We start from the raw sequence: 922746 nt of genomic DNA, 5'->3' as shown, positions 1-922746 counted from the left end.
GCCGACGTGATCGTGCTGCCCGGGGCGGTGGGTGATCTGCGCGATCCGGCGGGGCTGAGCGCGGCGGAGCGGGCCGGGACCATTTTGGAGATGCTGCGCCGGGCCGTCGACACGGACCTGGCGCGGCTGGCCGGTGAGGCGCTGGCCCGGCCGGACACGCTGGTGACGACGGTCTGCGGCGGGTCACTGCTGCTCGCCATGGCGGGCCTCATCAAGGGGCGTTCGGTCAACAGCCATGACCTGGGGCGGGAGTTGCTGGTGGCCACCGGCGCCGAACACGTCGACGCCCGGGTGGTCGACGACGGCGATCTGATCACCAGCGGCGGAGTCACCTCCGGTCTCGATCTCGCCCTCTACCTCGTCGAGCGCGAGATCGGCCCCCGGGTGGCACGCGCCGTCGAGCGGGTCTTCGCCCACGAGCGCCGCGGCACCGTCTGGTCCGCCACCGGTGCCGCGCCGGCGCTGTCCCTCCCTTTCTGACCTCCCCGTCGCTCAACTCGCCTCGCTCAACGCTCTTCGCTCGCTCAACGAGAAAGCCTCTTCCACACATGTACCTCGTAGTTCCCCGGTCGATGGGCCCCGGCGGCCCGGTCGACGAGCGATCGGCGCTCCCCCCATCCCGGGTCCGCGCCCGCTCCTCCTGGACGGTTGCCGACCGATGACCAAGATTTTGCTTTCGCTGCACGTTCTGGCCGCCCTCGTCGCGGTCGGCCCGGTCACCGTGGCCGCCAGCATGTTCCCGCCGGCCGTCCGCCGCGCCCAGGCGGGCGGGGGCGGGGCGGATGCCCGGCCGGATACGGTGGGCACCGTCCGGCTGCTGCACCGCATCTGCCGGGTGTACGCGGGGGTCGGCATGGCCGTGCCGGTGTTCGGCTTCGCCACCGCCTCCGCCATGGGGGTCCTGGGCGACGCGTGGCTGATCGCCTCCATCGCCCTGACCGCGGCCGCCGCCGGCGTCCTGGTCGCCCTGGTGCTGCCCCGACAGGACGCCCTGCTGACCGCCCTCGACGGCGACCAGCCGACCACCTCGCCGCCCTACCGTCCCGCCCAACTGGCCATGTTCACCGGGCTGTTCAACCTCCTCTGGGCGACGGTGACGATCCTCATGATCGTCCGTCCCGGCTCGACCACGGGAGCATGACGTGCCCGTTCCACCCACCCGCCGACCGCTGCGCGCCGCCGCCACCGTCGAACTGGCCTCGCTGATCATCCTGCTGACCAACCTGGCCACGCTGCACCTGCCGGCCGTCTCCTCGCTCGCCGGCCCGCTCCACGGTTGCGCCTACCTCTTCACCATCGGGGCCGTCACCCGCGACCCGCACCGCACCGGCCGGTCGGTGCTGCTCGCCTGCCTCCCCGGCATCGGCGGCCTGCTCGCCCTGCGCCGGCTCACCAGCACCGGGACGGTCGCCGCCGCCACGGCCGCGTGAGTGCGAGGCGGGGCCGGCCGCCGCCCTCGGGCGCTCCGTACGGGGCCGCACCCGGCCCCGGAACCCCGGCAGCCGGCGAATGCTGCCACACTGTGCGTGCCGCAGCGGTGTGCCGTGCCCCGCGGTCGCCGCTCGGGCGGCGCGGCGCGGGGTACCGCGCCGTCGGCGAGCACATCGATTGACCTGGTGAAAGGGTTCCCATGGTGGCCTCCGCAGGGCACAACAAGAACGGCAGCGAAGCAACGCGAAAGGGCCCTCGCGGCAACTGGCGCAACTACGCGGTGATCGGCGTCGGGCTCGCCGTGATCTGCGGTGCCGCGGCCTGGATCGGCCAGTACGCCCGGTCCGGCGAGGCCACCGCGTTCGAGCCGCCGTCCAATGCCGTGGGGGCAACGACCAACGGGGACAAGCTGGCCCTTCCGGTCAAGCCGACCATTCCGGTCACGTTGACGGTGTACGAGGACCCGCGGAGCCCGGAGTCGCGGGCCTTCGCCCAGCAGTACTCCAAGACGTTCGGCCAGCTCCTCGCGTCCGGCCAGGCCCAGATCAACTACCGTCTCGTGACCGCGAGCGACCACCAGTACGGCGGTTCGGGCGCGAAGGAGGCAGCCGCCGCGGCTGCCTGCGCTCAGGACCAGGGTCGGTTCAGCGAGTTCATGGACCAGGTCTGGGCGAACCAACCGGCCCTGCAGCAGGACGACTTCAAGAATCGGACGCTGCTGAGGAAGCTGGCCAAGAAGGCCGGGAAGATCGAGCACGACGCGTTCAACCTCTGCCTGGACCGTGGCACGCGGCAGGGCTGGGTGACCAAGTCCCAGCAGGACTACGCCAGTTCGGGCCTCGGCCCGGTCCCGGTCGTGCAGCTCAACGGGAAGACGATCGCCGACCCCGCGACCAAGCTCACGCCGAGCAAGCTCACCGCCCTGGTGGCCAAGGAGGCCCAGAAGGTGGCGGCCGCGGGCCCGACGGCCTCCCCCTCGCCCAGCCCCACCTCCTGACGCGGCCCCTGGGGGCCGGTCCGCTGCCGCACGGCAACGGACCGGCCCCCAGGGCGTTCACGCCAGCGTGACCAACTCCCGGTACTCGTCGCTCCACAGGTCCTCGTCGCCGTCCGGCAGCAGCAGGACGCGGTCGGGGCGCAGGGCGTCCAGGGCTCCCTCGTCGTGGGTGACCATCACGATCGCTCCGGGGTAGGAGTCGACAGCGGCCAGCACCTCGTCCCGGGAGGCGGGGTCGAGGTTGTTGGTCGGCTCGTCCAGGAGCAGCACGTTGGCTCCGGAGTGGACCAGCCCGGCCAGCGCGAGCCGGGTCTTCTCGCCGCCGGAGAGGACGCCGGCGGGTTTGTCGGCGTCGTCCCCGGTGAACAGGAACGCGCCGAGCACGCGCCGGCGTTCCTGGTCGGTGAGGTGCGGGGCGGCCACGGCCAGGTTGTCCCGGACGGTGCGGGCGCCGTCGAGGGTGTCGTGTTCCTGCGCGAAGTAGCCGAGCCGTAGCCCCTGACCGCGCACCACCCGGCCGCTGTCCGGGGTCTCCGCGCCGGCGAGGAGGCGCAACAGGGTGGTCTTGCCGGCCCCGTTGAGGCCGAGGATCACCAGCCGGCTGCCCCGGTCCACGGCGAGGTCCACGCCGCGCAGGACCTGGTGATCGCCGTAGGACTTGGCCAGGCTGATCGCGCCGAGCGGTATCCGGCCGCAGGGGTGCGGCTCGGGCAGTCGGATGCGGGCGGTCTTCTCGGTGCGCCGGGCGGGTTCCAGGTCGGCGAGCAGGCGGTCGGCGCGACGGGCCATGCTCCTGGCCATCGTGGCGGTCGCGGAGCGGGCCTTCATCTTCTCCGCCTGGGTGCGCAGCGCCGTGGCCTTGCGCTCGGCGTTGGCCCGCTCGCGGGTGCGGCGTCGGGCGTCCGCCTCGCGCTGGGCCAAGTACGCGGCCCAGCCGGTGTTGTGGAGGTCGAGCGCGGCGCGGGTGGCGTCGAGGTGGAGGACGCGGTTGACGACGTCGGCGAGCAGACCGGTGTCGTGGCTGATGACGACCAGGCCGCCCTGGCGGGAGCGGAGGAAGGCGCGCAACCAGGCGAGCGAGTCCGCGTCGAGGTGGTTGGTCGGCTCGTCCAGGAGGAGCGTGCCGCGGTCGCCGGCGAAGAGGATGCGGGCCAGTTCGACGCGGCGCCGCTGGCCGCCGGAGAGCGCGCCGACGGGCCCGCCGAGGGCTCGTTCGGGCAGTCCGAGGCCGGCGGCCACCCGGGCCGCCTCGGCCTCCGCCGCGTAGCCACCGGCGGCCTGGAAGGCGGCCTCGGCGCCGGCGTAGGCGGTCATGGCCCGATCCAGTGCGCGGCCGCCGTCGGCATCGGCCATCGCGGACTCCGCGGCGCGCAGCCGCTGGCGGGCGATGTCCAGGCCGCGGGCGGACAGGATCCGGTCGGTGACCGTCTGGGTCGGGTCGGCGGCGCGGGAGTCCTGGGCGAGGTGCCCGACCGGGCCGGTGTGGGTGATGGTGCCGGCCGCGGGCGTGGTGCGGCCCGCGAGGGCGGTCATCAGGGTGGTCTTGCCCGCCCCGTTGCGGCCGACCAGGCCGATCCGGTCGCCGGGCGAGACGGTGAAGGAAACGTCGGACAGCAGCAGGCGGGCACCCGCGCGCAGTTCGACATCACGAACGGTGATCATGCTTGAACGCTCCGAAAACAGCGAAGGACACACTTCTGGCGTGGAAGCGGGTCCTCGGCTAGGAAATTCGGGGCGTAGACATGCGGCCACCGTAACGGATGCCCGCTGAGCAGGGCATCCGTTTTTTCGGTGGGCCTTGGGTGGTCAGCCGGCGAGTTCGCCCAGCAGCTTCCAGGTGCGGCGCCGGTCGGCTTCGCCGGCGATCTCCGTCCCGGCGAACACCACCTCGCTCGCTCCGGCGTCCCGGTAGCGCTGGACCTCGGCGGCGACGGTCTCCTCGTTGCCGATCACGGCGACGTCGACGGCCCGTTGGGCGCCGGACAGCTCGATGACCCGGGCGTAGGAGGGGACCTGCTCGTAGAAGGCCAGGTTCTCGGTGGCGGTGGCGCGTACCGCGTCGACATCGTCGGTGACCACGCCGTGGACGAGCGCCACGATGCGGGGAGCGGGACGCCCGGCGGCCTCGGCGGCCTTGGTGACGGCCGGCACGATGTGCTCGGCGAGCGCGCGGGGTCCGGCGAGGTACGGCAGGATGCCGTCCGCCAGTTCGCCGCTGACCCGCAGCGCCTTCGGGCCCATGGCGGCGACGAGCACCGGGACGCCGGACTCCGCGCCGGGCACGCGGGCCGGGATCGGGGTGGCGGCGGTGAGCAGTTCGCCGTGGAAGTCGGCGCTGCCGGTCTCGGTCAACTGCCGTAGTGCGGTGAGGAATTCCCGCAGGCGGGCCACGGGGCGTTCGAAGGGGAGCCCGAAGCCGCCTTCGGTCAACAGCTTGGTGCCGAGCGCCAGTCCGAGGTGGTAGCGGCCGTGGGTGGCCGCCTGTGCGGTCTGTGCCTGGCTGGAGACGATCAGCGGGTGTCGCCCGAAGACGGGGATGGCGGACGTGCCCACGTGCAGCCCGGGCACCTCGCGGCCGACGATCGCGGCCAACTGGGGCGAGTCGGCCCCGAAGGTCTGCCCGAACCAGGCGGACCGCAGCCCCGCGGCCGCGGCCTCCCTGGCCAGCTCCACGCTCGCGTCGATCTGGTTGGCGGGGGTGAGCGGATTGAGCGCAACTCCAACAGTCATGTTCGTGGACAACCACGGGAGTTGGCGGCTGATTCCCGGTCGGCGTGACGGGTTGGTGTCGGGGGTGTGTCGTCGGGGCCGCGGGCACCACTCGCCGGTGTGGAACGCGCTCGGCGTCGGAGTGTGGCTCAGGGCCCGAGGTCGGCCAGCAGGTCGCTCAGCACGGCTTCTTCCTCGATGCGCACGCCGAGTTCGGTGAGGGCCGCAGGCAGGTCAGGGTCCCAAGCGGCGGCGGTGGGCGTGCCGGTCAGGGTTGGGGCCAGGGGGGTGGCGGCGACCGCGTTGCGGTAGTCGGTGGTGGTGTAGCGCCAGGGGTGCCAGGGGACGCGGTGGAGCAGCGTGGTGGCGATGCGGAGGCCGCCCCAGTCGAAGTCGCCGTGGTAGCGGAGGGTGGAGCCGCGGGTGTGCAGGTGGCGCAGCAAGGTGAGGGCGGCGGCCGAGGGTTGGCCTTGGAGGCAGACCAGGGGTTGGCAGTCGGCGCCGTGACTGTCGGCCGCGGTGGCCAGGACGGTCGGGTTCTCGCATACGTGCACCACGGTGGGGGCCGCGCGCGGTGGGGTTCGGGTGAGTTGGCGCAGGGTGAGGACGGCTGGTTCTCCGGCGTCGGTGAGCCGGTCGAGGGCGGGGGTGCCGCGCAGGCCGAGGGTGAGGACGGTGGAGGAGAGCGCGTCCTTGAGGAGGCCGGCGAACGCCCATGCCTCGCGCCGCCATTCGGCCCCGGTGCCGTCCGGGAAGCCGGTCAGGGCACGGATGCCGGAGAGGACGAGGGTGGCGAGCGGGGTGCCGTCGTCGAGGGCGTGGGCGTCGCCGAGCGTGCGGGCGGCGAAGGCGGGCAGGGAGACGGCGGGGTCGGCCGGTAGCCGGCGCAGGACCTCGGCGGTGTCGCCGAGCAGGGCCTTCGCCGCCTGTGGGGTGCGGGCCAGGCGGCGCACGAGGCCGTCGCCGCGCAATTGGTCCGCCCAGTCGGCGAGTTGGGGTTTGGTGGTGTGAATGAGGGTGTCAAGGGGGGTGTGGGCGTCGCGCCAGTCGTTGGCTTCCCGCTCGCGTAGGTCGGCGAGGCGGGTGACGGGGCCGGTGAGGGCGGTGACGGCGGCGGCGAGGCCATGGGGGCTGGCTCCGGAGCGGCGCAGGACGGCGTCCACCGCGTCGAGGCGCATGCTCAGGGACCGTCCGGTGCCGGGACTGCGGCCCAACAGCCGCTCGGCGGCGGCGCGTTGCTCGACGGTGGGGGCGGCCAGGGTGACCGGGCCGGTGAGAGGTTCGTCCCGCTCCATGCGGCGGCGTACGCGGTCGACCAGCCAGCCGAGTTCGGGCGGGCCGAGCAGTCTGGTCAGGCGGTCGCGGTCGACCGGCGGCGGGGACTGCCCGGGTGCGTCGGGGGCCGCGTGCGCTGCCGGGCCCCGTCCGGGCTCTTGGTCGGTGTTCATGTCCACAGGGCGTCCTGGCTGTCGGCCGGTCCTGCGGGGATCTGCGCGGGGATGTGGGGGGAGGGCGACGGTGCGTGCGGGGCCGGTTCGGTGCCCCAGGTGCGTTCGGTTCCGTCCCATTCCCAGCGGGTCACCAGGACCGCCTGGATCTCGTCCACGCGGGAGAGTTGGGCGATGGCGATGCCGGGGACCTCGGGGTAGCAGGCCCATTCGCGTTCGCTGGTCATCACCACGTCCAGGTCGAACGCGTGCAGCAGGCCCAGGCACTTGGCGCGCGAGTCGTCGTCGACGCCGGCGAACGCCTCGTCGAGGGTGACCAGGCGGGGGGCGTTGGGGGCGGCCGTGGCGTAGTGCGAGGAGGCGGCGGCGAACAGCGGCACGCTCACCGCCAGGACGCGTTCGCCACCGGAGGCGGGGCCGGTGGCCGGGACCCATTTTCCGTGCTGGTGGCGTTCGATGCCGAACTCGTGCCAACCGCGGTAGTCGAGCGCGGTGGTGAGCACCTCCAGCCAACTGCCGGCGGTGTCGTCGGACTGTCGACGGCCGATCTGGGTCTGGAGGAACTCGCCGACGGCTGCCCGGTCCTCGGGCGTCCAGGCGTCGGCGGACTGGCGCAGGCGCTCGCGTGCCTGGGCCAGGCCCGCCGGTGCCTTGCGGGAGGGGCGCCAGACCAGGCGGAGCTTCATACCGGTGGAGGTGGGTCGCTGGTCGAGCTCCGCGTTCATGGCGTTGACCTGGCGTTCGGCGGTGCCGATGAGCTCTTGGAGGGTGCCGGCGACCTCGGTCAGCAGGTGGGTTTCGAGGATCTCGCGTTCGTGTGCGGACAGGATGCGGGTCAGCTCGGCGACTTCGGTGGCCAGGGCCTCGGCCAGTTCGGGGACGGCTCGTTCGCGGCCCTGGTAGATGATGTCGACGACCATGCCGTCCTCGGCGATCCGGGCGGTGGCGGTGTGGCCGCCGCGGGACAGCGCGTCCTGGAGTTTCTTGTACTCCTCGCTGAGCTTCTTCTGGACGCGTTCCCAGGCACCGGCGGAGTCGTCGGTGCCGGCCAGTTCGGCCTCGATGGTGCGGGCGAGCGTGACGGCGGGGGTGGCGGCCCACGGCCCGCCGTCCAGGGGCGGCACGGTGGTCTGTGGCAGGGCGACGCTCAACAGGCCGGTGGCGGCGAACCGTTGGAGGGCGGCGATGGCCTCGGCGCGGGCCGCCGTCGCCTCTCGCAGGTCGACCTCCAGTCGTTCGATGTGCCCTTGGGCGAGGTGGGCGCGCCGGTCGGCGGCGGTGTGGTCCTCGCGGGCCTGGCGTTGGTCACGTTCGCATGCGGTGCGGGCCGCGGTGGTTTCGGCCAGGCGCCGTTCCAGTTCCGCGACGGCGGCTCCCACGGTGGAGCGCAGTGTGGCGTGGCGTTCCTGGGCGGCGCCGGCGAGCTGGCGCGACTCCTCCGCGCGCAGGGCCAGTTCGGCCGTCCTGGTGCCGGCCTGTTCGGCTTCCGCGCGCTCGTCGGCGAGGGCCTGCTCCGCGGCGGTGTGTTCGCGCAGGGCCGGCCACAGGGCGGCGAGGACGGCGGTGTAGTCGGCCAGTGCCTGCCGGACGGCTGCCAGTGCGCTGCGGTCGGCGGGCAGGTTCACGGCGGCGGCGGTGTCGGCGAGTTCGGCGTCCGTCGCGGCCTGCCGTCGAGTCACCTCGGCCAGTTCGGTGGAGCGTTCGTCGCGGCGGGTGCGGGCCCGGTGGGCGGCGTCCGCGGCGGTCGCGGCGAGGGCGTGGGCGTGGCGGAGGGCGGCGTCGTCGGGGACGGCGGCCAGCTCGGCGTCCAGGGTGCGTCGGCGGTGGGCCACCGAGATGCGCTCGGCCTCAAGGCAGGCCATGTCGTCCTTCAGGGCGGCCAGTTCGCCGCGCAGCGCGGTGATCCGGGACCGGCGTGCCTCCTCGCGGGCTCCCTCGCCCACGTACGCGGCTGCCTCCTTCGACCAACTGCCGGTCAGGGCGCCGACGCGGAAGCTGCCGTCCGTCGACACCCAGGTGTCGCCACCGGAGCCGAGGCCGACGGCTGCCAGGAGGCGGGCCACCGTCTGCTCGCCCACCGCCATGGCGCGTGCGTCGCCGTGGTCGACCGCGGGCCGCAGTACGTCGGCGAGGGTCGGCCCGGTCGGCCGGTGGGCCGGCGGCAGGGGGGACAGGAGGGCGTCGTGCCCATCGGCGTGGACGGCGGTGCCGTCCGGGCGCACCCAGGCGTCCAGGAGCCCGGATGCCTCCAACGCGGCTTCCAGTCCGGCCCGTTCGGCGCCGGTGACGTGGTCGCGGAAGTCGACCAGTCGCCACAGGGGTGCTCCGGGCGCCCGGTCGCGCACGCCGGGGGTACGGGTCGGGGGTGCGGCGGGGCCGCGCTGGCCGCCCGCCTCCAGTCCGGTCAGCTCCCGCTCGGCCTCGGTGTGCCGGCCCCGGAGGGCGGTCAGTTCCTGTCCGAGGGCGGCGGTGCGGTCGGCCAGGTGCGCCGCCCGTACGCGATGGGCCTCGCCGGCCTGCTCGCGCGCCGGGTAGGGGCCTTGGAGGTGGGTGACCCAGTCCTGTAGTGCGTCCAGGAGCCCGGTGGGATCGGCGACGGTCAGCTCCTCGCAGGAGTCCAGGTGGCCGCCTACGAGGGTGACGAGTTCCCGCCCTGCTGCGGACGCCTGTTCCTCCGCCCGGGTCTGCCGCTCGGTGGTGTGGCCGGCCTCGATCTCGGCCTCATCCAGGCGGCGGGCGGCGTCCCTCCGTTCGCCGGCCGCCGTCTCGGCGTGTGCCATCAACTCCTCGACGTGGTCGAGGGTGCGCCGCCTGCGAGCCACCAACTCCCCTGCCTCGTGGCGCAGTTCCGCCTCCGGCACGCCGCCGGTTTCCGGCAGGCCGTCGAGTCGGGCCGCCGAGGCCGCTTCCCGCTCGCGGGCGAGGGTGTCCTTAGTCTGCTCCGCCGCCGTCGTGAGGCGGCGTTGTGCGGTGTCGAGGCGGCCGAGTGCGCGGGTGTGTGCCTGGCCCGCCTGTGCCTGGTCGTCCTTCGCGCGGGCCAGTTCGTCCGCGGTGCGGCGGGCGTCGACTGCCGCCTGTTCCAGCTCGCGGGCGCTGCGCATCTCGGGGCCCTCGCGCAGCGCGGCGTCCTGCGCCTTGAGCCGGGTGGCGGTCTCCGCGAGCTCCGCGAGCAGTTCGGCGGCCGTCGTCCGGGCCTTCTCGGCGTCCGAGCGGTCGGTCTCGGCGGCGGCCAGGTCGCGTTGGAGGTGCTCGTAGCGGGCGTGCTCGGTGCGGGGCAGGCGGGCCCGGCGGCGGGTGGCGACCCGGGCGTAGCGGCGGTAGTGGTCGAGGAACGCCGAGGCGGCCCGCTCCGCTTCGGCGGCCGCCCGCAGTTCGTCCTTCTCCTCGTCCAGGGAGCGGAACGCCTCGGCGACATCGGCGATCACCGCCTGGTCCATCGGCGGCAGCGATTCGGTCAGTGCGCGGGACAGCGCGACCTCGTTGGGGCGCTTCGACAGTTGCGGCTGACGTAGCTGGATGAGCAGGTCCACCAGCGCCGCATAGCGTCGCTCGCCGAGCCCGAACAGCGCCTCGTCAACGGCCCTGCGGTATGCCTTGGCCTGGTCGTAGACCAGGCCGCGCCCTGCGATGGCCTCCGTGAGCCGGTCGCGGGAGAGCGCGGTGTCGGTGGCGTCGAGCAGGCTCAGTTCCTCGCCGACGCGCTGGTCGGTGACGGCGTACCAGTGGCGGGCGATGCCCCGCCCGGACACCGCCTTCAGCCCACAGGCGAGGGTGACGAAGTGGTCCTGGCCGCTGGTCTCGTCGCGGCGGCCGAACTCGATCCAGGTGTAGCCGAGCCGCTCGGGGTGCTGATGCTGCCCGCCGAGCAGCAGGTTCCACTCCATTCGCTTACCGGGGTCGGCGTCGGGCTCCACCCGCCGGGCGGACAGGTCGCCGTCCAGGAGGAAGGGCAGGGTCAGGGCGAGGACCTTGGACTTGCCGGTGCCGTTGTTGCCACGCAGCAGCAGGCGGCCGTCGTGGAACCAGAACTCCTCTTTGTCGTAGTAGAAGAGGTCGACCAGTCCGATGCGCAGCGGCCGCCACCGACCGGGTGCGGGGAGGGGCAGGGCGGTCACGACGCTTGGGCCTTTCGTTGCGGAGTACGGGCGCCCGGTTCGATCACAACGGTCTCGCCGACCGCGTAGCGGGCGAGGGCGGGGCGCGGGGCGACGCCTCCCGGAGTGCGCGTGACCAGTCCGAGTGCGGTCAGTTTGGTCAGTGCCTGTTCGACCAACTCGGCTTCCGCGCCGGGCTGTTTGGCGCTCTTGGACCAGAATCCACCGTGCTCGGCCGCCAGTTCCCGCACCCGGCGCTCCAACTCGTCGCGGCCCACCTCGCCGCCCGTGGCCGCGAGGTGTTCGGCGAGCAGCAGGGTGACGTGCCCGTGGGTGCCCTGCTCCGGCATGCGGACGTCGGTCAGGTCGTCCAGTGGGTCGACCATGGCGATGCCCTCGGCCCGCACCTCTGCCACCAGGCCGGTCAGTTCGCTGATGCGTGCGGCGATGAAGCCGCGCTGCCGGGTCAGATAGGCCAGCTCCTCGTCGGTCAGCTCGTCGTAGTACAGCACCGGGTCGTCCAGCAGGCGGCGGGTCAGGGTCTGGCGGATCGCGCGGAACCGCAACTCGTCGCTGTCCAGGGCGCTTTCCGCGATCAGTCCGGCCAGGCGGTCGCCGGCGTCCTCGGCGGCGACGGTCGAGGGTCCGTGGCGGGCGGCGAGCAGCCCGGCCAGGACCCGGCGCTCCACGTCGTAGAGCACATCGCCCGCGCCGCTGACGTAGGCGTCCTCGTCCCCGGCGACCCGTCGCAGCACGCCGTACCGCAGCAGCAGCCGCACCACCGCGGCGAGGTCCAACCGCTCGTCGCGCCGCTCCAGCGTGAACTGCACTCCGGCGGCGGCCAGTTGGGGATCCGCGGCATCCAGTACGACCTGCCCGGCGAGCCGGCCGAGGGCGATCTGCGCCTCCCCGCGTTCCAACGCGGCCAGGGCCAGGCACAGCAGTACGTACCGGCGGCGGGTGAACGGCGCCTGCGCCCGGGACGCCTCGCGCGCGGGGTGGGTGGGGTCGGCCGGGGCGCCGGGGGTCTTGCGCAGCCGGGCGGCCTCCGCGTCCACCCGCAACGACCAACCGACGTTGCGGTCGAACCAGTCGCGCAGCTCGGCGGCGTGCTGCCGCGCCAGGCGGTACTCGTCGGCGTGGGGGCCGTGCGCGAGCAACAGCGGCTCCTTCAGCAGGGCGCGGGCGGCCTTCTGGAACTCGGCCGCGCGCCGGCTGTCCAGCACCTCGCCCAGGGGTGTGGTCATGGCTCCTCCCTCACGGGGCCCCGCGCCGGGGTGTCGTGCGTACGGACCCGGTCGCTCCGGGTGAGGTCGGTGATCTCGACCAGGTGGTCCGGGCCCCGGAACACCCCTCCCGACGTGCGGATCTCGGCCCTCGTGCCGTCCGTCAGCGCCGTGAGGCGGATCTCCATCGAGCCGTCGTTGCTGGTCACCACCGTCGTCGTCATGTCTGGCCGCCAGGTGGCCAGGGCGTCGCCCAGCAGCCGCAGGAACAGGCCGAAGGCGAGTGGATCGAGCTCGCCGAGCGCGGACAGTCGGGTGGCGCCGTCCGTTGCCAGGCGGGTGCGGGCGGCCGTGATCTCCGCCGCCTGTCTTGCGGCGATCTCGGCGAGGCGCCGCCGGTCCTCCGAGCGGTCCTGCACCTTGCGGATCTTCCCGCGCCGCTCGTAGCTGCCGGTGCGGCGCAACTGCGGGCTGATGCGCAGCGGTTCGGCCTCGGCCCACGGGGTGGAGGCCATCACCGGATGGGCGGTGCGCTCGGTCAGGGTGTCCGCGTCGATGGTGAGGTGACGGGCGGGGTAGAGGCCGAAGGCGGCGCGCCACAGCCGGTGCCTGGCCTCGTCGTCGGGCGCCTCGGCGAACCAACGGGCCAGGGTGCGGAAGTCCGCCGACCGGTCCGACCTCCCGGCCCGACGCTCATTCAACTGTCGTACGACCGCGAGGAGTTGGGGAATCGCCCCCAGTGCACGACCCCGGAGCAGGCGCGCCTGCGACTCGCGGCCGTCCGCCGAGACGAACCAGGCGGAAAGCCCCGCCCAGCGCCCTGCCCAGCGCGCGTACGCCTGCGCTTCCGCGCTCTCCAACTCGTCCGGTGCGGCATCCGCCGCCTCGCGGACCGCCGCCAGCCGCAGCAACGCATCGGCCCGGCCCCGCCCCTCCAGCTCCCCTATGAGCAGGGCGATCCGACCGCCCAAGGTGATCAGGTCCTGGATGAACCGCTCCAGGTACTGGATCAATCGGTCCTTGTACGCGAGGAAGACCTCGACCTCCACGCCGTGCAGATCGATGGTGCGCTGCAACGACCCCATGAACGCCCGCGCGTTCTCCGCCAGCGCCTCGAACCGGCTGGCCAGCGCGGACAGCGCCAGGTGGGCCTTGGCCGCGTCCGGCTCCCCCTCCCCCGCGATCACCAGCAGGGCGCGCAGCTGCGTGACGATGTCGTGCAGCGCCACCGCCTGGAGCGCGCCGCGCCGCCCCAGCGCCTCGTCGTACGCGGATAGCGCCTGTTCAGCGGCCTCTCCGGCGTGCGTGAGCTGGTAGATGAAGCGCTTGCGGTAGAAGTCCTCCACCGCGGTGACCCGGGAGGTGTCCGGGTCCGCTCGCAGGTTGCCCCAGTCGACGAGACTGTCCAGCGCCTTGACCACGGTGTCCAGGTCGGTGGGCCGGTGCTCCGGCGTCAGCGCGGCGTGCACGTCCTCCGGACGCAGGTGCACCGCGAACCGCTCCTTGGCCGCCAGGAACGCGCCCATCACCCGGCGGTAGAGGGCGGAGTTGGGCACGGTGAGGTGCGCGAAGGGGGCGTATCCGGCCCGATCCGGCTCAACAGGCTGCGACGTCATCGCCCGGCATTCTTCCTGACGCATACCCCGAAGCGGAAATCCCTTCCGAACCGTGGCCGGAACAGTGCGGCCGGCCCGTCAGGCGTCGCGGGGAGGTTGTGGTTGCGCGACCGGCGTGGGGGCCACCCCGACGAACGGGATATGGACGCGGCCGATGAGGCGGTAGCCCTCGGTACGGGGCCGACCCCTTCACCGTCCGGGCAGCCGCACGCCGCGTCGCCGACATTGGCCGGATCCTCAACATGACTCCGACGACGCCGCCTCCCCCAACCGGGACCGCACCGGTACCGGACGACCGGGACAGCGTCCACCTGCCTGGTCAAGGCGCCCGCCCAGAAGATCAACCACCGCGAGGCGACGGCCAACCCACCGCCACCAGGACGCACCATCATCGGGACATTTCGACATCAGGGCGCCTCGGGAGATGGCACCACCGGCACGCCCGGAACGACCCAACCGGGACAAATCCGCATGTCATCCATGCATAAACCGTCAGAACGGAACCAAGGTTGAGTCAAACCCTTGCGTTCTAGCACAGGCTCGAAGGTAGCCTCTCAGCGTACGACGAGTTTGAGACACCTCGTTCGGTACGGCGTCTTCACGGACACCGGCTCCCGCCGCGTGCCGTGCCTGTTCGGCGCACGCGTGCGCCTCGGCCGGGAGGAGGCGAGGGCCATGGACGGTCACAGCCGTGGAACGGACCGCAGTCGACCCCGTGCCCGTGGGCCTTCCCCGACCTCCGGTGCACGGTAATCACCCCCCTCCACTCCAGACGCCTCCCCCACACCCCTGCGACCACCACAACAACCATGCCGGGACGCCAAGTTGCGCCCGAAGCCGACGTAGGCAACCCGGCACGATCCAACCCGCGGCCTCTCCCCCCACCCCCACAACCTCGCTCGCGCACGGACACAGGCAACACGGCCCTCGACGCCGCACGCCCACCTCCCCCGCCTCCCTCCACCAGGCCGTCACGAGGTCCCACCATCGACCGCACCACGTCGGCGGTCAGTCACGCCCCGGTCTCCGATCCGCTCAAAGGAGCCGCATGAAACTCCCGTCTCTTTTCACTCCGTCCCGGGGGCCCAGGAACGTCGTACACCCCGTACCAACGCACTGCACGCTCCAGGCCGTCTGTGATCGTCACGTCGACCCGAAGATCCGCACCCTGTACACGCTCGCGTTCGCGAACACCGACATCCCCCTCCACAGCCTGCACACCATCAGGCCGGACGGCAGCGTCCATGTGCGGCTCCAGATGACCCTCACCGCAGACGGCCCCGGCGCCGCCGCCCTGGAACGGCTCGTCGTCCAACTCTCGCGCGAACCCCACATCCGTGCCCTGCACTGGCACCTGCACACCGACGACGGTTCCACGTCCCAAAGCCGGGCGCGCGCCCTGGAACGGTCACCTGCCGCGGAAGCCGGCCGCCGCCCCAGTCGCCTCACTTCCCGCCACCGACCTCTCACCCAGCTCCGGCCTCGCACAGGAGGAAACGCGCCGGGATGACCTCCGGCGCGTGGAGGACGACGCCCAACCAGCCCGCGAACACCCCTCCGGATAGGTGGTAAGCGACGTTGCCGTCGTGGGCGTAGTGCGGGCCGACCGACCCTGGAGTCGGTGTTCGCGCGGAGAGCACCCTACCGACACCGGAAACCCGACGGCTACGCCGTTTTCGCCCCTGGCTGCCACCATGACCAGTCGCACGGCGGCGCCTCGGGCGGGCGGGAACGCGCCGCGTCGCCCGGGGTGGCCGCCCATTCCCCCAGCAGTCGGCCACCCCGGTCATGTCACTTCTCGCCGACCGCCATCTCGCCCAGTTCCGACCAACCACCTTGCGGGGCGGTGAAGTTCACGACCCTGGGAGTCTCCACGAGGTGCGGGGGAAGGGTCTGCTGCGCGGCCTTGAAGTGGGCGGACTGGACGTGCGTCGCCCCGGCTTCGTCGTCGCGGAACGCCTCGACGAGGACGTACTCGTTGGGGTTGTCCACGCTGCGGGACCAGTCGAACCACAGGCAGCCGGGTTCGGCGCGGGTCGCGGCCGTGAAGTCGGCCGCGATCTGCGGCCACCGGTCGGCGTGTTCGGGACGGACGAGGAACTTGGCGGTGATGAAGATCATGATGGGGGTGTCCTTGTTCGGCCGGGTTGATCGGTCTGGTGGTGAGTGTCTGGGCGGTGAATGCCTGAGTGGTGAATGCCTGAGTGGTGTGTTGTCAATGGCGCGCGGGGTTCAGGCGGTTCGGCTGGCTCCGTGGCAGGCCGCGCAGGTCATGCGGCGAGCGGGTTCGGGCGAGGAGACCTGTCCCAGACCCGCCAGGCGGCGCACTTCGCGTTGCGCGACGATCACGTGGGCGGAGCACTGGCCGGCACCGCAGCCCTGGCACAGGGCGACCGCCACGGTCTCGCGGCCGAGTGCGGCACAGTCGAAGCAGTGCATCAGCCGGTCACCCCGGTATCTGTGCTGCCCCGCCGCAGCAGGCGGATGAACTCGCGCAGCAGCAGGGCGTTTTCCGACCAGTCGCGTACGGAGACCAGGTTGCCGTCGACGACCGGTGCGTCGTCGAGGAAGGTGCCTCCGCCGAGGGTGACCTCCGGGGCGACGCTCGGGAACGCGGTCGTGGTGCGGTCCTTGAGGACGCCGAGCGGGGCCAGGGCGATGGCCGCGTGGCAGGTGTGCGCGACGGGCTTGTCGGTGGCGAAGAAGTGCCTGACGAGACGCGCGAAGTCCGGGTCGTGGCGCAGGTGTTCCGGTGCTCGGCCGCCGGGCAGGAAGAGGCCGGCGTACGCGGCCGGATCGACGTCGGCGAAGGCGGCGTCCGCGGGCCAGGACTTGCCCGGGAACTCGGTGTACGTACCCGGGTAGGTGCCGTCGAAGTCGTGCGAGACGCACTTCAACCGCTCCTTGCGTGGGGCGGCGATGGTGACGTCGTACCCCTCTTCGGTCAGGCGTTGGAGTCCGTAGAACAGCTCCAGGTCCTCGGTGGCGTGGCCGGCGAGGATGAGGATCTTCCGGGGGGTCATGGGGAGTTGGGGTCTCTCGTGAGAGGGGCGGGGCGGGTCAGGCGCAGGAAGGGGTGGTCTGGCGCGGGCCGACGGCGCTGGCCTTGTGCGCGTACTCGGCCTCGTAGTCGACCATCGCGTCCATGAGGGGCGCCCATTCGGAGGTGGGGTCGTAGCGCAGGTCGAGCCACTGGTCGACCAGGGTCTGGGCGTGGTGCAGGCTGACGCACATCTGGCCGAGGGCCATCACCTGGGCGTTGTTGAGCAGGACCGATCCCTGGACCTGGTAGGCGTCGTTGACGGTGACGGCGCGGATGCCTGGGACGAGGTTGGCGCTGATGGCCATGCCCAGGCCGGTGCCGCAGATGAGCAGCGCGCGGTCGGCCTCGCCGTCGGCGACGATCTCGGCGGCGTCCACCGCGATGTGCGGGTAGCCGGTGTTGGTGTCGCCGGTGACGCCGACGTCCTGCACCGAGGCCACCCGCGGGTCGTTCTCCAGGAACGCCTTGAGGGATTCCTTGTACGCCAGCCCCCGGAAGTCACTCCCGATGACGATGCGGAGCCTTCCGCTCATGTTTTCCTCCCAGGACTTCATCGTGTCGGTTGGCGGTGTCGTTTTGACGGTTCCGATTGGTGTCGACGACGTCAGCGATGTCGGCGATATCAACGATCGGCATTTACTCGACTTTGCGGTGGCCGGAGGGCAGGGAGCAAGCCCGCAAGCAGGTTCGCCTTTCCCCTCGTTATGCCTTTCCTGGGATATGGCATTCCTGGTGATGGTGTTCCTGGGTTTGGCAGTACCACCCTTGCGTTCGGGCATAATGGAGGCATGGATCGACGGGCCGAGTTGCGTGATTTCCTGCGGTCCCGGCGGGCCCGGGTGCAGCCGCAGGACGTGGGCCTGCCGGCGGCCTCGCGCCGTCGGGTGCCGGGGCTGCGGCGCGAGGAGCTGGCGCTGCTCGCCGGGGTCAGCGTGGACTATTACGTGCGGCTGGAGCAGGGGCGCAGCGGGAATGTCTCGCCGCAGGTCCTCGATTCCGTGGCCGCCGCACTGCGCCTGTCGGCAACCGAACGGCAACATCTTTACGCCCTGGTGCATGCGGGGGCCGAAGGGCCGAAACCGCCGTCACAACAAGTCCGGTCCGGGCTCCATCACGTATTGGAGTCGCTGGAGCACGCGCCCGCTTATGTGGTGGGACGCCGCTTGCAGGTCCTTGCCTGGAATCGCATGGCGCGCGTGCTCATCGCCGATTTTCCACGGCTTCCCGAGGCGCAGCGCAATCTGGCCCGGCTCACGTTTCTCGACGAAACGTCCCGGCACCGTTATGTGAACTGGCAGCGCAAGGCGGATGACACGGTGGCCTTCCTCCGTGTCGATGCGGGACGGCACCCGGACGACGAGGAGTTGGCGGACCTCATCGACGAACTGTCCACCCGTAGTGAGGACTTCCGCAGGATGTGGGCCGACCACACCATCCGGGACGAGACCCACGGCGACAAGCCCCTTTACCACCCGCTGGTCGGACCGCTGGCCCTGAAGTTCGAGACCTTCCGCATCCCCGACAGCCCGGACCAGGCACTGACCCTCTACACGGCCGCACCCGGTTCACCGGCGGAGGAGGCGTTGCGGCGCCTGGCCGTCACACCGGACGCGGAGAGCTGGGACCAGCCCGTCGTGCCGTGAGGGCGGGTGCCGCCGGCTCCGCTACGGCCCGGTCGCGCCACCGCTTGCTGATCCGGCAAGGCGTCGCGCTCACAGATGATGCTCGTCCATCAGGCGCATCAGGTTCCGCCTACGTTTGTGGGCGGTGCGGAGGGCGGAGGCGTACTCGGTGAACTCCTCGGGCGTTCCCAGGTGGCGATGGCAGTCCTGGATGCCCAACAACAGGCTGACGAGGTGCGCGTAGACCCTGTTGCCGGTCTGCTGGGTGAGTGGCTCCGCCAGGCGCAGGTAGACGCCGAGCGCGTCGGCGGGGCGGGTGGCTCGGGCCTGGTCGGCGAGGGTGAGCCACTGTCGATCGTCTGCGCCGGCCTCGGCGGCGGCCTGCCAAGCGGCGTCGATGTCCTCGTCGTCGAGGAGGGCATCGACCAGGACGGGGCCGCCGTACCCACGCTGTGTGCGCTGCCCCGCGTCGGCACGAAGCAGGGCCAGCGCGCCCTCACGTTCGGCCGGCCAGCAGTCCGCTGCCCGGGCGGCGACGCGGAGTTGCTGGTAGCTGAGCAGGGCCCGGTGGGCGCCGAAGTGGTCGCGGCGCAGGGCGACGGCGTCGGCGAGCCGGCCCGCCTGCGCGTAGCGGTCGCAGAGGTAGTCGACGAGGGCGGTGTTGACGGTAGCGGGGTCCCGGGCGTCGCGGATGCCGCGTTCCGCCCAGCGCAGGGCCTCGTCGGGGCGCTGGGCGGCGTCCAGTTCGCGGGCGATGGCCAGGTGCGTGTGGCCGTCCGGCGAGAGGTCGGCCGCATGCACGGCGATCACCGTGTCGACGTCGCCTCCCGCCTTGGCCAGACGCTCCATCAGGTACTTCTCCGCCCAGCCGCGACGGTTGGCCCGCCACGCCTCGACCGCCAACTTCCGCAGGGTGGCCATTCCTTCTACGCCGAGCACGTCCTCGTAGTCGAGGGGGTCGAGGTCGGTGAGGCCGTCGTCCACGTCCCCGAGCGCATGGCCGACGAGCCAGCGGGCGAGCTCCCCTGGGGCAGGGCGGGCCGCACGGCATGCGTCGAGGTGCGCGTCGGCGAGGCCGGCACCCACCTGGCCGAGCCATCCGTCGGAGTCGTCGACGCACTCGACCGCCCGGGTCAGTTCCACCATCGCCTCCCCCGCCAGGGCGATCGCGTCGGTCGCCCGCCCGGAGCCGGTGAGCGCGCCGATCGCCGACACCGCCTGCCCGGCCTGGTCCGCGTAGGCACGGGCGTCGGCGTACTCGACGTATCCGTACTGTGCGAACGGGTCGATGTCGAGCAGTTCGCGGATTCGGGCCCGGATGGTGGTGAGGTCGCCACGCGTGCTCGCGGCCCGAAGCTCAAGCCGGCGCCGCAACTGCCGGTCCTCATCGACCTGTTCGCGCAGCAGGGCGAGCAACTCGTCCTTGGACCGGGCAGACAGCCACCTGTCCAGGTCCTTTGCCCGGTCCCGCGCCGCCTTCCGCTGCCGTGGCAGGCTCGCCGGTCGAGCGAGCACCGTCAGGCCGAGGGCGACCAAGTGCTTGCAGAAATTGCCCTCAAGGCCATACGGACAGTCGCACTCGCCGCCCAACCCACCGGGCCCGTCAAGGGTCAGTTGCGCTTCGTACCGCTCCGTTCCGTGGACGCTCGCGCTCACCCAGCCGTCACCGACCTCGACCCCGGATACCGCATCCAGGTATCCGCGCCCGCGCTCGAAGGAACGCGCACCGGCCAACTTCTTGAGGCCCGCTTCGGTGAGGCCGTCCATGGTCTTCTCGGTCCCGCCCCTGGTCCTGTCTGCCACAGCCACCAGCCTAGGGCAGCACGTCAAACCGAGGCGGCGGCCCAAGGGATGTCCACACCATCGTGGTGCATGCCGCGCGGCCGGGCGTCGCGCACGAGGTCTCGATCGTGCGGTGCGCCAAGGTCGTACCGTGTGCGCAGGGCGGTCGCGCTGGCCATCACCGGCGGAGCGGCCAACTGGCGCGCGTTCGGCGGGTGCTCGCCGGTGGACGGCCAGCCTCCGCCGTCCCCCGTGCCTACCTGGAGATCGAGACCGGCAGGGTTCGGGGGCCGCGTACGAGGAGGCCAGGACGGTAGGGCAGTTGGGTTGGGTCGGCGGCCAGGCGCAGATCGGGGAGGGCGTCGAAGAGGAGCGGGAGGGCGGTCGTTGCCTCCAGGCGGGCCAGGCGGGAGCCGACGCAGAAGTGGGGGCCGTGGCCGAAGGCCACGTGTGGCGCGGGTCGTTGGGCGTCGGTCGCGGCGAGGTAGCGGGACGGGCGGAACTCGTCGGGTTGCGGGAAGTGTTGCGGGTCGCGGTTGGCCGCGGCGAGTACGACCAGGACCGAGTCGCCGGCCGGGATGACGGCGCCTCCGCCGAGGTGCACGGTCCTGGTCGCGCGGCGCCACGTCGCTCCTTCCAGGGGGCTGTCGTACCGCAGCGTTTCCTCCACCACGGCGGCCCAGTGGGTGTCGGGGTGGCGTTGGGCGGCCGTCAGTTCGCCGGGGTGCGTGAGCAGCAGCAGCGAGGCCGAGGCGAGGAGGTTCATCGTCGTCTCGTAGCCGGCGAAGAGCAGGAGGAAGGCCATGGCGAGCAACTCGCCGTCGTCGAGGGCGTCTTCGGCCGAGTCATCGATCAGCACGCTGAACAGGTCCTCGCCCGGCGTGCGTCGCTTCTCGACGATCAGCAAGCTGACGTAGGCGTGCAGCCGCACCCATGCCTCGTCGACGGCGCCCTTCGGCAGCGCGTCCGCGGGTGAGCCGACGCGGTAGGTCCATTCCCTCAGGTCCGCGCGGTCGGCCTCCGGTACGCCCAGCACCTCGCTGATCACCAGGATGGGGAGGGGGAAGGCGAAGGCGTCGACGAGGTCGACGGTCTCGCCGGCGGACAGTCGATCGGCCAGGCCCGCGATGAGCCCGGTCGCGAGGCGATCGATCCGCGGGCGGAGGGCGTCGACGCGGCGCGGGGCGAAGGCCGCGGTGGTCAGACGGCGCAGCCGGGTGTGGTCGGGGGCGTCGGTGTTGAGCATGTGCCGCGCCAGGCAGGCACGGGCGCGCCGGGCCGGCGAGTTGGGCTTGGGCCGGCCGGCGCGTTGCGGCGGGACGTTGGAGAAGCGGGGGTCGGCGAGCACCGCGCGGCCGGGTTCGTAGCCGGTGACCAGCCAGGCATGCGTGCCGTTCGCCAACTCGACCCGGGCGGCCGACCCCTGTTCGCGGAGTCGGGCGTAGTACGGATAGGGGTCATGGGAGAAGGCGGGGTCCGCGGGATCGAGTCGCACCTGCCCATGGTCACGGAGGACGCCGGGGCGCGGCGGTGGGGGCAGGGTCAGAGCTGGCGGCGCGGTGCTGTGCGAACCCGACAACGCGCGGAGCGGGTGGAGCGCACCGCCGGTCGTCAGACCGCGGAGGCGAGGGCTGGGTTGTCCGGCGCGTGGTGCGGTGCCTGGCGCAGGGGCTTTTCGCACCAGGCGACGTCCCAGTACGTGCCGAATTTGCGGCCGACCTCGCGGTGGATTCCGGCGGGGCGGAAGCCCAGGCGCTGGTGCAGGCGCATCGATGCCTCGTTGGGCTGGGTGATCGCCGCGTAGGCGCGGTGCACGTCTTCGTCGGCCAGGGCCTCGAAGAGGGCGCGGTAGAGGAGGGTTCCCAGGCCGCGTCCGGTGTGGTGGGGAGAGAGGTAGGCGCTGGTCTCCACCGAGGTCTCGAAGGCTTGCTTGGGACGCAGTGCGCTGCTGGTGATGTAGCCGAGGACGGTGTCGGCTTCGTGGGCTACCAGCAGCCGGTGGCGGCCGGTTGCGGGATGGTCGGCCAGCCATTGCCTGCGGTCCTCGACGCGGATGGGCTCGACGTCGAACGTGGCGGGGGTACCGGTCACGTAGTGGTTGTAGATGTCGGTGAGCTGCTGGAGGTCGTCTTCGCCCCCTGGCCGTATCCGTATCGCGGTGTTCGCCGTGGCGTCCTGGTGCATGTTCTTCGTCGCTCCCTTTTCCGAGGTCGGCACGGTACCCACGGCGTGTTACGTGCATGTGTCCAGGCCCACGGGCCAGGTTCTGCCTTGTGCCTCTGCCTCTGCCTCTGAGCAGCCGTGCGACGGGCCGAGCGGCGCCGCGCAAGTCGTCAGTCGGCCGGCAGGCTCAGCGTGGCGGTCGCTCCGCCGTCGGGTGCGTTGGTGAACTCCAGGCGTGCCCGGATGACTTGGGCCTGGCCGAGGGCGATGGTCAGTCCGAGGCCGTGGCCCTGGCCCCGTTCGGTCGTGCCGGTACGGAAGCGTTGCGGTCCCTGGGCGAGGAGTTCCGCCGGGTAGCCCGGGCCGCGGTCGCGTACGACGACGGTCGTGCCGTGCACGGTGATGCTGACCGGGGGCCGCCCGTGCCGGTGTGCGTTGGCGATGAGGTTGGCGAGGATGCGGTCCAGGCGTCGCGGGTCGGTGCGTACCGTCCCGGCGTCCGTCGTCGAGACGTGCACGGGCAGCCCGGTGCGCCGCACAGAGTCCTCGACCACCTCGCCGAGGGGTACCGGCACGAGCTCGGCCCGTTCCGCGCCGGCGTCGAGCCGCGACACCTCCAACAGGTCCTCGACCAGGGCGCGGAGGGCCCGGACCCGGTCGCGGACGAGTTCGGTCGCCTCGCTCTCGGGCAGCAGTTCCGCCGAGGTGACGAGTCCCATCAGCGGGGTGCGCAGTTCGTGCGCCACGTCGGCGGTGAACTGCTGCTCGGTGCGCAGGCGTTGTTGGAGGCTGCCGGCCATTCCGTCGACGGCCGCGGAGATGTCCGCGATCTCGTCGTTGCCGCGCCCCGGGTCTCCGGTGCGGGCGTCGAGTTCGCCGTCGGTGATCCGGCGGGCGGTGACGGCGACCCAGCGCAGCCGTCTGACCAGGAGTTGCGTGGCCAGCGCGGAGGCGGGGAGGACGACGGCGAGCGCGGCGAGGGCCGCGTACGCGCTGTGTCGGTCGAGTGCCTTGCGGCTGAGCAGGTCGAGGTCCATGGGGACGCGGACGGCCGTCCAACGGCCCCCGTCCTCCTGGGCGGCCCACATCCAGGGCACGTGGGCGACCCGGGTGTCGTACCAGGTCTGCGGCGCGCCGCCGGCCTGGCGCACCTGGTCCCGGAGCGGGCGTGGCAGGTCGTCGGGGTTGTGGATGGCGCTCTTCGTCAAGGGTCCGGGCTGCTGTCCGGCGGCGACGGCGAGTCGGTCGCGGGCCTTGGCGCGGGCCTCGAAGAGCGAGCGGTCGTAGGTCGTCTTGTGCACGAGGAGGCCGATGACCAGGGCTACCGCGCAGCATGCGGCGGCAACCAGGGCGGCGATCTTCCAGTGCAGGGAGGTGAAGGGGCGTGCCATGTCAGCGCAGCAGCTTGTAGCCGAAGCCGCGGACCGTCTCGATCCGTTCGGCGCCGATCTTCTTGCGGAGCCGCTGCACGCAGAGGTCGACGACCCGGCTGTCGCCGTCCCAGCCGTAGTCCCACACCTCGCGCAGCAGCCGCTGTCGCTCCAGTACCACCCCGGGGTGCGCGGCGAACTCCAGTAGCAGCCGCAGTTCGGTCGGGGTCAGGACCACGGGTCGGCCGGCGACGTGTACCTCCAGTCCGTCGGTGTCGAGCGTCAGGTCTCCGAAGGTCAGTACCGAACCGCCGTCCGTGACGGGCTCGTTGGGGCGGAAGGTGACCCGGCGCAGCAGCGTGCGCATGCGGGCCACCAGGACGGCGGTGTCGATGGGTTTGACGACGTAGTCGTCCGCGCCGGCCTCCAGCCCGGCGATCACGTCGAGGGAGTCGCCGCGCGCGGACATCATCAGGATCGGCACCAGGCTGGTTTCCCGCACCCGTCGGCACAGTCCGATGCCGTCGAGCTGCGGCAGCATCACGTCCAGGAGCAGCAGGTCGTGCCCGCCGGCGCGGAACAGTTCCAGGCCCGCCAGGCCGTCCTCCGCGGAGTCCACGGTGTAGCCGTAGCGCTCCAGCGCGAGGCCGACGGCCCTGCGGATCACGGCGTCGTCCTCGACGAGGAGCACCTTCACGGGGGCGGACACCCACTCTCACCTGCCTCACACATGCACATGCACATCGGTAACTCGGTATCGGCGGCCGTCCATGACCACCACCTGGCCAGCAACAGCCCTCAGCGGCCACCACCATAAGGGCGGAAATGTCAGCGATTCACCGAAGGTCAGGTTTTCGGTGCCGGTGACAGGTTCACCGAGGCGGCGACGGGGCGGTGGTCGCTGGCCGTCCGCGGCAGTGTCCATGCCGCCACCGGCTCGACGCCCTGCGTGAAGACCTGGTCGATCCGCACCACCGGGAGGGCCGCCGGCCAGGTGAAGCCGAAGCCCGCGCCCGCCTCCTGCTGCGCCGAGCGCATCATCGACGTCAGCGGGGCCAGTCCGCGATCGTCAGCCGTCCCGTTGAAGTCGCCCATCACGATCCGTCGGCGCTCCGGGGTCCGGCGAACCTCGTCCGCGAGGCGTACCACCGCGTGGTCGCGCCAGTTGGTGGCGAACCCCTCGGTGGGCCGCACGCGCACGGACGGCAGGTGGGCGACGAAGATCGCGACGGGCCCCTTGGGCGTCTCGACGGTCGCGCGCATCGCCCGCGTCCACGCCATGATCGGCACCGGCCGCACGTCGCGGAGCGGCAGCTTGCTCCACAGTCCGACGGTGCCCTGCACCTGGTGGTACGGATAGGCGGCGGCCAACGCCCGTTCGTAGCGGGGAACGTTGGTGTCGGTCAGCTTCTCCAGGCCGATGACGTCGGCGCCGGAGGCCGCCAGCGCGCGTCCGGTGCCGGCCGGGTCGGGGTTCTCGTCGTCGACATTGTGGCTGACGACGGTCAGGGCGCCGCCGGTGCCGCGTTTGTCGACCAGCGTGCCACCGAAGAGGCAGGCCCAGGTCACGGCGGGCACGAGTACGGCGACCAGCGCCGTCGCGGAGCGCCGTACCAGCGCGACGGCCAGCAGCGGGAGCACGGCGACGCCGAGCCAGGGCAGGAAGCTCTCGATCAGGCTGGGCAGTCGGCCGGGGCCGTTGGGTATCCACTGGTGGAGCAGGAGCACGGCGGCGCACAGCACGGCGAGGGTCGCGGTTGCTCGGCCGCTGCGCCACGACCAGCGGGCGGGGGTGTTGTCGTGGCTGGGCACCTCGTCGCTCCCGGCGGCCTTGGCGTTCCCGGTCTCGCCCTCCGACCCGACGGTCACCTCACGGTCGGTGTCCGTACCGCCGCTGCCGCCGTTCATGCGGACCGCCTGGCGTCAGCCGTCAGACCCGCGCGAACGGCCGTGATCAGCTTCTCGCTCCGGTCGAGGGCCGCGTGCAGGCCCTGCTCCGCGGACGTGCCGGCCTGCTGGTGCAGCACCACGCCCAGCACCAGCGGCCCACGGCCGTCGTCACGGGCCGTCGCCGCCCATACGAGGTTCCCGCCGGCCGGTGTGCTGGAACCGGTCTTGAGGCCCACGACGCCGGGCATCCGCAGCAGGGTGTTGGTGTTGAGGACCGTCCCCGGGCTCCCGGGAATCGTCGCGCTCGGGGTGGCGACGATCTTCCGGAACACGTCGTTCTTCATTGCCTCCCGGGCCAGCTTCAGTTGGTCCTGCGAGGTGCTGACGGTCGTGGACTCGATGCCGCTCGCATCCGTGTAGGCCGTGCGGTTCATGCCCAGTCCCGACGCCGCCTGGTTCATCTTCACAACGAATGCCTCCTCGCTCCCGGCGTCCCAACGCGCCAGCAGGCGGGCGATGTTGTTGCCCGACGGGAGCAACAACAACTGGAGCAACTGGCGCTGCGAGTAGTCCCGGCCGGCTCGCACGGGAGCCGTCGATTCGGTTCCGGATACGGACTCGTCGGCCGCCTGCTGGTCCGCGCTGATGGCCGGGCCCTCCTCGTCGCCGTGCAACGGATGGTCGCGGAGGATCACGTATGCCGTCATCACCTTGGTGACGCTGGCGATGGGTACGGGTGTCTGTGCGCCCCGCGTCCCGAGGTTGCCGATTCCCTGGACTCCCTGGACCGCCAGGCTTGTCTGGCCCTCGTCCGGCCAGGGCAGCCCCGCGGCGAAGTCGGGGACGGAGTCGGCGCCGGCCTGGTCCGCCTCCGCGCGGCTGCCCGTCGTGAATCCGGGCGGGCCGCCGTTGACGGCCACGGCGATGACAGCGGCCATGGCCAGCAGGGTGGGCGCGATCCACCACAGCATGTGCCGCAGCCGACGGCCAGGCGGCGGGCGGAGCGGCAGCGGACGCAGCGGCATGGGACAGCCTCCAGGGGAACGGGAAGAGGAAGTGGGACGCCGTCCACTGTCGACGGGGTGGGTTTCCGCGCCGCCGTAGGCGTGTATCAGCCGCCGCTGAGCCTAGATGAATGAGTCCGATGTCTTCAGTGGTCATAGGCGATCAGTGATCGCTTGGCTGGGGCGTTGGTGTTCCAGTTGTGCCAGATCGCCGTGGCCAGGGCGAGGAGTCGTTGGCCGGTGCGGGCGAAGACACCAGCGGGTGTCCGGCCTCCGTGTTGTTCGAGGCTGAGCTGGCCTTTGAGGGTGTCGAATACCGCCTCGATCCACTGGCGGACGTGGGCCAGGCGTCCATGCCGGACAGGCTCGTTCTTCAGGTCCGGCCGCACCAGATGGACGCCCAGGCGCTCTTCGAGGAACGCCTCGAACTCCCGCCCGGCGAAGCCCTTGTCCGCAAGAATCACTTGACCGGAGCGCATGAGGTGGTGGTCGCGTTCCAGCAGCGCGGTCATCACCTGGCGTTCGCCGAGTTTGGGGTTGGCCAGGCACCAGGACACCGGCATGCCCTCGGCTGTGGTCAGCAGGTAGAGCCGCAATCCCCAGAAGAAGCGAGAATGGCTCGCGCAGTAGCCGTATCCGGCGTGCCCTGCCAGGTCGGAGCGTTTGACTGTCTCGCGGGAGGCGGCGCACGGCAGTGGTGTGGAGTCGATCAGCCGCAGGTTGTCGTGCCAGGTGGGCACCTGCCTGGCCAGTGCCTGGATCACGGCCGAGATCAGTGGGCCGGCGGCGTTCAGGCGCTTGTTGTAGGCGGATTGCTGGGGCAGGTAGCGAAAGAGGTGTCCCAGTCGGGCGTGTACGAAGCGGATCCATTGCCGGGCCGAGGGAAAGCCCAGTAGGACCTGGGCGACGGCCAGGCACAGCAGTTCGGCGTCTGTCAGTTTCGGGGGTCGCCCGATCCGGCGACGAGGGGCCACATGGTCATCGATGAACACGTACAGTGCAGCCAGAAGGGCGTCCAGGTTTGTCGTCACACACGAGCCAACGGGCGCCCTTCGCCATGGTCGCGGCCAGCACAAACATCGGACTCATTCATCTAGTATCAATCGTGTATCCGTGCGCTGTTCCGTGGCGCCTCGCGCGCTGGGCGGCAGGTGGCCCCCTGGGCCACAACGTGCTGCTGTGACCGCCCCGGAAATCCTTGTTGTCCGGGCCCCTTCGCCTTGCCGCAGAATCGAGGCGCCGGCCGCGGAAACCGGATGCCAGGCACCGTGACCCGCCGACTTCCAGACCCCCAACTCTCCCGCCACACAAGGGGTTTGGGTTGATGACGACCGCCGTTCCCAACACCCCGGACGGGGAATCTGGCAGGAAGCTGGCAGGAAGGGCCGTCTTCGTCGGCGGTGCCTCGCGCAACAAGGGTTCCGCGTCCGTGATCGCAACCAGCACGGGCGCGGGAACGCGCGGTACGGGGCACTGGAGGCCGGTGCGATCCACACGCCCCGGCCGGCGGCGACGAGTTGCAGGTGCATGCCGGCGGGGGCCCTGGTGATGCTGCCTTCTTCGACCACCGTCACCAGGGCCGGTACGAGCTTGAGGCGGGGGCCCGCCGCGGCGTTCTCCCCCGCCTCTTGCCCGCGGGCGTCAGCTCTCCGCGCTGACCGCCTTGTCGTACAGGGACTTGATGGCGTCGTTGAAGTACGAGCTGTAGGAGGTGTCGTCGGTGCTGCCACCGGTCTGGTAGCCGCCGATGACGCCGATGACCTCGCCGGTTCGGGTGGTGCGGTCGAAGTTGGTGAGCCAGGGGCTGCCGCTGGTGCCGCCGCTGTATCCGGTGCAGTCCACCTTCATCTGGTTGGTCTGGAACTTCACGGTCTTGTTGGCGCACGAGATGGGGGAATTGCCACTGGCCGGATAGCCGGTGATCTTCACGAACTTGTCGTAGCCGACGTTGTAGCTGAAGCGGTTGGCGCCCAGCACATCGGCGATCCGCTGGCCCTTGAGCTTGTCGACGATGACGAAGCCGACGTCGTAGGCGGGGTCGGACGACTGGGCCCAGTGAGGGTCGACGATCATCTTGCTGATCGTCCAGACCCCGTTGGGGTCCTTCCCGTCGCGGTATCCCGGAACGAAGGCCAGGTCGGACTGGTAACTGCCGCCCTTGCCGGTGTGGATGCAGTGCGCCGCGGTGATGACGATGGTCTTCTTGGGGCTGTCCACGACGCTTCCAGTGCAGAAGTGGTCGCCGGTCCCGTTGTGACTGAACACCGCGCCGACGCGGGCGTTGACCGTCGTCGGGGGCGAGGTGTGGGAGACGCCCCGCTGATGGTGGAACGCGTGGGCGCCGAGCATCCGGGCGATCGTCCACACATGGTGGTGCAGCGCCGAGGGCAGCGAGGTGGGAGGCGATGCCGAGGACGAGGCGGAGGAGGTGGCAGTCTCGGCCGACACCTTGTCCCCGGCGCAGCCTGTAGCGGTGGCGAGTACGGCCAGGACGGTGGCCGTCACAGCGAACCTTTGGTTCATGGCGGGATCGTAGGGCACGGCCTGGGGTGGCGTGCCCTGGCGAAGGGCAGGACGAGGTTGGGATCTCGCCAAATCGACACCAAGTGACGCGGAGTCGATGCCGGGTGACGCGGAGCGATCAACTCGCCGGGTGTGGGCGGTTTTCGCCCGGCCTGCGGTCGTGCGGTCCGGCCCCCGGGCGCGGCTGCCGGGTCTGGCCTTCCCACCCCTCTCACGCCGAGTCCGGTGGTGGAGGAATTGCCTGTCGCCAGTCCGCGGGGTCGATGTCCGGGAGTTGGCGGCGAAGACGTTCCGTCGCGGCCTGTGGGTGCGCGACGGTGACGGCGAGGAGGCCGAACGGAGCGGCGGCGGCCCGCAGTTCGACGCAGACGACCGGACTGCGCGGTCGGATGGCGACGAAGTCCCGCCCGCCGGCGTGCTCCCGGATGCCCAGGCACAGCGTGTCGGGAATCCACAGGCCGCGCCGCCGTCTGCCACGCAGGGCGCGCCACCAGTCGGGTTCGACCGCCACCCGACGCACGGCCGTCACCGGCACGCGCACGGTGCCGTGGCGTCCGACCGCCTTCTCCCACCACGCCAGGCGGACGACGAGTTCCGCACCGGAGATCAGCAGCCTGGCCATGGCCGTCATGCGCCCGCGCGGCGGCCCGGCGGGGTGTCCGGGGTGCGCAGGGCGAGGAGGGCCATGTCGTCGTGGCCGTCGCTGGGGTGGTGGTCGACCAGTGCCTGGACGAGGTCGTCCAGTGGCGCTTCGGCGTGTTCGGCGGCGAGTTGGAGGAGGGCGTTGAGGTCCTGGTTGATGTGGTGAGCGGGGTGTTCGATCAGCCCGTCGGTGAAGAAGACGACGGTGGTGCGCGCGGGCAGTGGGTGGGTGTGGTCGGAGCGGGGGTGGGCGGGGTCGACGCCGAGGGGGATGCCCGGGTCGGCGTGCAGGTATGCGGCTCCGCCGTCGGGGGTGATCAGCAGGGGCGGGAGGTGGCCGGCGGTGGACCAGTGCAACTGCCAGTCGTCGCCGGCGGGTTCGATGCGGGCCAGGCAGGCGGTGGTGACCGGGGTGTCGGTGATGGCGTGGAGGGTGCGGTCGAGCTGGGTGAGGATGGCGCTCGGTGGGGTGCAGCGGTCGTACAGCAGGGCGCGCAGCATGTTGCGGGTGGCGGCCATGGCTGCCGCGGCGTGCAGGTCGTGGCCGACCACGTCGCCGATGACGACGCCGACGGCGCCGTCGGGGAGCCAGGCGGCGTCGTACCAGTCCCCGCCCAGGTGGGCGGGTGCGGCGGCGGGCCGGTAGACGGCCGCGGCGGTGAACGGTGCGAGGTCGGGCAGGGTGGGCAACAGGAGGCGTTGGAACTGCTCGGCGCTGTCGCGGACCTGCTGGAACAGGCGGGCGTTGTCGATGGCGATGCCGGCGGCCCCGGCGAGCGCGACGACGACCTCCTCGTCGGCGAGGTCGAAGGGTTGTCCGTCGCGGCGCTCGGTCAGGTACAGGTCGCCGTAGATCCGGCCGCGCACGCTGACGGCGACCCCGAGCAGGGTGCGCATGTGCGGGTGGTGGGGCGGGAAGCCCGCCGCGGCCGGGTGGCAGCCGATCTCGTCGACGCGGAGCGGTTCGGGGTGGCGGATGAGGTGGCCGAGCAGTCCGTGTCCGCGCGGGAACTCCAGACCGTCCAGGGCCGTGCGTTCCTCCTCCGACAGACCGGCGGCGATGAACTCCTCCAGGTGTTCCCCGGACTCGTGCAGCACCCCGAGCGCCCCGTAGCGGGCATCGACCAGGTCCATGGCGGTGGTGACGATCCGGCGCAACACCGCCGGCAGTTCCAGCTCCCGGCTGATGGCCAGCACCGCGTCCAGCAGTGCCTGAAGCTGTGCCTGGGAACGGCCGCCCGCGGCATCCTGCTGCTGCCGCAGGTCGTCCGAGAACTGCGGCTCCGGTCGCGGGAGCTGTTCGGGCGGCTGCATCATGCTCCGATCCACGGCGGCGCCAGGGCCAGGGCCTCATGGGAGCGGAGGGCGGCGTTCCCCGCCTTCCTCTCCCTGCTCCCATGCTGCGCGGTGACGCACCCCGGGTCGAACCGGGACGGGCGTCCCAACTCACCGTGGGTATCACACCACCCCACGCAGAGCGACGCCGACTTTCCACGAGCGCGAAATAATGGGCGGTAGGGGCCGTAGGGAATGAGCTCCGCCCCCTCGCGGAGGGAGGAACGCCATGCTGAAGTACGCCAAGGACACGCCCGCAGGCATCGACGTGGTGCAGGCGATCGGCACGGTGTCGAAGGCCGACTACGAGGCGGTGGTGAAGCCGCTCGTCGATGAGGCCCGCAGGGAGGGGCGACGCCTGCGCGTGCTGTGCGAGATCGGGCCGGAGTTCCGTTCGTTCACACCGGGCGCCGGTTGGGAGGACCTCAAGGTCGCCCCCGCCGCGATGCGGCTGTGCGACGGCTGCGCGGTCGTCAGCGATGCGGGCTGGATTCGGGAGACGACGCGCCTGGCGCGCTTCCTGATGCCCTGCCCCGTGCATGTCTTCGGTGGGCAGGAGCGCGAGGAGGCCGTGGCGTGGTTGACGTCGCTGCCGGCCGGTTCAGGCGTGTCCCATCGACTCCTGCCCGACTCGGGCGTACTCCTCGTCGAGGTCGAACGCCCGCTGCGTGCCCAGGACTTCGAGGCCCTGGCGGCGACCGCGGACGACTGGCTGCGGAGCCACGACACGCTGGCCGGGGTCGTGATCCATGCGCGCGGGTTCCCCGGTTGGGAGAACCTCGCCAGCCTGTTCCGCCATGTGCGGTGCGTCCGCGGCCATCATCGGAAGGTCGAGCGGATCGCGCTGGCGGTGGACGGCCAGGTCGCCGCGGTGGCGCCCCGGCTTGCCAACCACCTCGTCCGGTCCGAAGTGCGTCGCTTCGCCTACGACGAACTCGATGACGCCCTCGCCTGGGCCGCCGGCACCCCACGCCCCGCCGCCGAACATGACGCACCACAACCATGATTGCGGTCAGCGACCCCACGCAGCCTGGCGGGCACCGCAGCGTTCCGCACACCGCGGACCTGCGGGTCGAGGCGTGGGGTCCGACCCGTGAGGTGTGCCTGGCCCAGGCGGTGCGGGGAGTCTGCGAGTCCTTCCTGGACATGGCGGGCGCGAAGGCCGCGAGGGGCCCGACGGGTGCCCGTCATCGAGAGGTGACGGTGCGGGCAGACACCGACGAGGACCTGCTGGTGGCCCTCTTGGAAGAGGTCGTCTACTGGCTCGACACGCAGAACGAGGCACCGGTCGAGGCGGAGCTGACGCCCGTCCGCGGCGGCCTGCGAGCCCTCCTCTCCATGACGGACATCGGGTCGCTCCCGGTGACCGGCGCCGCACCGAAAGCCGTCACCCTGCACGGGTTGTCGTGCGGGAGCGGACCGGATGGCTGGCGCTGCTCGGTCACCCTCGACGTGTGACCGGGCAGCCGCCCTTCTCATGCTCCGGCTCGACCCTCACCTCACCCCTTGACGACGCCCAACGGGACCAGCCGGGCGACCAGTCGGGCCAGTCCGGCGCCCTCGGTGGCGGTGGCGACCGCGTCGACGTCCTTGTAGGCGGCGGGGGCCTCCTCTGCGAGGCCGCGCCACGACGAGGGCCGGACCGCGATGCCGCGCGACTCCAGGACGCTCCGCAAGTGCTCTCCTTGGACCTCGCGCAGCGCCCGGTGCCGGCTCCACACCCGTCCCGCGCCGTGGCAGGCGGAGAAGAACGCACCGTTGTCTGGCGTGCCGACCATGACGTACGAGGCGGTGCCCATGGTGCCGGGTACGAGAACGGGCTGGCCGGCCTCGGCGAGCTCCTCCGACAGGCTGGGGTGGCCGGCAGGCAGAGCCAGGGTGGCCCCCTTGCGGTGGACGCACAGCCGTCGCACCTCGCCGTCCAGCGCATGGGTCTCGACCTTGGCCATGTTGTGGGAGACGTCGTACACCAGGTCCACGTCGACTCCGGTGGTGGTGGCGAAGGCCCGGCGTGCGGCCTGGGTGAGGAGTTGCCGGTTGGCGCGGCCGTAGTTGGCGGCGGCGGCCATCGCCCCGAGGTAGTTGCGACCGGATCGCGAGACGACGGGTGCGCAGGCCAACTGGCGGTCCGGGATCTTGATGCCGTAAGCGCGCAGTGACTGTTCCATGACCCGGGCGTGATCGGTGCACACCTGGTGACCCAGGCCGCGGGAGCCGCAGTGGATCATGACGCAGACCTGACCGGCCCGCAGGCCGAAGGCGGCCGCGGTGCTTGCGTCGTACACCCGGTCCACTGCCTGGACTTCGAGGAAGTGGTTGCCGGAGCCCAGGCTGCCGACCTGTTGGAGTCCGCGCTCGATGGCGCGTTGGCCGACGTGGTTCGGGTCTGCGTCCGCCAGCGCCCCGTGGTCCTCGCAGCGCTCCAGGTCGCGCGGGACGCCGTGGCCGCTTTCGACGGCGTACCGGGCGCCGCCGACCAGCAGCTTCTCCATCTGTGCGCGTCCGGACATCTTCCACAGTCCGCCGCGCCCCGCACCGCGCGGGACGGTGTCCCCGAGGATGTCCATCAACGCCTTCAAGTGGGGTGCCAAGTCGGCCCGTTCCATGTTCGCGGCCAGCAGCCGGACGCCGCAGGAGATGTCGAATCCCACCCCGCCCGGCGAGACGACGCCACCGGCGTCGACGTCCGTGGCCGCGACCCCGCCGATGGGAAAGCCGTACCCCCAGTGCACGTCCGGCATCGCGTACGAGGCGCGGACGATCCCGGGCAGCGTCGCCACGTTCACCACCTGCTCCAGGGCCCGGTCCCCGACGGCCTGCGGCAACAGCTCACGACTGGCGAAGACGACACCGGGCACGCGCATGGCGCCCTCCCGCTCGATGCGGTACCGGAACGGGGTCTCCTCCCGCACCGTGACGTCCATGTCCGTCCGCCGCCTTGCCTGTCTGTCTGTCTGTCTGTCTGTCTGTCTGTCGATGGGATCGGGGCGCTCCCCTTGCTCCCCTTCGCTCCCCCGCTCCCATCGTCATCCCCACAGCCATCCCGTGCTCGGCGGGGCGCCGCCTGCGCCGGGGAAGGGCCCCAACGCAAGGACCCAAACCGGTTGCCCCGATGATCTTTCGCTGCGTAATCTCCCCGGAGAGCGGAGAGCCCGGACAACCGTTCGCGTTGCCCCTCGGCCGCATGCGCCGTCGATCCGGCCGGGTCCCAGAGAGTGAGTGAACAGATGCAGCCGACGTTCGTCCTGGTTCACGGAGCCTTCGCGAACTCCTTCTCCTTCGCACCGCTTCAGGCCGAACTCGGCCTGCTCGGGCACCGTTCTGTCGCCGTCGACCTCCCTGGCCATGGTTTCCAGGCAAGCTACTCGCGCGCTTACCAGGCACCGCAGGATCTCGAAGGGCTCGCCACCGCGCCCGGCTCGATCAAGGGCGTCACGCTCGCCGACAACGCCAGGCACCTCATCAACATCCTGGAACGGGCCAAGGAGAACGGCCCGGTGATCCTCGTCTCGCACAGTCGCGGCGGCATCACGGCCACCGCCGTGGCCAACGCGCGGCCGGACCTGATCGACCGCCTCGTCTACGTCTCGGCCTGGTGCCCGGTCGATCTCGACGTCAACGACTACTACGCCGAGCCGGAGATGGCCACGTACGACGGCGTCTCGCTCGCGCCGGCGATGGTCGGGAATCCGGCCGAACTCGGCCTGCTGCGCTGCAACTTCCGCACCGCGGACCCGGACGCCCTCGCGGCGTTCAAGGCGGCCTTCTTCGCCGACGGCACCGACGAGGAGTTCCTGACCTTCCTCAACACCTTCCAGCCCGACGAGAATCTCGACGGCGGCACCTCCAGCGACCGCGCACAGGCCGCGACCTGGGGCCGCATCCCGAAGACCTACGTCCGCCTGGCCGATGACGCGAGCCTGACGCCCGCGCTCCAGGACCGACTGATCCGCGAGGGCAACGCCCTGACCCCGGACAACCCGTACGACGTCCGCACCCTCGCAGGCAGCCACCTGAAGTGGCTGGTCGACCCGGCCCCGGCGGCCCGCGTCCTGGGTGAACTCGCCGCCCTCACGGCCGAGTCGGCCTGACAGTCAGTGTGTGACCTCGCGGTCGGGCGAGGAATGCGGGGGCGAGGGGCGGCGGCAGAGGATCTTGCCGGACCTACCGGCGGTGCCGGCGTCACCGGCCCTCCCCCTCCGCCGCGCGGAGAGGGCATCCGGGCGGTCAGGGCACCGATCACACCCCTGATCGTCCGGCATTGAGGTCATCGGGTGACCTATTGAGTCCTTAGCGTCGAAGCCATGACTGATGGCAAGACTCCGCACGACCGCACCAACGTATCGATCGGCCAGGCACCACCCGACCTCAGGCAGTCACCACGGGACCCAGCAGATCCGTTCCGTTGGCTGGCGCTGATCGTCCTCCTCGTCGCGACCTTCATGGACGCGGTGGACGTGACCGTGGTCAATATCGCCGTGCCCCATATCCAACAGGACACCGGGGCGTCGACCGCCCAGATCCAGTGGCTGGTCGGCGGGTACGCCCTGGCCTTCGCACTGGGTTTGATCACCGGCGGACGCCTGGGTGATCTCTACGGCCGCAAGCGGGTCTTCCTCATCGGGGTCGCCGGGTTCACCCTCACCTCGCTGGTGTGCGGTGTCGCCGGCTCCCCCGAGACGCTGCTGGTCGGCCGGATCGCACAGGGCGCGGCGGGCGCGCTGATGGTGCCTCAGGTGCTGTCGATCATCCATGTCAGTTTCGCCAGGCAGGAGCGCGGCAAGGTCTTCGGGATCTTCGGGGCGGTCGGCTCGTTGGGCGTGTTGGCAGGGCCGTTGGTCGGTGCGCTGCTGGTCGAGGGCGATGTGTTCGGGCTGGGTTGGCGGCCGATCTTCCTGGTCAACCTGCCGCTGGGCGTGTTGGGCCTGATCGCCGGCACGATGCTGCTCCGTGAGTCCAAGGCCGAGCGGGCGGCCGGGCTCGATGTGGGCGGCATGCTGCTGTCCACGCTCGGGCTGCTGTTCCTCGTCCTGCCGTTGATCCAGGGCCGCGAGTTGGGCTGGCCGGTGTGGACGTACGTGATGCTGGCGGCGTCGGTGCCGGTGCTGGGATTGTTCGTCGCGTACGAGCGCCGGGTGGTCGCCCGCGGCGGCTCCCCGCTGGTCGTGCTCTCGCTGTTCAGCCGCAGGAGCTTCACGGGCGGCCTGGGCGTACAACTGCTGTTCGGACTGGCCTCGGGAGTGTTCTTCCTCGCCTGGACGCTGTACCTGCAACTGGGGCTGGGTTACTCGCCGTTGAAGGCGGGCCTGTCCGGGCTGCCGCTCTCCCTGCTGCTGATGGCCGGCGCCGGCGTCTCGATGCAGGTGTTGGTGCCGCGCTTCGGCCGCCGGGTACTCCAGGCCGGTGCGCTGATCGCCGCGGCCGGGATGGTCCTGTTCGCGTGGCTGACCGGCCACTACGGTGCCGGCATCTCGCTCTGGCAAACAATGCTGCCGCTGGTGCCGATGGGCATCGGCATGGGCCTGATCGTCGCGCCGCTGGCGGACATCGTCCTCTCCGAGGTGCCGCACCAGCACGCCGGTTCCGCCTCCGGCCTGAACAACACCACCACCCAGCTCGGCCAGGCAGTCGGCACCGCCCTCTCCTCGGTGATCTTCTTCAACCACCTGCCTGGCGGCGGCAACCCGACCGCCCAGGCAGCAAGGATGCCGGCAGCCTTCGCGCACACCCTGCCCTACGTCGCCGGCGCCTTCCTCGCCGCCTTCGCGCTATTGTACGCGGTGCCGCGCAAGGCCGGGGCGGGGAACAAGGACGGGGAAGACGGCGACAGCACCCCGGTCAAGGAGGCGCTCACCGAGCCGGATCGCTACGCCGCGTCCGCCCGCTGATGGGGAACCGGTCGCGGCGGAGACGACGCGATGACGGTGCGATGACGACGCGAACGCTCCGCCCCTTTGGGCCCGTTGGGACATTCGCCGACCTGTTGGACTTCTAGCCTCACAGGGTCGGGGCCCGGCAGGGCAGTGCGCGGGCGCGGCAACGATGACTGCCGGACCACACGGGCAGCCGGCCGTCCTGCATGGACCAGCGACGCCACCCCTCGCACAGCGCGTGTCAGTCGAACAAGTCCGGTGCGTCGTCGGTGATCTGATCCCACATCGGTTGGGCCTGGAACCAGCCCGCGAGCGGAGTGCCGAGTTGGTCGCGGGTCCTCAGGGCCGTCTCGTGATCGATGTGCAGTGGCTTTCCGGCGGCCATCGCCAGGAGTTGGGCCTGGCAGGAGCGTTCCATGGTGACGAACCACCACACCGCCTCGGCGACGGTGTGGCCGACGGTGAGCAGTCCGTGGTTGGCGAGGATGGCGGCCTTGTGCGGACCGAGGGCGGCCCCGATGCGGCGGCCCTCCTCCAACTCGTCGGCGACGCCGCGGTAGTCGGCGTAGAGGCCGTGGTCCTCGTAGAAGGCGCAGGCGTCCTGGGTGAGGGGGGCGAGGGGGATGCCGAGGCTGGCGAATGCCTTGCCGTGCAGCGAGTGGGCGTGAGCGGCGGCCTGGACGTCGGGGCGGGCGGCGTGGACCTGGGAGTGGATGACGAACGCGGCCTTGTTCACCGGCCGTTCGCCGTGCAGGACGTTGCCCTCGTGGTCGACCAGGATCAGGTCCGAGACCTTGATCCGGTGGAAGCTCATGCCGAACGGGTTGACCCAGAAACAGTCCGGGTGCTCGGGGTCGCGCACGGTGATGTGCCCGGCGACGCCTTCGGAGAACCCGAACTTCCCGAACAGGCGGAAACCGGCGGCGAGTTGCTCCTTTCGGTATCGCCGTTCGGCGTCGAGGGAGTCGAAGACGGGAGGGGTGGGCAGGCCGGTTCCGTCGGGGGCGGGGCCGACCAGGCGGGTGGGGCCGGAAGCACCTAAGGCAGCGGTGGTGGTCGTGGCCGCGCTCATGAAGTCCTCCAAAGATGCGGGGAGTTCAACGACGGGCACGAAGATACCTCCATGTATCAGATACAGCAATGCATCGGATGCACTGCTGTATTCTCGGTCGGGCCACCGCACCCGCCCGACGGAACACAGAACGGGCAGCGGGACGCACAGCGGGACGACGGCTAACGAGCAGGCGAGCGAACGAGCAACAGATCGCGGTGCACCATGAAGACGGCAGTGAAGCGGAGAAGCGGAGAGAGGGTCGCGATGCCCAAGGGAGTCACCAAACGCCGGCCGCAGACCCGGGCCGCGCTGCTGCGGGCCGCGCTGGAGGTCTTCGCCGAACAGGGTTTCCACGCCGCCACCATCGAGCAGATCTGCACCCGCGCCGGCTACACCCGCGGCGCGTTCTACTCCAACTTCGCCAGTAAGGAAGAGCTGTTCTTCACGCTGTTCGACGAGCACAGCGACCGCCTTGCCGCGCGGCTGAGGACACTGGTCGACCAGATGGGTACCGACGAGCCCACGGCGGAACGCTTCGCACAGATCGTGGCCCGCAACGAGCTCGAAGCCGAGGAGCGTGCCTGGTATCTGGTGACCACCGAGTTCACCCTGCACGCCATCCGGACGCCCGAGGCGGCACGGAAGTTGGCCGAGCACGACGCCCGGGCCCGCGCGGCCATCGCCGAGGCCGTCACCGAACTCGCCACCCGCCTGGGGCGTCAACTCGCCGTCGACATCGACGAGTTCGTCCGCCTCCTCGTGGCGCTCCGGGAAGGCGGACAGGCCCAGAGCTACGTCGAACCCGATGTCTACCCCCCGGGCGAACTGGAACGGCGCTTCCTCCCCGCGCTCCTCTCCACCTTCAGCGACCCCGCCACGAACTCAGGCAAACAAACATGAACGCTGACGGGACCGGAGGGCCCGCTCGCGGGCCTGATGGCGCCGTCGGCGCTCGATGGCCTGGGCGGGGAGCCTCTTGGTGACCGTCCTCGGGGTCGTGCCGCTGGTACTGGGGCCGGTCTCCTGGCTGGTGGCGGGCGACACCGTGCGCTCACTGCACGGGAGGGAGCGGGCCGACGCGGTGAACGCGGTCCGGCAGACGCGTAGGCCCGCGTAGCAGTACGCCTACGCATCACGCCCAGGCAGCCTGCGCCAACGCGGTCCCCGGGAAGGCCGCGCCCAGGCCGGCGGTCAGGCTCCCCACCACGTTGGCCACCGCGAAGAGCCGCACCCCGTCCTGGGACAGCCGCAACGTCTCGTACGAGAAGGTGGAGTAGGTCGTCAGCGCGCCGCACAACCCGGTCCCGATGAGCAACTGCACCTGCGTTGGCGCCGCACCAGCCGCCACCGCACCGGTGACCAGCCCCAGGATCAGACTGCCGATGACGTTGACCGTGAAGGTCCCCCAGGGGAAGAGGGTGTCGTGCCGCTGCTGCACGGCCCGGTCGGTCAGATACCGCAGTGGCGCGCCAACCACGGCTCCTATGAGTACAAGTAGCCAGTTCACGCTGTGCCTTCCCGCTGCGCCGACAACCGCAGCACCCTGCCGTTCGGACTGGTCATCGCGCCCTCCGCTCGACCAGGCGCTGGGCGTCCACCACATACGTCGAGAACGTCGTGAAGCCGCCCAGGACCCCCGTACCGAAGAACGGCCGCACCAACCGGTGCGCGGCCCGGACATCGGTGATGACGACCATGAAGACACCGATCACCGCGCATCCCCACACGTTGATCACCAGGGTCGTCCACGGGAAGGCGCCGGCGGCCGTCGGCCAACGCAGGGACAGTCCGCAGCGGGTGGCGGCACCCAGTCCCCCACCGATCGCGACCGCGCAGACGACCGGCAGTTGCCCGGCACGAGCGCCACGGGACGGGCGCCCCGCATCGCCAGCCGGTTCCACATCGGGACCGGTATCGGGAGGGACGGACTCGGGGGCTGCCTTCGGGGCCGCACCTGCCTGAGCGTTCTCCACGTTCCACATCTCCTACTTGCCAGGCACCCGAAAATGGGCGCGCCCCGCTGCAAGTAGGGACTGTTGGCGGCGCCGATGCCGCGGTTCGGGTACGGCGAGCCCCACCGCCGTGCGGCAACGAGAACGAGGAGATGAACGGTTGCCGCGGGACCAAGGGTAGTGCCTGCCGGAGAGGCGTCGACACGGACGCCCGCCCCTGGGCTCGCCCCGGGCCGGGGCGGAAGCCCGGGCCACCGTCGGCCGCGTTGCGCAATCAGTACACGATCGACACGATCTGGCAGGCGGCTTCGGCCAGTTGACGGTCTCCGTCGATGTGGACGCGGGCCAGTGCGGTGGTCGGCTCGACCCCGCGGGTGCACAGTCGCCAGGCGGTCTCCGCGTCCAGGGTGACGCGGACTGCGGGTGATCCGGCGTCGGGCTCGGCCAGGGACCAGCCGCCCGGGGTGTCAGTGGTGGCGGTGGCGGCCCAACTGCCGCCGGCCGGGCCCGAGATGTGGATCTGGACCTGCGTGCCGGCGGCGGCGTGGGTTTCGCGCAGGGTGTGGGGCAGGGCTCTCAGGAAGGTGTCCAGGACCGCCGACAACGTGTCCGGGTCGGGGTCGGTTGCCTGGCCGACGGCTTGGCGGATCTGCTGGCGATGGGTCCAGAACTCGGTCAGTTCGCGGGCGCTGTCGAGCCACATGGGGGCGGGATCGGCTCCTGCCCAGGAGACTCCCAACGACGGTTCGTCGAGGTCAGCGGCCTCGAAGAGGCGAGCGACCTGGGCGCCGAAGAGGTCCAGGGCATCGATGAGCGCGGCGGGGCTGACCCGGCGGTGGGCGTCGACCCACTCCTGGTTGATGCGGTGGATGAACGCCTCCAGCGTCTCCCCCGGCGCGAAGGCGGGCCCGGCCTGGTGACCGTCGCGGTCCCGACTCAGGCGCCCGTAACAGTCGCCGAGGACGTGTGCGGCCACGTCGTGCACATCCCAGCCAGACACGACTTCCCTGCGCCAGTCGGCCGGCTCCAGTCCGCGCAGGGTGGCCAGCAACGCCGCGTGCTCCCGGGCGAACAGCGGGCGGGCGTCGATGCGGCTGCCGAGCCAGGAGTGGCGGGGAAGGTCATCGGGCGGAGGGTTCATGGCCTCAGCCTGCCATCGCGAAGCCCGGCCCACCAACGAATATGCGGCCTGTGGAGGCGTTCGGGGCACGAGCCGGGCGCTCAACGGGAGGCGGTCGCCTGCCGGTTCACGGGGGCGGCCTCGGGCGCATCGGTCAGGCCCATCTTCAAGTGCTCGACGTGGTAGAGGGCTTGGTCCAGGAGTTCGGCGACGTGGTTGTCGTAGAGCGCGTACACCACTGAACGCCCCTTGCGGGTGCCGACCACGAGGCCGAGGTTGCGCAGCAGGCGCAGTTGGTGGGAGCAGGCGGACTGCTCCATGCCGACCTCCGCGGCGAGTTCGGTGGCGGCGAGCGGACCCTCGCGCAGCCGGGCGAGGATCAGCAGGCGGGACGGGGTGGCCAGGGCCTGCAAGGTGGTGGCCACCCTCGTGGCGCTGGCCGCGTCCAGATGCGCGCGCGGGACGCTGCTGCGAGGGGTTGCCGCTCCATGGCCCATGCGGTCATCGTACGCCACCATGATTACATGAATCATTGTTCATTCGTTCCTGCTACGGTGACGACGTTGGTGCGCTCCGCCTCCGCCTACGAAGGGCCCCGCTCCCGTGTCTTCCACGCTCACCCGCTCAGCCACGCCCGACGGCGTCCGCCACGACGCGGCACCTCCGCGGCGCCGCACGAGGATCCTGGCCCTGCCCGAGGCGAGGTGGGCGGCGGCCGCACTGGCGCTGTTCCTGACCGCACTGCCGCTCCACCTCCTCGGGGCACCGGCCTGGTCCTGGGGCCCGCTGTTCGCCCTGACCTACGTCACCGGCGGCTGGGAGCCGGGGTGGGCGGGGCTGCAGGCGCTCAAGGACAAGACCCTGGACGTGGACCTGCTGATGGTCGTCGCCGCGCTCGGGGCCGCGGCGATCGGTCAAGTGCTGGACGGCGCACTGCTGATCGTCATCTTCGCCACCTCCGGAGCCCTGGAGGCGATCGCCACCGCACGCACCGCGGACTCCGTCCGCAGCCTGCTCGACCTGGCTCCCACCACCGCCACCCGCCTCACCGACGACGGCGTCGAGGAGGAGGTCCCCACCGGGCAACTCCGTGTCGGTGACACCGTCCTGGTCCGTCCCGGCGAGCGGATCGGCGCCGACGGGCGCGTGCTGGACGGAGCCAGCGACGTCGACCAGGCCACCATCACGGGCGAGCCGCTGCCGGTGGCCAAGGAGGCGGGAGACGAGGTGTTCGCCGGCACCCTCAACGGCACCGGAGCGCTGCGGGTCGAGGTCGAGCGGGACCCGTCCGACTCGGTGATCGCACGGATCGTGGCCATGGTCGAGGAAGCCTCCGAAACCAAGGCACCCACCCAACTGTTCATCGAGAAGGTCGAACAGCGGTATTCGCTGGGCATGGTGGTCGCCACCCTCGCGCTCTTCGCGGTCCCGCTGTTGTTCGGCGCCGCCGTTCAGCCCACGCTGCTGCGCGCCATGACCTTCATGATCGTCGCGTCCCCGTGCGCGGTGGTGCTGGCCACGATGCCCCCGCTGCTGTCCGCGATCGCCAACGCCGGCCGCCACGGCGTCCTGATCAAGTCCGCCGTGGTCATGGAACGCCTCGGCCAGATCGACCAGGTCGCGCTCGACAAGACCGGCACCCTCACCGAAGGCACCCCGCAGGTCACCGACGTCCGCCCGCTGACCACCGGCCTCTCCGAGGAGGGGCTGCTGACGCTGGCGGCGGCGGCCGAGCACCCCAGTGAACATCCGCTGGCCCGTGCCGTCGTGGACGCCGCCCGCACCCGCGGCCTGGACATCCCGCTCGCGACGGACTTCGCCTCCACTCCCGGCACCGGGGTCACGGCCACCGTCGGCGGCCAGGCCGTGGCGATCGGCAGCCCCGCCCGGCTCCTCAACGGCCGTGACGGTCGCGCCGAACGCCACGCCGCCGCGCTCGCCGAGCAGTTGGCGGAGCACGGCCGCACCGTCGTGCTCGTCGAGGTGGACGGCGCCCCGGTCGGCGCGCTCGGCATCGCCGACCGTCTCCGGACCGAGGCCGCCGCCACCGTCACCGCCCTGGGCGCCCTCACCGGGACCGCCCCCGTGCTGATCACCGGCGACAATCCGCGCGCCGCCGCCCACCTGGCCGCCGAGGTCGGCATCACCGACGTCCGCGCCGGGCTCCTGCCCCAGGAAAAGGTCAGCGCGGTAAGGGAGTTGGAGGCCGCCGGAGGCAGGGTGCTCGTGGTCGGCGACGGCGTCAACGACGCCCCGGCCCTGGCCGCCGCCCACACCGGCATCGCCATGGGCCGCGCCGGCTCCGATCTCGCCCTGGAAGCCGCCGACGCCGTCATCGTCCGCGATGAACTCGCCACCGTCCCCGCCGCCGTGGCCCTCTCCCGCCGGGCCCGCCATCTGGTGGTGCAGAACCTCGTCATCGCCGCGGCCTTCATCACCGCCCTGGTCATCTGGGACCTGGCCGGAACCCTGCCCCTGCCACTCGGCGTCGCCGGCCACGAGGGCTCCACCGTCATCGTCGGCCTCAACGGCCTGCGCCTCCTGGCCGACACCGCCTGGAAACGGGCCCGGGACGACAACGGCCGCTGAGCCGCGGGCCGCCCCCTCAGTTCTCAGCCGCTGACCGCCTCCCGCACCGCCGCGAGGAATTCCGTCGTCTGCGGATGCGTGGGCTGCGCCGGGTGCGCCACGTACACCGTGGCGGCCGGGGCGTCGGTGACCGGGACGTAGGCCACGCCCGGGTGCTGGTGGCTCTCCCGCGTGCCGGCCGCCGCGATGCCGACGGCGTCGCCGGCGGCGATGGTGGTCAGCCAGGCATCGACGTTCTCGACCACCCGCACGCTCTCCGGGCGCCGTTCCCTGGGCCACAGTTCGACGCTCGCGGCGCCGGCCTCGGGGCAGGCGACGAGCGACTCATCGGCGAGTTCGGCGAGGGTGAGAGCGGGGCGGGCGGCCAGGGCGTGGTCGTCGGGTAGGGCGGCGACGCGCTCCTCCAAGTAGAGGGCCTCGGCGCGCAGCCGGGCATCGGCGGGCCGGGTGCGGAGGACGGCGACGTCGGTCTCGCCGGTGGCCAGGCCGGCGGTTCGGCTGTCCACGCGTCGCAGTTCGAGGGTGACGTGTGGGTGGCTGCGCCGCCAGGAGCGCAGGAGCGGCACGGTGAGTTCGCCGAGGACCGCGCAGGTGTAGCCGACGCGCAGCGGCCGGGAGACCGCGGTGGTCTCGGCGAGGGCGGCGTCGACGTGGGCGAGGATGGCCTGCCCGTGCTCCCGGAGGGTCCGTCCGGCGGGGGTGAGGGTCAGATGGCGGGACGAACGGTCCACGAGGCGGACATCGAGGTGCCCTTCGAGCGCCGCGAGGGTGCGGGAGAGGGCAGGTTGGGTGAGGCGCAGCCGCGCCGCGGCGGCGGTGATGGTGCCCTCCTCGGCTATGACGACCAGGGCCTTCAGATGGCGTAGCTCCACATCCATGCCCAGGAAGCATAGTTCCTGACCGAAAGGCATTTTCGGGGGCATACCAGGGAGCCGTAGCGTCGCCGACACCGACCGGATCTCCAGAGCTCCGGTTCTCCGGTTCTCTAGCTCTCCGGTTTCTTCCGAGGATGACGGTGGTGGTGATGAAGGTTGTCGTGGTGGGCGCGTTCGGCACGCTGGGCGGCGCGGTGCGTTCGGAGTTGGTCGACCGCGGTCATGAGGTGGTGGCGGTGGGGCGGAGTCGCGGCGACGTGCTGTGCGACATCGCCGATCCGGCGGCCGTGGGGAGGCTCTACGAGCAGGTGACGGGCATCGACGCGGTGGTGTGCGCCGCGGGGGACGCGGTGTTCGCCCCGCTCGGCGAGCTGACCACCGCCGACATGACGGCCACCCTGCGCGGCAAGGCGCTGAGCCAGATCGAGTTGGTGCGGCAGGGCGTGCGGCACGTGGCGCCGGAGGGGTCGTTCACCTTGGTCACGGGAATGCTGGCGCAGCAGCCCATCGTGGGCGGCGCCGCGGCCTCGGCGGCGAACGGTGCGGTCGAGGCGTTCGTCCGCGCGGCCGCCATCGAGATCGCGCCACAGCGCGTGAACGCGGTGAGCCCGACGCTGCTCACCGAATCGACGGAGTCCTACGGGCCGTTCTTCCCAGGAGTCGAGCCGGTCCCGGCGGCCAAGGTCGCCTGGGCGTACGTCCGTTCCGTCGAGGGCCGGGAGACGGGGCGGGTGTTGAGCGTGGACTAGGCGAGCAGGGAGCGGCGGAGGCAGGGATCTTATTTCAGCCACATATCCGACTACAGAGGCGATATAGACATAAGGTCTGCGGTGCGCACTGAGCGTGCGTCCATACCGTTTCCCTCTCTTTCCGTCAGGATGTGTCCCTCTGTGATACGTGTCCGAGCCCGCCGCCGCGCTTCCCTGTCCACCGCAGCAGTTGCGGCCACGGCGTTGCTCGTCCTCACCGGTTGCCAGCCCGGCGCCAGCGGCGGGGACCAGGCGGATCCGTCGCCCACCACTTCGGTCGCGCCCTCGGCCTCGGAGTCCGCCTCGGAGTCGCCCTCCCCCTCCCCCAGTCCGTCGACCGCATCCCCGACACCGTCAGCCGCGACCGCATCCCCGACACCCGCCGCGGTGACGAACTCTCCGGAGGAGAAGGGGAGTTACGCCTACGGATCGGGCTCCGGCTCCTCGTCGCATTCGGGATCGCGGTCCGGCGGCGGATCGTCGTCATCGTCCTCGTCCGGTTCCGCTGCCGGCGCGCCCGACACCGCTGGCGCCATCCTCTCCCCGTCCGGGAACTACTACCAGCGCGGCCAGTTCTGCAAGAAGGCCCACCTGGGTCTCACCACGCGCGACGCGCACGGCAACCCGTTGCACTGCGCCATGCAGAGCGGCCGACCGCACTGGCAGTGAGCACGTCCGACGGTAGACCTGGGCTGCGGCATGGAGAGGTAAGCGCCGCGCCCTGAGGGGATCGATCCGCATACCGCGACGGGTGCGGCGCACGGCCGGTCGCGACGCCCGGCGCCCGAGGTGGCGGGCGCCAGACAAGAGGACGGACGTCCACTCGCTGGGCGCGAGCCTGTACGCGGCGGTCGAAGGCCCGTCACGCCGACTGGCGTCAGTCGTGGGCTGCGACCGCATTCACGCCTTCGACGACGGCCGGATCGTGGAATCGCGCACGCACGCCCAACTCATGGCCTAACGCGGCGAATACGCCGCGATGTTCACCCTGCAAGTCTCCACCACAAGGCCACAACCGGCGCCGCCGACAAGGAGGTTTGCCCGTGACCGAGACCGCGGCACCTGCGGATGACGCATCTCCTCCCTCACCGGAGGAAGTCAACTCCTCGGCCTTGATCTCCAATTCGGCCGGTGGGCACCTGCTGAACGCCTCCGTCGAACGTAGGTAAGCGCACCTGCACGGTTCTTGATGTTCAGTGAACCGTGTGGGGTATTTCGGGAAGGCACCCTCCAACAAGGCGTGTTGGGGGGTGCCCGCGCTATGCTCCAAGTTCCTCACGCAACCAGAACCGCCCGAGTGGCGTCTTTCAAGTAACGTCACGTGCCCCGTTGATCGAAATCGTCCGGGCGCCGCAGATCCGGCACGGGTCACGCGATCTGAGCAGCATGCTGAGCTACCAGAAAAGAGAATCGTGCCGTAATTGCACACCCGAACCACGAACGGGGGCTAGCTCATGAACATCAGGTGCGGCAGGCCAAGGAGGAGGATCATCCTTGCGGCCGCCACGGCTACGGCAACAGCAAGCGGATTGGTGGGCAATATCGGAGCCGGATCGGCTGCCGCGCAACCGCTTTCCCGCACATTCGACTACACATGCTCGGCTGGTCTGCTGAGCAATCAGCCGTTCACGGTGGAGATCTATTCGGACGTCCCGCGTTCGGTCGCGGTCGGCGCACCCCGCAAGACCATCGCCGTCAACGCGGTGGCGACGGTGAGCGCGGGATTCACCTGGTGGCTCGCCCATGCCGGTATGAAGACCCTCGGGGGCACTGTGGACGGAACGGTCCATGTGGCCGCGCCGCAGGAGGACTTCGACGTCGCGGTCCCCTTCCACCTGGCGACGACCAACGTCCCGGCATCCGGTTCGTTCAAAGTCAGGGCGACCGCCAGTGTGACCACGCGCGCCTTCGACCATCCGGGCAAGGGGACGGTCACCGCCGGCGGCCTCACCCTTCACCTTCAGGTAGAGAACGCGGCTGGAAGCGTGAAGCTATGGGGCGCCGCTCCGTGCACCCTGAACGCCGGCCAAAGCAATGTCGTGACGTCCTTCGACGTCACGAAGCCGACCCCGGCGCCCACCGCCCCTCCGAACTCTTCGACCGGATCGGGCGCCTCCGCCGCTCCGAGGCCGACGACCGGATCGGTGGGCACCGCCGCCGTTCCCCGGCCGACGCTGTCAGCGGGCGCCGGCCCCACACCCCACAGTGCGCCCACGCCCGGCCACCCGGGCCCTAGCGCTTCCAACGCTTCCCACGCCCCAACGGTGACGAGCCCCACCCACGCGCCCCCGAGGTCGACCGCACCCGCGATCGTCGGTAGGACCTCGACCGGCGGGCAGAACACCAGGGATCTCATCCTGCTGGCCGTGGGCGCGCTCGCCGCATGCGCCGCCTCCTTCGGCCTTGGCGCGCTGTTCAAGAACCGCCGGCGTACCAGTGGCGACGGGGCGGCTCAGCGGTCCATCGACCCGAAGCAAGGCATGCTCGTCGATGGCGTCAACGCCGGAAGCAGCGAAGTCAGTTACCCCAGGATGGACGTGAAGGCTGCCGCCCCGCAGCGTCGGGGGTATGAGGGTAGGGCGGCATCGCACGACATCGCGGGCAGGAGGGTCCAAGAAGGCCGGAACCTCTTGAGGGGGCGTCATGTTCCGTACCAGGGCGGTCATCAGGGCGTCGCGGCGCGTGCCTGCGGCGGCACCGATCTGAACGACCAGTTCCCGGGCTCGCTACAAGGCGTAGACGTCGATGCCGCGGCCGACGAGCAGTCCAACACCGCATACGTTCGACGGGGGTAGTGAACGAACGGCCACCGTCTGTGCAACGGGGGTTGAAGCAGGGCGGCAGGCAGGCAGCCACGGGTGCCTGCCTGCTGGGGCGGGGACGGCCGCGCGGAAAGCCGACCATCCGCCCTCCGCGCGAAGGGAGAGGTCTCCGGTGACTGAGATCGACGCTTTGCCTGGCCAGATCGTGCCTGCAGTTGAAGCGGCAGCGGGTGCGTACGACATGGGCGTGCTGACCTGGGCCGAGAGTGAGGCGGCGGTCCGGTGAGCGTCGCGCCGGATCCGCAGGGGTCGGGACCCGCCGCGCGGACTGCTGACCAGTCGCGCGGCGAAGGGCCGATCACGGTCAGCAACGTCACGGGCGTTGTCAGTTTCGGTAACGACAACCTCATCGTGTACATCGACAAGGGGTTGTCCGCCGAGGGCGCGTTGACCGAGTTGGTCGGGCAACTCGTGGATGCAGTGCGCGCCGAACGCAGCTCCGTTGGGAAGGAGCTGGCCGACAAGGCCGATCTGCTCGCCGGGGACGTCCGTGCGCGCCTGCAGCATGAGGTGGAACAACTGGGGCTGGAGGACCGCGAGTTGCCGGTGCGCTGGCAACCGGTGCGGGGGAGAGCGCCCGGCCCCGAAGGCGCCCACAACGCCCGGTCCGGGGTAACGCCCACTCCCCCGGTGGGCCTGGCCGGTCAAAAGGACGGGATCACCGCCGCCCTTGAACAGGCGAAGTCCCACTGGCTGATCGTGCTGGGGCGGGCCGGCTCGGGGAAGAGCGCCCTGGCCCTGCGTTTCGCACTGGCCCGCCTCAAAGCACGCCCTCCCGCCCACAGAGCACCGGTGCCGGTGATCTTCAGTCTCGGATCATGGAATCCCGACACCACCCCGCTGCGGAAATGGTTGATCGCCCGCCTGGAGCGGGACCAGCCCTATCTCGCCACGGCAAGCCCGAGCGGTAAAACGTGGGCCGCCGCGCTGGTGGGTGCCGACTACGTGTTACCGGTCCTGGACGGGTTCGATGAGATCGCCACCGGATTGCGCAAACGCGCGCTGAGAGAACTCAACAGATGCGGCCTGCCGCTGCTGGTGACCAGTCGCCACGCCGAATTCGAAGCCGCCAGGAGGAACACCCATGTTGAACCCTCCGCCGCTGCCATCGAATTGATCGACCTCGACCTGGACGACTCCATCAGGTATTTACAGGAGGCCACCGGCACAACTCTCCCTGCCAGTCCGGACGTCGCCCCCCAGACCGGGTGGGCTCACGTCCTGAGTGAGTTGCGCTACCGTCGCCACACGCCGGACGTCGCCAATCTCGCCGCCGTGCTGACCACCCCCTTGATGGTCACACTCGCCCGATTCGTCTACGAATCCACACTTGACCCGTCGGACCTGCTGAAACCCGAGAAGTTCGGCACCCGAGAGGCCCTGGAAAACCACCTCTTGGACGCCTTCATCCCCACCGCCTACGAGCGCTTCCTGAGCGACGAGAACAACGAGCCGGAAGCACAAGGACGCCGGCGTCGGAACGCCGAGCGCGCCCGGCACTGGCTCGGCTACCTCGCCGCGCATCTGACGGAACTCAAAACGCCCGACATCGAATGGTGGCGGCTGGGGACCACCGTCAGGCTGCGCTGGGTCATGCTGCGGGTCGGGGTCACGATCGGAATCGCGTCCGGACTCATGGCTGGGCTCGCTTACGGGTTCGAAGACTGGCTCACATTCGGGCCCGCGTACGGACTCCGGTCGGCGGGCATTTCCGGCCCGGCGAACGGGCTCGCGCTGGGACTGACCTTCGCTCTCGTGCACGGGTTCGCCACCAAGATGAAGGTCGGCGGCCCGAAGTTCGAACCGTCGCTCATGGAGGTCAGGCTGCATGGCTGGGCGGAAAACGGGACGAAGGCACGACTGCGGGAGAGCTTCCGCCCCAGAGTCATGGGCGGGCTCACCGGTGGCCTCCTGTTCGGAATCGTGTGGGCGCTCGGAAGTGGGGCCGTTTCGGCCCTCGCGGGTTATCGCGGGGTGATGATCGCGTTGGGTGCGGGGCAGGTGTTCGTGGCGGGGGTCCTCCTGGGGCTCGCGATGGGGCTCATCGCCGCGCTCGGGGCCGGGTTCGAGACCGTCATCCCGCGAGAGAAACGCGCCCACCCGTCGGTCCTGTTGAACACGAACCGCGCCACCGTACTCAAACAGACACTCACTATCGGGCTCGCGGTCGGGACCGGGTACGGGATCATCTTCGGGGCCGCGTCACCCACTGCCTTGGTCGGGATCGGGGCCGGGCTGGTGGCCGCATTCGTGATCGCGCTCGGGGTCGGCACCATGACCGCCTGGGGGCGTTGGGTGGTCCTGGCGCGAATCTGGCTGCCCCTGTCGGGATGGTTGCCGAGGGACCTGGACGCGTTCCTTCAGGACGCCTGCAAGCGAGAGGTCCTGCGCCAGGTCGGCACGGTCTACCAGTTCCGCCATGCCCGGCTCCGGGACCACCTGTGCGCGACCGCCGACGCCCCGCCTGAGCACATCCTTCACCGCACCAGCAACCTGGACCGCCTGTTCAACGTCGCCGACACCGACGGCGACGGCTACGTCGACAGCGCCGACTACGAGCGGATCGTCGACCGTTACTGCACCGCCTACGGACTCGCCACGGACACCCCCGAGGCGAAGGCTCTGGCGTCCTTCTACCAGGAGTACTGGGCCGGTCTGCAACGTCACGCGAAGACCGACGGCCGGCTGTCGCGCAAACAGCACCGCACCGCTGCCGGCGCCACTCCTGCGGACCCCGCCTTGCAGGAGCCGGTCGCGGCCTTCGGAGCAGCGGTGTTCAAGGTCATCGATGCGGACCACGACGGCTACATCGGAGAGCAGGAGCTGACGCGGTACCTCGCGATGTGGGACCTCGCCAGAGACGCCTCGCGCGTGCTGGACCAACTGGACACCGACGGCGACGGCCGCCTCAGCAAGGACGATCTGACCCGCGCGATCAACACCTCCTTCTACTCCCCCGACCGGGGCGGCACGGGCAGCGTGTTCTTCGGCGTCGCGTAACTCCCGTTCCACTGAGGCACGTTGGTCGGCAGCTCCGCTCCTCACCCCTACACGACGCGGCGCGGGCCGCGGGCTAGCGACGGGCCGTCTCGAAGCGACCTCCCTCAACTACGGCGAGGTGCGGATCGGCCTCCAGGAAGCCGCTGACGGCACCGTCCTGGGATGGGACACGGCCGGAGTGGTCGAACACGCGGCGGCCGACGGTTCCGGTCCGGCTGCCGGTACCCCCGTCGTGACCATGGGATCGGCCGGCGGCTGCGCCGAACTCCGCGCCATAGACACCGACTTGATGGGGATCGCCAACCGGCGCCGACCTCGGAGCTATCAGTACGATCCCCGTCGCCGGCACCACCGCGCTCCGCGCCCTGCACCGCCTCGGCCCCATCCTGGGCAGGCGCGTCCTGATCACCGGCGGCACGGGCCGCTACGCGGCCGGAACGGCGGGCCCTTTGGGCAGCCCAGCGCTGCGGCCCGCACTCAGTTGAACCTCTTCTTGTGCACCCAACTGCCGCCCCCCATCATGGAGTTCGTCCAGACCAACTGAGCGCAGCTCCGGAGGCGGAGGCATCCATGCCGCACATGCCGAACGGCAAGGGAACATCGAGTAGGTGGGGAGCGGGCAGGCTCTCGGGCCGTCGCATCCTGCTGTTCGTGGCATCGTCCGCGCTGGTGGCCACCGCGCTCGCCGTTGCCCCCGCACAGGCGGCGGCTTCCCTCAACCCCGTCGTCTTCGTTCACGGTCGAAATGCCGACCCGGGGGTCTGGAACACCATGCGGGCGGACTTCGCCCGGAACGGGTACCCGGAAGACCGGCTGTTCGCCTGGTCGTACGACACCTCGAAATCGACGAACGAAGTGCTGAGTGGCCAACTCCAAAGCTACGTGCACACGGTGCTGGAGCGGACCGGCGCCGAGAAGGTGGATCTCGTCGCCCACAGTCTCGGCAGTCTTCCGACCCGTTGGTACGTCAAGTTCGGCGACGGGCGGGACAGGGTGGCGCACTGGGCCTCCCTGGCCGGCCCCAACCACGGTACCGATCTCGCCTGGTTGTGCGCAGCGTGGGACCAGGGCTGCCGGGACATGTCCCCCGGTTCGTATGTCGTCACGCACCTCAACTCCGGTACGGCGACGCCCGGCCCGGTGAAGTACGCGACGTGGTGGTCGCCGTGCGACGAGCAGATCACCCCGCACGGCAGCACAGCGCTCGACGGCGCCCGCAACACCCGTACCGCCTGCCTGAAACACAACGACTTCCTCGGGGATGCCACCGTGTCCCGGCAGGTGCGTGCCTTCCTCAGCGGTGACGACGCGAGCGATGCGGACCGGGTGAGCCAAGCGGACTGACTACGTCGTCAGGACGATCTTGCCCGTGGTGTGGCCGGTCTCGCCCAGTTCGTGGGCCCTGCACGCCTCCGCCAGCGGGAACACCGCGGCGATCTCGACGCGGAGTTGGCCGCTCTCGACCAGGGCGGCGATCTCCCGCAGACCCGCGTGGTCGGGTTCGGCGAACAGGAAGGTGGCGTGGACCCCGGCCGCGCGGGCCCGTTCGGCGGGGAAGGTCTTGTCCGGGGGGACGATGGTGACCAGTGTCCCGCCCGGGCGCAGCGTCCGGAGGGAGCGCTCCCAGTAGGGGCCGCCTACCGCGTCGAGCACGGCGTCGACGTCGTGGACGGTCTCGGCGAAGTCCTCGCGGGTGTAGTCGATGAGCTCGTCCGCTCCCAGGCGGCGCAGGAACGCGTGCTTGCCCCGGCTGGCCGTCCCGATCACGTGGGCACCCCGTGCCTTGGCGATCTGCACGGCCAGGTGGCCGACCCCGCCCGCGGCCGCGTGGATCAGGACCCGCTTGCCCGGGCCGACGTCCGCGGTGTCCACCAGCGCTTGCCAGGCAGTCAGCGCCGCGAGGGGGATTCCCGCGGCCTGGACGTGGTCCACGTTGGCCGGGCGGCGGGCGAAGTGCCGGGCCGGGGCGGCGACATAGTCGGCGTAGGCGCCGGCCGGTTGGGGGCAGCGTGGCATGCCGAAGACCTCGTCGCCGGGCCGGAAGAGGGTGACGCCGGGGCCGACGGCCGCCACCACGCCGGAGACGTCGAAACCGAGGGCGAAGGGTGGCTTGGCCCCGCTGTGGAAGGTGCCGCACCCTTCGGTCTTCCAGGCGGTCGGATTGACGCCCGCTGCACATACCTGCACCAGGATCTCGGTGGCCGCCGGTTCCGGCCGCACGGTTCCGACGACCCTGAGGGCCTCCGGACCACCGGCACGGTTCTGGACGACGGCCCGCATCATGAAGCGGTCAGTGCGAGTAGGGTGCGTGATCTGCAACATGGTTGGTTGTCTTTCGTGTTCGGCCTTCGGGGTTGGGTTCGTGCATGTGGGTCGGTGGTGTCTGGGGGCGCTGGACCAGTTTGACGTGTGGTCAAGTTCCGACGTAGTGACCTGATGGTCAGGGTCTGAAAGAATCGGGCCATGCATCGTGTCGGCGTACTGGCCCTGGACGGCGTGCTCCCGTTCGAACTCGCCATCACCTCCCGGATCTTCGGTGCCGCCCGCGGCGCGGCGGGCGAAGGTCTGTACTCGGTGACGACATGCAGCCTGGACGGCGGTCCCGTACGCACCGACGCGGACTACGAGTTGACCGTCAGCCACGATGCCTCCCTGCTGTCCGCAGTCGACACCGTCGTCATCGCGCCCACGCACCGGCTCGGCCCCGTCAGGGAGGACGGGCGACTGCCGGATGCCTTGCAGGCGGCCCTCACCTCCGTACGGTTCGGCACCCGCATCGTGGCGATCTGCACCAGCACCTACGTCCTGGCCGCGGCCGGCCTGCTCGACGGCCGTCCGGCCACCACGCACTGGCGCGAGGCCGAGCGGTTGCAGCGGATGTTCCCGCGCGTCCGGGTCGATCCCGATGTGCTGTTCGTCGACGACGGCGATGTGCTGACCTCGGCCGGCGCGGCCGCCGGAATCGACCTGTGCCTGCACCTCGTTCGGCGGGACCACGGAAGCGAGGTCGCCAACGACGTGGCCCGTTCCTGCGTCGTTCCGCCGTGGCGCGAGGGCGGTCAGGCCCAGTACATCCGGCGCCCGGTCCCCGCCCCCACCACCAGCGGCACCGCGCCCACCCGTGCCTGGGTCCTGGAACGGCTCGCGGAACCGGTCTCCCTCGCCGACATGGCCGCTCACGCCCGGGTCAGCGTGCGCACCTTCACCCGGCACTTCCGGGACGAGGTCGGCACCAGCCCCGGCCAATGGCTGATCCAACAACGGGTGGAGCGGGCCCGTCAGTTGTTGGAGACCACCGACTGGCCGATCGATCGCATCGCCGACAGCGCGGGGTTCGGCACCGGAACGTCCCTGCGGCAGCACCTTCAGGCCGCCCTCGGCGTCTCCCCTCAGGCGTACCGGCGCACGTTCCACACCGCGCCGGCCGGCGATCCCGCGCCAGCGGAGCACGGCAAACCCGCACCGCACTTGGACCCTGCCGCCTGAACTGACACGTGGGGCCGTTGCGGCTGACGCGACCGGCACTGCGCGATCTCCCACCCGGCCGGGTCGCCCAGCGAGGTCGGCGAAGTTCCCCCGGCATCGAGCGTTTCGACTACCCGCGGCAGATCGCCAGGATGATCCACCGGGGCGAAGCCAACCGCGACAGTCTGCTCACCGGGCAACGCCGCCATGGCACCCACTGCGCCACCGGCCCTGGCTGGTGGGGAAAGACGATCACCGTCGCCCTTGGTCACGGTCACGGCCGACGCGTTGACGTGGGCGTGCCCTCCGGGGCGGACCGTCGTTGGTGGCGGTGAAGGTGCCCGCATCATCCCCGGCCCTCCGCTCCGCTGTCGTAGCGGGCGCCGGCGCACTGCGGACCTTCCCGGCCCCAAGCGCTGCTGGTTCGCTACGTCCTCGGCGTGGCGCTTGGGGCCGCTCGCTGCCCGCACGGCCCGGGACCACGCCTGGATCCGTTCGGCCGTGCGGTCGCCACCCACGCCACCCGTCGATCAACGACTGTGGCCCGCCTCTCCTCGCGAGAGGCGCCCTGGTGGTGTCCGGCGCGGGCACCGGACCCTAGACTTGCAGAGTTCTTCAATTCGATATTTTCCTCAGAGGTCAATGACGTCGCGGTGTGGAGGTCTGATGGGCGACTTCGCCGAAGCGGTGCGGGAACGGGTGCGCAGAGCACGGGAGGCTGTCGCGGCGGCGCACGAGGCCGGGGACGTCTACGCGGTGGCCGAGGCCAGGGAGGAGCTGGACGACGCGCTGCGGATGGCGCGCGACCTCGGCGTGGATCCCGGTGCCGGACCGGAGGACGAACACGAAGACCCCAGGTGAAGGGAGGCGGCACTGCATGAACAGGACGCAGGTTCCCCTGTATCAGGCGAAGGCGGAGTTCTTCCGGATGCTGGGGCATCCCGTCCGGATCCGGGTGCTGGAGCTGCTGCAGGACGGGCCGAAGCCGGTGCGGGAGCTGCTGGCCGACATCGAGGTGGAGCCGTCGAGCCTGTCGCAGCAGCTCGCGGTGTTGCGCCGGGCGGGGATCGTGACGGCCACGCGAGGCGGGTCGACGGTGGTGTACGAGTTGGCCGGCGGTGACGTGGCCGAGCTGTTGCGGGCCGCGCGTCGGATCCTGGTGGAGCTGCTGGCCGGGCGGGAGGACCTGCTGACGCAGTTGCGCGCGTCGGGGGCGGGCGCTCCGGAGCAGGGACCGTGAGGTGAGCGGGGCGCGCCCTGCGGTGATGGCGTCGGCAGACCTTGCCGCTCACCCCCCACAGCCAGGACGTACGCCCTCCCCGTCTCCCCTCCCCCATTACCCCTGACCCGCGACGCACCCAGGAGAGCGACCATGCCCGACAACCGGACGAACGAGCAGGCCCAAGCGCCGGCCAACGAACAGCACCCGCTCGAAGCGTCCTTCGGCGGCGGGATGTCCGAGCGGCGGAAGGAACGGGGCGCGTCCTGGCGGGTGTTCCTCTACATCGCCGGCAGCCATCTCCTGCTGGCTTTCATGGCGCTCCTCTTCTACCTCGGCAGCCACGCCGGCAAGTAGGCGTCGGGGATTTCCGTGGGTGGCTGCACCTACCGCTACGGCAAGCAGATCGCGAAGCCCCGGCCGGTCCGGTTGAGCCGGTTACGGACGAACCGATCCGCCACGTCGCACACGAGGCTGACCACTGGGTCGATTTCCCTGCGACCTCTCGGAACTGCGGCTTTCTTCGGCGGGCGCAAGTCCGGCTCGCAGGAGCCGATCTGGTCGAGGCCGGGGCCCGTGACCGGGAGGTGACCGGCGGTTCCGGGTGATCCGGATGTCGGCGAACGCTCCGCTGGGACGGCCAGGCACCCGACCGGCCAGCTCACCCGCCGACCCGGCTCCGCCGAGCGGCAGTCGGGGCCGGGTTCTCGGGGGCCGGACGGCCGGGCGGTAGGTGTGGTTGGGCGGTCCGTCGTGCGCGGCGGCCTCGCGTCAGCCGCGCGCCGAAGGGGTGAACTGCCCTGTCTGGAGGGCGATTTCCTCCAGGCTTCGGCCGCGCGTTTCGGGCATCGAGCGGCCGAAGCCCACGATGGCCACGATGGTGAGGCCGCAGTAGAGCAGGAACGTCCCTTGGAAGGAGAAGTGGTCGACCAGGGGGACGAAGGTCAGGGCGACGATGGTGTCGGCGGCCCAGAGTGCGGTCGTGGCCAGGCTCATGGCGCGGCCGCGCACCTGCTGGGGAAAGATCTCGGAGATGTACACCCAGAACACCGGGGCGGGGCCGACCGCTCCGGCGGCGATGAAGACGCACATGAGGACGACGGTGACCGGGCTGCCTTGGTGACCGGTGAAGGACGCGAGCGAGATGCCCGCGCCGCTGACGGCCATGAGCGTCAGTCCGCCGAGGAACAACGCGCGCCGGCCCAGTCGGTCCAGTGCGGCCATAGCGACGAAGGTCATCAGCAGGTTCACGACGCCGATGATGACGCTGCCCAGGACGGAGCTGCGGATGCCGAGTCCGCCCGCGGACAGGATGCGGGGCGCGTAGTAGATCGCGGTGTTCAGACCGCTGAGATGGACGGTGAAGGCCATCAGGGCGGTCATCCAGATGAAGCGGGTGCTGGCCGGGTTCGATGAGCCGCGCGCCGCTCGCTGTGCGGGCGGCGGGGTCAACTGGCGGCGCAGGGCGTCCAGATCGTCGGTCAGTCCGGTGACGGCCGCTGCCGCGCGGGCCCGGACCTCGTCGCCCCGGGCGAGCAGCCAGCGCGGCGATTCGGGCACGAAGAGGGTGCCCACGGCCATGATGGCCGTCGGGAGCAGTGCGGCGGCCAGCATCAGCCGCCATTGGCCGCCACCGCTGAACGCGTATCCCACAGCGAACGCGGCCAGGATGCCTACGGTGACCATGAGTTGGTTGAGCGTCACGAGGAAGCCCCGGCGCTGCTGCGGGGCGATCTCGGCGATGTAGAGGGGGACGACGAACGACAGTGAGCCGAGGCCGAATCCCACCAGCATGCGTCCGGCGAGCAGCGGATAGATGCCCGGCGCCAGCATGGAGACCACGCTGCCCACGGCGTAGAGGACGGTCATCGCCAGGATCAGGGGTTTGCGGCCGTAGCGGTCCGCGAGCCTGCCGCTGACGGACACCATGATCGTGGCGCCCAACAGGGCGCTCGCCACCAGCGCGCCCTCCTGCCAGTCGTTCAGCGCGAAGTCGCGGTCGATGTAGAGCAGCGCTCCCGAGACGACGGCCGTGCCGTAGCCGAACAGCACGCCGCCGAGCGCCGCGACGAGGGAGACCAGTAACACCCCGCGGCCGCTGCGGGTGGTACGGGGGGCCTCTCCCGAGGGGTCTAACTCCATGATGATGTACCGCTCCCTCTTGCTTGTTCCGTGCGACTCAGCCGACTACTCCGCCGGCCGCTCAGTAGTAACTCGCCTCGTTTTAGCATGTTTTGGCGTGGCGCTATGACGTGGCATCAGGGGCGGCCGTCTCGGGTGTGGGGGGTGTGGTGGTGAAGGCGGTGCCGGTCATGCCGGCGGTGAGGGTGGTGCCGTCGGTGGGGTCGATGAGGAGGAAGGAGCCGGTGCGGCGGGAGTGTGTGTAAGGGTCTAGGGGGAGGGGTTGGGCGGTGCGGAGGTGGAGGGTGCCGATGTCGTTGGCGGTGAGGTGGTGGGGGGTGGGGTGGGGGGAGGGTCGTTGAGGGTGAGGCGGGAGGGGATGTGGGTGATGAGTGCTTTGACGGTGCGGGTGGTGTGTTTGAGCAGTACGCGTTGGCCGATGGTGAGGGGTTGGTCGGCGAGGTGGCAGACGGTGGCGTGGATGTCTTGGGTGAGGGTGGGGGTGTTGGTGGTGGGGGTGATGAGGTCGCCGCGGGAGATGTCGAGGTTGTCGGTGAGGTGGAGGGTGACTGATTGGGGTGCCCAGGCGGTTTGGACGGTGGTGCCGAGGGCGTCGATGGCTTTGATGGTGCTGGTGTGGCCTGAGGGTAGGACGGTGATGTGGTCGCCGACGTGGAGGATGCCGGAGGCGATTTGGCCGGCGTAGCCGCGGTAGTCGGGGTGGGTGGTGCTTTGGGGGCGGATGACGTATTGGACGGGGAAGCGGGCGGGGTCGCGGGTGGGGTCGGTGCGGACGGAGACGGTTTCGAGGTGTTCGAGGACGGTGGGGCCGCCGTACCAGTCCATGTGGGGGGAGGCGGTGACGACGTTGTCGCCGGCCAGGGCGGAGATGGGGATGGTGGTGATTTCCGGGATGCCCAGGGAGGCGGCGTAGGCGGTGAATTCCTGGGCGATGGTGGCGAATACCGTCTCTTGGTAGTTGACCAGGTCCATTTTGTTGACGGCGAGGACGACGTGGGGGACGCGCAGGAGGGCGGCGACGGCGGCGTGGCGGCGGGTTTGTTCGACGACGCCGTTGCGGGCGTCGACCAGGACGATGGCGAGTTCGGCGGTGGAGGCGCCGGTGACCATGTTGCGGGTGTACTGCACGTGGCCGGGGGTGTCGGCGAGGATGAAGCGGCGGCGGGGGGTGGCGAAGTAGCGGTAGGCGACGTCGATGGTGATGCCCTGCTCGCGTTCGGCGCGGAGGCCGTCGGTCAACAGGGCGAGGTCGGGGGTGTGTTGGCCGCGGTTGCGGGAGGCGTGTTCGACGGCTTCCAGTTGGTCTGCCAGGACTGATTTGGAGTCGTGCAGGAGGCGTCCGACGAGGGTGGATTTGCCGTCGTCGACGGAGCCGGCGGTGGCGAAGCGCAGCAGGGACGTGGCGGCGAGGGCCGCAGGGCCGGCGGCGTTGGGGGTGTTGGGGGTGTTGGGGGTGGTGGGGGTGGTGCTCATGTTAGAAGTACCCCTCGCGCTTGCGGTCTTCCATGGCGGCTTCGGAGAGTTTGTCGTCGGCTCGGGTGGCGCCGCGTTCGGTGAGGCGGGAGGCGGCGATTTCGGCGATGACGGCGTTGATGGTGTCGGCGTTGGAGTCCACTGCGCCGGTGCAGGACATGTCGCCGACCGTGCGGTAGCGGACCGTGCGCCGCTGCAGGGTTTCACCGTCCTTGGGGCCGCCCCAGTCGCCGGGGGCCAGCCACATGCCGCCTCGTGAGAAGACTTCGCGCTCGTGGGCGTAGTAGATGGTGGGGAGTTCGATCTGTTCGCGGGCGATGTATTGCCAGACGTCCAGTTCGGTCCAGTTGGACAGGGGGAAGACGCGGACGTGTTCGCCGGGGGAGTGGCGGCCGTTGTAGAGCTGCCATAGTTCGGGGCGTTGGCGGCGGGGGTCCCAGCCGCCGAACTCGTCGCGGAGGGAGAAGACGCGTTCTTTGGCGCGGGCTTTTTCCTCGTCGCGGCGGCCGCCGCCGAAGACGGCGTCGAAGCGGTGGGATGCGATGGCGTCGAGGAGGGGGACGGTTTGCAGGGGGTTGCGGGTGCCGTCGGGGCGTTCGCGTACCTCGCCGCGGTCGATGAAGTCCTGGACGGAGGCGACGTGCAGGCGCAGGTGGTGGTGGGCGACGGTGCGGTCGCGGTAGTCGATGACCTCGGGGAAGTTGTGGCCGGTGTCGACGTGCAGCAACGCGAACGGCACCGGCGCCGGCGCGAACGCCTTGAGCGCCAGGTGCAACATCAGGATCGAGTCCTTGCCACCGGAGAACAGGATCACCGGCCGCTCGAACTCCCCCGCCACCTCACGGAAGATGTGCACCGCCTCCGACTCCAACGCATCCAGGTGCGTCCAACGGTCGAAGTCCGGCCGGGTGGGTCCGTGGGAAGGGGCCGGCCTGCGCATCTCGGTCGCCGTGCGGGATCCCGCCGTCGTACCGGAGGAGTCCGCCGGCGTACGGCCCTCGGTAGTCGTGGACGACCGGGACGGTTCCGCCGTCACGCGAGACCACGCTCGGCGAGGGCCAGCAGCAGGCTGTCCACGGATTCGTCGACGTTCAGGCGGTGTGTCTCGATGCGTAACTCCGGCGTGAGGGGCGGCTCATAGGGGTCGTCGACGCCGGTCAGGCCCGAGAGTCGGCCCGCGGCCTGGCGGGCGTACAGTCCCTTGACGTCTCGCTGGCGGCACACTTCGAGTGGGGCGTCCACATGGACCTCCAGGAAGGCTGTAGCGCTGGCGGTGTGGCGTTCGCGGACCTCGGCCCGCGCCACGGCGTAGGGGGCGATCACCGGTACGAGGACCAGAATCCCGTTTCGCGCGAGGACTTCGGACATCAGGCCGACCCGGCGCACATTCGTGAGCCGGTCCTCCTTTCCGAATCCCAGTCCCGCGGACAGCAACTTCCGGTTCTCGTCGCCGTCGAGTATTTCCGTGCGCCGTCCGCGTGCGTGCAGTTCCTGTGCCACTCCACGGGCGATGGTGGTCTTTCCGGAACTGGGGAGCCCGGTCAGCCAGACGGTGGCTCCTGGCCAACATCGACAAAATTCGGGAGTAGTCCACGGTTCGGCGACCCGATGCTGCCAGGCGCCACACTCATCCTCATCGAATGCGCTCGACCGGTCCATGCAGCCAGGATCCACATCCGTCGCCGACGTGGTCAATGGCGTCCCGGTTTGCCGCCTCTTCAGCTTGGCTGAAACCCCCGGGGGAAGGGCTAGTTGGGTCCGGACCGTGAGGCGGCACGCCACCCCGTTACAGCAGGTCCCGCGCGTCTGCGCCGTGCCCGGCGGTGGAGCTGCGAAAGGGGCCGTTGACCCGCCGGTTTATGCCCGTTGCATGGTGCGCCACGGCCGCTTTGCATTCCGGGGGCGCGCCAAGCCTATTCTGTCCGGATCGCATCGCTGCACGCTCGTTGGCCGCTTGTCGGCGTCTGGAACCGTGTGCTTCGCTTTTCACCGAAGAGCCCGGAGGTGTTTTGCGATCGTCATGAACGGGACGCAAACTTCGGGCTTTTCACACCCCCCTAGGACCCCCCTAACACCCCCCTACTCCATTCCTCATCCGGGCCTCCCCTCTCCCCTCGACCTTTTCCCTGGTATTGGTCGGACTTTGTCGGTCCCTTGACCTGAGTTCTTGTGCGCTTCGGGCCGTGGCCCCCGTGGGTCGGGTCCGTGATTGTTCTGCCAGTCAGCCATGAAGGAGGCGCCGCGTGGGCGCGTTGCCGGAGGAACTGTTACCGCTGCCGAAGGACCGTTGGGATCCCGTGGCGGCGCGGGGCCTGTCAGGGCGTGACGAGGCGATATTCCGCTCGCACCTGGTGGGTTCCGAGTCGGCGTTGGCCAAGGAGGGGGGCGGCAACTTCTCGGTCAAGGGGACGGTGACGGACCATTGCGGGCGCTCGACCCGGGTGTTGTGGATGAGTGCCTGGGGTTGTGACGGGGCCACCACGACCGACGAGGACTTTCCCGCGTTGCGGCTGGACGAGTTGCTGGCGCTGCGCGAGCGGGATCGGCTGGATGAGCAGGAGATGGTGACGCATCTGGTCGCCTGCGGTGTCACCGGTGAGCAGCGGCGTCCCGGTATCGAGACGCTGACGCACGCGTTCATCCCGGCGGCGCACGTCGACCACAGTCACCCCGACGCGGTCATCGCGCTGACCTCTTTCCCCGAGGGTCGCAAGCTGGCCGAGGAGGAGTTCGGGGACGAGGCGATCTGGTTCGACTACCGGCAGTTCGACATCGGCGTGGCGCGTGAGCTGGCGGACCGGATCGCCGCGAACCCGCGCTGCCGTTTCGTGCTGTTGGCCAATCACGGCCTGTTCACCTGGGCCGACACCAGTGAGCAGTGCTATCGCAACTCGCTGGAGGCCGTGGCCCGTTCGGTCGCCGCATTGGGCAGGGTTCCACGCGGGCCGTTGGACCTCGGTGGGCGTGCCGTGCCCGCGCTGTCGGGCGAGCGGGCGGAGGCGGTGCTCGCGGAGGTGTTGCCCGCGTTGCGCGGTGCCTGCTTCGAGGGTGAGCGCGGTCCCGTGTTGCAGGTGGACCGCAGCGCGGCGACCGAGGAGTTCGTCTCGTCGGCGCAGGGGCCGCGGGCCAGTCTGCGCGGACCGGGTTGCCCCGACCACCTGGTCACCGTCGGCTACCGTCCGCTGATTCTGGGGGCGTTGACCGATCCGGGGCGGGAGACGGTGACGGCCCTGGCGGACGGGGTGGAGCGGCACCGGGCCTGGTACCGGTCGTACTACGAGGAGAACATCACGGAGGCGGGCCGGGTCGGCGGGCGCCGCAGTGACGCTCCCCGTGCGCTTGTGCTGCCCGGGATCGGGGTGGTCACCCAGGGTGCGGACGCCGCGGCGGCCCGGCTGCGGCGGGACCACTACCGGCAGACGATGACCGTGGTCCGGGTGACGGAGGCGGTCGGCGGCTATCTGTCGCTGACCGAGGCTCAGGGCGTCGCGGACGAGTACTGGCCGTTGATGCGGCTCAAGCCGCAGCTCAAGGCGGCGGACGGGTTGTTGGCGGGCAAGGTGGTGCTCGTGCTGGGGGCCGGGGAGGCGAGCCCTGATGCGGCGGCGGTCGCCGAGTTGCTCGCGGCCCAGGAGGCGCATGTCGCGCTGGCCGCCGGGGACCGTGCCGCGGCGGAGCGGATCTGCGGGACGTACGGCGAGCGTCGCGTGGTCGCGCTGCCGGGCGGGGGCGCCGATCCGGTGCGTGCGGCGGTCCTCGCCTATGGCGGGTTCGACGTCGTGCTCGACCTGGCCGGCGGTGGTCGTCCGGACCGTACGGGGGCCGCGTTGGACGTGATGGCTCGGCAGGGCCATGGCGGAACGTTCCTCCTGGTGGCGGAGACGTCGTCCGCCGCGCTGCGCTGGGCCGCCGCGGAGCTCGACGGGCGGGGCGCGGAGCACGACGTGTCCGCGCATGCCGTGGCGACGGCCGACCCGGCGGCGCTGGCCGAGACGATCGTCTTCCTGGGCGGGGCGCGGCGCACCCGGTGGCAGAGCATCTCCCTTGAGGCGGCGGGCCGATGACGAAACGAGCGGGAAGGGACATCGAGAACGCCGCGGCCCCCAGCGCCGCCGAGGGCGACCTGCCCTCCTTCGTCCCCGAGGGGCAGACCCTGCTGGTGTCGTGTTTCGACGCCCATCACACCATCGGTGGCGGGCTGTTCGCGATCGGGCGGGGCACACAGGGTGCCGAGATCGTGGACCGGGTCTCCAGCAGTGGGCTGGTGCTGGGCGATGACGGGCTGCTCCACCGGTGTCTGTGGAGCGCCGACGGCAGTCCGGCGGAGCTCGTCACCTACGACACCACCGGGGTGCGCCGCTATCACCGGCTGGACAACGTCTCCACCCCGCACGATCTGCTGCCGGTCGGGCGCAACGTGCTGGTCGCCGCGACCATGCAGAACGAGGTCCGGTGTGTGGGGCCGGACGGCGAGGCGGTGTGGAGTTGGCACGCGCCGGGTGAGCCGGACAGTTGGCACGTCAACAGCCTGGCGCTGTACCGCGGGCAGCCGGTGGTGTGTGGGTTCGGGCAGTACCTGCGGCGCCGGGGTTGGGACGAGAACGGCAAGCCGGCCAGTGGGCGGGTGGTCCGGCTCGACACGGGCGAGCCGGTGCTGGAGGGGCTGCGGGCCCCGCACAACCCCTGGTATCAGGACGGGACCTGGCTGATCTGCGACTCGGCCGCGGGCGAACTGGTGGAGTTCGACGACGCGACCCGGCGTCCCACCCGGGCCCTGACCCTGCCGGGTTGGCCGCGGGGGCTGGTCGTCACCGACCGGTACGTCTTCGTGGGGCTGAGCCCGCACCGGCATGCCGCGTCGTCCGTCGCCACGGCCGCGGTCGCGGTCGTCGACCGGCAGCGGTGGAGCCTGGCCGGGCTGTTGGACCTGTCCGCGCGCGAGGTGTACGCGCTGGCGCTGGTGCCCGATGCGGTGGCGGCAGGTGTCCGGACCGGGTTCGGTACCAATGCCACGCGGGTGCACGAGCAGGGTCAGCGGCAGCTCTTCGACCAACTCGGCGTGCAGCCACGGCGGTTGTGGGCGATCGGCGACCGGCTCACCCCGCACGAGAGTCGGGCCCGCCTGACGCTCACCGGGCCGCAGGGCACCCGTCATGCGCCGCGGGACACCGCGTACCAGGCTGCGGAGGCCCTTGCCTCGGGCGCGGACACCGCGGTCGTCGAGGCCGAGCCCGAGAGCCTGATCACTTTCGCCTGTACCGTCCGCAACATCGGTAGCGCCCTGCTCACACCCGCGCCGCCGTATCCCGTGCGGATCACCCACCGTTGGTACGACGCCGAGGGCAAGGAGGTGACCACGCAGTCGCTCCGGTCCGCGCTCACCCGGTCCGTTCCTCCGGGGGACGACGAACGGGTGCCGATGCGGGCGCGGGTGCCCTCGGCGCCCGGCCGGTACCGGTTGCGGGTGACGCTCACGCAGGACGACGGCGAGCCCTTCGACCTACAGGACGAGCTCAGCGGTACCGACGTCGTGGTGGACGCCGTGGTGCAGGAGGCGCGGTACGTCCCGCTGCGCGCGTTCGGCATCGCGCCGGCCGACGCCGCGGCGGCCCGTACCGCGGGTCCGCTCGCCAACGACATGGTCCGCGCCCTGCTCCACCGCCCGACCGGGGAGCCCGACGGGTTGGTCCTGGGGCGGATCGAGGACCTGGGGCGTTCGGCGTTCACGACCGCCGTGGCCCAGGCGCTCGACTGCACGGATGCCGCGCTGGACGACACGGTCGCCAAGCTGCTGCCCGAGCCGTCGCAGGCTCTGCTGACCGGTGCCGAGGCGGTGGCGCTGGCGGCGCTGCGCGGCGGCGAAGCGCCCGGGGCGGGGCGTGCGTTCGCCACTGCCGAAGACGGTGCCCTCGCCGCGGCGTTCGCCAGGTTGGGCACTCTGGCCGCGGCCCGGGACGCCCAGGACGCGCTGGGTCAGGCGGCGGGCGCGAGCCAGGCGGGACACGGGGCGGCCGTTGCCGTCCTCACCTCGGACGCCGAACTGCTGGGCGCCTCCGTTGCGTTGGCCGCCTCGCACGGCAGCGGTACCGCCCCGCTGGTGCTGGCCGCCCCGGCGTCCGACGGGCCCGCGCTCGCCCTGCTGCGGGCCACTCCCCAGCCCGCCCGGTCCTGGTACGACTGCGGGACGGCGTCCGAGCGGGACGCCGACACTTCGGCCGCCGCCTTCGCCGCCGCGCTGCGGCAGGCGTTGCGGACCGCCGCCGATGCGCCGTCCGGGCCGGTGTTGTTGACCCTCTCCCCCGAGGCTGCCGTGCGGCCGTGGGTCCCGTTGTCCACGCTGGGCCAGCAGGTGTCGGAGCCCCGGGTCCCGGAGGCTGCCCCCGTCCCACCGCCCGTCGGCGGCCCGCTCGGTGAGGCGCTGCACGAGGCCGTCGCCCGGCCGTATCCCCGCAGCGTGTTCGTGACCGGCGGTCGGCACGCGACCGGCGGGGACACCCCGCCGTACCGTGCGGTGCCCTTCGCCCTCGGTCGGGCGCTGGCGGAGCCCGCGGCGCGGGTGCTCTGCCTGGTGGACGGGGCCGCCTTTGCCGAGGGGCTGCCTGCGTTGGCCGTGGCCCGGCGCGAGTTGGCGCGGATCGTCCTGGTGGTCGCCGAGGCCGAGGAAGCGGTGGCGACGGCCACCCCTGGGGCCCGCTCCGGTGGGGAGGTGCCGTCCCCGGTGCGGATGGCCGAGGCGTTGGGGGTGCCGGCGCGCAGGGTCTCCCCCACCGCGCTGGCCTTGACCCTGACGGAACTCGCCGACCATTCCGGACCGGCCGTGATCGAGCTGCTGCCGCGGGAGGTCCGCGATGCGTGAGGTCGATCTTCCCCCGGTGCGACTGGAGCCCTACAAGGAGGCGTTCGGCCCGGCCCGTAGCGCCGAGTTGGCCTCCGTGGCGGAGCGGGTCGGCAAGCGGCTGGCCGGGCGCGTGGTCTGGCAGCTCAACTCCACCGCGGCCGGTGGCGGGGTGGCCGAGCTGTTGTACGGTCTCGGTCCGCTGGCCGGGGCGCTCGGAGTGGGCACGCGGTGGTTGGTGATCGACGGTGATGCCGAGTTCTTCGCCATCACCAAGCGGCTGTGTCTGCGGCTGTACGGCATCCAGGGTGATTCGGGCGCGTTGGGCCCGGCCGAGCTGGCGCACTTCCGTGCGGTCACCGAGGCCAACGCCGTGGAGTTGGCGCGTCGGGTGCGGCCCGGCGATGTGGTGGTCGTGCACGATCCGCAACCGGCCGGGCTGGTGCGGGTGGCCCGGGAGTGCGGTGCGAGCGTGGTGTGGCGCTGTCACATCGGCAGCGACCGGCCCAACCAACACACCGCGGAGGGTTGGGCGTTCCTGCGGCACTTCCTGGAGCCCGAGGACCGGATGGTCTTCTCCACGCCGCGCCATGTGCCCGGGTGGGTGGAGCGGCCGACGGTGATCCCACCGTCGATCGACCCGTGCGCACCGCGCAACACCGATCTCACCGACACCACGGCCACGACGGTGCTGGGTGCCGTCGGGATCCTCGCCAACGGGGGCCCGTTGCCGGTGACCGTTCCGGTGCCGGTGGGCGAGCCGGTCACGGTGCGGCGGCCGGTGACCGCGGTGCGGGAGGGGGATCCGCCGTCGGCGCGGGTGCCGATGGTGGTGCAGGTGTCGCGCTGGGACCGGCTCAAGGACATGGGCGGGGTGCTGCGGGCGTTCGGCGAGGCCGGGGTGGAGGGGGCGTACCTCACGCTCGCGGGGCCCGATGTCGGCGGGGCCGTTGCCGACGATCCCGAGGCCGCCGCCCTGTTCGAGGAGTGCCGGCAGCAGTGGCGGGAACTGCCCGATGGGTTGCGGCGCCGCAGCCAGTTGCTCTGTCTGCCGATGACCGACCTGCGGGAGAACGCCCTGGTCGTCAACGCGTTGCAGCGGCACGCGACGGTGGTGGTGCAGAAGAGCCTGGCCGAGGGGTTCGGGCTGACCGCGACCGAGGCGATGTGGAAGCGCCGGCCCCTGGTGGCGAGCGCGGTCGGTGGGCTGCGGGACCAACTCGACGACGACCGGCACGGGTTGTTGCTCGATGACCCTAAGGACATTCCGGCGGCCGCCGCGGCGATCCGGCGCCTGCTGACCGACCCCGCCCTGGCGGCCCGGCTCGGCGCGGGCGCGCGGGAGCGGGTGGCGGAGCGGTTCCTGCCCGACCGGCACCTGACGCAGTGGGCGCAACTGATCGAGGACGCCCTCAAGGACACCCCCGGGCCGGCGGCCGGCGAGCCGGGGCCCGGACAACGACGCAGCGGCACGAAGGAGCACTGAATGCGCAAGCTCGGAAAGAACGCGGTGGGGGACGTGCTGGTGACGTCCGAACAGGGCCTGGGCTGCATGGGGATGTCGCAGTTCTACGGTGCCTGGGACGACGCGGAGTCGATCCGCACCATTCACCGGGCGTTGGACCTCGGGGTGAACGTCCTGGACACCGCGGACATGTACGGTCCGTACACCAACGAGGAGCTCATCGGGCGGGCGGTGCGCGGCAACCGTGACCGGGTGGTCCTGATGACCAAGTTCGGCAATGTCAAGGGCCCGGACGGCCGGGTGATCGGCGTCAACGGGACGCCCGAGTATGTGAAGGCGTCCTGCGAGGGTTCGTTGCGCCGACTGGGCGTGGAGACCATCGACGTCTACTGCCAGCACCGGGTGGACCCGGACACGCCGATCGAGGAGACCTTCGGTGCGCTGGCGGAGCTGGTGCAGGAGGGCAAGGTGCGCCACCTGGCGGTGTCGGAGGCGTCCGCCGCGACCGTGCGCCGGGCCCACGCGGTGACCCCGGTGACCGCCGTGCAGACCGAGTACTCGTTGGTCAGTCGCGATCCGGAACGTGAACTGCTGGGTACCTTGCGGGAGTTGGGCATCGGGTTCATCGCCTACGCCCCGCTGGGCCGTGGCATGCTCACCGGCCGCATCCGTTCGTTCGGCGACCTCGGCGCGGACGACTTCCGGCGTTCGCTGCCCCGCTTCCAGCCGGCGAACCTGTCCCAGAACACCGCGCTGGTGCGGGAGATCGCCGCGGTCGCCGAGGCCCGTGGGGTGAGCGTGGGGCAGTTGGCGCTGGCCTGGGTGCTCGCCCAGGGGGAGGACGTCCTCGCCATCCCCGGGACCAAGACCGTGGCCCGGTTGGAGGAGAACGTGGCGGCCGGCCAACTACGCCTGACGGTCGAGGAGTTGGAGCGGTTGTCCAAGGCGGCCCCGCCCGGTGCGGCCGCCGGCGACCGCTACCCCGACATGTCCGGTGTCGACCGATAGGCGGGCCCGCATGACCACGCACCCTCAGATACCGCCGCAGGACACCGACGGGCCCGGCCCGTGGTGGCGCGAGGCGGTCCTGTACCAGATCTATCCGCGCAGCTTCGCCGACTCCAACGGCGACGGGATCGGGGACCTGCGGGGCATCATCTCCCGGCTCGACCACCTCCGGGACGGCACGCCGTCCTCGCTGGGCGTCGACGCGCTCTGGCTGTCGCCGTTCTACCCCTCTCCGCAGGCCGACTTCGGCTACGACATCAGCGACTACCAGGACGTCGACCCCGTGTACGGCACACTGGCCGACTTCGACGAGTTGGTCGTCGAGGCGCACCGGCGGGGCCTGCGGGTCGTGGTGGACCTGGTGATGAACCACACCTCCACCGAGCATCCCTGGTTCACCGAGTCCCGTTCCAGCCGCGCCAACCCCAAGCGGAACTGGTACATCTGGGCCGACCCGGCGCCGGACGGCGGCCCGCCCAACAACTGGCTGAGCGCCTTCGAGAAGTGCGGGCCCGCCTGGACCCTCGATCCGGCCACCGGCCAGTACTACCTGCACAGCTTCACCCCGGGGCAGCCGGACCTGAACTGGCGCGAGCCCGCCGTGCGGGAGGCGATGCGCAAGGTGTGGCGGTTCTGGCTGGACCGCGGGGTGGACGGGTTCCGCGCCGATGTGGCGCACCGGCTGCTCAAGGACGAGCGGTTGCGGGACAACCCGCCGGAGTTGGCGCCCGCCCGTCGTCACGTGAGCGTGCCCGGTATGCGCCAGCGCCAGTTGGACCTGCCGGAGGTGCACGACGTGCTGCGGGAGCTGCGCGAGGTGCTGGACTCCTATCCCGGTCTCGACGGGTCCCTGGCCGAGGGCCGGTTCGTGCTGGGCGAGGTGCCGATCAGCGACGACTCCCGGCTCGCCGACTACTTCGGCGGCGAGGGCATGCACACGGTCTTCCACATCGCCTTCTGGGAACAGCCGTGGGAGGGCGCGGCGTTCCGGCGTACGGTCGACGGTCTGCTGGCGGCGATGCGGCCCGGTTCCTGGCCGACGTACGCGCTGGCCACCCACGACATCTCGCGGACGGTCAGCCGCTTCGGCGGTTGGGGTCCGGCGCGGGCGGCGGCGGTCATCATGCTGACGCTGCCGGGGACGCCGTGCGTCTATTACGGCGAGGAGATCGGCATGGCGGACGCGCCCCCGCCGGCCGGCCTGGAGCGGGACGTGGACGGCCGGGACGGTCAGCGCACCCCGATGCAGTGGGACGCCTCCGGCAAGGGGTTCGGCACCGGGACGCCGTGGTTGGCGCCGGGTCCGGACGCCGGGCGGGCCAACGTCGAGGCGCAACGGGACGATTCCGAGTCGATGTTGGGGCTCTACCGGCGGCTGATCCGGTACCGCGGCGGCTCGGCGGCGCTGCGGCGCGGCGGCTACCGCTCGCTGGACAGCTCCGGCGACTCCTACGTCTATCTGCGCCAGGCGGCCGGTGAACTCCTGCTGGTCGCGGTGAACTTCCGGCATGTCCCGGCCCAGGTGGAGATCACCGGTGTGGACCTGCCGGCCGCCGGCCGCATCGAGCTGTCGACCCATGCCGGCCGGGCCGGGGCGACGGTCCCGCTGGGCCCGTTGGCGCTCGGCCCGTTGGAGGCGGTGGTGGTCCGCCTCGCCGACGGTGTCCCGACGGACCCCGGCGCCACCGCGGCACCGTCGAAGGGACCGGCCGCGTGAGCGCCACACAGCCCCGCACCGTGACCAACTGGTCCGGCAATGTCACCTTCGGCGCGCGGGAGTTCGCCGCTCCCACCTCGGTGTCCGAGCTGCAAGGTGTGGTCGCCCGCGGCCGGCAGGTGCGGGCCCTGGGCACGGCGCACTCCTTCAACGACATCGCCGACACCCCGGGGACGCTGGTCTCGGTCACGTCGCTGCCGCCGGTCGTCGAGGTGGACTCCGGGGCCGCGCGGGTCAAGGTGGCCGCCGGCCTGCCGTACTCGGACGTCGTGGGCCCGGTGGAGCGTGCGGGGTTCGCGCTGCCCAACCTCGCCTCGCTGCCGCATGTTTCGGTCGGCGGCTCCGTGGTGACCGGGACGCACGGTTCGGGGGTGCGCAACGGCTGTCTGTCGACCTCCGTCGCGGCCCTGGACCTGGTGACCGCCGACGGCGACCTGGTGACCCTCGCCCGCGACACCCATCCGCGGGAGTTCGACGGCGCGGTGGTCAACCTGGGGGCGCTGGGTGTGGTGACGTCCGTGACGCTGGATCTGGTGCCGACGTTCGCCATGCGGCAACGGGTCTACGAGGGGCTGCCGTTGGAGGTGTTGGACGCGCACTTCGCGGAGCTGGTCGCCGGCGCCTACAGCGTGTGCCTGTTCACCGACTGGCGCGGCCCCCGCCTCACCCAGGTGTGGATCAACCAGCGGATCGGCGATCCCGATCCGACGGTGGTGCACGAGCCGTGGTTCACCGCGGCGCCCGCGGACGGCCCCCGGCACCCCGTAGACGGCCTGGATGCCACCTGCTGCACCCAGCAGTTGGGCGTCATCGGCCCCTGGCACGAGCGGCTGTCGCACTTCCGGCCGGACGCGGTGCCCAGCGCGGGCGACGAGCTCCAGTCGGAGTACCTGCTGGCCACCCAGGACGCTCCCGCGGCGCTGCGCGCGCTGGACCTGGTGCGTGAGCGGCTCGCGCCGGTGCTGCACATCTGCGAGGTCCGCACGGTGGCCGCGGACCGGCTGTGGCTCAGCCCGGCCCACGGCCGCGACAGCGTCAGCATCCACTTCACCTGGACCTCCGACCTCGACGCGGTACTGCCGGCGGTGCGGCTGGTCGAGGACGTCCTCACGCCGTTCGCCGCCCGACCGCACTGGGCGAAGGTCTACACCACCGCACCCGACGTGGTGCGCTCCCGCTATCCGAAGCTGCCCGACTTCGTGGACCTCGTCCACGGCTACGACCCCCACGGCAAGTTCGCCAACGAGCACCTCCGGCGCTGTATCGATGCCGGCCGATCCGCCCACTGCTGAAAGAGGTTCCATGTCTGTCACCCCCTTGCCCGTTACCGAACACCCCGCGCTGCGCAACCTGCCGACCGCCGAGCCCGGCGCGCCCGAGGCCGTTGCCGACCGGCTGCTGGAGCTGGCGGGGCCCGACGCGGCCCGTCTGGTCGGCCAACTCCTGGCCGGCGGCCGGCGGGCGGCCGAGGCCACCCTCGCCGGGGTGCTCAAGCGGCCCCTGACCGAGTCCGCCGCCGTGGTGGACTGTCTGCTGACCCGCACTCCGTTACTGACCGGGGCCGAGGCGGTGGCCGTGATCCTCGCGCAGAGCGGCACCCGGACCGTCTTCGGCTATCCCGGAACCAGCGAACTCTCCCTGTGCGACGCCGTGGACCGGACCCAGGGCGTCGCCATGGTCAACGGGCGCGGCGACAAGGAGTCGGCGTTCATGGCGGGCGGCGGCAGCTTCCTCGCCCCCGGCCGGGCCGCCGCGATCCTGCACGGCGCCCGGGGCCTGACCAATGGCGCGGGCGCGGTGGCCGACGTGCGACGCAACGAGGCCGGCACGGTGTTCCTGGTCGGACTGCCCAGCAGTGGTTCCGCCCGGTTCCTGCCGCCGCACGGTGAGGACAACCTGCTGGCTGCCATTGGTGAGTTCACCAGTTGGTGGTGGCAGGCCCCGGCGGTGCCGGCCGGGGACGCGGCCGGAGCGGCGGCCGTCGCGTTCGTGGCCAGGCTGCGCGAGGCGTGCCGGGTCGTGCGCCAGGCGCCGTACCGTCCGGCGCTCTTCGGTATACCGCAGGACGTCGCCGAACAGCGGTGGATCCCGGCGGAGGCGCTCGCGGAGGCGCCGACGCCGCCGGCGCCGGGGCTGCCGGAGACCGAAGTCGTCGCCGCGGCCACGGGGTTGCTGGCCACGGCCGACCGCCCGGTGATCCTGGTCGACGACTACGCGCTGCGTCACGACGGGGTGCGCGAGGGGCTGGACCGGGTGAGCCGGGCGCTGGGTGCCGCCGTTCTCCAGGTCCGCTACCGCCGCGGCCCGATGCTGTTCGAGCGGCTGCGCAGCGAGGAGGTGCACGGCTTCGCGGGCTGGCTCAATCCCTACAGCCCGGCCCACGTCGAACTGCTGGACCGCTGCGACCTGTTGGTCACGGTCGAGGACCGCAACATCTACCCCCGCGTGGTCGGCCCGCTGCCGGAGTGCCGCAAGATCGCGCTGAACACCGACCCCGCCAAGGTCGAGAAGAACGAGTACATGTCCCCCGACGACCTGCTGGTACCGGGCGACCCGGGCGCGGCGCTGCTGGGCATCGCCTCGCGGCTTGAGCAGAAGGGCACCGCGCGGGAGCAGTGGTTCGGTCCCGAGGTGGCCGCCACGGCGATGCACACCCCGGAGCCGGCCCGCGAGCCGGTCGTCGCGGCCCGGCAACGGATCGTCGACGCCGTCGCCGGGCTGCTCTCCTGCTGGCGCAACCCGGTGTTGGTGGACGACAGCCAGATGTTCGGCGGTCTGCTCTCCGAGGGCTACGACGGATTCCCGCCCGGCCTGCGGGTCTTCGGCGGGCACGGCGGTTTCGTCGGCGGCGGTATCCCGCTGGCCACCGGCGTCGCCATCGCCAACCCCGATGCGGACGTGCTGTGCACCCTCGGGGACCAGGCGTTCACCAACTCCTTCCAGGGTCTGGTGGCCGCGGTCCAGGAGCGGCCCCGCATCACCTACCTGGTGTGCAACAACGGCCGGTCGGTCTCGCTGACCAAGCAGTCGGCGGCCTCCGGTCCGGAGTGGTTCGGGGAGGGCACCCGGCCGTTCCTGCACAATGTCGAGGACTTCGACTACTGCGCGCTGGCCAGCTCGTTCGGCATTCCGGCGGCCGCCGTGGAGGTTCCCGTCGGCGGCGATCCCAAGGCCGTCGAGGAGGCCGTCGAGCGACTGTCGGCCGAACTCGACAAGGCCGCGGCCGTGGACGGTCCCGCCCTGATCGAACTGCGGCTGCCCGCCGACCCCGACGCCTGGCGCGGTATCTGGGTCACCCAGGGCTTCGAGACCCAGCGGAAGGTGGAGGCATGAGCATCCTGCTGATCGACAGCGCGGACCCCGCCGACGTCAAGGAGGCCGTGGCCTCGGGCCTGGTCACCAGCGTGACGACCAACCCGAAGCTGATGCGGGCGGTCACCGACAAGCCCCTCGAACACCTCGCCACGCTGCTGGCGTTGGTGCCCGGGGAGGTGTGCTACCAGCCCACCGGGGCCTACGGCGACGATCTGGTGGCCGAGGCCCGTCGCGCCGTCGACCTGGACCCCGAGCGCGTGGCCATCAAGGCCATGGCGACCGCGTCCGGTACGGCCCTGGCCCACGCCGTGCGGCAACGCGGTGCCCGCGTGGCGCTGACGGCCGCCCAGGCGCCCCGGGCGATGATCACCGCCCTCGCCCTCGGCTGCAATGCCGTGATCCCCTACCACGACCGCGGTCTGAAGGACCCTCAGGTCTCCGACCCGCTGGTGGCCGGTCTGGTGGCGGTGCGCGGTAGCCGCCCCGCCCCGCTCGTGGTGGCCGCGTCCGTGAAGACCCCGGAGCAGGTGGCCGAGGTGCTGCGGCAGGGCGCCGACGGGGTGACCGTCCCGCTCGCCGTACTGCGCGACCTGGTCTCGCACCCCTCCTCGGTCACCGCCGAGGAGGACTTCCTCGCGCAGTACCGCGGCGGCGCGGGGGCAGCGTCGTGACCCCCGCCGCGGCCACGGCCACCGTGCTGCGCCCCACCACCGTCGGGCGAGACTACGCGGCGGTGCTCTTCGACCTGGACGGCACCCTGGTCGAATCGGGCGATTCGGTGGACCGGGCCTGGAACCTGTGGTGCGCGCGGTACGACGTGGTCCCGGAGGAGTTGGAGGGACTGCTGCACGGCCACACTGCCGTCGACCTGATCCGGACCGTGCGGCCGTACTGGCCCGCGGACAAGGTGGCGCAGGCGGCCCGCTACCAACTGCAGATCCAGGAGGAGGACCCCACTCCCGGCACGGCGATGCCGGGCGCCGCCGAACTCCTCGCATCACTGACCGCGCGGGGCCAGCGCTGGGCCGTCGTCACGGCGTGCTCCGCCGCGCTGGCCCGACACCGCCTGGCCGCGTCGGGGCTGCCGGTCCCGGAGGTCCTGGTCACGGCGGACGACTGCCCGCGCGGCAAGCCCGACCCGGCCCCGTACCTGCTCGGGGCCGAGGCCCTCGGGGTCTCCCCCACCGACTGCCTGGTGGTGGAGGACGCCCCGTCGGGAATCCGCTCCGGACGGGCCGCCGGCTGCACGGTCGTGGCCATCACCACCACACACCAGGCAGCCGCGCTGGTCGAGGCCGGCGCCGTACTACCCGGCCTCGCCCACCTGGAGTTCGCCCACGACACCGTGGCGAGCACCGGGCGCGACTGACCCACACCGGTGACCGCGGGGACGCCCGAGAAGGGCGCCCCCGCGGCGCTGTCTCGCCACCCGCCCACTGCGGCCGCCTGTGGTTGGCTGTGGCCGTCCACCACACCGGTCCTCGCGGACGCGGACCGAGACGAACGGAGGATTCAGGTGACCTTCGCCGGCTACGAGCAATACGAGCAACTCGCCTTCTCCCGCCGCCCGAACGGCGTTCTCCTCATCACCCTCGACCGGCCCGAGAAGTACAACGCCGCCGACGAGCAGATGCACACCGAGCTCGCCGGGGTCTGGAACGACGTCTCCGCCGACCCCGAGACCCGCGTCGCCGTCATCACCGGCGCGGGCCGGGCGTTCTCCGCCGGCGGGGACCTCGCGATGGTCGAGCGGATGGCCGGAGACTACGACCGGGTCTCGCACATGCTCAGCGAGATGAGCGCCCTCGTCTACAACATCATCAACTGCGAGAAGCCGATCGTTTCGGCGATCAACGGCGTTGCGGTGGGCGCCGGTACGGTCGCCGCGTTGCTCGCCGACGTCGCCATCGCGGCCGAGGACGCGAAGATCGGCGACGGGCACGTCAAGCTCGGCGTCGCCGCGGGCGACCACGCCGCCATCATCTGGCCACTCCTGGCCGGCATGGCCAAGGCCCGCTACTACCTGCTGACCGGCGACATGCTCACCGGCGCCGAGGCCGAGCGCCTCGGCATGGTCGCCAAGGCCCTCCCCCGCGACCAGGTCCTCGACGAGGCCCTCAGAATCGCCGACAACCTCGCCACCGGCCCCCAACAAGCCATCCGCCTCACAAAACGCACACTCAACAACTGGCTACGCGCCTTCGGCCCCACCTTCGACCAATCCGCCGCCTACGAAATGCTCACCTTCCTCGGCCCGGACGTCGTGGAGGGCTACACGGCCCTGCGCGAGAAGCGCGCTCCTCGCTTCCCTTCGGCACAGCCGTGATCCGGGGTTCGGCCGCGGTTCGACGGCCGTCACCACGACGAACAGGCGCCCCCGAACAGGGCCTCCACGCGGGCACTCACCTCGGGCACTCGACGAGGACAGGCATAACTGTTATGGTTACAACACAAGGGAGGTGAGGGACGACATGAGTGCCAACAGCAGGCTGACCGTCGCCGCGCACGCCCTGACCTGGATCGGGCTGTATCAGCGCCGCGGCCACGAGGTAGCCACCTCCGAGCAGATCGCGACGAGCGTCAATACCAACCCCGTAGTGATCCGGCGCCTGTTGGCCCAGCTACGCAAGGCCGGCCTGGTCGACTCACGACGAGGCGCCGGCGCCGGCTGGACACTGTCGCGGGCCCTGCCGACGATCACCCTGCTCGACGTCTACGAGGCGGTTGAGCCAGGGCCGATCTTCGCCCTGCACCCGGCCACACCCGACCCCGAGTGCGTCGTGGGCCACGGCATAGCACCGGTGCTGGGCGTCGCCTACGACGGAGTCGAGACCGCCCTCCGAGCGGAGCTGGCCAGAACCACCCTGGAAGACGTGCTGCGCGACGTACTCAAAGCCACTTAACTTCGACCGCGAGCCCCACCCGGCCGCGACAGTACGGCGCTTCTTGCGCCCCGAAATGTAACCACAACGGTTACATCAATCACCCGGAGAATGTCATGGGACAGCTCGACAACAAGACCGCCCTCGTCACCGGGGCTTCCACCGGCATCGGCCTGGCCATCGCCCGCCGGTTCGCCGCCGAGGGAGCCACCGTCTACCTCACCGGCCGCCGCAAGGCCGAACTGGAGCACGCCGTCGACCAGATCGGCGACCGCGCAATCGGCATCCGGAGCGACGTATCACAACTCGCCGACCTCGACCGGCTCTTCGCCGAGATCACCGAGCGCAGCGGTCGACTCGACATCGTCGTGGCCAACGCCGGCGTCGGCGACTCCGGCCCGCTCGGCACCATCACCGAGGAGGAGTACGACCGCACCACCTCCATCAACCTCAAGGGCACGGTCTTCACCGTCCAAAAGGCACTCCCCCTGCTCCCGGCCGGCGCCTCGGTGATCCTGCTCTCCTCCAGCGCCGCCCTGCGCGGTGTCCCGGGCCTCGGCATCTACGCCGCCACCAAGGCCGCGATCCGCAGCCTCGCCCGCACCTGGGCCGCCGAACTCGTCGGCCGCGGCATCCGCGTCAACGCCCTCACCCCCGGCCCCGTCGCAACCCCCGGCGCCGACGAACTCCGGGCCGCACTCCCGCAAGACGGCCCGGCCGACGAGCCCGCCGCACCGACCCCACTCGGCCGAGCCGGCCGTCCCGACGAGGTCGCCGCCACCGCCCTCTACCTGGCTGGGGACCAGAGCTCCTTCACCACCGGCGCGGAACTCTTCGTCGACGGCGGCGCCACCCAGCTCTAGCCACACAGACCGCCCTCGGCGCCCTCCCGCGCCGAGGGCGGATCGCCGATCCTCATCGAACCACTCCTGACACGGAACCAGGAGCCGACCAATCACCGGCCGACAAGCCACCGGCTGGAAAACCGGAGCGGTTCAGTGGACTTGGCGTCACCACACGAATGATCGGTTCGGGAGCCGCTGTTGCGGCAACGGCATGGGACGCCACCCGATCCGATGGTGTGTGACATACCGCTGGTGCCGTAATGGCGCTGTGCGTCCGTTTGAGCCGGTCAGTCTGTGCGTCGTTGACCGGTCGTGCCAAGCGTGCCGCTCGGGAGTTCGCGCGGAGGAATCACATGGCGGCGATGCCAGCATTCGGATTGAATCGCTTCGACTTCACCTCACCGCCTGCCTTCGCCGCCGATGTGCGCCGGGCCGAGCATCTCGGCTGGGACTACGCGTTCATCCCCTCGACCCCGCTCCTACTGCGTGACCCGTATGTGAATCTGGCCTTCGCCGCCGCACGCACGGAACGCATCGGGCTCGGGCCGCTCATCGTGAACCCGGTGATGCGTCATCCCGCAGTGATCGCCTCATCGATCGCGACGGTCGCGGGACCGGCCCCCGGCCGGACCATGCTCACCTACGGCGCGGGCGACACGGCAGTCCGCCTCATGGGCCAACGCCCGGCCACCGTGGCCCGCCTCGCCGAAGCCGTCACCCTGACCCAAGGGCTGTTGTCCGGAGAAGAGGTGGAGGTACCGTCGGCCCCGCGACGGGCCCGCCTGACCCACGCCGCGCCGGTCCCGGTCTGGATCGCCGCCGGTGGGCCGCGCACGCTGCGCATGGCCGGCCGGGTGGCGGACGGAGTGTTCATCCGGGTCGGACGCCATCGGGCCAATCTGAGCGCGGCCGTCGACGCGGTTCGTGCGGGGGCGGCGGAGGCGGGCCGGAATCCGGATGGGGTCAGGATCGGGGCCGTCTTCCATACGGTGTTGGGGGACGACCTCGAACGCGCCGCCCTCATCAGCCGCTCCCTGGCCGCCGGGTACTACGAGTACTCGCCCCGGCTGTTCGGCCCTCCCGGCTTCGAGTGGAACGGACCGCCCATCGAGGAGCTCAAGGCGAAGGTCTGGCCCGACTTCCATCACGCCGCAGATCTGCGGGAGTCCGGCCGGGTGGTCTCCTTCCTCCCCGACGAGGTGGCCGATGCCTTCGCCCTCTACGGAACGCCCAGGATGATCGCCGAGCAGCTGGTACAGGCCCTCGGCGACGGCCTCCCGACCTCCGTGGTCGTCGCGCATCCCATGCCCGCCCCGTTGTCGGGCGGCCGGGCCCCGTACCTCGAACGGTTCGCCACCGAAGTCATCCCCCTCGTCCGCAACCAGCTCGGCGGCCGACGGCCTTCTCGTCCTGGCCCCGCTACGGACTTTCCAGAACAGTCTGATGGTGTGTGACATGCCGCTGACTGCGCAGTACTGATCCGAAACTCAAAGGGTTCTCTTCGATGGCGTAGCGGACGTGTGGGCCGCCGAAGTAACCGCGGAAGAGGTGGAGTTGGTGTTGGCGGCGGTGGAAGAACCCCTGGCTCCGGCGACGGGTTGGCTCTGGTCGCGGGCCCGCAGCTCGTCGAGTCGATTCGCCTGGCGCGGAAGGCGGCGAGCCCTCCTCCCGCACCGCGCGTAGTGCCGCGTCACCACCTCACCGGCCGGCCCCCTTGGAGGCGTTGAGGATGAACGATTCGCCAGCAATGAGGCCGACTCACCCCACCGGCCAGCGCCTGGTAGGGAGCCCTCCAAGGTTGGGTCAAGCGCCTGTCCGCGTGCCTCGTCACGCGGCTACATTCAGCGACACGAGAACACCTCGCCAGGCAGGCTGTCGGCGTGCGCGCGGGTCACCGACAGCCAAAGGCGCCCGGAATTCCCTGGCGGCGCTCCCCGACCCGGGGGAGGTCGCCGAACGACGGCTCCCTTGAGGGAACTACGTCCCACCTCGGAGGAGCTGCCGCGGGTCCGTCGCCTATGGAGTGGCCGCTTCGGGACTGGCATCCCGTGTCCCCTCCGCACCACACACGTTGAACATACCGTCAGCTCACCTGACGACATTTCCGTAGAAGTCGGTTGTCCAGGTACTCGCCCTGAAAGGGGTTTTCGATGGCAGTGCGTAGGAAAAAGCTGATGGGAGCGGTGGGGTTGGCGTTGTGCGCTTACGCGCTCAGCGTCGGCCTCGACCAGGGGCTGGTGGCCCCGGCATCCGCGGGACAGGATTCGAGCGAACTCGTTCGACCAGCAGGCCGCGACAAAGTCCCCCTGGTCTCGGGCCTGTTGGGCCACCTGCCCCTCCCGGGACCGGCGCGGAGCCGGCAGGAGGGAGCGTACTGGACCGCGCAGCGTATGGGCGAAGCGCTCCCCGTCGACGTGGCACGCGTCGTTCGGCTGGGTTCGGACCTGTCGGAAGCCCTCGAACAACTCAGCCTCGCTGGTGTGCTTCCCCGGACGGCCGAGCACTTCGAGGGGATGCCCATGGTGGGAACGTTCTTCTACGACGGCAGCCCGGTGAGCGGTAAGGCCACGTACTGCACAGGCAGTGTGGTGCACAGCGGCGGGCACAGTCTTGTCCTGACGGCCGGGCACTGCGCCCTCGGCCTCACCCACGCCAGGCACGCGATCTTCGTGCCCGACTACCATTTCGGATACTCCGCCGCCGCCCAACCCCACGGGTTCTACCCGGCGACCCGCCTGTTCGTGGACCCGCGCTACCGGGCCAACACCAAGCAAGCGGTATCAGACCTGGATCTGGCCTTTGTCCAGGTCGACGCGAACGACAGGGGCAAGAGGCTCGAAGACGTCACCGGGGCCCTGACGTTCGCCCAGACCCCGCGGTACAACAACCACGTCACGGTGATCGGCTATCCCTACTCCGCCGCGGTCAACCCCGCCCACAAGGCCGTCCATTGCGACGTCGCCACCAAGCGGCTGCTGGGCTTTCGGCAGATGCAAATGGAGTGCAACGGCTTCTACGGGGGCGTCTCCGGAGGCCCGTGGATCAGTGACTACAACCCTTCCACCGAGACCGGCAGGGTCATCGGCAGCGTTGGCGGCTACAACGGCGGCGGGAACGATGCCAACGCCGACAACGTCACCTACTCACCCCTGTACGGCAAGGACGCCCAAGACCTCTACAACGACGCCAACGCAGGCCGCGCCGTTCTGCGCCCACACTCCTACGATCCGGCCACTGCCAGCACAGGATGAAGACCACCCGCGCCAGAGGACGCACTCTGTTCTCATGTCCGGTGCGGTTGTGGGTACTTGGCGCAGGATAGACAGGTGTCGGGCTCGCCCTTCGCCGAGTAGTGGTGGCTGACCAGGGGCTTCAACTGAGGTCGGCGGCCTTCGAAGCACCAGCGTCCGCGACCTACTCCAGCGCCCAACAGGCGTCCTCGGCATGAAACCGGTCAGAAGTACTCGATGGCAGCAAGGGCTCTGACGACCGACCGCAGTATGCGTGAGCAGCGGGAGCCGACCTCCTCGACCGGCTCCCGTACTGCCAACACGCATGTCTCCCAGACCACAAGCGAGTTGATCGCCGAGGGTGACTGGCCGGCAGCGCCCACGCGTGTGGGATCGCCGACTGGCCGGCCGGGTTGCTGTAGCCCGCGATCCGCAGGCCGTCGCCGCAGTCGGAGGTGGTGTCGACGTCGAGCCAGAAGCCCCTGCCGCAGTACAGCAGTACGCGGTGGCGGGGACGCAGGCTTTTCACCGCTGGGGCGCTCCGACCTACTGGCGCAAGGGGCTTACCGCTGGCAGGAGTTGGGGGTGCCATCGAGCCAAGGTTGGGGCAACACTTGCGCCCAGGTGCAATCATGGCACTACGCTCAGGCATCAGCAGGCACCTCACTGGCGAGGCTCCTGCACGAACATTGACCGCTGGACGGCCCTCGCTTCGCAACAGTCCGGCCCGCCTCGCCCTTCGTTCCTTCACGGCTCATCAACTGGCGTCATTTCCCTCGCCGTTGACTGACTCTTCCAGGATGCGCCCATGCACCTTCTACCCCGTCCAGGCTTCCGGCGCCTCAAGGACCCCGCACGCCCCCTGACGGTGCATTGCGCCCTCCAGGCCGTGTGCGACGGGCACGCGATGAACAAGACGCTCACCCTGTTCTCGCACATGTTCACAGGCACCGACGTGCGAGTGGACAGTCGGTGCACCGTCAGGCCGGACGGCAGAGTCAGCGTGCTCGCGCAAGTCGCCCTCACCCCGGACGCCTCCGCCACCGCCGCGCTGGAACGGCTCGTCGTCCACCTGACCCGCGAGCCCGGTGTACGCAACGTGCGCTGGCACCTGCACACCAAGAACACCCCCTCGGCCCCTCCCCGGCCACCCGGTCCGGACGACGAGAAACCCTCCCAGGGAACGGCCTGAGCGGGGACAACCCGAGCGAGCGCCGCTGCGCGGACTTCGTAGCAGCCCCTCGGCCTTTGCTGATCGGCCACCCGGGCCACGCACGCCACTTTCGACGTCGGAGCAGGCTTCCGTGCAGGCGGCTCGCGCGGGGTCAGACCGTCCGCAGGCATGGGACTTTTCCTCAACTGCGTTGATTTCTTGGGGGGTTGTTGAAGCGGTGTTCATTTGCGCGGTGACGCAAGTGGGGTAGCGTTCCGGTGGCTGGAAACGGGCACCTCGTTCGGTGAGGCGTCTGCACGGATACAGGCCACTGACCCGACGACGTCGAGAGACGCCCAGGATCAGGACAGGTCTCCTCGGCTTAAGGGGTGACCCCAAGTGGCTTCCCGCCCGTCCGGGTGGGGATACGCCGTGCAGTGTCGAAGCTCTTACGTGGAGGGTGTCTGTCCGGCGCAGGCAGGAAGGCTTCCCTGTCGTGAGCGTAACGACGCATCCAATATTGGAGGTGGTCAGGATGGTTCCTGATGGACATACGCGGCCTCACATGCAGCCTGGCCTCGTGAAGGTAGACGCCTGAGTCATTCCCTCGCGCTGTGACCGCGCGTGAGGCGTGCCGCGCATTCCACGGTCAACGGGATGCCGCGCGGCGGCTCGCTTTCGTTCCAGCGGCGCCGCCAGACGTCCGCCCGTTGGCTCTTCATCGCTCTTCAACGGCTCGCCATGGAGCCGTTTTTCGCCACGCCCGTACGCGGGTGCTCCCGCCTGTGGGCGTACGGTTCAGGGAGGCAGATACATGGCTTTTGGCATCACTCGGCAGACTCCCGATCAAGATCCCCGTCAGGAAGGGAGCCGTGCCCTTGTTGGCACGGCGGTGCAGGATCCCGCGCATGTCGGGGACATCGTCGGTGCGTTGGGAACCATCCGCCAAGGGGACAGCGGTCGGCGGCGGTCGTGGGGGCAGCGCATCCGCGCGCTACTGGTGATCATGGGGCCCGGACTGATCGTGATGGTCGGGGACAACGACGCCGGCGGCGTGTCGACGTACGCTCAGGCAGGCCAGAACTACGGCATGAAGCTGCTGTGGACCCTGGCTTTGCTGATCCCGGTGCTCTACGTCAACCAGGAGATGGTGGTCCGTCTCGGAGCGGTCTCCGGTGTCGGGCACGCCCGGCTGATCTTCGAACGGTTCGGCACGTTCTGGGGTGCCTTCAGCGTCGGTGATCTGTTCCTGGTCAACGCGCTGACGATCGTGACCGAGTTCACCGGCGTCTCCCAGGCACTGAGCTACTTCGGGATACCCGCGTACGTGGCCGTCCCGATGGCTGCCGTGCTGCTGTTCGCCGTGGTGGCCGGGGGGTCCTTCCGGCGCTGGGAGCGGTTCTTGTTCCTGCTGATCGCGGTGAACGTGGTGATGTTCCCCATGGCGCTGCTGGCTCATCCGAAGGTCGGCACGGCCGCTCAGGGTTTGATCCCGCAGTTCCCCGGCGGGCTCGACTCCACGCTGCTGCTCGTGATCGTCGCCATCGTCGGTACCACCGTCGCCCCGTGGCAGCTGTTCTTCCAGCAGTCGAACGTGGTGGACAAGCGGATCACGCCGCGTTGGATCCGTTACGAGCGCGCGGACCTGTGGATCGGCATCGCTGTCGTCATGGCCGGCGGTGCGGCGATCATGGCGACCGCGGCCTTCGTCTTCCACGGCACGGACCTGTTCGGTCAGTTCAGCGACGCCGGTGGTGTGGCGAACGGGCTGCGGGAACACGGAAGTTCGGCCCTGGGGGCGCTGTTCGCGATCCTCCTGCTGGACACCGCCCTCATCGGCGCCAACGCCGTGGGACTGGCCACCGCCTACACCTTCGGGGACACCTTCAAAAAGCGGCACTCGCTGCACTGGAAGATGTCCGAGGCTCCCTTGTTCTACGTCGGTTACGCCCTCCTGATCGGCATCTCCGCCACGGTCACACTCGCGGCGAACGACCAGGTCCAGGGCCTGATCACCCAGGGCGTCCAGGCACTGGCGGGGGTCCTGCTCCCTTCGGCAACCGTCTTCCTCGTCCTGTTGTGCAACGACCGGCCGGTGCTGGGCCCGTGGGTGAACACCGCCAAGCAGAACATCGTCGCGGGCCTGATCGTCTGGACGCTGGTGCTGCTCTCACTGGCACTGACCGCGGCCACCTTCTTTCCGAACCTGACCACAACGCAATGGGAGGTCGGTCTCGCTGCCGGCGCGGCCGTCGGCGCTGTCGGCGGGACCTTCGTTGCCCTGCGGTCGCGGCATGCGGCGAACGTCGCCGCCGCGCGCGTGGCCGCTTGGCTACACGCCATGGACCAGGATGATCCAGCCGTACCCGAACCCCTGAGCAAGGCAGACCGCAAGGCGTTGCTGGAGGCCGACCGCAAGGCGTGGCGCACCCCCGCACTCTCCGCCCTGGAGAAGCCGAAGTTCTCCCCCCTGCGCCGAGCCGGGCTGCTCACGCTGCGCGGTTACCTGGTCATTGCGGTCGGCTTGGTCATCGTCAAAATTGCCCAACTGGCCGCAGGACACTGACCGTCGGCCCGCAGCCACTTCGTGGGGCGGCAAACGGCCGCCCCACGCATCCCTCTGGCACGACAACGTGTCACCGGAAGTGCACTGTGCCTGGACGGCCGTCCCGTCCCGGTGGCGGTCCCGCCGCAGTTCGTCCGCACGGCGCTGCGTCGAGTGTCGGTAGGGGCGGCGTGGGCATCTCACGCGTGCCCGTGGTGCGGTGTGCGCCGGGTGTAACGCCAGGCACTCGCGGCTCGTGACGGAATCGAAATTCGATCTTCCTAAGCTGCTGTCTCTGGGCTGCTGCCGCTGACGGGGGCAGTCCGGCTCAAGGGAGTGGACACGCCGCGGAGTGGAGTTTTGGTGGCAACTGGCGCGAAGGACGGCAGCGTCCGTACGGTCTGTTCGTACTGCGGGGTGGGCTGCGGGATCGTTCTGGACGTGGCGCGGGACCCTGCCGACGGTCGGCTCCGTGGGGCGAAGGTGTCCGGGGACAAGGCGCACCCCGCCAATTCCGGCCGGCTGTGCACCAAGGGGGCGACCAGCGCGGACGTGATGGCCGCTCCGGGGCGGGCGGCGAAGGCGCTGGTGCGTGCCGAGCGCGGCGCCGAGCCCGTTGAGACGGACGTGGACGAGGCCATCGAGTCGGTCGCGGGCCGGCTGCGGACGATCCTCGACGCGCACGGGCCGGACGCCTTGTCCTTCTACGTCTCCGGGCAGATGTCCCTGGAGGCGCAGTACTTGGCGAACAAGCTGGCCAAGGGCTTTGTGCGCACCAACCAGATCGAGTCCAACTCCCGGCTGTGCATGGCCTCCGCCGGAACCGGCTACAAGCTGTCGCTGGGCGCGGACGGCCCACCCGGTTCCTACCGGGACTTCGACCGCGCGGACGCGTTCTTCGTCATCGGCGCCAACATGGCCGACTGCCACCCGATCCTGTTCCTGCGGATGATGGACCGGGTGAAGTCGGCGGGCGCCAAGCTGATCGTCGTCGACCCGCGCCGCAACGCCACCGCCGACACGGCCGACCTCTTCCTCCAGATCAGGCCCGGCACGGACCTGGCCCTGCTCAACGGCCTGCTGCACCTGCTGGTGGCGAACGGCCACACCGACGAGGAGTTCATCACCGAGTTCACCGAGGGCTGGGAGGAGATGCCCGTCTTCCTCGCGGACTATCCGCCCGAGAAGGTCGCGGAGATCACCGGCATCCCCGAAAGCGACATCCGCCGGGCCGCGCAATGGATCGGCGAGGCCGGCGAGTGGATGAGCTGCTGGACCATGGGCCTGAACCAGTCCACCCACGGCACCTGGAACACCAATGCCCTGGTCAACCTGCACCTCGCCACCGGTGCCATCTGCCGCCCGGGGTCCGGCCCCTTCTCGCTGACCGGCCAGCCCAACGCCATGGGCGGACGCGAGATGGGCTACATGGGACCGGGCCTGCCCGGGCAGCGCTCCGTACTGGTCGACTCCGAGCGCGCGTTCATCGAGAACCTGTGGAACATCCCCGAGGGCACGCTGCGTACCGAGGTCGGGCGCGGCACGGTCGAGATGTTCGAGCGGTTGGCCGCGGGCGACATCAAGGCGTGCTGGATCATCTGCACCAACCCGGTCGCCTCGGTGGCCAACCGCAAGAGCGTCATCGCCGGTCTGGAGGCCGCCGAACTCGTCATCACCCAGGACGTGTTCGCCGAGACCGAGACCAACGCCTACGCCGATGTCGTACTGCCCGCCACGCTGTGGGCGGAGTCCGACGGTGTCATGGTCAACTCCGAACGGAACCTCACCCTCGTGCCGGGGGCCGTCGACGCGCCCGGCCAGGCGCTGCCGGACTGGCAGTTGATCGCCCGGGTGGCCCGCGCGATGGGCTTCGTCGACGGCTTCACCTACGCCTGTGCCGAGGAGGTGTTCGAAGAGCTCAGGCGGGCGTGGAACCCCAAGACTGGTTGGGACCTGCGCGGCGTGAGCTACGACCGGCTGCGCACCACCCCCGTCCAGTGGCCGGCACCTGCCGTCGACGGCCCGGACCGCAACCCGATCCGCTATCTCAACGACGGCGTCAGCCAGACCCTCCTGGAACGCGAGGACGGCACCCGCCCCCGCCTGGCCTTCCCCACCGCGAGCGGACGCGCCCGGTTCTTCGGCCGCCCGCACCTGCCGGCGGCCGAACTCCCCGACGACGACTACCCGTTCGTCCTCAACACGGGTCGCCTCCAGCACCAGTGGCACACGATGACCAAGACCGGCAGGGTCGCCAAGCTCAACAAGCTCAACCCCGGCCCGTTCGTGGAGGTTCACCCCGAGGACGCCGAGGATCTTGGCGTTGTCGAGGGTGACCACCTGGAGGTCGCCTCCCGCCGCGGGCGTGCCGTACTGCCCGTCGTGGTCACCGACCGCGTGCGGCCGGGCATGTGCTTCGCCCCGTTCCACTGGAACGATCTGTTCGGCGAGTACCTCAGCGTCAATGCCGTCACCAGCGACGCCGTCGACCCGCTCTCCTTCCAGCCCGAGTTCAAGGTCTGCGCCGTCGCCCTCACCAAGACGGTCACCCCCGTTCCCGCGGCCCGGGAGAGCGCCGAACCGGAGTCCGCGCCCGCGTCTCCGGTGGCCGTGCAGGCCGACGCGGCACCCGTCGCTGCGGACTCCCCCGTCCGCGCGCTGGCCACGCTGTTCGGCGTCGCCGGCCTCGCCTCCGCGCCCCTGGCCGAGGCGGAGCGCCGCTACCTCTCCGGATATCTCGCCGGCCTCGCTCTCACCCCGCCGGACGGGCAGGTCCCCGTCCTGCCGCCGGGCGCACCCTTCGATCCGGACCACGCCCTGTGGGTCGACGGTGTCCTGGCCGGGATGTACTCCCGCACCGCCAACGCCGCGCCGCCTCCGGCGCCCGCGCAGCCCGATGCGCAGGCCGCTGATGCCGCCGTACCGGCCCGTGACCTGGTCATCCTGTGGGCCTCCCAGACCGGTAACGCCGAGGAGTTCGCCGGTGGTGCGGCCTCGCACCTCGCCGGGGCGGGCCGCGCCCCCGAACTGCTCCCCATGGCCGACGCGACCCCGGCCCGCCTCGCTCCTGGTACCGATGTCCTCCTCGTCACCAGCACCTTCGGCGACGGTGCCGCCCCGGACAACGGCGCCGACTTCTGGCAGGCTCTGTCCGCCCCGAACGCCCCCCGGTTGGAGGGAATCCGGTACGCGGTCCTCGCCTTCGGTGACTCCGCCTACGACGACTTCTGCGGCCATGGCCGCCGGCTCGACGAACGCCTTGCCGCGCTCGGAGCCACCCGTCTCCTCCCCCGCACCGACTGCGAACCCGACTTCGAGGAGACCGCCGGGCGGTGGCTCGGGCAGGTGGCCACGGCGCTGGCCACGGCTGACGAGCGGCGGTCCGTTCCGGCGGGCGCGGTCGAGACGGCCATGCCCGACCCCGCCGCCACCGCACCGGCCGGTTACACCAAGGCGTCGCCGTTCGCCACGCTGCTCATCGGCAACCGGCTGCTGAGCCTGCCCAGTTCGGAGAAGGAGGTACGGCAGTTCGCGCTCGACACCCGCGACGGCGAGCTCGCCTACGAGGCCGGTGACGCCCTCGGGGTATGGCCGATCAACGGCGCCGGTCTCGTCGCCGAATGGCTCGCCCTCACCGGTCTGGACCCCGACGAAGTCGTCGATGTCGGCGACGGAGTGTCCCTCCCCCTCGATGAGGCCCTGCGCACCCGCTTGGACCTCACCCACATCACCACCGACCTGCTGAGGTTCGTGACCGAGCGGACCGGCAGCCACGAGCTGAAGCGGCTGCTGCGCCCGGACAACAAGGACGCGCTCGCGAAGTGGAGTTGGGGCCGCCAGGCCGCCGGCGTCATCGGCGCGTTCCCCGTCCGCGCTTCGGCGGCGGACTGGGCGGGGGTCCTCAAGCGCCTTCAGCCCCGCCTGTACTCCATATCCTCCAGCCCGCTCGTGCACCCCAGCGAGGTCCGCCTCACCGTCTCCGTCGTCCGCTACACCGACGACCGCGGCCGCGACGGCAAGGGCGTGTGCTCGACCTACCTCGCCGACCACGCCGACGACGGCCCGGTGCAGGTCTTCGTGCAGCGTTCGGCAAACTTCCGACCGCCCGCTGACCCCGCCACCCCCATGATCATGGTCGGGCCCGGCACCGGCGTGGCGCCCTTCGTCGGCTTCCTCGAAGACCGTCGGGCCCGCGGCCACACCGGCCCCAACTGGCTGTTCTTCGGCGAGCAGCGCCGGGCCACCGACTTCTACTACCGCGAGGAGCTGGAGGCGTACCGCGCATCCGGCCACCTCGACCGCCTCGACCTCGCCTTCTCCCGCGACCAGCGCAACAAGGTCTACGTCCAGGACCGGATGCGCGAACACGGCCCCCGCCTGTGGCAGTGGCTCCAGGACGGCGCCCACTTCTACGTCTGCGGCGACGCCGGACGCATGGCCAAGGACGTCGACCAGGCCCTCAAGGACATCGCCGCCGCCCAAGGCAACATGGACGCCGACGAAGCCACCGACTACGTCAGGCGCCTGTCCGCGGACAAACGCTACGTCCGCGACGTCTACTGACCCCGCTCCAGACGGTTGCGCCACCGGTCGGGACCAGGCCGGCGGCGGCCTGTGGGCGACTTTCCGGCCGCCGGCCTCTCGTCAGGCCAGGTCCAGCAACTGCTCGTAGAAGCCGCCGAATCCGTGCTCCTCGTCCACCAGATGAATCTCCAGGATCCAGTGGCAGCGCCAGCCCGCCCTGTCGGTGCGACGGAGCGGATGGTCGTTGTCCGGCACGATGTACGCATCCGTCTTGGCGCCGTCGATCGTCTCGTGCGGGAACTCCCCGACGAGATGCCCCGCGTGCCAGCCGCCCAGGGACCAGCCGGCCCCGGACGCCAACTGTTCCACCTCGGCGTACAGTTGCTTACCCGTGATGTCGGGATCGGCCTGGAACGCGCGCCGGCCCGCCGCGAAGACGGTCGCCAAATCCTCCCGCAGCCGGTGCTTGACCGGATCGTCACCGAAGACGAAGGTGCGGCCGAAGTCCGCTTCGTACTCCTCGAAGATCGGGCCGAAGTCGACGAAGGCGATGTCGTCCGCCCCGATGACCCGGTCCGGCGGATTCTCGCGGTACGGGAACAGGGTGTGTGGGCCGGCCCGGACGATCCGCTTGTGCCAGTGCTTCGTCGTCCCGAACATCTCGTTCGCCAGATCCCGAATCCGGTCGCTGACCTCCCGCTCGCCGGCCCCGGGCGCCACCAGGCGCCGCGCTTCGACCTCGGCGAACAGCGCCGTCGCCTTGCGCTGTGCCGCCACCAGGCCCAGGGCGCGCAGTTTCTCGTCCATACGATCAGGTATGCCCATGGCGGTGCTCCTCTTCTCCTTGCGTCTTCTCCTTGCGCTGCCGCGCGCACTGTGACGAGCGAGCCTTCGGAGGACGCCTGGCTGCGCAGTTGGCCGAAGCGTCCGTCCCACGGGCCGGAATCCAGGTCGCCGCGCAGGCGCGTGGTGCACCGCTCGCGCACCCGGCCGTCAACGAGACTCCACTGACGCCGGCAGTGCCGGAGGTATCGGCACTCCTCACCTGCCGTCGACCCAGCCCTCCCATACTGCAGCTGCGAAGCCGATCCGTAAATGATCTGGCACATGCTTGGGGAATTGACCAAACGGTTTGCACATGTGGCCCCGGAGGACGCTCCGAGGTGAAGCGCTCCACGAGGCAACGGCGGCGGCCGATCGTGCACCGGGGGCACGCGCTCGGTGCGCTTCGGCACACGAGGACACCGCCGGTCGCACGTCAACGGGGCTGACCAGCCGGGCCGTTCGGAAGCGCGGTCCCGGGCGGGGTGACGGCGCCTGCTGCGGAGACGGGTTGGCTCGATTCTTCAGTGGCCCTTGCGAGAGTTCCGTCATGAGGCAGAGCTGTCGCGTACGAATGGGGGCGTGTCATGACATCAATGCCGCTGACCGGAAGAGCACTGCGCCTGGCACGGCTGTCCCGCCCCGGTGACGGCCGGTATCTGTTCGTCCCGCTGGACCACTCCGTCTCCGACGGGCCGATCGTGCCCGCGGCCGATTTCCCCGGCCTGGTGGCGGACCTGGCGGCGGGCGGTGCGGACGCCGTCGTGGTGCACAAAGGCAGAGCCCGGACGATACCGCCCAGTCTGTTGGCGGACACCAGACTCGTGGTGCACCTGAGCGCGAGCACCGTCGTGGGACCGGACGTGGATGCCAAGGTCCTCGTCGGCGATGTCGAGGAGTGCCTGCGCCTGGGGGCGGACGCGGTGAGCGTCCACGTCAACCTGGGTTCGGACACCGAGCCCGCGCAACTGCGCGACCTGGGAACCGTGGCCGGGGCGTGCGAGCGCTGGGGCATGCCCCTGATCGCGATGGTCTACCCCCGGGGTCCCCGGGTGACGGATCCCGCCCGGCCGGAGCTCGTGGCGCACGCCGTCAGCGTCGCGGCCGATCTCGGCGTCGACATCGTCAAGACGGTGCTCGCCGCACCGGCGGCGCGGATGGCCGAGGTGGTCCAGTCCGCTCCGCTGCCCGTCGTCGTCGCGGGCGGCGGTGGCTCCGAGGAGGATCTGGCGGCCTTCGCGGGGGCGGTGATGACGTCCGGTTGCGCCGGACTCGCCGTGGGCCGCCGGGTGTTCACCAGTGCCTCACCCCAGTCCGTGGTCCGGGACCTGGCCGCGATCGTCCACGGCAGCAGTCCCGCGCGCCCGTCCGAGTCCTCTCCCGAATTGGCAGGTGCCCTGTGAAGTTCGCCTGGATCGACCTCCGTACCGTTCCCGCCGAGCAGCGGGAGGCGGTCGTCGACGCGGCCGTGCACGCCCGCGTCGACGGCATCGTGGACGGCGACATCGACACGCTCGCCACGCTCCCGGTCACCGTCAAGCGCATCCTGGCCGGCGCGGAGCCGCCGGCCGAGGGGGCCCCGGACGGGCTGATCGTGCTGCGGGAGGTCGCCGGTGCCGGTGGCCTCGACCGGCTCCGGACGCGACACCAGGCGTGCGAGCCGGACGTGGCCGGTTTGGTGGACGTCGTCGACGACCCCACGTTGACCCTGGCCTGCGAGACGGCGGTGGCACTGCCGTACACGGTGGTGCAGTTCAAGGACCCGACGAAGATCCCGCTGGAGATCGTGATCGCGGCAGCCGACCGCTCCCCCGGTCAACTCGTGTGTCGGGCGGATGACTTGGAGGAGGCGAAGGTCATCGTCGACGTGCTGGAGAAGGGTTCGGAGGGCGTCCTGCTGGCCCCGCGCGATGCCAATGACGTCTTCCGGCTCGTGGAGTTGCTGCGAGAGGGGACTCCCGACCTGGAGCTGACCACGCTGACGGTGGAGTCGATCGAACACCTCGGTCTGGGCGACCGGGTGTGCATCGACACCTGCACGCACTTCGAGAAGGACGAGGGGATGCTCATCGGCTCGTACGCGCACGGGTTCGTCCTGTGCGTGAGCGAGACCCATCCGCTGCCCTACATGCCGACGCGTCCGTTCCGGGTCAACGCGGGTGCGCTGCACTCGTACGTCTTCGGTCAGGACAACCGCACCAACTACCTGAGCGAGTTGAAGGCGGGCTCGGCGGTGTTGGCGGTGGGGGCCGACGGCCGGACCCGCCGGATCGTGGTGGGGCGGATCAAGCTCGAATCGCGTCCGCTGTTGGGCATCCGGGCGGTGTCGCCCGAGGGGGTCGAGGTCAACCTGATCGTGCAGGACGACTGGCATGTGCGGGTCCTGGGCCCGGGTGCGGCGGTGTTGAACGTGACGGAGCTGAAGCGGGGCGACCTGGTGCTCGGGCACGTCGCCACCGACAAGCGCCATGTCGGCTGGCCCGTCGGCGAGTTCTGCGTCGAGAAGTAGCCGCCGGCGGGGAGGCATCGGCCTGGAGAGAAGATGAACGACGGAGGCTGGTGGGGCGGGGGGCTCCTCGCCGCCGGCGACCCGCGTGCGCAGTGGGCACGAGCGGGCGCCGACGCGGTGTCCTTCCGGGAGTTCCGCGCCCGCACCACGTGGTTGTCCAGTGTGCTGCCCGCCCACGGCATCCGTGCGGGCAGTACGGTCGCGCTGCACGGCACGCCCAGCTTCACCCAGTTGTGGGTGGTGTGCGCGCTGTGGTCCCTGGGTGCGCAGGTCGTGCTGTTGGAGCCGTCGGTTCCGCGCGCGGAGCGGCAGGCGCTGTTGGAGCTCAGCGACCCGCAGTTCGTGATCACGCTCGGGGAACTCCTCGGCGACGAGGACCGGTTCGCGCCGGAGTGTGAGGTCTTGGTGCGGCGGCGGCCCGGTGGCCGGCCGGCGGGCACGGACCACTGTCTGGTGCAGTTCTCCTCCGGTACCACGGGTCGACCCAAGGCCGCGGGGCGCACCGCGTCGTCCCTGTTGGCCGAGGTGCGGCGGATCGGTGCGCTGGCGTTGGTGGCGCGCGGTGGCGAGCGGGTGGCGGTCCTGGAGCCGGTGGCGCGCTCGTTCGCGTTGATCGGGGGTGTGCTGCACGCGTTGGCGACCGGCGCGACGGTGGTCTTCCCGACGTCCGGCGGGGATGCGGCCGTCGTGGCCGCCGCGGCGGACGCCGACGTGGTGTTGGGCGGCCCCCGCCAGATCGCCCAGTTGGCCAACGCCCCTGCCGGAACGCGGCTGCCGCGGCTGCGGTTGGCCGTGTCCGGTGGCGACGTGCTGCCGGTGGAGACCGCGGGCGCGTTCGTCCGGCGCTACGGGGTCCGGGTGGGGCAGGCGTACGGCACGACGGAGACGGGCGTCGTCGCCACGGACCTGGCGGGTGAGTACGGGCCCGGGGTGATCGGGGTGCCGCTGCCTGGTGTGCGCACCCGGGTGGTCGCCGGTGCTCTGCAGGTGCACGTCCCCGCGTCGCCCTATCCGTACGAGCCGTGGCCGGCGTTGGCGGGCGGCGGTTGGCTGCCGACGCACGACCTGGTGGCCAGGGACGCGGCGACGGGCGCCTGGTGGCTGCGCGGGCGGGACGGGCGGGCCTCCTCGGGCGAGTATCTGGTCGATATCGAGGCGGTGTTGCTCGCCCACCGGGACGTCCGGGACGCCGTGGTGCTGGGCCCGGACCCGGTGGAGGCGCATGTGGCCGGCTCCGGTGCGTTGCGGCGGGCCGACCTGGCGGCCTGGTGCCGGCGGTTCCTGCAGGAGGCGGCCGTGCCGCAGTCCTTCCACGTGGTGCCCGAACTGGCGCGCTCGGCCAGTGGGAAGGCGCTGCGGGACCGGGCCCGGCTGCACGGGCAGGGCTGGGCGCCGCGGCCGGACCGGGTGGGTCGGGGCCGGTGATGCGCCCGCGCGCCGGTTGACGGAAGGTGGCGGGATGCGTCGAGGGGGCTGGCCCGCGTGCAGGCGGGCCAGCCCCCTCGTGGCGTGTGGGGTCAGCCCCAGAACCGCTTGCGCTGCTCTCGCAGTTCGGGGAACGAGTCGAGGTCGGGGACGGTCCAGCCGTCGAGGTCGTATTCCGCCAGGCAGCGTTCGGCGAAGCCCTTGTACTCGTCGAGTTGGCCGCTGGCGGCCTGGGCCTGGAGGATGTCGGTGCGTACCTGCTCGTGGTTGCCCGAGTAGTTGCGCTCGTACAGTTCGTGGCGGCCGCCGAACTCGGTGCCGACGGCGTCCCAGAGCAGTTTCATGAGTTTGACGCGGCTGACGGAGTCGTACCCGTTGGAGCCGCGGACGTAGGTGTCCAGGTAGGGCCGGATCTCGGGGTTGGCGAAGTCCTCGGCGGCGGAGTTGACGTAGATCAGTCCGCTGGCCACGTCCTGTTGGATGATCTCCTTGATGCGCGGGTAGCCGATGGTCATGAACCAGCGGTAGGCCATGCCGTAGTCGAGACGCGGCAGCAGCGCGCCGTTCTTCCACTGCTGTGGGTTGCGGGCGGCGGCGTCACTGAGCGCCCAGAACATGTTGCGCCAGGCCAGGACCTCGCCGACCCGGGTCTGGATGCCGCGGAAGTCCTTGCTGCCGGTCATCTCGACGGCCTTGAGGAGCAGTCCGGCCAGGAAGTCTATTTTCACGGCGAGTCGGATGCAGCCGTGGAAGGTGAGCCGTTCCAGGAAGCCTGACCTGGGCGCGAAGCCGTTGACGCGGTCGGCGTCGCCGTAGAGGAAGACGTTCTCCCAGGGGATGAGGACTTTGTCGAGGACGAAGATGGTGTCGTTCTCGTCGAGTCGGCTGGAGAGGGGGTGGTCGAAGGGGCTGCCCATGACGGCGGCGGTCGCGGCGTAGGAGGGGCGGCAGATCAGCTTCAGTCCGGGCGAGCCCATCGGCAGGGTGGCGACGAGCGCGAACTTCCGGTCGCGCAGCGGCAGTCCGTAGTGGGAGATGAAGTTGTAGTGGGTGATGGCGGAGCCGGTGGCCACTACTTTCGCGCCGGAGACGACCAGGCCGTTGTCGGTCTCCTTCTCCACGTGCACGAAGACGTCCTGGACCTGTTCGGTGGGCAGGTGACGGTCCACTGGTGGGTGGATGATGGCGTGGTTCCAGAAGAGGACCTTCTCCTGGGATTCCTTGTACCAGCGTTGGGCGTTGTCCTCGTAGGGGGTGTAGTAGTCGCTGTTGGCGCCGAGGGTGCCGAGGAAGGACGCCTTGTAGTCGGGGCTGCGGCCCATCCAGCCATAGGTCATGCGGGCCCATGCGGCGATGGCCTCGCGGTCGGCGACGAGGTCGGCCACGGTGTGCGGGGTGCGGAAGAAGGGGTGGGTGCGGCCGTTGCCGGTGTCGGTGGCGCAGGTCAGTACCTCGCGCCGGGCGGGGTCGTGCAGGGCGTCGTAGAGCCGGGCCGTCATCAGTGCCGGGTTGCGGAAGGCGGGGTGGGCGGTGACGTCCTTGACCCGCTCGCCGTAGAGGTAGATTTCGCGGTCGTCGCGCAGGCTGTCCAGGTATTCACGGCCGGTCAGTGGACGTGTTCCGGGATCCTGGGGGGCGTTGGATGCCGGGGCGCCGTTGGGTGGCGTCATGTTTCGCTCCTTGTCCGGTCGTTGGGGCCTGTGGTGGTCACGGTGTGCCGCCGGTCGCGGCGAGCGCGCCGAAGTCGGCCGCCCAGCCGTGGGCGGGGCCGTCGAGCGACCCGGCCCATACCGTGCCGCCGGGTGTGCGGTTCAGTTCGCCGAGGGTTCCGGAGTGGAAGACCAGCGGAGGTCCGCCGGGTGCCTCGAAGTCGATGACCTCGCCGATGTGGAGGACGTGGTCGCCACCGTCGTAGCCGGCCCAGGGTCGGCAGGTGAAGTGTGCGACGGCGCCGGGGAGTTGGGGCGCGCGCGTCCCGCCGGTCCAGTGGATTTCCGGGGCCGGTCCGCCGGCGTGTCCGGCGAAGAGCAGGGCGAGGTCGCGCTGGTCGGCCGCGAGGACGTTGACGCCGAAGGTCGGGGCCGTGGCGAGTCGGTGACAGGTGCGGCTGCGGCGGTCGAGGGAGACCAGGATCAGCGGTGGGGCGAGGGACACCGAGGTGAAGGAGCTGACGGTGGCGCCGTGGACGGCCGTACCGTCGGCGGTGGTCACCACGGTCACTCCCGAGGCGAACTGCCCCAGGCAGTCCCTCAGTGCGCGCTGTTCCTGATCCACTACGGGGCCTCCTCCGGGAAAGGGGGAGGGAAGGCGGGCGCGGGTTGCCCGGCATTCCGCTCCGGTCACCGGTGTCGCCGACGTCGACGGTTCGGCAAGGAATGGGGAAAATTCCCGTGCAGGTGTCCGGCGGCATTACTCGCATTGTTCGAGCGAGCGCTGAAGAAACGATCCAGGGGCGGGTGTTCATGGAGTGCTTGACGAGCGTCGGCTCGACGTTCTAGCTTTCGGAATCCGGGGGCGCGGTCCGGTCATGGACCGGCAAGTTCCGTATGTGGTGCGCCAGTTGGGCGCGAACGCGGCCCCGAGAGCACGGTGGGCGGGCCGTCATTGACTGCCGGGTCAGCCGTGATCGCGATTTGTGAAACGGGGGTTTCATGCGCATTCAAGTGACCGTCGACGAGGCGATGCAGGATTACGTCGCCAGCATTTCCCTGCGTGAGCCGGACGTGCTGAGGGACCTGCGGAAGAAGACTTCCGAGCTTCCCTTGGCGCTCATGCAGATCTCCCCCGAACAGGGCCAGTTCCTGGCCTTGTTGGTGAAGGCGATCGGCGCCCGGCGCGCGCTGGAGATCGGTGTCTTCACGGGGTACAGCCTGCTCTCGACCGCCATGGCGCTGCCCGCGGGCGGTCGGGTGGTCGGGCTGGACATCAGCGAGGAGTGGACCTCGATCGCCCGGGAGTTCGCCGGGCGGGCCGGGGTCGCGGAGAAGATCGAGTTGCGGGTCGGTGACGCCCGGCAGTCGCTGGCCGCCCTGCTGCGGGAGAACGGGTCGGTCGGTTCCTTCGACTTCGTCTTCATCGACGCCGACAAGGAGAACTACGCGGCCTATTACGAGGCCGCGCTGGAACTGCTGCGGCCCGGCGGGCTGATCGTGGTCGACAACGTGCTGTGGCACGGGGCGGTGCTCGACGAGGCGCAGCAGGACTCGGAGACGACCGCGCTGCGGGCCTTCAACGCCAAGGTGCGCGACGACAAGCGGGTGGTCCTGAGCGTGGTGCCGTTCGCCGATGGCCTGACGTTCGCCCTCAAGCGCTGAGCAGGTCCGGAAGCCGGCCGGTCGGGCGGCTTCCGGCGACTGCCGGGCTTCTCTCCCATCCACGACCTCAGGGTCCTCGTCACGAAGGTATGACCATGGTGCATCACCCTGCCGACGAAGCCGTCGGCCGCTGCGAAAACCACGGATCGGACGGCGTCAGGGCGGCCGGCTCGATGACGGTTACTCCTGACGACCGGCAATACCCGGACCTGGTACGGGCGTTGAACGCGCGGTTCGTCGCCCATCCGGAGTCGGTGCGGGTGGTCGACGCGCCGAGTCAGGTTCCGGCGGTCGTCGCCGAGGCCGTGCGGCGTGACAAGCGGCTGACCGTGCGCAGCGGCGGCCACTGCCTGGAGGACTTCGTCTTCAATGCGGGCACCCAGGTGGTGCTCGACCTGTCGAGGATGAAGGCCGTGTACTACCACCGGGGGCTCAATGCGATCGCGGTGGAGGCCGGTGCCGGGCTGCTGGACGTCTACGAGAAGCTGTACGGCACCTGGGGTGTGACCATCCCGGGCGGGATCTGCTATTCGGTCGGGGTCGGTGGGCACGTCAGCGGCGGCGGTTGGGGCATGTTGGTGCGCCGCGACGGCCTCGTCGTCGACCACCTGTATGCGGTGGAGGTGGTCCATGTGACCGCCGACGGCTCGGTCCGGACGGTGGTCGCCACCCGGGAGCCGGACGACCCGCACCGGGACCTGTGGTGGGCCCACACCGGCGGTGGCGGGGGCAACTTCGGGGTCGTGACGCGCTACTTCTTCCGCTCGCCGGGTGCGACCGGCACCGACCCGTGCCGGCTGCTGCCCAGGCCGCCGGCCGAGGTGCTGTTCAGCGCGGTGTCGTGGTCGTGGCGCGACCTGACCCGGGACGAGTTCGTCCGGTTGGTGCAGAACTACGCGTCCTGGCACGTCGCGAACATGGCACCGGACAGCCCCAACCGCTTCGTGACGAGTTTCATGTTGCTCAACCACCAGTCCAACGGCCAGATCGGGCTGGTCACCCAGGTCGACGCGGGTGTCCCGCACGCCGAGAAGCTGCTCGACGAGTACCTCGCGTACATGAGCGCCGGGGTCAGCACGGGGCCGGGCGCGCTGACCGAGCCGATGGGCGAGTTGGTGGGCCCGATGCCGCATCTGGCCAAGCCGCAGCGGATGCCCTGGTTGCAGTGCACCCGCTTCATGGGCACCACCAACCCGCAGCTCAACGACCCCACGCTGCGGGCGAAGTACAAGTCGGCCTACATGAAGGCGAACTTCCCGCGGGCACACGCGGAGACGCTGTACAAGCACCTCACGCGCACCGACATCGACAACCCGAAGATCAATATCCAGTTGACGCCCTACGGTGGCCGGACGCACGCGGTCGGCGAACGGGAGACCGCCCTCGTCCACCGGGACGCGGCGTTCAAGATGCTCTGGTCCGTGCTGTGGAACGACTCCGCCGACGACGCGAAGTACATCGCCTGGGCGCGGGAGAGCTACGCGGAGACGTATGTCGAGACCGGCGGTGTGCCGGTGCCGAACGACGTCACCGACGGCTGCTACGTCAACTACCCGGACACCGACCTGAACGACCTGGCGTACAACAAGTCCAACGTGCCCTGGCACGAGCTGTACTACAAGGAGAACTACTCAAGGTTGCGGCGGGTGAAGACGGCGTACGACCCGCGCAACGTCTTCCGGCACCGCCAGTCGGTGCGGCCGCACGCCTGCTGACCCGCACGCCGGCGGGGGCCGGCTCGGCTTCGAGCGCAGTTCCCGGGGTGCCGGCACCCCGGTGCGCTCCCCAGCGTGATCGCGTCAATCGACCATAACTACGGTGAAACAGCGAGGAGTTGGCATGAGGGGGAACGATGAGGGCGCGATGCGGCGGCGGGACGTCCTCGCCGCGGGCGCCGTGGCCGGGAGTGCCGCGCTGTTAGGGGGAACGGGCCTGTCCGGGACGGCGGTCGCGGCCGACGGCGCGGGCGAGTCGGCCGCTGAGCCGGTCACCGTCATCACGCCGTCCGACAAGAGGTATCCGGACGTGGTCCGGGGGTGGAACCAGCGCTGGGTGGCCTCGCCCGAGAAGGTGTGCCTGGCGGAGACGACGGCCCAGGTGACCCGGGTCGTGCAGCAGGCGGTGTCGGCCGGCAAGCGGTTGACCGTCCGCGGCGGCGGCCACTGTTGGGAGGACTTCGTCTTCAACCCCGAGGTCCGGGTCATCCTCGACATGACGAAGATGAACCGGGTCTACTACGACCCCGAGATGAACGCCATCGCGGTGGAGGCCGGGGCCGAGCTCCTCAACGTCTACGAGCGCATGTACCGCACCTGGGGCGTGGTCGTGCCTGCCGGCATGTGCTTCCAGGTCGGCGCCGGCGGGCACGTCAGCGGCGGTGGTTGGGGGTTGCTGTGCCGCCCGCTGGGCCTGGTCGTCGACCACCTTCACGGCGTCGAGGTGGTCACCGTCGACGCGGACGGCGTGGCCCGGGCCAAGGTCGCGACGCGGGACCCCAAGGACCCGCACCACGACCTGTGGTGGGCGCACACCGGTGGCGGCGGCGGCAACTTCGGGGTGATCACGCGCTTCTGGTTCCGCTCGCCCGGTGCCAGGGGCACGGACCCGGCCGCGCTGCTCCCCCAGCCGCCGGCCGAGGTGTTGCTCAGCGCCATCTCCTGGCCGTGGCAGCAGATGACGAAGGAGCGCTTCCGGCGCCTGGTGAAGAACTTCGGCGACTGGCACGCCAAGCACCTGGGGTCCGGTACCCCGAACGACAACCTGGTCAGCATGCTCTCGCTGAACCACAAGTCGAACGGGTACATCGGTCTGGTCACCCAGGCCGATGCGGCCGCCCCCGGCGCGGCGAAGGTGCTGAACGACTTCCTGGCCGCGGTGACGGCCGGGCTGGGCATCGAACACCAGCCGCTGAGCGTCCACATGGGAGAGCTGCCGGCCATGCCGGAGTTCGTCAAGCCGCGGAAGATGCCGTGGTTGCAGGCCGCGCGCTATCTGGGGACCACCAACCCGACGCTGAACGACCCGAGCCTGAACGGCGACTTCAAGTCCGCGTACTACCGCACGGCCATGCCGGACCCGCACATCGACCGGTTCTACCAGCAGTTGACCCGCGACGACGCGGGCAACTCCACCGCGTCGGTGATGCTCAGCTCGTTCGGCGGGAAGGTCAACGCGGTCGCCCCGGACGCCACCGCCGCCCCGCACCGGAAGGCCGCGTACAAGGCCGCCTGGATGATCTGGTGGACGGACCGGGCGGACGAGGCCACGTGTCTGAAGTGGATCCGGGAGTTCTTCCACGGCGTCTACGCCGAGACCGGTGGCGTGCCGGTGCCCAACGAGGTCACCGACGGCTGCTACGTCAACTACCCCGACATCGACCTGAGCGACCCGGCGTACAACAAGTCCAACGTGCCCTGGTACACGCTCTATTACAAGGACGGTTACCCGAGGCTGCAGCGGGTCAAGGCGAAGTACGACCCGCACGACGTCTTCCGGCACCGACAGTCGGTGCAACTGCCGAAGTCGTGACCGGGACGACGAGTCATCGGCCGGCCGCTGCGGTGCCAGGCGCCGTCCGGCGCCGTGGCGGCCTGCCGGCCGTCGTCTCGGTGGCGTTGGGTTCCTTCGCCCTGGTGCTCTCCGAGTTGCTGCCGGTCGGTGCCCTGCCCGGCATCGCCGCGGACCTGGGCGTCTCGACGGGGACGACCGGCCTGTTGGTGGTCGTGCCCGGGCTCGCGGCGGCCGTCGCCGCGCCGCTGCTCACCGTGGCGGCCGGGCGGCTGGACCGTCGTCCCCTGCTGTGGGCGCTGGCCGCTGTGACGGGCCTGGCCGACCTGGTCTGTGCGACCGGCGGCGACCTGCTGGCGGTGTTGGCCGGGCGGGTGCTGCTCGGGGCGGCGTTGGGCGGGTTCTGGGCCCTGGGGGCGGCCGTGGCGCCGCGGTTGGTTCCGCCGGAGGCCGTCCATCGGGCGTCCTCCCTCGTGACCGCCGGCATCGCGGTGGGGACGGTGGCCAGCCTGCCGCTGGCGGCGCTGGTCGGCGGCAGTGCGGGGTGGCGGACCGCGTTCTGGGCGGCCGGTGCGCTGGCGCTCGTCGCGCTCGCCGTCCAACTCCGCTTCCTGCCGGCGCTGCCGGCGACGGCGGTGACCGGCCGGCGGGCCCTGGTCTCGGCGGTCGGCAGCCCGGCCGCCCGGGTGGGCCTGTTGGTGACGTCGCTCGCCTTCCTCGGCCATTTCGCGGCGTACACCTATATCGCTCCGTACCTGGAGGGCCGGGCGCGCCTGGGTGCCGGCGCGGTGGCGGCGGTGCTGCTGGGGTACGGCGTGGCCGGGGTTGCGGGCAACTTCCTGGCCGGGCTGGCCCTGGCCCGTTCGGTGCGGGGCACGGTGGTCGGGGCGGCGGCCGGGATCGCGGTCGTCGCGGGGCTGCTGCCGGCAGTGCGGGGGTCGGGGGCGGCGGTGGTCGTCCTGGTCCTGGTCTGGGGTGCGGCGTTCGGGGCGGTGCCGTTGAGCCTGCAGACGGCGCTGATGCGAGCGGTGCCGGAGGCGCCGGAGGGTGGGATGGCGGCCTTCGTCACGACCGTGCAGGTGTCCCTGGCCGCGGGGTCGTTGCTCGGCGGGGTGCTGGTCGATGGCTACGGGCTCAGCGCGAGCTTGGGCACGGGGGCCGTGCTGGCCGGTGCGGCGGTGTTGGTGGCCGCGGTCGCGGGGCGTCGCGGGAGCCGGACGCCGCAGCGAGAGCCGGTGGTGTGACACCCGGTCGGCCTGGGTGAGGCTGGGCCGACGTGCCCGGTCGGAGGGCCGGCCGGGCGTTTTCCTTTTGGAGGAGAGATGTCCGTTCGTCCGGGCGAGGTCTACTACAACCCCCGTTGCCGGGAGAAGATCGTCATCAGGACGCCCGCCGCGCACACCGGTGGCGGCCGGGCGGTGATGGATCTCTATGTCGAGCCCGGCGGGTTCGCGGCCGGCTATCACGTCCACCCGTACAGCCAGGAGATCTTCACGTTGGTGCGCGGCAGTCTGCGCGTGCACCTGGGCGGTCGCGAGGTGGTGCTCCGCGAGGTGGGGCAGACGGTGACGGTGCCGGCGGGCACGGTGCACCGGTGGTTCGGCAACACCGACGAGGAGGTCTCGTTCGCGGTGGTACAGCTCGTCAACCGGGCCGATCGTTTCGAGCAGTTGATACTGCGTCAGCTCTTCGGGTTGGCGCAGGACGGCAAGACGGACGCCGAGGGACGCCCGGGGCTGCTCCAGCATGCCGTGACCATGCGGGAGTTCGCCGACGTGCTGCGCTTCACGGACCGCCCCTGGCCGTTGCAACGCCTGATGAACGGCGCGCTGGCGCCGCTCGCCAGGCTGTTGGGCTACCAGGCGTGCAATCCCGAGTACCTCAAGCGCGGTCCGTCGGAGACGGCCGAACTGGAGGAGCTGCCCGCGGTGGTGGCCGCGCGGCTCGGCGCGGCGCGGGGTGGCGCGGACGACCGAGCGTGAGGCCGGGCCGCCGCGCGGCACGGCTCGGGGGCGCATGTGACAGGACCCCGGTGGCCTGTGGGCCACCGGGGTCCCGGCGTGCCGGGGTGCCCGGCCGGCGGTCGTGTCCGGTCAGACGCTCTTGTGGAAACCGGCGTCGACGGCGTAGTCGGAGCCCGTGGTGCTCGCCGAGCGCGGCGAGGCCAGGAGCAGGACCGCGTCGGCGACCTCCTGCGGGTCGATGAGCCGGCCGGTGACCTGGCCCATCATCTGCGGGGCGATGCTGTCCATGACGCTGTCGCGGTCGGCGCCCGCCATGCCGGCGATGACGTCGGCCGCGCCGCCCTCCTCGGTCCACCACGCGGTGCGGACCGCGCCCGGGGAGACGGTGTTGACGCGGATGCCCTGCGGGCCGAACTCCTCCGACAGGGCCTGGGTGAGGTTGGACAGCCCCGCCTTGGCCGCGCCGTACTCGATGTTGGCGGGCGCGGGCTGACGGGCCATGCCGGTGGAGATGTTGATGATGGAGCCACCGTTGCGCTCAAGCATCTTCGGGATCGCCGCGCGGATCGCGCGGACGGCCGAGAAGAGGTTGAGCTCGAAGATCGACTGCCACTCCTCGTCGTTGCCGGCGAAGAAGCCGGTGCGCGGCATGCTGACTCCGGGCGGCGGGCCGCCCGCGTTGTTCACGAGGATGTCGACGCCGCCGAAGTGGTCCACCGCACGGGCGATGACCGCCTCCGGCGCCTCCGGAGCCATCAGGTCGGCCGGCACGTGGAGCAGGTTCGCGCTCGCGAGTTGGTCCAGCTCGGGGCTGCTCTTGCGGGAGACCGCCACGACCTTGGCGCCCTCTTGGAGCAGGGAGCGGGTGATGGCCAGGCCGATGCCCTTGGAGGCTCCGGTGACCACGGCGACGCGGCCGGATAGCTGCAGATCCATGGGTGTCCTTGTCTTGGGTTCCGTGTCTCGGATGCCGGTGTCCTGACGCCTCGCGTCGTGCCGGGTGATCCGATGACGTGGCGTGCGGTGGTGTCGGCCCGGAGGCCGGTGAGAGTCCCGTTCGGCGCTCTCGCGGGGTTGAACACCATCCGGCGCGAACGGGTTGCAGCGCGGGTGCCGGCGTCAACGTCCGTCGGGTGGCGTGGGTTTGGCGTCGGCGAGGTGGTGGAGGGGTGGGTGCGGGCGGTCGGGGCGCGCCCGCGGGCTCTTCGTCCGCGGCCTGTCGGGGGCAGGCGGGGTCGGGTCAGGCGCCGAGCAGCAGCGGCCGGTCCTGCGGCCAGTCCGCGGACCTCGCGCGGGAACGGCGGCCCGGGGTCGCCGGGGTGTGGGCGGCGGCGTCGAGGGAGAGTCGCGCCTGGGGCAGGAAGGGCGGTTCCAGCCTGGCGTGGCCGGCCAGGATGTCGGTGACGAGGTGGTGGGTGTCGGGCCGCGGGGAGGTGCCCAACTCCTCGCGCAGTGCCCGGCGCAGGCGGTGGAAGACGGTGAGCGCGTCCGCCCGCCGACCCGACCGGTACAGGGCGAGCATCAGGTGGCCCGCGAGCTGCTCGTGGGTGGGGTCCTGGTGGACGAGGGCGTGCAGTTCGGCGAGGAGTTGGTGGTGGCGGCCCAGTTGCAGTTCGGCGTCGACGCGGCGGACGACGGATTCCAGGCGGTCGCCCTCCAGGGCCGCGAGGGCGGCGCGCAGCAGCGGTCCAGCGGGGGCGTCGACGAAGACCGGTCCGTGCCACATGCCGTGGGCGGCCCGGATGTGTCGGGCGCCGGCGTCCAGGGCACCGGCGTCCAGGGCGGTGTGGCCGGCGCGGAGGCGGTGTTCGTAGGTGTGCAGGTCGAGTTCGTCGTCGTGGACCCGAAACAGGTAGCCCTGGTCGCGGGTGACGATCCGCTCGGGGTCGGCCGGCGAGGTGCGGCCGGATTGCAGGCTGCGGCGCACCTGCATGACGTAGGTGTGCACCGCCGCGACGGCGCGGGGAGGCGGGTTGTAGTCCCACAGTTCCTCGACGAACTGGGCCATGGACACGACCCGGTTGGCGTTCATCAACATCAGGACGAGCATCTGGCGGTGCTTGGGTGCGCTGGGCGTTCTGTCGCGGCCGTTTCCGGTGACGGACAGGGGCCCAAGTATCGAGAAACGCATTACCTCTCCACGGATTCGAGCCCGGCGGTATCGGCTCAACCGTAACCACGCACCGGCGGACAACGAATGATCGGTTCGCCACTTTGGCAACTCCGCGTCGATCCTTTTCCCGTGAACTCCGGAGAGGGATTGCTGAATTGCTCGTTCCTTTTCGGTGTTAACCGGACGTTAATGACCGGTGACCCGTCGCAGGAGATCGACGATGTCCGCGGGCGGCCGGTTCCCGCGCCAGGCGATGTGCTGGTCCGGCCGCACGAGGACGAGGTCGCGCCCGTACAACTCGCGCGCCGCGGGTTCGGAAACCCGGAGCACCGAAAACGGAATTCCGCTTTTCGCCGCCGCGGCCTCGAACCCGGAGGCGTCGAGGGGCTCCGCGCACAGGTCCAGCAGGGTGAAACCCGGCCCGAGGCGGTCGAAGAGTGAACTGCCCGGTCCGTGGCGGTCGTCGAGCCACAGGTGCGGGGCGCGTCCGCCGGGCACCCCTGAGGGCGCGTAAGAGGTGAAGCTGTCCCGAGGCGGGCGCTGGTCCCCGACGACGACGGGTGAGCCGTCGTAGCGCGCGCCGAGTTGGACGCCGAGCGTGTCCAGCGTGAGCTGCCCGTAGGCGGCGAGCCGTGCGGCCGTCTCCGTTCGGGCCGCCTCCCCCTCGGCGGAGTCGTCCTCCAGGGCGGTCGGCCGCTCGATCGCTCCCAGGGCGATGTTGAGATCGCGGGCGGCGGCGGTGTTGCGCAGGGCGACCGGTCGCCGTTCGGCCTCGTAGGACGGCAACAGGCCCGGGCCCGCCCAGCCCTGTACCGAGGCGGCCAGTTTCCAGGCCAGGTTGGCGGCGTCGTCGACGCCGGTGTTCATCCCGAATCCGCCGTTGGGGGTGAACAGATGGGCGGCGTCGCCCGCGAGCCAGATCCGACCGGCTCCGAACCGCGTGGCGACCAGGGCCGCGCCCGGTGTCCAGGCGCGGCGGCTGAGCACCCGCACGTCCAGGGGCACTCCGGCGGCCCGGCGGACCAGGTCCACGAGGGCGTCGTCGGAGGGGTCGTCCGGGTCGACCGAGCTGGTCAGCAGGAAGAACGCGTCGGTGCCGTCGAGGGCGATGAGGTTCAGCGCGAGTTCGTCGTTGAACACCCAGTTGCTCCAGGCCGCGTTCCCGCGCAGGAACCGCTCGTACAGGCCGGGAACGCGCAGGTGTGCCGCGGTCGCCCGGCGGCCGAGGACGTCCTGGTCGAGTGAGCCCGCGCCCTCGTAGGAGATGCCCAACGAGCGGCGCACCAGGCTGTGTCCGCCGTCGCACCCGACCGCGTGGGCGGCCCGCCAGGTGTGCCCGCCGGACCGTCCCTCCTCGGTGAGCGCGACGTGACCGGGCCGTTCGCGGACCGCCGTGATCCGGCTTCCGTAGCGCAGGGTGATGCGGGGCCGGGTGCGGGCGTGGTCGAGGAGCAGGCGCTCGACGTACATCTGGTTCGCCCGGTGCATGGGCTCGGGCACCTGGTCGGTGCGGGCGGCGGCCGCGACCTGGGCGCGGGCCGCGTCGGGGCCGGGCCAGGGCAGGTGGGCCAGCAGGTGGCCGCGGTAGCGGGTGAAGAAGGAGATGCCGGCGCTGTGGCCGCCGGGCAGCCCCAACTCCCTGATCCGGTCGGCGAGTCCGAGTCTGCGGTAGTGCTCCATCGTCCGGGCGCCGTGGGTGCTGCCGCGCGGCTCGGTCGGAACCGAGTCCGCGGTGTCGAAGACCACCGAGTCGACTCCGTGGTGGTCGAGCAGGAGCGCGAGCAGCAGTCCGACCGGACCGCCGCCCACGATGGCGACCGGTGTGCGAACGGAGCGGTCCATGGCACGCGCCTCCGGCAATTGAGTTCGGGAGAACCGGCGCGCGCAATCCTCGTGACGCCTGCTGAAGGATTAATGCAGGTTCCCGCGAACCCCCGGGAATTGCCTCGTACTTCTGCTTCCAGAGGACCTTTAGACGGCACCCGCAGACTCGTGCGGAACCCGCCCGCCGCCCAGAGTCCCCCGGAGTGTGAGGTATTCATGTTTCTCCTTGGCACGCATCGGTCGATTCCGCAGCGCCTGCGTCTCCACGCCGACCGGAATCTGGGGGCGGGCAACTTCTTCTGGCACGCCTGGCGCACCGCGCACGACCGGGACCGGCCGTTCCTGTTCCACCCGGATGTCGCTCAACCCGACTGGCAACACCGGGAAATACCGGGATTCTCCCTCGACGACATGCGGCGGTCCGTGCTGCGGTACGCGCACTGGTACCGCGAGCAGGGCGTGACGGCCTCGTCCCACGTCGGACTCTGCACCCGCCACGGGCTGTTCGGCCTGCTGCACCACATCGCGGTCACGAGCCTGGGCGCGGCGGCGGTGCACTGCAACCCGCGGATGGCACCGGGTACCGCCGCCGAGTACTTCCTCCGCACCGGTGCCGCGCTCGTGGTGGGCGACGGCGACCTGCTCAAGGACCTCGGCGCCGCTTGGGCGGAGTCCGGCACCACGGCCCCGCGCACGCGGGACGTGCACACCCTGGACGCGGAGGCCGGGTGGCCGCCCGCGCCCCTGGCGGGCTTCCCCCACCGGCACGCCCCCGACGACCTGGTGATGGTCTCCCACTCGTCGGGCACCACCGGCCGCCCCAAGGCCCCGGTCTTCCACCACCGTTCGTTCTTCGCCGGCAAGCGCGAGCGGCTGTGGACCTTCCCCTCGCTGGCCTCCGACCGGCTGCTGACCGCGCTGCCGCACAGCCACTCGGCCGGCATCAGCTACCTTTCCCTGGCCGTGCTGTTGGGCGTTCCCACGCTCGTCCTGGACGGCGCCGACGGAGACCGGGTCGCCCGCGCGGTCAACTGCTTCCGCCCCACGGTCGTGTTGGGGTTCCCGCTGACCCTCGCCGAGCTCGATCCGGCCGCGCTCCGCCCGGAGGCCGCCCGCGGCATCCACACGTGGAACGGCATGGGCGACGCCTCCCACGAGCGCCACATCCGCCCGTTGGTCGCCCTGGGCACCCCCGGCACCGGGTCCGTCTACGTCGACGGCCTCGGCTCCTCCGAGATGGGCATGGTGCTCTTCAAGGCCGCCCACACCGCCCACTCCACGCACTACGGGCGCTACATCGGCCGTCCCGTGCGTGCCGTGCGCCGGGCGGCCGTCCTCGACGAGTCCGGGCACGAACTCCCCACCGGGCAGGCCGGGTTGTTGGGTGTGCGGGGATCGAGCATCACCGCCGGCTACTGGGACGACCCCGGGTTGACGGAGAGGTCCCTCCGCAACGGCTACTTCCTCACCGGCGACGTGGTGCGCCGGGACGGCGCGGGCCACTGGTACCACCTGGACCGCACGCCCGACGTGATCGAGACCGCGGCCGGCGCCGTGTACAGCCTGCCCCTTGAGGAGGTCGTCCTGACGGCCACCGGTGCCCTGGACGCCGCCGTGGTGGCGGTGGCCGACCCCCGGCAGCCCGGAAGGTCCTGCCCCGCCGCGGTCGTGCACTCCCCCGCCGGTACCGCCCGCGACGCCGCCGGGCTGCTCGCCGACTGCAACGCGGCCCTCGACGCGGCCAGTCAGCCCCGGCTCGACGCCCTGATCCTCGCCCCGTCCCGCGAGGACCTGCCGGTGGGCGTGACCGGCAAGGTCCTCAAGCGGGTGCTGCGCGAACGCCACCGCGACGTGCTCAGCCGACCGGCCACCGACACCGTCGCCCACTCCGGGGCCTGACCGCCACAGCGCCGACGTTCGGCGCACCCACCGACACGAAAGGCCCAGCATGCCCGACCAGAAGGCCGCGCGCCGCATCGTCGACATCATGACCGGCACCTGGCAGGCCCAGGCCCTGTACGCGGCGGTCGCCCTCGGCCTCGCCGACCACATCGAGGACGGCCGCACCACCGACGAAGCGCTGGCCGCGGCGACGCGTTCCCCCACCGACGGCATCCGCCGGCTGATGCGGCTGCTCACCGCCATGGACGTCTTCGAGGAGCGGGCGGGCGGCTACCGGCTCACCCCGACCGGTGAGCTGCTGCGTGCCGACGCGCCGCACGCCATGGGCGAGTTGGTCCGCCTGTACGGCGAGGAGTTCCACCGCGCGTGGGGCGCGGTGGTGCCCGCCGTCCGCACCGGCACCTCCGGCTTCCAACACGCCTTCGGGACGAGCCTGCACACCCACTTGGAGGCCCCGGAAGCAGCGGCGAAGTTCCAGCGGGCCATGAACGCGGGCAACGTCTTCTTCCCCGAGGTCCTGGGCGCCTTCGACTTCTCCCGCCGCGACCTGGTCGTCGACGTCGCCGGCGGCAGCGGGCTGCTCCTCGGCACGGTGCTGCGGGCCCACCCGCACCTGCGCGGCATCCTCGTGGAGCGGCCCGGCATGGTGCCGGTGGCGAGGGCGCACCTCGACGCGGCGCTGGGCGCCGGTCGCCACGAGGTGCGCGCCGGCGACGCCTTCGCGGGCGTGCCGGCCGGCGGTGACGTCTACCTGCTCTCGCGCGTCCTCCAGGACTGGGACGACGACCGCTGTCTGACGCTGCTGCGTCACATCCGCGGTGCCCTGGCCCCCGAGGGCCGACTGCTGGTCCTCGAACGGGTCGTGCCCGACGGTGGTGAGGCCCTGCTGCCGCTCCTGTACGACCTGCACCTGCTGATGGCCGCCGGCGGCCGCGAGCGCGATCTCGCCGGCTACCGCGCCCTGTTCGCGGCCGCCGGCCTGGAGCTGACGTCGGTCCACGCCCTGGCCCTCGAAACCAGTCTGCTGGTCGCGGCGGCGGCCGGGTGAGGCCCGCCCCGGCTCCTTCCACACGCATCGGAGTAGCGAGATGAGCAGCGGTCACCTCACGGTCGCCATCGTCGGTGGCGGCCCGCGCGGTCTGTCAGTCCTGGAGCGGATCTGCGCCAACGAGCGGAAATCCCCGTCGAGTTCGTCGGTGACGGTCCACGTGGTGGACCCCTACCGGCCCGGGCCCGGCAAGGTGTGGCGCACGTCGCAGTCCCGGCATCTGCTCATGAACACCGTGGCGTGCCAGGTCACCGTCTACACCGACGAGAGCGTGGTGATGGACGGGCCGGTCGAGGAGGGGCCGAGCCTGTACGCGTGGGCGGCGCGGCTCGCCCGCGCCGCGGACCGCCGCACCGCCCGCACGGCCGAGGAGCGGGCGTTCCTCGACGAGGCGCGGCGCACCGGCCCCGACTCCTACGCCAGTCGCGCGCTGTACGGCCGCTATCTGACGGACTGCTTCGCCCGTGTCGTCGAGCACGCCCCCGGCCACGTCACGGTTCGGGTGCATCGGCAGCCGGCCACCGCCCTCGACGACGGGCCCGCCGGAACACAGGTCCTGGCCCTGGCCGATGGCACCCGGCTGGCGGGGCTCGACGCGGTGGTCCTCGCTCAGGGACATCTCCCGGCACGGCCCTCGCCGCACGAGGCACGGGCCGTGGAAGAGGCGCGGGCCTGCGGCCTGACGTACATCCCCCCGGCCAATCCCGCGGACGTGGACCTGTCCGCGGCCGAGCCCGGCCGGCCGGTGCTGCTGCGGGGCCTGGGCCTCAACTTCTTCGACGGGATGGCCCTGTTGACGGTCGGGCGCGGCGGGCGCTTCGAGCGCGACACGGGCGGCCGGCTGCGGTACCTGCCGTCGGGGCGCGAACCCACGCTCTACGCCGGTTCGCGGCGCGGTGTGCCGTATCACGCGCGGGGCGAGAACGAGAAGGGGGCGCACGGCCGCCATCGACCCCGCCTGCTCACCCCGGAGCGGATCGCCCGCCTCACCGCCCGGGCCGATCGCGGCGAGCACGTGCAGTTCGGCACCGACGTGTGGCCGCTGATCGCCAAGGAGGTGGAGAGCGTCTACTACGGGACGCTGCTGGCCGCCCGCGGCCGGGCGGCGGAGCGCGCCCGCTGCGTCGACCGCTATGCGGCGGCGCGGCCGGGCGAGGAGGCCGGGCTGCTCGACGCGTACGGCATTCCCGCCGCCGACCGCTGGGACTGGGGCCGGCTCTCGCTGCCGTACGGGCGGCGGGTGTTCACCGACCGTTCGGCGTTCCGCGACTGGCTGCTCGCGTACCTGGCCCGGGACGTGCGCGAGGCCCGCGCGGGGAACGTCAACGGACCGCTGAAGGCCGCCCTGGACGTCCTGCGGGACCTGCGCAACGAGATCCGACTGGTGGTGGACCACGGCCGGCTGGAGGGCAACTCCTACCGGGACGACCTTCAGGGCTGGTACACGCCGCTCAACGCCTTCCTGTCGATCGGCCCGCCCGTCTCGCGCATCGAGGAGCTCATCGCGCTGGTGGAGGCCGGCACGGTCCGGCCGATCGGCCCGGGCATGCAGGTCCGCGTGGCCACCGAGGGCCCCGGGGCCCCGGTCTTCGAGGCCACCTCCGACCGGGTCGGCGGGGACCCGGTCCGCGCCACCGTCCTCGTCGAGGCCCGGTTGCCCGAATCCGACGTGCGGCGCACCGACGACCCTTTGCTGGCCCACCTGTTGGCGACCGGTCAGGCCACCGCGTACCGGATCGCCGGTGCGCACGGCACGAGTTACCAGACCGGTGGGATGGCCGTCACGGAGCGGCCCTACCGGGTGGTGGCCGCCGACGGACGGGCGCATCCGCGCCGGTTCGCCTACGGGGTGCCCACGGAGGCCGTGCACTGGGCCACCGCGGCGGGCATCCGCCCCGGCGTCAATTCGGTGACGCTGGGCGACTCCGACGCCCTCGCACGCGCCGTGTTGGAACTCACCCCCGCCGGGGACGGCGGCAATCCGGGAGAGGACCTGACCGGCGCCGGACTCAAGGAGGCAACACTATGACCATGCCCTCGCACACCGATGCGGGCGCGGGACGGGACACCGGACTCCTGTCGCCGGTCCGCGCGGGCACTCCCGTGGAGCGGGCCGTGTCCGACGAGGCGTGGCTCCAGGCCATGCTCGACGCGGAGGCCGCCCTGGCCCGCGTCCAGGCCGAGTTGGGCACGCTGCCCCGCACCGCGGCCGAGGTCATCACGGGCGCGGCGGTCGCGGACCGGTTCGACGCCCGCGCCCTCGCCCTGGCCTCCCGTGAGACCGCCAACCCCGTTGTCGGGTTGGTGCGGGCGCTGGCCGAGGCCGTCGCGCAGGCGTCTTCGACGGCCGCGGAGTACGTGCACCGGGGCTCCACCAGTCAGGACATTCTCGACACCGGCGCCATGCTGGTGGCCCGACGGGCGCTGCGCCTCACCCGGTCCGACCTCGACCGTGCCGGCGAAGCGCTCGGCGCACTGGCCGCCAGGCACCGGGACACCCCGATGGCCGGCCGCACCCTCGCCCTGCACGCGGTGCCCACCACGTTCGGCCTCAAGGCGGCCGGGTGGCGGGAGTTGACGTTGCAGGCCGGCGAACGGCTGGACACCGTGGCGGACTCCCTGCCGGTGTCCCTCGGCGGGGCCGCGGGCACGCTGGCCGGCTATCTGGAGTACGCGGCCCTCGACGGCTCCCCCGCCGCGCCCGGCGACTACGCCGACCGGCTCGTGGACGCCTTCGCCGCCGAGACGGGGCTCGCCCGACCGGTACTGCCGTGGCACGCCCTGCGCACCCCGCTCGCCGACCTCGCGGCGGCCCTGGCGTTCACCGCCGGTGGACTCGGCAAGATCGCGGTGGACGTACAGGCGCTGACCCGCACCGAGGTCGGGGAGGTCACCGAGGCGCCGGTCGCCGGCCGCGGCGGCTCCTCCGCCATGCCCCACAAGCGCAACCCCGTCCTGGCCACGCTGATCCGCAGCGCTGCCATCCAAGTCCCGGCTCTCGCCGGCGCGTTGACCCAGTGCCTGGTCACCGAGGACGAACGGTCCGCCGGGCCCTGGCACGCGGAGTGGAACCTGCTGCGCGCGTGCCTGAGGTTGACCGGGGGCGCCGCGCACACCGCCGTCGAACTCGCCGAGGGGCTGCTGGTACAGCCCGAGCGGATGCGCGCCAACCTCAAACTGACGGGCAGTCGACTGGTGTCCGAGCGGGTGGCGGCGGCGCTGGCACCCCGGCTCGGCCGGTCCCGCGCGGCCCGACTGCTCGCCGACGCCTCCGCCGCTGCCGAGCGGGACGGGGTGGACCTGCGTACCGTGCTCGACGCGCTGCCGGAGGTGACCGCCCACCTCGGCGACCGGGAGTTGGCCGCCCTGCTCGATCCGGCCGACTACACCGGGGCCGCCGGCGCCCTCGTCGACCGCGCGCTGCGCCATGCCCCGCCGCGCCGGGCCTCGGACACCCTGGGACCCCGGTGACCGGCGTCCGTGTCAGGCGCCCCGCTCCAGGTCGAGGAGGTGGCGCTTGAGCGTCTCGCCGCCGGCGTAGCCGCCGGTGCGGCCGGTCGAGGGCACGACGCGGTGGCAGGGCAGGACGACGCAGAGCGGGTTGGCGCCCAGGGCGGTGCCCACTGCCCTGGCCGCCCCCGGTCGGTCGAGCGCGCGGGCCAGTTGGCCATAGGTCGCCGTGCGGCCGTAGGGCACGAGGGCGTCCAGCGCCCGCACGGTCTCGGCGCAGAAGGGTGTGGCGAGCGTCAGGTCGAGCGGGAGCGCGAAGTCCCGCCGCCGGCCTGCCAGATAGGCCGCGAGTTGGTCTTCGGCCGTGTCGAGCAGGGCGGTCTGCCGCGGTGTCCAGGTGTCGGCGGGCGCCTCGCACAGTCCTGCGCGCGCCAGCTTCCGCGCGACCTCGGCGGCGCTCTGGAACCCGCAGTAGACGAGCGCGCGGTCGGTGGCGGCGAGCCGCAGCTCGCCGAGCGCGGTGTCGCGGACGGTCAGCGCAACACCGGTCTGGTTGGCGGCACGGGGGCTCGGCATGGGGTTCTCCTCGACGGTCGTGCTCAGGCCGGCAGCGGCCGGCAGCTCTTGCAGGCCCGGTACCCGGCCCGGTGGGCCTCGCGCGCGTCGGCGAACGGGACCCGGTGCGGCGCGGTGATCCGCCGCGCGTGGGCGCAGGTGGGGTGGCAGTAGATGCGGGTGGTCGCGCTGCCGAGGAAGACGGTGCCGCTGTGCGACCACCGGTGCACCTCGGTCATGTCGACGCCCTCCGCCGAGCGCAGCGCGTCGCCGATCGCCGGCAGGTACGCCGCGTCGCACGGCACCCCGTTCTCGTGCGTCACCCGGTGGCACGGCACCAGCACCACGAGCGGATTGCGGGCCAACAGGCCAACCAGCGGCTCGACTTGCCCAGCGGTCGGCAGTCCGGTCTCCCGGGCGATCCAGGACAGCGGGCGCAACTGGCCGGCCGGGATGGCCCGCACGGCCCGCAGGACGGCCGCCTCCGCCCCGTCCGCCGGGCCCGGGTCCAGCGGCAGGTTCCGCGCCCGCCCCGTGCGCAGGGCCGTCATCAGGCCGGGAAACCGCTTGGTCGTGGGGATTGCCGATCGGCCGGTGCGCCGCCGGTGCAGTTCCTCGAACCGCTCCGGAGTCAGCCCGCCGGCCGCCAGCGCGGCCCCGGTGATGGCCTCCGTCGTGGCGGCCACGTAGAGTCCGCCCGCCGCGGTGTCCAGGCGCGCGTACGTGTCGTAGCGCTCGCGCGGGACGCCCGCGCGCTGCAGGACCCGCAGCGCGAAGTCCGCCGGCACCGGTGGCATGCCCAACCCGCCGCCCGGACCGCCGTCCGGCCCGGGGTGGGCCCGCTGATCGTCCCCGTTCATGTCGTCACCTCCCTCAACTCGTCGTCCGGCGCCAGCAGGCGCCGTAAGCCCCACATGCCGCGCGAGACCTGCGCCTTGGCCGTCCCGACGGGACAGCCCTGTACGTGGGCGACCTCCACGTAACTCATGCCCACCACGTGTCGCAACACCACGGGGACGCGGTAGTGCTCCGGCAGCTCGGACAGCGCCGCGATCAACCGGCCGCGGTCGTCCGCGTTCAGCGCCCGCTCGGCCGGTCCCGGCTCCGCGGTCGACAGGATGTCCTCGGCGTCGTCGATCTGCATGACCGACGCCGGCCGGCGGGTGCTGGTGCGTACGTGGTTGCGCCAGACGTTCGCCGCGATGGTCATCAGCCAGGCGCGCGGACGCAGGGTCCTTCGCCGCTCGGGCGAGTAGGTCTGCAACGCCGTGTAGGCACGCAGGAAGGTGTCCTGCCCCAAGTCGTCCGCTTCCGCGGGCGATCCGGAGACGCGCAGCAGGAACGCGTGCACACCCCTGGCGTGGGTCCGCACCAGCTCCGTGAAGCCGTCGTCCAGATCCGTCGCCAGCAGGTCGGTTAGTTGCTCGGCCACCTCGTCCATCGCTAGTCAAACACCGTCCTGTGGAGAAGGGTTGCGGAAAGGGAAGCTCGGGGAGCGGCCACCGCCGCCCGGAGGTCGTCCTGGAGGTGGTGATCCGGGTGCCCCGGGAGGTTGCGGTGAGCCGCCCGCCGGGCCTGGTCCGTGGTCGCTCAGGGCGCGGCGAACCCCGCGGGCGCCCGCAGCGCGGGGTCGTCCGCGTCGATGGCCTCGTACAGCCGCCGTAGCCGCGGCACGGGCTCGATGCCGAAGGAGCCGCCCAGCCGGCAGCGCAGCCGGTGGAAGACGTCCAGGGCCTCAAGCCGCCGGCCGGAGTGGTACAGGGCCACCATGTACTGCGCGTGGATGTTCTCGTTGACTGAGTGACGTGCCGTCAAAACTGCTAGTTCAGGGAGGAGTTCGTGGTGTCGGCCGAGCCGGAGGTCCGCCTCGATCCGCTGCTCCAGCACCCCCGTGCGGGCCTCCTCCAGCTCCACGACGTGCACGGAACTGAGCGGCCCGGGTGGCACGTCCGCCAGGGCTGGGCCGCGCCAGAGTGCGAGGGCCTGCCCCAGCAGTGCGGAAGCACGGGCGGGATCGCCCGCGGCACGGGCCTCGCGCCCCCGGCGGGCCAGGTACTCGAAGGCGAGCCGGTCGCTCGCCTTCGGGGCCACGCCGAGCTGATAGCCCTGGCAGCGGGTGATCAGACGGTGACTGTGGTCGGCCGGAGCGGTGCGTAGGACCTGCCGGATGTAGAGCACGTACGTCTGGAGGGTGGAGATCGCCGTCTTGGGCGGGCAGGCCCCCCACAGTTCCGCGACGCACTCGCTCGCACGGACGGTCCGGTTGGCGTTGAGGGCGAGCAGGGCCAGCAGTTGCCGGGGCTTGGGGGCACTGGGGGTGCGCTGGTGCCCGTCGACGACCAGCGACAACGGGCCGAGCACGCCGACCCGCAGCGGAAGGTCCGCGACCTTGGCGCCCCGGCGCCCGACCGTACTCATCCCGGTCATTGGAGGCTCCCACCGCACGCGTGCGCGGGGCGCGGGCGGAGGAAGGAGTGGCGAACTGCGCACTGTCGTCGGGGCATTGGCGGCCTCCGGTCGATCCGGTCGTGGGCGGCCGGTGCACCATGCGTCCTCCCCCGACACGCGCACAACCGCCAACTTCCCAAAGACGTAGGCAGTTTGCGGATCGCCACGCAACGGCCCAGGCCCGGGCGCCACGGGCTCCGCGGGACAACTTGCCAAAATTGTCGCCGGACAGTTTCGCCGCCTGGCAGTGGAGACAACGCCCGCTATCCTCTTGCCATCTCAGGTATCCGGGGTCACGCCGCTAGGGGGAGCAAGCATGACCACGAACCGTACGTCGCGCATGCACAGTCCACACCGCCAGATGACGATCGACGCCTTCAGCAGGGATGTGTTCGGGCACCTGCCCCGGCAGGATCAACGCCGTTGGGCAGAGACGTATCTACGAGGACTGATCGGCACACCGGGCAAGAAGTCCGTGCGGCGGATGGCCGCCGCGGTCTCCGGCGGTCCCACCGCCTCCCAGTCGCTCCACCAGTTCGTCAGCGCGAGCCCCTGGCCGTGGGACCCTTCGCGCCGTGCCCTCGCCGACTGGGCCCGGCAACGGGCCGCCGTACGGGCCTGGAGCCTCGTACCGGTCGTCGCACCGAAGCGGGGCGAGCACTCCGTCGGCGTGCACCGCCGCTTCGATCCCGCGGCCGGACGCGTCATCAACTGCCAGGCCGGCATCGGACTGCTGCTGTCCGGTTGCTGCGGCGACGTACCGGTGGACTGGCGGCTTCACCTTCCCGACGTCTGGTGCCGGGACCAGCAGTTGCGGCGCCGCGCGCGGATACCCGACTCCGGGGACGCCCGCCCGCTGTGGGCACTCGGCATGGAACTCGTCGACACCCAGATGTGCCGCCACGAGGGGCCGCCGCCACCGGTGGTGGCGGACGCCAGGGAACTCCTCGACACCGCCTCCCTGGTCAACGGATTGTCCAACCGGGGCCTCAAGTTCATCGTCACCGTCTCGGGGACCCTGGTGGTGCGCGGCGGCCCGCACCTCGGTTCACAATGGCGGGCGGGCACCAACTCCCTGGCGGCCCGCCTGTGCGTCGTCGACCGGCGCCTCCAGCGCGGCGCCCCCTCCCTGGTGACGACCGCCCGGGACCGGCACCGCCACACCGCCGTCATGTGGACCCTCTCCGGCCCCGTCCATCTCCCGCACGGCCAGCAAACGATGCGCCTGCTCGCCAAGTGGCATCCCATGCACCCCAGCCCGGCCCGTGTCTGGCTCACCAACATCGCCGACATCGACGCACTGCAGGCCCTCGCCCGTACCCAGGCCGGCGTCGGTGCCGCGATGCAGACCCTCCGGGAACGCTTCGGACTGCTCGACTTCGAGGGCCGTTCCTTCCCCGGCTGGCACCACCACATGACCTTGGTCTCGGCCGCGTACGGATGGCACCTCCTCTCCGGCTCCGCTCCCGACCGGCACGTCCCCACCGACGACTTCACCCCGCCCTTGGGCGAACTCCAGCCGGCCGGCTCCTGACACCCGCACCACCCGGGTCGGCGCCGCTGCCATGCCGGCGCCGCCCTGGCTACCGGTCGCCGTGATCACCGAACGCCCGGGCGCGGCACCGTCGTTCTTCCGACGGTTCAGTGGGAAGCGGTCTGCCGCGGGGCCGACGGGCCGCTTCGGGCGGCGGTCGTCGGCGCAGGAGCGGACCCGTGCAGGGCTCGGAGGACGCTCTGGTGAGTGAGCCAGCCGACGAGGCGTTCCCCGTCCGGGTCGAGGACGGGCAGGCAGGTGCCGGAGGCGGTCACGCGTGCGTGCACGGCGAGGGTCAGCGGCATGTCTGCGCTGATGACCGGGGCGAGTCGGACCGCGGAGAGGTGCGCGCTCCGTGGGCGGATCATCCGTAACCGCGGTGCGAAGGCCGGCCCGTTGGCCGAACCGGGTGGCCCGCTCCCTCATCGCGGAGGATGAGTCAGGTCACGGAGAGGGGTTCCCCGACGGGGGCTCCAGGAGCGTCATCGCGAGGGAGAGGGTGAGCAGAAGGACTTCGACGACGACGCTTTCGCCCCCTGGGGGGTCGCTCCAGTAGCTGTCGTCGACGCCGCGCTCCGGGATCTCGGGGATCCACGTGAGGACGTTTCCCAGCAGCGGACCGTCCGCGACCCAGGAGGCGAGCAGCCACGCGTCTCGGTACCGGCCGGTTCGAAGCCCGGCGAGCAGCAGCCCGGCACACACCATGCCGCCGCCTTCCACCAGGTAGTAGGCGAGGGCGATGTAATGCGGAGTCTCATCGCCGGGGATACCGCCCTGGTCCTCGACGTGGACCCAGACGATGGCCAGGCACAGCACCGCGGCCATCACCCGGGCGGCGCGGTCGATTACCGTGCTACGACAGTGCATGCGGCAAACCTCCTGGAGCGGCGGACGACAGCGCTCCCGACAGATCAACGAGCCGACTGGCGTGGCATCCCGGACTTCGCCGAGAGGGACAGTGTCGGGAGCGGTGCGCGTCGCGAGGAGTGGGGTCAAGACGTCGTGCGGTGCCTCAGTGGCTGTCGCGCCCGCGCGACGGGACTTCAGTGCCCCTTCCACGAAGGCCATGCGCCGCACCGCTGGCGGTCGTGGAAGCGGGACACCGAGGTCGGGACGGACGGCGCTCGGGGGCGCCGGGTCAGGCCGTCAGATCCGTGGCGAGTTCGTCGGGGCTGAGGACGTCCTCGCCGTACAGGTCGTGCAGCCAGTTGGTTTGGTAGATGGTGTCCAGATAGCGCTCGCCGAGGTCCGGTGCGATGGCCACCGCGGTGAGGTTCTGGTCTTCGTGCTGGCTCAGCCAGTGCGCGGCTCCGCTGACCACCGTGCCGGTGGAGCCGCCGAAGAGGAATCCGCGCCTGGCCAGGCGGTGGCAGGCGCGGATGGTGTCCGGTTCCTCGACGCGGACCACCTCGTGCACGTAGGACTCGTCCAGGATCGCCGGGCGGACGCTGGTCCCCAGGCCGGGGATCATGCGGCGGCCCGGTTCGCCGCCGAAGGTCACGGAGCCGGCGCTGTCCACCGCGACGATCCGTACCTGTCGGTGCAGCGTGCGGAAGTAGCGGGCGCAACCCATCAGGGTTCCGGTGGTGCCCGCTCCGATGAACAGCACGTCCAGACCGGGGAAGCGGCGGGCGATGGCCGGCGCGGTGGTGCGGTAGTGCGCCTTCCAATTGTCGGTGTTGCAGTACTGGTTGAGCCACACGTACCGGTCGTCGGACTCGCACAGTGCCTTGACATGGGCGATCCGGGCGCCGAGCAGTCCGCCTTCGGCCGCCGGTTCGGAGATGATGTGCACCTGGCTGCCCATCGCCTCCATGAACCGTCGCGCGGACAGGTTGCACCGGGAGTCGGTCACGCACACGAAGCCGTAGCCCCTGCTGGCGGCTATCAGGCTCAGGGCCACGCCCAGGTTGCCGGACGAGGACTCGACCAGGATGGACCCCGGCTTGAGGATCCCGAGCCACTCGGCGGCCTCGACCATTTCGGTGGCCGCCTTGAGTTTGATCGAACCGGCGAAGTTGAAACCCTCGCACTTCAGGAAGAGGGAGTGACCGACGATCGGCCGCAGGTCGACGTACAGGTCCTCTTCGTTGAAGTCCGTGGGGACGGAGATGATGGTCATGACGCCTCTCCGAACAGTGGTAGTGACCTTGGTCGTTCAGCCATAGCGGCGCAGCTCGTGGAAGAAGTCCTCGACGACGTGCAGTTCGCCCGAGCGGGCCACCTCGTCGTAGACGTGCTTGCCGACCGCGAGGTCCAGGACCCCGAGTCCGAACGGTGAGAACACCACGGTCCGGTCCGCCGGTACGGTCACCCGTCCCTCCATCACGTCGTCGAGCGTGCCGGCGAGGAAGTCCCTTCCCCCGGTGCGTTGTTCGGCCAGGTGGGGTGAGGTGTCGGCCTTCAGGCAGTGCTCGATGTCGTCGACGATGTTGGTGGCGGCGAGCACGATCTCGGGGGCGAGGTCGCGCAGCGAGATGTGCAGGACCAGTGGGTGGTGGTCGAACCAGGACACGTCGCTGACGTGTGGTTGTCCGGCGATGGTGGCGAAGACGACCAGGTCGCTGTTGCGGATGAGTTCCTCGGCGCTGTCGCGTACCGTGATCAACGGAGTGTTGGTGGAGGTCTGTTCGAGGTAGGTCCGGAATCCGGTGGCGCTGTCGGGTGACAGGTCGTGCACGCCGATCTGGTCGAACTCCCAGCCGGTGCCGGCCAGGAAGGTGTGGATGTAACGGGCGATCAGGCCCGTGCCGAAGAATCCAATGCGGCGGGGACGCGGTCGGCCGTGGCTGAGCCGGTCGGCGGCGAGCGCGGCGGACGCCGCTGTCCTGGTGGCGCTGATGATGGAGCTTTCCAGACAGGCGAGCGGATAGCCGGTTTCGTGGTCATTGAGGATCAGCACGGCCGAGGCGCGCGGGATTCCGGCCGCCACGTTGGTGGGGAAGCTGGAGATCCACTTCAGGCCGTCGATCGGTGACTGTCCGCCGAGCGAGGCCGGCAGCGCGATGATGCGGGAGGTCGGCCGGTCGGGGAAGCGCAGGAAGTACGAGGGCGGGTTGACCGACTTGCCGGCGCCGTGCAGGCGGTAGGTGGCTTCGACCAGGTCGACGATCTCGCGCTCGTGCCCGGACAGGGCCTGTTGGACCTGGGCTCCGGAGATCACCGCGAACGGTGGGGCGGTGCGCGGCGCCGGTTCGTCGGCGGTTGTCTGGGGGCGGGGGGTGGCGGAGTGTGCGGTGGTCACTTGGGGGTCACCTCGATGGTGGGCGAGCAGTCGGTCAGGTGCACCGGGTCGGTCATCGCGACGAGGACTTCGCGTGCCCCGTCGAACGGCTCCCGGCTGTGCGCGGTGCGGATGTTGTCCACGAGCATCAGATCGCCGGCCTGCCAGGGCTCGCGCGCGGTGTGGGTCTCGTAGACGGTGTTGAGGAGTTGGACGGTGTCGGCGTCGATCGGGTCGCCGTTGCCGAAGAAGGTGTTGAACGGCAGTCCGTCGGCGCCGTACTCCTCCACCAGGTATTCGCGGATCTCCGGAGCGATGGTCCACTCGTTGAGGAAGGCGATCTGGTTGAACCAGCAGCGCCGGCCGGAGACGGGGTGGCGCACGACGGCGCTGCGCCGCTGGCGGGTCCGCAGGCCGCCGTCGGGCTGCCACTCGAAGGCGATGGCGTTGTCCCGGCAGTACTGTTCGACGGTGATGCGGTCGTCGGTGCCGAACGCCTCGGCGACGGAGGCGCCGATCTCGTCGTTGTAGGTACGGGTCAGCAGCCAGCCCTGCCGCTCGAACCGCTTGACCAGCCTCCGCGGCAGTGCGTCCAGGACCGCCGCGGAGTCCGCGACGCCGGTCGCCCCGCCGCTGGTGGGTGCGCTCAGGCAGGCGAAGAGCATCAGGCCGGGCAGTTCCAACGTGTAGCTGAGCTCGTGGTGCATGCACATCGGCTGGTTCTGCGGCCACTTCGAGGAGGAGTACACCCCCTCCTCGTAGGTCTGGCGCGGGGCGAAACTCTCCTTGTCGGCCATCAGGTGGGGGGAGAGCGTCCGGAAGGCCGCCGTGGTCTGGGGCACGTCGCGCAGGCCGAGGCCGCGCACCAGGACGGCGCCGTGCTTGGTGACGGCGGCACGGAGTGCGTCGCGGTGTCGGGCCACCCACTGCACGGGGTCGCTGCTTGCCTCGGCCTGCAGCATCGGCGGCTTGCCGGGTTGGACGGACACCTCGAACAGTGCGGCTGATGGTGGTGTTGCGGGCATTGACGTCCCGTTCCTTTCTCGTGCTCTGGTTGCTTCTTCGGGGCTTGGTGTGGGCGTCACCGAGGAGTGGTCGGCGGGTGGACGGCGCGCAGGACGGCCTGCGCCGTCTCGGCCGGGCGGGTGCGCGGGAAGTAGTGGCCGCCGTCGGGGAGTTGGTGCAGGTCGACGTGGTCGGCCAGGGTCCGCCACTGGAGGTGTCGGTGTGCGGCGTCCGCGGTGATCGGGTCGTCGTCGGCGACGATGACGGTGAGGGGTGTGGTCAGCCTGGCCGTCGGGGGACGGTCGAGGGCGCCGGCGAAGTAACGGTGGGCGCAGAGCGCGTCGTGCCGGTAGGCGGAAGCGGCGCGGGTGGCGCGCTGGCGGTCGAGGTCGCCCAGGGTGCCGTAGCCGCTGTCCGCGCTGAGCTCCTTGGCGATCTCCTCGTCGCTTTGGGCGGCGAGCGCGCTGGCGGCGGCGTATCGGTCGGGGGCTTCGCCGGGCAACTGGGCGCTGAGGAAGACCCGTTGGGCGGGGGCCTGGCGGGCTTGCAGGAGTTGGGCGGTCGCCAGGGCGAATGCGGTGCCTGAGGAGTGGCCCCACAGCAGGACCTCGGTCAGGCCGCGCTGGGTGATCTCCGCAACGACTTGCTCGACCACGCGTTCCAGTGGTGCGAAGGGTTCCTGGTTGACGGCGAGGTCGTGGCCGGGCAGTTCGACGGCGTGGACCGCCAGTCCGCCGGCTTGGAGGTGCCTGGCCACCTGTTGGAAGTTGACCGCGTTGCCCCCGGCGTAGGGGAAGCACACCAGGTGGCCGATGGGCTCGCCCTCGGGTTCGGCCAGGGTGTGCAACAGCCCGCGGCGACGCTCCTGTTGGCCGTCGAGCAGTGCGGCCAGGTCGGCGAGGACCGGGTGCCGGGTGAGGTCCTTGAGGGAGACGGCGCGGTCGAGGGCGATGGCCAGTTTCACGGCCGACAGGGAGGTGCCGCCCAGGTCGAAGAAGTGGTCGTGCCGCCCGATCCGGTCCTCCGGGACGCCGAGGATCTTCGCCCAGGCCCCGGCCAGTCGCCGCTCGGCGGGTGTGCGCGGTGCCTGGTGGTTCTCGACGTCCTCGGGTTGGTTGGCGAGCGCGGTGAGGGCCTTCTTGTCGATCTTTCCGTTGGCGGTCAACGGCAGTTGTTCGCGCCAGTGGAAGGTGCCGGGCACCATGTACGAGGGCAGCGACTTGGCGAGTTGTTTCCGGAGGCTCTCGGTGTGCAGGGGCTGTGGGCCGCTGTAGAAGGCCACCAGGCGCTTGCTTTGGTGGTCCCCGGCGACCGTGACGGCGCCGTCGCGCACGCCGGGCGCCCGCAGCAGTGCGTTCTCGATCTCGCCGATCTCGATGCGGAAGCCGCGGACCTTGACCTGGGCGTCGCGGCGCCCGAGGAACTCCAGCTTGGCGCCGGGCAGCCAGCGGCCGTAGTCGCCGCCCTTGTAGAGCCGTTGGCCTGGGTAGTGCGGGTCGTCGAGGAAGGCGTCCCGGGTGCGTTCGGGGTCGTTGACGTAGCCGCGGCCGACGCAGACTCCGGAGAAGACGATCTGGCCCGGGGCGCCCAGCGGCACCGGCTCCAGGTTGTCGTCGACGATGTAGACGCGCACGTTGTTCACGCACGGCCCGAGCGGGATCCGGCCGTCGTCCGGCGCCCCTTCCATGACCTCGTGGTTGGTGTCGTCGGAGGTCTCCGTCAGGCCGTAGGCGTTGACCAGTCGGATGCCCGACACGGCGCCGAACCAGCGCTGGGCGAGCTCCGTCTTCAACTCCTCACCGGTGACCGACACGCAGCGCAGGTCCGGGAGTTGACTGGGGTGGAGTTCCAGGTGGGTCAGGACGGCTTCGAGGTAGGAGGGGACGACCTGGAGGACGGTGATGCGTCCGTCGGCGAGGGTGTCGACGAAGCGCGGGACGTCGAGGATCACCTTCTGCTCGACCAGGTGGGTCCGTCCGCCGACCAGGAGTGCGGAGACGAGTTGCCACAGGGAGATGTCGAAGCACTGCGGTGCGGTCTGGGCGACGACGCTGCCTTCGATGATCCCCAAGTCGCCGATCTTGGCGTAGAGATGGTTGAGGAAGCCGGCGTGTTCGCACATCGCGCCCTTGGGCTCGCCGGTGGAACCGCTGGTGAAGTAGATGTAGGCGAGTTGGTCGGCACCGACGTCGACGCCCAGGTCGTCGGTGCCGAGGTCGTCGTCGGCCAGGACGGTGTGGATGTCCAGGGAGTGGGTGTCGGGCAGGGCGGCCAGTGCCTGGTCGAGGGTGGCGGTGCTGCCCGGTTCGGTGAGGACGAGGCGGCATTCGGCCCGGGTGAGCACGGCGGCGATGCGGTCGGGGGGAAAGTGCGGCTCGATGGGCAGGTAGACGCCGCCGGCCTTGAAGACGGCCAGGACGGCGGCCATCCAGTCGAGGTTGCGTTCGGTGACGACGGCGACGACGCCTTCACGGGTCAGTCCCTGGGCCAGGAGGGCACGCCCCAGGCGGTTGGCGTGGGAGTTGAGCTCCTGGTAGGTCCACTGCCGGCCACCGTGCACGGCGGCGACGGCGTCCGGGTGGCGGCGTACCCGCTCCTCGAACAGTTCGTGGAAACGGTGGTCGGGCAGGTCGAGGTCGGGGCCCGTCAGCGCTTCGAGTTGGAAGCGGCGTTCGGCCACGGACAACAGGCTCTGCGTCGCGTGCTCGGCGTCGGGGTCCGCTGCGAAGCGTGCGAGCGCGGTGAGGTGGTAGCCGGTGATCCGGGCGGCGTACTTCGCGTCCAGCACCTCGGTCCGGTAGCGCAGGTGCAGCGTGATCCGCCCGTCGTGCCGCAGTATCGCCAGCCTGAGCACGGTGGTGTCGGCCAGTTCGTCGTCGGTCCCGGACAGGTCCAACTCCACCTCGAACGGCGGCTGTTGGGCCAGACCCAGTTCGGCCCTCAGGGCGTCCACCGGGTAGCCGTGGTGGGAGCGGAGTTCGGCGGCCGCCCAGGCGGCGTCCCGCGCCAGTTCGCGCCAGGTGCGGGAACCGGTGGAGACCCGGCAGGGCAGTGCCGGTCCGCCGTCGGCGGAGAGGTAGCCGGTGACCACCTCCCGCTCGCCGGCGAGCGCGGCAAGGACCTTGGCGTGTGCGGCCAGCAGGGCCGCATTCAGGCGTACGTCCAGACCGTCGGTCCGTTGGCGCAGCCTCGTCACCAGGGCGTCCGGAAGGGGCAGTTCGTGTTCGGCCACGCCGGTCGCCGGATCGGGCGCCCACCGCGGGATCGCGGTGAACCCTCCGGCGGAGAGCACTCTCGTCCAGTACTCGCGGTCGACGTCCTGCGGATTGTCCATCGGGGTTGCCTCTTGTTCCTCTTCTCGCCGGCGCCACGGTGGCTGGTGGTGGTGGGCCGTGGCGGTCGGCGGTGGCGGGTGGCGTACCGGTTGGTGTTCCGGTCGGTGGTACGGGATTTCTCAACCGTCCAGCGTGTGACGGGTGTTGGTCGTTCCGTGGGTTCGGCGGCGCAGTGACGGCCTGGCGATCGGCTTACCGCAAGGTGGCCGCCGCTGCGGTGCCTGTCTGGGGCGCCCGCTGCCGGTGGTGAGGGGTCTCGGCGGCCGGGTTTCCCGCCCACACTGCGTTGTGGGGTACGTCTTCGCCCTTCATCAGGAAGGAGTCGGCGGCGAGCACCGCGCCCTCCCCCATCGTCACGCCGTAGTGGACGAGTGCACCCACCCCCAGGGTGCTGCCGGTGCCGAGCGTTGAGTGATCGGACTTGAAGGTGCCGTCCTCCTGCGAGTGGCACTGGATCTTGCTGCCGGCGTTCAAGGTGGAGTCGTCGCCGATGGTCGCCAGCGTGCGCTCCGTGATGAAGCAGCCGTCGTCGAAGACCCGACGGCCGACCCGGACTCCCAACATCCGCCACAGGACGTTCTTGAACGGGGTGCCGTTGAAGGCGTTGAAGTGGGTTTCGGGTACCTTCCACAGCCGCTCGTGGTGCCAGAAGTACGGGTCGTAGATGGAGCACACCTTCGGCTGCAGGGGGCGGAACCGCATCAGGCACCGCTCGATCAGCCCGAAGTAGGCGGCGGTGAATCCCACGGAGAACACCAGGAACACGGCGTCCAGGAGTTGTCCGAGCGCGTCATCGCGGTAGAAGGTGGCCACGCTCAGCAGCGTCAGCGCGAAGAAGTGCAGCCACCGCAGGAGGAGCAGCAGGCCGATGGAGCGCAGGTTGTAACGGTTCTTGGCCGCCAGGCGGCGGCGCAGTTCGTCGCCGTCGCGCAGGTGGTCGAAGCGGGCGTCGCGCTCCACCGTCCGCGGGATCTCGAAGCTGGGCGAGCCCAACAGCCCCACGCCCTCCCGGATTTCGCCGTCGAGCGGGACCATCACCTTGGTCGCCAGGAGGCAGTTGTCACCGGTCCGGCCGCCGACGGGGTAGGCGATGAAGTTGCCGAGGAAGTTCTGCCTGCCGATCTCGGTGCGGGACACGCTGAAGGAGGTGTGGGAGATCTCCGCGTTGAGGATCGACAGTCCGTCGGCGACCATCGTTCCGCTGCCCACGAAGCTCAGGAACGGGGATTCGTGCTGTAGGCCGCTGCCGAAGTTCGAGCCGGTCTGCTCGACGCGGGAGAGGTCGTACCCCAGGCCCTGGAGGTAGTGGACGATGTAGGAGCTGTCGCCGAACAGCCAGATGAAGAACTTGAGGTTCGTCATGCGCGCGATCGCGCGGTGCACGCCGTACTGGAAGCCGTAGAGCGGATAGACGGTGTCCGGCCTGATCACCCGGCGCAGCAGGCGCGGCACGGTGCAGAGCACGACCAGGCCCAGGATGACGAACCCGAAGAACAGCGCGAGGGAGAAGATCAGGGTGTCGAGGTAGAACGCCGTCGAGGTGACTGACTCCTCGCTCAGGGCCTTGTGGCCCACAGGCATGGGGACTTCGGTCAACAGCAGGGCGGCACCGCCGATGACCAGCGGCAGCCCGACGAGGAACGTCCTCAACAGGCTGACCAGGCCGAAAGCGATCCGCCGCGGCGTGCCACAGTGCGCTGGTGCGACCCGCACGTAGTTCAACTCGGTGCGCTCGGCGGGGGATCCGTGCCACCGCTGCCCGCTCGGTACGGTCTCGCCGCGTTGGAGGGTGGAGGTGTGGCCGAGCTGGGCCCCGTCGCCCATCGCGGTGTCGATGTCCAACACGGTCCGCTCGCCGACGAACGCATTGCGGCCGAGGGTGACTGTGCCGGTCTGGATCCGCCCGGCGTGGGCCCGGTAGCAGAGGAAGAACGAGTCCTTGCGGAGCACGCTGCCGGTGCCGATGGTGAGCAGGTCGGTGCAGACGGGGACGTGGTGGGAGAGGATCGTGACGTGCTTGCCGATCTTCGCGCCCAGGGCGCGGAGATAGAGCACGTACACGGGGCTGCCGACGAACAGCACCATGGGGTTGGCGTGCAGCAGCACCTTGACGATCCAGAAGCGCAGGTAGGTCAGCCCCCAGATCGGGAACTCCCGCGGCTTCCAGCGGCCGATGAGGACCCACTTGGCCACGATCGGGAAGAGGCTCAGGCCGATGCACTCGGCACTGCCGAAGAGCACTGCCCGGCCGTAGACGCCGATCGCTCCCGAGGCGTTGGAGACCCAGTCGTAACCCCTCGTGGTGGCGAGGGCGGTGAGGTAGGAGTAGCCGAGGAAGAAGAGCAACTGCAGTGTCCCGCACAGGGCATAGCGCAGGCTGCTCCCCTGTGGCGGCGCCTCGACCGGGGCCGGCCCGACCGGCGTGGCCGGCTCGGGTGTGGCGTGTTCCAGTGCCGCCGCGAGGCTGCGGACGGTGGAGTGCTGGTAGATGTCCTTCATCGACACCGACGGCAGGTCCGGTCGCTTTCTGACCCGCGCGCAGAAATGCGCCATCACCAGTGAGTCGGCGCCGAGGTCGTTGAAGAAGTGGCTCTCGACCGGGACCTGTTCGACGCCCACCACCTCGGCTAACACCTCGGCGAAGATCTCCTCCAAGGCGTGTGTCGGATCCCTCTCCTCCCGAAGGGCGGGCATGGTTGTTTCGGTCAGGCCGTCGGTCGGGATGTCGGTGGACTTGCTCGCCATGTGTACTCCGTACGTTGTGTGGTGGCCCCGGAGGGCCAGTGCGGCTGTGGTGCCTTCGCTGTGGTGGTGTGGCCGCCCCGACCCTCCGGGGCCCGGCCTGCGATCCAGGTGTGCGTTGCCATGTGCGCCGGTGCCGGGGCGACGACACCGGGTTCTTTACTCGGACCGAACGAACGCTGTGCAGGGCAGCGGGAATTACTCAACGAGCACGGATTCAGGTGCGGGCAGGTCACCTCACCGGAGAGTGCCGAACGCTGCCGCCATGCACCCGAAAGAAGTAGGCAACAAGCGTCGGCGCTCGACGTAACCCGCCGCACCCGGGAGTGAAGTGAGCGACCGGCGCCAGCCGGCCACCACAGCAGGGGAGTTGGCGGCCCGGCCGAGAGCCGACCCGGCGCGCTCAATGCGGCCTGGTCCACCCCACCCCGACTGCCGGCTCACCCCGTCGAGCAACCGATCAACGAGACCTCGCCCCGCGCCCGTCGACGCGCCGCAACCCCCGACTACCGCGCCGGATGAGCCCGTTGTCCACCGGTCAGTTCACCGCCGCGTCCGCAGGCCATATCGCCACCCGCACCGACACCAGTCACCTCCCCCGTGGCGAGGCTCGTGTTGGTGCCCGACGTCGCCCCAGCCTGTCGAAGCGCGGATGCCATATGGCGGCTCGTGCACGGCAACCGGGTTCTCACCCCCGCCCCTTGGTTCAAGCAGGCGGCATGGCTTCGTCATTGAGACTCCTTGAGAGCCAAAATCCATAGGGAAAGCGAAACTCTGTGCACCAGAATGGAGCGGAACTCGCGGGTCCACCTCCAGTGATCAACCGGTAGCTTACCGTGTGACTTCCATGTAACGACCCCGCGTAGCTCTAGCAAAAACCAAATCCACGTATACAGATTCCCGGCCCTCTCCCCTTCCCCATGTCAACGGGATGGAGACAGCGAAGGGCACACGATCTGGCCGAATGCCGACCGGTCGACATCAGGCCAGTGGAATGCGGCCCGCGCACAGGAAAGCCACAGACATTGCATGGCGCAACGGTTCTAAGAATTCACCACGTGGCATCCTTGCCCCGCGCACTACGACTCCGAGGCTTCGCACCTGTCCTACAACGCGAGAGGAGGCTGGATCTGTCAATCGGATGCGAAACTCCCACTGTTCTTCAAGTGACGTGTGGTACAGGTGAGGTGACGTCGAACCGTTCGAAATTGCCATTCTCACAGTCGTCTTGACGCGGGCTTCGCTTTCCCGGTGTTCTGTGGTCTCCGCCGCCTCGGCCATGCCCCCGAGGCTTAACGTCGAAGAGTCGGACGTCCCCTGTGACCTGCCCTTGGCCGATCGGACCCCGTCAACCGAGGGCACCGCCGTGACGAGCGAGGCCGGCGATCGGACAGGACGCCCTCGTGAGGCGCCCGGGAGCATGGACTTCGGTGAGCCAAGAGCACTTGCCTCCAGAGGCCAGCGGCGCCCGAACCCCACTCCTGACGAAGGGAGTTGGCCACCTCGGTGCACTGCGGGTCCTGACCGGCAGCCGCGTGCGGAGTTCGCCGCCGTGAGCAAGTCGCCCACGCTCGCCGCCGAGAGCTCCGTCAGGCCGCCACGTCGAACACGCATATCGCCGGCATCGACATGAACGGCAAGCCAACAGCGCCATACTGGCGCCGGATGAACCGGATGACCGTGGAGTGCCTGCCTTAACGGGCGGGCGCGATGGCTAGGCGATCCGTATCGCCCCGACACACTTGCCGGACACGGCGGGCCGCACGCACACTCCCCCGCTACAACAACGCCGCATCAACACGGCCGAGGCCGGGAGAGGACCCGAAGCCCCGTCCTGCCCGCTACGCGGGAGCTTTTTCCCAGCGTCGCGAGGGAGTTCTCCCATGACGTCGTGTGCACGACCTTCGGGTCGCAGCCGTCGCCGCACGTTCCACGGCATTCCAAGATCGCACCCTCGGTCGGACAATAGGAATTTCCAGCCCACGAAGCAAGATTCCCATGCCCGCGCCACAGCGGGCATCGAACATCGAATCGCTCTAGATCACCTGGACGGGGGAGTTTGCGCGACCTTCTCCCCGGACTCCCCCGGCACGCACCACGCAGTGGATTCGTTCACCAACGGGGCCGCGACGTGGGAATCGACGCGACACGCCGCTTTTTCTGAGGGCCCGCACGCCGACCGCCCAACCCGCACATTCGCTCTCATCACCACGGGCCGACGCCAAGACCCCGGCCGGGTTCCGCTCCCGCAGTATCCCTCTCAATTCCCCCTCGGTCAGGCCCATCATGCAGGCCGCGGCATCGCTCAGGGAAGAGCATCCGCCGCCCGTACCCCTCGAAACCGAACACGGGTTGCCCTACCGGCCGTTGAACGGACCGCTCGGGGCCCTATCGGCGTGGACATCAAAGGATGGTGCGCCGACCCGCAGATGGGCCGGACCGCCCGGTCAGACGGGCCGTTGCCGTGCCGCGCGTGACTGCAGCAGCCTCTTGTCGGGCTTGCCCGCGTCGGTCAGCGGCAGCGCGTCGGCGAAGGCGATGTACGCCGGTTCGAACATCGCGCCGCGCTCCCGGCGGACCATGGCCCGTAGTGCGCCCGCGCCCACCTCGGAGCCCGGGGCCCGCACCACGGTTGCGTGCACCCGTTCCGTCCGATCCGCGTCGCGGACGCCGTAGACGGCGCTCTGGAGCACCTCCGGGTGGGAGTTGAGGAGGTCCTCCAGCTCGGTGGTGTAGACGTGGCCGCCGACCACGACGATCATGTCCTTGATCCGGTCGACGAGGGTCAAGTAGCCCTCGTCGTCCAGGAATCCGACGTCGCCGGTGTGCAGCCAGCCGTCCCGGAGGACCTCGGCGGTCAGCTCGGGCTGCTTCCAGTAACCCTGCATGACGTGGCCGGAGCGGACGCAGATTTCGCCGTGCTCGCCGGGCGGCAGGTCGCGGCCGGCGGAGTCCCGGATCGCCACCTCGACGTCGGGCAGTACCTTGCCCGCCGAGCGCAGTCGCCCGGGGCGGTTGAGGTCGTGGTCGTCGGGGGTGAGGACGCTGATGCTGCCGGCCTCGGTCTGGCCGTAGCCCTGCAGGAGAACGGGGCCGAAGCGGCGGATGGCATCGGCGATGCGGGCCGGGGATGACTGGCACCCGCCGTAGATCACCTGGCGCAGGCTGGAGGTGTCGGTGCGGTCCGCGTGCGGGTGGTCCACGAGTTGGTAGAGCAGCGGCGGCAGTAGGTAGAGGTGGGTGATGCGTTCGCGTTCGATGGCGGCGAGCACCCGGCCGGGGTCGAAGTCGTCCAGCAGGACCACCGTGCCGCCCGCCGCCAGCAGATGGTCGGCGATCAGCCCGGCGGCATGGGCGAGGGTGGTGGGCACCAACTGCCGTGGCCGGGCGGCATTTTGCCCGTCGGGCGTGCGGGGCATCCTGCCGGCCCTTGCGAAGCTGGTGCAGATGCCCTTGGGGTGGCCGGTGGTGCCGCCGGTGTGGCGGATGGAGCAGATGTCCTCGGGGCGGGCCAGTCCCGAGACCGGCTCGGTGGACTGGGCGGCGGCCAACTCCAACAGATCGGTTCCCCACGTGCCGGCGCCGAGGGTCAGCAGGTGCGGAACCGGGGCCGTGGCGGTGACTTGGGCGGCCCGCTCGGCGTACGCCGGGTCCACGATCAGTGCCTGGGTCTCCACGTCGCGCACGATGGCGGACTGGGAGTCGGCGGAGAGCTTGTTGTAGAGGTGGTTGACCGGGCAGCCGAGCAGGTTGGCGGCATAGCGTGCGGCCAGGGCCTCGGGGAGGTTGCCACTGAGCAGCGTGACGGTCTGGCCGCGCTTCAGGCCCTGGGAGCGCAGCGCGTGCGCCAACCGGTGGACCAGGTCACGGAACGCACCGGCGGTGATCCGTCGCCCTTGGTGGACCAGCGCCTCGTGGGCCGGGGTGTCCCCGAGCGAGTCCAGGATGTCGTCCACGAAGGAGCGGAAGGGCAGGGCGGCGTTGGGCATGTGGGTTTCCTCCGGCAGTGGGTGAGCGGTTTCGAGCCGACGGCCCGGGGTGGCACAACGGGGCTCGGGCAAAGGCGGGCAGCGGGGATCACCCCCGACTCGCCGTCGGTGCCCAGGATTTGCCGGGCCCCCCGAATCGCCGTCCCGGGAACAAAGTAGGTTTCCTAATCACGTTAGGCAAGTGCATAATTGGATGAGGTCGATGGAGGGATGACTGTGACCCGAGGGCGCGCAGGGCTGAGCACGGAACGTGTGGTGCGGGCGGGGGCGGAACTCGCCGACGAGATCGGCTTCGACCGGGTGACCCCGACGGAGCTGGCCCGACGGTTCGACGTCAAGACCGCGAGCCTGTACGCGCACATCAAGAACCTCCAGGACCTCAGGACCCGGATCGCCCTGCACGCCCTGGAGGAACTCGCCGACCTGGCCTCGGCCGCCATGGCGGGGCGGGCCGGCAAGGACGCCCTGGCCGCCTTCGCCGACGTCTGCCGCGACTACGCCCGCCAACACCCCGGCCGCTACGCCGCCACCCAACTGCGCCTGGATTCCGCGACGGCAGCCGGCAGCGCCGCTCCCAAACACTCCCAGATGCTGCGGGCGATCCTGCGCGGCTACGACCTCGCCGAACCCGACCAGACGCACGCCGTCCGCCTCCTGGGCAGCGTCATCCACGGCTACGTCAGTCTGGAGGCGGCCGGCGGCTTCAGCCACAGCGCCCCCGACACCCAGGAAACCTGGTCATGGCTCCTCCACCGCCTCGACGCCCTGCTCAAGAGCCGGCCCACGCCTTGACTCGGCCCCGCACCAGTCAGTCCCGCGGCCAGAGCCGCCGGCCGGCACCCGGCGCGCGTGACCGTCCGGGCCGAGGGCGCGCAGCGAACGGCGGCCCGCCCGCGGGCCTTGGCCCGAGCCCCGGACACCGCTCGTGCGTCAATTGGCAACGTCGGACCACGAGTTCCGGCATGACTGGGCCGGGCACGCCCCGGTCCGCGTGGGGACAACCCTGCGGGGATCGTGCGCGCATACCTGCTGGTGCCGACCGTCACCGCCGCCGTCACTCACGTGCTGACGAGCCAGGCAGACCTATGACGACGAACTCGCCAGGCGAGGTGGGGTGGAATGAGTGAGCACGGCCGACGCGGGCGGCACCGTACGGTGGACCGGGTCGCGTGGATCCTGGAGGCCGCCGCGCGGGCGCCGGGCGGGGTGACCGTGGCCGAGTTGGCGCGGACGATCGGGGCGCCGGCGAGTTCGGTGCAGGACCTGGTCAACGGCCTTGTCGCGACGGGCTTTCTGCTGGAACAACACCGGCGCTTCCGGCTCGGACCCGCCCCGCACGTCCTCAACCTCATCGCCGGCCGGGTCGTCCCGCGGCTCAGCCAGGCCGAGCTCGACGAACTGAGCCGCGTCGCGGGTACCCCGGTACTGCTCACGGTGCGGGTCGGACTCGACGCCGTGTACCTCGCACGCGGCGGCGAGGACCACATTCCCCGCCTCGTCCCGCTCGCCGACGAACACCTGGCCCGGCCGCTGCTGCGCACCGCCGCGGGCCGTCTGCTCCTGGCCTTCACCGACGAGGCGGAGCGCCGCGGCCTGCTCGACGAACTCGCCCGCCATGACCCCGAGGCGGTCGCCGAGTTCCGCTCCGCCCTCCCCTCGATCCGGGCGTCGCGGATCAGCCGCAGCGAGGGACTGGCCGACCCCGAGGTCAGCGCGCTCGCGATCCCGGTCACCGACGGCCCCGTCGTCACCGGAGCCCTCGCCCTGATGCACCGGCGTCGCGGCCGCTCGGAGCGACTGCGCCTGGACCGAGCGGCGGCCCGACTCCTCGCGCACCTCCAGGAGACGCGGACGTGACGTCCGCATCCCTTCACGGATATCCGTGAATCCAGGCGATCGTGCCGTGCGGGAACGAGCATCCGGGCATGACCTCACACACGTTGAGCACGACCCAGCCGACAACGCCGCCGTCGTCGTCCACCGACGAGATCGTCTCCCAACTGCTGCACACCCTCGGCGACCCCGACCCGGCCCGGGGAGCCGAGGGCATCACCGTCGTCGGGGCCGATCCCCTGGTGCCCTCGGTGCACCGCCTCGCCGATTCCATGTCCGCCGCGATCGGTGTCTTCGGCCGGCAGACGGCGGCGCTCGGCGAACAGCGCGGTCACCGACACCAGAGGGTAGAGGTGCAGGCCGGAGCCGCGATCGACCAGCTCATGGCGACGTATCACACGACACTCGCAGGGCGCCCGATCGGCGCCTTGCTTGAGGACCCGGCACTGCTCGACAACAACGACTTCTACCGTGCGCGCGACGGCCGTTGGATCTTCATCATCACCACCTATCCCCATCTGCGGGACGCGGTCCATTCCGTGCTGAGGTGCGGGCTGGACAAGGTGGACATCGCGCGGGCCGCGGCCGACTGGGACGCCTTCACGCTGGAGGAGGCCATCTGTGCACGGGGCGGCGTCGCCTGTGCGGTGCGCAGCCGGGACGAGTGGCTGGCGCACCCCGCGGGGCGGCATGTCGCACAGCGCCCGGTCGTCGAGATCGAACGCGTCGGTGACGGACCGGTCCGACCGCTGGAACCGATCGGTGAGGCCGACGAGGCGCTCACGGACATCCGGGTGCTCGATCTCACCCACGTCATCGCGGGTCCCGTATCGACGCGGCTGCTCGCCCAGTTCGGCGCCGACGTGCTGCACCTGACGCGTCCCGACCGCCCCGACCCGATCCCGATGATCGCCATGACCGGCGGCGGCAAGCGCAACGCCTACTGCGACCTGCGCGACGCTGACGACCGTGCGGCCTTCCACGACGCGCTCCAGGAAGCGGACGTCTTCGTCCACGCCTACCGGGGGCTCGCCCGACACGGGGCGTCGACCGAGGAACTCATCCGGCGCCGCCCCGGACTCATCACCCTCGAATACCACGCCTGGGGCGCCGAAGGCCCCTGGGCCGAACGCGGCGGGTTCGATCAACTCGCCTGCTCCGCAACCGGATTCGCCATCGAAGAGTGGACCGACCGCCCGTCACTGCCGCCCACCTACCTGCTCAACGACTACCTCGCCGCCTACCTCGGCGCCGCCGCCGTCACCACGGTCCTGCGCCGACGCGCCACCGAGGGCGGCTCCTGGCGCATCCGCGTGACCCTGGCCGGAGTGTGCCACTGGGTGCAGGAACTCGGGCTGCTGGCACGGGAGGACGTACTCGCCCTGCCCCGGCCCGGGCGCACGCCGCTCGCCGCGCTCTCAACCACCGCAACCGACTTCGGCCCCCTCGCCGAACCGGCCACACCGTTCACGTACAGCGGCCGCACCGTCCCCCAGCCCGGCCGACGCACCCCACTGGGATCCGCAGCGCTCCAGTGGCGCTAAGGGTTGTGCTCGGAGGCGGCCCCGGCGAACGCATCGCCGGGGCCGCCTCCTTCAGCGCCGTCATCCACCGCGCTGTCCGTCCCCCGCAACACCTCCATGAGCAGGCGTCGCAGCGCCGTCACTCGATCGGGCGGTGTGCTGGGGTGCCGGGTTCCGCCGGCGCCGTGTCGGCAAGGATTCGAAGACCGGGGGGACTTCGCGGGTCGTCAAGTCTAGCAAGGCACAGGGACGTTGCGGCACCGGCCGCGCGGCACGGCGACAGCCAGGGCGCGGGAAGTGGACGTGGTGCGGCGCGGCCGTCGACACAACGCAGCGGGAGTCTGCGGGCTGCTTGCTGCCGCCCGGTCCCGGGACTGTTCGGGGAGAGTGATGCATGCGGCAGTGATCCGCGGGGACCCGCGGCCTTTCCCGGTGTCTGTTGTCGTCCCGCTCCTGGTTTTCGCCGCACTTGACGGATTCGTCGAGGGCAGCGTGCTGACCCTCATGCCCGCCATCCGAGATCTCCTGGGCACCGGCACCGGGCCGGCCATGTGGATCTCGGCGACGCAGTTCCTGTCCGCCGCCGTGTGCGTGCCCGTCTGCGGACGCCTTGGCGATCTGTACGGCCACCGCCGCATGCTGCGCGTCGCACTCGGGATCACCACGGCCGGATGCCTGCTGTGCGCCCTGGCACCGGGACTTGCCCTCTTCCTCGCCGGTCGCGCCCTGCTGGGCATTCTCAGCTCCATGGTTCCGCTGGGTGTCGGGCTGGCCCGCGATCGGCTGACGGTGAACGACAGTCGGCGCGCAGTCGGGATGCTGATGGCCGCCCTGCTCCTCGGGTCCACCGCCGGGGACGTCTCCGCAGGATTCCTGACCGAGGCCCTGGGCGACGTACGGGCGGTGCTGTGGATCCTCACGGCACTGGCCGCGGTCTGCCTGGCCCTCTGCCTCGCCCCGGGTGTCGCGGAGACCCGGTACCGAGCCGGCGGTCGGATGGACTGGCGTGGCACGGCGCTGCTGACTCTTGGCCTGACGCTGCTGCTGGGGGCCACCTTCCAGGGCACGGCGAACGGCTGGACCTCCCCCGGTGTTCTGGCCGGACTGCTGCTGGCGCCGGTGGTCCTCATCCTGTGGCTGTGGCTGGCACGGCGCACCCACGAACCGCTTGCCGACGTACGGGCGATGGCACGCCGCGCCACCGCTCCGGCATTCGCCTGTGGATTCACGCTGGGCGTCATGGTCCTGGGCGGTCAAGGAGTCCTCGTCGCCTACCTCGACGCCTCGCCAGAACGCACCGGCTACGGATTCGGCCTCACGCAGGGGGAGATCGGGCTGTGGCTGGCCGTACCGTCCCTGGGCGGCTTCCTGGTCGTGAGCGCCTCGGCCGCCGTCGCCCGCCGGGTCGGCTACCGCACCATGTTGACGTACGCCTTCCTTCTCGCGGCCGTCGGCTTCGCGGTGAAAGCCGCCGGACACCGCACCATGCCGGCCTGGGGCACCGGGCATGTCCTCTCCGGCCTCGGCACCGCCCTGGCTGTCGGCGGGATCCCCACGGTGATCGCCGAAGGCAGCCCGCGCGGGCGGGCCGCCGTGTCAACGGCCGTGTACGACACCCTCAAGACCACCGGCGGCAGTTTCGCCGGGGCGGCCGCCGCCGCACTGCTCAGCGCACTGCTGTCCCCGAACACCCACCAGCCCACCCTGACCGCCTACCTGATCCTGTGGGGCCTGAGCACCGTCCTCGCCCTCGTGTCAGCAGCAGTCATCCGCCTCACTCCGGACAACTGACAGCACTCTGGTCCATCACCCCCTCCGGAGGGTTCGCGCTCCTCTCCCGGGGTCAACTTCCGGTCACCGCAGAGTGGTTGACCGCCCCGGGTACCCCTCGCGCGATCGATCCGACGGGGCGGGCGCGGCGAGGGCGATGGCGATGGCGATGGCGATGGCGATGGCGATGGCGATGGCGATGGCGAACCAACTCGCCTGCTCAGCAAACGGATACGCCATCCCAGGTGGCTCATCGTTCCGCCTGACGGGCAAAGCCGCCCCGAACCGCATCCACACTCTCGTCCGCATCCGCATCCGCACGCCACGGCTGGGGTCGTGCGCGCAGTGGGGACTGAGTCTGGGGTATTCAGTCAACGAGGAAATGAGGCACGGATCACCCAACGACGCCGCCCCAGGCGCTCGTTGACGTCGAATCGATGACCTTGCGTGCGGCGCGGACGCCGATTCGCTTGGCGCGGAGCCATGTTCGCAGGTGGGGATGTCGTACGCCGCGCCTGTATCGGGGCGTTGGGGTTTGAAGGCGTTTGACGTATCGGCCGTGGGCGATCCGTTGCGCCGGCCTGTGCCTTCGTCGCCGGCACGCGGTCGGGTGCCGTACGGGCGGTGCTACCATGCCCGCGTGATCATCGAGGTCGACAGACTGTAGCCGCTTCGAAGGCGGCGTTCCCGGGGGCACGTTCACCACGTGTCGTGAATGTGCTGTTCCACGCGTCTTGGCGCGGGGCTGCTTCCGTGTGTGGTGTCGCCCTCTCCCTGGGGCGCAAGTGTGGTCGCCGGTCCTCTCGTTGAAGCCGTTCTCTTCCTTCCCCGCCGTGTGCGCTGGTCCTCTTCGTGCCCGGTGAGGGGGACGAAGGATGCGCGCGGGTACCGTCGACGCCACGCCGGGCGGTATCGGGCTTCCTCGTGGAACGTGACCGGACTGTCGCGTCGTGCGGTGCCGTGGGGCGCCGTCTCAGCCTTCGAACCTGTTGTTCTCAGTGCGGGCCCGCCCTGGTCGGCTTCGGCTGCCGGAGGCGATTGCGCCTGCCCGCCTGCTGCGTTCCCCTCCCCACGAGCCTCCAGGGGGACCGGCGTTGGCCGCCACCGCAGGCCGCTTCCCCCATCACTCTTTGATCACGAGGAGAGACACCAGTGCCGCAGACCACGATTCCCGACTTCCCCCTCGACCGCGCTCCCGGCTGCCCTTTCGACCCACCGCCGCACTTCGCCGCCCTGCGCGCGCAGGCTCCGCTCGTCCGGGTACGGATCTGGGACGGGCAGACGCCCTGGCTCGTCACCCGTTACCAGGACCAGCGCGCCGTGCTGGCCGACCCGCGCTTCAGCGCCGACCCGAGCAGGCCGGGCTTTCCCGCGCCGACCGAGGGCTTCAAAGCCCAGGGCAGCCAGGAGGTGCAGGCCCTGAGCATGCAGGACGATCCGGAGCATGCGCGTCAACGCCGCATGCTCATCGGTCGCTTCACGGTCAAACAGGTCACCGCGATGACTCCGCGGCTGGTGCGGATCATCGACGACCTGCTGGACCGGATGCAGGCCGCCGGGCCGCCCACCGACCTGGTCGGAGCCTTCGCGCTGCCCATGCCCTCTCTGGTCATCAGCGAACTGCTCGGCGTCCCACGGCAGGACCATGCCCTCTTCCAGCGCGTGGCTGGCACGATGATCTCCCGGGAGAGCACCGTGCAGGAGTTCACCGCCGCCCGCACCGAACTCGCCGACTTCCTCGGCCACCTGATCCGGCGCAAGGACGACGATCCGGGTGACGACCTGCTCAGCTCGCTGATCGTCACACGGCTGCGCACCGGCGAACTCACTCCTGCGCTCCTCGTCGAAACCGCGATAACGCTGCTGGTCGCGGGGCACGAGACCACCACCAACCAACTCGCCCTCGGAACACTGGTGTTGCTGCGCAACCCGGACCAGCTCGCCGTCGTCCGGGACAGCGACGATCCCGTCAGAGTGGCGTTGGCCGTCGAGGAACTGCTGCGCTACCTGTCCATCACCCAGAACGGGCTCTCCCGGGTCGCCACGGAAGACGTCGAGATCGCAGGCCGGCTCATCCGCGCGGGCGAGGGCGTGATCGTGCCGAACGCCTCCGGCAACCGCGACGCGGCCGTCTTCCGCGACCCCGACCGGCTCGACGTGGACCGGCCGGACGTACGCGGACACCTCGCGTTCGGCTACGGCGTCCACCAGTGCCTGGGACAGAACCTGGCCCGCAAGGAACTCCAACTCGCCTACTCGGCCCTGTTCCGCCGCTTCCCCGAACTGCGCACCACTCTCCCCGACGAGGACATCCGCTTCAAACACGACATGATCGCCTACGGCGTACACGCATTGCCCGTCACCTGGTGACCCGGAACCGCCCGCCGCCTACGCGCCCCTGCAACCTGTGCGCTCCACGCCGCCTGTGTGCTCCTCGCTGCCCCGCTCGGTTCCGCTGCCCGCGCGCCCGGCACGTGCCGGCGCACAGCCCACACCCGTCCAGAAAGGCATCCATGAACTCCCGCCCCACGCCCGGCAACAACCCGCAACAGACCCCCACGACTCCCCCACGGACCACCACCTGCCCAGCAGCCCCGTCCGATCCGACGGCCTCCGCAGTTCCGACGGACTCAACCGCTCCCGCGACTCCCGCGGATCAGACGGATCAGACGGATCGGACGGATCAGGACACCTGGCCCGCCTCCGTACCGTTCGACCCGGAAGTGGCGATCGTCCTGGACAGGCTGGGCGAGCTGCGCGGCGCCGAGCCGTCGTCACCCGCGGACGTGCCGCGGTGGCGCGCGCACCTCGCCCAGACCGCTCCCGATCCCACACTGGAGGAACTCCGCGACGGCGGGGGCTTCGAGGTGGTGGAGCGTGCGGCACCGGGACCTGACGGAGCGCCGGACGTCCCGCTGCTGATCGCCCGCCCGACGGGGCTGTCCGACGGTGCACCCGTCCTCTACCACCTGCACGGCGGCGGCATGATCGGCGGAACCGGCCGCACCGGCATGCCCGGCATCTTGCGCGAGTGGGCCGCGCCTCTCGGGCTCGTCGTGGTCTCCGCCGACTACCGTCTGGCTCCCGAACACCCGTACCCGGCGGGCGTCGAGGACTGCTACGCGGGCCTGGTGTGGGTGGCGCGGCATGCCGCGGAGATCGGCGGCGCCCCGGAGCGGATCGTGGTGGCGGGCGGCAGCGCGGGCGGCGGGCTGGTCGCCGCCGTCGCGCTCATGGCGCGCGACCGGGGCGGACCACGCCTCGCCGGCCAGCTGGCCATGTGCCCCATGCTCGACGACCGCAACAACACCGCCTCCGCCCGGCAGATGGCCGGCCGCGGCGTGTGGGACCGGCGCGCCAACGAGGTCGGCTGGACGTCGCTGCTCGGCGAGGCCCACGGCACGGACCGGGTCCCGCCGTACGCGGCACCCGCCCGCGCCACCGATCTGTCCGGCCTGCCGCCGGCCTACATCGACGTCGGCGCCGCCGAGACCTATCGCGACGAGGGCGTCGCCTACGCCACCCGCATCTGGCAAGCCGGAGGCGATGCCGAACTCCACGTCTGGTCGGGCGGATTCCATGGCTTCGATCAGATCGCACCCGATACCGCCGTCGCCCGCGACGCCCGCGAGGCCCGCGTCCGCTGGCTACGCCGCATCCTCAACCGGTGAACCCACGCCGTTCCCCACGCCCCGTTCCCCCAGCGGCCGCGTGGGGTCCGATGCTCTCCGGATAACCGATCACTTCGGAATGAGGTTCGCAGTCGGCGGAGGCGTATAGAGGTACGGGTCGACAGGGTGCGGTGCGCGTCGACGTCGTAGCCCCGGCCGGCAGATGGCCGCCGGGGCTACGGCGAGACGCCCCGCCAACCTCGGATCAGCAGGACCGCGCCCAGCAGGAACAGGAAACGGGCTCCCGGCCGCCCCTCGGGATGCGAGGTCATCGCGAGCTTGCGGCACGACGATGACGCTCACACGATTGCGTCACCTGTCAAAGAGATGATTTCGATGAACTACCTTGAGAGGTACGAGGATTAGGGGCCGCCACTTCCACGGATCGCCCCTACGGCACCACCTTCACGCCGTCACAACACCCGGCGGATCAGGACTGCCCGTACTGCGCCGGCCCTCGCCCCGTACGGCATACGGCTTCAGCCGGTGCCTTCCACGGGGTATCGGGAGGCCAGAACGATCACGTGGCTGAACGTGCGCGAATCCGTTGCGGGCGGCCGTGGAGCCGTCCGCACGGTGTCGTCATGCCCGTACGGGCCCTTGCTTCTCAGGCATGCAGGGCCTCGCGGAGTGCTCGTACCTGGGTGGCCAGGCCGCGCTCGCCGATCGTGGTGTGGGCGAACATCAGGTCAAAGCCGTGTACGGCACCCGGTACTTGGACGAGTTCGGTGTTGACCCCGGCGGCGCTGAGTCGGGCGGCATAGGCGATGTTCTCGTCGCGCATCGGGTCCACCTCCGCGACCATCACCAGGGCCGGCGGCAGTCCGGTGAGATCAGCGGCGCGGGCCGGGGCGGCGTATCCGTCAGGCGCGCCGTCGGGGCCGTAGTACTCCCAGATGCGTTCGACGGCAAAGCGGGTCAGTACGGGGATGTCGGTGAAATCGCGTGCCGAGGGGGTGTTCAGGCGGTCGTCGAGCCCCGCGTAGATCAGCAGTTGGAAGCGGATGGCGGGTCCGGCGGTGTCTCGGGCGCGCAGCGCGGTCGCCGCGGCCAGCGCCCCGCCGGCGCTGCAGCCGGCCACGGCCAGTCGCTGCGGGTCGGCACCGAGCTCGGCGGCGTGTTCGACGGCCCAGAGCAGGCCGGCGTAGGCGTCCTCGACGGCGGCCGGATAGGGGTGTTCGGGAGCATGTCGGTAGTCCACCGACACCACGACGGCGCCGACGTCCGTGGCATAGCGCAGTGCGCGTGCCTCCTCCGTCTCCGGCCGGCCGTGCACGAAGCCTCCGGAGTGCAGCATCAAAATCAGCGGCTGCAAGCCGGCGTTGGCCGTGCGGTAGACGCGCAGCCTCAACCCCCCTTGGGTGAAGTGGTCTTGGACTGCGACCCGGTCGTCACGCGGGACGTCCACGACGGTACGCAACGCCGGGAACCATTCGGTGGTGGCGAAGATCGAGTCGGGGTCGTGCAGGAAGGGGTCGTCGGTCGCGTCCAGGGTCGCTTGGATCTCGGGATCAATTGCGGGAGTTGTCATGGGTTCAACTGTGGTGACTGGCAGGCCGATCGAGAAGTGGCCCGTGGGGCGCGTTATGCAACAATCGGGCCATGGTCGAAATTCGCACCGCACACCGGGTCGTCGTGCTCGCCGTACCGCCGGTGGTCCCGTTCGATCTGAGCATCCCGGCGCAGATCCTCTCCGGCGTCGAGGTGGTCACCGGCGTATCGGCGTACGACCTGCGGACCGTGACCCCCGACGGCCGGATCGCGCCGACGACGGCCGGGTACGGAATCGCGCCGCAGGGGGACCTCGAAGAGCTGGTGGCGGCGGACACCGTGGTTGTCGCGGGTTCGCACGCACCCGGCCTGCGCGATGCGGGCCGGCTTGAGCCGCGCACGGCCGCGGCGCTGCGCGACGCTGCGCAGCGGGCCCGCATCGTGTCGTTGTGCACCGGGTCATTCGTCCTCGCGGCCGCCGGGCTCCTGGAGGGGCGGCGGGCCACGACACACTGGGCCTATGCCGACCTGTTCCGGCAACGCTTTCCCCGGGTGAACCTCGACGCCGGCGCGCTCTTCGTCGAGGACGCCGGCGTGCTCACCTCGGCCGGTGGCGCGGCCGCGATCGACCTCTGCCTGCACCTGGTCCGCGACGATCACGGCAGCGCCGTGGCGAACCGGGTGGCCCGCCTCAACGTCGTCGCCGCGATGCGCGACGGCGGACAGGCACAGTTCGTCGACCGACCGGTAGCCGAGGACGCCGACACGTCGACGGCGAGGGCCAGGGCCCGGATGCTGGCCCGACTCGACCGGACCCATACGCTGGCCGAGTTGGCCGCCGAGACCCACATGAGCGTGCGGACGTTCACCCGCCGCTTCCGACAGGAAACCGGCCTGTCGCCGGTGGGTTGGCTGAACCAGGCCCGGCTTGACCACGCCCGGCATCTACTGGAAGCAACCGAACTCCCCGTCGACGAGGTGGCCCGCCGAGCCGGCTTCGGCACCGGCACCAACCTCCGCAAACGCATGGCGGCTGCACTTCACACCACCCCCTCCACCTACCGACGCGGATACCGCACCCGAGCCCGCGCCACACCGTCCTCAGAGCAGTAGGGCGGGCATGCCCAGGTGAGCTGATGAGCTGCACTCCCGTTCCCTCAGGGGCAGTTGGGGCGTCGCCCGATCAGGTCCAGCACGTCGTCAGTGGACCGTACGTCGCCGAACGACCGGTAGATCGTGTGCAGCGCGGCGTTGTGTTCCTGGTCGCGTCGGGCCGCGTTCGCGTCGGCGACCATCAGCACGCGCAGGCCCATGGTGGCCGCGTCGCGGGCCGAGGACTCGCAGCAGACGTTCGTGAGGGCGCCCGTGATGAGGACGGTGTCGACAGCGCGCTCGGCCAGCAGTCCCGGTAGCGGCGAACGGCCGGGGAAGAAGGCGCTGTAGGCGGTCTTCTCCACCATCAGGTCATCCGGCCGGGTGTCGAGGGCGTGCCACAGGCGCGAGCGCAGTGGCCCCTCGCCTGCCGTCGCCGCGAACTTCTCACTGACTGCGGGACCGTAGAACTCGCCGCTCGCCCTCCCGAGGGGAGCCTCATTCGCCGGCAGCACCCAGGCGATCAGGGCTCCCGCTGTGCGCAGCGCCTCCGCGAGGCGACCGATGTTGGGCACGATGCCCCGGACATACGGATTCGCCTCGGCGAAGAACGGCACCATGTCGACCACGATCAGCGCGGTGCGTACCGGGTCCACGCTCCCGTACGCGTGCCGACTGCCGCGCCGCGCCTCCTGCCGCGCGTACTCCCGGGGGTCGATCCGCCAGTCGTGGATCTTGGAATCGGTCCGCATGCATCCCCTCCATCGGCCGGCCGGTCACCGGGAAACATGCCCTCCCACACCGGCAGTCAGGCCGACCTCGCCGGGCTCGTCGGCGATTGCGGGCCCGGCAACGGCTCCCTCCTTGCCACGTGCCAGGGGTCGCGGTCGGGCGCACTCCCGTGGAGGAGACCGCGGCCGACGGGGCATCGACTCCGTTCGGCTCCGTGGGCGATGATCGGAGTCGACGGCCATCCACCGCGCAACGCACCATGGAGGCAGGCACCGTGAAGCGCATCGGCATCATCGGAGTGGGCGAGATCGGTCGGGCCATCGTGATGGGCCTGCGGCACGGGGGCGACGCAGCACCGGAGATCTTCCTCTCACCCCGGGGCGCCCGCACGGCCGCCGAACTCTCCGAACGTTACGAGGGCGTGCGGGTGTGCGCCGACAACCAGGAGGTGCTGGACCGCTCCGAGCTGGTGATCATCGCCGTCCGCCGCCAGGACCGGCAGGATGCGCTGGCCGGCTTGCGGGTGGGCCACGACAAGATCGTGGTGAACGTGATGGCCGGCGTCGCAAACGACGACCTGCGCCAGACACTCGCCACCGACGCGCCGCTGGTACGGGCCATCCCGCTGCCCGCCATACGCGAGCGCCGCTCCGTCACGGTGGTGCATCCGTCGCACCCGGAAGTGGACGCCCTCTTCGAGGAGTTGGGCGGAGCGCTCCCCGTCGCCGACGAGGCCGCCTTCGACGTCTTCTCCGCGCTGACGGGGACATTGACCACCCATTACACCTACCTCGCCACGCTCACCTCGTGGGCCGCCGACCGGGGCATCGCCGCCGATGATGCCGACCGCTACGTCCGCAGCCTCTTCCAGGGTGTCGGTCGCAGCCTCAGCGACGAGACCCGTTCCCTGTCCCGACTCGCCGCCGACCACGAGACCCCGAACGGAAACAACGAACGCATCCGCACCACCTGGTTCACCCAGGCCAACTCCGAAGCCCTCAAGAAGGCCCTCGACGGCCTCCTCGCCGATCTGCGGTAGCCCCCGGCTCGCGCCTCCGCGCCCGAAGCCACCCGCAAGTCGACGGAAGTGGTTCACCGCCCGTTCAATGCCGGTCGTCGGAGTGCGTGACGCCCTGCCGGCACCATGGTTGCGGTGGGTCGACGAGGACGTCGTTCGACTGACTCCCTCCGGGCAGGAGGCCGATCGACTCGTCTAGTAACGGGTGATCGCGGTGGGTCCGGAGACGGTCCCGATCGCGATGTGTGGCCGCTGGCGGGGGTTGACCCAGGCCAGGATCCGGCGCACGGCGTCCGCGGGTGCGGACACACAACCGGCCGTCGCCGCCCGCCCGTTGACGTGGAGAAAGATGCCCGCACCCCGGTCGCGTACCGGCTTGGTGTAGTTGAAGCCGATGACGAGCGCGTGCGCGTACTGGGTGCGGTAGTCGGCGAGGTGTTCGGACTCGGTGGCGCGGCAGTCGGCGGGCAGCGGCTCCGCCCAGCGGTTGTAGGCGCGCGAACGGCTGTCCTCGCACCACCAGGAGTTCCGGTTCACGCGGCGGTACGGCACGGAGGTCCCGCTCGGCGCGGCCTTGATCCCGAAGCCGTAGGGGAGGTCGTAGAGACCGGTGGGAGTGGTGTCGGTGCTCTGTCTGCGCTTGTCCCCCTCGACGAGGCCCTTCGCCCCGAACCGGGCGGGCGCGCTGCCGGCCACGACCCATGTGCCGCCCCGCCGGTCCCACCAGGTCAACGTCCCCGTCGTGGCATCGGCGCGGGGTGCGAGGGCGGTGATGAGCTGACTGCCGCCGCCGGTGTCGGCGAGCCGGTCCGGCAGCGGCGGACCGCCGCCGTCCGGGGTCAGGACGAGCAGGACAGCAGCGAGAGTGACACCGGCAGGTACGACGGCCACGGCAACCCCCGGAGGGAGAGGGACAGTTGCTCAGAAGGTACCGGGCGGCGGCGGAAAAGCACCGGAGCGTAGGCATCGCAGCGGACTTCTTGGGGCGCGCCAGACTGAGTGGCGAGAAAGAGGTCCGATATCGCAGCCATGAGGCGACACACACCGGGGTATGGCGGCGGCCCGGCGAACTGGGCGCGGGCCACGCGATGGCAGCCGTCCGCCACGACGACGGTCCGACCCGCGGCCCACCGCGGTTGACTCTCCCGCCAAGCCGGGTCCCGCCGATCACCGCCCGAGTCCTCGCACCGATGAGGGTGTTCGTCATGTCGTCGGGAACCGGCACCAGCGGTTGATGCGCAGGCGGGGGCATCCGGGACGTGTTGCTCGGGGCCCTCGTGGTGATCACGCGGTCGTGTTGTGCGGGGTGGGCATGAGGGCGTTCCAAAGCGGGCTGGCCTGGCCGCGGTTGCGGGCGGTGATCTCCTCCAGGTACCAGTCCTGGCCGAGCAGTTGCTTGACCCGCGGGATCGCTTCGCCGTCGGGGCCGCTGTAGTAGTGGACTTTCTTGGTGTCGCCGTCGGTGACCATCCGGTACATGACGTCGACGGTGAGTGCGGGGTCGGACCGGACGAGGTACTGGGTGTTGAAGGCGTTCCAGGAGGCGGTGTAGTCCTCCGGAGCATTCTGGGCCTGGTCGACCTTGCTGAAGATCTTGGTCTCGTGGCTGCCGGGGTGCAGGGCCTTGACCTGGACGCCGAACTCGGCGAGTTCCGCGTGCAGGCCCTCGGTCAGCGAGGCGACGGCGGCCTTGGATGCCTGGTAGACGGAGGTGTAGGGGTAGCCGGCGTCGGCGCTGATCGAGCTGACGTTGACGATCACGCCGGACCGCTGCTTGCGGAAGACCGGGATGAACGCCTTGTTCAGTGCGGTGAGGCCGAAGACGTTGGTCTGGAACTGTCGGTGGACCTGGTCCATCGTGGTGGCTTCGAGCGGGCCGGACTGGAAGTAGCCGGCGTTGTTGATCAGGGCGTCCAGGCGGCCGAACCGGGACAGCGCGCGTTCGCCGAACGCGAGGTCGGCCTCCTCGTCGTCGACGTCCAGCAGGAGCGTGCTGACGTTGTCCAGGTCGGCGTGCGCGCCCAGGTCCGCGTCCTTGCGGACGGTGGCGACGACGTTCCAACCCGCCGCGGCGAAGTGGCGCACGGCCAGGTACCCGAATCCGCTGGCGGTGCCGGTGATGACGACGGTCTTCGCTGACATGGGAGAACCCCTTTCGTGAGGTGAGCAGCCCCCATGACTTAGTGAAACACTGGTGCGTTAATTGGGCAAGTGCAACGCAACGGTGTTGCGTTAAGCTGTTCCCATGTCGACCCCGTTCCAGCGCGCCCGCCGACCAGAGCACAAGGAGCAGCGTCGGCACGACATCCTGGAAGCGGCGGCGACTCTGGCCCGGCGGGACGGGGTCCGCCCGGTCACCCTCACCGACATCGCCGCCGAGGCGGGGGTCCACAAGTCGGCCGTCCTGCGCTACTTCGAGTCCCGCGAGGCGGTCTTCCTCCAACTGACCGCCGAGGGCTGGCAGGACTGGGCCGCCACGGTCGGCGAGGTCCTCATCGAGCCCGCGCCATCCGGGGACGTCGCTGCCGCACTCGCCGGCACCCTCGCCGCGCGGCCCCTGTTCTGCGACCTGCTCGCCCACGCACAGCTCAACCTCGAACGCGGCGTGACCCGGCAGCAGGTCCGCGACTTCAAGCTCACCACCCTCGAAGCGGTCGACCGCCTCGCCCGCGCCCTGACCGTCGCCCTGCCCGAACTGGGCAGGGAGCGGGCGGTCGATGTCGTCGCGGGCACGACGGCGATGGCGGCAGCCCAGTGGCAGACCTCCAACCCTCCGGAGAACCTCGCCCTCCTCTATGCCGAGGACCCGGAATTCGCGCACGTGGCAACCGACTTCTCCCCCCGCCTCACACGGCTGGTGGCCCTGCTCCTGTCCGGTGCCGCCTCGGATCGCCAGGCGTAAGCGGGCGCCAAGCGGACGCCGTCGGCCGGCAGGACGGGCGGCCGGACAGCGCGGAGCACCCGCCCCCCTGAACGGGGCGACCCATTCCCCCCGGCACCCCAACGGCCAGCAGTCCCCCGTCCGTTGAGCCCTTACCTACTCCACCGCGTACCACAGTCGGTACTCAGCCCCATCCGCCCTGAAGCGCAGACTGCGCTCACCAGGCGTATCCGTAATCCACTGCTCCCCGACCTCGCCGTGCCCACCCGAGGCGCCGGCCTCCCCGAGTGAGACGCCGATCCTCCCCGTGAAGTCGCAGTCGTACTTGACGGTGAACATCCGGTCTCCCAGCACCGTTCCGTTCCACACGGTGCCGCGATCCTGGACAACCAGCCTCGGCTCATCGGAGCCGCTCCAGCCCTCAGTGGTGACGCACTTGAGCTTCTCCAAATACAGCTTGGCCATACCGTTCCCCTGCGAAGGATCCTTCTCGACACTTCACATCCTGCCGAGCCCCAATAAACGATCACTAAACGGTTGGCGTGGTGACCGTGGCCAGGACGACGTTCGCGGCCGGGGTGCGCTGAGCACCGCCGGCGTGGCGAGGAGCGCCCCTTCGCCCTGACTTGGCCGCGGGCCCCGCGGATGCGGGCAGCGGGATCGGGTCTGCGCCGGGAACCTGCCGTCAGCACAAGGCGCTGGCCGCTTGCACTTCGGTGAGTGTCCGCCGCGCGAGTTCCGCGAAGTCGTCGCGGTTGGTCGTGTCCCTCCAGCGCTCGTAGGCGATCTTCCAGGCGAGCGAGCCCAGTTCGGCGGCCACGCGAGCGGTCACGTCGGGAACGCCGCGGCGCTTGAGCGCGTCGATCATCGATGCGATGAGGCCGAGTTCCTTCAGCGCCTCGCGTTCACGCAGTTCCGGGTTGGCGGCGATCACTGCCGACCTCCGGGCGCTGAATTCCCGGCGATCGGAGGTGAAGGCTTCCCTGCCGATCGCGTCCAGCGCATGCGCTACTGCTTCGAGGGGGCTGGCCCCGGCTGGTGCCGCGCCAATCCCGTCGACGAGTAGTCCGGTCATCGCGCCCCCGCCGAAGAGCACTTCTCGCTTGTCCGGGAAGTGCCGGAAGAAGGTGCTCTTCGTCAGTCCGGCGCGCTCCGTGATCTCGACGACCGTCGTGTTCTCGTAGCCACGTTCCTCGAACAACTCAAGGGCGGCGACGAGCAGTCGCTCGGATGCGTGGGGTTGCCATCGGGCCATGGAGTCAGCTTACGGGACTTGGTACCGTCACTCAGGTGCAGTGATGGGACCAAGTCCCGTCACTCCGTCTACATCACGCTTCTTCCACAGACAGGAGATGTTCGACATGGGCAGGTACGAGGGCAAGAAGGTCGTCATCACAGGAGGCAGCAGCGGCTTGGGCCTGGCCACTGCCCGGGCACTCGCGGACGAAGGTGCGCGCGTGCTGATCACCGGGCGCGACCAGGACAAGCTGCGTGCCGCCCGTGACCAACTCGGCGAGAACGCGATCGCGGTCCGCAGCGACGCGGCGTCGCTGCCTCACATCGATGCGCTGGCTGACCGGGTAAAGGCCGAATTCGGCACGGTCGACGCCCTGTTCGCCAATGCCGGTGTCACCGGCTCCGCACCGTTCGATGCAACGAGTGAGGAGCTGTACGACCAACTGCTGACCATCAACGCCAAGGGGCCTTACTTCACCGTGCAGAAACTCGCTCCGCTGCTGGCGGAGGGCAGCGGAGTGGTGCTCACGACCTCGGCCGTCAACGTGCTGGGCCTGCCGATGCTCAGCGCGTACGCGGCGAGCAAGGCGGCACTACGCTCGATGACCCGCAGCCTGGCCCGCGAACTTCTCCCGCGAAAGATCCGTGTCAACGCGGTCAGCCCCGGTCCGATCGACACCGGGATCGCCGACGAGTCAATGCCACCGCAGTCAGCCGAGGAAACGGAGGCGCTTGTCGCGCAGATCCCCATGCTGCGACTGGGAGCGCCGTCCGAAGTGACCAGGGCAGCGCTTTTTCTCGCGTTCGACGCCACCTACACCACCGGCACCGAACTCGCCGTGGACGGCGGTGGCACTCAGCTCTGACGCCCAACACCCGTGGCTGAGCGCGTAGTCGACACACCCCTGCGCCCTCCCGGCAGAGCGCCCGGATGACAGCGGCCTCGGCCTTCCGTCCTGTCGCGGAGGGAGGGCCGAAAGGCCGGAGTGCGCCGCGAAGACCCCTTCTTCGCGGCGCACTTGACCCCGTATCAGCCGGGGTGCTTCACAACAACGGGGCCTACGGCGCCGCCGGGCTGTCAACGTGGCGCGCGCGCAGCGCCTTCTTGTCCACCTTGCCGACCTTGGTCGTCGGGAGCTGCTCCAGCAGCACCGTCTTCCGGGGCGTGTACAGCTCTCCCAACTCGGCGGTCACCGCCGCGGCGACCGCCTCCGGGTCGACGTCGACGCCCTCGGCCGTGGCCAGGAAGATCTGTACGGCCTCCCCGTACTCCTCGTCCGGCACGCCCAGCGCCGCCGCGTTGCGCACGCCGGGCAGCGTGAGCAGGAAGTCCTCCAGGACCCGGGAGTAGACGTTGTCGCTGGTGCTGCCGGTGACGATGATGTCCTTGGCCCGGTCGACGAGGTAGAGGTACCCCTCGGCGTCCAGGTACCCCATGTCGCCCGTGCGCAGCCAGCCGTCCTGCAGCGCCGCCGCGGTCCGCTCCGGGTCCTCGAAGTAGCCGAGCATCACCGGCTCGCCGTGGACGCACACCTCGCCGACCTGCCTGGCGGGCAGCGCCTCCGTGCTGTCCTCGGCGCGGATCTCGATCTTGACGTCGGAGATCGCGCGACCACAGCTACGCCAGAGCTCGGGGCGCCGGGCTCCCTCCGAGGCGAGGTCCTCCGCACCGAACGCGGTGATTCCGAGCGACTCCGACTGTCCGTAGCCCTGGCTGACCACGGGCCCGAACACCTCAACTGCCTGCTGCAGTCGGCTGGGTGACGTGGCAGCGCCGCCGACGACGATCCGCCGCAGCGCGGGCAGGACACCCGGCTTGCACTCCGGGTGGTCGAGGACCGCGTACAGCATGGGCGGTACGAACATGGTGGCGGTGATGCGCTCCTCGCGCAGTACCGTCAACGCCGCGTCCGCCTCGAACTCGGGCAGCACGACGAGGGCGGAGCCCGTCACCAGGGCCTGGAGCGAGGTGAGGTGGCCGCTGCCGTGCGTGAGCAGCGTGGAAGCGAGCACCCTGTCCGTGCCCTGGTCCATGTTCGGGAAGAACGTGGAGCCGGACTCCTGTTGGGCGTCGTCCACCAGGTCCACCAGCATGTTGTAGAGCCGGTGGCTGTGCGAGGCGAGCTTGGGGCGGCCCAGGGTTCCGCCGGTGTAGAGGACGGTGACGGCTTCGTCCGCCCCCGGGGCGGGCACGCCCTCGGGGCGCACGTCCGGGCACCCGGCCGCGAGGGCCAGCAGGTCCGTGCACTCCTGCTCGCAGGGCCCGAGGCTGAGCAGTTCGGGGGCGTGGATGCTGCGGCCGGCCGCGTCGGCGGCCCGTTCCGCGAAGAGCGGGTCGGTGACCACGGCGCGCGCCCGGGACTGCTCGACGAGCGCAGCGAGCTCGCCGGGCCCCGGCTCGGGCGGCAGGAACACGACGCGAGCGCCGATGAGATGGACGGCGAGCTGCACCAGGACGGAGTCCACGCGGTTGGCCAGGAACAGTCCCACTCCGTCGCCGGGGGCGAGCCCCTGCCCGCGCAGCGCATGCCCCAACCTGAACAGCCGACGCCGAGCTTCCCCCCTGGTCAGCCGCTGTGCCCCCTGGACGAGCGCCTCGGCGTCCTCGTCCTTGTACCAGTGATCCAGAATGCGGTCCACGTAGGTCCGCGACTCGGATGTCTCCTGTGCATTAACAATCACTAATACATCCAAACATGCCACTCAGAGGCCGCGGCCGCGCGGGGGCCGCCCCTTCGGTCTTCGGCCGGCGGAGTACCATGCCCCGCCTTGCTGGAGGATCGACATCCGTGGGCCAACTGAGCTCTGGAGAGGGCGCACTGAATGCCCGTCAGCACGGCAAGGAACCGCTCGCCGCGGTGTGGTTCCAGCGGGCGGGCCCTTGCACGGATACCGACGGGTCGACGCCCAGGTCGAAACGTCGCACGCGGTTGCTTTCGCCTCGAATTCCACAAAGGCTCCGGGTATGGCCGTGTTGTTCCTGATCGTCGGCCTGCCAGGGGCTGGAAGGCCCACGAGGGCTCGGTGGTTGGCCGGGAGCACCGCGCAGCGGAACCCGAAGGCCGTCAGATCGCCAGCCCGCCTTCCGGGTGGCCGGGATGGTACGAGTGGGCGGCCGATCGACGGCCCTCGCTGGTGTGACCTTCCACCGCCCCACCTCGGGTTGACCCGACTCCGGCCGGGCGGGGGGGTGGGAGTCGTGGACAGGCAGCCGATGCGATCAGTGGGCCGTCTCCCATCCGCCTGGGAATCGGGCCTGTTGGTGTAGTCAACGCGCCAAGGTGACGGGCGTCTTGTCTCGGATCGGCACGGTGCGCCGCACCTGGCCGTGGACTGCTAGGTTGCGCCCAGGCGAACGCGCGTACGGAGGTTGTGTGGTGATCGGGCTCGAAGCAATAGCGGGGATCGCGGTGGTGGAACTCGGCATGGTGTTGATCCCGGGGCCGAACATGATCTACCTGGTCTCCCGCTCGATCGCCCAAGGCCGCCGGGCGGGGCTGACCTCGCTGGCCGGGGTCTTCCTCGGCTTCCTGGTCTACCTCATCGCGGTGTCCGCCGGTATCGCCACCGTCTTCGCGTTGGTGCCGGAAATTTACCTGGCGATCAAGCTGGGCGGCGCGGGCTATCTGCTCTGGCTGGCCTGGAAGGCCGTCCGACCGAGCGGCCGATCCTCCGTCGCGACCCAGGAGTTGACGCAGGACGGGCCCCGCAAGCTCTTCCTGATGGGCTTCCTCACCTGCGTACTCAATCCCAAGGTGGCCGTCCTCTACATCTCACTGCTGCCGCAGTTCGTCGACCCGGCACGCGGTCATGTCGGCCTGCAGGGACTGCTGTTGGGGCTGACCCAGATCGCGGTGGGGGTCGCAGGCAACGCGTTCTTCATCGTGACGGCCGGCTCCGTCGCCGGGTTCTTCGCCCGACACCCGCTCTGGCAGCGCCTGCACCGCTATGCGATGGGCACCGCGCTGGCGGGCTTCGCGGTCAAGATCGCCACCGAACGAACGGGATCGGTGGTTGCCCTGCGCTGACGGCTGCGCCTCAGCTCACGTCCATCGGCAGGGCAGGGTCGGTTGGTCCGGCCCCCACACGGGGGCGGCGCCAGAACATCGCATAGCCGTTGGGCGCCTCCTCGAATCGGGCGCCGTCGAAGACCGTGCCGTGGACGCGCCTGAACGCCTCCCGTGTCAGGAAGCGGTCACCGGCCCGGTGCGCCAGCCACGCACCGGTCCGCAGCCGGAACACGGTCCAGGCCCTGGCGGTGTTGTGCGGGCTGCGGGCCACCCCCGCGAGCAGGCGCCGCACCTCTTTCGCATACAGCCGGGGGCGTGCGGGCGGTCGACCCTCGCAGAGGCCGTCGTGGAGCAGCGCAAGGCCGCCCGGCGCGACCAGGTCTCGAATGCGGGTGAGCGTGGTGGGGAGGTCGTCAACGTGGTGCAGCGTCGACACGCTCAGGACGAGGTCGTAGGCCGGGGATTCCGGCAGTGTGCCGAGGTCGCCGACGAGGTAGCGGATGTTGTGGCGGGGCCGGGAGGCGGCGGCGATCCGGACCATGGCAGGGGAGATGTCGAGTGCGTCAACCTGTGCGAAGCGCTCCGCGAGCAGTACGGCGTGGCGTCCCGTCCCGCACCCGAGGTCCAGAGCCCGTCCGCCGTGTGCGGGCAGGTGCTGGGCCAGCCAGTCACCGACAGGGTCCCCGGTCAGATCGTGCAGAAGCTCGAACTCTTCGGCGAATTCGTCAAAGGACCTGGCCCGAGGCTCCACGGCCCAACCTCCTTGTTTGGAGCGCTTGTTGGTGGATCCCGTGCGGGGGAACCCGGCGCCGAAGGCGTGCTGCCCTGGGGGCGCGCTGCGTACCGTGGCATGCAGACGGGCACCGCAACAAGGGGGCCGCACTGCGCATCCGGACAGCGAGCCTGGACGGCGGTGACGCGGCCGTGGTGCGGTCGGTAGCCGGGCAGGTCGCCCCAGCCCCCTGCTCCCCTGCTCTCCGTCGAAGGGGCGCATGGAGTCGTTGGAGGGGCCGGCCTCATGACCGGGTTCGGTCCGGGCGCACCAGTGCACCCGGGCGGTGAACGGCGTGTACCACCAGTCCAGTTCGGGCGGAGCCAGGCTCATGCTCTCGACGGTGATGGTGGCCGCATCGAGCCCGGTGCCGTCTCACGATTCGCCGGACACGGCGAGCGGCTGCCAGCCGCCCTCGCGCAGCAGGCCGGCCACTTGGCGGGCGGAGGCCACGCAGGTGGCGATCTTTCCGCCGAACAGTGCGACGGTGCGGTCGTCGAGGCGTCGCACCAGCGTCGGGCGGTCGTCGGTGGTCTCCACGTGGGGCAGGACAGCCCGTACCGTGAAGTACGAGCCCAGGTGGCCCGCTTCGGCGAAGCCGGTCACGTAGCGGCGGGCGAAGCGTTGGAAGTCGGGAAAGCGGGTCACCTGGGGCCGGCGGACCAGTCCCGCGTTCACGTACTGCATGAGCGGGCCGGGTATGAGCGGGTACGGTCCGACCGTCGTCGCGTGGATGGCGTGGTCGACGTTGCCCAGCAGGAAGCGGCGGGTGCCGGCGACCTGGTCCAGGCACATGAAGGGGCCGTCCATGATGACCAGGCTGTGGCCGAGGTACATGGGCGGGAGCGCGACCAGTGGCTTCTCGCAGACCTCGAACTGGTACTCCGGCAGGGCGGAAACGGGCCCGGGGTGCAGGGCGTTGATCGAGGAGTAGGTGGCCAGCACCACCTGGTCGAACTCCCGCAGCGTGCGCCGGTCCGCCCGGGTCCGCAACCGTACCTCGACGCCCGCGGCGGCCAGTCTGGCCGAGCACAGTCGGCGCAGTTCGTTGATGTCGATGTGGGCCTCCGCGATGCGCACCGACAGTTCGACCGAGCGCCTGCGGAGGAACGGCGGGTACTCCTCGCGGTACGGCAGGCCGACGCGGTCGCAGAAGGCGAGGTAGCGCTCCGCCGTCACCAGGCTGTTCCGCTTGGCGATGGCCACGTAGTGTGCGGACCTGTTGTGGATGGCGGCACCGTACTCGGTCTTGAAGGCGCCGAACGCCCGCATCACCGCGGCGACGGTGTCCATCCCCCGTGGGTAGTGGTAACCGCGGTGCAGCCGGCGCTGGTTGGCGCTGCTCGCCGCCGACAACAACGTGTGGGACTGCTCGAAGAGCACCACGGAATATCCCGTGCGGGCCAACTCCACCGCCGTGGTCGCACCGAATATCCCGCCGCCCACCACCGCGATGCGTTCTGCCTGCACCATGCTCCTCCGAATCCTTCGTGAAGCGGTCTGCGCGGCAACAGGGGGTATTTCTGCCCGGGAGCGTTCCCCGGAAACGATGTCCGCCGTTTTTCCGGGGAATCGGCGCGGGCGGGCCGACGAGGACGGGGCGGTGGCCGACTCCGGAGGAGTAGACTACAGAGAGTCAATTGACGCAAGGGCTTTGCAGGGAAGCGGAATTCGCTGCGGAGTGAGTCGACGACACCGTCGAGGAAGGTTTCCGTATGTCCCAGCCGGTGCAGATCGTCGAGTACGACCCTCAGTGGCCGGTGATTTTCGGACGGTTGGCCGTCGTCATTCGCGAGGGGCTGGGTCCGCTGGTCCTGCATATCGAGCATGTCGGGAGCACGGCGGTTCCCGGTCTGCCGGCCAAACCCGTCGTGGACATGGACGCGGTCATCCCCGCGGGGGCGGATCCGGCCGAGGCCATCGCGGCCTTGCGGCCCTTGGGGTATGTGCATGAGGGGGACTTGGGCATTCCCGGCCGGGAGGCTTTTGCCGCACCGGAGGGGGCGCCGGCGCACCACTTGTACGTGTGTGCCGCCGACAGCCCGGAGCTCGCCCGGCATCTGGCGTTCCGCGACTTCCTGCGCGCGCGTCCGGAAAGCGCGCGGCGCTATGGCGAGCTCAAGCGGGAGTTGGCGTCCCGGCACCGCGACGACCGGTCCGCGTACACCGTGGGCAAGTCGGCGTTCATTGAGGACGCCCTCGCCCAAGTGCGGGCGGAGGCCCGCCGATCGGCCGGTCAGGGCTGACGGCGCCGCCCCGGGGGTGCCCTCCGGGTCGCTCTTGAACCCCGGCGAACACTCGCCGGGCCGCACGCAAGCGGTCCGCCGATCCGCGGTTCGCCGATGGCTGAAAGTCGCTTGTGCTGATCCACTGGCAGCGCCTACGTTGACTCAAACCACACCCGTGTAACGCTCAATGGCCAGTACATGGGTTCGGTGAAGGAGCACCAGAGGCAGACCTCCACCGAGGGGAGTTGCGGGTGGCCCTGGTTGGCGTGAGTTGTCTCGCACACGATGCGGGTCTGGCCGTCCTCAGGGGCGGTCGGATCGTCTTCGCGTCGCACAGTGAGAGGTACAGCCGGAAGAAGAACGACCCTTTACTGAACGGCGCGCTCCTGGACGACGCCCTGCGGTATGCCGACGATATCGAGGGCATCGTCTACTACGAACACCCTTTACTGAAACGGCTGCGCCAGGCGCGGGCGGGAAACTGGTCCGCGGCCTTGGCGATGGGCCCCAAGCGCTATATCGAGCGGTTTCCTGCGTTACGCGGGAAGCCCGTGCATTTCGTCTCCCACCATAAGTCGCATGCCGCTGGCGCCTATTTCACCTCGCCGTTCACCGACGCCGCGGTGGTCGTCGTCGATGCCATCGGGGAATGGGACACCCTGACCGTCTGGCACGCCCGGAACCGCCGTCTGAGGAAAGTGCACTCCGTCCGCTATCCGCACAGCCTGGGACTGTTCTACTCGGCCGTCACCCAGCGCGCCGGACTCAAGCCGAACGAGGAGGAGTACATCCTCATGGGGATGGCGGGCTACGGAACTCCCCGCCATCGTGCGCTCCTCGAAACCGAGCTGCTCGCCGATGGGAAACCGCCGCACTTCGCGCTGCGGCAGAGCCTGCACCGGGGCCTCGGTCCGCGCTGGCACCCCGAACTCACCCACGCACCGGACCTGGCGAGCAGCGCCCAGGCCGTACTGGAGGACTTCCTCACCGGTCTGTTCCGCTGGGTGGCCCGGACCGTTCCGTCGCCCAACCTCGTCTACACGGGCGGTGTCGCCCTGAACTGCCTCTTCAACGGACGGCTCGCGGCCATGGGGTTGTTCGACGACATCTGGATCCCGCCCAATCCCGGGGACGCCGGCTCAGCACTGGGAGCGCTGGCCGCCCACACCCGTCAGTTCCTCCCGTGGGAGGGGCCCTACCTCGGGCACGACATCCGGCGCCGGACCGAACCGGCCCAGGTCGTCGATGCCCTGCTGAGCGGATCGGTCGTCGGGCTGGCCAACGGGCGTGCGGAGTACGGCCCGAGAGCCCTGGGCAACCGCAGCCTGCTCGCGGACCCGCGGGACCCGGCCACCAAGGACCGGGTCAATGCGATCAAAAAACGGCAACGCTACCGGCCGTTCGCCCCCGTGATCCTGGCCGAGTACGCCGACAAGCTCTTCGAGATGCCCGTGGACGAGGCCCCGTACATGCAGTACGTGGTGGCGTGCCGGGACCCCGACGCCTACCCGGCGGTGTGCCACGTGGACGGGACCAGCCGGGTCCAGACCCTGCGCCGCGATCAGAACCCCCTGCTCCACGAGGTGATTTCGCGCTTCCACGAGCGCACCGGCTGCCCGATGCTGCTCAATACCAGCCTCAACATCCGCGGCCAGCCTCTGGTCAACACCTGGCAGGACGCCCAGGACTTCGCCAGGCAGTACCAGGTTCCGGTTTTCTGACGCGTGCGGGAGGGCGGTGGGACGGTGTACGTCTATGCCAATGGCTGCTCCATGACCTACGGATCGGAACTCGCCGACCACCCGGTCACGAAGGTGTGCCGGGACCACGGCTACCGCTGGCGCTACAGCTGGCCGGGGCGGCTGCACGCCCTGCTCGATGCCGACGGCAGCTACAACGACGCGATGCCCAGCGGGTCCAACGACCGTATCGTGCGCACGTCGATCGACTTCGTCGCACGCTGGCTGAAAGCGGGGCTGCCACCGCGGGCGCTGCTCGTCGTCGTGGGGTGGACGCACCCCGCCCGGCGCGAGTTCCACGTCGCGGGCGACTACCGGCAGATCGTGCCCCACCACGCCTACGACATCAGGGCGTTGGACCGGCTCGTGTCGGCGTACCGGAAGACGGCGGTCTGCCCGGACGAGGCTGAACAGCGCTACGCCACTCAAGTCGCCTCGCTGCATGCCTTCTTGGAGCAACGCGGCATCGCGCACGTGTTCTTCAACGGCATCGTCGCCCCCGAGACCCCCCGGCACCTGCGCGGTACGTGCGTCCAAGAAGCCCTCACGGGCGCGCCCTTCGTCCCTCACGAACCGGCCGAACCGACCATGGCCGCATTCCTGCGTCGGCGGCCGAACACGGTCAACATCCAGCACCCCAACGAGACCGGCCATCGACTCTGGGCGATGTCGCTGGCCGCTCATCTCGACCCCGACGGGTTCGAGAGCGTCGACCCCGCACGGCTCACCGACGCCGGCCTGCCCGTGCTGGGAGGGGCCCAGGCCCTCAGACGCCACGACAGGAAGGGCACCGAGCGGATCGGGAGATTCGTGCGATCCCGTCGCACCCGCTCGCGCGCCCGGCACTCCGACCGGTCCGACCCCTACATCTACCCCTGATCCCGGGCAGAGCACGCGACCGGAGGAGCCACCCTTGACGCCACCCGACCCGCCCCCCAGCACCCGGGTCCCCTTCAACGACCTGGGACGGACCGCCCTCACCGACACCCTGCGCGCCGCCGTCGAAGAGGTCGTCACCGCAGGGGACTTCATCCACGGCCGCGCCGTCGACGCCTTCGAGCGGCAGTTCGCGGCCCACAACGGCGCCGCCCACTGCGTCGGCACGTCCTCGGGCACCAGCGCTCTCCAGTGCGCCCTGGCCGCCGTCGGCTGCGGCCCCGGGGACGAGGTCGTGACCGTCTCGGCCACCTTCGTCGCCACGGCGGCCGCGATCGTGCACACCGGTGCCTCACCGGTGTTCGCGGACATCGACCCGGCTACCCGGACCATCCGGCCGGACCAGGTGAGAGCGGCGATCTCGGCACGGACCCGGGCCATCGTCCCCGTCCACCTCTACGGCCACCCGGCCGACCCGTCGGAACTGGCCGCGATCGGCGCCGAGTACGGCATCCCGGTCATCGCCGACGCCTCCCACGCGCACGGGGCCACCTGGGCGGGCAGGCCGGCTGCGCAGTACGCGGACGTGAGCTGTTTCAGCTTCTACCCGTCCAAGAACCTCGGCGCCATCGGCGACGCGGGAGCGCTGGTCACCGACGACGGGGACATCGCCCGGCGCGCCCGGGCCCTGCGCGACCACGGCCGTCAGGACGGCGAGGTGGTGACCGTCGGCCACAACTGGCGGATGGACACCCTCCAGGCCGCCGTGCTCGGGGCCAAACTGCCGCACCTCGACGAGTGGACCGCCTCGCGGCAGCGGACCGCGGACGGCTACCGGCGGCTCCTGGCAGACACCGGCCTCGCGCTTCCGGCAGGATCCGCGGAAGCCGGCCACGCCTACCACCTGTATGTCGTCCGTCACCCCGAACGCGACGCCCTGCGGGCCGAGTTGGCGCGGCACGGCATCGACACACGCGTCCACTACCCGCGGGCGGTGCACGACCTGACGCCGTTTCATGCCTTCCGGACCGCGCCGGAGGGGCTGTCGGAGACCGAGGCACTGGCCCGGCAGTGCCTGTCCCTTCCCCTGTTCCCCGGCCTCACCGACGAGGACATCGACACGGTGGCGCAAGCCGTGCGGGCGGCCCTGCGGACCGTCGGTGGACGCGCCCTCGCAAGCACCGACCCGACGGAAGGCACCGTGCCAGCCCACCATCACCGACCGACCGCGACAGCGAGGAACTGACGGCCATGCCTGCTCTGCGCGTTCTCGTGATCTGGCCACCCCAGGTCCTCAGCTACTTCAACGCCGGTCACCACAACCTGATCTACAGCGTGGCCAGTTACCTCCGTCGACTGCCGGAAGTCGAGCGGGTGGACACCCTCGACGCCTCCGTCGAATCCCGCACCTGGAAGGAGGTCGGGGACCTCCTCCACCAGGGCGGCTACGACGTGGTGGCGATCACCAACGACCTGGACGGTGTCGACGGGCTGACCCGCTTCCTCACCTATGCCAGGCAACTGGCGCCACAGGCACGGCTGGTGACGTTCGGACGGCTCAGCGGTATGCAGCCGGAGATCTTCACCCGCTTCGACCTGGACGCGATCGTCGGCTCGGGCGACTACGAGCCGGGGGTGGCGGCCTTCGTCCGCGCCGTGGCCGAAGACCGGGCGGCGGCCGGCACCCTGCCCGGGGTCTGGCTCCGCACGGACGGTGACTGGGCCGCGCCGGCCGCGCCCGGCGGCGCGCTGTCCGCGGCGGACTGGGTGATGCCCGAGGTCTCGGAGATCCCGTACCACGCCTACGACTGGCTGTACCGGGACGACCAGAACAAGTTCTGTGGCATCCCGGGCCGTCGGGAGCTGGTGGTCCCGGCCGCCCGGGGATGTCCGGTCGGCTGCGACTACTGCGAGGTTCCCGCGGTCTTCGGCAAACCGGATCGGCGCGCTTCGGTGGAGCACGTGGTGGAGTACATCGAGCGGTCCTTCGCCGAGCTCCCCTTCGAGTACGTCGCCTTCTACGCGCCCACGTTCACCCTCAACCGGGCCTGGACGGTGCGGCTGTGCGAGCAACTGGTGGAACGGGGCGCCCGGTACCCGTGGAAGTGCGCGACCACGGTGCACCACCTCGACGAGGAGTTGGTGGCCCTGATGGGCCGCAGCGGGTGCGTGCGGATCAGCGTGGGCGTGGAGACCCTGGCGGAATCCGGGCACGCCGCCCTGCCGCGGCTGAAACGCAAGAGCGAGGACGCCGTCGAGGCGCTCGCCACCTGGTGCGCGCGCGCCGGCGTCGAGTTGAACTGCTTCGTCATCGTCGGGCTGCCGGGCACCAGCGTCGCCGACGCGGAGGCGGCCGTTGACCGGGTCCGGGCCGTCGGCGGGCGGGTGCGGCCCACCATGTACAGCCCGCACGAACTGCTGCACCCCGGGATGTCCGTGGACGCCCTCTCGCTGCACAACCGGCAGATCCTGCCCGACGGCGTCTTCCCCGATCCGGCCGAGCGACAACGGGCCTACGACATCGTCTTCGGTCGCGAACGCCACCTGACCCGTGTCGGCGAACAGGTCAGGGAGCGGCGCGGCACCGACTCGGCGGCGAGTTCCCGATCATGACGGCGCGCATCCCGGAACGCTCCCTACGGGACTGGTTCCCGACCGCGGCCGGTGTGTGGGACCTCGCTCCCCGCAGCCGGAACCACGTGGCCGGCCAGCTCAATCTCAAGAGCTGTGAGCTGCTGCATCCCGCGGTGGCGCAGTGGCACGCCGACCGACTCGGCGAGCTCTCCTCCGCCACCGCCGTCGAGTACCCCCTGACCGACCCCTACCGCGACGCCGTCGCCGCCCACTTCGGACAGGATCCGGCACGCGTACTGCTCACCCCCGGTTCCGACCACGCCATCCAGCTGGTCTGCGAGGCACTCGCCGCGCCGGCCGGCCGCCTGGTCATCGCCCGCCCACACTTCGACAGTTGGAGCCGGTGCGCCACCCGCTTCGGCTTTCGTCTCGACGGCGTCGACATGCCGCACCGGGCTCCGATGGCCGTCACCTCGCTGATCGACCGGCTGCTGTCCGGGCCGCCGTCGGTACTGGTGATCACCCAGCCCGACAGCATCACCGGCCAGCTCTACACCCGCGCCCAGCTCACCCAGGCGGTAGCGGCGGCCCACCGCCACGGCAGCGTCGTGGTGATCGACACCTGTTACCTGGCCTACGCCGACGACGAGGAGAGCACCCTCCAAGGGCTGCAGACCTGGGACAACGTCCTGCGGATCAACAGCTTCTCCAAGAGTCACGGGCTCGCCGGCGCCCGGCTCGGCGCGGTACTGGCCCAGCCGTCGGTCATCGACTACCTGGCCCGATGGGCGCCCGACGGCATGCTGTCCCACGCGAGTCTGGCACTGCTGGAACACGCCCTGGCCGAACCCGCGGTCTTCCACACCGCGCGCGCCGAAGTGCGGACGGCGAGGGCGGCACTGGCTCGCGGCGTCGAGGAGACCCTCCCGGGCTGGTCGGCCCGTCCCACTCAGGCGAACTTCGTGGCCTTCGACGCCGAACCCGACGACGCCGCACGGGTGTGCGCGGCGCTGCTGGCGGACGGTATCCGGACCAGACTGCTGAACGCGGAGCCCGGATTCTCCGGAGGGCTGCGCATCGCCACGCCGAGCCTCGCCGCCGTCCGGCGGGTGACGGACACCCTCACCAACCTCGCGACCCCGACGGGGAGTTGAGATGACCCTGCTCAACCTCGCGGCCATCGGCTCCGCGCCGCTGTCGACGGATCCCTACCCGCACGCCGTGCTGCACGACAGCTTCGCCGACCACCAGGACGCCCTGGTCGCGGAGTTCCCCACCGAGGGCTTCCACTACGACGTCCGGGACACCGCCGAACCCGGCCGCAAGCGCTACCGGACGTACAACTACCAACTCGTCAGGTTCGGGGAACCGGACCGGCACAACATCGGCAGGCTCTCCCCGCGTTGGAAACTGCTCCTCGACGACCTCACGGCCACCGCCTACCGCACCGCCGTCAGCGCCGCGACGGGGGCCGACCTCACCGGCACCGTGCTGGACATCCGGCTGGTCCGCTACGCGGACCGCTGCTGGATCGAACCCCACGTCGACCGCCCCGACAAGGTCGTCACCCATCTGTTCTACCTCAACGCGGAGTGGCAACCCCGGTGGTCCGGCGCGCTGCGCGTGCTGCGCTCCGCCGACATCGACGACTGGAGCCAGGAGGTGTTCCCCCTCGCCGGGACCTCGGTGCTGATGGTCCGCACCGAGCGTGCCTGGCACGCGGTACCGCCGGTCACCGGCGCGGGCCCGCACGACAGGAAGACGCTGCTGGTGCACTTCGCCCGGCCCGCCGACGCGGCCGCGGGCCCGGGGCAGAGGTGAGATGCGGAACATCCTGATCGTCGGCATCTGCGGCGTGGGCAAGTCGACCCTGGCCCGAACCCTCGCGCGGCAGTTGGGCCTGCGCCATGTCGAACTCGACGCGCTGCGGCACGGCCCCCGGTGGGGCGTGCGGGCCTCCTTCGCGGACGACGTGGTCGCGCGCACCGCGACGGACGGCTGGGTCGTCGACTCGACCGCCTATCCGGAGGTGCTGCCGGGGCTGTGGTCCCGGGCGGACACCGCGATCTGGCTGGAGTTGAGCCGGGGCGTGGTGCTCGGCCGGGTGCTGCGCCGTACCGTGCGGCGGCTGGTGAGGCGGGAGGCGTTGTGGGCGGGCAACCGCGAATCGTGGCGGGGTGTGCTGAGCCGTCGGCACCCGGTGGTGAAGGTGCTGCTTGACTTCCGCACCCGCCGAGAACAGGAGCGGCGGATGCTGGCCCGTTTCGACGGCACCGTGGTGCGGCTGCGCACACCGGCTCAGGTCGCGGCGTACCTGTCCGGGGTCCGGGGAGCGGGCCCCGGACACGGGGCGGAGTTGGGCGGCCGTGGTGACCGGGATGGCGGGAGGGGCGGCGATGTTCTTGGTGGCCGCTGACGGGTCGGCTGACGCGCAGGGCCTGCCGGGGCTGCGCGTGGTGCGGGACGACCGGGTGACGGTGCTCGGCCGCCCCGGACACGATCTCCTCCTCTTCGAGGGAGTGCTCTACCCCGACGGTGGCATGACCCCCGAGCGGCTGCTGCGGATGTTGCGGAGCACGGCCGGCGCGAGCACCGCGGCCGACTGGGCAGCGGTGAAGGGCAGATACGCCGGCGCGTACCTGTGCGCGCGGCCGAGCGGGACCCGGTTGCTGGCCTTCAACGACCATCTGGGCGTCGCGGATCTGTACTCCTGGGTCGAGGGTTCGGACCGGACGGTGCGCGGTTTCGCCGTCAGCAACGCCTTCGCCGCGTTGCTGCCTCAACTACCCGCGTCCGCCCGGCGCTTGGACGGGCGGGCGGCGGACGCCTTCCGGGTCCTCGGCGCCACGGTGAACGGCCGGACCTTCGCCCGCGGGGTCCGTCGGCAGCCCCCGGGCACCCTGCTGGCCCTCGATGCCGGAACGGTGCGCCGGGCGCGTAGCTGGCGCTATCGCTTCGAGCCGGCGGCACGGGACATGGACGAGGCCCTGGACCGGTGCTGGCGGCTGATCGAGCGGGCCGGCCGGCGGATCGAGGCATGCGCACCGCAGGGCGGACCCGCTCTGCTGGGCATCAGCGGCGGGCACGACTCACGCGTGACCGGCGCCGCCTGCGTCACCGCCGGCATGGAGCTGACCGGCTACTTCTTCGGCGAGCGGCACAGCAGCGCGGGGCGGGCGGCCGACCAGGTCGCCCGGGCCCTCGGCACCCCGCTCGGCTTCCCCGGCCGCAACCGCGAACTCCCCCGGTACTTCGCCGCTTCGCTGCGCCACCAGCCGATGGCGGACCTGGAATGGTGCAAGTACCTGCCGGGGCGGGACGCGCTCGTCGCGGGCTCCCGCGCGCTGCTGTCCGGCAGGCTCGGCGACCACCTCTTCAGCGACAAGGGGCACCAGCCCGAGGACGGTCCGCAGGACGACCGCGGGATCGCCGCCGACCTGTTCCGCGAGCTCGCCAAGGAGGAGGCCGGCGCGGCCGCCGAGGGGATCGTCGCGGACATCACCCAGGAGCTGGCCGGCCTGGGCGGTTCGGGGGTCCAACGCAGGCGCGGCTTCAACTTCCAGAGCATGAGCATGTCCGTCAAACAGTGCGGGCTGTTCCACACCCTCGGGACGATCCCCCACTACTCGGTGTTCGAGGACATCGACGTCTTCGAGTCCGCGCTGGACCTGCCCAACGCCTGGCGCGTCGACAACCGTTTCTACGACACCCTCTTGGAGCGCAGACAACCGCCCCTCGCCCGCAGCCGCATCGCCGTTCCCACCACCAACGAGCACAAGCCGATCGAGCACTGGCTGTGCGGCAACGCGGAATTCGCCGCACAGGCGGGACAACTCCTGGACCCCGCCGAGGACATGGCGCTGCACGGACGCCGCCGCACCTTCGGCGAGGCACTTGAGGCGATACTCGCGGGCCGGGCGACGCGGAACGAGATCCATCAGTACTTCCGGCGGGCCACCGTCAAGGCGTATGAGCGCACGCACGGCTAGCCCCGCCGCGCACCTGCGCGCCCACGCCGAACTGGCCCGCTACGGATACCGGCGCTACGCCACCTACGCCAAGGCATCGCTGCTCGGCCTGGCCACCACCGTGCTGTTCGGCGTGCTCCGTTCCGCGATCATGCGTGGTATCTACGCCGATCCTCGGGAGATCGGTGGCTACCACGTCGCCCAGGCCCTCACCTATGTGTGGCTGGTCCAGGGCCTGATGACCGTCGTCCGGATCTACGGCGACGCCGAACTGGCCACCCGCGTGCGGAGTGGTCAGATCGTGGCCGACCTGGTCCGGCCGGTGCACCTGCAGTCGGCGTACTTGGCGGCCGACTTGGGGCGGGCCTGGTACCACCTGCTGTATCGCGGCGTGCCGCCGATGCTGGTCGGCTGGGTGTTCTACGGGCTCACCGGGCCGCCGGGTGTGCTGGGTTGGCTGGCGTTCCTCGCCAGCATCTGGCTCGCGGTCGTGGTGAGCACGCTGTTCCGCTTCCTCTACAGCCTGTCCTCGTTCTGGCTGTTGGACTACCGCGGGGTGGCGCTGATCGCGGTCATCCTGGTGAATCTGCTCTCCGGTTTCGTCCTGCCGACCGGCTTCTTCCCCCACTGGCTGCAAGCAGTGGCGGCGGCCACCCCCTTCCCCTCGATCGTCCAGGTGCCGGTGGATGTCTTCACCGGACACGTGACGGGTCTGGGGGCCGTCGCGGCGCTGGCCCGGCAGGCGCTGTGGGCGCTGCTCCTCCTGGCGGCCGGGCGGTGGCTGCTCGCCGTCGCCCGTCGGCACGTCGTGATCCAGGGAGGCTGACCGGTGTTCGCCCTCGCACTCCTGCTCCGGCTCGCCCGCGTGCAAGTACGGTCGCAGATGCAGTACCGGACCAGTTTCGCCCTCTCGCTGGCGGGCAACTTCGCCTTCACCGCACTGGATTTCGCCACGATCGTCCTGCTCTTCGGCGACATCTCGCGGCTCGGCGGCTGGACGGTCGACCAGGTGGCACTGCTCTACGCGGTCTCGTCACTGTCCTACGCCCTGTGCGAGCTCACGCTGGGGAGCCTGGACCAGCTTCCGACGATGGTGCGTGACGGCTCGTTCGACACCCTGCTGCTGCGGCCGGGGCCGACCTTCGTCCATCTGTTGGCGACGGACTTCCTGCTGCGTCGTGCGGGGCGTCTGCTCCAGGCGGTGGTCGTGCTCGTCGTGGTGACAGCCCGCTACCCCGCAACGCTGTGGACGGCCGGGAAGGTTGTGGTGCTGCTCTCGTCGGTGGTGGGCGGTGCGGTGATCATGGGGTCACTGTGGATCGTGGCCGCTTCCGCCTCGTTCTGGGCCAACGGGGCCGACGGTCTGGTGAGCGTCTTCTCCGCGGGCACGAGCTTCCTCGTTCAGTACCCGCTCGACGTCTACACGGCCTGGCTGAGGTCGTTCGTGCTGTTCGTCGTCCCCCTCGGGTTCGTGTCGTACCTCCCGGTGAGCTGGGTGCTCGACAAACCGGACGCGGCGGGACTGCCCACCGCGGTCCGCCTCGCCACACCCCTGGTCGCCGCGGTGACCGCGGGTGCCGCCGCGCTCGTGTGGCGCACGTCCGTCCGCCACTACCGGAGCCCGGGAGGCTGAATGACCGACCCCATCGAGATGCGGAGTGTCACCCGCACCTTCACGGTGCGCACGAAGACCGGCCGGTTCCGCAGCACGCGCAGGGAGGTGGCCGCGGTGGACGACCTCAGCTTCTCCGTGGCCGCCGGGGAGTTCGTCGGGTACCTCGGGGCCAACGGCGCGGGCAAGTCCACCTCGATCAAGCTGCTGACCGGTGTCCTGGCACCAACCACCGGCCAGGTACGGGTACTTGGCCACGATCCGTTCGACGAACGCGCCAAGACCGCCCACCGCCTGGGCACCATGTCCGCCCAACGCATCCAACTGTGGTGGGACCTGCCACTGCGGGACTCCTTCGAGCAACTCCGCTACATCTACCGGGTCGACGCCGCCCGCTACCGCGCGCGCCTCGACGAACTCGTCGACGTACTGGGCCTCGCCGACCTGCTGCCCGTCCCGGTGCGGCAGCTCAGCCTCGGCCAGCGGATTCGCGGCGAACTGGCCGCCTCCGTACTCCACTCCCCCGACGTGCTCTTCCTCGACGAACCCACCATCGGCCTCGACGTCATCGCCAAGCAGCGTATCCGCGCGTTCCTCACCACCCTCAACCGCGAACAAGGCGTCACCATCCTGCTCACCACCCACGACATGGCCGACCTGGAGCGCATGTGCTCCAGGCTGCTGGTGCTCTCCAAAGGCAAGTTGATCTGCGACGACTCGATCAGCCGGCTGATGGTGGCGCACGGCCTGGAGCGCACCCTCGTGGTCGACCTCACCGACCCCCACCCACCGCTACGGATACCCGGCGCCAGGGTCAGCAGGGTCGAGGGCCCGCGCCAGTGGCTGAGCTTCTCCACCCGGTCCCTCCCTCCGGACCGCCTGATCGCGGAGATCACGAAGCAGGCCCGCATCGTCGACCTCACCATCAACGAACCCGACGTCGAAGACCTGGTCCGGGCCCTGCACGAGACGGAGCGCAGATGAGCCGGGACACACCGCACACCACCCCCGCCCCGGCGACCAGACGCCGCCCTCACGGAGGCATGACCGTGTCCAGCCCACCAACGCCCCGTCCCGCGCGGGGATCCCGGGTCATCCCCGGCGCGCCGAACGCCCGGGATCTCGCGGGCCTGCGCGCCGACTCCGGCCGGTACGTCAGGCCGGGCCTGATGTACCGCGGGGCCGCGGCCGCCATCGGCCCGCTGACCGACCGCGCCGGCCTGCGCGTCGTCGTCGATCTGCGGGGCGGCCGCGAGAGCGCCGGCCAGAAGCCGCCCCCGGACGTCACCGTGCTGTCCCGGCCGTTGGTCGCCGACCGGTCGGTGATCAAGACCGGTGGCACGCCCCAGCCCTCCCATTACCTCGCCTACTACCGCCAGTTGGCCCGACTGGCCGCGCCCACGGCCGCCGAGCTCGTCGGCGTGCTCGCCGAGCCGGAGCGCCTGCCGCTGATGGTCTGTTGCTCGGCCGGCAAGGACCGCACCTCCGTGGTGTGCGCGCTCGTTCTGCGTGCGATGGGCGTGCGGGTGGCGGACCTCGCCCGCGACCACGCCTTGACCGGCCGGCTGTTCCGCCGTGACCCGGCAGCGACGCGGCTGCTGCCATGGGCACGCGGCCTCGCCCCGCGCGATCTGGCCGCGCGCACCGCCACCCCCGGCTACGTCCTCCGGATGTTGCTCTGCGGCTTGGAGCACGAACACGGCTCCGTCCGGCGGTTCCTCATGGACCACGGACTGCGGTCGGACACCGTGCGCCGGGCCCGCCACATCGCCCTCAGCGCTCCCCGCACGGCCGTCCTCGACGGCGTCGCGCACCCGCAACCTGACACCGACAGGAGTTGACGTGACCTCACCCCCCACCGGGCGCGGCTATCTCACCCATGCCTTCAACCACGAAGGCGCCGACTACCTGCGCATGGCCTACTGCCTGGCGCTGTCGCTCCGCCTGACGCAGTCCACCGTCACCGGACTGAGCGTCATCGTGCCGCGCTCGCAACACCTGCCGGACCGCTACCGGCAGGTCTTCGACCACGTCATCGCGATCCCGGACGTCCGGCCGGACTTCGTCAACAAGACCTGGCGGGTGGACAACTACGTGCGGATGTACGACCTGAGTCCGTATCGGGAAACCGTGACGGTCGATGCCGACACCCTCTTCTTCGACGACGTCTCCCCGTGGTGGGAGGTGATGGCGGCGGCGGACCTCGTCGGCGGGACCGCGGTCACCTACCGGGGGGAGCCGATCGAGCACAACCCCCTGCGCAAGGAGTTGTACCGGATCGGCCTGCCCGATCTGCACAACGGGTTCTGCTACTTCCGGCGCGGACCGGTGGCCGAGCGGTTGTTCGCCACCATGTCGGGCTACCTGGAGGACTGGGCCGGGACCTGCGCACGCCATTTCGGCAACCCCCACGTGCCGTTCTCCTCCGACTCCGCCTTTCTCCTGGCCGTCCGGGACAACGGCCTTGAGGACGTCGCCGCCGGCCCCCGCCCCGGCACACCGCACTTCGTCCACATGAAGGCATGCGTCCAAGGCTGGCCCGGGGTGCCGGAAACGGCCCGCGAGTGGCGCCCCCACGTCAGCCACGCCTTCGACGACCAACTGCGGCTGCACATCGGCGGAATCCGCATCGGCGCGCCCTTCCATTACCACGTGCGGGACTTCATCACCGACGACCTGCTACTGGCCTACGAGACCGCGCTGGAGGCCCGGCATGGCGCCGCCCGGGGCTGACGCGCGGGCCGGGCGGGTACTGCTCCTGGGCTGGAACACCGGGCGCGCCGCGGCGGCCCTGGTCGACCTGGGCGCCCGCGTGACGTGCGTGACCGAGCCGTCCGAGGCGGCCGCCGCCCGCAGCAGCGGGCTGGCCGAACGGACGGTGGCCGCCGCCGATTCCGCCGACACCGAGGCCGTCCTCTCCGCCCTGGCTCGCGCGGGCCTGCGACCACACGACTACGCCGCCGTGGCCCCGTCCCACGAACTCCGGGTGGTCACCGCCTCCGTACTGGGCGCACTGGGCGGCGCCAGGGCACTGCCGCTGGCCACCGCCCTCGCCCTGCGCGACAAGGCGCTCCAGAAGCACCTGATCCGTGCGGCGGGCGTCCCCACCGCGAGGTCCGTCGTGGCCGAGTCACCGGTCGAAGTGCCCTTGACGCCCATCGGGTTCCCGGCCGTCGTCAAGGCGCTGAACGGCCACGGCAGCCTCGGGGCCGAGCGGTTGCACTCCCCCGCACACGCCCGCACATGGACGTACCGACCCGGCGGCGACGGCCCCTGGCAGGTCGAGGAGTTCGTCCCGGGACCCGAGATCCATCTGGACGGTGCGGTGCGCGCAGGCGAGGTGACGGCGCTCGCGGTGTCCCGGTACCTCGGGAACGTCCTCGACACCCACCACGGCGGGCCGATGGGCTCCGTGATCGCCGACCCTCGACGCCATGCCGACCTCTACCGGCGCGGCCGGTCACTGGCAACCCGCGCCCTGGCCGCCCTCGGGCACGACGACGGCGTCTTCCACATGGAGGCGTTCGAACAGCCCGACGGGTCCTTCGTATTCGGCGAGTGCGCCGGCCGGGTGGCAGGCGGACGCATCGACGAGGTCGTCCGGCGCAAGCTCGGAGTGGACCTGCACGCACAGTGGGCGGCGGCGCTCCTCGGTCTTCCGGCACCACCACCGCCGACCCACCCCGCCGAGGAGGCGTTCGGCTTCCTCCGCCTGTCCGCGGCACCCGGAGTGGTGGACGAGGCACCGGGCACCGCGGAGGTCCTCTCCCGGGACGGGGTGGTCATGGCGGAACGCGAACGCCGGACGCGGGGCGCGCGCACCGGCCGACCCGTCTCCTTCGCCGTCGTCCGTGCCGTGCTGACGGGCAAGGACGAGGACCATGTGACACAACGCGCCCACGACCTCGTCGCCTGGTACCACCACCGGATGGACCAGATCGTGCGGGGCACGGCCGGCACCGCGGAGGACGACGGTGCCTAGCGAGCAACCCGCGGGCCGCACCGTGACACCGCGGACCAGGCACTTCGGGGTGAGCCCCAACCCGCGCAACGCGGTCAGGCACCAGGCGGTCCGCCAACTGCGCCCCGGCGCGTGGCTGGTGCACCACACCGGAGACCGCTTCCCGTCCCGCAAGGCGTTCGAGCACGTCCACGGAGCGGACTTCGATGCCGCCCAGTTCGAGGAGGCCCCCATGGCTACACGACGTTCCGGCTCCGCCCCCGCGCGGGGGTCGGTCCAACCGGCCCTGCTCCGTGGGCGGCGGTGAACCGATGACGCTGCTGAAGAAGTTCCCAGCCGACTTCCTGGTTTCGGAGAGCCTGGTCCTGCCCACCACCGCACCGGGCGCCGCAGGCACCCCGTACCACTACGTGCGGCTGCGCAAGCGTGGCTACACCACCTTCGAGGCGATCGACACGCTGTCCGCCTTCTGTGATCTGGACGCGCGCGAGGTCGGCTACGCGGGGCTCAAGGACGAGGACGCGATCACCGACCAACTCATCTCCCTCACCGGCCCGTTGACCCTCGAACGCATCGAGGCGTTCAACACCGAACACGGCGCGGGCGAACACCAACAGGGCCACCCGCCCTTCCTGATGTTGCGTCACCACGGCTACGGCCCGTTGGCGCTCGGGGTGGGCGAGTTGGACGGCAACAGCTTCCACATCGTGGTGCGTCATCTGAACCAGACGCAGGCCGAACGGCTCGACGGCATCCGCGGCCGGCGCAGCCTGTACTTCGTCAACTACTACGACACCCAGCGGTTCGGAGTGCCCACGGGACCCAAACGCACCCACCTGATAGGCCAGGCACTCCTCGACGGCGACCACGGCCGCGCCCTGGAGCTGGTCCGCGAGTCCGGCTCCGCCGAGGCGACCGCCGCGCGGCGGTTCACCGGCCCCGCCGCCGAGTTCTTCAGCTCTCTGGACCAGCGCCGGGTCGCCTTCTTCCTCTCCTCCCATGCCTCCGCCGCCTGGAACCGTCAGGTGAGCGACCTGGTCCGCACGAACTGCGCTGACGCCATGGTCCGAGAGGTGCGCGAGGGCATTCCGTACCTGTTCCCCACCACTGCCGACGGGGTCCTGGCAGTGCTGCGGGACGGCCTGGGCCTGCGCTACGACAGCTGGCGTTGGCGGGACGGGCAGCTGACCTCATCCCCCTCGGCGCGGCCGGCCGCCGTGCAGACCCAGGTACGCGTTGGCGAGGTCACCGAGGACGAGAGCGCCTCGGGGGCGTGGAGGTGCACGCTCAAGTTCTTCCTCGGCTCGGGCTCTTACGGCACCACCGCGGTCGGCCAGTTCTTCCACCAGCTCCAGGCGGTCGCGCGGTGAGCGCCGACTCCTCGCCCGCGCTGTTGGTGCAGGGCGGCCACGAACTGCGTGGCGAACTTCGCGTACCGGGGTTCAAGCACGCCTTCGTCACCGTCCTGGCCGGCGCGCTCACCGGGCGCTCGGCGGTGACGATCGACAACTGCCCCGCCATCGAGGAGACCCGGGTGCTGCTCGCCTTGGCGCAGGCACTCGGGGCCCGGGTGCACGAGAACGGTCGCAGGGTGCTCGTCGACCCCTCGGGCCTGACCGGGCAGTCACTGGACCCGCAGTTGGTCGATCGCATCCACGGTGCGGTCTACCTGCTGCCCGCCCTCCTGGCCCGCTCCGGCCGGGTACACCTTCCGGTCGCCGGCGGTTGCCAGATCGGCGACGAAGGCTCCGGCGCCCGTCCGGTGCGCCAGTACGCCGAGGTGCTCCAGCGGTTCGGCGCCGAGGTCACGGTCGGTCCCGATGGTTCCCTGACCGTGCGCGCCGACCGGCTGACCGCTTGCGAACTGGACCTGCGCGACTGGACATCGGACCGGGAGCTGCGCACCGGTCCGCTGTACTCGGGGGCCACCAAGATGGCGATCCTCACCGCGGCTTCGGCACGGGGCACCACCCGGCTGCGGCACCCCTACCCGAAACCCGACGTCACTGAGCTGGTCCGGCTGCTCGACGCCACCGGCCGCCCCGCGCGCTACACGCCCGAGGGCGATCTGCTGATCGAGGGCCGACCGGACGGCGGTCACGGCCGTCCCGTGCGGCACATGCTGGTCAGCGATCTGATCACGGTGGTCACCTGGGCCACGGCCGCCGCCCTGACCCGGAGCACGATCCGACTGACCGGCCTGACGCCGGACCGCCTGGCGACGGGCCTGGCACCGGAGATCGCCGTCGCCCGTGACATGGGCCTGGACTGGCAACCCACGGCAGACACCCTGGATTTGACCGGCGAGCCACCCGACGCGCCGGTCGACGTCACGGTCGCCTCGCACGGCATCTACAGCGACAGTCAGCCCTTCTTCATGCTCCTGGCGACGCTCGCACCGGGTGTCTCGCACCTCCGGGAAACCGTGTGGCGCCGCCGCTTCACGCACGTCCCGGAACTCCGACGGCTCGGCGCCGACATCGAGGTGACCGAGGCCCGGGCCCGGATACGCGGCGGCTGTCCGCCCCACCGACCGGACCAGTCGGTGGCCGGCGGCGACCTCCGCGCCGCGGCCGCCCTCCTGCTCGCCGCCCTCGCGGTGCCCGGCCAGGTCCGGGTGCACGGCGCCGAACATCTCGTGCGCGGCTATGAGGACTTGGTCACCGACCTGGTGAAGCTGGGAGCACATGTCCGGTCCGAGCCTTGAACGACGCCCCGGCGCTGCGGAGTCGGTACCGCTCATCGGCACAGTCAGCGGCGAGCCCAGGCCCCCTCCTCGGTCCGCCGCCTGATCGGGGTCCCGCTCCGCGATGAGGGCATGGCCGACAGCCCCGTCCGCACGCAGCCCCTGCCGGCTTGCGCGCGGACGGGGCCACCCGCCCTTGTCGACGGCGCGCTTGCCCGTCCATGTCCTGCCGGGTGATTCTTCCGGTTCGCGGACGTCAGGCCGTCGATTCCTGAGGTCGGTCGTGGTCGATGCGTTCGCCCTTGAACAACACCCGGCCCGTCGCGTAGGGGACGAGCTCGTAGAACTTCTTCAAGACCTCGCCCTGGCAGTGGGCGTCGAAGGCCGCGCGGTCGGTGTAGACCTCGTCGAGGTAGAAGCGGTTGGGGTCGGCCTCGTCGTGGATGACCTCGAAGCGGAGGGTGCCTTGCTCGGTGGCCAGGGATGTCCGGGCGTCGAAGAGGGCGGCGGCGGTGAAGTCCCCGCGCCGTTCCGCCGGTACGTCGAACTGTGCCAGTACGTGGTAGGTCATGGAGCGTTCCTCGGGGTGAGTTCGGTCATCGGGCCCCAGCCGCCGTCGGGGGCGTCGTTGCGATGCGGTACTTGACGGCGGTGCGGTCCAGACGGTGATCCTTGGGGAAGTGGGTAACGGTCTTGCCCGTTGCGCTACGGGTGTTGGGGGTCGGGTGGGAGGTAGGCGATGCCGTGGGCGCCTTGTAGGTGGGCGGCGTCGCCGGGGTCGATGTCGAGGACGTGCAGCGGGGTTCCGGTCCGTAGGTCGATGACGTGCAGGGTGCCGGAGCGGAGGTTGGCGACGAAGGCCCGTTCGTTGTCAGGGGTGCTGCGGATGGTCAGGGGCACCTTGCCGACGTCGGTGGTGAAGTGCGGTGCCAGTGCGCCGGAGGTGCCTTCGGGGCGGTGGACGGCGAGTTGGCCGTCGGCGGGGGTGCCTGGTGCGCTGAAGCGGACGAGGCCGGTCAGGACCTGGCCGTCGCGGGTGACGTGGACGGCGGACGGGGGGTGTGGGAGCGGAAGCGTGGCGGTCACCTCGTCGCGTTCGGTGTCGATGACCTTCAGCGCGGCCGGTGGCTGATCGGCGTCCCCGCCGGCGTAGTTGATCATTGCTGCGGTGGAGTAGAGCCACCTGCCGTCGGGGGCGAGGGCGATCTCCTCCGTACCGTGCGGCATGGGGATGCGCCCGGTGAGCGTGCCGCGTTCCAGGTCCAGGACGGACACGAACGGGGCTTCCTTGTTGGCGGTGTAGGCCCTGGTGCCGTCCGGGGTGACGGCGAGCCAGTGCGGGCCGGCCGCGCCGACCGGGATGCGCGCGGTGACCTTGCGGGTGGCGGTGTCGATCGCGAGCACCGCCCCGCCACCGTTCCCGCCCGCCTCCACGGTGGCGTAGAGGAGTCCGTGCGGCGCGTCGAGGGCGAGGCCGTGCGGCGCGTGTTCCGGGTCGAGGGGGATGACGTCGAGCAGTTCGCGACGGTAGGGGTCGATGACGGAGATCTCGTGGGCCTTGGCGCCGGGCGCGGTGTAGACGCCGGAGCGGTAGGTGTGCGAGACGTACAGCAGGCCCCGGTCCGGGTCGGCGGCGATCTCGTGCGGCTGCGCGATCACGGGCAGGTCGCCGAGCGGCTCGTAGGAGAGGCCGTCGAAGAACCGCAGTGCCTGGCCGGTGGAGGTGACCACCGCCAAGACCGGACGGCGGGGCGCCGGGGCGCTCACTGGACGGTGCCTGGGAAGTCGGCGCGGCGGATGAACTCGATGACCTCGCCGTCCAGGCCGTAGACGAACGCTATGCGGATCGTGCCGTCCGGGTGCCCGTTGAGGCCGGTCTGGGACAGGTCGGCGGGGGACTGCATCTCTCGGGCGCCGTGCGCGAGGGCGTGGGCGTACGCGGCGTCCACGTCGTCGGTGCGCAGCGCGATGTGCAGCAGTGCGTTGTGGGCGGCGCGCGCCTCGTCGCTGGGGGCGGGGGCGGCGTGGTCGGGGTGGGCCGGGCCGCCGGGGACGGCGGTGGTGGCATCGAACAGCTCCAGGTAGCTGCCGTTGCCGGAGTCGAGGAACGCGGAGCGGCGCACGGCGTCCGGCGAGGTCCATTCGTGGGCGACCGTGAAGCCGAGGGCCTCGCGGTAGAAGCGGACGGTGGCGTCGAAGTCGGCGGCGCGGAGGGCGAAATGGTCGAATCCGCGGTGCAGTCGGGGGGCGGTGTTCATGGCGATCGGGGTTCCTTCCCATCCCGTTCGTGCAGAGACGCCCTCCACGCTAGGAGCACGCCAGGCATAGAGCAAAGAAGAAATTTCAAATAAAGCCATAGTCTTGCGCTATGTCTAACCTTGGGCCATGTCCGCGACCCTCCGGCAGCTCGCATACCTCCTGGCCGTCGTCGATCACGGCTCCCTCACCGAGGCCGCCGCCCACCTGCGCATCAGCCAGCCCACCCTGTCCCAACAACTCAAGGCCCTGGAACGCACCGTCGGCACCCCGCTCTTGGAGCGCACCCCGCGCGGCGCCCACCTCACCCCCGCGGGCCGCGCCTTCCTGCCGGGCGCCCGCCACTCCCTCGCGGGTGCCGAGCGCGCTACGGGAGCCGCGCGCGCCGTCGCCGGCATGATCCACGGGGAACTGCACCTGGCCACGGTCCTGTCCGTCGCGCTCGGCGTGGTCCCCTCCGTCCTGGCCGCCTGGCACGACCGTCACCCGCACGTCGATGTCGTCCTGCACGAGTACGGTGATCTCGGCGCGTTCGTCGCGTCCATCGCGGGCGCCACCGCCGACGTCGCGATCGGGCCCCTGCCGGCAGGCTGGGACGGTCCCCATCACCCGCTGGGCGCCGAGGAGTTCGTGGTGATCACCCCGCCCGGCGACCCGCTGGCCGGACGCCGAACCGTCCGCCTCGCCCAACTCGCCGACCGCCGCTGGGTGTTGTACGGACCTTCGCACGGCCTGTCCGCGATCGTCAGCCGCCTGTGCGCCGAGGCCGGGTTCACCCCCAGCCCCGCCATCCGCTCCACCCAGACCGCCGCCCTCCCCCGCCTCGTCGCCGCCGGGCTGGGCGTCGCCGTCGTCCCCGCCAACATCCTCACCCCCGACTTCCCCGGTGCCGTCCTCCGCCTCACCCCCCGCCACCGCCGCACCCTGGACGCCTTCTCCCGCCCCGCACCGCACCCCCTCATCACCGCATTCCTCACCACAGCCCGGGACCACGCCCGCGTTCATCCCGAACACCTCACCGTTCTCGGTCGATGAGGCGGGCCGGGAGCTTGGGCGCGTCCGATGGGTTGAGCCGCCGTACCGCTGTGTGGTCCGAGCCTCGTGGGATCACGCGACGCCGACCCAGGGGCACTCCGGCGGGTGCCTGAGCAAGGTGGGCAGGCCCTACATCGGATCTCAACGCCCCCGGTGAAACCCGGAGTTCCCGGCGGGTTGAGCGCGCGGGCACCGAGAGCGGAATGAACCGTTTCTTGAACTTCCGTCTCCTATCGGCCCGTTCGCTCACCTGTCAGGGTTCTCCCCGTACCACTGAGGTACGGGGAGAGAGGACTCTCGGTGAACCTAAAGGTGAGATCGGCACTGGTGGCCGGCGCGCTGGCGGCTGCTGCCGTGGCGGGAACGACGGGCACCGCCCAGGCGAACACCTACCAGTACAACGTGATGCTCCAGGACTACGCCACCGGCCGCTGCCTGGACTCCAACGGCGGCGATGTCTACACCAATCCGTGCCAGCCCGGTAATCCGTGGCAGCGGTGGAACGTCGTGTCCTACGACGGCAACGTCGGTGGCTACTACGACCGGGTGGAGATCGTCCATCGCAAGGAGGGCAACTGCCTGCGAGTCCAGTGGTCGCATTCCGTCTCGACAGGCAGTGGCTGGTACGCAACCCGAGCGGCAGGGTGCAGTTCGAGCGACTACCACGACCAGTGGAACATGACCTGGGTCGGCAACGGCTCCGGCAACCCTCGCAACAGTTGGCAGTTCGCCAACTACCAGGCGGACTCCAATCTCAACGAGGTGCTCTGCCTTGATCGCGGGCAGGACGGACACTGGAACCAGTTGCTGTGGGACCAGGGCCACCCGCAGGGCGCCCAGGTCGCCAGGACCACCTGCTACAACCACACCAACCGGTACCAGATGTGGAACATGGTCCATTAGGCCAAGGCAAGACCCAGCCCGGTGTCCGGCCGGCGGAAATCGCCGGGTGCGGAACGGGTGCGGACCACGAGCAACGCCGCGGGCGAATAGCCACGGCGCGGGCTTGTAGATCGTCCGGTCGAAGCCGAGGCTTCATCCGAACGATGACGAGCGGGCCGGCTCCGTCGTCCGGGAAAACGTGCCGCGAGGGCCATGCCACGTAAAGGCCAGCTAAGCGTGGCAATGGCCATAGAACGTCATGGCTATACCATCTGGGACATGGCGCCCAAATCCGTCCCAGACGCCGCCTCCGAGGCCAACGAGCGGATACGCGCGTTCATGGCCGCCCGTGCCAGCCGGGCACTGTCCCCGGAGGAGCAAGCCGAGTACGAGCAACTGCTCGCCGACTGGGCGGACTCCGTACCTGGTCGCCCGGCCTCAAGTTGAACGACGAACCGCCCCGCCCCTGCCACGGCAGCAGCGGGGCGGTTCTTGCGGTTGCTCGGACCACGAGCGGCGGCGGGACGCGAGGCGGCCCGCTCGCCGTGTGACTGCCCCTTTCCCGTTATGTGACCGGAAGGTGACCGCCGGGCCTGGCGGCTCGGGGCGCTGTTTGTCTGGGCGCATGAACAACGACAACGGCTTCACGCCGCGACAGCACGATCACGCCGACGACCAGTCCCCGCGCACCCAGCACAGCCCCGGCCACCGGAGCCGCACCCGCCAGCGGCGGGGTGTTCTCGCCGCCCTCGTCGCCGTCACGACGGTGACTGGCGTCGCGCTGACCGGCTGTGGGAAGTCCGGCGGTGCGGACGGCGCCGGGAAGGCGGATGCCACCGAGGCGGTGCAGAAGAGCAAGAAGGTGCTGTGGATGGGGGACTCCATTGCCGGTGCCGAGGCTCCACCGCTGGAGGCCGCGCTGAAAGCGAGCGGTGTGGCGTTCAAGAACGCGGCGTCCGACGGGGGTGGCACGGTCGTCGAGGGCGACAAGATGGCCGCGCCGATCGCGGCGGACACCTGGAAGGACGTGGCGAAGAACGTCGGGGCGTTCCATCCGGACGTGATCGCGTACCAGATCACCACCTACGACTGGGGCACCCAGGACCAGCAGCGGGCCTCGTACGAGAAGCTGGCGAAGACCGCGGAGCAGGCGGGCGCCGAGTTGGTGCTCGTCTCGGCCCCGCCGTTCAAGATCGACGACTTCTACAAGAAGTACGAGGGTGCGATCGCCAGCGCGCCGAAGGCGGCCAAGGAGGTCGCCGACCGCAGCGGCGGCAAGGTCCGGTTCCTGGACGCCTCCGCGCTGTGGGGTACCGACGCCAAGGGCGGGAAGGCCCAGCGGGCGTCCGACGGTATCCACTCGTGCCAGCAGGGTTCGGCCGCGTTCGCCAAGTGGTTCACGGATCAGCTCGGCAGGGCCTACGGCTTCACCCCGGCCACCCCGGAGAAGTGGGCGAACGGCTCATGGACCGGCGATGCGCGGTACGGCAAGCTCGGCTGCCGCTGAGCCGGGTCGCGCAGCGCCTGATCCCTGCCCTCCTCCCCCACCCGTCTCTCACGCGTCCTGGACCTTCATGTCGTCATCAGCCTCGCCGCCGTCCCCGCCCCCGTCCGTATCGGGCTCGCACCGTCGTACGCGCGTCCCAGGACGCCCTCGGGCCGCCCACATCGCCCCGCTCGACGGGCTGCGCGGGCTGGCCGTGTTCGCCGTGCTCCTCTTCCACGCCGGGCACCTGAGCGGTGGCTTCCTCGGTGTCGATCTGTTCTTCGTGCTGTCCGGCTTCCTGATCACGGGATTGCTGCTGCGCGAGGCGGCGGATCGGGGGCGGGCCGGTCTGGTCGCGTTCTGGGGGCGGCGGGCGCGGCGGTTGTTGCCCGCGCTCGCCGTCGTCGGAGTCGGCACCCTGCTGCTCACCTGGGCGTTCGGGTCGCCGTCCGCACTGCTCTTCGCCCTCGAAGACGCGCCGTGGGTGGCGGCCCAGGCGGCGAACTGGCACTTCATCGTCGAGCAGATCGGGTACTGGAACGCCTCCGGCTCCCGGGTCTTCGCGCACCTGTGGAGCATCGGCGTCGAGTGGCAGTTCTATCTGGTCTGGCCGCTGGTGGTGGCGTGCGTCGGGAGGGGGCGGGGCGGGCACCGGCGGGTCGCGGTCCTCGCGGGCGCCGGGGCGCTGGTCTCGCTCGCGCTGATGCTGCACTTCGGCGGCGCGGTGGACACGACGCGGGCGTACGAGGGCACCGATACCCGGGCGTTCTCCCTGCTGTTGGGCGCGCTGGCGGCCACGGCGCCGGTGCGGAGTCTGGTGGCCCGTATACCCCGGCGTGTCGCGGATGGGATGTGCGCGGTGCTGGTGTGCGGCATCGGCGCGGCGTGGGTGCTGACGGACGGTCAGAACGCGCCCGGGCTCTTCCGGGGCGGGCTGTTCGTACACTCCTTGGCGGCCGCGCTGTTGATCGCGCTGCTCGCCCAGGCACCGGACGGACGCGCGGGCCGACTGGCCGGCAGTGTCGTCCCGCGCCGTCTCGGAGAGCTGTCGTACAGCCTGTATCTGTGGCACTGGCTGGTCTATCTGCTGTTGCCGCAGACGGTGTTGGGGGTCGGCGGGTGGGGGCGCACCGCCTTCGCCATCGGTGTGTCGCTGTTGGCCGCCTGGCTGACGAAGGTGTGGGTGGAGGACCCGGTCCGGTTCCGGGTGCGGTGGGCGACCGGGCGTCGGGGCCTGTTCGCGGTCGTCGTCGCCGTCGGCGTGGCGGCCGGTGTCTGGGCGGCCGTACCGCAACCGAACCCGGGCGCGGGGACGGTGGACGTCGGGCGGTTGACGGCGCCGTGAGAGGTAGGTGCCCGGCGCCCGGACGACCGGCGGGGAAACTGGGCGCGTACGGGAGGACGGGGGCATGGCCGGTGAACAGGGCGAAGGTTGCTTACGGAATGCGTGGAGCTGGTGTGGTTCGGTTGGGCGCGGTGTGGAAGGCGGTGCCTTGGGGCGGAGTTCGGCCGGCCCGCGCCGTCGGGACCGCGCTGCTCGTCGGCTTGGTGCTCGCCGGCTGTGGGGTCCCCGATACCGGACCGGAGGCGGCCGGCGCGCCGGCCCGAGGAGGGCGGGCCGCCCATGCCGACCACTGGGTGCGGGTGTATTTCGCCGCCCCGAACGGCACCTGGCCCGTCGCCCGCGCCGCGCCGGCAGGTGCCGGTCCGCAGCGGGCGCTGGACGAGTTGTTGGCGGGACCGACCCGGGACGAGCGGGAGCGCGGGCTCAGCACGGCGCTGCCGACCGGCACGCACCGGGTCCGGGCCGAGGCGGCGTCGCCCGGCACGGTGACGTTGCAACTGCCGTGGCTGGTATCGGAGTTGGACCGGACGGCGGTGAACCAGTTGGTGTGCACGGCCGCTGCGGCGCCGGGGGTTGCGGGCGGCCGGCCGCCCACGGACGTTGTCGTACAGGTCTACGAGTCCGGGCTGCCTGGGGAGCCGTGGACGGTCACCTGCGACGAGACGGGCGCGGCCGTCCCGGTGGGGGCGCCGCGCGCGCGTCACTGACTCCCCGAACTCCCCGTACCACCTGCATCGCCTGTGTATCTTCGCCGTAAATCCGCCCATGGCACCCCTTTGCGAGCTGCTCCGGGGGAGCGGATGCGCCGACGAGCGAAAGGAGAGGACCGGTCCATGACACGCGTCCTGCTGATCGAGGACGATCCCGCCGTGCGTCGCGGCGTCGAACTGGGGCTGCGCCGCAGCGGCCACGAGACGGAGGCGGTGGCCACCGGCGAGGACGGCCTGGAGTCGCTCGCGCCGTTCGCGCCGGACATCGTGCTGCTCGACCTGATGCTGCCTGGCATGAGCGGGTTGGAGGTGTGCCGTCGGATCCGCGAGACCAGTCAACTGCCCATCGTGATCCTCTCCGCCCGGGACGATGACATCGACGTCGTGGTGGGATTGGAGGCCGGCGCCGACGACTACATCATCAAGCCCGCGAGCGGGGAGGTCATCGAGGCGCGGATGCGCTCGGTGCTGCGCCGCGTCGCCCCCGCGCAACCCGACGCGGACGCCCCCGGCCAACTCCTGGTCCACGGCGACCTGGAGATCAACGGCGTCTCGATGCGCGTGCACAAGCGCGGCCAGGAACTGACGCTCGCCCCGTCCGAACTGAAGCTGCTGCTCTTCCTCTCCGCGTCCCCCGGCCGTACGTACAGCCGCCAGCAACTCCTCGAACAGGTCTGGGAGCACAGCTACTACGCCGACGCGCGGCTCGTCGACGCCTGCGTGAAGCGGCTGCGCGCCAAGATCGAGGACGACCAGCGCAACCCGCGCTACGTCCAGACCGTGCGCGGCTTCGGCTACCGCTTCGGACCGCTGTGAGACGCCGCCGTGTGAGGTGCCGCCGCCTGCCGCAGGGCCTGCGCACCCGGCTCGTCGTCGCCTTCCTCCTGGTCTCCGCGCTCAGCGCGCTGTGCGCCGCCGCCCTCACCTTCCGCCAGGCACGGTCGGCCATCCTGGACCGCGCCCGGGACAGCGCCGTGCATGACTTGCGCGCCCAAGTGGGCTCGCTCGCACCCGACTTGCCGTACGCGCCCACCGCGACGGACCTGCGCGCCCTCGCACTCCAGGTCGACCGGGCCGGCGGCTCCCGCGGCTGGCGCACCGCGGCCGCCTACCGCGACGGCGCCCTCGTCTCCGCCGCGAGCACCGCCCCCGTCCTGCCCGAAGGTCTGCGCGCCAACGCCGCCTCGGCACGCACCGCCGTGGTCCAACGCTTTCACCGCGGCGGGGAACCCTGGTTGGCGGTGGCCCTGCCGGTCACCCGCGAGGGCCGACCGTCCGAACCTTCCGGACTGGTCGTCTACGCCTCCTTCTCCCTCGCCCATGAGGAACAGGACGTCGCCGCCCTGGTCTCCGCCGCGCGCGCCGGCGCGCTGCCCGTGGTCGTGTTGTCGATCATCCCGGCGCTGCTGGCGGCCCGCCGCGTCCTGCGTCCCGTACGGCAACTGCGCACGGCCGCCGAGAACATGTCCGAGGGCGCTCTCGACACCCGGATCCACGTCACGGGCAACGACGAACTAGCCGACCTCGGCCGCACGTTCAACACCATGGCCGCGACCCTCCAGGCCGACGCCACCACGCTGCGCGCCATGGAGACCCGGGCGCGCCGCTTCGCCTCGGACGTCTCCCACGAACTGCGCACACCGCTCGCCGCGATGACCGCCGTGACGGGGATCCTGGACAAGGACGCGGCTTCCGGACGACTGGATCCGGAGACCTCCGAGGCGTTGGAACTGGTGGCCGGCGAGACGAACAAGTTGGTCCGCATGGTCGAGGACCTCATGGAGATCTCCCGTTTCGACGCGGGCGCCGCCGTCCTGGACCTGGACGAGATCGACATCGGCGAACTCGCCCGCAAGACCCTCGCGTTGCGGCACTGGCAGGACCGGGTCTCCCTGGACGTACCGCCCGGGCTGCGCGCCCGGCTCGACCCCCGACGCGTCGACGTCATCCTCGCCAACCTCATCGGCAACGCCCTGCGGCACGGCGGCGCGTCCGTACCGGTCGACGTACGGGCCCGGGCCTCGGACGGCCGGCTGGTCCTCACCGTCACCGACGGCGGGCCAGGCATCCCGGAGGACGTCCTGCCGCACGTCTTCGACCGCTTCACGAAGGGGGACGCGGCCCGGACCCGCAGCGAGGGCAGCGGCCTCGGCCTCGCCATCGCGGCGGAGAACGCCCGCCTGCACGGTGGCACCCTCACCGCCGCCAACGCACCGGCCGGAGGTGCGGTGTTCACCCTCACCCTGCCCCAGGAGCCGGCATGATGCCGCGCGCGGTAACCGCGACGCTCCCGGCCCTCCTCGTCCTCTGCCTGGCGTCGTCCCTCACCGCGTGCGGCATCGACAACACCGGCCCCCTCGACGCCGGGGCTCCGGCCTCCGGGCTCCCCGCGCCGGGCGGCCATCCGGCCGCCGCCGTGCACGTCTACTTCTCCTCCCCCCTCGGCCTCGAACGCGTCTCCCGCCCCTACCGCGGCCCAGACACCCTCCAGGCCGCCATGGAGCGGCTCGTGGCGGGGCCCGACCCGGCCGAGCGCGGCCGCGGCCTGATCAGCTTCATCCCGCCAGGCACCCCCGCACCGACCGCTGTCACCCGAAAACCCAACCTGGCCGACGTCTACGTCCCGCCCCACTGGACGGCCAACCCCACCGCCCTCCGCCAACTCCTCTGCACCACCGCCGACGCCGTCGCCCTCTCCCACGGCACCAGGCCCCAGGAAGCCCGCATCAGACTCCACCGTCCCGAGGGCGGCGGAGTCAACACGGGGGCGTGCGCGAGTCCTTGAGCCCGAAGAGGTTCGTGACCGGTCCGCTCATGCGGCACGCCCACCACACCCGGCGTCGCCGGCGTGGTTCGGCGTGCGGGTCGCAGCGGCGGTCAGTTCACCGCCGCGACTGCGTTTGCCTGGTCGCGGAACTCCGCCAGCTTCACCTTCTGGGCCTGGAACATGGGGAGGAGCGCGGCCCGTTGCTCGGGGGAGAACTCGGGGAGCTTCCGGCCCATAAGCCGGCAGTCCCTGAGCCATTCGAGGAGTGCGGGGTCGGCGGTCCATCGCATGACCCGCTCCTGGACGTCGCCGAAGAACTGTATCCAGTCCAGGGCCGAGTTGGGGTGCTGCGCGGGCGGGCACTGGACGTTCTTGGTGGCGTCGTCGACGTCACTCGCCTCGACGTGGGCGACGAGTGCGGCGCTGAACACCTGCTGGCAGGGAACCACCGCCTGCAGCGTGATGCGCGGGCCGTCGAACACCGGCACCGTCGGCCGTCGCTCCAGGCCGTCGGCGGTGCAGTTGATGTAGAGGGTGCCGGCCTGCGCGGGGACGGTGGCCTGGTCGAGTTCGATCGCGTGCGCGTCGATGCGCTTGATCCTGCCGTGGCGGACGATGTTGTCGATGCGGCGTAGCTGATCGAGTTCGGCGCGGGCGACCGTCGCGCAGCGGAAGGCGGTCGGCTCGACGTCGGGTGACAGCCGCAGCAGCACGCCGCTGTCCTCAAGCCGTGCGAACAGTTCCTGGACCGTGTTGGCCTCGGCCACGGCGTTGAGGCGGGCCGCTTCCGTTTCGGCATCGTGCCTTCCGGGCTGCCAGTGGGCGCGGTCGAGCAGCCAGGAGTCGCGGGGCATGATCCAGGTGATGTCGGAGGGATCGGTACCGTGGCCGAGCAGCCACAGGCAGGCGTCGATGCCGGTCTTTCCCGCTCCGACGACGGTGTAGTGGGCGGGCTTGTCCTGTAGGGCGGGCAGTTGGTTGGGGGTGATCACGCGGACGTCGGGGGCGACCTCGTATCCGGGCGGCACCATGGCCGGCACCGTGACGTTCATGTAGGTGGCGTCCACGGTCCGTTGTTTGACGGTGACCTCGAAGCGGTCCCCGCTGACGATGGAGTGGAAGCGCTGGACATCGGGCCGCTGTGGATCCGGGCCGTCGTAGCACGACTTGGGGAAGTAGGAGACTCGTCCGCTGGGCAGCAGCGTCTTGTGCATCACCTGGTTGAAGTAGGCCAGGATCTCGCTGGCCGAGGCCAGCTCGTGCATACCGGCGTTCCAACCGTGCTGGTCCACCGTGCCACTGCCCAGTTCACGGGAGTTGACGCCGTAGAAGGCCGACGGCTGGTGCAGGCGCACGAAGGGGTAGGAGACCGTCCAGTGCCCGCCGGGCTGGTCGTAGCGGTCGACAATCGCCACCGTTGCGTTGGTTTCGGTGATGAGGGTGTCGGCGAAGGCCATGCCCATGGCCCCGGCCCCAACGATCAGGTAGTCGACCTCAAGAGCTGTCGGTTTCATGGGATGCCGTCCTTTGCGTGGTTGTTTTCGGAGGTTGGGGGTCGGCCGTGCTCAGCCCGACCCACGGTGACCGGTCGGGTTGAAGCCGGCCACCTGCTCTTCCTCGGCTGTCGTGAGGGCGCCCACCGGCATGTCCGTCAGTCCGGGGCGGGCGCGCAGACCGTCCAGGACGATCACCAGGTAGCGCCGCCACACCGCGCTGGAGACAGGCAGGGTGTGGTCGATCGCGCGGCTCAGCATCTGGAAGATGAGGGGCAGGTCGGTCGTCGCCAAGTCCGGACGCAGCAGGCCCGCGTCCTGCGCGCGGCGCATCACCGCGTCGGCTGCCGGAACGAACTTGCGGCGTGCCTGTGCCACCTCGGGACGGCCCCCGACCTCGGAGAAGACGACCTCTCGCAGTCCGCGATCGGCCGCCATCTGCTCCAACGTCATGGTCAGCAGTTCGACGAACCCCTCCCAGGCGTCGTCATGCGTCAGAGCCTGATCGGCACACTCCACCAAGGCGTCGACGCGGTCTTGGAACAGCTCGTTGATCAGCGCTTGCTTGTTGCCGAAGAGCCGGTAGGAGGTCGCAACCCCGACACCGGCGTGGCGAGCGATGTCGTCAAGGTTCACCCCCAGCCCTCGTTCGGCGAACACCTCGCGCGCGGCCCGGAGCACGCGCTGCCGGTTGGCCTCGGCATCACGCCTCAGGCGTCGTGGGCCACGGGGTGCGGGGGCTTCCGTTCCGTTCATGAGCCCACGGTATATCTGGAGTAGTCAACTCCAGATAAGCGCGTACCCCCAGGTCAGCGTCGCCTCTACTAGTCGGTCTCGGCTACCGCAGTACGAAGCCGGTGCCCAGGTCATCTGCGGGATCGAGTGCGAAGCGGTGCTCGCCGGTGCGGTATGCCGTTCCCGTGACCTGCGGGACGACGGCGGGGTGCCCGTCGGTGATCAACTGCCCGGCGATCCGCGCGTGGAAGCGGGTGCCGACGATCGAGTCGTGGACCAGGGTCTGCTCTGGCGTGAGGCGACCGGCGGCCGCGAGCACCGCGACGCGTGCGCAGGTACCGGAACCGCACGGGGACCGGTCGACCTGCCCGTCGGCGAAGACGGTGACGTTGCGCTGATGCGGGTTGCCGTTCTCGTCACAGCCGAGGTCGGCGTAGAGGATGGTGCCGTAGATGCCGCTGAGGCGGTCGTCGACGGGGTGCTGCGCGTGCTCAGTGCAGTCGAGCGCCCTCTTCACCTCGCGCCCGATCGCGATGAGGTCGGTGTAGTGGGCGGGCGTGACGGCCAATCCGACGCCGGCGACGTTCAGTTGGGCGTAGAGGGCACCGCCGTAGCCGATGTCGACGACGACATCTCCGCGGGAGGTGGCGACGGTGACGTGTTCGGCCAGCCGGTAGCTGGGGACGTTGAGGAAGTCGACGCCGGTGATGCGCTCGCCGGCGGAGCGCACGCGCAGGGTGACCCGCCCCGAGGGGACGTCGATGACGACGGTGGTGACGCCGGTGGGGTCGCGGGCGACCCGGCCGGTCTGCACGGCCCAGACCGCGAGCGCGATGGACCCGTGTCCGCACGCGGTCGAGAAACCGTCCTTGTGCCAGAACACCACCCCGAAGTGGGCTACTTCGTCGTCGGGTGGGGTGAGGAAACCGCCGTACATGTCTGCGTGTCCGCGCGGCTCGCAGCACAGCAACTTGCGCAGGTCGTCCACCTCGGGATGGTTGATGGCGAACATGCGACGCTCGGCGACCGTGGCGCCTTCGATGGCGACCGGCGGTTCGGGAACGATGCGGAAGGGTTCACCGGCGGTGTGGTAGTCGGTGGTGGAGACCTGAAGGATAGTCATGGCGCCCTCCCAAGGCTGCATACGGGGGGTGAGGGGTGAACCAACTGTGCAACTGCCGCAGACAATTGCATAGCTTTCCGGCCGCTCTTCCCGCCACGTCCCGGCGCACTTTGTCGTGAGGTACGGTGGCGGGGCATCGGTGGCTTCGTAGAGGAAGCGAAGAGGAAACGAAGCGGCCCCCGGCGGTGCTACGCGCACCAGTCCGAGGGCCTACGTCTCCAAGGAGTAGGAGCTCCCTGGGATGCTTGGGCAGGCTGTGTTCGCTACTGTCCGCGCCGTGATGCGACCGGCACGAGGCGGTACTGCTGCCGGGTGGCCGGGGAGGGTGCACGGACGAGCCGGTGGCCCGCTAACGGATGGGGCCGGGGCGTTTGCCGCACCGATCGCACTGCTCAAGTGCGCCGCGGGGACCGCAAGTTGAGGGTGTTCAGCGGGGCGGGTGGGTCCGTTGCGGTCGCGGCGTCGCCGCTTCCCTCGCGTAGCGCCGCAGCAGCCCGTCCTCGGTGGCGCGCTCGAAGTGGAAACCGCACTGGGCCAGCAGGCGGTCGGCCCGGTCCTGTGGGTAGGCGCGGAACTCGCAGCGCTGGTGGGCGACGACCTCGCCCGCCTTCCGGACGAAGTAGTCCTTCACGAACCGGTCGCCTTCGGGGCGGATCTCCTGGGCGTACACCAGGCCGCCGGGCAGGGGGCGTTGGTAGTTCCGGTGCGCTTGCTGGACGGCCAGGAGCAGCGGCCCGCCGGGGCGGATGGCTGCGCACACGTTCTTCAGTGCCCTGATGTCGTCGTCCTCTTTCAGCAGGTGGCTGCACAGCTCGCCGCCCTCTGGGGCCTGGGTCCCGTACCAGATGCCGCCCACGGAGAAGGCGGCGTCGAAGACCGGCGGCGCCGCCATTTCCACGATGTCCTGGCGGATCAGTTGCACGCGGTTTCCGAGCCGGGCCCGCGCCTGGGCGAGCATGCTCTCGGTGTGGTCGATCCCGGTGAGCCGCAGGTCGGCTCCGCTCAGTTCCAGCAGGCTTTCGCAGACCAGGCCGGTGCCGACGCCGAGTTCGAGAACGCGTTTGTGGTCGCCGAGTTCGGTGACGAGGGCGCGGGCGTAGGCGCCGTAGTCGTAGTAGCCCGAGGTCATGATGAGGTCGTAGTGCCGCGAGAGCGCGGCGTATGAGTTGGCCACGCACGGCACCGTAGTGAGGGCAACCAGCCACCATCAGGGCGTAATTGAGCCCCGGCCGGTGCGCCGTCGACCGTGGATCGAGGAGACGGTCTCGGCGTGGCACGCAGTGACGTGCGCAATGCGGTGCGCGCCACGCCGAGGTGTAGCGGGCGGGCTCACGGGCCCGGTGCTACGGAAATGGCCGGAAGGGTCAGTTCGACTGGTTGGCGGCAACTGGCCTGCGGGGCGCCTTCGTCGGGTCGCCCTCCCGCGCCGCCGTTCCCTGCGCGTGCGCCCCCGTCGTCACTCCGGTCGTCGCTCCGGTCGTCGCTCCGCTCGTCGCTTCGGCCTTCGCCTCGGCGGCGTACCTGTCGATGTACTCCTGCTCCGACAGTTTCATGATCGCGTACATGATCTGGTCCGTGACCGCCCGGAGCACCTCGCGGGACTCCTCCATCCCCGCGTACCGGGAGAAGTCCAGTGGCGTCCCGAAGCGGATCGTGAGCGGTGCCGGACGGGGCAACCGCCGCCCGGCCGGCTGTGCTTCGAACGTGCCGATCACCGCGCAGGGGATCACGGGCGCGCCTGATTCGAGCGCCATCATGGCCACTCCGACCTTGCCCTTGTACATCCGCCCGTCGTGCGAGCGCGTCCCCTCCGGGAAGATGCCGAGCAACTCGCCCGAGTGCAGCACCCGTAGGCCCGCCTCGACCCCGGCCTGTCCCGCTTCCTTGCCCGAGCGGTCCACCGGGATCTGCCCGCAGCCGCGGAAAAAGCCGCGGGTCAGTGCGCCTTTGAGGCCCCGACCGGTGAAGTACTCCTTCTTGCACAGGTAGGTGATCTTGCGCCGGGTCACCGTCACCGTCAGGAACTGATCACAGAACGACAGGTGGTTCCCCGCGATGACTGCCGGCCCTGTCTGTGGGATGTGTTCCATCCCCTCGACCCGCAGTCGGAAGAGCCAACGGAACAACGGCACCAACAGCACGGCCCTGACGAACGCGTAGAGCACCGCAGCGATTCCTCCCTCACTCCCCCGTGCCTGGCGAACCTTGTGCCGAGGCACGCTACTTGTTGGTAGGGATCACGGGGAGAGTGACAAATGAGCCACCCCTCGCCGCCAGGCACCGCTGCACGCGGGGAACGCGGCAGGGCGGGGACGCCGCCGGATGCGACGTCCCCGCCCTGTCCGTGTCCGTGACAGCCCCGCCTCGCAGCACCTACGAGGCGCCCACGAGATGCCTGTGACGTGCCCGCAAGGCGGTGCGGTGTCAGCGGACCTGCTTAGCGGCCTTGCTTAGCGGCCTTGCTTAGCGGGCCTGCTTCTTCGGCAGACCGAACTCGTGGTGCCGACCGTGGTGGTGCTTCGGGTGCGGCTTGCACGCGTCCTTCTTCGGCCGGGGACGACGGTGTTCGCGGAGGGCGAGCGGGTTCAGCTTGAGAAATGCCATGACTGGCTCCTTCTTTCTCGCGGCGCAGGATGCGCGCCGTGCTTTTCGTCGTTGCCGATTTCCAGCAACGAGAAGGACACTACAAGCCCTTGGCAAGGGAATTCGACCGCGATCGCCGCACACCCTGGCCGGTTCACAGAAAAGCGCGACAGCCACATCGCCCTCACCAGGAAATATATGAACAGGCTGTGTGCCGGAGCCGCGAACCTGTGAATCCAAAGAGGCGCGGATGGGCACGTGCACGGCCCTGACCTGCACCAATATGCCCACATCTCCCTCATGCGACCTTCACAGAAGGCCGTCGAGCACACCCACTCCATGAGACTGTGTGAAACTTCATGAGAATTGCATTAACCAGGGAACCGCATTTTCATGGGTTATCGTCGGTGCCCTTATGCGCGACAACACTCTCCTCATTCCCCTGGTTTCCGAGCCGCGCCAGAAAACCTCGGGGCGACGCTCGCGGGCCCGACTTTCCGCACATACCGCGTACCGTCGACTGTGGCCGTTGGCCCGTACCTGGCGTTGGCGTCTACTGCTCGTCCTGGCCGCCTCGCTCCTCGCCACCGCGTGTGAGGTGGGCACCATCCAGGTATTCGACTACCTCACCGACCACGTTCTGGTGACGGGCAACTTCGGCGGGGTCTGGGCGCCCGCCGGGGTGTGGTTGGCGCTCTCCGTGGTGGGCAGTCTCGGCACCTTCGTCGCGAGCTACACCCAGAGTTGGGTCGGCGAGCACTTCCTGCGCCGGGTGCGGGACCGACTCTTCCACCACGTCCAGCGGCTCTCCCCCGACTTCTTCGAAAATCGGCCGACGGGCGACCTGGTGGAACGACTGACCTCCGACGTGGACGAGTTGGAGCATCTGGTCGTGGGCACACCCGTCACCGTGCTCACCGCGGGCGCCAACATCGTCTTCTTCGCGGGCGCGGCCCTCTACATCCGTTGGGACCTGGCCCTGATCTGCTTCGCCGCCGCGCCGCTGTTCTGGCTGAGTACCAAGGCGTTCGCGGGGCGCATCCGGGTCGCCTCCCGCGCCGAGCGGGACAGCAACGGCGTGCTCACTTCCGTGTTGGCGGAGAGCATCGCCAACATGCCGTTGGTGCAGGCGTACAACCGCCAGCCGACCGAGAGCGCGAAGGTACACCGGGAAAGCGTCAACTGGATGCACAGCGTCATCCGGCAGTACCGACTCTCCTACGCCTACCAGCCGTTGGCCTCCCTGGTGGAGACGGTCTGCGTACTCGGCGTGGTGGCCGCCGGCGCCTGGGAGATCTCCGCCGGGCGGCTCAGCCTGGGCGGACTGCTGGCACTCGCCGCCTACCTCGGCTATCTCTACCCGCAGATCCAGTCACTGGGTTCGCTCCAGATGGCGCTCGCCTCCGGCACCTCGGCGGCGGAGCGGGTCTTCGAAGTCCTCGACGTCGCGCCCACGGTGCGCGACCGGCACGACCCGCACGCCCTGCTCAGCGCCAGGCACCGCACGGACATCACGCCCGCCCCGCCCGGCCCCCGCCCGCGCGGGGTGGTCTCCTTCGAACGGGTCGGCTTCCGCTACCCAGGCACTCGCCGACCCATCCTGGACACCCTCACCTTCACCGCCTGGCCCGGCCAACTCGTCCTGGTGGACGGCCCGAGCGGGGCGGGCAAGTCCACCTTCGCCAAGCTCCTGCTGCGCCTCTACGACCCGACCAGCGGGACCATCCGCCTGGACGGCCAGGACATCGCGGAGTTGCCACTGCCCGCCCTGCGTGACGCCGTCACCCTGGTCCCGCAGGAGACCCTCGTGTTCAGCGGCAGCATCCGGGAGAACATCGCCTACGGCCGTCCCGGCGCCACCGAGCAGGAGATCCAACGCGCCGCGGAGGACGCCGACCTGGGCGCTTTCATCGCCAGTCTCCCGGACGGCTACCACACCGAAGTCGGCGCGAACGGGCGGTTGCTCTCCGGCGGGCAACGTCAACGCCTGGCCATCGCCCGGGCCCTCGTCCGCGACGCCCCGGTACTGATCCTGGACGAGCCCACCACGGGACTTGACGATGCGTCGGCGCAACGGGTGCTCCAACCACTGCGGAGACTGGCCGCCGACCGGACCACCTTCCTGATCACCCACGACCGCCGACTGGCCGCCGAGGCCGACCTCGTCCTACCCGTCGCCCCCACCCATGCCCCCAACACCCCATAGCACGGCCAGCGGCCAGCCAGGCGCCCAGCCAGGCACTGCACGCGGGGGCCGCACGGCCGCCCCGCCCAGCTTCGTTGGGGGCTACTCGGACAGCGGGCGGTCATCGACGACGTTCTTCATGACGAGGGCTTCGAAGTTGAGACCGACTGCGGCCGGGTCAACACTGAGCCGCGCGGGGCTCGTAGCCGTTGCGGCACTGGGTCAGCCCCAGAGCTCCCGCAGGGCGGCGTTGACGGCGGCGGGCTCCTGGGTGTGCGGGTAGTACCCGGGCACCCGCAGCAGACGGCCCCCGAGGGAGTCCGTGAGGGACTCGGCCACGGCCATGAGGGGAGGCCCCACGTGCTCGCGGTACGCCGCCGGCGCGCGCTCCCAGGTTCCGCAGATCACCAGAACCGGCAGGGCGGCGCCCCGGATCGCCGCCAGCGGGATCTCCGCCTCCCAGATGGGCCGCTCCCCCATGGAGGTGGCAACGGCACGGAGCCGGCGCGACGTGGGCTCCGGCATCGCCATCCCCAACCCCTCGGTGGACGCGCGCAGATACTGCTCCGGCGTGATGCCGTCGGGGAGGCCCGGGACGCCGTCGCACACCCGGTCGAGGAGTTCGGCGACGCGTGGATGGTGCGCGGCGGCGGTGAAGGCGGAGGGCTGGATGAGGGCGAGGGAACGGACGAGGTCGGGCCGGCGCGCGGCGGCGATGAGCACGGCGACGGCGCCGTTCCCGTGCCCCACGAGGTGGGCGCCGTCGAGCCCCACAACGGAGGCCCCCGCGCCGAGAACCTCCACGACGTCCTCGGCGTCAACGTCGAAGTCGCTGCGCGCGGTGTCCGGGCTGTCGCCGTAACCCCGGCGATCCATCAGGAGCAGCCGCCGGCTGTCCGCGAGCGGCCGTTGCCCGGCAAATCCGTACGCGGAGTCGCTGCCCCAGGTGAAGATGTTGTGGATGAAGAGGGCGGGGGCGGCAGCGACCGCCGACGCTCTCGAAGCTGTCGGGGCCCGGCCTCCTCCGCCCCGGTCGCGGTCATCCCACACGGTCACGTGCACGGCTGTCATAGGCCATCCTCCCGAAGCCGAGGAACGTCAACTCCCTTGACAGTAAACCTAGATTCACGGCTGCTGCCCGTGGATGACGTTCGGGAAAATGCAGGAGTGCCTGGTGACCTGCGAAGGTCAAGTTGACCGGGGTAGGAGGATTCTGATGGGACGTCTGAAAGGGCCTTTCGAGAGGCTGTTGGAAACTGTTGGCTCCCGCGCCACGTCTGTACGTGTGAGGTCACGGACCGGCCACGCACGACGTGTGCAGAACGCAGCCGAGGAGGAGAGGAGGGGGCATGGGGCCCATAGCGGGGGCGGTATCCGTCATGGCATTCGGCTCGGTGTTCGGCGGCGCGGGCGCCGGGAGCCTGTACAAGAGGCGATCGCTACGCCGCAACGGGTCGCGGACGTCCGGCACCGTCATCCGGTTGGACCGGAACTCCAGCGGTGAGGGGACGTCCTACCATCCAGTCGTGCAGTACCGGACCGACGACGGCCAACTGGTGGAGACCAGGTCCTCGTTCGAGACAAGCCGGTCCGCAAGACTTCGCCCCGGTACGCCAGTCACGGTCTTCTACGATCCGGCCAAGCCTCAGCGAATGGCCACCGACGGCTACGCAGGCGGCAGCGTGCTCGCCTTCTGCGTCTTCGGAACCGTGACCTTCGTGGGCGGCGCGCTACTGCTGTGGTCGAAGGTGAGGTGACGGCGCCCAGGTCGGTCGATGAGTGGCCGCGCCTGTGGGGCCCGCCTCAACTGGCTTGATCATTAGTGGTGTTTGGTCGGGTTGATGTGAGTGCGGACATGTCGCGATGACTGGTGGGGTAGCGCCGGTCCAGGTGGTGGGGAGGGTCTGTAGTTCGCGGACGATCCGGTAGAGGGTCGGGCTGGCGCCGTTCCTTTGGGGGCTCGGGCCATGCGCTGGAGGGTGTAGAAGGCGTGGGCGGCGGAGGCGAGGGTGGTGTGGTGGCGCCGGCCTCGCCAGGTTCGGCCTTGAAGTGGGCCAGTCCCGGGGGTTGTTTCAGCTCGCGGTGGTCGTGCTCGATCCGCCGGCGGAACTTCGCGAGCCGCACGAGTGTGGCATCGGGGCAAGATCCACAACCAAATGTCTCTGAGAAATCCCTGGGCGTCCCGTAAGCCCCGAACGAGGCCGAAATCCACAGGTCAGGGCGGCAGTCGCCCGCATCGTCAGCCTGTACGAGGAGTACAAGGAACCGCTCTACGCCGCGCCGCCGTTGCTTCAGTGGATGGTGGACGCGGGGCGGTTGGGGCGCAAGAGCGGGTCGGGGTTCTACTCGTACTTGTCCGTCGTACTCGGGTCGTCGTGTCGGGCCGTCGCGCCGGTGTGTCGTGCTGGTGCGTCGTCAAATCTCTGTGGAACGGCGGGAGTTGGGGCGACTCGGCGCGTGTGGGTGCGCCGGTGCCGAGTAGTGTCGCCCCGGGGTGGAGAACGGCATCGCTGAAGGTGCGGGGCCGGGAGAGGGTTGACGCCGCGACGGGACCGATGGTGTCATCCCCTCTCGAAGGGGGCATCGGCCGGCGGGCCGGACAGCGCCAGGGGGATTCGGGGGAAGCCACCGCATCATGTCCCGGCGGTTCCGGGCGCTCGTTGCGGCATGCCCCACAGGGGGAACGAGAGGGCCGCCTTGACCACGTGGCACCGCACCGCCTTCGGAAGAACGCATATCCGTTGGCCGCACGGCAGACGTGCGGCCTCCGAGGCACGTGCACGGAGGGCATGAAGTGGCCGCTTCCCGGGGAGTCGCCCGGCACGTAGCGCCACTCCCGAACCGGCTCGGGGGACGAGAGCCCGGCACGGCGGAGGACGTCCTCGACCGGTATCTGGTCCGGGCCGCCGCCGTGGACATCGAGCTCGACCTTCCGCCGGGCAGCGACGCCACACTGGGCGCGCTGCTCATCGCGGAGCACGCGCTGGCGAACGGGCGCAGCGCCGTGTACCTGACGGACGACCCGGACCGTGCCCTCGCGCGCAGCGTGGAGTTAACCGGGCTGAGCGCGGCGGTGTTCCTCAACAACCGGCGCAACTCCCTGAGCGAGCTGGTGGCGTACTACAACGCGCAGTTGCTCGGCATCACGGACTTCCCCACGTACTTCAGCGCCGGCACCGCCCTGGAGCCGGCCGAGGTGGTGGTGTTCGACGGCCGGCACACGGACGGGGACGTCGTCGGCGGCCTGTTCACGCTCCGCCTGGACCGCCGGGTGCACCGGCGGGTCTACGACGGCCTGTGCGCGCTCGTTTTGGCGCTGGACCCCGGGCAGATCGGGATCGAGCGGATGTGGGCGGCCAGGGCGGACGCGGCGGTGCTGCCCGTCACGCTGCCGGGGCCGCTGTGGCGGGAGATCTCGGACCGCGCCGGGCGGCTGCTGACCGCGGAACTGTACAGCGAGGCTGCCCGGTTCGTCTGGCCCCGCGTGCAGCCCTGGCTGCACGACTGCCGGGTGACGATCGGTCCAGCGGGGATCGAGATCTGCCCGCCGTGCCAGCTGATCCGTACCCTGCCCGGCTACCGGCACGCCGGCCAGCGCGTCCACCTGGTCGAACGGCGCGCGGCACCACCCGCCGTGCGCGACGCGCCGGGCCCGGACACGGACACGGACCCGGAGTCCGGGCCGGCTGGCCAGCTGCCCGATCCGGATCGGCTCGAACTGTCGGCGAGCATTCGCAGTGCTATCGGGTTCCTGCGGGAGAACTACGCGGACAGCGACGTCACGCTGGGCCGGGTCGCGCGCACCGTGTACATGAGCCAGTGGCACTTCTCCCGCAGCTTCAAGGAGCAGACCGGCTGGCGGTTCATCGACTTCGTCACGGCGCTGCGACTGCGGGAGGCGCAGCGGATGCTGCGGGAGACCGGCACGTCGGTCACCGACATCGCCCGCCATGTGGGCTACCGCGAACTCAGCCACTTCCAACGGATGTTCAAGAAGCAGTTCGGCATGTCGGCCTCGGCATACCGGGCCGCGTACCAGGCGCGCCCCCGGCAGCCCGGCGCCCCGTCGGACGGCGGCCGGGCCCGCAGCCGTCCCCCGCCGCGGGTGCGGCGAGGGACGGGAGGGTCAGGGCCGGCAGCAGCCCTTGCGGCTCCACTCCGGCTGGTGCCAGTAGTGGCGCGGATCGTGGGCGGCGGACGGTGCCGCCGGCCGCACCGTCACGGCATCGGAGGGCCCGGCGGCGCGTACCGCGGACCGCCGGAACGGGGCGAGGATCTCGGACACGGAGCGGGCCACCCCGCCGACCATGACCGTGCGGACCGCGGCGGTGGCGGCGATGTCGGTCAGCGGGTCGCCCTCGACGGCGATCAGGTCGGCGATCCGGCCGGGCTCCACCGCGCCCAGCAGGTCCCCGTAGCCCAGCGCGCGGGCGGCGTTGCCGGTGGCGGTGCGCAGGGCCTGGTGTGGGGTGAAGCCGTACTTCACCAGTGCCCGCAGGTTCTGGTGGATGCTGATGCCGATGTCGTCCAGCGGGGCGTCCGTGCCGCACACCACCAGTCCGCCGGCCCGCTGCACCCGGAGCAGGGCGTCCACCATGCCCCTGGTCAGCCGGCGGTTGAGGTCGGTCTCCGGCCCGGGGTTCCGGGCGCCGTCGGCCTTCGCCACCAGACGCCGGTACTCCCAGTCGGGATACAGCACCCGGGTGCGCTCGTCGTCGATCAACGACCGGTCGCCGACGAAGAGTTCGGCGGCGAAGATGGTCGTGGAGGAGACCCACATCCCACTCGCCGCCAGCACCTCCACGGCGTCCTGCGCCATGTGGACGCCCGCGAAGCTCAGGGTGCGGGAGTAGCCCAGTCGGTGCCCGCCGCCGGGGTGTTCCATCCCGTCGAGACCGGTGTGGGCGGCCGGGTAGAGATAGTGCGAGGTGACCGGGACGCCCATGGCGTGGGCCCGGCGCACCACCCGCTGTTCGTGCCCGGGCGACAGCCGCATATAGGACTTGAGCAGGTCGTACTCCAGCCCCTCCGCGCGGTCCAGCTCCCGCTCCAACTGCTCCGCGGACATCGTGGTGCGCATGCAGTTGTACGACGCCCGGGTGCCGTCGAGCGCTTCCCCGGAGCCCAGGTACCGGGGGCCGACCCGGGTACCGGCCGCCATCGCCTCCCGGTTCTCGACCATCTGGTAGGCGGGGTCGCCGGGCGACCGGCTGGTGGTCACGCCGTAGGCGAGCCAGAGCCGGCCCTGGCGGTCGCCCCACTGCTTGCCGCGCATGTTCCAGTGGTTGTGCGTGTCGATCAGGCCGGGCAGCACGGTCAGGTGCGAGGCGTCCACCACGTGCGCGCCCCGCGCGCCGGCCGAGCGCGGGGTGACGGCCTCGATGCGTCCGTCCCGTACCACCACGTCCGTGGCGGGGCGCAGTTGCTCGGAGGTGCCGTCCCACAGGGCACCGGCCCGTACGACGACGGGCTCGCTGACCCGGGCCGGGCGGTAGGTGAGGTCGGCGGTGACGGTGCACGCGGTGCCCCCGTCGAGGCCGACCGTGCGCAGCAGCCCGTTGGACAGGTAGAGCAGGACGCGGCCGTCGCCGCTGAGCGACAGTGAGTCGGTGACCTCCGAGGTGAGCGCGACCAGCGGGCCGGTGAGGGTGCCGTCGGCGGCCACCGGGGCCCGCCACGCGAGGCTCTCCGCCCCAAAGACCAGGTGCTTGCCGTCCGGGGTCCACAGCGGACCGTCGCCACCGCGGGTGGCCAACGAGCGGTCCGGCGCGATCGGTTGGTAGCGCACCGCGCCGGTGGCCAGGTCCACGGTGAGCACCTGGTTGTGGCCGGTCTCGGTGCGCCGCGAGTAGGGCCGCAGCGCGGACAGCACGAGCTTGGTCCCGTCCGGCGACCAGGCCGGCCGGCCCGGCTGGTAGAGCGAGGGCAGCACCTGGCGGGTGGCGCCCTTGGCCACGTCCAGCACCCACAGGGCACCCGACTCGTCCTGGTAGGCGATCCGGGTGCCGTCGGGCGAGACCCGCGGCGTCAGCTGCCCGTTGGGCAGATCGGTGAGCCGCTCGGTGTGCCCGGACGCCAGGTCGAGCCGCCACAGGTGCGCGGTGCCCGCGCGGTCGCTGACGTAGACCAGCCAGCGGCCGTCCGGCGTGAAGTCCGGGTCCGCGTGGAAGTAGCCGTCGTCGAGGAGCTTGCGGGGGCGGCCGCCGACGGGCAACAGCCACAGGGCGTTGAGCGCGCGGAAGGCGATCTGTCGGCCGTCGCGGGAGAGCACCGGGTCCGCGATGCCCTTGGCCCGGCGCGGTGCGTCCGAGGTCAGGTCGCGGGGCGTGCGGCGGTACCGGCGGATGGCGAGCGGCAGTTCGGCGGTGAACGGGACGTCCTGGGACGGCCCGTTCACCGTGCCGCGGCGGATCCGGCCGCCGGCGGTGTGGACGAACGTGGTCGCGGAGGTCCACGACACCGGCAGCGGCGGCAGGTCCTCGCCGGCGACCACGGTGCGGTCGGCCACCTTCAGCACGGTCTCGCCGCCGTCCGCCTGGACGTAGCTGACCGCTCCGCCGTCGGGGAGGTAGACGGGCGAGTAGAGCTGCGCCTCGCCCGGTGCGGCGGCGAGCCGGGTGCGCCGCATCGAGCCCAGGTCCACCGCCTCGATGACGGTGCCGCCGACCACGTAGGCGAGCCGGGTGCCGTCGGGCGACCAGGCCGGGGCCGCGTGCACGGTGTCGGCTTCGGTGACCGCCCGCAGCGCGCCGTCGGCCACGTCCAGTACCCAGATCCGGCTGCGGTTGCCGCGGTCGGAGGCGAAGGCGATCCGCCGTCCGTCCGGGGACCACCGCGGCTCCAGGTCGTAGCCGGCGCCGCTGGTGTGCTGCCGCAGGTCGGTGCCGTCCGGCCGCAGCGACCAGACCTGGTAGACGCCGTCCCGGAAGGACTGGAAGACGATCCGGGTGCCGTCCGGCGACCAGTGGGGCCGGGTGGCGTCGTGGTTCAACGGCGTGATCCGCCGGGCCCGGCCGCCGGTGGCGGGCAGCACCCAGATGCCGCCCGCCACGTCCACCGCCAGCCGGCGGCCGTCGGGGGCGGCGGCGACGCCGAGGTTGGCGTTCTCCCTTATGGTGATGGACCGTTCACCGTCTGCGCCGTGCTCACCGTGGTCACCGACGGCCCGGCCGGCCGGCGTGGCCGCTGCCGTCGGGACGCCGGGCGCCAGCCCCAGCAGCCCGGCGGCGGCGAGGAGGCCACCGCCCTCCTGCAGGACGCGGCGGCGTGACCTGCCCCGTGGCGGCTCCTGTTCCATGCGTGCTCCTCGTCACTTTCTGCGGGCGGTCGTGTAGCGGGGCGAGCCCCCGTGGTCCACGCCGAAGTCGATCTCGGTGAAGACGCCCTGCGCGCGCAGTAGCGTCATCACGGGCTCGGCCTGGTCGTCGTCGTGCTCGATGGCGACGCCCCCGCCGGGGCGCAGCAGTCGGGTGGCCGCGGTGACCACCGCGCGGATGACCACCAGCCCGTCCGTCCCCGAGAACAGCGCCGGCCAGGGCTGGTGCTGCTGCCACTCGGGGGGCAGTTCACGGCCCTCGACGACGAAGGGCGGATTGGCCAGGAGCAGATCGACCGAGCCGTCGAGGTCGCGGAGCAACGCCGGGTCGGTGACGTCGGCGGTGTGCAGGTGGATCGGGGTGTCGCCCTGCTCGGCCTGCCGGTCGGCGTTGCGGCGGGCCCACTCCAGCGCCGTCGGGTCGAGTTCCACCGCGTGCACCGCCGCCTCCGGCCGGGCGTGCGCGACGGCGAGCGCGATCGCCGCCGAACCGGTGCACAGATCGACGGCCAGCGGTTTTGCCACGTCCCGCAGCACCTCCAGGCCCCAGGCGAGCAGCGGCTCGGTGTGCCTGCGGGGGATGAAGACCCCTGGCCCGACGGCGACTTCGATGCCGCCGAGGGTCGCGCGTCCGGTGAGGTACTCCACCGGCTCGTGGGCCGCCCGGCGGGCGAGGAGTTCCCCGAGCCGCGCGAACACCGCGTCGTCGACCGGCAGGTCGTCCGGCAGCGGCACGCCGGCCCGTTGCCGTACGGCGTGGGCGAGGAGTTTCTCGGCGTCCTCGCGCGGTGCCCACATCCCGGCGGCGGCGAGCGTCCGCGTCGCGTCGTCCAGGACGGTGGCGAGGGTGCGTGCCCGGGTGCTCATCCGGTCACCATCCCTTCGAGGATCTTCGCGGCGGTTTCCAGGTGTTCGGGCTCGTGGAGGGAGGAGAGGGCGAAGCGGACGAGCCCGGTGCCCCTGGCGACGGTGGGGAAGAAGGCGGGCAGGATCAGCACGCCGGCCTCCTTCAGCGCGGCCGCCGTGCGGAACGCCGCCTCCTCGGTCGGGAACGCGGCCCCGCGGACCGGGGAGCGCAGGCCCGCGTTGACCAGCCGCCCGCCGGTCAGGGCGTCGAAGGCGTCGGCGTTGCGCCACAGCCGCTCCTGGAGCGCGGCGACCTCGCCGTCCAGGTGCAGCCGCGCCGAGGCCACGTTCGCTGCCAGCAGCGGCAGCATGAGGGAGTGGCCGAACACCAGCGGGTTGGCGAACTTCCGCAGTACCCGCACGTCCGCCTCGTCGGGCACCAGCGCGAACCCGCCGGAGCCGCCGAACGCCTTGGACATCGAGCCGGCGATCACCACGTGCGGCGGAAGCTGGTCGCCGAAGGCGTCGAAGGCGTAACCGGCGCCGTACCGGCCCGCGATGGAGATCCCGTGCGCGTCGTCGATGTAGAGGTGTCCGCCGTAGGGTTCCAGCGCGGCCCGCACACCGGTCACGTCGATCAGGCCGCCCATCGAACCGACGCCGTCGATCAGCACGACGGGGGTCCGGCCGTCCTGCGTGCTCTCGCGCAGGGCCGTCTCCAGGGAGCCGGGGGTCTCGACGTCGAAGCGTCGGGTCGGCCCGATCTGGCCCAGTACGCCGCGCAGCACCTGCATCGAGGAGTGCGCGGTGCGGTCCAGGAGGAACACCACCCCGGCGGGCGCGACCGGGTAGCTGGGCAGCGCGCCGGCGCCCAGCAGCGGCAGCAGCCCCAGGTGGACGGTGCCCACGGAGGTGAAGGCGACCGCCCGGTTGCCGCGGTAGATGGTGGCGAGCAGTTCCTCCAACTCGCCGAGGTAGTGCGGACGCATCCGGTTGCGCGAGGTGGACAGGTGCACACCGAAACGACGCAGCGCCTCCTCGGCGGCACCGACCAGCGCCGGGTGCTCCTCCAGCCCGAGGTAGGAGCAGGAGACGAACTCCAGCGCCTCGCTGCCGTCCTCCAGGGTGACCCGCTTACCCCGGTGGCCGGTGACCACGTGGCCGGTCAGTCCCTCGTCGAAGGCGCGGTCCAGTGCGTCGGAGGTCCGGCTGATGCGGGAGTCGACCCAGTTGGCGGGGCGGGTGGACGTGGGTGGCTCGGTCATGTCGCCTCGTTTCGGGAGCGGTTGGGGAGTCCGGCGAACAGCCGGACGCAGATCTCGGCGTGCGGCGTCAGCTCGTCGCCCAGCACGTCCCGGACGGCGTCGAGCGCGGTGCCGAACCCGGCCTCGTCGTCGCGGTCGACGAGGTCGGCGAGCCGCCGGAGGCCCGCGGCCAGTGCGGCGCGGGCGTCGGCACCGTGTGGATGGGCGGCCTGCACGTCCCAGTACACCTCCGGCGAGCCGGCGGCGATCCTGGCCAGCAGCGCCAGCAGGGTGGTGTGCGGGGGCGGCGCGAGGGCCGCCAGTTCCCGGGCTCCGACGCCGAGTTCGGCGAGCCCGAGGCCGAACCCGAGTACGGTCGCGTGGGTGAGCACCTGGGCCGCGGCGGTGAGCCGGTCGTGCTCCTCGGCGGTGACCCGTACCGCCCGGCCACCCCACTCCCCCAGCAGACGCAGCAGTTCCGCGGCCGCCTCGCCGTCGTGGACGACGACGGCGGCGACCGGGTTGCCTGCCATGCCCAGCGAGGGGGCGAACATCGGGTTGAGGCTCACCGCCTCGACGCCGCCGAGGGCGCTCAGCGCGGCGACCACCTGCCGCTTGACCGAGAGCGTGTCCACGACCAGGGCACCGGTGCGCAGGTGCGGTGTGAGCCGGGGCAGTGCGGCCAGCGCCGCGCGTTCGGGCAGTGCCAGCAGCACCAGGTCTGCGCGGCGCACCTCCGCCACCAGGGCCGGCCCCGGGGCTGCGGCGTCATCGGTCATCTCGCCGCCCGCGGGGTCGGCCACCCGCACCTGGGCGCCCGAGGCCGTCAGGAGCCGGACGAACATGCCGCCCACCGCCCCCGCGCCGCCGATCACCAGGCACCGTTGCAGCAGCCGGACTTCGGTCGTGCTCACGATCCTCCCTCACCGGCGGGCCGACGGGCCGCCGCTACGGCGGTCAGCCCGGCCCGCGACTTGACCACGGTCTCCTCGTACTCCTCGGCGGGGTCGGAGAGCGCCACGATCGCGCCGCCCACCCCGAGGCTCAGGTGTCCGCCCGCGGCGACCAGCGTCCGGATGACGATGCTCAGATCGGCGGCCCCGGAGAGCGCGAACCAGCCGAGCGCCCCTGAGTAGACGCCACGGGGGCCCTCCTCCAGCTGGTCGATGATCTCCATGGTGCGGACCTTCGGCGCCCCGGTCATCGAGCCACCGGGGAAGGCCGCGCGGACGCAGCCGACCGCGCTCTCCCCGGGGCGCAGGGTGCCGCGGATCGTGGAGACCAACTGGTGGACCGGCGCGTAGCTCTCCACGTCGAAGAGGACCGGGACGTGCACCGAGCCGATCTCGCACACCACGTTCAGGTCGTTGCGCACCAGGTCCACGATCATCAGGTTCTCGGCGCGGTCCTTCTCGTTGGTCGCCAGGTCCCGCCGCAGCCGCTCGTCCTCCTCCGGTGAACGGCCGCGCGGGCGGGTCCCCTTGATGGGCTTGGACTCCACGGTCCCCGCGGCGCTCACGCTGAGGAACCGTTCCGGGGAGGCGCTGAGCACTGCGACGTCGTCGAAGCCCAGGTAGGCGCCGAAGGGCACCGGGCTGATCCGGCGCAGCCGGGTGTAGGTGCGCAGCGGGTCGATCTCCTCCTCCACCGTGACGGTGTTGGTCAGGCAGATCTCGTACGACTCGCCGGCGCGGATCTCGTCCAGGCACTTGGCGATGCGCTTGAGGTAGCCGTCCCGGTCGTGCCGGGCGTGGGCACTGGTCAGTCGCCGCAGGTCGGTCGCCCCGGTGCCGGTCAGCGGCCCGGCGTCGGCGTCCGTCGGCGCCGGGCCGTCGAGCGAGCGCAGCCGGCGCTCGGTGGCGTCCAGCCAGTCCAGCGCGGGCGCGGGGTCGTCGGCGGTGCTCAGTGCCAGCAGGTGGCAGCGGCCGCATTCGTGGTCGATGACCAGGGCGCGGTCGGCGAACAGCAGGGCCGCGTCGGGGGTTTCGGCCCGGTGTACGCGGGCACCGGAGGTCTCGGCCTTCAGCTCGTAGCCGAGGTAGCCGACGTAGCCGAGGTTGAATCCGAAGGGCAGGCCCTCGGGCACCGGCAGCGCCCGGCGGGCTAGTTGGTCGGCGAGGTAGTCGAAGAAGCCCCGGCGGACGTGCTCCACGATGCCGCCTGCGCGGCGGACCGTCACGGTCGTGGTCGTGACGTCGTAGCTGACGTACTCCGCGAGCGGTCCGCGGTCGTCGCCCATGACGGAGAAGCGTGCGCGCCGGGAGTCGGTCTCGCTGCTGTCCAGCCAGAAGGAGCGGGCGGAGCCGGCGAACAGCTCCCGGTGGGCGGTCTCGGCGTCCGGCTCGTGGGGGACGTTCCGGACGTGCAGCCGCAGGGACGCGTCCGCCGGCGGCGCGGCGGCGGGCGGCGCGGCGGGCGCGGGCGGGGCCGTCGGAGCCCCGGCGGAGGTGCCGAGCACGAGGTCGCGGAAGTTGCCGAGCAACTGCCGGCCGTGTTCGCTGGCGATCGACTCGGGGTGGAACTGCACTCCCCACAGCGGCGCCCGCCGGTGCCGGTGGCCCATCAGCAGGCCGTCCGCGGTCCAGGCGACGCGCTCCAGGTCGTCGGGGAGTTCGGTGACGACGAGCGAGTGGTAGCGCACCGCGGAGAACGGCGAGGGCAGCCCCGCGAAGAGGTCCTCGCCGGTGTGGTGGACGAGGGAGCTGCGTCCGTGCACCGGCTCCGGGGCGAGGCCGACCGTGCCGCCGAAGAGCTGGGCGATCCCCTGGTGCCCCAGGCACACCCCCAGGACGGGCAGTCCGCTCTCCTTGACGGCTCGCGCGCTGATGCCGAAGTCGCGGGCGCGCGCGGGGTTGCCGGGGCCGGGCGAGACGACGATGCCGTCGAAGCGTTCGGTCAGCCGGTCCGGCAGTTCGGCGTCGTTCCTGACCACCACGGGCGCGCGACCGGTCACCTCGCCGAGCAGTTGGAAGAGGTTGTAGGTGAACGAGTCGTAGTTGTCTATGAGCAAAGTCCGCATGGCACGGCAACCCTCCAGAAACGGCCGGAAATCCGCTTTCCCTTTTCCCTAGGGCCTGTTGCCCATGACGAGGTCCTCGACCCGACAGGTCTCCTCGATGATCAGGTCGTAGAGCCGGCGCAGGAACTCCTGATCGACGCCGTGGCGCTCGCCGTAGCGCGCGGCGCGCTCCTGGACGACGCCGATGCGGTGCGGCTGCATCATCGGCACGCCGTGCGCGGACTTGTGGTGCGCGATCCGCACGCACACCTCGATGCGCTCGCGCACCACGTCGAGCAGCCGCGCATCGAGTGCGTCCAACTCGGCGCGCAGGTCCGCGAGTTGTCGTTCGGGCTGGGTCGGCTCCGTCGTCGCCACCGGGGTCTCCTCGTGCTTGGTCGGCAGGGCCCTCCCAGGTGTACCCGTCGGTCCGCCGACGACGGGCCCGCGGCGGGTAGCAGGGCAAGAAACGTGGCGTGGCGCAACAATCGCCGCACGCCCTGCGCAAGAGAGTCGTGGTGCGCCAACCGCCGCCAGGCATACGGTCGTTGTCGGCACCGACATGGAAGGGCTCATCGATGACCTTGTCCGCGCGCACCCTCCTGCCCGCCGGTCTCCGGGCCAGGCTGGCCGCCGATCCCGGCCTGGGCGGTGGCAATGTGCTGGAGTCTGCGCTGGCCCACAGCCCGGCCCCCGACCTCCCGTTCCTCACCTGTGCCCGCCCGCTGGCGACCTGCGAGGGCACCCTCCGCAGCGAGTTCAGCCTCCGCGAGCTCGACCGGCTCGTACAGAGCTGGTCGGTGTGGTATCTCGACAGGGGCGTACGACCCCGCGACCGGGTCGCGGTCCACCTCACGGACTCCTTCGCCTACTCGGTGCACCTGCACGCACTGGTGCGCATCGGGGCGATCGCGGTACTGATCAACAGCAAGGCCCCGCGCGAGGCGGCCCTCGCGCTGATCCGCCGTACCGATCCGGTCGGCCTCTACACCACGCGCGCCCGCCTCGCGGCCCTGGGCGAGGACCTGGCACGGCTGCCGGGCCCGCGCTGGACGGAGCTGGCCGAGGACGTGCCGGCGCCGGAGGCCGCCGAACTCCCGGACCGGGCGCGGTTCCGGCACGCGCCGGAGGACCCGGTCTCGATCCTGCACTCCTCCGGTACGACGGGCGTGCCGAAGCCGGTGGTGCAGACCCACGCCTCCAGTGTGGCCGGGCCGCGCTTCCGGCTCACCCACGCCACCGACGAGCCGCACGAGCTGATGATGGCGGCGCAGCCGCAGTCGCACCTGGGCTCCGTGGTGTACGTCAACTACGCGCTGCTGGCCGGCACGCCGATGGTGGCCCTCTACGACCCCAGCGGCGCCGAACTCGTGGCGGCGATCGGCGCGCACCGCCCCACCACCGTGATGGCCTTCTCGCACGCCTTCGCGGAGCTGGCCGAGATCGAGGCCCAGCCCGGCGCGCTCGACTCGGTGGACAGCTGGGTGACGATGGGCGACGCCATCCACGAGGCCCACCTGAAAACGATCCTGGGCCGCCGCGACCCGGGACTCCCCTCCGCCGTCTTCTACGACCGCTTCGGCGCCACCGAGTTGGGCTGGGGCGTCATGGTGCACCCCCGCTCGCTCAGCTCGCAGCGCAACGACCGCTGCATCGGCCGCCCGGACGCGCTGTCCGAGGTCGTGGTGCTGCGCCGGGACGGCACCCGGGCCACCGCCGGGGAGGTGGGGCTGCTGGGCGTCAGCGGCCCGACCGTCACCGCCGGTTACTGGAACGACTCCGACACCACCTACCGCAGCCGGCTCTCCGGGTACTGGCTCTCCGGCGACCTCGCCTACCAGGACGAGGCCGGGTACTTCTACCAACTGGACCGTGCCGTGGACGCGGTCGAGACCGCCGAGGGCATCGCGCACTCGGTCCACATGGAGGAGTTCCTGCTCAACGAGCTCCCGGTGCTCGCGGACTGCGCCGTGGTCGGTGGCTGCCTCGACGGCATGAACGTGCTGGTGGCGGTGGTCACCACCGGCGAGGCCCGACCCCGCCCCGAGACGGTGCTCGCCTCGGCCAACAAGGTACTGCGCGAGGCCGGCCACCAGGAGCTGTCCGTGCTGGAACTGGCGCGCACGGACGCCGATTTCCCTCAGGGAGTGACCGGCAAGGTGCTCAAGCGGCAGCTCCGCGCCAAGTACGCGGAACTGGCGGGCTATCTGCGCGCCTGCGACACCGACGCGGTCGCCTGGACCCTGGACGTCGGCTGACCGCCGGCGGACGCCGGGCCGTCAATGGCCCGGCGCGGGACGAGTCAGCCGCGTGCGCTGGGCAGGCCGGGGGCGGGCACGCCCGGCGGGGTGGTCTCCCACTCCGCGCCGAGCAGGGCGTACACGGCCAGGTCGGCCCGTTCGCCCTTGAGCATCTCGCCCTGGACGAAGAACGCCTCGCGGCGCATGCCGAGCCGCTCCATGAGCCGCATCGACGAGGTGTTGTTGCCGTTGCACATCCCGATCACCCGGTGGAAGCCGTACCGTTCGAACGCCAGCCGCAGCACCTGGCGGCCGGCCTCGGTGGCGTAGCCGTGGCCGGAGTGGTCGGGGTGCAGCAGGAACCCGATCTCGGCGCGGCCCAGTTCGGCGCTCAGCCAGTGCAGGTTGAACTCGCCGATCAGGCGCCCGCTCGCGCGCAGTGTCACGGCGATCGCCAAGTTGTCGCCCTCGGCGGCCAGTTCGGACTCCCGGCAGCGGGTGGCGAGGGCGGTGCCCGTCTCCTCCCGGCTCCGTGCGTTCCACAGCAGGTAGCGCGTCACGTCAGGACGGCGGTGCAGGTCGTACAGCTCATCGAGGTCCTGGGGCGTGAACGGGCGCAGCACGAGCCGTTCGGTGGTGATCCGATCCATGATGCGGCGGCTCCACGGTGACGGGTTCCGGTTATCGCGCGATGAACAGTTCGAGGATGCTAGCAGTCCCGACAGCACCGTCCGGCGGGAGCTGCGACGAGGGGCGTTCCAGGGGGAGTTCCGGTGTTCCGCAGCATGCCGCTGACCGCGCTGGTGGTCGCGAGCGGTGCGTCCTCGCTCGGGGCCACCATGACGCTGATCGCGGTGCCGTGGTTCGTCCTGGTCCGGACGGGCAGCGGCACCCAGACCGGGCTGGTCGCCGCCGCGGAGACGCTCGGCCTGGTGCTGTCGCTGCTGTGCGCGGGCCCTTTGGTGGACCGGTACGGGGCCCGGCGCGGCAGCGTACTGGCCGACCTGTGCACTTGTCTGGCGGTGCTGGCGATCCCGCTGGCGGACGCGCTGGGGGTGCTGTCGCTGCCGGTGCTCGTCGGGCTGGTCTTCATGGTCGGCGCGAGCCGGGCCCCCGCGCGCAGTGCCAAGCAGGTGCTGCTGCCCGCCGTGATCGGCGCCACCGGCATCCGGGTCGAGCGCGCGACCAGCGCCGAGGAGACGGCGCTGCGCACCGGGGACCTGCTCGGCGCGCCGCTCGGCGGGGTGTTGATCGCGCTGGTCGGGCCCACCTCGGTGCTGATCGCCGACGGCACCGCGCTGATCGTGTCGGCGCTGCTGGTCGGCCTGTTGGTGACTGGTGCCCCGGTCGGCGAGGGCGCTGCCGCCGCGGGGGCGCGCGGCTATCTGCGCGAACTGGCCAAGACCGCGGTCCAGTTCCGCCGGGACCGGCTGCTGCTGGCCCTCGGCGCCGCCTGTGCCGCGGTCAACGCGCTGACCAGCGGCCTGCTGTCGGTGCTGCTGCCGGCGTACGGGGTGTCGGTGTGGCACAACAGCACCCTGGTGGGCGTGTTGATCGGCGCGGCCAGCGGCGGCAGCATCCTGGGCACCGTGCTGTACGGCTGGTTGAGCCGCGGCGGGCAACGGTGGCGCACCTTCTCGGTCTGCTTCCTGGTCTCCGGCGCCCCGGTCTACGGGGTCGTCGCCCTCAATCCGCACCCGCTGCTGCTGGTGCCGCTGGTCTCCCTGTTCATGATCGCCAACGGGCCGGTGAACCCGGTGATCGCGGCGGTGAAGTACGCCCGGGTCCCACTCGCCCTGCGCGGCCGGGTCTTCGCCGCCTTCAGCGCCTCGGCCAACGCGGCGATGCCGCTGGGCCTGCTGCTCGCCGGCGCGCTGCTCGACGGCATGGGGCCGGCCGCCGCCGCGTACGTCCTGGGCGGGGTCTGCCTGGCCATCAGCGTCTGCCCGTTCCTCTTCCGGATCTGGCGCGACATGGACGCGCCCGACCCGGAGCACGGCACGCCGACGCCCGACACACCGTGACCCACGGCGGCGCGCGGCGCCGAAACCGCCGCGCCCGTCCCCGACCGAACCGGCTCGGAGCCGGCCCACCCCACGGAGGTCCATGATGAACCCCACCAGCGGCATCCGGCTCGCGGAAGACCTGGACGTGCTGGACCGCGAGGAGATCGAACGGCTGCGACGGCACAACCTCGACCGGATGCTGGACGCGGCCCGCAGCACCCCCGCGGTGCTGCGACGCTGGCCCCGGCTGACCTCCGTGCGGGACTTCGCCGGGCTGTCCGGGCTACCGCCGCTCTCCCCCGCCGAGTTGGCGGCCGGCCGGCCGCCGCACTCGGCGGAGTTCCTGCTCGGCGGCGACGGGCCCGGCATGGTGATCCGCTCCGGCGGCACCTCCCGGACCCTCAAAGTGATGTACCACTCCTGGGAGTTCAACGAGCAGGTGTCCGCGCTCGGGGCCCGCGGCGTACAGGCCGGCGCGCGCCGCCCGCTCGGCCGGGTGGCCAACTGTCTGCTCTCGGCCGAGCTGAACGGCGCCTTCCTCTTCGCCCAGGAGGTCATCCGGCTCTGCTCCGCACGGGCGTTCCCGATCGGCAGCACCATGGGCGTCGGGCAGACCGCCGAGGTACTCGCCGAGCACGCGGTGGACACCCTGATCGCCGCCCCCGGTTTCGGCGTCGACATCCTCACCGGGGTGCCGGCGGACCGACTCGCCGCGCTGCGCACGTTCCTCTACATCGGGGAGGGTCTCGGCACCGAACGCGCGAAGGCGGTCGCCACGGCCCTGCCCGAGCTGGCGGTGCGGTCGCTCGCCTACTCCACCACCGAGACCGGCTGCATCGGCTACCAGTGCGCCCACCAGAGCGGCACCGAGCACCATGTGCACGAGGACGCCGTCGTGGTGGAGGTGGTGGACGAGGAGAGCGGGGAGCCGCTGCCCGCGGGGGAGGCCGGCGAGGTCCTGGTCACACCGCTCAGCGACACCGGCATGGCACTGTTCCGCTACCGGATCGGCGACCGCGGGCGGCTGTCCGCACGGCCGTGCGGGTGCGGGAGCCGGGCGCGTGTCCTCACCCTGCTCGGCCGGACCGCGCAGTCGCTCACCGTGGACTCCGAGACCTTCGACACCGACCACATGATGGGCCGGCTCGCCGCACTCGGCATCACCGACCCCGCCGACTGCCAGTTGCAGGTGCGGTGGGAGGGTAACCGCTATCGGGTGCGGCTCCTGGTGTCGCCCGCCGTGCCGCCGGGCGTCACCACCGAGGCGGTGGCGGCGGCGTTCGCCGGCGGCCTGGAGATCCACGCGGTCATCACCGGACCGCGCTGCACCGGGTTCACCGTGGAGCGGGCCGATCCGGCGCGGTTCGCACGCACCAGCCGCGGCAAGGTCCCCACCCTCTACGAAGACATCGCCGCCTCATGAGCCACGACCATCACCCCGTCACCACCGCCTACCTCGACGCCTGCGTACGGGAGGGCCCGGCGGGCCTGCGCGCCGTCAACCGCTGGCTGCGCTTCCCGCCGCACCTCTCCGCCGCCCACGCCGGGAGCCTGCTCGGCCGCCCGCTGTTCGTCGACCGCGCCGCGATCCACCGGCTCGCCGACCGGCTGACCGCCTTCCACGCCCTGCTCACCGCGCTACCGGAACGGCTGTTCGCGGGCGATGTGGCCGCGTACTGCGCGGCGCTCGGCCTCACCGGGCGGCGGGCGCGGATTCTGGGCCGCGCCCACGGCACCCCCGCGCCGCTGTACGGCCGTGCCGACCTGCACCAGGTCGGCACCGGCTGGAAACTGCTGGAGTTCAACGTGGGAAGCGAGCTCGGCGGGGTGGACCGGGCCGGCGAGGTCCCGCGGGCGCTGCTGGCGGACGACCGCTTCCGGGCGTTCGCGCGGGAGCACGGCCTCGGCCACGTGGACACCTGCGACGCGGTCGCCCGGATGCTGACACGAGCCGCCGCCACCGTCTCCGACGCGGACGCCCCGGTCATCGCGCTGCTGGAGATGGACGGCCGGATCGCGCGATACGGGACCCACATCCGCCCCTTCCAGGAGAGCATGCGCGCCAGAGGCATCGACCTGCGCCTGGCCGAACTGGGTCAACTGAGCGTGCGGCGCGGCAAGATCCACCTCGGCGACACACCCGTCGACGTGCTGTTGCGCTATGTGACGCTCGATCAGATCACCGCGCACCCGTCCGGCGAGGAGTTGCTCGAACCGGTGCTCCGGGCCCACCAGGACGGCCGCACTGCGCTGGTCACCCCGCTGTCCAGCTGCCTGTACGACAGCAAGGCCGTCCTCCCGCTGCTCTCCGCCCCCCGGCTGCGAGCCGCCTTCACCGAGGCGGAGCTGGCACTGATCGACGAACTGCTGCCGTGGACGCGCAGCACCACCGAGCGGCACGTCGAGGTGGCCGGCGACCAGCTCGACCTGACCGACTACTGCCGCGCACACCGCGCCGACCTCATCCTCAAGCCGAACGACGCGCTCCGGGGCGAGGGCATCGTCGCGGGCTGGGAGGCGACCGACCGGGAATGGACCCGGGCGGTACGGGCGGCCGTCGGCGGCAACTTCGTGATCCAGCGCAAGGCCCCGCCGCGGCCGGAGCCGGTCTGTGACCCGGACACCGGAGCGGTCGAGGATTGGTTCGCCACCTGGGGCGTGTTCCTCACCGACGAGGGCTACGCGGGCACCTACGTCCGTGCGCTGCCGGCCACCGGCAGCACCGTGATCACCTGGGACAGCCCGCGCCGGACGACCGGGGTGTTCGCGTGCCCGGCCGGGGCCTGAGCATCCGGTCCGGGCCGCCCGCCTCGCCGCGGCGCAGGAAACGGGGCCGTCCGGCAACACCGTTCCTCCGCAGGCACCTACCTCACAGTTGAGATCACTTCTTGGCCATCGCCCAGCGGCTACCGACCGATCTCGAACTGCGGCGCGCTTCAACGGGATTGGGTAAATCTGGATCACTCAGCCAGTGCCGGCCGCAAAGGGAGCGTGCTGGGTGCGCGGCGGCCCGCAAGCCCCTCAGGTGCTTGCGGGCCGCAGCTTCTCACAGGCAGGCTCAACGCCTGTCGAGGCAGGGGAGCGAGGCGGCACGGCGGCTAGCCCCCGACCCCGGCACGCGAGTCAGGCAGCGGTGACGCGGTAGGCGCTGACCCAATCGCCGATCTTGTGATAGCCGGATCCGTCGATGGTGATCGACCCTCCGGTGCAGTCGGCGTTGTCCCACAACTCCACCTTGACGTTGCTGCCGTTGGCGCGGGCGGAGCGGATGTGGTCGTTCCAGTTGTCGCCTACGTAGTGGCATTCCCCGACGTTTCCGCTGAACGTCGTGTCCGCACCGGACCAGTCCTCCTCGTAGTAGGCCGTCCAACTGCCACTCGCCAGACGGGCATTGCTGGTGGAGGAGTGAGAGGGCGAGGACGCGAGCGGCTGAGCGGCCGCCGGATAGGCGCTGATGACTGTTCCAGCCAGGACCGCAGCCGAGACCGCGAGCTTGCGCAAAACGGGCATGACATCTCCTATCAGTGCTGAGCCCCAGAATCCCCAAAGTCGTATCCGGGGCGTCCCGAACGGGCATTTCCGCCGTGCTCCGCTGCCGACGAATAGCGAATCCGTCGAGGCTTCGAACCCTACCCGCAAGCACGACACCGGCAATCGTGGCGGCGGAGAATAAACGATGGATGAACGCCCGAACGGATTCTCGCCACAACCTGTCGCGGCAGCCCCACAAACATCAGAAATTCCACTCTGTGAACCGTCGCAGGGATGTCTCACTAAAGACCCGAAAGACGCGTGCCGCCTCGCCGTCACCCCGCTGAACTGCCCGCTCAAAGCTCACTATGCGCACCTCGGCGACCGCACCAAGCCGCGAACCGACTCGACATGGACACGCAGCCCGACAACAACGATGCGCCCCGAGGCCGCCACCTTTCCCCCTCCGTCGACTTCTTCACCAGCGGCGTCCCCGCGATGAAATCCGCAGTGCGCACATCGACACAAGGCGCAAGGCGCCAGCTTCTCGCGTGAAGATGCAACCGGGTTGGGTCAGGCTGGAGATTTGATGGTCAATCAGGCCGACGGGATCGTGGGCGAATCGCGCGCACCTCCAGCCTGGTGATGAGACGTCGCCTCATGCAGCCGGCCCCCGACAGTAGGGAGGAGGCTTGAGCGCCAGGCCGTCGCGGAGGTTGCCGCCGCACCCCAGACGCAGGCAGGCGCCTGACGCAACAACCACCTGATCACCAGCGGCAGTTACTGCACCGCTGCCCCGAACCCCCCTTCCGGATATCGGATATCGCGCCACGTCAATCGTGCAGCAGGCGAACGAACCGGGCTCTTTCGACTGCACGACGCCTCGGTCTGACGCACGCGCCCCAGGCGCCTCATCAGGCCATCAACGCACGGCCGCACTTCGTCGTTCCGGTCACCATTCCCCGAGCGCCCAGGGGCTTTCGCGGATCCCGATGAATGTCAGGGTTCGCTGGTTGCGGCGAGACTTCAGCGGCTAGGATATCGCGCGCTGCTCGCGCCGGCGGTCGGCAAGATTGGCGGTGGGGGGCGAAGGCACCGTGATTGAGCTGCAAAAATGCGCAACCGCAGCCCAGGGCAGTCCTGCCCGTCAGGCTTGCGAACGCGCGTTCGCTTTTCCCGGCACTCGCAGCGCTTGCAGCTCGCCCGCAATGCCCTCCGGCGATCACCACAAAGCGGCCCACGTAACGGCAGTTGACCCATTTCCCTTTCCGTGGCGCTCGCGGCCGGCGTGAACGTGCAGCGAGAAGCGGGTCCTTCCCTTTGACGACGAGAGAAATGTGGAGTGTGATGCGGTGAACCAAGTCGGCAGAGACTCGCGCCGGTTGGCCTTGCGGCCCGTGGAACCACTGGCGCGCATCGGGTTATCTGTGCTTCTACTGGCGGGCGGCACCGTGGGTGCGATGGCCGGACCGGCCGCCGCTTCAACCGCCGACGGCACGCTGACGGTTGAGGTGTTGCGCGACTACTTCGGCACCGGCGTGATCAACGCGACGATGGACGTGCCGCAGCGGGGCATGAGGGTGAGGATCACCGACCCCGCCGGGCACGAGGTCGCCGGCGTCACGGATGCCACGGGAAAGGTCGTGGTGTCGCGGTCAACCGTGCTGAGCGGCGGCCGATACCGCGTCGACGTCAACGTCCCGGCACCGTACAGCGGTTATCTACGGGCGGCTCCCGCGTCGACGGCCGGGAACCACTTCGACAGCTTCACGTCGTTCGTGGATGTGTCGGGCGGGAAGAACGCCTCAGTGGTGACGGGCGTGTGGGATGCGGCCAACTACACGCTGCCGGACTCGCGGTATTTCGTACCCGTCCAGAATGGCGCCAGCGGGACCGACACCCGGGCGTTGGTGGCGTTCGACACGAAGGCCCGAGGCACGTGCCCCACCGGCGTGTCGTGCCCGGCAACGCTGGACACGCAGGCCCAGGTGGGCACGACGTTCGGGTTGGCGTACGACAAGTACCGGAGCCGGCTGTTCCAGGGCGCGTTCGCCCGCCGGTACGCCCCGTACGGGCCCAAGGGCGCCGGCGCGATCTATACGGTGCCGGTCAACGGATCAGGTGCGCCGAGGCTGTTCGCGCAGGTGCCGAACGCTTCGGTGACGCCGCACGACACCGCCAACATGATCAAGGATTCCGGGTTCACCGACGCACCCGGCAAGGAGAGCATCGGTGGCCTGGCCCTGTCGGAGGACGGCTCCACGCTGTACGCGGTGAACCTGCTGACCCGCAGCCTGGTGCGCTACAACGCGACCGGGGCCACCGCCGCTACGCCCGAGGCGACCGTGCGGATCCCGGACCCGGGGTGCGCGAAAGCCAGCGACTGGCGGCCGTTCGGTCTCGCCGTCCACGACAACACGCTGTACGTCGGCGGCGTGTGCACTGCGGAGAGCACGCGGCAGCGCGCGGACCTCAAGGCCGTCGTCTACACCTACGACGGCAAGCGGTTCACCACGGTGCTGGCCCACCCGCTCACCGGCAAGCGCGGCACGGTCTTCGTCGGTGCCGGCAACGTCGACCAGGCCACCCACTGGAACCCGTGGAACACCACCCTGGCCACTTGGGACGAGCGCAAGGCGGGCGGCGCCTTCATCGATCCGCAGCCGGAGCTCGCCTCCCTCGCCTTCGCCCGCGACGGTTCGATGATTCTGGGGTTCCGCGACCGGTTCATGGACGTTCTCAGTGCGAAGGGGCTGGACCCCCGTCCGGGGAACAACACGCCGGAACTCGGCATGTCCGGTGGTGGCATCACCATGGCCTGCGCCAGACCCACCGGTGGATACGCGTGGGAAGGCACCGGGAACTGCCCCAACCACGCCGACCCCGCCACCGACGGCGGCAAGGACAAAAGCGTCGTCGAATACTTCCCGGGGGGCTTCTTCGCGGGCGGGCACCAGGAGACCGCGCTCGGGTCGGTCGCCTACATTCCGCAGCAACAGTGGGTCGTGAGCACGGAGTTCGACCCGACCGTCAACATCGAGACCGCCGGGACCGGCTACTACGACATCACGACCGGTCAGGGCCCGGGCAACAATCCGACCGCCAACGCCTACCAGTTCGTCGGTCAGGAGCAGAACGGGTTCGGCAAAGCCGGCGGGCTCGGTGACATCGCGTACGCGGCGGCGAACGCGCCGGTCCAGATCGGCAACCTCGTGTGGTTCGACGCCGACCACAACGGGATCCAGGACCCGGGCAAACCGCTGCTGCCGGGGGCGACGATCAACCTGCTGGACGCCGACGGCAAGAAGGTCGCCACGACCAAGACCGATGCCGCCGGCGAGTACTACTTCGGTGGCGTCGGCGCCGCGTACCAGCTCACGCCTGGGGCGAAGTACACGGTGCAGTTCGATGTGTGCACCGCGGACACCAGCAAGGTGCCCGGTCAACCCGCGGCAGGCCAACTGCGGTTCACGCGCCCGCACGCCGGTAACGACCGGGCCCATGACTCCAATGTGATCCCGCCGACCACCGGGCGGTTGTGCAACGGCTACGCGCCGGTCACCGCACCGGACAAGCCAGGAGGGGTCGACCACACGATCGACGCCGGGGTGTACGTCCCGAAGGCAACACCGACGCCCACCCCCACCTCACCACCGGTCTCCACGCCACCGTCATCCGCGCCGCCTGCCAACCCGGCCCCGGCCGGCGGGAGGACGGGTTCGCTGGCGCACACCGGCATGTCCGGGCTGCCGGGGGCGATCGCCCTCGTCGGTCTGCTGGTGGGTGCGGGCCTGGCCATCGTGCTCATGAGCCGGAAGCATCGCTCCCAGAAACACTGAAACGAACCGAACAACAGTGATCTGCCTGCCCGCGACCCGGAGGGCGCGGGCAGGCAGATCACGTCTCGGCCGGTCCACGAGGGTCGGCCTTGGCTCCGTCCGTCACTGGACCGTCGAGTGTCGCCGCGCCCACAACTGCGGCCCGGCAGCGTGACGTTGGAGAGGGTGAAGCAGAAGAGTGTCAGCGTCGAGCCGCGTGCGGAGCGTGAGAATCCGGCAAGCTCAACCAGGCGGTGCGGCCGACCGGCGCCGATGGTTGCGGCCACGCTGGGTGGCAGCCGTCCTCGGCGCCGTGGCCGTCACGGTGGCCGCGTTCCTGGTCGCCGGCGGCGGCTCCGGCCCCGGCGGTCCGCGCGCACTGACTTCGGACGAGGTGAACCGACTGGCGATCACGAGGTTCCGCAACTACCAGGCGCACGGCCGTGCGGTGACGATCAGCGTGCCGAGCACGACCGGCGGGCTGTTGATCACCGGGTCCGTCGACTACCGCGCCAAGGTCGGCTACGGGGTGGTGCACGGCACCGGGCGCGACGCGGCCGGCGACGGGCTGATTCAGTGGAAGGCCGGCACCGTGCTCGTGCGCCCCATGGCCAACGCTCCGGCGGTGGCACCGGCATCGCCACCCGCGTCGGGTTGGTACGGGCGTCCGTCGCAACCGTCCGGCAGTGCGCTGGACAGCGGGCTGGCCATCGCGCTCGGGCTCGGCAGCAACCGGCCGGACAACGCCGAGCTGCTGCCTCAGAACGGTGCTGCCTGGGTTGGTCAGGGCCAGTCGCGCGGCCGTGGAGTGGACATCATGCTCGGGCCGCACACCGGTGTCGGCGCCGGTACGTCGGGGACCGTGCGCTACTGGATCGGCCCGGACGGCACCATGTACCGGGTCCAGGCCGATGTGGCCTCCGCATCGCAGCCGGTCGTCATCGACTTCGACACTCAGAAGTACGCACCGGTTCGCCCGCTGCCGGGAGTTGCTCCTACGCCGTAGCCGCCGCGCGGCGCGGGGCGCCGTGCTCAGGGCGTGCGCACCCGTGCGTGGTCGGCGAGCAGTGTCCTCGTCGGCAGCGGGATGCGTGCGGTGTCCGGTAGCGCCGGAACGGCGGGCACGGTGGTGGCGCCGGCGGCGGTGGCGTTCGGGAACTGCGGTTGTGGGCCAGGCGCTGCCACCTCGGTGAACGGGATGCCGCCGGGCGCCTTCGGCGCCGCCCATGTGCCGGACGGCGTGGGCGAGTTGGCGGAGACCGGGCAGGGCGCGGTCGTCGCGAGCTGAGCGGGCACGGTTGTGCCCAGCTTGTTGCCTTGCAGGCAGTTGCCCTTCCCTCGTGTGGCGCCGGGGAACGTCCAGCCGATGTCGAGGCCGTTGGCGGCGAAGAGGTTGTCCACGATCTGGTTGCCGTCCGGCGGGATGTCGGCTCTCGCGGTGATCTCCAGCCCGGCGTTGGCGTTGTCGGCGATGCGGTTGCGGAGGAAGCGGTTGTCGCTGCCGCCGTCGATCCCGATGCCGATGCCCCAGCCGCCGTCCGCCTGCTCCGGGGTGGCTGTCTGCTGGTTGGCCGCGATCAGGTTGCCGACGACCACGGCACCCTGCTGCGGCAACAGCTTCTCCTGGTGGTCGGAGTTGGTGGTGAGGCCGACCCGGTTGCCGACGAAGCGGTTGCCGACCACGTACATGTCTTCGCTGGCGTTGGTGCCCTCGTAACCGACGGCGTTGAGTTCGGCGACGTTGTCCCGCACCACGGTGTGACACGGCTTGCACTGCCCGACATAGATCCCCGAGTCGGCCCCGCCGGACGTGTACGTGTGCTCGATCACGCCGTTCTGCGCGGAGAACGCGTAGATGCCGTACAGACCGTTCCGGGTCGCGGTGACGTACGAGACCAGGAACGACTTCAGGAAGGTGGCGGGCTCGTCGCCGGTGTCGTAGCCCCCGGAGCGCCCCGGCAGCCCGGCGGCCACCTTCGCCGAACCGGTGACCAGGACCCCGTTCTGGGTGTTGTCCCGCACGGTCAGGTTCTCCACGGCCACCCCGGGCGCCGCGACGACCACACCGTTCGGCTGCTGCAACCGCCCGTCGATGACGACCTTTTCCCGGGATGCGCCGCGGAGCGTGACGCGAGCCGTGTTGATCTTCACCGACTCGTGGTACACGCCCGGAGCGACCAGCACCAGGTCACCGGGCCGAGCCAACGACACCGCGTCCGAGATGGTCGGGGCGTCGGCGGGTACCCGGATCGTCACCTGCGCACCGGTCGGTCGCCGGCCGTGGCGCGATCCGCCGTCGCCGCCGCCGCAGCCGGCCGCAAGTGCCAGTGTGCCCAGTACCGCCGCCACCGCGCGAAGAGCTGATCGAGGCATGATCCCAGTCTGGCATGTCGCCCAATTCCCCGCCAGAATGCAGTAGTTGACCTGAAGGTGCGATTCGGGTGTGGCACTCTGCACACCATGCACCGAGCCGACCGCCACCCGTCGCGCCGCACGTTCCTGGATGTCACCGGCGCCATGATGGCCGCCGGTCTGACCGCCGGGTGCACCCCGCACGCCGCGCAGCCAAGCCGGCACGCCCCGTCCGCGGCGGCCGCACCCGTGCCGGTTGCGGCGACGGGCCGGCATCAGGCGGGCATCGCGCTCCCCCAGCCCGCCCAGCCCCATCTGCTCGCCGTGGTGGCGGACCTCGGTGCCTCCGTGGCTCCCGGCCCGTTGCTGGCCGAACTCGGCCGGGCCATCCGCACGCTCACGGCGGGGACCGATCCGCGGCTGCTGGGTCTACCGCCGGGCGACCTCACCGTGACCGTCGGCGTGGGCCCCCGGCTGGTGCGCGCGGTCGGTGCCGCACTGCCCGGCGCGGCCGACCTCCCGCGATTCTCCCGCGAGCGGATCGCCCCCCAAGCGCGCGGCGGTGACCTGCTGTTGCAGATCTGCGCCAGCGACGCGCTGCTCCTGCCGGTCGTCTCCGCCGCGCTCCTCGGCCAGGCCGGTGACCGCATCCGCGAACGCTGGCGGCAGTCCGGACGCCGCGGTACGAACGTGCCCCTCGGCAACGGCCTCACCGCGCCACGCAACCCACTCGGGTTCATCGACGGCATCGTGGGCCCGCACACGGCCGCCGAACAGCGGCGCGACCTGTGGCTTGCCGGGCCTCCCGCGGTCGCCGGCGGCACCCTTGCCGTACTGCGACGGATGGAGCTCGACCTGCCGCGGTTCGCCGCCCTGTCCGTGGCCGAGCAGGAAGCGGTCTTCGGGCGGCGACGGGCCAGCGGCGTCCCCCTCTCCGGCGGCACCGTCGCCTCGGGCCCGGAACTCGGCGCCAAGACACCAGACGGACGCTACCTCGTCCCCGCGGACTCCCACGTGCGCAGGGCGCACGCCACCGTGGTCGGGGTCGGCCTCATGTTCCGTCGCTCCTACAGCACCGACGAGCCCGCTCCCGGACTGCTCTTCATCGGCTTCCAGAACGACCTGCGGACGTTCACCGCCACCCTCACCCACATGGACGGCTCCGACGCGCTGCTGCCCTTCACCACCACCACCGCCAGCGCGACATTCCTGATCCTCCCCGGCTTCGACCGGCAACACCCGCTCGGCTCCGGGTTGTTCGGCTGATCACGTGCGTCGGCCCCGCTCGGGCCGCCCGACGTCGCAGGGAGGCTTCGGGGTGCTCAGCTGGCGATGCCGACCGGGTGGACCTTGATGGTCTCGTCGTACGAGCCGCCCAACTTCAGCGCGTCCGCCGGCCACTTCAGCGACACGCTGTGCGTCTCGTTCGGCGGCGTCACCATGATGTTGGTCGGAGACGTCAGGCTGTCGCCGCTCAGGTCGACCTTGTACGAGATGCTGAACGTCGCGGTGTCACCAGGCTTCAAGTTGGTGATCCGGGGCACCTCACCCCCACGGTGAACAGGAGCGGAAGTACCATCGGCATCCTTCAAGTCAACGCCCGCAAAGCCCGTCACCGAGCAGACGCTCCCCGCCTTGCTGGTCATCTGCACGGTGATCTCCCCCTCCTTCTCGTCACGCGAGGAGTTGTCCGCCTCCATCACCAGGTCCGACGTACGGCAGAACGTGCTCTTGCCCCCACCCTTCGCCCCACCACTCCCAGCATGGACACGGGACGAATTGGCCTCGCCGGCACCCGACTTCGCCTCACCGGACCCCGACGTGGTCTTGCCCTCCTGCTTGTCGGCGCCCTGCATCCCAGCCGCACCCGAAGCGCCGCCCTCGGCACCGACCGAACCCGTGCTCGCGCCCGCCTGACCCGCGGGCTTCGCCGCTTTGGCGTCCGCACCGGAACACGCGGTCAGGGACAATGCGGCGGTCGCAGTCAGAGCCGCGGCGGCAACACGCACGGCACGGCGACGAACAATGCGGGCATGGGTGATGGAGCTCATTTCGGGTCCCCCCGGTCAAGTCGGTGTCGGTAACTCCTCGGTACGACACCCACTTTGATCAAGCCCACTATCGCCACACTGCCGCACCACTAACGCCCAACTAATACTGCTCCGCCCCGCAGTACGCCTACCCGGTCTCGCCCAGGGCAACGCCCAAGAAGCTCAGGGTACTCAGGGCACCTGCGGTCCCCGGTACTCGTGCATCGCGTCGATCAGCCAGCGCGCCAGGTAGTCGGCGAACGAGGAGCGCGGGAGCAGTCGGTAGGTCGGCGCGGCATCGAGCTGCCAGAGCAGTACGGGGACGGGGCCCACTGTGGTGGACACCGCCTGGCCGGGGCCGAAGGCCCGGGGGTGTAGGTCCAGCGGGCAGCCCTTCTCCAACACCTGGCGGGCGGAGGGGCCGCTCAGCTCCACGGTGGTGCGGTTCGCCGAGACGTTGACCACCGAGCCCGGGTTGGTTCCGAGGGCGTCCCGCAACTCGGCGGTGACGGTGGTCTCTTCGGCCGGGGACAGCACCAGCCACTCGTCAGGGCCCAGCCAGGCAAGGGTGGGGGAGCCCGCCGGGGCAGCGGAAGAGGTGGTGTCGCCGCACCGGCGTGGCAGGGCCGTGCCAAGGGTCTTCTCGATGCGGGCGGCCGCGTCGGAAGCGGGGTCGACGCGGAGGTTCACCATGGTGGTGAACGGCCGCTCGGTCAGCGTGACTCCGCGGGCGCCGGTGAAACTGGCGGCGCGCATCCGCTGCGTCAGGTGGGCCAGCGGGCTGGTGCGCAGGGCCACCGGTCCGGTGCCCGCGTCGGTCGTCGTCGGCTCAGCCATCTCGCTTGGTCCCTTCGGGGTCGTAGAGGACGGAGTCGGCCACCTCGACGGGCACCAGGTGCGCGCCCACCGGGGCGAGCAGGGTCTCGCCGATCCTCGCCCGTCCGCCGGCGACGAGGGCGAGGGCGAAGGGACGGCCGAGGGCCGCGCTGTGGTAGCTGGAGGTGACGTGGCCGAGCATCGGAACCGGCCCGGCCCCGGGGGTGATCGGGACGTCCGGCGCGACGAGTTGGGTGCCCTCGGGCAGCCGCGTCGTGCGGTCGCTCGGCAGCAGGGCGACGAGTTGTTTGCGGTCGGTGCGGGCGGTGTCGGCGCGGGAGTAGGAGCGCTTGCCGATGAAGTCCTTGTGCTGGGAGACCGCCCAGGACATGCCGGCGTCGTGCGGGGTGACGGTGCCGTCGGTGTCCTGGCCGACGATGAGGTAGCCCTTCTCGGCCCGCAGGACGTGCATGGTCTCGGTGCCGTACGGGGTGATGTCGTGCGGGCGGCCGATCGCGTGGACCTCGTCCCAGACGGCCGGGCCGTACCACGCGGAGACGTTGATCTCGTAGGCGAGTTCGCCGGAGAAGGAGATCCGACAGAGGCGAGCCGGGATGCCGGAGGCCAGGGTGGTCTCGCGGAAGGCCATGAAGGGGAACGCCTCGGTGGAGAGGTCGACGTCGGGTGCCAGGTGGGCCACGACCTCGCGTGACTGGGGGCCGACGACGGCGATCGTCGTCCACTGTTCGGTCACCGAGGTGCAGTGGACGTCGAGTTGGGGCCACTCGGTCTGCAGCCACTCCTCCAGCCAGTCCAGGACCGCGGCGGCGCCGCCGGTCGTGGTGGTCATGAAGTAGCGGTCGTCGTCGAGGCGGAGCGTCACGCCGTCGTCGAAGATCATGCCGTCGGGCTTGCACATGACGCCGTAGCGGGCCGTGCCCGGCTTGAGCTTCTTGAAGGCGTTGGTGTAGATGCGGTTGAGGAACTCGCCGGCGTCCGCGCCCCGGATCTCGATCTTGCCGAGGGTGGAGGCGTCCATGAACGCCACGCCCTCACGGGCCGCGCGGCACTCGCGGGCCACGGCGGCGTCCATGTCCTCGCCGGGTCGCGGGTAGTAGCGGGGGCGCTTCCACTGCCCGACATCCTCGAACACCGCTCCCTGGGCGAGGTGCCAGCCGTGCAGGGAGGTGGTGCGCTCCGGGTCGAAGAGTTCGCCGCGCTCCCGCCCGGCCAGGGCGGCGAACGCCACCGGCGCGTACGGCGCTCGGTAGGCCGTGGTGCCGATCTCGCCGGGTGACGCGCTCCCGCCGAGGGCCTCGGCGATCACCCCGATCGCGTTGACGCCGGAGGTCTTGCCCTGGTCGTTGGCCGTGCCGAGCGAGGTGTAGCGCTTGACGTGCTCGACGCCGCGCATGCCGGCGCCGGTGGAGCGCAGGATGTCGGCGGCGGTGACGTCGCGTTGGAGGTCGACGAAGTGGGTGTCCAGGTTGCCGCTGTCGGGGCCCGGTACCAGCCACAGGGCACGTACCGCGTCAGGGCGTGCCCGCTGGTGGCGTGGAGTCGTGGGGGCCGGCACCGGGAAGCCGGCTTCCGTTGCGGCCAGTGCTCCGGCGCGCGCGCCCTCGGCCACACCGTCGTCGAGTGCGTATGTCCCGTTCGCCGCACCGACGATCCGCTGGTTGCGTACGGTGCCGTCGGGCACGAAGGCGACCAGGTCCTCGTCCCAGCGCAGGCGGCCCTGGCGCTGGCTGTGCAGGTGGACCACCGGGCTCCAGCCGCCGGAGACGGCGAGCAGGTCGCAGTCGAATGGCCGGGCGGGGCCGGCGAGTTGGCCGTCCGGGTCGATCGCCCGGACCGTGACCGAGCTGAGCCGTCCCTCGCCCGCCGTGTCAACGACCGTGCTGCCGGTGAGGACGCGGGTGCCGGTGTCGGCGGCGACCTCGACGGCCCGTGCGGTCAGTTCCGGGCGTGCGTCCACGACGGCGGCGATGGGGATTCCGGCGGCGTGTAGAGCGGCCACCGTTGCATAGGCGCTGTCGTTGGTCGTGCTCACCACGGCCCGCGAACCGGGCGCCACGGCATACCGGTTGAGGTAGGTGCGCACGGCCCCGGCGAGCATCACGCCGGGTCGGTCGTTGCCGGCGAAGACCAGCGGGCGTTCGTGCACGCCGGTCGCCAGGACGACCTGGCGGGCTCGGATGTGCCACAGGCGTTGGCGGGAGATGCCCTGGGACGGGTCGGGGGCGTCGGCTCCGAGGTGGTCGGTGCGGCGTTGGAGGGCCAGCACGTAGTTGTCGTCGTAGGAGCCGATGGCCGTGGTGCGGTGCAGGACGACGGCCTCGGGGGCGTCGTCGAGGACGGTGTGGAGTTCGGCGGCCCACGCCAACGCGGCCTGCCCGTTGACCTGTTCGGCGCGTCCGGCGAGCAGCGAGCCGCCGGGCTCGGGCTGGTCGTCGACGAGGATGACCCGGGCGCCGGAGCCGGCCGCTGCGGCGGCGGCTGCGAGCCCGGCGGGGCCGGCGCCGACGACCAGGACGTCGGTGTGGACGTACTTCTTGTCGTAGACGGCGGGGTCGGGGGCTGGGTCGAGCCGGCCCATCCCGGAGAGCGTCGTTGCGGACAGGCCGTCGTACAGCTCCACGGTCGTCGCCGGGAGCATGCCCTCCGAGCAGGGGCCGGCGATCTGCACCAGGGCGTTGGGTTCCTCGACGCCCGCGGTGACGATGCCGCGCGGGCGACCGCGGTAGAGCGACGGGGCGACCCGGATGAGGCCGTTGGCCAGCATGGCCGAGGCGACGGTGTCTCCGGGGTGACCGGTCAACTCCCGCCCGTCGACAGAGAATCGGAGCGCGGTGGTGCGGTCGATGCGGCCGCCTCGTCGGAGCCGGAAGTGCTGGTCGGTCATCGGTTCCCTCCGGCCTGGGGCAGTTGGGGGCGGGGCTCGTCGAGCCGGTAGGCGGCGAGTACCTCGTGGGTGGCGGTGTCGCGCAGCACGTTGAACCAGCGGCGGCAGCCGGTGCTGTGCACCCACCGCTCGGCGAAGGGACCTTTGGGGTTGTCACGGTAGAAGACGTACTCGGCCCACTGCCGGTCGTCGAGGTCCGCGGGGTTTTCCGGGTAGGGGACGTGGGCCTGTCCCCCGTAGTGGTACTCGGTCTCGTCGCGGGGACCGCACCATGGGCAGTTGATCAGCAGCACGGCGTCCTTCTCTCGGCAGGCTCTCGGTGGCCTCGGCGGGGCTCGGGGGCGGGGGTCAGCGCCGTCTCGGCTGGTTCAGCGGGCCGCTCAGTGGGCCACGGCTGCGGCGCCGTGTTCGTCGATCAGGGCGCCCGTGGTGAAGCGTTCGAGGGCGAAGGGGGCGTTCAGCGGGTGCGGTTCGCCGGTGGCGAGGGTGTGCGCGAAGGTCCAGCCGGCGGCGGGAGTGGCCTTGAAACCGCCGGTGCCCCAGCCGCAGTTGACGTAGAGGTTCTCGACGGGGGTGGTGCCAATGATCGGGGAGGCGTCGGGGGTGACGTCGACGATGCCGCCCCAGGTGCGGAGCACGTGCGCGCGGGCGAAGATCGGGAACAACTCGACGGCGGCGGCCATCTGTTGCTCGATGACGTGGAAGGAGCCGCGCTGCCCGTAGCCGTTGTAGGCGTCGACGCCCGCGCCCATCACCAGCTCTCCCTTGTGTGCCTGGGAGACGTAGACGTGCACGTGGTTGGACATGACGACGGTCGGGTGGACCGGTTCGTGCAGTTCGGAGACGAGTGCCTGGAGGGGGTGGGACTGTACCGGCAGTCGGACGCCGGCGCGTTCGGCCAGTACGCTGCTGTGCCCGGCGGCCGCGAGGCCGACCCGTCCGGCGTGCATGCGGCCGCGGTTGGTCTCGACGCCCACGACCCGGTCGCCGTCCTTGAGGAAGCCGGTGACCTCGCAGCCCTGGATGAGGTCCACGCCGAGCTCGTCGGCGCGGCGGGCCAGTGCCCAGGCAACGTGGTCGTGTTTGGCGATGCCGGCCCGTGGTTGGTAGGTGGCGCCGAGGACCGGATAGCGGGTGCGGGGCGAGACGTTGAGGATGGGGCAGACCTTGGCGACCTCGTCCGGTTCGAGCCATTGGGCGTCGATCCCGTTGAGGTGGTTGGCGCTCGCGCGGCGGACGCCCTCGCGGACGTCCTGGAGGGTGTGTGCGAGGTTGAGGACGCCGCGCTGGCTGAAGAGGAAGTCGTAGTCCAGCTCCTCCGGGAGGCGTTCCCACAGCTTGAGCGCGTGCTCGTAGAGGGCGGCGCTCTCGTCCCAGAGGTAGTTGGAGCGGATGATGGTGGTGTTGCGGGCCATGTTGCCGCCGGCCAGCCAACCCTTTTCCAGGACGGCGACGTTGGTGATGCCGTGGTTCTTGGCGAGGTAGTAGGCGGTGGCCAGGCCGTGGCCGCCGGCGCCGACGATGATGACGTCGTACGAGGAGCGCGGCTCGGGGTTGCGCCAGAGGAAGTCCGGGTGCTCCGGCAGCGGCTCGGCGGTCATTCCGTGCCTCCCGTGCGGTAGGGCAGGTGGGGGTAGAGGGGGAACGCGCCGGCCAGCTTCCCCACCCGGTCACGCAACAGTCCGGCGCGTTCGTCGCCGAGCCCCTCAACCTTCAGTGCCTGGGCGATGATGTCGGCGACCTCCCGGAATTCGGTCTCGCCGAACCCGCGGGTGGCCAGGGCCGGAGTGCCGATCAGCAGGCCGGAGGAGACCATCGGCGGGCGCGGGTCGAACGGTACGGCGTTGCGGTTGACGGTGATGCCGATGCGGTGCAGCCGGTCCTCGGCCTGCTGCCCATCGAGCGCGGAGTTGCGCAGATCGACCAGCACCAGGTGGACTTCGGTGCCGCCGGTCAGCACCGTGATCCCGGCTTCGGCCACATCGTCGGCCAGCAGCCGGCCGGCGAGGATCCGGGCGCCGTTCAGGGTGCGTTGCTGACGCTCGGCGAACTCCTCCCCCGCCGCCACCTTGAAAGCCACCGCCTTCGCGGCGATGACGTGTTCCAACGGCCCGCCCTGTTGCCCCGGGAAGACCGCCGAGTTGAGCTTCTTGGCCAGTCCGGCCCTGCTGAGGATCACCCCGCCGCGCGGTCCGCCGAGGGTCTTGTGGGTGGTGGTCGTGACGACGTCGGCGTACGGCACCGGGTTGGGGTGCAGGCCCGCGGCCACCAACCCCGCGAAGTGCGCCATATCAACCATCAGATACGCGCCCACCGCGTCGGCGATCCGCCGGAACGCGGCGAAGTCCAGTCGGCGGGGATAGGCGGACCAACCCGCGACGATCATCTTGGGCCGGTGGGCGAGGGCGAGTTGCTCGACCTCGTCCATGTCGATGCGGAGGTCGGTTTCGCGGACGTGGTACGGCACGACGTGGTAGAGCTTGCCGGAGTAGTTGAGGCGCATGCCGTGGGTGAGGTGGCCGCCGTGCGCCAGGTCCAGGCCGAGGATGGTGTCGCCGGGGTCGAGCAGTGCGAACATCGCGGCGGCGTTGGCCTGGGCGCCGGAGTGCGGCTGCACGTTCGCGGCTTCCGCGCCGAACAGTTCCCTCACCCGGTCGATCGCCAACTTCTCGATGACGTCGACGTGTTCGCAGCCGCCGTAGTAGCGGCGGCCCGGGTAGCCCTCGGCGTACTTGTTGGTCAGCACCGAGCCCTGGGCCTCCATGACGGCGGCCGGGGTGAAGTTCTCCGAGGCGATCATTTCGAGGGTGGACTGCTGGCGGTACAGCTCGGCGTCCACCGCGGCGGCGACGTCCGGGTCGAGTTCGCCGAGCGGCCGGGAGAGCGGGGAGCAGGCGAATGTGCTGTTCGACGGGTCCGTTGCCATCTGTGCACCATCCTGAGAGCCAACTAATGGGCGACTGATATATCAGTTGTTGCGGTAACGTATGGGAGCTCGACGAACAGGTCAAGGGGGCACCATGCAGCAGGCGGCGACCGCATCCGACGGCGAGGAACTCTCCCTCGCCGAACGCGCCTACCGCGCCATCCGCGACCTGCTGGTCATGCTGGAGATCCGCCCGGGCGCGCCGATCCACGAGGAGCAACTGGCGCAGTCCCTCGGCGTCGGACGCACCCCCGTGCGCGAGGCGCTCAAGCGACTCCAGTACGAGCGCCTGATCACGACCTACCCCCGACGCGGCACCTTCGCCACCGACGTCAACATCACCGACCTCGCCCATATCTCCGAGGTGCGCCTGGAGTTGGAGCCGCTGGCCGCCGCCCAGGCGGCGCGACGCGCCACGGCCACCGACCGCACGAACCTCACGACCCTGCGCCGGGAACTCACCACCGCGGCCGCCCGCCCCCTCGACGCCGTCGACCTCATGCACCTGGACCTCCAGGTCCACCGCGCCATCTACACCGCGACCCACAACCCGTACCTGGAGGACACCCTCGTACGGCACGACAACCTGGCCACCCGCATCTGGTGCCTGTTCATCGACCGCCTCTCCGACATGGCCGGCCACGTCGAGGAACACGGGCCGCTGATCGAGGCGATCGTCGCCGGCAACCCGGACAAGGCGGCACGGCTCGCCCGCGGTCACGTCGAGGGCTTCGAGCGGGCGATTCGCCACGCCATTTGAGGACGGGGAGTTGGGCGTGCGGGCTGGTCCGGGTGGCGGTCAGCTCACCACGGCTCGATGACGAGCCTCGCGGATGACCTGATCGGCGGTTTGGTCAGGGGTGAGAGCCGCGGTGTCGAACCACCAGCCACATGCGCCGAGTTCGCGCTTCATGTCGGCGTCGAGAGCTTCATAGCCGTCGAAGTCGAACCGCTCGCGTGGGTCCCGGATCGTGTTGCGGTACCGGCACACCTCAATGCCGGGCGTGAGGACGACGAACAGGACCTGCCGAGCCGGGAGGAGGCTCACGAAGAAGTCCAACTGCCTGCGGTCGGGGATCACCCAGTCGATCACAGGCGTGAAACCGGCGTCGGAGACGTTGTTCGCCAGCACGCACAGGTTGCGGTTGCACAGGTCCACTTGCCGCGCCGCCTCGTCGGCCGGCTCGCCAAGGGCCCCGACCCGACCGCCGACGATGAGCCTGCTGATCTGGTCACCGTCGATCCGCGCGGAGCGTGGCAGCCGTGCGGCGACCAGCCGGGTCACCGTCGATTTCCCGGCCCCCGGCATCCCCGTCACGATCAGACAGCCCGGCCTCTCGGCAACGATCACGTCCGGAAGCCTGTCAAGGCGCCCGCTGGCCGGCAACCGCATTTCCAGCTGCGGGCGCCGAGTGGGCTGAACTCAGCCAAAAGCCATAGCACATGCTGGACGGACACGTACGGCTGACGATCTACTCTGCGCCATGGGTATACAACGGCATGCGGTGACCCCGCGCGAGGACTTCTCCCGCCTCTACTCGGCTGCCCAGGTGGATGCGGTCGCCGATTCGCTCAGCCGCCGGGCCGAGTTCCCCTACCAACTGACCTACCTCGGCGAGGGAAGCGAAATGTGGCGGGCGGGCGAAGTACCGTCCGACCCCGACCTCGTGCCGATGCTCCGTGACATCAACAGCCTCCTCACCCGGCACGCCGAGCAACTCCTCGCCCTTGCCCCGCCCTCGTCCCCCATACAGATCGTCGATCTCGGGCCGGGCACCACGCGTCCGGTACGCGGCCTGATCCGGCACCTGGTGGAGCGCACCCGCCTGGCCGGTTATCGCGCCGTCGACATCAGCGCCGAGATCCTCGAACTCGCCAGGGAGAACCTGCAATCCGAATTCCCGGACCACGCCGAGCACTTCGAGCTGTGGCAGGGCGACTTCACCGGGCCGGATCTCAAGCGGGTCCTGGCGCCCGAGCGCGCCTCCGGGCACCCCGGTGGCGATCCGTTCCGCTTCGTCATCATGGCCGGCGGGACGCTGTACAACTTCGCCGAACCGCACCAGGTCCTCCGCCACGTGCGCAGCGCCATGAGCGACCACGACGTACTGCTCCTGACGCTGCGCATCGACATCGGCGCCGACAGGCCCGCGTTCATGAAGCAGGTCAAGGTCGGAGACGCACACAAGCCGCAGCAGCTCGCGGGACTGGACCTGCTTGCCATCGACCGCTCCTGGTACGTCACCGAATCGGGGTTCGACCGGGCGCGCAGCGAAATCTTCGTCCGCGCACGGTTCCTGGAGCCGGTCACCGTGACCTTCGACGCCGCAGGGGGCAGCCGCACGGTGTCGTTCGAGCCGGACGACACCGTGGTGGTCTGGCGCTACCTCTACCAGGACAGTGCGGCGGTGGCCGACCAACTCGCCGACTGTGGGCTCCAGGTGCGCCTGCTCGAACGCGGCCAGGGCAGCCACGTAGTCCTCGTCGCCGCGACTCCGACGCCCTGAACGCCCCTGCCCGTGGCCGGACTTGGGGCCCGCACTCGATCCGGACGAGGTCCGCTCGGTAGGGCCGGGCATCGGCCGGATTCGGTGAGAATCCGGTCTGGTACCCACCGACGTGAGTGCCGCCACCGCCGTTCGCGACGCCGAGAGCGGGGTGGCGCGCACATGTCGGGAGGGGACGGGGCACCTGCCGGCCCCGTCCCCCGAGCTCCCTCGCTGCGTCAGCGCGTCACCTGGACGGTTGGGCGCAGGGTGGCTGTCAGGCGGGTCAGTAGGTGTTCGGCGGGCGGCAATACCCACGGGGAGAGGGCGGCGGCGCCGACGCCTGCGCCGACCCCGGTCCAGGCGACCGGGCCCAGTGGTGTGCACCCGAAGAAGTGGCTGACCACGGGTGTCTGGACGATGCCGGCCAGGACGAGGGCGGAGCCGAAGGCGGTCGCCATCACCAGGGGGCTGCGCTGTCGGCCCCTGATGGTCTGGGTGAGTTGGGCTCCGACCACTCCGCACAGTGCCATGGTGCTGGTCCGCCGGGCCGAGCCCGGGGTGAGCCGGCCGACCAGCCATGCCGTGGTCGCGCCCAGCCCGGTGACCAGGCCGCGTTGGCGGATCTGCCGGGTCAGCGGGGCACCGAGGGCGGCGATGCCCACCGGCGCATCGCCGGGCAGGGACGTTTCTTCGCCCGGCTCCTCGTCCTGCGGGGTGACCGCCACGGCCATCGCCGGGAACATGTCGGTGAGGAGGTTGACCAGCAGCAACTGCCGTGTGGACAGCGGGGAGGCGCCGTCGAGCAGGGTGCCGAGCACGGTGAAGCCGACCTCGCCGAAGTTGCCGCCGATCAGGATGCTGATGGCATCGGCCACGCTCCGCCACAGGGCCCGGCCCTCGGCCACGGCGTCGACGAGGACGGACAGTTCGTCCCCCGTGATGACCAGGTCCGCCGCGTTGCGCGCCGCGGCCGATCCGCGTGCCGCGATGCCGACACCGACGTCGGCGGCGCGGATCGCCGCGGCGTCGTTCGCGCCGTCGCCGACCATGGCCACCACGCGCCCCGCTTCCCGGAGCGCCTCGATGACCTGGAGCTTCTGCTCAGGGGCGACGCGGGCCACCACGCCGCAGTCCCGCAGGAGTTCGGCCCGGCCGGCCCGGTCGAGGGCGGACAGCCGGTGACCGGTGACCACGGTGACGTCCTGCGGCCAGCCCAGGGCCACCGCGATGGCCCGGGCGGTCTGCGGGTGGTCGCCGGTGAGGATCACCGGTCGTAGCCCGGCCTGGCGCAGCCCGGCCACCAGTGGAGCGGAGCCGGCCCGCGGAGTGTCGGCCAGTGCCACGAACCCCAGGAACTCCAGCCGTGTCAGGGGCTCGTCCAGCGCGTCGGGCGCTTCGTCGGGAGCGAGCCGGCGCCGGGCGACGGCCAGCACGCGCAGCCCTTGGCTTGCCAGGGAGTGTGCGCTCTCCTCCGCATCGGCGGGGACGTCCGCGCAGCACGGCAGCACGACTTCCGGTGCACCCTTGATCACCATCAGGTGCGCGCCACCGTCCGCGGTGTGCTGTCCGAGGGCGGCGGCGTAGCCGCGGCTGGCTTCGAAGGGCTGGGCGTCGATCTGCAGCCAGTCCGGGTCGTCCTGGGCCGCGGCCAGGACGGCTTCGTCGGTGGCGTGTGCGTGCACTCCCGTCTCGTCGGGGCGCGGGCAGGCACGGGCCGCGGCCTGCAACACCGCGGCGGCTTCGGGGGCGTTGGCGGCGTGGGTGACGCCCTGGGCGGTGACGAGGTGCACGACGTGCAGCCGGTTCTCGGTCAGGGTGCCGGTCTTGTCGAAGCAGATGGTGTCGATACGGCCCAGCGCCTCCAGGGTGCGCGGGGTGCGCACCAGTACCCCGCGCCTGCTGAGCCGGCGCGCCGCAGCCATCTGCGCGACCGTCGCCACGAGCGGGAGACCTTCCGGGACCGCCGCCACGGCCACCGCCACGCCGCCACCGACGGCTTCGCGTACCGGGCGCCCGCGCAGCAGGGACAGTGCGGTGACGGCCGCCCCGCCGGCGAGGGTGAGCGGCAGCACCCTCTTCGTCAGTTCCTGCAACCGTGCCTGTACCCCGGCCGCGGCCGGAGCCCGCGAGGCCAGGGACGCGGCGCGTCCGGCCTGGGTCTGGTCACCGGTGCCGACCACGACGGCCCGGCCGCGGCCCGCGACCACGGTCGTGCCTTCGTAGACCATGCAACTGCGGTCCGCCACGGCCGCGCGTGGTGTGGGGGCCACCTGTTTGCGGGTCGGCAACGACTCGCCCGTCAGGGCGGATTCGTCGACCTCCATGTCGACGGCTGCCAGGAGTCGGGCATCGGCGGGCACCACGTCGCCGGTGGCCAGTTCGATCAGGTCGCCTGGCTTCAGCCGGGCGGCGTCGACGACCGCCGTCGCCCCCGCCCGGGAGTCGGTGATGCGCCGGGCCGTCTGTCGCTGGCCCACCGCGAGGGCGGCCAACGCGCGCTCGGCGCGCACTCGTTGCACCCCGCCCACCATGGCGTTCATTCCCAACGCCCCGGTGACCAGGAGGGCGTCGACGGTGGACCCGAGGACCGCCGAGGCTGCCGCGCCGACCGCGAGCACGGGGGTGAGGGGGTCGTCGAGTTCCGCGCGCACGGCCGCGACCAAGGACATCGTGAGGCGCGCCGGGGCGAAGACCGGTAATCGGGCCGCGGCATCCGCGCCGGTGCGCAGCCGCGACAGCATCGTGGGGGCGGTTCGGGGCATGCTGGCCAGCCGGGACAGTGCCTCGTCGGGGTGCAGGGCGTGCCACGGTACGCGCGGACCCGGGTGGGGCGCTCGGCGGCCGAGCGAGCCGTACGCGGCCCGCCACCCCGAGAACAGGGCCGCACCGGCCGCCGCGTTGACGGGGCTGAGCCGGACCCCGGTCGGCAGGAGCATGCGTCGGGCGGGCGAGCCTCCCGTGACCACCAAGAGCCCGGACAGCGCCGTCCCGGACTGAGCGAGGACCGTGGAACGACGGCTGACGGAGCGCGCGGCAGAGGTGGCTGCCAGCAGCCGCCGCACTCCCTCCAGACCGTTCAGCGCCAGGACATCGGCATCCCAGACCACCGTGCTGCGCCCATCGGTGACGGACACGGCGAGATCACCGGCCAGCAGCCCCGCGAGCACCTTGTGGCTCCCGGCGTCCTCGTGGTCGATGCGCGTGACGGTCACCACCACTTTGCCGTCGTCCTGCAGCCCGCGCACGACCTCGGCCAACGGCCGTTCGGGGGCGACGACCGTGTCCGCCAGTGACGCGAAGTCGCCGAGGGAGGGGTCGTCCACCATCACGACGTTCAGGCCGGCCCGGCGGGCGGCGTCCAACACCGACTCGGCTCGCGGGTCGAGCTCCCACCCGACGAGCACGGTGCCGATGTCCTCCCCACCCGTGGAGGCGATCATCAAACCGGTGTCCGCCGGCTCGTTGTCGGAGGCCAAACGGAGGCTCACCGCAGGCCGGTTGGCGCCACCGGCCGCGTCGTCGACGCCGCGCAGCGCCGCGGTCGCGGCGTGCCAGAGCCGGTCGTGGTCCCACGAAGACGTGCCGGGGTCGACGTCGAGGACCGTCCGCCGTGGGCTGCGCAGGGCTCCGGGGTGCAGAACCACGGTGTCCACGAGTTCCAGTCGGCGCAGCCGCTCGACGCTGCGGACCAGCACTCCGCCCTGGGCCAGGGCGCTGCCCACGGCGGCCGTGAAGGCCGTGGGGCCGTAGCGTGCCGCCTTCGGTGATCCGGCCAGGACCGCTTCCGCGGCACCGGCCAGGCTGCGGGTGAACACCAGCGTTGCGGCTGCTCCCACGAGGCTTCCCGTGACCGCGGTGTCGGCGTACTCCTCGCCCGGATTCCGCCGGAGCGGTGGCCGGGACAGCCCGGCCCCGGACAGGCTCGGCCGGTCCGGCAGGCAGAGGCTGTCGTGTGCGGCGTCGAACGCGGCGGCTCGGGCCAGCGCCTCCGCCAACTGCCCCGTCCGCAGCGCCCCGTCCAGCACGAGCGCGGTCGGCGACTGGCCCAGACCGTGCGTGGCGGCGTTGACCGCGGCCAGCACCAGGTCGGTGCCGGTCGTACCGAGCCGGCGGCGCAGCACGTCGCGGACCCGGGAGTCCTCCCGGAGCAGCGTCACCGCCGCGGTGACCAGCCGCGGCGACTTCTGCAACCGCATCACCTGTGTCGTCAACGCCGTGGCGATGCCCGCCGCGTCGCAGGCCAGGACCATCGCCGCAGCACGCACATCGGCGGCGCTCCCCGGGTGCGGAAGGTGTGGTTCCGCCGTCCCGTCGGAGTCTTCCAGTCCGTACCGGGCGGCCAGCTCCGTCGCCCGGCGTTCGACGGTGCCGACCAGGGCCTCGTCGGTCGCCCGCACCACCAGCCGGGACAGCCTGCCGTCCCAATAGGCAAGGAGGACATCGGGATGCTCCAGCAAGGCGGCGGCCACCTTCTCCGCAGCCTCCTCCAGGGGCGCAGTATCGGCGGCCCCGGGGTGCGGACGCAGGGGCAGTTGCAGACGGCTGCCGGCCCGCCAGCAACCGTCCGCAGGGGCAAGCGCGTTGCGGGCTACCCGGGCCATGCGCACGGCCGTCGCCGACGCCTCGGCCGCGGCGCTCGCCGCGGTGCGCACGCCGGTGGAGGAGAGTTCGGCAGCGCCTCGCCGGAGCGCGTCGGCCGGGGAAGCGAGATGCGTGACGACCCGGGCCGGAACGGCGAGCGCCACACCGAGGCCGGCCGCAGGCAGGCCGGTCAGTAATCGCAGAACCACTGTCCTACTTTCGCGAGAGAGCCACACCGGTCGGGACCGCGGTGCGGGGAGAAAGAGCCATGCCCGGGACGGCCGGGCGGCCGACGGATTGGTGGCGGGCGGGTCAGCCGGCCGCCTGCCTCGACGGCGTTTCGGCGTCGATCGGCACCGCGCCGTCGCGCCGGCCGTGCGCCTGCGGCGATCGCGACTTCCGCGCGCCCTTCGCCCGCTTGTCGGCAGTGGCAGGGGCCGTTGCCGACCGCTGCTGTGCACCGGTCGGCACGGCGTCTGCCCCGTCGCTCTTACCGGGGTTCTGCTGAGTCAGCCACACGACCGCGGCGCCTGCGGCCGCCACCGGCCACTCGACCAAGCCCACCGCACCCAGGATGCCGACACCGGCATACACCGCGACCCGACGCGTCGCGGGAGACACCGAACCGACCACCTCCAAGGCCCCGTCCAAGGCCCCTTTCGCCAGGGAGGCACCGGGGACGTGGTTCACCACCGCCTGTACCGCCCCCATGGGGCCCGAGCGCTCCACCGGGCGCGACGAGGACGGGGGAGGTAAATGGGCGCTCTCGCTCACAAGATCTCCTGTTTCCGGTACGAACACGTCACCAACTCGCCGTGTTCCCTTGGCGTTTACCTACGTCGCCTACGGTCTCCGTAAACGTGCCTTGACGCTGTCCGTGCTTGACAGTGTCCGTGCGCGTTCGTGATTCTCGACATGTGCAGCACCTCGTTAGGTGAGGCGTCTGCGCGGACACAGGCCGCTGACCCCGAACGTCGAGAGACGCCCCGGGTCAGGACAGCTCGCCCCGGATTAAGGGGTGCGCCCAAGCGGCTGCCCGGCCAACGTCGGCCGGGAATACGCCGCGCAGTGCTGAAGCTGTGACGAGAGAGGTGCCTACCCGCGTCGCGGAGGCTCCTCGGCCCATGTCCGGCACCCACGGGTGCCCAGGCCGCGAGGAGGTGAGGGGCTTGAGTCCCTGGCATAGTCCGGACCCCGTTTTTCCCAGGCCGACCCGCCCGTCACCGCCCGGCCGCCGCTGACGCCGCTCACCCCCCTCCACACGCCGCCCCTGCCCGCGAGGCGCTGAGGCACGGCGCGTGGTTGCTTCCTGCCGGTGTGCGCGGCCGGGCCCGTTCCCCCTCGGAGCCTGCTGTGCGCATTCACCTGACATGGCCCAACCTGGCCGCTACCGGCCTCACCCTCGCCGTACCCGACATCACCCCCGACGCGCTACGCCCCCTGCTGCGGCGGGCGTTGGCCCATGCCGGGCCCGTCGTGTCCAGTGCCGCCGACGCGGCGGGTGCGGGCCCCCTCGCCCGTCTGATGCTCCCGCTCGCCGTCTGCGTGGTGCAGCAGGCGCTCGCAGGCCCCGCGCACACTCCGGAACGCGCCCCCGGTGGCGGCTCACCCCAGGGGGCACAGTCTTAACCCCCGCACCTTCGCCAACCCCACTCCCCCGATCTCGTGCACCCTCCAGCAGCTCCTGGCGTTGTTCAGGCGAACCATGCGCCCGCGTAAGGGCGTTGACGCGGGGACAGTGCCGCGCCAACACCGATGCTCCGACGATCGGTCGCCCGGAGTCCCCACGGCAGACCGCATGGCGCGATGTCGGCCCAACTTCCCGCTGAGGCCGGCGCGTAGAAACACTAAAGATGCGCCGCCGTATACCCCGACGGCGTCAACTTAACCAATTCTTCTCGCCGTTCCGACGCACGTAGCGACTGCCGGAGTCGCGGCCGCATGCGCCTTCACATCAAATCGCGGCCCCACAGCGGCGATTCATCGAACACGCAACGCAAAGGCCGGAGCCCACCCACATCACAACAGAGCAAAAAGTAAGACAACCCTCCGATGACTTTCAGAGAATGGCGCGGAGCGCCGCCTTGCGCCCCATGTCGCACACACCGTGCCGGGCCGCACACGCCGTGTCGAAGCGTCCCCAACGGCGCTCCCGCAAGCGAGGTTTGAGGAGTAATTTGTGCCGGCTGAACACGCCGATCATGCCGATACCGAAGCCGCGAGCCGAAACTCGCTGAAAGTTGAAGAAATAACCGTCACCAACCCTGATGTGACGAGAAGGGCGATTGGCGCAGCGGCGATCGGAAACGTCACCGAGTGGTTCGACTTCGGTGTCTTCGCCAACCTGACCCCCGTGCTCACCGCGGTCTTCTTCACCGGCGCGGGTCAGACCATCGGCACGATCGGCACCCTCGGCCTGTTCGCCGTCGCCTTCCTGGTGCGCCCGATCGGCGGCATGTTCTTCGGCCCGCTCGGCGACCGCATCGGCCGCACCAAGGTCCTCTCCATCACCGTCATCATGATGGCCATCGGCACCTTCGCCATCGCCTTCATCCCCGGTTACGAGACCATGGGACCGGCCGCTCCCCTGCTGATGTTGCTCGCGCGGCTGATCCAGGGATTCTCCACCGGTGGTGAGTACGGCGGGGCGATGACCTTCATCGCCGAATACGCCCCCGACAAGAAGCGCGGATTCCTGGGCAGTTGGCTGGAGTTCGGCACCCTGACCGGCTATCTGTTCGGTGGAGTGGCCGGCCTGGTCATCCAACTGCCCGGCGTGATGTCCCACGAGGCCCTGCTCTCCTGGGGTTGGCGCATACCGTTCCTCATCTCCGGCCCCATCGGCGTCATCGGTCTCTACCTCCGCCTGAAATTGGAGGACACTCCGGCCTTCCAGGCGGTGGTCGCGGAGACCAAGGGCCGCGAGGGCAACCAGACCCTGAAGGAGATCCGCAGGATCTTCACCAACTACTGGCGGCCGATGCTGGTCTGTATGGGCCTGGTGCTGGTCTTCAACGTGGTCAACTACATGCTCACCACGTACATGTTGGAGTACATCGCCAAGTTCGCCCCCTCGGTGAGCGCCACCTGGGCACAGATCCTGGAGATCTCCGTCCTGGCCTTGGGCATGGTGCTCATCACCTTCGTCGGCCGGCTCTCCGACCGCATCGGCCGCAAGCCGGTGATGTACTTCGGCTGCGGCATGCTGATCCTGCTCGGCGTGCCCTCGGTGCTCCTGATCCAACAGAACACGCTGACCTCCGTCTTGCTCGGTCTGGCCCTGATGTCGTTGATGCTGCTCTGCTTCAACAGCACCGTCCCCTCCGCGCTGCCCGCACTGTTCCCGACCGAGATCCGGTACGGCGGCCTGTCGATCGGCTTCAACCTCTCGGTCTCGCTGTTCGGTGGCACCACCGCCGTCATCAACGCCCTCCTGGTGGAGGCCACCGGAGACGTCAACGTGCCCGGCTACTACCTGATGGCCGCCGGCGCGATAGGCGCCGTCGCCTGCTACTTCGCGGCGGAGTCCGCCCGCCGTCCCCTGCCCGGCTCCGCCCCCGCGGTGGAATCCGTGGAGGAGGCCCGCGAGTTGGCCCGCACGGGACTCCCCGCACGCTGAACCAGCGCTCCCTCCCGGCCCGGGGCCACGCCACAGCCGCCGTCTGACGCTTCGGCGGTGGGCTCCGGGCCCTTCCATGCCAACCAGCAACGAGCGGCTTCGCCCGGCATCCGTAGCACGCCCGACGGCGTTACACCCGAAGCCGCCCGACGTCATCCGTCCGCGGCCGAACGACGCCGTGGCCGCCCTGACACCCCCGTCCTTCACCACAAGCCCTCGCGTGACTCGGCCGCGCTGGTCGTCGTTAGCACCGGTGATGTCTGAGCGACTGCCCGCCGAAGGTCCCCCCGTTGCGGTCATCGGCGCCGGCCCCAGCGGCCTGGCCACCGCTGCCATGCTCGCCCGCCTCCGCGTACCGGTAGTCGTCCTGGAACGCGGCGACCACGCCGGCACGAGTTGGGCCGATCGCTACGACCATCTACGGCTGCACACCACACGGGGCTCGTCGGGACTTCCCGGACTCAAGTTGCCCAAACAAGGCGGCACTTGGACGGGCCGGGACGAGTATGTGCGGTACCTGGAGCGGTACCGCGCCCTGCACCGCCTTGACGTGCGAACCGGGACCGCCGTCCACCGCATCGAGCGCTCTTCGTTCCCCGGCACACGGTGGCGCGTCCACACCTCCTCCGGCCCCCTCCCGGTCCGGGCCGTGGTCGTGGCGACCGGACGCAGTCACACGCCCCACCTCCCCAACTGGCCCGGCCGCGACGGGTTCACCGGCACGTTCCTGCACTCCGCCGAGTACCGCAACCCCGCCCCCTACCGCGGGCGATCCGTCCTGGTGGTGGGCGCCGGCAACAGCGGTACGGAGATCGCGGCCCTGCTCGCCCAGCACGCAACCGAATGGGTATGGATCGCGGTACGCACTCCACCCAACATCCTCCCCCGCAGCTCCAGCCGTTGGCATCTGCTCGGGCGGGTGACGGAGCACCTCCCCCTCGCCTGGCGCGACCGCTCCGCCCTCCTGACGCAGCGCTACGCGCTGCCGAACATGGCCTCGTTCGGCATCCCCCGGCCCCGCACCGGACCCTTCGTCCGCAATGCGCGCGAGGGCGTGAATCCCGTGCTGGACCACGGTTTCGTGGCGGCGGTACGGTCGGGACTGGTGGAGCCGGTCGCCGCGGTCGCCGCCTTCGACGGCCCCCGCGCGCTGCTCGCCGACGGCACCCACCTCACCCCCGACGTGGTCATCGCCGCCACCGGCTACCGTCCCCATCTCGACGCCCTCCTCCCCGGCCTCGACGTCCTCAACGACGCCGGCTACCCCACCGTCCACGGCCGCCTGACCCACCCCACCGCGCCCCACCTGTACTTCGCCGGCTTCACCAACCCCCTGAGCGGCGCGTTGCACCAGGTGGGCGTCGAGGCCCGGGCCATCGCCCGCACCATCGCCCGAGGGCCAGGCACCACGCCCTCCGTGCCCCGCCCCCGGGACGGCCATCACGGCCGCTGACGCCGCAGAGGGGGCGCACCCAAGAGCCCCCGGCCTCCAGGCGTCCGCCCTCAGCCAGTCAACGTCTCCACGAGCCAGGCAGTGCCTCCCACCAACACCCCGTACCCGGGGATGGCGAGCAGCGGCCAGGGAACGGGGCGCGGAACCAACACCCTGGCGTGGAAGGCGAGGTCACGGTACTCGGGCATGCCCTCGGTGCCAGGCAGCGTCATGAAGCGCGGCCGTACCGTGCAGAACAGCAGCCAGTCGATGACCAACAGGTCGAAGAGGGTGAGGGCCAGGAAGCCGACGGTGCCCAAGGCGAACGGCGGCACGAACCCCAGGCGACCGTCCACCCGGCCCTGGAGGTCGAGCACGCCGGCCACCGGAACGGCCACGAAGAGCAGCAGATTGAGCAGGCCGGCCACGGTCGCCGTCCGTCTGCCGCGCGTGCTCTACTCCCCGTACCGCTCCCTGATCGCCGGCGGGTAGTCGGAAAGCAGAGCGTCCCGTGCCACGAGCAGGGAGCCGATGACGACCAACGTGAACAGGGCTGCCAGGACGAGTGCGTACCCCATACTGACGCGAGCGACTTCTAACCAAGTCATGGAGAGGTTCATGCCGTCCGAGCGTAAACCCTGCCCGGGAAAGCTCGGTCAGGTGCTCGGGAGGACAAAAGGTAACAGCCGCTCCTGGAGGGGGTGTTGATCTGAGCGGTGCACGCTCAGGGCGCACGCCCAGGGCGGATGCGGGGGCCGGCCCAAGGGTGGGCTTGACCACCGGTCGGTAGCAGTGCAGCTCACCGGCCCGGCCAACTCCCCGGACGATCGGGAGCGCGTGGGACGATTGGTTGTCACGTGTCCCGGTTCGTGCATCCCCAGGTTGTCGCCATGCCGGGGTATCCGCTTGGATCGCCTTCTGTGAGTACCTTCCAGCCGCCGCCTCCGCCCAACCAGCCCCAGCCCGGTCCCGGCTTCGGTCCCCCGCAACCGCACTACGGTCAGCCGCAGGGCGTACCGCCCCAGCCGTATCCTCCGCAGGCCCCCGTACCCCCTTACGGGGCGCCGCAGCCGATGCCACCGCAGATGGGCATGCGACAGGGCCCGCCCCCGCACGCGCTCGCGTCCCCCGGCATGCGCCTGCTCGCCCGCTTCCTCGACTACCTGATCGCCGCCGTGTTGATCGGAGGTGCCTGGGTGCCGGCGACCATCTGGATGTCCAGCACGTTCAAGGCCGGAGACCACCGCGGGGTGCCCATCGTTCTCGGTCTCTTCGCCTGGACGCTGCTCGTCGGCCTGTTCTTCGAACCGCTGACGATGGCGATGGGCGGCACCATCGGCAAAGCCATCTGTGGCGTGCGCGTCGTCAAGGTCGAAACCGGTGAGAAGCTGGGCTTCGGTCACGCCCTGGGTCGTTGGCTGGCCTATCTGGGCATCGGCATGGTGCCGGTCCTCGGCCTGATCAACGTGTTGTCGTGCATCTGGAACGAGCCGTTCCGACAGTGCATGCACGACAAGGCCGCCAACACCGCGGTCATCAAACGCCGCCTGCAGTGACACACCGGCCCCGGCACATCCATCGGTGACGCCGAGCAGGGCAGGACAGGACAGACACGACCTGCTGGGTGTTGGGCGGCTGGGCGGCTGCGAGGCGCCGGCCTGCCGAGGTCGGGTCGCCTTCCCCCCGGCGACGCTCGGCCGCAGGCGTCTGTCTCCAGGAACCTCGTCAGAGGCCCGTGTTCCGCCCCTGCTCGTGCGCACAACCCACAACCCACAACCCAACAGAACGGCGATCACGAGATTCGCGCCCACAACCTGGAGCGGCGCGACCAACGTCCGATAGCTTCCCCGGTTGGACCTGATGTCCGACAGCCTCAACGAGCCGCGGCAACCGGGGAGTTCACATGGCGTCATTCATCGAGCCGGCAGGCGGCACGCGCCGCACGAGAGGGGGCCGGCGGTGACCGCACACGCTTGGACCTTGCTGATCATCCTGGCGGCCGCCATCGGGGCGTTGGTCACGTTGATCAACTCACGGTTGCGGTTCCATCCGTTCACCGCCTTGATGCTCGTCTCGATCGGTGTCGGTCTGGCGGCCGGCGAATCCCCTACCCGTATCACCACGTCCCTGGAGCAGGGCGCCGGCAAGATCCTCGGCAACGTGGGTGTGACATTGGCCTTCGGCGCCATGTTGGGCCGGATCCTGTCGGACTCGGGAGCCACCGACAAGATCGCGCGGCTGGTCGTCGACCGCGCCGAGGGGCGCCGGCTTCCCTGGTACATGGCGGCCGCCGCGTTCGTCATCGGAATCCCGATGTTCTTCGAGATCGGGCTGATCGTGCTTCTCCCGCTGGTCTTCAGTGTGGCCCAACGCCTGGGCCACACAGGGAAGTTCAACGGCTCGCCCTACCTCTACCTGGCCGCTCCCACGATCGCGGCACTCTCGACGCTGCACGGCATGGTGCCCCCACACCCCGGGCCACTGATCGCGGTGCAGGGTCTGCACGCACATCTGGGCCTCACCATGCTGGTTGGTCTCGTCTGCGCGATTCCGACCGTCATCCTCGCCGGACCGGTCTACGGCCGATGGATCGCGCCACGACTCGCGGTGTACCCCGACAGCGAGTTGGTGGCCCAATTCGCCTACCGCGGCGCGACATCCGGCGGCGAAGGCAGGGCAGACCACGCGCCGCGCACTCAACCGCCGGCAACGGGCGATGGGGTCGCGTCGCCGACCAGGAACGCCGTCCCGACCGGGTTCGCGGTCACCGCGGTCCTCGTCCCCGTGGCGCTGATGCTGCTCAACACCCTGGCCGAACTCGCCCTCGCCAAGACCGATCCCCTGCGACCCGTGCTGGCCTTCACCGGCGAGCCGGTGATCGCCATGTTCGCCGGCTTCCTCGTCGCGCTCTTCGCCCTCGGCTACCGCAGCGGCATGCCCTCCGAGGCGATCCGTACGTCCTCGGCCGACAGCCTCAAGTCCGTCGCCGGCATCCTGTTGATCATCGCGGGCGGCGGAGCGTTCAACCAGATACTCGTGGACTCCGGCATCGGCAAGGCCGTTCAATCCGCGGCCACCGGCGCTCACCTCAACGTCCTCGTCCTCGGCTGGCTCGTGGCGCTGCTGCTCTCGTTCTCGACCGGATCAGTCACCGTGGGCATTGTCGCCGCGACCGGCATCCTCGCGCCCCTCACCGCAACCGGCGGAAGCCTGCACACCGCGCTGCTGGTCATCGCCATCGGCGCCGGCTCCATCGGCCTCAACTACGTCAATCACGCCGGATTCTGGCTGGTCAAGGAATCCTTCGGCATGACGCTGGGACAGGCCACTAAGTCACACACCGCCATCCAAACGATCGTCAGCGTCTGCGGGCTCGCCATGACCCTGCTCCTGTCGAACCTCACGTGACGACTACGTCTACGCCGGCACTGCCGCGACTGCACTGGATCAACTCGACGGGCCTACGGCAACTGGTCATCCGGTATGCGTGAGGCAACGACGACGGAGCTCGACCGCACGCTCGGACCGAACTCGGGCCCGTTCGCCGACCGTCCGCCACCCACCGCCCTCACGCGTGCGATGTCAGCGTGTGGTGTTCACCGTGTGGGTATAGGACGCGTCGGCGTCGTCGCTCTGTGGGCCTTGCCAGACCAGCACCCGCAAGGAGCGGCCATCGGCTTTGGCAGCGCCGATCCGTGTCGCTCGATGGGCCACGTCTGACTCCGTCACGAAGCGGCGCTCGGCGACCTGTTCGCCCTCGTCGATGGGCCACCACTGGTCGGGGGCGTCTTGCACGTCGACGCGCCAGGTGTACCGGACGTAGCGGCTGAGGACGTCATAGACACGTGCGGGCGCGAGGCCGATCGCCTCGGCGATGGCCGGCGCCCGCATGCCGCGCTGCGCTGCGCGCAGGATCACGACGGGGGTGGCGGCGACGACGGCCTCGCCGGCAACTCGCAGCGCCCACACGTCATGGAGGCCGAGTTCGTTGGCGAGCTGCTCCAGGTGGGCTTGCAGGTGTTCGGGGTCGCCGCACCGGCTTTCGTAGTTGTCGGCGATCCAACGCACATGGCGCAGTGGGTCGTCACCGTCGTCGGCGCCGTCACCGGCTCCGACGGTCGCGGCCCGGCGTTCGCGCGCGTACTGGTCGAATGCATCTATGACCTGGAGCATCAGCCGTGCGGAAGGCGCGGCGGATGACGTTCTTGTGGCCCCTAGCCGGTCGGGGGTGTGGTCGGCCATGCGCGCGATGCTAGCGGCCTGCCTTGCTGGCATATGTGGGGACACGTCGGTGTCACGCCACCGCGCCGCGAGGTGGCCTCGGCCCGGTGGCGCTCCGATGCACTGCTCATCCAGTTCCACTGCTCCCCGGCGCAGTTCTGCGACGCTGACGCCCCGGTGCGTGTCCCCTGCGTCAAGGTCGTCGCGGTGCGCTTCTCCCTCACGGTGTTGACTTCGGCCGGAACGGCAGCCCGCTCCGCACCGCGCGGCCAGGGGCTCGCGTCCACGGCAGTGGCGCGCGGGGCGAACGCTCAGGTGTCCGGGGTGACGAGGTCCTGGGAGCCGAGGACGGTCAGGAGGGCGAGGCGTTGGGCGTCCCCGGTGCCGGGTTCGGCGGTGTAGACCATGATCCGCAGGTCGCTGCCCGCCACCGTGAGGAGGTCGCAGTCCAGCGTCACGGGTCCGACCTGCGGGTGGTCGATCGTCTTGCGCGAGGCTCTGTGGGGGCCGGGGGCGCCGGTGTCCCAGAGCTGCGCGAACCGCTCGCTGCCCGTGCGCAGTTCCGCGATCAGCCGTTGCAGCCAGCGGTCGGCCGGGTAGCGCTCGGCGACGGCGCGCAGGTCGGCCACGAGCGTGGCCTCGTGTTCGCGTTGCGCCTGCGGCGTGCGGCGGGCCCTGCTGGTGCCGCCACCGAGGAAGTGGCGCCACACGCCGTTGCGTTCGTTGCCGTGCCCGGCGGGCAGGTCGCCCATCAGCGCCTCGTACGGGGCGTTGGCGACGAGCAGGGTCCAGGCGGCGTTGAAGACCGCCACGGGCGTCCCCGTCAGTCGGTCCAGCAGCCGTTGGATGCTCGGGGTGAGGTACCCAGGCACCGTCTCCGGTCCCGGCGGCGCGAGCCCGGCCAGGTGGAACAGGTGGGCGCGTTCCTCCTGCGACAGCCGCAGCGCCCGGGCCAGGGCCTCGACGACCTGGGACGAGGGGTTGGCGGCCCGCCCCTGCTCAAGCCGGGTCACGTAGTCGACGGAGATCCCGGCGAGCATGGCCAGCTCCTCCCGACGCAGACCGGCCGCGCGCCGCTGCCCGCCGGCCGGCAGCCCGGCCGCCTCGGGTGGGACGCGGTCGCGCCAGCGGCGCACCGCCTTGCCGAACTCCGTCGTCGCCATGCGACCAGTGTGCCCCGCCGATCGTCCGCCTTCCTGGTACTGCCGGTCCCAGGAAGGCGGGGCTGCTGGCTGTGGGAGCGGGCCGGACGGACGATGAAGGCATGACGACAACACTGATCACCGGAGCGAACAAGGGCCTCGGCTTCGAGACCGCCCGCCGCCTCATCGCCGCAGGTCACACCGTCTACATCGGCAGCCGGGACGCGGCCCGCGGACGCCAGGCAGCCGAGCGACTGGGCTCCCAGGCACGGTTCGTGCAGCTCGACGTCACCGACGACGCGTCCGTCGCGGCCGCGGTCGAGGCGATCGAGGCCGACGGCGGTCTGGACGTGCTGGTCAACAACGCCGGCATCGAGGCGCGGGGCACGAACAACGAGGTGGCCGGGGCCGCGGAGGTCACGGCCGACGCTATGCGGGAGGTCTTCGAGACCAACGTCTTCGGCACGGTGCGCGTCACGCACGCAGTACTGCCGCTGTTGCAGCGCTCCGCCGCCCCGGTGGTGGTCAACGTCAGCAGCGGCCTGGCCTCGCTCACGCACCTGACCACCCCGGACCACCCGGCCGCCGCCTACCCCGGCGTCGCGTACCCGGCGTCGAAGACCGCGGTCAACACGATCACCGTGCAGTACGCGAAGGCGTTCCCGCGGATGCGGATCAACGCGGTGGAGCCTGGTTTCACCAAGACCGACCTGAACGGGAACACCGGCGTGCAGACGGTCGAGGAGGGCGCCGAGATCATCGTCCGGATGGCGCTGGTGGGCGCGGACGGGCCCACCGGGGGCTACTTCGACGCGGCCGGGCGGCTGCCCTGGTAGGCGTCTGGGCCCTCCAGGTAGTCGCCGACATCCGGAAGGCGCCGCACCGCGGGCGCCAACTCGACGGCGACGTCGGCTGGTTGGCGCCGGAAGCACATCGGGCCGAGCATCATCGAGGCTCCGCCGCCGGACACGATGGCGCCGAAGCCAGGCACCAGCCGGGCGAACCGCTCGTCCAGCACGGTCCGGCCGATCACGCATCACACACCGGTGTCGGTCGGCGCGACGGCTACCAGGCGGTCGCGGACTGCCGAGTTGACGCCATCGGCGCCCACCAGCAAGTCACCGGTGGGGCGGGCGGCGATGCCGTGGGACCAGAGCGTGGCGCTGGAAGCCGCGCTGCAACCGGGTTCTCCACCCGCAAACTGGCCACTCGCCTCGGAGTTCCGGTCGGCGCCCTCCATGGGCACTTCGAGCCCAAACAGGCACCGTTGGACGCCATGGCGGAGCGCATCGCCACCGAGGCCGTCGACCGACCGTCCAACCAACCGGCCGCTAACCGGTCAGCAATCGGCCAGAAAACGCCGCGTCACACGTCACCCCCGTGGGGAGGTACGAACGCGATCAACACCGCAGAGTAGTCGGGGAGTTACGTGAAGTGGGCACAGGAATTCGACGCCGTGAAGAAACAACTGGGGGCAGTGCAGGAGACGTTAGGTCGTCTTGAGAAGAAGTTAGATCGCCTTGAGGACCCCGCCTACGGCTTGTCCGCCCTGCATGGGGAACTCGCGCAGAGCCGCCTGCAGATCCAGGAGGCCCTTCAACGAGGCACCATCGAGCTACGTGACGAGAATCGGGAACTACGTTCCCGCCAGGACCGGTTGACCGGCGAACTGCACGCAACCCGGAGCGAGTTCCGGCAGCTTCTGGAACTCGCCGACCTGCTACGCGCCGCCGCAGCACCCCCACCACCCCAGGACCGCGCCCCGGAAGACTCCCCGGAACACGCCCGCAACGAGCCGGCCGTGGAGACGCCGGAGCCGGCCGCGGCCAAGCCCGAGCCCACGCCTCCGCCCGCCCCCGCAACCACCGCACCGAGCCCGCACGCCGAGCCCAACGCCAACCAGCAAGCGGAGACCATGGACAACACCGAGCCGCAGCCCGTGTCCGGGGAGGACAACCAGGGCCGGGAGCAGGACCACGCCCTCAAGAAGGCGATCGAGGACGCCTACCGCGGCACCGCCACCCCCGCGCAAGTCCCCGCAGCCCGGCCCGAAGTCCCGCAGGTCAGCCACGGCGTCCTGCTGCTCAAGGCCGCCGGCGTCGCGTCCGCCGAACTCGTCGCGCACCGGGACACCTGGGAGTGGATCTCCGGCCTGACCGTCGACCACTCCCACTTCCGCACTCCGCCCACCGTCCAGGACGTCGAGCAGGGCCGCATCCAGACCGTCCTGTCCGGGCGTTCGCTCATCGCGCTTCTCATCGAGCTGTGGAACACCCGTCACGACGCCGCTCCCCTCACCATCGACTGGGCGATGGCGACGACCTCCTACGACCGCATCGCGACCGAAATCGCCAAGGTCGAGGGGCAGGGCCGGACCATCCGCATCGTCTTGGACGATGGCCTTCCCCACAGCGATGACTAGGTTCGTCCGCATGCGCGTACATCCGTCACCGGCCGCGGTGCTCGCGCCCCCTCGCCGTCGCTGATCGCGTCGCAAGCGCGCCGAGGTCGTGCCGACCTCGGCGCGGAACGCGCGGGAGAACGCGGAAAGGGCGCGGGAACGTCGCCCGTGACAGGGCCGGCGCGGTCCACGACCCGCTCGTCGTGGCGACGCCGGGCACCTGTCATCGACACTCGCCTTCACCGGTGCCGTGGACGACCTCCGTGCGGATACCGAACCTCGTGGCCGCAGCACGGAAATTCGTCAGGGCATTGCCGGCCCGCGCCACTTCATTCCTGCACTTGTAGGTCGCATTTCCGAAGCAGATGGGTCAGCCGCCCTTGCTGCCGCACGCCTCCGCTTCACCCCTCAGGGGTCGGACGGGGCCGTCTGGCCCAGAGCGGGACTGCGGGACCACGCGATGCCTGCTGTCGTGGAGCGCACTGATCACTACTGCCCCAGGAGAGTCATGCACCGTCCTCCGCCGGCCAGCGAGCTTCTTGGCAAGACACCGACCCGGGTCGCCGCGAGCGCGCTGCTCTCCCGCCGCGGCCACCGGCTGTGCTGGAGCACGGCCGCCGCCCTGGTGTTAACCAGCACACTGGTCACCGCTGGCGCGCCGCCGCGCACCGTGGCCCGGCGCGTGGCCGGCTACCCCATCCGCATCAGCGCCTACGTGGCCAACAGCGGCACCGAGACCGCCTCGGCTTACGACACCCGCCTGGAACGGAAGTTCGGTGCCGTCCAGGTGGGCCACGGCCCGACCGGCGTGGGGGCGGCTCCGGACGGCGAATCGGTCTACGTCGCCAACGGCCAGTCCGACACCGTCTCGGTCATCAACATCGGCGCCAGGCTGGTCAAGGCAACCGTACGAGTGGGGCGCCGGCCCTTTGCCGCGATGCCGACCCGGGACGGTCGCAGGGTGCTGGTGGCCAACTTCGGCTCGGACACGGTCTCGGTCATCGACGCCCGGGGGTGCCACGTGATCGCCACCGTGCGGGTGGGACCGCTGCCGCACAGCATCACCACCATCCCGGACGGACGCGCATACGTGACCGACAACGGCGGTGGCTCGGTAACGGTGCTCGACCCACAATCGCGGCCGATCCGCCGTATCCCGGTGGGGGACTTCCCCAGCGGCATCAGCTCGCCGCCCTCCGGCCGCCTGGTGTACGTCTCCAACACCGGTTCCAGCACGGTTTCGGTCATCGACACCCGCCGCGACGTCGTGGTGGCCCGCCTTCCCGGCGGCCAGGCCCCGCTGGGGAACGCGGTCAGCCCCAACGGCCGGTTCCTCTACGTCGCCGACTCGGCCCGGGACTGCCTGCTGATCATCGACATCGCCGCCCGCCGCATCATCGGCCACGTCCACGTCGGCGCGCAGCCGCAGGGCGTCGCCGTCACTCCGGACGGCCGGCGGGTGTGGGTGACCAACGAACGGTCCGACAGCGTGTCGGTCATCGACCCCTACACCCGGCAGCTCCGCGCTACGCTGCCGACCGGACACGAACCCGAGGGCATCGCCATCACACCGCGCTGAGCCCGACCAGCTCCCACGCGCCGCACCGTGCTTTCCACCGGGTGAGGGGAACCTTCTCCGCGCGTCCCCGCACGCACTCGTACAACGGTGCCCGTAAGCGTGACAGTAACTCGAACGCCGCGCCCCGGCCCTGCATGCTGCCGCACACTGGTTCCTACGAACCCGGTTCGCAGGGCGGATTCCCGGGGGCGATGGGCGTCCAGAGCCAGGGCCGGCCCCGCTTCCCGGTGAACGCCCGGTAGGCGACCTGGTTCACGGCACGCTCTGACCGTCACGGGAGAACCGGAAACCCCATGCGCATCCAGCAACTCTCCGCGGCACTGGGCCCGCTGGCCGCTGCGGTCGCCCTCGTGTTCACCACCGCCGTCCCCACACACGCAACGACCGGCACCGCGACGACCTCCCGGGTCGGCGCCGAGGCCGCCTGCCCGGAAGGTACCGTCTGCTTCTGGTCGAAGCCCGATTTCGACGGGGAGATGAAGGCCGTGCACAACCGTCAACACGACTGCAGGGAGGTGCCGTTCACCCCCTCGCGGTCGGTGTACAACCACGCGCACGAGACCGTGTCGTTTTATGCCAAGCTCCATTGCTCGGTCCAGGTCGGCACGTTGGAGCCCGGCGGATCAGCGCGGTCGGTCTCCCTCTCCAGTTGGCGCTGACTCCGCGATCGCGGCGGTGTTGGCCGCGGCTGCCAGGCTCGTGGTCATCCTGGGTCGCAGACACGGCTTTCGCGGAGGGCGGGCCGTGGTGCAGAACGCGGCCTACTGGCCGAACGCCCCTCGCGGCCCGAAGCCAACGTCCGCGAACCGCTTGCCGATCCGTCGGTAGCCGGCCGCGTTCGGATGCAGGCCGTCCGGCAGGTCGTCGATGTCATCAGTGGCGAAGAGCCGGCGCCCGTCCAGGTAGTGCAGGTTCCGGTCGCGCTCGCCGCGTTCCGCGACGATCCGGGCGAGGATGTCGCGCACGACGTTCAGCGTGAGGGCGCCCCGGGCCACGTCGGCGGGGTCGCCGATGGCCCTCGCCCCCGCGGGCGTCTCGACCCGCGGGCCCGGGGTGTCCTCCAGCAACGGGCAGAGGATCGGCGAGATCAGCAGCAGAGGAGTCTCCGGATGACCCTCGCGGACCGTGTCCAGGAAGCCGTGTACCGCCGGGGCGAAGGTGCGCCGCCGGAACGATGCGCTGCCGACGATGTTGATGCCCACCTTGAGGCTGATCAGGTCGGCGGGGGCGTCCCGGATGGTGCGCGCGACGTAGGGGTCGAGCAGCGCGTTGCCGGCCTGGCTGAGGTTGAGCAGGTCCACTCCGGCGAGCGCGGCGGCCACGGCCGGCCAGGTGCCTGTGGGGGCGTCCGCGGCAATGCAGTGACTGATCGAGCTGCCGTGGTGCACCCAACGGCGGCGGTCGCTCGGTGCGGGCGGTGCGACCTCGGCGTCGGCGCGCAGGGCGAGCAGTTCGGTGCGGGTCTGTTGCGGCAGCCACAGCTCGATCTCCTTCGGCCCGGCCGGCAGGTCCGCGAACCGCACGGTTCCGGGGGCACCTGGTTCGAGCCGCTGTTCCGCCCGCACGTCGGCCAGGCGCACCACGTTGCCGACCGGCACCGCGGCCCGGCCGACCGACTCCCCGTCCACGACCAGTTCCACCACCCCCGGGCCCATCAGGTCCGGGCTGTCGTCGAAGTGCCATACGGTGGTGAGGACTTGGAGCTCCAGCCGTCTCGCTTCGGTGCGGAACGCCAGTCGCACGCCCGAGGGCATCTCGGCCACCCCGCGCATGAACGCGTCCGGATACTGTGCCCTGGTCCACGCGGGCAGCCGCAACGGCAGCACGGCCGCCCCGACGGTCTCCCATTCCAACGCCCCCCGGAACTCAACCGGGCCATCGACCAAGGGGACATCCTGCATCGCATGGGTGTTGGGCATGGGCGCGCCTCCGCTTCCGGTCTCTCGCGGTCGGGTGAACACCGCCGTCGAGTGGTCACCACCGTCCGGTACTCATCAATGCCTGGCCGGCGGAATGTGTTCCTCGGAGGCACGCCCGGCGGAGGAACGGCAGGCGGGGGGCTGCGCGGTGTTCACGCACCCGCGGGCCGCTGCGCGGTGACCACGTAGTAGTCCAACAGTCCCTCGCGGTAGGCCCGGAGGAAGTTGCGCGGCCACTGCTCGGGCTGGTTGATGCCGGCGAGGAAGCTGTCGAATCCCGCCCACACGTGTTCCCCGATCGACTCGACGCGCACCTCGCTCAACCCGGCGTCCTGGAGGGCGTCGAGTAGTTCGTCCAGTCGATGGGCCACGTCCAGGTCGATGGCGAAGCTCTCCAGTCGATCGGCCAGCGCCTCCGCCTTTCCGGCGCCGCCATCGGGTACGAAGAAGCTGCTGACCACCAACCGTCCACCGGGGCGCAGCACCCGTGCGCCCTCACGCCCGAAGGCCGCCAGGTCCCGGAAGTGCTGCGCCGCCTCCAGCGTGAACAGAGAGTCGAACTGCCCGTCAGCAAAGGGCATGTGCTCCGCTGACCCCTGCGCGAACCGCAGCCGGTCGGGCGACCGTTCCAGCAGTTCCGCGTGGACCCGACGGGCCCGCGCCAGTTGCTCCGGGTGAATGTCCATCCCGGTCACCGCGTCGAAGCCGAACTCCTCCAAGGCCAGTGCGCTGCCCAGCCCCAGGCCGCAACCGATCTCGACGGCCTTCCCCGCCCCACCACCTGGCCCCAGCGCCCGCAGCACGCGACGGTAGAGATTCCGCTGGCTACGGATCCGGTCCTCCGCACCGAGCGGCCGGTCGAGGGAAATCCCTTGCCAGTAACCGAAGTTGATGAATCCACCCGCGAACGCGGGGGCGGAGCCGAGATCCTCCGGACCGTACCAGGCACGTACCGCCGGGGCGATCTCTCCACCGTGCAACGCTTGCGCTTCATGACGATCCATGCGCACAGCGTAACCAGGTCAGCGGGAGCGCGAGGGGCGAATGCCTCCACCGCTGCCAACTCCCGGCGATGCAGCCGCTGATCAACGGATCGTGCGGTCGGACTCGTGCGGCCTGGCAGGCGAGCGCGTGCCAGGCCGCAGGTCGGGGCGGAGGGGGCGGGGGTCGGCACGCCGTGGGTGCGTCGGCGTGCTGCGGCTGTGGAGGTGCGCTGTTGGCTATCGGGTCCGGAAGCGGCGGTAGAGGTTCCGGGCCACGTGCACCCCGGGGCCGCCGAAGCCGACGATGTCGACGCGTCCCTCACCGGTGATGTCGGCGAGGAAGCGGTGGTGTCGGTCGACCCGCCAGCCGCCCGCGTCCTCGTCGTACCCGAACCCGCGGCACACCAACTGAGCCTGCTCGAACCGGCCGTCGCCGCGGCTGTGCGACACCCAGACACCTTCGTTGCCGAAGCCGACGATGTCGGTATTGCCGTCGCCGGTGACGTCGGCGAGGAGGCGAAGGTGCTTCCCGCCGGTCCATCCCTGGGCGAGCCCGAAGTCGTTCAGGACCAGCTTCGCGGGCTCGAACGTGCCGTCGCCCCGCCCGCGCGCCACGACGACGCCCTGCGGGCCGAACCCGACGATGTCCTGTGCTCCGCCCTCGGTGGTCTTGATCAGGAACCGGGGGTGCTCCTCGATCGAGCTCCACCCCTGCTCGACCCCGAAGTCGTCGAGGACGTAGAGGGGTTCGGCGAACGTTCCGTCCTCGTCTTGGAGGGACACCCAGACGCCGTCGTCATGGCAGCCGACGACGTCCAACCTGCCGTCACCGGTGGTGTCGACGAAGAAGCGGGGATGCCTGTCGACCAGCCAACCACCCGCCTCCGCACTGTGCCCGAACGCCTTCAGGGCCGGTTCGTCGGCGAGCGGTGCGAACTTTCCCTCCTCGTCCTGGAGCGAGACCCAGACGCCGTCGTCGTGGCAGCCGACGACGTCCAACCTGCCGTCACCGGTGGTGTCAACGAGGAAGCGGGGATGCCTGTCGACCAGCCAACCACCCGCCGGTGCGCCGTGGCCGAACGCCTTCAGGGCCGGCTGGCCGCCTGCGGGTGCGAACGTCCCGTCCTCGCCTTGAGAGGACACCCGGACACCGTCAGCGGCGAGCACGACGATGTCGGGCTTGCCGTCGCCCGTCGTGTCCACAACGGTCCACAGGTCCGCGGGACTTGGCGAGGGCACGGGTGGGTGCAGGACGCGCTCGTCGTCGAACGTCCCGTCGCCCCGGCTGGACGACGTGACGGCCCCCTTCCCGGGTTTGAGCCCGACGATGTCCGCCCGCTTTGCTCCCGTGGTGTCGACGAGGAAGCGCGCGCCGGCCCCGGCCCACCAGCCCGGTTGTCCGCTGGGAGAGCGGGGGGCTCCCTCGTTCTTCCATTCCCCGGCGTCCTTGTCGCTCCCGAACCCTTCGACGGCCAGCAGCAGGTCGCTGAAGGAGGGCGTCGCACCGGGAGTTGGCCGCAGCGCGGTCGAGCGGGCCAGTCGCCAGGACTGGCGGCCGTTCCAGTGGTTCAGTGGTGACCAGCGCAGCACGGGGTCGCTGATGCGCTCGGGCTCGGCCGGGACGAACCGCCACCGCTGGCTCGCCGCGCCGTCGTCGTACTCGCGCAGGACGATCCGGGTGTCGTCCGGGCCGGGGTCGTCGAGGTCGAGCACGGCGCCGTCGGTCGCGCCCTCGATGAAGTAGAGGCCCGCCTCGCCCGCAACGGGGACCAGGCGCCACTGCTGACTCTTCTTGCCGGCGGCGGCAGCCCCTTGACGGACGCCGCGGTCCGCGGCGGCGGGGTTGTCGAGCACCTTCCCGCTGACCGCGTTGCGGATCACGTATGCCTGGTCGTCCTGGGCTTGACCGCCTTGGCCGCCCTTCGCGGGCTGCACGGGGGTGAGTTGCCACTGTTCCGGACTCGGGCCGTCATCGGGGAAGTCGCGGACGACGAGCGCCCCGTCCGCGCTCGGCGCGGCCTTGGCGCCCAGGGTCTTCCCCGTGGCGGCGTGGACGATCTCCAGTTTCAGTTCTTCCGTGGGCACGGGCATCGTGGTGCCTCTTCCAGGCGGTAAGGGCGTTGGCTCGGGACGTGGTGGGCACGGCGGTGACCGCGGATCACGTGAAGACGTGGTGGTAGGGGACGTTCCACTCGTTGGGCAGCCGCGGGTAGAACGTGTTGATGACCGTCCCGGTGAAGTCCCCGCCCCAGTTGTAGGTGAGACGCGCCTCGCTGTTGGCCGTCACCGCGTGGTCCTTGAAGCCGAGGATGGCGTCGGGGTGGGTGATCGGCACGAAGGTGATCCCGCCCCACGGCGTCACCGTGACGACCCAGAGTTGGGTGTCCTCGGGCGCACCGTTCTTCCCGCGCCACTTGTCGCCGACCTTGTCGGGGAGGCCGACCTGGAGGGTGTCGGCCGTGCTCTTGGGGGCCTCTTGGTGGGCGGTGATGCGCCGGCGCTTGGACTTCGGCCTACCGTCGTCGCCGCGGCCGCCGTCGGCTTCGCCCGCCGCGGCGGGTTTGGGTGTCGCCTGGCCCGCGGCGCTCTCGATGAAGTACAGCGGCCGCTGTCCAAAGAAGCCGGCCGGGGTGATGTACCAGAGGTGGCCCTCCGCCTCCTTGGTGGCCGGATCGAGCGCAGTGGCCAGTTGGACCCCCTTGTCGTGGCTCTCCTCCTTCAGGTCGGCGGGCTTCAAGTAGCCGCCGTTGAAGGCGTGGACGAGCATGACCGGCCGGTTTTCGATGAGCGCTGCCACGATTGCGTTGTCGTAGCTGTTCACGGCCACCGGGCCGCCGACCACCAAATTCGCCATTGTCGTGCGTTCTTGGGTGTACATCGCGGAAACCTCACCTGTTCTGGATGTGGAGAACAACGCGTTGGGGCGCCAGTTCAGTGGTCTGTCGCGCGGCATTACCGCAATTACCGCGGGCTCAATCACCCTCGACTAAGCGAGTCCGGAAACGATTGATTGGCCGAATCACGCACCCTCATCCGCGTCAACGGGCGAGGTCAGGGCGCTCACAGGTAGGGCCGTCGGAAAGTCATCGATCGGGTGATCGGCAGCGCTTCAACTTACTGCCCGGTCTTGTGAGTTGAGAACGGCCACCGAACCGCGATCACCCGTTTGAGTGAATACAAAGAGGCACCCTAGCGAGTGATGGAGCCCGTGATAATTTCGATTGCCGGAACCTGCACAGACGCCTGTTTCCGTTTCACCGAGCGCAGTTCGCCCAGATCAGTTGAGGACGGGGAATGCCTTCCAACGCGTACAACCTGGAACGGGCCAAGCGCCAACCGCTAACGAAGAAGAACCTGCGCGAACTCAATATCGAGCAGACCTGGAAGTCCATCCTGGACCACCCCAACCTGGTCTACGTCGACGACTACGGCGTGCAGCACAAACCCATCGGGTTCTCCCTGAACAAGTCGAGCTTCGGAGATTTCCCCGGCACCGCGTCCAAACTGGGCTGGCTCGCCTACATGAACCTCGGGGAGCCACTGATCGAGGAGCGGGGCAACATCGACCAGCCCCCGCCCGAAACGTTCTCCTCGCGCACCTACGCCAACCGCAGCCTGACGACCCCGATGAACTTCACCGACGCGGTCGAGTTCACCGTGTCGAACGGGATCACGTGGACGCTCCAGGGAGAGGCCCAGCTCACCTTCGGCGGCTCCGTCGGCGCGGAGCTCCAACTCCAGTTGCAGAACCAGCTCCAGTTGGACCTCCAGACGCAGCTTGGGACGCAGCTCCAGAACGAGATGGAGAACAAGGTCACGAACACCGTGACCAACGAGAACAGCAAGGAGGACATCGGGGTCGACACCGCCAACGGCGCCGAGAACGGCGTGAAGAACGCGGTGGCGAACTCCGCGACGAGCTCGGTGACCAACTCCGTGGCGTTCACGACCTCGGGCACCGCCACCGGCAAGGCGGAGCTCAACGCCCAGTTGATGCTGGGCATCATGGCCTCCGTCAGCGGCTCCCTGACCACCAGTTGGGCCTCGAAATCGGAGATCTCCGGGGAGGTCCCGGCGGGCTCCCGGGTGAAGACCCTCGTCACGCAGCGGCGTACCCGCAAGCAGTTCCTCTACGAGATCCCGGTGACCTTCTCCGGGTTGCTCGCGGTGAAGTACGCCGTGCCGGTGACGGTCCTGGCTCCCCCGCAGTCCCGGAACTACCCCGGCCTCAACGACGTCGTCGCCCGCGACATCAACGACATCGACCTGGGGGACGGCAACGGCTTCCGCATGAAGGGGTTGGCCGAGGTCGTCTCCGCCCTGGAGGCCCACCACACGATGTTCGACGGCGAGAGCCTGACCGGCAGCGAACGAGAGCTGCACAAGGGACCTTGACCGGGCGGGCGACACCGCCACGACGACGCCACGACGACAACCAGGGGTAACGACCATGGTGTTCGACAACATCTTCGGCTTCGCGGGCAGGGGCGCGGGGCTGTTCTCAGTAACCACCGACGGAGCCAAGCCACAGCCGGGTGCGGGCGTCGACTTCGAGGACGCCGACGACGACACCTACGACGACACCAGCGCGAGCCTGTTCAACAGCTCGATCCACGGGGCCAACTCCCGCGCGAAGGTCGTACAGGAGCAGTCGCCCGAAGCACGGGCCATCCTGGGCTTCCTCGGCTCCTTCATCCAGACCACCCAGGCGTCGGCCGGCGCGCAGGCCCAGTACGCCCAGGATCCGGGCTCGGTGTCCAACGCGGCGTCGGCCGGCATGCAGGAGTCGAGTACGACGGTGACGGAGCACAGCGGCCTCCAGAAGGACGAGGACCTGGGGAGCAAGCCGAAGAAGAGCGACTTCTCCAAGGCGCCCGAGGCTCCGCCGACTCCCGAGGCCAAGGCTCCGAAGGCGTCCCAGCCGACCGCCAAGGACCCGTCAAGTTCCAACAACCGCTCGTAGCAGACGGCCAGTCAACGGTGAAGGGATGACGATGAGCACTGCCCAGGCGGCAGCCACCGATGGCGAGGGCCCCACCCCTCCCCTCAGCACCCTCGCGGGGACCGGGTCCGCGGGCTTCAAAGGAGACAACGAGCCTGCCGTTTCGGCTCAGTTGAGAAACCCGTACGGGATCGCAGTCGACAGCGTCGGCACCCTCTACTTCTCCGACTACGGCAACCACCGGGTCCGGAAGATCGCGACCGACGGCAAGATCAGCACCGCCGCGGGGACCGGGGTCGCGGGCAACCGGGGCGACAACGGCCCTGCCGTGTCGGCCCAACTCAACTGCCCGCGCGAGTTGGCGGTGGACAGCGCGGACGCCGTCTACATCGTCGATTCCAGCAATCACCGGGTCCAGAAGATCACGACCGACGGAAGGATCAGCACGGTCGCCGGCACGGGCACCGCAGGATTCAGCGGCGACAACGGCCCCGCCACCGCCGCCCGGTTGAACCTCCCGACGGGGGTGGCGGTGGACAGCACCGGCGTCCTCTACATCTCCGAGTACTCCAACAACCGGGTCCGGAAGGTCGCGGTGGACGGGACGATCAGCACGGTCGCCGGCACCGGCACCGCGGGCTTCAGCGGCGACAACGGCCCCGCCACCGCCGCCCAACTCAACCGCCCGCAGGCACTGGCGGTGGACGGCGCAGGCAACCTCTACATCGCCGATGGCCAAAACCACCGGATCCGGAAGGTCGCGACGGACGGGAAGATCAGCACGATCGCCGGCACCGGCACCGCGGGCTTCAGCGGCGACAACGGCCCCGCCACCGCCGCCCAACTGAATACCCCGGTGGGGGTGGTGGTCGACACCACCGGCAGTCTCTACCTCTCCTGCTACCGCAATCACCGGGTCCGGAAGGTCACGGTGGACGGGACGATCAGCACGGTCGCCGGCACCGGCACCGCGGGCTTCAGCGGCGACAACGGCCCCGCCACCACCGCCCAACTGAACCTCCCCTACGGGCTCGCCGTGGACTGCGTTGACGCCCTCTACATCGCCGACCACGCCAACAACCGGATTCGGAAGATCGCGTCGGAGAAGATGGCCGGGCTGCCCGATTCGGGCGCGGTGGTCGCCTGGGCCAACGTCCGCAGCAGGCTGCGGATGGCGGTCCAGCGCGAGTCCACCAAGGACGGGGCCGAGATCCACCAGTCCCTCGCCGCCCCCAGGGACCACCAGCGGTGGCGGCTGATCGTGGCGGGCCAGGACAACGGCGACGTCCTGTACTTGATCGAGAACGTGCGCAGCGGCAAGGTCCTGGAAGTCGTCGGAGCGGGGCAGGCGGCCGGGGCGACGGTCGCGCAACGCGCCTACGAGGGAGGCGACGCACGCCACCAGCAATGGAGGCTGATCCCGGTGGGCTCCGTGACCGACACTCCGCGGGTGTACGAGATCGCGAACCGGAGCAGCGGTCTGCTCCTGCGAGTCGCCACCAACGCCCGCACGGCGATCACGCAGCACGGTGCGGAGGGCGACCACCGTGAACGGCAATGGCAGATGCTCCCCGTATGACGCACGAGTGGTCAGCGGCGACCTCGCCCTCTGACCACTCGGAAGCCAGGCACCACGTGGGGTGACCGCGGATACACGCCCATTTCCGCGCGGAGTTGGCACCAAACTCCCCTCGCCACTCCGCGCCCCGTCGTGTGCCCCACAGGGCCCGGCCAAGGGATACCAGCCCGGGCCGGGCCCCTGCGTCGTCCGGGATGGTCCACGGCCCGGTCCGCGCCGTGCTCCCCCGGCAGTTCAACGTGGCCGGTGCGGCGGCCACGAGACAGGGGCAGGGAGTCCACATGCACGACCACCACCCCACTCTTCGCCCCGCCCGCGTCGACGAGGCCGGGATCATCTCCACGATGTGGCACGAGGCGGCGGCCTGGCTGCGCTCCAGCGGGATCGACCAGTGGCGGTACCCGGCGAACGTCGAGAAGATCTGCCGTGACATCGCGCGCGGGACCGTCCAGGTGGTGCTCGACAGCGCTGACGCCGGCTACCTGGGGACGATCACCCTCAATGGGTTCGCTGACCCCGAGTTCTGGGTACCGGCCGACGCCCCTGACGATGCGCTGTATGCGCACCGGGTGATCGCCCGCCCCACCGCCATGGGCGCTTCCCTGGGCGCCGCGATGCTCGACCGGGCCTCCCTGGAAGCGGAACGCGCCGGCAAGCGTTGGCTTCGCGTCGATGCCTGGAAGACCAACGCCGGGCTCGGCCGCTACTACGAGGCCCAGGGGTTCGGGAAGGTTCGGACCGTCGATCTACCGCACCGCCGCTCCGGCGCGCTCTACCAACGGAGGGCCGGAGCAACCGCCGCCGGCGGAACCGTTCTACGGTGAGCGCGGCGTCAGCCCACTGATCGCGCCGTGGCCGACTGGCGGGTGAATGGCGGAGTAGCGCGGCGCGGGTTGGGCAAAGTATCGGCCGTCACTCCACTCGTACGGGAGGTCTCGGTATGACGATCAGTCACCGCACCATTGGCACTGGCGCGCACAAGGTCATGGTCCTGCACGACTGGTTCGGCACCAGCGCGGGCTGGGGAACGTTCCTTGACCACCTGGACCCGGAGGAGTTCGGCTACGCCTTCCTCGACTACCGCGGCTACGGCGAACGGCGGGACGTGGCGGGCGAGTTCACGCTCGCCGAGATCACCGCGGACGCGCTGGCCCTGGCGGACCAACTGGGTTGGGACGCCTTCTCCGTGGTCGGCCACTCGATGGGTGGCAAGGCGGCGCAGCGGGTGCTGGTCGAGGCTCCGCGTCGGGTGCGCAAGCTGGTCGGGGTGGCGCCGGTCCCGGCGAGCCCGTATCCGCTGGAGGGGGACGCGTACGACCTCTTCCACGGCGCGGCGCAGAATCCGGCCAATCGACGGGTGATCATCGACATGATCACCGGACACCGGGCCTGCGACCGCTGGCTGGACGCCATGACCAACCGGTCGGTCGCCCTCTCCCGGCCGGAGGCCGTCGCCGCCTACCTGACCGACTGGACCACCCAGGACTTCGCCGCCAAGGTGGCCGGCAACGCCCTCCCGGTGAAGGTCTTCATCGGCGAGCACGATCTCGCCATCAACGCCGAGGCGATGCGGGCCACTTGGCTGACGCACTACCCCCAGGCCGAGTTGGAGGTCCTGGCCAACTCGGGCCACTACCCGATGCACGAGCTCCCGGTGGCCTTCGCCACTGCCTTGGAGGCGTTCCTGCGCGCCTGACCGCCCGAGGCGCGTTCGCGGGTACGGGGCGCCCGTACCCGCTCAGATCCCCGGCGGCGGGTAGGGACCTCCGCGCTCTGGCCCGCACCCGCCGCCGGCACCACTCCCCCGGTGAACCGGCCTCAGTTCCGCGACGGACGCCTCACGAACTCGACAGCTCCGTCAGGAACTCGATCAGCGCCGCGTTCACCTCCGCGGGTCGCTCCTGCTGGGTCCAGTGGCCGCAGCCGGGGAGCACGATCGGTGCGCGGCGCAGGCTGGGCATCAACTTCGGGAGATTCGCGATGAGTTCCGTCGCGCCGGGGAACGCCGGGACCAGGTCGCGGTCGCCGTACATGTAGAGCGAGGGCGGGCTGATGACCGCGCCGTCCCAGGCGGCGGTCAGCTCCCAGTTGCGGTCCAGGTTGCGGTACCAGTTCAGGGCGCCGGTGAAGCCCTTGTCGTAGCTGGCGGTGACCTCGTCCAGGTCCTGCTCGGTGAGCCAGTCCGGGAGTGTCTCGGGGTCGGTCATGTCCGCGAGCCAGCCCCGCGCCGGGTCGGGCACCAGGGCCGATTCCGGGCGGCCCGCGCCGGGGCCGTCGCCCGAGGCGTTGTAGAAGAACTTGCGCACGGTGGCGCGGGCGTCCGCGGCGAACTCGGCGTCGGCCACGCCGGGTTGGTTGAAGTAGTTCCAGTAGAACCGCCCGCCGAACCGCTCCTGCATGGCCCCGAGCGGCGGGCGGTCCCCGCGGAACGGCGGCGGCACGCTCAGCCCCGCCACCCCGCGCACCACGTCGGGCCGCAGCAGCGCGGTGTGCCAGGCCACCGGTGCGCCCCAGTCATGCCCGATGACGAACGCCCGCTGCTCGCCCAGGGCGTGGATCAGGCCGATGACGTCCCCGACGAGATGGAGGATGTCGTACGCCTCGACGGCCTCCGGGTGGTCGCTACGGCCGTATCCGCGCTGATCCGGGGCGACCACCCGGAACCCGGCCGCGGCCAGCGGGCCGAACTGGTGGCGCCAGGAGTGCCAGGACTCGGGGAAGCCGTGCAGCAGCACGACGAGCGGGCCCTCCCCCTCCTCCGCGATGTGCAGCCGGATGCCATTCACGTCGATCATGCGATGCTCAACCATGGGCGGACCCACTCCTCTGCGATCTGTGCGATCTATGCGATCTGCGCGATACGGACGACACACGTGGTGCGCACGACACTCGCACACGCGCCACAGGTAACTGCCAACGCAGCCTTACCCCCAGGCCGCCGAGCGCGCAACAGTCCCCTACCGCCCGGACGGTGGCGCCGGCACGAGGCCGTCCGCGACCAGGCCGGCGAAGACCGCTTCGCTCAGGGCCTGGACGGCGGACTGGGGACGGACCATGACCGTGAACTCCTTGATCCGCCCGTCGTCGTCGAAGTGCAGCAGGTCGATGCCGTGGATCTCCTTGCCGGCCACCCGGGCCCGGAAGAGCAGCACGGCCGAGGGTGCTGACGTGCCGTCGACGCTGGTCTCGGCGGTGCCGTCGTATGCGCCGACGTAGCGGAAGTCCTCGAAGGTGCGCAGCAGGACGCGGAAGAGGCCCAGCACCATCGGCTTGCCCTCGAAGGGGGTGAACTTCACCGGGCTGTAGAAGCGGATGTCCTCCGTGAACAAGTCTTCCAGGGCGGCGAGTTCACGGCCGTCCACGGCGGCACGGAACCGCTCGGCAGTCACTACGGTCGACATGACGTGCTCCTTCATAATCATCATCGTGATTACTCATCTCCATGACTATCATGGGTGAACGTTCGACGACAGAGGCAGCGAGACACAGCGGTACCAAGGAGGCGATCGACTCGATGGCGCTACGGCATGCGGTGTTGGCGGCGCTGCTCGACGGGGAGTTGAGCGGATACGAGTTGGCCAAGGCGTTCGACCTCGGTGTGGCGAACTTCTGGCACGCCCGGCCGCAGCAGCTCTACGCCGAGTTGACCCGCCTGGAGAAGGACGGGTTCATCGCCGGCCGGGAGGTGGTCCAGGAGACGCGGCCGACCAAGCGCCTGTTCCACGTCACCGATGCCGGGCTGGCGGAGCTGGAGGAGTTCACGGCCGCCGCCACCAAACCCTCGTTGGTCCGCGACGACTTGCTGGTGATGGTCCAGGCCGCCGACCACGTCGACGCCGAGTCCCTGATGTCGCAGCTCTCCGAGCGCGTTGCCTTCGCCCAGGCGAAGATCGACCTCTTCGGCAAGATGCTGCGCAAGATGCGTGGGGACCGTACGGAGGAGGAGTTCCTGCGCGAGGGCGAGCGCATCGGCCCGTACCTGACGTGTCTGCGCGGACTGGCCTTCGAGCAGGGCAACCGCGACTGGTGCGAGCGCACCACCGCGGTCCTGCGGGAGCGACGGCGGGCGCATGACCGGCACTGACGCGGCGTACGGCCGTTACGTGGCCCTGGGGGACAGTCAGACCGAGGGCCTGGGCGACGGCGACGACGCCACCGGTCTGCGCGGCTTCGCCGACGCCGGCGCCCACCGGATGGCGGGCCACCACCGCCGAACTCCGTTGGGCCGCGGCCTTCCTCGGCCCCTGGCTCGCCCGGCGCCTGCGCGGCCGCTCCTCCGGGGACGGCCACACGGCCAAGCGGCCACGACTCACCCCGGTGAGCGCCGCGCCGCCCCCTGGGGGTCCTCAATAGTTCTGGGGGCAGAGCACGGGACACCCCGAGGAGGCCCGCCAGGCAAGGTCCCGATATACCCGATTTCCCCTTCAGGGGGCGTTCGGTATGATTCGCGGTTCGTTAGCAACCGCTCGACTGCTGGGCGCGCCCTGCGCCCCGTGCGCCGTCGCGTCGCGGGCCGTTGGGCTCGTACCTCCAGGATTCCTGTTCCATGTCCTCGCACCCGCACGCGCATCCCGAGCACCGGCCCACGCCGCGGGCGGCACACCTGAGCATCCTCGCTCACCCCGACGACGACCTGTACTTCATGAATCCTTCGGTCTTGCAGGCGATCCGCTCCGGGGCGCCCACGACCAGCGGGTATCTCACCAACGGCGAGTCCGGCGGACGCAATCCACGCCCCTGGGAGTCGCGGGACCCCGTTGCGGCGCAGCGTCCTGGCGGACGTGCCGGCGTACCACCCCGGTGCCTGGGCGCGGACCGCGGCCAACCAACTGCGCAGCCACACCGACATCTCGGTCGCCTCCTCGCTGCACCACAACCTCGGTTACCACACCGGGCGCAGCATGCCGGGCGGCATCAACTGCGGTTTCGTCAACGTCGGCCTGCGCGAGCACCACACCCGGCTCAACCGGCTGCTCATCAGCCGCCCGCATGACGTGTTCTGTCTGATCGACTACCACGACGGGGACGTCCCGGCCGGGGAGCGGAGCGCCATCCTGGCGGCGTTCCTGCCCGGCCACTTCCCGGTCGTCAGCCCATTCGAGCGGGACAGCGCACGCAACGCCCACCTCAACCACGCACATTCGCACGCCTTGTGACGGTCCGTCGGCCCTTCTTGGTGCCGCAGCCCCTGCCACCGGGCCCCACCTAAGGACACCGACAGCATGACGAAGGACACCCGTCGCAAGGCCCGCAGCCGCGGCGCACGGATACGCCGGGCACTGGGCTGGACCGTCCTGGTCCTCGTGGTCGCCGCCGGCGGCCTGGGCTACTGGGGATACCGGCACCTGGACAACAACCTCACCACCGTCGACATCAACCAGGCCCTGGGCAAGGAACGCCCCAAGGACGTGGACCGCGGCGCGCGCAACATCCTCGTCCTCGGCTCGGACTCCCGCTCGGGCGCCAACGGCGACCTGGCGGGCGGCGACACGGGCGACACGGCCCGCTCCGACACCGCGATGGTCGTCCACCTCCCCCAGGGCCGCCGGAAGGCGACCGCGGTGAGCATCCCGCGCGACACCCTCGTCAGCCGCCCCGAGTGCACCACGGCGAGCGGCACCCCGCTGCCCGCCGCGCACCGCGTCATGTTCAACTCCGTCTACACCAGCGGCGGTCCGGCCTGCGTGGTCAAGACCGTCGAGGCGATGTCCGGCGTCCGCATGGACCACTACGTCGAGTTGGACTTCGCCGGCTTCAAGGGACTGGTGGACGCCGTGGGCGGGGTGCCCGTCGCCATCGACCGGCCGATCCACGACAAGGAGAGCGGCCTGGACCTGTCGGCCGGCACGCACCGGCTGGACGGCACCCGCGCGTTGGCGTTCGTCCGCACCCGGCACGGCATCGGGGACGGCAGCGACCTGGGCCGCATCGGCCTCCAACAGAAGTTCATCCTCGCGCTGCTGTCCGAGGTCAAGCGGCAGAACGTGCTCGGCAACCCCACCAAGCTCTACAAGACCGCCAACGCGGCGACCAAGGCACTCACCACCGACTCCGAACTGGGCTCGCTGCCCAAGTTGGCCGCATTCGCCAAGTCCCTCAACGACCTGGACCCTTCGTCCATGGACACCCTGATGCTGCCGGTCAACTACGACACGGCCGACCCGAACCGCGTGGTCGCCGCGGAGCCCCGGGCCCGCGAACTGTGGGACGCTCTCCGTGCGGACCGCCCCGTCCCGGCCGAGTCCAAGAAGTCACCGGCACACGGGGCCGAGTGATCCAGCGGCCTCCTGTCCACAACTCCTCGCCGGCTCCTCGCATACAGTGCGGGGACGAGGGTCTCGTGGGGTCGGTGGGACCCACGCCCACACTGCCGTTCTCCAGGGGGATGGGGATGTCGATGGAACTTGCCCAAGTCCGGCTGCTCGTCGTGGACTTCCGCGGCTGCTACCGCTTCTACCGGGACGTCCTGGGGCTCACCCCGCAGTTCGATGCGGAGGACGGCCCGTACGCCAAGTTCAGCCCCGACGGCGGCTCCGCCGGCATCGCCCTTCAGGAACGCCGGCACATGGCCCAGGTCCTGGCCGAACTCACCGACGAGCCGACCGGCCACCGCTCGCTGGTCGTCTTGCGGGTCGACGACATCGACCGCTACTGCGACGAGATCACCGCGCGAGGAGCCGAACTGGCCCATGGCCCCGCCCCCATGACGGACCGCATGCGCGTCGCCCACGTCAAGGACCCGGAGGGGAACCTCGTGGAGCTACAGGAGTGGCTCGTTCTACGGGAGTGACGGTTGTGGCCGAGAGGTGGGCCACGTCGTGGCCGCAAGGGCCGGTCTTCGCCGATCTCGGACGCAGGGGCGCCGTGCTGTTTCCCCTCCCCCGGTCCAGGCATACCATCGCCAGATGACTCGACGTGGGCTGGTACTCGGCGGCGGCGGCGTAGCGGGAGTGGCCTGGCAGACAGGGCTGTTGGCCGGACTCCTCGAAGGGGGCGTGAACGTCCTCGACGCGGACTTGGTCGTCGGTACCTCTGCCGGCTCGACGGTGGCCGCGCAGATCACCAGCGGGACTCCGCTCGGCGCGCTGCTCGACCGCCAGGTTGAACCGGCTCTGCAGAGCCCCGAAATGCCGCCCGTCCTCGATGCCGATGACCGGATGGTGCGGTGGCTCGATGCGGTTGACGGGGCCACGGACGCCGTCGATCAGCGGCGTCGGCTCGGAGCCATGGCGCTGGCGGCTCCGACCGTCGCGGCGGACGAGCGCCGTGCCGTGATCGAGGCCCGGCTGCCCTCGCACCGTTGGCCGGGGTCGGACCTGAGGATCGTGGCCGTGGACGCGGAGACCGGCGTTGAGCGCGTGTTTGACTCGGCCTCGGGTGTGGACCTCGTGGATGCGGTGACGGCGAGTTGTGCGGTGCCTGGCGCCTGGCCACCGGTCGTCATCGGTGGCCGCCGCTACATCGACGGTGGTACCCGTACGACGGAGAACGCCGATCTCGCCGCGGGATGCGACCGGGTCCTGGTGCTCCAGGTCATGCCGATTCCCGGCAACGTCGACCTCGACGGCCAAGTGGCCGGGTTGCGTGAACAGGGGGCCGGGGTCACGGTGCTGCGCCCGGACGACGGCGCCGCGTCGGCAATCGGCCCGGACCTGCTCGACCCCGCCGTGCGGGAATCGGCGGCGCGCGCCGGCCGCGCGCAAGGACTGCGTGCGGCGTCGGCAACGGGCGCATTCTGGCGCTAGGACCCGTAGGCCGGGAACCGCAACGGCCGGGTCAGGACGCGGAGTTGTGGCTCCGTTGGCTCGCGTAGGCGGGGCGCTGCCGGCCGGTGAGCGGCCGCGGCGGCTGCGGCGGAAGATCCCGATGAGCTGCGCGTGGGGACGTCGTTACGCCTGCGGGTGCGTGTGGGGGTGTCCGCCAGCGCGCGGGGAGGGCTTGGCTGTTCGCTGCCGCGACGGTGTGATGCGAACGACCCGGCCATCTCGTGGAGTTGCGTGTTCGCCGGTTGGTCGGTGCCTGTTGGGGGCAGGGTGACTGGGCCTTGGACGGCCGTCGGCCATCAACGCACCGGTTTTGCGCCGCACATGGGCGGAACTATACGGTCCACTTGAATCCTGGATGTTCTGGTCGCGGCTTGATCTTTACTCTTGGATTCCCCGCGAATTTTTCCGCACTGGCCGAAATTTGCTGCCCTGGGGCCCACTTCGGCGCTTTGCAAACGATGCCGTCACATCTTGACAAGCATGTGCCATGGTCATTAATAATCAATGTTCGGACCCGGATGATCCACCTGTCGACCCTTGGTCGACCGATGCGAGTGCGCCAGAGTTCACCGTACTGACCACGACCTTGTTGTGCGACAGAAGCGAGGAACACCGGTGGAATCGTGGTTCGAGATGGCCCGTGGCGTGCCGTCGGGCTGGCCCCGCACCTACTGCTTTGCACATGCCGGTGGCAGGGCGCAGGCATGCGTCGAATGGCAGGACGCGCTGGCCGGAGTGACCGCACTGGTCGCGGTCAGCCCGCCCGAGCGCACCAGCATCGACACCGTGAGTGACCAGGTCGCCGAACTGATCGCCGGGCAACGCACGGGGCCGTTCCTGCTGTTCGGGCACAGCCTCGGGGCGTTGATCGCCTTCGAGGTGGCCCGCAGGCTCGGCGACCGGCCCGCCCATCTGATCGCTTCCGGCTGCGTCGCGCCGAGTTTGCATCCGACACCGCGCATGGTCGAGGTGGCGGGGCTCAGTGGACAAAGCCTTACCGAGGCGCTCGCCGTCTACGGCGGGCTGCGACCGGAGATCCTGGCCGATCCGGAACTACAGGAATTCATACTCCCTGACATCCGGGCCGATTTCGAGCTGGTCGCGAGGTACCGATATCGCCGAGCCGCCGCGCTGACCTGCGGCGTTTCGCTGATCAACGGCACGGACGACCCGCTGGTTCGCCGCGATGATCTGGTGGACTGGTCGAGAGAGTGCACCAGCGAGCCCGAGGTGCACTGGGCCGCGGGCGGGCACTTCTATTTCGAGAACCACCCTGAAGCGGTCACCGAAGTAATCCGCCGGGCGGCGGAGGCGTTGCCGGTCGAGTTGATTTAGGTTCCGGCAGCGAGCCAGAAAGGGAAGCATGACCGATCAATGCGATAGAGCCGTCGTGCGCTGCGAACCGCACCGGTTAACCGACTTCCTCGTACCGCATCCGCATGCCCGTCCCCACACCCTGCTGAGTGGCGGGTCATGACCCCCCACCCCACTGAGCGGGGCACCACTCCCCCCGTCAGTCTCACCTCCCCCCACTACCTTCTCGGCGAGTTCGAGCAGGACCACCACACGATCCCCGAATTCGCCGCGCGTGCACGCGAGTTCGGCATGCAACCCGACGCCCGACTGTGGGGCTGGGGAAAAGTCCACCGCACCGAGAAGCCCCTTGAGCAACTGTTCGTCGAGACCGGGAAGTTGGTCATCGGTGCGGCCGTTGAAGCCGGGCGGCCGGCCGTCGGGTCGTCGGCGGATGTGGACCTCCTGATGCTGTGCTCGACGCGGTTCCCCGGCGACGCACAGACCCACGGTGCGTTCCTGGAGGCGATCCTGAACGGACTGGGGCTCGACTGTGCGTTCCTCGGGCTGACCCTCAACCGGTGTACCAATCTGGTGAGCGGGCTCGGGGTGGCCGAGGCCCTGGTGCGCGGTGGCGCGTACCGCAACGTTCTGGTGATCACCGCGGACCGTTGTGCCACGGAGTCAGCCCGGATGGAGAGCTTCGCCCTCTTCAGTGATGGCGCGGCCGGTTGTCTGGTCACCGCGTGCCCAGGTGAGTACGAGGTCCTGGGTTCGGCGAGTGCGCAGGACCCCGGAGCGTTGGAGTGGCACCACGAGATCAGCGCGGACCTGTCGCGGCAGGTCAACGACCGGCTTTTGCCGCCGCACGGACTGGCCCCGGGAGATCTGGCCGGCGTGCTGCACAGCAATCTGTACGTGCCGGTCGTCGTGATGAAGGAACGCCTGGCCGGCTTCACCACCGGGCAACTCGACACCGGCAACACGGCCAGGACCGGCCACTGTTTCGCCGCCGATCCGCTGATCAATCTCGTCGACCGCCGTACCGAGCCGGGCGGGCACTATCTGCTCGCCGCGAGCGTGCCGGGTTGCCGCGCCGCGATGTTGCTGCGCAAGACCCCGCCACGGCCCTGACCCGTACCCGTCCCAGGACAGCGTCCGGAGGTACCCCATGCCTGCTTTCGCCCTGCCCGACGCGTTCGTCGTAGCGCCCCAGTCCACTTCGGAGTTCGACCCGGCTGCCGTTGCGGCGACCGGCGAGGTGATCGCCGCGGGTCCCGAGGCGGTCTACCAACGCCTGGTCGGTGACCAGGAGTCCGAGGTGGTGTTCCTCCTCGCCCGGCACGTGCTGAAAGGTTTCTGCAATGGTGACGGTCCCGCCAACGGTGCGCGAGAGCCGACCGGACACGTCGGCGTGGACGCTCAGGGCGAGGCCGACCGGATCGCCGAGGAGACAGCCGGGGTGCGTCGGCGGATCGGTGCACTGCTGGAGCCGTTGGGCGAGGCCGAACCCCGGGTGCGGGAAGCGGTGTTGGCCCAGCGGGCGCCGTTGGCGCTGATCGGCGGCTGTTGGCTGGACTCGGTCTCCCAGCCGGCCACCCAGCCCGCGACCGTGGTCAACCACCTGGTCCGCCACCAGTTTGCCTGGCGTGGCGAGGGTAACCCGCGGCGCGGGCTGCACCGGTTGCGCGGGCGCGCCTTGGAGGACCAGGGCGTGTTTCTGCCGGACGTCACGGCGCCGGACTTCCTGCCGCGGGCCGAGGCGCGGCCGCTCACGGCCTGGCTCGGTGCCTACTCCCTCAGCCTGGCCAGGCTGCCCGCGACGTTCCTGCCCGAGGTGATCGGCACGCACTACGTCATGACCTCGCTCGGCGTCGACGAACTCCTGCTCGGAACGCGTCCGTTGCTCACGGAGGCCGATCTGCGGGCGGCCCTCGTCGACTACCTCGCGCTGGCCCCGGCGCCGGTCAGGAACAGGCTGTGCGCCGCGGTCGAGCGCGCGCTGGCATGGGAGTTGACGCATGCGCGTCTGCTCGTCGAGGTTGCCGAATGGCATGCCGGGCTCTCGCTGGACGCGCAGGTCGGGCGGATCGTGGCCAGGCACGCTCCGTTCGCGGGCAAGCAGCACCGCAATGTCCGCATCGGCCGCCGGCCGCTGGCCGAGCGGTTCGACGATCCCGATTTCGATCTGGGCGCGTTCATCGGTGAGTTCCGCGCCTCGCCCCAGGTGAAGCCGCGTGCGGATGGCTGTCGCTTCTTGCGGGCCATCAAGTTCGGCGGCCCCATGTTCGGCATCTTCGACGAGCGGGAGGCGGCGACCTTCGAGCGGTGGGCGGACGCGATCGCCGCGGGGGAACCTCCGGGCGCCGCGGTCACCCCCAACACGGCCGGTGATGACGCCGCGCGGGCGCTGACGGAGGCCATCGCCGCGCCTCCGCCGGACGTCCGGCTGCGGCCCGCGGACCGGGGCGACGACCGTGACTTCCTGCACCGGCTGGTCAACATCGAGAACTTCCCCAACACGTTGGCCCTCGCGCGGGCGCACGCCGAGGAGGGACTGGCCCGCGCCGAGCTGTTGTTCACGCACGGCGGGGGTGGGGTGCTCACCGACGCGAGTTGGTTCGACTACTCACCCTCGGCCCTCAACGAGCGCGTCGACCGCATCTACTGGGACAAGCTGGTCAACCCGTACCGGCCGTTGACCGAGATACCGGACCGCGACGAGGTCGTCTTCGGTCAGAAGACCTTTGCGCTGGGCAGCATGATCGACGGCGCGTGGGCGCACCGCATCGGCGCGACCGGGCGCTACACCCGCCGCAGTGACGGCATGCTGTACTCGATCTACGCCGACGAGATGGGCCGCGGGGACGTCACCAAGAACCACATCACGCTGATCTATCAGGTGCTCGCGAGCATGGGCATCGAGGTGCCGCACCTGCGCGAGACCGCCTTCCTCGACCAGGACGAACTCCCCGACCATCTCTACGGGTTCTCGCTGTTCCAACTCAGCCTGGCGCTGTTCCCGGACTCCCGCTACGACGAGATCCTCGGCTACAACCTGGGCATCGAGATGTTCGGGCTGGGCACCATGCGGATGCACGAGATGCAGAAGCTGCGCCACCACGGCTTCGACGTCGCGTACGAAGAGGCGCACCTGTCCATCGACAACCTCTCCGCCGGTCACGCGCGGCAGTCGGCCGAGCTGATCGTCGCCTATCTGCACGACGTGGCGAAGGTGTCCGGGGCCGACGCGGTGCCGGCGCACTGGCGCCGGATATGGCGCGGCTACGCCTCCTTCGCCTACTTCATCGAGCACGAACTGGTGGCCGGCCTCGCCCGGCACGAGTCCGCGGACGTGATCATCTGATGCCCACCACGAACCCCACCGCCCCCAGCACCTTCGACCCCCACCTCCTCGCACTCCCCCTGTACGAGGATCACCACCGCGAGCTGGCCGCACGCCTGGTGGCCTGGTGCGACGAGCACCGGGAGGTGCTCGCCGGCGCCGGGCGGCCGGAGGCGGTCGGACTGCGCATCCTCCGCGCGCTGGGGGACGCGGGGTGGTTGGCGTTCCTCGACGGCGGCCCGGACGACTACCGCGCCCTGTGCCTGGCGCGGGAGGCACTGGCGTACGCCGACGACCTCGCCGACTATGCGTTCTCCATCCAGGCGTTGGCCGCCACCCCCATCCGCCGCTTCGGTAGCGACGAGCAACGTCGCCGGTATCTGCCGGGACTTGCCGCCGGCACACTGTGCGGCGCGTTCGCGGTCTCGGAGGAGGCCGCGGGTTCGGACGTCTCCGCGATCGGGTTGGAGGCGTGCGAGAGTGGGGACGGCTGGCTGCTCAACGGTGCCAAGGCGTGGATCGCCAACGCGGGCCTCGCCGACGTCTACACGGTGATCGCGCGCACCGGTCCCGGTCCGGGTGCGCTCGGGCTCAGTGCGTTCCTGGTCCCCTCGGACACGCTCGGCCTGCGCGTCGAGCCGGTGTCGATGATCGCGCCGCGCGCCCTCGGCCATCTGGTCTTCGACGACTGTGCGCTGCCGCCGGATGCGTTGCTCGGCCGGCGCGGTGGCGGGTTTCCGATCGCGATGGAGGTGTTGGACCGGTTCCGGATGACGGTCGGCGCCGCCGCGCTCGGCTTCGCCCGTCGGGCCGCGGACGCCGCGTTGGCGCGGGCCAGGGAACGACCCCTACAGGGCGGGAAGCTCTTCGATCTGCCCACCGTGCGCGCCGCGTTCGCCGACATGGAGGTCCAACTCGACGCGGCAGCCCTGTTGGTGGCCCGGTCGGCCTGGGAGATCGACCGGGGCAGCCGTCGGTATGCCCGGCATTCCTCGGTGGCCAAGCTGTACGCCACGGAGGCCGCGCAGCAGATCGTGGACAGCGCGGTGCAGGTCTTCGGGGCGGCCGGGCTGGTCCACGACAGCCTGTTGGAGCGGCTGTACCGGCAGATCCGGTCGCTGCGGATCTACGAGGGTTCGTCGGAGGTGCAGCGAGCGATCATCGCGGCGGCGATCGATCCGGGCCGGGCGCACCGAGGGGCCTCATGACGCGGTCAGGTGTCGCGACGCCGGGCACGGCGGCCGCCCATCCCGATCCGTATCCGTTCTACGCCGCGTTGGTGGCCGACCGGCCCTTCGGCCATGACGCGGACAGCGGGGTGTGGGTGGCGGCCGGTGCGCCGGCGGTGTCCGAGGTGCTCGCCGATCCGTCCTGTCGGGTGCGGCCGGGCGTCGAGCCGGTGCCGCGCGGCATCCTGGGCACGCCGGCCGGCGAGGTGTTCTGCGAGCTGGTGCGGATGACCGACGGTTCGAGGCAGGCGCGGCGCAAGCGGAGCCTGGTTGCGGCGTTGGGCACGGTCGGCGCGGAGCAGGTCGTCGCGTTGGCCGCGGCGCAGGCGGCCCGTGCGGTCGACTGGCACGATCTCCAATTCGGCGTACCGGTGCGGGTGGTGGCCGCGCTGTTGGGTGCGGACGGGGATGTCCCGGCGGAGGTGGCCCGGCTGGTCGGCGCGTTCGTCCGGTGCGTTCCGGCCTCGGCCACCGCCGAGGACCATGCCGCGGCGGCGGGCGCCGCCGCGGACCTGCGCGAGCTGCTCGGCCCGTACCTGCGTGCCGGGGGTGGCGGTCTGCTCGGCGCGCTGGTCCGTTCGGCCGCGCGCGACGGTTGGCCGCAGCCCGCTCCGCTCCTGGCCAATGTGATCGGCCTGCTGTCGCAGACCTATGACGCCACGGCGGGGCTGGTCGGCAACACCCTGCTGGCGCTGGCCCGTTACGGGCGGCCGGACGATCTGGCGGCCTTCGTCGCCGAGGTGGTCCGGCATGACGCGCCCATTCAGAACACCCGTCGGTTCGTGGCGAGCGACACCACCCTGGCCGGTCATCGCGTCCCGGCCGGCTCGGCGATCGTGCTGTTGCTCGCCGCGGCCAACCGCGATCCGCACGCCAATGTCGATCCGCACGCCTTCCGACCCGGCCGGGCGGATCCGCGGGTGTTCACCTTCGGCCGGGGAGCCCACGGGTGTCCCGGCCGTGCCCTGGCCACCGCGATCGCCGTCGGTGTGGCCGCGACGGTGACCGCGACGCCCTCTCACGCGGGCTACCGGCCCTCGCCCAACGCCCGCATCCCCGTGCTGAAAGGCCAGTTCCCATGACCCGATTACGGACCGGGCACCAGGTACGCGGCATCGCACGCAGAGCGCCGCGGACACCCCTCGATGTGCCGGCGACGTGGTGGCCCGACGGCCGCCCCGTGCGCCGTCGGCCGCCCTCCTCACACGCCAGCGGGAGCACCACCGGACGCACCAGTTCATCGACCGGAAACGGGGGCGATGCACAGTGATCGACAAAAACCATCTCAGCGTGCTCGGTATCGGTGTCGGGCCGGCCAACCTCAGTCTGGCCGCCCTGCTCTCTCCGCACCGCGACCTGCCGAGCCTGTTCCTCGACCGCAAGGAAGCCTTCAGCTGGCACGACGGTCAGCAGATCCGTGGCACCACGCTCCAGGTCACGATGGTCAAGGACCTGGTGAGCCTGGCCGATCCGACCAGCCAGTTCTCCTTCCTCAACTACCTGCACGACCAGGGCCGGATCTACCACTTCGTCAACGCCCAGTTCGACGCGGTGCCGCGACAGGAGTTCCGCAACTACCTGGAGTGGGCGAGCTGGCGGATGAAGAACATCGTCTACGGGGAGGAGGTCCGGTCGATCGACTTCGACGGTGTCTTCCGCGTGCACACCGACGACCGGGTGCTCACCGCGGACAACATCGCCGTGGGCGTCGGCAACCGGCCGTGGATCCCGCCGACCGGCCAGGCCGGGGCCTCCGGCAGCCAGTTCCACGTCTGCGACTTCGTCGAGAAGGCCGTCGACCTCGGCGGCAAGCGCGTCGTGGTGGTGGGCGGCGGGCAGTCGGGCGCCGAGGCGTTCCTCGACCTGCTCTCCCGCGAGGGCGACCAACTGCCCAGTCGGGTCTCGTGGTTCTCCCGGCGCCGCAACTTCCTGCCGATCGACGACTCGCCGTTCACCAACGACTTCTACATGCCGTGCTTCTCGGAGTACTTCTACGGTCTGGACCGGGCGGTCCGGGACCGGATCAACCAGGAGAACGTGCTGTCCAGCGACGGCATCTCCGAGCCGACGCTGCGCGCGATCTACCAGCGCATCTACCACCACCGGTTCATCGCCCGCTCGCCCGGGCTGATCAGGCTGTACCCGAACCGCGAGATCACCGGCGTGACCGGGGCCGGTGCCGGGTGGGAGCTGACGGTGGTCAACAACGACCGGCCCGACCGCCCGCAACGGGTCCCCGCCGACGTGGTCATCTGGTCGACCGGCTTCCGCTCCGGCCTGTTGGACCTGTTCGCCCCGCTGGCCGGCCGGCTGGACGGGGACGGCGGTGAGTACCTGGTGGACCGGGACTACGCGGTGCGCTGGGACGGCCCGCCGGACCACAACATCTTCGTCCAGAACGCGGCCCCGTCCCAACGGGGGCTCGCTGACAAGAACTTGAGCCTGCTGGCGTGGCGCAGCCAGCGCATCGTGGACCGGCTGCGCGGTGTGCAGCGGGAGGAACAGCTCTCCTCCTTCGTCGAGTGGGCGGACGAAGGCAGCGACGAGGGCGAGCTGCGAGGGAGGGTGTGACATGGATCTGGGCACGGTAGCGGTGATCGGCGGCGGCATCATCGGATGCCTGACGGCCCGCCGGATCGTCCAGGAGTCCCCGTCGAGCAGGGTGCTGCTGCTGGATCGGGACGAGGTCGGCTGCGGGGCCAGCAGGCGCTCCGCCGGGCTGCACTTCCCCCGCGGTGCGAGCGAGCGGGTGCGCCGTATGTCGGAGTACAGCCAGGAGTTCTACGAGAAGCTCAGGGCCGACCGGCCCGCCGTGCCGATCCACCCGGTCGGCATGTCGCTGGTGTCGCGGGCCGACCGGGAGGAGATGGCGCGCAGCTACGCCCGACCGGTGCGCCGCGATGGTGCCCCGGGTGTGCTCGACGCCTGTGGTGCCGAGGTCCGCGTACCGCCGGGGATGTCGGTGTGGGACGTCGAGGGCGGGCAGTACGCCGATGTGCACCGCCTGGTCGAGGCGCTGGTCACCGAGGTGCGCCCGCGCGTCGAGGTACGGGAGGCGGTCCGCGTCACGGCGGTGGAGCCCGACGGCTCCGGCGTGCGGCTTGGGTTGGGCACCGGTGAGCGGTTGGTGGTCGACCGGGTGGTGCTCGCGCCGGGCCCGTGGTTGGCCGAGCCCGCCTGGGCGGATCGGGTGGCGCCGCTGGGCGCGCGCGTCAAGCGGGTCGTCGCCCTGCACCTCGATCACCCCGTGGACGAGCGGGACCGGGCGGTCGTCTTCCACGACGAGGACGCCTTCCTGCTGCCGTTGGCCTACCGCGGGCACTGGCTGTTCAGCTACACCTGCGAGGACTGGGACGTCGACCCCGACCGGATCGGCGCGGATCTCGCCGGGCACGACCTCGCGCAGGCCCGCGCCTGTCTGGAGCGCTACGCGCCCGCGCTCGCCGCGCGGTGCACGGCCGGCCGCGTCTTCTGCGACGCCTACAGCACGTCCCGGGAGCCGCTGCTGCGCCGACTCGACCCGGACGGCCGGGTGGTGTTCGCGGGCGCGGCCAACGGATCCGGCTATCGCCTCGCCCCGGCCATCGCCGCCGAGGCCGTCCAACTGCTCGACCAGAGTGTGAAGGGGAGTCTGCGTTGAAGATCGACACCTTCGACCCCGCGGCGCTCAGCGATGCCTTCGGGATCGACATGAGCACCATCGACCTGCCCGGTGTCGTCGGGCTGGGCGCGGGCTGGGGCCGGGTGCGGCCGGGCGGGCGCTCCGAGCCGCACCAGCACGACGAGATCGAGATGTTCGTGATCGTGGCGGGCACCGGCGAGATCGTGGTGGACGGGGCGCGCCATCCGGTCGGGCCGGGCACGGTCGTGAAGTTCGACCCGTTCGAGACCCATGTCATCGACAACACCGGTGAGCGCGACGTGCTGTTCGTGACCTACTACTGGCGCGAGCTCCAGCACGCCGCGGAGGTGGCCACGCGCCCCGGCCGGCGGCGCTTCGCGGAGCGGCCGGTGTTCGTCTTCTCCACCCCGCCGACCCCCAACGGGGACCTGCACCTCGGGCATCTGTCCGGGCCGTACCTCGGGGCGGACGCGTTCGTGCGGTTCCACCGCATGAACGGGGTGCGGGCCTGGCACCTGACCGGCAGCGACGACCACCAAAGCTATGTGGTGGCCAAGGCGGCGCAGGACCACAGCACTCCGGAGCGGGTCGCGGCGCGCTACGGCGAGGAGATCGCCAGGACGCTGGAGTTGATGGACATCCGGCCCGACCAGTTCACCGTGACCAGTACGGAGGCCGGCTACCGCGCGGGGCTGCGCGACTTCTTCGCGGCGCTGGAGAGCTCCGGCCGGGTGGCCCGGCGGGAACTTCCCGCGCTCTTCGACGAGGAGTCCGGCCGGTACCTCTACGAGGTGGACGTCTCCGGTGTCTGTCCGTCCTGCGCGGCGGGTACCAACGGCAACATCTGCGAGGAGTGCGGTGAGCCCAACGTCGTTGCCGACCTCGTCGAGGCGCGCAGCCGGCACTCGGAGGGGGTGCGGGCCGGCGGCCTGGCCCGGCACACCCTGGCGCTGCACGAGTTCCGCGAGTCCGTCGCCCGGCACCACGCGCTCGGTCGGGTTCCGGCCCGGCTGCGCGAACTGGCCCAACGGGTCTTCGCGCGGGGGGCGTTCGACCTGCCGCTGACCCACCCCGCGCAGTGGGGCGTCTCCCCGGACGGCACCGATGACCAGGTGATCTGGGTGTGGCCGGAGATGTCGTACGGTTTCCTGCACGGCATCGCGCAGCTCGGGGCCCGGATCGGCGAGCAGTGGCAGGCGCACAAGCCGGAACAGGACTGGAAGATCGTCCACTTCTTCGGTTACGACAACAGCTTCTACCACGCGATCCTGTATCCGGTGCTGTACCAGTTGGCGTTCCCGGACTGGCAGCCGGACATCGACTACCACGTCAACGAGTTCTATCTGCTGGAGGACCAGAAGTTCTCCACCAGTCGGCGGCACGCGGTGTGGGGCAAGGACCTGCTGTGCCCGGAGACGGTGGACGCGGTGCGGTTCTACCTCTCCCGCACCCGCCCGGAGGGCGAGCGCACCAACTTCGTACGGCAGGCGTACCGCACGACCGTGCGCGAGGTGTTGATCGAGGGCTGGCAGGGCTGGCTCGACGACCTCGGCCGGCGGTTGACCGCGCGCTACGGCGGCGTGGTACCGGACGCCGGCACCTGGACGCCCGAGCACACCGCGTTCTACGCCCAGCTCGGCCGGCGACTGGCGGCCGTGACGGGGCACTTGGGCCAGGACGGGTTCTCCCTGCGGGCGGCCACCGGCGAACTGGAGGGCATCGTCACCGATGCGCGCGCGTTCGCCGGGCGGGAGGCGGTGCTGGCCGGCGGGTCCGGGTGGCAGTCGGAGAACCGCACGGCGATGGCGTTGGAACTGGCCGCGGCCCGGCTGCTGTCCCGGGTCGCGACGCCCGTCATGCCGCGCTTCGCCGGGCGGCTGGCCGCGCTGCTCGGCGAGTCCGAGCCCGCCTGGCCCAGCACCGTCGAGTTGGTGCCGGCCGGGTCCCAACTGGACCTGACCGGGCAGGTGTTCTTCGCCGCCGAGCCCACGCCGCCACCGTCCTCGGGGGCGGCGCCGGACCCGCTGCCCTGGCTCGCCGACGTGGTGCGCGCCACACTCGGCCTGCCCCCGGACGCCGCGGTGGCCGACAAGACGCTGTCGGAACTCGGCGCGTCCTCGTTGCAGGCGGTCACGGTGCAGTACCAGATCCTGGAGCGACTGGACCTCGACATCCCGATGGCGGAGCTGCTCTCCGGGCGGAGCATCGCCGCGCTCGGTCGCGACCTGGCCCAGGAGGTGGCCCGATGACCGACTACCTGGCGGTGTTGGAGGAGGTCAGCGCCCGCGGTCTGAGCATCGTCGCCGCCGGCCAGGACCTGCGGTTGCAGGGTCCGCGCGAGCGCGTGGACGCCGATCTCGTCGGCCGTATCCGGGACGTCAAGGCCGAGCTGCTGACCCATCTCAACCCGGACCCCGGGTTCGCGCTGACCCCGTTGCAGCAGGGCTATCTCGCCGGCCGCGACGAGGTGTTCGAGCTCGGCAACGTGGCCAGCTACGTCTACCACGAGATCGAGGGGCACTGGGACGTCGACCGACTCCAGGACGCGCTGAACGCCGTGGTCGCCCGGCACGACTGTCTGCGCTCCCGCTTCACCGCGGACCAGACCCAGGTCCGCCAGCCTGCGGTTGAAGTCCGCATCGAGCAGGTCGACTTGCGGGGTGACGACGGCACCGGGCTGGCCGCGCACCGTGCGCGCTGGAACCACCGGATGCTGCCGACCGCGCAGGCCCCGCTGGTGGCGGCCGAGGTGTCGCTGCTGGCCGGAGACCGCATGCTGCTGCACGTCGGCCATGACGGCCTGGTGATGGACGGGATCAGCATGTTCCTGTTCTTCCGGCAGTGGTGGGCGCACTACCGGCAGGAGCCGCCGACGGCCGGCGAGGAAGCCTCCTTCGAGTCCTATGTGGCCGCGCTGGAGACCGCGCGCACCCGGAAGCCGTACGCCCGGGCCAAGGCGTATTGGCAGGAGCGGCTGGCGGACGGCACGCTGTGGGGCCACCCGGAACTGCCGCTGGCCAAGAGCCCCGAGGCGATCACCACGCCGCGCTTCACCCAGCGCGTGGTACGGGTGTCGGCGGACCGCTGGACGGCGCTGAAGGAGCACGCCGCCGCGGCCGGCGTCACCCCGTCCGGGCTGCTGTTCGCCGCCTACGCCGAGACCCTCGCCTGTTGGGGCGCCGGCCCCCGCTTCACCCTGACCACCACGGTGGCCAACCGCCCGCCGATCCATCCGCGCGTCCTGGAGTCGATCGGGCAGTACAGCGACCCGATCCTGGTCTCGGTCGAGCTGGACCGCGGGGTGCCCTTCGCCGAGCGCGCCAAGGCGGTGCAGGAGCGGCTGCGCACCGACCTGGACAACCGGCACTTCTCCGGCGTCGAGGTGTTGCGGGAACTGGGCCTGCGCAGCGGCGGGCAGCCCCGCATGCCCTTCACCTTCAACAGCGCCATCGGCTATCCGCTCGCGGACGTGGACGGCTCCGCGCTGGAGCTGTTCGGGCCCGAGGTGCACACCATCAGCCAGACGCCGCAGACCTGGCTGAACGTGTTCGCGATGGAGCAGCACGGCGGCGTGGTCGTCCAACTGGACGGCGTCGACGAGCTGTTCCCGCCGGGCCTGCTGGATGATCTGGCGCAGGGGTATCAGCACCTGCTCGACCTGCTCGCCGATGACGGTGAGTGGAACAACCACCGGTTCGACCTGCTGCCGGCCGAGCAGCGAGCGCGCCGGCGCGCCGCCAACGACACCGACCGGCCGCTGCCGCAGCAACTGCTGCTGCACGAGCCGTTCGTGGCCCAGGCACGCCGCACCCCGCAGGCACCGGCGGTGATCACCTCGACCGGTGAGCTCAGTTACGCCGAGCTGTACCGGCGGGCCCGTGCCACGGCCGCCTGGCTGCGCGCCCAGGGCGTCGGCCGGGAGGAGCTCGTCGGCCTGGTCATGACCCGCGGGCCCGAGCAGCTCGTCGGGATCATGGGCACGCTCCTGGCGGGCGCGGCCTATCTGCCCGTCGACGCCGACCTGCCCGACCGCCGTCAGCAGGAGCTGCTCGACGGCGGCGAGGTGCGGTGCGTGCTCACCAACTCCGGCTGGAGCGACCCCTCGCACCGGCGCACGGTGCTCGCACTCGACCGCGTCGACGAGGCCGATGACGGGCCGGAGCCCTCCCCCGTCGCCGGCGCGGGCCCTGACGACCTCGCCTATGTCCTGCCCACCTCGGGCACGGCCGGCAGGCCGAAGGGCGTCATGGTCAGCCACCGCAGCGTGGCCAACGTCGTCGCGGACTGCACCCGTCGCTTCGGCGTCGGCCCGGGCGACCGGCTGTTCGCGATCAGCGCGTTCAGCTTCGACCTCTCCGTCTACGACGTGTTCGGGGCGCTCTCCGTCGGTGCCGCGCTCGTCCTGCCCGACCACGACAAGGCCGCCGACGCCGCGCACTGGCTCGCGATGTGCGAGCGCGGCGGGGTCACGGTGTGGAACTCGGTACCGCAGATCGTGGCGCTGCTGCACGACCAGGCACGCGCGGACGGCTTGGCGCCGCTCGCCGGCCTGCGGTTGGTGATGATGAGCGGCGACCGGATCCCGCCCGAACTCCCGGCGGCCCTGCGGGCGAGCCTGCCCTCCCTCGACGTGGTCGCGCTCGGTGGTCCGACCGAGACCACCGTCTGGAACGTCGTCCATCCCGTCGGCCCGGACGACGACGGCGCGCAACGCATCCCGTACGGGCGGCCCAACGACAACAACAAGGCGTATGTGCTCGACGGGGACGGCCTGGACCTGCCCGACTGGGTGCCCGGCGAGATCTTCGCCGCCGGGACCGGCCTGGCCCGCGGGTACTGGAAGGACGAGCGGGCGACCGGCGAGCGGTTCCGGCACGATCGGCGGCGGGGGGTGCGGCTGTACCGCACCGGCGACCGCGGTCGCTATCTGCCGTCCGGGGAGATCGACATCCTCGGCCGCGCGGACTTCCAGATCAAGCTCAACGGCTACCGCGTCGAACCGGGTGAGATAGAGACGCGCCTGGTGGCGCTGCCCGGCGTGCGGCAGGCGGTGGTGGTCCGCCGGCCCGGCAGCCGCGGCGATCAGCTCGTCGCCCACCTGGTGGCGGGCGACCCGGATCAACCCGCCGCCGAGCGGCGCCACTTGGAGGACGCACTGCGCGCGGCCCTGCACGAGCAACTGCCCGCGTACCTGGTCCCGTCCGTCGTGGTGTGGCACGAGCGGCTGCCGCTGACCGCCAACGGCAAGGTGGACCGGGGGCAGTTGGCCGCGGGCGAGGCTCTCCGGGTCGAGCCCGTCGCGTCCGGTGACACCGCGCTGGCGGAGGGCGTCGAGCGGGAGTTGGCCGAGCTGTGGGCGGGCGTGCTCAAGCTGCCCGAGGTGGACGCGCTGACCCCGCTGACCGAGCTCGGCGCGGACTCGCTCGCCGCGGCCCGCATCCTGGCCGGGGTGCGCAAGCGGTTCAAGGTCACCATCCCGCTGTCGGAGCTGGTCCGGCTCAACACGGTGCGGGCGATGGCCGCCCGGATCGGAGGGGCCTCGTGAGCGTCCTCAACCGGGTGGTCGGCGGCCCGCCACGGCCGGGCAACCGGCTCTCCGTGGCCCGGCTCGGGGCCACCGAGTCCTGGGATCTGACCGAGGTCTGGGAGCTGTCGGGCCGGGTCGCCGGGCATCTGCTCGGCCTGGGCATCCGGCCGGGCGACCGGATCGGCGTCCTCGCGGCGAACTCGCTGGAGTGGGTGCTGCTCGACCTGGCCGCCCTGCGCATCAAGGCGGTGACCGCCGGATTCGACCCGGGCAAGTTCGACTCCACCGGCGCCGAACTCGCCTCCCGTTACGGCCTCGCGGTGCTCTTCACCGACCAGGACGAGACGGCCGACACGGTGCGCCCGATCACCGAACTGCGCGGCCTCGCCCCCACGAAGGCGGAGCTGCCGGCGGTGGCCTGGGAGCCCGACGAGGCACCGGCGCTGAAGTTCACCTCCGGCAGCAGCGGCCCGGCCAAGTCGCTGTTGGCCAGCGCCGGAAGCATCGACAACTCCCTGGCCGCGGTGCAGGAGTTGTTCGCGCACGGCCCCGGCGACGACCTCTTCGTCTTCCTGCCGCTCTCCCTGCTCCAGCAGCGGTACTGGGTGTACTCGGCGCTGGTGTTCGGCCACGACGTCACGATCAGCACCTATGAGGCCGCCTTCGCGACCCTGCGCACGACGCGGCCGACGGTGGTGATGGGCGTGCCCGGCTTCTACGAGACGGTGCGCGCCCACCTCCAGGCCGCCACCGCCCGCACCGGAGTCTCACCCGCCGAGGCGGCCATCGGGGTCTTCGGCGACCGGATCCGCTACCTGTGGACGGGCTCGGCGCCCGCCAACCCGGCCACCCTGCGGTACCTCACCGACGCCGGTCTGCCGATCTTCGAGGGCTACGGGCTCAACGAGACCTGCATCGTGACCAAGAACCACCCCGGCGGGCACCGCCCCGGCAGCGTCGGCCGGGTGCTCCCGGGCAAGGAGGTCCTCATCGACGCGGAGGGCGTCATCCACGTCCGCAGCGAGCGACCGGTGGCCATCCGCTATGAGCACGCGGAACCGGGCGCGTCGGAGGGGATGTTCCGGCCGGGCGGCATCGTGCGCACCGGCGACGTCGGCCATCTCGACGAGGACGGCTATCTGTTCGTGCACGGCCGGGTCGACGACGTGATCGTGCTGGAGAACGGCAAGAAGATCGCCGTTCGGCGGATCGAGGAACGCCTGAAGAACCATCCGGCGATCGAGGACTGCGTGGTGACCAACCCGTCCCAGCGGCAGCTCGTCGCCATCGTCTCCCCCGCCGGGCAGCCGGCGGATGCCGCGCTGATCGCGGCGGCGCTGCGGGAGGCCAACGCCGTGCTCGACCACGACGAACGGCTCGCCAAGGCCGTACTGGCGGAGCGGTTCACCGTCGAGAACGGGCTGCTCGGCTCCCAGTTCAAGCCCCGCCGCAAGCAGATCGAGGCGCGCTACCGCGGCCTCGTCATCGACCCCGAGGAGGGCATCCGTGCCTGACACCATCGAAACGGCGGCCCGCTCCGCGCTCGCCGAGGTCCTGCCGCAGCCCCTGCCGCCCGAGGACATCGACGCCGACGCGCAGCTCGACCACCTCGGCCTCACCTCGCTGAACAAGGTGCTGTTCCTGACCTCGTTGTGCGACCGGGTCCAGGTCGGCCTGCACCACTTCACCGAGCACGACCTGGCCGCGATGCGCACCCTCGGGCAGGTCGTCGCCGCGCTGTCCCGGCACGCCGAGGTGAGCTGAGGCCCACGCCGACGGCGCCCCGACCACACCCCAACTACGCTCCGCAAGAACCCCGTTCTCCCCCGCGAGCGGGAGGCGGCACCCCACTTCCGTCCCCGAGGGCGGAGCGACCAGGAGGAACATCCACATGAACTGGCACGAGCGCGCCGCGACCGTCCTGGAAGACGACGTCGTCCGCCTCCGAGCGATCGACGCGACCGACCGGGAGGGCATCCGGTCGGTGGCCATGGACCCGGACATATGGCGTTACTTCGTCGCGTTGGTCACCGATGAGGCGTCCTTCGAGACCTTCTTCGCCACCATGCTCGCCGACCACGCCGCCGGCCGACGGGTCGTCTTCCACATCACCGACCTCGCCACCGGCCGTACCGCCGGGTCGATGAGTTACGGCAACCTCTCGGAACCGGACCGCCGGCTGGAGATCGGCTGGTCCTGGCTCGGCCGGGACTTCCGCGGCGCGGGCATCAACCGCCACGCCAAACACCTGCTGCTGCGCAACGCCTTCGAGCGGCTCGGCGCCGAGCGCGTGGAGTTCAAGACCGACCGGCGCAACGAGCAGGCCCGTCGCGCCCTGCGCAACATCGGCGCCACCGAGGAGGGCATCCTGCGCAGCTTCAACCCGATGCCGGACGGCACCCGCCGCGACGCCGCCTACTACAGCGTCCTCGCCGGCGAGTGGCCCTCGGTACGCGACCGGCTCACCGCCCAGGCGGCCGCGCGGTGACAACACCCGTGCCGGTGGCGCACGTCCTCGCCCACGGCGAGCCGTACGCCACCGGCTTCGCGCACGGCGCCGCCCTCAAGGAGCGGCTGCGCGCCTTCCTCGACGACGGCGTCGCCCGCCTCAACCACCTGCTGCCCACCGCCGTGTCGGTCGCCGGCCTGTCCGACACCCTCGCCGCGTACCGGGCGGAGATCACCCGTGCGACGCCCCGCCTCGCCGACGAGATCGCCGGACTCGCGGCCGGCGCCGGGCTGAGCCTGGACGAGGCCACCCTGCTGCAACTGCGGCGCGAGATCATGGGATACCAACGGATTCCCACCCGGGGCGACTGCACCACCTACGCCCGCCCCGGGGAGTTGGCGCAGACCGTGGACCTCAACGGGAACCTCGACGACCAGATCACGGTGCTCGAAGTCGGCGGTGGCGACCGCCGGGCCCTGGTGCTGAGCTTCGCCGGACTGCTCGGCTATCTCGGCGTCAACTCCCATGGCCTCGCGGTCGGTTTGAACCTGGTGCTCGGCGGGGTCTGGGGCCCGGGCGTCCCGCCGTACCTCGCCATCCGCCACCTCCTCGACACGGCGACATCGGTCGAGTCGGCCCTCGCCACGCTGCGCACGCTCCCCCTCGCCAGCTCCCGGGCCCTCGTCCTCGCCGACACCACCACGACCGCCTGGGTGGAGTTCATCGGCGACGAACACCGCGTGACGACGGGACCGGAAGCAGTCCACACCAACCACTTCCTCGCCCCGGACTTCACCCCCCGCGACGAACTCAACGTCTTCGCCCGCAACTCCTCACTCCGCCGCCTCGAAGCGGCCGCGTCCGGCCTGCGGTCCCTGCCCGCGCACGCGCATCCCGACGAGCACTTCGCGCTCCTGTCCCAACCGCCGATCTGCGTCGGCGACGACGGCGACATCCGCCGGGAACGCACCGTCTGCGCCGTCGTCCTCGACGCGCAACACCGGGCGCTGCACCTGCGGCCGGGCGACCCCCGGCTGTCGCCCACCCACTCCTTCGCCCTCTGACCCGTCGACCCACCCCGCTCCACCGGTTCGAACTGGAGGTCAAGCCCGTGGAAGACCTGCCCCTGCGCGCGACACCGGACGACCTGTCCCAGGTGAATCTGGGAGACCCCCAGACGTTCGCGGACTACGACCTGACCGAATACTGGCGCACCTTACGGGCGAGCCAGCCCCTCTACCGACACCCCGCCGTCGGCGACAGTCCCGGCTTCTGGGTACTCAGCCGCTACGACGACATCGTCGCCCTCTACCGCGACAACACCACCTTCACCTCCGAGGGCGGCAACGTCCTGATCACCCTGCTCGGCGAGGGCGACTCGGCATCCGGCCTGATGGTGCCGGTGACCGACGGCCACCGGCACAAGGAACTGCGCAACGTCCTGCTCCAGGCGTTCTCTCCGCGCGTGCTGAGCCGGATCGGCGAGCAGGTCCGCCGCACCACCCGGACCCTGCTGGCCGCCGCGGTGGACCGCGGGGAAGGCGACTTCGCGTTGGACGTCGCGAGCAGGATCCCGATGGCCACGATCTGTGACCTGCTCGGCGTACCGATCCAGGACCGGGATTACCTGCTCACCCTGACCAAGTCCGCCATCAGCTCGGACGACCAGGGCGAGTACTCCGACGCGGCCGACGCCGCACGCAACAACATCCTCCAGTACTTCCTCGGCATGGTGGAGGACCGTCGCGAAGCACCACAGGAGGACGTGGTCAGCGTGTTGGCCACCAGCACCATCGACGGCACGCCGCTCAGCGAGGACGAGATCGTGCTCAACTGCTACAGCCTGATCCTCGGTGGGGACGCGACCAGCCGTCTGGCGATGATCGACGCCGTCCACTCCTTCAGCGCCAACCCGGACCAGTGGGCCGCGTTCAAGTCCGGTGCGGTGTCGGCCAAGCAGGCCACCGAGGAGGTCCTGCGCTGGTCCTCACCGACCATGCACTTCGGCCGGACCGTCCTCCAGGACACCGAGATCCATGGCACCTTGATCCCGGCGGGAGACGTGGTGACGGTGTGGAACGTCTCCGGGAACCGCGACGAGCGGGTCTTCGCCGACCCCGACCGGTTCCGCATCGACCGTTCGCCGAACAAGCACATCGCCTTCGGACACGGTCCGCACTACTGCATCGGTGCTTACCTGGCGAGGCTGGAGATCTCCGAAGTGCTGCTCGCACTCCGCGACTTCACCGCGGGCTTCGAGGTCGTCGGACCGGTCCGCCGGATCTACTCCAACCTCCTCACCGGGATCAGCAGTCTCCCGGTGCGCTTCGAACCGGTCTCGGCCGAGGTGGCGGAAATGGTGCTCTGAACCGCACGAGTCGGCCCCGGGCGGCCACCTGCCACCCGGGGCCGACAGCCCGCGCCTCACTCCGCCATGAACACCAGGAACCCCAGGCCGACGAGGACCACGAGCAGGCTCAGCAGCGCCTCGCCCGTGATGCCGAGGATGACCGCGAGGACCAGAGCGCGCACGGCGAAGTGCCGCTGAAGCAGCGCGACATCGGACGGCGACTTGCCGGACGGCGGTGTGACCATCTCTCCTCCAAGTGGGGCGGACAAGGTGGTGGAGCGGGCGAACGGGCCAGGCGAGTCACTCAGGGACCCAACTCGGCGTGTGGCGCGCGAACTTGAGGCAGTACGACACCGCGGCACGCGCGGGCGGTCGGCCCGCGCCCTCGTAGGCTACCGACGCTGCCGACCGCCGCGCCCACACTCAGCTCTGCCAGAAATACATGATCGTCATGATCACCGCGATGGTCAGGATGCTGCCCCGCAGCAGCGCCGCGGAGAGCCGTCGGGCGAGATGGGCGCCGGCCCAACCGCCGACCACCGCACCGACCAACATGCCGACGAGTATGAGCGGGGCGCGCATGATGTCCGAGGCGAAGAGGAACAGCACGGCCGCGCTGAGGAAGACGGCCGCGAGCTGCACGACCCGCATCGGGTTGCTGGCCGCGGCGTCGAGTCCGAGCCCGATGCTCCACAGCGCCAGCATCGTGATGCCTACGGCTCCGCCGAAGTATCCGCCGTACACGGCAAGGAAGAACTGGCCTATCAGGACGGCGCGGGAACTCATGCTGACCGGGCGGCGCAGCAGGGTGCTCAACGCCTGGGGCAGGCGGCGCCCGAAGGCGAGGATCAGCGTGGCGGTAGCGAGCAGCCAGGGCGCCGCGGCATCGAACGACGACGCTGGCAGCACCAGCACCAGACCGGCGCCCACCGCGCCGCCGGCCATGCTGATCGCCGTCAGCGTCCTCGTCGACGTCCCCCCGACCGGGGCGAGTTCGCGTCGGTAGACCCATGCGCTGGCCACTGCCCCGGGCACGAGGGCGACGCGTGACACCGCGTTGGCGGCCACCGGTGGCAGGCCGAACGCGACGAGCGCGGGCAGCGCGACGAACGTTCCGCCACCACCGATGGCATTCAGCGCTCCGGAAACGACACCGGTCAACACCACAAGCAATAATTCGATCACAAGCCGAGCATCGTCCCGTGACCAGAGGCCGCACAATGCGTAATCGACATACCCAGCCTAAGGCTGAGTCTTAGGCTGGAGCGGTGCGCTACGACCTGGACGATCTCCGGCTCTTCCTCCACATCGTGACCGAGGGCTCGATCACCGCGGGCGCCCACCGGATGCACCTCAGCCTCCCCTCGGCCAGTTCCAGAGTGCGCTCCCTGGAACACCACGCCGGCGTGGCCCTGTTGATCCGCGGCCGGCGGGGCGTGCGCCCGACACCGGCCGGCACGACCCTCGCCCGTCACGCCCGGGACGTGCTCGCCCAGACCGCGCGCCTCGAAAGCGCCGTCGCGAGCTACGCCCAGTCCCCCACCGCACCCCTGACCCTGTTGGGCGGCGGCTCCGCGATGCACCGGCTCGTCCCCCGGGCCCTGGCCTCGTTCCTGCGGGCACACCCGGACGTCGACGTCACGGTGTCCGAGAGCCGCACCCCGCAGACGGTACGGATGCTCACCGACGGCGAGGCGGACCTGGGAGTGGTCCTCGACGACGAGACCCACGACTCCGGCCTGCGCATGGAGCCCCTCGGCGACGACTCCCTCGTCGTGATCGGCCAGGCCGGCGGCATCCTCGCCGGGCGGACCGCGCTCACCTACCGCGAGGTCGCCGAGCACCCGCTCGTCGGCCTCAACTCCGGCTCGTCCCTGCGCGGTTGGATCGAAAAGCACCTCACGCCGCACGCCCCCGTGGTGCGCTACCGCACCACCGTCGCCAACCTCCACGCCCTCGTCGCCCTCGCCGCCGCCGGCGTCGGCCTCGCCGTCGTCCCGCGCCCCGCCATCGACCCCCACCAACCCCTTGAGGTCTGCGAACTCCAGGACCCCTGGGCCCGCCGCCACCACCTGCTGGCCTGGGGCGTCAAGGACCACCCCCACTCCACCGCCGCCGCGTCACTCGCCGAGCACCTCCGCCACGCCGCCTACTTCGACCCCGTCTTCCCCAGCACACACGCTCCCCCGGCCGGTCAGCGCCCCCTCCCCGACAACTGACCACCTGTTGCCCGGCGCGTGCGGACGCAGACTCACCCGTGTTCGCACACACGGGTGTGGTGCGGCGGGTTTCGATCCCCGCTGCTTCCGACCGGACCAGTTGGTCAGGCAACCTGACGCTGAGGCCGTCGTGGGCCGGCACACGGTCGGTCGCACGCCACGGGCCGGCTGGTGGGGCTACGGGTCCGCACGGGTCGAGTCGTCTTCCAGGATCGAGGGAGAGAAATGCCGTACGTCGCACAAGATCGCCCGCGCGTGGGGTGGATCGGTACCGGCCGCATGGGCTTCCAACTCGCCGCCCGGCTGTTGGACGCGGGGCACGACGTAGCCGTCTACAACAGGACCCGCGCCAAGGCCGAACCACTGGCTGAACGGGGAGCCGCGGTCGTCGACCGGCCGGTCGACCTGGCCGACCGGGACGTCGTCTTCACCATGGTCTCCGCCTCGCCCGACCTGGAGGCGGTCAGCACGGGTCCGAGCGGTGTGCTGACCTCGCCCGACGCCGCACCGGGCGTGCTGGTCGACAGCTCCACGGTGTCCACGCAGACGTCCGCGCTGATGCGGAACGCGGCCGCCGAGCGCGGGACCGACTTCCTGGCCGCCCCGGTGAGTGGGAACCCGAAGGTAATCGCGGCGGGCAAGTTGACCGTCGCGGTCTCCGGCCCTCGCGAGGCGTACGCCCAAGTCGAGCCGCTGCTCGCACAGTTGGGCCGCGGAGTGACCTACGTCGGCGAGGGCGAAGTCGCCCGCCTCGTCAAGATCGCGCACAACGTCTTCCTCGGCGTCGTCACCCAGTCGCTCGCCGAGATCACCGTCCTCGCGGAGAAGGGCGGTGTCAGCCGTTCCGCCTTCCTGGAATTCCTCAACGACTCCGTGATGGGCTCGCTCTACACCCGCTACAAGTCGCCAGCCCTCGTCAACCTGGACTTCACGCCGACGTTCACCATGCCGCTGCTGCGCAAGGACTTCGACCTGGGACTGTCTGCCGCCCGGGAGTTGGAGGTCCCGATGCCGCTCGCCGCCGCCACCGCCCAGCTCATCGCGGGTGCCATCGGCGCGGGACACGTCGAGGAGGACTTCGCCGCTCTGATCCTCGAACAGGCCAGGAACTCCGGCATCGCGCTGGAACCCCAGAACACCCCCGTGGACGACGGCCTGTCACCGCACTCCTGACGGGCCGTGACTCGACTGGGCCGCATGCGACGGCGACCGGCCGCAACGGGAACGCAGCCTCGTCGGGCCGGTCACCATCCGATCAGCTTCCAAGGCACCGTGAAGAGTGCCACCAGCGAGACCGGCGGGTGCGCCGTCGAAACCAGATCCCTGCTGGTCGGGCCGCTCCGACGGCGATTCGATTGATCCCGCGCAATGCCGTACAGTTCATCGTGCCGTCGCGGGGTGGAGCAGCTCGGTAGCTCGCTGGGCTCATAACCCAGAGGTCGCAGGTTCAAATCCTGTCCCCGCTACTCAGGCGTGAGGGCCCAGTGGTATCCACTGGGCCCCCACTGCGTTGGCGACCCATCCCCTGGTCCAGCCGCCCCCATCGAGGCCAGCGATACCGGCCGCCCGATCCCGACCCTCGCTCCTCAACGTCCCGGGTCTGAAGAGGCGGGACCTGGCTTGTTGTTCGGAATGAGTGCGAAGCGGAGTGTGGTGTGGTCGATGGTGTGCGGGAGCGGCGCCGAGGGGGTGAGGGAGCTGCGTGAGAGCAGCAGGTGGGCGCGGTGGTCGCGGAGGAGGGTGGCGAGGAGGGTGGCGGTGGTGAACAGGACGAGGTCCTGCCCGGGGCACTCCGCTGCGCCGTGGCTGAACGGAGCCAGCGCCCAGTTGTCCTTGTTGCGGCCGTCCAGCCAGGCGTCGGGCTCGAACCGGTCGGCGTGGGGCAGGTGTTGGGCGTCGCGGTGGAAGAAGGAACTGTAGAAGACGACCCCGGTGTCCACCGGGCTGGTGGTGCCGTTGTGCCAGGTGATCTCCGCGGTCGTGTCACGCAGGATGGCCACGGAGGTGGGCCACAGGCGCAGCGACTCCAGGACGCAGGCCCGGAGGAACGGCAGTGTGTCGGCGGTGGCCGGCTGGTCGGCGTCCGTGCCGGAGAGTTCCCTGCGTACCCGGTCGGCGTGGTCGGGGTGGACGGCCAGGAGGGCGAGGGCGCTGTACGTGGCGATGGACGCGGCGTCGTAGGCGAAGAGCCAGTGCGGGATCTGTCCGGCGGCGTTGGCTGCTTCGGGGCACGGGGTGTCGGCGACCAGGGCGGCGAGGCTGTCGGGGGCGGCGTTGTCCACGTAGGAGCGCACGCGGGCGAGGAACTCGTCGCGGGTGGCGTTCTTCGGTTTGCGGAAGTTGAGCCAGTTGCCGTCGGTGCGCAGGGTGTTCAGGAGTTCGGTGAGGTGGTGGTCGTCGCGGGCGGCGTCGCCGAGGACGACGCGGCGGATGATCCGCCAGAAGGCGGCGGAGAAGGAGTCCCAGTCCAGGGGCCGGCCCGAGCCGTGGTGGAGGTTCAGCAGGGACCGGGCCTCTTCTCGGATGCGGGGGGTGAGGGCGGGGAAGAGCCGGTGGGCCGAAGCTCCCCAGTCGAGGACCGTCTCGTTGAAGGCGCGGCGCTCGGGGCGGGATTCGCCGGGGGAGATGAGGACTCCGTCCGGCTCGAAGTGGCGCAGGCAGCCGGTCTTTTCCCGGTTGGCGGAGGTGAGGGGCGCGGGTGTGGCGGCGAACAGGTTTCGGGCGTCCTCCGGGGAGAGCAGCACCAGCGCCCGTCGCCCCGGGACGACGACCGAGAGCGGGCCCGCGCCGTGCCGTCGGCGTAGCCGCGCGAGGGTGCGGTTGGCGATGCGGTTGGTGTCGAACCTGGCGGCCAGGCGGACCATACGAGGCCGCCGCAGGACCGGCCCCTGGGCCAGGGTGGGGATGAGGACGGTGGCGCCCAGCAGCACCGTATCCAGAGTTGACGCCCGTGCGGGTGGCCGCTGTTGCATGAGGTGTCCTTTTCGAGGTTGCGTGTGGCGTGACCGGCCCGTAGGGAGATCGAGACCGCGATACGGGTGGCCGTGATCGAGAGGCAGGTGGGGTGGGCTTTCCGGTGGCCCTGCCGGGGTGTTCAGTGGTCGGCATGCAACACGGCGGGGCAGCAGGTGCGGACTGCTGGGCGGGGAGGTCGGTGGTTACGGTCGCGGCTCGGCAACTGAGGGCTGGTCGCTGCGTAGTCCCAGACGCAGGTGGAGCAGTGTGGTGAGGCCGTCGATGGTGCGATTGCTGCGCAGAAGCTCCATCGGCGGGATGTCGACGTCGAATTGGTGGCGCATCGATGTCAGGAGTTCGGTGGCCATGAGGGAGTCGATACCGTACTCGTCCAGCCTGCGGTGGGGGTCGAGGCCGGCCGGGTCCATCTGCACGACCTTGGCCAGCAGTTGGGTGATGGTCTTCTGCAGCGCGACGCGCGCCTCCTCTGGAGGCAGGGCGGCCAGTGCGGCGAACATCTCCTCACGGGACGCGAGGCCCGTCTCGCTGTACTCGGGCAACAGCAGGGTGTGGCGCGGGGTGTTGAGGGCGCGGAGGAGACTGCGGGCCTTGCCCCAGTTGTAGCGGCCCACGCCGGCCACCGGGGTGCCGCGGGTGAGCAGATCGTCGACCGCGGCGAACGCGTCGCGGAGTCGGAGGGGTTCCAGGCCGGCGGCGGAGAGTTGGGCGGTCAGGTCGTTGCGGACGACGTATCCGGTGTCGCCGAGCGCTCCCCAGGCAATGGCCTGGGCCGGGAGCCCGGCTGCGCGCCGCTGACGTACCAGGGCTTCGGCGAAGAGGTTGCCCGCGATGTAGGGGGCCTGGTGCAGGTTTCCGAGGCACGCGGAGACCGAGGAGATCAGGAGGAACAGGTCGAGCCGCCGGTCGCGGGTGAGTTGGTCCACCACCAGCGCGCCGCCCGCCTTGGGGGCCAGTACGGCGGCGATGCGTTCCGGGGACAGTTCGCTCAGGGGCGCGTCGTCGAGGTGCATGGCGCAGTGCACCACGCCGCGCAGCGGATGCCCACCGGCGTCGATGCCGTCGAGCAGGGCGGACATGCGCGCCGCATCGGTGCAGTCGGCCGCATGCGCGGTGACCTGGATTCCGCGGCCGGCCAACGCGTCGAGGAGAGCGGGCGCTTCAGGCGCGGCCGTACCCCGCCGGCTCACGAGGGCGAGGTGGCGGGCTCCCCGCTCGGCGAGCCAGTGCGCGGTGGCCGCCCCGAAACCGCTGAGCCCACCGGTCACCAGGTAGGTGCCCTGCGGGTCCAGGGCGGGGCGACCGGCGTCGGCCTCGACGGCGGGGGGTTCGTCCAGGGGGTCGAAGGCGACCACGACCTTGCCGATGTGCCGGGAGTGCTGCATCAGCTCGAACGCCTCGCGCACGCGGGCCGCGGGGAAGACGGTGTGCGGCAGCGGCCGGTAGGCACCGCTGCGCACGCGTTCGCCGACCTCCTCGATCACGGCGAGCGCCTGGTCGGGGCTGTGCATCAGGGCGAGCAGGTCGACGCCGAAGAAGGCGAGGTTGTGGTGGAACGGCGCGAGGGAGAGCGGTTTGTTCTCGTAGATGTCGCGCTTGCCCAGTTCGACGAACCGGCCGCCGGGTCGCAGCAGTTCGAGGCTGCGGCCGATGGCCTCACCGGCGAGGGAGTTGATCACGACGTCGACGCCGTGCCCGCCGGTGAGGCGCTTGACCTCTTCGGCGAAGTCGAGGGTGCGGGAGTCCAACACGTGCGCGACACCGAGCGAGCGCAGCAGATCGCGTTTGGTCGCGCTGCCCGCGGTGGCGATGACGTGGGCGCCGCGCAGGCAGGCGAATTGGAGTACGGCCAGCCCGACTCCGCCGGCGCCACCGTGGATCAGGACGGTCTCGCCGGCTCGGAGCCTGGCCAGGTGCTCCAGGCTGTAGTGAACGGTTGCGAAGGCCACCGGAAGCGTCGCCGCGGCCTCGAAACCCATGCCGTCGGGGACCGGCCACAACCCCTCGACCGGGGCGGTCACGTGTGAGGCGAGTGCCGCGCTGGCGAGGCCGAAGACGCGGTCGCCGACGGCCGGCGTGCGGACGCCGGGCCCCACGGCGGTGACGACGCCGGCGTATTCGATGCCGGGTGCCGTGTACAGGGTTCCTTCGCTGAGTTCGGATGGCAGCAGTCCGGTCACGGACATGACGTCCCGGTAGTTCAGTGCGGCGGCCCGCACGGCGACCGTGACCTCGCCGTCGCCCGGCTTCCGCAGCTCAACCGCCTTCCAGCCAAGGGTGTAGGAGAGACCGGGACTGTGGACGTCCAGAGTGTGGGCGGCCGCAGCGCCGGCGGGCGGGGCGGGGAGCGGAGTCTCGCGGGGGACGAAGCGTCCCCCGCGGGTGAGCAGGATCTCGTTCTCCTCCGAGGGCGCGAGGAGTTCGCGTGCCAGGCGCTGCGCGTCGTCGATCACCGTGCCGGACCGGTCGAGGCTGATCCGGCGGACGGTCAGATCCGGGTACTCGTTGTCCAACGTGCGGGCGATGCCCCAGGCGGCCGCGTCGGCGGGTGCCTGGACACACTCGGGCGCGGGGAGGACGCCGCTGGGACGAGCCACCAGCCACAGCGAGGCGCCACCGTGCGGACCATGCTCCGCACCGTTCCGCGCCAACTCGCCCAGTAGGGTGGCGCGTTGCGCGGCGCGCTCGGTCAGTCCGTCGACGTCACGGGGTGTGGCGTCGGCCAGGACCAGCACCAGGTGGCGTTCCTCGGCCGGCTCACCGCCGCCGGGACGCCACTCCGCTACGTCCGCATCGGCCCGGGCCCGGTGCACCGCATGCCGTCCCGACGCCGCGAGCAACTCCGCCACGGAGTCGGCGAACGGCGCCTCGGCCGGCGTTTCCGGGGCGATGACGTAGGCCGCGGTTCCTGTGCCGGCGGGAAGGGCAGGGGACGATACGCGGGACCTTGGGCGAGCGGTGGCCAGTACGACGGAGGCGACGAGGTCCGACGCGCGGTCGTCCCCGAGCTGGGCGAGGTCGGTGAAGCCGCACCGCCCCAACAACGGCAGCCAGTCCTCCGCGGACAGCAGGGCCGAGTGCGGGCGCAGTTCACGGTCGGTGTGCTGGTGCCAGAGACCGTCCAGGACCCCGAACCAGGGGGCCAGCCACTCGATGCTGTGGTTCTCAAAGCTCAGAAGATGTCCACCCGGAGCCAGGAGACGGGCGATCCGTTGCAGGGTCGCGGCGAGATCCTTGCAGGTGTGCAGGGCGTTGGAGGCCACCACGAGATCGAACTCGCCTTCTGCCAGGCCCTGTTCGGCCGGATCTCCGTCGAGGTCGAAGGTGCGGTACCGCACGAAGTCGTAGCGCGCGAAGCGTTGTTGGGCGCGCGACAGGAAGAACGCGGACACGTCCGTGTAGACGTACACGGCCCGGTCGGCCGGCAGGACGGGCAGCAGGGCGCTGGCCAGTCCACCGGTGCCGGCACCGACTTCGAGGACGCGCAGTGGCCGGTCCCCCGGCCAGCGCCGCACCATCTCGTCGACCAGCGCCTGTGCGATCCGGTGGTGGAAGCGGTTGAACGGCGCGACGTCGAAGAACAGCTCCAGGGTGTGGCCCGCCCCCTCGTCGGTCATGGTCTCCAGGGGGTCGCATTCCCCGCGGAGCAGAGAGAGGATCCGCACACCGTTGCGCACCAGGAGCGCTACCTCGTTGACGGAGGCGGGGAACTCCAACAAATACCTGCGGTACAGGTCCGGTGAGCGGCGTTCGGCGGGCGCGAGCAACCATTGGTCAGGGGCTACGCGGGTGACGAAGCCGTGCCGTTCCAGTACCGGCAGTTCGGTCTCCAGCAAGGGGATGTGCTTCGCCAGCATCCCCGCCTCGACCAGTGCCGTCAGGGTGAAGGGGTGGGACGGTTCGGGCAGGAGACGCTCCAGGGCCGCCGCGATGCATGCCGCGAAGTACGCCTGGCACAAGTCGACTGCTTCGGGGTACCTCAACGGCCACCAGGCCCGGCGCAGTTCGGCGATCCGCTCCCCGCAGGCGGCGGCGATCGCCCGGGAGGTGGGCAAGGGGCTCTCCCCTGCCGGGGTGTCGGGATGCGGGGCGGCGCGGAGCACGGTGTGGTGCCGGGTCACGGGTGCCTGTGCGGGGTTGACCAGGCGGCGCAGGCGGCAGCCCGTCATCTCGACGGTGACGGCGCCGTCCTCGTCGGTGACGGTGATGTCCCAGCACACTTCGGTCCGGGTGCCGGACCGCTCGCGCACGTGTACCAGCCCCTCGGCGGTGGGCGAACGCCAGACACGCACCGCTTCGAAGGCCGAGGGCAGGTAGACGTCGCCGCCGGCCATCAACCCCTCCAACAGCGGCGCACCGGCCTGCAACGCACCGTCGAGCAGTGCGGGATGGACCGTGAACTCGCCCTTGGCATCCGGGTGTTGGTAGGCGGCCAGCACCTCGCCCGCCCCCACGTGCAGCTCGGTCAGCACCTGGAACGTCGGTCCGTATACCAGCCCCCGCTCCGCCAGGGCCCCGTACTGGTCGGCGGCCGCGATGTGGCGCGTGCAGCGGGCCCGGAGGTCGGCCGGATCCAGGGGGCCGGGGGCGTTGCCGATGCGTTGCCGGACTCGTGCGCGCACATGCTGCCGCGACTCACCGGCGTCCCCGTCGATGCTGGTGATGGTCACCACGGCGTCATCCGGGTTGAACGCGAGCTGGGTCTGGATGCCGGAGGCTTCCGCCCAGGGGATGGTCAGCGGGCTGCTGATGTTCATGCGGTCCAACTCCGCCGCCGACCCGAGCGCCCGCTCCCCCGCGGCCAGGATCATCTCCACATAGGCCGTGGCGGGCACCACGACCGACCCTGCCAACCGGTGGTCGGCCAGCCACGGCAGCAGCGCCGGTTCGACGGCGCCGTGCCACAACGGATGCGGGCCGGGCATCCGCTCCCCCAACAGCGGGTGCTCCACCTGGCCGTTGCCACTGCTGCACACCCAGCCGTGCGGGGAGCCGCTCCAGTGGCGTTCGCGCTGCCAGGGGTAGGCGGGGAGGTCCACCACCCGGCCCCGGTACGGGAAGTACGGCGTCCAGTCGAGGTCGGCTCCGGCGACCATCGCCGCCTCAACTGCCCTACGCACTGCCTGGTCACCCCCTGTCGCGCGCCGCAGCGTGGGCACGACGGCCACAGCGCCGGCGCGCCTACGACCGGTGCTGCGGCGCAGGTAGGTCTGCAGGACGGGATGGGGTCCGATCTCCAGGAAGACGTCCGCACCGTGATCCATTGCGGCCTCGATCGCGGGGCCGAACTGCACCGGCTCGCGGACGTTGCGCCACCAGTAGGCGGCGTCCAGCTCGGTGCCGTCGATCCGCCGTGCCGTCACCGTGGAGAACAGCGGGAGGTCGGTCGCCGAGGGCGCCAGGTCGTCCAGCGACCGCAGCAGCGGTTCGCGCAGGACATCCATGGCGGCGCTGTGGAAGGCGTAGTCCAGCTCCAGCACGGTGCAGGGGACGGCCCGCGCGCTCATATCGGCGGCCAGGCCCAGTAGTTGGGGCTCGGGCCCCGAGACGGAGACATCGCGGTCCGAGTTCACCGCCGCCACCGCCAGCCCCGGGTAGCCGGCGAGGGCTGCTGTGGCCTCGTCCCGAGGCAGGGCGAGGGCCGCCATCCGACCGCAGCCGGCGGTCGCCGCCTGTGCCCGGGAGCGCTCCGCGATGACCCGTGCCGCTTGTTGGAGGCTCAGCGCCCCGGCCACGTGGGCGGCGGCGACCTCGCCCACGCTGTGGCCGATCACGGCGGACGGCGTGATGCCGCGGTCACGCAGCACGGCCGTCACACCGAGCTGCACGGCGAACAGCAGTGGTTGGGCGATCTCGGTCGCCACCAACTCGGCTTCGGTGACCGTGCCCAGTTTCTCAGCCACCGACCATCCCAGGCACGGCATCAGCGCCGCGTCCACCGCGGCGAGGGCAGCGGCGAAGGGCCCGCCACCCTCCAGAAGGTCGGCTCCCATGCCCGCCCACTGCGATCCGTTGCCGGAGAAGGCGAACGCCACCCGGCCGTGCTCCGTCGCCTCTCCGACCGTCCCGCCACTCGCCCCGGTCTCTTCCGCGGCCTCCTCCCGCGGCTCTCCCCCACCCGGAAAGGTCGCCGCCAGTCGGGCGGCCGCCTCCCTCGGCCCGGTCTCGATCACCACCGCCCGGTGCCGGTGCGCACCGCGTCGCATGGTCGTGGTGTAGGCGAGGTCGTAGAACTGGTCGGGCTCGGTCCGCGCGAGCCGTTCGGACATCCGGGTCACTGCCTGGTGGAGGGCCTGCGGGGTCCGTGCCGACACCAGTACCGGGCGGGCCACGTCCATGGCCGGCGCCGCGGTGCGCGGTACCTCCCGGGCGGCGCCGACGATGACATGGGCGTTGGAGCCGCCGAAGCCGAAGGAGTTGACCCCCACGACCGGTCGCGCGGCGTCCGACAGGGGCAGGGGGTTGACCACCGGGGCGAGGTTCAGGCCGGCGAAGTCGATGTCCGGGTTCGCCGGTTCGCTGTGCAGCGTAGCCGGGGCGATGCCGTGGCGCAGCACCAGAAGTGCCTTGAGCAGCCCGGCGATTCCCGAGGCGGGTTCCAGGTGGCCGACGTTCGACTTCACCGATCCGATCGGCAACACCCCCACCTGCCGACGGCAGCCCAACGCACGGCCGATGGCGTGGCACTCGGCCGGATCGCCGACCAAGGTGCCGGTGCCGTGCGCCTCCAGATACACCAACTCATCCGGGCTGACGCCCGCTTGCTCGTACACCGCACACAACAGGGCTTCCTGCGCATCGGTGTTGGGGAGCGACACGCCCGCGGTGCGGCCGTCACTGTTCGTACCGCTGCCGAGGATGAGGCCGAGCACCCGATCGCCGTCGGCCTGCGCGTCCTCCAGCCTCTTCAGGACGACGAGTCCGCCGCCCTCGGCCCGGACGAAACCATCCGCCTCGGCGGAGAATGCCGCACACCTGCCCCGCTTCGAGAGCATGGACGCCTGTGAGAACCCCACGAAGTGATACGGGCTGAGCAGCACGTTGGCCCCCGCGGCCAGTACCGTGCGGCTGGTGCCGTCCCACAGCGTGCGGCACGCGTGGTCCAACGCCACCAGCGAGGACGAGCAGGCCGTGTCGATCGCCATGCTGGGGCCCCGCAGGTCAAGGCAGTGCGAGAGCCGGTTCGCCGCCAACGAGGAGGAGGCTCCCGCCATGGTGTAGGCGTTGGCCGAGCGGGGCCTCATCAGTTGCAGCCCACCGTAAGAGGCATCGCAGATGCCGACGTAGACCGCTGTGTGGGAACCCGCCAGTACGCGCGGGGCGATCGCCGCGTTGTCCAGCGCTTCCGCGGCCAACTCCAACAACAGTCGGTGCTGGGGGTCCACCTGCGCCGCCTCTTTCGGCGTGATGCCGAAGTATTCGGCGTCGAAAGAAGCGATATCGGAGAGGAATCCACCCGCGGCGGTGTAGCTCTTCCCCGTGCGCGGCATGCTCGTGTCGATGAACCGGCTGGGATCGAACCGCGCCGCGGGCGCTTCACCAATGAGGTCCCGCCCCTCCTCCAACACCCGCCACAATCCGTCCAAATCGACGATGTCACCGGGCAGTCGACATGCGGCTCCTACAACGGCGATCGGTTGATACCTGCCAGGGGCGTTGTGGACGCTCATCAGCATTCCTCACGTTGCGCCGGGACACGGATCAGGAATGCCAGCAGCTCTGAGGGGTCGGCCGCCCCTTCCGGTTCCTTGTGACAAGCGCTCGCTTGGAGACGGACACGGAGACATGCGCGACCGGTCGTGGCCGCTGTCCAGTAACGCCGACGCTTCACTGTGCCAAGAAGCCCGGGCGCAGAACGAGGGCGGGAATTCCGCACCGCACGCCCGTGGCACCCCGCTCATGGCGCCGCGTCAACTCGCTGACCTGGGCCGGGTCTCCATCAAGTGAGGCGGTCGGACAGTCGGAACCGGAAACAAAATCCCCCTTGTGGGGCTACCACCCAGTTGAGGCAATCGTGAGGAATGGGGCTTTCCCCGCTTCAGATGGTGGTGTGGCGTGGAGGACGGGGAGGGATTGGGCGATGTCGGTGATGCGGTTGAGGCTGCCGCCTCGGCCAACGACACGCTCCCAGCCGCCGGACCCAAGCAGCCAGGGCCGCAACGCCGCACGGCCCCCGGCCACACCACCGCGCCTGGCATCCGCCTCCGGGAGTCGCGGCGCGCCCTTCGCCGCGCAGCGCGGTGCCAGCGCCGCCACCCGCGCGCCTTGGTGTGGTTGCGGGCTGGATCGGTGGGTGGTGATGTCGGAGATGTCTCGCTCACCCGGGAGGACCGTGATGGACCGATCGCCCAGCCTGCCTCGTTGTGCGGCCACCGTGCTGGCCGCAGGCATCCTGATGACCACGGCGGCCTGCTCGGGTGGCGGCTCGTCAGGTTCGGCGACGAAGTCGACATCGCCGCCGGGAAAGCTCACCGGGAGTCAGGCCCAAGCGGCCCTGATCAGCCCTTCTGCGCTGGGCGCCCAGTGGAACCCGGCCAGCGGCGGCGGCACCGGCCGCCAGGACACCCTGCTGCAGAGCAAGGCCAACAAGCCCAACTGCCAGACGCTCCTCGACCGGTTGAGGTCGGGCAACCTCATGGGGGTCACGCCCACGGCCAAGGCCGGCGAAGCCTTCACCGAACCCTCCAGGAACGCCAGGATGACGTACCAGGTGGCGTCGTATTCCCGGGCAGACGCCGACAAGGGCATGGCGTGGCTGAGGACCCTGCCGAACGTCTGCGACGGGTTCACCGCCGTGGACGGATCGGGGAACAAGGTGATCGCACAGGTCGTCCAGACCTCGCTCCCCAAGGCCGGCGACGACCGGTTCGGCGTACGACTGTCCATGGTCACCACCGTGCAGGGCCTCAAGACCACCCTGGCGCTCGAAGCGGCTGCCGCCCGGATCGGGCCCAACGTCATCTCCGTGACCAACGGCGGGCTCGGCGGTGCCGGGCACGCGGCTACCCAGCAGGCCATCCAGAGCGGCGGGCAACGCCTCCAGAAGGTGCTCTCGGGGCAGACGCCACCGGGCTGACGCACTGCCCGTGCCCGGTGGTTCGGCCCGCCGCGTCGAGTAGTTTCTGAAATGCCTCATTGACGGCCACTGCCTCCTGAGGCCCTGGACCATCTGCCAGGAGGGCATCGTGGGACACGCCGTGGGCGACGTACTCGGCCTGGCCGCCGGCGTCGCGGTCAGCCCGCTGCCCATCGTGGCGATCATTCTCATCCTGGCCACCCCCCGTGGACGTCTCAACGGCGTTCTCTTCGCCCTCGGCTGGCTCCTGGGACTGGCGGCACTGGGAGCGATCATGCTGGCCGTGGGCGGCTCCGGCGGCGCCTCCAGCCACAAGCAGCCCACCACCTGGGTAGGAGCCCTCAAACTCACCCTCGGCCTGCTACTGACCCTCCTCGGCGCCCGACAATGGCGCCACCGCCCCACCGACCCCTCCCAGGCACAACTCCCGAAATGGCTGGCCGCGATCGACCGCTTCACCCCGCCCAAGATCCTCGGACTCGGCGTGGCACTGTCGGCGGCCAACGCCAAGAACGCCCCCCTCACCCTCGCCGCCGGCGCATCGATCAGCTCGACCGGACTCCCCGTGCCCCAACAGGCCGCGACACTCGCCCTCTTCGTGCTCATCGCCTCCCTCGGCATCCTGGCACCCCTGGCCGTCTACCTCTTCACGGGACAACGGGCCCAACGCCTCCTCGGCAACTGGCGAACCTGGGCCGCACAGCACAACGCCGCCGTAATGGCCGTCCTCTTCTTCGTCCTCGGCCTCAAACTGCTCGGCGACGGCATCGGCATCCTCGCCTCCTGAGCGCGCCGACGAGCAGCCCCCGTACGAGGCGGCGGGAGGCGGCAGCGAGCGGTATGGACGGCGCAGGCAGAGGGGCAACTGCTCGGCGGGGTCGGCCGCGTGGGGTGGCGTCTCTTCGGATTCAGATCCTCGCTACGCTCTGGGCCAGCACGGGGCCACCGGCTGGCCTGACGCGAACGATCTGGACGGGGAATTTCCATGCGTTACCTGGTACGCGATCGCATGCTGGCCTTCCACGAGGAAGCCTGGATCGAAACCGAGCACCGGGAGAAGCTGTACAAGGTCAACAGGAAGCTGCTGCGCCTGCGGACCACCTTCGACTTCGTGGACACCCAGGGCTACCAGATCGCCAGCATCGTCAAGAAGGCGCTCACCTTCCACCACACCATCCTGATCAAACAGAACGATGAGGTGGTGGGCTGGATCAGCAAGCGGACGTTCAGCCTCTTCGGGGACCGGTTCAAGGTCAGCCTGCGAGACGGGCGGCGGCTGCGGATAGTCGGGAACTTCTGGGACCGGGAGTTCGACATCCAGCACGACGGCACCACCCTGGCGCATATTTCCCGGCGCTGGTTCAGCATCCGGGACGCCTACGCCGTCGACGTGATGGGCCCGCAGGACGACACGCTGCTGGTCATCCTGGCGGTGTGCGTCGACCACACCCTCCAGGACCTCAAGGACGAGTAACCCGCCAAACCCTGCGCTTGCCCCTCTCGGGGACCGCGACATGGTGAGCAAGCCCCTTTCCCAGCCGTGCAGATCGCGCGCGGGCGAGCCGCCGAGGCGGTGCGCTGCCGCGTCGAGTTCACCCACGCTGTGGTCCTGGAGCCGGACGATCCCGCTTCGCGCGCAGAGTCCTGGCTGACTTCCGCGAGCGCCTCTACGAGCGGGCGCGCAGGGTGGCAACGCGCACGCGGGCACGGAGTGTGCGCAGCGCCCCGTCCAGCAGTTCCGTCGGGGCGGGCAGGATGTTGAGCGCGACGGTGCGCCGGATGATGTCCGCGCCCTGTCGTTCGATGCCGCCGAGCAGATGCTGTTTGGCGACCAACGGCGGGCGGAGCAGGAGCTGTTCCTCCGCGTCGGCGCGGCGGAGCGCATCCTGGGCGATGTCCATGACCGTGCGGGCCTGTTGACATGCGTGCGCGACGAAGGCGCGCACGGCCGGGGTTTGACGTCCGGATTCCAGGTCGGCGCGGGTGATGCCGAAGCGCGTCAACGTGGTCTGTGGGAAGTGGAGTTGGCCGAGGCGCAGATCCGCGGCGAAATCAGCGAGGTCGTCGACGCGTTGGGCGGCGTCGGCCACGATTCGCAGCAGGGAGTGGTTGATCCGGTTCGCGGCGCCGGGGCGGCGGGAGATGCAGGGGAGGGCGAGGTAGGGCACGGTGACGCTGTGGAGGCAGCGGTAGTAGTCCTCGTCGGTGGCGTACCCGGTGAAGGAGAGGTTTCCGGCCTGGCCCGCTAGATAGTCGTGGATCTGGGCGTGGGGGACGCCGTTGACGGCGACGGTGTGCAGAAACGCGCGCACCAACGCGTATGGGGAGGATCCCGTCGTCAGCCCGTGCGCGACTGCTTCCGCCCAGGCGTGGAAACGACCGCCGTGGCGGTGGGCCGGTGGAAGGTCGGCCAGGTCGTCGGTGTGTTTGGCGAAGGCCAGAGCGGCGAGCACGTGGGGCTGCCAGGCGGGAGGCAGGACCGTACGCATCGCTGGATAGGAGAGCGGTTCCACCCGGGCCACGTACTGCGCGACGGCGGTGTAGTCCGCGCGCAGCGGTTCGTCCTCGACACCGCCGGCATGCAGAGTGCGGCTCCAGAGCACCATCGTTGACGTTCTCCCTCCTCGGTTCGATCCGGCGGATGACACCGCCCTCACCCGGGTAACAACTATCCAAACCGACGCAAACGCATGCAACGCACATGAGGAGGATGGATGGGGACACACGCCGCGGCACGGCACGTCGCGTGCATCATGGACGGCAACGGCCGGTGGGCGCAGCAGCGGGGGCTGCCGCGCGCGCTCGGCCACAAGGCCGCCGAGAAGGCCATCGACGCGGTGATCAAAACGGCCCTGGAGGAAGAGATCCCCTGGCTGACCCTGTTCGCGTTCTCCACCGAGAACTGGTCACGCCCGGAAGAGGAAGTCTCCTCCCTCATGGACATCGGCTACCAGTACCTGCGCAACAAGGTCCACGAGTGGCACCGCGCCGGCATCCGGTTCCGTAGCCTGGGCGAGACGTCCCCCCGGATTCCCGAGAGCCTGCGCCAAGAGCTCCAGTACGCCGAGCAGTTGACGCAGGACAACGACAAGATGACGCTCACGGTGGCCTTAAACCACGGCGGCCGCAGCGAGATCGTGCGCGCGGCGCGCACGCTCATCGAGAAACAGGTCCCGCCCGAGGAGGTGACGGAGGAGAGATTCGCCCAGCACCTGCCGAGTCCCGACACACCGGATGTGGACCTCGTCATCCGCACCTCCGGCGAACACCGGTTGTCCAACTTCGCGCTGTGGCGGTGTGCCTATGCCGAGTTCACCTTCCCCGAGGTGCTCTGGCCCGACTTCCGCGCCGAGCACTTCCGGCAGGCACTCGACGTCTACGCCCAGCGACAGCGCCGATTCGGCGGCGTCACCGGCTCGATCCCCCGCTCCCGTTCCCCCCAACCACAGCCACCGACGAGCCTCGTGGCGGCGCTGCCCTCCCTCTCCAACGTCCTGAGCCTGCCCGGCGGCATCGCCACTCGGCTCGGTGGGCACCTGTTGACCGGCTTGTACGACACGGCTCGGTACGCCAAGTCCCAACTCGACACCCGCCCCACAGCACGGCTGTGACCTGTCCGACCGCCTGGTCGGACGTGCGAGGTGACGAGCCGTTGGAGGCGACGGCTTCTCAGGTACGCCGAGACAAGAAGGCGACCAACCCGATGTAAGAGAGGGCGGCGGTGGCCACGAACCAGAAGTACGGATCGCCGCTTCTCCCAGACGCCAACTCACCGATGAACGCACAGAGATTGCCCACGGTCAGCACGATGCCCGTGCCGGCCCAGGCCAGCCCGCCGATCCGAGCGAAGCGTTCATCGGGCTCCTTCTCCGTGACGCCCTGATAGGTCTCGCTCCGGCGCCCCACCAGCGTTAAGACAAGGCTGCAGGCCGCCAGGATCCCGAACACCACCAGGCCACGAACGAGGTGGCCGCCGGAGATCGCGGCCACGAGGCAGGCGGCCCCGACGGCGAGGAAGAAACCGGGGACGGACCGCCTGGCCGCGCTACTGCTCATCTGCTGGGCTCTCATTGGCATGAAACATCTCCTCAACGCTGACCTCGAAGAACTTGGCCATGGACAGGGCGAGCGGCAGGGAGGGCGTGTACCGCTCGGTCTCGATGGCATTGATCGTCTGCCGTGAGACTCCGAGGGCCGTGCCCAGCTGCCCCTGGGAAAGCCCCCGCAACGACCGCAGTTTCCTGACACTGTTCCGCACATGTAAAGCGTACTTGTCACCCCTCGACACGTGTCAAGCCCGCTTTACAGGGCGAACGCGGCTCCTACGCCGGCAACATGGCGGAGTTGCCGCATCACACGGATGCCCGGACTCGTCTCACCGCGGACGACTCCTCGGCGCTCATCACGCCACCCTGCCCCTGCCCCTCACGCCGCCCCGACGCCGATTCGATTGATCGCGCCCCGTGCCGTACAGTTCATCGTGCCGTCGCGGGGTGGAGCAGCTCGGTAGCTCGCTGGGCTCATAACCCAGAGGTCGCAGGTTCAAATCCTGTCCCCGCTACTCAAGCGTGAAGGCCCGGTGGTATCCCACCGGGCCTTCACCGCGTTCGGAACTGCACCGGCCCCGCGCACCGTTGCCGGCTGGGCCACTTTCGCCGGACCGTCCGTGTCAGATCGCCGGATGGATGACGGCAGAAGCGCCCTGGGGCCGGAGCACGATCTTGCCGTGGGTGTGCCGCTGCTCCAGCTCGCGGAAGGCGTCTCGCACCTGTTCCAGCGGATAGGTACGGGCAATCGGCACCTCCAACTGCCCGCACGCGGCAAGCCGGGCCAGCTCCCCGAGCACCACCGCACTCGCGGCCGCACCTTCTCCGTAGGTCCGCGCACCAACCTTGGCCGCGGTCTGCCAGTCGCGGATCGTGTTGATTCGCTCGGGCCGCACACCCAACTCCACTGCCAGTGCGACGTATCCGTCGCCAAAGGTGTCGATGAACGCATCAACACGGCCGTCGGACGCCTGCCGGATCCGCTCGGCCACGCCCGGCCCGTACTCGACCGGGAGGACACCGTGCTCCGTCAACCAGGCGTGGTGCGGCTCGCTCGCCAGCCCGATCACCGTGGCACCGCGCCGCCGCGCGAGCTGCACGGCAAGCGACCCGACGCCGCCCGCCGCACCGGAGACGACGACCGTGTCCTCCGGGCCGGGGTCCACCGCGAACACGGTGGCGTACGCGGTCGTGCCGGCCACGTACAACGACCCGGCCACGTCCCAGGCCAACCCCGTCGGACGGGAGACCAGATTCACGTCGTCAACCACGACGAACTGCGCGTGACTTGCCCGCCTGTGGGTGAAGCCCAAGACCTCCTCACCCACCGCGAAGCCCCGGACATGTGGGCCGACCTCCACCACGACGCCCGCCAGGTCGCTACCCTGCCCGGAGGGAAACGCCGCCGGCCAGCGTTCGTGCAGCCCACCCGTGCGGATATGCGCCTCGCCGGGCTGGATCCCGGCCGCACGGACCTCGACCAGCACCTGCCCAGGACCGGGCACCGGCCGCTCCACCTCCTCCACCCGCAGCACGTCGATCCCGCCGTACTCGTGAAACCGCACCGCCCGCATTGCGTGATCACCGCACTTCCTCGTTCGGACAGGACTTGACCGGCCGCACGCCAAAGAGGCGACGTCGACCGTGCCACCGCCTTCAAGAATCAGGCGCCGATCCGTATTCCCAAGAACACCACCGGCAGCGATGCCGGCTGCTGGTGTCGACCTCGCCTCGTACACCTGCGACGCGGATCCCGCGTGCGGAACGCAGGAATTGGGAGGAATCTCCGTCAGGAGCGCGCCGTGTTCGGCAGGATGAGGGCATGGACCATGGGGATGTGCGGCCGGGCGGGGTACGACCGATGGTGGTGCGAGTTCCGGTGGAACCGGTCGAAGCCGCCGTGGAGGCCGACGCAGTTGACGCCGCGGCTCAGGTTGGCGAGGTGGCGGTCCGCGGGCCGCTGTTCGGTGTGGCCGCGCAGGATGCGGACGACGAACAGCGGTGGCGGGTGGTGGTTCCGGTGTCAACGGGCTGTCCGCAGATGGCCCGTGACAACTTGAATTCGCTGCTGTGGTTCCGCGCGAAGGACGAGGCGCAGGACAGAGCGGAGCGTCGTGCGCTACTGGCGGCGGTCGCCCGGTTGGAGAGCGAGCCCGTCGACGAACTCACCGTGCTCGGCACCCGCTACCGGATCGTGCGTGCCGAGGAGTACGTCGGCGTGGGCCCGGACGGCATCGAGCAGCCGCGCCCCACCGATCCGGAGCCGGTCACCCCCAACTGGGAACGTGGCTCCAGGAGCGGGAAGATCGATGAGGGTTTCGTCCTGGATCCGGACGCGCCGGTCACCCCGGCCCAGGCGGCGGAACGACTGACGCTGCGCGGCATGGCCTACGCCGGCTCCCAGTACCCCGACGACGTGCTCCTCGACTCACAGCAGTCCGTGGCGACCCACCCTGACATCCTGCTGCTCCCCGCGACGTTCAAAATCGTGGAGCGGACCGAGACGGGGTGGAAGTCGGGCAGCGGCCTGCACCTCAGTGCGCATGATGCCCGGAAGACGCTGGACTTCTCCCTGACGTGGTGGGAACCGCGCGGGCGCGGCCTCATCCCCATGGAAGCCGACCCCAGTGTCGACGCCCGTACCCGGGTCGCCGACAACTCTGATACCGCGGACGGGGAGTTGGCCGCATACGCCGAGGCCGCCGACCGGCTACGCGCCGGCCGGATCAACCAACTGGAGGTCCTGGGCACCGTCTACCGGATCGGCCGCGTCCGCCGCCTGCTGCGCTGGGGACCTGACGGGCCCGAAGGGCCGCGTCCGTCCGATGTCAACCAACAGGCCCCCAGCCGCATTCACCTTCCGCTCGACGAGGACGGCACCATCCAGTACGAGGACGAGGACGGCGGCGAGGACGGCGGCGAGGGCTGATGCGACGGCATGCCGGAACGACGGGGAGCAGGCGGCCCACGTCGCCGAGGATGACGAGCGGGCAGACGGTCAGCGTGCGCGGCAGCGCGGAGAAACCCTAGGACGACGGGGCGGGACGGTCGCGGCCGTCGAGTGCACGGCGCAGCAGAGTTGCCGTGCTGCCGGCGGCTGCTCGCTCTCTCTCGTCGTCGCTTACCTGGGCGCGCTCTTCCAGCAGCACCACGGCCGCCCGCAGCAGGCCGGCCTGGACCGGCACCGTCTCCAGCGCCGCCAGCGCGGCCGCGGCCTGCTCCGCGGCCGGGACGGCGCCGGATTCGGCCTGCGGAATGAGCGCGTTGACGCCGCGTCGGAGCGCGCGGTCGCGAGACGTCGGGGAGGGCGACGGGGCTGGAGACGGGGACGGGATGGCGGTCACCGGCACATCATCCCACCGCCTGTGGGTACTCGCCGCTGGTCCGCGCGCACGTCACTCCTGGCGGTGGTCGTGAACGACCGCGTCCGGGAGGGGAGTTGTGCAGCGCGCGCCGGGCGGCTAGCGGCCCTCACGAGGCACCCCGGCAAACCGGCACCGGCACCGACCTCCGCACCCCCATGACAGCCGCAGCACACACCACCCCCTCCCCTCACTGACGTGCATACCGTTCCCGAGCCCACACCACGCCCTCTGGCCAGCCGTACGACGGACAACCGGCAGCGCCCGCAGACGGGCCTCGCCCAGCCACCAAGTCCCCCGGCACTTCGTTCCACGGCGAACGCGCACCCGGAGGCGGAAGTCGTGAGCGGAATGGGGCCGTGTTCCTCGTCGCCCCGGCCGCCCGGCACGAACCCGTCCCGCCCACCACGTCATCGGCGCGGCACGCCCTCGCCAGCCTGGCAACAACAGACGGCCGACTCCCATCCGCTAGAGCACTTTGCCCGCTCTGAGTAGATATCCTGTGAAATATGATCGAGTCTGAACGACCGCGGCTCCTTCAACACGACCGGTGGAGGCTTGTGCGGCTCTCTCCGGTCGTCCTGACCTGCGTCATCGCCGGCCTGGCATACACGACTCCCCCGGAAACGGCCTTCAGTCGCCTCCTGCCCGCGGCACCGGCCCTCGCCGCCGCCATGTGGCCGGTGCTCCCCACCGTCCTGCTCGGGACGGCCTGCCTGCTTCTCATGATCGGCCTCAGCATCGTCTTCCCTGACCTGGGAACGTGGTGGACGGCCTCGGGAATCATCGCGGTCACCGTGGCGGCCGCGTACGGAAGCCACGTCCGACTCCAACGTGAGCGGACCCTCTTTCAGGTACGGCTCGTCGCCGACGCGGCGCAGCAGGTGGTGCTGAGCCCGATGCCCCGCCGGATCGGGAACATCGAGGTCGAGTCGCTGTATCTCGCGGCCGCGGCGGAGGCCCGCATCGGCGGGGACTTCTACGAGGTCGCCGACACGCAATACGGGGTCAGACTGCTCATCGGTGACGTGCGGGGCAAGGGCCTGCCGGCGGTGGGGGCGGCCGCGGCGATCGTCAACTCCTTCCGGGAAGCGGCCTACAGCGAGGCCGACATGGCCAGCATCGCCCGCCGGCTGGACGCCAGCAGCACCCGTTACAGCTCCGCCTTCCCCCTGGACGGGCCCGTGGAGCGCTTCGCCACCGCCCTCCTCGTCGAGATCCCGCACGGAGGCGGGCGCATCGAGATCCTCAACTGCGGACACCCCCCGCCACTGCGCCTGAACGGCGGGGGACTCCGCGCCCTCGAACCCACCAGCCCCTCGCCGCCACTCAGCCTCGCGGAGCTGATCGGCGATCACTACACCATCGACACCTTCGACTTCGGCGCCGGTGGCCTGCTGCTCCTCTACACCGACGGCGTCTCCGAGGCCCGCGCCCATGACGGCGGGTTCTTCCCGCTGGCGGCCTGGATGCGCCAACAGCCCCTGGCCTCGCCCCACGAACTCCTCACGGCCCTGCACCGTGACCTCCTCCGCTACAACAAAGGACGCCTGAACGACGACATCGCCGCCCTCGCCGTGCGCCTGCGCGAACCCTCGGAGTAGCCCGGGCCGGGTCGCGGCCGCACGCACACTTCCTGCTGCGGGCCTGGGGCAAGATCGGCCCGTCCCGCCTCGACGGCCTGGATGGCATGTTCACCGTCGCCGCCTATGCCCCGCGTGTCGCCGAGCTTGCCTGGGGCCGCCCTCTGCCCGGGACCGGCCCACCTCACTGACGCCCTGCCCACGCGCCGGGGACTGTAGCGGAGTTAAGACATCTGATCGGATTGCCCTCCACGTGGGACCGGGAATACCCAACGTGCAACAATTAACGGCTTGCGCAAGTAACCAAGTTGGAGGCGGTAGATGGCCGACAGGGTCAGCGGTGTGGTCCGGTGGTACAACCAGGTCCGCGGCACCGGGTACATCGACGGGGATGACGGCCGTGAAGTGCGGGTGGACCGCCAGGCCATCGAGGACGGCACCTTCGTGGTCGAGGGCCTGCGGGTGACCTATGTGCCCGTCGAGGACGAGAACGGCTGGCACGCGGAGTACGTGAACATCGTCCGGCGCTCGTCGGGAGCCGCCCCTCACGAGTAGCCGGCGCATCCGGCGACCTCCGAGGATGAGCGGGCATGCCCGTTCACCTCGCGTTGATGGAGGATCCGCCGGCCGGAGTCTCCGGGGTGTGCACGCCGATGCCGAGCAGCGACTGCTCGGCATCATCGTGTGCCGGGGCGGGGCCAGCCTGCGAATCGGACCAGCTCGATCCCTCAGGGGCCGAACCGCTGGGTTCCATCGCGGCGTTCATGGGTCGACCGCCCCGGCCAGGCGTTCGGCCGAGCCCGTCGTCGAGGCCCACGGCACTGTTCGAGACCTTGGTGCGAGGCGCTGCGCGGACGCTTGAGCGAGTGAGTCGCATGGTGAACTGCCCGCGCGTGGAAGGAGATTGGACGACGGCAGCGGCCTGGCCGGCAGCCGACCGCGGTTCGGAAGCCCGCTTCCTGCTGTCGGTGCCGCAGCAGAGCCGAATTACCCTGTGCACGTGCCGACCTCGATCCACCACGTGCGAGCATCGACAAGCCCAAGACGCTCGACGACCGGTACCGCCTGACCGTGCACGAGGAAACCGTCGACAGGCGGTTGCTCTTCGCGCTGGCGGTGACGATGGAGTCCCGGCAACGAGGCTAGGCACGGATCACGCCCATGCCCGGCGGGCAGTTGGGCTGGAGGAGGCTCAGCAGCGGACCTCAGAGTGCGCCGACGATGTCCTCGATCCGGTCCTTCGCGTCGCCGAAGAGCATGGAGGTGTTCTCGCGGAAGAAGAGCGGGTTCTGTACGCCCGCGTATCCGGAGGCCATTGAGCGCTTGAACACGATGACCTTGTTGGCCTCCCAGACGGTGAGCACCGGCATGCCGGCGATCGGGCTGCTGGGGTCCTCGGCGCCGGCCGGGTTGACCGTGTCGTTGGCGCCGATCACGAGGACGACGTCGGTCTCGGTGAAGTCGTCGTTGATCTCGTCCATTTCCAGCACGATGTCGTACGGCACCTTGGCCTCGGCCAGCAGCACGTTCATGTGGCCGGGCAGTCGGCCGGCGACCGGGTGGATGCCGAACCGCACGTTGACGCCCTTCGCACGCAGCTTCGTAGTGAGCTCCGCGACCGGGTACTGCGCCTGCGCCACGGCCATGCCGTACCCGGGTGTGATCACCACGGACCGGGCCGCGCCGAGCAGTTCGGCGGCGCCCTCGGCGGTGATCTCCGTGTGCTCGCCGTAGTCGACGTCCGAGCCCGACGTCGACTCGATGCCGAAGCCGCCGGCGATGACCGCGAGGAAGGAGCGGTTCATCGCCTTGCACATGATGTAGCTCAGATAGGCACCAGACGAGCCGACCAGCGCGCCGGTGACGATCAGCAGGTCGTTGCCGAGCAGGAAGCCCGATGCCGCGGCGGCCCAGCCGGAGTAGCTGTTGAGCATCGAGACCACGACCGGCATGTCACCGCCGCCGATCGAGGCCACCAAATGCCAGCCCAGCGCCAGCGCCAGGACGGTCACCGTGATCAGCAGCCACGGCTCCGGCGAGATCACGAACCACACGGTCAGGGCGACGAACAGGCCCAACGCGCCGAGGTTCAGGGCGTTCTTGCCCGGCAGCACCAGCGGCTTGGAGTTGATCTTCGCCGCGAGCTTCAGGTTCGCCACGATCGAGCCGGTGAACGTCACCGCGCCGATGAACACGCCGATGAACACCTCGGCGTGGTGGATGCCCAGCGTGCCGAGCGCCTCCAAGGCGGCGGTCTCGTGTGCTTGCGGGTGGTTCTCGACGTTCAGGAAGCCGTTCCAGCTCACCAGCACGGCCGCCAGACCGACGAAGGAGTGCAGCAGCGCGATCAGTTCGGGCATGCCGGTCATCTCGACGCCACGGGCACGCTGCAGGCCGATCAGCGCGCCGATCAGCATCGCCAGGAGCATCAGGCCGAGGGCGGCGGCGTTGATGCCGTCGGCGGCCGCGAGCACGATCGTCGCGACCAGCGCGACGCCCATGCCGAGCATGCCGAACGCGTTGCCGAGCCGCGCCGACTCGTGCTTGGAGAGTCCTGCCAGCGCCAGAATGAACAGCAACGCGGCAACGAGGTAGGCCGCTTGTGCGGCGAGGGTCGCAGACATGTCAGCTCCGGTTGAACATGGCGAGCATGCGACGCGTCACCGCGAAGCCGCCGAAGACATTGATACTGGCCAGCAGGATCGCCAGGAACGACAGTGCCGTGACCGCAGTGCCTGAGTGACCGATCTGTAGCAGCGCGCCGACGACGACGATCCCCGAGATCGCGTTCGTCACCGACATCAGCGGCGTGTGCAGGGCGTGGTGTACGTGGCCGATCACGTAGTAGCCGATCACGATCGCGAGCACGAAGACCGTCACGTGGGGCAGGAGAGCAGCCGGTGCGAACCCCGCGGTGAGGAACAGTGCCAGCGCGCCCAGCGCCACGGCACCGAAACGTCGCGCCGCCGTCATCGGCGCCTTCTTGGGCTTCGCCGGCACCGTCGCGGTCACGGGTGCCGGGACCGGGACCGCCGAGACCTTGACCGGTGGGGGCGGCCACGCCAACTCGCCCTCGCGCACGACGGTGATCGAGCGCTGCACCGGATCGTCCCAGTCCAACACCAACGACGCGTCCTTGCCCGGTGTCATCAGCTTCAGCAGGTTCACCAGGTTCGTGCCGTACATCTGCGAAGCCTGCGCAGGCAGTCGGCCCGCCAGATCGGTGTAGCCGATGATCGTCACGCCGTTCTCCGTGACGACCTTCTCCCCCGCCACCGTGCCCACCACGTTGCCGCCGTTGGCGGCCGCCATGTCCACGATCACCGATCCCGGCTTCATAGCGGCCACCATCTCCGCGGTGATCAGCGTCGGAGCGGGACGCCCGGGGATCAGCGCGGTGGTGATGACGATGTCGACCTCGCGGCACTGCGCGCGGTAGAGCTCGACCTCGCGCGCCTTGTAGTCGTCGCCCATCTCCTTGGCGTAACCCGTCGCCGAGACCTCGGCCTCCGGGGACTCGATCGACAGGTACTCACCCCCCAACGACCTTACCTGGTCGGCCACTTCGGGCCGCGGGTCGGTCGCCCGCACGATCGCGCCGAGCGAGCCCGACGCCCCGACAGCCGCCAGCCCCGCGACGCCGGCGCCCGCGACGAGCACCTTCGCCGGCGGAACCTTGCCGGCCGCCGTCACCTGGCCGGTGAAGAACCGCCCGAACTCGTGCGCCGCCTCGACCACGGCCCGGTATCCGGCGATGTTCGCCATCGACGACAGCACGTCCATCGACTGCGCCCGGCTGATGCGCGGTACGGCGTCCATCGACAGCGCCGTGAACGGCCGGCGGCCCAGCTCCTCGACCATCGCGGGGTCGAACGCCGGCGCGAACAGCGCGATCACCGTTGCCTCCGGCCGTACCCGGTCCAACTGCGACGGACTCGGGGCGTTGACCCCCAACACCACGTCTGCGGCGCTCGCTTCGCCGATGCGCGCACCGGCGGCCTGGTAGGCGTCGTCGGTGAAGCCGGCCGCGACGCCCGCGCCGGAGTCGACGATCACGTCGTACCCCAGCTTGCGAATCGACTCGATCGTCGACGGCGTGGCCGAGACGCGATTCTCCCCCGCCCGCGCTTCCTTGAGGACTCCGACACTCACGAGTGTTCTCCGTTCGCTGTTGTTGCGCTCAACGGACCGTTACCCGCCTTGACTTAGGACCGCGTTTTAAGCGCCGGCGGTGGACGACACACGAGATCAGAATCAGGCCGCCGCCCCCTCGCCCGATAGTGCGCCCGCCGTGATCCATCCCACATCGACGGTCTTGACCAACTACGCAGATTTCGGCGCGATTTTGATTGACACTCACCACGGAAGCCGCCGGCCCGGCCTCCGGGTTCCCATCTCCACCACGCGGGCGAGTGGGCGACGTTGGAACACCAGGTGGTCACCTGGGTCGCTGGCCTGGACTCCCCCGGACCACATGCACTGCCGTCGCGGCTGAGTGGCGGATGCGCGATCGACTCAAAAAGCCCCTTTCCGGGCTGATTTCGGGAACGCCGTTTGCAAATGATGTGGGGAGATGACGTGAAGGCCCGCAGCCGGTCCGGCACCGTTCCGAAGGTACGCGGGAAGCCAGGGAGGAGCGACGCGCGGCGCAGGCGTCAGGGTTCGAGCCCTGCACCCCGGGCGATCGCGCGGTCGTGGCCAGTGCGGCTGTGCGGCTGCGCGGCTGCGCCGAGGGTGACGGGGCGTCAGGACGGTCTTCGACGGGCCGGGCGTTAGCCAGGAGTTAGCAGGACAACAGCGCCTGGCTGGAATACTGACCGCCGTCCGGGGGCGAGAGGATCGACAACGGACACCCACTGCGCCGGGCACCACGTCCGCAGCTACCGAGGAGCACACCATGCACCGCATATCCGTCCGCAGGGCCGTTACCGCCACCGCCGTCGGACTGGCCGCCTCCGCCGCGCTCACCGCGTGCGGGCCGAGCGACTCCTCGGACTCGAACAGCAAGGGCGGCTCCCCCTCAGCCGCGGCGCCGTCCTCGGACTCGTCCAGCGGATCGTCGACCAACCCCTCCAGCGGGTCCGGGTCGTCGTCCGGGAATGGCTCGCACGCCTCCTCCACGCCCTCGAAGATGTCGACGTGCCGCACCGCAAATCTGCGCATCACGGCGAAGAACCAGGGCGAGGCCCGCGAAGGTCTGGGCGATATCCTCATCACGTTCACGAACACCGGCGGTAACTGCCGGATGGACGGGTTCCCGGGCGTCGACATGAAGACCAACTACGGCACCCAGTCGGTGGACCGCAACAAGCAGGAAGTGGGCACGCCGTTCACCCTCAAGGCGGGGAAGAGGGCCACCGCCAACATCGCCTACCCGATCAACAACACCGGCGGCTCGGGCGTCCGCGGCACCGCCCTCGTGGTCACCCCGCCGAATGAGACGCACCACGTCACCGTCCCGGTCGCAGTCAACCTGCCGGTGAGCGACACGGACAAGGGGAAGCTGGAGGTCACCCCGGTCTTCGAAGAGCGCTGACCGGCCGTAGCAAGACCGCCGGCGGCGCCACTGCCGGGGCAAGAGCGGTGGAAGTCGGCCTGGCCGACTTGTTCGTCTTCATCGCCAGGACACAACTCCGCCGTTGCGTACGGCACTACGCTGGGATGGGGCGTGGGACTCTTCGGCTCGGACTGACATCGACGCACGGTCGGAGTGCAGTTGACCGGGTGGCTCAGGGCATCTCAGCCCTGGGCCAGGCTACTTCTCCGCAGGCACGCTGAAGGTGATCCGCAGCCGCGAACAACCCCGACCGCACGCTTTCGTCACCCCTGGCTGCGCCGTCATCTGCTGGCGACGACCGCGCACCGTACTTCGCCGAGAGTAAGGGCGGCGATCAGCCCAGGAGATGGCCGGCTCGATGCGTCAGAGCGCATGCGTAGCAGTCGGGCCCGCGCAGCCTCACATCCGGGATCTCAGCACGTCGACCTCACAGCCCGGCGCGAACGGGTCGAAGCCGTGCTCGATCAGCCAGCGAACCGCCAGCAGGCTTCGCAACGACCACCACGCGTGGATCACGTCGAGGTCGATGTCGGCGCCATAGCCGGCGAGGACGTCGTCGAGGTGCTCCTCGTGTCCGAGCGTGAAGGTGGCGAGGTCGTACAGGGCATCACCCTGGCCCGCCTCGGACCAGTCGATGATGCCGGTGACCACGTCGCGGTCGACGAAGACGTGCGCGATCTGCAGGTCGCCGTGCGTGAACGCCGGATTCCACGGCCGGAGTGCGGCCTCGGCGACTTGGCGGTTGTGGGTGACCAGGTCGGCGGGCAGGAGGCCGTTCGTCACGAGCAACTCGCACTCGTCGTCGAGTTCCGCCGCCAGCGCGACGATGCTCCGACCGGCCCGGCCGGGCAGCGGCGGCAACGGCGCGTCGTGCAGCTTTCGGATGGCGGCGCCCGCCGCGGCCCACGCCGCCGACGACCCGGTCGACGGCCCGCCGAGGCGCCCAAGGGTCGTCCCCGGAAGTGCGGCGAGCGCGAGCACGGGCGGCTTGCGCCACAGGACCTCCGGGGTCGGGACCGGCGCGAGGAACATCGCCTCGACCTCGACGTCAATGCGCGCCCGATCGGCGTCCACCTTCAAGAACACGTCGCCGACGCGCAGGGTCGCGCGCTCGGAATGGGCGATAACGACTTTGACCTCATCCATGGGCGACCAGTATCCCGGGGATGATCGCCGACGTCGCCGGGTTTATCGCGCGCGATGACGCGGCTGACCGCGTCCCGATACCCGACGGCCTCGCCCGCGACACCGACCTCTGACCAGGTCAAGTCCACCACTGGGTCAGAGGCCGGTCCCGAGGATGCTCCAATTGACCGGGACGCCACGGTCCGTGAGGAGGCCGCTCAGCGGCACCATGAGGTGGGGCTGAAGGGGGGTGTCGTCCTGTGGATCTGCCACGGCCTGTGCCGACATGGGGCCGAGAAGCAGCGTCGCGAGAGCGAGACCGGCGAGCGTTCGATGTGTGTTCGTCATGGTTTGCCAACGAGTTGGCAGCAGCCAAGTCACCACACGGCGCCCGCCTGTGGGCCGTTCGGGGCTTGGCCTGGACGCGACCTTCGACGTCGTGGCCCGGCACAGCATCATGAACCAGGCAACACTGCGCTGGGCCACCGGGGGGACGGCTGGGCCTGGTCAGCATCCCACTCAACTCCCTCGGCTCGGACCGGAGAAGGCACTTGACCGATCTCGACGCACGCCTGGATGACGTAGCCAAGCGCCTTGCGCAGCACGGCGGGAAGGCCCTTCGGCGTGAGCGGAAGCCGCTTCGGCCGATCCGCATCGGCGTCGTACTGTTCCCCGGGTCGCGGGGTGGAACAGCTCGGTAGCTCGCCGGGCTCACAACCCAGAGGTCGCCGGTTCACGTCCTGCCCCCGCTACTCAGCAGGAAAGGCCCGGTGTTCACCGGGCCTTTCCTACTGGCGTGTTGAGTGCCGGTTGTCTTCCCGCCTGTCCGGGGCCGCCCGTGGCGGATGGCGAGGCCAGCGTTGTCGAGCCGCCTGGTGCCTTGAGTCATGACCAGCGGCACAGCGGACGACAACGTCCCCAGCGCGGAGATGACGGAGGCGACGAAGCCACGATCCCGTCCCAGGGCCCACAACAGCGGTTCGGCGCCGTGCTGGTCATCCGGGACCGTTCTCTCAGCGGACCGCGCCGGCACCCGCGGCCGAGAATGACATGGCAACGGCGCCTGCCTGTGCCCCACCCGCGGGGTGGTTCGTCCGGTGGCCTGGCCAGCCGCCGTAGACCGGCGCCTGTGCCTGGCCCGTCAGCGGCGCCTGTGCCTGACCTGCCACCGGGGGCTGAGCGTAGCTCGTCACCGGCGCCTGCACGTGACGCTGCGGCAGGCGCTTCGACTGCGCCTTCAGGTGGATCACGCGGCGCTGCGTCCCGCGGATTTGCTGACGCTTCGTCAGGCGCTGGACCGTCACCTTCCCGTACGTGGGGTTCACCGTGTAGCGCACGCCCTCGTGCGTGACGGACCGACGGGTCGAGCTGAGGGTGGCGATCTGCTTGTTCTTGACCTGGATCTTCGCCGTGTAACTGCCGTTGACCTTCTGCACGATGGCCCGTGCGCCGTTGGCCAGGGTGACCGTACGGGCCGGCTCCGGCTTGACCCTGCCATGGCGGCTTGCGCCCTGCGCCTTGGCATTGACATGGGTGCCGTCGAAGTGGACGCGGATGCCCTTGGTGTAGCTCTGACCCTTCTTCAGGGTCATGAACGGCTTGCCGCTGCCGACCGCCTGGAGGTCGCAGACCCCGTTGTGGATCACGGCCTCCATGCCGCCGCCGATGCCGACGGCCCTGACCCTGTTCTTGGCCGGCGCCTGGGGTGTGGTGTGCGCGGTGCCGGCGGGCGCGGGCCGACCCTGCTGCCCCGGTGTGCCCGCGGCGAACGCCGTGGTCGGTACGGCCATGGCCGCGGCGAGCGCGGCGGCGGTGCAGATGGCGCGCAGGGAGGTGTGTGAGGCGGGGGAGATGCGGGAGGACTTCATGGAGCTCGTAACCCTTCTCGATATGCAAAGCGAGCGAGCCAAGTGATGCCGCCAAAATGACACCGATAGGTGCATTTCGGAATAATGCTGACGTATCGGAACATTAGACAAGATTGGCCCGGCAGAAGGGGCTAGGCGCGCGGTGTAGGGACGTCGCGTGCGACTCTTCGGTCCAACTGAACTCCGGCAGGACGCTCGTGAACCTCTCTCGGGCCTCGGAAGGGCACACGCCCCGGCAGCAGTACCGTCCCGACGAGGGATTCGGCTGCTCCCGATGCGGCCTCCGCTGTGCCGGTAGACCGAGACGTGGCACGCATGCGTCGCTGACTGGGATCGCGCGGCGGGCGGGGATCACCAAGCAGGCGGTCATCTACCACTTCGCCACGCGTGATGCGTTGGTCCATGAGGTCCTCGCCGTGATCACGAAGCAAGGGACGGAGTTCATGACCGCGCGAGCGCGCCAAGTGCCCATGCCTGCCGATGAGTTGTGGGCGTACATCCAGGCCAATGTCGCATACGTCGGAAGTCACCGCGAGCGGGTCAAGGGGCTGGTGGCGAACGCGATGAACTTCACCGACGAGGACCGCCGCTCCCGGCTTCTGCCACTCCACGCGTCGGTCTACGGCGACAGCCTCGCCCCGCTGCTGGACAACCTGCAACACGGCCAGGAGCAGGGCCAGTTCGCCGAGTTCGACACCCGCACCAGGGTCATGTCGATCCGCCCGGCCATCGACGCGATCGGGCCGCAGCTGAACGCGATGGGCGTGCTGGTCACCGAGCGCGCGTGGGAACTCCCGGCCGCCGGCACCTCGTTACGCGAGCGCTGGGCGGCCATCGCACCCGAACTGGCCAGGCACGGCGCAGCCGTCCGCGACGACGCCGGGGTCGATCAACCCACCCTGTGCCTGGAATCACCGGCCTGGGCCACCACCGTGTCCCACTGCGCCACACCCGCCCCCTCCCTGGACGGAGGCTCACGGTGAGCCTTCCCTCGACCGGTGTGCAGGCTGACGGTCCCCAACGGCCCACCTCGAAGCGCTGGCGCTTTCGTCGGCGAGTTCCCGGACGACGGCGCCGGAACCGGGGCGTACCGAATCGACGTCGCTCACCGGGACGACGTCCGTGCGACAGGCCGTGATGACACGACGGAGGCCGCAACATGCCCAACGCCGAAAGCCATGCCCAGCCCGCACCTCCGGCCCAGGTTAACGACTATGACAGTTTCGCCGAGGCGTACTCGGCCCTGAACGAGACCAGCCTCCTGAACGCCTATTACGAGCGGCCCGCGATGCTGTCCCTCGCCGGGGACGTGGCCGGCCGCCGGATCCTCGACGCCGGCTGCGGCTCCGGCCCCCTGCTCGCCGCGTTACGCGATCGGGGTGCCCTCGTCACCGGCATCGACTCCAGCGCCGGGATGGTGGAGCTGGCGCGGCGGCGGCTGGGGGCCGACGCGGCCCTGCACGTGGCCGACCTGAGCGACCCGCTGCCGTTCGCCAACGGTGCGTTCGACGCTGTCCTCGCGTCGCTGGTGCTGCACTACCTGGAAGACTGGGGGCCGACGCTGGCCGAGATGCGGAGGGTGCTCAGGCCCGGCGGCCGACTGATCGCGTCGGTGCAACACCCCTTCGTGGACTACGCGATCCAGGACCCTCGGCCCGACTATTCCGCGACCACCAGCTACACCGACGACTGGGCCACCCTGGTGGGACGGTCCGCCCCGATGACCTTCTGGCGCAGGCCACTGCACGCGATGACCGACGCCTTCACCGCGGCCGGCTTCCGCCTGGCCGTCATCAGCGAGCCCCGGCCCGATCCGGCCGGCCGCGAGCTGTACCCCGACGACTTCCACGGCCTCTCGACCAAAATGTGCTTCCTGTTCTTCGTTCTGGAGATGCCCGTGCCCCCGGCTACCGGCTCGGCCGAGTAGGAAGCAACTGAGGGCAGAACCCCTTGAATGACGACTCGACGGGCCCGGCGGCACCTTGGACGTCATTTCCCACCAGCACTGAACGCCCCGCCGGGCCGGGGCCGCCTGTCCGCAGACGGCCCCGGTCTGGGATGTCAGGTTCAGCGCGCCGTGAGGCGCGCAGCGGCGCTCACTTCTCGCACAGCGCCGTGTCGAGGAGCTTGTACAACGGTTGGACGGGGTTGCTGAGAGGGGTGAGCGCGTTGGTCACCACGGCGGCGTGGCGGCCGTCTTCGGTGACCATGGTCTGCGTGTAGTAGCCCGTCACCTCGCCGTCGTGTCCCCAGGCCACACCGCCGCAGGGCAGCGGGTGCTTGATCAGACCGAGTCCGTAGCCGAGGCCGGGGGCGATGTCCCGCGCCTTCTTCATCTCGGCCAGGCTCGCCGGTGACACCACCTTGCCGCCGATCAGCGCCTGGTAGAAGGTGCTGATGTCCTGTTCCGTGGAGATGATCGCGCCCGCGGTGCTGTAGACGGACGGCTCGAATGCCGTCAGTACGTCCGTCCAGAAGAAGAACGGGCCGATGCGTACGCCGTTGTACCCGTGCACGGCCGGTTCGGCCACGGCGCGGTTGCCTGCGGCGGGGAACGTGGTCTGGGTGAGATGGAGCGGCTGGATGATCCGGCTCGTGATCACCTGCGCCACCGGCGAACCGGTGACCTTCTCGATGAGCAGGCCGAGGATTTCGTAATTGGTGTTGGAGTAGTGCCACTCCGCGCCCGGCGCCGCGGCCGGGGAATGCTTGAGCCCGTCCCGTACCAGTGCGGTCAGGGTGTAGGTGCCGTCCGGGTTGGCCTCCGGGGCCGTTGTGGTGTTGGTCGGGATTCCGCTGGTGTGCTGCAGCAGTTGCCGCACCGTGATGGTGTTCCCGTCGTAGCCGTTGCCGTCGACCACTCCGGGCAGGTACTTCTCGATCGGTGCGTCGAGGGAGACCTTGCCCTCGTCGACGAGTTGCATCACCACCGCCGCGGTGAAGCTCTTGGTCTGGCTCCCGATGCGGTAGTGATCGGCCGGCCGGATGGGCGTGTTCGTGTTGATGACGGCCGTACCGACGGAGTAGGTCCAGGAGTCGGTGCCGTTGCCGGCGAGGATCCCGGCCCCGGGACCCCCGGCCGCCTGGAACTGACCCAATGCCGCCCGCACGGCGGCGTGGTCACCGGCCGGCTGGGCGGACGCCGACGACGGCAGCACGAACACTGCCGCCGTCACCGCGCCCAACACAGCCGTCAGTCTTCTCGCGCGCAACTTCCCTGCCACAGCTCCCCCTTGGTGGGTCCCGGTACACAGACACGAACACGCGGAATTCTCGCCGTCTTCAAGCCTTCGCCAGAAGTGGGCTGTCGGCCAAGCACATTCGGTCAGCTGTCGTCCGAGGACTTGGTGTAACCAACCTCGTGTGGCCAACCTCATACGACACCATCCGTCGGGCGCAGCCAGCCCGTGCCTGGCGTGAGCACATCTGCGTCACGCGCGATCGCCAACGATCTTCCTCCGTTGGCCTTTTCTTCTCTTCGTGTCGGTGTCTGGCTCCGGTGAGGTCCTCGGTTCTGGGCGGCCACGGCCAGGAGAAGCGGACCGACGCGATCGGCGAAGGGCTCGCTGCCGTCACGTACCCGTTGGCTTGAAGTCGCTGTCGCGATCCGCGAGGTCGGTGCGACCGCCGGCCGGGTCGTCAGGCGGCCGGCCGGCGGTCCCGGCTCCGACATCGTCGTCCGGGTTGTTGACTTGCTGTCCGCGGTGCAGGGCGTCGCGGGTGGCTACTGTTCGAGGACTACGACGTTCTCGGCCTGCGGCCCTTTCGCTCCTTGCACCAGGTCGTATTCGACTCTGTCGTTGTCCATGAGGGACTTGAACCCGTGCGACTGAATCGCGGAGAAGTGCACGAAGACGTCTGGTCCGCCATCGTCCTGGGAGATGAATCCAAATCCCTTGTCCGCGTTGAACCACTTCACGGTTCCTGTGGCCATCCCATTTCCCTCACGCTCAGTGTCCAGTGCTCGACCTATGTTCCCCCGGCCGTGTCGCGCTGAACCCTGTGGCCTCTTGGGGTGAGCCGGTGGTGTCGGTCGGCGGCCGCGTCGTGCCGGTCGCCCGGTCTGCTCCGGTCCCGCCGGTCGGTGTCGAGCCCGGGGCCGCCGTTGCCCGTGCGGAGAGCACCGACAAAAGAGGCTGCCGCGGTTTCCTACGGGCCTGCGCGCAGTCAACTGCGGACAGCTCCGGCCGCCGTGGCGTCGAGGACATGACGACGCCGTAAGGAGAGGTCTCGTCGGTCGACGCGGACGTCGACGAGGCGGAGGCCACGGCGAGGGCGGCTGGGCCCTTTCGCTCGGGTCAACGGGCGGAGCTGAGCCGGCGGGAACGTCGAGGTGCTTTGATTGCCGCCTGCGCGGTCCGTGCCGGGCCCTCGGCCAACTACCGTGACTGCGCGGCGATCTGGATCAGATTGCCGCAGGTGTCGTCGAAGACGGCGGTGGTGACGGGGCCCATCTCCAGCGGCCCCTGAGTGAAACGGACCCCGAGGCCGCGCAGGCGCTCGTACTCCGCCTGCACGTCGTCGACCGCGAACTGGGCGAGCGGGATGCCGTCCGCGACGAGCGCGTCGCGGTACGTCCTGGCGGCCGGGTGGCCAAGAGGCTCCAGGAGGAGTTCGGCACCGTCGGGCGCCTCGGGCGAGACGACGGTCAGCCACCGGTCCGTCTCGCCCACCGGGACGTCGTGCTTCTTCACGAAGCCGAGGATCTCGGTGTAGAAGTGCAGCGCCTTGGCCTGGTCGTCGACGAAGACTTGAGTCAGATGGATCTTCATGAGGTGCTCTCCGGTCCGGATGAGTCGGGTAGGGGCCATCGCTCGGCGATCTGCCGCAGCGGAGCCGTGTTCAGGTCGTGGAACTTGTAGCGCCCCTCCCGCCTCGTCTCGACCAACCCCGCGGCCTCCAACACGGCGAGGTGCTGAGACACTCCCTGGCGGGAGATGCTGAGTTGATGCTTCATGGTCAGTCGCGAGCAGATCTCGAACAGGGTCTGCCCGGACCGGCACGCGAGTTCGTCGAGGATGACGCGGCGAGTGGGATCGGCCAGCGCTTTGAACAGGTCTTCGGCCACAACCACAGCATAGGCAAGTTGCCACTTGCCTATCAAGTCACGGTGCGCCACATGGCCACGACGACCACCGATTCGGGACGGCTACGGATTCAGGACGGCTCAAGAAGTTGCGCCAGCAGGGCGGTGTCGCGCAGATATCGCTCGTACGGGAAGCCGGCTTCGAGCAGGGCGTTGCGCAACTCGTCGTAGAGCGGTTTCCCGTTGTCGTGGAAGGCCGTGCGGCCGGCGTCGGTGATGCCGACCAGCCGTCGCCGCCCGTGCTCGGGATCGGGGCGGACCTGCACGAGCCCGGCCGCTTCCAACGGGCGCAGCGCCCGACTGATCGCCGGATCGGACACCGACAGCGCCTGCGCCAGCTGGTGCTGAGTCACCGGCTGAATGTCCTCCAGCGTTCCCAACAACCGCATCTGGCTGTAACTCAGACCGTCGGGGCCGTCGCCGCGTTGCCGCGCGGCCTCCCCGAGCAGGAACACCACGCGATGCAGCAAGTCGGCCAGTCCGTCGTCCATGATCCGAGCGTAGCAGAGTCTTGCGAGGTTAATATTAACCATGCAAGACTCTTGGGCATGGTCAAGATTCCGTACGTCGCGCAGTCCGCTTTCCCCCTGGCCTGGGTGCTGGTGGCGGCCTTAGGCGCGCTGATCCGCACCCGGCACAGCCCCTCCCGCCAGGCGGCACTGGAAACCTGGCAGCGGTGGTGGGCCGCCGCCGCACTCGGCTGCGGGAGCCTGTGGTTGACGATCGCGTTCCTCACCATCCCGGACGCGATGGCCACCACGATCGGCTTCGACCGGACCCCGTTCGAGTTCGAGATCGCCTTCGCCAACCTCGGGCTCGCCGTCATGGGCTTCCGCGCCGCCTCGTCCTCGGCCACGGCCCGCGAGCGCATCACCGTCGGCCTCGGCGCCGGCATGTTCCTCTGGGGCGCGGCGATCGGCCACGTCTACCAGTGGTTCGCCAACGGCGACCACGCCCCGGGCAACACCGGCGGGGTCCTGGTCTGCGACCTGCTCTTTCCCGCAGTCATGATCGCCCTCGCCCGTCGCTCACGACGCCTGCCCACCGCCGAACAGCCCGTCACCGCCGCCCTCGCCTGACACCGTGCCGGGCGCTCACCAACCCGTGCGCGCCCGAACCGGCACGGCGCGCCAACTCGCCCACAGGGCCGCCAAGTCGGCCCCGTAATCCCACTTCTTTCCGACCGGAACAGAGCCGCGCCCGGCATCCCGCCGATATCGCTAAGGCATGCGCGGCGGGAAGAAACCCCCACGCGACGATGGGACTTGTAGAGGTGTGCCGTGCTGGGCATCCTGTCCGGCCAGCTCACGGGCGGCGGGCCGGTCCCGTTCGAAGCCGCTGACGCCGCCCTGCGCCTCGCCCACCGAGCCGAACACGAGGAAGCCGGTCCGCAGGAACGGAGCGACATCCTGGCTCTTGTGGAGCACCTCGGCGTCCGCGGGTGGCCGCGGCTGCTCAGAGGGCGGGCGTGGTCTCCGCCCAGACGCAGACTGCCGGGATATCACCGGGGTTGCTGTAGCGGTGCGGCAGGGAGGAGTCGAAGCTGACGCAGTCACCGGGCTGCAGGCGGTAGTGCACGCCGTCGACCCAGTAGTCCAGTTCCCCGCTCAGGAGCAGGCCGACTTCTTCCCCGCCGTGGCTGTGCGGGTTGCTGCCGGAGGATGCCCCGGGGGCGACCTCCAGCCGCATCAGGTCGAGCTTGCCGCCGTGTTTGGGGTTGAGGAGGGCGTATCTCACGCCCTCCACCCCGGCTCGGGTGAGTTCCACGCGATCGTCGGGGCGGGTCACCACGCGGCGTTCGCGGTCGATGGCGTGGAAGAGCCGGCTGAGTGTCGTGCCGAGGGCGTCGACGATCGTCCGCAGCGTGTTGATGGTGGGGCTGTTCACATCCCGCTCGACGTTGCTGAGGTAGCTGCGGGACAGCCCCGTCTTCTCCGCCAGCTTCTCCAACGTGATGCCACGTTCCAGGCGTTCACGGCGGAGGAACTGGCCGATTCCCTCGCTCGCCTGGGCGCCTGGAGACTCAGGCATGGCATGCGCGGACTCTCCACTGGACACAAACGCCTCCATCAGTAAACACGACGCGGCGTCCAGCATAGTGGTTGCAAGCCACGTTCTGAATACTCTACGCTCCGTCGCATATACACGTCACAGGCTGGCTGAGGGCCCGCCGTGCGCCGCCCCTCGGAGACCCCATGGATGATCGCGACATGCCACCCGGCGGACACCGGACCGGCCAACTGCCGGAACTCCGCCTCGACCAGCGGGCGTTGGAGCACAACGTCCGGCTCATGGCGGCCTGGTGCCGCGACCACGGCGTTCAGCTGGCCCCGCACATCAAGACCACCATGACGCGCCCCATCGTCGAGCGGCAGTTGGCCGCGGGGGCGTGGGGCGTCACGGTCGCCACCGTGACACAGGCCGGGATAGCCCTGGACTGGGGAGCGCGGCGGGTGATCATCGCGAACCAGGTGATCCACCGCCACGATCTCGCGCTTCTGCGGCGGTGGCTCGACGAGACGCCGGATCTGGAGCTGTACTGCCTGGTTGACTCCTCGCAGGGGGTCGACCTCGCTCGGTCGGCCATGGACGGCACCCCCTCCCCCTTGCGCGTCCTCATCGACGTCGGGGCGGACGGAGGCCGCACGGGCATACGGGAACCGGCCGCAGCCGGTGACCTGGCCAAGGCCGTCCGGGCCTCAGCCGGTCTTCTGCTGGCCGGTGTCGCCGGCTACGAGGGTGTCCGCCCCAACCGGAGGGACGCCGCCACCCTCACGGAAGTCGATGTGCACTGCCGGAAGGCGATCGACGTCTTCCGCACCCTCGCCCCGCTGTTCCAGATCACGCGACCCGTCTTCAGTATGGGCGGCTCGGCCTTCCCCGACCGGGTCGTCCACGCCCTGGAGGAAGCCGCACGGCGCTCCGCTCCCGTGCCGATGGTGACCGTTCTGCGATCGGGCTGCTACGTCACTCACGACCACGGCACCTACGAGCACGTCTCCCCGCTGCCCGGGCTGAAGGCGGCACTGACCGTTCGGGCGGTCGTGCTCTCCACACCCGAACCAGGGCAAGCCGTCGTCGGCGCCGGCAAACGCGAACTGCCCTACGACGCCGGCCTGCCCGTCCTCCTCGCCGCCCGCGACGCACAAGGCGCGCCGCGACCGGCCGCCACGGCGGTCGCGGCCCAGATCTACGACCACCACCTGGTCCTCACCGACGTGCGTGACCTGCACGTCGGTGACGAGGTCGACCTCGGGATCTCCCACCCCTGCTCCGCCTTCGACCGCTGGCCCGACATCACCGTGGTCGACGGGCAGGGTCACCCGCACGACGTGTGGCATCCCCGATTCCGCTGACCGCACCGGCCGGAGTGCTCCTTGCTGGTGGCGCACCTGGCTCCGGTGCCGCCGCCAGGCTTCAACCTCCCTGAGTCGTAGTCGACTTCGCCCTGTAGGGCTTCGGTCTGGACGGCGCGGATGTCGTGGTCGCGTTGGGGGCGGCGGCCGTCTTGGCGGATGGGGGCGGCGGTGTGGATGGGGTCGTCGGCGTGGCGGACCGCCGCCGAGCGGGGCAGGCATGGCGACGGCGCCTTCCCAGATCCGCAGTGCGGCGGCGCGATCGGCCCACTGCCCACCAGACCCGTCATGGGCAGGCGAGAGCGGATCGGGCTTCTGCCGCTGCGCGTCCGTGAGTTCGTGCCGTCGCGCCCTACGAAGCGCCTGCCCCGCCCAAGCACGCAAGAGCCGCCAGAAACGCCTTGGCTCCCCGCAGGTCTCAGCCCTGGCGGGGGGAGAAAGTGCCGACGGCTTGGCCTTGGACCGTGCAGGCCCTGTCGTGGTAGCGGTCGACGAAGGTGCCGGTGAGGCCGGTGTACGCGTCGTAGTCGTGGTCCAGGGGCAGGTCCTTGCCCACTCTGAACCGCAACTGCACGTGGACGGACTCGCGGGGCTTCAGCGTCTTCGGGTCGACATCTTCAGCGGAGGACACGACCAGGAAGGGCTGGACCTCTGCCAGGAGTTTGCCGGTGGTGTTGGTGAGCGTCATGGAGAAGGGGTTCCAGGCACCACCCGCAGCCAACTGGTGCGGCAACCCGTTGACGGCCACGTGCAGTTGGTCGGACTCGAACGCGCAGGACTGACCCGCACCATCGGAATCACCGGGGCCCTTGCCTCCACTCGTGGCACCGGGGAGGTCAGGAGGGGCGGGAGTGCGGGGTCCGGCCTCGGACACCGCCTCCGTTGCGAACGCGGCAGCGGGCACGGCTAATACGGCGGTCGGCGCTATCACGGCGGCCGTTGCGGCGACCGCCAGGGCGCGGCGAATCTTCATCCAGCAGACCTCTCGGCTCTCAAGTTCCGCCTGAGCGGCACGGGTTGGCATTCGTCACGTTCGGGTCGCGCAGGACTCGTGACGTGTGTGAGTGCGCGTGAGTGCGCATGCGGATATGCGTACATGCGCGCACCTGCTCCTCGTTGAGAACCACTCGCGCTGCGAAGCGGTTGCACACTCAAGTCGCGGAAGCGGCACATGGGGTGGGAACATCCTGGGATTTCCGTTTCGCTTGCCCCCGAAGCTCATCGAGGGACGGAACGCGGCGGGACGATGCACCGCCGTGAACTCTCCGACCATGGCCGGGAGTTGCCTGCCCCACTGGTTTGCCGGAACGCCATGGGTCGTGGCACACGGTCTGCACCCGCTTCCGCCGCTACGCGCTCATGGAATCCGTGCCCTTCACACCGGCCCGGACCGGCCGCGCCGCCGGCCCGACCACGAGAGCGCGGAAAAGGCTCACGGCTCTCGCGGCTACCGCGGCGATGCGGCTGGCGCCACCGTCAAACGACTGCCGCCAGCCGCGATGCCGCCGCACCCGAAGCGCAGGCAAGATCGCCACAGCCGAATGTCAGGACTTTCGCCCTGCCAATTCCGTCGAAAGTCACTTATGAGGGGATGGCTCGCTCTGTCAGCCTGCCATTCAACGATTCACCTGTGGGCCGGGCCCCGTGCGCGAAGAGGCGTGCGCGGCGTGGATCCCAACACACACTGCTCTCCTTGTTTCGTGCCCGTCCGGGGTGAAATTCCCCTGCGCGCGGGAGGGTCGTGCCGTGTTGGCTCCGGCCAACCCCACCCGGGCGCGTACGCTCACGCGACGCGTCCCGAGCGAACAAGGAACATTGATGGCATCGAGCCTGACGAAGGTCCCCGCGCCACACGGCGAGAAGACCTTCTTCGGCCACCCTCGCGGCCTGGCCACGCTGTTCATGACCGAGATGTGGGAGCGCTTCTCCTACTACGGCATGCGCGCCCTGCTCGTCCTCTACCTGGTCTCCGGTGGCGCCGACGCCGCGACCGGCAGTCAAGGCGGCGGCCTTGCGTACACGGCGGCGACCGCCACCGCGATCTACTCGGTCTACGTGGCGATGGTCTACCTCATGGCCCTGCCTGGCGGGTGGATCGGCGACCGTGTCTGGGGCGCCCGCAAGACCGTGGCCATCGCGAGCGCGGTGATCGTCGCCGGTCACCTGTGCCTGGCGGTTCCGACCTCGGCGATGTTCTTCGTCGGCCTGGTCCTGGTAGCGATCGGCTCGGGTCTGCTCAAGGCCAACATCTCCACGATGGTCGGCCAGCTCTACAGCGACCCCAAGGACCCCCGTCGCGACGGGGGCTTCACGATCTTCTACATGGGGATCAACCTCGGTGCCTTCGCCGCCCCCTTCGTCATCGGCGTCCTCGGGGAGACGGTGAACTGGCACCTCGGCTTCGGTCTGGCCGCGGTCGGCATGGCGCTCGGTGCGGTCCAGTTCCTGATCGGCTCGCGCCACCTGAGCCAGGAGAGCAACCGGGTTCCCAACCCGCTCACGGCCAGGGAACGCAACGGCGTCCTCGTCAAGACCCTGGCGGTCGTCGCCGCGGCTGCCGTGTTCTACCTCCTGGTGGGCCTCACCGGCGTGTTCCGGCTCACCCTGAACTGGGCGCTCATCCCCATCACCGTGGCCGGCCTGTTGATCCCCGTCGCGGTGCTGGCCCGGATCAAGCGCGACAAGGACCTCTCCAACGAAGAGCAGACCAAGATGACGGCGTTCATCTGGTTCTTCGTGGCCGCCGCGATCTTCTGGATGATCTTCGATCAGGGCGCGTCGACGCTGTCCCTGTTCGGTGACGCCAAGACCTCCCGGGACATCTTCGGCTGGGAGATGCCCAACACCCTGTTCCAGTCGCTGAACCCCGCGTTCGTGATGCTGCTCGCGCCGGTCTTCGCCGCCCTGTGGCTGGCCCTGGCCCGCCGCAACCGCGAGCCCAGCACGATCGTCAAGTTCTCCGTCGCCCTGCTGGTGGCGGGCGTGTCCTTCTTCGTGTTCCTCATCCCCATGGGCACGGCCACCGGCGAGACGAAGGTCACCCTGTGGTGGCTGGTGCTGATCTTCCTCATGCACACCGTGGCCGAACTGTGCCTGTCCCCCGTGGGGTTGTCCCTGACCACGAAGATGGCGCCGGCCAAGTACGCCTCGCAGATGATGGGGGTCTTCTTCCTCGCGGTCACCGCCGGTGACAGCGTGACGGGCATGCTCGCCATCGCCGGCGTCGACCTCAACGGACAGGGCATGGTGGCCGTGGAGGCCGTCGCCGCCGTGGTAGCCGCCTTCGCCATCTACGCGTCCCGTAAGAAGGTCCAGTCACTCATGGGCGAAGTCCGTTAGGGCTTGCCTGGGGTTGTGCTCACGTGGCGGGCTTGATGCCTCGGATCAAAGCGGCCGATGCGTGCCGCTCGCGTCCGGGTGATCGACGAGTCACGGACCGAGGTGGGGAGCGAGCGCGCGTCGGCCGTCGTGTGGTCGAGCCCACACGGGGAGTGCCCGCACCCGAAGGGATACTCGTCCATGTGACGATAATCCTTGGGGGTGTCTACTCCACTGTCCGCAGTCTGCTGTCGGGCGTCCAAGGCTCGACGGCGCGGACGTCGTGGGGACCGGCCCTCCCGATGCCGGCTACCCCCATGCCGAAGTCCACGACGGCACCGTTCGACCGGGGCTACGTCCGTGCGGAACCAGTGCGGTGACCGGAGCCGATCGCCGGTGAACCGGAGCCGCTCGGCATCCTCGGTTTCCCGCAGGTGTGCAGGCCGGCGGCGCGCGGCCGGGTGGACGCCCGGCCGCGCAACTCTTCGACGCCTCGGTCCGGCAACGGCGTAGCCCGCGGTGCCAACCACCGTGAGCGCCAAGGCCGTCCAGGTGCCCGCCGCCGTGCCGGGTGGCAGCAGCGGCCACGTCACCACCCGCATCGGCGTGCTCCGGGGCGGCGGGGCGAAGAGCGAGGTCGAGAGCCAGGCGACCGGCAGTGTCCAGTTGACAAACGCCGGTCTCGCGCACCGACAGCCCGTCGAGCACCAACGACTGCAACACCTCTGTGAGTTCGGGTGCCAGGCACCGCAGCGCGTCTCCGACGTCACCGCCGACGGCCGCCGCGATCGTCCACGGCCAACCGACGGCGGTCCCGCCCACCGCGGCCCCCGCGAACGCGCCCGCCGCGCGCCACACCGCCAGACATGTCTCCTGCATGAACTCGGCGACGATCTGTTCGTCCGCACAGCGGCGGCGCAACCGCACCGCCAACCACGGCGACGTACGCCGGTACGACTCCTCACGGCCTGCTGCCGCCTCGTGCAGGTGATGACGGGTGCGGGTGCGGCGGTTCGGTCAGCGGCGGAACTGGGGGCCGTAGTTTCCGGGGGCGTCGGGTCGGGGGATTTCCATCAGTTCCACGGCGGGGGTTCCGAGGCCACGCATGGCGTGGACCGCCGCGTTCAGGGCGCGGTGACCGCCTCCGTCCCAGGCCCGCTCAAGAGTCCTGAGGACGGCGTGGTAGTTGCCGTCGAAGCGGTGCAGGAGCCGTCGGACGTGCGGGGGCGGCTGGTGCCAACCACCGGCGGGCACCCGGGCCATGGGGCGGACGTCCGGGAACGGCACGGGCGCGCCGCTGAACTCCCAGGCGCCGCGCACCTCGCGCAGTCGGCGTCCGTGATAGATCTCGCCGAAGGCGTAGTAGTGGGCCGGTTGGTCGTCCTCGAAGATGTCGGAGGGGTCGCAGGAGGTGCCCTCGCCCTGTTCCTTGACGATCTCCATGGCGCGCTCGGCGTCGTCGAGGGTCTTGACCGGCTTGAGCGTGTCCGAGCCGATGTGCTTGGCGAGTTGCCCTCGGGTGGAGAGTTCGGGTGCCACGGTGCGGAACGCCTCTTGCAGTTCGCCGTAGAAGGCGCCGACGGTGAGCGAGTCGTCCACGCTGCGGGCGAGAGGGGTTTCGGGCTTCTCGATCGCCATCATCACGTCGTGCACGGAGGTCTTGGTGAGCCCCGACAGATACACCGTCACTCCGCCCCGCACACCGCCGGGGAGCGGGGCGGGGTAGGTGGGGGCCGCGTCTCTGATTCTCGGGCGTCCGCCCACGGCGACAAGCAGGTTGCAGACCGTGCCCAGGTGGTACATCTCGTCGCCGACGATACGTCGGATCAACCGGGCGGCCTTGCTGTGGCGGTCCTTGATGGACCACCACCCGCACAAGTAGGCGGGGATGGTGGCGAGTTCGAGTTCCACCGCCACGTGGAGGGCCGACCTGATCCAGGCCAGGTCGCGGGCCTCCTGAGGGACGGCGAGGAGGCGCCTTACGGAGTTCTGGTCGGGCGCGAACTGGTGCCCGTCCACGGGCAGTTCGGCGGCTTGCGCACCGTTGGAGGCCGCGACGGACGAGGCGGCCGCAAGGGCTGCCGATGCCAGGACGCTTCGACGTTTGACCCGACTGCTCACCGGCGTACCCGGGTCTTCCCCTGCATGAGTCACCGTTGCCTCCGCTCACAGTCAAAGCCCCACATCAGCCGCATTCCTTCTGGCTCGGGACGGTGTTCGCGAAATTAGCAGCCGCCCTCCCCTATCCCGGTGTGCGCGGCTTCCGCCGCTGCGTTCGTCACCCAGTCGACCTAGTCGATCCATTCGATGCCCGGCTGCCGATGCTCGCGCCGAAAGGCGAGGGCCGCTGTCCTGTGACTCGTTGCCGGCCGATGCGGACTCCCACGGCGGCCCGCCCCGGTTCCCACCAGGGCCTGCGCAAGAGGCCACTTGGACAGGGAAATCGCAACTTCGACATGGCGCGCACGGACGGCTACCTTCACCTGACCTTCGGCGGTCGCCCACGGTCGCACAGGGGTTCCTTGAGGCTGGGCCGCCCGCGACGGGATGAGTCGGTCACGCCCCACGAACCCTCGCTCCCATGCGTGAGCCACCGAACCGGGTCCGCACCAGGCACCCTCATCAGGGAGAGACACATGCCCCATCTTGCTCTGTACACATTCGGCGTCCTGAAGTCGCCGCTCGCCGATCCCGCACCCCTCACGCACGAGTTCTACGACATCGGTGAGACCGTCTACCGGGAGATCAGTCAGCGCCCCGGATACCTCGCGCACGCTGAAGCGACAGCCGGTGACCGGGGCTCGCACTTCGACTTGGACTGGGGTGCATGGGGAGAGTTCGCCGTACCGACCTGGTACGGCAAGGGTCGTACGGGGGAAACCACCGCCCTGGCCGCGACCCTCTCGCTCTGGACCGATCTGCGCCCCGCCTTCGACGCCATCTACACCGGTCTGCACCGTGCGGCGCTGAACAGGCGCTACGACTGGTTCGAGAGGGCAGAACACCCGACTTACGCGTTCTGGTGGGTCTCCGACGGCGCGATACCCACCTGGCAGAACGCGGTTTCCAGGCTGGAGCACCTCCACGACCACGGCTCCACGCCGCACGCCTTCACGTTCCACCACGCGTTCGGCCCGGACGCAACTCCGATCAGGATTAAAGGCATCGGGCCGAAGAGCGACCAGGTTCGCTGACGGGGAAGCCCGCACGAGGGGATTCGCCGTCACCCGCCCGCACCCTTCAAGTGGACCTGATCGCACAGGAGTTGCCACACCGGGGCACCGGTGTGGCTGCTCGCCTTCGCTGTTCTTCAAAAGCTGCGGCGGCACTGGTTGGCGGTGCTCAGCGACGGTACGCGGCTGTCGCGATCTCGATGAAGGAGCGGATCAACGGATTGGTGTCGCCCTCGTTCCACACTGCCACCACTCGGCTCGACGGCATGTCGATCAGCGGCACCACGGCCAGCTCCGCGGGCAGGTCGTGCCCGAGCGGGGCCAGGCCGACCGTGCCGTTCCACAACACGGCCTGTAGGCATTCCTGGACGGCGCGCACCACTGGGCCCTCGCGGGGCCTGCCACCGTTCCAGTACGACTGCCAGATGGGGTCGGTGCCCTGCGGGAACTGGAACCAGCGGCGGTCGTCCAGTTCGGCCAGCCGCAGCCCGTCGCGGCGGGCCAGCGGATCGTCGGCGCGCAGGACCACGCCGACCGGATCGGTCCGCAGTGCACGCACCGTCAGGGCGGTCTCGTCGAACGGCGCCCGAGTCAGCGCGACATCGACCAGTCCGGAGCGCAGCCCGCAGGTCGGGTCGGTCAGATCGGTGTCGCGGATGCGGATGTCGATGCCGGGGTGGCTTCGGCGGTAGGCGGCGGCCAGCCTGGCCACTCCCGGGTCGGTGCCGTCGCCCAGGATGCCGATGGTGATGGTCGCGACGTCGGCCGCCGCGCTCACCCGTACCCGGACGCGGTCGGCGTGGTCGAGGAGGGCCCGCGCCTCGTCGAGCAGCACCGACCCCACCGGAGTGAGCGTGACCCCCACAGGCGAGCGGGCGAACAACAGGGCCCCGACATCGGTCTCCAACTGCTTGATCGCCCGGCTCAGTGGCGGCTGGCTCATGTGCAGTCGGGTGGCGGCCCGGCCGAAGTGGAGTTCCTCGGCGACCGCCACGAAGTAGCGCAGGGTTCGTAGCTCCACGCTGCAACGATACCCACGAGGTATCGGCGCCGCGGAACGCGTCTTGGACACTGACAGGTCCCCGGCGGTGCACTCGTGAGCATGACCGAAGAAGCGAAGACCAACGAGCCGCAGACTGAGCCCGCCGTGTCGGTGGTCGGTCCCGGCGACGGCGAGACGATCGTTCTGGGCACCACGCACATGCGCGTTCTGGAGGACGGCAGCCACACCGGGCACCGCCTCGCGATAGCCGAGTCCGTCCTCGCCCCGCACACCCAGGGTCCGCCGCAGCACCGCCATGCCCAACACGACGAGGGCTTCTACGTCCTCTCCGGCACCGTGCGGTTCACCGTCGGGGACGAGCACTACGACGCCAGCACGGGCACGCTCGTGATGGTTCCGCCCGGTACCCCGCACACCTTCGCCAACCTGACCGACCAACCCGCCGTCATGCTCAGCACGTTCACCCCCGACCTGTACGTGCAGTACTTCCGAGACCTCCAGGAGGTGCTCGCCGGCGGCCGGCCGTTGACGCCTGAGGCCAACGTCGACGCGATGAGCCGCTACGCGACCGAGCCCGCCACCGACCTCGCCTGAAGCCGGTCCCTCTGACGGCGGGCCGGGCCTTCAGCAGAACTCTTCTGGCAAGCGACGCAATCGACGGGGCGCCGTGAACCGGTGGCCCATGAACGGGAACCATGAACATCGCCTATTGGATCGTCGCGGGACCGCTCGCGCTCTTCTACTTCTACGCAGGCACGCTGAAGGTGATCCGCAGCCGCGATCACCTCCGACCGATGATGGCCTGGGTCGACCGCATCCCCTTGCCGGCCCTCAGAGCGCTGGGAGCGGTCGAAATACTCGGCGCAACCGGCCTGATCCTCCCGCCGCTGACCGGCATCGCTCCCGCACTGGCAGCGGCCGCGGCCATCGGCTTCGTGCTCCTACAGACCGGCGCGATCGCCGTCCATCTGACGGGCGAAGACCGCCGGATCGCACTCAACGCCGCGCTCACCGTTGCCGCGGCCGTGACCATCTGGCTGGCCGTCAGACTGTGATCGAACGCAGTCCCCGACCGATGGATGCGACTACCGGGCCGGTCGACCCACGGCCGCTGTGATGTCGCATGAACAGCGAACACGCCCCCCTCCAGGCCCTGTTCGGTGAGATGAACATCTGCTGTCGCAACTGGTAACAGAGCAAGAGGGTGGGGCACGGGGCCCGTTGGCGATCGCCCCGTGCCTCGCGGTGCCTCACACCACGTTGCGCTCGGTGCCTGCCAGCCCTGCCTCGTAGGCCAGGATCGCCGCCTGGGTGCGGTTGTCCAGCGCGAGTTTGGCCAGCATGCGGGAGACGTAGGTCTTCACGCTCGCCTGGGACAGGTAGAGCCGTCGGGCGATCTCGGCATTGGTCAGCCCGGCGCCGATGAGCTCCAGTACGCGCCGTTCGCTCCCGCTGAGTTGGGCCAACCGCTCCTGGACGGCCGTGCCGCACCCCCGCTTGGCCGTTGAGGCGCGACGCACGAGGCTGTCGAGGACCTCGGCGGAGACAACGCGGCCACCGCACAGGACGGTCCGGAGCGCGGCGGGGAGCTGCTGCGGGCACAGATCCTTGAGCAGGAATCCGGCGGCGCCGGCTTCCAACGCGTCCAGCACCCGGTCGTCGACGTCGAAGTTGGTGAGCATCAGCACTTTGGGCGGCCGCGTGAACCGCATGAGCTGTTCCGTGGCCGCGACGCCGTCGAACCGTGGCAGTCGTACGTCCATGACCACCACGTCGGGGCGGTGGGTGCGGGCCTTCGCCAGGGCGTCGGCACCGTCCTCGGCCTCCGCCGTGACCCTGAAGCCCGGTGCCGAGCTCAGCAGGAGGCACAGGCTCGACCTGATCAGCGGCTGATCATCGACCACCAGCACGGACGCGGTCACGTGGTTCCCTCACTACTCTCGAATTCGGGCACGGCGTTTCGTCGGGCGTGCCCGAATCCCAATTCTTGGATATTCCTACCCTGTCATGCGTCACGGGGGAGATTGACGGGACCTAGGTCCCACTGGTTCAGTGCCGAAGGTCCCCGAAATTCCCTCTGCCGTCCTTGCCGGGGAATGCATTGTCGACAACTCGGCCTGTGGGAGGGCGCCTTCGCGGGGAGCACCTGCCGATTCCGAAGGCTTCCCAGGCATCCGACAAGTCGAGGATCTTTCACCAGGAGGAAAGAAAGCACCTCTCGACGCTGCTTTATGCGTGGAGGAATTCTGGGGGCTGTATTATCCACTTGCGTGTCGGGGCGCCCCGCGCCGTCGACGACGGATGCGGGCGGCCCGTGTGCCAGAACTGGAGCACGGTCGGTCGGGCTACAAGGACGTGTGTTGTACCGACGGGCTTCCGACGACGCCGAAGGCAGCTCTCATGATCTCCCGTCTCTCCCCGCGTCACACCGCATGGGCCGAACCACAGGCCGCCGACGGTTCTTCACCGGCGCGGTGCGGTCCGCGGTTCGCCACGCAGGCAGGTGTCGACACCGGGTTCGTCGCCGGCAAGGCAACCGACAGTCGGGAGGCGGTCACGGTCGTCGGCAACACCCGTTGGCGCTCCCCCGGGCGCCCCGTGGCCGAACGCCGGGCGGGCCAGCTCATCCGCGGCGAACGCGAAGCGCTCTCGACGCTCGGTACCGGGATGCCCCACACGGACACCGGCGGAGCCCACCGCAGACGCAAGGGCACCGTCAGACGCCGTGTCCGGCCCCTGACGGCACCGCTCAGCGCCGCCAACCGCGGCCGGGCGAACCGGTGTTGCCTCCCCTGTGCGCAGGGCCCTCGACGGACGTCGCGGCTGGCTGACCGCGACGTCCCGGAGCACTGACGCCGGGCCCGCGCAGCGCCGCCCCGCGCTCCGGGAACCACGCGTGGCAGCACCACACACCAGCTTCCGCGTCCGGTGCCTGTCCTCGCCACCTAAACGATCACATCCGGTCACCGGGTGCCGCCGAGCGCGCCCAGGCGGCCCGGCACGCCCTGAACTGAACCGAGAACGAGGTGGCCCATGCCCATCCGTGTACTTGTCGTGGACGACCAGGCCATCGTTCGGATGGGGCTGACCATGCTGGTCGGCTCCTCGGACGACTTCGAGGTCGTCGGCGAAGCGGGCGACGGCACCGAGGCGTTGGCGCTGGCAGCGACGCGCCGGCCAGACATCGTGCTGATGGACCTGAACATGCCCGGCGTCGACGGGATCGAGGCCACCGGTCGGCTGATGCGGCTGCCTGAACCACCGAAGGTGCTGATGCTGAGCGTCTTCGACACCGACACCCGGGTGTTGGCCGCGCTACGGGCCGGGGCCTGCGGCTTTCTGCTCAAGGACCTGCAGCCCGAGGAGTTGTTCGCGGCGCTGCACAGCGTCACCGCCGGATGTCGGGTGGTCGCCCCCGATGTCATGGCGAGCCTGGTGCGCCGCGCCGCGGACCAGACCCCGATCCGGGTCAACGGGGCCGCCGAGAAGCTGTCCCTGCTCAGTCAGGGGGAACGCAAGGTGTTGGCCCTGGTGGGGTCCGGCATGACGAACGCTCAGATCGCGCGTTCCCTGTGCCTGTCGGGGGCGAGCGTCAAGACCTACGTCTCACGGGCGTTGGCCAAGCTCGGCCTCGACAACCGCACCCAGGCGGCACTGATCGCCCACGACATGGGCCTGGTCTCCCCCGGCCCCGCAGACCAGACCGAACGCTGACCCTGCTGTGCGCTCCCCCGCCTCCCGCCCGACGTCGCACTCGGCGAGCGCTTCGGCCGCGTCTTCCCAAGTACCCGTAGCCCAGGGGTACTTCCGCGGGGCCGTACGACACTGGGCCATGTGCGCGGTGGCCTCGACGGGCGGGAGGTGCGCCGCCGGAAGAGGGCGGTCACAGCCGCGCGGCCCAGGCATCCAGGGCCCGCCGGGTGCGGGGACCGTACTCTCCGGGCGCATCGCCCCGGACGCCGTCCCAGTTCTGGAACTTCAGGACCGAGGCGACGGTGTCCGTGTCGTATGAGCCGTATTGACGGCCGTGGTAGAGGCCCAGGCGCCACAACGTGTACTGGACGTCGCTGACCGCGGCGCCGGAGTCGCCGTAGCGGAGCACGCCGTTGGCGCTGCCGCCGGTTCCGGTATTCGGGCCACTGGCGGGAGAGGCGGAGGGGCCGCCTGAGGTGGGAGTCGTACCCGCAGAGCCGCTCCCACGGCTCGGGCGGTCCGTAAGGCCGGGACGCTCCGCGTCCGGAGAACCCGGCGCACCGGAGGGTGTCCCGGGATTCCCTCGTACCCGACCGGATGCATCCGGTGCCCCACTGGGATTCCGCTCCTGCGTCGCGCTCTGATCCCCCTTCCCTGGCTGGCCGCCCGGGTGTTCCGCACCGTGAGGTGCCGGGGTCAGACCGTCGGCCGCGCTGCCGGCGTCCGGCAGGCTCACGGTCGGATCGGAACCACCGCCCACCACGACGGGTACGGCGATGCCCAGGGCTGCTACCAGGACCGCTCCCCCGGCCGCTGCGGGGAGCCAGCGCCGGCGGCCCCTGCGGTGGGAGGCGGGGCCGGGCAGGGAGACGTCGAGCTGGTGCACGGGGGCGGTGAACTCGGAGGTCTCCTCGCCCGAGGACTCCGTCAACGGCGGGCGCTTCACCGTACGTTCCCCTGAGCATGGGCGTCCGACGGCGCGGGAGTTGACCGGTCCGCAACGGCCGGAGCGGGATCCGGTTCTCCGGCGGGGTTCAACATCGCCAGGTACTCGGGAACGCAGACGAACTCGTCTGCGCACAGGGGGAGCCAGCACAGTCCGGACCAGCCGGCGGCCCGGGCTACCGCCCGGAGCATGCGTTTCGGCACGCGAACTCCTTTCATCGCTGTGGTACTTCAAGGCCGGGAGACGGTGGGGAGCAGGTCGTTCAGCGGTTCGGGACGGGGCCACGGCGGGCCGTCGGGCGGCGGGGAGCCTTGGAATTGCGGGGACAGGCAAGGACGGCGTGGAGACGGAATCCCCCGTTCGGCAGGGCCCGGGTTTCCAACTGGCCGCCAGCCCGGGTGACTGCTTCCCGCAGACCGCGCAGGCCCAGTCGTCCGGAATCCGGCACGGCCGAAGCGGCAGCGGCGGGCCCGTTCTCCACCGAGAGCGCCACGCTGGCAACGGCGAAGGCCAGCGTGACGCGGGCCTCGGCACCGGGCGCGTGCTTCGCCGCGTTCGTCATGGCCTCGCGGCTCACCCGGCACAGCAACTGATCGGCGGCGGGCGGCAGTTCCCGCCGGTCACCCTCCAGCCGGTAGGAGACGGTCATGCCCGTCGCAGACATGTTGCGCACCAGCCTCGGAAGGAAGTCGGCGGCGGGCACCGGCCGCCTTCCCGCTGCCTCCTCCACGGCCTCCGGCTCGCCCAATATCCTTATGGTGGCGCGGAGTTCGCGCATCATTGCGCTGGCCGTACCGGCTATCCGGTCGGCGGTCTCGTGTGCCTTGGGCGGCAGGTCCGGCATCCGGCTCAGGGCCCCGGCGTGCAGGGCGAGCACCGATGCCTGGTGGCCGACGTTGTCGTGGATGTCGTGGGCGAGGCGGGCACGCTCCTCCAGGCGGGCGCACCGCTCCGCGTGACCCACCGCCCGTTCGGCCCGGTCCAGACGCTCGCGCAGCAGGATCTGCAACTGCCGTTCCCTACGGATCAACTCCCCCATCAGGACGGGCAGTAGCAGATAGCCGGCCAGGACGTGCTCCGTCTCCTGCGTCGTGGCCCCGCTGGTCCGGCTGAGCACCTGGACGGCGAGGTACCCGACGGCCGCCCCGGCGACGACGAAGTGACGCCGCCGTCCGCCGTGTTGGCCCAGCGAATAGGCGGCGATGATCAGCGGGGTCTGCTCGGCGGCGGCGAGCGCTGCCAGCAGGGCAGCCGCCACGCACAGGCCCGGGTGCCTGCGGCGGACCACCAGGGTCGCCGCGGCCCCAACGGCGTACAGACAGCCGATGGTGCGGTCCCCGGCGAGGCCGCTCCCGTCTGCGGCCTGGATCAACGCGCAGGAGATGCCGGCCACCAGCACGGCCAGGGTGACGTCCAGCGCTCGTCGATGCTGGGCGCGGCCCGAGAACCAGCCGGTGTCCGGCAGCAGTCGGGTCGGTCGGGCGGCCATCCGGCTCCTCGCGGGGGTGTCGTGGCGAACACGGCGGACGGACGGGGCCGCACGGGGCGCCTTTCCGATCCGGCGATCTGTCTCTCCGTCAGCGATCCGTCTCACGTCAGCCCTGCGCCCCGGCGCCGCCCTTGAGTAGCCCCGCGTCCTGGTACGCCGCCCGTTGGGCCGTCAACTGCTGCTTGTCGACGGTGAGTTGGGGGTCCCACTGATACGGCGGGGTCCTGCGCAGCACGTCCAGCTTCTGTCCCGTGGCCCTGGCCAGTACCGTCAGGTTCTCCTCCGAGGTGGCCCCGGGACCCTGCAGATCCGCGGCGCCCTTGCGCAGCGCGGTCAGGAACTTCTCGGCGGCGGGCCGGTGGGCGAACGCGGTCCCGAAGACAACGCCGGTGGCGGATGTGCCGCGCGGCGGCACGGCCAGCGGACTGGCCACTCCGCGCTCCTCCATGGCGGTGGTGAACGGCGCCGGCGCCAGGGCGGCGTCCACCCCACCGTCGGCGAGCGCGCCGCCCATGTCGGCCATCGGAACGTTGACGACCGTGACGTCCTTGAGCGTGAGGCCCTCCCCGCGCAGCGTCGCGGCCAGTTGGTAGCCCCCGGCGGCCCCCGCCCCACCCGCGACGGCGATCCGCTTGCCCTTGAGGTCGGCAACCCGCTTCACGCCCCCGGAGTCCAGCGCGCTCCGCGCCACTTCCAGTGCGGTGGGCGAGGGTTGTGTGCCGGTCGAGGCTCCCATGGAAGCCACCACGTCCACCTTCAGCCCCTGCTCCATGCCGTTGAACAGTCCGGCGGAGAACCCGGCGACGACCGCGTCCACTTTCCCGGTGCCGGCCAGCGGCACCGCATCCTGACCGGCCTGCACCTTCTGCAACTGCACCCTGAGGCCCTGCTCCTCGAAGTACCCCTTGGCCTCGGCGAGGTAGAGCGGCGCGAAGAGCGTGGAGGGCACGTGGGCCACCTTCACGGTTGTGGCCCCGGCGGTGTTGCCGTCCGACGCGCTCCCGTCCACGCCGCCCTGACAGGCGGCCGTGGTGGGCAGGGCCAGGACGGTCAACACGGCGAGGGCGGAGAACTGGCGACGGCGCACGAAGGCGCTCCTTTCCTGGCTCAGACGTCCGGGCGCGCGCCCGACGGGTCTTCCGGCCTCGGCCGGACGGTGGTGGGGATCAGGAGGTGGCGCTGCGGGACCGCAACAGCACCCGCCAGGGTGGTCGCAACGAGACCCGTGCCGTCCGCCACGGCAACAGCCAACGCTCGGCGAGCGCCAGCACCGCGGCCAGTACCGCCCCCAACAGCGCGACGCTGACCAGCCCCACATACATCCGATCGGGCTGGAACAAGGTCCAGGAATTCCACACCAGAAACCCCAAACCGCGCTCCGAGGCGACGAATTCGACGGCCACCACGACCACGATCCCGAGCCCCACGGCAGTACGCAGCCCGGTGAACACCGTCGGGGCCGCCCCTGGCAGCACCACACAGCGCAGCAGCCTGGGGCCGGACGCCCCGTAAGAACGGGCTGTCTCCCACACCCGCGGATCGATCTGCCGTACTCCCGCGAGGGTGTTGATCTGCAGGACGAAGAAGACCGCGATGGCGACGGAGAGCACTTTGGGCGTCTCCGTCAGCCCGAAGACAAGCATCAGGAGGGGAAGCGTGGCGGTCTTGGGCAGGCAGTAGAGCGCGGCGAACAGCGGCCCCAGAGCAGCGGCAACGATCCGAAAGAACCCCATCGCCAACCCCACGACGACTCCCACCACGGCGCCCAGCGCGTATCCAGGCAGCAGGCGTTGCAACGTCGCCACGACGTGCCCGCCCAGCTCACCGTCGGCCACCATGGCAACCAGGCGCTCGACGATACGCGACGGCGGCGGGAACAACAACGCGTCGACCAGCCCACCGTGCGCGGCCGCCTCCCACCCGGCCAGCAACACCACGGGCACAGCCAGCCCCAATCCAGCCGTCCGCACTGCCAGGCGCCGCGCCTGAACAACGGTCGAGCGGACCGCCTGCTCCCGTGCGCTCACCGTCCTGCTCTCCCGGCGCCGCCTCCCTCACCCGCACCGCTCTCCTTCCCCCCGGAGCATGGGTGTTTCCGCAACATCTCCCTGACCCTGGCGCGCAGACCGATGAACTCGGACGTGTCCTGAAGCCCCACCCCTCGCGGTCGCGCGAACGGCACCGCAACAACATCGATCACCGATCCGGGACGGTCGGACATCACCACCACACGGTCCCCGAGCAGCAGTGCCTCCTCGATGGAGTGCGTCACCATGACCACGGTCTTGCCTTCCTGCTCCCACAACTCAAGGAGCTGCTCCTGCATCTCCGACCGGGTCAACGGGTCCAGCGCCCCGAACGGTTCGTCCATCAGCAGCAGCGGGCTTCCGGACGCGAACGCCCGTGCCAGGGAGAGTCGTTGACGCATGCCGCCGGAGAGTCGGTCGGGGTAGCCGCGGGCGAAACCCAACAGGCCCACACGGGCGAGCCAGCGGTCGGCCACCGCGTCGGCCTCACGCCGTCGGAGGCCGGCCATGCGCAGCCCGAACCCCGCATTGGCCCGCACCGTCAGCCACGGCAGAACCCCGAAGTCCTGGAACACGAAGGCTGCCGCCGGCCCGCCGAACTCCCCGGGGCGCCGTCGCACGGTCCCCGCTGAGGGCAGATCGAGCCCGCCGAGCATCCTCAGCAGGGTGGACTTCCCACAACCGGACGGTCCGACGACGCAGACGAACTCTCCGTCCTCCACCGTCAGCGACACCCCGTCCAGCGCAGACACCACTTCACCCTCTGCCGAGAGGAAGTGGCGCGCTATGCCCTCTGCCGACAGTACGGGCGCGGGGGTTTCGACGACGCGGATGCTCACCCCCAAAAGGTACTGAGGCCACAGTTCCCCGCGCAGTCTCCATATGGCGACAAAAATCGACCAGTCGGTCGGCCTAGGCTGAGGGGCCAGCAAGACCTGTGGGGTAGGCATCGCTACTGACGGCGGCCATGGCTCAATGCGTTGGTCACCGTTGCGGCGCGCAGGGAAGAGAACCCAGGCACCGGGACACCGCGCCCCAGCCCAACAGGCTCTTGACGTACCGTCAACTAGCGCCCGCTGAAAGCCGTTTACCAATCGACACCCACTCGGTACCGAGCGATGGAGAGATCTGTTGTTGACCCATGGCGAGTCCCTGAGAACACTCCTGGCGGGGCCGGAGATCGTCCTGGCACCGGGAGCGGCCGATTCGATCACCGCCCGCCTCGTGGAAGCGGCAGGCTTCCCCGCGGTCTACATGACGGGCCTCGGCGCGACGGCCAGCCGGTTGGGCATGCCTGACGTCGGCCTGCTCAGCCAGACGGAGATGACCGAGCACGCACGGAACATGACGCGTGCGGTGTCGGTCCCGGTGATCGCCGACGCCGATACCGGATACGGGGGCCCGAGCAACATCGACCGCACGGTGCACGAGTACCTCCAGGCCGGTGTGGCGGCGATCCACCTCGAAGACCAGACCACACCCAAGCGGTGCGGACAGCTGGGCGGTGTGCGACTGCTGGACGCCGACAGCGGCGTCAAGCGCCTGAAATGCGCCGTGCAGGCACGCGGAACCACCGACCTGCTGATCATCGGACGCACCGACGCCCTGCCCGCGGAGGGAATCGCGGAGGCGGTCCGACGGGCCCGTCTCTACCAGGACGCGGGGGTCGACCTCGTCTTCGTCGACGGCATCAAAACCATCCGGGAGTTGGAGGCCGTGGCCGCTGCGGTCGACGGCCCCAAGGTGGTGTCCCTCGTGGACGGCAACGAGACAACGGCGCTGACCGCGTTGGACCTTCAGGAACTGGGCTTCTCCTTGGCCTTCTACGCCGTGACGGCCCTGTTCACCGCCACCCGGGCCGTCGCCGACGCCCTGACGCACCTCCGGTCCGCCGGAACCCCCGCGGGCGGGCCGCCCCAACACACCTACGCGGAGTTCTCCCAACTCGTCGGAGTCGACGTCCACAAGGACCTCGACGACCGGTTCGGCGGCTGACACCACAAGGCCAGGCCGAGCGGCACGGGCCGGGACCGGCCGCCGTTCACGACGCACGGGGGGCCGGTTTCCGCCGTGCCGACCGGTGCCGCCCGAGCCCCGGTCGCGTTCAGCGATGAGCGGCCAGCACGGCCGCAAGGCCCTCTTGCAGATCCTTGACGAAGTACTCGGGAACCTCCAACGACGCGAAATGTCCCCCGACTTCGGGCGACCCCCATCGGACGATCTGTCGGTACCGCTCCCGCGCCCAAGGGCGCGGACACTTCTCGATGTCGCGGGGGTACACACTGATCGCCGACGGGACGTCGACCCGAAGTTCGGGGTCGAGCGAGTTGTGGCTCTCGTAGTAGATGCGGGCCGCCGATGCGCCGGTTCGCGTCAGCCAATACAGGGTCACGTCGTCAAGAACGCGGTCTATGGATATCGTCTCGAACGGGCTGTCTTCGGTGTCTGACCACTCGGCGAACTTGTCGAGGATCCAGGCAAGAAGCCCGACTGGTGAGTCGACGAGCGAGTAGCCGATGGTCTGCGGTCGGGTCGCCTGCTGCTTCGCGTACGCCGCGCGGTGGCGCCAGAAAACCCGGGTTTCCTCGGCCCATGTGCGCTCGGCCGCCGTCAGCCCGTCCGTTGTCAAGCCGGGCGGCGCCTGCGCGGTCGTGGTGTGGATGCCGAGAACGTACGCCGGGAACCTGCCGCCGAGGACCGTGGTGATCGGGCCTCCCCAGTCCCCGCCGTGGGCCACGAACTTGCCGTAGCCGAGCCTTCCCATCAGCTCCACCCAGGCGGCCGCGATCTTCTCGATTCCCCACCCCGTGGTGGCCGGCTTGTCGCTGTAACCAAAGCCTGGCAACGACGGGACCACGACGTGGAACGCCGGCGCGTCCGCACCTTTCGGATCCGCCAACTCGTCTACTACATCGACGAACTCAGCAATGCTGCCTGGCCAGCCGTGCGTCAGGATCAGAGGAGTGGCATCTGCGCGCGCGGATCGGCGGTGCAGGAAGTGGATTCCCAGACCATCAATGGTCGTGCGGAACTGGCCGACCCGGTCAAGGCGCGCTTCGAACGACCGCCAGTCGTACCCGGTGCGCCAGTAGTTCACGACATCGACGAGGTCGGCGAGCGGAACACCCTGTTCCCATCGGCGAGGGTCGGGCCCGGCGCGATGGACCGTCTCGGCCTCCGGTAGCCGTGCCGCGGCCAGTCGCGCCCGCAGATCGTCGAGGTCAGCGTCAGTTGCACGGGCTTCACATGCTTGCACATCGCTGGCGGGACGGGACATGAAACCTCCTGGCCATCACTGAACCGGCTAAGACGGTTCTAGCAGTTCTCCGAGCCGCACTACAACCCCCTAAGGTGGTTCCATGCATGTTCGGTTCCCTGACTTCCGCCTCGGCAAGGTGCTGGCGACCAGCTTCACGGCGACTCTGACGGAGCGTCACGGTGACGCTGTCGAGCGCATCCCCACGCCGCACCGACTCATCGACTGGCTGGCAGTGAGCGGCCTCGCCGTGGACTCCTGCACCACTGCCCAGCTCGACCTCGCCCGGGAACTGAGGGAGTCGATTCACACCGTCGCGACAGCGGCCGCACTCCAGGACGCGCTCCCTGCACCCGCCGTCCACGTCATCAATGACCGCAGCGCTCAGGGCCGGGCCGCGGCCCTCCTGACGCCCGAGGGTGAGCGGCGATGGCAGCTCGGTTCGGCTTCCTGCGTGGAAGATGCCCTGAGCGTGATCGCCGCCGACGCGATCAGCATCATCGCCGGCGAACGAGCCGGAAAATTGGCCCTGTGCGCCTCACCAACGTGCCAAGCCGCCTTCTTCGACACCAGCCAAAGCCGCACCCGCAAATGGTGCGACATGAACACGTGCGGCAACCGCCAGAAGAAAGCACGCTTCAACGCCAACCACCGCAAAAACCCCAGACCGGCGAAGTGACCTCCACCTCGACACACCAGTCGCCCACCGATCCCATGGAGGCTTCAACTCCCGCTCGCAGGCGTCGCGTTGTGAGCACAGGGGCGCGTGCAACCTAGCTGACAGCACGGACTCGGCCCTGGACGACGTTCATCCGCCGCTCATCGAGCAACGCCGAGACGGTGCAGTGGTCGCCTTCGGCCTTCACCTCGCGACCGCCACCGCGCAGGTGAGCCACGATCGCCGCGGCGCCTGCGTCGATCGGATCGTTCTTGCAACCGCCACCACGCGGGAGACGGCGCAGCAGGTCAACGGAGGCTCAACCCCCTCACCGCTCCGGCAGATGCCGCTCCACCGGCCTCCGCCTGGACATCCGCCGCCGCCTGGCCACCGCGCCCTCCGCCAAACGGCCCACAAGAGCAGCGCCCGGAGATGCAGAACCGATCATCAGCGGTAAAGCTCGTCAGCGTGCGCATTTCTCCGGTGCGTTCTCCCCGCCTCCGTGCGCCCCTAGCCGGAGGCGGGGAAAGCCCGACGCCCTCTCCCGGCCATTGCAGCCCCCGGGTGTCGCGCCTCCGCCGAGCCCTCCGCACTCGACTCCCACGCGTACCTCACGACACCGCTTGTCGTTGGCCGGTCATGACCACGCGTAGTCCTCGTCTTTGAATATCCCGGTTAAAGTCCAGAACAATGCAGAACATTCCCCCAGCTCTCGGCAACTTGATCCATGGCGGGACCAGTTGATGCCCCGCCAAGGGGCGATAGGGGACGGGGCTCGGGGGGGCGGGGCCCCAGCCTGGAGCTAATCCCGTTCGGCTCAGGAGGACTCGCCGGCCGGCGGCGGCGCGGTAAGCCTTGAAGCGGCGAGGCCCCAGCCCCGTCGTCGCCCTCCCGCTGTCCCCCGGCAGGCGGGATTCCGTTCCGGGCATCACCAGGCGGCGGAGTGGGAGGAGACCGGTGCGGATGTTCCGAGGCGGCGGGAACCACGCGGGCGAGGGGGAACGACGGGCGCGCCACGCCCGGATGTCCCCGTTCGGCCGCCGGCTCGCGCGCTGGCTCCCCGCCGCCCTGATCGTCATCGGCGTGCTCTTCGACCTGGCCTCGCCGCCCTCGTACACCGCGGCCCCGTTCCTCGTCGCCGCCCCCTTGATCGTCGCCCCGCTGTTCTCCCTGCGGGCCACCACCGGCATGTCGCTGGCCGCCATTGTCGCCCAGGTCCTGCTCTCCACCTTCCACGGCCCGGAGTACCGACAATCGGTGACCGAGTCGAGCACCGTCATCGTGGTGGTCCTGCTCGCGCTCGGCTTCAACCGGGTCATGGGGGTGAGCGACGCCCGGCTGGCCTCCGTACGGGACGTCGCGGAGGCCGCCCAACGGGCCCTCCTGCCGCCACCGCCCACTCGGCTGGCCGGACTCACGATCGCCGCCCGTTACGTGGGCGCACGGGCCGGCGCCCGTATCGGCGGCGATCTGTACGCCGTCCAGGACACCCCGCACGGCGTACGCGTGATCGTCGGCGACGTGCGGGGCAAGGGCCTGGAGGCGGTGGAGGCCGCGGTCGTCGTCATCGGCGCGTTCCGGGAAGCGGCCGATCAGGAGGCCACCTTGGAGGCGGTCGCCGAACGGCTGGAACAGGCACTCAGACGGGAGGCCGGACGCCGCGCGGGCCTCGAAGAGCAGGAGGGCTTCGTCACGGCAGTCCTGGCGGAGATCCCCGCCGGGAACCAGGCCACGCTCCGCCTCCTCAACCGCGGCCACCCGCCCCCTCTGCTGCTCACCTCGGACGGCGGCCTCCGGGAGCTGCCCCCGTCCGTCGCCGCGCTGCCGCTGGGACTGGGCGACCTGGCAACCCGGCCGGACCGCTCGGACGAGACGTCCTTTCCGGCCGGGGCGCTGCTGCTCCTGTATACCGACGGGGTGACCGAGGCCCGCGACCAGGAAGGGCAGTTCTACCACCCGTGCGCCCGGTTGCGCGGCAGCCGGTTCAGCGGGCCCGACGACCTGTTGGACGCGGTGCTCAAGGACGTTGCCCTGCACACGGCCGGCGGGCCCGCGGACGACATGGCGCTACTGGCGGTCCGACGGCCCCCGGAGGCATAGGGCCCCGTCCGGCGGATCAGAGTCGGGCCGCGGCGAGCCACCCGCCGGACAACAGGCGGGAGTTCGACGAAAGACCCTGGGTGGATCGATCACGAGCGTTGTGGGCACTCCCTTATGGGTCTTGGTCATGGCGAAGACCTCCGGTGTGGTGGGGCTGTCCAGGACTGCACCGCACGGAGGTCTTCGCGTCTTACCGCAATGCCCGGTTGACCGTTCGCGGCAGACGGATGCTCGTTAAACGTGTCCGCTCCGACCGTCCGGTCGCGCAGGTGGCGGCCGGGATGGGCGTCTCTCGCGCAACCGCATCTCGATGGTGATACATCAGGGCAACGCCCTGTCAATGAGGCGAACTTCGGCCTTCGTCCCGAGGTGGGTAGTGGGGTGACAGGAACCGGTGCCACAGTGAGCCGTCCACCGACCCCAGGGCACGTGAAAGCGAGGCACCATGACGACCAACGAGGGATCTGTTGCCAACGGCTGTCAGTGCGGCCCCGGCTGTAGTTGCGGATGTCAGAACGGCGGCCCCTGCCAGTGCGGTGGCGGCTGCGAGTAGACAGCGCTGACAGGAGCCCCTGGGCAACCCACCCGGGGGCTCCTGCTGCGAAGGAACCGGCGATCGACCGCCCACGCTGACCCGCCTGGCCCGGTCGGCCGGAGAGGGGTCGGACGGAGCGACCGCTCCAGGGCGGCGCCGGCGCGAGGGCGGCAGGGGCGGCGGAGGCGGTGGGCAGGCACCGTGCCGATCGTGGTGCCGTGGCGAGCTGTTGACCGCGTCGGGATGGTCGCGGAAGTGTCCACTTTCGGAGAGGGCTTTCGTCACTCCCGCTGCGCGCGTTTCGCCCCCATGATGGGACTCGTACGGAAGCTCTCAGCGGGGAGAACACGGCGGTCCTCGGGCGTGGGCTTTGTTGCCCACGGCGCGGTGCTCGGGCAATCCGCGCGATGGCGTACTGGACGGCCGCCGATGAGTTGCGGCTCGCCGCCGTCCGCGTATCGGGGCCTGCTGCGCCGTGTGGTGGTCGGCCTTTGCGCAATCCCAAGGCGCCGCAAGGAAATTCACAGTTCCGCGAAGGAAGAACGATGACGGATTGCCGACTTCAGGCCGTACGCGCGGGCCACGTCTTCGACGGCCGCACAGTCCTGGGAGCGGGCATGGTCCTGATCCAAGAGGGTCGGATTCTCGATGTGGACACCACCGGGGCCGCTCCCCCGACCGAGGCCGAGCTCGTTGACTTGGGTCCGGACACCTGGCTGTTGCCCGGACTGATCGACACCCACGTCCATTTGGCGTTCGACGCGAGTTCCGATGTGGTGGCCCGGCTGGTGGCGGCGGACGACTCCACCCTGCTGGCGCGCATGCGCGACGCCGCGGCCAGGGCGCTGCGCGCCGGCATCACCACCGTGCGCGACCTGGGTGACCGTGGATACCTGTCACTGGCGCTGCGCCAGGAGATCGCCGACGGGGTTCGGCCGGGTCCGCACATCGTCGCGGCCGGGCCGCCGATCACCACGCCGGGCGGGCACTGTCACTTCCTCGGGGGCGAGGCCGCGGGAGTCGAAGCCGTCCGGGCCGCGGTGCGTGAGCGCCATGAACGGGGCTGCTCCGTGGTCAAGGTGATGGCCAGCGGCGGGATGCTGACGGCAGGCAGCGCGGCGCATCTGCCGCAGTACGGGTTCGCCGAGCTGCGGGCGGCCGTCGAGGAGGCGCACCAACTGGGGTTGCCGGCGGCTGCGCACGTGCATCCAGGGGCGTCCGTCGTCGACGCGCTCGCGGCGGGCTTCGACAGTCTGGAGCATGCGACGTTCCTGAGCGAAACAGGCGTCGACGCCGACCTGTTGGCCCTCCGCAGCGTCGCGGAGCGGGGGGTCTTCGTGGGAACCACGGTCGGCAGTCTGCCCGGGGCTCGTCCGGTCTCCGCGTCTGCGCTGGCGTGCGCGGACGGTGTACGCGCGGTACGCGCTCGACTGCATCGCGCTGGGGCTCGGATGGTTGCCGGCAGCGATGCGGGCACCGCGCCGGACAAGCCGCATGATGTTCTTCCGTACGGTATAGCGGCCCTCGTTGAGTTGGGGATGACGCCTGTGCAGGCGCTGGGTGCCGCGACCGTTGAGGCTGCGGCCGCCTGCGGCTTGGGACACCGCAAGGGCCGGATCGCTCAGGGCATGGATGCCGATCTGCTCGCGGTGGCCGGCGAATTGGTCCCCGACCTCAGCGCGCTTCGTGAGGTGCGGGCCGTGTTCAGGGAGGGGCGACGGGCGCGTTGATGGGGGGCGTGGCTGCCTGGCTGCTGTGGCGGCAGTGACTGTGGGCGGGCCTGGGGCCCGCCCACAGTGGTGTCGGCGGATGCCCGCCCCCTCACCGCCAGACAGAAGGACCCCCGCGCGTAGCCGAGCGGCGCATCTCCGTCAACGTTTGCCCGACGACGAGGACAAATCAGGACTGATACAGCTTTTCTCTGACGACTGTTAGCGAGCGTATGGCGGTACCCATGCCCCAGAGCGAACCTGTACAGAAAATCCGGCGATTCCAGGACGGCCGGCAGCCCGTACGGCCTGCTGCGGCCGCCCCTCCGACAACCTGGCTCTCGCATACCCAGCAGCCGGCGTCTCCTCACACCGTCGGCGGGCTGTTCGCCCGTCAGCAGGAGAAGATCCGCCAGCGCAACCACCAGGCACGGTTCGAGGCTCTCCGCGGCAAGGGAGCCCAGGCAGTGGCGGCGAAGGGGCGGCCACTGCCACCTGGGAGCGTGGTGCTGCAGTTGGGAGTTGTGCCCACCCTCTTCGAAATGGTCCACGCCGCCCTCCCGGAGGCCCTCCAGACGAACAAGGTCAACTATGCCCTGCTCGCCGAGGAGTTGGCGCCGGATCGGCTGGCAGCCAAGGCTGCGCGCTTCGTCGGCGCCGGTGAATACGTACTGCCCGTACTGAAGGGCAGCAGCGCCACGTGGAGCTACCAGTGCCGAGTCCGGGTTTCACTGGACCTGGCGGAACAACCCTCCCGCGTCACCGACCTGGCGAAGGCCGGCATGGGACACGCCTGGAGTTCGAACAGCGGTCTCACGCAGTCCCACGGCCGGACCACCGGCCCCACCTTCACAGCCAGCGGCGCCGCCGGCACCCAGATGGGCCTCGGGCTTCCGGGCGGCACCGCGAACGCCGGAGTCGCATACAAACGGGAGACCACAACGGGCTTCAGCCACAACAGCGGACATGAACGCTCCGACAACTTCACCTACCCCGAGGGCGCCACGGTCTTCGACACCCATGCCGACCTCCGAGTGCGGATCGAGTGGGACAAGCGCCCGCGCGCACTGGCCGCCTGGGCGCGCGGCCAGGCACACAAGGAACTCACCATGGACGGACTGGGCTGGTCCAGCTCCGACGGCGCTACCGCCAAGCTCCAGGACTTCCAAGACGTCTTCGCCTCGGTGCCGATCACCTACGCCGCGCCCAGCGCTCTGACCGGTCCGCACTCGACGGCGGGTGGTCGGGACACACCCGACGATCACGCCGTCTGGGTCTAGGGCTTTCCCCGTTCTTCGCTGCCCGTTGCGCGAAGACCCACCCCTGAGGAGCGGAACGCATCCGCGCGGAGCAGCAATTCACCACCCTGGGAGTCAAGATGCACAGTGTCGCCCTCGCCGATCTGCCTGGCGAGGATGGCGCGGGCGAGGCTGTCACCGACCACCGTTTGGATCAGGCGGCGCAACGGACGGGCTCCGTACGACGGCTCGTTGCCGTTCTCCGCGAGCCAGGTCAGCGCGCGGTCGGTGACGTCCAGGGTGAGCCGGCGGTCGCCCAGGCGACGCTGCAGGTGGTCCAACTGAATCCGCGCGATCCGCTGAAGCTGATCAGTGCCCAACGGATGGAACACCACCAGATCATCAAGCCGGTTGAGGAACTCCGGACGGAAGGCGGCACGCACCGCCTCCAGCACCTTCTCCCTCTTCTGCTCCTCCTTCAGCAACGGATCCATCAGGAAAGCGGAGCCGAGGTTGGAGGTCAGGATGAGGATGGTGTTCCGGAAGTCGACGGTGCGCCCCTGACCATCCGTGAGCCGACCGTCATCCAACACCTGCAACAAGATGTCGAAGACCTCGTGATGCGCCTTCTCCACCTCATCGAGCAACACCACACTGTACGGACGACGACGTACCGCCTCCGTAAGCTGACCACCCTCCTCATACCCAACGTAACCAGGAGGCGCGCCCACCAGGCGGGCCACGCTGTGCTTCTCGCCGTACTCCGACATGTCGATGCGGACCATCGCCCGCTCGTCGTCGAAGAGGAAGTCGGCCAACGCCTTGGCCAGTTCGGTCTTGCCCACCCCGGTGGGACCAAGGAAGAGGAAGGAGCCGGTGGGCCGATCCGGATCAGCGATACCCGCACGGGTGCGGCGCACCGCGTCGGAGACCGCGCGGACCGCCTCGCCCTGACCGATCAGCCGCCTGCCCAGCTCCTCCTCCATGCGCAGCAGCTTGTGGCTCTCGCCTTCCAGCAGTCGTCCGGCGGGGATGCCGGTCCAGGAGCCGACCACGTCGGCGATGTCGTCCGGGCCGACCTCCTCCTTGACCATCGACTCCTTGGCCGCCTCCTGCTCGGCCTCCGCCTGCGCGGCCTGCGCCAACTCCCGCTCCAGGCCCGGGATCTCGCCATAGAGCAGTTGGGAGGCGGTGTCGAAGTCGCCGTCGCGCTGGGCCCGCTCCGCCTGCCCCCGCAACTCGTCCAGCCGCTCCTTGAGCTCACCGACGCGGTTGAGGGACTGCTTCTCCTTCTCCCACCGCGCGGTCAGCCCACGCAGCTCCTCCTCCTTGTCCGCCAGGTCCTTGCGCAGCTTCTCCAGCCGCGCCACCGAGCCGGCGTCGGTCTCGTTCTTGAGCGCCAGCTCCTCCATCTTCAACCGGTCCACCGAGCGCTGGAGTTCGTCGATCTCCACCGGCGAGGAGTCGATCTCCATCCGCAGCCGGGAAGCCGCCTCATCGACCAGGTCGATGGCCTTGTCCGGCAGGAAACGGGAGGTGATGTAGCGGTCGGAGAGGGTGGCCGCGGCCACCAACGCCGAATCGGCGATCTGCACCTTGTGGTGCGCCTCGTAACGCCCCTTCAACCCCCGCAGGATCGCCACCGTGTCCTCAACGGTCGGCTCCGCCACCAACACCTGCTGAAAACGCCGCTCCAACGCCGGATCCTTCTCGATCCGCTCGCGGTACTCATCCAGCGTCGTCGCACCCACCATCCGCAACTCACCCCGCGCCAGCATCGGCTTGAGCATGTTGCCCGCATCCATCGCCGAATCCCCACCAGCACCCGCACCAACCACCGTGTGCAACTCATCAATGAACGTGATCACCTGCCCATCACTGGCCTTGATCTCCGCCAAAACGGTCTTCAACCGCTCCTCAAACTCACCCCGATACTTCGCCCCCGCAACCATCGCCCCCAAATCCAACGCAACCAACCGCTTGTCACGCAACGACTCCGGCACATCCCCCTTCACAATCCGCTGCGCCAACCCCTCCACCACCGCGGTCTTGCCCACACCCGGCTCACCAATCAACACCGGATTGTTCTTCGTACGACGGGACAACACCTGCACCACCCGCCGAATCTCCTGATCCCGCCCAATCACCGGATCCAACTTGCCCTCACGAGCCGCCGCAGTGAAATCCGTACCGAACTTCTCCAACGCCTTGTACGTGCCCTCCGGATCGGGGGTGACCATCGCCGTCCTCCTCAAGCTCCATCACCAGTGCGCACTCGCGCGTACACCAGCCATTCTCCGAGCCGACCGGCATCCGCACCGAGGCAGAAAGTCGATTGATTTTTCCCTTAGTTGACCCTCCAACATTCAACCGCCTTCCGCATCGCACGCTTTCCCGTCGGCCAAAAGTGGACCGGTCACGGACCACGGATGACACATGACGGGGGATCTCCCAGGAACGCCACATTCGATTGACACGGTGCTGAGGCAGCGACGATGATCCTCATCAGAATCCGCTGCTCAAGCCCGGCAATGAGCCCGCCGCACGGTAAGAGACATCTATTCCCCAGCACTGGCGGATGACCCGCACTCCCCCTTTCCCTACGGAAGGTTTCCGGAGGGACCTGAGGAAAGCGCGGGACGCGATATCGATTCCCCATCGGGACAACTCACGAGAAGGAGCGCTGGATGGCTACCTATCTGTCTCCAGGTGTGTTCGTTGAAGAGACCGAAGGCGGCTCCCGGCCGGTGGAAGGCGTGGCCACCGCGGTTGCCGCGTTCGTCGGCTTCGCCGAACAGGGGCCGCTCAACGAGCCTGTTCGCATCACCAACTGGAGCCAGTTCGCCAAGAATTTCGGTGACTTCCAGGAAGACTCCTATCTGGCGCACTCCGTCTACGGCTACTTCGCCAATGGCGGTGGCACCTGCTACGTCGTGCGGGTCGGCGGTCAGTCGGCGGGCGGCGACGCCGTCGAGGGCTCCGCATCCGTGAGCGCCGCCCCCGCCCAAGTGCTCGGCGGTTTCCGGGTGGCAGCCCTGCCGGCCGCCGCCGGACGCGATCTCTCGGTCGATGTGCAGCGCAAGCCGGCCGACCCGAAGGCTAAGCGGGCCGCGGGGGCGACCAGCGCCGCGGACAAGGCGAAGGCGGCGTCCAAGGACGGTGACGACGGCGCACCGGACACCGCCGCCGGTGATCTCTTCACCTTCGCGGTGAAGGTGGACGGCACGACCGCCGAGACCTTCGACGTCTCCGCCGACAAGGCGTCGCCCGTCTACGTGGTGACCCAGGTCAAGGAACGCTCCAAGTTCGTGACCGTGGACGAGGCCAGGACCACCGGCGCGGCGTTGGCGCTGCCCGACTCCACCACCCTGGCGCTGCCCGCCGAACCCGCCGCGGCCGGGGTCGCCACCCAGGACGTGGTCGGCCGCTACGTCGGCAAGGTCAACGACCGCTCGGGGCTGTCGGGCCTGGAAGCCATCGACGACGTGACCATGGTCGTCGCCCCCGACCTGATGGCGGCGTACGAGCGCGGTGCGGTCAGCCGCGAGCAGGTCAAGGCCATCCAGCTCGCCATGATCAACCACTGCGAGAACATGGCCAACCGGATGGCCATCCTCGACCCGCTGCCGGACATGGGCCCGTCCGAGGTGTACGAGTGGCGCCAGAACGAAGCGGGCTTCGACTCCAAGTACGCCGCCCTGTACTACCCGTGGGTCCAGGTCGCCGACCCGGTCTCCGGCAAGGGCTTCCTGATGCCTCCGTCCGGCCATGTCGCGGGACTGTGGGCCCGGAACGACGAGGCCCGCGGCGTGCACAAGGCTCCCGCCAACGAGGTGGTGCGCGGTGCCCTCGACTTGGGCGTCCAGGTCACCAAGGGCGAGCAGGAGCAGCTCAACCCCGCGGGCGTCAACTGCATCCGCAGCTTCCCCGGACGCGGCATCCGCGTGTGGGGCGCGCGCACCCTGTCCAGCGATCCGGCCTGGCGTTACCTGAACGTCCGACGCCTCTTCAACTACCTGGAGGAGTCGGTCTACCTCGGCTCGCAGTGGGTGGTCTTCGAGCCCAATGACGAGCGGCTGTGGGCCACGGTGCGTCGCAACATCACCGCGTTCCTCACCAACGAATGGCGCAGCGGTGCCCTCTTCGGCAGCACGCCCGAAGAGGCCTTCTACGTCAAGTGCGATGCGGAGACCAACCCGCCCGAGGTCATCGACGCGGGGCAGATCATCTGCGAGATCGGTGTGGCGCCCGTGAAGCCGGCCGAGTTCGTGGTGTTCCGCATCGCACAGGATTCGGCGTCGGGTTCCTCCGGCGAGTAGTCCACCTCACGCCCAACCAATCCCTGACGGAAAGCGAGAGTAATTTCCATGCCCGCTGAGAACAACGGTCACATCTTCCGGACCGGTTCCTTCACGTTCCAGATGGACGGCGTCCAGCTCGAAACCCTCAAGCGGGTCTCGGGGTTGCAGATTCGGGTCGAGCCCGTCCTCGTGAAGACCACGAACGGCCAGGGCCAGATCAAGACGCAGAAGTACGCCGGCAGCCTGACTCCCCCGAGCATCACGCTCGTTCGGGGCATGGCGAAGAGCGACAAGCTCACCGCCTGGTTGAAGAACGCGGCGACGGACCCGGCCAACTGCGAGAAGGTGAACGCCAGCATCGTGTTCGCCCCGGCCGACAAGGGCAGCGACAAGATCACCGTCAACCTGGTCGGCGCATGGGTGAGCTCCTGGACGCCCGGGGACCTCGACGTCACCAACGAGAACCCGGTGGACGAGACGTTCGTCCTTGAGTGCGACGAGGTCAAGATCTCGTGAGGCGCGGGCGCGTGGCTGAAGGGCCGCAGACATCCCCGTCAGGACTCTCGGCCAACGCGCCCACGCCCGTGAGCGGGGGCGCAGGACCCGAGCGCAATCCTGCGCCCCTCCGCACGGAATTCCCCTTCACCCTGCCACGCGGCTACGTGGACAAGCAGGGAGTGGTCCATCGCGAGGGCACCATGCGCCTCTCGACGGCCCGCGACGAGCTCATCCCGCTCAGCGACATGCGGGTCCGCGAGAACCCGGCCTATCTGTCAGTGGTGTTGTTGGGCCGACTGATCACCCGGCTCGGCACGCTGACGAACGTCGACGCCGACGTCGTCGAGCAGTTCTTCGCCGTGGACCTCGCCTTCCTGCAGAAGTTCTACAGCAAGATCAACACCGATGGCACGGCGCTCGCGTCAACGGTGTGCCCCGAGTGCCACCACGAGTTCGACGTGGACATGGGGAGCCGCCTGGGGGAATGACAACGTACGCGGCCAAGGACCTGCGCTCCGAGATCGCGTACATCGCCTACCACTTCCACTGGCCACACGGCGAGTTGCTCGACCTGGACCACGTCGAGCGGCGCAGCTACCTCAGTCAGATCGCCACCATCAACCAACGTCTTGCGGAGGGGACTTGAGGACGATGCCGCACCGGTTCTTCCGGTCGAACGACCGGGCTACGGGCGGGGCCCGAGCGACGGCCGTGCCGGCCGACACCGGCGCGGTGCACGCAGCCCAGGTGACGGCCGGTGCCGCGGAGCAACCAACACCCCCGGTGATGCTGCCTGAGCCGATCTGTCCGGTCAGTGCAGGCGAGTTGGGCACGATCACCGGGGTCCGGCGGACAGTCGAGCACCTGGTCGCCTGGCAGGACCACCGGATCGCCGGTGAGCTGACCACGCTGATCGACACCAATCCGCCAAGAGCACTCCGGGCAGCGGCAGGGCTGTGGGACACGACGGGGCTCCGCACGCGCCATCCGGCAGCCCAACTGTACTGGCGGCCGCGGCGGGAGGAGGAGTCCGGGGAGGCGGGGGAGGCCGGGGCCGATCCGGCTTCCGCGACGACCGTACGCTCCGCGGAGAGCCGTCCGGAGCCGGGCGTGCGAGGCCGACGTCGTCGGTTCAGGCCCGGTGGCAAGAGCTCTCGTCCATCCCGTCGTCCCGCGGGGCATGACGACTCCGCCCCGGTGCTGCCCGGGGAAACCCCGCTCGCGGCCGTCGAGGGCGGTGTCCAACGAGAGGAGGCAACAAGCGCCCCGGCCTTCGTCTCCCCGTCTCGGGAGCCCCGCGTTCCGGACCTCCTCGCACGATCGACCACGACAACACCGTTGCCCAATCAGCCAGTTGAATGTCTCAACGAGGTACACCCCGCTCCGTCTCCCCTTCCTTCGTCCTCGCCCTCCCCCGCCGCCGGCGCAGTGTGGACGCCGGGTACCCGACAGCCGCTCATGCGCTGGGCCCGGACCACACTCGCCCCTCGGCTACGCAGACATCGCAGGACCGGGCCGGCGCAGCCGTCAGAGGGGCGGCAGTTGCCGCCCGCTCCGCAGCCGGAACCGATTTCGGAATCGACGGCAGTCGAATCCATCGCTGTTGTCGACGGTCCAACGTTCGCCAACGCCGCCCCGTCCACGCCCGACCTGACGCCGTCCCGAACCGCCTCGACGGCCGCACACCCGCCCGGTTCCCCGGCACGCGACGCGGCCTCCACCCCGGCGCCGGTAGGGACCGGAGAACCGTCCCGGGCCCGTGCCGAGGAGCCGGTGACCGGAACGGCCGCCGCCGGCCTTGCGGCAGCGGCCGACACCCCGGGTCCCACCGAGGCGTCCGCAGCCGCGGCACCGCGACGGGTCACGGCATCGGCGCACCCGGCGCCTCGGGCGCCCCAGCGAGCCGCGTCCCCCAACCCTCCCGGTATGCCCGCCTCGTCCACGGGGCAAGCGCACGTTGAGCACGCGCGTGCCTGGGACCGGCAAGTCGCCGCATCCATCGGCCCGGTAGCCGAGCCCGACGCGGCGAGCAGTCAACAGTCCCGGCCGACCGCACCGGGGGCGACTTCCCCGGAAACCGCTTCCGTGCGCGGTCATACGGCACCCCCTGCCCGTCTGGACACGGTCGAACGTCCCGACCAGGCACCGGAGCGGACGACGAGTGCGAGTGCGTCGAAGCCGGTGCGCGCCCAGCGGCACCTCGCCCGCACCGCCCGCACCGCGGTTGCCGCTGGCGACCGGAACGACCACGAGCAAGCCCCCACAGTCAGCAAGCGCATCCCTGCCGGCCCACCCAGCGGTACCACAGAGGCCCTGGCTGGCACCCCCATGCCCCCATACCGGCAGGGCTCCACGCCATCGGACGTCGCAACTCCCCCCGAAACCACGGGCGTTCCCGCAGGCGGCGCATTGGACGCGCGCCCCATCTCCCCGAGTGCCCCGAGCACGGCCGCGTCGCAAGACGTCGCCGAGTCGTGCAGCGCGCCCCCTTCCGCTCCCGCGTCCGTCGGCCAACACCCGGTGCACGCCCCTGCCACGAGAGGGCAATCGCGTGCAGCGGCGCCGCGACTCGACGACCGGCAGCCCGCTACGTCGGCCAACGGTGCCGCACCGACGGCTCCCGACGAACAGGCCGTCGACAGCCGGGCCACAGCCATCGGCGCCCCGTCACACGTCGCGACCACGACCGAGCCGGCCCTTGGAGGGGCTGACCGCTTCCCCGAGCAGACATGGCATACGGCCGCCTCCGGCGAGGGGTCGTCCACCACCGTCGCGGTCGGTCCCGCCCCGGCGGCAGGCCGGGACGTGCCTCTGCACACGGATCAGCCCGCGCGCCCGACCCCGGAGCAGCTTCCCCTCATCCAGCACCCCGGAACGCACAACTCCCGCAGCGCGGGCCCTGCCGGGGCAAAGGCACGTCCTGCACAGGATGCCGCGGCATCGCACGACCGCGGTCCCCGGCCGGCCGAGCAGGCGCAGGTGCGCGCCGAGCAACATCCCGTAACGCCCCGGAACCTGCCCACGGCCGACGACGCATCGGTCACGGGCCCGCACCTGAGCGGCACGTCTGAGCCGGTGACCGGCGCCACCGAAATCGTCAACGCCCGTCCCTCACCCGCGGCCCAACCCACTCGGGCCAAGAACCCGAACGCGGCCCCGACCCGTGCGGCTTCGGCCGCCGATGAGACGGCCATGCCCGGCCGCCTGTCCAAGGCACCTAGGGACGGCCAGGCCGCGCCCCCACAGACACCGGAGCTCGCGGACCACGCCGCGCGACGTCTCCCGCTCGCCAAGAAGTCCGGGCGACCTGACCGGCATTCAGGGACGGCTCGCACCGCGCCGGACACGGGCGCCGTTCCCGACGGCCAACAGGACAACCCACTCTCCACAGACAACTCGACTACCGCGCCCGAGCACCACGGCGTTCCCGCCGCCCATGACAGGGCGCCCCGGGGACGTGCCCCAGAGGCTCCCGGTCAGCGGACGCGACCGTTCCAAGCCCGGCGCGCCCCGGATGGCACGCACGCCGAACCTCAACTCCCGCCACGCGGCCGGCGCGACAGCAGCACGCCTTCCGGGACCGCCGTGCCGGCGGCACAGGCACACCCTTCCTCAACCGGTACTCCTGAGGCCCGAGGTTCGGAGGCCGATCACGGAACGCGCCTTCGCCGAGGCACCGACCGCGCACAGGCTCCGGATTTCCCCCGGGCCACCGGCATTGCGCACCACGTCAACGGCGACAGCACGCAACCCACCGCGCCCACACCCCCGTACGCATCGCCAGCGGGGGCCCCTGCAGCGGCGCCCCTCCACGTGCACCGCCCCGCATCATGCGGCCCGGGCGGCCTGCCGCTGGCTCCGTCGTCCGGTGCGAACGCCGGCCGAGCCACACGCGGGCGGCCACCAGCCGACGCCCGCACCACACCCGCCCCCGGCACGCGCACCGAGGGGCGTACCCCCGCCGCGTCCGGGCTCGTTGAAGCCGGGCCGTCTGGGTCCAGCCAGGCGCGCGCCACCCCGCGCGCCGACTCCCTCGCTCACGCCCCCAGTGCACAGGAGCGGACGGGACCGGGTCATCGGCACCGACCCGAGGCCCATCAGGTCGGGCAGGGCGTCCTCTCGGCCACCGCCAAGGCCGGACTCGACCCGCGTGCCACCGACGGCACAGGCGACACCACTCCGGATCAACGCCCGCCCGCAGGGAGCCAAGACACCCCACCGCAGACCCCTTCGGCACGGTCAACGCGAGGAACCGACGCGGGGGCGTCCCGTGCGTCGAAGCCCCCAGCTACCGTCGAGCCTGGCCCCCCAGACTCGGCGCAGGCAGCGCGACCGCCTCGGCGTACGGCCCACGGTGAGGTCGGGGAGTCGGCAGAGGTCAGCGTCCGTCCGCCTGCCAGTGCGCCAGCGGCGCCGCTGCATTCCCGGCCGGTGGCGGGGCCCGGTCGTGCGGCGGCGCCTTGGCAAGAGCCAGTACCGCTGCGCTCGGCGACATCGGGCGACGCGAGCGCGTGGACTCCGGTGCCGACGAAGGCTCGGCGTCAGCAGGCCGGCCCCGCTGCCGCTGAGGCAGCGACCGACCTGCCGCGCCAGGCCGTTGCGGTCACTGCGGACCCGGCCGCGCCCCCGACACCACGACCGGAGGGGCACGTGCCTGCGGGTGACGCGCTCTCCGCTCCGAAGCCCTGGCGGCCGTCAACCCCGGCGCCCCTTCTCCCCGCCACAACTCCCCACCACACGGCCCCCGTTCATGCCGACCCCCACACCAACCGCCGTACCGACACCACGACCACCACGTCCACCGACCTCACCACCGTCCAACACGGTGGAGCCGCCCGGCTCTCGATGCCCGATGCGCTGCCCTGCGCCTGGGCCCTGATGCCGTTCGCACCGCCCCGGCCCGGGACCGTTCCGGGGAACCAGAGCAACCGGTGGCCGGAACGGGAACGGGCAGGGGAACGGCTGCCGGACGGTCAGTGGGGTCCGGACCAGAGCCGGCAGAACCACGGAGCGGCCACCGGTCACCCCGTCTTCCGGCGGATCGGCGCGCACGCGCCCGAGCCGCGCGGCCGTGCCGCGGACGTCTCCTCGACGCTGGCTACCGAACCGACGGCGAGCACGGGGGCCCCAACCGCCCCGCCTGACTGGGGCATTCCTCCCGGGATTCTCCAGGCGGAAACCAAGGCGCCGGGCACGGACACAGACCTCGAAGGCCGCTGAGTCTCCCTTCACAACCAACGGAAAGGAGGTCCAGGCACATCATGCCCAAGGACCCGACGGCGATAACGGTGAACCGGTTCTCGCTCACGATCGACAGCATGGACCTCGGGTACTTCACCCGGTGCAGCGGGCTGGCCCTGTCGGTGGAGGTGGACGAGGTCGTCGAGGGCGGGATCAACGAGTCCCCGGTCTACCTCAACACCCGTATCAGATATGCGCCGTTGGTGGTGACCCGTCCGGTGGCCGCAACCAACGTCGACCTGTGCCAGTGGGTCCAGGAGTCGGTGCGCAGGCCGGACCGGTTGACCGGCCAGATCTCCTGCCTGGGCACCAACGGCGAGGTGGTGGCCCAGTGGGAGCTTCGGGACGTGGTGCCCGTGGCGTGGCGGGGGCCGACGTTGGACGCCGGCAGTGCCGGCATCGCCACGGAGGAGATCGAGTTCGTCCACGGCGGCTTCTTCCGCCAGGGCGGCGCGTAGTCCGCCCCAATTCCCGCAGGTGTGAGCGCACCTGCACCCCGTACGAGCGAGCAGCACGAGCAAGAAGGACAAGAAGGAGGGGCCATGCCGGAGAAGAAGATGGTGAAGGCCACCCTGGAGATCTATGCGCCGCCGACCGGCGGGCAGTCGGGGCCGGGCGGGCTGACCGACCAGATCGAGTTCCAGTTCAACCCGGCCGAACTCTCGTTGGTCAAGGAGGTGTCCTGGGCGCGGCACAACGCCCGGCTGGCGCAACACACTTCGGTACCGGAGTTCACCGGCAGTCGGCCGCGGGTGCTCGCCATGTCCGTGGTGCTCGATGCCAAGGACACCAAGGGCAAGTCGGTGGACGCCCGGGTCAGTACGCTGCTGGGCTGCTGCACGCCCACCGAGGGCAGCCGCTTCGACGACCGCCCCTCGCCCCCTTGGGTCAGGTTCCGCTGGGGCGGCTTCGAGTCGGTGTCCTTCGTCGCGTTCCTCAGCGGGGTCAAGGCGACGTACACCCGCTTCTCCGCGGACGGCGAACCGCTGCGAGCGGTGTGTGAGATCACCCTGGAGGAGATCGGCATGACGACGGCGGGGCAGAACCCGACGTCTGGTTCTCCCTCGTCGCGGCGGTCGCATGTGGTCGTTCGGGGCGACTCGCTGCCGTCCGTCGCCTTCGCCAGTACCGGGTCGACGCAGTACCGCGCGATCGCCGAGCTCAATGGCATCACCGACGTATCGAAGATCGAGCCGGGCCAGGTCCTGTTGCTGCCAGGCGCCGCCGACAACCACTGACCGTCGAACGACTGGCTGTCTGGCCAACCGAGAGGACTGCGCACGAACATGACTGGACGTCATACGGCCGGACTGGGCATCTGGATCAACGGCCGACGCCTGCCGCCCGCCTGTGACACCGCCCTCGCCTGGGCGCGCGTGGAGGAGAACGGCCGCGCCTCGGCCTCCGCCGAACTCGGCTTCCGGGGCCCGCAGGGGGCCGCACTCCTGGCCGGGGGTGACATCGACCTGGGCAGCACGGTGCGGCTGACCGCCTTTGCCGCGGACGGCGGGCACGCACTCTTCGAGGGCGAGGTGACCGACTGTGAGACCCGCGCGTCGGCGGAGGCCGGGGCGGCGGGCGGCGGGGTGTTCACCGTGGTGCGCGCCGAGGATCACGCGCACCGGTTGCGGCGCGGCGTGCGGGTCCTCGCCTATCACCAGATGTCGGCCGGGGAGATCGTCGAGGAAGTGGCGAAGCTGACGGGGGTGCCCACCGGAACCGTCGACCGCACCGGGCCGAAGTACCCGTTCCTGTCCCAACCGGCCATGTCCGACTGGGATTTCCTGGCCCACCTCGCCCGGGAGAACGGGTGCGAGCTGTTCTTCCGGGAAGGCAAGCTGCACTTCGCCCGGCCGACACGAGCCGCGGACGGGCCGGCGAAGGGCACCCCGTCCCGGCAGAGCCCCTACGCCTTGGAATTCGGCGAGAACCTGGTGAAGGTGTCGTCCGTGGCGTCCCTGCGCGAGCAGGTGACCGAGGTGGCGGTGCGCGCCTGGGACCCCGAGCGCAAGGAGCCCTTCGCCGCGCGGAGGAAGCCGGAAGGGTCGCAGCGGCGGGACGTGGCGTGGCGGGCGGCGCCGGGTGCGGTACGCGGGGAACCGCTGTTGCTGGCGAGGTTGCCGCGCGGCACCCAGCACGAGGTCGAGCAGGTCGCGGAGGTCATGGCGCAGGAGGTGAGCGCGGGGCTGACCCGGCTGCGGGCGGTCGTCCGGGGCGAGCCGCGGCTGCGGCTCGGGTCCGCGGTGACCCTCGGCGGGTTGGGCCCACGGTTCCAGGGGCGCTACACCGTGACCGGTGTCTGCCATGAATACCACCCGGAATCGGGTTACTTGACGTCCGTCACGGTCGATGAGGGGGCGGACCGGCTCCGCGTCGGTCGCCCCGGGGACGGCGAGGCGGGGCTGCGCCGCTTCCACGGGCTGCACCCAGGCAAGGTCGTCGACATCAAGGACGAGCAGAAACGGGGCCGGGTCAAGGTGCAACTGCCGTGGCTGGACCCGGACTACACGAGCGACTGGGCGCGCACGGTGCAGCTCGGCGGCAGCGGCGGTCACGGCGTCGTACTGCCGGAAGTGGGCGAGGAGGTGCTGGTCGGCTTCGAGGACGGCTTCCTGGACCGACCGTACGTGCTGGGCGGGCTCTACAACGGTGTCGATCAACTCGCCACCCACCAGCTTGACTTGGTCGACAAGAGCAAGGGCAAGACCAACCGGCGGTCGTTCGCCTCGAAGGAGGGGCACCGACTGGAGCTGCTGGACGCGGGCAGCCCGGGCATGGGGGCCACCCTGATCACCGGCGACGGCAAGCTCCGGCTCCAGTTGGACCAGCACAACACGCTGATCTCGGTGCACAGCGACGGCAGTGTGGAGATCTCCGCCAAGCACGGCATCACCGTGGACGCGGGGCAGGCACCGCTGGAGCTGAAGGGCCAGAAGGTCACGGTCAGCGCCCAGCAGGGCCTTCAGCTCTCCGGAACCAAGGTCGAACTCTCCGGTACCGACGTCCAGCTCAGCGCCGCCGCGAAGATGAAGGTCTCGGGCAGCGCCCTCGCCGAGATATCGGCCGCCCTCGTAAAGATCAACTGACCTTATTTTAGGGGGTGTTGACCCCGTAGAGAGGAGTGTACGACCATGCCTGCTGCCGCACGCATAGGGGATCCGACCGCGCACGGCGCCGCGGCCGGAGTGGTGACGGGTCCGCCGATGGCGGCCAACGTCCTGATAGGCGGTCAACCGGCCGCCGTGGCCGGTGCGTTGGCCACCTGCCTGGGGCCCGTCCACATACCGCCGATCCCGCCGGTTCCGGTCGTCGCCGTGCGCAAGGTGTTGATCGGCGGCATGCCGGCCGCGGCGATGGGCGACACCCTCGGCTGCGGCGGCATGATCGTGGCCGGCTGCCCGACCGTCGTGATCAGCGGTTGAGCGCCGTGTCTGACTTCTTCATCGGCCGGGGCTGGGCCTTCCCCCTGGGTGTCAGCCCGTCCGGCGGGGTGGCGATGGCCGAGGGCTCCGCCGACGTGGAGCAGGCGATCCGGCTCGTCCTGGGCACCGAACCGGGCGAGCGGCCCATGCGGCCGGAGTTCGGCTGCGCCATCCGCGACCGGGTCTTCGGCTCCTTCGACGCGTCCACCAGCGGTGCCATCGCGCACGAGGTACGGCGGGCCCTGGAGCGCTGGGAGCCGCGGATCACGGTGGAGGACGTGCGCGTGGTGCAGGCCGCCGAGCACCAGGAGGTCCTGGACATCCACGTCGGGTACCGCCTGGCCGGCACCAACAGCCGCCGCAATCTGGTCCATCCGTTCTACGTGATCCCCGCCCACGACGGCGCGGGAGCGCACCTCGATCAGCAACTCGACGCCTTGCCGGCGTCGAGGAGGGAAGACGATGTCGCTGCCTAGCCCCCACCTGGATGACCGCAGGTTCCAGGACCTCGTCGACGACGCCAAGCGGTTCATCCAACGCCGCTGCCCGGAGTGGACCGATCACAACGTCTCCGACCCGGGTGTGGCGCTCATCGAGGCGTTCGCGCAGATGGTCGACCAACTGTCGTACCGGCTCAACCGGGTCCCCGAGAAGGTCCACCTGGAGTTCCTGGATCTCCTGGGCGTTCAGCTGACGGCTCCTCAAGCCGCCCGTACCGAGCTGACGTTCCACCTCTCCGCTCCGCAGGAGGCCGACCTCCGCGTACCGGTGGGGACCGAGGTGGCCACGCCGCGCACGGGTAGCGCGCCCGCCCATGTCTTCACCGTCGACCGGGAGTTGCAGATCGCCTCGACCGCGCTGGGGCAGATCGGCACGGCGTCGGCCGCGCAGCCGCCCGAGTTGGTCACCGAACGCTTCCTGGCGGGCGAGCCGGTGACCTGTTTCGCGCAGCCGCCGGCGCCCGGTGACACCCTGCTGGTCGGCCTGTCGCAGGCAGCCCCGCGGTGCGCGGTGGCGCTGCGGGTGGACTGCCGGTTGGACGGGGTGGGTGTCGACCCCCGCCGTCCGCCGCGGGTCTGGGAGGCGTGGTGCGGGGAGGGCTGGGTGGCCTGTGAGGTCGAGAGCGACGGGACGGGGGGCCTGAACCGGCCCGGGGAGATCGTGCTGCACCTGCCCGAGGGGCATACCGCCTCACTCATCGGGCGGCGCCGCGCGGGCTGGCTGCGCTGCCGGGTCACCGAGGCCGGGCCCGGTCGACCGGCGTACTCCGCCTCCCCCACGGTGGGCGCCCTGGAGGCGTACACCCTCGGCGGGACCACCGACGCGGTGGAGGGCGAGACCGTGCCGCGCGACGAACTCGGCGTCTCGGACGGCACACCGGGGCAGTCCTTCGCGCTCCACCGCACCCCGGTGGCCGCCGGGTCGCTGCGCACGGTGTCGGTGGAGACCAAGAGCGGTCGGCAGGTGTGGCGGGCGGTCCCCTCGTTCGCCGACTCCTCGCCGACCGACCGGCACGCGACGGTGGACGAGGTGAGCGGCACCGTGCGGTTCGGCCCGTCCGTGCGGCAGCCGCACGGGGAGATGCGCCAGTACGGTGCGGTGCCGGAGATCGGCGCCCGGATCACGGCGGGTTCCTACCGGCGCGGCGGTGGCCGAGCCGGCAATGTGGCCGCCGGCACCCTGACCGTGCTGCGCACCCCGGTCGCGCTGGTCTCCCGGGTGGCGAACCGTGGCCCCGCCACCGGCGGAGTGGACGCCGAGTCGCTGGAGAACGTCCGGCGGCGGGCCGGGCACTGGTTGCGCACGCGGGACCGGGCCGTGACCGCCCGCGACTACGAGTCGATCGCGGCGGCGGCCTGCCGCGAGGCGGGCCGCATCGAGTGCGTGGCCGAGCCGGCCGGCTCCGAACGCGCCGGGCTGGTAAGGATTTTGATCGTCCCTCAGGTAGCGGACGTGCGCGACGAGGACGGTTGGCGCGCGTTGGTGCCCTCCGAGGCACTGCTGACCGGTGCCGCCCGCGCCGTGGAAGCGGCCCGTCCGCTGGGGGTGTCGGTGTCCGTCAGCGGCCCCGGGTACCAGGGGGTGACGGTCGTCGCCGAGGTGGAGGCGGTCAAGGGCGCGGACCGGCAGGAGGTCCGGGAGCGGGTGCTGCGCGCGCTGTACGAGTGCCTGAGTCCGCTGCCGTCCGCGCCCGGCGGCGAGCGCCGCTCGGGCTGGCCACTGGGGCGGGCGCTGCGGCTGAGCGATCTGTACGCGGTCAGCGCGCGCTGCGAAGGCGTCGAGTCGGTGGCCAAGCTGGAGATGTACCCGGCCGACCTCGGCACGGGCGAGCGGCAGGCCCCCACCGACCGGATCGAGGTCGGTCCGGCGACGCTGTTCCTCTCCTTCCGCCACCAAGTGGCCGTGAAGAACCGCTAGATGGCCGGACGTCCACACGAAAAGAGAACGGGAAGACGCGACGAGAACGATGGAAAGACTGCCGTCACCACCCCCCGCACCGCCGGCGCCGGCCGCTTCCGCACCTCCCCTGCCACCGCTGGTGCCCGGAAGCCGGTCGCTGCGCGCGATCCTGCCCGAGAGCTACCGGCAGGGGCACTTCGCCGACCGGTTCATCGCCGGCTTCGACGACGCCCTGGCCCCGCTGATCACCGCGCTCGACTGCCTGGACGCCTACTTCAGCCCGCACACCGCACCCGATGACTTCGTCGCCTGGATGCTGGGGTGGACCAACACCTCGCTGCCCGCCTGCGTGGGGACCGTCGGCCGGCGCAACGCGCTGCTCCTCGGCCACCGGCTGCACGGCCTGCGCGGCACCCGGACCGGGCTCGAACTGCTCGTCCGGCACGTACTGGGCGGGCGGTTGGAGCTCACCGAATCCGGCGGTACGCACTGCTCGGCCGGCCCCGAGGACCCCTCCGTGCCGGTGCCGGCGGGGAGTTGGGTCCGCGTGCGGGTACTGCTCCCGCACGGCACGGCGGCGGACCGCCCGTGGGTGGTGGATGACGTGGTGGAGCTCGTACGGGAATGGCTCCCGGCCCATGTCACGGCCGAGGTCGCCGTGGCGGACGACGCGGACCCGCTGAGTGCACCGCACGCACCAGGAGGTGGCCGCTGATGGGATCGGCCTCGTCCGGCCACCGGGGTTGGCATCAGCCCGACGAGCGGGACATGTGCGGCAGTTGTGGGGTGGTGGCCTACCCGGGCGAGATGTTCTGCGTCTCGTGCGGCGCATATCTGGGGTGGGACACCACCGGCCGGAACCGGGCGGTACGGCCGGAGCCCGCCCCGGCTACCGGGCCCGACCCGCTCTTCGCGCAACCGACCTCGCCACCCGCCCCGCCGACGGCGCGGCCCCAGCCGTGGAACGGCCCCCCGGAGCCCGCCCCGCCCGCCGACGCCAGGGTGTTGGAGCCGTCCCCGGCCGCCGCGCCCTGGTCGGACTACCCCGGATACGCCGCGCCCGTGCCGGAGCCCACTGCCGCCTACCCCCGGGTCATCACCGGCGAACTCGTCCTGCAGACCGCACCGTACGAGCACACTCACGCGGTCGCGGACACACCACCCATCGACCTGTCACACCTCCTGCTGTGCCCCGAGTGCCGGGAGCCCAACGCGGAGTCCCGGACGTACTGCCATCCCTGCGGCGCCCTGCTGCGCCCGGAGCCCGAGCCACCGGTGCCCACCCGCTGGGAACGGCTGCGCCAGGAGTACGTGGAACGGCCCGAGGTGTGGCACTGGGACCGCCGCTGGAACGTCCTGCTCGCCGCGCTGCCGGTGTGCCTGGTCGCCGGGGTCTCGATGGGCAGCGTCGCTGCCGCCGCGGAGCGTGCGGTGCCACTGGTCAAGGACCGTTTCCTGGCCCAGCACATGGTCGCGCCGGAGTCCGTCTCCGCCTCCAGCTCCGCCAAGGGCTTCGGTCCCGACCTGGCGTCCGACGGTGTCGACAACAAGGCATGGGCGCCGCAGGGCAGCGGCCAGGACGTGGTCGGCGAATACTGGACGGCCACATTCCAGGCACCGTTCCGGCTGACCTCCCTCGTCATCGTCAACGGTGCGTCGAAGACGCCCGGTCAGTTCTTCGAGGCCGGTCGACCGACGAAGATCACGGTGACCGCGACCACCACCGACCTGGGAGTTGTGGAGAAGACCATCAATCTCGGTGACCAGCCAGGACCCCAGCGCTTCGACCTGGGCATCGACGGCGTGACCGCGCTGGAGGTGCGGATCGCGGCGGTCAACCCCGGGCTGAAGCCGCGCATGCCCGTCGCCATGGCCGAGATCCAGTTCTTCAGCCGGCAGGCATCATGAGCGTACGGGCGGAACTGATCGCTCCCGAGGACGTGATCAGGCCCGGCAGCTCGCTCACCGTCCATCTGCGGGTGTGGAACGAGAGCCGGATCGTGGACGCCTACCGACTGCGACTGCTCGGACCGCCCGCTGACTGGCCGGACACCGAGTCGGACCTCGGCCGGGTCCCGGTCTACCCGGGCAACCACGAGAAGATCAACATCCCCCTCACCCTCCCGCGGGACAGCGAACTGGCACCCGGCCCGCTGACGTTCGCGGTGCATGTCGCCTCGGTGGAGGACCCGCATGCGGTAGCCGTGCCCGAAGCGGTCATCTCCGTCGGCGAGTTCCACGACATCGAGCCGCAACTGGCGCGGCCCCGGGTGTTCGGGGTGCTGTGGAGCAGCAACCTGATCGTGCTGGAGAACACCGGCAATGCCACGACGGCGGTACGGCTGCGGGCGGCGCCCGAGGACGAAAAGGCGCCGCTGCGCCCGAAGTTGCGGCGCAGCCGACTGACGCTGAAGGCAGGCGAACGGGCCCGCGTCAGCCTCGGGGTGCGGGTGGTCACCCCGACGTTCACCGGCACCGCGACCCCTTGGGAGATCGGGGTCCGCGTCGGCTGGGAACAGGGGCAGGAATGCACCGTCTCGTACGTCCATCGGCAGCGCCCGTTCCTGCCGAAGCCGGCCCTCAAGGCGCTGATCGTGCTCAGCGCCGTGGCGATCGCGTGCGCGGCGGTGTGGATCTCCCCGCTCGGCGGCAAGAAACCCGGTGCCCAAACGGAGTCCGCCAAGGGCCCCTCACAGATGGAAGCCGTGCGGGAGGCCGAGAAGAAGGAAGCCGAGAAGGAAAAGCAGCAACAGCAGCAGGAGAAGGACGCCGAAGAGAAGGCGGAGCAGGAGAAGGACGCGGCGGGTGCGCTGAAGAAGAAGCCGTTCCAAACCTCGTTGACCGCCGACACCAGGAAGAACGAGCCGGCCGCCGCGTACAAGGTGGCCAAGGGATACCGACTGCAGATCAAGACCGTCCAGCTGTCGGCGTCGGGGCCCGAGGGCGCAACGGTCTTCCTCGCGGCCGGGGCGCAGCAGTTGCAGAGCACCGGCATCAACAACATCAAGGACTACACCCCGCCGGCCCCGCTGTCGCTGACGGAGAACGAGAAGCTCACCCTGCGGGTCGACTGCACGGCGACGCCCCCGACCGGCGGCCCCGCCCCCACCCCCTCCACCAGTCCCACCCGCTCCACGCCGACCCCGCCGGCGGCCGGGTGCATCGCCACCGCCGTGGTCGTCGGCCAACTGATCCCCCTCAAGGGGCCGTACGCCGAGCCGGACAAGTCCGCATGAGCGCCCCGCCGCCCCTCCCCCACCGCCCGTACAGGAGCTGACCAGTGAGCATCGTCCGGAAGGTAGACGACATCCTTGAAAGGGAGTTGCGACAAGGCCCCCTGCACGGGGTCAACGCACAGGTCGTCTTCGACACCCCGAACTCCGACTGGGCCGCCCGGCGTTCCGGACTGTGCGTGAACCTCTTCCTGCACAGCGTCGAGGAGGACACGGCCCAACGGCAGTCCGGCGATACCAGCGTCATCGATGAGCACGGCGTCGTGGTCGCCTACCACCGACCGCCCCGCCACTTCCGGCTCGGCTACGCGCTCACCGTGTGGGGTCACAGCCCCCGGGACGAACACCGGCTGCTCGGCACCCTGTTGGAGTGGTGCGTGGCCACGGAGCACCTGACGCCGCACCCCGATCCGTCGAAGGGCGCCCCCCTCTCCCTGAAGCTCCGCGAGACGCCCGAGGGGACCGAGCCCCCGGCCGCAAAGCTCTGGTCGGGCCTGGGCACCCCGGCCCGCCCCGTCCTCGATCTCCTGGTGACGGTCCCGGTCACCCGCCCGGCCACACCGGTGGAGGCCGAGCCGGTCCGCGAACTGACCCTGCGGGCCGCCCACTTGGACGTGCCCCGGTCCCCCGAGGGCCGCCCCGGCAGCCCGACCCGGGGCCGCGCCCGCGATACCCCCCGACCGCGCCGCAACGTCGAGGAGATCGGCTGACACGGCGAGCGGGCCGCGGGAGGTCGTCCCACAAGCCCCATCCGCTCCCCGCCCCTCCGCCGTCAGGCACTGCCGGATGCGGCAACTCCTCGATGTGCGGCCGTCATTCCATCGTCAGATGACCCGTTTCCTCGATCTCGAACGCCTCGTCGGGTTGAAGGTATTTTGATGCACGATTACGAGTACAGGAAATCCGCCGCCCCTCACTGGCGGACACCAAAACCGAAGAACGACAAACAGGAACTCACCATGCATGCGGAGCGGACGTTCCGTCAAAACAGGTGGAACGAGAGCCTGAAGAAGTGGGCGCGCCCCTCCATCACCCGCAACGAGCAGTTTCTCGGCACCACCCTTTCGGTCAGCTACCTCACGACTGACCCCACATGGGAGGAGCGGTTGACCATGGCACGTGAAGCGCTCAAGAAAGTGAAGGATGCGGGCGCCGACCTTCCGTCACACCTCAACATCATCCTTTCCGGAGGGGGAGGCGAGGGAGCCATCGCCTTTGTCGGCAACCCCAGTCCGGACATCTTCCTCGGCGCACCATCCCAGTCCGCAGCGCAAGAGATCAGGAAGGGCACCGAAGAGACCGTCAGGGGCGGGGTTCCCACATCGGGAAACCTCCACGGAATGCCGCACATAGTTGCGGCTGGGGCACAGGGCAAGAGGAAGGACAAACGTCGATACGCTCGGGACCAGTTCATCGCTACCACGATTCACGAAATCGGACACATCCTCCATGCGCGGCATTCTGATGACTTTTTGAAGTACAAGTGCGGCGAGTCTCCGCATGACGTACCAGGGGACCTCCAAGCACAGGTGAGCTTCTACGCAGTCCAGAAACAAAACCCCCTGGAGTTCGTCGCCGAGGTCTTCACCGGGCTGGTGTACGGCGAAGAGTTCTCCGACGCCGTGCTGGCGAAGTACAAGGAACTCGGAGGACCCCCTGCGGGCCTCCTGAAGCGCTGACGGCACCAAGGCATACAGCTCACCGCTTATGCGGCCTCCGCCGCTCACCCCGCCCGCGTTCTTCGGCAAGTGCGGTGCAAGCAAGGATAGTTGACTGTCCGTCAACCGATGTTGATCGCCTGATCCGTCGGAGCTCCGAGCATCGCACCGAACCCGGAATCCGGAACCAGGAATCAGGAACCCGGAACGGTTCAACCTTCGGCACACGGGTGTCACCGAAGAGGGAAAGCCAACACCCCGATCCCAGCGCTAACGTCGTGGCGCTGGGTGATCTGACGTGTGCCCGCGGCCGCGGTGCCACAGGAGCGTGCGGTTGCCCCCAAGAAGCCGAGATCGCATGGACCGGGGTTGCGACGCACCCGATATCCCATCGCATCACGAGAAGCTAGGACGTTCACGACATGACGATGGATCAGTTCGCCCCTGCGCAGCCGGCCAAGAACCAGGAGCAGAGGCCGGTCCAGCGGCCCGCTCACCCGCCCACGCGAAGCAGTGCTGTGCCGCCCGGGGCCACGGCGGCCCTGGGAGCCTGGGCGGAGGCGCTGGGGACATCAACTAGCGTGCCTGGTACCGCACATGACGGGGCACCCAGCGCACCCCCGGCGGAAGCCATTGAACCCGCCGGGGAGTTCGCGCTGGAGGCCGGCCAGCCCCACGACTTCGCCCAGGCGGACACGGTCAACAGGAAGGAGTTGGCGGCGGACCTGGACCGGCCGGCGCCCGCACCGGCGGGCCCCGCCGAAGTCACACCGGAAATCTCCCGCCATGACGTGGAGGCCGCCGGGAACACCGTCACCGACGCGCTCCAGGGCGGCGAGACCGATCCGTTCCCGAACATGTCCCGGTTCGTCGGCACCTCCCCGAAGCCGGCAGCCAAGGATCTCCGCAGGGTCAACGCCCACCACCTCGCCAAGGCCCTCGCCGCCGGATCCGGTCTCCCGTGCCAAGTCCTGGCGTACGAACCGGACTTCGAGGGCGTCGGCCGGATGTCCGTCGCCGTCGGCGACATCGAGACCGCCACCCATGTCGCCGTTCTGGTCCCCGGTATGGGCAGTGACCCCTCGAACTTCGACGCACTCGTCCGCCGCGCCCGCACCGTTCACGACGAGTGCCGCAACATCGCCCCCGGGACGAAGGTCGCGGTCATCGCCTGGCAGGGCTACAAGGCGCCCCGTGACCTCCGCGCGGGCAAGGGCGAGGTCAGCGACGACCGGCCCGCCAAGGACGGCTCCAGGCTCCTGAATATTGACCTCGGCCACTGGCGCGCCCTCTGGAAGCACAGCACCGCCCGCAAGCGCGCCGGTCTCCCGGAACAACCCCAGGTCACGGTCAACGGGTTCAGCTACGGAAGCGTCGTCGCGGGCTACGCCCTGATGCGGAGCACCCGGCACGGCGGCCTCACCGACGGGGCCAAGGGCGCCCTCGTCGGCACCACCCGGGAGCTGACCCGCCAGGTCGTCTCGCTCTTTCCCCCCACCGCCGTCGCGAAGAAGCGCATGCAGGGCAGCACCTGGACACAAGCCGCGGCCGAAGGTCTCAAGAAGACGCTGCCGCTCGCCGAGGTCGCGGTGGACCCCACCGGTCTTTCCGTGGCCCAGTACCTGTACGGCCCGGCGAAATCGACCGTCACACGCTCCGTCAACCAAGCCCTCGCCGCCTACAGGAGCGAACCCCTCGGCGGCGGAGAGGCCGACTACCTCGTCCTCTTCGGCAGCCCTGGCACCGGCCGCCGCGCCCAACACCTCAACATCCCCGCCCACCGCATCTTCGCCGCCGCCCACAGACACGACCCCGTCAGCCAGCTCAACTACTTCAGCATCGACCCCACCCACGTCCGGTACGACCCCACCGGCAAGGTCACCCGCCTCAGGAGCGAGTACGCCCTCGACCCCACCCTCAGCTGGGCGGAGAACCGGGAACGGGCCCACACCAGCTACTACGACCCCGCCAGCGACACCAGACCCGCACGGGAGTCCCTCACCAACCTCGCCCGCATCGTCACCGGCAACCGTGACAAGGTCACCGCCTACAAGAAGCGGTCCGGCCTCGTCTTCGAGGGGCACAAGAGCGTCCTGGCACGCCCGTTCACCAATCCCCCCACCAACACCCCGTTGCCCGACCACGAACCCTCGGCGTCGGGTGGGTCGACGGTTGAGCCGAAGGGCAGGGGCAAGGGGAAGCGCAGGAAGCGCAGTGTGGGCGAACCGTCTTACGGTCAGGGGGAGTTCGGGGCGACGACCGCCGCGCAGGAGGACCCGTTCGCGGTGATCGATCCGCTGCTCCGGGAGCTCACCGTGTCCCCCGACGAGCGGGCGGAGTCCTCGGCGAAGGTCGACCGGACGATCCGTGCGGCCCTGGAGACCGAGAGCAGGTTGGCCGAGGCACGAACGGTGAGCCTCGCCACGCGGGTCACCGCCACCTACCACCGCCGCCTGCACAACCCCAACATGGTCAACCCGCGGGAGAACGCGGGGAAGCAGCGCACTTTCACCGTGCGCCAGGTGGTGCTCGGCGAGATGCAGCGCGAGAACGACCTGACCAGCAGCGGCTGGTCCCTCACCCTCGTCGAGAAGCCGACGGCCGTGTCACAGGGCCTGTGGCGGGCGGTGCGCAGCGATGCCGTGCGCCAGCGGGTCGGTGACACGATCCTGGCCGACTCGCTCAAGGTCGTCGATACCCAGCAGACCAAGACCGCCTATCTGGACTTCGCGCGCAACCGGGTCATGGGCGCCCTCGCGCGGCTGTTCACGGCGTTGCCGGACGGCAATCCCGTCACGGACGCGGTGAGCGCGGCGATGTCCGGCGAGCAGCCACCTCAACTCGTGGTCTTCAACCAGGAGGTGGTGCCCAACCTCGTCGCCTTCCCGTGCGGCGAGAACCACCTGATCGCGTCGGTCACCACCGGTGACGTGAAGGTGCTGTCACCGATGTTCTACTCCACGGACTGGGAGCAGTTCGTCCGTGGTCACCTGTCCGCCTACGAGAGTGGTCGGGCCTCCTCCAGCGACTTCCGGCCGATGCGAGCCCGGCTCGGCGGCCTGGGTGCCGGCTCCCGGGAGATCCGCTTCGTCCCGTTCACCTTCCGCTCGTCGGACCGGGCGTACGAGGACCTGTGGGACGCGGGCCTCACCAAGCTCCGCAGGGAGGCGGACGCGCTCTCGTACACCCCCGAGGAACAACGGCGGGACGAGGGCCTGCGGTTCCGGCGCAACCTGGCGACCGCCGTGAGCAACCTGGCGACGCTCGTGGCGGTCGGCCTGACGGGGGGCGCGGCGCTGGCCGTCAGCCTGGTCGCGGGTGCCGCCGGCATCGCCTCATCCGCCTTCCAGGGCCAGTTGGGCGCGGCCGCCGACCGCGGGGACGTGCGCCGCCACGCGGAGGACGACGCCGCCCTGGGCATGGTCTTCGCCATCGGCGGCACGGTACTGGACGCGGCCGCGGCGGCGAAGTTCCTGCGCGCGGCAGCACCCGGGGCGAAGGCCGCCGCGGCCGGGAACCTCCGGTCGGTGATCGCCAGGGGCCAGGAGAGGATTCTGGCCCGCCGGATCGTGGGGCGCCTCCAGGGCGGGGTACGAGGCAGGGCGCCCATGGAGCGCACGTCCGCCTACGCCTCGGCCATCTCCCACCATCAGGACCTGTCGGCGGCCGCGTTCCGACACGGCGACGTGTGCTGGGACGCGGCGATCCGGGTGGACGAGCTCGCCGGGGTCATCACACCGGCGGAAGCGGCACGGCTGCGTTCGGTGACCCGGGCGACCAGCTTCGACGCGTTCCTCGGCGGCAAGGAGATGAAGGCGGTCGCCAATCCGGAGAGCCTGGGGCGCATTCCGGTCGGCGAGCGGGTGGCGATCGTCCGCGGCACCGGGAGCGAACAGACCATGCTGCACGCCATGACCTCGACGGGCCGCGGCCGGGTGACCGGCCTCAACAACGCGAGCCTCAACCCTCGACTGAGCCCCGGCTACGCCGAGTTCGACCTGGTGAACGACGCGGGCCTGAGGTTCCGCAGCGACGGTGTGTGGGAACTGGCCGAGGGTCAGCAGGTGCGGGTGTACGTGCATGCGGACGCCCCGGAGTTCCGTATCGAGTCGATGCGCCCGCACAGCGGGGTGGCGGGACTGGCGGACGCGGACCGCGCGCTGTCGACCAAGCTGCTGGATTCCGCCCGCAAGGACGGCGGGATCGGCAAGCTGCTGCCGAACCCCAGTGAGAACTGCGAAAAGCTGATGAAGCCGGTGGGCGAGTTCGCACGCAGGAAGGGCTTCACCGACATCCGCTACGCGGGCATGGACATGTGGTCCAACGGAGGACGCATGACCCTCAACGACAACCACTTCGTGGTGATCGGCCGCAAGGGCGGCAGGGATTGGGTCTTCGACCTCTCGGCAGGCCAGTTCGCCAACAAGGGGATGCAGGGGCTCGACGGCCCGCTCATCCTGCCCATGGAGAACTGGCTGGCCACGTACCGGCAGAGCACGACGACCAGGCTGATCAAGATGCGGGAGTTCAGCAACAGCGGCAGCGCGGCCACCGAGTTCAGCACCAACGCACCGCGCTGGTCGCTGGATTACCGGGAGGGCACCCAGTTGCTGACCCGTCCCACCTGGTACGACTCCGGCATGACGGCACGCCTGGCGGACCGTACGGTACGGGTCTCGGTCAAGGCCGCCACCGTCCCGAAGGCGACAGCGACGGCGACCGCGATCGTCGGCGACGCCCCCACGGTGACCCCGGTGGTAGGTCACGCTGCCGGCACGGTCGACGTGGTGTTCCCGGGCTTCCTGGGTGAGGTCGCGGAAGTGCTGCTGCACCCGCGGGTGCGGTTCCACCTCAAGTACGCCGGGCGGATCATCAAGTGCACCTTCACCCCGAAGCGGAACACGACGGCCGTCCTGCGCGGCGCCAACGGCACGGTCACGCAGGTCCCGGCGGAGGAGACCCGGACCGTGGAGTTCCCGGCCGGGACCGCTCTCTCGCTGGAGGTCTTCCCCACCTACACGGTGCAGCACGGCGACAGCCTCTGGCGGGTCGCGAACAGCGAACTCGGCGACGGGGACCGGTGGCGGGAGATCCACGCACTGAACAAGGAGGTCATCGGCGAGCTGCCGGCAGGGCAGGAACACAACGCGGCGACCGTGCGCCAGGTGTGGCGGATGCCCGAATCGGATGTCGAGGCCAACCGGCTCAAGGCGCACACCCACATCTCGAACCGCTGGTGGGACGACGCCTTCCACAGAGAGGCACGGCAGGCCGGGGACTCCAGTTGGGCCGTGGTCGCCGCGATGCAGCACAGCACCGGCCTCCTCGACCACGCCGAGATGCACCGGCTCGCCAACGCCACCACCCCCGACGACTTCACCGCCTTCCTGAACGGGGAAGGGACCGAGATCAAGGACGCGAGCAGTTTCAGCCGGCTGAAGATGGGCTACCGCGTGGCGTTCGTGCGGGTCGACGGCGAGCGCCAGAAGATGATCCACGCCATGCTCAGCCTCGGCCACGGCGAACTGGTCGGCGCGCACAACGGAGTGCTCAAGGCCGGAATGCCGAACGCCCTCTCGCGGGAATACCCGATGGGCGACGAGTGGGAAACCCCGGACGGGGCACTGAAGTTCACCCCCGAGGGCGCCCGACTCTCCGACGGGCGGCGGGTACTGGTCCTGGCGGAAACCGGGGCACGCTTCAGCGGCAACTGACGTTCCTCCGTGAGCCGGCGGCACCGGTCCTCTCCGCCGCCGGCCCGATCGCGGTTTCAGGCGGTCGATCGGCGGACCCGGTACCGACCCCGTCGACGATGGCGGATCCGCCGCGTAGCGATCCTGACGCGGCAAGCGCAAGCGCCCGTGTGTTGGGGTGATGTCGCAACGAAGCTCGTACCGTGGTGCCGTGACGATCCGTTCGAAGGCTCACGTGGTGTCGGACGCCGTCGCCGGGCTGCTGCGTCCAGAGGGAAAGCCACGTTACGCCGATGGCATCGCGGCCGGCGTGGCGTTGGCCGGGCCGCTGGCAGTGGGTACCTGGGCCGGACATCCGGCTCTCGGAGCATCAATCGCCCTGCCGGCGGTGCTGGTGGCGATGCCGTTCCCGTCCGGTGCCGGCCGCGCCGAACGCGCTCGCTACCTGGCGGTCCGCACGGTAGGGGTGACCGCGGCCGGGATCTACGTGACGCTGGCAGGCAGCGGGGTGGCTGCCCTGGCTCCCGGAGTGGCGGTCGCGGCGTTCCTCGGCGTCCTGGTGCCCCGGATGGGAACCACCACAGCCCTCGCCGTGCTGCTGGTGGGCATCACCGGCGGCGGTGCGCGGCCCCTGGTGCTGCCTGGGTTGCCTCAACTGGTGGGGTGTCTGTGGACGGCCGCTCTGCTGTTGCCGCTGCAGCCGCGCGGAGCTCCGGGGGATGGGTCGGCCGGGTCGCGAGCGCGGGCCCCCTCGGTCCCGGCCGTGCGCCACGCCGGCCGGGTGGCGCTGCTGAGCGGTGCCGCCACGGTGGCCACGGGTTGGCAGGGCTCACTGTGGGGCGAGGGTCACTGGCTGGTCACCTCACTGCTGTTGACCCTGCAACCCACTCCCCAGGGAACGCGCGTCAAGTCCGCGAAGCGACTGCTGGGGAACAGCGTGGGCGGGGTGGTCGCCGCCGCCCTACTGCTGGCACGTCCGAGTGCGTACGCGGTGGCGGCAGTAGTGGGGGTCTCCGGCGCGCTGGCCTATGCCTTCCGGCCCGCCAACTACGCCTACTGGGCGCTTGCTTCGCCCGTGCTGCTCCTGCTGCTGAGCGACTTCGACGAACCGGTGCCTTGGTACGCGGCGGTGGTCCGGGTGGCGCTCAACCTCCTGGGCGGATTCATCGCCGTGCTCGCGCACCGCTGGTTGTGGCCCACCCACCGACGCCCCGGATAGCGGTGGGCCAACCGCCCACCACGGGCCTCAGCCGTCCGGGTCCGCAGCCGCGTGACGCAGGCCCCGCGTGAGGCAGGCCCCGCGCGATGCGCGGCCTGGAGCCCGGAAGACCGATTCCGCGACCGCGCTGAGAAGCAGCGCCCGGGAAGCGCGTCGGCCGGGCTCCGGAGGCGCCGGCGGACCCGTGATGTCCGTCGGTCGGTGGACACCACGGGTCCACCGACCGTGGTGACCGCCCCACCTCTCGATCCACTTGACGGCCGATGCCCGGATGTGGACCTCCCCCTACGGTGGCGAGGAAGACCGGCCGGCAGTCCGGTCCCCCGCCGCATCCACGTGAGGAGGCTTTCGCCATGGACCGTGCATCCACCATGGTGCGTCGCGCCGTCGCAACCCTGCGGTTGGCGGTCAGCCACATCGACGAGCGGGCCGCAGTCCCGCCGCACGACTGCAACTGCCTGCGAGCGGCAGGCATGATCTGGACCGACGACCTCGCCATCGGCAGTGGAATGAGCGTCCAACTCGCCGTGGCGCACCCGCGCGGCGCACAGGTCATCCACCATGTCTTCCGGCCCGACAACAGCCCGCAACGGCTCGCCACCGGTGACGTGTTGCCGCCGACCTCCGCGGCGGCGACTGCGCTGGCGTTGCCCCACGACGGACGCTGTGTGTTCGCCGCGAAGCCTGATGCGGACGCCGCCGAGCTGGCAACCGTCGTGCCGTGCCCAAAGGCACCGGAGCACGCCGCCGCGCTGAGCGTGACCGGGCCAGCGGATCTGTTGCACCCTGCCCTGTCGGCGTCCGTTCGCTACCGCCATCTGCTGTGCCACGCCGCGGCGTCGATCCGCGTCAGCCTGACCGCCGGGAAGCCCACCCGGGCCTGACGTGGCGAGGCCCGCCCGATCAGGCGGCTGCCTGGCGCTGATCGACGGATCGCTGTGCCGCCCCGGCACCGCTGCGGCCTTGCCTGACACGCGAGTCAGGTACCTCCGTGTGCCTCCGTTTCGGGGGAGCATGCTGGCCGGTGCACAGTGACAGCCGGCTTCGTCGGAGGGCGAGCGATGGACGACGGGCAAAGCGGTAACCGGGCAAGGGCAAAGGCCCCTGGGACCGGGGCGATTGGGCAGCCGAACCTCGTCGCCCCGGTGGATGTCCCTGCCCTGCCTCCCCGGTTTTGGGTCCTGGTGGTGGCCACCGGCGTGTTGGCGGGGCTCGCAGGTGCCGCCCTGATGACGCTCCTGCGCGCGACGGCGCATCTCGTCTACTCCTACCAGTCGGGAAGTTTCCTGAGCGCGGTCGAGCAGATCGGTGCGTCCCGGCGGGTGGTGACCCTGTCCGTCGCCGGAGCAGTGGCCGGGATCGGCTGGTGGCTGTTGCGATGGTGGACGGGACCTGGCGGGTCGGAAGTCAGCACCGCGTTGTGGCGGGACGAAGGGCGCCTGCCGCTGCGGCGCAGTCTGGGCAGTGCCGTGCTGTCCATGGTGATCGTGGGCATGGGCGCCTCGTTGGGACGGGAGGCGGCGCCGCGACTGGCCGGTGCGGCGCTCGCCTCGCGACTGTCGGACTGGGCACGCATCGGCACCGCCCACCGCAGACTGCTGGCCGCCTGTGGCGCCGGCGCCGGCATGGCCTGCGTCTACAACGTGCCCCTGGGGGGAGCGCTGCTCACCTTGGAGGTGATGCTTGGCGTGGTGTCACTGCGGTTGGCCCTGCCGGCCCTGGCCACGTCCGCCATCGCCACCGCGGTCTCCTGGACGGTCCTTCCGACCGGCCCCACCTACCAGTTGCCGAAGGCGACACTGTCCGCCTCCCTGATCGGGTTCGCCGTCCTGATCGGCCCACTGGCGGGACTGGCCGCGGTCGGCTGGGTACGGATGATGCGGATCGCGCACGCGCACAGGCCGACGGGATGGCGGCCGCTGGTCTCACCCCTCCTGGTCTTCACCGCGGTCGGCGCATTGGCCATCCCGTATCCCCAACTGCTCGGAAACGGCAAGGACATCGTTCAGCTCACCCTCGGCACGCAACTCACCGCTCCTGTGCTGTTGGCGTTGCTCGTCCTCAAACCGATCGCCACCGCCGGCAGTCTGGGCAGCGGGGCCAGCGGCGGGCTCTTCACTCCCACCGTCGCTACCGGCGCCCTCCTCGGCGCACTCGCCGGTCACGGTTGGGCACTGGCCTGGCCCGGGCCCGCCGCAGGTTTCACGGTCCTGGGCGCTGCCGCTGTCCTCGCCGCCGCCATGCAAGCGCCCGTCGCCGCCACGGTCTTGATGCTGGAGCTCACGCGCACCATCGACGCCCTGATGGTCCCCCTGCTCCTCGCGGTTACCGGAGCCATGCTCGTCTCCCGAAGGTTCGACACCCCGTCCATCTACTCCGTGCGCCTCCCCACCCAGTGACCATCGCCGTTCCGGTTCCACCACCTACCCACAACACGTACCTGCACCCTCGGCATCCCGGGGCAAGGCCCAGGCGCGGACGCCGGGGCCACCGGCCTGCCGTGTGAGGGCTCGCCGGCGGATTCGCCTGGAACTCGCCGGAGATGCGGAGGGTCGTGACGCGGCCCTCGAACTCCGTCGGCGTACAGGCCGGTGGGGCAGGCGGGGCGCGGTTTCACCAGCGCTCGGGGGCCGGGTGCGCGAAGGTGCGCGGGGCGTGGAACCTCTACGCCTCCCTCCGCGCGAAGAGCCGGCCCAGCTTGCCGTACTCCGTTTCGATGCCCTGGAGAAGGTCATCCTCGGTCAGGGGGCGGCCGGCTGCCGCGGCCGCGAAGGCCGCGCTCTCCACGCAGGCGCGGATGCTGCCGCCCGCCAAGTCATAAGCCTGGGCGAGGCTTTCGACGTCGAGGCCGGCGGGGGCGGACGCGCCCAGGAGGGAGCGCCAGAGCAGGGTGCGGACCTCGGGGCCGGGGCTCTCGAAGTGGATGACCTCGTCGAAGCGGCGGGTGAAGGCGGTGTCGATGTTGGCGCGCAGGTTGGTGGTGAGGACCGCGAGGCCGTTGAAGGCTTCCAGGCGTTGCAGCAGGTAGCCGCTCTGCATGTTGGCGTGCCGGTCGTTGGAGCCCTTGACCTCGCCGCGCTTGGCGAACATCGCGTCGGCCTCGTCGAAGAGGACGACGGCGTCGAGCATGTCGGCGGCGGAGAAGACCCGTTCGAGGTTCTTCTCGGTCTCACCGATGTACTTGGAGACGAGGGAAGGAAGGCTGACGACATACAGATCGAGGCCGAGTTCCTGGGCCACGGCCTCGGCGGCCATGGTCTTGCCGGTCCCGGACTCGCCCGCGAACAGCGCGGTGGTGCCCCGGCCGCGGCCGCCGCCACGACGCAGTCCCCCGTCACCGAACACCGTGTCACGATGCCGCACACGGGCCGTCAGCATGTCCAGCCGGAGGCGAACGGGCGCCGGCAGGACGAGGTCCTGCCAACCGACTTCGGGGACGATGTGCCGGGCCAGGGCGCCGAGTTCGGCGGCGGAGCGGCGGCGGGCGGACAGGCGCACCTCCTCCGTCGTGGGGACGGCCGCGCGCAGGGCTGCGGCCCGATGGACGTGCTCCACGGCCGCCGATGCGGCGGCTCCCAGTTGCCGATCGGGGCGGCGCGCGGCGGGGGCGCGCAGGTCGATCTCGGCGGGGCGCGGGGTGTCCCAGTGGTGGGCGACCCAGGGGTGCCCGCCGTACAGGAGCAGCGGCAGCGGCGCCTCGTCGAGGCGGGTGACCAGGCCGCGCAGCCGGTCGCACCGCTCGGGCGCGGCGGTACCGGGCGGCGGTACGGGGACGAGCAGGGCGGCGCCGAGCAGCCGGGCTTCGAGGGCGGTCCGCTGGGCGAGTTGGGCGGGGCTGCTGTCGTCGGTGGCGAGCGCGTCGGGGTCCAACAGCAGGGGGGTACGGCCCAGGGTGGCGAGCGCGGCGCGGGCGGTGGGCAGGGCCTCGCCGTCGATGCCCTGGCGGAGGTAGCAGGCGCGGTGGGGGTCGGTGGCGAGGGCTGCGACCAGAGCGCGGGCCGGGCTTGGTTCGCCGGTCGGCTCGGGTGCCGAGCCGTGGGAGTCCTCGGGCTCGGGGGCGCGGGGGTCGTCGGGGTGCGGCGGCAGCATGCGTAGCCAGCGGACGCCGCATCGCGCGCCGGCTTCTTGGCCGGTCAGGAAGTCCAGCACCCGGTCGTGGACGTTCAACACACGTTCGAGGAAGGAGGCTTCGGGGTTCTCGTACCTCACCAGGCCACCGTCGAGCAGCGGTGACCCCTCCCGCAGCAGACCGTCGGCGAGGGCGTCCGGGACCGGGATGCCATGGGTGGACAGGGCGACGGCGACGGTGGGCCGGGAGACGGGCAGCCCGCTCAGCAAGCGGATGGCGGAGCCGCAGACGGGGTTGAGCTCGGGCAGCAGACAGGTGACCAGGAGGTCCGTCTCGCGCTCGGTGAGTCCGAACTCCCCGGCCACATGGGCCAGTCGATCGCCCCCGGCAGCCAGGCGGGCCATGTCTTCCGGGTCCGGCCACTCGTGCGGATCGACGAGCGGTGCTCCCCACTCCGCCTCGTCGTCGCCCTCGCGCCGGAGGTAGAGGTGCCGCAGCCGCTCCTCGGCCACCGCGAGTCGTTCATCGAAAAGGCTTCGGGTCATCGGAGTGCGGATCTCCACTGGTTCGGGCACGCGTACGGGCACGTGGGGAGGCGGCAGCGGCACGACCGTCACCCAACGCCCCGGGTGGGCGGCAGGGGGCCAACAGACGCCTGGGAACGACCGTAGGGGCGACTCCGCCGCGGGTCTGTCGGCCTCAGTTGACGGGGTGGGACCGGAGGTTGACCCCGCGCGGGCCCGGCCGTCAGCATCCGGCCGGCCTGCCGTACGGCTCCGGCGCCACCAACAGCACCGCCGGCAGCTCCACCGCGACCGTGCAGCCCTCGCCCGGGCAGGACAGCTCGACGTCGATCCCGAGCCGGGCGGCGAGCCGACTGACGACGTAGAGGCCCATCTGGCCTGTGGTGGCCACGTCGATCAGGGGAGGGTCACCGAGCCGGGCGTTGAGTTCGGCCACCGTGGATGCCGACATCCCGGCGCCCCGGTCGCTGATCCACAGGACGACGCCGCCCTCCGCTCCCAACTCGGCTTTCACCTGCACCGGTTCGGCCGGGTCCGAGTACCGGGTCGCGTTCTCCAGTAGCTCCGCCAGCAGGTGGCTGACGTCATGCACGGCCGGCCCGGACACCCACAGATCCGGCAACTGCCCCATGCGGACACGGGTGTAGTGCTCCACCTCCGCGGCACCGGCCCGTACGACGTCCAGCAGCGGCGCGGGCACCGCGTGCACCCGGGCGGGGCTCTCGTCGGTCAGCAGCAGCAGGTTCTCGCCGTGCCGCCGCATCCGGGTGGCCAGGTGGTCGATCTGGAAGAGGCCCGCCAGTCGCGCGGGGTTCTGCTCGGTGTTCTCCAGCTCGGTGATGACCTCCAACTGCCGGTAGACCAGGCCCTGGTTGCGTCGGCCCAACGAGGTCAGCACGGCCTTGACGCTCTGGCGCAGCGTCGCCTGATCGGCGGCCTGCCGTACGGCCTCGTGGAGCACGGCGTCGAACGCCCGGGAGACATCGCCGACTTCGTCCCGGGTGCCGAGGTCGACCGGCGTGGCCTTGAGGTCCACCTGGCCGGGCGCCTGCCGCGAGACGGCCTCGACGAGGGCGGGCAGTCGGTGTTCGGCGGCCTGGAGGGCGGCGCGCCGCAGCCGCCGCAGCCGACTGACCACGGAGTGGGCGGCGACCGCGGTCACCAGCAGGGCCAGGCCGAGCGCGACGGCGACGTACACGGTGTCCCGGACGGCGTCTTCTCCGGCTTGGTCCCGAAGCGCCGCGTTGGAGTCGAGCATTCGCTGGGTGACCTCGGACTCGACCGAGCGCAGCCCGTCCAGGGCCTGGGTGGCACTACGGTGCCACGCCTTCGCTCCGGTCTTCTGTTCCGCTCCCCCGGTGCCGCGCTGCGCGTCGGCTGCCGCGGCCTTGGCCAGTCGGCCCGCCTCGGCGAGGCCCGGTGCGACGCGCTCGTAGTGCTGCGCGTCCTGGGTGACCGCGTTGGCACGGAACTCGCGCAGTGCCATCTCCTGGATGCCCTGGGAGGCCAGCAGCGCGGTGGCGACGTCGGGCTCGGTGCGGCCGTCGGCCAACGCGGCGTTCAGCAGGGCCCGTTCGCTGGAGAGCGCGAGCTTCCCGACAGCCAGCGCGTACAGCGCCCAGCCCTGGGTGGCGTGGGCGTCGTCCCCGGGGTTCGCCTCGGTGACCAGGCTCAGCAACGGGAGGATCAGGCCGGAGTACGCGGTCTGGGAGGCGACCGTTCCCAGGGCGTCGGTGAAGGCCCTCGCCCGTACGCCGGCCAACCCCCGCAACTCCGATTCGACCTCGTCGAGGCGCTGCTGCAGGCGGTCACCGCCGCCGGCCTTCCGGGCGCTGTCGCGGAAGGCGTCCCATGCCTGATCGGTGGCCGCACGGTGCTCGCGGACGGCGGCGCCGACCTCTCCGGGGGTAAGGGCGGCGACATCGCGCTCGTTCTCCAGTGCGTGCGCGAGCGTGGTGGCAGAGACGACGAGCCGGATGGTGTTCTCGTTGTGGTTCAACTGGCCGACGCGGTCCAGGGATTCGGTGATCCGGGGCACGGCGAGGCTGACCGCGAGGGCCGCGGGGAGGACGAGCACAATCGCCATCCGGGTCGTCAACCGCCAGTGGCGTGGTCGGGTGAGGAGCGGGAAGCCTCGGCCTCGGCGCGTGGCGCGGCCTCGGCGGGTGGATCTCGGTGCGGGTGCTTGGTTCATGGCGATCGGGTCCACGCTAGGGAATGCCGGCCGCATTCCCCGGCGCCAAAGGTGGGAATCCCTGTCGCCGAAGGAGGACAGTTTCCACGGGAGGACAGTTTCCGCGAGCCCGCAGCGCCTTTCACCGGGCACTGTCCGAACCGCTTTCCGTCAGCCCCTGCACCCGCTTCCGAAGGCGCCCTCAATTCCGCTTCGGCCGCGGCGATTTGCCGGTCAGGCATTTCCCTATAGCGATAGGCAGCTCCACCTTTGACTACATAGCTTCGGTCCTCGAACATCCGTTACCGATTGATCGAGGAGCGCATCCGTGTCGCACCCCTCCCCGCCCACGACCCATCGACGCAGAGTCTCCCGCAGAACGAAGGTCATCACCGCTTCGGTGACCGCTGTGGCGGTCGGCGGCATAGCCCTGCTGCTGCCCGCGTCCGCGCATGCCGCCGCGGTGAGTGCGGAATTCTCCAAGTCCTCGACATGGGAGACCGGTTACACCGGCGTTTACGAGATCTCGAACGCCGCCGGTGGCGAGCACGCGGGCTGGAAGCTCGAATTCGACCTCCCGGACGACACCACCATCGACTCCCTGTGGAACGGGAAGCACACCGTCAACGGCCGTCATGTGGTGGTGACCCCGGAGAGCTGGAACGAGAAGATCCAGCCGGGACAGAAGCTGACCATCGGCTTCAGCGCGGAGCACGGCAAGGGCGCGAACAGCACCCCGTCCAACTGCCTGATCAACGGTGAGCAGTGCTCGCCGACCACCCAGCCGCCGGGCAGGCCCTCACCTTCGACCTCCCCGTCCGCACCGGCCTCCCCCTCCTCGCCGCCCGGCGGTCAGGACCCGTCCACCGGTCCGACGCCGCCCACCACCCCGCCGCCGGGCACCGGCACGAGCGCCCCCTTCGCGCCGTACGTCGACACCCAGCTCTACCCGCCCTTCGACCTGTCGGCCACCGCCAAGGCCACCGGCGCCAAGGAGTTCAACCTGGCGTTCGTGGTCTCCGCAGGCGGCTCCTGCACCCCCAAGTGGGGCGGCGTCACCGATCTCAACGGCAATCCGGTCACCCAGCAGATCGGCGCGTTCCGCACGGCGGGCGGCGACGTACGGGTCTCGTTCGGCGGCGCCAACGGCATGGAGCTCGGCCAGGCGTGCACCAGCGCCACCGCGCTCGCCGACGCCTACCAGAAGGTCATCGACAGCTACGCACTCACCAAGGTCGACTTCGACATCGAGGGCGGCGCCATCGCCGACCAGGCGTCGAACACCCGCCGCGCGCAAGCCATCGGCATCCTGCAGAAGAAGGCGGCCGACAAGGGCAAGGAGTTGGACATCAGTCTCACTCTGCCGGTGACCACGGAGGGCCTGGACCACAACGGCCAGGAATTCCTCAAGAACGCCAAGGGCAACGGCCTCACCAACGCCACGGTGAACATCATGGCGATGGACTACGGCCCCGCCTACACCGGCAATATGGGCGACTACGCAATCAGCGCGGCGAAGGGCACCCAAGCCACGCTCAAGAGCCTCTTCGGTCTGACCGACGCTCAGGCGTGGAAGCGGCTGGTGGTCACGCCGATGATCGGCCAGAACGACGTACAGGGCGAGGTCTTCACGCTCGCGGACGCCGAGAAGCTGGTGGAGTTCGCCAAGGAAAAACACCTCGGCGGGCTGTCCGTGTGGTCCGGCACCCGGGACAAGCAGTGCCCGCAGGGCCAGACCCAGTGGGCCGATGCGACCTGCAGCTCGATCCTTCAGCAACCGCTGGCATTCAGCAAGGAATTCGCCAAGTACACCGGCTGAACCTGAGGTGAGGGGCTCCGGGTTGCCCGAGCGGATCGGCCGCCCGGAGCCCCGGGCCCAGGCCCACGAGCCGGAACGCTGACGCTCCGCGCCCAGCCGGCGGACGGTCCCTGCATGCGCCGGGCGATCGCCGACGCGACGGGCCGGGCGGCTGGGTTCCGGGTTGTGTTCGTTGGCCTTGTGGGTGACCGCCGTCACGTCACCGGCCTCGGCCGTGCCCACGGCGCCCTCGTCGCCGACCGTCCATGATCGCGGACTCGGTGACCCTCCGTGACTCCAGCACCCAAAGAGGCCCAGAATCAACTTTTGGCCGACGACGTTCACACTTTGGTCAGGGTGGGGTCCCCCCGGAGCTACATACGCTGAAAGCGCGGTGCGCCCCTGTCCAGGGTGGCGCCGAACCCGTTTTTCGAGAACAGGCCCCTCCGTGAATCCAGACGCAGCTCCCCGGCATGTCGGGCCGCAGCGGACCCGGCGCGGTAGTGGTTCCAGAGCCCATGCCGCTGCCGGCACCCGGATTCCCGGCCGGAGTCGGCTGCGCGCGGCCGCCCGCATGGTGATCGTCGTCCTCGTACCGCTGCTGGCCGCCCTCGGATTCGTTGGTCTCCGCATCACGGAGGCGCTGGCCCATGCCGAGGAATTCAGCACCATCGAGCAGATCGCCGGCACCAGCCGGACCGGCTCCTTTCTGATCCGGGCACGGGTCGACGAGCACGGCCCGGCCCCCGCCCCGAAGGCGAAGCACCGGCCGAGGCAGACCGACGCATCCGGCCGGGCCGCCACCGACGACGGGGGAGGGACTTGTCCTCCAACGGCAGCTCCCTGACCCCCTTCGTGCGGATCGCCCGTTGGCGCCCGAGTGCGACCCTGTGGTTGAGGCACCCGAGCGCGGCGCGGTGCCCACGTGCCGGAGGTGCTCGGTGAGGCAATCCGCCTATGCCGTGGAACTCACCTCGGGCACGGAACCGTTGCTTCAACGGCGCAGGCTTCGGCGCCGCACCGTGCGCCGAAGACTGCCCAGGTGGGCGCCCTCCCACCTCTGGAGACCCGATGCGCCCCGCATTGCCGCTCGCCCGAACCACCCGGTTCGGCGCACGGCGGTCGTCTCCGCCCACCGACGCGGTCCCCCAGCCGCCGTCCGACCCGCGTTTGGACCGATGAGTAGATTCCTGCTGCGCCACCGACTCTTGGCCCCGCCCCCGCCGGCGGCCCTTCCGTCCCGTACCGAGGTGAGGCCGTGATGGCCGCGGACCTGTGGGCGATGGTCCAGCGGCGGGTCGGCTACCTCCTCGGCGCCGGCCGGTGCTCCGACCTCGTCCAGGACGTGACGTTGGCGCTGCTGGTCGGCCTGACCAGCGTGGTGTTGCTGACCTCCAGCCACGACACCGGCTTCACCCATTCCTATCTGCTGAGCACGCTGTGTGCGATGGCCGCGGCCGCGAGTCTGCTGTGGCGTCGCAACCGCCCCGAACTGTGCGTGGCGGTGGCTGCCTTGGCCACCTTCGCCTCCGACGAGGCCACCGCGCTGATCGCCGCGTCGTACGCCGTCGGTCTCTACGGCCGTGGGGCGCGCGCCCTCGTCACGGGCGGCGGCGCGCTGGCGTACGTCGTGGCCAGGTTGCTCACCGGGGAAGTCATCAGCGATCCGGTCTGGGGCACCTACATGGTGGTCCTCTACACGGTGCTGCCGGCCTTCTACGGGCGGATGGTGCGCCGCCAACGCGAGCTCAAGGAGCAGTTGCAGGAGCAGCTCTCGCACGCCGAGGCCGCCACCGAGCACGCGGCGCGGTTCGTCATGCTGGAGAAACGGACCCGGCTGGCGTTCGAGATCCACGACACGGTCGGGCACCACGCCACGTTGCTGGTGCTGCGCGCCTCCACCGCCGAACGGCAGCCCGACCTGCCGCCTCAGGCCACCAAGGCGTTCCAGGACATCCAGGACGGCGCGATCACCGTCATGCAGGAGCTGCGCCGGGTCATCACGGTCCTGCGCGACGAGGACGGGCAGGCGGACGAGGAGACCTGCGCGTACGCGAGCTGCCATGAGTTCCTTGAGGCGCTGGCCCGCAACATGCGTGCGGTGGGCATCCAAGCCGCCTACTCGGTCGAGGGCACCGTACGCCCGCTCGACGCCGGCACCGAGTCGCGGCTGTACCGGGTCAGTCGCGAGGCGCTCACCAACGCCGCCAAGCACGCACCCGGCGCCCCGGTCCGCATCGGCCTGGCCTTCGCGCCGCGCTCGGTGACTCTGACCGTCCACAACGGCCGCCCCGTGCAGCGGTTGAAGCCGGTGGGTGGCTCCGGAGGACTGGGACTGCACAGCATGCGGAGTGTGGTCGAGATGGGTGGCGGAACGTTCCGTGCCGGGCCGGCAGCGGACGGCGGATATCGCATCGAAGCCGTGATGGCACTGCCACCGGACAGCCGCAGCACCGAGAGGGAGCAGAACTCATGACCATCCGCGTTGCGATCGTCGACGATCAGGCCATCATCCGTTCCGGCCTGCGCATGATGCTGGAGACCTCGGACGACTTCGAGGTCGTCGCCGAGGCCGTGGACGGTGCTGACGCCCTCAGCCAGGCACGCGCTCACCGACCGGACGTTGCGTTGGTGGACCTGCGGATGCCCAACATCGACGGGATCGCCGCCACCCGCAAGCTGCTGGAACTGCCGGAACCACCCCGGGTGTTGGTTCTGAGCACCTACAACACCGACGAGCAGGTCTTCGAAGCCCTGAGCGCCGGCGCCCACGGATTCCTGCTGAAGGACCTCAGGGCGGAGGAGTTGTTCTCGGCCCTGCACGTGGTCATGTCCGGCGGCCGGGTGTTCGCCCGGGACGTGCTGCAGAACCTGGTCCGCCGGGCGGCGCGACGGATGCCGGTGCGGGTGCACGGCATCAATGCGAAGGTCGCGGCGCTCAGCGACAGCGAGCGCAAGGTCCTCGCCCTGGTCGGGATGGGCATGACCAACGAGCAGATCGCCAAGCAACTCCACCTCTCCGGGGCCAGCGTCAAGACGTATGTGTCCCGCACCCTGTCCAAGCTCGGACTGGAGAACCGCACCCAGGCCGCGGTAGTCGCCTACACGGTCGGTCTGATCGACAGCTGCGCCGACGACGTCGGGCGGCAGACGCCCCTTTGAGGGCCGCACGCAGGAACCAGTCCCGCTCCTCGCCAGACCAGGAGGCACCATGTCGGAACGGCCAACCCCCGTCAGGCGTCCGACCCTCGCCGAGAACATGCGGGTCGAGGTGGTGGGTTGGGGAGGCGCCCGGTGCACCCACACCGACCCCGAGGTGTTCTTCCCACCGCTGGACCGCAACACCGACCAGGCGAGGGCGGCGTGCACCGCCTGCCCGATCATCGAGGCTTGTCTGGACTACGCGCTGCGCAACGAAGTACGGCACGGCGTGTGGGGCGGACTGTCCGCACGTGAACGGAAGCGTCTGCTGTGTACCGGCTCTCCGGCCCGGGGAACGGGCGGGGCAGACGCGGCCACCACCCGGGACGGGAGGTCACCTACCGTGCCGGACAGTGAACCGCGCTGACGGCGCCCCGGCGTCAGCGCCGGTGCCGACCACCTCGACCAACGAACGACTGGTGTCCCACCCGGCGAGCCGACGTGCTCGGGGCGACTGCGTGCCTGGTGGCCAACCGATGGGTGCGCCGAGGTCCCTGCGCGGCGGCGAGCCGGATGTCCCGGCAGATCCATAGGCGTATCTCAGCGCCGCCCAGCGCCGAGCGGCCGATCCGCACGTCCCCGCCGGTGGACTCCGCCAACTTGCGCACGATGTCCAGACCGAGGCCCGTGGAGCCTTGCTGTCGTCCCGAGTTGCCGCGCCGAAGTGCCGCCGCCGGGTCGGGGATGCCCTCCCCCGCGTCCGAGACCAGCACGATGACCGCATCGGGGGTGGTGTGCACGTCGACCGCGAAGGCCGTGCCCTCGCTCGTGTGCCGGAAGACGTTGCCGAGCATGGCGTCGAGCGCCGCCGCGAGATCGGGACGGCGCACCGGCACCCGCACGACCTCACCGACCCCGCCCAGACTCACCCGGCGCCCCTCGTCCTCCGCGAGAGCCGACCAGAACGACATCCGTTCCTGAATCACCTCGGCCGCATCACAGCCGATCCCCTCGCTCGGGGCACCCTCCTGTGCCGGTTGGGGGCGCTGCTCCCGGGCCGTGCGGATGATCGTGTCGACTTCGCCTTCCAACTGCCGCACCGCCTCCCGGGTGTGCCAGGCAGCCGGGCCGTCACCGAGTGAGGCCGTGTTCAGGCGCAGCACAGTCAGCCCAGTGCGCAAGCGATGGGACAGGTCTGCGGCCAGTTCCCGTTCAGCGGCCAGGAGTTGCACCACTTGGTCGACCATCGCGTTGAACGCGCCACCGGCCGCGCGCAGTTCCGGTGGTCCGTCTTCCCGCACCCGGGCGCTCAGCCGACCGACGCCCAGCTCCCTGGCCGCCTCGGCCAGCCGACGCGCCGACCGCACCACCCGCCGGCCCAGCCTGTCGGCCACCGCCACGGAGCCGACGATCAAGGCCACCGCGACACCGGAGAGGATCAGCCAGGCAGTGCCCACTCCGTTGCTCATCTCGGCGTCGGGGACGAAGACTTCGACGACGGCGACCCCGTTCCCCACGGCGGTGGGCCGGAGCAGCACCACCCCGCCGGGCACGGGTGCGGTCCCTGTCTGGCCACGGTCACGGGCGGCCGCCACGGCCTGTGGGGCAGCCCTGACCCTGCCGGGCCCGGCAGCCGTGGCCTCACCGTCCGTACGGGGAAGGTGGACCGCCATGCGCTCGGTCGCCCCTGCCTGGGTCGAGGCAAGGGCCTTGGCGAGCTGCCCGCGGTCTGTGGTGATGGACAGCACGGGGGTCAGCGCGGCGGCCTGCCGTTCGGCGTTGGTCTCGGCCCGGTCGCGCACCATGTCCCGCACCACGAACCCCAGCGGGACGGCGAAGGAAGCCACCACCATGGCCGTAGCGGCCAGGCAGATCCTCACCAGCGCCCATCTCATGCGTGCTGTGCCGCCAAGGGCTCCCCACCCTCCTCGGGCGCCTGCAGTTTGACGCCCACGCCACGGAGGGTGTGCAGGTAGCGGGGGTTGGATGCCTTCTCGCCCAACTTGCGGCGCAGCCAGGACAAGTGAACGTCGACGGTCTGGTCGTCCCCGTACGTCTGTTGCCACACCTCCGACAGCAACACCTTGCGGGGAACGACGACGCCGGGCCGCTGGGCCAGGTAGGTCAGCAGGTCGAACTCCCGCCGGGTCAGCTCCAGGGCGACACCGTCCAACTCCGCCCGCCTGCGCTGAACATCGATGACCAGCCCACCGGCCCGGACGAGAGCGGCGTCGACGTCACGGAAGCCGGAGCCGCCATGGCCCCGCGCACGACGCAGCACGGCAGCCATCCGCGCGGAGAGCTGCTCCACGGAAAAGGGCTTGGTCAGGTAGTCGTCGGCGCCGCCGTTGAGCAGCCTGACGATCTCGCCCTCGTCGTCGCGGGCGGTGGCGACGATGACGGGCACGTCACTGATGCCACGCAGCATCTTCAGTGCCTGGGAGCCGTCCAAGTCGGGCAGGCCCAGATCGAGGATGACGACGTCGAAGTCGTTCGACGTGACCTCACGCAGCGCCTCAAGTGCCGTGCCGACGCTGCGGACGGCGTGCGCCTCCTCGTTCAGATGTCGAATGAGAGCTGAGCGAACGAAAGGGTCGTCCTCGACCACCAGCACACTTGCCATAACCGGAAGTCTACGCATCCTTATCCAGCACACACACGCATCAGACCGAACCATCAACCAAGGATGACCGCAACGGGAATTCAGTCGGACAAGGTCAACAAAAGTCGGCACAATGCGGCCCCTGTTGAGCGCTCGCCCCAACAGCCTCGATATCGTGCCGGAATGGGAAGACGCTTCATCGGCGGATTGGCGTGGCTACTGGCCACGGGGACCGCCGCCGCACTTTCGTGGTGGGGCATCCATTCCGCCCTGTCGGGCACCATCTACGATCCCCCGAGCCTACTGAAGCTCTCCGGCAAGACGGATGCGGACGGCGCCGGTCCCACCCCCTCCCGCCCGGCACACCTCTCCTCGGCAGCACCGCCCACCGCCCCGCCGCCCTCGGGGCGGTCCGGCGCACCAGGAGCCCGCGGCTCGGGCAGCCCCTCCCCCACCACGGACGACAGCGCGCCCTCCGAAGGCGCAGGCGGAGACACCACCGCACCAGCAACCCCGCCCTCCTCACCCACCCCACCCTCGAACAGCAAAGTCCAGGCGGTACAGGTCAAGGGCGGCCAAGTCGCCTTCGACATGGGAACCAGCTCCGCCACCCTGATCTCGGCCACGCCCGCCTCCGGCTGGCAGATGCAGCAGTGGCAGGACCCGCACTGGATCCGGGTGACCTTCAACAGGAACGGCGAGGAAGTCTCGGTCATCTGCTCCTGGTACGACCACGCCCCGATGGTCGAGACCTATCCCAAGTAGGCGCGTCACGCCAAGAGATGCGCAGAAGGCCGTGACCCGCGCGGCAGCGCGCCTCACATCCGTCCAGGCTTTCGGCTTCCCGCGCCACACGAAGCAACCGGCAAGCCGGCATGCGTAACCGTGAGAAATGCATCACCGCGAGAGTCATTCTCGTAGCCATTCCCGTAGCAATTTCCGCATTCATCCCCGTAGTTATTCCCGTCGCAACGCAAGGAGAACGCCATAGCCCCCCGGTTTTGCGCCTTCGAGGGGCAGCGTCGCTCGGGTAGTGCGCGAGCTCGCGCGGGTCGGTGAATGCCAGGCACCGACCGAACAGGTTGGTGCGGCGAAGCCGCGAGCAGCCCGGCAGCCGCACCGAGCAGCCAGACCGGGACGTGACGGGAGAGGCGGGTCTCAGTCTCCGCCACAACTCCTCTACAACAAGCACAAGTTGAGCAACTCGCCCGTCAATGGCATTCCGCACAGCGGCACTGTGGACGACACGGGAGAGGGCTCTGACGCCCTCTCCCATCCCCTCCGTGAAGCGGTGAACGGGGCGCCCCTCGCAGACCAGACAGCGAGGGGCCTACCGGTCCTCGGTGTCTGCGGCAATCACCTGGGCCATGGCGTCCGGCAGATCCCGGCCAGGGTCGGTTGCTTGGGGTCGGGCGGTGCAGAGGTCGGTGAGGGCACGCTGCAGGGCCTCGGAATGAACCTGATCCAGGCGGAGTTCCCGCGCCACGGCCTCCCGGGCGTGCTTGCGGTAGGGCGCGCAGCGGGGTTCAGTCAGCAGGGGCCCCGCGTCGCGGATCGCAAGCAGCAGGGCCGCGTTGAGCCGGTTGATCTCCTCACGGACGACTCCGAGGTCCGGCGCCGTGGTGGGAGCCTCAGCAGGATGGGCGCGCCAGCGGTCGTGCAGGGCGTGCTGCACGTACTTGTTGGCCTCGATCTGGTCCCGGAAGACCCGCTGGACCGTGGCCCGGTCGATGCCGAGCCGCACCGCCTCCGCATCCATCGCCTCAAGAACCTGCTGCTCCCGATCGGGGTCCTCAATGGGCGCGCCCGACAGCCACTTGGAGGCAGCGACCTGATCGGCCGTCAGCAGGCGCTGCGCGGCGATCCGTACGAGTGGAGTCAGGTCCTGCGGGTGCCGGTCCATGGCACTCACGGCTACCACCCCATCGTGCGGTGAGGCACCGGAGGTCAGTGCCTGCACGGGAGTGGTACCCAATACACCGGTGGCAACAATGGCAGCCCCGGCCACGGCCAGGGCGGAGACAGTACGGCGTCCGCGCAACATGGCGCCTCTTTCCCATCGGAAACGGAGCACCCGCCGGACAGGGACGGGCACCGCACCATCATGACCACCGGACCAGAGCGGTGACGGGTGACGAAAGGAGGGTTCCTGATGTCAAAGGTTGATGGAACGGGCGCCCATGACACTTGCCTGGGCCGGCCAAAACCACGAGTACCGGTAGTTCGTGCCACGAGCCCGGCCAGTGCCAGTACCAGCCAGCGCCAGTAAGTGTTGGCTACCCGTGCGCGGGGAAGTCGTCCGTCACGAGATGAGGTGAAGGGCGGATGGAACACAAGGCGAAGCGGACGCCAGCGGAGCAAGCCCTGGCTCGCTCGTACACAACTGGCGACGGGCAGGTCACATTTCACGTCCTCGGCCTGTCGGTACTTCATCGCGCCGACCGCGGCCTGACGTTCACCTACGAGATCGCCGCAGTGCGTCAAGGGCACCAGGACGAACGCTGGGAGTTCACACTGCCGTGGAAAGACAAGTCCTTCGTGGACGTGCTCACCTCACCTCACCCCGATCCTGATCGGCTCCGCCAACTGGTGCACTTGGTCCGCACGTTGCTGGAAGAGTGGTGGGAGACCAAGGGCCGGAACAGTCGGGCAGCGAAGATGGGGCGTCAACTGCACTGAGACGCCCAACAGTAGGCCCCATCCACGCACTTGGACTGGATGGGTGGGGGACTGCGCCTGGTGCAGCCAGTCGAGAGGGCACTTGACCCCCACCCCGGCGACACCCCCGACAGCAATGACCCTCAACTCCACTGTCACAACGAGCACTTCGCCGTCCAGTCGGTGACACCCTCCCGGGACCGGACCGGAGCATCGCACACCAGGCACGGCGAGCCGGAGGGACCTGCCGCCCTGTGCCCCGTCACGAAGGCGCCCGGAAGTTCCCGTGGTTGTGAGCGCGACCGAACGACGGCGGTCTTCCGTTCGTTGCCACCGCGGTGCGGCCCCGGGCGACAGGGGATTCATCAAGTACCGGATAGCCCACCCTTAACTCCGCTTCAAGGAATCGGGGAAACGGGCCTTGAGGCGCGTTTCGCCCCGAAAGCATGCCTAGGGTCGAAAGCGTTGAATGTGCCGCTCCCTCCGAAGAGGTCTTCTGATGCCCCGTAAGTGAATGGTGCTCGTGTGCGCGAGTGCCCTTGTCGGAGTCGGCGCGCTGGCCGTCATCCCCGTCGTAGCCACCGCCGGCCAGTCCGCCGAGTTGGGCGCGAGCTGTCGTATCGCCGGTGGGGCGAGCCCGTGGTGGGCCACGGGCAACATGGTCATCCGCAACAGCGGGAACGCCTACGCCAAGGACTGGAAGCTGGAGTTCGACCTGTCAGAGGGGCAGGCCACCATCCACGATCCGTGGGCCTTCACGCTGCGTCAGGCGGGCCGGCACGTCACCGTCACCCCGATCGGGGACCGGGCCGGGGTCCCCGCCAAGGGCGAACGGAAGGTCGACGTCGGGATCAATCCCTCCGGCAAGGGGATACCGCGGACCTCCGGCTGCAAGGTCGACGGCCGCGATGACCCCGGCGTCCCGGAGGACACCACTCCCCCGTCCGATCCCGTGGAGAAGGGCTCCCACGTCATCGACCACCGGACGGTGCACGTCATGTGGCGGGCCTCGGAGGATTCCGGTTCCGGGGTGGACAAGTACGAGGTCTTCCAGGACGGCAAGCTCGCCAAGACGGTGGGCAACGGCATGACGATGACCAACGTCGAGAACCTCAAACCCGCCACCACTCACCGGTTCAAGGTACGCGCGGTGGACGTGGCCGGGAACCGGTCCGGCTTCAGCCGGGAGGTCTCGCTGACCACGCATCCGGCGCCCGGGGACGACACCCAAAAGCCCACCATGCCGAAGAAGTTGGCGGGAGAGGCCATCGGGCCGAACCAGGTGTCGCTGCGCTGGCTGGCCGCCACCGACGACGTCGCCGTGACCGGCTACCGGATCTACCGCAACGGAGCCAAGGCGCAGGAGGCCGGCTCCACGGCCACCTCCGCCGTGCTCGGCGGGCTCAGCCCGAACACCGTGTACCGGTTCAAGGTCACCGCCCTCGACGGTTCCGGCAAGGAGTCCGACCCGACCGACGAGATCACCGTGACCACCACCGCCGACGGGGGCGGTGGCGGGAACGGGGCACCAGGAGACTTCGCGGCCTCGACCTTCGCCAAGCAGGACGGGCCCGTCACCCAGCACTACCTGAACCTCGCCTGGGCGGTGCCCAAGGGCCAGGGACAGATCACCACTTACCAGGTCCACCTCGACGGGAAGCTCGCCCAGACCTTCATGTGGGGCACCGGGGACCCGATCATGCCGATTCCCTCGGCCCGCGCCTCCCGCGAGGTGCTGGTCGGGGCCAACCCCGGCAGGACGTACAAGGTGAAGCTCCGGGCCCAGCTCGGCAACGGCAGTTGGGGCGCGTTCTCCCCCGAGAAGTCCGTCACCACCGGCCGTTGACCGCGCACCTCCGCACCGCGCTCTTCAGGAGACCACCATGCACACCCCCCTCCGCACCCGCCGCTCCACGACGCTCGCCCTTGCCGTCCTCGGCGGCGTCCCGCTGGCCCTGACCGTCCTCACCGCCGGCCCGGCCGCGGCCCACGGCGCGACAGGCAATCCGGTCAGCCGCACCGTTGCCTGTGCCAAGGAGGGCTGGTCGCCGAGCAATGCCGCCTGTAAGGCGGCGCTCGCCCTGGGCTCGGGCCAGATCGGCGACTGGAAGTCGATCGTCCAAGGGCAGGCGATCGACCACTCCGCCCCCACCTCCTCCCCGCAGCACCGCCGCCACATCCCGGACGGCAAGCTGTGCAGCGCCAACAACGGCCAGTTCGCGGGCCTGGACCTGGCGCGCACCGACTTCCCGTCCACCTCCCTGGCCAGCGGCCGGGAGCACACCTTCCAGTACGACATCAGCGCGCTGCACAACCCGTACCGGATGGAGATGTACGTGACCAAGGACGGCTACGACCCGTCCAAGCCGCTGAAGTGGTCGGACCTGGAGGACACCCCGTTCCTCAGCGCCGACAACACCGCGGCGACTGCCGCCCCGGCGGGGTTCCTCGGTTCCAAGGTCTTCACCTTCAAGGCCCAACTCCCGCAAAAGCAGGGCAAGCACCTGATCTACACGATCTGGCACGGGCTGAAGAAGCCGGACGGCTCTTTCCAGAGCCAGGAAGCCTTCTACTCCTGCTCGGACGTGACGTTCCGGTAGGCATCGCCCGTCCCGGTGCCCTGTGGCCGAAGCGGGCAACGGGCAGGCCAGAGGCGGGGTGACGGGGCAGCGCCCCTCGGTCGTTGACGTCGTGACTCCACTGGTCACGCAGCGGCCGAGGGGCTCTCGTGGCTCCACGTCCCGCCCTGCGCGACGTCCCGTACGAGCGGGGCGGGCGCATCTCCTGGCGAGCCATGCCCGACGTCATGAACTCGGTCCACGAGGACACCGGTAAGTCCGCGGAGCCCCCGCCCTGATCCGAGCCCCGCACTCCAGGCTCCCAGGGGCCACGCACCTGACGGACCCGGTTGAACACCGCGGCGACATGTGCGCGGTTGCGCAACTGCAACTTCCCCAACGCGCGCGAGACATGCGACTTCACCGTCCCCTCCGCCACCCCCAGGCGCTGTGCGATGGCCAGGTTGGTGAGCCCCTGCGAGACTCCGATGACGGCACGCCGTTCCCGCTCGGTGAGCTGCTGCCAGCGTCGTTCGAAGGCCATCGTCGCCGGGTCCCGGAAGCGGGCGAGGTGATCGAGCACATCGGTGACGAGTTGCGAGTCCACCACCGCTCCCCCGGCGGCGACCTTGCGGACCGCGTACAACAGGTCAGACGCAGCCGAGGTCTTGAGCAGCAGCCCGCGCACGCCCAACGCCCACGCCTCGACCAGTAGGGCACGGTCCGCGCACGAGGTGACGGCCAGGATCCGGGGTGCGCAGCGGCCGGCGTCGCGCAACCGTCGGGCGAGAGCCAGACCGCCCAGGTCTCGCATCCGCAGGTCCACGACGAGCACGTCCGGCGAGAGCATGACCGCCAGGCTCAGTGCCTGGCCGCCGGACGCGGCACGGCCGACGACCTGGATGTCCGGGGCGGAGTCCAGCGCCAAGACAAGTCCGTCCAGGACGACTTCCTCATCGTCCGCCACCACGACACGACACATCTGTGGGCCCTTTCCCGTACACGACTTCAACGTTCGTCAGCCGCACCGCGCCACCCCGGATGTGCCATAAGGCCCCTCGTCAAGGGACTTTGACGCAACGAAAGATCAACCGACAGCCGGGACCATAGCCACCTCCGGCCGAGCGTCCAGTGAACATCCCGGGTGCTTTTCCGGCAGCACGTCCATACGCCGCTGTACCAATGGGAAGAAGAAGGATGACCGCACCGACCTTTGTTGAGATATCCCCTGGTACCGATTGTGACTGTGCCGGCTGTCTGGTGGAGCGGATCGGGGGACGGCGACGGGATGGGACGAACAGCGGCACGGCGGCGGCCCACCGGCGGGCCGCCGCACTCGCGGTTCTCGGTGGGGTCTCGCTGACCGGCCTGGCCACGGCCCAGGCTCCGGAGGCACAGGCGGCCCCGCAGACGGCCACGGCCTCGGCGCAGAACGTCCTCACCACGTACTCACTCGCCCGGGCCTCCAGTATCACGCGCACCGAGATCCTCCAGCGGGCGCAGAATTGGGTGAACCAAGGCGTCCCGTACAGCATGTACTCCTATTGGCGCGACGGTTACCGGCAGGACTGCTCCGGATTCATTTCCATGGCGTGGAAGCTCGGCAGCAACCAGTGGACGGGCAGCCTGTCGAGCCATGCGGTACGCATAGCGAAGAGCGAGCTGAAGCCGGGCGACATCCTGCTCTTCCACAACCCCTCCAATCCCGGCGCGGGTTCGCACGTGACGATGTTCGCGGGGTGGGCGAACTCGGCTCGTACCTCCTACCTCGGCTACGAGCAGACGCGGCCGAAGACCGTCAAGCGCACCATCCCGTACGCCTACTACTCCAACTCGGGCTCCTACGTCGCCTACCGCTACAAGAACGTCGTCGAGGACGGCGCGAGCACCGCCCCGGGCAACGGGAACTCCGGCTCGTCCGCCTTCCCCGGGAGCTCCGCCTTCGGCCCCGGCAAGTCCAACGCGCACATCACCCGACTCGGGAACATGCTCAGCAGCCGGGGCGGGGCCGGGTTCTACCCGCGCGGTACCGGACCGACCTGGACCGACGACGACCGCAGGGCGACCCAGGCATTCCAGAAGGCACAGGGCTGGACGGGCTCGGACGCGAACGGCATCCCCGGTCCGGAGACCTGGCGGCGGTTGGTCAACGGGACCGGTAAGAACATCCCGGCCGGCAACGGCGGAGGGAGCTCCTCGGGCAACGGCAGTTCCAGCTCGTCCGCCTTCCCCGGAAGCTCGTACTTCGGCCCCGGCAAGTCCAACGCACACATCACCAAGCTCGGGAAGCTGCTCGTCAAGAAGGGGTACGGGCGGTACTACACCAGAGGGCCGGGGCCGAGCTGGGGCGAGGCCGACCGACGGAACGTGGAGGCATTCCAGAGGGCGCAGGGGTGGACCGGGCGGAACGCGGACGGCTATCCGGGGCCCGAGACCTGGCGACGTCTCAATTCTTGAACTTGGAGCACATTTGACGGTTTGATCACGGTGTGAGCACTCGGCGTACATAGTGATCGTTTCGCGGCGGTTGCCGTGGCGCTCCGGACGAACCTGTTCTCCGCCCGACACCACGGGTGAAGGAAAGAGCAAAAGGCATGGACCAGTTGAACAACGAGCAGCCCAAGGCACGGTGGCCACGTATCGACGTCGGTCATGCGCGGAAGCCGAACATGTACACCGGCACCGGCAGCCTGCCCATGAACGAGCTGTTCCGCGAGTCGCACGCCTGGCTCAAGAGCCAGGCGGAAACGGCCAAGACCCCCCGCACCCAGCCGATGGAGCGCCTCGCGCCTCAAGAGGCGCCCGCCGAAGCCGCGTCCGTTTCGCATCCGACCGGAGCATTGGCTGCACCGCCAAGCTCCCGAGCGATCTTGCCGCCCTCGTCGGCCTCGTCACCACAGGTGGTCAAGTCCCGCGCTCCCAAGGCCGACTGCGAGTTGCGTGAGCGCCGCGCCGTCAGCCTGCCCGGCTGGTGCGCGGTCCTCGCCGCCGGATTCTGCCTGGCCGGCGCGGGCAGTGTGCTGCTGTGGCTGACCGGTCAACTCCCGGCATCGATGGCCGACCGGTTGCGCGAGCCGCCCGAGCCGTCAGCCCTGCCTTGGGGACCGGTGACGGTCGGGCTGCTCGCACTGTGCGGAATCCTGGCCATTCTCTGCCTGGCCGGCCTGATCCGCGTGCGCAGCGGCACCGCCGTGGTATCGCACGCATACGGCCGTTACCGGGCCACCCTGCGCCACACCGGACTGCGGTGGCAGAACCCGCTGCGGCTGCAACGGGTGGTCGACGTCCGGATCCGTCACTGGCGCAGCCGGCTCGACGAGGTGGCCGACCGCGACGGCACTCCGCTCGACGCCGTCCTGCTCGTCATCTGGCAGATCCACAACACCGCTCGCGTCCTCTACGCGGTGGACGACCACGAGGCGTATCTGAAGGAGCAGTTCGAGGCCGTCGCCGCGCGGGTCTTCTCCACTCTGCCCTGCGACAGCCTCGGCGGGCGGGAGCCCTCGCTCCGCAACGGTCACCACCTCGCCGGCGAACTCACCCAGGCGCTCGCCGCCGAAGTCCGTGCGCTCGGCATCGAGGTCTACTCCGTGCAGGTCGTGAGGTTGGAGTACGCCGCCCATGTCGCCGAGGTGATGCGCCAACGCCGCCTCGGCGCGTTGGAGGCCAAGCACCGGGAGGGCACCCTCGATGAGGTCGCCCAGGCGGTGGAGGCAACCACGCGCAAGCTCACCACGCAGGGCGGCGTGGAGTGGGACGACTACGAACGCAAGGCATTCGTCCGGGAGTTGACGGTGGCCTTCTACGCCGCACGCACCTCGGCCGTCCTCCCCGCGAACGCCGCCACGCAGCCCCAGTGACCAGGCCGTGCCCCAACCCACCCGGCACCTGCCGGTTCCGTCCCCCCTCAGTTCCCTCATCTGTTCCAGCCCGAAGAAGGTGCCCGCATGACCGTGCGCGTCATGATCGTCGACGACCAGCCGATCGCCCGGTCCGGCCTGTGCTTCCTCGTCAACTCCATGCCGGAGTACGAGGTGGTGGCCGAGGCCGAGGACGGCGTCGACGCGGTCGCCATGGCCCGCGAACACGAGGTAATGATGGTGTTGTTGGACCTGCGGATGCCCCGGATCGACGGCGTGGAGACCACCCGACAGCTCATGCGCATGGCCGAGCCGCCCAAGGTGATCGTGATGACCACCTTCGCGGTCGACGAGCGCGCTGTGGACGCCTTGGAGGCCGGCGCGCACGGGTTCCTGACGAAGTATCTGCGCCCGGAGGAACTGCGTGCCGGGATGGACGCCGTCATGAACGGCGGTCAGGTCGTCTCCGGCGAGGTGCTCGACTTCCTCATGCACAAGGCGTCCAGTGGCACGACGAGCCTCCACGCCCGCCGAGACGGACTGCCTGTCCTCCTCACCGAGTCCGAGCGCCGCGTGCTGAGCCTGCTCGGAGCGGGACTCAGCAATTCCCAGATCGCCGATGCGCTCTACCTCTCGGTCTCCAGCGTCAAGACCTACGTCTCCCGCCTGTTGAAGAAGTTGAACCTCGACAACCGCACTCAGGCGGCGGTCCTCGCCAACGAGCTCGACTTCACGGACGAGTGGCAGCAGCGTTCAGAGCCCCGCGACCCGTTCCAAGCCCCTCCCGCGCCAGAGCCGTAGACACCGACGGCGTCTCAGGCGAACTCGCCCTCTCACAACGCCAGTTCAGAACCCTGACCGGGCCCCGCCCGCCCAGACATCCTCACCTGCTCCACCAACCCCGTCTCATTCGCGACCAAGGCGGCCTGGGTACGGTTCTCCAGATGCAGCTTCCCCAGGATCCGGGACACATACGTTTTGACGCTCGTCCGGGAGAGATGGAGCTCCGCCGCGATCCGGGAATTATCCAGCCCGTGCCCCAGCAACCGGAGGACTCGGCGCTCGCTCTCGTTCAACAGCGCGACCTTGTGGTGATGGTCGAGGAATCGCGGAACAGGCCGCTGGTCCTCGGATCCCATCAGCCCGTCGAAGACGTCTGCGCCGATCGCGCAGCCGCCGGTGAGTACGTGCCGTAGCACCGCCTCCAGGAGCCGGGTGTCCAGGGTCCGGGTGACGAACCCCAACGCGCCTGCCTCAAGCGCCGCGTCGAGGGTCTCCGCACCGGGCGCCGTCCCGAACAACACCAGTTTCGGCGGTCGTGGCAGCGTCCCGCCCCAGCGATGGGCGTGGAGTCCAGCGGCCCGCGCCAGCTCCAGTTCCATCAGAACGATCTGCGGGGAGTGGGCACGCATCAGTTGACCGGCTTCCTGGCCCGAGCCGGTCTCGGCCACGACGTCGAATCCACACTCCCGGGACAGCACGTTCCGCAACGCCGCCCGGAAGACCGCCTCGCGCTCCACGACGACGACCGAAGCACCGCGGGTGAACCTGCCGGCAGAGCTGTCGGCAGACACGTGATTCTCGAAGGTGATGCTCATGCGAAGAGTCTTACTGGGCCGAACTTAGCCGCGCCTCATTCGGTTCTTAAAGCCGACTTAACCGGCGCACAGACCGGACAGGGAGGGGTCCTTGCGCTTGACCTCGCTAGCGGGACACGAGAGCTATCAGCAAGGTGGCGCGCCCCCTGAGCCCCTGCCACCGCACCCGGGGGAGCCTGGCCACAGATTTATCCGGCGATGGCAAGCCAGCGACAAAGCGTCGGCAATGGAAATTTACCTCCCGTTAACTTTCCGCCTTGACGCTGCGCAAACCTATGGCATGCTTAACGGCGAAAGGTGCCGTGCAGTACCGCGCTTCTGCGCGGTTTTTCTGTGCACTCCGCGGCGTGAGCGCCGTGCGGCACCAGCGCTGTCCGTACGAGCGAGGAGGTGATCGGGATGACCAGTCGGAGTCCCGAGGGAAGTCCTCGCTTCAGCGTGCCCTCCTGCTGATCACTCTCTGAGCTGATCCCCCCGGCGTCCTGGACGCTTGGCGCTGTCGCGCGTATTTCCCCCTTTTTTGCCGTCCCCTTGTTTGTCGGCCTGGCTTTTTACGATGCGCGTTTCGTAGGGCCCTTCTCATTCCTTTAGGCGACCGGGCTTCCTTACTTTCGTCCTGCATTTCCGGGACTTTCGGCCCACCCGCCTCTCCATTCGACTTTCCGTGCAACGGTCCGGCTGTGCTGCCCTGGTGCCGCTCCGCCCTGCCGTCATGCCTGGAGAGAGGTTCCGCCATGACCAACACCACCCTCACCCCCACCAAGCTGGCCCCGCCGGGCCGCAACCGCCGTGACCGCAAGGCCGCCGAGTTGGAGGCACGCACCCGTGCCGTCGGCGAGCGCCTGGCCGGCTTCAGCTCCATGCCTGCGGCGCAGGTGCTGCAGGACGCCGACGCCACCACGCGCGGCCTGCGGCAGGACGAGGCCACCGAGCGCCTGGAGCGCTTCGGCGCCAACGCCGTCGCCCAGGAGCGCGCCCCGCGCTTCTTCGTCCAGCTCGCCAAGGCGTTCTGGAACCCCTTCATCCTGGTCCTGGTCGCGCTCGACGCCGTCATGGCCTGGCAGTGGCTGCAGGCTCCGGCCGACGAGCCCTTCGACCCGGGCATCGCCATCCTCGGCACGATGGTGCTGGTCAGCGGTGTGCTGCGGTTCTGGCAGGAGTACCGGTCGGGCCGCTCGGCCGCCGCATTGCGGGCGCTGGTCACCACCACCACGGCCGTGCAGCGCCGCGCCGGCGACGGCTCCGAGCCGCTCACCGTCGAGATACCGATGGAACAGGTCGTCCCCGGCGACATCGTGCGACTGGCCGCCGGCGACCTGGTCCCCGCCGACCTGCGACTGCTGACCGCCAAGGACCTGATGGTCAGCCAGGCCGCGCTGTCCGGCGAGTCGCTGCCCGTCGCCAAGGCGGACACCCGCACCCGCGACAACGGCCAGCACACCACCACCGACCCGGTCGAGGCCGACAACCTGTGTCTGATGGGCACCTCGGTCACCTCCGGCAGCGCCACCGGCATCGTCGTCGCCACCGGCTCGGACACCTACTTCGGTTCGATGGCCGGCTCACTCGTCGGCGAGCGCCCGCAGACCAGCTTCGACACCGGTGTGAAGAAGGTCAGCTTCCTGCTGATCCGCTTCATGCTCGTCATGGTCCCCATCGTCCTGGCGATCAACGGGTTCACCAAGGGCGACTGGGTCGAGGCGTTCAGCTTCTCGCTCGCCGTCGCGGTCGGGCTCACCCCCGAGATGCTGCCGATGGTCGTCACCACCAACCTCGCCCGCGGCGCCGTCACCATGGCCAAGCACAAGGTCGTCGTCAAGCGCCTCAACGCCATCCAGAACCTCGGTGCCATGGACGTGCTGTGCACCGACAAGACCGGCACGCTCACCGAGGACCGCATCGTCCTCGACCGCTACCTGGACGTCCACGGCCAACAGGACATGGAGGTCCTGGAGTACGCCTACCTCAACAGCCACTTCCAGACCGGCCTGCGCAACCTGATGGACCAGGCCGTCATCGACCGGGTGCTCGAAGCCGAGGAGGTTGTCGTCGACGCCCGCTTCACGATGGTCGACGAGATCCCCTTCGACTTCGCGCGCCGTCGGATGTCGGTGGTCCTGCGCCGCAACGACCTCACCGGCCAGGCAGGAACCGGTGAGCACGTCGTCATCACCAAGGGAGCCGTCGAGGAAGTCCTCGCGCTGTGCACGCACATGACGGACGGCGGCGAGCGGGTCGAGCTCACCGACGAGCTGCGTCGCACCGTCACCCGCACCGCCGAGGACCACAACCGACAGGGCCTGCGCGTACTGGCCGTCGCCACCCGCACGATGGCCGCCGAGCGCCAGACCTACACCGTCGCGGACGAGTCCGAGCTGACGCTGATCGGCTTCCTCGCCTTCCTCGACCCGCCCAAGCAGGACGCCGCCCAGGCACTGCGCGCACTGTCCGACAACGGCGTGACCGTCAAGGTCGTCACCGGCGACAACGAACTCGTCGCCGCCCGCGTCTGCGCGGACGTCGGCATCGACGTCGGCCACGTCATCACCGGCTCGGTGATCGACGCCCTCGACGACGCCCAACTGCGCCAACTGGTCCGGGACACCACGGTGTTCGCCAAGACCAACCCGGTGCAGAAGGCCCGCATCGTGCGCGCCCTCCAGGCCGAGGGGCACACCGTCGGCTTCCTCGGCGACGGCATCAACGACGCCGCGGCCCTGCGCGAGTCCGATGTCGGCATCTCCGTCGACACCGCCGTCGACATCGCCAAGGAGTCCGCCGACATCATCCTGTTGGAGAAGGACCTCACCGTCCTCGAACAGGGCGTGATCCAGGGACGCCAGACCTTCGGCAACACCATCAAGTACATCAAGATGACGGCCTCCTCGAACTTCGGGAACGTCTTCTCGGTGCTGGTCGCCTCCGCCTTCATCCCCTTCCAGCCGATGGTGGCCATGCAACTGCTCGTACAGAACCTCGCCTACGACATCTCCCAACTGGCCACTCCCTGGGACCGGATGGACAAGGAGTACCTGCGCAAGCCGCGCACCTGGGACGCCAAGGGCATCGGTCGCTTCATGCTCGTCATGGGACCGACCAGCTCCGTCTTCGACATCACCACCTTCCTGCTGATGTGGCACGTCTTCGGCGCCAACAGCGAGGTACACCAGTCGCTCTTCCAGTCCGGCTGGTTCGTCGAGGGCCTGCTGACCCAGACCCTGGTCGTGCACATGCTGCGCACCCGCAAGATCCCGTTCGTGCAGTCCCGCGCCACCTGGCCGGTGCTGCTGATGACCGCGCTGGTCATGGCCGTCGGCATCATGCTGCCGTTCTCGCCGCTCGCCGCGACGCTGGGCATGCAGGCGCTGCCGATGAGCTACTTCCCGTGGCTGGTCGGGACCTTGCTGGCGTACTGCCTGCTGACCCACGGCGTGAAGACCTGGTACATCCGCCGGTTCAACAGCTGGCTGTGACCGGCCGGTAGAGCACGGGGCGAAGCAACCGGCAGCGCCCGCAACACCACACACAAGAAACGCACACGAGACGAAGAGGGTGGATCATGGCCGTGCTCAACGAATGGCACATGGCGGCCAACATCGCGGCCGGTCTGGGCTTCGGCGCCGTCATCGGCCTGGAGCGCCAGTGGCGGGCCCGCATGGCGGGCCTGCGGACCAACGCGCTCGTCGCCGGCGGATCCGCCCTCTTCGTCCTCCTCTCCCAGTACGGCTTCCAGGCGGCCACCAGCACCACCGGCTACGACGGCTCACGGGTGGCCGCACAGATCGTCTCCGGCATCGGCTTCCTCGGCGCCGGCGTCATCATGCGCGACGGGCTGAGCGTGCGCGGCCTGAACACCGCCGCCACCCTGTGGTGCTCCGCCGCCGTCGGCGCCCTCGCCGGCACCGGCCTGTACGTCGTCGCCGCCCTGGGCACAGTGGGCGTCGTCGGCGCCAACGTGTTCCTGCGACCGCTGGCACGCGGAATGGATCGCGGAACGCGTGCCGGGGCCGGCGCCGAAGTAGCCGCCGACTACCACTTCGAAGTGATCTGCACCGAACCCGAGGAAGCGCACGTCCGCACCCTCGTCGTCCAAGCCGTCACCCGCCCCGGCTTCCTCCTCCGCTCCGTCCGCAGTGAGGACGCCGAGACGGCGGGCAAGGTGATCGTCACGGCCGAACTCACCACCGACCGCCGCGACGACAGCCTCCTGGAAGAGGCCGTCAGCCGACTCTCCCTGGAGCCCGCGGTCTCGGCCGTGAGCTGGACGGTGCTCAACGGACCCCACGACGACGCAGACAACACCGAGGGCGACCGCACGGCCAGGCCCCGCCCCCGGCGACGGGTCCGCAACCTCCTCACCGGCCGATGAGCGGCGCCGCGGACCTGCGGCCGGCTGGACCGCGCGGCATCCGGGTCGGTACCACCGCCTGGTGGCCTCCGAGGACACCGCTGATCGCGTCCTCGGAGGTGAGCCAGGGGCTGCCGCCGGTACCTGCGCCGTATGCGGGGCAGGTCCGCGCCTCACTCCACGTCGGGAACCGCCTTACCGTTGTAGGAGCGCTCGAACGGGCCGCTCCGGCCGGTGAGGAAGGCGACGGCGTCCTTCGACGGGGCCGCGAGGTCCTGGAGCGAGACGTGGACATCGTCCTTGATGATGCTCAGCGACCCGCCGACCGTCTGCTGCATCTGCTGCATCTGCTGCGCCCAGGGAAGGACCGTGTTGGTCTCGAAGGCGTGGCCGGTTACTCCTGCTTGTCCTTCCGGGACTGTTCCCATCCGGCCTCGAAGTCCCGCTGCCCCAACGCCCCGTTGCAGTTGACCGCTTGCAGTTGACCGCTCTGAGGACGAACTCCATGTCACCGTCCTGCATCGGTTGCCCCAAACCGCGCTCCACCGTGTTGCCCATGGGTTGTTCAAGCCGGCCGCAGTCGTGCATCCGGGGCGCCGCTGCCGCGTATCGGTCCGGTATCAGTGCACGGCTGCTGAGACTGAACTACCAGCAGATCACCGGTCACCGGACGGCAGCTCGCTCCTGAGCGCGGTGATGGCCTGGCGCCTGCGCAGCGTCCTCAGCGACGCACTGTGGCGCAGCGAGGCCGGCATCCCCCTGCCGGACCGCCGGACGCCGTCACTGTGGGTGGACGACCTGTCCGCCCGCTTCACCGCGCTCGACATCGCTCCTGAGACGTCACCGCAACTACCCAGCCGCAATATCCCCTGAGCCCAGGGGCAGGTTGCGCAGTTGCCTGAAGAGGCGGAATGCGTACAACATGTACATTCTTCCTCCGGGGCAGTCAGGGCAGAGGGCAGTCAGGGCAGTACAGGCATGACGTACCGCGTCGAGAATCGGGGCGTTCCGCAGGGATGCGGGTCAGGCGGCGAGGGCCGGGACCCGTTCGTGGACGGTGACGCGGAACCAGACCCACTTACCGTGAGCGCCGACCATGGTCACTCCCCACCTGTCAGCCAGCGCGTCCAGGATGTCCAGGCCACGGCCCGTTTCCAGTTCGTCCAGCGGCGCGTCACCGCGGCGCGGGCCCCGGCCCATGTCCGCCGTGGAGTCGAACACCGCGCAAGTGACGGTCCCGCGGGCCTGATCGCCGACCACAACCATCTTGATCGTGGCACCCTCCGCGTGGCGGACCGCGTTGGAGACCACCTCGGACAGCAGTAGCGCCGCGGTATCCGTCGACGCCGTGCCCGCTCCGGAGACGGTTTCGAGAAGGCGCCGGGCCTCCGCGGCCGCACGGGTGTCTCGGGTCACCACGGCGGTGGCTCGGGTGCTGGTGAAACCAATGACAGGCACGAGGGACACTCCTGACGGGGCAGGCGGGCGGGAGGCTCCTGGAGACCTCCTGGCTTTCCAGCATGGTCGTGCCGAGCAGGGGCAATTCCCGGTCTTTGGCAAGTCGTCGGGCCTAACCAAAGGACTGCCGCGGTCCGGCTTTAGTGCGGTGGCGGGATCACAGTTTGGACAGGCAGCCGAAGGCCGTGCGCCGAATTCTTATACGGTGGTTTGGTGACGCAGGAAAGAAGTCCCCACTGGTCACACCGGACGGCTGATGCGGTCCTGGTCGGCGCAGTCGTGACCATCAGCGTCCTGAACAGTTGGATCAAGGGCACCAACGGCCTGCTCGGCGACGCCCCGACACCCCTCATCGCGACCGTCTCGGGACTGGTCAGCGCGCTCCTGTGGTGGCGACGCCGATGGCCCGGTCCGGTGGCCGTAGTGATCATGATCGGCTTCGTGGTCGCCTTCACCCCCACGCCCTTGGCCGTCGCGATGTACACCGTCGGCACCGCCTACCGCAGGGTGCGCACCCTGGCCCTGTACGCCCTGGCAGCCTGCGCCGCGGCCTTCCTCGTCCTGCTCACCGGCCGGCCGTCCAGCAGTCTGCGGGAGACCGTGTACTTCCTGTCCCTGGTCCTTGGGATGCTGGTGCTCGGCCAGACCGTCGCCATCCGACGCGACCTCACGGCAGAGGCCCAGGAAAAGGCCGAGGGGCTCGAACGCGAGCAGCACCTGCTGGTGGAACGCGCGCAGGTGGACGAGCGCGCCCGCATCGCCCGCGAGATGCACGACATCGTGGCCCATCGGATCAGCAACATCGTGCTCACAGCCAGTGCCCTCCAAGTCAGCCCGCCCGCCCGTTCAGCACCCGATGTCGCCCGGGCCGCCGAGGACATCCGCGACGAGGGGCACCAGGCGCTGGAGGAACTGCGCGACACCCTCGGCATCCTCACTCCCGGGCGCGATCGCCGACAGGCCCCCCGCACGCCGCAACCCGACGTCTCACAGCTCCACAGGCTCGTTGAACGGGCCACCTCCCGCGGCCAGGACGCCAGGCTTGAGGTGAACGGGTACCCGGAGATCCTGCCGACCCCCGTCCAGCGCGCGATCTACCGCATCGCCCAAGAAACCCTCACCAACGTCGCCAAGCACGCCCCCGGAGCCACCGTCACCCTCGCCATCGACTGCAGGCTCGACGGCGTCCACATCAGCGTCGTCAACGGTCCACCCGCCCAGCCTGTGGCCAGCGAAGGGCTCCCCAGCGGCGGCAACGGCCTCATCGGTCTCACAGAGCGTGCCACCCTGCTCGGGGGCACCCTCACCGCCGGCCCCCACGGAAACGGCGGCTTCAAGGTCGCCGCCCACATCCCGCCGCACCCCGGGGCGCCCCGCGTGGGTGAGAACCGTGGGACGCCGTAGCGTGGGCCGTACAACGCGAGATCCCCACAGCGCAGCACCCGCCGTGCGATCACAAACGGAGACTCGGCGATGAACGCAACAAGGATGATCCAGGTCCTGGTGGCCGACGACAGTGAGATCGTGCGGCGTGGGCTGAGCGACGTACTGGAATCCAGCGGGGAACTCCACGTGGTTGCCCAGGTATGGGACGGACGCAGCGCCGTCGAGGCCGCCCGCCGCTTCTCGCCCGATGTCGCGCTGGTCGACATCCGCATGCCGGGAATGGACGGTCTCAAGGCCACACGGGAGCTGGCGGCACTACCGCACCCCCCGCGCGTGGTCATCCTCACCACGTTCGGGGAGGACGAGTACGTGGACGAAGCGGTGCGCGCAGGAGCCAGCGGTTTCCTCCTCAAGGACACCCCGCCGAACGACCTGATCCGGGCGATCCGCGACGTGGCCGCAGGCAAGGCGACCCTGGACCCAGCCGTCACCGGCAGGGTCCTGGACGCACTCGCCCGCCAGTCGCCACAACTGACCCCACACGAAGAGGAAGCACTCTCCTCGCTCACCGAACGGGAGCTGCAGGTCCTGCGGTTGGTGGGACGAGGACTGTCCAACGCCGACATCGGCAAGGCCCTCCACCTCGCCGAAGGCACGGTGAAAGGACAGGTGAGTCGCCTGCTGACCAAACTGGGGGCCGACAACCGCGTGCAGGCCGCACGGCTGGCCTACCGCGCTGGGCTCGAACGCTGACACCCGTGCCCAGAGCTACCGCAAGGCACTCGCCGTAGGGTGCCTGGGACGCCGGTGCTCCGCGCGGCGACTACGGACCGCTCGCCTACGAGCCGGCCGCCACGACCTGACACCCCCGCAGTGGCCCCCGCCTGGAAAAGGCCAACGCCCCCTAGACACAGGCCCCTTGGCGCAGCAGTTCGGCCCGTACCGCGGGCACCACATGCCTGGTGCCGCTCGCGTACAGTGCGGCCGCGACGCCTGCCGCGTGGCCGGTGGCGAAGGCCGTACCCATGACGCGCAGAGACGCGAACGCCTCGGCGTCGGAGCCCGTCAACCGGCCCGCGGCCCACAGGTTGTCCACGTCCGCGGAGCAGATCGCACCGTAAGGGATGTCGTACCAGCCCTTGCCCTCGATGGGTACGAAGCGGGTGGCGCCCTGGCCCGAGTGGACCTCAACGGGCCAGCCGCAGCGGGCGATGGACTCACGGGGGCGCTTGCGGGCGGCGAGCGCGTCCGCACCGCACACCTCCTCCCGGGCATGCAGCCGTCGGCCCTCGCGGATGCCCAACTGCGGCCCGGTGCCCAGCAGGCAGGCGTGCTCCCAGCCCGACAGGTGCGTCCGGAACGCATCGAGGTAGGCCCGGGCCTGGCGTCGGGCGCTGACCTCCGCGCCGGTGAGCGCGGCCGCGTCGAGGGCGTCGACGTGCTCGTCTACCAGGAGGCCGAGCACTTCCCCGGTGACCGGGAGACGGGCCAGCACTCCCTTCTCGCGCGGCAGGGGCTCGGGGGAGCAACAGTTGTGAGCGGCAACGGCGGCTTGCACACCCTCGCGGCTGAGATCCGCGCCGGGTACCACCCCGCCGTAGCGGCAGACGAGCGTGCTGGTTTGCCGTTCTGCAAGGGGAGTCACCCGGACCCCGGCACCGGCCAGGGCGCACAACGCCCCGTCGCCGCTGGCGTCGACGAAGGCCCGCGCGGCGATGCGGTGCCGGCCGGCGGGGTCGCTCACCTCGATCTCGCGGGCCCGTCCGTCCTGTCGCCGCGCGGCGACGACCGTGCTGTGCAAGCGGACGTCGACGCCCGCGGCGCTGGTCTCCCTGTCCAGAGCGGCCTTGGTGGTCTCCACGTCCAGCAGCACGAAGGTGTTGCCGCTCCACGGGAACGAGCCCTCTTGATACCCACCGGCCTCGCGCAGCCTGCGCAGCACGCGTCCGCCGACGCCGTCGACCACGCGGCGGCGCCGCTGGTCGAAGAAGCCGCAGTAGATCGAGACCGAGGCGGCCGTGGCCGCACCGCCCAGGAACCCGTACTTCTCGATCAGCCGGGTACGGCAGCCCGCGCGTGCCGCGCCGACGGCCGCGGCGACGCCCGCGGAGCCTCCGCCCACCACCACGACGTCGAATTCCTCGTCGACCTGGGGCTGTTTTCCCTCGGAACGGTGCATTTTTGCAGCGTATGCCAACCCATCCGGCCACTGCTGTACCGGAAGTATGAGCTCGCACCTTCCTTTCGGCCACAATTTCCCCGGTGCTGGGCGGCTACTTTCGCGACGGCCCCACCAGTCCGCGCAGACGTCCTGCGGTGCCGCATGCGCCCCTTCCCCGGTATTCCTTATTCCCAGGAGGAGGGATACGGCGGAACAGATCACGCCTCGCCGCGCGCCGCCCGGACGAACGAGGCGATCAACTCGGCGTCCTTCACGCCGCGTTCGCGCTCCACACCGCTGGAGACATCCACCCCCCACGCGCCTGTCGCCGCTACGGCCGCCGGCACGTTCTCCACCGTCAACCCGCCCGCCAGCAGCCAACGCCCCTCCGGCGCGGCGAAGTCGGGGGCTGACCAGTCCCACGTCACGCCCGCGCCGGGAGCCGGAGCGTCGAGCAGCAGTAGGTCCTCACCGAGCCCGTTGCCGTGACTCCACTGACTGTCCCTCGCGGCGACCGCACGGACCAGGGTGCGCCCCGGCTGTCGGAGCGCGGCGTAGTACTCACGGCCCTCGTCACCGTGCAGTTGTACGGCCCGCACGCCGCTCGCCGCCGTCAACGCCTGTATCTCTTGAAGCGGCTGCCGCCGGAACACCCCTACGGTCAGTACGTGTTCCGGCACCGCCCGCACCAACTCCCGGACCAATTCGGCCTCGATGCGGCGCGGGCTCTCCGCGAAGACGAACCCGACCGCGTCGGCACCCGCCTCCACGGCCGCTGCCACGTCCCGCTCCGTCCGCAGCCCACAAATCTTGACGAACAACGGCTCCATCGCCACCCCTATCGCTCCTTCCGTGCGCCACGACCCGCCACAACCAACCCGGCCACGGTCTCCACCGGGTCGTCACCGGTCACCGCCGCCTCACCGACGAGGATCGCATCCGCCCCGGCCGCCGCGTACGACGCCACGTCATCGGCCCCACGCACACCCGACTCGGCCACCACCACGTCCAGCGCCTTGGTCTTCTGCCGCGCTTGAGCGTCGAGGGCCGCGCCTGTCGTCAGTTCATCCCGCCGCGTCACGATGTCGGTGCCCCATCTCAGCTAGGCGTTGCGCTTCGGGTGTCCCAGCAAAGCCTCCGAACGACGCGGGCGGCCAGGGCCTTTGGTCCCGCGGGCCCCGCAGGCATCCGCGGCGGGCGCCTATGAACCGGCTCCGCTTCAGGGTCCGCTGCGTTCGATGGCGGTGCAGTACTCCGGCGCTTGTGAGAGCTCGTCGGTGAAGAAGCGGCGCAGCAGGTCGATGCACTCGTTGCGGCGTTCGAACGGGGCGAGGTGGCCGCTGTCGCGGAGGGTGGTGAAGCGGGCGTCGGTGAAGGACTCCGCGAAGGAACGGAGGTCTGTTACCGGCGCCATGGTGTCGTCGTCGCCGGTGAACAGCAGGGTGGGGGCGGTAAGTCGACTGCCGCACACCGGACTTGTCGTCCACGAACCGTGGTGCTCGACGGCGTACAGGAGGCGTTCGAGGTTGGCCAGGTACTGCTTCACCTTGGGCACCGGCATGGCGTTGAACTGGCGGCGGACGAGGATGTCGAGGGCCGCCGACACACCGGTGCGGGAGTTGCCGGGGGTGCGGGTGATGGCTTCGACCGCGCGGTGAACGATGGCGTCCCAGTCGCCTTCCTGAAGGAGTCGGGCCATCTCCTCCACTTGATCGCGCAGGAATTCAGGGTCGGACTCACCCAGTCCCGCCAGTGCGAGCCGTGCCACTTGGTCCGGGTAGGCGCAGGCCAGTTGGTAGCCGATCAGCGAGCCGTAGGAGTGGCCGAGTACGTTCACCGAGGGCATGGACAGGGTGTGCAGGGCGTGCCGCACCGCCGTGGCGAGGAAGTCGAGGCCGTGGTGGACCGGGAGCGGGTCGGCGTCGCCGAAGCCGGGGGCTTCGATGACCACCGTGGTGGCCCAGGTGCCGATCTCCATCTCGTGCAGCCGCCAGGTGTCCTTGCTCTGGAGTACGCCACCGATGATGAGCAGGGGTTCGGTCTGTGCCTGGGGGCACCGGTTTACTCGGGCGGTGTACTGGTAGCCCTGGTAGGCGAAGTCCACCACCTGAACTTCCGTGGCCGCCTGAAGTCCGTTAGCCGGAACGGCAGTTGCATCAGGAGGAGGCATGGCGTTTCCGTTCGGCCGCCTGCATGAGTTCCTCCAGGGTGCCTGCCGCAAGCAGATCGTCGAGCTCCACGTCGATCCCGTGGTTCTTCTTCAGGATGAGGGAGAGTTCGAGCATGAACAGCGAGTCCAGGCCCAGCGTCCGCATCGAGGCGTCGGGCCGGATCAGTTCCGGCTTGACCTTGAACTTGTCGGTGAGAATGCAGGTGAGGATGTCGTACATGACATCTCCTCGCGTCTCGGTGATGGTCAGGTAGGGCGCTCCAGGCGGGGCCAGACGAGCGTGGTGGCGCCCCAGGCCAGTCCCCCGCCGAACGCGGTCAGCAGGACACGCTGCCCCGGCGCGAGATCCCCTGCCTGGTGGGCGTGGTCGAGCAGCACGGGAAGGGAAGCCGCGGAGGTGTTGCCCACGTGCTCGATGTTGGTGAGGATCCGGTCGGCCGCGATGTCGAGCTGCTCCCCGAGCATCGCGGTGATCCGCGCATTGGCCTGGTGCGGCACCACGCGGTCCACCTCGTCGACCTTCCAACCGACCGCGTCCAAGGCTTGGCGGGAGGCTGACTCCATGCACTCCACGGCCCGCAGGAACACCTCGCGCCCGCGCATCTTCAGGTACCGGTTGGAGGGCGCCGCGCAGGCACCGACGGCTTCCTCGCATCCGCCGCCAGGCACAGTGATCAGGTCCCGGCCCCTGTCGTCGGCGCCGAGCACCGTGGGACCCAGCGCGCCTGGCTCCTCAGCTTCTCCCGCCCGCAGCACGATGGCACCGGCTCCGTCGCCGAAGAGCGGGAAGACCCCGGCATCGGCCGGATTCCGCAACGACGACATCACGTCCGCCCCGATCACCAGCACACTGTCCGCCGTGCCGGCCGCGATCAACCCCTGCGCGGTACCGAGCGCGTAGACGAACCCCGCGCACACCGCCTGCACATCCATGGCTGCCGACCCCGTGAGACCCAACCTCGACGCCACCGCTGGTGCAGTGGCAGGACAGGCACGGTCCGGTGTCGTGGTGGCGACCACGACCGCTGACACGATGTCGACCCCCGCCGAACGCAGCGCCGCACGGCCAGCTTCGACAGCGAGGTCGCCGGTGGTGACGCCGGCTTCCACCACGTGTCGGGAGCGGATGCCCGAACGCGGGTAGATCCACTCCGCGGGCTTGCCGATCTCCGCCGCGATCTCCTCGTTGGCCACCTTCCGCGGCGGCAGTCGCGAGCCGACGCCCGCGAGTACCGAGACCCGCATGGCATTCACCTCTCCTCCGCTGCTCGGTCGCCGCCCCTCCCCCAGCCGCTCACCCGCGCCGTTGCCTGTCGATTCCCACCGACGCTAGCGCCGACGGCATGCGCAGGCGCGGTATAGCCCGGCCATCCGGGTACCGTCAGCGAGTTGTGCGCGACGCGTTGCCGGCGCCTCACCGAGGACACCTCGACGACGCGGCGACGCACCCGACGCGGCCAGCCAGGCATACCGCCTGGCCCTGTTTCTTCCCTGATCCGGCATGCAGCGTGGCTGCCACGGAGTCACACCCGGCGGGACGCCGACGGCCCTCTCGTGCCGACCGGTTCAGGAAGGGGAACCCGTCAGGACTTCCACCTTGCCGGTGTCGAGCGAGTAGTAGGCGCCCACCACGGCAAGGGCGCCCTTCCGCACCAGTGGGGCGAGGTCCTTGTTGGAGCGCAGATCGGTGGCGGTCAACTTGACCTGGGCACGGGCCATGGCGTCGGCCGGGTCGGCGCCGCCTTCCTTCGCTGCCTGTTCGTACGCCGGCTGCAGGGCCTTGACGATCGACTGCAGGTTGCCGGGCAACGGTTTGCCGTCATGGAGGGAGTCGTACGCCGCCTTCACGGCGCCGCAGCGCTGATGCCCGAGGACCATGAGGAGCGGAGTGTCGCTGGTCATGGGGCCGTACTCGGCGGAACCTGTGACCACGGAGCCGACCGCCGTCCCGCCCGTGCGCATCACGTAGAGATCACCCAGGCCGGTATCGAAGAGCAGCTCCGGCGGCACCCGGGAGTCGATGCACGCGAGGATCGCCCCGAAAGGCTTCTGCTTCTGGGCGACGAACTGACGCCGGTTCGGATCCCGGTCGGGGTGTTGCAGGGCCCCACTCACCCAGCGCTTGTTGCCTGCCATCAGTCTCGCGAATGCCGTGTCCGGTGTGGTCGGGGTCGCCACCGGTGAGGCGTTGAGCGCCACCGGGGTCTCCCGCAACGAGGAGCACCCCGCGAGAGCGACGGCGCCACCGGCAAGCAGCGCCCTACGCCCCAGACGTCCCGCACTTTCCATCGTTCGTTCCCTTCGCTGCCGTTGCGCTGCGTCCCAGTCTCGTGACCAGGGCGATTGTTGCCCGTGGTGCGAGTGGCCAGGCGGCAGGCACAAGTACGTGGCAGGTCACGTTGCTACGGACGGCCCACACGGCGGCTCGCGCGGCAACGCGAGCATCTGGGCCGGGACCCCAGCCTGCTGGATCCCTCAGCCGGCCCGGTTCGCTGGGAAGGTTGGTGCGGCACCTTCCACTCCCCGCACCAGCTATGTCCCGTTCAGGCAGGGGACTTGGACGACGTTCGCGTCTGTTGGAGGTGGCTGACCACGCCGTTGAGAGCTGGGTGCCGCCACCGCAGGGTGGCAGGAGCAGTGGTTGCGGCCGTGCGGGAAATGACGAGCTCGTTCTTCAACGTGCCGGAAGCGGGGGCAGCGGCCCGCATCGCGTGGTGACGGGGCCCTGGTTTGACCGCCTGTGAGATGTGCTGCAAGCCTGGCTTACGAAAGCTGCCCGCGAAGGCCCGTAAGCGCCTATCCCGTCGCAGCATGGATGCGTACTCGAAAGGGCGTAACACATGGCTAAGGCAACCGCACGTCACATCTTGGTCCCCAGCGAGGACAAGGCGAACGAGCTGAAGGCGCAGATCGAGGCAGGAGCAGATTTCGCAGAGGTAGCCAAGGCCAACTCCACCTGCCCCTCGGGTCGCCAGGGTGGTGACCTCGGGTCTTTTGGTCCCGGACAGATGGTGAAGGAGTTTGACACGGTGGTCTTTTCCGCGCCGACCGGAACCATTCAGGGGCCTGTGCAGACGCAGTTCGGCTACCACCTCATTGAGGTGACCAGCCGTCAGGACTGACGGAGCATTCCGGGCTGCGCCCTCGTGGCGCAGCCCGGTCCACCGACGGCAACCACTACGCAGCACCTGAATGCCGCCATCCAAGTCGGTCTCTCCCGACGTGCGGACCCGAACCTCGCTCCCCCGCAAGTGCCCCGACCGGAACCGAACCGGCAGCCTCGGAGTGCGACCCGAGCGGGTCGTCGTGGCGATGACGCGCAGACCGCGAAGAGCCGTCTCTCCGCCTGGCAACTGGCCAGCGGACTACCGGTAGTTCTGCCGGGATTCCTGGAACTCCGCCACGGCCTCGCCGTGCACGTGAGACCACTCGGTCAACATGGCGATCGGTTGCAGCAGCGTCCGGCCCAGGTCGGTCAGCACGTACTCGACCCTTCCACCACCCACGGCGTGCCGTTCGACCAGTCCGTATCCCTGCAACCGCCGCAGCGTCTGGGTCAGCACCTTTCGCGAGACCCCACCGATCAGGGCGACCAACTCGCCGTGCCTGCGGGGTTCCTGGCGCAACGCGTAGAGCACGACAACAGCCCACTTGTCGGCGATGATCTCAACCGCCAGCCGGGCGGGGCAGTCGGCGAGGAAGACGCTCCCGGGGTACGTATCCACCCCCCGACGGTACCCCGTCGCCAGGAACCCGGAGGTACCCGGCGCCTCACTAACGTCCCCAGTGGAAGCCACCGAGGGAGGGAACGTGATGGCCGCAGAGATCGACTGGCCGGGCGGACGGAAGGTCGCCGTGCTGGTCACGGTCGCGTTGGAGTTGTGGTCCCCCGGGCACTGGCCCGCCTATGCGCCGATGGCCGCGGCGTGGCCACTGCCTGGCGGAGACGACGCCCACAGCGCATCATGGGTGAACTACGGTGTCACCACCGGCATTTGGCGGCTGCTCGATGTCCTCGGCGACCTGCCTGCCACCGTCGGTGTCAACGGCCTCGTCGCCGAACGGCACCCCGAAACCGTGCAGGCGATCCACGAGGCGGGGCATGAGATCGCCGCGCACTCCTGGGCCCAGGACGTCGTCCCCGCGCTGCTCGACGTCGAAGCCGAGCGGGACAACATCCGCCGCTGCACCGACGTCCTCCACCAGGTCTCCGGCGTCCACCCGAGGGGGTGGATGAGCCCACGCGCCACCGGCTCGAAGCACACCTCCGACCTGCTCGCCGAGGCCGGCTACCGCTGGACCGGCGACCACAGCGACCACGATCTCCCGCGGATTCTGCACACCGCCCACGGGCCGCTGGTCTCCCTCATGCACAGCGACCATTCCGACGTCCGCAGCGCCATGGCGGGCCCGCACGCCTACCGTGAGCTGCACCGAGAGCTGCTGGACCAACTGCTGGCCGCGCCGGGCCCCGGCGTCTTCCACCTCACCCTGCACGCCCACGTCGGCGGCCGACCGCTCCTGGCGGGCATGGTCGCCCAGATCCTCGACCGTCTCCGCGTCTCCGGCGACATCTGGGTCGCCACCCACGCGCAGATGGCCGAGCACGTCCTCACGCATCAGGGAAGGAAGCCATGACCCGCACTCTCGTCGTCGGCGGCACCGGGGTGATGGGCAGCCACGTGGTGCGACACCTGCTCACCACGACCGACGCCGCCATCACCGTCCCCACCCGCGATCCGAGGTCCGCCCACGCCACCGCCCTCGCTGCCACGGCGCCCGACCGCGTGGAACTCGTCCGCTCCGACCCGGCGATCACCCACACCCTGTTCGAGAACGTCGAACGTGCCTTCATCAACACCGACTTCTTCGCGACCGGCAGCGCCGTGGGGGAGTACCAACAAGGTGTGGACCTGCTGGCCGCTGCTCGGGCGGCGGGCGTGGCACGGGTCATCTGGTCTTCGCTGGACAGCGCGGTGTCCCTGACCGGGCGCCCAGTCCCGCACTTCGACAGCAAGGCCGCCGTCGCCGCCCACATCAACCTGATGCGGTCCGAGGAGATGCTCCGCCAGGAAACCGACGGTTGGTACACGCACCACGTGTCGGTGTTGACCACCGCCCCGTACTTCGAGAATCTGCGATCTCGCCTCGCGCCCCGACCGGACGGCCGCGGAGGCATGCGGTTCAGGCTCCCCCTCGGCACCGCTCACTACCCGCTCATCGCCCTCGACGACATCGCCTGGTTCGCTGGCCACATGTTCGACAACTGGCAGTCCTGGGGCGCCCGCGACCTGTCAGTGATCGGCGACAGTCTCACCGGCGAGCAGCTCGCCACCACCTTCACGCACGTCACCGGCGTTCCGAGCACCTACAGTCCGATGCCGCACGCCGAACTGCGCTCCGCCATACCCGACTTCGGCCACGACTACGCCGCCATGTTTCGGTTCTTCGCCGACCGAAACCTCTACGCCCACGACCGGGACGTCACCCTCCTACGGCGCCTGCACCCCGACTTGATGACCTTCGAGGACTGGCTGCGCCACACCGGGTGGAGGGGGCCTTGACCGCCGAGCCTTGCCCCGCCTCCCGGCCCGCTGCGGCATCCGCCGCGCCATGCCCGGTATCGCCCCGCTGCACAACCTCGGCCTCACGGGACGGCTCCCGCCCCCTGTGCTCAGTCGATGCAGAACTCGTTGCCCTCGATGTCCAGCATCGGGATGCACGAATCGTTGCCGTCGTACAGCGTTTGCACGTGTACCGCGCCGAGCGGGATCAGCCGTGCGCACTCGGCCTCAAGTACGGCGAGGCGTTCTTCACCCACGAGTCCGGTGCCGACCCGCACATCGAGATGCACCCGGTTCTTCGCGGCCTTCCCCTCGGGGACACGCTGGAAGTACAGTCGCGGGCCCACACCTGAGGGATCCGTGCAGGCGAACCACGCATCCCGCTGCTCAGGTGGCTGGGAACTCCTGAAATCCTCCCACGTGGCAAACCCCTCCGGTGGCGGCGGTACGACGTATCCCAACACCTCGCACCAGAAACGAGCGAGACGTTCGGGTTCCGCGCAGTCAAAGGTGACTTGGAACTTCTTGATCGCTGGCATCGGAGCACCGTACCAAGGGGTTTTGCGGCCCTGCCCCTGATTTTCCCAGGGGCACCGCCCGCAACCCCGTCGGGCCCCGGGGCACGGTGGGCACCATATGAGCAAACCGGACAGTCCACGAGAACGACGCGCCCCTGACGGCGGGAGCCCACTGGCCATCCCCGGGCTCCCGTCCTGACCAACTCCCCGATGTCAAGGGTCAGTTACGGGATGGCTCTCGGACCCTCACCGATGCTCCTCAGCGCCAGGCATCGATGCCTCGCCACACCATCCAGGAACACCTGAGGCAACAACACCGGCCCGCCCCGCACGCCCCCAAACGCTTCATGCCGCTACTGCAGTCCACCTACCGGCCGTAACCTCCCGATCGATCACCGTGTTGGCCCTTGCGATCCGGAAAACAGACGAACGGGTCTCGGACCTGCCGGGAGTCCCCTCACCGCAAGGAACACTGCATGAAGCAACGTTGGGCACGCCTTCTCGCCGTCCTCCCCGCGGTCACGCTGGCCGTGGGCCTCACCACCCCACCCGCCTCCGCCCACACGTCGCCGCTCCCTCCGCGCAAGCCCTTCGGGCTTCCCCACCTCTCCCCGCCCACCGCTCCCCTGCTCCACGACCCCCTGGGGGCGCCCCTTCTCCGGTCGTCCGCCGAACGAGCTCGCCCCCCGTGGGCGGCCACCAACCGTGGCTGGAACGACTTCTCCTGCGAGCCCTCCTACGCGCACCCCCGCCCGGTCGTCCTCGTCCACGGCACCTTCGCCAACGGCGTCAACAACTGGCTCGGCCTCGCCCCGTACCTGGTGCGGCGCGGCTACTGCGTCTTCTCCCCCACCTACGGCCAGTTGCCCGTTCTCCCCTTCGTCGGCGGCCTCGGCCCGATCCACGCCTCGGCCCGCCAACTCGCCGCGTACGTCCACCGGGTGCTGGCCGCGACCGGGGCGCGGAAGGTCGATATCGTCGGGCACTCGCAGGGCGGCATGATGCCGCGGGTGTACCTGAAGTACTACGGCGGCCGCCACAAGGTGCACACGCTGGTCGGGATCGCCCCCGACAACCGCGGTACCGACGAACACGGCCTGACCAAGCTGCTGGACGCCGCCCCCGCCGTCAAGAACACTCTGCACGGGCTGACCCCGGGGCTGATCGAGCAGGAGGCCGGCTCGCCCCTGCTGCGGCACCTCAACGCCGGCGGTGACACGCTCCCCGGCATCCACTACACCGTCATCGCCTCCCGGTACGACGAGGTCATCACTCCCCATTGGTCGCAGTTCCTGCACGGACGCCACGTCCACAACATCGAGGTCCAGGAACTGTGCCCGCTCGACTTCTCCCTGCACGCCCCCCTCGGCCTCCTCGACCCGGTCGCCTGGCACGAGACGGCCAACGCCCTCGACCCGGAACACGCCACTGCGACCACGTGTGCTTCTGCCCTGCGGTGAGCGGGAGGCGCTGCCCTCGCTCACTCGGAGTCGGCGATCAGGCACAAGCCTCACCCTCCGTGGCCGCGAAGGTCCACTGGAGGGGCCCGCGTGTGTCGCCTTGGGGCTGGCCTTGGTTGTTGGGGTTCCGTTGTTGGCCCGGGTGAGCCGGCCCTGACTATTCCTCCGGGCGGATCCAGGTCCGGGCGAGTCGCGCGACCCAAGTGGCAGCCGCGTCGGGAGCGGGCGGGGGTGCGCCGACGACGACGAGTTCGGTGACACCCGCCGCGCCGAACGCGGCGAGGTGGTCCGGGGTGCCGTCGCTCGGCGCGACGGCAACCGTGAGCTCGTCACAAGCACGACCGTGGCGGGCACACTCGTCGGCGAGAACGGCGATGCGCGCCGGAACGTCGGCCGCCGGGACGTTGAAGCCGTACCAGCCGTCGGCGAGCCTGGCCGCCCGGCGCAAGGCGGCGTCGCTGTTACCGCCGACCACCACCGGGAGCCGACCGCCGCGCAGCGGCTTCGGATTGACCCGGATCGCGTCGAAGTGGGTGAACTCCCCTGTGAAGGAGGCCGGATCGTCAGCCCAGAGGGTGCGCATCGCGGCGAGGTACTCGTCGGTGCGCCGCCCCCGCCCGGCGAAGGGGACACCGAGCGCCGCGAATTCCTCGGCCGACCACCCCACCCCGACCCCGAGGCTGAACCGCCCACCGGAGAGCACGTCGAGTGTGGCGGCCTGTTTGGCGAGCAGGACCGGGTTGTGCTCGGGGAGCAGGAGTACGCCGGTGGCGAGCTCGATCCGGCTGGTGACCGCCGCCGCGAAGGTCAGGGCGAGCAGCGGGTCCAGCCAGTCCGCGTCCGCGGGCACGGCGATCCGACCGTCCGCGGAGTAGGGATAGCGGGAGGTGGGCGAGTCCACGAGCACCACGTGCTCGCCGCACCACAGCCTCGCGAAGCCGTGCGCCTCCGCGGCTGTCGCCACCGCACGGATCACCTCGGGACGGGCACCGGCACCGATGCCCAGCGCGTGCAACCCCACTCGCATGCTCCACCTCCGGGCGTCACCTTAAGCGCGCGGCACGGACGTACTCGGGTGCCGTGGCGCGCCGCGCGTGGGCGCCGCCAGGCATGTCGTCCGGACGAGCGAGACCCCGCCCCGCCCGGGCGGCCGGTCCGAGCGCGTGAGATCAGCGCCGGCCGGAATCACAGCGGATCCGGCATGACGGCGCGGCGAACCGACAAGGCGCCCCTCGCCGGCCGCGCTGGCCCCGTCCGCCATTTCCCATGGTGTCTTCGTGGGCCGGACGTCAGCCGATGTGCTCCACCAGGCCACCGGTGATCCCTCCGGGTCAAGGAGGTACACGGCGGGGTGAGTGGGATGTGTTTAGGCCCGGCAATTCGCCTCTGGGAGCGATGCGGGAATGGACAGATGTATCCGGGGTCTCGCTGGTGGGGCGGGGAATGTTCCCAGGTCGTGGGTGTGCCGGGGAAGTTGGTCCGTGGCTTGGTTTGTGTCACTGCGCACTGGGCTTCCGAGGTCGTGCTCATCTCGTAGGGGCCTGCGTGCCCGGTCAGGGTAGTTAGGCCGGGCGCGGTCGAACTCGACTGCTCGGTAACCCAGTTCAAGGAGATGAACACGGATATGCGTTCTCTTGCCCGCGTCGTGACGGCCGCGGCGATCCTGGCCGCATGCGTCCTCCCTGCCGCCTCGGCCCAGGCCGCCCCGCCCCCGGCCGGCTCGGGCCACAAGGCCACTCACGCGACCGACGACGTCCACCATGACGTCGTGGACCACGTCGCCGGCGCAGCCGCTGACACCGTCAAGGGGGCTGACGACCTCCTCGGTCGCGTCCTGACCGCGGCCGGAGCCCGCCTCTAGCGCTCTGCTGCGGCGCATGACCATGGCCCGCCGCCGTCGCCTTCGCCGTCACGGCGTCGGCGGTGGGTCCGCATCCCCTCCCCGGCCTCCTGCCATCGCCAAGTGCCTTTTCACTCAGGCGGGTTCACCGCTGCCGAGATCGGTTGCCCCGCTCCTGGGCGTCGGGCGGCTCGACGTGTCGGGGAGCAGCGGAGGTAGGCGCCGACGATGACCGCCAAGGCCGCCGCGCCGTACGCGCACGCCTGGAGGGGGAAGCCAGGCAGGAGCCGGCCGGCCAGGTAGAGGGTGGTGCCGGCGAGGGTGAGGGTGAGCCATTCCCAGCGGCCGTCCAGGGCCACGAGGGCGATGACGAGGAGGGAGTACCAGGGGTAGTTGGGCGAGAAGAGGAGGAGGGTGGTACCGGTGAGCAACAGGGCGCCGCGCCAGGGGCGTTGGGGGTCGCCGCGCCACCACACGTACAGGGCGATGAGTCCCAGCACTGCGGCTGCGGTTGCGCCGGCGGCAGCGTCGGGGAGCAGGAGTCGCAGGAGGGCGAAGCGGCGGACATCGCTGGGGTCGTAGCCCTCTTCGTGGAGGTAGCCGGGCAGGTAGCCCAGGACGCCGGTGCCGGAGGCGAGTACGTACGGCAGGTAGGCGAGGGCGACGGCCGCGACGGCGGATGCCGTGACGCGCAGGACGCGGGCCGGGCCGCGCTGCCCTGACAAGGCGCCGGGCAGGGCGAGAACCGGCAGGATCTTGACGGCGATCGCCGCGCCGAGCAGGGCGCCGCGACGGACGCCGGCGGTGGCGGTGCCGAGCGCGAGCACGGTCAACAGGACGCCGAGCGTGTCGATGTGGGCGTTGTTGACGGCTTCGAGGGCCACGGCCGGGCACCAGGCCCACAGCGCGGCGCGGGGCGCGGCCGTCCGCGGGTCGCCGCGGCGGCGGAGGACGGCGAGCAGGGCGAGGGTGGTGGCGAAGGCCAGGACCGCGCCGCCGACTTGAAATGGCTTGTGGCGGCTGTTCGTTGGGGAGAGCTCGTGGACGGCCAGGTACCAGCCCTCGGCGACGGGCGGGTAGATGGTGGGGACGGTGGGACGGTTGATGCGGACGCAGAGCCCGGTTTTGGTGTGGGTAAGTCCCCAGCCAGTGCAGGTAGTTGGGGCGGGCGAGGTGGGCGAGGCGGTTGTCGCGGTCGATGGCGGGAAGAGCCAACTGTCGCGCAGTGGGGCCAGCTCGGGTGCGGCGGGCGGGTAGGCGTAGGGGGAGATGCCGGCGGCCTGGACGCGGCCGTCCCAGGCGTAGCGGTACATGTCGTTACTGGTGCGCGGGGGCGCCGCGAGGCCGGCCAGCGCGATGGCTGCCGCGCCGAGCACGACGAGAACGGTCGCGGCGCGGGTCGGGACCTTGCGCACGGTCCACGCGGCGGCGGCGAACAGCGTCCAGGCGACCGCGTAACCGGCCAGCAGGCGGCCGGGGTTGCTCACGTTGTCGCCCGCGTGGAGGGTGTTGACGATCGTCGCGGTGAGGCCGGCCAGGAGGAGCGCTGTGGCCGTGAGGGCGACCGCGTTCTTTCGGCGGCCGGTCGAGGGGGTGGGGTGGGGTGGGCCCGCTCCGGGGTGCGCCTGGCGGGTCGAGGTCGTTGTCGGGTGGTCGGTCATGGGCGGGTGGCCCTTCGGGGGATCGTCGTGGGGCACGACTGGGGGGCGAGGCGGGGGTCGTCGGGTCCCGCGCTCGGGCGGTGCAGTTGGAGGAAGTGGCGGTTGTCGGTCGTCCAGCGGTCGGTGAGGGTCCAGCCGGTCGCAACGGCCGTGTGTAGTAGGGCAGTTGGGCCGAGTCGGGCCCAGGGGAAGGGTCGACCGTGGTGGCCATGGGCGTCCTCGACGCGGACGGTGAGGCGCTCGTCCACGTCGTCGGCGGCCGCCTCGACCAGTAGGCGACCGCCGGGCCGGGCCAGCTCCCGCAGTCGGGAGAGCAGGGCGACCGGGTCGCCGCCGATGCCCACGTTGCCGTCCATCAGGAGCGCGGTGCCCCAACGGCCCTCGCTCGGCAGGCGGTTGAAGACCGAGCGGCGCAGGGCGGCGCCGCCGAGGCGGCGGGTGCGGGCGACGGCGTCCGGGCTGACGTCCACGCCCAACACCGGTACGCCGCGGACGGCCAGCGCGGCCACGAGGCGCCCCGGTCCGCAGCCGACGTCCAGGACGGGGCCGGTGCAGCGGAGCAGCACGCCGGTGTCGGCGGCGTCGGGGGCGGCGCACCACCGCTCCACGTCCAACGGGAGCAACTCCCCCGCCCGGAGGGCGCGGGGTGCCAGGCGGCGCAGGTACAGCGGGCCGCGGCCGGTGCGCAGGGCGTGGGCGTACGGGTCGTTCGTCCAGGGCAGGCCGGGGGTCGCACGTCCGGTCCGGGCCGGCGCGGGGAGGGCTTCGGGCCCGTTCAGACAGGGCAGCGCAACACCCAAGGGGGAAGGGGAGGTCTCGATCACCCCACTCACCCTACGAACGCAAAACAGGCAAAAGGGACTCGGCGTCCTTACGGAACGCTGACGTCGCCACTCCTTACGGATCGATGACATCGGCCCCCGTCACGACCTCTGCCGCCCGCCCGCGCCGCGCATAGTGCGAGACTCCGAAGGATGAAACGCGTACTCGTCGTGGACGACGACCCCACCGTCTCCGAGGTCGTCGCCGGGTATCTGGACCGGGCGGGCTTCGCCGTCGACGTGGCCGCCGACGGCCGCACCGCCGTCGCCCAAGCCTCGGCCCGGCCGCCCGACCTGGTGGTACTGGACCTGATGCTGCCCGGCATGGACGGCCTGGAGGTGTGCCGCCGCATACGCCTGGACGGGCCGGTTCCCGTGATCATGCTGACCGCGCGCGGCGACGAGGAGGACCGCATCCTCGGCCTGGAAGTGGGCGCGGACGACTACGTCACCAAGCCGTTCAGCCCCCGCGAACTGGTACTGCGTGTGGAGTCCGTACTCCGCCGGGCCGGCGCATCGTCGCCTACCAGGAGCGGGGGCACGGCGGGCTGGCTGCACAGCGGCCCCCTCGCCGTGCACCCCACCGCCCGGCGCGCCACCCGCAACGGCTCCGAACTCGCCCTCACCATCCGGGAGTTCGACCTACTGACCTTCTTCCTGCGCAACCCCGGGCGGGCGACGAGCCGGGAGGACTTGATGCGCGAGGTGTGGGGGTGGGAGTTCGGCGACCTGTCGACCGTCACCGTCCATGTGCGGCGACTGCGCGAGAAGATCGAGGCCGACCCGGCCCGTCCCCACCTGATCAGCACCGTGTGGGGCGTCGGCTACCGCTTCGATCCTCCCGAGCCCGACGGGACGGACGCCAACGGGACGCGCGACGAGGCGACGAACGGCAAGGGAGCCAACCATGATCGGTGACACCCTGCTCATCGCCCTGTACGCGGCGATCGGCGCCGCAGTCGCCGGACTGGCCGGCACCGCGGCCCTGCGCCTGCTGCGCAACCGCTCCGTCGCGCTCTCACTGGCCGTCGTCGCCGCCGTCACGGTCGCCGCGATGCTCGCCGGCACGATCCTGGTCTCCTGGGCGATGCTCCTCTCGGAGCACGACCTGTGGGTCGTCACGATGGTGTGTGCCATGGCCGCGGTCGCGTCCCTGGCCGTGTCGCTGCTGCTGGGCCGGAGCGTCGTCCGGGGCAGTCGCGCGCTGGCCGAAGCCACCCGCGCCCTCGGCGACGACGGCCGCTTCACCCCACCCGCCACCGCCCCCACAGCCGAACTCGCCGAACTGAGCCGCCAGTTGGCCGCCACCAGCGCCAGGCTGGCCGCCTCCCGCGAACGCGAGAAGGCCCTGGAATCGTCCCGCCGCGAACTGGTCGCCTGGATCTCCCACGACCTGCGCACCCCGCTGGCCGGCCTCCGGGCGATGACCGAGGCCCTGGAGGACGGCGTGGTCGACGACCCCCGCGTCTACCACACCCGCATCCGCACCGAGGTCGAGCGGATGAGCGACATGGTCAGCGACCTCTTCGAACTCTCCCGCATCCAGGCCGGTGTCCTCGCCCTGACCCCGACCCGGCTGTCGGCCTACGACCTCGTCGGCGACGCGCTCGCGGGCGCCGACGCCCTCGCCCGCGAACACGGAGTGCGACTGGTGGGCGACGCGGTGGAGAAGGTGCCGGTCGAGGTCGACGGCCGCGAGATGTCCCGCGTCCTGGCCAACCTCCTCGTCAACGCCATCCGCCGGACCCCCGCGGACGGCACCGTCGCGGTGTCCGCGCGCCGGGAGGCCGACCGGGTCGTGCTGGCGGTGACCGACGGCTGCGGCGGCATCCCGCCGGAGGACCTTCCGCGGGTCTTCGACACCGGCTGGCGCGGCACCGACGCCCGCACCCCGCCCGCCGGCGCGGGACTCGGCCTGGCCATCGTCCGCGGCATCGTAGAGGCCCATCAGGGCCGCGCGGCGGTGTGCAACGTGCCGGGCGGCTGCCGCTTCGAGGTCCATCTGCCGGTGGCGCCCTGACCCGCTCGGTCAGAGGTTCGTCGCCGCTTCGGTGCGCGTCGTCCGAATCAGGCGAGCTGAGGGCCGAAGCGCTCGCCTGCCGCGGCCTTCCAGCCGGCGACGCGCGGCTCGCCCCTACCGGGCGAGCCGCCTGGCGGGCACTCCTCTCGTGGGCGACGGTGGCTACTAGGCGGGCTTGTTTCCGCCCGCCTGCGGTTCATGGCCGAACGGGCCGGCTCGCGCAGCACGGACATTGCCGCCACGCACCCGATGCCGACTCACGGCCCGGGGCTGCCACCGCCTCCTGAAGGGACCAACCATGTCGAACTTCACCCCGTACCTGGAGCGCAACCGGGCATTCTCGGCCTCCGGTGCCCAGGCCGACGTCCCGCAGGTCCCGTTCATCCCCTTCAAGCAGCTCTACTTGATCATCTGCATCGATCCGCGCGTGGAGCCCGCGGCCGTGCTCGGCGCCCGTCTCGGCGAGGCGATCGTGGCACGTAACGTCGGCGGCCGCGTGACACCGGCGATCATCAAGGACCTCGCCTGGATCGTGCACCTGCACCAGAACAAGACCCCCGACGCGGACTGGTTCGAGATCGCCGTCATCCACCACACCGACTGCGGCTCCGGGCTCTTCGCCGACGATGAGTTGCGCGCCGGCTACGCCGCCCGTGGCGGCTGGGACGAACAGACCGCCCTGGAGATGGCAGTCCTGGAGCCGTCCGAAACAGTCCGGAAGGACGTCGCCAGACTGCGCTCGGCGCCCGAACTCACACCGGGCATCGACGAAATCAAGATCGGCGGCTACGCCTACGACCTCGGGAGCGGGAAGATCACCACCGTCGTGCAGCCCAACTGAACAGGGCACGGCCGGCCGCGGCAGACCCCGTCTCCACCGGCGCAACGGAGCCAACCGCATCCGACAGCACAATGCCCGACCCGCATCCCGGCCCAACTCAGCGAGCGGGAGCGGGATTTCGCTACCGCGCGTACGCCACCGAATCCGACCGGACTCCGCCGGACCGCAACGGCGCCGCCGCGAACTCGGCCATCCCCTCCGCGAACCCGACCCGGGCCCGCCACCCCAACTCGTCGCGCAACCTGCGCGACGAGGCGGTGATGTGGCGGACGTCGCCGAGCCGGAACTCCCCGGTGACCACCGGCGCCGGCCCGCCGTACGACGCAGCCAGGGCCGCGGCCATCTCCCCCACCGTGTGCGGCTCCCCACTGCCGACGTTGTAGGCCCGCACACCGCCCTCCGCCAGGCCGTCCGCCAGGCCGTCGAGCGCGGCACGGTTGGCGTCCGCCACGTCCCGTACGTGCACGAAGTCCCGCCGCTGGCCACCGTCCTCGAACACCCGCGGCGCCTCGCCCCGCGCGAGCGCGGACCGGAACAGGGACGCCACGCCCGCGTACGGGGTGTCGCGCGGCATGCCCGGCCCGTAGACGTTGTGGTACCGCAGCGCCACGGCCCTTCCCCCCGTCGCCCGCGCCCAGGCAGCGGCCAGGTGTTCCTGGGCCAACTTCGTGGCCGCGTACACGTTGCGCGGATCGGCCGGCGCGTCCTCCCCCACCAATCCCGGCGCCAGCGGCTCACCGCACCGCGGGCAGGGCGGCTCGAAGCGCCCCGCCTCCAGGCACGCCACCTCGCGCGGCCCCGGCCGTACGACGCCGTGCCGGGAACACTCGTAGCGCCCCTCGCCGTACACCACCATCGAGCCGGCCAGCACCAGGCGCCGCACCCCGGCAGCGGCCATCTCCGCCAACAGCACCGCCGTGCCGAGGTCGTTGCACCCCACGTACTCCGGGGCATCGGCGAAGTCCTTGCCGAGCCCCACCATCGCGGCCTGGTGGCAGACCGCGTCCACTCGGCGCAGCGCGTCGCCCACGGCATCCGCATCGCGCACGTCCGCGTGCCGCCAGTCCACCCCCTCCGGGATCGGCGGGGCCGTCTGATGCGCGGCGGGCAACAGGGCGTCCAGGACACGCACCGCGTGCCCGGCGCCGGTGAGGGCGGTGACGATCTGCGAGCCGATGAAGCCCGCACCTCCGGTGACCAGGATCAACATGCCACCGACCGTAGGGCCAGGGGACCGCCCATGGACCGCTGGACGCGCAGACGTCAGGGGTTCGTAAGCCTTTCTGGCGCCTCCGCGGCCACCCGTGCACGTCACCCCGGAACCCTCACGACCACGACCGCCGCCTTCTGCGGACGATCCACCGCGCGACCGCCAAGAGCGCCGACACCGCAACCACTCCCCCGACCGCAATCACCCAGTTACGCGGATAGTCCAGCGGCAGCACCGAGGGATTGGCCGGTGCCCCCGGACGCAGGAGCACCGGCAACGCCACCACGGTCAACGCCCCCGCAACGATCAGCGCCCCACGCGCTGGACCGCGTGCTCCGCTACGGGCCAACACCAACCCAACCACCAACACCAACGGTGCGATGACCGCGTCATGCAGCACGATCGCCCCGCCCAACCAGACCACCACACCGGTCAGTTCACGCACGTCGTCGAGCAGCAACCACAGCCCGACTCCCGACAACGCCGCGCCCACCACTCCCACGACAAGCCGCGCCGCCCTCACGACAGCACCTCCAGTCGCCCCACCCACTTGGTCTGCAACACTCCGGGCCGATTGGGGGCGATGAGCCGCGCGGGGTAGCCGTGGTCGGGGTCGAGTTCCGCGCCGTTCAGGCGGAGCGCGAGCAGCGTCAGCGGGTCGCGGGCGTGTTGGTGTCCCATCTCCGACACCCGGTAGCCGCCGCGCAGTTGTAGTGAGACCACCCGCACACGGGCGTCCGGCGGTGCCCCCACCCGCTCCAGCAGGTCCCTGACGCGCACCCCCGTCCAGCGCGCCGACTTGCTCCAACCCTCCACACAGGCGATCGGCAACTCCACCTCGTGCTGGGGCAGGGCGCGCAGCTCGTCCAGCGTCAGGGCGTACGGCCGGGGTCCGGCCACGACCAGGCGGTACGCCTCGTCAACGACCCGACCCACGCCGGCCGCCGCGGCGGTCCGATTGACGGGCAGGCCCTGGGGACCGTGGTCCGGATCGCGCGGCGCGAACAGGATGAGGCCCTTCAGCGGGGTGACGGACTGACCGATCGTGGTGAGCGTGACCGCCCCCACGGCCGCGGCCACGCCGGCGAGCAGCGAACGCCGGTCGGGCCCGTCCTCCACGGGCAGCGCGAGCGTCCCCGGCGACCGCCGACTCCAATGCGCCCTGATCTCGGGCGCCTTGACGGCGAGATGCAGCACGAGCGCCCCGACCACCAGCCACGCGACCGCGAAGTGCACCGGCACGAACGAGAACGGCCACGGGTACCACTGGACGATGTTCAACAGCCCGGTCGCCAGCTCGAAGACCGCCCCGGCCACGAGCACCGCCACCGACAGCCGCTCCAGCCCGTGCCGGACCGACCGCAACGGCGGCCAGACGAACAACCTCGGATACACCGCCCACAACTTCGCCAGCAGCAACGGAATCGCCGCAATCCCGGAAGCGACGTGCAGCCCCTGGCTGAACCGGTAACCCCACGACGGACGACTCGGCAGACTGTTGGCCAACCACCCCGGCGGATGTTGCATCACATGGCTGACCAAGCCGGTGCCGAAACACACCAGCATGGCCAGCCCCAGCCACCGCCCGATCAGGGTCGCCGTGCGGGGATCATGCAGCCTGCCCCTGAACTCCGGCGGAGAGACTCTCAGTTTCATGCCCTCCATCCCACCCGCCGCCGGGCCGCACCGGAACAGAAGAATCCTTACGGAGCGGGGACATTTGCGACTGGCTCCGCACCGGCCGGTCAAGGGCCCGGCCGTACCCCCTCGGCCCGGCCGGACCTGTCCGAACCCGCTCTACCCGAAGATCGGGGTCCTGGACAGCGCCCGGTGAGCCTCCCGCCACGCCTCCCCGAACTCGCTGACCGGGCCCTGATAGCCAATGCCCGCATCCCAGTTCAGCACCAAGCACTCGTCGCCCTTGAACAGCAGGGTGCGCCTGCTACCCCCCTCGTCAGGGATCTGGAGGGCCTCGTCGTAGTTCCCGAAGAAACTGGGCGGCAGGTTCTTCCACTGACCGCCGAAGTCGGTGATCCTCCCGTGATACCGGATGCCGGTGTCCCAGTTCAGGACCAGACAGCGGTTGCCTTGGAACAACATCGTGCTCCAACTACCCCCCTCATCCGGCAACTCCACCGCCGCATCGAGGTCTTGGGCAAACGGCGTGCCCTGCAACTCCCGCCACTGCACCCCGAGTTCGATGATCTTCCCGTGGAACCGAACGCCCCCGTCCCAGTTCAGCACCAGGCACTGGTCGCCCTGGAACAACAACGTGCGCCAGCTACCGCCCTCGTCCGCCAACTGCACGGCCGCGCCGACATCCCGGGCGAAGGAGCTCCGCCTCAGCGAACGCCACTGCTTCCGGTACTCGGTGATCTCTCCGAGATAGCGGATCCCCGCGTCCCAGTTCAGCTCCAGACATCTGCTCCTGCGGAAGAGGAGCGTGCGCCAGCTCCCACCCTCATCGGGGAGCCGTACGGCGGCATCGACGAACGTCATGGCGCCCCCACTCATCAGGCAACCGTGCGGGCCCCCGCCCGGGCATGGGGCACGCACGACGGGCAGTCCCCTCCATCGTCACCCCAGTGACCCGGTCTGACCACACGGCACCGGTCACCCAGGGATGGTCGTGCGCCTGACCAGCAGTGTTCCGTCACAGCGTCGCCAGCGAGCCCGTCTCCTGATCGTCCCTTCCCTCGATCAGGAGACGGCTCAGCCGCTGGGACTCGGAATGCGAGAAGGGACGCGCTTCTCCCCGCTTACCGTCGCGGAGGACGCGGCGCTCCCTACATCGCGGTCCAGGTCGATCCCCTCGATGCCGTGGGGTCGGTGACTCATTCCCTAGGAAGACGGCTTCTGCACGGAGACCACGATGTGGTCGACGAGCATCGAAGCGCCGGGCTTGGTGGCGTCGGTGGGGGTGGGTGAGCCCGCCACACCGTCCGGGAAGCCCCCGCCCATGGCGAGGTTGAGCAGCAGGAAGTGGCCGTGGTGGGTGGCCTTGGCCCAGGTGTCGGCGTCCATCTCGGAGGCGTTCACGGTGTGGAACTGCTGGCCGTCGACGTACCAGCGCAGCGATTCGGCGGCCGGGTTGGTGCGGTCGAGCTCCAACGCGTAGGTGTGGAAGCCGGCCTGGCAGGGGCTGCCCGGGCAATCTCGGGAACTGCCCTTGCCCTGGGTCTCGTTGCACGGTCCCCCGGGGCTGATACCGCAGTGCAGGGTGCCCCAGACCTTGTTGAGGCCGTTGACGTTCTCCATGATGTCGAACTCGCCGATGCCCGGCCAGTTTTGGTAGTTGCCGCGGAAGTCGGCGCCCAGCGTCCAGAACGCCGGCCAGTAGCCGAGCGCGGCGCCGCCGGAGACGTCGGGAACCCGGATGCTCGCCTCGATCCGGAGCTTGCCCCCGGCCGGGGCCGCGAAGTCGGTGCGGCGGGTCTCGATCCGGCCCGAGGTCCAGGTGGCGCCGTCCCGTTGCGCGGTGATCTTGAGGTGGCCCGCGCCGTCGAGCTGCAGGTTCTCCGGTCGGCTGGTGTACGTCTCCCGTTCACCGGTACCCCAGTTGGGCGCGCCTCCCGGGTAGCCGGTACCAGTGTCGGTGATCCAGTCGGCGGCGGACGGGGGCGAGCCGGCGGCGCCGTCGAAGTTCGTGCGCCAGACTTCCTCGAAGGCGGGGGCAGGGCTGGCGGGAGCGCTCACCGCTCCCGCGGAGGTCGCGGGTAGGGCGAGGGCGTATGTGGTGAGGATCGCGGCACTCGCGGCGCAGAGCAACGCCCTTTGCTTCGGGCTCATGTCCAGTTCCTCCTCGGCGTGGTGTGGGGGGTGGTGAGGAGTTCGGTGTGTTTGGTGTCGCGGTGTCCGGGAGGAGAGCGGTCGCGCTCTCGCCTCGGGTCCGGTGAACCCTGCCGATTGGGCGACGGAACGTCAAGTGGTGGGTAGGGATGGGGTGTTGTGCATGCATGACGGCGGAAGGGTCATTGCGCTTGACCGCGATGCCGTAGCCATGCGGGGGGAGAGTTTCCCCGCTCGCTGACGCCCGCCGACTGGTCTCCCTCGGCGCGCTGCCGGGTTGGCGGCCCGCCAAGCGCTTGGCCCGTCGGGGATGCCCACAGGCCCGTCGCAGGCATGCGGCTCCTGGAGCGGTAGCGGCCGCCGGGTATCAACGAGCGCCCGACGGGCCGGTGTCCAGGCACAGGCCACCGAGCGGTCGCGGTCAACGCCCGGTGGGGCCGCCCCGCGGCCCTCGGCTACCCAACGTCGGCGACAAGCCAAGTTGCCGGGAACTTCCACGAGTTGTTGCAGCGCAGGCGCCTGAAATGACCTTGAATGGCCTGTTCCCATCCTTGTCCGTAGTTGCACGACTCCTTAGCGTGACACGGGTGCCTGTCCGGCACATGCATCTCTTCTGTCCAACGTGGCCCTGCCGTGCCCGAATTCAGGAGGACACCCCGGATGACCGCCGAGTCCGAGCCGATTCAGCCGACCCCGTCCGTCGCGGAGGCGAACCGCCGCGCCATCGAGACCATCCCACCGTCCGCGGAAGACTTCCAGGACGCGAGCCGCGGGCTGATCGCCGTGCCCGACGTCCCCGCGATCCCGTCGCGTGACGGCAAGGAGACCGTGTGGGACTTCGTCCAGTACGACTTCCTCCGGGAGGCGGGAGACGACGCGGCCCCGTCGTCGGTCAACGCCAGCCTGTGGCGGCAGGGTTCGCTCACCGCGCAGGCCGGCCTGTACCACGTCGCGGCGCGCGGCCCGCGCGCCGTCTACCAGGTGCGCGGCTACGACCTGTCCAACATGACCATCATCACCGGTGACACCGGCCTGGTGATCGTCGATCCGCTCACCTCCTTCGAAACCGCCCAGGCAGCCCTCCAGCTCTACCGTTCCGCCACCGAGGACTCCCGCCCGATCACCGGCCTCCTCTACACCCACCCGCACGTGGACCACTTCGGCGGCTCCCGCGGCCTGTTCGCCGACCGCAACGGCAACCCGCCCCTCGGCCTGAAGGTCTTCGCGCCGCAGGACTTCCTCGACCACGCGATCAGCGAGAACGTCTTCGCCGGACCGGCGATGAGCCGCCGCGCCGACTACATGTACGCCCCGCGGCTGGACAAGAGCCCCACCGGGCAGGTCGGCGCCGGACTCGGGCTCACCATCTCCACCGGCGAACTCACCCTCGTCACACCGACCGACTACATCGGCGGCCCGCAGCACCAGCCCGTGTCCGCCGAACTCTGGCCCGCCTCGAACGTCATCCCCTGGCGCCCCGGGCTCTACCAGGTCACGATCGACGGCGTCCAACTGGTCTTCCAGCTCACGCCGAACACCGAGGCCCCGGCGGAGATGAACATCTACCTCCCCGAACTCCGGGCCCTACTGGCGGCCGAGAACGCCACGCACACCATGCACAACATCCTCAGTCTGCGCGGCGCCCAGGTCCGCGACCCGCACGCCTGGTCGAAGTACCTCACCGAGGCGATCCAGACCTTCGGCGAGCACACCGACGTCGTCTTCGCCTCCCACCACTGGCCGCGCTGGGGCAAGGAGAACATCCTCACCTTCCTCGCCAACCAGCGCGACATGTACGGCTATCTCAACGACCAGACACTGCGCCTGATCGACGCCGGCTACACCGGCATCGAGATCGCCGAGCAGCTCCAACAGCTCCCGCTCAGCCTCGCCGACCACTGGTACAACCGCGGCTACTACGGCTCGATGAGCCACAACACCAAGGCGGTGTACCAGCGTTACATCGGTTGGTTCGACGGCAACCCGGCCAACCTGTGGAGCCTGCCGCCCGTCGAGGCGGGCGTGCAGTACGTCAAGGCCATGGGCGGCCCGAAGGGTGCGCTGACCGTCGCCCAACAGGCGGCGGAGGCCGAGCCGCCGCAGTACCGCTGGGCGGCCGAGGTGCTCAACCACATCATCTTCGCGGCCGGCGATCCGCTGCCCGCCGGGCAGACCGACGCCTACGAGGTCCCCTCCGACATCCTCCAACAGGCCAAGGACCTCCAGGCCCAGGTCTTCACCCAGCTCGGGTACGGCTCGGAGAACGGCACCTGGCGCAACTTCTACCTCACCGGCGCCCACGAGCTGCAGAACCTCCCCGAGGCGCCCCTCAGCAAGGGCGCCGCCGATCTCGTCAAGAGCATGACCCTGGAGCAGTTCTTCTCCGCCCTGGCGAAGAGCATCGACGGCCCACAGGCCGCGGCCGAGCAGACCGAGCCGATCGTCCTGCGTTGGATCGTCACCACCGACAACCAGATGTGCGTCACCACCCTGCGCAACGGTGTGCTGGTGTACGTCGAGGGCGGCGACCCGCTCGCCCGCACCACCGACGCCACCATCACCCTGAGCCGCGAGGCCCTGGAACGCCTCGCACTGGCCGGGCACCGCTTCAAGGAGAACTTCGACAACGAGGTCACGAAGGGCACCATCCAGACCGACAACCAGGCAGCCGCCGACACGGTCTGGGACTACCTGCGTTTCCCCGACCCGGTGTTTCCCATCGTCACTCCCCGCCCGGCGCGTCCCCACAGCCAGGCGCCCGGGCCGGTGACCGGCTGACCCCGACGGCATGGCCAGGCACGGGGCCGGGCGGACGAGTTCGGCGTCCACCCGGCCCCGTTGCCCCTACCAGGAGTCGTGTCTGCGACAGGCCGCCTTTCGCCCCAGCGGGGCCCAACGCTCCTCTCGCCCGGACACCACACGGCGCTGTCGAGCAATCCCCGTACCAACCCGGCGGACCGGGGTTCTCACCTCACCGCGCGCCCAGCAGATGTTCCACGGCCAACTGGTCCAACTGCTCCAAGGCCATGCCGCGTTCGCCGGCGGCGGTGACGTCGAACTCCTCGAAGGCGGTGCGGTCGGCGAGCAGGGCGGCGACGCCGTCCTCCGCGGTCGGCCGCGCGAGGTCGTGCAGGCGGGCGGCGCGCAGTGCCTCCCGGACGCGCGGGTCGGCACGGAAGGCGGCGGCGCGCTCCTTGAGGATCAGGTAGGTGCGCATGCAGCCCGCGGCGGAGGCCCACACCCCGTCGAAGTCCTCGGTGCGCGGCGGCTTGAAGTCGAAGTGGCGCGGGCCCTGGTAGCCGGCGTTCTCCAGGAGGTCGACGAGCCAGAAGGCGGCTCGCAGGTCACCGGCGCCGAACCGGAGGTCCTGGTCGTACTTGATGCCGGACTGGCCGTTGAGGTCGATGTGGAAGAGCTTGTCAGCCCACAGCGCCTGGGCCACGCCGTGCGGGACGTTGAGGCCGGCCATCTGCTCGTGCCCGACCTCCGGGTTGACGCCGTACAGCTCCGGGCGGTCCAGCCGCTCGATGAAGGCGAGGGCGTGGCCGACGGTGGGCAGCAGGATGTCGCCGCGCGGCTCGTTGGGTTTGGGCTCGATCGCGAAGCGGAGGTCGTAGCCCTGCTCCAGGACGTACTGGCCCAGCAGGTCGAACGCCTCCTTGAGCCGGTCGAGGGCGGCGCGAACGTCCTTGGCGGCACCGGACTCGGCCCCCTCGCGGCCGCCCCAGGCGACGTAGGTCCCGGCGCCCAGTTCGGCCGCCAGGTCGATGTTGCGGATCGTCTTGCGCAGCGCGTAACGCCGCACATCGCGGTCGTTGGCCGTGAACGCACCGTCCTTGAAGACCGGGTGGGTGAAGAGGTTGGTGGTGGCCATCGGGACGGTCAGGCCGGTGGCCTCCAGCGCCTGCCGGAACCGCTTGACGTGTGCGTCGCGCTCCGCCTCACCCGCGCCGAAGGGGATCAGGTCGTCGTCGTGGAACGTGACGCCGTACGCCCCGAGTTCGGCGAGCCGTCGGACGGACTCGACCGGGTCGAGGGCGGGGCGGGTGGCGTCCCCGAACGGGTCCCCGCCCCGCCAACCGACCGTCCACAGGCCGAAGCTGAACTTGTCGTCGGGGGTGGGGGTGAATCGGTCCGTCATGTCCGGCCGCCTTGTCTCCGTCGGGTCCGGCGAGCGCCGGACCCCCGAGCTTTCCGACTCGACCCATCGTGCCTGCGGGGGCTTCGCCGCAGAAGTCCCCACAAAATATCGATCTTGAAAGCGGCAGGTCCACCTAAGCTGCACCACCATGACGACACCACCGGACGACAGCATCCGACCGTTCCGAGTCGCGGTCCCGGACAGCGATCTGGACGACCTGCGGAACCGCCTCGACCGCACCCGCTGGCCGGACGAACTGCCCGACGTCGGCTGGGACTACGGCGTTCCGCGTGACTACCTGCGGGAACTCGCGCACTACTGGCGGCACGCGTACGACTGGCGGGCGGCGGAGGCCCGCCTCAACCAGTGGCCGCAGTGCACCACCACGATCGACGGCGCAGACATCCACTTCGCGCACATCCGCTCCCCCGAACCGGATGCCACCCCGCTGATCATCACGCACGGCTGGCCCGGCTCCCTCGTCGAGTTCGAGCGGATCGCCGGCCCACTGACCGACCCCCGGGCGCACGGCGCCGACCCCGCGGACGCCTTCCACCTGATCCTGCCGAGCATCCCCGGCTTCGGGTTCTCCGGCCCCACCCGCGAAAGGGGCTGGGAGTACCAGCGGGTCGCGGCCGCCTTCGCCGAGTTGATGCGCCGCCTGGGCTATCACCGTTACGGGGCCCAGGGCGGCGACTGGGGATCGGCCATCTCCCGCGAACTGGGCCGCATCCGCCCCGACGAGGTCCTCGGCGTCCACCTGAACCTGATCCCCGGCGCCGGAGCGACGACCGAACCGACGCAGGACGAACTCGCCCCCCTCAGCCCCGCGGAACGAGAGCGCACCCGTGCCTCCTGGGAGCGCATGCAGGCGTGGACCCGCGACCGGCAGGGCTACGCGGACATCCAGTCCACGCGCCCGCAGACCCTCGCCTACGCACTCACCGACTCGCCGATCGGCCAACTCGCCTGGATCGCCGAGAAGTTCAAGGAGTGGACCGACTCCGACGACCGGCCGGAGGACGCCGTCGACCGCGACCATCTCCTCACCAACGTGATGCTGTACTGGCTGACCGGTACCGCCGGCTCCTCCGCACGCATCTACTACGAGCGCGCTCACGCCGCCTATCAGGGAAAACCGCCGGAGCCCTCGACGGTCCCCACCGCGTTCGCCTCCTTCCCGCAGGAGAACTTCATCGTCCTGCGCCACATCGCCGAACGCACCAACAACATCGTCCGCTGGACGGAGTTCGACCGGGGCGGTCACTTCGCCGCGATGGAAGAACCGGACCTGCTCATCGACGACATCCGAGCCTTCTTCCGCAGCCTGCGCGAGTCAACGGCCTCCTGAGGCGACGAGCACCACACGCACGGCCACGCCCCGGGTGACGCCTGGTGCCTCGGGCCCGCCGCCAGAACCCTCCGGGCGCCCACACATGACCGACGCCCGGAGGATTCCTCCCGAGGCCCGAGACCCGAGGCCCGAGGGTGGATCAATCAGTGCCGGAATCGGACTCGGGGGCCCGTCGACGTTGCACCCACGCGTCGACGCTGAGCCGGCCACCACCGACACAGACAAACCAAGCCAGCAGCCCCAACAACAGCCACTCCGGCTGGTAGAAGAGGTTGCTCAGCCACGTCCACGGGTTCGGGTAGCGGTCCAGGAGCGGGGGCGCGACGGTGGTGATCAGCGCCCCGACCATCGTGACGCCCAGCACCAGCGAGGCCAGGCGGGTGCCGATGCCCAGCATGAGCGCGACGCCTGCCACCAGTTCGACCGCGGCCAGCACCGGCGCCACCACGCCCGCCAGGGGAAGGGGCATCGCCGCCTCCCGGAGCGCGCCGGCGAACCCATCGAGATCGGCCAGCTTGCCCACCGCACCACTCAGGAACATGAAACCGACGCTGACCCGCAGCACCAACTGCGGCAGATAGGCAAACTTGCCCAGGTTCTCCGCCGGTTGCAGGCAGAACTTCTTGCTCAACGACATGCAGGTCTCCCGAAACAGGAAAGGGGGGTGAGAGGAAGGGGGAGGGGAAGGTCGGCGAGCGGCCGTTCAGGCGGCGGGGCAGGCGATCTCGCCCGCCAGTCGCCGCACCGTGGCCACCGCCAACAGCGTCAGGGAAGCGACGGCCAACAGGGGCTGCAACGGCTGCCAGATGCTCAGCGCGCCCGATGTGCCGAGCGCGAGCAACACGAGCTTGTTGCAGACCGGACAGCCGACCGCGAGGAAGCCCAACAGGCCACCCACCGTGCCCAGCCGGCTGGGGCGCTGATCACTCGCACCCGCGCCGGTGGGCACGTACGTGGCCAGCAACAGTCCGGCGAGTGCGGCGGTGAGGACGAGCGACGGGTAGCCCCAGAACGGGGTGGCAACGGTGCGGGTGAACAGCGGGTTGGGAATCACGGCCGTGGGCAATCCGACCACGAGCGCGGTCAGTGCGGCCCCTCCTGCCGCGGTGCCCCATCGAGAAGGGGGCCAGACCGCGACGGCGCGCAGCGCGCGCACGATGAGCGTGCGGGAGGAATGAAGCATGCGGAGCTGTCTCCTGTCCTGATACTCCTGGATACGACGTGGACCGCTGGAACGGCACGCACGCGCGCAGGCGTGCGCACCGCCCGTCGCATCTACACGCGCAGGACGGAGAGTTCGGCCGGGGTCGGCGGCCGCAGAGGTGTGGGGCCGCGCACGGGCGGCCTTGCGTGGGCGGCGTCGGACCATGCCTGCGACTCGGGGGTGAGGCAGGCCGGGAGAACGCTCGGCACGAGATCCTGCTGCGAGGCGGCGGAGACGATTGGGAGGGGTCCGGGGAGATCCCCATGCCCCTTGCCGCAGCCGGGAGCCCCGCCCGCCTCGACATGCACGGAGGGACGCGCGCCAGCGTGACCGGCGGCTCGCTCGTCGGCCGGTGCGATGGCGTGGACCGCGGACGGTACGACCTGCGCACCGTGTACCGAGGGTGCGCCGGAGACCATCGACCGTGCGGCTGCGGCGCCCGCCCCCTGGCCGCACAACGCCCCGCCTGCCACGGCCAGCAGCAGCCCGAGGAGCAGCACGACAACGTGCCGCCGCTCCCGACTGCCGATCACCACTGGTTGCGCCTTCCGTTTCCGCAAGCCCTCACCCGTGACATCGAGCCTACCTGCGAGACAGGCCGGGACGGGAAGGCGAGCGATCAGGTAGCGGGCACCGCCTCCGGCGTGTGGAACCTTGCGTGGAGGACCATGGCGTAGCGGCGCAGCAGCCGTGCCCGCCCGAGTACGCGAACTCCTCAACGACGTCGGCCTCCCCGCCGAGTTCGAGGACCGCTACCCCCACGAACTCTCCGGCGGACAGCGCCAACACGCCGCCATCGCCCGCGCACTGGCCACCGAACCCGACCTCCTCCCCTGCGACGAAGTCACCTCGGCGCTCGACCCGTCCACCACCACCGCCATCCTGGAACTCCTCGGCCTCATCAACACCCACACCGACAACGTGCACGTGCCGACCAAGGACGGCCGGGGCCAAAACTCCGGCCGCCGGCCAGGCTTCCCGGAGAAGAAGCCCGGCCAACGGCCGGTTGTTTGCGACTGTGGGTTGAGCGGAATCCGGTGGCTTGGCTCTGATGAGGCCAACGAGGCCCGGCCCGGAGGCCGGGCCTCGGTGTTATACCCCGTCGCCCCCGTCTTCTCTGCCTTCCTTGCCCTCTCTGCCTTCAGAGCCTCGGCCCTTGTCTTCGCCGCCTCTCTTCTCCCCCAGGGAGCCGACGGTGTTGCTGCAGCCCATGGTCGAGCCGACCCGGCTGCTCTGCGCACCCGGTGCGCCCTCGCCACCGAGAGCGTTGCCCAGCACGCCGTTGAGAAGCCCGACCTCGCCGAGGACGTCGACGTTCGCGTCGTGCGACCGGCACGAGGCGCTCTGCCTGATGTCCAGCTCGGTGCCGCCCCTTCCACCGTCGGCGTAGGCAGTGCCCGCACCGAGGAAGCCGAAGCTGCCGACGACGACGGCCATGACGGCAGCCTTCTGAAGCTTGTGCATTTCTTCTCCAGTGGTTGAACGAGGCATTTCGTGTTATAGCGACGTATCACAGTCATAACAGGATCAATGTGGAATATGCCGTAGCTACTTAGCGACGCGCCGTTCGCTTAGCCGTCGCGGACGAGTGGCCATGCGTGCATGGCGTCGGAGAGCAACCGTCTACGGCCGCAGGCTCGCCAATTAAGGGGGCCCTCCAAACCGGCACGGGTACGCTCGGCCCCCTGCGCGGCGACAGCCGCGGCGGACGCCGCCGAGGCGCTGCCGGACATACCCAAGTCCGGCTTCCCTACCCGCAATTCGATGGCCTCGGCCAGGACGCCGTCGCCCTCCCGCCCTGGAGCGCTGGAAGTACGCCCTGCACGCCCCGTCCCTGGCTTTGCTCACTGCGCTCGGTACGGCACCCGCCGAACTCCTACGCGCCCTTTCCTAACCCGACTCATGGCGTCGATACTGATGAAGTCGACACTCACTCACGGAGCCGACATGCGCGATTTTCTCCGCAACAACCCGGTAATGGTTCGCTCCATCATCGTCGCCCTGCTGTCCCTCCTCGCGACCGCCGTTCCGGCCTTGGCCGACTTAGCCGTCAACGAAACCGTGGTCGGCGTCGGAGTCGCCCTCGCATCCGTATGGCTCGGCCTTGACGCTCACCAACGCGTGACGCCAACACACAAAATCCCTGACCCCGACGACAACGCGCAGGACTGATTGCTTCAGGCCATGGCGTACAAGCCCTTACCAGCCCCGCCCGGTAGGGGCTACAGCCTTGCCTCGGGCCTGCCCCCGGAAAAGCGCCGTGTGGCTAGATTCCGTTGACATCAATCAACTCACGTCCGTCGCACCAACGTTGCACCGTGCGTCCGTCGCCCAGAAGCGGGCGACGACCAAACTCCGGCAGACGATCGACTGCAGGTCGGTCGAGAACCACTGGCAGAGCGGATTCGCCACCGAGGGCCCTTTCCGGACACGGGAATGAACCCATCTGTCGTCAAATTCGGCCAGCAATCACCCTCGGATCCGATGGAATGCGAGCCGCCGCCAACCCCCGGATGACACAGGTTCATTGGACGCACGGGCCGTATGTCGTCACGCGGTGGTTTGACGACGGGCGAGGCGGCTTCGAGTGGGCCGGCTCGCCGCGGTCAGGCTTGCGCGGTGGGGCGGACGACGATCTCGCTGACATCGACGCCGTCGGGCTGTTCGATGGCGTAGCCGATGGCGGAGGCGATCGCCGAGGGTGGCATGGCGATCTCGTCCCGCTGCCGGGTCATCGCGGCCGCGACCTCAGGGCTGGCCCCCTTGCCGATGCCTTCGGTGTGGGTGAAGCCGGGCGAGACGAGGGTGACGCGCAGGTCGGGCCCCGATTCCTGGCGCAGGCCCTCGGTGAGCACCTTCACCGCCGTTTTGGTGGCCGCGTAGACCGCCTGGGGGGTTTTGACGACGTAGGCCGCGGTGGAGGCGACATTGACGAACTGTCCGGAGTGCTGCTGCCGGAAGATGGGCAGCGCCGCCCCGATGCCGTTCAGCAGGCCCGTGATGTGGGTGGCGACCATGGCGTCCCAGTCGTCCTGCCGCAACTCGTCGAACGGCGAGACCGCCATGGTGCCCGCGTTGGAGACCAGAACATCGAGCCGGCCGAAGCGGTCAACACCCGCACCGGTCAGGCGCTTGAGGTCCTCGCGGCGTGTGACATCGACGACGACGCCGACGGCCGAGCCGCCCTGCGCCGTGATCCGATCCACCACCGCGTTCAACCGATCCTCCCGCCGGGCTCCGAGTACCAGGCGGGCCCCGCGCTCGGCGAGATAGGTCGCCGTCGCCTCCCCGATGCCGCTGCTGGCACCCGTGATCGCGACCACCTTGTCCTTGATGCCTGTCATGTTTCCGTCCTTAGCGAGGTGCATGGAGGCCGATGCCGTGCCCTAGAGTGGAACTGGGGGCGCCCCCAGTTGGTGTCAGATTAAACGGGCGCGCCTCCGGTTAGCAAGAGTGGAGAGTCCGGGAAGGGATGACCAGCGCTATGACTGAGGGAGCGCAACGGCCGTTGCGAGCTGACGCGCGGCGCAACCGGGAGAAGATCCTCGCGGTGGCAGCGCGCACCTTCGCGACGGAGGGGCTCGGCGCCCACCTGGAGCGCATCGCCAAGGAGGCGGGGGTCGGCAGCGCCACGCTGTACCGCAACTTCCCCACCCGTGAATCACTGGTCGAGGCCGTCTACCGCAATGAGGTGGCCCAACTGTGCGACGCGGCCCCCACGCTGCTGGCAGCGAAGCCGCCCCTTGACGCCCTGCGCGCCTGGGCCCGCCTCTTCTTGGACTACGTGACCACCAAGTACGGCATGATCGACGCCCTGCGTGCCATCGCCGCGACGGGGAACAACCCGTACGGTCACAGCCGGGACATGATCCGGGCCGCCCTGAGTACCCTCATGGAGGCTTGCGTAGCCGCCGGTACGATCCGCACCGACATCAGCGCCACCGATGTCAGCGTCGCTCTCGAAGGCATCGCCCTCACCTCGGCGAGCCCCGAACAACGCGAGCAAGCGGAGCGCCTGCTCGACCTGACCCTGGACGGCCTGACGACCCGTCCATGACGGTCGGCAGCCGGGCTGTAGCGCCACCGGAGGCAAGGCCTCACCCCGTGCCGGCGCAGGGTCAGTTGAGCGGCAGGCCCAGAGAGCGCAGCGTGCCTGGTGAAACGTCAGCGCCTTCGAGTGCATCGGCGAGACGCAACGCGTGGTCCGCGATGACGAGGTCGCGGGGCGTCTCGGGAACTGCGACGCCCGCACGTGCCAGGTATGCGGCGATCTTGCGCCAGGAGTAGAACTCCGTGCCGTCCGTTCCGGACTCCGGATCGGGGAATCCGCCGGGTCCGCGCCGGCCCTTGGCGAGTTCAACGAGCTCGTGATGGCCGCGCCCGCAGCGCTGTGCGGCCTCCTCAAGGGTGACGATGTCGCCGTACCGCACGCCAACGGCGCGCAGCCCTGGGATGAGCCGGATGTCGCGGGCCACCTGTGCGACGGCGTCCAGCAGCGTCGGCGATTCGATGTCGCACGACAGCTCCCTCAGCGCCTCCGGGTCCGGAGCGTGCGCATACGCCTCGGAATTGTCGGGCCCCAGGGTGTAGGAGACCGAGCCGTCGGCGAAGGCGTCGCAGTGGTCGAAGGCATCGGCCTGCCCTGGGGTGAGGGGCTGATTGATCAGGAGGGTGAAGCTCCACTCAGACACAGCGCGATGTCCTTTCAGTGCCGGTGGTCCCTGACGAAGCGATCAATACGCTTCGCCTCATTACCAGGGTTCTTCGGAGTGCCCGAGACAACATGGCGTGCTCCGCAAGAGCAGCACACCACCCACCCCCATCGATGCCCATTCTTATCAGGCACTACCTGGCAGCCAGCGCTCCTGGCCCGGTCAAGGGCCGCCGCAACATCCCCGTCTTGGTGCCGTCCCTTGGAAATCACGCGCGGCACCCTACTCAGCACAGCATCGAGATCGCAGCAAGTAATGCACGGCGATAACGAACTCCAGCCACGACCGGCCGCCCCGGATGCATCAACTCCGCTCCTGGCTGACGGACGCCTGCCGAAGATCGCGAAAGGAACTTCTCCCCAGCTCCTGGGAGAAAGCCGAGCCGGTATGGGGCCCGGGCCATCTACCGTGATTTCGGGGCGCGTTGACACGATCGGTCAACGCAAGGGGACCGAAACGTAGCGTGGGGCCACCTGTCAACCCAGTCGACGGTTCCACGCCTCATGGGGAGTCCACCGCCACCAACCACCACGCGGGCACTGGCCTGTTACACCGCTGGATAACCGCAGCCCGGGATATGTCACCCGGCCGGGTGATCTCCCGATGAGTGGAGTTCTGCGGGTTCAGGTACGAGGCGAGGATGGGCGGCATGATCAACGCTTGTGTCACTGACCTTCCGCTTGTAGAGGCCGAGTTCGGGCTGACCTCGGGGTCCGGGCAGCCGGATTCCCGACTGATCGCGACAATCGAATCGGCCCAGGCGGCTTTCGACGCCGAACGTGCAGCGATCACGTCGACGTCGTTGGAAATCTACCGGCGGGCCTGGCCTGTTTGCCCATCGATCACCGTGCTGCACGCGGCGGCCGAGCCCGTCCTGCGGCAGTGGGTGACCACAGCGGTGGAGTGCCTGCAGCAGGTGGTACGGAGCTACCCCGGCGACGCACAGGTGCAGGACCTGCTCGCGGTCCCGGCACCGTTGCACCGCTGGGTCATGGAGTGTCCCGAACCGCACCGGCTGCGCGTCGACTTCTGCCGCCTGGACCTCTTGGGCGACACCCTGGGCACCACGAAGGTACTGGAGTTCAATGCGAGCGGCCCCGGCGCCGCGCTGTCCTTCGGCATGCTCAACCGGCTCTGGCGCCAGTCCGATCTGGGTACCGAGCTGGAGGGCACGGCCCGGACCCCGTTCGAGCACCCCGAGTGGTTCGCCGACTGGTTGATCGACTACGGCCGGCGGCGGGGCCTGTCCGAAGAGGACACCCAAGACATCGGCATCTTCCACAACGCGCGCAGCGCTGCCCACGAGTTCGGGATCATGGATGCGCAACTGCGGCGGCGCGGCCGGACTCCGCTGGTCCTGCGGCCCGACGAGGTGGGGCGGGCGGACGAGCTGCGTCTGGGGTACTTCAAATACATTCCGCACGACTTCCACGAGCCCACCAAGTGGGACGACTTCTGCTCCCGGGTCACCAGCGGGTCACTGGTGATTCCCAATGTCCTCGCCGAGCGCTTCATCGCGGAGAACAAGCTCTGCCTGGCCGTGCTCTCCGATCCCCGGTTCCGGCACCTCTTCACCCCCGCACAAGCCGCGGCCCTGGACGCCCTGGTCCCCTACAGCCGCAAACTCGGGGACGGCATCACCTGCGCGGAGGCGATCGCGGCGCGCGAACAGCTCGTGCTCAAGGCGCCCTACGGCTCCCGGGGCCAGCAGATCGTCATCGGCACCCACACCGCCGCCGCGGAGTGGGAGTCCGCCGTGCGCGCGCCGCAGCACCAGGGCTGGTTGGTCCAGCAGCGCGTCAACGTGCCGACCGTGCCCGCCGAGCAAGGGCACTACTTCCGGGACTTGGTCGTCCCCGTGCTCGACGGGCAGGTCATCGGCTACGGAAGCCGGCTGAGCGCCGACCCCGTCATGAACGTCGCCCGCGGCGGAAAAATGGCCGCGGTCTTCGCCCCCATCAGCACGACGTAACGGCCGAACCGCCCTGCTTCAGCGCGAGCATGCCCCGGGTGAGCTGATCGAGCGCCATCCGGGGGCTCGCCAGGAGCAGTTCCTCCGGTACGGACAGCAACCACTCACGGGCCCGGTCCTCGCGATCGGCCGGAACGCCGAGCACCGCCCGGTAGTAACCGAGGTGCAGGGGACCGCGGTTGGCGGGGTTGCCCGGGAAGGGGCGCAGCTCGACTCCGGCCGGAACCGGCGGCAGGACGGCCTCGTTGCGTACCGGCAGCTCCAGCGCCACCCGCTCGGCCCGGCACGGCGGCGGGGGTTGCCCCAGGGCGGCGGCGACGTGTGCGGCGTGCGGGTCCACGTCCGTGCTCGTCCAGCTCAGATTGGTCATGCCGCTGAGCCGTCCGTTGATCTCGATGAGGTGCAGCCGCCCGTCGTCGCCGACCGCGAAGTCGAGTTGCCACGGGCCCGCCGGACCGAAGGCGTCCACGATGTCCTGGACAACCTTCAACAGCTCTTCGTGCGCCTGGTCAGGCAACGGCGCCGGCGCGACCCGGACCCGCTTCCCCGGCGCGCAGTCACCGTCGAGCCGCCCCATGGAGGCGACAGGCCAGATGACCGTGCCCGATGGAGTGGTCAGCAGCTCAACGCCGAACTCCTCACCCTCGACAGCCTCTTGCACCACAACGGGATACCTGACTTCCCGGCACACCTGCTGCAAGGACTGGCTGTCCGCCACGTAATGGCGGCCGGCGAACGGCTCGCTGCACGCCTCCTTGACGACGGTGGGCAGCCCGATCGAGCCAGCGGCGGCCAGCAGGGCCGCCGGCGCGTCGCAGACAACCCCGCGCGGCGCCGGCCAGTGGCGCTGCCGCGCGACGGAGTGGAGCCACACCTTGTCGGTGGCAAGCCACGCGAAGTCCTCGGAGTGGGCCAGCATCCGGTGCCCCGTCGACCGCCAGGTCGCCCCCACCCGGGCGTATACAGGCAGCAGGCGTTCCTGGCCGATCTGGCCCATGTTCGCAACGGCGAGGTCCGCGTCGTACTCGCGCAGGAGCGACAACAGACCGGCGTCGGTCAGTTCGGGCGGTAGCTTCCCGCACACGGCCCCAGGGCCCAGGAACGCGTCCAGATCCACGAACCCCAGCACGACCACCTCCGCTCCGGCGCGCCGGAACGGAGGCACCATCCTGTCCGCACGGTGCTCGCCCAACAGGACAACTCGCATATGACCTTCCGCAATCAGGCGCAAGGGCCCGGCAGCGGCAAGCACCACACCCCCGCACCGTCCCGTGAGGGTGCGACGAACATGGCGGCATCCCCGCGCGGGCCGAGGACGGATAGAGAGAACCCGGTACTTGTAGCAACCTCGACCTCGCCGGAGCCGGCGATTGTCCGCTGCCTCACCTTCCCGGGTGACCCGATTCCTTCCCTGCCCATCCCTGCTCCCAGCTCAAAGCCGAAGGCGAAGGAGGGCGTTGGCCCCGGCCTTGCCGCCACCGCGATCGGCGTTCTCGCCTCCCTCCGGTCGGGGCGCCAGGCCGCGAGGGTCCCCATGCTCACGGCCATCACCACGGACACCGCATGACGGCCGAGCGCCCCGCGAGGTCCGGCCCCCTCCACCACGCGCCGTGGCCGTACGCGAACAGGGCCAGGGCCCGCCGTCAGCACGGCACCGTCCCGGGCGACCGAGGCGCCGCTGCGCCCGCTACTTGGCGGGCTTGCCGGGCTGGTCGTGGGTCGAGCAGTGGATGCCGCCACCGCCCGAGGCGATGGTGTCGATCTTCACCTGCACGATGTCGCGCTGGGGGAACTGGTCCTGCAGGATCCCCTTCGCGCGGTCGTCGGCCTTGGCGTCGCCGAAGCGGGGGATGAACACCGCGCCGTTGGCGACGTAGAAGTTCGCGTAGGTGGAGACGAAGGCATCGCCCCGGCCGGTGATCTGGTCGAGGTCGGGCTGGGGCAGGTCGACGACCTCAACGGGCTTGCCACGGGCGTCCGTTGCGTCCTTGAGTACCGACCTGGCCTGGTCGGCAGCGCGTGACCAGACGTCCGGGGGGCTGTCGGGGAAGGCGCGGTCGACGAGGACGACGCCCGGCGCGGTGAACCGGGCGATGCTGTCGACGTGCGCGTCGGTGATGTCCTTGCCGCGCACGCCGGCCAGCCAGATCACCTTCTCGATGCCGAGACTGCTCTTGATGTCGGCCTCGATCTGATCGCGGCTCTTCCCCGGGTTGCGGTTCTCGTTGACCACCGAGCTCTCGGTGACCAACAGGGTCCCCTCTCCGTCCGTCTCGAAGGAGCCGCCTTCGGCCACCAACGGGGCCCTGGTGCGCGGGATGTCGTACTTCGCGAGAAGGGTGCGGCCGACCTGGGCGTCGTTGTGGTGCTCCTGCTTGTTGCCCCAGCCGCTGAAATTCAGGTCAACGCCCAGGATGCCGCCGGAGTCCTCGACGAACACGGGCACGGTGTCCCGCGCCCACAGGTCGTCGACCTTGAGGGGGATCACCTCGGCCTGGGAGCCGCATGCCTGTTGGGCCGCGGCCTGCTGCTCGGGGCGAGCCATCAGCACCACGGCTTCGTACTCGCCGATCGCGCGGGCCACGCGCGCGATGTCCGCCCGCACGGACGGGAGTTGATCCCCCCAGACCGACTCCAGGGCCGGCCAGGACATGAAGGTACGGGTGTGACTGTCCCACTCGGCGCCAAAGCGTCGCCCCGCGGTCTTCGGTGAGGCGGCGGAGGAGCCGGCTGTTTGCGGGGTGTCGCGCGGACCACAGGCCGCCGTTCCGAGGGCGAGGGCGCCGATGCCCGCGAAAGAGCGCAGGACGTTCCGGCGGGACATGAGGGTCTTGGGCACGGAGAACTCCGAATACAGCTAACGAGCCCGCATTCAGGGAGAACTGATCCTGAATCAGGGGTCCTGAGGATGAAGGGTATGGGACGGTCGTGGCGATTTCCGACAGGTGCGGATGGGTGCCTGGCTACGGAATGGGTTGGTGCATGGTCGAGCAGTGAATTCCCCCGCCGCCGCCCATGAGGCGGTCGACGTCCAACTGGACGACCTCACGTCCGGGGAACGCCTCGGCCAGGGTCCGGCGGGCCGCGGCGTCGGTCCTCGCGTCACCGAACTGCGCGGTGATCACTCCCCCGTTGACGAGGTGGAAGTTGAGGTACGAGTCCACGAACGTCGAGCTGCGCGAGCGTACGGTGTCCGGCCCGTCCACGCGGATCACCTGGAGACGCCGCCCCTTCGCGTCGGTCGCGGCGGACAGGACGGCGAGCTGCTCGCGGGCGTCCCTGGCCCAGACGTCGCGCCGGTCGCCCGGCGGCACCTGCACCATGACGACACCGGGGCCGACGAAGCGGGAGGTGACGTCGATGTGGTTGTCGGTGATGTCCCGACCACGCACACCCGGAACCCAGATCATCTTCTCGGCACCGTATGCCGCCAGGACGGCCTCTTCGATATCGTCCCTGCTCATCCCGCGATTGCGGTTCTTGTTCACCAGGCTGCTTTCGGTGGCCAGTACCGTGCCGTCGCCATCGGTTTCGATGGCGCCGCCTTCCCCGACAACGTCCGCCTCGGTGAACGCGATTCCGTTCAGTTCGGCGACGGACCAGGCCACTTCGGCGTCGTCGTCATGCGCTTGCTTGCGCCCCCAGCCGTTGAAGTTGAGACCGACGGCATCGAGGTTCCCCCGGCCGTCGCGCCGGAAGACGGCACAGGTGTCCCGCATCCAGAGGTCGTCCGTGGGGATCGAGTCGATGACGGTGACGCCGGGACCGCAAGCGGCCTGCGCGACCTCGGCGGTGGTTTCGTCCGGCGCACACATGATCACCGGCTCGTACGCCGCGACCGTGCGGGCGATCAGGGCGATGTCCTGTTGGACTCCCGTGAGGTGGCGGCCCCAGATGGACCTTCGCGACGGCCACGACATCCAGGTCCGGGTGTGCGGAACGTCGTCGGCCGGCACGCGCCAACTGAAACCTCCCGCGCTGTTGGGCAGGGCCCCTCGCGACGGACGCGGACCGAGGAGGGCATCACGCAGCCACTTACCTACGGGGAGGTCGTTCATGGGGCTCCACATCGCATTCATGAGGCCGGGCGGCCGTTGACCGTCTGGGCTGGTCGGACCGGAGGAGGGGACGTTCCCGCCACTGCCGTCCGAAGACATGCCTGCGTGCCGACGACGTTTGCCGGCGGGATCGGCTGTGGCCCTCACCCCGCCTACGCTCCTCAATACGGTCGCGACGGCGCGTGGTGCCTGAGCCTGGGCGCATCGGCAGGGGCCCGGCATCACCGCTCCCCACTCCCCTCACTCTGACACTGACTGAATTTTCAGTCAACCTCTTCGGTCAACCTCTGCCAGACACGTCTCCCCGTAGCTCCGGCCTGAGGTCAGCCCATGGGAATGCCCGCTCCTACTGGCGCCCCAACCGCTCCAGCTCCGCGTCGACGGCGTCCAGCACCAGCTCACGGGCGTGCTCCAGAGGCAGGATGCCGCTGAGCCAGCGCATGCTGAGCCCTTCCACCAGACCTGTCAGCCGCTCGGCGGCGACGGTCAGGCTGGAGGCGGTGGCCATGGGACGTATCCCGCCCAGCAGCGCGGCGATCTCCTGGACCCAGACCAGCGTGGCCTTGGCCAGGTCCTCTCTCAGATGGGGCTCGAAGATGGCGCTGGCGCGCAACTCCCCCCACGCCGTGCTGTTCTCTCGGACGACCTCGTCGTCCTGGAGTTCCAGGAGCAGGGTCTGCTCCAGCTCCTGCCGGGGGGTGAGGGGGGCGGCGTCCGGGTCACGATCGGTGGTGTAACTCCCGGCGCGGTCGTTGATGAACTCCATGGTCCGGCGGAGGATGCCGGCCCGGTCCTTGAAGTGGTAGTAGATCAGCGCGGTGGACACGCCGGCCTCGGCGGCCAGCTCCTCGACCCGCAGCCCGCGGACCCCGCGCCGGGCGATGACCCGCGCGGCCGCTTCCATGATTGTTGTTTTACGGTCACCCACGGTCGCTCACCTTAGCTGTCCCTTCGTCTCGCTCCCCCAACATCCTATTGACTGAAACTTCAGTTAGCATCAGGCCGCTGGGCGGGCATCCAGCCTTCCCTCGATCGACCCTCCGTGGGGCCGCGATCGCCGCTCCCTCGCGAAAGAGCCAGCACATGACCTCCGAGCATCCCGGCGCGCTGCCCACCTCCGCGGCTCTGGCCGTCGATGATCCAGAGGAGATCGGCGGGTACCGGCTGCACGCCCGGCTCGGCTCGGGCGGCATGGGACATGTGTACCTGGCGTACACGCCGGGCGGCCGCCCGGTGGCCCTCAAGGCGGTGCGGTCGGAACTCGCCGGGGATCCCGAGTTCCGTCACCGCTTCGCCCAGGAGGTGTCCAACGCCCGGCGCATTCACGGTCTTTACACCGCCCAGGTCATCGACGCCGGTGTCGATGCCGTGACTCCGTGGCTGGCGACGGCCTACGTGCCCGCCCCCTCACTGCACGAGGTGCTCCGCCGGCACGGTCCGCTGCCGGTGCGGACCGTACTGCTCCTCATGGCGGGCATCGCGGAGGCCCTTCAGTCGATCCATGGCGCCGCGGTCGTCCACCGGGATCTCAAGCCGGCCAATGTGCTGGTGGCCGCCGACGGCCCCCGGGTCATCGACTTCGGCATCGCGCGTGCCGCCGACGCCGTCGCCCTGACCGGCGCCGGCCTGCGGATCGGCACACCCGCCTTCATGGCTCCCGAGCAGGCCCTGGGGCGGATCGCCACCCCTGCCACCGACGTCTTCGCACTCGGCGCGTTGGCCGTCTACGCCTCCGGCGGCAGACCCCCCTTCGGCGACTGCCCCGAATCCGTCGCCCTGTACCGGGCGGTCCACGAACCGCCCGACCTCTCCCGCGTACCGGTCGAACTGCACGACCTGCTGGGGCAGTGCCTGGCGAAGGACCCCGCCGCGCGGCCCACGACCACCACGCTCATCGAGGCGGTGCGCCGCCACCCCGCCGTGGGCGCCCAGGTGCGGTTCACCGAAGGCTGGCTCCCGACCGCCGTTCGTTCGGAGTTGAGCCGCCACCACGAACCCTCCGCACCACCGGAGTCACCACACGCACAGCCGACCGTCACCGCCACCTCCGTGCCCCTCCCCCAGCCCGCAGGGTCCAATCCCGCCTTGCCTCCACCCCCACCGCAGCGCCGGAGCAGGCCCGTTCGCTGGTTCGTCCTGGCGGTGGCCACCGCGCTGCTGCTCGGCGGCGGTGCGGTCTACTACTTCGACTACCCCGCCGAGGATGCGGCCCCGTCCACCGCATCCGAGCAGTCGGAGGAGGCTCCCGAGGACGCCTACCGCCCCGGATACGCGGGCGTGGAACTCACCTCCCCGGATGCGAGTTACGAGTTCGACCTGCAGAACGGCAAGGTCGTTCCGGAGTCCAGCGCCACCTGGTACCTGTCCCGCACAGCGACCGCTTTCGCGATCCCCGAGGACAGCGACGCGTTCATCGCCCCCGGTGACAGCCTGACCGTCGGTGGCTGCCTCTCGGGGATCGACAACAACCCGGTGACTTCGCTGAAGTTCAGCGAAGTCGAAGACCAGCACCCCTTCTGCGTACGCAGCGCCAACGGCCGGGACATCGCGATCGTGCGGCTGGTCGAAGCCGTTCCCGGAGGCGGCTCGGTGACGGTCTCCCTCAGCCACTACCGCAACGACGACTGACCCCTCCGAAACCTCCAGTCCCTCCGACGCCAGGAGACCAGATGCCTGGTCGCTCCTTCCAGTTCGGAGGCGCACCTCATGCATTGACTGATTTTTCAGTCGGCGGAAACGGGCCACGCACTTCCGCACTCTCATGGACCAACTCGCCGCGGGAGACGCGTCGTAGCTGGTGTGGACCGTCGATCTGCCTGTTGGTCGTCCGAGGCTCCTGCCCGGCGGGCGTGCGGTAGCTTGCCCGCCATGACCGAACTAGGAGCCGTCGCCTGGCCACCCGCCCCGATACGGACCGAGCGGCTCGTACTCCGCGCATCCGAGGCCCGGGACCGTGCGACGTTCATCGAGCTGTTCACCTCACCGGAGGTGAACACCTACCTGGGCGGCTCTCGACCGCGTGAGGAGTGCGAACGCAAGTTGCCGGAGACGCCGGAGCGACGCCCCGGCCTCTTCGCGATCGAGCTCGACGGAGCGATGATCGGCACCGTCGAGCTCAACCGGCGTGACGCGGAGCATCGCAGTCACGTCCGTCCAGATGTCGGAGAGGCCGAACTCGGCTACCTGCTCCTGCCGGAGGCTTGGGGACACGGGTACGCCGCCGAGGCGTGCGCGGCGGCGCTCGACTGGTTCGCCGACGAGCTCCCCGACGAGCCGGTGGTGCTCTACACCCAGACCGCCAACGACCGCTCGATGCGCCTCGCTGCGACGCTGGGGTTCACGGAGGTGGAGCGGTTCCAGGCGTGGGGCGCCGAACAGTGGATGGGCGTGCGGCTCCCGGTCACACCACCCGCATGAGCTCACGCCCGCCAGGCCAGCGCGACGGATGGCATCCGCCGCCGCCGAAGTCCGCCTGAGATCACGGGTGTTGCAGGCGTTTCATGATCAGCGACACATAGTCGTTGATGTCGGCTCGCAGGCAGGCGTCCTGGCTGTGCTTGCCGTTGCAGCCCGCAGCCCACGCGCTGCCGTTCCCGTAGTCAACCAGGTGGTACGGGATGCCCGCCGCACGCAGGTTGGCGGCGGCCCGCAGGGTCGTCTGCTCGACCTCCTTCTCGGCCAGAGCCAGGACCGGATCGACCGTCAGATTTCCGCCGTTGCCGGTGTACATCGCCACGCCCATGCCGCGCAGCGCTCCGACGTGCTGGGCGGGGCTCGCCTTGTTCCAGCCGGCGTCCAGGGGCCACACCGGCGGCCCGAAGATCGTGCCAGGCTTCTCAAGAGGCGTACCGAACGACGGGAGCAGGCTGCTGCCGACCACAGCGGCCCGCATCACCGGATCATCGAGATCGAGATCGCCGGAGAAGCTGCCCACGTAGCTGAACAGGTCCGGCCGGTCCTCGGCGTAGTGGAAGGCGCCGAAGCCGCCCATCGAGTGTCCGACGATCGCCCGGCCCGCCCTGGACGGGATGGTCCTCAGGTTGGCGTCGATGAAGGGGATCACCTGGTCGAGGTGGAAGCTCTCCCAGTTCTGCCGACCCCGTGAGCCGGGGTTCACCCAGTTGGTATACCAGCCGCGGCCGCCGCCGTTCGGCGTGACGGTGATCAACGGGCGGCCCTGGGTGGCCCGTTCGAGCAGGTTCAGGTACCGGAGGGCGTTCGGCCGCTCCGGAGCGCCGTGCAGCATGTACAGCGCTGGGTAACGGGTGGCCGCGGCGCCGTTGTACCCGGTCGGCACGGTGACCATGAGGACGTGCTGGCCCGAGACCTGGCCCTGCATCGCGTCGTAGACCGGGACTTCGGTGGACTTGACCGTGAGGACGAACGTCCGCTTGCCCACCCACTTCGGCTGGCTGACCACGGTGAGCCCGAATCCGTCCGCGAAGTGGGGCGGGACGGTTGCCGCACGTGCGACGGGCGCGACACGTTCGACCGGTACCGCACCTGCGGCGGGCGCGGCACGTGCGGTGGGCGCAGACGGGCCGAGCATGGCGGTGAACAGGGCGACCAGAGCCACGAGTTCAACGGCCCGGCTGCGTAACACAGCCTTGGGTTGGCTGTTCATACCGATCCCCCTATGACGTTTTCGGCAAGGTGCGGTGGCACCAGCACTTGTGCGCTGTGGTGCCCGGGCGACAGCGAAACATCCGGTCGGGCTCCCGTGCCCGCACGGCGACTCGCCAACTCGACGGTAGTGCAGGCCACTTCGGAGTGGAGGAATGTTCACAATTCCTTGCGCGCGTCCCCGCAACGGCACGCCGCCCACGCACCGGAGAGGCATGACCGTACGGCACAGCCCCACTTGTGTGCCGCAGAGGGGCGTGCCGGCCGGGTAACGGCCGTCCTCCCCCACGCCCGCACGGCGGTCTCAGCCCGTGATCCGCTCAGCGTGCAACTCCGTTGTCATCCGTTGTCCGTGGCTGCTGTCAGGATGAGCATCACTCACCCCACACCCTCGTCAGGAGAGACTGTGAGCACTCCCGACCTCGGCCCACTGGCCATCGAGCGCCGCAGCGGCAGCGAACCGATACGGACCCGCGGTGAAACCGTCGGCAGACTCGACGAGTTCTGGAGCTGGGCCTGCTCCGACCTCGCCAACAACACCCTGCGCGGCGTCCTCGCCGAGTACCTCGTGGCCACGGCCCTCGGCACCGCCACCGGTACCCGCACCGAATGGGACACCGTCGACATCCGTACACCCGAGGGCCTGCGCGTCGAGGTGAAGTCAGCGGCATACCTGCAGTCGTGGGCACAGTCCCAGCTCTCGGAGATCTCGTTCTCCATCGCCCCGGCCTCCGGCTGGGATGCCCAGACCGGCAGGACCTCGACCGACGTACGGCGCCGCTCTGACGTGTACGTCTTCTGCCTACTGCACCACCAGGACAAACAGACCCTCGATCCGCTGAACCTCGACCAGTGGACCTTCTACGCCCTCCCCACCCGCGTCCTGGACGAGCGGTGCCCCAACCAAAAGACGATCAGACTGGCCAGCCTGCAGCGCCTCAACCCACTGGAGACCGACTTCACCGACCTGCTGAAGGCAGTCACCAGATGCACCGAAGAGACGCCGTGAGCCAGGCGGTTGGGCCCGGGTTCACTGCGCGGCGGCGGCAGTCTTGCTTAGCTCAGAGCTTCACGCAGCGGTTTGACGCGTCCTACGGCGCCACCGGACTCCGTTGTGGCCTTTAGCCGCTGCCCATCCCGCCACGGCCATGGCACAGTCTGGCCCGTGTCGTCCCCTCCCCATGCGAGGGGCCGACACGTGATCCGCTCCCACAGCAGCGCGCAGCGCGACCATCACCCATTCGGGTCGGTCTTCGCCCGACGTGCATGGCGACCACTACGCGCTGCGCATGCTGCAACCGGGGCCGTTCTCCGCGCGCCCCACCGCTGACGCCCCGAGAGGAAACACCCTCGCGAAACGCCCAAGGAGCCGCAGAGGTGAGCACCCCGGCAGCGTGCTCAACAGCCGCACACGCGGGACGTCGAGCACGGCCCGATGCAGGGCCAACAGGGCGGCTGTATAAGGGTGTTGATGCGCGAGCGCCGGCACGCCGACGACGAGGGGCCCTGCCTCAGCACCCACCACACCGCTGGAGCTCGCCACGGCACGGTCCACCGCACGCGCCGGCAGCAGCCGCTGGCGCCGCTCCGGGCAGTCGCACCCGGCTACCACCCCGCCCGTGGGAAACGCCGCCTTCTTCACCCGCCTCGCGGTGGAGGCACGAGACGCACTCCGAGAGCGAACTTCGCCACGCCACGGAGCGTGCTCACAGGATCACAGTCTTCGGAATATCTGGAAGCCAAGCGGGCAAGCCCTGGAACAGCGGGGGTTCGGGCCGCAGTGGGAAGAGGGAGCACTACGCCTATGGGTACCGACGTTCGGCACGCCGTGGTGATCGGGGCGAGCATGGCGGGGCTCGCCGCCGCACGGGTCCTGGCCGACAGTTTCGAGGCCGTCACCGTCATCGAACGCGACACGCTTCCGCGTGCGTCCGGGCCCAGGGCCGGGGTGCCGCAGGGGCACCATGTCCATGCCCTTCTCGCCCTGGGCGCGAAGGTGTTCGAGGGGTACTTCCCCGGGCTGCGGGCGGAGTTGGAACGCGCCGGCGCGCCGGTGTGGGACTGGGGCGAGGGCCTGTGCGCCGTGCTGCCCCACGGCACCCCGCCGCCCACGCCGATGGGCATGCCGATCCAGACCTTCTCCCGCCCCCTCCTGGAGCACGTTGTCCGCGGACGGGTGGCGGCCTTGGAGCCCGTCACCTTGCGGGACGGACTGACCGTCACCGGCCTGCGCACGAGCGGTCCCGGCAAGGTCACCGGAGTGCGCGTCAAGCACGGTGACAGCGAGGACGAGATCGTCGCGGATCTCGTCGTGGACGCCTCGGGGCGCTCCTCCCACCTACCGCAATGGTTGGCCGCGCTCGGCCTGCCCGACCCCCGTACGACAACCGTGGACGCCCAGATCGGGTACGCCTCGCGTATCTACACCTACCCGGAGGGGCAGGCCGCGCCCTCGTGGATGGGTCTGCTGCAACCCCTGCGGGCTCCCGACTTCCACAAGGGCTGCTACGCCATTCAGATCGAGAACAACGTGCTCCACGTCACCCTGCACGGAGCCGGCGGTACCCAACTGCCGCGCACCGAGGACGAGTTCCTCGCCTACGCCAAGTCCCTGCCCGGCCCCATCGCCGACACCATCGCCTCCCTCACCCCCGCCTCCGCAGTGCGCCGCTACGCGCGTACCCTCAACCGCAAGATCGCCTACCACCGCCTTCCCCGCTGGCCCGAAGGGCTGATCGCCATGGGGGACGCGGTGTGCACCTTCAACCCCGCCTACGGGCAGGGCATGACCGTCGCCGGCCTCGAAGCCCGCCTCCTGGAGCAGACACTCCGCAGCCAGCGTGCCCGTACCCCCCTCGACGGACACGCCTTCCAGAAGCGACTGGCGCGCCTGACCGTCTCGCCCTGGCTGATGGCGACCATCCCCGACCGTGCCTGGGAAAGGTCGCGGCTTGCCTGGCCCGTCAAGGCCGGCAACTGGTTCATGAACCGCCTGATCGACACCGTCCCGCACGACCCGAAGTTGTTCACGGCCTTCTCCAGCCTCTTCCACATGACCGCCGGGCCCCTGACACTGGCCGACCCACGGCTGTTGTCCCGCGTCCTCGCCGGCCCTCCCGCGGGCGACAACGCTCGCACGACGGCGGGCTGAATCCCCACAACCTCACACGCGGGACGTCGCGCCATGGCTTGACGGAGGGTCAACAGGGCTCCGGTATACGAGAGTTGAGAGGAAACAGGCCCCTGGTTCGACCGCGGGGCGTCAACTGAGGGATGGGGAACACAGACAGGTACGTCCGACAGGCGCCTCCCACAACGGCGCCTGCCCACGGCCCTGTTCCTCCTCGCCCTCCTCGGCGCCTTCCTCTGTCCGCTCTTCTCGCCGTCGACGCAGTCGCCGAACTCCACGCCCATCGCGCACCGGCAACCCCACGCCGTCAGCGCCCATGTCGCGCACGTCGCCCACGGTTCCCCGTCGTGTCACCACTGCGACGACCCCAAGGTGGCAACTGCCCGAGCGGGCAAGCCCCGAAGCCCGTCCCCGGAGCCGCCACCACCGCCGCTCCCCGCCTCTGCCTCAGCGCGCACCACCCCGTCGGCGGCGGAACACCGGCGTCGACTTCCGAGTCACCTGACTGGTGGCTGCCGGGATCTTCGCCCTGCTGAGCGTCGTCCAGATCCGCGCCCTACCGGCCCGCAGGCACACAGCCACCCCGCAACGGGCAGGAGACCAGGCGACGGATGAACCACGGACCGGCCAGCAACACACAGGCAACCCACAGGCCCCGCGGGCCCAGTGGCGCGGCATCCTCGCCAACCGCCCCTTCCTGCTCTTCTCCACCGCCATGGTCGGCTCCTACGTCCTCGCCTTCCAGATCTACCTCGCACTCCCCCTGGAGGTTCGGCGCCTGGGCGGTGACGGGACCTTCGACACCGCCGCCGTGGCCGCCCTCTTCGCCGTCTCCGGTCTGAGCACCATCGCCTTCCAGACCAAGGTCACCGCCTGGTGCAAAGCCCGCATGGCGCCCGGCGCGGCACTCGTCTGGGGGCTGATCACCCTGGGCACGGCCTTCCTACCACTGCTCCTGGCCACCGCCGCACCCGTACCACGCGGCGGACCGGGGCTGTGGCTGCTCGCGGCGGTGCCGCCGTCGCTGTCGGCCCTGTTGCTCGCGCTCGGCACGATGATCGCGTTCCCCTTCGAGAGGGACACCATCGTCCGCCTCGCCGGCAACCGCCTCGTCGCCACCCACTACGGCCGCTACAAGACCATCTGCGGCATCGGCATCACCCTCGCGGCAACCTCCTCACCGGCGCCGCCCTCGACGCCGCCCGCAACGCCGGCCGCCCCGCCCTCCCGTGGGCCGCCCTCCTCGCCTTGGGCCTGACCTGCGCCGCCGCCCTGTACGCACTCCACCGCGCCGGCCGCCTCACCTCCCCACCACCCCGAACGCACGCCAACCTGCACGCCACGGAGCCAACGACCGCCTGACGAAAGTCAGTTACGAAGCGGAGGGGCATCGACGTCCACGCCGATGCCCCTCCCCGGGGTTACAGCGACAGCAGCAGGCTGACCGCCCCGGGCCGAGTTAGCGGCGCCCAGTCGGCAGACCGGGCGCCGCTACCGCTCATCTTCAGGCCGCCGAGGCGACCGCCCGGCCAAGATGCCGGGCGAAGAAACGCACCGCGCTGTCGGCCTCGAACCTGGGCATTTCCAGGTGCTTGCCCGCGTTGGCGTGCAACGTCTTCTCCTTCGAGGCGAAGGCGTCGAACAGCGCGAGACCGGCCTCGCGCGGGATGAGCTCGTCGTCCCACTGCAGGTGGAACTCGATCGGGATGGTGATCCGCTTCGCGCTGTCGACCAGAACATCGGGGTAGGTCGACAGGAAGACCGCGGCGGTGATCCTGGGCTCGACCGCCACCAGCGGCACCCCGATCCCGGTGCCCAGCCCGATGCCGACGTAGCCCACCGGCCCATCGATGCCGATCTCCGGAAGTCCCTGAAGGGCGTTCAGAGTTGCCTGGTACTCGGGCACGGCGAGCTCCGCCAGGCGGGCGTTGTAGCGGACGACGATCGGGCCTGTCGGCTCGCCCGCCGCCTGCGCCGCGCGCAGCTCGGCGATCTCCTGCTCGTCGTGCGCGGTGCGCGGCCGGTCGCCGTGGCCGGGCGCGTCGATGACGGCGACATGGAAGCCGCAGCCAGTCACGAGACGCTGGGCGCGGCCCGGCATCGACGGGTGCTTCTTGTGGGCGCCGCCGCCGTGACCCATCAGGACCAGGGGCGCGCGATCGGCGCCGGAGGCCGGCGACCAGAGAACCCCGGGGATGTCGCCCAGGGTGAAGTCGCGCTCGATCATGTCGTTCGACGACGACTCGGCGGTGAATTGCAGAGGGTACATAGGTGTTGCCTTTCGGGAGTGCCTTGTGGTCGAGGCGCTCCCGGCGACACCTACGTCAGTCGCCGGCCGTGACGGGAAGGGGGAGCACCCACGTCAGTACTGCGTTCATGGGTCTCACCTCCTCGGGCGGTGTCACGGTCAATTGAAAGCTACAAGCCCGATCCTCATCCCGTCCAATCCTTTTCCCCGTCACGTGATCACGGTCCCGAACGGGTCCGCCAGCCGTTGGCGCGTGCCTCGAAGAGGCCCCGCAGGTGGGTCAAGCTCCGCTCGGCCAGCGGGCGCAGGGCCGGGGCGGCGGCGCGCGCGTCGGCCTTCAACTTGTCCATGGCCTGCGGACCGAGGGCGTCCGTGGCCTCGGCGGCGAAGGAGGGTTCGGCGAGCCAGTCGTCGAGGAGGGCCGGCGTGACCTCCAGGTGGAGCTGGAGACCCCAGGCAGCTTGCCCGATGCGGAATGCCTGGCACTCGGTGGTGTCGGTACGGGCCAGAACGCGGGTGTCGGCGCCGGGCACGATGCGGTCACCGTGCCAGTGGAGAACGGCCGGCGCGTCCGCCAACGGACCGACGACCGGGTCGTCGCGGTCCACCTCGCGCAACGGACTCCAACCGATCTCGCTCTCCCGGCCGAGCTCGGCGCCGCTCCGCACGGCCAAGTCCTGGGCTCGCGCGAGGAGTTGGGCTCCCAGGCACACGCCCAGCGTCGGGGTTCCGCATCGCAACGCTTCGGCCAGCAGGTCCCGCTCCAGCTTGAGTGCCGGATGGGCGGCCAGATCATCGGCGTTCATGGGGCCGCCCATCACGACGAGCCCCGCCAGGTCCGAAACCGGCGGCAGGTCGGCCGCCGAGGCGTCCGGCAGGTCGATGAGGTTGCGGACCTCCACGTCGAGGCCGCTGCCGTCCAACGCGTCGAGAATCAGGCCGGGCTTCTCCACCTCGACGTGCTGGAGAATCAGGACGGTGCGGGTGGGCATGAGCAGGTCTCCTGGAGGAACAGGCGATCCGGGACGGACTGGCTATCACCTTAACGCAGCAGGTCAGGACGCAATCAGCCATGTAGCGCCTGGCATCTACGGCTTGCCTGCGCGCTGCTTACCCGCACTGCTCGGCGGCATTGGCGCACGATCGGCCCGTGAGCGAGATCGACTGGCGCGGAAGACGCCGGGAGCCCCTTCGTTGTTCCCGTCACTGGAGCTCCGGTGGGACGGCCATGCGGAGGGCGGCCGTGATGGTGGCGACGGCCGGGTGGTTGGCCGCGCCGGCACGGTGGACGGTGCGTGTGCGGCGGGACATCGGGAGTCGCGTGAGGTTCAGGCCCGGGGGTGGAGCGGTCACGCCGAGGTGCGGAACCAAAGCGACACCCTGGCCGAGGGCGACCAGGGCCAGGACCGTCGTGAAGTCGTCGACCTCGTGGCGGATGTGAGGTGTGAATCCGGCGGCCTGGCAGGCCCGTTCGGTCATCGTGCGGCAGAGCGTGCCGGGCGGGGCCATGATCCACGGACTGGTGTCGTGGTCGACCAGCGAGCTCGGCGTCCGTGCCGCCAGATACATCGGTTCGGCGAACAACTCCTGTCCGGTCAAGCCGGGTTGAGGATCGGCCGGAACGAAGTCGTATTCATGCACCAGGGCCAGGTCGAGCTCTCCGGCCCGTAGCGCGGCGGCTACGCCGGCCGGATCGGCGTCGGTCACCCTGGCCTCCAACGCGGGGTGCTCGCGGGCGAGCGAGGCCAGGGCCGCCGGGACGATCGCGCGGGTCGCGGACGGATAGCTGCCGATCCGCACCGGACCGGCCAACCCGGCGCGTACGGCGGCGAGTTCGGCGTCCGCTCGCTCCAGGCGCTCCAGCACGTCCTCCGCATGCCGGACCAGGTTCTGGCCGGCCGGGGTCAGCGCGACGCGACGCCCCGCACGCTTGAGCAAGGACACACCGGTCTCGCGTTCCAACACGGACAGTTGCTGGGAGACCGCGGACGGGCTGAAGGACAGCGCCTCGGCAACGGCGGCGATGGTGCCCCGATGTGCGAGTTCCCGGAGCAGGCGCAGGCGGCGGACATCAAGCATCAGCTCAGCTTACGAGAACCATCGAGAATGTGAACTGGACCTGCGCAGTACCGATTGCGATCCTCAACGACATGAATCTCCACGGCATTTACGTACCGTTGGTGACGCCGTTCGCCGAGGACGGGACGGTCGCGCTGGACACGTTGGAACGACTGGCCCGCTCGGTCTTGGCGGAGGGCGCGGCCGGGGTGGTCGCACTGGGGACGACGGGAGAGCCCGCCATGCTCTCGCCGGACGAGAAGCGGCAGGTGGTGGATGTCTGCGCCCGGATCTGCCGGGAGCGCGGAGCGACACTGATCGTTGGCGCCGGGGGCAGCGACACCAGACAGAGCGCGGCGGCGCTGGCCGAGCTGGCGGGGGTGGCCGATGTCGCGTTGGTCCCCGTACCACCGTACGTCCGCCCGTCGGACGAGGGGGTGCTCGCACACTTCGCGCACCTGACGGAGCGGAGTCCGGTACCACTGCTGATTTACCACATCCCCTACCGGACCGGGCAGCCACTGGGAGCAGGCATCCTGCGTCAACTGGCCCTGATGCGGGGGGTCGTGGGCGCCAAACTAGCCACCGGATCGGTGGACCAGGACACCGTCGAGCTGTTGGGCGACCTGCCGCCCGGCTTCGCCGTCCTGGCCGGGGAAGACGCCTTCCTCGCTCCGCTGCTCGCCCTCGGCGCGGCCGGCGGAATCCTCGCCACGGCGCACCTGGCCACCGCGCGCTTCGTCGAACTGCTCGATGACTGGGACAAGGCAGACCTGGAGTTCGCGCGCCCACTCGGACACCGGCTGGCAACACTTGCCCGGGCAGTCTTCTCCGAACCCAACCCCGCAGTGGTGAAGGCAGTGCTGGCGGCTCAGGGACGGATTCCCACACCGGCGGTACGGCTGCCCCTGCTGCCCGCAAGCGAGGCCGCAACGGCACGGGCGTTGGATTGCCTTGCCGCGCTTGACGGGTGATCCCGGCCGGCCGGCAAGCCAGGCAGAGCAGAGGCACGGCCGGCTCAGCCGCGGGCCGTCCGTCCGCCACCACGGGCGGACGGACGAGCGAGCGGCCGGAGGAGCAAACAGGCGAGCCGGATCAGCGCTTGGCGGCGCGCGCGGCCAACGTCTCGCCGCCGACCGACCAGCCGCGGTGCTGCGACCAGTCCAACACCGCCCCCGAGCCCGTCCAAGGCACAATCCGAGCTAACACTCGTCACGAACCGTGATGTATCCGGGAGAAGTTGGGCCGCCGGGTTGCTGGGCCAGCGGACCAGCGGACCGTTGATCCACTGAGCCACTGAGCCGTTGAACCGTTGGGTCGCTCGGTGCCCGTGCCGTCGCGTCGGACGGTGTGGGACCGCAGACCTGAGCGCGGCCGAACGCGCCCTGGCCCACGCCGAACGCGGCGGTCGCGCCGTACAGGAGTCCACCGATCCGCACGGCGGCCTGATCGCCTTCGGCTTCCCGCACACGGTGAAGCGGAAAACGGCTGGCGCGCAGGAAGTGCCGCAAGTCCGGTCGGCGACCTGAGCTCGCGGTCGTCGGGCAGGAGGCCCAGTCCGCCGGCGGGCGATGATCACGGCGGCGGGTGCCGACGTATGCGAAGTCCGCGGGTACGTTCCTGCGTGTTCAGGACGCCACGGGGGTCAGGTCCGCGCGGTGCGACCGCAGGACACCGCGGTCGCCCAGCGTGATGTGGTCATGAAGGCGGTGTACCACGCGGCCTGGGAGAGCCAGGCGGACGACGCGGCCCACCTGGCCTGGATCCGGGCCTTCTACCGTGACGTCCACGCCGACACCGGTGGCGTACCCGTACCCGGCGAGGTGAGCGACGGCTCCTACATCAACTACGCGGACGCCGACCTCGCCGACCCGGAGTGGAACACCTCCAACGTTCCGTGGCACACGCTCTACTACAAGGACAACTACCGGCGCCTACAGCGGGTGAAGGCTCACTGGGACCCGCGGAACGTGTTCCGCCACGCACTGGCGATCGAGCCACGCGCCTGAGACCGCTGTGCGGCGCGGTCCCGCTTGTGGCGGCGGCCGATCGCCTCTCGCTCTTCCGGGAGGTCAGGCCGGGTCGGTTCGACCGGGCGCTTCCCAGGCACGCATGATCGCCAGGCTGTCCTCGTAGAAGCGATACCGCGTGATCTGCCCGTCAGTCACCGTCACATGGAGGGCAAACCAGGTTTCCATCAGTGCGTTGTTCGCCCTGACCCGGCTCTTGAGGTGTCCGAGCGCCACCGCGTCCCTGTCATCGGCGAGCACCTGCTCGACGACGAATTCCTCCTTGGCCACATGGTTGTAGAGCGCCCTGAAGAAATCGGCGACTTCCTCTCGCGTCGAACGCGTACCGAGCCAGGGGACTTCCTCCGCGCCGGGAACGCACCAGTCGACCTTCTCGGCGAAGAGTTCCGCTATCCGGTCACTGTGGCCGTTCTCCATCGCGCGCACATACGCCTCGACGATCTCTCGGGGCGTCCGCTGTTCCGCTGTCACCATGAGCCTCTTTCGCACGTTTGGGACGAAGTCGCCACGACTGGCCAACTCGTCGACCCTTACGCTAACAGGTTTTGGATCGATCAGTACATAATTAGTCGTCGCCCCTCCTGACGCTCAGGCAGTCACCACGAGTGCGGCTGGGTCAGCCGGCGCCTCCGGGGTGAGCCCCCTTCGACTGAACGTGGCACATGTACCTGCCGTCTTTGCCCGGGCCGGTTGCCGTTGACGCACCCGACTGAGGCAAGCTGTGGGCGGGGCGCGGCGCACGCTGTGAACCGGTTGCCCCTGGTGAACGCTGCGCCGTAGCGGGGCAGTTGCGTTTTCCCATGGATTCAGGTTCGTCGACCAGGAGGTTCCCCATGCCACACCGTCCCGTTGCCCCATCGGCTGCGTCGGACCGCCGGCGCATGCCACCGCGCGAGCAGCACAGCCATGGCCTCGCGCGCCGACCGCGCCCCGTGCGTTCGCTGTCCGGCGTCGGGGGCGACGGGGCCGCGGCGCGGCTACGCGGCTCGTGGACGGCGGTCGCGCGATGAGGGGCGTCCTGGTGACCGGCGGCTCGCGGGGCATCGGCCGGGCCGTCGCCCTGGCCTTCGCCCAGGGTGGCGACCGGGTCGCGGTGCAGTACGCGGGCAACCGCGCGGACGCCGAGGAGACCGTGCTGCAACTGCCCGGCGAGGGTCACGTGTTGCTGCAGGCCGACCTCGGTGAGCCGGGCGCCGCCGAACAGCTCGTCGCGCAGGCGGTTGCCGCGCTGGGTTCGGTGGATGTCCTGGTCAACAACGCCGGTGTGGCGCCGACGGAAGCCAACCGTCATCCGGTCGCCGACACACCGCTGGCGGACTGGCAGCGCGTGTGGCGGCGCATGGTCGACGTGAACCTGCTCGCCCCGGCCGACCTGTGCTGGGCCGTCGCCCACCACCTGATCGACCGTGGAGCAGGGGGCGCCATCGTCAACGTCGGCTCCCGCGGCGCGTTCCGGGGAGAGCCGGACTTCCCGGCCTACGGGACGACCAAGGCCGCCCTGCACGCACTTGGCCAGTCACTTGCTGTCGCGCTGGCGCCGCACGGCATCGCGGTCACCTCCGTCGCGCCGGGGTTCGTGGCTACCGAGCGCCAGGCGGCCAAACTGGCCGGGCCGCAGGGCCAACGCCTGCGCGCGGAGAGCCCGTTCGGCAGGGTCGGCGCACCGGATGAGGTCGCCGCCACCGTGCACTTCTTGGCCTCGCCCGCGGCGATGTGGGCATCGGGGACCATCGTGGACCTCAACGGCGCGTCCCACCTGCGGACCTGACGCCCGTCCCGCGGATCCGGTGCGGCGGAAGGGGCCGGTGCGCTTGGGCAGTGGCCGGCAGCGGCGTGCGTCTCGATGCCGGTGATGCCGGCCGTCGAAGCCTTCGCCGATCGTCTCCTCCACTCCGCCCGCCGGGGCCCGCCCCCTGCATGACGGAGCCGTGGCTTCATCCCCGGCGCCAGTCAGCCCCGGACCCTGCGGGCGCGAGGCAGGCAGCCGGTGTTGGGCGGCCGACTCGTCACGAGGGTCGGGGACGTGTCGGGTGTTGAGGCTCGGGTGGGCTCGTGCGGCCTGCGGTGGAGTTGAGGGGGGGAGGCGAGGGCGCCGAGACCGACGAGCAGGCGCAGGCTGCCCGCGAGCGCGATGATCAAGTACATGTTGTGCCAGTGCTGTTCCAGCACGCCGCCCAGCACCGAGGCGACCGGGATCGTCAGGAAGGCGATCATCCGGGTCGTGGCCACGACCCGGCCCAGGAGTTCGGGCGGCACGGTGCGTTGGCGCAGTACGAACCAGCTCACCATGTTGACGATGCCGACTCCGTAGACCAGGGCCCACAGCACCGCGATGCCGGTCACGTCGCGTACCGCGGCCAGGACGACGATGCCGGTGCCGGCCAGCACCGTGCCGGCGATGACGACGCGGCCGGGGGCGAACCGGCGGCCGATCCAGGGGCAGAGCGCGGCCCCCAGTACCGCCCCCGCGCCCTGCGCCGCCAGGACCACGCCGACGCCCGCGGGGGTCACACCGTGGTAATCCCTCAGGTAGTAGACGAGGTTGGCCTGCACCATCCAGGTGCCGAGGTTGGCGACGGCGAAGAGGACGGCGCCGCTCAGCAGGGCGCGGTTGTCGCGGCAGATGTGGGACAGGGTGTCCCGGATCTCGCCGAGGAAGGTGCCGCGCGGCGGCGGGTCCGCGGCGGGCCGGGCCTCGGGCGGTGGTGCGGAGGGTGCGTCGGCGGGTGCGGGGGTGCGGGTGGTCCCCGGGCGCCGGCCGAGGGCCAGGATGGCCAGCGCCGACACGGCGAAGGTGGCGGCGTCGGTCCAGATGGCGCCCTGGTAACCGAGGGCGGCGATGAGGACGCCGGCCGCGGCCGGGCCGGCCAGGCTCATCACGTTGTCGCCCATCTGCAGCCAGGCGTTGGCCCGTTCCAGGTCGGTGTCGCGCACCAGGCTCGGCACCAGGACCTGGAACGCGGGGTAGTACAGCGGCTCGACGCAGGCCAGCAGGAACGCCAGGACGTAGACCACGAGGACCGGCGCGGCGCCCGAGGTGACCACGAATGCCAGGAGCCCGGCCAGGGCCGTCGCCGCCAGGTCTCCGGCGACCAGGATGCGGCGGCGGTCGAAGCGGTCGGCCAACACCCCGCCGGGCAGCGACAGCAGGAGCAGCGGCGCGTACTCCAACGCGTAGACCACGGCCGTGTTCAGAGCCGAACCGGTCAGCTCCAGGACCATCAGCGGCAGGGTGAGCCGGTAGGTCCAGTTGCCGAGCCCGGAGACGACGAAGGCGAACAGCAGCAGCCCGTACCGGGCGCCGAGCCCCCGGGCGGCGGGGGCGCGGGCGGTCGCGGTCACCCCGCCACCTCGCGGATCAGGTCGAGGACGGCCGTGCGCCACGGGCGGAGGTAGAAGTGGTCGCCGGGGAACATGCGGACCGCGAACGGCCCCGTCACCTGCGAGCGCCACGCCTCCAGTTGTACGAGCGGGATGGGGTCGTCGGTGCCGCCGAGCACGGTCGCGGCCACCGGGAGCGGGTCCGCCGCGGTGGCTCGGTAGGTCTCCAACACCTCGTAGTCGGCGCGGAAGTAGGGCAGCACCAGGTGGCGCAGCTCAGGGTGGTCGCGCAACTGCGCGGGCACACCGCCGTGCCGTTCGGCCACGACGTCGAGGAAGTCCGCGTCGGGCAGGTCGTGGAGGCTGCCCTCGTAGGCCACCAGGCCGGGTGCGGGGCGGGCGGAGAGGAACAGGTGCCGGGGGCCGGGCAGGCCCGCTGTCCGCAGCGCGCGGGCCGCCTCGAAGGCGACCAGGGCGCCGAAGCTGTGCCCGAAGAACACGGTCGGCAGGTCCATGCGGAGGTGTGCGGCGAGCTCCGCCACCAGCGGGCCGATCCGGGTGTGCGGACGCTCCCGGGCGCGGGCGCCGCGGCCGGGCAACTGCACCGCGCAGACGTCCACGCTCTCCGGCAGATAACGGTGCCAACTGCTGAACTCCGCGGCGGTGCCGCCCGCGTGGTGGAAGCAGTAGAGGCGGGTGCGGGCGCCGGGGCGCGGGGCGCCACGGACCAGCGCGGTCTCGTGGCCGGCGGTCACCGGCCCTCCCCCGCCCGCCGGCGCAGTTCGCCGGCGAGCGCCTCAAGGGTGGGAAACGCGAACAGCTCGCCGATGCCCATCTCGATGCCGAGCCGGTCCCGGACCTCGGCGATCAGGCCGACGGCGCTGAGCGAGTCCCCGCCGAGGGCGAAGAAGTCGTCGGCGGGCCCGATGGCGGTACGGCCGAGCGCGGTCTGCCAGATCTCCTTCAGGACCGCGGCGTGGTCCGGGGCATCGCCGCGGTCCGGTGCCGGCAGGGGGTCCGGTGGCGCGGCAACGGGGTGGGTGGCGGCGGCCGGTTCGGGGTCCGGGTCCGGGGCGGGAGGGGGCTCCGGCGGCGCGGTGGGAAGGGGCTCGGGCGGCACCGGTATGCCGTCGCGGTAGGGGCGGACGGCGACCTGCCGGCCGGGGCGGGCCGCCAGGATGTCGAAGAACAGCGCCACGCCCTCGGCGGGCGGGATGCCGTCCGACGGCGGCAGGCCGGCGGCCGGGGTGCCACCGTCGTCGGGTTCCACCACGGACCCGTCGTCGGCCTCGGCTTCGGTGGCCGCCGACGCGAACGGGCGGTCCGCCACCGCGCGCATCGTGAAGCCGCGGACCGTGACGGCCGGCGCCCCGTCGGGGTGTACCAGGTCGAGGTCGGCGACGAGTACGCCGCTGCCGCCGCGCCGGTGCCGCACATGGGCGGCGAACGCGCCGGGCAGGTCGTCGTAGACCGTGATCTCCTCGTACAGCAGCGGCAGATGGTGGCCGTCGGTGCGGCGCCGGGTGAGTGCGGTGGCGCTGTCCAGGAGGGCCGGGTGCAGTGCGTGGTCGCCGAGTTCGGCGTGGAAGCGGGGATCGAGGCGGAGCCTGGCGAGCTGTTCGTCCGCGGAGCGGCGCACCTCCGCCACGCTGTGCCAGTGCGGGCCGAGTTCGGCCAGGCCGGCCGGGTCGTCGTCCTCGGCGGGCCCGGTCAGGCGCGCGGCCACCGCGGCCAGGTCCACCCGGGGCGGGGCCGCGTCGCCGGGCCGCTCCACCCGCCCGGTGGAGTGCACGGTGGAGCCGCTGGTGAGCGTGAACTCCCAGTGATCGTCCCGGGGTTGGAGCAGGATGCGGATGCGGCGGGTGCCGTCGACGAACAGCGGACGGTGGAAGACCGCGTCGCGCAGCCGCACCGGCGCGCCGGGCGGCTCCGGGAGCAGCTCCCGGGCGGCCCGGACCACCAGGTCCAGGTGGGCGGTGCCGGGCAGTACGGCGCGCCCGTCGAAGCGGTGCTCGTCGAGCATCCACTCCCGTTCGGACAGCTCCTGCTCGTGGACCAGGGGTTGCGGTGGGCGGCGGGTGGCGGACCAGTCGGCGAGCGGGGCGCCGCTGCCGGGGTCGACGGTGGCGCGGGCGGCCATCCCGACCGCGGCCCAGCTCGGCCAGTTGACGCTGACGCAGCGCTGCCGGGAGGCGGTGGCATGGGCGTCGAGGAAGGCGTTCGCGGCGGCGTAGTCGGCGCTGCCGACCAGCCCGGCGAGGGAGGCGCGGCTGGAGAAGTGGGCGAGGAAGTCGAGCGGTGGGCGGTCGGCGAAGACCTGTTCCAACGCGAGGGTGCCCAGGGTCTTCGGCCGCAGTACCGCCCGCAGTTGCTCGACGGTGCGGAAGGCGATCAGGCCGCCGCCGGGCAGCCCCGCGGTGTGCAGTACGCCGTGGATGCGACCGGCGGTGCGTTCGACGCGGTCGGCGAGGTCGCGCAGGGACGCCTCGTCGGTGATGTCGGTGCGTTCGGTGAGCACCCGCGCGCCCAGCCGGGTCAGCTCGGCGAGGTGCGGCTCGGTGGCGGGGGTGGGGCCGCGGCGGCCGGTGAGGACGAGCGTTGGGGCGAGGCCGGTGGCGGCGAGCCCGCGGGCGGCGGCCAGGCCCAGTCCGCCGTAGCCGCCGGTGATGAGGTAGGTGCCGCCGGGGCGGATCGGTGGCTCGGTGGCGGGTCGGTGCGGGATCGGCACCTCGACGGGCGCCCAGCGGCGGTCGCCGCGCAGCGCGACGACCGGCGGCCCGGCGGGCTCCTGGAGCTGATGGGTGATCAGGTCGTCGTCGGTGCCGGGTGCGATGTCCAGCAACAGGCAGGCGGCGCCCGGCAGTTCCAGCGGCACCGTGCGGGCGAGTCCGGCCAGGGCCGCCTTGGCCGGGTGGAGGGGTTCGCCGCCTGAGACGTCCACGGCCTGCTCGGTGAGCAGCAGGAAGCGGGGCGGGCGTCGGGCGCCGCGGGCCACGGTCCGGACCAGCTCGAAGGCGCTCTCGACGCCCGCGGCGAGCTGGTCGGTGACGTTCCGGACGGTGGCCTGGGGCCAGTTGCCGGCGGCGCGGGCGTGGACGTAGAGGGCCGGTTCGCCGCCGTTCGCGAGGAGTTCGGGCAGGACGTCGGCGACGGTGCCGGGGTGGGCGGGGACGACGCGGTGGCCGGCGCGGCCGAGGAGCGCGGTGACGCGGCGGGCGGCGGCGGGGTCGTCGGGGAGCAGGGTGAGGGCGGTGCTGCCGCGGTACCGGGGCGGGCGGGCGGTGGCCGGCAGTTCGCGCCAGCGGACCAGGGACAGCGGGGAGGGGCCGGGTGGGGTGGGCGCGGCGGGCGTCCCGGGGGTGGTGCGGGTGCCGTTCCCGGCCGCGGTGTGCTCCCCGGCCTCCGGCAGCGGTGGTTGGGCGGGCCGCTCCGTGGCGGGTGGCGGCGCACCGTCGCCGGTGGCGGCGGGTTCCGGGCTGGGCGGCGGGCTGATCCAGTGCCGGGTGCGCTGGTAGGGGTAGGCGGGGAGGGCGGTGCGGCGCAGCGGGCGGGGCGGGCCGACCGCTTCCCAGCGCAGGTCGTGGCCCTCGGTCCACAGCGTGCCCGCGGCGGTCAGGGCGGCGCTCGGGTCATCGGCGTCGGTGCCGAGGCCCGGCACGGCGAGGCTGCCGCCGCCGTGGCCGCGGACGAGCGTGGTGAGGGCGCGACCGGGGCCGGCCTCCAACGTGGTGAGCGGCCGGGCGCCCAGGAGGTGGGCCAGGGCCGGGCCGAAGCGCACCGGGGCGGCGAGTTGCCCGGCCCAGAAGGCGGGGTCGGTGGCCTGTGCGTCGGTGAGCGGCTCGCCGGTGGCGGCCGAGATGACGGGGACGGCGGGCGGGGCCAGGGACACACCGTCGAACGCCGCCAGGAACTGCTCGGCGGCGCGCGCCATGGCCGGGGAGTGGAAGGCGTGCGAGGTGGTGAGCCGCCGGGCCCGCCCGCCCGCGGCCCGCACCTGGGCGGCGGCGGCCTCGATCGCCTCCGCCGGGCCGGCCAGCACGCTCTGGCGCGGGCCGTTGACGGCGGCCAGGGCGAGGCTCTCACCGAGCAGGGCCCGGGCCTCGTCCTCGGGAAGGGCGACCGCGAGCATGGCGCCGGGCGGCATGGCCTGCATGGCCTGGGCGCGGGCGGTGACAAGACGCAGGCCGTCCTCCGGCTCGGCGACGCCGGCGACCAGGGCGGCGGTCAACTCCCCGACGCTGTGGCCGAGTAGGGCGGTGGGGTCGATGCCCCAGGCCCGCCACATGGCGGCCAGGGACAGACCGACGGAGGCCAGCAGCGGCTGGGCGTACTCGGTGCGGTTCAGCAGTTCGGCGGCGTGCGGGCCGCGCCAGGCCGGCTCCAGGTCCACGCCGAGGGCGCCGACGGTGTCCAGGCAGCGGTGCATGGTCTCGGTGAACACGGGGTCGCTGCCCAGGAGTCCGGCGGCCATGCCCGGCCGTTGGGAGCCCTGTCCCGGGAAGAGCAGGGCCACCGGCCGGGCGGCGGCGCCGTCGGTGGGGCGGAGCACGTCGCGGCCTTCGGGGGCGGAGAGCAGGTCCACCGCGGCGCGGGCGGTCTTGGCGACGGCGGCCCGGCGCAGCCGGTGCACGGTCCGGCCGTGCCGCAGGGTCGCCGCGGTGTCCACGAAGCCGTCCGCGCCGCGCCAGGTGAGGTGCCGGGCGAGGCGAGCCCGCACCTCGGGTTCGGCGGCCTCGGTGCGCGCCGACCAGACGAGCAGTTCGGGGCCGTCGGTGGCGGGGCCGGGCGGGGCGGGCGGCGCCTGCTCCAGCACGACGTGGGCGTTGGTGCCGCCCACGCCGAAGGAGCTGACGGCCGCGGTGCGGGGCCGGTGGTCGGCGGCGGGCCAGGCATCGCGCCGGCCGACGACGCGGAAGGGAGTGGTGTCCAGCTTCAGCCGGGGGTTGGGCTCGGTGAAGTGGACGGTCGGCACCAACTCGCCGTGCTCCAGGCAGAGGACGGTCTTGATGAGCCCGGCGATCCCGGAGGCGGGGCCGAGGTGGCCGATGGCGGACTTGACGGAGCCGAGCGCGATACCGGCCGGAGCGTCGGCGCCGGGACCGGTCAGGAAGCGGTACGCGGCGGTGAGCGCCTCGATCTCGATGGCGTCGCCGATGTCGGTGCCGGTGCCGTGTGCCTCGATGTAGTCGATGTCGCCGGGGGCGCGGCCCGCGACGGCCATCGCCTCGGCGACGGCCCGCAGTTGGCCGTCCACACCCGGTGCCGAGAAGCTGACCCGGTCGGCGCCGTCGTTGGCGACCGCTGAGCCACGGATCACCGCCCGGATGGGGTCGCCGTCGGCCAACGCGTCGGAAAGCAACCGCAGGACGACGGCGCCACCGCCGTTGCCGAAGACGGTGCCGTTGGCCCGGACGTCGAACGGGCGGCAGAACCCGTCCCGGGAGTAGATGCTGCCGGGCGCCCAGCGATAGCCGTGGCCGTAGGGCAGTTCGATCTCCGCGCCGCCCGCCAGGGCCGTCTCGCACTCGCCGGCCCGCAGCGCCTGGCAGGCCAGGTGGACGGCGACGAGGGAGGTGGAGCAGGCGGTGGCCACGGAGAGGGCGGGGCCGGTGAGGCCGAGGCGGTAGGCGGCGGTGGCGGCGACGTAGTCGTTGTTGTTGTGCAGGTCCAGCGCGAGCGCGCCGGCTCGGGCGGCGGTCTCCTTGTCGGCGCGCAGGTTGAACTCCGCATAGCGGTTGGCGGCGGCGCCCGCGTAGACGCCGACGGTGCCGGGTACGGCGAACGGGTCGTGGCCGGCGTCCTCCAGGGCGGAGTGGGCCAGTTCGAGGAAGAGACGCTGCTGCGGGTCCCGCAGGGCGGCCTCGCGCGGGGTCATCCCGAAGAACTCGGCGTCGAACCGGTCGGCGTCGGCGAGCAGCGGGACGCGGCGGACGTAGTGCGGGTCGGTCAGGTGGTGAGCGGGGACGCCGGCGGCGCGCAGGGCGTCGTCGGTGCGGGTGGTGAAGCAGTCGGTGCCCTCGGAGAGGTTGTGCCAGAACCGTTCGAGGTTGTCGGCGCCGGGGAACCGGCCGGCCATACCGGTGATCGCGACCGGCTCGGCGGTGTTCTCGGACGCGGGCTGCTGCGGTGACGCGTTCATCGCTGGCTGGTCTCTTTCCGGTCGGCCAGGCGGCGGCGGACGGCGCGCCGGGCGGCGGCGCCTGCGTGTGGTGTGGGGCGGGCGTCCGGTGCCGGACCGCCGAGTGCCGGGGCCCGCTCGCCGCCCAAGTGGCGGGCGAGCAGGCGGGCGTTGGGGAAGCGGAAGAGGTCGACGACCTCGGCGGTCAGGCCGTGTGCGCGCAGTCGCTCGTGCAGGCGCAGCAGGGCGAGGGAAGTGAGGCCCGCCTCGAAGAAGTTGGTGGTCGCGCCGGGCGGTGCGGGCGGGGTGCCGCCGGCGGCGGTGAGCTGGTCGCGCAGGGCGGCCAGGATGGTGTCCTCGATGTCCAATGCGGCCTGGCCCACGGGGCCTTGGGGGGTGTTCGCCCCGGCGGCGAGGGCGGCGGTCGCCCGCTGGTCGGGTTTGCCGTTGGCGTCCAGCGGCAGCGCGTCGACGAGCACGATCCGGTCGGGTACCGCCCATGCGGGCAGCACCGTGGCCAGTTCGTGCCGCAGTTCCCCGGCGAGTACCGGCTGCGCGCCGGGCGCGGCGACGACGGCGGTGAGGCCGGCGCCGGCGGCCGTCGCGACGCAGCCGGTCACGGCCGGGTGGGCGAGCAGCGCGACCTCGATCTCGGCCGGTTCCAGCCGGTGGCCGCCGACCGACAACTGCCGGTCGCGGCGACCGGCGAATTCGAGCTGCCCGTCCGGGGTGTACCGGCCGAGGTCGCCGGTGCGGTAGGTGGTGACGCCCGGTTCGCCGTGCGGGTCGGGGCCGAACGGAGCGGGCTCCGCGGCGGGTTGGGTGCGCACCGCGAGGCCGCGGCCGCGCACCACGATCTCGCCGAGCTGGCCGACGCCGGCGCCCGGCAGGAGGAGTTCCCGCCATGGGCCGCTGGCGGCCAGTGGTACGCCGGTGCGGTGGCGGCGGCGCCGCACCGGGTCGCCCGCGGGGTCGCGCCAGCGCAGCCAGGTGCTCAACTGGGGGGTCGCGGTGGCGCCGTAGCCGTGGTGGATCTCGGCGGCCGGGGCGGCACGGCGCAGTTCACGGGCGACCGGGTCGGTCAGCGCCGCGCCGGAGAGCACGATGTGCCGCAGGTGGTCCAGTCGCCGTCCGGCGGCACGCACGGCGGAGGCCAGCAGCCGGGCCCGGCCGGGGGTGGCGTGCAGCAGGGTCAGGCGCTCCTCGGCGAACAGGGCGGCGAGCGCGGCGGGTTCGGTGGTGTCCGGGAGGTAGAGGGTGCCGCCGGCGGTGAGCGGGACGAGTATGTCGCGCAGGACGGGATCGTGCCCGGGGGCGGAGAGCAGGGCGACGCGGTCCTGGGGGCCGGCGTCGAACGCCTCGCGGTAGTGGTGCAGGGCTTCGGGGAGCGCTTCGCGGGGGACGAAGACCACGCTGGGCTCTCCCGTGGTGCCCGAAGTGCACAGGGCGTGGCCGCAGTCGAGGGGCCGCGGGCCGGTGGTGGGGCGGGGCAGGTCGGGTCCGGTGAGGACGGGGACGGGCCAGTCGGGGCCGCCGGGGGTGAGCACGGCCTCGACGCCGGCACCGGCCACGGCGGCCCGTAGCCGCTGTGGCGGCAGGGCGGCGTCCACGAGGGTGACGGCGCATCCGGCGTGCCAGGCGGCGAGGAGTTCGACGACGGTGGTGGTCGTGCGGTCGCCCGGGAGCAGCACCATGCGGTCGGTCCAGCCGGCGGCGCGCAGGGCGTCCGCCCGCTCCTCGACCGCCTGTCGGAGCCGGCGGTAGGTCAGTTCTCCGGTGGGGTGGTGGAGCGCGATCCGGTCGGGGTGTGCCTCGGCCGCCGCGGTGAACGAGGCGCAGACGGTGGGTGGTTGGGGCCGGGGGGCGAGGGCCGCGGATGGCCGCCGAGCGCCGAGCGGCCAGCGGGCGGGAGCCCGGCCGAGGCCGTCGGGGACCTCGTGCAGGAGCCGGACGAGCTGGTCGAGGAGGTGGCCGGCGGTTTCCCCGTCGAAGACGTCGCGGGCGTACACCAGGCGCAGCCGGTAGCCGCCGGCCGGGCCGCGGTGCAGGTAGAGGCCGAGGTCGAACAGGGCGCCGGTGGTGTCCGGTTCGACCTCCTGAGCCACCGCCCCGGCGAAGGAGGGGGCGGGCGCGGCGTGGGTGAGGTCGTTGAACCACACCTGGTACAGCGGATTGCGGCTGAGCGTGCGGGGCAGTCCGAGGGCGTGCACGATCCGCTCGAAGTCCGCACCGGCGTGGGCGTGGGCGTCGAGCAACGCGCCGGACACCCGGCGGACCAGGGTGGCGAGGCGGTCGGCGCCGGCGACGTCGATCCGCACCGGCAGGGTGTCGACGAGGAAGCCGAGGACGTCGTCGTCGGGCCCGCCGTCGCGGCTCGACCAGGGGACGCCGACGACGACCTCGTCCTGGCCGCTCCAGGAGGTGAGCACGGTGGCGAACGCGGCGAGGACGAGCGGAACCGGTGTGACGCCGAGTTCCCGGGCCACCGCGGTCAGGCGGTCGGCGGCCGTCCCGGCCAGGGTGGCGCAGGCGGCGGCGCCGGTGAAGGTGGGGACCGCGGGACGGCGGGCCTGGAAGGGCAGGCCGTGGGCGCGTGGGGCGTCGCGCAGCCGGTCGGTCCAGTAGGCGAGGTCCGCCTCCTCGGCGGCGGCGTCCGCGTGGGTGGCCCGGTGCGCGAGCAGGTCGCCGAACTGGGGCGGTGCGGTGCTCGGGAGGCGGCCGTCGTAGGCCGCGGCGAGGTCGGTGAGGAAGAGGTCCGTGGAGCGCTGGTCGGCGATGGCGTGGTGCAGTACGGCTACCAACAGTCCGTCCGGCCCGGGGCCCGCGGTGTACCGGACGCGCAGCAGCGGCGCCGCGTCGACGGGCAGCGGTTCGGCCGCGGCGTCGGCCGCCAGGGCCCGGCAGCGCTCCTCGGTGAGCGGCTCGTGGACGGTGGTGACGGAGAGCGGCGGTTCGACGTGTGCGGCGATGTCCTGGTACGGGCCGCTCCCGTCCTGCGCCAGGCGGGTGCGCAGCGCCTCGTGCCGGGCGACGACCGCGGCGAGTGCGGTGCGCAGTTGGCCGGTGTCCAGGCCGCCCGCGACGCGCACGGCGGCGACGACGTTGTAGGCGCTGAGCCGTGGGTGGAGCTGTTCCATCAGCCACAGCCGGCGCTGGCCGGCCGAGACCGGGGCGCGGGCCGGGTCGGGGCGGCGGGGCGGCCGGCCGGAGGTCCCGGGGGCGGTGGCGGCGGCGGTGGCGGTGGGGAGGCGGCGGCGCAGGGCGGCCAAGGTGAGGCGTCCGTGCAGCAGTTCGGCGAGGGTCAGGCGCAGACCGTAGTGGCGCAGCAGTTCGCCGCGCAGGCGGGCCGCGGCCAGGCTGTGGCCACCGAGGGAGAGGAAGTCGCGGTCCTCGTCGGCGGATTCGAGACCGAGCGCATCGGCCCACATCCGGGCTGCCGGGTCGTCACCGGGGGTGCCGCGGTCGCCCGGGGACGCGCCGAGTTCCGCGGCGCGGCGGCGCAGCGCCGCCCGGTCCTGCTTGCCGCTGCCGGTCAGCGGCAGGGCGTCGAGGGTGACGAAGTGGCCGGGGACGTAGGCGGCGGGCAGCCGGGCGGCCACATGGGCGCGGTAGTCGTCCCGCGGCTCCGGTCCGGCGGCGGGCCGGAGGAACGCCACCAGCCCGGGGGTACGCCCGCCGGTCGCGACGACCGCGCATTCGGCCACGCCGGGGTGCGCGCGCAGCACCTCCTCGACCTCGCCCGGCTCCACCCGTACGCCCCGGATCTTGACCTGCTCGTCGCTGCGGCCGTGGTAGTGGATCTGCCCGTCGGCGACACTGACCAGGTCTCCGGTGCGGTAGACCCGGTCCACACCGCTGCCGGGGGGTGCCGGGACGAAGGCCCGCTCGGTGAGGTCGGGCCGGCCGAGGTAGCCGAGGGCCAGGGGTGCGCCGCCGATGCACAGTTCACCGGTGGCGCCGTCGGCGACCGGCCGGCCCCGGTCGTCCAGGACGAGCAGGACGCAGTTGTCGACGGCCCGGCCGATGGGGACGGTGTCGAGGGCGGCGGGGGCAACCGGGCTGTCCCAGTAGGTGACTTCGATGGATGCCTCGGTGGGGCCGTAGAGGTTGTGCAGCCGGGCCGGGAGGGTCGCCAGGCAGGTGCGGGCCAAGGCGGGCGGCAGCGCCTCGCCGCTGCAGAAGACGTGCCGCAGGCCGGTGCAGTCGGCGGCGCCCGGCCAGCGCAGGAACTCGTCCAGCATCGAGGGCACGAAGTGGCAGACGGTGATGCGGTGTTCGATGACCGCCTTGACGAGGGCGCCGGGGTCGGCGTGCTCGCCGGGGTCGAGCAGGACCAGGCGGGCACCGGCGATCAGCGGCCAGAAGATCTCCCAGCCGGAGACGTCGAAGGTGTACGGGGTCTTCTGCAGGACCCGGTCGGCGGGCGTCAGTCCGTAGTGGCGCTGGCCCCACAGCAGCCGGTTGGTGAGCCCACCGCTGGGCACGAGGACGCCCTTGGGGGTGCCGGTGGAGCCGGAGGTGAAGAACACGTTGGCGAGCTGGTCCGGGGCGACCGGGCGCAGCGGCGCCGCGGGTTGGGCCGGGTCGGTACCGGCGGCGAGCGGGACGAGGTCCAGCAGGTCGGGGCCGTCCGGCCCCCGCCAGGCGGCCAGCGGGCCGGTGGTGCCGAGGATGACGGCGGGCCGGGCGGTGCCGAGGATCAGGGCGAGCCGTTCGGCGGACTCGTCGGTCGCCAGCGGGAGGTAGGCCAGGCCCGCCTTCAAGATGCCCAACAGCGCGGCGACCATGTGGGGGCCGCGGTGGGCCAGGACGCCGACCGGCCGGTCCGCGGGCAGGTCGCGGTGGCACAGCGCGGCGGCGATCCGGTCCGAGATCCGCTCCAGTTCCAGGTAGGTCCAGGTGCCACCGGCGCCGGTGAGCGCGACGGCCCCGGGGGCGCGTTCGGCGGCGGCCCGGACCAGTCCGGGGATGCCGTGCGGGGCCAAGTGGTCGGCGGCGGGCCCCCGTAAGGCGTCGCCGAGTTGCTCGTCGGGACGGTGCATGGCGGATCTCCCCCGTATTCCTGGCACCGCGGCGGCGCGGCGCGGGCCGCGACCGATGGCGCCCTGACGGCCTGCCGGCTCCGCGGGAAGGATTCCGGGCGACGGATATCCGGCTGACCGGTGTTTTCTCGTCGGGCGGCGACCATCGCCGTGGAACGCTTTGGATAGAGCGAGGTGCGCGGGAAAGCGGTGATCACGCTGCGGCAATGCTGTCGCACGGCCCGGCGGGTGATCGCTGCTCAGAATCGTTCCGGAATACCGCGAACGGCCGCTGCTGATCGCCGAATTCGCCGACCCGGGACATTCCCCCCTTGGCCCGATGCTAGTCAGCCCGGCCCGGAAATACATCCCGGCGTGACCCAGGTCACGCCGGAGGATTCCGGCCCGCCGGACTCTCCATCGACGCCCTGACCGGAACGCGGCCCGCGCACTGCGGCCCGGTCACCGCCCGGCGCTCAATTCACCGCATAGCTACGGCAATTGACCGGAATCTCGCGCTCCGACTCCGCAACTCGTCCCAACCGACGATGATTTCCGGACACGGCCCGCCCGATTCATTCCCGGAACCCGACTCCACGGGGGCCCACCTGCTGATACGTTGCCGCCACGACCTTGCCTATGCGGCCGCTACAGAGAACACCGCAGGTGGAAACGCCATGACCGGAAAGACCACGACCGGAATCACCGCCGAACCCGCGACGCCGAAAAAAACAGGCGGAAGCCGCACGTCGTATCGCGGGCGAGGCGCCGCCGCCCGCACGGGCAACCACCCGACCACCCAACCACCGGCCGAGCGGGGGCAATGACGCCGATGACGATCGCCAGCGGATTCCTCTCCCACGCCACCACCGCACCGGACCGGGTAGCGCTCGCCCTGGGCGGCGACGGCGGCCCGCACCAGTGGAGCTACCACACACTGCGGCGCGGCGCACTCACCGTGGCACGGGCGCTGCGCGCCGAGTTCGGTCCGGCACCCGACCCCGGGGTCCGGCTCGCCGTCCGGCTCGGCAACCGCAGGGAGTTCCTGGAGATCTTCCTCGGGGCGGCCGTCGCCGGCATCCCGGTGATGGTGCTCGACACGGCATGGAGCGACCCCGAACTGGCCGCCGTCCTGGACGACACGCCCCCGGCCCGCCTGTTCCGGGACACCCCCGCCACCGCGGCCGAGGAGCGCCTACCCCCCGGTGCGGTGGTGGACCTGGCCGGCCCGGGCTTCGCGGCCTGGCTGCGGCGGCACGACAGCCACCAACTCCCGGACGTCGACAACGACTTCGACGAGGTTCCGGACTCCGCCGCGTTCTACGTGGGGTTCACCTCCGGGAGCACCGGACGGCCCAAGGGCGCCGTGCGCTCGCACCGTTCCTGGATCCGGACGTTCCGGCACTACACCGACGGGTTCGGCATCGGGCCGTCCGACGCGGTCCTGCTTCCCGGGTCGCTGGCGCACTCCCACTTCCTGTGCGGGGCGGTGCACGCCCTGCACGTCGGCGCGACCGTGTGCCTGCTGCCCTCGTTCGACCCGGCGGCCGTCTTCGACCACATCGAGCGGTACCAGGCATGCCATCTGTTCCTGGTACCGACGATGTTCGAGGCGCTGCTGGAACATGCCCGCCGCCATCCGGGCCGCACCTTCCCCCAGGTCCGCTCGCTGCTGTCGGTGGGCGCGAAGTGGTCACCGGCCCGTCGGGCACGGGCGGTTGACCTCTTCCCCCGCGCCGACGCCGTGGAGTTCTACGGGGCCACCGAGCTCAGCCTGGTCTCCGTGCTGCACGGTGACGACGACGGCCCGTGGGAGTCGCTGGGCCGGCCCGTACCCGGCGTCGAGGTGTCGGTGCGCTCCCCCACCGGGGAGGAGCGCGGGGTCGACGAGGCCGGGCAGTTGTACGTGCGCAGCGACATGCTGTTCGACGGCTACCTGTCGGCCGAGCACACCGAAGCGCCGGACGCCGACGGCTGGTTCACGGTCGGCGACATCGGCCGGCTGGACGAGCGGGGCTACCTCCACCTCGTCGGGCGGGAGAAGGGCATGCTGATCAGCGGCGGCCTCAACGTGCACCCGGAGGAGGTGGCGGCGGCGCTGCTGCGGCTGCCGGAGGTCGCCGAGGTCGCGGTCGTCGGCCTGCCCGACGAGCGGTGGGGCGACCTGGTGTGCGCCGTGGTGCGCTGGCAGGAGGGCGCGCGGCTGGGCCGGGCGGAGCTGCGGGACCGGGCGGCGCGCCACGTCTCGCGGCAGAAGTGCCCCCGGCGACTGTTCGAGACGGACCAACTGCCGTACACACCAAGCGGGAAGATCGACCACAGACAGGTGCGCGCCCTCCTTCTGGACGGGCGGCAGGGCATACGGGAGGTTCTGTGAACGGGAACGGGCAGCGGCCCGTCGTAGTGGCGGCACGACGCACCCCGATCGGCCGGATCGGCGGCGCGTTCGCCACCACGCCGATTCACGAACTGCTGCGGCCGGTCCTCACCGGGGTGCTGGACGACCTCGGGCTGACCGGGGCCGAGGTGGACGACGTGATCGTGGGCAACGCCGGTGGCTCCGGCGGCAATCCCGCCCGCTACGCCGCGCTCTTCGCCGGGCTCGGCATCGACGCCCCGGCGATGACCGTCGACCGGCAGTGCGGCAGCGGCCTGGAAGCGGTCAACCTGGCGGCGGGGCTGGTCGCGGCGGGCCGGGCGGACGTGGTGCTGGCCGGCGGCGCGGAGAGCTCCAGTACGGCTCCGTGGCGGGTGGAGCGCCCACCGGTCCCGCACGGCACGCCGCGCTTCTACGCCCGACCGCACTTCGTGCCGCAGGAGTTCGGGGACCCGGACATGGGCGTGGCCGGGGAGAACGTCGCCCGGCTGGGCCGGATCGGCCGGGAGCGGCAGGACCGCTATGCGCTGGAGAGTCACCGCAAGGCGCTGGCGGCGGCGCAATCAGGCCGGTACGCCGCGGAGTTGGTGCCCGTCGAGGTGCGGGTCGGCCGGGCGGGCAGCGTCTCGGTCACCGCCGACGAGTGCCCCCGTCCGGACACCACACTGGAGAAACTCGCCCGACTCAAGCCGGTGTTCGCCGAGGGCGGCACGGTCACCGCGGGCAACGCCTGCCCGGTGAACGACGGCGCCGCCATGGTCGCGGTGGTCTCGGAGCGGAAGTTCCGCGAACTGGGCCTGGCCAAGGGCCTGCGGGTGGTGGACGCCGCGGTGACCGGCGTGGACCCGGAGATCCTGGGCTGGGGCCCGGTCCCGGCGGTGCGCCGGCTGCTCAAGCGCAACCCCGGGATCACGCTGGAGGACATCGCGCTGGTGGAGTTCACCGAGGCGTTCGCCGGGCAGGTCCTGGCGTGCCTGGACGAACTGGGCATCCCCGAGGAGCGGGTGAACCGCGGCGGCGGGGCCATCGCGCTGGGGCACCCCTGGGGCGCCTCCGGCGCGGTCCTGGTGACCCGGCTGTTCTCCGACATGTTCGGCCCTTGCGATCCGGTCGCCGCCGGGGCGCGGTACGGGCTGGCGACGCTGGGCGCGGCCGGCGGCCTGGGGATCGCGACGCTCTTCGAGCGCCACGATGGTGGGTGAGTACCGGTGATCGGGCTCTACCACCCCGCCCGGACGTGCGTGCACGCGGCGCCGGCCGGCCTGAAGTTGCTGGTGCTGTTCGCCGCGGGCACCGCGTCGTTCTTCGTCCACTCGCCGCTGGTGCTCGGCGGGGCGGCGGTCGCAGTGGCGCTGTGCTACGCGCTGGCCCGGATCCCGGTGCGGCTCGCCACGCGGCAGGTGCTGGCCATCGTGCCGTTCGCCGCGCTGTTGGTGGCCGCCCAGGGCCTGCTGACCAGTTGGACGAGCGCGCTGCTGGTCGGGGAGCGCGTCGTGGTGCTGGTGACGCTGGCGAGCCTGATCACGCTGACCACCCGGACCTCGGACATGGTGCGGACCGTGGAGTGGGCGCTGCGGCCCTTCGCGCGCCTGGGAGTCCGCCCGGAGCGGGTCGGCCTGATGGTGGCCATGACCATCCGCTTCGTCCCGGTCATCAAGGAGCAGGCCGACCTGGTGCGGGCGGCCCAGAAGGCCCGCGGGGTGGAGCGCAGCGTCGCGTTCCTGACGCCGCTGCTGGTGCGGACGCTGCGCCTGGCCGACGGCCTGGGTGAGGCGCTGGAGGCGCGCGGGTTGGACTCCCGGCCCGACCTCCCGGAAAAGGCCCGGCAGCCCGGGGCCAAGGCTCCGGCTGGGTGAATACCGGGCGAACTCAGGCGAGATGAAACCGAGTTGCAGGAGGGGCGGTGCACGTCGTGCGGGCCGCCTAGGATGAGCCGCTGGCCGTAATTCCACATCGTTCCCGGGGGGTTGAGGGGTGCGTACGAAAGACATCGCGCAGATCGCGTTGTTCGCCGCGATCATGGTGGTGCTGGGGCTTTTCCCGCTGATTGAGGTGCCGTTCGTACCGGCTCCCATCACGTCCCAGACGCTCGGCGTCGCGCTCGCGGGATCCGTCATCGGCGCACGCCGGGGCGGGCTGGCGGTGCTGCTGTTCGTGGTGCTGGTCGTGGTCGGACTGCCGGTGCTGCCCGGCGGCCGCGGCGGCCTCGGGACGATCCTCGGCCCCACCGGCGGCTTCATCCTGGCCTACCCTCTCGGCGCCTGGCTCGCCGGCCTGTTGACCGAGCGGATGTGGCACCACTACACGCTCTGGCGGGCGATCCTGGCGAACTTCGCCGGCGCGGCGCTGCTGCTCTACGTCGTCGGCATCCCGTGGATGGCGGTGGTCTCCGGCATGCCGTTGGGCAAGGCCACGGTGGCCTCGGCGGTCTTCCTGCCGGGCGACCTGCTGAAGGTGGTGCTGGCCTCGGTCGCCGCGGTCGCGGTGCGCCGTGCGTACCCGTTGATCGAGCCCCGGCGGACGGCGGGCGCCGGCGCATGATCGAGATCGACGGCGTCAGCCACCGGTTCGGCGAGCGGTGGGTACTGGACGACATCACGCTCGCCCTGGACACCCACCGCGTCGGCGTGGTCGGTTCGAACGGCTCGGGCAAGAGCACCTTCGCCCGGCTGCTGAACGGCCTGCTGGTGCCGGAGAAGGGCCGGGTGCGGGTCAACGGCCTGGACACCGCCCGCAAGGGCCGGGAGGTGCGCCGCCAGGTCGGCTTCGTCTTCCAGGACCCGGACGTGCAGATCGTGATGCCCACGGTCGCCGAGGACCTGGCGTTCGGGCTCAAGCACCACGGCCTCAGCCGGACGGAGACCGCCGGGCGGGTGGAGGAGGTGCTGGTGGAGTACGGGCTGAGCGAGTTCCGGGACCATCCAGCGCATCTGCTCAGCGGAGGGCAGAAGCAGTTGCTGGCGATCGCCGCGGTGCTGGCCCTGGAGCCGCGGTACGTGGTGTTCGACGAGCCGACGACGCTGCTGGATCTCGGCAACCGCCGCCGGGTCACCAAGCTCATCAGGGAACTGCCGCAGCACGTGGTGGTCGTGTCCCACGATCTCGAACTGCTCGCCGAGTTGGACCGGGTGATCGTGCTCGACCGGGGCCGGGTCGTCGCGGACGGTTCGCCGGGCGAGACCATCGCGAAGTACGAGGCGATGTATCCCCCGCTGTAGCACGGTGGCCGGGCCCGGCGCCGGACGGGCGGGTGCCCGGAGAAGTCCCTCCGGGCACCCGCCCGTTGGCGTGGCGCGGCGCGTCACTTCCGGTCGAAGGGCACCCCGCTGTTCACTCCGGCCCGGCGGGCGGCGGCGATGGCGGCGGGCGACGGCTTGTTCTTGGTGAAGGCATCGTGGCCGACCAATGTGGACTGCCACTCGTTGGCGGTGGTGGTGCCGGAGGCCAGCAGCCACTGGGTGGCGATCCGGGCGTCGGTGCCACCGAAGTACTGTCCGCTCCACGCCGTCGCGGAGTGGGCGTTGCGGTAGTCGTTGCGCCAGGAGACCGTCCAACTCAGGGCCGTGCCGCTGCCGTCCGTGGCGGGTGCGGTGTCGTACCGGCCGGTCAGCACGTAGCGCTTCTCGGCGTTGCCGACCGTCGAGTCGTAGGTACCGGTGAGGCCGCCATCGGCGTCGGCGGTGACGACGAAGGTGGAGCCGAGCTGGTTGTACCAGGTGCCCGTGATGCCCGTCGCGGCGGCGGACCGCGCGGCGGCCGTCTTGGCCGGGCCCGTCTGCGGCGAGGCGCTCGCGGTGACCGTGATGCTGGCCAGCGAGACGGCGACCGCGGCAATTCCGATCTTGCGCAGGTGCGACACGATTTTCTCCCCACGTTGTGATCCAGAACCGGTCGGACGCGCGGGGCTCCCGCATTTCCGCCGGAAGAATCAATTCCGCTGCCACGGAAAGAGAATCACCAATTCCGTTATCCGTGACCAGCAGTCCATGTCCGGCCGAGATCCTACTCTGGCCGACACCCCCGACTCAACACACATATCCCCTATCTCGTAAGGCATTTCGATCGCATCATGACGCGCATTACCTGCACGCGGACGATCACATTCCCCCGCACCTTTTGAGTCGGCCCACGACGCACAGGTGCCACGCGGCACCGCCGGGCCCCGACTCTGTCGATGCCGAGCCCAACACCACTGCCGAAAGCCGCAGTTACCGCGTATGCGCCACCGGGGGCTGCTACCGTGACCTCGGGGCGGGATTACTCTCCCGTACGCAGCAGTATCGGTCTTCGAGATGGGGGAATTCTGCTGTGTCCAGCGGCGTTGACGATCTTTCCAGCGGCGGTACCACCGCCGGAACCGAGGCGCCCGCCGCAACCGGCGGACTGACGAGGCCGCCGGGGCTGCGGCTTCCCGCGGTCGTCCAGACCCTGCTCTTCTCCGAGTGCCGCCACTGGCTGTTCCCCCTGCTCAAGCGCCGGTACGGAGAGGTGTTCACACTGCGGTTGACCACCCCCACCCGGCACTTGGTGATCCTCTCCAGGCCGGAGGACATCAAGACCGTCTTCGCCGGCCCGGTCGAGGTGCTGCACGCCGGCGAGGGCAACGCCATCATGGGGCCGGCACTGGGCGACCACTCCGTGCTCCTCATCGACGAGGACGAACACCGCCGCGCCCGGCGGCTGTTGATGCCCGCCTTCACCGGAGCGGCGCTGCGCGGGTACGAGGACATGGTCACCAAGCTGACCAGGGCCGAGGTGGAGCGTTGGCCGGAGGAGCGCGCCATCGGCTCCCACCGCAGGATGCAGGCGCTGACCCTGGAGGTGATCCTCCAGGTCGTGTTCGGCGTGACCGACGAGCAGCGACTGCAGCAACTACGGCCGCTGGTGCGGGGCATCGCGGACATCGGCCCCGTCACCCTGCTCGGGCTGCCCTATCCCCTGCTCCGACGCGTCGGGCCGTGGCGCCGCCATGTGTCCCTGCAACGTCGGCTGGACAAGCTGCTCTACGCCGAGATCGCGGACCGGCGCCGGGCGGCGGACCTGCACAACAGGACCGATGTGCTCTCCCGACTGCTCCAGGCGGAGGGGGCCGAGGGGTCCCAGCCCGGGGAGAACCGTTTCACCGATCCGGAGATGCGGGACCAGCTCATCACGCTGTTGCTGGCCGGACACGAGACCACCGCGACCGGACTGGCCTGGGCGCTGCACGAACTGGTCCGGGATCCGGCGGAGTTGGCGCGGGCCCGGAAGGCGGCGGACGAGGGCGACGAGGCGTATCTGACGGCGGTCGCCAAGGAGGCCCTGCGGCTCAAGCCCGTGGTCTACGAGGTGGCCCGGCAGCTCTCCGCCCCGCTCACCGTGGGCGGCTACCGGCTGCCCGCCGGGTCCACGGTCATGCCGGCCATCGGGCTGGTGCAGTCCGATCCCCGGCACCACGAGCAGCCGGATGCCTTCCGCCCCGAACGGTTCCTGGACGGCCAGCCGCCGGCCAACACCTGGATCCCGTTCGGTGGGGGCGCCCGCCGCTGTATCGGCGCCGGCTTCGCCCTGATGGAGGCGACGGTCGTACTGCGGGAGCTGCTCCAGCGCTACGACCTGCGGCCGGACCGGCCGGAGCCGGAGGCCCAGCGGGCCCACCACGTCACGCTGATCCCGAAGCGGGGAGCCCGCGTGGTGGTGACCCGGCGCCGCTGACGTCATCGGCGTTCCGCGGTTGCCGGACGCTTCCACCGCGGCCGGCAACCACCCTACTCAGCGGGCGAGTTCGGCCGTGACGGACAGCTCTCCCGCGAGCAGGCGCTCCCGGCAGCGGCCGCGCTGGACCTTGCCGGAGGAAGTGCGGGGGATCGAGTCCTTCGCCACCACCACGACCCTGTCCGGCGCGTGTCCGAGTTGTTCGCGGAGCCGCGCCATGACCCGCGCGGCGAGATCCTGGGGGCCGTCGACGCCCTTGGCGGGCTCCACCGCGACGATCATGCGCTCGGTGCCCGGCACGGCGAACGCCGCGCACACCGGCCTGACGCCCTCGACCTTGACGGCGACGTGCTCGTAGTCCTCCGGATAGAGGTTGCGCCCGCCAACGATGATCATGTCCTTGATGCGGCCGCAGACGACCAGACCGTCCGCCATCCGGTAGCCGAGGTCGCCGGTGCGCAGCCAACCGTCCCGCACGGCCCGCGCGGTGGCCTCGGGTTCGGCCCAGTAGCCCTGCATGCGGGCGGGGCTGCGGACGCAGATCTCGCCGACCTCCCGATCCGCCAGCGCCCGTCCCTCCTCATCCGTGATCCGGACGCTGACCCCGGGCACCGGGTGACCGCACACGGCCAGCGCCCTGGAGTCCGGTGATCCGGGGGCGACCGGCCGGGCGACACCTCCCGTCTGGAGCCCTTCCCGGGAGACGTGGTCCCAGGCGAGCGGCGCATCCACCTCGCCCATCGCGACCGCGAGGGTGGCCTCGGCCAGCCCGTACATGGGCGTGATCGCCTGCGGTCGGAGACCGTACCGGGAGCCGGCCGCGACGAACTTCTCCAGCGTCGCGGCCCGGATCGGCTCGGCACCGTCGCCACACACCTCCAGGGCCGACAGGTCCAACTCCCGCGGGGCGAGGCGCATGCCGCGGGCGGCCAGGCCGTAGGCGAAGTTCGGGGCGACCGTGCTGGTGGCCCGGTACCTCGACAGGGCGTCCACCCACGAATCGGGGCGGGACAGGAACGCCTCCGGCGACTGGAGCACCAGCCTGATGCCGTAGGACATGCCCGCCAGCACCGAGATCAGGCCCATGTCGTGGTAGAGCGGCAGCCAGCTCACGTGCACGCTGCGCTCCCGGTCCAGCCTCAACCTCTCGCAGCACACGGCCGCGTTGGTGAGCAGTTGCCGGTGGGTGAGGGCGACCGCCCGCGGCGCACCCGTGGTGCCGGAGGTGAACTGGAGGTAGCCCAGGTCGTCGGGGGCGACGGCGACGGGTCCGGTCATCTCCCCGCGCGCCGCGGTCAGTTCGCCGCATCGGAGCACCGGGCGTCCCGCGTCGATCCGGCCGGCCATGAAGTCGCCGAACGCGTCGGCGACGACCACCGCACGGGCGTCCACGTGGTCCAGCCGCCGGTTGATCTCGGCGACGGTGTCGGGCAGGTCGGACAGGCGGTGCGGCAAGGGCAGCACGACCGGGACGGCCCCGGCCCGCCAGACACCGAACAGGCTGAACAGGAAGCCCGGGGAGGTCGAGGAGATCAGGGCGACCCGGTCCCCCGGGACGACGCCGGCCTCGGCGAGACCGGCGGCCACCCGCCGGGCGGACGACGCGAGCAGCGCGTACGGCAGCGGGGTCTCCTCCAGATGACGGTCGACCACGGTGATCCCGGCCGCCGTGCCCGCAGAGCGCTCCAGCGCCTCGGGCACGGTCGCCGCACCGAAGACGCCCTCGGGTCGCGGATACTCCCCGCTGTGCACTGCCCCGTTCATGTCCTGCTCCTCCCCGCTCGTGGTCTGCCCCTGCGGACTCACCCGGCCTCCTTGGCCATCGCGCGCAGTTCCTCGGTGAACCGCTCGGCGAGCATCCGCACGGTCTGCGCGGTGTGCAGGTTGGCGCTGTAGGTCCAGGCCAGTCGCAGTTCGCCGTCCGCGGTGAGCGCCATGAGGTCGAGCACCCGTGGCCGGTGTCCGGCGCCGCTGCGGTGCTGGCCGAAGGACTCCACCACCGGGCGGGCGTCGCCGGTGAAGTACTCGCTGACGTCGCCCCAGAAGTTGAATCCGATCTCGGGGGCGGGCACGGCGGCCAGGCGCGCCCTGACCTCGGGATCGGGGTGCAGATAGCGCAACACCCCGTATCCGGTCCCGCGGTTGGGGACGGCGCGGAGCTGCTCGCAGACGGCGTCCAGGTCCCCCGGGCGCAGGGCCAGGGGCGACAGTGTGGAGAACCGGGCGACGGTGCGCGAGACGTCCAGCGTCCCGAACGCGCGCTCCCGGCCGTGCCCCTCCAACTCGACGAAGAGCTCCGGCTGTCCGGTCCAGGCCGTCACCGTCCGGGTCAGCGCGGTGAGCAGCACCTCGCGGATCTCCACCCCACGGGTGCGGGGCAGCTCGCGCGTGATGAGGACGGCTGTTGGACCGGTGAGGTGCACCATGTGCCGTACGGCGGAGGACTGGACGTTGGGGCCCAGACGGTGGTCGACGGGCAGCGGTGGTCGGGCGCCCTCGGCCAGGCGGGTCCAGTACGGCAGTTCTGCCGCCGGTTCCGGGCCGGCCGCGTAGGCGTGCAGTTGCGCGGCGCACTGCGGCAGCGACGCGGTCTTGGGCGGCAGGGCGGGGATCTCGCCGCGCTCCAGGGCGGCGTAGGCGGTGCGCAGGTCCTCGTAGAACACCCGCGACGAGTAGTAGTCCATCACCAACCAGTGCGCGCTGACCAGCAGTCGGGGGCGGCGCCGTGCCCCGAGGTCGAAGTAGGTGAGCTGGACGGTGCGGCCCTCGGCCAGGTCCAGGCCCCCGTTGCGCAGGGCGGCATGGCGGCCGATCTCCGCTTCGAGTGCGGTGTCGGGGACCGCGTGCAGGTCCACCACGCGTACCTCGGCGGCCCTGGCCGGGTCGTCGCCGGGAAGGTGGGCGTACCAGCCCCGCTCGTCGCGGCGGAACCGGGCCCGCAGGCCGTCGTGGTGCCCGAGAACGGTGGTGAGGGCCTGGCCGAGCCGCTTCGGGTCGAGCGGACCGTCCAGCTCGAAGACCGGCCACATGCCGTTCCAGTGGTCAGGATCCGCGAAGTCCTGCGCGAAGAACCACCGTTGGGCGGCGGCGAGGTCGGCCCGCCCGGTGACGGCCGTCTGCGGGGCCGTGGCGGGCGGTGTCCTTCTGGCGACGGTGGCCAGTCCCGCCAGGGTGGGATGGGCGTAGAGCTCGCGGAGCGTGACGTACAGGCCGTTCTCGGCGGCCTTGGCGACGGCACGCACCCCGAGCAGGGAGTCGCCGCCGAGGGCGAAGAAGTTGTCGTGGCGGCCGAAGTGCGCCACGGGCAGGACCGCGGCCCAGGCCCGCGCCAGCCCCTCCTCGACGGGGGTCACGGGCGTCTCATGGCCCTGCGCGGGCGCCGTGGGCGCGGGCAGCGCCGACCGGTCGAGCTTCCCGTTGGCGGTCAGCGGAAGGTGGTCGAGGGTGACGAAGGCCGAAGGGACCATGTACGACGGGAGTTCGGCGGCGGCATGGTGGTGCAGTTCGTCGGCGGTGGGCGCGCTGTGGCCCTGCGGGACCACGTAGGCGATCAGCCACCTGCCGTCCCTGGCCACCACGACGGCGGACCGCACCTTCGGATGGCCTCCCAACACCACCTCGATTTCGCCGAGTTCGATGCGGTGGCCGCCGATCTTGACCTGGAAGTCGTCCCGGCCGAGGAACTCCACGGTGCCGTCGGGCAGGTACCGGCCCAGGTCGCCGGTGCGGTAGAGGCGCTCACCGGTGTGCGGGTGACGCAGGAACCGTTCGGCGGTGCGCTCGGGATCGCCCCAGTAGCCCCGGGCGACGCCGAGTCCGCCGATGTAGAGCTCTCCGGGCACGTGGTCGGGCTTGGGGGTCAGACCGGGGCCGAACACATGGAAGGTCTGGTTCCGCAGCGGTGTGCCGTACGGGATGCTCCGCCAGGCCGGATCCACGTCGCCGATGGGGTGGTGGATGGACCAGATGGCCGCCTCGGTGGCGCCACCGAGGCTGATCAGCTCGGGTCGGCCGGCGCTGACCGCCCGGACCCTGCCGGGCAGCGCGAGGGGTATCCAGTCCCCGCTGAGCAGCACGGTCCGTAGCGTCGCGGGGAGCGCGGCGCCGTACCGCTCGCAGTGTTCGGCGAGCAGTTCCAGCAGGGCCGGGACGGTGTTCCACAGCGTGACGCCGTGCGTCCCGGCCAACTCGGCCCAACGACCGGGATCGCGGGACTCGTCGGGCGCGGGGAGCACCACCGCGCCGCCCCCGCCGAGCACTCCGAAGACGTCGTACACGGACAGGTCGAAGCTGAGGGACGACAGGCCGAGGACGCGCTCAGCGGGGCCGGCACCGAAGCGGCCGCGGATGTCGTCGAGGGTGTTCACCGCGGCGCGGTGACTGGTCATCACGCCCTTGGGCACTCCGGTCGAGCCGGACGTGAAGATGACGTAGGCGAGGTCGTCCGGGGTGGTGTCCGGAACGTCGAGGGGCACGTCGGGCACGTCGGTCCAGGGCTGGAGCGGCACGGTCACCGCGGTCGTGCCGGTCGGTGGCGTCACCCCGGGCTGGACAAGGGCGATCCGGGCGTTGCCGGCCGCGATCAGCCGCTCGATGCGGGCGGGGGGCAGCGCCGCGTCGACCGGCAGGTAGGCCGCGCCCGCGCGCACCACGCCGAGGACGGCGGCCACCTGCTGCCATCCCTTGTGCATGACGACGGCGACCAGGGTGTTGGGCACGGCGCCCAGCCCGCGCAGCCGGTGGGCGATCTGGTTGGCCCGGCGGTCGAGTTCACCGAAGGTCAGGGTGTGGTCGGCGCCGATCACGGCCGGGGCGTCGGGGCGGGCGGCGGCCTGCCGGTCGAGCGCGGCGTGGATGAGCTCGTACGGGCTCGGCCCCTCGGTGGCGTTGACGGTCCGGCGCACTTCGAGTTGGCGTCCGGGAACGGTGACGGGGTCGGGGCTGTCCTGCTCCGCGAAGCGCTCGACGAGGTCGAGATAGGCGCCGAACATGTCGTCCAGCACGCCGTCGGGGAACGCCGCCTCCACCGCGTCCCAACTGACGAGCAGTTCACCGCCGCGCAACTGAACCTGGTTGTCGAGATGGACCTGGGGTGTCTGGGAGACGGCGTGGCCGACCTCGAACACCACACCCTCCAGCGCTCCCAGGCCGTCCCGCTCGTCGAGCAGGCTGGTGAACACCACGGGCATCCGTGCCTGGGCGCCGCCGTGCCGCCGGGCCATCTCACGTTGTAACGCCACGCCGCTGAATCGGGCGTGCTTCAGGTCCGTGCGCAACCGCTGTTGGAGCCGCCCGGCCACGAGCGCCAGGTCCTGATGCTCCGTCAGATCACATTCCAACAGGACCGTGCTGGTGAAGTCGCCGATCAGCCGCGGGATGTCCGGGTGCCAGCGCGGACGGTCGGCAAGCGTGACGTTGACGGTGAAGCGCGGGGACTTGCTCCAGGTGCGCAGTACGTCCGCGTAGGCGGTGCACAACAGCACCGAGGGGGTGACCCCCAGGGCGTTCGCCCGGTCCTTCAGCCGCCGCCACAGGTGTGCGGGAAGCCGCCGCTCCCTGCGGGTGAAGACCGGCAGACCGGCGTCCGGCAGGGCCTGGAGCGGCAGTTCGGGGGCGGGCGGCAGGGTGTCGGCGCGCTCCAGCCAGTAGGCACGGGCCCGCCCGTGGGCCGGCGTGTCGCGCTGCGCGGCGGCCGCCAACAGGTAGTCACGGAAGGTCGCTTCCGGCGCCGGCCCCAGCGACCGCGGGTCGAGGATCAATCGTATCCATGCGGCCAGCAACAGACGCAGGCTGCCCGCGTCGACGAAGAGCAGGTCGATGCTGATGTGGAGCCGCAGGCGAGCGGCTTCCAGGCTGTGGGCGCGGATCTCGTACAGGGGCCAGGTCCGCGCGTCGAAGACCTGGCCCGCCATCTCCGCACGGGTCGCGTGGAGGCGACATCGACGGTCGTCCTCGGGCAGGCCGCGCAGATCCGCATGGCGGAAGCGGTAGGCGGGCACCTGGCGCGCCACCTGCTGCCGGCCGTCGGCGAGCACGGTGGCACGCAGCATGTCGTGCCGGTTGATCAGTTCGTTGAAGGCCCACTCCGCGCGCTCGACGGAGGCCGTGAACACATCGATCTCGGCGTAGAAGTGGGCCGAGCGGCCGCCCAGGTCGAATCCCGCGTCCCCCAGCCAGTACGCCTGTTGGACGTCGGTGAGCGGAAAGGGCTCGAAACGTTTTTCCGGCCGAGGCACCAGCGCGGGCACCGCGCCGTCGTCGCCCACCGGCGCGAGGGTGCGCACCGCCTCGGCCAGGGCGCGCAGCGTGCCGCCGCCGAAGAGCAGTTCCAGCGGCACATCGACGCCGTAGCGCGCCTCGATCGCGGTCTTGGCGTACACCGCGTCCAGGGACGCCAGGAAGAGCGGGTCGTCGGGACCCGTCGGCAGGACCAAGTCCTCGTTGTCCTCGCCGAGTTCCGCGAACAGTTCACCGAGCTGCCCGATGATCCCGTCGATCTCGCCGGTGCCGGCGACGTCTTCGGTAACGGGTCTTTCGACGGGATGGTACGAATCCGAGCGCACAGACATGACGGAACTCCCCCTGTTCTGGCCCTTCGGCCGCAACCGTCCCGACGGACTATCCGCCGCGTCTTCCGACGGCGGCGACATCACGCAGATATGAATAGACCCCGCTGTTCCGGGCCACCCAGGCGGTCAGCCGCGGCGAAACCGCGCTGAACACGTCCGCGATCCGCTCCATCACGGGGGACACGGTGATCTCCACCCGGTCCTTCCGGATGCAGCTGAGCACGGCTTCGGCCACCGCCTGCGGGGTCACCTGACCCAGCATCAGCGGGCGCCTCCCGGCCGACCAGCGCGCCGAGATCCCCACGTCCGCGACGAGGGTGGGATAGACCGCCGACACCCCGACCCCCGTGCCGCGCAGTTCCTCCCGCAGCGACCAGGTGAATCCCACCAGCCCGTGCTTGGCCGCGGAGTTGATCGTGCCGTACGGGTACGCGGTGCGCCCGCCGACGGAGCCGATGTTGACGATGTGGCCGCTACCGGCCGTGAGCATGTGCGGCAGGACCAGCCGGGTCAGTGCCTGGGTGCCGAACAGATTGACCATGAGGATCTTCCTGATGTCCTCGACGGCCACGTCCTGGAAGCGTGCGATGCGTTCCACTGCCGCGTTGTTGACCAGTAGAGCGGGCGGCCCCAGTTCGCGGCACACCGTTTCCACGATGTCCCTCTGCCCGTCCTCGTCGGAGACGTCGGCGGGCACCGTGAGCGGTTCGGGTCCGTAGCGCCGCAGGCGCCGCGCCGTTGCGGCCAGCCCTTCCTCGGAGCGCGCGACGAGCGCAAGGCGCACGCCTTCCCGTGCCAGGCGCTCGGCGATGACGGGGCCGACTCCACGTGACGCGCCGGTGACGATTCCGATCGCACCGCTCAACTCCCGCACGGCCCACCCCCCTATAAGCCGAGTCGGATTCTACACAGACTCCCGTCCCGAAAAGGGGAGTTGAGGCGCACATCACGCGCCGACCGCTCTCCCCCACCCGCGGACGGAAAGAGTCCGGTACCTCAGCGCGGCTGCCCGGGCGCCGGCTCGGGTGCGGCGCCAGGGGTACGCGCCGCCGACCGATGACTGGACGCCAGGTGCACCACCACCGCGACCAGGCACAACCCGGCCCCCACCAACGGCACCGTGCGGGCCGGGAAGTGGTCGAGCACCGCTCCCCCGACGACTCCGGACAGCCCGATTCCGAGATACAGCGCCGAGGCGTTGAGCGCGAGCAGCAGTCCGCTGGCGGACGGCGACAGCTCGATCAACCGCCGCTGCACGGGCGGGTTGAACGCCCAGGAGGCCACGCCCCACACGAAGAGCAGTCCGGCGGCGAGCACGGCGTTACCCGTCACCGACAGGACGGAGAGCGTCAGGACGCTGCCGCAGACGGCCGCCAGCAGCGGCAGTCGGTACCCGAACCGGTCGGCGGCCACCCCGCCGACCACGTTGCCGATCGCGCCCCCGATGCCGTAGCCGAACAGCAGCAGGCTCAACGTGCCCCCCGCGACCGAGACCGTGGCGGCCAGCACCGGGGCCGCGTAGGTGTAGACCGAGAACACTCCGAGGCTGGCGGCCAGCGTGATGCCGAGGACGGCGAGGACCCGCGGATCCCGGGCGACGGCGAAGCGCTCGCGCAACGTCACCTTCGGCGGCGCCGCGACCGCGGGCACCGCCACTGCCACCGCCACCGCCGCGGCCGCGCACATGCCTGCGACGAGCCCGAACACACCGCGGTAGCCGAGTGGGCCGACCAGCAGCGACCCGGCGGGCACGCCGAGGATCGTCGCGATCGTCATGCCGCCGAAGACCACCGCCGCGGCACGCGCCCTGCGCTCGGTACCGCTCAGCTCGGCGGCGACGACGGTGGCCGCCGGGGTGAACACCGCCGCGCCGGCGGCCGTGAGGATCCGCGCCGCCAGCAGCGAGCCGAAGTCGGGTGCCAGCGCCGCGAAGGCGTTGCCGAGCGCGGCGATCAGCAGCGCGCAGACGATCAGGGGCCGCCGTCCCCAGCGGCTGGTGGCCACCGCCAGCAGCGGTGAGCCGATCGCGTAGGCCACCGCGAAGGACGTGGTCAGCAGACCCGCCGTCGAGGCGGACACCGCGAGCTCGGCGCTCAACTGCGGCAGCACGCCGGTGATGATGTACCCGCTGGTGCCGACCGCGAAGGCCCCCAGTGCGAGCGTGGAGATCCTGCCGAACATCGCGTCCCCCTTGTCCCGGTCGAACCGGCTGCCGTCAGGCGTTCGCCGCGAGGTCGGTACCCGCGCCCCGCTTGCGCGGCCTGACCGTGTCGTTCCGGTGCTTGGGCAAGGTCGCCTCCTCGGCGCCCTCCACCTCGAATCCGGCGTCCTCGATCATCCGCAGGTCGACACCGCCGTCCTGTCCCTCGCTGGTGAGGTAGTCCCCGAGGAAGAGGGAGTTGGCCAGGTAGAGCCCGAGCGGCTGCAGGCTGCGCAGATGGATCTCCCGGCCGCCGGCGACGCGTACCTCGACGTCGGGGTGGACGAAGCGCACCATCGCCAGGATGCGCAGACAGCGCTGCGGGGTCAGGCTCCACTGGTCGGACAGCGGCGTGCCGTCGAACGGGATGAGGAAGTTGACCGGCACGGACTCGGAGCCGAGCTCGCGCAGGGCGAAGGCGGCGTCCACCAGGTCCTCGTCGGTCTCACCCATCCCCGCGATCAGTCCGGAACACGGCGACAGACCGGCCTTCTTGGCCTTCTCCACCGTTGCGGCACGGTCCGCGTACGTGTGGGTGGTGCAGATGTCCGCGTAGCGCTCGCCGGAGGTGTTGAGGTTGTGGCTGTAGGCGTCGGCCCCAGCGTCGCGGATGCGTTCCGCCTGGCCGTCGGACAACAGGCCGAAGCACGCGCAGATCTCGACCTGGGGGTGCTTCTCCTTGAAGGCCGCGATGGTCCGCCCGACCCGGTCCACGTCTCCGTCCGTGGGCCCCCGGCCACTGCCGACCAGGCAGACGCGCTTGGCGCCGTGGGCCACTCCGGCCTCGGCCGCGGCCAGCGCCGCCTCGGGCCCGAGCCAGGTGTACTTCAGGATGTCGGCCTTGGACCCGATCCGCTGCGAGCAGTAGGAGCAATCCTCGGGGCAGAGCCCGCTCTTGAGGTTGACCAGGAAGTTCAGTTTGACGCGCTTGCCGAAGAAGTGGCGCCGCACCCGGTACGCGGCGGCCACCAACTCCAGCAGGTCGTCATCGCCGCTGGCCAACACGGCGAGCGCCTCCTGGCGGGTGGGCGCCTCACCCCGCAACGCCTTCTCCGCCAGCCCCTCGAATACGTCCATGGGTCGGATCATGGCACGCCGCCGACGCGAGCACGGCAAGTATCGGCCAACTCCCCCTGTGTGGCGCGGATTTCACGAGGTCGGACGAGTCGGTGCGAGGTCCCCGAACCGGGCGGACGAACCCGGTCTTCGTTCGCACGGGCGATACCGCTCTCGCTACCGAGGCGCGAGGGGTGGCGATCGAGTGCGCCGGCCTCGCGGTCGCGCTCCGCGTCCGCGCCGAGGGCGGTCCGACCTGCACCTCCGACGAGGTCGAGCAGATGATCACGAGGAGGGGGGTTGCCGCGCGACCGCAGTCAGCCTGACGCGCGCTTGCTGGCCGGCCCCGTCAGGGTTTCCAGGGAGAGCGTGGCGAGTTGCTCCTCCAGATCGGCGTGGTCTTCCAGTACCGCGGCGCGGAAGCGGTGGGCGGCGAGCAGGGAGAGGAGCCACCAGGCGCCGGTGTTCGGGTCGAGGTCCTGGCGGAGTTCGCCGGCTTGTTGGCCCTTGTTGATGAGGTCGGCGAGGACCTCCGCCACGCGTTGGACGGCGGACCGGGCCGCGGCCGCCACCTCGGGGTCGGCGGTGAGCCCCATGGCGTCGGAGAACAGCACGCCCGCGGACCCGTGGGCGTGCAGCGCTTCGAGGTGCTGCGGGGACATCTGCTCGGTGAGGAAGGCGAGGACCGACTGGTCCGCTTCGAGGGCGGGCCGGGCGTTGTCGGCGAGTTGGTCGGCGGCGCGTTGCAGCACCGCGGCGAAGAGGGCCGACTTGGAACCGAAGTTCTGGAAGACCACGGGTTCGCTGACGCCGACGCGCGCGGCGATGGTGGAGATCTTGCTCCGCTGGTATCCCAACTCGGCGAAGACCTCGATGGCCGCATCGAGGATGGTCGCTCGCCGCTCCGCAGCGGACATGCGGGTGCGTCGCGGTGTGGCTGGTGCGGGCGTCGGCTCGGATTTGGTCACGGGATCAGGGTATCCGGGGGGAGGTGGGCGACTGGGGTGAGTGGGGGCACCCGCCCTGCTCGGGCGGCAGGGCGGGCGCCGATGATTGCCGTTGATTGCCGATGGTTGCGGATGGTTGCGGATGGTCAGAGGCGTACGACTTCGGTTTCCTCTTCGGCGGTTGCGGGTGCGGGCTCGTCCGTGTCCATGACGGCGCGGAGGGCGATCTGACGGGAGACCAGCTCCGCGATGTCCGAGACCGTGGCGGCGCCGAACAGTTGCTTGGTGGCCGTACTCATCACGGGCGACTACGCACCCGCGAGCTGACCCCGCTCCCGGACCGGCACCCGCCCCCGTAGACGCAGCGACCACGGCAACGCCCTTGCGCCTCTACTTAGCCGTCACTAAGTTTAGTCGCGACTAAGTACATCGACCCCGCGGTCGACCGATCCGCGCCTGCGCACACTGGAGGTTGCTGTGCTGGATGCCCTCGTCATCGGTGCCGGTCCGGGAGGGCTACAGACCGCCCTCACCCTGGGCCGCTCCCGACGCTCCGTGCTCCTGCTGGACGGTGGCCCGGGAAGGAACGAACCGGCGCACGAGGTGCACAACTTCCTCAGCCGCGAGGGCACCTCTACCTCCGGCCCGCCCCTGGACCGCGGCGCCCTCTTCGCCGCCGTCGCGATCGACACCGAGCTCGTCTACGGAAAGTTGCCGTGGGAATGAGCAACACCGCACCACAGCCCAAGACCGGCGCCATGCCCCCCTGGCTGATCGTCCTGCTCGCCAGCACCTTCGTCTTCGGCACCGGGGACACGTCGTCGCCGGCATCCTCCCCGAGACCGCCAAGGGGCTCGCGGTCAGCGAGGCGGTCGCCGGCCAACTGGTCAGCGTCTTCTCCATCGTCTACGCCCTCTCCGCCCCCATCCTCGGCATCGCAACCGGCAAACTCCCCAGAAAGACCCTCGTCACCACCGGCCTGGCGGTCTTCGCCCTCGCCAACTTCCTCTGCGCCACCGCCTCTTCCTACGGCCCACTGCTGATCTGGCGCGTCCTGGCAGCACTGGCGGCCGGCACCGCCACACCCGCCACCCTGGCCGCCGGGCACCCTCGCCCACCCCGAACGCAAGGGTCGGGCCCTGGCGGCCGTCTCCGCCGGACTCACCGCCTCCCTCATCGCCGGAGTACCCGTCGGCACCTGGATCGGCGGCGCCTACGGCTGGCGAGCCACCTTCACCTTCGTAGGCGGCGTCTCCCTCCTCGTCCTCGCCGCCGCCCTGGTCTTCCTCCCGTCGGTCCCCACCGCCACCACGGACTCCTCCGCCGGACAACGACTGGGCAGCCTCGCCCGACTCCCCCTCATCGCCGGCCTCTTGGGCACGGCGGTCGCCACCAGCGGCGGCCTGATGTTCTACACCTACATCGCCCCGGCGGCACGGGAGGCAGCCGGCGCCACCTCGGGCGTACTGGCCGTCATCATCGCCGTCGCCGGCATCGCCGGACTCGTCGGCCCGCTCATCGGCGGCAAGTTCACCGACTCCGCCGGACCACGCCCCACCATGACCAAGGCGTTCGCCGGCTGCTCCCTGGTCCTGTTCGCCTTCGCGGGCGCGATCGCCTGGGGACACACCCCCGCCGTGCTGTTCTGCGCCCTCGGCGCCGCCTGGGCCATCACCTCCTGGGGCGCCTATCCCCCCACCCAACTCCGCCTGTTGACCCTCGCGGGCGACTCCGGAAACGAGGCAATGGCCCTCTACAGCAGCGCGATCTACCTGGGCACGGCAGTAGGCGGAGCCGTCGGCGGCGCCCTCCTCACCGGCTTCGGCGTCTTCACCCTCCCCCTCGTCGGCGCAGCCCTCCAACTGATCGCGCTAGCCCTCTATCTGCTCGGGTACCGCCCCCGGTTCACCACATCACCGGCGGCACAAACCTGAGCACCAAGGGCCGGGCAACCTCGGGGGAGCTGCCCGGCCCTTGGATTACTTCGTGCCGACTGGGGGCGCTTCCAGTGGCTTTCCGGCGAACACACCTCAGGCAGGAGGAAGCCCGGGACGCGTTGTGCAGGTCATCTCCCATCCGGATGGCACCGCACTGTGGTTCTCACGTCCCTCCCCACGACGACCTCCCAACCTGACTGCAACCAGTGCGCACGGCATCACCCAGACATGTCTCACCAGACAGACGCTCGCCCTGACTTGACCGCACCTACCGGGGAGCCAGCACCACCGTTCGCACCCCGCACCACCGCCACCACGAACTCCCCGACCACTACCAGCAGTTCAACCGCGACCACGCACGCCGACGAATCCCGCATCCACAAGCCAGGCGCCCTCGCCTTCGGCGTTACCTTCCTGCCCACCTGCCCTATCGCGCGGGCATCGGCTACCGGAACACCGTGACCCTGGGCATCTGCCTGGCGACCGCCGCCTTCGGACCTGTCGTCGACCTCCCATTCATCGGCCGCCAACGCACCCGCTACCTGCACGGCCTGCGACGCGGGTGACAGGGGGCGCTCCGCGATCCGGCTGCCGGACACTACGCCAACTGGTATCAGGATCCTGGTCTACGGCAGCGAACCCCTGCCATGGCGTGCCCTGGAAGCGGCGCGCTGGTGCGGGCGTCGTCACCACACGTGCCATGGTGGCTGTGCTGGTGGTACTCGGCGCGGTACGTCCTGAGGTCCGGCCAATGCGTCGAGCCGTATGAGCAGCCTGCGCAGTTCGGCCGCGCTGCGGGCCGGCAGTGCGTTGACCATGTGCTCCAGGAGGTCCCTGGCGTGGAATGGGTTACCGCAGCAATCCCAGTGCAGCCCGTCTCCCCACTCCCCGTCACGCCACAACTCGCGCTTGGGGAGAGATACATGTTCCTTCCACAGCCGCACTGCCAAGACTGTCTGCCCCGGTTCCAGGAAGGTGCGGGTGCGCTCAACACGTCGAATCGCGAGCATGGTTCGCGCGGACAGGCCATCGATGTCGGCCGAGGCATCACGACTTGGTCGGCGGGCAGGCAACCCGACCCGGACGGCGCGCGGGGCCCTACGCGGCATTGCTCCCGCGGTTGTTCGTCATGCCTCACATATCGCCATAGCGGGCGGAAAGGGGCCGACCAGGGGCAATGTGACCGCGCAGCCCCCACCGGGCGCTAACGGTGCCTTTCAGCCAGGGCACACATCTTCCATGTGCCCTGCTCGGCGAAAAGGATTGCCCCGATGTGCCGATCAAGCCCGCCTCCCGGCAGACCAGTTCAGGCAGAATGTCGCCCGCACATGGCTTGCTTGCCTGTGATGCCCAGCGGCACTCCCTCAGCCCTGAGCTGGGCGGGAGCCGGCCGAACGTCCCAGTAGAGAGCTTGCGCCGACGTGCACCGGCACCCCGCGGAGACGTGCGCCCCGCGCTGCGCGTCAAGTTCCGGAGCCGCGGGCCCGAAGGGGGTTGCCGCGAGAGCCCGTCGGCGTCCGCGCGCCCCACGCGAGGGCCACGAGCGTGGCTGCGGCGGCGGTGACGAGGCCGAACGCAAGGGCAGCGGCGGGGCGTTGAGGGTAGCCCGGGAACACCGACTGGACGACATTGATCAGGGTGTGGATGACGATTGCCGGGAGCACGGCCCGGCCAGTGCGGTGGAACAGCCAGACAATGAGCACCCGGAGTGCCACCGTGCTCAGGCACTGGCCCACAATCCACCATACGGCGCGGCCTCCTTGGAGATATCCCACGACGTGCCACACGGCCCACGCCGCCCCCAGGACCACAGCGCCCCCGAAAGCTCCCCACCGACGTTGCAAGGGGCGAAGGGCATAGCCCATCCACCCCACCTCCTCGCAGACCGCAGCGACGGCGTACACGGCGAGGAGCGCGGGTACCGCCGCGAGCGGCTCATGCGGCCCGTCGAGCACCACTCCGGCCAGTGGTAACAGCCCGTACGACAGCAGCATCGTGGCAGGCACCAGCAAGATGGCGGGAACCCACCAGACCCGTTGCCCTCGACGGGGGACGGAGAACGACCTCTTCAGCAGCGCCCTCACCCCGCGCACCCCTTCGTCCCGGCAACGGCAAACCGATGCCACGACGAACGGCAGGACGAACTGAAAGGCGCTCACCGGCATGGCCATGGGCAGCACGCCGGGTCCCCGGAAGACGGATCCGGCTATCCAGAACGGCAGGGACAACGCGAACAGCAGCACGAAGAATCTGGTCATGACTCCGGATCATCTCAAGGGCCGAGCCTGGTCGTGGACTGTTAATTCGGCGATGCCAGCCGGGACTTCGGCCGCCCATCCACCGCACGTGCAGCACCACCAGCCAACGCCGTCGCCGCTGCGAGTGGGTGGGTGTCGTGGCAGAGCGGGTGCATAGGATCGCCGGCATGGCACTGCGACCTGTTCAGGTGAACATCAAGGCGCTTGACGCCCCGGCGGTCGGCCGGTTCTGGGCGGAGGCGCTCGGTTGGAGTGCCTACAGCCCCGGCGTGACCACCTACGTCGGACCCGCCGGCGGCCCCGTTTGGCCGGACCCACTCGCCGTCTGCGTCGACGTCGTTCCCGTCCCGGAATCCAAGACAACAACGAAGAACCGCGTGCACATCGATCTCGCCACCACCTCCGCCGCCCATCAGGCCGAGCTGGTCGCGCGTCTCCAGGCGCTCGGCGCAACGCCCGTCAACGTGGGCCAGGGCGCGGTGCCGTGGACGGTCCTCGCCGACCCCGAGGGCAACGAGTTCTGCGTGTTGGAACCTCGGGAGATCTACCGGGACACCGGGCCGATTGCCGCGGTGGTCGTCGACTGCGAAGACCCACGGGCCATGGCCCGGTTCTGGGACGAGGCACTGGACTGGACCCTGCACGAAGTGACCGACGATCGGGCGGTGTTGCGCTCCGCCAGGGGCGTCGGCCCGTATCTTGAGTTCCTCCGCACGCCTGGCGCGAAGACCGTGCCGGACCGCGTCCATCTTGACCTGCTGCCGTACCCCGATGACAGCAAGGCAGCGGAGGTGGCTCGGCTGCGGGCCCTCGGCGCCACCCACCTCGACCTCGGGCAGGGTGACGTCCCGTGGACGTGCCTGGCCGACCCGGAGGGCCACGAGTTCTGCGTCCTCGCCCAGTCCTGACGGAGAGCCTCCCCGCGGAGACGACTTGCAACCCGCCCGTGATCGAGGCTGGTTGCAAGGAGCGTAGCCACCTGGCGTCGACAAACATGTCCCATCAGCCGGCAACCTCCGCGGAACCCCAAACCCGGAACCCGAAACCCTGGCAGCTCTCCCGAGACGAACAGAGACCGACGGCATGCAGTTGCACCAGCGCGCATGGGGGAATATCAGCACTGCTGGCTGCACCGCTGGTCATCGCCCCAACGGAATCGGCAGTCGGTTCGGCAACTCGTTGGCATCGCCGGAAGCGGCCCTTCCGCCATGGCCACGGCGGGCATCTGCATGCACGGTTTACGCCCGGGCACGAGGGAGAATCACCGTGGCGCTTTGCACTGGGTGAGGCGCTTTCATGAGAAGGGCATGAGCGAGTGATCAACGGTGCGCACACGATCATCTACGCGAGCGACGCCGAAGAGGCACGCGCGTTCTTCCGCGATGTGTTGGGGCTGCCGAACGTCGACGCCGGAGACGGCTGGCTCATCTTCAAGGCCCCACCGAGCGAACTCGCCGTGCACCCGACCGACCCGCACGCCGCCGGCGTCGTCGAACTGTTCCTCATGTGCGACGACCTCGCCACCACCGTCGCGGACCTGAAGGCCAAGGGCGTCGAGTTCACCACGGACATCACCGAACGAGGCTGGGGCTCGGTCACCACCCTTGCCGTGCCTGGAGCGGGCACGATCGGCCTGTACCAACCCAAGCACGAGACCGCTTACGACCTCTGACGGGTCGAAACCACCGCCGGTGGACCAGGAGTCCGTCCCTGGCGTGGGTCACCGGCGGGTGCCCGACGGGCACAACAGGGTCTGCGAGAGGCGGGCCTGGGCGCGCAGGATGTACGGCCCCGCCCACAGACCGAGGAGGATCTCCGCCACGCCCACACCGGCGGCGATGTGCGTGGTGTGACTGCTCAACGGGACGAACAGGAACCAGCTGCCGTCGAAGGCGGGGGCCACCCAATCCCAGAGGTACGGCAGCGCGATGCCGAACGCCCCGTGGACGAGCAGGGTGAAGGGGAGCAGCGCGAGGAACCCGAGGAAGGTGACGGCGAGTTGGGCCCAGCCCAGGTCGCACCAGGTGGCCGGGCTCCGGAGCACGGACAGGACGCGCCGTACGAGCAGCGGGGTGGAGCGTGAGGTGGGCCGGTTGGTGTCGGAGCCGCCAGGCGCGGTCGGGGGCATGCCGTACCAGCGACGGCCCAGTTCGAGCTGACGGTTCGCCAGAGTGTGCAGGACGCGGGCCACCTCGGGCACCATCGCGAAGCCGAGCCAGATGAACAGCAGACACATCGAGATCAGCAGCAGCCAGGACATCATCGCGGAGAGCAGGCCCAGCCCCAGCAGGGCCAGTCCGCGCCAGGGTGCCAGCAGGCGGCCGAGCACCGTCGGTCGCCACGGCTCCGCCCTGGCTGCCGGCGCCAGCGCCTCCCTTTGCGGCTCCGCTTCATACGCGACGTGATCTGCCATGTCCCCTGTCCCCGTTCCTGGTCGTTCGATGCAGGAACGCTCGGTCCGAAGCGCCGCTGCAAGATCATTATCCCGGAAGGGGCACCGCGGGATCACTGGGGTTATCCCCACCTTTTCGGCAGATGCTCGCCCGTTGGGAGAGCATCCGACTTCCGAGCCGCAATGGGGACATCCCAGGCGGCATCGCCGGATGAGTCAGGCCATCGCTCTCCCCCGACGCGCGTCACCGCGTACTGCTCGGAACCCAGCGAAGGGTCATGTCGGGCAGGTTCTCCATGTTGCGGCTTCCGTCACTGGAGTCGAGGACGGTGAAGCCGTGACGCTGGTAGAACGCGCGGGCTTCGGTGTTCTGCTGGAAGACGTGCAGGGACAGCCCGCCGGAGTTGTGCCGCCTGACCTCGTTGAGCAGCAGCGTGCCGATGCCTTGGCGGCGGAAGTCCGGGCGCAGATAGAGGTGTTCGAGCATGTCGCCCTCAACGGCCGCGTACCCGAGAACCTCCGGGCCACACACCGCGACCCAGGTGCGACATTCCCGAAGCAGGACGCCCCCGACCCATTGGGTCACTTGCTCATGGCTGCGCCGCTGCGGGGGCAGGTACGGCATCGTCGCGGCCCGGGAAATCAGATGGATGCGCGCGATCACCGCGGCGTCCGCCGCGTCCGCGGGTCGAATACACACCTTGCTGCAGCCCTCAGTCACGCCAGGAACCTACAAGGCCGACGGAGACTCGATCCAACGGTTAACCGGTGATCGCTTCCGGTCGTTGTGCGAGCTGATGCTGCGTCATGACGCACGAGTGCGCCGCGACGAACGACCAGCAGGGCGGGCACGGCCCCCCTGGGCAGCCGGCCAACGCGCCGCACACGCCGGCGCCCAGACCCGGGCCGGCCCGACCCGGCCCGGCCCGGCTTGCGAGCTTTCTTAGTCACGACTAAGTTAGCCGCATTCTTAGCCGTCACTAAGTTGCAAGGTGAGAGGCATGGCCCTCGGAAGATTCCTGCACGGCACGCCGCGGTCCGATACCCCAGGTGTCACCATCGGCCCGGCCCGCGCCTACGAACTGTTCAGCGCCCTCGGCTTCGCCGGCAGGCGGCGGCGCGCCTTCGCCCAACTCGCCGCGCTGAGCGGCGCACAGGCCGGCGACCGCGCTCTCGACGTGGGATGCGGCACAGGTGGCCTGACCCGGCCCGTGGCCCAACGGGTCGGCGCGGAAGGGACGATGCTCGGCATCGACCCCTCGCCGTCCGTCCTCGCCTACGCCCGCCGCAAGACCCTCGACCAGCGGATCACCGCCGCCGCGGTCACATACCGGGAAGGGATCGCCGAGTCACTGGACGTGCCCGACGCATCGATGGACGTCGTGGTCAACAGCCTCATGCTGCACCATCTCCCGGAGGAGCTGCGTTCGGTAGCCCTGGCCGAGATGTACCGCGTGCTGCGGCCGGGCGGACGCCTCCTCATCGCCGAGTTCAGGCCGCCCACGGGCCGGCTCGGCCGCAACCTCGTCCACGTATTGGCCGGTCACGCCATGGAGCACTCCGGAGTGGATCTCCTCGGGGACCTCCTCGCAGGCGTCGGCTTCGAACTGGTGGGCCACGGCGACATCCGGCCCTGGCTGACCTACTTCCAGGGCGTACGCCCGACGAACAAGTAGCAGATCACACGTCAAATTGCCCTTCACACAAGTGATCTGACAGCCCGTCGGCCCTCGCTCCGTCCGACGCCCTCCCCCGCAGCACCTCCACCACGCTGGCGAACTCCGTGTCGCCGTACCCCGCCGCGATGGCCCGGTCCACGAAACCCTTGACCGCGCGGAGCACATCCGCGCTGACGCCGTGGTCCTGGGAGGTCTTGATGATGTGGGCGAGGCCCGAGGTGTGGATCGCGAGGACGTCCGCCTCCTTGGAGTAGTGCCTGGCATCGGCGTCCCCGGCCATCCGCGCCCCGATGGAGGGGAATTGGCTCAGGATGACGTCGAGGTGCGGCGCGAGGTCCTCGGCCGGTACGCCCTGCGCGCCGGCCAGGGCGAAGGCGTTGGCCATTCCGGCCAGGCCGGCGTAGTAGAGGCTGAGCAGCGCCACGTCGTGGACCGTGGCGGTTCCGGCGTCCGGGCCGAGGTAGGGAGCCCGGCCGGCCAGGACCCTGAGCGTGGCCTCGTGCTCTTCGTGGGCGCGGCGTGAACCGCTGTACAGGATGGTCGCTTCGGGGTTGCCGAGCAGGGTGGGCGGCGCCAGCATGGCGCCGGTGAGGTACGCAATGCCGTGCCCGGCCGCCCATGCGGCTGCCTGGCGGTTGCGCTCGGGGGTGTCCGAGGTGACGTTGACCAACACCCGTCCGGAGAGCTCCGCCCCGACCGGCTCCAGGACCCGGAGGGCGGCATCGCAGTCCAGCACGCACACGATCACCAGCGGGCTCGCGGCCACTGCTTCGGCGACCGTCCGCGCAGGTAACGCCCCCTGCGCGACGAGCGATTCGGCCTTTGCGGGGGTGCGGTTCCACACCGTGGTCGGATGGCCGGACTCCAACAGGCAGCGGGCCAACTTCCGCCCCATCGCGCCGAGTCCGAGCACGGAGACGGGCGTCCGTGGGCGCTGTCCAACAGTCGCGCCTCCGGCTGCGGTTCCGGGTTGCTGCATTCTGTCCTCCTCCTCAAGGGGCCGTTCCGCACCAGGATGCTGTAATGCTCTTATGCATCAGAACCCTTACGGAGAAGACCCTGTGCGGCTGATGATCCAGCTCGCGTCAGCGCCGCCGCGCACTCCCGAGGAGCTTGCCGAGCAATGCCTGGCAGCGGGGATGGCCATCGACCATCCAGTGGATGAGGGGGACTTGGCGGAGATCCTGGAGTTCATCCCGCGCTGGCTGGCCGTGGCCGACGCCGGCACGGATTCCCAACGGGCCGCACTGCTCAATGCGTTGCTGGCCTCAGCCTCCGCGCACCCGCGCGTGACCGACCACGCCGACGGGGGCTGGCACATCCACTACCGCGACGACGACCTCAGCCTGGGCTCGGTCGTCCGGGCGGTGGTCAGCGTGGGTACGGCCCTGCACCTGACCAGTCGGGGCATGGACCGGCTCGGCCGCTGCGCACTGGCCGAATGCGGCCGCGTGTACGCGGACTTCACCAGGGGCGGACGACAACGTTACTGCTGCCACGCGTGCGCCAACCGCGATGCGGTACGGCGACATCGAGCCCGGCGGGCAACGCAGCGCTAGGGCACGCATCGAGTCGTGGTCAACGGACGCCCCGAGGAAGGGAATCGGCGAGCAGGTCCCGGAGGTCAGAGCCCTTGCCGATGCTCCGACCCACTCATCTCGCGCCCACTACGCTCAGTCGAAGCCGGTGCACGGCTCCACCAGCCAGGCTGGGCAATGACGCGATCGACGGATCGTCGCGGCACGGGCGTTGGCACTGCCCGGAGTACCCACGCACCAGGCAGTGCCAGGAGTCCTCGTTCCACGTCGTAACGCATGAGGATCGTGAGGTGTCGTGCCGAGCACATCGTCCTTGCATACCGCCGTGTACCTTGCTGGGCTACTGCTCGGCACACAGCGACGTGGCCTCGGAAGAGCGGCAGTCGCCATGCGTCGGCGCCACCGCGCACGTTGCCAGTCGGCCAGGAGCCCGATGCCTGGCGGGGTTCATCGAGTTGCGGTTTCACCCATCGGTGGCCGCAACGTCTTGGCGGAGTCGGTGGGGAGGCGATCCAGCGGCTGGTTGGGGTCGGTGGGTTGTGCGTGAGGGGCTGGGCGCGAGGGGAGCGCGTCGGGGGCATCGGGCCCATGTGCGGCGGTGTCGAGCACGGTGCGGATCTGCCGGGCGAAGTCGCCGCCTGGGATGGGGAGTTCGACCTCGGGCTGGCGGAGGTAGCCGACGGCGACCGCGTTGGGTACGCAGGCCATGAGTTCGGTGACCGCGGCGGTGCGCTCGCGGACGGTTGACCTTGCCAGGTGGCGCAGGACGCGCAGGATCGTGGTGGTCGACGGGTCGGTGACGCGTTGGTCCGAAGGCCCCTCCGGACCCGAGCGTTGGGGGTGGTGGAGTGCGGCTTCTGGCGGAGGCTGCACACTGTCCGTCTGGCGGTGCCACCATTCGGCAGTCTCCTGCTCGCCTTGGGCCAGGTGGTGAAGGTAGAGGCAGTAGGCGGCGGAGGCATGGCCTGCGCCGGCTGCGTACTGCCACCAAAAACGCGCTCCGTCATCGGTGTCGGTGAGGTGAAGGATGCAGGCCAGGATCAATGCGCTGCCAGGTGCGGGGAGTTGGTCGGTGAGGAAGTTGGTGACGGAGGAAGCGGGGGCGTGTGCGACGAGGGTTTCGCACAGTGCTCGCAAGTCCTCAGCCGCCTCGTCGAACGCGCGAGTGCGGGCCGAGGAGGTGTCTGGATCTTTGGTGAGCGCGTGAAGGGGGACGATGTCGCGGGGCAGTGTGCGTTCGCGGACCAGCAAGGCTCGGGAGAGGATCTCTTGAATGCTCATGGGGTGTTCCCTTCGGTCTCAGGCGGCGGGCACATGACGCTCTCCAGGAAGTGGATGGCATGACGCTCGTCGGACCCCACGGTGGCCAGCGGGACGCCGAGGAGGGCGGAGACGCGCTCGGCGGGCATCCCGCATAGGTTGCGCAACGCCATGACGTCGAGCTGATGGTCGGGCAGGCGGCTCATTGCCTTGAACAATCCGAGGCTCTCTTCGATCTGGATCGTGCGGGCGGCCTGGTCGGCTTCGGCCAACGACCGCACCGCGACGGTGTCGAAGGCCGCCGTTGCGAAGTCGGGACGACCGTCGATGTGAGGGGTCCTGGACATGACGGTGGTACGCAGGACGTTCCAGGCGTAGCGACGGAGGTCGGGGCTGGCGAGTGCGTCATTCCACGACAGCCACAGGATGTCGAAGGTGTCTGACACCGCGGCGTCGCGCTGGTCGTCGTTGAGGAAGACCTGGGCGTAGAGGGCGTAGCAGTCCTCCACCAGTTCGCGGAACGCGCGGTGGTCCAGTGGGGGAACGGGGTGCGACATGGTGAGCGCAGCCTTCTCACTGGATCGTTCGACCCACTCCTTCGACTTCTGCGCCTCGAACGCCGCCTGCTGCCACAGGCGTTGCAGGGGCCATTGGGGCATCTTCAGTTCGGCGGACAGGCTCAGGAGGATCTCCCAGCGCGGGTACAGCCCTGTACCACGGAGCAGTTCGGAGATCTTGGACTTGGCGAACCGAACTCGGTCACTGAGCTCGCTCATGGTCAGTCCGCTCTTGAGGTAGCTGTCGCGCATCGGTTCCAACCACACACGGTGGGCGCTGCCCACGTTGTCCGCGATGGGCCCGAGTTTGCGGCCGGGCCGTGTCGGAGCAGGCCCGGCTGGAGGTGGCACCTGTGGTTCGAAGGGCTTGGTCACGCGGCGCCGTCCTCTTTGTCGGGCACCGGCGGCGCGCAGTACCCCGGAGACAGCTCGCCGTGCGGACAGGCACCACCGACGATCTGGTGCACCGTCAGGCCGGGGAGGGAAGCGAGCGGTATGATCTCCGCCGCTTCGCCCACCGCGACCCTCACCATGCTCCAGGCGAACACCGCCACCGTGGCCGTGTTGATCACTATCGGGTTTCGTGCCATGCAAGCTCCTTGGGGCCGGTCGTGCCTTACGACTCATCCGGAAGTCGTGACATCCCCAACTGCGGGTGCCGAGCCGGCCGTTGAGGAGGGCAACTAGCATGACCACTCCGGAAGCCACTACGCCACGTGATCATGGATTCACGGAACAATGGCGGTCGCGAGGAGCGCCAGGCTGACCATCAGCGACCGTTTCCGGCACCTGAAAACGGCGCGTGTGTACATCCGGTAGAAGTTCCCGGATCTCCTTGCAATTGCACGACGAACCCCCGTCAATGGGAGCAGACACCAACGGTGTCGGTCTTCCATCCGGAAGAGCCGCTCTCGTGCCGGAAATTAGAGAGCGAGCAACACCGCTCTCGTCTGACCGCTGATGGAGGCCAGGCGAGAGCGGAACGGCCCGGTAGGACCACCACGACGGTAGCCCAGGGCACCAACAACGACCGTCCTTGACGATCCAAGGCCGAGCTCGGACCAACGAAGGCCCTACAAGTGGCCGTCAGCGGGCGACGACAACGGCTGAGGCGGCGGCCGCCGGCCACGTGCCACAGCCACGAGCGCCACAACAACCAACTCGCCACCGGCAGTTCCGCCGTCAGCAACGACCCCCACGCGCGCGGGGTGGCGGCCGACGCTTCGACGTCCTGGTGGCCGCGTCATCGTGGCACTGGGTCGACCCGTCGGCCGGCTGGCTGCGCGCGCACGACGTGCTCCGTCCCGGAGGGTGGATAGGGCTGCTCGGCAACGTCGTCGTCCGCCGACAGGGAGAGCCAGAGGTATACGCCGAGACCGCAGATCTCCACGAGCGCCTCCGCCCCGGGAACCCTGGTTGGGGTGATCCGCCGCTGGAGGGCGACGTGTCCGACACCAACGTCGGTCATGGTGGCCCGGACGCAACCGAACCCGAATTTCCCCGGTGGCCACCGAGTCCCTCTGAATCCTGCTGGTCACGCCGCCCCGACGCCGATTGGGTCAATCCCGCACAGTGCCGTACAGTTCATTGTGCCGACGCGGGGTGGAGCAGCTCGGTAGCTCGCTGGGCTCATAACCCAGAGGTCGCAGGTTCAAATCCTGTCCCCGCTACTTGATGTGAGGGCCTGGTGGGATCGTCCACCAGGCCCTCACTGCGTACGAAGTCACCTCGGGCCCGCTCCTGCGGCCGGGCGGGCCGCACCGGCCGTGTGCGTCAGACCGTCGGGCAACCGGCAGCCTTGAGGCCGTTGTTGAGCTGCTTCTTCAGCGCGGCCTCCTTCTGCGGGGAGATGTTCTGGTTGGGGATGGTGACCTTCAAGTCCTTCTTCCCCTTCCCCTTCTTCACCGTCATCGCCACGGTCATGTCGCGCGGGACGACCGACTTCGGATCGGGGTAGCCGACGGCGACGTCGTAGGAGAGCTTGTCCTTCTTCCCCAGGGTGGAGAGGCACTTTTTCGCCGCGCCCTCGACCTTCTTGTAGATCCCGCGGTTTATCGAGGCCCTCATCGGCACAAGGTTGATGCGCTTGCTGACACCCTTGAGGGTGCTGGCTATCAGGTGGCCACCGTCGTAGCCGCCGCCTCCCCAGCCGCCCACGACGGTCTCGCACTGACTGCGGGGCGAGGTCCCCGCAGCCAGCGAGTCGGCTATCGCCCGGTCAGGCCGCCCCTTGGCGTCGATGTGGAACTTCCACCGCGATACCACCGTCTTGCCTGCCCACGCCTTCAGGTACGGCTCACACGGGTAGTCCGCCTTGGCGGAGGGGGACGCGGTCGCGGCGGGGACGGAGATCAGGGCGGTCACGACGCCTGCCGCGCCGAGCGCCGCCAAGGTGCGGCGCAGCTGCCGGCGTGGACGGGAGTGGGAAGAGGGTGACGATGATCCGGTCATGGGTGCCTCCAGAGGTCAACTGCCGGGAAGAGCAGCCGCGGTGGTCGCGACCGCCGGTCCCGGAGCGCGGTCCACCCCAGGCAACCAGTTCGAAATAACGGCTGGGTAGAACTCCTGAACGATGGCCGAAGCCCGTCCGAGAGTGAGGAGATCCCGCCACAACCACCGGCTTGCTCGCCACCGATCGACTGTTCCCAGCCTGGACGGAGTACCCCAACTCGCGGGCCAGTTACGTCAGTTACCTCGCCACATCGTCGGGCAGACTGGGACTTGGCCCCGCCGGACTGAGGTTACTGACCACAACAGGCGTAGACGGCCGCCCCGGTGCCTCACTCGGACTGCCGCCGGAGCTCCTCCCTCCCCCACCTTTTCCCTCGGGTGGGCAACCGTGCCGGTCGGCTCAGACACCTGGCCTGACGAGGACAACAGTGGCTCAGTCGGCTTAGCCGGAGGCCATGACTTTTGTGAGCGAGCATCAAATCACTTACATCGCCGGAGAGTTAGCCGTCGATAAACGTGGTCTACAGGGCTCCTGCGCGGACGGGTGCGCCGATGCAGGTGACCGTCTCGATGGCGATGTGCTCGCCGCCTCAGGCAGCGAGCAGACGGCAGATGGCAGATGGCAGATGGCAGATGGCAGATGGCAGATGACGAACTCGTCGAGAACGAGTGGCGTTCCACCGTTCATGCGCCGCCCCAGGTTGCCAAGTATGCATCGAGAAAGTACTTTCCAATTGGAAAGTAACTTGGCGTGTGGGAGTGCGTAGATGGACGAGTACCGGGTGAGCATGAATGTTGTGGCTCGTCAGCGCCGGGCCGCGGCTGCCCGGGTTCGGCTGGGCTGGTGGTTTCCAGTGTTGAGCGCGGTGTCCTGGACGCTCGCGGTTGGCAGTGAGTTCCCGGCGGCCGGCTACCGACGCTTAGGCGTTCCGGACCTGCCGTACGGCCAGGTCGGCGGTCTGCTGTTCTTGGCGTTGATCGCAGTGTTCTCCGTGCGGTCCGGGATGAACCGGCGGGATGCGTCGCCGTTTGCGGTGTACCCGTCGTTGCGTCTGCGTTTCACCGCGTTCGCTCTTGCGAGCCTGGGCAGTACGGCGGCCGTGTTCGCGCTGGGCTGGCTGAACGGTTCGTCGAGCGGCGCCGCATGGACGGCCGTCGTGATCTCGGTGGTCGCGGGAGGCGTGATCGCGTTCCTGCTGACTTGGATGACTGCGGGAATCCGTGGCGACATCCTGACTGGGGTCAGCAGCGATGACTGATATGCCCGAGGGGCTGGACCCCGTGATCCATCAACTGCCGAAGCTGTCGATCTGTGCGCTGCTAGCCGCAGGCCCGCAGTGGGTGGAGTTCCGCACGGTCCGGGAGGCGACGGGGCTCAGCGATTCAATGGTGTCCAAGCACAGCCGCGCCTTGGAGGACACGGGCTACATCGAGATCCGCAAGGGTGGCGTCGGGCGGCGCCCACGCACCTGGTTCCGCATGACCCCTCTGGGCCAGACCCGCTACAGCCGACACGTCGCGGCACTGCAGCGGCTACTCCAGCGCGAGCCTGACCAGGACACCAACTCGGATACCTGATCCACTAGTTGAAGGCACCGAGCCGAAACATCGCAATACGACGCACTCACTGTCCACTACAGAGCGACGTTGTTGGTCGCCACCATCGGCTTCTCTCGGGTACTGACCTGCGTGGTGCGTTGTTGCAGGAGGAGGCTAAGTTGACCTTCTGGGGCTGGCGCCGCCGCCAGCGAGTGGCCACAGCAGCCAGGAACGCCGCGAAGAACGGCACCCCGATCAGCGTCTCGACCATCGCCCGGCAGGCCGGAGGCGACCGCAGTTTCCGCTACCGCCATCGCGACCTGCTCGAACTTGTCCACGCGGCCGAGCTCGAACCGGCAGCACAGGACCCGACGGCAGCCTTCGCCGGTGAGCAGGGCCTCGCTGCAGGCCGACCTCGCCAACCCCCAGGCGCGCAACGCCCGCCTGGCCGCCCACGTCCACCGACTGGAAAAGCGGCTGCCGCAGGCGATGGGGCCCAGGCCGCCTGGCAGGAGTCAGAGCTGCGCGCCCCCACCGACATCGATGAACTCCAGCGCCGAACAACCCGGTTGGAGCAGCAGAACAAAAACCAGCTCACTGGCGAGCCTGGCGAAGCCCGGCCTGATCTCGAAGCCGCCCGAGCGGCAAACCGGGATCCGACCAGAGCTGTCAACGATCACGGCTGAGCCGTTCTGCCGGCTTCGCCTCATACATGCGACCCGCCCGATGAATGAGGCCACGAACGCCGACAGTCAGCGCCCAGAGCAGGAGAGGAAGCGCAGCGGCCCGTTCCATACCTCCCATACCGAGACCAAGGTAGTGGCGGGAGAGGAACAACCCGAAGGCCGTGATCGCTGCGACTCCCAGCAGGCTGGTGCCCCACCGCAAGGGGGCCGGTTCGTGTTCTGCCAGGCCGAACCCCGCCACGACGAGGCCGATGTTGCCCGCTGCCATGATGAAGAGGGCGCCCAGGACATGCTGGTTCTCGTTGACGTCCGCAGGAGCCAGCCCGGCCAACACGAATCCCACGCCGGCACCGGCGAGCAGCAGACGAGCAGCAGTAGCGGCCCGTCCCCCGCGCCAAAGGACGCCACCGGCCAGGGCGGCACCAACAACGAACAGCACCCCCAGGGCGACGAACGAAGCATTCATCAGACCGTGCTCGGGGGAACAGATATACCGCGGCTCGGGATCTGGCTGCAGAGCGCAGTGAGCGTTGCCCAAGTCGCTGATGTTGTTCCCCGCCCAGCTATACGGCCTGACCCAAGCCGACTCGGCAATCCAGTGGATGACGAAGAACTGCACCACGCCCACGATCCATGCCGAGTACCCGATCCGGACTCTCACCTGTCCACCTTCCGCCGCGCGACTAACGTGCGGACAGCCGATCACGCGGCGTCGGACTCAGTCACTCCGACAAGCCCCTGGAACAGGGTGGGGCGGACCCTACTGCGACCGGGCGCAGGAGTTCGCGGAACGAGTGCCATCACGGGTGCGCCACAGCTCGCCGCCGGCTCCCGGCCCGCCCGTCACTCGCCCGCGAGGCAAGCCGAGTTGCCCGCCTCCAATTTTAGACTGTACTGTTCAAAATGCCTTGTAAGCGACCACCAATGAAGGTGCGAAGTGATGCAAACGGAATCGACGCCCCCGAGCACGCGGAGACCGTCGAACGCTTCCTGGACCGACTTGCCTGGGGAGACATCGACGGAGTCGTGACACTCTTCGCCGAGCGAGTGGACTGGGACGTACCCGGCGCGGTCGAGGTCCCCTGGCTCGGCACCCGCACGACGCGTTCCGAGGTCGCCGACTACTTCACCGCACACCCCACACATGTCGCCAAGGAGGAATTCGTTGTCGAACGGACCCTCGTGGACGGCGCGGAAGCGGCAGTCTCGGGCCGCTTCCGGAGCCGAGTCATACGCAGTGGGGCGGCGATGGAGAGCTGGTTCGTGCTCCAACTGACTGTTACGGCGGGCGAGATCACCCGCTACCGGTTCTACGAGGACAGTCTGACCGTCGCCCGTGCGTGGGCCACGACCGCCAAAGGGGCTGCCGGCCAGACCCAGGAGACCCATAAAGGAGCAACCGACTGACGCAGCACGCCAACTCAGCTCGCCGACATGCCACTTCGCCGGTTTCCGCTCGGACACACGCCTCCGCGCGCGACGCCAACCGCACAGCACCTGAAAGTTCACAGGAGCGTGATCGCCGCCGGAGACGACGTGGTCCACCGCCGCGGCCGACACCGCGCACCGGCAGTGGGGGCCGTTGGCGAGGGCGCCAGCGGAGGCCGGGATACCGGTCATCACCCCCGTCAGGCCCGCTCCGACGAACCGCCGAACGGGCCGACCCGCACCTCTGCATTCACTATTGGCGCACCGTCATCGACACTGTTCCCGCACGTCCATTGACACACCATCACTGATCTCGGCCCCGCCCCCAAGGCCATCGACGCCACCGCTCCCCGTCCCGGCGAGCGCGCCGACCGGGCGGTCCTGCACACCGGGCACTCCGCCCGCCGCAGCACCGCCGAGGAATCCCGTCACGCCGGCAACGGCCACAAGGTCAACGTCAAACAGGGCGGCTTGGTTCGCAACTCCGGTGTCATGGAAGGGCACTTCGACGACGCCCGCCAACCAGCCAGTCAGTCAGCGAGAGGAGAACGCGCTGATCGGAGCGCTGCAGATCCCGACCTTAGATCCAATCCTCAGATCCCGACCTTCTTTCCCTGAAGGAAAGTAGGTGGTACTTTCCTCATACGCAAGTACCTAAGACGGGCAGGACACCAGGGGGACCCATGGCCTCGTACGACGCGCGGACCGCGCTCGACGCGATACACCACCATCAGGAACAGACCCGTGATGCGTATGTGCGTCACGGCTCCTCGTTCCCCTACCTGTTCGTCTCCGCGCTGGCCGTGTTCGGCTTCAGTGCGGCCTACGATCTACCGAACCCGTGGCGCACCCTCACCCTCCTGGCGGCGGGCGGCCTGATGGCGGGCATGCTGTTCGTGCATCAGCGGCGGGCCCCGGTCCGCCGGAAGCCGTCCGGCGCCGAGTGGGTGTTCTCCCTGTGGCTGGGGGGTGTTGCCATCGTGATCCTCGTGGCAGCGATGATCGGCGCCCGACTGCTGGGGTTCTCGACGCCGGGTGTGGTTGCCGGGGCCGTCGTGGCCGTGGCGACCCTGGCGGCCGGTTATGCGACTCGCCCGGTCATCAAGGCCATCACCCGCCGGGACGACCGCAGTTGATGGATCCGGACTTCGACGAGTTCTTGCACGTACCAGCCCGGCTCGCGGTCGTCGCGCTGCTGGCTCCTGCGGACTGGGTGGAGTTCGGCTTCACACGGGACACGGTGGGGACGAGCGACTCGGCGCTGTCCAAGCAGGTCGCCGGGTTGGCGGACGCCGGGTACGTCGAGGTACGCAAGAGCCGGAACCGTACGGGGCGGCACACCCATATCCGACTCACCGCACACGGCCGGCGGGCCTTCCAGCGGCACGCCGCAGCCCTGCAGAGGATCGTGGCGGCGGCGCACGCACCGCAGGAGTAAGGCGAGGGGGAGGGGTGCCGTCGCTCTCCCTGGTGGTCTGCAACACCCCGACGAGAAACTCACCGATGCCGGCCCCAAAACTGCCCACCGGCTGCCTGCTGCCCGCACCGGGCCCCAACGATCCCGACGGTGCTCTTCCGCACACAACCACCCGCCGGACGCGCGGGAACGGATACTTGCCCGCCAGGAGTCCGTTCAGACCTCTCACCAGCACAGCGATCCGTGAACTGCCCCATCAACACAGAGTTCTGACTACCTACCACATGCTTTTCCACTTGTGGTGGGGCGCCCGGCAGCATCCCGGCTGTGGGCCGGACTCGTCGAAGGTACGGCGGGAGCATCACATCACCCCGCGCCGGAACCTTCGGACCGTCAGACGTATGTCATCGGTCCCCCGCCTGCCGGGGCGTCGGCGAACCGTCGACTGCCGTGACCAGTCGGACAGCATCCACGGCAGTCGGGAAAGCGGCGACTGATGCCGCCGTTCCTGATCCTTCTCCATGGATGGGATTGGATGGGATGTGCGAGCCGGAAAACGCATGCAGGGCCGCGTCCATCCGATCGGGAGATCCCATGCCGGCCCCAGAGGTCCTGTCCCGGAGCACCACCACCTGCGTGGGGGAGAGTGGATGGACACCGCTCGGTTTCGCTGAGGAGCGCTTCGGCGAGCGCTCATTCGCGGCTGCCTTGGGGGTGTGAAAGGGCAGTGTTGGGGTTGTCGGCGGCGACGGCGGAGGTGTGCCGGCCTCGCTGTCAGTGCTCTGTGTCATCATTCGGACGCGTCCCAGGGGAGTGGGACGCGGTCTACTAATTGTCAGGGAGTATGGGGATGGACGCGGGGATGGAGCCGGACGGCTCGTCCAGATCTGACGAGGAGTGGGAGCAGTTCCTGCGCGAGTCCGTGGCGGGTGCCTCCGACGCGCCCAAGGAGCCGTCGGCGCGGGCCCGCGACGTGGCAAAGCGGCTGCGCGCGGAGCCCGGCCGCGGCCCGGAGGGCTGGCGCAGTTACACGCCCGCGCGGCCCAAGCGGCGCACGGGGTGGTACGTGGTCGGACTGCTGGCCTCGCTGGTGCTGCTGGTGGCGGCGCTCGCGCCCGGGCGAATAGTGGACCTGTTCGCCGGCGCTGCCTCCTCTCGGCTGGCGGCCGAGACCGCCCGTCCGACCCAGGCGCCCCCGGCGGAGGCGGGCCAACGCCCCACCATGGAGGAGCCGTTCCGCGGCTCGCCAGCTGCGAGCTGGGCGAGCGGAGCGGCGGGAATTACCGTGCCGAAGGCCAGGGCGGTGGGTTGGATGAGCACGGCCGAGGTCGAGCGGGCCCTCGCCCGCAGCCGCGACTTCCTCGTCGCCTCCAGCCTGGACCACGGGGTGCTGCGGGGCGAACACCCCGAGAAGGCAATCGCACTGATCAACCCTCACCAGAGGGACGTCCAAGACTTTTTGACAACCGCTTTCCGAACCCCGAGCGAGAAGAACGACCCCCTCTTCCTCTTCAGCCGCTTCCAGCCGTCCCGCACCCGTCTGGTTGGCGACGTCGTGAAGACCCGGGGACGACTCACCTACCGAGAGGGCGAGCACGGCGCGCTCCAGGTGACCGCGGACGTCACCTTCGTCTACCCGGTCACCCGCGCGAACGCGGGCGGTGACGACGAGATCGTGCGCACGATCGTCCGGCGAGAGCTGGTCCTGAGCTGGGACGACCCCGACAAGGTGAGCACCGAGGCGGGCACGTTCTCGATCCTCTCGAACAAGTACGACATGACCAACGGCGGCTGCGGCGCCCCCACGGGCTACTTCGTCCCGCCCTTCGGCACGGACCGCCGGGCGGACGAGGCCGGCACGGAAGTCGACCCCTACGACCGCAGCGCGCCGGTCGGGCGGGGCGAGCCCTCGGAGCACGACTGCGCGAGAGCGACGCGGTCCTAGGAGAGCCGGTGCCAGCTTGCTGCTTGCTCATGGCCAAGTCGAGACACAAGAAGCCGGAGTCTTCCTCTACTTCAGACCCTCGCTCGACGCAGTCAAGGAGTTCACCAGCCTCCTCGCCCTGGTCGACGGCAGGCGCCGATCGCAACGCCTGCTACGAGGTGGCGTCAGCTCACAGGTCGGTGCTGTCGGCCCCAACGAGGGCGCTGATGTGGGTGAGTGCGTCACTGACCGGCTGCGGATCGAGCCGACCCCCGTCACACGAGCACAGTGCGGCGTGATCGTCGGCGGCCTCCTTGGCTCCGACGACGAGGCGGCTACGCTTTACGCGCCCGGCTCCGCTCCCCCGCTGGCACACCGTCACCAACCGCGGCCTGTCCCGAAACCCTCGACGCCGTCGCCACCCGCCTCGGCGAGGGCACTGACCTGCCCGTCCGGCACAACGGGCACGCTGTACTCCGGCAGTGCGATGCCCCCGGCCTTGGCGAACTGGGCGGCGAGCAGGTTCCGCATCGGCCAGTGGGTCATCGACCGCATCGAGAGGTCACGCAGCCGGATGCCGATCCGGCCCGACGGTGCGTACCCGGCGGCTCCGCCGGGCGGAAGCTGCTGTGCCTGGCTCACGTACGGGCGCAGCACCGTGTCGTAGCGGCGGAAGGCGACACGGTGGTCGCCCTCGGCGGCGGCGAGTTCACCGGCCAGGACGTAGGCGCCGACCAGGGCAAGGCTGGTCCCGAGGCCGGTCAGCGAGGTCGCGCAGTATCCGGCGTCGCCGAGCAGTGCCACGCGGCCGCGCGACCAACTGTCGAGGCGGACCTGGCCCATGGAGTCGAAGAAGAAGTCCGAGGCGGTGCGCATCGCCCGCAGCAGGCGTGCGGTCTCCCAGCCGGCGTGGGCGAAGCGCCTTCCCACGAGCTCCTGTTGGGCGGCGACGTCGCGACGGTCGTAGGCGAGGGGTGTCGAGCGGAAGCTGAGGCCGGCCTTGATCTCGCCGGGCAGGCGGCCGGGCCGTGCGGAGGCGACCAGTCCGCCGGGCGCGTTGTGCATCAGGTACCAGCCGTCGAGTTCAAGGTCGTCGGTAGCGGTGAACCAGGCCGTGTAGAGGTCGATCGGGTGGACGAAGTCCCGCTCCGGGCCGAAGGCCAGCGCGCGTACCACGGAGTGCGGTCCGTCCGCGCCGACGACGAGTGTGAACCGGCGCGACGCGGCTTTCTCGAAGGTGACGGTGACCGCGTCCGCGTTTTGATCGATCTCGGTGATGGTGTCGTCGAAGAGGTACTCCGTGTCCGGCAGGGTGGCCTCGTACAGCAGACGGGCGAGGTCGCCGCGGAGGATCTCGATCTCGGAGACGATCCCCTCGCCGCCGAAGCTGTCGGCGGGCAGTCGGGCGGTGATCCGGCCTGCGGTGTTGACGAGGGCGAGGCCGCGCTGGTCCACGCTCTCCGCCCTGGCCCGGTCCATCAGACCCATCCGTTCGATCACGGTGCGGCCGGCGCCGCGCAGATCCACGGTCTGCCCGCCCGGCCGGGGCGCTGGCGCGCGCTCCACGACCGTGACCGTGAAGCCCCCCTTGCGTAGCCAGTACGCCAGCGCGGGCCCTGCGATGCCAGCACCGCAGATGAGTATCTCGTTGTTCGGCATGCGGTGAAAGTACGGCGTACGCAACGGCTCGCGCAAGCTTGAAAATGCCCGTGTATGTGGGATGTTGGATGGTGCTGCACTAGTACAGGGAGTCGGGAGAGGTGCTTGCGCAGGGAGATCACCCAACGTCGGCGGCTAGGATGGCGTCCGTCGAGGTGCTCTAGTGCGGAGGGGTGTCGATGGGCGGACAGGCAGTGCCGCGCTACAGTCAGATCGTCGCCGAACTGAGGCGGCGGATCGAGACGGGCGAACTGGCGCCGGGCGATCGCGTGCCCTCGACCCGAGAGATCACCAAGCAGTGGGGCGTCGCCATGGCGACCGCGACCAAGGTGCTCACCGAGCTACGCCGCGAGGGCTTGGTCCGCGCCGTCTCTGGTGTCGGAACGGTCGTGACGGCCCCGGACCGCCCGGCGCGGACCTCCCGACCCGCTGCCGCCAAACGCCCCGGCGGGCCGCCCGACGCACCCTCGCCCCAGGCGGCGCTCACGCTCGGACGGATCGTCGGTGCGGCCGTCACGGTCGCCGACGCGGAGGGGCTGGCCGCGGTCTCGATGCGCCGGGTGGCCGCCGAGCTCGGGGTGGCGACCATGTCGCTGTACCGGCACGTGGCCGACAAGGACGACCTGCTGATCCGGATGATGGACAGCGTCATGGCGGAGGACCCGCTGCCCGGTGACCCGCCGTCGGGCTGGCGGGCCGCGATCGAACTGGCGGCCCGGCAGCTCTGGGGCCTGTTCCGCCGTCACCCGTGGCTCGCGCCGGCCCTGTCGGTGACCCGCCCTCAGATGATCAACTCGGCGCTGCCGTACAGCGAGTGGATGCTTGCCACTCTGCACGCGCACGGACTTGACCTGCAGTCCGCCTTCACCGCGCACCTCACGCTGCTCAATTACGCTCGTGGCATCGCCGTCAACCTGGAGGCGGAGCGAGAAGCCGAGGCGCACAGCGGACTCGACAGCGAGGAGTGGATGGACACCCAGGAGCCCGCGCTCCTGGCGATTCTCGGCACCGGTCGGTTCCCCACGCTCTCCAGCCTCGCCACGGCCGGTTACGACCTCGACCTCGACGCCCTCTTCGAGTTCGGCCTCCAACGCCTCCTCGACGGCCTCGCCCCACTCCTCAACGAGAGCTCCGCCGACTAGCCGGAGAACTCGGTGGCTCCCGACCACCGACACCTGAACCCCCTTCTCTGGGTGGGCAGTTGAGCAATGCGCGGCCAACGGGACGACTCCCAGGCCGCTTTCAGGCCGGGCACACCGTCGCTCCATCGCCGTTGGGCCCGTTTCCGGAGATCGGACGGGAAGGAGCATCGTCCTACCTGGCTCGCTCTGCTTAAAGGCAAGGGGACCCATCCGCGCCCCGTCCCTTACTGCGACAGCGCAAAAAGCCTGCCCGCCCGGCCTGGTCAGAACCGGTAGCGGAGCAGCCGGCCCATGGAGCGCAGAGCCGGGATGCGGTGCATCGCCCTGAACATCATCTGGCTGGGCTTGGAAAGCCGCGCCAGCTCGGGCACGTTCAGGAAGGTCTGCTCGGTGTCGAAGTGCAGGCCGGGCGCCAGACTCTCGATGACGTGCGGGTCGTTGATGCCGAATCCGCCGAGTTGGGCGCCTGCTGCCTTGATCGCTCTCTGACGGGAGCCGCTGCGCATGGCGAGCGAGTTCCACGCGTCGAACATCATCACGCCCGACGGGAAATGCGCGGCCAGGCGCGTGAGGAGTACGGAGATCTGATCCCTGGTCAGGTATTGCAGGAGGCCCTCGGCGACGATCACCCCGGGGCGGTCGGCGGGGACGGCGGCCAGCCAGGCGGGGTCGATGACCGAAGCGGCGACCTGGCGGTAGCCGGGTTTCTCGGAGAAGACGCGTCGACGGATCTCGATCACCTCGGGGTAGTCCACGTCGTACCAACTCACCTCGGGCCCGGGTGCGATCCGGTGGTAGCGGCTGTCCAGCCCACAACCCAGGTGCAGGACAACGGCGTTCGGCTCTTCATCCAGAGCCTGTTCGGCCCAGCGGTCCAGGTACAGGGCGCGGACCGCGGTCGCCAGCGCGGTCCTCCTGTCGATCTTCAGCTTGGCGAAGTCGTAGTCGATCCGCTCGACCGCACGCTCGGCCTGCGCGTCGGGCAGCAGGGGGGAGGGATCCCGGCTCTGCAGCGCCTTGCCGTACAGGGTGGCAAGCATCGTCTCGGTGACTCCGGTAAGAGCGACCCGCTCGGTCATCACTCGGCTCCGTTCGATCAGGATCGTGTTCACGGCATGGCCTGCGCCTGGGCGCGCCCTCGCACTACAGCACGCAAGTATGCGAACGTTTCGAATATTGGAAACGTACGATGACTTGCGTACGCTGTCAACGTCGGAATCGGACGGCAACAGCCCTTCCGGAGAGGCGAGGAGATGCCCGAACAGCCCACCGAACCCGGCGGCGAACCTTCTGCGTCCGGGGGTGACCGGGTGGTCGAGCGCCTGGCGGCGCAGTTCGCCGCGATCGGCATGTCACGGATGTCGGCCAGGGTCTATGCGGCTCTACTGACCTCGCCGCAGGGCGCGTTGACCGCCGCGGAGATCGGGAAGCAACTCCAGGTGAGTCCCGCCACGGTGTCCAAGGCGGTGCAGTACCTCATGCAGGTGGAACTCGTATACCGCAGTTCCGTCCCGGGAACCCGCCGTGACCGCTATGAACTCGGGCAAGACCTGTGGGCCGAGATGTTCGGCTTCCGGAACCGCTGGCTGCGCTCTCTCGCTGACACCACCGCGGAATGCGTGGAGATGGTCGGCGGCGAGGACAGCGAGGCCGGCGCACGCCTGGCCAAGCTCCGCGACTTCTCTGAATTCGCCGCGGAGGAACTGGCGAGCATGCTCGAACGGTGGCAGCGGGCCTGACCGTTGGGGCGGTTCCCGGTCAGGGACGTCCTTGCGGCATTGCGGCATTGCGGCATTGCGCATTGCGGCAGGGAGCTTCGCCGGTTGACCCCGTGGGCGTTCGTCACATGCTGTGGCGAGCGCTCGTAGGACTGGGGTCGGCAGGGGCCGACGCGCCGAAGCCCCCCGCCCAGGCAGCAACGTGCCTGGGCGGGGGGCTTCGGGTAGCCTGCGGCGCGGCCTTGGGGCCGGGAATGGGAGCGCGGTCAGCAGCGAGGGCGCTGGAACCACTCGGCCGAGGCGCGCTTGGCGCAGAAGACGATCACCAGGATCGACAGCACCAACACCACCAGGCCGAGGCCCCAGTTGGCGATGTTGAACAGGCCACTGACGGTGCCGAAGGACGCGTAGACGATCGAGCCGACGCGGACTCCGTTGCCGCCCTTGCCGTAGCGCGCGGCGAGCACGAAGCCGATGACCGCGAAGAGCAGGGCGAGCAGGATGAAGAAGCCGATGACGCCCTTGCCGACGTTGGCGACGGTAGATACGTCCACGTCTTGGCCGTTGGCGGTCGTGATCGTGCCACCGGCCCCAGCCTCGCCAACCGCCTTGTCGATCTGGGTGACCGCGGCGCCGAAGGCCAGGGTGATGAGAATGTGGATCGAGGCGATCGCGTACATCATGATCCGCGCGGCCTTGGTGAGCCCCGGCATCACCGTCGGCACCACGGGACCACCGGCGTACCCGGCCTGCTGCGGGTAGGGGGCGTACGGCTGGCCGGGCTGGGGCACTTGCTGCGGGTAGGGCGTGGCCGGCGGCTGCCCGTAGGGGTTGTTCTGGTCGCCGAAGCTCATGGCGAGGTGTTCCTCCGTTGTACGTGCGGGGACAGCGCGGACGTTCGGAGTGGAGTACATGAGCGGCTCGCCCCCGTGCCGCCCGCGGACCTGGAAAAACATCGTCGTGGCATACCCGACTTTTGTCCAGTCATTACCATTTGTTCGATCGATGCCGTCGGTCGGCACCCGAGCACATCGAGGCGCGTGGCAACGCACTTCACAGGCGGAGGTTTGGCGGCCGCCCAGCCGAGATGAGCGAACCCAGTGGGGAGGATGCGTGGGTTGCTGGCGGGTGCGGCGGACAGCGCGTCAGGCTGTGCCCATTTCGCGCGTCAGATTCCAGACGTTGAGGCAGCTGAACGCCACTGCGGCGCAGGACAAGCCCAGGCCCCACCATGCTGCCGCCCAGCCTGCACCTGTGCGTCGAGCCTCGTAGAGACCAACGGCCGCCGCGATCGCGCTCGTCGCGGTGAGCAGGACCGCGAGCGGCCAGGTCAGGATGACACACCACAAGAAAGCGGAATGAAAGGCCGCAAGTCCAGCGATGGAGCCGGCGATATAGGGCGATGGATGACGGGCGTTGGGGTTGGGTGGGATCCAGAGGCCCGGTTGAAAGGTCATGTCGCTCCGTCCGTTACGTTCGCCTCTGTGATCATCCCACTGCATATGTGGCAGCTTCTGGTGGGGGCCGGCAGCGGCGGTGCGGGACGCTCGCGTCGCTGTCGCATCGCGTGCGCGAATGCGCCTCGGATCCTCATGGAGTTCGGGAATCGACCGGTTTGTAGGTGTGCGGGCGGTGGACTGTGCGGCCTGCGTTGGCGTCGTCGTAGAGGTCTTGGGCGTCCTTGCCGTACAGGGGTGAGTAGCTGACGCTGTCGTCGTTGGCGTCGTTCCCGCCACCGTTGTAGCCGCCGACGTTCCCGATGACTTTTCCGGTCCTCGCGGAAGGACTGTAGTCGCTGACCCAGGGGCCGCCAGAGACGCCCCCGGAGAGGCCCTCACAGTCCATCTGCATCTGTCGAAAGCCCGGCAGTCGACGGGTGGCGGCAGCGCAACGCACCGCCTGATGAGACCGGTTGGCCGTGTCGGAGTAGGGGTAGCCCACCACCGTGACGTGATTGTCGTAACCGGGTGTCCGGGCGAATGTCAGCGCACCGGCGGCGGTCTCGACGGTCTTGTCCTTGGCGTTCGCGGAGACTTGGACGAACGCCAAGTCCAGGTCCGATGCTGCCTGTTTGGTGTTGGCCTGGTAGCGGGGGTCGATGAAGAGGCGCGTCACCGGGTAGATGCCGTAGGGCTGAGCGGCGGCGGGGCGTCCGAAGCGGTAGTCGGGGACGAAGATGGCGTGCTTGGCGTGGGTGAGGCCGAAGGCGCAGTGCCCGGCCGTCAGGACGAGGCCGTGACCGTTGCTGTGCACCACGCTGCCCGTACAGTACGTGGCCTTGCCGTCTACTGGACTGCCGTCGAAGAAGAAGGTCCCGACCATCGGCATACCTTCGAAGTGCTCGGCCGCCCGGGGGAGCTCGCCGGTGCGGATAAGGTTCTTTGTGGCTGTCAGTAGTGACGTTCCCAGGCGAAGGGTGTCTGCTACGTCGACCGGGACCGCTTCGGCCATCCTCTGGGCAGTCCAGTACGTCTCCTCCGCACGGTTGCGCGCCGGCCCCGGCAAGGGAAGGTGTCCCAACAGTCCCGTTGCCAGCGGGTTTCCGCCAGGAACGGTTGGCAGAATGGACGCGCCCACGTCTTGCCCGGCGGATGCTGGAGCCACTGCCCCCAGCCCGACGCGGAGAGCGTCTGCACACAACGCGAACCCCGCCACCCCTAGGAACCATCTCCTACGCAGTGACACCGCATCCCCTTCATCAAAAACACGCGCCACAAAGGGCCTCTAATGGAAAACCGCGGGATGACCGACGACATGTTGTACGAATCTGACGTTCCGTGAGGCATGGAGAGCCAGTCGGGCCCGACGGCGACGGCCATCGCTGTTCCAGTTGAACCAGCAGTGCTGGGTGTCCTGATAGCCGCTGAGAGCTGTCGTCGACCCTAGCCGCCCGGGAAGGTCTCTTGAGCCCCGAAACGCCAGCGGGCCCCCTTCAAGTGCCGTGCAGTAGTGGGCTCCCAAGGCGCTTCCGCTCAAGGTGCCGCGCCGCCGAAACGCTGTGCGAGGAGCGCTTCACCGGCCAACGGCGCCAACGGGGGGGCCACTTGCGGGGATACCGTCAGGGCGTAGCTGCCAGGACACGTTGCGCTCCCCCGGCTCGCGGGTCAGTCGTACGTCCCGCCGTTCCAGTGCCGCGGTAGTGATGCCGTCGGAGGCGATGACGACCTGTTCGATCACGGTGACGGTGACGCTGCACGCCCGACCGGATGCATGGCACCCGTCCAAGCGCGCATTCACTCCCGTGAACATACGAACGCACGGGCCATGAACCCCACCCTCGGTCACAGACCCTTCCGTTGGGGCCTTCGAGGGCATGGAGCCCTGGTTAGTCGCGTGACGTGTTGAGCGCGCCACGGCGTTCGTCCCCACGGTCGGCACGGGGCCGTGCCCGCCGCTCCTGGCTGGCGCTACGTCCCGGCTGCCGCCTGGGGCTCCGCCCCCGTCCGGAACGTCCTGCGGTATGCCTGTGGCGACACCCCGATCGCCGACTGCAGGTGCTGCCGCAACGAGGTGCCGGTGGCGAAGCCGACCTCTGCCGCGATGCGGTCGACGGACAGGTCGCTGGATTCGAGCAGGTGCCTGGCCCGGTGCACCCGTTGCTGGATCAGCCACCGGCCGGGACTCGTACCGGTCTCTTCCTGGAAGCGCCGCGCGAAGGTGCGCGGACTCATCCGGGCGTGCGTCGCCAACTCCCTTAGGGCGAGCGGCCGGTCGAGGTTCGCGAGGATCCAGGCACGGGTGGTGGCGGTGCTGCTGGTCTCCTCCTCCGGCATGGGTTGTTCGATGTACTGGGCCTGTCCGCCCTCGCGCCACGGTGGCACGACACAGTGCCTGGCGACGTGGTTGGCGACCGCGCTGCCGTGGTCGCGGCGCACCACGTGCAGGCACACGTCGACACCGGACGCGGCGCCCGCCGACGTCAGCACGTCACCGTCGTCGATGAACAACACCTCGGGATCCAGGGCTACTTGGGGGAACAGTTGGCGGAACAGGTCTGCCAGCGCCCAGTGCGTCGTAGCGGTCCGCCCGTCGAGCAGGCCGGCCGCGGCGAGTGCGAAGGCGCCGGTGCAGATGGAGACGATGCGGGTGCCCGGCCTGATCCGGGCGAGGGCGTCGCGCACGGGGTCAGGAAGCTCGCGGGTGAGGAGCCGGACGTCGTACGGCGGGATGACGACCGTGTCCGCGGTTTCCAATGCCTGCGGTCCGTGCTCGACGGTGATCGTGAAGTCGGCGTTGGTCGCCACCGTGCGGTCGTCACTCACCGTGCACGTGACGACCTCGTACGCATCACCGGGGACCAGGGGGAAGATCCGGTTGGGGATGCCCAGCTCGAAGGCGTAGACGCCGTCGAGGGCGAGGACGACGACGCGGTGCGGGTGGCGCTCAGCAGTCATGGCACGATTCTATCGACAAATGGCAATCTTGCCATTGCCCAGGTCAGGGGCGCCCGGCAAGCTGGATGCATGACTGAGAACACCACCTCTACCCCCGCCCCGACGATGAAGGCCGTCAGCCAGCGTACGCTCGGCGACACCGACGTCCTTGAGCTCGTCGAGACCGCGCGCCCCGAGCCGGGCGTCGGCCAGGTCCTCGTCGCCGTCCATGCGGCGGGGATCAACCCCACCGACTGGAAGCACCGCAGGCACGGCATTTTCCTGGGCGAGCCCCCGTTCACGTTGGGCTGGGACGTGTCGGGCACCGTCGAGGCCGTCGGGCTCGGCGTGACCCTCTTCCAACCCGGCGACGAGGTGTTCGGCATGTTGCCGTACCCGCACGGCGCCGGTTCGCACGCCGAGTACGTCACCGGGCCCGCCCGCGCCTTCGTACCCAAGCCCGCCGCGTTGAGCCACGTCGAGGCCGGCGCGCTGCCGCTGGCCGCCCTCACCGCCTGGCAGGCGCTGGTCGACAACGCCCAACTGGAGCCGGGGCAGCGGGTATTGGTGCACGCGGCGGCCGGCGGCGTGGGACACCTCGCGGTGCAGCTCGCCAAGGCGCGGGGAGCGTATGTGATCGGCACGGCCAGCGCCGCCAAGCACGACTTCGTGCGGGGCCTGGGCGCGGACGAGGTGATCGACTACCGCACCGTCGACTTCACCGAAGCCGTCACCGACGTCGATGTGGTGCTCGACACGCTGGGTGGCGAGACCTCCCTGCGTTCCCTGAAGGTGTTGCGGCCCGGCGGCATGCTGCTGTCGATCGTGCCCGGGGACGCGGCCGAAGTGACGGCGCGTGCACGGGAGTTGGGTGTGCGGAGCCGGATGATGATCGTGGAGCACGACCAGACGGGCATGGCGGCGGTCGCGGCGCTGGTCGAGTCCGGCCAGTTGCGCGCGCACGTCTCCGGCACGTACCCGCTCGACGAGGCCGCGAAGGCCCACGCCGAGGGCGAAACGGGCCGCGTCACGGGCAAGCTGGTGCTCACCGCCCGCTCATGACCGAAATGCGCCGCCCGCTACGCCGCCCGTTTGGGACCGTAGCGGGCGGCGCATCACCGCAGCTCACCTGGCCCAGGTCAGCCGGCTCAGGCCAGCTGACTCAGGACGTCCAGCTCACGTCAGCGTCAGACTCACTTCAGCGTCAGGCTCACGGCAGAGTCAGGCTCACGGCAGAGTCGGAATCACGTCATCTGGTCGATCAGCGCATTCAGGAAGTCGCCGGTCTCCTCTGGGGTGTTGGCCTCCGTGCACAGGCGGTCCATCACGGCCGTGTACTGGTCGATCGACTCCTGCTTGTCCAGATACAGGGCACTGGTGAGCTGCTCCAGGTAGACCTTGTCGGGCAACTCCGGCTCGGAGAAGCGCAGGATGCTGAAGGGCGCGCCGGCCGCCGCGTTCGCCCCGACGCTGAACGGGGCAATCTGCAGCGTCACGTTGGGCATCTGCGCCGCCTTGAGGAGGTACAGCAACTGGGCGGTCATCACCTCGGTGCCACCGAAGGGGCGGCGCAGCACGGCCTCGTCGACCACCGCCCACAGCCGCGGGGCCTCGGGCCGGGTGAGCAGCCTCTGGCGCTCCATCCGCAGGGCGACCATGCGGTCGACCTTCTCCTGCGGTGCGTTGGGGTAGCCGATGCGCGTGACGGCCTGGGCGTACTCCTCGGTCTGGAGGAGTCCGGGCAGGAACTGCACCTGGTAAGTGCGGATCAGCGCGGCGGCTTCCTCCAGGCCGAGGTGGAGCTCGAACCAGTCCTCCAGGACATCGCTGTACTCGTGCCACCAGCCGGGCGAGTTGGCCTGGTCGGCGAGCTCGAAGAACTCGGCGCGGCGATCGGGGTCCAGCACCTTGTAGAGCGTGAGCAGATCGACCAGATCAGGTCTCTTGAAACCGACCTGACCCCGTTCGAGACGGGTGATCTTGGCGTGCGAACCACGGATGGCCCGGCCCGCGTCCTCACGCGAGATCCCGGCCGCGGTTCGCAGCCGCCGGAGTTGGGCGCCCAGCACGATACGCGCCGCAGTGGGCCCCACTTGGGGCTCCTGCAGGTAGCGCGCTATCGACAGCTCGCCTTCCGGCCGCATCATGGCGGTCATCCCAACTCCCGTAAGCGACAGTGTTGATACGCCAAGTGTCGCACTTACCGGGCGTCAGGTACAGAATCGCGCCATCCTCCCGCCGGGAAGGGTGAGAATGCGCCGCCGAGCCCTCTGGGGCGGTCATGCAGGGCGGGCCCACCGGGATGGGCCCGCCACCGGGTGGCCCTTCAGGCCACCATCGCGTCGAAGTCGCCGTCCTTCGCGCCGCCGACGAACGCGACCATCTCGGCCCGCGTGTAGATGAGCGCCGGCCCGTGCGGGTCACGGGAGTTGCGGACGGCGAAACCACCGTCGGCCAGCTTGGCGACCTCCACGCAGTCGCCACCGGGGGCACTGCGCTTGCTCTTCCTCCACACCGCGCCCTCGATCAGGTCCGCGGACACACCGTTGTCGAACTGCTGCATCCCGCTGCTCCCTCGCTCTCCGTACAGGCTTCTCATCCAGCATCACGAACTGCCGCACGTGCGGCTGCACTTACCAATGCAATTACGTTCGTCTCGAATGTAATTGCAGATGCACTTGCAGCGCCAGCGCTGGCCAGGGATAGTGGTCCAGGATCACCGTTCGTGACGAAGGTCTGAGAGGCGCCACGGAGTTCGTGATGACCATCCGCCCGGCAGGCTCGACTGCCGCCCCGTTCCCCACCCTGCCCCTCGGCCACTGGCTCGCGCAGGCACCGCGCATCCTCCCGCTCACCGACGACCGCACCGCCCACCCCGACGGGCTCGCCGCCCGCGCCCTCACGGCGGACGGCCAGGCGGCCGCGGAGGCACGCCGGTTCACCCACACCACGCTCAGCGGCTGGAACCTCAAGCCCGTGGTCGACAACGCCCTCCTGGTCGTCACGGAGCTGCTCACCAACGCCCTGCGCTACGGACTCACCAAGCCCGCGGCGCCACCCCGCGACGCCGCCCCGCATCCGCTCTGGCTGGGCCTGTTGCGCTGCCGGGACCTCGTCCTGTGCACGGTCTGTGACCACAGTCCGGACGTTCCGGTCCTGCGGGAGCCCGACCACCTCGCACAGAGCGGGCGCGGGCTGCACATCATCGACTGCCTGAGTTCCTCGTGGGGTTGGACCACTCCGACCGCCGACGGCAAGGCGGTCTGGGCAGCGCTACCGGCCGCCGACTGACCTCATCTGACGCACCTCCCGCCGGACGCACCGGACGACACGGACAAGGGCCCCACCCGCAACGCCAGCACGGATGGGGCCCTTCCCTCTGCGGCTCAGCCCTTCCGGCCGACCCCCGCATACAGCGGAACATCCGCGTCGGACCAGGTGATCGCGCCCAACTCCACCGGATCCGGGCGCCATTGGTGGACCATCGTCAGGCCGGGGTCGACCAGTTCGAGACCGTCGAAGAAGCGCAGCACCTCGCCCTTGCTCCGCACGTTGACGTGCGAGCCCTTGGACTCGAAGTTGTCCGAGACCTCCTGGAGCGCCTCCGGTTCGAAGTCACCGGTGACATGGGTCAGCGCCAGATAGCTGCCCGGTGCGAACGCGTCCATCAACTCCCCGACGACGGCGTACGGGTCGCACGCCGGCGGGAGCCAGTGCAGCACCGCGATCAGGGTCAGGGCCACCGGCTGGCTCAGGTCCAGGGTCCGTTGCAGCGTCTCGTTCCGCAGGATCGCCCCGGGGCGGGTGAGATCGGCCTGGATGTAGGCGGTGCGGCCCTGCGGGTGACTGGTGTGCAGGGCCCGCGAATGGGCCAGCACGATCGGGTCGTTGTCGGCGTAGACGACGCGGGACTCGGGCGCCCCGACCTGAACGATCTCGTGGAGGTTGGGCAGGGTCGGGATGCCGGTGCCGATGTCCAGGAACTGCCGGATGCCGGCCTCGGCGGACAGGTGGCGGACCGCGCGGTGCATGAAGCCACGGTTCTGGCGGGCGATGGTGGCCGCGAACGGCAGCGCCGCGAGCGTCCGCTCGGCCGCCTCCCGGTCCGCCGGGTAGTTGGTCTTGCCGCCGAGCAACACGTCGTAGACCCGGGCGGCATGCGGCCGATCCGTATGCAGCTCGACCGGCTCCTGCGGCCGCGCCCCCATCCAGTCCTCCGGCACCGCCATGTTTCGGCCACCTTCCGTCCACTACCGACCGGTCGTTCAACTTCCGCCGCCAGCTTAGTGCGTTGGCCAGTCAGCACGTTGCCCCGCGACGGCGGACCACACGGAGGAGGCGACCGTGACACGGCCGGCTGACGTGCGGAAGGCGCGACCTCTGGCGGGCATCGCGAGCAGCAACATGGCACAGTGTCGGTAAGGGAGGGTTTGCGCACTGTGTCTGTTCACATAGCTCGGCGAGGCCGCTCCGCGCTGCTCGCCCTCCTCACCACGCTGACCCTGCTCGTCCCCGGGCTCACGGGAATCGCCACGGCGGCCGTCGACACAGCGGTGTCCGCCACGGCGACCGTCAACGTGATGCCATCCGGCACGACGACCTGCGTGCGCCCCGCCGCCTCCGACGACACCGCGGGGCACCCCCGCGATCTTCCCCGTCTCACCCTCCCGACGTCCCGTCATCTCCCCTTCCCCGCACCGGTATCGGCCACCCTCCCGGCACTCCGCTCGACGGGCCCGCCGCACCACACGTGGCGGTCCGCGCCGACCACAACCACCACCCCCGACTCCCCCAACTACGCCGGCCGCTGCCGCGACCGCGCCCCGCCCCCGCCTCCAGTCCCCTCCCACACCCATCCCACCGGGCCGCACCCGCGGCCCGCGCATGCCTGCTGGAGGCACCTTGACCCGCGCCACGAGGGTGCGGGCGCTACTCGCGCTCGCGATCCTTGCCCTCTCCACCTTCCTCGCGCTGACCCAACCCATCCGACTCGGCCTCGACCTGCGCGGCGGAACCCAACTCGTCCTGGAAACCCGGGACTCCCCCACCACAGCCGCTGACCGCGACGCCACCGACCGCACCTTGGAGGTGCTCCGCCGACGCGTCGACGCCCTCGGCGTCAGCGAGCCGAACCTCACCCGCGCCGGCGACCACCGCATCGTCGTGGAACTGCCCGGCGTCCACGACCCCGACGAGGCCGCCGAGGTCCTCGGCCGCACCGCCCAACTCACCGTCCACCCGGTCCTGGGCACCGCCCCCCACGGCACCAAGCCCACCGACGGCAACCGCAACACCGTCCTCCCCGACGCCTCAGGCACCTCACTACGGCTCGGCCCCGCCGCCCTGACCGGAGCCGAAGTGCGGCGCGCCGAAGCCGAGTTCGACGCGGAACGCGGCGGCGGCTGGTCCGTCGGCCTCGGGCTGCGCGGCACCGGCGAACGGGCCTGGGCCCAACTCACCGGCCAGGCAGCCTGCGTCGCAGCACACGACCCGGCACGCCGCGCCGCCATCGTCCTCGACAACAAGATCATCTCGTCACCGGCCGTCGAACCGTCCGTGGCCTGCGGCACTGGCATCACCGGCGGCCACACCCAGATCACCGGCGGCTTCGACCAACACGCCGCCCGGGAACTGGCGCTGCTCATCAACGGCGGGGCACTGCCCGTACCGGTGGACCTCGTCGAACAACGCGCCGTCGGCCCCACCCTGGGCGCCCAGGCAATCACCTCCAGCGCGACCGCGGCAGCCATCGGCATCGCCCTGACGGCCCTCTTCCTCACCGTCATCTACCGCCTGCTCGGCGCCCTCGCCACGCTCGCCCTCGCCTGCTACGCGCTCATCTCCTACGCGGCCCTGCTGGCCCTGGGCGCCACCCTCACCCTCCCCGGTCTCGCCGGGTTCGTACTGGCCATCGGCATGGCCGTGGACGCCAACGTCCTGGTCTTCGAGCGCGCCAGAGAGGAGTATGCCGCCGGCCGCGGCACCCGCCCCCGCACCCTCCGCAGCGCCCTAACGGCCGGCTTCCGCAACGCACTCAGCGCCATCGCCGACACCAACATCACCACCCTCCTCGCCGCGGGGCTGCTCTTCGCCTTCGCCTCCGGACCGGTGCGCGGCTTCGGCGTCACCCTGTGCATCGGGGTAGCCGCCTCGATGGTCAGCGCGCTGCTGATCACCCGGGTCCTCGCGGAATTCGCGGTCGCCCGGGGTCCGGTGCAACGCCGCCCCCGACTGACCGGCCTGGCCGGCCTCGGCCGCGTCCGCACCTGGCTCACCCGCCGCCGACCCGACCTCATGCGTCACCGGCGCCGATGGCTGGCGCTGAGCGGCGCCACCGTCCTGCTCGCCACCTCCGGCATCGCCGTCCGCGGCCTCGACTACGGCGTGGAGTTCACCGGCGGCCGCATGATCGAGTACACCACCTCCCGCCCGGTCGACGCCGAACGCGCCCGCACCGCCCTCGGCACCGCGGGCCTGGACCGCGCCCAAGTCACCACCTCCGGCGACCGCTCCCTGACCGTACGCACCGAACGCCTCTCGACCGACCAACTCACCACCACCGACCGCGTCGTCGACGAACTCGGCAACGGCGCGGAGAAGATACGAGACGAACTCATCGGCCCGAGCCTGGGCGACGAACTCCGGCGCGGCGCCCTGATCGCCCTCGGCCTGGCGCTGGCCGCACAGTTGGTATACCTAACGGTGCGCTTCCAAGGGGCCTTCGCCCTGTCCGCCGTCATCACCATGGCACACGACGTGCTCGTACTCGTCGGAGTCTTCGCCTGGCTCGACAAACCCGTCGACGGCGTCTTCCTCGCCGCCCTACTGACCGTGATCGGCTACTCCGTCAACGACACCGTCGTGGTCTTCGACCGTGTCCGCGAACTACGCACCACCGCCCGCGGCACCCCGTTCCCCGACCTCGCCAACCACGCGGTACTCCAGACCGTGCCACGCACCATCAACACCGGCATGGGCGCGGTCTTCATCCTCGCCGCACTCGCCGTCCTGGGCGGCGACACCCTCACCGACTTCGCCCTGGCCCTCCTGATCGGCATCGCCGTCGGCACCTACTCCTCGATCTTCACCGCCACCCCACTGGCCATCACCCTCACCCAACGCGGCAACGGCAACACCACCGCACCACGACGGTCCCGCCGCCCTACGGCCCGCCGCAGAGACCCACGGGACAACGGTGCCCGCGTCTGACCACCACAACGCTGCCCGACCACCGAACAGGCCGCAGGCCATGCCACTGGACAAGCCACCGGGCAAGTCACCGGGCACGTCACTGAATAGGCCACTGGGTAGGCCACCGAACAGAGACCGCTGACATTCGCTACCGCACGAACCGCTTCCTCACCCCGACTACCGCAACCGGTATCGGTATCGCTACCGCTCGGCGGTGAGGAAGCGGGCGTGCACCACGGCGCGCCCCATCACGCCGGGGAGCTCCCGCCCATACACCGCGGCGACCTCGGGCACCGGCACGGCCCGCACCTCCCACCCGGCGGCGGCAAGCTGCCGATCGGGGTCCTCCTTACCCTCGAAGTGCCACAACTCCGCAATATCAACCCCGAGTTGCCGCGTCACCACGCGAAACTCCGGATCCTCCACAACCGGTCGCACACTCGCCGCCAAGTGCTCCGCAGCCAACCGACTACCAGGCGCGGACAACGCACTGATCCGCTCAAAGAACAGCCGCTCCGCCTTCCCGGGCAAGAACGGCAACAACCCCTCCGCCAACCACACGCTCGCCCGCCCCGGATCGAACCCAGCACCCCGCAACGCCACCGGCCAGTCCCCCCGCAGATCAACCGGAACAACATGCCGACCACACCGAGGACGCGCCCCGAGCCGACCCAACACCCCCTCCTTGAACTCCAACACCCGCACCTGATCGATCTCGAACAACTCCACACCCGCCGGCCAGTCCAACCGAAACGCCCGCGCGTCCAACCCCGCGGCCGGCACCACCACCTGCCTGATCCCCCCAGCCACCGCCCCCATCAGAAACCGATCGAAGAACCGCGACCGCACACCCATGTACGCCGCCAATGAGACCCACATCTCACGCGCGCTCTCGGACAGTTGCGCCAGCTCACCGATCCGCCGAGGCACCGGCACCGGCGCCTCCTCCGCCGCCGCCACAAACTCCCCGGCATACGGATCGCTCACCAACCGATCGTCCCGCTCGCTCTCCAACGCCCGCCCCGCAGCCACCCCAAGCGCGGTCAAGCCCACCCCGGAAACGATGTCCCACTGCTCGAACTCCGTCACGCGGGACTCCTCCATGAATACGGGTGGACTGGAAAAATCGGACTCACCTAAGCCCCTGTCACTCTGGCCCGCCCAACGGGGGCGCGCAAGCACCTGAGGCCCGTGGTCACGCTGCCGCCGTAGACGCCGTGGACGGAACTGAGCGCGGCCCACCGCTCCGGGTCTTCGTGCGGGATCAGGAGGCACATGTCCCCGTTGTCACCACAACCACCGCCCCGCTGACCGTAGTCGGTGGCGACGTGATGAGATCGCCGAGTCCCGCCTCGACGAGAACCATGGAGTGTCCGTGACCTTACGGATAGCGATCACCGCCGAGCCGATACCTTCGCACGTGTCCGCGCTGGATTACGTCATCTGCCCGGCCGTCGAGCAGGGGCACCGCGTCTCGCTCCACGCTCCCCCCATGTTCCACCGCGAAGCCCTGCGGCGCGGGGTGGAGTTCCACGGCGCCGGAACGAACTGGACCTGCGATCCCCTCGTTCAGCAGACGGCGAGCGAGATCTGGAAGGACAGGGGAAACGCGCCCTTCAACCGGTACGCCTTCGGTCACCTCTGGCCGGAACAGGCCGAGGCGAAGGCCCGTGACCTGCTCGCCGCGTGGACACGGACACGCCCGGACCTGGTGATCGCCGAGTGCAGCGATCTCGGCGCACACCTCGCGGCCACGGTCTTGGGGCTGCCCCTGCTCGCAGCGGACAACGGCCTCGGGCCGGTGCTCCTGGACCTCTGGGAAACCGACGTCGCACCCGCGCTGCTCCCCCTCTACAAGCAGTACGACCAGGATCCGCCCGTGCTGCCGCCGATGGTCACCCCCGCTCCGGTCCCGTGGTTCTACCCGGTTCCCCCACCCTCGGCACAGGCGGTCCGACGGACCGTGGCGGCGTTCCGGACCACCCTGCCCGAGCCGCCGGACCGCTCCGCCTCCTCCCGTCCGCTCGTCTACGTGAGCCTCGGCACCCTGACCACCGCGATGGCCGATCTCCACACCGTCGTGAGCAGCGCCTACCGGGAGATCATGGCCGCGCTCTCCGCGATCGACTGCGATGCGATCGTGTCCGCCGGCGCTCACGCGGCGCACCTGCGGAGCCCCGACCCCCGCATCAAGGTCGTCGAGCGCGTCCCGCAGCCCGCGCTGCTGCGCCACGCGGACCTGTTCGTCACACACGGCGGCCGGGCATCCCTGCTCGACGCGGTGCAGGGCGCAACGCCCGTCCTGGTCATGGGAGTTCTCGCCGACCAACCCGCCAACGCCGCCGCGTTCGTCCGCCGCGGCCTCGGGCGCGCACTGGACCTCACGGCGCCCCGCGGCGAGATCGCCGACGCCATCACGGCCGTGCTCGGTGCTCCGCGGTACGGCGCCGTGATGCGTGCCGCGCGCGCCGAGTTGTCCCGACTGCCGGCACTCGACCTCGTGGCCCAACGGGACGTCCGGTCAGGGCTTCAGGGCTGAAGTCCCGTGTGGCCGGACCGTGCCGCGCCGCCCGGCCCTGTCATCCGCCGATCCCTCGCGACATGGATGTCGCGGGGGACATCGGCGTTCTCCGCTCCTGCGCCCAGGCGCCGTGACGAAGCGTGGGTGTGCGTGCGGAATTCCGCGGGCCGGCGCAGGTCAGGGAGAACTCCGCCACAACCACACCCTGACCAGTTGGCCGTCTAGTTGGCCGTCTGCCTGCCGACGCCATCGCGGTATCGGGCCCAACGAGGACGATCCGGCCCCGCGATGCGCACTGCGGTCCCGCTGTCATCCCCTCGCCCAGACGAGCCTCCGCCGGTCCTCCGCCCCCACCCATGCCCCACACCCCTACCCCCACAAAGTCTTCGACGGTGTCTCCCCGAACCGTTCGCGATATGCGACGGAGAAGCGGCCCGGGTGGAGGAAGCCCCAGCGGGAGGCGATGGTGGTGACCGTTGTGGTGCCTGGGTCGGAGGCCAGGAGTTCCTTGCGTATGCGGTCGAGGCGGACCTCGCGGAGGTAGGCGAGCGGGGTCGTGTCGAGGTGGCGACGGAAGCCCTCCTGGAGGGCCCGCACGCCGACGCCGACGCAGTCCGCGATCTCCGTGACGGTGAGCGGCTCGGCGGCGTGGCCCTCGATGATCTCCATGGCGCGGCGGACCGTGGGTGGCGCGACGCGTGGCTGCTCGCCGAGCAGTGCCGGCGTGTAGTTGTTGGGCTGGGCCATCAACAACTGGGTCATGAGCAGGGATTCGAGCTGTTTTGTGACGATGGGCTGGTTCGTCATGGTCAGGCCCTCGGGCCCCTCCGCCTCTCGGCGCATGAGGTCGACGATGTTGAGCCAGGAGCGGGCGCCCGGGGTGGTGAGGTTCATGCCGAGCGAGAAGAGGATCGGGCGGCGCACGGTGCGGCCGAGCAGGCTGCCCAGGTGCGATTCCAGGGACGACCGGTCGAACCACACGATCAGTTGCGGATTGCCGGCGCCCCAGTGCATGTCCAGCTTTCCGGTCGGAGAGGGGACGGAGGCGAGTTCGGGAGAGGAAATGATCTGCTCCCGGCCGCAGGTGATCTCGGCGTAACCGGCGAGCGGGATCTGGACGAGGAAGAAGCTCTCCAGGTCGCCCGGCGTTATCCGGACTTCCGTTCCGTAGTCGAGGTAGTACAGACCTGTCTGGTCGAAGGGTGCGCCGTGTAGCCGGGCGTCGAGCGTCGCCGAGCGTTGCGTGATGCGCAGTTCGTGCGGGCAGAAGGCGCGGCCGACCTCGGCCCGCGCTTCCCAAATGTCCGTTGTGTGGAATCGCTGATGGTTTGCGAGGGGCGGCTCTTCAGCGGGCATCTGGAACCTCCACCGCCGAGATGCGCAATCGGGACAGCAACCCGCGCGATGCGGATAGCGAGGGTGATCTTTCCATACCAAGGTTGATCACCGACCGCCGCGGGCCCGAGAAGAAACCAGGGAAGCAACAATGCACGGAGTGCCGGGCCGGGCTGCGCTCGTCACGGGCGGAGTCACGTCCAGCAGACAGCACGCACGCGAGGCGCTGCGCCCGCCACCCGCCACCGGGCCGGCGAGAGTCGACGAGGGCGCGCCTTTGCACCCCGCGGCACCCGCGCAACCGCTGCCCCAGTTCGCAGAGTCGGCCGGTCCCCTTTAGCCAGCCGGGTGCCCTAGGACCAATCCCCCGGTCCTAGGTCACCCAGCTCCCCGCGGCTGCCCGCCGGTCCCCCCTCCGGCGGGCAGCCGCATTCCTCCCCAGACCGCCCCATCCGTTGGCGCCACCCCAACACAACGTCGCCGACGCGAACGCCGGAACCAGCGCACGCCCCGCACAGCACCGCACGACGCCTCCCAAGACCGCACACCCCGACCCTCCGGAGATCCCCTCATGCGCAAGATCACCATCGTCGGAGCCGGCCAGGCCGGCCTCCAGCTCGGTATCGGCCTGATCGACCACGGTTACGACGTCACCATCGTCTCCAACCGCACCGGCGACCAGATCCGCGAGGGCCGGGTGATGTCCAGCCAGGCCATGTTCGGCACCGCGCTGGCCCACGAGCGCAACCTCGGCCTCGACTTCTGGGGCGACGCCTGCCCGTCGATCGCCGGGCTCGGCGTGAGCATCGCCAACGGCCAGGGCGGCCGGGCGCTCTCCTTCGCCGCCCGCCTTGACGCCACCGCCCACTCCATCGACCAGCGCGTCAAGATGCCGCTCTGGATGGGCGAGTTCGCGCGCCGCGGTGGCCGCCTGGAGATCCACGAGGCCGGCCTCGCGGACCTGGAGCGCTACGCCGCCGAGTCCGACCTGATGATCGTCGCGGCCGGCAAGGGCGAGATCGCCGGGCTCTTCGAGCGGGACGCCGAGCGCTCCCCGTACGACGCTCCGCAGCGCGCGCTGGCCCTGGCGTACGTCACCGGCATGGCGCCGCTGCCCGACCGCCCCGGCGTCAGCTTCAACGTCATCCCCGGCCTGGGCGAGTACTTCACCATGCCCAGCCTCACCACCAGCGGCCCCTGCGACATCATGTTCTTCGAGGGCGTTCCCGGTGGCCCGCTCGACGGCTTCGACGGGCTCGCCCCCGACGCGCAGTTGGCGAAGTTCCAGGAACTGCTGCGGGCGTACGTCCCGTGGGAGGCCGAGCGCTGCACCGATGTCGCGCTCACCGACTGGAACGGCACCCTCGCGGGCCGCTTCGCGCCGACCGTCCGCAAGCCCGTCGCCACGCTGCCCTCCGGCGCGCGGGTGCTCGGCCTCGCCGACGTCGTCGTCCTCAACGACCCGATCACCGGCCAGGGTTCCAACAACGCCTCGAAGTGCGCGGCCTCGTACCTGGCCACCATCCTGGACCACGGCGAGCGCCCCTACGACGCCGCGTTCATGGAGCTGGCCTTCGGTCGCTTCTGGGACAACGCGCAGTCCGCCACGGCCTGGACCAACGCGATGCTCGGCGCCCCGCCGCAGCACGTTCTGGAGCTCTTCGCCGCAGCGAGCGCCAACTCCCGCATCGCCGCACGCTTCGTGAACGGCTTCGACGACCCCCGCGACTTCTTCCACTGGTTCATGGACCCGGCCGCCGCGAAGAACTACCTGGCCAAAGTCACTGCCTGAGCGGCGATGATACGTACGTAAGTACCGAGGGCCGTAGCCAGAGACGGAACGAGAGCGGGTCGGCGGGGCATGAGAAGGATCGCGGTGGTCGGGGCCGGGCAGGCGGGGGCCCAACTCGCCCTGGGGCTCCAGGCACACGGCTACGACGTCACCCTGGTCACCGACCGCGACCCCGACGCGATCCGGCGCGGCCCGGTCATGTCCAGTCAGTGCATGTTCGACACCGCGCTGCAGAGCGAGCGCGCACTCGGCCTGCACCACTGGGAGGACCAGGCCCCGAACATCTCAGGCATCGCGCTCTCCCTCATCGGCCCGCACGGAACCCCCGGCATCTCCTGGCAGGCACCGCTGGAGGGGCCCGCCCACTCCGTCGACCAACGGGTCAAGTGTGCTGCCTGGATCGAGCAGTTCGCGGACGGCGGCCGCGGCGAGGTCGTGCTGCACGAGGCGGGCGTCGACGACCTGGAGTGGTACGCCCGTACGCACGATCTCGTCGTGGTCTCCACGGGCAAGGGCGAGCTGAGCCGACTCTTCCCGCGCAACCCCGAACTCTCGCCGTACGACCGACCGCGCCGCGCACTGGCTCTGACGTACGTCAGGGGAACCGCGCCGCGGGAGGCGGAATCCGCCGTCCACTACCGTCTGATCCCCGGCGTCGGCGAATACTTCTCCTTCCCCGCCCTCACCACCACCGGCCCCTGCGACATCATGGTCTTCGAGTGCGTCCCCGGCGGCCCGATGGACTGCTGGGACGACATCCGCACGCCCCAAGAGCACCTCACCCGCTCCCTGGAAATCCTCCACCGGTTCTTCCCCGACGCGTACGAGCGTTACCGGGACGCCCAACTCACCGACCCTGGCGGTGTGTTGCGCGGCCGGCTCACTCCGACCGTCCGGCATCCCGTCGCCCGCCTGGCCTCCGGCCGGCGCGTCCTCGGCATGGCCGACGCCGTCGTCCTCAACGACCCGATCACCGGCCAGGGATCGAACAACGCGGCCCAGGCAGCGACCCACTACCTCGACAGCGTCCTCCGCCACGGCGCCGCCGAGTTCACCCCGCAGTGGATGCAGCGCACCTTCGACAACTTCTGGCGCGGCTGGGCCCAATGGGCCGTCGGCTGGACCAACTCCCTGCTCTCCGAGCTGAGTCCGCACCACCGCGCACTGCTGACGGCCGCGGCCGAGATCCCCTCGGTCGCAAGCGCCCTCGCCACCGGATTCGACGACCCGCGCACCCTCTACCGCTGGTGGTTCGAGGAGGCCGAGGCACACCGCTTCCTCGCCGAGAAGCGCACCCAGCACGCCGCCCGCTTCGACGGCCGCGAACTGCGCCGCGCACTGGGCCAGTACGCCACCGGCGTGACCGTGGTGACGGCCCGCGCCCCCGACGGCCGCAACGTCGGCATGACCGCGAACTCCTTCACCTCCGTCTCCTTGGACCCACCCCTCGTCCTCTGGTGCCCCGGCAAGAACAGCCCCAGCCTCCCGGACTTCACCGACGCCTCGCACTTCGCCGTCCACGTACTGGCCGCCGACCAGCACCACCTCTCCCGCCAGTTCGCCACCCCGGCCGACGACAAGTTCCGCGGCATCCCCACCACCCCTGGCATCGCCGGCACCCCGCTCCTGGACGGCGCGGTCGCCCGCTTCCAATGCCGCACCGTCCAACGCCTCGACGCCGGCGACCACCTCATCTTCCTCGGCGAGGTCGAGCAGTACGAGGCCGACGGCGGCACCCCCTTGGTTTTCCACTCGGGCTACTACCACGTGGCAACGAAGCACCCTGATCTGTGAACGAGCGTTGCGGGGCTTCGACGGAACGCCCCTCCCCAAGGGCTCCTACGCGTTCCACTCCCCTTACGGCGTCGACCAACCTCCACGCCACTCAATGAGTGGCTCGACCGGCTCGACCGCCAGGCAGTCAACTCTCACCATCAAGCGAGTCCCCTGTGCATGCGCACCGTTCCCGCATAGTCACAGAGAACGTCATCCAGGAAGAGCGCATCGGGATACGCCAGCGGCTTCCCCACACTCCACGCCCCACCCGCACCGCACAGAACCTCAAGGTCCCCAACGGCTTTCCGCAGAGCGCTCTCCACATTGATCGACGCATTCACGACCTCTTGCGGAGCCTCCAGGTCCTGCTGCAGCGCCAAGTCCCCCAACACATCCAAGAGTCGATGCGCCTCGCCCGCGATCTCCCGCGCCTCGGCGGCACGGTCAGGCGTCCACTCCTGCTCAATCTGCGCCCACCACTCATGAAGGCACTGGCGAACCGCCTGAGCCCCACGGAGGAAGTTCCGAAACACATCGCCATGGAGCTGCACCTCACCAACGGTGAGCTGCCCTCGAAGGGTCCCGATCTGGACAGCGTTGTTGATGCTTCCGCCGCTTACCTCATTCGTTGCCACCTGGTGAGCCTACGGCGTCGTCGCACGCGGTGATCTTGGCAGGCCGCTTCTGGCCGATCGGAGCGACGGCAGGGCGGCAAGGCAGCAAGGTAACGCGACGAGGTCAGGGCCTTGATGCCGCTCCCAGGGCGGGAAGGTAGCCCTTGCGCTGGCCTTGCGCGGTGGGGTGGTACGACACGTCGGCGGTGAGCAGTGACGGGGGATTGATCCAGGAGTCGGCGGAGCAGACCCCGTGTCCGGCAAATGCCGGCCGAACGTCGGCGAAGACGGCGCCCTTGTGCGCCCGCGCGCGGCCAGCGATGACGCGATCGAGGTGGTCGGCCGCCGCGTTGAGCGCTGTCTGGCTCCTCCGTGTCACCATCCCGGCGGCGCAGGCCCGGTCGGCATACAGGTGTGGATAGCCGAGCACGACCACACGGGCATGGGGTGCGGCCTTCGTGACGCTCTGCAGGAGCCCGTCATACGTACCCGGCAGCACGTGGTCCATGGTCCGTTCGGCGCGGGCGACGGTCGCCAGGCAGGCGTTCTCACCCCTCGTCACGCAGGTCTTCATCACGTCGGCGAAGCCGATGTCGTTCCCGCCGACCGTGAGGCTCACCAGTGCCGTGCGAGAGCTGAGGCCGGAGAGTTGGGAGGTGATGACGTCGTGGGCCCTCGCGCCCGAACAAGCGGCGAAGTCGAACGGTTCACCGCGGTGGGCGGCGGCCCACAACGCGGGGTACGCGTGAGCGGCGCGGCGGCATTTACCGCTGGACGCACCAGCACCAACGCCCGAAGCAAACGAATCGCCCAGGGCCGCGTATCCACCTTGGCGGGTCTCAACAGGCGGCTTGCTGTCGGCGGAGGCGGATGTGGCGGCCCCGGCCAGGAGAAGGGACAACGGACATGCGAGCACCGCTGCAATACGACGGCGCCATGTGGTTCGCCTCATGTCTCAGCCAACGACGAGGGCACGCGGAAGTCACGGCGCATGTCGATTATCAGAACCCGGACGGACCATCGGCACTGCCACGCGTCGAACAGGCCGGGCGGACGCCCTTCGCTCGCCCGGGGTGATCGATTCCACCCCCGTGCCCGCCTGGCCGAGTCCGGCCTGACCAGCCCCACCGTCGTCGCCCCATTCGCACCACCACAACTGGCCCGAGACTCCACGTAGTTGGAGTCACACTCTTGCCTGTGTGCAACGGTGCCACCCCAGTCAACCGTCCCAGGCGTACACCCGCACCGGGTCGAGATGCAGCTCGTGCGGCCCCATACAGTCCGCGACGAGGGTTGCGATGAGGGTCCCGCAGGTGCAGGCCATGTTGCGACCTCCGGTGCCCAATGGACCGCAACAACCCCAATGTCGTCGGTCGGCACCGGTCACGGTCAGGATCGGGAGATCTTCCGGGTGAACGATCGCAGAGTCCTTGGGGCCCGCGGAGACCGCATTGCCCCATGCCGCCGGCATCATCAGCGACCGGTCGCCCACCGAGTGCGGGCGCTCGTCCCCGGCGGATTCGAAGGGAGCTCCCCAGGGTTCCGGGTCAATCGCGTAATGCCCCCGCGGCACCGTCGACGGCGCCAGGAAGGTCTTCTTGTCTCGGTCCTTGTCGTCCACGGAGACCTCCGGAACGGCAGGCAGCCGCCGCAGTTCCGGCGTGAGTTGCACGGCGCACTTCGCGCAGTAGAAGACCGTCATGCCCCTATTTCTACCTGTTGCCCGCGCATCGGCACAGTCGGTTTTCTCTGCGGCTCCCCGCTACCACGAAGCTCGCGGTCGCCGAGGAGATGTCGCCCTCAGATCAGGTGCGCCGCACGCTCGGCACGGCGACCAAAAATGATTAATTCTGCCAACAAACTCTCCGCTTGGAGAGCGACAGGGGAACTCGGCGCCGAGCCAACCTACATAAAGCGGCGCATTGCGGCACCTGCGGGTCAACGGGCACTCCTCCAACTCGGCTACAGAGCCCGGGGTCATGACGCCTCTTCCGCTCGACCCACGCAGGGAGGCGTCAAAGCACCTTACGACGTCTTCTATAGTTTCTGCATGGCTCAGAAAGTAGTAACCATCGTCACGGACGACCTCACGGGCGAGGAAAGCTCGGAGGCCGCCACTCATCGTTTCGGCCTCGACGGCGTCGAATATGAAATTGACCTGGCACCCGACAGTTACGACCAGCTGCTGGAGGCTCTTGCACCGTTCACGCGGTCTGGACGACGGGTCGGCAAGTCCCGCAAGGGCCAGAAGACCGTGGCGCGACGCGATGACAGCGCGGCCGTGCGCGCTTGGGCGCGGGAGGCGGGTTACGAGGTCTCTGAGCGCGGCCGCGTGCCGGCCGACGTTCGCGAGGCGTACGACAAGGCCCACTGACCTGCTCGCCCCGGGGGCCTTTCACCGCGAAAGGCCCCCGAATCGACATCCGGGGCAGCGCTAACCCCGACGGCGTGCCGGCCGTTGTTGAGGAAGTCACCCGTCAATCGGCGGCCTCGCCGTACCGGTCGGCCGGCCATAGTGCTGCTGAAATGCGGCCGAGGCTGCGGACAACGCCGAGCCCGGACGAAGGCGCGGACTCGGCTCTGCGTAACGCCATACCCCATGTCGCCCTGTGCCCCGCCGGCCGGGCCCTGGCCACCGTTCGTCGCCAAGGTCGTACAGAGGGCGAAAACACCGTGGGCCGAAAATTCGCTGGCATCGCGCGAAAGCAGCCCCTTATTCTCAGCCGTAACGCGATGACGGAGACAAGTAGCCCGGATCCCGCGAGCCGAGAGAGCCGCCAGATGCTGTGACGGCGGCCTCGCGTCCCGGAGTGAATCCCCTCCTGAGTGCGAGGAGGAACGGTCCCGAAGTGTGGCCCGATGCCTCGCCGGCCAACCCCCGTCACAGGGTTGTGAACGAGGCCGCCACGCTACTGGCGGCGAAGGCGCGGTGGCACCGCGAGTTGCCCCTTCTCGCCCGCGCCCCCAAGGGATCACGCCCTCGTTGAGGGCCTGGTCGAACGGGAGAACCAGCCGATGCTGGACATCAACCTGATCCGCACCCAACCCGAGTACGTGCGTGCGGCGTTGGCCAAACGCGCCGTCCACCTCGACGTCGATGCCTTCCTCCGCCTGGACCACGAGTTGCGTGAGGTGCGCCGGGAGGTGGAGCGGCTGCGCGGCGAACGGAACGCGATCTCGGGTGAGATCGCTCGCAGGCAGCGCGCCGGTGCGGCCGTGGAGGACGTGCACGCCCAAGCCAAGCTGCTCATCGGGCAGTTGGGCGAAACCGAACAGCGACTGCGGGGGTTGGAAGAGGCCCATCGGGCTTTCCTGGAACCGTTGCCCAACGTTCCCGACGACGACGTGCCGGCCGGCGGCAAGGAGAACAACCACGTCGTTCACACCGTCGGTCAGCCGCCCCGGTTCGCCTTCCCGCCCAAGGACCACGTCGAGCTGGCCGACGAGCTCGGGCTCGTCGATCACCGGCGCGGCGCCAAGCTCGCGGGCAGCGGGTACTGGGTCTACCGCGGCAACGGCGCGCTGCTGGAGTGGGCGCTGCTCAACTACTTCATCGAGGCGCACGTCCGCGACGGCTACGAGTTCGTGCTGCCGCCGCACGTTCTGACGTACGAAGCGGGTTACGCGGCCGGGCAGTTCCCGAAGTTCGCCGATGAGGTGTTCACCGTAGAGGGCGACGAACGCGGCCCGGGGAGGTTTCTGCTGCCGACCGCGGAGACCGCGTTGGCCAGCCTCCATCGCGACGAGACGCTGCCGGAGGCCGAGCTGCCCAAGCGGTACTTCGCCTACACTCCGAGCTACCGCAAGGAGGCCGGCGCCCACCGGGCCGCGGATCGCGGGACGTTGCGCGGGCACCAGTTCAACAAGGTCGAGATGTTCCAGTTCACGACACCCGACCAGGCACAGGCCGCGTACGACGAGCTCCTCGGCAAGGCCGAGCGTCTGGTTGCGGGACTGGGCCTGCACTACCGGGTCAGCCGCCTGGCGGCGGGCGACATGAGCGGCGCGATGGCGAGGACCTTCGACGTCGAGGTGTGGTTGCCGAGCCTCGCCGCGTACGTCGAGGTCAGCTCAGTGTCGAACGCCCACGACTACCAGGCCCGACGCGGCAACATCCGCTACCTGCCCCGTCAAGGCAAGTCGGCCTACGTCCACACCCTCAACGCCTCGGGCCTCGCCACGAGCCGTCTCCTGCCGGCCATCCTGGAACAACACCAGCGGCCAGACGGCACGGTTCCGGTGCCGGAGGCGCTGAGGAAGTGGATGCCGTGCGAGGTCCTGACACCGGACGCCGGACACTGACACGATCAGCCACTCCAGCCACCGCATCACGTGATGCGGTGGCTGGCTTCTCGTCGAGTGCCCCTCGTCGCGCACGTCAACTCCACACTGCGATTCCACAACCTTTACACGCGCTTGATGGTCACACCCGTGTCAGTAGTCATCTGCTCGGGAGACCGAACGTGAAGAGCACCGCCGTTGTCTTAACCACCGTGACCCTCGCTCTGTCGCTGGCTGCGTGCAGCAGTTCGGACGGCCTCAAGACCGAGAAGCCTCCCGTACTGAGCACGCCGGCGGCAACGGCTTCTGCCGGCAAGGCGATTCAGGATGTGGAGCGGGACCGGGGGATCCCGCCCAAGCCCGACGCGGCAACGCAGGCGAAGTACATTCGCGCGCTGAACGCCATCTCGCCGGCCATCGTCAACGGCAAGGAAGACCGGGCGGTAAGCCGCGGCCGCGACACCTTCGGCACGGTCCACAGCTTCCCCAACGACCACGCCAAGCAGGTGGACATCACCCGCCAACGGTTCAGCGGTGCGACCGAGTTCAGCGCCGCGCAGGCCGAGCAGATCCTCACCGCAATACGGACTCACCTCTGTCTGAAAAAGTGACTCAACTGTCGTTGCTGACGGCAATCCCGGAAGCGCACCGCGGCGTAGCCCAGGGAGAACGCCACGGCGACCGCCGCGCACCAGAAGCCGAACGAGGTGACATCTGCCGTGCGCAGCACATCGAAGTTCGCCACCGCGACGGCTGCCGCGAACGCCCCTGCCAGGTAAGCCTTGTGACGCTCCGTCCATTTCGTTCGACGGGGGCCGCCGGCGAGCCGGGCCGCATACGTCTCCACGTCCCCGAACTCCTCCTGCGCCGTCAGGTCCGGTGCGCTCGCCAGGTGGGAACGCGCCTCAGCCACATGTTCCCCGGCCTGGCGCGCCGGGAGGCTGTGCCGCCCCCGGAGCAACCCGTCCAGTTGTCGCAGCCACTGTGCGTCGTCCTCGGCCCGCTGCCGGGTGAACCACGTGTCTGCCGTGGCGTCCGGCAAGCGATACGCGCCGACCATCACGGCGGCTGATGCGGCCACCAACACGGGCATCGGTAGCGAGAAAAGTACGTGCCGCGGGAGCATGGTGAAAGCGGCGAACCCGGCTGCGACCATGGCCACCGCCGCACCCCCGCACACGAGGGCGGCTTGCACGCGCCCAGCGGCACGCAACGCCTCAACGAGGCACAGGACCACGGCGCATGTAGCCAGGGCGCCGACTCCCACGAGTGACGCTGCCGACACATCGGCCCACAAGCCGCCGCGCACCCAGTACACGACGGACACCGTCATGGCCACGAAGCCCGCCGCCACGACGGTGCCGGTGAGCCGTTCACCGGGGGTTGTGCCGTCTACATTCCTCTTGCTCGCGTGCGTCTCGTCGATGCGGTCGGCCGCAACGCAGGCCGCGTACTGCCGCGGTTCACCGAACAGGTCGCCTGCCGGTTGGCCTGTCTCAGTCACTGCCTCGTAGACCTCGGACAACACCTGGTTCGCCAGTCCCTTGGGGGGATGGAACTTCGTGATGAAGTGAAGTTCGAAGGCGGCAGCCCACCTCTCGTCCTCCTTCTGTGCCCACCGGATCTCTGCTGTCGCCGTCATCAACTCTTCCCCTCTGCCAGCGCCGTGACGATGGCCCTGAAGTCCCCCCACGCCCTGCGCTGGCCCTCAAGATGAGCCCGCCCCTGCTCGGTGATGGCGTAGTACTTGCGCCCCGGGCCGCTCTCGCCGGCCGCCCACTGCGCCTCCACCGCGCCCTCCTCCGCGAGGCGGGTCAGCGCGGGGTAGAGCGTGGCGGGTTTGACGGTGTCGAGGCCCGCCTCTGCCAGTCGATTGAGCAACGCGTAGCCGTAGCTCGGCCCTTCGGACTCCAGGACACCGAGCAGGCAGAGCTGCAGCAGCGCCCGTACCCACGCCCCTTGAGGCGAAGTCACCGTCATCAGCCCACGCTCCTTCGCAGCCCCGAGTAGTCTGAAATTTAGAATAGTAGGAAACTTGGCGACTGTCGAAGGGGCTGCGCCGGAGATGTGACGGCCGGGCGCCGGATCCCGAAGGTGATGCGGCGCGGCTGCCTGGGCCCCGTCTCAAGAGGTCGACGCCTCAGGGCCGTTCGATGGCTACGCTCGGAGGCTCGCGGCAGGCGGGCCGCAGCGCTGGGGCAGCGGCCCGGGTTCCCAGGCAGGAGGCGGTGGCGCGGCCGGGGGAGCTTGAGCGGTACGACGTCCATGCCAGCAGGCGGCAGCAGATCAGGGATTACCTCGCCGGAACGTACCCCTATCTGGGGTGAGTTGTGGGGTCGATCGGGATGCCGATGGGGGTGTCCCGATCGGGGACGGGGTGGCGGTGCCCGGGTGGAGGGACACCCAGGCACCGCCGGGGAGGACAAGCCCGGCCACGCGCCGGGCCGGGCCCGCAGAGCGATTCAGGTGAGGTACCGCTACGCGGTCGGGCGGGTCAGCCTGCGGGTTGCCAGTTCCGCGTAGAGGGCCGTGCCGTCGGCCAGGACGGTGTCGTCGAATTCGGCGCGCGGAGAGTGGTTGTTGGGGGCGTGCTCGGGGTCGGCGCCGGCGGGTGGGGCGCCGAGGGTGAGCATGGCGCCGGGGATTTCGGCCAGGACGCGGGAGAAGTCCTCGGAGCCGTGCAGGGGGCGGGGCAGGGGCACGAAGTGCTCCTCGCCGAGGGCCTCGCGGACGGCGTGGGCCGCGAATTCGGCCTCGGTGTGGTCGTTGACGGTGACCGGGTAGAGGTGGGTGAACTCGGCGTCCACCTCGACCCCGTAGGCCGCGGCGATGCCCCGGCAGACCTCCACCGTGCCGTCCTTGAGCCGGGCCTGGGCGGCGGACGAGAAGCTGCGGACCGTGGCCTCGAAGACCGCGGTGTCCGGGATGACGTTCTGCTGGGTGCCGGCGTGGAAGGTGCCGACGGTCAGGATCACCGGGTCGAAGACGTCGAAGGTGCGGGTGATCCATGCCTGGAGCGCGGTGACCATGGCGCAGCCTGCCTGTACCGGGTCCTTGGCGCGGTGCGGCATCGAACCGTGGCCGCCGGCACCCCGGACGGTCACCCGTAGGTCGTCGGCCGCGGCCAGCGCCGGGCCGCCGCGGGTCCCGAAGACGCCGCTGGGCAGCCCCGCGGACATGACGTGGACGGCGTACGCCGCGTCGGGGCGTCGGCCGGCCGCGTCCAACAGGCCCTCCGCGAGCATGTGTCGGGCGCCGTCGAAGCCCTCCTCGCCTGGTTGGAACATGAAGACCACGTCGCCGGCGAGCTGGTCGCGGTGCGCGGAGAGGAGGGTGGCGGCGCCGGTGAGCATGGTGGTGTGCAGGTCGTGGCCGCAGGCGTGCATCCGTCCGTTGTCGGCGGCGAAGTCCAGGCCGGTGCGTTCGGCGACCGGCAGGGCGTCCATGTCACCGCGGAGCAGGACGACGGGACCGGGGGCCGCCCCGCGCAGCACCGCCGTGATGGAGCTGAGTCCCTCGCCGAGGGTCAACTCCAGTGGCAGGCCGTCCAGTTCGGTGAGTACCGCCTCTTGGGTGCGGGGCAGGTCGAGGCCGACCTCGGGGATGCGGTGCAGGCTGCGGCGGAGTCGTACCAGGTCGTCGGAGAGGGCGCGGGCGTCGTCGCGGAGGTTCATGCATGCTCCTTGCGGGTTGGGGAGGTTGGGGGGCGGATGAGGTAGGTGCCGAGGAGGGAGAGGGCGGCGGCGCCGGCCGCCCACCAGGGCACCAGGGTGAGGCGGCCGGTGTTGGCGAGTGCCTGGGCCAGCAGGGGGAAGGTCCCGCCGAAGAGGCCGGTGGCCAGAGTGAACGGCACGCCCATCGCCACCACTCGCACCGCCACCGGGAACAGCCGGGCGAAGAGCACGTTCGCCAGTCCGATGGGGGCCGCGATGAGCAGCAGATAGCCGACGGTCACCAGCCACATCGGCAGCGCCCGGTGGGCCAGCGCGGTCATCAGCGGAACGGTGCCCAGGGCGAGCAGCGCCAGTCCTGCGCGCAGGGTGGGCAGCGCGCCGAACCGGTCGGCGAGCCGCCCGACGCCGGCCATCGCGGCGATCAGTGCGAGCAGCGGCAGCAGCATGGCCGCGGCCGAGGCGGTGTCCGAGGCGACCCCGAGTTGGGCGGCGTAGTGCGGGAGGTAGGTGGTGCCGAAGTAGTAGCCGACGGTCGCGCCGAGTGTGATCAGGAAGACGGCGAGGAGGTGGCGGGCGTGGGTGCGCAGGAGCGTCCGCCGTTCGCGGCCGGTGGGCCGGTGGGCGGCGTGCGCGGTGAACTCCGCGCTCTCCTGCGCCCCGCGCCGGATCCACAGCGCGAGCAGTCCGAGCGCGGCCGCCGCCAGGAAGCCGATCCGCCAACCTCCGCCGGTCACCCCGTCGTTGCCGAGGATGGTCAGCAGCAGGGTGAGCACGCCGAAGGAGAGGATGTTACCGACGACGACGCCGGAGTAGGACAGCGCGCTGTAGAGGAACCGCAGGGCGGGCGGCGCGGTCTCGGTGACGTACGCGGCGGCGCTGGGGTTCTCGCCGCCCATCGACAGGCCCTGGACGAGCCGCAGTCCCACCAGGAGCACCGGTGCCGCCGCGCCGACCGTCCCGGCCGTCGGGAGGGCCGCGATCAGCGCGCTCGCCGCGGAGATCACGGCCATGCTGAGGGTCAGGCCGAAGCGGCGACCGCGGGCGTCGGCGATCCGGCCCATCAGGTACGAGCCCAGGGGGCGGACGACGAAGCCGACGGCGAAGCCTAGGTAGGCGCCGAGCAGTTGGGCCACCGGGTCGTCGCCGGGGAACACCTGCGCGGCGAAGAACGGCGCCAGTACGGCGTAGACCGTCCAGTCGAAGGATTCGACGACCCCGCCGACGGTCGCCGCGAGGAGCGCGCGACGACTCTGGCGGGCGTCGTTGCCGCCCTCTCCCCCACCGCCGGGCGTCGGCGGGGACGGCGCCGCGCGGCCACCCGCGAGCGGGCAACCGGCGTTCCCTTCGGCGGTCTTGGCGCGCGGCTGGTCCATGCGCAGCAGATGTCCCCGTCGACGCCCCGGCAAACCGCCGGTGATCGAACGCCCGCCCACTGCCCGTCAGTCGGTCGCGGATGCTCTGCCCCGACCCCGACCCCGACGCCGATGTCGATGCCCATCCCGATGTCGATGCCGATCGCTCGGCGCGGATGGCACGGTCACCGTATGTCTCGGAGCACCAAGCCACCAGCGGGGGCGGGGCGCGCCCGCACCGTCAACTGCGGAGGAAATCAAGGACGGTGGCGGTCTGGCCGAGCAGCGCGTGGCCGTGTTCGGGCAGGAGGCGCACCTGCGCGTGCGGTACGCAGGCGCGCATCCGTCGGGCGGTCCCCGCGGAGTCGAAGAGGACGTCGCGGCCCCCGACGATCGTCAGTACCGGCATGGCCAGCCGTCCCAACTCCGCGTCGGAGAAGGTCGGGAGTCGTTCCATGCGCGGTGTGAAGTGGGTGAAGGTCAGGACGACGGTGTCGAGCACGGGCGCGAACTCCCGCGCGTCCAGGCCCGTTCCCTTCTGCGCCGAACGCCGCACTCCCCTCGGGCCGAGGGCTCGTAGCAGCAGTGCCTTCACCAGCCAGCCCGTGCGCTGCCGTCCCACGCCGCCGGGGCAGAGCAGCGCCAGTCGCGTCACCCGCTCCGGTCGACGGTTCGCGTAGTCCAGCGCCAGCCACCCGCCGAGCGATGTCGCCACCACGGCCGCCTCGTCGACGCCGAGGGCGGCCAACACGTCGTCCAGCCAGTCCGCATGGCCCTCGGAGGCCAGCGGCAGGCGGGTGGGGGCGCTGTAGCCGGGCTCGCCGATGAGGTCCACGGCGTAGGTGCGGAAGTGCCTGGACCAGGCCGTGATGTCGTCGCGCCACATCGAGGCGTTCGCACCCGAGCCGTGCAGCAGCAGGACGGGCGGTGCGTCCGCCGGCCCGGTGACGACGACGAAGGTCTCTCCGTGCCGGGTCGGCACCCGCACCTGCTCCGCCGGCACCGGCCAGCCGTCCAGCACCTCTTGGTACCGGCCCAGGATCGCCGCCGCCCCGGCCTCGGAGTCGTAGAGGTTGCTCGCCCCCGCCGGGGTTCCCGCGGTTGTTCGGGTGGACGTTTCCGTGGACGTGCCCGTCGGCGCTCCCGTGGACGTTGCCCTCGCTTGTGTCGTCGTTTGTGTCGTCGCTTGGCTTGTCATCGCTTGGCTTGTCGCCGGTGGTCTCGTCGTTGCGTTCTTCTCTGCGCGCGTACTCATGACGCGAGCACCCCCTCTATGCATTCCAACAGCCGGGCCGTGTCGGCCAGTCCGCCGAGGACGATGACCTTCATCCGGGCCCGTTCCTTGTCGTAGACCGTCTCGATCCGCAGCGACCGGGAGCCAGGGCCCCGGTCGGCGGCCGCGGCCATCAGCATCGTGCTCAGGCGGTCGACCACGGCGCGGTCGATGTCCTCGATCTCGACGATGGTCGACGCCTCACTGTGGCCCGGCCGCCCGGCAGTTGCGCCGTCGGACGCGGGGACCGGGCGACCGGTGAAGGTCTCCAGGTCCTCGTGGGCGATGCGGTACTGCTTGCCGATCCGGACCGCGGGGAGCCGCCCGTCGCGGACGTAGTTCCGCACGGTGCGGACATGCAGCTCCAACCAGGAGGCCACCTGCTCCACGGTGTAGAAACGATCGCTCATGAAAATACCTTAACCTTCCTCATCTTCAAGATGAATAGGGAAGGTTGAGGAAAATAGGGAAGTTGGGTGGGCGTAGGGGGGAGGTAGGGGTGTCATACCCAATGGTTATGAGCCCGATGATGAACGTGTCTTGGACAGGCGCATATCGGACTGTGCATAGTCAAGTTCCGGCGCCCCATCCGACACGTCGGTGGGGCCGGGCGCAGGTCCGGTGACGGACGAGGCGGGCGGGAGCGGGGCGATCACGCACTCCCTCCACCTGCGCCGGACAACGGAAGAGGAGCTGTGGATGGGCCAGCAGATCGGTGATGATGTGCTCGCCACCGGGCATCGGCTCGACGCCGTCGAGGTCGCCGTCTACCGGTGGGTGGCCCAGCATGGTTGCCTGGCGACCGCCCAGTTGGCGCAGGCGGAGGAGCTGTCCGAGGAGCAGATCCAGCGGGCCGTCGAGAGGTTGGAACGGCTCGGACTGATACAGCCCGACGCGGACGAGGACGGCCGACTGTGGGCCGTCGATCCCCACCTCGTCGCGGCGGTTGTCACCGGCCCCCTGAAGGAGTCCATCCGACAGCAGCAGACCCAACTGCGCACCGTGCACGACCAGTTCGCCCGGCTCGCCGAGTACTACGGCGACGGACTACGGAGCGCGCCCTCGGACCTGTCCACGATCCCCGGCCCCACCGAGGTGCGGGCCGCGCTGAACCGGGCCGCCGACGAGTGCCGGGAGGAGATGCTGACCGTCCAGCCCGGCGGGACCCGACGCCCCGAGGTGCTCAAGGAAGCCCTGGCCCGGGACACCGAGTTGCTGCGGCGCGGGGTCACCATCCGCACGCTGTACCACCACACCGCCCGCTTCAACAGCCCCAGCCAGGCATACGTGGCCACGGTCAGCGCGATGGGGGCGGAGTACCGCACCGCGCACCAACTGTTCGGCCGGGCCATCATCTTCGACCGGAAACTGGCCTTCCTCCCCGACCACCGGGGCACCTGGGGCGCGGTGGTGATCCGGCAGCCGTCCGTGGTCCACTTCCTGTGCAACCTCTTCGAGCAGTCCTGGGCCCTGGCCCAACCCTTCTCCGACGCCGCCGAGGACGGACTGGAGTCCGTCGCCAAGGACCTCGACCGGACCATCCTGCGGCTGCTCGCGGCCGGGGTGAAGGACGAGACGATCGCGCGCCGACTGGGCATGTCGCTGCGGACGGTGCGTCGCCATATCGCCGACATCATGCAGATGTTGGGGGCGGAGAGCCGATTCCAGGCCGGGGTGGCGGCGGCGACCCGAGGGCTGCTGTCGGCGGACGAGCCCCGGCCGGACGTCCCGGAGACGGACGCCCGGGCAACGGCCTTCCAGGCAACGGAAACCCAGGCAGTGGATGGCCCGACGGCGGAGGTGTCTGCCCGCGACGGCGTCGCCGTCTGAACCGTCCGAGACCGGCACCCCTCGGCCCCTCCCGCCAAACCCCTCAGTCCTCCTCCCCAAGGACGAGTACCACCAGGACCGTTGGGGTGTGCACGTCCGACACCTCGTAGACGTGGCCGGCCGGTACGTAGAGCGACTCGCCCTCCCGCAACCGTAGGTCCGGCGCCGCGCACTCGGCGCCCGTGAGCGACCACAGGCGCAACCGGCAGGCACCCTCGGCGACGCTCAGGGTCACCTCGTCCTCGCCGAAGCCGACCCGGTCGCTGCCCCCTCCCGCGGGCAGCACGTGGTAGTACGCCCGCACGGAACAGCCGAGGTTCCGGCCGAGGGCGGCGACGAGCGGCGCGGCCTCCGGGCCGGCGGCGACCGGGGCACCGGACGCCGGCACGCCAGACACGGGGACGCCCGGCCCGGGTATGCCAGACATCCACGACAGGCGGTCCAACAGCCATACGTGGTACAGCAGGAGGAGGTGTTCGTCGGCCTCGGTCCACAGGAGGGCGGCCCCCTTGTCCCCGTAAGTGGCCACACAGAGCGCGAGTTCGTCGACGAATGACTGGAGGACCGGGGGGAGCCGGCTTTTCTCAGACACCTTTCCTCCGATGGTGCGGACGGCTCGGGCAAGCGGACGGCTCGGGACGGCGGATGCGTTGGGGCGGCGGATGAGGTGGGCGGACGCCACGGTCCGAGGTGTGTCAGCCCCAGCCGCTGTCCCCGCCCGACTGGCCGGCGGTCGGGTGGGCGGCAGCGACCTCGGAGCCCCGGCCGGTGTGGGCGGTCGTTCGCACGGCGGCCGGGCCGGTGGCCAGCGCGAGGCCGAGCAGCGCGATACCGAGTAGCTGAAGGGACTTCATCGGACCTCCTGAGCGGGCGTGGAGAGGTGTGGGGAGGTGCGGCGCAGCAGCGTTGTCGTGCGGGGGAGTTGCCCTTCCAGGGTGAGCACCCGGAGGCACCCCCGCCACGTCATTGGCTCGTCATCAACCTGCCCGGCGCCAAAGCGACAGGGGGAGGAGACGGGCGAAATTCAAACGAAACGGAAACGTCGGCTGCGAAACAGACAGGCCCGCCGCGTAACACCGTGCAGCAGACCGATGACGCAGCGGCGAAGGCCACCAAAGCGCACACACTTCAACTCGGGGCCCCCATGACCCCGTGCCCCCACGACTCCATACCGATCACCGCTCGGATGTTGTTCCCGGCAAATCGAGGGAAAGGGACAAAGAGTGCGTGACGTTACCGACCCCCTGTTGAATCTCGTCCGGCGGCACACCGAGCCGGTGGTCGCCCAGACGCTGCGCTCCACCATCGCCGCGGTGATCTCCTACGTCGTCGCGCTGCTGCTGAGCAGCGAGCCGGCGCCGCTGACCGCACCCCTGACCGCGCTCCTCGTCGTCCAAGTCACCCTCTACACCACGTTGACCACCGGTGTGCGCAGGGTGAACTCGGTGGTGGTGGGCGTGGTCATCGCGATCGGCTTCAGCGCCCTGGTCGGCCTGACCTGGTGGAGCCTGGGGTTGATCATCCTGGCGTCGCTGGTGGTGGGGCGGTTCGTGCGGGCCGGCGAGTTCGTGCCGGAGGTGGCGATCAGCGCGATGCTGGTGCTCGGGGTGACCACGACGCAGGTGGCGGCGACCGCCTGGGACCGGGTGTTGGAAACGCTGATCGGCGCGATCGTGGGCCTGCTGTTCAACGTGCTGTTCGTGCCGCCGGTATGGGTACAGCCCGCCGGCGAGGCCATCGAGGGCCTGGCCGGACGGATGCACGATCTGCTGCTGGGCCTGGGCCAACAGGTGCGCGGCCGCACGACGGTGCCGGAGGCGGCCGAGCGACTGCACCAGGCACGGCGGCTGGACCACGACATCGTGCAGGTGGACGCGGCACTGCGGCGGGCCGAGGACAGCCTGCGGCTCAACCCCCGCGTCAAGGAGGGCCGGCTCTCCCGCGTCGTGCTGCGCACCGGACTGGACGCCCTGGAGATCTCCGCGGTGGTGCTGCGCACGGCCTGCCGCACACTGACCGACCTGGCCAAGGCACGGACCGACGAGCCGCTGTTCGCCCCGGAGACCGCCGAGGCGCTGCACGAACTCTTCGGTCACCTGGCCCGGGCGGTGGAGAGCTTCGCGGTGCTCATCACCACGCAGGTCAGCGCCAGTGCCGAGGAGGCCGAGCAGCGACTGGTGCGGGCGCTGGCCGCCAGCCGCGCCAGTCGGGAGGTGGTGGCGCACCTGCTGTTGGACGGGGTGCGGGAGCATCCGCGTCAGTGGCAGTTGCACGGTGCGCTGTTGACCGAGATCGATCGGATCCTGGACGAGTTGGACGTGGAGAAGCGGTCCCGGCGGCTCGTCGAGGAGTTGGACGATAAATCGGGCACCCAACGGGAGAAGCACCCGCTGGTGGACCGGGCGCGGGCGCGACTGCGGATCGCCCGCTCCGCAGCGGACGGCTCCGTCGGCCCGCGGTGACCCCGAACTCCCGGCCGCCCCCCGCACACGGCTTGTCCACTCAACAAAGCCCCTAGTGACCGCGGCTGTTCGGTCGATTAACGTTGCTGTCCCGAACCACCGTTCGCCCTACGCCCTCTGTGCCCCACGCCCCGGGAAGGAGACCCCACATGCCACAGATCATCGTCGACTACGACGCCTCGCTACGGGAGTTCCTCGACCGCCGACGCTTCGCCCGCGAGCTGCACGCCCTCGCCGCGAAGACCGTCGACGGCATCACCGTCGAGAGCTGCAAGACCCGCTTCCGCTGCGTCGACGACGCCGTCATCGCCCACGACGAGCCCCAACAGGCCCTGATCCACCTCGACTTCGCGATCCTGCCGGGCCGCACCGCGGAGGCCAAGGCCACGCTCGGCGAGGTGACGCTCGACCTGGTGCGCCACCACACGGCGTCCGCGACGGGCCTGACGGTGCACGCCTCCGTGGAGGTCCGCGACCTCGACTCGGCGTACCGCAAGCACGTCGCACCGGCCGGCGACCGCGGCTGACCGGCCGGCCCGCGGGGCGCGCCGGGCCCGGAGGTCGTCCCCCGGCCGCGCCCCTTCCCTTACAGTCCTGCTCATGCTGCGGAAGCGCGTGATCGTGTCCGGAACGGTGCAGGGAGTCTTCTTCAGGGACACCTGCCGCCAAACCGCCGTCGAGAGCGGCGTCTCGGGGTGGGTGCGCAACCTGCCTGGCGGGGAGGTCGAAGCGGTCTTCGAGGGTGCCGAGGAGGGCGTCGCGCGGATGGTCGACTGGGCGCACCAGGGGCCACCGGCCGCCGAGGTGACGCACGTGGAGATCCGCGACGAGGAGCCGGAACGGCTCAGCGGATTCGAGGTCCGCTCCACGCCCCGCTGGTGAGCGCGGCCGTCGGCCAGTTTGCCGACGGTGGTGGGCCACCGAACCGCACGTCCTCCCGGTGACGGTCCGGCTCCCCACCGTCGACGGCGTGGACCGGCTGGAAGCCGAACTCGCCGCCAGAATCCCCTCGTTGCACCTCGGCCCTTCGCCCCCACACGAGCAACGCGCTCAGGCAACGCGCTCAAGCACCGTCGTGCCGCCCCCGCTGGTTGAAACGGTCGGCCGCCCGTTCGTTGAGCACCCCCAACCACTCCCGCAAACGCGGTGCCGGTGCCTGGCCCTGTGCCTGGACCTCGATCCCCTCGGCCGTTCCCGGCCCGCCGCCGGTGGGCAGCAACCGGCCCGCGGCCGTGGTCAGTCGCGTCGTGGTGGCCGGCGCCAGGCCGTGGGCCACCGCGCCCAGCTTGGCCAGTGGGCTGAGAACGATGCGTGGCCGCCGGCGCTGCACGGCCGTCACGATGCGTTCCGCCGCGTGTTCGGCGTTCATGGACAGCACGGGCGCACCGGCCAGGGCCTGGAACCACGCGTACTCGCGCCGCCGGTCGCCACCGAACTGGGCGTGGAGGTGCGAGCCGGTCCGCATCAACCCGGGGTGGATCCCGGTCACCGAAACGCCGTGCGCCGACTCCTCCGCGTGCAGCCCCTCGGCCAGAACGGCAACCGATGCCTTGGCGCACGAGTACGGCAGCAGGTGCGGCACCGCCAGCAGCCCGCCCACCGACCCGATCAGCGCCAGCCTGCCGCCCGCCGGGCTGCTGCGCAGATGGGGAAGCGCGGCGAACGCGGTGTTCAACGTGCCGTTGAAGATCGCGTCCATCGCGTCGTGGAACCCCTCCGTGCCGAGCGCGTCGGCCGGCCCCACCTGAATGATGCCGGCATTGGCGAAGACGATGTCCAGGCGGCCGTTGTCGTCGACGACCTCATCGATGCGCTCCCGCACCGCGGCCTTGTCCCGCACGTCGCAGATCACACCGCGTACGGAACCCACGGTCGACGGCGTGAGCCGGCCGACCGCCCGGTGCAGCTCGTCCCCGTCACGGGCGAACAGCACGACATCGCAACCGCGGACCATCAGCTCCCTGGCCATGAGAAAACCCAGTCCGCGCGAGCCACCCGTGACCACCGCGGTGAGCCCCTCGATCGACGGCGGCGCCGGAAACATCCCCATGTCGCTCCTTCCGCTGGCCGCGCGGGCGGTGGGCCGGCACACCGCGCCCGGCCCACCGCTCACGACCGATCGCTCACCGCACGGCGTTGGTGCACCGGTCCCGGGCTCAGTCCCCCGGTCCCCAGGCATGGGCGTTCCGGGGGCGCGACCACCGGCAGACGAGCCGGGCCAGGCAGGCCAGCGCCAGTCCCCAGACCGACGCGCACACCGACACCATGGCCGCCGCAACGGCCGTGCCGGCCTTGGCCAACAGGCCCCGGAACATGGCTCCCACCGAGTGGGCAGCACCCGGTTCACCGTCGAGCCGCGTGGCGGACGACGGTTGCGGCCCCGGAGCGTCCCAACACATGGCCGTCAGACGGCGGTCCAGCGCGGCGTCCTCCGCGCTCAGGTCCTGTTCGATCTGTGCCAGGAGAAAAAGCTCCCGGCGGGAGAGTGCCTCGGTCATTGCGGTACGCCTCCCTACGAACGCGCCCACGTCTTCCGCCTCCCTCCCACTTTGATCCCGCCCCGCCGCCCAGGCAATCGCACCCGGACCGCGCCCCAACACCGGCCCCGCCGCCCCACGCCCAGGCACAACCCCACCGATCCGGCAAGTCGGCCCGTGACCAGCCCGCATCCCCCAGGCAGCAGGTCAACAGCCAGCAGGTCAACAGCCGGCGCCGGGCGCGCTCGCAGCACAGGCTCACAGCGTGCGCAAGTTCCCACCCCGGGCAAGCTCTTCGAGCCTGTCCAAGGCACGCCGTGCCTGGGCCGCCGCGTCCGGATCGCGCGCCTCGATCCCGCTCCGCGCGAATTCGTCCTCGTCCAGCCGGAGCACGCGCGCACCGTCGGCCGACTGCCACAGATCCAGGTCCAGGTCCTCGACCTCGATGCCGTCGGCCCCGACCCGCGCCGGGCGCATCACATCGCAGTACCAGCCCTTGACCGTGCCGTCGGCGTCCCGTACCTCCTTGACCGCGTACCAACGGTCACGCCAGTAGTGCTCGGTGAAGACATCGCCCGGCTCGAACCGCACGAACCCGAAGTCCCGGACCGTGGGTCTCGCCCACCGCGCCCGCACCACGGCGCGCGTCCCGTCGTCGCGCACGACGGTCGCGGGATACCGCACCTTCGTCCGCCCCGCCTTCACCAACCTGACGCTCACGTCACTGCCCACCACCAACGCCGCCGCTCCGGTCGTCACAGTCCCCATGCCTCTCTCCTCGCGGGGGCCGCCCACGGCAGCCACCCCGCCCCCAACGGCCGTACGCCGAACGCACCTTCTCCCGCACCGAGGCGACCGGACCACTCAATTTCCTTACGACTCCGAGGAGTTGCCGCACAGATGGGGCAAGACGCCTCGGGCCACGTCACAAGGACATGGCCCGAGGAACTGAGGAGCTGAGGAGCTGAGGAACAACTCACGAGCCTGGGTCAGTGGACGACTGGGTCAGCAGACGATGTACATGCTCCGCCAGCCGAACGGAGTGGACTGTTCCGCGCCGCGGTTGCTGCGGAGGACGGTGTGGACCGCGTCGCGTCCGTCGGCCGCGTTGTGCATACGGCCGTCCTGCCCCCGAGGGATCCACCGGTAGGAGCCGTGGAACGGGATGCCGTGGAATCCACAGCCGTTGATGTCTTGAGACCGCCCCGAGAAACTTGTCCCTTCGTAGGCGACGAACGACGAGGTCATGCCGTACGTGCGGGGCTCGGCCGCGGTCGCCGGAGCCGCCGTGAGGCCGCCGAACGTCACTATCGCCGCCAGTCCCGCCCCGACGCGGCGGACGAACGTCGAGCTGAGCAGGGAACTGCGCATGGAACTTCCCCCTCCGTTGAGAACCGCGCGCTGAACGCGCAGGTGCCTTGAACCCGGCACACAGCTTTGATGGTTGCCCCCGCCCGCTCCGCCTCCATGCACCGCCCCTGGGGCGCGATGGTGCGCAGCAGGCGCATTCCTCAGCGCCCGCCCCTCAACAACGAACGAGCCAACGAACAGGCAAACGAACATGCCCATGACGTCCCGCCGGCGTCCCGTCTACCACTCCTCCCGCAAACGTGCCCAGGTGTGGGTGTCAAGGCAGTCGTGTGGGCCGATGCGGGAGAGCTCGGTGCCCTCGTGACCGAGGGCCACGAGGACGGGACGTGCCGCGCGGCTGGCGGGGCGGGACGCCCAGACGGCGAGGAGCTTGCGCCGCTCGGGAGCGACGATCCGGCGGTCGCCGACGAGAAGGTGCCTGACGTCCGGCCCCAGGTGGACTTCAACGCAGCCGATCCATGGGGCCCTGCCCATGGAGTGTGCCGGGTCGAGGTCACGGGTGAGGCTCAGTACTCCCCCGCCGCCGCGGACCTCGATCACCTCGACATCGGCAGGGTCGTCCACCGACCCACTACTGCTCTCCGCACCTCCCACGCACCGCCACTGCTCCTCGTACCACTCCAGGAGCACGGTGTACTCACACACCCGCGCGGACTTCGGACGCCACAGGGCCCAGACCGCCGCGACACCGGCGCCGGTGTCGACATCGACCGAAACGACCGTCAGCACGCGCCGCGGCATCCACCGCGGCTGCGGATCCGCACCCTCCACCACGCGCCTCACCACGCCCGGCAGAAGGTGCTCCACCCACCGCCCCACCCACAAGCCCTCTCCCCACGCCCGCATACGCCTGCCGTACCCGGTACGCGAGGACCTCACGCCCAGTCCCCGGCCCACTGCGGCCGCGTCTCACTGCTACTGGTGATCAGGCGTCAACTGGTGTCGTACGGAGGCGAGAAGCCCCACCCGAAGCGCCTCCAGCAGGTCGGCGATCGGACAGATCAGGGTTTCCAGGGGAGGCGGAGGGCTTCCAGTCCGGGCGCGTTGAAGAGGGCTTCGATCAACGGGGTGGGACCTGCGACCTTGGTGCCGTGCAAGTCGAAGTGGGTGTAGGTAACCCAAGTCCGGTCTTCGGGCCAGATGTTGGAAGGGCTGTAGGCCATCAGGTCGGGATGATGGTAGAGGTCGCGGGCGTCACCCAGGCGGCCGGTGAGCACCGTGGGGACGTGGTAGTAGAACATGTTCCGGCAGAAGTGGACCAGACAGCGGGTATCCGGACCGTCCGGGCTGTATTCGATGAGCACGTCGAGCAGTTGGTGCCAGGTTTCCCAGTCGAGGCTGCCCTCCGTCGACCACAGGACGTTGTCCGGACTCCGATGCGTCTTACCGCGGCATGAGCGCAGTTGGTAACGGTCGGGATAGGAGCCTTCCTCGACGACCGGGTCGCCGACGCGCTCGGCCAGTTCAGACCAGCGCAGGCGCTGCCAGTGGGGCTTTGGGGGGACGCTCCAGTCCGTTTCGTCGCCCTCGTCCCCGTCCCCGTCCCCGGCGCTCCCGTTACCTGCCCCGGCCCCAGCCTCGGCATCAGCGTCGGCCGGTGTGGCCGGGCGGCGCCGCAGGTCCTCGTACATGGCGTGCAGGATCCAGGCACTGTCGGGGAGAGCTGGCGGTTCGAAACCGAGGAGGCCGTCGTCGCCGGACAGCTCGGCCAGCCAGCGCGTCTCGGCCTCGGCGGAAACGCGCGTCCAGTTGGCGAACGCCGCGGCCTCCTCGGGGGTCAGGGCCTGTGCCGCCCTCCTTGCCTTGTCGTCCGCGAGGACGTTCCGTAGCACGGAGGGCACGTCGTCCATGTCGGGAAAGCCGTAGATGTCTTGCATACGAACATTCTCGCAAGCCTTGGATCCGCCCGGAGACGCGGCCGGCGAGCCAGGCTTGGGAGCATGCTTCACGAAGCGGCCGAGGAAGGGGCAGACGCGTGGCCGCTCACTCGCCCCCAGTCGATCGCGAGGAATGGGCCCCGTTCCTCGGTGATTTCGAGGTCCAACGGGTCCGCAAAGAATGCGGCGGACTCCCGGTTGTCCCGGGCGTGGACGATCATGTGGTTCAAGTCGACTGACAGGGGACGCCTCCGGGGGCATGTCCCGACGTCTCCACGCTTCGCCCAGTCGGCGACCGGCGCGCGATGTCACCGTCGACCCTAGCGGTCGGCGACTCCGCCACTCAACGACTTCACCGCTCACCCCTTGATCGTCATACCCCCCAGGGGTACCGTGATCGAAGTCGACAAGGAACACGAGCCCATCAACCCCACCGGGAGACCTGAAGCTCATGACCGAGACGCGTGGCTACTGCACCCTCTGCAAGTCCCGCTGCGGCGCGATCTACCAGATCGAGTCGGGCGCGCTGATGGGCGTGCGCCCGGACCCCGACCACCCCACCGGCGCGGCGCTGTGCCCCAAGGGCCGGGCCGCCCCCGAACTCGTCCGCAACCCGGCCCGACTGACCCGTCCGCTGCGCCGCACGACACCGCGCACCGACCCCAACCCCCGCTGGCGGGAGATCAGTTGGGAGGAGGCCATGGCGGAGATCGGCGAACGCCTGGCGCACTTCCGGGACACCACCGGGCCCGAGAGCGTCGCGTTCTCGGTCACCTCCCCCAGCGCCACTCCGATGAGCGACTCCATCGAGTGGGTGGAACGTTTCATCCATCTCTACGGCAGCCCCAACATCTGCTACGGCACCGAGAACTGCAACTGGCACAAGGACTTCGCGCACGCCTTCACCTTCGGCACCGGCCAGCCCTCCCCCGACTTCCCCGCCACCGACCTGACGGTGCTCTGGGGGCATAATCCGGCCAAGACCTGGCTGGCGCGCTCGGCGGCCCTCGCCGAGGCGCGCGCCCGCGGGGCCCGGCTCGCCGTCATCGACCCCCGCCGGACCACCAGCGCGATGCAGGCCGACCACTGGCTGCGGGTCAGGCCAGGCACCGACGGTGCCCTCGCGCTCGGGCTCGCCGACCTCGTCCTGCGCCGCCACGGCGGCGACCAGGACTTCCTGCGCTCCTGGACCAACGGCCCGCTCCTGATACGCGAGGACGACGGCCGCTTCCTGACCGCGGACGAACTCGTCCCCGGCCAGGCCGGTTTCGTCGTCTGGGACGAGGCCGCCCGCGGCCCCGAGGTCTACGACACGGCGTTCGCCGCCACCGCACCCCACCGCTTCGCGCTCCGCGGCAGCTACCGGGTCCGCACCCGCTCCGGCACGCTCACCTGCCGGCCCGCCTTCCAACGCTATCTCGACGCCGTGACCGCCTGGCCGCTCCAACGCACCGTCGACGTAACGGGAGTTGACGCCGCCGCCCTCACCGCCTTCGCTGATGACGTGGCCACGGCCCGGTCGGTCAGTTACGGCACCTGGACCGGGGTCGGCCAACACTCCGACGCCACCCAGACCGACCGCGCCATCGCCACCCTGTACGCCCTCACCGGCAGCTATGACGCCCCCGGCGGCAACGTCGTCCTGCCGCAACAGCCCCTCGCCGCTACCGCCCGACCCCTCGCCACCGAGCAGGCGGCCAAGGCACTGGGACTGGCCGAACGTCCCCTCGGCCCACCGGCGTCCGGCTGGATCACCTCGCGCGACCTGTGCAGGGCCGTCATCGACGGCGACCCCTACCCGGTGCGGGCCCTCGTCTCCTTCGGCGGCAACATGCTGCTGTCCCAACCCGACCCCCAACGCACCGCACAGGCCCTGCGGCAACTCGAATTCAGCGTCCACATCGACCTGTTCGAGAACCCCACCTCGCGATTCGCGGACCTCCTGCTGCCCGCCAGCACACCCTGGGAGCGGGAAGGTCTGCGCGCCGGCTTCGAGGGCTCCCACCAGGCCCAACAGCGCGTACAACTACGCCCCCGGATGCTCGACCCGCTCGGCGAGACCCGTTCCGAACTCGACCTCGTCTTCGACCTCGCGGGCCGGCTCGGCCTCGGCTCGGAGTTCTTCGACGGCGACATCGAGGCCGCCTGGAACCACCAACTCCAGCCCCTCGGCCTGACGGTGGACCAGCTCCGCCAGGCACCCGGCGGCATCGACGTGCCGCTGCCGATGCGGTACCGCAAGTACGCCGAGACCGGGCCCGACGGGCGGGTGACCGGCTTCGCCACCCCCACCAGGCGCGTCGAGCTGTACTCGCAGCGCCTCCTCGACCACGGCTACTCCCCCGTGCCCGAGCCGGCCGCCCCGCCCACCGACCCCACCTTCCCCCTGACCCTGACCTGCGCCAAGAACGGCTACTACTGCCACAGTCAGCAGCGCGGGCTGTCCTCCCTGCGCAAGCGCTACCCCGAACCGCTCGTCGAGATCGGCGAGCGGGTGGCGGCCGACCGCGGCATCGGCCACGACGACCTGGTGGAAATCAGGACCCGCAACGCCACCGTCCGGATGCGCGCCCGCATCGAGCCCGGCCTGCACCCCGACACCGTGCTCGCCGACTACGGCTGGTGGCAGAGCTCCCCGGACCTCGCCCTGCCCGGCTCCGATCCCCTGGCCGACGGCGAACAGAACTACAACCTCCTCATCGACGACGCCGCGCACGACCCGGTCAGCGGCTCGGTGCCGCTGCGCGGCACCGCTTGTGACCTCCGGCGCGTACCGACCCAATCCTGGGACGGTGCACGGGAGTTCGTCGTCGACACGACCCATGCGGTGACCGACGAGATCCGCGAGCTGCTGCTGCGTCCCGCCACCGGCGGCTCCCTCCCCGCCTTCCGTCCCGGACAACACATCACCCTCGCCCAGGCAGGCAACCCCACCACCACCCGCGCCTACTCCCTCACCGGCCCGGCCCGCGACGACGCGCTGGGGGCCTACCGGCTCGCCGTCCGACGCGTCGACGGCGGCACCCTCTCCCCCGTCGTCCACCGCGACCTGGCCCCAGGCACCCGCGTGCTCGTCACCGCCCCCTCGGGCGTCTTCGCGATCCCCACCGACCACGACCTGCCGGTGGTCCTGCTCGCCGCCGGCGTCGGCATCACCCCCTTCCTCGGCTACCTCGAAACCCTGGCGGCCGACGGCGGTTCGGTGCCCCAGGTCGTCCTGCACTACGGCAACCGCAACCGCCGCACCCACGCCTATGCGACCCGGATCGCGGAACTGCAGCGGTCGATCCCCCAACTCACGGTCATCGACCACTACAGCCGCCCCGACGCCGCGGACCGGCCCGGCGAGCACTACACCACCACCGGCCGCATCGGCGCACACCACATCGACCCCGAACTCATCCGCCGCCGCGCCCGCTTCTACCTCTGCGGCCCGCAAGACATGATCGACGCCCTGACCGGCGGGCTGACCGCGCGCGGCGTACCGAAGTTCGACATCTTCGCCGAGCGGTTCCACGCCACCCCACGCACCGTCGGCCTCCCCCCGAACGCCACCGCAACCGTCCGTTTCGCCCGCTCGCAGCGCGAGTTGACCTGGAGCAGCGGGGACGGCACCCTGCTCGAACTCGGCGAGAAGGCGGGGCTCCCGCTCCCCAACGGCTGCCGCCTCGGCCAGTGCGAAAGCTGCGCCCTCCCCCTCCTGCACGGCCAGGTCGCCCACCTCGTCGCCCCCGCCGACGACCTGCCCGAGGAGCAGATCCTCACCTGCCAGGCCGTCCCCCTCACCGACATCGAACTGGACGCCTAGGCCGAGCCCCCGAGGTAGGTGACGTCGCTGCCGTACAGCGGCTTGGTGACGGAGGAGAGGTACGTGCTGACGTCGGCGTCGGGAAGGTTGTAGGTGTTGAAGACGCCGTAGCCGTTGTCAACGGTCTGCTGCGCCAGGCCGTTGGCCTCCTCCGTCGAGGTGTTCTGGATGTCGATCGCGGCCGGGCCCAGGTGTGCCTTGTCCAGATGGGGCACGGCAGGCACGCCCCAGGTGCCGTAATAGGGATTCCAGCTGTAGTTGAGCAGGTCGCCGACCTCGATCCCGTCGTAGGACAGGGTCTGTGAGGCGGGCCCGATGAAGTACAGGGAGAGGATCTTGTCCTTCGGCAGTTCGTTGCGCACCGCCCTGACCAGGTAGGGGAACGACCAGGCATTCGGCTGCCCCGGGCCGCTGGTGGGGTAGTCCGCGTACTCGTCGTCGAAGTCGATGCCGTCCAGGCCGTAGGTGGTCACCGCCTTGGCCAACTGCGCCGCGAACGCCTTCGCGGCGCCCTCGTCGGCGAAGTTGGCGAAACCGACCCCCTGGTGGTTGCCGAGGACGGACAGCAGGACCTTGATGCCCTTGGCCTGGAGCGGGGCGATCTCCTTGGCGGCGTTGTCGAGGACCGCCTTCACTTGTTCGTTGAAGGACAGGTAGGCGCTCTTCCCATCGGAGTTGATGTTCGCGGCGAAGATGATGCCGATGTCGAAGACCTGGGCGCCGTTCGAGGTCAGGACGTACTTGCCGACGTTGGCGATGCTGGCGTTGTTGACCTCGACATAGGCATTGGTGATCGGGCCGGTCTTCGCGCCTGCGGTGGCCGGAGTGTTCACGGGCAATCCCCTCTGATGGGCTGTCAATTCACGCCAACTTACGTGGACTGGTGGAACCTTGGGCGTGCGCACTCACCGTCTCAGGTACTCGCCACAACACGTCAAGTGTCAGCCACAAACGCCTGGTTGGCGCACCGACCGGTCCACCTGCTCCGCCTGGCGCACTGGAGCGCCCACCTGGCTGCCGAGCAAAATCCAGCGGGTAGTGTGCGGGCAACGCCGGCTCGGCGGAGGCTCTGTGGCGTGGGCCGGTTCTCCTGAGGTTGGTTTCCCTGACGTGAGGGCGGTTCTTCGTTGAGTGTTCCCGGTAGTGCACACACCCGCTTGATCGTGTTGCGGCACGCGAAATCCGCCTGGCCGGAGGGGGTGCCCGATCACGAGCGTCCGCTCGCGGGCCGGGGCCGTCGGGACGCCCCGGCGGCCGGCCGTTGGTTGCGGCAGCAGCACTGCGCCCCGGACGTGGTGCTCTGCTCGACGTCACGCCGCACCCGCGAAACCTGGGAGCGGGTCGCCGGGGAACTCGGTACGACGGAGCAGGAACAGACACCCCGGACTCCACAGCCACTGCGACCCACCGCGGCGTCCCAGGCGCCTTGTCCGGGGCTTGCCGCGCACCCGGCCCCGGAGGTGGTCTTCGAGCCGCGGGTCTACCAGGCGAGCGGGGCGGCCTTGTTGGAGGTGGTCCGGGCGGTTCCGCAACGGTGGCGGACGGCGCTGTTGATCGGCCATCTACCGGGCGTGCAGGACCTGGTCGTCTCGCTCACCGGCGGCGGGGACGACGAGGCGCTCGCGCGGGCCCGGGAGAAGTTCCCCACCTCGGCGCTCGCGGTGCTGACGCTGCCCGGCGAGTGGGCCGACCTCGCGCCGGGCTGCGCGGAGCTCACCGACTTCGTCGTGCCCCGCGGCTCCAAGGACGGTGCGTGAGCCCCGAGGGCGGTGCCTGACGGCCGGGCCGTTGAGGCGCCGCCGGACGTTCACCCCCATGGTCCGCACGCCCCCGCGGGCCCGTCGTGCGGACCGGGCGGTCCCCGGTGATCCTGTGGGACATGGCGGAAGGCGCAGGCACCGAGGGCCCGGCGGACGACAGCGAGCGAGGGCTTCGCGCCCGGCCGGACGAGCCGCACGCGCCCCGCGCCGATTACGGGGGCGCGGTCTACGGCTCTCTCCAGGCCGCCTCCGTCGTGGCCGGTACCGCAGCGTTCGGGCCGTTCCCCCGGAGCGGACTCGCCCTGCTCCTGGTCGTCACCGGTCTGGTCTTCTGGATCGCGCACGTCTACGCCCGACTCGTCGGCGAACTGGCCTCGTACCGGCACCTGACCTGGGCCAGGATCACGCACGTGGCAGGCCATGGATGGCCGATCGCGCAGGCCGCGCTGGCGCCGGCGATCGCCGTGGTGATCAGCCCGCTGCTGGGACTGGACCTGCCCGGGACCGCGTGGTTCGCGCTCGCGGTGGCCGTGGCCGAGCAGATCGGTTGGGCGAGCACGGCCGCGATCCGCGCCGGCGCCTCGCACCGCCTGGTGGTGGCCTCGGCCCTGGTGAACCTCGCGCTCGGCCTGGTCATCGTGGTCCTCAAGGCGGAGTTGCACTGAGGGAGACCGGCCGCGGGGAGGGAAGAACGGGCCCCGGTCGTCGCTGGCGCTCCTGCGCCGCGGGTGCGTAGCGCCGCCTCACCCGCCCGGTGCGTCCGGTTCCGTCGGGCCGCCGTGAGAGGCGCGGAGCACCGACAGTCTCCGCTGGTACTCCTCGTCCTCGATCTCGCCTCGGGCGTACCGCTCGGCGAGGATCTGCTCCGCCCCGGCCGGCCCACCGGGCGCGGGACCGCCCGGACGCCAATCGGGGTGGCCGCGGCTCTCCCCGCCCCTGCCATACGCCCCCGGGCGGACCAGGGCGCGGAAGATCAGTACGACGACCGTGAGCACCAGCGCCCAGAACAGGACCATGCCAACGGTGACGGCGAGCCACCCCCAGCCGCCGCCACCGTGCCCGTACCAGAACATCATGGGACCTCACCTTCCGGCTCGAAGCGGAGCGCGGGCCCGTACGAGGGCCCACGCGTGCACGGATGCCCTCCCCTCAATTCTCCCTCGCGGAGCCGGACCCGGGCGCATGCTGGAGGTGAGGGGCGGGGGCCGCCGCAGCGCCGCCCCACCGGGCCGGCCGTCGCGGTGGTGGCGATGCGCCTTACCGTCCTCGACTCCCTCTACGAACCGCTGTTCCTGGACGCCCGGCGCCGCTCGGCCTCGTCGCCGCGCCTGTGGACGGGGCCGGAGCCGCCGCAACTTGCCCTGACCGAGGGCGAGTTGCGCCGCGCGGGAACGAGGACCACGGCGCGTTGCTGCGGTGCGCGGACCCCCGGCGGCGGTAGGCCCGCCTTACGGGGTGCCGCCGCCCGTCCCCGCCTCCGGCTGCTGTCGCAGTACGTCGAGGACGACCGTGCCGTCGATGGTCTCGCGGGTGGTGAGCAGGTCGGCGAGGCGGTCCAGGGCCGGGCGGTGGTCGCGGAGCAGGGCGACGGCGCGTTCCTCGGCCTCCCGGACCAGGCGGGCGACCTCCTCGTCGATCAGGCGCTGGGTCTGCTCGGAGTAGGGGCGGTGCAGGCCCTCGCCGGGGCCCTCTTCGCCGAGCCGGTGGGCGACGCCGGTGGTGGCGTAGCCGACCGGGCCGAGGGCCGGCGAGAGGCCGAAGTCGCGGACCATGCGGCCGGCGATCTGGGTGGCCCCGGCCAGGTCGTCGGCGGCGCCGGTCGAGCCCTCGCCGAAGACCACGAGCTCGGCGGCCCGACCGCCGAGCCGGACGGCCAACAGGTCGGTGAGATAGCCCTCGCTGTAGAGGTGCCGTTCGGCCTCCGGGAGCTGTTCGGTGGCGCCGAGCGCGGGGCCGGAGGGCAGGATGGTGACCTTGGCGACCGGGTCGGCCTGCGGGCACAGCGCGGCCACGAGGGCGTGCCCGGACTCGTGGACGGCGACGGCCTGGCGTTCCTCCGGTAGCAGGGCGTTGGAGGTCTCCCGGCGTCCGAGCAGCACCCGGTCCCGGGCGCTGTCCAGGTCACGGGCGGTGATGACGGTGGCGCTCGCGCGCACGGCGTGGATGGCGGCCTCGTTGAGGAGGTTGGCGAGGTCGGCGCCGGAGAAGCCGGGGGTGGCGCGGGCGATGATGTTCCAGTCGACATCGGGCGCCAGTTTCTTGTCGCGGGCGTGGACGGCGAGGATCGCCGCGCGTTCGGTCTGGTTGGGCAGCGGGACGGTGACGTGCCGGTCGAAGCGGCCGGGCCGCAGCAGCGCCGGGTCGAGGGCCTCGGGGCGGTTGGTGGCGGCCAGCACCACGATGCCGCTGCTCTGGTCGAAGCCGTCCATCTCGGCCAGGAGTTGGTTGAGGGTCTGCTCGCGCTCGTCGTTGCCGCCGAGCCGGATGCCGCCGCGGCGGCTGCCGACGGCGTCGATCTCGTCGATGAAGATGATCGACGGCGCGCGCTTGCGGGCCTCGTCGAAGAGGTCGCGGACGCGGGAGGCGCCGACCCCGACGAACATCTCCACGAACGCCGATCCGGTCACCGACAGGAACGGCACCGCCGCCTCACCGGCGACGGCCCGGGCGATGAGCGTCTTGCCGGTGCCGGGCGGGCCGACCATGAGCACCCCGCGCGGGCCCTGGGCGCCGACCACCGCATACCGCTCGGGGCGGCGCAGGAAGTCGACGACCTCGCTGATCTCCTGTTTGACGCCCTCGTAGCCGGCGACGTCGTCGAAGCGGGTGGTGGGCCGCTCGGCCTCGATGATCTTGGCGCGGGAGCGGCCGATGCCGCTGAGCCCGCCGCTCAGCGTGCGCGCGGCCTGCCGCCCGGTCCACAGGAACAGCGCACCGAGGAGGAACAGCGGCAGCAGCACGAACGCCAGCGGCCCCACCCAACTGGCGCCGCCGTTACTGCTGGCCGCGTTGATGTCGACGTTCTTGTCGCGCAGTTGGTTCTCCAACCCGGTGTTGCCGAGCGCGGTGGGAATCCGGGTGGTGAACTCCCGGCCGTCCTTGAGCTTCCCGGCGACGGCGCCCTTGTCGTCGATGTCGACGACCTTGACCTGCCCGGCGTTCACCTTGCCGAGGAACGCGCTGTAGGAGAGGACGGCGCCCGAGGGCTGGTGCAGCCGGCTCAGCAGCAGGACGAACACCGCGATCAGGACGATCGGCAACAGCCACGGCCGCCAGGCAGGGGTCCGTGGCGCGGCGGGCGGCTTGGGCGGCTCCCGCGGCGGCCCCGGCTTCGCCGAACGCGTGGCATGGCGCCCCGGCAGGCGCACTGCGGTGATCACGACGGCTTCCCTACGGCTCCCGCTTCCATCGTGCTCCGGGATCGCGAGGACCGTTCCCGGCCTGCGAACGTTTCCCCTGTCCACCTTCCACGATCGACCGTTCCGCCCCGTTCCGCAGGGCGGGCCGGCCACCGCGGTCCGTCGTGGTGTGGGAGGTGGCGCCCAGGTGTGGGACGCTCGAAGAGCAGGCGAAGGGGGTGCGTGATGCCTCTTGCTCAGCCCCGCCCGCCCTGGCGCCGAGGTCCTTTGCGGCGCGGCACGGACGTGGCGCAATCCTGGTTGGTGCTGGCCACGGGGGTGCTCATCGCCGTGGCGGCGCCGGCCGCGGGGGTGGCGGCCGGCAATGCGGTGGACGCGGCGGCGAACCGGCAGAGCGCCGGCTGGCACACGGCCTCCGCGATGATCGCGCGGGAGCCCGCGACCCGGATCAGCGGCGTCGACAGCGGGAGCGCCACCGGCGACCGGGTGCGGACGACGGTGCGCTGGACGGCGCCGGACCACACCGTGCGGACCGGCGAGACCAACGTGCCGCCCGGCGTCCACGTCGGTGACCGGACGACCGTGTGGCTGGACCGGAACGGGATGTTGGTGCGCAACCCCAGCACCCCGACGGACTCGCTGGCCGAGAGCGTCGTGGCCGGCACCGTGGTCGCCTCCGGCACCGGGTTGCTGCTCTTCGGCGCGGAGAAGACCGGCGTCCGGCTGATCGACCGCCGGCGCTACGCGCAGTGGGAGAAGGAGTGGGCGGAACTGGACGCCCGATGGCGCCATCACCAGCAGTGACTCCACGCCAACCGGCTTGCGCCACCGCCCACATGGCGACCGCGGACCGCCGCTGCGACCCCGACCAACGCCCCAGGGGCCGGCACCCACACCGGGACCGGCCCCACCCCCGCTCTCTCCCGATCCCGCTCAGCGCGTCGTGTACCCGCCGTTGACGAAGAGGGTCTGCCCGTTGAGCCACCAGCCCTCGGTCATCAGGAAGACCACATAGGGCGCGATCTCCTCGATCTTCGTCAACTCGCCGTTCATCGACGAGGACTTGTGGAACGCGACGGAGTCGTCGGTCTCGGCCGGGTAGAAGAACGAGGTGTCCATCGGGCCCGGGGCGATGTTGTTGACGTTGATGTTGCGCCCGAAGAGCTCCTTGGACAGCGCGCGGGTGAAGTGCTCGACCGGCGCCTTGCTGCCGGCGTAGACCGAGTACAGGCCGGTGTAGGCGGCCAGCAGCGAGGTGACGACGGTGATGATCGAGCCGTCGCGGTCGATGCGCTTGGCGGCCTCGCGCATCATGAAGTAGGCGGCCTTGGAGTTCACCGCGAACATCCGGTCGTACTCGGCCTCCGAGGTCTCGGTCACCGGCTTCTTGATCACCATGCCCGCGGTGTTCACGCTCGCGTCCACCCGCCCGAACGCGTCGATCGCGGCGTCGAAGAGTCCCTCGACGCCGGCCACCTTCGTGAGGTCCGCCTGGTGGGTCACCGCGTCCCCGCCCGCCTGCTTGACCGCGGCGGCGGTCTCCTGCGCGTCGGCGCGGGACGAGTCGCTGTTGTAGTGCACCACGACCTTCGCGCCGTGCTCGCCGAGCTGCCGGCTGATCAGGCCACCCAGATTCCTGGAGGCCCCGCCGACCACGACGACCTTGTCCTTGAGCGTACGAGCGGGCATCACACATCTCCTCAGCGCAACGATGTCCGGCCCCACGCGCGCATGCCGGCGCACACCCGCGCCCGCACGCCCCGCCGATCCCCTCCCGCGGACGACGCGCGGCCACTCCGACGACGCTATGCAGGCACCCAGGTGATCGCATCCGCAGGCATCATCCGTGGCCACCCGCCCGGACCCGTCGACGCCCGGGCCGCCGGCCGGCCTCCTCGGGCGGGCCGGCGCCGGTGATCAGGACGGCGCGGGCGGACCGGGCGGACCTGGGGAGCTGTTCGGCCGCGCCCTGTCCGACGACCGCGTCCACTCCTCCCTGCGGACCGCGTGGGAATCGCCGGGCCGCCCGCGTCCGCCCCGGAGGGCCCGCTCGCGCTGGAGGACGCCCGGGGTGCCAGTGCACCGATCGACTCGGTCCCGCTGCCGGCGGCCGGCCTCCCTGGAACTGCTGCACCGCGCCTACCGGGAGGGACCGCTCACGTCACCGTGAGGGCGGGGGCCGGGAGTTGGTGCGGAGCACCGTCAGCTCGCCGCCATCAGCAGCCCTCGGACAACCCGCCGTTGGCCCACTCCGTCGCATGGTCGCGGACGAACTCGGCGAAGGGCCGGGGTGGGCGGCCGGTCAGGTCGAGGACCGCGGTGCTGACCACGTCCTCCCGGCCGCCCCTGATGTCGGCGTCCACGGCGGCGAGGGCGGCGGCGAACTCGGCCGGCAGGCCGGAGGCCCGCAAGCGGTGCGCCAACTCGTCGACCTCGACGTGCAGTACGCGGACCGGCCGGCCGGTGTGGGTGGTGAGGATCGACGCGGCGTCCTGGTAGCTCAGCGCCTTCGGCCCGGTGAGCAGGTGGTCGTGCCGGTCGTCGGACTCCGGGTCGGGGTCGGTCAACAGGGCGGAGGCGGCGGCCGCGATGTCCCGCGCGTCGATCCAGCCGAGCCGACCGTCGCCGGCGGCGGTGCGGATCTCGCCGTGCCGCCGGATCCGCTCGCCCAAGGGGTGCGGGCTGAGGAAGTTCTGCATGAACCCGGAAGGCCGCAGCACGACCCACCCGGGCCGGACCCGCATCCGGTCGGCCAGCTCCAACGGGCCGGGGGCGTCCGGCAGTACGGCGGCGGAGCCGAGGAGCACCACCCGGCGCACGCCGAGCCGTTCCGCCTCGGCCAGGAACGGCGCCACCAGCGGCAACGGGTCCACGGTGCGCAGCGGAGGCACCAGGTAGACCCGGTCCGTCCCGCGCAGCGCGGCCCGGTGGGTGGTCGGGTCGTTCCAGTCGAACCGCACCGCGTCGGGGTCGTCGGCGGACGGGTGGCGACTGGCCACCCGGACCGGTACGCCGCTGCCGCGCAGCAGTTCCGTCAGCGCGCTACCGGTCTTGCCGGTGCCCCCGGTGATCAGTACGCCGGTCATCGCGTGGCCTCCGAGCGCAGCGAGTCGAGCAGTTCGGGCAGGCGGCCGGCCGCGGAGGCGGTGGCCAACGGGCTCCAGTAGTCCCGGTAGTGGGTGACCAGGCCGCCGCGGACGGTGATCACCGCGATGTAGTCCAACCGGTAGGGCGCGCCGGTGCGCACCGTGAGCCCGTCGGCGGTGAACTCCACCACGATGGTGTCCGGCCGTTCCGTGCGATGGACGGTGACCGCCGGTACGGCCCGCACGTCCATCCGTTGCGGGTAGTCGGCCAGGTAGGCGCGGATCGCCTCCCGTCCGGCCAACTGCCGTGGCGCGGCCCCCACGGCGAACGGGAACGCGGCGGTGCCGTCCTCCGCCCACAGGTCGGCAACGGCGTCCATGTCCTTGGCCAGCAGCAGGTCCAGCAGCCGACGGAAGGTCTCCTCGGGGGTGCCTGGCACGGTGGTCCTCCGGTGTTCAGCGGGATGTGACCGTTCCAGGCTGGGCGCGCGCCCGCCGCCGGGGAACGGACGGTTGATCCCCGGACCACCGGTCCCTGGTTAAGCCGTGCGCCGCTGTGCCAACCTGGTCCGGTGAGCAGAGGTGAACTGGCCGACTTCCTGCGCCGCCGACGGGAGGACCTGCGCCCGGAGCAGCTGCCGGCGACCGCCGTCCATCCGCCGGGCCGGCGTGCCCGGCGCACGCCCGGACTCCGCCGCGAGGAGGTCGCCGCCTTGGCCGGCGTCTCCACCAACTACTACGAACGGCTGGAACAGGCCCGCGCACCGCACCCGTCCCCGCAGGTGTTGGCCGCGTTGGGCACGGCGCTGCGGCTCACCGCCGAGGAACGCGACCACCTGGCACGCCTGGCCGGCCAGACCCCGCCAGGCACGGGCACAGCCACAGACATCGATGCGACGCCGGTGCCCGCCGACGCCCGTCAACTGCTCGACCGGCTCGGGCCGATGCCCGGCTACCTGGTCAACGAGCGACAGGACATCCTCGCCTGGAACGCCGCCGCGGCCGCCCTGCTCACCGACTTCGGATGGCTGCCGGCCGAGGAACGCAACACCGTGCGGCTGTCCATCCGGCTGGGCGGCACGCTCTGCTCGGCACTGGCCGGCGCGGAGGGCGAGTTCGCCAGGCAGTCCGCCGCCCAACTGCGCGCGGCCAGCGCCCGGCATCCGGGCGAGCGCGTACTCGGCGAGCTCGTCAACGAATTCGCCGCGCACAGCCCGGAGTTCGCCGCCAGTTGGCGCAACCACGAGGTACGCGCCGTACCGACGCTGCGCAAACTCCTGCACCACCCCGAGTTGGGCGACCTCGACCTCGACTGCCAGACCCTGCTGCTGCCGGGCACCGACCTACGCCTGGTCCTCTACACCGCAGAACCAGGCACCCCGAGCGCGGCCGCCCTCGCCCGACTCGGGTGACCGGTACGTCAGTCGCTCCTACGTTGTTGGTGGGTCCGACGGGCCGGGGACATCCTTGGGGACCTTGCCGAGCCCCGTTGTCGATGAGCACGGACGCGCTCTCGCAAGCGCCGCCGTCGATCGCACGCAGCAGGGCGGTACGGCCGTCGGCGGCGGCGCAGGCGTCGCACCCCACGGGCGGCGGGCCACATTCGCCATAAATCGAATCTTTGAGCGATTTCTAGCGACCCCCGACACCGCCGGATCCAGGCAGTGGAACTGCCTGCCATTTACGGGGTGAATCGGCGACGCCACCCCCAGGAAAGCAGGCCAAAGCGCCACCTGGCCAGCCAGGCAGTGACTGGGGTTTCGAGTTTTGATCGATAATCGATAATCGCTAGTGGTGCAACGCACGAACGGAAATGCGAAAAAGTTCATTTAAGGTGTGTCTGGATCTCTTCGCACAGCAGAACGGACGTAGCCCGCCATGGACATGAGCGCGGCCAACAAGAAAAACCTCAGTCTCTTCGCCCTGATCATGATCGGGCTGGGGTCGATCTTTGGCTCCGGTTGGCTCTTCGGAGCCGGACAGGCCGCACAGGTCGCCGGCCCCGCGGCGCTGGTCGCCTGGGTGATCGGCGCCGTCTTCATCGGCATGATCGCCATGTCGTACGCCGAGGTCGGCGCCGCCTACCCGTTGCCGGGTGCGATGGCGCGCTTCGGTTCGATCACGCACGGCCCGGTGCTGGGCTTCGTCAGCGGTTGGGCGGTGTGGATCGCGATCGCCTCCCTGATCCCCATCGAGTCGATCGCGGGCACCCAGTACATGTCCTCCTGGAGCTTCGGGTGGGCCAAGGGTCTGGTCTCCGACGGCAGCCTCACGGCCACCGGCACGCTGATGGCCCTGTTCCTGACCTTCGCCCTGTGGTTCGCCTGCTACTGGTCGGTGGCGCTGCTGGCCAAGGCCAACACGATGCTGACCCTGGTGAAGTTCGCCATCCCGGTGCTCGCGGTCATCGCACTGCTCGCCTCCGGCTTCCACACCGGCAACTTCACCAACCACGGCGGCTTCGCCCCCAACGGCTGGTCGGCCGTGCTGACGGCCGTCACCACCTCGGGCGTCATCTTCGCCTTCAACGGCTTCCAGGCGGTCGTCAACCTCGGCGGCGCCGCCCGGAACCCGGGCCGGGCCATCCCCCTCGCCCTGGTCGGCGCGCTCTCCCTGGGCCTGGTGATCTACCTCGCCCTCCAGGTCGCGTTCCTCGGCTCGGTCCCGCCGGAGAAGCTGGCCGAGGCGGCCGGGTGGCACGGGATCAACTTCGCCTCCCCCTTCGCCGACCTGGCCAAGCTGCTGATGCTGCACTGGGTCGTCACCCTGCTCCAGTTCGGCGCGTTCATCTCGCCGTGCGGTGCCAACATCGCCAACGTGGCCTCGGCCTCGTACATGGCGCAGAACCTCGCCGAGACCGGCTTCTTCCCCAAGAAGATCGCCGAGGTCCACCCCCGCTACGGCACCGCCCGCCCCGCGATGTGGGTCAACCTGGGCGTCTCCGTGCTCCTGCTGCTCACCATCGGCCACAGTTGGGAGGCGCTGGCCAGCGTCGTCTCGGCCGCCATGGTCGTCTCGTATCTGATCGGCCCCATCGCGGTGGGCGTGCTGCGCCGGACCAAGCCGGAGCTGCCGCGGCCGTTCCGCCTGCCGGCCGCGTCGGTGCTCTGCCCGATCACCTTCGCCTTCGCCGCCTGCGCCCTGTACTGGTCGAAGTGGCCCAACACCGGCAAGGTGACCCTGCTCGTGCTGGTCTCGGTTCCGATCGCGGCCCTGGTGCTGCGCCGCCGGGGCGAGCGGAACCTCGCCCGGCAGTTCGCCGCGGCCTGGTGGCTGATCGGTTTCCTGCTGTGGCTGTCGGCGCTGTCGGCCCTGGGCAGCACCGAGTTCGGCGGCCGCGGAGTGATTCCGGGCGGCGTGGACATCGCGCTGGTCGGGGTGTCGGCCCTGGGCTTCTACTTCTGGGCGGTGCGCGCCGGCGTCCAGGCCCATCGCGAGGGTCTGACGGCCGCCGATCCCGTACTCCGCGGCGAGGCCGCATCGGGCTCGGATGCGGATGCCGAGTCGACCGGGTTGCCCGGGCAGCGGTCGGAGGAGCGCGGGGCGCTCGTCTCCTGAGGCGCTCCCCTCCGCTTGGCAGCCGGTAGTTGGCAGTCGATGAGCAGCCGCCAGACAGGTCACGGCCTGTTCTGGCGGCTGTTTCTTTTGTGCCTGTGCCGGGGCCGGGGCCGGGCCCTCGGTGCGGAATGCGGCGGTCCCGTTTCAACGACTCCCGATTCAACGACTCCCGATTCAGGGGGAGGCGAAGAGGCCCTGGTGGCGTTGCGGGTGCTCGCCCCGCGTCAGGAGGGCGACCGCCGATGCGGCGATCTCGTCTGCCTGGACCCGGATTTCCGGGATGGCCGTGGTCTCCAGGAGTTCGCCCCGCAGCAGGGAACCGAGCGCCCAGAGGGGAGCCATGGTGTCGCCCCGGCCCCGTGCGGACAGCAGGCGGCCGTCCCGGGTCGCGCTGAGGCCCAGGCCGGTGGCGTGTGGGCGGGCGAGCCCGGTCTTGAAGAGGCTGTGCAAGAACGGGTCGTCGAGCGAGCCCACGTCCGACCGGGACCCGGTGCAGTTGACCACCGCGCCCACGTCGAGCGTGGTACCGGTGCTCAGGCGTACGCGGACGCCGTCGCCGGTCACCGTGGCGTCCGTCAACCGGGCTGAAGCGAGCCGGAGTTGACCGAGCTCGCACGCCTGGCGGACGGCGGCCGCGGTCGGGGGTGGCATGCGGTGGCGGTGGACCTCCCACAGGCGCAGGTGCTCCTTGAGGAAGCGGGTGCGGTCCGCCGGCGGCAGTTGGCGCCACAGGTCGCTGGTGAGGGGGCGCAGGCTGTCGAAGCCCGGCCGCCAGTCACCGTGCGCGCGCCGGCTCCGGGAGAGGTGCGTGAGGACCGCCCGGCGGAACGCGTCGAGCCCGGGAGGGCCGGTGGTGACGGGTGGCGGGAACTGCGGCAGGGGTTCCGCGGCGTGTGGCTGCGGGAGCAGGCCGCTTCGGGAGACGGCGATCAGCGTGCGGTCGGGCCGTCGGAGGCTGAGCGTCAGGTCCGCCATGGTGAGTCCGGTGCCGACGAGCAGGACGTCGGCACCGGGCGGTACGGCGGAGAGCGCGTCGGGAGACCACGGTGCGGCGACGAAGCGGTGCGATGTGCGCAGGGCTTCGGGAGCCCATCGGCAGTCCGCGGCGAAGTTTCCCAGGGCGAGGACGGCGGCGTCGACGCGGAGGGTCCGGCCCGAGCTGAGGAGGAAGGAGAGGGTGGAGTCGTCGTGGTGCGCCGTCCCGATGGCCCTGGCGTGCACGCGATGCAGGCGGGCGCCGGCGGTGCGGCGCGCGGTGTCGTCCAGGACGTGCGAGAGGTAGCGCCCGTAGAGCGCGCGCGGCACGAAGGCGTCGTGGTCGGCGTGTTGGGGGTGCCGGTCGGCGAGCCAGTGGACGAGGTGCGCGGGGTCCTCGGCGAACGCGGTCATCCGGCCGGCCGGGACGTTGAGCAGATGGCGGGCGTCTTCGGTGCCGTAGGCGGGGCCCCGGCCGTTCTCGCGGGCGGGGTCGATGAGCCAGACGTCGAGCCGGAGTCGGTGGCGGTCGGCGTGTTGGAGCAGTCGCGTGGCCGTCAGTGAGCCGGCGGCACCGGCTCCGATCACCGCGATGTCGCTGCCCGGCTGGTAGCTCTTCACCCGTCACCACTTCTGTGCCCGCTGTGTTGGCCGTCGTCCTCGTATCCGCCGCGTTCGCCCGGCCGCCTACGGTGCGGCCGCACGGATTGGACGGGGAATTCTGCCTCATGTAGCGGTGGGAGTCGAACCATCAGGGCCGGACGAACAGGCCGTCTGGCGCGATTCGTTCGGCGGTCGGACAGGTGCATGTGAGAGGCGTGGAGTCCGGCCTTTGTGCGACGTGCGCCCGTGGCTCCGCACTCCGTTGATTTCCCCGGCCGATGCCGGCCGCGCCCGGAAAGGCGTGGCCGACATCGGCGAGTCGAGCGGATTTCGCGTGAGCGGCATGCGGAAAATCGACGCTCGCCCGGGAGACGAACGGTAGTCGGGAATGGATGGTCGGTAAGAGTGGCCATTCCTGACGACCGGCCCGTTGTCCCGCCAGCTCGTGAGCGCGCTGGCTGGTCAGAGGATTTCGATGGCGGCCACCTTCGGCGGGCGGTTGGGGAAGGTGATCTCGCGCCAGCGCTCGATCTTCAGCGAGTCGCCGTTCTCGTCGTAGGAGAGATCAGGTCGTTGTTGCCCGTGGAGATCTTGTCGACCCAGCAGCCGCCGAAGGTGGTCCTGCCGGCGTTGGCGTAGCAGTCCACGCTCTGACTACCGCCGTTGTGCGACCAGATCTTCAGGGAGTTCTCCCCGCCGCGGCAGGTGACGCGGTCGATGGCGAAGGCGTTGCCGGTCGGCACCGCGAGGGTGCGCGCGGCGGCCGCGACAAAGGCCACGCCTACGGTACGCGCGGCCTTCTTCGTCTTTGAGATCACGGCTTCTCCAGTTCTCTTTCATACGGGCGTCGGGCCGACGGCCGCTTTGCCGGCACCACGGTCATCCGTGGAAATCGCGCGGGAATCACCTGCCATCGCGTGGCAATCACAGGGGAACTCCCGTGGGAATCAGTGTGGTTGGCGTGGTGCGGGAAAGGGGCTTCGGTGACCTTCGCGGTGCGGCCGTCACACCGCGTCGGGTCGACCCGTCTCGCGCCTACCGGACGACAACGTTTTAAAGACCCTTTACGTCGCAATCCGATCCGCCATCCCTGGCCGGAACATGCCCTCGAACGTCCGGATCGGGGGCGGTTGGGGAATTCAGGCCAGTTCGCGGCTGGTTTTCCCTTCAATCGAACGTCTTGCCGTGGAGTTGGGTGCGGGAGGTGATGCCCAACTTGGGGAAGAGCTTGTACAGGTGGTATCCGACGGTGCGGGGGCTGAGGAAGAGCCGGGCGGCGATGTCCCGGTTGCTCATGCCCTCGGCGGCCAGGCGGGCTATCTGGAGCTCCCGTGAGGTGAGTCGGCTGAGGTCGGTGGTCGGCTCGGATGCCCGCTGGTCCGGAGCCCGGTCGCCGGCGGCGCGCAGTTCCCGGCGGGTCAACTCCGCCCAGGGGTGGGCGCCGAGCATGCACAGATACGTCTCAGCCTGGTGCAGATGGTCCCGGGCGGGCTTGATGCGGCGGTTGCGGCGCAGCCACTCGCCGTAGAGGAGGTGCGTCCGGCCGATGTCGAAGGCCGAGGGGTGCGGGGCCTCCAGGGCCTCGGTGAACAGCGCGTCCGCGTCCTCGCCCGATGCGAGCAGGGCCCGGCACCTGAGCCACATGGCGCGCAGGTGCGGGAGTTGGTCGGGCACGGCCCGTTCCTCGAAGCTGTGCAGCGCGGCCCGGGCCGGTTCCGGGTCCCCGGCCCGCACCGACGCCTCGACGAGGTCCGGCAGCACCAACCAGCTCACCATGAAGTGTTCGGTGGGCCCACCCGGTGAGGCCACCTCGCCCAGCATCCGGGCGGCCCGGTCCGGCTGGCCCTCGGCCAGCGCCTGGAGCCCCAGTGCCCATTGGGCCAGCCCGATGGCCGAGTTGATGCGGCGCGGCGCCGACAGCGCCAGGGACTCCGAGGCCAGGGCACGGCAGCGGTCGCCGTTGCCCTGCACGGCGGCGACCCAGGCCAGCATGGCGCGCAGATGGCTGGCGGCGCCGAGCTGGCCGGTGTCGTCGGCGAGGATGAGCGCCTCGGTGGCGTGGGAAGCGGCCGCGGCCCACTGGCCGGTGACGAGTTGCAGCGCCACCAACGGAGCGAGGGACATCGGCAGCGCGCCGAAGGCACCGACCTTGCGCAGCTCGTCGACGGCGCGCTGGTGCGCGTGCAGCATCTCCTCGGTCGTCCCGGTGAGGTACGGCAGGAACACCGGCGGCCACACCCACGGCCGGGGGTGCGCGGGGGACAGCCAGGCCATCCCGGAGACCGGAATATCGGGCGGGGAGGAGTGGCTCCTTGGGTGGGAGCCGTGGCCGAGACCGCCCAAGTAGTGGAAGTGGCGGGAGAAGTAGGCGCTGGCGGCGGCGCGTTCTGCGCTGAGGCCGGGCGGGGCGTTCCCGCCGGTGGCGTCGTCGGCCTGGGCGACGGGACCGTGCGGAAGGCGGCCGATCGCGTCGCCGATCTCCGTCAGCCGTGCCGGGTCGCCCGCGACCCAGGCCGAGCGGGCCGCCATCACCAGGAGTTCCCCGGCCAGTTCCGCATCGGTGCCCCCTACGAGGCGGGCGCCGTCCAGCAGCATCCGGCAGGCCAGGGCGGGATCGCTGCTGGCGTGGGTGATGGCGCCGCGCACCCGGGCGGTGCGCGCCCGCAGCGCCGGGTCGTCCGTTAACGTCTCGGCGCGGTCCAACAGCGACTCGGCCTGGGTGGTCTTCGCCGCCGTCCAGGCGCACTCGGCCGCCTCCACCATCCAACGGGCCCGGCGGCCGGGGTCGGAGGCCAGCGTGGCGGCCCGGCACAACGCCTGGGCCGCGGTGGCCACCCCGCCGGTGCGCCGGGTGCGTTCGGCGAGCGTGGCCAGCCGCTCGGCCACGGTGTCGTCGGTGCCGAGCGCGGCCGCCGCCGCGTGCCAGACGTACCGGTCGTCCTCCTCCCCGACGGCATCGGCCAGCGCCAGGTGGGCCGCGCGCCGGTCGTTGAGCGGGGCGCCCTGGTAGAGCGCGGAGCGCACCAACGGGTGCCGGAACCGGACGTGTTGCTGGTCGAGGTGGAGCAGCCCTTGCGACGCGGCGGCGCTGAGCACGTCCATGGCCGCCTCGGCGTCGCCGGCGGCACCGAGGACGGTGGCCAGGTCCCCGTCGCTCTCCGCCGCGGTGAGCAGCAGCACCCGGTGGTGATCGGCGGGCAGGCTCAGCGCGCGGTGCCGGAAGAGCTGGTGCAACCGCTCGCTGAGCGGCAGGTGTTCGGGCAGCGCGGCGCTGCCGTCCAAATGGTCCGGGCGCAGCGCGGTGGGCAGCTCCATGAGGGCCAGCGGATTGCCGCCGGCCTCGCGCAGCAGCCGTTCGCGGACGGTCGGCGTGGCCCGCGGCAGGTGCCGGGCCAACAGGTCCGAGGCCGCCGGCGTCGACAACGGCTGTACCTGCAACTGGCGCAGGCCAGGAGCCGGGAAGGGCCGGGAGGCATCGTCCCGGACCGCGAGGACCATGGCGATGCTCTCCCGCTCCATCCGCCGGGCCACGAACATCAGCGCGTCCGCCGTGGCCCCGTCCAGCCAGTGCGCGTCGTCCACGACCAGCAGCAGCGTCACGTCCTCGGAGGCGTCCGAGAGCAGGGTCAGCACGGCCAGCGCCACCAGGAACGGCTCGGCGGGGGCGCTGGCCAGCCCGAACGCCCCCCGCAGCGCGGCGGCTTGGGGCTCGGGCAGTCGCGCCACATACGGCATCAGCGGCAGCAGCAGTTGGTGCAGCGCGGCGAACGGCAGCTCCACCTCGCCCTCCACCCCCACCGCGCGGAGCACCCACACGTCCGGCTCGGCCCGCTGCACCACGTCCCCCAGCAGCGCGCTCTTGCCGATCCCCGCTGGCCCGTGCAACACCAGCGCTCCGCTGCTCCCCTTGCGCGCGTCGTCGAGGAGCCTGCCCAGCTCATCCCGCTCCAGCTCTCTCCCGACCAGCATCCGACGGTGTCCTCTCTCGCGTTGGTCCCCCGTCGTATGACGAGTGTGTATACCCCCTGGGTTGCATGCCATCGGAGAACTCCGCCGCTGGTCACGGCCGGGTTCGCGGGGTCGGCGTGGCCCTCGGCCCAGTCAGTTGCCAGGTCATCCGACGGATGACCGCCCGATGACCGCTCGCACAGACTGACGGTCCGTAATCACCGCACCAGACGGGGGCGTCGGCGGGCGCCCCGCAACAAGGAGCACGTCATGCAGTTCGGAGTGTCCTTCCTCCCGGACTGCCGCGAGGAGTGGAAGTCGGCGGCGGAGTACTTCTCCGACGCGTTGGCGCTCTGCACGCTCGCGGAGTCGGCCGGATTCGCCTCGGCCAAAATGACCGAGCACTACCTGACCGACTACGGAGGCTACTGCCCGAGCCCGCTGAACTTCCTCAGCGCCGTCGCGGCCCGCACCACCCGGCTGCGACTGATCACCGGCTGCGTGCTGCCCGCCTTCCACCACCCCGTCCAACTCGCCGCCGAGGCCGCCATGGTGGACGCGATCAGCGGCGGCCGGCTGGAGGTCGGCTTCGCCCGAGCCTATCTGCCCCAGGAGTTCGAGACGTTCGGGGTCTCCCTGGACGAGTCCACCGACCGCTACCGGGAGACCATCCGGGCCGTGCTGCGGCTGTGGACCGAGGAGCGGATCGACGAGGAGACGCCGTACTTCTCCTACCGGCAGGCCACCGGGCGCCCCTCCCCCGTGCAGCGTCCGCACCCGCCGGTCTGGGGCGCCGCCAGCATGACCCCGGGCAGCTTCCAGTGGTTGGGCGGCAACGGCTTCGGGCTGCTGATGACCCCGTCGCTCAACCCGGCCGCGCGGATGCGGCCGTTGGTGGACCTCTACCGCGACGCCGCGGCGGCCGCCGGACACACCCCGCGGATCGCCACCAGCCTGCCGCTGATCCTCGCCGAGACCGACGCGGAGGCCGAGCGCCTGGCCGACCGGCACATCGCGCGCTATCTGGAGGTGTGGACCGAGGCCGTGGAGTCCTGGAACGGCCGCGAGTCGGGCGACTACCAGGGCTACGGCGACTTCGGCCGCAAATTGGCCGGCGTCACGCCCGCCTACATCCGGGAGATCAACGGGGCGATCGTCGGCTCCCCCGCCACCGCCGCCGAGCGCATCCTCCGCCTGGTCCGCGACTTCGGCGGGGTGGACCAGATCCTGTGGCAGGTCGACATCGGCGCGATGCCGCTGGCGCAGGCGCGCCGCTCGATCGAGATGTTCCGTGCCTCGGTCGTGCCCCTACTGCGGGAGAAGCTGACGGCCCTGCGCACCGGGGCCCGCACCCGGGCGACCAGCGCGGGCTGAACCGTCGGTGCGGACCGGCCCGGCGGTTGCGACCGGCCGGGCGGTCGCCGCTGGCGGCGGCTCCGGCCGACCGGCGGTCGCCGGTGATCCGACGGTTCCGCCCGACCCGCACCCAGACTTCCGGTCCGTGACGGTGCCGGAGGAGTCAACAACCCACCAGAGAAAACCTTTAGGAGGTGAAGACCGATGTCCAACGCTGCCCTGCTCAGCCTGGATCTCGACGGGATCGAGGCCGCGGACTTCGAGGTCGTCGAGGCCAGCGAGTTCTCCTCGGCCGCGGTGCCCGCCATCGGATCGCTGCCGGGCGTCACCGACGGCGGACTTGAGGTGCGCATGGACGACAACGGGCACGGCAACTGCTGCTGTTGCTGCTGCCCCTGCTGCTGCACCTGACGGTGACCGAGGTGGTGGCCCGCGCTGTCCGGCGGGCCACCACCGCCGGTTCCTCCAGGACCGAACCACTTCCCCGAAACGACGCCGAGGCCATGGAAGAAGAACGTCAAACACGCCGAACCGCGACCGTCCAGACCACCGGTGCGGTGCGCCCGCGACTGCGCGGCGACGTGTACTTCGCCGCGATGCCCGACGGCGCCTTCGTCCGCAGCACCCGCGGCAGCCTGTTCCTCAAGGGCGCCTCGGTGCACCGGCTGCTCACCGCCCTCGCCCCGGCCCTGACCGGCGCCGCCACGCTGGACGAGCTGCTGGCCGCCGTGCCCGACCCACAACGCCCCCCGGTGCGGCAGTTGGTGGGCACGCTGCTGGAGCGCGGCTTCGTCCGCGACACCGGCTCCGACCGGCCGCACACCCTCGGTGCCGCCGAGGCCGAACGGTACGCCGGGCCCGTCCAGTTCATCGACTACTTCACCGACTCGGCCGAGCGCCGCTTCCAGGACTTCCGCGCCGCCCGCCTGGTCTGCGTCTGCGGTCCCGATGCGGCGCGGGGGTTCCTCAGCGCGTTGACGGACTGCGGGGCCGGGGAGTTGACGTTGGTCCTGCCCGAGGCGGATGACGTGCGGACGGTGCGCCAGTTCGCCGACGCGTTGCCCGAGGTGCCGGGCCAGTTGGCGATCGTGACCGCGCCCGGCGGGGCGGAGTCCGCGGGTTGGGAGGCGCTGTTGCGCCCGGCCGATGTCGTGCTGCACCTCGCCGATCGCCCCGGGGCCGACGCCCGTGGCCCGGTGGGTGCGTGCTGCGCCCGGCTCGAAATCCCGTTGGTCCAGGGGCTCGTGGTGGGTGACGCGGTGTGGATCTGGCCGGCGTGCACGCCCGCGGCCGATGCCCCCGATGCGGACGACAACAACGGGTACCTGTACGGGGGCGTTGCGTGGCGGCGGTTGTTGGCCACCCGTAGTGACGACGAGCGTCAGGCGCTGCGGGCCGGTCCCAGCCCCGACGAGCTCTATCGGGGCCCCGTACCGGAGTTGGCCGCGATCCAGCTCGCGTTCCGGGCGTTCTGCCACCTGACCGGGGTGGCCATGCCGGAGCTGGCCGCGATGGCCCGGCTGGACACGGCGACGCTGGAGATCGACCACCACCCCGTCCTCGCCCCCTCGGGTGCACGCGACTCCGGGGCCGACGACTTCCGTGCCGAGCCGGCGCCCGCCCGCCGTGTCCGCCTCCTGCGCGCCGCCGAGCCCGTACCGGACCCGCTGTTCCTGGAGCGGCTCACGGCGGCCTGCGACCGCCATCTGGGCCCGATCCCGGAGGTGCGGGAGCGCGACTACCCGCAGTTGCCGCTGTTCGTCACCGAGGCGAGGGTCGCCGACCCGGGCCTGCGCACCGCGCCGCGGGCCGTTTGGGGCGCGGCGCAGACCGCCCACGGCGCCCGCGCGCACGCGCTGCGCCGGGCCGCGGCCACCGCCCTTGAGCTGGCCCGGCAGGCGTCGCCGCGGCCCGCGTCCGAGTCGGGCTGGGACCTCGTCACGGAGCTGGCACGCCCGCTGCCGGTCCCCGGAACCGGCCGGTACGCGCACGGTATCGCCGCCGAGGCCGACCTGGACCGCTCGGCGCTGGCCGGCATCCTGGCCGCGCTCGCCCGGCTCGTACCGGAGCGCGCCACCGGGGGCCCGGCCGAAGCGGCGGCCGCGGGAACAGCCGGAGAGGCTGCCGGGGAGCCGGCCGAGGGGGCGTCCGCCGCCCCCGTGCCGCTCGCCGAACTGGCCGCCGCGGACCGGAACTGCGTGGACCTGCTCACGACCACCGAGGCGCGCTGGGCGGTCCACCGGATCGCCTCGCCCGCCGCCGCGCTGCCGGCGTACGCGTTCCTGCTCGACGGCGCGACCGTCGCCGTCCAGGTGCACCCCGACGCCCGCACCGCGCTGTCGGCCGGCCTGCACGACACCCTGCTGGCCTGGCAACTGGCCCACCACCGGGCGGAGTCCGGCGGCCCGGCGGACACGGGGGGCGACCCGGCGCGCGAGCTGCCGTCCGTGCAGCCACGGTTGGCCACGACCGATGGGGTCGACCAACTGGCCGCGACGCTTGAGCAGTTGCGCGCCGCCGGGCTGTGCGCGGTGCTCCACGTGCTGGACGACGATCCGGCGCTGGCCGAACTGATCCGCTTCGGCGTCCGGGTGGTGATCGGCGATGCCTGAGCAGGTCATGGAAGCCAGCGAAGCCGTCGGACAGGCGGCGGTCGGGCCCGCGCCGGTCCTGGGCAGCGGCCCGTTGGCCGATGCGCTGCGTCGGCGCCCGCTCCCCCAGGGGCCGGCGGTCTTCGCGTCCGACACCTGGGACGGCGCGGGGGCCAGCCGACTGGCCCGGCACCGCGGCGAGCCCGTATTGCCGGTACTGGCCGAGCCCGGCCAGGTGGTCATCGGCCCGCTGGTCGCCCCCGGGCGGCCCGGCTGCCCCACCTGTGTGGACCGCCGCGCCTGGCGCCGGACCCCACAGCGGCGGGCGGACGCGGCGGTGCGCGCGCAGGCGTCGCAACCGGCCGCCGGGCGCCCGGTGCCGTCCGGGGGACTCTTCGGCTCCGTGCTGGAACGCGTGCTGGCCGCGTGGGACCGCTGGGAGACGGCGCCAACTTCCGCGCCCGACGCGGACGGTGACGGCCGCCCGGCAACCCGCCCCGTCGTCGTCCTCGACCGCCGGACCCTGCGGGTGACCACCCACCGGGTGCTGCCCGAACCGGGCTGCGCGGTATGCGGCGACCTCCCCGACGACTCCCCGGAGCGGGCGGTGGTGCCGCTGGCCTCCCGGCCCACCGGGCACCCCGGCGGCAGCCGACAGCGCGCCCTGGACCCCGCCCAACTGGTGCGGACCTACCTCGACCCGCTCGCCGGCGTCGTGCCCGAGGTCTCCCTCTCCATGGGCCACGGCCTGCCGTTCGCCGAGGCCCCGGTGGTCGTCCCCGGGACGCACGACCTCGCCGACGGCCCGATGGCCGAATTCGGGTACGGGCGGACCACCACCTTCGACTCCTGCCGCGACGTCGCCGTCACCGAGGGGCTGGAGCGCCTCGCCGGGCAACTCCCGCGCGGCAAGCGGACGGTGGTGCACGGCTCGTACCGCGAGCTGGCCGAGCGCGCCCTGGACCCGCGCCGGCTCGGGCTGCCCCCACAGGACGAGCTGACCGACGACGGCCCCTTCCACCGCTACCACCCCGAACTCGCCCTCCCCTGGGTCTGGGGCTACTCGCTCACCGCCCGGCGCCCCGTCCTGGTACCCGAGCAGTTCGCCTACTACGGACGGCACCGCCTTCCGGGTGCCGGCCCCCGGATCGCCTACGAGATCTCCAACGGGTGCGCGCTGGGCGCCAGTTTGGAGGAGGCCGCGCTGCACGGCCTGTTGGAGGTGGCCGAGCGGGACGCGTTCCTGCTGACCTGGTACGCGCGGATGACCCCGCCCCGCATCGACCTGGCCCGCTGCGGCCCGGACGTCCGGCTGATCGAGGCCAGGATCCGGCACCGGCACGGTTGTCGGGTGCACGCCTTCGCCACCACGGTGGACAACGGCGTCCCCACGTTCTGGGTGATGGCCGAGGACACCACCGGCGACCCGGACCGGCCGCGGGTGGTCTGCACCGGCGGCTCGTCGCTGGTCCCCGAGGACGGCCTGCTGGGCGCGCTGCACGAACTGTCCCAGACGGTCGACTACATCGCCCGCCAGTACGCCGCCGAGCGCGACCGGGCACGGGAGTTGACCCGCGACCCGGACCAGGTCATGACGCTGCTGGACCACGTCCTGGCGTCCGCCACCCCCGAGGCCCGGCCCCGTTTCGACTTCCTCTTCGACCGCGGGGAAGACCACGGGGAAGACCCGGCCCAAGGCCATGGGGAAGGTGGCGGGGCACCGGTCGCCCCGGAGGAGTTGGCGGGGCTGTGGTGGCGATCCCGGGAGAGCGATCTGACGGCCTCGCTGACCGCGCTGGTCGCCCGCTTCGCCGACTGCGGCCAGGAGGTCGTGGTCGTCGACCAGAGCAGCGCCGAGCATCTGGCCGGCGGATTCCGGGCGGTGAAGGTCCTGGTCACCGGCGCCCTGCCGATGGTCTTCGGGCACCGGCGACAGCGCTTCGCCGACCTGCCGCGGCTGGCCACCGTCCCGGTCGCCCTGGGCCGCCGGGCCTCCCCGCTCACCCGCGACGACATCAACCCGCACCCGCACCCCTTCCCATGAGCCCGCGGGAGCTCCACGGCCCCACGGGCCCCCACCCCCACACCCCGAGCAGGAGGCACATGATGACGGCGGTCGAGGCCCCGGCCGGCCAGTCAGCCGGCGGACCGGCGGACAAGGACCCGCTGGCCGCCTTCTGGGACTTCAGCCTGGAGAACCTCGCCGACGGGATCGCCGGCCGTCAGGAGATGCCCAACAACCCGCTCGCCCCGCCACAGTTCCCCAAGCGGCTGCGCGCCCGACCGGTCCCGCTCAGCCGCCCCGGCCGGCTGGGCGTCGGTCGCCCGGGGCTCGGCGAGAGCCTCGACGACGGATGCGACGAGCGGACCTGGTCCACCCTCCTCGCGCACGCCAACGGCCTGATCCGCTACGAGCCGATGCCCAACCCGCAGAGCCGGGCCCTGCACCGCACCGTCGCCTCGCCCCGGTGCCTGTTCCCCACCCAGCTCCATCTCGCCCTGCGCGCCCCGTCCTGCGCACCGCTGCGCCCCGGCCTCTACACCCACGACCCGGCGCACCACGCCCTGATCCCGCTCCGGGAGGGCGAGGGAACCGGTGGTGAGAAGGCTGCGGGCGACCTGGTGTCGTACCTGGTTGGCCTGGTGGGCGCGGAGGATGCGGGGAACGGCGGCGGCGATACGGGCGGCGACGTCGACGATGTGGTCGGCGTCGCCGTGCTGACCAGCCGGTTCTGGCAGACCGCGTTCGTCTACCGGGACTACGCCTACCGCCTCTGCTCCCAGGAGGCGGGCCTGGTCACCGGCAGCCTCACCCTCGTCGCCGCGGCGCTGGGGCTCTCCGCGGACGTCCACCACCTCTTCCCGGACGGGGAGTTGACGCGGCTCCTGGGCCTGACACCGGGCGAGGAGTCGCCGTACGCCGTGGTCGTGCTGCGCGACGGGCGCGGCCGCGGCGCCCGGTTGCCCGCGCCTCGGCCCACCGCGGCGCCCGTTCCCCTGCCCCCGGCGGAGGACCCGGCCAGGCCGGTGGCCGTGCACTGCCCGCGCCTGGTGGCCATGGAGCGGGCGGTGGTGTGGGAGGAGACCGCGGGGGTGGACTGGTCCGAGGGCGCGACCGAGCCGGCGTCGGTACCGAAGACGGTCGGGCCGCCCGTGGACTGCACACCCGTGGGCGAGGCGGACCTGGACGCCCTGGTCGTCGGCCGGAATTCGGGGCCCGGCTTCTTCGCCCCCGTCCGCCGGCCGCTACCGCGCACCGCACTGCACGAGCTCTTCCGCTTCGCGGCCCGGCACGGCATGAGCGCGGGTCTCGGTACGGCCACGGGCGTGGACGCCGGCACCGGCATGGGCACCGAGCTCACTCATGACACCTTCTCCCCCTCCGCTGCCCCGCTCCGCATCTACGCCCAACTCCGCACCGTCGAGGGCGTCGAGCCCGGTTCCTACCGGCTCGCCGACGACGGGCGTGCCCTGCTGCGGCACCGTCACCAACCGCCGGTGGGACCGGAGGTGGGCGGCTGGCTACAGCCCCACTACGCGGACGTCAACGCCGTGGTCTACGTGGTCGGCGACCGCACCTGGGCCGACCGGCGGTTCGGGGCCCGCGGCTACCGCATCCTCAACGCGCTCGCCGGCGAGGCCGCGCACCGCATCTGCCTGGGCGCCGCGGGGTGCCAGGCGGCGGCGCGGATCACCAACTCGTACCACGCGGACGCCGTCCGCGCGCAGTTCGACCTCGCCGACCGCCGGCACATCCCGCTGTTCCAGATCTCCGTGGCCCGCAGCAGACCGGGCCCGAACCTGATGTCCCGGATCCACGGATAGGGCGGACGAGGCGGCCGGAGGCCGGGCCAACAGGGCCATACGACAAGGCCGTTGGGCCATCCCACCGGCGGGGCGAGCGGGCGGAACGGGGCCGCACGCGCAACCCCGCGGAGGAGGAGAGACAACCATGCAGACATCGGGAGGGGACGACATGACTGCGGAGGAGACGGCGGACTGGGTGGCGCTCGACCTGGACGTGGCACCCGACCTCGGGGTCGCCGTCCGGGACGTACTGGCCCCCGCCGTCGAGCAGTTGGCGATGGCCGGGGCCGCGCACCGCTTCGTCTACCAGAAGGTCGGGACCGCCGGCCGGCTGCGCACCTGGTTCCACGTCACCGAACCGGGGGCCGGCGAGGCCGTGCGGCACCAACTGCACCGCCAGCTGACCGCCCCCGGCCAGGCGCTGCTCAACCCGCCGCCCGACCGGCAGCGTCCCCCGGTGCTGGTCTCCGGCCCGCCCCCGGTCGTCCGGTGGCAGGAACAGCACCTGGCCTCCGCCAGCGCCGTGGCCGTGCGGATGCTGCTCGACGGGCCCGACGCGGCCGAACGCGACACCGAGGTGCTCTCCTTCCTCCTCGCCAACCGCGCCCATGAGTTGCGCCGGCCGGCCGACCTGCGCGCGCGGTCCGAGGCCCTGGTCGCCGCCGGCAACCTGGCGGGCGTGCTGGAATCCGCGGAGCTGACCGAGGAGTTCGCCGCCGGCCGGCAGGAGTTCGTCACACTGCTGCGGGGGATCTGGATGCTGCCCAGGGGCTGGGACGGGGCGGCCACCCATCCCTACCAGTGCGTGCCGGGCGCGCCACCGCCGCGCGAGGAGGAGTTCTGGGCGCTCGGTGGCTGGATGGACGCCACCCACCCGCTCCTGGCGAAGCTGACCAGCGCGGTCCGCGCCGCCCAGTTACCGGCCTCCGGGGCCGCGGAGGTGCAACTGCTGCGCGTCCTCGACGAGTACACGGCGCTGATGGGCAACCGGCTGGGCGTGCCGGGCCGCCGCCACCGGATGCTGCTGGCCCTGGCGGCCGCCTCGGTCCGGGCGCTGGTCCCGTCCCCGAAGACGGGAGACCCCGACCGATGAGCCTTTGTGGGGACGCGGTCGCCCCTCGCCTCCACCCCGAGCCGGCCGTCGTCGACTACCTGGCACCGCAGGTCGTCCCGGCGCCCGTGCGGCTGCCGGCTACCGCACCGGACGTGCACGCCTGGCCGGACTCGGGCACGGGCACCGCCCCAACTGGCAAGCCCGACACCCGTCTTGCCGCCGTCCCCCTGCCCTGGCCGCCACTCCCCGACTCCGGCTCCCAGCCCGACCTGGGCGCGCTCCTGCACACCGTCTACGGCCTCACCCGCGTCCAGTGGCTGACCGGGCTGGACCGGTTGCCGCTGGTCGGCGACCTCGGCGCGCTGGCCGGGGAGCCCGGCGGCGGGCCCGTCCCCCGCCGCCCGGTGCCGTCCGCTGGCGCCTTGTACTGCGTCACCCTCTACTGCGTGCTGCCGGAGGGCTGCTACCGCTACGACCCGCTGCACCACCGCCTGCTGCCCGTCCGGGCCGGCGACCACCGGGCGGCCCTCGGCATGTCGCCGACGGCCGCGTCCGGCTGGGTGTGCACGGTGTCGCTGGGCACGATCGCCGCGCGCTACGGCGAGTTCGGCTACCGCTACGGCTGCGTGGAGACCGGCGTCGTCACCGCGCAGTGCGAGGTCGTCGCAACGTCCGCCGGGCTGCGGGCGGTGCGTGTCGCGCCGTTCGATCCCGCCGTCGCGGCCGGCCTGCTGCGCCTCGACCCGCTCGCCGAGCCCGTCACCGAGGTCGTCGCCTTCCACCCCGTGGCACCCACCGCATCCCCAACCCCACCCCCCGAACGCCCACCCGCCACTCCGCGCCAATCCCCGGGACCACCCCCCGGCCCGGTGGACGCACTGCTCCCCCGGACGGCCGCGCTGCTCCGCGCCCTCCACCGCGGCCCGGCCACCCCCATCGGGGGCAATGCCGCCCAACGGGCGCCCCTCACGACGGCGCCCCATCCAGACCCCCACCACCCCACCCTCGAACTCCCCTGCCCCCACCCCCTCAACCTCGCCCGGGGCCTCTCCCACCGTCGCGCCGCCCTGCGCGGATTCGCCCAACTGCCCATCAATATCGCCGACTTCGCCACCGTGCTGGCCGCAGCCGCACCCGACGAGGGTCAGTTGTTCTGCTACGTCAACGATGTGGCCGGACTGCCCCGCGGCCTGTTCCGCTATCTGCCCGACCGCCACCGCCTCCTTCCGATCTCCCTCAGCAGCCCCGGTCCGGCGCTGGCCGCCTGCGCCGTCCAGGACTTCGTCCGCGAGGGGTTCCTCAACGCCGCGGCGGGGCTGGTCTGGGCCGCCGACCCGGCCCACGCGCTGCGCGAGCACGGCGCGGACGGGGTCCGGCTCCACTACACCCGCGTCGGCACCGCCGCCCAGCGCGCCGGCCTGGCTGCCGCCGCCCGCGGACTGGCCTCCCGCGTCAACGCCGACGTACTGGCCGACAGGCTGGACGAACTGCTCGGCCTGCACACCGAGTTGCCGGCAAGCACCCTGCTGCTACAACTCGGGCACCCGGCCCACGGAACCACCCGCCCCGAACACCGCCTGGGCCCGCCCGAAGCCCAACCCGCCAACAGCCCGACCACCCCCACCCAACGCACTGAACCGCACCCCATCGAACCGAACCCCACCCCACCGAACTGACCTCCCCGCATCACACCGACCCGCATCACACTGATCCGCCCGAAGGACACCGCCATGCCCGCGCCCGCCCCGCCCCGGTCCCCCAACCGCCCCCGGGAGGAGGGAAGTCCCGCGATCCGCGTCCGCGGACTGACCAAGCGCTACCACTCCCTCACCGCCCTGGACGGCGTCGACCTGGACGTCCACACCGGGGAGATCCTCGCCCTGCTCGGCCCGAACGGCGCCGGCAAGACCACCACGATGGAGATCCTGGAGGGGCACCGCCGGGCGGACGGCGGCGAGGTCAGCGTCCTGGGTACCGATCCCAGACACCCCACGCCCGCCTGGCGCGACCGGATCGGCATCGTCCTCCAGGGCGCCGCCGACTTCGGCACCCTCACCGTGCGCGAGGTCGTCGACCTCTTCGGCGGCTACTACTCCCACCCCCTCCCCGTCGACGAAGCCCTCGACCTGGCCGAACTCACGGAGGAGGCGGACCGCCGGCTGAACAAGCTCTCCGGCGGCAAGCGCCGCCGCCTGGAGATCGCCCTGGGCATCGTCGGCCGCCCCCAACTCCTCTTCCTCGACGAGCCGACCACCGGCTTCGACCCCGAGGTGCGCCGCCGCTTCTGGTCCCTGATCCGGACCCTGCGGGACCAGGGCACCACGATCCTGCTGACCACGCACTATCTGGACGAGGCCGAGAACCTCGCCGACCGGGTCGCCGTGATCAACAAGGGCCGGGTGATCGCCGTCGACACCCCGGCGCGACTGGGCGGCCGGGAGAACGGCACCGCCGAGGTCCACTGGCGCGGCCCCGACGGACCGCAGACCGTCCGCACCACCACCCCCACCGCGCTGGTGCGCCAACTCGCCGCCCAATTCACCAACGAGATCCCCGAACTAACCGTCACCCGCCTGTCGTTGGAGGACATCTACCTCGACATGATCGGAGAGCGCGCATGACCGAGACCACCACCCCGCCCGCCACCGCGGCCACCGCACAGACCCCCGCCCCCCGCCGCCGGTCGTTGGTCTCCCTGTGTCTGCGCCAGGGCCGGATGGAACTGCGGCAGTTCGCCAGGCAACGCGAAAGCATGATCTTCACCTTCTGCTTCCCGCTGATCATGTTCACCGTGTTCGGCTCCGCGTTCTCCCAACGCCTCACGCCCGACGTGCAATTCACCCAGTACCTGCTCGCCGGCATCGTGGCCTCCGGCCTGATGAGCACCGGCTTCCAGAGCCTGGCCATCACCGTGCCCATCGAACGCGACAACCTCGCCCTCAAGCGGTTCGCCGGCACCCCCATGCCCCGGACCGTCTACTTCGCCGGCAAGATCATCCTCGTCGTGGCGACCTCGGCCGCGCAGATCACCCTGCTCTTCCTCATCGCCGGTCTGTGCTACGGCGTCCCGCTGCCCACCAGCCCGGCGCGCTGGTTGACGTTCGCCTGGGTCGGCATCCTGGGCTGCGCCGCCTGCGCCACCGTCGGCATCGCCCTCTCCAACCTCATCCGCAGCGGCCGCAGCGCCTCGGCCGTGGTCGCCCCCTTCGCCGTCCTCCTCCAGTTCATCTCCGGCGTGTACTTCGTCTACGGCAACGTCCCCGGCTGGCTCCGGTACGTGGCAGAGCTCTTCCCGGTCAAGTGGATGGCCCAAGGCATGCGCTCGGCCCTGCTCCCCGACTCCTTCGCCAGCCAGGAGGTCGGCGGTGGCTGGCAACACCCGCAAACCGCCCTGGTCCTGGCCGCCTGGCTCCTCCTCGGCATCCTCTTCGCCGCCCGCCGCTTCCGCTGGTCCAGCGACGGCTAGGGCGCTTCTGACGGATCTTCACCGAGCCACAGGCCCTCTCCTACGACGCCGTCGCCGCCGTCCTCACCGAGGCGACGGGCGAAGCGCGCCAACGGTCGGCTTCCATCGAGGAGTTGAGTCGCGGGCCCGGCACGCGCGGGCGATGCCGCCGGAATGCACGACGGCCCCGGCCGGAACCGGACCGCCGGATCGCCGACGGCACCGAGGGTCGGCCCCGACGCCGTCGCCCGCGGCACCGGCCGACCACCCCGCACCTCCACCGCCCGCACCAGGCCAACGGCGCTGCGGAGAAAGCATCATGACGATGCGTCATCGTTCTGCAAACGGGGCGTCGGCGGCCAGTCAGAGCAGCAGTCGTGTCATCCGCGGGTCACCCGGACGTCCGCGACTTCCATCAGGCCGTCGAGTTCGACCCGGCCGACAGTCTGGGCGGGGCGCACCGTGAGGCCGTCCCGGCGCACCAGGTCGAGGAGGCGTTCGGCGAGCGGCAGCACCATGTGGCGACCCCAGCAGCGTTCGTTGGCGTGGCCGAACGGCAGATAGCCGGGGTGGTCGTCGGGGTCCAGGTCCGCCCACCGCTCGGGGCGGAAGACGTCCGGGTCCTCCCACAGCGCGGGGTCGCGGTGACTCAGCAGGGGCAGCAGCAGGACGTCGTCCGCCGGGCCGATACGGGCGTCCAGCGCGGTGAATTCGGGTGCGGCGACCCGGAGGATGTTCCAGGACGGCGGCAGCAGCCGGAGCGCCTCGGCGATCAGGTGCCGGTTCGGCACGTCGTCGTCGAACGGCGCGCCCAGCCAGACGGCGTTGGTGACCAGTGCGGCCACGGTGAAGCAGATGGGTGCGGCCACTCGTCGGTAGAGGTACATGGCGTACCGGCGGTCGGGGAAGCCGGTGGCGCCGAGGACGAGGGTGGCGAGCTTCGAGAGGGGTTCCGTGCTGTCGGGGCGGCGCAGCAGGGCGGCGGCCGACGTGACGGCGGACCAGGTCAGTTTCGGGGTGAGTTCCAGCCTGCGGTCGACCAGGACCCTGAAGCGCAGGAGTTCCCGTCCGAAGACGAGGTCCCGGAGGTAGGCGTGCGGCACCTGCGGCCACGGGCCGGTCAGGTCGACCGATGTCTCCAACGGGCGCTGGAGGGCCTTTCGCACGTCCGCCGCGACGGCCTGCATGTAGGTGGCCGCGTCGGCCCGGCTGACGTGCCGGCCGAGGACCGGTTTGAAGGTCGGGCGCTCCTCGGCGTTGGCCGGCCGGCTGCGGAGCAGGGCGTCCATCAAGTCGGCGCCCGCGACGCCGATCGTGGTGGGCTCCAGCCGGAACAGGTCCTGGCCGGTGTGCCGGCTGAGCAGCGCCTCGATCCTGGGCGCGAAGCGCACCTGCCGGCCACCACGGCTGACGGTCGGTCGCTGAGACATCGGGAACCTCCGGGAACGCGGCCGGTGGCGGGCCGTCACTCCCGACCCACCACCGTCCTCTACGGGCGTGGGCCGATCAGATCCAGCCGTACCACGCGTACGCCTTGAGGCTCTTGTCGCTGCGCATCCGCTTCACGAGACGAACGAACTTCATCCGTACCTCCATCGCGGGGAAGGACTGTTCCCCAGTGGCAAGCCGTCGAATGGGGCTTCGACCGCGGCAGAAGTGAATGCGGACGCCCGCGCCACGTCAAGTGACTCGTTTCACATCAAAGAACTACCGCCTCACGTTTCACAGGCGTTCGCGGCGCGAGAGGGCAGGGAGCGCGCCCCGGAGTGGGTGATTGATCCCGATGTAGCGGATATGCATGCCAAATCCCGCATAGAACAATGGTGTTGGTGAATGTGACGAAGCATCGAATATTTTGCGGAGCGGACGGCCGGACGGCCGACGGCGCGGCACCGCTCGTGCGCGTCCCAGCGCCTCGCGCCCATCGACCTCGATCCGTAACGCGGTGCACATGCGGTCGGGCGACGCGGCCAATCCCCCGAGTGGGCCGCGTCGCCCGATCCTTGCGCCAGCCGGTCAACCCAGTGGCCGTTGCCGCTCCCCCTGTTGCCCACGCCAGGCAGACTGAACTTCCCCGACACACAAGGACTTCCCATCGGTCCCATGGATGCCATCGGCCCAATGGATGCCATCGGCCCGATGATTCCCATCGGTCCGATGACTCCCGTGGGTCCGATGGTTCCCGTGGGCAACGCTCGCAGCGCCTGCACGCTGTCTGAATGTCATCGCTTCACCACCTCACGACCGATCGCCCGAGCGCCGCCTCGTCGAGGCTGTCCCGGTACCAGGCTTCCGGCGACAGATCAGGGGATTCGGGGGAGTGCGCGGCCGCGGTCGTGGGCTCCGCGGCCGCCGCAGACATCGTGACGTAACGAGCCGACCAGTCAGGCACGCCGGACACCGCCGGCGGCACGAGCCGTTCCCCCTCCCGGAGGTACGCCAACATCCTCTCGTGCGGAGAGGTTGGGGTGTTGCTCATGGTCACCCTTCCAATTCCAGGAATGGCGGGATCGGTCCCACCCTGGGGGCCACGGATCAATTGCCTCCGCGCCATGGCCCCCAGGCGAGGTCCGATCCGGCACTGCGGTGGGGCCCAGGCGCGGCGGCCGCGCGCGGCGACCGCCGGGAGCCCAGGACCCTCTTACACAGATGCCGGCTCCTCGTCGTCCCGGCAGCGCTTCGCCTTGGCCTCGGCCACCGCCAGTTCGCGACTGACCGTCGCCGAGGAGATCTCCAACTGCGCGGCGATCTCGATGCCCTTGAGGCCCCACACGTGGGTGAGTTCCCACACGGCTGACTGGCGATCGTCGGCGATCGCCGTCTTCACCGCTTCCAGCAGTTCGAGGTATTCCAGTCCGACGGACAGGCCGGTGGCGAACTGCCGGGCGCCTTCGGGAGGTTCGTCGTAGAGCCGCTCTCCCGAGGATGCCTTGCGCCAGTGATCCCGGAGCTTGTTGCGGGCCACGACGGTCGCGAAGACGACGATCGGCTTCTGGAACTTGGTGCCGCGGCGGAACTCCTGGAGGACCGCGATGCAGGTTTCCTGGGTGATGTCCTGGGCTAGGTGGTAGTCGTGCGTCACTCGCGTGATCGAGGAGATCAACCGCGGTTCGATGGCCCGCAGCACTTCCGCCATGAGCTCGGCCTCGCGTTCCTTCGACAGTGGGCACTGCGCCTCCCCGGAGCCGTCGCCGTCCCCTGAGAGCTGCCTCATGCGTCGTCCTCTCCACTGACCGGGTACCACGGCGGCGGCCCCGGGCTCGATAGAAGGACGTGCCGGCCGCCGATTTCTTTTCACGTCGACCCCGATGAAATATCCCGGCGCCCCACCGGGACCTCAAGGCATGGAGACTCGGACTGCACTCGTGCTCGTACTCGGCGGCCTGGCCGTCTACCTCGCCTACGTCAACCCGGTACTCGGCACCGCCATCGGCATCGGCGTCGTCGTGGTCACGCTGCTGCTGACGCTGTTAGAGAAGGAGAAGTAGGGGCGAGAGGGGGACTATCCACCGTCAATTCGCCGTCCACAAAGGGCAGTTCGGCCTGACCGTGCCATCGACGACACTGACGGCGGTGTCCACCCCCGTGCCCCGCAAAAGTGGGCAACGAAACGCCCAGGCAGCCTCTTGAGGTGTTAAAGCCCCGCCAAAAACGGTCCGTTGTCCGGACGGAGCCCGGGCAGCCTGGCCTCGTACCGCATCCCCACGACGCGGGGGCGGCGGCAACAGGCACGCGGATGAGGTCACGGGGTTGCGTCCACGGGGGACGGTGACGGTGCGACCGGCGGGGTGTTCGCCCCGCCTGCCCGCGCTCCCTGAGGCCGCTGGCCCGGCGTCACTTGGGGGAGTTTCCTGTCGGGATTCCGAGCGCCATCGCAGGACGATTCCGTCCCCACGAGCCCCATCCACCCACCCCTGACGGCCTTTTGGAGGCGCCCATGTCGTCGTACCGACCCGTCAATCCCCCGTACCCCGAGCACCCGGCCTCAGTGCTGGACCCCGTAGACGAGGCGGGTCGCGCGGCCACGGACCAGATCGGGGCCGAGTTGCCGGAGCGCAGGAGCGCCCGCCAGGACGCCACCGGCCGGTCGAGCGGCCCGCGTCCCGGGGACGGCCGGCCGTGACCCAGTCACCCGACTCGTTCGCCTCGTTCAACGCGCTCAACTCCTTCACCGTCACCGTGGAATACGCCCACTCGCACACCACCTTCCTGGCGCGCGTGAAGGATCGGCAGGACCCGGTGGTCCGCGCGCACAAGGAGACGCACTACGACGGCGCCCGCCCATACACCGTGACCACCGGGCAGGCCCTGACCGAGTGCGTCGGTTATATCAACGAGTGGCAGGCGTGGCTGCCGGACCGGACTCCGGTGGGCAGCGTCGAGCGCAAGAGCCCCACACACGGCGCGGACCGCTGGACCTTCGCCCAGCGCGACCTGGGCGAGCTGACCGGCGAGCCGGTGGGCGCCGGGAGCCTGCTGCGCCTCGACTCCCCCGTGCGGATGGCGTTCGACATCGCGCAGGTGAACGACATCCTCCCGCACTGCCTGCGGTTCGGGTCGGACGCGTCCGAGGGCTTCGAGGTCTCCCGCCCCGCCGGAATCCGCTCCAACTACGAGGTCACCGTGCACGACCCGCGCATCAGCCGGCTCCTGCTGTTCTCCTGCCTCACCCAGTTCAACCGCTTCGTCGCCTCCGACCCCCGCAAGAACCTGGTGGACCTGGCGTCCAACCCCCTCAAGGGCTAGGGCGCTTCTGACGGATCTCCGTGGAGGAAGGAGCGGCGTCTGGTGCGTGCGATCGCAAGGCGCCGGGATGTCTTCATAGCGGAGCTATGGGGACATGTCGGCAACGCCGCGAGCGGGCGTGCCAGACGCCGCGACGCCGCGGAGATCCGTCAGAAGCGCCCTAGGGCGGCGAGAACACCGCTCGGCCGCGCGCCTCGCCTACCCGACGGCGAGGGCGAGGGCGAGCGAGGCCGTGGCCAACGCCAAGTAGCCCGCCGGAAAGGCCATGTTGTGGTAGACGCGCCCGCGGAGGTGCGCGGCGACGGCGCCGAGGAAGAACAGTACGAGGCCCACCGCGGCGGCGATGCCGAGGGGGTGGGCGCCCAGGAGCCCCAGGAGGAGCCCGACCGCCCCGGCAGCCTTGAGCGCACCGAGCCACGGCAGCCAGGACGGCGGGACGCCCACTTCGGCGGAGTTGGCGAGGACGAACGGGGCCCTCGCGAAGTCCGCCACGGCGATCGCGCCGTTCGCCACCAGGGTGAGAACGGTGATGATCACGTAGGCCAGTTCCATGTCCCGACGCCTCCTGCTCCGCTGTCGCTCCGTCTCCGCCGTCCCTACGCGGCAAGCCTCGTCGTGCCGGCGGCCGGCGTCCAATACCTGCGGCGATAACCTGGCGGCATGGACGTCGACACCCGGCTGTTGCGGTATTTCGTCGCCGTGGCGGAGGAGGGGAACCTGACCCGCGCCGCGCAGCGCCTGTATGTGTCCCAGCCCGCGCTGACCAAGCAGATCAGGCAACTGGAGACGCAACTCGGGATGCCGCTGTTCACCCGGTCCCGGTCCGGTATGGCGCTGACGGAGGCGGGGCGGACCCTGGCCGAGCGGGCGCCCGGACTGCTGACCGACTGGGACCGCGCGTTGCGGGAAACCAAGGGCACGGCGAGCCGTGCGCAGCGCGTACTGCGCGTCGGCTTCGTGGCCAGTGGCGCCAACGAGGCGACGCCGCGGATCGTCGCGGAGTTCGCCCGGCGCCAACCGGGCTGGCGGGCCGAGATGCGCCAGGCCGCCTGGTCCAACCCCTCGGCGGGGCTGGCCGGTTCGGAGGTCGACGTCGCCCTGGTGCGGCTGCCGTTCCCCGGCCAGGACGCGCTGCGCATCGCGCCGCTCTTCACCGAACCGCGCTGCGTGGCGCTGGCCACCGGGCACCCGTTGGCCGCCCGCGCGATGATCCCGTTCCGGGAGTTGTGGGACGAACCGTTCGTGGCCGCCCCACCGGAGACGGGCCGGTGGCGCGACTACTGGTTGGCCGCCGACGAGCGCGAGGGGCACCCGGCCCGCATCGGCGCCGTCACCAACCAGCCGGACGACTGGCTCAGCGCGATCGCCAACGGCTACGGCATCGCCCTCGCCCCCGAGTCCGCGGCCCGCTTCTACGCCCGCCCCGGCATCACCTACCGCCCGGTCACCGGCGTCCGCCCCAGTCAGGTGGGCATCGCCTGGGCACCGGCCGACGACACCAACCCCGTCGTGCGGGAGTTCGTCCGATGCTGCGAGCAACTCGTAGGAGAGGGCGGCGGCGAACGGGAACTGTCGGGCGCAGCAGGCGAGTTGAACGCGCCGGACGATACGGAGCGACCCGCCCACGTCATGACTGCAATCCGCCAGCGCTCCTACGGCCGGTGGGCTTCTCCTCCCTCACGACCGACCGGAGCGAGTCTGAGTCAACCGGAGTCGAAGACGGGGGGGGCCGGGCTCGTTGGGGATGTCGACGGCGACGAGGTGAGTATTCCGCGGGATGGGGTCGGCTCGGAAGGGTATTGACAGCATGGTTAGATTTCGGCGCATGGCTGTCATTCATGAGACCACCCTGAAACCCACCAAGTTGGAGCTCCTCACCGCCTGGTTGCCGGACCAGCCGTGGTACGCCGGCTCCGCCCAGGCCCCGGAGTTGGCCAGGGCGGGCGGCTTCCGGCTCGACGACCCGCAGGGCGAGGTGGGCATCGAGTTCGTGGTGGTCACCGACCGGTCCGGCGGGCTTGCGCGCGCGTACCTCGTCCCGTTCACCTACCGCGGGGCTCCCCTGGACGGCGCCGAGGCCGGCCTCGTCGGCACCATGGAGCACGGGGTGCTGGGCCGGCGCTGGGTCTACGACGGGACGCACGACCCCGTGCTCGTCGCCCAGTTGCTCGCCTTCGTCCAGGGCCGGGTCGAGGCGCAGGCGCAGAACAGCAGCGATGCCCGCGACGATTCCGTGGTCCGGTGGCTGAGCGAGGCCGCGGGGATCGGCGCGGCGGCGGTGGTGGGGGCGCCGAGGCCCGTCAGCGGGCCGCACGGGACGGACGTCACCGTGGAGACGGCGGTGGAGGGCGCGGCGCCCGGCGGGGCGGTGGGCGCGGGGCCGGTCGTCGGCCTCCACGTGCGGCGCGTTCTGGAACCGTTGGTCGAGGGCGATGGCCCTGGTGGGGCGGCGGCGCCTGAGGGGTGTCTGGGATCGGTCACCGCTGTCTGGCGGGCGGCCGACGGCACCGAACAGCGGGGCGTGTTCGCCACCGTCAGCGCCGGCGCGCGCTGACGGGACCGTCAACCACCGCCGGTCCGGCGGTGGTTGTGGCCCCGGCGCCGTGGGGTTCCCGGGGCGCGGGTGGCGGTGCCCGCTCTGGCCGGGGCGCGCTCCGGTGGGACGGGTGGGTTGGGTGCTTCTGGGTGAAGGTGCGGTCGGGTGGGCGTGCCGAGAATCGAAATGGGGCACTCCCCCCCTCTTTATTGGCGTGTGACTGATCCTGTTGACGTGGCGATGGTGTTGCTGGGCGGCTTCCTCGCAGTGGGCACGGACGGCGAGCAGGCGGAGCCCCGGCCGTCGGCCGTGCGTCGGGGCGAGCCGGAGGGGCCGGGGGACGGCCTCACCGGGCCGTGCCCCGAAGCCGCTCCCGGAATGCCTTGACGCGGGGGTTGCGCTGATGGGGCGCCAGGCGGTGGGCCAGGCGCGGCAGGGTGCCGTGCACGGACCCGGCGGCGAGCTGACGGTGGTGACGCAGGGCGTGGAGGGAGTGGTCCACGGCCGCGTCGACCTCGTTCAGCGCGAGCAGGGTGTGCGCGAGGTGGGCGTGCAGCAGGGTGTGGGCCTTGTGGTGGTCGGCGGGCCGGCAGGCCAGGGAGCTCTCCAGCTCGCCCAGGGCGGCCTTGTGATCGCCCAGGCATGACAGCATCTCGGCGCGCTGGTAGCGCAGCGCGGTCTCCGGATAGCTGGTGAACGGGCCCTCGGGACCGGTGGCCCGGGACAGATGCTGCTCGGCGGTCAACAGATCCGCGGTGGCGGCTCGGGCCTGGCCCGCGCCGGCCAGGACGACGGCGCGGCCCGCGTGCAGGAAGGCACGCACGGCCCTCGGGACCGCGGACCCCGCGATCTCGGTGGCGGCCTCGCCGAGGGCGATCGCCTGGACGTGGTCGCCGAGTTGGTGCGCCTGCATGCTCAGGCACCGCAGCACGATCGCGTGGGTGCCGCGGTCGCCGGCGGCGTGCGCGAATTCGAGGGCGATGTCGTAGTAGTGCTGGGCGAGGGCGGGGTGCCCGGTCTCACTGGTGCGGCCCGCCAGCAGGAGCGTCAGATGGGCGGCGCCGGTGAGCAGGGCGCGCCGGACCGCGGGGTGTGCCGGGGCGGTGAGCAGCGGCACCACCTCCGTGGCGAGGTACCCCGCCAACGCCGACCGGCCGTGTGCGCCGCCGTACCGCTCCCCCAATAGGGCGCTGCGCACGGCCACCGCCTCCAGCCGGGCCGGGGCCGCGGCGGACGCCTGGGGCGCGCGCGGGTCGGCCGGCGGCAGGACCGGGGGCCGGCTCTCCCAGCCGATGACCACCGGCGGCGGGGCGGAGAGGACGGTACGGGCGAGGTCAGCGCGGCGCACCGGGTCGGTCTCGGCACGGCACAGCAGCGCCAGCCGGTGGACGGGGTCGCCGGCGCGCCAGGCCGACGACAGCACGCCTATCGTGGCCGGGTCGGTGAAGCCGGTCTCCCGGGTCGTCAGCCGCCGACCCAGGCGCCGGCCCAGCACCTCGCCGATCAGTTCGCGGACCGGAGGCCGGGGGCGCGCCCCGTTGAGCCAACGGGCCACCGAGGTGCGGTCGTAGCGCAGTTGCAAGCCCCGCGCGGCGCCGAGGGCGTTGACGGCGCGGGAGAGGTCCGTGGCGGTCCAGTCCGCTTCGGCCAGCAGGGCCGCTAGCAGACGGTTGGGACGGCGCGGGGGCGTCATGGTCTGGGTGCCTCGCTCTACTCGTCGGGGGATCCGGCTCGGGTAACGTCCGGTGTCAGAGTGCCTTTCAACACGTTCACGCTCCTGACCACGGTCGGGCGTTCCGCCCTAGCTCGTTTCATGGTTCCGTTGATGAACGGTTGTTGGCTACGGGGCAGTGATCCGTAGGGCGCCTTTCAGGCCACCGTAAGGCTGCCCCGGAAGAATTCCGTAGACACCCCCAGGACCCGGCGGCCGAACAAAAGAAAGAGAACACGTGCAACAGCGTTACCACCTACGGACATCACTTCCCATGAATTTCTTCAGCCCCTTTCGTTTCTCCGGATCCCCCCGCCCGCGCCGCCGTGGAGCAACCGCAAGAGTGACGCGGGGTGACGTGGGCAGACCGACCGGACCGAAATCCGAACCGCCGTGCCGGGAGCCCTAGATGTCCCCGTCACGCCGCCCCAACAAGAACCTACGGGCCCTACTGGCAGAGGCCCGCTGGACGCAGGCGGCGATGGCGCGCACGGTCAACGCCCTCGCCGCTGAGATCGACCTCGACCTCAACTACGACCGCACCGCGGTCGCCCACTGGCTCAGCGGAACCCGACCGGCGCCCCCGGTGCCGGAGTTGATAGCCGAGGCCCTGGCCCGCCGCCTTGGCCGAGCGGTCTCCCCGGCGGCCGCGGGCCTCTCAGGGGAGCCGTCCGGTCCGGCGGCCGGACGGCTCCCCGCCTCCGACACCCCGATCAGCACCGCGCTGACCGACCTGTGCACCATGGAGAACGAACCGGCGCGCCGGGCCGCCGCCCGGATGCTGCCGTACCGCGAGGCGGAGTTGGCGAAGCTGGCGACCGAGGCCGGGGACCGGGTGCCGTGGCAGCGCCCGCCGCGCGCGGAGCCCGGTGACCCGGACGACCTCGCCGTCATCCGCCTCGCGGTGCGCTTCTACTCGACCTCGTTCGACGCCCACGGAGGCCGCACCGCCCGCTCGTCGCTGGCCGCCTACCTCGCCGACGACATCGCCCCGCGGCTACGGGAGCACCCGGGCCGCGCCCCGCGCCGCGGGCTGTTGGTCGAGGCGTCCCGGCTGTCGTTCCTGCTCGCCCGGATGTATCAGGACGCCTCCATCCACGGGCTCGCGCAGCGCCACTTCACCACCGCCCTGCGGCTCGCCGACGAGTCCGGCGACCCCACCGCCCGCGCCGTCGTGCTGCGCGGGCTGAGCGCGCAGGGGCTCGCGCTGGGCCACCGGCGGATCGCCCTGCGCGCCGCCGAGGCCGCCGCGGCCTCCCGCACGCCCGAGGGGCCGGCGCGGGCCTTCCTGCTCTCCCAACTCGCCGTGACCCAGGCGGCCTGCGGGCGCCACCGGGCGGCGCGGGAGTCCCTGGACCGGGCCGAGCGAGCCATGGCCAAGGCTGGCCGGGCCGGCACGACGGGGCCGTTCACCGCGTATTCGCCCGGGTCGATGGAGTTCCAGAGCGCCGAGGTGCTGCGGTACACCGGCGACCTGTCGGCCGCGCGCACCGCCCTGGTGAACTCGCTGGCGCACCGGTCCGTCGAGGACCACCGGGCCATGGCGTTGAGCCATGCCCAGCACGCGGAAATCCTCGTCGGGTTGGGCCACGTGGAAGAGGCCAGCGCCTCCTGGAATTCCTTTCTCGACCACTACGGGCATCTGCGGTCCGGGGCGGCGGACTTGGCCGCGGCGCGGCTGCGGCAAATGTTGACGCCGTTCCGCAAACTCCCGGCGGCGAGCGCGGTGTTGCACCGGGCGTTGGCGGTCACGTCACCTTCTCAGCACCCCTGAGACACCCGCGCCGCCTGCGCGTTCACCCCCTTCAACAGCCCCGGACCCGAAACTCCGGCCATCGGCGGAACAACCGATGTTGAATGGCACGACACCACAGAGAACCCCTCGGAAATGAGATGAGCAAATGCGTCAAGGTGTCCCGCCCGCTCGGGGAAAACGCGAATCGGCTGCGCTCAGGATCGTCCATGTCTTTCCCGGGCAGGGCGACTTCGCGGTCAGCCCGCTCATCCGGGCACTGCGCGCCCACCCGGCCGTCCGACATACCGTGCGCGAGGTATTCGAGGAATCCGAGGAAGTGGCTCGGGAATTCGGCATCGCGCCGATGGCCAAGGCATTGCTGAGCGATGCGCCGCCCAGTGGCCGCGACCTCGCGGCCGGACCGGTGGGCACCCCCCAACTGGCCCTGTTCTGCTCCTCGATGGCCGTGCACCGGGCGCTGTGCGTCGCCGGACTGGCGCCGGACGAGGTGCTGGGGGTGAGCTTCGGGGAGATCGCCGCCCTCACCGCGGCCGGCGTGTTCGAGGTCGCCGAGGGTGCCCGCATCGCCTGCCTTTTGGCCCACCAACTGGCCCGCTGCCCCGGCGGGTTGACCCTGCTGGCCACCGGCGAGGCCGGCGCGGCGGCCCTCCTGCGCCGCACCGGCTCCCCGGAGTTGGCCCTGGCCTGCATCAACGGGCCCGACGAGACCATCGTCAGCGGCCCCCTGCCACGACTGCGCGCCCTGGAGGAACACGCCAAGCGGCAGGACGTCCCGGCCGCCCGCCTGCGGCTGCCCTTCTCCTCCCACCACCCGTCCCTCACCGGCCCCGCGGACGCCTTCGCCGCAGCGATCGGCCCCATCGACGGCCGCCCGGCCCGCGTTCCCGTCCGCTCCGCCGTCCGCGGCGGCCTCTACCGGCCCGGCGACGACGTCCATCGGGGCCTGGCCGACTGCCTGATCCGCCCCATGCGACTGCCACCGGTGCTGCGCCAGGTGACCGCCGGCGGCGACCGCGCCCTGTTCTTCGAGGCGGGCACCGGCCGCGCGCTGACCCGCAGCATCCGGGAGGTCCTGCCGCCGGAGGCGGCCGGCGCCCATGCACCGCTCGCCGACCCCGACTTCCCCTGGCCCGGCCCCGACGAGCCCACCCCCCGCCCGCCACACGCCGCCCTCGCCACCCGCACCGCCCTCTGGAGCCAGCACGATGACCACGCGCACGCAACCGCTCGATGAGCTCGGCGAGATCGTCAACGGCTCCCGCCCCTACACCCTGCGCAGCCGCCTGCTGACCGTCCTGGCCGCCGACCGCGCCGCGCCCCCGGACCCCACCGAGGACCGGGCCCACCGCATGCATCGACAACTGCGCCTGCTCGCCAGGAACCTCCCACCGGCGGGCGAACTGTTCCGCGATCCGGAGCAACTCGCCGTACTCAGCGAATGCGTGGCCCTCGTCGACCCGCCCCTCTACATGGCCGTCCTCAACCACTACGCGCTCTGCCTGGGCTCCATGGCGACCCTCGCCGAGGACCCGACACGGATCGGCCGCCCCTGGCAGGCGCTGACCACCGGCCGCACCAAGGGCGTCTTCCTGGTCACCGAGATCGGGGACGCCAGCAGTCACCTGGGCACCCGCACCGTCGCCCGACTCGACCCCGACACACGGGAGTTCGTGCTCGACACGCCGGTGCCGGGCGCGGCCAAGTTCTCCAGCGTCGGCGGGGCCGGAGGGCCACAGACCGCCGTGGTGTGCGCCCGTGTCCTGGTCGACGACACCGACCACGGGGTGTTCTCGTTCGTGGTCGAACTCACCGACAATGCAGGCCCGTTGCCGGGTGTGGAGATCTCGCGCCGCATCGAGGCGCCGTCGCTGCCGCTGGACTACGCGCTGGTGCGGTTCCAGGGCGTGCGGGTGCCGCACCGCCAGTGGCTGTCCGACCAGGCGCACGTCGACGCGGACGGCGTCCTGCACGACCCGCTCGGCGACCGCGACGCCCGGCTCCAGCGGACCCTGTCCGTCGGCCAACTCCTGTGGGCCACCCTGCCGTCGGCGGTCGCCGCCATGACCCGCCAGAGCGCCGTCCAGGCACTCCGCTTCTCCGCCCACCGCCGCGCGCACGGCCGACTGGCCCCCGGCGCCCGCGTGTTGGACCTGCGCAACCAGCAACACGCGCTGCTCGGCGCACTGGCCGAGGCGTTCGCACTGACCTGCGCCGGCCGGACCGCACGGGAGATCTGGGCCCGCTCACGGACCGCCCACCACACCCCGCCACCCGCCCCGGACGGCATGACGTTCTCCCCCTGGACCGCCGTGGACCGCCCGCTGGCGGTACTCAAGGCGGCCACGGTACGGCGCGCCGCGCAGGTCGCCGCCGAGTGCCAACACCGCTGCGGGCTCGCCGGGTTCCTGCACCCCAACCTCCTCGACGGCTATCACGGCTTCGCGCACGCCTTCGACACCGCCGGCGGCGACGGCCAACTGATCCTGCTGGACGCCGGCCGAGCACTCGCCCAGGCCGGCGGCGGGGCCGGCGGCGGGGCCGGCGGCACGGTGCCGCGCGCCGAGGCCACCCCTGACCACCCGGGCTGGTGGCCGGCGGTCGCCCGGGCCCACGAACAGCGACTGCGGGACACCCTCCGGCGCACCCTCCAACGCCGCACCCGGGCCGGCCGGACCGGACTCGACCTATGGAACCCCCTCCTGGACGCCGCCCACGAACTCGGCGCCGCCTACGGCGCCCGGCTGATCGCGGACGCGGTCGCCGCCGCCGTCGAGGCCGTCCACGACCCCGAACTACGCGCCATACTGCATCCGTTGGCCGCGCTCCACGGCGCCGTCGAGGCCCGCCGCGCCGCCGGCAGCCTGCTCGCCGCCGGCACCCTCTCCCCCGCCACCGCGCGCGCACTCCCCACCGTGATCGACGGCCTGTGCGACCGGCTACTGCCCCATCTCCCGTTGCTGTGCGGGGCGATGGGCGCGCCGCCCGGCGCGGTCCCGGCCCCCTTGGGCGCCGACGACTACGCCACGGCCCTGTACGACTCCCTCGACCGGTCACCGGAAAGGCCGTCATGAGCCCGCACTCCTCCCCCGCCCCGCGCATCGGCATCCTCGGCATGGGCACCTACCTCCCGCACACCACCCGCTCCAACGACGACATCGCGGCCGCAGCCGGCGTCACCCCCGAATGGATCGCCCAGCGCACCGGCGTGCACACCCGACACGTCGCCGGCCCCGACGAGGCCGCATCCGACCTGGCCGCGGCCGCCGTGCGCGCCGCGGTGGCCGCCGCCGGCATCGACATCGAACAACTCGACGTGCTGATCGCCGCCACCTCCACCCCCGACGAGCTCGGCCCCTCCACCGCCTGCCGCGTCCAGGCCCTGACCGGCGCCCGGCACGCGGTCGCCCTCGACGTCAGCGCGGCCTGCGCCGGTTGGCTGTTCGCCGCCCGGGTCGCGCACGACTGGCTGCGCGGCCAGGGTGGCGCCCGCTACGCGGCGGTGGTCGGCGTCGAGGCGTACTCCAAGTTCCTCGACCCCACCGACCGGGGCACCGCGGTGCTCTTCGCCGACGGAGCGGCCGCCGCGGTACTGGGCCCCGTCCCCGGCGACGCCGGCTTCACCGACTTCCGGCTCGGCTCCGACGGCACCGGCGCCCACCACGTTCTGATCCCGGCCGGCGGCAGCCGCATCCCGGCCAGCCCGGCCACCCTCGGCGCGCGCCAACACCACGTCCACATGGACGGCCGCGCGGTACGGGACTTCATCGTCGACGTCTTCCCCCGCCTGGTCCGCGAGAGCCTGGCCGGCAACGCCCTGCAACTGACCGACATCGACGCCTACATCACCCACCAGCCCAACCCGGTCCTGCTGCGCGACCTGGGCGAGCGCATCGGCATCCCCCCGGGCCGCCTGGTCATCGTCGGCGACGAGGTCGGCAACATCGGCGCCGCCAGCGCCCCCTACGCCCTGGCCGGCGCGGCCTCCCGAGGACTGCTGCCGCGCGGCGGCCGGATCCTCCTGGCCGTCTTCGGCGCCGGCGTCACCTGGGGCAGCGCCCTGCTGACCTGGACCGGCGCGCCGGTCATCCGCATCGCCCCCACCCGCACCACCCAGACAGCCACCTCCCCAGTCAAGCACCTCGTCAACGCCCCGGCCCTGCAAAGGAGTTCCTCATGACCACAACACCCGACCCGTTCCGGCTCGACGGCGCCCGCGCCCTGGTCACCGGCGCCTCCCGCGGCATCGGCAAGGCCACCGCCGTCGCCCTGGCCCGGGCCGGCGCCGACCTCGCACTGTCCGCCCGCACCTCAACGGCGCTGAAGGAGACCGCCGCCCTGGTGGAGGACGCCGGGCGCACCGCGGCCCTCGTCCCCGGCGACCTCGCCGAACCGGGCGCCGCCGAGGAGGTGGTGGACGAGGCGGCCACCGCACTCGACGGGCTCGACGTCATCGTCCACAACGCCGGCGTGCTGCCCTCCCAAGAGGACGGCACCCCCACCCTGGTCCCCCTCCAGGACTCCCAACAGGCCGACTGGGACCACGTGATCGCGGTCAACCTCAACGCCACCGCGGCGCTCTGCCGGCGCGCCCACCGCCACCTCACGGCCTCCTCCCGCGCCAGCGTGGTGCTGATGTCCTCGCTGGCCGGTGTCGCCGGCACCCCGCGGATGGAGGCGTACGGCGCGTCCAAGGCGGCACAGATCGCCCTCGCCCGCAGCCTGGCGGTCGGCTGGGCGCGCCAGGGCATCCGCGTCAACGCGCTCTGCCCCGGCTGGACCCGCACCGACATGACGGCCTTCGCCTACTCCCTGGCACCGCTGTCGGACTGGCTCACGGCACACGTCCCGTTGGGCCGCTGGGCGGAACCCGAAGAGATCGCCCGCGCCGCCCTGTTCCTGGCCTCCCCCGCCGCCTCCTACCTCACCGGACAGGCCCTCGTCCTCGACGGCGGGGTGTCGGTGCCGGACGGCGGACTGGCCGGCACCCCCAAACCGCCCTCCCCCTTCACCGCCTGACCGCCCCCGAATCGAGGAACCCACCATGACAAGGGTGAGCCCCACCGCCGTGCTCGACGGCATGGGCAGTTGCCTGCCACCGCGGGTGCTGACCAACGACGACGTCCGGCGCCGCGGCGTACTGGAGACCACCGACGAGTGGATCCGCACCCGCACCGGCATCGCCCGGCGCCGGGAGGCCGAGGAGGACACCAGCACCGGCGACCTGGCGGTCGCCGCGGGCCGGGCCGCGCAGCAATCCGCCGGCGCCCGCGCCGACTTGGTGCTGCTCGCCACCACCACCCCGGACCGGCGCTGCCCGGCCACCGCACCGGAGGTCGCCCAACGGCTGGGCCTGGGCACCGTTCCCGCCTTCGACCTGTCCGCGGTCTGCTCCGGCTTCCTCTACGGCCTCGCCGTCGCCACCGCGCTGATCCGCACCGGCCTCTGCACCCGACCGCTGGTGATCGGCGCCGAGACCTACTCCCGGATCATCGACCCACTGGACCGGGACACCGCGGTGATCTTCGGCGACGGCGCCGGCGCGGTACTGCTGCGCGCCGGCGACCGCGGCGAGCCGGGCGCCATCGCCGCCACCGACTGGGGCTCCGACGGCACCGGCAGCGACCTCATCGCGATCGCCGCCGGCGGCTCCCGACAACCCGACCCGGCACACCGACAGAGCCGCGAGGAGCACTACTTCCGGATGCGCGGCCGCGAGGTGTACAGCCAGGCGGTGCGCCGGATGACCGCCTCCTCCAACGCCGTGCTGGCAAAGACCGGTTGGCAGCCCGCCACCATCGGGGCGTTCATCGGCCACCAGGCCAACCAACGGATCCTCGACTCGGTCGCCGACCGGATCGGCATCCCGCCCAACCACCGCTACGGCAACCTCCGCGAGGTCGGCAACACCGCCGCCGCATCCATCCCACTGGCCCTCGCCGACGCGGCCGCCCACCGGCGCATCCGCCCCGGCACCCCCACCCTCCTGACCGCCTTCGGCGGCGGCCTCACCTGGGCGTCCGCCGCCCTGACCTGGCCCTCCGCCCGCCCCTTCGCCCACCCGCCGGAGCCCCGCACCCCGCAACCCACCACCCGCCCCACCCACCGGAGGAACCCCTCATGGAACCTGTCTACGACCACCTCGTGACCACCCTCACCGACAAGTTCGAGGTCGACGCCAAGGAAGTCCACCCCGACCGCACCCTCGGCGACCTGGACCTCGACTCCCTCGCCGTCGTCGAGCTCATCGTCACCCTCCAGGAACACTGGGGCATCCCGCTCGACGAGGACGGCGCCACCGCCGAACTCACTCTGGAGCAGCTGACGCAGGCCGTCGCCGCACAACTGCCCGCCGACGGCACCGCCGAGCGGGGAGGAGCCCCGCGGTGAGTGGCCCCGGCGACGACACCGGTCTCGCGGTCACCGGAATCGGCCTGGTCACCCCGGCCGGTTCCGGCACCGCGGCCACCTGGGAAGGCGTCTGCGCCGGCCGGGGCACCGCCACACCGGACCCCGAACTGGCCGGCCTGCCCGTCACGTTCTCCTGCCGCGTCCCGGACTTCGACCCGCGCACCCAAGTGCCGGGCCCCCGGCCCTGGCAACACGACCGCGCCACCCAGTTCGCGCTGGCCGCCGCCCACGAGGCGGTCACCGACGCCGGACTGGACCCCACCACCTGGGACGGCGCCCGGGTCGCGGTGGTCCTGGGCTCCGCGGCCGGCGGCATCGGCACCTACGAACGGCAGCTCCACAAGCTCGCCGACACCGGCCCCCGGGCCGTCTCCCCCCTGACCCTGCCCGCGTTCCTCCCCAACATGGCCGCCGGGCAGTTGGCCATCGCCCTCGGGGCCCGCGGCCCGGTCCTGCACACCGCGACCGCCTGCGCCTCCGGCGCCACCGCCCTGGCCCTGGCCGCGCTGCTGCTGTCCTCCCACTCCTGCGACATCGCGGTGGCCGGCGGCGCCGACGCCATGATCACCCCGCTCTGCGCCACCGCCTTCGCCCGCATGGGCGCCCTCTCCCGCCGCCATGACGCCCCCGCCCACGCCTCCCGCCCCTTCGACGCCGACCGGGACGGCTTCGTGCTCGGCGAGGGCGCGGGCATCCTCGTCCTGGAACGCGCCACCGACGCCACCGCCCGCCACGCCCCCGTCCAGGCGCACCTCGCCGGCCACGGCATCTCCGCCGACGCCCACCACCCGGTCGCCCCCGACCCCGAAGGCCGGGGCCTGCTACTGGCCACTCAGGAAGCGCTCCGAGCCGCCGGCGCCACCCCGTCGGAAATCGACCACATCAACGCCCACGGCACCAGCACCCCCCTCAACGACCGCACCGAAGCGGCCCTCCTGGACCGCCAGTTCGGCACCACCACCCCCTCAGTCACCTCAACCAAGGGCGTTCTCGGTCACACCATGGGCGCCGCCGGCGCGATCGAAGCCGCCCTCACCGCGCTCACCCTCAAACACCAACTCGTCCCACCCACCGCCAACTTCCACCACCCCGACCCCGACGCCCCCACCCTCAACCTGGTCACCGACCACGCCCGCCCCCAACCCCTCAGCCTCGCCCTCAGCAACTCCCTCGGCTTCGGCGGCCACACCACCGTCCTCGCCTTCCGCCCCGCTGGCTGAGAGGACAACCCATCCCCGGCACCACACCCACCGGTTGAGTAGGCTCACCCCACCAACACCACCCGCCGCCGCGGCCGCAGGGACGGCCAACACCACCGACCACACAGGAATACAACCACCCCCATGCGCATCCAAGCAGCCGTCGTAGAAACCCCCGGCGGGCCCTTCACCCTCCGCGACGACCTCGTGATCGACGCACCCCGACCCGACGAGGTCCTGGTCAAGATCACGGCGGCCGGCATCTGCCACACCGACCTGAGCACCCGCCAGAAGTGGCCGGCACAGCTCAGTCCCATGGTCTTCGGCCACGAGGGAGCCGGCGTGGTGACGGCCGTGGGCGACCAGGTCACCACCGTCCGCCCCGGCGACACCGTATGCCTGAGCTACCGCAGTTGCAGGACCTGCCGCCAGTGCGCAGCGGGCCACCCCGCCTACTGCGAGACAGGCATCTTCGCACTCAACGCCACCGGCACCCGCCCCGACGGCACCACCCCACTCTCCCGAGCTGGGGACGGAAGCCCCGTCTACGGCAACTTCTTCGGCCAGTCCTCCTTCGCCACCCACGCCCTGGCGCACCTCAGCAACGTCGTCAAGGTCCCCGCGGACCTCCCGCCCGCGCTGGCCGCACCACTCGGCTGCGGCGTACAGACCGGCGCCGGGACCGTCCTCAACGTCCTGCGCCCGCCCCGCGGTTCGTCCCTCGCCGTCTTCGGCGCCGGCAGCGTAGGACTCAGCGCCGTGATGACCGCCGCCGCCGAGGGTTGCCGCGTCATCGCCGTCGACCCGCTCCCGGCCCGCCGCGCCACGGCCCTCAAGCTCGGCGCGACGACGGCACTCGCCCCCGACACCGTCGCCGACGTCGCCGCCGCGATCCGCCAACACACCGACGGTGGCGCCCACTTCGCCCTCGACACCACCGGCCGCCCCGACGTGATCACCCAGGCCATCGGCGCCCTCACCCAACGCGGCACACTGGCCCTGGTCGGCGTCGGTGGCCGCGCGGAGTTCGACATCATGACCGTCCTGACCAAGGGCATCCGCATCCGCGGCGTCATCGAAGGAGACGCGGCACCCGCCGACTTCATCCCCCAGCTCATCACCCGCTACCGCGAGGGCCTCCTCCCCCTCGACGAGATCATCACCGAATTTCCCTTCCACGACATCGAACGCGCCGCCCAGGCAGCAACCACCGGCGAGGTCATCAAGCCGGTACTCCGCCTCCCCTGAGCCCGAGCGCCCGCCCCTCCCTCACTTCACCTGAGCAGGTCCCGCAGCCGCGCCGCATCAGTAGGTGTCCAACGGGACTTCGGGCCGCTCCCGCCTCGTTACGGTTTCGAAATCCCTTGCCGCACAACCGTGATGAGCCACATCACAGCGTTAGTCGGCGATCCACCCATTTGCCCACTTAGGCATGGCACTGACCAGTTGCGCGGAGCGCGCCAGCTCCCTACGTTCGTGTCGGCTCGACCGACCACCGAGCCGCAGACCGCACCTCCTGGCACACGCCCGGGGTGTGACGACAAGGGGGCTCAGTGCCATCAAACGACGGCCGCGCCTTACTGAACCGGCGCCGATGCCACCACAGGACGCCCCTCCGATCGACACGCATCAAGGACTGATCCATGCCAGGCCGCAGTTCCCTGAACCATCCGGAGAAAAGGCTCTACCTCGCTGGCGTCGCCCTGATGGTTCTCTTCGTCATCCTGGCGTTTGACTGGCTGTTCGCCGTCGTCACGGCCGTCCTTCTGGCGTGCATGTTCCTCGTCGTGAACGCGGCCGGGCGGGGCTTCTCCGCCCTGCATGCACGGCAGAGGCGCACCGGATGGTTGATGCTCGCCCTCGTCACCGCGCCGGTATCGCTCCTGGCCCTGCCCGTCTCCTACTTCGTCGGGCTTTTCTCCGGCGGCTTGGACGTGGCGGAGTCCTGCCGGCTCATCCATCACGAAGACTACGACGCCGCCTACCGATCGGAGCACGCGGCGGAAATGGATCGCTGGTTCCCGCTGCACAACAAGTGCAACTCGGACTTCGATCTCGTTCCCACCTGGGTGAACCCGGCCCTTGTATTCTTCGCCGCCCTCCTGGCAGCCAGCATCATCACGCCCATCGTCGCCGCCGTCTCACATCTCAGAGCGACAAGAGGAAGGAAGAGCGGGCAAGCGCCCGCCTGAACGGAGGCCGGGGCCACATGCCGGAGCCGGTCCGCGGAGCGGCTGTTTCCCGAGCTGAATCCCGTTACGAGCCCCATGGAGCCCTGTTGGGCCGGGACTGCGTTCAGCAGCCGTCCGCCTGCGCCGCCTTCGGCAGGAAGTTTTGTGGCCTCGTCGAAGTCCTCGCACTTTCCGGCCTGATACAACGCTACCCGCGCTGAATGTTGGGCCGCCGAGACGCCGTTGGCGTATTCCCGGCCCGCTTCGTGCTGGGCCTCGTTGATAGCGTCCCGTTTGATGCTTTCGGTGACGCTTTCCTGGATGCCCTCCAGGCCCCAACCCACCACCTCGCTCACCCCGGGAGTCTTGATCGCGCCGGCGGCCATCCCAAGGCCCCGGCGAGGGCACGGGCGTTCATCGATGCCCTCGCCATGAATGGGCTCGGGCGATCCACTCCACGAGGGTCTGGGGCTACGACAGACCGCGCGGGGCGTGACCGAAATGACCGCCACGAAGGGGAAGTTGATGGTCCCGCGAGCCTGAATGCCAAGAAACGCGCAGGAACGGAAACGGCTGGGCGCGGCTCCCGTTTCGGGCCGGGCCACTGCCGCGTGCGCCTACGCGGCGGCGCGCCACCGCTGCACACGGAACTCGTCAGCCACAGCGGTCAGCAAAAAGAAAGGGCAAGGAGACACCTCTCCCTGCCACTCTCAACATATAGCGCACTGGGGGGCTTGCGGCAAGGCCCTGGGGGTGCCGCACAATCGTCGGCCTAGACCACAACCTGCGGAAATGAGGGGCGCATCGTGCGTGTGTTGTTGCCGACGGACGAAAGACGCGGCGACTCCGGTCAATTGGTCGCGCCGGCGGTGTGGCCGCGGGCATTCGGGGCGGGAATGCCGATGTGCGCTCCGGCAAACCGCGCCGAGCGGGCGACCGACTCGTCAGAGGAAGAGGGGCAGGGGACACGGACGTGGCCGGCAGCAGGTTCGGCGGAGACGGTCGCGCGGTTGGTTCGATCAACCACGGCCAGTGCGGTGCAGCGGAACAAGACTGCCTGGGAGGCGTCGCAGTGAACGAGCAGTACGTGTGGGACCTTCGGGAGATCGACGAGTCGCAGGGCGCGGTCGTCGGTGGCAAGGGTGCCCACTTGGGGGCGCTGTCGCGGATCGCGGGCATCGGCGTACCGGCCGGCTTCTGTGTGACGACGGACGCCTTCCGGCGGACCCTGGCGCAGGCGCCGTCGATCAACGATCGACTTGATCAACTGTCGTGCCTGGGCCCGGACGACGGGGAGGCGATCCGCACTCTCAGCGCGGAGATCCGAAGGATCATCGAGGGAATCGCCATTCCGGGCGATCTCGTATCGGCGATCACCGGCGCGCTCGCCCGGCTCGACGACCAGGCCGCCTACGCCGTCCGCTCCAGCGCCACGGCGGAGGACCTGCCGACGGCCTCCTTCGCCGGCCAGCAGGACACGTACCTGAACGTCGTGGGGCCGACCGCGATCCTCCACCACATCAGCCGGTGTTGGGCCTCGCTCTTCACCGAGCGGGCCGTGATCTACCGCCAGCGGAACGGCATCGACCACCGTGCGGTCCAGATGGCCGTGGTCGTGCAGCGGATGGTCCTCCCCGATGCGGCCGGCATCCTGTTCACGGCCGATCCCGTCACGGGCAACCGGAAGGTCGCCACCGTGGACGCCAGCTTCGGCCTCGGCGAGGCCCTGGTCTCCGGCCTGGTGAACCCGGACGTCTTCACGGTGCGGAACGGCGAAGTCGTCGCCAAGGCAATCGCCGCCAAACAGCGCGCCGTTCACGCCCTGCCGACCGGCGGTACCCGGGAAGTGGCGATCGACGCACAGCGGCAGGAGCAGCCGGCGCTGTCGGATGCCCAGGTCGTGCGGCTCGTGCAGCTCGGGCGCCGGATCGAAGCGCACTTCGGCCGCCCGCAGGACATCGAATGGTGCCTGGTCGACGGCGGCTTCCAGATCGTGCAGAGCCGACCGATCACCACGCTGTTCCCCCTCCCCGACTCCGATGACCAGGAGAATCACGTCTACGTCTCCGTCGGTCATCAGCAGATGATGACCGACCCCATGAAGCCGCTGGGGCTCTCCATGTGGCGGCTGACGGCCATGGTGCCGATGCACGAGGCCGGCGGAAGGCTGTTCGTCGACGCCACCCGGCGCCTGGCCTCGCCCACGAGCCGCGCCAGCCTCCTGGACCTCATGGGCAGGGGCGATCCGCTGGTCAGAGATGCTCTGGAGACCGTCCTCGACCGCGAGGACTTCGTCCCGTCGCTCCCGGACGCGGAGCCGGGCAGGCCGGTGGCCGGCGGTGCGTCCGCCCCGATCGAGACCGATCCGGCCATCGTCACCGGGCTGATCGAGCGGAGCCAGGCATCCATCGCCGCCCTGGAGCGCGACATCCGGACGAAGACCGGACCCGCCCTGTTCGACTTCCTGTTGGAAGCCTTCGAGGAGCACAAGCGGGTCCTCAGTGACCCGCTGAACCTTCAGGTGATCATGGCGGGGATGGAGGCCACGTGGTGGCTCAACGACAACCTGTGGGAGTGGCTGGGCGAGAAGCACGCGGCGGACACGCTCACGCTGTCCGCCCCCGGCAACGTCACGTCGGAGATGGGACTGGCCCTGCTCGACGTCGCGGACGCGATCCGACCGCACCCGGAGGTCGTTGCGTTCCTGCAAGGCGTCGAGGACGACGGCTTCCTGGCGGACCTGGCGAAGCTCACGGGCGGGGCCGAAGCGCGCGACGCCATCGAGGGCTACCTCAACCGGTACGGCATGCGCTGCGTCGGCGAGATCGACATCACGAGGCCGCGTTGGCGCGAACGCCCCACGACGCTCGTGCCCGTGATCCTCGACAACGTCCGGAACTTCGAGCCCGGCGCCGCCGAACGGCGTTTCGAGGAAGGCCGGCAGGCAGCGCTCAAGAAGGAACAGGACGTGCTGTCGCGCTTGCGGACCCTGCCTGACGGGGACCAAAAGGCCGATCAGGCGAAGCGGATGATCGACCGGGTCCGCACCTTCATCGGGTACCGGGAGTACCCCAAGTACGACATCATCAGCCGCTACTTCGTCTACAAACAAGCCCTGTTGGCGGAGGCCGAGCGCCTCGTCCGGGCAGGCGTGCTACCCGAGAAGGAGGACGTCTTCTACCTCACGTTCCAGGAACTCCACGACGTGGTGCGCTCGCACGCGGTGGACGACCGGCTCATCCAGCAGCGCAAGGAAGCGTTCCGGTCGTTCCAGGCACTCACACCGCCCCGGGTGCTGACATCGGACGGCGAGGCCGTCACCGGGGCGTACCGGCGCGACGACGTGCCGGCCGGTGCTCTGGTCGGCCTACCGGTTTCCGCCGGGACCATCGAGGGGCGGGCCCGGGTCATCCTTGACGTGGCGGAGGCCGATATCGAAGCGGGCGACATCCTGGTCACGACCTTCACGGACCCCAGTTGGTCACCGCTGTTCGTCGGAATCGCGGGCCTGGTCACGGAGGTTGGCGGCCTGATGACCCACGGCGCGGTGATCGCCCGGGAGTACGGCTTGCCGGCCGTCGTGGGCGTGGACCAGGCCACCCGGCTGATCCGGGACGGACAGCGCATCCGTGTCCACGGAACCGAGGGGTACATCGAGATCCTGCCCTGACCGACCACAGGGGCAGACGGATGCGCAGGGAACGGTGGCCCGCCGAACAGGCCGTCGTGGGCGGTGCGGAGTTGCCGCACCGCGGAAATCCCACCAGTGACAACCGAGCGGCGAGGCGCCTGTTGACGGCGTTGGGAAGGAGGACGAGGGCGCCGCCGCCACGACGACCACTATGCGAGAATCAGCACGTTTTCGCCATCAAGATCGTTGACCGCGATCATGTGAGACGTGCAGGGGGACACGATGAGCGGCAGCAACGCGCCGATCCACGGACATCAGCAGGCGGACCAGGAAGGCGAGGCGGTCCGCCGGCTCGCGGCCGGCAACGTGCGGATCGACAAACGCGACCTTCCCGGCGGCATGCGTGCGGAGGGTTACCTGCTCGGCATCTGTGCCGCGCTGGGATTCCTGCTGTCTGGCATCGGCATCAAGTCGATCGCCTCTCCCGCCAACCACTGGGCCATCGGCCCCTTCATGCTCATCCCCGGACTCCCGCTGTTCATCGGAGCCGTGCTGTGGGGCAAGAACTTCCGGCGCCGCGCCCTCACCTACGTCCTCAACCGGCAGAATTTTGGCGGGACTTCCGCGGCTCAGCAGGAGAAGTAGCTGCGTCGCCGCACGGGCCGGGACGGCTTTCCGGCTGAGCGACTGCCAGTGCGGCGGCGAGGCGGTCTTCGGCTACCCGCCCAAGGCCGCACCCCCCACCTCCCCGGGAAACCCATCATCGGCCCAGCCCTCCAGTACCTTCTGTTGCCGTTCGGCGGGGTGCGAGTGCCGGAAGTCCGTGGTGGTGCCATGGGGGCGGCCGGTGAAGCCGTCGGGGCGTGGGCAGTTCAGGTCCTCCGGCCCGCCCCTCAGGGCGTTTCCGCGGCGCACGACCGCGGGGCGGGCGCATCGGCCGCGACGGGTTCGTCCGGTGTGCGGGCGCCGGTGCGGGTGGCGCCCGCACCGGCGATGACCACGAAGAGCACCCCGGCCGCGGGCACCGGGCCCGGTGTCTGGCCGAGCACCAACAGACCGATCAGCAGCGCGATGGCGGGTTCCAGGCTCATCAGTGTGCCGAAGGCGGCGGTGGTCAGGCGGCGCAGCGCGAGGAATTCCAGGACGAACGGCAGGACCGGGCTCACCAGAGCCAGCACCAACATGATCCCGACCGGCTGCCACGTCAGATGCCCCCACAGACTGGGCGCGGCGATCAACGTGCCGAGCAGACCCGCGACCGGCATCGAGACGGCCAGGCCGCTGAGCCCGGTGACGCGGTCGCCGACGCCCTGGGTCAGCAGGATGTAGCCGGCCCAGCAGCCCGCGGCGGCCAGTGCGCAGACCAGTCCCACCGCGTCCACGCCGCCGTGCCAGGGCTCGGTCAGCAGCAGCACGCCGAGCGCGGCCAGTCCCGCCCACAGTTTGCGTCCGCCGCCCGGCCCGAACAGCGACACGGCCAGCGGGCCGAGGAACTCCAGCGCGCTCGCGGTGCCCAGCGGCAGACGCGCCACGGCGAGCATGAAGAAGAGCATCATGCCGGCGCTGGCCCCGCCGAGCACGGCGCAGGCGAGCAGGTCCCGCCGGGTGAAGTCGCGCAGCCTGGGACGTATCAGGACCAGCAGAAGCAGCCCGCCACACGCCAGCCGCAGTCCCGCCGTACCGAGCGCGCCGAGCTGCCCGAAGAGCGGGACGGCCAGGGCCAGCCCCAGTTGGACGGAGGTCATGGAGGCGACCGCCATCAGGAAACCGGTCTCGGCACCGCCGAGGCGCCGTCGGCCGACGGCGGTACGGAGACGGGACGGGGCGCGGCCCTCGGGGCCCTTGAACTCGAACGCAGGCATGGGAGTCAGTAGATGCCCTGGTCACCGTTCGCGTCCACGTGCCGATCATGGACGTTCCGTTCGGCCATCCTGAACGATGTCCTGAACGATCGAGCAACCATGTCCTGAACAACGGGGGCAACGATGTCCTGAACAATGGAGCAATGGAAACGCGTCGACTGCATCTGCTGGTGGAGCTCTCCCGGCTGGGCTCGATGCGCGCGGTCGCCGAGGCCACCGGCACCACGACCTCCACCGTCTCCCAGCAGCTCGCCGTGCTCGCACGAGAGATGGGCACCGCCCTGATCGAACCGCACGGCCGCAAGGTCCGCCTCACCCCCGCCGGCCGCCGCCTGGCCGAGCACGCCGTGACCATCCTCGGCGCCGTCGAGGCCGCCCACCTCGACCTCGCCCCCGGCGCGGAACCCAACGGCACCCTGCGCATCGCCGGCTTCGCCAGCGCCATCCGCGCCCACCTGCTGCCCCTGGCCGCCGAACTGGCCACCAGCCACCCGCGGTTGCACCTCCTCATCCGCGAGCACGAGCCGGCCGAGGCCCTGGAACTGCTGGCCGCGGACGAGACGGACCTGGCGCTCACCTACGACTACAACCTCGCGCCGGCCACCCTCGACCCAGCGGTCCGCGCCACCGCGCTGTGGACCGCCCCTTGGGGCCTGGGCGTCCCCGACCATGCCTCCGAGGCCACCGCCGACGCCGGGACGACGGCCGAGGTCTTCGCCCGCTTCGCCACCCACGACTGGATCGTGAACTCCCGCAACACCGCCGACGACGCCGCCATCCGCACGCTCGCCTCCATGGCCGGCTTCACCCCGCGCATCACCCACCGGGCCGACAACCTCGACCTCGTCCAGGGCATGATCACCGCGGGCCTCGGCGTGAGCCTGCTACCGGCCGACATCGCCACCGTCCCCGGCGTCCGCCTCGTCCCGTTGACCGCCCCCGAGGTGGTACTGCGCGCCCACGCGGTGGCCCGCCACGGGCGGTTGAACTGGCCGCCGCTGGCACTGCTGATCGAGCTTCTCAGCGAGCGGTCCGGGAGGGCGGGCTAGGTGTTCCGTCTGGGGATGTTGCGGACAGGTGAGCCAGGTCTCGGCTGACGGATCTCCGGTAAGCCAGGCACCTCGGACGGGCCTTCGCCAGCCCGGGCGTCCCAGTCAACTGACGACCGCGCACCGGGCGTCCCGATCCGCCTGCCCAACAGTCCCCCGCAGCCCCCTTCCGCCCCGCCGCCTCCCACGTACGTGCCGAGCCGATCCCGCAGCCGCTCCGGAGTGGTGAAGAGATGGCCGTGCATCCCGACCGCTTCGGCGGCCCGGACGTTCTCCTCGCGGTCGTCGACGAACAGGATGCGCTCCGGCGACACGGACAGGGCGCGCCGGCACCAGTCGTAGGCGGCCGCTTCGGGCTTGGCGCGGCCGATCCGGCAGGAGAAGGCGCGCACCTCGAAGCGGTCAAGCCAGGCATGGTGGCTCTCGTAGTAACGTGCCAGCTCCTCGGGGATGTTGGACAGCAACCCGAGCCGCCGCCCGCCCGCCGCCAACTCCGCAACCAGGCCCACCATGGTGTCGTCCACGGCGCTCCAACTGCTGACATCGGCGGCGATCAGCTCGGCGACCCGCCGCTCGTCGAAGCGGGTGCCGAGGCGGTCGGCGACCCGCCGCCAGTAGCCGGGTCCGTCGACGTCACCACGGTCGTAGGGGGCCCGCAACGCCCAGTAAGCGTCCCGGAATTCCGAGCCGGACACGCCGGCCAACCGCACCAACTCCCGCCGCCCCGCCCCCGATTGGTGACAGGCGAGCACGCCGAAGAGGTCGAAGAGAACGATGCCCGGCACCACCGCTCACACCGTCCGCACGGTCACGCCGGCCGCGGCCAGTCGCTCCGTCCGGTCGTCCGGGACGGCATCGGTGACGACGGCGTGCAGGGCGTCAACCGGCGCGACATGAGCGAGGGCAGTACGGGACAACTTGCCGGCTTCCGCCACCGCGATCACGCGGCGGGCGCAGCCGATCGCGGTACGCTTGACGGCGGCGTCGTCCAAGTCGTAAGCGGTCAGGCCGTGTTCAGCGGTGAGCCCGCAGCAGCCGAGGACGGCGGTGTCGAAGCGCAGGGCGGTCAGCGAGGCTTCGGTCAACGGGCCGGTCAGCGCCAACTCCCCCGGGCGCGGCCGCCCGCCCGGCACCAGCAGGGTGAGCTGCGGGCCGCCGGTCAGGGCGTTGACCGCGTGCAGCGACAGCGGCATGACCGTCAGCCGGCGAGGGACCAACGCCCGAGCCACCTCCAGGCAGGTGGTCCCGCTGTCAAGGACGACCGACTCACCGTCCGCGATCAGCCCGGCGACCTCGGCGGCGATCCGCCGCTTGGCCTCCAATCCCTCCTGCGCGCGCAGCGCGAACGGCGGTTCCTCCCCGCGCAGCAGCAGGCTCCTGGCCCCGCCGCGGTAGCGCTCAAGGACGCCCTGCGCGGCCAACGCCTCCAAGTCACGGCGAATGGTCATCTCCGAGGCGCCGGTCAACTCGGCGAGCTCCGCGACGCCGACACTCCCCGCATCGCGTACGGCCTCGGTGATCTGCCTCAGTCTCGCTGTTCCAGACATGCCCACATTGAACATCCAGCATGTTCGCAACGCAACTTCCGCACATGAATTATGTTCGCTATGTTCATTTCATGGACTCTCAGGCACAACCGGAGACACGGCCGGGATCGAGGCCAGGACCGGGGACGGGCGCAGGAGGTTCGCGACCGGGCGCACCGCCACGTCGGCTGCGGGCCGCACGGGCGACCACCTTCGCCTACTTCGCCCTCAACGGCTTCCTGATGGGAATGTGGATCGTCCACATCCCCAGCATCGAGCAGCGGGTGGGCATCGACCACGCCGTGCTCGGCTGGCTCCTGTTGCTGCTCGGCGCGGGCGCCTTCGTCGGCATGCAGCTCGTCGGGCCGCTCGCCGACCGCTTCGGCGCCCGCACCGTCGTACCGCTCGGCGCGGCACTGTGCAGCGTGACCCTGGTCCTGCCCGGACTGGCCGCCCACGCCTGGACGTTGGGGGCGGCGCTGCTCCTCCTCGGACTCGGCAACGGCTGTCTGGACGTCGGCATGAACGCCCATGCCGTCCAGGTCGAGCGCGGCTACCGACGACCGGTCATGTCCGCGTTCCACGCCACCTACTCCATCGGCGGCGTGCTCGCCTCGCTGGTCGGCGCGCGCACGCTCACCCTGGACTGGAGCCCGGCGGCGACGCTCACCTCCGTGGCGGCACTGGGCCTACTCGTCACCGCCCTGGCCGCACCGGCACTGCTCCCGGCGACCGCCCCAGGCACCAGCCCACAGGCCGACTCTCCCGTCAACTCGCTGCGCAAGGCGCCGAGTTCCACGCCCTCAGACGCCACCGCCCCCACCCCACACCCCCGACGAACCACTCCACGCCACATCTGGATCCTGGCCACCCTCGCCCTGCTGATCATGCTGTGCGAGGGCGTCGCCAACGACTGGAGTGTGCTCCACCTCCGCACGGTCCTGGACGCGCCCGCGGCCACCGCCGCCCTCGCCTACGGGGCGTTCGCCACCGCCATGACCCTCGGACGCCTGTTGGCGGACCGGGTCGCCGCCCGCGTCGGCCCGGTGGCCGTGCTCCGCTACGGCGCCGGCACGGCCGCCGCCGGCCTGACCGTGGCGGCCCTCTCTCCCTGGGTCCCGTTGGCCCTGACCGGCTGGGCGGTGTTCGGCGCCGGACTGTCCGGCTGCGTCCCCCAACTCTTCAGCGCCGCGGGCCACTTCGACCCCGACAACGCCGGCGCCAACGTCTCCCGGGTCGCCGGACTCGGCTACCTCGGCATGCTGGCCGGCCCCGCCGTCATCGGCCCACTCACCCACGCCGTACCGCTCAACCTCACCCTCTTCCTGCCCGTCGCACTCTGCCTGGTCGCCGCAACCACGTCCGGGATCCTGCACCCCCGACCCACTACGACGCCCCACGCCTGACCGCTGACGACTGGTCACGCACGGCACTCCGCGCCTCGAAATGTGCCACGCCCGGCCCGACCGGGCCGCCGGCCCGCCCCCGGTCCCTGACTCGTGACCGAGCACCGAGCACCGAGCACCGAGCACCGAGAAATCCTTTGGCTCATCGCGGCATTCTTACGAAAATAGCCGCATGCCAGCGTCGCGGCAGTACTTGGTGGAGCAGCACACGATCCTGTCGGTGGTGGTCGGTTCGCGCGCGTTCGGGCTTGCCACGGCGGCCTCGGACGTCGATCGCCGCGGTGTGTACGTCGCGCCCACCGCCGACTTCTGGCGCATGGTCAAACCGCCCACCCACGTGGAAGGCCCGCTGCCCGAGCAGTTCGCTTGGGAGGTGGAGCGGTTCTGCGAGCTCGCCCTCGCCAACAATCCCAACGTCCTCGAAGTCCTGCACAGCCCACTCGTCGAACAGCACACCGCACTCGGCGCCGAACTACGGCACCTCGCCCCCGCGTTCCTCTCCCGCAAGGCATACACCACCTTCGCGCGGTACGCCAACGCCCAGTTCGTCAAGGCGGAGAACCGCCGGGAACGCGGGAGCGAGCCGCGCTGGAAGCACCTCATGCACATGCTCCGCCTGATGATCAGCGGTGCCTCACTGTTGGAGAGCGGCACCATGCACATCGACACGGGCCCGTACCGCGAACGCCTGTTGGCCGTACGCCGCGGCGAAGTGCCCTGGGACGAGGTCTGCGCCTGGCGCGACAGGCTGTCCGCACGCCTGGACCAGACACTGGCTGCGAGCCCGCTCCCCGAACTCCCCGACACCACCCGCGTGGAGGACTGGCTGATCTCGGTCCGCCGTCGCTCCCTGACCAACGAAGGCAGCCCCGCATGACCACGCACACCGTCAGCGGCCTACCGGACCTGACACACGTCGTCGCCGAACAGCGGCACCCCCTGCTGTTCGCCACGGTCTCGGGCGCCCACCTCTACGGCTTCCCGTCCCGCGACTCGGACGTCGACCTGCGCGGCGTCCACGTGCTGCCCCTGCGCGACGTCCTGGGGCTGACGCCCGCGCCGGAGACCCGGTCCCGCATGTGGGACGCGGACGGCCTGGAGATGGACCTGGTCACCCACGACCTGGCCAAGTTCGCCAGGCTCCTGCTCCGCCCCAACGGCTATGTCCTGGAGCAACTCCTCTCCCCACTAGTGGTGCACACGACACCCGAGCACACCGCCCTCGTCGGCCTCGCCCCGCGCCTCCTGACGGTGCATCACACCCGCCACTACCGCGGCTTCGCGACGAAGCAGTGGCGCCTCTTCGAGAAGACCGGCGAACTCAAGCCGCTGCTCTACACGTTCCGCGTCCTGCTCACGGGCATTCATCTGATGCGCGCCCACGAAGTCCAGGCAGACCTGCCGACGCTGCTGGACACCGTGCGGGCACCGAACTACGTCGGAGACCTCGTCACGGCAAAAGCCGCGGCCGAACACGGACGCCTCTCCACGCTCGACGGTGCCCCCACCCACGAGCGCATCACGACCGATGTCGATGCCCTCCACGCGACGCTGGACGAGGCCGAGCGGTCAACCACGCTACCGACGGCGACGGATGCCGCCGCCGACATGAACGAGCTGGTAATCCAGACACGACTGCGAACGCAGCCAACCTCAGCTGTGTGAAGAGCAAGCGACCGCCAACCTCGACGGCCCGTGGCACTGGGCGCTACCCCGGCGCAGGACGCCGGCGGTGTCGCCCTCAATCGCGGTTGCCGGGGTTCAGCAACGCAGCGGCCGCGGCGACGAAGGCCACGGAGGCTTCCTTGGCCGCATGCCGCCGGGCGTCCAGCTCGGCGCGATCGGTGGCCTTGCGCAGCGCGTACGTGGCATCTGCGGCCTGCTGGGCGGGGCCGGCCAGCTCGGGGAGCAGGACCTGGAGGCGGATGTGGGGCGCGGTGATCGCCGCCCGGGTGTCGTGGGACCTCGTCTGCGCCTCCAACTGGTGCTCGGTGCCTGCCTCGCTCAGGGCCAGGCGCTCCCGGTGGAAGATCGCCGAGCGGTGCGCGTCCAGGGCAGCCGCGAAGTCAGTGACGGCACCGAGCTGGTCCTGGCGGTGACTCTCGGCGCGCTGCTCGGCGCGTGCGGTGCGCGCCGAACGGTGCTGGAGGAGTCCGGCCACCAGGGCACCGGCGAGGGTTCCGAGTACGGCAACGATCGAGGGCCATATGGACATCGGGTACTGAGTCCTCTCCCATGGTCGAATTCGGTGAGGGGCGGCGGGGCGGCGGACCCGGATGGGGAGTTGGCGTACGCCTGGGCACTCGGCCTGGTGCTGATGGCCCCCCACCTCGACTACGCGATCGCCGACACCGGCAAACCTGAAGCTCTCGCCGCGCTGCGAGCGACCGACGGCACACTACGCGACCGTCCCTGCACGCACGACGAACACCCCTACCTGAACCACGAGGAGGAAGTCGACCTCGACCGCGTGGAGCAGCTCCGCGGAGTGGCGGACCCGACCGCGGAGTGGACGGAGTACCACTCCCGGGAGGGGTGGCTCTGCCCACGGAACATCGCCCGCTTCGCCTGCATCGCCACCGACATCATCGAGCCCGGCTCCGCGTAGGACATCCCAAGACAGCGGCAGGATGCCGGCATGCCCCCGCCAGGGGTTGTCGCCCCGCCATCTTCACCGCGGCATCACTTCTCGTCGCGCAGTTCGGCGGCCGGAGAACGTAGCGGCTCGGCGTCCTCGGTATGGCCAAGGGCCTCGTGTCCGGCAGTGCGGGCCTCGTCAGCGATCCGGCCGGCGTCAGCGAGGAAGGCGAGGGCGTCGACCAAGTCATCGGCGCCTGCTGCTGGGGCTGTGGAGGCGGGCGGTGTTGACCGCGCCGGCCGGCCAGTCGGCGGCCAGCCCTAAGGTTCCCCATGGTTCGGGAGATTTCGGTCAGCGGGCCAGGGATGATCGACGGGGATTGAGACCCAGCTATTCGGCCGCTGCCTGGTCGGCGCAGCGCTTCTCCTCGAACTCGATCCGATCGACCTGAGCCACCCGACCCGCCCCTGGCTGCGCCGCGGCTCCTCGCACTCATCGATGTGCTCGAACAGTGCGAGGTTTGCCTGGGCCCTCGTCGCGAGGCTCCTCACGCCTGGTACTCGGTGAGGTCGATGGTGTGAACGCGCAGCGGGTAGCCGTACTCCGGGTGGACCGTCTCGCGCTCCAGCACCATTCCGAGCTTGCGGATGACGTTCTCGGAAGCGGCGTCACCCGCCCGACTGATGCTGATGACGTGGTCGAGGCCACGGTCCTGGAGCGCGAACTCCAGCGTGGCCTGGGCAGCTTCGGACGCGTATCCCTGGCCCCAGAACTGTGAGCCAAGCCGCCAGCCGATCGCCACGGCGGGCCCTACCTCCGGCAGGAACTCAGGCACGTACAGCCCCGTGAAGCCGGCCAGTTCCCCCGAGGCCAGCAACTCGACGGCGAAGAGCCCGAAGCCCTCCTCGTCCCACTCCTCCTCCCATCGCTCGATGGCCTCGGCAGTGTGGTCCAGGTCGCGCACCGAGCCGTCGTCGATCCAGCGCATGACCCGAGGGTTCGCGTTGATCTCGGCCATGGGCACGAGGTCGTCGTCATGCCATTGACGGAGCAGGAGGCGGGGGGTGTGGATCTCAACCATGGCACCCATCCTGCCGAAGACAGGCGACTCGTCGGAAATCGGCACCCGCCGTGCCGCCGCTCCCGGCCCCAGGACGGCAGGCTTCGCCGGCTCGCCCCGTGGCCATGTGACTGGCCAGTCGCTCCCGGAGCGGCGGTACGGGGGCGGAGAAGCTGCGAACGTGCGCGGATGCTAGCTTCCTTCTCCGTGATGGAGCACCAGGACGAGACCGGGGCGGCCTACGACGGGGTCGTCGAGCTGTATGCGTCGTTGTTCGCGGATCGGCTGGAGACGCAGCCGTTCTCGCGGAACATGATCGGAACCTTCGCCGAGTTGGTGCGTGCGACGGGGAACCTGCGGGCGGTCGATGTCGGGTGCGGGCCCGGGCATCTGACGGCCATGTTGCACGAACTGGGGCTGGAAGCCGCCGGGTTCGACCTCTCTCCGGGCATGGTCGATCACGCCCGGCGCGCCAATCCAGCGCTGCGGTTCGACGAGGCGCGGATGGAGTCCCTGCCGATCGACGACGACACGGTCGGCGGCGTGCTGGCCCACTACTCGATGATCCATACCCCGCCTGGGGAACTGCCCGCGCTGCTCGCCGAGCAGGTGCGTGTCCTGGCACCGGGCGGCCTGCTCTTGGTCCCCTTCTTCGCGACCGACGGGCCGGAGCCGGTCCGCTTCGACCACAAAGTGACGCCCGCCTACAGCTGGCCGGTGGACCAGTTCGCCGAGTTGCTCACAGGCGCCGGCCTCGTCCCGTTCGCCCGGCTGGTCCACGATCCGGCCTCCGAACGCGGCTTCCTCGACGCGCACTTGCTGGCCCGCCTCCCCTGAATCGTGCCTGTGCTCTTTGGGGGCGGATGGGTGGGGCTTGCCCTCTACCCAGTTGGCAGTCTCGCCGGGCAGAAAGCGGCGGCACGAACGCTCGCCGTCCGGATGCTGGCCGGTGAACTGACGCCACGGGAACCGGCGTTGTGGATCCACCAGCGCTTTGGGCACGGCCCACCGTTGTCCGAGCGTCTTCACGGGGTAATCCGAGACCCTTGCGTTGCCCAGTAGAGAAGGTCCGATGTCAGACCCGTCGCCACAGGATCTGCGAGTGACTTCACCCAACACCAACACCAACAGCGACAGCGAGCCGCTGATCGACCCGGCTGCGGAGTCTGTCGCGGTCTACAGCGACCACGCCGACGACTACGCTGCCAACCACGCCCCCAAGATGGCCGATCGGGTCGAGCGGTTCGCCAACTCGCTGCCGACGCCCTCGCAGATCCTGGACGCCGGGTGCGGCCCCGGACGCGACCTCGCGCGATTCGCCGACCACGGTCACAGTGCCCGGGGCGTCGACCTCAACCCGGTGTTCGTCGCGATGGCCAGTGCCCACGCACCGACCTCACAGTGCGACCTACGTGAGGTCGGGTCCCAGTTCCCGGCCGGGACGTTCGACGGGATCTGGGCCTGCGCCTCGCTGGTGCACTTGCGCGAGCCCGAAACCGTGGACGTACTCGGCCAGTTCGCCCGGCTGCTGCGCCCCGGCGGCAAGCTGTACGCGTGCCTCAAGTCCGTCGGCCGCACCGGCTGGCTCGATGAGCCCGACGGGCGCCGCTGGTACACGGTCTGGGACGCCGAGGCGTTCGCCGCTGTCGTTGCCGGTGCCGGGTTCGAGGTCGACCACGTTCGCCAGGGCGCATTTGTCGAGGTATGGGCCACCAGCTTCACCAGCGGCTCATAGTTGGCACCTGCCCCCGAGGGGCCGCACAAGTCCACTCGGTGAGTCGCCAGACTGGCCGCTATCAACGCTTAGTTGATCCTTCGGCTGGAGTTCCCAGACTCCCGCGCCGAAAGGCAAGCTCCCAGACTTTCACACCGAAAAACAGGGAAGGCCCGGCAGACACCGGGCCTTCCCCTCTGAGTAGCGGGGACAGGATTTGAACCTGCGACCTCTGGGTTATGAGCCCAGCGAGCTACCGAGCTGCTCCACCCCGCGACGGCAGGGCCAACTGTACGTCACTTGATCGGATCGGCCGAATCGGCTGTCGGCTGTCGGCTGTCGGCTGTCGGCTGTCGGCTGTCGAACCAGTTTGCCGGTGACGATGCACCGCCGGCCGAGGCCGTGCGCGGGGCGACTGCCCAACCACCTTGCGTCTCCTTCGCTGCTTCACGGCGATTTCATCGACCGCTCCCACCATAGGCATCCTCGGGCACACCCTTCGGGCGGGAGTTGCTCGACCAGAGCGCGGCCTCCTCACAGGCACCGATGGACCGGTGCTCCGGTGGACCGGTGGACCCGTGCGGCGTTGCGCCGGTGCGGCACGCGCCGGCAGACCGGGATAGCCGGCTCTCGCGCAAAGCCGTGGCCCGGACCGAAGTTGGCGAGGCGGTGCGCAGCCGCGGCTGTCCGGCGCGTGGCGTGAAAGGAGTGGACCGTGGGTGGCGACTACGTCAAGCGTCTGCCTCTGGGAGCATTGCCCGAGGGGGGCGTGGCGTCCTGGTCCGTCGCGGACGCCGAGCGCTGGAGGAAGGCTCGCGTGCCGGCGGCCTTCGCTCCGGTCGTGGGCAGTTGGATCCTCGTCCTCCTGGTCGCCGCCTCGTACGTTCTGACGTCAGGGTTCTCGGCCTCGCGTTGGAGCGGTGGCGGGTCGGCGCCCGGCGGCACCGACTGGTTTGGGTATCCCGCGCTGGTCCTGCTGGTCGCGCTGCCGTTGTGGTACCGGTACCTGCCGGTTCCGACCGTGCCGGCGGCGGTCGTGGTCGCGGTGGACGCAGCGGTGTCCGTGGCGTTGACCGACACCGACGACCACCTGGCCACGAGCGGATACGTCCTGGCCCTGACCGCCTCCGCATGGGCCTTGGCCGGGGCGTGCCTGCGACTTCGGGCCCGCCGCAAGCAGCGGGCGTTCGCGCTCGCCGCGGCCGGCCCGCGCCGGCTCGAACTCCCGGACCGGGTGCCCGAGACGGACGACTACCGCGGGTACCCGCAGTTCTACCTCGGGCTCGTCCTCTGCCTCGTCGCCTGCGCCATCCTCACGCACGGTCTCGTGAAAAGCCTGACGGCACCGGATCGCGCACCCGCGTACAACGCCGTCGGGCAGCAGGTCGCCGCCCTGCTGTTCCTCGTCGCCGGCACCACTGTGTACGGGCGCGGACACGTTGCCTTCCGGGCGGCGCGTCGCCTGCACGCGGAGCCTCAGCCGGCCCTGTTGGTGGGCGTACGGATCGCGCCGGACGGCTACCACTGGCTGTATCCGGATGCCCGCACCACCTCGGGGCGGCCCCTGATCGCGTACTTCCCCAAGGACCGGGACACCGACCGCACGGCACGTCTTCTGGGCACGAGCTCGACCTACCGAGTCAGCGACGGGCACTACGACATCGACCCGCGCAGCGAACCGTTCGAGGCGGTCCTGTACGGCGCGCTCTGGGAAGGCTCCGAGGTCGCCCTGGAGTACGCCGTCATCGAACGCATCGTGTTCCCCGCGTCGGAGCGCACGTATGCGGGTGTCACGGTCGCCCCGCTGCTCCCCCGTCGCTACGACGACCTCGACCCGTGGCAGCCGGCCGACGGCGCGGATCGGGATGCCGCCCGGCGCGAGAAGATCCGCAAGGAGGAGCAGAAAAGGCGCGAGCGGGACGAGCAGTGGGCAGCGCGTCTACAGCAGCAGCAACGGACCTATTCGACGCGGCGAACACCCCGGGGCCGCAGTAGCGGAACACGTGGTCAGCGCTACGGCAGGCCCGGGAACTGGAGCAGCGGGGGCGGCGGCTGCGGAAGCGGGCATAGCTGCGGAGGCCACGGCCATGGCGGCGGAGGACACGGCTGCGGCGGCGGCCACAGCGGCGGAGGGCACGGCTGCGGCGGCGGCCATGGTTGCGGAGGGCACGGCTGCGGCGGCCAATGAGCACGAAGACCTTGCGCGGAGACCTTGCGCGGAGACCTTGTTCGGGAGGGGGCGGGGGAAATGCCGGAGCCCGGCGAGTCGGTCAGCGTCCAGGAGTTGGGCGGTCACGTCGTACGGGACAAGATGGGCGCATGGGCCCCCAGCCTGGGGTGGCTGTCGATGCTTGTCATGCACGCCATAGGGGCGGACCCCGCGCCCATTGTCAGCGGCCTCTTCCGGGCGGACACCGGGTTGGACTCCGGCCAGCAGGTCCTGACCGGACTCGTCGGCGCCGTCGCGTACTTCGTGATCTGCTGCGGTCCCGGATGGATCGTGGGTGCGGTCATCGGGGGACTTCGCGGCCTTGGCGCGCCGCGCAGGTCACTCCTCGCGAACCGCTCGGGGGTGCGGATGTACGACAAGAAGGGCCAGGTCCACAGCCGGAGTTGGGCCGACATCCAGTGGGTCCGCGTACGCTCCGACCGCACATCGGTGGTGCTGGCCATCGGCCCCGGCACGGAAGGCCGCACGACCGACACCTGGTCCATCGGCTCTGCCGGGCAGCTCCCCACGGATCTCTTCACCGAGGGGGTCCGCCGGTTGGCGGGCGCCAAGTACCGCGACTGACGCGACCGGTCCTCGGCACTGGGGCCCCGTGGGACATGGGCGACGGCGCATCGGGGCGTTCGCCGGGGGCCGCGGTTTCTCGCAGAACTTCCCGCAGAAGGTTTCGGCGCCTCTTGGCCCCACCGTGGCCCTACCGCTCCGCCCCCAACCTCCTCAGTCCCGCCGGCCCCGCGGGCGGCCCGCCCATCGCCAGATCGCCGCCATTCCCAACGCGACCACACCCAGGGCCGCCGCCACGATGACGATCTTGATGGCCCGGTCGACCAGCAGGTGGTGTAGGAGTTCGGACGACCCCATCGCCAGCCCGCTCACCGTCGACCGTCCCAGCGTCGGGTCCGGGAGTCCCGGGACCTCCCGCCGTCCTCGAACCGGCGGGCGGCGGCCCGGAGTCCGGCCCGCACCACGGGGTCCGTGTACCGGCGGGCGTCCTCAAGTTTCCCCTTGCGCCTGAGTACCACGGCAACCGCGAAGACCAGCAGCGCGAGCACCACCAGTCCGCCCACGATCAGGCCGAACCTGAGCAACATGAAATTGAGGTACGCCTCCACGGAAAGACCTCCACCCGTTCTGTCACACCCGTAATATTTCCCTGGCAACCCCGTTGTATCACAAGCGTGATAGAAAGGCTCCATGCCCAAGCACGTGGATCCGGAAGCCCGCCGCCGCCTCGTGGTCGACGCCCTGTTCCGCGTCGTCGTCCGCGACGGTCTGCAGCGCACCTCACTGCGGGCCGTCGCCGCCGAGGCGGACCTCAACATCGGCTCCCTGCGCCACTACTTCGCCAGTCAGCACGACCTGATGCACTTCGCGATGCAGTCGATGCTCGACCGGGTCACCGACCGGCTGCTCGAACACGTCGAGCGGATCGGCGACCTCAGCGGCCGCCCCCGCCCGGAACAACTCCGGCTCGCCGTCGACCTGTTGGCCGAGCTTCTCCCACTCGACGAGCGCCGCCGCGCCGAGGTCGGCGTGTTCATGGACTTCAACGCCGCCGCCCGCAGCAACCCGGCGATCCGTGACCTGTCACGCAAGACCGCGGAGGGCACCAGGCGCCTGGTGCGCGGCGCGCTCACCCGGCTCGACGCCGCGGGCGCCCTGCGCCCCCACCTCGACCTCACCCTGGAAACCGAGCGCCTGACCTCGCTCCTGGACGGACTGGCCTTCAGCGCAGTCCTCCACCCCGAGGTCCTCGCCCCACCAACGTGCGTGGATGTTCTGGCCAGGCACCTCGACGACCTGTCGTCGCGGGGCGGAGCGCCGTAGCCCACTGCGGCCGGGACGGGCGCCTCAAGGCGTCCCCCTTGAAGCGTCCGACAACGGGCCTAAAGGGACCGGGAGTTAGGGACCAGGGACAGGCGCCGTACACGTCCCACACACGAACACGTACACGAGCGCAAGGGCGAACACGAGCGCGGCCCCGGGCCGGCGCCCTGACCACAACGCAATCAACGGAGGCAGCACGATGGACATGATGGAGCACTTCATCCGACCCAAGGGGGCACCGCCCACCAACGGTTACAGTCACGCGGTGGCCTTCCACGGGCCGATGGGCGGCCACCGTAGATCACGTGCACCGCAGCTCACCTTGTTATCCGCTGCCTGAATCGCGCCGTCCGACGCCCGCCGTCCGACGCCCGCCACCCGTCACGCCGGTTGCGCGCGTGCCGGAGCCGGTACCGGTGCCCGCGAACCTCCCCGCCACGTCAGAATGCGCCCCATGGACATTCGACAGTTGGAGTACTTCCTCGCCATCGTCGACCAGGGCGGTTTCCACCGGGCGGCGTCCGCGCTGTATGTGTCCCAGCCATCGCTGTCCCAGGCGATCCGGGGGCTGGAACGCGACCTGGGCGGCGAGCTGTTCCACCGGATCGGCCGGCGGGCGGTGCTCACCGAGGCCGGGCAGGCGCTGATCGAGCCGGCCCGGGCGGCCGTCCGTAGCCTGGCGACGGCCCGGGCGAGCGTGACGGCCGTGCAGGAACTACGCACCGGGCGGCTGGACGTGGCGTCGATGCCGTCGCAGGCGGTGGAGCCGTTGACGACGATGGTGCGCGCCTTCGGCGAACGCCATCCCGGGGTGTGCGTGGCGATCAAGGCCGCCTTCACCGCCGAGGAGGTGGTGGAGCGGGTACGCACCGGCGCGGCCGAGGTGGGACTGCTGGCCGTGTCGGGCCCGCTGCCGGACCGGGACGTGGTCGTGCATCCCCTCGGCGAGCAGCGCTTCGTGTTGGTGGCGCCGGGCGGCGACGCCGACGGGCCCTTCGCCGGTCAATCAGCCATCGAGTGCGTGGAGTTGGCAGGCCAGCGCCTGATCGTCGGCCAGCAGGGCACCGGCATGCGGGCGTACGTGGACGGTCTGCGCGAGCGCGGCATCGCGTTCGTCGTCGCCGCCGAGACCGAACACCGGGTGTCCGTGCTGCCGCTGGTACTCGCCGGTGTGGGCGTGGCCGTACTGGCGGAGTCCTGGCGCGGCCTGGCCGAGCGGGCCGGGGCCCGGGTACTGGACATCGAACCGCGCACCGTCCTGCGCATCGGCCTGATCAGCCGCCGCGGCGTGCTGTCCCCGGCCGCCCGGGCGTTCGTCCAGACCGCGTTGGAGACCAACCCGCCGGTGGCAGAACCCCCGACAACCGGCGCTCCGGTGGCAGACCCTCCGACGACGGACCCTCCGGTGGCAGCACCGCCGGCGGGCACACCGCGGGACGCCCGCGCCGGTCGTCGATAGCTGATGTCCGATACCTGATAGCCCCGGCCGATCAGTCAGATCGGCATCATGTCTTGGACGCCCCGCAGCCCCGCTTGTTGGAATCAACCGCATGACGACGACCCACCGCATCGCCCTGATTCCCGGCGACGGCATCGGCGCCGAGGTGCTTCCCCCGGCGCGCCGCGTGCTCGACGCCGTCGCCCGCCGGCACGGCATCGACCTGGCCTACACCTCGTACGACGACTGGTCCTGCGCCCGGTATCTGCGCGAGGGCACGATGATGCCCGAGGACGGGCTCGACCGGCTGCGCGGGGCGGACGCGATCCTGCTCGGCGCGGTCGGCCACCCGGACGTGCCGGACCACGTGTCGCTGTGGGGGCTGCTGATCCCGATCCGCCGCGCCTTCCGGCAGTACGTCAATCTGCGGCCGATCCGGGTCTTCGAGGGGATCGACAGTCCGGTGCGGGGTGCGGTCCCCGGCGCGGTCGATCTCGTCGTGGTCCGCGAGAACACCGAGGGTGAGTACAGCGAGATCGGCGGGCGCCTCAACCGCGGCTTCCCGGAGGAACTGGCCGTGCAGGAAGCCGTGTTCACCCGGGCCGGAGTGACCCGCGTCGTCGACTACGCCTTCACGCTGGCGGCCGGCCGCGGCGGTCGACTCACCTCCGCGACCAAGTCCAACGGCATCGTGCACACCCTCCCCTTCTGGGACGAACTCGTCGCCGAACGGGCCGCCGCCCACCCCCGGGTTCCGTGGAACCAGGAACACATCGACGCCCTCGCGGCCAAGCTCGTCCTCGCCCCGGACCACTACGACGTGATCGTCGCCTCCAACCTCTTCGGGGACATCCTCAGCGACCTGGCGGCCGCCGTGGCCGGCTCGATCGGCATCGCTCCGGCCGCCAACCTCAACCCCGAGCGGGAGTTCCCCTCGATGTTCGAGCCGGTGCACGGCTCCGCGCCGGACATCGCGGGCCAGGGCATCGCCAACCCCTTGGGCGCGATCTGGTCGGCCGCACTCATGCTGGACCACCTGGGACACCCCCGGGCGGCCAACGACATCACCGACGCCATCGCCTCCCTCCTGGCCACGACGGACATCCGCACGCCCGACCTGGGCGGCACCTCCTCCACCGACCACTTCACCGAGGCGCTTCTGACCCACCTCTGAACGCCCCCGCGGACACGGCCTGTTGGGGCTGGCCCTACCTCACCCGCTGGAGGTACCGGGAGGGGACGCGCAGGGGACAGCCGGATTCCCTGCGCCCTCGACGCTCCGTAGCGTCCTCGCCATGACGAACGTCTCGGCCCTCTCGGTGGGGCAGGAGCCCGTCCGCCGGTGGCGCGGGCCCTTGGTATACCTCACGCTCGCCAACTTGGGCATGTGGGCGGCGATGTCACCGCTGTTGATCGATGGGTTCCAGCGGAGTGACGCACGGGAGGAGACCAGTGCGTTGGCGGAGGTGTGCATCGCGGCGGCGATGTTCGCCCCGGCCCTCGCCGCGATCCTCGTCAACCGGCTGGTGGAGCGGGGCGGCCTCCTACGGGATGCCCTCGCCCTACGCTGGCCACGCCCGTGGGGCCGGGGTGTGCGGGCCTGCCTGATGGGGCTCGCCGTCCCCGCCGGCCTCACCGTCGCCGCACTCACCATCGGCACCGCAACGGGCGCCTACCCGCTGGGCGAACTGCACTGGGCGCCAACAGCCACATGGGCGGCCAGCACGCTCCTCCAGATCGCGGTGTCGCTGCCACTCTTCTTCGGCGAGGAACTGGGCTGGCAGGGCTACCTGTTCCCACGCCTGGCCCGGTCCCGGAATGGCAGCCGCCTGCTCCCGGCCTACCTGCTCACCGGCTGCGCCTTCGCCCTCTGGCACCTTCCGACGCTCCTGATGGGTGGCCAGTATCCAGGCAGGCCCTGGTACGTCTCCGTGCCCGCCATGCTGATCAGCTGCACCCTCATCCTCCCCGTCTTCACCTGGCTGCGGCTGCGCTCCGGGTCTGTGCTGCCCGCCGTGCTCGCCCACGCCTTCGTCAGCACGGCGAGCGTCGGCATGGTCAAGCAAGCCGCGGACCCCACCGCCACGTTGGACCCACTCCACATGGGCCTCACCGGCTGGCCCGGCTGGCTCGCCACCGCCGCCCTGGTCGCCTACCTCGCCCTGACAGGCAGGCTCCGTCTCCCCGTCGACACCAGCAGTTCCCCGCATCGCCGGTCCACGACAGAACGGGCTGCATGACGTCGAGCCGCTGACCGCACCGGCGGCGGGCGATTCGTCAACTGGGCCTAAAACCCCGCTACTTGTACGGCGGGCCAGGCTGAGGTGCCGGGCGCGGACCCAGGCGCGGGTGGCGGACTCGCGGTGGCTGGCGACCCGCACGTCGGGCCGGCCCGGCGGCATCACGGGCCCCGGTTCACGGGTGGATGACTTGACCGCTCATCGCGCCCTCCACGACCCGTACGTATGCCTGGGCGACCGTGGAAGCCGGCGTGCCCAACGCCCCGTTGGCCAACTCCGCGCCGGCGGGGCCCAGGTCCTCCAGCGTCTCCGTGATCCATCCGGGGCTGACGAGGTTGAGGCGGATGTCGCGCGGCAGTTCGGCGGCCGCGTTGCGAACGAAGCCCGCCAGGCCGGAGTTGATCAGGGCTCCGAGTGAGCCGCCGGGCAGAGGCGCGGAAAAGGTGCCTCCGGTCAGGGTGACGGATCCGCCGACCCGTAGGTGGTGCACGGCGCGTCGGGCCAATGCGACTTGACCCAGCAGCTTGCCGCGGATCCCGTCGGCGAATGCCTCGTCCGTCACCGATGCCAGGTCCACCAGCGGGCCACCGGCGGCACAGCAGACCACCGCGTCGAGTTCGGGCACGTCCGCGAACAGCGCTTCCATGGAGGCGGGTTGCTCAAGATCGATCCGCAACGGTCCGTTGCGTGATGCCGCTACGACCTGGTGCGAGGGGTGCAGCGCGCGGGCGACGGCGGCGCCGACCGTCCCGGTCGCCCCGATCACGAGTACCTTCATGCGGCCGCATCATGTCAAGGACTGCCAGCCAACGCATCCGCGTTTCCCGGGAGTTGGTGTCAGGGAGGGGGCGGGCTAGAGGCCCTGGTCGCGGACTCGTTCGACCAGGGACGCGGCCTCCGCGCGGCTGGTGACGTGGAGCTTGCCGAAGAGGTTGTTGACGTGGGTCTTGACGGTGGCGATGGAGACGTAGAGGGCCTCGGCGATGGCGCGGTTGGTGCGGCGCTCGGTGAGCAGTTGGAGGACCCGGGTCTCCTGGACCGTCAACGCGTGTGCCGCGGCCAGGCGTTCGAGGGCCGTGCGGTGCGTGAGGCCGCGCACCATGGCCGAGGCGATCTCGGGGGCGAAGGTGCGGTGTCCATCGGCGGTGGCGGTGATCGCGGAGACGATCTGGGCGCGTCCGGCACTCTTGGTGAGGTAGCCGGCGGCGCCTGCCTGGAGGGCGCCGACGATGGACTCGTCGTCGGCGTAGGTGGTGAGCACCAGGACCGCGGGGGCCGGGTCGAGGGTGGTGAGGGTGCGAGTGGCGGTGACGCCGTCGACGCCGGGCATCCGCAGGTCCATCAGCACCACGGCGGGGGCCAGTCGGCGGGCCAGGTCGACGGCGGTGGCGCCGTCGGCCGCGGAACCGACGACGTCGATGTGGGGTTCGTGGTCGAGGATGGTCACCAGGCCGTCGCGCACCGCGGCCTGGTCGTCGACGACGATCACCCGGATCGGGCCGCTCCGTGAGCTTGCCGGAGTCGGTGGCGTCGGTTGAGTTGGTTGGTTACTCATAGGGCACGTGGCATTTCACGATCCAGTCTCCGTTCGCCGTGCCGGCGGTCAGGCTGCCGCCGACGATCTCGGCGCGTTCGCGCATGCCGGGGATGCCGTGGCCGCCCGGGAGGTCGGGTTCCGGGCGTTCGGCGGGCGGGGGCAGTCGGTTGGTGACGCGTAGTTCCACGGTGTCCCGGCCGGCCGACACGATGACGGCGACGGGTGCGCCGGGGGCGTGTTTGCGGGCGTTGGTCAGGGCCTCGACGGTGAGGGAGGCGAGGACCTCGCCGACCGGTTCGGGGACCCGGGACGGCTCGCCCCGGACGTCGACCTCCACCGTCATGCCCTGGGCGCGGACGCCGGCGACGATCTCGCCGAGGGCCGCGTCGATGTCGGCGGGGAGCCGGCGCAGGGCGTCCACGGCACGCTTGGCGGCCACCAGGCCGTCCGCGGCCATGGTGCGGGCGCCACGGACCCGGGTCAGCACGTCCGGGTCCGCGCCGCGGGCGATGGACACCGCCTCCAGGGCGTCGAGTTGGATCACCAGGCCGCCGAGCGAGTGGGCGAGGACGTCGTGGATGTCCCGGGCGATCCTGGCGCGTTCCTCCCGTACGGCGTGCTCGGCCCGGCGCTCGGCGGCGCCGCGTTCGGTCCGGCGGTCGAGGGCGTTCAGGCGGGCGAGGAAGCCGAAGCCGCCGGCGGTCACGGCGGAGATCAGCACCGAGACGGCGACCCGGGGGTTGCCGCCGGCGGCTTCGTGGGCGAGGACGAAGCCGGCCACGCCGAGTGCGAGGGCGGCGCCGGTCCGGCGCACCGGGATCTCGGCGGACGAGATCAGCATGAACAGGCCGGCCGCCCCCGTGAACGCCGGCGCGGAGGGGTCGGTGGGGCTGAGCCCGGCCAGCACCGCGCCGCCGACGAGCAGCGCGCCCCACGTCGCGTCCGGCCAGGGGCGCGGCAGTACGTGCCGGAAGGTCGCGGTGCCCGCCCACAGGGCGAGCAGTGCGGCGAACGCGGCGCTGTTCCAGGGCGGGTGGGCGGTGAAGGTGTGGAGGACCACGGCGAGGGCCAGGCCCAGGGCGTGCAGGGCGAGCCTGCGGAGCCGGGTGGCGTCGAGGCCGTCCCGGAACCCGCCGGCCGGTCTCCTGGGGGTGACGTTGTCGTTCCGCACGGCTCCATCCTGCGGGATCGCGGGCCGGGGAGGTGTCCGGAGGGGGTGGTCTCCGTCCCTTTCTCCACCCATTTCTCCAACCCGGTGGCCGATCCGGGGGCGGCGGCCGGGCCGCAGGGTGGAGTGGTCGGGCGGTGTTCGCCGCCCCGTCTCGCTCGTCGCCGTAGGGAAGGTCCCGGGGGTCATGAACAATCCCACCGCCACCAATCTCGCCATCACCGCCGTCGTGCTGGTGTGGCTGCTCTCCCGGCAGCTCGCCGAGCGGCCGCTGCGGGAGCGGTCCCGGGTCGGCCTGGTGCTGCTCGTCATCGGTGCGGTCGAGACCGGGGCGTATGTCACCTCGTCGCCGTTGTCGTGGCGGGACGGTGCCCTGGTCGTGGCGAGCCTGGCGGTCGGGGTGGTGCTGGCGGCGGTGCGCGCGTTCACGGTGCGGCTGTCGGTGCGCGGCGGGCGGGTGATGCGGCGGGGCACGGTGCTCACCGCGGCGTTGTGGGTCGTCGGCCTGGGGCAGCACTTCCTGATCGACACCGCGGTCGCGGCCCAACTGGGCGCGGTGACCGTGCTGTTCTACTTCGGGGTGGTGGTGCTGGCGCAGCAGTCGGTGCTGGTGCGGCGGGCCGCCGCGGCGGGGCTGTCCGGTCGCTGACCGGGGGCGCTGCCTGCGGCGGCCCGGGGCGCGCGGTCAGCGTCCGGCGTCCTGTGCCAGGGTGGGGGCGAAGTGGCGGACGCGGTCGGGGGCGGCGGGCGCGTAGGCCGGGATGCCCTGCGGGGTGCCGGTGGCGACGAAGGTGGCGACGGCGTCGGCGAAGGCGTCGCCGAGCGCGCGGGCGGCGGCGTCCGGGTGGCCGAGCATGGGGCTGTCGACGAAGGCGTCGAACGTGCCGAAGAGGAAGGGCAGTTCGACGCAGTGGCAGGCGCCGAGGGGGTTGTCCGCGCCGGGGGCGGCGTAGTCGAACTGGTAGACGTGGGTGGGGTTGCCGGCGGCTGCGTGGTGGTCGGCGATCTCCAGTGCGCCGTTGCGGAAATCGGTGTCGGACTGGGCGGCGATGACGATCCGCCCCGGCGTGGCGCCGGGGAGTTGGTCGGCGTACCGCTGGTAGAGCCGCTCGGCCGCGCCGTCGCCGGGAGCCAGGCGGGCGAGGCCCGCCAGGGCATCCGCGCGGCTGAGGGACTGGATGGCGGGGACCAGGCCCAGGAACGCGGCCATCTCGTCGCGGGTGGTGCCGATCAGCAGGTCCTTGCCGTCCAGGGCGCCGGCGGCCAGCGCGTCGCGCCAGGCATGGGGGTTGCCCGCGCCGCCGAGCACCGGGTACATCGCCGGGGCGACGCTGCCCGCCTGGGCGACCTGCAGGGCCAATGTGCCGTGGGTGGCGATGAGTTGGTCGACCGGGAGGGCGCGGAGGGCCTTGCCCGGGTCGGGCTGGTCGGCCACGTCGAGGAGGCGGAGGTATGCCTGGGCGTGCTCGGCGGCCAGGGCGGGGTCCTGCGGCGGCAGGCCCCAGGGGCCGCTCTGCAGCAGGACGCGGCGGACGAGCCCGCTGGTCTCCGGATCGGTCGCGAGCGCCAGGGCCGAGAACGCGCCGGCTGACTGGCCACCGACCGTCACGGCGTCCGGGTCGCCGCCGAACGCCGCGATGTTGTCCCGTACCCAGCGCAGCGCCGCCGCCTGGTCCTGGGAGCCGAGGTTGTCCGCGCCGATCTGCGGGAGGTGGAGGTAACCGAGCGCTCCCAGGCGGTAGTTGGCGGTGACCACGACCAGGTCGCCGCGGGCGGCGAGCCGGGCGCCGTCGTACCAGTCCCAGCCGCCGGAGCCGCTGCTGAAGCCGCCGCCGTGGAACCACAGCAGGACCGGGCGGGGCGGGCCGTCCCGTCGGTCCGCTGGCGGGCCGAAGACGTTGAGGGTGAGGCAGCCGTCCTCGTCCCAGTCGGGGGTGCGGCGGCCCATGACCGCCTCCAGCCGGGACGGGCTCTGGGGCGCGGCGGGTCCGGCGCGCAGCGCGTCCCGTATGTCCGACCACTGCGCGCACGGTTGGGGCGGGGCGAACCGCAACTCGCCGACGGGCGAGGCGGCGTAGGGGATGCCGCGGAAGGCCGCCACCCCGTCCTCGGCCCGGCCGCGGACCCGGCCCCGCTCCGTGGCCACGATCTGGTCGCTGTCCTGCGTCATCTGCTCACCCTTCGTGCATCACTGTTACGCGCTCTGTCGCACTGTGCCGCGCACCCGTGGTGGATCTGCCGCACACCTACTGTGCCCGTTCTATCCCGACTGCGCCGGTCCGAGCCAACGGCCCCCCGTCCCACGCTCCGTGTCAGGCAAGCGCCCTCACGCCGGCGCCTCCCCCTGCGGCCCGGTCAACTCGACCGCCTGTTCCTCCAGATGATCCAGCATCAGCCGGGCCGACGGCGTGAGCGGGCGCCGGTCCGGCAGGGTCACGCCGACCGTGCGGCGTACCGGCTCCAGCGGGATGGGCAGCGGGAGGACCTCGCCGTTGGTGCGGGCCACCAGTTCCGGGAGCGCCGCGATCATGTCGGTGTCGCGGACGAGGGTGCGCACGGTGAGGGCCGAGGAGCACTCCACGCGGTTGGCGGGGAGCGGCAGGCCGGCGTCGCGGAACACCTCCTCCAGTTCCTGTCGCAGGGCGGTCTGGCGGAGCGGGAGGACCCAGGGGTGTTGGAGGAGGTCGGCGAGGGTCAGGTCGGGGCGGGAGCGGGCCGGGTGGTCGGGGCGGGCGACGAGCTGCACCGGCTCGCGGTAGAGGGTGAGTTGGCGCAGCGCCGGCTGGTCGTCGATGGGGTTGAGCCGACCCAGGATCAGGTCGATCTCGCCGTCCAGCAGCCGGGGCACCTGGGTGTCGAAGGGGGCCTCCTGGACGACGACGGTGATGCCAGGACGGGTGGCCTTCAGCGCGGCGATGGCCCTGGGGAGCAGAACGTTGGAGCCGGCGATGAGGGTGCCGACGGTGACCGTGCCCACCTCCCCGTCGGCGAGCCCGGTGATCCGTTCGCCGGCGCGGCGCAGTTCGGCGAGGACGGAGCGGGCGTGCTCGATGAAGGCCGCGCCGAAGAGCGTCGGCGCGGCGCCCCGGGGGCCGCGGGAGAACAGCTCCACGCCCAGGATGTCTTCGAGTTCGCGCAGGCTCCGGGTCACTGCGGGCTGCGCCAGCCGCAGGTGTTCGGCGGCGCGCAGCACGCTGCCGTGTTCCTCGATGGCCACCGCCAGCACCAGGTGCCGCAGCTTGAGCCGTCCGTTCAGTAAGTCCATCCCGCCCTCACCCCTACCGGGTCCGACCCCGCGGCCACACCCGCATCGATATACCCGAATCGCTATACCTGTCTTGCGAATTGGTATTGGACGAGCATATCTCGGGCGACGAATGATGAGCGCACGGACCGGCGGGCGAAACCGGTCCGGGAACCACCCGAGAGGAGCGGTATCAGTATGCAGCCGGCGCACTACATCGGCGGGGCGTTCCAGCCCCCGGAGCCCGAGGCCACCGGTGGCGGCTTCCCGCTCGTCGACCCGGTGAACGGGACGGTCGTCGGACGGGTCCCGGAGGCGTCCCGCGAGACGGTCGACGCGGCGGTGCGCGCGGCGCGCCAGGCGCTGCGGGGCCCCTGGGGCCGGGCCGGGGCGACCGAGCGGGCCGCCGCGCTGCGGATGATCGCCGACGGCATCGAGCGGCGCTTCGAGGCGTTCGTGGCGGCGGAGTCGGCCGACACCGGCAAACCCCGCGAACTGGCCGCCACCGTCGACGTCCCGCGCGCCATCGGCAACTTCCGCGCCTACGCCGACCTGCTCTACGGCCAGTCGGAGCGCGCCTACCTCACCGACGTGCCCGGTTGGAGCGACGGCACCGGACAGGCGCTGAACTACACCGTCCGCCGCCCGCTCGGCGTGGTCGCCGTGATCGCGCCGTGGAACCTCCCACTGCTGCTGCTCACCTGGAAGGTCGCCCCCGCGCTGGCGGCCGGCAACGCGGTGGTCGCCAAGCCCTCGGAGGAAACCCCCTCGACGGCGACGCTGCTGGCCGATGTGATCGACGAAGTGGGGCTGCCGGACGGCGCGTTCAACGTCGTCCACGGGCACGGGCCGGGCGCCGCGGGCGAGTTCCTCACCGCGCACCCGGACGTGGACGCCATCGCCTTCACCGGCGAGTCGGCCACCGGCGCCGCCATCATGCGCGCCGCCGCCGACCACGTCACCCCGGTCTCCTTCGAACTCGGCGGCAAGAACCCGGCGTTGGTCTTCGCCGACGCCGACCTCGACGAGGCGGTGGCCGGCACGCTCCGGTCGGCGTTCACCCACTCCGGACAGATCTGCCTGTGCACCGAGCGGGTCTACGTCGAGCGCCCGGTCTTCGACCGGTTCGTCACCGCACTGGGCGCGCAGGCCCGCAAGCTCTCCGGCTACGGGCCGATGATCTCCGCGCGCCACCGCGACAAGGTGCTGTCGTACTTCAAGTCGGCGGTCGAGGAGGGCGCGACGGTCGTCGCCGGCGGCAGCGCCCCGGTCTTCGGCGACGACCGCGACAACGGCTTCTACGCCGAGCCGACCGTGCTCACCGGACTGCCGTCGACCGCCCGCGCGGTCACCGAGGAGGTCTTCGGACCGGTCTGCCACATCGCCCCCTTCGACACCGAGGAGGAGGCGGTCGAGCTCGCCAACGACAGCCCCTACGGCCTGGCCGCGACGGTGTGGACCCGCGACCTGTCCCGGGCGCACCGGGTGGCGCCGCGCATCGAGGCCGGCATCGTGTGGGTCAACTGCTGGAACCTGCGCGACCTGCGCACCCCGTTCGGCGGCCGGAAGGCGTCCGGCGTCGGCCGGGAGGGCGGCCAGCACTCCCTGGACTTCTTCTCCGAACCCACCAACATCTGCGTCCGGATCGGGGCGTGAGCGCCGTGACGACCATGGCCACCGCCCTCGACATCGGTGTCGGCGCCGCCGCCCGGCGCCTGCTCGCCGCGCACGCCACCCGGACGCCCTGCGACCCGGTGCGCGAACTGATCGACGGCCTGGACGAGGCGTACGCGGTCCAGGAGTGCCTGACCCGCTCCTGGTTGGCCGCCGGCCGCCGACCCGTCGGCCGCAAGATCGGCCTGACCTCGCCCGAGGTGCAGCGCCAACTCGGTGTGAACAGCCCGGACTTCGGCACGCTCTTCAGCGACATGGCGGTCCCGGACGGCGCGGAGATCCCGGCCGGCGCGGTACTCCAACCCCGCGCGGAGGCCGAGGTCGCCCTCGTACTGGAGCGGGACCTGACCCACGAGCGGCACACCGTCGCCGATCTGCTGCGCGCCACCGCGTTCGCGCTCCCCGCGATCGAGGTGGTCGGCAGCCGCATCCGCGACTGGGACATCCTGCTGACCGACACCATCGCCGACAACGCCTCCAGCGGAATGTACGTACTCGGCAACCGCCCGACCCGCCTGGCCGACCTGGACCTGCGGTTGTGCGGCATGGTCCTGGAGCGCCGGGGTGAGCAGGTGTCCACCGGGACCGGCGCGGCCTGCCTGGGCCATCCCCTCAACGCCGCACTGTGGTTGGCCGACACCCTGGTGCGGTTCGGCCATCCGCTGCGGGCCGGGGACACCGTGCTGACCGGCGCGCTGGGCCCGATGGTCACCACCGCCCCCGGGGACGTGCTGGAGGCCCGGATCGAGGGCCTCGGGGACGTGAGGGTCGCGTTCGCCCGCGACGAGAGGGCCGACGAGGACGCCACGCACCAGGAAGGCGGCACCGCATGACCGACATCCAGGAGCTCGCCACCACGCTCGACGACGCGGCGCGCCGGGTGCGGGCGATCGCCCCGCTCACCGAGGCCGGGCCGCTCGACATGGCCGACGCCTACGCGGTCCAACGGGCCGTCCTCGCCCGCAAGTCGGCCCGCGGCGAGCGGCTGATCGGCGTCAAGATGGGCTTCACCAGCCGCGCCAAGATGGTGCAGATGGGCGTCGACGACGTCATCTGGGGACTGCTGACCGACGCCATGCTGGTGGAGTCGACGCTGGACCTGAGCGGCCTGATCCAGCCGCGGATCGAGCCCGAGATCGCGTTCCTGATAGGCCGCCGGGTCCACTCGGCCGCCGAGGCGGACGCCGCGGTCGCCGGCGTCGCGGTCGGCTACGAGGTGCTCGACTCCCGCTACCGCGACTTCGCGTTCACCCTGCCCGACGTGATCGCCGACAACGCCTCGGCCGCGGCCTTCGGCCTCGGCCCCTGGCACGACCCCCGCGACCTCGGTGGCATCTCCAACATCGGCCTGGTGATGGAGATCGAGGGACGGCTCACCCAGACCGGCTCGTCGGCCGCGATCCTCGGCGACCCGATGCGCTCGCTGCGCGCCGCGGCCCGCCTCGCCGAACAGGCCGGCATGCCACTGGAACCGGGCTGGGTGGTGCTCGCCGGCGCCGCCACCGCCGCCGTCCCGCTCCCCCGCAACGCCCACGTCCGCATCTCCGGCGCCGGCCTGGGCAGCGTGGCGGTGACGACGGCATGAGCGACGCGATCCTGGTCGAGGGCAAGGCCGCACCCCGCGGACGCTTCCCGCACCTGCGCCGGGCCGGCGACTTCGTCTTCGTCTCCGGCACCAGCTCCCGCCGGCCCGACGGCACCATCGCCGGCGCAGCGGCCGACGGCCTCGGCGTCACCCGCGTCGACATCCGCGAGCAGACCCGCGCGGTGATCGAGAACCTCCGCGACCTGCTGCGGGCGGCCGGCGGCGACCTCGGCGACGCGGTCAACCTCACCGCCTACCTCGTCAACATGCACGACTTCGGCGGCTACAACGAGGTCTACGCCGAGTACTTCGACGAGTCCGGGCCGGCCCGTACCACCGTCGCCGTCCACCAACTCCCCCACCCCCACCTGCTCGTCGAGATCGCCTGCACCGCGTATCTTCCGCGCCGGGCCGGCCGACCGGAGTGACCGGTTCGCGTACCGCGCCATCGGCCCACGAGTCCCTTAGGAGGGCGAGAGGATGACCCTGCCCAAGCTGTCGTCGGGAGTGCCGTTCAACTTCGAGCGGTGGATCGAGGAACACCGCGCGTTGCTCCGGCCGCCGGTCGGCAACGTCCAGGTCTGGCAGGACAGCGACCTGATGGTCACCGTCGTCGGCGGCCCCAACCAGCGCACCGACTTCCACGACGACCCGATCGAGGAGTTCTTCTACCAGCTCAAGGGCAACATGGTCCTGCGGGTCATGGAGGAGGAGGGCAAGCCCCCACGCGACGTGCAGATCAACGAGGGCGACGTCTTCCTGCTCCCGCCGCACGTGCGGCACTCGCCGCAGCGGCCCGAGCCCGGCTCGATCGGGCTGGTGGTGGAGTTCGCCCGACCCAGGGGCAGCAAGGACGCCTTCGAGTGGTACTGCACCGAGTGCTTCCACCTGGTCTACCGCGCCGAGCTCCAACTCCACTCCATCGTCAACGACTTGCCGCCCCTCTTCCGCGGCTTCTACGCCGGCGAGCGCAACTGCCCGCGCTGCGGGGCCCGCCACCCCGGCGAGCAGTGGCCCGAGCACCAACGGCCGCAGACCCGGGCCCGCGCCCGCGACTGATCCCGGAGACCGCCCCCTCTCCCGCCCCGACCACGGGGCCCCACGCCCCCGTGGGCGGGCCAGGCACCCCCGGCCGGCCCGCCCACGGGCCTTCGAAACGGAGTCCCGTGACCGCCACCGACACCCACCCCGACCCCACGCCCGTCATCGACGTCCACACCCACTTCTTCCCGCGCATCTCCCGCGCCGAGAGCCGCATCCTGGCCGGCGCCGGGGAGCCCTGGCTGCGGGAACTGGCCGACGGCGGCGGGATGATGATGAGCGGCGCCGACGACTACCGGCCGGTCCGCCCCGAACTGTGGGACGCCGGCGCCCGGTTGGCCGCCATGGACCACTCCGGCGTCGACGTCCAGGCGGTCTCCTCCACCCCCCTGCTCTTCGGCTACTCCGCCGACCCGGCCCGCGCCGTCGACTGGTGCGAGCTGGTCAACCAGCGCATCCTGGACTTCTGCGGACAGGCGCCGGACCACCTGTTGCCGCTGTGCCAAGTCCCGCTGCAGCACGCCGAGTCGGCCGCCGCGATGGTCACCCGGGCGAAGGCGGCCGGCCACCGCGGCGTGCACATCGGCAACCACGTCGGGACCCGCTACCTCGACGACGCCGACCTGCTGGGCTTCCTCGCACACTGCGCCGACGTCGACATGCCCGTCCTCGTCCACCCCTGGGACATGCTCGGCGCGGACCGGATGGCCCGCGGCTACATGCTGCCCTGGCTCGTCGGCATGGCCGCCGAAACCCACCTCACGCTGCTCTCGCTGATCCTGTCCGGCGCCTTCGAGCAACTGCCGCGTTCGCTGCGGCTGTGCTTCTGCCACGGCGGCGGCAGCTTCGCCTACCTCCTCGGCCGGGCCGACAACGCCTGGCACCACCGCGACATCGTCCGCAAGGACTCCCCCCACCCGCCCTCGGCCTACACCGACCGCTTCTTCGTCGACTCCGCGGTCTTCGACCCCAAGGCCCTGCGACTGCTGCTGGACGTGATGGGCACCGAACGGGTCATGCTCGGCACCGACTTCCCCTTCCCGCTCGGCGAACAGGAGCCCGGCGCGACCATCCGCGGCTGCACCGGCCTGACCGACGCCGACCGCGCGGCACTCCTCGGCGGCAACGCCCGCCGCTTCTTCGCCCCCGCGCCGACCACGGAGGCACAGGCACGATGAGCCCCGCCCCGCACCGCACCAAGGTCGCGATCCTCGGGTCCGGCAACATCGGCACCGACCTGATGATCAAGGTGCTCCGGACCTCGGACGTACTGACCGTCGCCGCCGTCGCCGGCATCGACCCGGCCTCCGACGGACTGGCCCGGGCCCGCCGCCTGGGCGTGCCCACCACCCACGACGGCATCGACGGCCTGCTGGCCCGGCCCGACTTCGACGAGATCGCGATCGTGCTGGACGCCACCTCCGCGGCCGCCCACCGGCACCACGCCGCCGCCCTCGCCCCGCACGGCAAGCAACTGATCGACCTCACCCCGGCCGCCCTCGGCCCCTACGTCGTCCCACCGGTCAACCTCGACCGCCACCGCGCCGCCCCGGACCTCAACATGGTCACCTGCGGCGGCCAGGCCACCGTCCCGATCGTCGCCGCGGTCTCCCGGATCACCCCCGTCCGCTACGCCGAGATCATCGCCTCGATCGCCGCCCGCTCCGCCGGCCCCGGCACCCGTGCCAACATCGACGAGTTCACCGAGACCACCGCCCGCGCCCTCGAAGCGGTCGGCGGCGCGGCCCGCGGCAAGGCCGTCATCGTCCTCAACCCCGCCGACCCGCCGCCGGTGATGCGCGACACCGTCCACTGCGTCGTCGACGACCGGGCCGACCCCGCCGCGATCACCGAATCCATCGACGCCATGGCCGCCGAGGTCGCCGCCTACGTCCCCGGATACCGCCTCAAGCAACGCGTCCAGATCCGCCCGATCGGCCCGGCCGACCCGCTCACCACCCTCGCCGGCGGCACCGGGCGGCTCGTCTCCGCCTTCCTCGAAGTCGAGGGCGCCGCCCACTACTTGCCCGCCTACGCCGGCAACCTGGACATCATGACCTCCGCAGCGCTGCGGGTCGCGGAAAGGCTGGCCACCCGATGACCCACGACCTCTACGTCCAGGACGTCACCCTCCGGGACGGGATGCACGCCATCCGGCACCAGTACGGCACCGACCAGGTCCGCGCCATCGCCGCCGCGCTGGACGCCGCCGGCGTCGACGCCATCGAGATCACCCACGGCGACGGCCTGGCCGGCTCCAGCATCAACTACGGCCCCGGCGCACACACCGACGAGGAGTGGATCGCGGCCGCCGCCGACGTCGTCCGGCGCGCCACCCTCACCACCCTCCTCCTGCCCGGCATCGGCACCCTCGCCGAACTCCGCCGCGCACACGCCCTCGGCGTCCGCTCCGTCCGCGTAGCCACCCACTGCACCGAGGCCGACATCGCCGCCCAGCACATCGCCACCGCCCGCGAACTGGGCATGGACGTGGCCGGATTCCTGATGATGGCGCACCTCGCAGACCCCGCGACCCTCGCCACCCAGGCCAAGCAGATGGAGTCCTACGGCGCCCACTGCGTCTACGTCACCGACTCCGGCGGCCGGCTCACCATGGACGGCGTCCGCGACCGCATCCGCGCCTACCGCGACGTCCTGGACGCCGACACCGAGATCGGCATCCACGCCCATCACAACCTCGCCCTCGGCGTCGCCAACTCCGTGGTCGCCGTCGAGCACGGCGTCCGCCGCGTCGACGCCTCCCTCGCCGGCATGGGCGCGGGCGCCGGCAACTGCCCCCTGGAGGCGTTCATCGCCGTCGCCGACCTCATGGGCTGGCGGCACGGCTGCGACGCCTTCCGGCTGATGGACGCCGCCGACGACCTCGTCCGCCCCCTCCAGGACCGGCCCGTGCGCGTCGACAGGGAAACCCTCTCCCTCGGCTACGCCGGGGTCTACTCCAGCTTCCTCCGGCACGCCGAGGACGCCGCCCGCCGGCACGGTCTGGACACCCGCAGCCTGCTGGTCGAGGCCGGCGCCCGCGGCCTGGTCGGCGGCCAGGAGGACCTGATCGAGGACATCGCCCTCGACTTGGTACAACGCCCCGCGCGGACACCGGCCGCCGAGGCGCCTCCCATGCCCCGGGCATAGGGCGGTCAGCGGCCCGGCGCCCCTGCCCGTGTGGCAAAGTGGATCGGGGATGCACGTTTCGCGCCACCGCGGGTACACGCTCCCCAAGGTCGGATCCGCACCGCCAGGGAGGTGAACGGTGGCTTGCACAGCGGAACTCCCCGCCACGTCGGCAGAGGCACGTGACCTCGTCGACGCACTGCTGCGCGCCTGCCACCAGGGCGTCGACGAGATCGTGGTGGCCGACGCCCTGCTGATCACTTCGGAGTTGGTCACCAACGCCCTGCGGCACGCGGGCGGGGTCACCGGCTTCACCGCCCGCATCACGGGCGGACGTCTCGAAGTGACCGTCGAGGACGCCAGCCCGCTGCGCCCCAGCGCCCCGGTCGACGCCCGCGACGGCCGGGTCGGCGGCTACGGCTGGTCCCTCGTCCACCGGCTCGCCACCTCCGTCGCCATCACCTCCACCACGGCCGGCAAGGTCATCCACGTGGCACTGCGACTGATGTGACGTCGATTACGGTCCCGGCACCGACCGCATCGAGCCGAACGCGGCGGTCCCGGCCAACAGCCGCCACCCATTGGCCGGTTTTGGCCCCTCGATCCCGACGGAATTCGCCACCCTCCGTGCATGCCCGGGTCCACTTCGGGTAGACGGCGGCTCAGGTGCCCGCGGGGGTCGGGCTCGGAGGGAGGCGTGATGTCCGTCGTGATCAGCAGCAGGCCGCTGTCGGTAGGCACTGCGGAGCTCGGCGGCCTACCGGAGATACGCCGCCCCACCACCATGGCGCCCCGGGACGCCCGCGAGCTCTCCAAGCTGTTCTTCGCCCGGCTCCAGGAGCTCGAAGAGGGCACCCGCGCCTACCAGTACGCGCGCAACACCCTGATCGAGATGAACATGTCGATGGTGCGCTACGTCGCCCGCCGCTACCGCCACCGCGGCGACGACATGCAGGACATCGTCCAGGTCGGCACCATCGGCCTGATCAAGGCCATCGACCGCTTCGACCTCGCCAGGGAAGTGGAGTTCTCCACCTTCGCCGTCCCGTACATCCTCGGCGAGATGAAGCGCTTCTTCCGGGACACCGGCTGGGCGGTGCACGTCCCCCGCCGCTTGCAGGAGCTGCGCACCGAACTCGCCAAGGCCAAGGAGCAGTTGCACGCCAGGCTGGACCGCGACCCGTCCGTGGACGAGCTCGCGACGCACCTCCAGCTCCCGGAGGAGGAGGTGATCGAGGGCCTGGTCGCCGCCAACGGCTACGCCGCGGACTCCTTGGACACCCCGACCAACCCGGACTCGCTCGGCCCTCGCCGCACCCTCGCCGATGTCGTCGGCGACGACGACCCGGCCCTGGAGACCGTCGAGGACCTGCACGCCCTCGCGCCGCTGTTGCGTCAACTGGCGCCCCGGGAGCGCCGGATCATAGAGCTCCGCTTCGGCCAGGAGATGACCCAGTCCGAGATAGGAGCGGAACTGGGCGTGTCCCAGATGCACGTCTCGCGGCTGCTCAAGAGCACCCTGAGCACGCTCCGCACCGGCATGCTCAGCGACTCCGAGCCCGACCCGGAGTCCACCACCCCCATGCCCTGAGCCGACCGGCCCGCCCCGGGAACGGGGCGGGCCGATTGACCGTTCGACGCCGGCGGCACCGGGCGGCACCACCACTCTGTTGCGTTTCCGCTCAGCGCAGGTACTCCTCGACCACGTCCGCGCCGCGCGCCGCGCCGCCGCTCTCCCGCACGACCTTGCGCATCCGGGCGAGGTTCGCGCGGACCGTGGGGTCGGTGGCGACCCGGGCGACCGCGGCGCGCAACGACTCGGCCGTCACCGTGCGCGCGTCGAGCTGCTCGCCGAGGCCGAGTTCCACCACCCGCCCGGCGTTGGCCGCCTGTTCGGGCATCTGCGGCACGGCGATCAGCCCGACGCCGTAATACAGCGCCTCCATCGTCGAGTTCATGCCGGTGTGCGAGACGAAGGCGGTGGCCCGCTGGAGCACCGCCGGCTGCGGGAACCGCGCACGGACGTCGAACGACGGCGGTACGGGCCCCAGCGCGGCGGGGTCCAACTCACCGATGGACATGGCCACGTGGTACGGCTCGTCCGCGAAGGCTGCTATGCAGGTGCGGTAGAAGTCGGGCCGGTCGTTGAAGACCGTGCCCAGGGATATGAACAGCACCGGCGCCTCGGGGTCCGGCGGCGACCAGGGCTCGTCCTCCCGGCTCCCCAGCGAGGGACCCACGAAGTGGAAGCGTTCGTCGAAGGAATCGCCGGCGGGCTGGAACTCCCTTGGTACCGCTACCAGGTTGACCTCCTCGACCACGTCCAGGAGGTTCGCCGGGTCGAGGGGGACGCCGTACTCCGCGGCGAATTCCTCGCAGCCGGGGCCGAGCGCCGCCGGGAGCGGATTCTCGCCGCCGGGCCCCTTGAGGAACTGGGCGAACAGCGAAAAGGTCTCGTTCGACGCGAAGTTGGGGATCAGGCGGACGGCCGGCAGTCCCAGTTGTTCGGCGACGATCCTGGCGGGCCAGTTCACCATGTCGTAGCAGATCGCATCCACCGGCTCGGCGGTGCAGTGGTCCCGCAGCACCGGGTAGGTGGCGCGCATCCCCGCGAAGAGGTGGCGCATGAAGACGCCGAAGGTTTCGGGGCCGAAGTCGCCGGGCGGCGCGATCCGTTCGACCGGCGGGAGTTCCACCCAGCGGGCGCCGGACCTGGTGACCGCATCGGCGTGTTCCGCGCTGGTGGCGTAGTCGACGCGATGGCCCCGCCGGACGAGTTCCTCGACCAGGGGAAGGGTGGGGTTGACGTGCCCGTGACCGAGAAGGGCCACGAAGAGCAGATGTTTCGCCATGTCGAAAATCCTAGCGACCCCCGGATTTTCGCCCCGGCCCCTGCCTCCCGCCCGCTCCCTCCCGCCTGCTCCTCCGTCCGCCTCATCCCTTCGCTGTCCGGCAGTTCACCGTTCTGTGGCTCACTGTTCGGTCGCTCACCGTTCGGTAGCCCACTGTTCCGTCGGCAGTCGGCGCACCAGATTGCGCGCCAAGTGCCGTGCGGCGTGCGCCCCTTCACCGTTTCCCGCGGCCAGCAGACGCAACAGCTCGATCGCGGCCCGGGCCTCCCGCACGGTCAGCAGCGGAAGCCGTTCCTCGTCCAGATCCACCACGCCGTCGACGAGGCTGAGAAGGCGGTCATTCACATCACTCATGGTCGGGTTAACGCCCACTTACTTGTGCGGTTACGGTCGGGTGAACGGCGCGGCTAGCGGGCCGCACGGTGCCGCCGGGCGCGGTCATCGCAGGCCGAGGCACGGGAGCCAGCCGCGGCCGCCGGTGCCGGTGGCAGTGGTGGTGAGGACCGCGCTCAGGGTGCCGCAGGCGCCGCTGAGCAGGGCCGTGCGCTCCTCCCCGAGCGCACGGGTCTGCGACCGCCGCCGGTCCAGGTGCTCCAGCAGTCGCGCGCGCAGCGCGGTGGCGGAGGGGAGTTGGGCATGGCGGTGCAGCGCGTCGGCGACGGCCAGGACCCCGGCGGCGCCATGGCAGAGGCCCAGGCGGTCGCCGAGGTGGTCGCCGAAGAGGTGGAACTCCTCGTCGTAGCCGGCGACGAGACTGGCGAAGGCCGCGGCGGCGAACTCCCGGTCGTCGTGGTCGTCGCAGGCGTCCGCGGCGTCCCACAGCGCCCAGGCGACGCCGGGGTTGCCGTAACACCACGCCTGTCTGCGGCGGGCCCCGTCGGGCGGAGCGGCCCCCAGGCCCGCACCGTCCCAGGAGCGCACGCCCCGCGCGTCGACGAACGCCTGCCGCCGCAGCCAACGGCGCACCCGCCGCAGCGCCGCGACCAGTTCCGGCAGGTCTTCCGGCGCTCCGCTCGGTGCGACTCCCGGTCCATCGGCACCCGACCGGTCTGCCCGGCCCGCCTGGCGGACGGCCACGGTGAGGGCCACCAGCACGCCGGCCGCGCCGTGTCCCATGCCGGTGTTGATCCGGCCGTGCAGCCAACCCAGTTGGGGATGTCCGGGGTAGTGCGTGCGCAGGCCGTCGAGTTCCGCGGTGGCGCACAGCGCGGCCAGGCACCGGCCCAGGCGGGCCAGCGCCTGGGAGTGGTGCGGGCCGGCACCGTCGGGGTGGTCGGGCCGGCCGGGGGCCGCGACGCTCATGGCGAGCAGGGTGCCTGCGGGGCCGAGGATGAGGTCGTAGTCGCGGAAGGTGACCGCGCCGCGGGTGGCGCGCGCCGCCTCGGTCGAGGCCCGTTCGAGGAGTTGGCCGGCCAGGCGGTCGGCGACCGGATGCAGCGCGGGGTGGAGGGTGGCTGCCTGGCGCAGTCCGACCAGGGTGCCGGCCAGTCCACCGTCGTAGAGCCCCGGATGACTCATCCCGCGCCCGGCCCCGCGGGCCCACAACGCGGTGGCGCGGGTGGCCACGGCGGTCGCGGAGGGAACCTCGGTGGTGCCGGCCAACAGATGGGCGAGGACCGGGACTCCCGGGTCCGACGGATGGTCGCTTCCGGAGGCCGGTGCCTGGCCGGCGGCCGTCCGTTCGGACCACCGGTCGAGCAGCCACACCGCGTCCTGGAGCGCATGTGCCCGCCAACCCGCCTCCGGACCGAAGGGCCGGGCCAGGCGGGTCGAGCCGATCGGTCTGGTCGGGGGCGTCGGGCGGCCGCCGGACGCGTCCTGCGGCGCGGTGGCGGGGCCCGCGGTGGGGTGGTCGTGCATGGTGTCTGGCGTCCTTCGGAGGGAGAGTCGTCCGGCGGCGAAACCACCGGACGACTCGATCAACCGGTCTTCTGGAAAGCCGTATTGACGGAGAATCAGCGAACTGTCACCCCCATCGATACGGGCCCCGTCAGCAGTAGTACGCGGAGCAGTAGGGCACCGACTCGCACCCGCCGACGTCACTGCACAGCAGGGTGATCCCCTGGGCGTCGGGCAGTTCGGACTCGGTGATCCGGGCGTCCAGGTCACCAATGAGGTCGTCGAGGTCGGTCAGTTCGATGGTCGTGGGCACGGTCGTCCTCCTTGACTGGGTGTTCCGTTCCGCCCCGGTGGTCGCCCGCCCGAGCGGGGTCCGGGGGCGTCTGTGGCCTCGATACGAGGCGGTGGTGCGGCCAGCCAGTCGCGCAGCGGCGCGGCGGCGCGGGCCGCCAACTCCTCGGGGCGGGCGTCGTGCGGCACCCTGAGGTGTAGTTGCGCCGCGACCGGCGCGCCGTGGTGCACCGCGTCGCGGACCGGCGAGCGACCAGGCTCCGGCAGGGCCTCCTCGATGATCAGCGCGCCGTCCGACGTTGCGGCCCGCAGCCGCTCCACCGTCCGCAGGGCCGGCAGCGCCGCCAGGTCCACCGGTACGGGCTTGCCGGCGGGCGTCGTGCGGGCGAAGCAGAAGCGGGGCAGCCGTCGCGAGCGGCGGAGCGCGGCCAACGCGGTCACCTTGTCCGCCTCGGGGGCGTCCGTCGGCCAGAACTCGTCGCCCCGTAGCCGCCACTGGGCCGGACTGACCACCAGATCCCCGCCGACCGACAACCGGGGCACCCGCCCGGCCTCGGGGAACGCGCCGATCAGCCCGCCGAGTTGGACCATGTGCCGGGCGGCCGGATGCGTGGCCGTCATGAGCAGCCGGGTGAGCCGGTCGTAGGGCGGGGCGGGGGTCCGGGTCGCATGGTGCACGGGGAGGATCCGCATCCCGTCCGCCTCGGCGATGAACCCGCCGTCCTCGGAGCGGAGGGTGATGCGGTCGAGTGGGAGATGCCGGACGGGAGGGACGCCGCCGGCCTCGCCAACCGTCCGCGCTTCCCCACAACTCCCGTAGTACATCGCCAGGTTCGGATCTCCGGTACACCAGTTCGTCAACACGGGGCGGCGTACGGCGTTGGCGGCGCGGGGGGCCAAGGGGGGCACCAGCAGCTCGACGAAGCGGACGCCCGCGGCCCGTTCGACGGTGGTGAGGAAGGCGCGGTAGGCGGCCGGGTTGGGGTAGCCGCCGTGGGTGACTGGGTCCGGGGACCCGTTCCGGGCGGCGTGCAGGCTGTGCAGCGCCTCGGCGAACCGGGCGTCGAGCACCCCGGCCGGAGAGACCGATTCCAGGACGGCGACCGGCCCGGCCGTGGTCAGCGGACGCAGCAGACAGTCCGCCGGCCAGGCCGCGAGCAGTGGCGGTTCGGCGACCGGGGCGTCCCACGCGTCCAGCAAAGCGCCGTCCAGGTCGATCCGTTCCGCGTCGAGACGGGCGGCGAGGTGGGCGAGAAGCCGGGCGTATCCGGAGTCGGCGGTCCGGGCGGGGTGCCATCCCGTGTAACGGCGGCGGGTGGTGCGGACCGTAGCCGTGTCTCCCGTGGACCCGGTCGCATCCGCGGGGTCGTCGGGGGACGCGGTCAGCAGGTCGGCGACCGAACGCGGGGTGGGGCCGATGCCCAACGCCTCGACGGGCGACCACTGGTTGGGATCGGCCGCCGCTGCCGGGGTGTGGTCGGCGGAGCGCAGCGCGGACAGGCGGGTGGCGAGCCGCAGGCCGCGGGTGATGCGGGCGAGGGCTACGGGGTCGAGGGCGGTGTCCACGGCGCGGTAGGAGTCGACGAACCAGATGGTGTCTGGGGTGCCTTGGTGCGGCGGGGGCGCGGGGTGGCGGTGGTCGCCGTTCACCGGGGTTGCGGGATCGTCGTCGGCGGTGTGGAGGAGCGCGGCCGGGGCCCAGGCCGGGTGCCGCAACCGGGGAGCGGCGCAGCGCTGGAGGACGCCCAACTTCAGCAGATGCGCGAGGAGTCCGCGTAGCGCGGCAACGGCCCGTCGATGGGCGTCGCCCTGTGCGCCGTGCTCCGCGGGACGCAACCGCACGGTCAGCAGCGCCTCGATCTCGGCGAGCGGGCGCGGGCCGGTCACCAGGGCCGCCAGGACCAGGTCGAGGACCGGCGTGCGGCGCAGTTCGACCCGACGCAGGCGCGCGCCGTGCTGGCCGGTGTCGACGACCGCGCAGCGCAACAGGCCGGTGGGCATCGGGTGGTGCAGCGGCGTCAACGCGAGGTGCGTGGCGGGGCCGAGGGCGACCGGTTCGGCGGTCCGGAGCCGCTCCCACAGCAGATGGACGTTCTCCATGGCGGTGGTGGCAAACGCACCCGCCTGCACGGACGGATCGACAAACGGGCCAACGAGGTTGAAACCGCCAGGGTTTGGGATGCCGAGCGCGCCCGATCGGGCGTCGAGCCACCCGGCGTCCGGACCGGTCGGAGCGCCGCCCGGAGCCCTGACCTGCACGGCGGCCAACTGCCCCAGCCAGCCCCGCGGAGTGGTCTTGGCGGCGGCCCGGGCGACCACCCGCCACACGTAACCGGTGTACTTGCGCAGCCGTCTGCCGTGCCAGGGTTCGCCCGCCGCGGCCCGCCGCTCGAAGTCCGCGGCGATCCGGGGTGCGGTGGCGGCGAGGTGGTTCCGCAGTACGGGATCGGCGTGCAGCAGGTCGAGCGCCAACCGGCCGACCCGTTCGCGCTCGGCGGCCACCGCGGCGACGAACCGGTCCCGGGCGACACCCAGCCGTAGCGCCGCGTCACCCAACTCCACCAGCTCACCGGAGAGTTGTGGATCGACGCCGGCCACCGCCGCCAGCACGGCGTCGTCGGCGTCCCCCGGGGCGCAGCCGGCGTGTAGTCGACGGCGGAGGGCGAGCACCGCCCCGCGGGCGGCGGCGGGTAGCTCCGGGGCCGGGACGACGGCCGCGCCGAGCCGGTCTCCCAACGCCCCGGCCCGGGCCGCCTGGCGCTCGCCCTCGTCCGCCAGGTCCGCGGCGTGCGCGAACAGCGGGGCGTTGCCGGCCGAGGCCCACACCTCCCCCGGCAGCCCCGCGAGCCGCAACAGCGCGGTGCCACCCAGGGTTTCGGCGGGGGTCGCGTCACCTACCAGGGGCCGGGCCCCCACGGCGTCCAGCGGCCGGCGCATCATCGCGCCCCCTCGTCCCCGGCGAGCGCCTCGGCCAGCAGGCACTGCCGGGCGTACGACATCCGCGCGCGGTTCCAGTGGAAGATCACGGCGAAGGCGGCGGCGCGCCGCGGGCCGGTGGTGGCGGTGCCCGACTCGAAGTAGCCGGTCCGCCACTGCCGTGCCGCCTCGCCCACGGCCGCCGCCCGCTCGGCGAGCGACTCCCGCTCCTCCCCCGGGAACGACGCGAGCATCTCCTCCCCTGACCGCTCCCAGAACAGCCGGATCCCCTCGACGGCGCGCTGCCATCCCGCCCGTTCCCCACCCCCGGCCTCCTCGCCATGGGCGCCGTCGGGGAGTCGGCGCCCAGTGTCCTCCCGCACGGCTTCCCACACGCCCCGGTGTTCCCAACCCACCACTCCGAGGCCCGAGATCACCTCCCGCAACAGCAGCAGCGACACCCGCCAGGCCGCGGCCTCTCCCCGGGGGCCGGGACGGCGGGCATGGTGGTCCAACCAGGCCAACGAGTCCACGGTGAACAGGCGGTGCACGTGCCCCATCGACGCATGCCCGCCGAAGAGGTACTGCTCGGGCTCGTACACCACGCCCAGCGGCGGCAGTCGCCACCCGCCCCTTTCGACAAACCGGCGCTCCAACTCCGCCCGCAGCGCCCCGACTTCACCGTCCGACGCCTCGAACCTGACCCGCAGGCCGGGCTCCTTGTGCATGAAGAAGAAGTTGCGCGCCCGACCGGCGGCGAGCAGCTCGCGGGCCACGGCGTTCAGCCAGTCGTACACCGGGGGCTGGCGCTCCGGTTCCGGCGCGAGGTTGAACTGCACCCAGGAGGCCGCGGTCGACCGGTCCCGCGCTGCGGCCAGTCCGGCCTCGATGAACACCCGTCGGATGCGCGGGAGTTGGGCCGCGTCCACGTCGAGCGGAAGCCCGGCGAGCTGTCGGGCCACCTCGCCGCGGAGGCAGTCCGCAAGCAGGTCCGTGACCATCAGCATGTGCGTCCTCCGGCGCCGAGCACCGCCCCCACCCGCAAGCAGCGGCACAGGGGCGCGGGGGCCCATCCGCCCCGCAGAAACGAATTCCCCGCCCACGCCCCGGCAACGTCGCCATCCGGATTTTTCATATGATGAACAGTTGTGCGCCGGAGTCAATGAGGCTCATGAGGCCCGGGGTTCGGTCCAGTGGCAGTGCGACGCGAGCGCCGGCCCCCTCGCTCGCACCCGGCGGCCGACGGCAGCTCGGCGGCGCCCGGACCGCCAACCGGCAAACACCGCGCAGGCATTCGACGCGTTCCCGTCATGGTGAATTTCAGCCAACCGACGAGCCACCCGGGCACCGGCGCGGGCAGCCTGGCATCGGACCGACTCGTCCGGATCGCCGGACGGACCTCGACCAGGAGGATGGCCATGACACACCTCTCCACGTTCCGCAGGGGCGCCGCCGCGTTGGCGAGCGCGGGGCTTCTCTGCGGTGTCCTCGGCACTGGCGCGGCGGTGGCCGCGAGCCCGGCTTCGCCCCCCGCGGCCACCGCCCACGGCCCGTACGAAGGCCGCGTCATCGCCAGGCACGAGCTGACGGTCCGGACCGGACCGGGCACCGACTACCGGGCGGTGGGTTCGCTCCGGCACGGCGAGGTCGTCACCCTCGTGTGCAAGGTGAACGGCCAGCACGTGCGCGGCAATCCGCGCTGGTACAAGCTTCGTGGGGGCCGTTACGCATGGGCCTCGGCCCGCTACATCCGCCCCCTCGGCGCCGCTCCCGGCTGGTGCGCCGACCGCCCTCACCGCTGAGCCCCGCTTACGGGCGTCCGCCCCGGCCATGCGCGTTGGCCGGGGCCGTCGCCCGCCCCGGCCAACGGGAGGCCCGCGTGCCGTACGGCACGCGGGGGCGCACCGCAGGTACGTGCACCTCACGCAGGTGCCTACGGACGCGTACGGGTACGCACAGACACGCGCGGCAAGCGATCAGACCACGGTCACGGACCGGCCGGGCCCGGCGCGTACGGCCGTGACCGCCACCGTCGCGTACCGCATGGTGAAGCCGCCGCCGGCCGCGTCGATGGCGGCACCGACCCCCGCCAACACCTCGTCCAGCGCCTCCGGCGGAAGCCGGGTGAAAGGTCCCTGAGTGGGCATCTGATCCAGCCACGCGTCCCGCGTGTAACTCCACTCCCAGTCGACCCGCCACTGCTCCGGCTCGCCGAACCCGCCGGCCGTCCGGATCCCGTCGGCGATCCCGGCGAACCGCCCCTGGTAGGCGTCGAGCGCCCCCGTCGCCATCGCCGAGAAGTCGAACGGCGCGTCGGGCAGCGCCCGTTGACAGGCCGCGGCGACGGCCGCCCCGATCTCGGGCGGAAAGCGGAAGACGTTCCAGAACGGCGCCAACCGGCCGCCGGGGCGCAGCGCCCGCGCGGCCCGGGCGGCGCCCGCGACCGGATCGATCCAGTGCCAGGCGGTGCCGGCGACCACCGCGTCGAACTCCCGGCCGGCCGGGTCCCAGTCCTCGAACCGCGCCACCTCCGCCGTGCCGCCCAGTCGCCGGGCCACCTCGGCCATCCGCGCGTCCGGCTCGACCCCGAGCACCCGACAGCCGGCCGCCTCGAACTGCCGGGCGACGATCCCCGTACCGCAGCCGACGTCGAGCACGTCGAGACCGGCCCGGCCGGCGACGATGCGCTGCACGAGGGCGTCGGGATAGCGGGGCCGGGTGCGGTCGTAGCGTTCCGCGTCCGTGCCGAACGACTGGGCCAGCTCGCTGCGTTGACGGGGATCGGGCCCCGAAGGCGGCATAGTGGGCATGCGCCCACTATGGTGGGCACGTGCCCACTCGTCAATAATCAGTGACGGGACACCACCCTCACCGGTCAGGACGCCGGGGCAGGAAGGCAGTCAGGAGGGTCCCTCACGGGAAGGACGCCGGCATGGGAACAACACCGGTGCCGAAACGGCCGGTTCGGGAAGAAGGGACGGATGCGCGGTGCCGACTGGGGTCGCCCTCCGCGATGCGCGGGAGCAGTTGTTCGACGCCGCCGAGCGGATACTGCTCCGGGACGGGCCGAACTCCCTGACCAGCCGCGCGGTCACCACCGAGGCGGGGTGCGCCAAGGGCGTACTGCACCGGCACTTCGACGATTTCGACGCCTTCCTCGCCGACCTCGTGCGGGACCGCATCGGCCGGATCGACCGCCAGGCCGTCGCGCTCCGCGCCTCCGCGGGGAGCGGCACGGTCGCCGACCACCTCACCGAGGCGCTGACCACCGTGTTCGGCACGGTCGCGGTGGCGATCGTGGGGCTGGTGATCTCCCGGGACGGGCTGCGCGCCCGGTTGCGGCAGGCGGGCTCCTCGGGCGTCCCCGTCCTCGCCGAGGCCACCGCGATGCTCGCCGGATACCTGTCCGCCGAGCGGGAGTTGGGCCGCATCGCGGCGGACGCCGATGTCGACACCCTGGCGCCCACCCTGATCGGCGCCGGGCATCTCCTGTTCGCCGACCGGGAGGCCGGCCCTCCGACGACCACGGCCGTCCGCAAGGTCGTGGCAACGGTGTTGGCGGGGGTGGCGGGCTAGCCGGGGGCACGCCCTGGTGTCCGGCGGCCGGTTGAAGCGGGCCGGGTGCAGCCGAGCACGGTCATCGGTCGCGGGCTTGCTTCACCAGAGCATGTCGATGTCTCCCGGATGGAGGGCGATTCGACTGTCCTGGAAGGACGCGCGGTGCCGCCGCGCCCGCGGCGAGAAGAAGTCGGCCATGGTGACCTTGTCGAACCCGGGCCCGTCGCTGGGGAAGGGGGCGCCCGGCGTTCCTCCGACGAGGACCGCGCCCACGAGGCACTGCCAGCCGGCGCTCTCGTAGAACGCCCGTAACGTTCGGTCGCAGGTGAACAGCCCCAGGTCCAGGCCCTGATCGGCCATCGCCTCCCGCGCCGCCGACACCAGGCGCCGGCCGTGCCCGCGACCACGCGCCTCGGGGTGCGTCACCACGGTGCTCAGGCCACCGGCGGCATAGCACCGACCGGCGTGGACGATCTCCTTGGTCAGGACGTCCAGCGCGGCGAGGACCGTACCGCCGTCCACCAGCAGCATCGACACCGGCCGCAGCGCGGGGTCGTGGACCGGTGCGCCCGGCGGTGCGGCCGGGGTGCCCGTCGACGGCCAGGCCAAGTCCTGGAGCTCCGCCACCTGAGCGCGGAGCCCGTCGGGAGTGGCCGCTTCGGGAAACGTGAGGATGTGCACCGGCCGATTCTCCTCCACCTGCGGGCGGGCCTGCCCGGCGGCGGTGCCGGGCAACGGCCGCCGCCCCCGCGCGTGTCCGTCATCGACCGCCCCCGCCTCACGGGAAGGATGCCGACATGCACGCCGCCCCGCACCTCGCTCTGGACACCTCCCCGCACCCCACTCCGCACACGGCCCCGCATGCCGTCCTGCATGCCCTGTCCATCACCGGTTCGATGACGTGGGAGATCACCTGGGCGCTGATCCTGGGGTTCGCCCTGTCCGCCGTCGTCCAGGCGGTGGTCCGCAGGTCCACCGTCGTCGCGCTCCTCGGCGACGACCGGCCGCGCACCCTCGCCATCGCCGCCGGGCTGGGCGTCGCCTCGTCCTCCTGCTCGTACGCCGCGGTCGCGCTGGCCCGCTCGCTCTTCCGCAAGGGAGCGAACTTCACCGCCGCGATGGCCTTCGAGATCGCCTCTACCAACCTCGTCGTCGAACTCGGCGTCATCCTGGCGCTGTTGATGGGATGGCAGTTCACGGTCGCCGAGTTCGTGGGCGGGCCGGTGATGATCGTGGTGCTGGCGGTGCTGCTGCGGCTGTTCCTGCGCGAGTCGCTGCTGCGCGAGGCCCGGGCGCAGGCCGAGCGCGGACTGGCCGGCTCGATGGAGGGGCACGCCGCGATGGACATGTCCGTCCGGGGCCCGGGCTCCTTCCTCCGCAGACTGTGCTCCCCCGAGGGCGTCACGGCCACCGCACACGTCTTCGTCATGGAATGGGCGGCGATCCTGCGGGACTTGGTGATCGGCCTGCTGATCGCCGGCGCCATCGCGGCATGGGTGCCCGACGCCTTCTGGCGCTCGTTCTTCTTCGAGGGCCATCCACGCGCCGCCAAGCTCTGGGGGCCGGTCATCGGCCCGCTCGTCGCGATGGCCTCGTTCGTCTGCTCCATCGGCAACGTGCCGCTCGCCGTGGTGCTGTGGAAGGGCGGCATCAGCTTCGGCGGGGTGGTGGCGTTCATCTTCGCCGATCTGCTGATCCTGCCGATCCTCAACATCTACCGGAAGTACTACGGCACCCGGACCGCGCTCCTGCTCCTCGGCACCTTCTTCCTCTCGATGGTGGTCGCCGGCTACGTCGTCGAACTCGCCTTCGGCGGCCTCGGGTTGGTCCCTGACCAGGCCCGGGCGAGGATCCCCGCGGAGGGCGTCTCCTGGAACTACACGACCTGGCTGAACATCGCCTTCCTCGGCCTGGCCGTCGCCCTCCTCGTCCGCTTCTTCCGCACCGGCGGCCGGACCATGCTCCGCATGATGGGCGGCAACCCTGCCAACGGGAACCAGGAGCAGGGCCAGGGACAAGGGCAGTGACAACGGCAATGACGGAGCCAGGGGGCAGTCCGGGCCACGGGAGCGACAGCGGCTCAGCGGCATAACCCCCAAGACTGAGCGACCGCCCGTCGTCAGCCCCTACGGCTCCGGATCTGCATGCCGGGGCGGCGGCGGTGAACCGTGAGGTACGCCAACCCGTTCCGGCCCGCGGTCAGACTGCGGCGGGAGCCGTGCGGCAACCACAGCAGCCCGCCCTCGGCGAGCGGTTCCCGACCCTGGTCCGTGTCCACGGCCCCGTCACCGGCCACGACGTAGAGGAGCACGTCCAGATCCGGTTCGACGTGCGTATTGATGTGGCCCTCCGGCGGGACCCGTACCAAGTTGGCGTCGAGCTGACGACCGGACTCCGCCAGCCGCCACAGCGCCCCGGTCGGCGCCGGATCGACGGCGGCGAGTTCCTGGGCGTCGCAGAGCAGCCGCGGAACCGGGGCGCCGGCCGAGGCGGCGGGATCACCGGCGTGCGGGGTGTCAGCCATCAATGGTCACCATCCGTTGCGTGTCCATGTACGTACACACCCAGGTGCGTACGCATCCCTGCGCGCGCTCGCCCGCGGACGGTCATACGCATCCCCTCTCGCCCCTGAACGCCCACGAGCACCTCCGTTTACTCTGTCCGCATCTATTCGCATTCACAGCCATTCCCCGCCCCTCTCCGACGCCCCCCGCCGGCGAGCTACCACACAGTGACGCGGATGACACATACGACACTGATGACACGGGCGGGACAGGAGAGGGCAGGGCAGGGCAGGCAACACGGGCCGCACAGGTGGCCCCTCAAACGCGAACCCCACCCGGATTATCCCGGAGCGCCCCCGGACATCCCCCTGAATGTGAACCTAACATGCACATTTGATAGCCTCATGGCGTGCGGTTGACGAAGTTCACTGATCTGGCGCTGCGCGCAGTGATGCGCCTGGCCGTCGCCGAGCCCGGCGACTCCTTGACCACCCGCGAGGTGGCCGAGGCGATGGACGTGCCGTACACCCACATGGCGAAGGCGATCAGCCGACTCCAGCACCTCGGCGTGGTCGAGGCCCGTCGCGGACGTGGCGGCGGTCTGGAGTTGACCACACTGGGACACCGGGCCTCGGTGGGCTGGCTGGTGCGCGAACTGGAAGGCGAGGGCGAGGTCGTCGCCTGCGAGGGCGACCCCCCGTGCCCGCTGCGCGGAGCCTGCCGACTACGCCGGGCGCTCCGCGAGGCGCAGGAAGCCTTCTACGCCACGCTCGACCCGCTCACGGTCTCGGACGTGGTGGCGTCGCCCACCGGCCCGGTACTGCTCAGCCTCACCATCCCGGGCAGCCCACGCCCGGACTGAGCCCCCGCACACCCCGACCCCAACCATCACTCCCCACGACAGCCCCCTAGGGGCGCCCGCGCGCCCTGACCCTCGCCCTTAAATTGGCAAACGATCTACGAATTATCTGGTCACCCTCACTCCTGGAGGTACCCGTGCTCTCCGAGCAGTCCACCCCCGTCATACGCGCCACCCTGCCCGCCGTCGGCGCCGCCATCGAGGACATCACCGACCTCTTCTACCGGAAGCTGTTCGACACCCATCCGGAACTGTTGAGAGACCTCTTCAACCGCGGCAACCAGGCCAACGGCGCCCAACGGCAGGCCCTGGCCGGCTCGATCGCGGCCTTCGCCCGCACCCTGGTGGACCACCCCGGCACCTTGCCGGAGACGATCCTCGGCCGGATCGCGCACAAGCACGCCTCGCTCGGCATCACTTCGGACCAGTACAAGATCGTCCACAAGCACCTGTTCGCGGCGATCGCCGAGGTCCTCGGCGAGGCCGTCACCCCGCAGGTCGCGGCCGCCTGGGACGAGGTCTACTGGCTGATGGCCAACGCGCTGATCGCCATCGAGGCCGGCCTCTACGCACAATCCGGCGCCGCCGAGGGCGAGGTGTGGCAGCCGATGACCATCGTCGAGCGGAGCGCCGAGACCCCCGGCGCGCTCGCCCTCACCCTGCGCCCGGCCGACGGCACCCCGGCGCGCCCGTTCCGGCCCGGCCAGTACGTCAGCGTGCAGGTCCAACTCCCCGACGGGGCCCGGCAGATCCGGCAGTACAGCCTCTCCTCTGCCCCAGATCGCCCGGAGTGGCGGATCTCGGTCAAGCGCGTCGAGGCGGGCGCCGGCCCGGCCGGCGAGGTGTCCTCCTGGCTCCACGAGCGGGCCCGCGTCGGCGATGTGCTCACCGTCTCCGCCGCGTTCGGGGACCTGACGCTGGCCGACGGCGACGGCCCCCTACTCCTGGCCTCCGCCGGCATCGGCTGCACCCCGATGCTCGCCATGCTCCACCACCTGGCCGCCACCGGATCGTCCCGCCCCGTCACCGTCGTCCACGCCGACCGCACCCCGGCCGACCACGCGCACCTCGATGAACTGCGCAGCCTGGTCGACGAGTTGCCGCACGCCGCACTACACCTGTGGTACGAGGAACCAGACGCCCAGGCCCCGGCCCCCACCACTCCGGCCCGGGTCTCCAGAGGGCGCGCAGACGTCAGCACGCTCCCCCTGCCGCACGACCTCACCGCCTACCTCTGCGGCCCCCTCCCCTTCCTCCGCACCATCCGCGGCGACCTGCTGCGCCACGGAGTCGCGCCCCAGGCCATCCACTACGAGGTGTTCGGCCCCGACCTCTGGCTGGCCGCCGACCAGTAACCACCGAAGACGCGCGCCGCGCACGCACCGACCGACGCCCCAAGCACGTCGGTACGTGCGCCCCGAGCACACCCAACGGGCCAACACACCAACACGGGCCGCGCAACGCACACAACTGGACATGCAAAAACGGCCGTTCAGCAACACAGCGATGCCCGCATGCACGCAGGCAGACAGATGGACAACAGCAACAGCAACAGCAACAGCAACAGCAACAGCAACAGCACGTAACGACCCGAGAGGACGACACGCCCCATGCACACCCTCCACGGCACCTCGGCCTCAGCCGCGACCGCCGTCGCCGTCGCCATCGCCGTCACCTTCGTCTGGCTCGGGATGGTCCTGGCGATCTCCTTCCTGGAGGCGCCGTTGAAGTTCCGCGCCCCCGGCATCACCGTCCCCCTCGGACTCGGCATCGGCCGCCTCGTCTTCCGAGCCCTCAACACGGTAGAAGCCGTCCTCGCGTTGGCCCTCGTTCTCGCCGTCGCCCTGGGCTCCCCCACCGCCCTGATCACCGCACTGACCGCCCTCGCCGTGCTCCTCCTCGTCCTCCAGCTCGCCGCGATCCGCCCCACCCTCAACCGCCGCTCGGACCGTGTCCTCGCCGGCGAGGATGCCCCTCGCTCCCGAGCCCACCTCTTCTACGTCGCCGCCGAACTCGCCAAGGTCGCCACCCTCTTGGCCCTCGGCATCCTGACCCTGCGCTCGGCGGTCTGAAATACCAGGGGCCCGCGCCGGAACGCACCAATCCTCAACCGAGCCCGCCGCCCCGCACTCCATCGCCGGCCGCAGCAACTCAACCGACTCATGGGTATGGCATTGACGGCCGCGAACTCCCCGGGTTTTCCTTCTCCGATGTCCGACCTCCGCATCGCTCAGCCGGTCCACAACACCGAGCTCGCAGACTGGCAGCACGTCCACAACACCGTCATCCCCACCCACGTCCTCTCCCTGGACGACGTGCGGGACCGCGCCGGGCGGAACCACCTGGAGGTCGCCTACCTCGGCAACGAACTCGTGGGGTGCAGCACGGTCCGCCCACCGGCGAGCGGCACCGGGGCCGCCACCGTGATCGCCCGTGTGCTCGCCCCGCACCGCGGGTGCGGCTTCGGAACGGAGCTGTACGAGCGCGGACTGCGGCTGGCAAGGGAGTTGGGGGCTCAGACGATCGAGACGGTGGTGCTGTCCTCGAACGAGGACGGACTACGGTTCGCCGAGAATCGCGGTTTCGTCGAGACCGAGCGGTACCTGCTCCCCGGTGACACCATTCCATGGATCGACTTGCGGCAACCGTCCTGAAGGCCGCGGCCACCCACCCCACGGCAAGGGCGCGGACGAACTCCGGTCTGCAACCGCAACCAACCCGGATTGTCAGTGGTGATCGGTACCGTCGTGTCATGAACTCCGATCAGATCACGCCCGGCAGCACCTACACCTCGACCACCCCGCCACATCCCCACGCCAGATGCGCGACTCGCCGTCGTGCTCCCCGAGCGACCCGACGATGACTTGGCCGGTCTGATCGAGTCCGCCGGAATGAGCCTCGTCTACGAGGACGGCGACAAGTTCGTCGGCTGGCCCATGGTGCCCTAGTCCTGGTCAGACCACCGGCCGCCGGCTTGGGTGCCAGTGTGCTGAGCGCTGAGGGGCCCGCGCCTCCCGGGATAATGACGTGCATGGAGTTGCGTGGAGACAGGGTCGTGCTGCGGTCGGTGGCGGGCGACGATCACGAGGTCCTCGACGGGATCGTGCGGGAGCCAGAGGTCGCCGCGTGGTGGTCACCTCCGGAGGACTTCGAGGGCATGCTCGCCGTGGTCTTCGAGGGCGGGGTGATCGGGGCGATCCAGTTCGACGAGGAGAACGACCCCGAGTTCCGTCGTGCCGGCATCGACATCTTCCTGACCGCGCGACAGCACGGAAGGGGGCTGGGGACCGATGCCGTACGCACGTTGGCCCGGTGGCTGGTGCACGAACGCGGCCACCACCGGCTGACCATCGATCCCGCCGCCGCCAACACGGCGGCAGTCCGCAGCTACGGCAAGGTCGGGTTCAAGCCCGTCGGCATCATGCGGGCGTACGCACGCGACCACCGGACGGGCGCCTGGCAGGACGGACTCCTCATGGACCTGCTCGCCGACGAGTTGACCTGATCCGGGCGGCTGGCCTGCCGACCGCGCGGCGTTCGAGGCATCGGACGATTCCACGGGGCGCATCTTCTCCGCACCGAGGTGTCATCGCGGAATGATCTCCGCGTGATCTTCGGGGCTCATCGCAGCCCGTTTCGTCGTCGGCAGATGGTGCCCTTCAGCTTGTCTCCGGGCTCCCGCGAACGCGAGTGATCCGAGGAACCGGGTCTGCTCATGCTCCACGTGGTGTCCAACTCGGCCAGGGCGGCCAAGGCTTCGGATCGGTGAGCGTCCTATGGCGGCCTCGTGGCGTGCAAGGTTCGCAAAACCGCACTTGAGTTGATGCTGCACCCAGCATGTCGTTGCTCACCGGTCGGCCCTTCCCGTGTGCCGGACGCATCCTTCGTGAGCCCGTGCCGCGAAGACACGTAGGCGTTCGCACTGGCGTGAAGGGCAAGTCAGCGGCTCTCCGTCACCCTGTCCAGGACCTCCCAGACAGCGCAAAACGGGAGTTGGTGGCCGCGGCACCGCATCGGTGATCGTCTGACGGTGCGAGCAGCGGGAGCAATTGGATTCGTCAGCGTTGCCCGATGATGGCCGAAATGCGCCCAGGAGGCCGGTCCGGCCTCGGCTCGGTCTCAAGGGTGGGTGGGAAGTGGTCGAGAAGTACGGGAGCGGTCCAGGAATCCCCTCACGATCTGGAGTCAGGCAGCAGTGATTTACCTCCCGACGCCTACGTGGCCGGACGTTCCCAGTCCGGTGGCCGGCTGTGAACAGTGCCGTGCGCTGCGACAACAACGCGTCCTGGCACTGCGGCGGAGCGACGGCAGTGCCGCGAGCGACTGCAATGTGCTGATCCGCCGCCACCATGTTGAGGCTCATCGGTGACGGCGGAGTAGTTGACGGCGCGGCGGTTGGTAGCGGGGCGGTTGGCCGCGGACCACCCTCATCGTCTGCGGGCCGATGACGGTGGAGAGGAGGTGGGGGTGGGGACGGGGGTGGACGCCCACCTGGCCCACCCCCAGCTCCAGCCCGAACCCCACCCCGCCCCCACCCCAAGCCTCAGCGCCCCGCCATCCCCCCGATCAGCACCGCCGCCAACGCGCCGCCCGCCACCACGTATCCCGGCAGGAACCACCGGAGGAAGCGCCGGGTTTGGCTGGGCGGGCCGGCCGTGGGGGCCGGTATGCGGAGGGTGTTCCAGGCCCGGCGGGTGGTGCGTTGTTCATGGGTGCGGCGGGCGCGGGCGAGGACGGCGAGGAGGAGGGCGGTGGCCGCGCCGGCCACGGTGAAGGTGCCCAACACCCGCCAGGGGGCGGCGGCCAGGAGGAGCGGGGCGCACAGGGCGATCGTGGCCCAGGTGGTCAGGCAAGCGGCGGCCGACAGGCGGCGGGAGGCGGGGCGGTCGGGGCCGGCGCGCAGGTCGGCCGCGGCGGGGAGGTACCAGACGCAGCCGGCGGCGCTCAGGCTGGTGGCCCCGAGGGCGAGGACGGCGGGTGACAACACGGCCGCTCCTTCCTCAGAGGTGGGCCGCGGGACGGGCCGGTTCGAGGGCGTCCGCGGTGGGGTGGTGGAGGTCGAAGGCGGGGGATTCGCTGCGGATCCTGGGCAGGGCGGCGAAGTTGTGGCGCGGGGGCGGGCAGGAGGTGGCCCACTCCAGGGAGCGGCCGTAGCCCCAGGGGTCGTCCACCTCGACCTTCTCGCCGTACTTGGCGGTCTTCCAGACGTTGTAGAAGAACGGGAGGAAGGAGAGGCCGAGGAGGAACGAGCCGATGGTGGAGAGGGTGTTGAGGGCGGTGAAGCCGTCGGCGGCGAGGTAGTCGGCGTAGCGGCGGGGCATGCCTGCGGCGCCGAGCCAGTGTTGGACGAGGAAGGTGAGGTTGAAGCCCGCCGTGAGCGTCCAGAAGGTGATCTTGCCGAGGCGTTCGTCGAGGAGCTTGCCGGTGAACTTGGGCCACCAGAAGTGGAAGCCGGCGAACATCGCGTAGACCACGGTGCCGAAGAGCGTGTAGTGGAAGTGCGCGACGACGAAGTAGGTGTCGGAGACGTGGAAGTCCAGCGGCGGGGAGGCCAGGATGACTCCGGTCAGGCCGCCGAAGACGAAGGTGACCAGGAAGCCGGTGGCCCACAGCATCGGCGTCTCGAAGGAGAGCGAGCCCTTCCACATCGTGCCGATCCAGTTGAAGAACTTCACCCCGGTGGGGACGGCGATGAGGAACGTCATGAAGGAGAAGAAGGGGAGCAGCACGCCGCCGGTGACGTACATGTGGTGCGCCCAGACCGTCACCGAGAGGCCGGCGATGGAAATCGTCGCCGCGATCAGGCCGACGTAGCCGAACATCGGCTTGCGGGAGAAGACCGGGATGACCTCGGAGACGATGCCGAAGAACGGCAGGGCCAGGACGTAGACCTCGGGGTGGCCGAAGAACCAGAAGAGGTGCTGCCACAACAGGGCGCCGCCGTTGGCCGCGTCGAAGACGTGGGAGCCGAACTTGCGGTCCATCTCCAGGGCGAACAGCGCGGCCGCGAGGACCGGGAAGACCATCAGGATCAGCACCGCGGTGAGCAGCACGTTCCAGGTGAAGATCGGCATCCGGAACATCGTCAGGCCGGGGGCACGCATGCAGATGATGGTGGTGATGAAGTTGACCGCGCCCAGGATGGAGCCGAAGCCGGAGAGTGCCACGCCCATGATCCACATGTCGGCGCCGACGCCGGGTGAGTGGACGGCGTCGGAGAGCGGTGCGTAGGCGAACCAGCCGAAGTCCGCGGCCCCTTGCGGGGTGAGGAAGCCGGCGGCGGCGATCAGCGAGCCGAAGAGGAACAACCAGAAGGCGAGCATGTTCAGCCGCGGGAACGCCACGTCGGGGGCGCCGATCTGGAGCGGCATGAGCCAGTTGGCGAAGCCGGTGAACAGCGGCATCGCGAACAGCAGCAGCATCACCGAGCCGTGCATGGTGAACGCCTGGTTGAACTGCTCGTTGGAGAGGATCTGGGTGCCCGGCTGGGCCAGTTCGGCGCGCATCAGCAGCGCCATCAGGCCGCCGACGAGGAAGAAGACGAACGCCGAGACGAGATAGAGCGTGCCGATCTGCTTGTGGTCGGTGGAGGTGAGCCACTCCACCGCCTTGTGCCGACGCCGCGGCCGGGCCGTGCTGACCCGACCGGGCGCGGGCTCCCTGGCCGCTGTCGCCTGAACTTCCCAACCATCCACGGTGCTGTCGTCCTCCACCTAGAGAAAGCGTGATCTGACGGGAAGGAGCCAGGACCGGGAAGAGCCATCGACACGGGGGGAGACCCGGCCCTTCCCGGCATCGCCCATCCTCGGCCGGCGGTGCTCGCGTTCCTTAGGGCCGAACAGTCCCCGGGCGGACCGCGACCGGCCCCTTCGCGCCGGGGCGGTCGGCCCCGCCCAAGGGCGCTCGGAGTGGCCGATCGGCACCGGTGCCCGTCGGGCCCGGCTCGTTGATCACGTACGCTGCCGCACAGACGTACGGGATCTTTGGGAGCAGCACGGTCATGTCCGAAACGCAGCAGTACGCACCGGCCACGGGTGAGCCGCGGGAGCCGCAGCTCCGCGCGCCGGACCGGTTGCGCAGCCTGCTGGAGGCGGTGATGGGCCTGGGGCGGGGGCTGGAGCTCCCGCAGGTGCTCCGGGGCATCGTCGAGGCGGCGGTGGCGCTGACCGACGCGGAGTACGGGGCGCTGGGCGTCGTCGGCGACGGGCAGTTGTCGCAGTTCCTGCCCGTGGGGATGTCCGACGAGCTGATCTCGCTGATCGGTCGGACGCCGTGCGGGCACGGCATCCTCGGGGAGCTGATCCGCAATCCCGAGCCGCTGCGGCTCACCGACCTGTCGAGCCATCCGCACAGCTACGGCTTTCCGGCCAACCATCCGCCGATGCGGACCTTCCTCGGGGTGCCGGTCCGGGTCCGCGACGAGGTCTTCGGCAATCTCTACCTCACCGAGAAGCGGGGCGGCGGCTCGTTCGACGCGGAGGACGAGGCGGTGGTGACCACCCTCTCCATCGCGGCGGGCGTGGCGATCGACAACGCCCGCATGTACCACGAGAGTCGGCGCCGCGAGCGGTGGTTGGAGGCGCTGGGCGAGATCACCCGCAGCCTGCTGTCCGGTACGGAGGCGGACGAGGTGCTGCGGCTGATCGCGGAGCGGGCGATGGAGGTGGCCGGCGCGGACTGTGCGGCGGTGCTGCTGCCGGTGGCCTCGTCGGCGGACCAGTTGGCGGTGACGGTGGCGTGCGGTTCCGGCGCGAGCCGGATCACCGGGCTGCGGGTGCCGGTCGACGGTTCGCTGCCGGGCATCGCCGTCCGCAGCGACCGGCCCGTGGTCAGCACGGACCTGCGCTCCGATCCGCGGGCGTTCCCGTTGGGCGTCCCGGAGGCCGGAGTTGGGCCGGACGCCGGGGACGGCCCGGACGCCGGGGACGCAGCGCCCGGGGAAGCGGCCAACGATGACGCGGTGAACGGGGCGGGGGCGGAGGCCGGTGCGGTGTACGGGCCGGCGGTCGCGGTCCCGCTCCAGGTGGACACCGGGCGGGGCGCGCTGCGGTTGAGCCGGCTGGCCGGCCGGCCCCCGTTCGACGACGACGAGGTCCGGCTGATATCGGGCTTCGCCGATCAGGCCGTGATCGCCCTCGAACTCGCCCGCCGGCGCGCCGAGTCGGAGGAGCTGACGGTCCTGCACGACCGCGACCGGATCGCCCGGGACCTGCACGACCTCGCCATCCAGCGGCTGTTCGCCACCGGCATCACGCTCCAGAGCGCGACCCGGCTGATCGACCGGCCGGAGGCGGTGGACCGGGTCGGCCGCGCGGTCAACGACCTGGACACCACCATCAAGATCATCCGCTCCACGATCTTCGGGCTGCGCACCGCCGGCGACGGCAAGGACGCCCGGAGCCTGCGCCGGGACCTCACCGACGCCGTGCACCGCGCGGCCGGCCCCCTCGGCTTCGCCCCGGCGCTACGGATCGACGGCCCCGTGGACGCCGCCGTCCCCGACGAACTGGCCCCGCACCTGGTGGCGGTGACCGCCGAGGCCCTGAGCAACGCCGCCCGGCACGCCGGCGCCCACCGCCTCGACGTAGCCCTGTCGGTGACCTCCGACGAGGTCACGCTGACGGTGACCGACGACGGGGTGGGGGTCGGCACCGCACCGCACACCGGCGGCCTGGCCAACATGCGGGCCCGGGCCCAGATGCACGGCGGCCAACTCACCATCGAGACACCGGAGGACGGCGGCACCCGCATCGTGTGGCACGTCCCGCTGCCGGACTGAGGTTCCGGCGCACACGCCAAAAGGCCGACCCGCGCAGGTGCGTTGCGCGGGTCGGCCGGTCGGTGGGCCGGGGCGGCGGGGTGAGTCCCGGGGCCGCTCCGGGGTGTTGGTCAGCCGCGGGGCTCCTTCAGGCGTTCGGCGATCATTGCCGCCTGGACGCGGCGGCCCACTCCCAGCTTGCCGAGGATGGCGGACACCCGGTTCTTGACCGTCTTTTCGGCGAGGTACAGCCGATCAGCGATCTGACGATTCGTCAAACCCTCGCCGATCAGGTCCAACACCTCCCGCTCGCGCGGCGAGAGCCGGTCGAGTTCGGACGGCTCCTCTTCGGCCGCGGACCGGCCCGGACCGCGCAGCCGGTCCATCACCCGGGTCGCGGTGCGCGGGTCCAGCATCGACTGCCCGGCGGCGACCGTGCGGACCGCGCGCACCAGCGCCGTCCCGTCGATCTGCTTGAGCACATAGCCGGCCGCCCCGGCCATGATCGCGTCGAACAGCGCCTCGTCGTCGTCGAAGGAGGTCAGCATCAGGCAGGCGAGCTCCGGCATCCGGGCCCGCAACTCCCGGCAGACCTCGATCCCTTCGTGGTCGCCGTCGTCGCCGCCGAGTCGGACGTCGAGGATCGCCACCTGCGGCCGGACCGCCGGCACCCGGGCGAGGGCCTGCCGGGGGTCCCCGGCCTCCCCCACAACCTCGATGTCGTCCTCCGCCTCCAGGAGGTCCCGTACGCCGCGGCGCACCACCTCGTGGTCGTCCAGGATGAAGACGCGCAGCGGCGCGCCCGGTGCACTGGCGGCGGGGTCGGTGGCAGGAGGAACGGGCTGCTGGTTCATGCACTCTCGCTCTGTGGTTCTTCGCGGTCGCCGGGGCGCAAGGGGCCCGAACACGAGCGTCGTCGACCGCGCTGACCTGCGCAAGGGCCGAACGGCCCTGGGGGAACGGGGCCGTTCGGGCACCCCTTTGCCTTGCCATACTGGCGCCCCCCGTCAGGAGGTCCAGACCATGCAGCAGCCCTGCCAGCCCGCGCGTTCCGCCGCGTCCCCGCCGACCGGGTCGGCCACCCCCGGTACCGTCGGCGGCGAGTACCACGCCCTGCTCGCCCGGCACGACGCCAAGCGGCTGCGGCAGCGGATCCTCGGCCAGGGCCCGGCACCCGGGCCGGCCTTAACTCCCGCCTCGTACAACGGTGCTGCCGATCAGCGGCTGATCACCCAGTACCTCGACCTGGTCACCCCGTTCGGCGACCTGATCGCCTACCTCTACGACGAGATGTTCGCCCGGTGGCCCTATCTGCGCTCGCTCTTCCCGGAGTCGATGGAGTTCCAACGCGCCCACCTGGCCCGCGCGTTCTGGTATCTGATCGAGAACCTGCACCGGCCGGGCGAGGTGGCCCTCTACTTCCGGCAGCTCGGCCACGACCACCGGAAGCTGGGGGTGCGGCCGGCGCACTACGAGGCGTTCGAGGCGTCCCTGTGTGCCGCGTTGCGGCGCGCCGCCGGGCCCCGTTGGGCCGAGGCGGTGGAGCAGGCGTGGGTGCGGATGCTGCGGTTCGCGGTCGCGTCGATGGTCGAGGGCGCGGACGCGGCGCTGGCCGAACCGCCGTGCTGGCAGGCCACGGTGACCTCGCATGCACTGCGCCGCCCGGACCTGGCGGTGCTCCGGGTCCGGATGCACGAGCCGTACCGGTACCGGGCCGGTCAGTATGCGGCGGTGGCGTCCCCGTTGATGCCCCAGGCGTGGCGGCACTACTCCCTGGCGTCGGCGCCGGGGCCCGACGGCGAGGTGGAGTTCCACGTCCGGCAGACCAGCCCGGGCGGGGTCAGCGAGGCGCTGGTCAGCCGCACCGGCGTCGGCGACGTGCTGCGGATCGGCGCCGCGCACGGCACGATGACGCTCCCCCCGGAGGAGCGGGTGCACGACCTGTTGATGGTGGCCGGCGGCACCGGCTGGGCCCCGATCAAGGCGCTGCTGGAGGAGTGGGCTGGCCGCCGCGGCGGGGCGGGCGGCCTGTCGGTGCGGCCGGCCGGCAGCGTCCAGCTCTTCGTCGGCGCCCGCAGCCGGACCGAGTTGTACGACGCCGGCGCGCTGGCCCAGTTGGCGGCGCGCCACGGCCAACTGCGGGTGGTCCGCGTCCTGGACGAGGACGCCGCCCCGGACGCCGGCGGGTCGCTGGCCGAGTACGGCCCGCTGGCGGAGGCGGTGGCCCGGGAGGCGCAGTGGTCCGGCCGACTGGCGTTCGTCAGCGGCCCGGCCGCCATGGTCGGGGCGACGGTCTCCCGGCTCACCGCGGCCGGCATGCCCGCCGACCAGATCCGCCACGACCCGCTCCCGGACGTGCTGCCCCGGGCCACCGGCGACGTCCCGGCGCCTGCGGACGACCCGGCCGTCGCCGAGGCGGCCCGCTGACCCTCCGGCACGTGCGGTGCTCCGGCCCGGGGACGGGCGCGGAGGGCACCGCGGGACGGGCCGAACGGCCCCTGGCAGCCATCCGCCGGGGGCCGTCTACTGGCCAGGGAGCACCGCCGATCACCCGCGTCAAGAGCACGAGGAGCAGCACGTCGTGAACGACCTCCCGACCCGGCAGGCCACCGGCCCCGCCTTCGACCCCGTGTTGGGCGAGTGGGCCGACCGCGAAGCCTCCCGCCACAGCACCGAACTCGAACGGGCCGAGGCGTTGCGGCTGTTGGGCAGTGTCTCCCTGGGCCGGATCGTCTTCACCCAGGACGCGCTGCCGGCGATCCGCCCGGTGAACCACCTGCTGCACCACGGCGAGGTCATCATCCGCACCCACGAGGGCGCCGCGCTGGCCACGCTGTCCGGGCACGAGGAGGGCGACGAGGGGGTGGTCGTCGCCTACGAGGCGGACGCCATCGACCCGGCCACGCACTGCGGTTGGAGCGTGGTGGTGACCGGCTACTGCCGCCTGGTGACGAATCCCGCGGACCTCGCGCACTACCAGGCACTGCTGCACCCGTGGACCGACCACAAGATGACGCACGCGTTGCGGATACGGCCGGATCTGGTGACTGGGGTGCGACTGTCCCGGTAGCGGCGTTGGCCTTCTCCCGTGGTTGTTTGCGCAGTTGGCACGGGGTTTGGGGGCAAGGCGCCTGGCGGGTTGGGGGTGGTGGGTTCCGGCCTCCGGGGGAGGATTTCCGGCCTGCTTGGCTTTACGTTCGAAAATCCGCGTCCGCCGGCCCTTACCCTCATGCCTGTGGAGGCGCCCCTGACCGTTGGGAGTTGAGGACAAGGACCGGACGGGACTGTTGCCCGTACCGTCCCAGTCAAGCGGAAGGCGAACCACCGGTTCAGACGGCCTCTCATGCCGCCGCACCCGCCGCGGAGTTGGCCGACTGTTTGACCCCCCTTAGCGTCTTACACCCCCCTATGTGCCCCCATACCCCCCTAAGTTGAGCCACCAGACGCTCTGTAGGGTCTTGCAGGACCTACAGTCGAACCTCTGTGCGTACGGCCCACCCTGTTTCCGAACGCTGTGGAGAGCCCCGATGGAGAACCAATGAGCACTGCCCCGCCGGCCCCCGACATGGACCGGGCACAGTTGGTCGAGGTGGCCGCAGCCGACCTGCCGCGTCTGGTCCCGCTGTTCGCCCCCGACCATCCCAACCTGGCCTTCGCCCGTGCGGTCATCGACGGAGCCATCCCGGGCCGAGCCTGGGCGCAGTTCCACAACGGTGCGCCGGTGGCCTGTCTGGTCGCCACCACCGCACCGTTCTGCCTCGCCGCCGGGGCCCTGACCCCCGCCTTCTTCGCCGAAGCCAAGAGGCTGCTCGCCGGGCACGGCGAAGTACAGCTTGTCCACCCGCCGGGCCCCGACAACGGTGCCTGGGCGGAGCGGGCCGGCTTCACCACGGGACAGCGCCTGCACTTCACGCACCCCCGTGACGGCTACATCGCCCCGCCCCCGGCCGTCCCCGACGGCTACGAGCTGGTGCGGATCGATGCGGACACCTTCTCCGGCCTCGAATCCCCGATGGCCCGGAGCATCTTCGGTACGGACGCCGCCCAGTACATCGCGCATGCGGTCGGCTTCGCCCTGGTCCAGGACGGCCGGGTGGCGGCAGACGCGCACGGCGTCCTCGGCGGCGGGCTGAACGAGCTCGGCACCCACATCCACCCCGACCACCGCCGCAAGGGCCTGGCGTTCGTGGTTCTCGGCGCGGTCAACCACTGGGGCTGCGAGCGGGGTCTGCGCTCCGTCATCACGTGCCACGAGGACAAGACGCCGAGCATCTCACTGGCCCGGAAGCTGGGTCTGACCGAGGAATTTTCCTACTCGATAGCGAAAGCCACATGCTGAAACCCCTGTTATCCGAGGACATTTCGCATGCCTCGGTACGGCGCATGCGCGAACTCATCGGCCCGCACATCCGGCGCACACCGCTGCTGCGGGCGACGGCGCAGAGCCCGGTAGACATCCACCTGAAGTGCGAGAACCTTCAGGTCACCAACTCGTTCAAGGCCCGGGGTGCGCTCAGCGCACTGCACGCGTACCGGCAGTACCGCCCGGAGCTGTGGGCCCGGATCGTCCGCGACGGCGTCGTGACCGGCAGCTCGGGCAACTTCGCGCAGGGCCTGGCGCACGTGACGTCGGAGCTGGATCTGGCGTACACCGTGGTGGTGCCGGATTCGATCCCGGAGGCGAAGCGGTCGCAGATCCTGGCGTACAACCCCAGGACCCGGATCGTCGCGGTCCCGTACCCGGTCTGGCGCCGCACCATGGTCTCCTCCGCCTTCCCCGACCTGCCCGGCTTCTTCCTCTCCTCCGAGAGCGACCCGTACGTCTCGCTGGGCATCGCCACGATCGGCATGGAGATCCAGGAGGATCTCCCGGACGTGGACGCGGTGTTGGTGCCGTACGGCGGCGGGAACCTCGCCTACAGCCTGGCGACCTACCTGGAAGTCCCCGTCTACGCCGTGGAGATCAGCACCGGAGCCCCGCTGTCCGCTTCGCTGCGCGCGGGCCGCCCCACGGAGGTGGAGTACGAGCGCTCCTTCGTGGACGGCATCGGCGCCAGTTTCGTCATCCCCGCTCAATTCGAGCGGCTGAAGGACAAGTTGGCCGGGGTGTTCACGGTGACGCCGCAGGAGGTCGCGGAGGCGCTGACGTCCCTGGCGTTCACCGACAAGATCGTCTGCGAGGGCGCGGGAGCCGCGGCGTACGCAGCCGCGCTGAAGCACTCCGCCTCGCTCGGCTGGCGCAACCCCGTAGCCGTCGTCAGCGGCGGCGTGATCGACCCCGACGTCCTGCTGCACACCCTGACCACCGCCGGTCAGTCGCTCACTGCACCCGTTTCACCTTGAGGAGCAATATCGCCATGGGAAACAACCTCCCCGTCATCGAGCCGGTAAGCCCCGCCATCGGAGCCCGGGTCGAGGGCCTCGACCTCTCCCAGGAGATTTCCGCCGAGGCGTGGAAGACGGTCCTGGACGCCTTCCACCAGTACAACGTGCTGGTCTTCCCTGGCCAGGACTTCACGGTCGAGCAGCAGAAGGCGTTCACCGCGCGCTTCGGGCCGTTACTGACCCACAGCCACCTGCTGCCGATGACCGTTGAGGGGCACCCCGAGGTGATGGTGCTCCACAACAACGAGCAGAAGCCGCCGGGCCTGAACGACTGGCACACCGACAACAGCGGCTGGGTCGAACCCCCGCTCGGCACCGCCCTCTACGCCAAGATCACGCCCAAGGTCGGCGGGGACACCCTTTACGGCAACATGTACCTGGCGTACGAGACGCTGTCGGCGCCCATGCAGGAGTTGCTGCTCCAGCTCACCGCGACGCACGACGTGCGCAAGGCGTTCGGCCCGGACTACGGCAACCTCCAGAAGTCGATGCGCAAGAAGGGCATCGACCCGGACCAGCAGTTCGCGGACCAGGAGCCCGTCGAACACCCGCTGATCCGCACCCACCCCGAGACCGGCCGCCGCGCGCTGTACATCTCCAACCCGTACGTGACGCGGATCAACGGCGTCACCGAGTCCGAGAGCCGCGCCCTGCTGGCCTTCCTCTGCCGCCACATCGAGACCAACGAGCTGATCTACCGCCACCGTTGGACCCAGGGCGACCTCGTCGTCTGGGACAACCGCTGCACCCAGCACCTCGCGGTCGCGGACTACTTCCCCCACGAGCGCCTGATGCACCGCATCAACATCGCCGGCGAAAAGCCCTTCCTGAAGCTCTGACCAACATCACCCCCCACCCGCCGCGTCACGCCCCCACCCTGCACGGGGGCGCGACGCGGCCTGGGTTTCGGGGAGTTCTTGCCGGCGGTTGTCGCTGGACTCACCACTCGGCAACTCCGACTTCCGCTTCCGCCTCCGCGGCAGACCCAGCCGGCCTTCACGCGTTGATCAGATCTCGATACCCGAGAGCTGCGACAGCTTCAACAACTTCGCGTTACTCCTCCTGTGCAGCGACGACACCACTCTGAAGACCTCACGGCCCATCGGATGAATGCGCGCCATCTGGGGAGCTACTTCCCAGGCAATTCCCAGGTTTTCCAGCGCCCCGTCCCGATCACCCACGTCGAGCTGCGCGCGAGCCACGTTGATCCGTGTCGGAGCGACACGGGTGGGCGGTAGACCTACCAGCGCCACATCGAGGTCGTCCGTCAGCCTCAACGCGTCCCGCGGCTTCCCCAAGTCAACGCGAGTGGCCAGTTCATGAGTGAACGTGTTCTGTGGCCCGATCGTCAGGCCGTGCACGTCGACTTCCGCGCTGAACGCTGCGGTCGCGTTCCGTGCCGACCGGATGTGCCGGTCAGCCTCCCGTGCCGCTTCACGCTTGTCCTCAAGCCTGCCGGCAAGCGTCATTCCCCGAAGATTCAGAATGCCCACAGCGATATCCCGGTCCCTACCGGACAGTGAAGTCTGCGCAGCCGACACTGCACGATCCACGATCGCGAGTCCGGTTTCGATCTCCCCGAAGTTCAGGTACACCCCCGCCCTGTCACGAGCGGCGAGCGCTTCCCCGAGCGGGTTGGGCTTCTGCTCCACGGCCCACCGCTGGCGCGTCACCGCCAGCTCCGCCATGTCCATCCACCGGTGCCGCGCAGCAAGCCAGTACACCGTGCTGTACGTCTCCGAGAGCGCCATCCACGCATCGAGGGTGTTGGCGGTGTGTGCGTACGCCGTTGCAGCCCTGAGAAGCCCCGGGAGCATCCCCAGCAACTGCGTCACGTCCACCGCGTCACGGTGCTGCCCGGCTACCGCCAGCGCGGCGCTGATCTGCTGTTCGTCGACCCGCCGCCTACCAGGAAGGTCGTAGTCCCTCAAGGCCGAGCGCAGCGTCGAGAGTCGCGCTTCATCCTCTTGTGCCACCGAAGACTTCCCCAGCACCTCAGCCATGGACACGCCGAGCGCCTTGCCGACAGCGGCGGCCACCGCGGGCGTCAGTGCCCGGTCCCCTACTTCGATCTTGCTCAGCAGGGACAGCGAGACATTGGCGTCCTTGGCCAGCCTTCCCTGGGACTTTCCGTGAGCCTTCCGCAACACTGCCAGATTGCCGCCGGGTGCAAGGTCAGTAGTGCTCATGGGCTTGGTCTTCCTCGCGAGCGCAGGTCCTGTCAACCATCGTCACAGGCCAAGCGGATACCCACACGACTTCTGTGCAAACGATGTGCAAGTTCCCTGCCCTCAAAAGGGCGTTGATTCGGTGACACGCCACAGAGCAGCGGAGGACCGCAATGACCGACCCCGTCAGCTATTCACAGAAGCCCGTCGAGCTGCCGTTAGACGGCTGGCTGTTGGAGGGCACTCCAGCGTCAGACTGCAAGGTCTGCGCTGCGCTTGACGTTCAGCGGGGCCAAGCGCGAAAGCGGAATGACTGGGCTGCCGCCTGCTCCGCGGCGCGGGAGATCCGGAACCATCCTCACAGTGATCAGTGACCAGTGACCACCTCGGCAACGGATACGAGGACACCAGCCCCGTCCCGCCCGACGGAGCCGAAGAGGTCGCCTTTCGGATAACCGATGGAGAAGCCCCTGAACAACGCGCCAGGGGAGGCGAACAACACTTCCCCTGATCTCCACCTCACCGTTCGACCGTCGAGACTGCGAAGTCTCACCCCCCGCCCAAAGCCCCCGCCCGCAACCCGTCCATTACCAGGTCGAGGAGGCGTCCCGCGCGGGTCGACCAGTCGCTGTGGGGGTCGAGTTGCCACAGGCCCGCGATGGCGAGGAGGAAGTCTTCGGGGGTGATGTCGGGGCGGATGGTGCCGGCGGCTTCGTTGGCGGTCAGGAGGAGGGCGAGGGCGGCGGTGAGGGGACCGCGGGCGACGGCGGCGAAGGTGCCGTGCGGGGTGGTGGCCTTGCGCAGGGCGGCGGCCAGGCCGGCCTTGGCCATCGCGTACTGGGCGAGGCGGTCCATCCAGGCGCGCAGCGCCCGGTCCGGCGGGTGGGTGGCCAGGAGGTGGGCGGCGGCGTCGCAGACCTGTTGGACCTCGTGGCGGTAGACCTCCAGGACGAGGGCCTCGCGGTTGGGGAAGTTGCGGTAGAACGTGCCCTGTCCGACCCCGGCCTTCTTGGCTATCGCGCTCAGTGGGACGTCGGCGCAGCGGGTCAGTTCGGACAGGGCCACTTTAAGGATGCGGTCGCGGTTGCGTTGCGCGTCCGTGCGCAGGGGCGCGTCCTTGGGCCGGGGCACGCGTCCTCCTCGCGGTAAGGCACCGATGGATGGGGCTTGTTGGGCGGCCGGCCACCGACGGACACTCCACCTTGCTAACCGGACAACTGTCCGTTAGGTTTCCACGTCAGTGGACGGTTGTCCGCTTGTGGATCACACCCTAGCGGCAGAGGAGCGGTGGGACGACCCGTTGGGGAACCCGGAAGCCACCGCAGCAGTCGATGTGCCACCCTCCAGCGTGCCCCCCGAGCCCACCCCATATCCCTTCCGACGCCGCGACCCAGCGCACCACCACCCCCCAGCCCCCAACTTCTCGGCTCCGTCGAGCGTTTCCGCCCGGCGGAGCCGATCCGATCCGTTGACCGAACGCGGTGGGCCGCCGGCCCCGACCGGGACCCGCCGCGCCCGTTCGCCGCGCGAGACGCGAAAGAAGGCAGACCATGGCCCCATCGACGGCCGGTGCCATCACCTTGACCATCAACGGCGAGAAGCACACGCTGCCCGTCGACAACCGCACCACCCTGCTCGACGCGCTGCGCGAGCGGCTCGACCTGACCGGCACCAAGAAGGGCTGCGACCAGGGGCAGTGCGGCGCCTGCACGGTGCTGCTCGACGGCCGCCGGGTGGTCTCCTGCCTCCAGCTCGCGGTGGCCGCCGAGGGGCGGGAGATCACATCCGTCGAGGGCCTGGCGGACGGGGACCAACTGCACCCGGTGCAGCAGGCGTTCCTCGACCTCGACGGCTTCCAGTGCGGCTACTGCACGCCGGGGCAGATCTGTTCCGCGGTGGCCGCGATCGAGGAGCACGCCGCGGGCTGGCCCAGCGCGGTCACCGCCGACGTCCGCCCGGAGGCCGGCCCGGTACCGCTGACGGCCGACGAGATCCGGGAGCGGATGAGCGGCAACCTGTGCCGCTGCGGTGCGTATGTCTCGATCGTCCGGGCGGTCGCCCGGGCGGCGCAGGACCCGGCCCGCAAGGTGAGCATGGTGGCGACGGACGTGGAGGGCGCGGCATGAGGGAGTTCGACTACCGGCGGGCGTTCGACGTCGCGGGCGCGCTGGCGCTGCTCGGCGCCGAACCGGAGGCCCGGTACCTCGGCGGGGGCACCAACCTCGTCGACCTGATGAAGAGCGGGGTGGAGCGGCCCGTGCTCCTGGTCGACGTGCGGGAGTTGCCGCTCGACGGGATCGCGGTCACCGACGACGGCGGGCTGCGGATCGGTGCGACCGTCACCAACAGCGACCTGGCCGCCCACCCCGAAGTGCGGCGCCGCTACCCGGCGTTGGCCCAGGCGGTGCTGGCCGGCGCCTCGGGGCAGCTGCGCAACATGGCCACGGTGGGCGGCAACCTCCTCCAGCGCACCCGCTGCGGCTACTTCGCCGATGTGACCAAGCCCTGCAACAAGCGGGCGCCCGGCAGCGGTTGCCCGGCGGTCGCCGGCGAGCACCGCAACCACGCCATCCTGGGGGCCACGTCCCACTGCGTGGCCGTCCACCCCTCGGACATGGGCGTGGCACTGGCCGCCTTCGACGCCGTCGTGCACTACGAAACGGCCGACGGCGCCGGCGAGTTGGCACTGGCGGACCTGTACCTGCCGGTGGCGGACGCTCCGCATCGGGAGACCGCGTTGCCACCCGGTGCGCTGATCACCGCCGTCGCCCTGCCGCCGGCGCCGCTGGCCGCCGTCTCGCGGTACCGCAAGGTGCGCGAGCGGGCGTCGTTCGCCTTCGCCATCGGCTCGGTCGCCGCCGCCCTCGACGTCCACGACGGCACCGTCCGCGGGGTCCGGCTGGCGTTCGGCGCGGTCGCGTCGCGGCCGTGGCGGGCCCGCGCGGCGGAGCGGGCGCTGCTCGGCGGGCCGGCGACCGCCGAGGCGTTCGCCGCCGCGGCCGACGCCGAACTGGCCGCCGCCGAGCCGCTGTCCGACAACGGATACAAGGTGACGCTGATCCGGAATCTCGTCGTCGCCGTGCTGACCGAGCTGGCCGAGGAGAGCCGGCGGACCGAGGAGGCCACCCGATGACCGTCACGACCACCACGAACACCGCGGCGAGCGCCGCCGTCGGCACCTCGCACACCCGCGTGGAGGGCCGCGACAAGGTGACCGGCGCGGCCCGCTACGCCGGCGAGGTGCCCCTCGCCGGGCTCGCGCACGGCTGGCTGGTGGTGTCCACCATCGCCCGCGGCCGGATCCGCGCCCTCGACACCGCCGCCGTCCTGGCGATGCCCGGCGTGCTGACCGTCCTGCACCACGGCAACGCCCAGCCCCTGGAGTCCGATTACGCCGCCCCGATGGGGACGCCCGACCCGGCGCTCCAGGTCTTCCAGCACGACCGGGTGCCCTACGCGGGCTGGCCGGTCGCGCTGGTCGTCGCCGAGACCTCCGAACAGGCCCGGGAGGCCGCCGAGTCGCTCCTCGTCGAGTACGACGAGGAGCCGCACGACGTGGCGTTCGCCGTCGGGCACCCGGCGACGTACGAGCCGGAGAGCAGCCCGCGGTTCGCCACCGAGGCGACGAAGGGGAACCTGGCCAACGAGTTCGCCGCGTCCGCCGTCGTGTTGGACGCGGAGTACAGCACTCCGGAGGAGCACCACCACCCGCTGGAGCCGCACGCCGCGACCGCCTACTGGGACAACGGGCGGCTGGAGGTCATCGACTCCAACCAGGGCAGCCGGCACGTCGCCAGGGAGTTGGCGCTGCTGTTCTCGCTCGACCCGGCCACGGTGCGGGTGCGTTCCGAGCACGTCGGCGGCGCCTTCGGCGCGAAGGGGTGCCGCCCGCACCAGGTGGTGGCGGTGCTGGCCGCGACGGTCCTGCACCGCCCGGTCCGGGTCGTGTTGACGCGACGTCAGATGTTCTCGCTGGTCGGCTACCGCAGCCCCACCGCGCAGCGGGTCCGGCTCGGCGCCGACCCCGACGGGCGGCTGCGCGCCCTGCACCACGAGGGGTTGAACCAGACGTCCACGGTGCACGAGTTCGTCGAGCGGAGCGCGGACGTGGCCCGCGCGATGTACGACGCCGACGCGCACCACACCGTCAACCGGGTGGTCCGGCTCGACGTGCCGACCCCGACCTGGATGCGGGCGCCCGGCGAGGCGCCCGGCTCCTTCGCGCTGGAGTGCGCGCTGGACGAGCTCGCCGAGAAGTGCGGCATCGACCCGATCGCGCTGCGCGCCCGCAACGAGCCGGAGGTGGGCCCGATCTCCGGGCTGCCCTTCAGCAGCCGCCGGCTCCTGGCCTGCTTCGACGAGGGCGCCCGCCGGTTCGGTTGGGCCGACCGCGATCCGCGTCCGGGGGCGCGCCGGGACGGCCGCTGGCTGCTCGGGACGGGCACCGCGGCCGCCTCGTTCCCCACTCTGGCCGGCCCGTCCACGGCGGCGGTGACGGCGGAGGCGGACGGCACCTTCACCGTGCGGATCACCGCCGCGGACATCGGCACCGGGGCGCGCACCGCGCTGACCCTGGTCGCCGCGGACGCGTTGGAGGTGGCTCCGGAGCGGGTGGCGGTCCGGATCGGCGACAGCGACTTCGGCCCGGCGATGCTCGCCGGCGGCTCGGCCGGCACCCGTTCCTGGTCCTGGGCGGTCGAGCTCGCCGCCCGCGATCTGCGCGCCCAACTGGCCCTGGGCGGCAGCATTCCGCCCCAGGGGATCACCGTGCGCTCGGACACCACCGAGGCCCTGGGCGCGCTGCCGCCCCGTGAACGGCACGCGTTCGGGGCGCAGTTCGCCGAGGTCGCGGTGGACGTCGCCACCGGCGAGGTGCGGGTCCGGCGGATGCTGGGCGTCTTCGCGGCCGGCCGGATCGTCAATCCGCTGACCGCGCGCAGCCAGTTGGTCGGCGGCATGATCTGGGGGCTGTCCATGGCCCTGCACGAGGAGGCGTCCCTGGACGCGGCCTTCGGCAGCCATGTCGGCGCCGACCTCGCCGGCTACCACGTGGCCGCCAACGCCGATGTCCCGCTCGTCGAGGCGGACTGGGTGGACGACCCGGACGAGCACGACCCCGTCGGCATCAAGGGCATCGGTGAGGTCGGCATCGTGGGCGCCGCGGCGGCGGTCGCCAACGCGGTCTGGCACGCGACCGGCGTCCGCCACCGGAAGCTGCCGATCCGCCCGGACCGGGTGCTGACCGCCGGCACCGCGCTCGACTGATCCGACAACGGGCGCCACCCCTGCGTCGAGGGTGGCGCCCGCTTCTTCGACTTCCGCCGACCGACCGCCCCCGGGACAGCGGTCATGTCAGCGTGGAGACCGGCGAGTTATCGCGTCCGTTCAGCTCACGCGGACGGTCTTCACGGCGGTGTGGAAGTCCGCGCTCGGGTGGCCGCCGCCCGGTCCGTCGACGCCGTAGAGCACGCCGCGGAACTGGAGGTCGCCGCGCTTCTGGGCCTTGACCTTCACATCGACCTTGGCCTCGGCGCCGGCGATCTCCACGATCTTCCCGCACTTGATGGTGTGCCAGGCACCGTGGGTGCCGAGGCGCTGCTCCGCGCAGAACTTGCCGTACTGGATCGCATCGCTGTCGCCCTGACCCGTGACGTGCACGGTGCCGCCCACCTTGACGGTGCCGGGCGAGACGTTGAGCGTGGCGCTGCCCTTGGCGAACGCCGGGGTGACGGCCAGTACGACCGCGGCCGCACCCATGGCGCCCACGACGGCGATGCGGCCGCCCCGGCGTCCAAGGGTCCCCCGCGCGACTCGTTCCTTCATCGTTTTCCTCCCCTGTGACGGAGGGGGCCTCCTGCCTCCTCCACCCCACAAGAGGGAGATTCGCCGCAATGCGTTCCCTCCGAACACATCGCGCACAAAGGGAAGTTCCGGAAGTCCACCCTCCACTCCGTGGGGAGAACCCCACCCGACTACGGAGGCCAGCGGCATGGCCCGTAGGGCGCGGCGCTCCCTACGGTGAGGCCATGTCCACGCCCACGACGAGCGCCCCCAAGGGCCGCCCGCCCCGCCGCCCGCGCCGTGCCGCCGCCGCACTCCTCGCCGCCGCCGTCCTCACGGGACTGGTCCCCACCCAGGCCACGGCCAACGCGCCCACCCGACTCCAGCAGGACGCCGACGCCCTGCGCGCCACCGGCGTCACCGGCGTCTCCGTCCGCCTGGAGACGCCCCGGGGGACCCGCACCGCCCGCAGCGGCACCGGAGACCTCCGCACCGGACGCCCCGTACCCCAGAACGGATACGTCCGGATCGGCAGCAACACCAAGACGTTCGTGGCCACCGTGGTGCTCCAACTGGTCGGCGAGGGGCGGCTGTCGCTCGACGACACGGTGGACCGGTGGCTGCCGGGCCTGGTGCGCGGCCACGGCAACGACGGGCGCCGGATCACCGTGCGCCAACTGCTCCAGCACAGCAGCGGACTGCCGGACTACATCGGCGAGGTCGCCCCGCACCCCAGCGCCGCCGAGTACTACCGCAACCGCCGGACCCCCTACACCTCCGCGCAGCGCGTCGCCCTCGCCCTGCGCCACCCGCCGTCCTTCCAGCCGGGCGCCCGCTGGCAGTACTGCAACACCAACTACGTCCTCGCCGGCCTGCTGATCCGCGCGGTCACCGGCCACTCCTGGGAACACGAGGTGCGCACCCGTATCCTCCGCCCGCTCCACCTGACCCACACCTTCGCCCCGGGCGACGACCCCGCCCTCCCCCGCCCGCACGCCACCAACTACCAGCAGTTCACGCCCAACGGCCCGCTGATCGACACCACCCTCGCCTACCTCCCCTTCGACGGGGACGCCGACGGCTCGCTGATCAGCACGCCGGCGGACACCACCGCGTTCTACCGTGCGCTGCTCAGCGGCCGCCTGCTGGCCCCCGCCCAACTCGCCGAGATGCGCCGGACGGTGGCGGTGCCCGCCGACCCGGGCGCCCCGCGGGGCGGCCGCTACGGACTCGGCCTGTCCTGGACCCCGTTGACCTGCGGCGGCGGCTATTGGGGCCACAGCGGCGACGGCTACGGGTACATGGTCTGGCCCGCCACCACCGCCGACGGCCGGAGCACCGTCACCGTCTCCCTGCACAGCCGCCCCGGCGACCCGGACACCGCCGCCCGCCAGATCCGGGCCACCACCGACCTGATCGACCATGCGCTGTGCGGAGTGCCGCGGCCTGCGGACGGCGGACGGCTCGGCTGATTTCCGCCACGATCCGGGTATCTGTGCCGGTGCCCCCGCGCGCGGAGCCGGGGCGTCGTGGAAGGGAGCGGTTGTGGTGGAGCGGACGACCTGTTGTGTGGTGGGCGGCGGACCCGCCGGGATGGTGCTGGCACTGCTACTGGCCCGGGCGGGGGTGGCGGTGACGGTCCTGGAGAAGCACGGCGACTTTCTGCGCGACTTCCGCGGGGACACCGTGCACCCCTCCACCTTGGCGCTCCTGGACGAGCTGGGGCTGAGCGAACGGTTCGCCCAGCTACCGCAGCGCCGGGTGACCACCGTCCAACTGCCGCTCGGCCCGGACGGCTCACTGACGACGGTCGGCAACATCGCCGCGCTGCGCGGCCGTTTCAACTACGTCGCCATGGTGCCGCAGTGGGACCTGCTCGACCTGCTGGTGGACGAGGCCCGGCGCGAGCCGTCGTTCTCCCTCCGGATGAGCACCGAGGCAACGTCGTTCCTGACGGAGCGCGGCCGGGTGGTGGGGGTGCGCTACCGCACGGCCGACGGCCACACCGGCGACCTGCGGGCGACGCTGACGGTGGCCTGCGACGGCCGCGGCTCGCTCGCCCGCACACTGCCGGAACTCGGCCTGCGGACCTTCAACTGCCCCATGGACGCCTGGTGGTTCCGGCTTCCGCGACGCAACGGCGATCCGCACGGCCTGGTGGGCGGCGCCAGCGACCGGCTGCTGGCCGCCCTGATCGACCGCGGGGACTACTGGCAGTGCGCGGCCCTGATCCCCAAGGGGACGGACGCCACCCGCCGCGCCGCCGGCCTGGAGTCGTTCACCGTGAACTACGCCTCCGCCGCCCCCTGGCTCGGCGACCGGGTCCGCGCATTGGGCTCCTGGGACGAGGTGAAGCTGCTGGACGTGCGGCTGGACCGGCTGCGGCGCTGGCACCGCCCGGGGCTGCTGTGCATCGGCGACGCGGCGCACGCGATGTCGCCGGTCTTCGGGATCGGCATCAACCTCGCGGTGGAGGACGCGGTGGCCGCCGCCCGGCACCTCGTCGGCCCGCTGCGCGCGGGCGCGGTGGGCCTGCGGGACGTCCGCGCCGTCCAGCGCCGCCGGTGGCCGACCGCGGCGCTGACGCAGGCGCTGCAGCGGTTCGCGCACTCCCGGATCATCGCGCCGGTGCTCGCGGGCCGGCCGCCGTTCAACGACCCCCGGCGGGCGCAGCGGGTGGCCGAGCGGCTCACCACATCGCGCTGGCTGAACCGGGTGCCGGCGTACTTCCTCGCCTACGGCGCGGTGCGCGAGCGCCCACCGGTCGAGTCGGTGCGCTGACCCATGGCCCGGCGCACTGCCGGGCCATGGCCTTGTCTCAGCCTCACTCCGTCACCTCCGCCAACCGGAACGGACCGGCGTCGCCCGGGGAGTACATCACCGGCAGGCTGCGGCCCAACGGAACGACGACTATCGGCTCCTCGCGGTATTCGCGCAGGAAGTGTTCCAGCGGCTCCCACATCATGCTGCGGTATCCGGCCTCGGTCCGCTGGCGCTCGAAGGACAGGGTCAGCGCGGATTCCTCCACGGTGACGCTGATCGCGTCCACCTCCAGCCATTCCCCACCGATCCACGCTTCGAGTCGTACGTAAGACATGACGCCCAGGGTGCCCGGTCACGCACCGTATTGGCAATCAGCGGCCTGTCGGGCCGGCCGGAAAAGGCGCGCTAAAAGGCGGGCCCCGGAGGGTTCACACCCTCCGGGGCCTTCTTGGAGCTTTCCGGTTCCGGCGGTGCGCCCCCTCCGTCCACCTGCGCGCGGGGGTCGCCGCTCGGCGCACGACCAGGACGTCGAGCGCCGTGCCTGCGCCCCGTTTCCCGGCCGTGCCATACGGTCCTACGCGTTACCCGTGCGGCCGTTGAGTTCCCACCCGGCAGTCCTCGGCGACCGCCCGGGACGTGGCCTTCGCACCCGGCGGGGCGGCGGCGGATTCCGAGGCGACCTGACTCTTGGAATTCCGCCGCATTTCCTGAAGACCCTTTTGAATTCCGTCCCGCAGCCATTTACCGAGAGGGTGTTCCACGAGCCGGTGCACGGCGTAGGAAAGCAGCAGCATGAAGACGACAATGCTGGGCAGCAGGACGAGCGCCGGCACCCGGTGGCGCAACTGGTCGATGAGGGTGAATCCGATGTACATGTGCAGCAGATACAGCGGATAGGTCAGTGAACCGGCGGTCACCAGCCAGCGCCAGCGCACCTTGTTGAATACCCCGAGGGCGATGGCCGCCATGATGGCGAAGGCCAGGATCACCCCCACCCGAGCCGGCCAGCCGTGCGCCATGCTCGCCTTGGCGCCGACGTTCATGATGAGCCGGCCGCGGACATAGTGCTGGGCCAGCAGGAATTCGACCGCGACAATCGCCCAGAGCAGCAGGGTCGGCTTGAAGCGGTGCATCAGATAAAAGGCGATGCCGGCGATGAAGTACGGCGAGTACGGCGCGATCGCCCAGACCGACAGGAGGTTGCTGTCGGCCTTGAGCGCCACGACGCCGGCCACTGTCCACAGCCCGCAGAAGAGCACGCACCGGCGGTAGGTGACGCCGCGGTACACGACGAGGGCGAAGAGCAGGTAGAACTTCAGCTCCACGAAGAGCGACCAGTAGACGTCGTCCAGGTCCGAAACCCCCACGCCCTGCTGGAGCATGGTGAGGTTGGTCAGCACCGTTTCGAGGTTGTCCGCGCTCCGCACGTGCGGCCAGATCATCAGCACCGCCGCGGTGAGCAACACACCGACCCAGTACGCCGGGTAGAGCCGGGAGACCCGGGATTTCACGAAGTCGCCGAGCGACCGCCCCCAGGTGCTCATGCAGATGACGAATCCGCTGATGAGGAAGAAGACTTCGACGCCGAGCCAGCCGAATTGGGAGAGGTGGTAGATGGTCGGCGAGAAGGTGTGCGGGTCCTTGCCCCAACCATCACGGAGGGTGATGTAGTGGTAGGCCAGCACCATCAGCGCCGCCACCAGGCGCAGCCCGTCGAGGACATAGAGTCTGGATTGCCCCTGCCCCTTCCCTGGTACGGCCAGAGTTCCAGGTGCAGCGAAGGCCATCCCGCGGTTCCTCACAGTTCGTAGGGCAACGTTCCCCCTATCCCATCTCATAGGTGGGACACAGGAGGCAACTTCGTTTGAAATAATCGCAAAAATTTGATCCGCATCGCGCCAACACCGTTGCGTTAATCACGTTTCGGTGGATGCCCGCATGTCGTCGAACATTACGGGTCAATACGGATACCGGCACCGTCGATCGACTCGTCCCGAGCCACCGGAACTCCGGCCGGAACGCCAGCTGGAACTTCCGCTTCCGGCACCGCCCACCGCCCCCGACACCGCCGTCCCACTGCTCTTCAGCCGCCGGCTACCTTCCCGTTGCCCCGCATTCCCATGCTGCGCTGTAAGAGGCCGGGGCATATTCCCCGAAGGCCGCGGAAATCGGCCGCGAACACCGCCGCGCATTTCCGGACCGGGCCGGGACCCGCTCTTCCACCGCCTCCGCCTCGCCCCCGAAGCGCCGTCGAACGCCGCCGCGCGCCCTCACTCCTCGTGCACACCCCTCCGGCCCAGCAGCGCCCGCGTCGCCCGCCGCGGGCGAGTAGGACGGAGTCGACGGCTCGCGCGGAGGAATGGTGCGGAATGCAGATCGTGGTCGACCTCAACAGGTGCCAGGGGTACGCGCAGTGCGTGTTCCTGGCGCCGCGGGTGTTCGAGCTGCACGGCGAGGAGGCGCTGCTCTACCACCCGGCGCCCGATGCCCAGCAGCGGGAGCGGGTGCGCCGCGCGGCGGCCGCCTGCCCCGTCCAGGCCATCCTCGTCGGCGAACAGGCCGGCGCCGAGACCGACGAGGGGGCCGGGGCCGATGTCCGGTGAGCTGAAGGAGGGCCGGATCGTCATCGTCGGCGCGTCCCTGGCCGGACTGCGGGCGGCCGAGACGCTGCGGGCGGAGGGCTTCGCGGGCGAGCTGACCGTGATCGGGGACGAGCCGCACCCGCCCTACGACCGTCCACCGCTGTCGAAACAGGTGCTGCTGGGAAAGGTGCCAGCGGGCTCGGTCGGGCTGCCGGCCCGCCACCCGGTGAACGCCCGCTGGAAGCTGGGGGTCCGCGCCAGCGGACTGGACCCGGACACCAAGGACGTGCTGCTGGCCGACGGCGAACGGGTCCCCTACGACCGACTGCTGATCACCACCGGCACCCGGGCCCGACCCTGGCCGCACCCCGAAGAGGCCCGCCTGGACGGGGTGTTGACGGTGCGGACGATCGACGACGCGGGCCGCCTCGCCGAGCGACTGGACGCCGGGCCGCGCCGCGTGCTGGTCATCGGCGCCGGGTTCACCGGCTCGGAGATCGCCTCCGCCTGCCGGGAGCGCGGCCTGGAGGTGACGGTCGCCGAGCGCGGTCCGGCACCGCTGGTCGGCGCGCTCGGCGGGACGCTGGGCGCGTTCGCCGCCCGGTTGCAGCGGGCGCGCGGCGTCGATCTGCGCTGCGGGGTGACCGTCACCTCCCTCACCGGCAGCAACGGGAAGCTGACCGGCGCCGAGCTCTCCGACGGCAGCCGGATCGAGGCCGACGTCGCGGTGGTCGCCCTGGGTGCCGTCCGCAACACCGAGTGGCTGGCGGACACCGGACTGGCCGCCGGCCCGCGCGGCGTGGCCTGCGACGCCGGGTGTCGGGCCTTCACCATGTACGGCATCGTCACCGACGACGTCTTCGTGGCCGGGGACGTGGCCCGTTTTCCGCATCCGCTCTTCGACTACCAGATGTTGGCGCTGGAGCACTGGGGCAACGCGGTGGCACAGGCGGAGGTGGCCGCCCACAACATGGTCGCCCCCGGACCGAAGCGGCGCCCCCACCTGACCGTGCCGGCCTTCTGGTCCAGCCAGTTCGGCCTGAACATCAAGTCCGTCGGCGTGCCCACCTTCTCCGACCAGGTGACCCTCGCCCAGGGCTCGGTCGAGGACGGCCGGATGGTGGTGGCATACGGCTACCGCGGTCGCATCACCGCCGCGGTCAGCATCAACCGGTCCAAGTGGCTGGAGCACTACCAGCACCTGATCGAGACCGCGGCGCCGTTCCCCCCGGAGCCGGGCGCGGCCGACCGCCCCAAGTCCCCGATGGTCGTGCCCTCCGACGTGCCGGACCCCAAGGTGCTCTCGCACGGCCCGACCGTCGCCCTCACCGGCCATCTGCCGGACCGCCGCCTGGCCGTGGTGCGCCCGGCCGGCTGACCGACGGCCGACCGTCCCGCTATCCCCGCCTGCCCCGTCACGAGGAGAGCCCCGCGCATGTCCACGGAGAACCTGCTGGAGCGGATCAACGCCTACGCGAGCCGCCCCAACCCCTATCCGCTCTACGCCGAACTCCGCGAGCACGGCGTGGCGCGGCAGAACGACGGCAGCTATCTGGTCGGCACCTACCACGAGATCGCCGCGCTGCTGCACGATCCGCGCATCAGCTCCGACGTGCGTCACCGCACCGACCCGGAGGAGGCGTTGGCCAGGTCGGGCGACCTGCCGCCGTCCTTCATCGGCGTCGACGACCCCGAGCACGACCGGCTGCGCCGGTTGACGATGCGCCCCTTCGGCCCGCCGCACTCGCCGGGCCGGGTGGACGCGCTGCACGCCGACATCGCGGCGATCGCCCGGGAGTTGGTGGCGGGCCTGCGCGACCAAGATCGCATCGACATCGTAGACGACGTCGCCTATCCACTGCCGGTCACCGTCATCTGCCGGCTGCTGGGCGTCCCCCAGGAGGACATGCCCGAGATCCGCGGCTGGACCAACACCGTCATCGCCTCCCTGGACCGCTCCCCCGACGAGGACACCGCGGAGAAGCGGCGCGCCGGCATGGAGGCGCGGATGGCGATGGGGCAGTACCTGGGCGCGCTGGCCGAGCGGCGGCGGGCCGACCCGACCGACGACATGATCTCCGCCCTGGTGCACGACGAGGGCCCCCAAGGGCGGCTCACCCAGGCCGAGTTGATGACGACGTTGCCGCTGCTGACGATCGCCGGGCACGAGACGACGGTCAACCTCATCACCAACGGCATGCTCACGCTGCTGCGCCAGCCGGAGCAGTTGGCCCGGCTGCGCCGGGAGCCGGAACTGATGCCGTCGGCGGTGGAGGAGCTGCTGCGCTACGAACCGCCGGTCCAGATGCTGCCGCAGCGCACGCCGTTGACCGACATCGACGTGATGGGGGTGACCATCCCCAAGGGCGCGCCGCTGTACCTGATGTTGGCCTCCGGCAACCGGGACCCGCTGCGCTTCGAGGATCCGGACCACTTCGATCCGGACCGCCGGGACAACCAGCACTTCGGCTTCGGCAGCGGGGTCCACAACTGCTTCGGCGCGCCGCTGGCCCGGGTGGAGACCCAGGTCGCGCTGGCCGCGCTGCTACACCACCTGGTCGAGCCGCGCCTGGTCGAGGACCCGCCGCCGTACCGGCACAGCCCGATCCTGCGCGGGCCCCGGCACCTGCTGGTCACGCGGGATGCCGGGGCGGCCGCGGGGGGTTGAGCGCCGGTCAGGATCCGGTGTCCGCGGGCTCTCCGGCGGGCTTGCCGCCGGCCGGCTGCTCTTCGAGGGTGAGCGTCAACTGGCCGTCGCCGACGTCGGCGAGGACGGTGTCACCGGGGTTGAGGGTGCCGTCCAGGAGCATGTTGGAGAGCCGGTTGTCGAGTTCGTTCTGCAGCGTGCGGCGCAGCGGGCGGGCCCCGTATTCGGGCTGGTAGCCGCGGTTGGCCAGCCATTCCTTGGCGGCTTCGGTGACGTCCAGACTGACCTGTTGGGCGTGCAGTCGGCGCCGGCTGCGTTCCAGCAGCAGGTCGACGATCTTGATGAGGTCGTCGCGGGTCAGCGCGTGGAAGACGATGACCTCGTCGATGCGGTTGAGGAACTCCGGCCGGAAGTGCGCCTGGAGGTCCTTCATCAGGTCGTCGCGGATCGCGTCGACGGATCCGTGGTGGGCCAGGATCCGCTGCGAGGCGATGTTGCTGGTCATGATGATGACGGTGTTGCGGAAGTCGACGGTGCGGCCCTGGGCGTCGGTGAGCCGCCCGTCGTCGAGGACTTGGAGAAGCAGGTTGAAGACGTCCGGGTGGGCCTTCTCGACCTCGTCGAAGAGGACGACGCTGTAGGGCTTGCGGCGGACGGCCTCGGTGAGTTGCCCGGCCTCCTCGTAGCCGACGTATCCGGGTGGGGAGCCGACGAGCCGGGAGACGGTGTGCTTCTCCTGGAACTCGCTCATGTCGAAGCGGATCATCCGGTCCGGGTCGCCGAAGAGCAACTCCGCGAGGGCCTTGGCCAGTTCGGTCTTGCCGACGCCGGTGGGCCCGAGGAAGAGGAAGCTGCCGCTGGGCCGGTCCGGGTCGCTCATGCCGGCGCGGCTGCGGCGGACGGCCTGGGAGACCGCGGTGACCGCCTCGTCCTGGCCGATCACCCGCTCGTGCAGGGCGTCTTCGAGCTTCATCAGCCGGTCGCGTTCGGTCTCGGTGAGCTGGGCGACGGGGATGCCGGTGCGGGCGGAGAGCACCTCGGCGATGTCCTCGGCGGTGACGCTGGCGGCCTGTTCGCGCTCCTCGCCGATGTCGGCGAGCTCGCCCTCGGCCTGCCGGATGCGTTCCTTGAGCGCGGCGGCGCGTTCGTAGTCCTCGGTGCTGACTGCCTCGTCCTTCTCCCGGCGGAGCTTGGTCAGGCGGTCCTCGATCTGGGCGGCCGGGCCGGGGCCGTCGAGGCTGCGCAGCCCGACCCGGGCGCCGGCCTGATCCATGAGGTCGATGGCCTTGTCGGGCAGGAAGCGGTCGGTGAGGTAGCGGTCGGAGAGGGTGGCCGCGGCGTCCAACGCCTCGTCGGTGAACCGCACTTGGTGGTGCGCCTCGTAGGCGTCCCGCAGGCCGCGCAGGATCTCGACGGTCTCGTCGACGGTCGGCTCGGGCACCATGACCGGCTGGAAGCGGCGTTCGAGCGCGGCGTCCTTCTCGACGTGCTTGCGGTACTCGTCGATGGTGGTCGCCCCGACGACGCTCAAGTCCCCGCGGGCCAGGGCGGGTTTGAGGATGTTGCCGGCGTCCATGGCGCCCTCGCCGCCGCCTCCCGCCCCGACGACGGTGTGGAGTTCGTCGATGAAGAGGATGACGCCCTTGTCGGTGCCGGTGACCTCATCGATGACCTTCTTCAGCCGCTCCTCGAACTCGCCCCGGTACTTGGAGCCGGCGACCATACCGGCCAGGTCCAGGGAGACCACCCGTCGGTTCCGCAGCGCCTTGGGCACTTCCTCGGCGACGACGCGTTGGGCGAGTCCCTCGACGATCGCGGTCTTACCGACGCCGGGGTCGCCGATGAGGACGGGGTTGTTCTTCGTCCGGCGGGAGAGCACCTCGACGGTCTGCTCGATCTCCTCGGCCCGGCCGACCACCGGGTCCAGCCTTCCGCTGCGCGCCTCGTCGGTGAGGTCCCGGCCGTATGCGTCCAGGGTCGGGGTGTCGCCGTGGCCGCCCTGCGCGGGCTGCCGGTCGCCGCGGGCGGCGCCGTGTTCCCGCACGCTCTCGGGGCCGAGGGTCTGGGTGAGACCGGAGCGGGGGTCCTCCAGGAGCGCGGCGAGGATGTGCTCGGGGCCGATGTAGGAGGCGCCGGCGGCCTGCGAGCGGGCGTGCGCGGCGAGCAGTGCGCGCTTGGCGGCCGGGGTGAGCGCGGGCTCCCCGTTGCCGGTGCCGGAGGGCAGTTGTCGGGCGATGTCCTGGGCGAGTTGGTCGGGGTCGGCGTCGGCCTGCTCCAGGATGTGCCGGGCGGCCGGCACTTGGGTCGCGGCCCACAGCAGATGGCCGGTGTCGAGGTCGGCACCGTCCTCGGCGGCGCGTTTACCCGCCGTAGCCAGGAGTTCGTGCGCGGAGTCGCTGAGCAGGCGCCCGATGGGGACACGTTGGACGGCCGGCGGGGAGGCCGCCGGGCTCATGCCGAAGAAGCGGTTGAAGAGGTCGGAGAACGGGTCGCTGGACCCGAAAGGCGAAGTCGTCACCATGACCACCCGTCCGGCGGGCAGCGCCACGGTGGTGTGCTGCCGGCCGTAGTCGATTGCCCGTACCCGGACAATTCTTCGCCGGGCGGTCCGGGGCGGCGACCGGAGGCGGGGCCCACCGCGGCAAACAGGGGTGCCGCCCGCTCCGTCAGGACTGAAAGGGCGCCAAGTCGGCCCGCCTCCGCCGTCTTTCGGGCCCCGCTTGACCTTCACATCAATGTGAGGGTTCGACGATGCGGATCGAGGAAACCGCACCACCACGGACCCGAGGTGAGCCCCATGGACAACCAGCTCTACGACTACAGCCCGATCACCGAACGCGCCCCGATCTCCTGGCCCGGCGGCGCCCGGATCGCCTTCTACGTCGGGGTGAACATCGAGCACTACCAGGTCGACCGGCCCTCGACGAGCATCTTCCCCGGCACCACCGGGCTCACCCCGGACCCGCTCAACTACGGCTGGCGCGACTACGGCCCGCGGGTGGGCATCTGGCGGCTGATGGAGAGCCTGGACCGGCACGGCATCCGCGCCAGCGTGCTGCTCAACTCCGATGTCGGCGAACGCTATCCGCAGATCATCGAGGCCGGCCGGGCCCGCAACTGGACCTGGCTCGCGCACGGCAAGAACAACTCCGTCCTCCAGGCGGACATGACGCCCGACGAGGAGCGGGCCTATCTGGCCGAGGTGGTCGACACCATCGAGCGCACCACCGGCCACCGCCCGCGCGGCTGGCTCGGCCCGGCCCTCACCGAGACCTTCCGCACCCCCGAGCTCCTCGCCGAACTGGGCCTGTCCTACGTACTGGACTGGGCCAACGACGACCAGCCCTACCGCCTCAACGTCCCGGGCATGCTCAGCGTCCCGTACCCCATCGAGCTCAACGACATCAGCCTGTTCGTCGGCAAGAGCCTCAGCGGCCCCGACTTCGTGCAGATCGTCAAGGACCAGCTGGCGCAGCTCCACGCCGACGCGGCCGGCAGCGGCCGGGTGATGTCGCTGGCGCTGCACCCGTTCGTCATCGGCCAGCCGTTCCGTCACACGTACCTGGACCAGGCGCTGGAGCACATCGCCCAGCACCCCGGGGTGTGGCTGACCACCAGCGACGAGATCGCCGAGCACTACGCCCGGACCACCGCCGGGCAGCCGGCCTGACGGCGGCGCCCGGTACGCGGGCCACCAACCGCCGTACCGGGCACCACCCCAACGCCACGCACCACCGCGCTCGCCACTCTCCCCTCGCGCCCGATTGATTACATTTGCCCTATGTATCAGTCGGAGGACACTGCGTCGGCCCCCGCGACCGCGGTACTGACCGGGTTGGGGGCCTGGCTGCCGCCCGACGAGGTCACCAACGACGAGCTCTGCGCCCACCTGGACACCTCGGACGCCTGGATCCGCGAGCGGATCGGCATCGCCGTGCGCCGCCGCGCCGACCCGAAGACGGCCACCGGCGACCTCGCCACCGAGGCCGGCGCCCGCGCCCTGCGGTCCGCCGGCGTGACCGGAGCGGACGCGGTGGTGCTGGCCACCACCACGCCGGACCACCCGTGCCCGGCCACCGCGCCGGCCGTCGCCGCCCGGCTCGGGCTGGGCAACGTCGCCGCGTTCGACCTCGCCGCCGGCTGCTCCGGCTTCCTGTACGCCACGACCGTGGCGGCCGGACTGATCCGCTCCGGCACGGCCGGGCGGGTGCTGGTCATCGGCGCGGAGACGATGTCCGCCGTCATCGACCCCGAAGACCGCTCGACCGCGCCGATCTTCGGGGACGGCGCGGGCGCCGCCGTCCTGGAGGCCGGCCGCCCCGGGCAGGCCGGTTCCCTGGGCGAGGTGGTCTGGGGCAGCGACGGCGAACGCTCCGGGGCCATCGTGATCCCGGTCGGCGGCGCGCGGAACCGCGACGGCCGGGACAGCGCACCGAAGGCCGAACGCCACGTCACGATGCGCGGCAACGAGGTGCTCCGGCACGCCGTCCGCCGGATGACGGCCGCCGCCAACCAGGCTGCCGCGGAAGCGGGTTGGGCCCCGGAGGACATCGACCGGCTGATCGTCCACCAGGCCAACGCCCGGATCAGCGCCGCCGTCGCCGAGGCGCTGGGCGTCCCGCCGGAGCGGGTGCCGTCGAACATCGCGTCGGTGGGCAACACCGCCGCCGCCTCAATCCCCCTGCTCCTGACGGACGCCGCCGCCGACGGCGCCCTCCGCCCCGGCCACCGGGTGCTGCTGGTCGCCTTCGGCAGCGGCCTCGCCTGGGCCGCCACGACCCTGGTGTGGCCCGGCGGCCTCGAACCCGAGCGTTGACCGTGGCGCGCCCGCCCCACTTGGGGTACCGCCCCAACACCCCGTCCCCGTAAGGGAGTGACCACCATGTACGAGCAGTTGAAGGACCTCCTCATCACCCGCGCCGGACTGCCCGGCGAACCGCTCGTCCCGGAAGCGTCGTTGGCCGGCGCCGGCATCGATTCCATGGCCGTCACCGTGCTGTCCATGGCGCTGGAGGACGTCATGGGCCTGGTGATCGACGAGGACGAGCTGTCCGCGGCGCCGTCCGTCGCCGCGCTCGCCGAGCTCGTCGCCGAACGCGCCGCCGCCGCGTCCGTCCCGTCCCCGTAGCCGGGAGGCGCGGCATGGAAACCATGGAGGTCGAGGAACGCCTCATCCCCCTGACCCTGCGGGACATGACCTACGCATGCCGGATCCTCACCCCCCGGCGCCGTTACGGCACCGAACCGCTCGTCCTGATCGGCGGCGCCCTCCAGGACATGTACTCCTGGCCGCGCTTGGAGCGCCGGCTCACCGCCCACACCACGCTGATGCTGATGGACCTGCCGGGCACCGGAAACGCCGACGACCCGGCCGCCTCCGCCGGCATCGATGTCCTGGTCGAGGCCGCGCTGCACGCCATCGACCACCTCGGCGCGGACCGCGTCAACATCCTCGGCGCCTCCTACGGCACCCCCATCGCCTACCGCCTGGCCCAGTCGCACCCGGACCGCGTCGCCCGCCTGCTGCTCGCCGGGGCCGCCCCCCGGCTCGGGCCGCGGCTGACCGCGGTGGTCCGCCAGGGCCTCGAACTGGTGGAGACGACAGGCTCCCGACCTGCCGACGAAGCCGCCCGCCGCGACTACGCACGCAACGTCGTCGACCTCCTCGTCAACGGCGCCACCCGGCACGAGGTCGCCCAGGGCCCGGCCGCCGCCCGGCTCATGGAGCGCGAGTTGATGCGGGACTCCCAGAGCGCCGCGCTCCGCTACGCGACCTGCCATGAGCGCCTCTTGGACACCGACTTCTGCCCACCCGGCGGCATCTCCGGCGTCCCCGCGCTCGTCTTCACCGGCGAACACGACTGCACCAGCACCCCGGCGGAGAACGAGGCCGTCGCCGCCACCATCGAGGACTGCACCTTCCTCCTCCTCCGCGACGCCGACCACATGGCCCACCTGGAACGCGAGGCCGAATACGCCGACCTGGTCACCCGCTTCCTCCGCGACCAACCGGTACACGGGCTGCCGTATTGCGTGCCCGGCGGGGAGTTGCAGAGGCAGTAGAGCGGTTTTGCCGGGTGCTGCCCTCCGCCGGCCGTTACCGCGTGCGGCACCCCGGGCCGGACCGGTGGCGGGCCGGGCGCCGTCAGCCCTGCGGGTCGGGGGCGAGCAGGCCCGCCAGTACGCGGCGGACGACGCGCTCGAAGTGGGCCCCGCTGTCGGCGGCGTGGCCGGCGCCGTCGGGGAGCGCCCCGCCGGCCTGGCCGTTCGCCGCCCCGGTGCTCAACGCGCGGGCAAGCAGCGGGTGCGCGCCCCCTCGGGCGGCCGTGGCCAGGTAGGCGGCCTGTGCCGCCTGACGGCCCGTTGGGGAGCGGCGGGCGCGGAGTTCCACCCCGGACACCATCGCGACCAGGGCGTTCAGCACGCCCACCGCCTCCAGCTTGGCCGGCCCGGTCAGGCCCTCCACCGGTTCCAGCGCGCGCAGGGCGAACTCCAGGTAGTCCAGCCCCCGCGGCCCCGCCCGTAGGGCCTCCGGTGCCACCTCCAGCAGCCAGGGATGCCGCAGTTGGACCCGCTGCGTCCGGGCGGCGAGCGCCACCAGGTCCGTCATCGGGTCTCCCGTAAGCGCCACGCCGAGATCGATCTCCCCGGTGGCGGCGTCCACCATCAGGTCCACCAGGTCGTCCCGGCCAGCGACGTACCGGTAGAGCGAGGCGGGCCCGGTGCCCAGTTCCCGGGCGACCTGCCGAACGGAGACGGCGGCCAGTCCGCCCGCGTCGGCGAGCCCGATCGCGGCTTCGGTGAGCTGCTCGCGGCTCCGCTCGGGCGCGGGCCCCCGGGCACCCCGCGCGGGCCGCTCCCACACCAGCACCGTCTCCCCCGCATCCCCCTCCGGATCCCGCTTGCCGGCCAACTCGCCTCACCTGCCCCTTGGTTCATCCGTCCGGTCAGTGGTAAGCATAGCCCCATAACCGCGAACAACGTTCGCAGTATTTCGCCACAGCGGCACCGGACGGAAGGACCGCATACCGCCATGAACGGGAAACGAGACGACGCAATGCGGAACGAAGGGGCCCTCCAGGAGGGCGGGGAGGGCCCGGGCTCGACCACCTGGGGCGCGACCCGGTGGGCCACCAACGGGGAAGTCCGCCTGGCTTACGACCAGTTGACGCCCCGCCGCCCTGAAGGGGAGCCGCTGCTCCTGGTGACCGGACTGGGCGCCTCCAGGCGGTGGTTCCCCACCGGCCTGGCCGAGGTCCTGTCCGCCCGGGGCTTCGACCTCGCCCGGTACGACCAACGGGACGGGGGCGAGTCCACCCACCTACCGCCCACCGCCACCACCAACCCCCTCTCCTCCCTGCTCCGCAGGCGCGGCGACGCCTACACCGCCGAGGACATGACCGACGACGCCGTCGCCGTGCTGGACGCGCTGGGCTGGGACTCCGCGCACCTCTTCGGCATGTCGCTCGGCGGCGCGGTCGCCCAACGCATCGCGCTGCGCCATCCCCGACGCGTCCGCACGCTGACCTCCGTATCGGCCGTCCCCGGGGACACCGCCGGCCTGGCCACCCTGCGCCACGTCCGGCTCCGCACCCTCGCCAGGCTCAGCCGCATGCGGTACCCCAGCACCCCCGGTGGCCACATCGAGGCCGGCGTGGCACTCACCCGCCTCCTCGGCTCCCCCGCCCGCCCCTTCGACGAGCCGGCCGTCCGGGCCCGACTCGCCGATGCCCCCGACCCCGGCATCCACGACGCCCGCAGCCAGAGCCGCCAGATCGGCGCCCAGTGGCACGGCCCGACCATCGACCGCATCACCGCACCGACCCTCGTCCTGCACGGCCTGGACGATCCCCTCATCAAGCCGTCGGCGGGCCGTGCCGTCGCCGCCCGCATACCGGGTGCCCGCTTCGTCCCACTCCCCGAAACGGGCCACGAGTTGCCGGAACACGTGTGGCACGACATCGCCCACCACGTACGCCAACTCGCCGACGGCTGACGCCCAGCGCCCACGAGCTGCCGCCCCAACTGGTCGGCGCCCACCGCCAGTAGGGCTCCGGGGACGGTGGTTGCGCCGGACGCAGCAGCGCCGTTTGACGGGGCAGACGGGACCACCGACGTTGGGGGCGGGGTCGAACCGTCGGACGGCCGACGGGCAACCGGGAGAGGTGGGTCACGATCGTGCAGAGCACGCCGGCCGACGGTGCACCACGGCAGTTCACCCGCGAGAAGAAGGTCTACTTCCACCACTGCGACCCCGCCGGAGTCGTCTTCTTCGCGCAGTACCTGGTCTTCCTCAACGAGATCGTCCAGGAATGGTTCGAGGCCGGCCTGACCGTCGACTACCCCGAACTCCTCCTGGAGCGACGCATCGGCATGCCGACCGCCCGCGTCGAATGCGACTTCCTGGCGCCGAGCACCCTGGGCGACACCCTGCGCTTCACCCTGTCCGTGGAGCGGACCGGCAAGAGCTCGTGCCACCTCCTGCTGGTCGGCACGGGCCCGGACCCCACGGACGTTCGGGCGCGGATCAAGGCCGTCCTGGTGTGCACCTCCCTCGACTCCCACCGGGCCGTCCCCCTCCCCGACGACGTCCGCACCGCGCTCCAGGATTGGCCGGCAACGAAGCTGAGCATCTGACGGAGGGCACCACCTCCGCGGGATCGCACCGGCACGTGGCGGCCGTGCCGCCCCGTCGCCGACGCACCCTTGCGGGCAGCCACCGGGCGCTGTGGACTGCTCTGGTGACGACGACCCGCACCCTGTACGTGATCGCCTGCGCCGCCGCGCCGGCCCGCCACATCGACGTGCCCGTCCGCGCCGCCCAGGGTGCCGGCTGGGACGTCTGCGCGGTGCTGACGCCCGCCGCGTACCGGTGGGCGACCGAGGACGCCGACGGCGCGATCGAGGCCCTCGCCGACCTCACCGGGCACCCGGTCCGCCACCAGTACAAGCTGCCGAGCCAGCCGGACGTACTGCCGCCGCCGGACGCCCTGTTGGCCGCCCCGCTCACCTGCAACACCCTCAACAAGTGGGCCGCCGGGATCTCCGACACGTTGGCGCTCGGTCTGTTGACGGAGGCGATCGGGCTGCGCATCCCGACGGTGGCGCTGCCCTGTTGGAACGCCGCCCAGCACGCGCACCCGGCCACCGCCCGCAGCGTCGCCACCCTGAGGGGCGCCGGCATCACGGTGCTGCTCGGGGACGGCGGCTTCACACCGCACCCGCCGAAGGCGGGGAATCCCGACGCCTATCCCTGGCAAGCCGCCGTGGACGCGCTGCCCACCTAGCGCACCCCCGCACCCGACGTGTCCCGCTTCGCCCGCCCTGCCGCCCCCCCTCCCCGCCCGTCTGCACCTTGACGCCACCAACCGGGCGGGCATCCTCAGGGAAGCGTGCTCTACTGCCGCAGCACGACCCCCCACCCTTCCGCTGCACGAAGGAGACTGCGCACATGCCGCATCGCCGGACAACAGCCGACACTTCCCCCACTCCCCCAACTGCCGCACCGGACCGCCCGGCACCGAGCCGTAGGTGGGTACTGGCCGGACTGGCCGCAGCGGCCCCGGCGATCCTCACGGCCTGCGGCGGCCACAAGGAGGCCGCAGCCGCCATCAATCCGCACGGCCCCGGGAAGACCGCGCCCGGGGACTCCACCGTCATCATGATCATTCGGCACGGCGAGAAGCCCGACAAGCATCACCCCGGCATCGACGAGCACGGTCACGAGGACCACAAGTCGCTCACCCAACGCGGCTGGGACCGGGCCAACGGGCTGCCCAAGCTCTTCGACCCCCCGGCGGGGAAGCCCCTCCCGGCCGGCCTCCAGCGCCCGCGGACCCTCTACGCGGCCACCGACCAGGGCCCGAACGCCGGCGCCCACCGGATGCGACAGACCGTCACCCCGCTCGCCCACCACATGGGCCTCAAAGTCGACCTGGACTACGCGGAGTCCGAGGAGAGCAACCTCGCGAAGGCCGCCCTCGCCGCCACCGGCCCGGTCCTGATCTGCTGGGAGCACAGCCGCATCCCCGACATCGTCGACGCGCTCGGCGCCTCGGACACCGGCGTCCCGCACAAGTGGCCCGACCGCTTCGACCTGGTGTGGGTCTTCACCCACACCAAGGGTTCCTGGGCCTTCCGCCAGGTCAACCAACACCTGCTGCCCGGCGACGCCTGACGGCACACTCCGGAGCGCCGCTCACCGCTACCCCATACCAAGAGTTGGCGCTCCTCCACCGGTCAACCCACGGTGGGAGTCCACCTTTCCACCCACGCTCCGATGCCCGGCCACGCCACCGACTGGTGCAATGTCCTCAGAACGCCAGCCAGCAGGGATTGTTGAGGAGGCGATAACGGCAAGACAGCGAGGTCGTCCTCGCACACCGGGCACACGATCACGGGGAGCGCAGCATGTCGGACAAGGTGTCACACCCACTCTTCGCACGGCTCTATCCACGCATCAGCGCCTATGCGGACGCCCACGGTTCGCTCGAACACCGACGGGAGTTGCTCGCGGGCGCCCGGGGCAGAGCGGTCGAGATCGGTGCGGGGATCGGATCCAACTTCCGGCACTATCCGGCGGAGGTGGAGCGGGTCTTCGCGGTGGAGCCCGAGCCCAGACTGCGGAGCCTCGCCGCGCGGGCCGCGGCCACGGCGCGGATACCCATCGAGGTGCTGCCGGGTCGGGCGGAGCGACTGCCACTCGACGAGGCGAGCGTCGACGTGGCGGTGGCCTCACTCGTCCTGTGCACCATCGCGGACGTCCCCGCCGCGCTCGGCGAGGTCCTGCGGGTCCTGAAACCGACCGGTGAACTGCGCTTCTACGAGCACGTCCGGGCACAAGACCCTCGCGTCTACCGCCGGCAGCGGATGCTCAACCCGCTGTGGCGGCTGGTCGGAGGGGGATGCAACGTCACACGGGACACGGAAACCGCCATCCGGAGGGCGGGTTTCACGATCGAGACCGTGCGGCGGTTCGAGTTCCGCCCCGACAGCAAGGCGTATCCGGCATCCCCCTCGATCATCGGGACCGCACGCCCAAGCGACGCCCCCGACCGACGAACGCTGCCCCAACAGGGAGCGGCAGATGGGTAGTTGGCCTTGTCCCCCTCCGCCCTACCTGGCCGGCCAGGGACGCAAGCCGACTGCCTGGCCGGCCTCAGCACCCTGAAACAGCGGCGGGGGCAGACCGGGCAACGGGACGCGATCGACCTCGGCGTGCTCGATGCAGGGGTTGATTGCGGGCCCTCGGAACGGAGCCTCGACGCGGGCGCTCGACGCGGTGCTTGACTCGGGGGCTCGACGCAGGGGGTGGCATAGGGGTGACCTGAGGCGGAGGGGTGGGGCGGGGGCGGGAGGGGGAAGCCCCAGAGGCAGGCCCAGCGGTCAGCAGTCGGGGTCAGCGGTCAGCGGTCAGCGGTCAGCGGTCAGCGGTCAGCGGTCAGCGGTCAGCGGTCAGCGGTCAGCGGTCAGCGGTCAGCGGTCAGCGGTCAGCGGTCAGCGGAAGGCTCACGCCCCAACGCCCCGGCCCCAAGCCCCTCGCCGGCCTCACCCCAGTGCTCGGTCCAGGTTGAAGGCTGCGCTGATCAGGGCCAAGTGGGTAAAGGCTTGGGGGAAGTTGCCGATCTGTTCGCCGGTTTGGCCGATTTCTTCGGCGTAGAGGCCGAGGTGGTTGGCGTAGGTGAGCATCTTCTCGAAGGCGAGGCGGGCCTCGTCGATCCGGCCGGCGCGCGAGAGGGCCTCGACGTACCAGAACGAGCAGATGGAGAAGGTGCCTTCCTCGCCGCGGAGCCCGTCGGGACTGTTCCTGGGGTCGTAGCGGTAGACCAGGGAGTCGGAGACGAGTTCGTCGCCGAGGGCGTCCAGGGTGGAGAGCCACTTCGGGTCGGTCGGCGAGATGAACTTGGCGAGCGGCATCATCAGGACGGCGGCGTCCAGGACGTCGGCGCCTTCGTGTTGGACGAACGCCCGGCGTTCGGTGGACCAACCGCGCTGCATGATGCGCCGGTAGATGGCGTCGCGTTCCTGCCCCCAGCGGATCATGTCGGCGGGCAGGCCGCGGTGGCGGGCGATGCGCATGGCCCGTTCGATGGCCACCCAGCACATCAACTGCGAGTAGAGGAAGTTCTGGATCTTGCCGCGGGTCTCCCAGATCCCCTCGTCCGGCTGGTCCCAGTTGTCACACACCCAGTTGACGAGGTTGCAGACGGTGTCCCAGTGGTCGCTGGAGAGCGGCTGGCCCCACTTGTCGTAGAGGTAGAGGGAGTCGATCAGGGCGCCGTAGATGTCGAGTTGGAGCTGGTTGACGGCGTTGTTGCCGATGCGGACCGGGGCGGATCCCAAGTGGCCTTCCAGGTGCGGGAGTTCCAGTTCGGGGAGATCGCTGCGGCCGTCGATGCCGTACATGATCTGGAGCGGGCCGTGGGCGCAGTCCTTCAGGCAGATCTTCGAGGAGAGGAAGTGCACGAACGACTCCGCTTCGTCGGTGAAGCCGAGGCGGAGCAGGGCGTAGATGCAGAAGGCGGCGTCCCGGACCCAGGCGTAGCGGTAGTCCCAGTTGCGCTCGCCGCCGATCTGTTCGGGCAGGCTGGTGGTGGGGGCGGCGACGATGGCGCCGGTCGGTGCGTAGGTGAGGAGCTTGAGGGTGAGGGCGGAGCGGTGCACCATTTCCCGCCAGCGTCCGCGGTAGCGGGAGTGGGCGAGCCAGCCGCGCCAGTAGCGCACGGTGGCGCCGAAGAGTTGCTCGGCCTCCCGGACGGCGCAGAACCGGGGTTCGACGCCGTCGCCGATCCGGTCGAGCGCGAAGACGGCGGCCTCTCCCTCGGCGAGGGTGAACGAGGCGTGGGCATCCGATCCGTCGACCTCGACGGGGACGCTGGAGGTGAGCGCGAGGGAGAGTTCCGGTGAGTCGAAGACGGTCACGCCCTGGTGGTGGCTGCTGACGGTGTGCGTCTGCCGCCCGTAGTCGAAGCGGGGCGCCACGCGGACGTGGAACGGGAGGGAGCCGCGGACGCAGAGCACGCGTCGGATCAGCCGGTGCCGGTCGGCCTCGCGGGAGTCGCCGACGATGGGCATGAAGTCCTGTACTTCGGCGACGCCGTTGTCCGCGAAGAAGCGGGTGATGAGGATGTTGGTGTCGGGGAAGTAGAACTGCTTGGTGCGGGCCGGTACGTCGGGGGCGAGGGCGAAGGCCCCGCCGCGGTCGGCGTCGAGGAGCGCGGCGAAGACGCTGGGTGCGTCGAAGCGGGTGCAGCAGTACCAGTCGATGGTGCCGTTGGTGCCGACGAGGGCGGCGGTGCGCATGTCGCCGATCAGGCCGTGTTCGGCGATGGGGACATAGCGCGGGGCGTCGGCCCTGCTGGGGCGGAGGCTCGTGGTGGGTGTCGTCAGGAGCCCCGTGGGCGTCGTCATCTGACCTCCCCTGCGCTGGGGGAACGAGCAGGAGCAGTGGATTCAGGCTACCTCCGGGCGGGTCGGCGTGGCCCGTCCACGGCCGCCGCAGGTCCGTGGGCGGTGCGGAGCCATGGCCACGACGTAAGAGAGCCGCAAATTCCGTTGCTGGCCAGGACAGTACGAGTGGGCGAGGGCCTAGATTCGGTGCCGGCCGGGAGACGGCCGTGGACGGCGGACGCGCAGGTCGGCGGCGGTCCGTGGACCCCATGCCGATGCTGTCGAACCTGCGCGCCCTGGCTGTGTGCGCCTGGGTACCGGGACGGGCGTCTCCTGGCTCCTTCTTTCGTATCCGTCGCTCCAGAAAGCCTGCGCGCATGCCTGCTGCCCCGTCCCGCGTCCCCGCCCCCTCGCCGAAGGCTCCGGAGCACGCTGCGGGGGACGTCCCCGTGCGTGGCCCTGGTGCGTCGGGAGGTGGATCGGGTGGTCACCATCGAGGTCGGCGGCGACGGGCGTCGGCCGGGTTGTTCGATCCGCGGGTGTTGCTGACGGCGTTCCCGGAGGCGATGCGGAAGCTGCATCCGCGGGCACTGGCCAGGAACCCCGTGTTGTTCGTGGTGGCCTGTGGTTCGCTGCTGACGACCTTGTCCGCGGTGTTGTATCCGTCGGTGTTCAGCTGGGTGATCAGCGGGTGGCTGTGGCTGACGGTGGTGTTCGCGCAGCTCGCGGAGGCGGTCGCCGAGGGGCGGGGTCGGGCGCAGGCGGCGTCGCTGCGCCGGGCCCGGACGGATCTCATGGCGCGGCGGTTGCGGGACAACTGGCGGGTGGGGGTGCATCTGGAGAGTGCGGTCACCGAGGCGGTGCCGGCGTCGGATCTGCGGCCGTTCGACTTCGTGGTGATCGAGGCGGGCGAGGCGGTGCCGGCGGACGGTGAGGTGGTCGACGGGGTGGCCAGCGTCGACGAGTCGGCGGTGACCGGGGAGTCGGCGCCGGTGTTGCGGGCGGCGGGGGGTGACCGGTCCGGGGTGACGGGCGGTACGACGGTGTTGTCGGACCGGATCGTGGTGCGGGTGACCTCGCGGTCCGGGCATTCGTTCCTGGACCGGATGATCGCGCTGGTGGAGGGTGCGGCGCGGCAGCGGACGCCGAACGAGATCGCGCTGCACATCCTGTTGGCCGCGCTGACCATCGTGTTCATCCTGGTGGTGGTGACGCTGCAGCCGATGGCGTCGTATGCGGGGGCGGCGCAGCAGACGGCGGTGTTGGTGGCGCTGCTGGTCACGTTGATTCCGACGACGATCGGGGCGTTGTTGTCGGCGATCGGCATCGCGGGGATGGACCGGTTGGTGCAGCGGAACGTGGTGGCGATGTCGGGTCGTGCGGTGGAGGCAGCGGGGGATATCAACACCCTGTTGCTCGACAAGACCGGGACGATCACACTGGGTCACCGGGAGGCGGTGGCGTTCGTGCCGATGCCGGGCGCTGATGAGCTGGCGCTCGCGGATGCCGCGCAGTTGTCGTCGTTGGCGGACGAGACGCCGGAGGGGCGTTCGGTGGTGGCGCTGGCGCGGGAGAAGTACGGGTTGGAGGCGCCGACGGAGGGGGAGCTGGCGTTCGTCCGGTATGTGGCGTTCAGTGCGCGGACGCGGATGAGTGGGGTGGATCTGCGCTGGGCGGACGGTTCGGAAGCGGCGGGCGGGAGCGGGTCGGCTGGCCGGTATCCGGGCGAGGTGGTGATCCGCAAGGGGGCGTCCGCGCAGATCATCGAGTGGATGGGGCAGTTGGGGGGTGAAGTGCCCGCGGAGGCGCGGTTGTTCAGCGATGCGATCAGTGCCGCCGGGGGGACGCCGTTGCTGGTGGCGATGGAGGACCGGCGGGGGCCGCGGGTGTTGGGGGTGGTGCACTTGAAGGACGTGGTCAAGGAGGGCATTCGGGAGCGGTTCTCCGAGTTGCGGCGGATGGGCATCCGGACGGTGATGGTCACCGGTGACAATCCGTTGACGGCGCGGGCGATCGCGCAGGAGGCGGGGGTGGATGACTATCTGGCGGAGGCCACTCCGGAGGAGAAGCTGGGGTTGATCGTCCGGGAGCAGGCGGGCGGGCGGCTGGTGGCGATGACCGGTGACGGGACGAACGACGCGCCGGCGTTGGCACAGGCGGACGTCGGGGTGGCGATGAACACCGGCACCTCCGCCGCGAAGGAGGCCGGGAACATGGTGGATCTCGACTCCAACCCGACGAAGCTGATAGAGATCGTGGAGGTGGGCAAGCAACTGCTCATCACGCGCGGGGCGTTGACGACGTTCTCGATCACCAATGATGTGGCGAAGTACTTCGCGATCATTCCGGCGATGTTCGCGGGGGTGTATCCGGGGTTGTCGACGTTGAACGTGATGGAGTTGCACAGTCCGACGTCGGCGATCACGTCGGCGATCATCTTCAACGCGCTGGTGATCGTGGCGCTGATTCCGCTGGCGCTGCGCGGGGTGCGGTATCGGCCGGCGTCCGCGCACGACTTGCTGCGGCGGAACCTGGCGTTCTTCGGTCTGGGCGGTCTGGTGGCGCCGTTCCTCGGGATCAAGCTGATCGATCTGGTGATCTCGGGGATTCCGGGGCTGGGTTGAGGCACCGGGCCGGGTCAGCCGACGTGGACGCGGGGGCGTCGGCTGCGGTCCGGTTCGGCCTCGCGGAGCACTTCCCGGGTGACGGGGGCGACCTCGCCCTGGCCGAAGAGGAAGAAGCGCAGGAATTGGGCGAGAGGGTTGCCCTCGGTCCATTCGAAGTAGATGTGCGGGCGCCGTCCGGTGGTGTCGCGGATGTGCAGGAGGAGGGCGGCGAGGGCGTTGGAGACGGCGGCGCTCTCCAGGCTGAGGACGCGGTAACGGTCGTGCACGACATGGCCGTTGACGTGGAGTTCGCTCTCGAATTCGGAGGGGTCGCGGATGGTGACCTCGACGAAGATCAGGTCGTCTTCGGCGGGGATGTCGTTGTCGGCGCGGATCTGTTGGGCCTTGTTGCGGTATTCGGTGAGGTCGCCGCGGTGGGGTTCGTTGGCGATGAGGCGGATGCGGCGTTGGGCGATGTCGCGGACGAAGCGTTGGGCGGTGTCGTCCAGGAGGACGGCGGTGACGCGGAGTTCGAAGGCGCGGGCGAGGCGTGAGGTGAAGGAGAGCAGGATGATGCCGGCGATGAAGCAGGCGCCGATCTTCACGCCGTCGGGCCGTTCGATCACGTTGGTGATGGTGGTGTAGAGGAACACCACGGAGATCACGGCGAATCCGATGGTCCAACGGTTCTGTTGAGCGCGGTGGGCGGCGATGGTGACGGCGATCGCGGCGGAGCTGATGAGGACGAGGACGCCGGTGGCGTAGGCGCCGCCCTGGGCGTCGACATCAGCGTCGAAGAGCCAGGTGACCAGGAAGGCGACGGCGGTGAAGATCAGCACCATCGGGCGGACGGCGCGGGCCCAGTGGGGTGCCATGCCGTAGCGCGGGAGGTACTGCGGCATCAGGTTGAGCAGTCCGGCCATGGCGGAGGCGCCGGCGAACCAGAGGATGGCGATGGTGGAGACGTCGTAGACGGTGCCGAAGGCGGGGCCGAGGTAGACGTGCGCCAGGTAGGCCAGGGCGCGGCCGTTGGCCGGTCCGCCGGGGCGGAAGGCGGGGGCGGGGATGAGGAGGGTGGTGACGAAGCTGGTGATGATGAGGAAGATGCTCATGATGACGGCGGCGGTGGTCAGCAGCTTCTTGGCGCCCCGGATCCGTCCGGTGGGGCGGGCCTCGGTGTCGTCGGGGTCGCCCTCGATGTGCGGCATGACGGCGACGCCGGTCTCGAACCCGGAGAGGCCGAGGGCGAGTTTGGGGAAGACCAGGAGGGCCACCGCGATCATGGCCGGAATGCTGCCGTGCTGGACGGTCAGCAGATGGGTCCAGTCGGTGATGACGTGCTCGGCGGTGACGACGTGCCAGACACCGGTGACCGCGACGACGGCGTTGAGCACGAGGTAGATGCCGACGAGGACGACGGCCACACCGATCGCCTCCAGGAACCCCTTGAGGAAGACCGCGCCGAGCAGGGCGATGAGGACCAGCGTGACGATCATCTGGCGGCCTTGCAGGGCGCTGTGGACGTGGGGGTTCTCGACGAGGTGGGTGGCGGCGTCGGCGGCGGACAGGGTGATGGTGATGAGGAAGTCGGTGGCGGCGAAGCCCAGCAGGGTGAGGACGAACAGCTTGCCCTTCCAGAAGGACAGCAGGCGTTCGAGCATGGCGATGGAGCCCTGGCCGTGGGGGCTTTCGGTGGCGACCCGGCGGTAGACGGGGAGCGCGCCGGCGAGGGTGACGGCGACCAGGACGAGGGTGGCGATGGGCGAGAGGAGGCCGGCGGCGAGGGCGGCGATGCCCGGCTGGTAGCCGAGGGTGGAGAAGTAGTCGACGCCGGTCAGGCACATCACGCGCCACCAGCGCTGGCCCCGGTGGGCGGGTTCGGCGGGGGCGCGGTGCGCGGCGCCGATGTCGGCGAGGCCCTGGAGCATCCAGGCGCGCAGGCGTTGCCGCGCAGTGGTCGTGGCACCGGCAGGGACGGAGGCGGCCATCGTGTGCTCCTGTCGTACACCGAAAGGATCCGGCCATCGTTACGGCGGCGGGTTCAGCGTACGCATTCTCGGGGGCCGGGCCGTGGCGTTCGGAGACTGGCGGGGGTCGTGTCTCGGCGGTGACGGATGAGTTGGCCGGGGTTCAACGGCGTTGGTGCGGCGTCCCGTTGGAGGCGTGGGGGGTGTTCAAACGCCGCCCGGCCCAAGACCACCAATTCGGTGGAAAGCGCGGCCTCTTCGCCCCGCTGCGACGGGAGGTGCCTGAGGATCACTGGAGGGAGGGGTCCTGGCCGATCCGGATTCGGGAGGCGGAATGGCACGGTCATGGCTGCGGGGCGGGGCGGCGGCGTTCGCGGTGTTGGGGGCGGTGCTGATCGGGGTGCCGCCGGCGACCGCGACGGTGGCGGGGCGGGCGGCGCTGGAGACCCGCATCGTCGGCGGTAGGAACGCCGACGTGCGGGACGCGCCCTGGCAGGTGTCGGTGCGCACCCACGGCGGCCACGTCTGCGGCGGTTCGCTCATCCGCGCCGATGCGGTGGTGACGGCGGCGCACTGCGCGTCGGGGATGCCGGCGGACTCGCTGAGCGTCCGGGCGGGCAGCAGCGTGCGGGATACCGGCGGGCAGGTGGCGCGGGTCGCGCGGGTGCTCCGGCATCCGAAGTTCGACGCCGCGACGATCGACTACGACGTGGCGGTGCTGGAGTTGGCGTCGCCGCTGACGCTCGGGAACGAGGTCCGGGCCATCCCGTTGGCCACGGAGGGCAAGGAGCCCGCCGAGGGCACCCCGGCGACCGTCACCGGCTGGGGCGCCACGCGGGACGGCGGCGCACTGCCCGAGCACCTGCGGCGGGTCGATGTGCCCAAGCTGTCCGACGCGTACTGCAAGGGGGCCTACGGGCCGTCCGCGATCACGCCGCGGATGACCTGCTACGGCTATGCCGCGGGCCGCAAGGACGCGTGCCAAGGGGACAGCGGCGGGCCGTTGGTGGTGGACGGGCGCTTGGCGGGGATCGCGTCCTGGGGGACGGGGTGTGCCGCGGTGGGGCATCCGGGGGTCTACACCAAGGTCAGCGATCCGGCGATCCACGCCTATATCGCGGGCTCCTAGCGCGGGCTGGGCGCCTATGCTGACGCGATGTTCGCTCCCGAGGGTCCCACGTTGCGTGAGCTCGCCGTGCAGGCGCTGTCGTCGGTGGAGCGGGGCTACGACCTGCTCGCCCCGAAGTTCGACCGCACGCCGTTCCGGACGCCGGATGCGGTGTTGCGGCCGGTGCTAAGGGAGTTGCAGGGGTTGGGGCCGTTCGCCAACGGGCTGGACCTGTGCTGCGGCACGGGCGCGGGCATGGCGGTGCTGGCGCAGGTGTGCCGGAAGCGGGTGACCGGCGTCGACGTCAGTGCGGGGATGTTGGCGGTAGGGCGGGCCCGTGGGCCGGAGGACGGGCGGGCGGCGGACGCGGTCGGTGGGGGCGGGCCGCGGTGGGACTGGGTGCGGGCCGATGCCCGGGCACTGCCGTTCGGGCCGGTCTTCGATGTCGTGGTGAGCTTCGGGGCGTTCGGGCACTTCCTGCCGCGCGAGCGGCCGGGGCTGTTCGGGCAGGTGGCCGGGGTGTTGCGACCCGGTGGGCGGTTCGTGTTCCCGGTGATGGCACCGACCCGGCCGGGGTCGCCGGCGTACTGGGCGCTGTTGGGTTTCGACGCGGCGATGCGGGTGCGCAATGCCCTGTGGCGGCCGCAGTTCGTGATGTACTACCGCGGCTTCCGGCTCTCGCAGGTGCGGGCGGAGCTGGCGCGGGCCGGGTTCGCGGTGGAGTGGCGGGCGTTGCCTGAGTTGGGGCGGCGCGCGGACGGCAGCCCCCGCGGGCGGCTGATGGTCGCGACGCGCCTGGATGCGTCGGCGGGCTGAACGATCCGGGACGAACCCGACGTCCGCAGGCCCATTTGTGACCGTTGCGTGCCGCAACGTTCGCCAACTCCCGTGCTGGGTAGGCTCGTTCGCATGCCGCACCACGACGCCCCGCCGTTGCCGGCGTTCGCCATCCATGAACCACGCCACCCGGTCACGTCTGTGTCGTTGAGCCCTTCGTGATTCCCTATCCGGACCCCGTGACCACCGGTGCGGTCACCTGTGACCTGTGCCATTACCGACGTCCCGCCGCCGGCGCGCCCCCCGTTGCGGTGCGGCCACCGGACGGCCCGCAGCGGCAGGTGCGGCTGTGCGCGCCGTGCCGCGAGGACCGTCCGGGCCGCCGGCGTCGCGAGCTGATCGAGGAGGACTTCAGCTGGCAGGCGATGTCCCGCCAGGCCCACGATCTCGCGGACGCCTACGCCGCCGGCCGGTGGCTGCCCTACGAGGACGAGCACCGCTGGGCGTTGGGCCTGGCCCGGACGTACTGGACCCGGCCCGCGTTGGAGGCCGCGCTGCGCGACCCCAATCCGTACCTCCGGGCCGGGCGCCTGGTCCGCGTGGTGGAGCCGCTCCCCCGCATCCTCGCCGTCGTCGGCCCCGGTGACCGCTCCCTGCGGCCGGTCCAGGCACTGCTGGACACCCTCGCGGTGTGGTCCACGCGGTCCTGACGCGCTGCCTGGCCGCGCGGCGCGGACCGCGGTCCCGGCGCCCGCACCGGCCGGGGCGAAGACGCCTCCGCCATGCGGCGGACCGGTCCCCGGACGTGGGTGCGCCGCGCGCCGGCCCCCGCACCGGCTTGCGACGATGGGCCGCCTCGTCCCGGCCGTCCCCCACCGTACGGAGCCGCCATGTCCGCCAGCACCGCTCTGCTCGCCGACGCCTTCGGTCGGATCCGCGAGGTCGTCGAGGAGGTGGTCGACGGGCTGGGGCCCGAGGAGCTCGGCAGCCGTCCCGACGGGCGGGGCAACTCCATCGCCTGGCTGGTCTGGCACCTCACGCGGGTGCAGGACGACCACGTCGCGGGGGCCGCCGGCACCGAGCAGCTCTGGACCGCCGACGAGTGGTGCCCGGCGTTCGGGCTGCCGTTCGCCGAGGACGACATCGGCTACGGGCACTCCAGCCGGGACGTGGCGAAGGTGCGGGGGCTGACCGCCGAACTGCTGACGGGCTATCACGCGGCGGTGCACGACGGCACGGTGCGCTTCCTGCGCCGGCTCGCGGTGAAGGACCTCGACCGGATCGTCGACCGGGGCTGGACCCCACCGGTCACCCTGGGTGTCCGACTGGTGAGCGTGCTCGCGGACGATCTCCAACACGCCGGTCAGGCGGCCTATGTGCGGGGGCTGTTGGGGAGGTGAGCCCGGACCGCGGGCGACCCCGCGGTCCGGGTCCGGTCACTGCCGGGGCGGCAGGCGGTGCAGCACCACGTCGGTCAGCCGGCCGTCGGCGACCAGCGCGGTCAGGTAGGTGCAGTGCGGCTGGCGTCGACGGTCCGTCGGCGAACCGGGGTTGAGCAGCCGCAGGCCGGTGTCCGCCGTGCTGTCCCAGGGGATGTGGCTGTGCCCGAAGACCAGCACGTCGAGGTCCGGGAAGCGGTCGGCGCAGCGGCGCTCCCGGCCCCGGGCGGGGCCGGTCTCGTGCACCACGCCCAGCCGCAGCCCGTCCAGTTCGGCGCGGGCCACCTCCGGCAGGCGGGCCCGCACGGCCGGGCCGTCGTTGTTGCCGTACACCGCGACCAGACGGCGGGCGCGGGCCCGGAGCAGGTCCACGGTGGCGACGTCGGTCCAGTCACCGGCGTGCACCACGACGTCGGCGCGCGCCACCGCGTCGAGCAGGTGCGGCGGAACGGCCTTGGCGCGCCGGGGCACATGGGTGTCCGAGGTGAGAAGCAGGTGCAGCGGCACCGGGTCAACGCTCCTGGGAGGTGGGGCGGACCATGATCTCGTTGATGGCGACCCGGGCCGGCTGGGTGACCATGAAGGCGATGGCGCGGGCGATGTCCTCGGCGTCCAGCCAGGTGTCGCGCGGCAGGCCGTGGGCGGCCGCCGCCTGCCCGCCGAGGGGCATCTCGGTGGTGGTCATGCCCGGTTCGACCAGTCCGACGCGCACGCCGCGGCCGGTCACCTCCTGGCGCAGGGCCTCGCTGAAGCTGCACACCGCGTGCTTGGTGGCGGAGTAGACGCTGTTGTCCTTGCGCGGCACCCGCCCGGCGACCGAGCTGACGTTCACCAGGTCGGCGGTGCCGCGCGGCGCCGACGCAACGGCCCGGAGCAGGTGCGGGAGCGCGGCGTGCGACATCCGCAGCACGGCCTTGAGGTTGAGGTCGACCATCCGGTCCCACTCCTCGGGGTCGCTGTCGAGCACCGCGCCGCGGGCGCCGTAGCCGGCGTTGTTCACCAGCACGTCCAGGCGGCCGAAGTGCTCCACGGTGCGGTGGACCGCCTGCGCGGCCTGTGCACCGTCGGTGAGGTCGGCGGCCAGGGTGAGGGTCGGGGCGGTGTCCTGTGCGTCGATGTCCGCGGCCAGTTCGGCCAGGCGGTCGGCGCGGCGGGCGACGAGGGCGAGGGCACAGCCCTCCCGCGCCAGGGCGCGCGCGGTGGCGGCGCCGATGCCGCTGGAGGCGCCGGTCACCAGCGCGACGGTGCCGGCCAGGGGGCGGCCGTCGGTGGGGGCGGTGGCGCGGTCCGCGGGCGTCGGGGTGTCGGTGCTGCCGGTGGGCATGATGGCGTGGTGCTCCTCGTCGTCGGTGGGTCTCCCCCGTTCCGGTCCCGGGAGGCTTACCCCGTCGGGTAACCGATGCAGCATCACCGCAGGGGCGTGGCAGGCACCTTGGCGGGCGATGACGGCCGGGCGGTGCGGGTGCCCCGGCAGCGGGTATCACCCTGGTGCATCCGCTTCTCACGCTCCTTGGAGCCGCTCATGAAGCACACCCATCCCCTGCCCGGGGACATCGGGCTCACCCAGATATCCGGCGCCACCGGCCAGTTGATCCGCTTCGGCCAGTGGATCAACGGAGACGGCTTCGCCGACTACGAACACACCTTCCTGGTCCTGCCCGAGGACCGGCTGTTGGAGGCCGAGCCGGGCGGCGCCCGCATCCGGCCGCTCAGCGAATACCAGGGCACCGACGTCCGCTATGTGTGCCCGAAGCGCCTCACCGAGCAGCAGCGCGAACGGATCTGCGCGGCGGCCGACCACTACGTGGGCGTGCCCTACAGCTTCCTCGACTACCTGGCGATCGCAACCCACCGCATCCATCTGACCGTTCCGGGGCTGCGCCGCTACGTGGCCAGCACCCACCACATGATCTGCTCCCAACTCGTGGACAGGTGCTACCAAGACGGCGGCGTCCAGCTCTTCTCGGACGGCCGCTGGCCGGGTTACGTGACGCCGATGGCGCTCTACAAGCTGCTGGCCGGCTGAAGCCGGCGGGCGGGGCGCTCTTCGGGGTCCGCCCGACGTGCGGGCGTGCCGGCCGGACCGGCACGCCCACGGGTCGCTCAGGTGCCGGTCTTGTGGCCGTAGACGTACACGGCGGTGCCGTAGTGCAGCAACGACCAGTACTTCTTGGCGTCGTTGGGGCGCATGTTGACGCAGCCGTGTGAGCCCGGGGCGGACCAGACGCTGCCGCCGATGGCGTGGAACGCCTCGCCGCCGTCGAAGAACTGGCTGTACGGCATGGCCGAGTGGTAGATCGTCGACACGTGGTGCAGGTGTCGCCAGTAGATGTGCTTGAGGCCGGTGCGGGTCGCCCCGCCCTCGCGCCCGGTGCGGATCGGCACCGGTCCGTAGACCAGGCGGCCGCCGTCCTGGATCCAACTGAGCTGACGGGTCAGGTCGACGCAGGCGATCCGGCCTTTGTTGGTGGGGCACTTGTGGGCGCTGTTGGGGTGGCCGCCGGCCGCCCGCTGCTTGGCCACGAGCTGCATCACGTTCCAGGTGACGGGGCCGGCGTAGCCGTAGTTGGGGGTGATGCCGTGGCTGTTCTGGAAGGCGCGGATGGCGCGGCAGTCGGAGGGGGACTGCCGGCCGTCGACCCGGAGTCCGAGGAACCGCTCGGCCTGCTTCTGGTACGGGCCGCGCAGTCCGTAACATCCCGACCGGTCGGCGGCCTGGGCGGGGGAGCTCAGCGCCACCGTCAGCGGGAGGGCGAGGGAGGCGAGGGCGAGCGCAGCGCCCGTTCGCCGGCCGAGGGCGCCGACCGCGGGTCTGCTCAGTCGTAAGGGTATGCGTCTCATATTCGAGAGGACTCCCGACCCCGCGGGCCGGTTGCGGAGGGCGGCGGGACGTAGCGCCTTATGCGCCAGAAAACCGGCTGGGGCGGCGCCCGTTGATTGCGGTTGATGGTGATTGGTGGCGTGTGCTCGTGGGCGCGGGGTGGATGCGTTGAGCGTGCCGCGGCGATGCGGCGCCGCCGAAACCGCCCGCGAGGTGCGAAAGCGCCGCGGACCGGCGGACAGGACGCGAACGACGCGTGCATCTGGCAAGAATGTCTTGAACGGCCGCTGGGGAGCGGGCTGTTGGGGCGTTGAGACGGGTCCGTGAGCGTTGGTTGACGGGCGTTGACGAGCCTGGCGAGGGCGCCCTACAGTCCCGAACTGTTACCGCTAGGCGGATGTTTTGCGTCACGATACGGATGGCACGGCGGAGGTGGGGCACCCGGCATCCCCTCCGACCGACTGGGAGGGCTGAGGTGTCCGAGGTGTCCGAGGTGTCGAGGGCCGACGCGCTGGGTCCCGTTGCCGCGGCAACGAGGCGCTTCCTGGCGACCGTTGAGGGGTTGACCGACGCGGACGTCGGCGGCGCGACGCTGGTGCCGCCGTGGACCCGCGGGCATGTCATCACTCATGTCGCGCGCGCCACCGACAGTCTCTGCCGGCTGCTCACATGGGCCCGTACCGGCGTGGAGACCCCGCAGTACGCCAACATGGCGGCCCGGTCCGCGGAGATCGAGGCCGGCGCCCGGCGGCCGGTCCGCGAACTGCTGGCCGATGTGACGGCGAGCGCCGAGCGCTTCGACCACGCCGTGCGCACCCTGCCGGCGGCGGCCTGGAGTTACGAGGTGCGGATGCGCACCGGCGAACTGCGCACCCCGGCCGCCCTGGTGCCCACCCGGCTGCGCGAACTGGAGGTCCACCACGTCGATCTGGACGCCGGCTACGCCTTCGCCGATGTACCGTCCGCGGCCGCCCGTTGGATCATCGACGACCTCATCGCGGCGCAGCGCCGGCGCGCGGACGTCCCGCCCCTACGCATCGAGGCGACGGACACCGACCTCGTCCACGCGGTGGGCACCGGTGGGCCGACCGTCACGGGCACCCAGGCCGCCCTCCTCGGCTGGCTCACCGGTCGCACGGCCGGGGCCGGCCTCGCCACCTCCGCGCCCGGGCCGGTCCCCCCGGCGCCGTACTGGATCTGACGGGAGCCGGCTCGGCATCCGGCGGTGCCCGACCGAAACCCCTTCACCGCTCCCCCTCCCGCCCGGTGCCGTGCTCCGCCGAGTTCCGGAAGCCGAACAGTGCGTACACGACGAGACCGAGGGCGAGCCAGACCGCGAAGCGGAGCCACGTCAGCCGGTCCAGGTGGACGATCAGCCAGAGCGAGAAGGCGACTCCGACGGCCGGGACCAGTGGGACCCATGGGGTGCGGAAGGCGCGCGGCAGGTCGGGGCGGGTCCGGCGGAGCACCACCACGGCGATCGCCACGACGATGAAGGCGGCGAGGATGCCGATGTTGGTCAGGCCGGCGGCCTCGCGGATCGGCAGGAGGCCGGCGATCAGGGCCGCGCCGATGCCGACCGGCCAGATCACCCTGGTGGGGACGTGCCGGCGCGGATGGTTGCGGGCGAAGTAGCGCGGCAGCAGCCCGTCGCGACTCATCGCGAACCAGACCCGGGTCACCGCCAGCATGTTGGCGAACGCGGAGGTCGTGATGCCGACGACGGCGCCGACGGCGACCACCGTGCCCAGCCCGGCCAGGCCCACCGACGCCAGCGCGCCGGAGAACGGGCTCCGGACGTCGATGTCCCGGTAGCTCTGCATGCCGAGCAGGACGACGCAGACCGCCAGGTAGATCACGGCGGCGATGCCGAGCGAGAGGATGATCGCCTTCGGCAGCACCCGCTTCGCCTCGGCGCTCTCCTCCGCCGCCGCGCTCATCGCGTCATAGCCGTAGACCGCGAAGAAGGCGGTGGCCGCGCCGGTGACCGCGCCGCCGATCCCGTAGGGCAGGAACGGGCGGTAGTTGCTCGCCGAGAGGTGAAGGGCGCCGGCGACGACCACCACCGCGACGATGCCCAACTTCACGGCCACCAGGGCGGTTTCGAAGCGGGCCGACTGCCGAGTCCCGCGGGAGAGGACGAAGGCCAACAGCAGGCACAGCAGGGCGGCGAAGAGGTCGAACCGGTGGCCCGGACCGGTGCCGGGCGCGCCCAACATCCAGGCGGGGACGTCGAGTCCGAACCGCGTCAGGAGGTAGGAGAAGTAGCCGGACACCGCGATGGCCACGACGGCGACGATGGCGGTGTACTCCAGCAGCAGGTCCCAGCCGATGATCCAGCCGACGATCTCGCCGAGGGCGGCGTAGGAGTAGGTGTAGGCCGATCCGGCCCGGGGGATGGCGCCGGCGAACTCGGCGTAGCAGAGCGCGGCCGCGGCGCTGGCGACGAGCGCGATGAGGAAGGAGAGCAACACGCCCGGCCCGGCGTCCTGGTGGGCCACGACGCCGGCGAGCGAGAAGACGCCGGCGCCGATCAGGCCGCCCAGGCTGAGGGCGACCAACTGCCACAGCCCCATGGTGCGGCGCAGGCCGCCCGCGGTCTCCGCCTCGGAGGCGTCGACCGGCTTGCGCCGGAAGACGCCGGCGCGGGAGAAGAGCGCCCTGGTGGGGGCCGTGGTCCCGGTCGGTGGCGCGGGAGTTGAGCGGGGCATGGCGGCCCTCCGGTGGGTACGTGCGGCGGTCGGGCCGGGCGCGCGGGTGCGGTGGGCGGCCCGGCGCCCGGGGCGCGACGGCGTCAGAGCACGAACCCGTGCGGGAACGGGTCGCGGGGGTCGAGCACATAGGTGGCGGTACCGGTGATCCACGCCCGGCCGGTGATCTCGGGTACGACGGCGGGGAGTCCGCCCACCTCGCCGGTGCCGACCAGCCGTCCGGTGAACCTGGTGCCGATGAAGGACTCGTTGACGAAGTCGGTGTGCAGCGGGAGTTCGCCGCGGGCGTGCAACTGCGCCATCCGCGCCGAGGTGCCGGTGCCGCACGGCGAACGGTCGAACCAACCGGGATGGATCGCCATCGCGTTGCGGGAGTGCCGGGCGGTTGCGTCCGGCGCGAGGAACTGCACGTGCTTGCAGCCGGCGACGAGCGGATCGACCGGGTGCACGGGCCGGTTCTGCTCGTTCACCGCGCGCATCAGGGCCAGGCCGGCGGCCAGGATCTCCTCCTTGCGGGAGCGGTCGAACGGCAGCCCGGTCCGGGCCAGTTCGACGATGGCGTAGAAGTTCCCGCCGTACGCCATGTCGTAGCGGATCTCGCCGAGGCCCGGAACGGTCACCGTGGCGTCCTGCTCGACCGCGAACGCGTCCACGTTGCGCACCGTGACGTGTTCGGCGACGCCGTCGCGGACCGCCACCCGGGCCTGCACCAGCCCGACCGGGGTGTCGAGGCGGACCGTGGTCTCCGGCTCGGTGACCGGCACCAGGCCCTGCTCCACCAGCACCGTGGCGACCCCGATGGTGCCGTGGCCGCACATCGGCAGGAATCCGCTGACCTCGATGTAGAGCACGCCCCAGTCGGCGTCCGGGCGGGTCGGGGGTTGCAGGATGGCCCCGCTCATCGCGGGGTGGCCGCGGGGTTCGTCGACCAGGAAGCGGCGCAGCGGATCCAGGTGCGCCATCGCGTAGCGGCGGCGCTCGGCCATGGTGGCGCCCGGGATCGGATCGACGCCGCCGGTGACGACGCGGGTGGGCATACCCTCGGTGTGCGAGTCGACCGCGGAGACCGAACGGACCGCGCGGACGCCCCGGCCGTCCTCATGGGGGCGGGTGTCCATCAGGCGTCCCGCTTCGCGAGCGCGGAGATGGCGCGCGCCATGTCGGCCTCGACCTGGACGCGTTGGTCCGGCGCGAGCGGGCCGCGCGGGGGTCGGCAGGGCCCGCCGAACCGGCCGACGCGCTCCATGCCCAGCTTGATCGCCTGGACGAACTCGGTGCGCGAGTCCCAACGGAACGCGGCCACCAGCGGCTCGTAGAGCGCCCGGGCCTCCGCCAGTCGCCCGCCGACGGCCAGTTCGTACAGGCGGGCCGACTCGGCCGGGAAGACGTTGGGGAATCCGGCGAACCAGCCGGTGGCGCCCATCAACAGGCTCTCCACCACCACGTCGTCGGCGCCGGCGATCACCGCCAGGTCGGGCACCCGTTCCCGGATCTCCAACACCCGCCGGACATCGCCGGAGAACTCCTTCACCGCCACGATGTTGTCGATCCCGGCGAGCTCGGCGAGCAGGTCCGGGGTCAGATCGACCTTGGTGTCATGGGGGTTGTTGTAGACCATCACCGGCAGGCCGACGGAGGCCACCGCCTCGAAGTGGGCCAGGACCTCACCGCGGTTGGCCCGGTACATCGTCGGCGGCAGGCACAGCAGCCCGTCGGCGCCGTCCTCGGCGGCCGCCTCCGCCCAGTGCCTGGCCTGGTGGGCGCCGGCGCCGTGCACCCCCACCACGACCGTGCCGGAGTCGCCCACCGCCTCGATCGCGGTACGGGCCACGGTCCGCCGCTCCTCGTCGGTCAGCGCCGCGTACTCGCCCAACGAGCCGTTGGGGCAGACCCCGTGACAGCCACTGTCGACCAGCCAGCGGCAGTGTTCGGCGTAGCGGTCGTAGTCCACCGCCAGACCTGCCGGCGCGGCGGGGTCCTCGGAATACGGCAACGCGGTGGCGACGATCACTCCGCCGAGACCACGGGGTTGCCGGATGTCTGTACTCATCGCTCGGTCTCCTTGGTGGGAGTCGGGGGAACGTGGGAAGGGTGGTCGGGTTGCGGTGGTGGTTGCGGTGGTGCGGCCAGTTCGCCGAGGCGGATGGGGTGGGCGAGGGGGCGGTGGTGCGGAGTCGCCGGGGGCAGTCCCGCCACCGGTCGTTCGACGGTGGGGCCGTTGCCCAGGCGGGCGGTCAGTTCCGCCACGGTGGGGCCGCAGATCCGGCCCTGGCAGGGGCCGAGGCCGGCCCGGGTCGCCAACTTGGTGACCCGGGCGGCCGCCCCCGCCGGACTGGCGACGGCCCTCCGGAGCGCGCCGTAATCGGTCCCCTCACACCGGCAGATGACGGTCCCCGGGCTCAGCCATCCGGGCCAGGCCGGGCCGATCGGGTGCGCCCGGGCCAACCGCCGGGCGAACGCGCGCCCTTGGTCGCGGGCGCGGCGCACGGAGCGCAGGGCGGGCGCCGCCGGATCACCGCCGGCCGCGATCCAGCCGGCGAGGGTCCCCTCGACCCGCGCGGCCGGCGCACCCGCGATCCCGGTGATCTCACCCGCGGCGAACACCCCGGGGGCGGTGGTGCGTTGGTCGTCGTCGACGACCACGAACTGATCCACCGCGCTCGCCCGCTCCCCATCCGCCGGGCGTCCCGACGCCGCGTCCCGCAGGGCGCATCCTGCGGCCAACGGAAGTTCCAACTGCGGGCTGAAGCCATGACTGACGCACAGCGCGTCCACCGCCGTGCTGCGCTCGCTGCCCGGAACCACCGACCAGTCCGCCCGCAACCGTGCACTGACCACCTCCTCCACCCGCCCCTCACCGCGCGCCCCGACCACCGCCCGACCACACCGATACGGCACCCGATGACGGGCCAAGTCGACGACGTACGCGCGGAGTTCGCCGGCCTTGCCGGTCAGCGCGGCCAGTTCCCAGGCGCGCCGTGACCAGCCGCGGGCCAACGTGGCCGGGGTGTTGGCCTCCAGTACCTCCAGGACCCCCGCCCCGGCCTCCAGCAGGCTCACGGCCACCGGAAGGAGGAACGGCCCGGTACCGGCGACCACCACCCGGTCTCCCACCGCCACCCGCTCCCCCTTGGCCAGCGCCTGCGCCGCACCCGCCGTGAACACCCCCGGCAACTCCCAACCGGGGAACGGCAGTACGCGATCGTGAGCGCCGACGGCCAGCACCAGCGCGTCGGGGTCGAGCACGTGCCGGACCCGCGCGCCGCCATCGGGCGGGCCGGAGAGCAGATGCACGCGCGGCGCCTGCGACGACCGTGGCGGCCCGGGGTCACCTGGGCTGTCCAACTCCCCTTCCGGGAACCGGTGTTCCAGTGCCCACACCACGGTCTCCGGGCACCAGGTGCACCGCGGGTGTGCCAGCACCCGTCGCCGCCGACGGTCGAACGCCCGCCAACCGTGCTGGAGTTGATCGGGGCGGGCGGCGGCATAGGCATCGGGGAGCATCCGGTGGTACTGCCCACCGGGGTTCTCCGCCGAGTCGACCAACGTCACCCGGGCCCCGGCCCGCAACGCCGCCTCCGCCGCCGCCAGCCCGGCGGGCCCCGCCCCCACGACGGCAACATGGACCCGACACAACGTCACTCTTCCTCCTCAGAAGGGGAATTGAATCCGTTCCCCACCCTGCGCTGAGTGGTGATCACGTCCCCGTCCCGGGCGCGGCGGCGGCAGGCCCGCACATCACGCTCGTCGCCCACGCTCACCAGGCAGTCGAAGCAGACGCCGATGCCGCAGAACACCCCGCGCGGGGCGCCCGACGGCCCCCGGCGCCAGGCCAGGCGGCCGGCCGCGAGCAGCACCCCCGCGATGGTCTGGCCGGCAATGCCGTCCAGGGGCTCGCCGTCCACGGTGATCCGCAACGGGACCTCCCGTCGGCCGACGGCGTCCGCGTCCACCGGGATACGCCTCGGACTCATCCCGCCCCCTCCCCGTCGTCCCGGCACACCGCGGCTGCCGCCGGGTGGCCCGTCGCGCCCAGTACGGCGGGCCGGTCCACCCGGAACGGCGCCGCATCGATCTCCGTCGACTGACCCAACATCAGGTTCCGCAGCAGTCGCGCCGTGCCGACCGACAGGCCGATCCCGGCGCCCTCGTGGCCACCGGCGTGCCACAGTCCGGCCAGTCGCGGGTCCGCGCCGATGATCGGCAGGTGGTCGGGGACGTACGGGCGGAAGCCGCCGTACGCGCGCATCACGGGAACGCCGGCCAGGCACGGGAACAGCCGCAGTGCCTTGGCGGCGATGGCCGACAGCACCTCGGGGCGCAGCCGGTCGTCGAAGCCGACGCGGCGCCGCGAGGAGCCCAACAGGACGCTGCCGGCGCGGGTGGCCTCCACCACCGCCGAGGTCTGCATCGCCTCGGCGCTGCTGCCGACCGCGCCCACGTAGTCGGCGTCGTAGACCTTGTGGAAGACCAAGGGTGGCAGCGGCGTGGTGACCAGCACGTCGCCGCGCCGGGGGCGGACGTCCACCGGTGCGCCCAGGCGGGCGGACAGTTCACCGGACCACGGGCCGGCCGCATTGACGAACAGGTCCGCCTCGATCGGACCGGTGGAGGTGCGTACGCCCGTGAGTACCCCCGTGGACGCATCGCCGCGGGTGACGGCTCCGAGCACCTCACACCCCGTCCGCAGCCGCGCCCCCGCGTCGAGCGCGTCGGCGAGCAACGCGGCGGCTGCGGCGGCCGGTTGGACCTGGGCATCGTCCGGATAGTGCAGTGCCGCGGTGTGCTCGCGGGTGGCGAACGGTTCGGCCTCGGCGAGAGCCCGGGCGTCGAGGGGTTCGACGCGCACGCCGGCCGCGCGTTGGGCGGCCGCGAAGCGGGTCAACTCCCGGGCTCCGACGGCGGTCGTGGCGATCACGATGCCCCCTTTGGGGTCCCACTCCACCGAACGGGCCGTATGAAGGCGTCGGTTGACGAGTTCGGTGAGCACCTCGGGCCAGAGTCGCCGAGAAAATTGGGCCAACTCCAGTTCGGGGCCCGGCCCTTTGTCGGAGACGAGGACGTTCCCCTCGCCGTGTGCGGTGGTGGCCGCGGCCGCGCCGCCGCGGTCGACGACGAGGACATCGAGCCCGGCCAGGGCCAACTCCCGTGCGCACGCGGCACCGATGATGCCGGCCCCGAGCACCACCGCCCGCGCACCGCGCGCTCCGTACGTGGCCTGCGTTCCGTGCGCCCTGTTCATCGAACCCACTCCGTTCGGTAGAACGAACGGTGAACGGGGGGAGGTTATGGCGCCACGGAGGGTGTGTCAACGGCCACGGCAGCCGAGCGCCGCATCCGAGAGATGCAGTCGCTGGTCAGCCCGGTACTGCAACAGCAACACCGAGCGCACGGGGCCCGCGAGCGCCGTGTAGCTGTGCGGGAGCGTCGCATCGAAGCCCACATAGTCCCCCGGGCCGAGCTCCACCTCGCGTCCGTCCACCCGCACCCCGAGCCGGCCCGCCTGAACGACGGTGTGCTCGGAACCCACATGACCGAGCGAGTCCTGCCGGCGGCCGGCCCTGACCCGCTGGTCGTAGACCTCGAAGACCCCGTCGCCCGACTCGATCCGCCGCAGCGGCCGGAGGTCGACGCCCTCGCCGCTCAGCACCTCGACCTCCGCGGCCCGCACCACCGTCAACCCGCCTGCGGGACGGGCGTCCAGCAGGTCCGAGATGGGCACTTCCAGGACCCGCGAGAGGCTGAACACCGTTTCGATGGTGGGATTTCCCGTGCCGGACTCCAACTGCGAGAGCGTCGCCTTGCCGATCTTCGACCGCCGGGAGAGCTCGGAGAGCGACAGCCCCTGACGGGTCCTCAACTGCCGCAGGTTCGCCGCCAACATCTCCCTGATCGACCCCTCGGGTCGCTCGGCGCTCTCGCCCCCTTCGACACCCTCAGAGCACGCCGCGCAACTCCCCCCGGAAATCCCCGACTTGCCGGAAGCATTCACGTCCTTCCCCCTTACTCTCCCCCGCTCGGCATCCCGTCCGTCCGCGCGCCCGTTCGTTATAACGTACGCACCCAGCCACGGAGCTCTCGATCAGGACGCGTCGATCAGGCGTTGTCGATGAGGATGGCGGCCATGGTCTGGGCGCACTCCGCCGCCACGTCGACCGACCGCATGGAGTTCGCGATGCAGGCACCCTCGTGCAGGATGAGTAGCTGGCCGGCAAGGGCCTCGGGGTCGGCGGCACCAGCCTCGGTGGCGAGGTCCCTCAAGTACCCCATCTGCCACGCCTTTTGCTCGCGTGCGATGTCCTGTCCGGGGTGGTTGGCCGGCAGCTCGACGTGGGCGTTGACGAAGGCGCAGCCACGGGGGTTGCGCTCGCGCATCCAGTCACGCAGGGCGGCGAAGGTGGCCAGCAGTCTGCCCTTCGGAGATCCGCCCCGCTCCTCGACGTACCGCACGAGCGTGGTGCGCCACAGCTCGTCCCGGGCACGGAGATAGGCCAGGATCAGATCGTCCTTCGAACCGAAGCGGTCATAGAGCGTCTTCTTGGTGACCCCCGCCTCCTCGGCGATCGCCTCCACGCCGATGGCCCGGATTCCCCGCTCGTAGAAGAGCCTTGAGGCGGTATCGAGAATCCGCAGGCCGGCTGGGGTCAGGTGCGGTATCCCGTGCCGTTTCCCACCCCGACCAGTCGTCCCACTGTCGCCAGTCATGCGTTGACGGTACACCGAGCGGTATGGTTACGTCAGTAGCTATACCGGTGAGTATACTCGCGGGGTTTGAGCGGAGTCCGGCCATGACTCCCCTGATGTCGTTTTCCGTAGAAGGAGGTCCTCCGTGGAGCCTGTCATCATCAGCGCGGGCAGCGAGTTGCTGCGGGAGAACCTCGCTGCGGCCGGTCGCGATCTCCATCGGCGCGGCTGGCTGCCAGGCGCCTCGGGACACCTCTCGGCGCGGAGCGGCGAGGCCGTTCTGCTCACCGTCGACGGAGTGGACCGGGGCGCGCTGACCCGTGACGACATCGTCCTGATCGAGCCCGGCGAGGGGCTTCCCCTGCTCGGAGAGGTCGAATGGCCGCCGGCCGACGCCTGCCTGCACCTGGCCCTCTACCGCGGGCTGCCTGATTGCGGGGCGGTCATCCAGGCCGCACCACCGCACACCACCGAGCTGTCAACGGCGGCGCACACGACCGGGGCGATCGACCAAGTTACCCTCGGTGGGCCGGAGTTGGAGACGACGACCGACGAACTGGGGACTGGCGACGACCCCGACTCCGCCACCCCGGCCACCCTCCCCATCGTCACCACCTGGCCCGACCTCCCACACACCACCGAGGTCATTGCGGACCACCTCGCCAGGCATCCGCAGGGCGCCCCGCCCGCCCTGCTCATCGCCGGGTACGGGGTGTTGGCCTGGGGCCGCGACCTGGAGACCGCCCGCGCACGACTGACACACGTCGAGGAGCTCGGCCGCCTCACGCGACTGACCGCGACCCGGGAGGCCGACACCGCGGACGCACCACAAGGGGTGTGCTGACGGTCGAGCCGAGCTGAACCCGTCCGACCCGGCTCCGTTCCGTCAACTCCCCTTCCCCCCGGCGAAGTTGAGCGAGGCAACTGCCCGTGGACGGCGCTGGTGTCGCATCGCGTACCGCCACATCACCGTCCCCGACATGCGGATTCGCCGTCACGGGTGGATGAATCCCCCGACCGATGCGTGCGCGGCCCCACTCGACGGCGCACAAGCGTGTAACGGTCCCGCGTCAAAGCGCGCCGGGGGCGCTCCCCGCGGCGCGCCGTTGTGGTGCACTTGAGAGACGTGGGTTCTTCTCATGTACGGGGGAGCGATGACGAGTTCGACTGCCTGCTCCGGATGCGGCCGGGACAATCCACCCGGTGCGGCGTACTGCGCCGACTGCGGCACGGCCGTGGGTTCGTCACCGCCCGGCGCCTCTCCCCCACCATCGCCACCGTCGCTGGCCAAGTCCACCTGGCAGCAGGCCGCCAGTCCGAGCCCCGGCGCCGGAGGCTCCGATCCCCACCGTCGCCCCGCCGCCCGGTCGGCCGCGTCCGGCGGCTCCGCCAAGTCCACTTGGCAGCAGGCCGGCGGCGCCGGAGGCGGCGGGCTCAAGCCGCTGTGGCAGAAGACCGCCGCCACCACCAGTCCCGCCGACCGCCGTGCCACCGGCCCGCGTTGGGGTGACAGCAAGGATCTGACCCGGTATCTGTGCGCCGCCAGTTATCTGGACCGCGCGTTCGCCAGGGCGCTCATCAAGGAGATCGCCGCGGAACCCCATCTGGGTGTGGCGGCCGCCCCCGCCTGCGATCTCAACGTCGTGCTGCGGCACGCCTATCTCGCCGACGCACGCCGGCACAGTCGGGATCTCGTGCTGGCCGGCCTGCTCCTGTTCGCCCTGGTGGCGGCCAGGCCCGTCGTGATCCTGCTGGTGCTGTTCCTGGCCTGGATGGCGACGCTCGTCTTCGAACTGTCCACCCGCTACGGCCGGTTCCTCCAGAACCTCCGCCCGGACCGGTTCGATCCCCAGGCGGCCCCGCAGCCCGTCAACCCCGGCGTCGCCGCCCGCCTCGGCCAGATCGACGGCTACGCCACCGGGAACGTCACCACGTACAGCGGGTATGCCCCCTTCCTCGGCTACGGGTCCGAACTCGACTCCTGGTCCCTGTCGTTCGACGTGACCACGTCCAGCCGACCGGGCGCCAACCCACAGAACTTCGACGTGAAGGACCTCTACGACCACATCGCCAATCGGGTCGGCACGCTGTCCCTGCCGTGCCTGGAGATCGAGGAGCGGGTGTTCGTCGACGGCCTGGCGGTCCTTGAGGACAGGCGGTTCCTGCCGAACCCGCTCGGCCGACCCGTCGCCCGCGTTCCCCCGCGCCTCATGGACGACCTGAAGCGCAACCCTGAAGAGGGTGCCCGTCCCTATCTGATCATCCATTCCACCGGCTGGCGCGGCGAGTTGGTGACTTCGCTCTTCCTCCGCTTCTTCCGTTCGGAGACCAACCTCTCCGTCGAAGCCGTCCAGACCGTGCTGGGCCCGCTGCACGACCGCTACCGCCTGATCGACACCCTGATGCCCCGCCCAACCGCGGCCGAACTGGCCAACCTGATCAGCCAGTCGATGGTCCGCGCCCCCTTCCTGCTGATCCCCTCGCTCTTCCGCGCGGTCGTGGGGTTCTTCCCCGACTACGGGATGCGGTGGCGCGTCAGGCATCAGGACAAGCTGATCACACGGCTGCGCAGGTTCGACTACGGGGCGCGGCAGAGCGTGCGCCAGAAGGCGTCGGCCGGTCAGTACCGCCGCTACTTCCAGAAGGCCGACAACGGCATGGTGCTGAAGACGGTGGAGAAGCGGGTCCTGGACGCACTGGTGGAGTTCGCCGAAGCACGGGACATCGACGTCAGCGAGTTGATTCAACGTCAGGAAGTCATCATCAACAACGGCATCATCGCGACCGAGGGCGCAAAGGTGGAGTCCAATGCCGTCGCCTCCGGCGAGAAGTCCCGGATCTCGATCGACATGCTCAAGAAGACGTTCTCGATGGTGACGGACTGATCGGAGCACTCCGACTGGTCGGAGTGGTCCAGCCGGTCGGAGCGATCCAACCGAGCGGACTGATCCGGTCGGTCTGCGCCAGGCATTTTCCTGGTTGAGGCATCCTCACGAGGACAGGGAGGCGGAACGGACATGCAGCGGAAGAACAACGGTGGAATCGTTGCCGGTGGCGGTGCGAACGTCGTCGGGAACGCCGTCGCCAGCGGGGAGAACTCCAAGGCCGAGGTCCATCACGTCAGTGTGGGGGCGGAGGGCGACGACGGCCGGCCGCGGTCGCCCCAGGAGATCGGCGAGCTCCTCGCCCAACTCATCGAGCAGCTAAGGGAATCCGACCATCCCGAGCGGGACGATCTGGTTGAGGCGGCGCAGGACGCCCGCGAGGAACTCGCCTCGGAGTCGCCGCGCCGGGGCAAGCTGAAGTTCTTCGCCAGGTCACTGGTGGATGCCGTACCGCGGTTCACCGCCCTGGCCTCGTTGGCGGTGACGATCGAGCAAGCGATCCACGGGCTGTAGAGCATGCCGTCCTGCCTCCACTGCGGTGCGCCCTACCCCGCCGGCACGGCGTCCTCCTGCCCCCGCTGCGGTACGCCGCGGACGCGGGGTACGAGCGGCACCTGGGGCGCCAATGCATCACGAGGTGCCGCCCACCAACCCGACCGGTCCCCCGCGCCCGGCTACATCCGGGTCGGGTCCACCATGCTCCCCCGGTGGTTGCCATGGCTGCTGTTGGCCCTGTTCCTCGTCGGTGGCGGGGCCGAATTCCTCATCCTCCGGGCCGATTCCGACCGCTCCTCCCCCGCTTCCGACTACCCCTCGCCGAGCACTGCACCGCCCGCCGCCCCCGGCCTCGATCCGACCCCCACCCCCACCCCGTACACCGCCCCGGGCGACCCTGCCGGCTCCCCCTCGTCCGCGTCCCCGCCGTCACCGTCCCCCTCCCCAGACACCCCCAGCGGGATCGTCGAGAGGTTCTACCGGGAGATCAACGCCCATGATTTCGCGGCGGCTTGGGAGCTCGGCGGCAAGAACATCGGCGGGGCCAACTACGGCGACTGGGTCGCGGGCTACGGCAGCACCAGTCAGATCACCGTGAGCGCCGTTGACAGCACGAGCGGCGGCACGAACGCCGGAGAGGTCAGTGCGGTGGTGCGTGCGCTCCAGAACGACGGCTCGGTGAAGGTCTATTCAGGGACCTATACCGTCTCCAACGGTGCCATCGTGGACGCCCATCTGACCGGCGGGCAGTGATGACCGTCCGTCAACATCCCGTCTCCTCCCTCCTGTTCGGCCCGGTCCGTGTTGCGGGCGAGCGCTCAACCGCGCGCGTCGCGTCCGGACGGTGACTGGTGAAGATACTGGAGTCGGGTCTGCGCCGTGTAGACGTGGCGGGGGTCGAGCGCGGGCAGTTGGCGGAGCAGGTTGATCAGCTCGGGGCCGGTCTCGATCGCCTGGTCGGTGTCGGTGATCTGGTTCCAGCAATAGTGCGCGCCGCGGGCCGCGTTGAGGACCTCGGCGGAGTCCGGCGGCTGATGGGCCAGTCGGGTGCGGGCGGCCGCCACCCACAACTGGGTGGCGCGTGGCCAACGCCCCGCGATGCGGGCGAGGTCGGCCCGGATTTCGGCCCATTGCGTGGCCTGCGGCGAGTTGTACCCGTAGCGCTGGAGGGCCTGTTGTTCCCAGGACGCGGCCATTTCGGCGGCCTGGTCGTGGCGGCCGGCCTGGGCGGCCTGCCAGATGAGCGGCCTGGGGTCGGGGGCACTCGCGGGAGCGGGAGCGGGTGTGGGGGAGGTTGGTGGGGCGGACGCTGCCGGGGACGGCGACGGTTCCGCTTTCGGGGGTGCGGGCGGGGTCGCCGTGGGCTGGCACGGAAGTTCCGGGCGGGCCAGGGGAGTTGACTGGTCCGGTGCCGGGGTCAGATACGGGTTCGGGGCGGAGTCTTGTTGCTGCGGGGCCGCTGGGGATGGGCTCGCTTCCAGGGGGGTGGGGGTGTAGACCGGACCGGCGGTGGGGGTGGGCATGGGCGTCGACGTCAGCGGGAGCGGCGTCGGCCACGGTGTCTGGGCGGGGAACGGGCTCGGCGCGGCCGGCTGCTGCGGCGGCAACTGCTGGGAGTCGTAGGCGGGTTGCCCCGCCGCGTAGCCCGGGGTCGTGGGAAGTGGCGGGAAGTGGTCGAGGGCCGGCGGGGCGGGCGCGGGCTCGGCCTCCCGGCGGCGGGGGGCGGCGCGGTCGCCGGACAGCAGTCGCTTGATCGGTGCCCTCGGCCGGGTCTCCGCGGTGTCGTCGGACGAGCGCGGGGGCGCGAGCTGCGGGGTGTTGGGCAGGACGAGCGTGCCGGGCGGTATCGCGGCGGCGGCCACGGTCAGCGCGTGCAGCCGGGCGTTCTGGGGGCGTTCGGGCTCGTTGCGCAGCACGTCGATCAGATGCTGGGTATAGACGCTGATGCCGTCGGCCGTTCCGGCGAGGCCGGGCGGGGTGACGACGCCGTACACCTCGGCGTTGATCTCGGGCAGTCCGCCGCGTTCCTTGAGCACCGCCCAAGAGCCCTTGTCGGCGGCCGTGTCGAGCAGCACGGTGGTGGGGCCGCGGCGTTGGCGCAGCTCGTTGCGCAGCCATTCCCAGGGGAGGGCGGTGTAGCGCGTGGTGGCGGCCGTGGTGCCGGCGGAGGCGAGGTGGAGCCGGTGGTGCTTGCGGTCGACGGTCAACTGGCCGGCGAGATAGATGAGAAGGGGCCCGGACGCCGCGGCGGCGGTCCGCAACCTGATGAGCAGGGTGTTCTGATCGCGCGCGCCGTCGAGGTGGACGAGGTCGGCCGGCAGGGTACTTCCGAGCAGCACGGGCACGGGAACGGCGGTCAACGCCGCCAGGTTGGCGCTGGGTATCACCTGCACGGTGCGCCGGTGGGTGGCCCTGGCCCCCGCGATCAGCAGCACGTGGCCGCGCTGTTCCTCCCCGCTGGTCTGCATGGATGCACCCTACTCATGCGGGGGCCCGGACGAGGGATCGGCTGTCGGTTCTTTGCCGGGTCGGGGCGCATCGGACATTTCCGTACCGTGTCGGCCGAAAGTCCCGCCGTGCGCCCCTTCTTGCCGTCCACGACCGGCAGTTCACGGGAATCGGGCCCGCCCGATCGCAGGAAGCATGCCGTCCCCCTCGACGCGGGCGCCGTGGAACGGAAGCCGAACTTCTCGTAGCGGAACCGTGTCCCGCCGTGCGCGGGTGAGTGCGTGGTCCTCGATGCGTGGGCGCACTCGCCGGCCCCCGCGTGCGCGCGGGGCTCCGCTCAGTCGCCGAAGACGCGCTCGCCGCCCACGTACGTCGCCTCCACCCGCAGCGACGCCAGCGCGGAAGGAGCCACGGCGTGCGGGTCGCGGTCGAGGACGATCAGGTCGGCGAGGTGGCCGGGGCGCAGTACGCCGGTGTCGTCGAGGTGGTTGGCGTGGGCGGAGCCGGCGGTGTAGGCGGTGAGGGTGGTGGTCAGGTCGAGGCGCTGCTCGGGGAGGAACGGGGGCAGGTCGCCGCCCGGGACGATCCGGTTGACCGCGACGTGGATTCCTTCGAGGGGGTTGGCGGAGCTGACGGGCCAGTCGCTGCCGGCGGCCAGCCGGGTCCCGGCGCGGTGCAGGTCGCCGAACGGGTACTGGCGGGCGGCCAGCCCGTCGCCGAGGAACGGGAGGGTGAGCTCGTCCATCTGCGGTTCGTGGGCGGCCCACAGCGGCTGGAGGTTGGCGATCGCCGCCAGTTCGGCGAAGCGCGGCACGTCGTCGGGGTGGACGACCTGGAGGTGGGCCAGGTGGTGCCGGTTGCCGCGCGGGCCGTTGGCGCGCCGGGCGGCCTCGACCGCGTCGAGGGCCTCGCGGACGGCGCGGTCACCGAGGGCGTGGAAGTGGACCTGGAAGTCGAGGCCGTCGAGCGTGGTGACGTGGTCGCGCAGCGCCACCGGGTCGACGAAGCTGAGGCCGGTGTTGGCGGTGGCGCAGCCGCAGGCGTCCTTGTAGGGGGCGGTCATGGCGGCGGTGCCGTTCTCGGCGATCCCGTCCTGCATGATCTTGACGGTGTCGGCGCGGAACCGCCCGTGCCGCAGGGTCGCGCGGCGCTCGACGAGGGTCGGGATCTGCTCGGCGCCGGCGTCCCGGTCCCACCACAGGGAGCCGTTGACCCGGGCGGTCAGCAGACCGCGTTCGGCGGCGGTGCGGTAGGCGCCGGAGACGTCGGGGTGGCCCGCGAACGCGCCCAGCAGGGCGTCCTGCCAGGCGGTGATCCCGTAGGAGTGCAGCAGGCGCTGGGCGCGGAGCAGGCCGGTCAGCAGGTCGTCGTCGGTGGGCGCGGGCGCCGCCCGGCCGACGAGCTCGACCGCGCTCTCCTGCAACATGCCGGAGGGGGTGCCGTCGGGCTCGCGCTCGATGCGCCCGTCGACGGGGTCGGGGGTGGTGGCGGTCACGCCGGCCGCGGCCAGGGCCCGGGTGTTGGCCCAGGCGCCGTGGTGGTCGCGGTTGACCAGGAGGACGGGTCGGTCGGGCACCACCTCGTCCAGGAGCTGCCGGGTCGGCAGGCCGCCCGGGAAGCTCTCCAGTGACCAGCCGCCGCCGGTGATCCACGGCCGGTCCGGGTGGGTGGCCGCGTAGGCGGCGATCCGACGGCGGTACTCGGCGAGCTCCGTGGTCCCCGTCAGGTCACAGGTCCCCAGCTCCAACCCGCCGAACACGGCGTGCACGTGCGCGTCCTGGAATCCGGGCAGCAACGCCCGGCCCGCCAGGTCGACCACCGTCGTGCCGGGCCCGATCAGCGCACGCACCTCGGGCCCGCCGACGGCGACGATCCGTTCCCCGGACACCGCCAGGGCCGTGGCGCCGGCTCGCCCGGGGTCCATGGTGACCACGGTGCCGCCGGTGAAGACGAGATCTGCGTACTGCATGCCTGCGCGTGCTCCTTCTCCCCGCCGGACGGAAGATCCAGCCCTCCGCCCGACGGACGACTCAGGCCAGCGGCACAACTCCTCTGGCCTGAAAGGAACTTACTCACCCCGCAGCGTCTCGGCACGCTCACCCGGAGGCGGCTTAGCACCCCGCCGCGCGGAGCCGGTGGCCGGGCTCCCCGCCCCGCGCCCGACCCCATGGAGGAAGATAGCTGCATAGAGCACACGTACGCGAGAGGTCCATTCCGCCATGCCCCACATCACCGTCGACTACTCCGCCCAGCTTGCCGGCGTCTTCGACCGGCGGGCCTTCGTACGGGAACTGCACCCCCTGGTGCTGGCGGAAACCGGCTCGGCGGGCGTCTGCAAGACGTTCTTCCGCGCGGCCGCGGACACCTACGTCGGCGACGGGGAGGCGGGGGAGGCGGCCTTCGTGCACGTGGCCGTGGGGCTGCTGCCGGGACGCCCGGACGAGCTGAAGGGCCGGCTGTCGGAGGACGTGCTCGCCCTGCTCGGCAAGCACCTGCCCGGGCACGACGCGCACGACGTGGTGACGTCGGTGGAGGTCCGCGACCTGGCCGACTCGTACCGCCTGGCACCGTCGCGCGGCTAGGAAGCTTTCGCCCGGAGGCTGCCGGGCAATCCGTCCGGACTGGCGAGGTGGGCACGGCGGCAGCCAGGCTCGGTGGCGTCTCCCACCGGGCACGCAGCGGTCTCACGCGATGAGCGAGCGACCTGCTGCTGGGCAGGGTGAATGTTGCCTGCCGCTGGGCTGGGCCGACGGGGCGGACGTGCCTGGCGCAGCCACCCCGGTCATCAGGCCCGGACCCGTGCGTGCTCGACGGCCGCCGTGGCCAGGCCGGTGATCAGTGGGTGGGGGCGGGTGCCGTCGCCGTGGAGTTCGGGTTGGAAGAGGGTGGCGAGGAAGAAGGGGTGGTCGGGCAGTTCGGCGATGCGGACCTCGCCGGAGTCGTCGGTGCCGGTGAAGGCCAGGCCGTGTCGGCGCAGCAGGTCCAAGTGGCGGGGGTTGGGGCGTAGTTGCAGTGGTAGCGGGCCTGGGTGCGGTCGGCGCCGAGGAGTTGGGCGGCCCGGGAGCCGGCGGTGACGTGCACGGTGCCCTCGTGGCCGACCAGTGAGCAGGCCAACGGGATGACCAGCGCGTCCTCGTCTGCGGGGCCGGGAGTGTTCTCGGCGTGGCCGGCGCGGGCCAGGCCGCACACGTTGCGGGCGAACTCCAACAGGGCGTGTGGGAAACCGCCGCAGGTGCCCAGGAAGGGGATGCCGTTCGCGCGGGCCGAGCGGATCGCGGCCAGCACGCCGGCCTCGCTGCGGTAGGGACTGCCGGGCAGGACCCAGATCGCGTCGAAGCCGGTCAGGTCCTCCTCGGCGTCCTCGGTGGGGATCCAGTAGGCGTCCAGGTCCAACCCGTCGCGGATGCGCAGGGTTTCGAGGAGGACGGGGATGCGGGCGTGCGAGCGGACGGCCTCGGAGCGGTCGCCGACGAGGGCGAGGCGCGCGCCGGGCGCGCTCGGTGCGGTGTCGTTCATGCAGGTCATCCTGGTGTGCGCGGCAGGATCAGGTCCAACGATGATTCCTGCACGGCGGATAAGCGTTGCTGATGCGCGTGGGATACTGCGGCGCATGGACCCGCACCTGTTGCGCACCTTCGTCGCGGTCCTCGACCACCGCTCCTTCTCCGGCGCCGCCGCCGCGCTCGGCTACACCCAGTCCGCGGTCTCCCAACACATCGCCGCCCTGGAGGCCGACTTGGGCGCCCGGCTGGTCGAGCGGCGGCCGGTGGCGCCCACGCCGGCCGGCGTGCGGTTGTTGGAACACGCCCCCGCGCTGCTCCTGCGCCTGGACGCCGCCCGCGCCGACCTCGCCCGCCTGCACCGGGCCCGGCCCAGCCAACTGACCCTGGCCTGTTCGCCGGCCGCGCTCGGCCCGGTCGTGGCCGGGGCGCTCGCCGCGCTGCGCGCCGACTCCGTCGGACTGGACCTGGAGGTTCGAGTCCTCGGCCGGGACGCGGTGTTGGCGGAGGTGGTCACCGGACGCGCCGACCTCGGCCTCGTCGACGGCGCCGCCGCCCCCAGCGACCCGCTCCCGATGCCCGACCTCGGCCCCACCACCACCCTCGCGGTGGCCGAGGAGCGCCTGGCCGTGCCCCTTCCGCACGGCCATCCGCTGGCCCCGCGCCGTTCCGTGCGGCTGACCGACCTGGCCCAGGCACATTGGATCGACGCCCCGGACACCGCCGTTCCGCTCGATCGGCTGCGCGCCGTCTGTCGCACCGAGGGCTTCCGTCCCAGGCTCCGCCACCGCGGGACCGATCTGCACGGCCTCGCCGCACTGGTTGCCGCCGGCCACGGCCTCGCCGCGCTGCCCTGGTCGATGGCGGCCATGCTCCCCGGCGTCACTGCCGTACCGGTCGCCGAACCGCGCCTGGTGCACCGCACCGAACTCGTCCACCCCGTTCATCCCTCCGCCCCCGCCAGGCAGTTGGTCGACCTGGTCACCGGTCGGGCGGCGGACGGCGCCTGACGGGGCGCGACCGCGGCCGTTCTCAAGAGGTCCGCTGCGCCCAACGCGGCGATGGGCAGCGCCCGTTGTGCTCCCGCGCCGTACCCCGACGCGGCGCCTCGGCGGGCCGCGGACCACAGTCGGCATCTGAGCTGGGGCAATCGCACACCCTGGACGTACACCTCGCACGCCTGAGCCCCTTACGGACCAGGCCAACTGGTGCGCGGGCGGCTCCACCTCGCGCCGTCGGCCGCGTCCAGGCGAGCCATTCAGGCACCCAACACCCTTCCGACCAGCGGAAATCGGACTCGGCACGGCCTTTCCCAGGCGCCTGCCGGGCCTATGCCCCGAGCGCTTCCGGCAGTCGGGATCGGCGCGTTCGGGCAAAACAGCAGGTCCTTACGTGCATGTAGTTCTTCACTACAAGGCCGTCCCCTCTCCCGTGTTGCGGTCGTTGGGCGTATGGTGACTGGAATCTCATTCCCCCGTGAGGTTAGGAAGCACATGACTGACTCCGTTCTCCACCAGACGATCCAGAATCTCGAAGGCGTACTGCCGCAGCTCGAAGAGCAGGAGCGCGCACTTCGCGACCAACTCGACTCCCTGGCGCACCGGGTGACCTCCACCCGCAACGCCCTGGAGGGCCTGCGCGTGCTGACCGGCGACGCGCTCCCCGACAGGCAGCCGGCTGCCGTCGCCGCAACCGCCGGCGAACTGCCGGCCGCCGCGGCGTCGGAGGAGTCCGGCAAGGGCCAGGCCGCCGAGGCCGAGCCGGCACCGGAAGCGGCCGTCGAGGCGGACGCCACGGCCTCCGTCCCGCAGCCGCGGGCCGCCGCCTCAACGCGTACCAAGCGCCGCACGGCGAAGAAGACGGCCGGCAAGAAGGCCGCGGCGGCGAAGCCCAAGGCGAAGCAGGCAGCCACCAAGCAGGCCGCGGCCGAGCCGCAGGCGGCGACCAAGGACGCCGGCAACAGCCTGCTGGACTCCGCGCTGGAGATCTTGAAGAACGCCGGCACTCCGATGCGTCCGCGGGACATCAACGCGGCACTGGGCCGGGAAGCCACGCCGGGCCAGATCGAGTCCGTGCGCAACACCCTGGACCGGGCCGTGAAGAAGACGGAACTGGTCACGCGCCCTGGCCGGGGCACCTACGCGGCGACCTGAGGCATCTCCGGACACGCTCTGGGTGCGGGCCCGTCCTCGATCCTCGACGGGCCCGCACGGCCGCCTTGTAGTGGCCAACTGAACTGATACATAAGGGACTTGAGCTCGACACAGGTCGCCCGCGCAGCCGTGCCCGCCATGCCTGGCGCGGCTCACACAACAGGCACGCCGCAGCGTCCGGGCTTCCGACGAACGGTGGCCGGGTGGGCGATCCTGGACGCATGGACGGGCACAGGCAGCCAACAACGGTGCGGAGCTGACCCCATGACCACCGAGCCGCCGCCGGGGCACCCCGCCGTAGAGACCCAGGAGGTGCACCGGATCCGCCTGGTCGAGGCGCCGGTGCCGCCTCAGACGCCGGAAGAACGGCGGGCCGTGGACCACGCCTGGGAAGAGGCGGTCCGGGCCAATCCGGACCTCTTCGACGGGCCCGTGGTGGCCTGCACGCGGCTGACGCGGACCGGCCCGCACGACGTGACCGTCTCCTGGGCCCGCACCACCTACCGGCGCTACGCCCGCCGCCGCGGCCCGGGCGCGACGCCTGGTCTGCCGGCCCTGTTCGTCGCCGTCGTGCAGCCGGCCGAGGACGGGCGGCTGCTGGTGGGGCGCATGGCCTCCTGGACGGCCACGCCCGGGCGTTGGCAACTGCCGGGCGGCTCCATCGAACCGCCCGCTCCCCACCAGCCCCTCGACACCGCCGCGCTCCAATGGCACGCCGCCCGCGAACTGGCCGAGGAGACCGGCGTCGACACGCCGCCCGACGACCTGGCCCTGTGGCTGGTGCTGCGGGGTGCGCGCGGGAGCGTCGGGGTGGTGTTCCGGGCCCCCGAACGGCCCGCGCGAGGGTTGCGCGAACGCCATGCGGCCCTGGTGTCGGCGGAGGCCGAGCGGGGGCGCGGTGCGGAGTTCGACCGGGTCCAACTGGTGGGCTCGGCGGAGGAGTTGGCCCGCTTGGGCGAGACGTGCGCCACCTATCTGGCGCCGGTCGTGCACCGCTACGGCCGTTCCTGAGGGACCGCGCGGCGCGAATCCGGCCGTCCGCCCGGGTAGTCCCGTGTCTGTTCCGCCGCCCTGGCCCGAGGGAGGCGGGGGTGAGGAGGGGTTACCGTGTGAAGATCCGTCGACCATGGCGGTCGGCGGGTGGGCGGTCGCTCCTCGCGTACCGCCCGGATGCCTGATGAAAGGTGCGGAGATGACCAACGTGCAGGGTGAATCGATCGACCTTCCCACACCGGACGGGACCGCCGACGCCTATCTCGCCCACCCCGACGACGGCGCGCCCCACCCCGGGGTCCTGCTCTACATGGACGCCTTCGGGCTGCGACCCGCGTTGGAGGAGATGGCCAGGCGACTGGCCGGGCAGGGCTACACGGTACTGGTGCCCAACGTCCTCTACCGCGCCGGCCGGGCCCCGGTGGTGGAGTTGCCCGAGCACATCAACCCCGCCGAGCGCCCGCAGATCTTCGAGAAGATCATGCCGATCATCCAGTCCTTCACGCCCGAGCTGGCGATGCGGGACGCCGGCGCGTACCTCGACTGGCTGGCCGCCTCGCCCCTGGTCGCGGACGGCCCCGTGGGCGCCACCGGTTACTGCATGGGCGGCGTGCTGGCGGTCCGCACCGCGGCCGCCTACCCGGACCGGATCGCGGCGGCCGGCGCGTTCCACGCCGGCAATCTGGCCACCGACGCCGAGGACAGCCCGCACCGGGCCCTCGACCGCATCACCGCCGAGCTGTACTTCGGCCACGCCGACCACGACCACTCCATGCCGGCGGAGCAGATCGCGGCCCTGGAGCGGGCGTTGGACGCGGCGGGGGCGCGCTACCGCAGCGAACTGTACGAGGGCGCCCAGCACGGGTACACCCAGACCGACACCGCCATGTACAACGCCGAGGCGGCCGAGCGCCATTGGCGGGCGCTGCTGGACCTCTTCGGGCGGACGCTCTGAGGTCGCAATGCGCTAACTACGGGGCGGCGCCGCGTACTTGAGGCGCGGCGGCGCCGAGGCCGGTGGTCGGGATGACGGCCCGGCCGCCGGCCGTCCGTCGCGGTTACCGGCAGCCGGTCGCACTCCCGCTGTCGGTCGGGGTGAACCGCAACCGGGCGTGGTCCTTGGCGTTGACGGCCCGGTGATAGGTGTCGGAGTCGACCGCGAACCAGACGCCGTTCTTGCGCCGGTCGCCGTTGACGTCGTCCAGTCGTACGCACCAGCGCTCCGGTCGGATCTCCCGGCGGTAGCGCTCGGTGCCCCGCACGGTCTGGTGGCAGTCCTGGTAGTGCTCGGTGCTGTACCAGGTCTTCTTGCTCTTGCCGCTGCGCTTGGTGTGTTTGACGCGTCGGGTGCCCGGGGTGCAGGTGGTGACCTGGTGCGGACGGGTGGCCAGGGCGGTCTGCCTGGTGACGTGGCGGACGCCGGCCCGCAGCCCCGTGACGGGGTCCCGGTGCGGCAGGACGCTCTGCCCGCCACCGCCGGTGCCGCACGCGCCCAGTCCGGCCATGAGGAACGCCGCCAGTCCGGCGCCTACCAGTCGGTGCTTGTTGCGCATGTCTCCCTCTGTGGTCGGCGATCGGTGGGCTGTCGGGCGGCCCCGCCCGGCTCGGGAAGGCGGGGCCGGGGCCGCCCGCGCCACGGCAGCGGTCAGGCTATCCGAGACCCGGTCGGCGCCCGTGTTCGGGGCCGTGGCACGGGCGTTGAGGCGCCCCGGCACCCCCGACGCCGGACGACGGTTCCGCCGCCGGACTCAGCGCCTGAGGACCTTGCGCGACAGCACGTTCCCGAGCAACTGCGCTGCCTGGACCAGCGCGATGAGGATGACGACGGTCACCACCATCACCCGGGTGTCGAACCGCAGATAGCCGTGGGTGATGGCGAGGTTGCCGACGCCACCGCCGCCCACCGTGCCGGCGATCACCGAGAAGTCGATCAGCGCCACCAGCATGAAGGTCATGCCGAGGATCAACGGCCCCAGCGCCTCCGGCACCAGCACGGTGAGCAGGATCCGGACCGGGCCGGTGCCCATCGCGCGGGCCGCCTCGATGACGCCCGGTTCCACGGCGAGCAGATTGCTCTCCACGATGCGAGCCACGCCGAACGTCGCGATCACCGTCATCGGGAAGATCACCGCGTCGGTACCCACCGCGGTGCCGATCAACTCCCTTGTCATCGGGGACAGTACGACGATCGCGATCAGTGCGGGCACCGGCCGGACGATGTTGACGAACGTGCTCAGCACGACGAAGACGGCCCGTTGTTGGAGGACGCCGCCCTTGCGGGTGGCGTAGAGCGCGAGCCCGACGACCAGGCCGAGCACTCCGGAGAGGGCGAGGGTGGCCAGCACCATGTAGAGCGTTTCGCCGGTGGCGTCGACGATCTTGGGCCAGAGCAGGCTCCAGTCCTGCTGGATCACGCGCCCACCTCCGCCAACACCGAGGCGGCGACCGCCTCGTCCACACCGTGTCTGCGCAGCGCCTCGGGGAGCAGGTCCAGCAGCGGCGACGCCCGCACCGCGCTGCGCACGAACGCCCGGGTGGTGGGGTGTTGGGGCGCGGCGAACACCTCGCGCACCGGTCCGTCCTCCACGATGCGGCCGGCGTCCAGTACGGCCATCCGGTCACAGACCGCCCGCACCACCTCCATCTCGTGGGTGATCAGCACGATGGTGACGCCCAGTTCGTCGTTGACCCGGCGCAGCAGCGCCAGCACCTCCTGGGTGGTCTGCGGGTCCAGCGCCGAGGTGGCCTCGTCGCAGAGCAGCACCCGGGGGCGGGTCGCGAGCGCGCGGGCGATGCCGACGCGTTGGCGTTGGCCGCCGGAGAGCTGTTCGGGGTAGCGCCGGGCCTGGTCGGTCAGCCCGACGAAGCGCAGCGCCTCCTCGGCCCGTTCCCTGGCCTGGGCCCGGGAGGCGCCGGCCTGGCGCAGCGGATAGCCGACGTTGCCGAGGACGGTGCGGGAGCGGAAGAGGTTGAACTGTTGGAAGACCATGCCGATGTCCCGGCGGGCGGCGCGCAGCGGGCGGGCGCCGAGCGCGGTGAGTTCCCGGCCGTCCACGGTGACGGTGCCCGTGGTGGGCGCCTCCAGCAGGTTGATCAGCCGCAGGAGGGTGGACTTGCCGGCGCCGCTGTGGCCGACGACACCGAGGACGCTGCCGGCCTCGACGTCAAGGTCGACGCGGTCGACGGCGACCGTTCCGCCGGCGAACTCCTTGCTGACACCGCGGAGTTGGATGATGGGTCCGGGCACGGTGGACTCCTCCGGGCCGGCGGTCACGACGCCCCCTTGAGCTGGCGCCCGACGCGGGACAGTTCGGCGGCCAGTTGGGCGGCGGAGAGGTCGAGGTGGACGGCGGTGCCGTTGGAGGTCCGCCGGGCCTCGTCCTGCACCGGCTTGCTGGCGTAGAGCTTGAGGACCTCGGCGTAGTCCGGGTTGTCCTTGTCGGCGGCGCGGGCGGCGATGACGTTGAGGTAGGGGCGGATGTCGGGGCTGTGCGGATCGTCCTTGAACAGGGCGGTGTCCGCACGGATCCCGGACAGGCTGGCGACCCCGTCGTTGATGACCGCGGCGTCCACGTCGGCGAGCAGGCGGGGCGTCTGTTGCGCGTTGACGGGGGTGAACCGCAGGTGGCGGGGGTTGGCGGCGATGTCGTCCGCGGTGGCGAACAGCCCGGTGCCGGGCTTCAGCGTGATCAGCTTCGCCCGGGCCAGCAGCCGCAGCGCCCGGCCCTCGTTGGCGGGGTCGTTGGGATGGGCGATCCGGGCCCCGTCCGGGAGGTCGGCCAACGTGCCGACCTTCTTGGCGTACAGGCCCATCGGGACGACGGTGGTGGGGGCCAGCGGCACGATGTCGGTGCCGTTCTCGGCGTTGGACTGGGCCAGGAACACCAGGTGTTGGAAGGCGTTCAGCTCGATGTCGCCGGCGGCGAGCGCCTTGTTGGGCAGGGAGTAGTCGTCGAACGGCACCACCTCGACGTCCAGCCCCTTCTTCTTCGCCTCCTTGGCCAGGACGTCCCACTCGGTCGAGTCGCCGCTCACGCCGACCCGGACGCGGTGGGCCTGGGAGCCGGCGGCGCCGCAGCCGGCGACGAGGAGGGCGAGGGCGGTGGCGACGGCGCCCGCGAGGAGCGCGCGGCGGCGCGGCGCGGTGGGGCGTCTGGTGCCTGGGGGCGGTGCGGTGGTGGTCGTGTGGTGCATGGTGGTCGGTCGTTCCCTCGGGTGGTGGGTTGGGGTGGCCGCCGGGCCCTTGTGGGGCGGCGGCGCCCGGTCTGGCGGGTGGGCGTGCGGGCCGCGACGGTTACGGCTGGTCGGTGAAGTGGCAGGCGGCCGCGGCCCGTTCGGGGCCGGTCGGGGTCAGCGCCGGGGCCTCCCGCTCGCAACGGGCGCGGCGGTCCGCGTCGCGGGTGGGCGACAGCGCCGCGTACAGCGGACAGCGTCCGCGGAAGCCGCAGCCGGTGGGCCGCTGGGTGGGGCTCGGCGGGTCGCCGGCGAGCAGGATGCGTTCGCGGTGGCGCTCGCGCACCGGGTCCGGGAGCGGCACCGCCGAGAGCAGCGCGCGGGTGTAGGGGTGGCGGGGTGCGCCGAACACCCGCTCCACCGGGCCGTGTTCGACGGTGCGGCCCAGGTACATGACGCTCACCCGGTCGGCGATGTGCCGGACCACCGACAGGTCGTGCGAGACGAAGAGGTACGACAGGCCGAGTGCGGCGCGGAGTTCGGCGAGCAGGTTGAGGATGCCCGCCTGTACGGAGACGTCGAGCGCGGAGACCGGCTCGTCCAGGACCAGCAGGCGCGGCTCCACCGACAGCGCGCGGGCGATGCCGATGCGCTGGCGCTGGCCGCCGGAGAAGGCGTGCGGATAGCGGTCCGCGTGCTCGGGCGAGAGCCCGACGAGGCGGAGCAACTCGGGTACCCGGGCGGCGATATGGGCCCGGTCGGCGCCCTGGGCGCGCAGCGGCTCGGCGATGATCTCCCCGACGGGGAGCCGGGGGTCGAGACTGGACAGCGGGTCCTGGAAGACGATCTGCACCTCGCCGCGCAGGCGCTTGCGCGCGGCCCGGTCCAGGCTCCTGGTGTCCTGGCCGAGCACCTCCACCGTGCCGCCCTCGGGCGCGGTCAGGCCGAGGATCTCCATCAGGGCCGTCGACTTCCCGGAGCCCGACTCGCCGACCAGCCCCAGCGTCTCGCCGCGCCGGAGGTCCAACTCGACGCCGTCGACGGCGTACACGCTCCCGACCCGGCGCCGGAACGCCCCGCCCTTGAAGACGGGGAAGGTCTTGGCCAGGGCGGAGACCTTGAGGACGGCGGCGGGTTCGTCCGGATCCGGGGCCGGGGTTGGCACCGATCCGGCGGCGAACGGTGCCGGCTGCGGGTAGACGTCGGTGGCGGTCAGCCCGCGCTCGGCGATCCGGTCCGCCTGCACACAGGCCGCGTGCTGGGATTCCGCCGCCCGTCCCGCACCGACCGGCAACAGCGCCGGCTCGGCCGTCCGGCAGGCATCGTCGGCCAGCGGGCAGCGCGGCGCGAAGGCGCACCCGGCGGGCAGCTCGTACGGCGCGGGAGGGGAGCCGGGTATCGGAATAAGTGGCGTCCGTCGAGGGCGAGTTGATAGATCCTCAGCTCGGGTGGACGACGCCCCCTCTCCCCCGTCCTCCTCCTCGTCCAGTCGCGGAACCGCGCCCAGCAGGCCCATCGTGTACGGCATCCGGGGCGTCGCGAACAGTTCGGCGGCCGGCCCGGCTTCCACCACCCGGCCCGCGTACAGCACCGCGACCCGGTCCGCCATCCCGGCGATGACGCCCAGGTCGTGGCTGACCAGCAGCAGCGCCGCGCCGGTCGCGCGCTGTGCGGTGCGCAGCACGTCGAGGACCTGGGCCTGCACGGTGACGTCCAGGGCGGTGGTGGGTTCGTCGGCGAGCAGCACCTCGGGCTCGTTGGCGATGGCCATGGCGATCAGGGCGCGTTGGCGCATCCCGCCGGAGAACTCGTGCGGATAGGCCGCGGCGCGGGCGGCGGGGTCGGGGATGCCGACCAGGTCGAGGAGTTCGACGGCCCGGCGGCGGGCGTGCGCGCGGGGAACGTGGTGGTGGGTGCGGATGGCCTCCGCGATCTGGTCGCCGACGCGATGGACGGGCGTGAGCGCGGAGAGCGGGTCCTGGAAGACCATGCCGATGCGGCGGCCGCGGAGTGCGGAGAGGGCGGCGTCGGTGGCGCCGACGAGTTCGGTGCCGCCGAGGGTGACCGAGCCGGTGGTCCGGGCGGTGTCCGGCAGCAGGCCCATGGCGGCGAGGGCGACGGTGGACTTGCCGGAGCCGGACTCCCCCACCAGGCCCAGGACCTCGCCGCGGTGCAGGGTGAGGTCCACCCCGCGCACGGCGGGGGCGGGGCCGTGGGGGCCGTCGAAGTCGACGCGCAGATCGCGGATGCGGAGCACGGCGTCGGTGTCACCGGGCGGTTGGGGGTCCGCCGGCGATGCGGTTCGGGTGGGCTGTGCAGTCGGCTGCGCGGTCATGCTCGTACGCTCCCTTCCGGGGCGGGATGCCCTTGCTGGTGGCCCTGGTGGGCTCGGCGGGGTGTGCGGCGGCGGGGCCGCCGGTCGGTGCGCCGTCGTCGCGCCCGGTCCGAGGTCGGGTCCAGCGCGTCACGCAGCCCGTCGCCGAGGAAGTTGACGGCGAGGACGAACAGCACCAGCAGTCCGGCGGCGAAGAAGAACATCCAGGGGTAGGTGACGGCGGCCCCGGTGCCGTCGGCGATCAGGGTGCCCAGGGAGACGTCCGGTGGCTGCACGCCGAAGCCGAAGTAGGACAGGCCGGTTTCGCTCATCACCGCGCCGCCGACCGCGATGGTGGCGTCGACGATCAGGAACGAGGCGACGTTGGGGAGGATGTGGCGGACGATGATGCGCAGCGGGTGGACGCCCATCAGGCGGGCCGCGCGGACGAAGTCGCGTTCCTTCAGCGAGAGCGTCATCGAGCGGACCACGCGGGCGGTGAGCATCCAGCCGAACGCGGCCAGCAGGGCGACGAAGGACAGCCAACTCGCCGAGCGGAGCCGGGGCGAGACGATCGCGATGATCAGGAAGGCCGGGAAGACCAGCAGCAGGTCGATCAGCAGGGTGGTCAGCCGGTCGGTCCAGCCGCCGAAGTAGCCGGCGCAGGCACCGGCGAGGGAGGCCAGGACGGTGGCGAAGAGGGCGACCAACAGGCCGATCAACAGGGACTTTTGAAGCCCCCGCAGCACCTGGGCGTAGACGTCCTGGCCGATGCTGTTGGTGCCGAACCAGTGTGCGGCGGAGGGTGGTTGGCGCAGGGCGGTGTAGTCGACGTCGGTGTGGCTCCAGTGCGTCAGGTACGGGCCGGCGAAGGCGAGCACGAAGAGCAACACCAGGAGGCCGGCGCCGAGGACGGCGTTGGGGTTGCGGACGAAGCGGTGCAGGGCGACGCGGTTCATGTGCGGCTCCTCAGCTCGTGCGGACGCGCGGGTCGAGCGCGGCGTGCAGCACGTCGGCGAGGAATCCGGCGAGCAGCACCACCACCGCGGCGAACACGTTGACGGCGACGACGGAGTTGATGTCGCCCTTGCCGACCGCGTCGATGAACCAGGCACCCATGCCGTGCCAGCCGAAGACCTTCTCGGTGAACGCGGCGCCGGTGAACAGGCCCAGGAACCCGTACGCGAAGAAGGTGGACATCGGGACCAGGGCGGTGCGCAGGCCGTGCTTGAGGACGGCGGTGCGGCGGCGCAGCCCCTTGGCGCGGGCGGTGCGCAGGAAGTCCGAGCCGAGCACGTCGAGCATGGTGCCGCGCTGGTAGCGGCTGTAGGCGGCCGCGGTGCCCAGGGCGATGGCCAGGGTGGGCAGGAGGAGGTGTCCCGCGCGGTCGCCGAGGAGGGTGGCCAGGCCGCCGGTCAGTCCCGGGGTCTTCTCGCCGGTGAAGCTGATGAGTTCGTGGCCGGCCGCCTGGTTGGTGTGGATGGCGCCGATCTTGAGCAGGACGGCGAGCAGGAACGTCGGGGTGGCGAGCAGCAGGAACGCGAAGAGCGTCACGGCCCGGTCGGAGAACCGGTATTGGCGCACCGCGCCCCAGGTGCCGAGCAGCACCCCGCCGACGGTGCCCAGCAGCGTGCCGGTCAGCAGCAGCCGCAGGCTGACGCCGATCCGCCGGCCGAACTCGGTGCCGACGTCGGAGGAGTCGAGGGTGCGGCCGAGGTCGCCGCGGAGGGCGTGGCCGAGCCAGTTGCCGAACCGGTCCCACAGGGGCGTGTGGTCGTTGATGCCGAGCGCGGTGAGTTGGGCGTCGATCGCGTCGGGTGGTGGGGCTGGTTGCCTGCCCTCGAAGTAGCCGCGCGGGGAGAGCGCGAGGGAGGTCAGGACGTAGGAGATGACGACGGCCAGGGCCAGCAACAGAGCGTAATAGCCGAGGCGTTTGGCGAGGTGGGCGAGCACGGGTGGGATTCCTTCGAGGGGGGTGGTGCGGCCAGACGCTATCCCACCGAACACCGCCCGCCAGACAGTTGCGTGAACCCCTCATTGCAACCTCAATAAATGCGCTGACCTGGGACTTTGGAATGGTCTGGACCGGCATACGGTGCCTGTGCGGCGCGATCGCGCGGCGAGGTGTCCACCGAGAGGAAGAGCAGCATGAACCGGGCCCGCAGAACCGTGGCGTTGGCCGTCGTGTCCCTTTCCACCGCCACCGTGCTCACTGCCTGTGGTGGGTCCGGGGGCGCGTCGGACACCGCGTCGCGGGGCGGTTCGGCGCCGGTCGCCGGCACCCAGAACCTCAATCCGCACCCGGCCGCGGACCTCAGGCAGGGCGGCACCCTCAAGATGGCGATCGAGCAGTGGATCAGCCAGTACAACCCCAACCAGGTCGACGGCACCCAGGGCGACGCCTCCGCCATCACCGAGCTGGTCGAGCCGCAACTGTTCCTCCTCGACGCCAAGGGCGTCCCGCACACCAACCCTGATTTCCTGGCCTCCGCCGAGGTCGTCTCGACCCAGCCGCAGGTGGTCCGCTACCGCCTCAACCCGAAGGCGAAGTGGTCCGACGGAAAGCCGCTGGGCTGGCGGGACTTCGAGGCCCAGTGGAAGGCGCTGAACGGCAGCGACAAGCGCTTCGCCGCCGCGGACACCAGCGGCTACGACCAGATCTCCGGCGTCGCCCGCGGCGCCGACGACCACGAGGTCACGGTCACCTTCGACACCCCGTACGCCGACTGGCAGAAGCTGTTCGACCCGCTGCTGCCGGCGTCCCTCAACGCCACGCCGGAGAGCTTCGCCAGGTCATGGGCCGGCACCATCCCGGTGACCGCCAACGCCTTCAAGATCGGCGCCTACGACCGGACCGCGCAGACCATCACCGCGGTGCCCGACCCCAACTGGTGGGGCGAGAAGCCCAAGTTGGACAAGGTCATCTTCTGGGCGCTGGACGGCTCCAGTTACGTGGACGCCTACCTCAACAAGGAGATCGACTCCACCAGCGCCGCCAGCCCCGAGGCGTACCAGCGGCTGAAGGGCGACAAGGGCACCGACATCCGCATCGGCGCCCGTTGGGACCAGGTGACCCTCAGCCTCAACGGCCGGCGCGGCCCGCTCAAGGACCTCCGGGTCCGGCAGGCGGTGATGCTCGGCGTCGACCGGGAGGCGCTGGCGGAGGTGGCCGGCAAGGACCTGCCCTTCCAGCCCAAGGTCCTCGGCAACCACTTCTTCATGCCCAACCAGGAGGGCTACCAGGACAATTCGGGGTCGTTCGGCAAGCGGGACGTCGCGCGCGCCAAGAAGCTGCTGGACGCGGCGGGTTGGCGGGACAACGGCCCGGGCAGGCCGCGCACCAAGGACGGCGGGAAGCTGACCCTGGACTACGTCCTGCCGTCGGACGCCGCCGGCCTGGCCATGGACCAGGCCAAGCTCACCCAACAGATGCTCGGCGAGCTCGGCATCGACGCCGAGCTGCGCAAGGTGCCGTCCAACGACTACTTCGACAAGTACATCCACCGCAGCAACTACGACCTCAGCCAGTTCCGCCAGGTCGACCAGGTCTTCCGCTCCCAGGCATACGGCGGCTACCGCATGCCGCAGGGCGACAACACCTTCACCAACTACGGCGGGATCTCCTCCCCCGAGGTCGACGGGCTGCTGCTGAAGGCGTCCCGGACCACCGACGTCAAGCAGCAGATCGCCCTCTACAACAAGGCCGACGCCGAGGTCTGGCAGCTCGGCCACTCCCTCCCCCTCTACCAGCGCCCGCAGATCTCCGCGGTCCGCAAGGACCTCGCCAACTACGGCGCGCCCGGCCTGGGCAGCGAACAGCTCGCCAAGGCGGGCCGGTTGAAGTAGTCGGACGGCGCGCCGGGTGGCGGCGGGAGCTTGCGCGCGCAGGCTCCCGCCCCACCTTCGCGAGAGTGTCGTCAGCCCCAGAGCGTCGTGGTGACCACCCGCGGGGTGTCGGCCGGGCGGGCGCCGGTGTACGTCAACGTCACCCGGGTGTAGTGCTGTCCGGAGTGCCCGGTGCGGGGCTGCGGGGTGTCGAAGCGCACCTTGACCGGATAGCCGTGGAAGTGGCCCACCGCGCAGTACGGCTTGCAGTCGTTGACGAAGTCCGTGCCCTTCGCCACCGCGGACCGGTCGCGCCACTGCGACCAGTGCAGCGACTTCAGGACGTTGTTGCCGTCGCCGCAGGCGAGCATGAAGTTGCCGGGGCGTTCCTTGGCGTTGCCGATGCAGTCGATGACTGCGACGTGGCGGGTGGGGGTGGGCGGTGTCGTGGCGGCGGTCGCGGTGGCCGGCATGGTGGCCGTCGCCAGCGCCGCCCCCGCACAGATCATGAGTGCTGCCGTGGCCCTGTGAACTCGCATATCCGCTCCTCAGCCGCTTCGCATGGTGGACACCTCGGACACCGGCTGCGACGCGGGGTGCCGTCCTCATCACGGGCCGAACACGTCCCCGCGGGGCTGTCGCTGCCTCTCTGCGCCAGCAGGCTACGACCGCTGCGCCCGGCACCGCCACCCAGGCGTACGGGACCAGCTTATTTGCCCCACTGTGCCCGGTGGAACACGGAGCGTGCTCCCGGATGCGGGCGGGCTCCACCACATACGGGAGCCGCCCGCCCCGGGATGCGCAGGCGCCTACCGCGTCCCGTCAGCGTCCGCCGACAGCCGTTCCACCGCGGCGAGTTCGACGCACAGGGTCAGCCCCTCCACCGCGTCGCGCAGCTCCTCCACGGTGGGGAAGCTGGGCGCGAGACGGATGTTGCGGTCGCGCGGGTCGGCGCCGTACGGGAAGGTGGCCCCGGCGGGGGTGAGCGCGATGCCCGCGTCCCCGGCCAGCGCCACCACGCGGGCCGCGCAGCCGTCCACCACGTCCAGGCTCACGAAGTATCCGCCCCGCGGACGGGTCCACGAGGCGACCCCGCTCCCGCCGAGCCGCTTCTCCAACACCGTGTCCACGAGCTCGAACTTGGGGCCCAGCACGGCGGCGTGGCGCTCCATGTGGGCGGCCACGGCCGGCGCGTCGGGCAGGAAGCGGGCGTGCCGGAGCTGGTTGAGCTTGTCGGGGCCGATGGTCCGCTTCGAGAGGTGACCGAGCAGCCAGGAGACGTTGGCGGACGAGGAGCCGAAGAAGGCGACGCCGCTGCCGGCCGCGGTGATCTTCGAGGTGGAGCCGAAGACGAACACCCGGTCGGGGTGGCCGTGTTGGGCACTCAGCGCCAGGATGTCGGCGAGCGGCTCGTCCGCCCCCTGCACGCCGTGCACGGCGTAGGCGTTGTCCCAGAACACCCGGAAGTCCGGCGCCGCGGTCTCCATGGCGGCCAGGCGGCGCACCGTCTCGGGCGAGTAGGTGACGGCGGTGGGGTTGCTGTACTTCGGGACACACCAGATGCCCTTGACCCGCTCGTCGGCGACCAGGCGCTCGACCTCGTCCAGATCCGGACCGCTCTCGGTCATCGGCACCGGAATCATCTCGATGCCCAGCTTCTCGCAGAGCCCGAAGTGCCGGTCGTAGCCAGGCACCGGGCACAGCATCGCCGTCCGCCCCTCCCGCGGCCAGGGCGCGGGCGAACCCGGCACGCCGAACAGCACGGCGTCCACCACGCACTCGTACATCAACTCCAGGCTGGAGTTGCCGAAGGCGACCAGTTGCTCCACGGGCACCTGGAGCGGGGCGGAGAACGCCGCGCGCAGTTCGGGCAGGCCGTGCAGTCCACCGTAGTTGCGGCAGTCGGTGCCGTCCTGCGCGGTGTGGTCGCCGGGCTCCAACAGGCCGAACAGCGGCTCGGACAGGGCCAGTTGCTCGGCGGAGGGCTTGCCGCGGGTCAGGTCAAGGCGCAGGCCGCGCCCCTTGAGCCGGGCGTGCTCGTCGCGGAGCGCGGCCAGCCGGTCGGACAGCTCGGGGCGCGTGAGTGCGGTCAGGTCCATTCCCGTCATCCTTCTCGTTCCTCGTCGGTGCCGGCCCCGCCGATACCGGCGGGCGCGGAAGCAGCGCCAACGGTAGCGGGGCGGGGATCCCGACCGCCTACCCCGTTCCTCCCGTCTCACTGCCCCCGGCCTCACCCCCGCCGCCAGCGACGAACACGTTCGCCACGAACTTGTTCGCAACGAACATGTTCGCTACGCTGCAAGCATGCCGACCACGCCAGACCCCACCGCACCGCGCCCAGCCGGGAGCACCGCGTCCCAGGCACCCCGCGGCCGCCGCGAGCGCCCCGCCAAGCCCGCCCTGACCCGCGAGGGGATCATCGCGACCGCGGTCGCGGTGATGCGGAGCGAGGGCCTGGAGCGGGTGACCATGCGCCGGCTGGCCAGGGAACTGGACACCGGCCCGGCCTCGCTCTACGTGTACGTGGCCCACACCGCCGAGCTGCACGCGGCCGTCCTGGACGAGCTGTTGGGCGAGGTCGACCTCCGGCCGGCCCGCACCAAGGGCGACTGGCGCGAGCGACTGGTCCGCGTCCTGTCGTCCTACACCGAGGTGCTGTTCGCACACCCCGAACTGGCCCGCTCGGCGCTGGTCACCCGCCTCTCGGGACCGCACTATCTGCAACTGGTCGAGACCGTCCTGACCCTGCTCGCCGAGGGCGGCGTCACCGACGACCGGGCCGCCTGGGGCGTGGACGCGCTCCTCCTGCTCGGCACCGCGACCGCCGCCGAGCAGTCCACCCGCGACGCCGCACCCCACTCCCAGGACGAGCACAACGCCCTGATGACCGCGGTGCACGGCGCCTCCGCCCAGGCATTCCCCCGACTCAACGCGCTCGGCCCCGAACTGTTCACCGGCACCGGAGAAGCCCGCCTGACCTGGGGCTTCCACGTCCTGATCAACGGAATGCTGGCGACCGCCCGATCGGACCGCCCCCAGACGACCTGACCGCCCCGCAGCTTCCCGGGGCCCGCGCCACCCGCAAGGAGCCCACCCCCATGACCACCCACCACCCCCTCGCCATCATCGGCGGCGGCCTCGGCGGCCTGACCCTGGCCCGCGTCCTTCAGGTACACGGCATCGAGGCCGCCGTCTTCGACCTGGAGGCGTCACCGGCCGCCCGCACCCAGGGCGGCATGCTCGACATCCACGAGGACTCCGGCCAGGCAGCGCTGCGGGCCGCCGACCTCCACGACGACTTCCGCGCCCTGGTGCACGCCGGCGGGGAGGCCCTGCGCCTCCTCGACCCGCACGGCGCGGTGCGCCTGGCCGAGGAGGACGACGGCGACGGCAGCCGCCCCGAAGTGGACCGCGGCGAACTCCGCGACCTCCTCCTGAACTCCCTCCCCCACGGCACGGTGCGGTGGGGGAAGAAGGCCCTCACCACCCGCGCGCTGCCCGACGGCCGCCACGAGGTCACCTTCGCCGACGGCACCGACCTCACCACCGACCTCCTCGTCGGCGCCGACGGCGCCTGGTCGCGCGTGCGCCCCCTGCTCTCCCCCGCCCAACCCACCTACACCGGAATCTCCTTCATTGAGACCGACCTCCTGGACGCCGACGCCCGCCACCCGGCCAGCGCCGCGCTGATCGGCGACGGCTTCTTCATCTGCCTGGGCGCGGAAAAGGGGATGCTCGCGCACCGCGAGACCGACGGCAGCCTGCACGTCTACACCGCCGTCAAGGCGCCCGAGGACTGGCTCGACACCATCGACTTCACCACCCCGGACACCGCCAAGCGCGCCCTCCTCGCGCACTTCACGGACTGGGACGCAAGCCTGCGCCGGCTCGTCGCGGACGCGGACGGCGCACTCGTCCCGCGCCGCATCCACGCCCTCCCCGTCGACCACCGCTGGCCCCGCACCCCCGGCGTGACGCTGCTGGGCGACGCCGCGCACCTGATGTCACCGTTCGCCGGCGAGGGCGCCAACCTCGCCATGCTGGACGGCGCCGAACTCGGCCAGGCACTCGCCGCCCATCCGCACGACCCCGAAACCGCCCTGGCCGGCTACGAAAAGGCCCTCTTCCCCCGCAGCGCCGCCTCCGCCGCCGACTCCCACGCCAACCTGACCCTGATGTTCGGCGACGCAGCACTGGACCGCCTACTGGAACAGTTCACCGCCCGGACGTAAATGATCATCGGCGCCCCTCGTCAGCTCCGGCCTGCTGACTGCTGACTGCTGACTGCTGACTGCTCCCAACGTGCCGCGTCACTCCGGCCAGCGTCACGCCCGTTCCGGGAAGCCGTCGATGGAGGTCCGGCGGCGGCTGATGAACGGTGGCCTGAAGTGCGCGGAGCGGGGGAGCACGGCTACGGAGTACGTCCGCGAGGCTGCTGCCCCACGAGGTAGTCCGGGGCCGTCGTGCGAGAGGTCCAGACCGGACCATCGCGGAAGCGTCTGCTGCCGACGGGCACGAACGGGAGCCGCGCCGCGCCGGGACCTTCTTCCCAGGTACGGTGCCGCTCGCCCGTTTCCCGGGCCCGGCGGAGCCGCAACCCCCCGGGAACATAAGGGAGTTGCGCGGGCGCCGGCGGATCGGCACACCGCCGGCGCTCCCCCGTCCCGCCGCATCCGCGGCTCAGTCGGCGTCGACGCGCAGGGAAGAGAAGCGCACCTTCTGGTGCTTGCCCGAGCCGAGGTCCGCGACCGGCGTGCCGGCGCAGTGCGCCTTGGGGTAGAAGTGGGCGGTCTTGCCGACCAGCGAGAGGTTGGCGGCGAGGCCGTCGCCCTTGACCGTGTAGCAACGGCCGGGCTCGGGCTGGCTCAGGCTGGCCTTCTTCCCGGCGGGGGTGGTGTAGAGGAGCATGCCGAGGTCGGCGGCGTCGGCGGCCGCCGCGGCGCCCAGGACCGCACCGGCGGCGAGCGCCACGGCCACGGCCGCCCGGCCCCGGGCGAACGCGCGCCCGCGTTCACGACCACGGACCGGGGCGGTTCCACGTGCTACGGAGTTCATGACTGGCTCCAGTTGAAGGAGAGCGGATTGTCGACCGGTCCAACGACGCACCGGCCACCCCGTGACGCCGCCCGCCCCAACTCCTCTCCTCCCCGGCCCCGCCGACGGGGCCACCCGGCCGGCGCGCCCCGCACCACGGCCTCACGCTCACACGGCGCCATCCGAGGCCCGGGCCTGCCCGTCGGCCGCCACCGTCCCCGCGCCCGCCCCCGAAGGCACCGCCTCCTCCCCGTCCCGAGCCCCCGCGCCGAACAGCGGGATGCCGTACCGCTTACGGAAGGCACGACTTCGGCGCACCGTCAGCGCCACCACCACGGCGAGGATGCCGAGGGACTGGAACCGCCCGATCACCGGCACCACATCGACGGGCAGCGTGCAGGCCGCCACCGCGCTCAGCGCCGCATCGAGCATCTGGGAACCGCCCCACAGAAGCGTCAGCCCCCGCAACGCGCCCCGGAATTCCGGGAGTTCGCGCCAGGCACGGTCCGCATCCGCCTCCCCGGCCGCCCCCCGCAACCGGCGGCCGAAGTGAAACGCGAAGGGCCGGGCCGCCAGCAGCGTGCCCAGGAGCCACAGCCCGAGGACGACGGGGATGGCCACGTCTTTCAGCAGCAGCATCCGCGGGCTGCCGTTGATCGCCGACAGGCCCGCGGAAACCACCAACAGCCCGGCCACGACCAGATCGAAGACCTCGACGCGCCGCCGCACCACCGCCGCGCCCACCGCGTGCGCCGTGGGCACCGCACCACTCAGCAGCAGCGCCTGCCACTGTGCGACGCCCTGCGCCCGCAGCACGTAGTACAGGCCCAGCGGCAGCACGAGGTTGACGGTCAGCGATACGCACACGGCACGTAACGGGTGCGCCTCACGCGTCCGAACGGATTTCACGACGGCCTCCAGCGGTCCGGCGCCGGCCGCTCCGGCACCACGGTGATCCGCCTACGACGCTAGAAGTCGCGCGGGTGGAGGCGCATCGACCCTTGGGCCGCACCCGTCGGGCCCGCTCTCCACCCACCCCCTCCACCGCAAGGTGGAGGGCCGACCGGCGCCCCTCCCCAACTCCGTTACGGAACGGCCGCGTTCGGCGTCAGAAGCTGTCGCCCAGGCGCTCGATGAGCGGGGCCGCCGCCTTCAGCGTCGCCAACTCCGCCTCCGTGAACCGCTCCCGCAGCGCCTGCGCCACCTGCTTGGACCGGGCGTCCCGCTTGTGCCGCAGCACCTCGACGCCGGCCTCGGTCACGGACATGATGATCCGCCGGCCGTCGTGGGGGTCGCGCCGCCGCTCGACGAGACCGCGCTCCTGAAGCCCGCCGAGCGTGGTCCCCATTGCCTGGGACGTGATCTGCTCGGCCCGCGCCAACTCGGCCGCCGTGGTCGGGCCGCTCCGGTGCAGGCGCGACAGCGCGGCGCGCTCGGGCAACGTGAGCTCGCCGGGCGCCTGGAGCTGACGCAGCCGGCGGGCCATCAGGCCGAGGCTTCCGTAGAGCGCACCGGCCAGATCGTCGACATCCGAGCTATGAGTCATGTTCATAAGCCTAGGTTGAGCACTCTGGTCAATCAACCGACGTTGACCGTCGCCCCGTCCGTCACACGTTCGCCGTAAGCCCGGGTGAAAGAACCGCGGGCGACCACGAGTCTTTACGCATCGACCGGCCTTGACTGGCCTTGAGGAGAGGGTGCGGACATGGGAATCATCGCGTGGGCCCTGATCGGCCTCTGTGCCGGAGCCATCGCAAAGGCCCTGATGCCCGGCAAGGACCCCGGCGGTTGTTTGATCACCATGCTGATCGGCATCGCCGGCGGCCTGTTGGGCGGCTGGCTCGGCAAGGTGATCTTCGGGGTGCACTCGATCAACGGCTTCTTCCACCTCTCGACGTGGCTCGCCGCCATCGTCGGCTCCCTGATCGTCCTTCTCCTGTACCGCTTCACCCTGGGACGGAACCGCGAGCACTGACCGGCGCAACCAACGCCGACCTGCGCCGCGAGCACTGACCGGCGCGACGAGCGACGAACCGGCACGCCGGTGGATGCGGCAGGGGCCGGAGGGGCAGCTCCCTCCGGCCCCTGCGCACGCCGCCGAAAACCAGTTGCCCGAGCCGTCCGCAGTCCACAGGCTGGTCCCCGTCATTCCCCCGCAGAGCAGGAGAACTCCCGTGCGCCGATTCCTCGAAAACCCCCAGCGCCCCTACCGGACGGTGAATTTCGAGGACTTCGACCCCCATGCACATCGAGCACACCCCGAACATCAAGCACACCCTGAACATCGGCATCCTCGCGCACGTCGACGCGGGTAAGACCAGCCTGACCGAGCGCCTGCTGTTCGAGACCGGAGCGATCGACCGGCTCGGCAGCGTCGATGCCGGCGACACCCAGACCGACACCGGAGCCATCGAGCGGCAGCGCGGGATCACCGTGCGCTCTGCGGTGGCCTCCTTCAGCGTCGGCAGCACACAGATCAACCTCATCGACACCCCCGGTCACGCCGACTTCGTGGCCGAGGTGGAGCGCGTCCTCGGCGTCCTGGACGGCGCCGTGCTGGTGCTCTCCGCCGTCGAAGGGGTCCAGGCCCACACCCGCGTCCTGATGCGGACGCTGCGCGAACTACGGCTGCCGGTGGCGCTCTTCGTCAACAAGATCGACCGGCGCGGCGCCCGCGGCGACGACCTGCTGGCCGACATCCGGCGGAAGTTGGCCCCGCACCTCGCGCCGATGACGGCGGTCCGGGACCTCGGCACGCCGTCAGCCCGCGCGCTCCCGTACGCGCTGGATGCCGACCCCGCGTTCCGCGACCGTCTCGCCGAGGCGCTCGCCGAGACCGATGACGCGCTCCTCGCCCGCGTCGTGGACGGCCCGTTCCCGTCCGCCGACGCACTGCGCACCGCGCTCGCCGAGCAGGTCCGCGCCGGCCGGATCCACCCCGTCTACCGCGGTTCGGCCCGCAGCGGCCAGGGCGTCCGCGCGCTCATCGACGGCCTCACGGACCTGCTGCGCCCCGCGCCCACCGGCAACGACCCGGAACCGGCCGCCGCGGCGCCCCCGCGCGGCACCGTCTTCGCCATCGAGCGCGCGGCGTCCGGCAAGAAGACCGCATACCTCCGCCTGTTCTCCGGAACCCTGGCCGCGCGCCAACGCGTGACCCTGCACCGCCACCGCCCCGACGGCACGCGCCTGACGCACACCGGCCAGATCACGTCCCTGCACGTCGTCGGGCGACCGGGAAGCGGCGCCAACTCTCCCGATCCGACACGCAAGTTGACTGCCGGGGAGATCGGAAGGCTCACCGGTCTGACGGAGGCCCGGGTCGGCGACCGGCTGTCCGACCCCACCGACCGGGACGACGGCCCCCGCCCGCCGCACTTCCGCGCCCCGACCCTCCGCACGCTCGTCCGGCCCCGGGACGCGGCGCCCGGCGCGGCGTCCCGGCTGCACGCGGCGCTGCAACGCCTCGCCGAGCGGGACCCGCTCATCCACACCAGCGCCGAGCCCGACGGCACCACCTCCGTACTGCTCTACGGCGAGGTCCAAATGGAGATCCTCGCGGCAACCCTGGTCAATGACTTCGGGATCGAGGCGGTCTTCGAACCCGGCCGGACCGTCTGCCTGGAACGCCCCGCGGGCACCGCCGAGGCGCACGAGGAAATCGGGCGCCGGGCCCCGAGCCCGAGCGGTTTCTGGGCCACCGTCGGATTGCGCGTCGAGCCCGCACCGCGGAATGCCGGCATCGCCTTCCGCTACGAGACCGAACTCGGCGCACTCCCCCACGCCTTCCACGTGGCGATCGAGGAGACCGTACACACCGCGCTCCGCACCGGCCCGCACGGCTGGGCGGTGACCGATTGCACGGTCACCCTCACCCGCTCCGGATTCGTCGGCCCACTGAGCACGGCGGGCGATTTCCGGGGCCTGACCCCGGTGGTGCTCGCCCGCGCCCTGACCCGCGCCGGCACCCGCGTCTACGAGCCGTGCCACGCCTTCGACGTGGACATCCCGCTGGACACCCTCCCGGCCGTGACCTCCTGCCTGGCCGCGTTGGGCGCCGACATCCAGGAGACCGCCGGCGGCACGTCGTCATGGCTGGTCAAGGGCGTCATCCCGGCCGGCCGGGTGCGCGCCGCCGAGCTCCGACTGCCCGGCCTGACGCACGGCGAGGCCCTGTGGTGGTCCCGGCCCAGCGGCGACCGGCCGATCGGTCGCGCCAGCGGCGCTCCCCGCTCGACGGAATAACAAGAAATCCCCGACGCAGTTCCCTGCGATCGAGGATTGACAAGGGGGGTAATTCTCCGCGTATATTGAGCGTTTGCATATTGCGCAGAAGAATTAGCTACTCAAACTCACTACTGCACAGGATATTCGAGCGGAGCTGAATTGTCAAACGAGGAATGGCGTAAAGAGCAGGAATTCATGGACCTGCTCCACGAACGCCTCGACGCCCTGCGGTCCGGGGCGCAGGACGCGCTGGAACGGGCCCTGCCGCAGGCGGAGGGCACATTCCAGGCGCGGCTGGAGCGGGACGTGATGGTCGCCGAACAGGCCGAGCTGCTGGCCGGTTTCGAGGCCGGGGAACACGGGCTGTGCTTCGGCCGGCTGGCGTTCCGGGACGGCCGCGACCACCACATCGGCCGCATCGGCATCCGCCGGGACGACGCCGACCACACTCCGCTGGTCATCGACTGGCGGGCCGAGGTCGCCCGCCCCTTCTACCTCGCCACCGGGCACACCCCGATGGGCCTGCGGCGCCGGCGCCACCTGACCACCGAGGGCCGCCGGGTGACCGCACTGCACGACGAGATCCTGGACCTCGCCGACTCCCAACGCACCGGCCACGAAGGCGCGGACGCGGACGCCATCCTGCTGGCCTCCCTGGACGCGGCACGCACCGGCCGGATGCACGACATCGTGCAGACCATCCAGGCCGACCAGGACCGCATCATCCGCGCCCCGCACCACGGCGTCCTCGTCGTCGAGGGCGGCCCGGGCACCGGCAAGACCGTCGTGGCGCTTCACCGGGCCGCGTACCTGCTGTACGCGCACCGCGAACAGCTCGCCCGCCGCGCGGTGTTGATCGTCGGCCCCAACCCGGCGTTCCTCGGCTACATCGGGCAGGTGCTGCCCTCGCTCGGTGAGACCGGCGTGCTGCTGGCGACGCCCGGCGAGCTGTTCCCCGGCGTGACCGCGACCGGCGTCGACGCGCCCCGCGCCGCCGAGGTCAAGGGCAACGCCGCGATGGCGGGCGCCCTCGCACGCTTCGTGGCCGACCGGCAGAGCCTCCCCGAGTCCACCCTCGTCATCGCGCACGACGACGGCGAGCTGCACCTGGACGCGGAGATCGCCGCGGCGGCTCGGCAACGCGCCCGCGCCACCCGGCTGCCGCACAACCTCGCGCGCCCGCACTTCGCGTTCCAGGTGATCGACGCGCTCACCGCCCAACTCACCGAGCGGATCGGCGCCGACCCCTACGGCGGCCCGAACCTCCTCGGCCCGGACGACCTCGCCCAGCTCGGCAAGGCCGTCGCCACCAGCCGCGAAGTCCACGCCGCCATCGAGGAGTTGTGGCCGACGCTCACCCCGCAGCGGCTCGTGGCCGACTTCCTGGCCGATCCGGTCCACCTCCCCGACGCCGACGCCGAGGCGATCCGCCGCACCGGCGGCGACTGGACCCCGGCGGACGTCCCGCTGCTGGACGAGGCGGCCGAACTCCTCGGCGACGACGACTCGGCCGCCCGGGCCGCCGCCGAGGCCGAACGCCAGGAACGCATCGCGTACGCCCAGGGCGTGCTGGACCTCTCCTACGGTTCGCGCACCCAGGAGTTCGAGGACAAGGACGACGAGGACTCCGAGGTGCTGGCCGCGCACGACCTGATCGACGCGGACCGGCTCGCCGAGCGCCAGGAGGAGGCCGACCACCGCAGCGCCGCCGAACGCGCCGCGGCCGACCGCACCTGGGCCTTCGGCCACATCATCGTCGACGAGGCACAGGAACTCTCGCCGATGCTGTGGCGGTTGCTGATGCGCCGCTGCCCGACCCGCTCGATGACGCTGGTCGGCGACCCCGCGCAGACCTCGGAACCGGGCGGCTGCGGCTCCTGGGAGACCATCCTCGCGCCGTACATGGAGGACCGCTGGGAGCACGTCCGACTCGGCGTCAACTACCGCACGCCGACCGAGATCATGACGACCGCCGCGGAGGTCCCCCGGGCCGCCGACCCGTCGTTCGTGCCGCCCGCCTCGATCCGCTCCACCGGGGTCCCGCCGTGGGCTCACCGCACCGACGACCTGCCGGCGGCGGTGGCGGAGGCAGTGGCCCGCGAGACGCGGCGCGACGACCGGGGCCGGCTCGCCGTGATCGCCCCGCCCGGGCGCCGCGCCGAACTGGCGGCCGCCCTGCCGGCCGCGTCCACCGGTCCGGTGCCCGATCTGACCAGCCCGGTGGTGCTCCTCGACCCGCGCCAGGCCAAGGGGTTGGAGTTCGACGCCGTACTGGTCGCCGAACCGGCGGAGTTCGGGACCAGCGACCTCTACGTCGCGCTCACCCGGGCGACCCAGCGGCTGGGCGTGCTCCACACCGGCGCGCTGCCCGAGGGTCTGGCCACGCTGGCGGGCTGACCGGCCGGGCGCGCCAGCGGCGCGACGACGCGCGGGCCTCGCCGTACGGGTGGACGGCGAGGCCCGCGCGGCGCGTCAGCGCTGGCCCGCGGTACGGCGGCGGGCCGCCATCACGAGCCCCGCGCCGGCGGTGAGCGCGACGGCCGAAGCACCGACGGCCCACGGGGCGGCCGATCCGGCACCGGTGGCGGCCAGTTCACGCCCGCCGGCCGCGGAGACCGGGCCGGCATCCGACGCGGACGCGGGCCGGACACCGTCGGCATGGGCGTCGGCCGCCGGCTTTCCGCTCTCCCCCTCGGGCTTCGGGGCGGGCTTCCGCTTGCCGGCCTCCTCCTCGGCCTTCCGCTTCGCCTCCGCTTCCCGCGCCTCCTTCGCTTCCTTCTCCTGCTCCTTGCGCTTGGCCTCGGCCGCCTCGTCCTGGGCGCGGGCCTCGTACTGGCCGACCTCCAGGAAGTGGCGGAGGTCCGCCGGCGTACCGTCCAGCGCCTTCGTCCCGGCCGCCTGCACCGCGGGCCCGCCAACGCTCATGACCCGCAAGGTCCGCACCCGGTCATCGGTCACCTGCGCCGCACGCCATCCGGACTCCAGGAAGCGCACCCGGTCCTCGGCCGTGCCGCGCAACGCCCGCCGGCCGGCCTCGCGGACCGACGGCCCCGACGTGTCACGCGCGATGAGCTGCGCGACCGCCACCCGGTTGTCCTCGTCCCGCGCCTTGTACCGCCCGACCGCAAGGAAGTGCCGCATGGCCGCGGGCCCACCGTCGAGCGCCTTCTGGGCCGCGCACCGCAGCCCCACGCCGGTCTTGTCGTCCGCCAAGATCCGCCGGATCGCCGCCCGGTCCCGCTCGGCGGCCGCCGGGTCGCCCTCCCCTGCCGGCTCGTCGGGCTTGGCCGACGACGCCGGGTCCGGCGCGGTGGTGGCCGGCGACGCGGCCCGGTCGGCGGCGACCGCCGGCGACGAGAACAAGACGGCCGGCGCCATCGCAGCAGCAGCGACAACGGCGGAAACTCGGCCCAACTTCACGCAGTGCACCCACTTCTCCAAGAAATACCCAAAACTGTCCCCCGCAGGGTAAAGGAGACGTAAGGTGGTGTGATCATCCGGGTAGCCACGTGATGCGGCAGCTTCCACCACTCCGGATGCCCCAGCCCATCGAAAAGGCCACGGAGGAGAAAAGGATGACCCGCCACAACCGTCGTGCCCTGCAGTCCGCGCTCATCGGCGCCCTCGCGGTGACCTCGCTGGGCATCACCGCGGTACCGGCCTCGGCCAAGTCGTCCCTGACCTTCGCCGCCGGCCCGCGCTCGGTCGGCCGGGGCGGGCTCGTCCACGCCACCGGCAAGGCGACCGACGACGGCGCGTCGTACAACAAGGTCTGCGTGCAACGGCGTTGGGGCACCGGCGCCTGGCGCACCGTGAAGTGCTCCAAGCCCGTGCGCCACGCCGGCGGCACCGTCAACGCCGGCGTGCGCGCCGCGCTGCGCGGTCACCTCTACCTGCGCGCGGTCCTCTTCGAGGGCCACTCCCCCAACGACAAGCACCCCCGCACCCGTTCGGTCTCCCGCACCGTGACGGTCACCGTGCACTGACGCCCGGGCCCCAGGCACCCCCAACACGCCCCGCAACGGCGGGACTTCGCACCGAGCTCCCCGCCGCCGCTCAACGCTCCAACGGCGGGAGGGCGGCCAGGCCGGTGTCCGACATGATGCGCCGGACCGTGTCGGCGAGAGCGCTGTCGGGACCGATGACGGTTTCGGCAGGCTCACAAAGCAGGTCCAACTCCCGGCACCAGCCGCGTATTTCGGCCTCGCCGTACTCGAACGCCTGGGGCTTGGTGGCGTGCCGGCGCAGCGTCTCCTCGAAGGGCACGTGCAGGTAGTAACAGCGCGTCGGGCCGCGGTGGTCGGCGCACAGTCGTTGGAGCATGGCGCCGTAGCGGGCCGCAGAGAGGATGCCTTCGGCGACGACGTGGTAGCCGGCGTCGAGGGCGTACCGGGCGACGGACTCGATCAGGCCGATGTTGGCCGCGTCGGGCCGGTCGCGCTCGTGGAGGACCACGCGTACCCACCCTCGCCATCCCGCCACGCTACCGGGCCGTGACTGGTCGTTGCAGATGGCCGATTGACCATGCGGAAGCGTTGCGCAAATCGAACACATTTACGCAACATGCCCTTCGACATGGGACAATCGATCCATGTCGGTTTCTATCGAGGTTCACCGGAAGCGCGGGGCGACTGCCGGGCGCCGGGTCGAGGAGCACTGGGCGAACGAGCGCACCCGCGCCGTGGTGGTGGCGCGGGAGGCGGGGGCGGTCGTCGGCTCGGTCGCGGTGCTCGACCTGGGCGCGGAGGATCCCGATCTCCGGTTCGTGGGGTTGGTGGACGGTTCGCTGGACGTTCGGGCGCCGTTGCTGCGCGCGGCGGCGCCGGTCGTCCGGGAGGCCGGCGGACGGACGTTGCGCTGGGTCGAGGAGGGCGGGGAGTTGCCCCTGGCCGTCGCCGCCGCGCTGGAGGAGTTGGGGGCCGTCGCCGGCGACGAGGTGTACCGCTGGTGGCGGCGGGAGTTGGCGGCCACCCCGCCCGGCGCTCCCGTGAGCCGGCCGGCGGAGCGGCCGACCGCGGAGGGCGCCCCGTTCCGGGTGGCGGTCGGCGATGCCTGGTGCGATGTGGAGGTGGCGGGCGACCGGGCGGTGCTGGATCACGACCGACAGGAGGAGGGGACCTCCGAGGCATTGGCGGCGCTGGTCTCGATGGCCGTGCGCCGGGTGAGCGGCGAACTCGCCGGGGTGCGGGTGGTGGAGACCCACGTCGCGCCCGAGGACGAGGTCTACGAGACGGCCCTCGTCTCGCTCGGTTTCGCCCCGACGACGCGACGGGCGGTCGAGTACCACCTGCCACTGCCCGCCTGAGCGCGGTCGGGCGCGCCCCGGATCGCATTGCCGGGATCGTCGCCCGCGGTACCCCAGACTGGCCTCGGGCCGCCCGCGGTACCCACCGCAGGCACCCGAGGACAGGCACCCGAGCGCCCAGCCCCGTTCGCGACCGGAGGTACCCATGGCCGAGGAGGAGGACCGGACCGCGTCGACCCCGGTGACCGGGACCGGCGGCGACAAGCGGCGGCTGCGCTACGAACTGCTCGCCTGTGCGCTGCACGGCCATCGCCTCGAAGGCGTGGACGCGGAGCAAGTGCGGCCCGCCGACGGCCTGTTGGTCCGCGAGGACCGGGACGGGCTGCGTTGGCACCGCTGTCTGCGCTGCGATGCCTGGCTGCCGGTGACGCCCCCAACCCACCCCGACCGCCCCCACCCGCCCGACCGCCACGAGATCACCCTCCCGTTGCGCGGCAAGCCCCTCCGCGACCGCTACGTCCTGCGGCTGATCGCGCTCGACCGGCTGCTGCACTTCGTGGTGCTCGGCGCGCTGGCCGCCGGCATTCTGGCCTTCGCGGACAAACGGGCGAGCCTCCAGGCACCGTTCTACCGGTTCATGGACCTGCTCCAGAACGGCGTGGGCGGGGCCGGCGGGGTCTCCGAACGCGGGCTGCTGGGCGAGGTCGCCAAGGCGTTCGCGGTGCGTTCCTCCACGCTGTGGCTGATCGGACTGGTGATCGCCGCGTATGCCCTGCTGGAGGGCGTGGAGGCGGTCGGGCTGTGGTGCGCCAAGCGGTGGGCGGAGTATCTGACGTTCGTCGCCACCACCGTCCTCCTGGTCCCGGAGGTCTACGAACTGATGTCCCGGGTGACCGTCACCAAGGTCCTCACGCTGATCATCAACCTCGCCGTGGTGGCCTATCTGCTCTTCGCCAAGCGGCTGTTCGGCATGCGCGGCGGCGGCCGCGCGGAGGCCGCCGAGCGCGAACGGGACCTCAGTTGGGACGCGTTGGAGCGGGTCCCGCCCGGCCCGCCGCGGCCCTGAACGGCGCCGCGGGCAGCGGGCACGACACGTAGGGCACCGGGAGGGAGCCGCCCCTCCCGGTGCCTACCGCATCCTCAGCGCAGGCCCAACGCCTCGCGGATGGTGGTGAACAGGTCCGTCTGGTTGGTGACGCCGAGGACCCGGTACGCCTGGGGGCCCTGGGCGGCGATCCGCACCTGGGTGCCGGTGTGTTCCTGCGACTTGCCCGGGGTGTTGGTGGAGTAGTTGACCTTCAGCTGCTGCCCCTCGTTGGTGACGAGGGTGGAGGTCAGACCGGGCGGGGTGGCCTCCAGGGGCACGATCTGACTGGTGTGGCCGTGGTCGGCGGTGGTCACCACGAGGGTGTCGGGGTGCTTGGCCGCGTAGTCGCGGGCCACCTTCACCGCACGGTCGAACGCGGCCGTCTCACCGATCTGGCCGCAGGGGTCCGCCGCGTGGTCCTGCTTGTCGATCGACGCGCCCTCGATCTGGAGGAAGAAGCCCTTCTTGGCGTGCTTCTGCTTGGACTCCAGGAGCTGGATGGCCTTGGTCGCCGTGTCCGCGAGGCTCGGAGTGCCCGCCGGGCGGCCGGAGTTGGTGGTGGCGCACCGCTGCGGGTCGGTCCCGCCCACGGCCGCCGGCTTGCCGGTCCACTCGGTCGGCACATTGCCCGGCGCGAACAGGCCCAGCACCGGCTTGCCCGCCTTGGCACCCGTCAACCCGGCAGTATCGGTGACGACCTGGTAGCCCAACTTCTCCGCCTGCTGGGTGACGGACAGCCCCTTGTACTTCCCCTCCGTCACCTTCTGGTCGAAGCGCTGCTTGCCGCCCCCGAGCAGCACGTCCACCTTGTGGTTGACGGACTGCTCGGCGATCGAGCCCGGACCGCCCTTGGCGATGGTGTCGTTGGGGCACTTGGCCATGTCGCCGGGGCCCTGGCAGGAGCGGTCGGTGGCGTGCGAGGCGAGCACCGCGGGGGTGGCGTCGGTGAGTTCGGCGGTGGTGACGCTGCCGGTGGCGTAACCCTTCTTCTGCGCCAGTTCGAGGAGGGTCGGCAGCGCCCGGTCGGTGTCCGGGGTCTTGGAGATGCGGCCGTTGACGGTCTTGTGACCGGTCGCCCAACCGGAGCCGCTCGCCGCGGAGTCGGTCACGTAGTCCGGGGTGCCGTCCGCGTGCACCGCGTACGTAGTGTAGGCGCCGGTGAGCGGGAACTTGTCCATGTTCAGGCGGCCGTTGGCGCCCACCACGTAGTCGCGGGCGAGGGTGATCTCGGAGTCCCCCATGCCGTCACCGATGAGCAGGATGACGTTCTTCGCCTTGCCACCCTGGATGGCGCGCTGTGCCTGTTGCCTGGTGTCTGCGGCACCGGCCACGGTGGCCACGGCGACCCCGGCTGCGGTGACGGCCACCAGGGCGGTGGCTGCGGCGAGGCGACGGCGGGAGGGTCTGTGCATCGAGGGGTCTCCTTGAACGATCCCGGGAACGTGGGCAATTGGCCCAACGGGTCGTAAGCCCACCAGCCGCGGGTGAACCGGAGGTGACGCAACGACACCAACACCCCGTCCGGGGCGTTACGGAGCGGGTCGGGAGGGGTCTCACGCACGGCGTGCGGACACGCTCCCGCCCAGGCACTCAGCCGCCCGCCGCCAACAACCCCTCAGTCGCACGGCGCAGTCGGCGCGCCTCGGCAACGTCGAAGCCCGGGCCGTCCAGGCTCAGCGGCGCCCCCTGCACCAGGGCGCTCAGCGGCGCCGCGGGCGGGCGTTCCAACACCTCGACGATCGGGGCCACGGCGTCCTCAACCGCCCGCGCGGACCGCCGGAGGGCATCGATCAGGACCAGCATCTCCGGTGTGTACCCCCCGGAGAAGCCCGTGTTGACCGTCCCCGGGTGGAACAGCACATACCGTGTCCCGGCCCTCGGCCAGGCATCCGCGAACCCGACACCGAGCAGATCATTGAGCCGCCCACCCAGCGCCAGCGCCCGCTGGCCGTCGTAGCCGCGGGCGAGTTGGAGGTCGTCCCAGGCGATCTCCGTCGTGCCACCCGGCCCGGCGACGTTGAGCACCACCGGATCGTCGGCGGCTTCGAGCCGGTCGAGGAGCCCGTGGCTCAGCAGATGGCGGCTCAGATAGAAGTGCGCGAAGGTGTTCTCGAACCCCTCGGCCGTGACCAGGCGCGTGGTCCGGAAGTGCCTGGCACACAGCACGAGGGCGTCCAGCCTGGCGAAGGAACCGCGGAACCGCTCGATCAACGCCCGGTTCTCGGCGACCAGGCTGAGGTCGGCCGCGACGAAGTGCGCCCGGTCGGCGGCGCCTTGGGCCCGGGCCGCGGCCAGCCACTCGGCTCCCCTCGCCGCACTGCGCCCGACGGCCACCACCTGCGCCCCATCCGCCAGGCACCGCAGGGCGAGCTCCTTGCCGATGCCGTCCGTGCCACCGGTGATGAGGTACGTCTTCACAGGAACCGCGCCGCGATCTTCTCGGGCGTGAGGTGCACGGTCACCAGCTCGGGCAGCGTGGCGTACGCCTCCGGGTTGTGCTCCGCATACGTCAACCCGGTGTATTTGACGGCCAGTTGGTCCATCCGCTCGCGGCTCCCCGCGCTCTCGAAGCGCGCGGTGCCGCTGAGCACCGCATAGCCGTACGGCTCGGCGGGCGGGTTGACCGCCATGCTCAGCCGGGGATCACGCCGCAGATTGCGGATCTTGCGCTTGTCGACACCGGTCACGAAGAACACCTCGCCCCCATTGCGCCCCACCCAGACCACCGACTGGTGCGGACTGCCATCGGGTTGCAGGGTCGCCACCGTGACGAAGACCCGGGAATCCAGAACGTCTTGCAGCTTCTCGGACATGCGGACTGGGTTCACCCAGCACCCCTCTCATCAACTGACACAACTATGTGACAGTTATTACCCGAAGAGCAATACCCCCGTGCATCTTCTGGCCGGTCGAGCCCATCGCCGCCTAAGCTCCGACCACGATGAGAGCTGACGCGGCACGCAACCTGGACGCGGTCCTGCAGACCGGAGCACGCCTCCTGGCGAACGACCCCTCGACGAGCATCGCGGCGATCGCGACCGAGGCGGGCGTGGACCGGCGGACCGTCTACCGCCGCTTCGCCACCCGTGAGGCACTGATGGCCGGGGTGTACGCGGCGAAACTGGACGCCTGCGAGGACGCCTGCGAACAGGCCCGCCTGACCGAGGCGCCGGTCACCGTCGCACTGCACCAGTACGCGGAAGGCATCATCACCGCGAGCCGGAAGTGGCCGGTGGACCTGGGGCGGGCAACGGACGAGACGGCCGTCGCCCGACTCCGGCAACTACTGCTACGACTCGACGCGTTCCTGGTCCGCGCAGTCCGCGAGGGCGTCATCCGCCCGGGCCTTCCGGACCGTTGGGCGCGCACCCTGCTCACCCACCTCACGAACATGGCGGCCCACGAAATGCCCGAGCTGACCCCCGCTCAGGGCGCCGACATGGTGACCCACTCCCTGCTCACCGGAGTGGGCGCCGACGCCCCACAGAGCCCGGCCCCTACTCCGACTCCGCCCCCGGCCGCGTCCGCGTCCGCAAGCGCCCAACCCAAGGATGCCCGGGCCCAGCCCCATTCGACGCACCGGCCGAAGCCGGCTCCCCGTACGACCGCGTGATCGTCCCAGCCAACCAATGCCGTTGCCGCGGCATGAGCACCGGCAGCGCCGCCGCGAAGTCCGCCTCGTCCTTGGGGCTCGGCGCCTTGGCCTTGTAGTAGAGCTGAATCTCGGGGGCCAGGAAGGGGATCCCCTCGGGCGAGATCATGGCCACCGCCTCGATCGGCCTGCGGACCCGGGAATCGCGTCGCGACACCCACTCCGCTCCCGCCGACTCGTCGAGCATGACCTGGATCCGCCAGGGACGGTCCGGGCCGGGCCGGCACCAGATGTCGTGCACCCCCGACGGCAGTTCCTCGCCCCGCGCCCAGGGACGCAGGCTCCCCGGCGGATCGGCGGCCCACCACTCCCAGCCGGCGAGCGCCTGTTGCACCGTCAACTGGTCGCGCCGCAGCAGCAGTACGTCAACGTCCCCATGCGGCCGCAGCCCCCGCCCCACCGCCAGCTCGATCGCGCGGCCGCCGGCCACCCACCACCGCACCCCCGGTCCGCCGAACCGTTCGCGGACCTCGCTCGGCGGGGCGGGTTCCCAACGGCCGAACGGCGCCTGAAGGTGCCTCAGGTCGTCCCGCACGCTCACCCTCCTCACCAGATCCATACTTACTGCCGATTTACGCCGTCTTCGAGCAGTATGGGTTTCTCTCGGCAACTTCTCTATGCCTCAGGACATCTGAGGAAGGAACAAAGGAACAGCAGTGCGCCCACTCGTCATCCCGACGTCAGCCTCCGTGCCCGCCGCGTCGGAGCACCGGGGCTGACCGCCGTGGCGACCGCTCCCCCGCCACCCACGATGCCGGCGCCCGCCTCCCCGCATCCCGCCCGGGGCCCGCTGCCCGATCCGCCGCGGCGGATCGGACGACTGATCCGGCTGCGTCCGACGATCCGGATGCGGCTCACGCTGCTGTACGGCGGCATGTTCCTGATGGCCGGCGTGGTCCTGCTCGCGATCATCTGCGTACTGGCGGCCGACACCCTCAAGCAAGCCACCCCGGACTTCCGGGTCGTCGGCAGCAACCTCAAGATCACTAACGTCAACTGTCCCGCCCTGCCGACGTCCGGCACGGTCAACGAGATCAATGCCGCGATCAGCAGTTGCGTGCGGGACCAACACGCCCTGGCGTTGGGACAGTTCCTCAACCGTTCGCTGTTGACGCTGCTGGGGCTGGCGATCGTGGCGTTCGCTTTTGGTTATGCGATGGCGGGGCGGGTGTTGTCGCCGTTGGGGCGGATCACGCGGACCGCGCAGCGGGTGGCGGGGTCGGATTTGCATCGGCGGATCGAGTTGGGTGGTCCGGATGATGAGTTGAAGGAGTTGGCGGACACCTTCGACGAGATGTTGGACCGGTTGGACCGGGCGTTTGAGTCGCAGCGGCGGTTCGTGTCGAATGCGTCGCACGAGTTGCGGACGCCGTTGGCGATCAACCGGACGTTGTTGGAAGTGCAGTTGGCTGATCCGGAGGCGTCGCCGGAGGTGCAGCAGTTGGGGAGGACGTTGCTGGCGACCAATGAGCGCAGTGAGCAGTTGGTGGAGGGGTTGCTGCTGCTGGCGCGTAGTGAGAACAAGATCGTGGACAGGCGGCCGGTGGATCTGGCGGAGGTGGCGTCGCAGGCGGTGGATCAGACGCGGCAGGAGGCGCAGTCCAAGGGGGTGGAGCTGCGGGGTGTGCGGCAGCAGGTGTTCGTGCAGGGCAATGGGGTGCTCTTGGAGCGGATCGCGTTGAACCTGGTGCAGAACGCGGTGCGGTACAACGTTGCCGAGGGGGGTTGGGTCGAGGTGCGGACCGAGCCGCAGCCGGGGTGTGCGGTGTTGGTGGTCTCCAATACGGGGCCGGTGGTGCCGGCGTATGAGGTGGAGAACCTCTTCGAGCCGTTCCGGCGGCTGCGCACCGAGCGGACCGGCAGCGACAAGGGCGTCGGCCTGGGCCTGTCCATCGTCCGCTCGGTGGTCCGCGCCCACGACGGCACCATCACCGCCGAACCCCGCGAGGGCGGCGGACTCGACATGCGCGTCGTCCTGCCCGGATAACGACGGAGGTCGGCCGGTCCGCCCCGCTACCCCTCGGCGGCCGGCCGATAGGTGCACACCTGCACGCCCGTAGCGCCGGCGACCGCGGAGACCAACTCCAGTGCGCGCAGCGCCCCTTCGTCCGGGAAGATCCTCTTCCCGCCGCCGAGCAACACCGGCATGATGACCAGGCGCAGTTCGTCGACCAGACCCTCGGCGAGCAGGGTGCGCACGAGCGTGGGGCTGCCCATCACCAACAGGTTGCCACCGTCCGTCCCGTGGAGCTCGCGGATCCGCGACACCGCCTCGTCGCCCGGAATGATCCGGCTGTTGTCCCACACCAACTCGGCGGCCTGCAGCTTCTTGGACACGACGTACTTGGGGATGGCGTTCATCCGGTCGGCGAACGGGTCGCCGGCCCGGTCGGGCCAGGCCGCGGCCATCGTCTGCCAGGTGCGGCGCCCGAAGAGCAGCGCCTGGGCCTCGTCCAACGCGGTGGCGAAGGCCCCGCCCACCACCTCGGGATCGAAGAACCGGTGCGACCACCCGCCGTGCGCAAAGCCGCCGTCCCGGTCCTCGTCCGGTCCCCCCGGCGCCTGCACCACACCATCCAGGCTCATGAACTCACTGATCACGATGCGCATGGGTCTGCCCCTCTGTCCCACTCGACTGTGGGAAACGTAGTTGTTGGAGACGTAGCTGTGGGAAACAGCGCAGTTGGAAGTGCGGCTGTTGGGGTTCGCGCCAGCGGAACCAGAGCCAGGGGCGCGCACCCCAACAGCATCATCGCCCGCCGTCGCCCCCGAGGCATGGCACGACATCGCCGCCCGCACCGGACCGCAGGTGTGGTGTCTGCGGGCTACCGGCGAGGACGAGCACGGCCAATGTGGCCCGGGCCTCGCGCCTGAGCCCGGCGCGCCGCGCGAAGGCCGAGGTGAAGGCGAGAACGGAGACCGTCACCGCATACAGGGTGACGCCGGCGGCAGACAGGAGCCCGATGGTCATCGGGCACGCACCTTTCTTCCCCCCACTCGGGTACGCCCGGCCTCTCATGGACCGGGCTGTGTTCCGCCCCTCCACCCTACGAGCCCTGTCAACACCCGCTCGCCGTAGCCGTCCAACCCACCGCCCCGGGGCTCGTGAACGCCGGCGCACGGCAAAAGAGGAATGCGAATACACACCCCGCCGCGACTCACCACCGACCTTCAACGCTTTATGGCAACGGCTGACAGCGGCCCGAAATCCAGTGAAGACGCATTCACTCTTGGTCACTTGAAGGTGCGACCGCGCTGACGAGCCGAGCCAAGTGCGGGTCATCCAGCACCGCTTGAACGTCGACCTTATAACCTCCCGGCATGGCCATGACGTTGAGACAGTTGCAATACCTGGTGACCATCGTGGAGACGGGTTCCTTCACCCGGGCCGCTGAACGACTGCACGTCTCGCAGCCCGCCCTCTCACGCCAGTTGCAGATCCTCGAACGATCCTGTGGCGGCTCCCTGATTGAGCGCGGCGGACGCCCGATCACTCCGACTCCGCTGGGCCGGGCGATACTCCCGCACGCCCGCGCCGCGCTGTTCGAGGTCGAGAAGGCGCACTCGACAGCCCTGCGCGTGGTCAATGCGTGCGGCGGCGAGTTGCGGCTGGCCACGCTGCATTCGATCAGCCTCGGCGTGCTGCCCGCGGTTTTGGGCGCGTGGCGGAGTGCGCACCCGGGCGTCCGCCTGTCACTCGTCGAAAAGTTGCATGACAACGAACTCCAGCTCACTCTGGGGGCTGGTCACGCCGATGTGGCCATCGGGCCGCCGCCCATTGACTGGCCGGGCTCCATTTTTCCGTTGGAGGCCGAGGAGTTCGTGATCGTTCTCGCCGCCGACGATCCGCTGATGTCGCGGGCGGGTTCCCGACTCCACCTTTCCGAACTCGCGGAACGTGAATGGGTCCATTTCACCGAGCCGAATGGCCTGTCGAAGATCTTCGGCCACGCCTGCGAGAGCGCCGGATTCCGGCCGCGCGTCGCGGCACGGACCCAACAGACGGCCGCGGCGCTCCAACTCGCCCTGGCCGGCGTCGGACCCACGATGCTCCCGGCGAACATGATTCCCGCGCACCTCGTCGCCCAGGTCCTGCTGCCCGACCCGCCGGTCCGGCGGCCGCTCGCCGCGTACACCCGCAGCCAACCCGACGCGCTCACGTCGACGTTCATCGACGTGCTCACCGAACACGCCCGCCCCGTCCCGGCCCACGTCGCCTCCCTCACCGGGGTCCCTGCGCACCGCCCGCTCCAGGCACCGTAGCCCCGACGACTCCGGCCACGCGCCACGACCAACGGCGGTGCAGCCAACCCCCGCGCGGCCACCCTCGTCCCGTGTCGAAGCGCGGCCCCCGCGCAGGTCGGCGGTAGTTTTCGCGGTGGATTGCCACTCGTTCCGCGAGCGGTGCGGCGGTGCGGTCGGAGGGAGCGTCACGCGATGGCGAGGAACGGCGACGGGCAGACGCTCAGCCGTCGGCACCTGATGACGGGAGTAGCGGCGTTCGCGGCCAGCACGGCGTGTTCCCGTTCCCACGCCCCGAGCCCGAGCCCCTCCCGCACGGCGCCCGACTACCCCGGGGCGCAGTGGGTCCCGGCGAGCATCACCAACTACACCCCCGCCAACCGCCCGACCAGTCACCCGATCCAGATGGTGATCGTGCACGTCACGCAGGAGACGTTCCCCGACACCCTGATGCTGTTCGGGCGCCCGGGCTACCGCGCCTCCGCCCACTACACGGTGCGGTCCGACGACGGCTTCGTCGCCCAGTCCGTGCGCGAACGGGACGTTGCCTGGCACGCCGGCAACACCAGGTACAACTGGCACAGCATCGGGGTCGAGCACGAGGGGCGCATCGACGAACCCAAGTGGTTCACCGGGGCGCTGTACGAGCACTCGGCCGCGCTGACCGCCGCGATCTGTCACCGCTACCGCATCCCCGTCGACCGCCAGCACATCATCGGTCACCACGAGGTGCCGGGCAGCGACCACACCGATCCCGGCCCGCTGTGGGACTGGCCCCGCTACATGCGACTGGTGAAGGCCGCGTTCTGACCCCCGGCGCCTGCCGCACTCCCGCCGTTCCCTTCGCTACGCCTCGTCCCCCTCCGCCCCCGTTTCTGCGGCCTCCTCGAACGCTGCGAGCAGCTCCGGGGACCAGGTGAGGCTCCCGTCCCGCAGGTCGTCGATCACCCCGCGCAGCCAGCGTTCCTCGGTGCCGAGGACGGCGAGCAGGTATTCGTTCTCGATCAGCGTGATCCGCGGGAGGCCGGCCGGGGTTGCGGCGTTCTGGCGCTCCAACTCGGCGCGTTGGGCCGTGATGTGCTCCAGTCGCCGTTCCAGGATCGGCGTCACCTCGTCCGGGGTGAGCATCAGCATGTTGGACAGCGCCACCGGGAACACCGGGAACTCCGCCTTGGGGACGGCCAACATCTGCTCCAGCCACTCGCGGGTGACCGCCCGGCCCTCGTCGGTGACCTCGTAGACGGTCCGCTCGGGGTACTGCTGGTCCCGCACGGTGTGCCGGACGGTGATCAGCCCGCCGGCCTGTAGCCGCTCGATGGTGCGGTAAAGCCCGGCCCGCTGGCCGACGTTGACCACCTGTTCCTTGCCCCACCGTTTGAGCAGTTGCTGGATGCCGTACGGGTGCAGCGGTCGGTGGTGCAGCAGGACCAGCACGGTCAGGCCGAGCGGTGAGCTCTTCACGGGGGCGGTCATGCGGATCATCGTAGTCAACACGCGAACTAGTTGCATGGAGACTAGTTTCTTTGCAACTATGAGCAGGCGCGCACGACGGCACGCAGCTCCGGCACGTCCGGACGATCGATCCAGACGCTCCACCTGGGAGGGGCCATGAACAGCAACAGCGGCAGCGGAAACGGCGGCAACGCCGTGGGGATACGGACCGCGCTCGTCATCGGGGGCGGCGTGGCGGGGCCGGTGACGGCGCTCGCGCTGCGCAGGGCCGGCATCGCGGCGACGGTCTACGAGGCGTACCCGACCGCGGCGGACGGGATCGGTGCCTGGCTCGGCCTGGCGCCCAACGGACTGGCGGCGCTGGCGACGGTCGGCGCCGATGCTGCGGTGCGGGCGATCGGAGCGCCGATGCCCGGCTCGGTGATGGCGGACGGCGACGGGAACCACTTCGCCAGGTTCGACGGCTTCCCCGAACTGCCGCCCACGATGGCGATGCCCCGCGATCGACTGTTCCGGGCACTGACCGACCACGCGGCCGCCGAGGGCGTCCCGTTCGTCTACGGGAAGCGCCTGGTGGACGCCGAGGAGACGGCCGACGGCGTCACCGCACGGTTCGCCGACGGCACCACCGCGACCGCCGACCTGCTGATCGGCGCCGACGGCATCCGCTCCACCGTCCGTACCGTGATCGACCCCCAGGCACCCGCGCCCGAGTACGGCGGCGTGCTGAGCTTCGGCGGCTACGCGGCGATGGACCGCGGCCTCGAAGCGGAGCTCAAGCCCGAACCGGGCGCCATGTACTTCACGTTCGGCCGCGCCTTCATGGGCTACTGGCAGGGCCCGGACGGGCAGTTGATCTGGTTCGCCGGGCTGCCGGCGGACACCCCGTCGAGCCAGGCAGAGTTGGCCCGGGTGCCCGCCGCCGAGTGGTTGGGCAAGCTGCGTGAGCTGTACGCCGGGCACGTCCCGGGCGAGCACGTGCTGCGGCACACCGCTCCCGATGCGCTCATGGTGGTCGGTCAGATGGAGCGGATGCCGTCCGTTCCGCACTGGCACCGCGGGCGGATGGTGCTGGTCGGCGACTCGGTGCACGCGCCGTCCTCCAGCTCCGGACAGGGCGCCTCGCTCGCCATCGAGAGCGCGGTCGAGCTGGGCCGCTGCCTGCGCGATCTCCCCAGTCACGGCGAGGCGTTCGCCGCCTACGAGGCGCTGCGCCGGCCGCGTGTGGAGGCCATCGGCCTGAACGCCGCGGCCGTCAACGAGGTCAAGGCGGGCAAGAGCACCTTGACCAGGCCGTCGTTCCCGGCGCCCGAGGAGATGTTCCGCCCACTCCACTTCCACCGGATCGACTGGGCACAGAGCGTGCAGGAGACGCTGCGGGGCCCGGCCGGCGCGTAGGCGCGGGGCTGCGGTGGGGCGCCGCCCCGCCAGGCAACGTCCCCGAAACCCTGACGCACCGTCATGCCCCCGCCGATCACGCCCCCGTAGCGGTCGCGACAACCGCCGCGACCGCGTCGAGGCAGGCGCGGATCGGTGGGCTCTCGGCGCGGGTGAGCCATGCGGCACGGATGTCGCGGCGGAGGGTCGGCCGGGTGGGGAGGAAGCGCACGCCGGCCGGCGCGAGGTGACGCGACATGGCGGGGATGAAACTGGCCGTCACATTACGTGCAACGAGCGCGAGTTGGGTGACGTGGTCGGCGAGCAGGTAGCGGATGTCGGGTTCGAGACCGCGGGTGCGGAAGGTCTGGAGGAGGGCCTCGTGGGGCTCCGTCCCGGGCGGGCAACAGGCCCATGCGGTGTCCGCCAGGCCGTCGAGGTCCGCGTCCAGGTCGAGGGTGGTGCGGTCGGCGAGCGGGTGGTGCGCGGAGAGGGCGACGTAGACCTCTTCGCTGATGAGGGTGCGAAGCGTGACGCCCTCCGGGACCGCGAGCGGGTGGGTCGGCCAGCTCTCGACGAGGAGGAGGTCCAGCTCGTCGTCGAGGAGGCGCGGCAGCAGTTCGTTGGCCTCGCCGTCGACGATCGTGGGGGCGAGGCGGGGGTGTTCGGCGGTGAGGGTGGCGAGCGCGTCGGGCAACAGGGTGCGCACCGCACTGCCGACGCCGCCGATCCGGAGCGGGCCCAGGACGTCGTTGCCGAGGTCGGCCAAGTCGGCCTGGGCGACGGCGAGTTGGTCGAGGAGGCGGTCGGCGTGGGTGGCCAGGACGCGACCGGCGTGGGTCAGGCGGACGCTGCGGCCGTACGGCTGGAGGAGGGGGTGCCCCGCCTCGCGCTCCAGTTTGGCCAGTTGCTGGGAGACGCCGGAGGGCGTCATGTGCAAAGTGCGGGCTGCCTGGGCGATCGATCCGTGGGCGGCGACGGCGGCGAGCGCGCGGAGCCGGTCAATGCTGAACACATGACGGATGCTACCGATTATTGGGCTTGAATCGTCACTTTTTGTTTACGGTCCGGCCGGGCACAGTGGGCTCCATGACGTACCGAGACGAGCCGTTGGCTTCGGGAGAGACCGCGTCGGACGTGCGGGCACGACCCTCCGCCGGCGCTTCCGACCGGCCCTCGCCGCTCGCCCGCACGGGCAACCCCCTCCTGCTGGCCCTCGCGGGATCGGCGTGCATCTCCGCCTCGGCCGTCCTGATGAAACTCTCCGGGACGAACGCGGGCACGGCGGCGTTCCTCCGCTGCGCGTTGGCACTGTTCCTGCTGGTCCCGCTCGCCTGGCGGGAGGTGCGGCGGGTCGGCGCCCGGCCGTGGCGCTACCAGGTGATGGACCTCGGCGCCGGGGTGCTGCTCGGCATCGACATGGTGTTCTGGGCGGCCAGCGTGCTCACCGTGGGCGCCTCGGTCTCCACCGTGCTGCTCAACGTCCAGGTGGTGGTCTTCCCGCTGCTCGCCCGGCTGGTGTCCGGGACGCGGCTGACCCGGCGGTTCGTGCTGCTGATCCCGCTGATGCTGGCCGGGGTGGCGCTGGCGAGCGGGGCGATCGGCAACCCCCAGCCGGGCAGCGATCCGGTGGCCGGGGTGACGTTCGGAACGGCGGCCGGGGTGGCGTACGCGGGATACCTGTTCCTGATGCGACTGGGCGGCGGGCGGGCGCACACCGTCACCCCGGTGTGCGTCTCCACCGCGGCGGCCGCCGGCACGGCCGCGGTGTTGGGCGGCCTGTGGACCGGCATCGACCTCAACCCGGGCTGGCCGGCGTGGGGTTGGCTGATCACCCTCGCCGTCGTCGGGCAGGTGGTTGCCTGGCTCCTGATCACCGCCGCGTTGCCGAAGCTGGCGCCGAACGTCGGTGCCGCGCTGTTGCTGTTGCAGCCGGTGATGGCGTTCGGGCTCGGCGTCGCGATCGGCGAACGCCCGACCGTCACCCAGGCATTGGGCTGCGCGCTGGTGATCGTCACCGTCTGGCACAGCAGCCGGCCGCCGCGGAGGCGGCGCACCTGACGGCGGGGCACGGACCGGTACGTGGGCAGTTGTCCACCGCCCCGTCGGACACAACGCCCGGCCCCCGCCTCGCGATACGGTCACGACATGACTGATTCCTCCGACCCTGCGCCCCGCCTGACCACGCCGTCCTTCCTCGTGCTCGGCTTCGTCGACCAGTTGGGCGAGGCCAGTCCGTACGACGTGAAGGTCGAGGCCGCCCGCACGGTGGCCCCGTTCTGGTCGATGCCGCACGCGCAGGTCTACGCGCAGTGCGACCGGCTGGTCGAGGCGGGCCTGCTGTCGGAGTCCCGGCAGTCGGGCGGGCGCAACCGCCGCCTGCTGAGGCTGACTTCGGCCGGGAAGGCGGCGCTGGAGGAGTGGTTGGCCGACTCGACCGTCGCGCCCGTCGAGGCCCGCGAGCGCGGCGTCCTGAAGCTGTGGTTCGGCGGCCTCCCCGAGGTCCACTCTCCCACGCAGATCGCCGAACATCGCCGGACGCTCGCCGAGTACGAGGAACTCGCGGAAACCCTCGGGGACTTGCTGACCCGCGGACAACGCGAGGCACTGGAGTTCGGCATTCGGTACGAGCGGATGACGATCGACTTCTGGCAGTGGGTGGAACAACGGGGCGAATGATCCCCGCCCCTGCCGCACGACCATTGACCGCGCCAAGGATCACCCCTACCTTCTCAACAGTCCAGTGAGGACTATCCAGCGCAGGTCGCAGTCGTCCGTCAGGCAGCTCACCGATCCAGCCGGACGGCGGCCGGACCGGGCCGGGGCCGCGATCCAGGGAGCCGCCATGAACCGTACGGGTAGGGCCACTTGGCGCCGCGCGGCCACCATCACCGTGGTCCTCGTCTGCGTGGGATACGCCCCGATCGCGATGACCGAACTGTGGCCGTACGCGCACCGCGGCGCCCCCGCACTCGGTGAATGGCTACTGGGACGGGCGGTGTCGCCGCGCTATGTCGCCGACGCCCTGGCCACCCGCATCGGACCCTACGCCCGCAGCCTCACCCCGATGATCCTCCATACGGTGCTGGGTGGCCTGTTGATGCTGCTCGGACCGGTCCAACTGCTCTCCGCACTACGACGGCGCAGGCGACTGCACCGCGCCGTGGGCGTGGTGTTCGCGCTGACCGTCTACGCCTCGATGGCGGGCGCCGCGGTCTACCTCGCCCGGACCGCGCCGGCCGATGCCTTCAGCGGCCCGGCGTTCTGGATCGTGCTCGCCACGATCCTGGTCGGCACGGTCGCCAGCACCACGTTCGGCATCCTCGCCGCCGTCACCAACTACCCCGAACTGCACCAGCGTTGGCTACTGCTGTGCTACGCCTACCTGATGACGGCGCCGCTGCTGCGCCTCGAATGGAGCGCACTCCCCGCGCTGCTGCCCGGCCTGTCCATGGCCGACATCAACCGCGTCGCCGTCATGCACCTCGGATCGGTCGTCGTCTTCGGGGCGCTGCTCGCCTCCCGCGCGTTGGACTCCCGCGACCGGCTCCCCGGTGTGCGCGGCACATGGGTACCCGCGCCCGTGCTCATCGCGGCCCATGCGGCCGGCGCACCGGCCCTCGCCTGGATCATCGCGTCCTACCTGGGCCGGGGCCCGACCGGCCACCGCCTGCTCGCGGCCTATCTGCTCCCCTTCGCCGCGAGCTACGCCGTCATGTTCCTCGGCCAACGGCGCGCGGGCCGCAACGGCCGGAGTTGGGCCCGCGAGGAGTGGCGACTGCACCTGGTCGGCCTGTGCCTGGCGCCCGTCCTCTCGGTCGGCGCGGGGCTGCTGTTGGAGCGCTACGGCGGACTGGACCGGGGCACCGCCTGGGACGCGGGCCTCGCCATCGGCTGCGGGATGTTGGCCTTCGAGGCGACGACGGTGGTCAGCCTGCGGGTGGTGCGCGGACGCGCGGCGCTCAAGCGGGAGCAGCGGGCCACCACCGCCCCGCGGCCGGCACCCGATCCGGCACCGGCGCAGGGCGCCCCGGCCCGGTGATCGCCCCGATGACGCTACGTCATGGCCGCGTTGGCGTAGTCGGCCGACCGTTTCGTCGAAGTACGTCGGCTCGATGAGATCGGCTTCAAGCACATCCGCCTGGACTGGCTGACGCCCACAACCAGGCGGGCGAGCCCGTGACGGACCGGCTTCCGCATCACCGGCATCCGCATCAGGGCGGGCGAGCCCCGGCTCGGTCAGCCGCCGGTGAACCCGGACCCGTGCTCCTCCGCCAGGCGCACGACCTCGTCGGCCAATGGCCGCAACCGCGGCTCCTGGTCCGCCGCTGCCTGGGCCAGGCGCCCGATGTCCGCGACCCAGCCCTCGCCCACGGCGGCCGCCGCGCCCCCGCCCTTGCGGACGTTCGGGTCGCCGCCCGCTTCGTAGGGCACGCCGATGCGGGCGAAGCCGCGGTCGAGCAGGCCGCGGGCCTCGTCGAAGCGGTGCCTGGCCAGGGCCTTGACCGCGCCGACGGAGTTGGCCAGGGCGCTGGCCGGCCGCGACCACTCGCCCTCACGGGCCCGCGCCGCCGGGTTGCCCCGGTCGTAGTCGGTCTCGTCCGCGACGGACTCGGCACGTACGGAGAGGTCGAGCCGCCAGAACAACGGCAGCCGGGCGAAGCGGACGCACACCAGGCGGCGCCGGTCGGAGTGGCGGAGGTCGGGGTCGTAGCGCACCTCGGCCACCGGCCGCACCCGCCCCAGTACGCCCTCCACCCGCGCCAGGCACGCGGCGAACTCCCCGTCCGGGACGACCCATTCCACGTCGATGTCGCTGAAGTCGTCCGCGGTACCCGCCGCCAACGACCCCAGCAGCAACGTCCGCGAACCGGGGCAGTCCCGCTCCAGCGCAACCCGCACCGCATCCACCAGCGCCTGCCGCTGCTCCGCCGCACTCACCATGGCGGGCAGCATAGGCGCGCGACGGTCGGCCGGCCAGCCGGTACACCGTCTGGGGCAACTTCCTTCTCAGGAACCGGAATTGACGATGACGCACCGCCCGACGACGCGCCGCCACGCCGGCTCCCACCCAGCAGACGAGGCCCTAACTGCGCAGCGCCCCGTACACCGACCACACCACCGACACCAGCGGTACCGCGACCACCGCCCCGAGCACCCCGGCCGTAACGCCCCCGCAGACCACCGCCAGCGCCACCACCACCGGGTGCAGGCTCACCGCGCGACTCATCACCAGGGGGTGCAGCACATGCCCTTCGAGTTGGCCGATGACCACGATCAGCAGGATGACGAGCAGCGCCACCAGCGGCCCCTGCGCGGCGAGGGCCACCACCGCGGCCACCGCCAGGGCCACCGGCGAGCCGATCAACGGGACGAACGCGGCGAAGAACTCCAACACCGCCAGCGGCAGGACCAGCGGCACGCCCAAGGCGAACAGCGCCAGCCCGACGAGAACCGCGTTGGTCGCCGCGATCAGCACGATGCCCCGGGTGTAGCCGGTGAAGGTCGTCCACGCCGCGCGACCGGCCGTACGCACCGGGCGACGCCCGCGCTCCGGCAGTTGGCCGCCGAACCACCGCCACATCCGGCTGCCGGAGTGCAGGAAGAAGATCGAGCAGAACACCGCCAGCACCGCCACGGTCAGGGCCTCCGCCAGGCGCCCCACGCCGCTCACCGCGGTGTTGATCAGGCTGGTGCGGTTGCTGGAAACGAAGCGGGAGATCCACGTCTGGACGTGGGCGAGGGTCCCGTGCCTGAGGTGGAACGGCGGCCCTTCGAGCCACCGCTCGATCCTGCTCACCCCGCCCGCGAACACCTGCCGCAACCCGGGCCAGGCCGTGGCCACGTCGGCCCCGAGCAGGCTCAGCACTCCGAACAGCACCACGATCGCGATCAGCAGTGCGGCGGTGACGGCCGCGGAACGCGGCAGCCACCGGTCCAGCAGATCGGTGAGCGGCCCGAGCAGGGCGGTGAGCACCAGGCCGAGGAACACCGCCAGGGTGACGAGGTGGAAGCGCCCCAACACGATGAACACCACGTAGACGGCGGCCCCCACGACCAGCAGCCGCCACCCGTAGGCGGCGGCGACCCGCAGCGGGCGGGGCACGGCGACCGCCTCGCGCGGCCGAAGGCGCGGCGTCCGGCCGGTCCGCCAGCGTCGCCGGCGCGGGACGGGGCGCTGCGCGGCGGCCGCGCGGTCTGGGGACCGGCGGGCCGGACGGGGTGGGTTCGGCACGCTGCGCCGCCACCTCCTCCCGCCCGCGGGCCTCCGCGCCGGCCGTGCCGCCGGCGCTGAAGGGACCGGTATCACCGCCCGGCGCTCACCGAACGCGACCGGCCGGTATTCGCTCAAAGGCACCCGATGGCGGGCGGCTCCAAAGGCTCCCAGGGTCCCGGCTGCGCTGCTCCTCGCGGCCGTGCGGCGGCGCCCGGACCGCGCCGGCCGTCAGCCGTCGCCCCGCCGCTCCGGGGCGTCGTCGGCGGCCACTTGGCGCAGGGTGCGGCCGCTGAGCACGGAACGGGCCCGCCGGGCATCGGGGGTGCCGCGCCCCTCGGCGCGGTCGTCGTTCTCCTTCACCAGCAGCCAGGACTCCCGTTCACCGGAGCCCCGACCACCCCGGAACCGGGTGAGCGCATAGCCGCCGTGCAACTTGCTGCCGTCCAGCCAGAAGGCGATGTGACCGTCGTCGAGCGACTCCCGGAAGGACCGGGAGCGGGACCGGCTCCGGGAGCCTGCCTTCCGCGGGTGCCGCAGCGGGTGGTAACTGCCCTCGTCCCAGACGATCACGGTCCCCGCGCCGTACTCGCCCTCCGGGATGACGCCCTCGAACTCCCGGTATTCCAGCGGGTGGTCCTCGGTGGGCATGGCCAGCCGCTTGTCGTGCGGATCGGTGGACGGGCCCTTGGGGACGGACCAGGACTTCAGCACGCCGTCGACCTCCAGCCGGAAGTCGAAGTGCAGGGTGCTGGCGTCGTGGATCTGGACGACGAAGTGCGGCTCGGCGGCGCCCCCACCGGCCTCACTGACCTTGCCGGGGTCACTGGGACCGCCGTTCCGTTGCCCGCCGCCCGATGACTGCGCGCCGCGCGCCGCGCGTTCACGTCCACGTCCGTCTCCGGCCACGTCGCCCACCTGCCTTCCATGGCGAGGAGGATCGGTTGTTGGCTTCGAGGCTGGTGACGGGCTTCCCGGTATCCGCCGCCCCCGCCCCGGCCCTCCCCCTCACTCTGGCCCGCCGCAGCACCGGCCGCATGCGCGGACGCACCGGACCGACCGGCCGCGACACCGCACCCACTCCCGTTTGGTTGCCGATACGCCACCCGAGGCACACAGTGAAAGGGAAGCACGTAGGAAGCAAGACAAGCATCGGAACGAGCTCGGAGCGCATCGTGGTCGTTCTCGGAATTATTCTGCTCATCATCGGCCTGGTCACCGGCATCTCCGTGCTGTGGACCATCGGCATCATCCTCGCCGTCATCGGAGCCGTCCTCTGGCTGCTCGGCACGGTGGGGCATGCGGTCGGCGGACGACGGCACTACTGGTAGCAGCGACCCGACGGACCGCACTGGTTGTCCTGGCGGCACAGCCCGGCCTTCTCGCTACCCGCGCGCACGGCCGCGCCCGGCGCCTGAGCGCGCGCGGCGACGCGCGCACGCAACAGCCGCCTGAGCTACCCGTCGTCGCGGCCCTCCCCTGCCGCTACCCCCGGGGCATGTCCCCGCCTCCGGGCTCAAGTTCCCCAAGTCCCAAGTGTCCCTGCCGCGGGAAACACCCCGAAACGGCTCGTTCCTGCGCGGGTGGGCCCAGGCACCGGCTTAGCATCACCGGCACACGGCGACACCCCACAGACACCCCGGCACCGCACAGCGAGGCGCCCGGACCCGATCAGGAGGCGGTATGAGCGCGGAAGCGGGCCACGGCCGGACGTACACCATCCAGCCCGCCGGCGGAACCGAGCAGCACGCCGGTCACCACCAGACCTTCCCCCACCCGCTCAAGGCCCGGGTCGTCGACAGTCAGAACCAGAAGCCGGTGGCGGAAGTCCCGGTCACCTTCGCCTGGGACTCGATGAGCCAGCAGGCCCTGTTCGAGGACGGCGGGAGCGGCGAGCCCACCGTGACGGTCCTGACCGACCCTCAGGGATACGCGGAGACCCCCCGACTGATCGCCGGCGACGCCGCCGGCACCGCGACCTTCACCGTCACCGCACCCGGCGCTCGCCCGGCCCACATCGAGATCACGGTCAACCACTGAGCGACCGCCCCGGCCACCAACAGCACCAACGGCCCTGCCGACGGCCTCAGTTCACCCCTTCTCCACCTCATCGCTCAACGTCCAAAGATCGGTGTTGGCTCCGCACAGCACGATGCCGGTCGTCCCCGATCCCCCAGGCACCCCGCCCCCACGCGGCGGCCAGTCATCCGAAGCCGCACCCACACCCGTCTCACCGTGCCGGCCCGTCTGCCAGGCACGGTAGGCGGCCAGCGCGGTGGCCGCGGCGTGTTCGACGGCGAGGCGGTGTTCGACCCACAGCATCCGGCGGGCACCGACGATCTCGGAGTCCGGCACGGTCACGCAACAGACGCCGTCCTGCTGGGCGGCGTGCAGGGCGAGCGCGGAGGCCCGCCGGGCGCCCAGGGAGTCCGCGGCCACCGAATCCACCGTGACATCGACCGGATGCCCGGCCCGCACGGCCGCGTTCAACGCGCGGCACCGCTCCGGCTCAGCGGCGATGACGCGGATGCCGTGGTGCCGGGCGGCGGCCGCCACACCCGCGAACAGCCCGCCACCACCGACCGCGACGACGACGGTGTCCAGGTCGGGCACCCGGGCTCGGAACTCCTCCAGCACCGTTCCGGCGCCGGCGGCGATCAGCGGGTTGTCGTAGGCGTGCGAGGCGAGCGCACCGGTCTCGGCGACGAACTCCCGGCAGGCCGCCAGGGCTTCCGCGTACTCCTCCCCCACCAACCGCACATCGGCCCCGTACGCACCCAGCCGCGCCACCTTCACCTCGGGCGCGGTCTCGGGCAGGAAGATGGTTGCCGGAACGCCCTGTTGCTGCGCGGCCCAGGCACAGGCAAGCCCGGCATTGCCACCGGAGGCGATGGTGACGCCGGCGTCCGGCAGTGACCCGTCCGCGCGGTGCGCCTCGATGAAGTTCCGCGCCCCGCGCGCCTTGAACGACCCGGTGAACTGCAGGTGTTCCAACCCCAACCACACGGCCCCGGAACCGCCCGACGGCGCCACATCGAACGGCGCGACCGCCAACGGCCGCACCTGCCCGGCGATCCGCCCCGCCGCAGCCGTCACATCGCCGTACTCCAGATACTCCCTCATGGCCCTTCCTCCAACGCCCCGCACATCGCGCCCCGGCAAGCACCCGGCCCCTACTCAACGTTGGGCCACTCACCGATGTCTGTCCATCTGCCTGTCCGCCCCCACCCTACGCAGCGCCGAGCTCTGACCAACCTCACCGAACACCAACAGCCGGTCCAGAAAGGCAAGACCCAGCCTGAGCATCAGACTGGACTTCCGCCTCGCAGGGACATGGTGTGAGTGTGTGTGACTGCTGCCTAACTGGTTGCGGGCCAGCGACACCGCCGCCGGTCGGTCCCACACAAGGTGGACCACGGTCGTCAACACAACGGCGAGGGCGGCGAACGCGACGCACAGCGCGACGTTGCGGCGTCCCGCGTGGCGCAGGCCGACCCCCTCGGCGAAGGCACCGCCCCGGTCGATGCCGTGCAGAAGCAGGGCAACGAGCGGCACTCCCAGGATTTGCGTGACCAAGAGCTGCCCGGAGGATCCGACGACGGTCGGGACGGAGATGCCTTCCTGCCGCACCAAGATACCCACGACGTACGCGACGACAGTGGTCGCCTTGACTGACGTTCACCCCTCCTCGATCCAGAGCGCTCCAACCGCTACGAGTCCCCCGAACCCCCACCACACCACCAGCCGGCCAGGATGATCGAAAGCAGGCGTGCCCCGCGTGGGGTTGCGGGGCAGAGCGGAGGCCGCTCGGAACGCACTTTCGGTACCTCTTCCCCCTCTCCTGCTTCCGAGGCCGTGGTCTAGGGTCGTTGGCATGCGTGAGGTGCGGGTGGTCCTCATCGGGGGGACGTCGAACGTCGGCAAGTCGACCGTGGCGCAAGTCGTCGCAGGACGGCTGGGGTTCACGTGCCTGTCGACGGATCGACTGGCCAGGCATCCGGGCCGGCCCTGGCGAACGCCGGAACGACCCGTTCCCGCCCACGTCGCCGAGCACTACACCTCGCTCCCGGTGGCCGAGTTGATCACCTCGGTCCTCGATCACTACGCACGCCTCTGGCCCCGCATCGAGGAACTGGTCACGGCCCGCGCAACCGGGGAGGAGACGGAGCCGGGACTGGTCTTGGAAGGCTCCGCACTGTGGCCCGCCTGGGTCGCCGAACTGTCGGTGCCACACACGGCGGCCGTGTGGCTCACCGCGGATCAGTCCGTCATCCGCACCCGCGTGCACAGCGCGGGACGCTACCCGTCCGCGACGGCCGACGAGCGGCACCTGATGGACAAGTTCCTGGCCCGCACGGAGCGTTACCAGTCACTGATGCTCGCCGACGTACACCGGCTCGGCCTTGACCGCCTCGACGCGGGCGACGGCCGGTCGCCGGAGGAACTCGCCGAGGCGGTACTGCAGATCGCGAACGGCCAGCGCGACGGAGTGGGCCCGACGGCGAACGCCAACCGTCCTTGCTCGCCGGCTGCCGCCGCCCGCACCGCCACTACGAGCGCAAGGCCGAACATTTCCTCGCCTTCACCGCCATCGCCCGCAGCCTCATCTGCCATCGCGGACTCACCAAATGAGACAACCCCCAAAGATCTCCATGATGGGACTATTGGCTGATTTATCCAGCCCGAGGCTCAGCGATTCACGCCGCCACAGCTTCCCCCTCGGCAGGAACCATGCCGGGAAGTCGATTCGTGACGGTGGAGGCAATTACCCCCACCGCGGACTACCTCCGTCAGGGCAGACGGAACAACCGCGAAGGCGAATGATCGACCGGGACACCGGAAAGCGAGCCGCGCGAACGGAGGACCGCACACGAAGTGCATATTCTTCTGACTTATCTGACTTAAGGTCGTGTCGACGAGCAGGAGAAGAACGTGGTGCTCGCCGTCACGCAGGTGTTGATGGCACACCTGAAATGCCCGCAGGCCGTCGCCACCAGACAGGTCATCAAGTCGAACGGGACCGAGAACTCCTCGGGCGGCAGGACCTTCACCGAGCGGTACACCGAGAAGATCCCCGACCAACTGGCTCTCGCCCTCCGCGGTCGTTGTCGGCCGGCCATCTCATTTGCCCAACGAGCGGCCACCCCTGCCTGCGAACCGTTCATGCTGAGCGTTCAACGGTCGGCTCCACAGCCAAAGACGGTAGGCGGCACCGATTTTCGACACGCGCATCATTCGGCGCGCCACTTAGTGGACGCATCACGTTTTACATTAACCTCCAGTAATCGCACCAAACCGAACAATTACTGATCGCATCCCATCGCTCCTCGGAGATGACATGCGCAAACTTCACCACGCCGCCGTCGTCGTAGCCGTCCTCGGAAGCGTCGGCCTCCTCGGCGCCAGCACCGCCTACGCCGATAGCGGGACGGGCAGCAGTTACAACCGCCCGCAGCCAAGCCACAAAAACACTCATCGGCAACAGTCGCGCGGCGGGCATCACCACGGTAATTCGCACGAACGCAAAGTCATCATCCGCCAGAGCACCTCATGCAGGACGTTCGAGGACAACGTCGACGTACTCGGCAGGTTCCGAGCATTCGACGGGTGGGCGGGCCACGCACACAGAAGTGACGACCGGCGGGACTGGCGGCCCATCAGGATCGGCTCTTCCGCAGGGTGCAACAACATCATTCGGCTGTAACGGGCCAACTTGGCGGGGCGGGAGGGTCGGCCGACCCGGCCGCAGGCACCGCCGCGTCGTCGCACTCATAGCCTTCTCGACCACCACGAACGCCAGATGAGTGAGAGAAGGCCGTCAAGAGCGCACCGAAGGACAGGAACCGTCAGTCTTTCAGGGCATCTTGACGAAGGGTCATTGATTTTGATCAACCCACAGGCCGCATAGGGGCGTTGGCTTTCTATACGGCGTGAAGAAGCTCCTGGTAGACGGGTTCACGACCAAGGTCACCCGTACCGCCAGGGGCTTCGTGGCGCTTGCCCATCCCGGCGGGCAAGGAGTGCGTCCGGCCTCCAGGGATGCCGTGGCCGGGACTTTCGCCAGCTCCAGGCAGGGTCATGGAGAGGGGACCACCTGCGCCGACTGCGGCCGGTCGATGCCCTGACTTGCCCAGGTTGCGGGACGGCTCGCGGACAGAGTCCGCCGCTCGTTCACAGCGGCCGCGATCCGGCGCGTTGCCGCGCATCAGTGGCATATTCGCATTAGCCTCTCGTAGCTGTACGCAGTCGCATTATCACGGATTGCATCCATTCGACCACCGGAGACGAAATGCGCAAGCTTCAGAAGACCGCCGTCGTGGCCGTCGTCCTCGGCAGTGTTGGCTTCCTCGGCGCCGGCACCACCTACGCCGACGGCGGTAGGGGCGGTACCGAGTTCGATGTCAGGCAAAGCTCCCAGTGCCGGTCGCACGACGCGAACGTCGATGTCCTCGGCGAGGTCGGGATCCTCAACGGCCTGCTGGGCAACGCGCTCGGCGGCGAGGGCGCCCCGGGTGCACAGAGCACCAAGGTGGGCTCGTCCGTGGGCTGTGACAACAGCTTCGTCTTCAAGGGAGCCGACGAGGGCGGGGGCAGAGGCTCGGAGGGCAAGGAAGGCCGTGGAGGCAAGGAAGGTAACGAAGGCAAGGAGGGTAACGGAGGCGCGGAAGGCCGGGAAGGCGGGGAAGGCCCGGTGCACGCGGTAGGCGGGGACGACCGGGAGTGACTCCGGGGCCCGGTGTCCGTGCCCCAACCAGGGCCGGGACGCTATCGGCCCCATCCGGGCCAGGCCGCGGGAGTCCGTTCGACCCGCAGTCGGAATGAAAGGCCGCTGGCCGGGTTCCTCGGGGAAGCCCGGCCAGCGGCGCGAGTTCGCCGTGGTGTTCGCCCCTTTTTCCGCCCCTGACGTGCGCGGAATCCAGCATCACGCGGGTCAGGTCGATCAGGCCTGCAGCGTGAAGCCGATGCGGGCCGCCTCGTGCAGACGGCCCCACATCCCGGCCCGCGACCGGATCAGGAGCCGGCGGCGGCAGTCGACTTGGAGATTCCGGGGCAGGGCGGCGACGTGAGCCAGGCACAACCGCTGACCAACCACATGGCCGACCGCTGCGAGCAGCTCGACAAGCTGCGGCAGACGGGCAGAGATCATGACCGTGCCGTGCACCTGGTCCACCCTGCATGCACCACGACGGACTGTGCGCGGTGCCGAGCGGGAACCCAGCACGCGCACCACCTCCCGGGCGGGCGTGTGCCTGCACCGCGGGCGGGAGTCGCGTACCTCACGGATCACAACTCCGCCCGGGTGAGGGCGAGTTCGGGCTCGTCGCGTACCCGGCTGACGCTGAGCGTGTACGGTCCGCGCGCCTGCCGGGCCGCAGGGGAGGCGAGTTGGGGAGCCACCCCCTTGCGGGGGTGGCGGGAGTCATCTCTTGGACTTGTAGCCCATGACAGTCATCATCCCCGACTCCGAGTGGTAGAGGTTGTGGCAGTGCAGCATCCACAGGCCGGGATTGTTGGCGTTGAAGTCGATGGATACCTTCTTTTCCGGCAGGACGATCGTGGTGTCCTTGCGGGGGCCGCCGTTGGCCAACGCGAAGGTGTGTCCGTGCAGGTGCATCGGGTGCCACATCGTCGTCTTGTTGTGGAAGGTGATCCGTACCCGCTCCCCTTCCCGTACGGGATACCGCTGTGAATCCGTGTACGGCCGTGAGTTGATCGCCCAGTCCCAGTCCTTCATCGTGCCGGTGAGGTCCATCTTGATGATGCGGTCCGGCTTCCTGTCCGAGAGCCGTACCGATGCCGCGGCCTTGAACTTGCCCGCGCTCAGCCCCCCGCTCCTGAGCTCCGTCGGGCGGATCTTCTCGTTGGGCGCCTCACCGTTTCCGGTCCGCAGGAGGGCCTGTGCGGTCTTGTTGTTGCTGCCCGCGGAGAGCGCGGTGAACGGGAAGACGCCGTCCTTCGCGGTGACCAGGACGTCAAAGCGCTCGCCCATCGCGATGAGCAGGCTGTCCGTCGTCTTGTGCTTCACCGGATAGCCGTCGGTGTGCGTCACGGTCATGTTGTGACCGCCGAGCGCGACGCGGTAGGCGGTGTCGGCGGCCGCGTTGATGATCCGGATCCGGATGCGGTCGCCGGGTTTGGCGCGGAAGGTCTCCCGGTCTCTGGCCACCCGACCGTTGATCAGGTGGAAGGGATGTCCCACGCTGTCTGAGGGGTCGTCGGACATCAGGTGCCTGGTGTGTCCCCGCATCCGGGACGCGAAGGCGGCCGCCGCCTGACTGCCGCTCCTGTGCATGCCGTGGCCGCTGGCCCCGCCGGGCTTGTTCTTGTTCAGCTCGGCCAGCACCGCGTCCGGTGTCAGTCCGTCGACCCCGTCGAGCCAGTCATCGATCAGGACGACCCACTCGTGGTCGTACGAGAGGGGCTCGCGCGGGTCCTCGATGATCAACGGCGCGTACAGTCCGCGGTCGAGTTGGACGCCGACGTGCGGGTGCAGCCAATGCGTCCCGGGCGTGGTGACCGCGAAGTTGTAGTCGAAGGAGTGGCCGGCCTTCACGGTGCGCTGGGTGACGTCGGGGACACCGTCCATGTCGTTGCGGATATGTACCCCGTGCCAGTGGATGGTGGTGGACTGCGGGAGGCGGTTGTGGAAGCTCACGGCGACCTTGTCGCCCGCGTTGACCCGGATCTCCCTGCCCGGCAGCCGGTCGCTGTAGGCCCAGGTGTCGACGATCTGGCCGCCGAAGTCGAACTGGGCCTGGCTGGCGGTCATCGTGAAGCGGCGTACGGGGCCCGCGCCCCGGCGCCTCTCCGTTCTGATGACCTCAGGTCCGTCGGGGGAGACGTAGCGGGACGGAGCGTTGTGGCCGTGGCCGTGGGGTTCTGGTGAGGAGTCAGACGGGTGCGGCGTGCCGTAGGGGCGGTGCCTGCCGTTCATGGTGTCCAGGGCGGTGGCCCCAGTGGCCAGCAGTCCGCTGCCGGCGGCGGCGATACCCGCGCCGAGCAGGGCGCGTCTGGAATGCGTGCGCATAGGAAAAGCACCTCGTGGCGAGTGTGTCGGTGTGATGTGTGGTCGGCGAGGGGGCGCTGCGTGTGCTCCCTGGGGTCTCGGCGGCGGGGCGCGTTCCTCCACGCGCAGCACCGACAGTCGGGCGAGGAGTTTCTGGCGCGGCGGCGGACGTATCGACCACCGTCCGGCCGGCCGGCGGGCGGGGCGGACGACCACCGAGCCGTACTCCCGTCGGGCGGAGTACAGGCCGGCGCCGAAGAGGAGGAGGGGGGCCGGCCTCCAGAAGGAGCGCACGGCCGTACAGACCGAGGAAGGGTTCATAGCGCGGTCGTCGGTGTCCGCGACCGACCAGCCGGCTTCCTGGCGCACCGTCATGCCGTCATGGTCAGACACATCTTGGCGTGTCGTCATGCCGTGATGCACCATCCGTGCCGCGGCCCCGGTGAGGGCTCGCGGTCCGTACCGGCTGTCGGTGTCTCGTGACCGGCGTGTCCGGCCGTGGGACTGACGCCGAACGCCAGCGTCGTCCCGGCCTCGGGGAGGAGCGCCGCGGAGAGCGGCGGCGCTCGACGGGCGGACCAGCGGACCAGCACCGGACCCGCCGACCGCACTGTCCGGGAGCCGGGACGGCGCCGCGGCATCCACCGGACATGCCTGGGTGACGGGCCGGCAGTTCGTGCTCGCCGTATGGGACGTGATGCGTTGACGCGATCTCCTGGCGGGGCGAACGCGGCATCGTCCTCACGCGTCGCACGTCCCGGCATCGAGACCAACGAGCGCCCGGGCCGGCATCACTGGAAGATCAAGCGGTCGATCTCCTGGCTCTTCATTGCCGCCGCCTTGCCGTCCAACACGAGCGGAACGGCACACGATTCTGGGATTCCTCGGCCTCCCAGCGGCACTGAGCTACTTCAGGGGACTGGCCATGGTCACCGCGTGAGACAAGCCCTAAGACCTCGTAAGACCTCGTACTTGTCTGCGCCTCCTGAATGTTGGCATGAAAAACCCCGCCCCTCCTTCAGCGTGAGCGCTGAAAGTTGGGGCGAGGTCGTGGATGCTTTATTAGACTTCGTCCGGAACGGTCTCCGAGTCGTCTTCCTTTCCGTGATTGCCGCCGTGCTCCGAGCCGTCCTTCTTCCCGTGCTCCGAACCGTCCGCCTTACCCGAGCCGTCCTTCTTACCGTGCTCCGAGCCGTCCGCCTTACCCGAGTCGTCCTTCTTACCGTGCTCTGAACCGTCCGCCTTGCCGTGCTCCGACTCGTCCTTCTTACCGTGCTCCGAGCCGTCCGCCTTGCTGCTCTCACCGAAGTTCCAGCGAGGAGAATCATCGGTGTTCACGTTTTGCATGGTCTGGTTGCCGACGCCCATCAGGTCTTCCGCATGCTCGTCGGCGGCGGCGACGCCGGCGGAACCGAGGAGGGCGGCCGAGCACAGGAGTGCAGCGGCGAAAGCAGTGCGCATACGCATGTTTATCTCCGGTGTGTGCTTGATACGACCTTGCGTTCATGCCCTTAATCTCAGGCCGTAGTCCGCGATTCACCCGTTCGCGGGTCCGACTCCACGCCCCAGAACGAAGGCATGGAAAAACTCCCGGACCAACCGTGATGAGTTCTGCGTCTGCTGACTATCCATTGCGCCCGCTACTACGAGCGCGAGGACGACCGCTTCCCCCGTTCATCGACATTGCCGCGCGCCTTATCGGCTATGTCGAATCGCGAGCTGCAACAACGCTATCGAGTTGGTGCGTGATTGAGGCTTCTCCTTGATTGTGGGCACCTGGGGGCTGGGACGTGGGGTTCCGCCAGAGGAAGCAGCACCAGGCGGGAAGCACGTATATGAAGCGGTACACCGCGGAGTTCTTGTTCGGCGGGGCCGGTGTCGGCGGCAGCGGTTCCCGCTCCGGCACCGGCTCGGGGCGCCTCAACAACCGGCGGTACGGGCGGATATGACTGTCCGGCGGCTTCAGCCGGCACGGCTCACCGAAGGCTCGTGGAACGACTCCCGGAGCTTCGCCCGGTCGATCTTTCCGTTCCGCGTCGAGGGGAGTGCGTCCAGCGCGGTGAAGTGCCTGGGGACCATGAACCGGGGCAGACGGGCGGCGCACGCACTGAGCAGGTCGTCCTGGTCGACCTCCGCGCCGGTCACGAGGGTGTAGAACGCCGCGAGTTGCGTGGAGGCGGCCACCTTGACCCCGACGACCGCGGCTCGACGGACACCGGCGACGCCGGCGATCACGGACTCCACCTCACCCGGCTCGACCCGGTAGCCGTTCACCTTGAGCTGGTCGTCGAGCCTGGAGACGAAGTGGAACTCGACACCGTCGAACGTGACCAGGTCTCCGCTGAAGTAGCAGCGCCGCATGCCGCCGTCTTGATGTGCGACCTCCCGGAATCGCTGCGCGGTGAGCGCGCCGTCACCGGCGTACCCGATCCCGACGCAATTCCCGGCGATGACCAGCTCCCGGGTCTCGCCCGGTGCGAACGGGCGCAGCCGCCCGTCCACATGGCAGAGCAGCTCCGCGTCGACGACCGCAGTGCCGATGGGCGGCCGGTCGGGCCAGTTGGTGACGTCGCCCGTCAGCCGGTACTGAGTGACCACATGGGTTTCGCTCGGCCCGTACTGATTCACCAGCGTGAGGCCACCGTCGGCGCAGAACTGCCGCACCTCGTCGTTGATCACCAACTGTTCGCCGGCCACCGAGATCTCCCGCAGACTCGGGGTCTTCTCGCCCGCGGCACACGCGGCGGCGGCCAGTCCGTGCAATCCGACCACCGGCTGGAAGAGCCGGGCGGCGTCGTGCTCGCGAATGATGTCGAGCAAGGTGAAGGGGTCCAGCCGGTCCTGGTCGTTCACCACGATCAGGGTCGCACCGGCGAGCCAGGTCGCCACCGTGTCCTCGTACACCATGTCGAAACCGATGGACGACATGTGCAGGGTGTTCGGGGGCCGGTCGTGGCTCCAGCGCTGGACGTGCCAGTTCCCCAGATCCGCCAGGACCACCGGTGGCACCGCGACGGCCTTGGGTTCGCCCGTGGACCCGGAGGTGGGGATGACGTAGCAGACCGGTCCGGTCGCGATCTCGTCCCGCCGCGTTCCCCGAATCGACCGGAAGGTGTGTTGCGCGACCCCCGATTCGATCGGTGCGCACTCGTCGGCCCGCAGGATCATGGCGCAGTCGGCGCTGCTCACCAGTTTGCCGGTCCAGGTGGGCGGCATGGTCGGGTCGATGGACAGCACGCCGGCTCCGACGCGCCACACCCCCAGCACCGCCGCGCAACGGGACCACGAACGTGTCGCGTGCACGTCGACCACGTCACCGGGCCCGATGCCGTGTGCGGCGAGGCCGCCGGCGATCTCGGCCGACACGTCGTCGAGTTCGGCGTAGGTGTGGGAGATGCCGTTGTCGACGACCGCCACCGCGTCGCGGTGCCGGGCGAGGGCGTCGATCAGCATCCGGATCAGTGAACCGTCGAGCTCGCTCATGCGGTCAGCCCCCCGTCGACGAGTTCCAGCGGCCGGTAGTCGCGCGATGCCACGAACTCCGGGCGCGGGTTGGGCACTTCGCGCAGTTCGTTGTCGACGCTGTTGTAGCTGACGAACGCCATGGTCCGGTCGGTCGGCGACATGTTCGCGCCGGAGCCGTGCGCGATGCAGGGGTGGAAGAACAGCAGGCTCCCGGCGCGTCCGACGATGGAGCGGATCTCCGACTCCGCGGTCACCTCGGCCATCTGCTCGGCGTCCAGGGCGAATTCCAGCTTCGCCGACAGGTCGGCCTCCCACTGCGACGCGCCCTCGGGCTCGGGACGCCATGGGGCTATCGCGTCGTTTCGATGCGAACCGGGCACGACCAACAGCGGGCCGTTGTGCTCGGTCGCGTCGTCCAGGAGCACCGCGACATTGACCGCCCGCGGCTCCGGCATCCCGTCCTTGGCCCCCCAGACGCTGTAGTCCTGGTGCCATTGCCACACTTCGCCGCGGAGCGCCTGCTTCGCGTTGACCTTGCACTGGAAGACATGCACCTTGCTTTCCAGCAGTTCCTGCGCCGCGGAAAGCAGTTCGGGCAGCCGCACCAGCCTGGAGAACAGCGCTCCCGTGGTGTGGCAGCCGTGGATGCCCCGCACCGTGGTGCCGTCCTCCTCGAAGATCCGCCCGGGGTGCTCGGTCGCGTAGAGATCGGCCACCTCACGCCGCAGCGCGGCGATATCGTCGGCATCGAAGACGCCGTCGAGGAGCAGGAACCCTTCGGAACGGTATTCCGCTATCTGGCTTTCGGTGAGCATAACTCGATGGCCTCTCTGCCTTGTTCTGTAGGGCGATGAAAAGCGTTAGGTGGGCGTGGGCACCGCCGCGACATCACATCTTCAGTCCCAGTTCGTCGATCACCATGCTGATGCTGATCAGGCTCAACCGCGTGTCCCATTTGCCCTCGGCGCCGTGGGCCGCGATCCGTTCGAGCGCGTCCTTGCGGAAGACACCGCTGGCCGCGACCAGGTCGCGCCACTCGGTCATGAGGTGGTCGTCTGCGAGCGCGGACAGGCCGTGCGCGGTGAACCCCTGCTTCGCGCGTCGCAGCACGGTTTCCGGGACGATGCCGGCGTATGCCGATTTGAGGCATGCCTTTCCCTCGAAATCGGCGACCTTCTCGTCGTCGCCGACGCGCAGCGCCAAGTCGACCACGGGATTGCCGAGGAACGGGTACCGGCCCTCCACGGAATTCGCCATCAGCATCGCGTCGCCGTGGTCGCCGAGCAGATGGCTCCCCAGTTGCACGGAGGTATCGACCACCGAGCGGAGCTGCATCGGCGTGAGCGCTGCGGCTTCGGCGTCGGAGAACGGAATCAGCCTGTCTCTCCAGAACTCCTGACCGGCAAGCGCTTCGAGGCTTTCCGGGGCCAGGCCGTCCGACCGCCGGCGGTCCACCTGCCGCCAATCGACTTCCCAGGAGAAGTCGGCCCGGCCCCACGCGCGCTCGTTCTCCGCACGGCTCTCGCGGCGCGTGTGGCCGAGCCCGTCGAACGCATACGAGTCGTAGCCGAAGAACAGCTCGTCGGCCCCCTCCCCCGACAGCACGCCCTTGAGCCCGCTCAGCCGGACCGCACGCGACAGCATCAGGGCCGCCACGTTGTAGGTCTCGCGCTGCGGATAACAACAGCGGCGCACCATCTGCTCGAACTCGGCGGCGATGTCCTCCTGGAGACAGGAGATCTCATGGTGCTCGCTGCCCACGGCATCAGCCACCTCACGCTGGAAGCGGTGTTCGTCCAGCAGGGCGTCGCCGAACACCACGGAGTACGTGCGCAGCGGCTGCTCCACGGCCGCGGCGGCCTCCAGGACCAGCGTGGAGGAATCGAAACCGCCACTGAGGCAGGCCCCGATCTCGACGTCCCCGCGCAGACGGTCGCGGACCGCCCGCCGGACCCCGTGCCGGATCTCCTCCGCGGCCACCGGGGCCCGTCCGTCACGAACTCGCCGTACCGCCAGTAGCGGACCGTCTCCGGTCCGCGGCCGCCGAACCGCACCACGGTCCCGGGCGGCACGGCACGGACGTCGCGCACCAAGGTGCGAGGCGCGACGATGTTGCCGAGCTGGAGGTACTGGTCGACGGCGCCGAGGTCCAGCCGCCAGGTACCCGGCACCGACCGCACCAAGGGGCCGAGTTCCGAGCAGAAGTGCACTTGCCTGTCCACCTCGGTGTAGTAGAGCGGGCTGACGCCGAAGCGGTCCCTGCCCAAGTGGAGCGTGCTCTCGGCGCGATCGTGGATCGCGGTGGCGAACTGCCCGTCGATCAGGCCGAGTCCGGCGGGTCCGTAGCGTGCGAACAGCTCGGGGATGACCGCCACGTCGACGCGGTTGGCGGTCCGTGCCAGGCCGAGTCGGCTGCGCAGCTCGTCGGCGTTGTAGATCTCGCCGTTGGTGACGGCGACGAACCGCCCGCCGCTGTCCTCGGCGGGCTGCCAGCCGTCCTTGACCGCGGTCATGCCGAGGCGGGCGAGTTTCGCCGTCAGCACGGGGGTGCTCAGCGAGTAGGTCTCGTCGGGGCCGCGGTGGGTGAGCCGGGAGTGCATGGTCGCCGTGACCGTGCGATCGAGGTCGCCGTCCGGCGCGAAGGTCCCGCAAAGGCCGCACATCGCGCTACACGCTCCGCTGCAGCAACTGGTCGGTGAGCGCGCGCAGGTCCTCCGCGCGCAGCACGTCGCGCACCCCGGCGTCCAGCCAGCCCAGCTCGCGCAACTTCGCGACCAGTAGCAGCGTCGATGCCGAATCGCCGCCCAGCGCATAGAAGTTGTCGTCCAGCGCGGCGTCACCGATCCCGGTGAGGCGGCCCACGAGGGTGAGCACCTGCTGCACGGGGGGCGACACGGCGTCCGCGTCGAGGGTCCGGCTTCCCCGCAGGGAGTCGCGGTCGACCTTTCCGTTCGGGGTGTACGGCAGCGCTGCGACGCGCTCCAACACCGAGGGGACCTTGTACGGGTCCAGGGCCCCTTCGAGGTGGCGGCGGAGTTCCCTCGGGTCGGCGTCGCCCAGGTAGTAGCAGACCAACGCGTCGTCCCCGGCGGCTTCCGAGCCGTCGTGCGACTCCACGGTCACCACCGCCTCGACGACCGACTCCGCCTGACACACGGTGTTCTCGATCTCGCCGAGGTCCAGGCGGTAGCCGCGGAGCTTCACCTGGTGGTCCAGCCGTTCCACGAAGTACAGGTTGCCGTCGCGGAGTTCGGCGACGTCGCCGGTCCGGTACTCCGTGCCGTCACCCGCCGGACCGAACGGCCGCACGCCGCGCTCGGTCAGGTATCCGGCGGCGACGGCGGAGCCCGTGATCACTATCTCGCCCCTGCGCACCGCGCCGCCGGTCCGGACGTCCGCGGTCCCTTCATCGAGGTCGCGCAGGTGGTACGCGCAGTCGCCCACGACGTCGCCAAGGGGTACCCCGTCACGGCAAAGTGCCGGGTCGAGCGGGCCGGTCAGCAGGTTGCACACGGTGGTCTCGGTGGCACCGTAGGCGTTGTGCAGCGCGGCCGCTTCGGACCACTTGGTGACCACCGCCGACCGGCACGCCCCGCCGCCGTTGATCACGTGGCGCAGCCGCATCGCGCCGCTGGGCTCCGTCGCGGTCAGCGCGAACGGGGTGGTCTTGAGGTGCGTGATGCCGAAGTGCTCCAAGGTTTCCCGCAGTTCGGTGCCGGGCGCCAGGCGTGCCTCGTCCAACACCACGAGGCAGGCACCGGCCGTCAGGGTCCACAGGATCTCGGTCATGCACCCGTCGAAGGTCAGCCGTGCGAACTGCAGCGTCCGCGAGTCCGGCCCCACGGACAGCCGCTCGACGTGATCCCGTACCACCGCGGCGAGCGGGTCCGGGCGCACCAGAACGCATTTGGGCTCGCCGGTCGAACCGGAGGTGTAGATGGCGTAGCAGAGCTCGCCCTCGACGTCCAAGACCCCGCGCGCGAGGTCGGGTTCGTCGGCACGCCAGACCTCCGGGACGTCGGCGAGGTACACCTCGCCATCGTCCCGCGACCGGGCCAGTCGTCGGACGCCGAGCAGTTTGACCTTCTCGGAGTTCGACGCCACGCTGTCGCGACCGTCGAGGAACACGAACGGGCGTCGCGCCCGGAGTGCTCCGATCATCGCCGTGATCGCACCGAGCCCCTTGCTCGCCTCGATCCCGACGAACCCGCCGGGTGCGACCCGCGCGCGGAGGTCGTCCGCGAACGCCTGGCTCAGCTTGTCGAACTCTCGATAGCTGACCGTCCGGTCCGCCGTCCGCACGGCGTCGCCATCGGGATTCTCCCGCACCGCGCGCTCGAATCCGTATATCAGGGACATGTGACTCCAGTTCCACTCGCCGCCGACGCGCAGGGTCAAGCGGGCTTGAGACAGCAGGGGGCGTTCTCGGCGCGCCGCGGCGGGCACGCCCACCTCCGGATCAACCGACCGGGTGGGTGAGCGTGCCGACGCCTTCGACCGTGGCCCGCACCGTGTCCCCCGGGCTGATCGGGACGGCACCGGGGGTTCCGGTGCAGATCACCGTTCCCGGTGCGAGAGTCCGGCCCATGGTGAAGTACTCCACGAGGTAACCCAGGTCGTACTTCATGTCCCGCGGCGTCGCCGCCGCGATCACCTCGCCGTTCTTGACGGTGGAGATCCGGATCCCGTCCAGGCTGTCGCCGGGGAACTCGTCCAGGGTCACCAGGGCCGGGCCGATGCTGCAGAACGTGTCGAACCCCTTCGCCCACGGGATGTAGCGCGGGTTCTGGCGGATGGCGTCTTCCGCCGTCATGTCGAGGACGGCCGTCACTCCGGCGATGACGGACCGCCACGCGTCGCGGGGAACGTCCTTGCAGCGGGTGCCCACGACCAGCCCCAGCTCCGCCTCGGCGGTCACCCGCCGCGACTGTTTCGGCAGCCGGATGGTTCCGCCGTTGCCGATGAGGCACGAGGTGGGCCGCAGGTACGATCCGGGGCCGGAGCCGGGCTGTTCGGTCTCCAAGTCATCCGAGTGCCGCCGGTAGTTGAGCCCGGCGCCCCAGACATCGGCGTCGCCGTCGACGATGGTCGCCGCGTCGGACAGGTCGGGACCGTCGGAACGGGCCGCCTGCCCCCTGACCTGTGCCTCCAGGTCGCCGAACCGCCGGTCCGCGACCACGTCCCCGATGCGGGTGAGGTCTTCGTAACCGCTGATCTCCCGCAGGGGGAACCAACTGCCGTCGATTCCCACGAAGATGTCCTGGCTGTTGCCGCTCTTGGCGAGCTTCATGGCGTCGCCCCCTTCAGTTCGCAAGCTGCAAGTAGCGCGGGTTGTCACCGTCAGCGATGCGGGCCGCCGCCGCGTGAAAGTCGGCCGCCCGCGGGCTTTCCCCCGCCACCCCGACCGCGGTCTCCATGAGTTGGGCCGGATCGGTGTGGTGCTTGTCGGCGAGTTCCTCGACCAAGGGGAAGAAGCCCGAGTGGATGCCGATCACCGCGCCGAGGACCTGCATCGTGCGCCCCTGCCCGATCACCTTCATGTTGACCCGGCAGAGTTCGGCGAGTTCGGCCAGTTCCTGGTATGCGAACCGGTCCCTGCCCATGATGTTGATGATCGCGGCGAGGGACTCGGTGGCGGCATTGCCCGAACCGCGACCGATGCCGTTCAGCGTCCCGTCGACGAGGGTGGCCCCCGCCCGGAATGCGGTGACGGTGTTGATGTTGGCCAGGCCGAGGTTGTCGTGACCGTGGAAGCCGACGACCGGGTACCGATCGGCGACCGCGCTCACATACTCCTGCACGGTCTCGGGAGTCATCGCGCCGTAGGAGTCGACCACGTAGACACCCGCGATCTCCGGCCCGATTCCGTCGAGCGTGCCGAGCAGCCGGTCGATCGGCATGGCGCTGGACTTCATCAGGTTGAGGTAGACCTCCCCGCAGACGTCCGCGACCTGTCGGAGGTAGGGCAGGTGCTCCTGGACGCGATCCGGTTCCACACCGACCCGGATGAAGGACATTCCGCGGTCACACATCCGCCTGACCGTCGCCGGCCGAGTGAACTCGGGCTGCGCGAACATTCCCCATGGTTTCGCGGACAGCGCCGACCGGGCCAGTTCACACCAGGCGAAATGGTCGATGTTTCCCGCCTTGATGCCGGTCTGCTCGGCCTCCAGCCCGATCCCGTGACCGATCTCGACCTTGGAAACCGGGGTCTCGTTGAGTCCGGCGAGAAGTTCGGCCACGAAATTCTCGTCGAACTCGAAATCAACGGCGTAGGCGCCGTCGCGCAAGGTGCAGTCGAGCAGTTCCATCTCGGACATCGCCCGGGATCGGCTGTCTGTCATAACCTTCGCCCTCCTCGGCTCAGCACGGACGTACACACGAACAAACAGGTGGTGAGGGATTCGGGCTCAGATGTACTGTCGCATCGGGGTGAAGTCGACCAGGATCACCGCACGTTCGCCCGTCTCCGGTCCGGCCCCGCGCCTGATGGGGGACACGTAGTGGCTGACCTTCTCGTCGGTGATGCCATAGGACTCAAGCGGCTTGGTCAGTTCGAACTCGGCCAGGGCCTCGCCGTCGGGCACGTCCGCGGGCTGCTTGCCCCGGTACTTCGGCGGCGCGACCACGTTCACGCCGCCGACGACGTTACGGCGGTAGACCAGGTGCGCGAAGACGAACGGCTCGCCGTCCTGGTGGAGTTCGTTGGGCGAGGAGATGGCCTCCAGCCCGGGGTCGTCCACCGCCAGCTTGATCAGATGCACCCCGACGTGCAACGGGAACGCCGCGTCGTCCTGCGACCACCGCGTCTGCGCGAAGTCGAAGGAGAGGATCTCGCGGATGATCGGGTTGTTCCGAGCGGTTTCGCTCATGGCGGGCAACTTGCGGACCACGCCCACGTATTCGGGATTGTGGTCGGCTTGGTAGTAGCCGTTCATCCAACCCTGTTCACCGACGTGCGTGTTGGGTATCCAGCTGAACTCCCGCGACCACGGGAGGTAAATACCGCGGGCGTAGCGGCGGTTGCGCCCGGCCTCCGTCGCGTAGGGGTCCGGCGGCAGGTCGACGAACTCGGCGCGAAGGCTCTGGAAGACGTCGTCGGATTCGGCGATCCCGAATTCCTCGGCGAGGTCGTAACGGGCGAATCCCTGCTCAACGAGGGTGGTCGATTCGGTCAGCGTCTGCATGACTGTCCCAAGTGGTAGTCGAAACGGGTGGTTTGTGGTGGAGTGCGGCCCGGGCCGTCAGACCGTGGTGAGCCGGTGGGCCGGGCGGACGACCACCTGGCGCCGGCGCCCGCGCCTGGTGGAGAACTCCACCCGCGGGTTGTCGTCGAAGAGGTCGAGGCGGAGCAGCCGCTCCTCGCTCCAGCCGAGCAACCGGAACTCACCGGCGCCCAGGTGCAGCAGTTCGACCGGCGCGCGCCCCTCGACCCGCAGGACGAGTGCGCCGTCTTCGGCGGCCACTTCGGCGACGAGGTCGGTCTCCTGGTCGTCGACCACCGCAAGCCCCCACTCCATGAAGGAGAGCGGGACGGCGAAGCGGCAGCCGAACTCGTCGAGTTCGGGCCGGCTCAACGGCAGAACGGGGCGGTAGTAGGCGATGTCGCTGACCGGAAGCTGTGCCCGGAAGCTCTCCGGGAACAGGGCCAGCAGGCTGTCGTTGGTGGCGCAGTCCGCGACCAGGTGAATCCTGGCCCGGTCACCGGTGTTGCGCACGGAGTGCGGTCGGTCGAAGTCGGCGTACCAGAGCGTTCCCGGCTGCCACCGCTGTTCGATCCCGTCCACCACCAGCACCGCACCGGGGTTGGTGACCAGCGGGATGTGCAGCCGTACATAGCCGTAGGGGAGCCCGATCGGGGTGTCCGAGTGTTCCTCGACGGACACCCCGGGAGCCAGGGCCATCAAGCGGACACTGCGCAGTTCGGTACCCAGCTCGGACAGTATCTGGCCGAGGTAGGGCGCCTTCGCCATCAAGGGGGTGTCGTCGAACCCGTCACGCCCCGGACCACCGGGGTCGGTTCGCCGGACGTCCCCGTTCGGCGCACGCAGCGAAAGGACCTTCCAGTCCACATCGGATTCTTCCCCGACGATGCCGTCCTCGAAGGACCGCTGCAATGCCCAGAATTCCGAACCGCTGAGTTCTGCGAGATCCGCGTTCAGTCGATCGATATCCAGGTCGTCCCGCAACATCACCGCGGCCGGAAGATCCCTCAAGGATCCGCTCTCTTGCATGAAAGCCTCGCTTCAATGAGCCTTGTTCGCTTTGGCCTTGCTATCGGTAGCTTACTTCTGCAATGCGCCGGGAAAAGGGTCTCGCGGCGCGCGGAAACGGCCAGGACTCTTTAGGACATGACCTTTCCGGTCTCGGCCGCAAAAATCGCGTGCTCGGATTCCGGGAAATCCCGAAACTTTCGGATCGGGCTGAACAGCAAAATGGCCGTCGACAGCACCTGCAGTCCGCTCATCATCCACAGCGTTTCCCGGACACCGCACAACTCGCCGAGCGCGCCGCCGAGTAGTCCGCCGACAGCGATGGCGCCGAAGCTGATCACGGCCGCGCTCGCGCTGATCCGCCCGATCAGGCCCGGTGGGCAGTACCGCTGGCGGAAGGTGTCGGTGATGATGCTCGCCGCGACCACACCGGCGCCGGCACCGATACCGCCGGCGACGAAGAACGCGAGGCCGGCACCCGGGCCGGTCAGCGGAAAGAGCAAGGTGAAGGGCGCGGCACTCACCTGACAGATCAACGCGGCCCGGGCGCTGCCGAATCGGTGGGATACCCGGCTGGACAACAGCACTCCGAGGACCCCGCCGAGACCGCACAACGTCAACACCGCGCCGACCATGGCCTCGCCCACGCCGACGGTCCGAACGAGGAATGCCACTTCGATCGAACTCATTCCGGTCAACGCGATGTTGGACACCGCGCTGAATACCGCGAGGGTGCGCAGAATGGGGTCCCGGAACAGGAATCTCAGGCCGTCGCCGACCTCGGTGCGCAGTCGGCGCCGCTGGACCGCCGGGGGCGGCGGCTCGATCGTCCGGATCGCCCGCAGACAGAGCCAAGAGACCACGAAACTCAGCGCGTTGGCCAGCAGCCCGGTGACGGCGCCGAACGCCTGCACCAGCAGTCCGGCCAGGCCGGGGCCGGTGATCTCGGCTGTCGACTCGCTGCCCTGCAGCCGCGCATTGCCGGCCAGCAACTCCGCGTCGGAGAGCAGCGTCGGCATGTACGCACGCTGCGCGGTGGTGAAGAAGACGTTGGCGCAACCGCCGAGGAAGGCGGCCAGGAGCAGGTGGGGAGTGGTGAGTACGCCGGCCCAGGCCGCGGCCGGGACGCTGACGTAAGCGACGAAGGAAACGGCGTCGCAGATCAGCATCACCGGGCGGCGCGGCAGGCGGTCCACCCACGCGCCCGCGGGCAGACCGAGTATCAGCCAGGGCAGATAGGCGACCGAGGTCAGCAGTCCGACAACGAGGGTGTCCGCGTGCAGGGTGAGGACGGCGACCAGGGGCAGCGCCACCACCGCGATCCCGTTGCCGAACATGCTCGTGGTTTCGCCGAACCAGAACAACCGGAACTCGCGCCCGGACACCGAGCCCTGGCGTTTCCTGCCGCTCATCGTTCTCCCGCCATGGGCCGCGCACCGTCGAGTTGGGCGAGCTTCCCGGCGAGGACGGCGCCGATCCGCGCGATCGGCTTCGCCTGGGTGATCTCGCCGTGGCTGCAGGCGATCTCGTGTACCTCCAGCCGTCCGGTCACGTGGTCACGCCAGGATTCCGGCGCGGGCGAATCCTCCGGTTTCCCCTCCGTGGCGGAGAAGAACACCATGTCCCCCTCGTAGGTGCGGGGCCTCAGTTCCCCGTAGATCCGGTCGTTGTCCACGAACACCCGGGCCAGGGCGGCGACTTCGGACCGCGTCAGCCGTTCGAGCGTGCTGCCCGGCCGGCGGACCGTCCGCGCGTAGTCGTCGTAGCGCAGTGGTCCCCCGCCGCGTGCGGAAAGGTCGTACCCCAAGGAGTCCAGGAGCTCGGTGTACGCCTCGGAGCTGCCGTCGACGAGGGGCCGGTAGTCGGGTACCGAGTCGGGCGGGTAGCCGTCGAGCAGGGCGAGCAGATCGACCTGGGCTCCCGCGGCCTGCAGATCGGTGGCCATCAGGTGAGCGAGCACGGCGCCGAAGGACCAACCGATCAACCGGTAGGGCCCCTCGGGCTGGACGGACCTGATCTGCTCCACGTAGTCCCTGACCATCTCCCGCCAGGACTGGCCCGTCGCCGCCGCATCGGTGAGGCCCTTCGCCTGGAGGCCGTAGACGGGGTAGTCGGCGTCGATGTGGCTGAGCAGGCCCGCGTAGACCCAGCTGATCCCGGCGGCCGGATGCACGCAGAAGACGGCGGGCCGATCGGCTCCGGTCCGCAACGGGAGCAGGGCCGACAGCGGGTCGTGCCGCGCTGCGGCGGCCAGTCGGTCCACCAGGTCTGCCGCGGTGGGTGCCTGGAACAGGTCCAGGATGGTGAGTTCTCCGCCCAGCACCGCCCGCACCCGGGCGAGCAATCTGATGGCGAGCAGGGAGTGACCGCCCAGTTCGAAGAAGTTCTCCTCGGCGCCGACCCGGCTCAGCCCCAGCACCTCCGCGAACAGTCCGCAGAGGACCTCCTCGTAGGGTCCGCGCGGACCACGCGACGTCGGACGGTGCGCGAGGTCCGGGGGCGGCAGCGCGTCCCGGTCGAGTTTTCCGTTGGGCGTCATCGGCAGCCGTTCGACCACCTGGAAGAACGACGGGATCATGTGGTCGGGCAGGATCGTGGACAGCCGCCTGCGCAGGTCGCGCGTCTCGGGCGCCTGGTCCGCCGCGGGTTGCACGTAACCCACCAGCCGCCTGTCGCCCCCGGCACCCTCGTGCACGGCCACGGCGGCCTGTGCCACCTCCGGGCAGCGGGTCAACGCGGCCTCCACCTCGCCGAGTTCGATCCGGAAGCCCCGCACCTTGACCTGGTCGTCGATGCGGCCCAGGTAGTCCAGCCTGCCCTGGTGATCCCACCGGACCAGGTCACCGGTGCGGTACATGCGGCTCCCCGGCTCCCCGTGCGCGACGAAGGGGCAGGCGACGAACCGTTCGGCGGTCGCGGCCGGGCGGTTCACGTAGCCGCGGGCCACGCCGGGCCCGGTCACGTACAACTCGCCCGGGACACCGGGCGCGACGGGGCGCAGCCGCTCGTCGAGCACGAAGACCCTGGTGTTCCCGATCGGCCTGCCGATCAGCGGGGAGGGGCTGTCCGCGGCGTCCCACCACAGCGCGTCCAGGGTGCACTCCGTGGGACCGTAGAGGTTGTAACAGAGCGTCCCGGACGCCTCCCGGACGCGGGTCCACAGCGTCCGCCCGGCGGCTTCCCCGCCGAGCAGCAGCACCAGCGGCGCATGCGGCCCGGACAGCAGGCCCTCGTCGAGCAGGTGCTCCGCGTAGGTGGGGGTGACGTCCAGGACGTCGATCCCGGCGGCCGTGACGTAGCCGGTCAACGCGACGGCGTCGCGCCGGATGTCGTCGCGGATCACGTGGAGTTCGTGCCCGGCCAGCATCCAGAACAGTGCCTCCCACGACGTGTCGAACGACAGCGAAGCGGTGACGGCGGACCTCAGCCGCCGGCGCGCGGTGGCCTCGGTGCGCGCGATCAGCCCCTCGCGGTGGAAGGCGTACAGGTTGCTCAACGCGGAATGCGGCGTCAGCACTCCCTTGGGACGGCCGGTGGATCCGGACGTGTAGATGACGTACGCCGCACTGTGCGGCAGTACGCGGCAGTTCAGGTTGGCCACGGGGCCGGTCGGCGTCTCGATCCGGTCGATGAGAACCGCGGGCAGCGCACCGAATCCGTGCGCGGCCGCGGTCGCGGTGTCCGTGACGACGGCGACCGGTGCGGCGTCCCGCAGCATGTGCCCGATCCGGTCCGGTGGGTATTCGAGATCGAGCTGCAGATAGGCCGCGCCGGTCTTGAGCACCGCCAGCATCGCCACCATGGACTCGGCCGACCGGGGCAGGGCCAGCCCGACCAGCCGTTCCGTCCCGGCTCCCGCAGCGCGCAGACGGCGTGCCAGGAGGTTGGCACGATCGTTGAGTTCGGCGAAGGTGAGGCTGGTGTCCCCGCACACCACCGCGGTCGCTTGGGGCGTTCGCGCGGCCTGTGCCTCGAACAACTCCGGCACGGTGGCCGGCGACGCGGGCCGGGCGGTGTCGTTCCACGCGACGAGGACCTGGTGGCGGTGTTCGGCGGACAGCGGGTCGGCTTCGCCGATGGGGCGTTGTGGTGCCGACACGAGGTGCCGCAGCAACCGGGGCAGGGCGTCGGCGATCTGGTCGGCGGTGGCCCGGTCGAAGAGGCTGGTGGCGTACTCAAGGGCGCCGTCGATGCCCGCGGCGTTCCCGTCCGACGTGTAGTTCTCCCGGAAGTCCGCGGACAGGTCGAACTTCGCGACCTGCCAGTCCGTGTGCTCCTCGGTGCATGTCAGGCCCGGCAACGACAGCGTTGCCTCCTCCGCCCGGGACAGGGTCAGCATGACCTGGAAGAGCGGATGCCGGGCCAGTGACCGTTCCGGGTTGAGGTCTTCGACGAGCCGCTCGAAAGGGACGTCCTGGTGGTCGTAGGCGGCGAGGTTCGCGTCCCGCAGGCGGTGCAGCAGCTCGCTGAAGGTGGGATCGCCGGACACGTCGCTGCGCAGCACCAGGGTGTTCACGAAGAAGCCCACCACGTCTTCCAGCGCCTCGTCCAAACGCCCCGCCACCGCAGTGCCGATGGGGATGTCCGTACCGGCCCCCAGCCGGGACAGCAGGACCGCCAGCCCGGCTTGCAGGACCATGAACGTGGTGCACCCGTGGTCGGCGGCGACCGCGAGTAGGCGGCGGTGCAGCTCGCCGTCGAGCTTCAGCGGTACCCAGTCGCCGCGGTAGTCGGCCACCGCGGGGCGCGGACGGTCGAACGGCAGGCCCAACTCGGCCGGCAGATCGGCCAGTTGCTCCCGCCAGAAGGACAGTTGCGTCGCGACAAGGCTCGCCGGATCGTCCTGGTCGCCCAGCAGTTCCCGCTGCCACACCGCGTAGTCCGGGTAGCTCACCGGCAGCGGCGTCCACTGCGGGGACTGCCCCGCGGCCCTGGCGCGGTAGGCCGTGGCCAGGTCGTTGAGGAGCGGCTGCCAGGACCACTCGTCGCAGGCAATGTGGTGGATCACCAGCGCCAGCACGTGTTCCTGTGGCGCCAGCGCGAACGCCGTCGCCCGGATCGGGAGATCCGTCGTCAGGTCGAAGCCACGGTCGACGGTGGAGGTGAGCGCCTCGGCGAGCTGGCTTTCCTCCTCGCATTCGACCACGTCGAGCTCGGGCCGTCGGGCGAGCACCCGCTGTACGGGTTCGCCGTCGACCCCTGGGTATACCGTACGCAGCACTTGGTGCCGGTCTGCCAGGTCGGTGAGCGCCGCCGCCAAGGCGGTGCGGTCCAGTTCACCTTGCGCCCGGATCACGAGCGGGCAGTTGTAGACCGCCGACCGGCCGTCCACGCGATTCAGGAACCACAGCCTCCGCTGGGCGTAGGACACGGGGGACACGGGCCACTCCTCAGGGGGCAGAGCCGGACGCGGTGGACTGGGTGGCAGCGATCCGGCTCGGGAGGGCCCGCCAGATCTCCGGGGTGTAGAAGTGGCCGCCGCCGAGCACGTCGTGCCGGTACGGGCCGGAGGTCAAGCCGCTCCACCGGGAACCGACGTCGGCGCTGATCAGCGGATCGTCGGCACCGGAGAACACCTGCAGCGGCACGCTCACCTTGGCGCCGGCATAGACGAAGGTGTCCCGGACGCCGAAGTCGGCGCGCATCAACTCCAGCGCCAGCTCGGTCAGGCCGTCGTCCTCACGGACGTGCGGGGGCAACAGGCCGTAGGTGCCCAGCCATTCCAGGAGTCGCTCGTCATCGTCCTGGAGTGTGGGAAAACGTTCGCTGTCGGTCAGACCCCGGTCGGGGGCGTTGCAGGAGGAGAGGACGAGCGCTTCCGGCTTCCGCGCCCCGGCCCTCTCCAGCCGGGCGGCGACGTCGAAGGCCATCCAGCCGCTCATGCTGTGCCCGAAGAGGACATACGGGCCGAGGTCGGCACCGGACAGCGATTCGGTTACCCCGGCGGCCAGTTCGGCCCAGTCCCGGGCGAAGGGCTCGGTGAACCGCCCCTCCCTGCCGGGGTAACAGAGCACGGCCAGGTCCGTCCCGGCGGGCATGCTCGCGGTCCACGGCCGGTACGCGGCCGTACCGCCGGCGAAGAAGCTCAGGCCGACCAGGGTCCGTTCGGCGTCCGGCGTCCGGTGCAGGGGCACCACCGTGGTGTCCCGTACGCCGCTCACCGTGCCGCCCCGGTGGACATGGGCCCGGCCTCGAACCCCGTGGTGCCTATCGCGCTCGCTGCCATCGGTCAGGCCCCGTTCATCGTGGCCGCCAGGCTGGCGGGCCGCATGTCCGTCCAGTTCTCCTCGACGTAGTCCAGGCACGCGGCCCGCGTTCCCGCTCCGAACACGGTGGACCATCCGGCGGGCACGTCGATGTGGGCGGGCCACAGGGAATGCTGTCGCTCCGCATTGGCCAGCACGAGATAGGAGCCGTTTTCGTCATCGAACGGGTTGTTCACGGAACTGTCCTTTCAAGGTGATCAGGCCGAACCACGGGGATCGGCCGAGGATGTGACATGACGTCAGGGACGGACGTGGCCGGCTCGTCCGACGGTCAGAGCCAACCGAGCCGGGCGGCCTTGACCCCGGCCTCGAAACGGCTGCGAGCGCCGAGGCGCTCCATCAGCACCGCCATCATGCGTCGAGCGGTCCGGTGCGAAATATGCAACTGCCCTGCTGCGGCGGCATCGGTGCACCCCCTGGCCACCAGCCTGAGCAGTGCCAGCTCCTTGCCGCTCGGGGCGTCGCCCTCGGCGGGCCACTCAGCATCCAGCGGTGCGGCCGACGACCAGGTCATCTCGAACAGGACGACCATGGGGGCGATGAGGCCGGGATCGGTCACATGGAGCGCGCCCGCCGCCGCGTCCTCCGGGTCGACGGGTACCAGTGCGACCGAGCCGTCGACCAGGAGCATTCTCGGCAGCGGAGCCCCGGAGCCGCGGAACTGGCCCCCGTTGCTGGTCAGCCAGTGCACGTGCGCCCTCGTCGCGGCGTCGTAGGAGTCGGTGTCCGTGCCGATGGTCCGGATCGACACCGAGCGGCTCAGCAACGCCGCGTCGTTCCGGCGCGACGCCAGGAGTTCCAGCGGCGACTGCGCGCCGCCGGGGCGGAACGTCAGCACCTCGCGGGTGGCTTCCCCCGCCAGGCGGTCCACCCGGCGCTGCACCGCGTCCATCCCCAGGAGCCGCTCGACCTGTTCGGCCTTGCCCGACAGGCCGGAGGCGCCGGACGTGAGCAGGCGGACGACCTCGGCGTGGGTCTCGGCGAGCCGGAGCTGCCGACGCATCAACTCCTCGTGCTGGCCGGCCAACGACTGCTGCAGGCTCAAGACCGGATCCACCGCGGCGAATCCGCCCGGTACCTCGAAGGAGTGCCCCACCAGGCCGAGTTCGAGCAGCCGGTCGAGGCAGGCGCGTACCCGGTCCGGCGCGACGGCCAGCCGGTCGGCGATCGCCTCGGCGCTCGGCGCGGGCGATGCGCGCATCTCCCGGTACACCGCTTCTTCCATCAGTTCCAGTCCGAACATGGTGAGCATGAGGTCCGTCTCCCAGGTGTGTCGGTGAACGCCCCACGGTCAGCGGGAAGTGGCTGGCCGCAGCGCCGGGCGGGCGGGCCGGGCCGTCGCCAGGTACGCGGCGACCCCGGAGACCGTCGGGGAGCGGAAGAACTCGCGGACCGGCAGTTCCAGCCCCAGGGTCGAACGCACCCGGGAGATCAGCTTGGTCGCCAGCAGCGAATGCCCGCCCAGGGCGAAGAAGTTGTCGTCGACGCCGACCGAGTCCAGGCCGAGCACCGTGGCGAACAGCTCGCCGAGCACCTCCTCGTGCGCCGTACGCGGGCCGGTGGTGGTCGGCGCCGCGTCCGGTGACGGAGCCGGGCGTGCGGTGACGTCACGGGACCGCCGGTTCTGGACGGGTGGTACATCGAGGTCGGCGACCAGCCGCTGCGGGTTCTCGACGACCTGTGTGAGCAACCGGCGCAGGCCGTCGGCGAGTTGCTCCCCCGTCGAGGCGTCGAACAGCGCGGTCGAGTACATCAGGGCGCCGACCAGCCCGGCCGGTGCTCCGTCCCGGTCGATCCGCTCCTCCACGTCGATGACCAGGTCGAACTTCGCGGTGGTCGACGGGACCGGCCACTCGGTCGCCCGCAGACCGGGGAATTCGGGGTCGGCGGTCGCGTGCTGGAGCTGAACCATGACCTGGAAGAGCGGGTGGCGACTGGGCGAGCGCGGTGGATTCACCGCTTCGACCAGCCGCTCGAACGGGACGTCCTGGTGCTCGTAGGCCGCGAGGTCGGTGGCCCGGACGCGACGGAGCAGCTCCGCGAAGCTCGGGGTCCCCGAGACGTCGGTCCGCAGGACCACCGTGTTGACGAAGAACCCGACCAGATCGTCGAGCGCACTGTCCGACCGGCCCGCCACCGGGGTGCCGATCGGAATGTCCGTCCCCGCGCCCAGTCTGCTGAGCAGGGCGGCGCATCCGGCTTGGAGCACCATGAACAACGTGCAGTGGTGCTCCCTGGCAACCGCGAGCAGGCTTCGATGGAGTTCGGGGCCCCACTCGACGTGTGCCGATCCCCCCGCGGAGTCGCTGGTCTCGGACCGGGGCCGATCCGTCGGCAGGGCCAATTCCACCGGCAGATCGGCCAGTTGGTCGCGCCAGTGAGTGAGCTGACGGAACAGCACACTGTCCTGGTCGTCCTCGCTGCCGAGCAGGTCGCGTTGCCACAGCGCGTAGTCGGCGTACTGCACCGGCAGTTCGTCCCACTGGGGAGCCCCGCGCCGTGTGCGGGCGGCGTAGGCGGCGGAGAGATCGCGCAGGAGCGGTCCGAGCGACCAGCCGTCGCAGACGATGTGGTGGAACACCAGCAGCAGGAGATGGTCCTCCTGACCCATCGTCAACAGGTGGGCGATCACGGGAGGTTGTGCGGCCAGCTCGAAACGGTGGTCCACGGCCGCGCGAACCGCCGCCTCGACCTCGGCCTCGGACACCTCTTGGTGCACCAGTGCCGGCCGGACCTCTCCCGGTGCGCGCACCGACTGCACCGGCTGGTCGCCCCGTTCGACGAAGACGGTCCGCAGGCTCTCGTGTCGATCCGTGACATCGGAGAGCGCCTGTTCGAGGGCTTCCCGGTCCAGCGGCCCGGACAGGCGAAGAGCGACGGGGAGGTTGTAGGTGGTGCCCGTCTCCTCCCACTGGCTCAGGAACCACAGTCGCTGCTGGGCGTGGGACAGCGGCAGCACGTCCGGGCGTTCCCCCGCCCGGAGCGTCGGCCTGGCGGGGAGCGCGTCGTCGAGGCGCTCCGCCAGCCCGGCCACGGTCGGGGTGGCGAACAGCAGGCGGGCCGGCAGCTCCACGCCGAGAACGGAGCGCGCCTTGCTGCTCAGCCGCACGGCCAGCAGGGAGTGGCCGCCGAGGTCGAAGAAGCCGTCGTCGATCCCCACCGCGTCGCGGCCGAGCACCTCCGCGAACAGCCCGCACAGGAGTTCCTCGCGGAGGTTGCGCGGCGCGCGCCGGGTGCCGGTGGGGTACGTCGGTTTGGGCAGCGCGGCGCTGTCCACCTTCCCGTTCGGTGTCAACGGCAGTTCGTCGATCACCACGATCGCGGCGGGCACCATGTAGTCCGGCAGGTTCTGCCGTGCGAACTCGCGCAGTCGTCGCGCGTCGAGTTCCGTGTTCCGCGCGAGCACGTACCCGACGAGGCGTTTGTCCCCGGGGTGGTCCTCGCGCAGGACCGCCACCGCGTGCGCGACGCCCTCGTGGCGAGCCAATGCCGCCTCGACCTCGCCGAGTTCGACCCGGAAGCCGCGGATCTTCACCTGGTCGTCGGCCCGGCCGAGGAATTCCAGCGCGCCGTCGCCGGTCCACCGGACCAGGTCACCCGTGCGGTACATGCGCTGGCCCGGGCTGAACGGGTTCGCCACGAACCGCTCCGCGGTCAGGCCGGGTCGGTTCACGTAGCCCCGTGCCAACTGGGCGCCGGCGACGTACAGTTCGCCGACCACGCGCGGCGGGACGGGCCGCAGTCCGGGGTCGAGCACGAACACGTCCACCCCGGCGATCGGGCGGCCGATCAGGGGTCGGTCACTCTCGTCCGATGCCCAGAAGAGGGTGTCCACCGTGGTCTCGGTCTGTCCGTAGATGTTGTAGACGGTGATCCCCTCGGTCTCCCGGATCCGTGCCCACAGCTTCTCGCCCACCGTTTCCGCGCCGGTCATCACCACCGCCGGCGGCGTTCGGGCCGGATCGAGCATCCCCTGCCGGATCAACTCCTCGGCGTAGCTGGGCATCACGTCGAGGGCGTCGATGCCGCACCGGTCCAGGTACCGGGCCATGGCGGCGGGGTCGCGGCGGGTGTCGTCGCCGATCAGGTGGAGTTCGTGGCCAACGGCCTGCCACAGCAGGCCGACGACCGAGGTGTCGAAGGAGAGGGACGCCGTCAGCGCCATCCGGCAGCGTTGCGCGCCACGGATCCGCTCCGCGGTGGCGATGACCTCCGCGCGGTAGAAGGCCAGCAGGTTGGCCAGCCCGCCGTGGGTCACCATCACGCCCTTGGGCTGGCCGGTCGACCCCGAGGTGTACACGACGTATGCCGGGTGGTCCGCGGCGACAGCGACCCTCAGCTCTTCCGACGACTCGTCGTCGGGCGCGGGGGCGTCGATGAGCACCGGTGCGCACGCGGGCAGCGACGTGGCGGACGCGCTGTCGGTGACGACCAGGGCGGCGGCGGAGTCCTCCAGCAGGTAGGCGATCCGCCGGGCCGGGTACGCCGTGTCGACGAACAGGAACGCGGCGCCCGACTTCAGTACGGCCAGGAGCGCGACCACCAGGTCCGCGGACCGGGGCAGGGCCACCGCCACCACTTGGTCCGGGCCCGCACCCTGGCGCACGAGGCGGCGGGCGAACCGGGTGGCGCGTGCGTCGAGTTCGGCGTAGGTCATCGCGGTGTCCTCGAAGACCAGCGCCGTCACGTCCGGCGTGCGGGCGACCTGCTCCCGGAACGCGTCGGGCAGGAACACGGTCGGCTGCGCGGGCGCGGGACGCCCGGGGAGGAGGCGTCGCCGTTCCTCGTCCGAGAGCACGTCGACGGTGCCGATCGGCCGTTCCGGGGCGGCGAGCACCTGTTCCAGCAGTCGTCGCAGGCGCATCACGAGCTGTTCGGCGGTGGTCCGGTCGAACAGCTCCTGGGCGTACTCCAGGTAGCCGGTCAGCCCGGCCGGTGCGCCCTGGGCATCGCGCTCGTCCACCAGCTCAAGGCTGAGGTCGAACTTCGCGACGTCCCAGTTCACCGGGGCCCGTTCGCCCGCCAGCCCGGCGAACTCCGGGGTGGTGGTCTCGGCGTGCTGCACCTGGATCATGACCTGGAACAGCGGGTTCCGGGACAGCGACCGCTCGGGCTGCAAGTCCTCGACGAGGGAGTCGAACGGGAGGTCCTGGTGGGCGAACGCCTCCAGGTCGGTGTCCCGGACCCGCCGCAGCAGTTCGGCGAAGTCGGGATCGCCCGCGGTGTCGGTGCGCAGCACCAGGGTGTTGACGAAGAACCCGACCAGATCGTCGAGCGCGCTGTCCGACCGGCCCGCCACCGGAGTGCCGAAGGGGATGTCGGTGCCCGCGCCCATACGGGTCAGGAGCGCCGCGAAGCCCGCCTGCACCACCATGAACAGCGTGCAGCCGGCGGACCTGGCGAGTTCGAGCAGCCTGCGGTGCAGCTCCGGCCCCCAGTGGACGGCCACGATCCCACCGGACTGCGCCGCCACCGCGGGGCGCGGCCGGTCCACCGGCAACGTCAACTCCGCCGGCAGAGCTGCCAGTTGCGTGCGCCAGTACTCCAATTGACGGCTCATCAGGCTCGCCGGGTCCTCGGCGTCACCGAGCAGCTCTCGTTGCCACAGCGTGTAGTCGGCGTAGCGCACCGGCTGCGGCGGCCAGTCCGGTGCGGTCCCCTCGCACCGGGCGGTGTAAGCCAGGCCGAGGTCCCTCAGCAGCGGACGCAGGGACCATCCGTCGGCCGCGATGTGCTGGATGACCAACAGCAGGACCTGCTGCTCAGGGCCGAGCCGGAACAACGTGGCCCGGAGGGGCGCGTCTTCGGTGAGGTCGAACCGGTGACGCACCCGCTCCGCCATGGCGTCGGCGAGGTCGGGCGGCGCCACCTCGACGACCTCGATCCCGGGGGCCGAATCCAGCACCACCGGGTGCGGCTCACCGCCGTTCTCGGGAAAGACCGTGCGCAGGCTCTCGTGCCGTTCCGCCACGTCGGCGAGCGCCCGTGCCAGGGCGTCCCCGTCCACCGTCCCGGTGAGGCGGACCGCGACGGGCACGTTGTACGTCCCTTCGTCGCGTTCCATCCGGTTCAGGAACCACAGCCGTCGCTGGGCGAACGACAGCGGCACGGGCTCCGCCCCCGCCCGGGCGGTCAGCGCCGGGCGCGCGGCCCCGGTCAGCCGGGCCAGTCCGGCCACCGTGGGCTCGGCGAACAGGTCCCGGATCTCGAACCCCTCGCCCAGGGCCGACCGGATCCGGGAGAGCAGCCGGAGCGCGAGGAGGGAGTGCCCACCCAGGTCGAAGAAGTGATCGTCGATCCCCACGCGGGGCACCCCGAGCACCTCCGCGAAGAGTTCGCACAGGATCTCCTCGCGCGCACTGCGCGGCTCCCGCACGGCGTGCGCGGTCCGGTCCGGCTCCGGCAGCGCGGCACGGTCGAGTTTCCCGTTCACCGTCGTCGGCATGGTCTCGACCAGGACCACGGCGGCAGGGACCATGTAGTCGGGCAGGCTGCCCGAGACGAACCGGCGGAGCTCCTGGTCCGTGAGGCCGAGGGACCGGGTCACGACGTACCCGACCAGGCGCTGGTCACCCGGCCGGTCCTCCCGGAGGACGACCGCGGCCTGGGTCACCTCGGGGTGGCCGGCCAGCACGGCCTCGACCTCGCCGAGCTCCACGCGGAAGCCCCGGATCTTCACCTGCGCGTCCGCGCGGCCGACGAACTCCAGCTCCCCGTCGGCGGTCCACCGAACCAGGTCACCGGTCCGGTACATCCGCTCCCCCGCCGAGAACGGGCACGCCACGAACCTCTCGGCGGTCAGCGCGGGACGCCCGATGTACCCCCTGGCGAGCTGGATCCCGCTCAGGTAGAGCTCGCCCACCACCCCGGGCGGCACCGGCCGCAGCGCACCGTCCAGCACGAACGCCGACACATTGGCCAGCGGCCGGCCGATCGGTACCGAACTCCCCTCATCGCCACGGCGGCACTGCCAGTAGGTCGCGTCGACGGCGGCTTCGGTCGGCCCGTAGAGGTTGTGCAGCTCGGTGGAGCCGAGCGTGGCGAACAGTTCGCGTTGCGTCTCCGCGGGCAGGGCCTCGCCGCTGCAGATGACCCGGCGCAGGCCCGTGCAGTCCCCCGCACCGGGCTCCCGGAGGAACGCCTGCAGCATGGAGGGCACGAAGTGCGTGACGGTCACCGATTCACGCCGGATCAGCCCGGCGAGATAGCCGGGGTCGCGGTGTCCGCCGGGCTTGGCCAGCACCAGGGTCGCGCCGGAGATCAGCGGCCAGAAGAACTCCCAGACCGACACGTCGAACCCGGCCGGGGTCTTCTGCAACACCCGGTCGGCACCGGTGAGTTGGTACTGCCCCTGCATCCACAGCAGCCGGTTGACGATGGCCGCGTGCGGGACCATGACGCCCTTGGGGCGTCCGGTGGATCCGGAGGTGAAGAGGACATAGGCGGAGTGCGCCGGAAGCGGCCGTACCGTCCGTACCGGCCGGGCGGACACGGGCGCGACCGGCTCGTCGAGCAACAGCCTCGGTGCGGAGCCGGGAAGGGCGTCGGCGCTCTGCGAGTCGGTCAGCACGAGGACCGGCCCGGCGTCCGCGATCATCGCGGCGATCCGCCCGGCGGGGTGGTCAAGGTCCAGCGGAAGGTAGGCCGCGCCCGCTTTGACCACGGCGAGGATCGCGACCACGAGCTCCACCGAGCGGGGCAGCGCCACGGCCACGACCCGGTCCGGGCCCGCGCCCCGGTGAGCGAGCTGCGCCGCAAGCCGCTCCACGCGTTCGTCCAACTCGGCGTAGCTCAGTCGCTCGTCGGGCGCCACCAGGGCCGTCGCTCGTGGCGTGCGCCGGACCTGCTCCGACCACAGCTCGGCAAGCGTCGCCTCGGGCAGCTCGACCGCGGTGTCGTTCCACTCCCGTACGACCCGGTCGCGCTGATCGGGCGAGAGCACGGTCAGCGCGGAGAGCGGCTGATCCGGATCCGCGGCCACCTGTTCCAGCAACAGCCGCAGCCGCTCGGCGAGTTCGGCCGCCTGAGCGGCGGTGAACAGGTCCGGACGGTAGTGCAGACGCAGGGAGAGCCACTCGCCCGGTTCGACGGCGAGGGTCAGCGGGTAGTGCGCACTGTCGCGGAACGTGACGCCCACGTCGAGTGCACCGTCGGGCGAGTCGACCTTGTAGTCGTGCATCGGGAAGTTGTCGAAGACCACGTTGGTGTCGAAGAGCGCGGTGGGACAACCGGTGAGGCGCTGGATCTCCGTCAGGCCGAGGTGATCGTGGTCGAGCGCCGCGGCGCGGCCCGACTGGATCTGCTCGAACAGCGCGCTCACCGAAGCCGCCTGGTCCAGCCGCACCCGCACCGGGACCGTGTTGATGAGCATCCCGATCATCGAGTCCGCGCCGGTCAGCTCCGCCGGACGGCCGCTGACCGTCGAGCCGAACACGACGTCGTCGCGCCCGGTGAGCGTGCCGACCAGGACGGCCCATACCCCTTGGCACACCGTGTTGAGCAGGACGTGGTTCCGCCGGGCGTGCGCGGTCAGCAGCGCCGTCGTCTCCGTCGGCAGCAGCACCGCCACCTCCTCCGGCGGCGGGCCGGTCCGGGCATCGGCGGACGCGACGAAGGTGGGCTCGACGACCCCCTCCAGGGCCGCCGCCCAGTGCCGCTCCGCGCCGGCCCGGTCCTGTTCCGCCAGCCACGCCAGGTAGTCCCGGTACGGGCGCACCGGTGCCAGGCCGGCGGTGCCGCCGCCTCGGGAGTACACCGCGAACAGCTCCTGGAAGAGCAGGGCGAAGGACCATCCGTCCAGCAGGAGATGGTGGGCGGTGACGAGGAGCCGGTGGTGGCGGGCGGTGTGCTTGATGAGCGTGAACCGGATCAACGACGACCCGCCGACGTCGATGCCCCTGGCCCAGTCCTGCTCGGTCAGTTCGGCGAACCGCTGCTGCGCGCCCCCTTCCTGCCCCGTTTCGATCTCCCGCCAGTCCAGCGGGACTTCGCGGCGGACCACCCGTATCGGCTCGCCTGATTTCCGGTACCGGAATCCGGACCGCAACGTGGCGTGGCGCCGGATCACGGTCTCCGCGGCCGCCCTCAGGAGCGCGGTGTCCACCGGCCCGTTGAGGTCCACCGCGAATTGTGCGAGGTAGGGGCTGTGGGTTTCCCGATCGAACAGCGCGTGAAAGAGAAGCCCTTCCTGAAGGGGCGACAGGGGAAGGACGTCCTCGACTACTGACTCGCTCATCTTCAGTGTCAACTTCCTCAGAAAGCCCGCAGGTCGGATTCGATTTCTTCGAGTTCGTGCTGGCTGAGCGAGCTCAGCGTCAGGTCGGACGGGGTGAGTCCGCCCGCTCCGGGTTCGCGGGCGTGCGCGACCAGGGTCCGGAGCATCCGGAACCACGTTTCCGCCAGCTCGCGGGTGTCCGCCTCGGACACGACGCTGTCGGCCCAGGTCCAGGTGGCACGCAGCACCGGACCGTCCGCCTGGTCCACCGTGGCCGCGTTGACCTCGATGCTGTGGGCCATGGGCATACCCGGCCCCGTGCCGTCCAGGCCGGTCCCGTACTCCGGTACGACCGACCAGTCGGCGTCGTCCGAGACCTCGAAGCGGCCCAGGTAGTTGAAGACGAACTCCGGCTGGGCCGCCTGCTCCAGCAGCGCACCGGTCTCCGGGTTCAGATAGCGAAGGAGGCTGTACCGGACCCCCTTGTCGGGGATGCCCCGCACCTGCTCCTTGATCCGCTTCACCGCGGTCCCGACCGCGGGTCCGGCGGCGTCCACGTCCGCCCAGTCCAGCTCCCCCAGTTCGAGCCTGATCGGGAACATGCTGGTGAACCAGCCCACGGTCCGGGAGAGATCCACGTCCGCGAGCGCGCCTTCCCTGCCGTGGCCTTCCAGGTGCAGCAGCGCGGTGCCGTCGCCCGCCGTGCCGCGTCGGCGGTGCCAGTCGCCCATCGCCAGCGCGAGCCCGGCGAGCAGAACATCGTTGATGTCGGCGTGGAACAACGCCGGCACGGCGGTCAGCAACTCCTCCGTGAACTCGGCCGACAAGGACGCGGTGAAGCGCCGGTCCCGGCTCTCCAGGTCACGGCCGGGCACCCTCGCCCGGTCGCCGAACCGGGCGGCGCCGGGACGCAACCGTTCGAGCCAGCCGGGGAGTTCCGCGACGCTGGCCTGCGCGTGCGCCTGCTCGCTGAGCACCTCGGACCAGCGACGGAACGAGGTCGGCACCGGATCGAGAGCGATCGCGGCGTTCCCTTCGCCCCCTCGCCAGGCCGTCGCGAGGTCGGCGGCCAGGACGCGCCAGGAAATGGAGTCGATGGCCAAGTGATGGACGATCAGCGCGAGTTCGCCCCGGCTGTCCGGCCCGGCATCGCACCACACGGCCTGGAGGACGTTGCCCTCCCGCGGGCGAAGCCGGTCGCGGGCCGCATCCGACTCCCGTCGAACCAGCGCGGCCCGGTCGTCCTCGGAACGCCCCGCCACGTCGATCCGCCGGACGGCCGAGGCCGCGTCGACCGCGCCCACCGGCAGGGTTTCGAGCGCCCAGTCTTCCGCGCCACCGCGCAGGGACAGCCGCAGGCGCAGGACGTCGTGGTGGTCGAGGAGGGCCTGCACCATCGAGATCAGGTGCGTTTTCGTCAGTCCTGAAGGTGTGCGCAGGACCGCGAACTGGTGGTAGGTGTCCAACCCGCCACCGCGTTCCCGGAACCACTGCATGATGGGAGTGGTGACGACCGGCCCCACCCCACTGTCCGCGACGGGCGTCGGCTCCTGGTCGATCACGGTGACCGTCTCCGCCAGTGCCTCCATGTCCCGGTGCTTCAGCACCTCGCCGACGGTGATCCGCAGACCGGCTTTCCGCGCCCGGCTGACGAGTTGCATGGCGATGATGCTGTCTCCGCCGAGCGCCACGAAGCCGTCATCGAGCCCCACGTTGCTCAACCGGAGCACGTCGGCCACCAGTTCGCAGAGGACGCGCTGGTGCCGGGTGACCGGATTTCGCCCGGCCACACTCGAATTCGGTCCGTCGAAAGGGCTGGTCACGTATTCCCTCATTCCGAGTCCGGTCTGGAATCGAGAACGAAGCTATCGAGCGGCGGCCGCCACCAGCGGCAGTCACAGCGGCAATCCGAGGGAGGACCACAAAGGAGGGCGGGTGAACTGCCGGTGCGATTGCCGCCGGACGCGACGGCGCACGCCGACACTGACAGGCGCGACGTCCGTACGGAATCACATCGAGAAGAGGCTTAACGGTGACAATCCAGCAACCGACCCGGTCGGCGGTCGACCTTGCGATGTTCGGCGGCGAGCGAGCCGTGCCCAGGGAACTCCGGATCAGGCCCTGGCCGTTGGTGACCGAGGAGGACGAGCAGGCGGTCCAACGGGTGCTGCGGTCCGGCCGGTTCACCTCCGCCTCGTCGGGAGAGCAGGAGATCGCGGGGCTGGAGCGGGAGTGGGCGCGGCACGTCGGCACGGAGCACTGCGTGGCGGTGAGCAACGGAACCGCCGCGCTGTCGGTCGCGCTGAGCGCCGTGGGCGTGGGGGCCGGTGACGAGGTCATCGTGCCCGCCTTGAGCTTCATCGGCAGCGCCACCGCTCCGCTGCACCTCATGGCCATGCCGGTATTCGTGGACATCGACCCCGCCACGTTCAACCTGGACCCCACGGCGCTCGAAGCCGCGATCACGCCCCGCACCAAGGCGATCGTCGTGGTCCATCTGCACGGTCTGCCCGCCGACTTGGACCGGATCACCGCGATCGCCGACCGGCACGGGGTCGCCGTGGTCGAGGACGCCGCGCAGGCGCACGGCGCCCGGTACCAGGGCCGGGCCGTGGGCTCGATCGGCGCCGTGAACACGTTCAGCCTCAACGTCAGCAAGAATCTGGCCACTTGTGGCGAGGGCGGCCTGATCACGACCGATGACGCGGACCTGGCGACGAGGGCGACCATGCTGCGGCAGTTCGGCGAACTCATCCCGGCCAACGGCGAACGCAGCTACGTCGCCCATCTGTTGGGCTGGAACTGCAAACCGAACGCGATACAGGCGGCCTTCACCCGGAGCCGCCTCACGCGGTTCCCCGCCGAAGCGGCCGTCCGCGAGGAGAACGTCCGCCGACTGCTGGGACGACTGGCCGCGTACCCCGGCTTCCTGGTGCCCGAGGTCCCACGCGATCGCACCCATGCCTGGCACATCCTGCGCTTCCGGGTGAACCCCGCCGCCTTCGGGCTGGCCGACGAGTTCGCGGGCCCGCTGCGCGCCGTCGTACAGCGAGCCTTGCGTGCCGAAGGGGTGCCCGCCGCGCCCTACCAGCTCCAACCGCTGCCCGCGCAGCGGGTGTTCACCGAACGGCGTGGGTTCGGCGGCTACCCGTGGGCGCTGCCCGGCGTCGTGGCCCGCCCCTACCGCGCCGAGGACTTCCCGGCCACCCTGCGGGTCCTCGACGACTCCTTCACCCTTCAGAAGGCGCACCTGCACCCGGAGTCGGGGCCGTTGCTCGCCAGGTACGCCGACGCGTTCGAGAAGGTCTGGCAGCACCGCGACGCGCTGGCCGCCGTCGCCACGACGGCGGCCTACACGCCACATTGGGAACGCGCCTCGGAGATCGCCGACGCCGAGTGGTCCACGGCGTTCCACGGTCGATGACCTCGACGGCGCCGGTTCAGGCCAGCAGCCGTCGCACCTGCTCCATCACCGTCGCGCCGGAAATCCCGTTGCGCGCCAGGAGATGACGGTGTCCGCCGGTACCGGCGGCGAACCGATCGTCCACCGCCACCCGCCGCACCGGACAGCCGACACCCAGGCCGGCCACGACCTCGGCCACCGCGGATCCGAGGCCCCCGGCCGCCCAGTGTTCCTCGATGGTGACGATCCCGCGCGTGCGGGTGGCGGCCGTGACGATCGCCTCCTGATCGAGCGGTTTGACCGTGTGCATGTTGAGCACGGCCACGTCGATTCCGGCACCGGCCAGTTCGTCGGCGGTCTCGACCGCGGTGAGCACGGGATACGGTCCGGTGGCGATCAGCGTCACGTCGGTTCCCCGGCGCAAGGACTGCGCGACCCCGATCCGCACCGGCTCCGGCGACGCCAGGGCCGGCGTCGCGCCGCGCCCGAGGCGCAGGTACACCGGTCCCGGCAGCTCCGCGCCGGCTCGGACCAGGCTCTCGGTGGCGGGGCCGTCCGCGGGTACCAGCACCGTCATGTGGGGCAGCATCCGCATGATGGCGAGGTCTTCCAACGCATGGTGGGTGGAACCGAGATGGCCGGCGGAGAGCCCGCCGTGGGTGGCGACGATCCGCACCGGCAGGTCGTTCCAGGCGATGTCGAGTTTCACCGCTTCCAACGCGCGGGTGGCGGCGAAGGTCGCCATGGTGTTGACGAAGGGAATCCGGCCGGACCTGGCCAGTCCCGCCGCCACACCCATCAGGTTCTGTTCCGCGATACCGAGGTTGAGGTACCGCCGCGCGGCCTCGCCCCATGAGGTGGCGGAGAACAGACCGGTGTCGCTGTCCAGGCACACATAGCGTTCGTCCTCGCCGACCAACTCCACCAGTACGTCCCGGTATACCTCCCGGGCCGCGCGGGCCTGGTCCGACGCGGTGGGTTCGGCTGTCACGACGGACATGTCGTCTCCGTTCAGGGTCGTTCGCCGCGCAACACCGCCGCTCGGGCACGCCGGTGCCCGCGCTCGGTGAGTCGGACGTAGTGGCTGCGGGCCTGGCCTTCGATGTAGGGCAGTCCTTTGCCCTTGACCGTGCGGGCCAGCACGACGGTCGGCTTGCCCGGGGCGTGCGGGATACCCGACAGGGCCGCCCGCAACTGGTCCGTGTCGTGCCCGTCGACCTCGTGCACCGTCCACCCGAAGGCGCGCCAACGGTCCCCCAGCGGCTCAAGGCCCACGGTTTCCTCGGTGTCACCGCTGATCTGCAGCCCGTTGCGGTCCACGATGGCCACCAGCCGGTCCAGTCGCTGGGCACCGGCAGCCATCGCGGCCTCCCAGACCGAGCCCTCCTGCAGTTCGCCGTCGCCGAGCACGACGAAGCAACGCCGGTCGCTGCCGTCCAGCCGTGCGGCGAGCGCGAAGCCGACGCCGAGCGGCAGCCCGTGCCCGAGCGACCCGGTCGGCATCTCGACCCCCGGGACGGCCGGGTTCGGGTGTGCGGTGAAGATGCTGTCCAAAGCGCCGTAACTCGCCAGCCACTCCTCGGGGAAGAAGCCTCGCTCCGCCAGGGCGGCGTACAGTCCGATCGCGCCGTGGCCCTTGCTCAGCAGGAGGATGTCCCGGTCCGGCGCCTGCGGCAGCCGCGGGTCGATCCGCAGCACGTGGTGGTAGAGCGTGACCAGGATCTCGACCAGGGACATCGATCCGCCGAGGTGGCCGCCTTCCGGGTTGGCGCACATGCGCACGATGAGTTCCCGTGCCCTGCGCGCGTGGTCGTCGCTCATCGGCCCTCTCTGGTGAGATGCCCGTCCAGTTCGGTCAGCGCCCGGGTCAACACCCGGATGCCGAACAGGTACTCGGACAGTTTGATGTGTTCCCGGTCGGAATGGTCCAGGCTGCTGTCCCCCGGCCCGTAGGTGGCCATCGGCATCGTCCACTCCTCCGCCAGCGTGTTCATGTCGGAGGTGCCGGTCTTCACCTTCGCCCGCGGGCTGCCGCCCTGCGCGCGGATCGCGACCGAAAGGGCCCGCACCACGGGGTCGTTGCGGCCGACGCGGCAGGCGCGCACCGCGTTGACGACCTGGAGGGTGCCCGGGGCCGACCGCTCGGAGAGCGCCGTCACCAGGCGCTCGCCGTCGAAGCTCGGCGGAGTGCGGATGCTGAACTCCGCGGTGGCGTCGGTCAGTTCGCCGTTGATCGAGGTCAGGGTCGGGCCAGGGGAGTCGAATCGGGCGTGGCTCGCCTCCGGGCCGAGCAGCTCCAGGAGTTCCGTCCACGCCCGGGCCGCCAACTCGGACGCCTTGGGCACGACGTTGCTGGGGTGGGTGGCCTCGCACCGCACGTGGTAACGGAGGTCGATCTTCCCCTTGTACCCGAGGACGACCGTGTCGCAGCCGCTGGGCTCGCCGATGATCAGCGCGTCCGGTGGCTCGTGCGTACGGCGGATCTCCACCGCCCCCCGGGACATCGTGGTCTCCTCCTCCACCGCGCCCACGACCACGATCCGGCCGCGGAAGCCGGTGCTGCCGGCGGCCGCGCAGATCATCGTGGCGAGCGGCCCCTTGGCGTCGACCGCACCCCTGCCGTACAAGCGATCGCCGACCACCCGCACCGGGACGTCCCCCGGCACGGTGTCCATGTGCCCGAGCAGCATCACCGTCGGGCCCGGGCCGCGCCGGATCTCCCCGATCACGTTGCCCGCCCCGTCGATCCGCGCGGTGAGACCGGCTCCGCGCATGGCCTCCACCACGTGACCGGCCAGCTCCGACTCCGCGAAGGACGGTGAGGGAATCCTCAGCATGCCGTGGAGCAGTTCGATCGCGGCCGGGTCGGAAAACCCTGTCACTCTTCCTCCAGGAGCACTTCGGTGCAGGAGCCCGCCAGGGCCTCCTGGACCGGATGCGGTCGACGGCCGTCCGCGATCAGGACGCGGTGCACACCGGCCAGCAGTGCCTCGCGGGCCGCGATCAGCTTGACCCCCATTCCTCCAGTGACCACCGGGGGCGCCCCCTGACGGGGAACCCGGCAGACGGGGAGCACCGACCGTTCGTCGTGCCGGTCGGCCAGCACCCCCCTCGCCCCGGTGAGCAGCACCAGGGTGCTGGCCCGGACGGCGCCCGCGATGGCCGCGGCGGCGCGGTCCGCGTCCGTGTTGAGCACCCGGCCGTCCTGACCCAGGGCCGGCGGCGACACCACGGGCAGCAGCCCCGCCGCGAGCAGCGTGGCCAGCAGGTCGCCGTTCACCTCGACGATCCGTCCGCTGTGGTCGTCCCTGACCACGAGCCGGCGTCCGTCGATGAGTGCGCGGTGCGCCGGCTTGCGGGCGGCCACGAGAAGTCCGGCGTCCAGACCGGTCAACCCGACCGCGTTCGCTCCGCATGCGCGCAGGGCGCCCAGCAGACGGGGCTTGACGGAGCCGGCCAGCGCCAACTGCACCACTTCGAGCGTTCGTTCGTCGGTGTACCGGCTCGACACCCCGTTCGGGGCGACGAGCCGGCGGGAGGGCACTTTGAGGCGTTCGGCAAGGCTGTCGATGTCGGCCGAACCGCCGTGGACGAGGATCACCGGCCTGCCGCCGCGGTGCATGGCGGCAACGTCCTCGCAGATCGCCTCCGACCGAACAGCGGCGTTTCCACCGCACTTGACCACGAGCATGTCTCGCATTCGCTTTATCAGCCTCACGTCAGTTCGGGTGCAGTCCGGGGAATTCCAGCCCCGTCCGCTCCGGCCAGCCGAAGCGGACGTTCAGGCATTGCACCGCGCCGCCCGCGCCGCCCTTGACCAAATTGTCCAAGGCTCCGATCAGGGTCACGGTGCCGTCGTCGGCGGACACCGCGAACCCGACGTCGCAGAAGTTGGATCCCGTCAGGATCTTCGGCTCCGGCAGCCGGTACAGGCCGTGCCGCTGGGCGATGACCCGGACGAACGGCTCGTTCTTGTACGCCGCGCGGAACGCGGACCGGACCTCTCTTTCCGTCACGCCGGACGCCAACTCCGCGTGGCACAACACCTGCACGCCGCGGACCGCCTCGACGCCGGTCGCGGTCATCCGCACGGTGCGCCCCGTGGCCTGGGCGATCTCGGCCTCGTGCCGATGCCGGGAGGGCGCGAACACCCTGAGGGCACCGCTGCGTTCGGCGTGGGCGCCGGCGGGTCCGCTGGAAACCCCCGACCCGCTGGAACCGGTTCTGGCGTCCACCCGGACCGTGCCCTCGATCAAGCCCGCCTCGGCCATCGGCCGGACCGCGAGAATGCCGGCGGTGGCCATGCAACCGGGAACCGAGATCCGGTCGCTCGTGGCCAGTTGGGCGCGGTGCCATTCAGGCAGCCCGGTGGTGAAATCGGGGATCAGCTGCGGTGCGGTGTGCTCAACTCCGTAGTAGGACGCGTAGGTTTCGGGGTCGCGTAGGCGGAAGTCTCCGGACAGGTCGATGACGGTCTCGGCCAGCTTCAGGAAGCCGGCCATCCTTCCCATCGTTTCCCGGTGCGGAGCGGCCAGGAAGAGCACCTCGAAATCGGCGCTCTCCACTGCGTCGTGGCCGACGAAGCACAGGTCCGTGTGGCCGCGCAGATTGGGATGGGGACCGTCGACCCGACGCCCGGCGAGGCGGTCGGACGTGGCCGCCACGACCGTGACCCGTGGATGACCGAGCAGCAGCCGCAGCAACTCGCCGCCGATGTAACCGGATGCCCCGACGACCGCTACTCGGAGCATGAGCGTGACTTCGTCAGGAGGTGGTCGACGATCCGGTCGGCGACGGAAACCGTGTCACCGAGGGCCTGTTGGAGACCGGAGAACTCGACACCGTGGTTGACCTCCAGGACGAGGATCTCTCCCGTCTCGTCCTCGATCAGGTCGACACCGGCGATCTCGGCCTCCACCGCCTGTGCGGCCATGACCGCGAGTTTCGCGATGTCCGGTGTCAGGGGACACAGTTCGCTCACGGCACCCCGCGCCACATTGGTCCGCCAATCCTCACTGCGCCGGTAGGTCGCCGCGAGTGCTTCGCCGCCCACCACGACGACCCGGATGTCCCGCCCCGGTTTGGCTATCCACTCCTGCACGTAGACGATCCGCGCCTGCGGTGAGGGCAACGCGGCGACGTACTCCAACACGGTTTCCGCGGTCCGCCGATCCGGCAACGCGGCGACCAGCCTTCCCCACGAACCCTGTAAGGGCTTCACCACAGCCGGATAACCGAGGGTCTCCAGAGCCGTCAGCGCCGCTTCCGGGGTCAGCCCGAGGGCCGTTCGCGGCGTCGGGAGTCCGGCTTCGACCAGCGCCGCGGAGGTGCGCCACTTGTCGCCGCACAGCTCGGTCGCCCGCGCCGAGTTGACCACCGTCGCCCCCGCCGACTCCAGCGCGTGGGCCGCGTACGTCGCCCTGGCGAGCCCGATCTCCCTGTTCAGCACGATCGGGCGGAGGCCGCGGTCACCGAGTTGGTGCCACCACTCACGGCTGTCGATGTGCCGATGGGCGATCCCTCTGCGACCGAGGGCTTCGAGGATGCTTTTCTCACTGGCCCGCACACGAGAAGCGAGAACCGCGAAGGGCACCGCGCGGCTCACTCGCCCCAGTCCTCTTCGACCTCCGGCGCGAGCGCGGCCCGTAGGGGATCCAGCGTGAGGATCTCCAGTTCGCTGGCGCACTCACCGCATTCCACGATTTCGCCGATCACTGGGGTTCCGGCGGGAACCACCGAGTTCTCGCATTCCGGGCAGGTGACCATTTCCCGTTCCTTTCCTTGACCGCCACGAGTTACGAGTAAACGTAATGGCCGTTCCGGGTCCCGATAGGCAGAACCAGCGGCAGTCTCAGCGGCCTGGCGTCGCCCCCGTCGGGGTGCGGTCCTGGTCGGGGTGCGGCCCTACACGTACAAGAGCCGCACCAGATGCAGCGCCGTGAACCGCTCCGGCAGGTGGGCGCCTGCCCGCCGCACCAGGCCGTGGATCAACAGCGCGTGCAAGGCGGCGGGGGGATCCGGGACCAGGTGATCGATGTCCGCGACCGTCCAGTGCGGACGGTCCGCCACCTCGGCCAGCACGTGGCGGTAGCGCTCGGCCACGACGTCGACGCTGCGCGCCAGGGAACGCAGCAGGTTCTGGCAGGCGCAGCCCGTCGGCGAGGAGAGCAGATGCGAGTCACGACCGGCTCGGGCCAGCAGGAGCTCCGGCGAGTACACCAGGCACCAACCCGCCGCGTATTCAAGGGCCCTGGGGACGCCGTCGAGCCAGCGGCACAACTGCACCACCGCGTGCGCGTTGTCCTCCCGCAGCCGGAACCCCGGCCGCGAGCGGCGCATGTGGGACAGGAACAGCGCCACGGACGCGACCTCGCTCAGCCGGGCGTGGTCGTAGTCCCGCGCCTCCTCCGGCACGACCATCGCGGTGAGCGGCAGTACGCGCTCGCCCGACAGGTAGCGCGGCGCCAGACCGGTCACCACGACGCTCAACCCCGGGCAACGCCGGAGCAGTTCGCCGACGTCCACCCTGCCGGACCCCGGAGCGTCGTCGCCGTCGATCACCAGCAGCTCGCGCCGCTCGCCGATCGCCCTGGCGAGATCGTCGGTCAGGTCGGTGGCGCGCGTCGGCGGCTCGTCGGAACCGGAGACGGCCGCCGGGATCGCACCGCAGCACGGTGGCTCCCCGGTCAAGGAGTGCCACCCGACCCGCCAGCCCCTGGCACGCAGCACCTTGGCCGCCTCAAGCACCAGATGCGTCTTGCCGATGCCGCTGATTCCGACCACGCTCACCAGGCGGTGGCCGTGCACGGTCACCTGATCGAGCAGGACCTGCAACTCCGCCTCCCGGCCCACCAGCGCGCCGGGCGGAGCGGGCGGCGTGGGCACTTCGAACAGCGGGACCCGGTGGTCCGCCGGGCTTCCACCGGCGGCGTGCAGTTGCAGACGCTCCGGGTCGGCCAACCGCAACGCGTCGGCGAGCAGCCCCACGCTCTCCCGCCGGGGCCGCCGCACCCTGCCGCTCTCCAGGTCCCGGATCGCTCGGACGCTCAACGTGGCGAAGTCCGCCAGTTGTTGCTGGGTCAGTCCGGACCGACCCCGATGGCTCTTCAGAAGCTCGGCGAAGGGGACTGCTCCGGCATCCCCCGCCGACGGTGCCGACTTCTTTCCGACAGCATGCGGACCGACGTTCACGCGCCGGCCGGTCTCCCCGTAGGCGTCCCCGAACGCGACGTGTCCGAGCACTCCTCTTTCCCGGTCACAAATTTCGCGGACCGCTTCCCGTAGTTTATTGCTCACGGATCCGGGCGCCCTTTCTCTGTACGTTCCTGAATTCAGAGTGAGGAATGCTGGAAAAGTCCCGGCCGATGCCGTTCGACCGTTCCTCTCCCGCTCATCCAGGATGGTGAGCACCCGTCCCGGAATCCACCGACGGAACCATTCACCAAGTGCTCTGACACCAAAGCGAGGGGTGAACACAACACCCACAGGACCTCAAGCAATGGCAATACGGACAGATGCGACTGTCCCCCGGAGCGCCACCCACCGGCCACCCGGCGCCTCAGCCCGCGAAGAACGACTCGATCCGGTCCGCCGCCGTCCGCAGCCCGGTCAACCGCCCACAACCGGCGTGCTGCCGGAACGCGGCCGCTCAGCGTTCGGGAGCCGCCTTGCGGAGGGCGGTGATGCAGCTGGCGATGGCCAGTTGGAGCTCTTCCAGCCGCTGGACCATGTCGTCCTCGTAGATGTCGTCGGCGTCGTCGAAGGTCAACTCCTCGAACACCTTCGTCGCCTTCTGCAGACTGCTGTAGAACTTGGTGCGGCGTTCCTGGACGCGCAGTTCGGGGTCGGCCTCGACGGCCTGCACCACGAGACCCTTGACCGTGTCGTACGCCTCGGTGACCCACTCGCCGGCCTCCTCGTCGTCGTCCAGCTCGTCGAGGAGGGACAGGTGCCGCTCGGCCTCCGCCCGGAGTTCGACGGGGGCGTCGACGGTCTGCCCGGCCGGGGTCTTGATCTGGCCGTTCTCCGCGATCTGGCGCACGTATCCGATGCGGTCCGCCGCCCGACTCTCGGTGGCCACCGCCTTCTTCAGCTCGTCGGTCCGCAGAACGTCGCGGGCCAGCTCCGCCTGCAGGGCCGGGTCCTCCTTGAGCCGGTCCAGCAGCGCAGCCTGGGCAGCCTTGGCGGTCGAGGGGTCGGCGAGGATCGCGGCACGCAGCGCGGTGGGGTTCTCCGCGACCTCCAGGGCCTTGGTCGGCCGGATCCCCTCGGCCTCGGCCGCGGCAGTGATCGCGGTACCGCGTACGGACGTGGCGCTGTTGCGGGAGCTGTAGTACGAGAGCCACATCTCAGCGTCCGGCAGCTCGATGTCCGCACCGGGGGCCAGCGCCTCGAACTGCGGGACGACACCGTCGTCAGCGGCCATGTCCCATGCCTTGTAGAACCGCATCACGCGCTCCGGCGAACACCCGGCCAGCTCGGCGAACTCCTTCGCGGAGACCTTCGAAGTCTCCCCCGCAGCCTGCCCTCCGGGCCGCACGCTGCGCGCGACCTTCAGCGCGAACGCCCAGCCGCCGGTCCGCGCGTACACCCCGAACTCGCGGGCATCCCGCACGACATGATCGTCCACGGCACCCGCCGCGACCTCATCGCCGGACGACGCCCTCTCGTCCCAGAAACTCTCTTCTTCCGACGTCTCGTCGACGGGCGGGACGGCCGGCTCGGACGCAGCGGTCGCTACGGTCACAGGGAACTCCCCAGATCAACACGGGTTGCAAGAGACAGAGCGAGCAGCCTATAGGAACCCGTTCACGCGGTTTGCGGGCTCCCTTTCAGGTGATCAGTGGGCGGCCGACAGCAGTTGTCGATGATCTTGCGCAATGCGAGGACCGTGGGGAGCGGCCCCCGCCGACGCAGGGTCGTTCCACCCGAGTCAGCGAAATGCAACAGCGCTTGTATAAGCGCTGTTATGGTTGCGGTATGAGCGACTCCCCCACCACCGACCCCGGTAGCGATCCCAGTCAGGAGAGTCTGTGGCGGCCCCTGCGGCTGTTGCAGGAGCGGATGGATGCGGAGATTGCGCGGGTCTATGCGGAGCGGCGGATCGAGGGGCTGAAGCCCAGTTTCGTGCAGGAATTGTTGCGGCTGCATGCCTGTGGGCCGATGACGATCACGGCGCTGGCCGAGTCGGTCGGCCGGACGCATTCCGCACTCAGTCAGAAGGTGGCCGCGATGCGGGCGGCCGGCTGGGTCGAGACCGTGACCGGCGAGGACGCGCGCAGCAAGCAGGTGGCGCTGACGGACAAGGCGCGGGCCGCCATCGGGCGGTTGGCGGCGGAGTGGCGGGCAACTGAGGCCGCGCTGGCGGAGGTTGAGGCCGAGGTGCCGTACCCGCTCTCCCGGGTCGTCGTCGACGTCGAGCGGGCGTTGGAACGCAAGAGCTTCCACGACCGGATCGTGGCGAAGCTGGCGGCGGATCCCGCGTGGGAGTGAGGCGCGCGCTGATCGACGTCACGCCGTTGCGGACGTCGCGGGCGTTTCGGCGGCTCTGGGTCGGCCAGACGCTCTCCGGGTTCGGCGGTCAAATGACCGTCGTCGCCGTGATGTTCCAGGTCTGGCAGATGACGCACAGCACCGTCTGGAGCGGTGCGGTCGCACTGGCCCAGGCGGTTCCCCTCATCGCGCTGGGACTGTTCGCGGGTGCGGTGGTCGACCGCGTGGACCGACGGACGTGCTACGTGGCGATGACGGCCGGCCAGGCCGTGTGTTCGGTGGCGCTGGCGGTGCAGGGGTTCGGCGGCGGCGTGCCGGTGGTGGGGGTGGTGCTGCTGGTGGCGGTGCAGTCCTGCTTCGTGGCGGGCGGTGGGCCGGCGGCCAAGACGTTCGTTCCGGCGCTGCTGCCCGGGGAACAGCTGGCCGCCGGGCTGGCATTGCGGCGGATCTCCTTCCAGGGCGCGATGTTGGTCGGGCCGGCGTTGGCCGGGCTGATGCTGGGCGGGCCGGGGGTCGGTGCCTGTTACGCCCTCGACGCGCTCAGTTTCGCCGGTGCGTTGTACGGGGCGTTGAGGCTGCCGTCGAGCGCAACGGGCGGGAGACCGGAGGGGAACGCCGGGTCGGCGCGGGCCGGGCTGCGGGACGTTGCGGACGGGCTCGCCTTCCTGGCCCGCACGCCCGCCGTTCGCGGGGCGTTGCTGACCGATCTCGCAACCACCGTGCTGTCGATGCCGATCAGCCTGTTCCCACTGGTCAACGCCGAACGGTTCGGGGGCGGTCCGCGCACGTTGGGCCTGTTCCTGTCCGCGGTCTCGATCGGCGGCCTCGCGGCCTCGCTCTTCTCCGGGACGTTCACCAGGCTGCCCAGGCCCGGTCTGGTCATGCTCGGCGGCTCGGCGGGCTGGGGTCTGGCGCTCGCCCTGTTCGGCCTCGCGCCCAACAGGTGGCTGGCGTTGGCCTGTCTGGTCCTGGCGGGTGCGGCGGACACCGTGTCCGTGGTGTCCCGGGGCACCATCGTCCAGTCACACACCCCGAGTGCGTTGCTGGGTCGGGTCGGCGCAGCGGAACAGATCGTGGGCCAGGCCGGGCCGGACCTCGGCAATATGCGGGGCGGGGTGGTGGCGAACGCAACGTCGGGAACGGTGGCGTTGGTCAGCGGTGGGGTGCTGTGCCTGGCGGCCGTGGTGACGGTGGGGGTCCGCACGCCGGGGTTGCGGGGACGGCACGGACAGGGTGGGCGGAGTGGTACGGACGCGGGGCCTGCCGAGCCGGTGGGGGCTGCGGGTAGCGGCGGGACCGTTCGCCCTGCGGAGCCTGGGGGTTCCGTTGGGTCAGCGGGCTCCGTCGGGCCTACGGGTTCCGTTGACTCTGCGGGTTCTTGACCGCGTTCGGTGACGGGTCATCAGGGCAGTTCGCCGCTCCGCCTCCGGCCGGGGCGCCGGGCGTAAGGCGAGGGCGGTGACGCCACCGAGCAGGCGCGGGGGCATACTTCCGGTCGGCGCGACGCGATTTCCCGCATGTGAGGAGCAGTCATGTCCGACCAACCCGCCGCCGCGAGGACGGCCTTCAAGGCACCCTTCAAGACGGTCTTCGAGGTGGGCTCCGCCGCTCTGGAACGGGCGCAGGCCATTGCCGACACGTTCCAGCGCGCGATCGCGCCGGCAACCGCGGACGTCGACTTCGGCGAGGTCAGCCGGGCCGCCAGCGCCGTTCCCGAAGGCTCCACCGTCAAGATCGTCCGCGGTTGGGGCCTCCAAGAGACCGCACCGATCGGCGTGCTGGTGATGTCCCTTCGGGAGGCGCTCCGCCAGGCACTTCCCCAACCCTTCGACCACCCCGCCTTCTGGGAGAAGGCCGAGGCCGCACTCACCGAGGTCTTCGTCGGCCTGCGCGACCAAGACGGCGCGCACTTCTCCGTCCACGGCGACTCCCCCGACAGCACCAGCTACCGCTACAACCTGCTGTTCACCGTCCAGGACGAGGACAGCGGCGGCTCCCTCTACGCCGTCGCCTTCTGCATCAACATCACGATCGCACTGAGCCCGGACAAGATCGGCGCGCTCAACATGGACGACGTCGCACAGTGCGCGATCCGCGTCAACGCGATCACGGTGCGGCAACCGGTCCCGACGACGGCGTGCGCCCAGCAGTGATCTGAGACCAGCCACGGTCCGATCCCAGTGACGGTCTGACCCAAGTGCCGATCCGGTCCAAGTGCCGTTCCGACACGGCTAGTTGATGACGGCTGCGTGCCGGTGGGGATGCGAACGCAGGAGGTCCCCACCGGCACCCCCCACCCGCCGCACGCCCGCCCCGCGTCCCTGCCCACACCGACGCCGACACCGACGCCCACAGGCACACCCATGCCCGTATCCGCGTGCGCGCACCTCCACACGGCACCCACCCGAACCTAAGTGCTACACTCACTTCCCTAAAGCTTTTAGGGAAAAGTTGGAGCATTCAAGGGAGCGGCAACCGTCATGGTGCGCGTAGGGCTGACCACGGAACGTCTGGTCCGGGCGGGGGCCGAGTTGGCCGACGAGGTGGGTTTCGAGCAGGTGACCGCCTCGGCGCTCGCCAGGCGGTTCGACGTCAAGGTCGCGAGCCTGTACTCGCACGTGAAGAACTCGCAGGACCTCAAGACCAGGATCGCCCTGCTCGCCCTGGAAGAACTCGCCGACCGGGCCGCCGAGGCCCTGGCGGGACGCGCCGGCCGGGACGCCCTGACCGCCTTCGCCAACGTCTACCGCGACTACGCCCAGGAGCACCCCGGCCGCTACGCCGCCGCTCAGTTCAGGCTCGACCCAAAGACCGCGGCGGCGAGCGCGGGCGTCAAGCACGCGCAGATGATGCGGGCGATCCTGCGCGGCTACCACCTGACGGAGCCGGACCAGACCCATGCCGTGCGGATGCTGGGCAGCGTCTTCCACGGCTACGTCAGCCTGGAGTTGGCCGGAGGGTTCAGTCACAGCGCACCCGACTCGCAGGAATCCTGGTCGCGGGTCCTGGACGCCCTTGACGCCCTGTTGCGGAACTGGCCCGCGCGCTGAACGCCGGCCAGGCAACCACCGCGCTCACGCCCAACCGGCCCGACACCTCCGCAACCGCAACAACTGCCGTACCCACAACGGCTCGAATCCTCCGACCCAGCCCGCCCGCCCACACCCCGATCAACCGGCCGCCGACGCCAGCAGAGGCAACGAGATGAGCACCGAGCAGCACACCTTGATCACCACCCCCCTCACCCCGGACCTCGTGCGCGGCGCGCTCGACCTGGAGCACACCGCGCACGGCCTGCTACCGCACCGGCTGCCCGCACGGGCCCGCGCCCAGTACGCGGACGGCCAGCTCGCCATGGCCGAGTCCCAACCCTCCGGCGTGCGACTGGCGTTCCGTACGCGGGCCACCGTCGTCGAGTTGGAGACGCTGCCCACCAAGCGGGTCTACGTGGGGGCGCCGGCCCGCCCGGACGGGGTGTACGACCTCCTCGTCGACGGCCAACTGGCCGGTCAGCACAGCGTGTTCGGCGGTGCCACCCTCACCATCGACATGGCCACCGGAACCTTCGAGCACCAACCCGGCCCGACCGGCACCCTGCGCTTCGCCGAACTGCCGGACCGCGTCAAGGACGTCGAGATCTGGTTGCCGCACAACGAGACCACCGAGCTCGTCGCGCTGCGCACCGACGCCCCCGTCGAACCCGCGCCGGACCGCGGCCGCAAGGTGTGGCTGCACCACGGCAGTTCGATCAGCCACGGCTCGGACGCGGCCAGCCCGACCACCACCTGGCCCGCGCTCGCCGCCTCCCTCGGCGGCGTGGAGCTGATCAACCTGGGCCTGGGCGGCAGCGCACTGCTCGACCCGTTCACCGCCCGCGCGTTGCGCGACACCCCCGCCGATCTGCTCAGCATCAAGATGGGGATCAATCTGGTCAACGCCGACCTGATGCGGCTGCGCGCCTTCACTCCGGCCGTCCACGGCTTCCTCGACACCGTCCGCGAGGGCCACCCCACCACCCCACTGCTGGTCGTCTCGTCGATCCTGTGCCCCATCCACGAGGACACGCCCGGCCCCTGCGCTCCGGACTTCAGCTCCCTCAGCACCGGGCAACTGCGGTTCGTGGCCACGGGCGACCCGGCGGACCGCGCGAACGGCAAGCTCACCCTGAACGTCATCCGGGACGAGCTGGCCCGCATCGTGGCACAGCGCGCCGCCGAGGACCCGAACCTCTACTACCTCGACGGTCGCGAGCTCTACGGCGAGGCGGACTTCGCCGAGCTGCCGCTGCCCGACGGCCTCCATCCGGACGCGGCCGCGCACCGCCGGATCGGCGCACGCTTCGCCGAGTTGGCGTTCTCCGACGACGGTCCGTTCGGGGAGCGCGGCGGAGCCGGTGCCTGAGGGCGGGCAGGAACGGGTACGGGCAGGGGCGTACCGGTTACCCGGTACGCCCGCGCCCGCCGGGGACGCACCTGCCGGGGAAGCCCAACGATGGGGCCTCTCCCGCTAACGCCCCGCCCGTCCAGGCACCGCCGCGGCATCCGGCGTCGCCACGATCCGGGAGGCGAGGTCCGTGGCCGAGCCCGTGCCGTGTTGAACGGTCCAGCCCGTGGAGCCGGTCAGCTTCGCGCGCACCGCCGGGTCCCGTACCGCGGAGGTGGCGTCGGTGACGGTCGCCGTCAGGCGGTGGCGGCCTCTCCCGACCGCGAGTTGACGGAGCGTCACGCGATCGCGGTCGCGGTAGCCGCGCAGTTCGCGGCCGTCGAGATACCAGCGGACGAGTACCTCGCCGTGCGCGACGTCGCCCGCCCGGGGCAGGGCCAGGCTCGCCGTGGTACTCCCCCGTTGGGTTCGATCGACCGGGGCGGCCGGCGAGGCGTGCCGGTAGAACCCGGCGATCATGGCTTCTGCGCCAGGCAGGTTGAAGGGCCTGCCGAGGGTCCGCATCAGGGAGTCGGCCGTGGGGCGGTACAAGCCCTTCACGTAGTAGTTGCCGCCCTCGAACGCGCCGACCGTGCCGCCGTCCGGCGAGGCCGCGCCCAGCCAGCGGTACCACTTGGTGCGCCCGGCGGCCATGGCGCCCGCGTTCAACACGGACGAGTTGGACTCCGGCTTCTCGGGCCCGGTGTACTGCTGGTACTCGGGGACGCCCGGGTAGGAGTACTCGTCGGCCAGTTTGCCGAGGGAGTGGCCGGTCTCGTGGACGGCGACCTGACTGGACGCCTCGTCGTGCGCGGAGGCGGTGGCGATGCCTTCGTAACCGAGCGTCGGGCTGGCCTCGTTGTAGCCGGCGCCGCCGTACTTCGCGCTGTTGGCGAGCACGATCACCAGGTCGGCCTGCGGTGCCTTGGCGACGTAGGAGTCGACCTTCGATTGGTCGATGCAGAGCAGGCGCTCGGTGCCGTCGCACCAGAAGTGCGCGCCGAGTGCCGTGTTGCGGACCACGTCCTTGCCGGGATCCCCGCTGACCCCGCTGTCTTGGGAGACCGCGTCGACGGTCCAGACATTGAAGAGCTTCTGGTAGGTCCGGTACGGCTCCACGCCGAGGAAGTCGTGCCACTTCTGCTTGGCGTCGGTGTGGAACTGGTCGAGTTGGTCCGCGGTGTAGCCGTCGCCGACCACGACGACGTCGAGCCGGTCCTTGGGGTCGCCGTTGTCGATGACCTTGGTGACCTGACCGTCGGCGCCCTGCGCGGCGGCGGTCAGGCCGACGGGGGTCAGACTGGCGGCGGGAGCGCGGGGGAAGCTGCGGGGAACGTAGCGATAGCCAGATCCGGCCGGACCGTCGGCGGCCGCCGGGTCATCGGGCGCCGGGCCGGGGACTTCCACGCGCACCCGGGGCCCCGGATCGGCGGCGGCCGGGACGGAGAGTCCCGTGAGCGCGAGCGTGCACACCCCCGCGACGGCACATATCCGTCTGAGGCGACGTCGAGGCAAGAGCATCAAATCTCCTTACTGGAAAGGGAGTTGAGAGAAGAATAGAGACAGCCGAAAGAGGCGAGGGGGCTGGGGGCGCGCGCCCCGTTCCCCCTCCCCGGCGGTCGGGAGCTAACCCCGCAGGCTCACCGTCATGCGGATGTCGTCGGCCGCCCACAGGACGAACCGTTCGATCGGCGTCACCTCGTGCCCCGGTACGGGCCGGAAGCGGAAGCGCTTGAGCAGGACGGCGAGCATCAACTCGGCCTCGACCGTGGCCAGTCCGGCGCCCTCACAGCTTCGCGGCCCGAAGCCGAACGGGATGTACGCCAGCCTCGGCCGCCCGGCCGCCTCTTCCGGCGTGAAGCGCTCGGGCCGGAACCGCTCCGGCTCGGGCCAGTAGTCGGGGTTCATGTGCACGGCCCAGAACGGACAGAAGACCGTCGTCCCGGCCGGGATCTCGTAGTCGCCCACCACGAGGGCTTCGGACGTCTCCCGCGCGCCATACGGGCCGGGCGGATAGAGCCGCATCGCTTCCTTGAGCGTCATGTCCAGGTAGCGGAGTCGGCGCAGATCGGCGTAGTCGGGTGCGGGGCGCGTGCCGAGCACCTGGTCCAGTTCGTCGGCGACCCGTTCGGCGACGTCGGGGTGCTGGCCGAGCAGGTGCAGGGTCCAGGACACCGCCACCCCGGTCGTGTGGTGGGCGGCCAGCATCGTCACCATGACGGTGTCGCGGATGCGCGCGGGCCGCTCGCCGGCCGCCACGAGCGCGCCGATGAGATCGCTCCGGTCCGTGCGGCCGTCGGAGCGGTGCGCGCCGACCAACTCGTCGACGGTGGCGCGTAGATGGGCCAGGGCGGCGTCGGCCCGTGCGTCGCGCGCGGCTTGCACGGCCGCGGGCGGCGCGTCGTAGAGCCGCCCCAGGTGGGCGGTGAGTACGTCCTCGAACGCGGCGACCACGCCGTTCGGATCGGCCACTTCGCCACCCAGCGCATACCCACCGATCATGCGCAGCGACAGCGCCGTGAGGTCCTTCTGCAACGCGACGGACGCCCGCTGGACGCCGTCGGGTTGGTCGAGTTCGACAGCTCCCCCAGCCGGCTCGACCTCCTCGGCCTGCTCCGCCCAACGATCCGCGAGCACCGTCACCAACTCCGTGAACTGCGCGAAGTGCCGCTCGTGGGACGGCCGTCCGGCCAGTACGGACAGCAGCAGTTGCCGCCACGGCCCGTGCTCCTCGGCCGGCATCACCTGGAGGTTGCCCGCCTCGCAGAGCGGGTCCAGGAACGCGAACAGCCGCTCCGGCCGCTCGTCGATGCCCGCCACGGCCTCCAACAACACCGGATCGGCGATCGACACCGCCTCACCCGCGCCCGGGAGTGGGAACCGCACGACGGGCCCGTGGTCGGCGTGCAGTTGGAGTTGGTACGTGTGCAGTCCGCCCGCGGCCGCGATGGCGCCCGCCCCACCATCCGCCCGGACCTCAGGACCAGGGATGTTCATGACGACCGCCCCTCCAGTCAGTTCACAGTCAACCCAACGCACCACGCATAACGCACGGGGCTCTTCGGCGCGCGCAGCCCGATCGTACGGGCTCGCCCCCGTGCCTGACAGGGCCGCATCCGATCCGACTGACGGCCGCGGTCACGACGCTGGAGGTGGTCGCGAACGGATCGTCACATGTCCCAACTACGGCCCGATCCAGCATGGTTGTCCGCGGGACCGGCCGGCGCGCGTCAGCGGTCGACGGTCGCCCGCAAACCGCCCGCGATCCGCTGCCACTTCGTGAAGACGTCGAGGAGCTCGTCCGCCGACGCACGATCGATCTCGTCGTCGAAGCGCCGGGCGAGGGACGGGCTGGCTAGTGCCTCACGAATTCGCTCGATGGTCCATGGCACGCTGCTCATACCGTCCTCCCTGCTCCGACGCGGTTAAGCTGTCCAAGATACCGGCCCGGACCAGGCACCTGAAGCGCTTTGCCGCAACCACAACCCGAAGAGGCGAACGCCAGGGCGGAAGTTCGCGACGGCGCACGCCGAGGGGTCCCCAGAAAACAACGAAGGGGCCGTCCCCCGTAACGAGGAACGGCCCCTTCTACCGAGCGCCTGGCCGGCCTTGCACCTGCATCTCCCACCGGTTGGTGGACGTCTTTCCTTGGACCACAGACGCATGCGTCCCGCCCGCTGTCGCGGACCGAAGCTGCATCATGATCATATCGGATCTCGGGGGCGCTCTGTCCACTTCACCAACGGCGCGGGCGACTGTCGAAGCCACCCCGCGATCGGGCACCGATGAACTCGGCGCGATACGAGGGAAGTTGTGAGTGCTGACTAGTGACGCCGACCGGCTGCGGACCAACACCGCCGCCTACAAGGACGCGGAACGGACGGCCGTGAGCCACCTCCAGTCCGTAACGCGCCCTCAGGGGGCCTGAGTTGAGCGTCAACATTTGGATCGACGGCAAGGTCCTGAAGGCCCTCCAGGCAGGCGAGGCGGACCTCCCCGGCGGCAACGGTGACACGCTCCGCAAGATCGCGCGTTCCTGGGACACCACGGGCAACGAGCTGCACAAGGTCGTCCGATGGCCAACCAGGCCCTCACCGGCCAACCGGTGAACGTGCAGCAGGACCTCGCCACCGCCGGCAGACAGGCCGCGGGCACGGCCCCGTTCACGGCGGGTCGACCCGACCCGCCCCGACCCCGGTTGGCCCCCCTTGCCCCTGGCACTCGGGCCCGCGATTGCCCTCGTCGGCCTCGCCGTCGCCGCCTTCGGCTTCAACTTCGGATCCGCCTTCCACCTGTGGTGACCCGAACCGCGGGGAACGCCTTCGACGTGGGGTGGGTGGTGCTGCGGTACGGGCCCGTCCGCTGAAGTACGGGCTCGTCCGCTCCGGCGCGGACGAGCTCGGCAGCGTCGTGCGCCGACAGAAGAGCGCCGAGGGCCTGTGAGGGGGTTCGCGGGCCGGGCCGCCGGTGGGTGGGTGCGTCGAGCTGCCGTTGAGGAGAGGGCCTATGGTCCGCGGCCGGGGCCCCGGTCTGTGTGCGTTGCCCCGTTGGCCTCCCGGCTCCCGGGTGCGAACGCTCCGTCGGGCGTCGATCCTGAAGCAGAGGAGTCGCACGTCGCGGCGGCGACGCACCGGGCGACTGCACAGGGAATGAGCACTAGGTACCTGACTAGGCAGCGTGTCGCGGCACCGTCGTGACAGCGGAACGGACGCACATGAGCAACGGATTCATGGGTCCGGAGGGTTATGGCCCGGACTCGTTCGGTGACTTTCTCGCGCGGTTCTTCGGGCGCAACGCGGAGTCGGCCGGGGAGGAGGGGGGCACCGCGATGCCGCGGCAGGCGGACATCGCCCGGCTGATGAGCGGGCCGGCCCGCGATCTGGTGACCTCCGCCGCCGCGTACGCCGCCGAGCACGGCAGCCCCGAGCTGGGCACCGAGCACCTGCTGCGGGCGGCGCTCAGCTCGGAGCCGACCCGGACGCTGATGCGGCAGTCCGGCGCCGACCCGGACGCACTGGCGGCCGAGATCGACCGCAACGCCGGCAACGGGCCGCTGCGCAAGAGCGTCGCGGTGACTCCGGCGGTCAAGCGGGCTCTGCTGGGGGCGCACGAGCTGGCGCGCGGCACGGGGGCGTCGTACATCGGGCCGGAGCACGTGCTGGAGGCGCTGGCCGCGAACCCGGATTCGGCGGCGGGGCGCATCCTGCACCTGGCGCACTTCGACCCGCAGGCGGGCTCGGGCGGACACGGCGGGGTCGGGGCGCACCCGCCGTCGGGGTCCAGCGCCGAGCACGGCCCGGCGCCGCATCACGAGACGCCGACGCTGGACAAGTACAGCCGGGACCTGACGGACCTCGCCCGGGCCGGCCGGATCGACCCGGTGATCGGGCGGGAGGAGCAGATCGAGCAGACCATCGAGGTGCTCTCGCGGCGCGGGAAGAACAATCCGGTGCTGGTCGGCGACGCGGGCGTGGGGAAGACCGCGATCGTGGAGGGGTTGGCGCAGCGGCTGGCGGACGGCGAGGTGCCGGACACGCTGGCCGGGCGGCGGATCGTGGCGCTGGACCTGACCGCGGTGGTGGCCGGTACCCGCTACCGCGGCGACTTCGAGGAGCGGATGAACAACATCATCGAGGAGGTCCGGGCGCACTCCGAGTCGCTGATCGTCTTCATCGACGAGCTGCACACCGTGGTCGGGGCGGGCGGCGGCACCGGGGAGGGCGGTGCGCTGGAGGCCAGCAACATGCTCAAACCGGCGCTGGCGCGCGGGGAGTTGCATGTGATCGGGGCCAGCACGCTGGAGGAGTACCGGCGGTACATCGAGAAGGACGCGGCGCTGGCCCGGCGCTTCCAGCCGATCCTGGTGCCGGAGCCGAGCGTGTCCGACACGGTGCAGATCCTGCGCGGCCTCCAGGACCGTTACGAGGCCCACCATCAGGTTCGGTATACCAAAGAGGCGGTGCTGGCGGCGGTGGAGCTGTCGGACCGGTACGTCACCGACCGGTTCCTGCCGGACAAGGCGATCGACCTGATCGACCAGGCGGGCGCCCGGGTCCGGCTGCGGTCCGCCACCAAGACGCCCAGCGTGCGCGACCTGGAGCGCGAGGCGGAGCAACTAGTACGGGACAAGGACCAGGCGGTCGCCGCCGAACAGTACGAGCGGGCCACCGAACTACGGGACCGGATCGCCGCGCTCACCGAGCAGATCCGGACCGTCCAAGAGGCGCCGGGCGAGCGGCCGATGGGCGGCGACGGACGGATCGTGGAGGTCACCGCCGAGGACGTCGCGGAGATCGTGTCGCGGCAGACCGGGGTGCCGGTGAGCAGCCTGACGGAGGAGGAGAAGGACCGGCTGCTGGGGCTGGAGGGGCGGCTGAAGGACCGGGTGATCGGCCAGGAGGACGCGGTGGCCGCGGTCGCGGAGGCGGTGCTGCGCTCCCGGGCCGGGCTCGCCGACCCGAACCGGCCGATCGGCAGCTTCCTCTTCCTCGGCCCGACGGGGGTGGGCAAGACCGAGCTGGCCCGGGCGCTGGCCGAGGCGCTGTTCGGCAGCGAGGACCGGATGGTGCGCCTGGACATGAGCGAGTATCAGGAGCGGCACACCGTCAGCCGGCTGATCGGCGCCCCGCCCGGATACATCGGCCATGACGACGCGGGTCAGTTGACCGAGGCGGTCCGCCACCACCCGTATTCCCTGCTGCTGTTGGACGAGGTGGAGAAGGCGCACCCGGACGTCTTCAACATGCTGCTCCAGGTCCTCGACGACGGACATCTGACGGACTCTCAGGGCCGCACGGTGGACTTCAAGAACACCGTGATCGTGATGACCAGCAACCTCGGCTCGGACGCGCTCAGCGGCGGGCGCGGGGTGCTCGGCTTCGGGTCGACGGAGGCAGGCGCGGACGACGGCGCGCGGGACCGGGCGCTCGGCGCCCTGCGCGGCCACTTCCGGCCCGAATTCCTCAACCGGCTCGACGAGATCATCATCTTCCGCCAACTCACCGACGAACAGCTCCACCAGATCACCGGGCTGCTGCTGGAGGGCACCCGCCGCCGGCTGCACGCCCAGGACATCGCCGTGGAGTTCTCCCCCGCGGCCGTGGACTGGCTCACCCGCCGCGGCCACCAGCCGGAGTACGGCGCCCGGCCGCTGCGCCGGACCATCCAGCGCGAGGTCGACAACCCGCTGTCCCGGATGCTCCTCGACGGGGCGCTGTCGAGGGGCGACCTGGTGCGGGTGGACGTCACGGACGAGGCGCTCGCGTTCCAGGCCAGCGCACCGGAGCGGGCGCAGTAGCGAGGAGTTGCCCTGAACGGTCAACGGGACGACGGCGGCACGTCGAAGCCGGCCTGGTCGCACGGCCGCCGGGAGACCGAGGAGCAGCGCGCCGACCGCCGGTGGACCGAGCTGCTCCAGGAGGTCCGGGTCATCCAGACCGGCGTGCAGATCCTCTTCGGCTTCCTGCTCACCGTGGCCTTCACCCCACGGTTCGCCTCGCTCGACGCCACGGACCGGACCGTCTACGTCATCACCGTGCTGCTGGGCGCGGCCACCACCGGGGCGCTGGTGGGCACGGTGACCTTCCACCGGCTGGTGTCCGGGCACCGGCTCAAGCCGCAGACCGTGCTGTGGGCCTCGCGGCTGGCGCTGGTCGGGGTGGTGTTGCTGCTGGCCACGGTGGCGTCGGCGCTGCTGCTCATCCTCCGGCTGGCGCTGGGCGCCGGTGCCGCGCCGTGGGTGGTGGCGGGCCTGGTGACGTGGTTCGTGGTGTGTTGGTTCGTGCTGCCGGCGTGGGTGTTGCGCCGCTACACGACGCGGGATTGAGCACCCTGCGGGCCGGCGGGGGCGGTGCGACGATGGGAACGGGGTAGGGGGTGCGCCGGCGGGCCGGTGGGGGTGGCGGCACGGGGCCGGCGCCTTCGACGGATCATCCGCGGGATGGAGGGATCACCATGACGGTCTGCGAGGTCTGCGGGAACGACTACGCCCGGGGTTTCGAGGTGCGCATCGACGACGAGGTGCATGTCTTCGACTGCGTGGAGTGCGCCGCGCAGTCGCTCGCGCCAACGTGCGCCAACTGCCGGTGCCGGATTCTGGGACACGGGCTGGAGGCGAGCGGCCGCTTCTTCTGCTGCGCGCACTGCGCACGGACCCAGGGGGTCATGGAGCTGGCCGACAGCGTCGCCTGAGGGTGCGGGCCCGGCGGCGCGTGGGCCCACAACGTGCTGCGGCGGCCGCCCCGAAGGACGGCCGCCGCACCCGTTCGCCGATCAGGCACCGGCCGTCGCGGGCGTCACCCGGCGCGGGCGCAGGAGCAGCGCGGCGCCGGCCAGGCCGGCGCTGACGATGGCGAGTCCGACCGCCAGCAGCTCCGGCCACATCGTGGTGTCGCCCAGGCTGCTGCGCAGCGGCACCAGGACACCGGCCCGGGACAGCGCGTGCAGGACGATCACGGTGACCGCGGCCACGGCACTCGTCGTCCAGACGACGGCCGTGTCGCGCATCGCCAGGCAGCCCGCGAGCAGCAGGTACACCACGGCGATGGTCATCGAGATGGCGTCCGAGGGGCCGCCGTGGCTCTCGGAGACGCCCAGCGGCAGGTGGCTCAGCCCGCACAGGACCAGGGCCGCGGCGGCGGGCCAGCGCAGCACCGACCGCAGCACTCCACCGACCTCCTGTCCCGGCTGGGCAGGGGCCCCGGCCGCCTGCCAATCGGCGCCGCGGTACGGCTGGTTGGCCGCGGGCCAGGGGGCGCGCTGGGGGCGCGGCGGGGCGTCTCGGTGGTTCTCCCGCATCGCCGGGTCGGCGGCGTCGGCCGGGCCCTGGCCGGGGCGGCCGTAGTCGTGTCCCAGGGGGCCGTAAGGGTCGCCGTAGGGGTCCGCGTACGGATCGACGTGCGGGTCGTTGTTGACGGTGGGCAGGGTCGTCGTGGCCATGCCCATGGTGTCGGCGAAGGCGTCGGGAGTGCCGTCGCCCGGCGGTGGTCCGCCGACCGGCACGCGGCCTTCCTGGACCCGGTCGAACAGCTTGATGAGCTGGGCGACCTCGTCGATGGATCTGCCGACCGCCGCCGCACGCAGCGCCTCGTAGCTCGCCTCCGCGGTGTGCGGGGCCTCGCCGAGCAGGGCGAGCAGCGGCCCGACCTCACTCACCGGGCGGCTCATGGCCGCGACCCGGAGGGCCTCGTCGCCCGGATTGGGGTCTTCGCCGCTGCGCTTGAGCAGTTCCACGAGGGCGGCGACCTCTTCCACCGGTCTCGTGGTGGCCGCCGTCCACACGAGGGTGCGGAACGAGACGTTCTCTTGGCTGGTGGCCGGGACGTGTTCGCCGTGCTCGGTCGGGGACGGGTCGGCTTGGCCCCCACGAGGAGCTGGTTCAGGTGACATGTAGGGACTCCACTGAACGAGGTGAGAGCGTCCACACCGTGCGGCGCCGGCGCTCATCTGGCGTTGTGCCTGCTGTGGTTCAGCCAACGTCCCTCTTGGCCGCGGGCGCCAATGCTGGCGGGCCATCCGGTGGAGACACGCCGCGGGCCCCGTCGACGACCGGGCGTGTCGGCCGGGCGGGATCAGCCGGATGTGGTGGCGACGGTGAAGAGGCCGCCCTGGGGGTCGCGGATGACGGCCTCGCAGCCGGAGTCGTCCACCAGGGGTGTCACCGGGAGCGCGAAGCCGCCGGCGGCGACCGCGGCCTCGGTGACCCGCTCGATGTCGTGCACCGGGAAGGAGACGTGCCAGCGGGGGCGGACGTGCGGGTCCGGGGCGGATTCGACGGCGCCGCCGCGGAGCGCGGCCACGGTGTGCCCGCGCTCGTCGCGCACCACCACCTCGTCGTGCTCGTAGCTGATGTCGCAGCCGCCGGGGCGGTCGGGGGACCAACCGAAGACCTCGCCGTAGAAGATGGCCGCTTCGAAGGCGTCACGGGTGCGCAGTTCCAGGCACGTCGGCGCGCCGCCCTGGCCGACGGCCCAGGAGAGGGTCTGGCCCTCCCACAGGCCGAACACCGCACCGTCTCGGTCGGCGGCGAGCGCGGCGCGGCCCTTGCCCAGGACGAGGGGGCCGACGGCGAGGGTGGCGCCGCGCTCGCGGATCCGGGCGGCGGTGTCGTTGGCGCTGGCCACGGCGAAGTACGGGGTCCAGGCGACGGGGACGTGCCACTGGATGCCGAGGGCGCCGACGCCGGCGACCGGGCTGCCCTCGGCGAGCGCGATGACGCACTCGTCCCCTTCGGTGCCGGGGCGGAAGGTCCAGCCGAGGACCTTGGCGTAGAAGTCCTGGGCGGCTTGCGTGTCGCGGGTCATCAGGCTCACCCAGCAGGGAGCGCCGCCGACGGTCGCGGTGGTGGTGCCGGTGGTGCGGGCTCGGGTGGCGGGCATGGCATTCGCCTACCGGTGGTGGCGGCGGCCCCGGGTGCCCCGCGGGCCCGACGAACGGAACAGGAAGCCGATGAAGAAGACGGCGAGCAGGGCGACGGCGATGAGCCAGATCGTCTTCATGACGAAACCGGCGCCCACGAAGAGCAGCACGAGCAGCAGGACGAGGAGGAGAGGGGCCACGGGATCCACCTCCGGAGGTTCCCTACCTGGCCCCACCATTATGCGCTTGTGGCGGGCGGCCGCCCGCGGGTTCTGCGGGGTGCCCTCGGGGCGCTCCGGGTGCCGGCGTCCTCGCGCACGGTGACGCTTCGAGGTGCCGACGGGGGCGGGCCCTGTTTCGCTGGTAGCAGCGGCTTTCCGGGGCGGGTGCCCGCGGGCCGGGACGGCCGGGCTGAGCGCGCCGCGCCCCTCGGGAACGCCGGGTATCGGCACGGTAGGAGAGGAAGCCGTCATGAGTTCGGAAGAGACTCGCGCACGCCTCCAGCAGATGCGGGAGAAGGCCAGGCAGCTTGCTGACGCCGCGGAGCACATCAGCGACCCCAAGGAGCGGCAGCGGCTTCAGGAGAAGTCCCGCCGGCTGCAGAGCCGGAGCGAACAGGAGAGCGCCATGCGCAGCGGGGACATCTACCCCTCGGAGTGAGCACCCGGTAGGTGTGGCATGGACGACGGGAGCCGATCGCCGGTGGGGACCGGGCCCGAGCGGGTCTTCTCCGATCTGCGGGCGGTGGCCGCGCGGGTGCGCGAGCAACTGTCCTGGGAGGAGCCGGACCCCCTCGCGGGCCTGCCCGCGGACGAGTTGCCGGCCGGCCGGATCGGGCAGTACGCCCGGCAGGAGCGGGCCCGGGTGCTGGCGGCCGGCGCCAGCGGGCTGGAGAAGCTGGCCGCGGGGCGGGCCGAGGAGATCAGCGACGAGGAGTCCTTCGGAGTGGAGGCGGTCGTCCTGTGGGAAGGGCGGCCGGCGCTCCTCGTCGAGCGGCAGGACTTCGCCCCGCAGCAGGGTGACTGGGCGGTGTTGGAGTCCCAACGGGCGGCGATCCGGGAGTCGTTGGCCCGGGTGGGCCGGTTGGCGGTCTCCGGGCACGTCGACCTGGAGTGGTTGGGGGCGGGTTTCCTGGTCGGACCCGAGACGGTGCTGACCAACCGTCATGTGGCGGCGGAGTTCGCCCGTTGCGCCGGCGACGGCTGGGGGTTCCAACCGGGGCTGCGCGCGGCCCTGGAGCTGGGCGAGGGCCGCGGCTCCGGTGCCGAGCCGTCCGACGACGAACCGTCGTACGAGGTCACCGAGGTGTTGGGGGTCCACGAGGAGGTGGATCTGGCCCTGTTGCGGATCGCCCCGTACCTCGGGGGCCCCGCGCTGCCCGCTCCGCTCGCGATCGCCGCGGACGCGCCGGCGGACCTGCCGGGGCACCCCGTCTACTGCATCGGCTATCCGGCCTGGGACGGCCGCCGCGGCGAACCGGAGTCCATCCGGCGGATCTTCATGGACGTCTACAACGTCAAGCGCCTCCAGCCCGGCATGAGCACCGGGTTGGCGTCGGAAGGGAATGTGATGTGCCACGACTGCTCGACGCTGGGCGGCAACAGCGGCTCACCGGTCATCGACCTCACCGACCACCGCGTGCTCGGCCTGCACGTCGGCGGCCGCTACGGGGTGGGCAACTGCGCCGTGCCGCTGTGGCAGTTGGTGGAGGATCCGCTACTGGTGCGGGCGGAGGTCAACTTCGTATGAGGGGCGTGCGGGAGGGTGCCGAGGAGCGGGGCGGGGTGCGGTGTCGGCGGCGGACGCTGCTCGCGGCGGCGCCGGCGGTGTTGTGGGGGGTCGCGGGGTGTGGGGGTGGTGACGCGACCACGTCGGCGCGGCCGAGCGCGTCGGGGACGGTGTCCCGTTTGCCGGAGGTCGGCCGGTGGCGGCCGAACCCGGGTGACGTGCGGCCGGAGGTGAAGGAGCGGGCCGTGGCGGTGGTCGAGGCGATCGGTGCCTGGCCGGCCGGTGAACGGGACGCGGCGATGGCCCGGGTGGGGGCGTTGGGGTTGGAGCCTTCGTTGGTCGATCAGGCGGGGGCGCTGCGGCCGGGCGGCGCGGAGGCGGTGTTGGAGGTGGTCGACGCGCAGTACGGGGGCGTCCTGGCGGATTCGGCGAGCGTGCTGGTGGTGTGCCGGCAGTGGGTTCGGCGGGCCGACGGCACGGTGGTGGCGGGCGGGACGACGGTGGACGTGCGGCTGCGCCGGGCGAGCCCGCGGTGGACGGTGACGGCCCTGCACCCGGCCCGGCCGGGGGCGCCGGCGGCGGCACCGAGCAGCGCGGCGAAGCGGGTGGTGGCGGCGGGGCCGGCGATCGAACTGCCGCCGGCGGCGGCCGCGGACGTACGCAGCGGTGCGGTGCACACCAGCGTGCTGGACGCGCTGTTGGAGCTGGCGCGCAAGCACCGGATGGCGGTGAGCGTGGTGCGGTCCGGGCATCCCTTGAACGTCTTCGGGACGGACCGGCCCAGCGACCATCCGCGCGGGCGGGCGGTCGATGTCTGGCGGATCGACGGGCATGCGGTGGTCGATCCGGCGACGCCGCGGCGGTTGGTCGAGTCGTTCATGCGGGCGGCGGCGGCCGCGGGGTCGTACAACGTGGGCGGGCCGATCCAGTTGTCGGGCGGGGCCGCCGACCAGTTCTTCACCGACGACACCCACCGGGACCATGTGCACCTGGGCTTTCGCGCCTGATCCCGGCGGGTGTCGTGTCAACAGCGGGTCATTTCAACGCTGTTGACGTTGCGTCACTTCTTGACGAATTCCGTGGTGTAGGTCTTCTTCAGGTCGATGGAGGCGTCCCTCAGGTTGGGGTTGAACGCCTTCAGGACGCGTTCGACGGTGGCGGGGCCGTCGGCCGGCATCACGCCGTCCTTGGTGAACATCGGCAGGGTGTCCTTGATGGCCTGGGCGTAGAGCTCCTTGCCGCCCTGCGCGTAGTCCGACGGCATCTTGGCCGCGATCTGCTCGGGGGTGTGGGTGGACATCCACTTGAGGGTCTTGACGAAGGCGTTGGCCAGTTTCTGGACGGTGTCCTTGTGACTGTTCACCCAGTCGGTGTTCATGTAGAGGCTGGAGGACGGGTAGAGGCCGCCGAGCGCCTGCCGGGAGCCCTCGGGAGTGCGCATGTCGAGCAGCACCTTGCCGATCTTCTTGTTGACGACCTGGGCGACGGTCGGGTCGGTGGTCATGCCGGCCTGGATCGAGCCCTGTTGGAGGGCGGAGAGGAAGGTCTGGCCGGCACCGACCGCGACCGGGGTGAACTCCTGGGTCTGCACGCCGTTCTTGACCGCGAGGTACTTGGTGAGGAAGTCGGTGGACGAGCCCAGGCCGGTGACGCCCAGCTTCTTGCCCTTGAAGTCCTTGGGCGAAGTCAGCTCGCCGGCAGCCTTGTTGGAGACCACCTCGACCTCGCCGGGCGTCTGCGCGAGCTGCACCACCGATTCGACCTGCTTGCCCTTGGCCTGGAGGTCGAGGGTGTGGTCGTAGAAGCCGACCACGCCCTGGACGTCACCGGAGAGCAGGGAGGTGGTGGCCTGGACGCCGGCGGGTTCGGTGAGCAGGGTGACGTCCAGGCCCTCGGCCTTGAAGTAGCCGAGCTGCTGGGTGAGTCGGGCCGGGAGGTAGATGACCTTGTCCAGGCCGCCCACCATGATCTTGAGCTTGCCGTCCTTGGCGTCCGCGGACCCGCCGGCGGAGGAACTGCCGCAGGCGGTCAGGCCGGTGAGGGCGAGCGCGGCGGCGGCGAGGGCGGCCGGGAGCTTGAGCTGGGTGCGCATGGTCACGTCCTTGTGAGGTGGGGCGGTGCGGGCTGGGGTCAGCGGCCGTCGCCGGCGTCGGCCGGCTTCCAACGGAAGAGCCGCTTCTCCAGGAAGGCCAACAGGCCCTCGGCGAGCAGGGCGACGACGGCCAGGATCACCATGGCGGCGTAGACGCCGGCGGCGTTGAAGGTGCCCTGGGAGGCCGAGACCAGCAGGCCCAGCCCCTTGGTCGCGCCGATGTACTCGCCGACGATGGCGCCGATCAGGGCGAAGCCGAAGCTGACGTGCAGGCTGGTGAAGATCCAGGAGGTGGCGGAGGGGATGACGACCTGGAGGGTGACCTGGCGGTTACTGGCGCCCAGGATGCGGGAGTTGGCCACCAGGTTGCGGTCCACCTCGCGGGCGCCCTGGAAGGCGTTGAAGAACACCGGGAAGAAGACCAGGACGACGGCGGAGGCGACCTTGGAGGCCGGCCCGAGGCCGAACCAGATCAGGAAGATGGGGGCCAGAACGATCCGCGGCAGCGCGTTGAGGACCTTGATGTAGGGGCCGAGCACATCGGCCAGAAAGCGGACCCGGCCGAGCGCGATGCCCAGCGCCACGCCGCCGAGGACACCGATGATCCAGCCGAGCAGCGCCTCGTAGAGCGTGTACCAGATCTGTTCCCACAGGGTGCCCTGCGGGGTGCCGTTGAGCGCCCACTGGGTGATCTGGTGCCAGATCTTCGACGGCATGGAGAAGTTGAACGGGTCGATCACGGCGGCCCGGGCCAGCCACTCCCACAGGGCGAGCAGCCCGACCAGGAGGACGGCGCGGGCGCCGTAGACGACCAGCTTGCGGTTGCGGGCGGCCCGGGCGCGGGCCTGGCCGCGCTCCCCCACGGGGGCGTGCTCGGTGGTGGCCGGTGCGGTGACGGTCTCAGGCGACACGGGCGGCACCCCTTTCGCGGGTGATGCGGACCTCTTCGCCGAGCGAGGACCAGATCTCCCGGTAGATCTCGATGAACCGCGGCTCCAGCCGCACCGATTCGACCCGGCGGGGCCGCGGCAGGTCGATGGCGAAGACCTCCTTGACGGTGGCGGGGCCGGCCGTCATCACCACGACCTTGTCGGCCAGCGCGATGGACTCCTCCAGGTCGTGGGTGACGAAGACGACGGAGGAGCCGGTGCCGGACCACAGCTCCAGCAGCTCGTCCGACATCAGCGCCCGGGTCTGCACGTCGAGCGCGGAGAACGGCTCGTCCATCAGCAGGATCTCGGGGTCGTTGACGAAGGTCGCGGCGAGCGCGACGCGCTTGCGCTGGCCGCCGGAGAGCTGGTGCGGATAGCGGTCAGCAAAGCCGGCGAGGCCGACCCGGGCGAGCCATTCGCGGGCGCGCTCCCTGGCCTCGGGCTTGGGGGCGCCGCGGAAGCGGGGGCCGGCCATGACGTTGGAGAGCACGGTGCGCCAGGGGAAGACGGCGTCCTGCTGGAAGACGAAGCCGACCTTGTTGCCGATGCCGCGGACCGGCTCACCGGCGACCAGCACCTCGCCCTCGGTGGGCTCCGTCAGGCCGCTGACCAGCGTCAGAGTGGTGGACTTGCCGCAGCCGGTGGGCCCCACCACGGCGACGAACTCGCCGCGTCCGACGGTCAGATCCAGGTCCCGGACGGCGGTGTGCAGACCGCCGGAGGGAGTGCGGAAGGTCTTGCTCGCTCCCCGCAACTCGATGGCGGGGCTCGTGTGGCTGTTCATGGACCGGGAGGCTAGGAGCGGGCCGGGCCACCACGGCAGCCTTGTGGGCGCAAGCCGTCTTTCTGAGCGCAAACCCTGTTGTGCCCATTTTGCTCACGCTAGAACAACAAAAGTTCAACGGGGGCTGGGCAGCCGGGCCCCGGCGGCTTACCTTGCGTTGACACCAGATCAACAGCCAGCGTCGTCAACAGGAAGTGTCCGTTCCGTTCCACTGCGGAGGACGGCCGAGACAAGGGGGACCGCATGCGGATCCACTGGCCCCGTCGCGTCTTCGCGCAGGTCCTGACCGCACAACTGGCCATCACCACCGGGGTGACGGTGCTGGCCACCGGGCTGTTCCTGGCCCCGCTCGGGCACGCCCTGGACGACCAGGCGATGCGCCAGGCGCTGGCGATCGCCGAGACCACCGCCGCCGACCCGGAGCTGGCCCGCGACGTGGCGGCCACCGCGCCGGCGCCGCGCGGTCCGGTGCAGTCCGCCGCGGAGCGGATTCGCCGGGCGACCGGGGCGCTCTACATCGTCGTCATGGACACCCGCGGCGTCCGCTGGTCACACACCAACGCCGCGGAGATCGGCCGCCACGTCTCCACCGACCCCAGCCGGACCCTGGCCGGCCACGCGGTCCGCCAGATCGACACCGGCACGCTGGGTCGCTCGGCCCGGGCGAAGGTGCCGCTGCGCGACGCCACCGGGCAGATCGTCGGCGCGGTCTCGGTCGGCATCGCCTACGACAGCGTGCACGGCGTGCTGTTGCGCGCCATCCCGGGACTGTTGCGGTACGCGGGCGCGGCGCTGGCGGCCGGCGTGCTGGCCGCCGTGGTGGTCGCCCGGAGCCTGCGCCGCCGTACGCACGGGGTCGCCACCGCGGACATCTCGGCGCTGCTGGACGAGCGGGAGGCGATGCTGCACGGCATCCGGGAGGGGGTGGTGGCCTTCGACCGGCGGGGCCGGATCCGGCTGGTCAACGACGAGGCGGGGCGGCTGCTCGGGCTGGACGCGAGCGCCGCGGGGCGCGCCCTGGACGAGGTGCTGCCGCCGGGCCGGACCACCGACGTGCTGGCGGGCCGGGTGGCAGGCGGCGACCTGTTGGCGATCAGCGGCGGCCGGGTGCTGGTCGCCAACCGCGTACCGACCCGGGACGGCGGCGCCGTGGTGACCCTGCGGGACCGTACCGAACTGGAGCTGCTGGGCCGGGAGTTGGACAGCACCCAGGGCCTGTTGGACGCGCTGCGCGCCCAGGACCACGAGCACGCCAACCAGTTGCACACGGTGCGCGGGCTGCTCGAACTGGGCCGGTACGACATGGCGGTGGAGTTCGTCGCCGAGGTGGCCAGCGCCCACCGGGCGTCCGCGGAACAGATCGCCGAGCGGGTGCACGATCCGCTGCTGTCCGCGCTGTTGGTCGGCAAGGCGGCGATCGCCGCCGAGCGCGGGGTCGCCCTGCGGGTGTCGCCGGCCACGCTGCTGCCGGACGCCGTGGTGGACCCGCGCGACCTGGTCACCGTCCTGGGCAACCTCATCGACAACGCGCTGGACGCCACCGCCGAGCGCCGCCGCGCCGAACCGTTCGTCGAGGTGGAGCTGCGCGCCGAGGGGACCACCGCGGTCGTCCGGGTCAGCGACACCGGGCCCGGCGTGCCGCCGGAGCGGCGCGAACAGGTCTTCGCCGAGGGCTGGTCCACCAAGAGCGCCACCGTCGCCTCCCGGGGCCGGGGCATCGGGCTCGCGCTGGTGCGCCGGCTGTCCGAGCGGTACGGCGGGATGGCCCGGGTCACCGCCCGGGCCGGCGGCGGCGCGGTCTTCACCGTCGTACTGCCCGAGGCGCTGGCGCCCGCCCCCGTGGCGCGCGCCCCGCACCCGCTTCCCGACCCCCACCCCCAGAAGGCGGCGCTACCCGCCGCAGCCTCTCGTCAGCTCACGGCCACAGGAGAGTCACCATGATCGATGTCCTTGTCGTGGACGACGACTTCCGCGTCGTGGAGATCAACGCCGCGTATGTGTCCCAGGTGCCGGGCTTCCGGGTCGTCGGCCGCGCGCACACCGCCGCCCAGGCCCTGGCCACGTTGGAGCGCCTCCGCGTCGACCTGGTGCTGCTCGACCACTACCTGCCGGACGAGACCGGCCTGACGCTGGTGCGACGGCTGCACCAACTGGGCCACCACACCGACGTGATCATGGTGACCGCGGCCCGGGACGTCGCCACGGTGCAGGCGGCGATGCGGTACGGCGCCCTCCAGTACCTGGTCAAACCCTTCGGATTCGCCGGGCTGCGGGCCAAGTTGGACGCCTATGCCGCGCTGCGCCGCACCGTGGCGGGCGTCGGCGGTCGGGGCGAGGCCGGGCAGGAGCAGGTGGACCGGATCTTCGCCGCGCTGCGCACCCCGGACTCCCCGCACGCCGAACTACCCAAGGGGCACTCGGCCGCGACCGTCGACCTGATCCGCCGCACCCTGGACGAGGCGGGGCTGCCGCTCTCCGCCCACGAGGTCGCCGAGCGCGCCGGCGTCAGCCGCTCCACCGCCCAGCGCTACCTCAAACACCTCGAACGCACCGGCCACATCAGCCTCACCCTGAAGTACGGCGACACCGGACGCCCGGAACACCGGTACGCCTGGGCCAGCTAGCCGGCGCCGGTGACCGCGTCGCCGGCGCCCTCGACGGCCGCGTAGCACGCCTCGATCAGGGCGCGCAGCCCGGCGCGGGGCGGGCCGCCGCGCACCGCGAGGTAGCTCCGCATGACCGGCGCGGGCCCGGTCAGCGGGCGGAACACCACGCCGGGCACGGGGAGTTGCTCGGCGTGCGCGGCGTAGAAGACCGTCCAGGACGGTTTGCCGTAGCCGACGGCGGCCAGGGTGTCCTGGGCGTTGGTGAACTCCGGCCCCCGGACGGGCTCGTAGCCGGCCGCCCGGCAGGAGCGCAGGACCAGGTCGTGCAGGGCGGGATTGCGGGCGCGCGGGGAGAGCCGCAGCGGGAGGGCGGCGAGGTCGGCCAGCTCGACGGTGTCCCGCGCGGCGAGCTCGTGGCGGGCCGGCAGCGCCGCCATCAGCCCGTCCTGCCACAGCGGCAGGAACTCCAGCCCGGGGTCGGCGCGTTCACCGCGCAGCAGGGTGGCGTCCAGCTCACCGGTCCGCACCCATGCCAGGCGCTCCTCGGTGCTGCCGGTGACGAGTTCGAGCTGGGCGTGGCCGGCGGTCCGGGTGAACGCGGCGAGCACCGCATCGAGCCAGGCGCCCAGCCCGGAGCTGGTGCCGAGCCGCACCGTCGCGGCCTGTTCGGCGCGCAGTTCGTCGAGCGCCTCCCGGGCCCGGGCCTGGAGGGCGAGCATCTCCCGGGCGTAGGGCAGCAGCCGCTCGCCGGCCGCGGTGAGCCGGACGACGCGGGTGGAGCGGGTGAACAGCTCGGTTCCCAGCTCGCGTTCGAGCCGGCGGAGCTGCTGGCTGACCGCGGACTGCACGATGTGCAGCCGCTCGGCGGCGCGGCCGAAGTGCAGCTCCTCCGCCACCGTCAGGAAGTAGCGAAGCTGTCGGATCTCCATGGTTCCCCCGTTCACCGTGATCGGTATTGATCACCGATCGCGATCAGTGTAGGCGGGGATCGCCCGTTGGTCGGCGGGCGTGAGCGCGGTTGGCTGAGGGCATCACGAACCGCGCGGCCCCACCGGGCCCACGAGGCAGAGGAATCCACCATGCCCAACCTGGACGTCAACGACACCACCTACCACTACGAGGACGAGGGGACCGGCCCGGCGCTGCTGTTCCTGCACGGCTGGGGCACCAGCGGCCGCACCTGGGGCGCACAGCAGGCCGGGTTCGCCCGGGACCACCGGGTCGTCACCGTCGACTGGCGGGGCTGCGGACGCTCCGCCCGACCCGTCCGCGGCAACACCACCGCCGGCGTGGCCAGCGACCTGGCGGCGCTGATCGGCGCGCTGCGGCTGGACCGGCCGGTGGTCGTCGGCTCGTCGATCGGCGGGTCCTTCGCCACCGAACTGGGGCTACGACGGCCGGAGTTGATCGGCGGGGTGGTCTCGGTGGACGGGCCGGCGTACTGGCCGTCCACGGGGATGCCGATAGCGGAGCTGCGGGACGATCTGCGCCGCGACCGGGCCGGCACGGTCGCCAACTGGGTGCCGGGGTGGTACGCGCCGGGCACCTCCCCCGCCCTCATCGACTGGACGGTCCGGCAGATCCTCGACTCCGGCGTCCACATCGACCAGCACTTCGCCGAGGCCGGCGGCTACGACCCGCGGCCGGTCCTGCCCGGCCTCCGGGTGCCGATCCACTACATCCACGGCGAGTTGGACACCGAGATCCCGCTGGAGGTCCCCCGCACCTGCGCCGCCCGCACCCCCGGCGCCGAGGTCGACGTCATCGCCGGCTCCGGGCACATGCCGCACCAGGAGCGCCCCGAAGCCTTCAACGCCGCGCTGCGCACCGCCCTCGCCCGCATGGCCCCGGCCGACCGCACCACCGCCTGAACTCCCCTCCGGCCGCCGGGCGTTGCGCGTCGGCGCACCGTCGACGCGCGACGCCCGGCCCCCTTCCCCCACGGCTGAGCTCCGGCCGGAGGGGCGTCCGAGCCAGTGGCTGATCCCCGGCCCGGGAGGACCGCCCACTCGACCAGTCCGCCCGGCCCCGATTCCAGTCCACTTCCCTTGAATTGGACCAGGCGGCCGGTGGCCCGCCCCCGCTAGCGTCGTGCCCACTCGACGAACGGAGCGCCTCGTGCACCCCCAGCTCGCCGCGGATCTCGCCGCGCTGCCCGACCTGTTGGAGACCACCCGGCAGCACGCCGCGGCCTTCCTCGACGGCCTCGACCAAGCCCCCGTCGTCCCCGCGCGCCCCGCCCCCGAACCGGCCCCGCTCCCCGAACACGCCAGCGGACTCCGGGACGCGCTGGGGGACTTCACCGCACGCTGGGAGCCCGGCCTCTCGGCCAGCGCCGGCCCCCGCTACCTCGGCTTCGTCACCGGCGGGGCGACCCCGGCGGCCCTGGCCGGCGACTGGCTGACCGCGGCCGCTGACCAGAACTCCATGTCGTCCCTGGACGCCACCGGGCAGCACCTGGAACGGGAGACGGTCGGCTGGCTGCGCGCGCTCTTCGGACTCTCCGACGCCCACCACGGCGCGCTGGTCAGCGGCGCCACCCAGTCCAACACCGTCGGACTGGCCATCGCCCGGGAATGGCTCGGCGAGCGGCGCGGCGTCTCGCCGGCCGAGGACGGGGTGGCCGCCCTCGGGCCGGTGCGGGTGCTGTCCGGCGCCGCGCACTCCAGCATCGCCAAGGGGCTGTCGGTGCTCGGCCTCGGCCGCGCCGCGCTGGTCACCGTGCCCACCCTCCCCGACCGGGAGGCGGTCGACCCGGCCGCGCTGGAACGCGCCCTCCAGGAGGCCGACGGCCCCTGCGTCATCGTCGCCAACGCCGGCACCGTCAACACCGTCGACTTCGACGACCTCCGCGCCCTGGCCGAACTCCGCGACCGCTACGGCTGCTGGCTGCACCTCGACGCCGCGTTCGGCGCCTTCGCCGCGCTCTCCCCGCGCCACGCGCACCTCGCCGACGGCCTGGACCTGGCCGACTCGCTCTGCATCGACCTGCACAAGTGGCTCAACGTCCCCTACGACAGCGCGGTCCAGTTCACCCGCCGCCCGGACCTCCAGGCCCGGGTCTTCCAGAACGCCGCCGCCTATCTGGGCCCGCTCGGCGACACCCCCGACCTCGTCCACCTCACCCCGGAGAACTCCCGCCGACTGCGCGCCCTGCCCGCCTGGTTCACGCTGCGCGCCTACGGGCGCGAGGGTCACCGCGAGATCGTGGAGCGCTGCGTCGAGGGCGCCCGCACCCTGGGCGCGACGGTCGCCGCCCTCGACGGGCTGCGGCTGCTCTCCCCCGTCCACCTCAACGTCGTCTGCTTCACCCTCGCCACCCGCCCCACCGCCGACCGCCTCGCCGCCCTCGCCGACGCGCTGGCCACCGAGGTCTTCCTCACCCCGACCGTGCACGCCGGACTGCCCGCGCTCCGGGCCGCGTTCAGCAACTGGCGGACCGCCCCCGAGGACGTCCGCCGGGTCGGCGCCGCCCTGGCCGCCGCGGTCCGCCAACTCCCCCTGGACTGACGGCGCACGCCCCGCGCGACGGGGCGCGAGCGGCCGCTGTTCGTCGCGCCGGCCACCTCCTAGGCTGCCGCCCATGCACCCCCTCAAGATCAACGAGTCCGACCACGAGACCGTCGTCCTGGATGCCCACGCGCTGGCCGCCGACCCCGAACGGGCCGCGGAGTTCCCCGGTTCCGCGCACCGGATCCTCGCCGGCCTGGTCGCCGACGGCGCGCCGCTCGGCTGGGTCGATCCGCCCGGGCCCGCGGAGGTCGCCGAGCTGGTCGACCGGGTGCTGACCGCCGCCGCGGCCGGCGACGGGGCGCTGCGCGCCGCCTACGCCGGCCGCACCCTGATCGGCCTGGGCTACTGGCTGCGCTACGCCCGCCCCACCCACCGCCCGCACGCCGACCTGGAGAAGCTGGCGGTGGCCGGCACCGCGCACCGCCGCGGCATCGGTCGGACGCTGGCCGGCGCGCTGATCGCCGACGCCCGGGCCGCCGGCATCGAGGTGCTCACCCTGGACGCCCGGGCCGACAACGCCCACGCGCTGCGCCTGTACCGGTCGTTGGGCTTTTGGGAATACGGCCGCCTCCCCGGTTTCGTGGCCATCGGGGAACGCCGTTGGGACAAGGTCTTCTACCTGCTGGACTTCCGCGCGAAGACGGGTGGGGCGTCGGAGGCGACGGGGGCGTCCGGGCCGGCGTAGCCGGACGCGGCCGGGCCCCGGCGCCCCGTCGTCGACGGGTGCACCGGGGCCCGGGCCGGCCGCCGCGGTCAGCGGTGGCCGAACTGCCGCTCGAAGGAGGCGAAGGCGGCCTCCTGCCGCCACTCGACGGCCGCCTTGGGGCTGTCCGCGAGCAGCCGCCGGCAGGCCGCACCGGGGGTCCCGTTGCCGGGGACCTGTCCGCGGCAGGTGTCGACGGGGTGGTAGCCGTGCCGGGTCGGGTTGCCCTGCCACAGGCTGCGGCCGGGGAGGAAGGAGTACTGGAGGGAGGCGCGGGCCAGGTCCTTCAGCTCGCCGTAACCGAGTTGGTACGTCGTGGCGGCGTACTGGTACTCGTGGCTGATGTCGATCCGGGAGACGCCGGGGTCGTCGGTGGCCAGCACGATCGGCACGCCGTACGCGCGGTAGGTGGTGAAGGGGTGCTCCGCGCCCTTCACGCCGAGGATCTGGGCGTTGCTGGTGAAGGGCACCTCGACGGCCACCTCACGGGCGGCCATGGTGCGCGCCAACTGCCGCCAGTCGTCCTCGTGGACGAGGTCGACGCCGTGGCCGATGCGCTCGGCGTGGGCGACGTTGACCGCCTCGTTGATGTGGAACTTCAGGTCCTCCGGCTTGACCAGGCCCGGCGCCAACTCGCCCGCGTGCAGGGTGATGTGGGCCTTCGGGTAGACCTTGTGCAGATAGTCCAGCATCCGCATCTGGAGGCGGTAGTCGCTCAGCGCGCGCTCGCCGTCCTCGGGCTGGACGAGGTTGACGGCGGTGAACCGCGGGTCCCGTTCGGCCAGCCGCAGCCCGACCTCCATCTGTGTGAAGACCCGCTCGGGGCTGCTGCCCCGGGAGACCTGGGAGTTCCAGCGGACGGTCAGTTGGCAGCCGGGGGCGGCGTGCGCGGTGCCGCAGTGGGAGGTGGCGCGGAACTCTGCGTCCGCGTCGTCGGCCTCCTTGCGGGCCGTGGCGACCAGTCGGTCCAGCTTGCCGTCGGCGGCCAGCTCCCGGTGCATGCGGGCGAAGTCGGGGTGCCAACCCACCTGGTCGGCAACCTTCTTGGCCTCCTCGGAGGCGGGGGTGACCAGGGTCTCCACGTAGAACTGGTTCTGCGCGGCGATGCCGTCGGCGACCTTCGACAGCAGCTTGCCGCGGTGCCGCCAGGTCACCTCACCGAACTTGCCGAACGTGTCGAAGAAGTGGTCGTGCCCCGACCCGCCGGCCGGGAAGTCCTGCATCGACCAGGCCCGCAGCAGCGCGTCGTGGAAGGTCCGGTCGGTCGTGGCGTCCGCCGCCGGCCGCTTGCCCGCGCCGCACGGCCCCGGTACCGCCGTCATCGTCTTGGTGTCGATGCACAGCTTGTCCTCGGCGGCCAACGTGATCAGGTACTCGGTGGGTATTGCGCCGGAGAGGTGGTTGTGCAGATCACCGCCCTTGGGGAGCTGCCGGAAGAAGCCGCGCAGTCGCGCCGGGTCGGAGCGGATGGACTCCAGGTAGGCGGCGGTGCGCGCCTCGGCCGGGTTCAGCGGGCGGACCGAAGGCGACGGGGAGGCAGGGGGGTTGGCAGGCTGGGCGGCAGCCGGCACGGCGGACACTATCGACAGGGTGCTGAGGGCGGCCAGACCGGTCCGGAGGACCCGGCGACGGTGCATGGCACGACGACGATCATCAATCACCGAGGTATCTTCGTCACCCGATCGAGGGATTGCGAGGACCTTTTCGGCACATTCTTCCGAACAGGTGCCTCAAGGTTGGCGCAAAGCCGACGGGCCCTTCAACGGGGGCCGTCGGGCCCCAGCGTCGGCAGGTAGCGCGGGGCTCGCCAGGCGTGCAGCCGGTGTTCCACCGCGGCGCCCAGCGACAGCAGGCGCTCGTCCTGGTGGTTGCCGGCCATCAGCAGCAGGCCGACGGGGAGTTGGTGCACCGTTCCGGCGGGCACCGACAGCGACGGGTAGCCGGACACGGCCGCCGGGGTCGAGGACGGGATGAGGTCGGTGTCGCCCCGTGCGCAGTCCGTCGTCCAGGCGGGCGGGTTGGTCGGCGCGGCGATGGCGTCCAGGTGGTGCGCGGCCATGGTCTCGTCGATGGAGCGCCGGGACAACGCCTTCAACTCGGCGCGGCCGGCGCGGTACGTGGGGTCGCTGGTGGACGGCGCGGCCAGCGCCTTCTCGAAGAGTTCCTGGCCGGCGAAGCAGGTGTGCTCCGCCGGGTGGCTGCGGTTGAACGCGATCAGCTCGGCGAGGTTCTGCGGCCCCTTGCGGGTGGGGAGGTAGGCGTCGATGTCCCGGTGGAACTCGCTGAGCAGCGCCGGGTATTCGAGCTCGGCCAACCGCTTCTGGTAGGGCGGCATCACCTCGACGACCTCGGCGCCGGCGTGCCGCAGCGCGTCCGCGGTCCGGGACATCACGGCGTCCACGTCCGGCCCGAGCTCGGGCAGTCGCCACAGGCCGATCCGCTTGCCGCGCAACCCGTCGGAGTGCGCCGACGAGCCCTGGACGGCGGCGGGTTCACGCCCGCTGAGCACCGCGAAGGCGAGCGCGGTGTCGATCACGTTGCGCGCCATCGGGCCGGCGGTGTCCTGCTCGGCGGAGATCGGCACGATCCCGGACTGGCTCACCAGGCCGAGACTGGGCTTGTGCCCGACCACGCCGTTCATCCCGGCCGGACACACGATGGAGCCGTCCGTCTCGCTGCCGATGGCCACCTGCGCCAGCGACGCGGCGAGCGCGGCGGCCGAACCGGCGGAGGAACCGCACGGATTGCGGTCCAGGACATAGGGGTTGTGAGTCTGCCCGCCCACCGCAGACCAGCCCGAAGTGGGCTTGTCCGCACGGAAGTTGGCCCACTCCGACAGATTGGTCTTGCCGAGGATCACCGCGCCCGCGTCCCGCAGCCGGGTCACCAGGACGGCGTCCCGGTCGGGCGGGCTGCCGGCCAGCGCCAGCGAGCCGGCGGTCGAGGCCAGGCCCCTGGTGTCCACGTTGTCCTTGAGCAAGACGGGGATGCCGTCGAGCGGGCCGCGCGGGGCACCGCGGCGGTGCCTGGCATCGCTGGCGGCGGCCTGTCGCAGGGCCGTCGGGTCGGTGCGCAACACCGCGTGGATCTTGGGGTCGATGGCCTCGATCCGCGCCAAGTAGGCGGCGGTCAGGGCCGAGGACGTCAGCGAGCCGGCGGCCATCCGTGCCTGGAGTTCCGGGATCGTCACCGTGTCCAGATCGACGCCAGGCAACACGGGCGAACCGGCGCCCGGCGACGGGCCGTCGGCGGCCCGGGCGCGCGGCTGCGGCACGCCGGCACAGAGCGAGCCCGCGACCAGCGCGGCGAACAACGTGATGACGCTCCGCTTCCTCATGTTCCGCCAGCCCCTCCTGTTGCCCATGAGGGTCAGCCGACTACACGCCGGCCGCGGAGCGCAAGGGTCTTTCACGCCCCACCCGTCCGGGGACGGACGGACGCGGGGCGCGCGGGCGGGTCCCCGCGCGGGGCACGTACTGCCGGAGGTCTGCAGCCCCCCGACAGTTGTGTGCGCGATCAGCTCAGCCGGGCGCCGGCGTAGACGATCATCGCCGCGCTCAGGTACGCGGCCAGCCCCTCGGCGATCTTCTCGAAGTTGCCCCGCATCTGCGGGTCATCGACGTACCGCTGCGCCAGGCCCTCGTAGGCGGCCTTGTTGGGCGTCCAGAAGCGGCACACACCCTGGTAGTGGGCCGCCACCTCGGTCTGCACGGCGGGGTCGTCCGCCGGAGCACCGGCCACCATGAACTCCGCCATGCGGATCAGTTGCGCCGTCACCTCGCGCTGCCAGCGCTCGGTGTCCTCCGCGGTCATGCCCGCGACGGCCTGCCGGGACTGTTCCCAGGCCGCCGGCCACCGCTCGCGGACCTCCGCCTCGACCTCGGCCTCGTAACGGGACGGCTCGAACCCCTCGAAGAGGTTCTCCGGCCGGTTGATCTGGACCGTCATGTCCTCGTTCCCCTCGTCCTTCTCCAAGTCGGCGATGGTGCGGGCGACCGTCCGGGCCAGCGTCTCCAGCCGGCTCCGCTCCCCCAGCAACCGCCGGTGGTGCTCGCGCAGCACGGCCACCTGGTCCCGCTGGCTGTCCAGGACCTCGCGGATCTCCCGCAGTCCCACGCCCAACTCCCGCATCAGCAGGATCTGTTGCAACCGCAGCAGATCCGCCTCCGCGTAGTACCGGTGTCCGTTGCTGCCGATCCCCGCGGGCGGCAACAGGCCGATCTCGTCGTAGTGCCGCAGCGTCCGGGACGTCACCCCGGACATCCGGGCCACCTCCGCGATCGACCAGGTCATGGTCGCCACTCCCCTCGCCGGGCCGGTCCTTCCGGCCACACCCGAGACCGTAGGAGTTGACGCAACGGAAGCCGCAAGTCGCAACGGCGAACGGGCCGCGCGCCGGGAACGACCTGGAGGGCGACCGGTGCCGGGTGCGGCACCGGTCGCCCTCCCTGGAGCGGTCGGTCGGCGGGTCAGGCCACCGGCGCCGGGTAGGTGGGGTACTCCACGCCGGAGACGTACTGGACGACCCGGATGACCTGGCAGGAGTAGCCGAACTCGTTGTCGTACCAGAGGTAGAGGATCGCGTTGTCGCCCTCGACCTTGGTGGCGCCGGCGTCGACGATCGAGGCGTGCCGCGAGCCGATGAAGTCGCTGGAGACCGCGTCGGGGGCGCTGATGAAGTCGATCTGGCGCTTGAGCGGCGAGGTCAGCGACACGTCGCGGAGGTGGTCGAGGACCTCCTCGCGGGTGGTCTCGCGGGCCAGTTGGAGGTTGAGGATGGCGATCGAGACGTCCGGCACCGGGACCCGGATCGAGCTGCCGGTGATCTTCGCCTGGAGGTCGGGCAGCGCCTTGGCGACGGCGGAGGCGGCGCCGGTCTCGGTGATGACCATGTTGAGCGGCGCGGAGCGGCCGCGGCGCTCGGACTTGTGGTAATTGTCCAGCAGGTTCTGGTCGTTGGTGAACGAGTGGACGGTCTCCACGTGGCCGCGCAGCACGCCGTACTCGTCGGCCATGGCCTTCAGCGGCGGCACGATCGCGTTGGTGGTGCAGGACGCGCAGGACAGGATCTGCTCGTCCGGCTTGATCATGTCGTGGTTGACGCCGTGCACGATGTTGGGCACGTCGCCCTTGCCCGGGGCGGTCAGCACCACCTTGTCGATGCCCGGACGCAGGTGCTTCGACAGGCCCTCGCGGTCGCGCCACTTGCCCGTGTTGTCGATGAGGATGGCGTCCTTGATGCCGTGCGCCGTGTAGTCGACCTCGGACGGGTCGTTGGCGTAGATCACCTTGATCTCGTTGCCGTTGGCGATGATCGCGCTGTTGGCCTCGTCGACGGTGATGGTGCCCTGGAACTGGCCGTGGATGGAGTCGCGGCGCAGCAGCGAGGCGCGCTTGACGATGTCCTCCTCGCCGCCGCCGCGGACGACGATGGCGCGCAGCCGCAGGCCGTTGCCGGAGCCGGACTTCTCTATGAGCAGGCGGGCCACCAGGCGGCCGATGCGACCGAAGCCGTAGAGGACGACGTCGCGGCCCTCGCGGCACTCGATCTTGTTGGCGCCGGTGGCGCCGGCGACCGCCTCGGCGGTGAACTCCTCGACGGACAGGCCGCGGTCGTCGGACCGGTAGGTCGCGGCGAGCATGCCGATGTCGATCTGGGCCGGACCGAGGTCGAGCGTGGTGAGCGCCTGGAGGAACGGCAGCGTCTCGGTGACCGAAAGCTCCTCGCCGGCGATCTGGCGGGCGAAGCGGTGCGTCTTGAGGATGCTGACCACCGACTTGTTCACCAGGGAGCGGCTGTGGAGCAGGACGGTGACGTCACGCTCCCGGTGCAGCTTCCCGATGAGCGGGATCATCGACTCCGCGATCTCCTCGCGGATCTTCCAGTTGGTGAACGAGTCGTCGTTGACAGTCACAGGCTTATCTCTCGATCGAGCTAGGCGGTGCTCATATGCTAACCACACGCCGTTTCGGCCTTTCACGCGGTGTCCGGGTGGGAGGGATCCCGACTTCCGGCTGACCCTGAACTCACCTGCCGGGCCCCGGCGTTGGGGGCACGGAGCCGCCCGGGGGCCGGGGTTCCGCGCACTCCGGGCATGACGTACGCCTCACCTCCGCCCGCTTGACAGCTCCCCCGCCCCCGACCGACCATCCCCGGGTGAACCTGTCAGACAGCCAGACAGCCGGCGACATATCCAGCCCCGCGGTGCCACGGCGCGTGAGCGCCATGGAGGCCGTGCTGAGCCACCTGCGTGGGGCCATCGAGCGGGGCGAGTACGCGGTCGGGGACAAGCTGCCCTCCGAGGCCGAGCTGTGCCGCCGCCTCGAAGTGAGCCGCCCGGTGCTCCGCGAGGCGCTGCGCGCCCTCCAGACGATGGGGCTCACGGTCTCCCGCACCGGCAAGGGGACCTTCGTGGTCTCCGACGGCGCGGTACCGGACCCCACCTTCGGCGACTACGCGGCCAGCGACCTGCTGGAGGTCCGCCGCCATGTCGAGGTCCCGGTGGCCGGCTACGCCGCGGTGCGCCGGACACCGGAGGACCTCGACCAGCTGACGCACCTGCTGGAGCGGATGGAGCGGGAGACCGACACCACCGCCTGGGTCGCCATGGACACGCTGTTCCATCTGACGATCGCCCAGGCCGCCCGGAACCCGGTGTTCCGACGGGTGATCGAGGAGATCCGCGACACCCTGGCCCGCCAGTCGGCCTTCCTCAACGACGTCGGCGGGCGGCGGGAGCAGTCGAACCGGGAGCACCGGGCGATCGTCGAGGCACTCGTGGACCGCTCCGAGCACGACGCCGTCGAAGCGATGAAGCACCACCTCGCCCGGGTCGAGACCACGCTGTCCACCATCGTGCGGACCGGTCAGGCCGGGGGCGAGGCATGAGCGCGGGGCGGTCGGTGGCCCCGCCGCCGGTCCTGCGCACGCCCGGGCACGTCCCGGTCGCCCAGGTCGTCCGCGGCGGCCTCGTCGAGGGCGTCCACCACGGCTCGGTGGTGGTACTGGCCGCGGACGGCACGGTGGTATACCAACTCGGCGACGCCGAGGCCGCGTTCTACCCCCGCTCGGCGCTCAAGCCGCTACAGGCCGTCGGGCTGCTGCGGGCCGGGCTGCCGCCGCTGGACGACCCGGCGCTGGCCTTGGTAGCGGCCAGCCACTCCGGCGAGGAACGCCACCTGGCCACCGCCCGGCGCATCCTGCGCGACGGCGGACTGACCGAGGACGACCTGCGCAACGTGCCCGACCTGCCCTACGGGACGGCCGAGCGGGAGGCATGGCTCGCCCGCGGCCTGGGCCCCGACCGGCTCGCCCAGAACTGCTCGGGCAAGCACGCCGCGATGCTGGCGACGGCGCGCGCCCGCGGGTGGCGGCTGGACACCTACCTCGACCCCGAGCACCCGCTCCAGCGCCAACTCGCGCTGGCCGTCGAGGAGTTGACTGGCCAGGGCATCGCCCAGGTCACCGTCGACGGCTGCGGCGCACCGCTGTTCGCGGTCTCGCTGCTGGGGCTCACCCGGGCCGCGGCCCGCCTGGCGACCGCCGCACCGGACACCGCGGCGGGCCGGGTGGCGCACGCCATGCGCCACCACCCCGAGATGGTCTCCGGCCGCGATCGGGACGTCGCCCACCTGGTCCGCGCCGTGCCCGGACTGCTCGCCAAGGACGGCTTCGAGGGCGTCCAGATCGCGGCGCTACCGGACGGCCGGGCGGTCGGCGTGAAGATCGCCGACGGCGCCGACCGGGCCCGGATGCCGGTCACGGCCGCGGCGCTGGCCCGCTGCGGCATCGACCCGGAGGTACTCGCCCCGTTCGCCACCCGCCCCGTCCTGGGCGGCGGTTCGACGGTCGGCGCCGTGCAACCGGTCGCCCCGCTGCGCGACGACCACCTCCTCCCCCGCTCCCCGGCGGCCTGACCCGCGCCGCACTCCCCCCTCCCGCACACCACCGCACGAAGGACCCCGTCATGACCCCCGGCCACCGCCGCGAACACGACCTGCTCGGCGAGCGCGAGATACCCGCGGATGCCTACTGGGGCGTGCACACCCTGCGCGCCGTCGAGAACTTCCCCATCACCGGCACCACGATCTCCGGCTATCCGCACCTGATCGACGCGCTCGCCGCCGTCAAGGAGGCCGCGGCCCGCGCCAACGCCGAACTCGGCCTGCTCGCCCCGGAGAAGGCCGACGCGATCGCCGCCGCCTGCCGGGAGATCCGGGACGGCCGCCTGCACGACCAGTTCGTCGTCGACGTCATCCAGGGCGGCGCCGGCACCTCCACCAACATGAACGCCAACGAGGTGATCGCCAACCGGGCGCTGGAGCTGCTCGGCCACGCCAAGGGCGACTACGCCCCGCTGCACCCCAACGAGCACGTCAACCTCAGCCAGTCGACCAACGACGCCTACCCCACCGCGGTGAAGGTCGCCACCGTGATCGCGGTCCGCGAGCTGCTGGCGTCGATGACCGTGCTGCGGGAGGCGTTCGCGGCCAAGGCCGAGGAGTTCCGGGACGTCCTCAAGATGGGCCGCACCCAGCTCCAGGACGCGGTGCCGATGACGCTGGGCCAGGAGTTCTCGGCGTACGCGGTGATGTTGGAGGAGGACCAGGGCCGGCTGGCCGAGGCGGTGGCCCTGATCCACGAGATCAACCTCGGCGCCACCGCCATCGGCACCGGCCTCAACGCCCCGAAGGGCTATGCCGAGTCGGTCCGGCGCCACCTGGCGCAGCTCACCGGGCTGCCGTTGGTGACCGCCGCCAATCTGGTGGAGGCCACCCAGGACTGCGGGGCCTTCGTCCACCTCTCCGGCGTCCTCAAGCGGATCGCGGTCAAGCTCTCCAAGAGCTGCAACGACCTGCGACTGCTCTCCTCCGGCCCGCGCGCCGGGCTCGCGGAGATCAACCTGCCGCCGGTGCAGGCCGGTTCCAGCATCATGCCGGGCAAGGTCAACCCGGTGATCCCGGAGGTGGTCAACCAGGTCGCCTTCGAGGTGATCGGCAACGACGTCACCATCACCATGGCCGCGGAGGCCGGGCAGCTCCAGCTCAACGCCTTCGAACCGGTCATCCTGCACGCGCTGTCGGAGAGCATCACCCACCTCGGGGCGGCCTGCCGCACCCTCGCCGAACGCTGCGTCAACGGCATCACCGCCAACACCGAGACCCTCCGGGAGAGCGTGCAGAACTCCATCGGCCTGGTGACCGCCCTCAACCCGCACATCGGCTACACCGCGGCGACCGCGATCGCCAAGGAGGCCCTGGCCACCGGGCGCGGGGTCGCCGAACTGGTCCTGGAACGGGGGCTGTTGCCCGCGGACCGGCTCGCCGCGCTGCTGCGCCCGGAGGAGCTCGCCGGCGCGGACGGGGCCTGACCGGCCGGGCGCCGTCCGCGGTCGGGGGCCGGCGGCCCCGAGGGGGAGCTGTGGTGCGGGCGCGGCACGGCGTACCGTCCAAGGCAGGGCGGCCCGCGCGATCTCTTTGTGGGTCGTGGGACCGGAGACGACGGGAGAGAGTGCCGATGCGTATCGCACTGTGCCAGATGACCTCTTCGACCGAGCCGAAGGAGAACCTCGCACAGCTCGCGGAGCTGGTGCGCCGGGCCGCGGCCGAGGGGGCCCGACTGGCGGTGCTGCCGGAGGCGGCGATGGTGCGCTTCGGAGTGCCGCTGGGGCCGGTGGCCGAGCCGTTGGACGGGCCGTGGGCCGAAGGGGTGCGGGCGGTGGCCGAGGAGACCGGAGTGACGGTGGTGGCGGGGATGTTCACCCCGGCACCGGACGGCCGGGTGGCCAACACGCTGCTGGCGACCGGGCCCGGGGTGGAGGCGTCCTACGACAAGATCCACCTCTACGACGCGTTCGGGTTCCGGGAGTCGGACACCGTGGCGCCCGGCGACCGGGTGGTGACGATCGACGTGGACGGCGTCCGGGTGGGCCTGGCGACCTGCTACGACCTGCGGTTCCCCGAGCTCTTCCGGGCGCACGCGGACGCCGGGGCGACGGTGTCGCTGCTGCCCGCGTCCTGGGGCGCGGGCCCCGGCAAGCGGGAGCAGTGGGACCTGCTGGTGCGGGCCAGGGCGCTGGACGCGACGGTGTGGCTGGCGGCGGTGGGCCAGGCGGCGCCGGACCAGGACGCCGACCCGGAGGCGCCCACCAAGGCACCCACCGGGGTCGGCCACAGCGCGCTGATCGGCCCGGACGGCACGGTCCGGGCGCGCCTGGGCGGCGCCCCCGGGCTGCTGCTCGGCGAGGTGGACCCGGCGGAGGCCGAGCGGGTGCGGCGGGCGGTGGCCGTACTGGACAACTGCCGCCTGTAGCCGGCCCGTTCAGGCCCCGACGGGGCCGCCGCTGTTCGTCCGACCCTGCCGGCGGCCCCGCCCGGGCGGTCAGTCGTGTACCGGGACGGTGAACGCGGTGTCGGTATCGGTGTCGTCGCCGTCGGGGCCGACCGGTCGTGCGGCGTGCTCGGCGAGGACGCCGGTGCGGTGGCGCTGAACGCACCAGTAGTAGGCGAAGCCGCCGAGCGCGACCAGGCCGACGAAGAGCACCCCGCCCCAGCGCAGGTACCAGTGGTACGGCGGGGCGGCGTTGTAGACGGCGTCGCGCGGCCAGGCCACGTTGACGATCATGGCGGCGCCCCAGAGGACCGCGACGGCGTTGACCGGCAGCCCCCAGCGGCCCAGGCTGAACCGGCCGCCGCCGGCCGACTGCCATCCGCCGCGCAGCCTGGCGACCAGCATCGGCGCGGTGACCAGCAGATACGCCGTGCAGATCATGATGATGCCGAGGCTGGTGACGACCGAGAAGCTCTGCGGCTGGCGGATGTTGAGGACCAGCAGCCGTTGGCGAGTTGGTCGATCCACGCGTCCGGCAACAGGGCCGGGGTGCACCAGGCCACCAGGCGATCGTAGGAGGCGCGTTCGGGGTGCCCGGCGGTGCCGTCGCCGGTGAAACAGTCGACGTTCTCCACACCACGTTCCTGGTGAATGACATTGGCCCAGCGGGTCAGATAGGGGTCGATGTCAACGCTGATGACGGCTCCAGAGGCACCAACGAGGCTGGCAAGGAGGGCGCCGGAGAGCCGGAGCCGGTGCCGATCTCCATGACGCGCATGCCCTCAGCGACCTCCAGCAAGGTCAACTACCGGTGGATAACTGCCGGGTTGGAGCGGTGCGGGGTGGGTCCGCGGCCTTCATGGTGGGTGTAGTGGCGTTCAGGAACGGTTGCGGCGACCTCGGCGACAGGGGGCACACTTCACTCCTTCGGACGGCATGTCGGATATGCACTTCAACCGCTCCGGCCGGGTAGGGACACGCCCTGTCAGGTTCAGATGCTCAGGGCGGTGCGGTGATGCCACCCGCCGAGGGTGTACTCGCCTACCGGACCTGTGCCTGGCAGTTCAGCCCAGGCGTGGTACTCGACCGGTGGCGGGCAGAAGCGGGCCCCGAGACACCAGTTGAGGCGACGGCTCAGCAGGGCAACGGCGAGCACGGCGCCCAGCGAGTCCGGCTGTAACGCGGGCTCCCATCCGCCGCCGTAGGGCCGCGCAACCGCGAGCTGGCCGTACGGCTGAACCAAGGCCCCGTAACAGGACCGAGCCGCCGGGCATTCGTTCAGCTCGGCGCTCGATGCTCGTCGTCGCCCCTTCAGGCGGATCCGTCTGAAGGGGCGACGCATCCTCCCCGGAGGCATGGTCGAGGCCCGCTGCGGGATCGCCAGCCGGTCAGGCCGCTCGGTTGCGCCACGTCGACCTGGACGGCCTGGCCCGGGTCACGACCCGCACGCACGCGTTCGGTTGATCCCAGAGCCACTGGGATCAACCGAACGCAGGAGCAACACCGGTGTGTGGGAATTCTTCGACGGATGCGCGACGGCAGGGGGCGGGACCTCGCGTTAGAAGAGGTCGGTGAAGAAGGCGTAGCCGGTGGGGTCGCCCGGCATCTGCCAGTGGAAGCCCTGCAGGAAGAAGCAGGCGACGAGGTTGGAGACGGCGAAGAAGGCGAGCAGGTAGAGGCTCACGGTGCCGAGGCCGCGCAGGGCCGGGGTGGCGGTGGCGGCGTCGAGGGGCTCGCTCTCGTGGGTCAGGACCAGGGCGATGCCGGCGGCGAGGACGGCGGCGCCGAAGGTGATGGCGGCCCAGGTGTAGAGGTGGAGGCCGAAGAGGGCGCCGGCGTAGCCGGGGTCCGGGGGGACGATGTGCATGAGGACCTGGGTGATCGAGACGGTGGAGCCGAGCAGGGCGCACACGATGGCCCAGCCCCAGCCGGAGGCGGTGTCCCGGGTGGTGACGGTGCCCTTGCGGGAGCGGTGGATGATCAGGGCCGGGCCGAGTGCGCTGAGCAGCATGAACATGCGCTGCAGCAGGCACATGGGGCAGGGGTACTCCCACAGTCCGAACTGGAAGAGGTAGGCGCCACCGATGGTGCCGCACATCCCGAGCACGTACAGGTTGGCGAAGAGCAGGCCGAGCTTGTTGCCGGTGCGGGCTGCGGCCACGGGGAAGGTGGTGGTGGTCATCGTGGGCTCCTCCTCGGAAGCTCGGCCGGTCACAGGGCCAGGTGGAAGGTGTGGGCGAGGATGTGGGGGACGAACGCGAGGACCGAGAGGAGCAGGGTCGCGGACCACATCAGCAGCCGCGCCCGGCGTGACCAGTCGCGGAATATCGCGAGCACGCACAGGGCGATCAGGAGGAAGAGGAGGGTGTACATCGTGTCCCAGCTTCATCGGTGGGGCCGGCTTCGTCGCCGACGTCCTTGTCCCCTTCACCCTCCGCCGGGGAGTTCGGCGCCGGTAGCGGCAACGGGCCAATGCATCCATAGAGCGGTTCTATGTGCGGGAGCTCTTTGCGGAACGCCCTTGCCTTCCCTGCCCGGCTGCTACGGACTGCTGGCGGGCGATGGCGACCAGGTCGCGGGCCGGGCCGGCGGGCCGTTGGCCGGTGGGCCAGACGACGCGCAGTACCCGGCTCAGGTCAAGGTCTTCCACTGCCGTCGACTTCAGGACGCCTGCGGCCAGTTCGGCGGCAACCGCCAGTGAACTGAGGACTGCGGGCCCCGCGCCGCCGGCCACCGCTGCCTTGATGGCGGTGGTGGAGGACAGTTCCATGCCGGTGGTGGGTTGCCAGGCGGGTAGACGGGCGACCATGGCGCGTTCGAAGGCGGTGCGCGTGCCGGATCCGGACTCGCGCAGGATCAGGGGGGTGTCGGCCAGCTCGCCGAGCGGGATCGTGGGCCGCCGCGCCCAGGGGTGGTCGAGGGCGATCACCACGACGAGTTGGTCCTTCGCCACGGCTTGGCTGTGCAGTCCCCTGGGTGCGCGCGGGCTCTCGATGAATCCGATCTCGGCCCGGCTTTCCAGGACGGCTGCGGCCACCTCGGCGGAGTTGCCGGATTCAAGGGCTACGGTTGTTGCGGGGTTGTGGGCGCGCAGCGCCATCAGCCACCGGGGGAAGAGGTACTCGGCCACGGTCTGGCTGGCGGCCACGTGCAGTCGGGAGTCGCGCTTGGTGCGCAACGTCTCGATCCCGGCGTCCAGTTGCTGCGCCGCGTCGATGACGCTCCGGGCCCATTCGGCGATCAGGGAGCCAGCCTGGGTGGGGCGGGAGCCCAGTGTCGTACGTTCCAGCACGGGTACGCCCACCAGGCGCTCCAGGTAGCGGATGCGGGAGCTGGCCGAGGGCTGGGTGATGCCGTGGGCTTCGGCCGCCCGGCCGAGGCTGCCGAGCTCGATGACGCTGAGCAGCAGGTCCAGGGCGGGGAGGTCGGGGACGTGCGGGGACAAGCGCATAGAACCATTCTATGGACCCATTGACCGGGCCCCGCTACCACGCTATTACGGGTCGCCGCAGTGTGGAGGCATGAGCACCACGACCGCACCCACCTCCACCGCGCAGCACCCCGTGCTGCGCGACCTCGAACGGCCCCGCGAGGTCGTCCGGCACCTCGGCCCCAACTGGTTCGCCTCCGTGATGGGCACCGGCATCGTCGCCAACGCGGCCGCCACCCTCCCGCTCCAGTTCCCCGGCCTGCGGACCGCTGCCACGGTGGTGTGGGCAGGTGCCGCGCTGCTCCTGCTGGTGATGGTCGCCGCCTGGACCGTGCACTGGATACGCCACCGGGACATCGCCCTCGCCCACGGCAACAATCCGGTGATGTCCCAGTTCTACGGTGCTCCCCCGATGGCCCTGATGACCGTCGGCGCCGGGGCCCTGTTGCTCGGCAAGGACTGGATCGGCATGGACGCCGCCGTCGCCGTTGACTGGACCCTGTGGCTGGCGGGGACCGTCCTCGGGCTGCTCACCGCCTTCACCATCCCCTTCCGGATGATCACCCGGCACAAGGCGGCCCCCGACGCGGCCTTCGGAGGCTGGCTGATGCCGGTCGTGCCCCCGATGGTCTCGGCCGCCATGGGGGCCCTGCTGATCCCGCACACTCCCGCAGGGCAGCCGCGGTTGACCATGATCCTGGCCTGCCTGGCGATGTTCGGGATCAGCCTGTTCGCCGCGTTCCTCGTGATCAACATGATCTTCTCCCGCCTGGTGCACCAGGACATGCCCGCGGCCGGCACCGTCCCCACCCTCTGGATCGTGCTCGGCCCCCTCGGTCAGGCAGTCACCGCAGCGGGTCTGCTCGCCAACGCCGCGCCGACCGCCCTCCCCGCCCAGTACGCTCACGGCCTCGCCGTGTTCGCCACGGTGTTCGGCGTGGTGACCTGGGGCTTCGCGATGCTGTGGCTGGCCCTCGCCGCCGCCGTGACCATCCGGACCGCCCGTACCACCGGACTGCCCTTCAACCTCACCTGGTGGGGCTTCACCTTTCCCGTCGGCACCTGCGTCACCGCCAGCAGCGGCTTGGCCGCCCGTACCGGCGCGGACCTCTTCCACTGGGCGGCCGTCGCCCTGTACGTCCTGCTGCTCACCGCCTGGGCCGTGACCGCCTTCCGCACCGCCCGAGGAGCCCTGCGCGGCACCCTCTTCCTACCCCCGCCCGCCGCTCCGGCAACCGGCCCTGCTCGCGGAGGCCGCTCGTGAACCTGGCTCTCGCTCCCGAGACCCTGGCCCGCTGGCAGTTCGGCATCACCACCGTCTACCACTTCCTCTTCGTACCCCTGACGATCTCACTCGCCGCCATCACGGCGGCACTTGAGACCGCGTGGGTGCGGACGGGGAAAACGAAGTACCTCCACGCCACGAAGTTCTGGGGCAAGCTCTTCCTGATCAACATCGCCCTGGGCGTCGTCACCGGCATCGTTCAGGAGTTCCAGTTCGGCATGAACTGGTCCGACTACTCGCGGTTCGTCGGTGACATCTTCGGCGCCCCGCTCGCCTTCGAGGCGCTGATCGCCTTCTTCCTGGAATCCACCTTCATCGGGCTCTGGATCTTCGGCTGGGACAAGCTGCCGAAGAAGGTCCACTGCGCCTGCATCTGGCTGGTCTCCCTCGGCACCGTCCTCTCCTCGTACTTCATCCTGGCGGCCAACGCCTGGATGCAGCACCCGGTCGGTTACACCCTCGACAAAGGCACCGGAAGGCCCCAACTGACGGATTTCTGGGCGGTGTTGACTCAGCAGACCGTCCTCGTCAACGCCTGGCACACGCTCAGCGCCTCGTTCCTGACCGGCGGTGCGTTCGTCGTCGGCATCTCCTGCTACCACCTGTGGAAGACCAAACGGGCACACGACCAGGGGGAGGAGTCGGGCCCCGCGGGGCGCGAGCGGACGGTCGTGATGCGGACCTCGCTACGCCTGGGCCTCACGCTGGCGGCGGTCGCCGGATTGGCCACGGCCGTCAGCGGCGACAGCCTCGGCCAGGTCATGTTCGAACAGCAGCCCATGAAGATGGCAGCGGCCGAGGCACTGTGGGACACCCAGGCACCCGCACCGTTCTCCGCCTTCGCCGTCGGCAACCTGGACGAGCGGCGCAATGACCTCGCCGTGGAGATTCCCGGTCTGCTGTCCTTCCTGGCCCACCACAACTTCAACGACGCGGTGCCCGGCATCAACGACGTCGCCCGCCAGGAAGCCGACCGCTTCGGCGGTGATCCCGCCGACTACGTGCCGAACATCTTCATGACCTTCTGGGGCTTCCGCCTCATGATCACCTTCGGCATGGCCTCGCGCGGTGCCGGCATGGCCGGCTTGTGGTTGACCCGCAAGAAGCGCTGGCTGGCCACCCGGCTACGCACGGCCGACGACGAAGTGCCGCGGCTCGCTCTGACCAGACACCGTGAGTTGGGTCCCTTGCTCAACAAGTGGTTCTGGCGCGTCGGCATCCTCACCATGGCCTTCCCCCTGATCTCCAACTCCTTCGGCTGGATCTTCACCGAGATGGGCCGCCAACCCTGGGTGGTGAACGGGCTCATGAAGACCGCCGACGCGGTGTCACCGGGCGTCGGTACTGCCTCCGAGGTCACCTCGCTGACCGTCTTCACGCTGTTGTACGCGGCGCTGGCGTTCGTCGAGATACGGCTCATGGTCCGGTACGCCAAGGCCGGACCAGGCACCAACGTCACGCCCAACCAGGAGGACTCCCCCGCACAGCCCGAAACCACCGACCGGCCTCTGCCCCTCACCTACTGACGCGCCACCGCACCAGGATTGTGGTGCGGCGCGCCCCTGACGTACCGACGGGAACCACCCCACCATGCAACTCCACCTGCACGACGTCTGGTTCGTGTTGATCGCCGCCCTGTGGACCGGCTACTTCTTCCTCGAAGGATTCGACTTCGGCATCGGCATCCTCACCCGGGTCGTCGCCCGGGACGACGAGGAACGCGGCGTCCTGCTCGCCACCATCGGCCCGGTCTGGGACGGCAACGAGGTCTGGCTACTCACCGCGGTCGGCGCCACCTTCGCCGCCTTCCCCGACTGGTACGCGACGATGTGCAGCGGGTTCTACCTGCCCATGCTGGCCGTGGTGGTCTGCCTGATCGTGCGAGGTGTGGCCCTGGAGTACCGGGCCAAACGCGACGACGCAGCGTGGAAGCGGAGCTGCGACCGCTGCATCTTCTTCACCTCACTGATCTGCGCCCCACTGTGGGGTTTCATGTTCGCGAACATGGTGCGCGGGGTGCCGATCGGCCCCGACCGGAACTTCACGGGCACCCTGCTCGACCTGGTCAACCCCTACTCCCTGCTCGGCGGCGCCGTCACCCTGCTCCTCTTCACCCTCCACGGGGCGCTCTACGCCGCGCTGAAGACCAGCGGGGAACTGCGTAGAAGGTCCCGGGAGACGGCCCGCCGGGCCAGCGGATTCACCGTTGTGTTCGTCCTGGCCTTCTTGATGTGGACCCAGAGGAACACTGGCGGGACCAGCACCCTGATCCTGCTGGCCGTGGTCGCGGCCGCTCTGGTTCTGGCCGCCGAACTCAACGACGCCGGCCGGGACGGCTGGGCGTTCGCCCTCTCCGGTCTGGCCGTCGCCGCCGTCACCGCGACCCTGTTCCTTGCGCTGTTTCCCGCCGTGATGCCTTCCTCGCTCTCCCCGGGCCTGGACCTGACGGTGGCGAACGCGTCGGCCAGCGCTCACACACTGAGGATCCTCACCTGGGTCGCTGCCGCCATGCTCCCCATCGTCATCGGCTACCAGTCCTGGACGTACCGGGTCTTCCGGAAACGCGTTGTCCTCCGCCGCGCCTCGGCCCCGGTGCAGCAACGTGAGACGTGCTGAGGATTGGCCAGCGATGACCGCTCCGTGCGCGCCATCGACGTTGCTGTCGCTTCACGCCAACCGAGCCCACGCCTCCAGTACCCAAACCGATTTCACCGCCCGCAGAGGCCCGAAGCCAACTCCCATTCAATCGACCTCCGTCGGCGTCATCCGACGCCTCGCTTCCCCCTCGGCCAGCGCGCCCCCCAGCCGCCGGTGCTCCTGTCGAACCCACATCCCGCCGGCTTCGGCATCCCAGCCAGAGCAACCCACCGCTGTGACGCGAACAGGGATCCGCGGACTGTTCACACGATGGCGGCGCAAGCGGTAGCCAGCACCACACCGCCTCGCGGGTCGAACCTCCAGCCGCCACTGACAACTCGGCTCGCCCGAGCGGACCTTGGGCTTGTCAGCGCCGCCGGTGCGAGGCTTGGGCCCGGTCAGGTGCGGAAGCGCGAGAACCAGCCGGCCTTCCGCACGGCCTGTTCAGCCTCCGCCTCCTGCCGCTGGCGCTCTGACTCCTGGCGCTCACGTTCGGCGGCTTCGGCCTGCTGCTCGGCTACAACAGCCCGGCTCTGGCAGTCCTCGCACAGGTGCGGGTGCGACTCCCGCGGCTGGCGCCAGCCCCGTGTGTCGGCCGCCGCCCACCGGTCGTCGGTGAACTTGTTCCCGCAGTCCGTGCACACAGGGCGCCGGGCTTCCCGCACCGTGGCTTCCCGTTCCTCCTGGCGTCGTTGTTCTTCTCAAGCTTCTGCGCGGCGGCGAGCAAGGTTGGCGTCCCTGCGGGGGTTGCCGATCGCCTGCCGCAGGGGCTGGCGGCCTTCGCGGCCGAACCGCCAAAACGCAGCACCGTACGGGCCGTACTCGCGCGGCCATTCCAGCGTGGTTGCCACGATCGGGACGCAGCCGCCGTAGTCGTGGAATTCGCCGTACTCGTTCCACTCGCCGCGCCAGTGCCGGTCGGTGAGGTTGGCGACCTTGTCCATCTGCCTCAAGGCGGGGCGGGGGCCGAGTTGGTGGAAGACGAGCAGGACCGGCGGATGCACATCCCGACCGAACTCCGAGCCGGGCGCGGACCAGCGCATGCGCCACATCGCCTTCTCTGTGCCGAGGGAGAGAAGGGAGGTGTGACGATCCGACGCAGGCGTGGAAACCCGTGGGGACAAGAGGGAATGATGGGTGCTCTGCTCAGGTGGGGGACCCGGAAGTGGCTTCGGCAGTGGGAACACAAGCGCCGGCGGCAGGGCCTCACCAAGGCTTGCCCAGCAGCCGACACCTTGCCGGCGGGCGAGACTCCAGGACCGCCGCCGCGCGCAGCGATGGGAAGGCGCGGGTCGGTCGGGTAGGGACAGTGTGTCCTCAACCCTCCGACTTACTGGCCGGAGCGGCGGTCGTCCAGTCCGCACGCGGATGTACGTACGGGCCAGGGCCTCCGTGAGGCAGCACTCCTCGCCCACATCCCAACGATCAGTACCGATGGGCGTCCGTTTTCGCCTTGACTGCCCCTGGACCAGGCGGGTTTGTCCGTGGCTGACGCCACGCCGCCCGGCCGGAGTTCAGGCGAGGCGAATGCTGACGGTGCACACCACGCTGGAGTCCACCCTCCGGTCAGTGCGCACGATGTCGTGCCTCTTCCGCCCGATGGTGCGCACCGTAGAGCGGGGAGTGCACCGTACTCCGCACACCGCCTCTCCACACAGACGGCGGACTGACTGCCGGGGAGCGCCCCGAGCAACGGATGCGCACTGAGTGAGGCGAGCCGAGCGTGCACGACACCCTCGCGCGGCATCCGGTGTGCGCAATGCCGTGCGTCGTGCGCACCGACGATGTGCACGACATCGCCGATGCTCGTACCGGATGCCCGATGTCCCGAACTCACCGGTGGCGGTGGCGGTGGCGGCGCAGGTGCGCGGCACACCACGGATTCGGGCGGCCACTGGGGTACTCCCGGGAGCGACGCCCGGTGGGCGGCTTCGGCGAGAGGTACAGCACCACCCGCAGCTGGACCACGTCGGTGATCTGCTCCAGGTACTCCAGCCGCTCCGGTGAGAGGTGCAGCAAGGTCGGCGCGACCATGTGGGCCTCCGTACTGGGGTGTTGCTCCCTGCACCCTCCCCCTCTCCCCCGGCCACCGCATCCTCCTGCCCTGATGGCGGCTATCCGGTCACCACCGACTACGGGCCAGACCCGACCAGTTGACGCCCTCTGATCGGCGAGCAACTGCGCGGCTGTTGGCTGCGTCGACCACCAGGTCGCTGTTGTGGAATCAGGCCCGTCAATCACCCTCTCAAGCGCCGTCGCACCCCCTGAACCCGCCTCCGGACCCGAGCTCGGCGCGGACGATGAGGCCGCCCTCGGGGTTGGGGTGGGCGTGTACGTCGCCGTGGTGGGCGCCGGTGATGGCGCGTACGACGGCCAGGCCGAGGCCGGCGCCCTTGATGCTGGGGGCTGTGGCGCGGTGGAACGGTTCGAAGAGGGCGGGGATCTGGGTCGGGTCGATGAGTGTGCCGGTGTTGGTGACCTCGATCCAGGCGCCGGATTGTGTCTCGCCGGTGGTGAGGTGGACGTGGCCGCCGGGGTGGTTGTGGCGGACGGCGTTGGCGAGGAGGTTGAGGGTGAGTTGGGCGAGGAGCGCAGGGTCGCCGGTGACGGGTGCCGGGTTCAGTCGCGTGCGTATGTGGATGTCGCGTTCGGTGATCTCCGTGCGCAGGTCGGCGAGGGCTGTGCGGACGGTGTCGGCGAGGTCGGTGGGGCGGGCAGTGGTCAGGCCGCTCTCGCCGCGGGCTAGGGCGAGGAGGGAGGCGAGGAGGTTCTCGCTGCGGGTGGTGGCGTTGAGCGCGGCGCGCAGGGCGGGTTCCAGGGCGGCGGGGACGCGGCCCTGGGAGAGGGGGATCTCCAGGGCGGTGCGCTGGATGGTGAGGGGGGTGCGCAGTTCGTGGGAGGCCTGGGCGGTGAAGCGGCGCTGGGCGGTGAAGCTCTGCTCCAGGCGTTCGAGCATGGCGTCGATGGTGTCGCCGAGCCGACCCACCTCGTCGTGGGGGCCGGTCAGGGCGAGCCGTTCGCCGAGGTGGTTGCCGTTGTTGATGCGGGCGGCGGCTTCGGCGACGTGGCCGAGGCGGCGTAGGGAGCGGCGGCTGAACCACCAGGCGAGCAGGGCGGCCAGGGCGGTGAAGGCGGCCAGCAGGATGAGGGAGTGGGTGAACAGGCCGGTCAGAACGGAGCGCTTGAAGTCCTCGAAACTGTGGGCGGAAGTGGCCTCGGAGCGGACGGAGCCCGGCGGCGGGTGGGCGGGGCCGGTCGGTGCGGACGGGATCACCGGTGCCGAGGTCGGGCGGGGAGCCGACGATGGGACGGAGTCGGGCGTGAGCAGATCGCGGTGGATGGCGATCAGCTGGCGCACGCTCAGCCAGTTCAGCAGCAGCAGGCCGCCGCCGAGGAACGCGAAGGTGACAACCGTCGTGCAGGTGAGCCGGGCGCGCAGGGTCAGACCGCGGCGCGGGCGCGACATGAGGGAGGCCGGGTTCACAGGCGGTATCCGAAGCCGGGGTCGGTCTCGATGACCGAGGGGGCGCCGAGCTTGCGGCGCAGTTGATGGACAGCGACCTTGACCGCGGAGGTGTTCGGGTCGAGGGCGGAGTCCCACAGCCGCTCGAAGAGCTCGCCGGGGTGCACGGGGGCGCCGTCGGCGGCGAGGAGGATCTCCAGGACGCCCAGTTCGCGGGGCGTGAGGCGGAGCGGGGCGCCGTCGCGCTCGGCGGTGCGCCGGACGGTGTCCAGGCTGATGCCGCGTCGGGTCAGGACGGTGGCGGCGGGGGCGGGCGCGCGGCGTCCCAGCGCCCGTAGCCGGGCGACGAGTTCGAGGTAGGAGAAGGGCTTGGCGAGGTAGTCGTCGGCTCCGTGGCCGAGCCCGTCGACGAGGTCGGCGAGGGTGCCCGCGGCGGTGAGCATGAGAATGCGGGCCGGGTATTCGGTGGCGTTCAGGGTGCGGCATACGGTGTCACCGCTCACCTGCGGCAGGTCGCGGTCCAGGATGATGACGTCGTACGTCTTGGCGGCCGTCATCTCCAGGGCGCGCGCCCCGTCAGGGGCGATGTCGCATGCCATGCCCTCGCCCTTGAGGCCGTCGACGAGCATCGCCGCCAGCTCCGCCTCGTCCTCGACGATCAGTACGCGCATCCGTCACTCCGGCCCCTCATGTCCCGCTCTGTCCCCTCCAGGATGCCTTGGCACGGGTTAGCCACGGGTTAGCCGGATGCTCACCGGTGGCTCACCGCCCGCCCCGTACTTCTTGAGGTGACCGGTCCGGACGTAGCGGACCGGCAGACCACAGGAGGGGCGTGTCATGCGCTTCAAGGGGTACGGCACCAGGGCCGTCTGGGCCACGTGGAGCACAGTGACGGCGCTGTCCGTCGCGGCCGTGGTGTCCGTGAGTGGCTGTTCGGCAGAGCAGAAAGCGCCTGACGTGGCCGGAGGCGGCGGAGCGGGCACGAGCGGAAAGCCGAAGGACCAGCGGGCCGTCCGGCAGCAGTGGGTCGACTGCATGCACCAGGAAGGACAGACCGGAGTGACCATCGGCCCCAAGGGCGAGATCCAGGTCCCGGCGGGTGGGGCGGAGGGCAAGAACGGCGGCGCGGACAACAGTGCCTACGACCAGGCGGAGAAGACCTGCAACGCCAAGGTGCCGGGCATGCAGCAGGTCCGGGAGCAAGGCAAGCAGAAGGCGATCGAGCAGGCGCGCAAGTACGTCGCCTGCCTGCGCGAGAACGGCTATACGGACGCCCCCGACCCCGACCCCAAGACCGGCGTGATCGTGGTCGACCCCAAGAAGTGGGACAAGGCGAAGTTCGGTGTGGCCGCGAAGGCCTGCACTAAGGTTCCCGGCCCCGGTATCCAGGTGGCGTCGTGACCGTGACCACCGACACCGAACCGACCGCGCAGGACCCCACACCGGACGGGGACACCGACTCCACCGGCCCGCGGCGTACCCGGCTCCGCCGCAAGCCCGTGATCGTCTCCGCGGTCCTGGTGGCCGCCCTGGCCGCAGGGACCTTGGCCGTCCTCCAGCCCTGGCACGGCGGCTTCACACGGACCGGGCACGCAACGGGCCACCACACCACCGCCGAAGTCCAGCGCACCTCCCTCGCCGACGGCCTGAAACTGGCCGGGCAACTTTCCTACGGCACCCCGACCGACGTGGTCCCCCAGGGACACGGCGTCCTCACCGCGCTCCCCAAGGAGGGCGACCGGATCAAGGCCGGGCGGCGGCTGTACGAGGTCGACGGCGCCCCCGTCGTCCTGTTCACCGGCGACCGCCCCCTCTGGCGCGACCTCACCGCGGGCATGTCCGAAGGCGAGGACGTACGGGAGCTCAAGCGCAACCTCGTCGACCTCGGCTACGCGGACGGGCTCGGGCTGAGCGTGGACGAGAAGTTCACGAAATCGACCGTCACCGCGGTCGAGCGCTGGCAGAAGGCCGCCGGGCTCCAACAGACCGGCAAGGTCACGCTCGGCTCGGTCGTGGTCCTGCCCTCGGCGACAGTACGGGTGCAGCAGGTGCCCGCCCGGCTGGGCGCGACCGTCGGCGCCTCGGCGGTGCTCAAGGTCACCGGCACCGACCTGGTGGCCCAGCTCCAGCCGTCCGACGACCAGGTCTCCCAGTTCCAACCCGGCGGCAAGGTGACCGTCCAACTGGCCGACGGCACTCGGCTCCCCGGCACCATCCGCACCCTCAGCCTGGGCGGCTCGGGCAACCAACAGGGCAACGGCGGTGGCGGCGAGAGCGGCGGAGGCGGCGACACGAGCAAGACAACCGTGACCATCGCCCTCGACAGCCAGAAGCAGGCGGCGAAGGCAGGCCCTTCCTCGGTGACCGTGACCGTCACCGGCCAGAGCGTCGATGACGCCCTCGTCGTCCCCGTCACCGCCCTGCTCGCGCTGGACGGCGGAGGCTACGGCGTCCAGGTGGTCAGCGGCAGCCGGACCCGGCTCGTCCGCGTTCAGCTCGGACTCGTCGCCAACGCCAAGGCCCAGATCACCGGCGAGATCAAGGCCGGCGACCAGGTGGTGATCCCGTCATGACCACGCTCTTCGACGCACCCGACAAGGCGTCTGTGCCACCGGTCCTGGAACTGCGCGGCATCGTCAAGGAATATCCCGGCAAACACCCCACCACGCCCCCCTTGCGCATCCTGCACGACATCGACCTGACCGTGACGCCGGGCGAACTCGTCGCCGTCGTCGGCCCCTCCGGCTCAGGCAAATCCACCCTGCTCGCCCTGCTCGGCTCCCTCGACCGGCCCACCGATGGACAACTCCTCTTCGAAGGAGACGACCTGACCACCCTCACGGAGCCGGAGGTGGCCGCCCTGCGCGCCCACCGCATCGGCTTCGTCTTCCAGCAGTTCTTCCTGCTGCCCGGCCTCACCACCGTCGAGAACGTCACCACCGGCCTGCTCTACAGCGGTACCAGCCCCTCGCTACGCCGCTCACGCGCCATCGAGGCACTGCGCGAGGTTGGCCTCGGCCACCGACTCGACCATCACCCCAGCCAGCTGTCCGGCGGCGAACAGCAGCGAGTCGCCATCGCCCGCGCCCTCGTCGGCCGCCCCGCCCTGCTGCTCGCCGACGAGCCGACTGGAGCTCTGGACACCGCCTCCGGAGCCGCCGTCGTCGAACTGTTGCGCCACCTGAACACAACAGGTACCACCGTGATGGTCATCACCCACGACCGCGACCTGGCCGCCTCCTTCCCCCGCCGCATCGGCATCCAGGACGGCCGCATAGCCTTCGACGAGACCAGCGCCTCTCCGCAGCTCCCGGAATCCGGCGAGAGCGACACCCCCGACGGAGGCAACGCCCCTGAGGAGGCGTCCCGTTGAAACGCCGTAACATCACCACGCCGCGTCCCACCCGGCTGAGCCCCGCCGACCTGCTGCGCCTGGGCCTGCTCGGCCCGCGCACCCGCCGCTTGCGCTCGGCGCTGTCGGCGCTCGGCATCTCACTCGGCATCGCCGCCGCCGTCGCGGTCACCGGGATCTCCTCCTCCAACCAGGCCCATCTCCTGGAACGCCTGGACCGGCTCGGCTCGAACGTGATCACCGTGGGCCCCGGCAAGGACACCGACCAGAAGAAGGTGCCCCTGCCCCCCGAGGCCGAGAAGATGCTCGCCAACATCGCCCCCGTCCAGCGGGTCACCGCGACCGGCGACACCACCGCCCACGTCTACCGCAGCGACCTGGTGCCCACCGAGCAGAACGGCAGCATCGCCGTCGAGGCGGCCCGGCTCAGCCTCCCGGACGTCCTGCACGCCCAACTGCGCTCCGGCCGCTGGCTGGACACCGCCAGCCAGCACCTCCCTGTCACCGTGCTCGGCGACCAGGCCGCCGGCCGCCTCGGCATCAGCACACCCGGCCAAGAGGTCTGGCTCGGCGGCCAGTGGTACGCCGTCATCGGCATCCTTCAACCCAACGAACTCATCCCCGACCTCGACACCTCCGCCCTCGTTGGTTGGCCCCAGGCCACCGCCCACCTGGGCGCCGACGGCACCGCCTCCGCCGTATACGTACAAGCCCACCCCGAGCGGGTCGACGCCGTGCAGTCCGTGGCCGGAGCCACCGCCAACCCCGCCCACCCCACCGAAGTCGCAGTCACCCGCCCCTCCGACCTCCTCAAGGCCCGCACCGAGACTCAGAACACCATGACCGGCCTGGTCCTCACGCTCGCCGCAGTCGCCCTCCTCGTCGGCGGCGTCGGCATCGCCAACACCATGGTCGTCGGCGTCATGGAACGCCGCGGCGAGATCGGCCTGCGCCGGGCCCTGGGCGCCCGCAGCGGACAGGTGGCAACCCAGTTCCTCATCGAGGCCATCCTGCTGGGACTGGGGGGCGGTCTCGCCGGAGCCGTCGGCGGCGCCCTCACGGTGTACACCTACGCCGCTGCCCAAGGCTGGCCCGCGAGCGTCCCCCTCCACACCCTCGCCGCAGGCCCTCTCACCGCCATGCTCGTCGCCACAACCGCAGGCATCTACCCCGCCCTGCGCGCCGCCCGCATGCCCCCCACCACCGCACTACGCGGAGCGTGAGACCACCGCAGGGCATTCGTCCGTGACACCGGGTCACTCGATGCGGTGCTGGCGGAGCTGAAGGCGACACCGCGCCGGAAGTGGGACCTGGCAGAGGCGGAGCGGTTCCCGGATCCGTGCCCACAGTGCCTCGACCGCGACTATGCGCGCGGCGGGCACTGTCACGTTGGTGGGGCGCCGTGGACAGTCTGCCGCCTCATGACAGGAGGTTCCATGTCATCGGTCCGCGTCACCGCCGCGTGGGCAGATTCATGGACGCGCGCGGCCAGGACACGAATTCTGCGGCTTCGGATCCGTGGTGCGATACATCCGTACCGCACGCTCACGCAACTCCAGCGAGTACTTGCTGGCGGCCACGATGACGCGGCCCTGCCTCAGGGGACCTTCGTCACCCAGGCCGGCACCCCAAAATTGCCCTACGTTGATCGTCCAGGGCCCGTCGTCCACACGGTGCGGGGTCGGGCCCGCAGCGTGACGACAGTGGGCCCGACCGCATCTCGGGGGACAGGTCGCAGTCAGCTTCGTCGCCCGCGTACTGCGCCGGTCGAGACGCATAGGGACGTCCCGCTTGGCGGCATGTCGGCGGGCGAGCGGGCCGCCCGTTCCGAGGCGCCCAGCCGAATTCAGGCGCTCGATCTCGCGTCGGGACGGCCAGAGGTCATCTTCCACCTGAGCCCGTTCGACCGCCTGGTCAGCGAGTTCCGACGCGATGCCGGTACGGATGGCGGCGACAGCCGCGCGAACAGGGTGCAGCATCACGGGGCGCGGTGTGCTCAGGGCCTCGCAGTAGACGTCGTGCAGGTCCTCGACCTCCACGCCGGTCATCTCGGAGACCAGCAACTCGGTAAGTTCCAGCTCGCGTTCGGTCGTCAGGGCTGGGCTGGCGAGGTTGCCCGGGTCGCGGACCTCCTCCGGCCAGCGCAGGGGTTGGCAGGGCAAGATGTCGTGCCCCGGGACAGCGCGGCGATGTTGACCCGCAGCCGGATGCCGCGGAAGTACAAGGAACGCCTGGTCAAAGCTGCCGGGGTGGCTTCGGTCGCCTTTGTCTGCGCGGGACGCCTGGCGGGCCGTCCACTCCCAGTGCGCCCGCCGCAACGGCCCGGCCGGGACGCCGGCGGAGAAAGGTCGGGATCTGCAGCCGGTCGTCCTCACGGGCCCCATCTGGCGCTCATGCTCACCAAGCTGATTCCGGTCCGGATCTGGAACGCACGAGAGCCGCCCGGTTTCCCGGGTGGCTCTTGTCTGAAGTCTTAACCATGGGGGTTATGGCCGGCCCGCTTTCGAGAGCTACCAGGGACCATTCCAGGGTCTTCGCCGCTGAGTGCACCTACGGTCACCGCCCGCCAAGTGCACCTGCGCGGCACCTGGTAGTTCCCTGTCAAGTCTTTGTGTTCAGCTTGAGGGGGTCGTCCGGCGGGGCAGAGCCTGGGAGTTCGCCACAGCGGCCCGGTGATGAATTTTGGACAGAGCGCGCGGGTCCCGTCCTTGACGGACTTACCCGGTCGGGGAAATGTGTGACGGCTGCGTCGGTGGGCGGGGAACGGCGCAGGTCATGGGGGTTTTCCCAGTTCCCTGCACATGCCGCGTCCAGTGCGGCGATCTCCAGGAGAGTTATTTGTCCAGCTTGTCCAGTGAGCAGCAGCTGCTGAAGGTCTACAGCGACCGTTCCTATGTGCACACCACCACGGTGCGCCATCAAGGCACGACGGTGGCACTGGCCATGGACGACCAGCGGCGGCTGGTGTACTCGGTGCTCGACCTCACCCGCCATGACGACGGCAAGGGGGAACTCGACGCCGCGTACTGGTCGGAGAACCCGCTGCCGCTCCGCTTCCCCACCGAGATATCCAATGTGGGCTTCGCGGCCGTGGGCGCCACCGCCTTACCGGCCGTCAAGCGCGGCGGCCGGGTCGAGGCCGCGCCGGGCGAACGGCTGGACGACGACGAGCGGGACCCATTCCTGTCCACCACCGCACGGCTCACCGCGCTCGCCCCCTTCCACGCGCTGTCCGACGGCACCCATATCGTCGTGCTGCGTCAGTCGGTCGCGGGCGACCACCCCGACGCCGTCCACAAGGTGACCGACGGGGGGTCGTCCGGCGACCCGGAGCGCACCGACTACGTGAAGGACCGGGACGGGGCGAAAGTGCCCCTGGTCGCGGACACGCTGCTGTGCGACCGCTTCCTGTTGGTCGACGGTGAGCTCAAACCCGTCCTGGAGGCCCGTTACCGCCGCAGCCGGCACAAGACCCGGCCGGATTCGGCCAAGGACAGCCTTGGCACGGCGGACATGGAAGGCCGTCCCTTCCACGAGCCCACGCAGGAGCTGTCGTTCGTCCGCAACCTCTCCGGCGGGCGTTTCACCGCGCTGCTCGTGCCCACCGCGGTACACGGCCGACAGCGCTGGCAGCTCTTCGCCCACAACGACGCCTCCGGCCGCATCGACTCGTTCAACATCGAGCAGAGCGGCGACGGCCTGTTCAACCTCCAGGGCACCCAGGCGTGGACCAGTCCCGACCCCGCCCACCGCGACGCCGTCTACGAACCCGCGCCGGGCACCTGCCCGTTCACCGGACAGCCCCTGGTACCTGTGGTCAGCACAGCGGGCTACGCGGAGACGGCCCTGCGCTTCGGCGAGGACGACGCGCGGGTACGAGTGGCCGACGCCCCGTCGTTCGCGGGTGACTTCACCGTCGAGTTCTGGGCCCGGCGCACCGCCACCGACGGCCGTGAGGAATTCCTCGTCGGCCATGGCGACGAGAAGGGCGCCGACCGTGCCTCCCTGCACATCGGCTTCCGTGACGACGGCCGCTTCACGTTCGCCTTCTACGCCGACGACCTCACCACCGAAGCCCGCGCCGACGACACCGACTGGCACCACTGGGCCTGCGTCTATCAGCGTGCCGGCCGCCGCCAGACCGTCTACCGCGACGGCGAGGAGATCGGCAGTCGCGTCGCGGACGGCGACTACACCGGTACCGGTCCGCTGGTGCTGGGCAAGGCCCTGTGGCACGGCAGCGTCCGCGCCGAACTCGACGAGGTACGCGTGTGGGACCGCGCCCGCACCGCCGGCGAACTCACACGGGACAAGGGCATCCGGCTCATCGGCAACGACCCCGGCCTGACCGCCTACTACCGTTTCGACGAGGGCTCCGGCACCCGCCTGCACGACCAGACCGACCACGGCCGGCACGGCGAACTGCACGGCGGGCCGCGGTGGGTGACCTCCGAGGCGCCCCTCGGCGACCACCCGGGCGTGCGTCGCGACAGCTTCACCGTCGCCGGCCGCAGTCCGGTCTCCGGCCTGTCCGCCGTCCTCTACCACCAGCAGGAGGACACCGCAGTCGGCTACGAGCAGACGCCCAAGCCGGTCAAGCGCCAGGCCCGCGTGCTCGTTTCGTACGCGACCTCGGGCCCCGACCCGAAGACCGGCGCCGCCACCGACGAGGCGTACCTCGCCACCGTCGACTTCGGTGTCGGCCGCGACGGCCGACTGGCCCAGATCCCCGACGAGCTGTCCCTGCCCGTGCTGAGCGCGCCGGAGGCCAGCGGAGACGTTGAGGCGATCAGTGCGCTGGACGCCCAGGTACGGCACCTGGACCAACAGGCAGCGGTCAAGGAGACCGAGCTCGCACGGCTCAAGCGGCAGACCGCGGATCCGGTACGGCTGCGCGAGGAAGGCGAGGCGCTGCGCGCCGAGTTGGAAGGCGACCTCACCGCGTGGCTCTACCGCCTGCGGTTCAAGCTCACCTACCAGGACAAGGAGCAGTACCTCGCGGTACGGGACGACGGCTACTGGGGCGCTCCGGTGGTCCGTACCGCTGACAAGGACGCGCGGTATGCCGTGTGGGCCTTCAACCCGGTGGACGATTACCAGGACGGCCATCGTTGCTACCAGCTGCGCAGCACGAAGGGCCTTGACGCACAGGCCGAGGGAGGAAGCCGGGACAACGGCGCACCACTGGCGCTGGAACCCCGCGACAACAGGCACACCAGACTCACTCGGTTCACCGTGCGTGAACAGGGCGACGGCCACGTCGTCATCGTCAACCGCGACAGCGGACGGGCCATCAGCGCCATCGATCACATCAGTACCGAACGGGGCGTGCAGTACGACTGCGACACCGTCACCCGCTCCGGCGAAGGCCTCATCGCCCTGGAGCGGACCACGTTCCGCGTCGACGCCGACTCCCATGCACGTGATCTCAAAGAACGCGTCGAAGCCATAGGGGCACGTCTGCCCGAGGCCGAGGCAGGCTCCGAGAACATCTCTCGCCTCCAGCGCGAACTCGCCGCTCTCCAAGCCGAATTGACCGCCAAGCGCGAGGAACTCGCCCGCCTCACCGGCGGCCTCAAGGGCGCCGATGACATCGCCCTGTCTGTGCCCCGGCTCTCCCTCGACCGCACCGGACTCAGCTGCTGCGGCGCCCTGCTGGAGTTCGCCCGCGGCGCCGACCGCCCATACCTGCTCGACAGCGCCACCGGCAACGTCGTGCTCTATTTCCGGGGTGCCAACGGGCAGTTCTTCGCCGCGTACCACGACACCCAGATCACGCGTTCCTCCCGCGGGTTCGCCGCCGGGGACGGCACGGCGCTCACCTTCACCGCACGGGACGCCGGCACCGACCTCGGCGACGTCACCATCCGCATCATGGACGTCGGCGATCCGGGACGGTGCGAGCTGACCGTCGAGCACGGTGACGAGAGCGAGATCTGGCGCCGGCTCCCGCGCCGCGCCGCCGACTTCGCCGCCATCGTCAACGGCGCCCCGGGCCAGAACTACGACTACACACAGGCGGAGAGCAACCGTCCCGGCGTCCCGCTCTCGGCCGGCTCCCGGCTCGTCTTCGCCGACGCCGGTGCGGCTACCGAGGTACCGCTCGGTGCGCCCGCCGACCTCGTGCCCGGGTACGGCGGGCGCTGGCGCGCCGACAGGCCCGGCCGCGCGTACGCCTTCGACGGGCGGCAGAACATCGCAAGCACCCGGACCGGGCTCGACCACACCACCAGCAACGGCGACCTGACCATCGAGGCGTGGGTCAACCCCGAGCGGGTACGTGAGGTGGCCCGCGTCGTCCACGCCAACACCGGTGACAGCCCCTTCACCCTGGGGCTGCTCGCCCCGCCCACGCCGCCCGCCGCCGCGCTGTCCTTCGACGGCAAGGGCATGATCGGCATCACCACGGGCAGAATCGACCTGGCCGACGCCGACTTCACGGTGGAGTTCTGGGCCCGGCGCCCCACGCCCCCGCAGGGGAAACCGCAGATCATCGTCGGCCACGGCACCGACAGCACCGGCGAGACCCGTCGCTCCCTGCACATCGGTTTCCGCGCGGACGGCGTCTTCACCTTCGCGTTCTACGGTGACGACCTCGACACCGAGGAGAAGTACACCGACGCCGAGTGGCACCACTGGGCCTGCGTCTACAGGACGGCCACCCGTGAGCAGGTGATCTACCGGGACGGCACCGAGATCGCCCGGCGGGTCGCGGGCGGCCACTACCAGGGCGAGGGCCCGTTCAGCTTCGGCAGTAGCTACTCGGGCTGGGTCCCCGACTACGCGCGCGTCGACATGGACGAGGTCCGGCTGTGGGGCACCGCGCGCACCGCGGCCGAGGTCCGCGACCGGATGCGCAAGCGGCTCACCGGCGACGAGACAGGGCTCGCGGGGTACTGGCCCTACGTCGCTCCCGCCCCGACCGTCGCCGGGAAACCGGGCGTCGCCGACCGTTCCGCCAAGGGCCGTGATGCCGCGTTCCGCCAGGGCTTCGGCACCGTGCCCGCCCCCACCGAGCTCACCCAGGAGGAGAGCGGCTACCGCATCGTCGCCGGTGTCGGCGACCGTCTCGTCGCCAGCCGCGCCGCCTTCCCGCTGCGTGAGTGGAGCCACCTCGCCGTCGCCTACGAGCAGTCGTGGGCCGTCGAACTCACCGGCGGGGCCTGCCTGGAGGTCCCCGACAACGACGCGCTCGACATCGTCGACGACCTCACCGTCGAGGTCTTCTGCCGCGTGGACGCCCTCGGCACCGCCCAGGGCCTACTGTCCAAGGGCCGTGCCGCCGACGGCGCGGGCGGCAGCATGCCGTACCGGCTGCTCGTCCTCCCCGACGGGCGGCTGGAGTTCGGCTTCGAGGAGCCGGACGGCAAACTGGTCCGCTTCACCTCCACCGAGGCCCTGACCACGGGCGCCTTCCACCGCATCGCCGTGGTCCGCAAGAGCGGCCGCTCGATGCAGGAGCACAGGGGCACCAAGGAGGTCACCGCGGTCGGCCCCGACGGCAAGCCCGTCACGCAGCAGGTGGAGTTGGTGGAGTCCGTCGAGTCCCGGGAGTGGCAGGACATCCGCTTCTTCGTGGACGGCCGCGAAGCCGGCACCGCCCGCTACGAGGGTCCCGGCGCCAAGGGCAACAGCGGCACCCTGGACATCGGCCGGGCCCACGAGGGCATGGAGACGTACGCGTTCACGGGTGTCGTCGCCGAGGTCCGGGTCTGGGGCACGGCCCGCGACGCGGCCCGGCTCGGCTCTCCCGTCACGGCGCGCGACCACGGCATCACCGCGCACTGGACGTTCGAGGAGAACGCGGGCAACACCGCCGCCGACACGACCGGTTCGCACCCGGCTCGGCTGCGCGGCGCCCGCTGGACCCGCAACCCCGATCCGCGCGGCAGCCTCTTCCGGCTCTACCGCAACGGAACATCGGTGGCCTGCGACCCACTGGAGCCCACATCGGAATCCGCTGGGGACTACGGCGACTACGGCGACGAGGCGCTCTGTCTGGGCGCGATGCTCAAGGACGACCAGCCGGTCCAGCCCTTCCAGGGCGTCCTGGAGGACGTACGCCTCTGGCGCACCGCCCGCACCCAGGAACAGCTCCTCGACAACCTCTTCACCCGCCTCAAGGGCGAGAAGCAGGACCTGCTCGCCTACTGGAGCTTCGACCGCGCCTCCACCGACGAGACCGCCGATCTCATCCGCGACGAGGGCCTGCGCGGCAACCACCTGACCCTGCCGGACGCCCCACGCCGTCCCACGGCCGTGCTCTCCACGGCCCCCGTCTCCAGCGACACCGCCCAGGTGCGCTCCGCGCTCGCCGCGATGCGCACGCCGTTCCACGAGACGATCGACGGCTCCCCCGCCGTCACCGAGTACGCGGACATGCAGTACACCGCCAAGGGCGACGCGTTCGGCGTGCTCAAGCGCGCGTACGGGTATCTGCGCGATGGCCGATGGCACCTGGTCACCGGCTACAAGGTCGGCGACCTCGTCAGCGAGTGGATCAGCCAGGTGCAGTTCGATCCGCAGCTGACCGGCTACGTGGAAGGCGCCCCGCCGGTCCCGTCCGAGAACCTCACCCCCAACACCATGGACCCCGAGCGCTCGACCTACGACGGCGTCGCCGCGGTCGAACTCACCCAGGCCGAAGAGGTGGTCCACTCCCTCTCGTCGGCCAGGGAGCGCAGCGTGGACGCCGCCTTCGGCTTCGCGCTGTCCAACGAGGTCGATGTCGACATGTGGATGATCACCGCGCCGCTCGGCTTCGGCGTCGCCAAGTCCATGGCCAAGGCCAAGATTGCGGTGGGCGCACGCGGCAGCCTGGAATTCTCCAACAGCTGGGCCGAGGACACCGCCGTCTCCCAGGGCGAGAACACCACCCGCGCCACCAAGGTCGAACTCGCCGGCAGCTGGGAGGACCCGCGCCACCTCCTCAACCCGTCCGTCGGCCGTCGCTATGTGCCCGCCAACATGGGCTTCGCCCTCGTGCAGTCACAGACCGCCGACCTCTTCGCCCTGCGGCTCGCCCACAACGGCGCCCTCGTCGCCTACCGCATCCAGCCCAACCTCGACATCCCCAAGGACTGGAACGTCATCCCCTTCCCCCTCAACCCCCGCTACACCAAGCAGGGCACCCTCGACGGCACCATCGGCTACGACGAACGCGGCCAGGTCCAGGACCCCGATTACGCCCACGCCCGCGACCACGGCGAGTACAGCTACCACAAGCCGCGCGAGGCGTACGCCATCAAACGCCGCATCCAGCGCGACCGGCAGCGGCTGCGCAGCTACTACGAGACCGTCTCCACCGAGACCCACACCGCTGACCCGACCGCCGAGCGCGCCGGCCGGGTCCTGGGCGGCGCGCTCGGCGGTGACGCCTCGCCGGGCAAGGCCCGGGACACGTCGGGCAACCGGACCGGGGACGGCTTCTCCCGCCGCGACATCGCCAACACCTACGTCTGGACGGCCGACGGCGGCTTCTTCGCCGAGACCACCGAGACCACCGACGCCGTCAGCGAGACGACGTCCGGTTCGTACGCGTTCTCCGGGTCGGTCGGCGCGTCAGTCGGCACCGCCTTCGAGGTCATGGGCGTGGGCGTCAACGCCCAGTTGGATGCGTCCGTCGGCGGCGGGATGACCGTCACGCGGGCTCGCGGCAAGGAGGCCACCCGCTCCTTCGGGCTGAGCGTGAAGTGCGAACCGTCCGGCAATCTCCAGCAGTACGACGCCCACCGCAAACCGGTCTTCGACGCGGAGGGCAACCCGGTCAACGCGCCGGGCAAGGTGGACGCCTACCGGTTCCTGAGCTTCTACCTCGGTGAGGACAGCGAGCACTTCGACACCTTCTTCCACAAGGTCGTCGACCCGAAGTGGCTGGAGAACGCCACCGACCCCAACGCGACCGCCCTGCGCCAGGCCCGCCAGTCGGACCGCAAGCCGCCGTGCTGGCGCGTGATGCACCGCGTCACCTTCGTCAGCCGGGTCCTGCCTCCCGTCCCGCCCGCCGACGCGGCCCCGCTGGAGCGAGCGATGCGGCAGCTCGACGTCGAGAGCAATTACGAGCTGGTTCGCCGCCTCGACCCCTACGTCAAGGCCGCGGCCACGGGCCTGCCCGAACTCTCCGCCGCGGTGCGCTCGGCCCTGGCCACCCACCTGCCGGAGCTGAGCCCGCACGCGGACGACGTGGTCCAGTTCATGGCGCAGTACTACGGGGTGGAGGACTGACGGGCGTCGAGGGCTGAGGGACCGACGGCCCGCTGAGGGACGTCGGCGCACGTCCTCTCATGCCCGGAGGCCGGGCTGCTGCTGCCCGGCCTCCGGGCATCTCGGACGACGAGACCTACCAATTCACCTACTGGCTTTCGCCAGCGCCGGCTAGGACAGTGCGCTGGACAGGGCCAGCGGGGGCGAAAGCCTCCAGCGGGCGGTGGTGGCCGGGTTCATCAGGACAGCCGTCGAGTTCTCCGACTTCTCCGTCTATGTGACGGCCACCGCGCTCACCCTCAATGGCGAGGTGGAGGGAGAGGAGGAGTAGACGGGCAGTCAGCTTCGTCGCCCGCTTACTGCGCCGGTCGAGACGCATAGGACGTCCGCTTGGCGGGATGTCGAGGGGCAAGCGGCCGCCCGTTCCGAGGCGCTCTCGCGGCCGAGTTCGCCGGTCAGGGGCACAAGGTGAGTGCGGACACGGTCGGGGATCTGCTGCGGGAGGAAGGTTTCAGTCTGCAGGCAGGCGCCAAGACCGTGGAGGGCAAGCAGCATCCGGACCGGGATGCCCACCACATCACAACCTGCGGAGGTGCAGTCCAGCGGACCCCCTCCCCATACAGGGGAGGGGGTCTTTCTGCGGACCTCAAGCGGCTGGCACCTGGTCACGTCAGAGTGTTCGGTGCCGGGCTTGCGTAACCCAGGTATGCGGTCGAGCCCCGGGAAGGGTGCTACGGCCCCAGGCCCTTCAGTACCGGATGGTGACGGACTTGACGTGGAGGGTGCCGCCGTAGGTGAGGCTGTTGAGGGAGAAGTAGTAGCTACCCGCGCTCTGGCGGCCCCAGCTGGAGGTGTTGCAGCGGTTGGATCGTGAGCTGTGGTTCTCGTCGGGGCCGAAGACGTCCTTCCACAGTGTCAGGCCGGCGTCGTTGAAGCCGTTGCCGCTGTCGGTGGAGCAGCCGCTGAATGCCACTGAGGTGCTGGTGGCGTCCTTGTTGTTGTCGGTCCAGCGTTGCGATTCGTTGTTGATGTGCCAGCCGGATATGTAGGTGGTTCTGCTGCCCTCAGCGTGAGCCGGGACAACCCCTATGAAGCCAAGAGCTATGGATGCCGCGACTATTCCTGCTGCTCGACGGGTTGTACGCATGTTTTCCCACTTCCCCCGCGTTGTGTGGCCATGAGCTGATCGAAGTTGTCGAGAACGAGTTTTTCTCCGACTGCGATTACTGTGATCGCGGTCCGGAAATTAACCACACGCCTTCGCGTTCAGCAAGGCCGTTTTCTTTTCGATGGCTGAATATTTGCGGCGCTATCGCAGCCTGCCCGGCCGGAGAGAGAAGGATCCGCCGCATCACTGCCGCGTGAAGGCTTCGTGAAGGCGGTGTGACCGCTTCGGCCTAGATGACTGGAAACAACTCATCGGTCTTGCCGAGTAGCCGCTTAGCGAGATGAAAGGTGCGGTTTTGTGTCGACCCCCTACACCGCACAGCCGACATCTCGCCGATCCATGCATTATTTCCAGCCATCTCGACGTGCGGATGTAGCCGGAAATTGAGGGGTTCGTGGCGCTTCACCCCCTCCCTTCCAGGGAGGAGCGAAGGCTGGTCACAGGGGCATAACACTCCAGATTGACTCAAAGGTTCGAAACGTCGTTGCGTCACGGCACGGTCGACCAGATGATCGATTAACGCCCAGTCGGCACTGTCAGCGCCTGCAGCGGCGCAGTGGGGCACGAACAACCAAGGGGGATTCATGCGAGCTTCGCGTATGTCCAGCGTCGTCATGGCCGCAGCGATGGCCACCGTCGCGTTCGGGGCCATCCCGGCGCACGCCGAGGGAAGCAAGACGTCTTACATCTCGTACTGGGCCACGGGGGCCGAGTCCAGCAGGTGGCACGATGGCAACAACGACGCCGTGAGCACATCCGTCCGGTTCAACAACTGCAAGGCGGCAAGCTCTCCGGGAACGCGAACGAGCGCGGCCGTTTCTGTGTGGAAGGATGTCTTCGGCCCTGACGAAAACAAGGGATCGAAGGGCGACGTGTGCAGCGCAACGCAGTATTGGGGGCGACTTGCATCGGGCGACTACTACTTCCGGCTCGACAAGATCAATGGCACTGCGGGGCCTGGGACCTTCCACATCGACGCCAAGCCCGTCACCATGACTTGGTAATGCAACAATGAAGTCGGCCGGGAGTGAACTCTGCTCCCGGCCATTTTCATGCGGCCCGTAGAAGCAAGGATGGCATGTCTCTGCAATTCACCCAATGCTCCTTCCAATACGGTCGGAAGGTGCCTGTCCTCAACCGGCTCAACCTCACCGTCGACCACCGAGCAACCGTCCTTCTTGGACCCAACGGTGCAGGGAAATCCACCCTCATGGGCATCGCCGCCTCTTGGATATCCCCAACCCGAGGTTCGGTCACCTGGCGCGGCATCAACCCCTCCCGCGCGAAGACACGAGCCAGCTACCGCAAGGCGGTTGGATGGCTCCCGCAGAACGTCAAGCCGATGCCCGGCCTCACCGTGCGCGAAAACGTCGCGTACATCGCCTGGTTGAAGGGCATGCCCCGAACCGACGCTTGGGACGCCTCCAAAGGCGCGCTTGAGCGTGTGAAGCTCGGCAGCCTGGCAGGACGGAAGAGCCACCAGCTCTCCGGCGGACAGCTTCGGCGGATGGGCATCGCCGGAACTCTCGCCCACAGCAGCGAAATCGTGCTGCTCGACGAACCCACTGCGGGACTGGACCCCTCACAGCGCCAGATCTTCCGGGATCTCGTCACACAGCTTCTCTGCGACATCCACGTCGTCATCTCCACCCACCAGACCGAAGACCTCGACGCCCTGTACGAGCACGTCGTCATCCTCGATCAGGGGCAGGTCCGGTTCCAGGGCGACACCGACGGCTTCCTCGCACTGGCCGACCCCGGCACCCCCGAAGGACGGCGCGCGGAAGCCGCCTACACACGGCTCATCGCCAAGGAGGTGTGAACCGTGCTGTGGCGAACCATCCTCCGCTCCTCCTCCGCCACATGGCTGGCGCCCCTCCTAGCAGCGTTCATCGCGGTACTGCTGTCGAAGGACCTCACCGCCAACGTGACTTCGGGCTACTGGCCCAGCGCCCTGGGATCGGCCACCTTCGCGCTGCACTTCGTCGCCCCGGCATGCGCCACCGCCGGCGCCTGGGAAGGCGCCCGTTGCACACGCGGTGCAGTGACGCACTGGGCACCCACCCGCTCCGGGCTCGGCGTAGCCCTACCACTGCTCCTGCCGGTCTTCGCCCTGGGCGCCATCGGCATGGCCGTCGCCTCGGCCCTGACCATCTCCGAAGGCCACCCTTCAGGCGGGATGCCACCCGTCGGCATGGTCGCAGTCTGGCTGATCGTCCTGGCCGCCCACTCCTTCGCGGGCTTCCTCCTCGGCAAGCGGCTGCCCCTGGTCATCGGCGCGCCGCTGGCCCTCCTGCTGAGCTTCGTGCTTACCGCGTACCCGGCAGCACTGGAGCCTTTGTGGCTGCGGCACATGGTCACTGGCGGCATGACCGCCTGCTGCACCCTGGACCAGACACCCAGCTGGCAAGCCGCCTCAAGTGCCCTCGTTCTGGCCCTCGGTGTGATCGCCGCCGGCGTGGCAGCACTGACCGCCCGGACGCGACGCGCACGGATCATCCTCGCCAGTTCAGCAGCGGCAGTTGGGTTGATCAGCAGCGGATGGCTGGCCTACGGACTGCCCGCTGACCCTGTCAACGCACGCTCCGCCGAGCAACTGCGCTGTGCCGGAGAACAACCGCGGATCTGCCTGTGGCCCGAGGTCAGCGACACCACCATGGTCCGCGAGAACGCCGCGGACGCCCTGCACCGCCTGCAGCAGACCGGCCTCACCGTCCCCACCGAACTGACCATGGACAGCAACAGCCCCCGACGCGGAGCCGTTTTCATGGGCGCGTGGGTCAACGCCACACCGTCGCAGGTGCGTACGGCAGTCGCCGGGGCGTTGTTGACCTCCAACCCACCGGCCTGTGCTGAATCCCAACAATTCCCCGGTGGCGACGCCTACGCACCGACGGCGGCATGGCTGTCGTTGACCGCCGGCGCCGACGCCCAGGAGGTCGCCGGACGCTTCGGGCCCCAGGACAGCGCGGTCGCCACCCGAGTACGTAAAGCACCACTGGACCAACAACTGGCGTGGTTCAAGCACAACAACCGGGCCCTGAACGACTGCACAACCCACCCAGCTCCGATCCCTTCGCCCCAGACCCAGGAGGCCGCACGGTGATCTGGTGGCTCAAGACGAAAAGCGCTCCCGCGGTAGCGGCGGCCACTCTGACCGCCTACGTCGTGGCGATCTTGGTGCGACAGGAAGCCATCCCCGTCCCGGCCGTCGTCGGCCCCTCCGGGCAACTGTTGGTCACCCAGATCCTGGGAATACTGCCCGTCGCCCTGCTCTTGCACGGCATCGACCGCGGCGACGCCTTCGCCGAAGAGGTCGCCCTGCGCCACGCGGGACGCCGCAACCTCGCCCTGTGCCTTGCCTTCGCCACCCTCACCATCGTGCTGGCGACCACGGTCCATCTCATCTGGGACCGCCCCGAAGCGGTCTCGCTGGCGCGCAACTGTGCCGGATTCCTCGGCTGCGCCCTCATCGTGCGCACCCTGCTCGGCCCAGGCATCGCCATGATCAGCGTCGCCGCCTTGCCACTGGCCTGCGCGGCCGCCGGCCGGCGACCCGGCGGCTCCGCCCAACCGTGGGCATGGCCCATTCAGGACGCGACATCCCTCCTCGGCATCAGCGAAGCCGCCTTCCTCTTCGCGGCAGGATGCGCACTCGTCCTATGGCGCAACCGACCACTCCTCAACCCCCTCGCACAGACCAGCTAGACACAACACAACACCTCCACACGAGCCCGAAGCCCGGCCCGTGCTGCTCCTGCTGCTGAGCGACTTCGACGAACCGGTGCCTTGGTACGCGGCGGTGGTCCGGGTGGCGCTCAACCTCCTGGGCGGATTCATCGCCGTGCTGGCGCACCGCTGGTTGTGGCCCACCCACCGACGCCCCGGATAGCGGTGGGCCAACCGCCCACCACGGGCGGTGTTCACGTAGCCCAGCGGTGAGGTCGAGTAGCCGGAGGCCGTTGCTGGTCGCCGGCCCCCGTGACGGCCTCGCTCGCGTGGCCCGCCCCCGCTCGATCAGGCGGGAAACTGGGAAACCAATGGGAAAACGATCATGCAATCCTCTGCGATGTACTGCGCGAAGACGCAGCGAACTACCTGAACCCGCACGCTGCGCCGCAGGTCAGGTGATGGGCACCGCTCTGACCTGCAGCGTGGTGTTGATCCGGGCCATCAGTTTCACCCCGAAGGCGTTGACCAGCGTGGTGAAGAGGATCAGCACGGTGGCCAGGACCACCGCATTGGTCGCGGTGTCGTAGGGGCCGGTGCCGTCGCCGACGAACTGGAAGGCGCGGGATATCTGCGGGAGCGTCAGTTGGTAGGAGAGGGCGACCGCGGCCAGCGAGACGATGGAGGCGACCAGCATCATCCAGCCGGCGAGCCAGCCGACGTGCGGATTGCCCAGCTTCTTGGCCCAGTTGTAGACGGAGCCGGCGACGGGGTGGCGGGCGGCCAGTTCGGCGAAGGAGAGCGCGACCATCAACTGGCAGGCGAAGACCATCGGCCAGGACCACCAGTAGGCCGGTCCGCCGTGACCGAATCCGAAGTAGAAGAACTGGAAGGTGCCGGTGAGGATGGAGATGTAGCTGATACCGGCGGCGAAGGTGTGGAAGTTGCCGAGGGTGCGCTTGAGTTCGGGGCGGTAGCCGAATGCGGCCAGGCCGGTGTCGTCCTCGGGTGCCGGGTCCGTGCCGTGAGTTGGAGTCAAGGGCCGTCCTCCTCAGTACGCCGCCGGTGCGAGCCAGGGCCTTGCCGACCCTGGCCCGTCGGACGGGACCTAGGGATGGTAGTCGTTGGTCCAGACGGTGCCCAGGTGCACGGCTGGGGCGGGGGGTGCGAGGCTGACGGCCCTCGACGCGCTCAGGGACGTCCGCCCGCCAACTGCGCGGTGACCCAGGCGTGGAAGGCCCCGATGTGGTGCTCGCTGGGCACCAGCACGCCACCGTCGCGGTAGGCGCGGGAGTCCATGGCCGGCTGGGTGCGTTCGCAGGCGTCGAAGTCCTGGGTGTTGACGCGGTGGAACAGCTCGACGGACTTGGCGGTGTCGGCGCCGGATTCCACGACCTCGGGCAGGTACAGCCAGTCGCACTCGACCAGGGTGCGGTCGGCGGCGAGCGGGAACATCCGGTGCAGGATGACGTGGTCGGGGATGAGGTTGAGGAAGACCTGCGGGCGGACGGTCACCGCGTAGTAGCGCCGGTCCTGGCTGTCGTCGATGCCGGGCAGCCGGCCGAAGCCGGCGCTGCCGTCCACGGTGAAGCCCCGGGCCTCCTCGGCGAACTCGGCGCCGTGCCCGACGTAGTACTGGGCGGCCAGGCCGTCCGCGAACTCCGGGAGCACCTCGGTGAGTTCGGGGTGGATGGTGGCGCAGTGGTAGCACTCCATGAAGTTCTCGACGATCAGCTTCCAGTTGGCCCGCACGTCATAGCTGATGCGGCGGCCCAGGGCCAGGCTCTCGGTGCGGTAGCGGTCCAGGGCCGCGATCTCGCCCAGCCGCTCGACGGCCGCGCCGATCACGGTGTCCTCGAAGGACGGCGGTTCGTCGGCCAGGCACACCCAGGCGTAGCCGAGCCACTCCCGCACCGGGACGGTGACCAGCCCGCGTTCGGTGCGGTCGAGGTCCGGCATCTTCTGGAGGTTGGGGGCGGCCACCAGACGGCCGTCCAGGTCGTAGGTCCAGGCGTGGTACGGGCATTGGAGGTTACGGCGGACCTGGCCGGACTCCTCGGTGCACAGTTGGGCGCCGCGGTGCCGGCAGATGTTGAGGAAGGCGCGGAGCGCGCCGGCGCGGTTGCGGGTGATCAGCACGCTCTCCCGGCCGACCCGGACGGTGCGGAAGGCGCCGGGCCGGGCGAGGTCGGCGCTGCGGACGGCGCAGAACCACAACCGCTCGAAGATCAGCTCCTGTTCGCGGCGGAAGTGGTCCGGGTCGGTGTAGGCGCGGCCGGGGAGGGTGGCGATCAGGCTGGCCGCGGCGGGGGCCGTGGGGCGGGTTTCGGCGGGCGAGGTCGTCATGGCTGCTCTCCTCGGGCGACCGGGGCGACGGAGCGGCGGAGTGGCGGAGTGGCGGGATGGGACGAGCGGTGCGGGGCGCGGGGCACAGCGAGGGCGTGGCTCTAGCGGCGGATGCGGGTCATCTTCGGGTCGAAGAGCGGCTCTTGGGCGACGGTCGCGGCGAACCGCTGCCCGAAGTAGTCGAGGTGGACGGCGGTGCCGGGCACCGCGGCGGTCGCCGGCAGCCAGGCGTAGGCGATGCACCGGCCGAGGGTGTAGCCGTAGGCGGCGGAGGTGACATAGCCGACCGGGACGCCGTCGCGGAGGACGGGCTCCTTGCCGAGGACGTTGGCGGCGGGGTCGTCGAGGGTGAGGCAGGTGAGCTTGCGGGTGGCCGTCTCCTCGCTGCGGCCCGCCAGGGCGGCCCGGCCGAGGAAGTCGCCCTTGGCGGGGCGGACGGCGAAGCCGAGGCCGGCCTCGTAGGGGTCGTGCTCGGTGGTCATGTCGTGGCCCCAGGCGCGGTAACCCTTCTCCAGGCGGAGGCTGTTGAAGGCGCTGCGGCCGGCGGCGATCACGCCGTGCTCCTGGCCGGCGGCCCAGAGCGTGTCCCAGAGGCGGAGCCCGAGGTCGGCGGTGGTGTAGAGCTCCCAGCCGAGCTCGCCGACGTAGCTCAGGCGCAGCGCGGTCACCGGGACGTGGCCGATGTGGGTCCGCTTGGCCCTGAAGTAACCGAAGGCATCGTGCGAGAAGTCGTCGCGGGTCAGCGGCTGGACGAGGGCGCGGGCGAGCGGGCCCCAGACGCCGATGCAGCAGGTGCCGGGGGTGATGTCGCGGACGTGGACGTTTTCGGGGGCGTGCCGGAGCAGCCAGTCGAGGTCGGCGGGGCTGTTGGCGCCGAGCTGGAAGTGGTCGGGGGCGAGCCGGGCCACGGTGAGGTCCGAGCGGATGCCGCCGGTCTCGTCGAGGAGGAGGGTGTAGGTCACCGCGCCGGGTTTCTTGGCCAGTTGGTTGGTGGTCATGCGCTGGAGGAAGTCCAGCGCTCCGGGTCCGGTGACCTCCAGGCGGCGCAGCGGCGTCATGTCGTAGAGGGCGACCCGCTCGCGGGTGACGGCGGCCTCGGCGGCGGCGATCGGCGACCAGTAGCGGGCGGACCAGGCGTCCCGTTCGGGGAGGTCGAGCCCCTCGGCGAGCGGTGCGTTGGCCTCGTACCAGTGGGGGCGTTCCCAGCCGCCGGCCTCCAAGAAGGCGGCCCCGAGCTCCTGTTGGCGCGGGTAGAAGGGGCTGGTGCGCAGCGGGCGGGGCTGCTCCAGGGGCTGGAGGGGGTGGATGACGTCATAGACCTCGACGAAGCTCTGGGCGCCGCGCTCCGCTATGTAGGCGGGTGAGCGCTGGGCGTCCTCGAAGCGGGTGAGGTCGCACTCGTGGACGTCGGTGGCGGGGCGGCCGTCGCTCATCCACTCGGCGACGGCCTTGGCGACGCCGGCGGAGTGGGTGACCCAGACCGCCTCGGCGAGCCAGAAGCCGCGCAGGGTGCGGGACTCGCCGAGGACCGGCATCCCGTCGGGGGTGAAGGAGAAGACCCCGTTGAAACCGTCGGCGACCCGCGAGCCGCCGAGGGCCGGCAGCAGCCCGACGCTGTCGCGCCAACTGGGCGCGAAGTCCTCGGCGGTGAAGGGCAGCGAGGAGGGCATCACCGGGGCGTCGTCGTAGGCGGGGACGGTGAACGGGTCGACGGGCAGGGGGCGGTGGGCGTAGGAGCCGATGCCGATCCGGTCGACGTGTTCGCGGAAGTAGAGGTCGCGGTCCTGGTGGCGGAGGATCGGCCGACTCGCCTCCTCGCGGGGGTCGTTGAGGCCGGCGAGTTCCGGCAGTGGGGCGGTGGTGGCGTACTGGTGGGCCAGCGGCAGCAGCGGCACGTCCACGCCGGCGAGCGAGCCGATCACCGGTCCCCAGAAGCCGGCGGCGGAGACCACGTGGTCGGCGGGGAAGACGCCGTGGTCGGTGACGACGCCGGTGACGACGCCGGCCGCCCGCTCGATGCCGGTGACGGTGTGCCGCCCGAGGAAGCGGGCGCCGCGGCCCTCGGCCCGGGCCATCTGGGCGCGGCAGGCGGGCAGCGCGCGGGCCAGGCCGTCGTCGGGGGTGTGCAGGCCGCCGAGGACCTTGCCCTCGTCGAGCAGCGGCCACAGCTTCTTGCACTGCTGGGCGTCGAGGAGTTCGCCACGGACGCCCCAGGAGGCGGCGAGGCCGGCCTTGCGGTGGAGGTCGGCCCAGCGGGCCTCGGTGGTGGCGATCTCCAGGCCGCCGACGGGGTGGAAGCAGGGCAGGCCGTCGACGTCGAGGGAGCCGAGCTTCCGGACGGTGTACGCGGCGAACTCGGTCATGGTCTTCGACGGGCCGGTCTGGAAGACCAGGCCGGGGGCGTGCGAGGTGGAGCCGCCGGGGGCGGGCAGCGGCCCCTGGTCGAGGACGGTGACCTCCCGCCAGCCGCGGGCGGTGAGTTCGTCGGCGAGCGAGCAGCCGACGATGCCGGCGCCGATGATGACGACGCGGGCGCGGGTGCGGTCGCGCAGCGGGGTGGTCACAGGACCACCACCGAACGCAGCACCTGGCCGTCCCGCATCTTGTCGAACGCGGCCTCCACCCCGTCCAGGCCGATGGTCTCGGTGACGAAGCCGCCGAGGTCGAGCCGTCCGCTGAGGTAGCGGTCGATCAGGACCGGGAAGTCCCGGCTGGGCAGGCAGTCGCCGTACCAGGAGGACTTCAGCGCGCCGCCGCGGGAGAACAGGTCGATCAGCGGCAGGTCGATGGTCATGTCCGGTGCGGGGACGCCGACTTGGACGAGGGTGCCGGCCAGGTCGCGCATGTAGAAGCCCTGGCGGTAGGTCTCGGGGCGGCCGACCGCGTCGATGACCACGTCCGCGCCGTGGCCGCCGGTCAGCTCGCGGACCGCCTCGACGGGGTCGGTGCGGCGGGAGTTGACGGTGTGGGTGGCGCCGAAGCGGGTGGCGCCGTCGAGTTTGCGCTCGTCGATGTCGACGGCGATGACCCGGCGGGCGCCGGCGACCGAGGCGCCGGCGATGGCGGCGTTGCCGACGCCGCCGCAGCCGATCACGGCGACCGTGTCGCCGCTGCCGACCGCCCCGGTGTGGACGGCGGCGCCGTAACCGGCCATCACCCCGCAGCCGATCAGCCCGGCCGCCTCGGGGCGGGCCGAGGGGTCCACCTTGATCGCCTGTCCGGCGGCGACCAGCGTCTTCTCGGCGAACGCGCCGATGCCGAGGGCGGGGCTGAGCGGGGTGCCGTCCAACAGCGTCATCTGCTGGGTGGCGTTGCGGGAGTCGAAGCAGTACCAGGGGCGGCCGCGCCGGCAGGACCGGCACTGGCCGCACGGCGCCCGCCAGGCGAGCACCACGTAGTCGCCGGGCGCGAGGTCGGTGACGCCGTCGCCGACGGCCTCGACGATGCCGGCCGCCTCATGGCCGAGCAGAAAGGGGAAATCGTCGTTGATGGCACCGTCGCGGTAGTGCAGATCGGTGTGGCAGACCCCGCTGGCCTGGACGTCGACGAGCACTTCTCCGGGGCCCGGATCCGGCACCAGAATCGTCTGCGGACCGACGGGTGCGCCCTTTTTCGCCGCGACGACGGCATGGACTTCGTGTGGCATGCCCTACCCCTCAGTGTTGCGCACTGCACGACTAGTTGCGCGATGGGAGACATCTTGGGAACGGCATATCGGTAGCGTCAAGAGGTGCGCGCTGGCGGTTTGTAAAGGGATGGTTACGCATACGGACACACAGCGGAGCGCCGGCGCGCGCCCCGCGCACACGGCCGCGGGGCCGGATCAACGACCCGGCCCCGCAGCCCAGTTGCCTCATCCGACGGTCAACGGGCACCCCGCCCGGACCGCCGCTCCCCCTCAACAGGCGTACCCCATCCGCCGGGAGAGCTCCTCACCGGCGGCGACGGTGCGCTTGACCACCTCCGGCAGCCGCTGCTCGTCCAGTCGGTACGCCGGCACCGACACGCTGATCGCCCCGATGACCGAGCCGTCGTGCGCCCGCACCGGGGCGGCGACCGCGCGCAACCCCAGCTCCAACTCCTCCACCGCTACCGCAAAGCCCCGCTCCACCACCTCGGCCAACTGATCGCGCAGCTCGACCGGCGAGGTCACGGTCCGCGCGGTCAGCCGGGGCAACTTCCGCGCCAGCACGGCCTCCCGGACCGTCGGCGGCTGATAGGCCAGCAGCGCCTTGCCGCTGGACGTGGCGTGCAGCGGCGTGCGCCGGCCGAGCCAGTTCTGCGCGGTGACCGACGCCGGCCCGCGCGCCTGCATGATGTTCACCGCGGCGCCGCTCTCCAACACGGCGATGTTCACCGTCTCGCCCAACTCGTCGGCGAGCGTGCGGCATACGGCCGCGCCCTCCTGGGAGATGTCCAGCCGCACCGCGGCGGCCCCGGCCAGCCGCAACACCCCGGCGCCGAGGTAGTACTTGCCGCGCTCCTGTTCCTGGGCGACCAGCCCACGGTGCTCCAACACGCCCAGCAGCCGGAACGCAGTCGACTTGTGCACGCCCAACTCGTCGGCGATCTCGGTCACTCCGGCCTCGCCGAGTCTGGCCAGGATCTCCAGCACGGTGACCGCCCGGTCCACCGACTGCACCGCGCTCGCCGCTCCTCTGGGTGGCTTGCCCGCCCCCGCATCGTGCGGCTTCGGGTCCGGCCTGCCTGCCGGCTGCTTCTCCACCCGCGCCTCCGCCTTGGCCGATTTCGTCATCGATCCGTGTCACCACCCAGCTCGCTGCCACCATCCAGCGGCCCGATCGGGCCGGCTTTCCCGGAGACCGCTTGACGGGCCAAGCCTCCGACTGGATTCTGTTGCGCATAACGCTTTGTCGTGCGGATTGCGAAACTCAAGAGTACCGAACAGTAACAGGGGGGCCCAGTGATTCCCGTCTGCCACCTCGCTGAACTGCCCGCCGGCGAGTCCGTTCGCCTCGACACCGCACCTCCGATCGCCGTGTTCAACGCCGACGGAGAGCTGTACGCCATCGACGACACCTGCACCCACCAAGACGCCTCGCTCGCGGACGGGTGGCTGGAGGGGTGTCTGGTCGAATGCCCGCTGCACGCCGCTTCATTCGATCTCCGCACCGGAGCCGCGACCTGCCTGCCCGCCCGCCGCCCCGTCCGCACCCACCCCGTCTCCGTCGAGAACGGCATGGTCTACGTCCACCTCACCGTCGAGGAAGAAGGCACCGCCGCATGAAGTCGGTCACCGTCATCGGAGCCTCGCTGGCCGGGCTGTACGCCGCGCGTGCGCTGCGCGCGCAGGGATACGACGGCCGGTTGACCATCGTCGGGGCGGAGCCCCACCACCCCTACGACCGCCCGCCGCTCTCCAAGGAGTTCCTCACCACACCCGCCATCGCGGACGACCCCGACCAGGACCCGGCCGCGCAGCCCGCGCTCGCCCTCACCGACGCCGAGGAGCTCGCCGGACTCGACGCGGACTGGCTCCTGGGCACCCGCGCCACCGGCCTGGACACCCGCCTGCGCACCATCCGCCTCGACACCGGGCGCACCCTCACCACCGACGGCGTGGTGCTCGCCACCGGCGCCACCCCGCGCCGCCTCCCCGGCCCCGCACCGGTCGGCTCGCACACCCTGCGCACCGTCGACGACGCCCGGGCGCTGCGCGCCGACCTGACCCGCGGCGGCCCGGCCCAGGTCGTGGTCATCGGCGGCGGCTTCATCGGCGCCGAGGTCGCCGCCGCGTGCTCCGCCCTCGGCCACCGGGCCACCGTCGTGGAGGCCGCGCCCCTCCCCCTCGTCCCCCAACTGGGGCACGCCATGGCCGAGTTGTGCTCCCGTCTACACGGCGATCACGGCGTCGCGCTGCTCACCGGCACCGGCGTCCGGCGCCTGCACGCCGGGGGTGACGGCGGCCGGGTCACCGCCGTGGAGCTCTCCGACGGCCGACTGCTGCCCGCCGACGCCGTCGTCACCGGCATCGGCGTCCGCCCGCACACCGACTGGCTCGAAGGCTCCGGACTGCCGCTCGGCGACGGCGTCCGCTGCGACGCCGGCTGTGTCACACCGATCCCCACCATCGTGGCCGCCGGCGACGTCGCCCACGTGGCCGGCGCCCGCGCCGAGCACTGGACCAGCGCCACCGAACAGGCGGGCACCGCCGTGCACAACCTCCTCGCCGGCCGCACCGTCCGCACCCCCCGCGCCGTCCCCTACTTCTGGTCCGACCAGTACGGCGTCCGCATCCAGTTCGCCGGCAGCCGGGCGCCCGGCGACATCCCCCGCATCGTCGAGGGCTCCCCGGACGACCGCAGCTTCCTCGCCCGCTACGAACGCGACGGCCGTACCACCGCCGTGCTCGCCCTCAACCGCCCCCGCCCCTTCATGCGCCTGCGCCGCGAGTTGGCCCGCGCGGGGCAGCCGACCGCCACCGCCTGAACGCCCCGCCCACCCGGGTGCCCGGCCCGGCACGAGACGACTACTGCGGGTCGCCCGCACCCTCCGTCGCCCCCGACGGCATCCGTTCGCGGAGGACCGCCTCCACCGCGTCCGGGTCGTCGGGGGTGAGGAACGGCCGGACGTAGCGGCCGAGATCGAGGATCAGCGCGGTGGACTTGGACATCCGCCCCGGGTCCAGGCTCGCCCAGTACCGCGGGTGGCCGGTGCCCCAGATGCGGCCCTGGCCCGTCAGCATCCCCATCTCCACCCGGCGCACCGAGCGGATCGCGGTGTACGGGATGGTCTTGGTGCCCCACGGGAAGTAGTAGCCGCGGATCCGCAGCCCGTCCTGGGTGCAGGTGATCCAGCGGTCCTGGTAGTAGGTGGTCGTCATGTCCGCCGTCCTCCCTTCGAAGGCGGTCAGCCTCCGGACCTGATGGAACGAGCATACGGAGCGGGGTAAGGGGAGGGGCAGTTGGGGCCCGGGCGTCAGGGGCCAACCGGTCGCGCGCGCACGGTGGCGGAAATCCGGGGCGGCGAACCGCGACGGCCGCCACCATGGACGCCATGACCACGAACGTCCCCGATTCCCCCGCCGCGCGCCGCGCGCCCCAAGGCCCCTGGCTGACGCCGGGAGTTGTGGTGATCACCGGCATCCAGGCCGCCGGCAAGTCCACCGTCGCCCAGGCCCTCGCCGAGCGCCTGCCCAAAGCGGTGCACCTGCGCGGCGACGGCTTCCGGCGGAACATCGTCCACGGCCAGGTCGGCATGACCCCGGACGCCGGCGAGGAGGCCCTCGCCCAACTCCGGCTGCGGCACCGGCTGACGGCCCTCTGCGCCGACGAGTACGCCCGGGCCGGCTTCACCGTCATCGTCCAGGACATCCTCCTCGGCGAGCACCTGGCCCGGATGACCTCCGACATCGTGACCCGCCCGCTGGCCGTCGTCGCCCTGCTGCCCGACCCGGAGGCGGTCGCGGCGCGCGAGGCCGGCCGTCCCAAGACCGCCTACGGACCGGACTGGTCCGTCCGCGACCTGGACGCCCTGATCCGGACGGAGACGCCCCGCGACCTGGGCCTGTGGCTGGACACCTCGCGACAGACCGTGCCGGAGACGGTGGACGCGATCCTGGCCCGCGCGTGGACCGAGGGCGCCGTGGCCTGAGCCCCGGACCACGCCCCCGAACTCCCGCGCCCGGGACGGGTGTTGCTCCGTCACTCCTGGGGCCGACGGTCCGGAGGAGACTGCTCAGGTCTGCGCCGTGGACGATCTCCATGCGGACGGGGGTGATCGGGGGTGATCGGGGGAGAGAGAACGACGCCGGCCAGGATTGTGCGACCACACTCCGTGCCCCCGCCGTCACCCCGATTCCGCGCATGCGGGGTGACCGGCCCCGAGATGGCATGATCTGAGGATGTCCGATCGCATCATCGCTGCCTGTGACGGGGCCAGCAAAGGAAACCCGGGACCCGCCGCCTGGGCGTGGGTCACCGCCGACGCCGAGGAGAACCCCACCCGCTGGGAGGCCGGCCCGCTGGGCTCGACGACCAACAACGTCGCCGAGCTGACGGCCCTGGCCGAGCTGTTGGAGGCCACCGACCCGGCACGGCCGCTGGAGGTCCGGATGGACTCCCAGTACGCGATGAACGCGGTGACCAAGTGGATCGCCGGCTGGAAGCGGAACGGCTGGCTGACCGCGTCCAAGAAGCCGGTCGCCAACCGGGAACTGGTGATGCGGATCGACGCGCTGCTGGACGGCCGCCCGGTCGAGTTCCGGTACGTCCCGGCGCACCAGGTGGACGGCGACCCGCTGAACGCCATCGCCGACCAGGCGGCCAGCGACTCCGCCACGTCCCAGCAGGCCGCCGGCACCTCCCACGGCACCCCGACCGTCCCGGCTCCGCGCGCCGAAGCGCTGGAGCGCCCCGGCGGCGCCAAGAAGGCGGCCAAGCCCGCCCGCCGCGCGCGGACGGGCGGCGCCACCATCAAGGCCAAGTACGCCGGGCGGTGCGGCGGTTGCCGCGGCGCCTACGAGGCCGGCACCCAGGTCGCCAAGGGACCGAACGGCTGGGGCCACCCGGATTGCCGCTGACCTAGGGCGCTTCTGACGGATCTCCGCGGCGTCGCGACGCCACACGGGACGGCATGACGCGGGGGCCCCGCCGCACGGTTCACGCGCACGGGGCCCCGCGCACGGCAACCGGGGCACCGCCCGCCGCCGGACCCGCCACGCTCCCCGGCCGGGCCCGACCGTGCCCCGCCGCCAGGACGTAGCGGACCCGGCTGACCTCCTCCCCCATCACCTCGGCCGCCTCCGCCGCCGAGTAGCCGAGCACCTCGTGCAGGACGAACGCGTCGTACTCCAGGGCGGGTTGGCGTAATCCGGAGCCGTCCGGGTCACGCAGCGCCGCGCCCTCCGGAGCGGGGCCCGGGAACCGGCTCCGCTGCCGGATGCGGGTGCGCACCAGCAGCCAGGCGCAGGTCGCCGGGTTGGGTCGGCGGACGATGTCGGCCCACCGGATGGCGACCTCGCCCATCGCCTCGCCCACCATCCGGGAGGCGGCCGGCTCCCCGGCATGGGCCAGGGCGTAGCCGAGGTAGCGGGCGCAGTGCAGGGCGTAGAACGCCTCGAAGGCGGGCGGCAGGGCGACCGCCGGCGGGGCCGCGGGCGCCGCGCGCCGGGCCGCCTTCTGGGCCGGCACGCGGGTGGGGGCCGGCGTCATCCGAACGCCTCGGCGCGCGGGGTGTGACGTTCTGGCACCAACCCGAAGGTGACCGGGGCGAGTTGGGCGAGCCGCGCATGGTCCCAGAGCGGACGGATGTCGTCCGGGCGGCCGTGCAGCGCACCGACGACCGTGCCGACGGTCTCCCAGTCCGGCACCAGGGAACCGGACAGCAGACCGGTGAACTCCCCCTCCGTCAGCACGTTTCCGCTGGAGGTGCAGATCTGCACGGGGTCCGGGCAGGCCGCCGAGAGGTAGAGCCCGCGCAGCGCGGCGTGCAGACTGCCGGCCCGGGCCGGGCGCCGCCCGTGGGCCGCGTCCCAGAGGGGGCGCATGGCCTCCGGGTCACCGCCGCAGGCGAGGGCCATCCGGCGGGTGACCTTCCAGGAGGGACTGCGCTCGCCCGAGAGGATCCGGGAGACGTAGGAGGCGCTCACCCGCGCCTCGTCCGCCAGCGCCCGGAGGGTCTTGTCGCCGGCGCGCTGGAGGTGGGACAGCGCCGAGGCCAGCGCGCTGTGCGGGTCCTGACCCGACGCCCCGCCGTCCACTCCGGCCGCCCCCTGCCCCCTCACTCGATCCACTGCGTGCCCCACTCCGTGATCCGCGCCGTGATCCACTCCGTGGTCCGCTCTCCCTCCGCCTTCGCCGGCGCCCTCGCCCTCCGGACAGCCGCGGCGGTGCGGGCCCGGACGCACGACGGTGGGCCGGCGCCGCTCAACATCCGTACGGGCGACGGGCATCGGCGGGTCAGGGCGGGCGGTGGCCAGTTGCTCCCACCGGACCGGCAGCGGCGGGACCGCCGGGGTGGCGGCGAGCAGCGCCGCCCGCCGCTCGCGGCGCTGGGTCAGCCTCCGGCTGATCCGCTCCCGGGTGTACGTCCGCCCGATCTTGTCCACCCCTACGTGCAGCGCCTCGGCGATGGCCGCGCCCCGGTGGCCGCGGTCCCGGGCCTGCTGCACCACGGCGGCGGTGACGCACTCCAGGTCGCTGTTGAGGTCAACGACCTGCCGGAGACCGGCCAGTGCGTCACCGTCGCGTATCTGGGTCCGGAGGACGGCGATCCGGCAGGCCATGTCGTCGGCGACCTGGAGGGCGTCCTCGTCGTGGGCCTTGGTGTCCGGGGTCCGCCGGGAACTGCGGATCTTGCGGACCGCCCGGCCGCAGGCGTCGCTGCAGTACTTCCGGCGCCGGCCGGGACCGGACCCGCTCTCCACTTCGTTGGGGCAACCGGCCCTCGCACAGGGGACCGGTCCGGAATCCTTAGGAGACATGAGCTGTAATCCTTCTGGGGGCAGTTGCCACCGTGAACTCGCCGCAGAAATGGGCGATGTGCGGTTTGCCGGGCCGGCATCGGGGCCGGGCCCCGCGGCCGTTCGGCATCGCGGCACGACCCCGACACCGGGCCGGGTGGTCCGCCGCGGCGCCGGAAGGGCTCCGGCACCGCGGCGGACCCAGGTCTCGGACCACCGTCCGAGCGCGTCATCCCGAGAACGGGCAGCTCCCCGCCGCGCCCCGTCAGCCGGCGCGTCGGTGCTGGTGGCGGAGCCGGGGCCGACCGACCCCGGCCCATGCGACCAGCGCGACGGCGGGCAGCCAGCGGGGGTCGGCACCGTGCACCAGGACGTTCCCCAGGTACGGAATCGCGAGGAACGCGCCCAGCGGAACGGCGAGTTGCACATCGCACCGGATGGCGAACCGGGCCCGGAACGGGGCGTCAACACGGGCGTTGACCGGGAAGTCACGCCGGTATCCGGTTTCAACCGGGCCCCTGCGAGGGATGTTAGCTTCGTATCGCTTCAACTGGGGCTCCTTCAGGTTCCAGTGGAATGTTCGGTCAGGGGGCATCAGTTCCTCCTCGATCGAGACGAGATGCGCATGAGTGGCCCTGGCTCCGGTTCCCGCCTTGCCAGGGCCACCCTCGTGTTCCGGGACCGTACATCGTCACAGAACTCATCCACCAACGCTACGGTCGGTTAATGGCACGATTGCGATTGCCGATATCTTCCCAGTTGCGAATCCATCGCGCCCCGCAACGCGCCCCCGGCGCCCTCCCCGCAATCCGGCGCCCACCCCAGTGCCCGGACTCCCCACCAACTCCCCCTCTCCCGACCTAGGGTGAACGGATGCCGGAAACCTGGAACGCCGCCTCGCCCGGGGTCCTGCGACTGCCCTCCGGTCGCCTGATCCGCGGCCGCGGCCTGCGCCACCCGCTCCCCGACGGCCCCCAACCCGCCTACGGCGTCTACCTCCTGGGCCGCAGGCCCCCCGAAGTCCCGTGGGAATCCACGTGGTTGCGCTGGCCCGACTTCCGCCTGCCGAGCAACCGCGAGGAGGCCCACCAGGCGCTGACCGCGGCGTGGGAACGGGCGGCGGAGGAACGCGTCGAACTCGCCTGCGGCGGCGGCCGCGGCCGCACCGGCACGGCCCTGGCCTGCCTTGCCATCCTGGACGGCGTCCCGGCCGAGGGCGCGGTGGCGTTCGTCCGCCGCCACTACGACCGGCACGCGGTGGAAACCCCCTGGCAGAAGCGGTACGTCCGCCGCTTCCCGGCCTGACGGCAAGAGGAGGTGGCCCCTCCGCCCCTCCCCCTTCAACTCCCCCTCGATCAATCTTCTTCGCGGGTGCGAAGAAGGGGGCGCTGTCAGTGGCCGCTGGTATCCCTGAGGGCATGGAGAACTTACGCAGCGCCCCCGCGGCGGGCGCCGGAGGAGGACCCGCGCGGGGCGGCGGACGGGAAGGGTTTCGGCGCCGCCCCGGTCGGAGCGGCGCCGGACACGGGAGCACGGCCGCGGGGCCGAACTCCCTTAGCGGACAGGGGACTAGAGCGCGGACCCGGTGCCGGGCACATGCGCGGCACCGCCGGTGCGCACGGCGTCGAGCACCGCCCGGTGGAGCGCGGCGATACCCGTCGGCGGGATGCGTACCGGACCGCCTTCGAGGTCGTAGCGGTCTTCGGCGCCGGTGTGGTGGATGACGACGGCGGCCGTGCCGTCACCCAGGTCGGTGGTGGTGACGGTCAGCTCGCCGGTGATCACGCCGACCTGAACCGTCATCGCACCGCCGGGACCGGCCGTGACCCGGTCGGTGAGCCGGTCGCGATCGGAGGTGGTCACTCTTCGCAGGTGTCCAGCATCTCGCCGAGTTTCGCCTTCTCCGGCTCGGTGACGTTCAGGTGGTAGCGGTGTTTGACGTCGGTCCAGGCGCGGGCGTAGGTGCACCAGTAGGCGTGCCGCGGCGGGGCCCACTGGTCCGGGGACTTGTCGCCCTTCTGCCGGTTGGACGAGCCCGACACGGCGATCAGTTGGGAGTGCACGAGGTCGTTGGCGAACGCCCGGCGCTCGGGGGTGGTCCAGTCGTCGGCACCGGAACGCCAGGCGTTGGCCAGCGGCACGATGTGGTCGATGTCGAGCTGACCGGAGGCGTGGAAGACCTTCGCGTCGTACTCGCTGAACCACGTCCCGGCGATGGCCCGGCACTTCTCGTCCTGCTTGACGTCCACGCCGTCCCGGGCGAGGACCACCTCGCGGGTGTCGCACTCCCCGTGCTGCTTGATCCAGTGCGGGAACTTCGCGCGGCTGTAGCCGTTCATCGAGTGCGGTGACGCGACGGGCAGACCGGTGAGTTCGGTCCGCACCACGCCGACGGCCGGTGGCGCCGGAAGCCCGCTGTGCGGCTCGGCGAACGTCGTGCCGGCGGGCCGTGCCTGCTGCGCCGGGGCGGGGGGCGGGGCGGGATCGGCTATGGCGGTGGCGGAGACGGCCGGGAGAACTGCTGCGGTGATCAGGGCTGTTGTCGTGGCTGCGCGGCGCCACCAGGCTTTGGTCAACACCCAGAGAGCCTCACCCGCCGAAACGATTCCGCAGTCCGGTCTTCACTCCTTTGTGCACGCCTTCGGGCATCCGTGGCCTACTCGGGAGCCGGGCGAGTATAAGGAGCGGGCGCGAGGTGCGGCGGGGACCAACGAGTCCCGTGCGGTGGGTGGTTGTGGCCGGCGGATGACGGCACCAGAGTTCCTGGGGTTCCGGTGCGTCCGCTGCGGTCCCGGAAGGCGGCGGGGGTGCGCCGTCGTTACGGGGGCGCGCCCCCGCCCGCTGGTTGCACCGGGGCGCGGGGAACACCGGCGGCTTCGGGAACGTTGGGAGCCTCGCGCGGCTGCGGCTGATGGTCGCCCGCCGGGTCGACGGGCAACGCCCCCGAGGTCAGCGGCGGTTGGGCACGCGTTCCCACCAGGTGACGCAGCGCAGGCACCACTCCGCCGGGCCGTAGCGGAAGCGGGCCAACCACCAACGGCTCGCCAGCACCTGGGCGGTGAGGATGGCCAGTGCCAACGCCATGGCGGTGCCCCAGTGGAGGGAGTGGCGCAGGCCGAGTACCGGTGCGGCCGCGACGACGAGGAGGGTCGCGGTCAGGTAGTTGGTGAGCGCCATGCGGCCGAGCGGTTCGAGGACGGCGGAGAGCGCCGGGCCGAGCCGGGTGCGCAGCAGCAGAAGCAGGGCGACCGCGTAGGCGACGGCGGCCAGGAGGCCGGCGCCCGCGGCGATCCGGGTGGCGTGCGGATCACCGGGGTCGGTGGCGTGCTGCCACCAGACCGCGGCCGCCGCGACGGGCGCGGCCACCGCGAGCACCGCGGCGAGCCGTCCGGTGCGGTGGTCCAGGGCGCGCGGGACGCCGAGGCGGGCGACCGCGAGGCCGAGCAGGAACAGGCCCGGGATGGTGATGAGCCCGCCCGAGACGAGCGTCACGGAGGCGACGGTGAGGCCGACGCCGCCTACCAGGACGACCGGGGTGGGCAGCCAGGTGGCGGGCAGCAGCACGAGCAGGCCGAAGATCGCGTACGGGGTGAGCGCCTCGCCGGGGTGCAGGAGTTGGTGCGCCGCTCCGAGGAGGCCGAGGGCGACCAGGCGCCGTACGAGGAGCAGCCGCGGCCGGTCCGAGCGGCGGGCGGCGCCGTCGAGGAAGAGCGCGAAGCTGATCCCGAAGAGGAAGGAGAAGATCGGGAAGAAGCGTTCCTGGACGGTGAGGTCCAGGAACGCGCGGACCGGGTGCAGGACGCCGGGCCGCGGCCCGAAGAGCAGGTCGGTGATCTGCGGGATGTTGACCAGGAGGATGCCGCACAGCGCGAAGCCGCGGAGGGCGTCGAGGGCGCGGATGCGGTGCGCGCCGGGCGTCGGCGTTCGGGCCGGCGCGGGCGGTGTTGCGGTGGTGGACTGCTGCATGCCACCACGGTCGGTCGGCGGGGGTGTCCCGGGCCTCTGCCGTTCGGCCAGAGCTGCCCCGCGGCCCTCGGCCGATCGGCCGAGGCGGTCAACGGGACCGCACCGCGCCCGTTTCCCAGGCCCAGGCCGCGATCTCGACCCGGTTGCGGACGCCCAGTTTGGTCTGGATGCTGCCGAGGTGCGTCTTCACGGTGCCGAGGGAGACATAGAGCTCCTGGCAGATCTCCTGGTTGGTGCGCCCCCGCGCCACCAGCCTGGCGACGTCCATCTCCCGTTCGGTGAGCGGCCCTTGGGGCCCTGTGGACCCTTGGGGTCGGTGAGGGCGCCCGGTGTCGTCCGTGGTGCCGGCGGCGGTGCCCGGGTACGACCCCAGCCGTTCCAGCAGCCGTACCGTCACCGACGGGGAGACCAGCGCGTCGCCGCGGGCGGCGGCCCGGACCGCCTCCACCAGGAGGCCGGGGCCGGCGTCCTTGAGGAGGAAGCCACAGGCGCCGCCCTGGAGGGCGCCGTAGACGTAGTCGTCCTGGTCGAAGGTGGTCACCACCACGACCCGCAGGGGGTCGACGGCGTCCGGTCCGGCGAGGGCCCGGGTGACGTCCAGGCCGTCCAGCTTGGGCATCCGGATGTCCACCAGGCAGACGTCGGGCCGGAGCCGCCGGGCGACCTCCACACAGGCCGCGCCGTCGGCGACCTCGGCGATCACCTCGATGTCCGGTTGGGCGTCGAGGATCAGTTGGAAGCCGGTGCGGACCATCTCCTGGTCGTCGGCGATGAGGACGCGGGTCGCGCGGGCCCGGTGCGCCGGCTCCGGCTCGGGCGGGGAGGTGGGGGAAGCGCTCACGGCTCCGATCGTGCCACGCCACCGCCGGCGTCCGGCCGGTCAGCGGCGCCGGGGGCGTCACCGGTGCCCGGACTGTCGCCGGCGCCCGGCCCCTCGTCCGCATCCGGTCCCTCGCCGGCGTCCGGCCCCCCGGTGGGCCCCTGGTCCAGTACGGGGAACGACGCGGTGAGCTGCCAGCCGCCCTCGGGCAACGGCCCGGCGGTCAGCGCGCCGCCCACCGCCTCGGCGCGCTCCCGCAGCCCGACCAGCCCGAAGCCGCCGCGGCCGCCGGCGGGCGCGGCGGCACCCCGCTCGCCCGACGGGCCGTTGCGCACCTCAACGGTCAACTGCGACCGCGGCTGCGGACCCCGGAGGGCGGCGCGCAGGGCGACCGTGGTCGCCCCGGGCGCGTGGCGGCGCACATTGGTCAGCGCCTCCTGCACCACGCGTTGGACGGAGGTCTCGATCTCGGGGGCGAGCCGGACGCGGCGGGCGTCGGCGGCGATCCGGACCGTGACGTCCGGGCCGCCGCGCCGCGAGAAGTCGGCGGCCAGTTCGGCGAGCGCGGCGTACAGCTCGCCGGGGCGCACCCCGCGGCCCTCCTCCTCGCGCAGTACCCGGACCAGGCGACGCATCGAGTCCAGCGTCTCCAGCCCCGCCCGCTCGATGCCGAACAGCATCGCGTCGACCTGCTCGGGGGCGGTGGCCCGGATCGTCCGGGCGGCCTGGGCCTGGACGACGATGCCGGTCACGTGGTGCGCCACGAAGTCGTGCAGATCGCGGGCGAGTTCCAGCCGTTCGCCCTGGCGGACGGCGGCGACGGCGCGGGCGCGGCGGGCGTCCAGGGCGC

Annotated in this window: 782 protein-coding genes, 4 tRNA genes, 28 pseudogenes and 2 riboswitches (2 of these 816 cut by a window edge); of the genes and pseudogenes, 430 read left to right on the top strand and 384 right to left on the bottom strand. The window is 70.9% G+C overall.

The window, feature by feature from the left end:
• The 4 genes from PV796_RS38065 to PV796_RS38050 form a co-directional block, all read left to right on the top strand.
• Positions 1-480 carry the 3' portion of a DJ-1/PfpI family protein gene (locus tag PV796_RS38065; RefSeq protein WP_274918348.1) on the top strand. The gene continues 198 nt to the left of window position 1, outside the view, so the window shows 480 of its 678 coding nt (coding positions 199-678); the start codon falls outside the window, past its left edge; its stop codon occupies positions 478-480.
• A 178-nt stretch (positions 481-658) separates the two neighbouring features.
• Positions 659-1141, top strand: a complete 483-nt coding sequence (locus PV796_RS38060) for a hypothetical protein (protein WP_274918346.1) — start codon at positions 659-661, stop codon at positions 1139-1141.
• 1 nt (position 1142) lies between these two features.
• Positions 1143-1430 carry a DUF3817 domain-containing protein gene (locus PV796_RS38055; RefSeq protein ID WP_274918344.1) on the top strand — a complete coding sequence of 96 codons (288 nt, stop codon included), beginning with the start codon at positions 1143-1145 and terminating at the stop codon, positions 1428-1430.
• A 200-nt stretch (positions 1431-1630) separates the two neighbouring features.
• Positions 1631-2428 carry a DsbA family protein gene (locus PV796_RS38050; protein WP_274918343.1) on the top strand — a complete coding sequence of 266 codons (798 nt, stop codon included), beginning with the start codon at positions 1631-1633 and terminating at the stop codon, positions 2426-2428.
• A 57-nt stretch (positions 2429-2485) separates the two neighbouring features.
• Here PV796_RS38050 and PV796_RS38045 read toward each other — a convergent pair whose 3' ends face one another.
• From PV796_RS38045 to PV796_RS38020, 6 genes are all read right to left on the bottom strand, one after another.
• Entirely contained in the window at positions 2486-4090 is a 1605-nt protein-coding gene (locus PV796_RS38045; protein WP_274918341.1) for an ABC-F family ATP-binding cassette domain-containing protein, read from the bottom strand.
• 144 nt (positions 4091-4234) lie between these two features.
• Positions 4235-5158: an LLM class F420-dependent oxidoreductase gene (locus tag PV796_RS38040; protein ID WP_274918340.1), complete on the bottom strand. Its 924-nt coding sequence runs from the start codon at positions 5156-5158 to the stop codon at positions 4235-4237.
• A 128-nt stretch (positions 5159-5286) separates the two neighbouring features.
• Positions 5287-6585 (bottom strand): TIGR02679 family protein, encoded by a 1299-nt coding sequence (locus PV796_RS38035; protein WP_274918338.1) that lies wholly within the window; start codon positions 6583-6585, stop codon positions 5287-5289.
• Entirely contained in the window at positions 6582-10700 is a 4119-nt protein-coding gene (locus tag PV796_RS38030) for a TIGR02680 family protein (RefSeq protein ID WP_274918336.1), read from the bottom strand. The genes PV796_RS38035 and PV796_RS38030 overlap by 4 nt, the downstream gene beginning before the upstream one ends.
• On the bottom strand, positions 10697-11926 hold the full coding sequence (locus PV796_RS38025; protein WP_274918334.1) for a TIGR02678 family protein: 1230 nt from the start codon (positions 11924-11926) through the stop codon (positions 10697-10699). The genes PV796_RS38030 and PV796_RS38025 overlap by 4 nt, the downstream gene beginning before the upstream one ends.
• Positions 11923-13521, bottom strand: coding sequence for a TIGR02677 family protein (locus PV796_RS38020; RefSeq protein ID WP_274918332.1), 1599 nt, complete (start codon positions 13519-13521; stop codon positions 11923-11925). The genes PV796_RS38025 and PV796_RS38020 overlap by 4 nt, the downstream gene beginning before the upstream one ends.
• Before the next feature lie 1048 nt (positions 13522-14569).
• Here PV796_RS38020 and PV796_RS38015 point away from each other — a divergent pair.
• Positions 14570-15031: a hypothetical protein gene (locus PV796_RS38015; protein ID WP_274918330.1), complete on the top strand. Its 462-nt coding sequence runs from the start codon at positions 14570-14572 to the stop codon at positions 15029-15031.
• 281 nt (positions 15032-15312) lie between these two features.
• Here PV796_RS38015 and PV796_RS38010 read toward each other — a convergent pair whose 3' ends face one another.
• The 4 genes from PV796_RS38010 to PV796_RS37995 all read right to left on the bottom strand — a co-directional run bounded on the left by PV796_RS38010 (position 15313) and on the right by PV796_RS37995 (position 17097).
• Positions 15313-15642: a putative quinol monooxygenase gene (locus PV796_RS38010; RefSeq protein WP_274918329.1), complete on the bottom strand. Its 330-nt coding sequence runs from the start codon at positions 15640-15642 to the stop codon at positions 15313-15315.
• 111 nt (positions 15643-15753) lie between these two features.
• Positions 15754-15960, bottom strand: a complete 207-nt coding sequence (locus PV796_RS38005; protein WP_274918327.1) for a DUF2180 family protein — start codon at positions 15958-15960, stop codon at positions 15754-15756.
• Positions 15960-16544 (bottom strand): DJ-1/PfpI family protein, encoded by a 585-nt coding sequence (locus PV796_RS38000; protein ID WP_274918326.1) that lies wholly within the window; start codon positions 16542-16544, stop codon positions 15960-15962. Before PV796_RS38000 ends, PV796_RS38005 begins: the two co-directional genes overlap by 1 nt.
• Before the next feature lie 37 nt (positions 16545-16581).
• On the bottom strand, positions 16582-17097 hold the full coding sequence (locus PV796_RS37995; protein ID WP_274918325.1) for an RpiB/LacA/LacB family sugar-phosphate isomerase: 516 nt from the start codon (positions 17095-17097) through the stop codon (positions 16582-16584).
• A gap of 255 nt (positions 17098-17352) precedes the next feature.
• On the opposite strand from PV796_RS37995, the gene PV796_RS37990 reads away from it, so the two are divergent.
• On the top strand, positions 17353-18207 hold the full coding sequence (locus tag PV796_RS37990) for a helix-turn-helix domain-containing protein (protein ID WP_274918324.1): 855 nt from the start codon (positions 17353-17355) through the stop codon (positions 18205-18207).
• Positions 18208-18276: 69 nt separating this feature from the next.
• Here PV796_RS37990 and PV796_RS37985 read toward each other — a convergent pair whose 3' ends face one another.
• From PV796_RS37985 to PV796_RS37935, 11 genes are all read right to left on the bottom strand, one after another.
• Positions 18277-19953 carry an SWIM zinc finger family protein gene (locus PV796_RS37985; protein ID WP_274919375.1) on the bottom strand — a complete coding sequence of 559 codons (1677 nt, stop codon included), beginning with the start codon at positions 19951-19953 and terminating at the stop codon, positions 18277-18279.
• Positions 19954-20224: 271 nt separating this feature from the next.
• Complete coding sequence (locus PV796_RS37980; protein ID WP_274918323.1) at positions 20225-21463, bottom strand: cytochrome P450 family protein; 1239 nt, start codon at positions 21461-21463, stop codon at positions 20225-20227.
• Positions 21464-21579: 116 nt separating this feature from the next.
• On the bottom strand, positions 21580-22152 hold the full coding sequence (locus PV796_RS37975; RefSeq protein WP_274918322.1) for a GNAT family N-acetyltransferase: 573 nt from the start codon (positions 22150-22152) through the stop codon (positions 21580-21582).
• A gap of 149 nt (positions 22153-22301) precedes the next feature.
• Complete coding sequence (locus PV796_RS37970) at positions 22302-23522, bottom strand: sensor histidine kinase (protein ID WP_274918321.1); 1221 nt, start codon at positions 23520-23522, stop codon at positions 22302-22304.
• Position 23523: 1 nt separating this feature from the next.
• Positions 23524-24210, bottom strand: coding sequence for a two-component system response regulator CseB (cseB, locus tag PV796_RS37965; protein WP_274918320.1), 687 nt, complete (start codon positions 24208-24210; stop codon positions 23524-23526).
• Positions 24211-24347: 137 nt separating this feature from the next.
• The gene (locus tag PV796_RS37960; RefSeq protein WP_274918319.1) at positions 24348-25409 is read right to left on the bottom strand and encodes an endonuclease/exonuclease/phosphatase family protein; all 1062 of its coding nucleotides are present in this window, start codon (positions 25407-25409) and stop codon (positions 24348-24350) included.
• Positions 25406-26416 carry a D-alanyl-D-alanine carboxypeptidase family protein gene (locus PV796_RS37955; RefSeq protein ID WP_274918317.1) on the bottom strand — a complete coding sequence of 337 codons (1011 nt, stop codon included), beginning with the start codon at positions 26414-26416 and terminating at the stop codon, positions 25406-25408. The genes PV796_RS37960 and PV796_RS37955 overlap by 4 nt, the downstream gene beginning before the upstream one ends.
• Before the next feature lie 125 nt (positions 26417-26541).
• Entirely contained in the window at positions 26542-27426 is an 885-nt protein-coding gene (locus tag PV796_RS37950) for an IS982 family transposase (protein WP_274910934.1), read from the bottom strand.
• A gap of 610 nt (positions 27427-28036) precedes the next feature.
• A complete protein-coding gene (locus PV796_RS37945; RefSeq protein ID WP_274918315.1) occupies positions 28037-28918 on the bottom strand; it encodes a trypsin-like serine peptidase in 882 nt (293 codons plus the stop codon).
• 211 nt (positions 28919-29129) lie between these two features.
• The gene (locus tag PV796_RS37940; protein ID WP_274918313.1) at positions 29130-29540 is read right to left on the bottom strand and encodes a hypothetical protein; all 411 of its coding nucleotides are present in this window, start codon (positions 29538-29540) and stop codon (positions 29130-29132) included.
• A gap of 5 nt (positions 29541-29545) precedes the next feature.
• Positions 29546-30877 carry a GAF domain-containing SpoIIE family protein phosphatase gene (locus tag PV796_RS37935; protein WP_274918312.1) on the bottom strand — a complete coding sequence of 444 codons (1332 nt, stop codon included), beginning with the start codon at positions 30875-30877 and terminating at the stop codon, positions 29546-29548.
• 247 nt (positions 30878-31124) lie between these two features.
• On the opposite strand from PV796_RS37935, the gene PV796_RS37930 reads away from it, so the two are divergent.
• Together PV796_RS37930 and PV796_RS37925 are read left to right on the top strand one after the other, a co-directional pair.
• Positions 31125-31901, top strand: a complete 777-nt coding sequence (locus PV796_RS37930; RefSeq protein ID WP_274918310.1) for an STAS/SEC14 domain-containing protein — start codon at positions 31125-31127, stop codon at positions 31899-31901.
• Complete coding sequence (locus PV796_RS37925) at positions 31898-32353, top strand: archease (RefSeq protein ID WP_274918308.1); 456 nt, start codon at positions 31898-31900, stop codon at positions 32351-32353. The genes PV796_RS37930 and PV796_RS37925 overlap by 4 nt, the downstream gene beginning before the upstream one ends.
• A gap of 41 nt (positions 32354-32394) precedes the next feature.
• Here PV796_RS37925 and PV796_RS37920 read toward each other — a convergent pair whose 3' ends face one another.
• Entirely contained in the window at positions 32395-33819 is a 1425-nt protein-coding gene (locus tag PV796_RS37920) for an RtcB family protein (protein WP_274918307.1), read from the bottom strand.
• Between the two features lie 303 nt (positions 33820-34122).
• On the opposite strand from PV796_RS37920, the gene PV796_RS37915 reads away from it, so the two are divergent.
• Positions 34123-34986 (top strand): alpha/beta fold hydrolase, encoded by an 864-nt coding sequence (locus tag PV796_RS37915; RefSeq protein ID WP_274918306.1) that lies wholly within the window; start codon positions 34123-34125, stop codon positions 34984-34986.
• Between the two features lie 213 nt (positions 34987-35199).
• Positions 35200-36783: an MFS transporter gene (locus PV796_RS37910; protein ID WP_274918304.1), complete on the top strand. Its 1584-nt coding sequence runs from the start codon at positions 35200-35202 to the stop codon at positions 36781-36783.
• 226 nt (positions 36784-37009) lie between these two features.
• On the opposite strand, the gene PV796_RS37905 is transcribed toward PV796_RS37910, so the two are convergent.
• Positions 37010-37840 (bottom strand): class II aldolase/adducin family protein, encoded by an 831-nt coding sequence (locus PV796_RS37905; RefSeq protein ID WP_274918303.1) that lies wholly within the window; start codon positions 37838-37840, stop codon positions 37010-37012.
• 246 nt (positions 37841-38086) lie between these two features.
• On the opposite strand from PV796_RS37905, the gene PV796_RS37900 reads away from it, so the two are divergent.
• Together PV796_RS37900 and PV796_RS37895 are read left to right on the top strand one after the other, a co-directional pair.
• Positions 38087-38722, top strand: coding sequence for a TetR/AcrR family transcriptional regulator (locus PV796_RS37900; RefSeq protein WP_274918302.1), 636 nt, complete (start codon positions 38087-38089; stop codon positions 38720-38722).
• A gap of 79 nt (positions 38723-38801) precedes the next feature.
• The gene (locus PV796_RS37895; protein ID WP_274918301.1) at positions 38802-38939 is read left to right on the top strand and encodes a hypothetical protein; all 138 of its coding nucleotides are present in this window, start codon (positions 38802-38804) and stop codon (positions 38937-38939) included.
• Positions 38940-38954: 15 nt separating this feature from the next.
• On the opposite strand, the gene crcB is transcribed toward PV796_RS37895, so the two are convergent.
• The 4 genes and pseudogenes from crcB to PV796_RS37875 all read right to left on the bottom strand — a co-directional run bounded on the left by crcB (position 38955) and on the right by PV796_RS37875 (position 41391).
• A complete protein-coding gene (crcB, locus tag PV796_RS37890; protein WP_274918298.1) occupies positions 38955-39329 on the bottom strand; it encodes a fluoride efflux transporter CrcB in 375 nt (124 codons plus the stop codon).
• Between the two features lie 67 nt (positions 39330-39396).
• Positions 39397-39804, bottom strand: a pseudogene (locus PV796_RS37885) (fluoride efflux transporter FluC); the annotation flags it as partial.
• 244 nt (positions 39805-40048) lie between these two features.
• The gene (locus PV796_RS37880; protein ID WP_274918296.1) at positions 40049-40915 is read right to left on the bottom strand and encodes a maleylpyruvate isomerase family mycothiol-dependent enzyme; all 867 of its coding nucleotides are present in this window, start codon (positions 40913-40915) and stop codon (positions 40049-40051) included.
• 80 nt (positions 40916-40995) lie between these two features.
• Positions 40996-41391, bottom strand: coding sequence for an ArsR/SmtB family transcription factor (locus PV796_RS37875; RefSeq protein ID WP_274918295.1), 396 nt, complete (start codon positions 41389-41391; stop codon positions 40996-40998).
• A 106-nt stretch (positions 41392-41497) separates the two neighbouring features.
• On the opposite strand from PV796_RS37875, the gene PV796_RS37870 reads away from it, so the two are divergent.
• Complete coding sequence (locus PV796_RS37870; protein WP_274918293.1) at positions 41498-43483, top strand: heavy metal translocating P-type ATPase; 1986 nt, start codon at positions 41498-41500, stop codon at positions 43481-43483.
• Positions 43484-43506: 23 nt separating this feature from the next.
• On the opposite strand, the gene PV796_RS37865 is transcribed toward PV796_RS37870, so the two are convergent.
• A complete protein-coding gene (locus tag PV796_RS37865; RefSeq protein WP_274918292.1) occupies positions 43507-44394 on the bottom strand; it encodes a LysR family transcriptional regulator in 888 nt (295 codons plus the stop codon).
• A 113-nt stretch (positions 44395-44507) separates the two neighbouring features.
• Here PV796_RS37865 and PV796_RS37860 point away from each other — a divergent pair, with 113 nt between their 5' ends.
• The 6 genes and pseudogenes from PV796_RS37860 to PV796_RS37835 all read left to right on the top strand — a co-directional run bounded on the left by PV796_RS37860 (position 44508) and on the right by PV796_RS37835 (position 52273).
• Entirely contained in the window at positions 44508-45107 is a 600-nt protein-coding gene (locus tag PV796_RS37860) for a short chain dehydrogenase (protein WP_274918291.1), read from the top strand.
• 387 nt (positions 45108-45494) lie between these two features.
• On the top strand, positions 45495-45776 hold the full coding sequence (locus tag PV796_RS37855) for a hypothetical protein (RefSeq protein WP_274918289.1): 282 nt from the start codon (positions 45495-45497) through the stop codon (positions 45774-45776).
• A gap of 863 nt (positions 45777-46639) precedes the next feature.
• A complete protein-coding gene (locus PV796_RS37850) occupies positions 46640-47902 on the top strand; it encodes a DUF6801 domain-containing protein (protein ID WP_342456975.1) in 1263 nt (420 codons plus the stop codon).
• Between the two features lie 249 nt (positions 47903-48151).
• Positions 48152-50929, top strand: coding sequence for an NACHT domain-containing protein (locus tag PV796_RS37845; protein WP_274918286.1), 2778 nt, complete (start codon positions 48152-48154; stop codon positions 50927-50929).
• Positions 50930-51014: 85 nt separating this feature from the next.
• Positions 51015-51372, top strand: a pseudogene (locus PV796_RS37840) (zinc-binding dehydrogenase); the annotation flags it as partial.
• 136 nt (positions 51373-51508) lie between these two features.
• Positions 51509-52273, top strand: coding sequence for an esterase/lipase family protein (locus PV796_RS37835; RefSeq protein ID WP_446750709.1), 765 nt, complete (start codon positions 51509-51511; stop codon positions 52271-52273).
• Here PV796_RS37835 and PV796_RS37830 read toward each other — a convergent pair whose 3' ends face one another.
• The gene (locus PV796_RS37830; RefSeq protein ID WP_274918284.1) at positions 52274-53251 is read right to left on the bottom strand and encodes an NADP-dependent oxidoreductase; all 978 of its coding nucleotides are present in this window, start codon (positions 53249-53251) and stop codon (positions 52274-52276) included.
• Positions 53252-53392: 141 nt separating this feature from the next.
• Here PV796_RS37830 and PV796_RS37825 point away from each other — a divergent pair, with 141 nt between their 5' ends.
• The 4 genes from PV796_RS37825 to PV796_RS37810 all read left to right on the top strand — a co-directional run bounded on the left by PV796_RS37825 (position 53393) and on the right by PV796_RS37810 (position 55970).
• The gene (locus tag PV796_RS37825) at positions 53393-54415 is read left to right on the top strand and encodes a GlxA family transcriptional regulator (protein ID WP_274918282.1); all 1023 of its coding nucleotides are present in this window, start codon (positions 53393-53395) and stop codon (positions 54413-54415) included.
• A gap of 645 nt (positions 54416-55060) precedes the next feature.
• Positions 55061-55255 (top strand): hypothetical protein, encoded by a 195-nt coding sequence (locus PV796_RS37820; protein WP_274918280.1) that lies wholly within the window; start codon positions 55061-55063, stop codon positions 55253-55255.
• A 16-nt stretch (positions 55256-55271) separates the two neighbouring features.
• Entirely contained in the window at positions 55272-55634 is a 363-nt protein-coding gene (locus PV796_RS37815; RefSeq protein WP_274918279.1) for an ArsR/SmtB family transcription factor, read from the top strand.
• A gap of 132 nt (positions 55635-55766) precedes the next feature.
• Entirely contained in the window at positions 55767-55970 is a 204-nt protein-coding gene (locus tag PV796_RS37810; protein ID WP_274918278.1) for a DUF6126 family protein, read from the top strand.
• 414 nt (positions 55971-56384) lie between these two features.
• On the opposite strand, the gene PV796_RS37805 is transcribed toward PV796_RS37810, so the two are convergent.
• The 4 genes and pseudogenes from PV796_RS37805 to cysC form a co-directional block, all read right to left on the bottom strand.
• Positions 56385-57755, bottom strand: coding sequence for a sugar porter family MFS transporter (locus PV796_RS37805; protein WP_274918277.1), 1371 nt, complete (start codon positions 57753-57755; stop codon positions 56385-56387).
• A gap of 103 nt (positions 57756-57858) precedes the next feature.
• Positions 57859-59228 (bottom strand): annotated as a pseudogene (locus PV796_RS37800) (sulfate adenylyltransferase subunit 1).
• A 1-nt stretch (position 59229) separates the two neighbouring features.
• On the bottom strand, positions 59230-60168 hold the full coding sequence (gene cysD, locus PV796_RS37795) for a sulfate adenylyltransferase subunit CysD (protein WP_274918276.1): 939 nt from the start codon (positions 60166-60168) through the stop codon (positions 59230-59232).
• Positions 60169-60260: 92 nt separating this feature from the next.
• Positions 60261-60788: pseudogene (gene cysC / locus PV796_RS37790) on the bottom strand (adenylyl-sulfate kinase); the annotation flags it as partial.
• Positions 60789-61471: 683 nt separating this feature from the next.
• On the opposite strand from cysC, the gene PV796_RS37785 reads away from it, so the two are divergent.
• The 17 genes from PV796_RS37785 (at position 61472) to PV796_RS37700 (ending at position 88786) form a co-directional block, all read left to right on the top strand.
• Positions 61472-63292, top strand: coding sequence for a class II aldolase/adducin family protein (locus tag PV796_RS37785; RefSeq protein ID WP_274918275.1), 1821 nt, complete (start codon positions 61472-61474; stop codon positions 63290-63292).
• The gene (locus PV796_RS37780) at positions 63289-66084 is read left to right on the top strand and encodes a DUF4915 domain-containing protein (protein WP_274918274.1); all 2796 of its coding nucleotides are present in this window, start codon (positions 63289-63291) and stop codon (positions 66082-66084) included. The genes PV796_RS37785 and PV796_RS37780 overlap by 4 nt, the downstream gene beginning before the upstream one ends.
• Positions 66077-67549 (top strand): glycosyltransferase, encoded by a 1473-nt coding sequence (locus tag PV796_RS37775; protein ID WP_274918273.1) that lies wholly within the window; start codon positions 66077-66079, stop codon positions 67547-67549. Before PV796_RS37780 ends, PV796_RS37775 begins: the two co-directional genes overlap by 8 nt.
• Complete coding sequence (locus tag PV796_RS37770) at positions 67550-68536, top strand: aldo/keto reductase (RefSeq protein WP_274918272.1); 987 nt, start codon at positions 67550-67552, stop codon at positions 68534-68536. It abuts the gene before it with no gap.
• Positions 68537-68546: 10 nt separating this feature from the next.
• The gene (locus PV796_RS37765; protein ID WP_274918271.1) at positions 68547-70253 is read left to right on the top strand and encodes an alpha-amylase family glycosyl hydrolase; all 1707 of its coding nucleotides are present in this window, start codon (positions 68547-68549) and stop codon (positions 70251-70253) included.
• Positions 70250-71545, top strand: coding sequence for a D-arabinono-1,4-lactone oxidase (locus PV796_RS37760; RefSeq protein ID WP_274918270.1), 1296 nt, complete (start codon positions 70250-70252; stop codon positions 71543-71545). The genes PV796_RS37765 and PV796_RS37760 overlap by 4 nt, the downstream gene beginning before the upstream one ends.
• A 10-nt stretch (positions 71546-71555) precedes the next feature.
• Positions 71556-73586, top strand: a complete 2031-nt coding sequence (locus PV796_RS37755; RefSeq protein ID WP_274918269.1) for a thiamine pyrophosphate-dependent enzyme — start codon at positions 71556-71558, stop codon at positions 73584-73586.
• Positions 73583-74239: a transaldolase family protein gene (locus PV796_RS37750; RefSeq protein ID WP_274918268.1), complete on the top strand. Its 657-nt coding sequence runs from the start codon at positions 73583-73585 to the stop codon at positions 74237-74239. The genes PV796_RS37755 and PV796_RS37750 overlap by 4 nt, the downstream gene beginning before the upstream one ends.
• Positions 74236-74937 (top strand): HAD-IA family hydrolase, encoded by a 702-nt coding sequence (locus PV796_RS37745; RefSeq protein WP_274918267.1) that lies wholly within the window; start codon positions 74236-74238, stop codon positions 74935-74937. Before PV796_RS37750 ends, PV796_RS37745 begins: the two co-directional genes overlap by 4 nt.
• 147 nt (positions 74938-75084) lie before the next feature.
• Positions 75085-75894 carry an enoyl-CoA hydratase/isomerase family protein gene (locus tag PV796_RS37740; protein ID WP_274918266.1) on the top strand — a complete coding sequence of 270 codons (810 nt, stop codon included), beginning with the start codon at positions 75085-75087 and terminating at the stop codon, positions 75892-75894.
• A gap of 145 nt (positions 75895-76039) precedes the next feature.
• A complete protein-coding gene (locus PV796_RS37735) occupies positions 76040-76471 on the top strand; it encodes an Rrf2 family transcriptional regulator (protein ID WP_274918265.1) in 432 nt (143 codons plus the stop codon).
• Between the two features lie 95 nt (positions 76472-76566).
• Complete coding sequence (locus PV796_RS37730; protein ID WP_274918264.1) at positions 76567-77313, top strand: SDR family NAD(P)-dependent oxidoreductase; 747 nt, start codon at positions 76567-76569, stop codon at positions 77311-77313.
• A gap of 344 nt (positions 77314-77657) precedes the next feature.
• A complete protein-coding gene (locus PV796_RS37725; protein WP_274918263.1) occupies positions 77658-78749 on the top strand; it encodes an LLM class flavin-dependent oxidoreductase in 1092 nt (363 codons plus the stop codon).
• Positions 78750-79445: 696 nt separating this feature from the next.
• Positions 79446-80546, top strand: coding sequence for a trypsin-like serine peptidase (locus PV796_RS37720; RefSeq protein ID WP_274918261.1), 1101 nt, complete (start codon positions 79446-79448; stop codon positions 80544-80546).
• 787 nt (positions 80547-81333) lie between these two features.
• Positions 81334-81717, top strand: a complete 384-nt coding sequence (locus PV796_RS37710) for a hypothetical protein (RefSeq protein ID WP_274918260.1) — start codon at positions 81334-81336, stop codon at positions 81715-81717.
• A 250-nt stretch (positions 81718-81967) separates the two neighbouring features.
• Positions 81968-82145, top strand: a riboswitch (M-box (ykoK) riboswitch).
• Positions 82146-82609: 464 nt separating this feature from the next.
• Positions 82610-84244, top strand: a complete 1635-nt coding sequence (locus PV796_RS37705; protein ID WP_274918259.1) for an NRAMP family divalent metal transporter — start codon at positions 82610-82612, stop codon at positions 84242-84244.
• A gap of 342 nt (positions 84245-84586) precedes the next feature.
• Positions 84587-88786 carry a bifunctional nitrate reductase/sulfite reductase flavoprotein subunit alpha gene (locus PV796_RS37700; RefSeq protein WP_274918258.1) on the top strand — a complete coding sequence of 1400 codons (4200 nt, stop codon included), beginning with the start codon at positions 84587-84589 and terminating at the stop codon, positions 88784-88786.
• Positions 88787-88867: 81 nt separating this feature from the next.
• Here PV796_RS37700 and PV796_RS37695 read toward each other — a convergent pair whose 3' ends face one another.
• Positions 88868-89572 (bottom strand): M24 family metallopeptidase, encoded by a 705-nt coding sequence (locus PV796_RS37695; RefSeq protein WP_274918256.1) that lies wholly within the window; start codon positions 89570-89572, stop codon positions 88868-88870.
• Positions 89573-90165: 593 nt separating this feature from the next.
• Here PV796_RS37695 and PV796_RS37690 point away from each other — a divergent pair.
• The 3 genes from PV796_RS37690 to PV796_RS37680 are packed head-to-tail and all read left to right on the top strand — an operon-like array spanning position 90166 to position 93503.
• Entirely contained in the window at positions 90166-90972 is an 807-nt protein-coding gene (locus PV796_RS37690) for a 2-amino-3,7-dideoxy-D-threo-hept-6-ulosonate synthase (RefSeq protein WP_274919374.1), read from the top strand.
• On the top strand, positions 90969-92078 hold the full coding sequence (locus PV796_RS37685; protein WP_274918254.1) for a 3-dehydroquinate synthase II: 1110 nt from the start codon (positions 90969-90971) through the stop codon (positions 92076-92078). Before PV796_RS37690 ends, PV796_RS37685 begins: the two co-directional genes overlap by 4 nt.
• 33 nt (positions 92079-92111) lie before the next feature.
• A complete protein-coding gene (locus tag PV796_RS37680) occupies positions 92112-93503 on the top strand; it encodes a class I adenylate-forming enzyme family protein (protein ID WP_274918253.1) in 1392 nt (463 codons plus the stop codon).
• A 92-nt stretch (positions 93504-93595) separates the two neighbouring features.
• Here PV796_RS37680 and PV796_RS37675 read toward each other — a convergent pair whose 3' ends face one another.
• Positions 93596-95173, bottom strand: a complete 1578-nt coding sequence (locus tag PV796_RS37675) for a 4-hydroxyphenylacetate 3-hydroxylase family protein (RefSeq protein ID WP_274918252.1) — start codon at positions 95171-95173, stop codon at positions 93596-93598.
• Between the two features lie 37 nt (positions 95174-95210).
• Complete coding sequence (locus PV796_RS37670) at positions 95211-95777, bottom strand: flavin reductase family protein (RefSeq protein WP_274918251.1); 567 nt, start codon at positions 95775-95777, stop codon at positions 95211-95213.
• 377 nt (positions 95778-96154) lie between these two features.
• On the opposite strand from PV796_RS37670, the gene PV796_RS37665 reads away from it, so the two are divergent.
• The 5 genes from PV796_RS37665 (at position 96155) to PV796_RS37645 (ending at position 102306) form a co-directional block, all read left to right on the top strand.
• A complete protein-coding gene (locus PV796_RS37665) occupies positions 96155-96817 on the top strand; it encodes an O-methyltransferase (RefSeq protein WP_274918250.1) in 663 nt (220 codons plus the stop codon).
• Positions 96818-96912: 95 nt separating this feature from the next.
• The gene (locus PV796_RS37660; protein WP_274918249.1) at positions 96913-98532 is read left to right on the top strand and encodes an FAD-binding oxidoreductase; all 1620 of its coding nucleotides are present in this window, start codon (positions 96913-96915) and stop codon (positions 98530-98532) included.
• Between the two features lie 124 nt (positions 98533-98656).
• Positions 98657-100345: an FAD-binding oxidoreductase gene (locus PV796_RS37655; RefSeq protein WP_274918248.1), complete on the top strand. Its 1689-nt coding sequence runs from the start codon at positions 98657-98659 to the stop codon at positions 100343-100345.
• Positions 100342-101568, top strand: coding sequence for an MFS transporter (locus PV796_RS37650; protein ID WP_274918247.1), 1227 nt, complete (start codon positions 100342-100344; stop codon positions 101566-101568). Before PV796_RS37655 ends, PV796_RS37650 begins: the two co-directional genes overlap by 4 nt.
• Before the next feature lie 78 nt (positions 101569-101646).
• A complete protein-coding gene (locus tag PV796_RS37645; protein WP_274918246.1) occupies positions 101647-102306 on the top strand; it encodes a cupin domain-containing protein in 660 nt (219 codons plus the stop codon).
• Between the two features lie 111 nt (positions 102307-102417).
• Here PV796_RS37645 and PV796_RS37640 read toward each other — a convergent pair whose 3' ends face one another.
• From PV796_RS37640 to PV796_RS37630, 3 genes are all read right to left on the bottom strand, one after another.
• On the bottom strand, positions 102418-103224 hold the full coding sequence (locus tag PV796_RS37640) for an SDR family NAD(P)-dependent oxidoreductase (protein WP_274918245.1): 807 nt from the start codon (positions 103222-103224) through the stop codon (positions 102418-102420).
• A 304-nt stretch (positions 103225-103528) separates the two neighbouring features.
• Entirely contained in the window at positions 103529-104419 is an 891-nt protein-coding gene (locus tag PV796_RS37635) for an AfsR/SARP family transcriptional regulator (protein WP_274918244.1), read from the bottom strand.
• Positions 104420-104587: 168 nt separating this feature from the next.
• A complete protein-coding gene (locus tag PV796_RS37630; protein ID WP_274918243.1) occupies positions 104588-106243 on the bottom strand; it encodes an FAD-dependent monooxygenase in 1656 nt (551 codons plus the stop codon).
• A 198-nt stretch (positions 106244-106441) separates the two neighbouring features.
• On the opposite strand from PV796_RS37630, the gene PV796_RS37625 reads away from it, so the two are divergent.
• The 4 genes from PV796_RS37625 to PV796_RS37610 are packed head-to-tail and all read left to right on the top strand — an operon-like array spanning position 106442 to position 112646.
• Positions 106442-108124: a class I adenylate-forming enzyme family protein gene (locus PV796_RS37625; protein WP_274918242.1), complete on the top strand. Its 1683-nt coding sequence runs from the start codon at positions 106442-106444 to the stop codon at positions 108122-108124.
• A 49-nt stretch (positions 108125-108173) separates the two neighbouring features.
• On the top strand, positions 108174-109175 hold the full coding sequence (locus tag PV796_RS37620; RefSeq protein WP_274918241.1) for a methyltransferase: 1002 nt from the start codon (positions 108174-108176) through the stop codon (positions 109173-109175).
• Positions 109176-109215: 40 nt separating this feature from the next.
• Entirely contained in the window at positions 109216-111204 is a 1989-nt protein-coding gene (locus tag PV796_RS37615; protein ID WP_274918240.1) for an FAD/NAD(P)-binding protein, read from the top strand.
• A complete protein-coding gene (locus PV796_RS37610) occupies positions 111201-112646 on the top strand; it encodes a class-II fumarase/aspartase family protein (RefSeq protein ID WP_274918238.1) in 1446 nt (481 codons plus the stop codon). Before PV796_RS37615 ends, PV796_RS37610 begins: the two co-directional genes overlap by 4 nt.
• 12 nt (positions 112647-112658) lie before the next feature.
• Here PV796_RS37610 and PV796_RS37605 read toward each other — a convergent pair whose 3' ends face one another.
• From PV796_RS37605 to PV796_RS37590, 4 genes are all read right to left on the bottom strand, one after another.
• Entirely contained in the window at positions 112659-113201 is a 543-nt protein-coding gene (locus PV796_RS37605; protein ID WP_274918237.1) for a methylated-DNA--[protein]-cysteine S-methyltransferase, read from the bottom strand.
• A gap of 23 nt (positions 113202-113224) precedes the next feature.
• Positions 113225-114040: an Ada metal-binding domain-containing protein gene (locus PV796_RS37600; RefSeq protein ID WP_274918236.1), complete on the bottom strand. Its 816-nt coding sequence runs from the start codon at positions 114038-114040 to the stop codon at positions 113225-113227.
• On the bottom strand, positions 114037-114621 hold the full coding sequence (locus PV796_RS37595; RefSeq protein ID WP_274918235.1) for an RNA polymerase sigma factor: 585 nt from the start codon (positions 114619-114621) through the stop codon (positions 114037-114039). Before PV796_RS37595 ends, PV796_RS37600 begins: the two co-directional genes overlap by 4 nt.
• Positions 114622-114770: 149 nt before the next feature.
• The gene (locus tag PV796_RS37590) at positions 114771-115598 is read right to left on the bottom strand and encodes an AfsR/SARP family transcriptional regulator (protein ID WP_274918234.1); all 828 of its coding nucleotides are present in this window, start codon (positions 115596-115598) and stop codon (positions 114771-114773) included.
• 346 nt (positions 115599-115944) lie between these two features.
• On the opposite strand from PV796_RS37590, the gene PV796_RS37585 reads away from it, so the two are divergent.
• The gene (locus PV796_RS37585; protein ID WP_274918233.1) at positions 115945-117162 is read left to right on the top strand and encodes an IS701 family transposase; all 1218 of its coding nucleotides are present in this window, start codon (positions 115945-115947) and stop codon (positions 117160-117162) included.
• A gap of 107 nt (positions 117163-117269) precedes the next feature.
• On the opposite strand, the gene PV796_RS37580 is transcribed toward PV796_RS37585, so the two are convergent.
• The 8 genes from PV796_RS37580 to PV796_RS37545 all read right to left on the bottom strand — a co-directional run bounded on the left by PV796_RS37580 (position 117270) and on the right by PV796_RS37545 (position 131456).
• Positions 117270-117530 carry a hypothetical protein gene (locus tag PV796_RS37580; RefSeq protein WP_274918232.1) on the bottom strand — a complete coding sequence of 87 codons (261 nt, stop codon included), beginning with the start codon at positions 117528-117530 and terminating at the stop codon, positions 117270-117272.
• Positions 117531-117606: 76 nt separating this feature from the next.
• Entirely contained in the window at positions 117607-118029 is a 423-nt protein-coding gene (locus PV796_RS37575; protein WP_274918231.1) for a hypothetical protein, read from the bottom strand.
• Positions 118030-118300: 271 nt separating this feature from the next.
• Positions 118301-119284: a 2,3-diaminopropionate biosynthesis protein SbnA gene (sbnA, locus tag PV796_RS37570; protein WP_274918230.1), complete on the bottom strand. Its 984-nt coding sequence runs from the start codon at positions 119282-119284 to the stop codon at positions 118301-118303.
• A 36-nt stretch (positions 119285-119320) separates the two neighbouring features.
• Positions 119321-120406: a 2,3-diaminopropionate biosynthesis protein SbnB gene (gene sbnB, locus PV796_RS37565; RefSeq protein WP_274918229.1), complete on the bottom strand. Its 1086-nt coding sequence runs from the start codon at positions 120404-120406 to the stop codon at positions 119321-119323.
• Complete coding sequence (locus PV796_RS37560) at positions 120403-121410, bottom strand: TauD/TfdA family dioxygenase (RefSeq protein WP_274918228.1); 1008 nt, start codon at positions 121408-121410, stop codon at positions 120403-120405. Before PV796_RS37560 ends, sbnB begins: the two co-directional genes overlap by 4 nt.
• A gap of 56 nt (positions 121411-121466) precedes the next feature.
• Positions 121467-124724 carry a non-ribosomal peptide synthetase gene (locus tag PV796_RS37555; protein ID WP_274918227.1) on the bottom strand — a complete coding sequence of 1086 codons (3258 nt, stop codon included), beginning with the start codon at positions 124722-124724 and terminating at the stop codon, positions 121467-121469.
• 193 nt (positions 124725-124917) lie between these two features.
• A complete protein-coding gene (locus PV796_RS37550; RefSeq protein WP_274918226.1) occupies positions 124918-127470 on the bottom strand; it encodes a Pls/PosA family non-ribosomal peptide synthetase in 2553 nt (850 codons plus the stop codon).
• Between the two features lie 2444 nt (positions 127471-129914).
• Complete coding sequence (locus PV796_RS37545) at positions 129915-131456, bottom strand: AMP-binding protein (RefSeq protein ID WP_274918225.1); 1542 nt, start codon at positions 131454-131456, stop codon at positions 129915-129917.
• Between the two features lie 210 nt (positions 131457-131666).
• Between PV796_RS37545 and PV796_RS37540 the strand changes: the two genes are divergently transcribed.
• The 4 genes from PV796_RS37540 to PV796_RS37525 all read left to right on the top strand — a co-directional run bounded on the left by PV796_RS37540 (position 131667) and on the right by PV796_RS37525 (position 136603).
• Positions 131667-132248, top strand: a complete 582-nt coding sequence (locus tag PV796_RS37540) for a TetR/AcrR family transcriptional regulator (RefSeq protein WP_274918224.1) — start codon at positions 131667-131669, stop codon at positions 132246-132248.
• 327 nt (positions 132249-132575) lie between these two features.
• Positions 132576-133313 (top strand): helix-turn-helix domain-containing protein, encoded by a 738-nt coding sequence (locus PV796_RS37535; protein WP_274918223.1) that lies wholly within the window; start codon positions 132576-132578, stop codon positions 133311-133313.
• A 68-nt stretch (positions 133314-133381) separates the two neighbouring features.
• Positions 133382-134833, top strand: a complete 1452-nt coding sequence (locus PV796_RS37530) for a CoA transferase (protein ID WP_274918222.1) — start codon at positions 133382-133384, stop codon at positions 134831-134833.
• Between the two features lie 411 nt (positions 134834-135244).
• A complete protein-coding gene (locus PV796_RS37525; RefSeq protein WP_274918221.1) occupies positions 135245-136603 on the top strand; it encodes an MFS transporter in 1359 nt (452 codons plus the stop codon).
• A 63-nt stretch (positions 136604-136666) separates the two neighbouring features.
• Here the strand turns inward: PV796_RS37525 and PV796_RS37520 are convergent, their stop codons facing one another.
• Positions 136667-136822, bottom strand: coding sequence for a hypothetical protein (locus tag PV796_RS37520; protein ID WP_274919413.1), 156 nt, complete (start codon positions 136820-136822; stop codon positions 136667-136669).
• Between the two features lie 912 nt (positions 136823-137734).
• Here PV796_RS37520 and PV796_RS37510 point away from each other — a divergent pair.
• Together PV796_RS37510 and PV796_RS37505 are read left to right on the top strand one after the other, a co-directional pair.
• A complete protein-coding gene (locus tag PV796_RS37510; RefSeq protein WP_274918220.1) occupies positions 137735-138952 on the top strand; it encodes a cytochrome P450 in 1218 nt (405 codons plus the stop codon).
• A gap of 353 nt (positions 138953-139305) precedes the next feature.
• Positions 139306-140253 (top strand): alpha/beta hydrolase, encoded by a 948-nt coding sequence (locus PV796_RS37505; RefSeq protein WP_274918219.1) that lies wholly within the window; start codon positions 139306-139308, stop codon positions 140251-140253.
• Positions 140254-140860: 607 nt separating this feature from the next.
• Here PV796_RS37505 and PV796_RS37500 read toward each other — a convergent pair.
• Positions 140861-141784 (bottom strand): alpha/beta hydrolase, encoded by a 924-nt coding sequence (locus PV796_RS37500; RefSeq protein WP_274918218.1) that lies wholly within the window; start codon positions 141782-141784, stop codon positions 140861-140863.
• Positions 141785-141855: 71 nt separating this feature from the next.
• Between PV796_RS37500 and PV796_RS37495 the strand changes: the two genes are divergently transcribed.
• Complete coding sequence (locus tag PV796_RS37495) at positions 141856-142857, top strand: GlxA family transcriptional regulator (protein ID WP_274918217.1); 1002 nt, start codon at positions 141856-141858, stop codon at positions 142855-142857.
• 44 nt (positions 142858-142901) lie between these two features.
• Here PV796_RS37495 and PV796_RS37490 read toward each other — a convergent pair whose 3' ends face one another.
• Complete coding sequence (locus PV796_RS37490) at positions 142902-143588, bottom strand: isochorismatase family cysteine hydrolase (RefSeq protein ID WP_274918216.1); 687 nt, start codon at positions 143586-143588, stop codon at positions 142902-142904.
• A gap of 254 nt (positions 143589-143842) precedes the next feature.
• On the opposite strand from PV796_RS37490, the gene PV796_RS37485 reads away from it, so the two are divergent.
• Positions 143843-144607 (top strand): NAD(P)-binding domain-containing protein, encoded by a 765-nt coding sequence (locus PV796_RS37485; RefSeq protein ID WP_274918215.1) that lies wholly within the window; start codon positions 143843-143845, stop codon positions 144605-144607.
• A gap of 174 nt (positions 144608-144781) precedes the next feature.
• On the opposite strand, the gene PV796_RS37480 is transcribed toward PV796_RS37485, so the two are convergent.
• Together PV796_RS37480 and PV796_RS37475 are read right to left on the bottom strand one after the other, a co-directional pair.
• Entirely contained in the window at positions 144782-145477 is a 696-nt protein-coding gene (locus PV796_RS37480) for a L,D-transpeptidase family protein (protein ID WP_446750653.1), read from the bottom strand.
• A gap of 393 nt (positions 145478-145870) precedes the next feature.
• Positions 145871-146728 (bottom strand): SDR family oxidoreductase, encoded by an 858-nt coding sequence (locus tag PV796_RS37475; RefSeq protein ID WP_274918214.1) that lies wholly within the window; start codon positions 146726-146728, stop codon positions 145871-145873.
• Positions 146729-146831: 103 nt separating this feature from the next.
• On the opposite strand from PV796_RS37475, the gene PV796_RS37470 reads away from it, so the two are divergent.
• Positions 146832-147488, top strand: coding sequence for a TetR/AcrR family transcriptional regulator (locus PV796_RS37470; protein ID WP_274918213.1), 657 nt, complete (start codon positions 146832-146834; stop codon positions 147486-147488).
• A 135-nt stretch (positions 147489-147623) separates the two neighbouring features.
• Here the strand turns inward: PV796_RS37470 and PV796_RS37465 are convergent, their stop codons facing one another.
• Positions 147624-147932: a hypothetical protein gene (locus PV796_RS37465; RefSeq protein ID WP_274918212.1), complete on the bottom strand. Its 309-nt coding sequence runs from the start codon at positions 147930-147932 to the stop codon at positions 147624-147626.
• Between the two features lie 220 nt (positions 147933-148152).
• The gene (locus PV796_RS37460) at positions 148153-148722 is read right to left on the bottom strand and encodes a TetR/AcrR family transcriptional regulator (protein ID WP_274918211.1); all 570 of its coding nucleotides are present in this window, start codon (positions 148720-148722) and stop codon (positions 148153-148155) included.
• Positions 148723-148828: 106 nt separating this feature from the next.
• On the opposite strand from PV796_RS37460, the gene PV796_RS37455 reads away from it, so the two are divergent.
• Positions 148829-149569: a glucose 1-dehydrogenase gene (locus tag PV796_RS37455; RefSeq protein ID WP_274919372.1), complete on the top strand. Its 741-nt coding sequence runs from the start codon at positions 148829-148831 to the stop codon at positions 149567-149569.
• 193 nt (positions 149570-149762) lie between these two features.
• Here PV796_RS37455 and PV796_RS37450 read toward each other — a convergent pair whose 3' ends face one another.
• Entirely contained in the window at positions 149763-151343 is a 1581-nt protein-coding gene (locus tag PV796_RS37450) for a class I adenylate-forming enzyme family protein (protein WP_274918210.1), read from the bottom strand.
• Positions 151344-152080: 737 nt separating this feature from the next.
• On the opposite strand from PV796_RS37450, the gene PV796_RS37445 reads away from it, so the two are divergent.
• The gene (locus PV796_RS37445) at positions 152081-152731 is read left to right on the top strand and encodes a LysE family translocator (RefSeq protein WP_274918209.1); all 651 of its coding nucleotides are present in this window, start codon (positions 152081-152083) and stop codon (positions 152729-152731) included.
• A gap of 10 nt (positions 152732-152741) precedes the next feature.
• Here PV796_RS37445 and PV796_RS37440 read toward each other — a convergent pair whose 3' ends face one another.
• Together PV796_RS37440 and PV796_RS37435 are read right to left on the bottom strand one after the other, a co-directional pair.
• Positions 152742-153464, bottom strand: a complete 723-nt coding sequence (locus tag PV796_RS37440) for a class I SAM-dependent methyltransferase (RefSeq protein ID WP_274918208.1) — start codon at positions 153462-153464, stop codon at positions 152742-152744.
• Between the two features lie 396 nt (positions 153465-153860).
• Positions 153861-154958, bottom strand: coding sequence for an FAD-dependent oxidoreductase (locus PV796_RS37435; protein WP_274918207.1), 1098 nt, complete (start codon positions 154956-154958; stop codon positions 153861-153863).
• 242 nt (positions 154959-155200) lie between these two features.
• Here PV796_RS37435 and PV796_RS37430 point away from each other — a divergent pair, with 242 nt between their 5' ends.
• From PV796_RS37430 to PV796_RS37345, 18 genes are all read left to right on the top strand, one after another.
• Positions 155201-155731 (top strand): GrpB family protein, encoded by a 531-nt coding sequence (locus PV796_RS37430; RefSeq protein ID WP_274918206.1) that lies wholly within the window; start codon positions 155201-155203, stop codon positions 155729-155731.
• A 248-nt stretch (positions 155732-155979) separates the two neighbouring features.
• Complete coding sequence (locus PV796_RS37425) at positions 155980-157434, top strand: carbamoyltransferase family protein (protein ID WP_274918205.1); 1455 nt, start codon at positions 155980-155982, stop codon at positions 157432-157434.
• Positions 157435-157485: 51 nt separating this feature from the next.
• Positions 157486-158331 (top strand): DUF6071 family protein, encoded by an 846-nt coding sequence (locus PV796_RS37420; RefSeq protein WP_274918204.1) that lies wholly within the window; start codon positions 157486-157488, stop codon positions 158329-158331.
• A 34-nt stretch (positions 158332-158365) separates the two neighbouring features.
• Positions 158366-159574: a DegT/DnrJ/EryC1/StrS family aminotransferase gene (locus PV796_RS37415; protein WP_274918203.1), complete on the top strand. Its 1209-nt coding sequence runs from the start codon at positions 158366-158368 to the stop codon at positions 159572-159574.
• Between the two features lie 5 nt (positions 159575-159579).
• Positions 159580-160941: a B12-binding domain-containing radical SAM protein gene (locus PV796_RS37410; protein ID WP_274918202.1), complete on the top strand. Its 1362-nt coding sequence runs from the start codon at positions 159580-159582 to the stop codon at positions 160939-160941.
• Positions 160938-162056 carry an aminotransferase class I/II-fold pyridoxal phosphate-dependent enzyme gene (locus PV796_RS37405; RefSeq protein WP_274918201.1) on the top strand — a complete coding sequence of 373 codons (1119 nt, stop codon included), beginning with the start codon at positions 160938-160940 and terminating at the stop codon, positions 162054-162056. The genes PV796_RS37410 and PV796_RS37405 overlap by 4 nt, the downstream gene beginning before the upstream one ends.
• 1 nt (position 162057) lies before the next feature.
• Positions 162058-162723, top strand: a complete 666-nt coding sequence (locus tag PV796_RS37400) for a 2OG-Fe(II) oxygenase (protein ID WP_274918200.1) — start codon at positions 162058-162060, stop codon at positions 162721-162723.
• Position 162724: 1 nt separating this feature from the next.
• Positions 162725-163318, top strand: coding sequence for an adenylate kinase (locus tag PV796_RS37395; RefSeq protein ID WP_274918199.1), 594 nt, complete (start codon positions 162725-162727; stop codon positions 163316-163318).
• Complete coding sequence (locus tag PV796_RS37390; RefSeq protein WP_274918198.1) at positions 163299-164891, top strand: hypothetical protein; 1593 nt, start codon at positions 163299-163301, stop codon at positions 164889-164891. The genes PV796_RS37395 and PV796_RS37390 overlap by 20 nt, the downstream gene beginning before the upstream one ends.
• Complete coding sequence (locus PV796_RS37385) at positions 164872-165696, top strand: ABC transporter permease (protein WP_274918197.1); 825 nt, start codon at positions 164872-164874, stop codon at positions 165694-165696. The genes PV796_RS37390 and PV796_RS37385 overlap by 20 nt, the downstream gene beginning before the upstream one ends.
• A 3-nt stretch (positions 165697-165699) precedes the next feature.
• A complete protein-coding gene (locus PV796_RS37380; RefSeq protein ID WP_274918196.1) occupies positions 165700-166503 on the top strand; it encodes an ABC transporter permease in 804 nt (267 codons plus the stop codon).
• Positions 166504-167466 (top strand): ABC transporter ATP-binding protein, encoded by a 963-nt coding sequence (locus PV796_RS37375; protein WP_274918195.1) that lies wholly within the window; start codon positions 166504-166506, stop codon positions 167464-167466.
• Positions 167467-167531: 65 nt separating this feature from the next.
• A complete protein-coding gene (locus PV796_RS37370; RefSeq protein ID WP_274918194.1) occupies positions 167532-168323 on the top strand; it encodes a tyrosine-protein phosphatase in 792 nt (263 codons plus the stop codon).
• Position 168324: 1 nt separating this feature from the next.
• Positions 168325-169215 carry a hypothetical protein gene (locus PV796_RS37365; protein WP_274918193.1) on the top strand — a complete coding sequence of 297 codons (891 nt, stop codon included), beginning with the start codon at positions 168325-168327 and terminating at the stop codon, positions 169213-169215.
• The gene (locus PV796_RS37360) at positions 169196-170464 is read left to right on the top strand and encodes an ATP-grasp domain-containing protein (protein ID WP_274918192.1); all 1269 of its coding nucleotides are present in this window, start codon (positions 169196-169198) and stop codon (positions 170462-170464) included. Before PV796_RS37365 ends, PV796_RS37360 begins: the two co-directional genes overlap by 20 nt.
• 49 nt (positions 170465-170513) lie before the next feature.
• A complete protein-coding gene (locus PV796_RS37355) occupies positions 170514-170750 on the top strand; it encodes a hypothetical protein (protein ID WP_274918191.1) in 237 nt (78 codons plus the stop codon).
• Between the two features lie 4 nt (positions 170751-170754).
• Entirely contained in the window at positions 170755-171813 is a 1059-nt protein-coding gene (gene truD / locus PV796_RS37350; protein WP_274918190.1) for a tRNA pseudouridine(13) synthase TruD, read from the top strand.
• Positions 171810-173150: a hypothetical protein gene (locus tag PV796_RS37345; RefSeq protein ID WP_274918189.1), complete on the top strand. Its 1341-nt coding sequence runs from the start codon at positions 171810-171812 to the stop codon at positions 173148-173150. Before truD ends, PV796_RS37345 begins: the two co-directional genes overlap by 4 nt.
• Before the next feature lie 235 nt (positions 173151-173385).
• Here PV796_RS37345 and PV796_RS37340 read toward each other — a convergent pair whose 3' ends face one another.
• From PV796_RS37340 to PV796_RS37330, 3 genes are all read right to left on the bottom strand, one after another.
• The gene (locus tag PV796_RS37340) at positions 173386-173700 is read right to left on the bottom strand and encodes a putative quinol monooxygenase (protein ID WP_274918188.1); all 315 of its coding nucleotides are present in this window, start codon (positions 173698-173700) and stop codon (positions 173386-173388) included.
• A 134-nt stretch (positions 173701-173834) separates the two neighbouring features.
• Positions 173835-174860 carry a YncE family protein gene (locus PV796_RS37335; protein WP_274918187.1) on the bottom strand — a complete coding sequence of 342 codons (1026 nt, stop codon included), beginning with the start codon at positions 174858-174860 and terminating at the stop codon, positions 173835-173837.
• A 32-nt stretch (positions 174861-174892) separates the two neighbouring features.
• Complete coding sequence (locus tag PV796_RS37330; RefSeq protein ID WP_274918186.1) at positions 174893-175387, bottom strand: VOC family protein; 495 nt, start codon at positions 175385-175387, stop codon at positions 174893-174895.
• A gap of 127 nt (positions 175388-175514) precedes the next feature.
• Between PV796_RS37330 and PV796_RS37325 the strand changes: the two genes are divergently transcribed.
• The 9 genes from PV796_RS37325 (at position 175515) to PV796_RS37285 (ending at position 183628) form a co-directional block, all read left to right on the top strand.
• Entirely contained in the window at positions 175515-176420 is a 906-nt protein-coding gene (locus tag PV796_RS37325) for a LysR family transcriptional regulator (protein WP_274918185.1), read from the top strand.
• 300 nt (positions 176421-176720) lie between these two features.
• Entirely contained in the window at positions 176721-177323 is a 603-nt protein-coding gene (locus PV796_RS37320; protein ID WP_274918184.1) for a hypothetical protein, read from the top strand.
• Between the two features lie 258 nt (positions 177324-177581).
• Positions 177582-177749: a hypothetical protein gene (locus PV796_RS37315; RefSeq protein WP_274918183.1), complete on the top strand. Its 168-nt coding sequence runs from the start codon at positions 177582-177584 to the stop codon at positions 177747-177749.
• A 178-nt stretch (positions 177750-177927) separates the two neighbouring features.
• Positions 177928-178809: an SGNH/GDSL hydrolase family protein gene (locus PV796_RS37310; protein WP_274918182.1), complete on the top strand. Its 882-nt coding sequence runs from the start codon at positions 177928-177930 to the stop codon at positions 178807-178809.
• A gap of 67 nt (positions 178810-178876) precedes the next feature.
• Positions 178877-180133, top strand: a complete 1257-nt coding sequence (locus tag PV796_RS37305; protein ID WP_274918181.1) for an acyltransferase family protein — start codon at positions 178877-178879, stop codon at positions 180131-180133.
• Positions 180134-180231: 98 nt separating this feature from the next.
• Positions 180232-180840 carry a GerMN domain-containing protein gene (locus tag PV796_RS37300; protein ID WP_274918180.1) on the top strand — a complete coding sequence of 203 codons (609 nt, stop codon included), beginning with the start codon at positions 180232-180234 and terminating at the stop codon, positions 180838-180840.
• 126 nt (positions 180841-180966) lie between these two features.
• Positions 180967-181659 (top strand): response regulator transcription factor, encoded by a 693-nt coding sequence (locus tag PV796_RS37295; RefSeq protein ID WP_274918179.1) that lies wholly within the window; start codon positions 180967-180969, stop codon positions 181657-181659.
• Between the two features lie 11 nt (positions 181660-181670).
• On the top strand, positions 181671-183107 hold the full coding sequence (locus PV796_RS37290) for a sensor histidine kinase (RefSeq protein ID WP_274918178.1): 1437 nt from the start codon (positions 181671-181673) through the stop codon (positions 183105-183107).
• The gene (locus PV796_RS37285; protein WP_274918177.1) at positions 183107-183628 is read left to right on the top strand and encodes a GerMN domain-containing protein; all 522 of its coding nucleotides are present in this window, start codon (positions 183107-183109) and stop codon (positions 183626-183628) included. The genes PV796_RS37290 and PV796_RS37285 overlap by 1 nt, the downstream gene beginning before the upstream one ends.
• 92 nt (positions 183629-183720) lie before the next feature.
• Here PV796_RS37285 and PV796_RS37280 read toward each other — a convergent pair whose 3' ends face one another.
• The 6 genes from PV796_RS37280 to PV796_RS37255 all read right to left on the bottom strand — a co-directional run bounded on the left by PV796_RS37280 (position 183721) and on the right by PV796_RS37255 (position 189565).
• Positions 183721-185124, bottom strand: a complete 1404-nt coding sequence (locus tag PV796_RS37280) for an NAD(P)-binding protein (RefSeq protein WP_274918176.1) — start codon at positions 185122-185124, stop codon at positions 183721-183723.
• A 51-nt stretch (positions 185125-185175) separates the two neighbouring features.
• On the bottom strand, positions 185176-185784 hold the full coding sequence (locus PV796_RS37275; protein WP_274918175.1) for a TetR/AcrR family transcriptional regulator: 609 nt from the start codon (positions 185782-185784) through the stop codon (positions 185176-185178).
• 157 nt (positions 185785-185941) lie between these two features.
• Positions 185942-186961, bottom strand: coding sequence for a proline racemase family protein (locus PV796_RS37270; RefSeq protein ID WP_274918174.1), 1020 nt, complete (start codon positions 186959-186961; stop codon positions 185942-185944).
• Positions 186962-187388: 427 nt separating this feature from the next.
• Positions 187389-188135: a class I SAM-dependent methyltransferase gene (locus PV796_RS37265; protein WP_274918173.1), complete on the bottom strand. Its 747-nt coding sequence runs from the start codon at positions 188133-188135 to the stop codon at positions 187389-187391.
• Positions 188136-188325: 190 nt separating this feature from the next.
• The gene (locus PV796_RS37260) at positions 188326-189126 is read right to left on the bottom strand and encodes a lysophospholipid acyltransferase family protein (RefSeq protein ID WP_274918172.1); all 801 of its coding nucleotides are present in this window, start codon (positions 189124-189126) and stop codon (positions 188326-188328) included.
• A gap of 298 nt (positions 189127-189424) precedes the next feature.
• On the bottom strand, positions 189425-189565 hold the full coding sequence (locus PV796_RS37255; protein ID WP_274918171.1) for a hypothetical protein: 141 nt from the start codon (positions 189563-189565) through the stop codon (positions 189425-189427).
• A 508-nt stretch (positions 189566-190073) separates the two neighbouring features.
• On the opposite strand from PV796_RS37255, the gene PV796_RS37250 reads away from it, so the two are divergent.
• Positions 190074-191750: an ABC transporter ATP-binding protein gene (locus PV796_RS37250; RefSeq protein ID WP_274918170.1), complete on the top strand. Its 1677-nt coding sequence runs from the start codon at positions 190074-190076 to the stop codon at positions 191748-191750.
• Positions 191751-191951: 201 nt separating this feature from the next.
• Here PV796_RS37250 and PV796_RS37245 read toward each other — a convergent pair whose 3' ends face one another.
• The gene (locus PV796_RS37245) at positions 191952-192800 is read right to left on the bottom strand and encodes an alpha/beta fold hydrolase (protein WP_274918169.1); all 849 of its coding nucleotides are present in this window, start codon (positions 192798-192800) and stop codon (positions 191952-191954) included.
• A 278-nt stretch (positions 192801-193078) separates the two neighbouring features.
• Here PV796_RS37245 and PV796_RS37240 point away from each other — a divergent pair, with 278 nt between their 5' ends.
• Positions 193079-193486: a DUF3592 domain-containing protein gene (locus PV796_RS37240; protein ID WP_274918168.1), complete on the top strand. Its 408-nt coding sequence runs from the start codon at positions 193079-193081 to the stop codon at positions 193484-193486.
• Positions 193487-193665: 179 nt separating this feature from the next.
• On the opposite strand, the pseudogene PV796_RS37235 reads toward PV796_RS37240, so the two are convergent.
• Positions 193666-193868: pseudogene (locus PV796_RS37235) on the bottom strand (IS701 family transposase); the annotation flags it as partial.
• 102 nt (positions 193869-193970) lie between these two features.
• On the opposite strand from PV796_RS37235, the pseudogene PV796_RS37230 reads away from it, so the two are divergent.
• Together PV796_RS37230 and PV796_RS42500 are read left to right on the top strand one after the other, a co-directional pair.
• Positions 193971-194081, top strand: a pseudogene (locus PV796_RS37230) (3-hydroxyacyl-CoA dehydrogenase family protein); the annotation flags it as partial.
• Positions 194082-195075: 994 nt separating this feature from the next.
• Positions 195076-195708 (top strand): annotated as a pseudogene (locus PV796_RS42500) (helix-turn-helix transcriptional regulator); the annotation flags it as partial.
• Positions 195709-195855: 147 nt separating this feature from the next.
• Here PV796_RS42500 and PV796_RS37220 read toward each other — a convergent pair.
• The 6 genes from PV796_RS37220 to PV796_RS37195 are packed head-to-tail and all read right to left on the bottom strand — an operon-like array spanning position 195856 to position 204510.
• The gene (locus PV796_RS37220; protein ID WP_274918166.1) at positions 195856-199026 is read right to left on the bottom strand and encodes an amidohydrolase family protein; all 3171 of its coding nucleotides are present in this window, start codon (positions 199024-199026) and stop codon (positions 195856-195858) included.
• Between the two features lie 12 nt (positions 199027-199038).
• Positions 199039-199911, bottom strand: a complete 873-nt coding sequence (locus tag PV796_RS37215) for a N5-glutamine methyltransferase family protein (RefSeq protein ID WP_274918165.1) — start codon at positions 199909-199911, stop codon at positions 199039-199041.
• Positions 199908-201155, bottom strand: a complete 1248-nt coding sequence (locus tag PV796_RS37210; protein WP_274918164.1) for an aminotransferase class I/II-fold pyridoxal phosphate-dependent enzyme — start codon at positions 201153-201155, stop codon at positions 199908-199910. The genes PV796_RS37215 and PV796_RS37210 overlap by 4 nt, the downstream gene beginning before the upstream one ends.
• Positions 201152-202048: a prephenate dehydrogenase/arogenate dehydrogenase family protein gene (locus PV796_RS37205; RefSeq protein ID WP_274918163.1), complete on the bottom strand. Its 897-nt coding sequence runs from the start codon at positions 202046-202048 to the stop codon at positions 201152-201154. Before PV796_RS37205 ends, PV796_RS37210 begins: the two co-directional genes overlap by 4 nt.
• The gene (gene pabB, locus PV796_RS37200; RefSeq protein ID WP_274918162.1) at positions 202045-204153 is read right to left on the bottom strand and encodes an aminodeoxychorismate synthase component I; all 2109 of its coding nucleotides are present in this window, start codon (positions 204151-204153) and stop codon (positions 202045-202047) included. The genes PV796_RS37205 and pabB overlap by 4 nt, the downstream gene beginning before the upstream one ends.
• A 48-nt stretch (positions 204154-204201) precedes the next feature.
• Positions 204202-204510, bottom strand: coding sequence for a chorismate mutase family protein (locus tag PV796_RS37195; protein ID WP_274918161.1), 309 nt, complete (start codon positions 204508-204510; stop codon positions 204202-204204).
• A gap of 200 nt (positions 204511-204710) precedes the next feature.
• Between PV796_RS37195 and PV796_RS37190 the strand changes: the two genes are divergently transcribed.
• The gene (locus PV796_RS37190; protein ID WP_274918160.1) at positions 204711-206390 is read left to right on the top strand and encodes a class I adenylate-forming enzyme family protein; all 1680 of its coding nucleotides are present in this window, start codon (positions 204711-204713) and stop codon (positions 206388-206390) included.
• A gap of 44 nt (positions 206391-206434) precedes the next feature.
• Here the strand turns inward: PV796_RS37190 and PV796_RS37185 are convergent, their stop codons facing one another.
• Complete coding sequence (locus PV796_RS37185; RefSeq protein WP_274918159.1) at positions 206435-207022, bottom strand: GNAT family N-acetyltransferase; 588 nt, start codon at positions 207020-207022, stop codon at positions 206435-206437.
• Between the two features lie 123 nt (positions 207023-207145).
• Between PV796_RS37185 and PV796_RS37180 the strand changes: the two genes are divergently transcribed.
• From PV796_RS37180 to PV796_RS37170, 3 genes are all read left to right on the top strand, one after another.
• A complete protein-coding gene (locus PV796_RS37180) occupies positions 207146-208396 on the top strand; it encodes an MFS transporter (RefSeq protein WP_274918158.1) in 1251 nt (416 codons plus the stop codon).
• 82 nt (positions 208397-208478) lie between these two features.
• Positions 208479-209801, top strand: coding sequence for an AMP-binding protein (locus PV796_RS37175; RefSeq protein ID WP_274918157.1), 1323 nt, complete (start codon positions 208479-208481; stop codon positions 209799-209801).
• Positions 209798-211165, top strand: a complete 1368-nt coding sequence (locus PV796_RS37170; protein WP_274918156.1) for a hypothetical protein — start codon at positions 209798-209800, stop codon at positions 211163-211165. Before PV796_RS37175 ends, PV796_RS37170 begins: the two co-directional genes overlap by 4 nt.
• 336 nt (positions 211166-211501) lie before the next feature.
• On the opposite strand, the gene PV796_RS37165 is transcribed toward PV796_RS37170, so the two are convergent.
• A complete protein-coding gene (locus PV796_RS37165; protein WP_274918155.1) occupies positions 211502-211888 on the bottom strand; it encodes a peptidase inhibitor family I36 protein in 387 nt (128 codons plus the stop codon).
• Between the two features lie 1421 nt (positions 211889-213309).
• Here PV796_RS37165 and PV796_RS37160 point away from each other — a divergent pair.
• On the top strand, positions 213310-215688 hold the full coding sequence (locus tag PV796_RS37160) for an SdrD B-like domain-containing protein (protein WP_274919371.1): 2379 nt from the start codon (positions 213310-213312) through the stop codon (positions 215686-215688).
• A 304-nt stretch (positions 215689-215992) separates the two neighbouring features.
• On the top strand, positions 215993-216673 hold the full coding sequence (locus PV796_RS37155) for a hypothetical protein (protein ID WP_274919370.1): 681 nt from the start codon (positions 215993-215995) through the stop codon (positions 216671-216673).
• A 26-nt stretch (positions 216674-216699) separates the two neighbouring features.
• On the opposite strand, the gene PV796_RS37150 is transcribed toward PV796_RS37155, so the two are convergent.
• On the bottom strand, positions 216700-218040 hold the full coding sequence (locus PV796_RS37150; protein WP_274918154.1) for a right-handed parallel beta-helix repeat-containing protein: 1341 nt from the start codon (positions 218038-218040) through the stop codon (positions 216700-216702).
• A gap of 87 nt (positions 218041-218127) precedes the next feature.
• Between PV796_RS37150 and PV796_RS37145 the strand changes: the two genes are divergently transcribed.
• Positions 218128-219285, top strand: coding sequence for a Dyp-type peroxidase (locus PV796_RS37145; protein ID WP_274918153.1), 1158 nt, complete (start codon positions 218128-218130; stop codon positions 219283-219285).
• 56 nt (positions 219286-219341) lie between these two features.
• Here PV796_RS37145 and PV796_RS37140 read toward each other — a convergent pair whose 3' ends face one another.
• The 6 genes from PV796_RS37140 to glyA form a co-directional block, all read right to left on the bottom strand.
• The gene (locus PV796_RS37140; RefSeq protein ID WP_274918152.1) at positions 219342-220070 is read right to left on the bottom strand and encodes a DUF4232 domain-containing protein; all 729 of its coding nucleotides are present in this window, start codon (positions 220068-220070) and stop codon (positions 219342-219344) included.
• Between the two features lie 171 nt (positions 220071-220241).
• Positions 220242-220886 (bottom strand): sarcosine oxidase subunit gamma, encoded by a 645-nt coding sequence (locus PV796_RS37135; protein ID WP_274918151.1) that lies wholly within the window; start codon positions 220884-220886, stop codon positions 220242-220244.
• The gene (locus PV796_RS37130; protein ID WP_274918150.1) at positions 220879-223770 is read right to left on the bottom strand and encodes a sarcosine oxidase subunit alpha family protein; all 2892 of its coding nucleotides are present in this window, start codon (positions 223768-223770) and stop codon (positions 220879-220881) included. The genes PV796_RS37135 and PV796_RS37130 overlap by 8 nt, the downstream gene beginning before the upstream one ends.
• Complete coding sequence (locus PV796_RS37125; RefSeq protein ID WP_274918149.1) at positions 223767-224063, bottom strand: sarcosine oxidase subunit delta; 297 nt, start codon at positions 224061-224063, stop codon at positions 223767-223769. The genes PV796_RS37130 and PV796_RS37125 overlap by 4 nt, the downstream gene beginning before the upstream one ends.
• Positions 224064-224150: 87 nt before the next feature.
• Positions 224151-225371: a sarcosine oxidase subunit beta family protein gene (locus tag PV796_RS37120; RefSeq protein ID WP_274918148.1), complete on the bottom strand. Its 1221-nt coding sequence runs from the start codon at positions 225369-225371 to the stop codon at positions 224151-224153.
• A complete protein-coding gene (gene glyA, locus PV796_RS37115; RefSeq protein WP_274918147.1) occupies positions 225368-226696 on the bottom strand; it encodes a serine hydroxymethyltransferase in 1329 nt (442 codons plus the stop codon). The genes PV796_RS37120 and glyA overlap by 4 nt, the downstream gene beginning before the upstream one ends.
• Positions 226697-226790: 94 nt before the next feature.
• On the opposite strand from glyA, the gene PV796_RS37110 reads away from it, so the two are divergent.
• A complete protein-coding gene (locus PV796_RS37110) occupies positions 226791-227456 on the top strand; it encodes a GntR family transcriptional regulator (protein WP_274918146.1) in 666 nt (221 codons plus the stop codon).
• A 39-nt stretch (positions 227457-227495) separates the two neighbouring features.
• On the opposite strand, the gene PV796_RS37105 is transcribed toward PV796_RS37110, so the two are convergent.
• A complete protein-coding gene (locus PV796_RS37105) occupies positions 227496-228083 on the bottom strand; it encodes an AAA family ATPase (RefSeq protein ID WP_446750652.1) in 588 nt (195 codons plus the stop codon).
• Positions 228084-228180: 97 nt separating this feature from the next.
• Here PV796_RS37105 and PV796_RS37100 point away from each other — a divergent pair, with 97 nt between their 5' ends.
• Positions 228181-229203, top strand: coding sequence for an L-histidine N(alpha)-methyltransferase (locus PV796_RS37100; protein ID WP_274918144.1), 1023 nt, complete (start codon positions 228181-228183; stop codon positions 229201-229203).
• A 218-nt stretch (positions 229204-229421) separates the two neighbouring features.
• Here the strand turns inward: PV796_RS37100 and PV796_RS37095 are convergent, their stop codons facing one another.
• The gene (locus tag PV796_RS37095) at positions 229422-233975 is read right to left on the bottom strand and encodes a cation-translocating P-type ATPase (RefSeq protein WP_274918143.1); all 4554 of its coding nucleotides are present in this window, start codon (positions 233973-233975) and stop codon (positions 229422-229424) included.
• A gap of 103 nt (positions 233976-234078) precedes the next feature.
• Positions 234079-234540, bottom strand: a complete 462-nt coding sequence (locus PV796_RS37090) for a hypothetical protein (protein WP_274918142.1) — start codon at positions 234538-234540, stop codon at positions 234079-234081.
• A gap of 145 nt (positions 234541-234685) precedes the next feature.
• A riboswitch (M-box (ykoK) riboswitch) is annotated at positions 234686-234864 on the top strand.
• Between the two features lie 255 nt (positions 234865-235119).
• Between PV796_RS37090 and PV796_RS37085 the strand changes: the two genes are divergently transcribed.
• From PV796_RS37085 to PV796_RS37075, 3 genes are all read left to right on the top strand, one after another.
• Positions 235120-235395, top strand: coding sequence for a hypothetical protein (locus tag PV796_RS37085; protein WP_274918141.1), 276 nt, complete (start codon positions 235120-235122; stop codon positions 235393-235395).
• A 640-nt stretch (positions 235396-236035) separates the two neighbouring features.
• The gene (locus PV796_RS37080; protein ID WP_274918140.1) at positions 236036-237385 is read left to right on the top strand and encodes an MFS transporter; all 1350 of its coding nucleotides are present in this window, start codon (positions 236036-236038) and stop codon (positions 237383-237385) included.
• Positions 237386-237641: 256 nt separating this feature from the next.
• A complete protein-coding gene (locus PV796_RS37075; RefSeq protein ID WP_274918139.1) occupies positions 237642-238838 on the top strand; it encodes a flavin-containing monooxygenase in 1197 nt (398 codons plus the stop codon).
• Positions 238839-238888: 50 nt separating this feature from the next.
• Here the strand turns inward: PV796_RS37075 and PV796_RS37070 are convergent, their stop codons facing one another.
• Positions 238889-239245 (bottom strand): hypothetical protein, encoded by a 357-nt coding sequence (locus PV796_RS37070; RefSeq protein ID WP_274918138.1) that lies wholly within the window; start codon positions 239243-239245, stop codon positions 238889-238891.
• 27 nt (positions 239246-239272) lie between these two features.
• Positions 239273-239395, bottom strand: coding sequence for a hypothetical protein (locus PV796_RS37065; protein WP_274918137.1), 123 nt, complete (start codon positions 239393-239395; stop codon positions 239273-239275).
• A 555-nt stretch (positions 239396-239950) separates the two neighbouring features.
• Between PV796_RS37065 and PV796_RS42495 the strand changes: the two genes are divergently transcribed.
• Both PV796_RS42495 and PV796_RS37055 read left to right on the top strand, forming a co-directional pair.
• Positions 239951-240373 (top strand): RDD family protein, encoded by a 423-nt coding sequence (locus PV796_RS42495; RefSeq protein WP_446750651.1) that lies wholly within the window; start codon positions 239951-239953, stop codon positions 240371-240373.
• Between the two features lie 403 nt (positions 240374-240776).
• Positions 240777-242225, top strand: coding sequence for a GntP family permease (locus PV796_RS37055; protein ID WP_274918136.1), 1449 nt, complete (start codon positions 240777-240779; stop codon positions 242223-242225).
• Between the two features lie 174 nt (positions 242226-242399).
• Here the strand turns inward: PV796_RS37055 and PV796_RS37050 are convergent, their stop codons facing one another.
• Positions 242400-243059, bottom strand: coding sequence for a hypothetical protein (locus PV796_RS37050; RefSeq protein WP_274918135.1), 660 nt, complete (start codon positions 243057-243059; stop codon positions 242400-242402).
• 290 nt (positions 243060-243349) lie between these two features.
• The gene (locus tag PV796_RS37045; protein ID WP_274918134.1) at positions 243350-244201 is read right to left on the bottom strand and encodes a helix-turn-helix transcriptional regulator; all 852 of its coding nucleotides are present in this window, start codon (positions 244199-244201) and stop codon (positions 243350-243352) included.
• A gap of 101 nt (positions 244202-244302) precedes the next feature.
• Here PV796_RS37045 and PV796_RS37040 point away from each other — a divergent pair, with 101 nt between their 5' ends.
• Positions 244303-245016, top strand: a complete 714-nt coding sequence (locus PV796_RS37040) for an SDR family NAD(P)-dependent oxidoreductase (RefSeq protein ID WP_274918133.1) — start codon at positions 244303-244305, stop codon at positions 245014-245016.
• Here the strand turns inward: PV796_RS37040 and PV796_RS37035 are convergent.
• Positions 244983-245213, bottom strand: coding sequence for a hypothetical protein (locus PV796_RS37035; RefSeq protein ID WP_274918132.1), 231 nt, complete (start codon positions 245211-245213; stop codon positions 244983-244985). The genes PV796_RS37040 and PV796_RS37035 overlap by 34 nt on opposite strands.
• A 3-nt stretch (positions 245214-245216) precedes the next feature.
• Positions 245217-245420: a hypothetical protein gene (locus PV796_RS37030; RefSeq protein ID WP_274918131.1), complete on the bottom strand. Its 204-nt coding sequence runs from the start codon at positions 245418-245420 to the stop codon at positions 245217-245219.
• Positions 245421-245720: 300 nt separating this feature from the next.
• Here PV796_RS37030 and PV796_RS37025 point away from each other — a divergent pair, with 300 nt between their 5' ends.
• The 3 genes from PV796_RS37025 to PV796_RS37015 all read left to right on the top strand — a co-directional run bounded on the left by PV796_RS37025 (position 245721) and on the right by PV796_RS37015 (position 248819).
• Positions 245721-246602 (top strand): hypothetical protein, encoded by an 882-nt coding sequence (locus PV796_RS37025; protein ID WP_274918130.1) that lies wholly within the window; start codon positions 245721-245723, stop codon positions 246600-246602.
• 487 nt (positions 246603-247089) lie between these two features.
• Positions 247090-248160, top strand: a complete 1071-nt coding sequence (locus tag PV796_RS37020; RefSeq protein ID WP_274918129.1) for a YncE family protein — start codon at positions 247090-247092, stop codon at positions 248158-248160.
• A gap of 293 nt (positions 248161-248453) precedes the next feature.
• On the top strand, positions 248454-248819 hold the full coding sequence (locus PV796_RS37015; RefSeq protein ID WP_274918128.1) for a peptidase inhibitor family I36 protein: 366 nt from the start codon (positions 248454-248456) through the stop codon (positions 248817-248819).
• A 102-nt stretch (positions 248820-248921) separates the two neighbouring features.
• Here PV796_RS37015 and PV796_RS37010 read toward each other — a convergent pair whose 3' ends face one another.
• The 4 genes from PV796_RS37010 to PV796_RS36995 form a co-directional block, all read right to left on the bottom strand.
• Positions 248922-250079, bottom strand: coding sequence for a GDSL-type esterase/lipase family protein (locus PV796_RS37010; protein ID WP_274918127.1), 1158 nt, complete (start codon positions 250077-250079; stop codon positions 248922-248924).
• Positions 250080-250231: 152 nt separating this feature from the next.
• Positions 250232-251083 carry a class I SAM-dependent methyltransferase gene (locus PV796_RS37005; RefSeq protein WP_274918126.1) on the bottom strand — a complete coding sequence of 284 codons (852 nt, stop codon included), beginning with the start codon at positions 251081-251083 and terminating at the stop codon, positions 250232-250234.
• Positions 251084-251299: 216 nt separating this feature from the next.
• A complete protein-coding gene (locus PV796_RS37000) occupies positions 251300-253153 on the bottom strand; it encodes an FG-GAP-like repeat-containing protein (RefSeq protein ID WP_274918125.1) in 1854 nt (617 codons plus the stop codon).
• Positions 253154-253220: 67 nt separating this feature from the next.
• A complete protein-coding gene (locus PV796_RS36995; protein WP_274918124.1) occupies positions 253221-253940 on the bottom strand; it encodes a hypothetical protein in 720 nt (239 codons plus the stop codon).
• A gap of 416 nt (positions 253941-254356) precedes the next feature.
• Between PV796_RS36995 and PV796_RS36990 the strand changes: the two genes are divergently transcribed.
• The 5 genes from PV796_RS36990 to PV796_RS36970 all read left to right on the top strand — a co-directional run bounded on the left by PV796_RS36990 (position 254357) and on the right by PV796_RS36970 (position 259279).
• On the top strand, positions 254357-255457 hold the full coding sequence (locus tag PV796_RS36990; RefSeq protein ID WP_274918123.1) for a hypothetical protein: 1101 nt from the start codon (positions 254357-254359) through the stop codon (positions 255455-255457).
• 55 nt (positions 255458-255512) lie between these two features.
• A complete protein-coding gene (locus PV796_RS36985) occupies positions 255513-256025 on the top strand; it encodes a hypothetical protein (RefSeq protein WP_274918122.1) in 513 nt (170 codons plus the stop codon).
• Between the two features lie 31 nt (positions 256026-256056).
• The gene (locus tag PV796_RS36980; RefSeq protein ID WP_274919368.1) at positions 256057-257583 is read left to right on the top strand and encodes an NHL domain-containing protein; all 1527 of its coding nucleotides are present in this window, start codon (positions 256057-256059) and stop codon (positions 257581-257583) included.
• A gap of 281 nt (positions 257584-257864) precedes the next feature.
• A complete protein-coding gene (locus PV796_RS36975; RefSeq protein ID WP_274918121.1) occupies positions 257865-258407 on the top strand; it encodes a GNAT family N-acetyltransferase in 543 nt (180 codons plus the stop codon).
• A 116-nt stretch (positions 258408-258523) separates the two neighbouring features.
• Positions 258524-259279: an alpha/beta fold hydrolase gene (locus tag PV796_RS36970; RefSeq protein ID WP_274918120.1), complete on the top strand. Its 756-nt coding sequence runs from the start codon at positions 258524-258526 to the stop codon at positions 259277-259279.
• 142 nt (positions 259280-259421) lie between these two features.
• Here PV796_RS36970 and PV796_RS36965 read toward each other — a convergent pair whose 3' ends face one another.
• Positions 259422-260393 (bottom strand): alpha/beta fold hydrolase, encoded by a 972-nt coding sequence (locus tag PV796_RS36965; RefSeq protein WP_274918119.1) that lies wholly within the window; start codon positions 260391-260393, stop codon positions 259422-259424.
• A gap of 147 nt (positions 260394-260540) precedes the next feature.
• On the bottom strand, positions 260541-260984 hold the full coding sequence (locus PV796_RS36960; RefSeq protein WP_274918118.1) for a nuclear transport factor 2 family protein: 444 nt from the start codon (positions 260982-260984) through the stop codon (positions 260541-260543).
• A 113-nt stretch (positions 260985-261097) separates the two neighbouring features.
• Between PV796_RS36960 and PV796_RS36955 the strand changes: the two genes are divergently transcribed.
• From PV796_RS36955 to PV796_RS36855, 21 genes and pseudogenes are all read left to right on the top strand, one after another.
• Positions 261098-261667: a PadR family transcriptional regulator gene (locus PV796_RS36955; protein WP_274918117.1), complete on the top strand. Its 570-nt coding sequence runs from the start codon at positions 261098-261100 to the stop codon at positions 261665-261667.
• 104 nt (positions 261668-261771) lie between these two features.
• Positions 261772-261936, top strand: a pseudogene (locus PV796_RS36950) (SGNH/GDSL hydrolase family protein); the annotation flags it as partial.
• Positions 261937-262129: 193 nt separating this feature from the next.
• Positions 262130-262276, top strand: a pseudogene (locus tag PV796_RS42090) (hypothetical protein); the annotation flags it as partial.
• Positions 262277-262310: 34 nt separating this feature from the next.
• A pseudogene (locus PV796_RS36940) lies at positions 262311-262739 on the top strand (stealth conserved region 3 domain-containing protein); the annotation flags it as partial.
• 66 nt (positions 262740-262805) lie between these two features.
• Positions 262806-263858 (top strand): LCP family protein, encoded by a 1053-nt coding sequence (locus PV796_RS36935; RefSeq protein ID WP_274918116.1) that lies wholly within the window; start codon positions 262806-262808, stop codon positions 263856-263858.
• A gap of 122 nt (positions 263859-263980) precedes the next feature.
• The gene (locus tag PV796_RS36930) at positions 263981-264373 is read left to right on the top strand and encodes a VOC family protein (protein ID WP_274919367.1); all 393 of its coding nucleotides are present in this window, start codon (positions 263981-263983) and stop codon (positions 264371-264373) included.
• Positions 264374-264488: 115 nt separating this feature from the next.
• Entirely contained in the window at positions 264489-265328 is an 840-nt protein-coding gene (locus PV796_RS36925; RefSeq protein WP_274918115.1) for a patatin-like phospholipase family protein, read from the top strand.
• A 636-nt stretch (positions 265329-265964) separates the two neighbouring features.
• A complete protein-coding gene (locus PV796_RS36920) occupies positions 265965-266684 on the top strand; it encodes a thioesterase II family protein (protein WP_274918114.1) in 720 nt (239 codons plus the stop codon).
• 138 nt (positions 266685-266822) lie between these two features.
• Positions 266823-267776 carry a 3-oxoacyl-ACP synthase gene (locus PV796_RS36915; protein ID WP_274918113.1) on the top strand — a complete coding sequence of 318 codons (954 nt, stop codon included), beginning with the start codon at positions 266823-266825 and terminating at the stop codon, positions 267774-267776.
• Between the two features lie 37 nt (positions 267777-267813).
• The gene (locus tag PV796_RS36910; protein ID WP_274918112.1) at positions 267814-270009 is read left to right on the top strand and encodes an iron-containing redox enzyme family protein; all 2196 of its coding nucleotides are present in this window, start codon (positions 267814-267816) and stop codon (positions 270007-270009) included.
• The gene (locus tag PV796_RS36905) at positions 270009-271196 is read left to right on the top strand and encodes an acyl-CoA dehydrogenase family protein (protein ID WP_274918111.1); all 1188 of its coding nucleotides are present in this window, start codon (positions 270009-270011) and stop codon (positions 271194-271196) included. The genes PV796_RS36910 and PV796_RS36905 overlap by 1 nt, the downstream gene beginning before the upstream one ends.
• Positions 271193-272299 (top strand): cytochrome P450, encoded by a 1107-nt coding sequence (locus PV796_RS36900; RefSeq protein WP_274918110.1) that lies wholly within the window; start codon positions 271193-271195, stop codon positions 272297-272299. The genes PV796_RS36905 and PV796_RS36900 overlap by 4 nt, the downstream gene beginning before the upstream one ends.
• 208 nt (positions 272300-272507) lie before the next feature.
• Positions 272508-273788: a lysine N(6)-hydroxylase/L-ornithine N(5)-oxygenase family protein gene (locus PV796_RS36895; protein WP_274918109.1), complete on the top strand. Its 1281-nt coding sequence runs from the start codon at positions 272508-272510 to the stop codon at positions 273786-273788.
• Between the two features lies 1 nt (position 273789).
• Positions 273790-274857 carry an NAD(P)/FAD-dependent oxidoreductase gene (locus PV796_RS36890; RefSeq protein WP_274918108.1) on the top strand — a complete coding sequence of 356 codons (1068 nt, stop codon included), beginning with the start codon at positions 273790-273792 and terminating at the stop codon, positions 274855-274857.
• Positions 274854-277088, top strand: a complete 2235-nt coding sequence (locus tag PV796_RS36885) for a class I tRNA ligase family protein (protein ID WP_274918107.1) — start codon at positions 274854-274856, stop codon at positions 277086-277088. Before PV796_RS36890 ends, PV796_RS36885 begins: the two co-directional genes overlap by 4 nt.
• Positions 277085-280384, top strand: coding sequence for a non-ribosomal peptide synthetase (locus PV796_RS36880; RefSeq protein ID WP_274918106.1), 3300 nt, complete (start codon positions 277085-277087; stop codon positions 280382-280384). Before PV796_RS36885 ends, PV796_RS36880 begins: the two co-directional genes overlap by 4 nt.
• Entirely contained in the window at positions 280381-281880 is a 1500-nt protein-coding gene (locus PV796_RS36875) for an AMP-binding protein (protein WP_274918105.1), read from the top strand. The genes PV796_RS36880 and PV796_RS36875 overlap by 4 nt, the downstream gene beginning before the upstream one ends.
• Entirely contained in the window at positions 281873-282130 is a 258-nt protein-coding gene (locus PV796_RS36870; RefSeq protein ID WP_274918104.1) for an acyl carrier protein, read from the top strand. The genes PV796_RS36875 and PV796_RS36870 overlap by 8 nt, the downstream gene beginning before the upstream one ends.
• 127 nt (positions 282131-282257) lie before the next feature.
• The gene (locus PV796_RS36865) at positions 282258-282854 is read left to right on the top strand and encodes a GNAT family N-acetyltransferase (RefSeq protein WP_274918103.1); all 597 of its coding nucleotides are present in this window, start codon (positions 282258-282260) and stop codon (positions 282852-282854) included.
• Positions 282851-283879: a C45 family autoproteolytic acyltransferase/hydolase gene (locus PV796_RS36860; RefSeq protein ID WP_274918102.1), complete on the top strand. Its 1029-nt coding sequence runs from the start codon at positions 282851-282853 to the stop codon at positions 283877-283879. Before PV796_RS36865 ends, PV796_RS36860 begins: the two co-directional genes overlap by 4 nt.
• Before the next feature lie 47 nt (positions 283880-283926).
• Entirely contained in the window at positions 283927-285183 is a 1257-nt protein-coding gene (locus PV796_RS36855; RefSeq protein ID WP_274918101.1) for a cytochrome P450, read from the top strand.
• Between the two features lie 56 nt (positions 285184-285239).
• On the opposite strand, the gene PV796_RS36850 is transcribed toward PV796_RS36855, so the two are convergent.
• Positions 285240-285410 carry a hypothetical protein gene (locus PV796_RS36850; protein ID WP_274918100.1) on the bottom strand — a complete coding sequence of 57 codons (171 nt, stop codon included), beginning with the start codon at positions 285408-285410 and terminating at the stop codon, positions 285240-285242.
• A 178-nt stretch (positions 285411-285588) separates the two neighbouring features.
• Complete coding sequence (locus PV796_RS36845; protein WP_274918099.1) at positions 285589-286350, bottom strand: sulfite exporter TauE/SafE family protein; 762 nt, start codon at positions 286348-286350, stop codon at positions 285589-285591.
• 83 nt (positions 286351-286433) lie between these two features.
• Here PV796_RS36845 and PV796_RS36840 point away from each other — a divergent pair, with 83 nt between their 5' ends.
• From PV796_RS36840 to PV796_RS36830, 3 genes are all read left to right on the top strand, one after another.
• Positions 286434-287384: a LysR family transcriptional regulator gene (locus tag PV796_RS36840; RefSeq protein ID WP_274918098.1), complete on the top strand. Its 951-nt coding sequence runs from the start codon at positions 286434-286436 to the stop codon at positions 287382-287384.
• Positions 287385-287555: 171 nt separating this feature from the next.
• The gene (locus PV796_RS36835; RefSeq protein ID WP_376562274.1) at positions 287556-288557 is read left to right on the top strand and encodes an NAD(P)-dependent oxidoreductase; all 1002 of its coding nucleotides are present in this window, start codon (positions 287556-287558) and stop codon (positions 288555-288557) included.
• A gap of 219 nt (positions 288558-288776) precedes the next feature.
• Positions 288777-288850: transfer RNA gene (locus PV796_RS36830), tRNA-Met, on the top strand.
• Between the two features lie 120 nt (positions 288851-288970).
• Here PV796_RS36830 and PV796_RS36825 read toward each other — a convergent pair.
• Both PV796_RS36825 and PV796_RS36820 read right to left on the bottom strand, forming a co-directional pair.
• Positions 288971-290356 carry a cytochrome P450 gene (locus PV796_RS36825; RefSeq protein ID WP_274918096.1) on the bottom strand — a complete coding sequence of 462 codons (1386 nt, stop codon included), beginning with the start codon at positions 290354-290356 and terminating at the stop codon, positions 288971-288973.
• A gap of 186 nt (positions 290357-290542) precedes the next feature.
• Positions 290543-298027, bottom strand: coding sequence for a type I polyketide synthase (locus tag PV796_RS36820; protein ID WP_274918095.1), 7485 nt, complete (start codon positions 298025-298027; stop codon positions 290543-290545).
• Positions 298028-298142: 115 nt separating this feature from the next.
• Between PV796_RS36820 and PV796_RS36815 the strand changes: the two genes are divergently transcribed.
• From PV796_RS36815 to PV796_RS36800, 4 genes are all read left to right on the top strand, one after another.
• Positions 298143-298304: a hypothetical protein gene (locus PV796_RS36815; protein WP_274918094.1), complete on the top strand. Its 162-nt coding sequence runs from the start codon at positions 298143-298145 to the stop codon at positions 298302-298304.
• 388 nt (positions 298305-298692) lie between these two features.
• Positions 298693-299433, top strand: a complete 741-nt coding sequence (locus PV796_RS36810) for a hypothetical protein (RefSeq protein ID WP_274918093.1) — start codon at positions 298693-298695, stop codon at positions 299431-299433.
• 109 nt (positions 299434-299542) lie between these two features.
• Complete coding sequence (locus PV796_RS36805; protein WP_274918092.1) at positions 299543-300220, top strand: GAP family protein; 678 nt, start codon at positions 299543-299545, stop codon at positions 300218-300220.
• Between the two features lie 198 nt (positions 300221-300418).
• Entirely contained in the window at positions 300419-300907 is a 489-nt protein-coding gene (locus PV796_RS36800; RefSeq protein ID WP_274918091.1) for an LURP-one-related/scramblase family protein, read from the top strand.
• A 193-nt stretch (positions 300908-301100) separates the two neighbouring features.
• On the opposite strand, the gene PV796_RS36795 is transcribed toward PV796_RS36800, so the two are convergent.
• Positions 301101-302039, bottom strand: a complete 939-nt coding sequence (locus PV796_RS36795) for a phytoene/squalene synthase family protein (protein WP_274918090.1) — start codon at positions 302037-302039, stop codon at positions 301101-301103.
• Between the two features lie 108 nt (positions 302040-302147).
• Here PV796_RS36795 and uppS point away from each other — a divergent pair, with 108 nt between their 5' ends.
• The gene (gene uppS, locus PV796_RS36790; RefSeq protein WP_274918089.1) at positions 302148-303044 is read left to right on the top strand and encodes a polyprenyl diphosphate synthase; all 897 of its coding nucleotides are present in this window, start codon (positions 302148-302150) and stop codon (positions 303042-303044) included.
• Positions 303045-303102: 58 nt separating this feature from the next.
• On the opposite strand, the gene PV796_RS36785 is transcribed toward uppS, so the two are convergent.
• Positions 303103-303489 (bottom strand): hypothetical protein, encoded by a 387-nt coding sequence (locus PV796_RS36785; RefSeq protein ID WP_274918088.1) that lies wholly within the window; start codon positions 303487-303489, stop codon positions 303103-303105.
• Positions 303479-303691, bottom strand: a complete 213-nt coding sequence (locus PV796_RS36780) for a helix-turn-helix transcriptional regulator (protein WP_274918087.1) — start codon at positions 303689-303691, stop codon at positions 303479-303481. The genes PV796_RS36785 and PV796_RS36780 overlap by 11 nt, the downstream gene beginning before the upstream one ends.
• A 229-nt stretch (positions 303692-303920) precedes the next feature.
• Here PV796_RS36780 and PV796_RS36775 point away from each other — a divergent pair.
• Positions 303921-303994 (top strand) — tRNA-Met (locus PV796_RS36775).
• 108 nt (positions 303995-304102) lie between these two features.
• Here PV796_RS36775 and PV796_RS36770 read toward each other — a convergent pair.
• A complete protein-coding gene (locus PV796_RS36770) occupies positions 304103-305053 on the bottom strand; it encodes an NADP-dependent oxidoreductase (protein ID WP_274918086.1) in 951 nt (316 codons plus the stop codon).
• Between the two features lie 248 nt (positions 305054-305301).
• On the opposite strand from PV796_RS36770, the gene PV796_RS36765 reads away from it, so the two are divergent.
• Positions 305302-306408: a DUF5954 family protein gene (locus tag PV796_RS36765; RefSeq protein WP_274918085.1), complete on the top strand. Its 1107-nt coding sequence runs from the start codon at positions 305302-305304 to the stop codon at positions 306406-306408.
• A gap of 97 nt (positions 306409-306505) precedes the next feature.
• Here PV796_RS36765 and PV796_RS36760 read toward each other — a convergent pair whose 3' ends face one another.
• A complete protein-coding gene (locus tag PV796_RS36760) occupies positions 306506-306823 on the bottom strand; it encodes a hypothetical protein (protein ID WP_274918084.1) in 318 nt (105 codons plus the stop codon).
• Between the two features lie 578 nt (positions 306824-307401).
• On the opposite strand from PV796_RS36760, the gene PV796_RS36755 reads away from it, so the two are divergent.
• Both PV796_RS36755 and PV796_RS36750 read left to right on the top strand, forming a co-directional pair.
• Positions 307402-308445, top strand: a complete 1044-nt coding sequence (locus PV796_RS36755; RefSeq protein WP_376562243.1) for a PP2C family protein-serine/threonine phosphatase — start codon at positions 307402-307404, stop codon at positions 308443-308445.
• 300 nt (positions 308446-308745) lie between these two features.
• A complete protein-coding gene (locus PV796_RS36750) occupies positions 308746-308979 on the top strand; it encodes a cold shock domain-containing protein (protein ID WP_274918082.1) in 234 nt (77 codons plus the stop codon).
• Between the two features lie 650 nt (positions 308980-309629).
• Here PV796_RS36750 and pntB read toward each other — a convergent pair.
• Positions 309630-311048 (bottom strand): Re/Si-specific NAD(P)(+) transhydrogenase subunit beta, encoded by a 1419-nt coding sequence (pntB, locus tag PV796_RS36745; protein WP_274918081.1) that lies wholly within the window; start codon positions 311046-311048, stop codon positions 309630-309632.
• A 1-nt stretch (position 311049) separates the two neighbouring features.
• Entirely contained in the window at positions 311050-312576 is a 1527-nt protein-coding gene (locus PV796_RS36740) for a Re/Si-specific NAD(P)(+) transhydrogenase subunit alpha (RefSeq protein ID WP_274918080.1), read from the bottom strand.
• Between the two features lie 745 nt (positions 312577-313321).
• Between PV796_RS36740 and PV796_RS36735 the strand changes: the two genes are divergently transcribed.
• A complete protein-coding gene (locus tag PV796_RS36735) occupies positions 313322-313960 on the top strand; it encodes a DUF4232 domain-containing protein (RefSeq protein ID WP_274918079.1) in 639 nt (212 codons plus the stop codon).
• A gap of 420 nt (positions 313961-314380) precedes the next feature.
• On the opposite strand, the gene PV796_RS36730 is transcribed toward PV796_RS36735, so the two are convergent.
• Both PV796_RS36730 and PV796_RS36725 read right to left on the bottom strand, forming a co-directional pair.
• Positions 314381-315127: a phosphotransferase family protein gene (locus PV796_RS36730; RefSeq protein ID WP_274918078.1), complete on the bottom strand. Its 747-nt coding sequence runs from the start codon at positions 315125-315127 to the stop codon at positions 314381-314383.
• Positions 315128-316119: 992 nt separating this feature from the next.
• The gene (locus tag PV796_RS36725) at positions 316120-316974 is read right to left on the bottom strand and encodes a hypothetical protein (protein ID WP_274918077.1); all 855 of its coding nucleotides are present in this window, start codon (positions 316972-316974) and stop codon (positions 316120-316122) included.
• Positions 316975-317171: 197 nt separating this feature from the next.
• Between PV796_RS36725 and PV796_RS42490 the strand changes: the two are divergent.
• The 3 genes and pseudogenes from PV796_RS42490 to PV796_RS36715 all read left to right on the top strand — a co-directional run.
• Positions 317172-317372: pseudogene (locus tag PV796_RS42490) on the top strand (TetR family transcriptional regulator); the annotation flags it as partial.
• 45 nt (positions 317373-317417) lie between these two features.
• Entirely contained in the window at positions 317418-317957 is a 540-nt protein-coding gene (locus tag PV796_RS36720) for a hypothetical protein (RefSeq protein ID WP_274918076.1), read from the top strand.
• A 176-nt stretch (positions 317958-318133) separates the two neighbouring features.
• Entirely contained in the window at positions 318134-318901 is a 768-nt protein-coding gene (locus PV796_RS36715; RefSeq protein ID WP_274918075.1) for a class I SAM-dependent methyltransferase, read from the top strand.
• Between the two features lie 169 nt (positions 318902-319070).
• Here PV796_RS36715 and PV796_RS36710 read toward each other — a convergent pair whose 3' ends face one another.
• From PV796_RS36710 to PV796_RS36690, 5 genes are all read right to left on the bottom strand, one after another.
• Entirely contained in the window at positions 319071-320150 is a 1080-nt protein-coding gene (locus PV796_RS36710) for a serine hydrolase domain-containing protein (RefSeq protein WP_274918074.1), read from the bottom strand.
• 548 nt (positions 320151-320698) lie between these two features.
• Positions 320699-320908: a cold-shock protein gene (locus tag PV796_RS36705; RefSeq protein ID WP_016571134.1), complete on the bottom strand. Its 210-nt coding sequence runs from the start codon at positions 320906-320908 to the stop codon at positions 320699-320701.
• A gap of 445 nt (positions 320909-321353) precedes the next feature.
• The gene (locus PV796_RS36700; RefSeq protein ID WP_274918073.1) at positions 321354-321746 is read right to left on the bottom strand and encodes a VOC family protein; all 393 of its coding nucleotides are present in this window, start codon (positions 321744-321746) and stop codon (positions 321354-321356) included.
• Positions 321743-322042 carry an ArsR/SmtB family transcription factor gene (locus PV796_RS36695; RefSeq protein WP_274918072.1) on the bottom strand — a complete coding sequence of 100 codons (300 nt, stop codon included), beginning with the start codon at positions 322040-322042 and terminating at the stop codon, positions 321743-321745. Before PV796_RS36695 ends, PV796_RS36700 begins: the two co-directional genes overlap by 4 nt.
• Positions 322043-322131: 89 nt before the next feature.
• Positions 322132-322551, bottom strand: a complete 420-nt coding sequence (locus PV796_RS36690) for a MarR family winged helix-turn-helix transcriptional regulator (RefSeq protein ID WP_274918071.1) — start codon at positions 322549-322551, stop codon at positions 322132-322134.
• Between the two features lie 57 nt (positions 322552-322608).
• Between PV796_RS36690 and PV796_RS36685 the strand changes: the two genes are divergently transcribed.
• Positions 322609-323139: a DUF6790 family protein gene (locus PV796_RS36685; protein WP_274918070.1), complete on the top strand. Its 531-nt coding sequence runs from the start codon at positions 322609-322611 to the stop codon at positions 323137-323139.
• A 376-nt stretch (positions 323140-323515) separates the two neighbouring features.
• On the opposite strand, the gene PV796_RS36680 is transcribed toward PV796_RS36685, so the two are convergent.
• A complete protein-coding gene (locus PV796_RS36680) occupies positions 323516-324091 on the bottom strand; it encodes a helix-turn-helix domain-containing protein (protein WP_274918069.1) in 576 nt (191 codons plus the stop codon).
• A gap of 164 nt (positions 324092-324255) precedes the next feature.
• Here PV796_RS36680 and PV796_RS36675 point away from each other — a divergent pair, with 164 nt between their 5' ends.
• Complete coding sequence (locus PV796_RS36675; protein ID WP_342456942.1) at positions 324256-325416, top strand: alanine racemase; 1161 nt, start codon at positions 324256-324258, stop codon at positions 325414-325416.
• 418 nt (positions 325417-325834) lie between these two features.
• Here PV796_RS36675 and PV796_RS36665 read toward each other — a convergent pair whose 3' ends face one another.
• Positions 325835-326389 (bottom strand): hypothetical protein, encoded by a 555-nt coding sequence (locus tag PV796_RS36665; protein WP_274918068.1) that lies wholly within the window; start codon positions 326387-326389, stop codon positions 325835-325837.
• Positions 326390-327234: 845 nt separating this feature from the next.
• Between PV796_RS36665 and PV796_RS36660 the strand changes: the two genes are divergently transcribed.
• Positions 327235-328755: a peptide MFS transporter gene (locus PV796_RS36660; RefSeq protein ID WP_274918067.1), complete on the top strand. Its 1521-nt coding sequence runs from the start codon at positions 327235-327237 to the stop codon at positions 328753-328755.
• Positions 328756-329406: 651 nt separating this feature from the next.
• Here the strand turns inward: PV796_RS36660 and PV796_RS36655 are convergent.
• Both PV796_RS36655 and PV796_RS36650 read right to left on the bottom strand, forming a co-directional pair.
• Positions 329407-329721 (bottom strand): annotated as a pseudogene (locus PV796_RS36655) (RNA polymerase subunit sigma-24); the annotation flags it as partial.
• Positions 329722-329751: 30 nt separating this feature from the next.
• Entirely contained in the window at positions 329752-330855 is a 1104-nt protein-coding gene (locus tag PV796_RS36650; protein WP_274918066.1) for a ferritin-like domain-containing protein, read from the bottom strand.
• Positions 330856-331370: 515 nt separating this feature from the next.
• Between PV796_RS36650 and PV796_RS36645 the strand changes: the two genes are divergently transcribed.
• Entirely contained in the window at positions 331371-331928 is a 558-nt protein-coding gene (locus PV796_RS36645) for a DUF3291 domain-containing protein (RefSeq protein ID WP_274918065.1), read from the top strand.
• A gap of 148 nt (positions 331929-332076) precedes the next feature.
• On the opposite strand, the gene PV796_RS36640 is transcribed toward PV796_RS36645, so the two are convergent.
• Positions 332077-332928 (bottom strand): LysR family transcriptional regulator, encoded by an 852-nt coding sequence (locus PV796_RS36640; protein WP_274918064.1) that lies wholly within the window; start codon positions 332926-332928, stop codon positions 332077-332079.
• Positions 332929-333009: 81 nt separating this feature from the next.
• Between PV796_RS36640 and PV796_RS36635 the strand changes: the two genes are divergently transcribed.
• Together PV796_RS36635 and PV796_RS36630 are read left to right on the top strand one after the other, a co-directional pair.
• Positions 333010-333504, top strand: coding sequence for a cupin domain-containing protein (locus PV796_RS36635; protein ID WP_274918063.1), 495 nt, complete (start codon positions 333010-333012; stop codon positions 333502-333504).
• Between the two features lie 101 nt (positions 333505-333605).
• Positions 333606-333965, top strand: a complete 360-nt coding sequence (locus tag PV796_RS36630; protein ID WP_274918062.1) for a DoxX family protein — start codon at positions 333606-333608, stop codon at positions 333963-333965.
• Positions 333966-334160: 195 nt separating this feature from the next.
• Here PV796_RS36630 and PV796_RS36625 read toward each other — a convergent pair whose 3' ends face one another.
• A complete protein-coding gene (locus PV796_RS36625) occupies positions 334161-334832 on the bottom strand; it encodes a response regulator (protein ID WP_274918061.1) in 672 nt (223 codons plus the stop codon).
• Positions 334833-335943: 1111 nt separating this feature from the next.
• Here PV796_RS36625 and PV796_RS36620 point away from each other — a divergent pair.
• Positions 335944-336624: a response regulator gene (locus PV796_RS36620; RefSeq protein ID WP_274918060.1), complete on the top strand. Its 681-nt coding sequence runs from the start codon at positions 335944-335946 to the stop codon at positions 336622-336624.
• Between the two features lie 169 nt (positions 336625-336793).
• On the opposite strand, the gene PV796_RS36615 is transcribed toward PV796_RS36620, so the two are convergent.
• The 5 genes from PV796_RS36615 to PV796_RS36595 all read right to left on the bottom strand — a co-directional run bounded on the left by PV796_RS36615 (position 336794) and on the right by PV796_RS36595 (position 341904).
• Positions 336794-337012, bottom strand: coding sequence for a peptidoglycan-binding domain-containing protein (locus PV796_RS36615; protein WP_274918059.1), 219 nt, complete (start codon positions 337010-337012; stop codon positions 336794-336796).
• A gap of 799 nt (positions 337013-337811) precedes the next feature.
• The gene (locus PV796_RS36610) at positions 337812-339038 is read right to left on the bottom strand and encodes a sensor histidine kinase (protein WP_274918058.1); all 1227 of its coding nucleotides are present in this window, start codon (positions 339036-339038) and stop codon (positions 337812-337814) included.
• Positions 339039-339144: 106 nt separating this feature from the next.
• Positions 339145-340125 (bottom strand): ABC transporter substrate-binding protein, encoded by a 981-nt coding sequence (locus PV796_RS36605; RefSeq protein WP_274918057.1) that lies wholly within the window; start codon positions 340123-340125, stop codon positions 339145-339147.
• A gap of 79 nt (positions 340126-340204) precedes the next feature.
• Complete coding sequence (locus tag PV796_RS36600; RefSeq protein WP_274918056.1) at positions 340205-341065, bottom strand: ABC transporter permease; 861 nt, start codon at positions 341063-341065, stop codon at positions 340205-340207.
• Entirely contained in the window at positions 341062-341904 is an 843-nt protein-coding gene (locus tag PV796_RS36595; RefSeq protein ID WP_274918055.1) for an ABC transporter ATP-binding protein, read from the bottom strand. The genes PV796_RS36600 and PV796_RS36595 overlap by 4 nt, the downstream gene beginning before the upstream one ends.
• Before the next feature lie 292 nt (positions 341905-342196).
• Here PV796_RS36595 and PV796_RS36590 point away from each other — a divergent pair, with 292 nt between their 5' ends.
• Entirely contained in the window at positions 342197-343060 is an 864-nt protein-coding gene (locus PV796_RS36590) for an isocitrate lyase/PEP mutase family protein (RefSeq protein WP_274918054.1), read from the top strand.
• A 109-nt stretch (positions 343061-343169) separates the two neighbouring features.
• Here the strand turns inward: PV796_RS36590 and PV796_RS36585 are convergent, their stop codons facing one another.
• Positions 343170-344342 carry an epoxide hydrolase family protein gene (locus PV796_RS36585; RefSeq protein ID WP_274918053.1) on the bottom strand — a complete coding sequence of 391 codons (1173 nt, stop codon included), beginning with the start codon at positions 344340-344342 and terminating at the stop codon, positions 343170-343172.
• 82 nt (positions 344343-344424) lie between these two features.
• Here PV796_RS36585 and PV796_RS36580 point away from each other — a divergent pair, with 82 nt between their 5' ends.
• The 4 genes from PV796_RS36580 to PV796_RS36560 all read left to right on the top strand — a co-directional run bounded on the left by PV796_RS36580 (position 344425) and on the right by PV796_RS36560 (position 350603).
• On the top strand, positions 344425-345000 hold the full coding sequence (locus PV796_RS36580; RefSeq protein WP_274918052.1) for a CGNR zinc finger domain-containing protein: 576 nt from the start codon (positions 344425-344427) through the stop codon (positions 344998-345000).
• Between the two features lie 942 nt (positions 345001-345942).
• Positions 345943-347079, top strand: coding sequence for a PP2C family protein-serine/threonine phosphatase (locus tag PV796_RS36575; RefSeq protein ID WP_274918051.1), 1137 nt, complete (start codon positions 345943-345945; stop codon positions 347077-347079).
• 942 nt (positions 347080-348021) lie between these two features.
• The gene (locus PV796_RS36565; protein WP_274918050.1) at positions 348022-349344 is read left to right on the top strand and encodes an amidohydrolase family protein; all 1323 of its coding nucleotides are present in this window, start codon (positions 348022-348024) and stop codon (positions 349342-349344) included.
• 224 nt (positions 349345-349568) lie between these two features.
• On the top strand, positions 349569-350603 hold the full coding sequence (locus tag PV796_RS36560) for a hypothetical protein (RefSeq protein ID WP_274918049.1): 1035 nt from the start codon (positions 349569-349571) through the stop codon (positions 350601-350603).
• On the opposite strand, the gene PV796_RS36555 is transcribed toward PV796_RS36560, so the two are convergent.
• Entirely contained in the window at positions 350600-352801 is a 2202-nt protein-coding gene (locus PV796_RS36555) for an ATP-dependent Clp protease ATP-binding subunit (RefSeq protein ID WP_274918048.1), read from the bottom strand. The genes PV796_RS36560 and PV796_RS36555 overlap by 4 nt on opposite strands.
• A 447-nt stretch (positions 352802-353248) precedes the next feature.
• Between PV796_RS36555 and PV796_RS36550 the strand changes: the two genes are divergently transcribed.
• The 20 genes from PV796_RS36550 to PV796_RS36455 all read left to right on the top strand — a co-directional run bounded on the left by PV796_RS36550 (position 353249) and on the right by PV796_RS36455 (position 380625).
• A complete protein-coding gene (locus tag PV796_RS36550; RefSeq protein ID WP_274918047.1) occupies positions 353249-354880 on the top strand; it encodes a phage tail sheath family protein in 1632 nt (543 codons plus the stop codon).
• A 48-nt stretch (positions 354881-354928) separates the two neighbouring features.
• Positions 354929-355378 (top strand): phage tail protein, encoded by a 450-nt coding sequence (locus tag PV796_RS36545; protein ID WP_274918046.1) that lies wholly within the window; start codon positions 354929-354931, stop codon positions 355376-355378.
• Positions 355354-355848 (top strand): hypothetical protein, encoded by a 495-nt coding sequence (locus tag PV796_RS36540; RefSeq protein WP_376564195.1) that lies wholly within the window; start codon positions 355354-355356, stop codon positions 355846-355848. Before PV796_RS36545 ends, PV796_RS36540 begins: the two co-directional genes overlap by 25 nt.
• Complete coding sequence (locus PV796_RS36535; protein WP_274918044.1) at positions 355845-356006, top strand: DUF6760 family protein; 162 nt, start codon at positions 355845-355847, stop codon at positions 356004-356006. The genes PV796_RS36540 and PV796_RS36535 overlap by 4 nt, the downstream gene beginning before the upstream one ends.
• 4004 nt (positions 356007-360010) lie before the next feature.
• Positions 360011-360580 carry a hypothetical protein gene (locus tag PV796_RS36530; protein WP_274918043.1) on the top strand — a complete coding sequence of 190 codons (570 nt, stop codon included), beginning with the start codon at positions 360011-360013 and terminating at the stop codon, positions 360578-360580.
• A gap of 41 nt (positions 360581-360621) precedes the next feature.
• Positions 360622-361059, top strand: a complete 438-nt coding sequence (locus PV796_RS36525; protein WP_274918042.1) for a phage tail protein — start codon at positions 360622-360624, stop codon at positions 361057-361059.
• Positions 361060-361143: 84 nt separating this feature from the next.
• Entirely contained in the window at positions 361144-361839 is a 696-nt protein-coding gene (locus tag PV796_RS36520; RefSeq protein ID WP_274918041.1) for a CIS tube protein, read from the top strand.
• Positions 361840-361887: 48 nt separating this feature from the next.
• Positions 361888-363687 (top strand): VgrG-related protein, encoded by a 1800-nt coding sequence (locus PV796_RS36515; RefSeq protein ID WP_274918040.1) that lies wholly within the window; start codon positions 361888-361890, stop codon positions 363685-363687.
• 45 nt (positions 363688-363732) lie between these two features.
• Complete coding sequence (locus PV796_RS36510) at positions 363733-364023, top strand: PAAR domain-containing protein (protein ID WP_274918039.1); 291 nt, start codon at positions 363733-363735, stop codon at positions 364021-364023.
• Between the two features lie 5 nt (positions 364024-364028).
• Positions 364029-364499 carry a GPW/gp25 family protein gene (locus PV796_RS36505; protein WP_274919365.1) on the top strand — a complete coding sequence of 157 codons (471 nt, stop codon included), beginning with the start codon at positions 364029-364031 and terminating at the stop codon, positions 364497-364499.
• Positions 364486-366441: a putative baseplate assembly protein gene (locus PV796_RS36500; RefSeq protein WP_274918038.1), complete on the top strand. Its 1956-nt coding sequence runs from the start codon at positions 364486-364488 to the stop codon at positions 366439-366441. The genes PV796_RS36505 and PV796_RS36500 overlap by 14 nt, the downstream gene beginning before the upstream one ends.
• Positions 366442-366562: 121 nt before the next feature.
• Entirely contained in the window at positions 366563-367138 is a 576-nt protein-coding gene (locus PV796_RS36495; protein ID WP_274918037.1) for a phage tail protein, read from the top strand.
• Complete coding sequence (locus PV796_RS36490; protein WP_274918036.1) at positions 367138-368331, top strand: NADase-type glycan-binding domain-containing protein; 1194 nt, start codon at positions 367138-367140, stop codon at positions 368329-368331. Before PV796_RS36495 ends, PV796_RS36490 begins: the two co-directional genes overlap by 1 nt.
• Complete coding sequence (locus PV796_RS36485; RefSeq protein ID WP_274918035.1) at positions 368328-369659, top strand: COG1470 family protein; 1332 nt, start codon at positions 368328-368330, stop codon at positions 369657-369659. The genes PV796_RS36490 and PV796_RS36485 overlap by 4 nt, the downstream gene beginning before the upstream one ends.
• Before the next feature lie 44 nt (positions 369660-369703).
• Entirely contained in the window at positions 369704-370366 is a 663-nt protein-coding gene (locus PV796_RS36480; protein ID WP_274918034.1) for a DUF4255 domain-containing protein, read from the top strand.
• Positions 370367-370534: 168 nt separating this feature from the next.
• Complete coding sequence (locus PV796_RS36475) at positions 370535-371335, top strand: hypothetical protein (protein ID WP_274918033.1); 801 nt, start codon at positions 370535-370537, stop codon at positions 371333-371335.
• A gap of 560 nt (positions 371336-371895) precedes the next feature.
• Positions 371896-377028, top strand: a complete 5133-nt coding sequence (locus PV796_RS36470) for an alpha/beta hydrolase (protein WP_274918032.1) — start codon at positions 371896-371898, stop codon at positions 377026-377028.
• 190 nt (positions 377029-377218) lie between these two features.
• On the top strand, positions 377219-378226 hold the full coding sequence (locus PV796_RS36465) for an FUSC family protein (protein ID WP_274918031.1): 1008 nt from the start codon (positions 377219-377221) through the stop codon (positions 378224-378226).
• A 353-nt stretch (positions 378227-378579) separates the two neighbouring features.
• The gene (locus PV796_RS36460) at positions 378580-379110 is read left to right on the top strand and encodes an IclR family transcriptional regulator (protein ID WP_274918030.1); all 531 of its coding nucleotides are present in this window, start codon (positions 378580-378582) and stop codon (positions 379108-379110) included.
• 345 nt (positions 379111-379455) lie between these two features.
• A complete protein-coding gene (locus PV796_RS36455; protein WP_274918029.1) occupies positions 379456-380625 on the top strand; it encodes a chloride channel protein in 1170 nt (389 codons plus the stop codon).
• A 265-nt stretch (positions 380626-380890) separates the two neighbouring features.
• Here the strand turns inward: PV796_RS36455 and PV796_RS36450 are convergent, their stop codons facing one another.
• Both PV796_RS36450 and PV796_RS36445 read right to left on the bottom strand, forming a co-directional pair.
• Positions 380891-382840: an AAA family ATPase gene (locus PV796_RS36450; RefSeq protein ID WP_274918028.1), complete on the bottom strand. Its 1950-nt coding sequence runs from the start codon at positions 382838-382840 to the stop codon at positions 380891-380893.
• Between the two features lie 202 nt (positions 382841-383042).
• Positions 383043-384905 carry a sensor histidine kinase gene (locus PV796_RS36445; RefSeq protein WP_274918027.1) on the bottom strand — a complete coding sequence of 621 codons (1863 nt, stop codon included), beginning with the start codon at positions 384903-384905 and terminating at the stop codon, positions 383043-383045.
• A gap of 487 nt (positions 384906-385392) precedes the next feature.
• Here PV796_RS36445 and PV796_RS36440 point away from each other — a divergent pair, with 487 nt between their 5' ends.
• The 5 genes from PV796_RS36440 (at position 385393) to PV796_RS36420 (ending at position 390358) form a co-directional block, all read left to right on the top strand.
• Complete coding sequence (locus tag PV796_RS36440; RefSeq protein ID WP_274918026.1) at positions 385393-386811, top strand: glycoside hydrolase family 18 protein; 1419 nt, start codon at positions 385393-385395, stop codon at positions 386809-386811.
• Positions 386812-387238: 427 nt separating this feature from the next.
• Entirely contained in the window at positions 387239-387637 is a 399-nt protein-coding gene (locus PV796_RS36435) for a hypothetical protein (RefSeq protein ID WP_274918025.1), read from the top strand.
• A 414-nt stretch (positions 387638-388051) separates the two neighbouring features.
• Positions 388052-389266, top strand: coding sequence for a sensor histidine kinase (locus PV796_RS36430; RefSeq protein ID WP_274918024.1), 1215 nt, complete (start codon positions 388052-388054; stop codon positions 389264-389266).
• Complete coding sequence (locus PV796_RS36425) at positions 389263-389952, top strand: response regulator transcription factor (protein ID WP_274918023.1); 690 nt, start codon at positions 389263-389265, stop codon at positions 389950-389952. The genes PV796_RS36430 and PV796_RS36425 overlap by 4 nt, the downstream gene beginning before the upstream one ends.
• Positions 389953-390001: 49 nt before the next feature.
• Complete coding sequence (locus PV796_RS36420; protein ID WP_274918022.1) at positions 390002-390358, top strand: WhiB family transcriptional regulator; 357 nt, start codon at positions 390002-390004, stop codon at positions 390356-390358.
• A 13-nt stretch (positions 390359-390371) separates the two neighbouring features.
• On the opposite strand, the gene PV796_RS36415 is transcribed toward PV796_RS36420, so the two are convergent.
• Complete coding sequence (locus tag PV796_RS36415) at positions 390372-391826, bottom strand: HAMP domain-containing sensor histidine kinase (RefSeq protein WP_274918021.1); 1455 nt, start codon at positions 391824-391826, stop codon at positions 390372-390374.
• Positions 391823-392554 (bottom strand): response regulator transcription factor, encoded by a 732-nt coding sequence (locus PV796_RS36410; RefSeq protein WP_274918020.1) that lies wholly within the window; start codon positions 392552-392554, stop codon positions 391823-391825. The genes PV796_RS36415 and PV796_RS36410 overlap by 4 nt, the downstream gene beginning before the upstream one ends.
• Positions 392555-392716: 162 nt before the next feature.
• Between PV796_RS36410 and PV796_RS36405 the strand changes: the two genes are divergently transcribed.
• Positions 392717-393298, top strand: coding sequence for a hypothetical protein (locus PV796_RS36405; RefSeq protein WP_274918019.1), 582 nt, complete (start codon positions 392717-392719; stop codon positions 393296-393298).
• Positions 393299-393863: 565 nt separating this feature from the next.
• Here the strand turns inward: PV796_RS36405 and PV796_RS36400 are convergent.
• Complete coding sequence (locus tag PV796_RS36400; RefSeq protein WP_274919364.1) at positions 393864-394436, bottom strand: chorismate mutase; 573 nt, start codon at positions 394434-394436, stop codon at positions 393864-393866.
• Positions 394437-394858: 422 nt separating this feature from the next.
• Between PV796_RS36400 and PV796_RS36395 the strand changes: the two genes are divergently transcribed.
• The 4 genes from PV796_RS36395 (at position 394859) to PV796_RS36380 (ending at position 398048) form a co-directional block, all read left to right on the top strand.
• A complete protein-coding gene (locus tag PV796_RS36395) occupies positions 394859-395212 on the top strand; it encodes a hypothetical protein (RefSeq protein ID WP_274918018.1) in 354 nt (117 codons plus the stop codon).
• A 493-nt stretch (positions 395213-395705) separates the two neighbouring features.
• Positions 395706-397037, top strand: coding sequence for a fibronectin type III domain-containing protein (locus PV796_RS36390; protein ID WP_274918017.1), 1332 nt, complete (start codon positions 395706-395708; stop codon positions 397035-397037).
• Between the two features lie 37 nt (positions 397038-397074).
• Positions 397075-397791, top strand: a complete 717-nt coding sequence (locus PV796_RS36385) for a lytic polysaccharide monooxygenase auxiliary activity family 9 protein (RefSeq protein WP_274918016.1) — start codon at positions 397075-397077, stop codon at positions 397789-397791.
• 128 nt (positions 397792-397919) lie between these two features.
• Positions 397920-398048, top strand: coding sequence for a hypothetical protein (locus tag PV796_RS36380; protein ID WP_274918015.1), 129 nt, complete (start codon positions 397920-397922; stop codon positions 398046-398048).
• A 71-nt stretch (positions 398049-398119) separates the two neighbouring features.
• On the opposite strand, the pseudogene PV796_RS42485 reads toward PV796_RS36380, so the two are convergent.
• Positions 398120-398731: pseudogene (locus PV796_RS42485) on the bottom strand (response regulator); the annotation flags it as partial.
• A gap of 215 nt (positions 398732-398946) precedes the next feature.
• Between PV796_RS42485 and PV796_RS36375 the strand changes: the two are divergent.
• The 3 genes from PV796_RS36375 to PV796_RS36365 all read left to right on the top strand — a co-directional run bounded on the left by PV796_RS36375 (position 398947) and on the right by PV796_RS36365 (position 402410).
• Complete coding sequence (locus PV796_RS36375; protein WP_274918014.1) at positions 398947-400206, top strand: peptidoglycan-binding protein; 1260 nt, start codon at positions 398947-398949, stop codon at positions 400204-400206.
• A 137-nt stretch (positions 400207-400343) separates the two neighbouring features.
• A complete protein-coding gene (locus PV796_RS36370; protein ID WP_274918013.1) occupies positions 400344-401609 on the top strand; it encodes an SPFH domain-containing protein in 1266 nt (421 codons plus the stop codon).
• Positions 401610-401696: 87 nt separating this feature from the next.
• Entirely contained in the window at positions 401697-402410 is a 714-nt protein-coding gene (locus tag PV796_RS36365; protein ID WP_274918012.1) for a response regulator, read from the top strand.
• Positions 402411-402442: 32 nt separating this feature from the next.
• On the opposite strand, the gene PV796_RS36360 is transcribed toward PV796_RS36365, so the two are convergent.
• Positions 402443-403207, bottom strand: coding sequence for a response regulator transcription factor (locus PV796_RS36360; RefSeq protein ID WP_274918011.1), 765 nt, complete (start codon positions 403205-403207; stop codon positions 402443-402445).
• Positions 403208-403941: 734 nt separating this feature from the next.
• Here PV796_RS36360 and mgtA point away from each other — a divergent pair.
• Both mgtA and PV796_RS36350 read left to right on the top strand, forming a co-directional pair.
• Complete coding sequence (mgtA, locus tag PV796_RS36355) at positions 403942-406680, top strand: magnesium-translocating P-type ATPase (protein ID WP_274918010.1); 2739 nt, start codon at positions 403942-403944, stop codon at positions 406678-406680.
• A gap of 86 nt (positions 406681-406766) precedes the next feature.
• Complete coding sequence (locus PV796_RS36350) at positions 406767-407576, top strand: MgtC/SapB family protein (RefSeq protein WP_274918009.1); 810 nt, start codon at positions 406767-406769, stop codon at positions 407574-407576.
• Between the two features lie 152 nt (positions 407577-407728).
• Here PV796_RS36350 and PV796_RS36345 read toward each other — a convergent pair whose 3' ends face one another.
• Positions 407729-407983, bottom strand: coding sequence for a hypothetical protein (locus tag PV796_RS36345; protein ID WP_274918008.1), 255 nt, complete (start codon positions 407981-407983; stop codon positions 407729-407731).
• 265 nt (positions 407984-408248) lie between these two features.
• Between PV796_RS36345 and PV796_RS36340 the strand changes: the two genes are divergently transcribed.
• Entirely contained in the window at positions 408249-408428 is a 180-nt protein-coding gene (locus PV796_RS36340) for a hypothetical protein (protein ID WP_274918007.1), read from the top strand.
• A gap of 150 nt (positions 408429-408578) precedes the next feature.
• On the opposite strand, the gene PV796_RS36335 is transcribed toward PV796_RS36340, so the two are convergent.
• A complete protein-coding gene (locus PV796_RS36335) occupies positions 408579-409013 on the bottom strand; it encodes an ATP-binding protein (RefSeq protein ID WP_274918006.1) in 435 nt (144 codons plus the stop codon).
• Between the two features lie 213 nt (positions 409014-409226).
• Here PV796_RS36335 and PV796_RS36330 point away from each other — a divergent pair, with 213 nt between their 5' ends.
• On the top strand, positions 409227-410417 hold the full coding sequence (locus PV796_RS36330; protein ID WP_274918005.1) for a sensor histidine kinase: 1191 nt from the start codon (positions 409227-409229) through the stop codon (positions 410415-410417).
• Positions 410418-410486: 69 nt separating this feature from the next.
• Positions 410487-411152: a response regulator gene (locus tag PV796_RS36325; protein WP_274918004.1), complete on the top strand. Its 666-nt coding sequence runs from the start codon at positions 410487-410489 to the stop codon at positions 411150-411152.
• Between the two features lie 151 nt (positions 411153-411303).
• Here the strand turns inward: PV796_RS36325 and PV796_RS36320 are convergent, their stop codons facing one another.
• From PV796_RS36320 to PV796_RS36290, 7 genes are all read right to left on the bottom strand, one after another.
• Complete coding sequence (locus PV796_RS36320; RefSeq protein ID WP_274918003.1) at positions 411304-412578, bottom strand: FAD-dependent oxidoreductase; 1275 nt, start codon at positions 412576-412578, stop codon at positions 411304-411306.
• A 200-nt stretch (positions 412579-412778) separates the two neighbouring features.
• Positions 412779-413390 (bottom strand): phosphoribosylanthranilate isomerase, encoded by a 612-nt coding sequence (locus PV796_RS36315; protein WP_274919363.1) that lies wholly within the window; start codon positions 413388-413390, stop codon positions 412779-412781.
• A gap of 8 nt (positions 413391-413398) precedes the next feature.
• A complete protein-coding gene (locus PV796_RS36310; RefSeq protein ID WP_274919362.1) occupies positions 413399-413623 on the bottom strand; it encodes a hypothetical protein in 225 nt (74 codons plus the stop codon).
• Between the two features lie 156 nt (positions 413624-413779).
• Positions 413780-414667 (bottom strand): alpha/beta fold hydrolase, encoded by an 888-nt coding sequence (locus PV796_RS36305; protein ID WP_274918002.1) that lies wholly within the window; start codon positions 414665-414667, stop codon positions 413780-413782.
• Positions 414668-414716: 49 nt separating this feature from the next.
• Entirely contained in the window at positions 414717-414950 is a 234-nt protein-coding gene (locus PV796_RS36300) for an acyl carrier protein (protein WP_274918001.1), read from the bottom strand.
• 26 nt (positions 414951-414976) lie between these two features.
• On the bottom strand, positions 414977-415975 hold the full coding sequence (locus PV796_RS36295) for a beta-ketoacyl-ACP synthase III (RefSeq protein ID WP_274918000.1): 999 nt from the start codon (positions 415973-415975) through the stop codon (positions 414977-414979).
• 321 nt (positions 415976-416296) lie between these two features.
• Positions 416297-416929, bottom strand: a complete 633-nt coding sequence (locus tag PV796_RS36290) for a carbonic anhydrase (protein ID WP_274917999.1) — start codon at positions 416927-416929, stop codon at positions 416297-416299.
• 641 nt (positions 416930-417570) lie between these two features.
• Between PV796_RS36290 and PV796_RS36285 the strand changes: the two genes are divergently transcribed.
• On the top strand, positions 417571-417852 hold the full coding sequence (locus PV796_RS36285; protein WP_274917998.1) for a peptidylprolyl isomerase: 282 nt from the start codon (positions 417571-417573) through the stop codon (positions 417850-417852).
• Between the two features lie 243 nt (positions 417853-418095).
• Here PV796_RS36285 and PV796_RS36280 read toward each other — a convergent pair whose 3' ends face one another.
• Positions 418096-418455: a winged helix-turn-helix transcriptional regulator gene (locus PV796_RS36280; RefSeq protein WP_274917997.1), complete on the bottom strand. Its 360-nt coding sequence runs from the start codon at positions 418453-418455 to the stop codon at positions 418096-418098.
• Positions 418456-418543: 88 nt separating this feature from the next.
• On the opposite strand from PV796_RS36280, the gene PV796_RS36275 reads away from it, so the two are divergent.
• Together PV796_RS36275 and PV796_RS36270 are read left to right on the top strand one after the other, a co-directional pair.
• Positions 418544-419368 carry a polysaccharide deacetylase family protein gene (locus PV796_RS36275; protein ID WP_274917996.1) on the top strand — a complete coding sequence of 275 codons (825 nt, stop codon included), beginning with the start codon at positions 418544-418546 and terminating at the stop codon, positions 419366-419368.
• Complete coding sequence (locus PV796_RS36270) at positions 419365-420294, top strand: NmrA family NAD(P)-binding protein (protein WP_274917995.1); 930 nt, start codon at positions 419365-419367, stop codon at positions 420292-420294. Before PV796_RS36275 ends, PV796_RS36270 begins: the two co-directional genes overlap by 4 nt.
• A 110-nt stretch (positions 420295-420404) precedes the next feature.
• Here the strand turns inward: PV796_RS36270 and PV796_RS36265 are convergent, their stop codons facing one another.
• Positions 420405-420833, bottom strand: coding sequence for a VOC family protein (locus PV796_RS36265; protein ID WP_274917994.1), 429 nt, complete (start codon positions 420831-420833; stop codon positions 420405-420407).
• Positions 420834-421288: 455 nt separating this feature from the next.
• On the opposite strand from PV796_RS36265, the gene PV796_RS36260 reads away from it, so the two are divergent.
• Positions 421289-422272: an esterase/lipase family protein gene (locus PV796_RS36260; protein WP_274917993.1), complete on the top strand. Its 984-nt coding sequence runs from the start codon at positions 421289-421291 to the stop codon at positions 422270-422272.
• 157 nt (positions 422273-422429) lie between these two features.
• Here the strand turns inward: PV796_RS36260 and PV796_RS36255 are convergent, their stop codons facing one another.
• Complete coding sequence (locus PV796_RS36255) at positions 422430-423299, bottom strand: LLM class F420-dependent oxidoreductase (protein WP_274917992.1); 870 nt, start codon at positions 423297-423299, stop codon at positions 422430-422432.
• Between the two features lie 597 nt (positions 423300-423896).
• Between PV796_RS36255 and PV796_RS36250 the strand changes: the two genes are divergently transcribed.
• Positions 423897-424133, top strand: a complete 237-nt coding sequence (locus PV796_RS36250; RefSeq protein ID WP_274917991.1) for a hypothetical protein — start codon at positions 423897-423899, stop codon at positions 424131-424133.
• Between the two features lie 110 nt (positions 424134-424243).
• Here the strand turns inward: PV796_RS36250 and PV796_RS36245 are convergent, their stop codons facing one another.
• Positions 424244-425773, bottom strand: coding sequence for a glycosyltransferase family 87 protein (locus PV796_RS36245; protein ID WP_274917990.1), 1530 nt, complete (start codon positions 425771-425773; stop codon positions 424244-424246).
• Positions 425770-426495 (bottom strand): class I SAM-dependent methyltransferase, encoded by a 726-nt coding sequence (locus PV796_RS36240; RefSeq protein WP_274919361.1) that lies wholly within the window; start codon positions 426493-426495, stop codon positions 425770-425772. The genes PV796_RS36245 and PV796_RS36240 overlap by 4 nt, the downstream gene beginning before the upstream one ends.
• Before the next feature lie 252 nt (positions 426496-426747).
• On the opposite strand from PV796_RS36240, the gene PV796_RS36235 reads away from it, so the two are divergent.
• From PV796_RS36235 to PV796_RS36225, 3 genes are all read left to right on the top strand, one after another.
• Positions 426748-427512 carry a response regulator transcription factor gene (locus tag PV796_RS36235; RefSeq protein WP_274917989.1) on the top strand — a complete coding sequence of 255 codons (765 nt, stop codon included), beginning with the start codon at positions 426748-426750 and terminating at the stop codon, positions 427510-427512.
• A complete protein-coding gene (locus PV796_RS36230; RefSeq protein WP_274917988.1) occupies positions 427502-428614 on the top strand; it encodes a sensor histidine kinase in 1113 nt (370 codons plus the stop codon). Before PV796_RS36235 ends, PV796_RS36230 begins: the two co-directional genes overlap by 11 nt.
• Positions 428615-428912: 298 nt before the next feature.
• Entirely contained in the window at positions 428913-429455 is a 543-nt protein-coding gene (locus PV796_RS36225) for a carbonic anhydrase (RefSeq protein ID WP_274917987.1), read from the top strand.
• 121 nt (positions 429456-429576) lie between these two features.
• Here the strand turns inward: PV796_RS36225 and PV796_RS36220 are convergent, their stop codons facing one another.
• From PV796_RS36220 to PV796_RS36200, 5 genes are all read right to left on the bottom strand, one after another.
• Complete coding sequence (locus PV796_RS36220; protein WP_274917986.1) at positions 429577-430665, bottom strand: NAD-dependent epimerase/dehydratase family protein; 1089 nt, start codon at positions 430663-430665, stop codon at positions 429577-429579.
• Between the two features lie 115 nt (positions 430666-430780).
• Positions 430781-431125 (bottom strand): hypothetical protein, encoded by a 345-nt coding sequence (locus PV796_RS36215; protein WP_342456941.1) that lies wholly within the window; start codon positions 431123-431125, stop codon positions 430781-430783.
• Between the two features lie 59 nt (positions 431126-431184).
• Complete coding sequence (locus PV796_RS36210; RefSeq protein WP_274917984.1) at positions 431185-432330, bottom strand: molybdopterin-dependent oxidoreductase; 1146 nt, start codon at positions 432328-432330, stop codon at positions 431185-431187.
• Between the two features lie 132 nt (positions 432331-432462).
• Complete coding sequence (locus PV796_RS36205; RefSeq protein ID WP_274917983.1) at positions 432463-433179, bottom strand: hypothetical protein; 717 nt, start codon at positions 433177-433179, stop codon at positions 432463-432465.
• A 327-nt stretch (positions 433180-433506) separates the two neighbouring features.
• Positions 433507-434454: a glycoside hydrolase family 16 protein gene (locus PV796_RS36200; protein ID WP_274917982.1), complete on the bottom strand. Its 948-nt coding sequence runs from the start codon at positions 434452-434454 to the stop codon at positions 433507-433509.
• Between the two features lie 660 nt (positions 434455-435114).
• On the opposite strand from PV796_RS36200, the gene PV796_RS36195 reads away from it, so the two are divergent.
• Positions 435115-437232 carry an alkyl/aryl-sulfatase gene (locus PV796_RS36195; protein WP_274917981.1) on the top strand — a complete coding sequence of 706 codons (2118 nt, stop codon included), beginning with the start codon at positions 435115-435117 and terminating at the stop codon, positions 437230-437232.
• A 193-nt stretch (positions 437233-437425) separates the two neighbouring features.
• Here PV796_RS36195 and xylA read toward each other — a convergent pair whose 3' ends face one another.
• Positions 437426-438595, bottom strand: a complete 1170-nt coding sequence (gene xylA, locus PV796_RS36190; RefSeq protein WP_274917980.1) for a xylose isomerase — start codon at positions 438593-438595, stop codon at positions 437426-437428.
• Positions 438596-438743: 148 nt separating this feature from the next.
• Between xylA and PV796_RS36185 the strand changes: the two genes are divergently transcribed.
• Positions 438744-439946 (top strand): epoxide hydrolase family protein, encoded by a 1203-nt coding sequence (locus PV796_RS36185; protein WP_274917979.1) that lies wholly within the window; start codon positions 438744-438746, stop codon positions 439944-439946.
• A 142-nt stretch (positions 439947-440088) separates the two neighbouring features.
• Here PV796_RS36185 and PV796_RS36180 read toward each other — a convergent pair whose 3' ends face one another.
• The gene (locus PV796_RS36180; protein WP_274917978.1) at positions 440089-440586 is read right to left on the bottom strand and encodes a DoxX family protein; all 498 of its coding nucleotides are present in this window, start codon (positions 440584-440586) and stop codon (positions 440089-440091) included.
• A 66-nt stretch (positions 440587-440652) separates the two neighbouring features.
• Positions 440653-441132, bottom strand: coding sequence for a hypothetical protein (locus PV796_RS36175; protein WP_274917977.1), 480 nt, complete (start codon positions 441130-441132; stop codon positions 440653-440655).
• 711 nt (positions 441133-441843) lie between these two features.
• Between PV796_RS36175 and PV796_RS42480 the strand changes: the two genes are divergently transcribed.
• Both PV796_RS42480 and PV796_RS36165 read left to right on the top strand, forming a co-directional pair.
• Positions 441844-442635 carry an ATP-binding cassette domain-containing protein gene (locus PV796_RS42480; protein ID WP_446750650.1) on the top strand — a complete coding sequence of 264 codons (792 nt, stop codon included), beginning with the start codon at positions 441844-441846 and terminating at the stop codon, positions 442633-442635.
• A 465-nt stretch (positions 442636-443100) separates the two neighbouring features.
• Entirely contained in the window at positions 443101-443325 is a 225-nt protein-coding gene (locus PV796_RS36165) for a hypothetical protein (RefSeq protein WP_274917976.1), read from the top strand.
• 434 nt (positions 443326-443759) lie between these two features.
• On the opposite strand, the gene PV796_RS36160 is transcribed toward PV796_RS36165, so the two are convergent.
• Positions 443760-444497 (bottom strand): SDR family oxidoreductase, encoded by a 738-nt coding sequence (locus PV796_RS36160; RefSeq protein ID WP_274917975.1) that lies wholly within the window; start codon positions 444495-444497, stop codon positions 443760-443762.
• Between the two features lie 140 nt (positions 444498-444637).
• Here PV796_RS36160 and PV796_RS36155 point away from each other — a divergent pair, with 140 nt between their 5' ends.
• A complete protein-coding gene (locus tag PV796_RS36155; protein ID WP_274917974.1) occupies positions 444638-445210 on the top strand; it encodes a TetR/AcrR family transcriptional regulator in 573 nt (190 codons plus the stop codon).
• Between the two features lie 61 nt (positions 445211-445271).
• On the opposite strand, the gene PV796_RS36150 is transcribed toward PV796_RS36155, so the two are convergent.
• Positions 445272-445844, bottom strand: coding sequence for a hypothetical protein (locus PV796_RS36150; protein WP_274917973.1), 573 nt, complete (start codon positions 445842-445844; stop codon positions 445272-445274).
• 868 nt (positions 445845-446712) lie between these two features.
• On the opposite strand from PV796_RS36150, the gene PV796_RS36145 reads away from it, so the two are divergent.
• A complete protein-coding gene (locus tag PV796_RS36145) occupies positions 446713-447837 on the top strand; it encodes a hypothetical protein (protein WP_274917972.1) in 1125 nt (374 codons plus the stop codon).
• Here PV796_RS36145 and PV796_RS36140 read toward each other — a convergent pair.
• The 4 genes from PV796_RS36140 to PV796_RS36125 form a co-directional block, all read right to left on the bottom strand.
• Positions 447824-449005, bottom strand: coding sequence for an ATP-binding protein (locus PV796_RS36140; RefSeq protein ID WP_274917971.1), 1182 nt, complete (start codon positions 449003-449005; stop codon positions 447824-447826). The genes PV796_RS36145 and PV796_RS36140 overlap by 14 nt on opposite strands.
• 519 nt (positions 449006-449524) lie before the next feature.
• Positions 449525-450661: an agmatine deiminase family protein gene (locus PV796_RS36135; protein ID WP_274919360.1), complete on the bottom strand. Its 1137-nt coding sequence runs from the start codon at positions 450659-450661 to the stop codon at positions 449525-449527.
• Between the two features lie 139 nt (positions 450662-450800).
• Positions 450801-451793 (bottom strand): agmatine deiminase family protein, encoded by a 993-nt coding sequence (locus PV796_RS36130; RefSeq protein ID WP_274917970.1) that lies wholly within the window; start codon positions 451791-451793, stop codon positions 450801-450803.
• Positions 451794-452241: 448 nt separating this feature from the next.
• Positions 452242-452799, bottom strand: a complete 558-nt coding sequence (locus PV796_RS36125; protein WP_274917969.1) for a TetR/AcrR family transcriptional regulator — start codon at positions 452797-452799, stop codon at positions 452242-452244.
• A gap of 179 nt (positions 452800-452978) precedes the next feature.
• On the opposite strand from PV796_RS36125, the gene PV796_RS36120 reads away from it, so the two are divergent.
• Both PV796_RS36120 and PV796_RS36115 read left to right on the top strand, forming a co-directional pair.
• Positions 452979-454523: a serine/threonine-protein kinase gene (locus tag PV796_RS36120; RefSeq protein ID WP_274917968.1), complete on the top strand. Its 1545-nt coding sequence runs from the start codon at positions 452979-452981 to the stop codon at positions 454521-454523.
• Positions 454524-454763: 240 nt separating this feature from the next.
• On the top strand, positions 454764-455312 hold the full coding sequence (locus PV796_RS36115; RefSeq protein ID WP_274917967.1) for a GNAT family N-acetyltransferase: 549 nt from the start codon (positions 454764-454766) through the stop codon (positions 455310-455312).
• Between the two features lie 61 nt (positions 455313-455373).
• Here PV796_RS36115 and PV796_RS36110 read toward each other — a convergent pair whose 3' ends face one another.
• Positions 455374-456519 carry an alpha/beta hydrolase gene (locus PV796_RS36110; protein ID WP_274917966.1) on the bottom strand — a complete coding sequence of 382 codons (1146 nt, stop codon included), beginning with the start codon at positions 456517-456519 and terminating at the stop codon, positions 455374-455376.
• Positions 456520-456924: 405 nt separating this feature from the next.
• On the opposite strand from PV796_RS36110, the gene PV796_RS36105 reads away from it, so the two are divergent.
• The 3 genes and pseudogenes from PV796_RS36105 to PV796_RS36095 all read left to right on the top strand — a co-directional run.
• Positions 456925-457527, top strand: a complete 603-nt coding sequence (locus tag PV796_RS36105; RefSeq protein WP_274917965.1) for a hypothetical protein — start codon at positions 456925-456927, stop codon at positions 457525-457527.
• A gap of 795 nt (positions 457528-458322) precedes the next feature.
• Positions 458323-459669, top strand: a complete 1347-nt coding sequence (locus PV796_RS36100; RefSeq protein ID WP_274917964.1) for an NAD(P)/FAD-dependent oxidoreductase — start codon at positions 458323-458325, stop codon at positions 459667-459669.
• A 457-nt stretch (positions 459670-460126) separates the two neighbouring features.
• Positions 460127-461010 (top strand): annotated as a pseudogene (locus PV796_RS36095) (MFS transporter); the annotation flags it as partial.
• 142 nt (positions 461011-461152) lie between these two features.
• Here PV796_RS36095 and PV796_RS36090 read toward each other — a convergent pair.
• From PV796_RS36090 to PV796_RS36080, 3 genes are all read right to left on the bottom strand, one after another.
• Positions 461153-461917 (bottom strand): alpha/beta hydrolase, encoded by a 765-nt coding sequence (locus PV796_RS36090; protein ID WP_274917963.1) that lies wholly within the window; start codon positions 461915-461917, stop codon positions 461153-461155.
• 197 nt (positions 461918-462114) lie between these two features.
• Positions 462115-462888 (bottom strand): type 1 glutamine amidotransferase, encoded by a 774-nt coding sequence (locus PV796_RS36085; RefSeq protein ID WP_274917962.1) that lies wholly within the window; start codon positions 462886-462888, stop codon positions 462115-462117.
• A gap of 211 nt (positions 462889-463099) precedes the next feature.
• Positions 463100-463975, bottom strand: a complete 876-nt coding sequence (locus PV796_RS36080) for a LysR family transcriptional regulator (protein WP_274917961.1) — start codon at positions 463973-463975, stop codon at positions 463100-463102.
• Between the two features lie 71 nt (positions 463976-464046).
• Between PV796_RS36080 and PV796_RS36075 the strand changes: the two genes are divergently transcribed.
• A complete protein-coding gene (locus PV796_RS36075; protein WP_274917960.1) occupies positions 464047-464928 on the top strand; it encodes a dihydrodipicolinate synthase family protein in 882 nt (293 codons plus the stop codon).
• 666 nt (positions 464929-465594) lie between these two features.
• Positions 465595-465963, top strand: a pseudogene (locus tag PV796_RS36070) (BBE domain-containing protein); the annotation flags it as partial.
• A 63-nt stretch (positions 465964-466026) separates the two neighbouring features.
• Here PV796_RS36070 and PV796_RS36065 read toward each other — a convergent pair.
• A complete protein-coding gene (locus tag PV796_RS36065) occupies positions 466027-466458 on the bottom strand; it encodes a nuclear transport factor 2 family protein (protein ID WP_274917959.1) in 432 nt (143 codons plus the stop codon).
• 532 nt (positions 466459-466990) lie between these two features.
• Here PV796_RS36065 and PV796_RS36060 point away from each other — a divergent pair.
• Positions 466991-467752 carry an SDR family NAD(P)-dependent oxidoreductase gene (locus tag PV796_RS36060; RefSeq protein ID WP_274917958.1) on the top strand — a complete coding sequence of 254 codons (762 nt, stop codon included), beginning with the start codon at positions 466991-466993 and terminating at the stop codon, positions 467750-467752.
• A 182-nt stretch (positions 467753-467934) separates the two neighbouring features.
• Here PV796_RS36060 and PV796_RS36055 read toward each other — a convergent pair whose 3' ends face one another.
• Genes PV796_RS36055 through PV796_RS36040 form a run of 4 tightly spaced genes read right to left on the bottom strand, consistent with a single transcriptional unit; the run spans position 467935 to position 480465 of the window.
• Complete coding sequence (locus PV796_RS36055) at positions 467935-469326, bottom strand: MFS transporter (RefSeq protein WP_274917957.1); 1392 nt, start codon at positions 469324-469326, stop codon at positions 467935-467937.
• Complete coding sequence (locus PV796_RS36050; RefSeq protein ID WP_274917956.1) at positions 469323-470060, bottom strand: thioesterase II family protein; 738 nt, start codon at positions 470058-470060, stop codon at positions 469323-469325. The genes PV796_RS36055 and PV796_RS36050 overlap by 4 nt, the downstream gene beginning before the upstream one ends.
• A complete protein-coding gene (locus tag PV796_RS36045) occupies positions 470057-475444 on the bottom strand; it encodes a type I polyketide synthase (RefSeq protein WP_274917955.1) in 5388 nt (1795 codons plus the stop codon). The genes PV796_RS36050 and PV796_RS36045 overlap by 4 nt, the downstream gene beginning before the upstream one ends.
• Positions 475441-480465, bottom strand: coding sequence for a non-ribosomal peptide synthetase (locus PV796_RS36040; RefSeq protein ID WP_274917954.1), 5025 nt, complete (start codon positions 480463-480465; stop codon positions 475441-475443). Before PV796_RS36040 ends, PV796_RS36045 begins: the two co-directional genes overlap by 4 nt.
• Positions 480466-481121: 656 nt before the next feature.
• On the opposite strand from PV796_RS36040, the gene PV796_RS36035 reads away from it, so the two are divergent.
• The 6 genes from PV796_RS36035 to PV796_RS36010 all read left to right on the top strand — a co-directional run bounded on the left by PV796_RS36035 (position 481122) and on the right by PV796_RS36010 (position 486039).
• Entirely contained in the window at positions 481122-481271 is a 150-nt protein-coding gene (locus tag PV796_RS36035; protein WP_274917953.1) for a hypothetical protein, read from the top strand.
• 5 nt (positions 481272-481276) lie between these two features.
• Positions 481277-482821, top strand: a complete 1545-nt coding sequence (locus PV796_RS36030) for an AMP-binding protein (protein ID WP_274917952.1) — start codon at positions 481277-481279, stop codon at positions 482819-482821.
• A complete protein-coding gene (locus PV796_RS36025; RefSeq protein ID WP_274917951.1) occupies positions 482818-484023 on the top strand; it encodes a thiolase family protein in 1206 nt (401 codons plus the stop codon). The genes PV796_RS36030 and PV796_RS36025 overlap by 4 nt, the downstream gene beginning before the upstream one ends.
• Positions 484024-484029: 6 nt before the next feature.
• Positions 484030-484677, top strand: coding sequence for an energy-coupling factor transporter transmembrane component T family protein (locus PV796_RS36020; protein ID WP_274917950.1), 648 nt, complete (start codon positions 484030-484032; stop codon positions 484675-484677).
• Between the two features lie 118 nt (positions 484678-484795).
• Positions 484796-485362 (top strand): biotin transporter BioY, encoded by a 567-nt coding sequence (locus PV796_RS36015; RefSeq protein ID WP_274917949.1) that lies wholly within the window; start codon positions 484796-484798, stop codon positions 485360-485362.
• On the top strand, positions 485359-486039 hold the full coding sequence (locus PV796_RS36010) for an energy-coupling factor ABC transporter ATP-binding protein (RefSeq protein WP_274917948.1): 681 nt from the start codon (positions 485359-485361) through the stop codon (positions 486037-486039). The genes PV796_RS36015 and PV796_RS36010 overlap by 4 nt, the downstream gene beginning before the upstream one ends.
• Before the next feature lie 83 nt (positions 486040-486122).
• Here the strand turns inward: PV796_RS36010 and PV796_RS36005 are convergent, their stop codons facing one another.
• Entirely contained in the window at positions 486123-486680 is a 558-nt protein-coding gene (locus PV796_RS36005; RefSeq protein WP_274917947.1) for an avidin/streptavidin family protein, read from the bottom strand.
• A gap of 449 nt (positions 486681-487129) precedes the next feature.
• Here PV796_RS36005 and PV796_RS36000 point away from each other — a divergent pair, with 449 nt between their 5' ends.
• Entirely contained in the window at positions 487130-488515 is a 1386-nt protein-coding gene (locus PV796_RS36000) for a cytochrome P450 (RefSeq protein ID WP_274917946.1), read from the top strand.
• Between the two features lie 57 nt (positions 488516-488572).
• Here PV796_RS36000 and PV796_RS35995 read toward each other — a convergent pair whose 3' ends face one another.
• The 7 genes from PV796_RS35995 to PV796_RS35965 form a co-directional block, all read right to left on the bottom strand.
• Positions 488573-490279 (bottom strand): AMP-binding protein, encoded by a 1707-nt coding sequence (locus PV796_RS35995; protein WP_274917945.1) that lies wholly within the window; start codon positions 490277-490279, stop codon positions 488573-488575.
• 38 nt (positions 490280-490317) lie between these two features.
• Positions 490318-495084: a non-ribosomal peptide synthetase gene (locus PV796_RS35990; RefSeq protein WP_274917944.1), complete on the bottom strand. Its 4767-nt coding sequence runs from the start codon at positions 495082-495084 to the stop codon at positions 490318-490320.
• Between the two features lie 49 nt (positions 495085-495133).
• Positions 495134-495958, bottom strand: coding sequence for an SDR family NAD(P)-dependent oxidoreductase (locus tag PV796_RS35985; RefSeq protein ID WP_274917943.1), 825 nt, complete (start codon positions 495956-495958; stop codon positions 495134-495136).
• Positions 495959-496080: 122 nt separating this feature from the next.
• Complete coding sequence (locus PV796_RS35980) at positions 496081-497265, bottom strand: MFS transporter (RefSeq protein ID WP_274917942.1); 1185 nt, start codon at positions 497263-497265, stop codon at positions 496081-496083.
• A gap of 34 nt (positions 497266-497299) precedes the next feature.
• Positions 497300-498361 (bottom strand): biotin synthase BioB, encoded by a 1062-nt coding sequence (gene bioB, locus PV796_RS35975; protein WP_274917941.1) that lies wholly within the window; start codon positions 498359-498361, stop codon positions 497300-497302.
• A 296-nt stretch (positions 498362-498657) separates the two neighbouring features.
• Positions 498658-499308 carry a TetR/AcrR family transcriptional regulator gene (locus PV796_RS35970; RefSeq protein ID WP_274917940.1) on the bottom strand — a complete coding sequence of 217 codons (651 nt, stop codon included), beginning with the start codon at positions 499306-499308 and terminating at the stop codon, positions 498658-498660.
• Positions 499309-499433: 125 nt separating this feature from the next.
• Positions 499434-499586, bottom strand: a complete 153-nt coding sequence (locus tag PV796_RS35965) for a hypothetical protein (protein WP_274917939.1) — start codon at positions 499584-499586, stop codon at positions 499434-499436.
• A gap of 178 nt (positions 499587-499764) precedes the next feature.
• On the opposite strand from PV796_RS35965, the gene PV796_RS35960 reads away from it, so the two are divergent.
• The 3 genes and pseudogenes from PV796_RS35960 to PV796_RS35955 all read left to right on the top strand — a co-directional run.
• The gene (locus tag PV796_RS35960) at positions 499765-500013 is read left to right on the top strand and encodes a hypothetical protein (protein WP_274917938.1); all 249 of its coding nucleotides are present in this window, start codon (positions 499765-499767) and stop codon (positions 500011-500013) included.
• Between the two features lie 40 nt (positions 500014-500053).
• Positions 500054-500374, top strand: a pseudogene (locus PV796_RS42475) (MFS transporter); the annotation flags it as partial.
• Positions 500375-500411: 37 nt separating this feature from the next.
• A pseudogene (locus PV796_RS35955) lies at positions 500412-501221 on the top strand (MFS transporter); the annotation flags it as partial.
• Between the two features lie 1466 nt (positions 501222-502687).
• Here PV796_RS35955 and PV796_RS35945 read toward each other — a convergent pair.
• A complete protein-coding gene (locus PV796_RS35945) occupies positions 502688-503482 on the bottom strand; it encodes a CPBP family intramembrane glutamic endopeptidase (RefSeq protein ID WP_274917937.1) in 795 nt (264 codons plus the stop codon).
• 167 nt (positions 503483-503649) lie between these two features.
• Between PV796_RS35945 and PV796_RS35940 the strand changes: the two genes are divergently transcribed.
• Positions 503650-504390, top strand: a complete 741-nt coding sequence (locus PV796_RS35940) for a VOC family protein (RefSeq protein WP_274917936.1) — start codon at positions 503650-503652, stop codon at positions 504388-504390.
• A 407-nt stretch (positions 504391-504797) separates the two neighbouring features.
• Complete coding sequence (locus PV796_RS35935; protein ID WP_274917935.1) at positions 504798-505154, top strand: VOC family protein; 357 nt, start codon at positions 504798-504800, stop codon at positions 505152-505154.
• Between the two features lie 48 nt (positions 505155-505202).
• Here PV796_RS35935 and PV796_RS35930 read toward each other — a convergent pair whose 3' ends face one another.
• Both PV796_RS35930 and PV796_RS35925 read right to left on the bottom strand, forming a co-directional pair.
• Positions 505203-505895 (bottom strand): sensor domain-containing protein, encoded by a 693-nt coding sequence (locus PV796_RS35930; RefSeq protein WP_274917934.1) that lies wholly within the window; start codon positions 505893-505895, stop codon positions 505203-505205.
• Between the two features lie 223 nt (positions 505896-506118).
• Positions 506119-506595, bottom strand: coding sequence for a GNAT family N-acetyltransferase (locus PV796_RS35925; RefSeq protein ID WP_274917933.1), 477 nt, complete (start codon positions 506593-506595; stop codon positions 506119-506121).
• 280 nt (positions 506596-506875) lie between these two features.
• Here PV796_RS35925 and PV796_RS35920 point away from each other — a divergent pair, with 280 nt between their 5' ends.
• Positions 506876-507550, top strand: coding sequence for a class I SAM-dependent methyltransferase (locus PV796_RS35920; protein WP_274917932.1), 675 nt, complete (start codon positions 506876-506878; stop codon positions 507548-507550).
• Between the two features lie 4 nt (positions 507551-507554).
• Here PV796_RS35920 and PV796_RS35915 read toward each other — a convergent pair whose 3' ends face one another.
• On the bottom strand, positions 507555-508532 hold the full coding sequence (locus PV796_RS35915; protein ID WP_274917931.1) for an NAD(P)-dependent oxidoreductase: 978 nt from the start codon (positions 508530-508532) through the stop codon (positions 507555-507557).
• Between the two features lie 52 nt (positions 508533-508584).
• On the opposite strand from PV796_RS35915, the gene PV796_RS35910 reads away from it, so the two are divergent.
• On the top strand, positions 508585-509112 hold the full coding sequence (locus PV796_RS35910) for a CGNR zinc finger domain-containing protein (RefSeq protein WP_274917930.1): 528 nt from the start codon (positions 508585-508587) through the stop codon (positions 509110-509112).
• A 426-nt stretch (positions 509113-509538) separates the two neighbouring features.
• Here PV796_RS35910 and PV796_RS35905 read toward each other — a convergent pair whose 3' ends face one another.
• The 4 genes from PV796_RS35905 to PV796_RS35890 form a co-directional block, all read right to left on the bottom strand.
• A complete protein-coding gene (locus PV796_RS35905) occupies positions 509539-510372 on the bottom strand; it encodes a hypothetical protein (RefSeq protein ID WP_274917929.1) in 834 nt (277 codons plus the stop codon).
• A complete protein-coding gene (locus PV796_RS35900) occupies positions 510369-511160 on the bottom strand; it encodes a sigma-70 family RNA polymerase sigma factor (protein WP_274919359.1) in 792 nt (263 codons plus the stop codon). The genes PV796_RS35905 and PV796_RS35900 overlap by 4 nt, the downstream gene beginning before the upstream one ends.
• A 119-nt stretch (positions 511161-511279) precedes the next feature.
• On the bottom strand, positions 511280-511498 hold the full coding sequence (locus tag PV796_RS35895) for a hypothetical protein (protein WP_274917928.1): 219 nt from the start codon (positions 511496-511498) through the stop codon (positions 511280-511282).
• Between the two features lie 653 nt (positions 511499-512151).
• Positions 512152-512376: a hypothetical protein gene (locus PV796_RS35890; RefSeq protein ID WP_274917927.1), complete on the bottom strand. Its 225-nt coding sequence runs from the start codon at positions 512374-512376 to the stop codon at positions 512152-512154.
• A 128-nt stretch (positions 512377-512504) separates the two neighbouring features.
• Between PV796_RS35890 and PV796_RS35885 the strand changes: the two genes are divergently transcribed.
• A tRNA-Met gene (locus PV796_RS35885) sits at positions 512505-512578 on the top strand.
• A 103-nt stretch (positions 512579-512681) separates the two neighbouring features.
• Here the strand turns inward: PV796_RS35885 and PV796_RS35880 are convergent.
• Positions 512682-513359, bottom strand: coding sequence for a DNA/RNA non-specific endonuclease (locus PV796_RS35880; RefSeq protein WP_274917926.1), 678 nt, complete (start codon positions 513357-513359; stop codon positions 512682-512684).
• Positions 513360-514126: 767 nt separating this feature from the next.
• Between PV796_RS35880 and PV796_RS35875 the strand changes: the two genes are divergently transcribed.
• The 3 genes from PV796_RS35875 to PV796_RS35865 all read left to right on the top strand — a co-directional run bounded on the left by PV796_RS35875 (position 514127) and on the right by PV796_RS35865 (position 515584).
• Positions 514127-514618 carry a hypothetical protein gene (locus tag PV796_RS35875; RefSeq protein ID WP_274917925.1) on the top strand — a complete coding sequence of 164 codons (492 nt, stop codon included), beginning with the start codon at positions 514127-514129 and terminating at the stop codon, positions 514616-514618.
• Entirely contained in the window at positions 514611-514937 is a 327-nt protein-coding gene (locus PV796_RS35870) for a winged helix-turn-helix domain-containing protein (protein WP_274917924.1), read from the top strand. The genes PV796_RS35875 and PV796_RS35870 overlap by 8 nt, the downstream gene beginning before the upstream one ends.
• A gap of 140 nt (positions 514938-515077) precedes the next feature.
• A complete protein-coding gene (locus PV796_RS35865) occupies positions 515078-515584 on the top strand; it encodes a hypothetical protein (RefSeq protein WP_274917923.1) in 507 nt (168 codons plus the stop codon).
• On the opposite strand, the gene PV796_RS35860 is transcribed toward PV796_RS35865, so the two are convergent.
• Positions 515568-516206, bottom strand: coding sequence for a DUF998 domain-containing protein (locus tag PV796_RS35860; RefSeq protein WP_274917922.1), 639 nt, complete (start codon positions 516204-516206; stop codon positions 515568-515570). The genes PV796_RS35865 and PV796_RS35860 overlap by 17 nt on opposite strands.
• 308 nt (positions 516207-516514) lie before the next feature.
• On the opposite strand from PV796_RS35860, the gene PV796_RS35855 reads away from it, so the two are divergent.
• The 4 genes from PV796_RS35855 to PV796_RS35840 all read left to right on the top strand — a co-directional run bounded on the left by PV796_RS35855 (position 516515) and on the right by PV796_RS35840 (position 520374).
• The gene (locus PV796_RS35855) at positions 516515-516991 is read left to right on the top strand and encodes a nuclear transport factor 2 family protein (RefSeq protein WP_274917921.1); all 477 of its coding nucleotides are present in this window, start codon (positions 516515-516517) and stop codon (positions 516989-516991) included.
• A gap of 704 nt (positions 516992-517695) precedes the next feature.
• Entirely contained in the window at positions 517696-518148 is a 453-nt protein-coding gene (locus PV796_RS35850) for a hypothetical protein (protein WP_274917920.1), read from the top strand.
• A complete protein-coding gene (locus tag PV796_RS35845) occupies positions 518148-518450 on the top strand; it encodes a transcriptional regulator (RefSeq protein WP_274917919.1) in 303 nt (100 codons plus the stop codon). Before PV796_RS35850 ends, PV796_RS35845 begins: the two co-directional genes overlap by 1 nt.
• A gap of 829 nt (positions 518451-519279) precedes the next feature.
• Entirely contained in the window at positions 519280-520374 is a 1095-nt protein-coding gene (locus tag PV796_RS35840) for a hypothetical protein (protein WP_274917918.1), read from the top strand.
• Positions 520375-520731: 357 nt separating this feature from the next.
• Here PV796_RS35840 and PV796_RS35835 read toward each other — a convergent pair whose 3' ends face one another.
• Complete coding sequence (locus PV796_RS35835; RefSeq protein WP_274917917.1) at positions 520732-522012, bottom strand: FAD-dependent monooxygenase; 1281 nt, start codon at positions 522010-522012, stop codon at positions 520732-520734.
• 179 nt (positions 522013-522191) lie between these two features.
• On the opposite strand from PV796_RS35835, the gene PV796_RS35830 reads away from it, so the two are divergent.
• Positions 522192-523154, top strand: a complete 963-nt coding sequence (locus PV796_RS35830; RefSeq protein ID WP_274917916.1) for a TetR/AcrR family transcriptional regulator C-terminal domain-containing protein — start codon at positions 522192-522194, stop codon at positions 523152-523154.
• 263 nt (positions 523155-523417) lie between these two features.
• Here the strand turns inward: PV796_RS35830 and PV796_RS35825 are convergent, their stop codons facing one another.
• On the bottom strand, positions 523418-524233 hold the full coding sequence (locus PV796_RS35825) for a class I SAM-dependent methyltransferase (protein ID WP_274917915.1): 816 nt from the start codon (positions 524231-524233) through the stop codon (positions 523418-523420).
• A 174-nt stretch (positions 524234-524407) separates the two neighbouring features.
• On the opposite strand from PV796_RS35825, the gene PV796_RS35820 reads away from it, so the two are divergent.
• Positions 524408-524893 carry a GbsR/MarR family transcriptional regulator gene (locus PV796_RS35820; RefSeq protein ID WP_274917914.1) on the top strand — a complete coding sequence of 162 codons (486 nt, stop codon included), beginning with the start codon at positions 524408-524410 and terminating at the stop codon, positions 524891-524893.
• A 245-nt stretch (positions 524894-525138) separates the two neighbouring features.
• On the opposite strand, the gene PV796_RS35815 is transcribed toward PV796_RS35820, so the two are convergent.
• The 4 genes from PV796_RS35815 to PV796_RS35800 all read right to left on the bottom strand — a co-directional run bounded on the left by PV796_RS35815 (position 525139) and on the right by PV796_RS35800 (position 529266).
• Positions 525139-525726, bottom strand: a complete 588-nt coding sequence (locus PV796_RS35815; RefSeq protein ID WP_274917913.1) for a hypothetical protein — start codon at positions 525724-525726, stop codon at positions 525139-525141.
• A 291-nt stretch (positions 525727-526017) separates the two neighbouring features.
• Entirely contained in the window at positions 526018-526329 is a 312-nt protein-coding gene (locus PV796_RS35810; RefSeq protein WP_274917912.1) for a hypothetical protein, read from the bottom strand.
• A gap of 133 nt (positions 526330-526462) precedes the next feature.
• Complete coding sequence (locus PV796_RS35805; RefSeq protein WP_274917911.1) at positions 526463-527194, bottom strand: trypsin-like serine peptidase; 732 nt, start codon at positions 527192-527194, stop codon at positions 526463-526465.
• A gap of 1085 nt (positions 527195-528279) precedes the next feature.
• Positions 528280-529266 (bottom strand): GlxA family transcriptional regulator, encoded by a 987-nt coding sequence (locus PV796_RS35800; RefSeq protein ID WP_274917910.1) that lies wholly within the window; start codon positions 529264-529266, stop codon positions 528280-528282.
• 69 nt (positions 529267-529335) lie between these two features.
• Here PV796_RS35800 and PV796_RS35795 point away from each other — a divergent pair, with 69 nt between their 5' ends.
• The gene (locus tag PV796_RS35795; protein ID WP_274917909.1) at positions 529336-530307 is read left to right on the top strand and encodes an NADP-dependent oxidoreductase; all 972 of its coding nucleotides are present in this window, start codon (positions 529336-529338) and stop codon (positions 530305-530307) included.
• Between the two features lie 182 nt (positions 530308-530489).
• Here PV796_RS35795 and PV796_RS35790 read toward each other — a convergent pair whose 3' ends face one another.
• Entirely contained in the window at positions 530490-531401 is a 912-nt protein-coding gene (locus PV796_RS35790; RefSeq protein ID WP_274917908.1) for a helix-turn-helix domain-containing protein, read from the bottom strand.
• A gap of 170 nt (positions 531402-531571) precedes the next feature.
• Entirely contained in the window at positions 531572-531808 is a 237-nt protein-coding gene (locus PV796_RS35785; RefSeq protein WP_274917907.1) for a DUF397 domain-containing protein, read from the bottom strand.
• Positions 531809-532005: 197 nt separating this feature from the next.
• Here PV796_RS35785 and PV796_RS35780 point away from each other — a divergent pair, with 197 nt between their 5' ends.
• The gene (locus PV796_RS35780; protein WP_274917906.1) at positions 532006-532536 is read left to right on the top strand and encodes an ATP-binding protein; all 531 of its coding nucleotides are present in this window, start codon (positions 532006-532008) and stop codon (positions 532534-532536) included.
• Between the two features lie 95 nt (positions 532537-532631).
• Here PV796_RS35780 and PV796_RS35775 read toward each other — a convergent pair whose 3' ends face one another.
• Complete coding sequence (locus PV796_RS35775; protein ID WP_274917905.1) at positions 532632-533474, bottom strand: SAM-dependent methyltransferase; 843 nt, start codon at positions 533472-533474, stop codon at positions 532632-532634.
• Between the two features lie 655 nt (positions 533475-534129).
• Here PV796_RS35775 and secD point away from each other — a divergent pair.
• On the top strand, positions 534130-536454 hold the full coding sequence (gene secD / locus PV796_RS35770) for a protein translocase subunit SecD (RefSeq protein ID WP_274917904.1): 2325 nt from the start codon (positions 534130-534132) through the stop codon (positions 536452-536454).
• Between the two features lie 183 nt (positions 536455-536637).
• Here the strand turns inward: secD and PV796_RS35765 are convergent, their stop codons facing one another.
• Positions 536638-537525 (bottom strand): SAM-dependent methyltransferase, encoded by an 888-nt coding sequence (locus PV796_RS35765; protein WP_274917903.1) that lies wholly within the window; start codon positions 537523-537525, stop codon positions 536638-536640.
• 286 nt (positions 537526-537811) lie between these two features.
• Between PV796_RS35765 and PV796_RS35760 the strand changes: the two genes are divergently transcribed.
• Positions 537812-538975, top strand: coding sequence for a glycosyltransferase (locus PV796_RS35760; RefSeq protein WP_274917902.1), 1164 nt, complete (start codon positions 537812-537814; stop codon positions 538973-538975).
• Between the two features lie 351 nt (positions 538976-539326).
• Here the strand turns inward: PV796_RS35760 and PV796_RS35755 are convergent, their stop codons facing one another.
• Positions 539327-540313, bottom strand: a complete 987-nt coding sequence (locus tag PV796_RS35755; RefSeq protein ID WP_274917901.1) for an AraC family transcriptional regulator — start codon at positions 540311-540313, stop codon at positions 539327-539329.
• A 550-nt stretch (positions 540314-540863) separates the two neighbouring features.
• Here PV796_RS35755 and PV796_RS35750 point away from each other — a divergent pair.
• Positions 540864-542084, top strand: a complete 1221-nt coding sequence (locus PV796_RS35750) for a styrene monooxygenase/indole monooxygenase family protein (RefSeq protein ID WP_274917900.1) — start codon at positions 540864-540866, stop codon at positions 542082-542084.
• A gap of 69 nt (positions 542085-542153) precedes the next feature.
• Positions 542154-543878, top strand: a complete 1725-nt coding sequence (locus PV796_RS35745; protein WP_274917899.1) for a styrene monooxygenase/indole monooxygenase family protein — start codon at positions 542154-542156, stop codon at positions 543876-543878.
• A 140-nt stretch (positions 543879-544018) separates the two neighbouring features.
• Here the strand turns inward: PV796_RS35745 and PV796_RS35740 are convergent, their stop codons facing one another.
• The 3 genes from PV796_RS35740 to PV796_RS35730 form a co-directional block, all read right to left on the bottom strand.
• Positions 544019-544495 (bottom strand): hypothetical protein, encoded by a 477-nt coding sequence (locus tag PV796_RS35740; RefSeq protein ID WP_274917898.1) that lies wholly within the window; start codon positions 544493-544495, stop codon positions 544019-544021.
• 103 nt (positions 544496-544598) lie between these two features.
• Positions 544599-545426 carry an SGNH/GDSL hydrolase family protein gene (locus PV796_RS35735; protein WP_274917897.1) on the bottom strand — a complete coding sequence of 276 codons (828 nt, stop codon included), beginning with the start codon at positions 545424-545426 and terminating at the stop codon, positions 544599-544601.
• 267 nt (positions 545427-545693) lie between these two features.
• On the bottom strand, positions 545694-546176 hold the full coding sequence (locus PV796_RS35730; RefSeq protein WP_274917896.1) for a hypothetical protein: 483 nt from the start codon (positions 546174-546176) through the stop codon (positions 545694-545696).
• A 348-nt stretch (positions 546177-546524) separates the two neighbouring features.
• Between PV796_RS35730 and PV796_RS35725 the strand changes: the two genes are divergently transcribed.
• From PV796_RS35725 to PV796_RS35715, 3 genes are all read left to right on the top strand, one after another.
• The gene (locus PV796_RS35725; protein ID WP_274917895.1) at positions 546525-546848 is read left to right on the top strand and encodes a histone-like nucleoid-structuring protein Lsr2; all 324 of its coding nucleotides are present in this window, start codon (positions 546525-546527) and stop codon (positions 546846-546848) included.
• Between the two features lie 641 nt (positions 546849-547489).
• A complete protein-coding gene (serS, locus tag PV796_RS35720) occupies positions 547490-548776 on the top strand; it encodes a serine--tRNA ligase (protein WP_274917894.1) in 1287 nt (428 codons plus the stop codon).
• Positions 548777-548937: 161 nt separating this feature from the next.
• The gene (locus PV796_RS35715) at positions 548938-549366 is read left to right on the top strand and encodes a hypothetical protein (RefSeq protein WP_274917893.1); all 429 of its coding nucleotides are present in this window, start codon (positions 548938-548940) and stop codon (positions 549364-549366) included.
• On the opposite strand, the gene PV796_RS35710 is transcribed toward PV796_RS35715, so the two are convergent.
• The 6 genes from PV796_RS35710 to PV796_RS35685 form a co-directional block, all read right to left on the bottom strand.
• Positions 549345-550397 carry a hypothetical protein gene (locus tag PV796_RS35710; RefSeq protein ID WP_274917892.1) on the bottom strand — a complete coding sequence of 351 codons (1053 nt, stop codon included), beginning with the start codon at positions 550395-550397 and terminating at the stop codon, positions 549345-549347. The two genes, PV796_RS35715 and PV796_RS35710, sit on opposite strands and share 22 nt — an antisense overlap.
• Positions 550397-550735 (bottom strand): PadR family transcriptional regulator, encoded by a 339-nt coding sequence (locus PV796_RS35705; protein WP_274917891.1) that lies wholly within the window; start codon positions 550733-550735, stop codon positions 550397-550399. Before PV796_RS35705 ends, PV796_RS35710 begins: the two co-directional genes overlap by 1 nt.
• A gap of 497 nt (positions 550736-551232) precedes the next feature.
• The gene (locus PV796_RS35700; protein WP_274917890.1) at positions 551233-552429 is read right to left on the bottom strand and encodes a M20 metallopeptidase family protein; all 1197 of its coding nucleotides are present in this window, start codon (positions 552427-552429) and stop codon (positions 551233-551235) included.
• Positions 552426-553802, bottom strand: a complete 1377-nt coding sequence (locus PV796_RS35695; protein ID WP_274917889.1) for an MFS transporter — start codon at positions 553800-553802, stop codon at positions 552426-552428. The genes PV796_RS35700 and PV796_RS35695 overlap by 4 nt, the downstream gene beginning before the upstream one ends.
• A gap of 220 nt (positions 553803-554022) precedes the next feature.
• Positions 554023-554979: an alpha/beta fold hydrolase gene (locus PV796_RS35690; RefSeq protein WP_274917888.1), complete on the bottom strand. Its 957-nt coding sequence runs from the start codon at positions 554977-554979 to the stop codon at positions 554023-554025.
• A gap of 53 nt (positions 554980-555032) precedes the next feature.
• Positions 555033-555464 carry a helix-turn-helix domain-containing protein gene (locus tag PV796_RS35685; RefSeq protein ID WP_274917887.1) on the bottom strand — a complete coding sequence of 144 codons (432 nt, stop codon included), beginning with the start codon at positions 555462-555464 and terminating at the stop codon, positions 555033-555035.
• 289 nt (positions 555465-555753) lie between these two features.
• On the opposite strand from PV796_RS35685, the gene PV796_RS35680 reads away from it, so the two are divergent.
• Positions 555754-556884, top strand: coding sequence for a helix-turn-helix transcriptional regulator (locus PV796_RS35680; RefSeq protein WP_274917886.1), 1131 nt, complete (start codon positions 555754-555756; stop codon positions 556882-556884).
• Positions 556885-556927: 43 nt separating this feature from the next.
• Here PV796_RS35680 and PV796_RS35675 read toward each other — a convergent pair whose 3' ends face one another.
• A complete protein-coding gene (locus PV796_RS35675) occupies positions 556928-557476 on the bottom strand; it encodes a hypothetical protein (protein ID WP_274917885.1) in 549 nt (182 codons plus the stop codon).
• A 103-nt stretch (positions 557477-557579) separates the two neighbouring features.
• Positions 557580-557738: a hypothetical protein gene (locus tag PV796_RS35670; protein ID WP_274917884.1), complete on the bottom strand. Its 159-nt coding sequence runs from the start codon at positions 557736-557738 to the stop codon at positions 557580-557582.
• Between the two features lie 369 nt (positions 557739-558107).
• On the opposite strand from PV796_RS35670, the gene PV796_RS35665 reads away from it, so the two are divergent.
• The 3 genes from PV796_RS35665 (at position 558108) to PV796_RS35655 (ending at position 560228) form a co-directional block, all read left to right on the top strand.
• Positions 558108-559346, top strand: coding sequence for an aromatic acid exporter family protein (locus PV796_RS35665; RefSeq protein ID WP_274917883.1), 1239 nt, complete (start codon positions 558108-558110; stop codon positions 559344-559346).
• A 149-nt stretch (positions 559347-559495) separates the two neighbouring features.
• Complete coding sequence (locus PV796_RS35660) at positions 559496-559873, top strand: 5-carboxymethyl-2-hydroxymuconate Delta-isomerase (protein WP_274917882.1); 378 nt, start codon at positions 559496-559498, stop codon at positions 559871-559873.
• Between the two features lie 73 nt (positions 559874-559946).
• A complete protein-coding gene (locus tag PV796_RS35655) occupies positions 559947-560228 on the top strand; it encodes an acylphosphatase (RefSeq protein ID WP_274917881.1) in 282 nt (93 codons plus the stop codon).
• 181 nt (positions 560229-560409) lie between these two features.
• On the opposite strand, the gene PV796_RS35650 is transcribed toward PV796_RS35655, so the two are convergent.
• The 7 genes and pseudogenes from PV796_RS35650 to PV796_RS35620 all read right to left on the bottom strand — a co-directional run.
• The gene (locus tag PV796_RS35650; protein ID WP_274917880.1) at positions 560410-561396 is read right to left on the bottom strand and encodes an SDR family NAD(P)-dependent oxidoreductase; all 987 of its coding nucleotides are present in this window, start codon (positions 561394-561396) and stop codon (positions 560410-560412) included.
• A gap of 106 nt (positions 561397-561502) precedes the next feature.
• Complete coding sequence (locus PV796_RS35645) at positions 561503-561844, bottom strand: DUF3040 domain-containing protein (RefSeq protein WP_274917879.1); 342 nt, start codon at positions 561842-561844, stop codon at positions 561503-561505.
• A gap of 237 nt (positions 561845-562081) precedes the next feature.
• The gene (locus tag PV796_RS35640) at positions 562082-562591 is read right to left on the bottom strand and encodes a DUF402 domain-containing protein (RefSeq protein WP_274917878.1); all 510 of its coding nucleotides are present in this window, start codon (positions 562589-562591) and stop codon (positions 562082-562084) included.
• Between the two features lie 237 nt (positions 562592-562828).
• The gene (locus tag PV796_RS35635; RefSeq protein WP_274917877.1) at positions 562829-563194 is read right to left on the bottom strand and encodes a MiAMP1 family antimicrobial peptide; all 366 of its coding nucleotides are present in this window, start codon (positions 563192-563194) and stop codon (positions 562829-562831) included.
• Between the two features lie 219 nt (positions 563195-563413).
• Complete coding sequence (locus PV796_RS35630; protein WP_274917876.1) at positions 563414-563923, bottom strand: hypothetical protein; 510 nt, start codon at positions 563921-563923, stop codon at positions 563414-563416.
• Between the two features lie 272 nt (positions 563924-564195).
• Positions 564196-565071: a hypothetical protein gene (locus PV796_RS35625; RefSeq protein WP_274917875.1), complete on the bottom strand. Its 876-nt coding sequence runs from the start codon at positions 565069-565071 to the stop codon at positions 564196-564198.
• Positions 565072-565193: 122 nt separating this feature from the next.
• A pseudogene (locus PV796_RS35620) lies at positions 565194-565313 on the bottom strand (VOC family protein); the annotation flags it as partial.
• A gap of 209 nt (positions 565314-565522) precedes the next feature.
• Between PV796_RS35620 and PV796_RS35615 the strand changes: the two are divergent.
• Positions 565523-568879 (top strand): molybdopterin-dependent oxidoreductase, encoded by a 3357-nt coding sequence (locus PV796_RS35615; RefSeq protein WP_274917874.1) that lies wholly within the window; start codon positions 565523-565525, stop codon positions 568877-568879.
• On the opposite strand, the gene PV796_RS35610 is transcribed toward PV796_RS35615, so the two are convergent.
• Entirely contained in the window at positions 568876-569712 is an 837-nt protein-coding gene (locus PV796_RS35610) for an endo-beta-N-acetylglucosaminidase H (protein ID WP_274917873.1), read from the bottom strand. The two genes, PV796_RS35615 and PV796_RS35610, sit on opposite strands and share 4 nt — an antisense overlap.
• A 330-nt stretch (positions 569713-570042) precedes the next feature.
• On the opposite strand from PV796_RS35610, the gene PV796_RS35605 reads away from it, so the two are divergent.
• Together PV796_RS35605 and PV796_RS35600 are read left to right on the top strand one after the other, a co-directional pair.
• Positions 570043-570636, top strand: coding sequence for a SixA phosphatase family protein (locus tag PV796_RS35605; RefSeq protein ID WP_342456940.1), 594 nt, complete (start codon positions 570043-570045; stop codon positions 570634-570636).
• A gap of 122 nt (positions 570637-570758) precedes the next feature.
• On the top strand, positions 570759-571304 hold the full coding sequence (locus PV796_RS35600) for a hypothetical protein (protein WP_274917871.1): 546 nt from the start codon (positions 570759-570761) through the stop codon (positions 571302-571304).
• Positions 571305-571382: 78 nt separating this feature from the next.
• Here the strand turns inward: PV796_RS35600 and PV796_RS35595 are convergent, their stop codons facing one another.
• The gene (locus tag PV796_RS35595; protein WP_274917870.1) at positions 571383-571715 is read right to left on the bottom strand and encodes an SHOCT domain-containing protein; all 333 of its coding nucleotides are present in this window, start codon (positions 571713-571715) and stop codon (positions 571383-571385) included.
• A gap of 372 nt (positions 571716-572087) precedes the next feature.
• A complete protein-coding gene (gene ftsH, locus PV796_RS35590) occupies positions 572088-574019 on the bottom strand; it encodes an ATP-dependent zinc metalloprotease FtsH (protein ID WP_274917869.1) in 1932 nt (643 codons plus the stop codon).
• A gap of 204 nt (positions 574020-574223) precedes the next feature.
• On the opposite strand from ftsH, the gene PV796_RS35585 reads away from it, so the two are divergent.
• Complete coding sequence (locus PV796_RS35585) at positions 574224-574802, top strand: Rv1733c family protein (RefSeq protein ID WP_274917868.1); 579 nt, start codon at positions 574224-574226, stop codon at positions 574800-574802.
• 129 nt (positions 574803-574931) lie between these two features.
• Here PV796_RS35585 and PV796_RS35580 read toward each other — a convergent pair whose 3' ends face one another.
• The 4 genes from PV796_RS35580 to PV796_RS35565 form a co-directional block, all read right to left on the bottom strand.
• Positions 574932-575687, bottom strand: a complete 756-nt coding sequence (locus tag PV796_RS35580) for an SDR family oxidoreductase (RefSeq protein ID WP_274917867.1) — start codon at positions 575685-575687, stop codon at positions 574932-574934.
• 151 nt (positions 575688-575838) lie between these two features.
• Positions 575839-575988, bottom strand: coding sequence for a hypothetical protein (locus PV796_RS35575; protein WP_274917866.1), 150 nt, complete (start codon positions 575986-575988; stop codon positions 575839-575841).
• 226 nt (positions 575989-576214) lie between these two features.
• Positions 576215-577084, bottom strand: a complete 870-nt coding sequence (locus tag PV796_RS35570; protein ID WP_274917865.1) for an NAD(P)H-binding protein — start codon at positions 577082-577084, stop codon at positions 576215-576217.
• Positions 577081-577524 (bottom strand): nuclear transport factor 2 family protein, encoded by a 444-nt coding sequence (locus PV796_RS35565; RefSeq protein WP_274917864.1) that lies wholly within the window; start codon positions 577522-577524, stop codon positions 577081-577083. Before PV796_RS35565 ends, PV796_RS35570 begins: the two co-directional genes overlap by 4 nt.
• A gap of 132 nt (positions 577525-577656) precedes the next feature.
• Between PV796_RS35565 and PV796_RS35560 the strand changes: the two genes are divergently transcribed.
• Positions 577657-578496, top strand: a complete 840-nt coding sequence (locus PV796_RS35560) for a helix-turn-helix transcriptional regulator (protein ID WP_274917863.1) — start codon at positions 577657-577659, stop codon at positions 578494-578496.
• A gap of 466 nt (positions 578497-578962) precedes the next feature.
• Positions 578963-580642: an APC family permease gene (locus PV796_RS35555; RefSeq protein WP_274917862.1), complete on the top strand. Its 1680-nt coding sequence runs from the start codon at positions 578963-578965 to the stop codon at positions 580640-580642.
• Positions 580643-580816: 174 nt separating this feature from the next.
• Here PV796_RS35555 and PV796_RS35550 read toward each other — a convergent pair whose 3' ends face one another.
• The 3 genes and pseudogenes from PV796_RS35550 to PV796_RS35540 form a co-directional block, all read right to left on the bottom strand.
• Complete coding sequence (locus PV796_RS35550) at positions 580817-582238, bottom strand: FAD/NAD(P)-binding protein (RefSeq protein ID WP_274917861.1); 1422 nt, start codon at positions 582236-582238, stop codon at positions 580817-580819.
• A 444-nt stretch (positions 582239-582682) separates the two neighbouring features.
• A pseudogene (locus PV796_RS35545) lies at positions 582683-583038 on the bottom strand (beta/gamma crystallin domain-containing protein).
• 349 nt (positions 583039-583387) lie between these two features.
• Positions 583388-586189, bottom strand: coding sequence for a helix-turn-helix transcriptional regulator (locus tag PV796_RS35540; RefSeq protein ID WP_274917860.1), 2802 nt, complete (start codon positions 586187-586189; stop codon positions 583388-583390).
• Between the two features lie 249 nt (positions 586190-586438).
• Between PV796_RS35540 and PV796_RS35535 the strand changes: the two genes are divergently transcribed.
• The 9 genes from PV796_RS35535 to PV796_RS35495 all read left to right on the top strand — a co-directional run bounded on the left by PV796_RS35535 (position 586439) and on the right by PV796_RS35495 (position 598442).
• Positions 586439-587542 (top strand): LLM class flavin-dependent oxidoreductase, encoded by a 1104-nt coding sequence (locus PV796_RS35535; protein ID WP_274917859.1) that lies wholly within the window; start codon positions 586439-586441, stop codon positions 587540-587542.
• 186 nt (positions 587543-587728) lie between these two features.
• Positions 587729-587935, top strand: a complete 207-nt coding sequence (locus tag PV796_RS35530; RefSeq protein ID WP_274917858.1) for a hypothetical protein — start codon at positions 587729-587731, stop codon at positions 587933-587935.
• Complete coding sequence (locus PV796_RS35525; RefSeq protein WP_274917857.1) at positions 587908-590136, top strand: hypothetical protein; 2229 nt, start codon at positions 587908-587910, stop codon at positions 590134-590136. Before PV796_RS35530 ends, PV796_RS35525 begins: the two co-directional genes overlap by 28 nt.
• The gene (locus PV796_RS35520; protein WP_274917856.1) at positions 590129-592159 is read left to right on the top strand and encodes a TOMM precursor leader peptide-binding protein; all 2031 of its coding nucleotides are present in this window, start codon (positions 590129-590131) and stop codon (positions 592157-592159) included. Before PV796_RS35525 ends, PV796_RS35520 begins: the two co-directional genes overlap by 8 nt.
• 62 nt (positions 592160-592221) lie before the next feature.
• The gene (locus PV796_RS35515) at positions 592222-593940 is read left to right on the top strand and encodes a hypothetical protein (RefSeq protein ID WP_274917855.1); all 1719 of its coding nucleotides are present in this window, start codon (positions 592222-592224) and stop codon (positions 593938-593940) included.
• Between the two features lie 127 nt (positions 593941-594067).
• Positions 594068-595015 carry a hypothetical protein gene (locus tag PV796_RS35510; RefSeq protein WP_274917854.1) on the top strand — a complete coding sequence of 316 codons (948 nt, stop codon included), beginning with the start codon at positions 594068-594070 and terminating at the stop codon, positions 595013-595015.
• A complete protein-coding gene (locus PV796_RS35505) occupies positions 595012-596652 on the top strand; it encodes a hypothetical protein (RefSeq protein WP_274917853.1) in 1641 nt (546 codons plus the stop codon). The genes PV796_RS35510 and PV796_RS35505 overlap by 4 nt, the downstream gene beginning before the upstream one ends.
• Positions 596653-596706: 54 nt before the next feature.
• Positions 596707-597597, top strand: a complete 891-nt coding sequence (locus tag PV796_RS35500; protein ID WP_274917852.1) for an ABC transporter ATP-binding protein — start codon at positions 596707-596709, stop codon at positions 597595-597597.
• Positions 597594-598442 (top strand): ABC transporter permease, encoded by an 849-nt coding sequence (locus PV796_RS35495; protein ID WP_274917851.1) that lies wholly within the window; start codon positions 597594-597596, stop codon positions 598440-598442. The genes PV796_RS35500 and PV796_RS35495 overlap by 4 nt, the downstream gene beginning before the upstream one ends.
• A gap of 359 nt (positions 598443-598801) precedes the next feature.
• Here the strand turns inward: PV796_RS35495 and PV796_RS35490 are convergent, their stop codons facing one another.
• The 4 genes from PV796_RS35490 to PV796_RS35475 form a co-directional block, all read right to left on the bottom strand.
• On the bottom strand, positions 598802-599851 hold the full coding sequence (locus tag PV796_RS35490) for a cytochrome P450 (protein WP_274917850.1): 1050 nt from the start codon (positions 599849-599851) through the stop codon (positions 598802-598804).
• 76 nt (positions 599852-599927) lie between these two features.
• A complete protein-coding gene (locus PV796_RS35485; protein ID WP_020930389.1) occupies positions 599928-600017 on the bottom strand; it encodes a tryptorubin family RiPP precursor in 90 nt (29 codons plus the stop codon).
• Between the two features lie 634 nt (positions 600018-600651).
• A complete protein-coding gene (locus PV796_RS35480) occupies positions 600652-600900 on the bottom strand; it encodes a hypothetical protein (RefSeq protein ID WP_274917849.1) in 249 nt (82 codons plus the stop codon).
• A gap of 162 nt (positions 600901-601062) precedes the next feature.
• Positions 601063-601635, bottom strand: a complete 573-nt coding sequence (locus tag PV796_RS35475; protein WP_274917848.1) for an RNA polymerase sigma factor — start codon at positions 601633-601635, stop codon at positions 601063-601065.
• A 130-nt stretch (positions 601636-601765) separates the two neighbouring features.
• Here PV796_RS35475 and PV796_RS35470 point away from each other — a divergent pair, with 130 nt between their 5' ends.
• From PV796_RS35470 to PV796_RS35460, 3 genes are all read left to right on the top strand, one after another.
• Positions 601766-601909: a hypothetical protein gene (locus PV796_RS35470; protein WP_274917847.1), complete on the top strand. Its 144-nt coding sequence runs from the start codon at positions 601766-601768 to the stop codon at positions 601907-601909.
• Between the two features lie 449 nt (positions 601910-602358).
• Positions 602359-602544 carry a hypothetical protein gene (locus PV796_RS35465; RefSeq protein WP_274917846.1) on the top strand — a complete coding sequence of 62 codons (186 nt, stop codon included), beginning with the start codon at positions 602359-602361 and terminating at the stop codon, positions 602542-602544.
• On the top strand, positions 602541-603167 hold the full coding sequence (locus PV796_RS35460) for a hypothetical protein (protein ID WP_274917845.1): 627 nt from the start codon (positions 602541-602543) through the stop codon (positions 603165-603167). Before PV796_RS35465 ends, PV796_RS35460 begins: the two co-directional genes overlap by 4 nt.
• A 198-nt stretch (positions 603168-603365) precedes the next feature.
• Here PV796_RS35460 and PV796_RS35455 read toward each other — a convergent pair whose 3' ends face one another.
• Positions 603366-603719, bottom strand: a complete 354-nt coding sequence (locus PV796_RS35455) for a DoxX family protein (protein ID WP_274917844.1) — start codon at positions 603717-603719, stop codon at positions 603366-603368.
• 108 nt (positions 603720-603827) lie between these two features.
• Between PV796_RS35455 and PV796_RS35450 the strand changes: the two are divergent.
• Together PV796_RS35450 and PV796_RS35445 are read left to right on the top strand one after the other, a co-directional pair.
• Positions 603828-604712, top strand: a pseudogene (locus tag PV796_RS35450) (LysR family transcriptional regulator); the annotation flags it as partial.
• Between the two features lie 280 nt (positions 604713-604992).
• On the top strand, positions 604993-605721 hold the full coding sequence (locus PV796_RS35445; RefSeq protein WP_274917843.1) for a maltokinase N-terminal cap-like domain-containing protein: 729 nt from the start codon (positions 604993-604995) through the stop codon (positions 605719-605721).
• Positions 605722-606049: 328 nt separating this feature from the next.
• On the opposite strand, the gene PV796_RS35440 is transcribed toward PV796_RS35445, so the two are convergent.
• Complete coding sequence (locus tag PV796_RS35440; protein WP_274917842.1) at positions 606050-607396, bottom strand: hypothetical protein; 1347 nt, start codon at positions 607394-607396, stop codon at positions 606050-606052.
• 427 nt (positions 607397-607823) lie between these two features.
• Here PV796_RS35440 and PV796_RS35435 point away from each other — a divergent pair, with 427 nt between their 5' ends.
• The 12 genes from PV796_RS35435 (at position 607824) to PV796_RS35380 (ending at position 623224) form a co-directional block, all read left to right on the top strand.
• The gene (locus tag PV796_RS35435) at positions 607824-609188 is read left to right on the top strand and encodes a hypothetical protein (protein WP_274917841.1); all 1365 of its coding nucleotides are present in this window, start codon (positions 607824-607826) and stop codon (positions 609186-609188) included.
• 298 nt (positions 609189-609486) lie between these two features.
• On the top strand, positions 609487-610404 hold the full coding sequence (locus tag PV796_RS35430; RefSeq protein ID WP_274917840.1) for an acyltransferase domain-containing protein: 918 nt from the start codon (positions 609487-609489) through the stop codon (positions 610402-610404).
• Entirely contained in the window at positions 610376-612241 is a 1866-nt protein-coding gene (locus tag PV796_RS35425; RefSeq protein WP_274917839.1) for an acyl-CoA dehydrogenase family protein, read from the top strand. The genes PV796_RS35430 and PV796_RS35425 overlap by 29 nt, the downstream gene beginning before the upstream one ends.
• A complete protein-coding gene (locus tag PV796_RS35420; RefSeq protein ID WP_274917838.1) occupies positions 612238-613347 on the top strand; it encodes a 3-oxoacyl-ACP synthase III family protein in 1110 nt (369 codons plus the stop codon). The genes PV796_RS35425 and PV796_RS35420 overlap by 4 nt, the downstream gene beginning before the upstream one ends.
• The gene (locus tag PV796_RS35415) at positions 613344-614186 is read left to right on the top strand and encodes an SDR family NAD(P)-dependent oxidoreductase (RefSeq protein ID WP_274917837.1); all 843 of its coding nucleotides are present in this window, start codon (positions 613344-613346) and stop codon (positions 614184-614186) included. Before PV796_RS35420 ends, PV796_RS35415 begins: the two co-directional genes overlap by 4 nt.
• A gap of 25 nt (positions 614187-614211) precedes the next feature.
• A complete protein-coding gene (locus tag PV796_RS35410; RefSeq protein ID WP_274917836.1) occupies positions 614212-615315 on the top strand; it encodes a beta-ketoacyl-ACP synthase III in 1104 nt (367 codons plus the stop codon).
• On the top strand, positions 615288-615557 hold the full coding sequence (locus PV796_RS35405) for an acyl carrier protein (protein WP_274917835.1): 270 nt from the start codon (positions 615288-615290) through the stop codon (positions 615555-615557). Before PV796_RS35410 ends, PV796_RS35405 begins: the two co-directional genes overlap by 28 nt.
• Positions 615554-616798, top strand: coding sequence for a beta-ketoacyl-[acyl-carrier-protein] synthase family protein (locus PV796_RS35400; RefSeq protein WP_274917834.1), 1245 nt, complete (start codon positions 615554-615556; stop codon positions 616796-616798). Before PV796_RS35405 ends, PV796_RS35400 begins: the two co-directional genes overlap by 4 nt.
• A gap of 123 nt (positions 616799-616921) precedes the next feature.
• Entirely contained in the window at positions 616922-618025 is a 1104-nt protein-coding gene (locus PV796_RS35395) for an NAD(P)-dependent alcohol dehydrogenase (RefSeq protein ID WP_274917833.1), read from the top strand.
• A gap of 395 nt (positions 618026-618420) precedes the next feature.
• Positions 618421-618969 (top strand): hypothetical protein, encoded by a 549-nt coding sequence (locus tag PV796_RS35390; RefSeq protein WP_274917832.1) that lies wholly within the window; start codon positions 618421-618423, stop codon positions 618967-618969.
• Positions 618970-620020: 1051 nt separating this feature from the next.
• The gene (gene rph, locus PV796_RS35385; RefSeq protein ID WP_274917831.1) at positions 620021-622618 is read left to right on the top strand and encodes a rifamycin-inactivating phosphotransferase; all 2598 of its coding nucleotides are present in this window, start codon (positions 620021-620023) and stop codon (positions 622616-622618) included.
• A 243-nt stretch (positions 622619-622861) separates the two neighbouring features.
• Positions 622862-623224 (top strand): hypothetical protein, encoded by a 363-nt coding sequence (locus tag PV796_RS35380; RefSeq protein ID WP_274917830.1) that lies wholly within the window; start codon positions 622862-622864, stop codon positions 623222-623224.
• Positions 623225-623472: 248 nt separating this feature from the next.
• On the opposite strand, the gene PV796_RS35375 is transcribed toward PV796_RS35380, so the two are convergent.
• A complete protein-coding gene (locus tag PV796_RS35375; protein ID WP_274917829.1) occupies positions 623473-624441 on the bottom strand; it encodes an EamA family transporter in 969 nt (322 codons plus the stop codon).
• Between the two features lie 143 nt (positions 624442-624584).
• Between PV796_RS35375 and PV796_RS35370 the strand changes: the two genes are divergently transcribed.
• Positions 624585-625490, top strand: a complete 906-nt coding sequence (locus PV796_RS35370) for a LysR family transcriptional regulator (protein ID WP_274917828.1) — start codon at positions 624585-624587, stop codon at positions 625488-625490.
• Here the strand turns inward: PV796_RS35370 and PV796_RS35365 are convergent.
• Entirely contained in the window at positions 625487-626275 is a 789-nt protein-coding gene (locus PV796_RS35365; protein WP_274917827.1) for an HAD family hydrolase, read from the bottom strand. The two genes, PV796_RS35370 and PV796_RS35365, sit on opposite strands and share 4 nt — an antisense overlap.
• 6 nt (positions 626276-626281) lie before the next feature.
• Positions 626282-627037 (bottom strand): DeoR/GlpR family DNA-binding transcription regulator, encoded by a 756-nt coding sequence (locus PV796_RS35360; protein WP_274917826.1) that lies wholly within the window; start codon positions 627035-627037, stop codon positions 626282-626284.
• A 221-nt stretch (positions 627038-627258) separates the two neighbouring features.
• Between PV796_RS35360 and PV796_RS35355 the strand changes: the two genes are divergently transcribed.
• From PV796_RS35355 to PV796_RS35345, 3 genes are all read left to right on the top strand, one after another.
• Positions 627259-628422 carry an MFS transporter gene (locus PV796_RS35355; protein ID WP_446750708.1) on the top strand — a complete coding sequence of 388 codons (1164 nt, stop codon included), beginning with the start codon at positions 627259-627261 and terminating at the stop codon, positions 628420-628422.
• Between the two features lie 172 nt (positions 628423-628594).
• Positions 628595-629299, top strand: coding sequence for a nucleotidyltransferase domain-containing protein (locus PV796_RS35350; protein WP_274917824.1), 705 nt, complete (start codon positions 628595-628597; stop codon positions 629297-629299).
• Entirely contained in the window at positions 629296-630087 is a 792-nt protein-coding gene (locus tag PV796_RS35345; protein ID WP_274917823.1) for a nucleotidyltransferase domain-containing protein, read from the top strand. Before PV796_RS35350 ends, PV796_RS35345 begins: the two co-directional genes overlap by 4 nt.
• A 76-nt stretch (positions 630088-630163) precedes the next feature.
• Here the strand turns inward: PV796_RS35345 and PV796_RS35340 are convergent, their stop codons facing one another.
• Complete coding sequence (locus PV796_RS35340; RefSeq protein ID WP_274917822.1) at positions 630164-630637, bottom strand: hypothetical protein; 474 nt, start codon at positions 630635-630637, stop codon at positions 630164-630166.
• A 33-nt stretch (positions 630638-630670) separates the two neighbouring features.
• Between PV796_RS35340 and PV796_RS35335 the strand changes: the two genes are divergently transcribed.
• The gene (locus PV796_RS35335; protein WP_274917821.1) at positions 630671-631030 is read left to right on the top strand and encodes a hypothetical protein; all 360 of its coding nucleotides are present in this window, start codon (positions 630671-630673) and stop codon (positions 631028-631030) included.
• 74 nt (positions 631031-631104) lie between these two features.
• Here the strand turns inward: PV796_RS35335 and PV796_RS35330 are convergent, their stop codons facing one another.
• Together PV796_RS35330 and PV796_RS35325 are read right to left on the bottom strand one after the other, a co-directional pair.
• A complete protein-coding gene (locus PV796_RS35330; protein WP_274917820.1) occupies positions 631105-631245 on the bottom strand; it encodes a hypothetical protein in 141 nt (46 codons plus the stop codon).
• A gap of 302 nt (positions 631246-631547) precedes the next feature.
• The gene (locus PV796_RS35325; RefSeq protein ID WP_274917819.1) at positions 631548-632081 is read right to left on the bottom strand and encodes a GNAT family N-acetyltransferase; all 534 of its coding nucleotides are present in this window, start codon (positions 632079-632081) and stop codon (positions 631548-631550) included.
• A gap of 186 nt (positions 632082-632267) precedes the next feature.
• Between PV796_RS35325 and PV796_RS35320 the strand changes: the two genes are divergently transcribed.
• Positions 632268-632897, top strand: coding sequence for a class I SAM-dependent methyltransferase (locus PV796_RS35320; RefSeq protein ID WP_274919358.1), 630 nt, complete (start codon positions 632268-632270; stop codon positions 632895-632897).
• Positions 632898-633162: 265 nt separating this feature from the next.
• Positions 633163-633795, top strand: coding sequence for a class I SAM-dependent methyltransferase (locus PV796_RS35315; RefSeq protein WP_274917818.1), 633 nt, complete (start codon positions 633163-633165; stop codon positions 633793-633795).
• Positions 633796-633976: 181 nt separating this feature from the next.
• Here PV796_RS35315 and PV796_RS35310 read toward each other — a convergent pair.
• Positions 633977-634050, bottom strand: a tRNA-Met gene (locus PV796_RS35310).
• A 439-nt stretch (positions 634051-634489) separates the two neighbouring features.
• Between PV796_RS35310 and PV796_RS35305 the strand changes: the two genes are divergently transcribed.
• Positions 634490-635962 (top strand): hypothetical protein, encoded by a 1473-nt coding sequence (locus tag PV796_RS35305; protein ID WP_274917817.1) that lies wholly within the window; start codon positions 634490-634492, stop codon positions 635960-635962.
• A gap of 60 nt (positions 635963-636022) precedes the next feature.
• Positions 636023-636568: a hypothetical protein gene (locus tag PV796_RS35300; RefSeq protein ID WP_274917816.1), complete on the top strand. Its 546-nt coding sequence runs from the start codon at positions 636023-636025 to the stop codon at positions 636566-636568.
• Positions 636569-636721: 153 nt separating this feature from the next.
• Here PV796_RS35300 and PV796_RS35295 read toward each other — a convergent pair whose 3' ends face one another.
• Both PV796_RS35295 and PV796_RS35290 read right to left on the bottom strand, forming a co-directional pair.
• Positions 636722-636880 carry a hypothetical protein gene (locus tag PV796_RS35295; RefSeq protein ID WP_274917815.1) on the bottom strand — a complete coding sequence of 53 codons (159 nt, stop codon included), beginning with the start codon at positions 636878-636880 and terminating at the stop codon, positions 636722-636724.
• Positions 636877-637095, bottom strand: a complete 219-nt coding sequence (locus PV796_RS35290) for a hypothetical protein (protein WP_274917814.1) — start codon at positions 637093-637095, stop codon at positions 636877-636879. Before PV796_RS35290 ends, PV796_RS35295 begins: the two co-directional genes overlap by 4 nt.
• Before the next feature lie 103 nt (positions 637096-637198).
• Between PV796_RS35290 and PV796_RS35285 the strand changes: the two genes are divergently transcribed.
• The 4 genes from PV796_RS35285 to PV796_RS35270 all read left to right on the top strand — a co-directional run bounded on the left by PV796_RS35285 (position 637199) and on the right by PV796_RS35270 (position 641509).
• Complete coding sequence (locus PV796_RS35285) at positions 637199-637831, top strand: TetR/AcrR family transcriptional regulator (protein ID WP_274917813.1); 633 nt, start codon at positions 637199-637201, stop codon at positions 637829-637831.
• 454 nt (positions 637832-638285) lie between these two features.
• Complete coding sequence (locus tag PV796_RS35280) at positions 638286-639290, top strand: LysR family transcriptional regulator (protein ID WP_274917812.1); 1005 nt, start codon at positions 638286-638288, stop codon at positions 639288-639290.
• Positions 639291-639381: 91 nt separating this feature from the next.
• Positions 639382-640443, top strand: coding sequence for a tartrate dehydrogenase (locus PV796_RS35275; RefSeq protein ID WP_274917811.1), 1062 nt, complete (start codon positions 639382-639384; stop codon positions 640441-640443).
• A gap of 121 nt (positions 640444-640564) precedes the next feature.
• Positions 640565-641509: a CPBP family intramembrane glutamic endopeptidase gene (locus PV796_RS35270; protein WP_274917810.1), complete on the top strand. Its 945-nt coding sequence runs from the start codon at positions 640565-640567 to the stop codon at positions 641507-641509.
• A 175-nt stretch (positions 641510-641684) separates the two neighbouring features.
• Here PV796_RS35270 and PV796_RS35265 read toward each other — a convergent pair whose 3' ends face one another.
• The 3 genes from PV796_RS35265 to PV796_RS35255 all read right to left on the bottom strand — a co-directional run bounded on the left by PV796_RS35265 (position 641685) and on the right by PV796_RS35255 (position 644217).
• A complete protein-coding gene (locus PV796_RS35265) occupies positions 641685-642287 on the bottom strand; it encodes a short chain dehydrogenase (protein WP_274917809.1) in 603 nt (200 codons plus the stop codon).
• A 75-nt stretch (positions 642288-642362) separates the two neighbouring features.
• Positions 642363-642998 carry a response regulator transcription factor gene (locus PV796_RS35260; RefSeq protein WP_274917808.1) on the bottom strand — a complete coding sequence of 212 codons (636 nt, stop codon included), beginning with the start codon at positions 642996-642998 and terminating at the stop codon, positions 642363-642365.
• A 58-nt stretch (positions 642999-643056) separates the two neighbouring features.
• On the bottom strand, positions 643057-644217 hold the full coding sequence (locus PV796_RS35255; protein WP_274917807.1) for a sensor histidine kinase: 1161 nt from the start codon (positions 644215-644217) through the stop codon (positions 643057-643059).
• 184 nt (positions 644218-644401) lie between these two features.
• On the opposite strand from PV796_RS35255, the gene PV796_RS35250 reads away from it, so the two are divergent.
• A complete protein-coding gene (locus PV796_RS35250; RefSeq protein WP_274917806.1) occupies positions 644402-644863 on the top strand; it encodes a hypothetical protein in 462 nt (153 codons plus the stop codon).
• A 36-nt stretch (positions 644864-644899) separates the two neighbouring features.
• Here the strand turns inward: PV796_RS35250 and PV796_RS35245 are convergent, their stop codons facing one another.
• Positions 644900-646384, bottom strand: a complete 1485-nt coding sequence (locus tag PV796_RS35245) for a carboxylesterase/lipase family protein (protein WP_274917805.1) — start codon at positions 646382-646384, stop codon at positions 644900-644902.
• Positions 646385-646540: 156 nt separating this feature from the next.
• The gene (locus PV796_RS35240; RefSeq protein ID WP_274917804.1) at positions 646541-647479 is read right to left on the bottom strand and encodes a LysR substrate-binding domain-containing protein; all 939 of its coding nucleotides are present in this window, start codon (positions 647477-647479) and stop codon (positions 646541-646543) included.
• Positions 647480-647656: 177 nt separating this feature from the next.
• On the opposite strand from PV796_RS35240, the gene PV796_RS35235 reads away from it, so the two are divergent.
• From PV796_RS35235 to PV796_RS35190, 10 genes are all read left to right on the top strand, one after another.
• Positions 647657-649114, top strand: coding sequence for a 2-hydroxymuconic semialdehyde dehydrogenase (locus tag PV796_RS35235; RefSeq protein WP_274917803.1), 1458 nt, complete (start codon positions 647657-647659; stop codon positions 649112-649114).
• A 14-nt stretch (positions 649115-649128) separates the two neighbouring features.
• Positions 649129-649965, top strand: a complete 837-nt coding sequence (locus PV796_RS35230) for a 2-keto-4-pentenoate hydratase (protein ID WP_274919357.1) — start codon at positions 649129-649131, stop codon at positions 649963-649965.
• On the top strand, positions 649962-650717 hold the full coding sequence (locus PV796_RS35225; RefSeq protein ID WP_274917802.1) for a 2-keto-4-pentenoate hydratase: 756 nt from the start codon (positions 649962-649964) through the stop codon (positions 650715-650717). Before PV796_RS35230 ends, PV796_RS35225 begins: the two co-directional genes overlap by 4 nt.
• Positions 650714-651145, top strand: coding sequence for a RidA family protein (locus PV796_RS35220; protein ID WP_274917801.1), 432 nt, complete (start codon positions 650714-650716; stop codon positions 651143-651145). The genes PV796_RS35225 and PV796_RS35220 overlap by 4 nt, the downstream gene beginning before the upstream one ends.
• Positions 651146-651197: 52 nt before the next feature.
• Positions 651198-651776 carry a 3-hydroxyanthranilate 3,4-dioxygenase gene (locus tag PV796_RS35215; RefSeq protein ID WP_274917800.1) on the top strand — a complete coding sequence of 193 codons (579 nt, stop codon included), beginning with the start codon at positions 651198-651200 and terminating at the stop codon, positions 651774-651776.
• 107 nt (positions 651777-651883) lie between these two features.
• Positions 651884-652936 (top strand): amidohydrolase family protein, encoded by a 1053-nt coding sequence (locus tag PV796_RS35210; RefSeq protein WP_274917799.1) that lies wholly within the window; start codon positions 651884-651886, stop codon positions 652934-652936.
• A complete protein-coding gene (locus PV796_RS35205) occupies positions 652933-653859 on the top strand; it encodes an acetaldehyde dehydrogenase (acetylating) (RefSeq protein WP_274917798.1) in 927 nt (308 codons plus the stop codon). Before PV796_RS35210 ends, PV796_RS35205 begins: the two co-directional genes overlap by 4 nt.
• Complete coding sequence (gene dmpG / locus PV796_RS35200; RefSeq protein WP_274917797.1) at positions 653856-654908, top strand: 4-hydroxy-2-oxovalerate aldolase; 1053 nt, start codon at positions 653856-653858, stop codon at positions 654906-654908. The genes PV796_RS35205 and dmpG overlap by 4 nt, the downstream gene beginning before the upstream one ends.
• A gap of 118 nt (positions 654909-655026) precedes the next feature.
• Complete coding sequence (locus tag PV796_RS35195; protein ID WP_274917796.1) at positions 655027-655398, top strand: ATP-binding protein; 372 nt, start codon at positions 655027-655029, stop codon at positions 655396-655398.
• Between the two features lie 189 nt (positions 655399-655587).
• Complete coding sequence (locus PV796_RS35190; RefSeq protein WP_274917795.1) at positions 655588-656478, top strand: RNA polymerase sigma factor SigF; 891 nt, start codon at positions 655588-655590, stop codon at positions 656476-656478.
• A gap of 91 nt (positions 656479-656569) precedes the next feature.
• Here PV796_RS35190 and PV796_RS35185 read toward each other — a convergent pair whose 3' ends face one another.
• The 6 genes from PV796_RS35185 to PV796_RS35160 all read right to left on the bottom strand — a co-directional run bounded on the left by PV796_RS35185 (position 656570) and on the right by PV796_RS35160 (position 663792).
• Positions 656570-657739, bottom strand: coding sequence for a macrolide family glycosyltransferase (locus tag PV796_RS35185; protein ID WP_274917794.1), 1170 nt, complete (start codon positions 657737-657739; stop codon positions 656570-656572).
• Positions 657740-657874: 135 nt separating this feature from the next.
• Positions 657875-658084, bottom strand: a complete 210-nt coding sequence (locus PV796_RS35180) for a hypothetical protein (protein ID WP_274917793.1) — start codon at positions 658082-658084, stop codon at positions 657875-657877.
• Positions 658085-658177: 93 nt separating this feature from the next.
• Positions 658178-659599, bottom strand: coding sequence for a lanthionine synthetase LanC family protein (locus tag PV796_RS35175; protein ID WP_274917792.1), 1422 nt, complete (start codon positions 659597-659599; stop codon positions 658178-658180).
• Positions 659600-659729: 130 nt separating this feature from the next.
• Complete coding sequence (locus PV796_RS35170; RefSeq protein ID WP_274917791.1) at positions 659730-659891, bottom strand: hypothetical protein; 162 nt, start codon at positions 659889-659891, stop codon at positions 659730-659732.
• Entirely contained in the window at positions 659870-662809 is a 2940-nt protein-coding gene (locus PV796_RS35165) for a lantibiotic dehydratase (RefSeq protein ID WP_274917790.1), read from the bottom strand. The genes PV796_RS35170 and PV796_RS35165 overlap by 22 nt, the downstream gene beginning before the upstream one ends.
• Positions 662806-663792: a thiopeptide-type bacteriocin biosynthesis protein gene (locus PV796_RS35160; protein ID WP_274917789.1), complete on the bottom strand. Its 987-nt coding sequence runs from the start codon at positions 663790-663792 to the stop codon at positions 662806-662808. Before PV796_RS35160 ends, PV796_RS35165 begins: the two co-directional genes overlap by 4 nt.
• Positions 663793-664203: 411 nt before the next feature.
• Between PV796_RS35160 and PV796_RS35155 the strand changes: the two genes are divergently transcribed.
• Positions 664204-664587, top strand: coding sequence for an SH3 domain-containing protein (locus tag PV796_RS35155; RefSeq protein ID WP_274917788.1), 384 nt, complete (start codon positions 664204-664206; stop codon positions 664585-664587).
• Between the two features lie 174 nt (positions 664588-664761).
• Here the strand turns inward: PV796_RS35155 and PV796_RS35150 are convergent, their stop codons facing one another.
• Complete coding sequence (locus PV796_RS35150) at positions 664762-665595, bottom strand: class I SAM-dependent methyltransferase (protein ID WP_274917787.1); 834 nt, start codon at positions 665593-665595, stop codon at positions 664762-664764.
• 178 nt (positions 665596-665773) lie between these two features.
• Between PV796_RS35150 and PV796_RS35145 the strand changes: the two genes are divergently transcribed.
• A complete protein-coding gene (locus tag PV796_RS35145; RefSeq protein ID WP_274917786.1) occupies positions 665774-666361 on the top strand; it encodes a TetR/AcrR family transcriptional regulator in 588 nt (195 codons plus the stop codon).
• Between the two features lie 81 nt (positions 666362-666442).
• On the opposite strand, the gene PV796_RS35140 is transcribed toward PV796_RS35145, so the two are convergent.
• A complete protein-coding gene (locus PV796_RS35140) occupies positions 666443-667024 on the bottom strand; it encodes a GNAT family N-acetyltransferase (RefSeq protein ID WP_274917785.1) in 582 nt (193 codons plus the stop codon).
• A gap of 116 nt (positions 667025-667140) precedes the next feature.
• Between PV796_RS35140 and PV796_RS35135 the strand changes: the two genes are divergently transcribed.
• Positions 667141-668370 carry a permease gene (locus PV796_RS35135; protein WP_274917784.1) on the top strand — a complete coding sequence of 410 codons (1230 nt, stop codon included), beginning with the start codon at positions 667141-667143 and terminating at the stop codon, positions 668368-668370.
• Positions 668371-668462: 92 nt separating this feature from the next.
• On the opposite strand, the gene PV796_RS35130 is transcribed toward PV796_RS35135, so the two are convergent.
• Complete coding sequence (locus tag PV796_RS35130) at positions 668463-668867, bottom strand: cupin domain-containing protein (RefSeq protein WP_274917783.1); 405 nt, start codon at positions 668865-668867, stop codon at positions 668463-668465.
• A 389-nt stretch (positions 668868-669256) separates the two neighbouring features.
• Here PV796_RS35130 and nsrR point away from each other — a divergent pair, with 389 nt between their 5' ends.
• From nsrR to aac(6'), 5 genes are all read left to right on the top strand, one after another.
• Positions 669257-669709: a nitric oxide-sensing transcriptional repressor NsrR gene (nsrR, locus tag PV796_RS35125; protein ID WP_274917782.1), complete on the top strand. Its 453-nt coding sequence runs from the start codon at positions 669257-669259 to the stop codon at positions 669707-669709.
• Positions 669710-669843: 134 nt separating this feature from the next.
• Positions 669844-671061 (top strand): globin domain-containing protein, encoded by a 1218-nt coding sequence (locus PV796_RS35120; protein ID WP_274917781.1) that lies wholly within the window; start codon positions 669844-669846, stop codon positions 671059-671061.
• Between the two features lie 255 nt (positions 671062-671316).
• Entirely contained in the window at positions 671317-671778 is a 462-nt protein-coding gene (locus tag PV796_RS35115; RefSeq protein ID WP_274917780.1) for a hypothetical protein, read from the top strand.
• Positions 671779-671916: 138 nt separating this feature from the next.
• Positions 671917-672360 carry a GNAT family N-acetyltransferase gene (locus PV796_RS35110; RefSeq protein WP_274917779.1) on the top strand — a complete coding sequence of 148 codons (444 nt, stop codon included), beginning with the start codon at positions 671917-671919 and terminating at the stop codon, positions 672358-672360.
• 377 nt (positions 672361-672737) lie between these two features.
• Positions 672738-673211 (top strand): aminoglycoside 6'-N-acetyltransferase, encoded by a 474-nt coding sequence (gene aac(6'), locus PV796_RS35105; protein WP_274917778.1) that lies wholly within the window; start codon positions 672738-672740, stop codon positions 673209-673211.
• 1038 nt (positions 673212-674249) lie between these two features.
• Here aac(6') and PV796_RS35100 read toward each other — a convergent pair.
• Both PV796_RS35100 and ctaD read right to left on the bottom strand, forming a co-directional pair.
• Positions 674250-674693, bottom strand: coding sequence for a hypothetical protein (locus PV796_RS35100; protein WP_274917777.1), 444 nt, complete (start codon positions 674691-674693; stop codon positions 674250-674252).
• Positions 674694-674706: 13 nt separating this feature from the next.
• Positions 674707-676419, bottom strand: a complete 1713-nt coding sequence (ctaD, locus tag PV796_RS35095; RefSeq protein WP_274917776.1) for an aa3-type cytochrome oxidase subunit I — start codon at positions 676417-676419, stop codon at positions 674707-674709.
• A gap of 383 nt (positions 676420-676802) precedes the next feature.
• On the opposite strand from ctaD, the gene PV796_RS35090 reads away from it, so the two are divergent.
• A complete protein-coding gene (locus PV796_RS35090) occupies positions 676803-678485 on the top strand; it encodes a sensor histidine kinase (RefSeq protein WP_274919356.1) in 1683 nt (560 codons plus the stop codon).
• 110 nt (positions 678486-678595) lie between these two features.
• On the opposite strand, the gene PV796_RS35085 is transcribed toward PV796_RS35090, so the two are convergent.
• A complete protein-coding gene (locus PV796_RS35085; protein WP_274917775.1) occupies positions 678596-679318 on the bottom strand; it encodes a response regulator transcription factor in 723 nt (240 codons plus the stop codon).
• A gap of 169 nt (positions 679319-679487) precedes the next feature.
• On the opposite strand from PV796_RS35085, the gene PV796_RS35080 reads away from it, so the two are divergent.
• The 5 genes from PV796_RS35080 (at position 679488) to PV796_RS35060 (ending at position 684688) form a co-directional block, all read left to right on the top strand.
• On the top strand, positions 679488-680891 hold the full coding sequence (locus PV796_RS35080; RefSeq protein WP_274917774.1) for a globin domain-containing protein: 1404 nt from the start codon (positions 679488-679490) through the stop codon (positions 680889-680891).
• Between the two features lie 202 nt (positions 680892-681093).
• On the top strand, positions 681094-681534 hold the full coding sequence (locus PV796_RS35075) for a pyridoxamine 5'-phosphate oxidase family protein (protein ID WP_274919355.1): 441 nt from the start codon (positions 681094-681096) through the stop codon (positions 681532-681534).
• A 468-nt stretch (positions 681535-682002) separates the two neighbouring features.
• On the top strand, positions 682003-682803 hold the full coding sequence (locus PV796_RS35070) for a GNAT family N-acetyltransferase (protein WP_274917773.1): 801 nt from the start codon (positions 682003-682005) through the stop codon (positions 682801-682803).
• Between the two features lie 44 nt (positions 682804-682847).
• Positions 682848-683807: a threonine ammonia-lyase gene (locus tag PV796_RS35065; protein ID WP_274917772.1), complete on the top strand. Its 960-nt coding sequence runs from the start codon at positions 682848-682850 to the stop codon at positions 683805-683807.
• Between the two features lie 14 nt (positions 683808-683821).
• Positions 683822-684688, top strand: a complete 867-nt coding sequence (locus PV796_RS35060) for a TauD/TfdA dioxygenase family protein (protein WP_274917771.1) — start codon at positions 683822-683824, stop codon at positions 684686-684688.
• Positions 684689-684856: 168 nt separating this feature from the next.
• On the opposite strand, the gene PV796_RS35055 is transcribed toward PV796_RS35060, so the two are convergent.
• Positions 684857-686038: a helix-turn-helix domain-containing protein gene (locus PV796_RS35055; RefSeq protein WP_274917770.1), complete on the bottom strand. Its 1182-nt coding sequence runs from the start codon at positions 686036-686038 to the stop codon at positions 684857-684859.
• A gap of 528 nt (positions 686039-686566) precedes the next feature.
• On the bottom strand, positions 686567-687148 hold the full coding sequence (locus tag PV796_RS35050; protein WP_274917769.1) for a TetR/AcrR family transcriptional regulator: 582 nt from the start codon (positions 687146-687148) through the stop codon (positions 686567-686569).
• Positions 687149-687567: 419 nt separating this feature from the next.
• Here PV796_RS35050 and PV796_RS35045 point away from each other — a divergent pair, with 419 nt between their 5' ends.
• The 3 genes from PV796_RS35045 to PV796_RS35035 are packed head-to-tail and all read left to right on the top strand — an operon-like array spanning position 687568 to position 691282.
• On the top strand, positions 687568-688143 hold the full coding sequence (locus tag PV796_RS35045; RefSeq protein ID WP_274917768.1) for a (2Fe-2S)-binding protein: 576 nt from the start codon (positions 687568-687570) through the stop codon (positions 688141-688143).
• Entirely contained in the window at positions 688140-689150 is a 1011-nt protein-coding gene (locus tag PV796_RS35040) for an FAD binding domain-containing protein (protein WP_274917767.1), read from the top strand. Before PV796_RS35045 ends, PV796_RS35040 begins: the two co-directional genes overlap by 4 nt.
• Positions 689147-691282, top strand: coding sequence for a xanthine dehydrogenase family protein molybdopterin-binding subunit (locus PV796_RS35035; RefSeq protein ID WP_274917766.1), 2136 nt, complete (start codon positions 689147-689149; stop codon positions 691280-691282). Before PV796_RS35040 ends, PV796_RS35035 begins: the two co-directional genes overlap by 4 nt.
• A gap of 120 nt (positions 691283-691402) precedes the next feature.
• Here PV796_RS35035 and PV796_RS35030 read toward each other — a convergent pair whose 3' ends face one another.
• Complete coding sequence (locus PV796_RS35030) at positions 691403-691840, bottom strand: hypothetical protein (protein WP_274917765.1); 438 nt, start codon at positions 691838-691840, stop codon at positions 691403-691405.
• A 203-nt stretch (positions 691841-692043) separates the two neighbouring features.
• On the opposite strand from PV796_RS35030, the gene PV796_RS35025 reads away from it, so the two are divergent.
• The gene (locus PV796_RS35025; protein ID WP_274917764.1) at positions 692044-693270 is read left to right on the top strand and encodes a serine hydrolase domain-containing protein; all 1227 of its coding nucleotides are present in this window, start codon (positions 692044-692046) and stop codon (positions 693268-693270) included.
• Positions 693271-693346: 76 nt separating this feature from the next.
• Positions 693347-694579, top strand: a complete 1233-nt coding sequence (locus PV796_RS35020) for an FAD-dependent oxidoreductase (RefSeq protein WP_376562179.1) — start codon at positions 693347-693349, stop codon at positions 694577-694579.
• A 43-nt stretch (positions 694580-694622) separates the two neighbouring features.
• Here PV796_RS35020 and PV796_RS35015 read toward each other — a convergent pair whose 3' ends face one another.
• Both PV796_RS35015 and PV796_RS35010 read right to left on the bottom strand, forming a co-directional pair.
• A complete protein-coding gene (locus PV796_RS35015) occupies positions 694623-694895 on the bottom strand; it encodes a hypothetical protein (protein WP_274917762.1) in 273 nt (90 codons plus the stop codon).
• 247 nt (positions 694896-695142) lie between these two features.
• Positions 695143-696348 (bottom strand): acyltransferase family protein, encoded by a 1206-nt coding sequence (locus tag PV796_RS35010; protein WP_274917761.1) that lies wholly within the window; start codon positions 696346-696348, stop codon positions 695143-695145.
• Positions 696349-696930: 582 nt separating this feature from the next.
• Here PV796_RS35010 and PV796_RS35005 point away from each other — a divergent pair.
• The 3 genes from PV796_RS35005 to PV796_RS34995 are packed head-to-tail and all read left to right on the top strand — an operon-like array spanning position 696931 to position 699811.
• A complete protein-coding gene (locus PV796_RS35005; RefSeq protein ID WP_274917760.1) occupies positions 696931-697164 on the top strand; it encodes a ferredoxin in 234 nt (77 codons plus the stop codon).
• Positions 697154-698521, top strand: coding sequence for an NAD(P)/FAD-dependent oxidoreductase (locus PV796_RS35000; RefSeq protein WP_274917759.1), 1368 nt, complete (start codon positions 697154-697156; stop codon positions 698519-698521). Before PV796_RS35005 ends, PV796_RS35000 begins: the two co-directional genes overlap by 11 nt.
• 57 nt (positions 698522-698578) lie before the next feature.
• The gene (locus PV796_RS34995; RefSeq protein WP_274917758.1) at positions 698579-699811 is read left to right on the top strand and encodes a cytochrome P450; all 1233 of its coding nucleotides are present in this window, start codon (positions 698579-698581) and stop codon (positions 699809-699811) included.
• A gap of 7 nt (positions 699812-699818) precedes the next feature.
• Here PV796_RS34995 and PV796_RS34990 read toward each other — a convergent pair whose 3' ends face one another.
• The gene (locus PV796_RS34990) at positions 699819-702311 is read right to left on the bottom strand and encodes an ATP-dependent Clp protease ATP-binding subunit (RefSeq protein WP_342456974.1); all 2493 of its coding nucleotides are present in this window, start codon (positions 702309-702311) and stop codon (positions 699819-699821) included.
• A gap of 276 nt (positions 702312-702587) precedes the next feature.
• Here PV796_RS34990 and PV796_RS34985 point away from each other — a divergent pair, with 276 nt between their 5' ends.
• The 4 genes from PV796_RS34985 (at position 702588) to PV796_RS34970 (ending at position 705853) form a co-directional block, all read left to right on the top strand.
• Entirely contained in the window at positions 702588-703460 is an 873-nt protein-coding gene (locus PV796_RS34985; protein ID WP_274917756.1) for a polysaccharide deacetylase family protein, read from the top strand.
• A gap of 111 nt (positions 703461-703571) precedes the next feature.
• Positions 703572-704606, top strand: coding sequence for a beta-ketoacyl-ACP synthase III (locus PV796_RS34980; protein WP_274917755.1), 1035 nt, complete (start codon positions 703572-703574; stop codon positions 704604-704606).
• Between the two features lie 66 nt (positions 704607-704672).
• Positions 704673-704918: an acyl carrier protein gene (locus PV796_RS34975; RefSeq protein WP_274917754.1), complete on the top strand. Its 246-nt coding sequence runs from the start codon at positions 704673-704675 to the stop codon at positions 704916-704918.
• A 14-nt stretch (positions 704919-704932) separates the two neighbouring features.
• Entirely contained in the window at positions 704933-705853 is a 921-nt protein-coding gene (locus PV796_RS34970; protein WP_274917753.1) for an alpha/beta fold hydrolase, read from the top strand.
• A gap of 82 nt (positions 705854-705935) precedes the next feature.
• Here the strand turns inward: PV796_RS34970 and PV796_RS34965 are convergent, their stop codons facing one another.
• Positions 705936-706703, bottom strand: a complete 768-nt coding sequence (locus tag PV796_RS34965; protein WP_274917752.1) for a TetR/AcrR family transcriptional regulator — start codon at positions 706701-706703, stop codon at positions 705936-705938.
• Positions 706704-706847: 144 nt separating this feature from the next.
• Here PV796_RS34965 and PV796_RS34960 point away from each other — a divergent pair, with 144 nt between their 5' ends.
• The 5 genes from PV796_RS34960 to PV796_RS34940 all read left to right on the top strand — a co-directional run bounded on the left by PV796_RS34960 (position 706848) and on the right by PV796_RS34940 (position 710884).
• Positions 706848-707786 (top strand): alpha/beta fold hydrolase, encoded by a 939-nt coding sequence (locus PV796_RS34960; RefSeq protein WP_274917751.1) that lies wholly within the window; start codon positions 706848-706850, stop codon positions 707784-707786.
• A 182-nt stretch (positions 707787-707968) separates the two neighbouring features.
• A complete protein-coding gene (locus tag PV796_RS34955) occupies positions 707969-708427 on the top strand; it encodes an acyl-CoA thioesterase (RefSeq protein WP_274917750.1) in 459 nt (152 codons plus the stop codon).
• Positions 708428-708531: 104 nt separating this feature from the next.
• Positions 708532-709077, top strand: coding sequence for a flavoprotein (locus tag PV796_RS34950; RefSeq protein ID WP_274917749.1), 546 nt, complete (start codon positions 708532-708534; stop codon positions 709075-709077).
• Between the two features lie 164 nt (positions 709078-709241).
• Positions 709242-709967, top strand: coding sequence for a hypothetical protein (locus tag PV796_RS34945; protein WP_274917748.1), 726 nt, complete (start codon positions 709242-709244; stop codon positions 709965-709967).
• Positions 709968-710200: 233 nt separating this feature from the next.
• Positions 710201-710884 carry a class I SAM-dependent methyltransferase gene (locus PV796_RS34940; protein ID WP_274917747.1) on the top strand — a complete coding sequence of 228 codons (684 nt, stop codon included), beginning with the start codon at positions 710201-710203 and terminating at the stop codon, positions 710882-710884.
• 453 nt (positions 710885-711337) lie between these two features.
• Here the strand turns inward: PV796_RS34940 and PV796_RS34935 are convergent, their stop codons facing one another.
• A complete protein-coding gene (locus tag PV796_RS34935) occupies positions 711338-713200 on the bottom strand; it encodes a glycoside hydrolase family 15 protein (protein ID WP_274917746.1) in 1863 nt (620 codons plus the stop codon).
• A 356-nt stretch (positions 713201-713556) separates the two neighbouring features.
• On the opposite strand from PV796_RS34935, the gene kdpB reads away from it, so the two are divergent.
• Positions 713557-715803: a potassium-transporting ATPase subunit KdpB gene (gene kdpB, locus PV796_RS34930; RefSeq protein WP_274917745.1), complete on the top strand. Its 2247-nt coding sequence runs from the start codon at positions 713557-713559 to the stop codon at positions 715801-715803.
• Between the two features lie 14 nt (positions 715804-715817).
• Here kdpB and PV796_RS34925 read toward each other — a convergent pair whose 3' ends face one another.
• Positions 715818-717773 carry an amino acid transporter gene (locus PV796_RS34925; RefSeq protein ID WP_274917744.1) on the bottom strand — a complete coding sequence of 652 codons (1956 nt, stop codon included), beginning with the start codon at positions 717771-717773 and terminating at the stop codon, positions 715818-715820.
• Positions 717774-718086: 313 nt separating this feature from the next.
• Between PV796_RS34925 and PV796_RS34920 the strand changes: the two genes are divergently transcribed.
• The 4 genes from PV796_RS34920 (at position 718087) to PV796_RS34905 (ending at position 721037) form a co-directional block, all read left to right on the top strand.
• A complete protein-coding gene (locus tag PV796_RS34920; RefSeq protein WP_274917743.1) occupies positions 718087-718881 on the top strand; it encodes a serine protease in 795 nt (264 codons plus the stop codon).
• 27 nt (positions 718882-718908) lie between these two features.
• Positions 718909-719676, top strand: a complete 768-nt coding sequence (locus PV796_RS34915; RefSeq protein ID WP_274917742.1) for a class I SAM-dependent methyltransferase — start codon at positions 718909-718911, stop codon at positions 719674-719676.
• Positions 719677-719876: 200 nt separating this feature from the next.
• Positions 719877-720347, top strand: a complete 471-nt coding sequence (locus PV796_RS34910) for a hypothetical protein (protein ID WP_274917741.1) — start codon at positions 719877-719879, stop codon at positions 720345-720347.
• A gap of 180 nt (positions 720348-720527) precedes the next feature.
• Positions 720528-721037, top strand: a complete 510-nt coding sequence (locus PV796_RS34905) for a mycothiol transferase (RefSeq protein ID WP_274917740.1) — start codon at positions 720528-720530, stop codon at positions 721035-721037.
• A 36-nt stretch (positions 721038-721073) separates the two neighbouring features.
• Here PV796_RS34905 and PV796_RS34900 read toward each other — a convergent pair whose 3' ends face one another.
• A complete protein-coding gene (locus PV796_RS34900; RefSeq protein ID WP_274919354.1) occupies positions 721074-721577 on the bottom strand; it encodes a metallophosphoesterase family protein in 504 nt (167 codons plus the stop codon).
• Between the two features lie 10 nt (positions 721578-721587).
• Positions 721588-722400, bottom strand: coding sequence for an SDR family oxidoreductase (locus tag PV796_RS34895; protein ID WP_274917739.1), 813 nt, complete (start codon positions 722398-722400; stop codon positions 721588-721590).
• 198 nt (positions 722401-722598) lie between these two features.
• On the opposite strand from PV796_RS34895, the gene PV796_RS34890 reads away from it, so the two are divergent.
• Positions 722599-723102, top strand: a complete 504-nt coding sequence (locus PV796_RS34890; protein ID WP_274917738.1) for a hypothetical protein — start codon at positions 722599-722601, stop codon at positions 723100-723102.
• Positions 723103-723179: 77 nt separating this feature from the next.
• Here PV796_RS34890 and PV796_RS34885 read toward each other — a convergent pair whose 3' ends face one another.
• A complete protein-coding gene (locus PV796_RS34885; protein ID WP_274917737.1) occupies positions 723180-723917 on the bottom strand; it encodes a L,D-transpeptidase family protein in 738 nt (245 codons plus the stop codon).
• 455 nt (positions 723918-724372) lie between these two features.
• Here PV796_RS34885 and PV796_RS34880 point away from each other — a divergent pair, with 455 nt between their 5' ends.
• Positions 724373-725098 (top strand): maleylpyruvate isomerase family mycothiol-dependent enzyme, encoded by a 726-nt coding sequence (locus PV796_RS34880; protein ID WP_274917736.1) that lies wholly within the window; start codon positions 724373-724375, stop codon positions 725096-725098.
• Positions 725099-725141: 43 nt separating this feature from the next.
• On the opposite strand, the gene PV796_RS34875 is transcribed toward PV796_RS34880, so the two are convergent.
• The 8 genes from PV796_RS34875 to PV796_RS34840 form a co-directional block, all read right to left on the bottom strand.
• On the bottom strand, positions 725142-726608 hold the full coding sequence (locus PV796_RS34875; protein ID WP_274917735.1) for an amino acid permease: 1467 nt from the start codon (positions 726606-726608) through the stop codon (positions 725142-725144).
• Between the two features lie 83 nt (positions 726609-726691).
• Positions 726692-727726 carry a proline racemase family protein gene (locus tag PV796_RS34870; RefSeq protein ID WP_274917734.1) on the bottom strand — a complete coding sequence of 345 codons (1035 nt, stop codon included), beginning with the start codon at positions 727724-727726 and terminating at the stop codon, positions 726692-726694.
• Positions 727726-728658, bottom strand: coding sequence for a dihydrodipicolinate synthase family protein (locus tag PV796_RS34865; protein WP_274917733.1), 933 nt, complete (start codon positions 728656-728658; stop codon positions 727726-727728). The genes PV796_RS34870 and PV796_RS34865 overlap by 1 nt, the downstream gene beginning before the upstream one ends.
• Positions 728655-730250, bottom strand: a complete 1596-nt coding sequence (locus tag PV796_RS34860; RefSeq protein WP_274917732.1) for an FAD-dependent oxidoreductase — start codon at positions 730248-730250, stop codon at positions 728655-728657. Before PV796_RS34860 ends, PV796_RS34865 begins: the two co-directional genes overlap by 4 nt.
• Positions 730247-730582 carry a (2Fe-2S)-binding protein gene (locus PV796_RS34855; protein ID WP_274917731.1) on the bottom strand — a complete coding sequence of 112 codons (336 nt, stop codon included), beginning with the start codon at positions 730580-730582 and terminating at the stop codon, positions 730247-730249. The genes PV796_RS34860 and PV796_RS34855 overlap by 4 nt, the downstream gene beginning before the upstream one ends.
• The gene (locus PV796_RS34850; RefSeq protein ID WP_274917730.1) at positions 730579-731850 is read right to left on the bottom strand and encodes an NAD(P)/FAD-dependent oxidoreductase; all 1272 of its coding nucleotides are present in this window, start codon (positions 731848-731850) and stop codon (positions 730579-730581) included. The genes PV796_RS34855 and PV796_RS34850 overlap by 4 nt, the downstream gene beginning before the upstream one ends.
• A 66-nt stretch (positions 731851-731916) precedes the next feature.
• Positions 731917-732492, bottom strand: a complete 576-nt coding sequence (locus tag PV796_RS34845; RefSeq protein ID WP_274917729.1) for a helix-turn-helix domain-containing protein — start codon at positions 732490-732492, stop codon at positions 731917-731919.
• 212 nt (positions 732493-732704) lie between these two features.
• On the bottom strand, positions 732705-733313 hold the full coding sequence (locus tag PV796_RS34840; protein ID WP_274917728.1) for a TetR/AcrR family transcriptional regulator: 609 nt from the start codon (positions 733311-733313) through the stop codon (positions 732705-732707).
• Positions 733314-733437: 124 nt separating this feature from the next.
• On the opposite strand from PV796_RS34840, the gene PV796_RS34835 reads away from it, so the two are divergent.
• From PV796_RS34835 to PV796_RS34820, 4 genes are all read left to right on the top strand, one after another.
• Entirely contained in the window at positions 733438-734136 is a 699-nt protein-coding gene (locus PV796_RS34835) for a class II aldolase/adducin family protein (protein WP_274917727.1), read from the top strand.
• 310 nt (positions 734137-734446) lie between these two features.
• Complete coding sequence (locus PV796_RS34830; RefSeq protein WP_274917726.1) at positions 734447-736177, top strand: zinc ribbon domain-containing protein; 1731 nt, start codon at positions 734447-734449, stop codon at positions 736175-736177.
• Between the two features lie 132 nt (positions 736178-736309).
• Positions 736310-736690: a hypothetical protein gene (locus tag PV796_RS34825; protein WP_274917725.1), complete on the top strand. Its 381-nt coding sequence runs from the start codon at positions 736310-736312 to the stop codon at positions 736688-736690.
• A gap of 198 nt (positions 736691-736888) precedes the next feature.
• Entirely contained in the window at positions 736889-737425 is a 537-nt protein-coding gene (locus PV796_RS34820; RefSeq protein WP_274917724.1) for a hypothetical protein, read from the top strand.
• Positions 737426-737490: 65 nt separating this feature from the next.
• Here PV796_RS34820 and PV796_RS34815 read toward each other — a convergent pair whose 3' ends face one another.
• The gene (locus PV796_RS34815; protein ID WP_274917723.1) at positions 737491-739140 is read right to left on the bottom strand and encodes a hypothetical protein; all 1650 of its coding nucleotides are present in this window, start codon (positions 739138-739140) and stop codon (positions 737491-737493) included.
• Between the two features lie 317 nt (positions 739141-739457).
• On the bottom strand, positions 739458-741089 hold the full coding sequence (locus PV796_RS34810; RefSeq protein ID WP_274917722.1) for an amidohydrolase: 1632 nt from the start codon (positions 741087-741089) through the stop codon (positions 739458-739460).
• A gap of 250 nt (positions 741090-741339) precedes the next feature.
• Here PV796_RS34810 and PV796_RS34805 point away from each other — a divergent pair, with 250 nt between their 5' ends.
• Positions 741340-741702, top strand: a complete 363-nt coding sequence (locus PV796_RS34805) for a 5-carboxymethyl-2-hydroxymuconate Delta-isomerase (RefSeq protein ID WP_274917721.1) — start codon at positions 741340-741342, stop codon at positions 741700-741702.
• A gap of 203 nt (positions 741703-741905) precedes the next feature.
• Here PV796_RS34805 and PV796_RS34800 read toward each other — a convergent pair.
• A pseudogene (locus PV796_RS34800) lies at positions 741906-742636 on the bottom strand (CTP synthase C-terminal region-related (seleno)protein).
• A gap of 94 nt (positions 742637-742730) precedes the next feature.
• Between PV796_RS34800 and PV796_RS34795 the strand changes: the two are divergent.
• The 4 genes from PV796_RS34795 to PV796_RS34780 all read left to right on the top strand — a co-directional run bounded on the left by PV796_RS34795 (position 742731) and on the right by PV796_RS34780 (position 746721).
• Entirely contained in the window at positions 742731-743630 is a 900-nt protein-coding gene (locus PV796_RS34795; protein ID WP_274917720.1) for a LysR family transcriptional regulator, read from the top strand.
• 483 nt (positions 743631-744113) lie between these two features.
• Positions 744114-744773: a hypothetical protein gene (locus PV796_RS34790; RefSeq protein ID WP_274917719.1), complete on the top strand. Its 660-nt coding sequence runs from the start codon at positions 744114-744116 to the stop codon at positions 744771-744773.
• A 264-nt stretch (positions 744774-745037) separates the two neighbouring features.
• Positions 745038-745784 (top strand): NUDIX hydrolase, encoded by a 747-nt coding sequence (locus PV796_RS34785; RefSeq protein ID WP_274917718.1) that lies wholly within the window; start codon positions 745038-745040, stop codon positions 745782-745784.
• A 181-nt stretch (positions 745785-745965) separates the two neighbouring features.
• A complete protein-coding gene (locus PV796_RS34780; protein ID WP_274917717.1) occupies positions 745966-746721 on the top strand; it encodes a dienelactone hydrolase family protein in 756 nt (251 codons plus the stop codon).
• A 103-nt stretch (positions 746722-746824) separates the two neighbouring features.
• Here the strand turns inward: PV796_RS34780 and PV796_RS34775 are convergent, their stop codons facing one another.
• The 7 genes from PV796_RS34775 to PV796_RS34745 form a co-directional block, all read right to left on the bottom strand.
• Positions 746825-747319 (bottom strand): hypothetical protein, encoded by a 495-nt coding sequence (locus PV796_RS34775; protein ID WP_274917716.1) that lies wholly within the window; start codon positions 747317-747319, stop codon positions 746825-746827.
• Positions 747320-747514: 195 nt separating this feature from the next.
• Complete coding sequence (locus PV796_RS34770) at positions 747515-748180, bottom strand: methionine ABC transporter permease (protein WP_274917715.1); 666 nt, start codon at positions 748178-748180, stop codon at positions 747515-747517.
• Positions 748177-749013: a methionine ABC transporter ATP-binding protein gene (locus tag PV796_RS34765; protein WP_342456939.1), complete on the bottom strand. Its 837-nt coding sequence runs from the start codon at positions 749011-749013 to the stop codon at positions 748177-748179. The genes PV796_RS34770 and PV796_RS34765 overlap by 4 nt, the downstream gene beginning before the upstream one ends.
• A 23-nt stretch (positions 749014-749036) precedes the next feature.
• On the bottom strand, positions 749037-749960 hold the full coding sequence (locus PV796_RS34760; protein WP_274917714.1) for a MetQ/NlpA family ABC transporter substrate-binding protein: 924 nt from the start codon (positions 749958-749960) through the stop codon (positions 749037-749039).
• A 100-nt stretch (positions 749961-750060) separates the two neighbouring features.
• Entirely contained in the window at positions 750061-752274 is a 2214-nt protein-coding gene (locus tag PV796_RS34755) for an ABC transporter ATP-binding protein (protein ID WP_274917713.1), read from the bottom strand.
• The gene (locus PV796_RS34750; protein ID WP_274917712.1) at positions 752271-753212 is read right to left on the bottom strand and encodes an ABC transporter permease; all 942 of its coding nucleotides are present in this window, start codon (positions 753210-753212) and stop codon (positions 752271-752273) included. The genes PV796_RS34755 and PV796_RS34750 overlap by 4 nt, the downstream gene beginning before the upstream one ends.
• A gap of 10 nt (positions 753213-753222) precedes the next feature.
• Positions 753223-754206: an ABC transporter permease gene (locus PV796_RS34745; RefSeq protein ID WP_274917711.1), complete on the bottom strand. Its 984-nt coding sequence runs from the start codon at positions 754204-754206 to the stop codon at positions 753223-753225.
• A 195-nt stretch (positions 754207-754401) separates the two neighbouring features.
• Here PV796_RS34745 and PV796_RS34740 point away from each other — a divergent pair, with 195 nt between their 5' ends.
• Entirely contained in the window at positions 754402-756099 is a 1698-nt protein-coding gene (locus PV796_RS34740; RefSeq protein WP_274917710.1) for an ABC transporter substrate-binding protein, read from the top strand.
• 71 nt (positions 756100-756170) lie between these two features.
• Here PV796_RS34740 and PV796_RS34735 read toward each other — a convergent pair whose 3' ends face one another.
• Together PV796_RS34735 and PV796_RS34730 are read right to left on the bottom strand one after the other, a co-directional pair.
• Entirely contained in the window at positions 756171-756617 is a 447-nt protein-coding gene (locus PV796_RS34735) for a hypothetical protein (RefSeq protein WP_274917709.1), read from the bottom strand.
• Positions 756618-756887: 270 nt separating this feature from the next.
• A complete protein-coding gene (locus PV796_RS34730; RefSeq protein ID WP_274919353.1) occupies positions 756888-758177 on the bottom strand; it encodes an aminotransferase class I/II-fold pyridoxal phosphate-dependent enzyme in 1290 nt (429 codons plus the stop codon).
• 205 nt (positions 758178-758382) lie between these two features.
• On the opposite strand from PV796_RS34730, the gene PV796_RS34725 reads away from it, so the two are divergent.
• Both PV796_RS34725 and PV796_RS34720 read left to right on the top strand, forming a co-directional pair.
• Entirely contained in the window at positions 758383-759126 is a 744-nt protein-coding gene (locus PV796_RS34725; protein ID WP_274917708.1) for a TetR/AcrR family transcriptional regulator, read from the top strand.
• Positions 759127-759176: 50 nt separating this feature from the next.
• Complete coding sequence (locus tag PV796_RS34720) at positions 759177-760310, top strand: FAD-dependent oxidoreductase (protein ID WP_274917707.1); 1134 nt, start codon at positions 759177-759179, stop codon at positions 760308-760310.
• A 448-nt stretch (positions 760311-760758) separates the two neighbouring features.
• On the opposite strand, the gene PV796_RS34715 is transcribed toward PV796_RS34720, so the two are convergent.
• From PV796_RS34715 to PV796_RS34705, 3 genes are all read right to left on the bottom strand, one after another.
• Positions 760759-761133: a hypothetical protein gene (locus PV796_RS34715; RefSeq protein ID WP_274917706.1), complete on the bottom strand. Its 375-nt coding sequence runs from the start codon at positions 761131-761133 to the stop codon at positions 760759-760761.
• A gap of 147 nt (positions 761134-761280) precedes the next feature.
• Complete coding sequence (locus tag PV796_RS34710) at positions 761281-761979, bottom strand: VC0807 family protein (protein WP_274917705.1); 699 nt, start codon at positions 761977-761979, stop codon at positions 761281-761283.
• A gap of 241 nt (positions 761980-762220) precedes the next feature.
• Entirely contained in the window at positions 762221-762658 is a 438-nt protein-coding gene (locus PV796_RS34705; protein WP_274917704.1) for a MarR family winged helix-turn-helix transcriptional regulator, read from the bottom strand.
• 159 nt (positions 762659-762817) lie between these two features.
• Here PV796_RS34705 and PV796_RS34700 point away from each other — a divergent pair, with 159 nt between their 5' ends.
• The 3 genes from PV796_RS34700 (at position 762818) to PV796_RS34690 (ending at position 767736) form a co-directional block, all read left to right on the top strand.
• Entirely contained in the window at positions 762818-763087 is a 270-nt protein-coding gene (locus PV796_RS34700; RefSeq protein WP_274917703.1) for a GlsB/YeaQ/YmgE family stress response membrane protein, read from the top strand.
• A gap of 266 nt (positions 763088-763353) precedes the next feature.
• Entirely contained in the window at positions 763354-765357 is a 2004-nt protein-coding gene (locus tag PV796_RS34695) for an elongation factor G (RefSeq protein WP_274917702.1), read from the top strand.
• Positions 765358-765534: 177 nt separating this feature from the next.
• Positions 765535-767736, top strand: a complete 2202-nt coding sequence (locus PV796_RS34690; RefSeq protein ID WP_274917701.1) for a HelD family protein — start codon at positions 765535-765537, stop codon at positions 767734-767736.
• Positions 767737-767811: 75 nt separating this feature from the next.
• On the opposite strand, the gene PV796_RS34685 is transcribed toward PV796_RS34690, so the two are convergent.
• Positions 767812-768717, bottom strand: coding sequence for an ALF repeat-containing protein (locus PV796_RS34685; RefSeq protein ID WP_274917700.1), 906 nt, complete (start codon positions 768715-768717; stop codon positions 767812-767814).
• 197 nt (positions 768718-768914) lie between these two features.
• Here PV796_RS34685 and PV796_RS34680 point away from each other — a divergent pair, with 197 nt between their 5' ends.
• Positions 768915-769325 (top strand): hypothetical protein, encoded by a 411-nt coding sequence (locus PV796_RS34680; protein ID WP_274917699.1) that lies wholly within the window; start codon positions 768915-768917, stop codon positions 769323-769325.
• Between the two features lie 70 nt (positions 769326-769395).
• Here the strand turns inward: PV796_RS34680 and PV796_RS34675 are convergent.
• Positions 769396-769797, bottom strand: a pseudogene (locus PV796_RS34675) (kinase); the annotation flags it as partial.
• Between the two features lie 133 nt (positions 769798-769930).
• Here PV796_RS34675 and PV796_RS34670 point away from each other — a divergent pair.
• Together PV796_RS34670 and PV796_RS34665 are read left to right on the top strand one after the other, a co-directional pair.
• A complete protein-coding gene (locus tag PV796_RS34670; protein ID WP_274917698.1) occupies positions 769931-770644 on the top strand; it encodes a hypothetical protein in 714 nt (237 codons plus the stop codon).
• 145 nt (positions 770645-770789) lie between these two features.
• Positions 770790-771650 carry a DUF2127 domain-containing protein gene (locus tag PV796_RS34665; protein WP_274917697.1) on the top strand — a complete coding sequence of 287 codons (861 nt, stop codon included), beginning with the start codon at positions 770790-770792 and terminating at the stop codon, positions 771648-771650.
• Positions 771651-771724: 74 nt separating this feature from the next.
• Here PV796_RS34665 and PV796_RS34660 read toward each other — a convergent pair whose 3' ends face one another.
• From PV796_RS34660 to PV796_RS34650, 3 genes are all read right to left on the bottom strand, one after another.
• A complete protein-coding gene (locus PV796_RS34660; protein ID WP_274917696.1) occupies positions 771725-773083 on the bottom strand; it encodes an alkaline phosphatase in 1359 nt (452 codons plus the stop codon).
• A 178-nt stretch (positions 773084-773261) separates the two neighbouring features.
• Complete coding sequence (locus PV796_RS34655) at positions 773262-774089, bottom strand: SDR family NAD(P)-dependent oxidoreductase (protein WP_274917695.1); 828 nt, start codon at positions 774087-774089, stop codon at positions 773262-773264.
• Positions 774086-774484, bottom strand: coding sequence for a PPOX class F420-dependent oxidoreductase (locus tag PV796_RS34650; protein ID WP_274917694.1), 399 nt, complete (start codon positions 774482-774484; stop codon positions 774086-774088). The genes PV796_RS34655 and PV796_RS34650 overlap by 4 nt, the downstream gene beginning before the upstream one ends.
• A 128-nt stretch (positions 774485-774612) precedes the next feature.
• Here PV796_RS34650 and PV796_RS34645 point away from each other — a divergent pair, with 128 nt between their 5' ends.
• On the top strand, positions 774613-775284 hold the full coding sequence (locus tag PV796_RS34645) for a TetR/AcrR family transcriptional regulator (protein ID WP_342456938.1): 672 nt from the start codon (positions 774613-774615) through the stop codon (positions 775282-775284).
• Here PV796_RS34645 and PV796_RS34640 read toward each other — a convergent pair.
• The gene (locus tag PV796_RS34640; RefSeq protein WP_274919352.1) at positions 775169-775846 is read right to left on the bottom strand and encodes a nucleotidyltransferase domain-containing protein; all 678 of its coding nucleotides are present in this window, start codon (positions 775844-775846) and stop codon (positions 775169-775171) included. The genes PV796_RS34645 and PV796_RS34640 overlap by 116 nt on opposite strands.
• Positions 775847-776047: 201 nt before the next feature.
• Between PV796_RS34640 and PV796_RS34635 the strand changes: the two genes are divergently transcribed.
• Positions 776048-777310 carry a sensor histidine kinase gene (locus PV796_RS34635; protein ID WP_274917693.1) on the top strand — a complete coding sequence of 421 codons (1263 nt, stop codon included), beginning with the start codon at positions 776048-776050 and terminating at the stop codon, positions 777308-777310.
• A 26-nt stretch (positions 777311-777336) separates the two neighbouring features.
• On the opposite strand, the gene PV796_RS34630 is transcribed toward PV796_RS34635, so the two are convergent.
• Together PV796_RS34630 and PV796_RS34625 are read right to left on the bottom strand one after the other, a co-directional pair.
• A complete protein-coding gene (locus PV796_RS34630) occupies positions 777337-777933 on the bottom strand; it encodes a dihydrofolate reductase family protein (protein WP_274917692.1) in 597 nt (198 codons plus the stop codon).
• Between the two features lie 139 nt (positions 777934-778072).
• Positions 778073-778294, bottom strand: a complete 222-nt coding sequence (locus PV796_RS34625) for a hypothetical protein (RefSeq protein WP_274917691.1) — start codon at positions 778292-778294, stop codon at positions 778073-778075.
• 350 nt (positions 778295-778644) lie between these two features.
• Between PV796_RS34625 and PV796_RS34620 the strand changes: the two genes are divergently transcribed.
• Together PV796_RS34620 and PV796_RS34615 are read left to right on the top strand one after the other, a co-directional pair.
• Positions 778645-779586: a LysR family transcriptional regulator gene (locus PV796_RS34620; RefSeq protein ID WP_274917690.1), complete on the top strand. Its 942-nt coding sequence runs from the start codon at positions 778645-778647 to the stop codon at positions 779584-779586.
• Between the two features lie 174 nt (positions 779587-779760).
• Complete coding sequence (locus PV796_RS34615; RefSeq protein ID WP_274917689.1) at positions 779761-780375, top strand: N-acetylmuramoyl-L-alanine amidase; 615 nt, start codon at positions 779761-779763, stop codon at positions 780373-780375.
• A gap of 36 nt (positions 780376-780411) precedes the next feature.
• Here PV796_RS34615 and PV796_RS34610 read toward each other — a convergent pair whose 3' ends face one another.
• A complete protein-coding gene (locus PV796_RS34610; RefSeq protein WP_274917688.1) occupies positions 780412-781038 on the bottom strand; it encodes a PadR family transcriptional regulator in 627 nt (208 codons plus the stop codon).
• Positions 781039-781173: 135 nt separating this feature from the next.
• Between PV796_RS34610 and PV796_RS34605 the strand changes: the two genes are divergently transcribed.
• On the top strand, positions 781174-782415 hold the full coding sequence (locus PV796_RS34605) for an FAD-dependent monooxygenase (RefSeq protein WP_274917687.1): 1242 nt from the start codon (positions 781174-781176) through the stop codon (positions 782413-782415).
• 76 nt (positions 782416-782491) lie between these two features.
• Here PV796_RS34605 and PV796_RS34600 read toward each other — a convergent pair whose 3' ends face one another.
• Complete coding sequence (locus PV796_RS34600) at positions 782492-783409, bottom strand: LysR family transcriptional regulator (protein ID WP_274917686.1); 918 nt, start codon at positions 783407-783409, stop codon at positions 782492-782494.
• Positions 783410-783483: 74 nt separating this feature from the next.
• On the opposite strand from PV796_RS34600, the gene PV796_RS34595 reads away from it, so the two are divergent.
• The 3 genes from PV796_RS34595 (at position 783484) to PV796_RS34585 (ending at position 786436) form a co-directional block, all read left to right on the top strand.
• The gene (locus PV796_RS34595) at positions 783484-784455 is read left to right on the top strand and encodes a DMT family transporter (RefSeq protein ID WP_274917685.1); all 972 of its coding nucleotides are present in this window, start codon (positions 783484-783486) and stop codon (positions 784453-784455) included.
• A gap of 87 nt (positions 784456-784542) precedes the next feature.
• Positions 784543-785073: a PadR family transcriptional regulator gene (locus PV796_RS34590; protein ID WP_274917684.1), complete on the top strand. Its 531-nt coding sequence runs from the start codon at positions 784543-784545 to the stop codon at positions 785071-785073.
• 166 nt (positions 785074-785239) lie between these two features.
• Complete coding sequence (locus PV796_RS34585) at positions 785240-786436, top strand: DUF2306 domain-containing protein (protein ID WP_274917683.1); 1197 nt, start codon at positions 785240-785242, stop codon at positions 786434-786436.
• A 197-nt stretch (positions 786437-786633) separates the two neighbouring features.
• Here PV796_RS34585 and PV796_RS34580 read toward each other — a convergent pair whose 3' ends face one another.
• The 3 genes from PV796_RS34580 to PV796_RS34570 all read right to left on the bottom strand — a co-directional run bounded on the left by PV796_RS34580 (position 786634) and on the right by PV796_RS34570 (position 789517).
• Entirely contained in the window at positions 786634-787338 is a 705-nt protein-coding gene (locus PV796_RS34580) for a hypothetical protein (protein ID WP_274917682.1), read from the bottom strand.
• 142 nt (positions 787339-787480) lie between these two features.
• Complete coding sequence (locus tag PV796_RS34575) at positions 787481-788500, bottom strand: AI-2E family transporter (protein ID WP_274919351.1); 1020 nt, start codon at positions 788498-788500, stop codon at positions 787481-787483.
• 339 nt (positions 788501-788839) lie between these two features.
• Positions 788840-789517 (bottom strand): DNA polymerase ligase N-terminal domain-containing protein, encoded by a 678-nt coding sequence (locus PV796_RS34570; protein WP_274917681.1) that lies wholly within the window; start codon positions 789515-789517, stop codon positions 788840-788842.
• Positions 789518-789783: 266 nt separating this feature from the next.
• On the opposite strand from PV796_RS34570, the gene PV796_RS34565 reads away from it, so the two are divergent.
• A complete protein-coding gene (locus PV796_RS34565; protein WP_274917680.1) occupies positions 789784-789939 on the top strand; it encodes a DUF6131 family protein in 156 nt (51 codons plus the stop codon).
• 352 nt (positions 789940-790291) lie between these two features.
• Complete coding sequence (locus tag PV796_RS34560; protein ID WP_274917679.1) at positions 790292-790648, top strand: Ig domain-containing protein; 357 nt, start codon at positions 790292-790294, stop codon at positions 790646-790648.
• Between the two features lie 51 nt (positions 790649-790699).
• Here the strand turns inward: PV796_RS34560 and PV796_RS34555 are convergent, their stop codons facing one another.
• Together PV796_RS34555 and PV796_RS34550 are read right to left on the bottom strand one after the other, a co-directional pair.
• On the bottom strand, positions 790700-791731 hold the full coding sequence (locus PV796_RS34555; RefSeq protein WP_274917678.1) for a serine/threonine dehydratase: 1032 nt from the start codon (positions 791729-791731) through the stop codon (positions 790700-790702).
• A gap of 69 nt (positions 791732-791800) precedes the next feature.
• A complete protein-coding gene (locus PV796_RS34550) occupies positions 791801-792241 on the bottom strand; it encodes a hypothetical protein (RefSeq protein ID WP_274917677.1) in 441 nt (146 codons plus the stop codon).
• Between the two features lie 870 nt (positions 792242-793111).
• Here PV796_RS34550 and PV796_RS42470 point away from each other — a divergent pair.
• The 3 genes and pseudogenes from PV796_RS42470 to PV796_RS34535 form a co-directional block, all read left to right on the top strand.
• A pseudogene (locus tag PV796_RS42470) lies at positions 793112-793240 on the top strand (IS5/IS1182 family transposase); the annotation flags it as partial.
• 300 nt (positions 793241-793540) lie between these two features.
• On the top strand, positions 793541-793918 hold the full coding sequence (locus tag PV796_RS34540; protein ID WP_274917675.1) for a hypothetical protein: 378 nt from the start codon (positions 793541-793543) through the stop codon (positions 793916-793918).
• A 979-nt stretch (positions 793919-794897) separates the two neighbouring features.
• Entirely contained in the window at positions 794898-795332 is a 435-nt protein-coding gene (locus PV796_RS34535; RefSeq protein WP_274917674.1) for a hypothetical protein, read from the top strand.
• Positions 795333-795399: 67 nt separating this feature from the next.
• Here the strand turns inward: PV796_RS34535 and PV796_RS34530 are convergent.
• The 19 genes and pseudogenes from PV796_RS34530 to PV796_RS34440 form a co-directional block, all read right to left on the bottom strand.
• A pseudogene (locus PV796_RS34530) lies at positions 795400-795697 on the bottom strand (IS5/IS1182 family transposase); the annotation flags it as partial.
• A 331-nt stretch (positions 795698-796028) separates the two neighbouring features.
• Entirely contained in the window at positions 796029-797636 is a 1608-nt protein-coding gene (locus PV796_RS34525) for a multicopper oxidase family protein (RefSeq protein ID WP_274917673.1), read from the bottom strand.
• 1041 nt (positions 797637-798677) lie between these two features.
• A complete protein-coding gene (locus PV796_RS34520; protein ID WP_274917672.1) occupies positions 798678-799076 on the bottom strand; it encodes a hypothetical protein in 399 nt (132 codons plus the stop codon).
• A gap of 501 nt (positions 799077-799577) precedes the next feature.
• On the bottom strand, positions 799578-801098 hold the full coding sequence (locus tag PV796_RS34515) for an AMP-binding protein (protein WP_274917671.1): 1521 nt from the start codon (positions 801096-801098) through the stop codon (positions 799578-799580).
• On the bottom strand, positions 801095-801895 hold the full coding sequence (locus tag PV796_RS34510) for a phytanoyl-CoA dioxygenase family protein (RefSeq protein WP_274917670.1): 801 nt from the start codon (positions 801893-801895) through the stop codon (positions 801095-801097). Before PV796_RS34510 ends, PV796_RS34515 begins: the two co-directional genes overlap by 4 nt.
• A 73-nt stretch (positions 801896-801968) precedes the next feature.
• The gene (locus tag PV796_RS34505) at positions 801969-803060 is read right to left on the bottom strand and encodes an asparagine synthetase B family protein (RefSeq protein ID WP_274917669.1); all 1092 of its coding nucleotides are present in this window, start codon (positions 803058-803060) and stop codon (positions 801969-801971) included.
• Positions 803061-803320: 260 nt separating this feature from the next.
• Positions 803321-803593, bottom strand: a pseudogene (locus tag PV796_RS34500) (asparagine synthase (glutamine-hydrolyzing)); the annotation flags it as partial.
• Positions 803594-803747: 154 nt separating this feature from the next.
• Entirely contained in the window at positions 803748-805439 is a 1692-nt protein-coding gene (locus tag PV796_RS34495) for a non-ribosomal peptide synthetase (protein WP_274917668.1), read from the bottom strand.
• A gap of 100 nt (positions 805440-805539) precedes the next feature.
• Entirely contained in the window at positions 805540-806370 is an 831-nt protein-coding gene (locus PV796_RS34490) for a fumarylacetoacetate hydrolase family protein (RefSeq protein ID WP_274917667.1), read from the bottom strand.
• A 13-nt stretch (positions 806371-806383) separates the two neighbouring features.
• A complete protein-coding gene (locus tag PV796_RS34485) occupies positions 806384-807424 on the bottom strand; it encodes a hypothetical protein (protein ID WP_274917666.1) in 1041 nt (346 codons plus the stop codon).
• A gap of 66 nt (positions 807425-807490) precedes the next feature.
• Positions 807491-808267 (bottom strand): 2OG-Fe dioxygenase family protein, encoded by a 777-nt coding sequence (locus PV796_RS34480; protein WP_274917665.1) that lies wholly within the window; start codon positions 808265-808267, stop codon positions 807491-807493.
• A 57-nt stretch (positions 808268-808324) separates the two neighbouring features.
• A complete protein-coding gene (locus PV796_RS34475; RefSeq protein ID WP_274917664.1) occupies positions 808325-809296 on the bottom strand; it encodes an aspartyl/asparaginyl beta-hydroxylase domain-containing protein in 972 nt (323 codons plus the stop codon).
• A gap of 128 nt (positions 809297-809424) precedes the next feature.
• Positions 809425-810705, bottom strand: coding sequence for an MFS transporter (locus tag PV796_RS34470; RefSeq protein ID WP_274917663.1), 1281 nt, complete (start codon positions 810703-810705; stop codon positions 809425-809427).
• The gene (locus tag PV796_RS34465; RefSeq protein WP_274917662.1) at positions 810702-814673 is read right to left on the bottom strand and encodes a non-ribosomal peptide synthetase; all 3972 of its coding nucleotides are present in this window, start codon (positions 814671-814673) and stop codon (positions 810702-810704) included. Before PV796_RS34465 ends, PV796_RS34470 begins: the two co-directional genes overlap by 4 nt.
• Positions 814674-814683: 10 nt before the next feature.
• On the bottom strand, positions 814684-815454 hold the full coding sequence (locus PV796_RS34460) for a thioesterase II family protein (RefSeq protein WP_274917661.1): 771 nt from the start codon (positions 815452-815454) through the stop codon (positions 814684-814686).
• Between the two features lie 68 nt (positions 815455-815522).
• Entirely contained in the window at positions 815523-815735 is a 213-nt protein-coding gene (locus tag PV796_RS34455) for an MbtH family protein (RefSeq protein ID WP_274917660.1), read from the bottom strand.
• A 95-nt stretch (positions 815736-815830) separates the two neighbouring features.
• Positions 815831-816811 carry a helix-turn-helix transcriptional regulator gene (locus PV796_RS34450; protein WP_274917659.1) on the bottom strand — a complete coding sequence of 327 codons (981 nt, stop codon included), beginning with the start codon at positions 816809-816811 and terminating at the stop codon, positions 815831-815833.
• A gap of 39 nt (positions 816812-816850) precedes the next feature.
• Entirely contained in the window at positions 816851-824794 is a 7944-nt protein-coding gene (locus PV796_RS34445) for a non-ribosomal peptide synthetase (protein WP_274917658.1), read from the bottom strand.
• Between the two features lie 17 nt (positions 824795-824811).
• A complete protein-coding gene (locus PV796_RS34440; RefSeq protein WP_274917657.1) occupies positions 824812-826563 on the bottom strand; it encodes a condensation domain-containing protein in 1752 nt (583 codons plus the stop codon).
• A gap of 242 nt (positions 826564-826805) precedes the next feature.
• On the opposite strand from PV796_RS34440, the gene PV796_RS34435 reads away from it, so the two are divergent.
• Positions 826806-828197 carry a DegT/DnrJ/EryC1/StrS family aminotransferase gene (locus tag PV796_RS34435; protein ID WP_274917656.1) on the top strand — a complete coding sequence of 464 codons (1392 nt, stop codon included), beginning with the start codon at positions 826806-826808 and terminating at the stop codon, positions 828195-828197.
• 16 nt (positions 828198-828213) lie between these two features.
• Here the strand turns inward: PV796_RS34435 and PV796_RS34430 are convergent, their stop codons facing one another.
• The 9 genes from PV796_RS34430 to PV796_RS34390 all read right to left on the bottom strand — a co-directional run bounded on the left by PV796_RS34430 (position 828214) and on the right by PV796_RS34390 (position 836922).
• On the bottom strand, positions 828214-829176 hold the full coding sequence (locus PV796_RS34430; RefSeq protein ID WP_274917655.1) for a transketolase family protein: 963 nt from the start codon (positions 829174-829176) through the stop codon (positions 828214-828216).
• A gap of 11 nt (positions 829177-829187) precedes the next feature.
• Complete coding sequence (locus PV796_RS34425; RefSeq protein ID WP_274917654.1) at positions 829188-829997, bottom strand: transketolase; 810 nt, start codon at positions 829995-829997, stop codon at positions 829188-829190.
• On the bottom strand, positions 829994-831058 hold the full coding sequence (locus PV796_RS34420) for a M20/M25/M40 family metallo-hydrolase (protein WP_274917653.1): 1065 nt from the start codon (positions 831056-831058) through the stop codon (positions 829994-829996). The genes PV796_RS34425 and PV796_RS34420 overlap by 4 nt, the downstream gene beginning before the upstream one ends.
• Positions 831055-831867, bottom strand: a complete 813-nt coding sequence (locus PV796_RS34415; protein WP_274917652.1) for a [LysW]-aminoadipate kinase — start codon at positions 831865-831867, stop codon at positions 831055-831057. The genes PV796_RS34420 and PV796_RS34415 overlap by 4 nt, the downstream gene beginning before the upstream one ends.
• 28 nt (positions 831868-831895) lie before the next feature.
• Positions 831896-832927, bottom strand: coding sequence for an N-acetyl-gamma-glutamyl-phosphate reductase (gene argC, locus PV796_RS34410; RefSeq protein WP_274917651.1), 1032 nt, complete (start codon positions 832925-832927; stop codon positions 831896-831898).
• Complete coding sequence (locus tag PV796_RS34405; protein WP_274917650.1) at positions 832915-833781, bottom strand: RimK family alpha-L-glutamate ligase; 867 nt, start codon at positions 833779-833781, stop codon at positions 832915-832917. Before PV796_RS34405 ends, argC begins: the two co-directional genes overlap by 13 nt.
• On the bottom strand, positions 833778-833942 hold the full coding sequence (locus PV796_RS34400) for a lysine biosynthesis protein LysW (RefSeq protein WP_274917649.1): 165 nt from the start codon (positions 833940-833942) through the stop codon (positions 833778-833780). The genes PV796_RS34405 and PV796_RS34400 overlap by 4 nt, the downstream gene beginning before the upstream one ends.
• A gap of 138 nt (positions 833943-834080) precedes the next feature.
• Positions 834081-835418 carry a helix-turn-helix domain-containing protein gene (locus PV796_RS34395; RefSeq protein ID WP_274917648.1) on the bottom strand — a complete coding sequence of 446 codons (1338 nt, stop codon included), beginning with the start codon at positions 835416-835418 and terminating at the stop codon, positions 834081-834083.
• A gap of 406 nt (positions 835419-835824) precedes the next feature.
• A complete protein-coding gene (locus tag PV796_RS34390) occupies positions 835825-836922 on the bottom strand; it encodes a hypothetical protein (RefSeq protein ID WP_274917647.1) in 1098 nt (365 codons plus the stop codon).
• 233 nt (positions 836923-837155) lie between these two features.
• Here PV796_RS34390 and PV796_RS34385 point away from each other — a divergent pair, with 233 nt between their 5' ends.
• The 5 genes from PV796_RS34385 (at position 837156) to PV796_RS34365 (ending at position 842069) form a co-directional block, all read left to right on the top strand.
• Positions 837156-837668: a MarR family winged helix-turn-helix transcriptional regulator gene (locus PV796_RS34385; RefSeq protein WP_274917646.1), complete on the top strand. Its 513-nt coding sequence runs from the start codon at positions 837156-837158 to the stop codon at positions 837666-837668.
• Positions 837659-839050 (top strand): MFS transporter, encoded by a 1392-nt coding sequence (locus PV796_RS34380; RefSeq protein WP_274917645.1) that lies wholly within the window; start codon positions 837659-837661, stop codon positions 839048-839050. Before PV796_RS34385 ends, PV796_RS34380 begins: the two co-directional genes overlap by 10 nt.
• 150 nt (positions 839051-839200) lie before the next feature.
• On the top strand, positions 839201-839821 hold the full coding sequence (locus PV796_RS34375) for a Type-2Aa cytolytic delta-endotoxin (protein WP_274917644.1): 621 nt from the start codon (positions 839201-839203) through the stop codon (positions 839819-839821).
• A gap of 327 nt (positions 839822-840148) precedes the next feature.
• Positions 840149-840718, top strand: a complete 570-nt coding sequence (locus PV796_RS34370) for a TetR/AcrR family transcriptional regulator (protein WP_274917643.1) — start codon at positions 840149-840151, stop codon at positions 840716-840718.
• Positions 840719-840872: 154 nt separating this feature from the next.
• On the top strand, positions 840873-842069 hold the full coding sequence (locus PV796_RS34365; RefSeq protein ID WP_274917642.1) for a GDSL-type esterase/lipase family protein: 1197 nt from the start codon (positions 840873-840875) through the stop codon (positions 842067-842069).
• Positions 842070-842174: 105 nt separating this feature from the next.
• Here PV796_RS34365 and PV796_RS34360 read toward each other — a convergent pair whose 3' ends face one another.
• The 3 genes from PV796_RS34360 to PV796_RS34350 all read right to left on the bottom strand — a co-directional run bounded on the left by PV796_RS34360 (position 842175) and on the right by PV796_RS34350 (position 845491).
• Positions 842175-843611 carry a M64 family metallopeptidase gene (locus PV796_RS34360; RefSeq protein WP_274917641.1) on the bottom strand — a complete coding sequence of 479 codons (1437 nt, stop codon included), beginning with the start codon at positions 843609-843611 and terminating at the stop codon, positions 842175-842177.
• Between the two features lie 105 nt (positions 843612-843716).
• Positions 843717-845087 carry a cytochrome P450 gene (locus PV796_RS34355; protein ID WP_274917640.1) on the bottom strand — a complete coding sequence of 457 codons (1371 nt, stop codon included), beginning with the start codon at positions 845085-845087 and terminating at the stop codon, positions 843717-843719.
• Between the two features lie 233 nt (positions 845088-845320).
• Positions 845321-845491: a hypothetical protein gene (locus PV796_RS34350; protein ID WP_274917639.1), complete on the bottom strand. Its 171-nt coding sequence runs from the start codon at positions 845489-845491 to the stop codon at positions 845321-845323.
• A gap of 528 nt (positions 845492-846019) precedes the next feature.
• On the opposite strand from PV796_RS34350, the gene PV796_RS34345 reads away from it, so the two are divergent.
• From PV796_RS34345 to PV796_RS34330, 4 genes are all read left to right on the top strand, one after another.
• A complete protein-coding gene (locus tag PV796_RS34345; RefSeq protein WP_274917638.1) occupies positions 846020-846199 on the top strand; it encodes a hypothetical protein in 180 nt (59 codons plus the stop codon).
• A gap of 605 nt (positions 846200-846804) precedes the next feature.
• On the top strand, positions 846805-849387 hold the full coding sequence (locus PV796_RS34340; RefSeq protein ID WP_274917637.1) for an ATP-dependent Clp protease ATP-binding subunit: 2583 nt from the start codon (positions 846805-846807) through the stop codon (positions 849385-849387).
• A 12-nt stretch (positions 849388-849399) separates the two neighbouring features.
• Positions 849400-849915: a DUF6328 family protein gene (locus PV796_RS34335; protein ID WP_274919350.1), complete on the top strand. Its 516-nt coding sequence runs from the start codon at positions 849400-849402 to the stop codon at positions 849913-849915.
• A gap of 128 nt (positions 849916-850043) precedes the next feature.
• Positions 850044-850280 carry a hypothetical protein gene (locus PV796_RS34330; RefSeq protein ID WP_274917636.1) on the top strand — a complete coding sequence of 79 codons (237 nt, stop codon included), beginning with the start codon at positions 850044-850046 and terminating at the stop codon, positions 850278-850280.
• A gap of 81 nt (positions 850281-850361) precedes the next feature.
• On the opposite strand, the gene PV796_RS34325 is transcribed toward PV796_RS34330, so the two are convergent.
• The 3 genes from PV796_RS34325 to PV796_RS34315 form a co-directional block, all read right to left on the bottom strand.
• A complete protein-coding gene (locus tag PV796_RS34325; protein WP_274917635.1) occupies positions 850362-851477 on the bottom strand; it encodes a hypothetical protein in 1116 nt (371 codons plus the stop codon).
• Between the two features lie 182 nt (positions 851478-851659).
• Positions 851660-852466, bottom strand: coding sequence for a VOC family protein (locus PV796_RS34320; protein ID WP_274917634.1), 807 nt, complete (start codon positions 852464-852466; stop codon positions 851660-851662).
• 9 nt (positions 852467-852475) lie between these two features.
• Positions 852476-852646 carry a hydrophobic protein gene (locus PV796_RS34315; RefSeq protein ID WP_274917633.1) on the bottom strand — a complete coding sequence of 57 codons (171 nt, stop codon included), beginning with the start codon at positions 852644-852646 and terminating at the stop codon, positions 852476-852478.
• A 271-nt stretch (positions 852647-852917) separates the two neighbouring features.
• On the opposite strand from PV796_RS34315, the gene PV796_RS34310 reads away from it, so the two are divergent.
• From PV796_RS34310 to PV796_RS34300, 3 genes are all read left to right on the top strand, one after another.
• The gene (locus tag PV796_RS34310; protein ID WP_274917632.1) at positions 852918-853106 is read left to right on the top strand and encodes a DUF6381 family protein; all 189 of its coding nucleotides are present in this window, start codon (positions 852918-852920) and stop codon (positions 853104-853106) included.
• Positions 853107-853124: 18 nt separating this feature from the next.
• Positions 853125-854195 carry a trypsin-like serine peptidase gene (locus PV796_RS34305; RefSeq protein ID WP_274917631.1) on the top strand — a complete coding sequence of 357 codons (1071 nt, stop codon included), beginning with the start codon at positions 853125-853127 and terminating at the stop codon, positions 854193-854195.
• 224 nt (positions 854196-854419) lie between these two features.
• Entirely contained in the window at positions 854420-855181 is a 762-nt protein-coding gene (locus PV796_RS34300) for a hypothetical protein (protein WP_274917630.1), read from the top strand.
• Between the two features lie 53 nt (positions 855182-855234).
• Here the strand turns inward: PV796_RS34300 and PV796_RS34295 are convergent, their stop codons facing one another.
• From PV796_RS34295 to PV796_RS34285, 3 genes are read right to left on the bottom strand one after another with little or no spacing between them, the layout of a single operon-like run.
• The gene (locus tag PV796_RS34295) at positions 855235-856266 is read right to left on the bottom strand and encodes an ABC transporter substrate-binding protein (RefSeq protein ID WP_274917629.1); all 1032 of its coding nucleotides are present in this window, start codon (positions 856264-856266) and stop codon (positions 855235-855237) included.
• A 38-nt stretch (positions 856267-856304) separates the two neighbouring features.
• Positions 856305-857177: an ABC transporter permease gene (locus tag PV796_RS34290; protein ID WP_274917628.1), complete on the bottom strand. Its 873-nt coding sequence runs from the start codon at positions 857175-857177 to the stop codon at positions 856305-856307.
• The gene (locus tag PV796_RS34285) at positions 857167-857982 is read right to left on the bottom strand and encodes an ABC transporter ATP-binding protein (protein ID WP_274917627.1); all 816 of its coding nucleotides are present in this window, start codon (positions 857980-857982) and stop codon (positions 857167-857169) included. The genes PV796_RS34290 and PV796_RS34285 overlap by 11 nt, the downstream gene beginning before the upstream one ends.
• Before the next feature lie 243 nt (positions 857983-858225).
• Here PV796_RS34285 and PV796_RS34280 point away from each other — a divergent pair, with 243 nt between their 5' ends.
• Entirely contained in the window at positions 858226-859923 is a 1698-nt protein-coding gene (locus PV796_RS34280) for a sensor histidine kinase (RefSeq protein WP_274917626.1), read from the top strand.
• Entirely contained in the window at positions 859920-860606 is a 687-nt protein-coding gene (locus PV796_RS34275) for a response regulator (protein ID WP_274917625.1), read from the top strand. The genes PV796_RS34280 and PV796_RS34275 overlap by 4 nt, the downstream gene beginning before the upstream one ends.
• Here PV796_RS34275 and PV796_RS34270 read toward each other — a convergent pair.
• Positions 860603-861517, bottom strand: a complete 915-nt coding sequence (locus PV796_RS34270) for a LysR substrate-binding domain-containing protein (RefSeq protein ID WP_274917624.1) — start codon at positions 861515-861517, stop codon at positions 860603-860605. The two genes, PV796_RS34275 and PV796_RS34270, sit on opposite strands and share 4 nt — an antisense overlap.
• Before the next feature lie 150 nt (positions 861518-861667).
• Here PV796_RS34270 and PV796_RS34265 point away from each other — a divergent pair, with 150 nt between their 5' ends.
• The 3 genes from PV796_RS34265 to PV796_RS34255 all read left to right on the top strand — a co-directional run bounded on the left by PV796_RS34265 (position 861668) and on the right by PV796_RS34255 (position 864786).
• Positions 861668-862459, top strand: a complete 792-nt coding sequence (locus tag PV796_RS34265) for an alpha/beta fold hydrolase (protein WP_274917623.1) — start codon at positions 861668-861670, stop codon at positions 862457-862459.
• Between the two features lie 247 nt (positions 862460-862706).
• Positions 862707-864098: a pyridoxal phosphate-dependent decarboxylase family protein gene (locus PV796_RS34260; protein ID WP_274917622.1), complete on the top strand. Its 1392-nt coding sequence runs from the start codon at positions 862707-862709 to the stop codon at positions 864096-864098.
• Between the two features lie 73 nt (positions 864099-864171).
• The gene (locus PV796_RS34255) at positions 864172-864786 is read left to right on the top strand and encodes a GNAT family N-acetyltransferase (protein WP_274917621.1); all 615 of its coding nucleotides are present in this window, start codon (positions 864172-864174) and stop codon (positions 864784-864786) included.
• Positions 864787-864854: 68 nt separating this feature from the next.
• Here the strand turns inward: PV796_RS34255 and PV796_RS34250 are convergent, their stop codons facing one another.
• The 4 genes from PV796_RS34250 to PV796_RS34235 all read right to left on the bottom strand — a co-directional run bounded on the left by PV796_RS34250 (position 864855) and on the right by PV796_RS34235 (position 870719).
• Positions 864855-866441, bottom strand: coding sequence for an adenosine deaminase family protein (locus tag PV796_RS34250; protein WP_274917620.1), 1587 nt, complete (start codon positions 866439-866441; stop codon positions 864855-864857).
• Between the two features lie 122 nt (positions 866442-866563).
• The gene (locus PV796_RS34245; RefSeq protein WP_274917619.1) at positions 866564-868141 is read right to left on the bottom strand and encodes an amidase; all 1578 of its coding nucleotides are present in this window, start codon (positions 868139-868141) and stop codon (positions 866564-866566) included.
• Between the two features lie 179 nt (positions 868142-868320).
• A complete protein-coding gene (locus PV796_RS34240; RefSeq protein WP_274917618.1) occupies positions 868321-869097 on the bottom strand; it encodes a MerR family transcriptional regulator in 777 nt (258 codons plus the stop codon).
• Between the two features lie 176 nt (positions 869098-869273).
• On the bottom strand, positions 869274-870719 hold the full coding sequence (locus PV796_RS34235) for a glyceraldehyde-3-phosphate dehydrogenase (RefSeq protein WP_274917617.1): 1446 nt from the start codon (positions 870717-870719) through the stop codon (positions 869274-869276).
• A 242-nt stretch (positions 870720-870961) separates the two neighbouring features.
• On the opposite strand from PV796_RS34235, the gene PV796_RS34230 reads away from it, so the two are divergent.
• The 4 genes from PV796_RS34230 (at position 870962) to PV796_RS34215 (ending at position 875116) form a co-directional block, all read left to right on the top strand.
• Positions 870962-871693 carry a FadR/GntR family transcriptional regulator gene (locus PV796_RS34230; protein ID WP_274917616.1) on the top strand — a complete coding sequence of 244 codons (732 nt, stop codon included), beginning with the start codon at positions 870962-870964 and terminating at the stop codon, positions 871691-871693.
• A complete protein-coding gene (locus PV796_RS34225) occupies positions 871690-872721 on the top strand; it encodes an asparaginase (protein ID WP_274917615.1) in 1032 nt (343 codons plus the stop codon). The genes PV796_RS34230 and PV796_RS34225 overlap by 4 nt, the downstream gene beginning before the upstream one ends.
• A gap of 50 nt (positions 872722-872771) precedes the next feature.
• On the top strand, positions 872772-874175 hold the full coding sequence (aspA, locus tag PV796_RS34220; RefSeq protein WP_274917614.1) for an aspartate ammonia-lyase: 1404 nt from the start codon (positions 872772-872774) through the stop codon (positions 874173-874175).
• A 146-nt stretch (positions 874176-874321) separates the two neighbouring features.
• A complete protein-coding gene (locus tag PV796_RS34215) occupies positions 874322-875116 on the top strand; it encodes a carbon-nitrogen hydrolase family protein (protein ID WP_274917613.1) in 795 nt (264 codons plus the stop codon).
• Between the two features lie 69 nt (positions 875117-875185).
• Here the strand turns inward: PV796_RS34215 and PV796_RS34210 are convergent.
• The 5 genes and pseudogenes from PV796_RS34210 to PV796_RS34190 all read right to left on the bottom strand — a co-directional run.
• Positions 875186-875638, bottom strand: a pseudogene (locus PV796_RS34210) (amino acid permease); the annotation flags it as partial.
• Positions 875572-875820 carry a hypothetical protein gene (locus PV796_RS34205; RefSeq protein WP_274919349.1) on the bottom strand — a complete coding sequence of 83 codons (249 nt, stop codon included), beginning with the start codon at positions 875818-875820 and terminating at the stop codon, positions 875572-875574. The pseudogene PV796_RS34210 and the gene PV796_RS34205, both read right to left, overlap by 67 nt.
• Positions 875821-876692: 872 nt before the next feature.
• Positions 876693-877316, bottom strand: coding sequence for a disulfide bond formation protein B (locus PV796_RS34200; protein WP_274917612.1), 624 nt, complete (start codon positions 877314-877316; stop codon positions 876693-876695).
• Positions 877317-877345: 29 nt separating this feature from the next.
• Positions 877346-877507: a hypothetical protein gene (locus tag PV796_RS34195; protein WP_274917611.1), complete on the bottom strand. Its 162-nt coding sequence runs from the start codon at positions 877505-877507 to the stop codon at positions 877346-877348.
• A 118-nt stretch (positions 877508-877625) separates the two neighbouring features.
• Complete coding sequence (locus PV796_RS34190; protein WP_274917610.1) at positions 877626-878585, bottom strand: LysR family transcriptional regulator; 960 nt, start codon at positions 878583-878585, stop codon at positions 877626-877628.
• Positions 878586-878655: 70 nt separating this feature from the next.
• Here PV796_RS34190 and PV796_RS34185 point away from each other — a divergent pair, with 70 nt between their 5' ends.
• From PV796_RS34185 to cydB, 3 genes are all read left to right on the top strand, one after another.
• Entirely contained in the window at positions 878656-879828 is a 1173-nt protein-coding gene (locus PV796_RS34185) for a TDT family transporter (protein ID WP_274917609.1), read from the top strand.
• Positions 879825-881375 carry a cytochrome ubiquinol oxidase subunit I gene (locus PV796_RS34180; protein ID WP_274917608.1) on the top strand — a complete coding sequence of 517 codons (1551 nt, stop codon included), beginning with the start codon at positions 879825-879827 and terminating at the stop codon, positions 881373-881375. The genes PV796_RS34185 and PV796_RS34180 overlap by 4 nt, the downstream gene beginning before the upstream one ends.
• 64 nt (positions 881376-881439) lie before the next feature.
• Positions 881440-882465 (top strand): cytochrome d ubiquinol oxidase subunit II, encoded by a 1026-nt coding sequence (cydB, locus tag PV796_RS34175; protein ID WP_274917607.1) that lies wholly within the window; start codon positions 881440-881442, stop codon positions 882463-882465.
• Between the two features lie 419 nt (positions 882466-882884).
• Here the strand turns inward: cydB and PV796_RS34170 are convergent, their stop codons facing one another.
• The 5 genes from PV796_RS34170 to PV796_RS34150 all read right to left on the bottom strand — a co-directional run bounded on the left by PV796_RS34170 (position 882885) and on the right by PV796_RS34150 (position 886620).
• Entirely contained in the window at positions 882885-883130 is a 246-nt protein-coding gene (locus tag PV796_RS34170; protein WP_274917606.1) for a hypothetical protein, read from the bottom strand.
• Positions 883131-883187: 57 nt separating this feature from the next.
• Entirely contained in the window at positions 883188-883529 is a 342-nt protein-coding gene (locus PV796_RS34165) for a hypothetical protein (protein WP_274917605.1), read from the bottom strand.
• A gap of 790 nt (positions 883530-884319) precedes the next feature.
• Positions 884320-884520, bottom strand: a complete 201-nt coding sequence (locus PV796_RS34160; RefSeq protein ID WP_274917604.1) for a hypothetical protein — start codon at positions 884518-884520, stop codon at positions 884320-884322.
• 211 nt (positions 884521-884731) lie between these two features.
• Positions 884732-885970 (bottom strand): sensor histidine kinase, encoded by a 1239-nt coding sequence (locus PV796_RS34155; protein ID WP_274917603.1) that lies wholly within the window; start codon positions 885968-885970, stop codon positions 884732-884734.
• Entirely contained in the window at positions 885967-886620 is a 654-nt protein-coding gene (locus tag PV796_RS34150) for a response regulator transcription factor (RefSeq protein WP_274917602.1), read from the bottom strand. Before PV796_RS34150 ends, PV796_RS34155 begins: the two co-directional genes overlap by 4 nt.
• Before the next feature lie 166 nt (positions 886621-886786).
• Here PV796_RS34150 and PV796_RS34145 point away from each other — a divergent pair, with 166 nt between their 5' ends.
• Genes PV796_RS34145 through PV796_RS34130 form a run of 4 tightly spaced genes read left to right on the top strand, consistent with a single transcriptional unit; the run spans position 886787 to position 890524 of the window.
• Positions 886787-887350, top strand: a complete 564-nt coding sequence (locus PV796_RS34145) for a hypothetical protein (RefSeq protein ID WP_274917601.1) — start codon at positions 886787-886789, stop codon at positions 887348-887350.
• On the top strand, positions 887347-888522 hold the full coding sequence (locus PV796_RS34140) for a peptidoglycan-binding domain-containing protein (protein WP_274917600.1): 1176 nt from the start codon (positions 887347-887349) through the stop codon (positions 888520-888522). Before PV796_RS34145 ends, PV796_RS34140 begins: the two co-directional genes overlap by 4 nt.
• On the top strand, positions 888519-889322 hold the full coding sequence (locus PV796_RS34135; protein ID WP_274917599.1) for an ABC transporter ATP-binding protein: 804 nt from the start codon (positions 888519-888521) through the stop codon (positions 889320-889322). Before PV796_RS34140 ends, PV796_RS34135 begins: the two co-directional genes overlap by 4 nt.
• Positions 889319-890524, top strand: coding sequence for an ABC transporter permease (locus PV796_RS34130; RefSeq protein ID WP_274917598.1), 1206 nt, complete (start codon positions 889319-889321; stop codon positions 890522-890524). Before PV796_RS34135 ends, PV796_RS34130 begins: the two co-directional genes overlap by 4 nt.
• Before the next feature lie 249 nt (positions 890525-890773).
• Here the strand turns inward: PV796_RS34130 and PV796_RS34125 are convergent, their stop codons facing one another.
• Positions 890774-891463, bottom strand: a complete 690-nt coding sequence (locus PV796_RS34125; protein WP_274917597.1) for a hypothetical protein — start codon at positions 891461-891463, stop codon at positions 890774-890776.
• Between the two features lie 676 nt (positions 891464-892139).
• On the opposite strand from PV796_RS34125, the gene PV796_RS34120 reads away from it, so the two are divergent.
• Together PV796_RS34120 and PV796_RS34115 are read left to right on the top strand one after the other, a co-directional pair.
• Complete coding sequence (locus PV796_RS34120; protein WP_274917596.1) at positions 892140-899525, top strand: LamG-like jellyroll fold domain-containing protein; 7386 nt, start codon at positions 892140-892142, stop codon at positions 899523-899525.
• 414 nt (positions 899526-899939) lie between these two features.
• Positions 899940-900071, top strand: a pseudogene (locus tag PV796_RS34115) (ISAzo13-like element transposase-related protein); the annotation flags it as partial.
• 181 nt (positions 900072-900252) lie between these two features.
• On the opposite strand, the gene PV796_RS34110 reads toward PV796_RS34115, so the two are convergent.
• Entirely contained in the window at positions 900253-900651 is a 399-nt protein-coding gene (locus tag PV796_RS34110) for a hypothetical protein (protein WP_274917595.1), read from the bottom strand.
• 620 nt (positions 900652-901271) lie between these two features.
• Between PV796_RS34110 and PV796_RS34105 the strand changes: the two genes are divergently transcribed.
• The 5 genes from PV796_RS34105 to PV796_RS34085 all read left to right on the top strand — a co-directional run bounded on the left by PV796_RS34105 (position 901272) and on the right by PV796_RS34085 (position 904564).
• Complete coding sequence (locus PV796_RS34105; RefSeq protein WP_274917594.1) at positions 901272-901676, top strand: hypothetical protein; 405 nt, start codon at positions 901272-901274, stop codon at positions 901674-901676.
• 74 nt (positions 901677-901750) lie between these two features.
• Positions 901751-902494, top strand: coding sequence for an ABC transporter ATP-binding protein (locus tag PV796_RS34100; protein WP_274917593.1), 744 nt, complete (start codon positions 901751-901753; stop codon positions 902492-902494).
• A gap of 3 nt (positions 902495-902497) precedes the next feature.
• Entirely contained in the window at positions 902498-903778 is a 1281-nt protein-coding gene (locus tag PV796_RS34095; RefSeq protein WP_274917592.1) for a DUF7224 domain-containing protein, read from the top strand.
• Positions 903775-904380 carry a hypothetical protein gene (locus PV796_RS34090; RefSeq protein WP_274917591.1) on the top strand — a complete coding sequence of 202 codons (606 nt, stop codon included), beginning with the start codon at positions 903775-903777 and terminating at the stop codon, positions 904378-904380. The genes PV796_RS34095 and PV796_RS34090 overlap by 4 nt, the downstream gene beginning before the upstream one ends.
• A gap of 40 nt (positions 904381-904420) precedes the next feature.
• Positions 904421-904564: a hypothetical protein gene (locus tag PV796_RS34085; RefSeq protein ID WP_274917590.1), complete on the top strand. Its 144-nt coding sequence runs from the start codon at positions 904421-904423 to the stop codon at positions 904562-904564.
• A 264-nt stretch (positions 904565-904828) separates the two neighbouring features.
• On the opposite strand, the pseudogene PV796_RS34080 reads toward PV796_RS34085, so the two are convergent.
• The 5 genes and pseudogenes from PV796_RS34080 to PV796_RS34060 form a co-directional block, all read right to left on the bottom strand.
• Positions 904829-905380: pseudogene (locus PV796_RS34080) on the bottom strand (APC family permease); the annotation flags it as partial.
• A gap of 152 nt (positions 905381-905532) precedes the next feature.
• The gene (locus PV796_RS34075) at positions 905533-906687 is read right to left on the bottom strand and encodes an aromatic ring-hydroxylating oxygenase subunit alpha (protein ID WP_274917589.1); all 1155 of its coding nucleotides are present in this window, start codon (positions 906685-906687) and stop codon (positions 905533-905535) included.
• Between the two features lie 101 nt (positions 906688-906788).
• Entirely contained in the window at positions 906789-909251 is a 2463-nt protein-coding gene (locus PV796_RS34070) for a GcvT family protein (RefSeq protein ID WP_274917588.1), read from the bottom strand.
• Positions 909248-910333, bottom strand: a complete 1086-nt coding sequence (locus PV796_RS34065; protein ID WP_274917587.1) for an S-(hydroxymethyl)mycothiol dehydrogenase — start codon at positions 910331-910333, stop codon at positions 909248-909250. Before PV796_RS34065 ends, PV796_RS34070 begins: the two co-directional genes overlap by 4 nt.
• A 252-nt stretch (positions 910334-910585) precedes the next feature.
• On the bottom strand, positions 910586-911329 hold the full coding sequence (locus PV796_RS34060; protein ID WP_342456973.1) for an IclR family transcriptional regulator: 744 nt from the start codon (positions 911327-911329) through the stop codon (positions 910586-910588).
• 282 nt (positions 911330-911611) lie between these two features.
• Here PV796_RS34060 and PV796_RS34055 point away from each other — a divergent pair, with 282 nt between their 5' ends.
• Positions 911612-911935 (top strand): bifunctional 3-phenylpropionate/cinnamic acid dioxygenase ferredoxin subunit, encoded by a 324-nt coding sequence (locus tag PV796_RS34055; RefSeq protein ID WP_274917584.1) that lies wholly within the window; start codon positions 911612-911614, stop codon positions 911933-911935.
• The gene (locus PV796_RS34050; RefSeq protein WP_274917582.1) at positions 911932-913137 is read left to right on the top strand and encodes an NAD(P)/FAD-dependent oxidoreductase; all 1206 of its coding nucleotides are present in this window, start codon (positions 911932-911934) and stop codon (positions 913135-913137) included. The genes PV796_RS34055 and PV796_RS34050 overlap by 4 nt, the downstream gene beginning before the upstream one ends.
• Before the next feature lie 40 nt (positions 913138-913177).
• Here the strand turns inward: PV796_RS34050 and PV796_RS34045 are convergent, their stop codons facing one another.
• Positions 913178-913531: a hypothetical protein gene (locus tag PV796_RS34045; protein ID WP_274917581.1), complete on the bottom strand. Its 354-nt coding sequence runs from the start codon at positions 913529-913531 to the stop codon at positions 913178-913180.
• 173 nt (positions 913532-913704) lie between these two features.
• Here PV796_RS34045 and PV796_RS34040 point away from each other — a divergent pair, with 173 nt between their 5' ends.
• Together PV796_RS34040 and PV796_RS34035 are read left to right on the top strand one after the other, a co-directional pair.
• On the top strand, positions 913705-914301 hold the full coding sequence (locus PV796_RS34040; RefSeq protein WP_274917580.1) for an AAA family ATPase: 597 nt from the start codon (positions 913705-913707) through the stop codon (positions 914299-914301).
• A gap of 250 nt (positions 914302-914551) precedes the next feature.
• The gene (locus PV796_RS34035) at positions 914552-915229 is read left to right on the top strand and encodes a ribonuclease H family protein (protein WP_274917579.1); all 678 of its coding nucleotides are present in this window, start codon (positions 914552-914554) and stop codon (positions 915227-915229) included.
• Positions 915230-915308: 79 nt separating this feature from the next.
• Here PV796_RS34035 and PV796_RS34030 read toward each other — a convergent pair whose 3' ends face one another.
• The 3 genes from PV796_RS34030 to PV796_RS34020 form a co-directional block, all read right to left on the bottom strand.
• Entirely contained in the window at positions 915309-915860 is a 552-nt protein-coding gene (locus tag PV796_RS34030) for a hypothetical protein (RefSeq protein WP_274917577.1), read from the bottom strand.
• Positions 915857-917131: a helix-turn-helix domain-containing protein gene (locus PV796_RS34025; RefSeq protein ID WP_274917576.1), complete on the bottom strand. Its 1275-nt coding sequence runs from the start codon at positions 917129-917131 to the stop codon at positions 915857-915859. Before PV796_RS34025 ends, PV796_RS34030 begins: the two co-directional genes overlap by 4 nt.
• Before the next feature lie 244 nt (positions 917132-917375).
• The gene (locus PV796_RS34020) at positions 917376-917660 is read right to left on the bottom strand and encodes a hypothetical protein (RefSeq protein ID WP_274917574.1); all 285 of its coding nucleotides are present in this window, start codon (positions 917658-917660) and stop codon (positions 917376-917378) included.
• Positions 917661-917983: 323 nt separating this feature from the next.
• Here PV796_RS34020 and PV796_RS34015 point away from each other — a divergent pair, with 323 nt between their 5' ends.
• Positions 917984-918415, top strand: a complete 432-nt coding sequence (locus PV796_RS34015; protein ID WP_274917573.1) for a protein-tyrosine phosphatase family protein — start codon at positions 917984-917986, stop codon at positions 918413-918415.
• Between the two features lie 264 nt (positions 918416-918679).
• Here the strand turns inward: PV796_RS34015 and PV796_RS34010 are convergent, their stop codons facing one another.
• From PV796_RS34010 to PV796_RS33990, 5 genes are all read right to left on the bottom strand, one after another.
• A complete protein-coding gene (locus PV796_RS34010; RefSeq protein ID WP_274917572.1) occupies positions 918680-918973 on the bottom strand; it encodes a hypothetical protein in 294 nt (97 codons plus the stop codon).
• On the bottom strand, positions 918970-919689 hold the full coding sequence (locus PV796_RS34005) for an HNH endonuclease family protein (RefSeq protein ID WP_274917570.1): 720 nt from the start codon (positions 919687-919689) through the stop codon (positions 918970-918972). The genes PV796_RS34010 and PV796_RS34005 overlap by 4 nt, the downstream gene beginning before the upstream one ends.
• 370 nt (positions 919690-920059) lie before the next feature.
• Positions 920060-921076 (bottom strand): DUF418 domain-containing protein, encoded by a 1017-nt coding sequence (locus PV796_RS34000; protein ID WP_274917568.1) that lies wholly within the window; start codon positions 921074-921076, stop codon positions 920060-920062.
• An 88-nt stretch (positions 921077-921164) separates the two neighbouring features.
• Positions 921165-921830, bottom strand: a complete 666-nt coding sequence (locus tag PV796_RS33995; RefSeq protein WP_446750707.1) for a response regulator — start codon at positions 921828-921830, stop codon at positions 921165-921167.
• 83 nt (positions 921831-921913) lie between these two features.
• Positions 921914-922746 carry the 3' portion of a sensor histidine kinase gene (locus PV796_RS33990; protein WP_274917566.1) on the bottom strand. Its footprint extends 508 nt past the window's final position, so 833 of the gene's 1341 nt are visible here — the last part of the coding sequence; its start codon lies beyond the right edge, outside the window — the gene reads right to left on this strand; its stop codon occupies positions 921914-921916.

The organism is Streptomyces sp. WZ-12, from assembly GCF_028898845.1.
GTDB lineage: Bacteria > Actinomycetota > Actinomycetes > Streptomycetales > Streptomycetaceae > Streptomyces.
The sequence above is the reverse complement of the archived record's forward strand: the minus strand, read 5'-3'. Positions and strand labels throughout refer to the sequence as shown.

Coding starts and splice junctions, on each gene's coding strand:
- PV796_RS38060 (WP_274918346.1), top strand. CDS start 659: ATGACCAAGATTTTGCTTTCGCTGCACGTTCTGGCCGCCCTCGTCGCG.
- PV796_RS38050 (WP_274918343.1), top strand. CDS start 1,631: ATGGTGGCCTCCGCAGGGCACAACAAGAACGGCAGCGAAGCAACGCGA.
- PV796_RS38045 (WP_274918341.1), bottom strand. CDS start 4,090: ATGATCACCGTTCGTGATGTCGAACTGCGCGCGGGTGCCCGCCTGCTG.
- PV796_RS38040 (WP_274918340.1), bottom strand. CDS start 5,158: ATGACTGTTGGAGTTGCGCTCAATCCGCTCACCCCCGCCAACCAGATC.
- PV796_RS38035 (WP_274918338.1), bottom strand. CDS start 6,585: ATGAACACCGACCAAGAGCCCGGACGGGGCCCGGCAGCGCACGCGGCC.
- PV796_RS38025 (WP_274918334.1), bottom strand. CDS start 11,926: ATGACCACACCCCTGGGCGAGGTGCTGGACAGCCGGCGCGCGGCCGAG.
- PV796_RS38020 (WP_274918332.1), bottom strand. CDS start 13,521: ATGACGTCGCAGCCTGTTGAGCCGGATCGGGCCGGATACGCCCCCTTC.
- PV796_RS38015 (WP_274918330.1), top strand. CDS start 14,570: ATGAAACTCCCGTCTCTTTTCACTCCGTCCCGGGGGCCCAGGAACGTC.
- PV796_RS38010 (WP_274918329.1), bottom strand. CDS start 15,642: ATGATCTTCATCACCGCCAAGTTCCTCGTCCGTCCCGAACACGCCGAC.
- PV796_RS38005 (WP_274918327.1), bottom strand. CDS start 15,960: ATGCACTGCTTCGACTGTGCCGCACTCGGCCGCGAGACCGTGGCGGTC.
- PV796_RS38000 (WP_274918326.1), bottom strand. CDS start 16,544: ATGACCCCCCGGAAGATCCTCATCCTCGCCGGCCACGCCACCGAGGAC.
- PV796_RS37995 (WP_274918325.1), bottom strand. CDS start 17,097: ATGAGCGGAAGGCTCCGCATCGTCATCGGGAGTGACTTCCGGGGGCTG.
- PV796_RS37990 (WP_274918324.1), top strand. CDS start 17,353: ATGGATCGACGGGCCGAGTTGCGTGATTTCCTGCGGTCCCGGCGGGCC.
- PV796_RS37985 (WP_274919375.1), bottom strand. CDS start 19,953: ATGGACGGCCTCACCGAAGCGGGCCTCAAGAAGTTGGCCGGTGCGCGT.
- PV796_RS37975 (WP_274918322.1), bottom strand. CDS start 22,152: ATGCACCAGGACGCCACGGCGAACACCGCGATACGGATACGGCCAGGG.
- PV796_RS37970 (WP_274918321.1), bottom strand. CDS start 23,522: ATGGCACGCCCCTTCACCTCCCTGCACTGGAAGATCGCCGCCCTGGTT.
- PV796_RS37960 (WP_274918319.1), bottom strand. CDS start 25,409: ATGAACGGCGGCAGCGGCGGTACGGACACCGACCGTGAGGTGACCGTC.
- PV796_RS37955 (WP_274918317.1), bottom strand. CDS start 26,416: ATGCCGCTGCGTCCGCTGCCGCTCCGCCCGCCGCCTGGCCGTCGGCTG.
- PV796_RS37945 (WP_274918315.1), bottom strand. CDS start 28,918: ATGAACCAAAGGTTCGCTGTGACGGCCACCGTCCTGGCCGTACTCGCC.
- PV796_RS37940 (WP_274918313.1), bottom strand. CDS start 29,540: ATGGCCAGGCTGCTGATCTCCGGTGCGGAACTCGTCGTCCGCCTGGCG.
- PV796_RS37935 (WP_274918312.1), bottom strand. CDS start 30,877: ATGATGCAGCCGCCCGAACAGCTCCCGCGACCGGAGCCGCAGTTCTCG.
- PV796_RS37930 (WP_274918310.1), top strand. CDS start 31,125: ATGCTGAAGTACGCCAAGGACACGCCCGCAGGCATCGACGTGGTGCAG.
- PV796_RS37925 (WP_274918308.1), top strand. CDS start 31,898: ATGATTGCGGTCAGCGACCCCACGCAGCCTGGCGGGCACCGCAGCGTT.
- PV796_RS37920 (WP_274918307.1), bottom strand. CDS start 33,819: ATGGACGTCACGGTGCGGGAGGAGACCCCGTTCCGGTACCGCATCGAG.
- PV796_RS37915 (WP_274918306.1), top strand. CDS start 34,123: ATGCAGCCGACGTTCGTCCTGGTTCACGGAGCCTTCGCGAACTCCTTC.
- PV796_RS37910 (WP_274918304.1), top strand. CDS start 35,200: ATGACTGATGGCAAGACTCCGCACGACCGCACCAACGTATCGATCGGC.
- PV796_RS37905 (WP_274918303.1), bottom strand. CDS start 37,840: ATGAGCGCGGCCACGACCACCACCGCTGCCTTAGGTGCTTCCGGCCCC.
- PV796_RS37900 (WP_274918302.1), top strand. CDS start 38,087: ATGCCCAAGGGAGTCACCAAACGCCGGCCGCAGACCCGGGCCGCGCTG.
- PV796_RS37880 (WP_274918296.1), bottom strand. CDS start 40,915: ATGAACCCTCCGCCCGATGACCTTCCCCGCCACTCCTGGCTCGGCAGC.
- PV796_RS37875 (WP_274918295.1), bottom strand. CDS start 41,391: ATGGGCCATGGAGCGGCAACCCCTCGCAGCAGCGTCCCGCGCGCGCAT.
- PV796_RS37865 (WP_274918292.1), bottom strand. CDS start 44,394: ATGCCTTTCGGTCAGGAACTATGCTTCCTGGGCATGGATGTGGAGCTA.
- PV796_RS37860 (WP_274918291.1), top strand. CDS start 44,508: ATGAAGGTTGTCGTGGTGGGCGCGTTCGGCACGCTGGGCGGCGCGGTG.
- PV796_RS37835 (WP_446750709.1), top strand. CDS start 51,509: ATGCCGAACGGCAAGGGAACATCGAGTAGGTGGGGAGCGGGCAGGCTC.
- PV796_RS37830 (WP_274918284.1), bottom strand. CDS start 53,251: ATGTTGCAGATCACGCACCCTACTCGCACTGACCGCTTCATGATGCGG.
- PV796_RS37825 (WP_274918282.1), top strand. CDS start 53,393: ATGCATCGTGTCGGCGTACTGGCCCTGGACGGCGTGCTCCCGTTCGAA.
- PV796_RS37820 (WP_274918280.1), top strand. CDS start 55,061: ATGGGCGACTTCGCCGAAGCGGTGCGGGAACGGGTGCGCAGAGCACGG.
- PV796_RS37815 (WP_274918279.1), top strand. CDS start 55,272: ATGAACAGGACGCAGGTTCCCCTGTATCAGGCGAAGGCGGAGTTCTTC.
- PV796_RS37810 (WP_274918278.1), top strand. CDS start 55,767: ATGCCCGACAACCGGACGAACGAGCAGGCCCAAGCGCCGGCCAACGAA.
- PV796_RS37805 (WP_274918277.1), bottom strand. CDS start 57,755: ATGGAGTTAGACCCCTCGGGAGAGGCCCCCCGTACCACCCGCAGCGGC.
- cysD (WP_274918276.1), bottom strand. CDS start 60,168: ATGCGCAGGCCGGCCCCTTCCCACGGACCCACCCGGCCGGACTTCGAC.
- PV796_RS37780 (WP_274918274.1), top strand. CDS start 63,289: ATGACGAAACGAGCGGGAAGGGACATCGAGAACGCCGCGGCCCCCAGC.
- PV796_RS37775 (WP_274918273.1), top strand. CDS start 66,077: ATGCGTGAGGTCGATCTTCCCCCGGTGCGACTGGAGCCCTACAAGGAG.
- PV796_RS37770 (WP_274918272.1), top strand. CDS start 67,550: ATGCGCAAGCTCGGAAAGAACGCGGTGGGGGACGTGCTGGTGACGTCC.
- PV796_RS37765 (WP_274918271.1), top strand. CDS start 68,547: ATGACCACGCACCCTCAGATACCGCCGCAGGACACCGACGGGCCCGGC.
- PV796_RS37755 (WP_274918269.1), top strand. CDS start 71,556: ATGTCTGTCACCCCCTTGCCCGTTACCGAACACCCCGCGCTGCGCAAC.
- PV796_RS37750 (WP_274918268.1), top strand. CDS start 73,583: ATGAGCATCCTGCTGATCGACAGCGCGGACCCCGCCGACGTCAAGGAG.
- PV796_RS37735 (WP_274918265.1), top strand. CDS start 76,040: ATGAGTGCCAACAGCAGGCTGACCGTCGCCGCGCACGCCCTGACCTGG.
- PV796_RS37730 (WP_274918264.1), top strand. CDS start 76,567: ATGGGACAGCTCGACAACAAGACCGCCCTCGTCACCGGGGCTTCCACC.
- PV796_RS37725 (WP_274918263.1), top strand. CDS start 77,658: ATGCCAGCATTCGGATTGAATCGCTTCGACTTCACCTCACCGCCTGCC.
- PV796_RS37720 (WP_274918261.1), top strand. CDS start 79,446: ATGGCAGTGCGTAGGAAAAAGCTGATGGGAGCGGTGGGGTTGGCGTTG.
- PV796_RS37710 (WP_274918260.1), top strand. CDS start 81,334: ATGCACCTTCTACCCCGTCCAGGCTTCCGGCGCCTCAAGGACCCCGCA.
- PV796_RS37695 (WP_274918256.1), bottom strand. CDS start 89,572: ATGGGCATACCTGATCGTATGGACGAGAAACTGCGCGCCCTGGGCCTG.
- PV796_RS37690 (WP_274919374.1), top strand. CDS start 90,166: ATGCCGCTGACCGGAAGAGCACTGCGCCTGGCACGGCTGTCCCGCCCC.
- PV796_RS37680 (WP_274918253.1), top strand. CDS start 92,112: ATGAACGACGGAGGCTGGTGGGGCGGGGGGCTCCTCGCCGCCGGCGAC.
- PV796_RS37675 (WP_274918252.1), bottom strand. CDS start 95,173: ATGACGCCACCCAACGGCGCCCCGGCATCCAACGCCCCCCAGGATCCC.
- PV796_RS37665 (WP_274918250.1), top strand. CDS start 96,155: ATGCGCATTCAAGTGACCGTCGACGAGGCGATGCAGGATTACGTCGCC.
- PV796_RS37660 (WP_274918249.1), top strand. CDS start 96,913: ATGGTGCATCACCCTGCCGACGAAGCCGTCGGCCGCTGCGAAAACCAC.
- PV796_RS37655 (WP_274918248.1), top strand. CDS start 98,657: ATGAGGGGGAACGATGAGGGCGCGATGCGGCGGCGGGACGTCCTCGCC.
- PV796_RS37645 (WP_274918246.1), top strand. CDS start 101,647: ATGTCCGTTCGTCCGGGCGAGGTCTACTACAACCCCCGTTGCCGGGAG.
- PV796_RS37640 (WP_274918245.1), bottom strand. CDS start 103,224: ATGGATCTGCAGCTATCCGGCCGCGTCGCCGTGGTCACCGGAGCCTCC.
- PV796_RS37635 (WP_274918244.1), bottom strand. CDS start 104,419: ATGCGTTTCTCGATACTTGGGCCCCTGTCCGTCACCGGAAACGGCCGC.
- PV796_RS37630 (WP_274918243.1), bottom strand. CDS start 106,243: ATGGACCGCTCCGTTCGCACACCGGTCGCCATCGTGGGCGGCGGTCCG.
- PV796_RS37625 (WP_274918242.1), top strand. CDS start 106,442: ATGTTTCTCCTTGGCACGCATCGGTCGATTCCGCAGCGCCTGCGTCTC.
- PV796_RS37620 (WP_274918241.1), top strand. CDS start 108,174: ATGCCCGACCAGAAGGCCGCGCGCCGCATCGTCGACATCATGACCGGC.
- PV796_RS37615 (WP_274918240.1), top strand. CDS start 109,216: ATGAGCAGCGGTCACCTCACGGTCGCCATCGTCGGTGGCGGCCCGCGC.
- PV796_RS37610 (WP_274918238.1), top strand. CDS start 111,201: ATGACCATGCCCTCGCACACCGATGCGGGCGCGGGACGGGACACCGGA.
- PV796_RS37605 (WP_274918237.1), bottom strand. CDS start 113,201: ATGCCGAGCCCCCGTGCCGCCAACCAGACCGGTGTTGCGCTGACCGTC.
- PV796_RS37600 (WP_274918236.1), bottom strand. CDS start 114,040: ATGAACGGGGACGATCAGCGGGCCCACCCCGGGCCGGACGGCGGTCCG.
- PV796_RS37595 (WP_274918235.1), bottom strand. CDS start 114,621: ATGGACGAGGTGGCCGAGCAACTAACCGACCTGCTGGCGACGGATCTG.
- PV796_RS37590 (WP_274918234.1), bottom strand. CDS start 115,598: ATGAGTACGGTCGGGCGCCGGGGCGCCAAGGTCGCGGACCTTCCGCTG.
- PV796_RS37585 (WP_274918233.1), top strand. CDS start 115,945: ATGACCACGAACCGTACGTCGCGCATGCACAGTCCACACCGCCAGATG.
- PV796_RS37580 (WP_274918232.1), bottom strand. CDS start 117,530: ATGATCCGCCCACGGAGCGCGCACCTCTCCGCGGTCCGACTCGCCCCG.
- PV796_RS37575 (WP_274918231.1), bottom strand. CDS start 118,029: ATGCACTGTCGTAGCACGGTAATCGACCGCGCCGCCCGGGTGATGGCC.
- sbnA (WP_274918230.1), bottom strand. CDS start 119,284: ATGACCATCATCTCCGTCCCCACGGACTTCAACGAAGAGGACCTGTAC.
- PV796_RS37560 (WP_274918228.1), bottom strand. CDS start 121,410: ATGCCCGCAACACCACCATCAGCCGCACTGTTCGAGGTGTCCGTCCAA.
- PV796_RS37555 (WP_274918227.1), bottom strand. CDS start 124,724: ATGGACAATCCGCAGGACGTCGACCGCGAGTACTGGACGAGAGTGCTC.
- PV796_RS37550 (WP_274918226.1), bottom strand. CDS start 127,470: ATGGCGAGCAAGTCCACCGACATCCCGACCGACGGCCTGACCGAAACA.
- PV796_RS37545 (WP_274918225.1), bottom strand. CDS start 131,456: ATGCCCAACGCCGCCCTGCCCTTCCGCTCCTTCGTGGACGACATCCTG.
- PV796_RS37540 (WP_274918224.1), top strand. CDS start 131,667: ATGACTGTGACCCGAGGGCGCGCAGGGCTGAGCACGGAACGTGTGGTG.
- PV796_RS37535 (WP_274918223.1), top strand. CDS start 132,576: ATGAGTGAGCACGGCCGACGCGGGCGGCACCGTACGGTGGACCGGGTC.
- PV796_RS37530 (WP_274918222.1), top strand. CDS start 133,382: ATGACCTCACACACGTTGAGCACGACCCAGCCGACAACGCCGCCGTCG.
- PV796_RS37520 (WP_274919413.1), bottom strand. CDS start 136,822: ATGGCGTATCCGTTTGCTGAGCAGGCGAGTTGGTTCGCCATCGCCATC.
- PV796_RS37500 (WP_274918218.1), bottom strand. CDS start 141,784: ATGACAACTCCCGCAATTGATCCCGAGATCCAAGCGACCCTGGACGCG.
- PV796_RS37495 (WP_274918217.1), top strand. CDS start 141,856: ATGGTCGAAATTCGCACCGCACACCGGGTCGTCGTGCTCGCCGTACCG.
- PV796_RS37490 (WP_274918216.1), bottom strand. CDS start 143,588: ATGCGGACCGATTCCAAGATCCACGACTGGCGGATCGACCCCCGGGAG.
- PV796_RS37475 (WP_274918214.1), bottom strand. CDS start 146,728: ATGTCAGCGAAGACCGTCGTCATCACCGGCACCGCCAGCGGATTCGGG.
- PV796_RS37470 (WP_274918213.1), top strand. CDS start 146,832: ATGTCGACCCCGTTCCAGCGCGCCCGCCGACCAGAGCACAAGGAGCAG.
- PV796_RS37465 (WP_274918212.1), bottom strand. CDS start 147,932: ATGGCCAAGCTGTATTTGGAGAAGCTCAAGTGCGTCACCACTGAGGGC.
- PV796_RS37460 (WP_274918211.1), bottom strand. CDS start 148,722: ATGGCCCGATGGCAACCCCACGCATCCGAGCGACTGCTCGTCGCCGCC.
- PV796_RS37455 (WP_274919372.1), top strand. CDS start 148,829: ATGGGCAGGTACGAGGGCAAGAAGGTCGTCATCACAGGAGGCAGCAGC.
- PV796_RS37435 (WP_274918207.1), bottom strand. CDS start 154,958: ATGGTGCAGGCAGAACGCATCGCGGTGGTGGGCGGCGGGATATTCGGT.
- PV796_RS37430 (WP_274918206.1), top strand. CDS start 155,201: ATGTCCCAGCCGGTGCAGATCGTCGAGTACGACCCTCAGTGGCCGGTG.
- PV796_RS37420 (WP_274918204.1), top strand. CDS start 157,486: ATGACCTACGGATCGGAACTCGCCGACCACCCGGTCACGAAGGTGTGC.
- PV796_RS37410 (WP_274918202.1), top strand. CDS start 159,580: ATGCCTGCTCTGCGCGTTCTCGTGATCTGGCCACCCCAGGTCCTCAGC.
- PV796_RS37405 (WP_274918201.1), top strand. CDS start 160,938: ATGACGGCGCGCATCCCGGAACGCTCCCTACGGGACTGGTTCCCGACC.
- PV796_RS37400 (WP_274918200.1), top strand. CDS start 162,058: ATGACCCTGCTCAACCTCGCGGCCATCGGCTCCGCGCCGCTGTCGACG.
- PV796_RS37395 (WP_274918199.1), top strand. CDS start 162,725: ATGCGGAACATCCTGATCGTCGGCATCTGCGGCGTGGGCAAGTCGACC.
- PV796_RS37390 (WP_274918198.1), top strand. CDS start 163,299: ATGTTCTTGGTGGCCGCTGACGGGTCGGCTGACGCGCAGGGCCTGCCG.
- PV796_RS37385 (WP_274918197.1), top strand. CDS start 164,872: ATGAGCGCACGCACGGCTAGCCCCGCCGCGCACCTGCGCGCCCACGCC.
- PV796_RS37375 (WP_274918195.1), top strand. CDS start 166,504: ATGACCGACCCCATCGAGATGCGGAGTGTCACCCGCACCTTCACGGTG.
- PV796_RS37360 (WP_274918192.1), top strand. CDS start 169,196: ATGGCGCCGCCCGGGGCTGACGCGCGGGCCGGGCGGGTACTGCTCCTG.
- truD (WP_274918190.1), top strand. CDS start 170,755: ATGACGCTGCTGAAGAAGTTCCCAGCCGACTTCCTGGTTTCGGAGAGC.
- PV796_RS37340 (WP_274918188.1), bottom strand. CDS start 173,700: ATGACCTACCACGTACTGGCACAGTTCGACGTACCGGCGGAACGGCGC.
- PV796_RS37330 (WP_274918186.1), bottom strand. CDS start 175,387: ATGAACACCGCCCCCCGACTGCACCGCGGATTCGACCATTTCGCCCTC.
- PV796_RS37325 (WP_274918185.1), top strand. CDS start 175,515: ATGTCCGCGACCCTCCGGCAGCTCGCATACCTCCTGGCCGTCGTCGAT.
- PV796_RS37315 (WP_274918183.1), top strand. CDS start 177,582: ATGGCGCCCAAATCCGTCCCAGACGCCGCCTCCGAGGCCAACGAGCGG.
- PV796_RS37310 (WP_274918182.1), top strand. CDS start 177,928: ATGAACAACGACAACGGCTTCACGCCGCGACAGCACGATCACGCCGAC.
- PV796_RS37305 (WP_274918181.1), top strand. CDS start 178,877: ATGTCGTCATCAGCCTCGCCGCCGTCCCCGCCCCCGTCCGTATCGGGC.
- PV796_RS37300 (WP_274918180.1), top strand. CDS start 180,232: ATGCGTGGAGCTGGTGTGGTTCGGTTGGGCGCGGTGTGGAAGGCGGTG.
- PV796_RS37295 (WP_274918179.1), top strand. CDS start 180,967: ATGACACGCGTCCTGCTGATCGAGGACGATCCCGCCGTGCGTCGCGGC.
- PV796_RS37285 (WP_274918177.1), top strand. CDS start 183,107: ATGCCGCGCGCGGTAACCGCGACGCTCCCGGCCCTCCTCGTCCTCTGC.
- PV796_RS37280 (WP_274918176.1), bottom strand. CDS start 185,124: ATGAAACCGACAGCTCTTGAGGTCGACTACCTGATCGTTGGGGCCGGG.
- PV796_RS37270 (WP_274918174.1), bottom strand. CDS start 186,961: ATGACTATCCTTCAGGTCTCCACCACCGACTACCACACCGCCGGTGAA.
- PV796_RS37255 (WP_274918171.1), bottom strand. CDS start 189,565: ATGGCATTTCTCAAGCTGAACCCGCTCGCCCTCCGCGAACACCGTCGT.
- PV796_RS37245 (WP_274918169.1), bottom strand. CDS start 192,800: ATGACAGCCGTGCACGTGACCGTGTGGGATGACCGCGACCGGGGCGGA.
- PV796_RS37240 (WP_274918168.1), top strand. CDS start 193,079: ATGGGGCCCATAGCGGGGGCGGTATCCGTCATGGCATTCGGCTCGGTG.
- PV796_RS37220 (WP_274918166.1), bottom strand. CDS start 199,026: ATGGAACAGGAGCCGCCACGGGGCAGGTCACGCCGCCGCGTCCTGCAG.
- PV796_RS37215 (WP_274918165.1), bottom strand. CDS start 199,911: ATGAGCACCCGGGCACGCACCCTCGCCACCGTCCTGGACGACGCGACG.
- PV796_RS37210 (WP_274918164.1), bottom strand. CDS start 201,155: ATGACCGAGCCACCCACGTCCACCCGCCCCGCCAACTGGGTCGACTCC.
- pabB (WP_274918162.1), bottom strand. CDS start 204,153: ATGCGGACTTTGCTCATAGACAACTACGACTCGTTCACCTACAACCTC.
- PV796_RS37190 (WP_274918160.1), top strand. CDS start 204,711: ATGACCTTGTCCGCGCGCACCCTCCTGCCCGCCGGTCTCCGGGCCAGG.
- PV796_RS37185 (WP_274918159.1), bottom strand. CDS start 207,022: ATGGATCGGATCACCACCGAACGGCTCGTGCTGCGCCCGTTCACGCCC.
- PV796_RS37175 (WP_274918157.1), top strand. CDS start 208,479: ATGATGAACCCCACCAGCGGCATCCGGCTCGCGGAAGACCTGGACGTG.
- PV796_RS37170 (WP_274918156.1), top strand. CDS start 209,798: ATGAGCCACGACCATCACCCCGTCACCACCGCCTACCTCGACGCCTGC.
- PV796_RS37165 (WP_274918155.1), bottom strand. CDS start 211,888: ATGCCCGTTTTGCGCAAGCTCGCGGTCTCGGCTGCGGTCCTGGCTGGA.
- PV796_RS37160 (WP_274919371.1), top strand. CDS start 213,310: ATGGCCGGACCGGCCGCCGCTTCAACCGCCGACGGCACGCTGACGGTT.
- PV796_RS37150 (WP_274918154.1), bottom strand. CDS start 218,040: ATGCCTCGATCAGCTCTTCGCGCGGTGGCGGCGGTACTGGGCACACTG.
- PV796_RS37145 (WP_274918153.1), top strand. CDS start 218,128: ATGCACCGAGCCGACCGCCACCCGTCGCGCCGCACGTTCCTGGATGTC.
- PV796_RS37140 (WP_274918152.1), bottom strand. CDS start 220,070: ATGAGCTCCATCACCCATGCCCGCATTGTTCGTCGCCGTGCCGTGCGT.
- PV796_RS37135 (WP_274918151.1), bottom strand. CDS start 220,886: ATGGCTGAGCCGACGACGACCGACGCGGGCACCGGACCGGTGGCCCTG.
- PV796_RS37130 (WP_274918150.1), bottom strand. CDS start 223,770: ATGACCGACCAGCACTTCCGGCTCCGACGAGGCGGCCGCATCGACCGC.
- PV796_RS37120 (WP_274918148.1), bottom strand. CDS start 225,371: ATGACCGCCGAGCCGCTGCCGGAGCACCCGGACTTCCTCTGGCGCAAC.
- glyA (WP_274918147.1), bottom strand. CDS start 226,696: ATGGCAACGGACCCGTCGAACAGCACATTCGCCTGCTCCCCGCTCTCC.
- PV796_RS37110 (WP_274918146.1), top strand. CDS start 226,791: ATGCAGCAGGCGGCGACCGCATCCGACGGCGAGGAACTCTCCCTCGCC.
- PV796_RS37100 (WP_274918144.1), top strand. CDS start 228,181: ATGGGTATACAACGGCATGCGGTGACCCCGCGCGAGGACTTCTCCCGC.
- PV796_RS37075 (WP_274918139.1), top strand. CDS start 237,642: ATGTCTGAGCGACTGCCCGCCGAAGGTCCCCCCGTTGCGGTCATCGGC.
- PV796_RS37065 (WP_274918137.1), bottom strand. CDS start 239,395: ATGGGGTACGCACTCGTCCTGGCAGCCCTGTTCACGTTGGTCGTCATC.
- PV796_RS42495 (WP_446750651.1), top strand. CDS start 239,951: ATGCGCCTGCTCGCCCGCTTCCTCGACTACCTGATCGCCGCCGTGTTG.
- PV796_RS37050 (WP_274918135.1), bottom strand. CDS start 243,059: ATGGCCGACCACACCCCCGACCGGCTAGGGGCCACAAGAACGTCATCC.
- PV796_RS37045 (WP_274918134.1), bottom strand. CDS start 244,201: ATGGCGACGACGGAGTTCGGCAAGGCGGTGCGCCGCTGGCGCGACCGC.
- PV796_RS37040 (WP_274918133.1), top strand. CDS start 244,303: ATGACGACAACACTGATCACCGGAGCGAACAAGGGCCTCGGCTTCGAG.
- PV796_RS37030 (WP_274918131.1), bottom strand. CDS start 245,420: ATGGAGGGCGCCGACCGGAACTCCGAGGCGAGTGGCCAGTTTGCGGGT.
- PV796_RS37020 (WP_274918129.1), top strand. CDS start 247,090: ATGCACCGTCCTCCGCCGGCCAGCGAGCTTCTTGGCAAGACACCGACC.
- PV796_RS37015 (WP_274918128.1), top strand. CDS start 248,454: ATGCGCATCCAGCAACTCTCCGCGGCACTGGGCCCGCTGGCCGCTGCG.
- PV796_RS37010 (WP_274918127.1), bottom strand. CDS start 250,079: ATGCCCAACACCCATGCGATGCAGGATGTCCCCTTGGTCGATGGCCCG.
- PV796_RS37005 (WP_274918126.1), bottom strand. CDS start 251,083: ATGGATCGTCATGAAGCGCAAGCGTTGCACGGTGGAGAGATCGCCCCG.
- PV796_RS37000 (WP_274918125.1), bottom strand. CDS start 253,153: ATGCCCGTGCCCACGGAAGAACTGAAACTGGAGATCGTCCACGCCGCC.
- PV796_RS36995 (WP_274918124.1), bottom strand. CDS start 253,940: ATGTACACCCAAGAACGCACGACAATGGCGAATTTGGTGGTCGGCGGC.
- PV796_RS36990 (WP_274918123.1), top strand. CDS start 254,357: ATGCCTTCCAACGCGTACAACCTGGAACGGGCCAAGCGCCAACCGCTA.
- PV796_RS36985 (WP_274918122.1), top strand. CDS start 255,513: ATGGTGTTCGACAACATCTTCGGCTTCGCGGGCAGGGGCGCGGGGCTG.
- PV796_RS36980 (WP_274919368.1), top strand. CDS start 256,057: ATGAGCACTGCCCAGGCGGCAGCCACCGATGGCGAGGGCCCCACCCCT.
- PV796_RS36975 (WP_274918121.1), top strand. CDS start 257,865: ATGCACGACCACCACCCCACTCTTCGCCCCGCCCGCGTCGACGAGGCC.
- PV796_RS36970 (WP_274918120.1), top strand. CDS start 258,524: ATGACGATCAGTCACCGCACCATTGGCACTGGCGCGCACAAGGTCATG.
- PV796_RS36965 (WP_274918119.1), bottom strand. CDS start 260,393: ATGGTTGAGCATCGCATGATCGACGTGAATGGCATCCGGCTGCACATC.
- PV796_RS36960 (WP_274918118.1), bottom strand. CDS start 260,984: ATGTCGACCGTAGTGACTGCCGAGCGGTTCCGTGCCGCCGTGGACGGC.
- PV796_RS36955 (WP_274918117.1), top strand. CDS start 261,098: ATGGCGCTACGGCATGCGGTGTTGGCGGCGCTGCTCGACGGGGAGTTG.
- PV796_RS36935 (WP_274918116.1), top strand. CDS start 262,806: ATGACGAAGGACACCCGTCGCAAGGCCCGCAGCCGCGGCGCACGGATA.
- PV796_RS36930 (WP_274919367.1), top strand. CDS start 263,981: ATGGAACTTGCCCAAGTCCGGCTGCTCGTCGTGGACTTCCGCGGCTGC.
- PV796_RS36925 (WP_274918115.1), top strand. CDS start 264,489: ATGACTCGACGTGGGCTGGTACTCGGCGGCGGCGGCGTAGCGGGAGTG.
- PV796_RS36915 (WP_274918113.1), top strand. CDS start 266,823: ATGACCCCCCACCCCACTGAGCGGGGCACCACTCCCCCCGTCAGTCTC.
- PV796_RS36910 (WP_274918112.1), top strand. CDS start 267,814: ATGCCTGCTTTCGCCCTGCCCGACGCGTTCGTCGTAGCGCCCCAGTCC.
- PV796_RS36905 (WP_274918111.1), top strand. CDS start 270,009: ATGCCCACCACGAACCCCACCGCCCCCAGCACCTTCGACCCCCACCTC.
- PV796_RS36900 (WP_274918110.1), top strand. CDS start 271,193: ATGACGCGGTCAGGTGTCGCGACGCCGGGCACGGCGGCCGCCCATCCC.
- PV796_RS36890 (WP_274918108.1), top strand. CDS start 273,790: ATGGATCTGGGCACGGTAGCGGTGATCGGCGGCGGCATCATCGGATGC.
- PV796_RS36880 (WP_274918106.1), top strand. CDS start 277,085: ATGACCGACTACCTGGCGGTGTTGGAGGAGGTCAGCGCCCGCGGTCTG.
- PV796_RS36865 (WP_274918103.1), top strand. CDS start 282,258: ATGAACTGGCACGAGCGCGCCGCGACCGTCCTGGAAGACGACGTCGTC.
- PV796_RS36850 (WP_274918100.1), bottom strand. CDS start 285,410: ATGGTCACACCGCCGTCCGGCAAGTCGCCGTCCGATGTCGCGCTGCTT.
- PV796_RS36825 (WP_274918096.1), bottom strand. CDS start 290,356: ATGCAACAGCGGCCACCCGCACGGGCGTCAACTCTGGATACGGTGCTG.
- PV796_RS36820 (WP_274918095.1), bottom strand. CDS start 298,027: ATGAGCGTCCACAACGCCCCTGGCAGGTATCAACCGATCGCCGTTGTA.
- PV796_RS36815 (WP_274918094.1), top strand. CDS start 298,143: ATGCGCGACCGGTCGTGGCCGCTGTCCAGTAACGCCGACGCTTCACTG.
- PV796_RS36810 (WP_274918093.1), top strand. CDS start 298,693: ATGGACCGATCGCCCAGCCTGCCTCGTTGTGCGGCCACCGTGCTGGCC.
- PV796_RS36800 (WP_274918091.1), top strand. CDS start 300,419: ATGCGTTACCTGGTACGCGATCGCATGCTGGCCTTCCACGAGGAAGCC.
- PV796_RS36795 (WP_274918090.1), bottom strand. CDS start 302,039: ATGGTGCTCTGGAGCCGCACTCTGCATGCCGGCGGTGTCGAGGACGAA.
- uppS (WP_274918089.1), top strand. CDS start 302,148: ATGGGGACACACGCCGCGGCACGGCACGTCGCGTGCATCATGGACGGC.
- PV796_RS36785 (WP_274918088.1), bottom strand. CDS start 303,489: ATGAGCAGTAGCGCGGCCAGGCGGTCCGTCCCCGGTTTCTTCCTCGCC.
- PV796_RS36770 (WP_274918086.1), bottom strand. CDS start 305,053: ATGCGGGCGGTGCGGTTTCACGAGTACGGCGGGATCGACGTGCTGCGG.
- PV796_RS36765 (WP_274918085.1), top strand. CDS start 305,302: ATGGACCATGGGGATGTGCGGCCGGGCGGGGTACGACCGATGGTGGTG.
- PV796_RS36750 (WP_274918082.1), top strand. CDS start 308,746: ATGGCCGACAGGGTCAGCGGTGTGGTCCGGTGGTACAACCAGGTCCGC.
- pntB (WP_274918081.1), bottom strand. CDS start 311,048: ATGTCTGCGACCCTCGCCGCACAAGCGGCCTACCTCGTTGCCGCGTTG.
- PV796_RS36735 (WP_274918079.1), top strand. CDS start 313,322: ATGCACCGCATATCCGTCCGCAGGGCCGTTACCGCCACCGCCGTCGGA.
- PV796_RS36730 (WP_274918078.1), bottom strand. CDS start 315,127: ATGGATGAGGTCAAAGTCGTTATCGCCCATTCCGAGCGCGCGACCCTG.
- PV796_RS36725 (WP_274918077.1), bottom strand. CDS start 316,974: ATGAAGTCCTCCCGCATCTCCCCCGCCTCACACACCTCCCTGCGCGCC.
- PV796_RS36720 (WP_274918076.1), top strand. CDS start 317,418: ATGACCGCGCGAGCGCGCCAAGTGCCCATGCCTGCCGATGAGTTGTGG.
- PV796_RS36715 (WP_274918075.1), top strand. CDS start 318,134: ATGCCCAACGCCGAAAGCCATGCCCAGCCCGCACCTCCGGCCCAGGTT.
- PV796_RS36705 (WP_016571134.1), bottom strand. CDS start 320,908: ATGGCCACAGGAACCGTGAAGTGGTTCAACGCGGACAAGGGATTTGGA.
- PV796_RS36700 (WP_274918073.1), bottom strand. CDS start 321,746: ATGAAGATCCATCTGACTCAAGTCTTCGTCGACGACCAGGCCAAGGCG.
- PV796_RS36690 (WP_274918071.1), bottom strand. CDS start 322,551: ATGGACGACGGACTGGCCGACTTGCTGCATCGCGTGGTGTTCCTGCTC.
- PV796_RS36685 (WP_274918070.1), top strand. CDS start 322,609: ATGGTCAAGATTCCGTACGTCGCGCAGTCCGCTTTCCCCCTGGCCTGG.
- PV796_RS36680 (WP_274918069.1), bottom strand. CDS start 324,091: ATGCCTGAGTCTCCAGGCGCCCAGGCGAGCGAGGGAATCGGCCAGTTC.
- PV796_RS36675 (WP_342456942.1), top strand. CDS start 324,256: ATGGATGATCGCGACATGCCACCCGGCGGACACCGGACCGGCCAACTG.
- PV796_RS36665 (WP_274918068.1), bottom strand. CDS start 326,389: ATGAAGATTCGCCGCGCCCTGGCGGTCGCCGCAACGGCCGCCGTGATA.
- PV796_RS36660 (WP_274918067.1), top strand. CDS start 327,235: ATGGCATCGAGCCTGACGAAGGTCCCCGCGCCACACGGCGAGAAGACC.
- PV796_RS36645 (WP_274918065.1), top strand. CDS start 331,371: ATGCCCCATCTTGCTCTGTACACATTCGGCGTCCTGAAGTCGCCGCTC.
- PV796_RS36635 (WP_274918063.1), top strand. CDS start 333,010: ATGACCGAAGAAGCGAAGACCAACGAGCCGCAGACTGAGCCCGCCGTG.
- PV796_RS36630 (WP_274918062.1), top strand. CDS start 333,606: ATGAACATCGCCTATTGGATCGTCGCGGGACCGCTCGCGCTCTTCTAC.
- PV796_RS36620 (WP_274918060.1), top strand. CDS start 335,944: ATGCCCATCCGTGTACTTGTCGTGGACGACCAGGCCATCGTTCGGATG.
- PV796_RS36610 (WP_274918058.1), bottom strand. CDS start 339,038: ATGGCCGCCCGACCGACCCGACTGCTGCCGGACACCGGCTGGTTCTCG.
- PV796_RS36585 (WP_274918053.1), bottom strand. CDS start 344,342: ATGTCCCGTCCCGCCAGCGATGTGCAAGCATGTGAAGCCCGTGCAACT.
- PV796_RS36580 (WP_274918052.1), top strand. CDS start 344,425: ATGCATGTTCGGTTCCCTGACTTCCGCCTCGGCAAGGTGCTGGCGACC.
- PV796_RS36575 (WP_274918051.1), top strand. CDS start 345,943: ATGTTCCGAGGCGGCGGGAACCACGCGGGCGAGGGGGAACGACGGGCG.
- PV796_RS36565 (WP_274918050.1), top strand. CDS start 348,022: ATGGCGTACTGGACGGCCGCCGATGAGTTGCGGCTCGCCGCCGTCCGC.
- PV796_RS36560 (WP_274918049.1), top strand. CDS start 349,569: ATGCCCCAGAGCGAACCTGTACAGAAAATCCGGCGATTCCAGGACGGC.
- PV796_RS36555 (WP_274918048.1), bottom strand. CDS start 352,801: ATGGTCACCCCCGATCCGGAGGGCACGTACAAGGCGTTGGAGAAGTTC.
- PV796_RS36550 (WP_274918047.1), top strand. CDS start 353,249: ATGGCTACCTATCTGTCTCCAGGTGTGTTCGTTGAAGAGACCGAAGGC.
- PV796_RS36545 (WP_274918046.1), top strand. CDS start 354,929: ATGCCCGCTGAGAACAACGGTCACATCTTCCGGACCGGTTCCTTCACG.
- PV796_RS36535 (WP_274918044.1), top strand. CDS start 355,845: ATGACAACGTACGCGGCCAAGGACCTGCGCTCCGAGATCGCGTACATC.
- PV796_RS36525 (WP_274918042.1), top strand. CDS start 360,622: ATGCCCAAGGACCCGACGGCGATAACGGTGAACCGGTTCTCGCTCACG.
- PV796_RS36520 (WP_274918041.1), top strand. CDS start 361,144: ATGCCGGAGAAGAAGATGGTGAAGGCCACCCTGGAGATCTATGCGCCG.
- PV796_RS36515 (WP_274918040.1), top strand. CDS start 361,888: ATGACTGGACGTCATACGGCCGGACTGGGCATCTGGATCAACGGCCGA.
- PV796_RS36510 (WP_274918039.1), top strand. CDS start 363,733: ATGCCTGCTGCCGCACGCATAGGGGATCCGACCGCGCACGGCGCCGCG.
- PV796_RS36500 (WP_274918038.1), top strand. CDS start 364,486: ATGTCGCTGCCTAGCCCCCACCTGGATGACCGCAGGTTCCAGGACCTC.
- PV796_RS36490 (WP_274918036.1), top strand. CDS start 367,138: ATGGGATCGGCCTCGTCCGGCCACCGGGGTTGGCATCAGCCCGACGAG.
- PV796_RS36485 (WP_274918035.1), top strand. CDS start 368,328: ATGAGCGTACGGGCGGAACTGATCGCTCCCGAGGACGTGATCAGGCCC.
- PV796_RS36475 (WP_274918033.1), top strand. CDS start 370,535: ATGCACGATTACGAGTACAGGAAATCCGCCGCCCCTCACTGGCGGACA.
- PV796_RS36460 (WP_274918030.1), top strand. CDS start 378,580: ATGGACCGTGCATCCACCATGGTGCGTCGCGCCGTCGCAACCCTGCGG.
- PV796_RS36455 (WP_274918029.1), top strand. CDS start 379,456: ATGACGCTCCTGCGCGCGACGGCGCATCTCGTCTACTCCTACCAGTCG.
- PV796_RS36450 (WP_274918028.1), bottom strand. CDS start 382,840: ATGACCCGAAGCCTTTTCGATGAACGACTCGCGGTGGCCGAGGAGCGG.
- PV796_RS36445 (WP_274918027.1), bottom strand. CDS start 384,905: ATGGCGATTGTGCTCGTCCTCCCCGCGGCCCTCGCGGTCAGCCTCGCC.
- PV796_RS36430 (WP_274918024.1), top strand. CDS start 388,052: ATGGCCGCGGACCTGTGGGCGATGGTCCAGCGGCGGGTCGGCTACCTC.
- PV796_RS36425 (WP_274918023.1), top strand. CDS start 389,263: ATGACCATCCGCGTTGCGATCGTCGACGATCAGGCCATCATCCGTTCC.
- PV796_RS36420 (WP_274918022.1), top strand. CDS start 390,002: ATGTCGGAACGGCCAACCCCCGTCAGGCGTCCGACCCTCGCCGAGAAC.
- PV796_RS36415 (WP_274918021.1), bottom strand. CDS start 391,826: ATGAGATGGGCGCTGGTGAGGATCTGCCTGGCCGCTACGGCCATGGTG.
- PV796_RS36410 (WP_274918020.1), bottom strand. CDS start 392,554: ATGGCAAGTGTGCTGGTGGTCGAGGACGACCCTTTCGTTCGCTCAGCT.
- PV796_RS36405 (WP_274918019.1), top strand. CDS start 392,717: ATGGGAAGACGCTTCATCGGCGGATTGGCGTGGCTACTGGCCACGGGG.
- PV796_RS36400 (WP_274919364.1), bottom strand. CDS start 394,436: ATGGACCGGCACCCGCAGGACCTGACTCCACTCGTACGGATCGCCGCG.
- PV796_RS36395 (WP_274918018.1), top strand. CDS start 394,859: ATGGAACACAAGGCGAAGCGGACGCCAGCGGAGCAAGCCCTGGCTCGC.
- PV796_RS36390 (WP_274918017.1), top strand. CDS start 395,706: ATGGTGCTCGTGTGCGCGAGTGCCCTTGTCGGAGTCGGCGCGCTGGCC.
- PV796_RS36385 (WP_274918016.1), top strand. CDS start 397,075: ATGCACACCCCCCTCCGCACCCGCCGCTCCACGACGCTCGCCCTTGCC.
- PV796_RS36375 (WP_274918014.1), top strand. CDS start 398,947: ATGACCGCACCGACCTTTGTTGAGATATCCCCTGGTACCGATTGTGAC.
- PV796_RS36370 (WP_274918013.1), top strand. CDS start 400,344: ATGGACCAGTTGAACAACGAGCAGCCCAAGGCACGGTGGCCACGTATC.
- PV796_RS36365 (WP_274918012.1), top strand. CDS start 401,697: ATGACCGTGCGCGTCATGATCGTCGACGACCAGCCGATCGCCCGGTCC.
- PV796_RS36360 (WP_274918011.1), bottom strand. CDS start 403,207: ATGAGCATCACCTTCGAGAATCACGTGTCTGCCGACAGCTCTGCCGGC.
- mgtA (WP_274918010.1), top strand. CDS start 403,942: ATGACCAACACCACCCTCACCCCCACCAAGCTGGCCCCGCCGGGCCGC.
- PV796_RS36350 (WP_274918009.1), top strand. CDS start 406,767: ATGGCCGTGCTCAACGAATGGCACATGGCGGCCAACATCGCGGCCGGT.
- PV796_RS36345 (WP_274918008.1), bottom strand. CDS start 407,983: ATGGGAACAGTCCCGGAAGGACAAGCAGGAGTAACCGGCCACGCCTTC.
- PV796_RS36325 (WP_274918004.1), top strand. CDS start 410,487: ATGAACGCAACAAGGATGATCCAGGTCCTGGTGGCCGACGACAGTGAG.
- PV796_RS36320 (WP_274918003.1), bottom strand. CDS start 412,578: ATGCACCGTTCCGAGGGAAAACAGCCCCAGGTCGACGAGGAATTCGAC.
- PV796_RS36315 (WP_274919363.1), bottom strand. CDS start 413,390: ATGGAGCCGTTGTTCGTCAAGATTTGTGGGCTGCGGACGGAGCGGGAC.
- PV796_RS36300 (WP_274918001.1), bottom strand. CDS start 414,950: ATGTACGACATCCTCACCTGCATTCTCACCGACAAGTTCAAGGTCAAG.
- PV796_RS36295 (WP_274918000.1), bottom strand. CDS start 415,975: ATGCGGGTCTCGGTACTCGCGGGCGTCGGCTCGCGACTGCCGCCGCGG.
- PV796_RS36285 (WP_274917998.1), top strand. CDS start 417,571: ATGGCTAAGGCAACCGCACGTCACATCTTGGTCCCCAGCGAGGACAAG.
- PV796_RS36275 (WP_274917996.1), top strand. CDS start 418,544: ATGGCCGCAGAGATCGACTGGCCGGGCGGACGGAAGGTCGCCGTGCTG.
- PV796_RS36270 (WP_274917995.1), top strand. CDS start 419,365: ATGACCCGCACTCTCGTCGTCGGCGGCACCGGGGTGATGGGCAGCCAC.
- PV796_RS36265 (WP_274917994.1), bottom strand. CDS start 420,833: ATGCCAGCGATCAAGAAGTTCCAAGTCACCTTTGACTGCGCGGAACCC.
- PV796_RS36260 (WP_274917993.1), top strand. CDS start 421,289: ATGAAGCAACGTTGGGCACGCCTTCTCGCCGTCCTCCCCGCGGTCACG.
- PV796_RS36255 (WP_274917992.1), bottom strand. CDS start 423,299: ATGCGAGTGGGGTTGCACGCGCTGGGCATCGGTGCCGGTGCCCGTCCC.
- PV796_RS36250 (WP_274917991.1), top strand. CDS start 423,897: ATGCGTTCTCTTGCCCGCGTCGTGACGGCCGCGGCGATCCTGGCCGCA.
- PV796_RS36245 (WP_274917990.1), bottom strand. CDS start 425,773: ATGACCGACCACCCGACAACGACCTCGACCCGCCAGGCGCACCCCGGA.
- PV796_RS36235 (WP_274917989.1), top strand. CDS start 426,748: ATGAAACGCGTACTCGTCGTGGACGACGACCCCACCGTCTCCGAGGTC.
- PV796_RS36230 (WP_274917988.1), top strand. CDS start 427,502: ATGATCGGTGACACCCTGCTCATCGCCCTGTACGCGGCGATCGGCGCC.
- PV796_RS36225 (WP_274917987.1), top strand. CDS start 428,913: ATGTCGAACTTCACCCCGTACCTGGAGCGCAACCGGGCATTCTCGGCC.
- PV796_RS36220 (WP_274917986.1), bottom strand. CDS start 430,665: ATGTTGATCCTGGTCACCGGAGGTGCGGGCTTCATCGGCTCGCAGATC.
- PV796_RS36210 (WP_274917984.1), bottom strand. CDS start 432,330: ATGGAGGGCATGAAACTGAGAGTCTCTCCGCCGGAGTTCAGGGGCAGG.
- PV796_RS36205 (WP_274917983.1), bottom strand. CDS start 433,179: ATGAGTGGGGGCGCCATGACGTTCGTCGATGCCGCCGTACGGCTCCCC.
- PV796_RS36200 (WP_274917982.1), bottom strand. CDS start 434,454: ATGAGCCCGAAGCAAAGGGCGTTGCTCTGCGCCGCGAGTGCCGCGATC.
- PV796_RS36195 (WP_274917981.1), top strand. CDS start 435,115: ATGACCGCCGAGTCCGAGCCGATTCAGCCGACCCCGTCCGTCGCGGAG.
- xylA (WP_274917980.1), bottom strand. CDS start 438,595: ATGACGGACCGATTCACCCCCACCCCCGACGACAAGTTCAGCTTCGGC.
- PV796_RS36185 (WP_274917979.1), top strand. CDS start 438,744: ATGACGACACCACCGGACGACAGCATCCGACCGTTCCGAGTCGCGGTC.
- PV796_RS36180 (WP_274917978.1), bottom strand. CDS start 440,586: ATGTCGTTGAGCAAGAAGTTCTGCCTGCAACCGGCGGAGAACCTGGGC.
- PV796_RS36175 (WP_274917977.1), bottom strand. CDS start 441,132: ATGCTTCATTCCTCCCGCACGCTCATCGTGCGCGCGCTGCGCGCCGTC.
- PV796_RS36165 (WP_274917976.1), top strand. CDS start 443,101: ATGCGCGATTTTCTCCGCAACAACCCGGTAATGGTTCGCTCCATCATC.
- PV796_RS36160 (WP_274917975.1), bottom strand. CDS start 444,497: ATGACAGGCATCAAGGACAAGGTGGTCGCGATCACGGGTGCCAGCAGC.
- PV796_RS36155 (WP_274917974.1), top strand. CDS start 444,638: ATGACTGAGGGAGCGCAACGGCCGTTGCGAGCTGACGCGCGGCGCAAC.
- PV796_RS36140 (WP_274917971.1), bottom strand. CDS start 449,005: ATGGTGCCTCCGTTCCGGCGCGCCGGAGCGGAGGTGGTCGTGCTGGGG.
- PV796_RS36135 (WP_274919360.1), bottom strand. CDS start 450,661: ATGTCCCGCCGGAACGTCCTGCGCTCTTTCGCGGGCATCGGCGCCCTC.
- PV796_RS36125 (WP_274917969.1), bottom strand. CDS start 452,799: ATGGAAGCGGCCGCGCGGGTCATCGCCCGGCGCGGGGTCCGCGGGCTG.
- PV796_RS36120 (WP_274917968.1), top strand. CDS start 452,979: ATGACCTCCGAGCATCCCGGCGCGCTGCCCACCTCCGCGGCTCTGGCC.
- PV796_RS36115 (WP_274917967.1), top strand. CDS start 454,764: ATGACCGAACTAGGAGCCGTCGCCTGGCCACCCGCCCCGATACGGACC.
- PV796_RS36110 (WP_274917966.1), bottom strand. CDS start 456,519: ATGAACAGCCAACCCAAGGCTGTGTTACGCAGCCGGGCCGTTGAACTC.
- PV796_RS36100 (WP_274917964.1), top strand. CDS start 458,323: ATGGGTACCGACGTTCGGCACGCCGTGGTGATCGGGGCGAGCATGGCG.
- PV796_RS36090 (WP_274917963.1), bottom strand. CDS start 461,917: ATGTACCCTCTGCAATTCACCGCCGAGTCGTCGTCGAACGACATGATC.
- PV796_RS36085 (WP_274917962.1), bottom strand. CDS start 462,888: ATGCCCACCCGCACCGTCCTGATTCTCCAGCACGTCGAGGTGGAGAAG.
- PV796_RS36080 (WP_274917961.1), bottom strand. CDS start 463,975: ATGCTTGATGTCCGCCGCCTGCGCCTGCTCCGGGAACTCGCACATCGG.
- PV796_RS36075 (WP_274917960.1), top strand. CDS start 464,047: ATGAATCTCCACGGCATTTACGTACCGTTGGTGACGCCGTTCGCCGAG.
- PV796_RS36065 (WP_274917959.1), bottom strand. CDS start 466,458: ATGGTGACAGCGGAACAGCGGACGCCCCGAGAGATCGTCGAGGCGTAT.
- PV796_RS36060 (WP_274917958.1), top strand. CDS start 466,991: ATGAGGGGCGTCCTGGTGACCGGCGGCTCGCGGGGCATCGGCCGGGCC.
- PV796_RS36045 (WP_274917955.1), bottom strand. CDS start 475,444: ATGAACGCGTCACCGCAGCAGCCCGCGTCCGAGAACACCGCCGAGCCG.
- PV796_RS36040 (WP_274917954.1), bottom strand. CDS start 480,465: ATGCACCGTCCCGACGAGCAACTCGGCGACGCCTTACGGGGGCCCGCC.
- PV796_RS36035 (WP_274917953.1), top strand. CDS start 481,122: ATGACCGGAAAGACCACGACCGGAATCACCGCCGAACCCGCGACGCCG.
- PV796_RS36030 (WP_274917952.1), top strand. CDS start 481,277: ATGACGATCGCCAGCGGATTCCTCTCCCACGCCACCACCGCACCGGAC.
- PV796_RS36010 (WP_274917948.1), top strand. CDS start 485,359: ATGATCGAGATCGACGGCGTCAGCCACCGGTTCGGCGAGCGGTGGGTA.
- PV796_RS35995 (WP_274917945.1), bottom strand. CDS start 490,279: ATGAACGGGGCAGTGCACAGCGGGGAGTATCCGCGACCCGAGGGCGTC.
- PV796_RS35990 (WP_274917944.1), bottom strand. CDS start 495,084: ATGTCTGTGCGCTCGGATTCGTACCATCCCGTCGAAAGACCCGTTACC.
- PV796_RS35980 (WP_274917942.1), bottom strand. CDS start 497,265: ATGTTCGGCAGGATCTCCACGCTCGCACTGGGGGCCTTCGCGGTCGGC.
- bioB (WP_274917941.1), bottom strand. CDS start 498,361: ATGGACGTATTCGAGGGGCTGGCGGAGAAGGCGTTGCGGGGTGAGGCG.
- PV796_RS35965 (WP_274917939.1), bottom strand. CDS start 499,586: ATGAGTACGGCCACCAAGCAACTGTTCGGCGCCGCCACGGTCTCGGAC.
- PV796_RS35945 (WP_274917937.1), bottom strand. CDS start 503,482: ATGACCAGATTCTTCGTGCTGCTGTTCGCGTTGTCCCTGCCGTTCTGG.
- PV796_RS35940 (WP_274917936.1), top strand. CDS start 503,650: ATGGCACTGCGACCTGTTCAGGTGAACATCAAGGCGCTTGACGCCCCG.
- PV796_RS35930 (WP_274917934.1), bottom strand. CDS start 505,895: ATGGCAGATCACGTCGCGTATGAAGCGGAGCCGCAAAGGGAGGCGCTG.
- PV796_RS35920 (WP_274917932.1), top strand. CDS start 506,876: ATGGCCCTCGGAAGATTCCTGCACGGCACGCCGCGGTCCGATACCCCA.
- PV796_RS35915 (WP_274917931.1), bottom strand. CDS start 508,532: ATGCAGCAACCCGGAACCGCAGCCGGAGGCGCGACTGTTGGACAGCGC.
- PV796_RS35910 (WP_274917930.1), top strand. CDS start 508,585: ATGCATCAGAACCCTTACGGAGAAGACCCTGTGCGGCTGATGATCCAG.
- PV796_RS35905 (WP_274917929.1), bottom strand. CDS start 510,372: ATGAGCATTCAAGAGATCCTCTCCCGAGCCTTGCTGGTCCGCGAACGC.
- PV796_RS35900 (WP_274919359.1), bottom strand. CDS start 511,160: ATGCGCGACAGCTACCTCAAGAGCGGACTGACCATGAGCGAGCTCAGT.
- PV796_RS35895 (WP_274917928.1), bottom strand. CDS start 511,498: ATGGCACGAAACCCGATAGTGATCAACACGGCCACGGTGGCGGTGTTC.
- PV796_RS35890 (WP_274917927.1), bottom strand. CDS start 512,376: ATGACCGACGTTGGTGTCGGACACGTCGCCCTCCAGCGGCGGATCACC.
- PV796_RS35880 (WP_274917926.1), bottom strand. CDS start 513,359: ATGACCGGATCATCGTCACCCTCTTCCCACTCCCGTCCACGCCGGCAG.
- PV796_RS35875 (WP_274917925.1), top strand. CDS start 514,127: ATGGACGAGTACCGGGTGAGCATGAATGTTGTGGCTCGTCAGCGCCGG.
- PV796_RS35870 (WP_274917924.1), top strand. CDS start 514,611: ATGACTGATATGCCCGAGGGGCTGGACCCCGTGATCCATCAACTGCCG.
- PV796_RS35850 (WP_274917920.1), top strand. CDS start 517,696: ATGGCCTCGTACGACGCGCGGACCGCGCTCGACGCGATACACCACCAT.
- PV796_RS35845 (WP_274917919.1), top strand. CDS start 518,148: ATGGATCCGGACTTCGACGAGTTCTTGCACGTACCAGCCCGGCTCGCG.
- PV796_RS35840 (WP_274917918.1), top strand. CDS start 519,280: ATGGACGCGGGGATGGAGCCGGACGGCTCGTCCAGATCTGACGAGGAG.
- PV796_RS35835 (WP_274917917.1), bottom strand. CDS start 522,012: ATGCCGAACAACGAGATACTCATCTGCGGTGCTGGCATCGCAGGGCCC.
- PV796_RS35830 (WP_274917916.1), top strand. CDS start 522,192: ATGGGCGGACAGGCAGTGCCGCGCTACAGTCAGATCGTCGCCGAACTG.
- PV796_RS35825 (WP_274917915.1), bottom strand. CDS start 524,233: ATGACCGAGCGGGTCGCTCTTACCGGAGTCACCGAGACGATGCTTGCC.
- PV796_RS35820 (WP_274917914.1), top strand. CDS start 524,408: ATGCCCGAACAGCCCACCGAACCCGGCGGCGAACCTTCTGCGTCCGGG.
- PV796_RS35815 (WP_274917913.1), bottom strand. CDS start 525,726: ATGAGCTTCGGCGACCAGAACAACCCCTACGGGCAGCCGCCGGCCACG.
- PV796_RS35810 (WP_274917912.1), bottom strand. CDS start 526,329: ATGACCTTTCAACCGGGCCTCTGGATCCCACCCAACCCCAACGCCCGT.
- PV796_RS35805 (WP_274917911.1), bottom strand. CDS start 527,194: ATGGTCGGGACCTTCTTCTTCGACGGCAGTCCAGTAGACGGCAAGGCC.
- PV796_RS35800 (WP_274917910.1), bottom strand. CDS start 529,266: ATGACTGCTGAGCGCCACCCGCACCGCGTCGTCGTCCTCGCCCTCGAC.
- PV796_RS35795 (WP_274917909.1), top strand. CDS start 529,336: ATGACTGAGAACACCACCTCTACCCCCGCCCCGACGATGAAGGCCGTC.
- PV796_RS35790 (WP_274917908.1), bottom strand. CDS start 531,401: ATGACCGCCATGATGCGGCCGGAAGGCGAGCTGTCGATAGCGCGCTAC.
- PV796_RS35785 (WP_274917907.1), bottom strand. CDS start 531,808: ATGCAGCAGTTCGACAACGGTGTGTCCGCGGACCTGATCGAGGGCGCG.
- PV796_RS35780 (WP_274917906.1), top strand. CDS start 532,006: ATGACCATCCGCCCGGCAGGCTCGACTGCCGCCCCGTTCCCCACCCTG.
- PV796_RS35775 (WP_274917905.1), bottom strand. CDS start 533,474: ATGGCGGTGCCGGAGGACTGGATGGGGGCGCGGCCGCAGGAGCCGGTC.
- secD (WP_274917904.1), top strand. CDS start 534,130: ATGCCTGCTGGAGGCACCTTGACCCGCGCCACGAGGGTGCGGGCGCTA.
- PV796_RS35755 (WP_274917901.1), bottom strand. CDS start 540,313: ATGCCCGCTGAAGAGCCGCCCCTCGCAAACCATCAGCGATTCCACACA.
- PV796_RS35750 (WP_274917900.1), top strand. CDS start 540,864: ATGCGCAAGATCACCATCGTCGGAGCCGGCCAGGCCGGCCTCCAGCTC.
- PV796_RS35745 (WP_274917899.1), top strand. CDS start 542,154: ATGAGAAGGATCGCGGTGGTCGGGGCCGGGCAGGCGGGGGCCCAACTC.
- PV796_RS35735 (WP_274917897.1), bottom strand. CDS start 545,426: ATGAGGCGAACCACATGGCGCCGTCGTATTGCAGCGGTGCTCGCATGT.
- PV796_RS35730 (WP_274917896.1), bottom strand. CDS start 546,176: ATGACGGTCTTCTACTGCGCGAAGTGCGCCGTGCAACTCACGCCGGAA.
- PV796_RS35725 (WP_274917895.1), top strand. CDS start 546,525: ATGGCTCAGAAAGTAGTAACCATCGTCACGGACGACCTCACGGGCGAG.
- serS (WP_274917894.1), top strand. CDS start 547,490: ATGCTGGACATCAACCTGATCCGCACCCAACCCGAGTACGTGCGTGCG.
- PV796_RS35710 (WP_274917892.1), bottom strand. CDS start 550,397: ATGACGGCGACAGCAGAGATCCGGTGGGCACAGAAGGAGGACGAGAGG.
- PV796_RS35705 (WP_274917891.1), bottom strand. CDS start 550,735: ATGACGGTGACTTCGCCTCAAGGGGCGTGGGTACGGGCGCTGCTGCAG.
- PV796_RS35700 (WP_274917890.1), bottom strand. CDS start 552,429: ATGAACCTCCGCGACGACGCCCGCGCCCTCTCCGACGACCTGGTACGA.
- PV796_RS35695 (WP_274917889.1), bottom strand. CDS start 553,802: ATGGACCAGCCGCGCGCCAAGACCGCCGAAGGGAACGCCGGTTGCCCG.
- PV796_RS35690 (WP_274917888.1), bottom strand. CDS start 554,979: ATGACAAGCCAAGCGACGACACAAACGACGACACAAGCGAGGGCAACG.
- PV796_RS35685 (WP_274917887.1), bottom strand. CDS start 555,464: ATGAGCGATCGTTTCTACACCGTGGAGCAGGTGGCCTCCTGGTTGGAG.
- PV796_RS35680 (WP_274917886.1), top strand. CDS start 555,754: ATGGGCCAGCAGATCGGTGATGATGTGCTCGCCACCGGGCATCGGCTC.
- PV796_RS35670 (WP_274917884.1), bottom strand. CDS start 557,738: ATGAAGTCCCTTCAGCTACTCGGTATCGCGCTGCTCGGCCTCGCGCTG.
- PV796_RS35660 (WP_274917882.1), top strand. CDS start 559,496: ATGCCACAGATCATCGTCGACTACGACGCCTCGCTACGGGAGTTCCTC.
- PV796_RS35655 (WP_274917881.1), top strand. CDS start 559,947: ATGCTGCGGAAGCGCGTGATCGTGTCCGGAACGGTGCAGGGAGTCTTC.
- PV796_RS35650 (WP_274917880.1), bottom strand. CDS start 561,396: ATGGGGATGTTTCCGGCGCCGCCGTCGATCGAGGGGCTCACCGCGGTG.
- PV796_RS35645 (WP_274917879.1), bottom strand. CDS start 561,844: ATGACCGAGGCACTCTCCCGCCGGGAGCTTTTTCTCCTGGCACAGATC.
- PV796_RS35640 (WP_274917878.1), bottom strand. CDS start 562,591: ATGGGGACTGTGACGACCGGAGCGGCGGCGTTGGTGGTGGGCAGTGAC.
- PV796_RS35635 (WP_274917877.1), bottom strand. CDS start 563,194: ATGCGCAGTTCCCTGCTCAGCTCGACGTTCGTCCGCCGCGTCGGGGCG.
- PV796_RS35625 (WP_274917875.1), bottom strand. CDS start 565,071: ATGCAAGACATCTACGGCTTTCCCGACATGGACGACGTGCCCTCCGTG.
- PV796_RS35615 (WP_274917874.1), top strand. CDS start 565,523: ATGACCGAGACGCGTGGCTACTGCACCCTCTGCAAGTCCCGCTGCGGC.
- PV796_RS35600 (WP_274917871.1), top strand. CDS start 570,759: ATGGCGGAAGGCGCAGGCACCGAGGGCCCGGCGGACGACAGCGAGCGA.
- PV796_RS35595 (WP_274917870.1), bottom strand. CDS start 571,715: ATGATGTTCTGGTACGGGCACGGTGGCGGCGGCTGGGGGTGGCTCGCC.
- PV796_RS35585 (WP_274917868.1), top strand. CDS start 574,224: ATGCCTCTTGCTCAGCCCCGCCCGCCCTGGCGCCGAGGTCCTTTGCGG.
- PV796_RS35580 (WP_274917867.1), bottom strand. CDS start 575,687: ATGCCCGCTCGTACGCTCAAGGACAAGGTCGTCGTGGTCGGCGGGGCC.
- PV796_RS35570 (WP_274917865.1), bottom strand. CDS start 577,084: ATGACCGGCGTACTGATCACCGGGGGCACCGGCAAGACCGGTAGCGCG.
- PV796_RS35555 (WP_274917862.1), top strand. CDS start 578,963: ATGGACATGAGCGCGGCCAACAAGAAAAACCTCAGTCTCTTCGCCCTG.
- PV796_RS35540 (WP_274917860.1), bottom strand. CDS start 586,189: ATGCTGGTCGGGAGAGAGCTGGAGCGGGATGAGCTGGGCAGGCTCCTC.
- PV796_RS35535 (WP_274917859.1), top strand. CDS start 586,439: ATGCAGTTCGGAGTGTCCTTCCTCCCGGACTGCCGCGAGGAGTGGAAG.
- PV796_RS35530 (WP_274917858.1), top strand. CDS start 587,729: ATGTCCAACGCTGCCCTGCTCAGCCTGGATCTCGACGGGATCGAGGCC.
- PV796_RS35520 (WP_274917856.1), top strand. CDS start 590,129: ATGCCTGAGCAGGTCATGGAAGCCAGCGAAGCCGTCGGACAGGCGGCG.
- PV796_RS35515 (WP_274917855.1), top strand. CDS start 592,222: ATGACGGCGGTCGAGGCCCCGGCCGGCCAGTCAGCCGGCGGACCGGCG.
- PV796_RS35510 (WP_274917854.1), top strand. CDS start 594,068: ATGCAGACATCGGGAGGGGACGACATGACTGCGGAGGAGACGGCGGAC.
- PV796_RS35505 (WP_274917853.1), top strand. CDS start 595,012: ATGAGCCTTTGTGGGGACGCGGTCGCCCCTCGCCTCCACCCCGAGCCG.
- PV796_RS35500 (WP_274917852.1), top strand. CDS start 596,707: ATGCCCGCGCCCGCCCCGCCCCGGTCCCCCAACCGCCCCCGGGAGGAG.
- PV796_RS35495 (WP_274917851.1), top strand. CDS start 597,594: ATGACCGAGACCACCACCCCGCCCGCCACCGCGGCCACCGCACAGACC.
- PV796_RS35490 (WP_274917850.1), bottom strand. CDS start 599,851: ATGTCTCAGCGACCGACCGTCAGCCGTGGTGGCCGGCAGGTGCGCTTC.
- PV796_RS35485 (WP_020930389.1), bottom strand. CDS start 600,017: ATGGAGGTACGGATGAAGTTCGTTCGTCTCGTGAAGCGGATGCGCAGC.
- PV796_RS35480 (WP_274917849.1), bottom strand. CDS start 600,900: ATGAGCAACACCCCAACCTCTCCGCACGAGAGGATGTTGGCGTACCTC.
- PV796_RS35475 (WP_274917848.1), bottom strand. CDS start 601,635: ATGAGGCAGCTCTCAGGGGACGGCGACGGCTCCGGGGAGGCGCAGTGC.
- PV796_RS35470 (WP_274917847.1), top strand. CDS start 601,766: ATGGAGACTCGGACTGCACTCGTGCTCGTACTCGGCGGCCTGGCCGTC.
- PV796_RS35465 (WP_274917846.1), top strand. CDS start 602,359: ATGTCGTCGTACCGACCCGTCAATCCCCCGTACCCCGAGCACCCGGCC.
- PV796_RS35455 (WP_274917844.1), bottom strand. CDS start 603,719: ATGGAACTGGCCTACGTGATCATCACCGTTCTCACCCTGGTGGCGAAC.
- PV796_RS35445 (WP_274917843.1), top strand. CDS start 604,993: ATGGCTGTCATTCATGAGACCACCCTGAAACCCACCAAGTTGGAGCTC.
- PV796_RS35440 (WP_274917842.1), bottom strand. CDS start 607,396: ATGACGCCCCCGCGCCGTCCCAACCGTCTGCTAGCGGCCCTGCTGGCC.
- PV796_RS35435 (WP_274917841.1), top strand. CDS start 607,824: ATGTCCCCGTCACGCCGCCCCAACAAGAACCTACGGGCCCTACTGGCA.
- PV796_RS35425 (WP_274917839.1), top strand. CDS start 610,376: ATGACCACGCGCACGCAACCGCTCGATGAGCTCGGCGAGATCGTCAAC.
- PV796_RS35420 (WP_274917838.1), top strand. CDS start 612,238: ATGAGCCCGCACTCCTCCCCCGCCCCGCGCATCGGCATCCTCGGCATG.
- PV796_RS35415 (WP_274917837.1), top strand. CDS start 613,344: ATGACCACAACACCCGACCCGTTCCGGCTCGACGGCGCCCGCGCCCTG.
- PV796_RS35410 (WP_274917836.1), top strand. CDS start 614,212: ATGACAAGGGTGAGCCCCACCGCCGTGCTCGACGGCATGGGCAGTTGC.
- PV796_RS35405 (WP_274917835.1), top strand. CDS start 615,288: ATGGAACCTGTCTACGACCACCTCGTGACCACCCTCACCGACAAGTTC.
- PV796_RS35395 (WP_274917833.1), top strand. CDS start 616,922: ATGCGCATCCAAGCAGCCGTCGTAGAAACCCCCGGCGGGCCCTTCACC.
- PV796_RS35390 (WP_274917832.1), top strand. CDS start 618,421: ATGCCAGGCCGCAGTTCCCTGAACCATCCGGAGAAAAGGCTCTACCTC.
- PV796_RS35380 (WP_274917830.1), top strand. CDS start 622,862: ATGAGCGGCAGCAACGCGCCGATCCACGGACATCAGCAGGCGGACCAG.
- PV796_RS35375 (WP_274917829.1), bottom strand. CDS start 624,441: ATGCCTGCGTTCGAGTTCAAGGGCCCCGAGGGCCGCGCCCCGTCCCGT.
- PV796_RS35370 (WP_274917828.1), top strand. CDS start 624,585: ATGGAAACGCGTCGACTGCATCTGCTGGTGGAGCTCTCCCGGCTGGGC.
- PV796_RS35360 (WP_274917826.1), bottom strand. CDS start 627,037: ATGTCTGGAACAGCGAGACTGAGGCAGATCACCGAGGCCGTACGCGAT.
- PV796_RS35355 (WP_446750708.1), top strand. CDS start 627,259: ATGGGAATGTGGATCGTCCACATCCCCAGCATCGAGCAGCGGGTGGGC.
- PV796_RS35350 (WP_274917824.1), top strand. CDS start 628,595: ATGCCAGCGTCGCGGCAGTACTTGGTGGAGCAGCACACGATCCTGTCG.
- PV796_RS35345 (WP_274917823.1), top strand. CDS start 629,296: ATGACCACGCACACCGTCAGCGGCCTACCGGACCTGACACACGTCGTC.
- PV796_RS35340 (WP_274917822.1), bottom strand. CDS start 630,637: ATGTCCATATGGCCCTCGATCGTTGCCGTACTCGGAACCCTCGCCGGT.
- PV796_RS35325 (WP_274917819.1), bottom strand. CDS start 632,081: ATGGTTGAGATCCACACCCCCCGCCTCCTGCTCCGTCAATGGCATGAC.
- PV796_RS35300 (WP_274917816.1), top strand. CDS start 636,023: ATGCCGGAGCCCGGCGAGTCGGTCAGCGTCCAGGAGTTGGGCGGTCAC.
- PV796_RS35290 (WP_274917814.1), bottom strand. CDS start 637,095: ATGTTGCTCAGGTTCGGCCTGATCGTGGGCGGACTGGTGGTGCTCGCG.
- PV796_RS35285 (WP_274917813.1), top strand. CDS start 637,199: ATGCCCAAGCACGTGGATCCGGAAGCCCGCCGCCGCCTCGTGGTCGAC.
- PV796_RS35280 (WP_274917812.1), top strand. CDS start 638,286: ATGGACATTCGACAGTTGGAGTACTTCCTCGCCATCGTCGACCAGGGC.
- PV796_RS35275 (WP_274917811.1), top strand. CDS start 639,382: ATGACGACGACCCACCGCATCGCCCTGATTCCCGGCGACGGCATCGGC.
- PV796_RS35270 (WP_274917810.1), top strand. CDS start 640,565: ATGACGAACGTCTCGGCCCTCTCGGTGGGGCAGGAGCCCGTCCGCCGG.
- PV796_RS35265 (WP_274917809.1), bottom strand. CDS start 642,287: ATGAAGGTACTCGTGATCGGGGCGACCGGGACGGTCGGCGCCGCCGTC.
- PV796_RS35250 (WP_274917806.1), top strand. CDS start 644,402: ATGAACAATCCCACCGCCACCAATCTCGCCATCACCGCCGTCGTGCTG.
- PV796_RS35245 (WP_274917805.1), bottom strand. CDS start 646,384: ATGACGCAGGACAGCGACCAGATCGTGGCCACGGAGCGGGGCCGGGTC.
- PV796_RS35240 (WP_274917804.1), bottom strand. CDS start 647,479: ATGGACTTACTGAACGGACGGCTCAAGCTGCGGCACCTGGTGCTGGCG.
- PV796_RS35235 (WP_274917803.1), top strand. CDS start 647,657: ATGCAGCCGGCGCACTACATCGGCGGGGCGTTCCAGCCCCCGGAGCCC.
- PV796_RS35230 (WP_274919357.1), top strand. CDS start 649,129: ATGGCCACCGCCCTCGACATCGGTGTCGGCGCCGCCGCCCGGCGCCTG.
- PV796_RS35225 (WP_274917802.1), top strand. CDS start 649,962: ATGACCGACATCCAGGAGCTCGCCACCACGCTCGACGACGCGGCGCGC.
- PV796_RS35220 (WP_274917801.1), top strand. CDS start 650,714: ATGAGCGACGCGATCCTGGTCGAGGGCAAGGCCGCACCCCGCGGACGC.
- PV796_RS35215 (WP_274917800.1), top strand. CDS start 651,198: ATGACCCTGCCCAAGCTGTCGTCGGGAGTGCCGTTCAACTTCGAGCGG.
- PV796_RS35205 (WP_274917798.1), top strand. CDS start 652,933: ATGAGCCCCGCCCCGCACCGCACCAAGGTCGCGATCCTCGGGTCCGGC.
- dmpG (WP_274917797.1), top strand. CDS start 653,856: ATGACCCACGACCTCTACGTCCAGGACGTCACCCTCCGGGACGGGATG.
- PV796_RS35190 (WP_274917795.1), top strand. CDS start 655,588: ATGTCCGTCGTGATCAGCAGCAGGCCGCTGTCGGTAGGCACTGCGGAG.
- PV796_RS35185 (WP_274917794.1), bottom strand. CDS start 657,739: ATGGCGAAACATCTGCTCTTCGTGGCCCTTCTCGGTCACGGGCACGTC.
- PV796_RS35175 (WP_274917792.1), bottom strand. CDS start 659,599: ATGCACGACCACCCCACCGCGGGCCCCGCCACCGCGCCGCAGGACGCG.
- PV796_RS35165 (WP_274917790.1), bottom strand. CDS start 662,809: ATGATGCGCCGGCCGCTGGACGCCGTGGGGGCCCGGCCCCTGGTAGGT.
- PV796_RS35160 (WP_274917789.1), bottom strand. CDS start 663,792: ATGCTGATGGTCACGGACCTGCTTGCGGACTGCCTCCGCGGCGAGGTG.
- PV796_RS35155 (WP_274917788.1), top strand. CDS start 664,204: ATGACACACCTCTCCACGTTCCGCAGGGGCGCCGCCGCGTTGGCGAGC.
- PV796_RS35150 (WP_274917787.1), bottom strand. CDS start 665,595: ATGCCCACTATGCCGCCTTCGGGGCCCGATCCCCGTCAACGCAGCGAG.
- PV796_RS35135 (WP_274917784.1), top strand. CDS start 667,141: ATGCACGCCGCCCCGCACCTCGCTCTGGACACCTCCCCGCACCCCACT.
- PV796_RS35130 (WP_274917783.1), bottom strand. CDS start 668,867: ATGGCTGACACCCCGCACGCCGGTGATCCCGCCGCCTCGGCCGGCGCC.
- PV796_RS35115 (WP_274917780.1), top strand. CDS start 671,317: ATGCACACCCTCCACGGCACCTCGGCCTCAGCCGCGACCGCCGTCGCC.
- PV796_RS35110 (WP_274917779.1), top strand. CDS start 671,917: ATGTCCGACCTCCGCATCGCTCAGCCGGTCCACAACACCGAGCTCGCA.
- PV796_RS35090 (WP_274919356.1), top strand. CDS start 676,803: ATGGGCCTGGGGCGGGGGCTGGAGCTCCCGCAGGTGCTCCGGGGCATC.
- PV796_RS35085 (WP_274917775.1), bottom strand. CDS start 679,318: ATGAACCAGCAGCCCGTTCCTCCTGCCACCGACCCCGCCGCCAGTGCA.
- PV796_RS35080 (WP_274917774.1), top strand. CDS start 679,488: ATGCAGCAGCCCTGCCAGCCCGCGCGTTCCGCCGCGTCCCCGCCGACC.
- PV796_RS35070 (WP_274917773.1), top strand. CDS start 682,003: ATGAGCACTGCCCCGCCGGCCCCCGACATGGACCGGGCACAGTTGGTC.
- PV796_RS35065 (WP_274917772.1), top strand. CDS start 682,848: ATGCGCGAACTCATCGGCCCGCACATCCGGCGCACACCGCTGCTGCGG.
- PV796_RS35060 (WP_274917771.1), top strand. CDS start 683,822: ATGGGAAACAACCTCCCCGTCATCGAGCCGGTAAGCCCCGCCATCGGA.
- PV796_RS35055 (WP_274917770.1), bottom strand. CDS start 686,038: ATGAGCACTACTGACCTTGCACCCGGCGGCAATCTGGCAGTGTTGCGG.
- PV796_RS35045 (WP_274917768.1), top strand. CDS start 687,568: ATGGCCCCATCGACGGCCGGTGCCATCACCTTGACCATCAACGGCGAG.
- PV796_RS35040 (WP_274917767.1), top strand. CDS start 688,140: ATGAGGGAGTTCGACTACCGGCGGGCGTTCGACGTCGCGGGCGCGCTG.
- PV796_RS35035 (WP_274917766.1), top strand. CDS start 689,147: ATGACCGTCACGACCACCACGAACACCGCGGCGAGCGCCGCCGTCGGC.
- PV796_RS35030 (WP_274917765.1), bottom strand. CDS start 691,840: ATGAAGGAACGAGTCGCGCGGGGGACCCTTGGACGCCGGGGCGGCCGC.
- PV796_RS35025 (WP_274917764.1), top strand. CDS start 692,044: ATGTCCACGCCCACGACGAGCGCCCCCAAGGGCCGCCCGCCCCGCCGC.
- PV796_RS35015 (WP_274917762.1), bottom strand. CDS start 694,895: ATGTCTTACGTACGACTCGAAGCGTGGATCGGTGGGGAATGGCTGGAG.
- PV796_RS35010 (WP_274917761.1), bottom strand. CDS start 696,348: ATGGCCTTCGCTGCACCTGGAACTCTGGCCGTACCAGGGAAGGGGCAG.
- PV796_RS35005 (WP_274917760.1), top strand. CDS start 696,931: ATGCAGATCGTGGTCGACCTCAACAGGTGCCAGGGGTACGCGCAGTGC.
- PV796_RS35000 (WP_274917759.1), top strand. CDS start 697,154: ATGTCCGGTGAGCTGAAGGAGGGCCGGATCGTCATCGTCGGCGCGTCC.
- PV796_RS34995 (WP_274917758.1), top strand. CDS start 698,579: ATGTCCACGGAGAACCTGCTGGAGCGGATCAACGCCTACGCGAGCCGC.
- PV796_RS34990 (WP_342456974.1), bottom strand. CDS start 702,311: ATGGTGACGACTTCGCCTTTCGGGTCCAGCGACCCGTTCTCCGACCTC.
- PV796_RS34985 (WP_274917756.1), top strand. CDS start 702,588: ATGGACAACCAGCTCTACGACTACAGCCCGATCACCGAACGCGCCCCG.
- PV796_RS34980 (WP_274917755.1), top strand. CDS start 703,572: ATGTATCAGTCGGAGGACACTGCGTCGGCCCCCGCGACCGCGGTACTG.
- PV796_RS34975 (WP_274917754.1), top strand. CDS start 704,673: ATGTACGAGCAGTTGAAGGACCTCCTCATCACCCGCGCCGGACTGCCC.
- PV796_RS34970 (WP_274917753.1), top strand. CDS start 704,933: ATGGAAACCATGGAGGTCGAGGAACGCCTCATCCCCCTGACCCTGCGG.
- PV796_RS34960 (WP_274917751.1), top strand. CDS start 706,848: ATGCGGAACGAAGGGGCCCTCCAGGAGGGCGGGGAGGGCCCGGGCTCG.
- PV796_RS34945 (WP_274917748.1), top strand. CDS start 709,242: ATGCCGCATCGCCGGACAACAGCCGACACTTCCCCCACTCCCCCAACT.
- PV796_RS34940 (WP_274917747.1), top strand. CDS start 710,201: ATGTCGGACAAGGTGTCACACCCACTCTTCGCACGGCTCTATCCACGC.
- PV796_RS34935 (WP_274917746.1), bottom strand. CDS start 713,200: ATGACGACGCCCACGGGGCTCCTGACGACACCCACCACGAGCCTCCGC.
- kdpB (WP_274917745.1), top strand. CDS start 713,557: ATGCCTGCTGCCCCGTCCCGCGTCCCCGCCCCCTCGCCGAAGGCTCCG.
- PV796_RS34925 (WP_274917744.1), bottom strand. CDS start 717,773: ATGGCCGCCTCCGTCCCTGCCGGTGCCACGACCACTGCGCGGCAACGC.
- PV796_RS34920 (WP_274917743.1), top strand. CDS start 718,087: ATGGCACGGTCATGGCTGCGGGGCGGGGCGGCGGCGTTCGCGGTGTTG.
- PV796_RS34915 (WP_274917742.1), top strand. CDS start 718,909: ATGTTCGCTCCCGAGGGTCCCACGTTGCGTGAGCTCGCCGTGCAGGCG.
- PV796_RS34905 (WP_274917740.1), top strand. CDS start 720,528: ATGTCCGCCAGCACCGCTCTGCTCGCCGACGCCTTCGGTCGGATCCGC.
- PV796_RS34895 (WP_274917739.1), bottom strand. CDS start 722,400: ATGCCCACCGGCAGCACCGACACCCCGACGCCCGCGGACCGCGCCACC.
- PV796_RS34890 (WP_274917738.1), top strand. CDS start 722,599: ATGAAGCACACCCATCCCCTGCCCGGGGACATCGGGCTCACCCAGATA.
- PV796_RS34885 (WP_274917737.1), bottom strand. CDS start 723,917: ATGAGACGCATACCCTTACGACTGAGCAGACCCGCGGTCGGCGCCCTC.
- PV796_RS34875 (WP_274917735.1), bottom strand. CDS start 726,608: ATGCCCCGCTCAACTCCCGCGCCACCGACCGGGACCACGGCCCCCACC.
- PV796_RS34870 (WP_274917734.1), bottom strand. CDS start 727,726: ATGGACACCCGCCCCCATGAGGACGGCCGGGGCGTCCGCGCGGTCCGT.
- PV796_RS34865 (WP_274917733.1), bottom strand. CDS start 728,658: ATGAGTACAGACATCCGGCAACCCCGTGGTCTCGGCGGAGTGATCGTC.
- PV796_RS34855 (WP_274917731.1), bottom strand. CDS start 730,582: ATGAGTCCGAGGCGTATCCCGGTGGACGCGGACGCCGTCGGCCGACGG.
- PV796_RS34850 (WP_274917730.1), bottom strand. CDS start 731,850: ATGAACAGGGCGCACGGAACGCAGGCCACGTACGGAGCGCGCGGTGCG.
- PV796_RS34845 (WP_274917729.1), bottom strand. CDS start 732,492: ATGTTGGCGGCGAACCTGCGGCAGTTGAGGACCCGTCAGGGGCTGTCG.
- PV796_RS34840 (WP_274917728.1), bottom strand. CDS start 733,313: ATGACTGGCGACAGTGGGACGACTGGTCGGGGTGGGAAACGGCACGGG.
- PV796_RS34830 (WP_274917726.1), top strand. CDS start 734,447: ATGACGAGTTCGACTGCCTGCTCCGGATGCGGCCGGGACAATCCACCC.
- PV796_RS34825 (WP_274917725.1), top strand. CDS start 736,310: ATGCAGCGGAAGAACAACGGTGGAATCGTTGCCGGTGGCGGTGCGAAC.
- PV796_RS34815 (WP_274917723.1), bottom strand. CDS start 739,140: ATGCAGACCAGCGGGGAGGAACAGCGCGGCCACGTGCTGCTGATCGCG.
- PV796_RS34810 (WP_274917722.1), bottom strand. CDS start 741,089: ATGCAGTACGCAGATCTCGTCTTCACCGGCGGCACCGTGGTCACCATG.
- PV796_RS34805 (WP_274917721.1), top strand. CDS start 741,340: ATGCCCCACATCACCGTCGACTACTCCGCCCAGCTTGCCGGCGTCTTC.
- PV796_RS34795 (WP_274917720.1), top strand. CDS start 742,731: ATGGACCCGCACCTGTTGCGCACCTTCGTCGCGGTCCTCGACCACCGC.
- PV796_RS34790 (WP_274917719.1), top strand. CDS start 744,114: ATGACTGACTCCGTTCTCCACCAGACGATCCAGAATCTCGAAGGCGTA.
- PV796_RS34785 (WP_274917718.1), top strand. CDS start 745,038: ATGACCACCGAGCCGCCGCCGGGGCACCCCGCCGTAGAGACCCAGGAG.
- PV796_RS34780 (WP_274917717.1), top strand. CDS start 745,966: ATGACCAACGTGCAGGGTGAATCGATCGACCTTCCCACACCGGACGGG.
- PV796_RS34775 (WP_274917716.1), bottom strand. CDS start 747,319: ATGCGCAACAAGCACCGACTGGTAGGCGCCGGACTGGCGGCGTTCCTC.
- PV796_RS34760 (WP_274917714.1), bottom strand. CDS start 749,960: ATGCACCACACGACCACCACCGCACCGCCCCCAGGCACCAGACGCCCC.
- PV796_RS34755 (WP_274917713.1), bottom strand. CDS start 752,274: ATGACCGCGCAGCCGACTGCACAGCCCACCCGAACCGCATCGCCGGCG.
- PV796_RS34750 (WP_274917712.1), bottom strand. CDS start 753,212: ATGAACCGCGTCGCCCTGCACCGCTTCGTCCGCAACCCCAACGCCGTC.
- PV796_RS34740 (WP_274917710.1), top strand. CDS start 754,402: ATGAACCGGGCCCGCAGAACCGTGGCGTTGGCCGTCGTGTCCCTTTCC.
- PV796_RS34735 (WP_274917709.1), bottom strand. CDS start 756,617: ATGCGAGTTCACAGGGCCACGGCAGCACTCATGATCTGTGCGGGGGCG.
- PV796_RS34730 (WP_274919353.1), bottom strand. CDS start 758,177: ATGGACCTGACCGCACTCACGCGCCCCGAGCTGTCCGACCGGCTGGCC.
- PV796_RS34725 (WP_274917708.1), top strand. CDS start 758,383: ATGCCGACCACGCCAGACCCCACCGCACCGCGCCCAGCCGGGAGCACC.
- PV796_RS34720 (WP_274917707.1), top strand. CDS start 759,177: ATGACCACCCACCACCCCCTCGCCATCATCGGCGGCGGCCTCGGCGGC.
- PV796_RS34715 (WP_274917706.1), bottom strand. CDS start 761,133: ATGAACTCCGTAGCACGTGGAACCGCCCCGGTCCGTGGTCGTGAACGC.
- PV796_RS34705 (WP_274917704.1), bottom strand. CDS start 762,658: ATGACTCATAGCTCGGATGTCGACGATCTGGCCGGTGCGCTCTACGGA.
- PV796_RS34700 (WP_274917703.1), top strand. CDS start 762,818: ATGGGAATCATCGCGTGGGCCCTGATCGGCCTCTGTGCCGGAGCCATC.
- PV796_RS34695 (WP_274917702.1), top strand. CDS start 763,354: ATGCACATCGAGCACACCCCGAACATCAAGCACACCCTGAACATCGGC.
- PV796_RS34690 (WP_274917701.1), top strand. CDS start 765,535: ATGGACCTGCTCCACGAACGCCTCGACGCCCTGCGGTCCGGGGCGCAG.
- PV796_RS34685 (WP_274917700.1), bottom strand. CDS start 768,717: ATGGCGCCGGCCGTCTTGTTCTCGTCGCCGGCGGTCGCCGCCGACCGG.
- PV796_RS34680 (WP_274917699.1), top strand. CDS start 768,915: ATGACCCGCCACAACCGTCGTGCCCTGCAGTCCGCGCTCATCGGCGCC.
- PV796_RS34670 (WP_274917698.1), top strand. CDS start 769,931: ATGTCGGTTTCTATCGAGGTTCACCGGAAGCGCGGGGCGACTGCCGGG.
- PV796_RS34665 (WP_274917697.1), top strand. CDS start 770,790: ATGGCCGAGGAGGAGGACCGGACCGCGTCGACCCCGGTGACCGGGACC.
- PV796_RS34660 (WP_274917696.1), bottom strand. CDS start 773,083: ATGCACAGACCCTCCCGCCGTCGCCTCGCCGCAGCCACCGCCCTGGTG.
- PV796_RS34650 (WP_274917694.1), bottom strand. CDS start 774,484: ATGTCCGAGAAGCTGCAAGACGTTCTGGATTCCCGGGTCTTCGTCACG.
- PV796_RS34645 (WP_342456938.1), top strand. CDS start 774,613: ATGAGAGCTGACGCGGCACGCAACCTGGACGCGGTCCTGCAGACCGGA.
- PV796_RS34630 (WP_274917692.1), bottom strand. CDS start 777,933: ATGCGCATCGTGATCAGTGAGTTCATGAGCCTGGATGGTGTGGTGCAG.
- PV796_RS34625 (WP_274917691.1), bottom strand. CDS start 778,294: ATGACCATCGGGCTCCTGTCTGCCGCCGGCGTCACCCTGTATGCGGTG.
- PV796_RS34620 (WP_274917690.1), top strand. CDS start 778,645: ATGGCCATGACGTTGAGACAGTTGCAATACCTGGTGACCATCGTGGAG.
- PV796_RS34615 (WP_274917689.1), top strand. CDS start 779,761: ATGGCGAGGAACGGCGACGGGCAGACGCTCAGCCGTCGGCACCTGATG.
- PV796_RS34610 (WP_274917688.1), bottom strand. CDS start 781,038: ATGACCGCCCCCGTGAAGAGCTCACCGCTCGGCCTGACCGTGCTGGTC.
- PV796_RS34605 (WP_274917687.1), top strand. CDS start 781,174: ATGAACAGCAACAGCGGCAGCGGAAACGGCGGCAACGCCGTGGGGATA.
- PV796_RS34595 (WP_274917685.1), top strand. CDS start 783,484: ATGACGTACCGAGACGAGCCGTTGGCTTCGGGAGAGACCGCGTCGGAC.
- PV796_RS34590 (WP_274917684.1), top strand. CDS start 784,543: ATGACTGATTCCTCCGACCCTGCGCCCCGCCTGACCACGCCGTCCTTC.
- PV796_RS34585 (WP_274917683.1), top strand. CDS start 785,240: ATGAACCGTACGGGTAGGGCCACTTGGCGCCGCGCGGCCACCATCACC.
- PV796_RS34580 (WP_274917682.1), bottom strand. CDS start 787,338: ATGGTGAGTGCGGCGGAGCAGCGGCAGGCGCTGGTGGATGCGGTGCGG.
- PV796_RS34560 (WP_274917679.1), top strand. CDS start 790,292: ATGAGCGCGGAAGCGGGCCACGGCCGGACGTACACCATCCAGCCCGCC.
- PV796_RS34555 (WP_274917678.1), bottom strand. CDS start 791,731: ATGAGGGAGTATCTGGAGTACGGCGATGTGACGGCTGCGGCGGGGCGG.
- PV796_RS34535 (WP_274917674.1), top strand. CDS start 794,898: ATGCGCAAGCTTCAGAAGACCGCCGTCGTGGCCGTCGTCCTCGGCAGT.
- PV796_RS34525 (WP_274917673.1), bottom strand. CDS start 797,636: ATGCGCACGCATTCCAGACGCGCCCTGCTCGGCGCGGGTATCGCCGCC.
- PV796_RS34520 (WP_274917672.1), bottom strand. CDS start 799,076: ATGCGCACTGCTTTCGCCGCTGCACTCCTGTGCTCGGCCGCCCTCCTC.
- PV796_RS34515 (WP_274917671.1), bottom strand. CDS start 801,098: ATGAGCGAGCTCGACGGTTCACTGATCCGGATGCTGATCGACGCCCTC.
- PV796_RS34510 (WP_274917670.1), bottom strand. CDS start 801,895: ATGCTCACCGAAAGCCAGATAGCGGAATACCGTTCCGAAGGGTTCCTG.
- PV796_RS34495 (WP_274917668.1), bottom strand. CDS start 805,439: ATGTCCCTGATATACGGATTCGAGCGCGCGGTGCGGGAGAATCCCGAT.
- PV796_RS34490 (WP_274917667.1), bottom strand. CDS start 806,370: ATGAAGCTCGCCAAGAGCGGCAACAGCCAGGACATCTTCGTGGGAATC.
- PV796_RS34485 (WP_274917666.1), bottom strand. CDS start 807,424: ATGACAGACAGCCGATCCCGGGCGATGTCCGAGATGGAACTGCTCGAC.
- PV796_RS34480 (WP_274917665.1), bottom strand. CDS start 808,267: ATGCAGACGCTGACCGAATCGACCACCCTCGTTGAGCAGGGATTCGCC.
- PV796_RS34470 (WP_274917663.1), bottom strand. CDS start 810,705: ATGAGCGGCAGGAAACGCCAGGGCTCGGTGTCCGGGCGCGAGTTCCGG.
- PV796_RS34450 (WP_274917659.1), bottom strand. CDS start 816,811: ATGCTCACCATGTTCGGACTGGAACTGATGGAAGAAGCGGTGTACCGG.
- PV796_RS34445 (WP_274917658.1), bottom strand. CDS start 824,794: ATGAGCGAGTCAGTAGTCGAGGACGTCCTTCCCCTGTCGCCCCTTCAG.
- PV796_RS34430 (WP_274917655.1), bottom strand. CDS start 829,176: ATGTCCGTCGTGACAGCCGAACCCACCGCGTCGGACCAGGCCCGCGCG.
- PV796_RS34425 (WP_274917654.1), bottom strand. CDS start 829,997: ATGAGCGACGACCACGCGCGCAGGGCACGGGAACTCATCGTGCGCATG.
- PV796_RS34415 (WP_274917652.1), bottom strand. CDS start 831,867: ATGCTCGTGGTCAAGTGCGGTGGAAACGCCGCTGTTCGGTCGGAGGCG.
- argC (WP_274917651.1), bottom strand. CDS start 832,927: ATGCTCCGAGTAGCGGTCGTCGGGGCATCCGGTTACATCGGCGGCGAG.
- PV796_RS34400 (WP_274917649.1), bottom strand. CDS start 833,942: ATGGTCACCTGCCCGGAATGCGAGAACTCGGTGGTTCCCGCCGGAACC.
- PV796_RS34385 (WP_274917646.1), top strand. CDS start 837,156: ATGAGCGACTCCCCCACCACCGACCCCGGTAGCGATCCCAGTCAGGAG.
- PV796_RS34375 (WP_274917644.1), top strand. CDS start 839,201: ATGTCCGACCAACCCGCCGCCGCGAGGACGGCCTTCAAGGCACCCTTC.
- PV796_RS34370 (WP_274917643.1), top strand. CDS start 840,149: ATGGTGCGCGTAGGGCTGACCACGGAACGTCTGGTCCGGGCGGGGGCC.
- PV796_RS34365 (WP_274917642.1), top strand. CDS start 840,873: ATGAGCACCGAGCAGCACACCTTGATCACCACCCCCCTCACCCCGGAC.
- PV796_RS34360 (WP_274917641.1), bottom strand. CDS start 843,611: ATGCTCTTGCCTCGACGTCGCCTCAGACGGATATGTGCCGTCGCGGGG.
- PV796_RS34355 (WP_274917640.1), bottom strand. CDS start 845,087: ATGAACATCCCTGGTCCTGAGGTCCGGGCGGATGGTGGGGCGGGCGCC.
- PV796_RS34350 (WP_274917639.1), bottom strand. CDS start 845,491: ATGAGCAGCGTGCCATGGACCATCGAGCGAATTCGTGAGGCACTAGCC.
- PV796_RS34340 (WP_274917637.1), top strand. CDS start 846,805: ATGAGCAACGGATTCATGGGTCCGGAGGGTTATGGCCCGGACTCGTTC.
- PV796_RS34330 (WP_274917636.1), top strand. CDS start 850,044: ATGACGGTCTGCGAGGTCTGCGGGAACGACTACGCCCGGGGTTTCGAG.
- PV796_RS34325 (WP_274917635.1), bottom strand. CDS start 851,477: ATGTCACCTGAACCAGCTCCTCGTGGGGGCCAAGCCGACCCGTCCCCG.
- PV796_RS34320 (WP_274917634.1), bottom strand. CDS start 852,466: ATGCCCGCCACCCGAGCCCGCACCACCGGCACCACCACCGCGACCGTC.
- PV796_RS34310 (WP_274917632.1), top strand. CDS start 852,918: ATGAGTTCGGAAGAGACTCGCGCACGCCTCCAGCAGATGCGGGAGAAG.
- PV796_RS34305 (WP_274917631.1), top strand. CDS start 853,125: ATGGACGACGGGAGCCGATCGCCGGTGGGGACCGGGCCCGAGCGGGTC.
- PV796_RS34295 (WP_274917629.1), bottom strand. CDS start 856,266: ATGCGCACCCAGCTCAAGCTCCCGGCCGCCCTCGCCGCCGCCGCGCTC.
- PV796_RS34285 (WP_274917627.1), bottom strand. CDS start 857,982: ATGAACAGCCACACGAGCCCCGCCATCGAGTTGCGGGGAGCGAGCAAG.
- PV796_RS34280 (WP_274917626.1), top strand. CDS start 858,226: ATGCGGATCCACTGGCCCCGTCGCGTCTTCGCGCAGGTCCTGACCGCA.
- PV796_RS34275 (WP_274917625.1), top strand. CDS start 859,920: ATGATCGATGTCCTTGTCGTGGACGACGACTTCCGCGTCGTGGAGATC.
- PV796_RS34270 (WP_274917624.1), bottom strand. CDS start 861,517: ATGGAGATCCGACAGCTTCGCTACTTCCTGACGGTGGCGGAGGAGCTG.
- PV796_RS34265 (WP_274917623.1), top strand. CDS start 861,668: ATGCCCAACCTGGACGTCAACGACACCACCTACCACTACGAGGACGAG.
- PV796_RS34255 (WP_274917621.1), top strand. CDS start 864,172: ATGCACCCCCTCAAGATCAACGAGTCCGACCACGAGACCGTCGTCCTG.
- PV796_RS34250 (WP_274917620.1), bottom strand. CDS start 866,441: ATGCACCGTCGCCGGGTCCTCCGGACCGGTCTGGCCGCCCTCAGCACC.
- PV796_RS34245 (WP_274917619.1), bottom strand. CDS start 868,141: ATGAGGAAGCGGAGCGTCATCACGTTGTTCGCCGCGCTGGTCGCGGGC.
- PV796_RS34240 (WP_274917618.1), bottom strand. CDS start 869,097: ATGACCTGGTCGATCGCGGAGGTGGCCCGGATGTCCGGGGTGACGTCC.
- PV796_RS34225 (WP_274917615.1), top strand. CDS start 871,690: ATGAGCGCGGGGCGGTCGGTGGCCCCGCCGCCGGTCCTGCGCACGCCC.
- aspA (WP_274917614.1), top strand. CDS start 872,772: ATGACCCCCGGCCACCGCCGCGAACACGACCTGCTCGGCGAGCGCGAG.
- PV796_RS34215 (WP_274917613.1), top strand. CDS start 874,322: ATGCGTATCGCACTGTGCCAGATGACCTCTTCGACCGAGCCGAAGGAG.
- PV796_RS34200 (WP_274917612.1), bottom strand. CDS start 877,316: ATGACCACCACCACCTTCCCCGTGGCCGCAGCCCGCACCGGCAACAAG.
- PV796_RS34195 (WP_274917611.1), bottom strand. CDS start 877,507: ATGTACACCCTCCTCTTCCTCCTGATCGCCCTGTGCGTGCTCGCGATA.
- PV796_RS34190 (WP_274917610.1), bottom strand. CDS start 878,585: ATGCGCTTGTCCCCGCACGTCCCCGACCTCCCCGCCCTGGACCTGCTG.
- PV796_RS34185 (WP_274917609.1), top strand. CDS start 878,656: ATGAGCACCACGACCGCACCCACCTCCACCGCGCAGCACCCCGTGCTG.
- cydB (WP_274917607.1), top strand. CDS start 881,440: ATGCAACTCCACCTGCACGACGTCTGGTTCGTGTTGATCGCCGCCCTG.
- PV796_RS34165 (WP_274917605.1), bottom strand. CDS start 883,529: ATGCGCTGGTCCGCGCCCGGCTCGGAGTTCGGTCGGGATGTGCATCCG.
- PV796_RS34160 (WP_274917604.1), bottom strand. CDS start 884,520: ATGGTCGCGCCGACCTTGCTGCACCTCTCACCGGAGCGGCTGGAGTAC.
- PV796_RS34150 (WP_274917602.1), bottom strand. CDS start 886,620: ATGCGCGTACTGATCGTCGAGGACGAGGCGGAGCTGGCGGCGATGCTC.
- PV796_RS34145 (WP_274917601.1), top strand. CDS start 886,787: ATGCGCTTCAAGGGGTACGGCACCAGGGCCGTCTGGGCCACGTGGAGC.
- PV796_RS34135 (WP_274917599.1), top strand. CDS start 888,519: ATGACCACGCTCTTCGACGCACCCGACAAGGCGTCTGTGCCACCGGTC.
- PV796_RS34110 (WP_274917595.1), bottom strand. CDS start 900,651: ATGCGTACAACCCGTCGAGCAGCAGGAATAGTCGCGGCATCCATAGCT.
- PV796_RS34105 (WP_274917594.1), top strand. CDS start 901,272: ATGTCCAGCGTCGTCATGGCCGCAGCGATGGCCACCGTCGCGTTCGGG.
- PV796_RS34100 (WP_274917593.1), top strand. CDS start 901,751: ATGTCTCTGCAATTCACCCAATGCTCCTTCCAATACGGTCGGAAGGTG.
- PV796_RS34075 (WP_274917589.1), bottom strand. CDS start 906,687: ATGACGACCTCGCCCGCCGAAACCCGCCCCACGGCCCCCGCCGCGGCC.
- PV796_RS34065 (WP_274917587.1), bottom strand. CDS start 910,333: ATGCCACACGAAGTCCATGCCGTCGTCGCGGCGAAAAAGGGCGCACCC.
- PV796_RS34050 (WP_274917582.1), top strand. CDS start 911,932: ATGAAGTCGGTCACCGTCATCGGAGCCTCGCTGGCCGGGCTGTACGCC.
- PV796_RS34045 (WP_274917581.1), bottom strand. CDS start 913,531: ATGACGACCACCTACTACCAGGACCGCTGGATCACCTGCACCCAGGAC.
- PV796_RS34040 (WP_274917580.1), top strand. CDS start 913,705: ATGACCACGAACGTCCCCGATTCCCCCGCCGCGCGCCGCGCGCCCCAA.
- PV796_RS34035 (WP_274917579.1), top strand. CDS start 914,552: ATGTCCGATCGCATCATCGCTGCCTGTGACGGGGCCAGCAAAGGAAAC.
- PV796_RS34030 (WP_274917577.1), bottom strand. CDS start 915,860: ATGACGCCGGCCCCCACCCGCGTGCCGGCCCAGAAGGCGGCCCGGCGC.
- PV796_RS34025 (WP_274917576.1), bottom strand. CDS start 917,131: ATGTCTCCTAAGGATTCCGGACCGGTCCCCTGTGCGAGGGCCGGTTGC.
- PV796_RS34015 (WP_274917573.1), top strand. CDS start 917,984: ATGCCGGAAACCTGGAACGCCGCCTCGCCCGGGGTCCTGCGACTGCCC.
- PV796_RS34000 (WP_274917568.1), bottom strand. CDS start 921,076: ATGCAGCAGTCCACCACCGCAACACCGCCCGCGCCGGCCCGAACGCCG.
- PV796_RS33995 (WP_446750707.1), bottom strand. CDS start 921,830: ATGGTCCGCACCGGCTTCCAACTGATCCTCGACGCCCAACCGGACATC.